Genomic DNA, 922746 nt, shown 5'->3' on the forward strand with positions numbered 1-922746 from the left:
TTTTGACGAAAAGCTCGGATGTTTTTGACGAAAAGTCCGGATGTTTCGGATGAAAAGCTCCGAGCTTTCGGATGATATGTTCAGCGCTGACAGATGGTGTGTCGAGGATAAACGGATGATATGTTCGGGACGGATACATGGTTTGTTCCGGCTATATGAACGGACGATCATGCGTCTGTTCCGTTAATCTTCCATAAATCTGCTCTTGACAAGATTGGCTGCTTTATTCTGTATCGGGTTCTTCCCGGATGATGTTTATCATGCTGCCCAACTTATGATGGTTGTTCCATAGCACAAGCACTTCAATCTTCCGGAGACTGTGCCGGTAAAGAAGCGTATAGTCGGGATGCGGAATGATGTACCGTATGTTCTCTGCTTCGGTGGGCTGTCCGATAAACGGATTCAGCGTGACACGGTACAATGCATTTTGGAACAAGGTGTACAGAGCCCCGCCACACCGTTTGTTGCCATCTCTTTCTTGCGAGGAAATCAGCAGGTCCTTCAGAGCTTCTTTGGCAAGTGGCGACCAGATTATTTGTTTAGCCATGCTTCCACCTCCTTACTGATTGTGACATCCTCTTGTCCTTCTCCCTCATCCAGTTGCCGGCAGGCTTTCTTAAGGTCATGGCGTAGCCGGGTGGAGAATGCGAGGACTTGCTTTGTTTGCTGGGACGATTGCTCTTCTTTAACTTTTGCCATAACGTTATCTCCTTTTTCCTTAAAACATTTCAAAGTAATGAATTGTTTGAGGGGAAAAATACGAAGCTGATGAAAGATAAGAAACTGGAAGCCAATCTCAGTATGGTTGCATCGCGCGTCATGGCGGGGTTGAATATGAATGGATTGAAATTTCTGCTCCCTTTGTGGCTGGGTGCATTGACAGGTGTCACGGTGCGTTGTGTCTTTGCTGCCGTGGCATTTTGGATAACAAGCTGGTTTGTAAAGGAGGCACCGGTCACAAGGCGGCAGCGGATAGGGCTGTTCTGTCTGGGAGCTTTCGGACTCTACGGGTTCATGTTCTGCTATCTGCTGGGCATCAGTAAGACGACTCCGGTTTCCAGTGCCATCTTCAACTCCATGCAGCCCATTTGGGTCTTTCTGATATCTGTCTTTTTCCTGCACGAAAAGGCTACGCTGATGAAGATAATCGGCATAGCGCTGGGTTTTGGCGGTGCGTTGTTGTGCATCCTTACGCAAGGCAGTGATGACCTGGCGCACGATGCGTTTACGGGCAACATGCTCTGCATGGTGAGCTCGCTGGTCTTTGCCGTTTACCTGATTGTGAGCAAGAAACTGCTGGAAGAGGTCGGGGTAGTGACGATGATGAAGTACATCTTTGGCGGTGCGGCAGTAACGGGATTGATTGTGTCGTCCATTATAGGCTGGGATGCACCCTTGCTTACGGATGCCTTGCATGGGAAGTGGCACTGGGTGCCGTGGGCGGTGTTGGCGTTTGTGCTGGTTTTCCCTACTTACCTCAGTTACTTTCTGGTTCCGGTGGGCTTGAAGTATCTCAAGACGACGGTTGTAGCCATGTACAGCTATCTGATACTGGTGGTGACTACCGTTGTTTCCCTCACCTTGGGGCAAGACCGTTTCAGTTGGACGCAAGCCGCTGCCATTGCCATGATTTGTATCAGCGTGTACTTTGTTGAAGTGGCGGAAGCGAAGAAGTAGTGACGAATACCAGGTATTCCCCTTCCGCCTCGATGGTGAATTCTGTACTGGTGCATTCGTTGAGTGTGCCTTGCCACCAGTTGGTGAAATCGCTGAGGGGATAGACCAGTCCTTTGCCATGCAGACCGTGTGCAGTGAAGTTGATGATGGATACTTGCTGTCCGGGATGGCTTGGGAAGGTGCGGGTACCCCGGCAGGGGATGAAGATGCCGTAATCGGTATAGGTACGTACATCGGCTCCGGCACGGAGATAGTCGATGAGCAGGCTGATATTTCCCAGTGTATGGTCTTCACGTTTGCCCGTGGCACCGATGATGGCGATACGGCGTTTGCCTTTCGCCAGCAGGAAGTTGACGGCTTTAGTCTGGTCGTTGGTCTCCTGGTCGCTGATACGGTGTAGGATATGTCCGAACTTCCGGCGGTTTTCATCACTGAGGGAGTCACCGTCGCCGATGATTACGTCGGGAGTATGGCCCCGGCGGATGTATTCGTCCGCTCCGCCGTCGCAACAAACCACGTAAGGCGCTTCCGCCAATATCTTTAAAGGTAGGGGACTTGCAGGATATTCCCCATTCGCCAAAACTACGGCATCAATAGTTAATAATTGCTCGTTGCTCGTTGATAGTTCGTCTTTCATGTCTTTCTTAATCCCTAATCTCTAATCCTTCATCCTTGTTCATCATTTTCCTCCATTTGAAGTAGCCAAAGATAGCTATAATTGTGTAAAGGGCATATAGTCCGGCTGTAAAATCAAGTCCTTTGTAGATGTACAGTCCGGCGCTAACGGCATCTACCGCAATCCATGCCCACCATTGCTCTACATATTTCCGTGCCAGCATCCACATGCCGGCTATGCTCAGTGCGGTGGTGAAGGAGTCCAACCAGGGCACATTGCTGTCCGTGAAGTTTATCAATATCCAGGCAATGCCAAGCAGAGCGGCGATGAATACGGCGGTAAGCGGCAGCAAGTAGCGCGCCGGCATATGGGTGATAGGAAGTTCCAGTTTTTGTTCTTCTGTTCTTGTGTCCTCTCCTTTCTGTCCTGCACCTTTCCGCCGCAAGATAGTCCGGCGCAGAAATGCTCCGTACTTCCACATCATCCAGCCGTAGATGGCAGCACCCAGATAATAGATGTTGATGCCGAAATCTGCATACAACCCCGCATCATAGTAGACAAAAATATAGACGGCAGGCATAATGATGCCCGCTATCCAAAGATAAATGCTTGCCCGGTACTCCAACCAGAGATAGAGAATCCCGACCACAGTGCCTATAATCTCAAGAATATGTTCCATCAGAAATTGATTGCTATATGTCCCAATACATTCGTTCCCGCCTGGGCAGCGTAGCCGGCATAGTTGTAACGGACTTTTCCTCCGTTATCGTCGAGATAGTATCCGCTGCCTGCGTATCCGTTATTCTCGTATTCTTCATTGAACAGATTATAGATAGTGCACCCTATGGTTATCGACTTTACTTTAGGCAACTTGAAGGTATAGGACAGATTCAGGTTGCTTACGAAATAAGCATCCAGCGTGCACTCCTCTTGCTTGGCGTTACTCATGTATTGCTTGCTGATATATTGTGACTGTAACGAGGCTTCGAATCCCTTGAACGTATAGCCGAAGCGGTTGTTCAGTATGAAGTCGGGAGAGAATGCGATGGGGGTATCTCCGTGTTCGATGACCCATGCTTCCGACCCTGCCTCCTCGTTTTCAAAAAGTGTCTCGGTAAAGTTCTGCACACGGTTCTTGCTGAGTGTGGCATTGATATCCCATTGGAAGCCGCAGTCCAGTTTGATGCCAGCCATCAGTTCAATACCCGTACGGTAGCTGTCGGGCACGTTGCTGGCCATGGCTTCGCCTATCTCGTTCAGCTCTCCCGTCAGTACCAGCTGGTCTTTATAGTCCATATAGTAGAAGTTGGCACCCGCATGGAGCCATGAGTTGGCGAAGGTATATCCCAGTTCGTAGTCGAACAAGCGCTCAGCCTTGGGATGTTCGGTGAAGTAGCCGTCGGTGTAGTTGTTGCGCGTAGGCTCTTTATGGGCTACGCTGAACGAACCGTATAGGCGGTGGTTGCGGTCGATTTGCCAGGACAGTCCGGCTTTCGGGTTGAAGAAGTCGAAGTCTTCGTCAATGTCCAATTTTTGCATTCCCGGAGTGGTGGCAGTCCAGTTGTACTTGTCGTTCAGTCCGTTTATCTTGTAGTTGATGTGGCGGTATTGCAGGTCGAGGTAGGCGCTGAGGCCGCTTACCAGTTCATAATTGGCTTTCAGATAAATATTTCCGTCGTTCTTTGTGGCGTTGTTGCGGTAGTAGTCGTGGTCGGGGTTCAGTTCGCCGATATAGTTCTTTACCCAAAGCACTTTTCCGAAGTGGTCGCCGTCATAGCGGTTCAGTGCACCGCCTAGCGAGGCATGCAGACGGTCGGCTTTGTAGCTTACGGAGAAGATTCCGCCGCCAAACCAGTTGTCCATTGCCTTCTTGCGGATAAGGTCGCTTACTTCTATCTTGCCGCCGTTGTATTCGAAAGGCGACATGCCGTACTCTGCCAACGAGCGTTCGCCTTTATATTCCTGGTAGTACCCGTCGCCTTTGGTGTAGTGCAGGCCGATATTCAGATTCCATTGCGAGGTGAAATTGTGGTTGAACAGCAACTGGTAATTCTTCTGCGTATAGTTGTCGGTCTGGTCGTCATAGAAATGCAGTGCACCTCCTTCGTCCGTGAGGTAATGCTTCTCGCCGTTGTCGTCTTTATAATATTCTTTGCTGTATACATGGCCGTCCCGGTCGGTGGCGTACATGAATCCGCAGGAATTGTAACGCCGTCCGTAACGTTCCATCTCCTCCTTGCTGGCATAGTTCCATGCGTGGTAAGTGCGCTCTTTGCCGGCAAAGGTTATCAGTTTGACGGAGGTATTGTCATTGTAGTATCCTCCTTGCAGATAATAGGAGTTCAGTCCCACAGACGCCCGGTCTATATACCCGTCCGTACTGATGTTGGAGAGCCGCGCATCGAACGACCAATGATTGTTGATGAGTCCCGTTCCCACTTTCACCGTCTCCTTGTGCGTATGGAAGGAGCCGTAGGAACCGTTGAATTCTGCATAGGGTTTCATGGAGAAATCACCCGTCTGCATGTTGATGCTGGCACCGAAAGCTCCTGCACCGTTCGTTGAGGTACCTGCTCCGCGCTGTACCTGCATATCCTTGACGGAGGAGGCGAAGTCCGGCAGGTTGACCCAGAATACCGTGTGACTCTCCGCGTCGTTGATGGGAATACCGTTGGCGGTGACGTTGATGCGTGTGCCGTCTGTTCCACGGACTCTCAGCGTGGTGTAACCCACCCCGGCACCGGCATCGCTGGTAGTAATGGCGGAGGGTGTCATGCTCAACAGATACGGCAGGTCTTGTCCGAAATTCTGTTTTTTCAGTTGTTCTTTGCCTATATTGGTGAATGCCACCGGTGTGCTGTTTGTGGCACGTGTGGAGATGACTTCCACTTCCTGCAGGTTTATCACCCGCAGACTGTCTTGCTCTTGTGTCTGCGCACAGACACCCAGTGCTGCCATAAGGAGGCAGGTCGCCATTGCATGTCTCTTCATTTGCAATTGTTTCGTTTAGATGAATACAGAAAAGGGGAACTTTTCTTCTTTTCCCTCCGCCAGCATTACCCGGATCAGGTTAATGGGTATGATCTCAGCCCGTCGTATTAGGGCACCCCTTAGTTGAAATCGGGAGCAAAGGTAGGAGTTTTCGTCGAAAGTGGCAAGTTAAGTGAACGAAAGTCAGAGTTATTTGTTAATTTTGCAGCATTAATTTTAAAAAAAGAGTATAGTTATGTTATTATCTTTATTCATGGCAGCCTTTGCTGCCCAAGTTGCTGACGACGGTTTCAGCAAACTGCAGATATTCCTTCAGCAATTGATAGATTGGGGCGTAAATGCCGGTGGACGTATTATCGGAGCCATCATCATCTTTGTGGTAGGACGGTTCCTGATTTCCCTTCTTCGGAAAATGCTGGCGAGGTTATTGGCAAAAAGACATGTGGATGCCAGTATCCAGAGCTTCGTGAAAAGTTTAGTCAATATCTTGCTGACCATTCTGCTGATTATTGCCGTTATCGGCAAATTGGGAGTGGAAACCACTTCTTTTGCAGCTTTGTTGGCATCTGCCGGTGTGGCTATCGGTATGGCACTTTCCGGAAACTTGCAGAATTTTGCGGGTGGACTGATTGTCTTGCTGTTCCGTCCTTTCAAGGTAGGTGACTGGATTGAAAGCCAGGGAGTGTCCGGAACGGTACGTGAGATTCAAATCTTCCATACGATTCTGACCACAGCCGACAATAAGGTAATCTATATACCTAACGGTGCGTTGAGCAGTGGTACAGTGACTAATTACAGCCGTGAGGATACGCGTCGTGTAGATTGGGTGATCGGTGTAGAATATGGTGAGAATTATGACAAGGTAGAGAGCACCGTGCGTCGTATCATCTCCGAAGACAGTCGTATCTTGAATACTCCCGAGCCGTTTGTGGCTCTTCATGCCCTGGATGCCAGCAGTGTGAATGTGGTGATTCGTGTTTGGGTGAAGAGCGGAGACTACTGGGGTGTTTATTTTGATATGAACAAGAAGATTTACTCCGTATTCAACGAGGAAGGTATCGACTTCCCATTCCCGCAGTTGACGGTGCATCAGGCGAAAGACTGAGTGGGCTACAAGTTTCAATTTATTAGCTATCAGCCACTATAAGTTACGGGCTACAAGTTGTCCTGCAGTATGATAATGCAGGACAACTTGTAGCCCGTAACTTAATAGTAGTCGGTAACTCCGTAGTTTATTTATAACTTAATTCTGCCTCTATTTCTTCGCAGACATCTTGTTCCAGGTTGAGCAGCTGATTGATTTCTTTTCGTTTTTCCAAATCCGTGAAATAGCTCTCCACTACTGCATAGATGTTGAAGCCGGTTGTGGAACCCGCAGCCAAATCCAATGACTCAACCATTTTCTCTACTGCTTGATGAATGCGTTTCTTACTGATAAAATGCAGTTCATTACTATGAATTAAGCTCTTTTCCATGATATTTTCTGTTTTAGTTATTGTAGTTATAACATTCTATCAAGCAAGTAAGTTCATGTAGATTGAACAGATTTGACAGTCGGTCGAATGATATTTTTCCTATATTTGCAAAAAATATAAACGCGGCAATGAAAGAACTGTTTATAAAAATACTCCGTTTTCTGATGTTTGTACTGGTCGTAGCTTTGGGCTGCATCGGATATAACATCTATGAAGATACGTTGGCTGCTGTGTGGATACCCGTAGGGGTAGGACTTGTGGTGGCAGTCGTTACACTTCCTCTATATAAAAAATGGATATGGCTGACAACGATGGAGCAAAAGGCAGTGAATATATTGTGCCATGTGGTGTGCGTGGGTGTCATCAGTTGTTCGCTTTTTCTGGTAGGGAATTATCGGATGGCGGCTCCTGCTTCGACAAAGGAGGTGACGGTTACCGTACTTGAGAAGCTGATAAAAGAACATGAAAAGAGACGTAAAGTAGGCAAGCATCGTTATGTGTCGGACGGAGTACGTAAGGAATATTACTTAAAGGTGGCTTTCGAGGATGGAGCGATAGAGACCTTGCATGTTTCCACAGCCACATACAACAAAGCACGAAAAGGCAAACCGAAAGTCCTGACTTTGCAGAAAGGAGGTTTCGGATTGCCGGTGATAACGAAGGGGCTATAGTTTTCATCCCCCCATGCAAGACATCAGATGAGGAACTGAATGCTCTTCTTAAAGATTTCTGCGTACAAAATGTCCGTCAATCCAAATGGTGGCATGGTGTCCTTTGAATTTCAGTAATACATAATTGGGAGCTGCCGGGCCTTTATCTCCACCTTACCGGTGAGCACTACGCTGTTTCCTTCTTCCTGAAAGCACAAACCTGCTTTCGGATTGGCTGCACCTTTGTTTTAAGACTGTCTTTGCCGGTTGCCAACCATACGGTGGTGGCCCCTTCCGACTTGATATTGCTCATTGGAACGGGGCTGGGATGATATTCTTTATAGGTTGTAAAGATACAGATAAACTGATAGGGAAATCCCTATGTATAAATAGAGAGAATCACGGAAAAGGAGGTTTTTATCATACTACATTTGCTGTATGGATAAATACTAAAACTTTCTATTATGAAAAAGATGTCAGTTGTTTTAGGCTTGTTACTCGCTGTCTTGGTGATGGGCTGTGGCATTTATGAAAGCTACGGGTTTGATTATAAGCAGTTGAGCAGCATTGAACGTGGTATGAGCTTTAAAGAGGTGTGTACCATTTTAGGAGAGCCTGCATTTAGAGATTTGAATAAGGAGGGAGAGGCTTGGACATTCCGCGCTTATACTCCTGCGGGGTGGTCGGCTGTCAAGGTGTGGTTCAAAGACGGAAAAGTGGACGAAATGAAGAGCTATCTGGAGGATACTTATCCGGTTACCACTTCGCGGGACAAGAGTTTCATGAATGAGAAAAAAGAATCTTCCGACAAGAGTAGCGAAACAAAGGTAATAGTTTCGCCGGAAGGGAAACATTACATCAAAATGGGCTCGGTAGTAGTCACTCCCGAAGGCAAGCATATAATAGTACCTTGATTATACCAACATAATCGTTTCCGGATATAGTATAATGTGAATATACCTTTCTATAAAGTGTTGATATTTATAAAGTTCTATATTTTTTGCAGATTTTAGGTATATGTAGTTCAAAGAATGTTATCTGAAATGAAAAGAATGGGCAATGTTTGTCATTGCTCTGTCTTTATCTTATATTTGAGTAGATAATATAGGATATCATTTTAAGAAAGGAACTAATAATAAGATAATAATATGAAGAGTATTGAGAAGGCGACCAATAATATGAAAATGGTATATTCCATTTTGTGCAATCTTAAGAAGTGTACAATCTTTGAATTGCAGAAACTGACGAAGTTCAGGGATGTGGATTTGTGTTTGGCCTTGGGGTATCTGCTGCAGAATAACCAGATTTATCAGAAGCGTATTGATAACATGGTTTACTATGGAGTCATCGCAAAATGAAAAGAGATACAATAGGTTTACCACACATTTTGCTTACATGCTTGCATGGTGCTTTCTAATTGTTTGTTATACCGCATTTTACAGTATGTAAGCAGATGCCATGCAAGTATGTAGGCAAACTTTGCTTGCATGCTGTTTTTTCTTGTGCAAATGGCTGGTCTTCTTTCCGCAAAGAACAGCTCTTTCTCCTACTAAAAGCTTATTAATGACTATTGTGCACGGTTGTGATGCAGTTTCTTCACTATTGTGGTACGGCTTCTTCATGCTTGTGGAGAAGTCGTACCACAATAGTGCGCATGCCTAACTATCATTTATTCAGTGTATTGACAGCCTATGTTAGAGCAATGAAAGACTGATAGACTGTCTTTCATTGGCTGTGTGTCTACCTTCAAAAGAGTGATATGGTAGTGGATAATGTTCATGTTTTGCTGCTTTTTCAGTGAAAGAAATCATGAATATTTGGATACTTGAAAAAGAAGTCCCACCTTTGCACGCGAATTAGAAAACCAAAAGAGTTTTGTAATCCTCATCGGAGGGCTGTAAAAATGCCGGATAAGATGACTGGGTAAAACCAATCATTTTATCCGGCATTTTTTTGCTTTTGGGCAAGACAATAACCTATAAATATAGTTGAACATGAAAAGAGATGCAATTGATTTGAGTACACTGAATGTGTTTACATTGTTTCGGAAATATTTTGTTCCTACGTTGCTGGGTATGCTCAGTATGTCGGCCGTAACAGCGATTGATGGGATATTTGTCGGGCATGGAGTAGGTAGCGACGGGATTGCGGCCGTAAATATCTGTGTCCCTTTACTGATGCTTTTTACGGGAATCGGGCTTATGGTTGGTGCCGGGTGTTCTGTGGTCGCTTCTATCCAATTGTCGAGAGGCAAAAGCAAGTCTGCTCGGTTGAATGTGACACAAGCATTACTGTTTGTAACGATTGTAGCTTTGATACCCTCTGTTTTGATGATGGCTTTTCCGGCAGAAACAGCCCGGATGCTCGGCTCTTCCGAACATCTGTTGCCTATGGTGACGGATTATCTGCTGTGGTTTGTTCCGTCATGGGTCTTTCAGATATGGATAACGGTGTCGCTGTTTGTCATCCGCCTGGACGGTTCTCCAAAGCTGGCTATGTTGTGCAGCCTGATTACGGCTGTAATCAATGTGGTGCTCGACTGGCTGTTTATCTTTCCTTTTGGCTGGGGGGTCATGGGAGCGGCATTTGCCACTTCCATCAGCATCATGGTTGGCGGACTGGTGGCGATGGTCTATCTACTGTTTTATGCTCGGCATTTGCGCTTACAACCACTCAAATGGAGTGTCAAGAGCCTGCGGCTTTCCGTGCGGAATATTGGTTACCAGTGGCGTATCGGTTCTTCTGCCTTATTGGGAGAGGCAACGCTTGCTGTGCTTATGTTCGTCGGGAACCAGGTATTTATGTCCTATCTGGGGGACGATGGCGTAGGGGCATTCGGTATAGCGTGCTATTATATTCCTTTTGTTTTCATGGTAGGTAATGCTATTGCACAATCTGCCCAGCCTATTATCAGCTATAATTTCGGACTGGGCTACAAGGAAAGAGTGATGACGGCGGAACGTATTGCGTTGCTGACGGCTGTGGTTTGCGGTGTGGTTGCAACGGTGGCATTCACTGTTTATCCTTATCTGCTGGTTGGCCTTTTCATCAGTCTTGACAGTGAAGCGGCGAAGATAGCGATACACGGTTTCCCCTATTTTGCAAGCGGCTTTGTCTTTTTCATTGTGAATATTGCTGTGGTAGGTTATTTTCAGAGTGTTGAAAGAATAAAGCCAGCTACGATTTTTGCTTTGTTGCGTGGCTTTGTTTTCCTTATTCCGAGTTTTATTTTGTTGCCGAAGTTCTTGGGTGTGTCGGGAATCTGGTTGGCAATGCCACTCTCGGAGGCTTTGACAATCATTGTGATTCTGCTTTTTGTTCTGAAGCATCGGTATGCTTATAAAGTTTCCAGCCAACTCATTACGTCGTAGATGTCTTTAAAAAAACGAGGTTGTGCCAACGTTTTGACATAACCTCCTAAAACCGTAACCTAAGATTTCTAAAATTGGCGAGATTGGACAATCATACATTTGTATGAACTCTATATATTTGCAAATTATATCGTTATAGATGAAAAGTAGCACTGAAAATATATACAAACAGAAAGTCAATCAAGTAATTGATTACATAAATTTTAATCTGCATCAGCCATTGCAATTGAATGTAATAGCCGACATAGTAAATATGTCTCAACGGCAATTGCTCCGTATGATGAGTTCTGCTTTGGATGAACCATTATACTCTTATGTGGCGAGGCAACGAGTAGAACGAGCTGTACTATATATGCAAACTGAAGACATGAGTTTACAGAATTTGGCTGGGTTAGTCGGCTACGATAATCCGCAATCGTTCTCCAAAGCATTTAAGAAACAATTTGGTATCTCTCCCAAAACATATATCAGCAGATTAAGGATGCGATTAAAAGAGTGCGAACATGATGGAAAGGAGTGCGAATTGCATTCTGAAGTCTACAATTTCGAGGGATTAAATTTAGTATATATCCGTATATGGGGTAAGTACGGAGAGGAAGAACCTTATGAAACAGTATGGAGTAAATTGATACATTTCTTAAAGAGCAATGACTTACTTCTGCCCGATACACGTTTTATTGGGTTAAGTTTTGACGACCCTAATGTGACAAACCCTAATCAATGTCGTTTCTATGCTTGTGCATCGGTACAAAAGGAAATTATGCCTACTTGTGAATTTGGTACAATCCGGCTACCACAAGGTAAATATGCGGTCTATACGTTGCAGGGGTATTATACAGATTTGCAGGACTGGTATAACATCATTAACGTAAGCCAAGAATATTCACTTCGTCATGGGATGTCTTTTGAGGAGTATATCAATTATTCAAAAGAAAATAAAAAAGAGAGTATCACAAAAATCTACATACCGATAAAATAAATAAAAGCATGGAAAATAGTTTACCTAAATATATAACTCTAACAGAGGATAATATAGATAAAGAACATATCTGCTGCGCATTCTCTGACAAAAAATGCTTGGAAGGATATGAGTCCAAAAAGGAATGGCTAAAAAAGGAATTTGCTAATGGCTATGTTTTTAGGCGGCTTGATGCACGAGCCAAAGTTTTTATAGAATATGTTCCTGCTGAATATGCGTGGCTTCCGGTTACTGCCCCTAATTATTTAATGATTAATTGTTTTTGGGTTTCAGGGCAGTATAAAGGTCAAGGGCATGGATATAATTTGCTCCAATTTGTGATTGAAGATGCAAAAAAGCAACAAAAAAATGGATTGGTTACTGTTGTAGGTACAAAAAAGAACCATTTTATGAGTGATACGAAATGGTTGCTGCAACATGGCTTTAAGGAAATAGAAAAACTTCCAAATGGATTTTCATTGTTGGTAATGAGTTTTCATGAGAATAGTGCAGTTCCATATTTTAATGATTGCGTCAAAAGTGGAGAATGCCCCGACAAACTGGGAATAGTGGCTTATTATTCTAATCGTTGCCCATATACGGATTATTATGTAAATGGAGTGTTGCGTGTTCTTGCGCAAGAAATAAATATTCCTTTGAAAGTAATTAAATTGGAAACGAGAGAGCAAGCACAAAACTCTCCTACACCAGCTACTATATTTTCTCTTTTTTACAATGGGAAGTTTGTAACTACGGATTTAAGTATTTGTACTGAGTCTAAATTTACAAAACTATTAAAGTAGTAAAATGAAAGAACTGGTTAATAACATGTTAGCTGAAATAGAGGTCAATATATCTGAAATCGACCTCTACGGTTATGATATTGTTGAAACTTTTCTTTCAATAGTGCGTCGTTTGCAAGCGGTTCTCAATGATTTAAAAACAAAACTGCAAATTCATTCCTTCTATAAGATTTATCGGATAGAAACACAATGCCCCGATGGTAGTAATGATGTAATCAGAAACTATATTAAGTAAAGAACTGGATAACCTGACCTGCTTCTTTAACCGTAATCTGGACTTTTACCAATATTATCGTTTTCATTCGACCTTGTATGATGAATATTATGTTGTTCGTGGAAAGTTTGATTTACGCCTATGTACCGATAGCGCACAATTCGATAAAGACCTGAATTTCTCAACCTTGTTTCTTCGGGTGGCATTAACAATGGCAACGTGGGAATAAAAGAAATGATGAATTTTCTCAGTACGGTGCTCTAAATGGAGTTAGGCGATTATTATGCCGCTTATATTGCCATGAAAGAACGGAAGAAGGATTGGACGGCATATCTTAGCCGTTTGCAAGACAGCTTAGTCAAACGAATGGACGAAGGATAGTAAATGACAAACTTCTGTTTTTCTTTTCGCCAGTATTATATTGCTTCAATATTATAAATCAACCATTTAGTCTTGTTGGGGTACCGTGCTGTGGATGCTTTCCAGCATAGAATTGATATGTACGGCTTCTGCGGTTCTGCCGGAAGCCTTGCCTAACTTCACGCTCCAGTGAGCCGGATTTATTTCCAGTTTGGTGTTGAACTGGGCTACAACTTGGTCGATAGTGATACGTGCGATAATCGGTGCGTTGCCGTTCTTCTTTACTGCATTTCGTTTGACGAAATAGAGTAGCTTGAAAGTACTTCTCATAATCTCTTTTTTAGTTACAAAATTAAATTGATGAACTGAAAATGAGATATTTGCAGTACGGACAAATCAAGACAACAAACCGACAATTTCAGACATTCCGTGACCTAAAATCCGAAAGGTCGGACAGGTCACGAATTGGTCACGAAAGTATGTCTTTTTGTGACCATTTCGTGTCTTAGGTCACGGACTTTATACAAAGAAAAAACTCCTGCAATACCTTGATATTGTAGGAGTTGTCTTTTCTTTGTCTGGTTTTGTCCAGCTTCTTGGTGATCCGCCTGGGGCTCGAACCCAGGACCCCAACATTAAAAGTGTTGTGCTCTACCTGCTGAGCTAGCGAATCAGACCTTATTGCTGTTAAGCGGGTGCAAAGATAGGCACTTTTGTTTAAAAAACAAATGGATTAAGGGAAAAAGTTTTGAGAACGACTTCTGCTTTTACTCTTCTTGTTGATTATCAGTCTGTTCAAACTTGTGAATTTTTTCTCTGTTTATGATGAAACGTTGATAGTAGGAGAGCATAAGGGTGGTAAGCGGAAGTGCTATAATCATACCCAGCATCCCCATCAATGACCCCCAAATCGATAAAGACAGTAAGATGATGGCAGGATTCAGGCCCGTAATCTTCCCCATGACACGCGGTACGATGAATCCGTCTTGAATGGCTTGTACTATGATGAATACCGCAAGGGCCGATGCAATGATAATCCAGAAGTTTCCTCCCGTATCCGCTGCTTTCAGTATGGCCAGCACGATGGTAGGTATAAAGCCGATAATCTGCAAATAAGGTACTAGGTTTAAAGCGCCGATGAACAAGCCGAGTCCAATGGCCAGTGGGAAATCAATAATCAGAAAGCCTATACTGAACAGAATACCGACACACAATGCCACGAATGCTTGTCCGCGGAAGTATCTGTTCATGCCGTCTTTCACATCGTTCATTACATTGATTACGAAGGGCCGGTATTTCTGTGGTACCAGGTGGGTCCACCCTTCGGAAATGCTTTCGTAATCCAGCAATATGAAAACTATATAGAGAAGAATGAGGAAGAAAGTGAAGAAACTGAACAGCAGATTGACGGATTCTGACAACAAGGACCAGAGCCGGGGAACGGTTTCCTTGATGGCGTTCAGCATATTCTCTTCCTTGAACAATTGGGTGACAAACTGGGTGTCTATGTTCTCACGAAGGAATTCAGAGAGTGTTTTGGGCACATTGCCGTCGTGGGTTCCGTTGGAAAAGTAGTCTATTACCAAATCTTTTACCCTGACGAATTCGTCCATCATGGGAGGCACAAGCAGATAGAAGGCGGTTCCTCCTACAATCAGAATACTGAATAAGGCGCAGAAGATGGATATGACCCGGTTCTTGAGCCTTAATCTGTACTGGAAGAAGGTGACCAGGGGGTATATCAGATAGGCAATGAGCCATGCGATGAAGAATGGCAGCAATACGCCGCTTAGACGCTTGAAGAGCATAAGGATGCCGATAATAATGACACCGAGTATGACACCGCGGATAAAACTGTCGAATGTAATCTTTTTGCGTTCCATAATGCTCTGTTTTTTGTATTCGTTAATGACCGCTTTCCTTTTGGTCGGCTTGGATGGCTTGCTGATAGCACTCTCGGCATAGCGGTTCGTACTCTTCGGTTTCTCCCAGCAGTACTTGTTTGTCGTTCTTGACGGTACGGTGGGAGAACGAGGCAAGTTGACCACATTTCACACAGATGGCATGTACTTTGGAAACTTCGTCTGCAATGGCACACAGTCCCGGCATAGGGCCGAATGGAATACCGCGGAAGTCCATATCCAGTCCGGCTACAATGACGCGTATACCATTGTTGGCAAGCTGGTTGCATACATCAATCAGGCCGCTGTCAAAGAACTGGGCTTCGTCAATGCCCACTACATCTATCTCTGAAGTGAACAGCAGAATACTGGCAGATGAATCGATGGGAGTGGAGGCTATGGAATGACTGTCATGCGATACTACATCGGCTTCGGAATAACGGGTGTCTATGGCAGGCTTGAATATCTCTACGCGTTGTTTGGCAAACTTTGCCCGTTTCAGTCTCCTTATCAGCTCTTCGGTTTTGCCGGAGAACATGGAACCGCAAATGACCTCAATTCTTCCCCTGCGTTTGGTTTCCTGTATATGATCTTCTGAGAATAATACCATGCTTTCGAGTGTTATATTTAAGCGCAAAAGTAACACTTTTGTTTGCTTTCCGATATTTTTTCATTATTTATTTCTACATTTGTAGCGTTAACACGGACTGTGTAAAGGATATGCAAACCCTATTAAACGACATAGAATTAGATATTCAGGAATTGAAATGTTTGATGCAGGCCATTTCAAGTGATGCCAATCCGACATTGAAGATTGTGGCAAAACGGAATATCCAGCAGATGAAGGCACGCTTGGAGGCGTTGCAAGAACTGCTTGAGGAGGCGCCAACGGCTGTTGTGTCGCCCCTGGAGGAACCCCCTGCTGTTACTACTCCTTTGACCGAATCGGTTTCTCCGGTCGAATCGGTTATTCCTGATACAGTGAAGATGGTATGTGAGGAACCGGAAACAGTTCCTATTTTGGCAGAACGCATCAAGCCTGCCAAGGATTTGAAACATGCCATCAGTCTGAACGATTCATTCCGTTTTGTCCGCGAACTGTTCGCAGGCGATGCTGCACGGATGAATGAAGTGGTACGACGTTTGGGTGAGGCCCCTTCTTTGGACAAGGCTATGGATATTTTCGTTTCGGAAGTGCAGCCGGATGAAGAGAATGAAGCCGCTGTCGATTTTATGGAACTCCTCAAAAAATATTTCAGCTAAACAACCGATAAGTATGGGAAAACTTTATGTAGTGCCTACCCCGGTAGGGAATTTGGAAGATATGACATTCCGTGCTATCCGGATTCTGAAAGAAGTGGATTTAATATTGGCTGAGGATACACGTACTTCCGGCATATTGCTGAAACACTTCGAAATAAAGAATGTGATGCAATCTCACCATAAATTTAATGAACATAAAACGGTTGAAAGTGTTGTTAATAGAATAAAGGGGGGAGAAACTGTAGCTTTGATTTCGGATGCAGGTACACCGGGTATATCCGACCCGGGCTTTCTGGTGGTCAGAGAGTGTGTGCGCAACGGCATCGAAGTGCAATGCCTGCCGGGAGCGACAGCTTTTGTGCCGGCATTAGTGGCTTCCGGATTGCCGAATGAGAAGTTCTGTTTTGAAGGTTTTCTTCCACAGAAGAAAGGAAGGATGACTCGCCTGAAGGCATTGGCCGGGGAGCGTCGTACCATGGTGTTCTATGAGTCTCCCCACAGATTGGTAAAAGCTTTGGCGCAGTTTACCGAACATTTCGGTGCCGGACGTCAGGCATCTGTTTCGCGGGAAATTTCAAAGGTGCACGAAGAAACGGTGCGTGGAACGCTTACAGAATTAATAGAACATTTCACGGCGAACGAACCGCGCGGTGAAATTGTGATTGTAGTAGCAGGAATAGACGATTAAATAACTTCATTAACCAAACGTAAAACGAAAGCGTATGAAAAAGTTAGCAGTTTTAATTGTATGCGCGGCTGTAATGGCTTCGTGTGACAGTTTCTCTGGTGGCAGTAAGAACCAGCTGAAAGCTGAAAATGATTCTTTATTGATGGAACTGACTCAGCGTAATGCTGAATTAGACGAGATGATGGGTACTTTCAATGATATTTCAGAGGGATTCCGCCAGATTAATGCGGCGGAGAGCCGTGTGGATTTGCAACGTGGCGCTGTGGCAGAAGGCTCTTTGAATGCCAAGCAGCAGATTGCGTCGGACATTGAATTTATCCGTAAACAGATGGAAGAGAACAAGGAGCAGATTGCCAAACTGCAATCTATGTTGAAGAACAGCAAAAACAACTCTGTTCAGTTGAAGAGAGCTGTAGAATCTTTGACTCAGGAGTTGGTGGCAAAGACTCAGCGTATTGAAGAATTGCAGGCTGAGCTGGCTTCCAAGAATATCCGTATCCAGGAACTGGATGCTGCCGTGACCGGCTTGTCTAGTGAGAAGGAGGAATTGACTGCCGAAAATGAGGCGAAGGCCAAAACCGTTGCCGAGCAAGATAAGGCACTTAACACAGCTTGGTTTGTGTTTGGCACAAAGAAGGAGCTGAAAGACCAGAAGATATTGACAAATACCGGGCTTTTCAAAAAAGGCCAGGTGCTGAAAGATTCTGATATCAACAAGGACTACTTTACACAAGTGGATATCCGTACGACAAAAGAGATTAAACTATACTCCAAAGATGCTGATATCTTGACCACTCATCCTGCTGGCTCTTATGCGTTGGAGAAAGATGATAAAGGACAGCTGACTTTGAAGATTACAAATCCGAAAGACTTCTGGAGTGTGTCCAAGTATTTGGTAATCCAAGTAAAATAACACTGTTATAAGATTGATACAGAACGGACGCAGGTTATTGGAATTGATAATCTGCGTCTATTTTTATATATACCTTTCCTTTAAGTTATGGCATCTCAATATAAAAACCTCTTTTTTGATCTGGACGATACGCTTTGGGCATTTTCCCTTAATGCACGTGATACATTCGAAGAAATGTATCACAAGTATGACTATGGTCGTTTCTTTCGCTCTTTCCTGCATTTCTATACTCTTTATCAGCATCGTAATACAGAACTGTGGGAAGAATACGGTAGAGGGCAGGTCAGTAAGGAAGAGTTGAACCGCCAGCGTTTCCTATATCCTCTGGAGGCAGTAGGGGCGAGGGATGTTGCTTTGGCTGAGGCTTTTTCTGATGATTTCTTTTCGGTCATTCCCACAAAAAATCGGCTGATGCCGCATGCTTATGAGGTGCTGGAATATTTGGCGGGGAAATATAACCTCTATATCCTTTCCAATGGTTTCCAAGAACTGCAATGTCATAAGATGCGTTCGGCAGGTATCGACCGCTTTTTTAAGAAGATTGTTCTCTCTGATGACATCGGTATCTTGAAGCCCTGGCCCGAAATTTTTCATTTTGCCCTTTCTGCCACACAATCCGAGGTGCGTGATTCTTTGATGATAGGCGATAGTTGGGAGAATGATGTGGCAGGAGCCAAAGGAGTGGGTATGCACCAAGTGTTTTATAATGTAACGGGGAAGGAAGAACTGCCTTTCCAACCGACTTATCATATCAGTAATCTGAAAGAATTGATGCAGATTCTGTGACATTGAAATTTTTAGTTGTACTTTTGTCTACAGAAACGTATATTATACAGCTATGGACACAATCTTACCTTTCGCTTTACTTTGTTTTACCTCCTTCTTTACGTTGACAAACCCTCTCGGCACCATGCCGGTGTTTTTGACCATGACGCATGGAATGACAGACCGTGAACGGCAGTCGGTAGTATCGCGCGCCACTTTGGTTGCCTTTATTACGATTATGGTTTTTACGTTTGCGGGACAGTTCCTCTTTAAATTCTTCGGTATCTCTACCAATGGCTTCCGTATTGCCGGTGGAGTTATTATCTTTAAGATTGGCTTCGATATGCTGCAAGCCCGTTATACCCCAATGAAGCTGAAAGACGAGGAAATCAAGACTTATGCCGATGATATTTCCATTACTCCTCTTGGAATTCCGATGCTTTGTGGTCCTGGTGCCATAGCCAATGCCATTGTGCTGATGCAGGATGCCCATACCATTCAGATGAAAGGAGTTCTTATAGGAATGATTGCCTTTATTTATCTGATTACCTTTTTCATATTGCGTGCTTCCACGCGGTTGGTCAAAATCCTGGGTGAGACGGGAAACAATGTGATGATGCGCCTGATGGGACTTATCCTGATGGTTATTGCCGTTGAGTGTTTTGTCAGCGGAGTGAAACCGATATTGGTGGATATATTGAAAGAAGGAGGCATACCATCACTGGCACACCTCCTCTAAACACTTTATTTATAAAAACACATTGGGAGAATTCCCAAGTTTCTTTAGGCTACTATTGATTAATAGCCTGGATTTTGTTCTATGTTCGGATTGGCATTGATTTCACCGACGGGAATCAACGGGAGCGCTTTCTTGGAGTCGCGGTTGAATGTACGCGCTTCTTCGCTCAGTACGTCGTGCCATCCTCTGTCATTAACGTCCGTGTAGCGTGTAACGGTTTCACCTCGGCGCATAACATCGAAGTAGCGCTGTCCTTCACCTACAAGTTCCTTGCGGCGTTCGATGTAGATGCGGTCTAATGTGATGTTTCCGCTGGTTACTTGCTTGCTTTCATCCGTTGTGCGGTTGGAGATGATATCGTTCAGCAAGTTGGCAGCCTTGTTCTTGTCTCCGGCTTGGAACGCTGCTTCTGCTGCTGACAAGTAAACTTCTGACAAGCGCAGCAATGGGACATTGGAGTAACGCACATCTCCGTTTACAGCAGGCATTTTGTTGATGTAAACTTTACGTTTGTCAAATCCTCCTGCTGCCGCTGCCAATAATATGTCGTTACGGATGTCTGCCGGGTCGGATGTAAGCATGTCAGAGAAGTCTTTTGTGACAATTACATCTCCATATCCGGGAGAAGCGCCAGCCTTGTCGGCATATAAATAGGCAATACCTTCACGGTCTGTCCAGTCAGTATTGTTGTTGATGGAAATCTCGAACATGATTTCTTTTGAATGATTGGCATCACTTTTGCTCCATGCAGCAACATATTCTGACGGTTCCCAAAGTTTGTAAGACGAGTTTGATATGATGTCTTCAGCTACGGATAAAGCCTTGCTCCATTCGCCTTTTGTCATATATACACGTACCTGCAAGGCTTTGGCAGCCCAAAGGTTGACATAACCCACTTCATTAGTTTTGGGCAGTGCATTTGAGTTGATTGCATCTGTCAAATCCTTTTCAATTGCCTCATAACATTGGGCTACCGTGCTGCGGCTTGGCTTTTCTGTCGATTCCAGCGGGGAGGTAGCGATGGGCACACCGAGTGAGCTGCCTTGATCTACCGTATAAGGTTTACCGTAGATACGTGTAAGGTCAAACAGTGCCATGGCGCGCAGAACTTTTGCTTCTGCATCATATTGGTCAATAGTGGCTTTTGCCTCTGCCGCGTCGGTCAGGTTGCCACTTTCTGCTGCCTGAATCAGACGGTTGGCGCGTGCTATGACTACATAAGGCATCTGCCATACGGCTGTTGAGGTGGTGAAATTGTCGGCAGTTGTATATTCCATATAGTAGTAGAAGTTTGCTCTTCCACTTCCACCGTTATATTCATATTGGATATCTTCCCCTCTCATGTCACCGTATACGAACATGAGGCGTCCATAATAATTAATCAGGCTACTGTTACCTTTAACGGCAGCATAAAGTCCCGTCCGCACATTGGCCAAATCATCGCTGTTCTTGATTGCGGTTTCAGCATCTATTCCGTCTGCGGGTGACTGATCCAGCCAACTGTTGAGGCATGATGAAGTGCTGACTGCCATAGCTGCGCAAAGCGTTGCTGTGTATAATGTCTTTAATATTTTCATTTTCGTATCTTTATTAGTTAGAAATTCAATTCTATTCCGAATGTATATGTTCTCAATGCCGGAGTCTCAAATGTGCATAGTCCGTCTACACGCATTTCCGGATCTACAAATAAGTCTTTAGACTTCCATGTAAGCAGGTTGGAACCAGAGAAGTAGATTCTGGCTTTGCTGAGCCCAAGCTTGCTGATATAGTTTTGCGGAATGCTTACACCTAATGTGAGGTTCTTCAGACGTAGATAATCAGTAGGCATCAGCCAGCGTGAAGACAGTGAAGCAGCGCTTCCATATTCAAATTTAGGCAATGTGGCATTCGTGTCGCCCGGGCCTGTCCACATCTTTGAGATGTCATAGTATGTCGGTACGGCACCACCGTATAGATATGAACCGCCATTGGAGTGCTGCCAAGTGGAGTAGTCAAAAGCATCACCACCCAATGAATAAGTGAAAGTGAAGCCCAAGTCGATAAACTTCCATTTGAGGTTGTTGGTAAGACCGCCTTCTATACTAGCCTGATGCTTGCCTACAATAGTTTTGTTGGCTTCAGAGATATTTGTAGTTGTCTTGCGGGCATTCTCTGTTCCGTCATTCAGATAGAACATTTCTTTACCGGTCTCTGCGTCGACTCCGGCGTATTCATAAACATAGTATGAATAGTAAGGTTCGCCTACACGGTGAATCAGCGGTCCTGATACGATTTCATTCTGCTGGCCATCCAATTTGGTCAGTTTGTTGCTGTTGTGTGCCATGTTCAGAGAAGTGGTCCACGTGAAATCCTTGTTTCTGAAATTGGTTGATGTAATGGTCAACTCAAAACCGGAGTTCTTCAGTGAACCGATGTTTTGCGGGGTGGTATACCCATAATTGCCATCATAATATCCGCCGACTTGTGATACGGGGAGGTCATATATAAGGTCGCTGGTTTTACGCTGATAGTAGTCGAATGTTACAGAGATACGGTCGATGAATGAAAGGTCGAGACCGATATTCCATGTTTTGTTCTTTTCCCATTTCAGGTCCGGGTTTGCAATTCCGACGATTGACATTCCTGACTGTCCATTGTATATGATTCCGTATTTATAAAGATTCATATAAGCATAATAGTCTGATGGTTGCGTTCCGTTTACACCGTATGACACACGGAGCTTTCCATCTGTCAATACACTCTTGACAGGATTCAGGAAACTTTCGTCTATGAATCTCCATGCTCCGGAAACCGACCAGAAACTTCCCCAACGGTTTTCTCTTGCCAGACGTGAACTTCCGTCGGTACGATAGCTGAGACCGAGATAATATCTGTCTGCGTAGTTATAATTGGCACGTCCGAGGAACGAAGTCATGCGATAGCTCTGTCTGTTGGTTTCGGCACTTGTTGAACCGGCATTTGTCAATTCGTACAAATCACCCGGATAGTCTTGGCCTGCCATGTAGTTGAAAGCATATTCCGTATCTTGTGTTTCAAAACCAAGCAGGGCGTCAATATTGTGTAGACCGAAAGAGTTGATGTAAGAGAGCTGGGTTTGTGTATTCAGCTGGTCATTACGATTGACGATACGCTGCATGACACCACCGGGGGCACCATTGTTTGAGTGTCTGTCCCAAAGAACGTCATTGGTTCCTTGTGCGTAATCATAAGCAATCTTTTCACTTAAATTCAACTTGTCCCAAATATTGTAGGTCAACTTGATTGTATTGAATGCCTTCATCAGGGTATAAACGTCAGAGCTGTGTTCTCTTTCATACAAAGGATTGACTCCAAATACGCCGCAACCATTGTTTAATGTGCCGTCTTCATTATAAGGGGTTGATGAGGGGCTTTGGAAGAATGCGTAATTGGCCACAGGTCCATCATAGGAGGTAGCTTCATTAGTTTTGTTTTGTCTTACTTTTGAGAATTGGCTTGTAACCTGAACTTCAAAGTCTCCAAACTTATGAGTGAGGTTTGCATTACCAGTGAAACGTTCCAGACCTTGTTTGTAAATGATACCTTCCTGATTGGTATAAGCTACTGAGGTGTAGAACTTGGTACGGTCATTGCCACCAGATACGCTCAGCTGGTAGTTCTGATGAGAACCGTTACGGAAAAGCAGGTCTTTCCAATCCGTCCATCCGGTTGAGGGTTTTGAAGCAAAGTCCTCGATGTTCTGGTCTGCAAAAGTTGCGGCATCTGCATCGGACATGTTTCCGGTGTATAACCCGTAATTCTTGAGACCGGTCCATAAGAGTTCGCGGCGCGAGTCACCGTCAAGCATAGGACGATAATCTATTGCCATGTTTGAGAAACCCCAGTCGGAACGGAAACTTACATTTGTTTTGCCTTGTTTTCCGCTTTTCGTCGTAATGACCACAACACCGTTAGCAGCACGCGAGCCGTAAAGAGAGGCAGCAGCCGCATCTTTGATAACTGTGATAGACTCGATGTCATTGGTATTGAGTGAAGACAAAATATCAGTTCCTGCATCACTATAAGTGAACTCGGATAAGTCTCCACTTGTGACCGGTGTTCCGTCAATAACATAAAGCGGATTGTTTCCGGCATTGATGGAACCCATACCACGTACACGGATACTGCTTACAGAACCCGGATTACTTGAACTTGAGCCAAAAGTAACACCAGCGACATTACCAGAAAGTTTGTCGGCAACAGAAAGAACAGGTACATCTTCCAAGGTGGAAGTGTTTACAGTAGAAGCAGCTCCAGTAAATGATGCTTTTTTAAATGTACCGTAACCGGTAACCACAACCTCTTCAAGCAGCTCAGAATCGGATTTCAAAATTACCTTTACATGAGGTTTAATCGTTACTTCTTGGGTTTGCATACCAACAAACGAAATCACCAGAGTTTTCGCGGAACTACAATGTGTATAATATATTGATAATAAAGAATATACAATAAGTCAAAGAATTGGCTAAAACAAGGAATACTCTTTTCAAAGCTGTCCTATATGGGTCTACAATAAACAAAACCTTACTTATGTGATACCATTAATAAATGTAATATTTTGATTAATAGCTGTTTGAGTATCAATTAATGTACTACGGTTGTAAAATTAGTATTCCTCTTTTTAAAAGAATGGGTAATTATGTCAATATCTATTATTTGTTTATTTTTCGTTGAATATTTACTTGTATTACTTATTTCATCCATAAGAATATTGCATTTCATGTAAATACTATTTCAAATTACAGAATAACCATTCCCATTTCAGATAGAGATAAATATTAGTTTATTCCTATTTCAAATATAGGAAATCTGTGTTTGCTGTATAAAAAACTAATGAACTTATGAGATCATTTCTAAAGGAGCTTAATAAATTACTTTATAGTTTCTTGTGTAAAAGTTCAAGGAGAAATTCATTTTATACAAATTATCGTCTCTAATTGGTATTATCGTAATGTGCATTACGATAATAGTGGACTTGGTGTAAAATGATAAGGTATATTATGAAATTCTATAGTCGAAAAAAGAATTGGCAGTTTTAAAGAATATAGCAGAACAGTCTCAAGAAGAATCGTAAATGACGGTTTTAGGCGTATCGGTAAGACCTCACTTTTATTGAAGCCAACGGATGGAAGACCGGCATTGTATTTTTTCATTTTACGAATAGGTAAAAATTGAACACAATAATGAACGGATAGATTGGGGGATATTGAAGAAAAAAGGAGAATATTTTCTCACAATCAACAAAGAATGGGAAAACTGCTCTGTTTCTTATAAAGGGCTTTTTTTGGAAGATATGTAATCTTGAAATAACACTTCCCCTGAAGTCTTTTGTAGGATTAAGAGAAGAAAAGCCACCCATTTCACAATGAGTGGCTTCTCAAAAACACTTTATTATGAAATTCCGGTATGTTCAACCGGATGAATCATCATAATTGCCGCATTATTATTGTTGGGGTAATGCAACTTGATTAGTCTGCACAGATAGCGCTTCTGTGTCATTTTTCCGTATAACATGTCCTTTGAAGTATTAATTCTGGTCGCTCGGAGAAAGCTGAGAATTATTCTCTATTTCAGAGAGAGGTAATTGGTAAAGGAACGGCCTGTCTTCTTGGTTATAACGGAACTTACCGGCAGAGAGGTGATTATTATTTTCTGCGCCCCAAGTTTCATCTGTACGATCTACAGGAATATTCAAACGACGATTATCAATATATTCCAAACCTTCACCCCAGAACTCTACACGTTTCTGATAAATGATTTCCTCTATCAGGTCAGCCTTGTTCGTGAAAGTGTAATTATAATCGGGCTGACGAGTCTTCATAAAGCTATTCAGTTCAGTCACAGCTTCTGCAGAACCCTTGTGAGCCAAAGCTTCCATTTTTATCATGTAAGCTTCTTCTGAACGCAGGTAAATATAATCTCCCAGTTCCCATCCGCTGAACACACCGGCCTTGATGTTATCACGACCTGTACCGATAAATTTTACAGCTTGGTATTCCACGGCAACTGGAGACTGAGTGTCACGAATCAATGTTATACGATTACCGGAAGCATCTGTTACACCTGTAGAACGGTCGCAGCAGAACCATTGCAGACGGATATCAGTATCCGCGATACGGTCTACTAATGGCTTAAAGGCAGCGCGCCATACACCGATGCCGGCATACCCATCACCATAAGTATCCATCTGCGAGAAGAAAGACATATAAGTCGTACTATTGTCTGCTGTAATATCACATCCGAATACTACATCCGGTAAGCTGATATTACTGAATCCCTGGAGTATCTGGTCTTCACTCTGCAATATAGGGAAATTATCAATCACCACTTGCGCATACTTTATCGCCTCATCCCATTCATGGATAACCATATTTGCACGAGCCAAATGCATAGCTACCACGCAGCCATCCATATCAGTGGGTGAGGAAGTACGCGTCATATCCAAATTCTTGAACAAGTCGAAAGCAGTAGTAAGGTCACTCTTGATTTGTTCATAGATTTGGGCTACAGTAGCACGTGGCTGGTCACCTTCTGTATCCTCTGTAATAAGCGGTACACACGGAGACTGGGAGAAGTCATATTTCTCTCCACGGCCCCATTTCGTTCCATCCGCACCGGTATAGTAGGAATGCTGATATAAGTAAGTCAATTGTAAGTAGGCATAGCCACGGAAACCAAGGGCAATGGCACGATATTTCAAATTGGCGGGATCTTCACTGCTGGGGTCAATCAGCTTGAGGATATTGTTGGCATTGGCTATGACGCGATAGTACTCTTTCCAACGGTTGTTGGTCGGAGTATAGTTCTGTTGCCAGTAATCCAGCAAATAATGATACATACTCATGGCGAAACGTCCGGTCATAATCATATCGTTGCCCATCAGCGATGTTAAGTAATCAAAACTCTTTTGACCGAAATAGTTGTGACTCATATTGACGTCAACATACTGTTGCATATCAGTATACATACCTGCCACAGCAGCTGAAAAAGCCTTATCAGGATCTTCCTGAGCCACATTGCCCAGTTGGTCTTCAGTCAAATAAGCGGTAACATCAGCATCTTCAATGCAAGATGTAAGCAGGCCTCCAGCAAGAAGCACCTGCATCATATATTTCATTATCTTCATATACAATTTTATTTTTTAGTTTAGAATGTAAGGTTGATACCTCCGGAAATCACACGCATCGGAGAATAGCCTCCATATTCATCATCAGAACCAGCCATTGCTACACGAGGGTCAAATCCCTGACGTTTGGACCACAAGCCGAGATTATCTGCCGTAGCATAGATACGCAGTTTCTCAACACCCAATTTCCGCATCAGGTTCTTCGGCAATGTGTAGCCCAAAGTGATGTTACGGATGCTGAAGTAGCTGGCCTTTATCAGATTGAGGTCTGATTGCTGAGTGAAAGAGTTGGAAGCATTGTCAGCATTCCAAATAGGAAGTGAACCTTGACCGGTCTCAGGGTTGAATGTTTTCCACATATCCTTATTATGACCTACGTAGAATGAAGAGCTCATACCGGACAGATAAGAATAGTCATAAGCATAGCCACCAATTTGGAAAGCCGTTGCTATAGAAAGGTCAATTCCCTTGTAAGAGAAAGTAGTGCTCAAACCACCGTTGAAATCGGGCAGTGCAGATTTTCCAATGAAGTAGCGGGTTGCGTCTGCATAAGTGGTGGTGGTAGTACGGCCTGTCACTTCCCCTTTCTCGTTTGTCTCATCCATGTACCACATGGCATTTCCTTTTTCATCCATACCGGCATACATATAAGTATAGTATTCAAAGCGGCTCTTACCTTCGCGCAGGTTGAACGGACCGGAAGTGATGCCATTTTCACGGTTTTCTTCGGGCAGTGTCACGATGCGGTTCTTGTAGTGAGACCCCACGAGCGATACCGTCCACTTCAGGTCGGGCTGATTGAAAATATCCACATTCACTTCAAACTCTATACCAGTGTTTTTCATCGCACCCAGGTTTTCCCAGTTATACGGACGTCCGGCTGTAGAGTAAGCTACAGGGCGCTTGAAGAGCATATCGTCTGTACGACGATAAAAATATTCGAATGAACCGTATACTCTGTCGAATAGACGGAAATCCACTCCCACGTCAAAAGTCTTCTGCTTTTCCCAAGTCAGGTCCGGATTACCGTAGAATTCCGGTGAATAACCCAACTCTGAACCATTCCAAGTAACTGTGTATTGGTCTTGATAAGGCGTGTACACATAGGCATAGTCATACTCCGAAAGGATGCTTTCATTACCTTGGGTACCATAAGACGCACGCAGTTTCAAGTCGTTCAACCAAGAGTTTGTACCCTCCATGAATGCTTCGTTGGAAATACGCCAAGCGGCACCTACCGACCAGAAATTACCCCAGCGGTCTAAGAAGCGAGAAGTACCGTCGCGACGGAAGGCTGCAGAAAGATAATATTTGTTGCTATAGTCGTAGTCTGCCATACCGAAATACCCCTCGATGTTATGGTTTGCCGTGTAGCTGTTAATGTATTGCATTTGTCCACCGTTGTCCAGTTCCGGATTGTTCGGATTAAAGAAGTTGGTCTTCTGTCCTGCTAAATACTGATATTCATACTTATAGTACTCGTGACCTATCTTGGCCGACAAGTGGTGGTTATCGCCAAATACATTGCTGTAGGCCAGAATCTGGTTGAAGTTGGTAGTCGTAGTGTTGTAGCTTCCTTTTGTACCACGACCACCGAAAGACTGTCCGTCACCGATGAGCGGAGTGTAGAATACTGTCTGGCTACTGTTCGTGAAATCATAACTGTAGTTTGCTGTAAACTTGAAATTCTTCAAGAACGAGATTTCCAGATACGAGCGTGAAGTCAGATTATTGTACACAGTTTCACGAATATCCTCTTTCATATTGGCTATCACATTCTGGTTAGTAGCCGTAGGACGTTTAGATGTACCGTCTGTCTCACCGTTTCCGGCATCATACATAGGATTTCCGTCCTCATAATATTTCATATTACCTTCTGCATCATAGGCATGAACCGGGAAGATAGGAGCCCAAGATCGTGCCACCTCAAAAGGATTGGAGGCAGCTCCGGCATTCTCTTGTACACCATTCTGAGTTGCTTTGGAATACCCTACATTGGTACCTACCTTCAACCAGGATTTCAACTGAGAGTTAACGTTGGCACGAGCCGTAAAGCGCTCATAAGAAGAACCTAGCACATAAGAGTCATTGTCCAGAAAGCCCATAGATACATAGTAATCTGTGCGGTCATTACCACCCGATGCAGATACATTATACTCTTGACGGAAGGCATTGTCGAACAAGGCATCGGCAAACGAATCATTATAACGCAGACGTGCATTAGGGTTAAGTTTTCCATCTGGTGTTACCAGATACTCTCCTTGCGGGATGATATAAGCATTGTAATTACCCAGTTCGCCCAGCAAATCCTGACTGGCTGCTAAATTAGAGTCTTCAATGGATTTTCCAGCCGCCCAATAGGTGTTACGAAGACCATACCAAGACAAACGGTAGAACTCTCCCGGATCAGTAGCCATATCATAGTCCTTGTACGCACGCTGTGCCACACCCCAGGAACCGTTAAAGTTGATGGCCACCTTGTCTTTGCGTCCGGTCTTGGTAGTAATCATGACCACACCACCTGCTGCACGGGAACCATACAAAGAGTTGGATACAGCATCTTTCGACACGTTCACTGAAGCAATGTCTGTAGGGTTGATATCCGACAACTTGCCGTTGAAGGGCACACCATCTACTACAATCAGTGCATTGTTGCTGGCCGAAATAGAACCGATACCGCGTAATACGATATTGGCATCTTGTCCCGGCTGGCCGGAAGAACTTACAACTTGCAAACCAGCCACAGCTCCTTCTAGTGCATTGGACACGGATGTAGCTTGTGAATTACTGATAATCTCATTCTTTACACTGCTGATAGAACCCACCAAATCTTGTTTACGTTTAGTGCCATAAGCCACTACTGTTACTTCATCAAGTATCTCTGTATCAGGCATCATAACCACTTTTACGCTCGGTTTGATTACCACTTCTTGAGTCTTCATACCGATGTACGAAATCACCAGAGTTTTCGCGGAACTTGGTACGTTTGGTAATGTAAAATCACCATCTACACCGGTAATAGCACCAATTTGTGTACCTTTTACCAATACAGAGGCTCCAATAACTGGCTGCCCGTCTTCTTCAGAAATTACAACACCTGTAACCTTCTGGGTTTGGGCAGTTACTAGGCCTATTCCGACAAAAAGACAGGCCAATAACAGCATTAATTTTCTTTTCATAAATTCTCTCTTAAAGTTTAACTTTACATTAATTGTTTCTTTACTCTAACAAAGTGCAAATATATTAATAAAACTGAAACGAACAACTATTTTATTGAAAAAACCTTGTAAATCTATCAATTTGTTAATTAAACATGCCACTTTATGCTTAATAACAGATTTTTCACACTTAAAAAACCTAAACTGGCTTATGTTTACTATCACTATGATTCCCTCTTTTAGGATGATTTTTCCAAGAAATACACATATTTTAAAACAAAATGGTTAATAAATAAGCCGCTAAAACAGAGAACGGACCTGATTTTGAAACAAATTGAGAGTTCCCGGAGGCTAAATACCGATTAATAGCTAAACACAAAAAGACACTTTTTAGAGATATTAATTCTTATTCTAATCCCATCGAGCACAGAATATCGTCTTATTTGTTATTGGTATTAATTAAAATCAAGTAAAATGAGTAAGATTATTTACAATCTAGTGTACAACAGAAAAAGAAGCCTGAATAAAAAAGGAATGGCATTGGTACAAGTAGAAGCCTATTTGGACAGAAAGAAAAAGTATTTTTCAACCAAAGTTTATTTAAAGCCAGAACAGTGGGACAATAAAAAGCTTATTGTGAAGAATCATCCTAATGCAGATGCGCTGAATAGATTGATATATGAGTTCATGGCTATGATAGAAAAAAAAGAGTTGGAATTGTGGCAGCAAGGAAGGCGTATTTCATTAGAGTTACTAAAGGATGTTTTGAGCACAAGCGAAAACAAAACCTCTTTTATTCCTTTTTTTAGGCAAGAGATAGCAAACTCTACTCTAAAAGAAAGTACAAAACGAAATCATCTCTCCACTCTTTCATTATTACAACAGTTCAAAAAGGATGTAACCTTTTCTGATTTAACATTCGAATTCATATCCTCCTTTGAATATTTCTTGCAATCAAGAGGTTATCACACAAATACGATAGCCAAACATATGAAGCATCTGAAGCGACATATAAATGTCGCCATCAACAAGGATTATATGGAGATACAAAAATACGCTTTTCGAAAGTACAAGATTAAAACTATAGAAAACAAGCATACGCACTTATCTCCTGAAGAGTTGGAGAAGTTGGAGAAATTAAGCTTGGCTGGCAGATATACTAAATTGCAAAAGACTTTAGATGCATTCTTGTTTTGTTGCTATGCAGGAATGAGATATTCTGATTTTATCAGTTTATCACCCGATAACATCGTGGAGATTCGTCAAGAAACCTGGCTAATTTATAAATCCATAAAGACGAGTACAGAAGTCAGATTACCTCTTTATCTCTTATTCGAAGGAAAAGGGCTTGTTATTCTGGACAAATATCGGGATGACTTACAAAGCTTCTTTCATTTAAGGGATAACTCTAATGTGAACAAGGATTTAATTGTGATTTCCCGCCTAGCTGGTTTATCAAAAAAAATTTCATTTCACACTGCTCGCCATACTAATGCAACTCTATTGATTTATAATGGAGTAAACATTACAACGGTGCAAAAATTATTGGGGCATAAAAGTGTTAAAACCACACAAGTGTATACAAATGTAATGGATATGACTATAGTGCATGATTTAGAAAAGAACCATGCACTCATGCCTTTGCCTAAAAAAACACGAACTTAGCATAGCCAATACTACACTTTCATATCGTTAGTCATATACTTCTCCTTTAAAGTCTGTTCATTCACTATTCAGTTTCAGTTTGCTCGCTGCAAACTTACTGCATACGTTTTGCAGTACCACTGCATATTGTTTGCAGTATCACTGCATATTGCTTGCAGCCGCGCTGCATATTAGTTTGCAGTACCACTGCAACAGCTTTGCAGTATCGCTGCAATAGGTTTGCAAAATTTTGCAGTAAGAAATTGCTGAGAATCAATTAAGTATAGTATAGTGTAAATAGAAGATTGACATTGGTGTGTTATCAATATTTAAGACTGATTGGAGGTGTGGAAGCAAATTTTGCTTCCACACTTTTGCATTGCTTCCACAGCGTCTGTAATGCCGATGAATAGAGGGATACAAGGAGCGGGTGGAAGTGTGGAAGCAAAAATGATGAAAACTGTTATGAAGAAACAACAGTTGTCTTGATTGTTTAGCTAATCACAAAGTTTTGAGTTTACTGTTTTTTGAAGCTATTGAAATATTCTTTTACATAGACTTTAGTACTTTCGCTAATAAAATGACAATGTAGAGTAAATGCTTCATTGAAAGCAGCTAGGATGATAGATGTTGACAAAAGATATTCTTCATATAAGAGGAAGAATCATTTAAAATCTTTAAGCAACGTATTAACTTTATGATATACATATGATAACCAAGTCATTAATCCAACAAATAGTATCACAGCAGTAAGGTTTTATACATTGTACCCCTATACATACACCTTGTGAGAAAGGAAATTTCGCTATAGTGATTTCTATTACATGGTATAATCGCTTGATTATTAATAAAATAAGAGTGTTGTAGTTCCGCGAAAACTCTGCTAATTTCGTATGTTGGTATGCAAACGCAAGAGGTGGCTGTCGCACCTTCTTTAAGAGTCATCTTAAAGTCCGACAGTGAAATTCTTGATGAAGTAACAGTCATAGCTTATGGTACTGCAAAGAAGAACTCACTAACAGGTTCTGTTGCTACTATCAAATCCAGTGATATGGAAAAGCTTCCAGTTACTTCATTTGAGAAAGCATTACAAGGATTGTCGCCTGGACTGCAGATCGCAAGTGTCTCCGGTCAACCGGGTTCGTCTACACAGGTACGTATTCGTGGTATCGGGTCTATGTCTGCCTCAAGTACCCCACTTTATGTTATAGATGGAGTTGCTATTGAAGCTGCAAACTTAAGTGAAGTTGCAAATACCAGTAAATATGGAACAAGTGCAAATCCACTTTCAAACTTAAATCCGAATGATATTGAGTCTATTACCATCTTAAAAGATGCTTCTGCTGCTTCTTTGTACGGATCACGTGCGGCCAATGGTGTTATTCTGATCACAACGAAGCAGGGTAAAAAAGGACAAGCCAAGGTTAGTTTTAAAGCTCAAATGTCATCTTCCAAACTCCCTTCTGGTGGTTATGATTTGATGAATGCCTCCGAACATTATGCTCTGTATTATGGAGGCTTCTATAATAATAATATTGCTAAAGGCATGTCCTCAGAAGAAGCTTCCGCTGCAGCCAACAAATCCACACAAAGCATGTATGGGCGAAATCCATATAATGTTGCTAACCCTCTGGATGCTTCTGGCGACTTGACATCTGGTGCTCAATTGATGATTGATACCGATTGGTTGGATGAAGTCTTCAGAACCGGGATGTCACAAGAATACGATATCAGTGTAAATGGAGGAAACGAGAAATCAAAATACTTCATTTCTATGGGATATATGAATCAAGAGGGTATTGTGATTGGTTCGGATTTTGAACGATATTCAGGTCGTACAAATGTCTCAACGGAAATTAAACCTTGGTTCAGTATGGGTATCAATTCCACTTTCTCTTTGGCAAAACAAAACACTCCTGTAGGTGGAGGTGGCGGTGCTAGTCCTTTGACTAATGGTATTTTCCTACCCAATGCTGTTCCTGTATATGATTTGGATGAAAATTTCCAAATGCAATATGATGAAAATGGCAAACCTCTTTATAACTTCAAGAATCCCATATTTCAGGATATGAATGTTATATCATTTGCACAAACTGACAAATATGCAACTAACACATACCGTGTTTTGGTAAATCCCTACGTGGATTTCAACTTTTATGGAGTTCATTGGAAAACAAGTCTTTCATATGATTATATCAATTTGGATGAAACGCAATGGTATAATGCGGAACATGGTAATGGTAAAGCTGCACAAGGACGCTTGTACAAATATGCCATTTGGAACAACACTTTTGGATTGACCAGTACATTAAATTATAATTTCAACATAAAGGAAGACCATCACTTCTCGGTATTGGCTGGTTATGAAATCTATAATAAAGAGTACAAGCGCACTTATGCACAAGGAACAAAATTTCCGATTGGTGGTTTGACAGAGCTGAATGTAGCTGCTACTCCGCAAGAAGTAGGTTCTGTAACAGATAAAGAGCGCATGCTTTCTTATTTTGGTCGATTAAATTATGATTATCAGAATAAATATTTTGCCTCATTCAGTATCCGCTCCGATGGTTCTTCACGTTTTGCACCGGGACATCGTTATGGTACATTTTGGAGTGTCGGATTAAATTGGCGTATCAGCGAAGAAAACTTCATGAAAGATATTACTTGGCTCGATGACTTGAAACTGCGTGCCAGCTATGGTACTTCAGGTAACAAAACATCTGATTACTTATATGGTTATCAAGCCTTCTATGAAGGTGGAGCCAATTATAACGGAGAGTCTGGCTTCAGACATTCTCAATTAGCAAATCCTGATTTGTCATGGGAAAAATCCAAAAACTTCAATGTGGGGTTAGATTTTGCAGTACTTAACAGTCGCCTACATGGATCCATTGACTATTATATCAAAAACTCTGATGAACTGTTATTGGAAAAACCTTTAGCCGGTTCTACGGGGTTGGACATAATTATGTCTAATTTGGGTGGTATGCGCAACTCTGGTATAGAAGTAGATTTGCATTCCCTGAATATTCAAGCCGGAGACTTTAATTGGGGAACCGACTTCAATATCTCTTTTAACAAGAATGAAATCACTTCTTATCCCGAAGAACAGGAAGTTGTTGGTACAAAAGTTCGTACGGTAGGCTACAGCCTTTATGAATTTTACATGCAAGAATGGGCCGGAGTAGATAAAGAAACCGGTGCTCCACTTTGGTATAAAGACGTAAAAGATGATAAAGGTAATCCGACAGGTGAAAGAACTACCACTTCAACTTACTCTACTGCAGACAAATACAAACTTGGTTCTGCACTTCCCAATGTATTTGGAGGTTTGAATAATACATTTACATTTAAAGGATTAGACCTTTCATTCCTCTTTACTTATAGTTTTGGAGGAAAGATATATGATGCGTACGAAGCCAATTTGCTGAATGATGGTAACAACAACGGTTATCAAGCCATCAAAGATCAAGCGAATTATTGGACAAAAGAGAATCCAAACGCTCCGAATCCTGCATTCTTGCCCAATAACACTTCAAGTTCTCATTCTACATCAAGCCGCTATTTGCACGATGCAGATTTCATTAAATTTAAAAATATCAACTTAGGTTATACTCTACCAAAAAAATGGACACAGAAGATACAGTTGGAGACAGTACGTTTCTTTGGAAGTCTGGAGAATATCTGTGTATGGAACTTGGATGGTAGTTTCAAAGGTTACGATGTGGAATTGGGAGGTGTAACCGGAGTATTGGACGGTGCAGGTACGGTTCCATTGCCTCGTACAATCTTATTTGGTATAAATGTTGGTTTCTAATTTAAAATTGAGATTACGATGAATAGAATAAAGCAAACTATAATAGCACTTGCAATAGGTCTTAGCTTGGCAAATTGCGGTGATGATTTTTTGGATACTACTTCTTCGGACCAAATGTCCGATTCTAACACCTTTACTACGATAGACGGTGCGCAGCAAGTGTTGACCGGTGCTTATGACTGGTTGACCAATGGCTGGTTGGCTCATATGACCAACCAATATATTTTCTTCTTGCCTGACATTATGGGAGATGACGCATTGGTGACACCTGACCCCAACTACAATTATGGACGTTTTGTGTCTCCTTATCAATATACAGTTTCTCCAGGAAGTACCTATACTGATGACCCGTGGAAGGGATGTTACAGTATCATAGATAATACGAATGCCATTTTGGATAATATCGGAAACCTGGCAGAAAGTGCAGAGCGTAACAGAATTGAAGGTGAAGCGCTATCTCTAAGAGCTTATACTTATCATTTCTTAGTAAGAATGTATGCCAAACCTGTAAACAAGTACCCGGATAATCCGAGCATAATTTTACGTATTTCTTCTGGAACAGAAGACCTTCCTCGTGCTACAGTAAAAGATGTTTATAATCAGCTTGTCGTTGACATGGAAAAAGCATGTGGATTGTTGGACCAACATTCTTCTTCATCCAAGGCATATATCGGTGCGAATGCTGCTCATGGAATTCTTGCACGTTTGTATTTGGATTTAGGTGATGAAACAAATGGTATCAAACATGCCAATGCTGCATTGAAAGGTGTTAATTTGATGAATACGGCAGTTTACACAGCTGATTTCTGTGAAGTTAACTCAGAAACACTTTGGGCTTTCGAATGTCCAACTGATGATAATCAATTCTATCTTTCATTACCCTCTTTCTGGTATTTGTGTGGAGATGATTATGAAGATGCTGTTATTGGTTATAGCTCATTACGAGTTTCAAAGGCTTTGATTAATCTAATGGAAGATAAAGATATACGCAAAACTCAGTTCCCGAAAGATTCTGAAATAAACGATTATATCAGTGAAACAGGATACTTGACAACAAAGATTCATAGTCGTAATAATGAAATGGGACAAGGCTCTTTCAATATGCTGCGTGGTTCTGAGATGTATCTTATTATTGCTGAATTAGCTGCTGACAAACAGCATTATGATGTGGCTAAAGAAGCATTAAATGTTGTTCGGATAGCTCGTGGATTGGATAAATATAGTGGAACGGATGCCGGTTTAGCAGATGAGATACAACAAGAAAGAAGGCGTGAATTATTTGCAGAGGGACATCGCCTATTCGACATGAAACGTAGAGGTTTAGCATTGACAAGAACTGGAGTTGACGGACACGATTTGTGGACCAGTCAATTAGACCTTCCTGCTGGTTCTGATAGATTTGAATTACCTATTCCGCAAGCAGAGATTGATGCTAATGGAGAACTGACAAATAATGATCAGAATCCTGCTTATAAATAAGTCTGTAAGAAGGAGTATATCTGATTTCTGAACTTTCAAAACATCTCTATTTGATAGGGTGTTTTCTAAATAAAGTGTTTTAAAAGCCGTTCACTGTGAAGTAAGCGGCTTTTGTTATTCTATCTTTTCCACTTTATTTCTGCAACAATCATTTCCAAATAGGACGTATAGAAATCTGCTGCCGGGGATTAACGGTTATTTCTTCCTCGTCTTCCAAAGTAATAATTATGCCTTTAGATAATTGATAGTTGTCGTACCAAGTAAGTATCTTCCACAAATCCTATATATGATTTTATCGTGTCCGGACTTTTAACATCGACAGCCTTAGTTACAGAATTGTACGCAAAGCGATGAGTAGCGTTACTTGCCAAATAATACATCATCTCTCCAAGCTGCCTTTCATTGCTTATCTTGTTTCGCACCACTACATCCTTATAAATGATGTCGGTATAGAGTGAAAGCAAGTAGTTATCATTATCTGACTGAATGTATTGAGGAAAGTTTCCTATTCCTAGGTATTTTTGTATTTCACTAAGGAGTAGCACCTTGCCTTCTGCAGCATAAAATGTATCTTGTTTTATTGCTACTTGCTCTAGTTTCAGGAATTCATGGAAAGAAAAAGGATAAAGTTCCATAGTGACATATCTGCCAGTAAGAAAAGTGCCCAACTCTTTACTAAGTAGATTGGCATTACTGCCGGCAACAAACACCTTGCTCGTTTCTCTGCTCATAAATAACTTAGCGTAATAGACTTTTATCCACACAATCTTCCTCTCTTTATATATATTGCTAATATACAAAAAAATATGATATAAATAGAGAAACTTTCGATTGCCAATAGAAAGTTTTGTAACAAAGGAACCTATTTTTTATATGGAATTGCAAATTAAATTATGAACAGCATCTGAATGAAACAGATTACAACGATGAGTTAAACCTTGGAAGGGAATAATTCCACCGGAGTTGTTTGGAAAATAAAGTGTTTTTGATAGAGGTTGTCAAAATGTGAACTGCACAACCTCATTTTTTATTCTAGACTCTCGCAACAACAATCAACTTTTAAAAAACAATAACTATCAATTATCCATAATCTTATAAAAATATTGTATGTTTGCAATTAGATAAATGCATGAATATGGATTCTAAAAAACAACTCTACATCATTAGTGGTTGTAATGGTGCTGGTAAGACTACGGCATCTTATACTGTGTTGCCGGATGTTCTGGAATGCAAGGAGTTTGTCAATGCGGATGAAATAGCTCGTGGATTATCTCCTTTTAATCCCGAAAGTATGGCCATTGAAGCCGGACGGTTGATGTTGCAAAGAATCAATGAATTGCTGAAAAATCAACAAAACTTTTCTATAGAAACCACACTTGCCACAAGATCTTACACTCGCCTTGTCCATCGTGCACAAGAACAAGGATATAAAGTCAATTTAATATATTTCTGGCTGAGTTCGCCCGACTTGGCTATTCAGCGTGTAGCCCAACGTGTACGTAATGGTGGACACGACATTCCCAAAGAGGTTGTGCTCCGGCGTTATCAAGCAGGTATTGATAACTTTTTCAATATTTATATGCCTTGTGTGGACTATTGGCTATTGGCAGATAATAGCGAAACACCCCGTATAATTGTTGCTGAAGGTGGACGAGGAATGAAAATGCATATACATCACATTGAACGATTTAATAAAATACAAAGTTATGTCAGAGAATGAACGAAAAGAACTAAGCGAAAAGTTACATTTCGGTTTGGCATTAGCCGAACGTCGTATGCTTGAAGAAAAAGCATTGCGCAATGAATGCATTATACAAGGCTTGCCCAATGGAGAGATTAAAAGTGTACCGGCACGTATCATACTGCGTAAACTTTATGGAGAGGAGCTGAAACGATAGAAATATCCTCTCTTCAATAAACAGCAAACCTGAATTGTCTGCATGACACGAGAGTCAGCGCGGATTACAAAGTACATTCTTTATTCCCCTGAATTATAATAAAAAATATATCCACTCAGTCTTCGTTATTCTATGTAGACTATATTCTCTTACAAGAAAATCTCCTCATTACGTTTTTGACATGCTCCAAACAGTAGTTTTTCATAGCTATAGAATTCTTTACTCCAATTACTTTGTATTTGGAATAATCTCCATTTATAAGATAGAGACAATTACATGGTGTTCTATGCATAAAATGGATAAATAGGTAGGATAGTGTTTATGTAACCATTATAAATTCAATAGTATTTTACATAAGGGTTTACATTCTCATAGATGGAATAAACAACACGAGTAAATAATTGACAAAAAGCAACTAAATGATAGATATTGACAAAGCCCTTCTAGTTTTTGAGAAAAAAGATCCTGACGTTATGATTATAGCACATCAGTACAGAATTAAACACCTTCAAATCAGGATATTACCATTACAAATAGTATCATATAAGTAGATTGTCATTTACAGTGGATATGTATAGAGTATCTTCTCTAGAGGAATACTTTATTTCAGGAGCTCTTTTTATTTATTTTATATTGCTTATTATCAACAATATAGACATAATGTAGTTCCGCGAAAACTTTGGTAATTTCGTACATTGGTATGCAGACTCAAGAGGTTGATATTAAGCCGAATATAAAAGTATTCATGCGTTCCGATTCTGAGATGCTTGATGAGGTAATGGTGGTAGCTTACGGTACAGCAAAGAAGTCTGCTTTTACAGGTTCAGCCTCTGTGATCAAGTCTGAGACATTGGAGAAACGTCAGGTCTCCAACTTATCGAATGCACTTTCCGGTACTGTATCTGGTGTGCAGACACAAAGTACAAATGGCCAGCCGGGTACGAGTGCGACAGTTCGTATTCGCGGTATCGGTTCTATGTATGCCAGCAACAATCCTCTGTATGTAGTGGATGGTATTCCTTATGAAGGAGATATCTCCGCTGTCAATTCACAAGATATTGAATCAATGACCGTATTGAAAGATGCCGCAGCTGCTGCCTTGTATGGTGCACGTGGTGCAAACGGTGTTATTTTGGTTACTACAAAGAAAGGTAAGAGCGGTGATACGCAGATTTCTTTAGACGCCCGTTGGGGAGTCAACTCCCGCTTAGTGAAAAACTATGATGTATTGCAGAATGCAAATACCTATATGGAGACTGCATATTCTGCTTTGTATAACGGATACCTATATAATAGCGGATATACAGCAGAACGGGCTTATCAATTGGCCAATGCAGACTTGTTTCCAAAGCTGGGCTACCAAGTTTATACCATACCTGATGGACAATATCTTATTGGCCGGAACGGCAAGTTGAACCCTTATGCAACTCTGGGATATAGTGACGGTGACTATTATTATACACCGGATAACTGGTCTGATGAGATGTTCCAAAGTAATTTGCGCCAAGAGTATAATCTTAGTGTTTCTGGTGGTTCGGACAAATTAAGCTACTATCTGTCTGCCAGTTATTTGAATGATGAAGGTATTATTGAAAATTCAGGTTTCGAACGTATCTCCACTCGTATGAACGTGGATTATCAGGCTAAAAAGTGGTTGAAGCTCGGAGTTAATCTTAGCTATTCAAATGTAACAAGCCGTTCACCGGGCGATCAGGATACCGATGCTGCTACTTCTTCCGGTAATGCGTTCTTTGTTGGTAACTTTATCGCACCAATCTATCCGATGTATGTACGGAATGCAGACGGCAGTTTCCAATATAATGCCAATACTGGCTATCATGTATATGACTATGGTGATGGTTCAAGTACAAACTTCACCCGTAATTTTATGAGCATGTCCAATCCTATGAGCGGTTTCCTTTATGATACTGAAAAATATCTGATGGATATTCTGAATGGGAAATGGTATGCAAAGATTGATATCATTGACGGTTTGTCATTGACAGCTTCTTTGGGCTTGCATATTGACAACACACGCCAGCATAGTGTGGGTAACAAGTATTATGGTCAGTCGGCTTCCTATGGCGGTTCTGTTATGCAATACTCCTCACGCGTTTATTCGCTTGACCAACAATATCTGTTGAATTACAAAAAGACATTCGGCAACCATAACTTGGATATTCTTGCCGGCTATGAAAGTATGGACTTCAACACGGAAAGTCACTATATTTTAGGATATAACATGTATAGTGACAAGAACTGGACTGCATCTAATGTTATCGACCGCAAGAATGGTTCTGGCAGTTACAATGAATATGCCACAATCGGTATCATTACACGTGCCAGCTACGATTTCAATGAAAAATATTATGGTAGTGTTTCTTATCGTCGTGATGCTTCTTCACGCTTCCATCCGGATAACCGTTGGGGTAACTTCTGGAGTGTGAGTGCAGCATGGGATATGGCAAAAGAAAACTTTATCAGTCAATACGATTGGATCAACATGCTGAAGCTGAAGGCTTCTTTCGGTCAGCAGGGTAATGACAACCTCTATTATAAGGGATATACAAACTACTATCCGTATCTGGATCAGTTCACGGTTAGCGGGTCTGACGGTGTATTCTCTGATGGTGTGCTCTACTACAAGGGGAGCAAAGATATCACTTGGGAAACATCCAATTCATTCAATGTAGGTGTGGATTTCGCTCTTTTGGGAGGACGTATTGACGGTACAATCGAATACTTCAACCGCCAGACTAAGGATATGTTGTATTATAAACCGGTAGCGATGTCTAACGGTTATACCCAACTTCCTATGAATATCGGTTCGGTACGCAACTCCGGTGTGGAAATTGAATTGAACTATACTCCTATTGAAACTAATGATTTAAAGTGGGTGATCAATTGGAATGGAACATTGATGAAAAATAAGATTCTTGAGCTGCATCCGGATTTGAAAGGAGAGATGATTGATGGTTCCTATATTTATCGTGAAGGTGAATCTTTGTACCAGATGTATTTGACTAAATATGCAGGGGTAGATCCTGATTCCGGCGAAGCTCTGTATTGGGCAAAGGACGAAAACGGTGTAGAGTATAAGGATAAAGATTGGTCTGCTGCCTACAATTCCAATAGACAAGCTTCCGGTGACCTGTTGCCTACTATCTATGGCGGTGTCGGTACAACATTGGAGTTCCGTGGCTTTGATTTCTCCATCCAGTGTGCTTATCAGTTGGGTGGTACGATTTATGATAGTGGCTATCAAGCTTTCATGCATGGCGGTGACTCCCACTACATGGGATATAACTGGCACAAGGATATCTTGAATGCATGGACACCAGAGAATAGAAATACCAATATTCCGCGTGTAGATGCCATTGATAAATACACCAACTCTTTATCAGACCGTTGGTTGACAAGTTCTGATTATTTCTCTATCAATAACATCACCCTGGGCTATACTTTACCTAAGAGATGGTTGAGAAGTCTGGGTATCGGAAGCTTGCGTATTTACGGTGCGGCTGACAATGTGGCTCTTTTCTCTGCCCGTAAAGGGCTTGATCCACGTATGAGCTACACAACAGCTTCTACAGATAGATATACGCCTATACGTACTATTTCCGGCGGTTTGAAAGTAACATTCTGATAATAGTTCAATAATAAAATACAGAAAAAATATGAAGAAATTATATAAGATAACACCGTATGTTATGCTCGGTTTGATGGTAGCTGGATGTACAGATCTGGATACAGAACCGCTGAGTTCGACTATTACATCTGACCAAAAGGAAGAAGTTGTTGAATCTGATCCTTCCAGATTGGAAGCCAGCGTAGCAGCTGTGGCTGCAAATTTCACCCAATATGCCAAAATCTACACAGAAGATGACAATGTGCATAGTGATATAGGTTATCCGACCATTATGCTGGCCACGGAATCAAGAGGTACGGACATGGTGGCAGATATTACTGGTTATAACTGGTATTCCAATTCAGCCGATTACAGTGACTGCTTGAATACAAGTACAGCTACCATTGAATTCTGGGGTACATTGTACAATCAGATTTTTACAGCCAATAACGTAATCGGTACTGTAGATAACGAAACTGAAGATCCTACGTTACAATATTATCTGGCGCAGGCATTAGCTGTCCGTGCTTTTGACTATTTTACGTTGATACAGTTGTATCAGTTCAATTACAAAGGACATGAGAGCGCTATGGGTATGCCTTTGATTACAGAGCAGAATGCAACAGAAGTTGCAGCCAATGGCTGCGCCCGTTCTACTGTGCAAGAAACTTATGATTTTATCTTGGCAGACCTGAATAAAGCTATTGAGCTGCTGACAGCCACTACAAAAGAACGTGATGACAAGCGCTATGTCAGCTTGGATGTCGCTTACGGTATCCGTGCCCGTGTCTATCTGGCAATGCACAACTATGCGGAAGCTTTAAAGGATGCGGAAGCCGCACTGGCCAAAACTACTGCCACTCCATACTCCCGTGCTGATGTAAGCAAGCCTTCATTCATTAATATCGAAGACAATTCATGGATGTGGGGTATCTTGATTACAGAACAGGACCGTGTAAGTACAACCGGTATTTGTAATTTCCCTTCACATATGGGCTCTTTGAATTATGGTTATGCTTCTGTAGGTGGATGGCGTAGAATCAGTCCGAAACTCTATAGTGAGATTCCTGCCAGTGATGTCCGCAAGGGATGGTTCCTGAACGGTGAAGGTGTATCTGCCAATTTGCCTGCTGCGGCCCAAACATACATTACTGGGAAAAAGGCACCTGCCTATACACAAGTAAAGTATGGGGTGCTGAATGACCAATGGGGAACTGACAACAATGCTACGGATATAATATTGATGCGTGTTGAGGAAATGTATCTTATCAAGGCTGAGGCACAAGCTATGAGTGGTAATGTTAGTGGCGGTGTATCTACCCTTAACTCGTTTGTTACTGCATATCGTGACCCGTCTTATCAGTGTACAGCCACTACACCGGAAGCTGTGCAGGAAGCTGTTTGGCAACAACGTCGTCTTGAATTCTGGGGAGAAGGTATGGCATATTTTGATATTATGCGTCTGAACAAGGGAGTCAACCGTTTAGGCTGCGGCTTCCCGACTACTGCCGTATTTAATATTACAGCAGGTGATCCGGTTCAGATTTACAGTATTCCTAATAAGGAAGTACAATATAACCCATTATTGGAGAACAATCCGCTGGTTTCGGCACCTACACCAATACCTGATGTAGAATAATGTATATGTTAACTATTAAAAATATGGAATATGAAATATATAAATAAGATACTTAGTCTGTTTGTCATCGCACTGATAGCTACCTCTTGCGATCCTGATGCAGAAAGTTATACTCCGGGTGAACTGGAAGACGGTAATCAAGGCATCTGCTTTGTGGGCAATTACACCCAAACAGTGGAAGTTGAGCCGGGAATAACCTCTTTTGATTTAACTTTGACACGCTCCTTGACAGATGCTGCCGGTACGGTTGATGTTACTGTGATAAATAATGAAGAGAATATATTTGTATGCCCTTCCACTGTATCATTTGCTGCTGGAGAGAAAACAGCCAAGTTGACAGTTGAAACACCGTCAGCTGCCGAGGGTATCACTTATAATCTACAACTGGCTTTGAGTGGTAATGATGTCAGCAACTATTCTTCCGGATACCATGAAATATCAGTAAATTTTGCTATCTTGAAGTGGGAATCTATCGGTACCGGATACTATTTGGACGGTACAGTTGCTAATTTCTTTGGCGTAGATCCGTCTGTTCCGATGGCTGTGGAAATTGAAAAAACTACAACTGCTACCAGTACACGTTTCCGTTTTGACAGTCCGTTTGCCAAAGTTGCGACTGCACAAGATGAGGTTGGCGGTTTCAACGGTTATCCCTTTAATGAAGAGGCTGATGTAGTTCCAGGTGAATATACTTTCGTAATTGATGTGACTAAAGAAGGTGCTTCTTTGAAACCGGTTCAATATGGTATGGATTGGGGATATGGTATGTTCAGCGGTGGTTCTGTATATGGCAACCTATCTACTAATATAAATTCTTATCCTTTGGGAGTTTATAATGAAAAGGCCGGTAGTATTACCTTCCCAGCCAATTCGTTGTACGTAAGTATGGCTGACTATCAAGACGGTGGTGCATATCCTTGTACCAACCCGTCTTATCTCTACTTGAGTGCGGAAGCATACCTTAACTCTTTGGAGACAGAGTAATTTGAAAATTAAAAAAATTACATAAGAAAAGCCGGTTCACACAAAGGGCCGGCTTTTTACTTTAAATATTGATTCGTAGAGATTGAATCGTTAATTTACAGTTTTTCTTTATCCTCTGCCAACAAAAAGTTTCGCAGTGAAATCTGTTTAATTCCTTTGTAATTTCCCCCGCTTTGCATTTCATCCATTGTTACCACATATTTAGGGTAATTGTCTGCTATTTCCAAAAGATTGCCAAATTCTCGCCTAACAGTTGCATCGTCGGGAAGCATATACGCTACTTGAATATAGATTTTATGGTCGTCTTTGGAAGCAATGAAATCAATTTCTTTATTACCACTCTTTCCGACATATACTTCATATCCATATCTTAACAAATCAATGCATACTACATTTTCCATTAACTTGTTGATGTCTTTTCGAAAATCGAAATGCTGTATGGAATTATGTAATCCTAAATCTTCAAAATAATATTTCTCACCAATCTCAAAGATTTTCATCCCTTGGATTTCAGCTCGTTGAATTTTGTAAATAAAGAAACTATTGCACAGTGCCTTTAGATAGTTCAGAATTGTCTGCGTAGGAATGTTGACGTGTTGCGACTTTAAATATTTACTAATATTCTGGGCAGAAAAAAGAGAACCGGTATTATCTATCAGATAAGCTACGAGATTCTCCAAAAAAGATACATTCCGGATTGATTCACGGGCAACCACATCTTTTAGTAGGATAGTAGAGTAAACATTTCTCAAATACTCGAATATGACATTCTTGTCCATTGTTAGATTATGAATGTATGGCATACCTCCGAATGTAAGATAGAGTTTTAAACTTTCGGTGGAATCTTGACATTGATTGAAAGTTAAGAATTCCCCGTAGCTAAGTGAATGAATGGGAAATTCTATATATCTTCCTGCCAATTGAGTAGCAAGTTCACTGGACAGCATTTTAGCATTACTTCCGGTGCAATAGATATCGCATTTATTTTCGTTCAATAAACTCCGCAGACACAATTGGAATTCTTCAATCTCTTGGATTTCATCTACAAAAAGATAGTTATGATTATGCCCAGTAACCTTCTTTAAAACATATTGATAAAGATCCATGTAGTTCCTAATTTCCGTGAAGGCAAGTTGCTCTTTATCTACAAAAATGATATTGGCTTCCGGTATGTTTTTCTTTATGATATCTGATATCTGCAAAAGAATGTAGCTTTTACCTATCCTACGTTGGCCGGTTATTACTTTTATTATACTTTTATCAATAAACGGTTCAATTCTCCTTATGTATAAAGGGCGGGAGATATAATTTTTCATATTCAAACATGATTTAGTTTATATACAAAGATATAAAATATTTCAATTATAATTGAATCTTGCCGTATATATTATATATTCATCAATTATAAATAACATATGTAAAGCAAATATTTCTCAACAAAAAAATATTTTGGAACTTTTATGGATAAAATTTATCTTTCAAGATAAATTCCTCTATATAATCTATCGTTATTCTTGAATAAAAAACATTTATTGGGTTAATTAGTACATCACCAATTAAAAGAGTAGAATGAAATGTTACAATAACGCGCTCATTATCAGCTTTTAATTATTCAAAACGGTATGAAATGGGTACTTCGAGCCACTTACCTCCCTTTGCCATATACCTTTATAGATAATATACAATAGAATAAACTCTGTTCTATAGCAAACGTAAACAATTGTTTTTTAGCAATATACACTTATTGTAGTTCCGCGAAAACTCTGGTAATTTCGTACATCGGCATGCAGACTCAAGAGGTTACAATTAAGCCGCATGTACGGGTTGTCATGCAGAGTGATACTGAACTTTTGGATGAAGTTGTAGTTGTTGCCTATGGTACTGCTACAAAAAGATCCTTCACAGGTTCCGCTACTGAAATTAAAGGAGACCGTATTGCTAACAAAAATCCGTCCGAATTATCTAAAGCGCTAACCGGTGAAGTAGCAGGTGTACAAGTTATTTCAACTAGTGGACAACCCGGCTCAAATGCAAGCATCAGAATTCGCGGTTTAGGTTCTGTAAATTCAAGCCGTGCTCCGCTGTATGTAGTGGATGGAATCCCCTTTGGTTCAGATTTAAGTGGAATTGATCCTTCAGACATAGAGTCAACTACCGTATTGAAGGACGCAACAGCAACAGCTCTATATGGTTCAAGAGCTGCCAATGGAGTAATTTTGCTGACCACCAAAAGAGGTAAAAAAGGAAAAACGCAGGTTGAGGCAAATGTAAAATATGGTATCAACACCCGTATAATTCCTCTTTATGACACGATGGAAAATCCTGAAAGGTTTCTTGAACTGACATGGGAAGGTATTAAAAACAAATATATGTACCGCGCGAACAATCCTAAGGATGAAGCTACTGCCAAACAATATGCAAGCGAAGACCTTTTTGATGCAGATTACGGTATTGCCCCCGTATATAATATGTGGAAGGCTGAAGGTAAAAATCTGATAGATCCTGTTACTGGAAGAATGAAGGCAGGTGTAATCCGCAAATTTACTCCGGAGAAATGGGAAGATTATATTTTCCGTACAGGAGAAAAAGTAGAAGCCAATGTTAAGATATCAGGAGGTAGCGACAAGTTATCACATTATACCTCTTTCGGTTACTTGAAAGATGAAGGATACTATATAGGTTCGGATTTTGAACGTTTTAATGCCCGTTCCAATCTGTCTCAAGACATCACTTCATGGTTGAAATCAAATGTTAATATGGCTTATAGCTATATGGAACTGAATAAGCCCGGTCAAGGTGACAACATGAACAATGGTTTCCAATTCATTAATTTTATGCCTTCCATATTTCCGGTATTCCAACGTGATGCAGATGGCAATAAAATAAAGGATAATGTGGTCGGAGGATATCTGTATGATTATGGTATGGCTGAAGGTTATGGACGTCCTTACGCTTCAGGCGTAAATCCAGCCGGAGCGATTCAATTGGACAAGAATGAGTACCAGTCTCATTCATTCAACGGAAATGCCATGTTTGAAGCAACTTTCTTGAAAGACTTCAAAGGAACGGTAAACTTTGGATTGCAATATCTTGGTACAAAAAACAATGAATTGACAAATCCATATTATGGTGATGCAGAGGGGTTAGGACGTATTTTCAAAAACATGAGTACATTCTTCAGCTTCACGTCAAACCAGATATTGTCATGGAAGAAAAGTTTTGGTGTGCACAATCTCGATGCATTCGTTGCGCATGAATCTACATTCTACAAGTCATCTGACAACTATGGCCAGAAATCAAAGATTGTTCGTCCTAACAATACAGAATGGTCTAATGCTGTAATTATGGACTATATGGATTCTCAAACCTACGGGTTTGACATGGAAAGCTACTTCGGACAAATTAGATATGATTATAACGATAAATATTTCTTTCATGGAACATTAAGACGTGATGGTTCATCACGTTTTGCCAAAGGGCAGAAATGGGGAACATTCGGTTCTATCGGCGCCGCCTGGGCCATCACTAACGAAAATTTCATGAAAGACGTGAGCTGGTTGAAGAATTTGAAATACAAGTTAAGTTGGGGTGTGTTGGGTAACCAAGACTTTATCACCAATCCTACCATTGCAGGTTATTATCCTTACAATGATTTGTATACGATCGGTAACCTGAATGATGAAATCAGTTTTAGCTTTAAATATAAAGGTAATCCTGATTTGACATGGGAACGCAGCGAAACATGGAATACTGGTATCGAGTTTAATATAGCCGATATTTTGGAAGGTGAAGTGGAATACTACAATAAGACTACCAAAGATATGTTGTTCCTAAAGCAAGTATCTCCATCGCTGGGATATGCACAATACCCCGTCAATGACGGTAAAATGGTCAATAAGGGTCTCGAATTTTCTTTGGTGGCACATCTTGTGAAAACGAATGATATAAGTCTTGATTTACGTGTTAATGGTGGACATTATAAGAATAAAATGACCCAGATGCCTATGGATGATACCACAGGAAAAGAAAAGCCATTGGAGATACAAGGTGCTTACGGATGGTCGAAAGGACATTCTCTGTATGATTTCTATATAAGAGAATATGCCGGTGTAGATCCAGAAACCGGTATGGCATTATACAACTCATACTATAATGTAAAAGCCGATGGAAGCAAGGACTTGATTACAGATATGGTAACTTACCAGCAAAACAATAAAATAGAGCGTTTGGAAGTAGAAAAGACCTCCGATTATAACAACGCAACTAAGAAATATGTCGGGAAATCAGGTATTCCGACTTTACAAGGGGGATTCGGTTTTGATTTAGCTGTTAAAGGTTTCGAATTAAATACGACTTTCTCCTATAGCTTAGGAGGATATGCTTACGACGGTGTATATGCTACATTAATGTCTAACAATACACCTGGTAGTGGAAACTGGCATAATGACATTGAAAATCGTTGGCAAAAGCCGGGTGATATAACAGACGTGCCACGTTTAACTTCCGGATATGATGAATATACAAATGCATCTTCTACTCGGTTCATTACCAGTCGTTCTTATTTGAATTTATCCAATGTAAGATTATCCTACACATTCCCTAAAAAATGGATGAATAGAATGAACATTGGTTCCTTGTCGGTTTATGTTTCCGGTGACAACCTGATGTTCATTTCGGCTCGTAAGGGATTTGTCTCAATGGCAGGAAATACCGTCAGTACAGATCCTAATGAGGATTCCGGAGGCTCTGACAGAAGTCAGTATGCTCCATTGAGTACTATTATGGGAGGTATTAAGATTCAGTTCTAACAATAAAATCATTTGAATATGAGAAATGTAATATATAAAATAGCAGCTTGTTCTGCATTAGTAGCCTTGGTGCTTTCTGGCTGTAAAGAATCTTTTCTGGAGGAAGATCCAAATGGATATATTTCATCTGACCAGATAAAAGAAAATGCAGTGTGGAATCCTAATATCATGTTAGGTCAGGCATTAGGTACGTATTCCACAACATTTGCCTGGCAGACAGGCGGTACGACGAATCACGACGATTTCGGACAAAAATCCATTGATATTGCCACAGATTTAATGAGTGGGGATCTGGCAATGAGCGGAGAAACCTACGGCTGGTTTAGCGATGCAGCTAGATTGCAGTGTAATACTACCACAAAAAATAGAACCTACATGCTGTGGAGGTATTATTACCGCATCATCAAGGCCTGCAATGAAATATTTGACACTGTAGGAGGAGATGAAAGTGTACCGGCTAATGAGGATAACCAAAATTATTATGCACAAGCAAAAGCTTTGAGGGCTCATTCGTATTTCAATTTGGTGAATTTATATGCAAAACCTTACGATATTGATAAAAATGCTAAGGCCATACCTCTTTACCGTTCTCAAACCACAGCAGAGACATTAGGACTCTCCACAGTGGAGGAAGTGTATGAACGGGTTATTATCGACTTGAAGGAATCAATAAATATTTTGGAAGAGTTGGAATCAGCAGGTATTGGTCGTCCCAACGGCACTAAGGACCAAATCGACCAATGGACAGCTAAAGGAATACTTGCCTATGTTTATTTGACCAAAGGTGAATATGAGAATGCTGCTGCATTAACTTCCGATATTATCAATAACTCAGGATATCCTTTGATGAGTGAAACTGAAATTATCGAATCTGGATTCCGGAGTATCAATATCGGTTCATGGATGTGGGCATTTGATATTACCAAAGATAACACCGGAGGTTTGCCCACATTCTGGGGACAGGTAGATTATTTCACTTATAGCTACTGTTCTGCAGGTGATTATAAAATGATAGACCATAATCTGTATAATGAAATACCTGAAACAGATACTCGTAAACAGTGGTTTCATCCGTCTGTATTGATTAGCTGGTATAAATTTTATGATGCCGGAAGAAAAGCAATGGGAGACCGTACATGGACAAATGATATTGTTTACATGCGAGTTGAAGAGATGTACCTGATAAATGCTGAAGCCAATGCACGGGCAAATCATCTGCCCGAGGCAAAAGCAGCATTGAAGGCTCTATTAGAACAGCGGGATCAGGCCACGGCTGCAGAAGTGGACAATATGAATGCTGATCAATTACTGGAAAACATATACTACAACTGGCGTGTAGAAATGTGGGCCGAAGGACGAGGTTTACTTACCTTGAAACGTTTCCACAAATCAATGGTACGTGGTGACAACAACTACGCATTGACTGGTGAAACAATCTCATACGATGACTCCAGATTGATCTTTGAAATTCCAGAGCGTGAAGTAACGAATAATCCCAATTTGCAGAAATGATAAAGTGCCACATTAGATTGTGCAAATCAGATGAATAAAAGAGGGAGAGTATCTAAATTTAGAATACTCTCCTTTTTTAATATAACGAAATCTGGTTCTTGTTGTATAAAGAGGGCAACACAAATCATTGCAGATGCACTGACATATCAATCTTATTTAGACTGCTTCAATAACCATATTTCAAAGAATTTATCGTAAACCTTGTATTCTCCAAGTTCACAAGTAACAAAATCCTTGTCCAACAATCCTTTTATAGCTCCTTGTACTGAGCTGGCTGTCAATTTATAGGTTTTCAAGAATCTGGAAGAAGTTATTTCCCTTGCTTTTCCTTCTTTGCAAATGGCAAACAATACCTCCTTTTGTTTGGGAGGAAGTTGATAAAGAAGAGAGGAATAAGTAAAATTCAACTGAGACTAAATGTTTTCGATCGCTATGCTCACTTTGTCTGCCGTACAAATTTCACCTGTAGCTGTCATTGCATACAATGAGTTGGAGATGAATTGAATATACCATGTAATGCCCTCAAAACGTTCATATACGTTCTGAACAGTTTCTTCTGTAATGTCTTTATTGGCTATGAGGAAATGTTTCCTAATAAACTTTGTGTAAGTTCCTATGTCTATTGGATGTAATTCCATGATGGCTGTACTTTGATAGAAAGGGCGTGCTGGACTTGTGAATATTTCGCCCATCATATGCCGTTGGGAACCTGCATAAATAAATCTTGCATTTGCGCAATGCTGAATATGGGTACGCAATACAGCTTCAATATTTTTTCCGGATATTTGGCAATAGCTTGAAATTCGTCAATAGCCACCAGGCAGGGCTTGTCGGCCTTCTCCAAATAATAAAAAATTTCATCCAAAGTAATAGAAGGAGTTTTTATATCTCTCATCTCCAAATTCCAACCGGGATTTCCTGCAAAATCAAATGAAATTCCCGCCCGAAGCGATGACAAGCAACTTAAAAACAAATCCCACGCTTTTCTACCTCGTGGTTTCAGACCATTCATAATTCCTTTGCCAAGCTCAAAAACAAACTCTTGAAGATTCTTAGTCGCATATATATCAATCAAGAAAATATAATATTCCTTTTCGATATGTTTTTTGATGAAAACAATGTTCTATTAAGCCCGTCTTTCCTAAACGACGAGAAGATATTAAAGCTACATTGTTACCATTTGTGATATAACGGGTTAATGTTCCGGTTTCAGCTACACGGTCACAAAAATATTCAGCGGATATATATCCATTGGTTATGAAAGGGTATTCTTCTCCATAAAGTGAATGCTTTATACAAAAAAAATTATAATCTTATTATAATGCAAATATCACAATGCTTTTGTATCGATTCTCCAACTTTGTTTCATATAATCTGTCAGAGGAAATCTGTTGATTTACTCTTCTCATATTGGAAATTAAATTATAGATTTACAATCTTTCTTTATCCTCTGCCAACAAAAAGTTTCGCAGTGAAATCTGTTTAATTCCTTTGTAATTTCCCCCGCTTTGCATTTCATCCATTGTAACTACATATTTGGGGTAATTGTCTGCTATTTCCAAAAGATTGCCAAATTCTCGCCTAACAGTTGCATCATCGGGAAGCATATATGCTACTTGGATATAGACTTTATGGTCGTCCTTGGAAGCAATGAAATCAATTTCCTTATTGCCACTCTTTCCGACATATACTTCATATCCATATCTTAATAAATCAATGCATACAACATTTTCCATTAACTTGTTGATGTCTTTTCGAAAATCAAAATGCTGTATGGAATTATGTAATCCCAAATCTTCAAAATAATATTTCTCACCAATCTCAAAGATTTTCATCCCTCGGATTTCAGCTCGTTGAATTTTGTAAATAAAGAAACTATTGCACAGTGCCTTTAGATAGTTCAGAATTGTCTGCGTGGGAATGTTGACGTGTTGCGACTTTAAATATTTACTAATATTCTGGGCAGAAAAAAGAGAGCCGGTATTATCTATCAGATAAGCTACGAGATTCTCCAAAAAAGATACATTCCGGATTGATTCACGTGCAACCACATCTTTTAGTAGGATAGTAGAATAAACGTTTCTCAAATACTCGAATATGACATTCTTGTCCATTGTTAGATTATGAATGTATGGCATACCTCCGAATGTAAGATAGAGTTTTAGACTTTCGGTGGAGTCTTGGCGTTGATTGAAAGTTAAGAATTCCCCATAGCTAAGTGAGTGAATGGGAAATTCTATATATCTTCCTGCCAATTGAGTAGCAAGTTCACTGGACAGCATTTTAGCATTACTTCCGGTGCAATAGATATCACATTTATTTTCGTTCAATAAACTCCGCAGACACAATTGGAATTCTTCAATCTCTTGGATTTCATCTACAAAAAGATAGTTATGATTATACCCAGTAACCTTCTTTAAAACATATTGATAAAGATCCATGTAGTTCCTAATTTCCGTGAAGGCAAGTTGCTCTTTATCTACAAAAATGATATTGGCTTCCGGTATGTTTTTCTTTATGATATCTGATATCTGTAAAAGAATGTAGCTTTTACCTATCCTACGTTGGCCGGTTATTACTTTTATTATACTTTTATCAATAAACGGTTCAATTCTCTTTATGTATAAAGGACGGGAGATATAATTTTTCATATTCAAACATGATTTAGTTTATATGAAAAGATATAAAATATTTCAATTATAATTGAATATTTCCATGTATATTCCACATTCATACATTATAAATAATATATGTAAACTAAATATTTCTCAACAAAAAAGAATTTTGGGACTTTTATGGATAAAATCTATATTTCAAGATAAATTCCTCTATATAATTTATCGTTATTCTTGAATAAAAAACATTTGTTGGGTTAATTAGTACATCACAAATTAAAAGGGTAGAATGAAATTTAATAATAACGTGCTTATTATCAGCTTTTAATTATTCAAAATGGTATGAAATGGGTACTTCAAACCACTTACCTCCCTTCGCCATATACCTTTATATAGAATATATAATAGAGTAAGCCTTGTTTTATAATGATTGTAAATTATTAATTTTCAGCAATATACATATATTGTAGTTCCGCGAAAACTCTGGTAATTTCGTATATTGGTATGCAGACCCAGGAGGTGGCAATAAAATCCAGCGTAAAAGTGGTGATGAAGTCTGATACTGAGATGCTTGATGAGGTAATGGTGGTCGCTTTCGGTACAGCAAAGAAGTCTGCATTTACGGGTTCGGCTAAGGTGGTTGGTACCGAAAAGCTGGAGCAGTCGCAAGTGACGAATGTTACCGATGCTTTGGCAGGTGCTGTGCCGGGTGTGACATTGACTTCCAATGACGGTGCTCCAGGTGCAAAATCATCCATCAAGATTCGTGGTTTTAGTTCTATCAATGCAAAGAATGACCCTCTGATTATTGTGGACGGCGCTCCTTATAGCGGTGATATTAATAATATCAATCCTAACGACGTTGAGTCAATGACAGTATTGAAGGATGCAGCTTCGAATGCACTTTACGGTGCTCGTGGTGCTAATGGTGTAATTATCATCACTACCAAAAGAGCCAACATGTCGGGAGAGGCTAAGGTGACTTTTGATGCTAAGTGGGGTGCTAACACTCGAGCGTTGCAGAAATATGAAGTGATTGACAATCCTGGCATGTACTACGAGATGCATTATCGTGCCATGAACAATTATTATAAGTCAACGGGAATGAATGACCAGGCTGCATGGCTTGAGGCAAACAAGAATTTGTTTGGCTCCAACGGTGGATTGGGATACAATGTATATACGGTTCCCGATGGGCAATTCCTCATCGGCCAGAACGGTAAGCTCAACCCCAACGCTACATTGGGTAGAGTGACGAACTATAAAGGACGTGATTATCTGCTGACTCCGGATGATTGGGAAGATGTAGGAATGCGTACCGGTCTGCGTCAGGAATACAACTTCTCGGTGAGCGCAGCCAATGAAAAGTCCTCTTTCTATGTTTCTTTAGGTTATCTTGGAAATGAGGGTATCACTGAAGGCTCTGACCTGAAACGTTTGACAGGCCGTTTGAAAGCCGACTATCAGGCAAAGAAGTGGTTGAAGATTGGTGGTAATATGGGATATGCACGTTTTGATTCTAACTCGTTGAGTAACAATGGTACCAGTTCGTCTACCGGTAATATATGGGCGTTTGTTACCCAAATGGCTCCCATCTATCCCGCCTACGTGCGCAATGCTGACGGCAGCATCATGGTGGATAATAATGGTATTGGAATGATGGACTACGGTAGTGGTATCAATGCAGGTATGCAGCGTCCTTTCATTGCTGATGCCAACCCTATTCTAGACAATAAACTAAATACCAGAAACTCTGAAGGAAATGCCATTAACGGCAACGCCTTTGTAGATATAACTCCTATAGAAGGCCTAAAGGTGACATTCAATGGTGCTTTCAACTTGGATGAGACACGTCATAGTTACGTTTACAATCCTTACTACGGGCAGTTCGACTCCACTGGCGGTACAGTGAGTAAGTATCATACACGTACTTACGATTACAACCTGCAACAACTTGTTTCTTATGCCCGTTCGTTTGGCGACAATAACTTCGATATTCTTTTAGGTCACGAATATTATGATTATCGCTACTATGAACTTGGGGCCAGCAAGTCGCAGATGTTCTCTCAAGGCAATAAGGAATTGGATGGTGCCATTATCGACGGACAAGGTGCTTCTTCCTATAAAGAGCGTCGTAACAATGAAGGTTTCTTCGGCCGTTTGCAATACAATTATGACGAACGCATCTTCGGCTCGGCTTCTTTGCGTCGTGATGCTTCCAGCCGTTTCCATCCGGACCATCGCTGGGGTACATTCTGGTCGGTAGGCGGTGCGTGGCTTATCAACAAAGAAAGCTGGTTTGATGCTTCATGGGTGCAGGAACTGAAGCTGAAGGCTTCTATTGGTTCACAAGGTAATGACAATATCGGTGACTTCCTCTATACGGATAGATTTAACATTATCAACTCTAACAACAGCCTTGGTACTTCATTTAAATCTAAGGGCACTAAAGACATCACTTGGGAAACCAACACTAACTTCAATATCGGTGCAGAGTTCCAGTTGTGGAACCGTGTAACCGGTAGCATCGAGTACTACAGACGTAAGACTTCGGATATGTTGTTCTCATTTACCGTGGCTCCATCATTGGGTTATGCTTCCTATATGGACAACGTTGGTAACATGGTCAATAGTGGTGTGGAAATGGACTTCAATGTGAATATCTTCGATACACGTAACTTTACGTGGGATGTGAATGTGAACATTTCAACCTTGAAGAACCGTATTACGATGCTTGATCCTGATAAGTTGATTACTACTGAGTATACAGCTGATGGAAAAGGATATAAGGGCTATTCTAACGGAAGCTTCTTCATTGGTGAAGATTTGTCTATGTTTACATGGCGCTTGAAGGAGTATGCCGGAGTGAATGAAAAGGGTGAGTCTTTGTTCTATAAGAATGTCAAGGACGAGGCCGGCAATATCACCGGACGTGAAACGACTACGAATCATGCTCAGGCTGACTATTACATCACAGAGGAAAGCTCAATACCTAAAGTGTATGGTGGTTTCGGTACCAAACTGAAAGTCTATGGCGTGGACTTTGGCATAAACTTCACTTACCAGATTGGTGGTAAGCAATATGATGGTACGTATGCTTACTTTATGTCGTCACCTTATGGTACGGCTGGTTACAACTACCATAAGGATTTGCTGAACTCATGGACTCCTGAGAACACAAATACTAATATCCCTCGTTTCCAGATGAACGACCAATATTCAGGGGCAATGTCTACGCGCTTCTTGACAAATGCAAGCTTCTTGAATATCCAGAATATTAATGTGGGCTACACGTTGCCTTCCAAGTGGACAAGAAAGTTGGCCATCAACTCATTGCGTGTGTATATGTCGGCAGAAAATGTTTTCTATTGGTCTAAACGTAAAGGGTTCGACCCACGTCAGTCATACGACGAGACAACCAATGCTACTTTCTATTCACCGATGCGTACCATCTCTGGTGGTGTGTCATTTGAGTTCTAAACCTAATATATAGATTACAATGATTATGAAGAAGAATATATTCAAACTATTTTCGGTTATGGTCGTATCGGCCACGGTATTGACCGGCTGTATAGAAGAGGTTTTTCCCGAAGATTCTACAGCGACCTCCGATCAGATTGGTGCATCGGCAACAGCGATTGAGGCTTCGCTTAATGGCTTGCCATCGCAAATGGTACAAGGCTATCTAGTGTACGGTAAGCAAACACATGAGACCGACCTTGCTTATCCCTCATTGATGTTGGCCCAGACAGAACTGCTGGGTGATGTCGTGGCTACGGATTACGGATATGACTGGTGGTGGCGCTTCAATGCCAATAATGGTATGAACGACACCGGCTATTATTCATATTTGCCTTACTTCACCCTATATAAGTTCGTTAAATCGGCCAATGACGTGATTGCGGCCGTTGATGTGACTGATCCCACAATTACCGATGAAATGCGTGGGCTTGGAAGTATAGCCCATGCTTTCCGTGCATTGGACTATTATACGCTGATGGTACTTTTCGAACCGGTAGAAAACATCTATACCGATTGTAGCAAGGTACTGGGGCTGACGGTGCCCATCGTGACTGAGGCAACAACTAACGACATTGCGAAGAGCAATCCGCGTGCAACCCACGAAGAATTGGTGAATTTCATTCTTGCCGACCTTGACAAGGCAGAGATAGGTCTGGAGTCTTATACACCTGTCAGTAAGAACTTCCCTGACTTGGCGGTCGTATATGGTCTGAAGGCCAAAGTATATATGTGGGATGGTCAGTTTGCTAAAGCTGCCGAGTATGCCCGCAAGGCTATTGATAAGTCGGGAGCAACACCTATGAGCGAATCACAGTGGCATAATCCCACTACCGGTTTCAATACGGCTACTTCTGCATGGATGTGGTACCTTCACCCCACGGCTTCCAATATGGGTAATCTTGCTAATTTCATTGGTCACATTTCCAATGAAGCGGATTGGGGATATGCTTCTTTGTCTAAGCTCCAGATGGCACGTTCACTTTATGACGCGATTCCTGCTACCGATTTCCGCAAATATTCTTACCTTGACCCGGACAGAAGTACTTACGCTTACCAGTCAGTGAGAGGCAATGCATGGCTGGATGAACAACCGGATTATATGTCATTGAAGTTCCGCCCCGTGGGTGGTGACTATAACACTTATTCTGTGGGTGCGGCTGCAGATATTCCCGTGATGCGTGTGGAAGAGATGTATCTCATAGAGGCTGAAGCAGTAGGTGCCAGCCAGAATGTGGCAGCAGGCGTACAGTTGTTGAATAACTTTATGAAGCAGTACCGCCAGAGCAATTACAATTTCAGTACGGGTGATTTGCGTAATTTCCAACTTGAGGTGTTGAAACAGATGCGTATCGAGTTCTGGGGTGAGGGAATCGCATTCCCCACGGCTAAACGTCTGAAACCGGATGTCATTCAGAATTATGAGGGTACCAACTTTATAGAAGATATCTTCAAGATAAACTGTAAAGGTGTGAAGCCCAACTGGACATTGATGATTCCTAAGACCGAGGTCGATTCAAATACTGCCCTTCAGGGAATGAACAATCCGGACCCGTCCGGTGCTATTGCTAAACGTCCTACTCCGATAGGGGAGTTTGCACCGGGTAACAATTAACCAATGAACTAACTTTTAATAGAATTTGTATATGAATAAGATATTCAATAAATTGTTTTTGGGCTTGGCCGTATGCGGTTTGGCTATGACGGCTTGTTCAGACGGTGTGGAGTGGGAGCCTTCTCCGGTTCCTACCGAGGGTGTACAAGCTTATATTTATGCTGATAACACTGATTTGACTTATTATCCGAATGATGAACAGGTTTTTGTGGTCAAAATCGGCCGTCAGAAAACAGATGCGGCTGCATCTATTCGCTTGACTACAGATGCGGAGAACGTAACAGTGCCGACAACGGTTGATTTTGCTGCCGGTGAAGCACTCAAAGAAGTAAAGATTGCGTTTGACATAGCTGTGGGTACTACTGCATCTTATACAATTACCATTCCTGAAGAAGATTCCTATGTTTATGGTTCACCCAAGGTGACGATAAAAATAAAGCGTGACTATACTTGGCTCAATATAGGTATAGGCTACTATGCATCTCAATTATTTGGCGAGGGTTGGGATCAACCTGTACTGAAGGCTAAAGAGGCTAATATCTATAAGCTGGAAGATTGCATTACGAAAGGATATCCCATCATGTTTACGCTAAGCGATGACAATCAAGAACTGATAGGTTGGGATCCTCAACCTACTGGTTATGACAAGACGGATTATGGTATGCTATATTTTGCAGCTGCAGGTATGGAGCGTAAAGGGAACGTGTTGTCTTTCCCGATGCAGGGCTTAGTAATACTTGACGGTGGTAAATGGGGAGTACTGTATCAGGGATTCACGGAAACGTTGGAGATGCCGGAAGGGTTCTGATTATCCTGGCAATTAGATAACATGTAATTTGAAATGGCATGTAAGATGAAGTTCGACTTCATTTTACATGCCATTTTTCTATTGTATCTGTTTTTATTTTATTCCCCTTTTTAAGGCGCTTCCGCCAAAATTATTTATATTTGCTGCCCGAACCAACAATACGTATATATAATAAGGTATAGAAACTATGAAAGAATTTGTAATCTCCGAAGCGCAGGCAGAAACAGCGGTATTGGTAGGTCTTGTCACGAAGACTCAGGATGAGCGTAAGACCAATGAATACCTGGACGAGCTTGCATTCTTGGCTGAGACAGCCGGGGCGGAAGTAGTGAAGCGGTTTACCCAAAAGCTGGATGCAGCGCATTCCGTGACTTATGTCGGCAAGGGCAAGCTGGAAGAAATTAAAGAGTATATCCGGAATGAAGAAGAAGCCGAACGCGAAATCGGCATGGTGATTTTTGATGATGAACTCTCCGCCAAGCAGATACGCAATATAGAAGCTGAACTCAAAATCAAGATACTGGACCGTACGTCCTTGATTCTCGATATCTTTGCCATGCGTGCCCAGACTGCCAATGCAAAAACGCAGGTGGAGCTGGCGCAGTATAAGTACATGCTCCCCCGTCTGCAACGTTTGTGGACCCACTTGGAACGCCAGGGTGGTGGCTCCGGTGCCGGTGGAGGTAAAGGTTCCGTGGGACTTCGCGGTCCGGGTGAAACGCAGCTGGAAATGGACCGCCGTATCATCTTGAACCGTATGTCATTGTTGAAGGAGCGTTTGGCTGAGATTGACAAGCAGAAGTCTACCCAGCGGAAGAACCGCGGACGCTTGATTCGTGTGGCATTGGTGGGATATACCAATGTAGGAAAATCCACATTGATGACTTTGCTTTCGAAAAGTGAAGTCTTTGCAGAGAATAAGCTGTTTGCCACGTTGGATACTACGGTGCGTAAGGTGATTATTGAGAACCTGCCGTTCCTGCTATCCGATACGGTGGGCTTTATCCGTAAATTGCCGACGGATTTGGTAGACTCCTTCAAGTCTACTCTGGATGAGGTACGCGAGGCGGACTTGCTGTTGCATATCGTAGACATCTCTCATCCGGATTTTGAAGAACAGATAGAAGTTGTGAACAAGACGTTGGCAGATATCGGTGCCGCCGGTAAGCCCATGATTCTTGTATTCAATAAGATAGACGCTTATACTTATATAGAGAAAGCGGCTGACGACCTTACCCCCAGAACCAAGGAAAACTTGACACTCGAAGAACTGATGAAGACGTGGATGGCTAAGATGGAGGATAACTGCCTCTTTATTTCTGCCCGCGAAAAAATCAATATGGAGGAACTGAAGAGTGTAGTTTATCAGCGTGTGAAGGAATTGCACGTGCAGAAGTACCCCTATAATGACTTTCTTTATCAGACCTACGAAGAAGAAGTTTAATTTTAGTTATGAGTTATAAGTTATGAGTTATTTGCTGGCAGCGGTTTGAATCGGTAGTGCCGGCAAAGGCAATAACTTATAACTCATAACTCATAACTCGTTATAAGGATGAATTACAGAAGACTGACCGAAGATGAAATTCTCCGGTTGAAGAGCCAGTCATGTCTGGCTGATGATTGGGGGAAAGTAACCGTTGCAGAAGAGTTCTCAACGGAATTTGTGCATCATACCCGTTTTTCGGGTGAGGTGTGTTTGGGAGTGTTCCATTCAGAATTTATGTTGCCGGGAGGAATCAGGAAGCATTCCGGTTTGCGGCATGTGACGCTGCATAATGTAACGGTGGGAGATAACTGTTGCATTGAGAATATCCAGAACTACATTGCCAATTATGAAATAGGGCATGACACCTTCATTGAGAATGTGGATATTATTCTGGTAGACGGTGTGTCGAAGTTCGGTAACGGGGTAGAAGTGTCTGTCCTGAATGAGACGGGAGGCCGTGAGGTGCTGATTAATGATAAACTCTCCGCACACCAAGCCTATATTCTGGCGCTTTACCGCCATCGCCCGGAGCTGATTGCACGGATGAAGGAAATCACGGATTTTTATTCCAACAAACATGCTTCTGCTGTAGGAAGCATCGGGAACCATGTAATGATATTGAACACCGGTTCCATAAAGAATGTGCGCATCGGTGATTATTGCCGCATCTGTGGTACATGCCGTCTGTATAACGGAAGCATCAACAGCAACGAGGTGGCGCCGGTACACATCGGGCATGGGGTGATTTGTGATGATTTCATCATCTCTACCGGGTCTCATGTAGATGACGGAGCTATGCTGAGCCGCTGCTTCGTGGGGCAGGCATGCAAGTTGGGACACAACTACTCTGCCTCGGATTCTTTGTTTTTCAGCAACTGCCAGGGAGAGAACGGGGAGGCGTGCGCTATTTTTGCCGGACCCTATACGGTAACCCACCATAAGTCTACGTTGCTGATTGCCGGTATGTTTTCCTTTATGAATGCCGGTTCGGGGTCCAATCAGAGTAACCATATGTATAAGTTAGGACCTATCCATCAAGGCACTTTGGAACGTGGTGCCAAGACGACTTCCGATTCGTACATCCTATGGCCTGCAAGGGTAGGGGCATTCTCTTTGGTAATGGGGCGCCATGTCAACCATTCTGATACTTCGAACCTGCCGTTCTCTTACTTGATAGAGCAGAATAATACCACCTACCTTGTACCCGGTGTCAACCTGCGTAGTGTGGGTACCATCCGTGATGCCCAGAAGTGGCCGAAACGTGACGGGCGTACCGACCCGAACAAACTGGATTACATCAACTATAATCTTCTCAGCCCCTACACGGTGCAGAAAATGTTCAAGGGACGGGAAACGTTGCAGAATCTGCGTCATGCCAGTGGCGAGCTTTCGGATATCTATTCTTTCCATAGTGCGAAGATACGTAACTCGGCTTTGGTGAAAGGTATCCGCTTCTATGAAATAGCCATTCATAAGTTCCTCGGAAACTCTGTCATCAAGCGCTTGGAAGGCATTGACTTCCGGAGCAATGAAGAAATACGTGCCCGTTTGAAGCCCGATACTGCCATTGGCAGCGGCGAATGGGTGGATATTTCCGGATTGATAGCCCCAAAGAGTGAGATAGATGCGCTGATAGACGGTATTGAGTCCGGCAAAGTCAATCGCTTGAAGTCTATCAATGCCGAGTTTGAGAAGATGCACAGCAACTACTATACCTACGAATGGACCTGGGCGTATGAGAAGTTGGAAGAGTTCTATGGTATCAAGCCGGAAGGTATGACGGCAGAAGACGTCATACATATTGTCGAAAAATGGAAAGAAGCAGTAGTTGGCCTCGACCGCATGGTGTATGAGGATGCTAAGAAAGAATTTTCACTGGCTTCCATGACGGGCTTTGGAGCTGACGGCTCACGCTTGGAAAAGGAACTTGATTTTGAGCAGGTACGCGGCGACTTTGAAAGCAATCCGTTTGTAATGGCTGTGTTGAAACACATTGAGGTGAAGACGGCGCTGGGCGATGAACTGATAGGGCGGATGCAGCGGGTATCAGAAAATTAATTATGATTTGCCGCCTTTTTACTCTAATTAAAGAATTATTTCAATAATAGTTTTTACCTTTGCTCTGTAAAGGCGGTTTTCAGGCTGCCTTTGCTACCCGAATCACTTTTAAACATTAAATATACGAGTAATTATGGCAACAACACCTCCGTTCAAGTATCAGCCCATGTTCGAGAAGGGAAAAGATACTACTGAGTATTATCTGCTTACGAAAGATTACGTGTCAGTAAGCGAGTTTGAAGGAAAACCTATCCTGAAGATTGAAAAAGAAGGTTTGACGGCAATGGCCAATGCGGCTTTCCGTGATGTATCGTTCATGTTGCGTCGTTCGCACAACGAGCAGGTTGCTAAGATTCTGAGTGACCCCGAAGCAAGCGATAACGATAAATACGTGGCACTCACCTTCCTGCGCAATGCAGAGGTAGCGTCCAAAGGGGTACTTCCTTTCTGCCAGGATACGGGTACGGCAATCATCCACGGTGAGAAGGGACAGCAGGTATGGACCGGATACTGTGACGAAGAAGCCCTCTCACTGGGTGTTTACAAGACTTATACCGAAGAGAACCTGCGCTATTCGCAGAATGCTCCCCTCACCATGTACGATGAGGTGAATACGAAGTGCAACCTTCCCGCACAGATTGACATCGAAGCTACGGAAGGTATGGAGTACGAGTTCCTCTGCGTAACCAAGGGTGGTGGCTCTGCCAACAAGACTTATCTCTACCAGGAGACAAAGGCTATCCTCAACCCCGAAACATTGGTTCCCTTCCTTATCTCAAAAATCAAGACTTTGGGTACGGCAGCTTGTCCTCCCTATCACATCGCATTCGTTATCGGCGGTACCTCTGCCGAAAAGAACTTGCTGACTGTGAAACTGGCTTCCACCCACTTCTACGATAACCTACCCACTACCGGCAATGAGTTCGGCCGCGCTTTCCGCGATGTGGAACTGGAGAAGCTGGTACTGGAAGAAGCTCATAAGATTGGCCTCGGTGCCCAGTTCGGCGGCAAGTATCTGGCTCACGACATACGCATCATCCGCCTGCCGCGTCACGGTGCTTCCTGCCCCGTGGGTCTGGGCGTTTCCTGCTCTGCCGACCGCAACATCAAGTGTAAAATCAATAAAGAAGGTATCTGGATTGAAAAGCTCGACAGCAACCCGGGTGAACTGATTCCCGAAGAACTCCGTAAGGCCGGTGAAGGCGATGTGGTGAAGATTGACTTGAACCAGCCGATGGCCGATATTCTGAAGGAACTGACCAAGTATCCGGTTTCCACCCGTTTGTCTCTGAATGGAACCATCATCGTAGGCCGTGACATCGCACACGCCAAGCTGAAAGAACGTCTGGACCGTGGCGAAGACCTGCCGCAGTACATCAAAGACCATCCCATCTACTACGCCGGTCCTGCCAAGACTCCTCAAGGCATGGCTTGCGGCTCCATGGGCCCGACTACTGCCGGACGTATGGACCCGTATGTAGACCTCTTCCAAAGCCACGGCGGCAGCATGATTATGCTTGCCAAAGGTAACCGCAGCCAGCAAGTGACAGATGCCTGCCAAAAGTATGGCGGTTTCTACTTGGGCTCTATCGGTGGTCCTGCCGCTATCTTGGCACAGAACAACATCAAGAGCATTGAGTGCGTGGAATATCCCGAACTCGGTATGGAAGCTATCTGGAAGATTGAGGTGGAGAACTTCCCTGCATTCATCTTGGTGGACGATAAGGGCAACGACTTCTTCAAGCAACTGAAGCCCTGGAATTGCAGCAAGTAAAACAGAAGCCTTTTAGAAAGGCATAATATAAGGAAAGCCGTAACGGAGAAAATCTTGTTACGGCTTTTTTGTTTTGTAGAGGAAAACAAAGTGTTTCGCGGCATAGAACACTCTGTTTCATCAAGCAAAACAAACTGTTCCTTTATGTTGAAACAAATTGTTTCAATAGGAAGAAACAAACTGTTCTTTCATGTTGGAACAAAGTGTTCTTCCCTATTGGAACACTCTGTTCTGCCTTGATAAAACAGATTGTTTTCTATAGGAGAATAAAACTGAAACTCGTTTGTTGTCGTATTTTTGTTACATTCTCCTTTTCATTTCTCGGTTAACTTCTTTATCTTTAGCCCTCCAAACAACCAATTTAATAAAACATGGAACCAACTCTTACACGACAAACTCCGGCACAACACATCGTATGGCTGGATGTGGTACGCCTTGTTGCAATGTTTACAGTAGTTTGCTGCCATTGCACAGACCCTTTTAACTTCTATCCGGGCACATCGCCCGACATTGTTGACATCAAGTTCTGGGGAGCTGTCTACGGTGCGGCGCTCCGTCCTTGCGTACCGCTTTTTGTAATGATTACCGGTGCATTGCTGTTGCCGGTACGGGGTGACGCCTCGGCATTCTACAAGAAACGTATCCCCCGCGTATTCTTTCCTTTCCTCATCTGGTCTGTGATTTACAATCTGTTCCCCTGGATAACGGGACTGCTGGGAGTGGAGCCGAAAGTGATTCTGGATTTCTTCCCTTATTCGGGTGAGGAAGTGATGCGCCAGTCTCTGGCAGTGAGCCTGGGATATATTGCAGAAATGCCTTTTAATTTCTCTCTATTGGATGTACACATGTGGTATATCTATCTGCTGATAGGGCTTTATCTCTATCTTCCGATATTCTCGGCATGGGTGGAGAAGGCCTCGGAACGTGCCAAACTATGGTTTCTTGCAGCATGGGGAGTGACACTGCTGCTGCCTTATTATACCGAGTTTGCCGCTCCGTACCTTTGGGGGACTTGCTCGTGGAACTCGTTCGGTATGCTGTATTACTTTGCCGGTTTTAACGGCTACCTATTGTTGGGCCATTATCTGAGGAACCATAACTGGACGGGCCGGCAACTCTGTGGCATCGGCATTCCCATGTTTGCCATTGGCTATGCCGTGACATTCCTTGGTTTCCGTCGTATGACCTCCTTGCCGGATTTTACGGATGAGATGCTCGAACTCTTTTTCACCTACTGTTCGCTGAATGTAGTAATGATGACCATCCCCGTGTTTATGCTTTGCAAGCGGGCCAATTTCCGTTCGGAGCGCATCAAGAAAGCATTGGCAAACTTGACGCTCTGTGGTTTTGGAGTCTATATGATACACTATTTCTTTACCGGACCGAGCGTAGTCCTGATGCGTGCTATCCATGTTCCTATCTATCTTCAGATACCTTGTGCCGCAGTCGTCGCTTTCTGTACTTCCTGGTTTCTGGTGGCAATGGCATACCGTTGTTTCGGGAAGCAGACCAAGTGGGTGCTGGGGTAGTTTGGATGAAAGATTGTTTATCTTTAAAGGAGGAGATTTAGGGCTTATTATTTCCTCCAGATTCTCCACATATAGTAAGCGCAGTGCGTGAATGCGAAAACAAACGAGATAATCAGCAGCACTTTGTTTTCTCCCCATCCCACAGTCTGTTGGTGCCACAGTCCGGTGATGACGCAAAGAACGGCAAGGATAAGTCCAATCATGTTCAAGGCAACCTGCCCGTGGCGGGTGTCGCCTCCATGCTCCAGCTTACTGTGCTTCATGCCGTAGCCCACGTAGATGTCCAGACCGATGAGCATCCACAGCACCAGGCGTATCCATGTATCGGCAGGAAGGAACAACATCATGCAAAGGCAAGTAAGAATACCCAGTATGGGGATAAGTGGAACAAGTGGGGTTTTAAAGGAACGGGGCACGTCAGGCATGGTTCTGCGTACTACCAGTACAGCGGCACAGACCAGCGTGAAGGCCATCAGCGTGCCGATGCTTGTCATCTCTCCGGCCAGCCGTGCGGGTACAAAAGCTGCCAGCAGGCCCACAAGTACCATGAAGAGCAGGTTGCTGCGTGCCGGAGTACGGAACTTTTCGTTGATATGCGAGAAGAAAGGAGGCAGCAGCCCGTCGTGGCTCATGCTCAGGAATACGCGGCTCTGTCCCAGCAGCGTCACCATGATGACGGAGCAATATCCGAACAGAATGGACAGCACGATGGCACGGTTCAGCCAGGGATAGTCCGGCTGGATGATACCTGCCGCATCAGCCTGCCCCATGTGCTCTATGGCTATGGCAACGGGAGCAATGCCTTGCTGTCCGCTGAAGGCGGTGTAGTGTGCCACTCCCGTCATGACGTGGGCAAAAACCATATAGAGCACGGTGCATACCAGCAGGGAGACCAGAATGCCGATAGGCATGTTCCGCTTCGGGTTCTTCGTCTCTTGGGCAGCTGTGCTCACGGCGTCGAACCCGAGGAAGGCGAAGAATACGATGGCCGCCCCTCGCAGGATGCCGGAGAAGCCATATTCGCCCAGCACGCCCGTATTGGCAGGGATGTAAGGTGTATAGTTGTCGGTATTGATGTATTTCCAGCCGAGTATGACAAAAATCAGTATGACGGAAACCTTCAGGAATACAATGAAGCCGTTGAAGATGGAGCTGCCTTCCGTACCCCGTATCAGGAAGAGGCTCATCAGCACGACGATAAGGAAGGCGGGGATATTTACGACTCCGCCATCCCAGGGACAGGCGGTGAGGGCTTGCGGTAGATGTATGTCCAGTCCCTCGAGAAAGACGACCAGATAGCGGCTCCAACTGATGCTTACCGTGGTTGCGGCTACGGTGTATTCCAGTACCAGGTCCCACCCGATAATCCAGGCGATGAGTTCGCCCATCGTGGCATACGAGTAGGTGTATGCGCTGCCGGCTACGGGTATCATGGACGCAAATTCCGCATAACACAGTCCGGCGAAGCAGCATCCCAGTGCGGCAATGGCAAAGGACAGTGTGATGGCCGGTCCCGTATAGCCTGCCGCCACCGTTCCGGTGATGGAGAATAGACCCGCTCCGATGATGACTCCCACGCCCAGGGCAACAAGGCTCCACGGACCAAGTACACGTTTCAATGTTTTCTTTCCGGAGGCATTAGCCTCCGCTTGCAGTGCCTCGAATGGCTTTCTGATGAATAATCCCATTATGCTTCAATTCTGATAAATCGGGCGCAAAGGTACGGATTATATTGCTTATTCCATATAGCGCGCTACTTTTCCACTGATTTGCAGTAGGGAGATTTCACATAATTTGGTATCATATTCTGCGGAGAGAATACGTTCTTCTGCATCCAGCAGACTCTTTTGGGCTTCGCGCATCTCGATTCCCGAGAGGTTGCCCAGCATATATCGTTCCATGGCAATCTCGTGGTTCTCCTTGGCAGCCACAAGGTTCTGGCGTTCCAGGTTCAGCATTTGCAGGTTGTTTTGGTAGGCCTGCCATAGGTTGCTGAGGTCGGCGCGCAGGGCTTGCTCCAGTTGCTCCCGTTCCAGGCGAGCGTTCTGCACGGCAATGCGGGCATTCTTGCGTTCGCGGCGCCGGTTGCCGTCGAACAGATTGAAGCCGACCGTGACGCCGAAGTTCAGACCGAGGTTGCTGCGGCGGCTGTTGGCAGAGATGTCATACTTGTTGAGGGTGTAGCCGTATCCGCCGTTCATCTTCACGTATGGGTAGTCGCGCGAGCAGACTTTCTTGTAGTCCAGACGGGCCAGGGTATTGTTCTGTTCGGCACGTAGCAGTGAGGCGTTGATGGTGAGGGTGGCGTTCCACAGCTCCTCGAAGTTCAGGGAGGCGGTCACGTTGATGAGGCTGTCTTGTATGATAAACGGCTGGTCTACATCTTTGTTTGCCATGAGTTCGTTCAGCTGGATACGTGAGGTGTGCAGCAGTTCCTGCTGTTTCATGTATTGGGCACTGTCGGCATTGAAGTCCACTTTGGCCTGCTGGTAGTCCAGGCGCGAGAAGTTACCGATGTGGTAACGCTCTTCCACAATGCGCAGGCGCTCTTTGGATAGCGATACGGCATAACGGAAGTTCTTCAAGCGGATTTTTTGCTGAACATAGTTATAGTATTCGGCGGCTATGTTGGCTATCAGGTCCTCGATGGCGATGCGCGTATTGGTCTCGCCTTGGCGTTCCAGCTCCTTGAGCCGTTGGTAGTTGGCGGTAATGTTGAAACCGTCGAAGATGGTCCAGTTCAGGTTGATGCCTGCATCGAGAGTTTGGTCAAATACTCCGTTGTCCTTGGTTGTCTCTCCGGTGGCTCGGGCTTTGGTCTCGGTATTGTCTATGGTTCCCTTGTAGCCGGCGGAGAGGTCCAGTGTGGGCAGGTAGCCCGCATTGCCCAATGTGGCGTTGTTCTTGCTGACCTGCTCTTCATTGCGGACAATGCGCAGGGAGTAGTTGTTCAGCAATCCCTGCTCCAGGCAGGACTTCAAGGTGTAGGTAGGCGCAGGCTGTGCATAAAGGCCCAGCGCTGTGCAGGCAGTGGCTATGAAAATTAAAACAATGCGTTTCATTCGGTCTTCAGTTTACTTCGGTTCGTTGATACATAACTATATATGGCAGGCACGATGTACATCGTCAGCAGTGTGGAGATGAGCATGCCGCCTACGACGGCAGTACCCATGGCGATGCGCTGGTTGCAGCCTTCGCCGGTGGCGTAGGCAAGCGGTATCAATCCCAGGATGGTGGAGGCACTCGTCATCAGGATGGGGCGCAGACGTTGCAGGGAGGCGTCCTTGATGGCTCGCATCTTGTCTTCACCCGCTTCCTGCTTCTGATTGGCGAACTCCACAATCAGGATACCGTTCTTTGCTACCAGACCAATCAGCATGATGATGCCAATCTGGCTGAATATATTCATCGTGATGTCTCCGAAATACATGAATACCAGCGCGCCGGCAATGGCGAGAGGCACCGTCAGCATGATAATCAGCGGGTCTTTGAAGCTCTCGAACTGGGCGGCCAGAATCAGGTAAATCAGCACGATGGCAAGGATGAAGGCGAACATCAGACTGGAGGAGCTTTCGCGATACTCCTTGGAGTCTCCGGTCAGTGCGGTACGGAAGGTCTCGTCCAGTGTCTCCTTGGCAATCTTGTCCATTTCGTCCAGTCCTTGCCCGATGGTCTTCCCGTCGGCAAGCCCCGCGGAGATGGTGGCGGACACGAAACGGTTGTAACGGTACAGTTTCGGAGGGGCGATACCGCCGGTCAGCTCTATCAGGTTGTCCAGCTGCACCATGTTCCCGTTGTCGCTTCGGATATAGATACCTTTCAGGTCGGCGGGCTTGTTGCGTTGCTGGCGGTTGATTTCGCCCAATATCTCGTATTGCTTTCCGTTCATGTAGAAGTAGCCCATACGCTGTCCGCTCAAGCCGTATTGCAGAGTTTGGGCAATGTTCTTGGTGCTTACGCCCATGATACTCGCCTTGTCACGGTTGATGTTGATGCGCGCTTCAGGCTTGCTGAACTTCAGGTTTACGTCTGCCATCTGGAATACCGGATTTTCGTAGACCTTCGTCATGAACTTGGGGAGCACCTCCTGCAATTTCTCGATATTAGTTGCCTGCAATACATACTGCACGGGCATACCGCCGCGCCGTCCTCCGAATGAGGAGGACTGCTGTACGAAAGAGCGTGCCATGGTCTTTTTCTGCACTGCCTTCGACAACTTTTCGGCAACCTCCATCTGGGTATAGTCACGGTCTTTCATGTCTTTCAGTGTGATACGTACGTTACCGCTACCACTGGATACACGCGCTGTTACCGCTTCTGCATCCGGGATAATGGAGTCCACCAGATGATTGATGTCTTCGGTATAGTCGCGGATATATTCGTAAGTCACTCCTTCGGCACCCATTGTATTGATACTGATTTGCGAACGGTCCTCCAATGGCGCCATTTCAGCCGGGATAGTATTCCAAAGGACTCCGATAAGCAGGATGGTGACGATGGTGAAGGGCAGGGCAATCCAGCGCCGTTTCAGGAAGGCGGCCAGTGACTGGCTGTATACCCGGTTCATCCCTTCGAAGAAAGGTTCGGTCTTGCGATAGAACCAGCTCTGCTGTTCCCTTTTGATTAAAAGTTTGGTGGCAAGCATCGGCGTAAAAGTCAATGCGGCGAAGGAGGAGATAATCACCGAACCGGAGACCACGATACTGAATTCGCGGAACAGTCGTCCTGTCGTACCGTCCATGAATACAATAGGGAAGAATACCGCCACCAGCGTAATGGTAGTGGAGATGACGGCAAAGAAAATCTCCTTGGCTCCTTCTATGCCGGCTTCTTTCGGGGGCATCCCTTTCTCGATGCGGACATAAATGTTCTCCGTCATCACGATGGCGTCGTCCACCACCAAGCCCACGGCAAGCACCACGGCAAGCATGGAGAGCACATTGATGGAGAAACCGGCCAGATACATGATGAAGAAAGCTCCAATCAGCGAAACGGGGATTACAATACATGGCACAAGCGTCACACGCCAATCGCGCAAGAAGAGGAAAATGATGATGATAACCAGTACAAAGGCCTCATACACCGTCTGCTTCACCTCGTCGATAGAAGCGCGGATAAACTTGGTATTGTCAAAACCGTAGTTGTAATGAACATCTTCGGGAAGGTCTTTCTTCATCTTCTCCATGCGGTCATATACGGCGTTGGCTATTTCAATGTGGTTGGCACCCGGCTGCGGAATTACTACGACACCTACCATGGGCACACCGTTCATCTTCATATAACTTTTGATGTCGGCTGGTCCCAGTTCGGCACGTCCAATGTCGCTGAAGCGGACAATACGGTTACCGTCTTCCTTCAGGATAAGATTGTTGAACTCTTCGGCTGTATGCATCAGACCCAACGTACGGATGGTGAGCTCGGTAGTGTTTCCTTCGATACTTCCGGAAGGGAGCTCTACGTTTTCGTTGTCCACCGCATTCTTTACATCCAGAGGAGTGATTCCATAGCCGGACATCTTGATGGGGTCCAGCCAAAGCCGCATGGAATAGCGCTTTTCTCCCCAGATACTTACACTACTTACATCTGAAATAGTCTGAAGCTGCTCCTTGACAGTCAGGTCGGCTATTTCACTGAGCTCCAGTAGGGAACGTTTGTCACTTTGGAGGGCAACCATCAGGATAGGGGTGGCGTCCGCATCGGCTTTTGATACGGTAGGCGGGTCACAGTCACGAGGCAGATAGCGTTGTGCACGCGACACTTTATCACGTACGTCGTTGGCGGCGGTTTCCAGGTCAACGGAAAGCTCAAACTCTACTGTAATGCGTGATGAGCCTTGCTGGCTGACACTGGAGAGGGAGCGTATGCCGGGAATACCGTTGATGTTCTGCTCCAGAGGCTCCGTTATCTGGTTCTCGATGACATCGGCGTTGGCACCCGGATAGGAGCAGGATACTGATATGATGGGATTGTCTACAGATGGGTACTCGCGTACACCCAGATAATTGTAGCCGATGAAGCCAAACAGCAGGATTATCAGGGTAAGTACTGTCGAGAGTACCGGTCGCCGTATACTTAATTCGGATATATTCATTCTTTACAATTGATAATTAACGGTTGATAATTGACAGTTGTCAATTGATATTGTCCAGTGTTACCGGTAGTCCGGTACGGAGTTGCAGGGTTCCCGAGGTGATGATGGTATCTCCTGCCTGCAAGCCTTGCAATACTTGTACTTCCGCTTCCGTACGGATTCCCGTAGTAATCTCTACCGGCTGGGCTTTTCCCGACTTATAGAGGAATATCTTGTCTTTTCCCATTTCCGGCACAATGGCTTCGGACGGTACGGCAAGGGCGTCCTGAATTTCATCCTTGTTCAGCTTGATGCTGGCATAGCGGCCCGGAAGCACAGCTCCGTTGGCATTGGGATAAAGTGCACGGATTGTCAGGGTATGGGTAGTAGGGTCTATCTTTGATTCGCGTGCATAAACCGTGGCGTGGAAGGTATTTAGCTTTCCTTCGAGAGTGAAGTCCAGTCCGGCGCCGGTCTTTACGTCATTGGCATACCGCTCGGGTACGGCAAATTCCACCTTCAACGGCGAAATCTTGGTGAGTTTGGCTACAATGGTTGTAGGGGAAGCGTAAGTACCCACACTGACTTGGCGCAGACCGATGACACCGTCGAAAGGAGCACGCAGCTCAGTTTGTGCGATGTTCGATTCTATCAGGTCAATGTCGGCATTCAGGGTGGCCAGCTCGGTCTTTACTTGTTCGTAGGCTTCTTTACTGACCGCATCCCTTTCCAGCAGGGCGTTCTGGCGAAACACGCGGTCTTCTGCCAACTTTAATTGGGAGACGAGGCGTTGCAATTGTGCTTGCAGCGGCCGGTCATTAACTTTGGCAAGTAATTGTCCTTTCTTGACGAAGCTGCCTTCTTCAAAATTTATCTCTATGATTTTGCCGGATGTCTCGAAAGAAAGGTCCACTTCCTCATCCGGCAGCAGGCTGCCGCTGATTTGTATTTCATCCTTCAGCAGTTGCGGTTTGATTATTTTTGCGTTTACGTTTAGAATTTTCTTACCGCTACGTTGACCGGTCATCACCTTGTCTGCAGCGGCTAATTCTTCATTCTCTTTAGGTAATTGGGAGTAGATTCCTCCTCCAATCAGTCCGGCACCAATCACGATAATGATGCCCCATTTAACTCTCTTATTCATGTTGTAGTATTAGTAGTAATAAAATCAGCCTTAGATTAGACTACGGGAAAAGAGAATAGTTTAAAAGATAAAGAGTTAAAAAGTGTAAGAATATGGATTGGAAAGGTGATAAAATGACAAATCAGTAAGCAGCCCGGTATTTTCCCTCCTCCTTGTCCTCCAGCATGTTCAGATAAGAAGCGTAACGGGATTCGCTGATATAGTGCTTCTCGACAGCCTCGCGTACAGCGCATCCGGGTTCGTGGCGGTGGGTACAGTTGCCGTAACGGCAGTCGGCAGATACCTTGAATATTTCCGGGAAGTAGTGGCCTATCTCTTCTTCTTCCATATCGAATGTTCCGAAACCTTTGATGCCCGGAGTGTCAATGATATATCCGTTGCCCGGAACCGGGAACATTTCTGAGAAGGTAGTGGTGTGCATACCTTTATTATGATAGGTGGATATCTCTCCGGTTTTAATCTCTATATCGGGCAGTATTGCCTTGATGAGTGTCGATTTCCCTACTCCGGAATGTCCGGAAAAGAGGGTTATGCGTCCTTTGAGTTCTTTCTCGATAGTGTCGATGCCTTCCCCTTTTCTGGCAGAAACCTTGAAACAAGGATAGCCGATGGTGGTGTAAAGGTTGATGAGACTGTCCAGATAGTGCAGTTCCTCTTCATTGTAGGCATCCACTTTGTTGAATATAATCTTGACGGGAACACGGTATGCCTCGGCAGAGGCGAGAAAACGGTCTATAAAGGTAGTGGAGGTCTCGGGATAGTTCACCGTCACTATGAGCATGCACTGGTCGAGGTTGGCAGCAAGAATGTGCGATTGCTTGGAAAGGTTGGAGGCGCGGCGGATGATGTAATTCTTCCGGTCCTCTATCTCGCTGATAAAGGCCGTACCTTCTTGGTTCAGTATGATGTTCACATAATCGCCTACAGCCACGGGATTAGTGCTTCGTATGCCTTTCAGCCGGAAGTTCCCTTTGATTTTACATTCAATCTCCCTTCCGTCGTCAGTCCGTACCAAGTACCAACTTCCGGTGTTTTTTATAACGAGTCCCCTCAAAATAATTGAAAGTTGAAAGTTGAAAGTTGAAAATGGAAGGTTGAAAGGCTTCTATACTTGGTATATCGGTTTATTTTCAACTTTCCATTTTCCGTTTTCAACTTAATTAAACGGTCATGATTTCTTTATCCTTTGCAGCCAGCATGTCATCAATCTGCTTGATGAACTTGTCGTGAATCTTCTGCAGCTTTTCTTCACCGCCTTTCTGGGCGTCTTCGGCCAGTCCGTCCTTTACGGATTTCTTCAAGGCGTCGATGGCATCACGGCGTGCATTACGTACACTTACCTTGGCAGTTTCTCCTTCTCCCTTACACTGTTTGGCAAGTTGTTTACGGCGTTCTTCCGTCAGTGGCGGGATGCCGATACGGATAATCTCACCATTGTTTTCGGGCATGATGCCGAGACTGGAGTCAATGATGGCCTTTTCAATGACGCGGAACATGCTCTTATCCCATGGCTTGATGGCAATGCTGCGTGCGTCCGGAGTGGTTACGGCTGCCACATTGTTGATAGGAACCATACTTCCATAAGAATCCACACGGATACCGTCCAGCAAACGGATATCGGCTTTTCCGGCGCGGATATGAGCCAGTGCCTCGTCCAGATACATGATGGCCATGTCCATACTTTCTTGCGCTTCGTCTAAGATGTCTTTTACGTCTCTCATATTATTTTCGTTTTGAAATAGCTTTGATTTGAAACTTTGCAAATATAATTATTAAATTGAAAATTGAGAATTAAGAATTAAATAACATTCATTTTTTATTCTCCATTTTCCATTCAATTGTGCACCAGTGTACCGATTTCTTCTCCTTGCATCACTTTTTTCAGATTACCCACTGTGTCCATGTCAAAAACGATGATGGGCAGGTTATTCTCTTTGCACATGCAGGTGGCAGTGAGGTCCATCACTTTCAGACCGCGCTTCAGCACTTCGTCGTAGGTGATGTCGTGGAACTTCGTGGCTGTCGGGTCCTTCTCCGGGTCGGCGGTGTAGATGCCGTCCACACGGGTACCTTTCAGCATGACATCCGCCTCAATCTCGATGCCGCGCAGACTGGAACCGGTATCGGTAGTGAAGAACGGATTGCCTGTACCGGCGGACATGATGACTACTTCGCCTGCTTCCATACATTCGATGGCACGCCATTTATTGTAGAATTCACCGATGGGTTCCATACGTACGGCAGTCAGCACGCGGACCTTCACGCCGGCAGCTACCAGAGCCGAACTGAGTGCAAGGCTGTTGATGACGGTTGCCAGCATTCCCATCTGGTCGCCTTTCACACGGTCGAACCCTTTGTTGGCACCGCTCAATCCGCGGAAAATGTTTCCACCGCCTATCACGATGCCTATTTGTACTCCCAATTCGTGGATTTCTTTGATTTGAGCTGCGTACTCGGCAAGGCGTTTCTCGTCGATGCCGTATTGCTTTTCACCCATCAGGCTCTCGCCGCTGAGTTTCAATAAGATTCTTTTATAGGTTGCCATAATATATAGTTTTGTTATATTGCTTTGCAGCAAAGATAAAGAATTAAACTGAAAAGTGCAGCAGAATGTGGTAGGATAGTTGCCTAACGCACAGTCTTTAGGAACTCGTCCATGCTGTGATATAGCGGAACGCCATAGCGGTTGCAAGTAATCCGCACATTGTCGTAGCGGTAGAAACCGGGTTCACAGATAACGTGCAATTTGCCCGAACGCATGTGCAGCCCCATCTCCAGCAGGGTGATGGGGGACTTGCTGCTTGCCAGGATATTCATGATTATCAGGTCGGCTTTTTCCAGATGTTCCAGTTCCCAGTTCACTTGATGTTCAAAGTCGGACATTTCGCCGCTGAGTCCCTTGTCCCTTCGGGGATTGTATAGGATGTATTTACCTTGGGGGCGTGCGCGGAACCAGTCGCAGGTTGCCTTTTGCCAGTCTATGCTTTTGCCCATGTCGATGGTGCCTGCCAGGAAAATTCTGGTGTATTCGGCTTCGTTCACTTCGGCTTTGCCTTCATCCGGGTGGAGTACTATAACCTCGGACTGAGCCTGCAGCCCGATAGGAAACAACAGCAGTAAAAGCAGGTAGAGACTTTTCTTCATGGTTGGTGATGGTTTTATAGGATTAGTTTCTTTTCTTGCTTCTTATCGGGAGTCTTGGGAACAGTTTCCTGAAACGGACCAGTTGGCTTGTAATATTGCCTCCTGCGATGACGAACGTTACGGCTACGATAATCATCACCAGTCCGAAGCTTTCTCTGACTGTCAGGCTTTCTCCAAAGACGGCTATTCCGAAGAAGATGGCTGTCACGGGCTCCAATGCGCCGAGAATGGCGGTCGGGGTGGAGCCGATATATTGGATGGCACCGGTAGTGCAGAGGAAGGATATGGCGGTGGGGAAGACAGCCAATGCAAGCAGATTGGCCCACAGATACCACTGGTCCGGTGTGTTCAGTACGCCGGAATAGAGCAGGCGTGCCACAAAAAGCGATAGGCCGAAGAGAAGGACATAGAAGGTGACTTTAAGCGTAGCCACATTTTTCAACGATGTCTGGTTGATGCCCACGATGTATATGGCATAGGAAAGGGAAGACGCGAAAACCAGCAGTGTCCCTATCAGGCTCAGTGTGCTGCCGTCCTCGCTCTTGTAGAGCAGTCCGATACCTCCCAGTGCAAGCAGCATGCAGACGATGGTTTGCAGTGCCAGCTTCTCTTTGAAAACCATGGCCATAATAAGCGCCACCATGATGGGATAGACGAACAGCAGTGTAGACGCTATGCCGGCGGCCATGTAGTTATAGCTCAGGAAAAGCGTCAGTGAGGAGAGGGCCACGAGCAATCCCATGATGATGAGCGGAAATGTTTCTTTCCGCTGTATCTTGAATGACCGCCCTCTCGCCTTTATCATAATGCCCAGCAACGGGATGGCGAAGAGGTATCTGAAAAAAAGTACCGAGTCCGGGTCCATGCCGGCCTTGTACAACGGGAGGGCAAACAGTGGATTCATGCCGTAGGAGGCTGCGGCGATGGAACCTAAAATATATCCTTTGGCTTTTGCGTTCATATCTTTATCTGTAAATTAGCGCGCAAAGGTAGATATTTACTTTGATTTCCTCCTTCTTTTCTGTATGAAAACCGTATGAATTCTACACTTATGCCTTCAGTGTGTAGTCGCCGGCTTCTTTCGTCACTACTTTCTGCAGTTCTTCGAGCGTCTTTTCACCGTCCGAAAACTCTACGGTGGCTACCGGAGGGTTCAGGGTTACGGTGGCGTGTATGCCTTCCATACTGTTCAATGCTTTCTCTACATGCATGCGGCAATGGTTGCACATCATGCCTTCTACTTTGAATTCTTTCTTCATGATTGTTTCTGTTGGCGGTTCAACTTCTTTGTTTTCTTCTCCTTCATGTATTCTTTTCCGTTTCAGCAGCAGGCTGTTGCTCACCACACTGACACTGCTGAATGCCATGGCCGCACCGGCTATCATCGGATTCAGCAGGAAGCCGTTGATGGGATAGAGTATTCCGGCCGCAATGGGTACACCTATTATATTATATATAAATGCCCAGAAGAGATTCTGCCGGATGGTCCGGACGGTGAGACGCGACAGACAGAGAGCTTCCGGTATCTTGGTCAGGTCGGAAGAGATGATGGTCATTTTGGCTACATCCATGGCGATGTCGCTGCCTCCACCCATGGCGATGCTTAAGTCGGCTTGGGCAAGGGCGGCGCTGTCGTTGATGCCGTCGCCCACCATGGCAACCTTCCGGCCTTCTGCCTGCAACCGGCTGACGAAGGCAGCCTTGTCCTGCGGCAATACACTGGCCTGGTAGTGGGCGATGCCTGCTTTGCGGGCAATCTCACGGGCGGTGGCCTCATTGTCTCCGGTCAGCATGTGGACTTCGATGCCGGCGGCGTGCAGCTCGCTGACGGCACGGATGGAAGTTTCCTTTATCCGGTCTGTAATTCCGGCTATTGCCAGCACGTTTTCTTCATCGGCAAACCAGATGACGGTCTGTGCTTCCGATGTCAGTCGGGTTGCCTCTTCCTGCAGGGAGGGGGGGATGGCGATATGGTTTTCTTCCAGCAGTTTCCGGTTCCCGGCGAGGTAGGTCCGGCCTTGTGCCCGTCCTTTCACGCCTTTTCCGGTGATGCTTTCAAAGTCTTGAATGTCTATGGAGGCCGACTCCTTGAGGTGGTTCACCACGGCTTCTGCCAACGGATGTTCCGAGAGCTTCTCCAGACTATAGAAAATGTCCGACAGCGCATTGCCTGCAGTGGCGCCAGTACCGGGCGTCATTGCCTGCGTATTCCATATCAGCTTGCTGACTACCGGTTTTCCTTCAGTCACCGTTCCGGTCTTGTCGAGTACCACGGTGTCTATCTTCTTGGCAATCTCCAGGCTTTCGGCATCTTTTATCAGAATGCCCCTTTCGGCGCCCTTGCCGATGCCTACCATGATGGCGGTAGGAGTAGCCAGTCCCAGTGCACACGGGCAGGCGATGATGACCACCGTGACAAATGCCAGCAATCCGTGGGTGAATCCGCCGGTTCCGTCCAGTAGCATCCATGCGATGAAGGCAAGCACTGCGATGCCTATAATGGTAGGCACGAATATCCCGGCTATCTTGTCCACCAGCTGCTGCACCGGTGCCTTGCTTCCTTGCGCGTCCTGCACCATGTGTATAATCTTCGCCAGCAGTGTATCCGTGCCGATTTTCTCTGCCCGGAAGCGGAAACTTCCCTTCTGATTGATGGTACCTGCAAAGACCTTGGCGTCTTTGTGCTTGGATACTGCTACCGGTTCGCCGCTCAGCATACTTTCGTCTACGTAGGAGCTACCTTCCGTCACGATGCCATCCACGGCAATCCGTTCTCCGGGCTTCACCAGGACGATGTCTCCGGGGCGAATCTGCTCGATAGGGATAACGCGCTCAAAGGAAGAGTGAGGGACAGCGTGTCCTTCATCCACAATGATGGTCACAGTCTTGGGTTGGAGCCCCATCAGTTTCTTGATGGCGGTTGAGGTGTTTCCTTTCGCTTTTTCTTCCAGCAGGCGGCCCAGCAGGATAAAGGCTATGATGACACTTGCCGCCTCAAAATATACATGCGGATGGATGCCTCTGGATAGCCAGAAGTCCGGAAATAGCATGTTGAACAGGCTGAACAGATAGGCGGTCCCCGTACTGATGGCTACCAGTGTGTCCATATTGGCGCTGCCATGCTGCAATTGTTTCCAGGCGCTGGTGAAGAATCCCCGCCCCAGCCAGAATACGACGGGAGTGGACAACGCCCACATGATGGGATTGGCATGGGGCATATCCATGAAGAACATGCCTATGATGACAACGGGCATAGACAAGATGATGGCCCAGGTTGTGCGGAATTTCAATGCGCTGAATTTCTTGTTGTGGGCCTCTTCCGCCTCTTCGAGCGTGTTGCCGTCCTGGTTTATCAACAAGTCATATCCGGCCGCCTGCACAGCCTGCTGCAAAGTCTCGGAAGAACAGCTCGTAGGGTCATATTCCACGGTTGCCGTTGCCGAAGCGTAGTTTACGACCGCTTTCTTGACACCTGACTGATGGTTCAGCGTCTTTTCTACCCGTGCGGAGCATGAGGCGCAACTCATTCCCAATACGGGAAATGTCTCTTGAACTATATTCTTTTCTGCCATAACAATTTTGTATAAGTCATTACTCTTGCTATGAGTGACTTGGTTCCAAATGCAAATACCGTCAGTCTCATTCCGAGATACCGTTGGTTTCACTACTTGAAACCGTCGGTTTCTCGCATTGAAACCGATGGTGCCAAAAGTTGAAACTTGTTTGGCACCGTATACTGGCTACCTGACGCCTTGTTCTGGAGGGTGGAATCCATATTTTATATCAGTCATAGCGATACAAAGATAATGCTTTTTCCCTTGAAATTGTTCATAGCCTACCCCTCACGCCAAGCAGGTTCCTTCTTGCTGGGAAATGCCCGTCGGATGACTTCCCGGCTCAAGCCTGTCTGCACCACTCCCCGCATCAGCAGGTAAGTGAGGAAGGCAAGCCATAGAGCATGGTTTGCCAGGACGGGATGCAGCCCATAATATAAGATAAAAAAGCTGACAGCTGCCGCTGCCATGGAGAGGAGCATTCCTCGCGTGGCGGTGGCACCGATAAAGATGCCGTCCCAGATGAAGGCGGCTATCCCGACGGCGGGCACGGCAAGCGCCCAATAAAAATAGGTGTCGGCAACAGCTATCACTTCTTTGTCATCCGTCAATAGTCCGAGGAAGGCATTGCCTCCCAGCGCATAAACCAATGTAAAGAGAACCGCTATCACCGCTCCCCATCCGAAGAGGTGCCGGACGGTGTCTGTAAAGGCTTCCCGGTTGCGTGCGCCTATGTATCTGCCGCTTAAGGCTTCGCCAGCGTAGGCAAGGCCGTCCATTACATACGAGAATAAGGTGAAGAGCTGCATCAGCAGCGTGTTGACCGCCAGAATAATCTCTCCCTGCGAAGCTCCCGCCGAAGTGAAGAACAACGTGACTGCCACCAGGCAAAGGGTACGCAGAAAAATGTCCCTATTCACTTGGAAGAACCGGAACATCGCCCCTTTCTCCCAGATACCTGCCCCTTCTCCCCCTTTAATTTTTAATTTATAATTTTTAATTTCCCAGAATCTTTTCAGCCTGCCGTAGTTGTGCATCCAAAGGACAATGCCCATCAGGAAGCCAGCATACTGGGCAATCAACGTCCCCAAAGCTACTCCTTCTACTTTCATCCCACACAGATAAACCAGTCCGAGGCTGGCAATGATATTGACCACATTCTGTGTGATGGCTATATACATGGGGATACGCGAATTCTGCATGCCGATGAACCATCCCGTCAGTCCGTATAGCCCCAGCATGGCAGGGGCACCCCAGATGCAGATATGGAAATAAAGCGTTGCCATCTCTCTGACTTCGTCCGTAGGATGGATGAGAAGGAAGGCTCCCTGCCTGATAGGCGTTTGCAGCAGGATGAGGCAGAACGCGACTGCCAGGCCTATGCTCACGGAACGCAACAGCAGGCGGACCACCTCCGGTAAATCCCGCTTGCCGAATGCTTGCGAGGTCATTCCGCTGGTACCCATCCTCAGAAAACCGAATATCCAGTAGATAATGTTGAACAGCATGCCACCTACGGCAATGGCGCCTATGTAGGCGGGCGAACCCAGATGGCCGACGATGGCTACATCAATCAGGCCGAGCAGCGGCACGGTGATGTTCGATACGATGGAAGGTAAGGCTATTTGCAGTATTTGTCTGTCTCTGGGCTTCATTTATATTATTTAATTCATTAAGGTCGGCAAAGTTAACTATTTTTCTACTTTCAACTATTGATGGTTACCGTAAAAATGCGTAGTTTTGTAGGTAGATTTCTATGAGACTGATTGGGCTGTTAAACTATATATATACACTAAAAATGAAAACCTTAACGTTGCTTTTCTCCTTGTTCTTGATGTGTCCGCTGTCTGTCTGGGGACAGTCGGCAGATGAGTTGCTTTCGAAAGTGTCCGATGCACTTTCCGAGGGTAAAGATGACTATGCGGTGAGTTTGTTTCGCCAGGCGGCAAATGCCGGTGAGGATAGGACGGAAATGTTCTACTGGACCAATGTGGACAAGAGCAGTGAGGTGGCTCCTCGTCTTGCGGATGTGCTGGCTGTGCACTACAAGGAAATGCGGAATTACGATAAAGCCTACCTCTTCTATAAGGAGTTCTTGCAGCGTCATCCCGAAGACGTACCTGCACTTGTCTCTTGTGCTGAAATGGAGATGATGCGGGGAAAGGAGAAAGATGCCTTAAAAACCTATGAAAAGGTATTGATGCTGGATGCCGACAATCTCCAAGCCAATATCTTCTTGGGGAATTATTATTATCTCCAAGCCGAGAAGGATAAGAAGAAGCTCGAAGAAGACTATAAAAAGATAACTTCCCCCACAAGGATGCAGTATGCACGCTATCGCAACGGATTGTCAGACGTGTTCACCAATAGCTACGGCAAGGCTAAGGCATACCTGCAACGCGTGCTTCAGGTATTCCCCTCCATGGAAGCAGGCAATACGCTGGAAAAGATAAAGAAGATGGAGCTGGAGCTGAAATAGCTGTCCGCATTCCGACTAATAGGAAGGGGCTGTTTGTCTCTTATTTCTCTCCGGTCTCTTTTAATCTCTTCAGATATTCCGAAGGTATGTAGCCGAATTCTTCCTTGAAGCATTGCCGGAAGTAGAACAGATTGTTTATACCTACCTTGAATGCTATTTCCGAAATGTTGTATTTGCCTTCCAGCAGGTATTGCTCGGCGTGTTTCATCCTTATCTTGCGGACATATTCGTTGGTGGAAAGTCCGGTAAGCGCTTTCATCTTGCGGTAGAGGGTGGAATTGCTCATGCACATTTTATCCGAAAGATAGCTGATGTCTATTTTGTCTGAAGAAAGCCGTTCCTCTATCAGCTGGTTTATCTTGTGGATAAACTCGTTGTCCAGCTTGTTGAGCGATTCTGTAATGACAGCCGCTTTATTGCTTATGGCGGCATTGGCGCTGAAATGGTTTGCCAGGTTGCGCCGCGACTGGAGCAGGTTTTCTATACGGCTATGCAGCAGGCTGGCGCTGAACGGTTTGGTGAGGTAGGAGTCGGCACCTACCTGGTAGCCTTCCTCTTTGTCGCGCAGCGAGTCTTTGGCTGTCAGCAGTATAATGGGTATGTGGCTGGTGCGCACGTCTTTTTTCAGCTCACGGCACATCTCGTTTCCGTCCATTACCGGCATCATAATGTCACTGACGATGATGTCAGGTATTTCTTTCAGGGCGCTTTCCTTGCCCAGCTTTCCGTTGGCGGCAGTCTTTACTTCAAAGTGGTCGGAGAAGGATTCGGCTATATAGTCGCAGATGTCCGGATTGTCTTCCACTACCAGCAATATGGGTTTGTCGCTGGATGAAACTTGATTTACTTGTGCCTCTTCTATATGCTGGACGTTGCTTTCCTTTTCCTGCGAATCGGCATGCAGTGCCTGCGGGTAACTGTTGTCGGTAAGCAGGCTGACGTAGAAGGTACTACCTTGATTGGGAGCACTCTCTACGCGGATTTCCCCTTCGTGTAGGGCTACGAGGTTTTTCACCAGAGAAAGTCCGATACCGGTACCCGAAGCCTGGTGTTTGCCGCCTTCCTGGTAATAACGGTCGAATATGTGGGGTAGTGCCTCCGGCTTGATACCGTATCCCGTGTCGCTGACCCGGATTTCCGTATAGTTCACTTCGGCACGTTCCACCTGTCGGATACCGATGCTGATGCTACCCTTTTCCGTGTACTTTAGGGCATTGGATATCAGATTGTCCAGGATGGTCTGGATAATTTCCTTGTCGAAGTATATAGGCATATGCTCTTTCTCCACCACCAGCCGGATATCGACGGCTGGCTTCCGGTTCAGTTCCTTGTACTTCAGGCCTATCTCGCGGATAAGGGGTACGAGGTTGTCCCGGCTCACGCAGAGTTTCTTGTTCTGGGTCTCGGTCTTTCTGAACTCCAATATCTGGTTGATGAGGTTCAGTAGCCGGATGGCACTTTGGTGAATGACGGATATCTTCTGTGCGTCTTTGGTGGATAGTGTATCACTTTTCTGTATGTCTTCCAGCGGACCCAGTATCAGCGTAAGCGGGGTGCGCAGTTCATGGGTGATGTTGGTGTAGAAGCGCAGGCGTTCGTTGTTCAGTTCCTGCTCGTGTTCGTGGCTCTGCTTCTCCAGTTGGTACAGTGCTTCAGCATCCAGTCTTTTCTTGTAGGCATAGAGTATAGAGAAAAGGATGATAAGGGACAGCAGGATATAGAATGACTTTGCCCACCAAGTAAGCCAAAGGGGTGGGGCGATGCGGATGTTCAATGAGGTGGTTGCGTCCGACCATGCTTGGTTGCGCATGCGCGTTTTCACTTGGAACTGGTATTTCCCGGGAGGAAGATTACGAAAGGTGACATTATTGGGGTCTGTAAGCGTATACCAGGAGTTCTCGAGTCCTTTCAGCATATAGGCATATTCCACTTGGTTGACCAGGGCATAGTTCTGGATGTTGAACCGGATACTGAAACTATTCTGTGTATATTTCAGTTGCACGTTCTTCTGTCCGTTTAAGGCAATGGTGCTCTGTCCGTTTTCCGGTTTGTTCAGCGGGTCGGTAATTTCAATGTTGGTGATGAATGCGGGTGGTGATTTGCGTTCCTGCAATACAACTTCCGGGAGAAAATGTCTTTACTGTCCACAAGACAGCTGATACCTTTGTTGGTGCTCACCCAAATATTTCCTGCCTTGTCCTCACCGATGGCTTGTATGTGGGTGTTAGCCAGTCCGCTTTCACGTTGGTATACTTTGTAGTTTCTGTCTGTCAGGGAGGGGAAGCATACCAAACCTTCACCCGTGGCCACCCACAACCGCTTTCTGCTGTCTTCGTAGAGAGCATTGATGGTATTGGAGGGGAATTTGGCCAGGACGTTGAAGAGCTGGATGCTTTGGAGTTGAGGGTCATAGAGGCCCAGGCCTCCTCCGAAGAATCCTACCCATACTTGGTCTTCGGAATCCTTCAGCACACAGCGGGCCAGATTGTTCTCCAGATTGTAGTGTGCCTTGATTGTCTTGCTGTCACAATCTATAAGATAGACGCCTTCGCTGGTTCCGACCCAAATGTTTCCCTGCTTGTCTTCATGAAAGGAACGTACGTCAGTGCGTGACTTGTCTTCGGAGAAAATCTGCCGGAAGCTTTGGCTCTTGGGGTTGTAGTAGGCTATTCCTCCATAAAAAAGTCCGAACCATAATCCTCCCTTCGAGTCGCACAAGGCTGCCTGCACCGTATTGCTTCTGAATTTCTTGTTGTCAGCATTGTATATGGCTATTCGTCTTCCCTTGTTGAATACGTTGATTCCTCCTCCATCGGTTCCTATCCAGAGGTTACCGGCTTTGTCCATACAGACACCGGAGGCTATTTTACTGTTCAGGCTGTTGTTGGTGGATGGAAAAGGAGAATATTTATAAGTGCTGAAGAGTGACGGCTCGCGTTTTATGAAGTTGATGCCGCCTCCCCAGGAACCTGCCCATACATTACCGAAGGAATCTTGGAGCAGGCAACGGATACTGGAGTTGGACAAGCCGTATTCATCGTCTCCCTCCCGGATAGAAAGCGCATGAATCTGGTCCGACGAACGGAAAAGCTGTTGGGACAAATCCACTACGGCAATGCCGCCGAATTCCATGGCTATCCAAAGTCTGTTGTCATCCAGTTGGTGTATATCATATACACGGTGCGATATGCAGTTGGTTTTGTCGTCGAAGGGGATGAAACTTTCCGCTTCCGGGTTAAACAGTACCACTCCTCTATCGGTTCCTATCCATATGTTTCCGCTTTTGTCTTTGTAGACACATGTCACTTCGTTGCCGGGCAGGCTGTTGGGGTTTTGCGGCTCGTGTGTGAAGTTCTTGACTGTCTTGTCTTTTATGGAAAGTATACTGAATCCCCGGTCCACATGCCCGATATAGAGTAGTCCGTTACCACCGTCTATGGCAGACCAGATATGGTTGCTTGCAAAACCCGGTACGGTTTCGGTATTGTAATGGGTGAATTGCCCGGTTTGCTTGTCAAAATAGTCCACGCCTTTCCAATAGGTGCAAATCCATAGGTTACCGTCGGAGGCGGCAATGATTTTGGTAATGTCGTCCGTAACCAGGCTTTTAGGGTTGTTTTCGTTGTGTCTGTAAGTGATGAATGAATCGTTGGCATAATTGTATGCATTGATTCCGGCACGCTGGGTTCCTATCCATAAGATGGAGTCGACGGGATCGTCCAGCAGACAGTTCAGTTCGTTGCCGGTGATGCTTTGCTTGCCGGTTGTTTCTTCTTTATAATAGGTAAGGAAGCGTATTCCGTCGAATTTATTTAAACCCTCTTCTGTGGCAAACCATAGAGAGCCCCGTTTGTCTTGGGCTATGCTTACCACATGGTTGTTGGACAGCCCTTCACGGATACTCAGATGTTTTATGGTATATGGCTGCGCGGATAGCAGGAATGGCAGGCATAGGAAAATGGAAAGTAGAATCTTCTTCATAACGGGTCGTTTTTCATTGCATGAGTCAAAAGTACAAATAAAATCTTTAGATGATGTGCACAAATCGTGCATTGACAGATTTATATGCCTTCTCTGCAAGATTTATACAGCTGTTGAATCGAAAATTGGCATATGTTTGCATTGCCGATTATTATAAATCGGAACAAAATGTACTTTTTTGTTTAACTTTAATAATAATATTTATGAAGAAGCATTTCTTTAACGCCACTTTCTGGGCGTTGTTATCGCTGGCTTTATGGACTACTGGATGTAGTGACGATGACGGATACTCTGATGTAGACGGGCAGATTCCGACAATGACATTGGTGACGGATCATATTGAATCCGGTGCCGGCCATCGTTTTACCATTGAGGGTTCGTTGGCTGACCAGGATGGAATTGTATCCGTCAATCTGCAATGTGCCGATCTTTATCTGAACAAGACGATTGATTTGGTCGAAATCTATGGAGCTCCCCAAACGGAGTATGAGTTGAGCTATTCTTATGACCTCAAGCGTGATGAAATCGGTGAACGCTTCACCGTGAAAGTGACCGTAACAGATGCGGGCGGGCGTGAAGTGTCGCAGGATGTGTTGATAACGATGGATGGGGACTTTGAGAATCCTACATTTACAATTGCCCCTGGTAAGGAGGTTACCGTACTGATAAAGGATGAAACAAAGTTCAACCTGAATTTCACGGTGAAAGATGACCGCATACTGGATTATGTACTCATTGAGATTCCTGGGGTAGAAGGTTTTGAAAGCCGCCGTATAGAGGCTGGCGGGCAATCTACTTTGAGCTTTACGGAGAAGATTATTCTGCCTAATGAGGTGAAAAGTTACGATGTGACTTTGACGGCTGTGGATGCCAGAGGCAATCAGACAGTGACCAATAGTACCATCAGTGTATCTGAAATGCCTGACTTCCCCAAAATGTATCTGGCCGATGTGGCAACCGTAGAGGAATTGAACAGTGATATTTTCGGTGTACCGATGGTGATTAACCATACGGGCGAGTACCAATATCGTGCACGTTATTATAATAAAGCTGCCGGTACGGAAATTTTCTTCTTACCGCAAAAGACAGACTTTACTCCTATCTGTTTTGGCCTTGATCCGGAGGATAATACAAAATTGCCGGATGACCCGGAAACGGCTAAACCTATTGTCTTGGATGAGGCTGGTGTTTATTATGAAATAGACATCAATGTGAAAGAGTCTACTTATAGTATGCGCACGTACTCGGTGACAGAGGCTACAAATCCGATGAAATATGAATATGGAAAGCCTTGTTTTGACCGTTGGGAGAATGGGGAATCGTTCATTGATTTCTATATCGGTTGGGGAGGTTCTCCTCAGGATGCGGGAAATCAGTTGTTTGCCCAGGATAAAAATAATCCTCATCTTTTCTATTATCCGGAAAATGGAACTTGGACGCTGGAAGCCGGTGAAGAAATGAACTTCATCATATCCAATTATCATCCCGACGGATGGTGGGATCATGTGGAATGGCGGTGTGACGACTCTCAGAATGTAGAGAAGTTTGGTTACTTCAGTAAGAAAGGGGATGTGAATCCTAATTGGGAAGGCACCAATCAGCGTTGGGAAGACGGCTCGATGGTAGGTGACAACTGGATGAAGCCTACGGTTACGGTGACCGGCAACTACCGCTTTGAGTTTGACGCGCATTTGGGTCGCGGCAAGATTGTTCCTGCTAATTAAAAAGTAACATTAGATTTAAGATATGAAAAAGCAAATTCTATTATTATGTCTTGCGCTGATAAGCCTTTGCGGTTATGCGCAGCAGATAACGGTTAAGGGTGTGGTGACTTCGGCCACCGACCAGCAGCCGTTGATTGGAACTACAGTTCAAGTGAAAGGTACCGGTACGGGTACAATTACCGGTATCGACGGTGATTATACATTACCCAATGTAGACAAGAATGCAGTGTTGGTATTCTCTTCTATTGGTTTTGAGTCTCAGGAAATAGCTGTAGGTGGACGTACTACGATTAACGTGGTACTGAAGGAGGCTGCGGAATTACTGGATGAAGTGGTGGTTATCGGTTATGGTGCTGTGAAAAAGAGCGATTTGACCAGTTCTATTGCTACAGTAAAAGGCGATGAAATCACTGAAACCGTGACCGGTAATGCTATGGATGCTTTGCAGGGTAAGGTAAATGGTGTACAAGTCACCAGTGGTGGTGGCCCTGGAGCTACTCCGAAGGTGCTGATTCGTGGTGTAACTACCGTAAACGGTACGAATCCGTTGTATGTAGTGGATGGTATGCCGGTAGGTGACAATATCAACTTTCTGAATAGTAACGATATTGCTTCCATGGAAGTATTGAAAGATGCTTCGGCTGCCGCTATCTATGGTACACGTGCATCAAACGGTGTCATCCTGATTACTACAAAGAAAGGTAAAACTGGTAAAGCCCGCATCAATTGGAATTCTTCTGTTGGTTTCCAGACCGTGGCCAAACCTAATATTGCCGGTGCGGCTGAATATAAAGAAGTGTTCAATACCCGTTATACGAATGATGGCCTTTCTTCTATCTGGAACGATACGGGTGCTACGACCAATCCCGGTGGTACAGACTGGTGGGATACTGTAGTCAATAAAACAGCTTTGGTGCAGAACCATTCACTTAGTGTTGCCGGTGGCTCAGAACAGTTTGTTTATAACTTTAGCGTGGGCTATTATCGTAACAACTCACAGTTTGATGTAGGTTATTGGGATAAGATAAATATCCGTCTGAATACTGAATATACATTTAATAAGTATGTAAAATTGGGAGTTGATATTGCTCCACGTGTCGAATCATGGGATGATACCCCAAACCAGTTCTCGGCAGCCATGGCTATGGACCCGACAACTCCGGTATTCCGTCCGCAGGACCAATGGGAGGATAATGAGTACAACAACTATCAACGCTCTTACAACAACCAGGAGTGGAATCCCGCCGGTTCAATTGCCCGTAGCAATGCTCATTCTCGCGAGTTGGGTGCCATTCTGAATACCTATCTGCAGGTAACCCCGATAGAAAAGCTGACGTTGCGCACCCAGTTCGGTGCCAATGCACACTATCGCCGTTCTGATTCATTCGTTCCGAAGTTCAATATGGATCCGTTGGAGAAACAAGACTTGAACGAAATCACCCGCCGCAATCAGGAGTGGTTTGACTGGAACTGGACGAATACAGCCACTTACATGGACACTTTCGCTGAAAAGCACAACTTGAATGTAATGGCTGGCTTTACTGCCGAACGTTTTGCATGGTACAATACTCAGGCACGGCGTGATAATGTTCCCAATAATCTGGACCAGATGCAGGAAGTGAATGCCGGACAGCAGGGTACGGACGAGGCCAACGGTGAAACCACTTACAATACACTGGTTTCTTTCCTGGGCCGTGTCATGTACAACTACGATAACCGTTACTACATTTCGGCATCTCTCCGTGCCGACGGTTCCTCCCGTTTCCCGAAGGGCAGCAAGTATGCCCTCTTCCCGTCTGTTTCCGCTTCCTGGCGTGTCATCAGTGAGGCATTTATGCAGGACCAGGACATCTTCAGTGACCTGAAGTTTCGTGGAGGCTGGGGCCGTGTAGGTAATCAGAATATCAACAATAATGCTACCCTTACTTTGTTGAGCGAAACCCAATACTATTATGGCAATACGTTGGCAAATGGTTACTTCGTGTCTACAGTAGGTAACAACCAGTTGAAGTGGGAGACTGTGGAAGATTGGAACGTAGGCGTGGATATGTCATTCCTTGATTCACGTTTGGGTGTAACATTCGAATATTTCCAGAAAAAGTCCATTGACATGCTCTACCAGAAACAGAACATCCTCTCTTTGGGATATGATAACTGGAACAGCCAGATTTGGATGAACATCGGTAGTATGCAGGCCCGCGGTTGGGAAGTGGGACTTACCTGGCGCGATGAAATCGGCAAGGATTTCTCTTACGATCTTGGTCTGAACCTTTCTGCCGTGCGCAACAAGGCCATCAAGTTCTCGGGCGACGGTCCTATCAATGTCGGTGGATTCAATAGCGACCAGATTATCCGTAACGAAGATGGTGGTTTTATCTCCCGTTTCTACGGTTACGTGGCCGATGGCTTGTTCCAGAATTGGGAAGAGGTGTATGCGCACACTGACGAACACGGAACACTGATTCAGCCCAATGCAAAACCGGGAGACATCCGCTTCAAGGACCGGGACCATAACGGAGTGCTCGATGCCAATGACAAAGATTATATCGGTAATCCTTATCCTGATTTAATGATGGGTCTGAATATTGGTATGCGTTATAAGAACATTGATTTTGCAGCCAATTTCTATGGTACGTTCGGTAATGATATTTACAATGTCACCAAAGGACGGTACTCCGGTTCAGGCGGACAGAATGTTTGGGCAGGTACACTGGAGAAAGCATGGCATGGAGAGGGTACCGGCAATGATATTCCCCGTTTGTCGAGCAATGACTTGAACCTGAACTATAACCGTGTTTCCAGTTTCTATGTGGAAGATGGTTCCTACTTGCGTTGCAAGCTGTTACAGATAGGCTATACGCTTCCTAAGAAATGGGTTGGAGGTGCTGACTTGCGTCTTTCCTTCTCTGCACAGAATCCGTTTACCATTACCGGTTATTCGGGAATGGACCCCGAACGCCCGATGGTTGACGGTACTACCGACAGCTCTGGCAGTGCCATCAATACCGGTATTGACAACGTGGCTTATCCTAATCCGAGAACATTCTTGTTTGGCATTGACTTCAAATTTTAATTCTTGATTATCCATGAAACGAATATTTACAATAGTAGTTCTGATTGCTTCGCTGGTGTTTACCTCTTGCGAGGACTTCCTGACCGAAGACGTACGCGGGCAATTGAACGTGGACACTTATTATAAGTCCATAGAAGAGTGTGAATCCGCAGTCACGAGCTGTTATCAGGCCATGACATATGGAGGATGGTGGCAAATCAACACCGTGTGGTTACTTTCCGAAATGTGTGGAGATGATGCCTGGATGGGGAATACCTCTCAGTCTCAGAGTGATTATATCTCATTGGCACATTATCAGGGAAACGGTGCCAGCAATGGTCCTATCTCCAATTTTTGGCAGTACCGTTACAAAGGTATTTTACGTTGTAACATAGCCATAGATCGCATTGCGGCTCTCGAAACCCAAGAGACAGAAACCAGAGACCGTCTGGTGGCAGAAGCCCGTTTCCTGCGTGGCTACTATTACTTCGAACTGGTGAGAAATTTTGGCGGGGTGCCCTTGATGACCAGTTTCCAAATGCCGGAAGAAGTGGAGGGAACAGAACGTGCTACGGCAGAAGCCGTGTACAAATTCATAGAGGATGACCTGATGGCAGCTGCCGAAATACTGCCGCAACGCAGTACTGCGCAAGTAGGGCATGCTACCCGTGGCGCCGCTTTAGGATTATTGGGTAAAGTGTACCTCTATCAGGAGAAATGGCAGGCTGCCCATGATGTGTTGAAGACTGTGATAGATGAAGGCGAATACCAATTGCTTCCCGATTTCGGGCAGGTATGGAATGTCGACTATGACAACAGTGCGGAGAGCCTTCTGGAAATCCAGTATGAATATCATCCCACTTTGGGCTTAGGAGGGGCGCTTGCTACGGTAACCGGTGCCCGTAATGGTCCTGGTGATGGTTGGAGCTGGTGTCAGCCTACGGCAAATTTGGAGCAAGCTTATATTGAGGCCGGTGATACGGAACGTTTGAAATGGACAATAATCAAGTCGGGCTGTACAGAAATTGCCGGCGAAGACCAATTCGAAGATTTCATTGACGCAAGCAAAGCGTTGAATAAGTATCAGGAATATCTTGATAAATATGGTTGGGACCCCAATTGCTATATTATCAATCCCGCTGACCATAAGTCTGCGCGTATCATCCGCAAGTATTTCCTGCCGATGAAATATCGTGCTCAAGGCGATGCAACGGCTTACGCCACGGACAAGAGTCCTTTGAATCACCGTATTCTGCGTTATGCCGATGTCCTTTTAATGTATGCTGAGGCTTGCAATGAACTGGGTGATGACGCTTCTGCCCGTGATGCTCTCAATCAGGTGCGCAGACGTGCCAAGTTGGATGACGTTACGGCAAGTGGAAAGGCATTGCAAAGTGCCATTCGCCTGGAGCGCCGTTTGGAATTGGCTTTCGAGCAGAACCGTCTGTATGATATCCGCCGCTGGACTGATACAAATGGTAAAAAGGTGATTAGCAATATCCTGGGACCGAACGGTTCCTTTGTGAAGTGGAACACTGAAGAGGCTACCCGTGACGCTCTTGAGTGGGAAAATCAAGGTGAAGCAAGTGACAAAGGCATCACTTTCAATGAAAACCGCGACATGGTGTTCCCCATTCCTTTGTACGAAATCACGATGTCCAACGGTTCCATTACCCAGAACCCGGGTTGGAATTAAACACATTCTGATGAAAACAGATTGTTGCAGGAACTGATTATTCAATAGGTCTTTATATTCTGTCGCGGATAGTTTGCAATGGATTATCCGCGGCAGTTTTTTTAATCCGAAACAATATCATGAATTTGAGACACATTTTTATTCTTCCGGCACTGCTTGCTGCAATGGCTTGCAGCGACGATTCTCCCGTTACGCCGGATACTCCAGACACTCCTGAGGGTCCGGACATTACAAACAGCGTAGAGAAACTGGTGAGCATCGATGCCGGACAGACTTTCCAGACAATAGCCGGCTTTGGCGCTTCGGACTGTTGGTCGCCTGCCTTTGTGGGCAAGTCATGGACTTCGCACCGTGCGGGGATTACGGAACTGCTTTTTTCTTCAGAGATTGTGGGCGGCAAGCCGAAAGGAATCGGCCTTTCCCAATGGCGGGTGAATCTTGGTGGCGGCAGTGCCGCGCAAGGTGAAGCCAGCGGCATCGAGGATAAATCCCGTCGTGCGGAATCCTATCTTACGGATGACTTGACGTACGACTGGACCCGTTGCGAGGGACAACGTTACTTCATGGACCGTGCCAAGGAGCTGGGATGTAACAATTTCGTTCTTTTCAGCAATACACCTCCCGTGCAGTACACCTATAATGGAAAAGGATTTTCCGCCAGAGGGGGACTTTCCAATCTGAAACCGGAGCATTATGGTGACTTTGCAGGATATATGGCCGATGTAGCGGCCCGTTATACCGGTGAAGGCTATCACATAAGCCATATCTCGCCCGTCAACGAGCCGCAGTACAACTGGGACAGCGGTCAGGAGGGCAGTGGCTGGACCAATGACGAAGTGGCTGCACTGGCACGCGAGTTGGATATGTCGTTGGATGACCGGGGGCTTTCCACAGACATTCTCTTGGGCGAATCCGGTGATTGGGAGTATCTGTATAAAGTGAAAGGCGATGCCAACCGCAGTAATATATTCTCAGCTTTCTTTACACCCGGCTCTTCCGCCTACGTGGGTGACTTGGCACACGTGAAGAATCTCATTTGCGGACACAGCTATTGGACTGACGGCACATGGGACGGTATGCGCAACGTGCGCAAGCAAGTGGCCCAGGCTGCCGGTCAGTATAATCTGGATGTTTGGCAGAGTGAATGGAGTATGCTGGGCGATAATTACAGCAGTTCCGAATTCGTGGGCTACGAGCAGGCTTCTGAGATGGATATCGCTTTCTACATGTCGAAGGTCATCCACAATGACCTCACTGTGGCTGGGGTGTCTTCCTGGAGTTACTGGACATCGATGGATGTTTCCCGTTGGGGGCATAAGAACCGTTTTCTCTTGATTTCGCTGGTACCTGCCGGTGGCGAGTATGGTGATATAGAGCAGGAGGGAAGCTATCAGGCTACTGCCACTCTTTGGGTACTGGGCAATTACAGCCGCTTTATCCGTCCGGGATACCGCCGTATTGCCCTCGACTTGAACGAATCGCGTACTTTTTTCGGTTCCGCCTGGCTTTCTCCCGAGGGGGATAAGGTAGTGGCCGTCTATACAAACATGTCTGATAAGGCGGTTCGCTTAGGTGAAACGCATGTGGGATGGAGCAATGAAGCGAAGTCAATAGCTACTTATACAACTACCGGTAGCAAGAATCTGGTGGAAGGAACGGTGGCGGCAGGCAAGCAGGTGATTCTGGAAGCCAAGAGTGTGACAACCGTGGTGTATAGCCTGAAGTAAGGAATTAGTTTAACTTCAAAGAAAATCTATATGAAAATGTATTTTAAGAATAACAGGACTGCTCTTATCTTTTTGCTGGCAATGCTGGTCGTTGCTCCGATAAAGGCGCAGGTGGCATTTGGCGATGCCGCAAAATTCAATGACGGATGGCTGTTCCGGCTGACGGACGACTCGGCTATTGTCCGGACTGACTATGACGACAGCGAATGGCGGAAGCTTTCTTTGCCACACGATTGGTCCATAGAGGGGCAATTGTCGCCCACACTGGCCAGTTGCACCGGGTACCTGCCGGGTGGGATAGGCTGGTATCGCAAACACTTCAGGGTTGAAGACAACGCAACACGTCATTATATCTATTTCGAAGGGGTATATAACCGGAGCGAGGTTTACCTGAACGGGCATCTGCTTGGCAGGCGCCCCAACGGCTATGTATCGTTTCTTTACGACATGACCCCTTACCTGAAGGAAGGCGACAATGTGCTGGCTGTCCGTGTAGACCATAGCCGTTATGCCGATTCACGTTGGTATACGGGGTCGGGCATCTATCGCGATGTATGGCTGGTGGCTGCTCCCGATACACATATTGCGCAATGGGGTGTGGGCTGGCATGCCGCTTCGCTGACAGACAAGCAAGCCGTCGTTGCGGTCGATGTAGAGGTGGAGAAGCACAAGGCAACTTCCGACAAACTGGAACTGAAGGCTTCACTGTACGATACTGCCGGAAAGAAGGTGGCACAACGCCGTGTGCGTGTTGCCGATGGAAAAGAGGGCATTGCCAAGCAAAGTCTTGACTTGAAAGTGTCCAAACCCCATCGTTGGAATCTGGATAATCCGTATCTGTATACATTGAAAACCGAATTGCTTGCCAATGGCAAACGCATTGACGGCAGTGAGACCAAAGTGGGACTGCGTACGCTGGAATTTGATGCCAACAAAGGTTTTGCCCTCAACGGCAACTGGATGAAGGTAAAAGGTGTATGCCTGCATCATGATGCAGGAGTGCTGGGTGCAGTAGTGCCGCCGGAGGTATGGGAACGCCGCCTGAATAACTTGAAAGGGATTGGCGTAAATGCCATCCGCATGAGCCATAACCCACAAGCCCCCGTTCTTTATGAACTGTGTGACCGCCTGGGATTTCTTGTAATGGATGAAGTCTCTGACGAATGGGAGTTTCCGAAACGCAAATGGGTACAAGGCTGGAATGTGGGTACTCCGAGTTATGACGGTACTTTCGACTTCTTCGAGGAGTGGATAGAACGGGACGTAACCGATATGGTACGTCGTGACCGCAATCATACCTGTATTTTCTTGTGGAGTATCGGCAATGAAGTGGATTATCCGAACGACCCTTATTCGCATCCCGTTCTTGATGGAGCTAAAATCAACCAGCCTATGTTCGGGGGCTATAAGCCGGATGCTCCCGATGCCATGCGCATCGGAACCATAGCAAAGCGTCTGGCTGCCTGTGTACGTGCCGTGGACACTTCCCGTCCCGTGACCGGAGCTTTGGCGGGTGTCGTGATGTCGAACGAGACGGAGTATCCCGATGCTGTGGATGTGGTGGGGTATAACTATACGGAAAACCGCTACGACCAAGACCATGCCACTTATCCGGACCGCATTATCTATGGAAGCGAGACGGGTTCGGGGCTTGATGCCTGGTATGCCGTCCGCGACAAGGATTTCATCTTCGGGCAGTTCATCTGGACCGGTACGGATTATCTGGGTGAATCGGGCAGATGGCCGTCCCGCGGTTTGTACACGGGTTTGCTCGATTTCGGAAGTTTCCCCAAGCCACGCGGACATTTCCGGGCTTCGTTGTGGTGCGAGAATCCGGTCACGTATGCAGGAACATATCCGGTATATGCCCATCCCAAGCATCCCGAGCATGTATTCCTTTCGCCTGATGCATGGGACATCTGGAACTATGACGAGGGGCAGAACATACGTGTGGTGTGTTATACCAATGCTCCGCAGGCGCGTTTGCTGCTCAACGGCAGGGTGGTAGGCGAGATGAAACCTTATGATGAAAAGACCGGCATCATCTACTGGGATATTCCTTTCCGGGCTGGTGAGCTTCGTACTGAGGGCTGCGATAAGGAAGGAAATGCCTTGTCGAGCTATTCCATCCGGACATCCGGACGTCCTTATGCCATCCGTGCCACGGCGGATCGCACTATTTTGTCCGGCGACCGCGCCACTGCGCACATCACCGTAGAGGTGGTTGACGAAGAAGGTACTGTTGTGAAACTTGGCGACAATGAAATTACGTGTACAGTTGAAGGAGCGGCGCGTCTGCTTGGGCTCGAAGGCTCTGACAACAGTGACATGAGTGATTATACCGATAACCGTCACCGCGTATACCACGGGCGTTTGCTGGCCTATATACAGACTACCGGAGGAGAGGGACCGGTTAAAGTAAAGTTTGCTTCCCCCCTTCTGAAAGGAACTGAAGTAAAGTTTGAAGTAGGGCAGTAGTACACTACTATGGACTTATGTTTGTGCCATCGTATTGGCACAGTCGTGCCAGTACGATGGCAAGGCTGTGCCAGTATGGTGGCACAACTTTGCCAATGCGATGGCACGGGTTGTGCATTTCTTACAGAATGTATTGCACTTCCTTGAACAGATATTCCCGTTCACTTCCTCCTTCATCCTCCAGCACGAACCGTCCGTCTTGCTCTATACGCAGCAACCGGGCAAGGAACTTGCCGTTGGTATCTTCATAAGGGTGCAATCCCCGGCGACGGAAAAGGGAGCGGGCATACCGTGTGGATATCTCGTCGGAGTAGACGGCGAAGTCCTCCATTTGGAGGCTGTTGTAGTAGATTTGTACACGTCTTAGGATATGGGCAAGGATTTCATAACGGTCGTGCTCCTTTCCGGTGATTTGTTTCAGTGAGACGGGGTTGGGAGCATCACTGTTGAAGACTTCCTGGTTGATGTTGATACCGATTCCGGCAATGCTGCGCCTGATATGATGTCCGGAAAGGTCGTTCTCTATCAGTATGCCGCAGATTTTCTTGTCTTTCCAATAAATGTCGTTCGGCCATTTGATGGTGATTTCATCAGACCATCTGCTCAGCTCTTCCTTAATGGCGAGGGAAACGATTTGTGAAAGGATGAACTGCCGGCGGGCTTCCAGAAAAGAAGGGTAGAGTACAAAGCTGAAAAGCAGGTTCTTGCCTTCTTCAGCTTCCCAGGTGTTGCCGCGCTGGCCTTTACCGGCAGTTTGGAACTCGGCAGTCACGGTTGTTAGTTCGGCAACGGATTCTTGCAACTGGTTGCAAAGCTGGCTGAGGTATTGGTTGGTCGATGCCGTCTCGTCCAATGCCACCAGCGGGAACGGGAATGTGTCAGGGCAGGGCTTCATATTCGGTACGCATTTTTTTGGTGAACTTCTTCAATACTTCTTCCACGGAGTGGTCTATCAGTTGCTTCAACAGTTTGTCGTCGACGTCACCGTCAAGGAACACCTGGTTCCAGTACTTTTTGTTGAAGTGATAGGCACCTTCGATGGCAACATAGTGCTCCCGCAGTTCGAGTGCATATTCGGGGTCGCATTTCAGACAAATCTTGTTGGCGCTTTCCAGGTCGATAAGTGCAAACATTTTATTCATGACTTTCATCACGAGCGAGTATTCGTCAAACGGAAAGCATTCCGTGACGGCTTTTTTGCTGAGGCAATATTCGCGGGCGGTTTCGATGTCCATGATGGTATTTACGGTTTTACGGTTTACAATTTACGATTGAAATAACTCTTGCTTGTCAATTTTCAACTCTCAGAACATCGGCGGATAGAAGGCTTCTTTGAGATGCTCTATCCTGAATGCACCCGGTTCGCCTACAGCCGTTATGATGTCGAAGCGGACGGGTGCATCCAAGCAGAAGTGCTTGATATAGGCATCGGCCGCTACGACAATACGTCGTATTTTCTGCCAGTTCACGGCATCCTGCGGCTCAATGTAATCCGTATTGCTACGGGTTTTCACTTCCACAATAATCAGTTCCTTATCTTTGTCGGCTACAATATCCAGCTCAAGGTGATTCTTCCGCCAGTTACGGTCACGTATGGTGTAACCGTTCTGTTCCAAGTATTTGGCAGCGGCGTCTTCACCGGCTTTTCCAAGAATATTGTGTGCACTCATTATTCTGCGTGTCTGGCAGGCATCAGCATACCGTCGTGTCCAGGACGGAAGATAGCGGGCAACTTATAAGTTTTACCATCCAATGTATTGACCACTGCACTGCGCGTTTGGGGGGCTGGATTTGTACCGGTAATCAGTTCAATGGCCTTGGCATACAGAGGTTCTTCATTGTTTCCATAATCTTTATGAATATAGAATACACCTTGTTCGTTATAAGGATTGGTTTCATCCATCAATATATCGGGTTCAAATCCTTTTTCATACTCCCCGAATCCTTTGGCGTTATAGCTTTGGATGGTGATAGGAACAACACGATATGTGTTATTCCGGACAGTGTACTCCTCATATTCCATACCTACGTTCTTACCAGTGGTCTTTTCACCTATAAGTATTACGTCCAAATCTATTCCTTCTAAGGAATTAATGACGAGTTCACTGGCAGAGGCCGTTCCATTTCCGACAAGGCAGTAGACGCGGGGAAGGTTGAGGCTTCCGGCTGATAAGGAAGTACCCAAGTTGGGATAACTGGAGTATGCAAATAATTCATCTTCCCGTTTGTTATTGAGTTTTGCCATTCTTTCATCATTGTATCGTAAACTGCTGAATACTTTACCTTGAGAGGCAGTACCGGCAATACAAGTTGCTATCAGATTAGCCGACATGGTATGCCCACCACCATTGTACCGCAAGTCCAGAATCAAATCTGTGACGTTCTTGTTTTTAAAATCTTTGAAAACATTGAATAATTCTTGGTCAAAGCCTGCCTCGAACCCAGAATAAACGAGGTAACCGATTCTATGTCCTTCTATATCTTCCTTGACATTACTGAAGATGACGGGGTTGTTGTATGTGGCTTTGGAAGTTATGGTGTATTCCTTTTGCCCGGTAATGGTGCCTCCTTCTACGACATCTTCTGTCAAAGTATAGTTGATAGTTGCATCTGGTGACAATATGTCGTAATAGAAGTTATTAATATTGTTATTATTTATCTTCTTTCCATTTATCAGGCTTATCATTGCTCCTCGTTTGAGTCCAGCTTCGGAGGCCGGTGAATCGGGATATACACCTTGGAGGCAGAAATAAATGGTATTTTCTGCTTGTGTGCCAATGCTTATGGGGGTTATACCGGTGATACCGAAACTATATGCCAGTTCCTTGTTTACAATTTTGGTGGTACGGGTTGAACTAATATTGGGCAATAGCTGGATATAAGAGAAAAGATTATAATATGTCTTGCCGTCGCTACCGACATATGTTTTTTTATCCAATGTATTGGTAGTCATACTTCCCAATGCATCATAGAAGAAGTCTTCATAGCCTTTGTTATGGTCAAGATTCAACGTTTTGTATTCATCGTTCCAGAGATACATTTCCCTCAGATATTCATCAACTTTTGCGTTAATCTCCATATCTTCAGTGGTTTGGGGAACACTGGTCCCCTTTTGTGTAACTTCAAAACTTGCAGGAGAATAGCCGTCTATATTAATGGAAATTCTGGCTGTCCGGTCGGTGGTGGAACTTGTACTTACAGATAATTTCAAGGTGCTTTGTCCTTTTGTACCCGAGGTCGTATTCAGTTTGCACCAATCCGCTCCTGAGGTGACGGAAGCTACCCATTTGGCTGCAGCATTGAAGCTTACAGACAACTCATTATCCTGGCTGATCTCCAGGGATTTTCCCTCTGTCCAACTCTGATTGGTTATGCCGGTATTAAGTTTATTATCGTCATCGTCACTACATGAGATAAAACTTATACTGAACAATGTGAGTAGAAAGAAACTAAGATAATTTACATGTTTCATACCTTTTAAATTTAGAACTCTCCAAAAATACGTTTTTAATTACTAAATTAAAATGTTTTTAAGAAATACTTTAAGTTTACCGGTCAAAAAAATATTTCAGTGCTATTTAAGTGTTTCCGATATAAAAATTACGTAGGTTCGTTTTGTTTTTACAGAAGTAAAAGTAATTTTGCAGGAAATATGAGAAAGAGAGATAAAACGTGTGCGAAAGCAACGCCCGAAGAACCGAAACGCGAGCAGCGCATGGTATGCCTGATGAGCGAGGAAGAGCAGCGGATTGTGGACCGTTATCTGGAGAAATACAAGATAACGAACAAGTCGCGTTGGCTGCGGGAGACTATTCTCATGTTTATCCATAAGAATATGGAAGAGGATTATCCTACTTTGTTCGGTGAGCACGACATGAGGAGGTGAAAATTAAAAATTAAAGGGGGTGGCGTTGGACGATAGCTATTATATGAAGCAGGCGCTTTTGGAAGCCCATAAGGCCGGTGAACGGGGAGAAGTTCCCGTAGGTGCAGTTGTGGTGTGCAAGGACCGTATCATAGCTCGTGCCCATAATTTGACGGAGACTTTGACGGATGTCACCGCCCATGCCGAGATGCAAGCCATTACCGCTGCCGCTGCAACTCTTGGCGGCAAATATCTGAATGAATGTACTCTCTATGTCACAGTGGAACCCTGCGTGATGTGTGCTGGTGCCATTGCCTGGGCGCAGATGGGACGTCTGGTGTTTGGTGCTGAAGATGAGAAAAGAGGGTATCAGCGCTATGCCTCGCAGGCATTGCATCCCAAAACACAAGTAGTAAAAGGAATTCTGGCAGATGAATGTGCCGCCCTGATGAAAGAGTTCTTTGCCGCCAAGCGCAAATAATCTCTAATCCTTTATCCCTAATCTCTACTCTTTGATTTCTTCAAAATCCACATACTCTCCCTCGTCTTTGGAGAACAGTTTCTTGTGGCGGGGGCGTATTTCACCTTCTTCAGTTTGTGCCTCCTCAGACGATTGTCTATTATCATTGTAGGAATACCCTCCCGGCTGGTAATTACCATTTCCTTTTTGGTAGGGACCGGAGTTGGAGGAAGTACGGCGTCCGCCCAATCCGAATATGTTCCGGATGACAGTACCGATAATGCTGAGGCCAATGAGCAGAATGGCAATTATGATGATGAATAAAAATCCTAAAATATGAAACATGGGCTAATGTCTTTTTATGTGTTCGTTTTCTGCGAACTTCAATACAACAACCGTGCCAAAGATTTGTTTATTTACTTTTCCTTGTAATAAGCGAAAGCAGTATATACCAGACGATGATTGCAGAAAAGCTGCAGATTCCCAAGAAGATGAGGAACGGAATGCAGACAAGCAGGAAAATGAAGCTTGTTTTATTGTCTTTCCATGACAGATTCTTGAATTTGAGTGAGAACATTGGAATCTCCGATACAAGCAGCCATGAGAAAAGGCAGACCAGCAGCAACAGATAAACCGGATGGAAATTGCTGCTCACCAGCCAGTCGTGAGCGCCCGTCACCAATGAAGCCCAGAACAAGGCGTTTGCCGGGACGGGAAGTCCTACGAAAGAGCTCGTCTGGCGGGTATCGTTGTTGAACTTGGCAAGCCGCAGTGCAGAGAATACGGACAAAAGAAATGCGAGATAGGGGAAAACGCCGGCCAAGCTTTCCATTGCGCCCGAATAGTCCATTTCCTTGAACAAGGAAAATACAATCAGGGAAGGGGCCACTCCGAAACTGACATCATCTGCCAGAGAATCCAAATCCTTGCCGATAATGGAGTGTGCGTCCAGTGCACGTGCCATCATGCCATCGAAGAAATCGAATACGGCACTGAAGATAATGAAAGCGAGTGCCCATTCATATCTGGCTTCGAATGCCATGACACAAGCAATACACCCGGAGAATAGGTTCAGGCAGGTCAGAGTATTTGGAATATGGCGGGTAATGCAGTTTGCCATTGTTGTTCTTTTATTATTTAAGTTTGGCTATCACAGTCTGATTGCCGGTAGTCAGTTGTCCTAGTTTAACGAATACTTCGGTGCCCAACGGTAGAAAGACATCCACGCGGGATCCGAATTTGATGAAACCCATATGTTCGTCAATATAGCATTCCTCGCCCGGTTCGGCATAGGTCACGATGCGGCGCGCCATGGCTCCGGCTATCTGTCGTGCCATAATCTCCACGCCTTCCGGAGTTTCTATTACTACGGTGGAACGCTCGTTGTCGGTGCTGGCTTTGGGCAGCCAGGCTTTCATGAACTTCCCGTTTTTGTGCCATACCTTCTTTACCGTACCATCTACCGGATACCAGTTGGCGTGTACATTAACCAGACTCATGAATATAGATACCATGATACGGCGGTCGTGGAAGTATTCGTTTTCCTCCACTTCTTCCACCACTACGATTTTACCGTCGGCAGGAGCTACCACGACTTTCTCCGTTTCTTGTCCGAACAAACGGATGGGGCAGCGGAAGAAGTTCACGAGTATGCCATATACTATGAGGCTGATGACCGCTACTACGTAAAAAGGAACTTTGCATTCCAATCCGAAGTAAAGGGCAGTGTTGACAGCCAGAATCAGAACCAGGCTGCCTGCCAATGTATGTGTTCCTTCACGGTGTATGCGTATCTTTTTTAATCTTTTTAATCGACCCATGTATATCGTATTTGCTAATTTAGATAGAAATTATCTGCAAAAATAGGCTTATTTTGAAAATCTAACAAGGATTTGGAGAGAGAAATGTGCATGTTGATAACTTTTTGGGAAATATTTTTGTTAGCTGTGATAGAGGTTGTAATTTTAGGCTCTCAATAGAAAGGATATATATGCAAGATTTTGTTCATTTACATGTCCATACCCAATACTCTCTTCTGGATGGTCAGGCAAGTGTCAGCAGGCTGGTTGACAAGGCCATGAAGGATGGTATGAAAGGCATTGCCGTGACCGACCATGGAAATATGTTCGGTATCAAGGAGTTCACCAACTATGTCAACAAGAAGAACAGCGGGCCAAAGGGGGAGATAAAGGACCTCAAGAAAAGGATTGCCGGTATTGAAAGCGGTGAGATAGAGTGTGAAGACAAGGAAGCGGAGATTGCCGATTGTCGTGCCAAGATGGCAGAAGCGGAAAGCAAGCTGTTCAAGCCGATTGTAGGCTGTGAAATGTATGTGGCCCGCCGAACCATGGATAAGAAGGAGGGGAAGCCGGACCAGAGTGGCTATCACCTGATTGTGCTGGCAAAGAATGAGAAGGGGTATCACAATCTGATAAAACTTGTATCGCATGCCTGGACAAGGGGATACTATATGCGTCCGCGTACAGACCGCAGTGAACTGGAAAAGTACCATGAGGGGCTGATTGTCTGCTCGGCTTGTATCGGTGGCGAGGTTCCTAAGAAGATTATCAATGACCAGCTGGAAGAGGCAGAAGAAGCTGTACGCTGGTATAAGAATCTGTTTGGCGATGATTACTATCTGGAGCTTCAGCGCCATAAAGCCACTGTTCCCCGTGCCAACCACGAAGCCTATCCGCTTCAGCAGAAGGCGAATGCCAAGTTGCTGGAGCTTGCCCGGAAATATGACATTAAGGTTATCTGCTCCAATGACGTCCACTTTGTGGATGAAGAGAATGCAGAAGCGCACGACCGCCTGATTTGTCTGAGCACGGGTAAAGATCTGGATGACCCTACCCGAATGCTTTATACCAAGCAGGAATGGATGAAGACAAAGGCTGAGATGAACGCCTTGTTTGAGGATGTTCCCGAAGCCTTGTCCAATACCTTGGAGATTTTGGACAAGGTGGAATATTATTCCATCGACCACGCTCCTATTATGCCTACGTTTGCTATTCCGGAAGATTTCGGAACGGAAGAGGGCTATCGGCAGAAATATACCGAAAAGGACTTATTTGATGAGTTTACCCAGGATGAAAACGGCAAGGTGGTGCTGGATGAGGATGCCGCCAATGCCAAGATAAAGCGTCTGGGGGGCTACGACAAGCTGTACCGTATCAAGCTGGAAGCCGACTATCTGGCAAAATTGGCATTCGACGGTGCTAAAAAACTGTACGGTGATCCCTTGTCCGACGAGGTGAAGGAACGTCTGGTCTTTGAGCTGTACATCATGAAGACGATGGGTTTCCCGGGATACTTCTTGATTGTGCAGGACTTTATCAATGCCGCCCGCACACAGCTGGGCGTTTCGGTAGGACCGGGACGTGGTTCGGCTGCCGGCTCGGCGGTGGCCTATTGCTTGGGCATCACGAAAATAGACCCGATTCAATACGACCTTCTGTTCGAGCGTTTCTTGAATCCCGACCGTATCTCTTTGCCTGATATCGATGTGGACTTCGATGATGACGGGCGTGGAGAAGTGCTCCGCTGGGTGACGGAGAAGTACGGGCAAGAGAAGGTGGCGCACATCATTACATATGGCACGATGGCGACCAAGATGGCCATCAAGGACGTGGCGCGCGTGCAGAAACTGCCTTTGAGCGAATCGGACCGTCTGTGCAAGCTCGTGCCGGATAAGATTCCCGACAAGAAACTCAACCTGCCCAATGCCATTGCCTACGTGCCCGAATTGCAGGCTGCGGAGGCTTCGCCCGATCCCCTGGTGCGCGATACGATGAAATATGCCAAGATGCTGGAAGGTAATGTACGCGGTACGGGTGTGCATGCCTGCGGTACTATTATTTGCCGTGACGACATCACGGATTGGGTACCCGTCAGCACGGCGGATGATAAGGAGACGGGCGAGAAGATGCTCGTTACCCAATACGAAGGTTCCGTCATCGAAGATACGGGACTTATCAAGATGGACTTCCTCGGACTGAAAACCTTGTCCATCATTAAGGAAGCCGTTGCCAATGTACGTCTGCACCGCGGCTTGGAACTCGACATCGACAAGATATCCATTTCCGACCCTGCTACCTATAAACTCTATTGCGACGGCCGCACCATCGGTACGTTCCAGTTTGAATCGGCCGGTATGCAGAAATATCTGCGTGAGTTGCAACCGAGCACTTTCGAGGATTTGATTGCCATGAATGCCCTCTACCGTCCGGGTCCTATGGATTATATCCCCGACTTCATCGACCGTAAGTGGGGACGCAAGCCCATCGAGTATGACATCCCCATCATGGAGAAGTATCTGAAGGATACCTACGGCATTACGGTCTACCAGGAGCAGGTCATGCTTCTGTCGCGTTTGCTGGCGGACTTCACCCGTGGTGAGTCCGATGCCTTGCGTAAGGCGATGGGTAAGAAACTGCGTGACAAGCTGGACCACATGAAGCCGAAATTCATTTCGGGTGGACAAAAGAACGGCCACGACCCGAAAGTGCTTGAGAAAATCTGGGCCGACTGGGAAAAGTTTGCGTCCTATGCCTTCAACAAGTCACATGCCACTTGCTATTCGTGGGTGGCCTATCAGACGGCTTTCCTCAAGGCCAACTATCCGGCCGAATACATGGCGGCGGTCATGAGCCGAAGTTTGGCGAATATTACCGATATAACCAAACTGATGGATGAATGCAAGGCAATGGGCATCAATACATTGGGGCCGGATGTGAATGAAAGTAACCTGAAGTTCACCGTGAACAAGGAAGGCAATATCCGTTTTGGTCTTGGCGCGGTGAAAGGGGTAGGCGAGGGTGCTGTGCAGAGCATCATGGAGGAACGCGAGAAGAATGGTCCTTTCAAGGGTATATTTGATTTTGTGCAGCGTGTCAATCTGACAGCCTGCAACAAGAAGAATCTGGAATGTCTTGCTTTGGCGGGCGGGTTCGACAGCTTCCCGGAGCTGAAGCGAGAGCAGTATTTTGCCGTAAATTCCAAGAACGAGGTCTTCCTCGAAACCTTGGTGCGGTATGGTAACCGTTACCAGGCCGACCAGGCTGCGGCTGCAAACTCCTTGTTCGGCGGTGAGAATGTGGTGGATATCGCCACTCCGGAAATACCGGTAGCGGAACGTTGGAGCGACCTCGACCGTTTGAACCGGGAGCGCGATTTGGTAGGTATCTATCTGTCCGCACACCCGTTGGATGAGTATTCCGTAGTTCTGGAGCATGTTTGCAACACTCACATGACAGAGCTGGAAGATAAGACGGCACTTGTGGGACGCGAAATAACAATGGGTGGCATCGTGACCGCCGTGCGTCGCGGTATCAGCAAAAATGGAAATCCTTACGGCATAGCCAAGATTGAAGACTATTCCGGTTCGGCAGAGCTTCCTTTCTTCGGAAATGATTGGGTGACCTATCAGGGGTATCTGGGTGAACGTACCTTCTTGTTCATCAAAGCCCGTTGCCAGCCCAAGCAATGGCGGCAGGATGAGTTGGAGCTGAAGATAACCTCCATGGAACTGTTGCCTGACGTCAAGGAGAAACTGATTGAGAAGATAACCATTCTCATTCCGCTGAGTGTGCTGAACAAGGCTTTGATAACTGAACTGGCAGAACTGACCAAGGAACGTCCGGGCAGTACGGAGCTTTATTTCAAAGTCAGAGATGAGGATAGCAAGATGACGGTCGATTTGATTTCCCGTCCCGTGAAGCTTTCCGTGGGGCGTGAACTGATTACTTATTTAAAAGAGCGTCCGGACCTTGAGTTCAGGATTAATTAGTTATCTTTGTTGGAAAACGAAGATAGGCTGCACCTCGGCATAAAAAATGAACAAGTTCATTTTGTTTTGCATTCGGTTTGCACTATCTTTGCTTTGAAAGCGAAGGTTGATAAAACGCAATTGACAGTAAATTAATAATTATAGTTGACATTTAATATTAAAAGAAATGGCTTTAGAAATTACAGACAGCAATTTTCAAGAAATCCTGGCAGAGGGAAAGCCGGTCGTTATGGATTTCTGGGCACCTTGGTGCGGCCCTTGTAAGATGGTGGGACCAATCATCGATGAATTGGCTACTGAATATGAAGGAAAGGTGATTATTGGCAAATGTGACGTGGATGAGAACGGTGATGTGGCTGCCGAATATGGTATACGCAACATCCCTACAGTCTTGTTCTTCAAGAATGGAGAGCTGGTGGACAAGCAGGTAGGTTCTGCTCCGAAATCTGCTTACGTGGCCAAGATAGAAGCGATATTATAAGGTACTATTTGACGATTTACGATTTACCCTTTCGGCATCATGGCGCAGCTAAATAGTAAATAGTAAATCGTCAAATAGTCAATAACATTAACCCTTTAAGCAATAGTAAGTATGGGAATGGAAGACGATTTTTTGCAGAATGATGTCGATGATGAAAAGACCATCGAGTACATCAAGAATTATTTGCCGCAGGAGTTGAAAGAGAAGTTCTCTGACGACGAGTTCTATTATTTTCTCGATTTGATTGACGAGTACTATTCCGAGAGCGGCATCCTTGATGCGCAGCCGGATGCGGATGGGTACATCGAGATTGATTTGGGGAAAATCGTGGACTATATTGTCAAGGAAGCCCATAAGGATGAGATGGGTGACTATGATCCGGAAGAAATCCTTTTCATCGTACAAGGTGAGATGGAATATACGGAATCTTTGGACGAAGAATAGTCTGTATCAAAAGTATAGGAAAATCGCGGATGAGCATGGCTTCATCCGCGATTTTTTGTTTTTATGTAGCCGGTGGCGTATTCAGAAAAAAGAAGATGGACGTGCCGATGAGGATGACACCCAATACGCCGTAGAACAGGCGGGCTTGTCGCCGCCCTACATTTTGTACGATAAACTGGGTGTTTCGGGCAGTAAAGAACCAGTTCCAGTCCAATATGGCTGCCAGCAAGGCGATGATGCCTGCGACGGCAAAAATCCCTTGAACGATGTATTGGCTCATGGAGAACTAAAAATTATAAATTAAAAATTAAAAAGAGGGGGGAGGGGTTATTCAAAGTCTTCCAGGGTGACTTTCCGCTCTCCGTTCTCTATTTCCTCAATGGTCACTTTGATGGTATTACCCGGCAGAAGCTCCTCTACCAGCTCCGGCCATTCTATGAAGCAGAGGGCGCCGCTGTAGAAGTAATCTTCGTACCCCATGTCATACACTTCTTCCAGCTTCTTGATGCGGTAGAAGTCAAAATGGTAAATCAGTTCGCCGGCAGTGTCGGAACGGTATTCGTTAACAATGGCGAAGGTAGGGGAGGTGATGACGTCGGAAACGCCCAATTCCTCGCAAACGGCTTTGATGAAAGTCGTCTTGCCCGCCCCCATTTTTCCATAGAGGGCGAAGACGGTATTGTCACCCATTTCAGCGATGAACTGGCGGGCGGCTTCGTGAATCTGGTCTAATGACTGAATTTTGATTTCCATTGTGTCTTTTGATTTAGCGTTGCAAATATAGCCAAAAACTTTTTCCCGTCTTGCAAATGGCATAGATAATGATGGAAAAGAATATAATGGATGCACCCGAGGGGACATTCAAGTAGAAAGAAATCATCAGCCCGCCCAGGCAACTGAGGTAACCGATGCCGATGGAAAGCCAGATGATGCGGTGGAACCGGTGCGAGAACAAGTTGGCGGTCATCTGCGGAACGGTGAGCAGTGAAATAACCAGCACGATGCCCACCATGCGCAGGCATGCCACGATGGTCAGCGCAATGAACATCATCAGTACATATTCGAATACCTGCACCGGAATACCTTGCGAGCGAGCAAACTCCCGGTCGAAAGCCACGTAGATGATGGGATGGAGATACAGCGCGAAAAACAGTATCAGCAGGACGGCGAGCCCTCCCAATAGAGCGATGTCGCTCCAGGTAATCGTGAGAATGTTGCCGAAGAGATAGGCGGACAAGTCGGGGGCGAATCCCGGCGAGAGGAAAGTGAACATGATGCCCAGTGCCATGCCCAATGTCCAGAATACGGCAATGGCAGAGTCTTCCCGCATATCCTTCCGTTTGCTGAGCCACTCTACACCGAAAGCGGACAAGACTGCAAACAAGGCTGCCGACAGAATGGGGGAAATGCCGGTATACAATCCCAGACCGATACCGCCAAAAGATGCATGCGTCAATCCGCCGCTGATGAACACTAGTCTCCGGGTAACGATGTACGTGCCTATCAGCCCGCAAGCAATGCTTGCCAGCAGACTGCCGATGAGGGCATGTTGGAAAAAAGTGTATTGCAGTAGCTCCATTTATTCAATTAAAAATTAAGAATTAAAAATTAAAAGTTGGATGTGGAGTGTTAGGAATGGGGGGTGAGACGGCGTTCGCCGATGATGAGGAACACTTCATCCTTGATGTTGTCCGGCAAGGCTATGCCACGCAGTTGCAGGCTGCGTACCCATCCGGCTACGTCCGTGTCTTGCATGGTGTAGAACACGTCGCGGAACTCGTCTTCCTGCTCGGGAGTATAGGCATCGGGAGCGGTGCCGATGTATTTGTCCAGTTCCTCGTCATCGTAATATTCAATTTGTTTGCTGACGGCTGCCAGTAAGCTGTCACGTTCGCAGATTTCATGCTGTCCGCAGCATTCGGAATTCACTTCCTGCACTTCGGGCATGGCGTCCAGTTCGCCGCGGTCTATCTTCTTCTGCAGTTTCCGGTTGCGTATAATTCCGGCTGTGGCTGCCACGAGGGCAAGGACAATCAGGCTAATAATCAATATCCACATGGGCTTCCTTTTCTTGAAAAACATGTTCCATTAATAGAACGGACAAAGATACACATTGTTTTGTACACGACAAAATAATGAGTCAGATTGCAGGTAGGCAGATTACTTCCACCCGACGCAGGCATTACTTGCCTGGAACGCAGTATAAAACTACTTTGGATGCATCCTAATCTTAGAATGTATCCTTTATTCCTAAGAATAAAGGTTATATTCTTAAGAATAAAGGCTGTATTTCTAAGAATAAAAGCTTTATTCTAAGATTGCATTGCATCTTGGCAGACTTTAAATCCCGCCTTTTGCAAGTCTTCCCAGTAAGCAGGGTAAGATTTGGTAACGACCTGTGGTTCATTTATCCGTATTTGGGGCAGTACAAGGCAGGCGGGGGCAAATGCCATGGCCATACGGTGGTCTTCGTAGGTGGCGATGACGGGGTCAGCGTCTGCCGGGCAGCGTTCGCCATCCCACAACAAGATGCTGTCTTGCTCGGAGCGCACGACGTAACCCAGTTTGCGCAGTTCCGTAATGAGGGCGGTGATACGGTCGGTCTCCTTTATTTTGAGGCTTTGCAGTCCGGTGAAGCGGAAAGGGATGTCCATCAAGCAGCAGGTGACGACAAAGGTCTGCGCCAGGTCCGGGATGTCCACCATGTCTTCGTCGAGACGGGTGGCGGGAGTACCCTTCCGGGTCAGTTTTACTCCCCGGTCTGTATATTCGGTATGGACGCCGAGGCGGGTAAAGACTTCCGCGCCGCGGCTGTCGCCTTGATAGCTGTGGGCGAAGAGACCGAGCAGTTCGATTTCTGCCGTGTGCGCTTCTTCCTTCGTGCTGTCTTCACTTTCTTTTGCGCTACTTCTGTCTCCCCCTTTTATTTTTTCATTTTTAATTCCTTCTATTGCCATCATCTGATACCAGTAAGAGGCGGCGCTCCAATCGCTTTCTACGGTGAAAGGGGTATCCGTGTATCCGCCGGGGCTGACGGTGATGCAATCTTCGGAGACCCAGTCGGCTTGGGCGCCGAAGTCGCGCATCAGTTGCAGGGTCAGGTTGATGTAGGGGCGGGAGATGATGTCACCCGTCAAGTGCAGGCGCAGGCCTTTGGGAAGGACGGTACCAATCATCAGCAGGGCGGATATGTATTGTGAGCTGACATTGCCGGCGAGGGATATTTCGCTGCCGGTCAGTTCTGTTCCGGTGATGCGCAAGGGAGGGAACCCTTCGTTTCCGACGTATTCTATGCGGGCGCCGAGCTCTCGCAGGGCGTCTACCAGTATGCGGATGGGGCGTTGCTGCATGCGTTGCGTACCGGTGATGATTCGGGTGCCAGGAGTTACGCTGAGGTAGGCGGTGAGGAAACGCATGGCGGTGCCGGCGGCAAGGATATCTATATGTCCGGGATTTCCGTCGAGGGCGCGAGTCATCACTATGGTGTCGTCACAATCGCTCAGATTGCGGGGCAGGATATTGCCGTGGGCAAGGGAGTGGAGGATGAGTGCCCGGTTACTGATACTTTTGGATGCCGGGAGCTGTATGGCTGCGTGCAGTGAGGCAGGAGCGGAAACGGTATATCGCATGGTCGTATTTGTTAAGTTACGGTGGTAAGGAGTTTTTTTATTGTCACTGCAAAAGTAGGATAAATCTTTGGGAAATGGAAAAAAGGAAACTTGTTTCTGTGGTTTCAATCTTTCGTTTATCTTTGCGGAGGTAAGTCCTGCTATCGGGACGGATAGATATAATTAAGCATCATTCTTATGGAAATAGATTTAACCACCCCCGCCTTGCTGTTTTCGGCCATATCGCTGATTATGCTGGCCTATACCAACCGTTTCTTGTCCTATGCCCAACTGGTGCGCACCTTGAAGGAACAGTACATGGAGAACCCGTCTTCGGTGAAGGCGGCGCAGATTGCCAACCTGAGGAAGCGGCTCTACCTGACGCGTGCCATGCAGGTGGCGGGCATCGGCAGCCTGCTGCTGTGCGTGGTCAGCATGTTCTTTGTCTATATCCGTCTCCATCTGCTTTCGGCCTATATCTTCGGTTTGGCGCTGATATTGCTGATTATTTCGCTGGCCATATCGGTGTACGAAATATATATATCGGTGAAGTCTTTGGAGATACATCTCAACGATATGCACGAGTAGAGGCTCTACGGGATGATGTTCCGTACGGGGAGTTCCAGTTCTCCCCAGTCAATCATGGCATTGAACAGCCTGACAGTAGAGAATGAAGGCAAGTCTTCCGGTCTGATATCTTTTTCCTGCAAGATTCCTTCTTCCAGCAAGGCTGCCCGTTTGGTCCCTTTCAGCAGGGGATGTGCCGGCGTGTACCAGTGGGTACCGTCGGAAAGGGCGATGTTGGCGATGGAGGTGTCTGTCAGCAGGCCTTGTTTCACAATCAGAATGTCGTCGCATGCGCCGCGCAGGGCAAAGAGGCAGTTCAGCGGTTCGCGTCCGGCGCTTTTGTAGGTGTAGTCGATGGTATCGGCCTGCATCAGTGCCAGCGAATGCACGTGCCGCACGGCGTAGGGGGAGTAGCTGAGGTCTTCAATACCTTTTTCACCATACACTACGCGTGCCTTGACGATGCCCGCCCCGGTGATGCCTGCTCCACAGCCGGGAGACGACAGATAATCGGACAGTTGCAGCGGTGTGCTTTCCGGCCAGAAGTGGGCGCGGGTATCGTTCAGCCTCCGGTTGTGGCGGGAAAGGTTGCAGACCCTTCCGTGGTCGATGCGTATGGTTTCAATAAATAGGCACATATATTTTCTGTATTACTTCGTTGTATTCGCTTTCCCACCGGCTTTTGGCGGTGATGCCGCCTCCTGCCTTGAAGTGGAGCTGGCCGTTTTCCTGCTCGATGAAGCGTATCATGACAGCGCTGTCCAGCTGTCCGTCGGCATAATGCCCCATGATGCCGGTGTAGAAGCCCCGGCGGTAGTCCTCGGCCTGGGCGATGATTTCTACGGTTTTGGGCTTGGGGGCACCGGTGATGGAGCCGGCAGGAAGCAGGCGGAAGATGATGTCGCCCAGGTGTGCGGTGTAGTCTTCGGGCAGGGTGCCGCATATCTCGGAGCTGGTCTGGAGGATGGGGCCCTTATTGGTTTGCAGGCGGTCTATATATCGGTAGGAGGTCACTTCGACGTGTTCCGAAACCATGCTGAGGTCGTTGCGTATCAGGTCGACGATGGTGGCGTGCTCGGCTGCCTCTTTGGTGTCCTGCATCAAGAGCTGTTCCGCATCGGGCAGGGTAGCGTCGATGGTGCCTTTCATGGGGAAGGACTTTATCTTGCCCTTCTCTATGCGGACAAAGATTTCGGGGGAGAAGCAGACGAACCGGTCTTTCAGCCACAGCTTGTACAAGGCTTCGGAGTGGAGGAATATTTCTTCCAGTGTCAGATTGGTGGTGACGGGTACCCGGCAAGTGAGGTTCGTCAGGTAGCTGTTGCCTGCCAGCAGGTTTTGCTTCACGAGGTCGAACGAATGTCTGTATGCGGCGGGGGAAGGGGGAGTGATGTCCCACTGGATAGGGCCGGCGCATCGGGCGGCTGTGCTTCTGGCAAGGGCTGTTGCAGCCGTCTCCGTGTTGCCTGCCTTCGGGAATTGGAAAAGGCAGGTGGCGGGGTCTATCCGGTCGAGGGGCTCAATGTGCGACTGCTCTTGCGCGTAGTCTACGATGAAGAGGAAGGGCACATTGGCTCCGGCCAGTGCGTTCATGCGGGCGATGGTTTCTGTCCGGCTGTACGTCTTCATGCGTCAATAGACTGCGGAGGCTATCACCTGGATTATCAGAATGAGGAACACCATGGCAATGGGATATACCGTGGCATAGGCCACGCTCGGTATGTTGCTGTCCGTCATGGAGTCGGCGGCGGCAAGGCCGGGCGTACTGGTCATGCCGCCGGTGATGGTGCCCAGCAGGTCGAGAATGTTTATCTTGAACACGAACAGGCCTACGCATACTGCCACCAGCATGGGCACCAGCGTGATGGCGGCGCCTACGCCGAACAAGAGCCAGCCGCTTTCCTGGAACGTGGCCATCAGATTCCGTCCTGCCGATGTCCCTACTTCGGCAAGGAAGAGCAGCAGTCCCAGCTGGCGCAGCAGTTGGTTGGCAGGGCCGGACATGGACCACAGAATGGGGCCGGTCTTTCCGATGGCGCTCAGGAACAAGGCGACCATCAGGATGCCTCCCGTCAGTCCCGGAGAGAACGACAGACTGTCCGAGAAGGAGATGTTGAGCTTGCCGAAGAGCACGCCCAGCACGATGCCCAGGGCGATGGGGAAGAAGTCGGTGTCGGACAGTTGCTTGGTGTCGTTGCCCAGCAGGCGTGCCACTCCCTTGATGCCGTCCTTCTCGCCCACCACCATCAGTTTGTCGCCGAATTTTAGGGCCAGGTCGGGCGAGGGGGAGAGGTCGATGCCGCTTCGGCGGATGCGGGTGACGGTGCAGCCGAAGTTCTTCATCAGGTTGAGGTCGCCCAGCTGCTTGTTTATCATATCCTTCTTGGTGAGCAGCAGGGATTCAATCTCCTGCATGTCTACGAGTGGCAGTTCGCCTTCTTCGCGTTCGCCCACGAGGACGGCGAGCTGGTTTAAGGCCTCTTCGCTACCCACGGCTTGTATGTAGTCTCCCTCGTGCAGGATGGTCTGGGCGGTGGGGATGGCTATCTGCTCGTTGTGCTTGTGGCGTGAGATGACGGCTCCGGTCATGGCGCGCGCATTGATTTGCATCAGGCTCCGGTCGAAGACGGCGGGGTTGGTTACGCGGAACAGACAGGTTGTCAGTTCCGGGAACTGGCTGCGGCGTTCCTTCTCCAACCGGCGCGCCTCCTTGTCGAGGTCGATGCGCATGATACGGGGCAGCAGCTTAACGAAGAGAATCACGCCGATAACGCCGAAAGGATAGGCAATACCGTAAGCGATGGATGCCAGTGGGGAATGGGTGCTGTCAATGGCAACGGCGAGTCCCGGCGTACTGGTCAGGGCACCGGCTATCAGTCCCACGACACTGGGAGTATCGATGTCGAAGGCATATTTCAGTCCTACTGCCGTCAGGGCGGCGGAGCAGATGATGAGCAGGGTGATGATGATAAGCGTCTTGCCCTTGCTCCGGAAGGAGTCGAAAAATCCGGGACCGGCCTGGATGCCGATGGTGAAGATGAAGAGCACCAGTCCGAAGTTTCCTAATTCTTTGGGGATGATGACACCGAAGTGTCCGAACAGCAGGGCAATGAAGATGACGGCGGAGACGTCGAGCGAAAGCCCTTTAATCTTGATTCTTCCCAACATGAAGCCTAAAGCCACAATGAGAAAGAGCGCGAAATAGGAGGAGTTTAACAAGTCAGCAAACATAATCAGTTAAAGAGTTAGGAATTTATGTCACAAAGATAGTGCAAAAAAGTGAGATAGAAAAAGTATTGCTTCCTTGTGGCATATAAAAAAAGATGATGTGCCATCAACCGTTTTGACACATCATCTTAATATATATATCGGCCTATATGACCGGTATTCCTGCGTGGGGCAGGGCGGTACTTATTTTTCGAGTTCCTTCAGCAGTTCCTCTACGGCAGCTTTCAGCTGTGTGTCTTCTCCCTTCACGATGGTCTCGGGTGAATTGGCTACTTTGATGTCCGGCTCCAGCTGCGAGTTCTCCAGATAGCTGCCGTCCGACAGGCGGTAGCCCACGACGGGGATGCCGAATACCAATGACGGGTCTTGCAGGCGTTCCCACGACACGCTGGTCATGGTTCCCGGCACGGGCATGCCTACCAGCTTGCCCAGTCCGCGGTGGCTGTAAACCCACGGCGTGCCGTGCGCATTGGAGTAGTTGGCCTCGCACATCACCATGATGGAGGGTTTGTTCCAGCGGCGGCTGGGCATGTCGCACGTCTCGCGACCGCGCACCACTTGGGTGAAGTATTTTTGTCCACTGAAAAGTATTTCTATATCCTCGTGCAAGCGTCCACCGCCATTGAAACGGGTGTCGATGACGATGCCTTCGCGGTTGTTGTATTTTCCCAGGATGTCCGAGTAGACGGAACGGAAACTGTCGTCTCCCATAGACTCGATGTGCACGTAACCCAATCGGCCACCCGACCATCGGTCAACGTCTGCCGCACGCTGTTTCACCCAGCGGCTGTAGAGCAAATCACTGAACGCACCGTTCGTGATGGGGATAACGACCTCTTCCCAGCGTTCCTTGGTCTGTGGGTCGAAGAGGGAAACAAGTGTCTTCTTCCGTGCCTTGTTGTTGAGCAGCGTGTAGTAGTCTGCATCGGGGGTGATTTCCACGCCGTCTATCTTCTCGATGACTGTGCCGGCTTTCACCCGGGTGTTGGCTGTGTCGAAGGGGCCTTTCTCCACCACTTCGGCAATGAGCATGCCCCGGCCCGTGTAGTTCCAGTCGAAGAATAGTCCCAGACTGGCAGTAGGCTCGGACTGCCCTTTGGGATAGAAACGGCCACCGGTGTGAGATACGTTCAGTTCGCCCAGCCATTCGCTCAGCAGCTCGGCAAAGTCATAGTTATTGTCGATATGGGGCAGGAAGCGGCGATAGGCGGCGGTCATCTTGTCCCAGTCCACTCCGTGCATCGAGGTGTTGTAGAATCGCTTCTGCTGCTGGCGGTACACGTGGTCGAACATGTATTCGCGCTCCGCAGCCAGGTCCATCTTGGCATCTACCTGGAAGGTGATGGGGGTCAGCGCGTCGGATGAAGTGTCCATTTTCTGCATCTTGTGGCTGCCCAGCAGGAAGAGGCTTTTGCCGTCCTTGTCCAGCTGCATGTCCGCCCATCCGGCATCCATCTTGTGCAGCAGGCGGGTCTCTTTCTTGCGCAGATTCATCTTCCAGAGGTCGTAGCCGCCTTCGAAGGCTGCCAGGTAGTAGAGTGTCTCGCCATCCTTGGAGATGATGGTGCTGCCCATGTCGGAAGAATTCGGGGTGAGGCGCACCACACGGTCTTCGATGCCTTTCAGCTCTACGACGATGTCTTTCGGCTGGTCATCTTTTTCGTCAGCATTGCTGTCTTTCTTGTCGTCTTTCTTCTTTTTATCCTTGTTTTTGTCTTGGGGGGTGTCTTTTCCGGCAGACTTCTTTTGTTCCTTCTCCAGCTCCTTGCGCAGTTCGTAGTCTTCTTTGCTCAGGCAGTATTTGTCGTAGGCGTCTTGGTTGAGGAAGACGAGCATGGCGTCGTTCAGCGAGCCCCATGAGGCATGGGCACGCATGCCGTAGCGTTCGGTGGTGAAAAGGATGGCGTTGCCGTCCAGCGCAAAGTGGGGATAGCCGCTCATGTAGCCGCTATTGGTGAGGTTGATGATGTCTTTGCCTCCCTCTGCGCTGACCAGGCCGATGTCGGAGTAGGGGTCGTGCTTGTTACCCGTGAACTCAAGTGTAAACCATTTACCGTCCGGCGACCATGCGTAGTCAAATCCTCCGCCGGTGCTGTACCAGGTGGAGCCGTCCGTAATCTGGCGCACCTTCTTCGTCTCCAGATTGAGCACCATCAGCCGGATGCGGTCTTCGATGAAGGCGAGTTCCTTGCCGTCGGGCGAGAATTGCGGATAGGCACGTTCCACGGTGGTGGAGGGCAGCAGCACTTCTTCTTCAATCAGCGTGGCGTTCGGGAAGTTAGGGTCTTCCTTGCGGGCTATCTTGGCAAGGTAGAGCTGCCAGTTGCCGCCTCGCTCGCTGGCGTAGGCCAGGGTGCGGTTGTCCGTCGCAAAGGAGAGGCCCGCTTCGCGTGCCGGTGTGTGCGTCACCTGCTTGGTAGTGGCATAGTCTGCCGAAGTGACAAAGACTTCTCCGCGCAGCGTGAAGGCAATCTGTTTTCCGTCCGGGGACACAACGGCAGAGGTGGCTCCGTCGGAAGACTGCAGGTTGGCGAATTGCGGCCGGTCATCGCGCACCAGTTCTATGGCGACTTTCTTCGGGGTGGCATCCGGCTGCTGGGTATAGATTTCGCCGTCGTAACTGTAGCACAACGTCTCGCCGTCACTCATGGAGAGGAAGCGCACGGGATGTGTCTTGAAGCTGGTGATGGGCTTCACCTCTCGGGGCTGTGCCAGCGGGAAGGCATACACGTTGAATGAGCCGCCGTTTCTCTCACTCAAAAAGTAAACCGTTCTTCCATCGGGTGACAACACCGGGTTGCGGTCTTCGCCCGCGCGGTCGGTGAGGTTGGTATGGATACCCGTCTTTGCATCATACAGCCAGATGTCGCGGGTGATGGAGGAGGTGTGGTGCTTTCTCCATTCATCTTCAAATCCCTTGCGGTCTTGGTAGAGGAACTGATGGCCCGCCTTGTCGAAGCAGACCGCTTCGGCAGGGGTGCCCAGCACTTGCTCCGTACGCCCTCCCGTTGCAGGTACTTTGTAAAGCTCGGTCATGGCCGAAGTGGGGAAAAGAGCGCTGCTTGCCGGGTCCTGGATGGATGCGGAAAACAAGATATACTTTCCGTCCGGAGTGAATGTGGAGGGTATCTCACCGGTGGAGTGGGTAGTGAGCCGTTGGGCGGTTCCGCCGTCTGCCGGCATCACGAATACGTCGAAGTTGCCGTATCTGTCGCTGGCAAAGGCTATTTGTTTGCCGTCCGGCGACCATATGGGGGTACATTCGTAGCTCTCTTGGGTAGTAAGCTGTGTGGCGGTTCCACCTTTGGCCGGCACCTTGTAGATGTCTCCTTTGTAGCAGAATGCGATTTCCGTACCGTCGGGAGAGATTTGCACATCGCGCATCCAGAGCGGCGTGGCGGCATGTCCGGCAATGGCAGTAAGGCCTAGTGCAAGGATTGCAAGGGTTTTTTTCATAAGTGTGTGGGTTGATGTTAATATAGAATGTTTATAAACGTCATGATGCTGTCCACAAGGCAAGGAGCGAGGTACGTCATTTCATACCTCGTGCCTTGTATATCTGTTCTTTGGCATTGTTGATGCTTTGGAACTTCTCTTCTGCGGCTTTCTTGATGTCTTCGCCCAGCGTTGCCACCCGGTCGGGATGGTGTTTCAAGGCTAGGCGGCGGTAAGCAGCACGCACTTCGTCATTGGTGGCAGTGGGTTCAATTTCAAGTACTTTGTAGGCCTCGTTCAGTGAGCTACCGCCTAGGTTAAGCATGGATTCCACTTCCTTGACCGATAGTCCCATGTACATGGCCACTTCTTTCAAGGCTTCTATCTCCTCGTTGCAGACGTGTCCGTCGCTTTTGGCAATTTCTACCAAGAATACCAGCAGTTGCAAGCGTTCCTCGTATGTCAGGTTGGCGGCAATCTGCGTTCCACAGTCACGGATGGTGTTTTTAAATGCCAGTGGGTTTTGTCTGTCCATCTGCTTGCGCTGTTCGAAGAGGTTGAGCAGTATCCGTTCTCCCTCGCCCACGGCAGCCTCACCGAATGTGCTTCTCAGAAAGCGGCGGACGAATTCCATTTCACTATGCATGATGCGCCCGTCTGCACGGATAATGTACGAAGCCATCACGAGCATGGAGAAGAGGAAACTGTTCCGTTGCCCGGTATAGGTAGTGCCGTGCGTTGGTTCTTCTCCATAATAACTGCCTGCGTCACTTGAATCGGTGTCGAACAGTGAACCGAATACAAAACCTGCCAAGGCTCCCAGCGGTCCTCCGGCCATGAAGCCGATGATGCCGCCTATCCATTTAGCTGCTCCCATAATTTTTCTTGTTTAAAGTGCAAAAATAGAGATTTCTTACGAGAATTCCAGTAATTTGATGAGCTATTCCCGCTGAAGCGAATAGGCACCGTCTTCTTTTTGTACATATTCAGCATATTTATGGCAGCAAGTCTGTCATTAAGAAATACTATAAAAATTAAGGAGTTAAGTCTTAGACTTAACTCCTTAATGCTCAACAGTCGGGATGACAAGATTCGAACTTGCGACCACACGCCCCCCAGACTTCGCGAGAGATAAACTGATAACGGCTGATTATCAATTGTATATACTCTATTGCATCTCTTTCGGTTTACACTATGGTTTACCTATAGTATAATGCTGCTTGTTAATACTAAATCTTTATTTGGAATTATTGCTAATTAGTTAATTCCTATATGTCTAATTCTCATTTGCAAAAATAATACTTTTATTATTAATCTGTGCCTTCTATCGAGTAATTTTTATAGTCAGTTTTCCTTTTCAAATCCCCTCAAACTCTTATATATGATAAGATAGCTTGGAGCATTATTCAGCACTGCAATGAAGAGTGCGTACGGCTTCAAGCATTAATGATAAAAACAATTACCGGGTCACACTTATTTTCAGAAGATGGATAAGCATGTAGATTCGATGATGCGTAGCAATTTCAGTATGTGGACAAGACATAAAGTTCCCCACGAAAGAATGTATGCCGCATGATAGGCCAAGTAAATGCGAGGAGCTATTTACAACGGTTCAACTATCACAACCAGTCGAAAGATTGGTCTATTTTTTTCTTCTCCCCTTCCTTGATTTCCCTTCAAAGCCTTATATATGAGAAAAGTATATAAGAGAAATAGAGAATAGAAACATAATTACTAACAATTTAAAACTAAGAGACATGGGAAATTTAATTAAAGGATTGAAGGTCGCAGCTTATGTGGCCGAGATTATCGTGGCAGGTTCCGTAGTAATCGAGCTTGCAGAAAAGTATTGTGGCAAATTCGGAAAAAAGAAGATTGCCACGGGTGAAGTCAAGGCCGTTGATGCTGCGACTGAAAACTGATAGTACGTCTGATGAATGGATTATGACAAGAAAGCGGACGTAATAATAACCGTATTGGAGGTAGCAATTTCAATACTCAAAGGAATAAAGAAGCTAAGAGGTATATTCATAAAAGCAAAGAAATGACACCTCTTGGCTTTTTGTTTTTTCATCGCATTTTATTAACCGACTAAAAAATAACAAGAGTATGGAAACAATGACTAATGAACTTACTGTCATTCCAAGAACAATCGGAATGGTAACAAGAATGATGGATGCAGTTAATATCGAAGATGCTGTAATCGTATCTGAAGAAGAACAGAAAGAGCATCCTAATTTTATTGAGAGTAACACTTCGGGTATTACACTTGAAGAACTTGAAAGGAACTGTATTGTCCCTAGTTTTGGGGATAACCAGCTTACAATCAGCCACCAGAAATTTATCCACCAGGTAGAGGATGCCGCGAAAGTATATTTTACCGGAGAGAACTTTGGTAACACGGAAATCAGAGTATCACATAAAATCCTGGGCAGGGTTCCGGGAGCATTGACAAAAAGGAAAGAAGAGCTTAGACCGGAGGACGAGACCATCTATTATCAACGTATGGCTTTCTGTTTTCATATCCGTTCCATGAGCAGAATGATGAACGGCGAGGAAGTACATTTATGTATCGGAGGTGTAAGAAGCCTGAACGAGGAAAACTTATACGCCCGAAAATCACCCGAGAAATTCAAGATCTTTATCGGGTGGAGGGTTCGTGTGTGTTCAAATCTGGATAGTCACCTCATCCGGCTTCAGACTGTTTTGCCCGATTATCCTTATGATCGACTTGACCTCATTGAGAAATATGCAGGCTTCACGGGAACAGACTATATTTCCATCCACTATTTTCCTTTCAAAATATCCGTCCCTTCTGTAACGTTGTATCAGTTCCCCACACAGTTTCTCCGCAGTCTCACCGTTCCTCATCTGCCTCTCCTTCAATGTCGGCTCCACAATCACATCAGGATCCCATTCCAGTTTATAGTAGGGAATGTTGGCGAATTGAGGTATGTAGTCAAGGTAGATGTCAGGGACAGGTGTAGCGGACAAGTAACAGATACGTTTCACTTCACTGTCAAGCCGGATGAGAAAATTCATGTCCGTACTGCCCTTGAACGTCGCATCGCCCATAAGACATTGGAACTCATCGACCACAAAGAGGCATGAATCCAGCATATTATTTCCTCTAAGGACACCAAGAACCTTGTCCGATGAATCCAGTGTAACCAGTATCTTGGCAGGTCTCATTGGCAAGGGGGTAAATGGTGTGCTTCCATGATGACAGTCCAGGTACGAATCAAGATCACGCATCATTTGGATTATTGCTTGTCCTCTATTACCACTGAATGGGACATGGAAGTGAAAACTGTCGGGATATTGTCTGTGCTTCTCTTTCAACACCTGAAGTCGTGGCGAAATTATTACCACAGGAAAGTTCGAATCGAGAAACAGGGATGTACCACCACAACCGGTTACAGTCTTGTTCAGGATAAACTTACCATCCAATGGCAATTCCCCATTCAAGAGATTTTCATAATCACTCATATACCTGCAACCTTTCGGCATACTAATTGATATCATATTATTTATATTATTATCCATAATTGTTTTATTTTTGTTTATACTCATTTCATATATAAAGGTTTGCAATGTTTTTATATACCCTTTTTACACTTCGATGAGTAAACGGAACGCATCAATATTTTTCCTTATGCAATCTATTTCTTTTAAGTAAAATCTCTCATTTTGACAAAAAAAGTTGCATGAAACTATTGTATATCTTTCTTCTTTCGTTTGTTGTAGGCTCACGCCGCCTGAGTGGGTATTATAATAAAATATGCAGTATATGTATAATAAACTTGCCTCCGGTTAACTCACAAGGTGTTATTTTGCAATATTTTTCACCTGTATCCTTGACATATGGATTCTTTATTGGCTTTGACGAAATTTTAAAGGAGAGCTTATGCAGCATCTCCTTTATCTTTCCAATCAGTCAGTACATTCTCAAGTCCAGCACTTGGCATTGGATTTGACTACCACTTTGGTAAATTTCTGAAGTTCGGTTATCAATGCCTGCACTTCATTCCTTGTCGGTTCGGGAAGGGTAATGTCCTGTCGTGAGTTCCTGCCGATATTGACTTGTACAGGAGAACACATGCTGACAAGTTCAACCATTTCGGGCAAGTCGAATTTTATCAGAGGTTCACAGGTCACATAGGTTCTCATTCCAAGGCTCGCCAGTTTTTGCATGGCTTTGGCACGTTTCCGGGTACCTGGAGCATTCCTTACGATGTCCGGATAAAAGACATTGGTTTCAATGGTCGTGCACAAAACCGATTTCTTCATTACCGGATGCCCTATGAACTCCAAGAAACGTATGGGGTCCTTGGATTGGAAAAGATAGTTATTATCAAACTTGTCACAATAATCCAGAACCCGGGCAATCCAGTCCGAAGGTACGTCGAAAGCCCATGCGTCCGTTCCGCTACCAACGAAAATAAAATTGCCGTTACCCAGGTTTACTTCCAGTTCCTTGGGGTCAAACCGTATAGGAAGCAGACCATCGAATTTTTTCATGTAACAATAGGGGCAGTCATGAAAACATATTCCTTTTATTGCATTCCACGTGTGGGTAACAAAAGGATACATGTTACCCCGGCTTTTTGTCAGTGCCATAATTGTTTTTTTAAAGGGGTGATTAAATCAGTGTATTGTAAATATCAATGTTCCGAAGTTCTTCTCTTCGGTCTTATAGGCGTTGCCCACATGGCTTCTGATTTCCTTTTCATCCATTGTGTCATCTTCCCAGCCATCAATGAAATACTCAGTAGCCAATTCCTCGTCAACACCCCATTTGCACATCCAGCAGGCTAACCTGAAGATGCAGTTTCCCCTGTTGCCTTTTTTCCAATATTCAGGATTGTTCCTTTTCCAGTGGGAGTTCATGATGCTGATGATGCTTTTGTCCGACACTGTTCTTGTCCCGGATGATTGTGGCATCTGTACCTGTGGCTTTATGGTGGGGACATAAGGGTACGGTTCAGGATTTGGATTGGTCCAGATGTCAGGATCGTAACTCAGATAATTTCTGCGTGCCAGGTCTTTACAGCTTGCATCATTTCTGTTTGCCACATAGAATTTATCCAGTAGCTGTCCATACAAATCTTCATGTCTGGCCGGATCTGTATTGTCATGCAAAACCAGAGCCTTCAGTCCATTTCCACTGGGTGTAACAAAAACACTCAGGACACATTCGGTTATCATCAGCTTGTTCCGTAACCGGATCATTTCATCCGGTGTTGCTATATGGTCAAAATCCAATGCCGTCACACGCGAGTATTCAATCAGCCCCGCACCGTTAAGTTCCCTGAATGTACCGTTATAGGCAACAGCGGGCAGGAGTCTGGCTTTCCATTTCCGCATGTCACCTGGAGCTACACTTCTGATATGCTCTATTGCCTGCTTCAATGTATAGTCTCCAAACTCATTGTCATGCAATTGCATGTCTCCCGTGCGAATCATCTGTATAACATCTCCTAACTCAGGATAAGCCAGGTTGTACTTTGTCCAATTAATCTTTTCTGTCAATGTCGTTTTCATATTCTTTACCATAGACTTTATTGCTTTTTTATCCATCTGAGATTATCAGCCGCATTGTTGGACATGTCGCCGTCAATATGCTCCACTTCCGTATAGGCCTTCGGATCAGGATTGACCAGGAATGTCTCAGCAACGAGGAGATCGACATAAGCCTTCTCCCCGCCGATGATGATGTACTGTCTGCCGTTTGCCTCCCCGAATACCGGTACATTGCCTCCATTTGCGGATGATGGCATTGCCAGACCGGTACGGGAACCTCCTTTTTCAAGGCTTTTTCTGACATCCGACCATAACCTGTATTTCCTGATGTCCCTCATGCCCCGTGAATACAGACCTTCATACAGGTCACAGAGGAAGTCCACACTGTCATATATCCCCAGTTCATAGGCCTTCTCGAACCATCCTGTCGCTTCCTTGTACATTACGGGAGTCCCAAACAGCCCTTTGAGGCGTATATGCCCCATTGTGAAAGCCGACAGTCCGTCACCTGAATCCGCAGCCTGTCCGAGTAACCCGATACCTTTCCCTATATCCTGCGGACATCCCCTGCCCTTCCAGGTATATATGGCCCAGATTGGCTTTGGCTGTGGGGAATTTATCTGCAATACTCTCTAGAAGAGCGATTGCCTTGCCGGTATCATGCTTTACAGCCATCCCTTTCAGGTAATATATGGCAACGGCGTTGATTCCATATACGAATCCCTGTGTAGCCGAACGGTCATACCATAGGAAAGCCTCGTCGGCATTTCCCTTATCCTCATAATACAGACCGGTTAGATACTGAGCCTCTGCATCACCTGCCTGGGCCTTTTCCAAAATTCTTTTTGTTTCTGTTTTCATGTTTCTTTCATTTTTGAAATTGAACATTTTTTTAAAATCACACATGTAAGGATTTCGGGGTTTTGTCAGACGGCAGTTTTTTATGTGTGTAAGTTGAAGTGGGAGAATATGCGGATGATGGTCCGATGGATTTGTCCGGCAATCGTTTCGGTATGTCAAGACTTTCCGGTAAAGTTATCAGATGAAGATGATAGCCAGAACCGAGGGAGTGAGTGTTAGTACGGTCTAGAGATTGAAAAAGATGTTCGGGCTGTAGAAATAATGATGAGGACTATATATGTTTTAAAAACAGCTGATTTTTTTTACTGACGTTTCCGCGGCCGAATAGTTTCTTTGCGGTGCCAAACGAAAAATGTACCAGGCTGATCTAACGGAGACCGAATGGCGTATATAACAAAAGTGTTAAATTTGCAGGAAGAGTAAAATATGATTTGTAATGCTGTATTTTTTAGTTAAGACTAGTTGTCAATGGCATATGCCTCTTTTCGAATTCCCAAAGTGACAGTTGTTTTATCACCACTATCGTAAATGAGGTTCTTTGTCGGAGTTGGGCTTATTGTTAGAGAAATTACGTGAAGATATACGTGTGAAACATAGCATGGGACCAATTGTAAATAGTATCGTGGACAATCAAAATGTCAAAGGGGAACAATGCTTCCTTGAACGGTGTTGACGGGAATAAAAAGCAAAAGGCATAAAACGTAATATCATAGTAGATAAAAATCTTTTTCTTTTAACTATTAGAATACGTACTTTTGATAGTGTAGTTGTCTTAATATAAGATATTGCTAACAATCATTACTAAATAATACTAAATATGAAACACTTATTCTTTGCTCTTCTGTACTTTTTCGCAACAGTGGCAACGGCCCAAACACTGAGCGAGTATCCTGATTTTGAAAGATATCAAAAGGATAATGAACGCATCATTCAAAACAAAACTTATCCGAAAGTGATTTTTATCGGAAATTCCATTACCGACGGATGGGCTAGCAAACGCCCCGTTTTTTTTACAGGTCATCAATTTTTAGGTCGTGGCATCAGCGGTCAAACCAGTCCGCAACTCCTGCTCCGCTTCCAAAAAGATGTGATTGACCTTAAACCAAAAGCTGTTGTCATCAACATCGGTACGAACGACATAGCCGAAAATACTGGTAAGTACAGCATCGAATATACGGTGAGTAACATCAAATCAATGGTAGAGTTAGCCAAATCACATAAAATCAAAGTGTATCTTTCTTCGGTTCTTCCGGTTGATGTGTATCCTTGGAGAAAAGACATTACGGATGCAGTGAAACAGATTTATGAGCTGAATGTGCGGATCCGGCAACTTGCCAAAGCAAAACATGTACACTACATTGATTACTTCAGTGAAATGAGCAAAGAGAACGGAGGCATGATTGATGAATATACGTATGATGGTGTCCACCCTACAGATAAAGGATATGAGGTTATGGAAAAAATCGTATTGTCTGCCATCAAATAGCCACAGATACAAACCGTTATTATGGACTCTCAATATTCAAATGGAATGCAAGAAAAGGGGGGGGATTCTATCAGTCATTTTAGACAAGTTTATGATGAACTGTATCCTAAATTGATGGTTCATGCATGTAAATTTGTTGATGAAGAGGTTGCTGAAGATATAGTACATGATGTATTTGTCGCTTACTGGGAACAACATCATATGATTGTTTCCAGTAGGCTGGCCGCCTTTCTATTCAAAGCCACGCAAAACAGTTGTCTAAACTATCTGAAGCACCAAAAGGTAGTGGAGAACTACCGGGAACAGTGGCAACTGGCCATTGATCGTTGTGAATATTACAACCAGAAAATTGAATCGACTGTTTCGATGTCTGAAACGAATGAGGAGTTGAACTATAAGTTGCTGGAAAATGCAATCAGGCAATTGCCTCCCAGACGTGCGGAAGCTTTAAACTTATTCTACTTCGAAGGGAAGTCACAAAAGGACATAGCCAATCAGATGCATGTGTCCTTACGTACGGTACAGACACACCTTGCCCAAGCCATCGCGGAATTGCGCAAGTCCTTGAGGCATGTCGGAATTTGGATTGCTCTAATGTTGAATTATATATTACTGTAATATGGATTTAAATGTATTAAAGCGTTTTTTAAATCATTCCGCTTCGGAGGAGGATTACAAAAAGATCAACAAATGGAGAAGGGAAGAACCTGCTAACTCGACTTTTTTGTTCTCGTTGGAGGAAATCTGGTCGAAAAAAGAAGAAGCCAACTATGCAACAAAGATACATCTGAATGCATCTTACCAAAAGATGATAGAGAAGATGATGAGTAGATCTGAATCCAAAATTAAGGAACAGGAGACATACAATACAACACAAAAAAACGATATCCATAAACCTAAATCATCACTCTTCCTAAAAATAACTGCATCAATAGCAATTGTATTGTCAGTAGGGTTGGGAACGTTATATTACATGGAGGTTACACGACCGGTTGGATTTAATACGGTAATTGTCCCCAACTCGCAGACAGCCAATTTGGTATTGGAGGATGGTACACACATCTGGTTGAACTCAGGTAGCCGGTTTACTTATCCCACCAAATTTGCTAGGGGTTACCGTACGGTCAAACTGGCAGGTGAGGCTTTGTTTCAAGTGAACCGTGATGAACACAAGCCGTTTTTGGTGGAAACGGAGAGGTTGAAAGTACGTGTACTGGGTACTACATTTAATGTGAAATCGTATTCCGGTGAGGATCCAACAGTTCTCTTAAAAGAAGGGCAGGTGGAAGTGTATACTGATAAGAATAAAAATATACGGATAAAGCCCAATCAAATGCTGACAGTCTCTCTCGAAACGGGTCTGAGTTCGATTCGTGAAATGGATGCTTCTACGGCTGGTACGTGGCGGACGGGGGAACTGATGTTCCCCGGGGAAACACTGAAGACCATTGTGTTGGAATTGAAACGGAAATTCGACAGGGAAATTGTCATTGAAGATCCTTCGCTTGAAAAAAAACGGTTCTTCTGCCACGTGCATAGGGAATCGACCTTGACGGAGGTCTTGGACCTGTTGCAGGAAAGTGGGCAATTGACGTATCTGGAAAAAGAACATATATTTATAATAAGAAAGGAGGACAATTAACAGAAAAAGAAGAAAAAGAAAAAGGATTGCAAATTGTTGCAGCAATTCACAATCCTTGTCGTCGAATAAATTAATTAAAGATTAAATCAATTACTCAGTTACAAATTTATGAAAAATCCAACCAGTTATTTCTATCTAAAAGAATGCGTAACTTTTTTTAGTAGATGGAATAGGAACTCTTGCAGTTTTGTGCTTTTGTTAACATTTTTATTCCTATTTAACGGAGTACTTGCATTGCATGCTCAAAATGTTACCATTTCACTGGATGTGAAAAACAAAAGCATCACGGAGGTGCTATCAATCATTGAAAAAAAGAACAATCTGTTTTTTACTTATGATTACAATCTGTTCAATCCCAAGCGAAAGATTTCGGTGTCTTTAAAAAATAAAAAGATTGAGGAAATCTTGAAGGTGGTTTTCAAAGGGGAAAATATCGGCTATAAAATTAAGGGAAAGAATGTGGTGTTGTATAAAATTGATTCCAAAGTGTCGAAAGGACAGCAGAGGAGTGCCAAAAGGATTTCGGGGATTATCCGAGACCTCTCTGGTGTTCCTATCATCGGCGCTTCCATTGCTGTGGAAAACGGTGCCGGTGGTACCATTTCTGATTTGAATGGTAAATTCTCTTTGAATGCGCACGAAAACGACTTGCTGACGATTTCGTACATCGGTTTCGGCAAGAAGGAACTGAGAGTGAAGAAGGATTATTACGAAATTACGCTGGAAGAGGATGCCAATCTAGTTGATGAAGTGGTAGTTGTGGGGTATGGTACGCAGAAGAGAGGTAACTTGACGGGAAGTATTGCTTCGTTAAAGACCAAGGAGATCAATACGACTGTGAGCTCCAGCCTGGCGCAATCTTTACAGGGTAAGATGCCGGGATTGCAGATAAGACAGCAGAATGGTGAGCCGGGTACTTTTAATTCTATGATTAACATCCGCGGCTATGGAGAACCTTTGTATGTCATCGATGGTATTGTACGCGATGGTAGCGTTGAATTCCAACAATTGAATCCTAGTGACATCGAAAGTGTTTCGGTGTTGAAGGACGCTTCCGCTGCAGTATATGGCATGAATGCCAGTAATGGTGTGATTGTGGTGACTACGAAGAGAGGGGAATCCCACCGTCCTCAGTTTACGTATTCGGGTAATGTGGGCTGGCAGAAGGTTACTGACCGTCCCCTCATGGCCAATGCGGCCCAATATCTGGAAATGTACGATGATGCGATTTTTTATAGAGACGGGGTGCATAGTATTACCAATGAAGAACTAAATAAGTGGAGAGCTGGCGGACCGGGTTATGAAAGCACGGACTGGTACAATGAAACCATGAAAAAAGCCAGTTTGAGACATAATCATAACTTGTCTATTGAGGGTGGCAATAAGATTATGAAATACTTCCTCAGTTTCAGCTACTATGATGAAGACGGTATTTTCAAGAGTGGGGATATGGGTTATGACCGCTATACGTTCAGAAGCAATGTTTCTGCCAAATTGAACCGTTATCTGACAACGGATGTGATGGTTTCGGGCCGTTATGGCATGAGGGATTTCCCGGGTGGTGATGGCTTTATATGGATGTACAAAGGTACCATCATCAGTCATCCGAACGAACGTCCGTATATTAACGATGACCCGGCTTATCCGGCGAATATCTACAATCAGGAAAATCCGGTGGTGATGTCACAGAAAAAGCATGCAGGGTATACGGTGGACAAGAACAAATCGCTTCAGTCGGCTGTTTCGCTGACTTATGATGCGCCTTTCTTGAAGGGACTGCAGGCGAAAGGCACCATTGCCTATGACAGCTATAGTGTATTCAATAAAAATTTATGGAAGAGTTATCGCATTTATTCGTCCGATTTGAATTATCAGTTGAAAAACAAGCCGCGTATTGCCAATAATGTGGAAGATGCAGACCGCATTGTGTTGCAGGCGCAGGTGACATTCGACAGAACCTTCCTGGACAAACATCATGTTTCGGCATTAGTTGCTTACGAACAGAAGAAATATGAGAAGAAACACTCTTACTTGAAACGTGAATATGATTTTTACACGACAGATGTGATGGATTATGCATCGGGGGTACAGACGAATAGCGGTACGGAACATGAAGAGACAACTATGGCATACATCGGTAAATTTAACTATGACTACATGGGTAAGTATTTATTTGAATATGCTTGCCGTTATGACGGCTCTTACCGTTATGCACCCGGCAAAAGATGGGCGTTCTCTCCTTCTTTATCAGCCGGCTGGAGAATCTCTGAAGAAAGCTTTATCAAAGATAATTTTTCGTTTATTGATAATTTGAAAATCCGTGGTTCTTATGGCGTCATTGGTGAAAATGTAGGAGAGCCATTCCAACACGTGATGGGTTTCACACCTAATGTGAATATTGGTTATGAGTTTGAAGATGGCAAGTTCCTGGGTACGATGGCAGCTCCGGGTGTGATCAATCGGGACTTTACGTGGGTGCGTTCGGAGATGTATAATGTGGGGGTCGAGTTTTCTGTGCTAAGAAACAAACTGAATTTTGAACTTGACTTCTATAAGAAACACAAGAGCGGAAAGTTGAAAATCAGAGAAGGCAACTTGCCGAATACGTTTGGTGGATCAATGCCGGTGGAGAATGTGGAAAGTGAACGTACACAGGGTTTTGACTTGACCATTTCTCACAAAAATCGCATCAATGATTTCTCTTACAGCGCTTCTTTCAACATGAATATTGCCAGAACCATGCATCGCACAGTGGATAAACCGGCTGCACGAAGCAGTTACGACCGTTGGAAGAATGGATATACAAACCGTTGGAATGACTTGGTTTGGGGATTCGACAAAGTCGGACAGTTCCAAAATTATGAAGAGATTTTACATGGGGCTATTCATTGCGACAATAGAGGAAATACGCAGTTGTTGCCGGGTGATTATATCTATGATGATTATAACGGTGATGGTGTGATCAATGGTTATGATACCAAACCGATATTCAGAAACAAGACACCGAAACTCTTTTATGGTTTTACGTTGAATGCACAATGGAAAAATATGGATTTGACAATGGTGTTCCAAGGTGCTGGTATGTACAACATCCGTTTCAATGAGGTATTCAGCCAAATGTTCTTCAACAATGGTAATTTACCTGCTTATTTCTTTGACAGATGGCATTTGGAGGATTCCTATGATCCTGACAACACCAATTGGGTGCCTGGTAAATGGCCTGCTAATCGTTTCTCTCAGGAAATGGGTTCTTCTTACCGCGATAGTCAGGCATGGAACATGAAAGCGTCTTATTTACGCCTGAAGAGCTTTGAAGTGGGTTATATATTGCCTAGAACATTTACTAAAAAATATGGTGTTGAAAATTTGAGACTCTATTTCAATGCATACAATCTCTTTACATTCACCGACTCGTTCTTGAAACAGTTTGACCCTGAAAAGACGGAGGGTGACTATGGTGCCGGATACAACTATCCTTTGACAAAGAGTTTTAATGTAGGCTTAAGTGTTTCATTCTAAATATTATACGTATGAAAAAGATGTTAAATTTTAAATATGTAATTGTGGGGTTCTTGCTCGTGTTATGTGGAGCTTGTTCTGATTTTCTGGATTTAGAACCAAAAAATAAAATACCGGGTGAAAGTGTCTTGTCGGATCCCAATGGTATCAAGTCGTTTCTAGCTGATCTCTATTATGGTTCACCGATTGAAGATTTTGTATATATGCCTGCTGCCGGATTTAACGCCAGAGGGAATACTGGTTCTTTGACGTTGGCGCAATATGCGCTGGAAGCCATCCATTCGGAATGGCCCAACTGGAACCAATTTGCCAATGACTGGTGGAATAAGGGGTATTTTTTGAACAGAAATATCAATCTGCTGATGACGTATATTCCCAATTTGGATATTTCGGTAGAGGAAAAGGATGCGTTGATGGGGGAAGCCCATTTCTTAAGGGCGTATACTTATTTTGGTTTGGCGAAGCGTTATGGGGGGGTATCCATCATTACGAAGTATCAGGAGTTTGAGCCGAATACGGATAACTTGAAGGTACCTCGTAGCACAGAAAAAGAAACGTGGGATTTTGTGATGGAGGAATGTGACAGGGCGATTCGTCTGTTGCCGGAAACCAGAAACAATCCGAGTGAAGAGAAGCGCAGGGCGACGAAGTGGACGGCGTATGCTCTGAAGTCAAGGGCAGCATTACATGCAGCTTCTGTAGCTAAATATTGGGACAAGGCTCCGTTGGAAGGGGAAGCGGTGGATAAGAATTTTGTTGGTTTGGACAAGTCAGATGCCAGCCGTTATTATCAGGCTTGCATAGATGCTTCTAAAGCTATCATCGCTTCCAATAGGTTTGGGTTGTATAAGGCGCATCCAGGTAGTGTGCAAGAAGCGATTGCTAACTACAGAGCGCTTTTCACAGATCCGAATGTGGCTGGTGAAGAGGCTATTTTTATCAAAGGCTATGGAGCTCCGGGTACTCGGATTGCACATGATTATGATGCCTGGAACAATCCGAATCAGAATGCGGAAGGATTCCCTCACAGAGGTAGAACCAATCCAATTCTTGAGTTGATTGACTTGTATGAGGATTATACCAATCCGGGGCATGCTGCTCCGATCATCACTACGGAAGATGGAAAGGTGAGCGATAATGAAGGCTATCGTCCGTATGTTGCTTATCGCCATTTTGATTCGCCGGAGGAAATCTTCAAGCATAAGGATGCCCGCTTTTTTGCTTGCATCACGTATCCGAACAGTGTGTGGAAAGGGAAGAAGATTGTAATCCAGGGGGGGGTGATTAAACCGAATGGTGACTTGATGAGTTCACCGGGTGCTTGTGAACATAATGGTAAGACGTATTATACATTCGGTGCTCAATTCTCGAAGGATTATTCGGGTTTTGACGGTACACCGAACTGTACGCGTACGGGGTTCTTGATGCGCAAATTCTTAAATGAGAACCTGACCGTGACCAAGGAGTTGCAGTCGACTACCGACTTTATGGATTTCAGATACGCCGAAATCTTGCTGAACTTTGCGGAAGCGGTTGTTGAAAAGGGTGAAACGGATGGTAATTTGCTGGATATGGCCAAGAAGGGACTGAATGACTTGCGTAAGAGAGCAGCTCATACTACAGAGGTTGACTTGACTCTTGATAATGTGTTGCGCGAAAGGAGAATTGAGTTGGCTTTTGAAAATAAGGGTTACTGGGATTTGATTAGACGCAGGGATTTCCATTCGGAATTCGATAACCGCCGTAAAATGGCGTTGGTGCCTATGATTGATTTACGAGGGGAAAAGCCTCAGTATATTTTTGTGCGTAAGTTTGTACCGGGTGCAAACTCTTGTACTTTCCAAACGCATCATTATTACAGACATATTCCTGGAACTTCTACCAATGGTTTAACTCAGAATCCAAAACACTAATTTAACAATAGCAACTATGAAACGTAACATTAAAAATATGGCTTTCGCTTTGCTGACATTGTTTGCAGTCACTTCCTGCGACTTGTTGGAAATAGACAACTATGATGGTCCGAATGCTACCATTGAAGGCAAAATCTTAGACATTGAAACTGGCGAACTGGTTGAACAGGATATTATTGACGGGGCACAAATCGAATTTATCGAACATGGGTTTGAGAATCCTGAAACGCAATACATGGTAATTAAGAACAATGGTACGTATCGAAACAACGTGATGTTTGCAGGTTCGTATACGATGAGTCTGATGCGTGGTAACTTTGTGTCTGTCAAAGATCAAGAAGTTGTGGTGAAAGGTAATACGGTATATGACTTCAGAGTGCAGCCTTACATCCGTATTAAAAATGCTTCCATTCAAAAAAATGGTAGCAAGGTTGTGGCTAAGTTCCGTCTAGAAAAGACGGTTGACCAAGAGGTGGCGGAAGTGGCTCTTTACGGTCACCGTGAACCGAATGTTGGCGAACCACTCAAGGAGTTTGTGGTAAAGCAAGGTGTGGATAACTCGTACCTTGGCAATGAGTTTACATTGGAATTGGACTTAAAACATGAAAATATAAAATCCGGCACGCAATATTACTTTAGAATTGGCGCAAGAATTAACATTGGCGGTGCGAAATTCAATTACGTTCCTGCAGTAAGACTAGCTTTGTAAGATGAAGAGACAATTACTCACTATAGGCTCTTTATGGGTCTGTTCTCTACTTTTTGCACATCCTTGTTCTTCGGGACAAGAAATGCAATGGATCGATCATGTTGAAATGTATACGTCTAAACGTCCACCGGTGGAAAAAAGACTTTTCCGGTCAGAAGTCGTCGAACGGGTTATTGAGGAGACGGTCACTCTACTGAAAAATGAGAAGCTCAAATGGATGTTTGCCAACTGTTTTCCCAACACATTGGACACGACGGTGTTTTATGAATCGGAACCGGAGGACGACACTTTTGTGGTAACGGGGGATATTCCGGCAATGTGGCTTAGGGATTCTTCCGCCCAGGTGTGGCCTTATCTGATGTACGCCAATGAGGACGAGCGGTTGAGGAAAATGATTCGGGGGGTGATTCTACGACAGTTCAGATTAGTTCTGCTGGATCCGTATGCGAATGCGTTCTACCGTGATCTCTCTGGAAAAGGGGAGTGGCAAAATGACAGGACACCAATGAGAGGGGGAATTCACGAAAGAAAGTGGGAAATCGACTCGCTGTGTTATGTTGTTCGTCTGGCTTATCATTATTGGAAAGTAACCGGTGATGACAGCGTTTTTACAGCGGAATGGATGCAGGTGGTTGAATCTATCCTGACAGTTTTCAAAGACCAGCAACGGAAGGAGAATCGGGGTAATTATTCGTTTTTACGTGTGACGGACCGGCAGTATGACACGTTATCCAACGATGGATATGGAAATCCGGTCCGTGCCAACGGACTGATTGCCTCTTCTTTTCGCCCTTCGGATGACGCGACTGTTTATCCGTTCCTGATTCCTTCCAACTTTTTTGCTGTGACCAGCTTGCGTCAGATGGAGGAGATCCTATTGAAGGTGAACAAAAACAAAGCAATGGCTCGTGCGTGCAATGTGTTGTATATGGAAGTGGGCGAAGCGTTGAAAAAACATGCCATACACAAGCATCCTACCTATGGAAAGATTTATGCTTTTGAAGTGGACGGATACGGCAATCAGCTCTGCATGGATGATGCTAATATTCCCAGTCTGCTGGCTTTGCCCTACATCTGCGATGTGAAGCCCTCGGATAGGATTTATCAGAATACGCGAAAATATCTGTTGAGTCTGGACAATCCGTATTTTTTCAAGGGCAAATATGCCGAAGGCATCGGTGGCCCTCACATAGGAATGGACATGGTGTGGCCCATGAGCATAATCATACGTGCCATGACGTCGGAGAACGATGAGGAAATCAAATTGTGCGTTGCCATGCTGTTGGCTACGGATGCTAATACAGGCTTTATGCATGAGTCTTTTCACAAAGATCAGCCTGAAAAGTTCACACGTTCGTGGTTTGCCTGGCAAAATTCCTTGTTTGGTGAATTGGTTCTTAAGATTATTAGAGACGGAAAGTTACATCTTTTAAATGAATTATGATGAAAAGGATTTATATTATAATACTACTCCTATACTGCTGGGTCTCGTTTTTACCGGCACAGGATATATGTTCTCCGGTACGAGAAGGTTATTTATCAATGTCTGATGAGAAGAAGAAGCTGACCGTTCTCTTGTCAGGCGCTTCTTTTGCATCCGTGGATAACGGTTGGTTTGAGTTGGGGTGTGAGGCGTTGCGTGCGAAGGGAATCAACCGGGCCATCGGAGGAGAAGCCATTGCGGATGTGGCGAACCGAATGTCACGTGGCGATTTGTATTCCCGTGAGGAATTGGACGAGGTGGATGTCTTCGTGATTATGCAGGTACACAACCGGGATGTGTATGCCCCGAATGAGCTGAAAAAGGACTATCACGAATATGCCTTGCCTTTTACCCGTGGGAACTATGCGGCCGCTTTTGATTATGTAATCAAGAAATACATATCCGATTGTTATCAACTTCAATTTGACAAAGGTTCGAAGTATTACGGTGTGAAAGGGGGGAAGCCGGCTGTGATTCTGCTTTGTACCCATTGGCACGATGCACGCGTGGTGTATAATGAATCTATCAGGAAACTCTCCGACAAATGGGGCTTTCCACTGGTAAAATTTGATGAACAGATTGGCTTTTCAAAGACCGTTGAGCATCCAGAAACACACCGACAAACGAGCACTCTCTTTGCCGATGACACAGAGTGTATTGATGGGGTTGAGTATGGATGGCATCCCAACCGGGGTAAAGACTGTTATATTCAAAACCGTATGGCTGCTGTTTTTGTAGCCCAAATACAATCCTTAGTTCTGTAAGAAAATGAAACATTTATACTTTTTGTGTGTTGTGTTTGTTTTTTTATTCGCAGGGTACGCCCTCTCTCAGGGATCGAATAAAGAACATAACTTGACTCCCGTTGACTATGTCAACCCTTATATGGGCAACATCAGCCATTTACTAGTACCCACTTATCCTACGATTCATTTGCCCAACAGCATGTTGCGTGTATATCCCGAACGGAGTGATTATACAGGTAGTCAATTACATGGATTGCCGCTCATCATTACCAGCCATCGGGGCACTTCGGCCTTTAACCTTAGTCCTTGCCAAGGAGAGCCGTTACAGCCGGTCGTAAACTATAGCTATGACCATGAGAACGTCAAGCCCTACTATTACGAAGTGTTTTTGGATGAAGAACAAATTGAGGTCAAGTATGCGCCTTCACGTCAATCGGCTTTATACCAACTCCGCTTTACCCAAACGGACAAACCGGCTTATCTCATTGTGAATTCCCGGCACGGAAAAGTTCAGGTAGCGGAAAACCATATCAGTGGTTACCAGCATTTGGATAACAACACTCGAGTCTATCTGTATTTGGAAACTGAGCAGATGCCAGTACAATCAGACATGCTGGTGGATGGGAAATTGAGCCGTACGACGACTGCAGAAGGTCACAATGCGTGTGCGGTGTTGGCCTTTGCAAAACAAACTGAGTATGTGCGTGTAAGATACGGTATTTCATTTATCAGTGAAGAACAAGCTCGCAAAAACATGGAACGTGAATTGTCCGGTTATGATGTGGTGGCACTGGCTGATAAAGGGCGGAATATCTGGAATGCTTCCTTGGGCAAGATAGACGTTAAGGGAGGAGATACTGACAGTAAGCGGGTATTTTATACTTCTTTGTACAGGGTATTTGAACGCCCAGTCTGTATCAGCGAAGACGGGCGCTATTTCAGCGCGTTCGATCATCGGGTACATAATGATTATGGTTTGCCTTTCTATACAGATGATTGGATATGGGACACATATCGTGCAGCCCATCCATTACGTGTACTTATCGATCAAAATACGGAGTTGGACATCATTCGGTCCTATTTGCGTATGGCAGAACAGATGGGAACGATGTGGATGCCTACTTTCCCGGAAATTACAGGAGATTCTCGACGAATGAATTCTAATCATGGAGTGGCTACGATTGCAGATGCGGCTGCCAAAGGAATCAAGTTTGATTTAACCAAAGCATACAATGTGTGCAAACGTGCTATTGAAGAGAAGACATTGGCTCCTTGGTCAGCAGCAACCTGTGGCTGGATTGATCTGTTTTATAAAGAAAAGGGGTATATCCCTGCTTTGCAGCCTGATGAAAAGGAAACTGATCCGAATGTACATTCCTTCGAAAAACGTCAATCTGTAGCCGTGACACTCGGAACGGCGTATGACGAATGGTGTCTGTCACGCATCGCTGAAATGCTAAATAAGGATGAAGAAGCTGCCTACTATCGTTGTCGTTCGTTTAATTATCGCCATATTTACAACAAGGAAACGTGCTTTTTCCATCCAAAGGATAAAAATGGCAAGTGGATTAGCCCATTTGATTACCGCTTTTCTGGTGGTCAGGGTGCCCGTGAGTATTATGGAGAAAATAATGGTTGGGTGTATCGTTGGGATGTGCCGCATAATATTGCCGACCTTATTGAACTGATGAATGGCAAGGAACAGTTTGTTGCCAATTTGGATCAGATGTTCAATGAGTCTTTGGGAAAAAGTAAATTTGATTTCTATTCTCAATTACCCGATCATACTGGCAATGTGGGACAATTCTCCATGGCGAATGAGCCGTCTCTGCATATTCCTTATCTTTATTGTTATGCTGGTCAGCCTTGGAAAACTCAGAAGCGTATCCGCCAGTTGTTAAAGATGTGGTTTCGCAATGATTTGATGGGCATTCCTGGGGATGAAGATGGAGGGGGCATGTCAGCCTTTGTTGTCTTTTCTTCTCTCGGTTTTTATCCTGTCACTCCGGGACTGCCTATTTATACCATTGGCAGTCCGATGTTCAGTGAGGTCCGTATCAAGTTACATAACAACAAGTTTTTCACAATTATAGCAGAGGGGGTGTCAGATGAAAATAAATACATCCAGTCGGCCACTCTCAATGGCAAAGAATTGAATCATGCCTGGTTTGCACATGAGGATTTGATAAATGAAGGTGTATTGATCTTGAAAATGGGAAACAGACAAAATAAGATGTGGGGTATCGATTGTCCACCACCCTCTCATGGGCTGAAATAAAGAAGTTGTAAATTATATCAACGACTATCCCAGTTCTGATTTTAATTTTACTATTGGTCAAGGTTGGGTTTATGTTTATTTATGACTGATTCCAATCAAGATTTATACATAGTGGTATGAGTTTGGGTTAAGAATATATGGGTATAAGCCAATAAAATTTTGGTAACCATGTCATATTACGGATATTCCCAAACTTTTCATTACTCTTTTTTTGCTCTCTGTAATACGTAACATGAGAGGGTGCTCTCCGTTTGATAACACTTTACTCTTAAAACAAATCACTGAAACCTTGATACTCATTGCTTTAAAGGTTGTGCAGCGGTTTACACTATGGTTTACACTAACCTTGATTTTGTCCCATTTCTACTGCTAAAATCAGGAAATGTATAAAAAGAAAAAGTGCCGATAATCATTGGATTACCAGCACTTTACTCAGTCGGGATGACAAGATTCGAACTTGCGACCACACGCCCCCCAGACGCGTACTCTACCGGGCTGAGCTACATCCCGTCTTTCTTTGAATTGCGGTGCAAAGGTACGTATTTATGGGGATTCTGCAAATTTTCTTCCTCTTTTTTTGTATTAATAATGAGTTTTTTTCTTTTGATATGCGTAACTTGTTGTTTTGTAGTTGATTATCAGCTGCTGTGATGTTGATTGTTGTTTGTATTTGTTTATATACAGTCTACTTTAATATTTTAGGAAAGTTTTAGGGAGAAAACGTGGCAGAAATTAGGTATATATTTTCTTCTGTTAATCAGTATTAAATAGGCGATATTTTTATAAACCTATTTTTCTTCTTTTGAGAAATAACCCTATATTTTTGCTGCACTTTAATATTTATAATATGGCAACATTTAAAGTGCTTTTGCATTCCTCTAATAGGAGGAAGGATGGAACCTATCCGGTTTCATTGAGAATCATAAAGAACATGAAAGCCAAGTATATTTCACTGGGGCTTTACTCCAAGAAGGAGGAATGGGACGTTATTGGTGAACGTTTCAGATGTGATAAGCGTGTCTGTCCTAATTATAAGGAATTCAATGCGCGAATAGTTCAACTGCTGGCACGCGCTCAAGAAGTCGAGCGCCATTTTGAGTTTGATAGGATTGATTGGACGCTGAATCAATTCGAGGATGCTTTCCTATATAAGGATAAGAAGGGAAAGTTCTTGGATTTCGCATTGTTGTGTATTAAGGATATGAAAGAAACGGGACATATCGGTAATGCAAAAGTGTGGGAAAAGGTCATCTGTAATATGAAATTGTTCGACAAGAAGCTGTCCACACGTTATTTTCAAGAGATAGACATCAAGTATGTTGGAAAATCCAGTGTAAGCTGCCCCCTAAAACCAAGCGATTCTGCCCCCTTGTGCTAAAATAATCCTACCCCCTTGATTCCAATATAAAAATACCCCTGCTTGGCAATGCCCGGCAGGGGATTTTTCGTAGATTTGATTCCCGTCTTGACCGGTGGGATAAAATCATTTCTACTATGACAACAAAGATAGCAAACATCCTCCAATGTTACGCATTGGGGATGGGGATAAAGCAGATAAGCAGGAGCTTTGAGCTTTCCCGCAACACGGTGCGCAGATATGTGCGCCTGTTTCAAGAGTGTGGTATACCGATAAAGGAGTTGGCCGCCATGCCTTCCGCTCGCATCCAGGAAATGTTCTCTGAAGGTGTTGGCCGTAACAGGGAACCGTCACAACGCCAGCTTGAGCTTGAGGCACTCCTTCCTGAGTATGCTGCCCGGCTTAGCCGCCGAGGCGTAACAGTGAAAACCCTGTACGAAGAGTACCGCGAGACCCATCCTGACGGATACAGACATGCCAGTTTCGGCAACTATCTCATGCGTTACCGTATGGTGACACATGTCGTAGGCCATGTCGAGCATTATGCCGGAGACCAGATGTATATCGACTTCGCCGGTGACAAACTGGAAGTCGTTGACAGTGAAAGCGGTGAATGTCGCAGCGTTGAAGTGTTCGTGGCCATACTTCCGTGCAGCCACTATACCTATTGTGAGGCGGTCTGGTCCCAGTCAAGACAGGACTTGATTAAGGCGTGTGAGAACGCGCTTCATTTTTACGGCGGGGTTCCGATGGCGATCGTACCAGACAACCTCAAATCGGCGGTAACCCGCAGCGACCGTAACGAGCCGGTAATCAACGAGGAGTTTGCGGCATTTGCCGAACACTACGGATGTACCGTATACCCCACACGGGTACGTCATCCAAAGGACAAGGCCTTGGTGGAGAATGCCGTGAAGCTACTTTACCGATCCGTCTACGCTGACATCGAGGGTCTTGTATTCCACTCGCTGGAGTCTCTGAATGCGGCCATATCCGAATCGCTCTCGGCCTTCAACGGACGCAGGATGAGCGGGCGTCCCCAGTCCAGACGGGAACAGTTCGAGCAGATTGAGTCCGACTGCCTCCGCCCGCTTCCCGCCATACGCCATCAGATGAAAGAGCGACGCTCCGCAACAGTAATGCGTAACGGCTATGTCACCTTCAGGCTTCACCATTACAGCGTACCGAAAGAGTATATAGGCAAACGTGTCGAGATTGTCTATGATGCGGACACGCTGGAAATATATCATGGCCTGCGTCTGGTGACCACACACCAGCGCGATGACACGCCATACTCCTATACGACCAAGGATGCCCACGGACTGCCCGGACGTCATGGAAGTTATGAAAAGGATCTGGAACAGATTTACGAACGGGCCGGCCAGACAGATAACGTCCTGCTGCTGTATCTGCGCAAGGTGGCGGAACTCAAGAAGTATCCTCCCGCGGCGTTCCGTTCATGCAGAGGCATCATGGCGTTGGAGAAGACCTTCGGGCTGGAACGGTTGGTGGCGGCAAGCGCATGCGCCACGCAACTGCGCCTATACGGATATCAGGAGATAAGGCGGATCCTTGAACGCGGGGATGATGCAGACTTCCTGTCAAAAGACGACATTGACGATGAGGTCCCCGTAACATCTATCCACAAAAACATCCGCGGAGCAGCCTACTTCGCACAATTAAAACATTTAAATAGAGACAACAATGGAAACAAATAATCTTACCGCACCGATAGCTGTCGAAAAAGACCGCAACACGTTGACAATCGAACTGATGAACCGTATGAAGCTGCACGGCATGGCCGCCGCCTTCACTGAAAGCCTAACCTCCACTATGGCAGAAACAATGACAATCGACTCTTTCCTGCACATGTTACTTGCCAGGGAATGGGACTACCGTGCCAATGCAGCCATCCAACGCCTTATACGCGGGGCGGCGTTCCGCTACAAGGCCTGCCTCGAGCAGATAGACTATGCAATCCCGCGTGGCCTTGACCGCAATCAGATGGAGCGGCTTGCATCGCTGGAGTTCATCCGCAAGGGACAGAACCTCTTCATCACAGGGTCATCCGGTACCGGGAAGAGCTTCCTTGCCACAGCAATGGGGTATGAAGCCTGCAAGAAGGGCATACGGACATATTATGCGAATGCTCCGAAACTTATGGGTACGCTTAAGGTGGCAAAAGTAAAAGGCACACTGGAATCGGAACTCAAGAGAATCGAACGGAGCACGCTGCTCATATTGGATGACCTCTTCCTTGTGAACCTTGATGCCAAGGAACGACCCATCCTGCTCGATATAATAGAGGACCGACATGGGCGCAAGTCCATCATCATCACCTCGCAACTGCCAACGGACAATTGGTATGATGCAATCGGAGACCCTACAGTAGCAGATGCCATTATGGATCGTATTATACATACGGCGCACCGGATTGAGCTGACAGGAGAAAGTGTCCGTAAAATGGCTGCATACAGAGGGAAATAAACTAAAATAATAATAACCCCATCGGTCAAGACTTTTTAAGGGGGCATTGTTGAATGTTTTAAGGGGGCAGAATCGCTTGGTTTTAGGGGGCAGCTTACACTGGATTTTCCAAGTATAATTAACCAAGAAGATAAATTAAAAAAGAGCTTCGATTACACACTTCCTGGTAATTCTGAAACAGACAAGGGTCAGTCATTAACTGTTTTTAGCTCTGAAAGCTCTCTTTTAGTTCCTAAAGATACAACAAATCTAAATATTGAACAACAATTTATGGACGAAATTATAGAGAAAGCTAAGAAATCATCCCCTATTGGTACAGAAAAGACGTGGGGAAGTAAAGTTTATATAAATGCTGGAATAGGATGAACATGTTGTCTGTGTACTTTATTTATATTGGTGTTCATTGTGTTGTTACGCTTTCACTACTTTATAAAAGATTATGTAATAAATATTTGGATAGTCAAAAATAATTAAATATATTTGTTCTTCATAAGGTATAAATGTGCTATATACAGTGTGTTAGTATAGTGCATTGAGTATTAATATGAACAAATATTAGGATTATGGCGACTAAAAAGAACGGCTTTAATACTGGAATTGCTAGTGAGTATTTGGTGTTGTCCATGTTGTATCGGTTGAATTATGAGGCTTATATAACAATGGGAAATAAGAAAAGTGTTGATATTTGGATAATGAGGGATGATAAAACTGCTGTCTCGATTGATGTGAAATCTGTTCGTGAATATGATTCTATTCCCGTAGGTAATGTGGAGGCAAAAGATAACCACTATGTTATATTTGTGATATATAATAAAAAATTTGAAATTGAAGGTACTCCTACACTGCCTGATTTTTATATAGTTCCTAGTTCATATGTGGTAGAAAACAGGAAAGAATATGAATTGAAAGCTGGTGGAGAACGTTATAATATCTTTAAAAAGGATATTGAAGGATATAAAAATCATTGGGAGCTGTTGAATTCTTCTATTAAAAGTGGGAATGTTACACATGGTAAACTGGAAAAAGAAATGAATAGCAAAGAAGAAAAACAATTAGTTAGTTCTCGGTGGAATGACTGCAGTACAATGAGTATTATTCATACTCCTACTGAAGAAGAGAGGAAAAAAGCAACTGATGAAATGGTTGACAATCTAATTAAGAATATAAAGAAATTTGCTGACAATGAAAGAGAAGATGAAGGTAAGGAGGAGGGGTAGATTAGTCTAATTATAATTCATGTATATAATAGAATGCCGTTTAATGAAAATATTGAATGGCATTTTTTTTGTTTTGAATGCTATTGTAAGAATAGATACTATTTATAAGTGTTGGTAAAATAGGGATTGCTTATGGGGAATTGATAGGGAATTGGAGAGCATTTTTTGTTGTCCGCGGTTAAAGAATGTCCGAACTTTATAGTGTACTAAAATAAATGATATTATGGTTTGTTTCGGAGTTGATTTGTATCGATTTTCATTAATTTGTAATGATTATTTTAGAAAAGTTGTATATAAAAAAGAAAAAGGAGATGAACAGATTGTTCTAACTCCTTCTATATCTGAAAGTAATATTAAGTTCTTGAAAATTAGCTCTTTGTTTCCCCCAGACGCGTACTCTACCGGGCTGAGCTACATCCCGAATTGCGGGTGCAAATGTACGGCTTTATTTTAAAATAGCAAATATTTATAGTGCTTTTTTTATTGAATGAACCTATATTTTGCAGTTTCAAGGCTTTCGGTCAACGTGTCCTGCTCTCTTTTTACTTGTATGCCTGCTTCGCAAGGCAATGGCTTTGAGCGGGCAGGCATACTTTGAATGAAGTTATTGCAGGTTTAGGCTGTTTCTTACGGAAGTGATAGCCGGACTTTCGGGCGTTACGGATTTCCGGGTACAATAATCGAATTCCGCAGATTTTTCGCCGCTAAATGATTTCCACTTCAGTTTCAATTTAACGGTCTTGCCTTCTGTATCAGGCAGGGCATCCAACTTGAAAGCAACCAGTCCGTCCGCATACCTGCCGTAAATGTCGCCCTTGGCATTGTGGCGGAATTCTACTTCATACGGGTTTTCCGGATTCTCGCTCAGCAGCAGATTGACAAAGTGCTTTGTTTGATAGTCTCCTTGCTGAGTTCTAAAGCGAAGGGTCAGATAACCGTCTTCTGCGATGGTTACCCAATCGTTCACTATTTCCACCGGGTCGGTGCCGTATACGGTATCGTTCTCTTCACCCAAATCCGGGGCGATGGGTTTGGTAAGGATACTGTCTATCCAGTTTATATGTACAGCTTGGGTGTAGATATCGCTGGGCTCGTCCACTTCCTTGTAGTTTACTAAAGCGCGGACTTCCTTCTCGCCGTAGGGAGATTTCGTCATGTTGGTAGGCAGCAGAGTGGTCTTGTCATCCAATTGCAGAAAGACTGTCTGGTCTGCATCGGTCTTTACCGTTACCAGGGCATTGGGGAATCTCATGGCATAATTATCATCGTCGTCCAGGCACGATTGGAGGCTTAAGGAGCTGATGGTTGCAATAGCGATTAAAATTTTCTTGTTAAAGATTGACTTCATTTTCATAGTGTACTCTTTTAAATTAAACATTTGGAATAGGTCTTGCTTTTATAGAAATAGCATATTTGCGAAAACCCTGCATGCAGCATTGTTAATTAATGATAAGAGCCGGAGTAAGCTGGTGCGGAATATTATTCCCCGATACATGAAAGATATTTGTATATCAGGTGGAATATGATTACCTTTGCTGTATGAGATGCACATCTCGCGTGTGTTGAGATGTATGTCTCGAACTGCATGAGATGTGCATCTCGTGCATGTTGGGGAATAGCTGTCCGGCCGTATGGAAACTGGCTTTCTGTTTAGGGGAAGTAACCTTCGGGTGGGGTGTCAGCAGTCTGGTTGCAGTAAGAAACATTATGTTCATTGTGAAAAGAGTATGAGTATAGTCTATTTGGTTCGAAAGAAGGTTTTCCGCACGGCAGAAGGGGTGAAGCAACTCTATTATGCTGTGCAGCGTGTGTTACAGCGGCGTGGAGGTGTGACGGCAGAGCTGCTGGCGCAGCGTATGGCATCCAGAAAAGGGATGAGTTCGGGAGACGTGCAGAGTGTATTGATAGATTTGCCGAAGTTTATAGAGGAAGCGCTGATGGAGGGAGAGTCGGTGACCATTAAGGGGCTGGGTTCCTTCCATGTGGCGGTGACGAGTGACGGGTTTGAGCATCCCGACGATGTGATGCCGGGCAAGGTACGCTTATCCCGTGTCTATTTTCGTCCGGATAAGTCGCTGGTGGCGAGGCTGAACAGCGGGATGGATTTCTACCGTTATCCGCTTAGCCGATATTTCCCTCACGATATGTTGCGACCGGAAACGCTGCGAAAGGAGCGGGCCGAGGGAAAGACGGGAATTCCGGATGAAGACCCAGTTGGGATGGAAAATGATACGGAGGACTTTTCGGGGGAGGAGTGAGCGATGAATGTGGAAGAATTCAGAGAATACTGTCTCTCCTTGCCGGGAGTGAGCGAGAAGATGCCTTTTCCTAATGTGGCCGACAGATACAGCCGCGATGTGCTTTGCTTTTATGTGGGCGACAAGTGGTTCTGCTTTGTCAATATCGAAGTGTTCGACTTCTGCTGCATCAAGTGCCGCCCGGAGGAATCAACGGAGCTGCGGGCAAGGTACGAGGGGGTGAAGCCGGGGTGGCACATGAACAAGAAGTATTGGAACAGTGTGTATTTTAATCAGGATGTACCGGACAGCATTATCCGAGAACTGGTGGCACGCTCCTATCGGCTGGTTGTGGAGAGCCTGCCGAAGAGGGAGCGGGAGCGTTATACCCCCATGCACTCCCTATAAAAGTCGAACATTTCGAAGATAGTCTCCTTGTCTGCCGTCTGGTTGAGACAGATGTCACCCACTTCTTTCAATAGGGTGAAGTTGATGACTCCGGCGGTATTCTTCTTGTCATGCTTCATCAGTTCGTACAGCTGGTCGTACTGTTTGCAGTTGAAGGTGAAGCTGCCATAATTCTCTTTGACGAATTGGATGGTCTGGCGCATCTTGTCCTTCGGGAATCCGGTCTTTATATAAGAAAGGTAGAGTTCGCAGACCAGCCCCCATGCCACTGCATAGCCGTGCAGCACCGGACGCCTTTCGGCAAGGGCGAGGCTTTCGAAGGCGTGTCCCACGGTGTGCCCCAGGTTCAAGGCTTTGCGGATGCCATGTTCCAGTGGGTCCTCTTCTACGATGCGTTCCTTTACCTGCACGGAACGTCCTACCATGGACTTCAGCAAGGCATAATCTATCTTCTCCGTATCGAAGGCCAGCAGTTCCGCCAGATGTTCCGGGGTACTGATGAGGCCGTGCTTCAGCATCTCCGCATAGCCGGAGAAGAAGTTATGGGCATCGAGGCTGCGCAGGAACTCGGTTTCCAGCAGCACGCAGGCGGCAGGAGCAAAGACGCCGATTTCATTCTTCAGACCGTTGAAGTTGATGCCCGTCTTGCCTCCCACGGAAGCGTCGACCATGGCGAGCAGCGTAGTGGGAACGTTGATGTAGGCGATGCCCCGCTTGAAGGTGGAAGCGGCAAAACCGCCAAGGTCGGTCACCATGCCACCGCCCAGATTGATGAGCAGGGAGTGGCGGCTGGCCCCTTTCTCACTCAGGGCTTGCCATACGGCAGCCAGCGTTTCCATATTCTTGTGCACATCTTCTGCCCCGATAATAATCTCTTCCGCTTCTTCCAGGGCGGGGATACCGTCCAGATGCGGGCGGCAGAGGCGGTGGGTATGCTCGTCGGTAAGGATGAAAAGCTTGTCATGGGGACACTTCGCTATGGCATGCGTCAGGCTGTTTGCCAGTCCTTCGCAAAGGATTACTTCTTGTTTACTCATCTTGTTAATTACAAATTACGAATTACCAATTACTGATGTTACGGATTATGAAGGAAAGGGAGCCTTCTTCATTATATTGTGGCACAAAGATAGCTCTTTTGGCAATAAAACGTTATCTTTGTCCCGCGAAATTCTATGGGTGGCAAGGTGTTTCCGTCATCTGCCTCCCGCTATTTGTAATTAGTAATTTGTAATTGATTGATAGAAATGAGAGCATTACTTCCCGTTTATTGCCGTCCGTTGGGTTATTTCATCATAGCTCTGGCGTTGTTCCTTCCTTTCATATTCCTATTGTGGGGAAAAGTGACAGATGCCAACTTGCTGTTTTACAAGGAATGCTCCAAACTCCTGATGATGATGGGGGCACTGATGATAATCTTTGCCTTGACGAAGAACGAGAATAAGGAGATAGAGCAGGTGCGCAACAAGTCCACGCGCAATGCCATCTTTCTGACCGTTCTTTTTATCTTCGGCGGTATGCTCTACCGGGTGGCGCAGGGTGACCTCCTTTCGGTCGATTCTTCTTCTTTTCTCATATTTCTTATATTGAATGTGCTTTGCTTGGAATTTGGTATAAAGAAAGCGACAGTTGATAGATTATTTAAGCGGAATAGTCGATAAATAAAGCAAATCGTCATGTGGGGCATTAAACCTTTTGCCCGGAAGTCTGTCAAATGAAACAGTGAATAAAAGGCATTGTTCATTTAGAATAGACAAAGAATAGACACATGAAGAAAATTATCACGGGGATGGCGTTGCTGTTGGTAACAACGCTGTCTGCATTTTCACAGACCAAAAACATTACGGTATCGGGCCGTGTCGTGGAGGACACCAAGGAGCCTGCGATACAAGCTACCGTGCAGTTGCTTTTGTTGCCAGACAGTGTTCAGGCATCGGGTACGGCCACTACGGCACAAGGTTATTTCACTCTTCCCAAAGTCAGTGCGGGTAAATACGTGCTGAAGGTTTCCTACATCGGATTCAAGAGCCAGTACATCCCTTTACACCTTTATGCTACGACAACTGCCAAGAACGTGGGTACACTGACATTGGAAACGGATGCGGTGATGCTGGCCGAGGCTGTGGTTACGGCAGAAGCGCCGCAAGTGCAGGTGGTGGAAGATACACTGGTATATACTTCATCTGCCTATCGTACCCCCGAGGGAGCCATGCTCGAGGAGTTGGTGAAGAAGCTGCCCGGTGCGGAGATTGACGACGAGGGTAATGTGAAAATCAACGGTAAGGACTTGTCGAAGATTATGGTCGACGGCAAGGAGTTCTTCGGTGGAGACGTAAAGACCGGTTTGAAGAACCTGCCGGTAGATATGATAGAGAAGCTGAAAACCTACGATAAGAAGTCCGATTTGGCACGTATCACCGGTATTGACGACGGTGAGGAGGAGACGGTGCTCGACCTGACCGTAAAGAAAGGCATGAACCAGGGTTGGTTCGGTAATGCCGACGTGGCCGGAGGGACGGAAGACCGCTATATGGGCCGCTTTATGCTGAACCGCTTCGTGGACAAAACCCAGGTGTCGGTAGTGGGTTCTGCCAATAACGTGAACGACCAGGGCTTTTCGGGTGGTGGCGGTCCTCCGCGCTGGCGCAGGAACAACGGACTTACTGCAACGAAAATGCTGGGTGTGAACTTCGCTACCCAAACCGATAAGCTGGAACTGGGCGGTAGTGCACGCTACAACTATCAGGATGGGGATATTGCAAGTATCGGTTCTACCGAGGACTTTCTGCCGGACGGCAACTCTTACTCCAACTCGAACAGCAGGCAACGTAACAAAGCCAAGAATTTCAATGCCGATTTCCGTATGGAGTGGAAGCCGGACTCGATGACGAATATCATTTTCCGTCCCAACTTCTCGTACGGCAAAACGGACAATCTCTCCAATTCTGAGAGCGGTACGTTCAATTCCGACCCTTACAGTCTGGTGAGTGACCCCAATAACTGGCTGAATCTGGAGAAGATTCTTAATCCGGACGATGACCCGTTGAGGAGTATCCGTATAAATGCTATCAACAGCGGTTCGCTGAACGACAACAAGAGTGTGTCTATGGATGCAACCTTGCAGTTGAACAGAAAGCTGAATGACAAAGGACGCAATGTCACGTTCCGTGGAAGATTCGGTTATACCAATAATGACAACAACCAGTATACGGAGTCGGAAACACATTACTTCCAGTTACTGAATGCTTTGGGAGGAGACTCCATCTTGGTTCGTAACCAGTACATCACTACTCCTACCAAGAACTACAATTACAGTGCACAGCTGACTTACAGCGAACCGATAGCCCGCGCCACTTTCTTGCAATTCAGCTATCAGTTCCAGTACAAGTATAGCGAGAGCGACAAGACGACGTATGATTTGCAGGGTTTTCCGGATTGGGGATTGTCAACCCAGCTTCCCACGGGATATGAAGAGCATGCGGTGGATAGTCTGGGTAAGTATGCGGAATACCGCTACTACAACCACGATGCATCCGTGTCTTTGCGCTTTATCCGCGAGAAGTATCAGTTGAGCGCAGGTATGTCGTTCCAGCCGCAGCATTCTGTATTGTCCTATAAGCGCGGCGACTATATGATTGATACCACCCGCAATGTGTTCAACTTCGCTCCGAACCTGGACTTGCGCATCCGTTTCTCCAAGGTGAGCCAGTTGCGTATGACATATCGCGGGCGTAGCAGCCAACCGAGTATGGAGAATCTGTTGCCGATTGTGGACAACTCCAATCCGCAGAATGTACGTATCGGTAATCCGGGCTTGAAGCCTTCCTTCACGCACAACATGCGATTCTTCTATAATACGTATAATGCCGAAAAGCAGCGCGGTATTATGTCACACGTCAACTTCTCGGCAACGCAGAATAGCATCAGCAATAGCCGTGTGTACAATTCGGAGACTGGTGGATGGACTACAACTCCGAAAAATATCAACGGTAATTGGAATGCGTTCGGCATGTTTGGCTTCAATACGGCACTGCCCAATAAGAAGTATACCATCAACTCCTTCTCCAATGCCAACTATCAGAACAATGTGGCTTATCTGACGTCCGGTAAGGGAGCAGATGCCGTGGAACGGAAGAATACAACCACCAACCTGACGCTGGGCGAACGTCTGAATGCCGCCTATCGTAATGACTGGTTTGAATTCGGCTTGAACGGAAGCATCTCCTATTCAATAGAGAAGGATAAACTGACGCCTGACAATAATCAGGAGCCCTATACCTTCTCCTACGGTGCCAATACGCAGATTTCCATGCCGTGGAACATGACGCTCTCTACCAACATTGCCAACCAGAGCCGTCGAGGATATACGGACAGCAGTATGAACCGTAACGAGCTTATCTGGAATGCACAGTTGTCGCAGACTTTCCTGAAAGGGAATGCCACCGTCAGCTTCGAGATGTACGACATTCTGAAGAAGCAGAGTAACATCAGCCGTTCGCTGACTGCAAGCGGCCGCTCGGTGTACGAATATAACGGCGTGAACAGCTATTGCATGCTTCACTTCATCTATCGTCTGAATATTTTCGGCAGCAAGGCCGCCCGCGATAAGATGCAGGGCAGACGCGGCTTCGGCGGTCCGGGCTTCGGTCCGGGGCATGGTCCTGGCGGTTTCGGAGGACGCAGGCCGTTCTAAAGCGGAGGGGATCACCCCCCTAATCAGCTTGTCATTCTGATACACTCTCAATTCTGTGGCAGGTTTCTTTTTGATTATTTTTCAGACGCGGATGACGCAGATAAGAATATTAAAAATCTGCGTCATCTGCGTCATCCGCGTCAAAGCGATAGCAAGTATAAGTTTTCAGACAAGTTGGGGGAAGAGGGACTTTTATGTTAATCTCTGTAATCTTCGGTGAAAGTTTCTGTGTTTTTCCTACATTTGTTTCACACTTAATTGTCTGTGAACATGCTTGATTGGAACTTCATTGCCAGCCAGATTGCTACGATAGCCTTCGACATTGTTTATTTCGGTGCCATCATCGGAACGATTGTCGTCATTATCCTCGACAACCGCAATCCGGTGAAAACCATGGCATGGATACTGATACTGATGTTCCTTCCCATCGTGGGGCTGGTGTTTTACTTCTTCTTCGGGCGTAGTCAGCGCCGTGTGCGCATGATAGGGAAGAAGAGTTACAGCCGTTTGTTGAAGAAACCTATGGCAGAATATCTGGCGCAGGACTCATGTGCGCTTCCCATCAATTACAGTCGTCTCATATCCTTGTTCCGTAATACCAACCAGGCTTTCCCCTTCGATGGAAACCGGGTGGAAGCCTATACCCTGGGGCTCTCCATGCTGCAATCCCTGCTGCGCGAACTGGGGAAAGCAACGAAGCATATCCACATGGAATTCTATATCTTTGAGGACGATGCCATTGGGCGCTTGGTACGTGATGTCCTGATGGAAAAGGCGCGTGCCGGGGTAGAGGTACGTGTGATTTATGATGATGTGGGTTGTTGGCATGTTCCCAACCGTTTTTTTGAAGAGATGCGCGAGGCCGGTATCGAGGTACGCAGCTTTCTGAAGGTACGTTTTCCGCTTTTCACCAGTAAGGTGAACTATCGTAATCATCGGAAAATAGTTGTCATTGACGGGCGCATCGGCTTTGTGGGGGGGATGAATCTTGCCGAACGCTATATGCGCGGATTCTCATGGGGCATCTGGCGGGACACACATCTGCTGCTGGAGGGCAAGGCTGTTCACGGATTGCAGACCGCCTTCCTACTCGATTGGTACTTTGTGGACCGTACACTGATTACGTCTACCCGCTATTTCCCGAAAATAGAAAACTGCGGTACTTCCTTGGCGCAGATTGTAACGAGTGAGCCCGTAGGCCCATGGAAAGACATTATGCAGGGACTTGTCATATCCATTTCCAGCGCAAAGAAATATTTCTATATCCAGACTCCCTACTTCCTGCCCACCGAAGCCGTACTTGTTGCTATGCAGACAGCCGCCTTGTCAGGTGTCGATGTGCGTCTGATGTTGCCCATGCGTGCTGATAACCGCTTGACGCATCTGGGTTCCTGCTCTTATCTGGCAGATGTGCTCTATTCGGGAGTCAAGGTCTATTTCTATAAGAAAGGCTTCTTGCACTCCAAACTGATGGTTTCGGATGATGAGTTGTCCACGGTAGGCTCTACGAATGTGGATTTCCGCAGTTTTGAACATAACTTTGAGGTGAATGCCTTCATCTATGACACAGAAACAGCGCTTCAGATGCGCGAAATCTTCCTTCAAGACCAGCGCGACTGCGTACAAGTATTCCTGAAGAACTGGGTGAAGCGCCCCTGGTATCGTAAGGCCGCAGAGAGTGTGGTGCGGCTGATGGCGCCGCTGTTATAATGAAGAATGATGAATGAAGAATTTCTTGAAGTGTATTCATATCGTACCATTCTTCATTCATCATTTAAATATCGTGAAGTTCACGCTCCCGTATACCCTTCTCTCCACAAAGTGCGGATGTTCCTCGAAACTGTTTTTCTTCCCGTGTTCCAAGACGAAGAGTCCGTCTTCTTTCAGCAAGTTGTTCTCGAAGATGAGATCGGGCAAGGTTTCCAGCCCGGCAAGCTCGTAGGGAGGGTCGGCAAAGATAAAGTCGAACTGCTCGCGTCCGCTTTTGAGGTATTTGAATACGTCACCGCGTATGGGTAGGCACTTGTCCGTCTTTAATTCCTGCATAATTTTGCAGATGAAGGCATAGTGGTCGCGGTCTTTTTCCACGCTGATTACTTGGTCGCAGCCTCTGGACACAAGCTCGATGCTGATGCTGCCCGTACCGGCAAATAGGTCGAGGGCACGGATGCCGTCCTCAAAGTCCATGTAGTTGGAGAGCACATTGAACAGATTCTCTTTGGCAAAGTCTGTGGTGGGGCGTGCCTTGAAGGAGTGGGGCACGTCGAAACGTCTTCTTTTGTATATTCCGCTGATTACTCGCATAGGGTTATGGCTTGCAGGTCAAGATTAGTGGCGGGATTCATGATGAATACCTGCCGGATGAATTTTCGCAGTTCGGGCAGTAGCAGTTCTTTGTCGTTTAGGTCACCGGTCAGGTGCAGCTCATCGCGTTCCTGCTCGAAGCCGAGTTGTTTCCATATATATAATAGGTAGTAGACACGGTCGGGTGTGCTTCTGCATTCAAAGGAATTGGCAAGAAGGAGGCGTCCGCGTTCGTAGCCGTATACGTCTACGGCATCTTTTCGCAAGTGTGCATACATCTTCCGGTTGTTGCCCAAGCGGCTCTTTGAGGAGAAGAACTCAATGAAGGGGCTGGCTTGGGAATAGAACTTGACATCGGGATACTGTTCGCGAAGGAAGGAGCAGGCACTCTTATCCATGCCGAACAGTACGACAGTGCTGCTCTTATGCAGTATGTTGTATTGTACGGTTTCGTTTTCCCGTTTAGGATGGTTGTGATAGAAAATGATTTCCGTTTGTTCGTCCTCGAAGAACTCCAGGGGAATGAACGTGAAGCGTTTGTCTGCCATGAGCACATTGACACGGCGGAAGGGGCGTTCCAGCCATGCCAGTTCGCGGAAGGTCTGTTTCAGATTGGCAGTGAGGGAGAAGGACTCGTCCACTGCACGGTCGTAGTAAGAGAACTCGCCGTCGCCCAGAGGGTTGAACACAGAAAAAGAAAATCCATCCGTACTGAGACGGATGGATAATGTATACTGTTCCGATTTATTAAAATCAGTCGTTTCTATCATACGTTTGTCGGGGTGAGATTATTCCCAGTTACCGGCGTTGTTGTTAGCTGTTTCCAAGCTACCAATCATCAGACCGCAGTACTTGCCAAGTTTGGTTTGTACGTCCTTGATGTTGGCAATTTCTTGTGCATCCAGACCGTTCAAATAAACTTCGTACGGAGTCTTCACTTCGAGCAGACAGAAAGGAGCACCGGATTTAGCTGTATCGTTCTTGATGGCCATTTCGAACTGTGCACCGTTTCCGAAGGGAACATATCTCATAGAATCGGGGTTGAAACCTTTCGGGAAGATAGTATCCAATACGGCTACCCACATAGTGTCACGCTTGAAGTTTTCCAATCCCCATTTCTTGACGTCAGCATAGTTACCTGTCTTCTTTGCCTTATTGATGATGTTGATGGCTTTCTTTTCAGTCAGACCGTCTTCCAGCTGCTTATCGTTCAGTTCTCCTTGCTTGAAGATGAACGGAAGTTTCTGGTTTTTAACAAAGTCAATCAGAGAGTCGAAGCTTGCAGTATATTGCTGGTCATGTAAAGTACGATATTCCAATTGTGCTTTACGGATGTCAATCAGACGTGCAATGACGGCTGCGTCTCTGTGCTTCTTTGCTTTTTCAAAGTTGATAGGACCCATAATGCTGGTGTAACAAATATAAATTAGCACCAAAGCACATAAGCCTAAAATGACATTAAATACTGTTTTCATGATAAATATGTTTTTTAGTTGTTATATTCGCACCGCAAAAATAAAAGAAATTAATTTAAAAACGATAGTTCCCTTTACTTTTTTCTGTTACAAAAATGATAAATAACTATTTAGAAAGGCAAATTAAGGAAAATTTTCCTTACCAACCAACTCCTGAGCAAGAAATTGCTGTAAAATCTTTATCGGAGTTCCTTCTGTCACCCCGTAGCGAGGTGGTTTTTATGCTTCGTGGTTATGCGGGGACGGGTAAAACATCGTTGGTCGGTGCCTTGGTGCGGACGTTGGATAAGTTGCAACAAAAGTCGGTATTGCTGGCACCGACCGGACGGGCGGCAAAAGTTTTCTCGGCGTATGCGGGGCATCCGGCGTTTACAATTCATAAAAAAATTTATAGACAGCAATCTTTCTCCAATGAGCTGAGCAATTTTTCTGTGAACGATAATTTGACAACTCACACTTTATATATAGTGGATGAGGCCTCAATGATTTCCAATGAGGGACTGTCCGGTTCCATGTTCGGCACGGGCAGGTTGCTGGACGACCTGGTGCAGTTTGTCTATTCCGGCCAGGGATGCCGCCTGCTGCTGATGGGCGATACGGCACAGCTGCCGCCGGTGGGGGAGGAGCAGAGCCCTGCCCTCTTTGCCGATGCCTTGAAAGGCTACGGGCTGGAAGTGGTGGAGGTGGACTTGACGCAGGTGGTGCGTCAGGAGCAACAGTCGGGCATTTTGTGGAATGCCACCCGCCTGAGGCAGTTGATAGCGGAAGACGATTGCTACAGCCTGCCGAAGATAAAGGTTTCGGGGTTTGCCGACATTAAAGTTCTGCCCGGAAATGAGCTGATAGAAACGCTGAACTCTTGCTACGACCATGACGGGTTGGATGAAACTATCGTGGTGTGCCGCTCCAACAAGAGGGCGAACATCTACAACAAAGGCATCCGTGCGCAGATTCTCTGGCGTGAGGATGAATTAAACACCGGTGATTTGTTGATGGTGGCGAAAAATAACTACTTCTGGACGGAAAAGGAGAAGGAGATGGATTTCATTGCCAACGGTGAGACTGCCGTGGTGCGCCGCGTGCGCCGTACGCGAGAGCTGTATGGCTTCCGCTTTGCAGACGTGACGCTGGTCTTTCCCGACTATAACGACTTTGAACTGGAAGTGAACATGCTGCTTGATACGCTGCATACCGACTCGCCTGCGCTGCCCAAGGCAGAAAACGACCGGCTTTTCTACTCCGTCCTCGAAGATTATGCCGACATCACCGTGAAGCGCGAGCGGATGAAGAAGATGAAGGCAGACCCGTACTACAACGCCTTGCAAGTGAAGTATGCCTATGCCGTGACTTGCCACAAGGCGCAGGGCGGGCAATGGAAGAATGTCTTTCTGGACCAGGGGTATATGACGGATGAATACCTGACACCCGATTATTTCCGTTGGCTCTACACCGCCTTTACCCGTGCCACGGGAACGCTCTACTTGGTGAACTATCCGGAAGAACAAATAGTTTGAAAAAGAGAGGGGTACCGATGCAGTATTCCGGCATTTTTTGTATTTTTGTAGATAGAACAACTATAACTGAACAAGTATGAAGAAGCTATACTCTCTCTTTGCCTTGATAGCACTGCTGTTTACCGCTTCCGGTTGCGAGGACGATTACCGAAGCATGGTACTTTTCGAAGGTGTGGAGCCTATCTACCAGATTGGGACATGTGACAATCTGGTGTCCAATCTTTCTTATTATCTTTCTGAAACAAACGAAGATACAGTGCTGGGCATTGACGGCGGCGACGGTTCCTATAATGTGATTAACGAGCACGAGTCGGTGGCTTCCGTGACTTTTACCGATGATGTCAACGGGTATCAGCGTATCAAGATTCATCCGCTGGCAGAGGGGGAGACGATTGTGAAGGTGATGGATGGTTCCGGTGAGGAAACACAACTGCGCATCACGGTGAAAGGTCGTAGGCAATATACGTTGACGAAAATGGGCTTCGAGTATGGTATCAGTAGTGGTGCACCGACGGAACTGCTGGGTGATGTTTCTAAGGCACTTGCCGAGCGTCCTTGGGTGAAGGATGGCGGGTATTATGTGTTGGTGCCCGAAGATTTCTCCAATAGTATGTGGAAAGGTGTATTGGAAATCTATCCGACGGGAAAAGAGGAGGAACCGCTAATGGGGATATACGAGACAGTTCCAGTGGAAGATGAGAACGGAGATACATATGCATTGTGGCAGTTTACTTATAATGGAGAGAAGAGGCTCTTTACGCGGACGGTCTCGGGAAATGGTAAATGTGTACTTGCGGAAAATGTAACTCCTTTCTGTCCTTCCAGTTTGCTGCCCGAAGGTGCACTGGTGGTTTATCGCGAAATGTTTATACTTCGGATGGAATAAGGTTTTAGTGGAAATCTTGTCAAGAGCAGATTTACGAAAGATTAACAGACGGGAGGCTTAGGCTTCCCGTTTTTGTTTCTGTTGCGCATCATCTGTCTGTTCTGTATGCATCATTCGTTTGCTTCGAATGCATTGTCTGTTTGTTCTGGACTAATCATCCGTTCCCTCCACTTCACTGTCCCAAACCTTAGGGTTTTTCACGGAAACCCCAGGGCTTTGGAGGGTAAATGCCAGCCATTTCACTTGCTAAGGTGTGGCATTTAGGATGGTAAGGTGTGGAGTTTGGGGAGCCGGCATGTGGCATTTCAAATGGAATACCGTGGAGGATAAAAAGAAAAGGAGAAGCAATGCTCCTCCTTTCCCGGTAGTTTAATTTTGAAATATCTAAAAAATGACATTACAAATATACAACATCACAGAGGCGATGTCAAGTGTTTCGCCAATTATTTTCAATTATAATCCTGCCAATTCCAAAACTTTGTCAATGGCAGCGTTCAGTCCGTCAGCATTCTTACCGCCGGCAGTTGCAAAGTGGGGCTGGCCACCGCCACCGCCTTGGATAAGTTTGGCAGCTTCTTTCACCAGGTTACCGGCTTTCAGTCCGCCTGCCACGAGGTTGTCGCTCAGCATGACGGTCAGCATCGGCTTGCCTTCGGCTTCTGTTCCCGCTACGAAGAACAGGTTTTCCGTAATCTGGCCACGCAACTGGAAGGCGATGTTCTTCACTGTTTCTGCCGGCAGGGGAGCACAGAACTTGATGACTTTAACGCCATTGACTTCCTGCACGTTCTTCAGCAGTCTTTCTTTCAGCTGTGCTTCTTTCTCTTTCATGAAGTCCTCTACCTGCTTCTTCAGTCCGGCGTTTTCGTCAATATACTTACGGATGGTTCCGGCAAGGTCGGGTGCGTTGTTGAAGAGCGCCTTCAAGTCGTGCAGCGTGTCCTCGATGGTGTTCATCAGTTCCTCCACGCGTGCACCCGTGTAGGCTTCGATACGGCGCACACCGGCAGCCACGGAGCTTTCGGAGATAATCTTCACCATACCGATGTTTCCGGTTGCAGCCACGTGCGTACCACCACAGAATTCTACGGAAGAACCGAACTGGATAACGCGTACATGGTCGCCGTACTTCTCGCCGAACAGAGCGATGGCGCCCAGTTCTTTGGCTTCTTCGATAGGAATGTTGCGGTATTCTTTCAAAGGTATGTTGGCGCGAATCTTTGCATTAACGATGTGTTCCACCTTGCGGATTTCCTCGTCCGTCACCTTCTGGAAGTGTGAGAAGTCGAAACGCAGGGAGTCCGGTGTAACCAAAGAGCCCTTCTGCTCTACATGCTCGCCCAATACTTCGCGCAGCGCAGCATCCAGCAAGTGGGTAGCAGAGTGGTTGGCGGCACAAGCGGCACGCTTGTCGGTATCCACGCATGCCATCATCGGAGCTTCCATGTGTTCGGGCAGCTTCTTGGTGATGTGGATAGGCAGGTTGTTCTCCTTCTTGGTGTCTACCACTTCGATGGTCTCAAACTCGTTCACCAATACACCGGTGTCACCTACCTGACCGCCGCTTTCGGCATAGAACGGAGTCTTGTCCAGTACAATCTGATACAAGGTTTGGTTCTTCTGCTTCACTTGTCGGTAGCGCAGAATGGATGTTTCGTATTCCGTATAGTCATATCCTACGAATTCGGTAGTACCCTCCTTTAGCGTAATCCAGTCACCGGTCTCTATGGCGGCGGCATTGCGGGCACGCTGTTTCTGCTGCTGCATTTCGGCGTCAAACTCCTTGATGTCGGCAGTCATGCCGTTTTCGCGGAGAATCAGTTCCGTCAAGTCGAGCGGGAAACCGAAGGTATCATATAAGGTAAAGGCATCCTTTCCGCTGATTTCGTTCTTGCCGGCGGCTTTGGCGTCTGCCATGGTCTTTTCCAGCAGGCGGATACCTGTCTCCAAAGTGCGGAGGAAGGAGTCTTCTTCTTCCTTGATAACTTTGGCAATCAGTTCCTTCTGTGCATCCAGTTCGGGATAAGCGGCGCCCATGTTCTCGATGAGTACGGGGAGGAGCTTGTACATGAATGCCTGCTTCTGTCCGAGGAACGTGTAACCGTAGCGCACGGCACGGCGGAGGATACGACGGATGACGTAACCTGCCTTGGCATTGCTCGGAAGCTGTCCGTCGGTGATGGAGAAGGCGATGGTGCGGATGTGGTCGGCAATTACACGCATGGCGATGTCCGACTTCTCATCTTCGCCATACTTCTTGCCTGCCATGTCTCCGATGGCTTTCAGTATCGGTTGGAATACGTCGGTGTCGTAGTTGGAGGTCTTTCCTTGCAGTGTGCGCACCAGTCGCTCGAAGCCCATGCCGGTGTCGATAACCTTGGCGGGAAGTCCTTCCAGGCTGCCGTCCGCCTTGCGGTTGAACTGCATGAACACGAGGTTCCAGATTTCAATCACCTGCGGGTGGTCTTTGTTCACCAGCTGGCTGCCGGGTACTTTGGCCTTCTCTTCTTCCGAACGGGAGTCCACATGGATTTCCGAACACGGACCGCACGGTCCCGTATCACCCATTTCCCAGAAGTTATCGTGTTTGTTGCCATTCAGAATGTGGTCTTTCGGCAAGAACTGCTCCCAGTAAGAAGCGGCTTCGTTGTCGCGTTCCAGTCCTTCTTCGGCGCTACCTTCGAATACGGTGGCGTAGAGGTCTTTGGGGTCGAGTTTCAATACATCCACCAGATACTCCCATGCCCAGGAGATGGCTTCCTTCTTGAAGTAGTCGCCAAACGACCAGTTGCCCAGCATCTCGAACATGGTGTGGTGGTAGGTATCGTGACCCACTTCCTCCAGGTCGTTGTGCTTTCCGCTTACGCGAAGGCATTTCTGCGAGTCAGCAACTCTTTTGTATTTCGCCGGGTGGTTGCCCAAAATAATATCTTTAAACTGGTTCATTCCCGCATTGGTGAACATCAACGTGGGGTCATCCTTAATCACCATCGGGGCCGAAGGCACTATCTGGTGACCTTTACTTTCGAAGAAACTCTTGAAAGAGTCTCTGATTTCGTTTGCAGTCAACATACTCTCTATTGATTTATCTGATTCTAATTTGATTTACCTTCTCTTGTCGTTTTTTGCCCGTTTCTTACTACTAACTACTTGCTACTTAGTCTTAATATTCTTGAAAAAACTGTGCAAAGATAGCTTGTTTTTATTACTTTTGTCGCATTGACAAGCGAAATATTTCCTAAGATGCGCAAAGTTTACTACATTTATAATCCCCAGACGCAGACGTACGACCGTATTTATCCTACCGTGAGGCAGCGGGCGCTGAGCATTCTCCGCCGTTTGTTCATCGGTATGGGGCTGGGTGCGGGCAGTTTCATCGTATTGCTGCTTATCTTCGGCTCTCCGTCGGAGAAGGAGTTGCGAAAGGAGAACAGCAAACTGCAGGCGCAGTACAACGTCCTCTCCCGCCGGCTGGACGAGGCTATGGGAGTGCTGCAAGACATACAGCAGCGTGATGACAATCTGTACCGGGTGATTTTCATGGCCGACCCTATTCCTTCTGCCATCCGTCAGGCTGGATACGGCGGTACCAACCGCTATGAGCATCTGATGGATATGGCTAACTCCGACTTGGTTATCAATACCACGCAGAAAATGGATATGATTAGCAAGCAACTCTATATCCAGTCCCGCTCCTTTGACGATGTGGTGGAGATGTGCAAGAATCATGATGAAATGCTGCGCTGCATTCCTGCCATACAGCCGGTTTCCAATAAAGACCTCCGTAAGACCGCTTCGGGTTACGGTACGCGTATCGACCCCATTTATGGTACCAGCAAGTTCCATGAGGGTATGGACTTTTCGGCTCCCCAGGGCACGGATGTCTATGCCACGGGAGATGGCACCGTGGTGCAGATGGGCTGGCAATCGGGCTATGGCAACAGAATTGTGATAGACCACGGCTTCGGTTATCAGACGGTGTATGCACACTTGCGCGATTTCCGGACGAAGTTGGGCAAGAAAGTGGTACGTGGTGAGGTCATTGGCGGGGTAGGCAGTACGGGCAAGAGTACTGGTCCGCACTTGCACTACGAAGTACACGTTAAGGGAAAAGTTGTGAATCCCGTCAACTACTACTTCATGGATCTCAGTGCCGAGGATTATGACCGCATGATACAGATTGCGGCGAACCATGGTAAGGTGCTTGATTGACGGATGATTTATAGAGAAAGGATTACATCATGCTGAATACAGATAAGAATTTAAAGTTATATTACTCCATCAGCGAGGTGGCTGCCATGTTCGATGTCAACGAATCACTGCTCCGTTTCTGGGAAAAGGAGTTTCCGCAACTCAATCCGAAGAAGGGGGGGCGGGGAATACGCCAGTACCGTAAGGAGGACATTGAGACAGTGAAACTTATCTATCATCTGGTGAAGGAGCGCGGAATGACCTTGCCCGGCGCCCGCCAACGGATGAAAGACAATAAAGAAGCTACGATACGCAACTTTGAAATCGTAGATCGCCTGAGAGCTATCCGCGAAGAACTGGTAGGCATGAAACTGGCATTGGATGAGTTTACTTACGAGGATGTGGAGAGCTTGAAGGAAAATATTCAAGGACTGAAGTAGAATAAATACCACTCCGTTTATTCCTCTACTCTCGTCACTTGTTTTATATTCTGTATCTGCTTCAGGTTATTGCAGATAGTGCGCACGTCGTCCACATCGTGTACATAGAGTTGTATCTTTCCTTCGAAGATACCGTCGTTGGTTTCGATGGTCAGTTTACGGATATTCACGTTGAGCTGGCGGGAGATGACTTGAGTTACTTCGTTCAGCAATCCCATGCTGTCTATACCTTTTATATATATGGTGACGAGGAACGACAAATCCTTGTGAGTGTCCCACTCGGTGGCGATGATACGGTTTCCGTAGCTACTCTTAAGGCGGGTGGCAACGGGGCATTGGCGCTTGTGGATGACAACACGGTTTTGCTCGTCGATGTATCCCAGTACGTCGTCACCCGGAATGGGATGGCAACAGTCGGCCATAATATAGTTCTTTGAGATGGTCTCTTCCGTCAGCTTCAGAATCTGCTTAGTGTTGATTTTCTCTTGCGGTGTTTTCTCTTCCGGTTGTTCTTTGGCATCCTTGTTGTCCTTGTTACCGAAGGAGAAGGTCAGGAACTTCTTCCAGTTGCTGTTCTGCTTTTCCTTGAACACGTTCTTGTCGGCATCGCCCAGCACAACCCGTTTGTTGCCGATGGCAACGAGCAGCTCGTCGCGGGTGTGGAAGCCGTGCAGCCTGGTCAGCTTGTCCAGAGCAGCATCATCCATACGTATATCCTCGTTTTTGAAGAATTCGTTCAGTATGGTTTCACCTTCTTTCTGATAGGCTTTCGCCTCTTTGCGCAGGATGGCGGCAATCTTGGCGCGGGCGCGGGCGGTGGTGGCATACACTTCCCACTCCGGCTGCACGCGTTGCGATTTGGAGGTCAATATCTCTACCTGGTCACCGCTTTGCAGTTTGTGGCTTAGGGGAACCAGTTTGTGGTTTACCTTGGCGCCGATGCAGTGGCTGCCGATGTCGGTATGCAAGGAGAAGGCAAAGTCCAGTGCCGTAGAGTTCTGCGGCATGGTCTTGAGGTCGCCTTTCGGGGTGAAGACGAAAATTTCCGATGCAAACAAGTTCAGTTTGATGGTATCGAGAAAATCGATGGCGTCCGGTTGTGGGTCGTCCAGAATTTCCTTGATGGTACGCAACCATTTCTCCAGTTCGCCTTCATCTTCGCTGCCTCCGCCTTCTTTGTATTTCCAGTGGGCGGCAAAGCCTTGTTCGGCAACGTCATTCATGCGTTCACTGCGGATTTGTACTTCAATCCATTGCCCGTTGTTACCCATAAGGGTGACGTGCAGGGCTTGGTAGCCGTTGGCTTTGGGATGGCTCACCCAGTCGCGCAGGCGGTCGGGGTGGGGCTTGTATATCTTGGATATGGAGACGTAAATGTCGAAGCAGTCGTTTAGCTCTTCCTCTATATTGCGGGGCTCGAAGATGATGCGGACAGCAAGCAAATCATAGATTTCCTCGAAGGGGACATGCTTGGTCTGCATTTTGTTCCAGATGGAGTAGATGGACTTTACACGGGCAAGGATACGGTATTTCAGTCCCATTTTGTCCAGTTGCGCCCGTATCGGAGCGGTGAACTCATTGAATACCTTGTCGCGCTCCACGGCGGTGGCTTCCAGTTTCTCTTCTATCTCGTGGTACTCTTCCGGATGTTCGTACTTGAAGCTCAGGTTTTCCAGTTCTGTCTTGATTTTGTACAAGCCGAGGCGGTTGGCGAGCGGGGCATAAATATAGAGTGTTTCGCCTGCAATCTTGAACTGCTTGTTGGGCAGCATGGAGCCGAGTGTACGCATGTTATGCAGACGGTCGGCTATCTTGATGAGGATAACCCGGATATCGTCGGACATGGTGAGCAGCAGCTTCTTGAAGTTCTCTGCCTGCGCCGAGGCACGGTCGCCGAAGATACCGCCGGAAATCTTTGTCAGCCCGTCTACAATCTGGGCGATTTTGGGACCGAAGATGTTTTCAATATCCTCTACGGTGTAGTCGGTGTCCTCCACCACATCATGCAGCAATGCCGAGCATATGGAAGTAGACCCCAGTCCTATCTCATTACAGACAATCTTTGCCACAGCAATGGGGTGCATGATGTAGGGCTCGCCGGAACGACGCTTAATGCCCTTATGCGCCTGGTTGGCAAAGTTGAATGCTTTGGTTATTATTTCGACGCGCTTGCGGTGCTTGGTGGCCAAATAGTCGTTCAACAGTTCTTGGAATGCCTGTTCGATCATTTCCTCTTCGGCTTTTTCCTTTTCCTTCTGACTTATATTTTCTTCCATATACTGCTTTCTCCTTTCTTCACTTCACTTTTTGCAAAAATAAGCAATTTTCAACACCGGGCAAGCGTTTATGTCTTTATTTATAAATCTTCAAGCGCTTTCCTGCGGAGATTCTGGTACTGCGCAATCCATTCCAACTTTTTAACTGATTGACAGTGACGCCGTATTTCCGTGCAATGCTGCCGAGATTCTCGCCACTGCGTATCTTGTGGTAGGTGACATTCCCCGTAGCGGTACTGCCTTTGCTGCTACGTGCCGTCGAGCGTGTATTGGAAACGGCCACGACTCTGCGGTTCTTGAACAGCTCGTTACTGCGGTGGGCATAGATGGTGTCTTGCTTGTCAATGAAGGCACTGATGTAGTTGATGGGGAGGCGTAGCGTCTGCGGCTTGCTCTCTCCGGGGATGATGCTTTTCTTGAATTGGGGATTTAGGCTCTTTATCTGGTCCAGGCTGATGCCGCATAGGTCGGAAATCTGCTCGAAATGAAGGTTACGGCTTACTTGCACCGTATCGGTTGCTTCCGGAATGTCGGTTTCCATGGGGCAGATGTTGTGCTTGCAGTAGTAGGTCATTACGTAGTTGGCGGCAATGAAGGCGGGCACGTAGCCGCGTGTCTCTTTGGGCAGATAGTTGTAGATTTCCCAATAATCGGTTTTCCCTCCCGAGCGGCGGATGGCTTTGTTGATGGTGCCCGGACCGCAGTTGTAGGCGGCAATCACCAGGTTCCAGTCTTTGTAAATGTCATACATGTCCTTCAGGTAGCGTGCTGCCGCCCAGGTCGCCTTTATCGGGTCACGGCGTTCGTCTACGAGGCTGTTGCTTTCCAGTCCGTATATCTTTCCGGTGGCGAGCATAAACTGCCATAGTCCGCAGGCTCCCGCGCGGGATACGGCAGAAGGGTTGAGAGCGGATTCTATGATGGGCAGGTATTTCAGCTCGAGCGGCAGGCCGTAGGCATCCAGCGCTTCTTCGAAGATGGGCATATAGAAGTTGCAGGCGCTCAGCATGAAGGCAACCTGGTTGCGCAGACGTCCGGCATACATGTCGATGAACTTGCGCACAATCTCGTTGTATGGCATTTCCATGACGGTCGGCATGCGCGACAACCGGTCTATGTATACAGAGTCACTGAACATCGGGTTTACGGTAGAGGTGCTGCAGTCTTTTCCCAAGTCTATGTAATTCTTGGCTTTCCAGTCATTGAGCAGGCTGTCCAGCGGATAGGTCATGCTTTTGGGCAGCTCGATGGATTCCTGGCGTTCCGTGCCGTTTTCGCGGATAAGCACTTCCACGCTTTCTTGCGCATGCATGGCCGGAGCGGTGAAGAGGGCGCAAAACAGAAGCGAGGAACCGAGAATAATTCTTTTCATATATATGGCCTTGTGTGTCATTAGGTAATAATTTATGCTTTAATTTTCGTTTCTAGAATCGGAAACTGCATTGCACGCCGACGTTCTTATTAGAGGAACCAGTCATCTGGCTGTTGATTATGGCAGGTTCCACTTTCATGCTGAGGTCGGGGGTGATGTCAAAGTTGGACAGCTCTGCGTCTACGTATGCGTCGACAACGGACAGCAGGTATACACCGATAAAGGCGAAGATGCTCAAGTCGCGGTATCGTCGGAAGGTATCCTTACGCTTCCGTAGTGTCTCCGTCAGCTGGCTTTCGGTATAGTTATAGTTGGGAGGCAGCAGGTCGGTAATGGTACTGGAGTTGAAATTACCATTTACGGCATCCTTGTAGGCGGCCGAATAGTCCTTATACATCTTGCTGTTCCACGTAAGGGCATAGGCACAACCGGCAAATCCTCCATAGAAGATGGGCAGTTTCCAATACTTGCGGTTGTAAATTTGTCCACCGCCGGGAATGACGAGGGCAAGCCAGGTGGCTTTTGTGGGATTAGGTACCCACCTTTTGGGGTCGATGGCCTTTTGCAGACTGTCTGTAGGCACGGGCTGTTCCTTCAGGTCGGGGCTGGCAGTCATTTCCAGCATCTTCCGCTTGTTTTCGGCTGCAAGACTGTCGGCAACAGTGAGGCTGTCCCGGTTCACCACGGTGTTGAGTGTATCGGTCTGATGCCGCTGCGCACGCTTGGAAGCGGCACGTGGACGGTCCTGACCATACATAGCAATCCCTGCCATCTGTAAAAAACAGAGCAGCAGGGCAATGGCTAACTGATATATTCTTCCTTTTTTCCTCATTTATTTCTTCAGCGTATCAAGAATGCCGATGATACGTTCCAATTCTTCTTCGTTATTGAACGGGATACTGATTTTACCTTTTCCTTTCTCCGAGCAGGTTAGCTGCACCTTGGTACTGAAAAAGCCCGAGAGCTGTTGTTTCAGCATATTGAATTCTTCGGGCAGTTTGGCGCGCTTGGGGGCAATCTTACGACCACCGCTCTTCACGCTTTCGCCTTCACTCAGTGACTTTACGATTTCTTCCACTTTGCGTACGGAATACCCGTGCTCCAGGATTTCTTCGAAAATCTTCACTTGCAGTTTGGGATCGCCAAGCGTTACCAAAGCGCGGGCATGTCCCATGTCTATCTGCTTGTTCTGCAGTCCCATCTGGACGGGGGCGGGCAGTTTGAGCAGGCGCAGGTAGTTGGCAATGGTGGTACGCTTCTTACCTACGCGTTCGCTGAGGCGTTCCTGCGTCAGTCCGTATTGTTCCAACAGATGCTGGTAAGCGAGGGCTATTTCTACGGAGTTCAAGTCTTCGCGCTGTATGTTTTCGATGAGCGCCATTTCCATGACGTTCTCGTCATCTGCAGTGCGGATATAGGCAGGGATGCTTGTCAGTCCGGCAAGCTGCGAAGCACGGAAACGACGCTCGCCGGCGATAATCTGGTATTCGTCGTCGCTAAGCTTGCGCAGGGTGATGGGCTGTATGATGCCGATTTCGGAGATGGAATCGGCTAACTCCTGCAACGCAACCGGATCGAATTCATGACGGGGCTGGTTGGGATTGACCGTAATCTTCGACAGCTCTATCTCATTGATAGAGGAGGAGCCTTCGGTCTTTACTTCATCCATGGAGAAGAGGGCGTCCAGCCCGCGTCCTAATGCATTTCTTTGTGCCATCTGTTTATTTACTATTTGACGATTTACAATTTAACCATACGGGATGATTTGTTTGTGCATTGTAAATATGGTATTTATCACTAATCATTAATCACTAACCACTATAATCACTTCTTTTCGTTTCTGCTTATCAATTCCTTGGCAAGTGCCATGTGGTTTTTGGCTCCGGTTGAGTCTGCGTCATAGAGAATGGTGGGCAGGCCGTAGCTGGGAGCTTCGCTCAGTTTCACATTGCGCTGGATGACGGTGTTGAATACCAATTCCTGGAAGTGGCGTTTCACTTCATCGTAAATCTGGTTGGCCTGGCGCAGACGCGAGTCGTACATCGTCAGCAGGAAGCCTTCGATTTCGAGGGCAGGGTTCAGCTTGGACTTGATGATTTTAATGGTATTCAGCAATTTGCTGATGCCTTCCAGTGCAAAATATTCCGCTTGTACGGGGATGATTACCGAATCGGCGGCAGTCAGTGCGTTGACCGTAATCAGACCCAAAGACGGGGAACAGTCTATCAAGATATAATCAAACTCATTCTTCAGCGGAGCGAGTACTTCTTTCAGTATCTTTTCGCGGTTTTTCAGATTGAGCATCTCTATTTCGGCACCTACCAGATTGATGTGGGAGGAGATTACCTTCAGTGTGTCTATCTCCGTGTCATGAAGGGCCTCGCGTACGTCTACACGGTCAATAATGCACTCGTAGATGGTACATTCCGACTGCTTGATGTCCACACCCAATCCTGAGGAGGCATTGGCCTGCGGGTCGGCATCTACAACGAGCACTTTCTTTTCAAGCGTGGCGAGTGAGGCTGCGAGGTTGATTGTCGTCGTAGTCTTGCCTACACCACCCTTTTGGTTAGCCATAGCAATTATTTTTCCCATAATCTCAATATTTATTGGCAGCGAAATAAGTGATAATTCCGGATAGCGCCTACAAATTTGGAGAAAGATTGCAAAAACGGTTGATAAGTCGGCTGTTTTGTTAATAACTCACAGACGTTTACCGCTGTTTTTCTTCTTGTAAATTGCGCGTAAAGCGTTCTTTCTCTGTTTAGTGGGCAAATATACGTATTTATCTTGAAATGAAGCTGATTTTTTGTCTCGCTTGCAGAAGATTAAGATTTGTAAACCAATGGAAGACATTGGCTTGGACTATTCTCTCTACTTGCATGAGATGTACATCTCGTGTTGTTTGAAACGTGCATCTCATGTTGCTCGAGATGTACATCTCATGCAGATGGACTACCGTGTGGAAGATGGTCGGGGGATAAGTTGTTCCCGGGCGGAAGGAAAGGGGCTGGTGTCAGACCAAGGCTTTGACGAACTCCCAGCAGAAGTACGCACACATCACACATTTCACTACTGTGCCCAGCAAGAATCCAAGCAGCGAGCCCAGCCCCGATTTCAAGGCCTGGTCTGTCTTGCTGCCTCCCATCAGTTCGCCGGCAAAGGCTCCGAGAAAGGGGCCGAGGATGATGCCCCAAGGCATGAAGAACAACCCTACGATGGTGCCTATGAGGCAGCCGCGCGTTCCCCACCGACTGCCTCCGCTGTATTTGCTGCCCAGCATCGGGACGAAATAATCCAGTATCTGTACAAGGACGACTGCTGCCAGCCATAAAAGTAACTGCGTGGTGGAAAACTGCGCCTTGTCCGTGAAATGTAGAAGCAACAAGCCTGCATAGGCTACGGGCGGTCCCGGAATCATAGGCAGGATGCAACCTGCCAATCCGACAATCAGGCAGAGGATGCCCAAGATGATGAGAAGAATGTCCATAGGTGTATCGTTTCTGTTGGTGAAGATGACAGCGGTTGTTCCCTGCTACTCGAATCGGTTGTATATGACAATGGGGCGGGAGCGGCGTGTGCTCATCGGCGGGAACCATATATCGTCGGCTGTGAGGCCGCATTGCTTGATGGCTTCGGCGCAGTATTCCAGTCGTCCGAAGTCGGCATCGACATTGTTTGTACCGAATGTGAATTTGATTCCACGTGCTTTGGCGCGACGGATAATCTCGAAACTGGGAATCCGGTAGCGTGCATTGATTTCCAGAGCGATTCCATGTTGTTGCAATACATCCAATACGCGTTCAATGCGTCCGTCCGTCCAGTACTTGTCGTAATCATGCGCCATAGTATCGGGCAAGAAGGTAGGGTTGGCATAAATGTCGGCAGGCTCGTTGGTCAGAATCAGGACTGTTTGGTCGACAAGGTGGTCCATATACTGTTCAAGCGTAATGTCATCAAAGAGTGCTTCTTCGGCCCGGTAGATGCGCGAGTTACGTCCCTTGTGGTCTATGATGGTCATGGCGTCGGTAAACAGGTAATCGAAAATCCCCAAGGCTTCCTGCGAGAAAGTTGCCGTCCATTTGCGTCCCTCACCTTGTACACCGCACAGGAATGGCATCCCTTTTACTTCATTAAAATAGTCGTACACTTCTTTGTCATCGGCCAGCATACGTCCTACGCCTCCTTCTCCGGCATTGGGGGCGACACCATAGTTGATACCGTAATTCATGGACATGGCGTGTGCCATTTCCTTCGTCAGCCCTCCTTTCAAGTGAACGTGATAGTCTATAACTGGGAAATCGTGCTGCTGTAGCCTGATTATCTCATCCGTGCGCTCGTCTACCGGAGCAAGCGTGTCGGCTTCGTTGCGTGCTTCCTTGGCAAGCCGTTCGATGGCGAGATTCCGGAATGACACTTCGCCGTGTATGCCTTGCAGGGCAATGGAACCTTGACTCAGCAGTTGCCGGGCGTGCTCCTCTGTGCGATATGGGTGTCCGGGTTCGGTATAGCAAACAACTTCGGTTCCGTTAATGCAGACAATGATGTTTTGTCCGCGTACGGTTATCTCGAAGTCAAACCATTCTCCATCTTTTGCGAGTGAGCGATAGAGGTTGCGCACCGAGGCGAGTGAGCCGCTCTTGCGTGTGCCGTCGATGTCTCCGTTACGGAATATCACTTCATAACCGGACTCGCCGTCCGTATGAAAGAGGAGGCCTGCTTCGGAGCCGGGTTGTGTGAGGGCTTCTCCGGTGAGCCGGAAATTTTGGTATTCTTTGTCGTTGAAGAGCTTCCGGCCTTCTGCAATGACCGGGTCTGCCGTGTGAAGCGTAGATGTCCCGTCATTCCATTGGTCAAGTGGCTCGGGAGAACTGCTCCTGCCACAGCTTGTCAGGGTTGTTAGAAACAGAATAATTGCGGCAGCTGCCGTCTCGATGCGTGCAGCAATGGTAGAATGGCAAAAAGTGTTCATTATAGCATGGATTTTATGAATGATTATATTCCAACTATTGTCGGTACAAAGTTAGCCTTTTCTGAAAATATCTTTGAATACAAAAGAATTATTATCTTTGTAGTATTCTGTTTAAAGCCTTTTTAGCTACTTTTGCACGATAATAAAAAAGAAAGTTATGGAAAATCAGAGACCTTTGATATTGATTTCCAATGATGACGGCATCATTGCGAAAGGTATTAGCGAGTTAATCAAATTCCTCCGTCCGCTGGGCGAGATTGTGGTAATGGCGCCGGATGCACCCCGCTCTGGAAGTGCGTGTGCGCTGACTGTAACGGAACCTATCCACTACCAGTTGGTCCGTAAGGATGTTGGGCTGACGGTATACAAGTGTTCCGGTACGCCGACCGATTGTGTGAAGCTGGCTTTTCATACGGTGCTCGACCGCAAGCCCGACTTGGTGGTAGGCGGCATCAACCACGGCGACAATTCTTCTGTAAACCTGCATTATTCCGGTACGATGGGCGTTGTGATAGAGGGATGCCTGAAAGGAGTGCCTTCCATCGGATTCTCCCTTTGCAACCATGAGCCGAACGCTGATTTTGAACCTGCAGGTCCTTACATCCGCGAGATAGCCCGGCTGGTATTGGAGAAAGGACTCCCTCCGTTGACATGCCTCAATGTCAACTTCCCCGATACCAAAGAATTGAAGGGTGTGAAGATTTGCGAACAAACCAAGGGGCAATGGACCAATGAATGGGAAAACTTTGCCCATAGAGGAGATGCCCATTACTACTGGCTGACCGGCGAGTTTGAGAACAACGATGCCGAAAATGAGAAGAATGACCATTGGGCGCTTGATAACGGTTATGTGGCAATCACCCCGACCACGGTGGATGCAACGGCATACGGCTTGATTGATGAACTGAAAGCATGGTTCTGAATTAATTGACAATTATCAATTGATATGAAGTATTACTTGATTGTCGGTGAAGCTTCCGGCGACCTGCATGCCTCCCATCTGATGGCTGCATTGAAGGAGGAGGACTCGCAAGCGGAGTTCCGTTTCTTCGGAGGCGACCTCATGGCTGCAGTGGGCGGTGTGATGGTGAAGCATTACAAAGAGTTGGCGTATATGGGGTTCATTCCCGTATTGCTGCATCTGCGCACCATCTTTGCCAATATGAAGCGCTGCAAGGAGGATATTGTTGCGTGGCAGCCGGATGTGCTGATTTTGGTGGACTATCCGGGCTTTAATCTGGATATAGCCAAGTTTGTCCATGCCAACACAAGGATTCCTGTCTTTTATTATATTTCTCCCAAGATTTGGGCATGGAAGGAATACCGCATCAAGAATATTAAACGGGATGTGGATGAGCTGTTCTCCATCCTACCGTTCGAGGTGGAATTTTTTGAAGGGAAGCACGGGTATCCGATACATTATGTCGGCAATCCGACAGTGGATGAAGTGACGGCTTTTCTTGCTTCCAGCTCAGAGACATTCGACGACTTTGTCCGGGCAAACGGACTTTCGGCCAAACCCGTTATTGCTCTGCTGGCTGGTAGCCGCAAGCAGGAAATCAAGGACAATCTGCCCGACATGCTTCGTGCGGCAGCTTCTTTTCCCGATTATCAACTGGTGCTGGCCGGTGCTCCGGGTATTTCCCCCGAGTATTACAAACGTTATGTGGGTGGGGTGGACGTGAAGATTATCTTCAACAAGACATTCCCTTTGTTGAGGCAGGCAGAGGCTGCACTGGTCACTTCGGGGACGGCAACGCTGGAAACAGCTCTGTTTCGTGTGCCGCAAGCGGTATGTTACCATACTCCGATAGGGAAGGTTATCGCTTTCCTGAAACGGCATATACTGAAAGTGAAGTACATTTCCCTGGTCAATCTCATAGCCAACCGGGAGGTGGTGAAAGAGCTGGTTGCAGATACCATGACGGTAGAGCAGGTACGCTCGGAGCTGAACCGCATTTTGTACGATAAGGAATACCGCCGTCAGATGCTCGAGGGATATGAGTATATGGCATCCTGTCTGGGAGAGGCAGGGGCACCCAAACATGCTGCCCGCGAGATGGTGGCATTACTGAGGAGGAGGGAAGAATAATCGAAAAATTAAGAATTTGTTAAAATGGGAAAAGCCGGTGCAGTAAATGCCCGGCTTTTGTATTTTCTATACAGAAACAAATGAAAAGGACTTTGATTATGAAAAAGCTACATTGGTTATTTATGGCAATATGTTTGGCAGTGATGCCCGCTTTGCAATCATGTGATGATAACGACGGATATTCTTTGGGTGATTTTACCCCGCCTTTGTGGGCCACTGTGCGTGTTACGGGAAATGCCTTTTATTTAAACTGCGATGTTTGGGGGACGCTCTGGCCGGTGAATACGGACATAGGGTGGTATGATGCCGTGGATGGGCAGCGTGTGATTACCGTGTTCAATCCTTTGTGGGACGACTATGCAGGATATGATCATGCTGTGAAGCTGCTGCGTCTGCAGAACGTTTTGACGAAAGAGGTGGAGACGCTGACTCCCGAAACCGAAGAGGAATTCGGTAATGACCCCGTGCGTATATATAAAGGTGATATTACCATCAGTGGTGGCTATATGAACATTTTTTTCATGCAGAACCTGCCATCTTCGACTGATAATAAACACCGTATCAGCCTGGTGCGTCCGCAAGAAGATGATACTTTGTATGGCGAAGATGGATACGTCCATTTGGAACTCCGCTATAACGACTATGATGACCTGACGGGACGTCGTAGTCCTGGTGCTGTCTCCTATAACTTGAACAGTCTGGACATCCCCTCTGAAACCAAAGGCATCAAGTTGAAACTCAATTCAGAAGAGAATGGAGAGGTGGAAGTAACCTTTGATTTGAAAACTGTGGGGAGTAATGAAAAGCTGACTACTAATGTGGATTTGTCCAATATGCAGTTGAAGTAAGAAAGAGTTTGCGAGAGTATATAGTTAGAAAGAGCACCCGTGATTTTGATGTCATTCATCTTGCCCGGGTGCTCTTTTTATATCTGTTTTATGTAAGTTTGGTCATGTGAGCCGTCGTTAGAACATCGTCAAGGCATATAGATAAACAACTGCTGCAGGAATTGCCATCAGGGCACTGTCGAAACGGTCGAGCATCCCTCCATGCCCCGGCAGAATGTTACCGGAATCCTTGATGCCCAATTGGCGTTTCATGAGTGATTCGGTCAGATCGCCCCAAGTGCCGAAAATGACGACAACGATTGCCAGACCTACCCATTGCCATCCTGGCATAAAAGGAAAGAAATGTGCAAAGCCAAGAGAGGAAGCGATGGAGAATATTCCGCCGCCGATGCTGCCCTCCCAGGATTTTTTAGGTGAGATACGTTCGAACAGACGGTGTTTGCCTATCAGCGAACCTACGCAATAGGCACCTGTATCGCTCAACCAGATAAATACGAAAATGGAAAGCGGTAGAATAGGGTTGTAGGTCACACTGCTCGTTTCCGGGGAATTCTGAAAAGCAAGTACGTTCAGCAGGGCAAAGGGGAGTGCCACGTACAATTGGCTTAGCATGGAGTAGGCCCAGTTACCCGTCGGATTCTTTTTCTTGAGGTAAAGTTCCGTAATCATCATGTAGAGCAATAGTCCCAAATAAGGAAGGAATACTCGTGCTCCTACAGACTGCTGGGTACAGAAACTCATCAATGCAAGGAAAAGGTAGGCTCCCCCCAATGCAGTGATGGTCTTGTTTATGCTTACTTCGCCGCTCTTGCTGACTAATTGGGCAAACTCATGTACGCTCAGTGCGCTGATAATGGTGAACAGTATACCGAACGAAAGGGGGCTGTAAAGAATACAGCCCACCAATACTATGACGAATAACACGCCGGTAACGGCACGTTGGATAAAGTTATTTTTCATGCTTTTCTTCTTCCTTAACTTCCTTTTCTGCTTCTATGGCTTTTTGCTCTTCTTCTTGCTCCGCTTTTTTCAGCTCGGCAGCAGTCTTGTTTGCACTGATTTCTTCCGAACGGGAAGCCCATGGACGTTTCCCAAAGATGTGTTCAACGTCTTCGGCAAAGATTACTTCTTTGTCAATCAGCAGTTGTGCCAGCCGGTTGTGCCCTTCTTGGTTTTCGGACAATATTTTCTTGGCACGTTCGTACTGTTCATTAACCATCTGCTTCACTTCTTCGTCAATCAATTCCGCAGTCTTTTCGCTATACGGGCGGTTGAAGGAATATTCCTCATTATTATAATAGCAGAGGTTGGGTAGTTTTTCGCTCATACCCAGATAGGCAATCATACCGTACGCCTGCTTTGTCACGCGTTCCAAGTCATTCATGGCTCCGGTGGATATTCTACCTAAGAATAGGTCTTCGGCGGCACGTCCTCCCAAGGTGGCACACATCTCATCGAGCATCTGTTCCTTAGTGGTGATTTGCCGTTCTTCCGGCAGATACCAAGCCGCGCCCAAAGCGCGTCCACGGGGTACAATGGTTACTTTAATCAGCGGATTGGCGTATTCCAGTAACCAGGAGATGCTGGCATGGCCGGCTTCGTGTATGGCAATGGAACGACGTTCGGCCTCGGTAGTGATTTTGGTTTTCTTTTCCAATCCACCCACGATGCGGTCTACGGCATCCAGGAAGTCTTGCTTTCCGACGAACTTCTTGCCGTGGCGGGCGGCTATCAGGGCTGCTTCGTTACATACATTGGCAATGTCTGCCCCCGAGAATCCGGGAGTCTGGCGTGCCAGAAGGTCTACATCCACACTATTGTCTATCTTGATGGGGCGCAGGTGTACACCGAATACTTCCTTACGCTCATTAAGGTCGGGTAGGTCTACATGTATCTGGCGGTCAAAACGTCCGGCGCGCAGCAATGCCTTATCCAAAACGTCCACACGGTTGGTGGCGGCTAAGATGATAACACCACTATTGGAGCCGAAACCGTCCATCTCGGTCAGTAACTGGTTCAATGTGTTCTCGCGCTCGTCGTTGCCACCCATAGCGGCTGCTTTGGCACGGGCACGCCCTACAGCGTCAATCTCGTCGATGAACACGATACAAGGCGCTTTTTCCTTTGCTTGGCGGAACAAATCGCGGACACGGGAAGCTCCCACGCCGACAAACATTTCCACAAAGTCGGAACCTGCCAAAGAGAAGAAAGGTACGTTGGCTTCTCCGGCCACGGCCTTTGCAAGCAGGGTTTTTCCGGTTCCCGGAGGGCCTACCAGCAAGGCGCCCTTGGGTATCTTACCTCCCAAATCGGTATATTTCTGGGGCTCTTTCAAGAACTCGACAATTTCTTCTACCTCTTGCTTGGCTTCAGCAAGTCCTGCCACATCCTTGAATGTAATCTTGATGGGGGAACCTTTTTCAAACAATTGGGCCTTGGACTTTCCTACGCTGAAGATGCCTCCACCTCCGCCCATGCCTCCACCACCGCTCATGCGGCGGGACATGAAAATCCAGAAACCGATAAGGAATGCAAAGGGGAGAATCTGCCACAAAATGGCACCGAAGTAGTTCCGCTTTTTTTCGTAGTTAATGGAGCCGTCAAAGTGGGCGTCGTCTCTTTCCTTTTGCAGGAAATTACCTAGGCTCTCGCGTGAGGGGGCCTCGGTCGTAATAAGCGGATTCTTGCCTACGCGGCTGGAGTCCTGACGAAATACGTTTCCTACGTGCTGGGGTTTGACGTATGCTTCGACGGAATTGTCGTCGTAGCCGATGACTTTGCTTATATAACCGTCTCGTACATATTGCTGGAATTCATCATAAGAGATGTTTTTAGTTGCCGTACCACTTTCATTGGTCAGGTACAACCCCAGCAACATCATCGCTATAATCATATACAGCCAGTTCAGGTTGAACTTGGGCATATTCACTTTATTGGGTTTCTTGTTGGTATTATTGTCCATACGTTTTGATTAATCGAGGTCAGGAATTTGAGTTAATTTGGCGTCTGCCCATAGGTGCTCCAGATTGTAGAATTCCCTTGTTTCAGGCAGGAAGACATGCACCAATATGTCCGAGTAGTCCATAGCTACCCATTCGGCATTGCGCAGCCCGTCTACGGCAAAGGGCTTGGTATCGGCACCCTTGCGTGTGAAGTCCCTGATGGATTCTACAATGGCTGTCACTTGGCTGGGAGAGTTTCCTTGGCAGATGACGAAATAATTGCATATTGTATCGTCGATTTTTGTCAGATCTGCGATGACGATTTTTTTTCCTTTTTTATCTTGAATACCTTCTGTTATCTGTTGAATCAGTTTCTTCGTTTCGTTCATTATACATTATTATATTAAAACAGTTGACAAATATACGTTGATTTCTCATATCAAACACGCAAAAGAGGAAAACTCTTTCAATTTTTGATTTTTTTTAGTTATATAATCCTTTGGATTACGGTATCTTATCAGTTTTTTGCGAAAAAAATACTCGTTTTTGTTTTGATTTATAGAAATCTTTGTATCTTTGCAACCGCAAAACGGAAATAATAACAATTGGGCTATGGTGTAATGGTAACACTACAGATTCTGGTCCTGTCATTCCTGGTTCGAATCCAGGTAGCCCAACGAACTTACCTTATTTAAGTCAAAAAACCACTAAAATCGCAAGTTTTAGTGGTTTTTTTGTTGCTTTTCGACCATGTACGAAAATTTCAGTGTAGGTATTCGGTGGCAAATTCAGTGACAAGGCTTCTGTAAGCCGGAAATATTCTGTAAATTTGTAGCATTTCAACATTAAAGCAGAATTTTATGGCAAAAGAATTAGCACTGAAGTACGGCTGTAACCCTAACCAGAAGCCGGCTCGCATTTTCATGCAGGAGGGGGAGTTACCTATTGAGGTTTTGAATGGACGTCCGGGGTATATTAATTTTATGGATGCCTTGAATGGATGGCAGTTGGTAAAGGAACTGAAAGAGGCGACCGGTATGCCTGCTGCAACTTCATTCAAGCACGTCAGTCCGGCGGGTGCCGCCATCGGCTTGGAACTCAACGAGACAATGAAGAAGATTTATTTTGTGGATAATCTTCCGCTCTCTCCGCTTGCTTGCGCATATGTGCGTGCCCGCGGTGCCGACCGTATGTCTTCCTATGGTGACTTTATCGCTTTGAGTGATGTGTGCGACGAGGCTACTGCACGTTTTATTAACCGCGAGGTCTCGGATGGCGTTATTGCTCCGGGGTATACGGACGAAGCACTGGCTATCTTGAGGGAAAAGCGTAAAGGAACTTACAATGTGATTCAGATAAGTCCCGGCTATAAGCCTGCCCCGATTGAACATAAGGATGTCTTTGGTATCACGTTTGAGCAGGGACGTAATGAGATAAAGCTGAATGGAGATGAACTCTTTGCGAATATTCCTACTCGGAATAAGAATTTCCCGGAAGCAGCGAAACGTGATTTGATGATAGCCCTTATCACTTTGAAATATACGCAGTCGAATTCTGTATGCTATGTGAAGGACGGTCAGGCTATCGGTATTGGTGCCGGCCAGCAGAGCCGTATCCACTGTACTCGCTTGGCGGGCAACAAGGCCGACATTTGGTATTTACGCCAGCATCCGAAGGTGTTGAATTTGCCATGGGTAGAGAAAATCCGCCGTGCCGACCGTGATAATACGATTGATGTCTATATCAGTGAAGACCATGACGATGTGCTGGCTAACGGTGTTTGGCAGCAGTTCTTTACGGAGAAACCTGAAGTGCTGACCCGTGAAGAAAAACGGGCTTGGTTGGATACATTGAAAGGTGTTTCTTTGGGTTCGGATGCATTCTTCCCTTTTGGAGACAATATTGAGCGTGCCCATAAGAGTGGAGTAGATTACATTGCCCAAGCGGGTGGTTCTGTACGCGATGACCATGTGATTGAAACTTGCGATAAATATGGCATTGCCATGTCGTTCACGGGTATCCGTCTGTTCCATCATTGATAAGGTGTATAAAAAGTAGACCCGCCCCCACGGCTGCATAGCTGTAGGGGCGGGTTCCTTTTTTATTAAGTCTTATCTTGTTACGTTATCCTTGGTTTTTGATGTTCTCGTCCACCACTTTTATCTTTTCTTTTACAAGTTCGATGTCTGCTTTCAGCTTTTCCACCTTGCGGTTGATTTCTGTCAGCAGACTGTTTCCCTTCTTGGAAGAAGTGGTTAGGAAGCCGAGATTGTTTTCATATGTCTGGAGCTCGTTCTTCATATTGTCGAAGGCACGTACCAGCTTCTCACGTTCCCGGTAAAGGGCTTGTGGACTACCTTCTTGAATGGAGCTGATAGTCGACTTGAAGTTGCTTAGCTTCTTGTTGGAGGCGCTGATGTTGAAGCGTTCAAACAATTTGTCTACCTGGCTGTGGTATTGCTTATAGATTCGGTCTTTCTCTTTGAAAGGTACATGTCCTATGCCGTTCCACTCTTTCATGAGGTCGCGTACCAGTTGGGTAGCTTCCTCCGTATCCATTTGGTCATCGATAGCATTCAGTTTCTCGATGATGGCTTTTTTCTGTTCCAGATTTTCTTGCTCTACGCTGCGCTGTGAAGAAGTGGCTTTGTTCTTTTGTTCGAAGAAGTAGTCACAAGCGGAGATGAAACGTTTCCATACGGCATCCGAATATTTCTTTGCTACTGGGCCGATGGTTTTCCATTCTTTCTGAAGTTTGGTCAGTTCATCGGCGGTTGCTTTCCAGTCGGTACTGTCCTTCAGAGCTTCTGCTTTTTCGCACAAGGCACGCTTCTTTTCCAAGTTTTCGTTCATACCTTCCTTCAGGCTCTTGAAGAACTCTCCCTTTTTACGGAAGAACTCGTCGCACGCTTTGCGGAAACGTTCGAAAATCTTCACGTTCATTTTTTGCGGAGCGAAACCGATGGTTTTCCATTTGTTTTGAAGTGCGATGACTTCTTGCGTCTTGCTCTCCCAAGAAGCAAAGTTTGTCAGTTCTTTGTAGTCAATGGCTTCTATGATTTCGCAAATTACAGTCTTTTGGTCAAGATTGTGTTGTTCCACTTCCTTCAATGCTTCGAAATGTTGCTGGTGACGTCGGTTTACGGTTGTAGAGGCTGCTTTGAAACGTGCCCAGATTTCGTCGCGTAGTTCCTTGGCTACCGGCCCTGTATCACGAAATTCTTGATGTAGCTTCTGTAACTGATGGAAAGCTGAAACTACATCCGCTTCATCCGCCAGCTTTTCGGCAGCTTCACAGAGATGTGTCTTGATTTCCAAATTCTTCTTGAAATCGTATTCGCGGAATTCATTGTTCAGTTTCAGAAGGTCATAGAATTTCTCAACATACAATTGGTAGTTTTTCCAAAGCTCGTTGACCTTAGCTTGCGGAACGAGTTTAACTTCGTTCCATTGCTGCTGTAGTTTCTTGAACTCCGTATAGCTCTTGTTGGCGTCATCTGGAGATTCAACCAGCTCCTTCAGCTCTTCGATGATGGAAAGCTTTACCTGCAGGTTCATTTCCTTTTGCTTCTCCAGTTCGGCTGTGAGTGCACTTCTTTTTTCTTTGATGACGGACATGATATTCTTGAACTCTTCCTCCACACAGTCTGTTTGTGGAACAAAGTTCTCCGCGGCGCCTCCGTTTTCAATGAACAGTTTTCTGGCCGCATCCTGCTCAGCATTGTGCAGCTTGTAGAAAGATTGCTTCAAACCGTCTATTTCAGGTTTTGCCACGTTCTCCACGTCTGCAACCACCTCTTTGAGTTTGGCAAGTATTTCCTCTTTCGTGAGCTTCTGAACTGGCTCTACCGGCTTTTCCGAAACGATTTCTTCAGCGGGAGTTTCTGTTGTTGCCGGTTCAGAAACCTCTGCTGCCTTCTTTTCTTCTTCTAATTCCACCGGCTTTTCGGGGAGATTAGTGTCATGAGTGTCCGTCATTGTATTTACTTTTTTAGAAACGGGTTCCTCCCGTTCGGGTTACATTAGGCTACAAATTAATGAAATAAAATGATTACTTCATACAATTTGCCTTGATTTTTTTCTATTTTCTTGTTTTTATGACAGTAAGACAGTGATACCCATGTACAGCATCATGCCTATAATGTCATTGGTAATGGAGATAAACGGGCCGGTGGCAATGGCCGGGTCAACCTTCAGTTTCTCTAAAGTCATGGGGACTAGCGTTCCGAAGATGGAGGCGAACATGACGACTGCAAAGAGGCTGATGGAGACGGAATAAGTGACCGTAGCCGTAGCTCCGAACCGGATAAAATTATAGATGTATACCAGCAGGGAGATGATGGTGGCATTGATGACCGCCACTACTGCTTCCTTGGCTACCTGCTTGAAGGTGTCTTTGGCATCCAGTGAGCTGTTGGCAAGGCCTTGCACGATGATGGCAGACGACTGGGTTCCCACGTTTCCCCCCGTACCACCAATCAACGGAATATAAAGGGCCATTTCCGGATGGGCGGCGAAAGTCGTGTCGAAGTTACCCAATATCATGGAGTTGCCTATACCACCTAACATACCGATAAGTAACCATGGAAGGCGGGCAGAAGTCTGGCGCATGACATTATCGTCCGTTTCTACATCTTGGGACAAACCGGATGCCAACTGGTAATCACGTTCCGACTGTTCGCGGACTTCGTCCATGACGTCGTCTACGGTAATCTGGCCTACCAGACGCCCGATACTGTCTACAACAGGAGCTGCCACCAAGTCATACTTTTCGATGATTTGTACCACTTCGTCAATGGGGGTATCTACATGGACGGAGATAGGATCTTTCCGCATCACATGCTTTACCTTGGAGACAGAAGGGGAAGTTATCATTTTCTTCAATGGGAATACCCCTTGCAGACGGTCTTCGTCGTCGATGACGTATACGTAGTAAATTTCATCCAGCTTTTCAGCTTGCAGGCGCATTTCCTTCAGGCACTCCGGCATACTCCAGTTTTCATTGACAGTCACCATTTCCGTACCCATCAAACCACCGGCAGTGTCTTCATCATATTTCAGCAGGTCAACGATGTCACCGGCTTGTTCTATATCTTCGATGTGCGAAAGTACTTCCTCCTGCTTGTCTTCATCAAGTTCGCGCATCAGGTCTACGGCATCGTCCGTGTCCATATAATCCACGAAACGCTTGGCAATGGTCTCCGAAGGAAGAAGTTCCAGGAATTCTTTCCGGATGTCTTCGTCCATTTCAACCAGTACGTCCGCTGCCGTTTCGTTGTCAAGGAGGCGGTAAACGAAGCGGGCTTCCTCCAAGCCGAGGTCATTGCACAGTTCTGCAATATCCGCCGGGTGAAGATCGGTCAAAAGTGTTTTGACGTTTTCCGCGTCTTTCTGTTCTATCAGGCTTTTGACTTTGTCTATGTATTCTTCGTCTATTTCCATGATTGTTCGTGTTTAATCACTAGCCATTAATCATTAATCGTTCTCAATGCCTGTTCCACTTGGTTGGTCAGCTGAATAAATTCCTGTACGGACAGTTGTTCCGGGCGTTTATTAAATAATACGTCCTCCGTCAGTGGACAGTCTTTGCCGAGTATCGGTTTTATGGAGTTCCGCAGAGTCTTGCGTCGTTGGTTGAACGTGGTTTTCACTACTTGCTTGAACAATTTCTCGTCGCAGCCTAAATCGTGCGTTTCATTGCGCATCATGCAGATGACGGCACTTTTAACTTTTGGGGGCGGGTTGAAGACATGTTCGTGTACCGTAAACAAGTACTCCACTTTGTACCATGCTTGTATCAGTACACTTAGGATTCCGTATGTCTTGCTGCCCGGCCCGGCGGCTATGCGCTCGGCTACTTCCTTTTGTATCATACCCGTACAGCAGGGAATCAGATCCTTATATTCCAGCATTTTGAAGAATATCTGGCTGGAGATATTATAAGGATAGTTTCCCGTCAGCACAAAAGGTTGCCCGCCAAACAACCGTTGCAGGTTCATTTTGAGGAAGTCGTCCTCAATAATGTTGTCTTCCAGTTGCGGATAGGCTTCCCGTAGGTAGGCCACTGACTCGTAGTCCAGTTCTACTACTTTGACGTTGCGTTCTTTGGGCAGAAGAAACTGGGTCAGTACTCCCATTCCCGGACCAACTTCGAGGATGGGAATTTCGGGACAGACATCTACCGTGTCGGCAATGTCTTGTGCCACTTTCAGGTCTTTCAGGAAGTGTTGCCCGAGAAACTTTTTAGGTTTAACTACTCTCATGTATCAACTAAATCATTACTTTTGCTCCGTAAACGTAGGCTGTAGTGTGAACAACAACCTATCTTTACACGGAGCAAAGGTAGTTCTTTTCAATGAAGAATGAAGAATGAAGAATGAAGAATTTGGGAATATCGTATGAATAAGCTGCTAAAAAAGACGTTGAAAATCATCTTACCCATTTTATTGGGTGGTTTTATCCTCTATTGGGTATATCGTGATTTTGACTTTTCAAAGGCAGAAGAAGTTCTCCTTCATCAGACGAACTGGTGGTGGATGTTGTTGTCCTTGTTCTTCGGTGTGATGAGCCATGTGTTACGAGGCTGGCGTTGGAAGCAGACTTTGGAGCCGCTGGATGCTCATCCCAAAACAAGCGATTGCGTTGATGCCATTTTTGTATCTTATGCCACCAATCTGGTACTGCCCCGTGTGGGAGAGGTTTCGCGTTGTGGAGTACTTGCCAAATATGATAATGTTTCCTTTGCAAAGTCCCTGGGGACGGTGGTGACGGAGCGGTTGGTAGATACGCTTTGCATTCTGCTGATTACGGGGATTACTTTTTTGGCGCAGATGCCTGTCTTTTTCCGTTTTTTCGAGGAGACGGGCACCAAGATTCCTTCGCTGGTGCATCTTGTGACTTCCCCTTGGTTTTATGTGGCTCTTTTTTCTATTATTGGTGTTTTGGTACTTCTCTATTTTCTGTTGCGTATGCTTTCTTTTTTTGAAAAGGTAAAGGGAGTAGTCTTGAATATATGGGAAGGTGTGATGTCGCTTAAGAATGTGAAGAATGTGCCTTTGTTTGTTCTTTACACTTTACTTATTTGGCTATGCTATTTCTATCATTTCTATATAACTTTCTATTGCTTCCAGTTTACGGAGCACCTTAGTTTCCTTGCCGGGCTGGTGATGTTTGTCGGCGGAACGTTTGCAGTCATTGTTCCCACGCCCAACGGGGCAGGACCCTGGCACTTTGCTGTCATCACTATGATGATGCTTTATGGGGTAAATGCTACGGATGCGGGTATATTTGCTCTGATAGTGCATGGCATACAGACGTTGCTGGTGATAGTGTTAGGCATCTACGGGTCGTTGCACCTGGCATTGGCGAATAGGGCAAAGAAATAGACGTTTCTTGTGGTGGGTTCCTATATTGTCACTTCTTGTGTTAGAGGACAGAGACAGTACTTATAGAGAGTACTCCTTTAAAAGTACTGTAATACTTCTTTGCAAGTACTTCAGTACTTCCTTATAAGTACTGAAGCCTAAAGGTTGTTGGAAGATTGGTTTCTTTAAACGATATTGTTGCTTGGATATAGAAGTGGGAGAAATTCCTAAATATGGTAGCTATATTAGGTGCAGATGTTCTATCGCAATATGTGAAGATGTAAAAGCCATGTTTAAGATAGCTGATGATTTAGTACTTTAGAAAAATCCCGGTTTATTGTACTTTCCGGGAATAAACCGTTATATTTGCGAAAACTAACTTTTTAGAATTATGAGTACAATCTTACAGTTAGCTCCACAGAATGTATGGAAGCACTTTTATTCACTGACCCAGATTCCCCGTCCGTCAGGACATATGGAGAAGATTACCAAATTCCTTATTGATTTTGGAAAAGGCTTGGGGTTGGAATCATTTGTCGACGAGGTCGGCAATGTTATTATTCGTAAGCCTGCCACTCCGGGTATGGAAAATCGCAAAGGCATCATCCTTCAGGCGCATATGGACATGGTGCCTCAGAAGAACAACGATACTATTCACGATTTTACAACAGATCCCATTGAAACCTATGTTGAGGGTGATTGGGTGAAAGCCAAAGGAACCACGCTGGGAGCAGATAATGGTTTGGGAGTAGCTGCCATTATGGCGGTGCTCGAAGATAATAACTTGAAGCATGGCCCATTGGAAGCTCTGATAACCAAGGATGAAGAAACGGGAATGTATGGTGCATTCGGTTTGAAACCCGGAACTATGCAAGGGGAAATTCTGCTGAACCTTGATTCTGAGGACGAAGGCGAACTCTATATCGGCTGTGCCGGTGGTCTTGATATTACTGCTACTTTGGAATATAAGGAGGAGACGCCTATGGCCGATTTCGTTGCTCGTAAGATTACGCTGAAAGGTTTGCGTGGCGGTCACTCCGGTTTGGAAATCAGTGAAGGGCGCGGTAATGCCAATAAATTGCTGGCACGCATCGTACATGATTTGCTGATTGAGTTTGACTCCCAGCTGGCAAGTTTTGAAGGTGGTAATATGCGTAATGCTATCCCTCGCGAAGCACATGCAGTATTGGTGTTCAATCTTGAGGATATGGACGGTTTGGAAGATTATATGAAGGAATACGAGGCACAACTGAATGACGAATATGCTCCGATTGAAAGTGGTATTACCCTGAGTATAGAAGAGGTAACTCTACCCACTGCCGTTGTTCCTTCAGAAATCCAGGATAATATGATTAACGTGTTGATGGCTTGCCAGAATGGTGTGATGCGTATGATTCCTACTGTTCCCGATACTGTAGAAACTTCCTCCAATTTGGCTATCGTAATCATTGCAGACGGTAAGGCCGAAGTTCGTATTTTGGCGCGTAGTTCTTGCGATACGATGAAGGATTTCCTGGCAGACAGCCTGACAGCTTGTTTCGCTATGGCAGGTATGAAGGTGGAATTGAGTGGTGGCTATTCTGGATGGCAGCCTAATGTGGATTCTCCTATACTGCATGCCATGAAGCTGTCCTATAAGCAGCAGTTTGGTGTGGAACCTGCCGTGAAGGTTATTCACGCAGGTCTGGAATGCGGTATTATTGGTGCCAATTGTCCAGGACTCGATATGATTTCTTTCGGTCCCACTTTGCGTTCTCCGCATTCACCGGACGAGCGTGCGTTAATTCCTACTGTTTCCAAGTTCTATGATTTCTTGGTGGCTACATTGGAGCAGACTCCTGAAAAGTAGAGAATACTTTATGTTATGAATAGGGGCAGGGTGCTTTATTAAGTATCCTGCCTTTTTTGTCTGTGACAGTTTGTCCTCTTTCTGCCAGAATGTCCCAGACTTATTACAATGGTATGTCAATATCCTTGCACTTTCTCCCTAAAAATTGACCTAAGTCAAGAAATGTGTTATAAAACATGTTTTCTATCCGTTTTTTGCTTGTTATCTTGAACAAAGGCTCTATTTTTGTGTTGTAAAACATGAAAACAATAGAAAACTAGTAGATTTTTTAAGGATAACAAGATTGATTTTAGGAGGATAACAAAATGAAAATGTTAAAGAGTTTTTTTAAGCATGTCGGCGAAGCCGATAAGAACATTTGGGGTTACGTAATGCTTTAAGCATTCCCCCCCCCTTTCGTGAAGTATTGAATTTTAGTTTTCAGGTATTAGTTTAATTTTTTAAGATTATGAAAAAGAAGATTGCAAATTCATTTAAGCACATTTTTACCGCAGCTGGTAAGAATTGGATGGAGGCAATGAGATATTATAGCCTCCAAATGTGAGTACACTAACATTTAAGTATAGCACAAGGGATATGTTTGCAAACATATCCCTTGTTTTTTTGTAGGAGTAGAATAAGATTTTTTATGTCCAAAAGTACATTTGTTTGAACTTTATTCACTTCCTTTGTTATTAATACAAAGACTAACAAACGAATAATTATGAGAGTAATTCAAAGAATTTGTAGCATATTGTTGCTGCTGGTTACATTTGGGGCTTCGGCATTGTATGCGCAGACGTACGATAAGTTGTGGAAGCAGGTGGAGCAGGCTCAAAAGAAAAGCCTGCCTCAAACAGTGATAAAACTGGCTGATGAAATCTATCGGAAAGGTCGGCAAGAGCAGAATGCTCCGCAAATGTTGAAAGCCTACATTTGTAGGGAGACTTATCAAGAGGGGCTGACTCCGGACAGCCTTTACTCCAGTCTGAAATATATGGAATCTTGGGCACAATCGGAGAGGAATCCGGTGAACAAGGCTATTCTACATTCTTTGTTGGCATATGAATATGCTGACTTGATGCGGAAGAATCGCCGTGTCTTGCTGTCACGTACTTTACTGACTGTTGACGAGGTTCCAGAAGATATCCGTGAGTGGAGTATCAGCCAGTTTGTGGATAAAATAGATAGGTGTAACCGTGCATCCTTGCAGGATTCCATCCGCTTGCTCAATACATCTGCAGAACAATATGTGCCTTTTGTGGTGTTGGAAGACGGTAGCCGGTTCTATGGGCACGATATGTACCATCTATTGGTAAGCCGTGCTGTTGATGCTTATCGGCAGCTGGATGGTTTCAGCGTGGATTCTTTGGTACAGACCCGTATCGAAAGGATTTATCTGGATATGATGAATGCTTATCGCCGTCGTGCCGGTTCGGAAGATGCTATGTTGCTCTGTTCTCTTGATTATTGGAACTGGAAGTTGACCGGTGGTATCAGCCAGCAGCCTTATCCTACTTTCCGAATGCGTCAGGAAAAGGCTAATCGGGAATATCTTGAGGTTTTGAATAAATTGATAAAGGAATACGGTTCACGAGAGGTTTGTGCCGAGGTTTACATTCATAAAGCCAACCACCTGCGCCGTTTGGAACCGAAACGCGCTGATGAGGCTCTAAAAGTCTGTGAAGAAGGCTTGAAGCGCTATCCTGCGTATAAGCGTATCAATGAGTTGAAAAATATCCGTGAACAGATTTTACAGCCTGAACTCATTTTGACTATGAATGAAAGCGGTTATCCCGGCGATTCGGTGAATATGAGGCTGCATTATCGTAATGTCGAGGGCTTTACTCTCAACTTATATACCACTACTTTAAGTGAAGTACCTTGGATGGACCATGGTATAAATAAAGATACTTATAGAAAGTATGCCCGGAAGTTTTCTTCCACGCATTTTGGCTTAAAGCCGTTGCCAGGCAAGGATAAATTGCCTGAAGATGTCCCTTATCTTGCCTCGGACACTGTATTTAAGTTCATGATTCCTCGGGAAACGGGAGTCTATATTCTTCAAATAGTACCTGATACTGAAACGGCCCGTACAGATGATAAATTTCTGGTATCTACCCGCTTCAAGGTGCTGACATTGGATTTGGGTGACAACCGTATGGAAGTGGCTACATTGGATGCCCGTAGTGGACAGCCGATTGCTGGTGCCAAGGTGAGTTTCTACTCTTCTTATGATGAGAAGAATAGAAAAGCGATGGCAGAGGTACTGACTGATGCCGGGGGGAAAGCTGTATTACCCTGGCAGAGTGAAATCCGAAGTTATGTGGCGCGTAAAGGCAGAGACACAGCCATGATGCCGCAGAACGTTTATATGAATCATCCTTATTACGGTATTAAGGATACAGATTGGAGGCAGATGGCATTGCTGACAGACCGTTCGCTTTATCGTCCCGGGCAGACCGTTCATGTAAAAGGGATAGCTTACAAGCAGAATAGTGATAGCGCCCAGGTACTACAAGGAGTTGATTATGAGCTTGTCTTGTTGGATGCCAACCGCAAGGAACTTGCCACCAGGAAGGGGCGGACCAATGATTTCGGCTCTTTTGCTACGGAGTTTGTACTTCCGGCAGCTTGCCTGAATGGCATGTTCAGCATACGAACCAAAGAGACTCAATCTACCGTCACTTTTAGGGTAGAGGAGTACAAGCGACCTACGTTCGAGATTGCCTTCACTCCGGTTTCGGAAGCTTATCGGCTGGGTGACAAGGTTGTGTTGAAAGGAAATGTCAAGGCCTTCAATGGCATGATGGTGCAGGATGTGCCATTGGCATATACGGTGACTCGCCGGAATCCGAGACCTGGTTATTGGAGCAATGCTGATAAACCATTATTGTCTGACACCATACAATTGGATACCAACGGGGATTTTTCCATACCCTTGACTTTGGAAGCTCCGGCTGTAGATACAGACGGGTATGGGAGTGTGTATACTTATCATGTGGAGGCGGTGGTGACGGATGAGGCCGGTGAAACGCAATCCGCTTCGTATAACTTGTTGGCAGGTCCTAAGGCTTATTCCTTTGATATTCGCTTGCCTCAATATGTTTGTAAGGAAGATAGTATGCTTTTCACTTTTGGAGTGAATAATGTAATGAATATTCCTCAGCACATTGAAGGTTCCTATTGCCTTTATCCATTTGCAGAACAAAATGGGGCAAGGAATATTGCAGGTTCTGAACCCTTGGATGATGTTGTATTGGAGGGTACCTTCACAGCCAATCGGCTCCAGGATTTTTCGGCTTGGAACAAGCTTCCTTCAGGTAACTATCGCTTGAAACTTTCTGTACGTGATAGTTTGGGACGTGAAGAGAATAACGGGGCATATGGCAGTGACAGTTTCATGCTCTTTTCAAAGAGTGACAAGCGTCCGGCTGCGTTTACAGATTTCTTTTATTATAAAGAAAATGAGGAATTTGATGTACAGTACCCTGCCGCTTTTCTTTTGGGGACTTCTTATCGGGATGCATATGTGCTGATGGATGTCTTTTGTGACAGAAAACGCATTGAAAGCCGTGTGTTGCAGTTGAATGATACTATTATTCGTATGGAATTCTCTTATAAGGAAGCATATGGCAAGGGAATCACCATTCTTTTCAGTTTTGTGAAAGCTGGCGAGATGTACAGTCATCAGGTTGAACTGAAGAAGCGGGAGCCGGAACGTGCTCTCGACATGAAATGGGAAGTGTTCCGTGACCGTTTGCGTCCCGGACAGGAAGAAGAGTGGAAGCTCGTCATAAAGACGCCTCAAGGTATGCCTGCTGCGGCTGAGATGTTGGCTACGATGTACGACGCTTCACTGGATAAGATTTATAAGAGTAACCAGATACTACGGGTTTTCTATCCGGATAATCTGTATGGGGCATTCCGTGGTGCGAGCCGTTATAATAGCAATTACTTCTCCGTTTATTTCCCGTTGAAGGCTTGGAGGGTTCCGGTGTGGTCGTTTGACTACTTCTGTTCTCCTTATATGGATGGAAGGATGCGGATAGTGATGGTAGAAGACAATGCGCTTTTGGAAGAAGTAAGTGTTGTGGGGTATGGGACTACCCGGAATAGCTCTTTGACCGGTAATCTTAGAATACGTGGTGCCAACCAGCCGATGCTTGCTTCCAAAGCAGAATCCGGGAATGCCGTTGAAGTGAAATATGTTCCTGCACAAGTAGCGGAAGACGCGGTGGAAGATGTTGTTTTTGAATCGGAAACGATACCGGTTGGCGAGGCCTTGCAACCTATTGAGGGGCTTCGCACCAACTTTGCCGAAACAGCCTTTTTTTATCCTCAACTTCGTACAAACGAACAAGGGGAGCTTGCGTTTTCTTTTACGATGCCGCAGAGCTTGACTCGTTGGAATTTCCGTGGTTACTCACATACTAAGGATATGCTGACTGGGATATTGGATGCTTCCGTTGTAACTGCCAAGGAGTTTATGCTGACTCCGAATATGCCTCGGTTTGTCCGCGTTGGAGATAAAATACAGATAGCCGGAACAATAGCCAATCTGACGGGTAAAGCGGTGAAAGGAACAGCAGTATTCACACTGTTCGACCCTATGACGGAGAAAGTTATTGCTACTCAACGTCAGAAATTCTTGGTAGAAGCAGGAAGAAATACTGCTGTCAACTTCCATTTCGAAGTGTCCGACCGCTATGATTTGCTTGGTATTCGTATGGTTGCCGATGGAGGTACGTTTAGCGATGGCGAGCAGCATCTGTTGCCCGTATTAAGTAATAAGGAGTATATTACGGAAACGCTTGCTATGCCTATCCGTGGCGAGGAGACCCGTACGTTCTCATTAGACAGCCTTTTCAACCGTAATAGCCGTACAGCGACAGACCGTCGTCTGACTGTAGAATTTACCGGGAATCCGGCTTGGTATGCTGTACAAGCGTTGCCGGCATTGAGCCTGCCTGCCAATGATAATGCCATTTCTTGGGCTACAGCTTGGTATGCCAATAGTCTGGCAGGCTTCATTGCCAACAGCCAGCCCCGCATTAAGACTGTATTTGACAGTTGGAAGGCTGCCGGTGGCACGAAAGAAACCTTCCTCAGCCAGTTGGAGAAGAATCAGGATGTGAAGAATATCCTGCTCAGCGAGTCTCCGTGGGTACTGGAAGCTACTACTGAAGCCGAACAGCAGGCACGTATTGCCACGCTGTTTGATATCAACCAACTGAATAACCGCAATCTTTCCGCTTTTACCAAATTGAAAGAATTGCAGGGTGAAGACGGTGGATGGAGCTGGTATAAGGGAATGTCCGGTAGCCGCTATATAACTGGCTATATTACAGAATTACTTGTTCGTCTTCCTCTGCTGACGAAAAATGAACTGCCTGAAGAAGTTGCCGCCATGCGGCAGAAAGCTTTCGGCTATTTGAATCTGCAGGCTTTGGAAGAATATCGCAATATCCGTAAAGCTGAGAAAAATGGCGCTAGAATTACTGTCAACTCCGAATCGGCAATGACATATCTGTATCTGATAGCCCTTAGCGGCGAACAAGTGCCGGCAGACAATCAAGCGGCTTACCGCTATTTCCTATCAAAAGTAGGTGCCAATCTTAAAGATGGAACCATGAGCAGCAAGGCGCAGTCTGCCATCATCCTGAAAGCAGTAGGGCGTACAGCCGAGGCGAATGAATTCATCGCTTCCCTCAAGGAACATCTGGTACAGACGGATGAACTGGGTGCATACTTTGCTTTCCAAGCAAATCCGTATAACTGGGGTATGCTGCCCATCCCTGCCCATGTGGAAGTAATGGAAGCCCTGCGTATGGCAGGTGGCAACGATGCTTTGGTGGAGGAAATGAAACTCTGGCTGCTGAAACAGAAGCAGACTACCAGTTGGAATTCTCCGGTTGCAACGGCTGATGCTGTTTATGCATTGCTTTGTCAAGGTACTAATCTGCTGGAAAGTCGGGGAGACGTACGTATCACGTTAGGTAACAAAGTTTTGGAAACATTGTCGCCTACAAAGACCATAATCCCGGGTTTGGGTTATGTCAAGGAAACCTTCGCTCAAGGAAGTCCGGAGCTGAAAGCTAAAACCGTCACCGTAGAGAAACGGGATGCAGGCATTGCCTGGGGAGCTGTTTATGCCCAGTATCTGTCACCCATATCTGATGTAAAGCAGCAGGGGGGTGAATTGAATGTAGAGAAGAAACTTTATGTAGAGCGTATATCGGCCGGTGGTAGCAAGTCCTTGCAACCGGTTACGGAAGGGACCGTATTATCCGTCGGTGATAAAATAGTGGCCCGTTTGACTATCCGCTTGGACCGTACTATGGATTTTGTTCAGTTGAAAGACCAGCGGGGTGCCTGCTTTGAACCTATAGGCTCGCTTTCCGGTTATCGTTGGAGTAATGGCCTCGGTTATTATGCAGAAGTGGAAGATGCCGCAACCAATTTCTTCTTCGACCATTTGGGCAAAGGCGTTTATGTCTTAGAGCACAGTTATCGCATAGCCCGTGGCGGAACATACGAAACGGGGCTGGCCACGATACAGTGTGCGTATGCTCCGGAGTATGCTTCGCATTCGGCGGGAGGGATAATTGTAATAAAGTAACAATAGAGTATGGAGCGGAGCGCAATTTGTACAAATTGCGCTCCGCTATTTTAGGTACTCTCGCTAAAAACACCTATTTTTGTCCGACTAATATTGAATGAGAGTGGCAGAATTAGGAAATCTTGATATTAAGAAAAATAGATGAAGCGGATATTGATAACTTTATATGTGCTTGCAAGTGTGGTATTGACTGCTGTAGCGCAAGCTCGTTTTACCTCGAATACAGAGATGTACAGTTTCGGCCAGATAGAATGGAAGCATCCCGTGACTGTGCAATATACCATCACCAATACGGGTGACCAGCCTTTAGTGCTTACAGAAGTAGAGCCGGATTGCGCCTGCTCTGTGGCCCAGTGGACAAAAACGCCTATTGCTCCGGGGGCAAAAGGAACAGTAAATGTGACTTTTGACGCCAAGGCATTGGGACATTTCCAGAAATCCGTGGCTATTTACAGCAATGCGCAACCCAATCTGGTCTATTTGAAGTTCAATGGTGAAGTAGTACAGGAAATCAAGGACTTTACCAAGACGCACCCTTATCTTATCGGTCAGATACGTATTGACAAGAACAGCCTCGACTTTCCCGATATTCAGCATGGTGAGCAGCCGGTGATTCATATCGGCGTGGTCAATCTTTCCGACCGTCCTTATGAACCGGTACTGATGCATCTGCCTCCTTATTTGCAGACAAAAGTAGAGCCCAATGTCTTGCAAAAGGGAGAAAAAGGAGTGATTACACTTACATTGAATTCGGAAAGACTGACTGGCCTCGGACTGACTCAAACGTCGGTCTATCTTTCTCGCTTCTCCGGTGACAAGGTGGGCGATGAAAACGAGATTCCCGTTTCTGCCATTCTTTTACCGGATTTCTCCGGAATGACGGAAGTGGAGAAGGCAAATGCTCCTGCCATCAGCCTTTCTACCAAAGAAGTTGATATGAGTGCGATATTGGCAAAGAAGTCAAAAGCACGTCAGGATATTACCATTACCAATACCGGGCGTTCTCCTTTACAGATAAACAAGCTCCAGGTATTCCACCCGGCAGTGGGAGTTAACCTCAAGAAGAGTGTATTGCAACCCGGTGAAAGCACTCGCCTGCGGGTAACGGTAGTGAAGAAGAATATAGGCAAGAAGCGCCGTCATCTGCGTCTGCTGATGATTACCAATGACCCGATGCAGCCGAAAGTTGAAATCAACATTAAAGCAAAACAATAAGAAGTCGTAAAGTCCTTCATAACTCATAACTTATAACTCACAAATAGCCATGGAACATCCCGAAAATAATGAAGCATATAAAGGCTTGGTTGTCAATGCAGGCATTGAGCAACCTTCATCGGTCAATCCTTACTTGAAGAACCGTCCCAGGCGGAAGAAACGCGAGCTTTCCGTATCAGACTATGTGGAGGGTATAGTGAAAGGTGATGTTACGGTACTCAGCCAGGCTGTAACACTGGTGGAAAGTGTGAAACCGGAGCACCAGGCTGTGGCGCAGGAGGTGATAGAGAAGTGTTTGCCCTATTCGGGCAACTCCGTCCGTGTGGGTATCAGTGGTGTGCCCGGTGCCGGTAAAAGTACCTCTATTGATGTATTTGGCTTGCATGTACTGGAGGAACACGGTGGCAAGTTGGCTGTCCTTGCCATTGATCCGAGCAGCGAACGCAGCAAAGGCAGTATTCTCGGTGACAAGACGCGTATGGAGAAACTCTCCGTTCATCCCAAATCCTTTATACGTCCCAGTCCCTCTGCCGGTTCGCTGGGTGGCGTGGCACGCAAGACGCGTGAAACGATTGTGCTTTGTGAGGCTGCCGGTTTCGACAAGATATTTGTAGAGACGGTAGGGGTGGGGCAGAGTGAGACTGCCGTACATTCTATGGTAGACTTCTTCCTGCTGATACAGCTGGCGGGTACGGGCGATGAGTTGCAAGGCATCAAACGCGGCATCATGGAAATGGCCGATGGCATTGTTATTAATAAGGCTGATGGCGACAACCTGGAGCGGGCCAGACTGGCAGCAACGCAGTTCCGTAATGCGCTGCACCTCTTCCCGGCTCCGGAGAGCGGTTGGACACCCCAAGTGCTGACTTATTCCGGTTTCTATAATCTTGGTGTAAAAGAAGTGTGGGATATGGTCTACAAATACATTGACTTTGTGAAAGATAACGGCTATTTTGAATACCGCCGCAATGAGCAAAGCAAATACTGGATGTACGAGACCATTAACGAACAGCTGCGCGACAGCTTCTACCACAATCCGCAGATTGAAGCGATGCTGACTGGCAAGGAAAAACAAGTGCTACAGGGCAACTTGACTTCTTTTGTGGCTGCCAAGAACTTGCTGGACACCTATTTTGCAGAACTGAAGAAATAGGGGCATATCCCTTTCCCTATATCGATGACTAAGGAAAACAACATGGAAGTGGCGCGGCGGTTTACCCGCCGCCTTCATGAACTCCCTTCTGAGGAGCTGGAGCTCATTGCCGGTTTGTTTGTACGCCGTGAGGTGCACAAAGGAGAACTGTTGATTAGTGAGAAAGATATAGCCAGGGATATTGTTTTCGTAGAGAAAGGACTGCTTCGCCAGTTCTATTTCAAAGAAGGCCGGGACATTACAGAGAACTTTGCCTGCGACGGTGACGGCGCTATGTGTATCGTCAGCCTTTTCACCGGACGCCGTAATTGCCTTCAGCTGGAATCCCTGGAGGAAGGCGTCATCTGGAGCATTTCGTATGCAGGACTGGTCGAACTCTCTGAGCGTTATCTGCATATAGCCCGTCTGCTTCGCCATTTATTGGAGGGGTCTTTAATGCTTTCCCAATATAAAGCAGACTCTTGGCGTTTCGAAACCTCACGCGAGCGGTATGCGCGCTTCGTCAGGGATTATCCGGAGATAGCCCGGCGTGCCTCAGTCAACCACATAGCATCTTATCTGTTAATGACTCCCGAGTCTCTGAGCCGGGTACGTGCCGGAGTACTGTGACGGTGGAACGGCTGTTTTATACGGCTTTCCCTTCTTTCTCGAAATCCTTGCGTGACTTGCTTTGTGTCACGATGTACACTCCCAGGAATACCAAGGCTATGGCTATTCCCTTTTCCAAATTGAACACTCCCAATCCTAAGATGATGGCAACGGTTGAGGCCACGATGGGCTGCATGTAGTTGTACATGCTCACCACAGTGGGGCGCAACAGCCTCTGCGCACTCATTATGAAGATATAGGCAAGGAAGCTTCCTCCCACAACCACATATCCCACTTGCAGCAGGGCGGCTGTAGATATTTCGCTCCACTGTATGGCAGCCACGTCGTGGTAAGAGAACGGGATGTAGCACATGGAGGCATAGACAAACATCCATTTGTTCAGGGTGATGGGAGAGTATTTCTGCGACAACCCCTTGAATACGGTCAGATAAATGGAGAAGCTGATTTGGGCGAGCAGGCAGAGAAGGTCTCCGATGAGGCTGCCATTGCCGGCACCGGTGGTCTGGCTGCTCATGATGAGTATGAATGCTCCCATAGCCCCTACAAAGATGCCCAGCACTTTCTTGTTGGTGACCGGTTCTTTCAGATAGATTGCAGCCACTATCATGGTGACGATGGGCAGCGTGGTTGTAACGATGGAGGCGTCTATGGGCGAAGTCATGGAGAGTCCGAAGATATAGACACCCTGATTGAATACCAGTGCGAAGAGTGCGGCGAAGAATATCTTCAGCATGTCCCGGTGGTCCACCTGCTCGCGCTTGCAGAACAAGGAGAGGAGCCAGAAGCAGGCAGCTGCGCCTACCATGCGGAATGTGGTTACTGACAACGCGGAAAACTCCACCAGAGCCGACTTGCCGATAGGTGCCATCAGCCCCCATAAGATATTTGCGGTAAGGGCGAACAGATGCCCTTGAATGTTCTTGTCCATACTCTTTTGTTCTTTGCGGGTGCAAAAGAACAACTATTTTCTGAAAAGAGAAAATCTTTCATTATATGATTTTTCTGGTTCATGGGCGTAGAAATAAGAGATTATCGTGTATATTTGCTTCTAATTAAAAGCAAGAAACCATGGAAGTACAAGCCAATTACATCAAGCGTATCGAAATACACGGATTGTGGCATCGGTACGATATTGCCTGGGACCTGCGTCCTGACGTCAATATACTTTCCGGCATCAACGGAGTGGGGAAGACCACTATCCTGAACCGTTCGGTCAACTATCTGGAACAGACATCGGGTGAAGTGAAGAGTGACGAGAAGAACGGCGTACACGTCTACTTCGACAACCCCGCAGCCACCTTTATCCCCTATGATGTAATCCGCAGCTACGACCGCCCCCTTATCATGGGCGACTTTACGGCACGCATGGCCGATGCCAACGTGAAGTCGGAACTGGACTGGCAGCTCTATCTGCTCCAGCGCCGTTATCTGGACTACCAGGTGAACATCGGCAACAAGATGATAGAGCTGCTCAGCGGTGACGAAGAGCAGCGCAGCCTGGCTCCCTCCCTTTCCCTCCCCAAGCGGAAGTTCCAGGATATGATTGACGAGCTTTTCAGCTATACCCATAAGACGATAGACCGCAAAAGCAACGACATCGTTTTCTATCAGAACGGCGAGCGCCTGCTGCCCTACAAACTGTCTTCGGGCGAGAAGCAGATGCTGGTCATCCTGCTGACCGTGCTGGTGCGTGACGATGACCACTGCGTACTCTTCATGGACGAGCCGGAAGCCTCCCTGCACATCGAATGGCAGCAGAAGCTCATCGGCATGATACGCAGCCTGAATCCCAATGTGCAGCTTATCCTCACCACCCATTCGCCCGCCGTCATCATGGAAGGCTGGCTGGATGCCGTCACCGAAGTCAGCGAAATCTCCTCCCTAATCCCTAATCCTTAATCCCTACCCAAGTGTCCACTTCTTTAAAACATAACCTTACTTCCGCCTATCTGGATGCCGCCCGCAAGTTGTCTCCCAAGAGAGCACGCAGGCGCATAGTGGCGTATGTGGAGAGCTATGACGACATCGCTTTCTGGCGGACGCTGCTGTCCGAGTTCGAGAATGAGGAGCGTTATTTCCAGGTGATGCTTCCGTCTGCCACCTCCCTGGCAAAGGGCAAGAAGATGGTGCTGATGAATACGTTGAACACATCGGAGCTGGGCCGCAGCCTGATAGCTTGTGTAGACAGCGACTACGACTTCCTGCTGCAAGGTGCCACCAAGGTGTCGCATAAGATAAACAAGAATCCCTATATCTTCCAGACTTATGGCTATGCCATCGAGAACTTCCACTGCTTTGCCGACAGTCTGCATGAAGTCTGTGTGCAGGCCACGCTGAACGACCGGCATATCCTGGACTTCCCCGCTTTTCTGAAGCGTTATTCGCAGATTGCCTATCCGCTGTTTCTGTGGAATGTCTGGTTCTACCGCCAGCACGACACACACACTTTCCCGATGTACGACTTCAACGCCTGCGTGCGTTTGCAAGAGATAAACCTGCGTCATCCTTACCGTAGTCTGGACGAGATGCAAAAGACGGTGTCGGCCAAGCTGTCCGAACTGCAAGCCCGTTTCCCCCGCTACATCGACCGGGTGGAGCAGCTGGGCACGGAGTTGGAACGTTTGGGACTGACTCCGGACAATACCTATCTTTATATCCAAGGACACCATATCATGGATTGTGTAGTGCTGAAAATCCTTATCCCGGTATGTACGGTGCTGCGTCGTGAACGCGAGCAGGAGATAAAGCGCCTGGCAGAGCATAACGAACAGTTCCGCAACGAACTGACGGGGTATGAGAACAGTCAGGTCAATGTATCCGTGATGCTGAAAAAAAACAGCGGCTACAAGAACCTTTATCTTTATCAGTGGTTGAAAGAAGACATTATGGAGTTCCTCGAGCGGGAGGAACAGTCGCGTAGATAAGATTGCCGTTATGATAAACATACGATTATGGAGATATTGAAGAAGATAGACGACCTTTTAATCGGGTGGGGCATATCCCCTTCCCGGGCTGATATGCTCGACCAATTCATTGCCTTTGCACTGATACTTGCCGTTGCTTTCCTGGCGGATGCCCTATGCCGGAAAATCCTGCTGAAGGTAGTGGCACAACTGGTGAAGAAGACCAAGGCTACGTGGGACGACATCGTATTCGACCGTAAAGTGATGGTGCACCTCAGCCGCATGGTGGCTCCCGTTATCATCTATCTGTTTGTTCCATTGGCATTTGTCGAAGTCGGTTCATCGGCAATGGATTTCATCCGGCGTATCTGCCTTATTTACATCATCATTACTTTCCTGAGTTTCGTTAACTCGTTCCTGAAGGCTGTTTATAGCGTATACAGCGAGAGGGAGCAGTTCCGCGACCGCCCTTTGAAGGGGATGTTGCAGACCATGCAGGTCATTCTGTGGCTGGTGGGTGGCATTGTGGTCGTGGGCGAACTGATAGGCCGCGACCCGCTTTCGCTGCTTGCCGGATTGGGTGCCTCGGCAGCCATCCTGATGCTGGTATTCAAGGATTCCATTATGGGCTTTGTCTCCGGTGTGCAGCTTTCGGCCAACGACATGCTGAAGGTGGGCGACTGGATTGAGATGCCCAAGTACGGTGCCAACGGTACGGTGATAGAGGTAACGTTGAACACCGTAAAAGTGCGCAACTGGGACAATACCATTACCACCATCCCTCCTTACCTGCTTGTCAGCGACTCCTTCCAGAACTGGCGCGGCATGCGCGAGAGCGGTGGGCGGCGAGTGAAGCGCAGTATCAATATCGACATGACCAGCGTCCGTTTCTGCACCCCGGAGATGCTGGCAAAATATCGCAAGATACAGCTACTGAAAGATTATGTGGAGCAAACGGAGGAAGTGATTGAAAAGTACAATGTGGAAAACGGCATCGATAACTCCATCCTCGTCAACGGACGCCGCCAGACCAATCTGGGTGTGTTCCGGGCGTATCTGACGGCTTATTTGAAAAGTCTTCCCGACGTAAATCAGGAACTGACCTGCATGGTGCGCCAACTCCAGCCTACCGACCGCGGTATCCCGATAGAACTTTATTTCTTCTGTGCGCTGAAGGATTGGGTGCCCTATGAAGGGGTGCAGGCGGATGTATTCGACCATGTGCTGGCAATCATCCCCGAATTCGATTTGCAGGTATTCCAGTCTCCGTCCGGCAGAGATTTCCAGCGGGTACTGCCTGCTGCTTCCGAAGAAAAAGGAGCTTGATTCCGACCATCAAAAAGGCCTATATCTATTGTATTTCTCATAGGGAGTCATTACCTTTGAACCCTATACTGAAAGGTCAGAACATCCCCATCTTTTCTCCCAAAACATCCCCATGTTTTGGGGTATTACATCCGGGTGTTTTGGGTGAAAACATCCCCATGTTTTGGGGCAATACATCCGGGTGTTTTAGGTATTCAGTCATATAGTGAAAGGTATTCGGTCACGGAGTCTTTACCGTAAGGTATAGGCTTTGTGTATGCAAGTTGTAGGTGTGCCTCGCGTCGGGCGGGAATATCTTTCGTTTTTTACGAACCTAATTATAAAGAAAGATTGGTATGTCAATGAATTATGTGGTCCGCAAGAAGGTGGACAAGAGTGGAGACAAGGAAGTGGTGCGCTACTACGCGGCGTCAAAAGTGCTTCAGCCGGAACCGGTGAGCAATGACGAACTGGCCAAGAGGCTGGCTTTTGTCAGCTCCCTGCAGGTGGGCGATGCCCAGTCCGTGCTGGTGCAACTGCCGGATATTATAGCGGACTATCTGGCCAGTGGACGCACGGTGAACATCAAGGGACTTGGAAACTTTTTTCCCTCCATCACCAGCGAACCGGTGGAACGGATAGAGGACTGTACGGCAGATAAAGTGCGCATTTCGCGTATCTGCTTCAGGGCGGCAGGCAGTTTCATGCAGCGCGTTTGCCGTCATCTGGACTTGTTCAGCTTTCAGGTTCAGGAATTGAAGAAGGAGCTGAAGAAGAAGTAAACGGTACTTTTAGTTTCTTTCTTGAAACAGCGCGTACCCCTTGAAGCCGGAAGGCATTCGAGGGGCACGCTGTTGAAGAAGTTGTGTGTTTTTTTATAGCCTTGCGAGTGCTTCTTTTTTTTACTTCACCCAGCTTCCGTTCATCCAGCTGCATTCTTTCCTGATGTCCTCGAAAGAGCTGTAGCTCAGGTTGGCGTCCACCTTGTTGCTTGTCACGGCGATGAAGTCGGCATGGGTGTAGATGCCTTCTTTGCTGCTCAGCTCGGAGGTGAGGGTGATGTTGGTCAGCTTGGAGGTGCCGTTCTTCAGGGCGTTTTCGGTAAGGGCGGTTTCCACGGTCAGGGGTTGGCCTTTGCCGCAGACCTTGGCGTTGTCTATTTCCACTTCCGTGCCGGCACGCAGACGGATGCCTTGCTTGCTGCCGCCGTTGCCGACGAGGATGAGGTTCTTCAATACGGGGTGGGCAACGGGAGTGGCGGCGTTGTTGCTGCCGTTGTTGTCGCACTCCATCAGGCAGTCGCAGTCGTAGCCCAGTGTGGATTCGGCTTCTTGGTAAGCCACGAGGTTGGTGCCTTTGCCGTTCCAGCCTTCGGTCCAGTCGAAGGAGTCGTCGCTACAGCTTACGGCTACGAGGTTGCTCACGTTTACCGAGCCGCCGAAGAACTCAAAGCCATCGTCGGAACCTTTGTAGGCTTGGCAGTGGTCCACGATGGTACCGTTGCCTACGCCGTAGAAAGAGATACCGTTGGCTTCGTGCTCTTCATCGAAGGCAAAGCCGGTGTATTCCAGACGAATGTATTGCAGCGTGCCCGAGTTGTCGGCATCATCGTTGCCGCCGTAAACGGCACCGCCTATTTCAGAACTTCCCTTGCCACCTTCGGCATTGGTGTGGGCGCGTCCGCAGATGTGGATGCCTCCCCATGCGCCCGGCTCTTCTTTTTCGCTGGTCATTACGATGGGTTTGTCCGGCGTGCCTACGGCGTTGATTTTACCGCCCTGCTTCACGAGGATGTAGTCTGCGATGTCATCGTAGACGGCGATAATCTTCACGCCTTCCTCTATGTGGAGCGTGGCACCTTCTTCTACGATGTATTCGCCGCTCAGCTTGTAGGTGTTTCCGGCAGCCAGGGTCACGTCGGAGGTGATGGTACCTTTCAATATCGTACCGTTTTCGATTTCATTGCCGTTTCCGTTGCCGCCGTTACCGTCATTGTCGTTGTTGTCGTCGCTGCTGCAAGCGGTGAGGATAGACATTCCGGCTACAAAGGCCAGAGAGTAGAATTTCCATTTCATTGTTTTCATAATTCAATTGTTTTAGTTGTTATATCCAATTTATCTGTCTGTCATTCAGATTGATTCTCTTAAATCTGCTTGTTTGTCAAAGAGTGTTCTCCGTTCCCTTCAGGGGGAGGGCGGGGGCTTTATAGGTTGTAGCTTATTCCCACCTCAAAGTTCGTTCCCTTGTGGTAGCGTTCCACTTCCATTTCCTGCCCCGTGGTGGGCACATCTTGCTTGAAGATGACATCGCGGTTCAGCAGGTCGTTCACTTGCAGCTTCAGGTTGAAGTGCTTGTTCAGGCTATATCCGGCGCTGAAGTTCAACGTGTGCAGCGTCTGTTGCGTGACATCGCCCAGGCCCGACACGCCTACCGCATGGATGCGGCTGCCTTGCAGGTTGTAGAGCAGGGCGAGGTTGAGCTGCCTGTCTTCGCCGAAGCGGGGCGAGTAGGTGAGGTCGGCATTGGCAAGTATGGGCGATGCGCCTTGCAGCGAACGTTCCTTGTTGGTGTAGGCACCGCTTTGGGGCAGCTTCACGTTGGTGTACATGTAGCTGATGTTGGTACCCAGGCGCAGGTCTTTGACGAGCCGTTTGCGCATCTCCAGCTCCACGCCGGCAGCCATGCCGTTGTCGGCATTCTTGAAGCTGTGCAGCGTGGCGCCGCCCTGCAGGTCTTGGATGCGTTCGATAGGGCTGTCTAGGTATTTGAAGTAGCCGGTCACGGAGAGCATGTCGCCGTCCTTGCCGAAGCGTTCGTAACGTAGGTCGAAGTTGTAGTTGTAGCCGTTCTGCAACTCTTCGTTACCGCGGATTTGTGCCGAACCGTAGGACTCTTGATAGAGGAAGGGTGCCATCTCGATGAACGAGGGACGGGTGACGGTGCGCGAGGCAGAGAAGCGGATGCTGTTGGTGGGGTTCACCGCATATTTCAGGTTCAGGGCGGGGAAGAGGTCGTTCTTGTCTAAATTGCGCCGACGGGAGTACCAGTCGCCGCCGTCGCTGGCGTAGCGCACCCATTGCTTGCTCATTTCGTAGCGCAGGCCGAGGTTCACCAAGAGGGCTTCGGTGGGATAGAAGTCGGTCAGCAGGTAGGCGGAGTAGATTTCGTTTCCGGCGCGGTAGCTGTCTTTGGGCTGCATCACACGCTGTACCACGATTTGTCCGTCGGCAATGTTCTGCTGGTTGAGGAAGCCGTCGGTGTTGTAGATGTCGGTGATGACGGGGTTCAGTTTGTTCAGGTTGTAGTAGAAGCGGGTAGCGCTGTAGTCGCGGTTCTTGTCCTTGTAGTTGAAGCCGAGCTTGAGGTGGCTGGTGTCGTTCCACTTCCAGCGCATGGCGAGGTTGGCGTTCCACTCTTCTTCGTCCAGGCTGCCGAAGTAGCGCATGGTCTCTTGGCGGTTCAGCTTGAAGAGCCTGAGGCTGCCGTCGTTGTCTTTGACGTACATCACTTGCCGTCGGTCGGGCTCTTCGCTGCCGGTCTTGCTGTATGAGCCTCCCCAGGTCAGTTGCCACCTGTCGCCCTCGCCGAAGTTATGGATTCCGTTCAGTTGATGGTTTTGCAGGGTGTATATGTGCATGATGTTGTTGCTGCCGGTCAGCTCGTGTCCTTCGGCATCAGTACCTTCGCGGCGTTGGTAGGTGTCGATGGCATTGCGGGCGTAGAAGAAAGTGTAGCCTATGCGGTCGCTCCGGCGCAGGGTGTAGCCCAGGTAGCCGAGGGCGGCGAGCTTCAGTTCCTGCGCAAAGCTGTCGTAGGAGAAGTCGTCCTGCACGGTGCCGGTGGCCTCGAGTGTCTTGTAGAAGGCATCTTCCATGTTCTGGTAGCCGTTGCTGGCGCTGAAGGAGGCAAGCAGGCTGAGTGTCTGGTTGCCTATACCGAAGTTCTTGCCGAAACCGAGGTTTCCGCCCAGTTCGGGCAACGAACTCTTCTTGCTGGCGGCAAAGGAGGTATCGAAGATATTGTGGGTCTTCACGTATTTGTCAAACTCCATCAAGGGCATGTCGAGGGCGGCCGCGTCTACGCCGGGTGTCTTCAGGAGCGAGCCGCTGCGGTCCATCTGATAGCGGTCTTTGCCTAAGGTGTTGAACTTCCCGCCCGTGTTGAGGCTCAGTTGGAAGAAATCTTGCGGTATGTTTTCTTTGGTGCTGATGTTGATGTGCGCACCGCTGTAGTCGGCAAAGGCGGCTGCGTCATACACCTTGCTGACGGTGATGTTCTGTACGGTGGACGAGGGGAACAGGTCGAGCGGCACCAGCTTGTTGTCCGGGTTGGGCGAGGCGATGGGCAGTCCGTTCAGCGTGGTGGTGCTGTAGCGGTCGCCCAGTCCGCGGACGATAAGTTGTCCGGCGCTGGCGATGGAGATGCCCGTTATTTTCTTTACTCCTTCTTCCACATTGCCGATGCCTTTGAGGGACATCTCTTTGGAACCGAGGTTCTCGATGGCGAGGGTCGCTTTTTGCCGTTCCATCTGCAAGGCGCGTTCGCCCTCAAGGTTCTTCTTGGCGGTGACCTGCACTTCGCCCAGGGTTTGCGTGTCCGGCTCCATGTCGAAGTTCAGCACGGTTTCGCCCTTTATCTCTACGGCATTTATCGTCATGTCTTTGTAGCCGATGTAACGGACGGTGAGGGTATAGGTTCCGTTTTTCAGCTCCAGTGTATAGTTACCATCCAAATCGGCGACGGCGCCTTGTGCTGTTCCGCTTACTTGCACGGTGGCTCCCGTCAGCGGCTCTTTGGTTTGTCGGTCGGTGATTGTCCCTTTGACGGTTCCCGCCGTGGCAGCCATGACGGAAAGTGTGAGGAATAAAATAAGGAAGAAAATCTTTCCCAAGTCTAATTTCATGCTCATCTCTTTTCTTTGTACGTTTTTTAATCCGCTGCAAAGATGAGGCAATGACATTACACCGGTGATACATGGAGCATACGTTTCATTTTCAAATCTATTACGATTTGGTTACCGCACATTCTTCCGGATTGTTTGTTATCCTTATATATAGGCTGCTTGGGACGAAAAAGGTTTCTAATGGTTGCTTATTAGAGTTTTATGGCTATTTTTGTATCTCAAACCAATATTGATAAATATATGGCTGTTCATCGTGACGATAGTGAACGTTTCCGGCGCCTTTCCATTCTTGGCCGGATAGGTTGGTGGGAGGCTGATTTTTCTTCAAGGCAGTATCTCTGCTCCGAATATGTCTGTAAGTTGTTAGGCTTGGAAGGGGAATACCTGAGCTTTGAGGATTTCGGTAAAATGATACGCGAAGACTATCGGACGCGTATCAGCCGGGAGTTCCTTGCCATTCAGAATATGGAGGTCTATGAACAGACGTTTCCTATCTATTCTACTGAAGGAGTGGTCTGGGTCTACTCGCGCGTGGGGTATAAGGAGCATTTGCCGGATGGTACATTGAAGGCTTTCGGAGTGTTGCAGCGCGTAGAGATGCCGAAGGAGGAGGCTGCGAAGCAGGCTTTGCAAAGAGTGAACGATTTACTTTATCGGCAGACCTCAATATCCCATTCCCTATTCCGCTTCCTGAAAGACGAGGATATAAGTGCGGGCATTTACGACATACTGAAAGATATTCTTGATTTCTTTCGCGGCGGACGTGTCTATATATTCCAATATGATGAGAAGTGCCGGTACCAGAGCTGCACATACGAGGTGGTGGCTCCGGGAGTGGCTCCTGAGAAAGAAATGCTTCAAGGAGTTCAGGCTGACAGCCTGCCGTGGTGGACGTCACAGATTATGGCACAAAAGCCCGTTCTGCTGGAAACGCTGGGGCAACTGCCGGAGCACGCTTACGCCGAATATGAAATTCTGGCGAGACAGAATATAAAGTCCTTGATGGTAACTCCGCTGGTTGCCAATGACCAGGTGTGGGGATATATGGGCATTGATTTGGTGGACCGTACCCGAATGTGGACCAACGAGGATTACCAATGGTTTAGTTCGTTGGCAAATGTCATCAGCATTTGCATAGAGTTGCGCAAAACGAAGGATGAGGCTGTGCGCGAACGTACTTTCCTCAGCAACTTGTTCCGCTATATGCCTTTGGGGTATGTGCGGATGTCCATTGTCTGTGATGAAAAGGACAATCCCTACGGGTATTATGTGACAGATGCGAATTCTATCTTTGCCGATTTTCTAGGAAAACCCGCGTCGACGTTTATCGGCAAGACTGCCTCGTCTTTTTCAAGGGAGGCGGCCCCCAGACTGGAATATCTGCTTGATATAGTGAACACCGGGACACATAAGGAAATGGACATGTGTTTTGAGCTCACCAACAAGCACTGCCACGTGGTGATATACTCTCCGGAAAAGAATGAAGTGGTGGCGTTATTCCTCGATACGACAGACTCGGTACAGACTCATCTGGCTTTGGACCATAGCGAAAAACTGTTCAAGAATATCTTTGCCAATATACCGGCCGGAGTGGAAATCTATGACAAAGACGGATTCCTGGTAGACATCAACAATAAGGATATGGAGATATTCGGGGTCCGTGACAAACAGGATGTCATTGGAGTGAACTTATTCGAGAACCCGAATGTGTCCGCCCAATTGGCAGAACGTATACAGACCGAGGATATGGTCGACTTCCGCCTGAATTATGCTTTCGACCGGACTGAAGGGTATTACTCCACTTCCAAACAGCCGAAGGATGTGATACATCTTTATACGAAAGTGAGCAAGGTGTATGACAGTAAAGGTAACTTTACCGGCTATGCCATGATTAACATCGACAATACGGAACGGATTGATGCCATGAGCCGTATCTGTGATTTCGAGAATTTCTTCCTGCTTATATCGGATTATGCGAAGGTAGGTTATGCCAAGCTGAACCTGCTCGACCGGAAAGGCTATGCCATCAAGCAATGGTATAAGAATATGGGAGAGGACGAGAATACCCAATTGGCGGATGTCGTGGGAATATACAGCAAGATGTACCCCAGTGACCGCAGGAGGATGCTTGATTTCTTCAGTAAGGCCCGTGTGGGCGAAGCCAAACATTTCCAGGGAGAGATGCGCATTGAGCGTCCGGGCGAAAAGGGAAAATGGAACTGGGTACGTACCAATGTGGTTGTCAATCTGTTTGAACCGGAGAACGGACAAATAGAGCTGATAGGCGTCAACTATGACATTACGGAATTGAAGGAGACGGAGGCTATGCTGATTGAAGCCAAGGAGAAGGCAGAAACCGCCGACCGTCTGAAGAGTGCCTTCCTTGCCAATATGAGCCATGAGATACGTACGCCCCTGAATGCGATTGTCGGTTTCTCCAGTCTGATGGGAGAGACCGGGGACATGGAGGAAAAAAGGCAGTATATGGCGATTATCGAAGAAAACAATGACCTGCTGTTGCAGCTGATTTCCGACATACTGGATTTGTCCAAGATAGAGGCCGGGACATTTGACTTTGTGGAAAAAGAGCTGGACGTGAACATGCTGTGTGAGGACATCGTGCGCTTCATGAAGATGAAGGCTAAACCGGGTGTGGAAGTTCTCTTCGACCGTCATCTGCCGGAATGCCGGATTGTCAGTGACCGTAACCGTTTGAATCAGGTCATAGCCAACTTTGTCAACAATGCCATCAAGTTCACCACTGCGGGAAGTATACGTGTAGGATATAATAAGGTGGATGAAACTCATTTGCGTTTTTATGTGGCCGATACGGGCCTTGGCATTGAGCCGGAAATGCAGGCTCAGATATTCGACCGTTTTATAAAGCTGAATACGTTTGTGCATGGCACCGGCCTGGGGCTTTCTATCAGCAAGAGCATTATAGAGCAGTTGGGTGGCACAATCGGTGTGGACAGTGAACCGGGGAAAGGCTCATGCTTTTGGTTTGTGCTGCCGATTGTATAGTATGGAAATGTGCTAAAATACACACTCACCACAAATTATGCAGATTAACACAAGTCAAAGCTCTTGATTATCAGAACTTCTAAAGATAATTTGTGCCAATCTGTGTAATTTGTGGTAAGTGATGATACCCTCCGGTTATAATCCGAATGAGAACTTATCGATGGATTGATATACCACACTTGCAATACTCAGTACCACAATACCCAGCGTGCAAATGGCCAGGCTGGCACGTGTATAGTTGTCACTGCGGAATGCTGCAATCGGCTCGTCGCTCTTGTTGATGTACATTGCCTTTACAATCTTCAGATAGTAATAAAGCGAGATGATTGTATTGATAAGGGCAATGAATACCAGCAGATGGAAGCCGCCTTCGAAAGCTGCCGCAAAGATGAAGAACTTCGAGAAGAAGCCCGCAAACGGCGGGATGCCTGCCAGAGAGAACAAGGCTAAGGTCATCAGGAAAGCGAGCTTTGGATTGGTATTGTACAGCCCGTTGTAGTCGTCGAGCGTGAATTTATGGGCACGCAGGGCTACAATCGTGATGACTGTAAATACGCTGAGGTTGGCAAACATGTAAATCAATACATAAAAGACCAATGAAGTCATACCTTGTGAAGTGCCGCTGATAATACCCAGCATGATATAACCTGCCTGCGAGATACTGGAAAAAGCCATCAATCGTTTCAAGTTCTGCTGACGCAAGGCGAAGAGATTGGCAAGCGTGATAGAGGCGATGATGATCCAGTAGAGCACTTCTTGCCATTGAGCTACCATCGGGGCGAATACCTTGATGAGGATAGTCATCAGCACGAAAGCGGCAGAGCCTTTGGAGATAACGCTTAAATAAGCGGTTACCGTACTTGGAGCGCCTTCGTAAACGTCTGCTGTCCAAAGATGGAAAGGCACCAGTGATATTTTGAATCCCATGCCGGAGAAGAAGAATACGAATGCCATAATCTGCAACGGGTCGCCGGTGAGGCGTGCCGGTATGTCGGCAAAGTAGAGAGTGCCTACCGTACCGTAAATTAAAGATAATCCGTATAGCAGCAATCCGCTGGAGAACAATGCCGTGAGAATATATTTGGCACCTGCCTCGGCAGAGTGGTGGCGGTATTTGTCGAAGGCAACCAGGGCTGCCATCGGGATGCTTGCCGTCTCCAGTCCGATGAAGAACATCAGGAAGTGTCCGGCAGAAATCATGAAGTACATACCCAGCAGGGTGGAAAGTGTCAGAATGTAGAACTCACCTTGTTTGATGGCAGTGTCTGGACGGCGCATCCATTCGTGCGCCATCAGGAATACAATCAGTGTACCTATACTGAGGATGGATTTCACGATGCTCTGTATCGGCTGATTGTGATACATGCCGCCGAAAGCATCTGCCACAGGACCGGGAACGATGGTGATAAGTGTGTGTATGGTCAGCAGAGCAACGGGCAGCATTGTGTTCAGCACCGGTTTGCCGTCATTCTTGTGTGCATCCGGACTCATGAAGAGGTCGGCGACAAAAAGGATGACGATGACCAATATCAGCGAAAGCTCTTCTTTGAGCAGGAGGAATTGGGAATAATCCATATCTATTTACGATTTTACGATTTACGATTTACGATTGAAATTACTCTTGGGATTTACGATTTTATGATTTACGATTGAGGTTACTCTTGGGATTTACAAGTCATTTATCAATCGTAAATCGTCAAATCGTAAATAAATCAGTTATTGGCAGCACGCTGTCTCCAATCATGCCGCTAATCCACCATGGTGCCATACCGAGGGCGGCAACGCATGCGATGAGGATAATGACCGCTGTGCGTTCGTCCCAAGTGGCGTCGCTCAAGGTGAGGTGATGCTTGTTGGTGCAGGTGCCGTAGAGAATCTTTCCTACCAGTCGCAGGATATAGACTGCCGTAATCACGATGGAGCTGCATGCAATGACCGTCCACACGCGGTGGAACGTATCGGGATGCTGGAACGAACCGGTGAAGATGGTCATTTCGGCAATGAAACCGCTGAGTCCGGGCAGTCCCAGATTGGCAAGACCGGCGATTACATAGCAGACAGCCAGAAAAGGCATAATCTTCATCAGACCGGAGAGTTCGCGGACGTCACGCGTATGGGTACGTCCGTATATCATACCGATAAGGGCGAAGAACAAGGCTGTCATCAGTCCGTGAGAGAGCATCTGCAGAACAGCACCCGTGCAAGCTGTCTGGTTCATCATCAGGATGGCGAACAACACCAGGCCGCAATGGCTGACGGAAGAGTAGGCATTGATATACTTCAAGTCGGTTTGTACACAAGCGGAGAATGCACCGTATACCACGGAGATTCCGGTAAGAATCAGGAATATCCATCCCAGTTCTTGTGCAGCTTCGGGCATCAGGTACATGGCTATGCGGAAACATCCGTAACCTCCCAGTTTCATCAATACACCGGCATGGAGCATGGATACGGCAGTCGGTGCGGAGGCGTGACCGTCGGGGCTCCATGTGTGGAACGGGAACAGAGCGCCCAGCACACCGAAACCGAGGAAGGTGAGCGGGAACCAGATACGTTGCTGTTCGATGGGAATATTGTGCATCTGTGCTATTTCCAATAGGTTCATAGAGGTGGCTCCGGCACCGTAGTAGATACCCAGGATACCGATAAGCAGGAAGGCGGAGCCGCCCATCAGCATCAGTGTCAGCTTCATGGCGGAGTACTCCTTGCGTCCCGACCCCCATACACCGATAAGCAGATACATGGGAATGAGGGCAACCTCGTAGAACATGAACATGGTGAACAGGTCTATCGAGATGAAGAACCCGAACACACCGATGGAGAGGAAGGTGAACCAAAGGAAATATTCTTTAGTCAGCGGTTGCAGCCTCCAGGAGGCGAATGTTCCGGTAAAGACAATGATGGCCGAAAGCAGCAGCATGGCTACCGAAATACCGTCTACTCCTACCGAATAGTGGATGTTGAGTGCAGGATACCAGACCATGTCGGCACGGAACAGCATTTCATCCGTGGCACCAGCGTGGCGTGCATTGAGGTACATCACGGTCAATGCTGCAGAAAGAACCAGCAGAGCCGATGCACCGGTCACCATCACCGCGCGTATTTGTGCGATGTTGCGGCTGAGCCAAAGACCCAGCAACATCAGCAAGGGGATGAGTACGAATAATGATAAAAAGTTCATCTTTATATTTACGATTTAACGATTTACGATTTACGATTGAAAAATCTCGGGTTATAGCAATAGTAGCAGTATCAGTGCCAGCGTGCCCAGCAGGAATACAAATGTATATTGCTGGATGCGTCCGCTCTGCAGACCGCGTATCTCGTCACTGGTAGCCTCGGCACTCCAGGCAAGGAAGTTGAAGAAGCCGTCCACTACATGGCGGTCCCACCAGGCGATGGGGCGGCAGATGCAGCCGAAGATGATGCGGTGGGTGATGAACTGGTAGACCTCGTCCAGATAGAAGCGGTGGTAAGCTGCTGTCCACAAGCCTTTGAAACGGTGTGCCAATGTATCGGCAACGGGCTGTCGGCTACCTGCATAGATGTAGGTGGCAATGGCTATGGAAACCACCGCTACGGCGATACTTGTACCTGCCACACTCCAGTCCAGATGGATGTTATATGCTTCACCGTTGGAACTGATGAAGTGTCCGAAAGGAATGAAACCGGCAACTATCGTAACCACAGCAAGGAGCATCAGGGGCAGGGTCATCGCCAGAGGACTCTCGTGGGGGTGAGGCACGTGGCTGTCGCCCCCATCACTTGTCGACTTTTGTCCCGGCTCTGAGCCGGCCCAAAAGATACCATAATAAAGACGGAACATATAGAATGCTGTCATACCTGCAATCACTGTCATAATCCATCCCATAGTGGGGCTGAACAGGAAGCATGCCGTCAGGATTTCATCTTTGGAGAAGAATCCGGAGAACGGCGGGATACCAGCAATGGCGAGACATGCGATGAGGAACGTGATATGCGTAATGGGCATATACTTCCGCAGTCCGCCCATGGCAGACATCTCGTTACTGTGTACGGCATGGATGATGCTACCCGCTCCGAGGAACAGCAATGCCTTGAACATGGCATGTGTGAACAAGTGGAACATGCCTGCCATGTAGCCCAGTCCCCCTTCGTGCGGGTCGGCTGATGTACATACACCCAGCGCCACCATCATGAAACCGATTTGGGAGATGGTGGAGAATGCCAGTACACGTTTGATATCACTCTGCACACATGCCACACTGGCGGCATAGAATGCCGTGAAAGCTCCTACGTATGCCACGATGTGCAGCACGCTGGGAGCATACTCTATGAACAACGGGAACATGCGTGCCACCAGATAGACCCCTGCAACCACCATCGTGGCGGCATGAATCAGTGCACTGACTGGCGTAGGACCTTCCATGGCATCGGGCAGCCAGATGTGCAACGGGAACATGGCACTCTTTCCGGCGCCACCGATGAACATCAGTCCCAAGGCAAGCGGAATCATGGCCGCACCGCCCTTTGCCAGCGCCATCTCATTGGGGCTGAAGGTGTATGTGCCGGCATAATATCCATAGACAAGGATACCTATAAGGAAACCTAGGTCAGCAAAACGGGTAACGATAAATGCTTTCTTCGAAGCAGCAATAGCTGCGGGTTTCGTATAGTAGAAACCAATCAGCAGATAGGAGGACACGCCCACCAACTCCCAGAAAAGATACATCTGGAAGATATTCGTAGCCACTACCAGTCCGAGCATGGACATGGTGAAGAGCGACAGGAAGGCGTAGTAACGCTGGAAACCGCGTTCGCCCTTCATGTAGCCGAAAGAGTATATGTGTACCAGCAGCGAAACGGTACTGATGACCACGAGCATCATAACCGAAATCGGGTCGAGTAGGATACCCATGTCGATACTGAGGCTTTCTGTGAAAGGCAGCCATTTGAAGTTATAGGGCATCAGCGCCTCGTACGTACCATCGGCAAGGCGGGGAGCGCTGAAGTACATTCCTGCGGTGAGATAGGAAAGCACTGCGACCACACCCAGTGCCGCAGTTCCGATAAGGCCGGCAGTGCGGTGTGACATCCATTTACCTCCAAGTCCCAGAGCGAGGAAAGAGAGGAAAGGGAGTAGAAGGATTAATATTGTATATTCCATATATACTATGTTTATCAATTATTACTATTCAAGAAACATCGCTTGGCGATTCTTGCTCTTACCACTTCATCTCATCCAGTTTGTTCACCTGGATACTGCGGATGTTACGGTAGATGTTAATCATGATGGCAATGGCTACAGCCGTTTCGGCCGCCGAGATGGCGATGGAGAATAAAGAGAAGAAATATCCTTCCAGTCCTCCGGGGAATAGGAAACGGTTGAACACCGCAAAGTTGATGTCCGTGGCATTCAGAATCAGCTCGATGCTGATAAGTATCGCCAGTGTGTTGCGGCGGGTGAAGAACCCATAGATGCCTGCGAAAAACATGATAGCCGAAACTATCAGATAATATTCCATGTGTATCATAATTCTTATCTTTTACGTGCTATTAATAATCCACCTACGATACATGCCAATAACAAGATGCTGACTGCTTCGAAGGGAAGCAGATAACCATACTTGTCACCGCTCAGCATGTGGTGACCGATGGTCTTGATGTTGACCTCCAAAGGTTCCACGTCGGTGGTGGCAATGAACTTATGCTTCAAAGTGATGAATACTACGATGATGGCACCGCCCACGGTGGCACCCAGTCCGGCAAGGAACCTGCTACGCTTTAACTTCTCGATGACATCGCCTTCGCCACTGGTAAGCAGTATGGAGAAGACGTAGAGCACTACGATACCGCCGGCATAGACCATAATCTGCACGGAACCGAGGAAGGTGTAACCCAGCAGAAAGTAGATGCCTGCCGTACCGAAAAGCACGAACAGCAGGTAGGTGGCCGAGCGCACCATGCGATGGGTCGTTACCGTCAAGATGGAAAATACGGTGATAAAGGCCGCAAGGAAGTAGAATACTACTGTTTCAAGAGTTATTTCCATGTTGTTTAATTACAAGTTACTATTAACGAATTACTTTGTTGTCTCTTCTTTGGGAGCAGTGGGTTTCTTTTTTTCTTCTACATGGCTGCCCGGACGGTTCAGCGTCATGACCAGTTTCGTGCGGTCAAACACTGCATGCTCAAAATCCTGGTCGAACGTGATGGCATCGTGAGGGCAGGCATTCACACAGAGTTGGCAGAACATGCACGAACCGAGGTCGTATTCGTACTTAACCAATATCTTCTTTTTCTTGCCGTCTTCCGTTTCAACCATCTCGCCGGTCACCTTGATGGTGTCGTTGGGACAAGCCATCTGGCACAAACCGCAAGCTACACACCGATGTTCATTTTTATCATTATGGGGCATGGTCAGCGTGCCACGGAAACGGTCGGAGAGTTTCAATGTCGAGCGGTTTTCCGGATATTGTTCGGTAGTCTTTCGTCGGCAGAATACGGTCATGGTTGTTTTCATACCTGTCAGCAGAGAAGTGACGCCGTGTATGAGTCCGCCGATATAAGAGTTCTTTTCTTTCATTACTTTTGCCTTTATTAAAATTATCCGCAAGGAAATCTTGCTCCGGCGCTACGCCGGTTAGAAATGCAATTTAAATACTACAATTAATACCATCAAAATCAAGTTCACCATAGAGATGGGTACCAGGTACTTCCACTCCAGATTCAGAATCTGGTCAATACGCAGGCGGGGGAAGGTCCACTTTATCCACATCAGCAGGAAGACTACGAAGAAGGCCTTTCCGAAGAACCATACAAATCCCGGAATGTAATCCATCACTGCGTTGAAGCCGTCCAGGCCTACGATGTGTAGCGGCATCCAGCCTCCCAGGAAGATGGTGGCTGCCACGGAGGCTACGATAAACAGATTCAAATATTCTGCCAGATAGAAGAATCCGAAGCCCATACCGCTGTATTCCGTATGGTATCCGGCAGTCAACTCGCTTTCGGCTTCGGGCAAGTCGAAGGGACCGCGGTTGGTTTCCGCATTTCCGGCAATGAGGTAGATGATGAAGGCTATCAATGCAGGGATATGTCCCTTGAAGATGAACCAGCCGTCAGCTTGTCCTTCTACTATTTCGGAGAACTGCATGGTTCCCATCAACACTACCATTGTCAGTATGCTCAATCCGCAGGACAACTCGTAGCTGATAATCTGCGCACCGCTTCGCATGGCTCCAATCAGCGAGAATTTATTGTTGGAACTCCAGCCTGCCAGCAGGATACCCACTACGCCGATACTCGATGCAGCCAGCAGGAAGAACACTCCTACATTGAAGTCCAATACCTCCAATCCCTTGTTGATGGGCAGGCAGGCAAATGTCAGGAAAGAAGCGATGATTACCATGAACGGTGCCAGATTGTAGAGGAACCGGTCAGAGAATTTCAAATCAATGATTTCCTTTGTCAACATCTTGATGACGTCGCAGGGCACTTGGAGCAATCCCCATTTCCCCACGCGCATCGGACCGAGGCGGCATTGGAAGAAGGCGCATATCTTACGCTCCATGTAAATCAGGATGATGGCAAGCACGGCATACATCAAAATGATGCATACGCCAATCACCACGCATTCGAGGAATATTGCCAGACCTTCCGGCATCAGGGAAGTCAGCATCTGGTGTATCCAGTTGGTTACTATACTAAAGTCAAACACGTTGTTCATTTACTATTTACAATTTACTATTTACAATTTACGAGGCGCTTTTTGATTTACAATTCACAATGTACAATTTACAATTTGGCTGCGCTGTAATTCCGCATGGTAAATTGTAAATTGTCAAATCGTAAATCCTTTTATCTGTCAATATCTGGTACTACATAATCCAATGTTCCGCCAATGGCAATAAGGTCGGCGATTTTAGCTCCGCGGCAAATCGTATTTACGGTCGATACCAATGGCAAGCCCGTACTGCGGAAATGCAGGCGGTAAGGCATCTTGTCGCCGTGGCTTTCGAGGAAGACGCCGAACTCACCGCGGCTACCTTCTACGGCTGCATAATAAGTGCCTTCCGGTACGCGGATAATAGGTTTCATCTTTTCCTGGTAGGCTCCTTCCGGGATGTTGTCTATCAGTTGCTCGATAATCTTCAGGCTCTCCAGAATTTCATCCATACGGATAAGGTAGCGTGCCCATGAATCGCCTTCGGTGCGGATGACTTCTTTAAAGTCCACCTTGTCATATACGGCATATGGCATACGCTTACGCACGTCGCAGGCCCATCCGCTGGCGCGTCCGGTGCCTCCGGTAGCTCCAAAGGCGATGGCATCTTCCCGTGAGAGTATACCCACACCTTTCAGACGTTGCTGGGCAATGATGTTCCCGGTGAATACGTCGTGATATTCGTGTAGGATACCGCGGAGGTAGGGGATAAACTCCTTCACTTTCTTTACGAAGCCGGGAGCAATGTCTGCCTGCACGCCACCGATGGTGTTGTAGTTCATGATGAGGCGTCCGCCGCAAGTTTCCTCAAAGATGTCGAGTATCTTTTCGCGGTCGCGGAAACCGTAGAAGAAGGCCGTTAATGCACCCAGGTCCATAGCAAGACAAGAATAGAACAGCAGGTGAGAGTCTATTCGCTGCAACTCGTCCATGATGGTACGTATGTACTGCACGCGTTCGCTTACTTCCACGCCCATTGCCTTTTCGATACACATGCACAAGGCATGGCGGTTCTGGTGTGCGCCCAGGTAGTCCAGACGGTCGGTCAGAGCCAAGGTCTGCGGATAGGTCAGGCTTTCGCACATCTTCTCGATACCCCGGTGGATGTAGCCGCAGTTGGCATCAATCTTGTCGATGATTTCACCCTCCAATGATACACGGAAGCGCATTACGCCGTGGGTGGCCGGATGTTGGGGACCGATGTTCACCACATATTCCTCATCACCGAAAAGTTGCATCTCCTTATTCTTGATGCTACCGTCGGGATTCAGCTCCAATTCCATGGTAGTGTCCACCGTTTCTTCGTTGTCCATACGCAACGGATTATCTTTTTCCGGCTCATTGTCTTTACGCATGGGATAGCCTACCCAGTCATTGCGCAGATAGAGTCGGCGCATATCTGGATGACCGATGAAAACGATGCCGTAAAAGTCGTAGACTTCGCGCTCGTTGAAATCCGCAGCTTTCCAGATATCGCTGACGGAAGGAAGTTCGGGATGTTCCCGGTTTAGAGTGGCGGTGCGTACCGCTATCCGTTCGCCGGTAATAGTAGATTCCAACAGATAGACTACACCGAGTCCGCGGGGGGTGTCCGGTGCGTCTTTCTCGTCGGGTATTCCCCAATCCATACCGCTGAGGCATTCCAGGAAGTCCATTTGTTTCTCTTTCCGCAGACGCAGCATTTCGTCGTGCAGGACTGAGGGCTCTATGTATTTTATTTCCATATTTTTAAGTACTGATTAGTGGTTCTCTTCTTTTCTGTTTACTCCACCGAAGTATTTCTCTATTTTCACTTTACGCTGCAATTGCATCATGCCGTAGTAGAATGCTTCCGGACGCGGAGGGCAACCGGGAATGTAGACATCCACCGGCAGAATCTTGTCCACACCGTTCACCACGTGATAGGATTTCTTGAACGGGCCTCCGCTGACGGCACAGCCGCCTACGGCTACTACATATTTCGGATCGGCCATCTGGTCGTAAAGACGTTTCAGAACGGGAGCCATCTTGTTGGTTATTGTTCCGCAAACCATAATCATGTCTGCCTGGCGCGGACTGGCACGGGCTACCTCGAACCCGAAGCGCGCCATATCGTAGCGGGCTGCGCCGAGGGCCATGAATTCGATACCGCAACAGCTGGTTGCAAACGTAAGAGGCCACAGTGAGTTGCTGCGTCCCCAGTTGACGAAATCGTCCAGTACGCCAAGGGCGACATTGGCGCCTCCGGCATTAAGTTCCCGAACCAGTTTCTCCAACGTTTCGTTGTCTGTAAACTCCTCATAAGGGATAGATTTAATTTTCGGCTTCTTTGTTACTTCCATTCCAAAGCTCCTTTCCTCCAGGCATAAGCAAGGCCCAGAATCAATATAATCAGGAAAAATAAAACACTGAAAAGTCCTGCCACGCCAAGTTCGCGGGTGATGACTGCCCAAGGAAACAGAAATACCGTTTCCACTTCGAACATCAGGAACAAGATGGCAAACAGATAGTAACCTACCCGGAATTGCATCCACGATTTACCGCGGGTAGGGATACCACACTCGTACGGCTCCATCTTCTGTGCATTGTACGAACGGGGTGCTATCGCATTGGAGAGCGCGATGACGATACCCACGAAAGCGATTGCCGTCAATAAGACGACCACTAACAAAGTAAAGTTCATAAACCTGATAAGATTTTAGATATATAATAATAGATACATCGCACCGGAGGACAAAACCTCTGAATTGTTGTCCGGCGAGTCAGGGGCAAGCGTCTGCGCTTGCAGGCCTTCTAAATGATAATCTTTCTTAGCCCGAACACGTAATAATTCGCGTCGGGTACGGGATGAGGAGACAGATTCAACAAACGGTCGCATTCCGGTGCATAGGCATGCTGCTGCATCTTGTAGATGTACATGCGCAGGAGTACGCTTTTGTTGGTTGGTACTTGCGTATGGTCCACATGTTCTATGCAGAGGGAGTTTGGTGAAAACAAGTCGTAGAACTTCTGGACTGCTTGTTGGGTGGTAGGAGCTTGTGACAGCGTACAGCATTCTGCTTGTCGGGTGGCAGGAACGCACAAAATATCTGCAGCTCCGGTTGCACTGTCGTGCAATAGGGCTGCAAAGATTATGATTAAACAGTATTTAATGCATTGCTTCATACCACAATTCTCTCTTTCAAGGACGCAAAGATATAATAAGTATTGTTCAATTTGCTATCCCCGCATAACAAAAAATGATTATTTTTACACTTTTTATCCTAAATCAATTCCGTTTCCAGAAATCCGGTGTGAAAAGCAGCAGTACGGTAAATAACTCAAGACGACCCAGAAGCATTAAAAAGGATAACAGCCATTTAGCTGCATCGGGCAGGGCATTCCACGAATAGGCAGGTCCGGTTTCACCCAATCCGGGTCCCATATTACCGATACTGGAAATGACGCAGCCCATTGATTCTTCAGCCCCGACACCCATAGCCATCATGAGCAGTGTGCCGATGACTATAATGGAGATATAAATAAAACAAAAAGCCAGTACGGTGGAGACAATGGAGGGAGAGATTACCTGCTTGTTTATCCGTACCGGAAGTATGGCATTGGGGTGTAGGATGTGTTTGAACTCGTTTCGTGAGACTTTGGTAAGAATTACCATACGTATACACTTCAAGCCTCCGGTGGTACTGCCTGCACACGCTCCCATCAGCATGATGATGGTAAGCAGCCCCCACAAGACGGGTGTCCATTGCATATAGTCATCTGTCGCAAAACCGGTGGAGGTCTGGAGGGAGATTACCTGGAACAAGGATTTGCGGAAGGATTCTTCCATCCCCATGGGACTGGTATAGTAAAGCACGATGGCTATGACGGCAGTGAAGAGCACAACTGAACCGAAATAGAATTTCAGCTCGGCATTGCCGATGAACTTCTTGAATTTCCGGTTGACGAACAATAATACTAAAGTGAAGTTGATACCGGAGATAAACATGAAGATGGAGATGACATATTCTATATAAGGAGAATTATAGTAGGCAACGCTGGCCTGCTTGGTAGAGAATCCACCGGTGCCGGTAGTGGCAAATGCATGGCAGATGCTGTCGAACCAGTCCATGCCTCCAAGCATCAGCAGGCAGACAAGTAAAGTGGTTATGCCGGTATAGATGCTCCAAATCCACTTGGCGGTGATACCGATACGCGGATGAACCTTGTCATGTGTGGGGCCGCTTGCTTCGGCTGCGAATACCTGCAGACCACTGACTCCGAAGATAGGAAGCACTGCAATGGTGAACATGATGATTCCCAAGCCGCCAATCCACTGTGTCATGCTGCGCCAGAACAGTATTCCATGAGGAAGTGACTCGATGTCGTCCAAAATAGTGGCACCCGTACTGCTGAAACCGGACATGGTCTCGAAGAATGCATCGGCAATGTCGGGTATGTATCCGCCTATATAGAAAGGCAGCATTCCGAAAAGAGAGAATGCCACCCAGGCAAAGCTGACCAGTACATATCCGTCACGGCGCGTCAGTTGCCGTTCACCTCCTTTACCGAGAGCTGCCAGCAATAAGCCTATCCCTGCTGTGATACCTCCTGCTTTCCAGAAATCGAGCATATCGCTTTCTCTGTAGTAGAAAGACACGCTCGAACAGACCAGAAACATGACTGTTTCCAGCAATAGCAGAATACCGATAATCCGTATGATTGTCTTGAAGTTAATCATTTACCAACGACTCATTCTCTATTAGTTAAAGTATTTTTCGATTTTCTTAATCATCATGTTTAGACAGAATACCACCACATGGTCACCCGGTTGTATCAAGGTATTACCCATAACCACGACGCCTTCCCCCTGACGGATAAGTCCGCCGATGGTGGTTCCTTTCGGGAGGCCGAGGTCTTTTACCGGATGTTTGGTAATCTTTGAGCCGGCCTTAACGGTAAATTCCGCTACATCGGCATTGGCAAAGGTCAGGCATTTCACATTGCTGACGTCCGCATCCAGCATCATCTGATAAATGTGGCTGGCGGCAATCATCTTTTTGTTGATGACAGTGCCGATGTCAAGGCTTTCAGCCATGCCTATGTAGTCTATATTCTCCACTTCTGCTACGGTTTTGCTGACTCCCATGCGTTTGGCGGCAAGGCAGGCTAGAATATTGGTCTCCGAATTGCCGGTCAAGGCAACGAAGGCTTCCGTGTTTTTCAGTCCCTCTTCCACAAGTAAGTCCATATCCCGCCCGTCGCCATTGATAATCATGGTGCGGTCGTCAAGCAACTCGGTCAGACGGTTGCAGCGGTTCAAGTCGTTGTCCACGATTTTCACCTGCATGTAGTCCGGGACGTATTGGGCGGTGCGTACGGCAATTCGGCTTCCACCCATAATCATTACGTTGCGCACATCAGCATAATCTTCCTTGCCAGCTATTTTGCGGATGTAGGGGACGTATTTCCTGATGGTGGTAAAGTATACGATGTCATGTAGCTTGATGGTATCGTCACCGCGGGGAATCAGTGTCTCGCTTCCCCGTTTGATGGCTACCACGTGATAGGGCAGCTCCGGTCCGCCCAGTTTGTGGAGAGGGATGTCCAGTATCTCGGCTTTTTCGCGTATTTTGGTGCCTATCAGTATCAAGGCGCCTCCGCAGAATTCCCACCATTGGCGTACCCAGCTCATGCGGATGGAGGATACGATCTCTTTGGCGGCAAGCATTTCCGGGTAGATGAGTGAATCGACACCCAGCTTCTGGAAAAATTCCTTGTTTTTGGGCAGCAGGTATTCGTAGTTGTCAATGCGGGCTACGGTCTTCTGTGCTCCCAGATTGTTTGCCAGCATGCATGCGGTCATGTTCCGGCTTTCATCAGGGGTGACGGCTATGAACAAGTCGGCTTCTCTCACTCCCACTTCTTTCAAGCCTTTTATGGATGTAGGGGAGGCCGTAGCCGTCATTAAGTCAAAGTTGGAGTTTAGGGTGCTCAACTTTTCTTCGTTGTCGTCCATCAGAATGATGTCCTGCTTCTCGCGGGACAGCAATTTAGCCAAGTGTGTGCCTACTGCGCCGGCACCTGCAATAATTATTTTCACTTTTAATTAGTTGATAGTTGATAATTAATAGTTGACATATGGGGTAGATACTTAAACGGTCAATTTTCAACTATCAATTATCAATTGATTATAGATTCCTTCTTCGTCCATTCCGCAAAGATGATGCAACTCTTGTATGGTGCCGTGCTCTATGAAGGCATCGGGTACACCGATACGTCTGATATGGGGGATATAGTCATTGTCTGCCATGAACTCCAGTATGGCACTGCCCATTCCTCCTTTTTTGACACCGTCTTCTATGGTGACGACATGCTGGAAGTTGAGTCCTACCTCGTGCAGCAAGGCTTCGTCGAGCGGTTTGAGAAAACGCAGGTCGTAATGGGCTATGGAGATCCCTTTGTCTTTCTCTGCGCGCTCTATGGCACGTGCGGCTACGTTGCCTATGGGACCGAGGGTGATGACTGCCAGGTCTTTACCTTCCTTCAGTTTACGCCCTTTACCTACGGGGATTTCTTCCAGCGGACATTTCCAGTCCAGTAATACGCCGCGTCCGCGGGGATAGCGGATGACGAACGGACCTTTGTCTGACAATTGTGCCGTGTACATCAGGCGGCGCAATTCATGTTCGTCCATCGGTGAAGATATGGTCAGGTTGGGAATCGGACGGAAATAGGCCAGGTCGAAAACTCCGTGGTGGGTCGGTCCGTCTTCTCCCACCAGTCCGGCGCGGTCCAGACAAAGTACGACGGGGAGGCGGAGCAGGGCGATGTCATGGATGACATTATCGTATGCCCGCTGCATGAAGGAGGAGTAGATGTTGCAGAAAGGTTGCATTCCTTCTTTTGCCATACCGCCCGAGAAAGTGGCTGCATGTCCTTCGGCAATACCCACATCGAAGGCACGGTCGGGCATGGTGTCCATCAGCTTGTTCATAGAGCAGCCAGTGGGCATGGCGGGGGTTACTCCGACGATTCTCGGATTTTCCTTTGCCAGTTCTACCAGTGTTTCCCCAAACACGTCCTGGTAAAGCGGAGGCAGGTTGCTGGTATCTGCCTTGAGGCGTTTTCCGGTTTTCGGATCGAACTTGCCCGGTGCATGCCAGATATCGGGATTCTTCTCGGCAGGTTCGAATCCTTTTCCTTTTACAGTGTGCAGATGCAGTATTTTCGGTCCCTGCATATCTTTGATGTCCCGCAGGACACGGGCTATGTTTTTCACATCGTGTCCATTGATAGGACCGAAGTAGCGGATGTTCATCCCTTCAAAGATATTCTGCTGCTGGGCGGCCATTGATTTCAGACTGTTGGCAAAGCGAATCAGCGCTTTGCGGCGGTCCTCGTTCAAAAGTCCCATTTTGAATAGCAGTCTGGAAGTTTTGAAGCGCAGCTGGTTATAGCGGTTGCTGGTAGTTAGGTTGAAAAGATACTGCTTCATGCCACCTACACTTCTGTCTATCGACATATCATTGTCGTTGAGAATGATAAGAAGGTTGTTTGGGGTGGACGAAGCGTTGTTCAGTCCTTCAAAAGCTAAGCCGCCGCTCATGCTTCCGTCGCCGATGATGGCCACTACATGGCGGTCCTTCTCGCCTTTTTCGGCAGCGGCAACAGCCATGCCAAGGGCGGCGGAGATTGAATTTGACGCATGTCCGCAGGTGAATGTGTCATAATCGCTTTCCTCTGGTGAGGGAAAAGGACGAACTCCCTTGAATTTACGGTTGGTGGAGAATGCTTCACGGCGTCCGGTCAGTATCTTGTGCCCGTATGCCTGATGGCCTACATCCCAGACTATGCGGTCGTACGGAGTATTGAATACGTAGTGCAAGGCAACGGTCAGCTCTACCGTGCCCAGACTGGCTGCGAAATGTCCGGGGTTACACGAAACCTCCTTTATAATGTCTTGCCTCAATTCTTTACAGACTTCAGGAAGCTCTTCTACGCTGAGTTGGCGTAAATCCTCGGGAAATGTAATGGTGCTAAGCAAGTTATATGTTGTTGGTTCTGTTCTCATTTCTAATCTGAAGATTACAAAATGCAAAAATAGCAAAAGAAAACGGATGACGGGAAGTTTTAGAAGGAAAAAAAGCCTCTTTTGTTCACTTCGGTTTTTACTTTCTCTGTATAAATTGCATTTCTTGTTCTGCCTATAATTAAGGAAAAAGATGCCTGATGGTAAATCGTTCCTCCATGGAGAAAATATTGTTCCATACTGGTAGAAAAATCGTTCCACCATGGTGGAACGATTTTTTCTCCATATAGGAATGATTTAGTTTTGGCAAGCAAAGATATTAATCCTTTCAAAGATTGACTTGTACTCTCGTATGTGTGCATCTATGATAAGAGATGCTTTAAACTTAACACTTGTTGAAAAATGCAACTTTGCAAACTATTTATTGCAACTTTTTTAGGAGCTTGGACTGTTGTTAATATAATATTATCTATATTTGCAAAGTAGAATATGTCCTATTTATCAATATGTTATACGATTATGAATTGTACATGATGGCATTCTTAGTTGTAATATGTGCCGGAATGGGGCGTAACCACGAATTGCTAAATGAATAAACAATGAATGATATGAAGAAAAAGTTTAACTTTGGAATTTTGGCTATTGTGAGCGTAGTGTTTTTTTCCGCTTGCGGTTCTGATAGCGATCTGTTCGACCCGGAAAAGGCGGTGGCTAAGAAAGAGGCACAGTATGCATCGGCTTTCGTGCGGAAGTATGGAAAAATTGCAGTTAATCAGGATTGGGGATTTGGGGTAACACCGACAACGCGTGTTGCTAACACTAATAGCAATCAATGGAGAGATTTTGCGGAAGTACCGGGGAGTGTTACGGCTATAGAAAAAGAAGTGGTTACGAAATGGTTTGAAACACATCAGAATCCACAATCCATTGGTGTGGATTGGACCGACTTTTTTGTTCAACATGTAAGTGGCTCACGCTCTGATATGGATTTTTTGGTTGCGGCATCAGATGATCATATCAATAATTTTAATGCTGCTGAGGGAGCTATAATGCTAATGCAGAATAGTGGGACGTCTTCTTTTGGCTATAGGGCTTCTCTGGATAGTAAAATGCACTATAATTATACTATACAATATATTGAGGGTGCTTATTATGTGGGATTTGACTTTGAAGCTACCGGCCAGAACCCAAATCAACAAGTAGCTGCAGATGGGTATTATAGTGATTGGATTGTAAAGATCTCTCCGGCCGTATATACAAATGCGTACAGAATCATAGCGGAAGACCTTGGAGACAGTGACGATTTTGATTTCAACGATGTCGTGTTTGATGTAGCGACCAATGGAGGAACAACTATCATTACCCTGCAGGCTGCGGGTGGTACTTTGCCTTTGTATATTGAGGTAGGCGGTGATAGTCGTGAAGTTCATGAGATCTTTAGTGTTTCTAGTACTACAATGATAAATACGGGTGCTGGAGCAACTAAGGCTCCGGTGATGTATAGAGTTAACGGTACTGGTGCCGTAAATATCAAAGTGGAAGGTCAAAATGCTGAAGTATATACACTGAAAGCGGAGGTAGGCAAAGCTCCGCAGAAGATACGTGTAGAGACAAGATATGACTGGACTTCTGAGCGTCAGGCTATTAATAATAAATATCCAGATTTTGCAAATTGGGTGGCTGATCCTACGGTTAATTGGTATTAATGGAATATATAGTATTTAAGGTAGGTGATATAATGGAAGGTTATATTACCTGCCTTTTTTATGTTTCGACCGTTATATATTGAAATTTACTATCTTTGTGGCGTAGCAAGTAGGTTGGTACATCCTTTTTCCCGAATGTGAATGTTTTTTTATTCCGAGCTTATGAATCTTTATACGCCTGTAGAAGTAGTTTCCGGTATGCCCCTTCTTTCGCAAGAGAATAATCTGTTGCTGATGGGTTCTTGTTTTGCATCCGAGATGGGACAAAGGCTGGCGGATGCCAAGTTCTGTTGTGACGTCAATCCTTATGGTGTGCTTTATAATCCTTTTTCCATTTCTGTGGCATTGCGTGAAATCATTGCGGGCAAATGCTACAATGAAAACGACATTTTCCTCTTTCATGGACTTTGGCACAGTGCCATGCATCATGGTAGCTTCTCCTCAGTCTCTGCAGAGGAAACATTGGCAGGTATTAACGGACGTTTGAAAAGCGCCCATGAAAGATTGGATCGGTTGGATTGTCTGCTACTGACTTTCGGCTCTGCTTGGGTATATGAAAATAAAAAGACGGGAACTATAGTTGCCAACTGCCATAAGCAACCTGAGTCTTGCTTTACTCGTCACATGCTTTCCGTCAGTGAAATAGTGTCTGACTACACCTCTTTGCTTTCCGGTTTGCTGGCGCGGATTCCCCGGCTGAAAATATTGTTTACCGTCAGCCCCATCCGCCACGTGCGTGACGGAATGCATGCCAACCAGCTCAGTAAAGCTACCTTGCTGCTTGCCGTGAATCAGTTGCAAGCCACTTTCCCAAAACATGTTTTCTATTTTCCGGCATACGAGCTGTTGCTCGACGAGCTTCGTGACTATCGCTTCTATGCAGGAGACATGGTGCATCCTTCTGAAATAGCCATTCGCTATATCTGGGAAAGGTTTATTCGGTCGTGCATCTCTGCCGATGCGTTACGGATTATGGAAGAAAGTGAAAATATCCGTAAGATGTTGTCGCATAAGCCATTTTATCCTGCTTCAGAAGAGTATAAGCGTTTTTTAGGACAAATTGTGTTAAAAATAGACCAACTTAACGGAAAATACCCGTACTTAGATTTCCAAAAAGAGAGAGAAATATGTCGTATTCGATTGAAAGCATAACCGAAAGTATTGGCGCACGGCGTGTGGGAAACGTGCCGGCTACCATAGACTGGCTGCTCACAGACAGCCGTTCCCTGAATTTTCCTGAGGAAACATTATTCTTTGCCTTGACCACCAAGAGGAATGACGGTGCGCGCTATATCGCAGATTTATATGCCCGTGGAGTACGTAATTTTGTGCTTAGCGAAGAAAGCTTTAGATTAATTGAGCATGGAGAATTGAAAATTGATAATGATGCGCAGCAACCCGCTATCCATTTTCAATCTTCCACTGTCAACTACCTTATTGTTTCCAATCCGCTGAAAGCCCTGCAAAAACTGGCAGAACAGCATAGGAACCGGTTCCAGATACCAGTCATCGGTATTACGGGAAGCAACGGAAAGACAGTTGTGAAGGAATGGCTGCACCAGTTGCTCAGTCCGGAACGTGCCATTATCCGTTCTCCCCGTAGTTATAACTCCCAGATTGGAGTACCTTTGTCTGTGTGGCAGATGAACGAACAGTCTGAACTTGCTATTTTTGAAGCCGGTATTTCCGAACCGGGGGAAATGCGCGCTTTGCAGAACATCATTAAGCCTACCATAGGCATCCTGACCAATATAGGAGGGGCTCACCAGGAAAATTTCTTCTCGTTACAGGAGAAGTGTATGGAGAAGTTGATGCTTTTCAAGAATTGTGATGTAGTGATTTATAATGGTGACGATGAGTTCGTCAGCAACTGTGTGGCGAAGTCCATGCTTTCTGCACGTGAGATTGCGTGGAGCCGGAAGGATATGGAACGTCCTTTATATATAAGTAAAGTGGAGAAACAGGATGACTGTACTGTCATTTCCTATCGTTATCTGGATATGGACAATACGTTTACCTTGCCGTTCATAGATGATGCTTCCATCGAGAACTCGCTGAACTGTCTGGCCGCATGCCTCTATCTGATGCTTCCTGCCGAACGGATTACGGAACGTATGGCAAAGCTGGAACCCATCGCCATGCGTTTGGAAGTCAAGGAGGGAAAAAACAACTGTCTGTTGATTAACGACAGTTATAATTCTGACCTTGGCTCATTGGATATTGCACTCGATTTTCTTTACCGCCGTTCGCAAAGTAAGGGATTGAGGCGGACCTTGATTCTTTCGGATATATTGGAGACCGGTCAGAATACGCCGACACTTTACCGACAAGTGGCACAGCTGGTAAACAGCCGCGGCATTGAACGCATCATAGGTGTAGGAAATGAAATCTCTTCCTGCGCTGCACGCTTTAATATAGAGAAGACCTTTTATCCGGATACGGCAGCTTTGATACGCACTATCCAGCGTGGGGAACTGCGCCTTGAAAACGAAATTATTCTGATTAAGGGTGCACGTAAGTTCGGTTTTGACTCCTTGACGGAAGTATTGGAGAAGAAGGTGCACGAAACTATCCTGGAGGTTAATCTTGGAGCGATGATTGCCAATCTGAACTATTATCGTGGCAAGTTGAAGCCGGAAACAAAGATGGTCTGCATGGTGAAAGCCTCCGCTTACGGTGCAGGTTCTTATGAGATAGCCAAGACTTTGCAGGAACATCATGTCGATTATCTTGCTGTGGCAGTTGCCGACGAAGGCTCCGAACTCCGCAAAGCGGGTATCACAGCGAACATCATTATCATGAATCCTGAGATGACTGCTTTCAAGACCATGTTCGATTACAAGCTGGAGCCCGAAGTATATAGCTTCCATCTGCTGGACGCTTTGATTAAAGAAGCGGAAAAGGAAGGTATCACAAACTTCCCCATCCACATAAAGCTGGATACCGGTATGCACCGCCTGGGGTTTGCTCTGGAGGATATGCCCCGGCTGATAGAACGGCTGAAGGGACAGAATGCCGTGATTGCCCGTTCCGTCTTCTCACATTTGGTAGGGAGCGATTCGCAGCAATTCGACAGTTTTACACGCCGGCAGATAGAAATGTTCGAAAAAGCGTCCATGGAATTGCAGGGAGCTTTTCCGCATAAGATACTTCGCCATATCTGCAATTCTGCAGGTATCGAGCGTTTCCCGGGGGCGCAATTCGATATGGTGCGTCTGGGTATCGGTCTTTATGGTGTCAATCCCATAGACAATTCCATTATGAATAATGTGAGCACGTTAAAGACTACCATCCTCCAAATACGTGATGTTCCTGAAGAGGATACGGTTGGGTATAGCCGGAAAGGGCATCTCACCCGTCCGTCACGTATAGCGGCTCTTCCCATTGGTTATGCCGACGGTCTGAATCGCCATCTTGGAAACGGACATGCCTATTGTCTTGTAAACGGCCAACGGGCTGTCTATGTAGGGAATATCTGCATGGATGTCTGTATGATTGATGTAACGGACATCGATTGCAAGGAGGGTGACAGTGTGGAAATTTTTGGTAATCATCTGCCTATAACCGTTCTTTCCGATGCGCTTGCAACTATTCCTTATGAGGTGTTGACAAGCGTTTCTACGCGGGTAAAACGTGTTTATTATCAAGACTGAAGATAGGGGGCAGGGATTAGGGGATGGAGATTACAATAAAATTAATCCTTAATCCTTAATCCCTAATCCTTAATTTTTCTATCTTTGCATTATAATTAATCAGATATAACTATGACAAACTTACTTTTATTAGGCTTTCTGCCCAGCGGCTCCGAATGGATAATTATTGCATTGGTCATCTTACTATTGTTTGGCGGTAAGAAAATTCCCGAATTGATGCGTGGTTTGGGCAAAGGAGTGAAGAGCTTCAAGGATGGTGTGAATGAAGCCAAAGAAGAGATAAACAAGGCTCAGGAAGATTTGGATAAACCAGCTGAAAAGAAATAAAAGGATTTACTATTTGACTATTTACGATTTACTATTTGATACTCTGCAAATTGCAGAAGTATGGGTAGACTTGTTATCTTTCATTCCACTGCGTAGCCCAAATAGTAAATCGTAAAATAGTAAATGCATTGGTGTTTATGGCAGAAAAAGAGCTAACCTTTTGGGATCACTTGGACGAGTTGCGCCGGGTACTGTTTCGTGTGCTTGGTGTGTGGTTTGTATTGGCTATCGGTTATTTTATTGCCATGCCTTATCTGTTTGACAACGTGATACTGGCTCCTTGCCATAACGACTTTGTTTTCTATGACCTGCTCCGTTGGATAGGGCAGAAATTGGATTTGAAGGATGAATTCTTTACTCAAGAGTTTCATGTGAAACTCATCAATATCAATCTTGCCGCACCGTTCTTTGTCCACATGTCTACCGCTTTCTGGATGTCGGTGGTTACGGCTGCTCCTTATATATTCTATGAAATCTGGCGCTTTGTAAGCCCTGCCCTTTATCCAAACGAGCGTAAAGGGGTGAGGAAAGCGCTGGGTATAGGTACGGTGATGTTTTTCATCGGTGTGTCGCTGGGGTATTTTATGGTCTATCCACTGACTTTGCGTTTCCTTTCTACTTATCAATTGAGTGCAGCCATCGAGAATCAAATTTCCCTGAACTCGTACATTGACAATTTCATGATGCTGGTGCTTTGCATGGGGCTGGCATTCGAACTGCCGCTGGTGACATGGCTGCTTTCCCTGCTGGGACTGGTGCACAAGACCTTTTTGCGGAAATACCGCCGTCATGCTGTTGTCATCATTGTTATTGCCTCGGCCATCATTACTCCGACCGGTGACCCGTTTACCTTGACAGTAGTGGCGGTGCCGCTTTATCTGCTCTATGAGTTGAGTATCCTGATGATAAAGGATAAAAAAACTGATGATGAAGCGGAAGAAGTGGAGACAGAGGAATGACGGATTGTGAAGTAAAAGAATATTTTAGTATATTGCAGGAAGCCTGCCACGTTGAGGAAAGCTCCCTGGATGTGGCCTATCGGCAATTGCGCGAATTGCTGGAGCGTTTGTGCCGTACACAGATGCCCGACGGAAGCTTGCAGATGACGGACCTTTCTGCACGTATCAGTTTCGTGGCTTCGAAGGCCGGACTTTCCACCGTGGAACAGAACCGTCTGCATACCTTCCGGCTGACCTCCAATGCTATTCTGAACCGCCAGACGGAACCGCAACGTGAACAGTTGTTGCGTGATGCCAAGACACTGGCATTCTTTGTCAAGCGCTTGACAGGGGAGGAGATACCTGCCGGGCTTTATCGCCTGCTGCCCCGTGCGGATGCCACCTATATAGTGGCGCCGCCCGCCAAAGAGCAGATAAAGCGCATGCGCGTCTGTTTTCAGTATGCCGATGATACTTACTTATATGTACTGCCAGTAGACACTGTGGCCGATGAGCCGTTACGTGTCCGTTACAATGTACCTCAGATTAATGAAGAGTTTGCAGAAACCTGCCGGATTCTGTGGCGGCATGCCCAGGTCAATCTGCTGGATGTTACGGTGGACGAAGCCGGCATACTTACTCCTTCCTTTATTGTACTTGAGCCCGATTACTTGATAGACATCAGTTCGCTTGCCGAATGCTTTAAGGATTACGGACATCATCCTGCCAACTATATCCTGGCACGGCTCCAGTCGCCGGACAATACCCGTCCGTTACTGTTGGGTAATATTGCCAACCTCTTTCTGGACGAGTGGATTCATGCCAAGGAGGCACCCGATTATTTGGCATGCATGAAGAAGGCCTTCCGTTCTTATCCCATTGAGCTGGCAGCATGTGCCGACCTGCGCGACCGGGAGAAGGAAGCCGAATTCTTTTCCGATTGCAAGCGCCATTTCGACAATATCCGCCGGACGGTGACAGAAACATTCCGTGCATCCGGCTATGAACTCGATAGGACTGATGCCGTGCTGGAACCCTCTTACATCTGTGAAGCATTGGGTTTGCAAGGGCGTCTGGACTACATGCAGCGGGATATGACCTCGTTCATTGAAATGAAGTCCGGTAAGGCGGACGAGTATTCCATCCGTGGTAAGGTGGAGCCTAAAGAAAACAATAAGGTACAGATGTTGCTCTATCAGGCTGTGTTGGAGTATTCTATGGGAATGGACCATCGACGTGTAAAGGCCTACCTGCTCTATACCCGTTATCCGTTGCTTTATCCGGCACGTCCTTCGTGGGCAATGGTGCGCCGTGTGATGGATGTGCGTAACCGGATTGTAGCCAATGAATATGGCATCCAGTTACGGAACAGCCCGCAGTATACGGCAGAGCGCCTGAAAGACATTCATCCGGACACCTTGAACGAGCGCGGTTTGGACAATACCTTGTGGAAACGTTTCCTTTACCCTTCCATCGATGCCGTAGCGCAACGCATCCGTTCGCTTTCGTCGTTGGAACAAAGCTATTTTTATACGCTCTATAATTTTATAACCAAGGAACTCTATACCTCCAAATCTGGAGATGTGGATTATGAAGGACGTACCGGCGCTGCCGCCCTCTGGCTTTCCACACTGGCTGAGAAATGTGAGGCAGGTGAAATTCTGTACGATTTGGCTATTTGCGAGAATCATGCGGCAGATGCGCATAAACCGTATTTGTCCCTCAGAACGAAGCAAATGGTTGCTTCCCGGCAGGAGCGGGTTCTGCCCAATTTCCGCCAGGGTGATGCGGTGGTTCTTTACGAACGGAATACGGATACCGACAACGTTACCAACAAGATGGTGTTTAAAGGTAATATAGAGTGCATATCCGATGACGAGGTTTGTATCCGTCTTCGTGCCACCCAGCAGAATGCGGGTGTATTGCCTGTTGCTAGCCTCTATGCCATAGAGCACGACTATATGGACACCTCCTTTCGTAGCATGTATCTGGGACTTTCCGCTTTCCTTTCTGCCACCCAAAGACGGCGTGACTTGTTGTTGGGGCAGCGCTCTCCCGAATTCGATACTTCTTTGGATGCCGCTATTACGACCGCTCCGGATGATTTTTCGCGGATTATTCTGAAAGCGCAGGCTGCTCGCGACTATTTCCTTTTAATCGGTCCGCCGGGTACTGGCAAGACCTCTCGCGCGCTGCGGGGCATGGTAGAAGCCTTTTACCGGGAGGGGAAACAGATTCTACTGCTTTCGTATACCAATCGTGCTGTAGATGAAATCAGTAAGGCGCTGGCTTCCATTGAGCCTGAAATAGACTTTATCCGTTTAGGCAGTGAGTTGTCTTGCGATGACTCATTCCGCCCGTATCTGATTGAGAATGTGTTGGAACCTTGTGCCACTCGGCGGCAGGTGCAGGAGCGCATTGCCCGTTGCCGTGTTTTTGTCGGTACGGTTGCCACGCTCTCATCCAAGACCGAACTTTTCCGGTTGAAGACTTTTGATGTAGCGATTGTGGATGAGGCTACCCAAATTTTGGAACCACAACTGCTGGGGTTACTCTGTACCCGCAATCCCGCAGGCGCGGATGCCATCGGCAAATTTATTTTGATAGGTGACCATAAGCAGCTACCCGCAGTGGTCTTGCAGTCGTCCGAGCAGTCGGAAGTGTGTGACGAAGCTTTGCAGGCCATCGGATTGTATAATTTGAAAGATTCCCTTTTCGAACGCCTTTATAGGAATCTCTCCAAGGAAAGTGCCAATCGCCAGGCATCAACCTCTCATTCTTCATCTTTTATCCCTCATCCCTCCTACGACATGCTCTGCCGTCAGGGTCGTATGAATATCGAGGTAGCTTTGTTTCCTAACCGGGCTTTTTACGGTGGTCTGTTGGAACCGGTTGGTCTGCCGCACCAGCAGGGAGAGCTGACTCTTGCTCCTGAGCTGTGTGATTGTGAGTTTGCCGGCTTGCTGACTCGTCGTGTCGCTTTTCTGCCTGCCGCAGTCGAACCGCCGGCACAGTCGGCCAAGATGAACCATTCGGAGGCGCGGATTGTGGCACGGTTGGCAGCGGCTATCTATCGGCAGTATGCAGCTGTTTCCGGTTTTAACCCGGCTGTCACTTTAGGTGTCATCACTCCTTATCGCAGTCAGATAGCCTTGATTAAGAAAGAGATTGCCGCTTTGGGTATTGCTCCTTTGGAGGATATATTGGTAGACACCGTGGAACGCTTCCAAGGTAGCGAACGGGATGTCATTATCTACTCTTTCTGTGTGAACCGGGCTTATCAGTTGAAGTTTCTGGCAAATATGACGGAGGAAAACGGTACTCGGATTGACCGGAAATTGAATGTAGCCCTTACTCGTGCCCGCAAGCAGATGTTTATGACAGGAGTGCCGCAACTATTGAAACTTAATCCTATTTATGCCGAGCTCTTGTCTGTAGTTTGCCATTCGTAACCGTCTTATTTAGTAAATCTTAAATATTTTCTGCTTCTTTATAGAGTTTATTAATAACGCTGTGTGAGATAAACCATTATCTTTGCATCACGTTTTTTTCATAGAGATTTAGATTTAAGGTTAGAAGAATTGTGGAAGTCGTGAGACTTCCCTTTTTTTCATCTTAAATTGTGTTCCATTTACAGTTTTTTGTTTTTGACTGTAATTGAACGAAGAAAAGCCATTTCGTGAGAAAAGGCTTTTTTTGTGCGGAGTTTGCAAGGCATGTAATGCAGTTTGCAAACTCCGCATGATTCTGAATATCTATATAGAGACTTCTGATTAGTCCACTATAATCGGTTTGTACTTCGGAACCAGTGCCTTCATGATGCACCAGCCTATCAGGTAGGACACTGCACATACACAGAAGATGATGAAATATCCGGCAGGCTTGCCCTGGAATCCAAGAAATACCATTTGTGTCTTGTCGGCATAGTCGAACAGCAAACCGGAACTCATGTTGATAAGGAATGAGCTGATACCGCCCGCCATACCTCCGATTCCCACAATGGTGGCAATGGTGCTCTTGGGAAACATATCACCTACCACAGAATAGATGTTGGCCGACCAGGACTGATGGGCAGCGCCTGCAATACCTATGATGATAATCGGGAACCAATAGGCTTGTTCGCCAAATACTTCCTTGTTGCCCAATGGCTGTGCAAACAATGCCAATAGCGGGAACAGTGCAAAGATGAACATGGCCTGCATGCGTGCGGCGTAGGGGTTCTTACCGGTTTTGTTGATAATGATGGTGGGCAATTTCCCGCCATAGACGGACAACATCGTGATGGCATAGAGCACAAAGATAAGCATCTGTGCCGTGGGAGTATCTGAGGAGAATCCGTAAACGTCCGAAATGTATGCGGGTGCCCAGAAGAGGAAGAACCACCATACACCGTCAGTCATGAATTTGCCGAAAAATACAGCCCAGGTTTGCGGATATTTGAAACATTGCAGGAAAGAAATGCTCTTTTCATCCTTGGTTGTCGGAGTAGTCGCCTTTTTATCCTTCTCATTGTCTTTGTCTTGTTCTATATATGCCAGCTCAGCTGCGTTTACGTGTGGATTTTCATCAGGTTTCTTGTACATGAATATCCACAGTCCCATCCAGATGAAACCCAATCCGCCGATAACGATAAAAGCCATTTCCCAGCCGTTGCCCACGCCCATGCGTTGGAAGTAGCGGGCCAGGGTAGGGATACACAATGGGGCTATCAGTGCTCCGATGGTAGAGCCGGCATTGAATATGGAAGTGGAGAAGGCACGGTCTTTCTTTGGAAAATATTCGGCAGTCACCTTGATGGCGGCAGGAAAGTTTCCTGCTTCACCGATGCCCAGTATGATACGGGCGGCAATGAAGTAGTAAACGCTGGTGATGGCTATGGTAGAGGCCAATGCACCGGTAGCGCTAATCATGTTGGCGGCATTTTCAATGCCGAGGGTCATTTCTGTGGCAAGTCCGCAGAGGGCGTGCATACAAGCACCGATAGACCATACGGCAATGGCCCATAAATACCCTTTTTTCGTTCCCATCCAGTCGATGAAACGTCCGGCAAACAGATTGCCTAAGGCATAGACGATGGAAAAGATAGCTGTGATGTAGCCGTAGTGTGTATCGGTCCAGTGGAATTCGGGGGAGATGAAATCTTTCCAGGTCAATGAAAGAACCTGGCGGTCGAGGTAATTGACGGTTGTCGCGAAGAATAGCATGGCGCAGATAATCCAACGGTAATTGGTCATCCGCCCTGCGGTGTTTTGAAATGTACTCATGATAATAGATTTATATTTTGATGCAAATGTAGGGGTTTGTGTGTTGTTCGAGGTGTAATATTGAGTAAAAAGGATGTAGAAAATGACAAAAATAGGCATGGATTATTTAAGTCCATGCCTATCGGACGTTGCAGGGCAACTTTATTTCATATCGATGTATTTGATTTCGTCTTTGTCGCTGTATTTCAGGTTTTCACCGCCCATACCCCAGATGAAAGTATAGTTGCTGGTTCCGGCAGCAGCGTGGATGGACCATTCGGGAGAAGTGATGGCTTGTTCGTTGTGCAGCCATATCAAACGTTCTTCCTGCGGTTCGCCCATCAGGTGACAGATAGCGTTGCCGGGTTTCAGGTTGAAGTAGTAGTAAGCTTCCATGCGGCGAGTGTGCGTGTGGGCAGGCATGGTATTCCATACAGAGCCGGGAGCCAGTTCCGTGAGTCCCATCTGCAACTGGTTGGTACCGCCGTCTTTCACTCTTTCCAGTACATCTTTCACAATCAGCTGGTTTACGATACGGTCGTTGCTGTCTTCCATTTTTCCATAATGGTCGGAGATGCCCAGTGCATATTTCTTGGGGTTGGCTTTCTGAAGCTTGGCATCGGTGGTAATCAGCTGAGTAACATAGGGTTTGTAGGCCGGGGCCGAGTTGATGTAGAACTTGGCGGGATTGGTAGCGTCGTTGCTCTTGAAGGTTACTTCCTTATTTCCGCAGCCTACGTAAAGGGCTTCCTTATACTTCATGGGGTATTCCTTACCGTCTACAGTAACCACTCCGTCACCGCCGGTATTGATGACACCCAGTTCGCGGCGTTCGAGGAAGTAAGTGATTTCCGGACCCAGTTCACGGAACACTTCCAACTTCAATGTCTTGTTCACCGGCATGGCGCCACCGTAAATCAATCGGTCGTAGAGGGTGTAGGTTACGTTGATTTCATCCGGAGCCATCACTTTGTCCATCATGAATCTGCTGCGCAGAAGTTCCGTGTCATAATGCTTCACGTCCTGCGGATGGCAGGCGGTCTGCACTTTGTAATTCACTTGGGCATTGGCTGCCATGGCAGCTGCTCCCATCATAAATGCAAGTACTAACTTTTTCATAATCCGTTACTATTTAATTTTTAACTTTTAATTTTTGATTGATTTCTGGTATTTGATGATAGCACGACGGTTCATAATCATCAGGAACAATGTGCATAATACAAGGATACCGGAGCCTATCCATTTCAACGAGTAGGTCAGGTGGAAAATGACCCAAGCAAAGGGGCTGGATGCAAAATCCAGTGCGCCGCCTTCAAAGCCGGCGGGGATATTCACGGCAGCATCTTGTGTCTTCTCGTATACATCGTGGGCTGCTTGTGTGAAATAGGGGGCGAGGTCTGTTACGAAATAAAGACCGATGGTCAGTACAACGAGTCCGATGATGAACGTCTTTACTACATTTCCTTTCGTGATGGGCAGTACCAGTGGGAAGAGGTAGAACATTCCGGCCAGCGATGCCAGAGGCAGGAACTGGTTACCCGGCAGGATGACAGCCAGCAGTATGGTTACGGGAATCAGCAGCAGGGAAACCACCAGCGTTGCAGGATGGCCGATAACCAATGCGGGGCTCATACCGATGTTCAGGCCGACAGCACCTTTGAACTTCTTGGCAATCAGCTCGCGGGTAGCATCAGAAATAGGCTTCAAGCCTTCGATGAACAAAGCGGTGATACGCGGAATCAGCTCCATTACGGCGCCCATCTTGATACCCAAACCTAATATATAAGGTATCTTGTCTACCAGTTCCTGACCGTTCTTGCAAGACAAAGCACCGATACCGCAACCGACCAGAATACCCAGGAACAGAGGCTCACCCAGCAAACCGAATTTCTTCTTCATGCCTTCCGCATCAATGTTCAATTTGTCAAAACCGGGGATTTTGTCCAATGCTTTATTGATGACTACGGCAAATGGAACGAAACCTGCGCAGAAAGGCTGGGGAATGGAGATACCCTCCATCTTGTCGTAGAATCCCTGGAATTTGTCGGCGGTATAGTCGGCCATAATCAGGGTAATGATGTAGCAGATAATAGCGGCGAAGAAACCCCACCAGATATTGTCGCTGGCAAAATAAACGACTGCGCCGATAAATGCGAAATGCCAGTAGTTCCAAAGGTCGATATTGACCGTACGGGTCGTTTTCGTTAATAACATCAGAAGATTTACTCCCAAACATACCGGAATGATGAATGCACCCACCGATGTGTTATAGGCTACAGCCGCAGCTGCAGGCCATCCCATATCGAATACTTTCAACTGAAGACCGTAAATTTCAACGACTTGGCTCAGAGCAGGACCGAGGCTGCTGGTCAACAGCGCAGTGACAACTGACAGACCTACGAAACCGACACCTACCAGCAGACCACTCTTTAGCGCCTTACTGAATTTGATGCCGATGCATACTCCCAAAATTGTAAAGATTATAGGCATCATCACTGCTGCTCCTAAGCCGATGATATAGCCGAAAACTTGTTCCATTCTCTTGTGATTTAATTAGGTAATTGAGTTTGTTTTTGCAATAGTATGAATTAAAAACCGGGTCAAAAATAAGACCTTTTCTCAATTAATCAAACTCGAAAAGCATAATTATTTAGTAAATGGGACAATTTTGAACGAAATTGGTCGTTATCGTGCACAAAATTGCTCGTTTTCGTACACGAAAACCAAATAATACACTCTCTGCATTGAAAAGTATACATAGGAAAAACAACAATTTTGGGTGGAGTGAACTTTAATCCAGTTTACTGTGTTATTATAAGACATTGAAACAAACCGGACTATAATGATATATTTGATTTTTTTATTGGCAATAGGACTATTGGTCGGATGGAGCTTATGGAAAGCTCCATCCGATATTGATTTATGGGGAAAAGATTTAGAGGATTGATAGTTATATTGGTTATATTCTGAAAATTTAACTATATTAGCGCCCGAAAAGCATAAATATGGCGCTAAATCTGATAAAAAAGGATAAATCCCACTCTGTTGTAAGCATTAAGCTGGATGAGCAAGAGTTTCATAATATTTTTAAGGAATATTATGCGGCGCTTTGTTCTTTCGCGTTCCAATACATGGAGGATGCGGATATGTCAGCAGATATAGTACAAGACGTATTTGCCAAGTTGTGGCAGATAAGAGACGATTTCTTTTATCTTCATCAGGTGAAAGCTTTTCTTTATACGGCCGTACGTAACCATGCCTTGAACGAACTTGAGCATTCGAAGGTAGCTCATGAATACGAGCAAAAGATTATAGCCAAAAAAGCAGATGCTTTTTTTCGTGATGCGATTGTGGAAGAAGAGACTTTCCGGATTCTGTCAGAAGCTATAGAGAAACTTCCTACCCAAATGAGAGCCATCATGCAGTTGGCTCTGGAAGGTAAAAAGAATGCAGAAATAGCAGAGCGTCTCAATGTCTCTCCCGAAACGGTACATACTCTTAAAAAAGTGGCTTATAAAAAGCTTCGTGCATTCCTTACCGATTATTATTATTGCCTTCTGTTATTTATCTAAAAGCACATTTTTTTCTATTTTTTCAAAAAAAAGTCTTTATCGATTCACCATGTTTTCATTTTGGCTTGTATTATCATTAAAGATAGACTAAAACATGCCAAATTATGATAAAAGAGTACTTTCATATAGCTCATCTTATTTCCAGGCACCTATCCGGTGAAGTAACACCGGAAGAGAGCCGTTTTTTGGATAAATGGCGCAAAGAGAGCAAAAGCCATGAGCAGCTTTTCCAAAAGATTTGTAGTGATGAACATTATGCACAGCACGAAATTCGTAAAATGGAGTTTGATTCGCAGGCTGGATGGAAAGGTGTCGAAACACGTATCAAGAGGATGGAGCTCAGAAGGAGACATTTGAAACTGTTACGGTACGTTGCTCTTTTTATTGCACCGGTGCTGATATTGGTTTTTGCATTTCAGGATATTTCTGTACCCCATGTCATGGATGGCAATCAATTATTGGCTGCCCAGCAAATACTGCCGGGTGGAGCCAAAGCTATTCTTACATTGGATAATGGGGAAACGGTTTATCTGGATGAGAATGCCGATGGGCGGCAGTTGCAGTTGGCTGGTAAACAAATACAGATAGATTCGACGACCTTGAACTACAGCGCTGCAGACGGGCAGGTTGTGCTGTCAGCTTTGGCATATAATAAAGTTGAAGTGCCTCGAGGCGGTGAGTATACACTTGTTCTGAATGATGGTACAAAAGTACATCTGAATTCAATGAGCAGTCTACGTTTTCCGCTTGCTTTCGAAGCAGGGAAGCGGGAAGTGGAATTGGCGGGAGAAGCTTATTTTGAAGTAAATAAGACCGGTCATCCCTTCATTGTATCGACTCAAGGTATGCAGATTGAGGTGTTGGGAACAACTTTCAATATTTCGGCCTATCCGGGTGAAGAATATCAGGCGACTCTTGTCAGTGGTTCTGTTAAGGTGGACACCGGGGAGGGACAGAGTCTTGTCTTAAAACCTTCACAGCAGGCATCATTAATTCCCGGGAGCGGGAATATACAAGTGCGTACAGTAGATACTGCCTTCTATACATCATGGGTGAAGGGAAAAATCAATTTTAAAGATCAACGGCTGGAAGATATTATGAGAATCCTTTCAAGGTGGTATAATATTGAAGTGGACTATTCAGACGAAGCGTTAAAGAACCTGCGTTTCGGTTGCTATGTGAACCGTTATGAGGAAATAGCTCCTTTCCTTGAGCTACTGGAAGCGACGGAAAACATACATGTCAAAATCAACGGTAAAACTATTATATTCTATAAATAACCATTTAATAATTTAATTATGACTAAGGAACAGAGCTACACCAGGTTTTGGGAAGGTAGTAAACGTATGTGGATTACATTCCTGTTTTTCAGTTTTATTATGATTGGCTTTGTGCAGGCTGCCAATACGGCGTTTGCCCAGACAACAGTTACTGTAAATGTGCAGGACGCCACTTTAAGTGACGTGTTATGGGAAATTCAACGCCAGACGGATTTTACTTTCATTTATAGTACAAATGACGTAAAGAATGTCAAGGTACGTAATTTGAGGGTCACGAATGGAAAAATCGCAGCAGTGCTGGATGAATGTCTTAAGAATAGCGGATTGGCTTATGTCGTAAAAGACGGGGCCATTGCTATCCGTCCAGCCAATGAAGTGAATGCTGTGAAGGCAGTAGAACAAGCTAATGTTATTTCCGGAACAGTGGTGGATGAGACCGGTGAGCCCGTCATTGGAGCCAATGTTTTGGTCAAAGGTACTACAAACGGTCAGATTACCGATTTGAATGGAGGTTTCTCTATCAAGGTGGAGCATGCATCGGCTACCTTGCTTGTCTCTTATGTCGGCTATGTTCGTCAGGAAGTGAAAGCTACTTCGGGTAAGATATTGAAGATTGTATTGGTGCCGGATGCAAATATGATGGAAGAGGTGGTTGTAACTGGTTACGGTACATTCAAGAAATCTGCTTATGCGGGTTCGGCTGCCAGTGTGAAGAATGAAAAGATTGCCGATGTGCCTTCCGTTTCTTTCCAGGATTTGTTGCAGGGAAATGCTACGGGTGTACAGTTTACTTCTGCTTCCGGCCAGCCGGGTTCTTCAGCTTCTTTGAGTATTCGTGGTATGGGCTCTTTCAATGCCTCCAACTCTCCGCTGTATGTTATTGATGGAGTGCCCGTTACTTCCGGTTCGATAAACTCCATCAGTTCGGATGGTGGTCTGGATGCCATGTCAACCGTCAACACTTCGGATATTGAGAATATTACGATTATCAAGGATGCCGCTGCTGCATCACTCTACGGTTCGCGCGCTGCGAATGGTGTGGTTCTGATTACGACGAAGAAAGGTAAAACCGGTAAGGCTTCTATCAGTTTGAAAGCCGATTGGGGATTCAGTGACTTTGCTATGGATTATCGTCCTACTTTGAGCGGAGCAGAACGTCGCGAATACATATACAATGGTATGGTGCTTGGACAACAGCGCAGCGGCAAATCGGATGCGGATGCCATAGCTTATGCTGATAAGAATATCGACAAATATGCTCCGGTTCCCTGGTGCGGCTATACGGATTGGGGAGATTATCTGTTCAAGAAAGGAAGCCATTCCAGTTATGAGGCTTCCATATCCGGAGGAACTGACAAATTCAAATACTATTCTTCATTGTCCTATCTCAACCAAGAAGGTATTGTAAAAACATCGGGGCTGGAAAGAATTACCGGACGTTTGAATGTTGATTTTCAGGCTACGGATAAATTGAAATTCGGTGCCAACATCATGTTTACCAATCTGAATCAGGATGTATATAGTGAAGGAACCGGTTATACTGCTCCTTTCTACTCCAGCGTAAGCAAATTGACGCCTTCAGATCCGGTTTACAATGAAGATGGAAGCTATAACCAGGACTTGATTTCGTTGTCAAGAAGAAATCCCGTTCTTGCCCAGGAGTACAATTACCAGCGTGAGTATGTTACCCGTATGTTCAATACGATTAATGCCGAATATGAATTTATCAAGGACTTGAAGTTAAAGTCTATTTTGAGCTATGACTATAACATCAGTAAGGGTAAAGAATGGAAAGACTCCCGTACCTCCGACGGTGAGAAGAATAATGGTGGAGCCGAAAAGGCATATAGTGAATATAACAAGTTGGTGTGGTCAAACCAGTTGACTTACAAGACTACTATCCAAAAGGACCACAATTTGGATGCCCTTGTCGGATATGAAATCGATTCCAAGTACAATGATTTCTTGTCGGGATATGCTACTAACTTCCTGACTCCGATAAAGAATGACATTGCCAACGGGCAGACTTTAGAGAGCATAGATGGTTCTTCCAAGAGGTCAAGAATGGTTTCTTACATCACCCGTCTCAACTATGACTACAAGAACAAGTATTATCTGGGTGGGAGCTATCGTATGGATGGCAGTTCACGTTTGCACAGAGATAATCGCTGGGGAAGTTTCTGGTCTGTTTCAGGAGCATGGCGTATTATCGAAGAGGATTTCATGAAACCCACGTCCAAATGGCTGACCGATTTGAAACTCCGTGCATCCTACGGTGTGAATGGTACGTTGCCCTCCGACTTATACGGCTATATGGGCTTGACGAGCCTTAGTGGCGGCTATATGGAGAATCCTGCATTGATTCAGTCGCAGATTGAAAATAGGGATTTGGAATGGGAAACGAATTACAACTTGAATATCGGTCTGGACTTCGGCTTCTTCAACCGTTTGAACTTCACTTTGGAGTACTATACCCGTACTACTAAGAACCTTTTGATGGACTGTCCCGTATCTATGACTACCGGTTTCAGTTCCTATCTGATGAATATCGGTGAGGTGAAGAACCAGGGTGTGGAATTGGAAATCAATTCCAAGAACATTGTGTCCAAAGACTTTGACTGGTCTACCTCTTTCACCCTTTCGCACAACAAGAATAAGATTGTGAAACTGGACGGCGAACAGACCCAGATTATCAGCGGCTCGCAGATTCACATGATTGGCAAGTCCTACCGTACATTCTACATGATAGAATTTGCCGGAATCAACCCCGAGACCGGTGCACCTCAGTTCTATACCAACGACGTGGACGAGAATGGAAACTATATCAAGGAAATCACAGAGAATAACAAGGATGCCAAAGCCATTCCTCTGAAGAAACATGCCGAGCCCAATGTGACCGGTGGTCTCTCTAATACTTTGCGTTACAAGTGGTTCGATTTGAGCTTCATGTTCTCTTATCAGTTCGGTGCTTATGGATATGATAACTGGGCACAGAAAACAGAACATGGCGGCAAGGACTTTACTCTTAATATTCCGGCCTATTATCGTGACAATTGGAAGCAACCGGGAGATATCAGTAAATATGAAGTGTTTATAGAGAAGCCGGCGGTAGCCATGAATGGCGTTACCACTACCCGCCGCTTGCACAGCACGGACTTTATCCGTCTGAAAACGTTGACTTTCGGTGTGACCGTTCCTAAAACATGGACCCGGAAAATCGGCGTAAACAGCCTGCGCCTTTACGCATCTGCCAACAACTTGTGGACTTGGGCCGCTTACGATTTCTATGATCCGGAATCAGTCAGTGCAGGTACAGCCGGCTGGGGAACACCTCCTTTGAAAACAGTAACTTTCGGTCTTAATTTGAATTTCTAACCTCATAATAAAGAAACACAATGAAAGCATTAAAATATATGATGATGGGGATGTTGGTCAGCCTGACCGCCTCCTGTGGCAATGACTGGCTTGATGTTGAATCCAGTACAAAGATTCCGACTGAAACCGCCATACAGAATCTGGATGATGTGGAATATAGCTTGAACGGTATCTACGACGTGATGCGCAGTACCAACTATTACTCGGGCCGTATGATTTATTACGGAGACGTGACGGGTGACGATGCGCAGTCCATAAAGACCGGAAAGCGTACCACCAGCTACTATATGCTGGACTATACAAAGGATTCCGGTCCGTCTTCCCACTGGTCTTATGCCTATAAGATTATCCAGAATTGTAATATCATTTTGTCTCAAATAGACGGATTGGATGTCAGTGAGGATGATACGGAATACTTCAACGACCTGAAAGGCCAGACCTTGGCTCTCCGTGGATTTGCCTTGTTCGACCTGACCCGTTTCTTCGGCTATCCGTATGCCAAGGATGGAGGAGCTTCTTTGGGAGTGCCTATTGTGACCGAAGTATCCAATACGGAAAACAAGCCGTCGCGCAATACCGTTGCCCAGTGTTATGAGGCAATCATCAAGGATTTGAAGGAAGGTGCTGACCTGCTGGATGAAGAATTCAACAAGGGTAAGATTAATAAGTGGGCGGCAATGCTGTTGCTGAGTAGAGCCTATTTGTATATGGAAGATAATCAGAATGCCTTGATTACGGCTGAAGCTGCCATTGCGGGAGCGGAAAAGAATAAGTACCGTTTGTGGACCAATGATGAGTATGGCACGATATGGGGAACTGATTTTGCCTCTTCCGATCCGGGAGAAGTCTTGTTTGAGTTGGTGAATCTGACAGTGGACGGCGTTGGCAAAGAAAGTGTGGCTTACCTTTGTTGGCAGGCGGGTTATGATGATTATTGCCTGACCAGTTCTTTCTATGAACTGATGCAGGAAGATCCGGATGATGTCAGGAATCAGGCATATACGGTTGTTCCTAAGACAAAGAGAGCTTACATAGCCAAGTATCAGCCGCAGAGCGGCAAGGCTGTGGAAGATTCCAATATTCCAGTACTTCGTCTGTCCGAACTTTATCTGATTGCTGCCGAAGCGGCTGTAAAGCTCAATAACAATGACAAGGCTGTAAAGTATCTGGATGCTATTGTCAGCCGTGCCAATCCGGAAAAGACCGTGCAGGGTAAGACGGTGACGTTGGATGATGTTCTGTTGGAACGCCGTAAAGAGTTGTTCGGTGAAGGACACCGTTTCTTCGACGCCCTTCGTAATCATCAGACTATCGTGCGCAAGGAGTCGACCAAGGAATTCCCGGAAATAGCCGAGACTTCACATCTGAAGATGGTGGATGAGAGCGTATCTTTTGATTGGAACTATTATCGTGTAGTATTGCCCATTCCTAAGGCGGAGATGAATTCCAATCCGAATATGCAGCAGAATCCGACTTATGGTGATTAATTCCAAAAAAGCGAGAATATGAAGTATCAGACTACTATTGTAAAGTCTTTTTTTACTGTATTTATTCTAACTTTCATCAGTTCCGGCCTAAGTGCCGGAACTCTTGGTTTAGACGGTAAGAAGAAGGATAAGGAGAAGAAGGAGGAATTGTCGGCAGACGGACCTTATGTGATTTATGAACCGGACGGCAAGGTGTGCGTCATAAGTGTTACAGCCCAAGGGCAGATAGAAGATACGACTTATACGGTGCTTCCTCAGGATTTCACCCTTCATGTCACGGACCACAAAGGGCGTTATCCGTTTGATGTGAAGCTGCATCCGGTCAAACGTCCGGAATGGCAATACAGACAACCGGATAAAGTGTTTGTGATGTCTGACCCCCATGGCAAGTTGAATTGCGTGATGAGCTTGCTGCGAGGCAACAATGTCATTGATAAAGACTACCATTGGAGTTTTGGAACCAACCATCTGGTGGTTATCGGTGATATATTTGACCGTGGCAAAGATGTGCCGCAGATATTTTGGCTGTTCTATAAATTGGAGAAGGAGGCGGCAGATGCAGGTGGTCATGTTTCGTTTCTGTTGGGTAACCATGAACCACTTGTGACGGCAAATGATTTGCGTTATACCAAAGAAAAGTACAAGACATTGGCCCGAAAACTGGGTATGGATTATCCGGCATTGTTCGGTCCGGACACAGAACTTGGCAAATGGCTTGGTACCCGTAATACGATGCAGACCATCGGACCTAATCTGTATGTGCACGCAGGTTTGGGAAAGGAGTTTTATGACCGTGACTTGAATATTCCCACAGTGAATGAGGAAATGAGCCGTGCATTGTTCATGAGCAAGAAGGAACGTAAGGCCTTATCGCCTCTCACGGCTTTCCTATATGGTAATAGCGGACCTATCTGGTATCGTGGATTGGTACGGACGGATGCAAAATACCATCCATTGGCACAAGACTCCCTGCAACTGATGTTGAAACGTTATGACGTCGAACATATCATTGTGGGGCATACTATCTTTAAGGATATTTCCACTTTCTATGATGGACGGGTGATTGGAGTGAATGTGGATAACGAGGAAAACCGAAAGAAGAAACGTGGGCGCGCTTTACTGATTGACGGGAATACCTATCTTGTGGTGGGAGATAAAGGAGCGATGCGAAAATTGTTCTGAGGCTGTTCTCTTTCTGATTATTTTTTAGGCGTGGAAGTACGTGGATTTCACGGAGAGACAAAGAAAAACTCCGTGTTTTTCGCGTAATCCGCGCCTAAAAAATATCATAATGTAAATATGCACTCTCGGATAGCTGGGGGGGAGGGAGTGCCTTCTCAAAGAGCGGCGATAACGGCAATGTCCGTAGCATTGTCTACGATATGTGCCGGATGAAACTCTTCCAGTTCTGTGCGGGGACGGAATCCCCAGGTGACTCCGCAGGCGGTGACTCCGGCATTGGCGGCCGTCTGCATATCCACTCCGGAGTCTCCCACATATAGCACGTCTTCACGGGATATCCGGGTGATGTCCAGAATGTCATGCACCACTGTTGGGTCGGGCTTCACGTTGACCCCTTCCCGTTGTCCGAAGACGGCGGTAAAACGTATGTTGGGGAAATAATGTGAAATCAGTTTCACGGTAGCCGATTGATATTTGTTGGAAGCCACTGCCAATATCATCCCTTTCTCCTGCAACTGTTCCAGTAGTTCGGGGATGCCGGGGTAAGGGCGGCTTTTATCAGCATTGTGCACGTCATAATAAGGCACAAACTCCTTGCGGACGCGCAGGACGTTTTCTTCGCTCTTTTCCCCTTCCGGGAGGGCGCGCTCGAACAGTTTGTTGATTCCGTTGCCAACCATGAAGTTATAGGCCGATTCCGGGTGAGTGGGATAGCCAAGCGCTTGCAGGGCATGGTTTGTACTTTGTGCCAAATCGGCTATTGTATTCAGTAAAGTTCCGTCCAGGTCAAATATAATCAACTTCTTCATTGCCTTCTCTATTTTTTAGTTTGCTGCAAATATAGGGCTTTTTGCGCTCATGTTCAAATGCTGTCTCGGGTTTCATCAGGTATTTGCAGAATAGGAAGCCCTGGGCTGATAATCAGTGCGTTATTACTGCATTCCTGCTGCATGCGTTTTGCAGTAGTACTGCAGATGGAGTGCAGCGTTACTGCAAATATGTTTGCAGTGATACTGCAACTGTATTGCAGTGGTACTGCACAAGCGTTGCAGTAGTTTTGCAGTGGGTGATCGGTATATTTTTTGCCGTTCTTCCCTTTTCTTTGCACACTTTCGGGCTTTTTATGCAAAAACTTCCTATCTTTGCAGCCGAATTTTACTAAAAATAGGTATGAGTTACAATTTGTTGAAAGGAAAAAGAGGCATTATTTTCGGTGCTCTGAATGAGCAGTCCATTGCCTGGAAAGTAGCAGAAAAAGCAGTAAAAGAAGGTGCAACCATCACTTTATCGAATACACCGGTTGCTGTCCGTATGGGCGAAGTGTCCGCTCTTTCGGAGAAACTGAACTGCGAGGTGATTCCCGCAGATGCTACAAGTGTAGAAGATTTGGAAAATGTATTCAAACGCTCTATGGAAGTATTGGGTGGCCCGGTTGACTTCGTGCTGCACTCCATTGGTATGTCTCCCAATGTGCGTAAGAAACGTACATATGATGATTTGGATTACGATATGTTGGAAAAGACGCTGGACATCTCCGCTGTCTCTTTCCACAAGATGATACAAGCTGCCAAGAAACTCAACGCCATTGCCGACTACGGTTCAATTCTGGCTTTGAGTTATGTGGCTGCGCAACGTACGTTCTACGGTTACAACGATATGGCAGATGCCAAGGCACTGCTGGAATCCATTGCCCGCAGCTTCGGTTACATCTACGGACGTGAACACCATGTACGTGTCAACACCATTTCCCAGTCTCCCACGATGACCACTGCCGGTTCCGGTGTGAAGGGTATGGACAAACTGTTCGACTTCGCCAACCGCATGTCTCCTCTGGGTAATGCTTCTGCCGATGAGTGTGCGGACTACTGTATCGTGATGTTTTCCGACCTCACCCGCAAGGTCACTATGCAGAACTTGTTCCACGATGGAGGTTTCTCCAGCGTAGGTATGAGCCTTCGCGCCATGGCTACTTACGAGAAGGGACTGGATGAGTATAAGGACGAAAACGGAAATATCATTTACGGCTAATGGAACTCGCACTTTATCTTTTGCCAGTCACGCTGGGCGATACGCCTATTGAAACGGTGTTGCCTCCTTATAATAAGGAGATAATACTGGGAATCCGCTATTTCATCGTGGAGGATGTGCGCTCGGCACGCCGTTTTTTGAAAAAGGTGGACAAGGGAATAGATATTGATGCGCTGACATTCTATACGTTGAACAAGCATACGTCGCCCGAAGACATCTCCGGCTATCTGAAGCCGCTGGTGGAGGGGCATCCGATGGGCGTGATCTCCGAAGCCGGTTGTCCGGCTGTGGCCGACCCGGGAGCGGACGTAGTGGCTATTGCACAACGGAAAAACTTGAGAGTGGTCCCCTTGGTGGGGCCCTCTTCCATTATCCTCTCCGTCATGGGTTCCGGCTTCAACGGTCAGAGCTTTGCCTTCCATGGTTATCTTCCCATTGAACCGGCAGAGCGTGCCAAAAAGCTGAAAATGCTGGAACAACGCGTCTATAATGAACATCAGACTCAGCTTTTCATTGAAACGCCTTATCGCAATAATAAGATGATAGAGGATATTCTTCATAACTGCCGTCCGCAGACCAAGCTCTGCATTGCGGCGAACATTACTTGTGAAGGGGAGTATATCAAAACCAAGACCGTGAGGGAGTGGCAGGGCAAGACTCCCGACCTTTCTAAGATTCCTTGTATTTTTCTCTTGTATAAATAATAGCTTCCAGGTGCTCGAATTCATATTCCAGGCAACTGCTGAAGAAGTTCCGTCCCAGGTTGTGTTCCATTTGCTGGAATGTCCATAGCTTTCCCCCCTTGAAATTCTTATTGCATAGGATGGAGTCATCGTCCAGGTCTAGTGTGAAGAGATAGACCAGGCGGTTGGTGGCTTCATTCTCAAAATGATACATGAAGTTGAAGTGCAAATGGTCTAATGGGGCGGTGGGAAGCGTTTGTCGTAAAATTCTGTGTGCGCCTTGTTCCAATGTTTCTCCATATATCAGGTAACCCTCCATCAGCAAGTCGATTTTATCTTTCTCGAAAACGTTGCATTTGGGGCGGGGGAGGAGAAACAGCATGCCGTGTGAGGCAACGGCAATCCGGATGACCGGATTGATATAGTCGTTTTTCCGGTTGATGGCTTCTGAGGCGATGGCTTTCCCCATGACATCTCCTTTGGTATTGACTATCGGTACGAAAACCGTGTGGTTCATCACTATATTGAAATAGAAAATGCCGAACTGATTGAACAGAATGCCTGATATAAAGACGAGGGGAGGCGCCACATAAAACAGAATGTGGCGGGTAGTGTCTCCCAAAGGGTAACTGACCAGAACCGCCAAGAAGATAATCAGAAAATGCAGCAGGCTTATGATAAGGATTACGCGTGAGGATACGATGGCGGCTTCTGCCCCTTGTGCAAAAAGCTGCTTGCAGCATTTCTGTGTCTGAGACATGTGGTAGTCCAGAAATTTTCTCCTATTGAGGTAGATGACGAATGGGGGAATGATGGCACTGATTTCCAGCGTGAACGGAAGCATGAAACGGGGACAGTAGTTTACGAGGAATAGGGTTGTTACCGATAACAGCAGTAACATTCCGGTAGTACAGTAAAGTATGATTTGCGGAACATGCGTTCCTCTATGCCTCACCGAATAGATGCTAAACAAGAGTCCTACACCTGCACCGATGTAGATGGACATGTCCTGCGTTATAAACTCGCATAATATGATGGATATTATAACGGGGATGAATCCCAGCGACATATTGAATCTTGATGATAAAATTCTTTGATGGCTCATTATCCGTATTATGATTTTGTCGTTTACATCATAACAACTGGGAAATTTAAATGTTTCCTATTTTACTTCTTTTTTGTATAAAATGGATCTGTTTTTCCGCATGATAAGAGGAGCGTACCAATGGAGCGCTTTCCACTTGCTGAAACCCTTTTTTCAATCCTTTCTCTCTGTAGAGTGCAAATTGTTCGGGAGTAATATATGCTGCTACCGGATAATGCTTGTGTGTGGGTTGAAGGTATTGGCCTATAGTCAGTATGTGGCAGTCCACCCGGCGGAGGTCGTCCATCAGTTCTTCCACTTCTTCCGGAGTCTCGCCCAATCCCACCATAATGCCGGACTTGGTGGTAGTATTGCTTTCTGCAATTTGCCGCAACACTTCCAGGCTTGTTTCATACTTGGCGGCACTGCGTACGAGGGGGCTGATGCGACGGACAGTCTCCATGTTGTGCGAAATGATTTCCGGTTGTGCATCGATGACTTGTGCCACGAGTTCCTTTCTTCCCTGGAAGTCGGGAATCAGCACTTCGACGGTGGTGTCAGGGTTGAGCCGCTTGATTTCCCGGATGGTACGTACCCAGTGTGACGCGCCTAAGTCGGGCAGGTCGTCACGGTCTACGGAGGTGACGACTGCATGGGAGAGTTTCATCAAGGCAATGGACTCTGCCACATGTGTAGGCTCATCGGCATCCAGTGGCAAGGGCTTCCCGCTTGCCGTGTTGCAGAACTTACAGCACCGGGTGCAGATATTTCCCCCAATCATGAAGGTTGCGGTGCCTTTCCCCCAACATTCCCCCATATTGGGGCAACGGCCGCTGCTACAGATGGTATGTAGGCAATGCGATTCGACAATGCGTTTGGTCTCGGTATAGCGCTCGTTGGCACCGATGCTTATTTTGAGCCACTCAGGCTTACGTACTCTTTCGGGCATTATTTCAATTCTTTGTTGAAGAAGTTGGTCAACCGCGTGTATAGGTGTAACCGGGTATTTCCTCCGTAGATACTGTGGTTGCGGTTGGTGTAAACCTGCATATCGAACTGTTTGCCGAGTTGTACCAGTTGTTCGGCATATTCGGCACAGTTCTGGAAGTGTACATTGTCGTCTGCCATGCCGTGTACCAGCAGCAGGTTGCCGTGAAGCTTGTCGGCACGGGTAAAGGTGGAACTGGCCTTATAGCCTTCGGCGTTTTCTTTCGGTGTGCGCATAAAGCGTTCGCCATAAACGGTGTCGTAGTAGTTCCAGTCGGTAACGGCAGCTACGGCTACTCCGGCCTTGAATACCGGTGTTCCTTCACTCATACTCATAATGGTCATGTATCCACCGTAACTCCATCCCCAGATTCCGATGCGGTTTTTGTCCACATAAGGCTGGTTGCCCATGTAGAGGGCGGTTTCCACCTGGTCTTTGGCTTCCTTGATACCCAGGTTCAGATAGGTGCATTTGGCGAATTCGGCACCCCGTCCTCCGGTGCCACGCCCGTCTACGCAAACCACGATATAGCCTTGTGATGCCATGTAGGTTTCCCAGCTTACACTGAACTTGTCAAGCACTTGCTGTGAACCGGGGCCGCTGTACTGGTACATCAGTACCGGGTATTTCTTGCCGGCAGAGAAGTCGGCAGGTTTCATCATCCAGCCATTCAATGTGGTTCCGTCGGAAGTCTGGAAAGTGAAGAATTCCTTCCGTGGCATGTCATAGCCGCTGATTTCCTGCTTCAATGCCGCATTGTCCATCAGGGTGGCAAGAGTCTTGCCGGTATTGTCGTTCAGCGTAATGACGGTCGGAGTGTCCAGATTGGAATAACGGTTCATATAGTACTTCATGTTCGCACTGAACTGCGCACTGTTTGTTCCGGCTTGTGACGATAGTCTGGTCTTTTTACCTTTCCGGTCAATCTTGTAGATGGCACTGCGCATGGGGCTTTCCTCGTTGCTGCTGAAGTAGAAGCTTCCTTCTTCGGGGTCATAACCCAGGAACTCCTGCACTTCATATTGTCCGGCTGTCACTTGTTTCAGCAGATTGCCGCCTATGCTATACCAGTACAGATGGTTGTATCCGCTCTTTTCGCTGACAAAACTGAAATTTTCCGGATAGAAGATGATGTTGTCGAATACATTCTCGCGGATATAGGTATCGCTTTCATCACGCAGAGCCAGTTTGGCTACCGTGCTGCGAGGGTCGGCAAAGTATAGGTCGAACCGGTTCTGATGGCGGTTCAGTGTCATGACGGCAAGTTTGTTGGGGTCTTGGGTAAAGCGGATGCGGGGAATATAGCCGTCTGCATCTACCGGCACGTTTATCTTGCGGGTCACTTTCGACTTGATGTCGAAGGTGTGTACGGACACTTTGGAATTTACTTCTCCCGTTTTAGGATATTTGTAAGTATACTCTCCCGGATACTTCTCGAAAGGGGTGAAGTGGGGGGCTTGTCCGGCAAAAAGAGGGAAAGAGTAGGAGGGAACATCTTTCTCGTCGAAGCGGATGAAAGCCAGCATCTGGCTGTCGGCACTGAATTCCAGCGCACGGTTGAAGGAGAACTCCTCTTCGTAAACCCAGTCGGGGATGCCGTTCAGCACCTCGTTCTGTTTCCCGTCTTCCGTCACCTGGCTTTCGCTGTTGCCGTAGAGCAGTTTTACAAGGAAGATGTTGTTGTCGCGTACAAAAGCCACCTGGTTGCCGTCCGGTGAAAATACGGGCACCTGCTGCGGGCCGCCGTCCGAAAGCTTTTCCACGATATTGTTGATTTTACCGTCCAGGTTGCGCTTCAGGCTGTAGATGTAATGCACAGCCGTATAGGAATGACGGTAGATGGGAGTTGTTTCGGTGGCAATGAGCAGCTTGCTGCCGTCCGGAGCAAAGCTGTAGCTGTCGAATGTCTTGAACGTGCATTCGCGTGCGGTAGCGGCATCAAACAGCACTTCCACGGGTTTTCCCGTTTTGAAGGAGTACTTGATGATTTGTGTCCTGTCCGCATTCATCTGCGAATAATGTTCCCCGTCTCCCGGGATGGGGATAACGCCGGAAATATTCTTCGGAGTGAACTTGCCCGATACGATTTCTTTCAAATCGAGCGCCTTGCCACTTTGGGCGAAACCTGCCAGCGTACAGAGGCAGAGGAGAAGTGCGATACTTATCTGTTTCATATCTATCTTTTATGCTTATCTGTTTCCCTATTTTTTCTGGGGAACAAATATACAACAAAGGGAAGATTTATCGAAGCAGTGGGCCGATTTTATTCTTTTTGAACAGAAAAAGCCCGTCCTGCTTCTTGGGGGCGAAGCAGGGACGGGCCTCCGTCACTCATAGATGATGATTGGATGAGATGATGATTGGAATATCTTTCGTTACAAGCACTTGACTTTTCTTTGATATTCTGCAATGGCTGCATCCAGTCGTTCGTGGGCGGTTGTGTCACCCGGAACGTTGTGCGACGGATGGATGTACAAGTGTACGCCACGGTCGGCAAGGATTTCGGCAACGGTAGTGATGGTCATCCATACCATGGTGACGAAACTCAATGTAGACAACGGACCTACCTTGTCGAAGTGGTTCTTCAAAGGTACGGAGGCGTCTACCAGGGGAACGCAGGAATCCACTACGATATCTGCCAACTGGAAGAGGTTCTTTCCGCTGGAGTGACGGCTGGCCTTGTCGCCCGTTTCGCTGGCCGAACCGTATACGATAACTTTCATGCCGCGCTTCTTGGCTTCCAATGCCATGTCTATATTGACGGCATTGATACCGGTATGTGAGAAAATCCACATACAGTCTTTGGAATCAAAATCATAGTTCTTCATGATTTCCTGGCCGTAGCCTTCTGCCCGTTCCAGGAAGAGGAACTGGTGAATACCCATCTGGCCGATAATCTGCGTGAAGAATGTCAGAGGCAATTCGCAAAGCGGGTGGAATCCTACAAAGCTGCCGATACGCGGATACATTTCTTCTACGGGAATTGTTGCGTGGCCGCAACCAAACGTGTGGACCCAACGACCGGCTTCGATGGAATCTGCCATAACAGTGGCTGCTTTTTTGATGTTTTCCAACTGGGTAGCCTCCAGTTTTTCCATAATGCCATGGGCATTCTTTAACCATTCGAGTGCTAACATAACTTTTTTTGTTTTTTAAGAAGTTAATAAATTTATTTGAGTGAGCGTTTATACAAAAGGAGCATGACGGCAAGTGAGGCAATCATCAGATAAGGATAAAGCCCGATGCCATTGGTGTATTGGGAAACCATTCCCATCAGGCCGTTCATTGCAGTCTGGCCGACGAGGGCTATGGCAAGCGCCACGCTGAATGCTGTTCCCGATAAGGACGGGTACCGGCTTCCAAGAATGCTGAGTATCACGGGATACGTGGCCGACAGCCCCATACCTACCAGCACCATGCCGACTGCCGCGCGTGCAAACCCCGGCGAGAACATAAGGAAACAGAAGCCTATGGCAGTGAGTGCAAGGCTGTAGGGCAGCACGGTTTCCGGTTTTATCTTCTTGAATATCGCAACCTGCACCATACGTGCCACGGTCAGTCCCGCTACCATGCAGGTCAGTGCAATCAATGCCTGATTGGCCGGAATATCCGTCATCTGCCCAAAGTAACTCGTGGACCAGTTGTTGCAGACACCCTCGATGCCGCTTTGGAAAAAAAGAATGAAGCTGAGTAGCAGTAAGCTGCTTTCTTTCAGCAGTCCCAATCCCTCTTTTACCGGGAAACCTTGCGCCTGCTTAGGGGCGGGGAAGCGTACGGGGATACAGAATATAATGCCCGCAAGCATCACTACGCCAATTCCCAGTAAGATGGTTTCGAATGAATAATGCCTGGAAAGGGAGCCCAGCAACATTGGTATGCCCAATGCGCCCAGTCCGTAGAACATGCCCAGAAAACTGAGGCGTGAGCCTTTTTCGGATTCTCCTGAGATGTCGGATACCAATGCATTGGTTTCTCCGTTGAGGATGCCTCCGCCCAGGCCGATGCCGACGATGGAAGCTTGCAGCAGTGGCACGCTTTCAAAGAAGGCAAGTCCTTCCATCCCCAGCAGTACGATGATGCAGCTGGGCACCAGCAGGGCTTTATGTCCGAACCGGTCTACGATGGGACCGAAAATCAGGGAACCGGCCAGCATGCCCAGAGGCAGGAAAGTGACCAGTGAGGTTGTCTGCAACCCGCTCAGATTCAGCTTGGCTATGAGGGATGGCAGCACTGCTCCCAATGTAATCATGGAGACTCCGAAGAAACACATCCCGATGCACGCTGCCGTGAATACGAGATTCTTGTGATAACTGTTACTCATACAAGTGATTTTTGATGGCAAGAAACGCTGCTCCTATCAGTCCGGCATTACCGGACAACTGAGAAGGTACAAATTCCACCTGCTTGATGCTGAGCGGCTGCGCCCATTTGCAGGCTTCCTTGTAAATGTCATCTATAAAGATACCGGCAGGGCCGAAGACGCCTCCGCCCCAAATTATCTTCTGCGGGTTGAGCAGGCTGACCAGATTTGCGGAAGCCATGCCCCACATCTCGACGGCTTTGTGCAATACGGAGATTGCGATAGGGTCTTTTTCATTATAGGCACTGAACACATCATAGGCCGATATGCGGCAGATGGGTTTCTGGCGCAGTTTTCCTTTGTATGCCTTGTTGGCGCGTACGGCATCGCGTACCCGTGCCCCGATACCATTGCCGGAAGCGTAATATTCGAAACATCCGCATGCGTCATACTCTTCCCGGTAGGGAGGTTGCAGGGCCATCCAGCCGGTGGCGCCGATAATGTCGTTGGCTCCGTGCAACACGTGCCCGTCGATGATGATGCCGGCACCGATACCGGTTCCCACGGCAATGAATATGGCACTGTGACATTCTTTGGCGGCACCTTGCCACATCTCTCCATACATATAGCAGGTACGGTCGCTGTCGATGTATATCTCGATGCCCGGAGGCGTTACACTGCGCAGCTCCTCATAGAGGGGGTAGTTGTCCCAGCCCGGTATGTTGGGGGCCCATACCCGGTTGGTTTGGGAGTAAACGATACCGGGGATGCAGACACCTATTCCGTCGACGTGTATACGGCTTCTGCGTGCTACGGTAAGAAGTTTGGCGAGGATATCCGCGGCGAGCTTGCCCACTTCGTGTCCGGTTCTTCCTTTCAGGAGCCGTTTGCGGTTAAACATCATGCTTCCGTCCGGAAAGAAAATGGCGCTGGCTATTTTTGTGCCGCCTATGTCCAATGCGATTGTTGCCATGGTGTTATAGTATTTATAGGTTGATTCATTAAGGTTGTATGCAAAGCTATGAATTTATTTCATTCTTGAGGTGTATAAACTGAGGAAATTGTGTGTAAAAAGAGTGTCTAATCACTAAATTGTGTTTAATGTAATTGCACTTGGATGTACTCTTTCTCAATTAATTAGTTATATATCAGTGGATGAAACATTTTTTAGTGCAGGTGGAAATTCTTTGTTTTATGTTCGTTAACAAATCGGGTGGAAAGTATTCTTGTTTTTGCAGGTTCATCCCACGGAAAAATCCTATATTTGCCACTTACATAAGGAATATGTATGGAAACCAAATCTACGCTCTATAATGAGTTCCCTCTTTTTCTGAAGCGATATTTTTCCTATAAGGTACAGAAAATATCGCTGAATGCCGGTTTTACGTGCCCCAACCGGGATGGAAACAAAGGAGTCGGCGGTTGCACCTATTGTAACAACCAGACCTTCAACCCCGATTATTGCCGTACGGAGAAATCCATTACCCGCCAGCTGGAAGAGGGCAAGCAGTTCTTTGCACACAAATATCCGGAGATGAAGTATCTCGCCTATTTCCAGGCCTATACCAATACGTATGGCGAACTGGAAGACCTGAAGCGGAAATACGAGGAAGCCTTGTCGGCAGACGGGGTGGTGGGCCTGGTCATCGGCACCCGTCCTGACTGTATGCCCGACAGCCTGCTGGACTATCTGGAGGAGATGAACCGGCATACATTCCTCTTAGTGGAGTACGGCATAGAGAGTACCGACGACAAGACACTTTGCCGCATCAACCGCGGGCATACTTTTCATGCCGCCGCCGATGCGGTGGAAAGAACCGCTTCACGCGGAATCCTGACCGGTGGGCATGTCATACTCGGACTGCCGGGCGAGACGCACGAAAGCATCGTGGCACAAGCCGGTGTATTGTCCCGCCTGCCACTCACTACCTTGAAGATGCACCAGTTGCAACTGATAAGGGGTACCCGCATGGCTCTGGAGTACCGGCAGCATCCTGAAGATTTTCATCTGTTTGATGTGGAGGAATATATCGGCCTCGTGATAGACTATATCGAGCATCTGCGGCCGGATTTGGTGCTGGAGCGTTTTGTCTCCCAGTCTCCTAAGGAACTGCTCATTGCACCCGACTGGGGACTGAAAAATTATGAATTTAATCATCGGGTTCAAAAAAGAATGAAAGAACTCGGTGCATATCAGGGAAAGAAGTATGAAATGTGAGAAAAAAGAATTATTTTTGCCGCAACTTTAAATGTGGAATCAATCTAAATAAAGATACAGTTATGAACCCAAAAACAGTGATAAAAGGAAAAATCCACTACGTGGGAGTGAATGACCGCAATAAGCATTTGTTTGAAGGCATGTGGCCGTTGCCGTACGGGGTTTCCTACAACTCTTACCTGATAGATGATGAGACGGTCGCTTTGGTCGATACGGTAGACATCTGCTATTTCGAGGTGTATCTGCGCAAGATAAAGAGCATTATCGGCGAGCGCCCCATCCAGTATCTCATCATCAACCATATGGAGCCGGACCATTCGGGCTCTATCCGCCTGATAAAGCAGCATTATCCCGACATCATCATCGTGGGCAACAAGCAGACCTTCGGCATGATAGAGGGCTTTTATGGCGTGACGGGCGAACAGTACATGGTGAAGGACGAGGATTTTCTGGCTTTGGGACATCATAAGCTCCGCTTCTATATGACCCCGATGGTGCACTGGCCCGAGACGATGATGACTTTTGACGAAACGGAAGGAGTCCTTTTCGCCGGTGACGGTTTCGGCTGTTTCGGCACGTTGGACGGAGGGTTCCTGGATACCCGCATCAATCTGGACAGATACTGGGACGAGATGGTGCGCTACTATTCCAACATCGTGGGCAAGTACGGCTCTCCGGTGCAGAAGGCACTTGCCAAGCTGGGCGGTCTGCCCATTTCCACCATCTGCTCCACGCACGGGCCGGTGTGGACGGAAAACATAGCCAAGGTTATCGGCATCTACGACAAGTTGAGCCGCTACGCCGCTGACGAAGGTGTGGTCATTGCCTATGGTTCCATGTACGGCAACACGGAGCAGATGGCGGAAGCCATTGCGGCGGAACTTTCTGCACAAGGCATCAAGAACATCGTGATGCACAATGTGAGCAAGAGCAATCCTTCTTATATCATTGCCGACATATTCAAGTATCGCGGACTTATCATCGGCAGCCCCACCTACAGCAACCAGATTTATCCTGAGATAGAATCCTTGCTCTCCAAGATTCTGGTACGCGAAGTGAAGGGACGTTATCTGGGATACTTCGGATCCTTCTGCTGGGCAGGTGCTGCCGTGAAGCGCATGGGCGAGTTTGCCGAAAAGAGCAAGTTCGAGATTGTGGGCGACCCGGTAGAGATGAAGCAGGCCATGAAGGACATTACTTACGAACAATGCGAAAACCTGGCACGTGCCATGGCAGAGCGTTTGAAGAAGGATAGGAAGTAGTTGAAAATTAAGAATTAAAGAATTAAGAATTGAAGTTGAAAATTACCCCTAATTTATTAACCTAATAAAACAATCACAATGAGACTAATCATTCAACCGGATTATCAATCCGTATCAAAGTGGGCGGCACATTATGTGGCTGCCAAGATCAAGGCCGCTCATCCGACACCTGAAAAACCGTTTGTATTGGGATGCCCCACCGGTTCTTCTCCGTTGGGCATGTACAAGGAACTTATCGACCTGAACAAGAAAGGCATCGTGTCTTTCCAGAACGTAGTGACTTTCAATATGGACGAGTATGTAGGTTTGCCCAAGGAACATCCCGAAAGCTACTATTCCTTTATGTGGAACAACTTCTTCAGCCATATAGACATCAAGCCGGAGAACACCAATATCCTGAACGGCAACGCTGCCGACCTGGATGCCGAGTGTGCACGCTATGAAGAAAAAATCAAGTCCTACGGCGGCATCGACCTCTTCATGGGCGGTATCGGTCCCGACGGACATATCGCTTTCAACGAGCCGGGTTCTTCCCTTTCGTCACGCACCCGCCAGAAGACATTGACTACCGATACCATCATTGCCAACTCCCGTTTCTTTGACAACGACGTGAACAAGGTGCCCAAGACTGCCCTGACCGTCGGTGTGGGTACTGTGCTTAGCGCCCGCGAGGTAATGATTATCGTAAACGGACACAACAAGGCACGTGCCCTCTATCATGCAGTCGAGGGTCCCGTGATGCAGATGTGGACTATCAGCGCCTTGCAGATGCACGAAAAGGGTATCATCGTTTGTGACGATGCGGCCACCGAAGAATTGAAGGTGGGTACTTACCGCTACTTCAAGGATATTGAGGCAGAGCACCTGGATGCGGAAAGCTTGCTGAAATAAGCAAACTAATAAAAGTTTTGCAATTCCACCCTCACCACCCTCACCGCTTGTCTGCATCTGCTTGTTCATCGGTGTTTCAGGGGTGAGTGAGAGCAATTTAAAAGGGTGAGGGCAAATTTTGCCCTCACCCTTTTTGTTCTCCTGATTTTGGTTGACTGTTTTCAGGACAGGGCGTTATGTGATGAAAACGGGCTCTGCTCCGCTGTAAGGCTTTGGGTGCCAATGTTAAAGATACCAAATACTCACTGCAAAACCAGTGCATCGTTTTTGCAGTGCCGCTGCAACATAGATGCAGTGCCACTGCAACTGTTTTGCAGTGCTACTGCAACGCCTTTGCAGTGTTACTGCAAAAGATGTGCAGTAGGTTTGCAGTGAGGGCTTGTGATGAAAAAGCCATGGGCGTGCTTTCTTTTTTGCGGAATATGTGCTATCTTTGTCATACTTGTAATTTAAACAGTAGCAGCTATGGAATTGAGTGGCAGACGCTATCCGATAGGGATACAGAATTTTGAGCAACTGCGTACGCGGAATTGTGTGTATGTGGATAAGACGGAGCTGGTGTACAAATTGGTGAATACAGACCAAATTTATTTCTTCAGCCGCCCCCGTCGGTTTGGCAAAAGCTTGCTCGTGTCTACGCTGGAGGCCTATTTCCAGGGGAAAAAGGAACTTTTCGAAGGGCTGGCTATGGAACGTCTGGAGCAGGAATGGGAGGTTTGCCCGGTGCTGCACGTTGATTTCAGCTTGACGAAATATACTGAGCTGCGTGACTTGACGGGGCAATTGAATTTGTTTTTATCTCGTTGGGAAGAAATTTACGGAAAAAAGGAAGAGGAAGAGGGGGCGGCAGAGCGTCTGCAAGGCATCATCCTGCGTGCCTACGCCAAGACCGGAAAGCCGGTTGTAGTGCTGATTGACGAGTACGATGCTCCTCTGCTTGACAGTAATTCCGATGCCCTTTTGCAACAACAGCTTCGCAACGAGATGCGCAAGTTCTTCAGTCCTCTCAAGGGGCTGGGGCAATATCTCCGTTTTCTTTTTATCACGGGTATCAGCAAGTTCAGCCAGCTGAGCATCTTCAGCGAACTGAACAATTTGCAAAATATCAGTATGCGCGATGACTTCAGTGCCCTCTGCGGCATCACCGAGGAGGAACTGCTGACGCAGTTGAAACCCGATATTGAGCGGATGGCCGAGGCTAATGATGAGACTTACGAGGAGGCATGCTTGCATTTGAAGCGGCAATATGACGGTTATCATTTCAGTAAGGCTTGTGCGGATATTTACAACCCGTTCAGCCTGTTCAATGCTTTCAATTCCAAAGAATACAAGAACTATTGGTTCTCCACGGGCACGCCTACTTTCCTGATAGATATTCTGCGCCATGCAGACTTCGATGTGCGTGCGCTGGAAGGTGTTGAGGCTACCGATGAGCAGTTTGATGCGCCTACGGAACAGATAACGAGTCCCATCCCGGTGCTCTACCAGAGCGGTTATCTGACCATTAAGGGCTATGACCGTAATTTCCAAATCTATCGTTTGGCCTATCCCAACGGTGAGGTCCGTAAAGGGTTCATTGAATCCCTGCTTCCCTCTTACGTGCACTTGCCTGCCCAGAACAACACCTTCTACGTCGTCTCTTTCCTTCGCGACTTGATGAAGGGTGATGTGGAGAGCTGCCTGGAGCGTACCCGTTCCTTCTTTGCCTCCATTCCCAATGATTTGGAGAACAAGACCGAAAAGCATTATCAGACCATTTTCTATTTGCTGTTCCGGTTGATGGGGCAATATGTGGAGTCGGAAGTGAAGAGTTCCGTAGGCCGTGCGGATGTGGTGGTGCAGTTGCAGGATGTCGTTTATGTCTTCGAGTTCAAATACGACGGTACCCCGGAAGAGGCGTTGGCTCAGATTGACAGCAAGCAGTATGCCATCCCTTACCGGGCGGACGGCAGGCGTGTGGTCAAGATTGGCGTGAATTTTGACAGTTCCACGCGGACGATTGGCGGGTGGAAAATAGCTAAAGCAGATTAGAAGAAGAAACTGTTTTGATTTTATATCCTTCTTTCTCAAGTCATTTTCCTTTTTTCTTTATATTATTGTTTAACTTTGGCGCTATTAAGCGGATGCCTCTTCGAGTGCATGGGTAGAAATGAATAGGCAACAGAAAGGAAGGAGTAGATGAAACGCTATAAGAAGATTCTTATGATATGGATATGTGCCATTGTAGTGGTGGCAGTGTCTGTGATAGTAGCATTATATGATAATGCCAACCAGGGACAAGATGTGGCTAAGGAGGTTGCTGTAGAAACTCTGCGGAAGGTTGCGGAACGGGTCGTGAATCGGGAATTTGATGGGCTGGGGATGTTCTATGCATCTGGGTCTGATGGTGGTAAGAAGCATACCAAAAGGAAAGCGATATCAGAAGATGGTGAATTTGAAGTGATAATAGATTCATTGAAAGAGGCACAAGGACTATTTCCGTTGGATGTCGTAGGGTTTAAAGCCGATATGTTGAATTATTATGGAAAATTTCCATTGGAAGAGATTTGTCTTGAGTGGAAAGCTGAGATGAATGATCGGTATGGCGGAGCCATGTGTGCTCTTTTTCTGAAGGTTAATCCGATGGGAAAGGGCATTGTGCAAGAATCATCTACTGGAGATGAAACTATAATTGCTTCACAGAATGATTTAGGTACTTACTATTTGAACGGTATGTACACAATGAGGTTGACAGCTTATATGCTGCCTGATTTTTGGCACTGTGTGGATTGGGCAGACCATGTACTGCAGATACTATCCTGCATTTTGTGCATTCTGTTATTGGGACTGGCGATTTATGTAGGGGGTCAACAGTATAGAAAGAGAAAAACGGCTGATACGTTGACAAAGAGCACTTATCGGTTCGGGAAGTATATATTTGATTCCGTCAACCATACACTGACTTATGAAGGTGAAAAAGTATCTTGTACGCCACAAGCCGCGAAGTTATTACTTGGTTTTGCCAAGTCGTCCGAACTTTTCCTGACGAACGATGAAATAGCGGAAATTTGCGGTTGGCCATTGAGTGATTTGAATTTAGGCAGCCGCCGCAGAAAAGCAATAAGCTTATTGGGTAAACTCTTTGAGGCGGACGATTCCGTTCAGATTCTTCTTCTGCCGGAAAGGAAGGGGTATCAAATTGTTATCTCCAAGTAGATGAAATGTTAACCCATATTGGTGTGTCGGGTGTGAACTTTTTTTCACGCCCCAACTTTGGGCGTTTTCCAAATAAAGACTGGCAAAAGCCAAAATAATCCTTTTATCTTTGCTTGTGTAACAAAAAACAAAAACACTATGAAAAGCAAGGTGAAGTTATTAGGAGCTTTGGCAATTAGTGCCATTTCGGTTTTAAGCTATGTTCAAATTAGTCATTCGGAAAAGCTGGATGATTTGCTATTGGAAAATATAGAGGCATTGGCTGCTGGTGAGAGTGGGGATGATAGCAAATGTTTTGGGAGTGGTTCAATAGTTTGTCCTTTAACAAATCAAGGAGTAGCTCATGTGCAAATTTATTATAGCCTGCCTCATTAGCCTATCCGCACTGTCCTTTTCCTCTTGTACGCAGAAAAAAGTAGCAACTTCTGTTGCCTACATGGATTTTCCGCAAACAATCGAGCTGAAAGCGAGGGTGCAGCCATTGGACACCGCTTTGTTCCGTTATCCGTTCCGCGTTCGGGTGCAGGGTGATAAGGCTGTGGTAATGGATTTGCATGGCACGGACTACTTTTGCCATGTTTTCCACTATCCGGGTTTCCGCTATTTTGCTTCGTTCGGCAAGCGGGGCGAGGCTCCCGAAGAGATGCTTTCTGCTGAAAATATCCGATGGCATGGTCAATCTCTGTGGGGACTTGATGCTGGTAAGTCCGTATTAACCAAGTATGATTTTACTTCGTCGGGTTGCTCAATCGTTCCTCAGAAAGTGATAAATATGGATGCTGACATGCTTCGCGTTTTAGACTTTGTGATGGTTGACGACTTTACCTTCATTGTTCCGGACGGATCTGGCAGTAGCCGCTTTTGCTGGGTAAACTATCAAGGGAAATTATTGCGCAGAACCGGTCAAATACCGTCAGCCAATGCGGAGGCTTTACAGAATGCCCGTCCTGCATTGGCTCAGGCATGGCGTAGCTTCATCGACTATAATCCCCGAAATGGAGTGCTGGCAGCAGTTACCCAGTTGGGCGAAGTACTTGAAGTCTTTAATTTGAAAGATAGTACGCATGTGGTACGCATTGGTCCGCACGGTGAACCGGAGTTTAAGATTTCTCAGGGTTATGGTATTCCTACGGGTATCATGGGATTTAGCGATGTCCAAGTGGCAGACAGTGCTATCTATGCGGTTTTTCATGGGCGCTCTTTTAAGGAAATTGCGCAAAATGTACAGCAAGGTGTCTATTTGCCGGATGGAGGACGGTATATCTATGTTTTTAGTCTGACCGGCGAACCTCTCTGCAGGTATGTGTTAGATCATTATGTTTATGGCATATCGGTAGATGAACAAAAAGGAATAATCTTGGCAACGGATGTGAATAAAGATGATCCGATAATAGAGTATAGTATGAAATAAAGTAAACTATAATATGGATGGAGAGGAACGGACGGTTCACGTTTGGTTGGTGCATCTCGTACCGTCCGTTCCATAACCCACCAAGAAAGGAGGTCGAGGCAAAGATAGTAATTTGAATTGAAAACAGAGTGTGTTTTCTGCCATTTCGATAGGTATGGCAAGAAAAGAGTTCTCCAAGATTTTTATATCTTGATTCTGGTACGCAAGCATTATGCTTGTGGTAAATGATAAAAAAGAATAATCTTATACTAATAAAATTGAAGAATAGTATGAAGAAAATGATTAAGATAGCTTTTGTTGCAGCATTTGTAGCGATTGCAGGATATGGTGTTTATACAAATCAGAAATCGGAGACATTGTCTGATTTAACATTGGCTAATGTGGAAGCATTGGCTGGTGGTGAAAGTGGAGGGTATTATTGCTGCAGTCCATATAGTTACGAGTGTTATCGCATTGTAGGTGGTGGTATTGTGCATGGACTGAGACTTCCTTTACCTTGTTAATAGAATAAAAACAAGTTCGATTAGAGAAATATATTTTCCTATAATTTCTCTTCTAAATCTACTAGTTAGATACTGATTTTATAGTATATATTCTTTTGAAATTAGAACTATAGTAGAGGATTTGTCTGGAATCTAATCCCATGTCATTCATGATGCTACAATACAATAAGTGTGCTTTGAGCCTTTTTGGGGGTCTCTAACTTAGTTGGGGATATATACAAAATCTTGAAGAATAATTATACTTTAGTTAAATGATGGCATGGGGTTGAAAATTCAGACACTAATATATTAAAAATAAACTATATGAATAAAATGAATAGATTCTTGTGGGGAGTATTGTACATCGTGTTTTTAAGTGCTTGCAATAATAAACCACCTCAAACAATTGGGGAATTATTTCCTGAAACGTTTTCCTTGAATCAAAGAAAAGAATGCCTAATCAGTGAAGATTCCTTAGGTCGTGTAGAAGGTATTGCATGTGACGAGGAAAATCTGGTTGTTTTTGATACACGTTCCAATCAATGTTTTACATTGTTCGATCAACAGTCGGGTAGACAGATTGGTCGTTTTGGAAATATAGGGCAGGGTCCTTTGGAAATAATGTTTGGTAGTAGTGGCTATTTAGAAAAAAAGTGTCTAGTGACATATAATGACCAAAGTAGAATAGTGATGAAATATAGCCTTGATTCTTTGCGGAGTGGTGTGGTTGATGGTGCTCCTACACGTCTGACGAAGCATAAAATATCGAATGCTCTAATATCGAGGCTTATTACTATTAATGATTCTATTTTTGTAGTAGGAGGAATGTATGAAGCGCGTTATCAGCATTTAATATTTGATGCAAACAATCGTGTGTTAGATTATGGTATAGATGTTTATAATGCTGCTGATAGTAGTTTCAATGCTATAACTAGATATCTTTCCAATCAAGGATGTATGGCAAAGCATCCGTATAAAAATGAGTTTGCCTATTCTGTTAATTTTTCGTCTAACTTGGATTTCTTTGAAATAGTTGATAATAAAATTAAACTTAAAAAAACGATGCGTTTAGGGAATCCTATATGTGAATCTGTAGTAGAGGATGGTGGGCAATTGTTTAGTACACGTCTAACCAAAGAAAGTATTCATGGTTTTATTGAAGTGTGCCCAACACCTAAGTATCTGTATGCTTTATATTCGGCTGGGAAAATATATGAAGTTCAAAGAAAATCGAAAACTGTATTTGTCTTTGATTGGGATGGTAATCCCATAAAAGAACTTCTACTTGATATGGATGTGTTTCATATTGCAGTTAATGAAAAAGATAAAAAGATGTTTGCTGTTGTAAAAAATGAAGAGGGTGGGTTTAATATTATATGTTATGTATTATAAATCTTTCAATGGTGTATGAACTGAAAAAATAAATTTCCATAGAGATGAAAAAAAGGGTTTGTATTTACAATGTATATTATGGTATTACTGATTCTGTTCTCCTCTTGTCAGAACAAAACAAAGAATCATGTTATACAATTAGTGAGAGAGTGGGAAGGAAAAGAAATACAATTCCCTCCTAATTCTGTGTTTACTATTCAAGGGAAAGACACTATAAAGCATTCAGGAGATAACTGTGATTACAAAATAGTAACTTATATTGATTCTATAGGTTGCACGAGCTGTAAATTGCAGTTGCAAAATTGGAAAGATTTTATACTTAAGATGGATTCTCTAAACCATGATAAAGTATCATTCCTTTTTTACTTTTATCCTAAAGATAAGTCTGAACTACGTTTTATATTTCAACGTGACAGTTTTGAGTATCCGATTTGTTTGGATGAGAATGATAGTTTTAATAAGCTAAATCATTTTCCTTCAGATATGACTTTTCAAACTTTTCTATTGAATCGGAATAATAAAGTACTTGCTATCGGTAATCCTATTCATAATCCTAAAATAAGAGAGTTGTATGTTAAGATAATTCGAGGTGAGAGTATAGCAATAGAGAATGAAAGTAAGGATATTAAAACAGAAGTTGCCACGGACAAAGTTTCCATCTTGTTAGGTGTTTTTGATTGGCAGAAAGAACAAAAGGCAATTTTTACTTTGAAGAATATCGGAGATAACCCATTGGTTATACAAGATGTTGCTACTTCTTGTGGTTGTACTACCGTAGCTTATTCAAAGGAACCGGCATTACCGGGTAAGGAAATAGATTTGGAAGTGGTTTATAAAGCTGAACATCCGGAGCACTTTGACAAGACGATAACGGTATATTGCAATGCAGAAACTTCTCCGTTGGTATTGAAGATTAGCGGGGATGCAAAATAACTGATTGATGGGATGAAGGAGCGGCTGCAATTGAAAAAATGGTTGAATGGAATAACAAACGTATTATTCTGTCTGTGCCTGCTTGTTGTGATACTGATAGTATTGCAGGTGTTTGTGGTGACCTCCTTCAAGATACCGTCGGACTCGATGGAACCGTCGTTGCTGGCGGGTGATTGTATTCTGGTGGATAAATGTTCGGGTGGAGCACGCCTATTCAATGTGCTTGATGCCGTGGAGAAAAAGGAGGTGAGGATGCACCGTATGTCCGGATGGAGAAATTTTCAGCGGAATGATGTACTAGTGTTCAATTTTCCTTATCCGGGCAGGTGGGACAACATTGCGCTGGACGTGATGTTGTATTACGTGAAGCGCTGTATCGCCGTGCCGGGTGATACGTTGGAGATAAGGAATACACATTATCGTGTGTCCGGATTTGATGGTATCGCAGGAAATGTGCAGGCGCAGGAGGAATTAGGTAAATTGATATCTTCGGGCATGACGGAGGAACGGGGCCTTGTTCTTAAGAGCTTTCCCGATGGTGGCTGTAATGGGTGGACTATCAGCGAGTTTGGGCCTCTTTATATACCGGCCAAAGGCAGCGTGGTAGGAATGAATCCGGAAACACGGTTGCTGTATCGGAACGTGATAGAGTGGGAACAGAAAAAGAAACTGACATTGCATGGAGATTCGGTTCTGCTGGGGGACAGTGTGATACACAATTACCGCTTCTGTGAGAACTATTATTTTGTTTCGGGTGACAAGATGGTGAATTCAAAAGATTCCCGCTACTGGGGATTACTGCCGGAACCATTTATAGTGGGAAGGGCATGGCTGGTATGGAAGTCCGTCAGCCCGAATACTGGAAAAATGAGATGGAAACGTATCTTTAAAAGAATAGACTAAGATGAAAGTTCTGTTTAAATTGCTCTGGATATTATTGATTGCCGGGATATTGGAGGCTTGCAATGCTTCCGGCAGATTGGAGTACGCACTGGAGTGTGCTGCAACCAACAAAGGCGAACTGGAAAAGGTACTGGAACATTATAAAGATGAGCCTGAAAAATATAAAGCCGCTTGTTTCTTGATAGAAAATATGCCTTATCACTATGCCCTTGAAGGTGAAGAACTGGATTCTTTGAAAACAGTGCTGGCTTCGGCAGATGCTTATGGGGTGATGCTGAAGGATACTGCCGTACCGGATTGGGATTATTATACCCCTTCCGGATTGCAGAGAAAACCGGATGTACTGAATATAAGGGCTGAATTCTTGATAAATAACATTGATTTGGCTTTTGATGGTTGGAAAAAGCGTCCGTGGAATGCTTCCCTTTCTTTTGCAGATTTCTGTGAATGGCTGCTTCCCTATCGTATCGGAAATGAGACTCCGGACAACTGGCGGCAGATATACCATGACCGTTATTCCTTTTTGCTGGACGAGGTTTATACGGGTATCGATGTAGTGGAGGCGATTAGCGTAGTTTGGGAGTATTTGCAGAAGGAAGACCCTTACCGGTTTACATGGGTCTTTAACTATCCGCATTTGGGAGGAGAGTACCTGCTGCATAATCGTATCGGCAAGTGTCAGGATGCTTGTGATTTTATGATTTATGTGATGCGGGCCATCGGCGTCCCGGTAGCCTATGATTTCTATACTTTCAATGCGGAAACACGGAAAGGGCATGTGTGGAATGTGGTGAGGGATGTAACGGGTGTCTGCCTTCCTTTTACTTTCCCTTCCCGGAAGCCGAAACGGGGAAGTTTCTATATTGACAGTCGGCGCCCGAGCGTGGTTTACCGCCGGTGTTTTGGCAGACAATGGGACATGGATGGCGATTTTATGCGGAACCGGTCCGTACCGGCTGCTTTTAAGGATGTGTTTGCAAGAAAAGTGTCGGATAATTATTTTGATTCGAATCTGGAACTGCCGGTAGAAGGGATGGACGGGAATTATGTTTATGTGGGGTTGTTCAGTGCTTATGGGTGGCGGGGAATAGATTTTACTAAGGTAGAAAGTGGAAAAGCGCTTTTCAGGAATTTGGCTTCGAGGCAGGTTTATATATTGTTGGCATTCGCAAACGGGCAGTATCGCCCTATTGGAAATCCTTTTTATTTTGATGGCAAGGATATACATCCTTATGTTGCAGATACCTCCAAGTGCTATTCTGCTGAATTGTATCGGAAATACCCTCTTTCGGAACGTATCAGGAACTATATGGGAGGGATAAAAGACGGGCATTTTGAGGCGGCTTGTGATAAGGATTTTAAAAATGCGGAGTTGTTGTGTACTGTGAAAGATACGCCCGGTATCAATTATAATCACGTTATTCTTGAGAAACCGGTAAGGGGTCGCTATGCCCGTTTTTGTTCTTCGGCAGAGGGATATGCGGAAGTTGCCGAAATGCATTTTTATAAAGGAGAGGAAGAGATTGTCCCTATAGACAGTTGGGGAGATGCTCCAGCCACAGCAAATACTTTTGCCTATCAGGTCTATGATAATGAACCGTTGTCGTATTTCATTTCATCAAAACCCGGTGCAAGTGTAACGGTGGATTTTGGAAAGGTTGTTACTATAGACAATTTTATGTATATGCCCCGTAACGATGATAACTTTGTCAGGATAGGGGATTGTTATGAACTCTTCTATTGGGGAGAGGGCTGTTGGAACTCATTGGGGAAGAAAATGGCAGAAAAACCTTTTCTGCCATATGACGGGATACCATCGGGAGCTTTGCTCTATTTGCATGACAGTACCCGTGGAGAAGAAGAACTGATATTTCATATGGAAGATGGTAAGCAGGTATTTGTATCGGATTGTAAGGATTGATTGGATTGTCTTTCAGATTGGAATAGAAAAAAATGGAATAGTGATATGAAACATTGGTGTGTATGGGTATGGTTTACAGCAGGTCTGTTTATGGCTTGTTCTTCGGAAAATCAGTGGTTGGACACAGCTTTGAATCTTGCCGGTGATAACCGTGCGGAGTTGCAAAAGGTACTGGACCGTTACAAGGAAGAGGACGGTGACAAATATCGTGCTGCTTGTTTTCTGATAGAGAATATGCCTTTTCATGGTGCTTACGAGGGAAAGGCCTTGGAGAATTACAGGAAGTATTTCAGTGAATACGTTTCATTTCCTTATTCCAGGCATGTGCAAGAGTTGATTGATTCCTTGAAAAGAGCAGATGGAGAATTTTCTATAAATCAATTGACTTATAAGAGGGACATTATGACGGTGGATTCCGCTTTTTTGGTCAATCATATAGAATGGGCATTCAAAGTCTGGCGGGAGCAACCTTGGGGAAAGCATGTTGATTTTGATACTTTCTGCGAATATATATTGCCTTATAGAATAGGGGATGAGCCGCTTTCTCTCTGGCGCAAAGAAATTTATGAGTGCTATAGCCCGATTTTGGATGAATTCAGGAAGACAGATGAGGCTGATAATCCTAAGGTTGCCGCCCAGTTGTTGATGGATACGTTGCGGAAAGCGAACTACCGGAATACGGCTCTTTTTCCGGTGGGGCCTCATTTGGGACCGGATGTACTGAAATGGCATACGGGCAGTTGCCGAGAGTTTACGGATGCCATGATATATGTGTTGCGGGCATTGGGCATTCCGTGCGGAGTAGATAGGGTGATGGTATTAGGAGACAACAATGCCTCTCATTTCTGGAATTTTGTTTTGGATAAGGAAGGAAAGACATACATTGCAAATCTTCCTTATGAAGAAGTATGGAGCAAAGCGGAAGAATATAGCATTTCGAGGGGAAAAATGTACCGGGCAACCTATAGTATTGATAAGGAGGCGGTACGGAAACTGGGGAAATATTCCGATGTTTACCCGGCATTCCGACGTCCGTTCTTCCGCGATGTCACTGCACTTTATACCGGTAGCAGGAATTGGACTGTAGCTCTTCCGGATTCTTTGCTTTCCGGACAGTTTCGTGAGGGGGATATGGTGTATTTGTGCCTTGCCAACAGACTACAATGGCAACCTATAGGATATACTTTCTTTAAGAAGGGGGAGGCTCGTTTTGAGGATGTGGGAGGCGGGGCGGTCTTTACGCTGGCTGCCTGGAACGGAAAGGAATACGCTGCAGTATCTTCTCCTTTTCTTCTGGAGCGTGAAACCGGAAAGATACGGTTCATTGTTCCGGAAGCTGAAAAGCAGGAATTGGTCTTGTATAGGAAGTGCCATCTTACTTTGAGTGTTCTTTTCAATGACCGGATGATTGGGGGAGTAGTGGAAGGAAGCGACCGGGCAGACTTTGGGTGGAAGGATACTCTACTTTTGATAAAGGAGGCTCCGTATCGGCTATATACTGTGGCCCGGTTGAAGTCTGATAAACCGTATCGGTATATGCGCTATAAGGGTGCTGACGGATGTTTCTGTAATATCTCGGAACTGGCTTTTTATGAGAATACGGAAGATACCATACCTCTATATGGGGAAATCATAGGTACTCCGGGAAGTTTTGAAGACAATACACATGAATATTTGAACGCATTTGACGGTAATCCGGATACTTCATTTGATTATATACATCCGGATGGAGGATGGACCGGGATGGACTTTGGAAGTCCCCATCGTGTGGAGAAGGTGGTGTATACTCCTCGTAATGAGGTGAATTTTATTTATAAAGGTAATTTGTATGAATTGTTTTATTGGGGTGGAGGAAAATGGAATTCTGTCGGGCGGCAAATGGCTGTGTCAGATTCTATTGTCTATTCAGGGTTTCAAGGTGCTTTATTTTATCTGAAGAATCACACAGCCGGTAAAGATGAACGGATTTTTGAATATAAAGACGGGAAACAAATCTTTTGGTGAATTATAGAATACTATTGAATATTTGATAGATAGAATGAATAATGTACGTAATCTATTGACTGGAAGTTTGGTCTACATTGCTTGTATAGTTTTATTGTCTTTGGCATGTAACGTTTCTTCCGGACTTCCTGTAGCTGATGTTATAGGGCAATGGCTCTATTTCGATAAAAGTGCATTGGTAGTTGCAGGATGTCTGTTGATGGCTGGATTGATGATGGAAAAAAGGTATTTTCTTTTTATACCGGTTTCGTGGGTATTGGTAATGCTGGGGGGCATTGAGGCTGTTTGGGGATTGAGTCAGCTTTATGGTTATGCTGTGTCCAACCATTCCTTGTATGTATTGACAGGTTCTTTCTTCAATCCGGGGCCTTATTCCGGCTATTTGGCCATGATACTTCCGGTCTGTCTGTATCAATGGCTGACCAAGAGGGGGGAGATTCTCTGCTCTGACCGGAATGATGGAAGAAGATGGGAAAAGGTGATGGATAAGGCTGGAACTATGGTCACTGGTGGTGTGATGCTGCTTATCCTTTGTGTGCTTCCGGCAGGAATGAGCCGTTCGGCATGGTTGGCGGCAGGAGTTTCCTGTCTGTGTGTATATGCTTGGCATATGGATTGGACGGATAAGTTCAGATTATTATGGCAGCAGCAAAGGCAGCGTGTGGTGATGGTAGTGGTCGGTGGATTCTGTGTCTTGCTATTGGCGGGCTATTTACTGTTTGTCTTGAAACCCGATTCTGCACGTGGCCGTCTTTTCATGTGGAAGATAACTTGTCGTGCCATTGCAGAAAAGCCGTTGACCGGATATGGGATTCATAATTTCGCAGCAGCCTATGGAAATGCGCAGGAAACTTATTTTGCAGCAGGTGATTATGAACCGTGGGAGGAACGTGTGGCGGGAAGTCCGGAATATGCATTCAATGAATATCTGCAGGCTGCGGTCGAACTGGGCATTCCTTTGGCGGTATGTCTATTGGTTGTGGTCGTGCTGTGTTTGTATAGGGGAGTCCGTAAAGGACGTTATGGTATCTGTGGGGCTATTCTTTCTTTGATGATATTCTCTTTTTCCTCCTATCCGCTACAACTTCCGGTATTTATCGTTACATTTGGAGGATTGCTTGTGGCGTGCTTGTCCGGTGCCGACCGTTGGCAATGGTTGGGGCTGGCTGTATCAGTAGGCATCATTGGCGGTTTTCGCCTGAAGAATGACTTGCAAGTGGAGCAGGCCTGTCGGGAGTGGATGAATGCGCGGGTGCTGTATAATGCAGGTGCGTATCAATCGGCAGAGAAAGAGTACGGGCGCCTTTATCCTCTGTTGAGGGACCGGGCATCTTTCTTGTTCGAATATGGGCATGGATTGCACAAGCAGCAGCAGTTCAGTAAATCCAACCGTATTTTGAAAGAAGCTTTACAGCGTAGTTGTGACCCCATGATACTGAATGTGATAGGCAAGAACTATCAGCAGATGGGTGATTGCTTGTCAGCGGAAGACTGGTTTATCCGTTCCACCCATCGTTTGCCGGGACGTATTTATCCCTATTATCTGCTTGCGAAGCTTTATGCGGAACCAAGCTTCAGGCAACCGGACAAGTTTGAAAAAATGAAGTGGATGGTATTGACGAAAGAGCCGAAAGTGCATTCTACGGCAATACGACAGATGAGGGAGGAAATAAAAAAGATTCAGCTTATTTTTGTCCATATTAAAAAAGATGAATAAAAACGGAAAGTGTTAATAATGAGTGAACTAATTGCTAAAGTGCTATGAAAAAAGTGTCCACATGCAAATATCGGTTCGTTTTTTTGAAACGATTAATTTTATCAATTTATAATTGAGTATGAATATGAAGACACAGAACTATCGATACCTGCTATGCATGGCCGTTGCCCTGCTTGCCGCCTGCTCCGATGCCGGAAAGGGAAAAGAGTCCGAGGAAGGGGTGGCAACCGTCCTGCCAAGTGAAAGCAATGAAGTGACCGTGAAAGTCCTGAAGCGGGCGACCTTTGAGCATGAACTGGTGAGCAACGGAAAAGTAACCGCCGGTGCCATGGCGGATTTGCGTTTTGAGACCACCGGTGTAGTGGCACACATCTACGTGAAGAACGGTGACCCGGTGCGCAAAGGGCAGAAACTTGCCGAACTGGATAAGTTCCGCCTGAAGAACAAGACCGCGCAGGCCAAGGATGCCTTGGAAAAAGCGGAACTTGAGCTGCAGGATGTATTGATAGGGCAAGGCTATCCGGTGGGGGATGCCTCCAAAGTACCTGCTGACATCATGAAGCTGGCCCGCGTGAGGAGCGGTTACGACCAGAGCCTCGCCCAGTATGAGCTTGCCGCGTATGAAGAGGAACACGCCACGCTGGTTGCGCCTTTTGACGGGGTAGTGGCGAACCTGTTCTCCAAACCGTTCAACGAGGCAAGTACCTCGGAAGCCTTCTGCTCCATTATCGGCACTCAAGGTATGGAGGTGGACTTCACGGTGCTGGAAAGCGAACTGCCGTTGATAAAGAGTGGCGACAAGGTGATTGTTACCCCTTATTCGGATGCCGGTTCCAGACAGGAGGGGCGCATCACCCAAATCAATCCTCTGGTGGATGACAAGGGGATGGTTAAGGTGAAGGCTACCGTCAATGGCAAGGGACGGCTGTTCAGTGGGATGAACGTGAGGGTGAACGTGCACCGCTCTCTGGGCGGACAGCTTGTAATCCCGAAGAGTGCCGTGGTGTTGCGTTCGGGCAAGCAGGTGGTGTTTACCCTGAAAGACGGAAAGGCGCAGTGGAACTATGTGCAGACCGGTCTGGAGAATGCGGAAAGCTATAGTATGGCCGACGATGCCCTGAAAGAGGGCGATACGGTCATTGTGACGGGAAATGTGAATCTGGCACATGAAGCACCGGTGAAGGTGGTTGATAGATAATGAGTGATAAGTGGTAATTCAAAATTCATAGTTCAATTGATAAAGTTTTTGATACAGCGGCCTATTGCCGTACTGATGGCATTTACAGCATGCTTCATTGTCGGGCTGGTGACTTACTTCACCTTGCCGGTATCCTTGCTGCCCGATATTGCCATCCCGGAAATTACAGTGCAGGTGTCGGCGCAGAATACCTCGGCGCGTGAATTAGAGAATACGGTGGTGAAACCTCTGCGGCAGCAGCTCATCCAGGTGGAGAAACTGAAGGACATGGACAGCGAGACGCGCGATGGTGCAGGCATCATCCGCCTGGGCTTCGACTTCGGTACGAATACCGACCTTGCCTTCATAGAAGTGAACGAGAAGATTGACGCCGCCATGAACTATCTGCCCAAGGATGCCGAACGCCCGAAGGTGATAAAGGCAAGTGCGACGGACATTCCTGTCTTCTACCTCAATCTGACCCTAAAAAGCGACAGTGCATACGGCAAGGTGGACGAACGCGCGTTTCTTGATTTGTGCGAGTTTGCCGAAAATGTCATAAAGCGTCGCATCGAGCAGTTGGCGGAAGTGGCAATGGTGGATGTCACGGGTTTGGTCGAACGCCAGTTACAGATTGTGCCCGACCCGGATAAGCTTGCTGTGTTGGGGTTCTCCATTGAAGACATAGAAAACGTGCTGGCGCAAAACAACGTGGAGCCGGGCAGCATGACCGTGCGCGACGGCTACTACGAATACAACATTAAGTTCTCCACCCTGCTGCGGACAGAGGAGGACGTGAAGGGCATCCTGCTGCGAAAGGAAGGACGTATCATCCGCTTGGGAGACTTCTGCCGGGTAGAGATTGTTCCTGCCAAGGAGAAAGGTGTCTCCATGAGCAATGGCAAGCGTGCCGTTACCCTTGCCGTCATCAAGCAGGCGGACGAGAATATGGAAGACATGAAGCTTGCCATCAACAGCACGATGGACTACTTCAAGAAAGTATATCCCGACATTGATTTTAGCATCAGCCGTAACCAGACGGAGTTGCTGGACTATACCATCTCCAATCTTCAGCAAAATTTGTCGTTGGGTTTCCTGTTCATCTGCATTGTGGCGGTACTCTTCTTGGGGGATGTCAAGTCGCCGTTCATCATCGGGTTGAGTATGGTGGTATCTATTGTCATCTGCTTCCTGTTCTTCTACTTGTTCAAGATGTCACTCAATATCATTTCTTTGTCGGGATTAATCCTGGCGTTGGGTATGATGATTGACAGCAGCATCATTGTGACGGAGAACATTTCGCAGTATCGCGAACGGGGCTATTCGTTGCGGCGGGCTTGCGTGACGGGAACGAGTGAGGTGATTACGCCCATGCTGAGTTCGTCGCTGACCACTATTGCCGTATTTGTGCCGCTGATATTCATGAGCGGCATTGCAGGGGCGTTGTTCTACGACCAGGCATTCTCTGTTACGGTGGGGCTGCTGGTTTCCTACTTCACGGGTATCATGCTGCTGCCGGTCCTCTATATGCTGGTCTACCGGACGGGGTTGCGCGGCAGGTCGTGGTTCTCCCGCATCCGCATCAACAATCCGTTGAAGGAACATACGCTGGACCGTTTTTATGATGCGGGCATCGACTGGGTATTTTCCCATAAGACGGTAAGTATCATATTCTGTGTGGTTTCTATTCCTCTTTGTGTCTTTCTGTTCTATTCCATAGCCAAGGAGCGTATGCCGCAGATAGACCAGAATGAACTGATAGTCCATGTGGAATGGAACGAAAATATACATGTGGACGAGAACCGGCATCGTGTGAATGTGCTGTTCGGACAGTTGTTGGACAAGACTGTGGAACAGACGGCTGCCATAGGCCAGCAGGACTATCTGCTGAACCGTGAGCAGGCTCTCTCTTCTTCGGAGGCAGAATTGTATTTCAAGACTTCCTCGCCTGACGGGATTGCTCCCTTGCAGAAGCAGGCGGGCGAGTGGCTGACACGGGAATATCCGTTGGCGACAGTCTCCTTTTCTCCACCCGAAACCGTGTTCGAGAAGCTTTTCGTGACCGGGGAGGCCGATGTGGTGGCGGAACTTTATGCCCGTAACAAGGAGAAGGCGCCGGCGGCGGAAGAATTGCGCGGACTGGAACAACAGTTTGCGGAGCTTACGGGGACAGCGCCCGTAGGTATCGCTTTCGAGAACCAGCTTGACATAAGCATCCTGCAGGAAAAGCTGTTGCTCTATGACGTTTCGTATGACGAGCTTTACCGTACGCTGCGGACGGCATTCAAGGAGAACAGCGTAGCTATGCTCCATTCCTACCAGCAATACCTGCCTATCAGCATTGTGGGCGAGGAGCGGACAGTGAATGAGGTGCTGCAGCAGACATTGATACAGACCCGTCCGGACAGTAAGGGCGAAGTGGAGCATATTCCGCTTCGGGAGCTGGTAAAGGTGCGTCCGGCCGAGGATTTGAAAACGATTACGGCAGGACGCAACGGTGAATATATACCGTTCCGTTTCTATGAAGTGGACGATGCTCCGGAGTTGATGGAAAAGGTGAAGCGGGAGGCAGATGCCACGGGTGACTGGGATACGGCCTTCTCCGGCAGTTTCTTCTCCAACCGCCAGATGCTGGACGAGTTGGTGGTGATTCTTTTCATCTCTATCCTGCTGATGTATTTCATTCTTGCCGCCCAGTTCGAAAGCTTCGTGCAGCCGCTCATCGTGCTGCTGGAAATTCCGATAGATGTGGCGTTCGCCTTGTTGCTGTTGTGGATATGCGGGCATACCTTGAACCTGATGTCTGCCATCGGACTGATAGTGACGTGCGGTATCATCATCAACGACTCCATCCTAAAGCTGGATGCCATTAATGAATTACGGAGGGCTGGTATGCCGTTGCTCGAGGCCATCCACGAGGCGGGGCGCAGAAGGCTCCGGCCCATCATCATGACATCGCTCACCACCATTTTCGCTATGGTTCCGCTGCTGTTCTCGTTCGACATGGGCTCGGAGCTGCAGAAGCCGCTTTCCATAGCGATGATTGGGGCGATGTTCGTGGGGACACTGGTCAGTCTGTTCATCATCCCGTTGATATATTGGTTTATTTATAGAAAAGAAAGAGCATGAAGAAATTAAGTCTTATACTTTTGTTCAGTCTGGGAGCCCTTTCCGCTTTTGCCCAACAGCGGATAACGCTCGATTTGCAGCAGACCATTGCTCTGGCGAATGACAGTTCGCTGGAAGCCTTCCGCACCAAGAACATGTATCTGGCCGGTTATTGGGAATACCGCACCTATAAGGCAAACCGCCTTCCCAGCCTGACGCTGAACATGACTCCGGCACAGTACAACCGCGATATCACCAAGCGTTACGACTCCGAACAGGACCTTGACATCTATCGCAGCCAGCAGTCCTTCTATGCATACGGCAATCTTGCCGTCAGACAGAATTTCGACTTGACGGGCGGTACGTTCTATCTGGATACGGAGCTGGGCTATATGCGGAGCTTCGGTGGAAACAAGTATACCCAGTTCACCAGTGTTCCGGTTCGTTTGGGCTACTCGCAGAGTCTGGTCGGTTACAATCCTTTCCGTTGGGAACGCAGGATTGAGCCGCTGAAGTACGAAAAGGTGAAGAAGGAGTATATTTACAATGCAGAGCGAGTATCCGAGCAGGCCACTACCTATTTCTTTGCGCTTGCCATGGCACAGGCGGAATATGACTTGGCCAAGGACAATGCCGTCTCCACCGATACCCTCTACCGCATCGGCATGCAGCGCTTGAAAATAGCCGCCATCAGCCGTGCCGACCTGCTGACGCTGAAACTCGACGTGGTGAACGCCCGCAATACTTTGCAGAATGCCGCCAGTGCCTTGAAGCGCGCCATGTTTTCGTTGGCATCTTTCCTGAATATGGAGAAGAACACGGATATCAGGGTGTCGCTTCCGGGACGTCCGAGGGCGCTGACCATACCGGTTGATGAGGCTTTGCTGGCCGCTCAAGCCAACAATCCGGAATTTCTGGGGCTTCGTCAGGAAGTGCTGGAAGCCGAGCAGACAGTAGACAAGACGAAGAAGGAATCGCGCTTCAATGCCAGCATCAACGCCAGCGTCGGCTTCAACCAGGTGGCGGAGAAATTCGGTGAAGCATACAGGCATCCCATGCAGCAGGAGATGGTGTCGGTCAGTGTCTCCATTCCACTGGTGGACTGGGGCGTGAGGAAAGGCAAATACAACATGGCGAGGAACAATCTGAACGTGGTGAAGACTTCTGCCAGGCAAAGTGAAATCAGCATTGAGGAGGAGGTTATCATGACCGTCAGCGACTTCAACGTCCAGCAAGCCCTCGTCGCCAGTGCCGAAGAGGCCCTCGACCTTGCCATCCTGGCGTATAACGAAACCCGCCAGCGCTTCATTATCGGCAAGGCAGACATCAACAGCCTGACCCTCTCGCTGAACCGCCAGCAGGAAGCGCAACGCAATTACATCTCCGCCTTGCAGGACTACTGGCTGAATTATTACAAGATACGGAAACTGACGTTGCACGACTTTGCCAGCGGATTTTCGCTGTCGGAAAAATTTGATTATAATAACTGATGAAACGAGTTTCTTCCTTCACCGTCATAGTGGCGTTTGTCTGCCTTGCTTTGGTAGGGGTGGCGTTGATACCGCTGCTCCCCGTCAAGCTGAATCCGTCACGCAGCCTGCCCGGCTTCACGGTGGGTTTCAGCATGCCTGGCACTTCGTCGCGGGTGGTGGAGATGGAAGTGACCAGCAAGCTGGAATCCATGCTGGCGCGTATCCGCGGAGTGAAGCGGCTGAACTCCACCTCGGGCAACGGCTACGGCAACATTACTGTGGAGCTGGACAAGCATGCCGATGTCGAGGTAGTCCGCTTCGAAGCTTCCACCATCATCCGGCAGACGTGGCCCCAATTGCCCGAAGGTGTCAGCTATCCCACCATTCACATGAAAGTGCCCGACGAGAACGCCTCACGCCCTTTCATGTCCTTCACACTGAATGCCCCTTCCACTCCGATATTGATTCAGCAGTATGCCGAGGAGCATATCAAGCCGCGGCTGGCAAATATTCCGGGTATCTATAAGGTGGAACTCAGCGGTGCCACGCCCATGGAGTGGAGACTGGAATATGACAGTGAACAGTTGCGCTTGCTGGGTGTGACCCTATCGGACATCAGCGAGGCAGTACAGCGGCATTACCGGAAGGAATTTCTGGGTACGCACAATGTGGATACAGGTAACGGTAGCCGGGAATGGATACGCCTGGCACTGGTGCCGGAGAGCAACTCCCTTGGTTTTAATCCTGCTGCCATCACCGTGACGGCTACCGACGGGAAACTGCTCCGCTTGGACGAACTGGTGTCGGCTGTCCGTATGGAGGAGGAGCCGCAAAGCTATTACCGCATCAATGGGCTGAATTCCGTCTATCTATCCATTACTGCGGAAGAAACTGCCAACCAGTTGCAACTGAACCGTGCCGTGATGGACGAGATGGAAGCTGTTCGGCAGGTACTTCCTGTCGGATATGAAGTGCATACCAGCTATGATGCGACCGAGTACATACGGGAAGAACTGGACAAGATTTACTTCCGTACCGGTTTGACGGTACTCATCCTGCTTGTATTCGTATGGCTCATTACTCGTAAGTTGAAATATCTTTTTCTGATAGTTACCAGCCTGGCTGTAAATATAGCGGTGGCACTTATCTTCTACTACCTCTTCGGACTTGAGATGCAGCTTTATTCGCTGGCGGGTATCACTGTCTCGCTGAATCTGGTGATAGACAGTACCATTGTCATGACCGACCACATTCTGCACCGGCGTAATCTCAAGGCCTTCCTGTCGGTGTTGGCGGCAACCCTCACTACGATGGGTGCGCTTGTTATCATTTTCTTCCTTGACGAGAGGATACGGCTCAACCTGCAGGACTTTGCAGCGGTAGTGATCATCAATCTGGCTGTTTCCTTGATGGTGGCATTGTTCTTTGTTCCGTCGATGATTGAGAAGATAGGACTGGTGAGGCGGATTACGGGGAAGAAGAGGCGTCTTGTCTTGCCGGGGCTGACGCAAACATTCAAAACAAGGTTGGGACGGATTTTCAGACGTTTCCCCGTTTATTTCTCCTGCTGCTACTCTGCTCTCATCCGTTTTCTGTGCCGTTGGCGCTGGGCTGTATGCCTGCTGTTGCTGTTGGGTTTCGGTCTGCCTGTTTTTCTGTTGCCCGACAAACTGGAAGGAGGGGGAAAATGGGAAGCTGCTTACAATAAGGTATTCGGTTCGGATACCTATAAGGAGTCGGTGAAACCCGTTGTGGACAAGGCGCTGGGCGGCAGCTTGCGGCTTTTCATACAGAAGGTGTACGAAGGCAGTTACTTCACCCGTAATGAGGAGGTGGTGCTCTATGCCAACGCCAACCTTCCCAATGGCAGCACCCTCGAGCAGATGAACACTTTGATGAAACGTATGGAGACCTACCTCAGCCGGTTCAAGGAAATCAGGCAGTTTCATACTTCCATCTACAGCCCCCGGCGTGCCAGTATGCAGATTTATTTCAAGAAGGAAGCCCGGAACAGCGGTTTTCCCTATACACTGAAAGCCAATATGATAAGCAAGGCACTGGAACTGGGAGGCGGCAGCTGGGGCATCTACGGATTGCAGGACCAGGGGTTCAGTAATGACGTCCGCGAGAGTGCCGGCTCCTACCGCATCAGGATGTACGGCTACAACTACGACGAACTCTATGAGTGGGCGGAGAAGCTGAAGGCCAAGCTGCTGACGCACCGGCGTATCAAGGAAGTGCTCATCAATTCGGAGTTCTCCTGGTGGAAGGATGACTATCAGGAATTCTACTTCAACCTGAACAAGGAGCGCATGGCGCAAGAGGGCATCGACGCGCAAGTGCTTTTCTCTGCGGTGCGCCCCATCTTCGGCAAGAATCTGGAGATTGGCTCGGTAGCGGCCGAGCAGGGAACGGAGAAAATCAAGCTCTCTTCCCGCCAGTCTGCCGAATATGACATCTGGGCGATGCAGTTCTTTCCCTATGGAGTAGGAAACGGCAAGCATTACAAGCTTTCCGAACTGACTACTGTGGAAAAGGGACAGATGCCGCAGGAGATTGCCAAAGAAAACCAGCAGTACCGCCTCTGCCTGCAATACGAATATATCGGCTCCAATGAGATGGGCAACAAGATACAGAAACGTGACCTGGAGGAGTTCAACAAACTGTTGCCGATGGGTTATACAGCCGAGTCGGACAGCAACAGTTGGTCATGGGGCGAGAAGGACAACCGCCAATACCTGCTTCTGCTGGTGGTGATAGCCATCATCTTCTTTACGACCAGCGTTCTGTTCAACTCCCTGAAGCAGCCGCTTGCCATCATCTTTGTGATTCCGGTTTCTTATATCGGGGTATTTCTTACTTTCTATTGGTTCCGGCTGAACTTCGACCAGGGCGGTTTTGCCTCGTTCGTCCTGCTGTGCGGCATCACGGTGAATGCCAGCATCTATATCCTGAACGAGTACAACAGCATCCGACGTCGTTTCCCCCGTCTTTCCGCTCTTCGTGCCTACGTCAAGGCGTGGAATGCGAAGGTCGTTCCTATTTTCCTCACGGTAGTTTCTACCATTCTGGGATTTATCCCTTTCATGATAGGTGAGGACAAGGAGGCTTTCTGGTTTCCATTGGCGGCGGGTACCATTGGCGGACTGGTGATGTCCGTCATCGGTATCTTCTTTTTCCTGCCGGTTTTTGTGCTGAAACAGCGTGATTTTCTTAGGAAATGATTACTTTTGCTCGATTTTGTTACCTGAATGGATACTTGAATTTTAAATATGGAAAGTGCGGAGTACTCTTTGGATGAGTTATTATGTCAGTCTCTTCTGTTGTTTCGTCAGTATCGGTTTTATGATGCTCCGGAATGTGGAGAAAAGGCATTCCGGATATTGGAGGAAGCCCATGTATGGATGGGGCGTACGCAAGAGTGTGTGGATATGGCGAAATGGGGGTGCGTGATAGAGTGTCTTGCGCAGAAATACTACATAGAAGATGATACGGATGCGATTCTGGAAGAAATTGATGCTGCTTTGGTTGCGCATTGGAAGAGGATAGAGAAAATCCATGCAGAAGTCACCACCGTTTATTTATGGCTGGGGTACTATTTCCTGCTACGTTTCAGAAACCGGGAATCCCGTTCCCATTCCCGTTGTAAACAGATAATGTCCAGCTTGTTGTGTGCTTTGGTCGAAATCTTCCGTAAGGTGGAGAAGGGGGGAGCCCCGACAGAAGTCTTGTCACATCTTTCGGTAGATGTTTGGGGAGAGACCGTCTGCTGGATGGAGCAGGTACATGATTCCCGTCTTTGCGAGAAGCAGTCGTCAGCTTTGCTGGCACAACTCTATAACCTGAAAAGTGTGGAGTTGGAAAAAGGTCCGGGAAAGCAGGATGCTTTGCTCCAGCAGATTCTGGAGTTTTATTGCTTTTAAGGGAAAATTATCTCTGCTTAGTTTTATCATTTCTGCTTCCACACTTCCACCTACTTCCTGCATCCCTTTATTCATCGGCATTACAAGTGCTGTGGAAGCAACTCAAAAAGGTGGAAGCAACTTTTGCTTCCACAGCGGAAATACGCCGGAAGGTAAGTTAATATCTTGTTTGTTAGTGTATTAATAGAATGTGCAGCATTTTGCAAATATCTTGTTTACACGATAAGCGTTTCGTGTAAACACGGTATTAACTTCGTAAAAGACCGTTTACCGATAGACTGCAGCTGGGCTCATAATAGGAATAAGATAGGTGCACAGTATGGGGAAACTATGAGTATAATAGGTGTTCAACGGTTATGAAGCACCTTGTTGACGGTCGTTAGTCGAGTGGTTGACGGCCGTTGGCAGAGCGCATCACGGCCGATAGGCGCTGATAACTCCGTACAGAAAATGGAAAGGAAGCCTATGTAAGGGGAAACAAGCTCTGAGCTATTTGTTTTGTTTGCCACATTTATCTTGTTTTTGTACATTATTGAGGCGGTTTTTTGTATCTTTGAAGGGAGGGGCTGTAAAAAGCTTGTTCTCATCCAAAGTTTAATTATATATACATGAATTATGAAGCGATGTATAGTACTGTTCATAACATTCTGCTGTGCAGTTGTTTCTAATGCGCAGACAAATGGCATTGTGACTGATGGGGAAAAAGGATTGCCGTTGGCTGGTGTGAATATTTATCTCCAAAAGGATTCTGTGGGCATAGGAGTTATACGTAATGATAATCTGGTAAAGAACATGTTCATATGAAAAAACTGCTATATCTTGGACTTTTGTCCGTTTGCGTACTGTTAGGTTCTTGCGTAGAGAAGAACGTATTCAATGCTTTTGATAAGGTAGAGAGGTATATGGATGTATATTCTGACAGTGCATTGCTGCTGTTGGAGCAAATTCCTCATCCGGAGAAGCTTCGTGGAAAGCAGCGGGCAGACTATGTGCTGCTGTTGACACAAGCCCGTGATAAGAACTATCTGGATAGCATGCAGTCGGATTCGTTGATAAAGTTGGCGGTAGATTATTATAAGAATGGGGGTGATAACGTGAAAGCGGGGAAGGCATTGTTTTATTATGGCAAAGTGATGGATTTGCAGGGGAATGATACGCTGGCTATGCAAGCCTATTTGAATGCTTTGGCTAAATTGGAGAAAACGGAAGAGTATAAGCTACAAGGCTTGGCATATGAGTATATCGGTATTTTGAATGCAGATAGAAAGCTACACAAAGATGCTCTTGATAATTATCAAAGTTCGGTATATTGTTTTCAAAAGGCAGCCGATACTTTAGGGGTTATATATGCTTATCGGGATATTGCTCGTATTTATTATGTAGAACAACAATATGACAGTGTTTATAACTACATCAATAGGGCTTTGTCCTTGTGTGAAGAAAAGAAAGGATGTATCGATTTTGAACGAGTAACTCCTTCTTTGTTACAAGTAAAAGGAATTGCAAAAAGAAATGAGGGAGATTTGGAAAATGCAATAATCTTGTTGAAAACTGCGGTAGAGACTGAACAAGATAGGCATTCTATGCATCACTGTTCAATGTCATTGGGGAACATTTATTTAAATCAAAATAAGTTGGATGAGGCAAAAAGATATTTTACTTTAGCTTTGAAATCAGAAAGGCCTCGTACTCTGGCAGGGGCATACCACTATTTGTATCTGTTGGAAAAGAGGCAGAAAAAGTATGCAATGGCTCTCTATTTCAAAGAGAAGTCTGATTCGTTGTTGTCCGTTGACCTGGATGCTAAACAAGCATCTCAAATTTTGACTTTGCAACGTAAATATGAAAAAGGAAAGCTTCTTTTAGAAAAGCAACAAGTTGAACACGAAAAGAAAATACAGTTTTATTTTGGGATGGTAATCGTTTTATTTATTATCCTATTATGTCTTGTTTTGTATTTTCTTTTAAGAAAAAGATACAAAGAGATGTTCCGGAAAAATATGCAAGTAATAAAGGAGAATGAGTGCATGATTAAACGATATGTTTATGAACTTGATGTGTTGAAACAAAAAGCAGGTGAAACAGCGGAAACAAATAGAGAGAAGGTTGGTAAATTGAATCAAAAGATTTTGCTGTTGGAGAGTGAGAATAAAAAAATACGTGAAAATGTATGTGTAAATGGTGTTTATCTCTTGGATCAATTGAAGAAGGAAAAGCTGATTGTGAAGAATATGACCAAACAAGAGAAAGAACAGCTCCTTGAATACATGGATTTGATATATGGTAATTTGATTTCTCGGTTAAAGAAAGATTTTAAATTAACGAGTGGTAACCTGATATTGATAGCTTTGCTTAAAGTTGGTTTCACTACCACTGAGTTGATGTTTACTTTTGACTGCGAGATGAATTCTATTTTTACGAAAAAACGGAGATTGAGGGAGAGCTTAAATTTGGATACTACTGATAAATTGGAAGAATTTATAACTCTTTATTAGAAGAACTTCTTGCTTTTCGTCCATTAACTTAGTAGCTTTTTTTTTAGTATTTTCTTGATATATAGTTTGTTATTCTCTTTTGTGTTGTCCACTTGTACTTTCCCTAAGAAGTGATTAAATGGCTATCTTTGTTACATTCAAAACTAAAGATACTATGAAATCATTTTTTATTTTGTTAAGTTTATACTGCTTCTTTGTGGTAAATGTAGTGAATGGAAAGTCAGTAACTTTTCCTTCAAGAGTAGAAATCATCATGGATGAGGATTTTGATTTACCGGATGGTCCGGGGAATGGTCACCGTTCTATTCCTCCAGTGACTCCTTTTTTAGCATTTTTGAATGATGACCACTCCATTGACTTGGAGTTCTATCAATCTATAGGTGAGATTGAAATTGTAATTTCTCAGAATGGGGATGTTGTTTACTCTTCTACTGAGAATATTGACTCTCCAATATTGAGAAAAGTACAATTACAGAAAGGCTTAGTTGGTGATTTTTTACTTGAGATAAAAGGTTTGGATGGAGCTTATGCATTCGGTAGATTTACTATTCATTAATAATGGCTATATAGCACTATGAAACAAATCTCATTTTGCATCACTTGTATGAATCGGCTTAAACATTTACAAGAAACTTTGGAGAAGAATATTCTTGATAATTTCTTAGTAGATGAGGTCGAGTTTGTTGTGCTGGATTATAATTCGCAAGATGGATTAGAAGAATGGATTGCTCAATCTATGATGAAATATATTGAGATGGGTATTCTTGTCTATTATAGGACTACTGAACCAGCTTATTATCGACGCAGCCATAGCAGGAATATGGTTTTCAGATTGGCAGAAGGAGAAGTAGTATGCAATTTGGATGCAGATAATTACTTAGGTAGAGGGTTTGCAGAGTTTATGTTAAAAGAATTTAACAATAAAGAGCGTCTATTTTATACGAGTAATCTTTGTTATCGTGATGTTTTCGGAAGGGTCTGCTTGGAAAGAAAGGAGTTCGTTGAGGCGAGAGGATACAATGAAGTGTTTGTAGGATATGGTTTGGAAGATGTTGAATTTTTCAATCGTTTGTTGTGTAGAGGGCTTGTGCAGGAAATTTTTAATCAGAAGGAATTTTATAATGTTTTGATGCATGCAGATGAAGAGCGGATAGCACAAGAGTTTTTGTTGAAGAAGTTGCAGAGTGTCTATCTGGATTATATAAATCCCTACTCTACGAGAGTATTGATGTTGTATAAAGGACAACGTTTTGGCATAGGAGTGATACAGAACAATATTGCAATGAATTATAATCATCCGGATGAATCAGACATGCTAAAACAATGTATAGGGGATAAATATCGACTTGTGATAAAAGGAGAATGGAAAGAAGGAATATGGGATGAGATGGAGAACGGAATTCGACTGAATTTTAAAGATGAGGAAATGATACTTAGAAACAAATCTAATTGTTTGTATGATTTTAATCATCAATATTATAAAGTTAAAGATGCGAATCTGATAGTGGTAATTGTCATGGGTGTAACAGAGGCTATAAACTATCTGAAGATGAAAAAAATGGATAATGATTGTAAAACGGTAAATCCGAATGGGTTCGGACAAGGGATTGTATATCGGAATTTTGATTATACTAATAAAATACTCTTGGCATAATATGAAACAGAATTATACGTTGATGGGAGGAAAAGCGTGGTGTTGTTTTTCTGTTTTTTATTCTCGAAAAGCGTGGGGAAGCCTCTTGACTGAGGTTGTCTCATTCTATCGTGAGTTCCAAAGTTTGTTTCATTATTTTGTGGCTTATTTCTCTGAACAACAAGGAGAACATATCAAAGTCACTTTTTCGTTTGATATTGAGAATATGGTTGAAATACAGGAAAGGGTCGATACTCATTTTTTACTTTTCTTGAATCAAAATCCGTCAGTCCATCCTAAACAGTTCCCTTTCGGAGAAGATTTGTGGTGCTTTTATCCTAACAATTCTTTGGTCTGGAATCAGTATAAGATACAATATCCGGATTTAGATTTATTGCTGGATAAACAATTTACACTTTGCCTTTCCGGATTTTTGAGTGATACTTATGTGGGAGGCAAAAAGCAAATGGAGGGAGAGAACTTTAATTTGCTGGAGCAAATACAACAAAAAGTGTTTACAGAACAAAATGGGATTAGGCTTGCCAAATGGGGATGTTTGATAGAATGTTTAGCTCAAAAGTCTTTGATAGAGATGGATGTGGATGAACAACTTACAGATGTGGATGAATTCTTGATAGCTTTGTGGCAAGAGATGAAAGTGCCTTATATGGGTACATTTCAGTTCTTATTGTGGGTAGGAGATTATTTTCTATTTCGTTTCTATGACGAGAATTCTTTGTTTCGCTCTCGGACTTCTTGGATGTTGGAGCAAATAGTATTAGGTGTTGAACGGCTTTTCTGTCAGTTTGAGTATAGAGTGAGGTCTGTTGAACCATTGTTTTTATTTCCAGTTGATGTTTGGCGAGATTTAGGTGAATGGTTACTGTGTGTGGAGAAAGTTTGTATATGTGAGTCGGTAAAAAATGTATTAGCTAAGTTATATGCTTTACCTGAAATGGAGTTTTTGTTACATTGTAATTTCCCAAAGAATACTTTGCGTTGGAAATATCGTGAAATAATATTTGTGGATAAATAATAGAGATAGTTTTATGCTATACATAAATTGAATGTTTAATTAAAATTTTGATGACAATGAAAAAGTTAGGTAAGATTAAATTGGATCAGCTTAATAAAGCTGAACTCAGTGAAAAGGAGTTGAATCGCCTTTTGGGAGGAGAAAACTGTTGTTTGTGTGCTTGCGCTGGACCGTCTGGACCGGTTGACAACTTTAATGCAAATGTTGCAGGTAGTCTGTACTCTCCATCGTGGACTGGCGGTACTCATGGATCACATAGCATGTAGGAATAGTAGTAAATAATACAAGTTTGATGTTTTTTATTCTTTCCTTGTTTATAGGAGAATAAAAATTGTATTTTGCAACTGTTTGAATTGTGAAGTAAGTAATTTGTACCGTTATTTTGGAAGTAGTGGAAGTGCATGATATGTGTGTTTTCTACTACTTTCAGAATGAGGTATATTGATGATTGTATTTATGAAAAATTGTTTTTTACTGATAGCTATTGCTTCATTCTTATTAGGATGTAGTGGCAATAAAAAGGAGAATACTTTGCAAGATGAAGAGGGTACTCCAGTTATTAATCTATCATCAGACAATGTGTCTAAGGTTGCTTTACTACCATTGAGCGAAGCTGCTGCGAAAGTGGAGATTGTTTCGTTGGAGGTGACGGACGAATCTCTAATAGGAGAAATTACTAAAATGAAGGTGACTGATTCTGACATCTGGGTGAAACATTATAAAGACAATCATGTCCTCCGATTTTCACGTTCCGGAAAGTTCTTGAATAAGGTAGGCAAAGTTGGACAAGGACCGGAAGAATATATCAGAATGGCTGATTTCTTCGTGGACGAGAACACCAAAGAAGTATATATCCAGACGACAATAGTTGGAGTTAAAGTCTATGATTATGAAGGCAATTATAAGCGGACAGCTGCAAAAACATCTCCGGATGATGTATTTATGACAATGTATTTCCAATTTGCATTGTATGATAACAAGTTCTTTATAGCTCAAAATCTGGCATTTATCAATAAACCGACACCAAAAGATTCGGTATGGTCTTTTGCATGGGTTGATAGTACTTACCAGAAAAAAAAGATATTCAAAAATCCGGCACATATCGGGCGTGAAGAGGAAATTATGAAGAACGGAATTAATTTCCAGCAGTTTGTTAACTATTGGTTAGAACCTTTTACCAGTATAGATACCTATGGCAATCAGTTGACCTTGAAATATCCGGATACCGATACGATTTATCGTTATGACAGCCCTGCGAATGAGTTGGTACCTCAATATATCATTTCAACCCATGAAGAAAAAGGTGATTATGGGGCGACTCATGTTTGGTTTAGGGAAAGAAGCGCTTTCGATTATTTTTCCATATATTCTTATTATCCGAGTAAGGATAATATCTATCTGCTGTGCAGTAAGGGGGAAACCATTTATACTTATTGTTATGGCAAACAGACTGGAAAAGTGAAAGTAAAAGAGCGAAAATCCGAGATTACGGAACGAATGCTGGGTAATCACACCCTTCGTAGGCTGGAAGGTGCTAAGTACTTTATCTTGGATAATGATTTGTGTGGAGGGTCGTTCCATGTAGATTATCGTTCACAAGGAAAGTATTGGATAGATGTACTTATTCCGAACAGTGAAGACAACTGGATAGATATAGACGAGATGAGAACTTCTGACGTAAAGGATGAATCTCTAAAAGCAAAATTCATCCATACTTTGGAGAATGTAGAGGAAGAGAGTAATCCGATATTGGTAATTGCTACATTAAAATAGTAAATGATGGATAAGTCTTTTTTGATAACTACTGGGAATCAGCATCAATATGTATATTCGGATGCTTTGTGCTATTTTCTTTATGTGCCGGAAGAAATGGCAACTGTAATGGAACATATGGATGCATCACTTGTTGATAGAACAAATTATTACGAACGTAAACTGAAATATCTGAAAGAACATTGTTTTTTTGAAAAGAGAGAGGTAACATTTCAAACAGATTATAGTGAAGAATTGGTAAAACGAAACCTTGCAGGGTTGCGGCAATTATTGATTGAAGTAACTGATAGGTGTAATTTGGAATGTAAGTATTGTGGTTATGGTGAATTTTATTCTAATTATGACCGGCGAGAAACAGGTGACCAGTCTTTTGAAAACGTAAAACTATTGGTAGATTATTTGACTAAACTATGGTGTTCTGATTATAATGTTTCTCATAAAAATGAGATTACAATTGGATTTTATGGCGGAGAACCTCTGCTGAATATGAAACTGGTGAAGGAAACAATTGCCTATATTGAGAGTTTGAATTTGCCTTCTTTGATTTTTAATTACAATACAACCACGAATGCTATGCTACTGGACCGGTATATGGACTATTTGGTGGAAAAGAATTTTAGTATTCTGATTAGTTTGGACGGGAATGAGGTGCAATCTGCTTATCGGGTAGATAAGCATGGAAATTCGTCTTTCTCACGTGTAGTCAGAAACGTAAAGAAACTGCAAGAAACCTATCCGGATTATTTTGAAAAGAAAGTAAATTTCAACTCTGTATTGCATAACTTGAATTCTGTTGCAGAATGTTATTATTCCATCAAAGAACTGTTTGGGAAGAATCCTCGTATGGCGCAGCTAAATACTACTGGGCTTATTCCGGAACGTGTTGAAGAGTTTTCTAAAATGTTTAATGATAGAGTGAGGAGCTTTGATGAAGCAGTGCAACACGAGGATTTGAAGTATACTTTCATTAAGGATGGCAGCCGTTCCGTGAGCTATCATTCGATGTTGATGCGATATGGTGGTAATCGTTATGCTACTTATTTGGATTTGTTTGATACGGGGTGGGAAGACCGATACATTCCCACAGGCACTTGTCGCCCTTTTGAACGCAAATTATTTTTGACAGTTCGTGGAAAAATTCTTCCATGCGAAAAGATTGGACAAGAACATGCTATTGGATATCTGAAGGATGGAAAACTGAATTTGGACTGTGCAGCTGTAGCTAAATATTATAGTTCGATGTACGAAAAGGTAGTAAAAAGCTGTCGACACTGTTATTTAAAAAGGAGCTGCGGTCAGTGCTTGTTTTTGTTGAAGGAAAAGAATGGGCAATTGATATGTCCCGGCATACAAACGGATGCTAAGTTGAAAGAGGAGTTTGGGATTTTTTTAACGTATGCTGAGAATTATCCGAATCATTATGAGGAGTTGTTATCTTCTATTGTAGTCGATTAATTGAAAAAGGAGTAAATGCAATGAATTATTTATTTTATTTGGAGCCTTATGCGTTTTTGTTGCGTAGTAATGACAAAACAGTAGTTTATAATACTCTGAATGCAACTTATTTGATTTGTCCTGATTATCCGATTGTACAGTTGATTATTGAACAGTGGCAAAATCCGACGAATGGGTATAGTGTTTTGTTGGATAAGGAAATGATGGAAAACGAAGTTGTAAGACATTTTGTTGAGGCTGTAAGAGAATTGTTTTCGGGTGATTGTATAGAATATGACGGGAAATTTCCTAAGCCTTATATCTTTCAGCCAACTTTGTTCTTGAATTCAGATATACGTGTCAAAGATGAGGAAAAAAAAGCCTCTTTGGGAAATCGTGTTATGGAAAACCTTAATGAAGTAAATCTGTATTTACCGGCAACGTGTGAGTTGGAGTGTCCGGCTTGTACTTCTTACTTCCATCAAATAAATCACTGTACTGTTCACTCCGGTGATGGACTGAAAACAGACGATTATCGTCGATTAATACGCCAATTCTTGATGAATGGCATTAAACGGATTAATATATTTGCAGGAGGAAATCCGAATAAAAATAGCTATGTTAGGCAATTGCTTCCTGACATGGAAAAATCAAAGGTAGATGTGCATTTGTATTTGGATAATACATTCTTGTGTAGTGAATATGAAGAATTGGTGCAACAGACCAAATGTGTTTTAGAAGTTTTAGTCCATGCTGAAGGTTTTGGTAATCAGCTGACTGAAGATATGCAGAAGTTCCCGTACGATAGAGTGAAGTGGAATTTGATAGTATCCAATGAATCTGATATGGAACGTATAGAAAAAATGGAGATACCTGCAGAAACGGTAGTTCAAATAAAACCTTTTTATACAGCGGAAAATAAAGATTTCTTTAGAGAGTATGTCTACTTGGATATGCAAGATATATTGGCTGCCCCTATTGATAGAAAAACGATATTTAGGCATCGGACTTTGAATGATAATTTTTTCGGTAAGTTAACAATTTATCCTTCGGGAGAAGTCTATGCCAATGTGAATTGCAGTGTATTAGGAAATATACAAGATTCATCTTTAAAGGAACTTCTCTATAAAGAAATAACAGAAGGAAATGCTTGGCTTAGAATTAGAGGCAATGAAAAACCTTGTAACCAATGTGTTAATAGGGATTTATGTCCCTCTATCTCTAATTATGAGCTGGTGATAGGAAAAAACAATTTATGTAATATACCAATTGAATAAGTGGACGTATTCCCATATTATCGTCAGCTTGATGCCATGGATTGTGGTCCTACTTGCCTACGTATGATAGCTAAGTTTTATGGTAAGAGCTATTCTTTGCAGACTTTGCGTGCCCGTTCTTTTATTTCTCGCAATGGTGTTTCCATGTTAGGCATCAGCGATGCCGCTGAGTCTATTGGTTTCAGAACGTCCGGAGTTCGTGTCTCTTTTGAACAATTGGCGGAAGATGTTCCTCTGCCTTGCATTTTGCATTGGAATCAGAGTCATTTTGTGGTTTGCTATGATGTTAAGAAAAAGAAAGGGCAATACTCGTTTAGAATAGCAGACCCTGCAACTCAGTTGGTTACGTATAATGAACTGGAATTGAAGCGATGCTGGTTAGCTACCAAATCGGACGGAGAAGAGAAGGGGACTGCACTTGCACTGGAACCCACTCCTGACTTTTATAATGGTGAGGGAGAACCGGAACTGAAAGAAAGAGGGTTGCGTTTTTTCTTCCGTTATCTGACTCCCTATAGGAAAGAGTTGTTTCAGCTGATATTGGGCATGTTGGTGGTGAGCTTACTTCAGCTTATCCTACCTTTTCTTACGCAAGCCTTGGTGGATGTGGGTATCAGTGACGGAAATTTGAGCTTTATTACCTTAGTGCTGGTTGCGCAGATTATAATCTCGGTATCACAACTATCGGTAGAGTTTATCCGTAGCTGGATATTGTTGCATGTGAATACGCGTATATCCATCTCCCTTATTTCGGACTTTTTGGCAAAGTTGATGAAGTTGCCGCTTCATTTTTTTGATACGAAGATGGTGGGAGACATTATACAGCGCATTGGTGACCATGACCGTATAAAGAATTTTCTGACAGGTTCTTCTATTAGTACGCTCTTTTCCTTTGTCAGTTTTTTCATCTTTGCTATTGTACTTGCTTACTACAATTTGGTGGTATTGGGAATCTTTCTTTTAGGTAACAGCTTGTATATTGCCTGGATACTTGCTTTTATGAAATATCGCCGTGAATTGGATATCCGTCGGTTTGCACAAGCAGCCGGAGAGCAGAGTAACCTTGTGCAGATGGTGACCGCTATGCAGGAAATAAAGTTGAATAACTGCGAGACACAGAAGCGCTGGCAGTGGGAGCGTATTCAGGTGAAACTGTTTAAAATCAGCGTAAAAGGGTTGGCTTTGGGGCAAGTACAACAAGTAGGTTCTGTATTTTTCAATCAGACCACGAATATTATAATCTCGTTTATTGCGGCAAAGGCGGTGGTGGAAGGGGAGATGACACTGGGTATGATGATGTCTCTGACTTATATCATCGGTCAGCTCAGTGCGCCGGTCTCTTCTTTTATAGGATTTGCGCAGCAGTTTCAGGACGCCAAGATAAGTCTGGAACGGCTGAATGAGGTACATGGGAAACCGGATGAGGAGCAGGATATTGCTTCCAAATTGTCCGTTTTGCCTGAGAGACGGGATATAAAGATGGAAAATGTGTGCTTCAGTTACGATGGAGCGGATAGAGACTATGTGCTGGATAATGTCTCTTTAGTGATTCCCGAACATAAAGTGACAGCTATTGTAGGTGCGAGCGGGAGTGGAAAGACTACTCTGGTGAAACTGATGCTTGGTTTCTATTCGCCCAATAAGGGGGCTGTGAAGGTGGGTGATGCTTCGTTAGAGAACATAAATCCCCACTTGTGGCGTGCCAAGACGGGAGCCGTGATGCAAGATGGTTTTATCTTTTCGGAAACCATTGCGCAGAATATTGTTGTGGGAGAGGAGCAGGTTGATGTGGAGCGGCTACGTCACGCCGTGACGGTGGCCAATATCCGTGATTTTATAGATTCTCTTCCATTGGGATATAACACCAAAATCGGTATGGAGGGGAATGGTATCAGCCAAGGGCAGAAACAACGTTTGCTGATAGCACGTGCTGTGTATAAAAATCCGGAATTTCTTTTCTTCGACGAAGCCACCAATGCCTTGGATGCAAATAATGAAAAAGAGATTATGGAACATCTGCATGAATTCTATAAAGGGAAAACCGTAGTGGTAGTGGCGCATAGGCTCAGTACGGTGAAGGATGCCGACAAGATTGTGGTGCTGGATAGGGGATGCATTGCGGAAGAAGGTACCCATCGGGAACTGACGGAGCGGAAAGGAATGTATTATCGGCTGGTTAAGAATCAGCTGGAATTGGGTAGCTAATGAATGGAGGAAGAGAAGATATATAAGGATATAGAACTTCGCAGTGAAGAAGTGCAGGAGGTGATGAACCACATTTCTCCTTGGGTGGTGAGGTGTGGGATTACTGTCTTGGCAGTGATTCTGTTGATGGTACTGGTTGGTTGTTGGATATTCAGGTATCCGGACACCTTGGCGGCAGAGGTGACTCTGGCCACGGAGGAACCTCCCGCCTTTGTGCTGTCACATGCTACTGGGAAACTCGATACGCTTTATGTGAAGAACGGGAGTTCGGTGGAGGCAGATACGGATTTGGGTGTGATTGGTAATGCGGCATGTTCTGAAGATGTACGTCTCCTTAAGAAATGGATGAAGGCATGGGAAACGCAGGATTATGATTGGCAGAAAGGAGTGGAGCTTTTTATCGGCAGGCGCTGGCAGTTGGGGGAACTGCAATCGGCTTTTGCAGCTTTCATTACTTCACTTACAGAATATGCACGTTTTATGGAGTTGGACTATTACGCTCGGAAACTTTGTTTTCAGGAAAAACAACTGGGTGGACAACGCTCCTATCTTCGGTTGGCAGAGCGGGAATATGAGTTGATTGATAAGGATATAAAGCTTGCCGAGAGTATGTATATCCGTGATTCTATTTTATATGTGCGCAAGGCGATGATTGCTGCGGAATTTGAGGAGTCTGGAAGCAGATATTTGCAAAGTTTGCGTTCTAAAGAAGAGGTACGTATGAGTTTGCTTCAGGCAGAAATGCAGTTGGTGCAACATGAGGAGAATATGTTGGATATACGTAAGCAAGCATACGATGAGGAACAGAGTCGTCGGACTGATTTAAAGAATGCCATAGGGCAGTTAGCCGCGCAATTGAGTGCATGGGAGCACTCTTATTTATTGAAAAGTCCGGTCAGGGGGAAGGTTACTTTTATGACGGTTTGGAGTCGTAACCAGAATGTGAAAGCCGGTGAGACGGTTTTCACGATTCAGCCATCCGACAGTTCAAGGGTGTTAGGTAAGGCTCTACTTCCTTTGCAGGGTTCGGGTAAGGTACATGTGGGACAGCGGGTGCATATACGTCTGAATAATTATCCCGACCAGGAGTTTGGCTATGTAAAAGGGCAGGTTGCAAGTATCTCTCCTGCTCCAACGGAAGAGGGAATGTATATAGTAGAAATAACTTTGCCTGACGGCATGCAGACCAACTACGGCAAACAGCTGCCTGTTTCGCGTGAGTTGAAAGGTACGGCAGACATTATCCTTGCTGACAAGAATGTATTGGAAAGGTTGTTGGCTCCGTTGAGGAAAGTGGTGGAATATGAAAAATAGTTCTATGTAAATTTCGTAATTCATTTGTTTTTAGTATGTTTGTGCTATTCGTATATATAGTATGAAATACTAAGGAAGAGAATGTTCTTAATGAAAGTATGAAAAGAAGAGTTAAAGCATTGACTGTTGTTTTGGCAATATGTCTTATAACTGTTTTTATTCGATGTCAGTCGAATGAAACTCCTATTCAGCAACTTGTAGTTGTTGTGAATGGGGATTCTATTGAGATGGTTTTTGTGAAAGGAGGTACATTTATGATGGGATGTACAGATGAGCAGGGATGTGACTGTGAGGATAACGAGAAACCAGCACGTAAGGAGTCGGTATCTGATTTTTACATAGGAAAATATGAAGTTACTCAAAGGCTGTGGAGGGCGGTTATGGATACTGATTCCATTTTGCCGTTTAATGGGGGATGCGAAGATTGCCCGATGGAAAATGTAAGCTGGAAAAATGCGCAGGAGTTTATCGGTAGATTAAATGCTATGACCGGTAAAACATTTCGTCTTCCGACTGAGGCCGAATGGGAATACGCAGCGCGTGGTGGACACAAAAGTAAGCACTATAAATACAGTGGCAGCAATCAGGTAAGTGAGGTGGCTTGGTATGTTGGGAATTCCTCTGGCGGACAATATGGAGAAGCTGGAACTACCCGTCCGGTAGGTCTGAAAAAAAGCAATGAATTGGGATTGTATGATATGAGTGGCAATGTTTGGGAGTGGTGTGGTGATTTGTACACTAAAGAATACAAGCAAGGTGGTAAGTCTATCCATCCGGGATGGCCTTTTGAGGGTACTTATCTTTTTTTCCGCCGAATATTGCGAGGTGGAAGTTGGGGAGGAACAGCAAAGGGGTGTCGGGTGTCGTACATTGATTACGACATTGAGAATTATAGTGACGAGTATGGAGGTTTTCGCCTTGTGATGGAGCCGGAATCGATTAAATAATGTAATTAATGATGATAAGTGATATTTTACTACTTTCAGAGTAATGAATAGAAATGGTATGAGATATATGTGGAAATTCTTTTTATTATTGATGTTGGTTGTAACTTCGTGTTCCGAAAAGCAGATTGATGGCAATGTAATTAATGTTGCGGAAGCAATGAGTAGATTGTCAGAAGGACAATCTGTACAAAATTTGTTTTCCAGCATAAGTTATATTCCTTTGGAGACTAATGAGCAGGCTATTATAGGAAAATATCCGGAGTGCATAATTATGGATAGTGCGATATTGGTATCTTCTGTCCATCAGAATCTGAAGCTTTTTGACCGTACTAACGGGAAGTATATTCGGGATATTGGACACGTAGGTGCTGATCCGGAAGGATATGCAAAGGATTCATGGGGGAAAGTGAGCTTTTGGGCTGATGCGGTTCGGAGAACCGTTTATCTATTGGGATGGAATAATGATTTCCTACTATATGGATTTGATGGGAAATATAAGGATAGAATTCGATTGCAAGATACAGTCAATTGTATTCTGTCCCAAAATTACTATTTGATGGATGCGGACAGAATTTGGGGACATAATAAAATGAAACTCTCTCCGGAGACGCCATCAGTCTTTTATATGGATAGAAATACGATGTCATTGACCGGTATTGCTACATGGAATTCAGCCCTGCTTCCCATGGATGAGGTTTTGTCGGTTTCAAATTTGTTGGGGGGCAATGTTGCTTATGGAGGTGACTTGGCAATGGCAGAATTTGTTGGTGACCGGAAATATTATACGGCAATCAATAGCCCTTCGTTATGGAAATCTAAGGATGCCATCCGAGTGAAACAAGCTTTTAATGATACTATCTATACTATTTCAGAGCAGGGACTTACTCCATATCTGGTTTTTGAACTGGGTGAGTGGCACTGGAATGAGCAGCAGCAATTGGATGTAGAAGGATGTGATAAAAAAATAGCCATAGACTATATTCTGGAGAATGCAGAGTACATCTATTTCCATTTTCATACAAGCTTATATTTAGAAGAAAGTCAGTCATATTGTGGATTTTACCATAAGGAAAAGAAAACTGTTGTTTGCCAAAAGGGTGATAGCTTATTTGATAAAATGAATAATCAGCATATCCAAATCAGGGGAGTCACTTCGGATGGACATTTTTTTGCTTTGTTACAACCGGATGAACTCAGTGATGATAATCAACGGAGAATGGGAATAGAAGAGGAAGGTAACCCTATTATGGTCATGCTTTATTAAGTACTTATTCCGTCGTCTTCCCCCTTGCATCCAAATACCCTCTTTTAAACATATCCACGAACAGAAAGAATAGTGACAAGAGCAGTGGCCCGAAGATGACACCCATGAATCCGAAAAGGGACAAGCCGATTACAACTCCGAAGACAGTGATAAGCGGATGAATGTCTGCCATTTTCTTCTGGATGATGAAGCGTATCAGGTTGTCGAGCTGTGAAATGACTGCACCGCCATAGATGGCCAGGCCGATAGCTTGAACCCAGTTGCCTATCAATGCCATGTAGACAGCTATCGGAAACCATACCAGCGCTGTTCCTACCATTGGGATGATGCTGGCGAAGCAGGTCAGGAAACCGGCGAACAAGATGTTGGGAGCACCGAAAATCCAGTAGCCTATCATGGCTACTCCTCCTTGTATGACGGCGAGTAAGGGGATGCCGATGGCATTGGAGCGGACAATCATGTTGATTTCGTGGATGACGTTTTGTGTATTGTCATCGTTGAACGGCAGTAGGTCGTTGACGTACTGTTCCATCTTTTTGCCCCCTATCAGCATGAAGTAGAGTACAAAGACCAGTACGAAGATGTTGACGGCAAAACTGCTGATACCTCCCATGATGGCTTGCCCGATGCGGGGAAGAATTGAAATGACGTATGCCACCGTGTCTTTCCCCAAGATATAGTAGCCGGTTTTGGCTTTAATGATGTTGGCCGCTTCTTCGAAAGGAGCTATAATGGCTTGCGGGTCCAGATTGATGTTTTGAAGATTGACCACAGCCAGCCATACCACCAGCCCAAGCGGAACCAGAAAGCAGAGAATTGCCTCTGCCGTAATGAGGGTGGCAGCTATGCTGCGCTTCATTTTCCGCTTGTCGGAAAGATACATCATCTGCTTTCTCACCAGGATATAGATAGTCAAGGCTCCCAGCAGACCGCCCATGAATGGGGCTATTTGTCTGAAAAGAATGATTCCCAGCCCGATAATGATAGCTATCAATGAATATTTCCAGTATTGTTCTTTTGTGCTCATAAAGTTCCTGTATTTCTTAGTAAAGAAACATAAAAGAAGTTGAAAAGGTTTGGAAATTGTGGCCGGAATTCAATATTTATCCTTCGTCCAGCCAGCCTAACCCCTGGCGTATGATTTCCGGCTCCCCATTGGTGCAATCCACTACGGTAGAGCCTTCCGTACCGCCGATACCGCCGTCTATTACCAAATCGACAATATCACCGAATTTCTCGTCAATCAGTTCCGGGTCTGTGCAGTATTCAATGTCCTCATTGTCATCATGCGGCAATGTAGTTGTCATGATGGGAGCATCCAGCAGGCGGGCTATTTCTTGAATGATGGAATTGTCCGGCATACGGATGCCGACCTCCTTACGGTTACGGAATATCTTGGGCAGGCGGGTGGTGCCGTTCAGAATGAAGGTGAAAGCTCCGGGCAGATTACGCTTCATCAACTTGAAGGTGCTGTTGTCCACTTTGGCGTATTCGCTGACCTTGCTCAAGTCGTAGCAGATGATGGAAAGATTGTTCTTCTTGGGGTCGATATTTTTAAGACGGCAGATACGTTCGATGGCTCGTTCCTTCAGTCCGTGGCAGCCGATGGCATACATGGTGTCGGTAGGGTAGATAAGGATACCTCCGTCATTCAGTAGGTCGACCACCTGCTGCAGGTCGGCGGGATTGTTATTTTTTTCATAAAGTTTCAGAAGCATGGCAGAAATGGATTTGAGTTTTATATTACATGCAAAAATAGATAATAATCGGCTTATAAACAAGCAATTCACCTTTTTAGCATCTCTTTCTCCAGTTTCTTTATCTTCTTCCAGGCCTCTTTGAATTTGGGACAGAGGGTGACGGCTTTCTCATAGTTTTTCATGGCCGCCTCCTTCATGTCATGCTTCAGGCATTCGTCACCCATAAGGATGTATTCGCGGGCATACTTCACGAGGGCTTTCTCTTTCTCCAATGCTGCTTGCTTCAGTGCACGGTTTTCCTCTTTCAGACGGTTGATGATGTTCAGCTTCCGGCGGATGAGGCGCTGCACGTTGGGCTTCTCGATGTCGTAGCGGGAATGGATGGCTTTGAAAAACTCATCCAGGAAAGTGCCGAAGTCCCCTTTGTCGAAGGCTTTGGCGGCGGCAACGTATTGAACGTCTGCCTGTGCTTGCTTCAAGGCACGGTCGATGGCGGTGCGGTTGTTGAAGCGTTCGGAGAAGCTGACAATCTCCGGACGCACGAATACATCGGCACGGCTGATGGGCTTTTTCAGCTGGATGCCTTCCAGCGAGGTGCAGCGGCTGAGGGCTACGTATGCCTGCCCACCGGCAAACACGCCGCCGGTAAAGTCGATGACTACCCGGCTGAAGGTCAGCCCTTGGCTCTTGTGGACGGTGATGGCCCATGCCAGGCGCACGGGATATTGTGTAAAGGTTCCCAGTTCTTCCTCTTCAATCTGTTTCTTTTCTTCGTTGTATTTGTAGCGGATGTTTCGCCACGACTCTCGTTTGACGTCACATTCCTTGCCGTCGTCGGTGATGACGTAGAGGGTCTCTTCAATAGGGTCGAAGCCGCTGATGACGCCGATGGTGCCGTTCACCCAGCGGCGGTCGAAGTCATTCTTGATGAAGATGATTTGTGCGCCCGGTTTCAGTACCAGTTCCTGCGAGGTGGGGAGGCTGCTTTCGGGAAAGTCTCCCATGATTTCGCCGTAGAAGGTGACCGGGTCACCGGGAAGTTCCGCCAGTTTTTTGTCGTTGATGTAGTCCACATTGTCACGGCGGGTGGCGAGGGTGATGTACATGTCGGCTTCCGATTGCTCTATTTGGGTGCCATAGCGGGTGTTGAGCAGCTGAAGTTCGGCAGAGCCGACGGTATTGTTGCGGATGTGGTCCAGCACATGGATGAACTTGCTGTCTGTTTGCCGGTATACTTTCTGCAGTTCGATGGAGACAAGGTCTATCTGGCCGAATACCCTGGCAGAGAAGAAATAAGGGGTAGGGTAGAATCGGTTCAGTATCTCCCGTTCATCTCCTTTGACGACGGGTTCCAACTGGAACACATCGCCCACCAATAATATCTGTTTGCCGCCGAAGGGTTCGCGCAGGTTGCGGGAATAGACGCGCAGGATGCGGTCTACGGCGTCGATGATGTCGGCGCGTACCATGGAAATCTCGTCGATGATGACCAGTTCCAGTTCTTCCAGTAGTTTGCGGTGGGGTTTGGTGTATTTGAAAAATTCGTGGATGCGTCCCCGTTGCAGACTGAAGTTCGGGTCATCGGGCAGCAGGGGGTAGAAGGGCAGTTTGAAGAAGCTGTGCAGGGTACTGCCTCCGGCATTGATGGCGGCTATGCCGGTAGGGGCAAGCACTACATGCTTTTTCTTCGTATTCGCGCAGATATATTTCAGGAAGGTCGATTTGCCCGTACCTGCTTTGCCCGTCAGGAATACGGACTGACGGGTATACTGAATGAGGTTCAAGGCATCTTGAAACTCTTTGTTTTGTGTATCGGGAACGAAGCTCAAAAGATTTCAGATTTATGATGGATTCCCGACTATGCCGAAATATTTCAGGGCGTTGGCGATGCCGTCTTCATCAACAGAAGTGGTTGTGTAGTTACTGGCAGCTTTTACGTCGTTATTGGCATTGCCCATGGCTACACCGATACCGGCATGGCGCAACATGCTGATGTCATTTCCTCCGTCGCCGAAGGCCATGGTCTCTTCCAGCTTGATGCCGAAGTGGCGGATAATCTGGTCGATACCGTTTTGCTTGGTGTTTCCTTTGGCTGTCACGTCTACGAAGGCAGGATGCCAGCGGCCCATCTCGCAGTGAGGGACGGAGGGCAGGATGATTGCTTCTTCCTCGGCGTTGATAAAGGGAGTCAGCTGGAAGAAGGCTTTGTCGGCATGGCTGTCGGTATAGGGCTTTGCTTCGATGGGGTCCACTTTCAGTTGGCGATGGAAGATTTCCTCCACTACTTCGCCGGGCTGGTTCACGCAGATGTCGTGCTCTCCCACCAGGATGCATGGGATGTTGCGTTCGTGGCAGAAAGCTGTCAAGGCATCCACTTCCGCTGTCGGTATGGGGCTTTTGTAGATAACGGTGTCTTCTACAAAGCAATAGGCGCCGTTCATCGTGATGTAGCCGTCTATCAGATTCCGTTCCTGCAAGGCGGACAAGTTGTTGATGATGACGCGCGGACGTCCGGTAGAAATGAAGATATGTATGCCTTTGGCCTTGGCGGCAGTCAACGCTTCGATAGTGGAAACGGGAATTTCGTGGGTCTTGAAGCTGACCAAGGTTCCGTCGATGTCAAAAAACAGAGCTTTTATCATAAGGGGTTCTTTTATCTTGTGCGCGAAATTACTTAAAAAAGCGAAGATATTTCGTACTTTTGCGCACAAATAAATGATAAATAACAAATGAAGAAACATTCTTTGAAAGATTGGATGATAGCGGTGCGTCCGTGGTCATTCCCCGCCTCTTCGATGCCGGTGGTGGTGACGTTGGCATATCTGTATTGGATGCAGCAGGACATAAACTGGGTGAACGGCATCTGGGCATTGCTGAACATCGTCGTGTTTCACGCTGCCGGGAATACCTGGAGTGATTATTTTGACTACAAACATAAGGTCGATGCAAAGGACACCTTTGGCGCCAAGACCTTGACCGACGGGATGTTTGCTCCGCGCGAGATATATAGCTTGTCGATGGCATTGCTGGCAGTTGCCCTTGTTGCGGGTGTCGGCCTGCTGTGGCGTACGGGGTTGCCGTTGCTGTACATCGGTATAGGCGGTGCAGCTTGCTCGTTGCTTTATCCACCGCTCAAGTATCGTGCGTTGGGCGATGTCGTCATCTTTTTGGCGTATGCCTTGCTGCCGACGTTGGGCACCTGCTATGTGGCTACGGGAGTAGTTGACTGGAATGTCTTGTGGATAGCTCTGCCGGTGGGACTGATTACGGTGGCCATTCTGCATGCCAATAATACACGGGATATGCGTACCGATGCCCGTGCAGAGATTCAGACACTGGCCATGAAGCTGGGAGGAAAGGCGTCGATGTACGTTTATTGTGCCGAAGTCCTTTTTCCTTTTGGCTGGATAGCCGGCTTGATAGCTGCGGGAACTCTTCCTTTATGGACCCTGCTGGTGATGCCGGCACTGGTTCCTGCCATAGGCAATGTACGGGTGGTGTCCCGTTTTCCCGGAAAGGGAGAAAGTGCCATAGCCGGTCTGGATGAGATGACTGCAAAACTCCAGTTGTTGTTCAGTCTGCTGTTCACGTTGTCGTTCGTTGTAGCCGGTCTGCTGTCATGAAGAAGCTGATTTTTACCATTCTGCTGGCTGCCGTGCTGTGGACGGTCATGTTTTCGCCTTGGACGGCTCCTTTCGTGAATTTCTGGTGGATGATGACCGGTTCTGCGCTCACGCTGTCCGTGTTTGCCACCTTGTTCAATCCCGGCTGGTGGCGGGAGGTGAAGTGGAGCTTGCCGAATGTCTTGCTGGGAATTGGCATTGCTGTTGCTTTGTGGGGCGTTTTCTGGTTGGGAGACAAGGTGTCATCTTGGATGTTCGATTTTGCCCGTCCGCAGGTGGACTCCATTTATGGGATGAAAGAGGGAGAGTCTCCTTGGCTGTTGGCGGCATTGCTACTGTTGCTGATAGGGCCGGCGGAAGAGATTTTCTGGCGCGGCTATGTGCAACGCACGCTTTCCAAACGCTGGAATCCGAATGCGGGTTTTGTGGTGGCTACTTTGATTTATGCACTGGTGCATGCCGGTTCCTGCAACTTCATGCTGGTCATGGCGGCTCTGGTGGTGGGGGCGGCATGGGGCGCGCTTTACCGTTTCTTTCCGAACCGCTTTGCCGCTATTATCTTGTCTCATGCAGTGTGGGATGTGGCGGTATTTATATTTTTCCCGATATGATTATTGTTTACAAAAATAAGGCAGCGGTAATGGGTCGTATAAAAACAAAACAAATTGATGCGTTGAATTATAAAAAAGCAAGCATATGACTTACAATTTTGATGAAGTAATAGAGCGCCGTGGTACCGACTCCGTGAAATGGGACGGTGTGAAGAGTGTATGGGGGCGCGATGACCTCCTCCCCATGTGGGTGGCGGATATGGATTTCCGCACGCCCCCGTTTGTGATGGAAGCCTTGCGGAAGCGTCTTGAACATGAAGTGCTGGGCTATACGTCTGCGTGTGAGGAATGGTATACTTCCATTTGTAGCTGGCTCAGTCGTCGCCACGGTTGGGACGTCACTCGCGAGATGCTGACTTTTGTACCCGGCATTGTCCGCGGTCAAGCCTTCGCATTGCAATGCTTCACCAATCCCGGCGACCGGGTAATGGTGATGACTCCCGTTTATCATCCCTTCTTCCTGGTGACGCAACGCATGAAGCGCGAAGTGGTTTACTCTCCGCTCGACCTGAAAGACGGACAGTATCAGATTGACTTTGAGCGTTTCCGTAAGGATATACAAGGATGCAAAGTATTGATTCTCTGCAATCCCCATAACCCGGGCGGGCGTGTATGGACGGTGGACGAATTACGCCGGATTGCTGATATTTGTACGGAAAACCATACGTTTGTCATTTCCGATGAAATTCATGCCGACTTGACTCTGCCACCTTACAAACACCATCCTTTTGCTACTGTTTCGGGGGCTGCCGCGCAGAATTCCCTCACCTTCATGGCACCCAGCAAAACATTCAATATGCCGGGATTGGGAAGTTCGTACGCCATTATCCTCAATGAGGACATCCGCCACCGTTTTCAGGAGTTCATGGAAGCGGGCGAGTTCAGCGAAGGGCACATGTTGGCCTATATCGGTGCGGCTGCTGCCTATATGCATGGTGAGGAATGGTTGGAACAGCTGCTGGACTATATAAAGGGCAATATCGATTTCACGGAGAACTACCTGCGCGAGCATATTCCGGGCATCGGCATGATACGTCCGCAGGCTTCTTACCTGATTTATCTGGACTGCCGGGGATTGGGGCTGACTCAGGAGGAACTGGTGAGACTATTTGTGGACAAGGCACACCTGGCACTGAATGACGGCACCATGTTCGGTGAACCGGGTAAGGGATTTATGCGGCTGAATATCGGCTGCCCGCGTTCGGTGTTGGAGCAGGCGCTGAAGCAACTGGAAACTGCGGTTGCAGACAAATGATAGAAAAAACTATATCTCCTATATTATGAATAGATTACCTTTCCTTGGACTATTGTTTGCGTTGCTGTGCCTTGTTGCCTGCCGGCAGATGAATGAGGCACATCTGTTACATCTGGCAGAAAAGCAGGTGAATATGAATGTGGACAGCGTGTATGCCTTGCTGGTACAGATAGAGAGGCCATCGCAACTTTCGGATGAGGAGAGGCTGTTGTATGGATGGCTGAATGCTTATGTGCACTATAAGCGGCACAACTCGATGGCGGAAGATTCCTTGATATTGCCTGCTTCCGATTATTACGTCTTCCGCAACGACACGGCGAAGAATCTGTTTTCCTATCAGTTGAAAGCCTGGTACTGGTATTGGCTGAAAGAGCACGAACGGTGTATAGCTGCCATTGACAGCGGCGTAGCTTTGGCCAAGGCGCTGCAGGACACGGGAAGAATGGCTGATATGCTGATTGATAAGGCATACTGGTATGTGTATGTCTGGAAAGATTATGAGAAAGCGATAGAAACTTTCCGTACCGCCATAGCTTTGGACGCAAGAGCCGGAAGCTTCTTCTCTATGGGAATTGCCATGGGGCTGAACAAGAATGATTCTGCATCCTATTACATGGAGCGCAGCATAGAACTGGCAGTGGAGGCAGGAGATACCAGTAAGATAGTGCATTATTTGCGTAACTATGCCCAGATGCAGGCTTACTCTTTTGATGAACCTTCCGGTGCAATAGCTACTATTCGTCGTATGGAGCAGTATGTCATCGACCCGGTGCAGTTGCGTATGGGAGATCTGGTGAAAGTGGAAGTGTTCTTGAAAGAAGGGCTGCTTGATTCGGCGGAATACTATTTGAATAAGGAGAGGAAACGTGGCGAGGGCCGGAACCGGTTTCTGACGGAAGAGAATATGGTGGCGGTATATAGGGCATTGATAGATTATACACGTCACCGTACGTTTGATGTGCTGGACGTGGCGCGCTATAATGATTCTGTAGCCAATGCTCTTACTGCGTTGCAGAGTACTGTCCGGCGTAAGGACGAGTCGAAGGAGACGCTTTCGCAAGCCAACTTGATTCTGACGGTGGAACGGAAGCAGGCACAGTTGAATTTGTTGCTGGCACTGTTGGTACTGGTGCTTGCAGGTGGCGGTGTGTCCCTTTATGTCCGTAACCGGAGTAACCGGTTGATTGAAGCGGAAGAACGGGCGGAAACACTGACCCGGCTGTTGGAAGATGCGACCAAGAACCAGTCGAAGGAGGAAGACGGACAGTTTTTCCGGAAAATACTGTTGCAGCAATTAGGCATGATACGGCTGGTGGCTAAACAACCTACCTCGCAGAATCAGGAGCTGCTTCGCCGCATTTCGGGTATTACCAGCCATGAACTGCCGGTAGAGAGTTTGCTGGTATGGGAGGACTTGTACCCTATCATAGACCGGATGTATGATAACTTCTACACAAAGATGGACAGCCGTTTTGGCGATGTGCTCATTGACAAAGAAAAGCAGCTTTGCTGCCTGCTCTGTGCGGACTTCTCGACGAAGGAGATTAGTGTGGTGACACAACAAAGTATTCCCACCATTTACCAGCGAAAGACGAATATCCGCAAGAAGCTGGGGATGGAGGAGAAAGAGGGCATCGTAGAGTTTATAAAGAGCATATAGACCGGGAAAGGTATAATATAGAGTGTTGTAAGGTTAAAACGTTGATATGTAGTGATTCGTGGTTCGAGGATATAGACTTTTTATTCCTTGGTATAGACTGTTTGAGGCATGTTTTACCCCTATCTTTGTTTCAGCGAAATACAAAGAGTAAAACATTGAAATCAAACGCATAATGAAAGAAAATCTACTGAACAACGTTAGAAAAAAAGTGATGGTATGGATGGCCTTGGCAAGTATGGCCACTTTCCTTTCCGCCCAGACTTACCGGCTTTCCGGTTGTGTGCAGGACGAGAACCGCCAACCGGTAGAGGTGGCGAATGTGCTGCTGAAGCAGGCAAAAGACAGTGCCTATATTACCGGTATGCTGACCGACACGCAAGGTTGTTTTTCCTTTGACCAGCCACTGGGAGAATACTTGTTGCATATTACCCTTATCGGCAGCGAAGACCTCTACGTTCCCGTTGTGCTGCAAGGAAACAAAAACGTTGGCGAATTGACATTGAAATCTTCTTCCGCCTTGCTGGACGAAGTGACCGTTACGGCCGCGCGTCCTGTTATCAAGCGTCTGGTGGATAGGGTAGTGTTCGATGCACATAATACCATAGCCTCTGCCGGTGGCAGTGCACTCGACCTTCTGCGTGAAGTGCCCGGTCTGCAGGTTGGACAAAACAGCATTGGTATTATAGGTAAAGGGGGCATCAGGGTTTATATCAACGACCGTGAGACGAAGCTGTCGGGAGATGAACTGATAGATTACCTCCGTTCCTATGACGCCTCTCAGATACTGAAGGTGGAGGTGATTACCACGCCTCCGTCCAAGTACGATGCCGCCGGAAATGCAGGCATCATCAATATTCGCTTGAAGTCACGTCCCAAAGATTACGTGGGTGGTACGGCTTCCGCTTCCTACAGCGCTGGTGAAAAGGACAATTACGGATATGGCGGGGTAAGCCTGAACCTCAGCAAGGGGCGCGTGTCATCCTTCCTCAACGGGGGTACTACGCAGGGCAACTATGAGACGCGTGAGAAGAATTACCGCTATTTTCCGCAGAACACCTGGAACAGCCGTGCCGACTACACCAATTACATGAATAGCTTCTACCTTCAGGGAGGTGTGGACGTATCGTTGGAACGGGACTGGACTGTAGGTATGCAGGCCATCTATAATCACAGTGCTCCCAAACCGGGCAACGCCCTTTCATGGACGGAAGTTTACGATGCCTCTACCGCCGTATTGGATTCTTTGCTGTACTCCAACAGTGACAAGGATACCAGTTCCGACCGCCTCAATCTGAATTTTCATACCGATAAGGTCTGGGATGACAAAGGCAAGAAAATGACTTGGGATGTGGATTACCTGCGTGACAACCGGGACGAAAATATGGGCTTTCTCTCGAAAACCCTCCTGCCTGACGGTACGGAGATTCCGGGCACAAACTTCGATTACAACTATCTGCAACATCGCAAGGTAGATGTAGTCTCCTCCGCTCTTGATTTCATCCTTCCTTTTGAAAAGTACAAGATAACGGCAGGTGCCAAGGTCTCCTTTACCAACACTCGCAACGGTATCAATTACGATACATCGGACCCTACGCTGGTGCAGGATGATTATTTCCGTTACAAGGAGCAAATCTATGCCTTATATGCTGATTATAGCCGTGAATTTTCCGAACGTTTTTCCATGCAGTTGGGCTTGCGTATGGAGCACACCCGCACTACCGGTATTTCTGAAGCGAAGGATACGGAGGACAAGCACGACTATACGCGCTTGTTCCCTACTGTCTATCTGCTTTATTCGCCTACAGACGGGCATGCGCTGAACTTCAGTTTCTCCAACCGCATCTCCCGTCCGTCACAGAATATGGTCAATCCTTTTCCGTTCTATCAGAACAAGTACACTTACGCTTGTGGTCGTGAAGACTTGAAACCCAGTTATACTTACAATGCCGAACTGGGATATACGTTGAAGAATAACTTCAATGTTTCTGCCTATTATTCTTATTCGGACGATGTCTTCTTCCAGGTTGTGGACTTGGATGCTGAAACGAATGTGACCTCTTTCCTCTGGGAGAATTTCATGCAGACGCATGCTTTCGGGCTTAACAATTCATACACTTTCCGTACCAAATGGCTACAAACTTACGCCCAGCATGGAGTGAGCTATCGCCGGACCACCTCCAGCGCTGCCACCACCTCTCCTGAGGAGAAAGGGTGGGCTTATAACGCCAGCCTGCGCAACACTTTCTTCTTCAATGAAAAGAAGACTCTTCTGGCCACGTTGTCCGGTTCCTATTCTTCCCGTCAGTATCAGGGCATCTATCTGATGAGCCCCACTTACAGCGTCAGTGCAGGTATGCTTTATCGGTTGTTGAACAATAAGCTCAGCCTCAGCCTGAATGTCAACAATTTGTTTGTCAGCCATTCCAAATTGGAAACCATGTCCAACGGGTTGAAGATAATTGCCGACAATCAGTTTGCCTTTGCCAGTTTCCGTATCGGTGTATCCTATACTTTCGGTGGTGATATACGTAGTAAGGGTCAGCGGAACAGTAACGAGGATATTCAGAGGAGGCTATAATAAGAAGTTTATTGCGTGTTGGCAATTGGAAGAAAATATTTATCTTTGTGATACAAGCGATTGTAACAACGATTAATATAAAACCATGATGAAACAGAAACTTCTTTACCTTTTGCCACTCTTCCTATTGTCGGGATGTGGACAGGCTACTTACAAGAATGCATCTCTGCCGGCAGAAGAGCGTGCCGGACTTTTGCTGAAGGAACTGACGCTCGAAGAGAAGGTGTCCTTGATGATGGACAGCTCCAAACCAGTGGAACGCCTGGGCATCAAGCCCTATAACTGGTGGAATGAAGCGTTGCATGGAGTGGCGCGTGCCGGGTTGGCCACAGTGTTTCCCCAACCGATTGGTATGGCGGCATCTTTCTCACCGGAGACTGTATACGAGGTATTTACTGCTGTTTCTGATGAGGCCCGTGCCAAGAATGCCTACTATACATCCCAGGAAAGCCATGAACGCTATCAAGGGTTGACGATGTGGACGCCTACGGTGAACATCTACCGCGACCCTCGCTGGGGAAGGGGTATAGAGACTTATGGGGAAGACCCTTATCTGACCAGCCGTATGGGTGTGATGGTTGTAAAGGGTTTGCAGGGGACGAACGATGGAAAATATGACAAGTTGCATGCTTGTGCCAAGCACTTTGCCGTACACTCCGGTCCGGAATGGAACCGCCATGAGTTTAATGCGGAAAATATCAAGCCCCGTGATTTGTATGAAACTTATCTTCCTCCTTTCGAAGCTTTGGTGAAAGAAGGAAAAGTGAAGGAGGTGATGTGTGCCTACAACCGTTTTGAGGGCGATCCTTGTTGCGGTAGCGACCGCCTGCTGATGCAGATTTTGCGCGATGAGTGGGGATTTGACGGTATTGTCCTTTCGGACTGTGGAGCTATTGCCGATTTTTACAGAGATTATGGTCATAAGACGCATCCTGATGCAGAGTCCGCTTCGGCGGCTGCGGTGCTGAGTGGGACTGACTTGGAATGCGGTTCGAGTTACGAGGCCCTGGTAGAAGCGGTGAAGCAGGGAAAGATTGATGAAAAAGCAGTGGATGTAGCAGTCAAGCGCCTTTTGACGGCCCGCTTTGCCTTGGGTGAAATGGACGAGCCGGAGAAGGTGTCCTGGACCGGCATTCCTTTTTCTGTGGTGGCTTCTGCCGGACACGATTCTCTGGCGCTCGACATGGCGCGCAAGTCAATGACACTGCTTATGAACAAGGATAATACCTTGCCGTTGAAGCGTGGAGGGCTGACTATAGCCGTGATGGGTCCGAATGCCAATGATTCTGTGATGCAGTGGGGAAATTATAACGGTATGCCTCCGCACACAGTTACCATTCTGGACGGAATTAGAAAAGCTTTGGGGAGTGATGATCGGCTTATTTATGAACAAGGCTGCGGATGGGTGGAGAGAGCTCAGATACAGAGCGTCTTCAACCGTTGCAAGACTGCCGACGGGAAACCCGGATTTACTGCACGCTACTGGAATAACGTGACTCGTGACGGTGAGCCAGTCACTACTGCCCAAGTGACCACTCCTTTCCATTTTTGTACATCCGGTGCCACGGTTTTTGCTCCGGGTGTGAACCTTACCGACTTCTCGGCTACCTACAACAGCGTATTCACTCCCGACCAGTCGGGAGAGGTGGTCTTTGACATCTATGCTTATGGCTCAGGGAGATTGCGGATAAATGGGGAGGAAGTGAGAGGATTCTCCAATCAGCACGGTGGGCAGAAGAGTGCTTATACTTTGCAGGTACAAGCAGGAAAAACGTATGACGTTGAATTGGATTTTGAATATTTCCGTAGCGATGCACAGCTGAACTTCGACCTCGGATTTAAGAATGAAGTGGATGTGAGAAAATCTGTGGAGCGTGTAAAGGATGCTGATATCGTGGTCTTTGTGGGAGGAGTCTCTCCGAACCTCGAAGGCGAGGAGATGGGTGTTGAGCTTCCCGGATTCAGAGGAGGCGACCGTACTGATATTGAGTTGCCTGCTGTCCAGCGGGAACTGATTGCCGCTTTGCACCATGCCGGTAAAAAGGTGGTGTTGGTGAACTGTTCAGGTTCTCCTATCGGCTTGGAGCCGGAAACCGGGAGGTGTGGAGCTATCCTGCAGGCATGGTATCCCGGTCAGGCAGGTGGTACGGCTGTAGCTGAAGTCTTGTTCGGTGATTACAATCCGGCAGGACGCTTGCCGGTAACCTTCTACCGTAATGTGTCACAGCTTCCAGATTTTGAGGATTATAATATGACGGGCCGGACTTACCGTTACATGACCCAGGAACCGCTTTTCCCCTTCGGTCATGGATTGAGCTATACCTCTTTCAGCTATGGCGCTGTGGTGCTTGGTTCGGATAATATAAAGTCCGGTGAGAAATTGAGATTGAGTGTCCCCGTAACCAATACCGGCAAATGTGACGGTGAAGAGGTTGTGCAGGTCTATTTGAAGAAAAACGATGATGTAGAAGGACCGAGCAAGGCATTGCGTGCTTTCAAGCGGGTACATATCCCGGCAGGAAAGACGGTCGATGTAGAGTTTGATTTGGGTGATAAAGAGTTGGTGTGGTGGAATCCGCAAAGCAATGCCATGTGCGTTTCCGAAGGCAGCTATGAACTGATGGTGGGCGGTAGCTCGCAAACTGCTGATTTGCTGCGCCGGTCTTTTGTCATTCAGCCTTGATACATCACTGACAGAGTCAAAAAAAGTTTTCCGCTTGAGGGTGAGTTATGGCCCTCAAGCGGAATTTTTATATACTGGGAATACATGTTCTTAATAATCCTTAATACTATATGTTAACTCCCTTGTTTCTTTGTACTTCTCTAATTTTAATTGATATATTTGTGATATCGTTATGATATCAATTAAATTTATAGAATATGGAAACAAAAGAGTGTAGTTTCAGTGGTTTCAAGATGAATGGCTTTCTGGCCTTGTTCCTTCATTTGGTAGTGCTTACGGCGGTGATAATCTTTGGGTTTCTCATTTCTGTGCCTACCTTGATCCTTTCGGTGTGTCTGTGTCTGGTATGGTTCATTATGTTTGCCGGCTATATGGAGCTGGAACCGAACGAGGCGCGTGCCATGGTGTTCTTTGGCAAGTACAAGGGAACATTCAAAGAGACCGGCTTTTTCTGGGTAAACCCTTTCCTTAATAAGAAGAAGCTTTCGCTTCGTGCACGCAACCTGGATGTGGAGCCGATAAAGGTGAACGATAAGATTGGTAATCCTATTCTTATAGGACTGGTATTGGTGTGGAAGCTGAAGGACACCTATAAAGCCATGTTTGAGATTGATTCACAAACAATGGCTGCATCCGCTCCGACAGCGGGTAATGCGAACCAGGTCAGTCTTGGCAATGCGGTGGCCAACCGTATGAATGCGTTCGAGAATTTCGTCATGATACAGAGTGATGCCGCTCTTCGCCAGGTTGCTGGTCAGTATGCCTATGATGATAATGAGGCTGATACGGAAGAGTTGACACTTCGTTCGGGCGGTGAGGAAATCAATGAACAGCTGGAGCAGAAATTGAATGAACGCCTGGCCATGGCAGGTATGGAAGTGGTGGAAGCGCGTATCAACTATCTGGCATATGCGCCCGAAATTGCCGCTGTGATGCTGCGTCGCCAGCAAGCATCTGCCATTATTACGGCACGCGAGAAGATTGTGGAAGGGGCAGTCTCTATGGTAAAAATGGCGCTCCATAAACTTTCTGAAGAAGAAATTGTTGAACTGGACGAAGACAAGAAAGCAGCAATGGTCAGCAATCTGTTGGTAGTGCTTTGTGCGGACGAGGCTGCCCAACCGGTAGTCAATACGGGAACGTTGAACCATTGATAAAGGATACGGATGAAAGAGATGGGAGGCATAGGACGGTGGGCTCTTATACTGCTCTTGCTGGGCAATGTATATGGGGGCTTTGCACAAGATGCGAATACTGCGCGCGCGCAGCACATTTATGAATTGTTTGTGGCAGGGCAAGGTGACAGCATCCATGCGGCATTGAACCGGGAGTTGCAGGAGAAACTGGCTCCGGCACTCTTCAATGATTCTTTCCGGCAAGCAGAGAAAATGTTTGGTAAATCCATATCAAAAGGAGAATGGAAGACCGATTCTGCCCAGGGAATTACTATCTATTATTCCGATGTGGAATTTGAACGTTATAATCTCCGCTTTCTAGTGGCTTTTGATGCTGACGGGGCACTGAATACAATCCGGCTAGTCCCTGCACCTGCTGTTAGCACTGCCCAACCGGTAGCCTATGATAAGACAAAAATGGATGAAAGGGATATTACGCTGGGAGCCGACGGCTACAAGCTTCCCGGAACGTTGACTTTGCCCAAGAGGGCAGTCGGTTCGGATGTATGCAGGGTTCCTTGTGTTATTCTGGTACATGGTTCCGGTCCTCACGACCGTGACGAGACGATAGGTCCCAACAAGCCTTTCCGTGACCTGGCCTGGGGATTGGCGGAACGCGGCATTGCCGTCGTCCGCTATGAAAAACGGACAAAAGCATATGGTGCGGCTTGCGTTCCTGCCGGTCGCGAACTCGATTATGATACTGAGGCCGTGGACGATGCCGTTGCCATAGTGGAGCAGGTAAGAGCTTTGCCCGAGCTGGCTCCTGACAGTGTGTATGTGTTGGGGCACAGCCTGGGAGGTACATTGGCTCCCCGTATTGCCGGGCGTTCGAAAGGTTTGGCAGGTATCATTATCCTTGCCGGACTGGCAAGACCGCTTGAAGATGCTCTTGAGGAACAGTTTTATTATACCTCTTCTTTGACGGATTCTTCAGTCAATGTAAAGGCTCAACTTGATGAACTGAAACAACAGTTGGTGAATGTCAAAAAGCTTGGTACCGAAGAGTTCGATGAGGCAATTCCCTTACCGTTGGGGCAGCCCCGCTCCTATTGGCTGTTTGCCAACGCTTACAAACCAGTGGAGGTTGCCGCTAAACTAAAGCTGCCCATATTTGTTCTTCAAGGGGAGAGAGATTATCAAGTGACTATGGAAGACTTCGGTTTATGGCGTTCCGGTCTGTTGCATTGTAAGAATGCGTACTTCAAATCTTATCCGAAATTGAATCACTTGTTGCAGGAAGGCAGCGGCAAGGCGACTCCGTTTGAGTATAGCCATGCTTCGCCCGTCCCGGCATATGTTATGGATGACATTGCCTCCTTCGTGCGGGGCAAGCAGAATACTCTTTGATTGGTACTTGGTTATATCAAAGTAACTTCAATCATAAATCGTAAATTGTTAAATAGTAAATAAATAGTGGCTAAAAAAGAAACTTCAACCAAAAGCTTTGTCCTCCGTGTGGATGCTGCAACGATGGATGCCATTGAAAAATGGGCAGCCGACGAGTTCCGTAGTACCAATGGACAGCTTCAGTGGATTATCGCTGAAGCATTGCGGAAGAGTGGGCGGATGAAGAAGTCCAAGAATCCTCCTCCGTCTGAAGAGAAAGCAAAGGAGGATTAGTAATAACAGATTCTAAATCGTAGATAATATGATTAATCTTGGTCCTTATTCCGGCAAGAATTGCCCTAATGTCCGTTTCCAACCCACTGTGCTTGACCGTATTCTGGAAGGTACGGCCCTGCTTATCGTGCTCGTTACGTGAATTAGCATTTTAATAGTTCTTTTACCATTTATCCTCCTTTTTCATCTTTATTTGTTGTTATAAATCTGCCATTACCTACTAATGGTTACTCTTTCTCTTCTTTTCGCAATTTTTAGGTATTGTTCTCCTTTTTAACTACCTCTACCTTTGCTCCCAACAAAAATTAAGATAAAAGATGAGAAAATTAACTGGCTTATTCGTTTTATGTTTTTTGCTTTCTGCCAATGCTTTGCAGGCTGCTGAACCTGAAAAAGTTACTTCTGCAGCAGAGAGTACGGAGATTTCAACAGACAAAGAGAAAAAGGAAAAAGTAGCGAATGATGGCGACAACTACAAGAAATTCCGTTTCGGTGGATACGGAGAAATGGTTGCAAGTTTTAAGGATTATGGTATTAACCGTTTCTATGGTGCGCCTGAAGGCAATCCAGACAAACATAGGAATACAATTTCTATACCCCGTTTCGTGTTGGCTCTGGATTACAAGTTCAATTCCAAATGGATACTCGGTGCTGAAATCGAGTTTGAATCCGGTGGTACGGGTACTGCTTATGAACTTGAGAATACGGAAAACGGTGAGTATGAAACGGAGGTGGAAAAGGGTGGCGAAGTGGCTATCGAGCAATTCCACATTACCCGTTTAATTGTTCCACAATTCAACATACGTGCCGGTCACATCATTGTCCCGGTAGGATTGACCAACGCCCATCATGAACCAATCAATTTCTTTGGAACTTATCGGCCGGAAGGAGAGACAACCATCCTTCCTTCTACGTGGCATGAAAACGGACTCGAGTTTTTTGGTTCTTTTGGAAAAGGATATGCCAGCTTTGATTATCAGGCCATGATAGTGGCCGGTCTGAATGCCAATGGCTTTGACCGTAACACCTGGATAGCAAGTGGCAAACAAGGCATCTTTGAAGAAGACAACTTTACTTCACCGGGCTATGTGGCTCGTCTGGACTATAAGGGGGTTCCGGGGTTGCGTATAGGTGCTTCGTTCTATTACTGCGCTGATGCCGGTTCCAATTCTGACAAAGCGGATACTTATTCGTCTACCGGTAAGATTCCGGTAAGAATTTATACGGCAGATGCCCAATACCGTAATAAATATGTGGTTGCCCGTGCCAATATGGTATACGGAAATTTGGGTAATTCAGCGAAGCTTAGTGAGGCAAATACCAAATTGTCGAATAAATCTCCTTACAGCCGTATAACCCCCATTGCAAAGAATGTAGTCAGTTATGCAGCCGAGGCCGGTTTGAATATCAGCGCTTTCTTCAAAGGAAACAGGAAAGTTCCGGTTATCTACCCCTTTGCACGTTATGAATATTATAATCCGCAAGAAAAGGGAGAGGCCAGCCAGATAATGGAGAAACGTTGTCAGGTAAGCATGTGGACTGCTGGATTGAATTGGTATGCCTTGCCTAATCTGGTGGTAAAGGCTGACTACACTACCCGCCAAATCGGAACAAACAAGGTTTTTGGAACTGGCAAGTATAATAGTGAAAATGAGTTTTCGATTGGTATTGCCTATATCGGTTGGTTTGTCAAGAAGTAGATGAATAGTAATCAATTAATTTTATACAGATGAGGAAAAATTTCTTTTATGCGGCAGCTTTGGTATTAGGGCTGGCATTTACGGCTACTGCTTGTAGCGATGATGATGACAACAGTACAGTTAATCCTGCTGACATTGAGTATAACTCGGAGAATGCGGCAAGTTGGCACAACTACATGAGAAATGTGGCGGCTTTGTTGAAGGCAGATGCCACCAATCTTTATGATTCTTGGAATACGAGTTATAAGGGTGGGGCAAGTTTTGCAACTTCCTTCAAAGCTCATAATGGTGCCTATAACTTTTCAAGTGCCTGGAACTGTATAGAGCAGGTTATCGACGGTTGTGTTGAAATCTCCAATGAGGTAGGTGAGACGAAGATTGGTGATCCATATAATAAATATATGGCAAACAATGTTACAGAGGCCCTCTATGCTGTTGAGTCATGGTATAGCTGGCATTCCCGTGATGATTATACCAATAATATTTACTCAATCCGCAATGCCTATTACGGCTCTTTGGACGGTAAGGTGAGCGACAAGTCAATTTCAAAATTGGTGGCTGGAGTCAATGCGGAGTTGGATATGAAAGTGTCGGCAGCTATCACTACGGCAGCATCGGCTATTCAGGCTATTCCCCAACCTTTCCGTAATAATATCAACAGTCAGGAAACGGTAGCGGCTATCAAGGCTTGTGAAGAACTGGAAAGTGTATTGGATAAGGAGTTGAAACCTTATATCAGGGACAATAGCACCATTAACAGCAATGAAGCACTTGACCCGATTGTTGAAAATTATGTCAATGTTGTGGTTTTGCCTACCTATAAGGATTTGAAGGAGAAGAATAGTACGCTGTATGACGCTGTGGTGGCTCTTGCCAACAATCCCTCTAACAGTGCTTTTGAGACGGCATGCAATGCTTGGATAACAGCCCGTGAACCTTGGGAGGAAAGTGAGGCGTTCCTATTTGGGCCGGTGGATGAGCTGGGACTTGACCCGAATATGGATAGTTGGCCTTTGGACCAGAACGCCATTGTCCAGATTCTGAATTCCCAGAAATGGGGCGATTTGGAATGGAGCGAGGGTGATGATGATGCAAAAGTTGAATCTGCCCAAAATGTACGCGGATTCCATACTTTGGAATTCCTGCTTTTCAAGGATGGCAAGCCTCGTACAGTTAAATAAGAATTATTTATAAACAATACTCAAGAAGTAAAGGGGAGGATTTGGAGAATCCTGCCTTTACTTCTTTGGCATGTTTGGATATGCCATTATTAAAAAGTAGATAAAGATGATGAATCGTTTAATGAGATATTCATGTCTTCTCCTTTGTTTGTCGGCAGGTTTGACTGCTTGTGATGATGATGGGATTGACGTGTTGGATATAGAGATTCCTGAAGGATACGCTCTGTCTGCCGGAACGTCCACAATCTTCATGAATTCATCTAAGGCCTATGATTCACCGGCAGACTGGGTGTCGGGTGTTTACAACAGTCGCTTTAATGATGGTGACGGGCTTTACGATGATGTGCGTACGAGTAGCAATGGCATGGGAGGTGGTCTTGGCCCGGTCTATGCGGGGTATTCTTGTGGCAGTTGTCATCGTAATGCCGGCCGTACCAAACCGACGCTGTGGAGTGAAGGTGGATCGGGTAGTTACGGGTTTTCCTCGATGCTGGTTTATATAAGCCGCAAGAATGGTGCGTTTTTTCAGGATTATGGTCGTGTCCTCCATGACCAGGCAATTTATGGAGTGAAACCGGAGGGGAAGCTTTCTGTGGAGTATACTTATGAGACTTTTACCTTTCCCGACGGAGAGAAGTATGAACTTTGCAGACCGGCTTATTCCATATCCGAATGGTATGCTGACAGTATAAAGCCTGAAGATATGTTCTGTACGGTGCGTATCCCGTTGAGACATGTCGGTATGGGGCAAATGATGGCTTTGGAACCTACGGAGATTGAAGCGCTTGCTGCAAAAAGTAATTATCCGGAGTATGGTATAAGTGGCCGTTGCAATTACATTACCGAACGTGGTGTGAGAAGCTTGGGGCTGTCGGGAAATAAGGCTCAACATGCGGATTTGACTGTTGAACTTGGTTTTTCAAGTGATATGGGTGTTACCAATAGCCGCTATCCGGAAGAGATATGCGAGGGGCAGTCCCAGGTGAATCAAGGCAGCATGATGGGGCTTTCTTATGCCCAGTTGGATGTTTCTACAGAAGATATGGAAGATGTTGACTTGTATATGCAGAGTCTTGGTGTTCCTGCACGGCGTAATGTGAATGACCCGCAGGTGATAAGGGGAGAACAGAATTTCTATAAAGCCAAGTGCCATCTTTGCCATGTCACCACGTTGCATACCAAGCCTCGGGGCTCCGTGCTGTTGAACGGTACCCGTTTGCCATGGTTGGGAAGTCAGACAATTCACCCCTATTCGGATTTTTTGCTGCATGATATGGGCTCCGAAATTATGGGAGTCGGTCTGAATGACAACTATGTAAGTGGGTTGGCGCGTGGCAATGAATGGCGCACTACTCCGCTTTGGGGTATCGGGCTTCAGGAAAAGGTAAACGGACATACCTACTTCTTGCACGATGGTCGTGCTCGCAATCTTGTTGAAGCCATAATGTGGCATGGGGGAGAGGGAGAAGCATCGAAAAATCTCTTTAAGAACATGAGTAAGGATGACCGTGATGCCCTGATTGTATTTTTAAATTCACTTTAGAACTAATAAGCTTTATATAAAAAGTAATTATGAAGAAATTTTTATATGTCGCCATGCTGGCTGTTTTGCCTTTGACCGCTATGGCGCAACATGAGGAAGATACGGAGAATGGTGTAGTGTCATTGGCCGGAAGAGAAGGTTTTACCATTGAAACAAAGAAAGGTGATTTTGTTTTCAAGCCTTATCTGTTGGTACAAACGAGTGCTAATTTCAATTGGTATGATGATGAAGGCTTGGATAAGGCTTATAACCAAGATAATATTGCCAATTCGGGTTTTTCCATTCCTTATGCCGTACTTGGCTTTACTGGCAAGGCTTTTGGAAAAGTAGCTTTCAATCTGTCCATCAATGCTGCTGCAAGTGGAGGAGCGCTGTTACAGCAGGCGTGGTTTGATGTACAGCTGAAAAAACAATTTGCGATTCGTGTCGGAAAGTTCAAGACTCCATTTTCGCATGCCTATCTGACAACTCTTGGCGAAACACTGCTTCCCCAGTTGCCGGTTTCTCTGACGTCTTCTGTAATTTTGCCTTATTCGTTGAATGCCGTGACGCCTAATATCGGTACGGGATTTGACCTGGGTGTTGAAATTCACGGTCTGGTGGCAGATAAGTTCGGTTATGAAGTCGGCTTGTTCAATGGAACCGGAGCTTCCGTGAATACAGCTTCAAAGACGATGAGTGATGACTGGCATATCCCTTCATTGCTGTATGCCGGACGTCTGACTTATATGCCCAAGGGGGTGATGCCTTCCACACAAGGTAATCCTAACCGTTTGAACGAGGATAAGATATTATTCGGTCTTTCGGGTTCTATCAATGTGGAGAGTGAAAATGAGAGTACCAATGATACCCGTGTGGGGTTGGAATTTGCCATGTTGAAGAACAAGCTCTATCTGGCGGCTGAAGCTTATTATATGAATGTAGGTTTCACCAAACGGCAAAAGATAAATGAATCGTATAGCTTTTTAGGCGGTTATGTGCAAGGTGGTTACTTTGTCGCTCCCCGCCTACAGCTTGCCGCACGCTACGATATCTTCAATCGTAACGGTACGGATGACGACGGTTTCCTGAATATGCCTGCTGTAGGTATGAATTACTTTTTCAGAGGATGCAACCTGAAATTGCAGGCAATGTATCAGTATGTAGCCCGTTGGGGACACGACACGCAGCTCGACCGTGATAATGATAATTTAGGTCTGGCCACTCACTCTGCCACGGTGATGCTTCAATATACATTCTAAATGAAGTCAGGAAAGGATTCGTCTATGAAAAAATACATTCTTTTCTTTTTTCTGCCCGTGCTTCTTATAGGTCTGCATGCATGCGATGAGGGGAGAATTTATGAGAATGCCGTAGTGGCCACGGGTGAAGGACGCACAGTGAAGATGACAGGCCGGATTAGTGGTGTGGATAAGTGGTCGGGCGACTATAGTGTGGTAGTGGCAGGATTTGATGATGAAAGCGATTATGCCATTGTTTCAAAGGTTGTTCCGGCATCCGAATCGGATAATGATGAAATCCAGTTGACAATGTCCGGCATAACGGATGAGGTGACAACTGTCGAGCTATGTGTAATCAATAAGTTGAGGAAGCGCATTGTCAGTTTGGTGGCAATGGAATGTACTGAAATCGCTGATACTATACTTATGGATGCAGGAACAGTTGATGCAAGTATGTACAATGCCATTCAACAAAAAATATTCAATGCCACTTGTACGGCTTGCCATGGTCTTAGCACCACTCCGGGTGGTGGCTTGAATCTGCTGGAAGGACATAGCCATGCTGATCTGGTCAACCGGGCTTCAACGACGGTGGACGGTAAAATGAGGGTTATGCCCGGCAATGCGTCAGAAAGTGTCTTGCATCTCATATTGGGTACGGACATCAGCTCGGATTGGCGTATAGACCATTCTCAGATGATAACCTCATCTGATATGCAGTCTTTGATTGGCAACTGGATTGACGATGGTGCACAGCCGTAATAATGATGGGCCTTACTGGTAATACCGGTACTTTTTTGAACAACAACGACTAATTGATATTTAATATGAAAAATAAACAACAACAAACTAATCAATTGGAGAATACCTTAACCGAAATCTTTAAATATGAGGTAGAAGCGGGTGTTTCGGAATATCATGTAATGATTCATGCCACCAGACCGGAAGCGACTTATGAAGAACAGCTGAATGCGGTGGTCGACACTTACTGCCAACTACGTGAAAGTGAGCTACAAGGTGCTGTTGCCATCTTTAAACGCTACTTTCTAAGTGACGCCGCCAATCAGGCAGATATGCTACTGGCGCTTTCGGCAGAATGTTCGGATTGTGCACTCTCCGTGGTAGAGCAGCCGCCGTTGAACGGTACAAAGATTGCACTGTGGGTCTATCTGCAGAAAGGTGTGGAAACACAGGTACTTCATAACGGATTGTTCGAAGTGAGACATGGCGCCTACCGTCACCTTTGGGGAGGCGGCTCTTTCAATCGTGCCGCCAATTCGGAATACCAGACCCGTCTGCTGTTGAATGACTATGTGATGCAGCTGATGGAACAGGGCTGCAAGCTGGCTGATAATTGCATACGTACCTGGTTCTTTGTACAGAACGTGGATGTGAATTATACCGGAGTGGTGAAGGCGCGTAATGAGGTGTTTGTTACCCAGGACTTGACGGAGAAGACTCATTATATTTCCAGTACCGGTATCGGTGGCCGTCATGCCGACCCAAAAGTGACGGTTCAGATGGATACTTATGCTGTAGATGGTTTGAAATCTGAACAAATTCACTACCTTTACGCACCGACACATCTGAATCCCACATACGAATACGGTGTGAGTTTCGAGCGAGGTACGTATGTGGATTATGGCGACCGTCGCCAGGTGTTTATTTCGGGTACTGCGAGCATCAATAATAAAGGTGAGGTGGTATATCCCGGGGACATTCGCAAGCAGACGGAACGTATGTGGGAGAATGTGGAGGCTTTGTTGAAAGAGGCTGGCTGTACGTTTGATGATTTAGGACAGATGATTGTTTATCTGCGGGATGTTGCTGACTATACCGTGGTCAAAGGAATGTATGACGAGCGTTTTCCGGATACTCCGAGAGTGTTTGTATATGCTCCCGTATGTCGTCCGGGTTGGCTGATAGAGATGGAATGTATGGGAGTCAAGTCTTTAGAAAACAAGGAGTTTGCTCCATATTGATTTTTTACTTTTAATTGATAGCTCTTAATTGAAAAAGTTTCTCATAGCTGTTTATGGTTGTTTGCTGCTCTTACTTGCTGCAACTACGTTTGTAGAGCAGACATACAGTACGGATTTTGTAGAAAAGCATGTTTATCATACGATTTGGTTCTGTTGTTTGTGGGGAGCCCTTGCTGCGATGACTGTTGTTGTGCTTGTAAGACAGCGGTTGTGGCGGCGTCTCCCGACGTTGTTGTTGCATGGCTCCTTCCTCGTGATTTTGGCGGGAGCCATGACTACGTTTCTTTGTGGCCGAAAAGGATATGTGCATCTTACTGTCGGCAGTGAGGTGAACTGCTTTTTGGAACAAGACGGCAGGCAGGTTGTAGAGTTACCGTTCACCTTACGTCTGGACAGTTTCCGGATTGAGTACTATCCGGGTACGGATGCTCCTGCAGATTATATCAGCTATATTCACGGTGAGACGCCCGTCTCCATGAACCGTATTCTTTCACGGCAGGGGTTTCGCTTTTATCAGTCTTCCTTTGATGAGGATATGCAGGGGAGCTGGCTGACAGTGAATTATGACCCGTGGGGGATAGGGATTACCTATAGTGGATACCTCTTGTTAGGTGTCTCCATGCTCTGGATGCTGGTCAGCCGGGGCGGAGAGTTCCGCAGGCTGCTGAGGCATCCGTTGTTGAAGAAGGGAGGAATGTTTGTTCTATTGTTGCTGTGTCTGGGAAGTGGGGTACATGCGCAGAAGAGAAGCCTTCCGGCACTGGCACGCAAGCAGGCGGATAGTCTTGCCCGTAAGCAGGTGATTTATAATGACCGTGTGGTTCCTTTCAATACCCTTGCGCGCGATTTTGTACTGAAACTGACGGGAAAATCGTCTTATGGAGGCATGACGCCGGAGCAGGTGATTGGCGGATGGCTTCTGCGTCCGGAGGTTTGGCAGAATGAGCCGATGATTTATATCAAAAACGAGGCACTCCGTCGTCTGCTTCATTTGGAGACACCCTATGCATGTCTGGCTGATTTGTTCGACGGTGAGAAGTATCGCTTGCAGAAGTTCTGGAAGGGGAAGCAAGACCATCATCAGAAAATGACTTCTCTGGAAAAGGCCATTGTAGAGGCGGATGAAAAGGTGGGACTGATTTTGATGCTCCAAAATGGTACATTGATTCGTCCTTTGCCGGAAGACGGGAGTGTGGAGCCTGTTTCCGATACTAAAATACAAGCCGAATTGCTGTATAACCGTATTCCTTTCAGCAAATTGCTGTTCATGTTCAACCTTACGGTGGGGATGCTGGCTTTCTTCCGTCTGCTGTATCGCGGCCTGCGCCGTTCGTCGGCATTGTCAGACTCTTCCGGTAGGATTGTAGCGCTCTCTTTCTCTTCGCGTTTGGCAGATACTTTTTTCCCGTTTTCTCTTTATGCGGCGTTTCTCTTTCAGCTCTTCGGGTATGGTCTGAGGTGGTACATCGGCGGGCGTATCCCGTTGGGTAATGGATACGAAACGATGCAGTTCATGGCATTGTGTGCGCTGTTCCTGGCTTGTCTGTTTCGGCGGCGCTTCCCGTTTATGGTGCCTTTCGGTTTTTTGCTGTCCGGTTTTGCCTTACTGGTGTCCTATTTGGGACAGATGAATCCCCAAATCACTCCCTTGATGCCCGTGCTCGTTTCTCCGTGGCTCAGTACGCATGTGTCGTTGATAATGATGTCTTATGCTTTGTTTGCCTTTATGATGCTGAACGGCATACTGGCATTGTGTCTTCGCCGTTCAGCCCGGATGTTGATGCTGCTCAGCCGATTGCTGCTTTATCCCGCCGTTTTCTTTTTGGGAGCCGGCATTTTTCTGGGTGCGGTTTGGGCCAATGCTTCTTGGGGGCGTTATTGGGCTTGGGACCCGAAGGAAGTATGGGCGCTGATTACCTTTATGGTTTATGGAGCGGCGTTCCATGCGCGCAGCCTGCGCATTTTCCGCAGTCCGTTATTCTTCCATATCTATATGATTGTTGCCTTTCTGACAGTCCTGATGACCTATTTCGGGGTGAACTACATCCTTGGAGGAATGCACAGCTATGCCAATGCCTGATTTGTGGGTGGTTCTACCTATTTATGATGACAGACTTGTTTTATTATACCTAATTTAAGTGATTGCGTACTGTCTGCCGATGCCTTATCTTTGCAACATCAGATTTGAATGAATTAGTTAGTCATAATTACGTAACCACTTTTATGAAGATAAAAGGATCCCCGCTTCCCGATGTGATATCGTGAAGCGGGGATTTGTGTATGGCGTGACGGATACTGTGGGTAAGGTTGGATAAGGATACTTGTGGGGCATAAAGAGTCATAGGATGGGGAGGGATGACATAGGGGATGAGCTTTGTCTTCAAGCACAAGATAAACCTTAATCAATAGGCAGAGGGCTTTTCCCGTATGGAGGAGCATACTTTTGCAAGGGATTCATCCGGTTTTTCCCTATAGGCCGCAGCGGGTAGGGAAACGGTTGCCGGAAGAATCTTATAGAGAGTCCTTGATGTCGCTCAATTCTACCAGCTTGTTGACAATAGCGTAGATGGTGAGCCCTGCCGGAGAATGTATCTGCAGTTTGCGTGCAATGTTACGGCGATGGGTAATGACGGTATGGATGGAGAGGTAGAGTTTGTCGGCGATGGCTTTGTTGGTCATGCCCTTCACAACGCAGGTGATGATTTCCTTTTCGCGCTGGCTCAGGGTTTCTTGTTCGCTGTCTTTTTCCTCTTCCTCCTCGGTGTGTAGCAAGTGGTTGATTTTGGAGGCGATGACATCTACGTCATCGCACATGGCGAAGTTCTCGTCATATTCCTTCAATATGTTGTTGTCGATGACGGAGCATACCATAGCAATGTACTTGATACCGGATTTTCCGTGTTCTGCCTTGAAGGCGGGCAGGTCGAACCAGCCACCGAAAGTGGGGTTGATGATGATAATGTCTGCCGGATGCATGTGAATGTAGTTCTGCAGCGATTCCGGAGAAGAAACCTCAATAGGGTGTGCATTCAAGTTGGGAATACGCTTCAAAACAGCCGTCAGGCCACTCCGGATGATGACCGAAGTTTCTGCAATGACAATCTTCAAAGAAGTATTATTGTTCATTTTTCAGTTTCCTTTCTATTTGCGCTACGGCGGGAACAAACATATAATCTTCTACCTGGCAGTGGGTGGCAAGGTCTTGTTCGCAGTTGAATATATCGAACAAGACCGCATTCAGGAGATTGTTGTTCTCCTTTTCCGGGTAGTATTTGATGATGATGTTCTTCAGCTCTTTCAGTTTGGTATCTATCTGATTATGTTTGCTGGCAAAAGTGGCAATGTTGTATTCATCCGATAGGTTGCCTTGGAGTAATTGCTCTACATAGGTGAATACGGCCTGGTTTTCATATTCCATGTGGCGGCGTACCTCCTTGGCATATTCATCGAAGAACTTCAGGATGAGGTAGGCTACATCGTTTGTACTGGAACAATCGATGGCTTCGATGAGTTTGCGGCGGATGGCCGGCAGGTTGAAGTCGAGGAAATATGTGTGGGCACGCTTCAGATAATCCATAAGGGCGGGAATGGAAAAATCACTTTCATTGCCGCTGTAAGAGTATTGTTCTTCGCTGATAAAGTTGGCTACGGCGAGGAATGTAGGGCAATCGACGCCTTGTGCTTCGCAGACGTCCTTCACGCTCTTGTCTCCGAATCCTAATGACAGTCCGAAGCGGCTCATCACCATTAATAAGGAGTAATTGTCACAGATGAGGTCGCTCATCTTGTCCGTGGAGCGGTACTTATGTTGCTTATTCATTGTATGTTATTGTTTTTAATTCTCTGATTCGTGCGCAAAGTAACGGCTTTTATCCGAGAACTGCAATCACTATTAGTAGGTATTTTGCTTGTCGGGAGACGGTTGGAGACTGGTGTTTGCCGAATAAACTAAAAGCTTTAGTTTTATTTAACGAGAGAAATTAGTTTTTGAACTAAATAATTTAGTTATTTGCGGAAAACAAAGAATGTTATGAAAGGATTGACTGCAAAAGAAGAAGAAATCATGGGCTTTTTCTGGGAAAAGGGACCCTTGTTTGTGAAGGAAATGCTGGCATTCTATGAAGAGCCGAAACCACATTTCAATACTTTGTCCACCATTGTGAGAGGATTGGAGGATAAGGGATTCCTGAGCCATCATACGTACGGCAACACGTATCAGTATTATGCGGTGGTCAGCGAGGAGGATTTCCGCAAGCGGACACTGAAGAACGTTATCAGCAAATATTTCAATAATTCCTATCTCAGCGCAGTGTCGTCTCTGGTGAAGGAAGAGGATATATCCCTGGAAGAACTGAAGCAGTTGATACAAGACGTGGAAAAGGGAAGGGACTGAGATTGTTGAGGCTCTAATAACTCTGGCTTATGAAAAACATCGGATTGGTTTGTTTGCTGCTGGTAAGTATTTGCTGCGGATTGCAGGCAAAGAAAATCGTAAAGGTACCCTATTTCATGGCATGCAATACGCGTAGCATTGAAGTGGAGCAAGTGACGCTTGGAAAAGATACGACCTGGCTGGCGGTGAGGCTTTATGGCATGCAGGGCGATAGGGTCAGGATTGATTCGACAGCTGTGTTGCGGGCATCCGGAAAGGATTACGGATATTTGGGAAATACCGGTTTTGCCAGGGATGAATGGACGCATATTCCCGCTTCCGGTGAAATGACTGCTGTTTTGAAGTTTAGTCCGCTTCCGATGGATACTGAGAGCTTTGATTTTGTAGAGACACCGGACAGTGATGAAGGATGGGTAATTTATGGTATACAGCTCAACGGAGAGAAACCTCGGGTGGATATTCCCGAACGTTTGCGGAATAAGAAACCGGATGAGGTTTTGCCATTGCCCGGACCGGAATTGAATATGGGAAAGACTGTCATAAAGGGGCAGATATTGGGGTATAAACCGGAGTATGGAGTGACGTTACGCTACTATGACTCGCCTTGGTTCTTCATGTATTTCACCGGTAAGGACTTGAAGATAGCGGAGGATGGCACGTTCCGTTATGAGACAGAGGTGCTGTTGCCGAGCGGTGCTACGCTGTGGATATCCCGTTCGAAAATAGAATTGTTTCTCGTTCCGGGTGGAGAACTGGATGTCACAATCAATCTGCCTGAAATATTCTATTCGCAAAGCCGTCTTTTAAGCCGGAAAAGGGATGGTGTAACGGACAACTGTGTTTGGTTTGAAGGAGACTATGCCGGTCTGAATACCGAGTTGCTGCGGTTCGGTGAAATGAAAAGCTTATCGGGAGCTGATGATTTTTATGCAGATATTTGTGGGATGACTCCGCAGGCATATAAAAAGTATCTGTTCAGGCATTATGAAGATATGCAAAAGAAACTTGTAAAAAACAAGGATATGAGCCAGGCTTGCCGTACTTATATCCGGGCAAATCTGGATATGAATCTGTTCAGCCTTATCTATAATTACAAGAGTAACCTTAGTTATGCCCCGATGCTTTCGGGCAGGAAGGGGGTGAAAAGGGCGGACATGACGGTGGACAGTACCTCATACTTCAAGGAAATACTGCAACTGGATATTCTGCATACCCCCGAACAGAAATATTACAATTATTATACGGACTTTGTGAAGACCGCTACCGGAAATTTCCGGGATAAGTTTGTGCAAGACCCTCTTTGGCCGGACATGCTTCTTGCCGGGCGTGCTTCCCGTAATCTGAGCAAGTACATGCCTTTGACTGAGGAAGAGCGTCGGACGGTGGACAGCATCGCTTCTCCCGACCTCAGGCAATTGTTCCTGATGAGAAACGGGAGGATTGAAGCCGAACTGAAATCAGAGTTGGAAGCTACTAAGGGAAAGACCGGATATAAGATTGTTGAGGTGGAAAAGGAGGTAGCGGCAGACAGTTTGTTGCAGGTCATTACTCGTCCTTATCGTGGCAAGATGGTACTGGTGGATATGTGGAACACCTGGTGTGGTCCTTGTATGCGGGCCATGAAAAGCCTGAAACCGTTGAAAGAGGAGCTGAAAGAGGTGGTTTATCTATATATTGTCGACGAAACATCTCCTGAAGGAAAATGGAAAGTAATGATACCGGATATACCCGGTATTCACTGTCGCATTAGCAATGAGCAAAGTACGGCATTGGCAAAGCTGTACGAATATCCGGGTATCCCGACCTATTTCGTCGTGAACCGTGAAGGAGATATTTCCTACAAAGCAACCGGATTTCCCGGAGTGGAGATGCTACGGAATGAACTGACCAAGTAACTGTAAATAGTAAATAGTAAATCGTAAATCCCTAAATAGTAAATAATTCCATGGGTCTGTTTTTTGTTTATATACTCAAATCTTCTGTTTGCCTGGCGATATTCTATTTGTTTTATCGCTTGTTGCTGGCACGCGAGACGTTTCATCGTTTCAACCGTTTTTCATTGTTGGGCATTTTGCTGTTGTCCTGCCTATTGCCTTTGGTAGAGGTAAGTGTGAAGCAGGAGACGGAAGTGCACCAGACGATGCTGACATTGGAGCAGTTGCTGATGATGGCAGATGCAGTGAATGCCACTGAGGCCGGAGCAAGGGCTGAAACGGCAACAGTCACCTGGATACAAGTGGCGCTGCTTGTCTATCTGGCAGGAATCGTTTTCTTTGCCTTCCGCAACGTATATTCGTTGGTACGGTTACTGATGTTGCTGAAATCGGGTAAAAAAGAGGATATTGGCAGCTACTTACCGGGCAGGAAAGAGCGCGTTACTTTGATTGTACACAACTGTGACATCGCTCCGTTCAGTTGGATGGGATATATTGTCATTTCACGGAAAGACTTGGAGGAGAACGGACGGGAAATCCTTATCCACGAGCTTGCCCATATCCATAACCGCCATTCCTGGGACTTGCTGGTGGCTGATGTCTGCATTTTCTTTCAGTGGTTCAATCCGGCATCATGGCTCCTGAAGCAGGAATTGCAGAATATCCATGAGTTTGAAGCGGATGAAACGGTGATAAAGGAGGGTGTGGATGCAAAACAGTATCAACTATTATTAATAAAAAAAGCTGTCGGCACAAGGCTCTACTCTATGGCCAACAGCTTTAATCACAGTAAACTTAAAAAACGTATCACTATGATGTTAAAAGAAAAATCAAGCCCGTGGGCACGTTTGAAGTATCTTTATGTACTTCCGGTAGCTGCCATTGCAGTGACAGCTTTTGCCCGTCCCGAAGTCTCCGATAAAGTGGAGAAGATTTCAAGCGTCAAAGTTAACGATTTGGCTGCAATTGTAGAAACAAAAGTGGCGGAAAGTGCAGGTGACACTACGAAGCCTGCCGATGTGAAGTATGTACCGGCGGAAGTCCGCAAGCGGTTGAAGGGAACTCTGGTCTTCGAGGTGGCAGAGGAGATGCCGGAATTTCCCGGCGGCGGAATGAGTGCTTTCATGGATTATATCAAGACGAATATGCGTTATCCGGCATCTGCCAAAGAGAACGGTACGCAGGGACGGGTCACTGTCCAGTTTGTGGTGGATGAAGATGGAAGCATCAAGGACTCCAAGGTGCTCCGTTCTGTGGATAAGGATATGGATGCCGAGGCGCTGCGATTGATAAACACTATGCCGAAGTGGAAGCCGGGGAGACAGAAGGGGCAGCCGGTGGCTGTGAAATTTACGGTGCCGGTGATGTTCAGGCTGGACGACGACAAACTTGAAAAAACTTCTTCTGCCAATGGTATTACAGTTGAAGGATATGCAGGTAATGGGAAAGAGCCATTGTATATTGTGGATGGAAAAGAGGTGACGCCATCTGTCATGAGTGCATTGAATCCTGATAAGATAGAACGTGTAACGGTTTTGAAAGATAAATCTGCCACGGATTTATATGGAGAAGAGGGACAGAATGGCGTTGTTCTGATAACCCTGAAACAAGGAACTCCGGGTATGGTTATCCGCCGGGGTAATGAGGTGGCAGAGAATGCTAAAGTACAGCATAAGAGTAGTCTTGATTTAATAAAGACTGTCTATATTGATGGAGAAAAGGTTGACTTGGGTACTAAAACTATCGATGATTTAATACCTGCCGAGAATATTGAGGGTATTGAGGTGAAGAAAGAGGCAGGTGGAAAAGGTGAGATTTACATCACTACTAAAAAAACTAAAGCTGTAGAAAAGACCATTGCCAAAGGCAATATGAAAGTGGAAGGCAAAGTGGTGGATGAGCAGGGTGAGCCTGTTATCGGTGCGGCTGTTCTGATAGAAGGTACCACTACGGGAAGCGTTACCGATGTCAATGGCAATTTTGTCCTTTCTGTACCTTCTAAGGATGCTGTATTGGTTGTTTCGTATATAGGTATGGCTACCGGCAAAGTGAAGGTGCAGCCCAAGCTTACGATTACGCTGAAAAGTGAATAGTCTCTAACAATTATGATAAGGAAAATTCTCTCTTTGTTTCTGATTCTGGTAGCTGTGGGGGCAGGGCTTTGCTCTGCCCAGACAGCCGGTAAGAAATATTATTTGGTGGGCGGGCTTTTCTTCGAAGGCATGCCGCCTGGTGTGGGTTCGGACAACGTGGCGGCTTTCATAATACATGAGGACGGCGCGAGACACGAGGTTACGGAACTCCGCTTGCGCAAGGGCATTGTGCTGTCTGAGGAGGTGAGAGAATATGCTACTCCTGCCGACGAGGTGCCTGGTGCGGAAGCTTTCTTGATGAGTTACCGTGGAGGAACGGGGAAGAAGTTGCCGATAGGCGGTGCCGTACAGACTTTGAAGAAGGAAGAATGGATAGGAAAGGCTTTTCCGGAATTCAAAGTGAAAGACATAGAAGGACAGGAGTGGAGCAAGGCCGATGTGACGGGACGTCCTATGGTCTTGAACTTCTGGTATACCGGCTGTGGTCCTTGTATCCGTGAAATGCCGGAGCTGAACAAATGGATAGAAGTCTATCCTGATGTAACCTATCTTGCTACGACTTTTGACAGTGCTGCACAAATAAAGAAAATTGTAGAGAGCCGTCCTTTCCTCTTTACCCAGATAGCCGATGACTTGTTTTTCTTCGAGACCTTTCATGTGAGTGGTATGCCGGTCACTATACTGGTGGATAAGAAAGGCATTATCCGTCATATAGAACAAGGTACTGGAACTGCGAAACTTCGGTATATGCAGGATAAGTTGCAGAAACTTGTCAGCGAATAATTCTTTCCTGATGAATAGGGGATAAGGATTTCAGAGGATTTCTTTTGCCCTTTCACAGATTATCATACCTTTGCGAATATAAATCTAAGGAAGGCAAGGTTATGATAAAACATCTTTTTTTAATATGGGGACTGCTTGCGGCACTCACTGCTGAGCCGGTTCTGGCTTGTACATCTGCCGTCGTTTCTGGAAAGGTTACTCCTGACGGCCGTCCGTTGCTATGGAAAAACCGTGATACGGACTATCTGCGAAATCATGTTGCTTATATAAAAGGGGAGAAGTATAACTTCATTGCCGATGTGAATAGTGCTAACTTTCCTGCCTTGAAAGTGCATATAAAAGTGTTTGAGAGAAGAATGAGGAAAGTTTACTGGTTATCAGTTACTTTCCTCATTTTGGTTAAAAGTGGCGAGGACAGACGAAGACAGGAATACGACAAGATGAGACAGAGGAACGTTACCTATCCGTAACCTATACCCCCAATGGTGAATGTTGAGGTTCGGAAGAATAAGGAAGGTTACGAATTGAATTTGAATGCTCTGATTTATAGTGAGTTACTAATGAGCAACGTAAGATTTTTGGTTACGAACCAAATTTGCCGTGTTCTGCCGTGAAATGCGTAGCAAGAAAAGACTCTTCATGTATTAATTTTGAACGCAAAAAAGAATGACGTTATGAAGAGTACATTTTCAATTATCTTCTACCTCAAAAGACAGGTAGTAAAGAAAGACGGTACTGTTCCAGTTATGGGACGTATCACAGTGGACGGAACACAGGCACAGTTCAGTTGCAAGATGACTGTGAATCCCAATTTGTGGGACACCAAGGGCGGACGCATGACTGGAAAAAGTATGCAAGCCTTGGAGGTGAACCGCAAACTGGACAAAATGCGTGTGAGTATCAGCAAGCATTATCAGGAGATAATAGATCGAGACAACTTTGTCTCTGCCGACAAGGTTAAGAACGCTTTTCTTGGATTGGAGTATCGCTGCCATACCTTGATGAAAGTCTATGAGCAAAGCAGGGATGAAATGGAAAAACAATACAAGGCTGGCATGAAATCTTTGAGCACATTCACAAAATATAGAATCGGTTGTGCTTACGTGGGCGAGTTTTTGCAGTCGCATTACCGTGTAAAGGACATTGCCTTGAAAGAATTGTCCCTGCCGTTTATTACGAACTATGAGACATTCCTTAGAATAGACAAGCAACTGAAGATAAATTCCGCAATGGTGTTTGTCCGTAATCTCCGTGCCATGATTTTTCGGGCGATTGATAACGAGTGGCTCGTCAAAGACCCTTTCAGACGATACGAGTACAAGAACGAGGAAACAACAAGGGAGATTCTGACAAAAGAAGAAATTCACCTGTTGATGGAAACTCCTATCACCAGAAAGCATATGGGGTTGGTGCGTGACTTGTATCTATTCTGCTGTTTCACAGGTCTCGCATTCATTGACCTGTACAACTTGAAGGAAGAGAACATCAAGACATTTTTTGACGATGGCGAGTGGATTGTTATCCACCGACAGAAGACAGGAACGGAAGCCGACATCAAGTTGCTTGACTATCCCAAGCAGATAATGGAGAAACATCGTGGATTGTGCAAGGATGGCAGAGTCTTTCCTGTACCACCTTATAGAAGTTGTCTGCGTTCGCTCAAAAGATTGGGAAAGAAATGCGGTATCACCAAGCCACTTTCCTGGCATGTCTCAAGGCACTCGTTCGCAACCTCGGTTTGCCTCTCCAATGGTGTACCAATAGAAACAGTAAGTTCCATGCTTGGTCACAAAGACATCAAGACCACGCAAGTGTACGCCAAGATTACCAAGGAAAAGTTGAGCAAGGATGTAGAAAAGTTGTCCCAACAACTCAATCACATTGAGGAATTCACATTCGGGAATATTTGCAGCGATAATACGAACACAAAAAAGGCATAGTATGAAACGACAAGTGATAACAATACAAGAAGATATGGTCATCTACGCCCCACATCATGGTGAGGTGTGGATGACTGTTTGGGAGATTGCCGAACTGTTGAATGTAACAGGGACAGCAGTGAAGAATACCATCAAGCGCATTTGGAAACAAAGTGTGCTGAAAGATTTCCAGCATTCTCAATACGTCAAACTTGAAAATGGATATTCTGCGCATGTCTATGGTATGGAAGTGATTATCGACATAGCACTTCAAATGGATACATACCAAGCATTGCTTTTTAGAAGATGGCTTGTTGAAAAGATAGGAAATCGCAAAGAATGTCAAGCTACTTCAGGAAAGCAGGGGCGAACGACGATTATCGTGATGAATGGAACGATGCCGAGAGGTATCAGTTAAGCATTACACCTTAGTTATATAATAGCGTACAGAGAAGAAATACCAAATGGTTGTATCACTCTGTGCGCTTTTTGCTTTCTATTTGTAGCGCAGTTTGCATATTTTAGAATGTTTGTCATCTATTACGGTGCGCTTTCTTACACAAAATAATCGAGATATTCAAGCGAATTGGCTTAAATAGTCTTAAATTTGTGTTGCAGTATTTATATTTCCTACCATTTCTTGTCTTTTCTCAATAAATTTTCGTATTTTTGCAGTCGGATTGTATAGCCAGACCGCAGTTGTCGCTGTAAGACGAGTTCTTTCATGATAACCGAGTCGGCAGCCTACGCCGTGCTGAGTGTAGTGAGGTCAACCATGACATATCTATACGTAAGCGGGCTTTGGGCGGGAAGACAATCCAGACATAATGGAAGGCGTTTATCGACGCTGTGTTTAAGACTTCCTGTAATCTTGCAAATTCACAGTAAATTGTTGTCTTGAACGTAGTCAACGGTAGATGTCCCGGGTGTGATTATATCAATCCCGTGGAGACCTGTAAGCATGGATTGTGTCCTTTCGGGCGCAGTCTAATGTGTTATTAGGTCTCTTTACGGACATGATTTTCATATCGGCGTGGGCTCTGACGTTGTCTGTTCAACAACAATAGGCAATTGCAAGAGCCTCAGGAAGTGGAATGGACAACAGGACGATTCCACGCTCTTTTTTTCTGTCGCAATTTAACGGATTTCTGTCTAGAAAAAAGTTAGCACCGATATGAAAGTCGATGAATGGACATCAGAAGATGGACACACCTCAGGGGGTGGTGAATACCCTCCTTGCGCTGGACTTACCTCCAACGCCCTCCCCGAAGCTCAAAGCACAGTTTCCGCCGAGAGTTCACAAACAGGGGTGTCCACCAGAAATGCCCATATAGCAAGTAAGCCTAAAGCACAAAAAGAGGAAGATAGCCCTCATTGGTATGCCTTACGTACCACATACGGTAGAGAGAAAAAGGCATACGACTACATGACAGCCAAAGGCATCACTGCTTTCTATCCTACTACAGATACTGTAAAACTTATAAAAGGTAAGCGCAAAATTGTTACCGAGTCACGTTTACCTAACATCTTCTTCGCCTACGGTACCGAAGAACAACTCAAAACCTTTGTTTACGACAACGTAAACCTCCCATTCCTTCGTTTTTATTATCGACACGTCCACGTTGGTCGCAGAATAGAGAAGATTCCTATGATAGTTCCTGACTATCAGATGGAAAGTCTCAAAATCATCTGTGCTGCCGATGCGGATAACACAATCGTGTCATTAATCGAAGTGCCAAAGTTCGAGAAAGGACAATTGGTAAGGGTTATTGATGGTGCTTTTAAGGGAGTGATAGGCAGAGTCGCAAGATGGCAAGGACAACAGAGAGTAGGAGTTGTGGTGGACGACTTGGTGACTGTTGTGACGGCGTATATACCAAGTGCATTTATAGAATCAATAGAATAAATATCATTTTTATTATGCAAGAGCATACTTTAATAGCCAATTCTGGTATTCAAATCATAACGTTTCCATTGAGGATAAATACTCAAGAAAAGTTCAAAATGTGGTATCACGAATGGTATGATACTGAAAATGGGGAATGGCGACTTGATCCTGTGTACGAACTTCGCACAGATGACGAGTGCTATTATTATAACAAACAGAAACTTCATAAAGGTGGCTATTTAAGTGACCCTACTATTGAAATTGATGTCAACGAGCTTAAAAGCGATGATATATTACCATTGAGAATAGAAGATGAAAATTGTCCAGGTGTAAGGGGCGATATATTTAGCCTTACATTCTCCGACAAAGACAACAAGTTTTCCAAGTTTGAAAATGCTTGGCTTCCAGTCCCATATTTCTTTAAACGCACTCTCAAGCGTTTTAAGTTCGGTCCATTAAATTGGGTACGTATGAAGTTAATCCCGATAAGAGAAGAAAAGGGAATAAAATGTTACAATGTAGTACTTGCATTCGATACAAGAGCTCGTTACGAGAGTGACGAATATGATGAATGTCCCGTTTTTCCCGATGCGTTTAGAGGCGAAATGGATTTCGAACTATGTAGTAATGAGTTCTATTTGATGGACTATTGTTCTCCTAAAAATAACTGGAGTTATATTGATGACTATTTGTTGCACTTGGTTCATCCAAACGTTCAACGTGTATCTCAATTAAGAGGTGCGAACGTGAGAAAAATGTCGTATATCGCATCATACATATTCTTAATCAACTATCTTGCTCAAAAGGATCTATTCCCCAAGGTTAAACTTTACAAGGATACCGATGTCGAAATAAAGGATGTTGATATGGTTGTTGATATAGGAAACTCACGTACAACAGCACTTTTAATAGAAGATAATACCAATTTTAATCAAGTAAGGCAGCTTGAACTTATTGACTATACAAATCTTGTTAACGAAACGAACAATTCACTTGTAATCAACAAACATAACGAACCTTTCGATATGCGTTTGGCTTTTCGTAAAGTTGACTTTGGAAGTTTTGGCATTAAAGACAGCAAACAATTTGTTCATCCGAGCTTGGTTCGTTTAGGACAAGAAGCCAACACACTTATCCATTTGGCCACAAACACTGCAGATGATATGGAATCTTTGTCAACCTATTCAAGTCCAAAGAGATATTTGTGGGATTGGAGACCAAATAAAGAAGAATGGAAATTTCTTGTTCTCAAAGGTGAAAAGGACGACCACATTTTGAATCTTCGTGGAATAACAAATCAGTTGAAAAGTGACGGAAGTATAGATCTGTCCGGAGAAAGTGGCAGCTCGTACCACTATTCCAGACGGTCTTTAATGACATTCTCTTTCTTGGAAATGTTAGTGCAAGCTCGTATACAAATTAATAGCGAGGAATACAGGTCTAATCGTAGTGGGTTTGGAAAGCCGTCCATACCAAGAAGAATACGAAGAATTATTGTAACTTGTCCTACCGCAATGTCAAGGGTTGAGCGAGAGGCTCTTGTACATTGTGCTAAAGATGCAGTAATCTTATTGGAAAATTTCGATTATAATTGCCCTGTAGAAAATCCACATCCTGGGAAACTGGTAGACGTAGTCCCTGCTGTTCGCTCTATGAAAGATGACGATGGACTGTGGTACTATGACGAAGCGACATGCTCCCAATTGGTATATATGTATGGAGAGGTTGGACAAAAATACAAAGGATGTTGCAGTGAGTTCTTCAATCTCTATGGAAAAATAGAAGATGGTGACAGCCAGCCTTCAATAACTGTTGGATCTATTGACATTGGTGCAGGAACATCAGACTTGATGATTAGTAAATATACTTATATAAAAGGTGATGTTACGACCATTACGCCAGATCCGAAATTCTACGATAGCTATTATTTCGCAGGAGATGATATGCTTTATGCCCTTATCAAGAATATTATGCTCCTTGATGAGAACAGTGCATTTAGGACAGAATTAAAAGACTTAACAACCCAACAATATCGCCAAAAGATAAAGAATTTCTTTGGAGAGGATTATAATGGACAAACTATAGCTGATAGAATATTAAGAAAGGACTTTAATATTCAATATTCTGTACCATTAATGTGCCATTTCTTGGAGTTGTTGAAACAAGGCTGCAAGGATTGTATTGTAAAATATTCAGATGTGTTTTCCGAGTGTCCACCTAATGAGGCAATCATAGAGGAATTCAAACAAAGATTGAACATTGACATCACATCACTTTCTTGGAAATTTAACAAAGAGATGGTTTCAGAAGTTGTTCGTAAAGAATTTGAGCCTTTGCTTAAGAAGGTTGCAACCATCATGTATTCCTATGCTTGCGATGTCGTATTACTCTCAGGACGTCCTGCTTCACTTCCTGTGATAAGGGATATATTCCTTAAATATTACTCAGTTTCACCAAATAGACTCATTGTTCTCAACGATTATTACGTAGGGGATTGGTATCCGTTTGGAGAGAATACTGGCTATATAAAGAATGCAAAGACTATTGTGGCTATGGGTGGTGTAATAGGACATTATGCCTCGGAACTTTCAAATCTGAATAAGTTTATCATCAATTTAGATTTGCTGAAAAAGAATTTGAAGTCAACTGTGAATTATATTGAAGCTTCTCGTGAAGGACAACCAATTGAATACTTCATAACACCAGACAAGTACCGAGGTGACTTGACTATTAGTAGTATTCCCCAATCACTCCATGTTCGTCAAATAGGGATGGACTCATATCCAAGTCGTGCCTTGTATTCAATAGACTTTAACCGTCATAAGATGGCAGACAAAATTCGGAAAAAGGCCATTATAAATGACGAAGACTGTCCGACTGACGCAAAAGTAATAGGACTTGTAAATGAAGCCATTGATGTTTTGAAAAAACGAATGCCATTTAAGATAACAATTGAGCGTGACATGGATGACAAGGAAAATCTTTCCATTTCAGCAATAACGGATAAAAATGGTAATGATATAATGGATGGTAATCTTGAAATACACATCCAAAGCCTTGGTGTTGACGAACAATATTGGCTTGACTCAGGTGCGTTTGATTTCTAATCTCTAAAAATGAAATTATGCTACAAGATATAAAGCAACATATAGATTTGGTTGACGGCTCTATTGCATGGGCCAAAGAGTTTGGAAAGGAGTCTTTTCCATACGATGTTTTTAAGGAATATCGCCGCAAACTCAAGCGCATATATGCAGCCTTGGAAGAGAATTGTTCTGCAGCGGCTTATGGCGAAAGTCAGGTAGGTAAATCTTATTTGATGAGTAGTTTGTTGTCTTCTCCAAACTCGCCTTTTGTCATCACTAATGCAGGAAAATCATATAGTTTCATAGATGATATAAATCCAAGTGGTGGAAACAATGCCAAGATAGAATCAACTGGTGTTATCACTCGTTTTACTCTTAGCCAAGGTTGTTCTACAATGAGTGACTTTGTAAAGGTACGCAACTTGTCTGTTGTGGACATAATCCTTCTCTTGGCTGATTCGTATTATAATGACATTAAAATCAATCAAGATAGCGTATTGCGTTATGATGATATAAACAAGGCTCTTGAAGATATGAATGGTCTTTGGGCATCAAAGATTGTTGTACAAAATGAAATTGACGAAGACGATGTCAAGGATATTACAGATTACATCCACGATGTAATAGGGAATGCTGCGGCTGGTGTAAATCAATCAAACTTTTGTAAGATAGTTGCTCCTGTAATTCAATATGTTTCCTATGACAAATGGGTTAATATATTCAGTCTTCTTTGGAACAGGAATAGTGAATTGAGTCACTTGTTCAGTGTCCTCATTAATGAATATAAGAAGCTTAACTTTCAAACAGATATTTATATACCATTTGCTGCAGTGCTCCGTGAAAAAGGAACATTGTTGAAGATAGAATGGCTTGACACTGTTTGCGGTGTACAGATAGATACTGGATATGATGAAATTTATACAGATGTATATGATTCAAATGGGAATATCCTTGCTCATGATTTTCATAAAGGAAATCTTTCGGCACTGATTGCAGAACTTACCTTTGAACTGCCGCCTTCGGTTGCAGATGATAGGAAATTCTTACATAAACTTGATCTTCTCGATTTCCCAGGTGCTCGTTCTCGTGAGAAATACAAGGAGCAGGACATTCATACAGTTCTTCCCAAGATTCTTAGAAGAGGAAAAGTAGCCTACTTATTCAACAAGTACTCTCGCTCATTGAGAATCAGTAGTGTGTTATTCTGTCATCATAACGACCAAAAGGCGGAAGCTACCATTGGAGAAACAATAAATAGTTGGATTGAAGACAATATTGGTTCTACACCAGAGGAACGAGCCAATATGCTCAATGACACAAATGGTATTGCACCATTGTTCTTTGTTGCAACAAAATTCAATATCGATTTAGAGAGAACAAAGACAGACAATTCCTCAAACATAGACAAACTTGATACACATTGGAACAGGTTCGATACCGTATTTCCGGAAATTATTAAGCCTAACAAGTGGCTTGATAATTGGGTGAAAACAGGCGGACTGTTCCGAACCGCTGCTTTCCAAAACATTTATCCATTACGTGATTTCTACTGGTCTGGAAAGAATGGTGTTTTTGATGGCTATAGTGATGGTGCAGTCAAGTCAGAAGAGAAAAGTGTTCACACGTATGCTGATTATCCTGACTATTTCGAAAATCTGAAACAAAGCTTTCTTAAGAATGCCTTTGTGCAACGTCATTTTGCTAATCCCGAACAGACTTGGAATGATGTTGCTACCATCAACAATGATGGTTCAAAGGCCATCATTCGTAATCTTGACGCTATCGCAAGTGTACTAGAAGATGCAAGAAAAAAGAAATACCTTGCACAATTAGCTAAAATAAAGTCAGAGATGTATAATGCACTTTCTGTTTATTTTGAGCCAGAAGATAAGGAGGCAAAGAATCAAAAGGTAAAACAGATAGCCAGTGATATAAGAATGTCCCTTATTTTAAGTGTTGGCGAGAGACCAGAGATATTCGGTCATATCATAGACAACCTCATGGTGCCAGTTGGTGATTTGCGAGACATTGCATATAATATTATCATCTGCCATACCGATACTCCCAAAGATTTTTCTATAATAAACTTTATACGCAAACAAGCGGACATTAATCCATCGGACAACAAGAAAACGAACATTCAAAAATTATGCGATTTCTTTGGCTGCGAAAAAGCGAGATTAGAAGAAGCGTTAAAAGAACGTGGCTGTACCATTGCAGAGGTGGTTTCGAGTGAAACGGAAACTTTGACAACAGTGGCGGATGTTGTCACCAAACACATTGTTGATTATTGGAATGCCTATATCAACAACAAGGTTAAGGTTCTTGAGCCTATGCTTCCACATTCAGATGAAGTAGTCTTTATGTTATCAGCATTACTGAAAAAGCTGGGGATGAAACGTATCCTTTCTGAACGAATAGACCGCTATTGTAAAGTGTTCAGTCTTAATGAGCAACCAAACGCTATAGCTGATTATGCTTCATTGACACTCAACAACTTTGTAAGTTCTGTAGGGCGCAAATATATTAACGATGAGGACGTTGACAATATTCGTGCGAAAGCAGATAAGTGTCACATTAAAGTTGATTTGAGTTCTTCAGCATGGAATGTAGTTAGAAAACCGCAACCATTATTACAAACTTTGAGCGCATTTGATGCCGCCTCCGATATAGATACTGTTGACAAATCAACATTAATGAAACTTCCACTTTGGGACAACTTCCAACGATGGGAGAATTTGGTAACAATTGGTCTGCTATATGCAAGTGACATTTCTCATGTTGACCCAATAGCCAATGCTAAAATTAAAACAATCATTGATGCTTGTGAAATTTTATATAAAGGATAAATAAATGGCAGGACATTCATTCTTTGGAAAACAAAAACTCTGCTATACAGAGGTGTCTGATTTTACCGACTATCAAGGTATCGGTCACGACCCCATGTACAAGAGATACGACAGTGTTTTTAGTGTTGTCAAAAGGGTTATACCTATAAATCTGCAACATTTCCTTGCGACTCCTGAATATATGGATGATGAAGATCAGATTTGTTGGCATATAGAGAAATGGCAGCAGCATCCCACCCGTTTGAGTGAACTGTCAGGAGCAGAGTATGACAGATATAAGGGAATACTTGATGACACCATAAAAATATACAAGTCCTCTATTATGGATTTAAGTGGAGAGGATTTGCAGATTATGGCAGGCGCAATTAAATATGTCAGTGAAGATAGGGTATATTGTACAGATGACAAGGTGTATCTTGTAGCATGGGGTATGACTCCTGATGTGCGTCAGCATAAGGTTGTTGGCTCCGTGATTCACGACTTTGAATACACCAAGAAATATAAGATTACATTCGATGCTGGCGAACATGGAACAATTTCAAAACTTGACAAAACCATCAGTCGTGCCGAAGGATCGATACTTTCAAAATTGGATATACCTACAGTGGATGTTTGTGAGGGCTGGAATTTTACAGGGTGGATACCTTCGCCTATTGGTCAGAGAGTAAACTCCAACATGACTTTTACTGCCCAATATGACGAGGTCGTTTCAGAAACGCCTGCTATTCCTCCAATATCTCCAGAACCTTCAATCCCTTTAGATTCTCCAACAGAAGAACCTACGACAGAACCAGAAGATGTTTTCTACAATTGCCGTTTTGAAGCAGGTGGACATGGTTCTATTGAAGGTTCGTCTTCATTTAGAAAAGCTGCCAACACTACTTTGTCAAGTGGAGAAATACCTATAGTTACACCTAACAAAGGGTACAAGTTTACAGGATGGAACATATCTCCAAACAATATTCTCGTAGATGAGGATAAAGTGTTTTTCGCCCAATACGAGAAAACTTTGCCTTGGTACAAAAGATGGTGGCTGTGGTTTGCAGGATTGTGGACTGGCAAAGGTTGCTTAAAATGGTTGTTATGGCTGCTTCTTATAATATTGTTGATTTGGTTGCTATCATGGCTACTAAAAGGCTGTGGCCACCATTCGCCTGTAAACGGCGTTGTTCCTATTGATACCATCACGAGAGCGGATGGTTCTCGTGTTGATGATAATGGAGCGGTAAGACCGATTACCGGAAGTGACGGCAAGTTGCCTGATGACAATACGGTTGTTGCTCCAGTCATGGGCGAAGGTGGTGAAGAACCGCCTATTGTCAAGCAACCTGGTGTACCCAATATCATTGCCAATCGCCTGTTTTTGTATATGGAAAATGAGAACGACAATGTAGATGCATTGGCACGTGACTTAAAACAAGCGTATCCAGATGATAAGTATAGCATTATTGGATATGACAAGGAAGTAAAATTGCTTGTCATACAGATTCCAGAAAACGAACGTGACCAAATTCGCAAGACCATAAACAGTAAAATTCCTAATCATAAGTTCATTGTTTTTGACGAGGAAGTGTATGAACTGCATGGTCAAATCAGTAATTCGACAGAAAATGCAGGTTGGCATTTGAATGCGATACATCTTAAGCAAGGATGGACATATACAAAAGGTAGCTCAGATGTAAAAGTTGCCATTGTAGATGATGGCATTCAAGCAAGTCACCCTATGTTTAAGGGAAGAATTGTTGACGCATACAATGTCTTTACCCAAAATAATGCTCTAAGTCTTGGAGAAGGACATGGTACACATACTGCAGGATTAGCAGTAGGTTCGGCAGATTACTTTTCAAAGGGGGCTTCAGGTGTTGCTCCCAACTGCCAGATAATGCCTATACAGGTATTTGACAATAAGCAGTGTCCTTTGTCGGCTCTCATTGCAGGAGTAATGTATGCACTTCACCATGATGCAGATGTTGTAAACATATCCATCGGTCCTTCTTTCAAAGGTTTGAATGTGCTGCCTGTTGAACAACAAGCAGAAATTGCCAAGACGCAATTCCAAAATGTAGCTTTCTTATGGGCTCGTGTTTGTAAGCTTGCAGCCAAGAAAAATACAATTCTTGTATTTGCTGCAGGAAATGACGACATTCTTACAAGTATTCCACCAGAGAATCGCAACGCTTCTTCTATAGTTGTAACAGCAGTTGATAAGAGGCTATATCCAACAGTGTTCACGAATTATGGTCCTTGTTCCGATATTTCAGCTCCAGGCAAAGGTATCTATAGCTCATTTCCTTCTAACACCTTTCAATCATGTGATGGAACAAGCATGGCTGCGCCAATAGTTACTGGAACTATAGCTTTGATGAAATCGCTTAAAAAGGACATAACTGTAGCGCAAGCACGGAATGTACTTTATAAAACTGGTGCTGATGTTTACGGATATATTCCCCCTATGGTTTTGGTTGACAAGGCTTTGATGGCTGTTAAAAATGGTGACTTCAGTGAACCGACAGAACGGAAAATAAAACCTGTACCAGAAGGTGAAGGAGATGAGTCGGCGGCGAATAGGCAACAACCAATAGTAGACACACCTCCGAGTGCAAACACTGATACGCCTACATCCCAAGGAAATGAAACTGACTATGATGCTATTCGCAGAAAGATAGCAGAGTATAAACAAAAGATAGAAGAACTAGAACGTTTACTTCCGCAAAAAAGATAGATATGAATAGAAAACTTAGATTTTCGTGGGGACACATTGTGGCGTTCCTCGCACTGATTTTTATTGCGTATGTCGTTTTCATGGGAGCGACATACTACACCGTTGGTAATTATTGCGCAGGTTTATTTACCATGGGATGTTGTGTCCTTTTAATTGTTCTTACTGTATTAGGGGCGCAAGTTCTAAAGGGTGTGGATAAGAAGTTTCACAGGAGTATTATTTGGGAACGCATATTAGTAGCATGTTCTCCATTTATTATTATTATTGTTGGTGTTCCTTTCTCACATTTTTGGACAGTTCAAAGTTCGGAAGATGAAATCATCCAGCAGTTTGACAAATCAATTAAGGCTTCTTTGGGTATATTTTCAGATTATGACTCGTATTCGGATTCCAGAATAGAGCAACTTAAGTCTTCCTTAACATCAACAGTTAACGATGACCAACTCATAAATAATAGGATTACTGAGTTGTCACTATACTTGAAAAGTTCGACAAGAAAATCCATTGATGAGGCAAAAATTTGGATTAATAAGGTTAGTGATTCTCCTTCTGTATGGAATGTTTTTCTTTTCGGAAACATCTCCACCATTGAGGGAGCAATAGAACAATGGACAGAATCCTTAAACACAATTTCTCAAAAGTGTATTTCTTCTGAAACGGATGTCGATCCATTTTCCACAGCAAACATACATAAAGAGAAAGCACTGAACGGACTAACAAGTTTGAAAAGCTTATATCAAGAAGCAAAGGCTCCAAACGCATTAGCGATAACGACATTGCTTATTTGCTACTTGCTGCTTTTGTGCCCATACTTCGTACAAGAACGCCATTCAAGAAATATTGAGACATTCTTTGGAAAGGGAAATTATCACAAATCAGTTTCTATAGATAAAGCAAACAAAAAGCAAGGGACTAATAGAAGTAAATACGACTCATTTTGATTATGAATACAAAAGACAACATATTAGACAATCTTTCCGAGTATAGTCCACGTCAACTTGCGGAGTATGTAGACAAGGGCGTGATTACTTGGGACGATATGCGTGATACAGGCGATCTTACGCCGTCATTACGCAAAGCTATTGAGGAGCAAATTTCACAAATTGCTCAAGTAGAAGACAAGGATTGGGAAAGGGCACTTACTGCTGGTACAAAATCGGCATTTCAAGAATATCTTTCAAAGTATCCTTCTGGTAAGTTCACTGATGCCGCTAGGGGCAGAATTTCCGATTTAATAAGAGAAGACAACAAAATCCAAATCGAAAATGAATGGGATTCTCTAGACAAATCGGACATAGAAGCATTGCGCACTTTTATCCGTGAGAATCCAAGGAGTCCGCATGTTACAGAAGCACGCGCAAAAATCAACGAATTGCAAAGAGAAAAGAGGCGCGGTAACGGAACACGTTTGGTCATCTCGGCGATTAGAGAAGGCTATAATAGCAACCGTCCTGACCTCAAGATACCAGAGTTGCTGAAAACATACCTTAACTCCAACAGAATTTCATCTCATGATATTGCAACTGTTATTGGTGATGACAATAATATTATGGAGGCAGAAATCGTTCAGACACTGTGTAATGAAGGAATTATCGAGTATGATGATTTGGAAAATATCAGCGGCATAGACTCAGTTTTTGTTGACAAATTGATAGATTTTCAGTCAAGTGATGTTCCAGACCTGCCACCTGCGCAACCTTTGGAGGAAATTAAAAAAGATTATACCGAGGTGTATTTCTGGGGCATTCCATCATCAGGGAAGACATGTGCCTTGGGTGCTATTATGAGTGCGGCGAAGAATGGAACCAATGTTAAGGCAATGCATCCTGATGGAAATTGTCAAGGTGCGGCATATATGATGCAATTAGCAGATTTGTTCGATCCAGAAGCCGTTTCTGTTTTACCTCCCCGTACAGACGTACAAGATACCTACGAGATGCGTTTTACTCTTGTCGGTGAAGATGGTCGTGAGCATAAGTTAGCATTTATTGATTTGTCTGGTGAGTTGTTTACATGTATGCATCTCAAAGCCTCAGGTTTGCCATTTGAGAGACAAGAACAGGCGGATGCTATAAATACTCTTGACAACATCCTTGTTAAAAACAGAACCAACAATCGTAAGATTCATTTCTTTGTTGTTGAATATGGTGCACAAGACAAAAAGATTAGAAGCATGAGTCAAGACTCTTATCTTCAGGCAGCCATTAGCTACATAAATGAAATGGACATATTTGATGAATTTACAGATGGTGTCTATATGATTGTTACTAAAGTTGATAAAGCTAATGTTGATGAGTCAGAGTTAGGTACACATCTTGCGAATTACATCGAAACATACTATAAAGGTCTTTATGGAGGCCTTGTTGATATATGCGAAAAGAAAGAGATAAATGGTGGCCGGGTATCAAGATTTCCGTTTTCTATCGGAAAAGTCTGTTTCCAAAATCTGTGTATGTTTGACAAGGAGTGGACACATCGTATAATAGAAGAAATAAAGGAACGCTCCTATGCAGAGAGAGCCGGCCGATTAGGTAAATTAACAAGAATGTTTGGTAAATAATATGGAAAAGAATAAGTTAGGTATTGTTATTAATACGACAAAAGCTAATAACCGCACAAGCGGTTTTAGAGCCATTTATCGTTTTAATGATGATGAATGGTCTTCGGTAGTGCGTGATACTGGGGCTGAATTGAAGAAGGTGACAAACAATTCTGCTTCAGTTCCAATTCATTTCATCCAATTCGAAAGTAATGGATGTTTCTATTGCATTATGCAACCTATTGCAGGAAGAAATGATTATCAGAGTGCATGGATTTTCATCCATAAAGACATTCTTCTTCCCAAGGGAGAGTTGTCTTCAATAATACAAAAGGTTGAAGAAATCTTGTCTTTCGATGTTGAGGACAAAAAGGCAGAACTAGACAATCTGTTCGAAAAGCCTTACCAAACAACCAACAACCCAAGCTATTCTGTCAGCTCTGGGGACACCTATGCTGTACGCTACTATGGTAAAGGAACAGAACTTGTGTACACACAGAGTTCGATATTGGAAGATTACCTCTATCAATCAGAGTATTGCAAATATAAGTCCGTATTCTTAATAGACAAAGAAAGCGGGCTGCAAGTTTCTGATGCACAAGACTTGTCTAACACAAAGCTTGAAAAAAGCTTTGTGATAGAACTTCCTTCGGAACGTTACGGTTTCAAGCATAATTGGGGAGCGGATTCCTTAAGGGTAACAGAAGGTGCCCAGGTGAGAGTTAGATGGACACGCTCTGGTTATGCCCCAGTGGATAAGCAAGGAAGATGTAGTGAGGATTTATTGATACAAAAAACAGACATGAAGCGTTCCTTTCGTCTTGAGTTGTTTCGAGTTGTTGACAAAGTTACAGGGAAAACTCTGAAAGTACGACCCATATTTATTGGGAAATATTGGGTGGATGATAGTAAGAACCCAACTGTCTTTTACTTCAGAGAAGATGACTTGAACTGTGTATCTTGTCGTGTTGATTTACAAACTTATGAGCCATTCAATGGCACATTAGATCTTACCCAACCAAATGAGAAAGGAGAATTCGTTATAGAACTCCAACCTGAGAACCATGAATATAAATGCTGCATTGAAACGAAGATTCCTGACGTTCGAACCATCGAGTTTGTAATCAAAACACAATATAAGCTTAAAGGCTCAGAGATTCCCGGATTCCAATTCGAAGGGACTCCGTCTGAAACAAGAACAAATAGACTTAAAGGTGCTCATAAACAAGCAGCGATGCCTCCTATCGGAAGAGATGCAATGTCTGTAAGACGAGAAGATTATATAAGTCAAGAAAGAAAAGGGAATTCCTCAAAAGAACACCACGGAAAAGGTACCCCGTGGTTAAAGTATCTAGTATACACAGGGATATTTGTTTTAATCATTGTATGCTGTTATTATGGATATCAGTATATATCCCCATCTGACAAACCACAGGAGTCAGAAATCGCAAGTGATGAGTATAATGATTCTACATCTGATTGGGAGTCAACGGTAGAGTATTTGCGACAGAATAATACAAAATGGATTGAGTCAGAAATGGAGAAATTCCCCGACTTAAAAGGAGTGTACGCAATGATTCGGGATTTCCAATTCAAAGAACTTAAGAAGTTCATAGATGATCATTCTGACCTGAAATATATCAACGAATGGGAACGTCTGTATAAGATTGTTGAAGAGAATAATAATAAAAAGGGAGTATGGTCAACTGATGGAAGTATAGATGTAGAGAAATATCTAAACACAGATTTTGCGTCTAAGCCAGACGCAAAAGAAAACGACATACCATCCGATTCTTCTAACGGTGTTGAAGACTATGATTCAAATCATTCATCATCCGTGGTTTCTGAAACTACTAGTAAAAATAATAGACCATCCAACAACAAAGGAAATTCAAACGGCAAAGGGAACTCTACCAACAAGAGTAATTCCGGTAGCAAAGGAAATTCTAATAACAAAGGAAATTCCAATGACAATGAAACTACCAACAAGAGTAACTCTGGTAGCAAGGGAAGTTCTAAAGGGAATAATAATCAAGATAATTTGAACTAATGAACAGATCTCTTATAAAATCGCTGATACTTGCCATTGCAATAGCAGTGGCAGTAGGTGGTGTCTTATTTTTTATCCAAACAGTAGTAAGTCCACCTGAGAATATAAAAACGGAAGATGTGCATACGGCCGACATCCAAAAGTTTTCTAATTCTTATAATCCAGACACATTGGAATTAAAAGAGGCAGAGAAATTGTTTGATGTTATAGCTGACCGCGCTACATTGTACAGAGAGGATTCTTTGATAGACCAGAAGTCATGTGACAATGCAATATCTAGTTCTGCAGAAAAATTCTCCGCAGCATTCGTAAAATGGTCGATGTCTAAATTTGAACAATCCATATGGAGTCATAGTGACCATGTCGTTATGACAAAGATTATATACAAGCTGCGTAATGTCACGATTGCTCAAGGTTCGAAAAAGGCTTTAGAATCTACTAGTCTTGCTGTACTTACAAAGATAGAAAGCATTATCAGTGAATATGGTAATGCCTGGAATGTTGCTAAGCAAACATCTTTCAATAACTACAATGATGCATATTCTAAACGCAAAAATGCAGAGTCTTTGGCAACGAAAGAATATCTAAAGAATTGCGTCAGGTTGGTAAATGCATTAAACTCTGTGGGGCAAAAACTCGAATTGTCTTGTTATTATCAGCTTAAAAGGCGTATTGATAATTTGCAGAATTTGTACTCTTTCGGAACAAAGAGTGCTTATGATAATGAGTCTAGCAAGGTGTACGATTTAATCCAAGAGTTCGAGAAAACGAAAGTTTTTGGAGTTAGCACTTCCGCACATGCACAATCTCTTAAGAATTCTCAGGACTATTACGATAGATCTGCAGAAAACTATACATGGAATGAATAAACAAACAAGGAAAATGGAAAAGTCATTTAGGATTATCTATACGCTTTTGCTTTGCCTTCTTGCAGTTTCTGCAAATGCTCAAAAGAACAAGAAGGACAAGGATGAAGTAAAGATTTCTGCTGCAAAGTATGACAAATTTCGTGATGACATAAAATTATTGTCCGATAGCACGAAAACTTTAGCAGATAGCTGCACTTCTCTTAATTCTATTATCCAGAATTTACAGAAAGAGAAAGAGTATTTGGATGATGTTATAAGAAATAATAAAAAGGATATAGAGGAGAAAGTAGCTATTATTGGAGAAAAGAATGCGCTGATTGCATCTATGCAACAACAGCATAAAGCAGATAGCTTGACTATGTCCACAACGCTCCTGTCAATGTCTGAAATGCAAAAAACAGCGGATGAAACTTCTGCTAAATATGCAAATGGTCGTTTGTATTTCAAATATGATGCCAAACGAATCCAAGGATGCATTGATGACTTTAACAAGATAAAAACTGCATCAGTGAAAGAGAAATTCAAACAATTGCCCAATTTGCTGAGCAACTACGAAAAGTATTCAAATCAACTAAAGGCATTACTCGAATCTGCTCAAAATGACCCTGATAGAAAGGTAAGGAATAAAGCTGAAGAATATAAAAATAAATATAGCAGAGAGATAAGGAATTCTGTCTACTATTCGAACTACTATGCAAGGCAAAATTTGGGAACATGGAGTATCCCCTATTTAGACAACATTATAGAGGTAACGATGTCCATCCTTAAAAAACATGATCCAGGACATAATGACCCAGTGAATTTCAATTCATTAATAGAAATGCTTTAATCGTTCTTCTATATATCGCCTAATTTTAAGATAAAGAACTAAGGTCAAGTGTTTTTCGTTATAATTATTGCAAGCTCAATAAACTTCATTTATGCTTTCTACCAATAGTGGCACATTCGCTTTGATATATTCATTTCTATTTCTTCTTGTAGAATCTTTTGTTTTTGTCAAAAAAATATCAAAAATACCTTTGGGCTGCATTGAGAGAATTTGTAATGGGCATCCTATTGCACTTAGCCGTAGTATAATGAATTTGTCAAGTTGAGATATTATATAATCTCAGTACACAATCGAAAAGGATGGTAGGATTCATACTCTTGCCATCCTTTTTCATTGGAAAACTACTCTTGTCACATAAAAAAACTCCACCTGTACGGTTGAAGTTGATTAGGATTCTGTCAACAACCCCGATTGTCACTCCCCACATGCGCATTGCCTCGTAGCAATACCAATATACATTCATAATTGCGAGTATTATACTCACGGCACGGAGAAAATCCATTATTTTTCCCAATGCTCTCAAATCGTCTTCTTGTGCCATTGTTTTTCTGTTTTGAAGTTATACCTTGATAATACGATTAAAGGTTTCTCCCTTTTCGCTTCTTTTTCTTTCTGCGTAACTCTCTGTCAAATGCAGCTTCCTGTGCCTCGTTGGAAGAACCATTCCCTGCCATAAGTCCAAGACCGCTGCCGTACTCATCGAACAAGCCAGAACCTTGAAGTTCCTGCTCCAAGCCAGAGCCTTCTTCTTTTGGAATGGCAAGCGGTATCGGCTGTTCGTTCTCGTAAGGCAAGGTGAAGTGCTCCTGTAGGGCATTGGCAGAAAGATTCGTTCCAAGTCTTGAACCATTGAAAACGCTTTGAGTGCGGTGGTCAATGAATGTTGCTCCGTAGATACGGCCGTCAGCTGTATGGCGGAAAACAACATCAATGCCCTTTGCTTTCAGCAGTTCAACAAACTTATCCTTATGGTACGTCTGCTTCAAGACAGCTTCCACGCTATGACGGGTCATCTCGGAGAGTTTCTTGTCCTCCTTGAACTTCTTGGCAGAATAAGCGAACCGCTTTTCTATCGCCTCCGCACCGACAGACCTGTCAATCTTTGAAGCCTTGAAAGGATTTCCCACCTTGTTGCCCTGTCTGTCCGTGGCAGAATAGACAAAACCATGATACTCACGACCGCCAACTTCGCCTCTGACCTCCTCCAAGGATATATTATATAAGGAAAGAAGTGCACGGTACTCGCCCAAGGACTGGAACCTGTAGGTGGCGCAGAGAGATTTTACTGTGTTGGCAACCTGCTTCTTCACATTGCCTTGGCTTACATCCACCTTGCGGAGTGGATTGTCTGCCTGGCGTTGCTTGCGGTCTGCCTTGTGGAGACTGTACTTCTCCTCCAAGTCACGGGTGATAGCCTTGCTCCTATGGTAGTTGTATCGGCTATCCAAGCACTTGCCGTTTTCAGCCACTCGGATGGTCACGATGTGCATGTGATGACGGTCGATGTCCTCATGCTTGTAAACCATGTATGGCTGGTTGCCATATCCCATGCGCTCCAAGTATTCACGGGCGATGTTCTCCATGTCCATATCCGTCAGCACATCATCTGGATGCGGATTCAAGGATATATGCACGACAGGCTTCTCTGTTCTGATGTGCGGAGAAAGGTATCGCTGGAAATCACGCAAGGCATTGGCGATGCTCGTCTTTCCCGAACAATCATCGAAGATCTTGTTTGTAGCCAAGAGTTTTCCTTCTTCCTTGTTAATCTTCTCACCATTGTATGCCAGTGCGCCATACAATGAACTTCCGAAACTTATCTTTGCGACCATCTTTCCTCAAACTTACGGGTCAGTTCAACAATCTCACGGGTAAGAGAGACCAGTTCCCTGGTGCAGTTCTCCAGCTTATAGAGCAAAGCCATCGCCTTTTTCTCTGAGAAATGACAACGGAGTTCCTTGACAACCTGGTTGTAGTTGTTGCCAATCATTCGGTACTGCGAGTGAAAAGAAGAAAGCTTGGTGTAGTATTCCACCAATGTCTTGTCCTCGCGCAGCACCTTGAACGGCTCGCCGAAGATGCGTGCCTTGGCAAAGACAGCCTTTGCCTTCACATCAGTCTGCTCATACATGACGAGGAATTTCATCCACTCGTCATCGTCGAACCGAAGCATCACATGGTGCGACTTCGGGTTCAGCTTGGGGATTCGTCCCCCTCGTTTTCTTTCTGTGTTCATATTAATATGGATTAAGTGGTACATGCGGCAATAATGGAATTGCACAAACTATCGTCAGATTGGAACATGGGGAGCCCGACTTCGGAGAGGCTACCAACCCGGCAGGGCAAGGTCTTTGGAGAGTAACTCCAAAGGTTTTGAGTAACTCAAAACATACCTTGCTATGTCTTTGAGGACATAAAAATCCGCTTAGGGTGGATTGAAGTTAGCCTTCGTAAGAAGCTGTCCCCATCCCGAATGGAAGCTGTTCGGGAAATCCAGTCCTTTGCGGAACATCAAGCCTTAGTTCTTTTCGGAACGATATGGATGCGCCATCCATCGCTTTGCCTTTCGGGTGCAAAATTACGGCTATAATAGCACCCTTGGAACAGATGCACCCCAGACAACCACTGCAACTATCGGCAACATGCTGCCACAGGATTTGAAAACCATTGTTTTTCGGAAAAAGCGTTGTTACTTTGCAGCCGTAAACATCGAACTAATGATTTGAAAATATGATGAAACAAGCATTTGTAGAAGTGAATAAATCTGTCATTATTGCAGTATCGCCTTGCATCAATGATGCGCTACTGACGTACAGACTTACTGATTCACTGTCGTACTGTCGTATGGAAATGATGAAGCATTGCAATGGTTCAAGGTCTCCATAATGAAGCAATGAATTGTAGACATGGACTCTTATGTGTCCACATCGTTAAATTGGCAGAATATTATAGAAGTGAGTTATCAACAATTTAAAAAGTTAAAGATATGAGTAAAACAAGATTTGTTGCATTCGCGACACAGAAAGGTGGAATAGGAAAGTCCACCATCACGGCTCTTGTAGCCAACTACTTTCACAATGTCAAGGGCTTCAATGTGGCGGTCATAGATTGTGACGAGCCACAATACAACCTTGCAGACCTGCGAGACGAGGAACTGGAACTCATCAAAAGCAGCGACTATTTCAAGGCGCAAGCCTGTGAGCATTTCAAAAAACTGGGCAAGAAGTCCTTCAGCGTAACGAGAAGCAATGCTGTCAATGCGCTTGACGACGCAGAGACAGTGTTGAATGAAACAGAGGTTAAACTTGACTTCATCTTCTTTGACATGCCTGGGACTATCAAAAGTGAGGGCGTCATGAAGACCTTGTCTCAGATGGATTACATCTTTGTACCCGTCAGCGCAGACCGCTTTGTTGTAGAAAGCGCAATGAGCTTCATGCAGTTGTTCCACGACAACTTTTTGACACAGGGTTGGTCGGTCACCAAGAAACTTGCTTTCTTTTGGACAATGGTTGACAAACGAGAACGCACGAGTTTGTATGATGTATATGAAGGTATGTTCAAGTCTCTCGACTATTCGGTTCTCAACACACGACTGCCAGACAGCAAACGTTTCAGAAGAGAGCTGTCGGAGAACAGAAAGGCAGTGTTCCGTTCCACCATCTTTCCATCAGACCCAAACCTGTTGCGAGGGAGTGGCATCAAGGAGTTGTCCGACGAGATTTGTGAAATCATAAAGACATGAGCCTATGGTAAGCAGAAAAATCAACACTGACGCAATAGATGAAAATCTGCTCATTGCCTCTATTGGCAAGAGCAAGATTGGCACGACAACGGCATCCATTCTTGACGGAACTTCCCAAAACCCAGTGAAGGATACCGAAGAGAAAGAAGAGGGTGAAAAGAAAAATCCACGTTCACAGATGGATAAGCCTGCAGCCCCACGCAAGCCATCCAAGGTTTCTTCTGAAAGTTATGATGCTGCATTTCTCAAACGAAACGAGATAAAGACTCGTCAATGCGTTTATATCAGTCGTGAGATACATAAGAGAATTTCGAGGATTGTCAGTGTGCTCGCAAAACATGAGTTAACAGTTGGTGGTTATATCGACCTTATTCTTGAGAGACATCTTGAAGAGAACCAGGAAGAAATCAACGGCTTGCTGAGAAAAGAGATAGATGACTGGAATGTATGACAAATAAAAAGGAATAAGCATGACAATGGAAAGTATATTCATGATAGTTTTGGTTGCATTCAATGTCTGGACTATCTATTTTTACAACAAGTTGCTCCTTGAAGTTGCGAACAATAAGGAAGAAGAGGAAAAACCGCCTATCGACCCGATGGCACTTGTAGGCAAAAGTCTTTTCAAATTGTCCCAACTGCGGAAGAAAGAAGAAACGGAACAAAAACAAACAGAATCCATGTCCGTATCGGATAATGACGTGACATTTGACGATTCTCCAAAGAGTACGGCACGGATTTCTGACGAACAGCTTGATGACGTGTTTACGAATGTTCGCATAGAAGATATTGGTGTGAAATATTCTGACAATAAGGAAGATGCCGATATGCCACAAGCCAAAGGGTCAAGTTTTGAGGACATTGACGCAGCTGTGAATACCGTCAAGGCACCGAAAGCAACGGACAAGGAGAAAAGACATGCAGGCAAGGTTTTCCATGAGATGGATGGCAACCAATTCTATGAGAAATTCATGGAGAACAGCGAGGAGTGCAAGAAGAACATCCATGATTACGTCACCTTCTACTTGCAAACTCATAAGATTGTAGAGATTTCCAAGCCAAAGAAAGAGTTTAAGGTGCCAGACAGTATAGAGGACTTCAATATCCTCGACTTTGTATAACAATTTAATAAGGAGAATTATGGAAAGAACAGAAGAAAACAATGCAACAAAGGATAGATTTGCACATGTGGGCAAAATATTCTCGGAAATGGACAGCGAAAAGCTACAAGCTGAAATCGCAGAACGCTCAAAGATTATTAAACGCAAAATAGATGCGTTGATGGAATTGCATATGTCAGGTATCTGACAAAAACTGTTGAGGTTGGATTTTCAATAGTCAACAAGTATTTCAATAGCAGAGAATTTGTATAACAATTAAAAGAATGATTATGGCAGACAAAACAAAAAACTGTGGTAAAGGACAACTCACTTCGACAGATGCCAAGGAGTTGTATGAGGCTTTCATGAGAAATTATGAAGAGACAATGGAGGAAGCTGGGAAACAGATTGACGCTTGTCTTGAAGAGACATTTCAAGACCGTACATCGTCAACTATTTCCGACAAGGAGGAGTGTTTTGATGAAGATGCAGCATATGAGAATTATGATGTGGGTGAATTTGAGCCAATCGACAGAATGGAGAAAGAGCGTACTGAGCAGTATGTCGGTAAGTTCATGGCAAATGCAGGTTTTACCGCAAGATATGGCAGACATGTTGGCATCAGCGAGGACATTCATGAGCGTGTGACTAAATTTGTCAGTATCGTAGGCAAGGGAAAGATTTCCATTGCAAGTTATGTGGATAACATCATCAACGAACACTTCAATGCCTATGCAGCCGAAATCAAGGCTGCATTCGATGAAGGTCTCAAGTCGTATCGCCTCTGACAATAAATTAAGAGTACGCCAATGAAAAAGAAAGACTACGGCTAAAATCTCAGCTTGCCACTAAATCCACAGGACGGCATCATGCCGCATTAGTAAGCAAAAGTGTCAATCGCCAGATGGGACTATCTCCCAAGGAACAGAAAAAACGATTTATGAATAAAGGACAGTCCTTTTGATTTGGGCTGTCCTTTGTTATTCTGCAAGTATCGCAGATAAGGAAAAAACGGTTCTTTGCCACTTTCTTTCCGCTCCTCGGCTCATGAAGAAAGTGGCGGAACGAATTTTCATCGCTCTGCCTAAATTATAATAATGTGGTGTTATGTCGTTGCAACCATTCGTTGCTCTATAAGTCTTGCATTGCTGTTCACCAAGTTGATGATGTCGGCATGGTGCTCGGTGTCCTTGTTCTGTAGTCCGTGGCATTGTACGACTTTCATCTGTTCGAGTGAAAACTCCACTGTTTCAACTCTTTGTTCGGCTATTCTTGCATAGAAGATGATGCAGTCGGGATTGAGTGAATAGTTTGTACCGCTGCCTACGCAATGGTGCATCGCCTTGCCCTCAAGAACGTGCTCCCTGACGCTTTCAAGCATTCTCACCACGATATTGCCGTCCGTGAACATCAAACCGAAGAAACGGCTCTTCATTTCCTTGAATTTGTCCTCGTTCTTCAATGCCTTGCGTATCTCCTCCTCGGTACGCTCCTTTTCTTTCTTGGCTCTGATTTTCTCGGATATTCTGTCGTGCCCGGCTTCAAGGTTGTCGGGACAAATGTAATGTGGACTTCTGATGTCCTTGCCCATTTCCACCAACATACAGATATAGTCCGCCCATTTGCCGATGTCTGTAATAAGGTAATGGTTGCGGTTGGCTATCTTGTAGGCATTCCAACAAGTTTCCAAGTGCCGTGGGTGGTCTATGAAGTGGCGGACGTGTCCGTAACGACATTGTTTCATCATCGTTTCGATGCGGTGGTCTGTCAGCATCGCCTTGAACAATGTAAGCGGTTCGATGCCGTGAAACGCTCCGTCAAAGCCGTTGCGCCATATCTGAGGAATGATTTTCATATCGGGGCAGACCGGAAATGAAGCAATATGCTGATAGGTGGTGTTGTCCCTGCGCAGTTCAATGTCGGAGTCATAGCAGAACGTGTCCATATAGATACCCATTGTGCGCTTGCGTGCCATAACCTCCACCTTGCCTTTTTCGTTCATCCAATAGCGTGCCACCTCCCAACAACAGATGTCTGCCTTTTGTCCCTTGCGGTAATAGGCTTTCATCTGATATGCTCGCATAAGTTGCAGTCCCTTACGTTCGGTGAGTACGCTGAAATAAGTAGAAGACATTGCCTTCTGTCGCTTGGTGCGCTGCACTTCCAACTTTGCCTTACACTTCGGGCAGACACATTTGTCCGCATCCTCGTCCGTAGTCCAAGTGTGTCCGCAGTCCATGCAGGTGGTCTGTCCGTGCTTCAACTGAAAGGCATAGTGGTCAAGACATTCACGGAATGCCCATTGCATTTGCGCTCCCTTGATAGGTCGTAACCCCTTGTTTGAGGTTACGACTTGCTTCTGATATTTCGTTCTTGGTTTCATAACGTGTCGAATAATGATGGTTGGTGTACTTCTGTTTCCGTTCTCTGTGAGGTGCGCTTGGCGGTATCTCTGTTACGCATCTTGTTCATCTGCTCTTGCTGATATTGGCGGATGGCTTCCTGTCTTGCCTGTGCCTTCTCCTCCTCTGTGAGTTCGATGTGGTGGTTGACAGACACTTGGCAGTTCAATGGTTTTCCTACCTCGATGTCCTTCTCCTCGTAGTAGTGGATGGCTTGCCCATATATCTCGTCATCGCAAAAGCCGTTGCAACCGCTCTTCTGTACCCAATTAAGGATATAGGTGACGCAATCGTCTATGTTCTTGTCGGGGTTGTCATACTTGGCTGCAAAGAGTTCGTCCTCCATAGCACGCTCCTCCAAATAGGCTTGTATGGTTCTCTTGAAATATTCTGTAGTGTTCATATCTGATGTTGTTAAAGGGGTTGTTACTCGTGATAGATGATGTCGCAGTCCTCAACTTCTGTAGGCAGTCCGAAAAACGGATAACGGCTGAAGTAAGGTTCTGTGCACATGTCCTCGTTGTATCTTGGACTTACTATCTCAATATTGTTCTTGCGTATGGCTTCGTCCACCATACGGATTTCCTCGTCAGTCAGTCCGCTTGCATCGCCATTGATGATGTAGCAGAGTGCCCATGTAGGTATCGCTTCAATGCTTCTGTTCATATCGCTTGTACTTTAAAGTGTTAATAACCAAATGAATGTTCCAATCAGTACCACCATAGAAAGAATGGAAATGATGATGCCGAAGATGAACTTCACAATTCCCAATATGACTTCACCGACCATGCAGAGAGCCATATATCCCAACCAAGCCACCAAAGTGATGAGGGTTGAGCCGACTGCGGAGAGTAATCTCCACCAAGTCTGTGTTATGTTGATGTTTGTTGTCATATAGCCTTGAATTAAATTTATTTGCGGTTCCAGGAACTGAAGGGAAGTTCTCGTTTCTTCACCTTTTTGTCGCTCCCTTTTCCGACATTTTTTTTTGCGTCTTCCTGTCGCATCGGTCGTTTCGTTTCAGGTGCCTTTCAAGGGCGGCGAGGCTGGAAATACAAGGTTTTTCGGAAAAATACTACCCAACGGTGTGGAGATTTTTTCGAAAACCGAAGGCTCGACCTTTTATTTCCAAAGCCCGCTGCCATACCTTTGCACCTGCACGATAACGGTTGATGCCAAAAGGAAAGACCATGTGGAGGAAAGAAAATCAGAGCGGCAAATAAAAATAGAAACTTCACGGAAGTTTTTGGACTGCACGATTATCGCATACTCATTTCTGAGAAATGGATACAATTACTGTCTTGCAAATGTTTTTAGGAAAATGGAAATCGCATACAAGAATGGCACAGCCTTCAGAGAAATTCCGATGAAAGAAGAGTATGGCTTGTCCATGCTTCTTGCATCGGGTTTTCTCCAAGGCTGTGCAGCCAAGCATGAAAGTGGTCGTTGAGGTTTACATCAAAGACTTCTTTCTTGCGGTGGAGTATGCAAACAAAATGGTACGGCAAATCAAGGAATGGTGTTCCTTTTGATCGGTTAGCCTGCAACCGACAAAAAGAAACACTTTTCCTCATGCCGTACTACTAAGACATGAAAGGGTGGCGTGCCACTGTTTCATGTCGTTTGGATTGTGCGATAAAAATGGAACTGCGAGTTGTGGCTATAAAAATCAGCCGTTGTCAGCACGGCAAACAAAGAAAAGTCCTTGGCAGTATAGTCTTGAAGTATTTCAAGGCATACCGCCAAGGATTTTTCTTGCCGTGCCATAGTCGGAGGAAGTTAGTCTGAGGTACGAGGACTGTCTTTCTTCGACGACGGCTGACTTTTATACAAAACACACGAAAGGATGAGAATATGCAAACGAAATAGACCATTCAAAAAACAGAAACCATTGCCACATAAGTTTGAATAGATTGAAATGGAAATAGCAAAGAATAGAGAAGAATATGGTTTAATAATAAAAACAGATTTATCCAAAAAATCGAGGATAAAAAATCTTAAAACATTCTTTATCCCCGATTAAATATCGTACCTTTGCAACCGAAAGAGTTCTTTGGATGGTTATGCAAATCACAGCAGGATGCTACATTCTGTTTATTTCTAATTCGTAACCTCTTCTTTTTATGAGATAAAAACTTATCTCATTCTCAATCACTTATAAAAAATACGTACTTTCATATACAGAAAGAGGCATGGATGGGTACAAACTCCGTTGGTTTTGCCTTGATGAACACCCAATCCTACAATCTGGTGGAAGTGAAAGATGGGGAAGAACGGGGGGCAGCCAACGGGAGGATTATCTACCGTGCCTTGGAGGTTTGTGCCACGGTGGAGGATTTCTGCCATTTCCTCGATACCATTTCCAAGCCCAGCTTGATAGAGGCCAATTTTGGCGTAATCGACGCTCAAGGCGCTGCCGCCATGTTTGAGGTGGATTATTATAAATATACGATGTATGATGCCAATAATCCCAAAGATGCTCCTTACGGCTACATTGCCCGTACCAACTTCTCTTTTGCCGGTGAAGCAAATCGGGGGGCAGGTTATGTACGCTATATGGAGGCAGACAGGGTACTGATGAGGGCTTCTGCAACGGGAGGGATCACACCGCAGGGTATATTCAATGATCTTTCACGTTCGTTTCGCAATGGCATGCTTGATATTGATTTGAAGAACGGGAAATTTAATCGCCCGCAAGGTTCCGGTTGGTTTGTCGACCAGGATTTTATTCCCCGTAACAGTACTTCTTGTTCCATTGTGGTGCAGGGCGTAAAACCGGGTGAGAAGGTGGAACTTACTACGATGTGGACAATGCTGGGATATCCTCCTACGGGTATTGCCGTGCCGCTTTGGGTGAAGGATGCGGATAGACTTCTGCCTCCGATGGTATGTTGGGACAAGGCGTGTGCCGCCGCTCCGCTCAGTGATTGGTCACTCCGGCTTTCCAACAATGTCTTTTGTTATAATCAGGGGATGGGAACCAATCGTTATCTGAATTGGGAAAAACTGTACAATATGGAGAATAATGGCTATATGCAGCAGCTTGTTACGGTAGAGGCAGAGGTGTTTCGCCGTACATGCCTATTGTTGGACAGCTGGAGACAGCAAGGAAGCATTGATTCTCAAGAAATGCAGAAGCTTTATCAAGATGTGGAAGCACTTGTCCGAAAGGCTTATACGCCTTTGATGGAACAATGACAGTATTCCAGTATTTCCCCTTCCTGCTCCGGGTGGAACCAGTGGATTTCCTCGTCTCGTTTGAACCAGGTCATTTGCTTACGGGAATAGATGCGTGAGTTCTGCTTTATCTTTTCGATGGCAAAGGGTAATGTCCATTCACCATCCAGGTACTTGAATATTTCTTTGTAGCCTACTGTATTTAGGGAATTTAGACTTTTATGCGGGTAGACCATGCGCGCTTCTTCCACTAAACCCTCTTCCACCATTTGGTCCACCCGGCAGTTGATGCGTTCATAAAGCTCTTCCCGGTTACGTGTTAATCCTATTTTGATGATACGGAAGGGGCGTTCTTTCTTTTGTTGAGTGCGGAAGGAAGTGTAGGCCTTTCCCGTCATGTAGCAGATTTCCAAAGCATGGACTACGCGTTTGGGATTCTTCAAATCTACTATTTTGTAATATTCCGGATCCAACAGCTTAAGTTCCGCACAAAGTCTTTCCAGACCTTCTGTTTCGTATTTGTGCAGCATGAGCTGGCGTGTATCGGCATCTACGGTCGGAATGTCGTCAATTCCTTTACAGACTGCATCTACATACATCATTGAGCCTCCGGTCAGCAGTACGGTGTTATGCTTTGTAAACAGGTCTTCCAGCAGCTTCATCACTTCCGCTTCGTATTGGGCGGCACTGTAATAGTCTGTCAGCTTCAGGGTACCGACGAAGTGATGCTGTACCCGTTGCAGTTGCTCCGGTGTAGGGGCAGCCGTGCCTATCTTTAAATCTGCATAGAGTTGTCTCGAATCGGCCGAGACGATACAAGTATGGAAATGTTCTGCCAATCGGAGGCTGAGCTCTGTTTTGCCTACTCCGGTGGGACCGATAAGTACGATTAGGGTGTGCATGCGGGTAAAAAAATAGGCACGGATTACGCGGATTACACGGAATATTCAATAACAACCGTGTGTTTCCGTGTAATCCGTGCCTAAAAGAAATCTGTATGGTATGTCTGTTTAATATTTCTCTTCTTCAAAGGAGTTTCCGGCTTCGTCCAAACCGCCGAAACCCTCTTTGTCGAAATCTTCCATATCGAAGTCCTGGTCGCCGTAAAAGTTTTCGTCCAAATCAAGGGAACCGCCAGCAGCTGCCATCTCTTCAAAATCAATGGTCTGCTTGGGAGCTTCACCTGCTTTCTTGGTGCATTTGGCTCCTTTCATTTCCTTTCCGGTAATGATTTCAGAAAGCTCGATGAAGAAGCAGCGCTCAGTCATATAATCGAATACATAGAGAAGTTTCTGCTTCTCGTCTTCAACCAGTTCGCTCAGCTGGGTCTCTTTCATCACCCAACTGTCCATTTCCGGATTGTCATCCATTTCTTCCAGCGTAATTTCTTTCTCTTTCTCCCAGTCATCATCGCAAATGAAGAAAGACGTCATTTGGTCGTTAGTGTAGCCTGCCGACTTTAGAATCGCTTCATGGAAGTCATAAAAGGTAGCTTCCGGGTCTATCTGTATTTCTCTGACAAAATCGTCCACCTCATCAGAGATGATTGTAAATCTGTAGATCATGATGATTTATAATTTATGATTTCTGACTTTGTGTAAATCATACGTTTTTCATTTTCCTGCGGGGATAATGCCGCGGGCTGATTCACGTATAAAGTTTACGATATAGCTTATTTCCGGTGTCATTTCCATTTCATCCTCGATTTTCTTCAAGGCATCCGTATTGTTCAGACCGCCTTGATAGATAATACGATAGGCATCATGGATTTTCTCAATGGTCTCGTTGGAGAAGCCACGGCGGCGTAACCCTACCACATTGATTCCCGCATAGCAGATAGGCTCGCGTCCGGCAATGATGTACGGTGGGATGTCCTTGCTGAAACGGCAGCCGCCTTGTATCATTCCATAACCGCCCACATGGCAGAATTGGTGCATCAGTACATTGGCGCTGATGATGGAATAATCGTCGATGACAATTTCACCCGCCATTTTTGTAGAGTTGCCAATGATACAGCTGTTGCCTATCAGAGCATCGTGGGCCACGTGTACACTTTCCATCAGGAGATTGTTGTTACCGACGATGGTTCTGCCTTTGGCAGCTGTACCGCGGTTGACAGTTACGTTTTCACGTATGATATTGTTGTCTCCGATTTCAGCAGTGCTTTCCTCCCCTCTGAACTTTAAATCCTGGGGAATAGCACCGATAACGGCTCCCGGGAAAATGGTGTTTCCATTGCCGATGCGTGCACCGTACAGAATGTTGACATTTGCCATAATCTTGTTGTTATCACCGATTACCACATTCTTGTCAATGAAAACAAAAGGAGCAATCTCTACGTTTTCCCCGATTTTGGCTTCGGGATGAATATACGCTAAGGGACTTATCATATTATTTACGATTTAGCTATTTACGATTTACGATTGAGAATACTTGCGATTTACTGTATATACGATTTTATCCGAATGTGATAATTCTCACGAATAATTTGAATCGTAAATCGTAAATAGTCTAATCGTAAATTTTATTATTTGTTCTTAACTATTTGCGCCATAAACTCTGCTTCGCAGACAACTTTTTCGCCTACAAACACATAGCCTTTCATGGTAGAGATGCCGCGGCGTATGGGGGCCATCAGCTCTACACGGAAGATGAGGGTATCTCCAGGTACCACTTTCTGGCGGAATTTCACACCGTCAATCTTCATGAAGTAGGTGGAGTAACGTTCCGGTTCATCCACTGAATTCAGAACAAGCAAACCTCCCGTCTGTGCCATTGCCTCTATCTGCAACACACCGGGCATTACGGGTTCCTGCGGGAAGTGTCCCTGAAAGAAAGGTTCGTTGGAAGTTACGTTCTTGACACCTACAATGTAGTTGGCACCTATTTCTATGACTTTGTCCACCAATTGCATCGGGTAACGGTGAGGCAGAAGTTCGCGGATGCGGTTTACATCCATAATCGGTTCGCGGTTGCAGTCGTAGGTAGGGGCTTGTATTTCGTGCAAACGGATTTCCTTGCGCATCTGGCGGGCGAACTTATTGTTGATAGTGTGTCCCGGGCGGGTAGCGATGATACGGCCCTTGATGGGCTTGCCTATCAAGGCCAGGTCACCGATGACATCAAGTAACTTGTGGCGGGCGCATTCATTGGGCCACACCAAAGGTTTGTGGTTGATATATCCCAATTGTTTGGCGTCCATATGAGGAACACCCATCACGTCGGCCAGCTTGTCATAGTTCTCCTGGGACATTTCGCGTTCGTAAATAACAATCGCATTGTCAAGGTCGCCGCCCTTGATAAGACCGGCTTGCAGCAACGGCTCAATTTCGCGTACAAACACGAAAGTACGGCTTGCGGCGATTTCATCCTTGAACTTCGTCATGTCCTCCAGCGTTGCAAACTGGTTGGGGAGGATGTTGGAATCGTATGATACCAATACATTCAAGCTGAAGTTCTCGTCCGGCAACACGATGATGGAAGAGCCGGTTGTTTCGTCACGGAATTCAATTTTGGACTTGATGATATAGAAATCTTTTACGGCATTTTGTTCTACAGTGCCTACGCGCTCTATTTCGTTGACATAATATTGGGCGCTTCCGTCCAGAATGGGAAATTCCGGTCCGTTTACCTGTATCAAGCAGTTATCGATACCCAATGCATAGAGGGCTGCCATACCATGCTCCACTGTGCTCACCTTTACTCCGTTTTTGGAGATTACAGTTCCACGGGTAGTTTCGGATACGTTGTCTGCAACGGCATCGAAGGTAGGCTGTCCTTCCAAGTCGATACGTTGGATTTTGTATCCATGGTTATCCGGAGCAGGATTGAAAGTAACGGTTAGGTCAAGTCCCGTATGAAGACCTTTTCCACTAAGCGAAAAGCTATCTTTTAGAGTCTTTTGTTTTAACATTGGTTACTTATTTAATAGTTGTTTAAGTTCATTCAATTCTTTGCGGAGCTGGCGCAGTTCCACTTGCATTTCCGGCAAACTTCTTTGTGCGATGGATGCCTTGAAATATTGTTTCAGCTCCATAGGAGGGGTACCGATAAGTTGGCTACCGTCCTTTATGCTACTGGGAACACCAGACTGTGCGCCAAGGTTCACTTTGTTGCCAATATGAATATGACCTGCAATGCCTACCTGCCCGCCGAACATGCACCATTCTCCTATCTTGGTAGAACCTGCTACACCTACTTGCGCCGCCATTACGGTGTGGGAGCCTATTTCATCATTGTGTGCCACCTGAATCAAATTATCCAGTTTCACACCGCTATGTACGATGGTGGCTCCCATAGTAGCACGGTCCACACACGTGTTGGCACCGATTTCCACATGGTCTTCCAGGATAGTGATACCTATTTGCGGTATTTTTTCATAGCCCTCGGAAGTGGGGGCGAAGCCGAAACCGTCTGCACCGATAACGCAACCGGAGTGCAGGATGCAGTGGTTTCCTACCCGGCAATCGTGGTAGATGGTGGAGTTAGCGTAAATAATACAGTCATTGCCCACTTTGGCACCGCTGCCAATCGTGACGTGCGGATGAATGACCGTATTGTCTCCCACCTCTGCGTATTCGCCAATGCAGGCAAAAGGCGCAATGTAAACATCCTTGCCAATTTTAGCTGTCTCGGCAACAAAGGCCAGAGAGTCAATTCCCACCCGCTTTGGCTTGCTTTGCTCATAAAGATTTAGCAATTTAGCAAGACTTTCATACGCATTGTCCACTTTAATCAGGGTGGCTTTCACTTCTTGTTCCGGAACAAAGTCCTTGTTTACCAGAACAATGCTTGATTGGGTTTCGTATATGTAGGGGGTATATTTGGGGTTGGATAGAAAGGAGATGGCTCCCGGTATTCCCTCTTCGATTTTCGCAAAGGTGTGAACGGTAGCATTCTCGTCTCCAACAATTTCTCCTTGGATAAATGTTGCAATTTGTTTAGCAGAGAACTCCATGTCTTATTCTTGTTAGATGGTTTCAAAACGCAAATAACGGACTTTTTTTTTATATTTCCTTGTCCTGAGGTGAATATTTTATACTTATCTATGCAAACGTTGGTAGCATAAGTAGTACTTTTTTACTTTCTTGGCCAGAAGAGAGATATTGAGCATATCCGATGCTTCGGCAATATTCTTGATGCTGCCGTCGTTGTAGAGGATGTCAATACTGTCATCTGCCTCGTCGTACATATTCTTCTCGATGCTGGGGGTAGAGATGAAATATCTCGCTTCGGAGAGAGGGATGTTCAGTTGTTCACTGATTTGCAAAGTTAGTTCTTTTTTCCGTTCCTCACTAATAGGTTCGGTAGAAATCTCGACTTTGAAGATGTTTCGGTTAATCATGCCGGCGCTCAGGGTGGACAAAACCTTGTCCGAATGGCGGCTCCATACCTTGAGGGCAGTCCAGATGTCATTATCGTCCAACTGAATGAAATTCTCCAAACATTCGGGATTGTTGTAGAATGCCTCCCGGCTGATGTCGTTGTATAGAAAGAATTTCAAGGCGGGTGAGGCAAAGAGGTCTATGCCGCGGCTTGCCAGTTCCTTGGCGCGGAGCAGGGTGCTAATCAGCATTTTCTCGTAGGCAACGGAGGTTTTGTGCAGATAGACTTGCCAGTACATCAGGCGGCGGGCGGTGAGGAAGTTCTCAATAGAATAGATGCCTTTGGACTCTACTACCAGGTGGTCATCCTTTACATCCAGCATCTTGATAATGCGGGCGGAGCCAATGTTGCCTTCGGTCACTCCGGTATAGAAGCTGTCGCGGCGCAGGTAGTCCAGGCGGTCCATATCCAGTTGCCCGCTTACCAGTTGGTGCAGGAAGCGCTTGGGGTATTCATCCTTGAAAATTTGAATGGCGAGTGTCAACTGTCCGTTCATTTCCTTGTTGATACGTTCCATCAGCATCAAGGAGATGTCTTCGTGGGAGACGCCCTGCACGATGGTATTTTCCAGTACGTGGGAGAAGGGGCCGTGGCCGATGTCGTGCATCAGGATAGCGGCTTCCACAGCTTCGGCTTCGCTGTCGAAGATAAAGTTTCCTTTGGTGGCAAGTTGCTGGATGGCCTCACTCATCAGGTAGAAGGCTCCCAAAGAGTGTTGGAACCGTGTATGCTGCGCACCGGGATATACGACAGAGGACAACCCCAGTTGCTTGATACGGTTTAGACGTTGCAAAAGAGGATGTCGTACAACATCGTACAACAACCCCTTTGGTATGTTGATGAACCCGAAGACAGGGTCGTTGATAATCTTTCTTTCGAACATTAAGCGTTAGTCGTTAATCACTTTTTTCAACTCTTCCGCCATCTGTGCCTGCACTTTTTGGGCTGCTTTTCGGCTGGCGGCGGCGAAGTTCTCTGTCTTGTCCACGTAGATGATGCCACGGCTGGAGTTGACAATCAGGCCGCAAGTCTTGTTCATGCCATACTTGCAGACTTCTTCCAGGGAGCCGCCTTGTGCGCCTACGCCGGGAACCAATAGGAAGTGTTCGGGAACAATCTTGCGGATATCTTCGAAGGCGCGGCCTTGTGTGGCGCCTACTACGTACATCATCTGTTCGTCACTGGCCCACTCCTGGGATTTGCGGAGCACTTTTTCGAAGAGGCGTTCGCCGTTGGTGTCTTCCGTCAGCTGGAAGTCGTGCGAGCCTTTGTTGCTGGTCAACGCAAGCAGGATTACCCATTTGCCTTCGTACGTAAGGAACGGGGTCACACTGTCTTCGCCCATGTAGGGAGCTACGGTTACGGAATCTATATCCAGCTCTTCGAAGAAGGTACGGGCATACATGGCAGAGGTGTTCCCGATGTCACCGCGTTTGGCGTCGGCGATGATGAATTGGTCGGGATAGTTCTGCTTGATGTAGTTTACGGTTTTCTCGAAAGCTATCCAGCCTTTCACGCCCATGCTCTCATAAAATGCCAGATTGGGCTTGTAGGCGATGCAGAGGTCGGCAGTAGCGTCGATGATGGCTTTGTTGAAAGCGAATATAGGGTCTTCCTCTTTCAGAAGATGTTCGGGTATTTTCTTGATGTCGGTGTCAAGACCTACGCAAAGGAATGACTTCTTGCGCTTGATGTTCTCGAATAATTGCTGTTTGTTCATATTATTTTTTAGTTACGGGTTACTTATCACTGCCTTACAGTTCGCTCTCTTTCAGTCTTTCTGCATTTTCCGCCACAATCAGGTGGTCGATGCAGTCTTGGATGTCTCCGTCCATGAAGGCGGCGAGATTGTAGATGGTGTAGTTGATGCGGTGGTCCGTGATGCGTCCTTGCGGATAGTTGTAGGTGCGTATCTTGGCGGAGCGGTCGCCAGTGCTGACCATCGTCTTACGCTTGGAGGCGATGTCGTCGATGTACTTCTGGTGTTCCTTGTCGTAGATGAAGGTACGCAAGCGCGAGAGGGCGCGTTCCTTGTTCTTGGGCTGGTCGCGCGTCTCGGTACATTCGATGAGGATTTCTTCGACTATGCCTGTGTTGGGATTCTTCCAGTTGTAGCGCAGGCGCACGCCGGATTCCACCTTGTTCACGTTCTGACCGCCGGCACCACCGCTTCGGAAGGTGTCCCACTTGATTTCACCTTCGTTGATAACTACGTCGAACTCTTCGGCTTCGGGAAGCACGGCTACGCTGGCAGCTGAGGTGTGTACCCGTCCTTGCGTTTCTGTGGCCGGTACGCGCTGCACGCGGTGCACGCCCGATTCATATTTCAGTGTGCCGTATACATTGTCGCCCGTCACGGAGCAGACAATTTCCTTGAAACCGCCGGCTGCACCTTCGTTGGCGCTGGATATCTCCATTCTCCATCCCTTGGATTCGCAGTACTTGGTGTACATGCGGAAGAGGTCGCCGGCAAAGATTGCCGCTTCGTCACCACCCGTGCCGCCACGAATTTCGAGGATGGCATTACGGCCATCCTGCGGGTCGGCGGGGACGAGCAGCAGCTTTATCTGCTCTTCCAGTTCCGGTTGGCGGGTTTGGCAGGCATCCAGCTCTTCGCGTGCCATTTCCCGCATTTCCTGGTCTGTTTCGTTGGCGATAATTTCTTTGGCTTCTTCTATGCCGCCCAGTACTTGCATGTACTCTTTGCGGGCATTCATCAGGTCGCCCAGTTCTTTATATTCTTTGGTGAGCTTGACGTAACGCTTCTGGTCCGCAATCACTGCCGGGTCTGTAATCAAGGTCGACACTTCTTCGAAGCGGGCGACAAGCCCTTCCAGCTTTTCGAGTATGGTATTGTTGTCTGCCATATATTTAATACTTGAACTCTCCGAATTCGCTCTTGATAATCAGTTCTTTCTTGTCGCTTTCTTCCACGCGGCCTACAATCTGTGCATCGATGTTGAAACTCTTCGAAATAGCAATCACCTCTTCTGCATGTTCGGGAGAGAGGTACACTTCCAGGCGATGCCCCATATTGAACACCTTGTACATTTCGCTCCAGTCCGTATCGCTCTGCTCCTTGATGGTCTTGAACAACGGTGGAACGGGGAAGAGATTGTCTTTGATGACACGGCAGTTGTCTCCCACAAAGTGCAGTACCTTGGTTTGTGCGCCGCCCGAGCAGTGTACCATACCGTGGATTTGGGGACGGAGCGCATCGAGCAGTTTCTTAACTACCGGTGCGTAGGTGCGGGTGGGGGAAAGTACCAGCTTTCCTGCATCCAGCGGACTGTCTTCGACACTGTCTGTCAGTTTTAGCTTGCCACTGTATACCAGTTCTTCGGGTACAGCCTTGTCATAGCTTTCAGGGTATTTCTCTGCCAGGTATTTGGAGAATACATCGTGGCGTGCGCTGGTCAGTCCGTTACTGCCCATACCGCCATTGTATTCTTTCTCATAAGTAGCCTTTCCGTAAGATGCCAGACCTACAATCACATCGCCCGGACGGATATTGGCATTGTCTATAACATCTGAGCGCTTCATGCGGCAGGTCACTGTCGAGTCTACGATAATGGTACGTACAAGGTCGCCCACATCGGCTGTTTCGCCACCGGTGGCATAAACGCCTACTCCCATTTCGCGGAGTTCGGCAAGCAGTTCATCCGTACCGTTGATGATGGCTGAGATTACTTCGCCGGGGATGAGCAGTTTATTACGTCCGATGGTAGAGGATACCAGAATGTTGTCTACCGCACCCACACAAAGCAGGTCGTCGATGTTCATAATCAGTGCATCTTGTGCAATGCCTTTCCACACACCCAGGTCGCCGGTTTCCTTCCAGTACATATAGGCAAGACTGGACTTGGTGCCTGCTCCATCGGCATGCATAATGTTGCAATACTCCGGGTCACCGCCCAAAATGTCGGGGATAATTTTGCAGAAAGCCTGCGGGAAAATACCTTTGTCGATATTCTTGATGGCGTTGTGCACATCTTCCTTTGATGCGCTGACGCCTCGCATCATGTATCGTTGATTACTCATGAGATAATAGGTTTGTTCAATTGAATGTGCAAAGATACATCTAATCTTCTACAACACAAAGCGAGGCACAAAGTTTCTCGCCTTTGTGCCTCGCTATAGAGTTGTGTATTTATCAGAATTGTACCTGGGGAGCTTGTTCCGCTCCTTCTGCCGCTTCGAAATAAGCTCGTTTCTCAAAACCGAAGAGACCGGCAAGGATATTCTTGGGGAAACGGCGAATGGCTGTATTGAAGTTCTTGGCTGCATTGTTGAAGTTGGTACGTGCTACGTTGATACGGTTTTCCGTACCTTCCAGCTGTGCCTGCAGTTCCAGGAAATTCTGATTTGCTTTCAAGTCCGGATAGTTTTCTGTGATGGCAAGCAATTTACCGAGGGCGGAAGTCACCGCACCTTGTGCTTTCTGATATTCAGCCAGCTTTTCCGGAGTAAGGTCTGCCGCATCCACTTTGATTTGAGTGGCTTTGCTGCGGGCTTCTACTACACCTTCCAGTGTTTCCTTCTCGTGCGTGGCATATCCTTTCACGGTATTCACCAAGTTCGGAATCAGGTCGGCACGGCGTTGGTATTGGGTTTCTACGTTCGACCATTGTCCGCTGACATTTTCGTCCATGGTTACGAGTCCGTTATAGCCGGTTACACCCCAAATGGCGAGAAGAGCTATAACAACGATAATGATAATGGTTGATTTCTTCATACTTTTCATTTTTAGGCCTCACCTCCGATTCCTCTCCGATAGAGAGAGGGGAGGAGGGGAAGGCAGTTATTAATCATTTAATTATATTCTATGTAAACGTTTTATTTTCTTCCAGTATCCTCGAAGGTGTGTCAAAACGGTTGATGGCACACAGATGACACATCCTCGGCGTTAGAACCGGGAACCGGCTCCACCGCCACCTCCCATACCGCCTCCGAAGCTACCACCGCTGAAGCCTCCTCCGCCACTTCCGCCGAAGAGACCTCCACCACCGAAGATGACCGGACCACCTCCGCCTCCTCCCCGGTAATTTTCATCGTATGACTGCTGGCGGCGCACTACTTTATGTCCGCAATTGCGGCAGGTGTAGGTCACATCTTCCGTTTTCACTCCATTGCGGCGTGAGATGAGTATGCTGCTGCTACGTTGCAATTTATGTTGTCCGCAGTTGGGGCATTTGTTGGCAGCGCGTTGGGCAAGGATGCCTATAATAGATGCCACTGCGAGGAAACCGATAAGCCCCAGTAGGATACCTCCTACGGAGAGGTCATCCTCCTCTTCCGTGTCATTCACCATAGTGCCGTCAAGACGTGAACAGACTGCCTTTACACCCGCTACCATTCCAGCATCCCAATTACCGTCTTTCAGATAGGGAATCATGTATTTGGTCTGTATACGTTTGCAGATGGCATCAGGAAGGTCCCCTTCTAAACCGTATCCCGTATAAAACTGGATGCAGCGTTGGTCGGTTACCAGCAGAATGACCAAACCGTTGTTTTTTTCTTTTTTCCCTACTCCCCATTCATTGAGCAGCTGGTGTGAGAAATCAAAACAGTCTTCTTGTCCGATGGACGGGACAACGGCAACTACCGTTTCAATGCCAGTTTGCTGCTCCAATGCATAGAGCATACGGTCTATATTGTCACATGCCTCCGTGGATAGGATTCCGGCTGGGTTGCACACATAGCGTGTCTTGTCCTGAAGGTGTACTTTAGGAATATTCTTAGTGGTGTAGACTTCTTGTGCCTGCAAGGATAAGAGCAGGCATAAGAAGAATGTTATGGAAATAAATCGTCTCATACTACCAATATTTGTTGCGGCGAAGATAGGTAAAATCACATCAATGTATGTATTTTCCTACGAATTTCTTTACATGTTCGGTGTATTCCTGCGGATAATCCTTGTAAGACATAGCATGCGTGGCACCGGGCACAATCCATAATTCTTTGGGTTCGGGCTTGGCTTCGTAGAGGGGATAGACCATCCACGTCGGCACAAAGGTGTCGGCATCGCCGTGGATGAAGAGCATCGGCAAAGTACATTTCTTTACTTGCTCCAAAGCAGAGGCTTCCAGGAAGTCCCATCCGTACTCTTGCCGGCAGAGCCAGTTTGCTGTATGCAGAAGAGGGAAGGCGGGCAGGTTGAACTGTGCTTTCAGTTCTCCGCGAAACTCGTCCCATACGCTTGTGTAGCCGCAGTCTTCTACGAAACACTTGATGAAAGGCTGTTGGTATTGACCATGCTCCACTTCGCCGGATACCATCATGGTGGTGGCGGCTCCCATGGAGATACCGTGCACTACCATCTCTGTGCTGCGGGATGCTACGCTGTCTGTATGGCGGCGCCCGAAGAGTTCGTCGGCGGTTTCGGTCCATTGCAGTACGTCAAGCCGGTCTTTCCAGCCCATCTGTGCATGGTTTCCCTCGCTCATCCCGTGCCCGTAGAGGTCGGGCAGCAAGATGTTGAAGTCCATCTCCTTGTTGTACAGATAGCCTATCATCAGCATGCGCACGGCATTATCTGTATATCCGTGTACGATGACTGCTGTTTTTGGGGTGGGGTGGGTGGCGGCAACGTAGAGTGCGTGTAGCGTCTCTCCATGGTCGTTCTCAATGTAGAAGTCCTTCAATGCTCCTACGGTCACCAAACTGTCTACCCACGGTTGCAGTTCGGGATATTGCTCGAACATGAAGTTGTAGGATTCGGCAATGTTGCGACTGCGTGTGATAAGGCCTTCGGGTTTCAGAGCATGCCCCAGCATATAGTACCCTCCGCACAGTACTACGGTGCAGAGGGCAGCCAGACCGAGAATCGAATATTTTATGGTTTTCTTCATTATTTATTCCAAATTTCCCATGCAGCAAAGGCTTGCAGCAGTAACATTTCCAGACCGTTCTTAGTGACGGCTCCTTGTGCCTGGCCTTTCTTCATGAAAAGGGTTTCGTTTGGATTATATAACAAATCATAGAGCAAATGGTTGGGAGTCAGTAGTTCGTAAGGAATATTGGGACAGAAATCCACTTTGGGATACATGCCTACTGGGGTACAGTTGACAATCACTGTGTACTCTTGCATGATTTCCGGTGTCAGTTCTTCGTATGTGAGGTATTTATCCTCTTTCTTGGCGCGTGATACGAAGGAACTTTTTATACCCAGGTTCTCCAGCCCGCGATATACGGCTTTCGATGCACCGCCGGTACCCAAAATCAGGGCTTTCTTGTGTTGTGGTTGCAAAAGTGGTTCTATGGATTGTGTAAATCCTATGATGTCGGAGTTGTAGCCAACCAGTTTCACTTTGCCTTTGGAAAGGCGGATAATCTTAATGACATTGACGGCGCCTATCTTGGCTGTGTCTTTGTCCAGTTCGTCCAGGTAGGGGATGACTTGCTCCTTGTAAGGGATAGTCACATTCAGTCCACAGAGGTTGGGATTTTCCTCGATAACTTCCATGAAATCCTCGATACGTGGAATTTCGAAATTTACATATTCTGCATCAATATTTTCTGCCTTGAATTTCTCATTGAAATATCCGATAGAAAAGGAATGTTTCAACGGGTAACCTATTAAACCGTATTTCTGCATAATATTTTAGTTATTGATTGAACTATATTCGTTTGTTTATGGAGTACATTATTGGTCGGAAGTAGTTGAGGAGGTGATTACCGGTTCTTTGATGATAACAAAACCTCCGAATTGCAATCCGTTATCTTTTCCGTTCAAACAGAACTTTCTGTCGAATACGGGTTTATTTTTTGATTTCCAGATCAGTTTGCTAGAGAAGGTGATGACGTCTTGAGTACCATCGTTCCAGTCTATTATCACTTTTTCGTTATCGAATGTATCGTCGCCATTGAATTCTCCAAAAGTGAGAAAGTATTTGCCAGTTTCAAATTTCATTGTTTGCAGACCGTTGAAGTGTGCAAGGTAAGCTTTGGTTTGGCTTATTGGAACGTCCTTTTCATATATTTTTCCATTATAGATTGCCTTGATTCCTTGCTTGGCAATGTTGCCGGGAGTTTCAGGATTCAACAAATCATTACCTTGAGCATCTTGTACTGCGATATGCAGTTCGATAGGAGCAAAATCCCATATCATATCATCACTTCCCGAATCATCGCAAGCTGTGAAACCGGCAACGCAAAGGAGGGTAATAAATAATAAATAGAGGGTGTGTGTAGCTTTCATAAGGTCTCTTTTTTATATAAGTTTCTTCTTTTTATTTAGTTGCCACATAAAGTGTACATATCCCGAAAGTCAGCCGCTTGAAGTGCACTTCGCTGAAGCCTGCCTTGCGGATTACCTCCTGCATCACTTCTCCCTGCGGGAAGGCGCGAATACTTTCCGGTAGATAGGTGTAGGCGCTGTTGTCTTTCGAAATACATTTACCGAGCAGGGGGATGACAACTTTGGAGTAGATGGTGAACAACTGTTTCATCGGGAAGCGGTCTGGTGTGGAGAGCTCCAGTATGACGAGATGTCCGCCGGTCTTTAGTACGCGGCACATCTCGGACAGTCCCTTGTCCAGCCCTTCGAAGTTGCGGATGCCGAACGCTACGGTCACGGCGTCGAAGCTTTCGTCGGCAAACGAGAGGGAGGTGCAGTCCTCCCGGACAAATGAAATCTTGTTCGAGAGGTGCGCCTGCTTTACTTTTTCACGTCCCACGTTCATCATGCCTTCCGAGATGTCGGTGCCAATCAGGCTATCGGGTTGCAGTTCGCGGCATGCAAGGATGGCGAAATCGCCGGTGCCGGTAGCTACGTCCATAATACGCCGGGGGCGGAAAGGACGTAGGTACTTGATTGCTTTCCTACGCCAGCTGCGGTCGATGCCCATGGATAGGGTGTGATTCAGCTTGTCGTAGGCAGGAGCGATGTTGTCGAACATTTCTTCCACTTGTTCGCTCTTCTTGCCGTCATTACCGTAGGGCTTGATGTGTTCTTGGGGATAGTCCATTTACTTTAAATATTCGGTTACATTCTTTTCAATGCGTTCGGCAATGTTGCTGGTATCTTCCTTTACAAACTTCTCGCCGGTGATGTGTTCGTACAGTTCGATGTAACGTTCGCTGATTGAAGTAACGATTTCGTCGGTCATTTCCGGTACTTGCTGTCCTTCCTTGCCTTGGAAGCCGTTGTCCATCAGCCATTCTCGTACAAACTCCTTGGAGAGTTGCTTTTGCGGTTCGCCGTTGGCAAAACGTTCTTCGTAGCCTTCGGAGTAGAAGTAGCGGCTGGAGTCGGGCGTATGGATTTCGTCCATCAGGTAAATCTTGCCGTCGTGCTTGCCGAATTCGTATTTGGTGTCTACCAGAATCAATCCGCGTTCCGCTGCAATCTCGGTACCGCGTTTGAAGAGGGCCATGGTGTATTGCTCCAATACGGCATATTCTTCGGGTGTGGCAAGACCTTGTGCCAGGATTTCTTCTTTGGAGATGTCGGCATCGTGTTCGCCAATCTCGGCTTTAGTGGTCGGGGTGATGATGGGTTCAGGGAATTTCTGGTTTTCCTTCATCCCTTCGGGCAACTTCACGCCGCAGATTTCACGTACACCGCTCTTGTAGGCACGCCATGCGCTGCCACAGAGGTAACCGCGTACAATCATTTCTACGGGGAATCCTTCACACATCACACCTACCGTCACCATCGGATCGGGTGTAGCCATTTTCCAGTTGGGGCAGATGTCGGTTGTGGCATCCAGGAATTTTGCTGCAATCTGGTTCAACATTTGTCCTTTGAAGGGAATACCTTTCGGCAATACTACGTCAAAGGCTGAGATGCGGTCGGTAGCTACCATGACCAACTTTTCACCATTGATGTTGTACACATCACGAACTTTTCCGTGGTACACGCTTTTCTGTCCGGGAAAGTTAAATTCAGTTGCTGTTAATGCTTTCATCTTTGTAATATTTACGATTTTGAGAATTTACTGTTTCTGTTCAATCTTACTATCGGCTTGTTCGGCTTTGCGTCGTTCACGTTCCGCTTTCGCTTCCTTGTCGAACTTCTCGTAGGCCTCCACAATCTGAGTTACCAACTTATGGCGTACGATGTCTTTCTTGTTCAGCTCCACGAAACTGATGCCTTTTACGCCTTTCAGAATCTTCAGTGCCTGCACCAGACCGGAAGTCTGGGAAGAAGGCAAGTCAATCTGCGTCATGTCTCCCGTGACAATCATCTTGGTGTTCATTCCCATGCGGGTGAGGAACATCTTGATTTGCTGGGTGGTCGTGTTCTGCGCTTCATCCAGAATGACGACGGCATCGTTCAGTGTGCGTCCGCGCATAAAGGCGAGGGGGGCAATCTGGATGATGTTCAGCTCCATATACTCTTTCAGCTTGGCGGCAGGTATCATGTCCTGCAGGGCGTCATAGAGTGGTTGCAGATACGGGTCTATCTTGTCCTTCATGTCGCCGGGCAGGAAACCGAGCTTTTCTCCGGCTTCTACGGCAGGGCGGCTGAGGATGATTTTCTTTATCTCCTTATTCTTTAGTGCCCGCACGGCAAGCGCGATGGCTGTATAGGTCTTTCCTGAACCGGCGGGACCGATGGCAAACAGCATGTCATTCTTGGCAAATGCCTCTACCAGCTTCAGCTGGTTCTCGCTGCGCGGGATAATCGGCTTTCCGGTTACGCTGAATACAATGACATTGCCCGATTTTTCCGCTTGCGGGGCATTGCCTTTGATGATGTCTATAATGACCTCTTCTTTCAAAGAGTTGTATTCGGCACAGTATTTCTCCAGCTTGGTAATGTTCTCCTCGAATGCACACATTTCCTCCTCATCACCCAATACTTTGATGACATTGCCGCGGGCAACGATGCGAAGCTTGGGATACAAGGCCTTTATCAGCTGCATGTTGGCGTTGTTTACGCCATAAAATATTACCGGGTCAATATCTTCAAGAACAATCAGTTTTTCTATCATTGATATGTTTTAAAGTTCAATTCGTTCTTTTAGTGAAACGTTCTGCAAATGTAGTGAAACGTTTGGATACTTAAACAGTTCCATTGGGTATTTTTTTTGCAGTGGCTTCGGGTAGATTGTCGGTAATTGTTGCACGACGATGCCGTTTCCTTTTTTTGAGCATCCGATACGTTGTCGGTTCAGCGTCTGTTCCTTCATGTTGAAGATAATATTGGGGTCGAAGTGCTGCCCGTTGACGCGTGTCTCGAAGTGCAGATGCTCAGTAGAGGCGCGTCCGGTGCGTCCGGTCAGTGCGATGGGCTGTCCGGCTTTGACTGTGTCGCCACAATGTACAAGGTTTTTGAAGTTGTGGCTGTATATCGTTTCCAGTCCGAAGTCATGGCGTACGACGACGACATTGCCGTAGGCGCTATAAGGCTTGGACATCCGTACTACGCCGTTGAAGGCACTCCGTATGGTGTCTTTGGCGTAGGTCTTGATGTCTATGCCACTGTGGCGTCCCCGCCCCCGTCCGTAAGGGGAGATGACTTTTCCTCCAGGCAGGGGAAAGGAGTATTCCGTGTCCGGAATGTCCTCCAAAGGTAGCTCTATCAGTTCTCTTTGCGAAAACAGTCCCGGAGTGGCAACGCGGATATGGTTGGTTTCCATGGTGGAAAAGACCGTTTTCTTCCCTTGTGCCGTGGCACCAAGGGCTATGAGCAGGAGAGGGACAAGAATACGGATTCTCATTTATTCAAAATATTGTATAGTCCCACTGGTAGAGGAAGCATATTTCTCCAACAGTTCCAATATCATTTCGGCTGCTTCTTTCAGACCTTCCTGCCCGTTGTAGCCGTTGACAATGGCAAGGATATGGCGGGTTTCAAGTTTCATCTTGGTGCGTTCGTGGTCGCTGGTCGGGGTACCGATACCGCCTATACGGTCGCGGTAGACGGGCAGCCCTTCTATGTTCAGCATGCCGCGGCCTATACCCTCGAACAATTCCTCGGCACGTCCTATGCCCAGCTCAAGGTCGGTCCCTTGTATCTCGTCGGCATCAAATCCGCCGATAGAGTGGCCCGTACGTAGGGAGACAAGGTTGATAAGGTCTACCAACGTATCTATCTGATAGAGTTCCAATCCGCGCAGCAGTCGCCGTCTCAGTGCTTCGGCCGAGGGACGGTAGCGGCTGGGGTCCTTGCCGCAACGTTTATAGGCTTCGCGGGTGGCGGCAATGACGGGTTGGTACTTGATGCTGTCCGTGGTTTCACGGGCTCTTAGCTCTTGGGTGAAAGTTGCGATTTCTTGCCACAACCCTTCGCAATATGGGGTATTTGTCACTTCGGCAAATACGGCTGCACCGCGGAATTCGGGGCAATTCTGCTTGATTTCTTTAGAAAGTGTGATATGATACATTAATGCAATCCGTTTGAATGGGTTAACATGATTCCCGACAATATCCTTCCGGATTTGATACCCATCCGGCGTGCCGAGAAAAACTCTTCATATTGGGTAAAAGTACATATATTGGCTGTCTCCACTTGTGCGGAAGGTACTCCGAAGTCCAGTAGTTGCAGTCGGTTGGCAGCCCATAGGTCGATATGGTATTTGTGGGTGGCGGGTTTCCATTCGGAGATGTAATCCATCTGGAAACCGTTCTTGCGGAATGCTTCATAGACTTCGTCGCCTACCTCGAAGGCGGAAAGGGAGATGCCGGGGCCGATGCAGGCTATCACTTCTTTGCCCTCTGTGCCATAGCGGGCACGCATCTTGTCGAGTGTGTGGCCGAGGATGTAATTCACAGTGCCGCGCCATCCGGCATGAACAGCGGCTATCACGGCATTCTTCCGGTCGTAGAGCAGGATGGGAATGCAGTCTGCCGTAGAGATGCAGATGCAGCAGCCCGGTTCACGGGTTATCAGTGCATCAATGCCCTGCAACATGGAGTGGCGTTCTTCTGCTGTTGCATGCAGATAAGTTCCGTTAATGACAAGTGCCTTTGTCCCGTGGGTCTGAAACGGGATGACCAGTTCTTGGGGGCGTTGGGGCAGGGAAGAACATACTATTTCCTGGTTGCGGCGTACAGCTTCGGCTTCGTCTCCCGTGTAAGGTGTACAGTTGAGGGAGGCATAGTTACCTTGGCTGCATCCACCGTGGCGGGTGGTTACAAAACAAGAAATGCCGGGATATGAGGCAAGCAGCTCATATCCCAACATTTTCCTATCTTCTGTAAGAGGAATCATTTTTTATCTTCCTCCCAATCTTCTTCGTATTCAAAGTCCTCGAGGTCCTCTATGTCCTCGTCGTCATTGACGTATTCATAGCTGAGGTCCTCGTCCTCACCCTCTTCTTTCAATTCTTCCTGCAGGTGGCTGAGGTCTTTGGCGCGATGGGCAATGCTGTCCACTTTGCCTTCTATCTTATTACTTTCCTTGTTCAGCTCTTCCCAAAGGATGTCTTTCAGCGTAGAGATGCCCATGCCGGAGACAGCAGAGATGAATATATGCGGAATCCCTTCGGGCAGTGTCGGCTCTATCTCGTCCATCAGTTCCTGGTCGAGCATGTCGCATTTGGTGACGGCAAGCACTCTCTGTTTGTCCAGCATTTCGGGGTTGAAAGTGCGAAGCTCGTTCAACAGGATTTCGTATTCCTTACGGATGTCGTCACTGTCGGCAGGCACCATGAACAGCAACAATGAGTTGCGCTCGATGTGGCGCAGGAAACGCAATCCTAAGCCTTTGCCGGCACTGGCTCCTTCGATGATGCCGGGAATGTCCGCCATCACAAACGATTTGCTGTCGCGATAGGACACGATGCCCAGATTGGGTTCCAGCGTTGTAAACGGATAATTGGCGATTTTGGGCTTCGCCGCAGAAACGGATGCCAGTAAAGTGGATTTTCCTGCATTGGGGAAACCTACCAGACCGACGTCTGCCAGCAGCTTCAGTTCCATGATTACCGTCAACTCCTGCATCGGTTCGCCCGGTTGTGCAAAGCGGGGAGCCTGGCGTGTGGCGGTTTTGAAGTGCCAGTTACCCAGACCTCCGCGTCCGCCTTTCAGCAAGATGACTTCTTGTTCGTGCTCGGTGACGTCGCAGATATATTCACCCGTTTCGGCGTTGTACACCACCGTGCCGCAGGGCACTTCAATCACCTTGTCCGCTCCGTCTTTTCCGAAACTGCGGTTTTTGGAACCGGATTCTCCGTGACCTGCCAGGATGTGGCGATCGTACTTCAGATGGAGTAGCGTCCAGTAGTTGCGGTTACCCCGCAGGATGACATGGCCTCCTCGTCCTCCGTCACCTCCGTCGGGGCCTCCGTTGGGTATGTATTTCTCACGCCGCATATGCGTAGAACCTCGTCCGCCCTTTCCGGAGCGGCAATATATTTTTACGTAGTCAACAAAATTCGATTCAGCCATATTCTGTTTTATTGTTATTTCACTGCGTCAATAGCCTTGCAAACATCGGCAAAGATTTCTTCCAATACGCCGAAGCCCTGGATGTGTTGGTATTTGCCGTCCTGCTTGTACCAGTCAATCAGCGGAGCTGTCTGTGAGTGGTAAACCACCAGACGCTTCTTGATTGTCTCTTCATTGTCGTCTGCACGTCCTGATTCTTGTCCGCGCTTGATGAGGCGCTTCATCAGTTCTTCTTCGGGCACGTCGAGGTCGAGCATCACGCTGACTTCCTGTCCGCGTTCGGCGAGCATCTTCTTTAATGCTTCAGCCTGGGCGATTGTTCTGGGGAAGCCGTCGAAAATCACGCCTTTGCTATCCTTGAAGCTGTCGAATACGCTTGCCAGAATATCAATCATCAACTCATCGGGGATCAACTGGCCCTGGTCGATATAACCTTTAGCAGTCTTGCCCAGTTCTGTACCGTTTTTCATTTCAGCACGGAGCACGTCTCCGGTAGAGATGTGGTTGATGCCATACTTTTCTACAATCTTTTCACTTTGTGTTCCCTTACCTGAACCGGGAGCACCAAAAATTACAATGTTCAACATTTGCTTAGTTATTATTTAATGATTTACTATATTATGTCTGTATCAGTCTACTACAGTATAAATGTCGGGATAGTTGCGCCCGAAGCCGTCATAATCCAACCCGTAGCCCACGATGAAGTCGTTCGGAATATTCATGGCCACATATTCTATGTTTAAATCAACTTTCAGCTTATCAGGTTTCACCAGTAGGGAGGCAATATGAATCTCCCTGGGACCGCGAGTGCCGAGGGTGTCCAGTAAGCGTTGCATGGTGAGTCCCGTATCTACTATGTCCTCTACAATGACCACTGTACGGTCTGTGAGGTCTTCATTGATGCCTATTACTTCCTTAATTACCCCGGTAGAGGATACTCCTTGATAAGATGCCAATTTGACAAACGAAATTTCGCAGGGAATCGTGATTCGTTTCAGCAAATCGGCGGTAAACATGAACGAACCGTTCAGTACGCTGAGGAATAGAGGATTCTTTCCTGCCAGGTCGCGGTTGATTTCGTTCGCTACACGGGTTACTTCTTTCAGTATGTCCTGCTCCTTGATGGAGACTGTGAACATCTTGTCTTTTATTTGTATGGTATCCATAGATGGGATGTTTTTAGAAAGTTGCCGCAAAAATACGATTTTTATTCCACTCCATGCATCATCTTCTGTAATTTCTTTGAAAGCAGGAAGAGGATAAGCGATGCCGTGGCAGACATGACGACGAACACCATGAAGAAATCGTACATCGTCTCAATGCGATAGCCCAGTAGCGTCTTTACCTTTCCGGCTTCGGGGTAGAGCCCGCTCAGCGTGCCTGCAAACTTATTGGCAGTGGCGGTGGAGAGGTACCATATCCCCATCATCAGCGAGGCGAAGCGGATGGGCGTGAGCTTGTTCACCATGGAGAGTCCGATGGGCGAGAGGCAGATTTCGCCCATGGTATGGATGAAGTAGAGCCCCGTCAGCCAAATGAGACTCACCTTGATGCCCGGCTGAACATCTTTCACCCCAAAGCAGATGACGAGATAGCCCAGTGAAAGCAGTAGCAGGCCGATGGCTTGCTTGGTGGGCGAGGCGGGCTCCATGCCCCGCTTGCCCAGGGCGCCCCATACGCCCGGCATGATGGCGGCAAGTATCACCACAAAGAAGGGGTTGAAGGACTGAATCCAGGAGGCGGGCATTTCCCACCCCAGGATGACGCGGTCGGTCTGCTCGGAGGCGAAAAGCGTGAGCGAGGCGCCTGCCTGCTCGTAGGCCGCCCAGAAGAAAATGACGAAGAAGGCGATGATGTAGATGACGAAGATGCGGTCGCGCTCCGTCTTGGTGAGTGAGCCTTCCAGCAGGATGCTGACGGGAAACACGATGCAGGCGGTGAAGATGCCGATGCTTATCCAATCGTCCCCGAAGCACCAGTAGAAGAAACCGGCAAGCGCGATGGCGAGCAGGGCGAGCAGCAGGTAGTTGCGCATGGTCCGTCCGTTGGCATGGGCACTCTTCCGGGCGGTGTTGTCTGCCTGGGGCCGTTCCTTGCGGGCGTCGGGGATGATGCCGAGGGGCTTGCCGTCGGGGCCGATGAGGTACTTGTTCTTCTGGGTTTCGAAGAGGACGACCGTCAGCACGGTGACGATGGCGGCAATGAGGAAGCCCCATCGGAAGTCGTGAGGGTTGCCCGTCTCGCCAAAATAGCCGCAGACCAGCGGGGCGAGGAAGGAACCCACGTTGACACCCATATAGAAGATGGTGTAGGCGGAATCCAGCCGTTTGTCACCCGGCTCGTAGAGCTGCCCCACCAGGGAGGAGACGGTGGGCTTGAAGCAGCCGTTGCCCAATATAAGGAAAGTCAGTCCGCCGTACATCAGCCAATGCGAAAGCTCACGCGCCTCCAGCATCGAGGCACTGGCAAACATCAGGAACTGGCCGACTGCCATCATCATGGCCCCCCAGAAGACGGAACGGCGGATGCCCCAGTATTTGTCGGCGATGTAGCCGCCGATTAAGGGTGTCAGGTACACCAGTCCGGTGTAGCTGCCGTAGATGGAGGCGGCGTGCTCCTTGTCGAAAAGGAGTGCCTGGGTGAGGAACAGAATGAAGATGGCACGCATGCCGTAGTAGCTGAAACGCTCTGCCGTGCTGGTGGCGAAGATAAGGTAAAGACCTTTCGGGTGTCGGGATGTACTCATTGAATATGCTTTTATTGTTTTGGCTTTTATTATATGTTGAGGGTACAAAATTAGTCATTATTTTGCGTAAGTTAATGGGTATAATTAGAAACTTGCCGACAAGCCTGCGGGAACTTGCCGACAAGCTTGTGCAAACTTATCCGTAAGCCTACGCAAACTTAAAACAGAATTTCTGTTTCTGTAAATAAAGCTTTTGTTTATAGAAATAGAGCTTTTGTTTCTAAGAATAAAGGCTTTGTTCTAAGAATCCTTTGCATTGAAGACAACTTTTCCTTACGGAGCAGATATTTTTTCCCGGGGGGCAAAGCAACTTGATAAAAAACGTCTTCTCTTTGTACAGTTGAAATCAAAGCCCTATCTTTGCTCTACGATTTTAAGATAATCCTATTATGAAGATATTTCCTACTACAAGCATCAAGCAACTGGATGCAGATACCATAGAGAATGAACCGATTGCCTCCATCGACTTGATGGAACGTGCCTCACGCGCATTGGCCCGTGCCATTGCCGAGCGTTGGGAGCCGGACACGCCGCTCACCGTTTTTGCCGGACCGGGGAACAACGGTGGCGATGCGCTTGCCCTGGCGCGACTGCTGGCCGGGAAGGGCTACCGGCTCGAGGTGTATCTCTTCAATACGAAAGGGACGCTTTCGCCGGACTGCGAGACGAACAAGGAGCGGCTGGCCGACGTGCCGGGTGTGGACTTCCACGAAGTGACCACCCAGTTTGTACCTCCCGTGCTGACGGCAGACCATGTGGTGATAGACGGTCTCTTCGGCAGCGGTTTGAACAAGGCTCTGAGCGGCGGTTTTGCAGCCGTAGTGAAGTACATCAACGCTTCGCCCGCCACGGTGGTGTCCATCGATATCCCATCGGGACTGATGGGTGAGGACAATACCTACAACGTACATACGAATATCGTCCGTGCCCATCTGACGCTGAGCCTGCAATTGCCGAAACTGGCATTTCTCTTTGCCGAGAACGAGCCGTATGTGGGCGAATGGCAGTTACTGGACATCGGACTCAGCGAGGATGTCATCCATGACATGGAAACGGACTTCTGCCTGCTGGAGCATGAAGATGTGTCTGCCCTGCTGAAGCCGCGCAGCCGGTTTGCCCATAAGGGGAACTTCGGCCGTGCACTGCTGATAGCCGGTTCGCAGGGAATGGCGGGAGCTTCGGTGCTGGCTGCGCGTGCTTGTCTGCGTTCGGGGGTGGGGCTGCTGACGGTGCATGTGCCGTTCTGCAACAACTTCATTGTGCAGACTTCCGTGCCCGAAGCCATGACGGAGCTGGACATCAGCGACACCTGCTTTGCCGCCGCTACTGATACGGACGATTACCAGGCCGTGGCGATAGGTCCGGGACTGGGAAAGGCGGCAGAGACCGAGGCGGCTCTGCTGGAGCAGATAGAGATATGCCAGACTCCGATGGTGGTGGATGCTGATGCCCTGAACTTGCTGGGCGAGAAGCGTAACTATATAGGGCGTCTGCCCAAAGGGAGTATTCTGACTCCGCACCCCAAGGAACTGGAGCGTCTTGTAGGCAAATGCCAGAATTCGTACGAACGCCTGATGAAGGCTCGCGAGCTGGCGAAGAGCGCCGGAGTGCATATCATCTTGAAAGGCGCTTATTCTGCCATTGTCACTCCTGCCGGGAAATGTTTTTTCAACCCTACCGGCAATCCGGGTATGGCAACGGGAGGCAGCGGTGATGTGCTGACGGGAGTGGTGCTTGCCTTGCTTGCCCAAGGCTATGAGCCGGAGAAGGCTGCCTGCCTGGCCACGTATGTGCACGGACTGGCGGGAGATGTTGCCTGCAAGAAGCAGGGGGCAGTGGGGATGACGGTGGGGGATATAGTTGCCTGCCTGCCGCTAGCGTGGAAGATGCTGGAAGAATAAGGAGAGAAGTGTAATTTGGATGGCTTGTCATGTCAACAGAAATAAGATATTTTGAAAACAGAAAAGATTGGCGGAAGTGGCTGGCTGACAATTTTGATACTGCCGATGGAGTCTGGTTTGTGTTTCCTACTAAATCTTCAAGCGAGAAAAGTATTGTATATAATGACGCTGTTGAAGAGGCCCTTTGTTTCGGGTGGATTGACAGCACGATAAAGTCACTTGACAAAGAACATAAAATTCAGCGTTTCACGCCCAGGAATCCTAAAAGTACCTATTCGCAAGCCAACAAAGAAAGGTTGAAATGGTTGCTGGAGCATAAAATGATACATCTTGAATTTGAGGATAAAATACGAACTGTCTTGTCGGTTCCTTTTGTTTTTCCAAATGATATAATCGACAGATTGAAAGAGGATGAAAGAATATGGAAGAATTATCAGAGTTTCTCTGACCCCTATAAACGTATCCGAATCGCATACATTGAAGCGGCGAGGAAACGACCGGAAGAATTTGAAAGGCGATTAAATAACTTTATCTGTAAAACGAAAGAGAACAAAATAATAATAGGGTTTGGCGGGATTGAAAAATACTATTAACGCTAATTCTTTTCCGCTTATTTCTCTCTTGTCGTAATGTGGAAGCATCCTTGCTTCAACTCGTACTTGATGTAGCATTTATCGGCTTTCCGCAGGTCACGGAGCACTTCCGAAAGAACCAGTTTTAAGGTATCTGCGCTGACATCCTGCAAAGGACGTCCATCCTCGTCTTCTATTTTCTGAAAGCGCTTCCAACTGACATCGAATGTCGTTCCGTAAAAATGTGCCGAGTTTGGAGAAGCATTGCCGTTACGGCGGCGCAGGCGTTTTACGTCGTCTTGGGTGCGGAGTACGGAAGTCACAATTATCTTGTTTGGATTCAGCCCCTTGGCGGTCAGTGAATCAAGGAAGTTGTGTCCGATGGTGTCCAGCAGGCTGGCGGCGCCCGGAATGAGATAAGGGATGGAATGCGTCAGTGAATCCACGGCATAGAGCTCGTTTGTCGTGATAGGTTGCAGTTGCTCTCTCATCTTTTCTGCTTCCTCGCGGGATGAAAGTACACGTATGCCGATGGCTTGGGCTACATTGAGATGTTTCTCATTCAAGTCTCCGAACGAGCGCTTGTAGCTGACAACACCCCGAATGTTGCGCGGTTCGTTCAACTTGAGCGACATGTCCTTCTTCTTACAGCCGGCAAAGGTGAATGTTGCGGCAGCTGCGACAATTATCAGTATAGGTAGGATTCTGGAAGAATATCTCATCTTATAAATGTACTATGTCTGTGAAAAATCTGCGTTAATCTGTGTAATCTGTGGTGAAAACCTTGCAAAGATAATTCAAACCTTCTTAAGTTTGCACTATCTTTGCACACAAAAAAGACCGTGCAACGATATTTTATATACCTGGCTTATGATGGCACCGCTTATCACGGCTGGCAAATCCAGCCGAATGGAGCGAGTGTGCAGGAGTGTTTGATGAAGGCGCTGAGTACCTTGCTGCGTCGCGAGGTGGAAGTCGTGGGAGCGGGGCGTACCGATGCCGGGGTGCATGCCTCACTGATGGTAGCTCACTTTGACAGTGATTCTCCTCTGGACACTGTTTTTATGACGGATAAGCTGAATCGTCTGCTTCCTCCCGATATTTCCGTATACCGCTTGCGGGCCGTGAAGCCCGATGCACATGCCCGCTTTGATGCTACGGCGCGGATGTATAAGTATTACGTCACTACTGCCAAGATGCCTTTCAATCGTCAATACCGTTGCCGTCTGTTCCAAACACCGGACTTTGAACGGATGAATGAGGCTGCCCAAACCTTGTTTGACTATACGGACTTTACCAGCTTCAGCAAACTTCATACGGATGTCAAAACCAATAATTGCAAGATTATGCATGCCGCCTGGACCCGGGTAGACGATGTGACCTGGGTGTTCACCATCCAGGCCGACCGGTTCCTGCGGAACATGGTACGCGCCATTGTCGGTACTTTGCTCGAAGTGGGTCGCGGAAAACTTTCTGTTGAGAGTTTCCGACGCGTCATCGAACAGAAGGACCGTTGTCAGGCAGGAACCTCCGTTCCCGGAAATGCATTGTTTCTAGTGGATGTAGCCTATCCGGAAACTACTTTTTTAGAATAAAAGAGGGATGCACTACAAAAACGTACCCCCCTCCTTTTAATTTTTAATTCTTAATTTTTAATTAACTCTATGTGGTTATTGCTTGCTTTCCTCTCTGCTGCCTTATTGGGATTTTACGATGTCTTCAAGAAGAAGTCGCTTCGTGACAATGCCGTACTGCCGGTACTTTTCCTGAACACGCTGTTCTCGAGCCTGATATTTCTTCCTTTCATTCTGGTATCTGCCTTTGCGCCGTCGGTGTTGGGAGGTACGATGTTTGATGTTCCCGTGGTGGGGTGGGAGGTGCATAAGTTTATTGTTGTCAAGTCGTTTATCGTGCTCTCTTCCTGGATATTCGGTTATTTCGGGATGAAGCATCTGCCGCTGACCATCGTGGGACCGATTAATGCGACGCGCCCCGTGATGGTGCTTGTAGGTGCCATGCTTGTGTTTGGCGAACGCTTGAACCTTTATCAATGGATTGGCGTGATGCTTGCCATAGTATCCTTTTTCATGCTGAGCCGTTCGGGCAAGAAGGAGGGAATCGACTTCAAGCATAACAAATGGATTCTTTTCATCGTGCTGGCTGCCGTTGCTGGAGCTGTCAGTGGGCTGTATGACAAATATCTGATGAAGCAGCTCAATCCGATGCTGGTGCAGTCGTGGTATAATGTCTACCAAGTCTTTATCATGTGCCCCATTATCTTGCTGTTGTGGTACCCCAAGCGAAAAGAAAGTACCCCGTTTCGTTGGGACTGGACCATTATCTGTATCTCCATTTTCCTTTGTGCGGCAGACTTTGTCTATTTTTATGCCCTGAGCTATGAGGACTCCATGATTTCCATCGTTTCGATGGTGCGTCGTGGAAGCGTTGTTGTTTCCTTCCTTTTCGGTGCGCTTTTCTTCCGTGAAAAGAATTTAAAAAGCAAGGCTGTCGACCTCATTTTGGTGTTGATTGGAATGTTCTTCCTATATTTGGGGAGTAAATAAACAAGAGATATATGGCAGAAGACCTATATATAAATGCTGGTAGCAAGACAGAGAAATATCGCGCTTTGCTTCCTCAACTGAAAAATCTGCTGGCAGGTGAAGATGACTTGATAGCCAATCTGGCGAATGTTTCGGCGGCGCTGAAAGAGACTTTCCATTTCTTTTGGGTAGGCTTCTATTTGGTGAAGGGTGAAGAATTGGTGTTAGGACCTTTCCAGGGACCGATAGCTTGTACGCGCATCAGGAAAGGCCGTGGTGTTTGCGGCACGGCATGGGATAGAGCCGAGACGTTGGTTGTGCCCGATGTGGATGCATTTCCCGGACATATAGCCTGCAGCTCGCTGTCGCGTTCGGAGATCGTGGTTCCGCTGAAGCGTGAGGACGGTGAAGTGTGGGGAGTATTGGATATTGACAGTGACGATTTGGGCGGTTTTGATGAAACAGATGCCCGTTTCCTTGAAGAAATGATTAAAATGTTATGATAAGAAAACTGAGTGCTTTTTTGATTTTGGCTTTCATCGGATGGGGGTATTTGCAGGCCCAGGAAGCCAAGACGTGTTTTAAGAATATGCCGGATTCTATATGTCCGTTGCTTAGCGCCGTGAACCGTGCGGATTTTATAGACTTTCTGGAAAGTAAGATGAAAGCTGAGGTGACCAACAGCTTTGGTGGTAAATCGGAAATGACGGAACTTTCTCCAGACTATATACATGTGAAGATGACGCCCCAGAGTTCATGGCAGATGAAGCTCTTGTCTATTAACGACAGTACGAAGGTGATTTGTGTGGTTGCTACGGTTTGTGCTCCGGCTTGCGACAGCCATGTCAAGTTCTATACGACAGACTGGAAGGAGCTGGTTGCTTCGTCCTACCTGCCGGCATTGCCCGTTCTGGATGATTTTATCGCTGAGGCCGCGGATACGGTGGATGTCTATGAGTATCAGGATGCCCGTCGCCAGGCCGACATGCTGCTGATGAAAGCGGACCTTTCTGCGAAGGATGCCACGTTGGCATTCACTTTTACCACGACCGATTACATGGGTAAAGAAGCGGCGGAGAAACTGAAACCGTTTGTCCGCCGTCCTATTGTTTATACTTGGAATCAAGGGAAGTTCGAGAAATCCTCTACTTCACTTTGATTCTGTCGAATCCCTCTCCATAGACTCCGATGACTGCACTTTGTGATACAAAGGCATTGGGGTCTATGTCTTTTATGAGCCGGAAAATGATGGTGGACTCCCGCTTCTTGGCCAGCACGAACAGCATTTTTATCTCTTTTCCCGTATAGAAGCCCGAGGCGTTGATGACCGTTGCACCTCTGTGAGGATATACCTGGATGTGCTTGGCTATCTCCTCATATTTATCGCTGATAATAAAGAATTGTACGGACTGGCGGGCACTGTTCACCACTTGGTCGAGCACGAAGCTGCATATGTATAGAGTAACGTAGCCATACACCACCTTTTCCCAATCTTTTAGAACAAAGTAACTGGACGAGATGATGATAAGGTCACATATCAACATGACTCTGCCCAGCGTGATGTCGCGGTACTTGTTGATTACGGCGGCAATGATGTCCGTGCCGCCAGTACTGCCGTTGTTGGAAAAGGCGATGCCGATGCCGCTACCGCAGAAGGAGGCACCGATGACACAAGCCATGAAAGGCTGGTCGTGCAGGAGGACAACACCCTCGGTCAGTTTCTGGATAATGGAAAGGAAAAAGGTCAGGGTGAATACGGCAAAGATTGTCTTTACGCTGAACTTCCATCCCAACACACGTAGGGCAAGCAATAGAAGCAGAAAATTGATGGCGAAGTACGTATATTGGACGGGAAATCCAGTGGCAAAATATACGATGGATGCAATGCCCGGTACGCCACCGGTAGTAATATCGTTGGGAAGCAGGAAGACTGTCCAGCCGATACCATATAAGACCATACCCAGGGCAATCATCAGATAATCCCGCAGTTCGCGCATGGTGTTCTGTCGGGAGGGAACATTTACTATTGTTTTCATTATAATTTTATGTGGTTGTGAAAATGCGGGGACAAAGATACAAAAGATATCATTTGTTTGTTTGAGTATAAGATTGATATTTATATTTTGATGTTACTATGAGTTTTAACATACAATAGCTTGCTTTGATAAAATAATTATCTATATTCGCTTTTATAATTAACGGTGATTATTGACTTAGATGACTATGAAACCACTTTACCAAGATCTGCCATTCCCAATAGACAGTCATATACATTATTATATAGAAGACTTGCCGCACTTCATTGTACCTTGGCATTATCATCCGGCCATAGAGATAATGTATATAACTAGAGGTATAGGAACCCGTTTTGTTGGGGATTGCATAGAACAGTATGAGGAGGGGGATGTATGTATGATTGGCCCTAATCTCCCTCATGAATGGCGTAATGATGATGCTTATTTTGATAAGGAGTCTGGTTTGCGTGCTACGTGTATCTGTCTGTTCTTTAAACGTGAGATATTTGATCCGAATTTTATCAGATTACCAGAAATGAATAATATTCGTGATTTGATAGAGAGATCACGGCGTGGACTGAAGTTTACCGGAAAATCGAAATTAGAGATAACCCGGTTTATAAGGAGTTCGGTGAATGATGTAGGGGTTCGGAAGGTAACGAATCTTTTAACACTTCTTGAGCTGATGGCCACATCGACTGAGTATGAGTTACTGGCCTCAGTGGGATTTACGAATTCTGTAAATTCAGAAGATTTTGAGAGATTTAATAAGGTATACAAGTTTCTCGTCAAGAACTTTGCGACTTCCATTAGGTTGGAAGAAGTTTCGACTTTGGTTGGATTGACCCCGACAGCTTTTTGCCGTTATTTCAAGGAGAGGACCAAGAAAACCTTTGTAGAATATCTGAACGAAATGCGTATCGGTTATTCGAAAAAACTATTACTGGAAAACAAAATGAAGATTTCTACTATCAGTGGGGAAGTCGGATTCCCTAACTTATCTAATTTTATATCCCAATTTAAAAAAGTGACAGGAATGTCCCCGTCGCAGTTCCAAAAGCAGTTTGGAGTAAAGGCTAAACAAGCCATTTGATTCTACTATTTTATCATTGAATATTTGGTGGTTAGAGCCTTGGTTTTCTACTTTTTTTGCAAGGTTTTATCCATTTGCTGCGAATAATGGTAAAATACCATAATTATCGGAAAATATAGAGGAAAGAGCGAGTTCCATATCAGCGTACTTTTGCAATATAAGATTTTAAAAGTATGATGCTGATGAATGATAAGAGAACAAATGAGTCGCCTTTGCTCTTTATAAAGGATTCTTTGATCGGTGAAAATGTGAAGAGGAGTTTGAAGACTTTGGCTGATTTACGAGGTGTTTTTCATAATTGTGAGGCTTATGAACAGATGTCTCCTGATACTTTATTGTATGAGGTGACTTGTCATCTGCCGGTTGAAGAAGGAACGCCAGGGGGACTCTATTTCGGAATCACGAGAATTTATCCAGGTAAGGTTGGTGATGAGTATTTCATGACCAAAGGACATTTTCATGCCAATATGAATCGTGGGGAGTACTATTGGGGAGTGGAAGGTGAAGGCAGATTGATTATGATGGATCAGAACCGAAGGGTTTGGAGTGAGCGGATGTTTCCGGGTAGTCTTCATTATATACCTGGAGGGGTGGCCCATCGTGTGGCAAATATAGGATATTCTGTTCTGTCATTCGCTGCTTGTTGGCCTTCGGACGCAGGACATGATTATCAGGTGATTTTGGAGAACGGGTTTTCTGCATCTTTACAGTGTGTGAATGGCAATCCCCAATTGATAGAAATATGAATATGAAGTATATCATAGCTGTAGATTTGGGAGGAACCATTACAAAAGTCGGTCTCTTACGCAATGGAGAACTGGTAGACTATGTAAAAATGCCTTCTCGTCAAGATTTGGATATGACAGCAAGTTTGCCGGAGATTGAAAATGCAATTGATTTCCTGCTAAATTCAAATGGTGTGAAGCGCCTCTTTGGAGTGGGTATAGCTTTTCCAGGGCTAGTAAATAATAAAAAAAGCATTATTATATCTACGAATGAAAAATATGATGATGGAGTGGAGCTTGATTTGGATAGATGGGCGGATGAACATTGGGGAGCCCCCTTTTACATTGATAATGACGCACGGCTTGCAGCAATTGGAGAATGGCAATATGGGAGCGGCAGAGGATATGATAGCGTTGTTATGATGACTATTGGTACGGGCATAGGATCGGGAGTCATTATGAATGGTGAGGTAATGTATGGAAAGCACTTTCAAGCAGGTTCGTTGGGTGGCCATTTTGTAGTAGACTACAAAGGAAGGTTATGCTCTTGTGGAAACAAGGGGTGTGTGGAGGCTTTGTCCTCTTCATTCTTCCTTCATAAAATTATAAAGGATCATGCTTGCCTGTCTCCTTCGTTTAAAATGTCATCTCAGAATTATGATTTTAAAGAAATCTTCCAATTGGCGGAACAAGGAAATAGAGACGCGTTATTGGTACGAAATGAATGCATTGAAATATGGGGAGCTGCTGTTATAAATTTTATTCATGCTTATGATCCTGAAGTGGTGATACTTGGAGGGGGAATCATGAATAGCCATAAAGTGATAGTGCCTTATATCGAGGAACGGGTGTCAAAGTTTGCCTGGACTCCGAGTGCAAAAGTATCTGTGGTAGTTTCTAGCTTGGGAGATTATGCAGCTTTGTATGGTTTGGAATATTGTTTAAGAAAAAAGATAAAAGATGAAGTATTCTGCTAATTACGATAAATATCCTTTTGTGCAGGTGTCCTATAATTCGGATGACTGTATTTCCGGTTGGTTTGCCATTACCGATAGTATCAGTGAACGTTTGAAGGTACTGGAGAAGCCGTTGAAAGTGGTTGTGATTGAGTGCTATCAAGGAGTGTTTGAGAATGATATACGTAATGCTTTTGCCGGTAGGTTCAATAATGCTTTATTTGTTCATACAGATAGTGCGATGTTGCCGGAAGAGAAAATCAATGATTTTTTCTATCCTGATATTACCGATGATGAATTATTCGGCTATCTGACCCGGTATACAATGGAATGTTTTTTTGATTTCGATAAAGTTACTGGTATCCGGCAACAGATAGAAGATTTGCAGTCTGGTATTGTAATAGTCTATGGGGTTGGTGCGGCCTATCTTTGTGAACATCCTGATTTGTTGATTTATGCCGATATGGCAAGATGGGAGATACAGTCCAGATTCCGTAAAAATGAAATATCAAATATAGGTGTCAACAATAAAGAAGAACGAACCTCCTTGCAGTATAAAAGAGCTTTTTTCGTAGATTGGAGAATATGCGATAGGCACAAAAAGATGCTGATGGCAAAGGTGGATTATGTTTTGGATACGAACCGGCGCAATCATCCTAAGATGATTACAGGCAAAGCGATGTTTGAGGGATTGGAGAAAGCGGTAAATGGTCCGTTTCGTGTAGTTCCCTTTTTTGATCCGGGGCCTTGGGGAGGACAGTGGATGAAAGATGTTTGCGATTTAGAACGGACGATGCCTAATTATGCTTGGTGTTTTGACTGTGTACCTGAAGAAAACAGTCTGTTGTTGGCCTTTGGGGATGAGAAAGTGGAAATACCGTCAATTGATTTGATTTTTGCTTATCCCCGACAGTTATTGGGTGATGCTGTGTATGGCAGGTTTGGTGATGAGTTTCCAATACGGTTTGACTTTCTTGATACGATAGAAGGCGGCAATCTAAGCTTACAAGTTCATCCTTTGACTGAATATATACAACAGAAATTTGGGATGCATTATACGCAGGATGAGAGCTACTATATTTTGGATGCTAAGGAGGGGGCAACTGTATATTTGGGTTTGAAGGATAATATTAAACCGGAGGAGATGCTTGATGAATTGGAAAAATCGCAAAGGACTGGTGAATTTGAAGTGGAGAAGTATGTAGGTATTTATCCGGCAAAGAAGCATGATCATTTTTTAATTCCGGCTGGTACGGTACATTGTTCGGGAAGGAATAGCATGGTACTTGAGATTAGTGCAACCCCATACATCTTTACATTTAAGTTGTGGGATTGGGGACGGATGGGACTGGATGGCAGACCGCGTCCGATTAATATAGCTCATGGGGCTAATGTGATACAATGGAATAGAACGGAGTCTTGGGTGAAAGAAGAACTGATAAACAAGGTCTCTGTTATTGGTGAAGGAGATTCTTGGCGTGAAGAAAAGACGGGACTTCATGAATGGGAATTTATAGAAACAAGAAGACATTGGTTCACGGACAAAGTTTTGCATAAGAATGAGTCGGGTGTTAATGTTCTGAATCTGATTGAGGGACGTTCGGTGATAGTGGAAAGTCCTATAGGACAATTTTCTCCGTTTGTTGTCCATTATGCGGAAACTTTTATTATTCCTGCTGCCATAAAGGAATATACAATAAAACCTTATGGGGAGTCTGAAGGAATGGAATGTGGAACAATTAAAGCTTTTGTAAGACATCATGCATAAAGATAATTTTGATAAGGGGATTGATATAGGGATAACAGAAAATCCGTTAGGTTTTATTTATGGTAAGGACGTTTTTGGCCCGACAGTAGAAAACCGGTGGTTGGATGATATCCGGTCTAGTTTGTTGGATCCGAAATGTGAAGGACCGGATATTGTCTATTCTATAGCTATGGATGTGGGTAAGACTGTTCATAAAGCGCTTTTGCAAAAACAGCATTTGCTTTTTGGAGTAGTGGCTTATGCCAAAGGAAGTTTGGGAATGGAACCCATTCGCAGTCAGGGACATATTCATAAGGTCTCACCTTTTAGTCAATGGTCCACTCCAGAGGTTTATGAGATATGGAATGGAGAGGCGGTCATTTACATGCAAGAGTCGGCTACAGATGAACCGGGGAGGTGTTATGCTGTTTATGCACAGCCTGGCGATGTGGTGGTGGTCCCTCCATATTGGGTACATGCTACCATTAGTACGAATGCAGATGAATCTCTTGTGTTTGGTGCATGGTGTGACCGTGAATATGGTTTTGAATATGCTGAGATTCGTCGTCATAAAGGTATTGCATGGTATCCTGTTTTTGAGGGTGATGGATTGAAGTGGATCAGAAATACAAACTATCATTTTTCGGAACTGGTAAGAAAGGCTCCAAGAGAGTATCATGATTTAGGTATTGGGAAAGGTAAATCCATTTATAAAATTTTTGAAGATGCTCCGGATACTTTCTTATATGTTCCGAATCCGTCAGTGAAAAAGGAAGTTTGGATAAGTTTTGAACCCTAAAATATAAGTTTAATATGAAAAACAGACATATAATATTTTTAATAGCTACAGTTGTAGCAACAGGAGGATTGCTTTTCGGCTTTGATACTGGGGTAATTTCAGGAGCGATTCCATTTCTTCAGTCAGATTGGGGAATAGATAATAATGATGTTGAATGGATTACGGCGGCTGGTTTGTTGGGAGCTATGTTGGGGGCTGTATGTTGTGGGCGTTTATCTGATATATTTGGAAGAAGAAAAATCATATTGGTTTCTGCTGTGATATTTGCAGTGGGAGCGTTATGGTCAGGACTGGCAACGGATTTGAAGAGCTTGGTTTTTTCTCGTCTGTTTCTTGGTATAGCTATAGGTGTGGCATCATTTACTGTTCCATTGTATATAGCAGAAATTGCTCCAGCTAAATCCAGGGGACGTCTGGTTTCAATGTTTCAGTTAATGGTTACAATAGGTATTTTACTTTCATACATGTCAGATACCTTTTGGGCTGATGAAAACAAGTTGGATTGTTGGAGATGGATGTTTTGGGCAGGTGTCGTACCGGCTTTGGTATTACTGGTAGGTATGTGTTTTGTGCCTGAAACACCTCGGTGGCTGTTGAGTAAAGGACGGTTGAAAGAATGTAGGAAAGTGTTGCAGAAAATAGAACCGGAAAATACAGTAAATGATTTAATTGGACAAATGGAGGTGGAAATAGAGAAAGATAGGAATAGTGCGGTAGGATGGCGATATTTGATGCAGCCTTGGTTGAGAACTCCTCTAATGATTGCTGTTTGTATTATGTTTTTTCAACAGTTTGTAGGTATTAACACAGTTATTTATTATAGTCCGAAGATTTTCCTGATGGCAGGATTTGAAAGTACACTCTCTGCTATTTGGGCTTCTGTAGGTATTGGAATTGTAAATGTTGTATTTACAGTGATTTCTCTTTATTTAGTGGATAGAATCGGACGACGAAAGTTGTATTTTATTGGTCTGTCAGGAATTGCCTTTTCTGTTTTGTGCCTTAGTGCTTGTTTTATTTATGCTAATCAGTTGGGCGAAATCGGAAGGTGGTTAATGGTCATTTTTATGTTTGGATATGTTGCATTTTTTGCAATTAGTATTGGACCTTTGGGATGGTTGGTCATTTCCGAGATATTTCCGCAGAAAGTACGGGGATTGGGGACTTCGATAGGTTCATTGGCTGTATGGATATTTAATTGCATTGTCTCCTTTACTTTCTTTAAGATTATAGATTTTTTTTCTATACCAGGTACCGAAATTGTTGTTGGACAAACGACTTCTGAGAATCCGGCAGGTGCATTTTTTCTTTATGGATTTATTGCCGTGTTGGGTTTGGTATGGGGGTATTTATTCTTGCCGGAGACAAAAGGGTTATCATTGGAGGAGATTGAACAGAAATGGAGAAAAAATAGAGAATGTTGAAGGAATAAATCATTAAAAAAATGATATATGAAAAATGGATTTTATTTTTTAGGTCTATGTATCTGCTTGTGTTTATGGGCTTCTTGCTCCAGTATGGAAGAAGTACGTGATTATAATGAAAAATATACGGGAGAGTATACGAGCAGGATTGCTTTCCCTATTGGGGGATTGGGGACGGGAATGTTTTGTGTAGAAGGTAGTGGTGCAATTTCTAATATGAATATTAGGCATAAAACTGAGATGTTGAATGAACCGACAATGTTTGCCGGATTATATTTGAAAGGGGTAGATAATGGTAGTATTGTTGTGGAAGGACAAGTACCGGATTGGAAAAAATTTGGCCAACCACAGTCAACAAAAGGATACGGCGGCACGTGGGGATTACCTCGATTTAAAGATTGTGATTTTGAAGTAAAATTCCCTTTTGCCAAATTGAGAATGAGTGACGATGAACTGAAGATGGACGTGACAATGAAGGTTTGGAATCCATTTATTCCTACAGATGAAAATAACTCAGGGCTTCCAGTTGCTGGTTTTGAATATACGTTTAAAAATAAATATGCTAAAGAAGTAGAAGCCATATTTTCTTATAATTCAAAGAACTTTGTAGATATTCGTAATGGAGGAGCATCTATTAGGCCAATTGAAAATGGTTTTATAATATCACAGAAAGGAACAGAAACGCAGCCGTTTCATCAGGCTGATTTTGCAATCTTTACAGATGAACCGGAAACTAAGGTTAATTATTGTTGGTTTAGAGGATGGTCTTTTGACTCATTCACGATGTGCTGGAATGAGATGAGCAGTGGGGTAATTAAAGAAAATCCTGCTAATATGGCGGATGCTCCCGGAGCTTCCTTGTATGTACCGTTTAGATTGCAACCGGGAGAGTCAAAGACAATCCGTTTATATATGGCATGGTACGTTCCTTTCTCATTAGTTCGTGAGGGATTGGAACCGATTGATGATGTAGATGTACCTATCGTACCTGTAGTTAATGAAAGAGGAGAGCCCGCAGGCTATATTGATACTTCCATTCAGTTGTCCGATAAATACCGTCCCTGGTATAGCAGTAGATTTGCAAATATAGAGGAAGTCGCAGACTATTGGATGAAAAATTATAATACGTTGAAAGAAAAAACAGAGCTGTTTACTGATGCATTTTATGCTACAACTTTGCCTGCTGAAGTTGTTGAAGCTGTTGCTGCTAATCTTACTATATTAAAATCACCTACGATTTTTCGGCAATACGATGGTCGGATGTGGAATTGGGAAGGTTGCGGTAATGAATATGGCTCTTGCTATGGTTCTTGTACACATGTTTGGAATTATGCTCAAGCTATACCTCATTTGTTTCCTAAAATGGAAAGAACACTGAGGGAAACGGAATTTTTTGTTAGTCAAGCTAAGAATGGGCACCAAGCATTTCGCTCTGCACTTCCTATCCGACCCATCAGACATAATTTTCATGCAGCAGCTGATGGGCAGTTAGGTGGTATTATGAAAGTATACCGTGATTGGCATATATATGGTAATGACGAATGGTTGAAGTTGATTTATTCATACGTACAGAATAGTCTTGATTATTGCATTAATACGTGGGATCCTAAAAGGAAAGGTGTTATAGAGGAACCTCATCATAATACTTATGACATTGAATTTTGGGGGCCTAGTGGTATGATTAATAGTTACTATACTGGCGCATTACAAGCATTTGTTGCTATGGGTGAACATTTGGAGAAAGATATGACAGAATATAGAGAGTTGCTAGATAAGAGTATTGACTACATGGAAAATCAATTGTACGACGGTGAATATTTTATTCAAAATATTCGTTGGAAGGAGTTGCAGGCTTCTGATCCGACGAAAGTACAGTCTGTCAATTCTAATTATTCGAAAGAGGGTTTGGATTTATTGGAAAAGGAAGGGCCGAAATATCAATACGGAAAAGGCTGTTTATCTGATGGAGTAGTAGGAGCATGGCTTTCTTTGGTCTGTGGACTGGACGAGGCTATAGATAGAAAGAAAATATTAAGTCATTTATTGTCTGTTCATAAATATAATTTAAAGAGGAATCTCAGAAAACATGTAAATCCTCAGCGCTCGACTTTTGCTTTAGGTGATGAAGGAGGCTTATTATTATGTTCATGGCCCAAAGGAGGAAAGTTACAACTTCCTTTTGTTTACTCCAATGAGGTATGGACAGGTATTGAATATCAAGTGGCTTCTCATTTGATGTTTGAAGGTGAGGTTGAGAAAGGACTTGATATTGTCCGTACTTGTCGTGATCGGTATGATGGAAGAGTACGTAACCCATTTAATGAATATGAATGTGGGGCATGGTATGCCCGTGCAATGTCTAGTTATGCTATGCTCCAAGCTTTGACTGGAATACAGTATGATGCAGTGGATTCTACTTTATATATTGATTCAAGGATAGGTGATGATTTTACGTCTTTTTTGTCGACGGAAACAGGTTTTGGTAATGTTGGTCTAAAAGATGGTAAACCTTTCATTGAGGTGAAATATGGGAAGATTGATGTGAAAAAGTGCTTTGTTTCTGACATAGAAACAGATTTTGTTAATTGATAGAGAAAGGAGGAATAATGGAAATAAGAAGAAAGTAATTATACAGTGGTGAATCTAATAATAGTTTGAAACACAAATAATCAAAAAAAATGAAAACAATAGACATTAAATCTAATAGCAGGATATTACATTGGGCATTTTATATTTTCCTTTTTACTGTTTTGAGTGTGGGAAGTGTATATGCATCGGAAGATACTCCGTCTGTATTATCCACTAATCAATCAGAAAAGAAAACAGTAAAAGGAAATGTGATGGATGAATATGGACAACCATTGGTGGGGGTAGCTGTACAAGTTAAAGGAACTTCATTAGGTGTTGTTACTGATTTGGATGGAAATTTTAGTTTTAGTATTCCAGTTGATAGTCGTGCCTTGTTATTTTCTTATTTGGGAATGAAAACTCAAGAGGTATCTGCCAATAAGAGTAACTATAAAATAGTGATGGTAGAGGATGCCACCCAAATGGAGGAAGTTGTAGTCATTGGGTATGGTTCTCAGTCTCGTGAGAAGATTACGACATCTGTGACCAAGCTTGATAAAGAGGCTTTGAAGAATGTACCCTATGCAAATGCAGCTTCAGCCTTACAAGGTACAGTGTCTGGTGTACGTGTGCAAAGTATTTCAGGGCAACCAGGTGCAGAACCTCGTATTATAGTCCGTGGTGGTACTTCCATTAATAATCCTAATGGTGCTACTCCACTATATATTATTGATGGTGTTATGAGGGCGAATATGGTTCATATAGCTTCGGAAGATATTGAATCTATCCAAATTCTGAAAGATGCTGCTGCTACTTCTATTTATGGAGCCCAAGGTTCAAATGGTGTTGTAATTGTTACTACTAAAAAGGGGAAGGCCGGTAAAACCAGAGTTGAATATAGATATAATCTGACAATTTCTGATATTGGTAAAAAATATGAATTTGCCAATGCTGAAGAATTTTTGACCCTTATGAGGAAAGGTATGATTTCACCAGCGAAATTTGGAAAAGCTACCGAACAAAGATTGATAGGACATTTAGGTTATGGAACAGGAAATGATCTGACTAATAATACTGCCTTCTCTACTCAATACTTGACTGATGAGAATCGCTATAAATTAGATCAAGGGTGGAAATCAATGCCAGATCCAGTAGATCCGAGTAAGACATTGTTATACTCAGATACTGATTTTCAGGATAAAATTTATCGTACTGGTTTTTCTCATAATCACCATATTGAAGTTTCAGGTGGAACGGAAAAGGCTACCTTTAATATGGGATTAGGGTATATGACTAATGAAGGAACTGTTATTACAACTTCATATAAACGGTATAATTTTAGTTTGAATGGTTCTTTGCAAGCACGGGATAATTTGAAAATTTCAGCTAGAACTACTTATTCAAACTCGTTTACGTATGGTTCTCCATTAGCTGCAGATGCAACATTCTATCGTTCACCGGCTGCCTCACCTACCACTAAATTCAGATTTGAAGATGGTAGTCTGGCTCCAGGAGCTGCCCAGTATCTGGGAAATGCTGTATATCATATGAACAAGGCACAAAGAGAGTATGACTATCAGAATTTATCAATAGGAGTAGATGCAGATTGGACTATATTGCCAGGATTGTCTTTCAAACCAGCTCTTTCTTTATTTGAAGTGAACAGTAATAACTATACTTTTTGGGATGCTTTTTGGAATGGACCGAGAGATTATATAACTACAAGAAATGCAAATGCTGATACTTACAAATGGCGGCAATATCAGGCAGATGCTGTATTCAACTATGTTAAATCTTTCAATGAAAAACACAATTTGAATGTAACAGCTGGTTATGCTTATTATTTTAGGAAAGAGGCCCGTTTAGCAGCTGCTGGTAGAGGTGCTTCTACTGATTTGATTCCTACTTTGAATGCCTCAAGTGTTCCTGTAAGTGTGAGTAGTTCTATTACAGAGCGATCTATGCAAGGTATTTTTGCTCGTATAGGGTATGATTATAAGGATAAATATTTGATTTCTGTATCTGCAAGATATGACGGTGCTTCCAATTTGGGTACGAACAACAAATGGGGATTTTTTCCTGGCGTGTCATTAGGGTGGCATGTGGATAAAGAAAAGTTCTGGTCATTTATGCCTGAGAATCTAATGCGTCTGAAATTGCGTGCCAGCTATGGAGTAAATGGTAATATTTCAGGCTTGGGGGATTATACGGCTCAAGGTAGTTATAGTGTAGGATCTAAATATTTAGGTAATGCAGGTATCACTATGGGAACTATGGCAAATCAAGACTTGAGTTGGGAGGAGTCTAAGACATTTGATATCGGTACTGATATTTCCTTTTTTAATAATCGGTTAAACTTTATCTTTGATTATTTCAATCGTACCACAGATAATTTGCTGACAAATCGCACTTTACCTCATTCTACAGGCTTTGGCTCTATTTTCACTAATTTAGGGCGTTTACAAAATAGAGGTATTGAGTTGGAAATGAATGCAAGAATATTACCGGTATCCAGTTCTATTCAATGGTCATTAGGTTTTAATGCCTCGAAGGTGACCAATAAAATATTGAAGCTGCCAGATAATGGGGTTGAAAATAATCGGATTGGTGGTGAGTACATTTGGGATGCTAAACTGGGTAAACATACTTGGCAAGGTGGTTTACAGGAAGGAGGACGAATTGGAGATTTGTTTGCCTATAAGATGATAGGTGTATATTCTACTGATGAGGAAGCACAGAATGCTAATGAGCCGATAGATAATGTTATTACAGTCCCTGATAAAACCAAATATGGTGGTGATGCAAAGTGGCAAGATACTGATGGTAATGGTGTGATTGACAGTAAAGACCGTGTATATGTTGGTAATATTTATCCGGATTGGACTGGGGGTATTAATACTTCTCTATCTTATAAAGGGTTCGATTTGTATTGCAGACTTGATTTTACATTGGGTCATACCATATATAATTTTGCCAAAGGCTTTTTGGATTATAATTGGCAGGGTGATAATAATATGACGAAAGATGTCGTAAATCGCTCCTGGAAAGAACAAGGTGACAAAGCGGACATGCCGAGATTCTATTGGCATGGTGATCGTGGACAGCAGAATGCTATCCGAGGTAGCTCTTTGTATCATGAATCAGGAGATTTTCTAGCCATTAGAGAAGTTTCTTTAAGTTATACAGTTCCTGCAAATATCATACAAAAGATTCGTTTAAGCGGACTTCGGTTTACGGTTACGGGAAATAATCTGCACTATTTTACTAAATATTCTGGTCTTAATCCAGAAGAAGGTGGACAGGATAATGGTAGATATGCTATGCCGAGAAATATTATTTTTAGTGCAAATGTATCATTTTAATAAAGTAAAGTTATGAAAATTAGAAATATAATAAATAGTACAATAGCTTTGTTTATGGTCCTGACATTTGCTTCTTGTGATGCACTAGACCTTAAGCCAATAAGCTTTATAACGAATGAATCTTTCTGGCAGACAGAAGATGACGTGAAGGGTGCGTTAAATGGTATTTATGTCCAGTTACGAGGAGCTGCTGAACATGATTTGTATATATTGGGGGAAGCGCGTAGCGAAATACTGACTGTAGGTATCGGTGGATATGGCGGATATGATATTTATTATTATAATACGTTGACACAAGCTAATATGCCTATATCCTGGATACGTTATTATCAGATAGTCAATTCATGCAATCTTCTTTTAAAGTATGCTCCCAATGTGACTTTTAATAACGAGACTTCCCGCAATAAAATGTTGGCTCAAGCTTATACAATGAGGGCTTTCATGTATTTTGTGATGACTCGTACATGGGGGGATTTGATAATCCATACAGATCCTATTGAAAACACAAATTCAGAAGTCCTTTATAAAGAAAGAAGACCCCAAACGGAAGTTTTCCAACTGATAAAAGATGATTTGGAGAAAGCTTTGTCTTTATATCCGGATGACAATTTCGGTGATCAAAGAGCTATGTGGTCAAAACCGGCAACATTGGCTTTGAAAGCTGAAGTATATCTTTGGAGTGGAAAAAAAATGAATGGTGGAAGCAGTGATATTGAAACTGCATTAAATGCTTTGAATTCAATTAAAACGGATAAGCTTCGTTTACAGCCGGATTTTGCTGATGTATTTGCTTATGATAATAAGGGTAATGATGAAATCTTGATGAGTGTTAGATTTCAGGATTTGGAATCTGGTATTAACTATTTCAGATATATGTGGATACATGCGAGTGCTGTTCCTGGAGATGCTCCTCAAGAGGTAAAGGATATAGTTTATCCGATAGGGCCGGGACAAGGTATTATAGTAGCTTCGGACGAGTATAGAAAGCAATATACAGAAGATGATACTCGAAAAAATGCTTCTTTTCTTGAGATTTATTCTAAAGATCAGGAAACTGGAGAAAATAAATTTTATGTTAGTGTAGTATTAAAAGGTAAAGGCTTGGTGCGAGATGGTGATCGTATTTTTGCAGATGATATCATATTGTACCGTTATGCTGATATTTTATTAATGAAGGCTGAGGCTAAAAATGCTTTGGGACAAGATCCTTCTGCAGAAATTAATGAGGTCAGGAAACGTGCATATAAAGACAAGTATGAAGAGCATATTTATGTGAATAGCACAAAAGAGGCGAATGATGCAGCTATCTTGAAAGAAAGACTTTTAGAATTGGCTTTTGAAGGTAAAAGGTGGTGGGATTTGGTACGTTTTGACAAAGCCTTTGATTTGGTTCCTTCTTTGAGAGAGCATAAGGGGGAAGATTATATGATGCTGTTCCCCATTCCTTTGTCAACAATAAGCGTGGAGCCGAAAGTTACTCAAAATCCTGGTTGGGATAAATAAAGTATATTATTGAAATCTTTCCAATATGTTGTAACTTTACAGCATATTGGAAAGATTGATAAACGAACATAATAAAATTATATATGAAAAAGTCTATATTTCTCTTTTATTGTCTGCTTGTCCACTTGTGTTCTGCGACAACATTATTTGCTCAACAGAATGACGTTTTGATACCAGGTGTCAAGAAAATAAAGGATGTAATAATATATAAGGATACCATGTTTTACTCCGCTTTTCCTTCAGCTGTAAAATTATCGAATGGAGAGATACTGGTATCGTTCAGAAGAGCTCCAGACCGTAAAGTCTTTAAGGAGAAGAAGAATAATCATTTGGACCCGAATAGTTATCTGGTAGTAGTGAGATCCAAAGATGGCGAACATTGGACCAAGGAACCGGAACTGCTTTATGCCCATCCGTTTGGAGGCTCACAAGATCCATGTTTGTTGAAGTTGAAAGATGGAACACTGCTATGTGCTAGTTATTTGTGGACATTTATTCGTCCGGATGGTTTAGCTGTTCTTAAGAAACCGTTCGTACAGAATACAGACGCTGTTTTTGCAGGAGGATATTTGCTCCGTTCTTATGATGATGGTAGAACTTGGAATGATTTGATTATACCTTGTAGCGTTCCGTCTGAAATAAATTATAGTGGATTGGGAGGTAAATTGCCGGCTTATAATCGTGGCGCTTTGTATGAAGGAAAAGATGGACGTATTTTTTGGGCAGTAGTAGCTTCTGATACAGAAGCTTTAAGAAATACGTCGGTCTATTTGCTTATATCCAAAGATAAAGGAAAAACATGGGAATACGGTACGAAAATTGCTAAAGATAAAAAGGTCTCGTTTAATGAGACTTCCATGTATGAAACGCCTAATGGGGATTTGATTGCTTTTATGCGTTCGGAAGCGTTTGGTGACCAAGCTTGTATTGCACGGTCCATAGATGGTGGGAAAACATTTGGTGAATGGAAAAGTATGGGGTTCAAAGGACATCCTCTCCAGGCAATGAGGCTGCCAGACAATAGAGTTTTGTTGACATATGGTTATCGTCATGAACCTTGTGGAGTTAGAGCCAGAATTCTTAATGCAGAATGTACAGATTTTGCCACGGCTCCTGAGATTATCATAAGAGATGATGCGGATGATGGAGATGTCGGATATACATGGGCTGTACAGCTGGATGAGAAGAGGGTATTGGTGGTATACTATATAAACTTTGACAGAGCCAAAGGTACTAGACATATACAAGGCTCTATTTTAGAGATTGAACCGCAAGGATAATTGTTAATACATAATATGATGAAGAGAAAACAAATTCCGGGCAATATGGATTCCAGCCCTCAAAAGATGTCTCGTCGTAAAGCATTGGCTACTATGGCAGGTGCCGTAGGATTGGCAGCATTACCTGGTGTAGGGCATGCATTGAATCCCATCAAGAAAGAACGGAGAGACATTCAAACCTCTGCTTTTACATCTATCCATACTATGCGTAACGCTGTATCTCGTCAGTTTACGACTTTTGACTTGAATACTAAGATTAAAGCCCATTTGGTTGGACCGGGTGAGAAATCTGTACTGGTAGATCACACTTCTCCTGGTGTAATTACCCGTATGTGGTTTACTATTAATGGTTGGTTTTGGGAAAATTGGGATTTAAGTAAGGAGCGGTGGCCTGATCCTACTATTTTGAAAATGCTGATTTTGCGTATTTATTGGGATGGTGAGGACTATCCTTCTGTAGAATGTCCGATTGGTGACTTCTTTGGTATAGGGCATTGTGAATATAAGCATTATATGTCCAAATATATAGGTATGTCCAGTGGAGGTTTCTATTGTTATTTTCCGATGCCATTTAAAAAGGTAAGGATAGAAGTGGAAAATCTTCATCACCGTTTGACTACAAGCGTTTTCTTAAATGCCAATTATGATCAATTGGAGAGTTTACCTGAGGGTATGGGACGATTCCATTGTTTATATAATGCTGGTACCAATCCTGGTTATGAACCATTAACCATATTGCAGACTAAAGGACATGGACATTTTATTGGCTGTTCCTTGTCCATGCAGAGTTGGCTTCCAAACTACTTGGGATATTTGGAAGCACCCGAGTTTATTTATATCGATACGGAAGACAAAAGTGTACCGACTATAGTTGGTTCTGGACTTGAAGATTATTTTAATGGTGGCTGGTATTTTAGGGAAGGTGAATTCTGTGGAGAGTTGCATGGAGTTCCTATAAAGGATCCGCTCCGTTCGATGGTGAGTATGTATCGTTATCATGAGCAAGATGCAATCTGTTTCAATGAAAGTTTTATTTTTGATTTTATAAATCCCCGTAAACCGGAGCAGACCCGGCCCTTTAAATTCTCTTCGGCGGCTTTCTGGTATCAAGACAAAGCTGTACCTCTGGCGTTCAAATTACCAGAGAAAGAAAAGTTGGTTGATTGGTATAGAATGCGTGATACAGACCATCAAGCTATACCATAAGATTGATATTTATATTTACTTTTTGAATTACTGAAATATGTTACTTGAAGATAGGATTTTGAAAAAATGGTTATTACCTTTTATATTGTCGGTTCTTATTGCCGTAGATTCCATGGCTCAATGCATTCCGGTGTACAAGGATTCTAGTATGTCTGTTGAACGACGGGTTACAGATTTATTGGGCAGAATGACATTACGAGAAAAAATAGCACAATTAAGTCATTTGCATGGTTATCAATTATACAATGGTCAAGAGGTGGATTACCAAAAATTAAGAGATGCAGCTGGTGATATTAGTTACGGCTGTATTGAGGGATTCAATCTTACTGGTGAAAATGTGCGGAAAGCATTTCATGCAATTCAGAAATATATGGTTGAAGAGACACGCTTGGGAATCCCAGTTTTTACAGTAACTGAGTCTTTACATGGCTCGGTACATGATGGTTCTACCATTTTTCCTCAATCTGTAGCCGTTGGTAGTACTTTTAATTTAGATTTGGCTTATCAGATGACTAAAGCAATTGCTACAGAATTAAGGTCCCAAGGGGTAATTCAGACTCTTTCACCAGGATTGGATGTTGTTCGGGATTTGCGATGGGGGCGTGTTGAGGAATCGTTTGGTGAAGATCCTTGGCTAGTGGGACAGATGGGGATTGCACAAGTGAAAGGTTATATTGACGGAGGAATATCTCCAATGTTGAAACCTTTTGGACCGGGAGGAGCTCCTTTGGGAGGGCTGAACTTGGCTTCAGTTGAGAGTGGAGAACGGGATATACGTAATATCCATATCAAGCCGTATGAGATGGCTGTTCGGAATACGGAAGTGAAGGCGGTGATGACCTCCTATAATTCTTGGAATGGCATCCCTAATTCTGCTTCTTCTTATTTACTGACGAATATTTTACGCAATGAATGGGGATTCAAAGGATATGTATATTCCGATTGGGGGGCAGTGGCTATGTTGAAGGATTTTCAGCATACAGCTAAGGATGATAGTGAAGCGGCTATCCAAGCCTTGACTGCGGGGGTGGACTTGGAAGCTTCCAGTAATTGCTATTGGGCTTTGGAGCAATTGATAGAGCAAGGCAGGTTTGATGAAAAATATGTGGATTTGGCTGTTGGACGTATCTTACGTGTTAAATTTGAATTAGGATTGTTCGAGAATCCATATCAGGGCGCTGACATGCCGGGAGTAGCCATGCGTACTAAAGAAGCGGTGGAGCTATCGCGCAGAGTGGCTGATGAATCGATTGTTTTATTGAAGAATGAAAATACTCTTTTACCCTTAAATTTGAATAAAATAAAATCATTAGCAGTGATTGGGCCGAATGCTAATCAAGTACAGTTCGGGGATTATACATGGAGCCGGAGTAATAAAGATGGGGTTACTCCACTTGAAGGCCTAAAGAAACGGGTTGGAAATAAGATAAAAATAAATTATGCGGCAGGATGTGATCTTATTACAGATAATAAATCCGGATTTGATGAAGCTGTAGCTGCTGTAAAAGCGAGTGACATGGCTGTTGTATTTGTTGGTTCTTCTAGTGCTTCACTGGCACGTGACTATTCAGATGCTACATGTGGGGAGGGGTTTGACCTCTCTTCTCTGGATCTGACAGGTGTACAAGAAGAATTGGTGGAAGAAATCTATGCAATAGGAAAACCTGTTATAGTTGTATTGGTTACAGGTAAGCCTTTTTCTATTTCTTGGATAAAAGAACATATTCCAGCCATAGTTGTACAATGGTACGGTGGTGAGAAAGCTGGAGATGCAATAGCTGATATGTTATTGGGAAATATTAATCCTTCAGCCAAACTTCCATTCTCGTTTCCGCAGAGCGTAGGACATTTACCGGTTTTTTATAATCATTTGCCAACGGACAAAGGATTCTATCGTCGTCCTGGTAGACCAAATGAACCTGGACGTGATTATGTTTTTTCTTCACCAGCTCCGTTATGGTCTTTTGGGCATGGATTGAGTTATACTACATTTGAGTATTTGAATGCTCATTATTCTGCAGAGTTATTACATCCATCTGATACCTTGATTGTCAGTGTATCTTTGAAGAATACGGGTAGTGTAGCGGGAAAGGAGGTAGTACAGCTTTATGTTCGAGATGTGGTCAGTTCGGTTGTGACTCCGGTCAAGCAACTGAAGGCATTCTCAAAACCATTCTTACAACCAGGCGAAATGCAGACAGTTGTTTTGAAGCTACCAATACAAGAATTGGCCTTATATGATTTGAGCATGAAAAAAGTAGTAGAAGAAGGGGAGTATGAAATACAGATAGGAACAGCCTCAGATGATATCAGATTACGAAGGACAATCTTTGTTGGCAGACAGCCGGTGACTAGTAATAGTCTTGGTCATAACGACTTCTGCATGGATGAAATTGTGAAGAATCCAGGAAGAAAGATAAAGGTTGCTGGTTGTGTCAGAGATGTACAAGCAACCCCTATAAGTGGAATTGAAATCAAATCTAATTATTCTGGTAGAACGGTTATAAGTAAGGAAGGCGGAAGATATTCCATTCTGACTGTAGAAAACGATGTGCTAACGGTTTCTGCCAAAGGATTCGAGACAGTAAATATCAAGGTGAATAAACAAAAGGATATAGATATAAAATTGAATTACAGTCATGATTAAACACGAAATCAGATGGGAATACATATTGGTAATATGTATTATTCTCGGTACGTTACCTTGTAATGCACAGTCAGTAATTCCTATGCCAAAAGAAATGGTGATGGGAGAAGGTTCTTGGGATGTATCTGCCGATACACGTATAAATTACAGTAATGATGCGCTTACCAAAACAGTCAGTCTCTTTAATAATTATTTAGATGGACGGTTTGGGGTGACTTTGAAGAAAGGATCGAAAGGAAAGAATGCCATTCATTTGCAGATAGACAAGAAAATGCCTTTAGAGGCATATTCATTAGTTGTGGATGATAAGGGAGTAACAATCAAGGGAAGTGAAGCTGGAATATTTTATGGAATTCAGACATTGCAGCAGTTACTTGTTGATAAGGGAAATGGATGCATACAGCTTCCGTATATTATGATAAATGATGAACCCCGTTTTGGTTATCGTGGTTTGATGTTGGATGTTGCACGTTATTTTTACTCAGTGGAATATGTAAAAGAGTATATAGATTTAATGGCTCGTTATAAAATAAATAGATTCCATTGGCATTTGACAGAAGATGCCGGGTGGCGTATTGAAATAAAAAAGTATCCAGAATTGACCAAAATTGGGGCATGGCGTAATAGTACTCAGTGGGGGCATAATCCGACAGAACAAGATCGTATTCCACATGGAGGATTCTATACTCAGGAGCAGATTAAGGAGATTATCCAATATGCGGCAGATAGGTACATCACTATTGTTCCGGAGATCGATTTACCAGGACATACAATGTCTGTTTTAGCTACATATCCGGAGCTGTCTTGCACGGGCGGACCATTTCGGATACCGGAAACTTGGGGTATTAAGGAGGAAGTTCTTTGTCTCGGTAATGATAAAACCTATCGGTTTGTAGAAGATGTTTTATCTGAGGTGATAGATTTGTTTCCCGGTGAGTATATTCATATAGGCGGTGATGAGGCACCTAAAAGACGTTGGAAAGAATGTCCGAAGTGTCAACGACGCATTAAGGAAAATAAATTGAAAGATGAACATGAATTGCAAAGTTACTTCATCCATCATTTGGATGAATTTGTAACGGGGAAGGGGCGAAAAATCATTGGTTGGGATGAAATCTTAGAAGGTGGTCTGGCACCGAATGCTGCTGTAATGAGCTGGAGAGGAGAAAACGGTGGAATTGCTGCAGCGGGAATGGGGCATAAAGTGGTGATGGCTCCCAATAACTATATGTATATTGATTATTATCAGAGTGAGGATTATACTAATGAGCCTTTAAATATAGGAGGACTGGTTACGTTGGAACATATCTACAGCTATGAACCTTATACGCCTAAGCTTACAAAAGAGCAATGCGGTTATATAATGGGGGTACAAGCTAATGTTTGGGGAGAATTTATACATCATCCTGATAAAGTGAACTATATGGCATATCCTCGGGCTATGGCCCTTTCAGAAATAGGTTGGTCACCTGCGGAAAAGAAGAATTATGCAGATTTCCGTGAAAGATTAGCGGGATGTTTGGCTGAACTGGATAGACAAGGGGTTACTTTCCGTATTCCCGAACCGATTGGTTGGGATAAAGCTATTGTTAGAGGCGGTAACGCGATAGTGGATTTGAAGCCGTCAGTAGAGGGTGCTGATATATATTATACCACAGATGGTACCGATCCTCGTTTATATGGAAAACTCTATACGGATACATTGCAGTTACCTTTATCTTTCAGTGGAGTAAATATAAAATGTTATCTCCGCCTTTCTTCCGGTAGAAGTAGTGCTGTTTATACAGTTGTAGCTCCTGATACAAAATAAAAAAATGATAATAAATACAGTATTTATGACGAAATATTTATTAATATGTCTGGTAGTTTGTGCACTGATTTTTCAAGGGTGCTGGCATCATGAGAGTGCGGTTGAACGTGGCTATAATGAGAAGTATATAGGTGAATATACGCGTAAAATAGCTTTCCCTATAGGAGGTATAGGCACGGGCATGTTCTGTATTGAAGGAACAGGAGCATTGAGTAATATGTCTATACGTCATAGACCGAATGTTTTCAATGAACCAACGATGTTTGCTGCAATTCATGTGAAAGGTTATGAGTATGGTACACGCATTCTGGAAGGGCCGGTTCCAGAATGGAAAAAATTTGGTGCTCCTAATTCCAGCCGTGGAGACGGCGGCTCATGGGGAATGCCCCGGTTTAAGGAGTATAGTTTCCAGTCACGTTTCCCTTTTGCGGAGGTAGAGTTGGCAGATCAGAATGTCCCTATAGATGTGAAACTGGTTGCCTGGAATCCATTTATACCAACGGATGAAGATAATTCAAGTCTACCGGTTGCTGGGTTTGAATATGAGTTTCATAATACCAGTAATGAGGAAGTACAAGCCGTCTTTTCATATAATAGTATGAATTTTATGCAAACTCCGGGTAGAGGTAAAGCGTATATAGATGCAGCAAAGAATGGATTCATTCTAAGACAGACAGGCACAGAGAATGAACCTTTCTGTCAAGGTGATTTTATGATTTATACTGACAATCCCCAGACGGTAGTTAATCATAACTGGTTTCGTGGAGGTTGGTTCGACCCATTGAGCATTTGTTGGGATAACTTGGAAGAGGGCAGAATGGAAGAGAATCCAGCAGGCTTGGAAGGAGCAGTGGGAGCTTCGTTATATGTGCCGTTTACTTTAGCACCTGGTGAGACTCGTAATATAAGGTTGTACATGGCTTGGCATGTCCCTTATTCACAAGAACGAATAGGTGGAATCCCACGTACAGATACTGATATCCCTGATGCACCAGTTTGTCCAGATGAATTGAGTAACTGTTATACTTATGAGAATAATTTTGAAGGGAATTACCGCCCTTGGTATAGCAGTAGGTTTGGCAGTATACAAGATGTTGCAAACTACTGGTTGGATAATTATGATGCATTGAAAAAGAATACTCAGTTGTTCACTGATGCTTTCTATGATTCTACTCTTCCACCTGAAGTTAAGGAGGCTGTTGCTGCTAATTTGAGTATATTGAAATCTACTACAGTACTTCGCCAATACGATGGGCGTATGTGGAATTGGGAGGGAAGTCATGATAATTGGGGCTCTTGTCATGGTTCATGCACGCATGTTTGGAATTATGCGCAAGCTGTATCTCATCTTTTCCCAAAATTAGAACGTACATTACGTGAAACAGAATTTTTTGTGAGCCAGGATAAAAGGGGACATCAAGTGTTCCGTACGAATCTGCCTATCAGTCCTACTGTCCATGATTTTCATTCGGCGGCAGATGGGCAATTAGGAGGTATAATGAAGGTATATCGTGAATGGAGAATTATGGGTGATATAAATTGGCTGAAGATGATGTATCCAGCTGTGAAGAAAAGTATGGATTATTGTATCCGTACTTGGGATCCGAGAGAGGTTGGAGCTGTTGAAGAACCTCACCATAATACGTATGATATAGAGTTTTGGGGCGCGAATGGGATGATTACCAGTTTTTATGTAGGAGCATTACAAGCTATTTGCTTGATGGGTAAAACGGTAGGCGATGATATTTCCCGTTATGAAGAATTGATGAATAAAAGTAAAGCATATTTGGAGAGCAAACTTTTTGATGGAGAGTATTTTATTCAGAACATTCAATGGACTGGATTGGACGCTCCAGACCCAGTTGATGCCCAATCGTTTGTGACCCATTATACGCCAGAAGCTTTAAAAATCCTACAAGAAGAAGGTCCGAAATATCAGTATGGTAAAGGTTGTTTGTCTGACGGAATATTGGGCTCTTGGATGACATTGGTATGTGGAATGCCGGAGGTGGTCGATCGTCTGAAAGTAAAAAGTCATTTGATTTCTGTCCATAAGTATAACTTTAAAAAGAGCTTAAGTAACCATGTCAACCCTCAACGTTCCACCTTTGCATTGGGAGAGGATGGGGGATTATTACTTTGTACCTGGCCGAAAGGTGGTAAGCTAAAATTGCCTTTTGTATACAGTAACGAAGTGTGGACTGGAATTGAATATCAAGTGGCTGCTCATCTTATGTTTGAAGGAGAAGTGGAAAAAGGGCTTGAAATAGTGAGAACTTGCCGTGATCGTTATAATGGTCGTGTTCGTAATCCGTTTAATGAATATGAGTGTGGAGCATGGTATGCTCGTGCAATGGCCAGTTATGCTATGCTAGAAGGCCTTACGGGAATACGCTATGATGCAGTAGACAAAATTTTGTATATAGATTCGCGGATTGGAGATGATTTCACTTCATTCTTGTCTACGGAAACGGGTTTTGGTAATGTTGGACTTAAGGAAGGAAAGCCGTTTATAGATGTGAAATATGGGGTAATAGATGTACAGAAATGTATCGTTTCCGGTAAGGAAATTCAATTATAGTTTGGATAAGGTTCTTGATTATATACAAATTGTGAAATTTGTAGTATTGTAAGATTTACATGTATAGATTAGATGGTTTTATGAGAGTTCTGTGGGGCTGTGATTGTTCCACAGAACTATTTTTATGTTATTTGCAGATTTTTGCAACCAAACTTCATCTTTCTGCGTCTAATAAATAAAAAGAGGAGATTATGAATATGAAAATGAATTTTTCTATGGACGAGATTCGTCTTAAAGTAGAGGAGTATATAAAGAAAGGTAGTCGGGCAGCTGGTCGTCCCGTACTGACAGCTTATTATGTCCTGACTGCTGATTCTACTCCAGAGAGTGAAAGGACAAATATCATGATTGCTTTGGTGGCCATTGTGTTTCCTGCCGGTATAGAAGACCTCTTGGGACAAGTCTTTATGGTAGGGAAGGGATTTGCTGCAATCTATGCTTATAAGAAAATGAAGAAATACATCACTCCACAGATAAAGGATAAGGTAGAGGCAAAATTGGATGAGTGGTTCCATGAGAATGTGATGGAAGTAGTGGAACCGCTTTATCTGGAATAACAGTTCGCCACAAAGATCATACTGATTTGCGCAGATTGAATTTATATCGGGAATTTGTATCTGTGCGAATCAGCATAATCTCCGTGACGGACTGTTTATTGTTTTTTGCTCAAGAAGCGTCTGGCCAGATATTTCCGTACCGGTTCATCATAGAATTTTAAGCATAGATAAGCCAATAATATGTTCCATGCGTAAACACACAAGGCAACCTGCCAAGTCTGCTCCAACGTGAAGAGCTGGTTCTTGATGAGCCATGCATAGAACAAGTACATAAATGGATAATGTATCACATAGACTGGATAGGATATATCTCCCAGGAACTTGCATATCTGGGTCGATTTTTTATCCGTTGTGGTACCGGAAGCTCCTAACCAGACGAGAACCGGAAAAGCGATGATTACACAGAACGCTTCATAAATGCCATTTGTACAGACCGGTGTTGCACCTTCCAAGTAGGGCACTGAAAACAAGGTAACCAATGCAATGGCACATATCCAGAAAGCACCTTTCACCTTGATAGGCTTGAAGTTGCGCGACAAAAGCATGCCCATGGAGAAAGGAAAAAGCATCCTCAGCAATCCGCCGCCAAAGTTTATTCCGTCCAGTGTCCAGCCTACCCCCATATTTCCGTATCCGGAGATGTCGAAAATGGCGAATGATGCCAATGCCACTCCCAGCAATATTGTCAGTACGGCAAGGGCTTTGTTTGATAAGCGGTGGATAAACAAGGCATAAAGGATGTTGCCTAAATATTCAAAAAACAAGGACCAGCATGGACCATTCAAAGGAAACATTTCGCCATTACCACGGACTTCATAACCTGCACCTGGCATTGCGGGAATAAAAAATATAGTGCAAAGAAGGGACAGCATAATCATGGAGAGGGCAATATGTGTTCCGTCCCATTGTACGCATCCTTGAAGACAGAAAGTAATGGCACCCAGGACAGCTCCCATAATGACCATCGGATGGAGACGTATCAGGCGCCGTTTAAAGAAGTTTTTCATTGTGAGGTTCCTGCCCCAACGGTCGTCATAAGCATACCCGATAACGAATCCCGATAGTATAAAGAAGAAATCTACAGCTAAATAGCCGTGGTTGAAGGTTTCGATAATGCTACCACCGGCAAAAGCATAGCCTTCGAATATATGATACCATATAACCATCAAGGCTGCTACGCCACGGAGCCCGTCGAGAAGGTCATAATGTGCTTTGGTGTCTGAAAAGGCAGAAGATGAAATGTGCGACATCTGTTTTTTTTCTGTTGTTTGGTTAATGTTTTCGGATCTCAAAGATACGCCATGCGAAGCGAAGTTCTTTTGCTTAAAAGCAAAAAAGAACGGCAATCTTCTATTTTTTTGCGCGTACCCGGCTGAGAGTATAGATGGAAATACCCAGGAAGGCTGCCACATATTTTAGCTTCACCCGATTTATCAGTCTGGGGTAACGGCGGTTAAATTGTTCATACCGCTCTTTGGGAGGCAGTTGGAGCCTTTCCACAAACATATGACTGAGCTCTTTGTTTACGTTCTGATGCAGTATTCTGCCCCAGTTGGCTATATCAATATATGTTTCGTAGAGAGCATTTAACTTGTCTATGTGGATGACGTAGATTTTGCAGTCCGAAAGAGTTTCAATGCTTTCTACTGACGGCTGCTGATAGTACAGTGAATCCATTCCGAAGGTTACATCACCTTCCTGGCTGAACCAAGTGGTGGTATCTTGTCCGTCGTGATGAAATACGGAACGGGTGACCCCTTCCTCAATGAAATAAACCAAACGGTCTGTCACTCCTGCTTGTACTATATAAGTTCCTTTAGGGTAGTGTCTTACCTGCATATTCATCAGCAATGCCTGAAGAGCTTCTTCGGAAACCGGATAAATCTGCCTGATTTTATGAATGATGTTGTTCATTGGAGGGGAGCTTTTTATTCGTTTACAAACTTACATAATTTTATTAACTAAAACTGAACTTTGATATACAAATGTGTGCGTTGCCTTATAAGCGTTTATGGTATAATGGAATTTTTTTTGTAAAAGAGATGTTTGTTCTTTGAATATTGTATCTTTGTAGAAAACAGTAGCGTATGAATAAAATATTGGTAACATTATTGGCTCTAATCGGAGGTAGCTGCATTTCATTCGCACAGATGGAGACTGGAAGAGTTTCCGATACAGCTGAGGATACATTGAGAATAGAAAATGAAATTGTCGCTGTTGATACCGGATTTTACCAGTCAGTAGTCCGCTATGATACGGTGCGCTATAATTTGAAAATGCAGAGTGTTTACAAAAAGGCTTTTCAACTAAAGAATGATGTTTTTGTGGAAAAGATGAAAGAGCCGTGGTTAGATGATATTCTCAGAAATATCTTATTTAAATAACCATGAATTTGTGCTTTGCGTCATTCGGTTGACTTCCTGGTTTAACTCACTCGGTTAAACCACACTAAATTCAGCATTCTCTAAAAACAAAAATCAGATAGAAATCTTGCGATAACTATCTGATTTTCAGAAGAGCGGAAGACGGGGCTCAAACCCGCGACCCTCAGCTTGGAAGGCTAATGCTCTATCAACTGAGCTACTTCCGCAATTTTTTGTGGGCAAAGATGGATTCGAACCACCGAAGGCGTAAGCCAGCAGATTTACAGTCTGCCCCATTTGGCCACTCTGGTATTTGCCCTTTTGCACTTAAGATTCTATCTCAATTCTCTCATTGAGTAGGTTTGTTTCTCAATTGCGGTGCAAAGATACGACTATTTTTGTAAACTCCAAGCAAAATCTATCATTTTTATTGCAGTAATTGCACATTCGTCTCCTTTATTACCCAGCTTGCCACCGGCGCGGTCTTCTGCTTGCTCCATAGTATTGGTAGTAATTAATCCGTAAATTACTGGTACATCGCCACTTGCGTTTAATTGGGTAATTCCTTGGGTAGCACCCATGCAAACATAGTCAAAATGTGGAGTATCTCCTCTGACTACACAACCAATTGCAATAACTGCATCGACTTCGCTGTATTCGATAAGTTGGTTGGCGCCGAAAGTCAGTTCAAAACTGCCGGGTACTGTTTTTACCAGAATATTTTCATCTTTGGCTCCATGTTTTTTTAAGGTGTCTATGGCACCTTTTAGGAGAGCGCCGGTAATATTATAATTCCACTCAGATACAACGATGCCGAATTTCATTTTTTCCGCGCTGGGTACAGAACTGAAATCGTAGTCTGAAAGATTGTGATAAGCTGTTGCCATAAATAAGGAATTAAGAATTAATAATTGAAAATTAAAGGGAGAGGAGAGATAAAAGAGGCACGGACTACACGGATTCACGGCTATTGTGTCTTTCCGTGTTTTCCGTGTAATCCGTGCCTGAGATATTTTTATAATAAGGTATATTACTTCTTCAATAGTTTGGCTTGTTCGATATACTTGTCGATATCCATTGCCTGGTATGAACGGAAGTATTTATCCTTGATAGTGGTATACGCCTGGATTGCATCGTCATACTTACCTTGCTTTACCAGGATTTCTCCGGCTTGCAGCAGGTAGATGGGGCTGAGGGAGTTGTTGTCGGCTTCGTTGGCGGCTTTCAGCAGCATGGAAGCGGCTTTGTCCAGTTGGCCGAGCTGCGCATAGCAGTTACCCATAGCACCTTTCATGGCAGGAGCTACCATTTGGTCGTCTCCGTCAAAGCTGTCCAATGCTTTCACTGCTTCGTCATATTTACCGAGGTGTGCATAGCAGAGACCCATATAGGCTTTTGCAAGATTGGCTGCTTTTGTGCCGCTGTATTCGTCTGCCACTTTTACAAATCCGGCAAAACCGATGCTATCACCGTTCAGTGCTTGTGCATAAGCGTCTGCTTCGAAGTATTCTTGTCCTTTGAATAAGGCAGCTTGTGCTTTTTCTTCACGGGGGTCTGCATAAAGGTTCTTGTACATCACTACACCGGCAATGATGATGATTACTGCTACTACAGTGCCGATGATTGCTTTTTTGTTCTTAATGAAAAAGGCCTCCGATTGTGTCAGTGCATCCTCCACGTTTAAGGCTTCATTCGTCTTTTTTTGTTCTGCCATTTTTATATAATCTTTTTGTTATTATTCTTATTTATCTATTTCGACCCGCAAAAGTAAGTTTTTTATAGCTATCAACGAAATTTAGCGGCATCTTTTTTTGTTTTGTATCAGAAAACACCGAAATTATTTCTACTTTTCAATAAGCCGGGCTTCACCTCTGTATTAAAAATAAGCAGGCTTATTTTGTACTGCTTTCGGTTTTGCATTATCTTTGTAACCGAACTCATCGTTACTATAATGATACTGAAACGTATATCTATACTCAATTATAAGAACTTGGAGCAGGTGGAGCTTTCATTCTCGCCCAAGTTAAACTGCTTTTTCGGACAGAACGGCATGGGGAAAACGAACCTGCTGGATGCGGTGTATTTTTTGTCTTTCTGTAAAAGTGCCGGTAATCCCATTGATTCCCAGAATATCTGCCATGATGCCGACTTCTTTGTTATTCAAGGGTTTTATGAGGCTGCCGATGGGACTCCTGAGGAAATCTACTGTGGTATGAAGAGGCGCCAGAAGAAACAGTTCAAGCGAAACAAGAAGGAGTATACGCGTTTGTCGGACCATATCGGCTTCCTGCCTTTGGTCATGGTCTCGCCTGCCGATTCGGAGTTGATAGCAGGAGGCAGTGATGAACGCCGACGTTTTATGGATGTGGTTATCTCGCAGTACGACAAAGAGTATCTGGATGCTTTGATACGGTACAATAAAGCTTTGGTGCAGCGGAATACCTTACTGAAGAGTGAACAGCCGGTGGAGGAAGAGCTCTTTCTGGTTTGGGAGGAGATGATGGCACAAGCCGGTGAAGTGGTGTTCCGTAAACGTGAGGCCTTTATCCGTGAGTTTATTCCTATTTTCCAGTCTTTCTATTCATTCATTTCGCAAGATAGGGAGAAGGTGGGATTAAGCTATGACTCCCATGCCCGCGATGCCTCTTTGCTGGAAGTGCTGAAGGAAAGCCGTGCTCGCGACCAGATTATGGGCTATTCGTTGCGCGGTGTGCACAAGGACGAGCTGAATATGCTTTTGGGAGATTTCCCCATCAAGCGTGAAGGGTCGCAGGGACAGAACAAGACTTATCTGGTAGCGTTGAAGTTGGCACAGTTTGATTTCCTGAAACGTACCGGGACCACTGTTCCCTTGTTGTTGTTGGACGATATCTTTGACAAGCTGGATGCCTCGCGTGTGGAGCAAATCATCAAGTTGGTGGCAGGCGACAGTTTTGGACAGATTTTTATAACCGATACCAACCGCGAACACCTGGACCGTATTCTGCATAAAGTGGGCAGTGATTATAAGATGTTCCGTGTGGAGCAGGGAACGGTTGCCGAAATGAAGGAGGAAGAGGCATGAAGCGCAATAATGCCGAACAGATAGGTGAACTTATCCGTCATTACCTCAGGCAGGAAAGTCTGGAGTCTCCGCTGAATGAACGGCGGCTTATCAGTGCGTGGCCCGAAGTGCTGGGGCCTACCATTGCCTCCTACACCCGTGAACTTTATATAAAGAACCAGGTGCTTTATGTGCACCTCACTTCTGCTGCTTTGCGCCAGGAACTGATGATGGGGCGCGAGTTGCTGGTGCGCAACTTGAATCGTCATGTGGGGGCCCAGGTCATAACGAATATCATATTCAGATGAGCATCCTCAGCTCATCTATTCTTTCAATCTTCAGTTCCTTTAATTCCCGGACTGCCCGGTCATAATACATCGGAGTTTCCAAATCCTTGTTGTCATGCGCATCCAGTCCGATGATAGCTGTACAGCCTTCATTGGCAGCGATTCGCCAGAACTCCGGGCACGGGTAGGTGGATAAGCCGTGCGCTTCATTGTAGGCTACATAGCCTATATTGTATTCCAACGGGACATTCAGGCGTGCAGCAGTACGGCAGATGTGCCGGCTTATGGTAGTGCAATGGTGGTCGAACTTCGGATAGGAGCGCATGAACAAGTCCGGATGGGCTAGGCAGGAGAATAATCCGCTTTCCATACCTTCGATAGCGCTCTCTTCGTAAAGTTCGAGCATGTCGCGGCTGTCCGTATGATGGCCGAAGTAGGGGAACTTTTCATCGGTGTGGTAGTGATGGTTTCCGAAGATGATATAGTCCAGTTGGTACTTCTTGATTTGTTCTTTCAGCCAATGGATATATTGGGGGAAGTATTCACATTCAAGTCCTATTCTGATGTCTATCTGGTCGTGGTATTTCTCACGGAGCGTCTTGAGACTCTCCACGTAGCCGGGGAGCTCTTCGGGGAGCATCCGCATGTCGGCTACGTAGTCAGTACGGTATTTCCAGGGAGTGTGATCCGAAAATCCGAGTATCCGGTAACCGCCTTTGATGGCGCTGAGCACATAGTCTTCGTCATTTCCGGTGGCATGCATGCAGCGTGTGGTGTGTGTATGATAATTAGTTTTCATTGCGTTATGATTTCATCCATGCGTATATCAAACGGTTCCGCAGGAACTTCTTCTACGAGTTGAAACGGGAAACAGATGCCGGCTTTGTAGGCTGATGGAATGCGGGGCAGAAGTCGGTCGTAGTAACCTTTACCGCGCCCCAGACGGTTGCCGTTACGGTCGAATGCCACGCCGGGAACCGCTATGAAGTCTATGTCTGCATAGTCGGTAAATAGCTCGCCGGTTGGTTCTTCGATGCCGTATGCGCCAGGTTTCAAGTCTTCGGGTCTGGTGTACAGCCGCAGTTCCAGGTCGTCACCTACAACTACCGGAAGCAGTATCCGCTTTTCGCGGCTCCACTTCCGGATAAATTCGTGTGTGTCCACTTCGTCTTTGAGAGAGTGGTAAAGCAGTACGGTTGTTGCCGCCCTGAAAGCAGGATGTGCCTCGAGGGCGGCAAGTATTTCAGCAGACTGACGCGTAGTGGAAGAGCTGTGTCGGGTCTTCAACAAAGCTACCTGCCTGCGCAGTTCTTTTTTCCTTTCCATCATCTTTTGTATCCTCTATGATTGGTGTCGCTTCCGGGGCTTTGGGGAATGCCTCGCCACGTTCCAGAATATCCAATGCCTTCTTGACGGTAGTATCGCTCTGGTTGATGTAGCGGATGTATTGCTCCCTTCCCAGTATGTTATAGATAATGTTGCCGTAAAGACTTCTTTCCAGTAGCTTGTAAGACTTGTGTATAAGCAGGTTGCGTCGCTTTACTCCCTTGGAGTCTGCAAAACGTACAAACTGCTCCACGATACCTTGGTGGCGAAGGTACTTCAACAAATCTTCTTCATTGTCGTATTCACTCAATTTCGCACGGTTGCGGTCGGTATACTGGAAGCTGAATTGCAGAATCAGTCCCTTGTTGCTTACTTCTATCAGGTAAGAAGATACTCCGGTTGTGTCTTGCGGAACGAATACGTCCGGCATAATGCCACCGCCGCCGTATACGGGTCTGCCCAAACCGGTAGAGTAACGCAGGTTTTCGTCCAGTTTGATGCTGTCTTTGGAGAAGAACTCGCCGTGTTCGTAACGGGTAATCCAGTCCATTTCGTATTTGCTGTCCTTGCCGTTCTCGTAGGGGCGCTGGATGCAACGGCCCGATGGGGTGTAATAACGGGCAATGGTCAGGCGGATGGCAGAACCGTCACTAAAATCGATAGGCTGCTGTACCAGTCCCTTACCGAAGGAACGGCGTCCTACGATTGTTCCGCGATCATTGTCCTGAATGGCTCCTGCAAAGATTTCACTGGCAGAAGCTGAACCTTCGTTCACCAATACTACCAGCGGCAGCTTCTGGCAACTGCCGGTACCGTTGGCATATTCCTCCATGCGGGGATATTTGCGGCCGTGGGTATATACAATCAACTTCCCTTCCGGCAGGAATTCGTTCACCATGCGTGTGGCGGCTTCCATGTATCCTCCGGTATTGTCGCGCAGGTCGATAATCAGGCCTTTGCACTTCTCGTGGCTCAGTTGGGCAATCGCATTCAGCAGCTCCACGTGTGTGGTACGTCCGAATTTGCTGATTTGTATATAGCCATAGTCATCATCAAGCATATAGGCTGCATCAATGGTGTTTTGTGGGATGTCACCGCGTGTGATGGTGAAGTCGAGCAACTCCTTTTCCGTGGCACGCTTGACGCCTAACTTCACTTGGCTTCCTTTCGGACCTTTCAGGTTGCGCATGGCCTTTTCGTTTGTCAGGCCTTTGCCTGCAAACAGACTGTCGTTGACCATTACAATGCGGTCGCCTGCCATCAGGCCCACTTTCTCGGACGGTCCGCCGGGAATCACGCTGTTTACGTGTATCGTGTCTTCTTGAATGGTGAACTGGATACCTATACCGCTGAAGCTGCCTTCAAGTTCGGAGTTTACCTCTTCCAGCTTCTGTGCGGGGATGTAGGTGGAGTGGGGGTCGAGTTCCGCCAATATCTGCGGCATGGCCTTCTCTACCAAATCGGTCATGTTGACGGTATCCACATACTGGTCATCAATAACACGCAGCAAGGCATTCAGCTTGTTGGACGAGCTATTGATGATTCCCAGTTTATTACCGGCAAAATGCCTGGCATAAAACGTTCCGATAAGGATTCCCGCGACTACGCTGATTGCGATGATGAGCGGCATAAAGCGGGAAGTATTTTTTGTACTCATGATGTTTATTTACTATTAGACTATTTACAATTTACTATTTGGCTGCGCATGCAACTTTCAACTTTCCATTTTCAACTTTTCATTATCCATTGAAATAAACACTACCTCGATGCCTGCCCGTTTCAAAAGTTCGATACCATCTTCCAGGCGGTATTTCTCGGAGTAGACTACCCGTTTGATGCCTGCCTGGATAATCAGTTTGGAGCATTCTATGCAGGGGGAGGCAGTGACGTACATGGTGGCACCGTTACTGCTGTTGTTTGAACGGGCTATTTTGGTAATGGCGTTTGCTTCGGCATGGAGCACGTATGGTTTGGTGACGTTATTCTCATCTTCGCATACATTCTCAAAACCGGAAGGGGTACCGTTGTAGCCGTCAGAGATAATCATCTTGTCTTTTACAATCAGTGCACCGACCTGGCGGCGTTGGCAATACGAATTTTCGGCCCAAATGCTTGCCATACGTATATAACGCCTATCCAATGCTTCTTGTTTGTCTTTTGTAGAATCGTCCATCATATTTATGCTTTATCGTTGCGGGGTGAATCCCATGACTCTGGTTGTCGGTCCGTCTTTAAAATAGAGGGTCAGTGAATTGGCATCCCCTTCATACTTGTACACGTTTTGCAATCCGGAGATGAATGCCTTGCCTAACGGGTCGCTTTCCGAACCGTTGATTTTCACATTGAGGCTTAGTGACTGTGATTTGCCATCGGCTTTCCAAGTTCCGTCAGCGTTTGAATGGATGCCGTGTCCTGTGACTGTTGTACCCATCAATTCTCCATTCACATCAGAACCTTCAAAATTCAAAGTGAAATTGCCTTCTATTTTAAGGAAGTCTCTGCTTTTTCTTTCAGCCTCTTCGTCTTTCCATAAACCGGAATAGAACTGTCTGTTGCTGTCTTTATTCGCGAGCCGACTTAGTTTCCATGGCTTCCCGGTGAATATTCCGATAACATCGTCCTCGTTGTCGCAACCGCTTAGCAGGGGGAGCAGCGAAAACATGAGCAACATGCAAAAGATGTTCCTTATAAGTCTCTTCATTTCTTTATTCCATTTCTGATTAATAATGCGTCGATTGTAGGCTCTTGTCCGCGGAAGCGTTTATAGAGCGTCATCGGATGTTCCGTTCCGCCTTTGGAAAGGATATTCTCTCGGAAGGAGGCGGCAGTCTCCGGGTTAAAGATGCCCGTCTGTTTGAATAGCGAGAAAGCATCTGCATCCAGCACCTCTGCCCATTTATAACTGTAATATCCGGCAGAATATCCTCCGGCAAAGATATGGGAGAACTGTGTACTCATACAGGCTTCTTCTACAGAAGGAAGAACTTGTGCTTTTTCCCAAGCCTTCTTTTCATAGGCTTTCACGTCACCTTCAAACGGGGTGTTGCGTGTGTACCAAGCCATATCGAGTAGGCCGAAGCTAACCTGGCGGAGGCAGGCGTATGCCGCGTTGAAGTTGGACGAATCCACAATGCGCTGCACCAGTTCGCCCGGTATCAGCTCTCCGGTCTGGTAATGGCGGGCAAACGTATGCAGGAATTCCTTTTCGATGGCGAAGTTCTCCATGAATTGGGAGGGGAGTTCCACAAAGTCCCAATACACGTTGGTCCCGCTCAGGCTCCCGTAGGTGGTATTGGCAAACATACCATGCAGGCTGTGGCCGAATTCGTGCAGGAAGGTTTCTACCTCGCCGAAGGTCAACAAAGCAGGTTTGTCCTGTGTCGGTTTGGTGAAGTTCATCACAATGGATATGTGGGGACGGCTGTTCTCACCGGTCTTTTCGTCAATCCACTGTTCCTTGTAGCTGGTCATCCAGGCTCCCGAGCGCTTGCCTGCTCTGGGGTGGAAGTCGGTATAGAACACGGCAAGGAATTTCCCGTCTTTGTCGAAGACTTCGTAGGCATCCACATCCTTATGATAAACGGGAATATCCGGATTCTTCTTGAAGGTGATGCCATACAGCCTGGTTGCCAGGCCGAATACGCCTTGCTTCACGTTGTTCAGCTCAAAGTAAGGGCGGAGCAGCTCATCGTCGATATTGAACTTCCGGTCTTTCAGTTTATGGGAATAGTACGCCCAGTCCCACGGCATCAGGACGAAGTCTTCTCCTTCCGCTTGGCGTGCCAGGGCTTGCACTTCTGCATATTCTTGTTTGGCGGTAGGCGTGTAAGCCTCCAGCAGTTGGTCCAGCAGCTTATACACGGACTCACTGTTTTGTGCCATGCGCTCCTGGAGGTTGTATTCGGCGAAGTTGTCATAGCCTAGGAGTTGGGCAATCTCCATACGGACATTGGCCAGTTTCTTTACAATTTCCAGGTTATTGCTGGCGTTGTCATGCGTACACTTCGTATTGTAGGCCATATATAGCTCACGGCGCAGGTCACGGCTGTCTGCGTAGGTCAGAAAAGGGCCATAGCTGGGAGCCTGCAGGGTGAATACCCAGCCTTCGACGCCTTTTTCCCCGGCTGTCTCTGCAGCGGCTTCTACCGCGCTCTCGGGCAGCCCGGCCAGTTGTGACTTGTCGGTGATGACAAGCTTGTAGTCGTTCGTTTCTTTCAGGTTGTTTTCGCTGAACTGCAGCGTCAGCAGGCTGAGCTCTTTGCATAAAGCCCGGTATTTCTCCTTATCTTCTCCCAGGAGGTTGGCACCGTTGCGTACAAAGCCGTTATAAATGTCTTCCAGCAGTTTGTGCTGTTCCGGGCTCAATGTTTCTTTGTCTTGCTGTTTGTAAACAGCTTTGATACGTGCAAACAGCTCTTCGTTCAGGCTGATGTTGTTTTCATGCTCGCTCATCATCGGCATGATTTCTTTGGCCAGTTCCTGTAGGTCATCGTCCGTTTCGGCACTGAGCAGATTGCCGAATACAGTGCTGACACGGTGGAGCATCTCACCGGACTTCTCGTAGGCCAACACTGTGTTGGCAAATGTCGGGACTTCCGGATTGCGGATGATGGCCTCTATTTCCGCATTTTGGCGGCGGATGCCTTCGCGGATGGCGGGTACGTAATCTCCGGTCTTAATCTTGTCGAACGGGACAGTGCTGTGCAGCGTGGAGTATGTTTCAAAAAAAGGATTTTGAGACGATATAGTGTTCATAAAGCAAAGCAATATTAGAGTTAGTATAATCTTCATCATGTTTAAAGGGTCTGATAAAAAACGAACTAGCTGCAAAATTGCAAAAAAAATAGGCGACTTCTGCAGAAGTCACCTATTTTTTATTATTTTCTAACTGTATATTAGCAGTTAACTGATGCCATGTGAGCAATCAAGTCAAGAACCTTGTTAGAATAACCGATTTCGTTATCATACCAAGATACAACCTTAACGAAAGTATCAGTCAAAGCGATACCAGCCTTAGCGTCGAAGATAGAAGTGCGAGTGTCACCCAAGAAGTCAGAAGAAACAACTGCATCTTCAGTGTAACCCAGAACACCCTTCAATTCGCCTTCAGAAGCTTCCTTCATGGCAGCGCAGATTTCAGCGTAAGTAGCGGGCTTAGCCAAGTTAACTGTCAAGTCAACTACAGATACGTCCAAAGTCGGAACACGCATAGACATACCAGTCAGTTTGCCGTTCAATGCCGGGATAACTTTACCTACAGCCTTAGCAGCACCGGTAGAAGACGGGATAATGTTGCCGGAAGCAGCACGACCACCTCTCCAGTCTTTCATAGAAGGACCGTCAACTGTCTTCTGAGTAGCAGTTGTAGAGTGAACAGTAGTCATCAAACCGTCAGTGATACCCCATTTGTCGTTCAATACCTTAGCGATAGGAGCCAAGCAGTTGGTAGTACAAGAAGCGTTAGATACGAATTGAGTACCCTTAACGTAAGTCTTTTCGTTAACACCGCAAACGAACATCGGAGTGTCGTCCTTAGAAGGAGCAGACATTACAACATATTTTGCGCCGGCTTCGATGTGAGCTTGAGCTTTGTCTTTGCTCAAGAACAAGCCAGTAGATTCAACAACGTATTCTGCCTCTACTTCGTTCCATTTCAAGTCAGCCGGGTTTCTTTCTGCAGTGATGCGGATAGCCTGACCGTTAACGATCAGCTTGCTGTTTTCAACATCAGCTTCGATAGTACCGTCGAACTGGCCGTGCATAGTGTCATACTTCAGCATGTAAGCCAAGTAATCTACCGGGCAAAGGTCGTTGATACCTACGATCTGAATATCGTTTCTCTTCATTGCAGCGCGGAATACGAAACGTCCGATACGTCCGAATCCATTAATACCTACTTTAATCATTTTGTTTAAACTTTTAAGGGTTTTATAATGTTTAAAAATAAACTTTCGCTTACTAATTGCAATTCTTTCTGATTTGCGGTGCAAAAGTAAGAAAATGTTTTTATATTCGTAACCAAAATCATAATTAAATAATTGAAAAGATGGGAAAAAGTTCATTTTTACAGGAATTTAAGGCTTTTGCCATGAAGGGCAATGTGATAGACATGGCCGTCGGTGTGATTATCGGTGGGGCATTCGGAAAAATCGTCTCCTCCATTGTGGCAGATGTGATTATGCCTCCTATCGGGCTGCTGGTGGGCGGTGTCAACTTTACAGACTTGAAGTGGGTGCTGAAACCTGCCGAAATGGTGGACGGAAAAGAAATTGCTGCCGTGACCCTGAATTACGGTAATTTCTTGCAGGTCACCTTCGACTTCCTGATTATAGCATTCTCTATCTTCATGTTCATAAAGTTGTTGACCAAGCTGACTGAAAAGAAGAAAGAAGAGGCACCTGCCGCTCCTCCGGCTCCCCCTGCCCCGAGCAAGGAAGAGGTGCTGCTGACCGAAATCCGTGATTTGCTGAAAGAAAAGTAATATCGAAGCGGAACTTCATAGGGATGTCAAAACCCTCTTGACGCTTTTTTTAGGCGCGGAATTCTAAGACCTACACAAGTTTTTGCACAGGAAACTTGCGTAGGTCTTAGAATTCCGCGCCTAATATTATAACATGATGAAAGCGTTCATGGCTTTTGATACATTCCCTAATGCATTTAACTCTCCCCGGTACCGCCGGAAACTGTCCCTTTTTATACTAAGCAGTAATCTTACCACAGCCGTGGTAAGAAAATAACATTGCTGTGGTAAGCAAGTTGCATAGCTGTGGTAAGAAAACAGCACGGTTGTAGTAAGAATAGCTTTTAGTATCCTTGTGGATAGTTCTAGCCTGAAATTAAAGCTGTTTTTAGTAAAAAAACGTTTTTCTGTCACATTATCCCTGATAATTCCTTTACTTTTTCTACTTTTGCAAATCATTTATTAAAGTCTATACGGATTTATATGCAAGAGAAGATTATTATTCTTGATTTCGGTTCGCAAACCACGCAGCTCATCGGCCGCCGGCTGCGCGAATTGAATGTCTATTGCGAGATTGTACCTTACAACAAATTTCCATACGGAGATGAGAGTGTAAAAGGAGTTATCCTTTCGGGTAGCCCCTTTTCTGTTTATGATAAGAGTGCATTCAAGGTAGATTTGAGCGGGATTCGTGGGAAATACCCCATTCTGGGTATCTGCTACGGTGCGCAGTTTATCTCCTACAGCAACGGTGGACGGGTGGAGCCGGCAGGAACCCGCGAGTACGGACGTGCCCATCTCGGTTCTTTCGATTCGGAGAATGTCCTTTTCAAAGGGGTAAGGAAGAATACCCAAGTATGGATGAGCCATGGAGACACGATTACAGCCATTCCCGACAACTTCAAGATTATAGCTTCTACGGACAAGGTAGCGATTGCTGCTTACCAGGTGTCCGGCGAGGAGATGTGGGGAGTGCAGTTCCATCCGGAAGTATTTCATAGCGAGGACGGTACGCAGATGCTGCGCAACTTCGTGGTGGACGTATGCGGTTGCAGCCAGAGCTGGAGCGCCGCATCGTTTGTAGATACTACTGTGGCCGAACTGAAGGAGCAGCTTGGCAACGACCGAGTTATCCTGGGACTGAGTGGCGGTGTGGATTCTTCGGTAGCCGCCGTGTTGCTGCATCGTGCCATTGGCAAGAACTTGACCTGTATCTTTGTGGACCACGGACTGCTTCGCAAGAATGAGTTCAAGAATGTGATGCACGACTACGAATGCCTGGGACTGAACGTGATTGGCGTGGATGCCAGCGAGAAGTTCTTCAAGGATTTGGAGGGAGTGACCGAGCCTGAGCAAAAGCGTAAAATCATCGGCCGCGATTTTATCGAGGTCTTCGATGCCGAAGCGCACAAGATAACCGATGCCCGTTGGTTGGCACAAGGCACCATTTATCCCGACCGCATCGAGAGCCTAAACATTACGGGCAAGACCATCAAGAGCCATCACAACGTGGGCGGTCTGCCCGAGGAGATGAACCTCCGTCTGTGCGAACCGTTGCAGTGGCTGTTCAAGGACGAAGTACGCCGCGTGGGACGCGAATTGGGAATGCCCGAACATTTGATTACCCGTCATCCTTTCCCCGGTCCGGGACTGGCTGTCCGCATCCTGGGGGATATAACACCGGAGAAGGTGCATACTTTGCAGGAAGCCGACGATATTTTCATTCAGGGCTTGCGTGACTGGAAAGTGCAGGATGCCGACGGCAACGAGACATCGCTCTACCATCAGGTCTGGCAGGCGGGCGTCATTCTTCTGCCCGTACAGAGTGTGGGCGTGATGGGCGACGAACGCACCTATGAACGTGCAGTGGCCTTGCGTGCCGTCACTTCCACCGATGCCATGACAGCCGACTGGGCGCATCTGCCCTACGAATTCCTGGGTAAGGTGTCCAACGACATTATAAATAAGGTGAAAGGTGTGAACCGCGTGACCTATGACATCTCTTCAAAACCACCCAGCACAATAGAATGGGAATAAGACCTACTGAAATTATTAACTTAAAAACAATATAGAAGAATGAAGCAGGATATGATTGTGATTCTGGATTTGGGAAGCCATGAGAACACAGTGCTTGCCCGGGCGATTCGTGCGTTGGGAGTATATAGCGAAATCTACCCGCACGACATTACTGCCGCCGAACTGAAGGCCTTGCCGAATGTGAAAGGCATCATCATCAACGGCGGCCCCAACAATGTGGTTGACGGGGTGTCCATCGACGTGTTGCCCGAGATTTACGAAGCGGGATTCCCCGTAATGGCTGCCGGACACGACAAGGCGCTGTGCGAAGTGAAGCTGCCGCAGTTTACGGATGATGTGGAAGCCATCAAGGAGGCTGTGAAATCTTTCGTATTCGATACTTGCAAGGCTGAGGCGAACTGGAACATGACGAATTTCGTCAACGACCAGGTGGAGTTGATACGTCGTCAGGTGGGCGACCGTAAGGTGCTGCTGGCACTGTCCGGTGGTGTGGATAGCTCCGTGGTGGCCGCTTTGCTGCTGAAAGCCATCGGAGACAAGCTGGTTTGCGTACACGTGAACCACGGACTGATGCGTAAGGGCGAATCGGAAGCCGTGGTGGAAATCTTTGGCAAGGAGCTGAAAGCTAACTTGATATACGTGGATGCTACAGACCGTTTCCTCTCCAAGCTGGAAAACGTGGCTGACCCGGAAGAAAAGCGCAAGATTATCGGCGGAGAGTTTATCCGTGTCTTTGAGGAAGAAGCCCGCAAGCTGGACGGTATCGACTTCCTGGGACAAGGTACCATCTATCCCGATATTGTAGAGAGTGGCACAAAAACAGCCAAGATGGTGAAGTCTCATCACAACGTAGGCGGTCTGCCCGAGGATTTGCAGTTTGAATTGGTGGAGCCGTTGCGCCAGCTGTTCAAGGACGAAGTACGTGCATGCGGTGTAGAGCTTGGATTGCCGTACGAGATGGTTTACCGTCAGCCGTTCCCCGGTCCCGGATTGGGAGTACGTTGTCTGGGAGCCATTACCCGTGACCGCTTGGAGGCTGTACGCGAGTCGGATGCCATTCTGCGTGAGGAATTCCAACTGGCAGGCCTGGATAAGAAGGTATGGCAGTATTTCACTGTGGTGCCCGATTTCAAATCTGTGGGTGTACGCGACAATGCACGTTCGTTCGACTGGCCCGTCATTATCCGTGCCGTCAACACAGTGGATGCCATGACCGCTACCATTGAGCCGGTGGACTGGCCCATCCTAATGAAGATTACCGACCGTATTCTCAAGGAAGTGAAAACCGTCAATCGCGTTTGTTATGATATGTCTCCGAAACCCAATGCGACTATCGAGTGGGAGTGAGATTGACCAATGATAATGATAGCCTCACCTTAAAAACGGTGGGGCTGTTTTTTTTATAACAAAACAACAAAGAATAGAACAATGAAACTTTTATGTATGATTGCTGTCTTTTTGTGCATCCCCTGGGTAGCCTCTGACGCACAGAAGCAGGACTGGGGAAATTTGAAACGCTATGCAGAGGCAAACAAGGAACTGGTACGGAAGGGAAAACAGAAGGACCGGGTGGTTTTTATGGGCAACTCCATCACGGAAGGATGGGTGGCAAACGATGCCGCTTTCTTTGAAGACAACGGTTATGTGGGCCGTGGTATAGGCGGGCAGACTTCTTCCCATTTCCTGCTCCGTTTTCGCGAAGATGTCATCAAGCTTGCTCCGGCGCTGGTCGTGATAAATGCAGGTACCAATGACATTGCGGAAAATGCAGGCGCTTATAATGAAGAATACACTTTTGGAAATATAGTGTCTATGGTAGAGCTGGCACGGGCCAATAAGATAAAGGTGATTTTGACGTCTGTGTTGCCTGCCGCTGCCTTTGGCTGGAATCCTTCGGTGAAGGATGCTCCGCAAAAGATAATGCAGCTGAATGCCAGAATCCGGAAGTATGCCCAGGAAAACAAGATTCCTTATGTCGACTATTACAGTGAGATGGTGGAAGGCGACAATAAGGCTCTGAACTCCTCGTATACCCGGGATGGGGTACACCCCACTCTAGAAGGGTATAAAGTGATGGAAGCCTTGATAAAGAAAGCGATAGACAAGGTGTTGTAGGAAATCTCGGTTCAGGTGGCCTATAAGAGCTTTTCTGCGTCGGGAATCATCATCTCGCCTCTGTGCAGTTCGAGCAGGCCTTTCTCCTGCATGCTGTTCAACGCTCTTGATACTCCCATACGGGTATCATTGACCACCTGAGCCAATTCTTCCATTTTTATTTTCAGTATTTTCCTGCCTGACGGACGTTCGATATGTGTCAGGATAAAGTTGCCGATACGTTTCTCAAGGTTGTCGGTGCTTTCTGCCCAAAGACGGCTGTTTAGGCTTTGGGCGCGGTTGCTGATGATATTCATGTAATTCAGGCGGAATATGTCATATTTGAACAATTCGCTCATGACGAAAGCCTTGCTGATGCTCACTGTGTGGGTCTCGGTTTGGGCGGTATAGGCCGAGACGTAGGAGGTGCTCATCCCGAACAGAGATTGTGGCTCGATGACATAAGGTGCCTGAAAATATTCCGTGGAGCTGTATGATGTATTCGCAGATGAAGTACATGAGGAGATTTCACCTTTCAATACGAATATCAGTTGACTGCATGTGTCACCGGCTTTCACGATAACTTCGCCGGCTTTATGCTTTGTAAAGCTCAGCTTGACTTTCCCCAGGATATTGGTAAAGTCTTCTTGTGCGAGTCCTTGAAAGAGTGGCAGTTGCAGTAATGTATCAAACATTGTATTCATAATGCTTTTTCTTCTTGTTTTGAAACAAAAGTAGATATTATCAAGGTGTACTGTAAACTCTTTGCCCCTCTTTTTGTTTTTTTTATTGTTTCTTAAACGTGCTATTCAATCCTTGTAGACGAATCCTCATCCTTCTCCTCTTCCTTCTTATCGTCCTCATCCTCATTGTTTTCCTCATCTTCGTCTTCCTCTTCGTCTTCCTCTCCGGCAAACGGATCGGGCCGTTGGGGACCGTATTCCATAAAGCCTATGGCGCATAGCGTGCCTGCTATGGCTCCGCTAAGGTGTCCTTCCCAGGAAGTGGTGGCTTTGGCAAATTGTGGGAACATATTCCATACCAGGCCGCCATATAGGAACGTTATCAACAGTGAAATGGCGATAAGCGGTACATGTTTGCGCAGAATGCCGCTGAAGAACAGAAAAAAAGCCAGTCCGTATATGATGCCGCTGGCTCCGATATGCCATCCCGGTTTCCCTATAAGAAAGGTAAGCGCACCGCATCCTATCCAAATGGCAAAGAAGATGTAGGGGGCTATATGCCGGTAGAAATAGAACAGACACCACATCAGGAAAAAGAGTGGAATCGTATTGGCGAACAGATGCTTGAAACTGCTGTGTACCAGTGGATGTGCGAAAATTCCGAACACGCCCCGCTGTTCCATCGGATATACTCCCAGTCGTGTGAAGTTCCAATCCATGCCTGTCTCCAAAAACTTTAAAATGTATAAAATGAATAGCAGGAATAGGGGTATAACCGCCGCCAATGCCATTCTGCGTATATCATGCTTCATATTTCGTACAGTGATTGCTATTTTTGTACAATACTACGGAATATTTGACGAAAACCGAAAAAAAACTGACTTTTTATTTTGCCTATAAGCTTTAATTCGTATTTTTGGGCATCGCTACATGGCTTGTAGCGCATATACCGAAATAATTAACCTTTAAATAATGCACAACTATGAGTTATTTACGATTTGACAAGACCCTGATGATTAATCTGCAAGAATCTTTGCCAAGGGAGATATTGCGGACGAATAGGTCGGGAGCCTATCATTGTACAACAATTGTAGATTGTAACACACGCAAATATCACGGTCTGTTGGTGATACCGGTCCCCAACCTCGATGATGAAAACCATGTGCTGCTGTCTTCTTTGGATGAAACTGTAATTCAGCACGGTGCGGAGTTCAACCTGGGGTTGCATAAGTATCAAGGAAACCACTTCAGTCCTAACGGGCACAAGTATATCCGAGAGTTTGACTGTGAAAATATCCCCACAACTACCTATCGTGTAGGAGGCGTCATCCTTCGTAAGGAAAAGATTTTCGTACACCATGAAAATCGGATTCTGATTCGTTATACCTTGGTCGATGCCCATTCGGCAACCACACTTCGTTTCCGCCCTTTCCTGGCATTCCGCAGTGTGCGCGAGTACACGCACGAAAATGCGCAGGCAAGCCGCGACTACCAGTTGGTAGAGAATGGCATTAAAACCTGCATGTATCCCGGTTATCCGGAGTTGTTCATGCAGCTCAACAAAAAGAATGAGTTCCACTTCCAGCCTGACTGGTATCGTGGTATCGAGTATCCCAAAGAACAGGAACGCGGATATGACTTCAACGAAGACCTTTATGTGCCGGGATATTTTGAAGTGGATATAAAGAAAGGGGAAAGCGTTGTCTTCTCCGCCGGTATCTCCGAGATTTCTCCCCGCAAGCTGAAGCAGACTTTTGAGTCCGAGGTGGCCGACCGCACTCCGCGTGACAGTTTTTACCACTGTCTGAAAAACTCGGCGCACCAGTTTCACAACAAGCAGGGGGAGGAGCATTATGTGCTTGCAGGCTATCCTTGGTTCAAGTGTCGCGCCCGTGACTTGTTCATCTCCCTGCCGGGTCTTACTTTGGCCTTAGGCGAGCAAGATGAATTTGAAGACGTGATGAAAACAGCCGAAAAGGCTATCCGTGAGTTTATCAATGGAGAACCTTCCTCCTATAAGATATACGAGATGGAGCATCCGGATGTGCTGCTGTGGGCTGTCTGGGCTTTACAGCAGTATGCCAAGGAGACTTCGCGTGAAAATTGCCGGCAGATGTACGGTAATCTTCTCGAGGAGATTGTTGACTATATCCATGAACGCAGGCATGACAATCTCTTCCTGCACGAAAACGGACTGTTGTATACCAATGGCACCGAGAAAGCGGTTACCTGGATGAACTCTACCGCCAATGGCCGCCCGGTTATTCCACGTACGGGCTACATTGTAGAAGTGAATGCACTGTGGTACAATGCCCTGCGTTTTGTAGCCGATATGGTTCGGGAGGGGGGCAATGAAATTCTTGCCGATACACTGGACGCTCAGGCAGAAATCACCGGAAAGTCTTTCGTAGACGTCTTCCGCAATGAGTATGGCTATCTGTTCGACTATGTGGATGGTTATATGATGGACTGGAGCGTACGTCCCAACATGATATTTACCGTTGCCTTTGACTATTCTCCGTTGGATAGGGCCCAGAAGAAACAGGTGCTTGATATTGTGACGAAAGAACTGTTGACTCCGAAGGGCTTGCGTACACTGAGCCCCAAGAGTGGCGGATACAATCCGAATTATGTAGGTCCTCAGATTCAAAGAGATTATGCCTATCATCAGGGTACGGCATGGCCGTGGCTGATGGGTTTCTACATGGAAGCATATCTGCGTATCTATAAAGTGAGTGGCGTGTCGTTTGTAGAGAGATACCTCATCGGTATGGAAGATGAAATGACTTCCCACTGTATTGGCGCATTGCCCGAACTCTTCGATGGTAATCCTCCGTTTGTTGGAAGAGGGGCGGTGTCATTTGCCATGAATACGGCGGAAATCCTGCGTATCTTGAAGTTATTGTCTAAGTATAATTTATAATAGGAGGAACGAAGATGAAAGTTTTAATGTTTGGATGGGAATTTCCTCCCAAAATATATGGTGGTCTTGCGGTTGCTTCTTATGGAATAACTAAGGGATTAAGTTTGCAGGGTGATGTGGAAACTACTTTCTGCATGCCCAAGCCGACGGGCGAAGAAGAGGACTTCTTGAAGATAGTGGGCATGAACCAGGTGCCTATCGTGTGGCGTGATGTCGATTACAATTATTTGAAGTCGAGGCTGACGCGCAACATGACGCCGGAAGATTATTATTCTTTTCGTGACCATATCTATTCGGATTTCTCTTATATGCACGTCAATGACATAGGCTGCATGGACTTTGCCGGCGGTTATCCCGGCAACCTGCACGAAGAGATAAACAACTTCTCGGTGATTGCCGGAGTAGTGGCTCGCCAGCAGGAATTTGATATTATTCATGCCCACGACTGGCTGACGTATCCCGCCGGAGTGCATGCCAAGATGGTGAGCGGAAAGCCGCTCTGCATCCATGTCCATGCTACTGACTTTGACCGTTCACGTGGAAAAGTCAATCCTACCGTCTATTCTATGGAGAAGAACGGTATGGATTATGCCGACTGCATCATGTGCGTGTCCGAACTGACCCGCCGCACGGTTATTGAGCAGTACCATCAGAACCCCAAGAAGGTGTTTGCCATGCACAATGCCGTCTATCCTCTCTCGCAGGAATACCAGGACATTCCACGTCCCGACCATTCCAAAGAGAAGATTGTGACATTCCTGGGCCGTATCACCATGCAGAAGGGACCGGAATACTTTGTGGAAGCAGCTTCGCTGGTATTGCAGCGTGCCCGCAACATCCGCTTTGTTATGGCCGGTTCGGGAGATATGATGGATGCCATGATTAATCTGGCAGCCGAGCGGGGCATCGCCGACCGGTTCCACTTCCCGGGCTTCATGAAGGGAAAGCAGGTATATGAGGTTTACAAGAACAGTGATGTATTCGTTATGCCTTCCGTTTCCGAGCCTTTCGGTATCGCTCCGCTGGAAGCCATGCAGTGTGGGACTCCTTCCATCATTTCCAAGCAGTCGGGATGCGGTGAAATTCTTGATAAGGTCATTAAGACCGATTATTGGGACATTCATGCAATGGCCGATGCCATTTATTCCCTCTGCACTAATCCCGCTCTCTTCCAATATCTGCAGGAGGAAGGCAGGAAAGAAGTGGATGGAATCACGTGGGAAAAAGTAGGCTTGAGAATCCGCGCCCTCTACGAGGATGTGTTAAGAAACTATGGTAAATAACAAAAACAATAATAGAAATGAGAACTATCTGTCTTTATTTTGAAATACATCAAATCATTCATCTGAAACGTTACCGTTTCTTTGATATAGGTACCGATCATTATTACTACGATGATTATGCCAATGAAACCAGTATCAATGATGTAGCCGAACGCTCTTATATCCCGGCATTGAACACCTTGATTGAAATGGTGAAGAATTCCGGAGGTGCGTTTAAAGTGGCTTTCTCCATCTCGGGGGTTGCGCTGGAGCAGTTGGAAATATATGCACCGGCTGTCATCGACTTGTTGCACCAGCTGAATGATACCGGTTGCTGTGAGTTCCTTGCCGAGCCTTATTCCCATGGCCTTTCTTCTCTGGCCAACGAGGATTGCTTCAAGGAAGAGGTGATGCGTCAGAGCGCTAAGATGAAGCAAATGTTCGGTAAGGCGCCGAAGGTGTTCCGTAATTCCAGCCTGATTTATAATGATGAGATTGGTGCGATGGTGGCAGCTTTGGGATTCAAGGGTATGCTGACGGAAGGAGCCAAGCATGTTCTGGGTTGGAAGAGTCCGCACTATGTATACCATTGCTCTATGAATCCTAACTTGAAGTTACTGTTGCGTGATTTTAAGCTGTCTGACGACATCAGCCTGCGCTTCTCCAACTCCGAGTGGAACGAGTATCCTTTGTTTGCCGACAAGTACATCAACTGGATTGACGCTCTGCCGCAGGAAGAGCAGGTCATCAATGTCTTTATGGAACTCTCTGCTCTGGGTATGGCACAGCCGTTGTCTTCCAATATTCTGGAATTCCTGAAGGCTCTTCCATACTGTGCCAAGGAAAAGGGGATTACTTTCTCCACACCGACGGAAATCGTTACCAAACTGAAATCTGTTTCCCAGTTGGATGTTCCATACCCGATGTCTTGGGTGGACGAAGAAAGAGATACCAGCTGTTGGCTGGGTAATGTGATGCAGCGTGAAGCATTCAACAAGCTGTATAGTGTTGCCGAACGTGTCCATCTCTGTGATGACCGCCGTATCAAGCAAGACTGGGATTATCTGCAGGCAAGTAACAACTTCCGTTTCATGACTACCAAGCAAAGCGGTGTCGGTTTGAACCGTGGCATTTATGAATCTCCTTTTGATGCTTTTACCAATTATATGAATATTCTTGGTGACTTTATCAAACGTGTCGATTCTCTCTATCCGGTGGATATAGATAATGAAGAGCTGAATGCATTGCTGACCACTATCCAGAACCAAGGTGCCGAGATAGAGGAACTGCATAAGGAATTGGAGAAAGCACAGGCCAAGTTAGAGAAGATAAAGGCTGCAGAAAAGAAAGAGAGCAAGGCTACAGCTAAATCTGCCGCAGAAAAACCGGCAAAGACCAAGGCTCCTGCCAAAAAGCCTGCCGCAAAGAAAACAACTAAAAAGGCTGCTGAATAATATCGGCAGCTTGTCCCATCAATCAAAAAAGCCTTCCGCTCTACAATGAGCGGAAGGCTTTTTTATGGAATATCTGTCAGTTACTTGTTGAAACTGGTGTATGTAACTTCTATTTTCAGCGGAGATTCCACTTCGCCTTTTGCATTCTCTTTCGGGCCGCCTTTTAGTTTGGCATATCCCGGCTTGAGGTCGTTTTGGATACCGGTTATGGTTTTGTTGCCGCTGCTGCTTGTACTGCTGTCATAGGTAATGGAAACCGGAATCAGCAATACCTTATCCCAGTCTTCATTTTCTTTGTTCCAAGTTTTTTCCCACTCTGTCTCATTCCAAGAACTGCCGGCCTTTTCTTTGGCGGCTTTCTTGGCAGCTTGTTTTTCGTTGATGCAAGTGGTAACCAACCGGGCTATGTTGCTGAATACATATTGATTGGTAGCAAATGCATTGTGGGTGGTTGTAAATGAGGTAATATTATCCCTGACTTTGTTCTCTTCAAAGAAGCTCTTCAACTCCTGCTTACGTATCAACAGCACGTCATTAGGAGCACTCATGCTATATTCGTAGTCACTGTTTATATTGTAATTCGTGAAAGTCAGTTTCACGGCATTCAGGGTGTCATTGGTCAGTTTGTTGTATATTGAATCGTATGGCATGATAGCTTCGGTGAAGATACCGGCAGGAGATTTAATGTAAGTGTGCTGAGGTTCGGCAGCCTTTTCCTTTATCAAATCTGAATTCAGGAACTGGTTTGCCTGGATAACCTCTTTGGTAGAAGCAAATATAGTATTTGTTATATATCTCAAGGAGTCAGTTCCGTCTTTCTTTTTTAGTGCTACACCGGTTGTGTCGTTTGTGTAGTGTGTACAAAGCTCCATTTCCAAAGCTACGTAGTCCACGTAAAGGATAGTTCCATCTCCCAAATCGCTCTTTACGTATACTCCTTTAAAGACCTTGTCTATGAAGGTGTCTGAATTCTTGAAGTATTCAGGATGTTCCCGATATACCTTTAATATTCTGTCTTCACCAAAAGTCTTCCTATCCAGCGGGAATGTTACATTGGGATAGAAAGTGTAATAACCGTTATTGTCCTTTTCAAATCTCACAGAGTCTGGAACAGACGTGTCGAAAGCTGAATAGGCCTTACGCCCGAGTAGGGATTTAGGGTCGTATTTATTGTAGTATTCTTCTGGATTGATGTTGGTATAGCGATTTTTATCCAGCTTTTTGTCCAATTCATAAATACTCATCCGGCATGCGTTCAAGGAGTCACCGAACCAACTGGAATAATAGACAGCCAGTTGTACTGAGACTACCGAGTCACCTGCCATTATACCAGTAGCTTTTGTCGGATTTCCTTCGCTGTCCCATTCGGTTTCTTTATACACTTCCGGAAGGGAGAAGTTCTCTGTACAGTTCAGCTCCGTAAGGAAACTTGTTTCGTAATAACCGAATTCCGGGTCGGAAAACTTGCCTATATAGCCGGTACTCGTTTTGGCAAATACGGAATCAACGGCAAATGAACGTGTTGTTACATTAAAAGTAGTAGTATGCGCTGACATGCCGTCAGAATCGGGCAACATACCCAGACCTAATGTACCGGTGTTGTCATCGCATCCAAAGAAAGTCAGGACTGCCAAAAGCAATGTTCCCAGGTATCTTACTTTCATAGTTTTAACTGTCTAAATCGATTTTATTTTTGTTCTGTTTCCCATACCTTGTCGTAGAAGTCATTGCAGGCTTCAGCAAAGTTCTCGGGAGATTGATATTCCAATACCGGTTTTCCGGATTCGCGGGCATAGTTCAGTACTTCCTCATTGACGTGTTCGCTTTGCTGGATAATGCCGTCGGAGAAGTCAGCAGCCAGTTTGCAAAGTGCTGTGTAGTCAATGGGTTCCTTCAATCCTGCAATATCTTTCTTGGCGATGCCTTTCAACAATAGCTTGTTAGAGAAGTCTGCGTGGAAAGGTTGTTTGAAGTCATCTTCATAAAGGGAAAATATGACTTTGGCATCTCTGAAGGAAGGTTCGTCTTTATAGGCTTTCTTGATGTACAGAGGCGCTAAAGCGGTCATCCAGCCGTGGCAGTGGATGATGTCGGGACACCAACGCAGTTTCTTCACCGTTTCCAGTACGCCACGGGCATAGAAGATGGCACGGGCATCATTGTCTTCATACTCTTCACCATTTTCGTCTGTTACCTGCAAGCGGTTCTGGAAGTAGTCATCGTTGTCGATGAAGTATACTTGCATACGTGCAGACTGGATAGAGGCAACCTTGATGATGAGCGGGTGATCGGTATCGTCAATGATGAGGTTCATGCCGGAGAGTCGTATCACCTCATGCAGCTGGTTTCTGCGTTCGTTGATATTTCCCCATTTGGGCATAAACGTTCTGATTTCTCTGCCTTTTTCTTGAATAGCCTGAGGTAGGTTTCTGCCTACGAGGGACATTTCGGATTCTGAAACGTAAGGGGTAATTTCTTGGGTTATAAATAAAACCTTGTTCGCCTTTGTCATAATAACAATGTTCTCAATTATTCTGCAAAGATATAAAAAAAATCGGGCAATAAAGCAAACGGAGCCCGTCTATAATTCCTTATGAATTGTTAACTGCTTGTTATTCAGCGAAACAGCTGCTTCTGGAATTGCCGGAAAGTGTACTGAGTTTTGCATTAATTTGCGATATTTCTTCTTTATATGCTAAATAATGGTTTATTTTGCACCGCTTTTGCGAACAACCAAGTTATTATATAACCAATTAAAATGGAAATAGTACATACTATCAAGGACTTGCAGGCCGGACTTTCGGCTTTGAGAGCCCAAGGAAAGAAGGTAGGTCTGGTACCTACGATGGGTGCCTTGCATGCCGGTCATGCCTCATTGGTGAAACGTTGTGTGGCAGAAAATGACGCTGCCGTAGTAAGCGTTTTTGTAAATCCGACCCAGTTTAATGACAAGAATGATTTAGTGAAATATCCCCGTACACCGGAGGCTGATTGCCGTTTGCTGGAGGAGTGTGGAGCGGCATTTGTCTTTGCTCCTTCGGTGGAGGAGATGTATCCGGAACCGGATACCCGCCGTTTCAGCTATGCGCCGCTGGACACAGTGATGGAAGGGGCATTCCGTCCGGGACATTTTAATGGTGTTTGCCAGATTGTGAGCAAACTGTTTGATGCTGTGCAGCCGGATCGTGCCTACTTCGGCGAGAAAGATTTCCAGCAGCTGGCAATTATTCGCGAGATGGTCCGCCAGATGAAGTATCCTTTGGAAATTGTAGGCTGTCCCATTGTCCGTGAGGAAGACGGGTTGGCTCTGAGCAGCCGCAATGCCCGTTTATCTGCCGAAGAACGCAAAAATGCACTGAGAATTTCGCAGACTTTATTTGAAAGTCGTACCTTTGGAGCCTCACATACGGTAGCTGAGACACAGAAGTTTGTGGAAGACACCATCGCAGCCGCCCCCGGATTGCGTTTGGAATACTTTGAGCTGGTGGATGGCAATACCTTACAGAAGATTACCGATTGGGAGGAAACTTCTTATGCTGTGGGTTGCATCACAGTATTCTGTGGGGAAGTCCGTCTGATTGACAATATCAAGTACAAAGAGCCTGCTGCCTTGTAATTTATAATTAGTAATTCGTAATTTATAAAGATATGATGATTGAAGTGTTGAAGTCGAAAATCCATTGTGCCCGCGTCACGGAAGCGAACCTGAACTATATGGGAAGCATTACGATTGATGAAGATTTGATGGATGCCGCCAACATGATTGCCGGCGAGAAGGTGTATATAGCCGACAATAATAACGGTGAACGTTTTGAAACCTACATTATTAAGGGCGAGCGTGGCTCTGGCAAAATTTGCCTGAACGGTGCGGCAGCCCGTAAGGTGCAACCTGATGACATCGTTATTATCATGTCCTACGCGCTGATGGACTTTGAAGAAGCCAAGTCGTTCAAGCCGACGGTGATTTTCCCCGACCCGGCAACGAACAAGGTGGTGAAGTAGTCTCTTTATTGAAATATGGAAATAAAGCCCCGCTTGCAATTTATCTGTAAACGGGGCTTTGTTTTTACTTCTGATTCTTCTCCGCAGGGTTCGTATGAGAATGAGGAGCCGATTTAATCTTGTCGAGTAAATACAGAATCTCAGTTTGGACATCAAAATTATATCTTTGGTAATCTTGATAGGTGGGTATCAAGTCTGGATAAAGTGTGTGGGCACACCGGTCTTTGCCCGGAAAGCATATTTGTATGGAGTTGGAGATAGAGCCTTGCATACCGGTATAGGGTAGCCGGAATAAGGTTTGTTCCATGTAGGTATTGGGGGCTTGTCCGCTGGGTATTCCTACAAGGGTAGCACCCATTTTCCACAGATAGAAAGTGTAGTGGAAAGCTGCACTGAAGGTACGTTCGTTGGTAATGACGTAAATGTGTTCCGGAGTATAGAGCGCCTTTCCTTGTTGCTTTCTCAGTTCTTCCGGCACACTGGACATGCAGTTCTCGATGAAGTCGGTCCGTCGCTGTTCTATGTTTGTGGTGTCTGCTTCGTCCGTACTAAAAGTGTAGTCACCGTAGGCATAGTCTGTTCCGTATGCTTGGTTGAAATCCTGTAAGTTTGTCTGTAGTTTTTGCATGTAGAGGGGAGAGATGATACGATAGAATTCTATATCCATATCCGTTTGCAGGAAGTGGTCGCCGAACAGTTGGTAAAGTGTGGGTAGGACAATTGGAGTCCAGCCGCCGCTATTGTTGCGCAAATCTATGATGAGGGTGGAGGAGGCTTCCTTCTTCATCTCTTTCAGCATATGGGCGAAAACTTCGGAAAGGGACGGGAGTTGCCGAATGGCTTGCAGGGTATCGGCGGGCATATCTTGTTTCAGGATATCCCGATAATAGAATCCTATTTGCCGGTATAAATCTTTCAGCCCTTGTTTTTGCATATACTCAAAATTATCCCGTGCCATGATACTGTTGATATTGATGAGCATTATTTGCTTGTCGTTGTCTATGAACTGATAGGCCAGTTGTTTGTCTGTATAAGCTTTCCAACTGTTATTGTGTTGCATGGGTGTGTTTTGCACTTCCTGCCTTGACAATAAGGGAAGGGTTAATCCTCTTGATTTGCCGTCGGGAGTAAGAAGTGAGAGGTGAAGGTTGTCTTTCATTTCAGGGAAAAGCTGTCTCAAGAAATGTTCCGTAGGCATGGACCTGCATAGATTGGCATAACGGTCATATAGGTTTTCACTGGCTTGGATAGCGGCAGTGCGGGCCAGTACCTCTTCTAAAGAATCTCCGTTGATGGTTGTGATACGGCTACCTAACAAGTCTTTGTACGTTTCAGGGATTCCTTGAAGTATAATGCCGTCGGGGATGGTGCGTACTTCCAGTGCCAGGTAACGCTGATTTGCTTGTTGATTGGCTGTGGGAGGTAAAAGGTAGGTATGTCCGTCTTGCAGATTGGATAGGAAAATGCTTACCTTGTCAAAAAAGGTCTGTTTCGTACCGGGAGTCCGGCGTAACTCGTTCTCCAGATGGAAAGCTTGTTCGTAGAAGAATACTTTTCCTCCGAAGCCGCTGTAAGGGTCGGGATGGGTTGCTGCCAGTTCTTTTACCAGATACCGAAAGTCTGAGGCAAGGGAATCCCCGTTTAGGGGCTCTTGGGCGCTTGCCAATAGGTAAGCCAAACAGAGAAGGAGGGATAGATAAATACGTTTCATATTCTTGAAATATTTAAATTGTATGCTAGAAGGGGCAAGTAGAGGGAGAGGTTGTAGTAGAATAAAAAAGGTGGAGTTCGTATGTCTCCACCTTTCATGACAGATTCTTATTTTTTTAGCTGCTCGTTCATCGCTGCTGCTGCCTTTCGTCCGTCTCCCATGGCAAGGATTACGGTGGCACCTCCGCGGACAATGTCGCCTCCGGCAAAGATGGTCGGGATGGACGACTGCATGTTATCATTGACGGCAATCGTTCCCTTCCGGCCTAATTCCAATCCCTTGATGGAGCTTGGGACAATCGGGTTGGGAGATACACCTACGCTGACGATGGCAAGGTCGATGTCGATGGTTTCTGTGGCTCCGGGGATGGGTACGGGACTGCGGCGTCCGCTGGCATCCGGTTCACCCAATTCCATTTTCTGAAGCACCACTTGTTTTACTTTTCCTTGTTCGTCGGCAATGTATTCGATTGGGTTGTGGAGGGTCAGGAATTCTACACCTTCTTCCTTGGCATGTTTCACCTCCTCGATACGTGCCGGCATTTCTTCTTCCGAACGACGGTAGATAATCATGGCACGCTCTGCACCGAGACGGCGTGCGGTACGTACGGAGTCCATAGCTGTATTTCCACCACCTATCACGGCTACGCATTTGCCGAAAGGAACCGGAGTATCGGAGTCTTCACTGGCGGCATCCATCAGATTGACACGGGTCAGGTATTCATTGGACGAGAGGATATTGATGGAGTTCTCGCCGGGGATATTCATAAAGTTGGGCAGTCCTGCTCCGGAAGCTACGAATATGCCCTTGAATCCTTCCTCTTCCAGTTGTTCCACGCTGAGCGTCTTACCGATAATGCAGTCCTTGACGAATTCCACTCCCATTTTGGCAAGGTTGTCAATCTCCACATCCACCACTTTGTTGGGCAGGCGGAACTCCGGAATGCCGTATTTCAATACACCGCCAATCTCATGCAGTGCTTCGAAAACGGTAACGTCATAGCCATACTTTGCCATATCTCCGGCAAACGACAGACCGGCGGGACCCGAACCGATGACGGCAACTTTGATGCCGTTCTTTTCCTTGATTTCCGGTACGGAGATTTGCCCGCTCTCCCGTTCGTAATCGGCGGCAAAGCGTTCCAGATAACCGATAGCTACCGGCTTCTCGTTCATCTTCAGGTGTATACATTTGGATTCACACTGCTTTTCCTGCGGACAGACGCGACCGCAGACGGCAGGCAGTGCACTGGTTTCTTTCAGTGTCTTGGCCGCTTCGAGGAATTCTCCGCGCTCAATGTTCTTGATGAAGCGGGGGATGTCGATACCTACGGGACAGCCTTCCGTGCAGCCCGGATTAGCACAGTCCAGGCAACGCTTGGCTTCGGTCAGTGCCTGCTCTTCCGTCAAGCCTTGATTGACTTCCTCCTTGCGGCTGTGCGAACGATATTCCGCATCGAGTTCGTTCATCTCTACACGTGGAATGGCGGTACGCTCTTTGGCTTTCATGGACTTGCGTAGTTCTTGGCGCCAGGCGGCATTGCGGCTTTTCTCGTCCGCTTCCTGCACGTTCTCATGGGTGGCTTGGCAGGTCTGAGGTTCTTCCAGTTTGTGCATCTCTTCGCGTTCGATGCTCTTGAAGGCACCCATGCGTTTCAGCATTTCGTCGAAGTCCACTTGGTGCCCATCAAACTCAGGACCATCCACGCATACGAATTTGGTCTTTCCTCCGATGGTGATTCGGCAAGCTCCACACATGCCGGTACCATCTACCATAATCGTATTCAGGGATACATCCGTGGGGATTTCGTATTTCTTTGTCAGCAAACAAACAAATTTCATCATGATGGCGGGGCCGATACAGAAACATTTGTCTACCTTCTCGCGCTTGATGACTTCCTCCACGCCTTCCGTCACCAGTCCTTTGCGTCCGTAAGAGCCGTCATCGGTCATGATGATGACTTCGTCGGAGCTTTCGCGCATCTCCTTTTCAAGGATAATGAGTTCCTTGGTGCGTCCAGCCAGCACGGTGATGACGCGGTTACCGGCAGCTTTTAGCGCTTGCACGATAGGGAGCATGGGAGCTACGCCTACACCACCTCCCGCACAGACCACAGTACCGAAGTTGTCAATGTGCGTGGCTTGTCCCAACGGGCCGACAACATCCGTAATGTAATCGCCTTCGTTCAGTTCGCAAAGACGGGTAGAGGAGAGCCCGACTTCCTGAACCACCAGTGTGATGGTTCCCTTTACCGGGTCGGCTTCCGCAATGGTAAGCGGCATACGTTCGCCTTTTTCGCCCACACGTACAATGACAAAGTGCCCTGCCTTACGTGATTTGGCAATCAATGGTGCTTCAATGACTAACTTAAAGACCTTTTCAGAAAAGTGTTCTTTGCTAATGATTTTATTCATTATCTAATAATTTTGTTGGTGTAATTACGCAATTACTGTCAGATTGATAGATTTTGCAAAGATAGGGGTTATTTGGTAATATCAAAAGAAGAATAGGGTAAAACTGCATGTTGTCACTGGATAACATTCCTTTGTCACTATAATTTGTTCACTTTCTACAGCCTGCCTACTTTTGAAATAAAAAATGAGGAAGAGTATGTATCGAAATGTTTTTTTAGGGGCAATTTTATTGAGTATGCCTTTGGTGGTTTGGTCGCAGCAGGATACGATTGCCGACCAGCGTTTGGAAGAAATTATGGTAACTGCTAAACTCCCGTTGGTAGAAATATCTGCCGGTAAAACAAGTTACCGGATGGATGCGTCAGTCACTCAAAGTACGGGAAGTCTTTATGATGTTCTTGCTTCCCTGCCGGGAGTCGTGATAGATTCCAATGGTAATATCTTGCTGAACGGACAAAGCGGTGCGACGATTCTGATGGATGGCAAGCCTACTTATCTTTCGGGAGATGAATTGATGAGTCTGTTGAAATCTACTCCTGCAACTAATGCTGATAAGATAGACTTGATAACCCAGCCTTCCGCACGCCACGATGCGGCGGGAAGCTCCGGGTTGATTGATATCCGTACAAGAAAAATCAGACTGCGCGGTGTGAATCTGGCCTTGAACGGCAATGGCAGTCTTGGACGGACGGGTAGCGGTTATGGAGGTGCCTCCATGAATATCCGGGAGAATAAGTTCAATCTTTATTTGAACTATTCGTATTATCAGGGGAAGGATGTCATAGACTTGTTTATCGACCGTACGTTCGAACGGGATGGAGGAAGGATGATGCAGGACTCTTACCGGAAGCGTAGGAATTATTCGCACTATTTTCGTACCGGATGTGATTATTATCTCAATGAGCGGACAGTTTGGGGAGTCTCATTGGGTGGAAACTTTTCCCGGCAAAGGGAAAATGCAGGCATGTTTACGGAAATCCGAGAAACCGGAGTTGCGGGAAATACTTACAGCCATGCGGAGCAAAACCGGAATAATGTTTCTGCCGGAACCAGTATGGTGCACAAGCTGAAAAGAGAAGGGGGAGAACTCAGCGCTTCTTTTGATTATTTCCATTACTACCGTGTTGGAAACCAGTTGATGGATAGTTTTAAGCCCGATACATTGAAAGGGGATATGAAGGGAAATACCGACTTATATGTCGGACAGATAGATGCGGTTTATCCATTGAGTGAGGTTTGGAAGTTACAGGCCGGAGTCAAAACCTCATTTGTTACGATAGACAATACGGCAGGTTATATGCGTCCGTCGGTTTCCGGCTGGCTGCCGGATGGGGCACTTGGTTCCCGATTCGTATATGATGAGAATATCAATGCCTCTTATCTACAAGTCGGCTATGAGAAAGACCGCTTGAAAATCTCAGCGGGTCTAAGGTTGGAACATACCCATGTACACGGGGATTTTGGAGGAAATACACAACAGAAAGACTCTTCGTTTACAACGAATTACTTCCAATTGTTTCCTACTATTGCTTTGCAATACGGTTTGACTTCGGAACATCTGTTTCAGCTTTCGTATGGCAGGCGTATTACCCGCCCCAATTATGGTGATTTGAATCCTTTTACCTATATATTTGATGACTATACCCATGAAGGGGGAAATACGAAGCTGCATCCTTCTTTCTCTGATAATATAGAGTTGGGGTATGTGTATCGTGACTGGTTTCAGACAGTGCTCTTTTTCTCGCATACAGATGATGCTATCATGAAGAGCTATCGCGAACAGGAGGGGCGGCGTATCTATGTAATGCCCCAGAATCTGTCTTCCTATGTACAGACGGGTATGCGTGTACATGCCGCCAACCTCTCACCTGTTTCTTTTTGGAAGGTGAATCTGACCGCTATCGGTATTTATAATAATTATGGTTGGACGGAGCAAGGGCAGAAAATGAAAAACCGTATGTTTACCCCGATATTCGGCTGCATGAACCAGTTTGCTTTCACTTCCGTATGGTCGGCCGAACTTTCGGCAAATTATAATGGACGAATGGCCTACGGACAAGCCACAGTACATCCGGCGCTGGAAGTGAATGTCGGCATCCAAAAGAAGATGTTCCGTAACAGATGCACCGTTACCTTGTTTGCCAAGGATGTATTCAACACCAATTATCAAAAAGTAGATATTCAATCTCCCGGTGTGCAGGCGTTTGTTGACGAACGGCACAACAAACGTGTGCTGGGTATTGCTTTCGCCTGGCGTTTTCAAAAAGGCAGCGAGACAAAAGAAAGCAGAAGGAAAAAAGAAATAGATGAAACAAAAAGAGTAAATTTGTAACTGTTATGGGCAGACTGTGGAACAAGTGGCTGGTGCCGGCATTATTTGCCGTGATTCTTTTTCTGTGTATTCGTGTGGCGAATGATATTCCGAAACATGAATACTATTGGGAAAGTAATGAGTGGAATTTCATGCTGAAGGATATGCTTGTGGTACTCTTCATGTCTTATCCTATCTTTTTTCTATTGAAGTATTGGCTTCGTTTGTGCCGGAAGCGGAAGTTGGTATGGTGGCAGGAATACGGGGTAGTTGTCCTGACGGTTCCCGTCTGGTGTCTTCTGACGATGTGGGTCATCCGCTTTTTGATGGGGGTAAGTCTTGATTTATACGATGTGCCTGTTCCGGCCATAGTCAGTATGTTGCTTGGCGGCTTCTTTTATATATTCTTGCGTAATCAGATGATACAGAAGGAAAATGAAGCTCAACGCCTGCAGTTGGAGAAGATAAAAAATGACCAGCTCCAGACAGAACTGAAATTCCTTAAAGCGCAATATCATCCACACTTTCTTTTTAATGTACTCAATACGGTTTATTTTCAGATAGATGAGAATAATGAGGCTCCGCGGCATACTCTTGAGCAATTGTCCGATTTGCTTCGTTACCAATTATACAATGATGGGGAGAAAGTGCAAGTCCGTGTGGAAGTGGAATATCTGAAACAATACATCAGCCTATGTAAACTTCGTGCTACGAAGCGGCTGCAGTTGCAGGTGCATTTCGATGAAATGGAGGCGCAGGTTGAGATTTATCCATTGTTGTTTGTACCGTTGGTGGAGAATGCTTTCAAATATGTGGGAGGGAACTATTTTATAGCTATGGATATGTGTCTGAAAGAAGGCAAGTTGTGTTTTAGTATTGAAAATTCTATACCGGAACCATTAGTGCACCAGAAAGGAAAACATGGAATCGGCATAGAAAATCTGAGGCGCAGGCTGGAGCTGCTATATCCGGAGCGTCATACGCTGGACATAAATAGAGGAGATACTTTGTTTAGAGTAAAACTTGTGATAGAATTATAGGATGAAACAGGTAAAATGTGTAATAACCGATGACGAGCCTACTGCATGTGAAGGATTGCAACGCTATGTGGAAAAGGTGGATTTCCTTTCTTTAATGGGTGTATGTGAAGATACTATGCAGTTGAACACTCTTTTGCAGACTGAGCAGCCGGACTTGTTGTTTCTGGATATTGAAATGCCTTATCTTTCGGGGCTTGAACTCTTGGCATCTCTTGCCCATCCGCCTCATGTGATTATCACTTCCGCTTATGAGCAGTATGCATTGAAAGGTTATGAACTTGATGTTACGGACTATCTGTTGAAACCGATTTCGTTTGACCGGTTCCTGAAAGCGGTGAATAAAGTACATGGTCTTTTGCAGCAGGAGAAATGGCCGGATGAAGCTAATAATTTTATATTTGTCCGTTCAGACCGTCAGATGCATAAGGTGTTGTTTAAGGATATTCTGGTGGTGGAGGGGCTGGAAAATTACGTCTGTATTTATACGGAAAGCACAAAGCTGCTTGTACGTTCTACCATGAAGCGTATGATAGAGGCTCTTCCTGGTGGAGTATTTCAGCAAGTCCATAAATCATATCTGATAAATTTGGAAAAGATTGAGATGATAGATGGCAATCGGATTATAGTTGGGAGGCATACTGTTCCGGTGGCACGTAATTTCCGCGAGGAGGTGTTTGCACGTATTTTGAAGAATACTTTGTAGTTGCGCAGGAGAAGCTTGTCATGATAAAACTCCGGGCACGAATTACATGGATTTCACGTTTTTTGCTAACCGCAACTGTGAAATTCATGTAATTCGTGCCCGAAAGAAAGTGTCAAAGGCGTATTGCTGCACGTGACTATTATGGCCTTAGTCTATTATTTCAAATCCCGTATACGGAACCAATGCCTTTGGTATGCGGATTCCTTCTGGAGTCTGGTTGTTTTCCAGCAAGGCGGCAACAATGCGTGGCAGAGCGAGTGCGGAACCGTTCAGCGTATGGCAAAGCTCTGTTTTCTTTTCTGCCGTACGGTAGCGGCATTTCAGACGGTTGGCTTGATAAGTGTCAAAATTAGAGACGGAACTTACTTCCAGCCAGCGTTTCTGTGCTTCGGAATACACCTCAAAGTCAAAACAGAGGGCAGCCGTGAAGCTCATATCGCCACCGCAAAGGCGCAGGATGCGGTAGGGGAGTTCCAGCTTTTGAAGCAAACCTTCCACGTGGTCCAACATCTCCTGGTGGGATTGTTTGCTGTGTTCCGGTTTGTCGATGCGTACCAGTTCCACTTTGGAGAATTCGTGCAGGCGGTTCAAGCCACGTACGTCTTTCCCGTATGAACCGGCTTCACGGCGGAAACATTGTGTGTATGCACAGTTCTTGATGGGCAACTGCTTTTCGTCCAGAATCACATCACGGTAGATGTTGGTTACGGGGACTTCGGCGGTAGGAATCAAGTAGAGGTCGTCCACTTCGCAATGATACATTTGCCCTTCCTTGTCAGGCAGCTGTCCCGTGCCGTAGCCGGAAGCGGCGTTCACCACTGTGGGCGGCATTATTTCCGTATAGCCGGATTTGCGTGCTTCGTCCAGGAAGAAGTTGATGAGTGCGCGTTGCAGTTGTGCGCCTTTGCCTTTGTATACGGGGAAGCCGGCACCGGTAATCTTGACACCCAGGTCAAAGTCTATCAAGTCATATTTCTTGGCCAGTTCCCAGTGGGGCAGGGCGTCTTTGGGCAGCTCGGTTTCCATACCACCTATTTTCTCTACTACATTGTCGTCGGCACCTACGCCTTCAGGCACGCTGTCGTAGGGAACGTTGGGGATGGTATAAAGCAAAGTCTGCAAATCGTTGGCAGCCTGGTCCATATTGGCTTGCAAGTCCTTGTTGACTTCTTTCAGCTCGGCCACGCGGCTTTTGGCGGCTTCTGCTTCTTCTTTCTTGCCCTCCTTCATCAGTTGTCCGATGGATTTGGAGAGTGAGTTGGCTTCTGCCAGGTTTTTATCTAGGATGGTTTGATTGGCTTTTCTTTTGTCATTGAAGTCCAGCACTTGTGCAATGGTTTCTTTTGCATTCTTGAAGTGCTTCTTTTCCAGTCCGCGGAGAACCGCGTCGGTGTTTTCTGTAATTTGTTTGATGGTAAGCATATCTTATACTTGTTTTTATGTTATTCGGTTTTGTGAGTGCAAAGATATGGAAAAAACAAATAAAGTGTTGCTTTTGACATAAAAGAAAGGGATGCAACCTATTCGGATTGCATCCCTTTTCCTTATTTCTTGTTCGGAAACTTATGCTTCTGCATTTTCTGCAGGGATAACAGAAACTGAACGTCTGTCTTCCTTGCCCACTTTGAATTGTACAGTTCCGTCTACTAAAGCGAAAAGAGTGTGGTCTTTTCCCATACCGATGTTATTACCCGGGTGGAATTCAGTACCTCTTTGACGAACGATGATGTTACCTGCTTTGCAAGCTTCGCCACCAAATATCTTAACGCCTAATCTCTTGCTCTGTGATTCGCGGCCGTTCTTAGAACTACCGACACCTTTTTTATGTGCCATTTCTTCTTACTGTTTTAATTGATTAAGCTACTACTTCTGTAATTGTTAACTCTGTGAATTGTTGACGGTGACCGTTCAACTTACGATAACCTTTTCTTCTTTTCTTGTGGAAAACAAGAACTTTATCGCCTTTTACCATGTTTGATACGACCTGGCAAACAACCTTTGCACCCTCTACTGTGGGAGCACCTACGGTGATGTTGCCGTCTTTGTCTACCAAAAGAACCTTGTCAAACTCTACTGTTGCACCGTTTTCTGCATTCTGGATGTGGTGTACAAACAGCTTTTTGCCAGCTTCTGCTTTGAATTGCTGACCGTTGATTTCTACAATTGCGTACATTTCTTATATATAATGTATAAGTTAGCTCCGTCGGGTGGTCTCTAATCACTTAGAAAGCACTTGGTCGAACCCGGTGCGGAATAATCGGGCACAAAAGTACTCTTTTTATTCTAAATAGACAAATGTTCTTTTGCTTTTTTGTTCTTTTAATGCAGATTGTACTTTTAGATTATTGGAGAAAAACTGTTTCATCAAGGAGAAACAGTCCGTGTAGGGATGGTTTCTGTTACAAAATGAATTTCAGAACATAGATACCGGCCAGCATCAGCGCCATTACAAGACACGCGAATATGACGAGTAGCACAAGACTGTAAGTCAGCATGAGGATAGTGCGCCAAAAGCTTCTCCACCAGGTGCAGCGGTACAATTGTTTGTAATCCCAACAGAATAGGACGAAAATAAGCCATAAAGGCAGCTCATACAAATCGTCTACCTTTGCGTACCCGTTGAAAGGCAGCACGATGATGCTCAGCAGGAGTATCTGGCAAGCTATGTAGGCTTGTATGAACACATGCTCCGTGGTATTGTAGTTTAACTTATATTTCCGGCGTCGGAAGGCAAGTTGGGTGGCAAGTGCAAACAAAGGCAGTGTGGCAATGATGCGGAATGCCTTGTTTCCGTGTCCCCAGCTCTTCATCAGATTCCATACTTTCATTAGGAAAGGAGAGTTCTGGAAGACTTTTTCCAGTCTGTCTCCCACTTCCGAGGTGTCGTTTACAAATTCATCGATGAGGTCGCCATCATCGCTGTTCTGTTCGGATACCTGTGTGGCAGAAGTGGAGTCGTTCTTCTCTTCCAGTTTGTTCAAGCTTTTCTCCAGGCTTTTTATAGTGATGGCGAGGGCTCGCTTTTCCTCTTTGCTATAGGTTTTCTCCATCTTTTTGGTAAGCTTCTCTTTAGCGGCAATGATTTCTTCTTTGTCTGTCTGCTCTGTCTTTTCCGTCTTTTCTTTTTTGCTCAGAGCTTCCGGGTCTACCAGTTGTACAGCCATGATATAAAGGGCTGCAAGAATGAAGAGTGTCTGGAACGGGCGAAAATACTCTACACGCTTACCGCCGATGAAGTCTCTAATCATGTATCCCGGACGGTAGAGGAGTTCCAGAAGGGTACGTCCAAAGCCATTATCTATATTGAAGAAGCCTCCGGCAATGTTTTTAAGCGCGTTGCTCAACCGATAGCGTGGAGTGTTACGGCTTTGTCCGCAACGGTTACAGTAGTTGCCGGTATAGGTGGTGCCACAATTCAGGCAGGTGCAGGTTTCGTTGCCAGCGGGAGGAGTTTTTCTCCCTTGTATCAGCTTGATGTGAAATGCGCGTAAGCGTACTGCGCAGGGGTGCCACCATGAGTCGATGAAAGTTTTTGCTTTGTTGGGTAGTATCCTTCTTTTTTGGAGGATACCCCACAATGTCAGTATGAAAACAACCGGGAAGAAGTTGCTGTCGTCGGTCATGTCCAGCTCTTCAATAGCCAGCCAGAAGAGTGTCACTAGAAGGAGGATTTGCCAGACGCTTATCCTTTTCTGTTTCCGGGGAGAAGTGGCATGCGCGTTTTCCGGCCGGATGGGATTTTCAATCTTGAATATGGAAGGATACTCCTCCTGAACTGCCAGCAGTTCTTCCAAGGTGTTCATTATTTTCCGGTGTGGGTACTTCTCCAATTCTTTGGCAGTGGTTACTCCGTGGGTGACTCCAGCAAAGTCTACTCCGGCCGCTTGGGCTGTTTCCGCATCTACCGTGCTGTCGCCTATATAGAGGGTCTCGGCTTTGCTGACATGTAGCCGCTTAATGGCAAGGAGTAGCCCTTCGGGAGATGGCTTGGCGGCTTTCACGTCTTCACCACCCACGATGATGTCCATAAAATCTTCAGGAAAATGCTGGTCGAGGAGTTCCTTGATGCGGAATCGGTATTTGGTCGAGATGATTCCGATGCGGGCGCCGGAGTCCTTCAGTGCAGTCAGTACGGACTTGGTTTCCAGGAAAAGCACCGTGTTGACAGTCATATGCGTATCGGCCTCTTTTCGGTATTCTGCCTTGAATCCTGCCAGTTGTCCGGCATCTGTCACGCCGGTGAGGATGGAAAAAGAGTCTTCCAGAGTCTTGCCGATAGTACGTTTGATGTCGTCATCCGTCACCTCTGTATATCCGTGACGGGTCAGTACGTTGCGGAAACAAGTGACGATTCCGCGGGAAGAATCAGCAAGCGTATAATCAAAGTCGAAAAGATAGGTCGTGTAATTCATTGTGACTTTTTGTGACAAAGATAGTGTAAAGTATATTTTTACAAAATAAAAAAGAGGATTAATCGGAATTTTGTATTACTTTTGTTTGCATGAATTCTGTAGAAAAGTGACAAGATGTGTAAGTGTTTTATCCGGTTAGGTTGTTATACTATACACGTTAACCCTATAATGTTATGAATTTGATAAAATCTTGTTGTTTGTTTGTGGTCTTTTCATCCTTTCTGGCATGCACCTCGCAGGTGTCGGATGTGAAGAGTGTGTCTTATACAGAGTTTGTGAATCCCTTTATCGGTACAGATTTTACTGGAAACACCTATCCGGGTGCCCAGGCGCCGTTTGGCATGGTGCAGCTCAGTCCTGACAACGGACTGCCGGGCTGGGACCGTATTTCCGGATATTTTTATCCGGACAGTACCATTGCAGGCTTCAGCCATACCCATCTCTCCGGAACCGGCGCTGGTGACTTGTATGACATCTCTTTTATGCCGGTGACATTGCCTTATAAGGAGGCGGAAGCTCCGCTCGGCATTCACTCTTTGTTCTCTCATTCGGAAGAGTCGGCAAGCGCTGGATATTATCAGGTGCGTCTGAAAGATTATAATATAAATGTAGAGTTGACGGCCACCGAGCGTTGTGGCATTCAGCGGTATACTTTCCCAAAAGCCGATGCTGCCGTTTTCCTGAATTTGCGGAAAGCCATGAATTGGGATTTTACCAATGATTCTCACATAGAAGCCGTCGATTCGGTAACGGTGCAAGGTTACCGTTACTCTGACGGTTGGGCACGCGACCAGCGCCTCTACTTCCGTACACGTTTCTCCAAACCGTTTGCTGCGATGCAGCTCGATACAGCTGCCATAGAGAAAGAAGGCAAGCGGATAGGAACATCTGTCATTGCACGATTCGACTTTCAGACTAAGGAAGGAGAACAGATTCTTGTCAGTACTGCCATCTCCGGTGTAAGTATGGAAGGGGCGGCACGTAATCTAGCAGCAGAAGTACCTGATGATGATTTCGACAAATACCTGGCTGCTGTGCAGGATGATTGGAACGAACAATTGTCCCGGATAGAAATAAAATGCGATGACCGCGATGAGAAAGTCAAGTTCTATACAGCTTTATATCATTCGATGATTGCTCCTACCATTTACAGTGATGTGGACGGCGCCTATTACGGTCCCGACAAGCAAGTGCACCGGGTAGAGGGCTGGACAAATTACAGTACTTTCTCCTTGTGGGACACTTACCGTGCGGCTCATCCTCTCTATACTTTTATTGAGCCGGAACGGGTGAATGATATGGTGAAGTCCTTCCTCGCCTTCTTCGAACAGAACGGCCGCCTTCCCGTATGGAATTTTCAGGGGGGCGAGACAGATATGATGATAGGTTACCACTCTGTGCCGGTTATTGTAGATGCCTATCTGAAAGGTATTGGGGACTTCGATGCGAAAAAGGCCTTGGAGGCTTGTGTAGCTACTGCCAATATCGATTCCTATCGTGGCATTGGGTTATATAAGAAATATGGCTATGTTCCTTATAATGTGACAGATCAGTATAATTCGGAAAACTGGTCACTTTCTAAAACACTGGAATATGCATATGATGACTATTGTATAGCCCGTATGGCAGAGAAGCTGGGCGATAAGGAGGTTGCGGACGAGTTTTATAAGCGTTCCCGTAATTACCGGAATGTCTACAATCCGGTAAGTTCTTTCATGCAGCCCCGTGATGACAAGGGAGAGTTTATCCGGAACTTCTCGCCGGACGACTATACTCCGCACATCTGCGAGAGCAACGGCTGGCAATACTTCTGGTCTGTGCAGCAGGATATTGACGGTTTGATAGTTTTGACCGGAGGTAAGGAACGGTTTGCCCAGAAGCTGGACAGTATGTTTACTTACAATCCTTCTGCAGATGATGAGTTGCCTATTTTCAGCACCGGGATGATTGGCCAGTATGCGCATGGAAATGAGCCTAGCCATCACGTCATCTATCTGTTCAATGCTGTGGATCAACCTTGGAAAACCCAGAAATATGCAGCCCGGGTGATGCGTGAACTCTACCTGAACACTCCTGCCGGTTTGTGCGGCAACGAGGATTGCGGACAGATGTCCGCCTGGTATGTGTTCAGTGCGATGGGCTTTTATCCGGTAGACCCGGTTGGTGGAAAATATGAAATCGGTACCCCCCTATATCCGGAAATGAAGATGCACCTGCCCGGTGGAAAGACCTTTACGGTACTGGCGCCGGCGGTGAGCAAGGAAAATTGCTACATTCAATCTGTCAAACTCAACGGTAAGAACTATGACAAAAGTTATATTACGCATGAACAGATAATGGATGGAAGTGTTTTCGAATTTGAAATGGGGGATAAGCCAGGTCAGGCATGGTACAGTCCCCGATAACCGGCTAACATATGAATGAACATTTCGACTTGACATATAAATCCCTTTTCCGCAGGTATTATACCAACCTGCTGTTCTATGCCACACGCATTGTGGGGGAAGAAGATGCGGAAGATGTGGTACAGGATGTTTTCGTGGAGCTGTGGAAGCGGAAAGATACCATGAAGGTGGGAGAGCAGATTCAGGCTTTTCTGTATAGGGCGGTGTATACCCGTGCCTTGAACGTTCTGAAGCATCGGGACATTGTGAGTGGCTATGAGGCTGTCATGCTCGAAATCCATAAAAAGAGGGTTGAGTTCTATCAACCTGACAGCAATGATGTGGTGAAACGGATAGAGGATGCCGAACTCAGGAGGAAGCTGTCCGATGCCATCAATGAATTGCCGGACAAGTGCCGGATGGTATTCAAACTCAGCTATCTGCATGATATGAAGAATAAGGAGATAGCTGATACAATGGGAGTGTCATTGCGTACGGTGGAGGCCCACATGTACAAAGCTTTGAAGTTGCTGCGTGATAAACTGGGGTATCTGAACCTGATGTTGGCTCTGTTTTTCATCGGGAAAGTAAGTGTTTTTGCGAGCAGCGTTGTTTTATTATCATAATGAAGGAAAGAATGAATAAGTTGAATGAGGAGATATTGGCCAAGTTCCTTATGGGTGAATGTACGGAAGATGAACTTCGTGAGGTGAACGCCTGGCTGGAAGAGTCGGGTGAGAATGCACGCGAATTGTTCAGGCTGGAGGAGATTTACCACTTGGGGAGACTGGGGGATACTTCGAATACACAAGACATAGAAAAGGCCGAAAAGCGATTGTTTAAAAGGCTGGAACAAGAGAAGACGAAACAATACAAGGTACGGAGGATGGTTGGGTGGATACGGTATGCGGCCGTATTTGTGGGCTTCTTCCTTTTGGGTACTTTCGGCTATCTTTTTTATCAGACTTATAGCCAGCCGGAAACATTACTGGCTGTCACCACTCATGATAAGATTAAGGAACTGAAACTGCCGGATGGAACCAAAGTCTGGCTGAATAAAAACACTACCCTGAAATATCCACATGAGTTTGCAGGGAAGGGAAGAAAGGTTTATCTGGAAGGAGAAGGATATTTTGAGGTGATGAGGAATCCGGAAAAACCGTTTGTCGTACAGAGTGAGGTCATGCAGGTCAGAGTATTGGGAACTGTTTTCAACCTCAAGTCTGACAAGGCTAAGATGTCTGCAGTAGCTACCCTTTTGAAAGGCGAAGTAGAGGTGAAAGGTAATCATGGCGAGGGTATGATTATCCTTGCCCCCGGACAGAAAGCCGAGCTGAACGGAATGACTAGGCGTCTGGTGGTGAAGCAGGTGGATACGGGAATCGAAAACTGGCACAATAATGAGTTTGTCTTTGAGAAGGCTGACCTATACACCATTGCGCGTACATTGGAGAATTCGTATGGGGTGAGGGTAATTCTGGCACCGAACATAGATGTAAGCAAGACTTACTCGGGTACACTGAAGAAAAAAGAGAGTGTAGGGGCTGTGCTGAATCTGATAAAGAATGCCATTCCATTGGAGTATAAAATTGTGGGGAACAGTGTTTTCCTCTCCTCAATGAAGTAGGAAGGCCGCACAAATTCGAGATATGACGAGAAGAATTTATTTAATACTAACAACTTTCTAATATTATGCGAAAATTAATCCTATTGTTTTTTTTTGTGAGCAGTGCTTTATGGCTGCATGCCAAAGACTTTACCCGGTATGTCAGTCCTCTTGTCGGCACGCAGTCTACTTTCGAGCTTTCCACCGGTAATACCTATCCTGCGATCGCACGTCCCTGGGGTATGAACTTCTGGACTCCTCAGACAGGTAAGATGGGTGACGGCTGGCAATACGTCTATACCGCGAACAAGATCCGTGGTTTCAAGCAGACACACCAGCCCAGTCCCTGGATTAACGACTACGGGCAGTTCTCCATTATGCCGGTGGTTGGCAAACCCGAGTTTGATGAAGAGAAGCGTGCAAGCTGGTTCTCCCACAAGGGTGAAGTAGCACTTCCTCATTATTATAAGGTATATCTTGCCGAACACGATGTGGTTACCGAGTTCACCCCTACCGACCGTGCCGTATTGTTCCGTTTCACTTTCCCTGAAAATGATCATTCATACATTGTTGTCGATGCCTTTGACAAGGGCTCTTATGTGAAGATACTTCCGGAACAGAATCGTATTATCGGTTATACTACCCGTAACAGCGGCGGTGTTCCCGAGAACTTCAAGAACTATTTCGTGATAGAGTTCGACAAGCCTTTTACTTATAAGGCGTCTGTAGCCGATGGCGTCTTGACCGAGAATAAGGTTGAGCAGGAAGCCGGACATGCCGGTGCTGTTATCGGTTTCAAAACCCGTAAGGGTGAAGTGGTACATGCCCGTGTAGCCTCTTCTTTCATCGGTTTTGAGCAGGCTGACCGTAACTTGAAGGAGCTTGGCAATGACAATTTGGAAACACTGGTTCAGAAAGGTCAGGATGCCTGGAACAAGGTGCTGGGCCGTATTGATGTGGAAGGCGGAACCCTTGACCAGTACCGTACTTTCTACTCATGTTTGTATCGTTCCTTGTTGTTCCCGCGTGCATTCTATGAACTGGATGAGGCGGGAAATCCGATTCATTACAGTCCCTACAATGGGCAAGTGTTGCCCGGCTATATGTATACGGATACCGGTTTCTGGGACACTTTCCGCTGTCTTTTCCCATTCCTCAACCTGATGTATCCGTCGGTGAACAGGCAGATTCAGGAAGGTCTTGTCAACACCTATAAGGAAAGCGGTTTCTTCCCCGAATGGGCAAGTCCGGGTCACCGTGGCTGTATGATTGGCAACAACTCTGCTTCCGTACTGGCAGATGCCTATCTGAAAGGTGTGAAGGTGGAGGATGTGCAGACGTTGTACGAAGGTCTCATCAACGGTACAAAGAATGTCCATCCCGAGGTCTCTTCTACGGGTCGCCTCGGCTATGAGTATTACAACAAGCTTGGTTATGTTCCCTACGATGTGAAAATCAACGAGAACACTGCCCGTACTTTGGAGTATGCTTATAATGACTGGTGCATCTACCGCATGGCAAAAGAACTGAACCGTCCGAAGAAGGAGCAGAAACTCTTTGCGGAACGTGCCATGAACTATAGGAATGTATTTGATAAGGAAAGCAAGCTGATGCGTGGTCGTAATCAAGACGGCCAGTTCCAGTCTCCTTTCTCTCCTTTGAAGTGGGGTGACGCCTTTACTGAAGGTAACAGCTGGCACTATTCCTGGTCTGTATTCCACGACCCTCAAGGTCTGATAGACCTGATGGGTGGAAAAGAGTCTTTCGTAGAGATGCTTGACTCTGTATTTATTGTCCCGCCCTTGTTCGATGACAGCTACTACGGCCAGGTAATCCATGAAATCCGTGAGATGACAGTGATGAATATGGGTAACTATGCCCATGGCAACCAGCCCATCCAGCACATGATTTACCTTTATAACTACGCCGGGGAACCTTGGAAGGCCCAATATTGGCTTCGTCAGGTAATGAACCGCATGTATACTGCCGGTCCCGACGGTTATTGCGGTGACGAGGACAACGGTCAGACTTCCGCGTGGTATGTCTTCTCTGCACTTGGTTTCTATCCGGTTTGCCCTGGTACGGACGAGTATGTATTGGGCGCCCCTCTGTTCCGTAAGGCTACCCTCCATTTCGAGAACGGTAAGTCCCTGACAATTGACGCTCCGGATAACTCACCGGAGAACATGTATATCGAGTCTCTCAAGGTGAACGGCGTGGATTATTCCAGGAATTATCTGACGCATGGCGATTTGCTGAATGGCGGTACCTTGAGGTTTGATATGGGCAGCCAGCCTAATATGAAGAGAGGTACGCAGCCGGAAGATTATCCTTATTCTTTCTCGAATGAACTGAAGAAGTAAAGAATAGTAATAATATAGTAAGAAAAGGGTTGCCTCGAAAATAAGTTGATATATCATTTTGTTATTTACTATCTGTATTATAGGTGTTTTTCTTGAATCAGGTGGAAATAATTATTTACTTCGTTAGTAATATTGAGCAAAATGATATATCAACTTGTTTTCGGGGTAACTCTTTTTTTAGGATTAATGATAAAAAAGATACTTTTTCAGTAAGTGTATTTTCATTGTCTGTTGTTTTATATAGGAATGCGAGAGAATGAATCTCTCGAAGTAATTTATTGTATAACCTATAAATTGTGTTTATGAAAGACAATTATGCTTTTCGGAGTTCGACGTTCATGCGGGCTTTATTAGTTTTGTTGTTCATGGCAGTTTCTATCCAGTGGGGCTTTGCCCAGTTAAACCTGAATGTGTCTCGCGGTACATTGGGGACAGTCATTGAACAAATCAAGTCTCAATCCAAGTATCAATTTTTTTATGACGACAAGCTGGCTGCGCTGTCAGTAGAAAACGTTAAAGTGAACAATGTATCCATTGAAGATGCTTTGAATGTTATTCTCAAGGGGAAGAACATTTCGTATAAAGTGGAGGACAACATCGTTTATCTTTCAGAAAAGACCGCTACTTCACAAGAAGGTAAGCAACAGGGGAAAGAGCGGACTATTACCGGAGTCGTATCAGATGATATGGGGCCTCTGATTGGTGTGAACGTATTGGTAAAAGGTACCAGCAATGGTTGTATTACAGACCTGGACGGTAACTTTACGTTGACCACTACAGAAGCGAATCCGGTACTTGTATTCTCTTATATCGGTTATAAGTCGCAGGAAATTTCGGCGACCGGTTCAGCTTCCATTAATGTACTGATGCAGAATGACACGCAGATGATTGAAGAAGTGGTGGTCACTGCCCTCGGTATCAAGCGATCGGAAAAGGCATTGTCCTACAATGTACAGCAGGTGAATACGGATGCCATTACTTCCAATAAAGACGCCAACTTTGTAAATTCATTGAGTGGCAAGGTAGCGGGTGTGAATATCAATGCTTCTTCATCCGGTGTGGGTGGCGTATCAAAGGTAGTGATGCGTGGTACGAAATCCATCATGCAGTCTTCCAATGCACTTTATGTTATTGACGGTGTGCCTATTTTCTCCGGACGTGGTACTGCCGGAGGTAAGGAGTTCGACTCTCAGGGTTCTTCAGAACCGATTGCCGACATCAACCCGGAAGACATCGAGTCTATGTCAGTCTTGACCGGTGCTGCCGCTGCCGCCTTGTATGGTTCGGAAGCTGCCAACGGTGCCATTGTCATTACTACAAAGAAAGGTAAAGAAGGTAAGGTGAGCCTTACTGTCAGCAGCAATACCGAATTCACCAATCCGTTTGTGATGCCGAGCTTCCAAAACCGTTACGGTACGGGAACCGGTGGTGTGATGAGTACTTCAGGAGCCATGAGCTGGGGAGCACCTTTGTCTGCTGCCAATAATTACAATTACAGCCCGAAAGATGATTATTTCCAGACGGGTATTATAGGTACGGAAAGTATTTCTTTGTCAACCGGTACAGAGAAAAATCAGACGTATGCATCGGCTGCTGCAGTAAACTCCAAGGGGATTGTTCCCAACAACAAATACAACCGTTACAACTTCACGGTACGTAACACCACTACTTTCCTGGACGACAAGATGACTCTGGACTTCGGTGCAAGCTATATTCTGCAGAATGACCAGAACATGACGAACCAGGGTACTTACAACAACCCGTTGGTGGGTGCTTATTTGTTCCCGCGCAGCAACGACTGGTCTGATATCAGCATGTATGAGCGCTATGACGCTGCCCGTAAGATTTATACGCAATACTGGCCGGTAGGTGACGAAGGTATGGTAATGCAGAATCCTTATTGGATTAACTACCGCAATCTGCGCCAGAACAAGAAGGACCGCTATATGCTGAATGCCGGTTTGAGCTATAAGATTCTGGACTGGCTGACTGTTTCAGGACGTGTACGTTTGGATAACTCCAACAATGATTATACAGAAAAGTTCTATGCTTCTACCAATACACAGCTCACCGAGAGCTCTTCACGAGGTCTTTATGGTATTACCAAGATGCAGGACAAACAGTTGTATGCAGACTTCCTGGTGAGTATCAACAAATATTTCGGTGAAGATTGGTCACTCCAGGCCAACGTTGGTGGTTCATTCTCCGATATACGTTCGGATGCAATGAAAACACGTGGTCCGATTGCTGATGGTGGCGATGCCTTCAGCGGCGAACCGGTAGGTTTGACCAACTACTTTGCCATCCAGAACCTGAGTGCCAGCAAGACACAGCGTTTGCAGGAAGGATGGCGTGAACAGACCCAGTCTCTCTTCGCTTCGGCTGAGCTTGGTTACAAGAACACTTACTTCTTGACGCTGACCGGACGTAACGACTGGCCTTCACAGCTGGCAGGTCCCAACTCCAACAGCAAATCATTCTTCTATCCTTCAGTCGGTGGTTCTGTTGTACTGTCTGAGCTAATGCCTAACTTGAACAAAGATTATCTTTCTTTTATAAAGGTTCGTGGTTCATGGGCATCTGTTGGTAGTGCTTTCTCCAGATATTTGGCTAATCCTCACTATGAATGGAATTCAAGTTCCGGCCAGTGGAGTATCACGACCCAATATCCGTTGTACAATTTGAAACCTGAACGTACCAATTCTTGGGAAATCGGTTTGAACATGCGTTTCCTCAAGAACTTTGAATTGGACGTGACATATTACAATGCCAAGACTATGAACCAGACATTCAACCCGCAGTTGCCTGTCAGCGGTTGGTCGGCTATGTATATCCAGACTGGTGCCGTACGTAACTCCGGTATTGAGTTGTCGCTGAATTACAAGAATACCTGGAAAGATTTTACATGGGATACCGGTATAACCTTCTCCAGTAACAAGAATAAAATCCTGACTTTGGCAGACAATGCCATCAATCCCGTTACCGGTGAGCTGTTCTCTTTGAGCACGTTGAATATGGGTGGCTTAGGTGATGCCCGCTTCTTGCTGAAAGAAGGTGGGAGCATGGGTGACCTTTACTCACTGCGAGATATGAAACGTGATGCCAATGGACAGATTTTTGTGGACCAAAATGGAACGGTTGCTACGGAAGCCATAACGGACCCGGATAAATACATCAAGTTGGGAAGCGTACTTCCTAAAGGTAATTTGGCTTGGCGTAATAACTTCATTTGGAAGAATTTCACAGCAGGTTTCTTGATTTCAGCCCGTTTGGGTGGTGTGGTTTACTCACGTACACAAGCTATGTTGGACTATTACGGTGTGTCCGAGGCTTCTGCCGATGCACGTGATTTAGGTTACGTGTTGGTGAATGGTAGAGATAAGGTAAACCCCGAAACATGGTACGGTGTAGTAGGTAGCGGCACGTCTGTTCCCCAATACTACACTTATTCTGCTACCAATGTTCGTCTGCAGGAAGTATCTTTGGGTTACACCATCCCCAGAAAGTTGTTGAATGATGTGTGCGATATCAAGGTTTCGTTGGTAGGCCGCAACTTGTGGATGATTTACAGCAAGGCTCCTTTCGATCCCGAAAGTGTAGCTTCTACCGATAACTTTTATCAGGGAATAGACTATTTCATGATGCCGGCTTTGCGTAACATCGGCTTTAGCTTGAGCTTTAAATTTTAATACCAAACGATATGAAAAAGAAAAATATTATAAATAAATTGATTGTTGCTCCGTTGGTTATGGGCTTTATGTCCTGTACCGGCAATTATATGGATATCAACTCCAATCCTTATCAACCGGGTGATTTGACTCCGGATGATTATGCACTGGGTTCTGCCATGAGTAACTTGGCAAGTACGGTTATCTCATCAGATGTCAATACGGCACAGTTTACTGATTGTTTGTTGGGTGGACCGTTGGGAGGTTATTTTGCCGATTCAAATGCCGGCTGGTCCAATACAATATCCAATTTTAATGCTACAAATGACTGGACGCGTGTGTTCTTGATAAGTGACCGTATCATTTCAACACTTTACGGTAACTTGAGCACAGTGAAACAAGTATCGGAGAATACCAATAATCCGGTTCCTTATGCCATTGCTCAAATCATAAAGGTTGCTGCCATGAGTCGCGTGACTGATGCGTATGGTCCTATTCCTTATTCTAAAATCGGTCAGGATGGCAAGATTACCATTCCTTATGATACGCAGGAAGAAGTATATAACGCATTCTTCAAGGAACTGGACGAATCCATCGAGGTGCTGACTGAAAACAGAAATGCGGCGTTGGTTGCTTCTGCAGATTTCGTGTACAGTGGTAATGTACAGAAGTGGGTGAAGTTTGCCAATTCATTGAAACTGCGTTTGGCTATCCGTATTGCCAATGTAAGCCCTGCTAAGGCTAAAGAAATGGCTGAAAGTGCAGTGAATCACGAGTTGGGTCTGATTGAAACAAATGCAGACAATGCTACATGGAAGTATTTCGGTACAATTAGCAATCCGTTGTTTGTGGCAGTACGTTACAATGAAGAAGCTTCAGGTGGTGATACCCATCCTGCTGCCGACATCATCTGCTACATGAACGGTTACAACGACAATCGTCGTGCCAGCTATTTTGAGGAATCAAAATGGCCTGGAGAGACTTATGTAGGATTACGTCGCGGTATCAACCTCAGTAAGATGAAAGAGTATTTCATCAATTATTCGCGTGTGAAGATTTCCTCTTCTGATCCCGTGCTTTGGATGAATGCGGCAGAAGTTGCCTTCTTGCGTGCTGAAGCCACTGCAATCTATGGTTTCAACATGAAAGGAACCGCTGCTGATTTTTATGAACAAGGTGTCCGTCTCTCTTTCGAACAGTGGGGAGCTACCGGTGTAGACAGCTATCTGGCTGATGAAAGCAGTGTACCTGCTCTTTACAAAGATCCCGCCGGTCTTAATACTTATGAAAAGAACCTTTCAGCCATTACTGTCAAGTGGAATGAAGGGGCATCCAAGGAAGAAAAACAGGAACGTATCATTACCCAGAAGTGGATTGCGAATTGGCCGTTAGGTAACGAAGCTTGGGCTGACTATCGCCGTACAGGCTATCCCAAACTGTTGCCTGCAACCAGTGAAGGTAACTTGAGTGGTGGAATTGTTGATAGCGAGAAAGGTGCACGCCGTATGCCTTATCCTTCTGAAGAATATACAAGTAATACTGAAAACGTGCAAGAGGCAGTAAACAGCTATCTGGGTGGACCGGACAACATGGCTACTGACGTATGGTGGGCACGCAAATAATAACAATAAATGCTGAATAATTATGAAATTATATAAGAAATCATTCAAAGGAATCGCGCTGGCAGCTTTTTCCGTATTGGCATTGTCTGCCTGCTCCGACTGGACGGATTCAGAGAGTATTAAACTGAAAGAACCCGGAATCGACGAACAGTCTCCCGAACTGTATGCCAAGTATCTGAAGAACTTGCAGGAATACAAGAATTCTGACCATAAGATTGTATACGGCTGGTTTGATAATAGTGAGAAAGTTCCTTTCAGCCGCGGGCAGCACATGTCGGATGTTCCCGACAGCCTGGACGTAATTATCGCAACTACTCCCGATTTGGCGGAATTCGAATTGGAAGATATTGCAAATGTACATGAGAAGGGAACGAAAGTATTCTATTCCATCAGCTATGACAATATCTTGAAGGAACATACCGACAAGGTGAAAGAAGGAACAGAAACATCTGCATTCTCGGCTTATCTGTCGGCTGAGCTGAACAGACTGATAGCTCTTGAAGCACCTTTCGACGGTATTGTAGCCGAGTATCGTGGTAGCAATCCTATCTACATGTCCGAAGCCGACAAGGCTGAAGCAAAGGCAAATCAGGATACTTTCTTCGGTGTGATATCCAACTGGAAGAGTGCCAATTCAGGTAAGCAACTGGTGTTCCAGGGGTATCCTGCCAACCTGATAGGCCAGTCTGTGCTCTCTTCTTGTGACCATATCATCTTGATTACAAATGATGCCACGGATGTTGCCCAACTGGGGATAGAAGCGCTTCAGGCCTTGATGGCAGACGGTGTTCCGGCTGACCGCTTCATTGTATCGGCATCTACCGTCTCTCTGGATACAACAGATAAGACTACCGGATATTACAATGCTTTGAGAGCTCTGTCGGAAGCTGCTTATTGGGTGACAGAACCGTCTGCAGAGTTTACAAAAGCTGGTCTGGCTATTGAGAACATGCAGAATGATTATTACAATGCTACCAATACCTATCAATACGTGAGAGAAGCTATCAATATTATGAATCCTGCTCCTAAAAAATAAAAGAATATCATGAAACTGAAAAGTATATATTTAGTATCGATGGCATTATTGGCAGGTGTATTTGCTGCTTGTAATGATAATGACGTTGAGAATTTCGATAATCAGGTGTATATCAACGGCTCGGCGATGACCAGTACTGTGTTGTTGAAAAACACTGTTTCCGATACGGAAGGTTCATTCCGGATTTCAATGGCCCGTCCTGAATCGCAGGATATAACTATTGCCTTGAAGGCGGACCCTTCACTGGTAGCTACTTATAACGCTACCTATTATGACACAGCCGAGGCTCTGCCGGAAAACTATTATACGGTAGAAACTCCGCAGGCTACCATTTTGGCCGGTGCTGTCATTTCAGACGACATCACTGTCAGCTTCAAGAACTTGACGGAGCTGGACCGTGAGAAGGTATATGTATTGCCGGTTACGGTAGACCAGGCAAGCATCGGAGTCTTGAAGAGCTCCGGTACCATGTACTACGTGCTGAAGGGTGCCGCATTGATTAATACGGTTCCTGATATTACCAAGAATCTGGTTTACGTAACTTGGACCAATCCAGATGTAGCCAATAATATGAATAAGCTGACGGCAGAAGCGTTGATTCGTGTAAGCAAGTTTGACAAGATGCTGACTTCCATTATGGGTATCGAAGGTAAGTTCCTGCTCCGCATCGGTGATGCCGGAATTCCTCAAAACCAGTTGCAGGTGGCTACAAGTAGCGGCAATGTGACCGATGAGAGTCTGGTTATTCCGACAAACGAATGGACACATATCGCTGTGACCTACGATGCGGATGCAAAAACAGTTATAATCTACATCAATGGTAAGAATATGCTGGAGACTACTTTGGACTGCGGAGTCGTGAACTGGGGCCAGACCATGACCGATGAAGGTAACGGATTCTGGATTGGCCATTCATACAATCGTGACCGTTGGTTGGAAGGTAATATCTCAGAGGTGCGTATCTGGAACAAGGTGTTGACATCAGCAGAAATCAATGCAAAGGACCACTTCTACCAGGTAGAGCCGGATGCTGACGGACTGGTTTCTTACTGGAAGTTCGATGAGGGTGCCGGTACTGCCATTCACGATTATAGCGGAAATGAGAACAATGCTACTGCAGTGGAGTCACTGACTTGGACTGCTGTGGAACTGCCCGCCAAATAATTTAGTTATACCTTAATTCAAATAAAAAGATATTGATTATGAAATATATGAATCATGTAAAATCAGGCTTGCTGGCAATGGCCTTTGCATGTGCAGGAATATGCTTTACCGGTTGTGAAGATGATGTTGTCATCAACACCGGCAACAGTGACAAGCTGGATACTGTGGATGGCGTGTATGGCTATGTAAAGTCTGCCGCCGGTGCACGTGAACTTACTCCGATTTCTGTTTTTGGCGACAAGGTTGCTACCGGACATCTCTATTTTGAACTGAGCAAAGCTGCAGAGCAGGATGTTACTGTGACCTTCAAAGTGGACGAAGACGTTTTGGAGGCTTACAATAAGAAGAATGGAACAAGCTATAAAATGTATCCCGCCGATAAGCTGAGTTTGGCGAACGGTGGAACTGCCACTATCAAGGCGGGCGAACAGAAGTCGGCTTCTGTGGAACTGAATATCAATGCCGGAGGCACAATCGGACAGACTTATGCTGTTGCCGTTTCTGCATCTGCCAATAACGGTGTGGAAGTTTCTACAAACAATCAGGAATATATTTACTTGGTAAAGCCTTTGGCTGCTATTCCTGAGAGTATCAGTAAGGGTGATATACTTACACATTGCTTTGTGGAAGTAAATGACGAGAACATCTTGAATATGGGTGAATATACTATGAAGAGCGACGGAAAGCCTTTCTTTGATGTTGTCAGCATTTTTGCAGCTAACATCAATGTGGATAGCAAGACTGGTCGCGTTCATGTTTTCTGCAATGACCAGGTTTCTTTCTTGCTGAGAAATGCGGATAAGTTCATCCGTCCTTTGCAGGCTAAAGGCATTAAGGTGGTGATGACTATTCTTGGTAACCATGACGAGGCAGGTATGGGCAACCTTTCGGAAGCTGCTGCCAAAGACTTTGCTAAGGAACTGAAAGCCTACTTGGATATTTATGGTTTGGATGGCATTGACTTTGATGATGAGTACACCAGTTATAATAACTCCAATCCCAGTCCCGGCTTCGAAAAACGTTCACGTGCCAACTTCGCGCGCTTGGTTTACGAATGCCGCCAAGTGTTTGGCAAAAAGTTGATTGGTGTGTATGAATATGGTTCTCTCGACTCTCCCGACGGCGAGGTAGAAGGTGTGAAAGTAGGTGATATTGTGGATTATATGACCTACGGTTATTACCAGAATCAGAATCCTAATGGAGCCTTTGGCCGTGAAGAGTCTCATTTTGAGAACCTGCCCAAATCCAAGTATGCTCCGTTACCCTGGAAGATTAATGATGAGCTGAACGGAGGCTGGAGCGGATTTGACAAAAGCAAATTCCAAAAAGTGAAGGATGAAGGTTATGGTATTCAGATGTTCTACAACCCCAAACCACTGATGTATCAGTATTACGTGTTGCTTTCGGAAATAAGTGAGGTGCTCTTTGATGATGGAGTGGAATGGAGTGGCAAGTACTGGAGCCGTACCGGTGAAGCTTATCAGGGCAAAATGTTGGGTTATGAAGATTTGGTCGGCGAGTGGAAGGTAACTTCCAGCAATTCCCTCTTTACCTATGTGGATGAAGAAGGTAATCCTCGCTGGTGGGATTGGAAAGGCAGTCAGGAGTTTGAGAAGAATGTAATTATAGAGAAGGATGAAGAAGGTACCGGATATGTGGTTTACAACTGGGGTACTTTCCCCGAAATCACCGGTAAGTATCCGATGCATTGCGATTACTATAACGGTGCACTGCTCATCTATCCGCAAACCATTCATGAGGGCGATGCTGAAGACCCTGCTACCTACAAGATGCATTTCGGTACTTACAGCAAGAATTTCCAGTGGAAAGCATATCCTAACTATGATGATTACTATATGGATGGTGCTATTGCTCCTAACGGTGATATGCATATCTATGGCTTAGGCAACAGATGGGCTATCAATCCCTATAAGTATGTAGGCGGTGAGATTGAGACCGACATCTTCCCCGATGTTCCTTACTTCGTGAGTGAGAACTATACGATGAAGAAGGTACGCTGATGCCGTGTTTTCCGTAAACTGAGGTTTCGGAAAACGGATGCTTGAACCTTTTCATACATGAAACAAAGGAGGGCTTTGCTCAAAGTAATAGGGCGGCCCTCCTCAAGCATTCTCATATAACAAGATTCTATTATGAAGCTATACACCTACTTATACAATAAACAATATGAAGAAAAACATGAAATCTAGTTCCATACTGTTGGGCGGACTTTTTCTGCTGGGGGCGGTTTGCAGCTGTACCCAGACGGCACCGGACTATGCGTCTTACGTCAATCCGTTCATCGGTACGGGTGGACATGGGCATACCTATCCCGGAGCGGTAGTTCCCAACGGGATGATTCAGCCCAGCCCCGACACGCGTATCTACGAGTGGGATGCCTGCTCCGGATATTACTATGCAGATACTACTATCAACGGATTTTCACATACCCACGTCAGCGGTACGGGTTGTGCCGATTACGGGGATGTGCTGCTGATGCCCACTGTAGGTCGGCAGGATTACCACTCCATGGGCTCGAAGAGCCAGCAGATGGCGTACGCCTCTGCCTTTTCCCACGAGAATGAAACAGCCGAACCGGGATATTATTCCGTATTTTTGGACCGCTACGGGGTGAAAGCCGAACTGACCTCTACCAAACGTGCGGCGATTCATCGCTATACCTTCCCGAAAGCGGAAGATGCAGGTTTTATCCTCGACCTGGATTACAGTATCCAGCGCCAGAAGAATGAACAGATGGAGCTGGAAGTAATCAGCGATACTGAAATCCGTGGACGCAAGAAGACTGTATATTGGGCTTTCGACCAGTATATCAACTTCTATGCCAAGTTCTCCAAACCATTCACCTATACGCTGGTCACGGACTCCATGGCATTGGACGAAGGCGGTCCGCTTCTGCCTACAGCTAAAGCTTTACTGCAATTCCAGACGGAGCCCAATGAGGAGGTATTGGTAAAGGTAGGTGTGTCTGCCGTGGATATGGACGGTGCCCGCAAGAATGTGGAAGCCGAAATCTCCGGATGGGATTTTGACGGTGTGCGCCGTGCTGCCCGCCAGCAGTGGAACACTTATCTTTCCAAGATTGACATCGATACGAAGGACAACGACCAGCGTACCATGTTCTACACGGCACTTTACCACACGGGTATGCAGCCCAACTTGTTTACCGATGCTGACGGACGTTACTTTGGTATGGACTTGAAGCCCCATCAAGGCAGGGTGGACGAGCCTATCTACACCATTTTCTCTTTATGGGACACTTTCCGTGCCTATCATCCGCTGATGACGATTATTGATCCTGAACTGAACGAGGCTTTCATCCGTTCGCTCATCCAGAAGTCCCGCGAGGGCGGCGTCCTGCCTATGTGGGAACTGGCCGGAAACTATACGGGTACCATGATTGGTTATCATGCAGCCTCCCTCATAGCGGATTCTTATGTAAAGGGATACCGTAACTTCGACGTGCAGGAGGCTTACAAGGCTTGCCTCCGTACGGCAGAATACGATACGACGGGTATTATCACCCATCCTTTGGTTGTGCCGCATCTGATGCCGCAGGCCAAGTACTGGAAGAACAAGATTGGCTACGTGCCTTGCGATAAAGACAATGAATCTGTGGCTAAAGCTTTGGAATATGCTTACGATGACTGGTGTATCTCCGTACTGGCAGGTGCTTTGGACGACGAAGCCAACCGCGATAAGTATGCGGCTTTTGCCGAGGGATATAAAGTTTATTTCGATCCGAGTACCCGCTTCATGCGCGGACTGGACAGTGAGGGCAACTGGCGTACGCCTTTCAACCCCCGCGCTTCCAATCACCGTAACGATGACTATTGCGAAGGTACGGCATGGCAGTGGACTTGGTTCGTTCCCCACGATGTGGACGGACTGGTGGAACTGATGGGAGGACGCGACGCCTTCATCGGCAAGTTGGATTCTCTGTTCACGGCCGATTCCAAGCTGGAAGGTGAATCGACCTCGGTGGATATTTCCGGTCTGATAGGCCAGTATGCCCACGGCAATGAGCCAAGCCATCACATTGCCCATCTCTACAACTACGTAGGCCAGCCCTGGCGTACGCAGGAGATTGTGGATGAGGTGCTGCATACGCTTTACTTCAACAACCCCGACGGACTTTCGGGCAATGAAGACTGCGGACAGATGTCTGCATGGTACATTCTGAATGCGATGGGCTTCTATCAGGTATGCCCCGGCAAGCCGGTATATTCCATCGGACGCCCGCTGTTCAACGAGGCGACCGTTCATCTGAAAGACGGCAAGTCGTTCAAGGTGATAGCCCACAACAACAGCCGCGACAACAAGTATGTGCGGAGCATTGTGCTGAACGGCAATAAGTTGGAGACTCCATTCTTCACGCATCAGGATATAGTGGACGGCGGTACGCTGGAGCTGACTATGGGCAGTGAACCGTTGAAGTGACACAGATAATATACAGAAGGGATGAGCCGAAAAAATCATAATCCTATATCGTGGGTCCCCACCGTATATTTCGCCATGGGATTGCCGTTTGTGGTGCTGAACATGGTTTCTGTGTTGATGTTCAAGGGGCTGGGTATCGGTGACGCGCAGATTGCTCTGTGGACGTCGCTCATCATGATGCCCTGGACGCTGAAGTTCCTTTGGAGTCCGTTCCTTGAAATGTTCAAGACGAAGAAGTTTTTCGTGGTACTGACGCAGATGGTTACCGGAGCAGGTTTTGCTCTGGTGGCTTTGGCGTTGCAGTTACCGTTCTTTTTTGCGATATGCATTGCGCTGCTGGCAGTGATTGCTTTCAGCGGAGCCACGCACGATGTGGCTACGGATGGTGTCTACATGTCGGAACTGAACAAGCAGGACCAGGCCAAGTATATCGGTTGGCAGGGAGCCTTCTACAATATAGCGAAGATTGTGGCGTCCGGCGGGTTGGTCTGGCTGGCAGGTGCCTTGCTGGTAGGTTTCGGTGGGGTGGAGGGTGCCACAGAGGCAGTCCGCCACGAGGCTACCCGGCATGCATGGATGACGGTGATGCTGATATTGGCGGCGGTGATGCTGCTGCTTGGCTTCTACCACATGCGCATGCTGCCATCGGGCGGTGCTGCCGCATCCGGCGCCAAGTCGGCAAGAGAGACGTGGGAGCAGTTGGTGGCGGTAATCAAGGATTTCTTCTTGAAGAAGCACATCTGGTACTATATAGCGTTCATTATCCTTTATCGCCTTGCCGAGGGTTTTGTCATGAAGATTGTCCCTCTTTTCTTGAAGGCGGAGCGTTCGGCAGGTGGCTTGGGACTGAATGAGCAGCAGATAGGTTTGTACTACGGCACTTATGGGGCGGCCGCCTTTGTGCTGGGGTCACTGTTGGCAGGCTATTACATTTCGCACCGGGGATTGCGGCGGACGCTGTTCTCTCTGTGCTGCATCTTCAATCTGCCTTTTGTGGCGTATACCCTGCTTGCCATGTACCAGCCGGAAAGCGGGTTGCTGATAGGTAGTGCCATCGTGCTCGAGTACTTCGGTTATGGTTTTGGTTTTGTGGGACTGACTTTGTTCATGATGCAGCAGGTGGCGCCGGGAAAGCACCAGATGGCACATTATGCCTTTGCTTCGGGCATCATGAATCTGGGTGTGATGTTGCCGGGCACAATCAGCGGTTTTGTCAGCGACTGGTTGGGGTACGAGGCGTTCTTTACCTTCACGCTGTTTGCCACCATTCCGGCGTTCCTCATTACGTACTTCATACCATTTACGTATGCCGATGAGAAGAAACAACAATAACCAATTAATAATATAGAGCAATTATGAGCAACAAAATCACAATGCCTTGGGAAGAACGGCCGGCAGGCTGTAAGGATGTAATGTGGCGTTATTCGGAGAATCCCGTAATAGACCGCTACCATATTCCGTCGTCGAACAGCATTTTCAACAGTGCGGTGGTTCCGTTTAAGGATGGTTATGCCGGTGTGTTCCGTTGTGACAACCGGGCGGTGCAGATGAATATCTTTGCCGGTTTCAGCAAGGACGGCATCCACTGGGAAATAGAGCATGAGCCAATCAAGTTCAAGGCCGGGAATACGGACATGATAGAGTCCGAATATAAATACGATCCGCGCGTGACATGGATTGAGGACCGCTACTGGATTACGTGGTGCAACGGCTACTACGGCCCCACCATCGGCATCGGCTATACTTTCGATTTCAAGGAGTTCTTCCAGTGCGAGAATGCTTTCTTGCCTTTCAACCGCAACGGTGTGTTGTTGCCTCAGAAGTTCGATGGCAAATATGCGCTCTTGAGCCGTCCCAGCGATAGCGGACATACTCCTTTTGGCGACATCTACATTAGCTTCAGCCCTGACATGAAATTCTGGGGCGAACACCGCCATGTGATGGCTCCTACGCCTTTCCCCGAAAGTGCCTGGCAGTGTACCAAGATAGGGGCAGGTTCGGTACCGTTCCTCACGGACGAGGGTTGGCTGATGTTCTATCATGGCGTGATAACCACTTGTAACGGTTTCCGTTACTCCATGGGAGCAGCTATTCTGGATAAGGACAATCCTGCCAAGTTGCTCTACCGCACCCGTGAGTATCTGCTTGCGCCTGCTGCTCCTTATGAGTTGCAAGGTGATGTTCCCAACGTGGTGTTCCCTTGCGCAGCGTTGCAAGATGGAGAACGTGTAGCTGTATACTACGGTGCAGCCGATACGGTAGTGGGGCTTGCCTTTGGGTATATCCGCGAGATTCTGGAGTTCACGAAGCGCACAAGTATTTTGTAAGTACCAAGCAGTTGGCAGGCGCTCGGTATTGCTGAAAAGCGCCTGCCGTAACTGCTTTATACTTAGTGTAATATCACTGCAAAGATACTGCATGCTTTTTGCAGTGCTACTGCAAAGCCGTTGCAGCGCCACTGCAAAGCTGATGCAGCGTCACTGCAAAACTGTTGCAGTGCTACTGCAAAGTAGTTTGCAGTGTCACTGCAGACCGTTTGCAATAACTTTGCAGAGTGCATGCAATGACACCGGCATGGGTAGCGTGCTCACTAACTAATAAAGAACAAATCCTTACTATATTATGAAACGACTGATTACTTTCTGTATCATCTCCTTTGGAATGCTCACGGCATCTATGGCTGCGGAGAAACAGCCGACGGACTATGTGAATCCTTTTATTGGTACCACCAACTTCGGCACTACGAATCCGGGAGCCGTCTGTCCCAACGGAATGATGTCCGTAGTGCCCTTCAACGTGATGGGCTCGGAGGACAACAAATACGATAAAGATGCCCGCTGGTGGTCCACTCCCTATGAGTATCACAATTGTTTCTTCACCGGATATTCGCATGTCAATTTGAGCGGTGTGGGCTGTCCGGAATTGGGCTCTTTGCTGCTGATGCCCACTACGGGAGAGCTGTCCGTGGATTACAAGGAGTATGGAAGCCGCTATAAGGACGAGCAGGCATCTCCTGGATATTACAGCAACTTCCTGACTCGCTACAATGTGAAGACGGAAGTGACGGCAACTCCCCGCACGGGTGTGGCGCGTTTCACTTTTCCTGCAGGACAAAGCCATGTGCTGCTGAACCTGGGCGAAGGCCTGACTAATGAATCGGGAGCTTTTCTGCGCCGGACGGGTGAGTGCGAGTTTGAAGGTATGAAGCTGCTGGGTACTTTCTGCTACAACCCGCAGGCCGTTTTCCCCATCTACTTTGTGATGCGTGTCAACAAGCAGCCTGCCGCTTCGGGCTACTGGAAGAAGCAACGCCCCATGACCGGTGTGGAGGCTGAATGGGATCCCGATAACGGACGCTACAAACTTTACACCGGCTACGGGAAAGAGCTGGCAGGAGATGACATCGGCGCTTACCTTACATTCCATACCGAAGAGGGCGAGCAAGTGGAAGTACAGATGGGAGTCTCTTTTGTGAGTATAGAGAATGCCAGGCTCAATCTGGATACCGAGCAGCAGGGAAAGAATTTCAGCCAAGTGCTGGAGGAAGCCCGTCGCCGCTGGAACGATGACCTCTCGCGCATCCTTGTGGAAGGAGGTACGGAAGAGCAGAAAACCGTCTTTTATACGGCACTCTATCATACGCTGATACATCCCAATATCCTGCAAGATGTGAACGGGGAATATCCTGCTATGGAGAGTGACAAAATTCTGACCACCAAAGGAGACCGTTATACCGTCTTTTCCTTGTGGGACACTTACCGCAATGTGCACCAGCTTCTTACGCTGGTATATCCCGAACGGCAATTGCAGATGGTGCGCTCCATGCTCGACATGTACCGCGAACACGGCTGGCTTCCCAAATGGGAACTCTACGGACGTGAGACGCTGACCATGGAAGGCGACCCTTCCATTCCCGTCATCGTCGACACCTGGCTGAAAGGTCTGCGCGACTTTGATATAGAACTGGCCTACGAGGCCATGCGCAAGGGAGCCACCCTGCCGGGAGCGGAGAACCTGCTCCGTCCGGACAATGACGACTACGTGTCATTGGGATATGTGCCCCTGCGGGAGCAGTATGACAATTCCGTTTCACATGCCCTGGAATACTATATAGCCGACAATGCCTTGTCGCGCATAGCTGCTGCGCTTGGCAAGAAGGAGGATGCCCGTCTGTTCCACGAACGTTCGCTGGGCTACAAGCATTATTACTGTAAGGAGTACGGTACTTTCCGTCCTATCCTGCCTAACGGTGAATTCTATGCTCCTTTCGACCCGAGGCAGGGAGAGAACTTTGAGCCGAACCCCGGATTTCACGAAGGTTGTGCCTGGAACTATACTTTCTATGTTCCCCACGATGTGAAAGGGCTTGCCCGGCTCATGGGTGGAAAGAAGCCGTTCGTAGACAAGCTTCAGCGTGTGTTCGACGAAGGACTGTACGACCCTGCCAACGAACCGGACATTGCATACGCCCATCTTTTTTCTTATTTCAAGGGTGAGGAGTGGCGCACGCAGAAAGAGCTGCACCGCCTTTTGCAGAAGTATTTCAAGAATGCCCCCGACGGAATTCCCGGCAATGATGATACCGGAACGATGTCCGCTTGGGCTATCTTCAATATGATGGGCTTTTATCCGGATTGTCCCGGAGAACCGGCTTATACGCTGTCTACTCCGGTATTTGATAAGGTGACCATAAAGCTCGACCCTAAGTATTGGGGACGCGACCAACTGGTGATAGAGACGGAACGCCCGTCGGCAGAGTCGCTTTATATCCGTGAAATGGAACTGGGAGGAAAAAAACTGTCCCGATATCGTATCACTCATGAAGAACTGGTGCAGAGTGGAAAACTGCGATTTAGGCTTCGATAGGTATTGTGAGTCAGGATAGCATCGGTGATGGTTTAGGTTGCCCGTCGTTGACAGAGTTCATGTCAGTGGCGGGCTTTTCTATGCAGGTTGGCTTCCGGCAGGCTGATAGGGTATTTCGAACCAGAATTCGGAACCTTTCCCCGGAATAGAGCTGACGCCCACTTTTCCGTTCATTTTCTCGGCAATCATGGTGCAGATGGAGAGTCCGAGGCCCGTGCCTTGTTTAAAGCTGTTTAGCTTGACAAAGCGTTCGAATACATCCTTTTGCTTTTCAGGAGGAATGCCGCAACCGGTATCACGGACAAAGAAGCGAATCCTGTCTTCTTGCGGCAGGTGATAACCAATGTCGATGAAACCTTCTTCCGTATGCTTGAGGGCGTTTGACAGATAGTTGTTCAGTACTTGTCTTACCCGTTTGGGGACTGTGTGAATAATACAGTAATCCGCACCGGGCAGGAGACGTATACTGACTTCGGACGGAAGTTTCAGTTTTGCCATCGTCTGCATTTCATCAAGCGTCTTGTTTACATCCATATCTCCTTCTGTGAATTCGAGAATGCCAGCTTCGATGCGTGACAGGTCGAGAATATCATTAATCAGTTGCAGCAGCAGTTGGGTGTTTTCTTCGATGATATGTATGTATTCCTTTGTATCTTCGTCTTGTATATAATCGGAAAGTATGGAGGAGAATCCGACGATGGCGTTTAGCGGAGTACGTATCTCGTGGCTCATGTTGGCGAGAAAAGCCGATTTCAGGCGGTTGGCTTCTTCTGCTTTCTCTTTGGCTGCCAGCAGTTCGGTGATGTCCAGTGCAGAACTGACAATCCACCTCTCTTTCCCTTTGTTGTAGGACACCAGCGTTTTGTGAAACGACAGAATATACTCTCTGCCTTTGGGATTGACAAAGTGTTTGATGTAGGACTGGGGAATTTCCGACTCTTCAACTTCTTTGTCTGTCTCCTGAATGAAATTATCTTGCATTAGGGGGTTGAACTCCTCTTCATAGTGTCCCACAATATCCTCAGCGGGGACTTCCATCATCTCTGCCGCTTTTTTGTTCCATATCAGGTAACGTCCTTCATCGTTTTTATCTTTTACTGTAGTGGCGATGGGGAGGTTCTCCAGAATACTTTCAAGGAAGAAACGGTATTTTTCGTTTTCCCGGCGTTGGACTTCATCTTCCGTAATGTCGCGTATGAAGGCTATGACATAATTTCTGTTGAGGTAGACCATGCGCACTGCGATATATAGTTTCTCACCACTTTCTATTCTTATCTTTAGGGTCAGGCTGTCCGAAGTGCGGGTATTCAGTACGCGTAACAGCGACGTCATGTATTTCCGGCATTCATCGGCGTCTGTCACTAAATTATTGATATTTAGAACTCCCGGATTCAGGAACGGAAGTCTGTTTGCCTTTTCGGTAGGTGTATTAAGTAGTTTTACGACAATACCTTGTCTGTTCAGCAGATATACTGGAATGTCTATTGCCCGGATAATCTGTCTGTTCAGACTTTTGTATTTATGATTTATCCAGTATAGAAAGCTTGCAGATGTAACGGCAATTAACAGAAATAACTGTACTTCTCCAAATAATGTAAGATGCATACGCGGTGTCTTTCATTTCGTCTGTCCCCATTGACGAAGGTTATTATATAAAAAGCGCGAGGACTGTTATTGCCTATCTGCATTCGAGGCTCTGGAAAATGCCCACGTCATAAATAGACAACAGTCCCCACGCCTAAGTATATAATAACATAGACGTGAAGAAACTGTTGCTATCATCCCATGACGTTTATTGAATTTTCCAGATTCCGAATAGGCAGGGATAATAACTTTCGCTTCTTGCGTTCTTATCGAATCAAGTCAAAAATGGCCGTTATCACTATAACTGCCAAGACTTTGGTGCAAAAGTAGTATATTTTTTTGGATGTACGGTATGATGAGGAGAATAAAGTGTATATGCAAACAAAGCGTGATGGTATTTGACCGTCACGCTTTGTATAGCTTGCCATTAAAAATTGTTAGAGAGAATTGTTAGAGGATTTATTTCATGGCTTCTATAGTGTATCCTTGTTGCTTCAGAAGGTTCAACACTCCATTGTCTCCGGGCAGGTGTCCGGCGCCGACTACGAAAAGGGTAGGGGCTTCTGTCATGATAGCAGGCATCTTTTCAACCCATGCCTTGTTGCGGTTGTCCAGCATGGCTTCCATCTCTCCGGGCAGCGGGTCGCATGAATTGCCGTCGCGCTCTTCCATCAGTTGCAGCATGGCATCCAGGTCCTGCTTTTCATAAGCGGCAATCAGGCGCTTGCTTTGCTCGATACCTTTCTCGATGTCACTGATAGCGCAGTAGAGGAGGTTTGCCTGGCGTTGCAGCGTCTGGCTGTTGAACAGAATGTCTATTTGTGACTGGGCTGTTTCCAGACCGCCAACTTTCTTGCCTTGCTGTCCGGCCTGCTGCTGGAAGTAAGTGTCGAGCTGTTCTTGCGGGTTGAAGCCCGGAGTGTGTTTCATGTAGAGCAGGACGACAAGCTGCTGGTTGATGGCAGCCGGTTTCAGTTGTGCCAGCATGGCAATGTCCACCATCATGTTTTCCTTGATGGCTTTGCCTACTTCTTCGTATTGTTCGGGAGTAAAGAGGCTTTGCAGCGTGGTGTCTTTGGGCATCATCATCTGCTGTTGCATGCTTTGCATGAAGGCGGGAGTCGCCATTTCGCTCATCACAACTTCCCCGTAGACTTGGGCGGTTTCGCTCATGGCCTGCGGCATGGCGGCAATGCTGTCCTTTATACTGAGTGGAGAGAGGTGATAAGTACCGAAAATATAGGATGGTTTCTCTAATCCTTTACCGGATACTTTCCATAAAAGTTGTGCATTGGCGCTCAGCGCAATGCTGATGAATAAGAGGATGCCTAAAAGTTTCTTCATTGTTTTCTTCTTTTAATAGTTTCTGGACTATCAGTCGGGACAGAGTAAAGAAAATCACAAGAAGGGAAAAATTAGTATTATTTTATTCTTCCTCCGCAGAGCCAGTGTTGGGTGTAATATTTTTCCCGGAGGTTGCTGACTATGACTCCCTGGCTGGTGCTGGCATGTATAAACTTGCCGTCCTTGAGGTAGATGCCTACGTGTGCCACTTTTTTGCGGGAAGCACGGCTGGTGAAGAACACCAAATCTCCCTCACGCAAGTTGCGGCGGGAGATTTTACTGCTCTCTTTCAGTTGCCCGTCTGTGCTTCTCGACAGACGGGTGTGGTAAACTTTCTTATACAGTTGCGATACCAGTCCGGAGCAGTCCGTTCCACGTTTGCTGTCGCCACCTGCGCGATAGGGGGTGCCTATCCATTCGGAGGCATGGATGTACAGCTTGTGGTTGTCCTGCAGTTCAATATCCACCCCCAAACGGACGGATGCTTGCGCCAGGGCTTTGTAGTCCAGGCGTGGCGCGGAAGTATGGCAGGAACTTAAGCCTATCAATATGATGGTAAGAGCTACTATATAAGAAAGATATTTTTTCATGCTTCCGAATTTTTTTCTTCTACCGTTTTATCTTCTTTTTCCGTTATTTCTTCTACGGCTGCTTCTACTACTGTTTCTTCTACCACGGCTTCTTCCTCCACACCGACGTTGAAGTAAGCTTCCAATTCCTGCTCGGCAGAGTTGTTCTCATTTCGTATATCGCGGATAATAACACCGTTTTCTAACAATGCAATACGTGGACAAACGTCCACTGTGTGATTCAGGTTATGGCTGGAAATGATGACGGTGGCTCCGTGCTCTTCATTGTATCTTTTCAGCAAGTGTTTGATTACAGACTGTGAACTGGGGTCAAGGAAGTTGAACGGTTCATCCAGAATCAACAGTTGCGGGTGATGTAGCATAGCGGAGATGATGCCGATTTTCTGCTTGTTTCCGGCAGAATAGTTGCGGATGAATTTTTTCTGCCCCATCACTTCGCCGTTCATGAAGCGTTCGAAGGGAAGCAGGCGTTCGTCTACCTCCTCTTTCTTCAGACCGTACATCTTGCCGATGAAATAGAAGTATTCTTCGGGAGTGAGGTAGTCTATCAGGAAACCGTCGTCTATAAAGGCTCCCGTGAAGTTCTTCCAGTCCTCACTTTTGCTGACGTCAATGTCATTGATGGTTACATTGCCCCGGTCTGCCTGTAGCAAGTCAAGAATAAGGCGGAAGAGGGTGGTCTTGCCTGCACCGTTGTTGCCTACCAGTCCCAGCATATCGCCTTGCCCGATGGTGTAGTTCTCTATATCTACGGCTTTTTTTGTGCCGAAATTCTTCTGTAAATTATTGATGCGTATCATGTTAGTGATTGATGTTTAATGATTTCTATTTCTGTCTACTGTCCCTGAAGCCTTCCATATTCTTGTAGCGGCGTTTCATGAGCCGGTGATATACATTCATCAGCCAGAATTTGGAAGTGGCGATGAATGTCACGCCGATGCCGATAAGTATCCAGGGGGTGACCTCTTTGCCAAAGATGGCATTCAGTGCAAAAAGCAGCAGTAAAGGTATGCCGAAAGCACCTCCTGAAATCAGATTCTGCAGACCGGTGCCTATATTCTGCCGGCTGGTCATCTTTGAATTCAGGTCGGTAGTCTTGTTGTTGTAGACTGCCAGTTGGAACAGACAGCAGTATACGGCTCCCGGAATGAATATCAGCCATGCGATGCAACCGAGTACGGATACCTTCCCGGTAACCATACCGGGAATCATCAGAATCGTAGGAATGAGCAATGCAATGCTGTACAGTATGTATTTGGCACGCAGCAGCGAGTAGATAGATTCCTTGCGGCTCATCAGTCCGTCAATGTAATTGCCTTCGTAACCCATCAGTGTGCTGAGGAACATGATGCCGAAGATAATGTAATTATAAAGGACGAAGAAATCTCTCAGACCTCCGTCATACACATCGGAAAAGCTAATGATACTACTGAACATTATCACTACACCGGTGATGGAATAGAGCGAACGCTTACAAATCTTGTTGCGTAGCAATAACTTGAGTTCCAGTCTCATGTATTCGCCTATTTCGCCGTAGCGGTCGAGGAATTTGTATTCGGATACATGTTTTATCCGTGTATCTTCCACTTTGTTCAGTTCATTGTAGATGAGTTTCTGCATCAGGGTGCGGTTGATGAACCACATGAGGGCGATGGCAGCCAGTACACCGATGAATGACAGTATATTGCCGGTGATGAACCCTTCTCCCAGATTGACAAAACAGTCGAAAAGCGGACTGTTGTCCGGAATGAATAGTGCGGCGGCAATGCCACCATATACTACTACCGGTAGTGCCAGCCACCAGATGCGCTCACCCATCAGTGTGCGGCACAACAAGAACCAGTAGTTATTGAATACCATCAGCAGCCAGATGCCAATGCAATAGGTCAGCACACCACTGATTCCATAGAATTTGGTGACGGTGATGATGGAAAACGGAACAAACAGAAACAGCCAGAACAGATTGAAGCCATCCAGTCCGGAACGGATCAGCAGGAAGTCGATAAGACGGTTCCGCTTGATGGGAAGCAGCAGGTAGGGCTTCACTTCCTGGGTGGGTGTTTTTTGGAAAGGCAGGCGTATCAGGAAATCCAGCACAAGGACAAATATCAATCCGGAATTCATTACGTGATAGGCTTCTGTGGCACCGCCGTCAAAGGCGAATGCAAAGGTCGTACCGAAGAATATCAGGTAACCGGCCCAGAAGACAAACATGAAGTACATCCAGAATTTTCCGAATTTACTTTTTTCGTACATCGGATTTCGTTTTTCTGCCAGTTTTCCGTGCTTGCGCAAATCTAAGAAAAGACTCATAGTATTTGTATATATAGAGTTTGTATAAAAAAAGCTGCGCTGCCTTTCATCGAACAACGCAGCCTTCTGTGTGTATGGCTCTCTTATTCTTTGTCAGGAGTTTCAGGACTGATCATTGATACCTCAATCTCGTTCTTCTGCTTGAACAAGTCGTCGGTGAACTTCTGGATGTCCTTCACGGTGATGCTGTTGACAATCTGTTCGTAATCCTTTATCGGATTCATACCGGTGAACAGGTATTCGTCAATGCTTCCCAGCCAGTAGCTGTTCTCCTTCAAGTCTTCGGCATGTTTCTTCAGCATGAACTCCTTCACTTTATTCAAGTCTCCTTCCGACGGACCTGCTTTGGCGATGTTGTCGAGTTCTGCAAAGATAATCTGCATCAGCTTTTCTCTTTTTGCCGGAGCGGTTTCGAATACAATCTGCAAGAGAGCCTTTTCTTTCGGATATTTGCTTAATTGGCCGCCTACATATACACCGTAAGTGCCCCCTTCGTCTTCACGTACCTTGGCTGTATAAACCAAGTCGAGAATCTGGCTGGTCATACTCAGCAGGATGTCATTTTTCAGGTCGTACTTGCAGTCACCGTTCAGCAGGACAAAGTTCGACGCTTTGGCAGTTTCCTGCTTCCGTACGAATTCGTTCTTATAAACTCCCTGGCGCATGTCCACTTTATTGTCCTTGAATGTTTCCTTGCGGTTGATGGCAGGCAGTGAACCCAGGTACTCGGCGATGAGTGGTTTCATTTCCTCCACATTCACATTTCCTACAAAGATAAAGGTAAAATCGCTGGCATCTTTGTAGCGGTCTTGATACATGGACAGAATCTTGTCATAATCCATCTTGTCAATCATGTCCGCCTTTATTCTGGCTCTTCTGGGATGGTGCATGTAAATACCGGCCGAGACAGAGTCACTGAACGCTACCTGGGGATTCATTTCCATATTCTGCAAAGCAGCTTTGTTGCGGTTCTTGTAGGATGCGAAGGCATCGTCGTCACGGCGTGGAGCGGTGAACGTCAAGTAAGTGAGCTGCATCATTGTTTCGAAGTCTTTCGGTGAACAGCTGCCATTGACGGTTTCTGTCTTGTCACCGATACCATAGCTGACGGAAGCTTTCTTGCCGGCCAGAACTTTTTCCAGGTCTACGGCACTGAAATTACCCAGACCACCGACACTCACTGCATCCAGTCCGTTGATGTTGATGATTTCCGAGTCGGGGAACAGGGAACTACCGCCTAGGCTGACTCCCTTCATGCGGATTTCGTCTGCCTTGAAATCTGTCTTCTTGATAATGACCTTGACTCCGTTGGAGAGTGTCAGCGTTGTAGTGCCGAATGTATCATCTGTCTGCTCGGATACAATCTTTCCGCCTTTCAGGGCTTCGGCCATCAAAGGTTCATCCGACACCTTGTCTACGTAGGCAGTCAGTTTTTCAGCTTTAATATCTTTCAGAATCTTCTTGATTGCATCTTCTGTCGGCATTTTCAATCCTTCCTTATCCGGACCGAGAATTGCGACTACCTGGTTACTGTCTGTCACGAGGGCTTGCATCATCTGGTTCAGTGCGGCAACCGGAATGGCGGGAGCTATCTGATTGATGATGGCGTATTCGTTTTCGATGCCCGGAATCGGTTCGTTATCGAGGAAATGACGGACATATTCATCCACGTACTCTTCATTCTTGCGTTTGTCACGCTCGTTATAAGCAGATTCCAGTTGGCGCAGATATTCGGCACGGGCACGGTTGTATTCCGTTTCCGTAAAGCCGAATTGGCGGGCGCGTTCTGTTTCGCGCAGGAGAGTGGCTATTCCATTTTCTATGGCATCTTCCTTGCAGACAACGACACCGGTGAAGGCATCTTTGGTTTTGGCAACAAAGAAATCATCGTCATAAGTGGCGGCATATATATAAGGAGGATTGGCGGTCTGTACCAATTCGTTCAGACGCGCATTCAGCATATTGTTGATGAGCGTGGTTGCATAATTCTGTACCAGATAGCCCATGTCGCCTTTCTGCTCGTCAGGAGTGGCTTCGTGCTTGTTGAAGATGAGGGCTTGTACATTGGACTGTTCCTTGTCCTGATAAACCAATACAATAGGCTCCTTGTTGTCGTTTACCGGATAGTACTCGCGTTTGGCAGCATTGGGCTGGGCGGGAATATCAGAAAACATTTTCTTGATTTGGGCTTCGATGGCGTCCACATCTATATCGCCAACTACCACAATACCCTGAAGGTCCGGACGGTACCACTTTTCATAGTAGTCTCTCAAAGTTTGCGGTTTGAAGTTCATAACGACCTCCATCGTTCCGATAGGGAAACAAGTGGCATACTTCGTTCCTTCGAACATGACTGGAAGCATCTTCTCCTGGAAGCGTTGTATGGCGCTCATACGGGTGCGCCATTCTTCGTTGATGACTCCGCGTTCTTTGTCTATTTCCTTCGGGTCCAGGGTCAAATCGTTACTCCAGTCGTGCAGAATCAGCAGGCAGGAGTCGATGGCTCCCGGAGTAGTGACCGGCACATTGGAAATGTTGTATACGGTTTCGTCTACGGAAGTATAGGCGTTCAAGTTCTCACCGAATTTCACCCCGATACGCTCCAGGTATTGCTTCAGTGCATCACCGGGGAAGTGGGTCGTTCCATTGAAACACATGTGTTCCAGGAAGTGGGCAAGGCCGCGCTGGTCGGCTTCTTCCTGAATGGAGCCTACCTTTTGGGCAATGTAAAAGTCGGCCCGGTTTGCAGGCTGGCTGTTCTTGCGGATATAATAGGTCAATCCGTTGTCCAACTTTCCGATACGGACATTTTTGTCGACCGGGATAGGCGGCATTTGCTGTGCAAATACCTGCTGAAAATTGCAGCAAAGAATTAACGCTACAATCCATAAACCACGTAATAGATGTTTCATATTATTATGAATTTAAATTGTTCTTGAACTATCTGTCGGACAGCCCTTGGATAAATCACAACTTCTGTTGTTTTTTTCGGATTCCATTCCGGATAAATGGAATTTATCTGACTGCTTCCCGGATGCGGACCAATTTGGTCAGCAGGTCTTCCAGCAGGTCGAGTTTCAGCATGTTGGCGCCGTCACTCTTGGCTACGGCGGGATTTTCGTGGGTTTCGATGAACAGTCCGTCTACACCTACGGCAACACCGGCTTTGGCTACGGTCTCGATAAGTTGCGGCATACCTCCCGTGACGCCACTGGTCTGGTTGGGCTGTTGCAAGGAGTGGGTTACATCCAGGATGACGGGGAAACCGAAGGTCTGCATTTCGGGGATGCCGCGATAGTCGATGACTAAATCCTGATAACCGAAAGTAGTTCCGCGTTCCGTCAGCATGACGTTCCTATTGCCTGCTTCCACTACTTTATCAGCCGCAAAGCGCATGGCAAGCGGAGAGAGGAACTGCCCTTTCTTGATGTTGATGGTTTTTCCGGTTTTGGCGGCGGCTACAAGCAGGTCTGTCTGCCGGCAGAGGAAGGCGGGAATTTGCAGAATATCCACATATTCGGCAGCCATGGTGGCTTCTTCGGCTGCATGAATGTCGGTCACGGTAGGTACTCCGAAGGTGGTGTGCACTTTTTGCAGTATCTTCAGCGCCTTTTCGTCGCCGATGCCCATAAAGGAATCCAGGCGGGAGCGGTTGGCTTTGCGGTACGACCCTTTGAATACATAGGGGATTTGCAGTTTTTCGGTGATAGTCACGATACGTTCGGCAATGCGCATTGCCATTTCTTCTCCTTCGATGACACATGGACCTGCCAGTAGGAAGAAGTTTCCGGCGGGATTATTCTTTAATTCAATCATAGGTTGTTACTGATTAAGTATTTTCAATTGGGTATAATCAATGTTATTGCTTCATGCAGTACGCTGATGTCCAGTGGAAAATGACGGTCGAGAATACGTCCGTCCAAATCGACAGAGGCATTTTGCGCACGCAGCACTTTTACTTTTTGCGTACGGTAGGGCATCACTACCTTATGGTTCAGAATCCGCCCTTGGATAAGCATCCACAATCCCGACCATAGTTGCAGCAATTCGGGACGGTAAATGACGGAAACATCCAGCCAGCCATTATAGGGCACTGCACTAGGCGCTTGTCCGTATCCCCACGCACTGCCTATGCAGACAGTCATGATGCGTCCGCGTATATGCTCGCCGTTTATCTTGAGATGCATGCGGTACAGCTTCCGTTCGAAGATAATGGATAGCAGTGCCATGAAGTAAGAGAGGAACTTCACTCCCCAGAAACGCTTGCACTGGTCGGTGATTTTCACGATACGGGCTCCCAGGCCTATGTTGATGGCATTGAGAAAGTAGCGTGTCAGATGCTTTTCACCGTCGTAATAATAGCAGGTACCCACGTCTATTTTCCGGCGGCGGTTGTTGATGATGCAATCCACCGCTTTCTTGTAGTCCGAACTCATTTCCCAATAGTCGGCAAAGTCATTTCCTATACCATTGGGGATGATGCCGATGGCTATATTCTCCTTGTCCGGTGCATTGGAAAGCATGATGCCGTTAATGACGTCATTCAGTGCGCCGTCACCGCCTACTACAACAATGGTGCGGTAGCCGTTGTTGGCAAGGATACCTGCCAGACGCTCTACCGAACCGAACCCTTCGGACTGCACATAGTCGTAAGGCACACCTTTGCTGTCCATGTATTCTTTGATTTCTTTCCACCGTTTCTGCACTTTCCGTGTTCCGGCTTTGGGGTTGTATATTACTCCCAACTTTTCGGGTTCTGCACTCATGATTCTATTTACAATTTGACTATTTACTATTTACGATTTAAATCACCCGGTCACTTTATCGTTTCATCATCCTTCCAACTTCTTCTTTACAAAAGCTATCTTTTCTTCCATCGGCCACCGGGCATTCATCCAATGGATGGTAAATCCACGCCGTTCCATACCGCGGAACCAGGTCATCTGGCGTTTGGCAAACTGGTGGATGGCTGTTTCCAGTTGCGTGAACATCTCTTCATAGGTCAACTTGCCGATGAGATAAAGTGTCAGATACTTGTATTCCAGTCCGTAATAGATGAGGTCATCCGGTTGGATGCCTTGCTCTATCAGAAGGCGCACTTCGTCTATCATTCCTTCTTCCAGGCGCTGGTGCAGGCGGCGGGTGATTTTCTCCCGACGCAATTCCCGGTCGATGTCCACACCTATGATGAGACTGTTCATCTGGGGGAAGGAACGTTCGTCTACTGGGGTATGGGCATAATACTCTTCGATTTCGATGGCTCGTATGGCACGTTTGGCTGTGTCCACGTCCGTGGTATTGTGCAGGCTTTTGTAACCTTTCAGTATGTCGGTCAGTTCTTCCAGCGATTTGTCTGCCAGACGGGTGCGCAACTCGGGATTCTCGGGTACGGGCAGCAGACGGTAGCCTTTCAGTACTGATTCGAGATACATTCCGGTTCCTCCACATACAACGGGCAGGCAACCTTTTTGTTTAATAGTCTCGTAAGCATTCAAGAAATCACGCTGATACTCGAAAACATTGTACTTATAGCCCGGGGCGGCTATGTCGATGAGGTGATGGGGAATCTGTTTCCCGTCGACGGTATAGTCAGCAAGGTCTTTGCCGGTGCCTAGGTCCATCCCCCGGTAGATTTGCCGTGAATCGGCACTGATGATTTCCGTATGGAGTTCGGCGGCCAAGGCGGCTGCAAATGGAGTCTTTCCTGAAGCGGTAGGCCCTAATATGGCGATTAAATCATAGTCTGGCATATATAAGTTCTTGTTAATCTCACTACAAAGATAGTGCAAACCGAATGCAGAATAAAATGAACTCGTTCATTTTTTATGCTGAGGTGCAGCTTATCTTCGTGTTAGTGCAAAGATAATGCAAACTGGGAGTATAATGGAAAGAACTTGCTCATTTTTTTACGTGATGCTATACCTTCTTTTCTACTTTGAAGCAGAAAAAGTGAAAAAGGACGTGAAAACGAGCATTAATCTTATTAAAATGTGTTATGAAACATGCTTTTTTTCTTGGAAAGTTTGTCAATGTCCCAAAAGTCCGTACATTTGCAATGTGTTTTTCATAGTATTAGATTTAAGGTTAACAAAGGTTGGAGTACAGCGGTACTCCTTTTTTTATGCCCTAAACTGAACTTTGGCACTTTTTTTCTATATTTTTACACTATATATTGAATGAACAAACATATTCACCTCTTATGAAGCTCTGTATATAGCTACGCTCAACGAATAGCCCTGCTTGATAAAGCTATTCAGCTATCTGGCAAACGATGACCCGTTTGCCACAGAGATTGTGTATCCTTTTATTCATGAATTTGCAGGATGGCATGCTGTACTTGTACAGTGTGTTGTTTTGTGCTATTTTATTGTTGAGCAATGCATTATACATATAAACAGATATGGCTTATCAACTTTCCGGTAATGATGAGCATTTTGATGGAGCAGCTGATAAATATAACCGATGCTGTTTTCTTAGGTCACGTTGGCGAGGTGGAATTGGGAGCATCTGCCATTGCGGGGATTTATTATTTGGCGGTCTACATGCTTGGGTTTGGGTTTAGTATCGGATTGCAGGTGATGATTGCCCGAAGGAATGGAGAATGTGACTATGGTAAGGCTGGGAAGATATTCTTTCAAGGTTTCTTCTTTTTATCGGGATTGGCCATTTTGCTTTGTCTGCTGATGCAGGCAAGTTCTCCTTTCATATTGGGAAGGTTGATTTCCTCGCCGGAGATTTATCGGGCTGTAATTCAATATCTGGACTGGCGCAGTTTCGGTTTGCTGTTTTCGTTTCCGTTTTTGGTTATCCGTTCTTTTCTTGTGGGAATAACATGCACTCGGGCATTATCGTGGGCTGCTGCCGTTGCAGTAGTGATTAATATTCCTTTGAATTATATTCTGATAATTGTTGGAGGACTGGGAATATCGGGAGCTGCCATTGCTTCTTCTCTGGCAGAGATGGGTTCTTTGGTGATGCTTCTTTTCTATGTATGGCTGAAAATAGATAAAGGGAAATATGGATTGAAACCGGTATATGACGGAAAGCTGTTGGTGGATGTGCTGAGCTTGTCGGTATGGAGCATGCTTCATGCCTTTATCAGCGTGGCTCCGTGGTTCTTGTTTTTTGTGGCGGTGGAACATTTGGGTAAAACGGAATTAGCCATTTCCAATATTACGCGAAGTGTATCTGCTGTCTTTTTTGTAATAGTCAATTCTTTTGCGGTCACTACGGGTTCGCTGGTCAGTAATGCGATTGGGGCTGGAGAAAGGAGGGCTGTTTTCATTATCTGCCGTAAGATACTGAGGTTGGGCTATTCTGCTGGATTTCCACTGATAGGGGTAGCTGTATGTTATAATCGCTTGATAATAGGAATCTATACAGATAACGAACTGTTAACAGAGCAGGCTTTCATCCCTTTTGTTGTGACGTTGCTGAATTATACCTTTGCCTTGCCAGGCTATGTATATCTCAACGCAGTTGGAGGGACCGGTAAAACCCGGATTACTTTTCTTTTCCAAGTGACTACCACTGTCGTGTATCTGGGGTATCTTTATTGGTTAAGCGCTTGCACTCATGCATCCTTGGCTATTTACTTAACGGCAGAATACCTTTTTGTGATTTTGCTGGCACTGCAATCGGTTTTCTATTTAAGAAGTAAACAATATTAGAAACATATCGAATTATGATGACTAAAATATATCCGCGTACGGGAGATAAGCAAACCGTATATCTTAATGCTGTTGTAAAGGATCCTCGAATAGAGGTTGGTGACTATACTATTTATAATGATTTTGTAGCTGACCCTTTGTTGTTCGAGAAAAACAATGTGCTGTATCATTACCCCATCCATCAGGAGAGGCTGGTTATTGGTAAATTCTGTTCCATTGCTTGCGGTACGAAATTTCTGTTCAACTGTGCCAATCATACGTTGAAATCTCTGTCTACTTATACATTTCCTTTATTTTACGAAGAGTGGGGATTGAAGAAATCGGACATAACGGATGCATGGGATGACAAAGGAGATATTATAATAGGTAATGATGTTTGGATTGGTTATGAAGCGGTGATAATGGCTGGTGTTCATATAGGAGATGGGGCGATTATTGGTGCACGTGCTGTTGTGACTAAAGATGTTCCCCCTTATACAATTGTAGGGGGAACTCCTGCCAAAGAAATCAGGAAACGTTTTGATGAGGATGTGGTGAAGAAATTATTGCGGCTGCAATGGTGGGATTGGTCGATTGATGAGATACGCTGTTACTTGCCGCATCTTGTACAAGGCTGTTGGGATAGATTTCCTTAATAATCCATCATCAGTGAGTTGCCGGTCTTGCCTCGTGAAATGTCAAGGTTAGGCGGTGCATAGCTCTGGTTACAGCTACATAAAGCATACTCTTGTCAATCTCCGAACGGTAATTTCTCTCATCCGTCTGTGGAATAATGACTTCGTCAAACTCGAGCCCTTTTGCCATGTGGGCAGAGGTGATGACGATGCCTTGCACAAATGCGGAGCTTTGACTTGATAGGAAGCTGATATCATTGGCATATGATTTCAGCATGTCTGCCATCTTCCTGGCTTGCTGCTCCGTCTTGCATATGATGCCAAGAGACTTATATCCGGATTTCCGGTAAGTGGAGATTAGCCCCATAATGCCGGACAGTTCTTCTACGGCACTGCCGAACTGCAGGATTTGTGGCTTTTCTCCATGCCGGGCAACCGGTTCCAGCTCTGCGTTAGGATGAATCTTTTGCGCAAAATCCGTAATCTCGAAGGTGGAACGATAACTCTTACACAATTTCATGATTTCACTTGCAGTAAGTGACTTTTGGATAGTTTCTGCTGTGGATGAACCATAAGGATTCACGGACTGTCCTGCATCGCCCAACACGGTTTTCCGGCATGGAAAGAGTTTCTGTATTACCTTGTACTGTATGGGCGAATAGTCCTGCATCTCATCTATCAACAGATGTTTGACTCTGAATGGCTGGTTCCCGTTTCCCTCCAATGCCAAGTGTAGGTATGCCAGCGGTGCCAAGTCTGAGTATTCGAGTGTATGTCCCTTTCGCATTTTGAACATTCCGGGATTATTTGTCCATTTAAAGAAATCTTTGTAGACTTGAATGTCGTTATTGCCTGCAAACATTAGTCTGATTTCTTTTTTCAAAAGGTTTCTGCCGGTGGTGGTTACCGTAAAGGTGTATTGTATTTTCAACATATCCAGCATATAATCAGCCATAGCATCAAATCGTCGGCGTATGGGATAACGGTTGAAACGTAGGTACTGTTCTTCAATAAACGGGGCAGGTATGGTGATGTATTTGGTCAGCTTCACGTCTGCTGCCTTGAAGTAGGTGTTCTCTATGTGGAGGATAAACTTGTCAAGCTCTGAAATGAAGCCGAAAGAGGCTTTATAGGCTATTCTGTCGATGAGGCTTGAGGATGGCTTTTCTAACAGTTCATTCACTAGCCCGAAGTATGTTTGGTACTTATATTTGTGTTCCAACACTCCGGAGAGTATTTGTTCCATACTGGTTTCGGGCACGGTTTCTTCCCCAAGTTCGGGGAGGACGTTGGAGATATAATCGGAAAACACTTTGTTGGGGGAGATAATCAGAATATCTTTTGATGAGATGCTGTCTCTGAAGGTATAGAGCAGGTAGGCTATGCGGTGCAGGGCTATGGATGTTTTTCCAGAGCCGGCCACTCCTTGAATAATAAGCGTGCGGATATCTTCGTTGCGGATAATCTGGTTCTGTTCCCGTTGGATGGTGGCAACGATATTTTTCATCTTGTCATCTGCATTGGAACTTAACTCTTTTTGCAGAATGTCGTCATGGACGGTCAGGGCACTTTCAATCATAAATTCCATTTTGCCGCCCCGAATTCTGTATTGGCGTTTTAGGGAAATTACTCCTTTAATCTCTCCCGATGGAGACCGATAGCCTGCTTCTCCTAATTCATGGTCATAGAACATGCTCGAAACGGGTGCTCGCCAGTCATGGATAAGGGTAGCTCGACTTTCCGGGTCATAGAAGGTATGGATACCTATATAGATAGGCATCACTTTGCTGTTTTCTTTCTTTTCCAAAAAATCAATTCGTCCGAAGTAAGGAATGGCAAGTATCTTGGTGAGCCGCTTATGCTTGTTGATTACACTTTCCCCCAAGGCAAAATGGTTCAGGATGCTTTCGCGCATGGAGCGTATCTCGTGTGGGTCGATGTCTTTGTTGGACCAGATATAGTCTTTGTATTCTGCCAAGGTGTCGACGTGGTCTTTCACGGATGCGTCGGTATTACCGATAACCTTTTTCAGAAAACTGATTATTTGCTTTAAATATTCTTTCTCTTGTTTCTCTGTTTGATTGAATGCCATAATTAGTTGTTGCTAAAAGATAAGACAGTGTGCAAAATTAGTGTATTGTATCGGGAAGGGAAATGGCTATTTATAGCTATATACTGGGAAGTTTTATATCTTTGCACATTCAAAAAAGTGGAGGTAAATGGACATTCATGAGCTTGCAAGGCAGAATCAGCAATCTGCATGGAAAGTATTGGAAGATACCTGTATTATTGAAGCATGGGAGCGCATTGGAGCAACCGTTCGTTTGGTGGGCTCACTCCGTACTGGGCTGTTGGTGAAAAGTAGGGATATAGATATCCATATTTATACCGATAGGTTGGATGTAGGAGAGAGCTTTTCGGTCATCCGGGAACTTGCGGAACGGTTGCCTTTGCAGGAAATACAATATAGGAACCTTATCCATACGGAGGAAGAGTGCATGGAGTGGCATGCTTTATATAAGGATAGAGAACAGAATACTTGGAAGTTTGATATGATTCACATCCGGAAAGGTTCCAGGTATGATGGTGTTGTAGAAAAGGTGACTGCCGCTATTGCGGAGCGCCTTACTCCTGAAATTAGGAAAACGATATTGCAAATCAAATTCGATGTGCCGGATGGTGTAACGATTCCAGGTATAGAGATTTATCATGCTGTCTTTACGGGAGGTGTCGGCACTTATAAGGAGCTTGAAGAGTGGCGCAAAACAAATCAGTTGGCGGATGGTCTCGGTTGGCTTCCGTAATCTTAGAGGTAGATACCAAGATTTTCTACTATATGGATGGCTTCCATTATATTGTTGGCATTTAACTTGCTTAGGATGTTTTTCCGGTGATTGTTCACAGTATAGATGCTCACTCCCAGCTGGTAAGCGATTTCCTTGCTTAGAAAACCTTGTCGGATGAGTCGTAATATTTCTTTCTCCCGGTTGGATAATTGTTTGTCGGGAGAAACAGTGCATGTTGGAAGCATCTCTCCCGTTTTTCTGTTCACCACCGTCCGTTTGATTCTTTCGATAGGGGTCTGGTCGGGAAGTATATCCATTACTCCCATAATTATCCAGGCTTTACCATTCCGGTCTGTTTCTATGACTTGTTGCCGGCTGCTTACATTGATATACTGTTGCCGTGCATTCAACATACGGAATTGAAATATTTGCCGGTAATCATTTCTTTCTTCCGGTGGGAGTGAGTAGATGAACTGTCCATGCTCGATTTGGCATTCCGTGAGTTGCATTCTGTCATCAGGATGTATTCTCTCTTCCAGTAAATCGCCTTGTTGCCTGATTGTCTTTATCCAAGTGGGATTGTATCCGAAAAGATGGGCAAAACTGTCGGATGCAAAATCGTATCTCTCTTTAAATACGTCAACTGTAAAAATACAGCTCTGGCTCATTTGTGAGAACGCTTGCACGGATATTCTTTTCTTGTTCCACAAATCATAGTCCACATCGGGACCGCTAATCTGCTGTCTTGCCCATAATTCTTTGGGAGTTGTCTTGTTGGTAGTCATGGAACAAAGATAACTGATAATTTTCTTTTGAGCTTTATCTTTTACGGGATAATATTATTTCTAAGAATATGTTGTAGGGTTGGATTAAGTGGCTACCTTTGTAGGCCGTGTCATTGGGGACGTCGTGAATGAAAAGCAAACGAGTAATAAATTCAATATGTGATAAGATGAAAGATATACCGGCAGACAGCTTAATAAAGAATTATTTTCCTGTAGATTATATAGATTCTTTTTCTAAAGTGATGGTCACTGGGCAGGCTTTGACACCGGAAGATTTTCGCAATCTTGCCTTCAGCCGATTTCCTAAGTGGATTGGTTGGCTCATGAATTTTAGGAATGCGATTGTAAAGCCATTAGGACTGGATACAGCAACTAGATTTACAGATATGGTCTTGGATAAAAATCTGCATGAAGAAATTCTCGGAATGCCGGATAAGCATCTTGATTTCCATGTGTCCATGTGGTGCGGGGAATATCACGAAGGAAAACAAGAACTTCGGATTACTACTGTTGTGAAGTACAATAATTGGCTGGGAAGGGCATATTTCTTTATTATCAGACCTTTTCATGGGATAATAGTAAAGTCTATCTTAAAGCATGTTGCTGGGGATAGGGGGAGTGGGTGTAAATAAATACTCCCATTGAAATATTATCATTTCAATGGGAGTATTTATTTGAGTGGTGCCACCAGGAATCGAACCTTTTATTTCGGTTTATTCTAAATCCCTGATTGACTGCACATTTACTACTTTGTCTTTTATGAAAGCCATTGAATTAGCACTACACTAAATTCATCGCTTTTCGTAATTGTCTTTACAATCATCATCTCTTTGACAACGTAAAGGTAGATAAAAAGTTCGATTTCCGCAAATGTCAATAGGGATTTTTATGAAATATTTTTTGCTCAAACCTGATAATGTTCCTAAAAGATGGCTAAGAGCCTGTCTTAATCTTACTCAATTCTATTTTGAGAGTTTTATCCAATATCTTTCAGCCATAGGCTGTAGCCTGTCTCTTATTGCCTTCATCACAGTATCGAAATCAAGTGCCTCTTTCCATTGAATTTTTCTAAGAAAAGCCTTCCAACGGCTTATGCGTGCCTCGTCTGTAGCAAAACTATCCGTAAACAGTTGCAAATCGGGGTTGTATGCAAGTCTTCGATTGTCGAACGTCGCTTCGATAGCGTCATACAAAGCGTCGTCATTCAAATTTCTCTTCGTCAGGAGCTGATAACAGTCAAAGAAATCTTTCATGCGACTGTTGAGGACATCACGATCTATCATCGTATGGAACTTCTCGGCAATAACGGTTTCTAAAGAATATGCCTGTATATTCACAGAAGGGATATCCGGTAAAAGCAGAGGAAAGTCTATAGTTGTTGGATGTGGAATGACGACATCGCCAAAGCCAATATCTACAGACATATTATAAGCTATGGTATCCATATGGACAGTAAAATAGAATCTTGTACCAAAATATTTCTTTTCGACTGTAATCGGTTCTATTTTGATACTTCCTGCGTCAAAAGATACCCCATCTTCATGGCATACGATACCCACGATTTCTTGGAATACACGAGCCAGGAAATCCCTGCCACGACTGATCCTGTCCGCCATAAACCCACATCAACCGTAGGACGAGCCTCAAGTCCATTCATGGCATAAAGCAAAGAACCGCCTTTCAACAAGAATTTGTCCTTGTACCGGCTTACAGAAGCCCTGTAAAGCAGTCTCTCGTTGAAGTATCTTGCCAGAAGATACCATGTATTTATAGCCTGTCTCATTCATGAGGTTGAGCAAGCGTGTCTTTACAGACTTTCCATAGTTTTTCCTTCCCATTATCTTATTCTATTGCGATTTCGAGGTAGTTTTTCAACGTGTTAAACACTCTTAGGCGCTTGGCGTAATCCTGCAAACGGGCGAGATTACGGTTCGGCTTTTTCAGATAAGTACGTATTACTTCCGCGCAAACGTCCAGACCAATCTTGTTCCGATACTTCACCGCATCACAAACACTTCGTTCCATATCAGTAATATGAACTTTATATCCCGATATATCCGCATCCATAATCCCAAACTCCAAGTTCTCTTTTTTCCAATAATAAAGTTCTATAGGCAGGGCGTGTGGAAGCACTACTTTCCTTTTATTGGCAATGGCTATGCAAAAAGCAGGCGGGACTGTCGTAGACAGTTGATGATATGTCCAGGCATTGTATAGGCATACAACACCATTCGGTATTATCCTCTCCACATCTATCATCGTGTTTAGCAATGCCTCGGGAGCAGCATATACCCCATGACGCAATCTTATCAAATCGCCACGTTCTTTAGCTCGCAACACCTGTTTATATTCCGACAGGTGAGATATATCCGTTGTGGATATAGTCCCTCCGAGAGACGCAACTTTATTAACTATATCATTCATATAATCCACCTTAGAAGTTCTTTTCACACTACAAAAATACGATTATTTTCCGAATAACAGGTAATATTCTACGGTTAATTCGCAAAAACACCGTATAATACTACCAGTATCCGTTTTTCATATCTATAGAAGAAGCCCTGTGCCATCTGATGATTTCTGATGACATCTGATGCCATTGCTTTTCATGTTTCAAAGAAAAAGCGGTTCTTTGCCCAAATCCATGAAAATGAGATGTTATGAACATACAGGAAGCAAAGAACATCAGACTTGTTGATTTTTTAGCCGGATTCGGATATGAACCGGTAATACAGCGTAGAAACAGCGTGTGGTACAAATCACCTTTTAGGGCGGAAAAGAAGGCCTCTTTCAAGGTAGACCTTCATAAGGAACTGTGGTATGACTTCGGACTGGCCATGAGGGTTCTGATAATCTCATTCCAATGCATTACATGTATTGCCTATTAATGGTGCTATAATTCTGATATATGATGTCTTGCGCATGGATTTGCCTCAACGAATACGAATCTGTCCTCCGATTACTTACCAATATTCCACTGCTTGAATAATATTATCCCCAATTATAGATGTCCATAATTACTTCTTTTATATTAGCTGTTGCGCCACCTGTAAATTCTCTTTTAATATTTTACCGAGACTTTTTGCAAAGTGTTTGTATGAATTCTTTTCTTTCTCTTTATCATTATCCGATAAATTACTACTATCAATTTCAGAGTGTACAAAACTGACAATACTATCAATTGCATTATCTACGGTTTTGCTGCTAATTTTTGATTTATATCCCAATGCATTTATAACACATATATTTACCAGCTCCAATATCTCTGGCGATTTAATAGCTGCTTTTATTCGCTCTGCCATTAGTTTTGCACCTTTATCTTGTGATTCTGACAAGATGTCAAGAAAGATATCAGCTAATGTTATTTCCCTATTCTCCATAATCTTCAAATTACAAACTTTCCAGCAGTTCTATCATTTTATAGATGGTAGTTGATGGATTATTATATGTATCCAGCATCTTGGCTCTTGCCGTTGCTTCTGATGTTTTTTCAGACAGTTGCTGTTTCTCATTTAATGCCAAAGTTCCCTTTGTGTAGTGTTCAAGATGTCTTTTCAGTTTCTTGATGCAGACGTTTTGCGTTAGTTCGGCATGACACTTCTCAAAGTGCAGCAAATACCACAACTCAATACATGGATTCGACACCATCAATATCGCATCTGGAATACTTAGCAGGTGTTCCAGCATTCCGTCCACATCTAGGTCAAACATTAGGAATGTTTTATCATTTTTGGTTACAACATATTCCCGTTTACAATTCTCTATATACCGAACGGATATGTTCGAATCGCTCTTTCTTGGGATAATTTGAATAGGCGCACGGTATTGTGAACGGAGGTGGCTGATATAAGCAACCTCAGACTCCCCTTCACAGAAAACAAAGAAGTTCGGCTTCATTGTTTTGCCTTTGGATTTTCTTATTTGTCGTCCCATATCAGTTTCTATTTTAGAAAATTATCCGTCTGTTCGTCAATATACGGGATGGCATCAAAACGACCTTGCAGATATGCCTTTTCAGCATCCAGCCCGTCACGGAAATCTTTGTAATCAAACAGCGAATACAAATCCGAGGACCCGTCATCCCGTTTGTTGACAAAATATATCTGATCCTTACGCAACTTGTTGGTATTAAGCAGGTATGTATTGTGTGTAGTATATATCAACTGCGCCGATTCGCTTTTATTGAACAAACCGATAATATATTCTACCAGTTTTATATGCAGCTGCGTTTCGATTTCATCTATCAACAAGATTTTATTATTCTTGACGATATCCAGGATTGTCAGCATCATATTGAATAAACGCTGTGTTCCATCAGACTCTTCTGCAAAAAAGTTGAAAGGAACATCCGGGTTATTTCTGTGATAGGTCGTAATGACCAACTGTGGTTTCTGAATATCTTCTACCGACAATATTTGATTGTCTGCAGGGTCAATCACTGCTGTCGAAAATACTTTATTCTCGTGCCTGCTGTCGATTTTGACAATGTCGCTATCAGCAATTCGCAGCACATTAAGGAACTGTTCTTTGTTCTCATTCAACAAGCGCTCGACAGAGAACGAATTATATCCGAAATAATTCAGAATAAAACGCTCATTGAAATATCGAAAAACATCTTTTGCTGTATCTCGATCCATCTGACTGGCGCGTGACACGAAAAGCGTTTTTTTGGATGTATTGGCAGCAACATCCATAGGGCGGCGAATCACCGAGCGGAATTCATAGATATTCTTTTTGTCGGGTCCCTTTGTTTCATCACGGGAAAATACCAGTGAACGACGGCCATTCGGATAATAGTAAAGTGCCTCTTTCAGTATCTCAACTTTATTGAGTTCAAAAGAATATTCATATTCGATACCTTCAAGGAGGAAGCGAATGAAGAATGTACTTGGCTTGCCAATGCCTCCGAATTTGAACGGAGTAAAGGCAAATATCGTATTCTCATTGTAATTATGAGATGAGAATATCATTCCCACACAAGCGCGAATAGCCTTGATAAGGCTGCTCTTTCCTGACGCATTTGCACCATAAATGGCAACAGTTTTAAGCAACCGCTCATCACCGCATACAAATGTATTTTCTTCAAGCTCCTTTGCCTTTTTTGTCTGTATGCTTGCTGCCTGCATATCCAGTACCACCTCATCTTTAATTGAGAAGAAGTTGCTCAAACGAATTTCAAGTATCATTTCATCCCTTAAATTTGTAATTGTTTTGCAAATATAGCAAATTAAATGACAAAATCATAATTCGGACAATTTTTAATAGATTAGAGGTAGCCTGCATAAAGTATTGTTATATAGGGGGCGTTCGACAAGCCAAAGAATGATGTTTCTATATCTGTGTGTTCATTCACTGCTTGCAACTCATAAACCTTTTTGGCTAACGCAATATGACACACTTACAGTGGTTTAACTTTATCTGCCAGTTGCATGGTTGATACGTATTTATCCGCTATACAGCCCGATTGCCAATACCCCGACTGACATTTGTCATAGGGAGCACTGTTCATACAAGCAGCAAGTTGAAACATGAAAGATTGTCCGAAACGATACAAAAATAGTATGTTCAACGTCTTGAGAACTGCCGTCAGACTATCGCAGAAATTACTAGTTATTCGACTCTTTTCATTTGGAACTATTTCGTTTGGATAATTCTCTTCAATTTCTCGTTCTATTCTTGATAAGACTACCTGTTTGTGAATTTGTCACAATTGGCACCATGTTTTTTAATGAATTCGCAAAGATTCTTGTTTTTACAACAAGCATAGGTTATATATTTATAGTTTATTTTTTTATCTGGAAGATTGTATCCTCTAAAAAATGTGATATTATTCTCAAGTTATCATCGAAAAAGTGTTGTATATATCGGTTTTCATCCTCGAAAAAATGTATCTTTGCAAGAGACAAGTGAATAATTCTTATTTTAAAGGAATCGATGAAACGGAAGATTATACAACAGTTGAAACTTTGGAAAGATAATCCTGCGAGAAAACCTTTGATACTGTTGGGTGCTCGTCAGGTTGGTAAAACTTGGGTGATGAAACATTTTGGTCAGACAGAGTTTGAGAATGTAGCCTACATAAACTGTGATGTCGAGCCACTGGCCAAGGAGTTATTTGCAGCCGACTATAGCATCCCCCGTATTTTGCTGACACTTCAGGCTATCACAGGAACAAAGATTGAAGCAGGAAAAACGTTGATTGTATTCGATGAGTTGCAGGAAGTGGAACGGGGATTGCATAGCTTGAAATATTTTCAGGAAAATGCGCCTGAATATCATGTGATGGCGGCTGGCTCCTTGTTGGGAATTACTTTGGGGAAAGGTCAGTCCTTTCCGGTGGGTAAGGTAAATGTAATGCATCTATATCCGATGGATTTTGAAGAATTTCTGATGGCTGCCGGTGAAACTGATTTGTGCGATTTGTTGCATCAGCCCGATTGGGAAATTTTAAAGATTCTCAGTTTAAAATATGTTGATTTGCTTCGCCAATACTATTATGTAGGTGGCATGCCTGAAGTGGTGGATTGTTTCTTTCAGCATCAAAACTTGCAGGAAGTACGTGACAAACAGACTGAAATCCTGGATGCTTATCGGCGGGACATCTCCAAGCATACGACAGCTACTGAAAGTATACGTATCGGACAAGTGCTGCAATCCTTGCCTTCGCAGTTGGCCAAGGAGAACAAGAAATTCATCTATAATGTGTTGAAGAAAGGAGCCAGAGCTACGGAATATGAACTCGCCATTCAGTGGCTGATGGATGCAGGTCTGGTACATAAAGTCAGCCGGATAAAAGAACTGCAGATGCCTGTCAAATTTTATGAAGATCTGGGTGCCTTCAAATTATTCCTGCTTGATTGCGGTCTTTTAGGTTGTATGACCGAGGCACCCGCCAGCCAAATGCTGGTAGGAGATAATGTATTCAAGGAGTTCAAGGGCGCTTTTACCGAACAGTTTGTCTTGCAGCAATTAGTGGCCCAAGGCTTTTCGCCCTATTATTGGAGCAGTGACAAAACACCTGCGGAGATTGACTTTGTGGTACAGACGGAGCATCGCGTGATACCGGTGGAAGTGAAAGCCGAAGAGAATGTACGTGCGCGTTCCATGTCGGAATATATTAAAAACCATCCCGATTATCAGTTGAAAGGATTGCGCATCTCCATGATGGGGTATCAAGATCAGGAATGGATGGAGAATATTCCGTTATTTGCCATTACGAAGTTCTTTGGATAAATGGCACTTTCATGGATATGAGATACACATATGAAGAACTTTGGAAGTCATGGGTGTATAAAAACAAAAAGCTCGCCAAATCCCTATTCTCGGATTTGGCGAACTCATTTTTTAGGACTCAATCGAAAGAGATCTGAAAAAGTTCTTATTTTTCAGTGCCCTCGCGAAGTGAGGATGATTTTTTCTGCAACCGGTCCAAAGGACCGCCTTGCGCAACCGGGGCAAAAGGTGGCCTTTGCGGGTAAGAAATAGGAATACTACACTAGTGGCCACAGACAGGATCATCTATAATCAAAAGCCTCCATCCTGTTTCTTTCCAACAGCACGAGGATGTCCTTTTCCTTGTACAATAATTTGCCTCCCACTTTGTAATAAGGCAGTTTACCTGTTATCCTGTACTCAGCCAGTGTCCTCCGTGTCAGTTTCAGGTGTCCGGCCAGCTCGCTGTCGGTCATATAACGTTCGCCGTTCAGGACCGGCCGCATCTTTTCCGCCTGTGTGTCCAGTATTTCGGACAGGCTCTCAATATTCCGGAAAAAGCGTATGATTTCCGGGCTTTCCTTGGTCAGCATGGATTGGATCATATCATTCGATTTTGAGGTGTCACCCGATGAATTTCCGCCTCCATAAAGCGGATGATATCCTGCCGTTTGTAATATACTTTACGGTCTATGTAACTGTAGGGGACGGACCCGCTTCTCCGGAGTTGTAACATTTTCCTTGGCGAGACATCCATAAGCGTACATGCCTCCTGGTTGTCGATCCACTCATCCATGCCCCGCGTGCTTCCTCCGCATGTCTCATGCACTCTTCTGGCGATGGCTTCCAGGGCCTCGTTCATTTCCATGAATGTCTTGGCCTCGATACACACAAATTCCATAAGTCTTTCCTTTTTTCGATTTGATACGAAAGTATGGAGAGGGGGACTCATATCCAAAAAGGTGTCCGCAAACGTCATCAGATGTCATCAGATGTCAGATATACATTGGTTTATGATATTTTTAGCCTGTTCCCCGGAAAGATAAGGCATGGTGGTAACGGATGGCCGGTAATATGTAAAGTTTACAATCCGTATTTTACAGTTTTACACTTTACCTGTTTACACCTGTTACATTCGAAAAGGAAGAAAAATATACTTTATATCTAATTATCAATATGTTATATTGCTGTTTTAAAAGACATAAAGGAGGTATGGCATACATTTTTCATAATAAAATGGTATATACTCTTACAGTGCGCACCGAGGGTATTTCAGTAATAACCTTTAAAAAATACAGGAGATACATGCCATGATGTATATAGATAATGAAGTGCTCGAGAAAATGATAATGACCATAGTGGAAGGATTTGAGCGCATAGAGAAGAAACTGGATAGGATGGGCCGTGTGAAGGAGTTCTTGAACGGTGACGAGCTTTTGGACAACTATGACATAGCCAGGCTGCTCAACGTGTCGCTTCGGACCGTGGCCCGTTACCGGGAAAAAGGACTGATCCGTTATTACCAGACGGATGAGAACGGCAAGAATTTCTACAGGAGTTCGGATATACAGGATTTTTTGCAAAAACGGGGAAAGAAAAACTGAACGGGGCAATGTGGATATGCGGAAGTTATGCTAACTTTGTCTTATAAACGGTTGTTATGAAGACAAATACCAATTCAAAATATCTCATTGCGGTTCTGATTGACGGTGACAACGTGTCCTTTGAGAGGATGGAGGATATCATGGGCTTTGTTTCCCGTTATGGGGATGCCGTTATCAGACGGATATACGGGGACTGGACGAGGAAAGCTCTTTCCGGATGGAAGGAGACCGCCCGGGAATATGGGTTCAGGTTGGTGCAGGCCTCCTCCTATGCTTCAGGAAAGAACACTACGGATATCGCGTTGGTCATAGACGCCATGGACATCCTCCGTGACGGCCGGGTGGACTGTTTCTGTCTGGTCGCCAGTGACGGTGACTACAACCCGTTGGCGCAACGGATACGGGAGGCGGGATTGAAGGTACTGGGATATGGGGAGGGCAAGACTCCCGTATCGCTGATACGCTCCTGTTCCGTATTCCTGTATGCCGACCGTAAGGAAAACAAGACCTTGGAGAACACCCCGGATTTTTTTATCCGAAGGGATATGGAGTTTTTTGACAAGGCTTTCCAGCAGGCGGCTGACGGCAAGGAGGAGGTCTCCCTTTCCCTGATAGGCGGCTCGTTGAAGAAAATGATGCCCAAATTCAAGGTCAAGAGATACGGATGCAAGACATTGGGCAAGCTCTATGAAAGGTTGGAACGGTACGAGCTGGTCATGACGGAAAAGGGAGTGGCGAGTGCCGTACGGATGAAAGGTCGGACCGTACGGCAGGAATGACCGGGAATAAATCCACGTCCGTTTATACCGGAATGGGATTTACCCGTAGCGTGTCAAGGTTGAGATAGGCCCCCCGGTAGAATGTCCTCCCTTCTCTGAACATGCACCAGAGGATGTCGCAACCGATTTGTGCCAGCATGGAGTTGATGAACAGGTCCTGCTTGCGCAACGCCTCCGCGAGCGAGCAACTCGGGCCTGAGTCCTCCTCCCGGATGGTGGAGTAGCTGACCTCCTCGGTGATGACATTCATCCTGGGCATGGGAAGGTATTCGCTGGATGCGGGCTGGCTTATTTTGCTCCGGATATTGCCTATCAGGACTTGCCCGGTGGTTTGGGCGTTCCCGAAATCCATCCAGTATATCGGCGCTTTCTCATCGTTCTTTTTATATTCCCTGTATTTCTTCAGGAACCGCCACAGGTCGAGCCGGGAACGGGTGTTGTCCGTACAGGTGATGATGATGTTCGCCAGCGGGACGCTTTTATCCCCTTCTTTGGTTATGATCGGATAGCGGCATTCCCTGGCCTCCCACGCATAACCGAAAAAACGGTTGACGCGGGTGACAAGCGCCGTCGCCTTGTTCAACCCCAGTTCCGTCTCGCTGAACAGCTGGCGGCCGATGTTTGCTTCCGTGACAGTGTCGGGGTCGAAAGCCGTCAGGTGCAGCCCCGGATGTCCCAGAGCCTGTAATGCCACGCTCATGCGTGCCAGGCTGGTTATTACCTGCGAGCCGGTTCCACCCGCCCCGGCTACCAGGACGGTTACGGGGTGATAGGGACTGAGCAGGTACTTGTCTGTGAAATGGATCTTTCTCATGGCAGGATGTCTTTCAATCGTTTGTTGATCGGTTGGAGTTCGTCGTTGTCGAACGGCTGTTCACGCATCCGCTCAGTAACCAGGACCAGATTGTTTCTTGTCGGGTTCTTCCCTCCTCCAAGATGGGAAAATTCACTGAGCCAGAAACGTTTCTCCCAATATTCCAACAGGGTGTGAAAATCCAGGCTCTCCGGTTTCTCCAGTGTGGAGTTTCCCAGGCATACGTTTCCACCGGTCACGTTGAAAAAAGGGGCCAGATAGAGCGGTGTCCTCCCGTCCGGTTTTTTCCCCTTGTAGGCGAAGATGTCCATCCTTTCATTTTTAATGATATAAATGACTCCCGGCACGTGGAACATTCCATCCCCGATGTTCAGGTCGTTCTTGAAAAACATCCGCCGTTTTCCCGGCGGATTATACCACACATAGCTTTCATGCCCCCTGCGGGTATCGCACCACAGCATGTTGGGTGGCAGCCACCCGTGCGGGATACGCCGGTTCCCGTCCGAATAGGATTCCACCAGGGAGTCCATGAATTCATATGTAACCGGAATGCCGGCTTCCATTCTTCCCTTTTTGTTGATAGGGCGTAGTTCCAGGTAGTGACTTCCGCTTGCGTAGTGACCTTCCTGGTACTCATAGGCGATCAGCGCCGCTTTGGGCACCATTATCTCTTGCAGTTGCTTGGTAAGTTCGTTCATATCCTGTATTTTTTTGTTTTCGTTTCTTTATTTATTGGGAAACGGGCACTTTAAAATGCCAGTTTATGCATTGCGTGAATCGTTCCATCCATCCGGACAGTCTCTCCGGATAGTCGTCCATCCGGAACAGTCTGTCCGTCTCAGGTGTCAGGTACATGCTTGTGACCGGGGTGATGGCATACGTCTCCCGGTAGTCCGAGTTGAAATAGCATTCCATGTTCTCCGTAAGGGTGTCATTGTTGGAATATGCCAGCATGATCTGACAGTCCAGGTCGATCGGGGGGAAATCCGGTGATCTTTCATACGCCCAATCGTAACCGTATTGCATGATGCACGGATTTCCTGGGGTAATCAGTCCCATCCCTTCCCGTATCAGTTCCAAAAGCTCCCGTTCCTCCTTCACTGCCGCCCGGTATTTCCGGACCTTTTCTTCCAGATCGGTACAGAACGGTTTCCCTTCCATTCGTTTAAGTGTTTTTGCGATTTTCCCGGATTGGTAGGATTCCGCCAGGCGTTTGTATTTACGGATTGTCTGAGGGGAAGCCTCGGGATCGCGGTTCTTCCAGTCATCCAGTTCCTCCACCGCCAGCTCATAATACCATGTTTCCGTGACGGCGTTCAACCCGTGGTAACGTACGAACTGCCGTATGAATTCCCGGACGATACGCCGTAACGGTACAGGAAGGTTCTCCGTGAAATCGACGGGTAGCCAGAACAGGGTATGGTCCGGCCAGTCATGGAACCTGTACAGGCAGAAATGGAGCCTCCCGGCCCTTTCCTCCAGATTGACATGTTCCGGCAAGGTCTCGTCCAGGGCCTTGTATAAGGCGGTGATGTTGATGCGGGGACCGCTCCCTTTCCTCGCGCGGAAAGGGAGCCTGACATTCATGAGATCGGCATATCGCAGGGCGGACCGGTATAGATAGTCAAAGTTTTCGGACGTGGTCAGGTTGACGCATGCCCCTCCCGTTTCGTCCTCCACCAGATAGTCCGCCGCGATGGGGAGGAATCTGCCTGTCAAAAAAGCGTTACGCTCCCCGGTGGCGGCAGTCTTCTTTTTTCCCGGCCCATCGTACCCCGTCCGATGTACGAGAGGTCGGCGGCCCTGATGATCAATACGGCCAGTCCCGCCATTTGTGATTCTGATAGCGTTTTGCATGTATCCTCCTTTTTTTTGATGGAAATTCTCTTTGCCATATATCTACCCTTTTGTTCCGATGGTCGTCTTGAACCGGTAGACCACGCTGTCATCCTCGCATTCCGGACCGTGTACGCTCGCCGTGGTCAGTTCCGGATAGGTCATGGAATAGAAATCCATCACCTCGTTCGGGGACAGGCTGTTGTCCGGATCGGCCAGCTCTATTTCCGACGAGCCTTTCCTGATTTTGAAAACTCTCTGCAATCCTTTAATTTCTAGTGCCATAATTGTATTTTTATAGGGTTTAACAACATATCATTTCCATTTGTGCCTCGTCTTTCATGCGGTATTCCTCCGGGAAGTCGAGATATTCCGCGTAAGGGTCCTCACGCAGGAGCTCCCTGTCATGCTCGTCGTCCTTGTCGAAGCCGTACTGTCCCATGTCCTGCGCTCGTGCCCCGTATTCGCTTTCCCCTTTGTTATCGGGAACGGTTTGCGTGGAAGCCGTTTGCGGTTGCGAAGGGACGGGTTGCAGCCATTGACCGTCGTATACCTGTGATTGCGGCATCTGTACCGGCTGGTGGAATTGTATGGTCTGCGGTCGGTTCACGGGCTGCTGACAGCCGGCCGGTGTACCATCCGCTCCTGGTCGTGAAGCCGCCTGTCCGTGTGGAACCTGTTGTGGTCGCGTGCCTTGTACCGACCGCGGAATCTGGTGGGGAGATTGGCGGGACGGTTGTTCGGGTGCGAACATCCGTATCTGTTCCCCTCCCTGATATCGGGGGGCATGACCGGGTACCGGTTGCGGCGCCACCGGTTGGATAACCTGCGCGGGCTGTGGTTCCGGCATTACCGGTTCCGCTCCGAAGAGACTGCCCTCGGACGCTTTTTTCTGTACCTCCGCTATCTTCACGTCAATCTCCTTCTGCTTGTCCGGCATGGCCAGCCGTTTTGCCTGTCTGAGCCAGGTCAACGCCTCGGAATAGCGTTTGCCGCCTGTGGCGTCCTCCGCCTTTTTAAGCAGCTTTTCCATCTTCTCCCGTTTCTCGCGTACCTCTTTTGATTCCTTCTCAGCTACGGACTTGGCCGCCTTGCTTTGTGATACGGCCTGTTCCGCTTGTTTCTCGAATGTTTCCAGGTTGGTAAGGATGCCCTGCGCCTTCTGTACGGGCGCGGTGATCGCTCCCAGGAATTCCATGTCCAGCTCTTCCGGGGTACCGTTCAATACCAGCGGGACGATTTGTTCCCCGGCCTCGTCTTTCAGTCCCGCACGCCGGGGCATGACGGCCACGGTCAGTTTGTCATTCACTTGTCTGATGTTGATACTCAGGTCTGTGCCTGCCGTAATCATTCGGTTGATCGTTTGAAAAAACATAATGGTAAAATATTTGTAAGTTATACATAAGTTTCTTGGAAAAACTCTTTCAGGAGTCTCTGCCTGTCGGGATTGGACGCGATGTCCTTTAATGGCTCCAGGTAGTGGCCTATTGTTTTCGGTTCGTCCAATATGCAGGGGAACCGTTTTTTGACAGGTTTTATGCGCTTTGTGACGGGCCATGCGACCGGCATGACCGGGGCTGAGGGGGTGGATGTCGCGGTTCTCATGTTTTTTGTATTTTAGGAGTTATGCAAGCATGCCCATGACGGACAGGATAAGGATGACTTTTATCACAAGGAGGAATGCCCTGAAGAGGAATCCTATGATTGTTCCCGATAAAAGGAACAGGACGATCAGGTACACGGGAATGATTCCCTTGCTGTAGAGCAGGCATATTCCCGTAAGCAGGACCAGTGAGACCACTCGCTTGCAGATGTTTTCGATGAGTCGCAGTTTCATATCTTTAAATTTTTAAGAATGAATAATCCCATCGGGATATGTTTTCCCGATTTTATAGGCCTCCGGCCCTTGGATTGCCTTTTTGCGCAAGGCTTGGCAAAAGAAAATACCGCAGCGTAGCGAGGATGATTTTCTTTTGACCAACCAAGCCCCCAAAGGGGGCCGCCTTGCGGCAAAAACGAGGCAATCCAAGACCTTTGCCGGTTAAAAGCGGAAAAACTATCCAATCTCCCATGAAAAAAGGAGTACGGCATTGAAAGCCTGTACTCCCTGCTCTTTTGAGAATCGTCCCGTGCCGGTGGCGTAATATCCTACGGGTTGTTTTTAGCCTGATAGATCCGGAATATCTCACCGGTCACCTCCTTCACCTGTTCCAGTACCCCTCCCAGGAACTCCTCTTGCGTGAGTTTTCCCTGTTCTATCCGTGCCACTTCCGCTTCCCATCCGGAAGTGAGGGAGGTGTCGGCCACTTTCATCCCACGTACCGTTTCATAGAAGAAAAGCCCTTTTGGGGTGGGGATGACATATTTGCCTGAATAGCGGATATATTTACGCTCCAGCAGTGTGCGGATGATATTGGTACGCGTGGAGACGGTCCCTAATCCGCTCCGGTCCATATAGCCGACCAGCTCCTCATCCGTATAGGGGGATACCGGAAGTGTTCTCTTGCGGACGATATTGCATCCGCTTACCGGTACCGGCTCTCCCGGGGAGAAATCTGGTAGCGCGGAACAGGGCATACCCCCCCTTGCGATAAGATGTTCCCGCCCGAAGATGCTGAGCCACCCCTTTTTCAGGACGCGGTACGTTTGGACGCTGAACTTCCGTGCGGCACATACTACGTCGATGGTCGTATATTCCACCCGGCAGGATGGCATGAAGGCTTCGAGTGTCCTGCCGAGAATGAGCGTATAGACCAGTTGTTCCTCCTTGTTCAATGTTCCGGGGGGCATGCCGGTGACAATGATCGCGTGGTGATCTGTCGTCTCCTGTGCGCTGATGTCGCTTGGCGGCGCGGCAAAGTCCGTCATTTTGGCGTATTGGCGGAATTCCTTGCGGGAAAGAATCTTTTCCATGACAGCGGGCAACGTGTCATATACGTCCCTTGTCAGCAGGCGGCTGGCGGTACGCGGATAGGAGATCAGTTTCTTTTCGTACAGGCCTTGGGTGATATCCTGTACCTGTATGGCTGTCAGGTTGTGGTAACGGTTCGCGTCCTTCTGAAGTTCGGTCAGGTTGTAGGGAGCCGGTGCCCGGATGTCCTCGCTCTCGCGGCTGACCGTCGCGATACGTGCGTTCCGTACCGCCTTGCAGTCACCGTACAGTTCTGACGCGTACCGGTACTCCTGAAAATCTTCCGTGTGGCGCAGTTTTATGATTTGTCGGTCCTTGCAGAGACTGACGAATACCGGCCAGCTGTCGGCTGGCAGGAAATTCTCCCTCTCCCGGTACCGTCTGCATATCTCCGCCAGTACGGGGGTCTGTACCCTGCCCAGCGAATTGTTCCCGAAGCTTACCGCCTTACAGATGGCATAGCTTGAATTGACCCCCAGGAGCCAGTCCGCCCGGTTACGGCTGTCCGCCGCAAGGAACAGGTTGTCGAACCGATCACATGGAAGGAGGTTCGCCATACCTTCCGTGATGGCCTCGTCCGTCAGAGACGAGATCCAGAGGCGGAGGCAGGGTTGTTTACATCCCAGAAAACCGTAAAGATGGCGGAACAGCATCTCTCCCTCTCGGGAGGCATCGGTTGCCGCGATAATGGTGTCGCATGCGTTGAGCACCTTGGCAATCACTTTCAACTGGAGCACCGCATTGATGTCGGGATTCCACCCGGTATCCGTCTTCACGTGCCTTACTGTCAGGAAGGAAGGCGGCAGCAGAGGAAAGTCCTTCCACTCCACATGGGCTGTTCCTGAATCCTTCGGCATTGCAAGGGAAAGCATATTGCCGTATGTCCATGTCACCATGTAGCCGTTCCCGGTCATATAACCGTTCTCTTTTCTGCCGGCTCCCAACACTCTTGCTATCTCTCTGCCCACGTTGGGCCTGTCAGTCACTATTGCGATCATATTCTTTTTCTTTTTGATGCCCCGTACCGGATTGGGCAGTACAGGGACAGGTTAAACTTATTTTATTTTTTTGTTATTTCTTTGGAGATTCCTCCTGACGGATGCCGTTGATTTCCATGATTGTCCTGTTGTTGTCACCGGGTACCAGTTTGAGTGTAGCGTCCATGGTCAGGCTGATTACCGGGGTACAGAGTTTCAACGGGATGATTTCCGACTCCTTGCCTTGCAACAACAGGTCAAGGTTGCCGTCCGCTTCCAGTTGCTCCTTGCTGATACCCACGGCCTTCAGACCGGGCCAATCAATATCTTTTACATTATAATTATAAGGGATGTTCCGATTCGTATTCATACGGTTTGGGGATTTGATGTTTGTAAAATTCATTTTGTTTCTCTCTGATTGGGGTTATACCGCTTGTTTTGCGCCCTTCTTTTGTTCCTGCTGCTGGCCTTGGGCGGTATCCGCCTGTGCTGCACGACGGGAAGTATCCCTGCGAATATCAGGGTTCTCTTGGAAATACTGCAACTGTCCGGAATAAGGGTTTACTTTCAGGTAGGAACTGAACGTTTGCCCGTTGTTTTTCAGTCCTTCGACCAGGAGGGTCTTCCCGTCCTGGAGGTTCGCCTTTTCCTGCGCCGTGAATACATGGCCGTAAACCTCCGCCGGGATACGTGGTGCCTGCTGCTCGTTGAACCCATCCGGCGTGCGTGAGTACATCGTCCTGCCGGTATTCATGTCCAGCTTGACAAATGCGGAGAATTCCTCTCCCTTACGGTTGATCATGTTTTCCAGATAGACGGCCTGCCCCTTGCGCAGGACCTCCTTGTCCTCGGCTGTCAGCTGCACGTTGCAGATTTCCTTTGGAATATAGATTTCTCCGGTTTCCGGATTATGACGGGTGTAATTCGGCCGTCCCGTCGTCTGGTCTATCGTGACAAACGCGGAGAAAGCTCCATCCCTGTTCTTGAACTTCATGTCCTCGACCAGGATGGTATGTCCCTCGCTGAGCATCTTTATCTGGGTGGGCGAGAGTGGCACGCCCCCGATGGACTTCTCGTTGAATACCTGGTTCTTCGGGAAGATGAACTCCAACCCCCTGCGCTCGGCACTGTATTGAAGCGTGGCGTCAAACTCCTTCCCCGCCTTGGAGGTCATCCCCTCCACCTTGACGGGTTGTCCCTCCTTCAGCAGTCTGATCTCCTCGTCCGTAAGTCTTACCCCGCTCACTTCCTGCGGGATGTAGACATGTTCCTGCCGGACGGCGACCAGCTCGTTGGTGTTTTTGTCGATGGAGATCAGGCAGGGGGTGTACTCGCTGCCACGCAGGTTGAGTTCCACCGCACGTCCCATGTTGCCGGTCTCACGCAGGTTCTTCTTGTCTTCCTCGCTAAAGTTAAACCCGAAATAAGGGCGTTCCAGTTGCGGTTCCTTGCGTATACCGTGAACGGCCAGCCCCACCTGCCCGTTCTCTTGCGGTATGAGCGAGAGCCTCGCATCCAGTTTGGCTGTCAGCACGCCGGGAATGTTAAGTGTCAGCGGCACCAGCTTGTTGGTCTTGTAACCTCTCAGCATGGAGTCAAGAAGTCCTTGCTGTTCGAGTGTCGCCTTTGAGATACCGATCTTGTCCAATCCCTCCCAGTCGATCATGTTCTCATTGTAACGATAGCGCGGGCCTTGCGGCTCTTGTGGCACCTGCTGTGCCTGCGGTTGCTGTTGTTGCTGGGATGCTTGTTGTACCTCACTCTGTTGCAGGGGTTCCTGCGGTTGCGTTTCTTTTTTTGCCATGGCTGTCTCTTGTTTATTCATGTTTTGTTCCTCTTTGTTCTCTCTCGGACGGATCTCGTAGCGTTTGAGGAACTCCTTCACCACGTCCGTCTTTTTCCCTTCCGCCAGGTCCTTGATCGCCTGCTTGTTCACCTTGTAGTCGTGGAAGGTCATGCGGAGCAGGCGGAAATGGGTCGGTTCCTTGAACTGGCTCCAGAAATTCTTGATGAAGTTTTCGAGTATGCTCGAGTTCTTGTCGAATTTCAGGAATGAGTTTTCATTCTTCTCGTCCGCTGGAACCGTCTTGACCTTCCCGTCCTTGTCGATCTCGCTGACCACTTGTACACCGGCTTTCGGATCGCTCTTGTTATGAATCATCATCAGCTCGGTGATCTGTTCCACCAAAGGGGCATCGTTCATGACCTTCGGTTTCCGGGGCCGTCCAGGCTTCTCGTTTGGGCTCTTTTCTTGTGCCATACCTTTTCTTTTTGGGGTTAATAAATTGCTTTGACACTTCAAAAATATGGGCTAAATCCGAATAAAACACTGATTTTCAAAAAGGTGTCATCAGATGTCATCAGATGTCGTCAAATGTCCGAAAGACTGGTTTTCCGTGAGAGAAACATGCCGTGAAAACAAGGATATGGTATGCGGAGGAAGGGCGAAGAAGCCGGCACGGGCGCAAAGGGAGGATTATGCAGAGCAGAGGGAGCTGAAGTCCCTGTCTTCTCATGGGGCGGCGTTTTTTTCATAAGACATTGCAGGTCTGCCCATATATCCCGTACTTCCTGCCGAATTTATTAGGGATATAAAGGAGGCCCTCCTTTTTTCATCAATGACACGGTCATGCGTCGCGTCGGTCGCAGTGAGTCCCTATAATCTTTCCCGAAATCAAAACCATTGTCCGGGCGTTTGTTTCCATGTGTATTTTCCGCGACTTGTCGCAAGGAAAATACTCATGGAAAGCGAAGCCGGAACGCCCGTGACAATACGGTTTTGATTTATCTTTGATTATAGGGAACTCGCTGGTATCCGTCTGTTTTTACGAATTTCCCAGAAAACATATACTGTCTTGTTGTTTATGCGATATAAATATTTCTAGACTTGTTCCACGGAAAAAACGTCGCTTTTCATTTTCGGACTTTGATTCTTTACGAGGCTATTTGGACTGTCTTTCAAGAAGATTTACAGAGTTTGGCATCGGCATCAGGTGATATTCGGTGTTCCAAGTGGAGAAGCGGAATCCATGACTAAATATTTTCTTCCTTCAACAATATAGCCCACGGGTTGTATCTATGTACCTATTATTCATCATAAAACAGACTATATATGGCTACCATTAAATTAAAATTCCGTCCGTCGACGGTACAGGGTAAGGCCGGCACGCTCTGTTACCAGCTTTGCCACCGTCAGGAGAACAGGCAGATTACCACCGACATGAGGATATTTCCCGAGTGGTGGAATGAGACGAAACGTGAGCTTGTCGCTGTCCCCGGCAATGAGAGGGTCCTGACCGCCTACCGGAAACGGGCGGAAAAGGAGATGCGTGACATCCGTGAGATTATCCGCGAGCTGGACTGTAGCGGAGAAACATACACCTTGTCGGAAATACTCAACCGCTATCGCTCCCTGCCTTCCGAGCCCGGTTTCCTGTACTACATGAAAAAAGAGATGGAAACGCTTTGGGAGAATGGCCAATACGGCACCTCTCGTAATTACCGGCGTGCACTGAACAGCTTTTCCGCTTTCCTGGACGGTGACGACATTCCTTTTTCATCGTTGGATTCCGCCCTGGCGTGTCGGTATGAGTCATGGTTGTGGCAACAAAAGGTAGCGAGAAACAGCAGCTCGTTCTATATGCGGATTCTGCGTGCCGTCTATAACAAGGCCGTAAAGCAAGGTCTTGCGGTGCAGACCTTTCCGTTTCGTGAGGTTTATACAGGAGTGGCTCGCACATCGAAGCGTGCCGTGGATGAGGAAACCATTCGGAAGTTACAGCGGCTTGACCTATCCGGATCACCGGCTCTGGCACTTTCAAGAGATATGTTCGTGTTCAGCTATTGCGCCCGTGGGATGGCGTTTGTGGATATGGCCTATTTGAAAAAAGAGGATGTAGGTGGAGGACGAATCACCTATTATCGTCATAAGACCGGGCAATACCTGACACTCCGCATAGAGCCGTGTATGGTAACGATATTGGAACGGTATGGGCGGACTTGTCCGGAAAGTCCATATCTTTTCCCCATCCTTACCGATGAACAGCCGGAGCTGGCTTACCGTCAATATCGGACCGGATTGAACTACCATAACCGAAAGTTGAAACGGTTGGGCAAATTGCTTGGCGAACCATTACCTTTGTCCTCATATACGCCACGCCACAGCTGGGCTACCGCCGCACGCAACCACGACGTACCGATTGCCGTCATCAGTGCGGGGATGGGACACAGCAGCGAAAGGACTACGCTTATTTACTTGGATTCTTTGGACAATGCCATAATAGATAATGCGAACGAGAAGATTTTGAACGATACCATTTCTATGTAAGAGAGGGTACACATGTTGTTTTTTTTCTGATAATCAAGAATATACATTGCTATAAAAGTACATTTTTGCTCGGTTTGCTCGGTTTTAGACTCGAAAATACGCTCGAATGGAAAATGCAACGTTCTCCTTTTATTTTATATTCTTATTACGGCACTATTTTGATTCATATTAAATTAGTAATATAAATTATTGATAATCAGCTGTTTGTAAATGGGGGGGGGGTAAAATAAGGAAATAAAAACGTTTATTTTACTTTTCAGTTTTACTGAGAATCATTACCTTTGCAGTGTGTTTTTACCCTCTCTTACATAGAAACGGTACGAATACGGGGTTACGGTATCCGCTCACTGTAGTCAGGAGCGGCCCGCATTCCGGAAGTCCTATGAAGGAAAAAACCGGATTAACCTTGATTGCTGTATCTTCCTTATTTGAAAAAGCAGAAGGTGCAGGAATGGAAATTATATCCTTTTTATCAACCCGGTAACATTACTTTTCGTTGAACATAGAAACACACACACACGAACATTGGTTCGCCCTAAAAGTATTTTATAACAAAGTTTTCGAGATTGAGGATATATTGAAAAAAGACAAGATCGAGACTTACATTCCTTGTGAGGAAACCTTGATGGAACGTAACGGCATAAAGAAGAAACTCCGTCGTCCGGTCATTAATTCGCTTATGTTCTTCCGTTCAACCGTTTGTCGTGCTTTGGAAGTACAGCGACAATTCACCAATAAGGTAATCCTATATACAAGACAGAAGGGATTGAAAAGACTTCCCCTTGCCATTCCTGATCGGGAAATGAACATTTTCATGCTGGTCACCTCGTCCGGCGAGCAGGGAATGGAATATTTCGGGGAGGACAATTCCAAGTTTCAACAGGGAGAACGTGTACGGGTCATTGACGGAAAGTTCAAGGGAGCGGAAGGGGTTATCTGCCGGATTAGGAAGAATCGCCGTTTGGTGGTCACCGTCCAAGGCGTATGCGCCGTGGCTACTTCCTATATTCCACAAGCCTTTCTACAACGGATAGGGCAAGATTAAGAAAATCATCAAAAGAATCATATAGTGGACATTCTTCATTTTATCGAATTTGCCTTTATAGTCATAGTCGGCTGGACATTGAGTGCGATGGTCCTGCCTCGCATTTCGTTGGTCTCTTTCCGACGTCGCCTGTTCGACTCAGTGGACGAACGTAAGTTGCATACTGCCCATATACCAAGGTTAGGCGGTATCGCCTTTTTCCCTTGTATCACAGTTACGGTTTCGCTTGCCATTATCGGTTACAACCTTTGGCAGGGCTATAACATACTCGACATGGACTTGACGAACCGTCTGCTTTCCATGCTCTGTTGTCTGTTCATACTTTATCTTATAGGTATGATGGATGACCTTATCGGTGTACGTTACCGTTCCAAATTTGTAGTGCAAATACTTTGTGGCATACTGTTGGTGATTTCCGGGTTATGCTTCGACAACCTATACGGGTTGTTCGGTATTTATGTCATACCTTATTACATAGGAGTGCCGTTCACAGTATTCGTCATCGTCTATATCCTGAACGCCATCAATTTGATAGACGGCATTGACGGACTTGCCTCTGGGTTGAGTATTATCTCATTCCTCGCTTTCAGCTGCATGTTCATCCATTTGCAATGGTGGATGTATGCCTTTATCAGTCTAGCTGCTTTCAGTGTGTTATTGCCGTTCTTTTATTATAACGTATACGGTAAGATATATCGGGGACGCAAGATCTTTATGGGTGATACCGGTTCGCTCACTATCGGGATGCTGCTGGCAGTGATGGTCATCCGTCTGAGTATGTCCGATCCAGTGAAAGAGAGTGCCTTTCCCGGTAGCATTGTGATAGCTTTTTCTTTTTTGATTGTACCAATGTTTGATGTGATACGTGTGGTTATTCACCGGTTGCGTAACGGTAAAAATCCATTTCTTCCAGACCGGAATCATATCCACCATAAATTTATAGCCTTAGGAATGTCCCAACGTAAAGCTATGGTAAGCATTATTATTATGGCAGCTTTTTTTGCATTGGGAAATTGTTTTTTGATTCATTGCCTTTCCGTAACAAACTTGTTTCTGTTGGATGTGGCTGTTTGGACGGTGATTCATTGCTACATAACTATGAAAATCAAACGAAAACATAAAGTAGAATAATTAACTGTACAGAAAAAAAATCAGATATGAAATTTCATTTAATTAAATTATGTTTCTTGTGTGTCTTATTGGTGTCCTGCAATACCTCCAAAGAAATTGTCTATTTTCAAGATATCGTAGTTAATCAACCCGAGGCGATTATCGGGGCACGGGATATTACCGTACAACCCAAAGACCAGATTTCCATTATGGTGTCCAGTAAGGATCCGCAATTGGCGGCTCTGTTTAATTTGACACGGGTGCAATACCGTGCCGGATCTTCTGATTTACGTTCTGGCAACATCAATGGAGAAATATCAGGTTACACATTGGATGATAAGGGGAACATTGATTTTCCTGTTGTCGGAACATTGCATATTGCTGGTATGACCAAGAGCCAGATTGCCACCCTGGTAAAAAAAAGGCTGATGGAAGAGAATCTGGTAAACGATCCGGTAGTTACAGTTGAGTTTATGAACCTTTATTTCTCCGTGTTGGGCGAGGTGAAAACTCCAGGTAAATATGCCATTACAAAAGATCAGATTACCCTTTTGGAAGCCATCAGTATGGCGGGTGACCTAAGCATCTACGGAAAGCGAGATGCGATATTTGTCATCCGTGAAGAAAACGGCGAGCGTGTAACCCATTGGGTGGATATCCGCTCGAAAGATCTGTTTAATTCACCGGTGTATTATCTGAAACAGAATGATGTGGTGTATGTACAGCCCAACAAGGTACGTGCCGGACAAAGCACCATTAATGAGAACAGTGTAAAATCGGTATCGTTGTGGATCAGTATCGGTTCGCTCCTATCCTCGCTGGGTGTTTTGCTGTTCAAGTAATGTATTGAATTTTATTTTATAAGATATTAAAGAGAGCCAAAATGATAAAGAATAGAACGAACACAGGCAAACCTACCGATGATTTTATACGGATACAAGATTTATGGGGTATGTTTATCCCGAAATGGTATTGGTTTGCCACTTCCTTGTTCGTTGCGTTGGCAACGGCATCATTATATTTGTTGAGTACTCCTAATGTCTATACCCGGACGGCTGCCATTTTAATTAAGGATGACTCCAAGAACAATTCTCCGGCAAGTGCAATGAATGAGTTTGCAGATATGGGTATTTTTAAATCAAACACCAATATCAACAACGAACTGCTCACCTTGAAATCCCCTACGCTGATGACAGAGGTGGTGAAGCGTTTGGGGCTAAATGAGATATATACTATTCGTAGGGGCTTAAAAAGAATAGAATTATATAAATCAAGCCCGATATTGGTGACTTATCTTTTTGATAATAAAAAAAGTGTAAGTTTTGATATAGAAGTTGGTGCACAAAACAAGTTTTATCTTTCAAACTTTATCGTTGCTGGAGAAGAAACTGGGGAACGGTTTGAAGGAATTATAGGAGATTCCATTCAAACATCAGCAGGAACATTGGCCATCAGCTTAACTTCTCAATATGAGAATTTTTTTACAGGCAGCACTATTCAATATAGTAAAGAACCGGCTGATATGGTGGCAGACAGCTATACGCAAAAATTGTGGGCTGAATTAGGCAATGAAGATGCCACCATTATTAATTTGAGCATTGATGATGCTTCTGTACAAAAGGCAGAAGATATATTAAATACATTGATTGAGGTTTATAACGAGAAATGGATCCAGGACAAGAACCAGATAGCAGTAAGTACCTCACGGTTTATCGGTGAACGTTTGGGCGTGATTGAAAACGAATTGGGTCATGTGGATGAGAACATCTCCAGCTACAAGAGTGAACATCTGTTGCCGGACGTACAAGCCGCATCCAATCTGTATATGAGCCAGTCAGCTGAGAATAAAAAAGAAATTCAAGCACTCACCAATCAGCTTACCACGGCCCAGTATATTCGTCGCGAACTGAACAGCAAGGAAATGAACCAGCCATTGCCAACCAACTCCGGTATAGCTAACGTAAATATCGAAAGTCAAATCGGAGAATACAACAAGATTGTGTTGGATCGTAACCGGTTGATAGCTAACAGTAGCGAGAAGAACCCGTTGGTGAAAGATTTGGGAAACTCTATGCAGAGTATGAAGCGTACCATTTTGCAATCAGTTGATAATCTGATTGTATCACTGAATACCCAGATACGCAGTATTCGTCAACAGGAAGTGGCGACCACTCAACAGTTAGCTTCTAATCCGAGTCAGGCCAAATACTTGTTATCGGTAGAACGTCAACAAAAAGTAAAGGAAGAGTTGTACCTGTATCTGCTCCAGAAGCGTGAAGAGAACGAACTGTCCCAAGCGTTTACCGCTTATAATACGCGAGTGATTACAGCTCCACGTGGCAGTGCTTTACCAATGGCACCGAATAAGAAAAACATTTTGTTGGTGGCTTTTGCTCTCGGGCTTTTAGTACCGGCAGTCATTATCTTTATGCAAGAAAACATGAACACCAAAGTTCGGGGTAAGAAAGATTTGGAGAACTTGAGTGTGCCCTATTTGGGTGAAATACCATTATATTCCAATAACAAGAAAAAGAAGAACAAATCTCAGGAAAAAACAATCGTGGTGGAAGAAGGCAATCGCAACATCATCAACGAAGCTTTTCGTGTACTTCGCTCCAACGTGGACTTTATGAAAAACAAGAATACCGATCAGAAAGTATTTGTGATTACCTCTTTCAATCCGGGTAGTGGAAAGAGTTTCTTTTCGGTGAACATAGCCACGAGCTTTGCCATTAAAGGGAAAAAAGTATTGGTGATAGATGGAGATTTGCGACGAGGATCCATTTCTGCTTATGTGGGGTCGCCTAAGAAAGGTCTGAGTGACTATTTGGGTAATCGGGTGGCTAATTGGAATGAAGCGCTTGTAATAGATAAGAAACATGCCAATTTGCATGTTCTTCCTGTGGGGACCATTCCCCCGAATCCGACGGAACTGCTGGAAGATGAAAAATTTGCAACCTTGATGCAAATCTTGCGCAATGAATACGATTATATCTTTGTGGATTGTCCGCCGATAGATATCGTGGCAGACACACAAATCATAGAGCAATATGCCGACCGGACACTCTTTGTGGTACGGGCGGGATTATTGGACCGCTCACTGTTATCTGAATTGGAAAGTATTTATCTAGAAAAGCGGTTCAAAAACCTTTCGGTAATTTTGAATGGGACGGAAAGTACTGGTGGACGCTATAGTTATCGATATGGTTACAGTTATGGTTACCACAATGGGTATACCTCTTATTACGGCAACTCAAAATAAATAGTCAACAGGAATGTGGCTTTTTCGACAGAAAAAAACATTAGCGGAAAGCGGTTTTTTCCGTGGTTTCACCGATTGCCATAGTCACTTGTTGCCAGGTATTGATGATGGAGTAAAAACAGAAGAAGAAACATGGAGAATTTTGGATGAGATGGAGCGGCAAGGAGTGCGGAAAATATGGCTTACCCCTCACGTCATGGAAGACATGTCCAATAAAACTGTTACATTACAACAAAAATTTTTGAGCTTAAAACAAAAATATCAAGGGAAGGTGGAATTGGCTTTGGCTGCGGAATATATGTTGGATAACCTTTTTGAGGAACGGTTGGAAAAGGATGACCTGTTACCCCTTGAGGAGGGAAAACGTTATCTGTTAGTGGAAACTTCTTATTTCAATCCACCAATGGGATTACTGTCTATTTTGCAACGCATCCAAAAGAAAGGTTATCATCCTTTGTTGGCCCATCCGGAACGATATGAGTATATGCAAATGATGGATTATAAAACGTTAAAAAAGAACCAAATTTCTTTTCAATTAAATATACCGTCATTAGTCGGAATGTATGGTAAGCACATAGAGAAGAAAGCGAAGATATTATTAAAAGCAGGAATGTATGATTTAGGAGGAAATGATGTTCACTCCCTTATTTTTTATGTGACAACTTGTAAGCAAAAAATAGACAATCTGTCTTTCTTGAAAAATGTGTGTAAAATATAGCGTATTTACATTCGGGAAGACTTTGCCCTAATATGTGTTTTTTTATGTAAATGAATGATTTAATATTTAATACAAAGATAAATGAAAGCATGTTTCATGGGCTTGGGTTACATCGGACTACCTACAGCCATTATTGCCGCAAAGCACGGCATTCAAATAACAGGAGTTGACATTAATCCTCATGTAGTGAAAATGACCAATGCGGGACATTTGCACATCATTGAACCTGGCATGGAGGAAATGTTACAGGAAGTAGTGAAAGCTGGCATGTTGAAGGCTTCGGTTACACCGGAAGTCAGCGATGCATACTTCATGGTGGTCCCAACCCCGTTCAAGGGAAACCACGAGCCGGATGTGAGTTACGTGGAAGCGGCTACACGTGCCGTATTGCCGTTACTGAAAGAAGGGGATCTTTATGTAATAGAATCCACTTCACCTGTAGGAACTACAGAGGCTATGGCACGCATCATTTTTGGTGAACGTCCGGAATTGGAAAGTAAGATTTTCATAGCCTATTGCCCGGAGCGTGTATTGCCAGGTAATGTGATCTATGAATTGGTACACAACGATCGGGTCATCGGTGGTTTGAATCCTGAATCTACCGAAAAGGCAATAGCATTCTATTCGCAATTTGTGCAGGGCACACTTCACAAGACTAACTGCCGTACAGCGGAAATGTGTAAGCTGACGGAGAACTCCAGTCGCGATGTACAGATAGCTTTTGCCAATGAACTTTCGCTTATCTGCGACAAGGCTGGTATCAATGTTTGGGAACTTATTAACCTTGCCAACAAGCATCCGCGTGTAAATATCCTGCAACCCGGTTGCGGTGTAGGAGGTCATTGTATTGCGGTAGATCCATACTTTATCACTGCTGATTTCCCGGCAGAAAGCAAGTTAATCAGCGATGCACGTGATATTAACAACTACAAGAGTTTCTGGTGTGCTGAAAAGGTGAAGAACGCCATGTTGAAGTTTGAGTTGAAGAATCATCGTAAACCAGTTATAGCCATGATGGGATTGGCATTCAAACCAAATATTGACGATTTGCGTGAAAGTCCGGCGAAGTATATTACCACGAAAGTGATGCAGAGCTGCAACAATGCCGACATTTTGGTCGTAGAACCGAATGTAAAAGAGCACAACGTGTTTAAGCTGACTAACTACTGCGAAGCCTACGACAAGGCAGACATCGTGGTGTTCCTTACGGCTCACAACGAGTTTAAAGAGCTATCTTGGAGGAAGGATAAAATGATATTGGACTTTTGTGGAATATTCAAGAAATAATGGATATTTCTAAATAAGTGCAAATACAATTATCACCGAAACTAATGAAAATTGCACATAAAATAGTTCAAGTACCGGAAATGAAATTTTTATTAAGACCTTTTATACACAATGTAAAAAGGAATAATCAAAATATACATGAGATTTTCCAGGAAAAATCTCATGTATATTTTCGGAGTTTGATAAGATTTTGCCACAAAACAATATCTTTTGCAGCGTATTTACCAATATATTATTGGGGGCGGTTCGTAAAAAAATATCAAAAGCGTTTCGATATAATAATCACCAGTGCCTGATACAAGAATTATGCATCCAAATTAAAATATATACTCGAAAAAATAGGAATTTATGTTTATCCGAAGATTTGAAGTGTTAGCTGGAAATAAGACTTGTGAAGAAACATACAGGAAACGTCATATCGACATAGAATATATCTTACATATATGAAGACTATCCATCATGTCTGTGTGATTTTGGTTACGTTGACGGTACGGTATCGCATTTAGAATTGATGAAAAAAATTCGGTTGGGCAAAATTGGAAGAATCGAATTCCCTATCAGTCACGAAATAACACATTTTTTCGAAAACATAGAATCAACGTATTGGCTAATACAAATGAATGGATCTTGCAAGATATGAACTACTATATAACTTCCTATTCAGACTTTCACGACGATGACACAAAGCCAAGGATGTTTGAATAGAAAGAGGGTAAGGCGATATTAATGCATAGTGAGTATGAGGAGAAGTGGAATATTATTCCTGTATAAAATTCTTTTAGATAATCCTATTATTAGGTGATTTTAGGTTTCAAGATATGAAAGGGTTGAGTTTTATTAAGTCATCTTCAGGCAGAACTCAAAAGGCACAAAAGAATATTTTGGGGATGTTGCTCATAAAAATTTGCAACATCATTATTAATTTGGCTTATGTTCCATTGTTGATTAATAGTTTGAATCAAGATAGATATGGAATATGGTTGACAATTACTACAATTGTTTCTTGGATTGCATTTTTTGACATTGGGTTAGGTAATGGTCTGAGAAATAAATTGGCGGAATCAATTGCTTGTAAAGATGAAATAAATGCTCGAAAATATGTGAGTACTACTTATGGTGCAATGGGAATCTTATGTTTCTTGTTCTTTATCATAGAGGCCTGCATTGTTCCATTTTGCAATTGGAATAGTCTGCTAAACGCTCATTCGATTCCTAATGGTGAACTTACATTATTAATGTTATGGGTTCTTTCAAGTTTAGCATTTCAAATGCTACTAAAACTTCTAAATTCTGTATTGTACGCTTTACAAAAGCCGGCATTATCCTCATTGATATTGATGCTTAGTCAATTGTTCGCTTTCATTGGAATTTTTATTTATACAAATGTTTGCAATGAAGTTTCTCTTTTGAAATTGGGAATGATTATATCAATGGCTCCAGTCGTTGTATTGATGATTTTTTCATTGATACTGTTTAGAAAAATGATACCCCAATATATGCCAACCCCCTCTTTCTTTGAGCGTTCTAAAATAAAAGAGATTGTTATTCTTGGGAGTAAATTCTTTTGGATTCAATTGACGACTTTATTATTATTTCAGTCAAACAACTTGATAATCGCCCATACTTGTGGAAATACTTCTGTGGCTGAGTATAATATTGCCTACAAATACATTGGTTTGATAGAGATGGCCTTTATGATTATCATGACTCCTTTTTGGTCTGCTGCCACTGATGCTTATGCGAGAAAGGATTATCAATGGATTAAAGGAATATTAAAAAAACTACAATTCATTTCATATATAATGATTGCCGCTGGAGGAGTTTTGATTTTATTATCAGATTTTGTATACAAATGGTGGTTATCATCAACTATCAAACCCGATAAATCATTAATGTTTCTTCTATTATTGTATTTCTGCATCCAATTATCATGGGCTAGATATGGGAGCATAATCAATGGTATTGGGTGTGTAAAGCTCCAATTCTATATTACAATGATAGAGGCTTTTGTGCATATTCCATTGGCTTTATTGCTTGGTACTTATTGGGGTGTAAAAGGAGTAATTATTTCACTTATTATATCAACATTTGCCAATACTATTTGGCCTAAGATACAGATCAAAAATATTTTTTTAGGAAAACGAAGTATATGGGTAAAGTAAATTCTATTACAAAGCTAGAAATAGCGATATTTGTTTTTCTCACTATGATGATATCAGGAGCATCGTCCATTGCTAGTAATGATTTTATTAGAATTATAGTTGTGGGATTATTAGCTCTTTATAGCTTTATAAATCATAAGAATTTATATAATAATATTCTTTTTTATTTATTAAGTGGATGGATTTTAATAAACCTAATATCCTCATTATATTTTGGTAAAAATATAGATTTTTTTCCTTTTATAGGGAAAATTGTTTTGATCTATCTTGCATATTTATGTTTATCTTGTTGCAAGGATAACTTTTGGGATAAATATGAGCAATTTTTGTATAAACTGGCGTTAATTTCTACAATATTTTATATCTTATCCTTGTTCTTTCCCAGTATGTTTAATAGCCTTACTTCTGTATTCCGTCCTTTTACCGCTGATATTTTTTATCAGAAGGAGTCTCAGAAATACTATTTCTATGCTTTCTTTTTTACATATATGGGTAATGGAAACTTCAGGAATAGTGGTTTTATGTGGGAACCGGGTGCATATGCGATGATTTTAAATATCTTGATTGCATATAATATATGTCGACAAGGTTTTCAATTGAATAGACACATTAAGGTATATACTATAATCCTTTTAACTACATTTTCCACAGCAGGATATTTGGCATTTTTTATCATTTTGCTACTGTTTCTTTTGAAAGGACAAAATATTTATATAAAAGCACTTATTCTTATCTGTACTGCTTTTTCAATAGGTTGGTTGATGAATGCAGACTTCCTTCTTCCAAAAATCGAAGAATTTATATCCTCCGCACAAAAGGGAATAGTACACCATCAAGGTTACAGGAAACTATATGAAGCCAATAGAATCCTTTCTTTCAAATTGTTGACGGATAAATTTTTGATGTTTCCAATAGGTTGGGGTTGCGTCCAAGATACAACTTCATATATGGCTTTGAAACATATTGTTACTGTTAATGGCTTGGGAAACACATTAGTGACATGGGGTATTTTCGCATTCTCTTTTTTTATGTACTCGATTGGTAATTTTTTCTATCAATATAGGCAGTCAATTATTATTGTTACACTTTCATTATTAGTAGTATGTATTAGTTTTTTTAGTAATCCTATAGAAAATAACATACTACTCTATTTGTTAATTTTATCTCCTTATATCGTAGAATTTAATTGATAAAACATGAATATTGGCATTATTTGTAAATACCCTATTCCGTATGGAATGGCAGCCACAACACGTATCTTCTCATATTCTAAGGGCTTATTAGAATGTGGTGATAAAGTTGATGTATGGTCAATTGCACCTAATAATTTTAACGCGAATAATAATAATGAAGGCGTTTTTAATGGTATATCATATTTTTATTCATTCAGAAGCAAACGATTTAGTAATAAGCTATTCCATGCATATGAAATGATTTATTCTCTTTTTATCTTAGGTGTAAAATTACATAAAAGAGATAAAATTAGAAGATATGACGTGTTTATTATAAGCTCAGATAGTCTCATTTGCCTGCTGTATATGAGGGTATTAAATATATTATTTAAGAGAAAACTTATTTTTATTTTTGATGAGTATCCAACACCTATTAGAGGTAAATTAAAGAATAAAATACCATTTTGGAAAGAAGTGATTTATCGTGTTATTTTAAGTAAATATTCAGGATATATTTCCATGACCGAAAATTTATTGAAATATTATAAAAAAATCACAGACAATCCAGGTATTATAATTTCATCCATTACCGATGTCAATCGATTCCATAATATAATAAAAAAGCCTATAAATAAAACTAAGAAATTAATTTATATGGGAAATATGGAATTATCAAAAGATAATGTAGACAATATTTTGTACGCTTTATCTATCTTGCTAAGAGATAATTATGATGTTCATTTGTATCTTTTTGGAAAACCAAATTTAAAAGATAAATCTATATTGGAAAGGATTATTGAGCAAGAGGGATTAGCAAACAACACAAGTTTTAGATTTGCTCAATATAATGATGTTCCAAAGATTCTATCAGAAGCAGACATTTTAGTTTCCTCCCAACCTGTGACTGTTCGTGCAGACGGAGGATTCCCAACTAAATTGGGAGAATATTTAATGTCGGGTACTCCTGTATTATCAACCAATGTTGGAGAAACATCAAAATACTTTAAGGATGGCGAACATATGTATTTTGCAAAACCAGAATCGCCATTGGATTATGCTAACAAGCTCAAATATATCATAGATAATTATGAGAAAGCATTAGCTGTTGCTAAAAAAGGGAAAATGCTAATAGAGCAATCGTATTCTCATATATCTGCTGGAGAAAAGATGCATAAATTTTTAAAATCATTATAAATAGTATGTCAGTATTCAAAGACAAAGTCCTGTTAATTACAGGCGGTACGGGTTCCTTTGGGAATGCTGTGCTACGTCGTTTTCTTGACAGCGACATCAAGGAAATCAGAATTTTCAGTCGTGATGAGAAGAAGCAGGACGATATGCGTCACCGCTTGCAGAATTCTAAGGTGAAGTTCTATATCGGTAATGTCCGCAACAAGACTTCTGTAGATATTGCTATGCGTGGTGTTGACTACGTTTTTGCCGCCGCCGCTCTCAAGCAGGTGCCGAGTTGTGAGTTTTTCCCTATGGAGGCTACTCGCACTAATGTTCTCGGTACTGGAAACGTTCTTCTTTCTGCTATCGAGCATGGGGTAAAAAATGTTGTGGTCCTTTCTACTGATAAGGCAGCTTATCCTATCAATGCTATGGGTATCAGCAAAGCACTTATGGAGAAGGTTGCGATTGCTAAGGGTCGTGAACTTGGCGAGGGTGCGGCTACTACCATTTGTTGTACTCGTTATGGTAACGTTATGGCAAGCCGCGGTTCTGTTATCCCTTTGTGGGTTGAGCAGATGATAGAGGGTAATCCTATTACTATCACTGATCCGAATATGACCCGCTTTATGATGACTCTTGATGATGCTGTTGACTTGGTTATATACGCGTTTACCCATGGTCATAATGGTGATCTTTTTGTCCAAAAGGCTCCTGCCGCTACTTTGGAGACTCTTGCTACCGCACTGAAGGAAATATATTCTAAGGTTGATCCGAAATATGGAGATACTGAGGTTCGCGTTATTGGTACTCGCCACGGTGAGAAACTTTATGAGACTCTTGTCACTCGCGAGGAGATGGCTAAGGCTATTGATATGGGCAATTATTACCGTATTCCTTGTGATAACCGTGACTTAAATTATGACAAGTTCTTCTCTGAGGGTGATGAGGTGGTTTCTCGTATTGAGGATTATCATAGCCACAATACTCAGCGCCTTGATGTTGAGGGTATGAAGAAGCAGTTGATGCGTCTGCGCTTTATTCAGGAGGATTTGGGCTTGATTGAGAAGGCAAAGGCGCGCGAAATCCGTTCCGAATAGCCGGTGTGTGAAAACCGGCAATCTACTGCGTTACCATCGACTTCGCAAAGTATTTTTTTTGGGGGGGGAACAATTATTCAAAGTGTTCCCGCTATTGAGAAATCACCAATAGGAAATCTTTTACACACAGGAAGACATTATCTTTCTTTTCCATCATAATTAAATTTTATCTCAATGAAAATATTAGTTACCGGAGCCAAGGGCTTTGTCGGTCGAAATCTTGTTTCGCAACTTTACAATATCCGCGATGGCAAAGCTCGCAATTACGGCATTGACAGTGAGGACTTGGCCGTTTATGAATATGATATTGACAGTGACCCTGCCGACCTTGAGGAATATTGCAAGAATGCAGACTTTGTTTTCAATCTTGCCGGTGTTAACCGCCCGAAGGACAATTCTGAGTTTCTGAAGGGCAATTTCGGCTTTGCGTCGGTGCTTCTTGACACTTTGAAGAAGTATGGAAACACTTGCCCTGTTATGATTTCATCATCTATTCAGGCGGTTCTTGACAATCCTTACGGTGAGTCGAAGCGTGCTGGCGAGCAGTTGATGTTTGAATATTCGGCGGAAACTGGAGCGAAAGTGCTTGTCTACCGCTTCCCGAACGTTTTCGGAAAGTGGTGTCGTCCAAACTATAATAGTGCCATTGCAACTTTCTGCAACAATATAGCGAATGATCTTCCTATTAGCGTCAATGACCCGAGCATTGTTATGAATCTTGTTTATATAGACGACGTTGTTGATGAGATGATAGCGGCACTTAACGGCAACGAGCATTGCAATGAAAACTTCTGTGAAGTTCCAGTCACTCATACCCGCACACTTGGCGAGATTGTTGAGATTATCCGCTCGTTTAAGGATATGCCAGCAAATCTCGGCGTTGCAGATATGGGCGACGGTTTGGCTAAGAAACTCTATTCAACATACCTTACTTATCTGCCGAAGGAGCGTTTTGCGTATCCTTTGAAAATGAACGTCGACGAGCGCGGCAGTTTTACTGAATTTATCAGGACAGCCGATCGTGGTCAGGTTGCGGTGAATATATCCAAACCGGGTATTACCAAAGGTGAGCACTGGCACCATACAAAGGTGGAGAAATTCGTTGTAGTCAGCGGTCACGGCCTTATTCAGATGCGTAAGGTCGATTCAGACGAGGTCGTCAATTTTGAGGTTTCCGGCGATAAAATCGAGGTTGTTGAGACTATCCCGGGATACACTCATAACATTGTAAACCTTTCAGAAACAGAGAATCTTGTAACTCTGATTTGGTGTAACGAGTGCTTTGACCCGAACCGCCCAGATACTTATTTCGATAAAGTAGTAAAATAGCAGGTTATGTTGGTTATCGACAAAGAATTGCTTGACGGGGTAACGGCACAGGCAAAGGCGAGTCCCCGTTTGCGGATGAACTACAATCTGCATGACAGTCTTGAGGCAAAGGCGCAGAGACTGATGAACGCTATGGAACCCGGAACCGATTTGCCGATTCACCGCCATACCCATACTGCAGAAACGTATTTCGTTCTACGCGGTAGAATCAACGTGCTGTTTTACGGTGAAGATGGTCAGTTGGAAGAAAGCCGTGAACTTGACCCCTTGAAAGGATGTTACGGCGTTCAGATTCCTATCGGTCAATGGCATACGATTGAGGTCCTTGAAAGCGGAACGGTAATCTTTGAAGTTAAGGATGGACCGTACACACCACTTACTCCTAAAAATACAATGACAAAATAAAATATTATGGAATTAAAAACTGACTATTCAGATATAAAATTTGCGGAAAACGGCAAGTTGAAACTTTTGATAATTGTAGGAACAAGACCTGAAATTATCCGCCTTGCAGCCGTTATCAGTAAGTGCCGCATCTATTTCGACACAATCCTTGCTCATACAGGCCAGAACTATGACTATAACTTGAACGGCATCTTTTTCAAAGACCTGAAGTTGAAAGAACCAGAAGTGTATATGGATGCCGTTGGCGATGACCTCGGTTCAACAATGGGAAATATCATAAGTGCTTCCTATAAACTCATGTCGCAGGTAAAGCCCGATGCTGTACTTGTTCTTGGCGATACAAACTCATGCCTGTCAGTTATCGGAGCAAAGCGTCTGCACATACCTATCTTCCACATGGAAGCAGGTAATAGATGCAAGGATGAGAACCTTCCGGAAGAGACAAACCGCCGTATCGTCGATATCATCAGTGACGTCAACCTTGCCTATAGCGAGCATGCTCGCCGCTATCTTGCAGAATGCGGATTGCCGAAGGAGAGGACATACGTTACCGGTTCACCAATGGCGGAAGTCCTTCATAATAATCTTGAAGAGATTGAGGCAAGCGACATTCATAACCGTCTCGGCCTTGAAAAGGGCAAATATATCCTTCTTAGCGCCCACCGTGAGGAGAATATCGACTCAGAAAAGAACTTCACTTCATTGTTCCGGGCAATCAATGCGATGGCAGAGAAGTACGATATGCCGGTGCTTTATAGTTGCCACCCAAGAAGCCGCAAACGCCTTGCCGCAAACGGATTCCAATTAGACAAAAGAGTAATTCAGCACGAGCCTCTCGGATTTCATGATTATAACTGTCTCCAGATGAACGCATTTGCCGTTGTCAGCGACAGTGGAACATTGCCAGAGGAGAGTTCATTCTTCACATCAGTAGGCCATTCGTTCCCGGCAATCTGCATCCGCACGAGCACAGAGCGTCCGGAAGCCCTCGACAAGGCATGCTTCATATTGGCAGGCATTGACGAAAAATCATTGCTTCAGGCGGTTGATACAGCCGTAGAGATGAACAAGAATCAAGATAACGGCATTCCAGTGCCAAACTATGTTGATGAGAACGTATCAACAAAGACCGTTAAACTCATCCAAAGTTACACCGGCGTTGTCAATAAAATGATATGGAGAAAATAATTAAGAATTTTACCTAAATCATCAATAAATAATGAAAGTTCTTTATTCTCATCATGGCATGAAAGGAAAAAATGGATGGGGACGAACCTTTTATATGGCACAAGGATTAGCAGATTTAGGACATGATGTGACCTTATTAACAATCAATCCTAAATGTTCATTCTTTAAGATAAATACTATTATCTATCAAGGTGTTAAAATAAAAGTACTACCAGACTTTTTTCCTGCCAAAATGAAATCCTCAGGTTTTGCTATTTGGAGTACTTTATTTGGATTGATATACTCGATGTTCCATAAATTTGAAATATGTATAGCAGATTGTGGACATAGATTTACTTCCTTACCTTGTAAATTAAATAGATTTATTTATCATTCTGTTTATATTTCTGAGTGGTGGGATTTCTTTGGTAAAGGAGGTTATATTAAAAAGAAAAGTAGATTGTTTAGGTTAACATACGGTAGACTGGAATGCTATAATGAACTCAACGATAAAAGAAAAGCTGATGCTATAGTCGTATTATCTACTTTTATGAAAGATAGGGCTGTTGAAAATGGAATTGACTCAGAAAAAATTTTTATTGTTCCTGGTGGGTCTATAGTGAAAGATGTAAAGCCGTTATATCCATCCTATTCATCTGTTGAAAAACGAAAAATAAATATAGCATACATTGGCATTAATAATCACGAAATTGATTTGATAGCTCCGTTTATAGAAGCATTGAAATGTGAAAATGTTAAAAACAGTTACAGGTTGATTCTATATGGGAATACTATCTCAAACGAAAAGTGGAATCAATTAGGATTGTCTGAAATTGCTGAATATAGAGGATGGTTAGATTATTCTAAAGATGTTTCTACCTTAAAAGATATAGATGTGTTTTTGCAATTATTAGATGACAACAATGTTTCTAAAGCTGGATGGCCTAATAAATTAGGTGATTATTTAGCATTTGGGAAGCCCGTTATATTGTCACCTTATGGTGATATAATTGATTTTGTAAAAAATGAAAAAGGTTTTTTTATAGTAGAATACAATAAATACTCGATATTAAAAATTTTACAAGAAATTAAAGATATACCTTATAGCGATTTAAAGACCATGGGGTACGCTAATAGGCAATTAGCGGAAAAAATCTCATGGAAAAATAGAGCAAAAAATATAGAATATATATGCAATAAAATTAGATTTAATAATGAAACTGTCAAGAATTAAAAAACTTGTCTTCCTTCATTTACAGCATTTGCCAATGAAGTCAAGGGGTTGGAGACCAACGCTTTGTAAATGGGGGGGGGGTAAACATCAAATGCCCTAAAAAGACCTTCATCGGAGAGGACGTTATTTTCGACACAAATTATCCCGAAGATATTGTCATTGAAGAGGGCGTGCGCCTGACTGTCGGCGTCCGGATTGTAACGCATTTCATGAACCCGAAGACAGGCAGTTATGACCGCGGTCAAGTGCATGTTGGCAAAGGAGCCTACATTGGCATGGGAACAATGGTTGTCAAGCCGGTCACAATCGGAGAAGGGGCAATCGTAGGCGCCGGGGCAATAGTGACGAAAGATATACCGTCAAACGAAGTATGGGCAGGAAACCCCGCCCGCTTTATCAGAAAACGATAAAATTATGCCAAACGCAATATTTTTTTACAGAATACAGAGGTGGTTATACTTACACCACATTCCATTTTTACCTAAATTAATTCAACTATTAATTTTTCTGATTTACAACACTAAAATTACTGCTGATTCAAAAATCGGTAAAGGATCTTATTTTGTTTGTAAAGGAATTAGCACTGTACTAATCCCAGGAACGGAAATTGGAGAAAACTGCGTATTAGGTTTACGATTCTCAACAGTAAGAAAATTTCCATATAAAAACGTTCCTAAAATTGGCAATAACGTTTTTATCGGTCCAAACGTTGTAATCTGTGGACCAGTAGAAATTGGTGATAACTGTATTGTTGCAGCTAATTCGTTTGTTGATAAATCATTAAGGGGGGGGGTAATTGTTGCAGGCTCTCCTGCTAAAATAATCGGATATACTAAAGACTTAAACTATAATATTTCTTCAAATCAAAAAGATTTAGATGGAATAGCATCATATCTGCAACCAAAAGAGTAAATCAAAAGTTGCAATCGGATATAGTTTTAAAAGGATAAAACTATGTTGAATGCAATCTCTTTTTATCGGGTATCAAGGTGGCTGTACTTGCACCACATTCCTGTACTGCCAAAATTGATAACATTGCTTATTTTCCTAATTTACAACAGCAAGATTCCATACCAGGCAAAGATTGGCAGAGGGTCAACTTTTGGATACGGAGGTATGGGTGTTGTTATCCATTCTAAATCAATTATAGGGGTAAACTGCACTATATGTCAGCAAGTTTCCATAGGGGGGTAATTCAAGATTTCCGGAAGTACCAGTGATAGGTAATAATGTTTATATTGCGAAAGGTTCTATCGTTATGGGTGGTATAACAATCGGAAACAATGTTACAATAGGAGCAAACGCAGTCGTAACCAAACCAATTCCCGATAATGCTATCGTTGCAGGCGTACCCACCAAAATTCTAAGGACTAAAGAATAACATAATATGCATAAAGTTATCAACTCTTTTCGCTTGCTGAAGGAGTATTGCGAGAATGAGGGGTTCAAGGGTTGGGATCCCTATGACGGACTTAACTCGAAGGTTTTTCAGGCGTTGCCGTTCCTGAAGAAGTCGGCAATCTGCCGCCTGGTTGTTATCCAAGGATTTAAGCGCTGCCCAGTCAATCTCCGCAGGCTTGCGCTTGTCCCCAAGGAATATAATGCCAAGGGCATCGGGCTTTTCCTTTCCGGTTACTGCAACCTATATAATGCGGTTAAGGCAAACCCCAAACTTGCGGAAAGCCTCGGCTCTCCCGATTCCCTGAAATCACGGATTAACGAACTGGCTGAACTGTTGATCTCTCTACAATCAAAAGGTTACAGCGGTGCTTGCTGGGGATATAACTTTGACTGGCAGGCTCGCAGACTTTTCCTTTTCCCAAAGTTTACTCCAACCGTTGTTGCGAGCAATTTCTGTGCAACCGCTCTTATGGAAGCATACGAAATTACCAGAGAGAAAAGGTTTCTTGAAATCGCTCTCAGTGCGGCACATTTCGTTATCAACGACCTTCACCGCACGGAATATAAGGACGGATTCCTATTCTCTTACAGCCCGTTGCAGGGAAACGACACTGTCTTTAACGCCTCACTGCTCGGCTCAAGGCTGCTTAGTTTTTGCTACAAGTACACAGGCAACGAGGAATACTGCGAACTTGCAGAGCAAAGCATAAAGGCATGCTGCTCAGGTCAAAAGCCAAACGGTGCATGGGTATATGGCATGCTACCCGTTCAGAGTTGGGTTGACAGTTTTCATACAGGCTATAACCTTGATGCGCTTATTGCATATCAGGAGCTGACAGGCGACAATAAGTATCGCAAATATATTGAGAAGGGCTTTGAATATTATATTCAAAACTTCTTTGAAGCCAACGGAATGCCAAAATACTACGACAACCGCACTTATCCCATCGACATTCACTGCCCGGGGCAGTTGCTCGTAACGCTCGCAAGGTTGCACAAGATCGAAGAATACAAGGAAATTGCAGAAAAGGTCATTGATTGGACTATCCGCAATATGCAAGACCGGAAAGGCTATTTCTACTACCAGTTAAAGCCGGGGATAAGTTCAAAAATATCATATATGCGTTGGAGCAATGCGTTTATATTTAATGCTATGAGCCATTATTTACTTGCCGAATAATATTTTAATCTTATGGATAAAGTTTCATTAAACGGGGTCGAAATATTCCCTTTCGACTCCGAACAGCAACTATTGCATTATGTGGACACGCATAAGGGCATATTGGTAGCGATCAATGCAGAAAAGATATTGCATGCCACGGAACAGACACGTGCCATTATCAATCGAAATATTGGGTATTGTGATGGAGCCGGTGCACAAATGGCTTTAAAGCAGAAAGGTTATAAAGATGCCTGTAAGATTCCCGGATGTGAACTATGGCTAAAGATTATTACTCGCTTTTACAAGGAAAAGACATTCTATCTGGTTGGTGGAAAACCGCAAATCGTAAATGAGACCGTAGAGAAACTGTGTTCTGAATATCAGGATATCCGAATAGTGGGTTATCGTAACGGCTATATCAAGACGGATGAAGAGAAACGACGATTGATAGACGATATTGTGGAGAAGAAACCGGATGTGGTATTCGTGGCTATGGGGTCGCCAAAGCAGGAATTGCTGATGGAGGAGATACAGCAACGGCATCGCGCTATCTTCCAAGGATTGGGTGGCAGTTTCGATGTCTATACAGGTCATGTGCAGCGCGCACCGAAATGGTGGGTGGAGCATAATCTGGAATTTGCTTATCGCTTGATAAAAGAACCCAAAAGAATTAAACGTCAGATCCACTTGGTGAAGTATGCTTGGTGGCTGATGAAGAAAAAATTATAAACAGAGGAAATATGAAGAAAGTGATGTTGGTCTTCGGCACCCGTCCGGAGGCAATCAAGATGGCTCCGCTGGTGAAAGAATTCCAGAAACAGCCAAAACGGGTAGAGACTGTGGTGTGCGTAACCGGACAGCATCGGGAAATGCTGGATCAGGTGTTGAAGATATTCGACATCAAACCGGATTATGATTTGAATATCATGAAGCAGGGACAGGATCTGTATGATGTGACCGCTCGTGTGCTGACCGGTATGCGTGATGTACTGAAAGAGGTAAAGCCCGATGTGGTATTGGTACATGGGGATACTACCACTTCTACAGCTGCAGCTTTGGCTGCTTTTTATCAACAGATACCGGTGGGACATGTGGAAGCTGGTTTGCGTACACATAATATTTATAGCCCATGGCCGGAGGAGATGAATCGGTTGTTGACGGGGCGTCTGGCGACCTATCATTTTTCTCCCACTCCGTTAAGTCGTAATAATCTGATTAAAGAGAGCGTTGATGACCGCAATATCATTATAACTGGTAACACAGTGATTGATGCACTTTATTGGGTAGTGGATAAAATCAAGAACAACAAGGAGCTAGATAATGAATTGGAAGATATATTGAGCAAAGCGGGTTATGATGTAAACCGCTTGAACAATGGCAAGAAGCTGGTATTGATTACAGGGCATCGTCGTGAGAATTTTGGTGACGGATTTATCAATATGTGTACAGCTATTAAAGATTTGACGGTTAAATATCCAGATTTGGATTTTGTTTATCCTATGCACTTGAATCCTAATGTACGCAAGCCGATTCATGAGGTGTTCGGGGAGAATCTGTCCGGCTTAAAAAATATGTTCTTCATTGAACCATTGGAGTATTTGAGTTTTGTGTATCTAATGGAGAAGAGCAGCATCGTATTGACAGATAGCGGTGGCATTCAAGAGGAAGCTCCGGGACTGGGTAAACCGGTATTGGTGATGCGTGATACCACGGAGCGACCAGAAGCATTAGATGCCGGAACGGTGAAACTGGTAGGTACGGACTATAATAAGATTGTAAACGAAGTATCATCTTTGATTGATGATAAAGCAGCTTATGAAAAAATGAGTAAGGCTGTAAATCCGTACGGTGACGGATTAGCCTGCGGACGTATTGTAAATGCATTGTTATATAGGATATAAGCTGAGCTATGAAGCTGATACTGAAAAATATTTTTACAAATCGAAATACTTGTTATTACTTATGGTTTGCATTACCAAGAGCTAATAAACTTAAAGTGAAAGTTTTTTCTGGAGTTGAACTTCATTATCGGGACTTGTTTCATGGTAAGATATACGAATTGTTGCAAAACCTAACATCGGGTATAAAATGAAGAATGATAAACGAAAAAAAGAAATTTTTCGGTGGATATTCCTCGGAGGACTTTTGTTGTTTGTGACTTTTCCTGTTTTTACGCAGTAAATACAAGAATGAGTGGATTGATTTATGTGCCGAGCACGGACATAGATGATGGAGGAAAAACTCGCATAGGTGGTCACTTTTTCAGAAAAGAGTTCCTGCCCGATGTCAGCTTGAATTCGTTAGGAAAGTGGATGTATCATACAGGCAATCATTTTTTGAGCATCATTCCTTTTTCATAGATTGAGCTGGAATTATTTGTACTATACAGAAAAAATTAAAAGACAGCAATATAGATAATATGGATTTTGATCACAAGAATTGATATTTATCTAAAAGAATCAGGCCTATCAAAGAAAACGAATGATGATCATGTATTGCTATTGGAAGTAATGATCACATTACGACGAGTGACAAGGTGAAAAGAGATGATTGGCCGGATAGTAGAAGAACCATATTGGGGAACTATTATGTTGCTGCCACTAAATATACGAAAAAAAAATATATCATAGGTTTCTATGTCACCTACCGAAAATGAAAACGTGATTACAATTAAATGGAATGGAGTGGCAGACTGTATGACTTATCAGTCCTCTTTGCAAAACGGGAAATATTCTTCGGAAGGTATATGCTTTTACATCAACCTACTGTAAAATACTAATCAAGAAAATAATAAGGATGCCTACAGTCGTTGTCCGTTTTGAGACTTGTAAGAAAGCCATAGGGTACGGTACGGTTTATTACCGTATCTACAAAGGACATAACCGACGTATGGAATTTTCTTCCCACCTTCACCTACCAACTTCTTCTTGGGATGAAACCACAAAGACAATCCGGGGAGAGCATCCCAAAGCCTGTCTCTTTCGTGCTCAGATGGAAGCGGATCTTCGGCTTTTGAACCGGATTATAACGGAAGATGTTACCGGTCGACTGACAATGGGCGATATGATAGCCATCTTTAAACATCAAAGGACAATAATCAAATGAACTTTTGACTTGTAAGTCAATAGGATGGTACCGTCTTTGACAGATTGCTATCACCGTCTAGGTTTTCAGGTAACAGAATCCGAAGATGGATTACGGATAGGCTTCAAACCGGGAATGGCACATGCTATCGTGAAGGAGATTTGGAACGAGCAGCCTTTGACCCGTTCGGATGTTGAAAGGTTTTATGAAAAGCTTTCTTCACTGAACAAAGGATATCGAAATCTCTATTTCAGGATCGTGGCGCACGGTGGATTCCTGCCGGAAGCATTGGACTTTGAACTGCACGGGCTGACCGTTTCGGATGAAAGCTATATTGAAAGCCTCTTGTCCGGAAGACATGTGGAGCTTTATCCGCATAACGAAGCGGCTTACAGGGCGATCATGCGGGGATTCAAACAACACCGTATCGGTACGGTCGTGCAGGCTACCGGAACAGGGAAATCCTATTTGCTGGCACGCTATATCGCAGATCATGCAAAGGAAAATATATTGGTCTTTGCTCCGAACATCACGATTCTGGATGAGATCCGGAAAGCCGTCGGATTCTCCATTCCGCAAGTGACGTACCGGACATTCCAGTCACTGATTCGTAACCGGGAGGACAATGGGTTGTTACGGGCAGATCATATTCTTATTGATGAATTCCATCATTTCGGGGCGGAAATTTGGGGAAGTGCCTTGCAGGAAGTGATAGAAAACAATCCCTGTGCCTATGTCCTGGGAACATCGGCAACGCCAATCCGTCCGGAAGGAATGATCGATACGGTGGATCTTTATTTCGAAGGAAATTTGTTTTATGAACTTACCTTGCCGCAAGCTTGGTATTACAATATCTTACCAGTGCCGATCCTGGTACAAAGTGCTTACGGGCTGGACAACGAACTGGATCGGCTGCAAAGAAAGCTGGAACGCAGCGGTTGTTCAGTCCGCCGGAGAGAGCGCATCCAAAAGAAACTGGACCTGGCGCGGGTCGATTTCAAAGGTGCTTTGGGCGCGTCGTCGGTGATCCGGAAGTTCCTACCCGAAAGCGTACGCAAACTGCTGGTTTTCTGTCGCGACCTGGCCGATCTCAGACAGATGGTGCCGGAAGTGTGCGACTGGCTCACACAGGCAGGCCGATCGATTACGCCATTTGAAATCCATCATGCGCAAAGCGAGCAGGAGAATCAGCGGCTGTTGGCCGCTTTCCGAGAAGAGTCGGACCGGTTACACGTACTCTTTTCCGTCAATATGCTGATCGAAGGATTGCATGTCGAGGGAGTGGATGCCGTCTTGTTCCTGCGGCGCACCGAATCTTACATTGTCACCCTGCAACAGCTGGGGCGCTGTCTGGATGCCGGAAGCGGGAAACAGCCGGTCGTCTTGGATTTCGTGAATAACCTGTCGGGTAAATCGGTCTACGACGTGATGGCGTGCCACTGGGAGCGACTCTCTTATCTTCCATCGCCCCACGGATTTGAAAGAACAACCTCGTTCCTCGCTACCGGCTATTTGTCGGATATCCGGCTCCGCATCGAAGAGATCCTGGCCGAGCTGGAACCATGGCAGATTATGTACGAGCGGCTGGTCGAGTTCCACCGGGAAGAGAACGACTGGCCTTCAGTGACGGAAGGGAAACTGGGCCTTTGGTGCAACACGCAACGCATCGCCTACAAACGAGGCTGTCTTGCCAAGGAACGGTGCGACCAGCTTGATGCAATCGGTTTTGAGTGGAATCAGCTCGACTCCAAATGGATGAGGGAATACCATGCATTGAAAGTCTTCTTTGATACCTGCGGACGCTGGCCCAAACGTGAAGACGGCCCGCTTGCGACCTGGTGTTATACCCAGCGGGAAAGACGGAAGGATGGACGTTTGAGCAAAGAGCGCATCCGGGCTTTGAATGAGATCGGCTTTGTCTGGAATCAGAACCTCCAAGGGGAATGGATGAAGAACTACGAGGAGCTGAAGTCTTTTGTCAGAAAATATCGGCGTTTCCCTAAATCGACGGAAGGGAATTTGGGCGGATGGTGCCATACACAACGGAAAATGCGTAAACAGGGAAAGTTACCCAATGACCGCCGGCTCCTGTTGGATAAAATAGGATTTGTCTGGTCGGCGGAACAGGTCTGGCAAGGCAACTTCGAACAATTGTGCCTGTTCCATAACCTGCAAGGACGATGGCCGGGATGCCGTGAAGGAGCATTGGGACGCTGGTGTACCATTCAAAGACGGGATTACCGCAAGGGGAACATGTCAGACGAGCGAAAAGCACAATTGGAAAGAATCGGTTTCCCTCTTGCCTGATATGGAATATATTCGATTCTATCCGTTATGAAAGTTGTCTATTCAATTATAATCAACATTGGAACAGTGTCTGTCATTACCCGGATTTGGAACTGCCAGCATACGGGTGGAACCAACTGATAAAACCGGAATAAGACCAATCTCATAAAGTAAATCGTTATTGATTCATCCCAATATGGAAGCCCTTGTCTGAAGCCGGTTATCGGAGAAGACAGGGGCTTCTTCTATATTTTATAAATGAATTATAGATAACTATTACACTGGCTTAACGAATCCGTTACAAATCCTTGGTGGTTTAAAGTGAGTGTTTACGTAAAATGAAAATATTTATGGTAGCAAGGAAAGTTTCATTACAGCATAAGGTTCTTTTAGGGTATATGATATTGATCATGGCTGTTTGCGGCATGGTTTCCATCTTGTTATACGAACGGAGCCGCATGCGTGAGATAAAAACGGAAACATCGGAGATACGCAGGATACGCCATGACATCAGTACGGCGCATCGCTATATCACGGAGCTTGCCACCTATGGAGAGTCCGTCATTGTCTGGGAGGATACCGATTTTCGTGAGTATCGCAGAAAACGCTTGCAAACGGACAGCTTGTTACAAATATTGAAAGTGAGTTGTGGCACGTTCGTCCTGCCAAAGCAGATAGACTCCCTATGTCATTTATTGGAAGCTAAGGAGATACATCTGCTCCGCATTATGGAGACCATTACCAGACAGGGGGAAGCGGACAGCCTGCTCGCAAATCGTCTGCCTATTGTTATCAGGGAAGCGGTTCGTACCCGGACAGTCACCCAAAAGAAAAAAGGGATTGCCGGTTGGTTCGGAGGGAAAAGGAGCGTACAGGTCTTCGAGCCATCGAAAGGACTGCAAGATTTGAATGAGAAGCTGATCGCCATGCAAGAGGAACGTGAACGCCGGATAGACATGTATACCGACAGTCTGCGCATACAGAATAAGGCCTTGAACCGGAAGTTGCAAATACTCATCACCCATCTTGACGGGCAAGCGCAGGCGGCGTTCATCAGTCGTGAGGAAAAAATCACGGAAGCCGGAGATTTTTCTTTCAAACTGTTTGTCTTGGTAATCGTCTCTGCTTCCTCCTTGCTATTCATCTCGTTCCTGATCATACGGCATGACATCAGGAAAGAAAGGGAAGGGCGGGCACAGCTCCAAAGGATAAACCGTGAGAACGAGGAACTGCTCGGTATGCGTAAACAGATCATCCTGACCATCTCGCACGATATACGAGGACCATTGGGTAATATCAACAACTGCGTGGAACTGGCCTCGGAAACCCGTGAAAAGAAAAAACGGGAAGGCTATCTGGAGAACATCCGCCATTCCTGCCGCCATATACTGAATCTGGTGAACAACCTGATGGATGTTTATAAGATCAATGAGACCAAGGATACCCGTAACGAGGTTCCTTTCCGTCTAAACAACTTGCTTGACAACATATCGAAGGAATATGCCCGCAAAGCGGGTGGCCGGGCCTTGCTGTTCGAGCACCGGCATAAGAATGTCGGTGATATTACAGTGAGAGGAGACGCAGACAAATTGGAACAAATATTGGACAATCTGCTGACAAACGCCATCAAGTTCACCCTGTCGGGTACGATCCGTTTCCATACCGAGTACATGGCGGGAAGATTATATGTGGAGGTCGGTGATACCGGTATCGGTATGGACGAGGAGACATTGGAACGTGTCTTCCGTCCGTTCGAGCGTGCGGCGCAGGAGATAAACTCGGAAGGTTTCGGTCTTGGGCTTTTTATCACGAAAGCTCTTGTAAAGGTACTGGACGGAAGCATTGAAGTAGAGAGCCGACCAGGTAAAGGTACAACATTCCGCCTGTCGTTTCCCCTTTCGGAAACGACAGGAGAACCGGAAACAGAGGAGCTTCCGGTACAATCTGCGACAATACTTCCCAAACATGTACTGGTAGTGGATGATGACAGCATCCTTCTGAAAATAACGGAAGACATGCTCGGGCGCAACGGGGTGGAATGCACGACCTGTCAAAATGCAAAAGAAGCCATTCTAGCACTCGACCGCTTGGATTATGATTTGGTATTGACAGATATACAGATGCCCGTGACCGATGGTTTCGGCTTGTTGAGATTACTGCGTAACTCGGATATCGGAAATTCCCGTACCGTTCCGGTCGCTGTCATGACGGCACGGGGGGACGGGGACTCGGGCGTGTATATGAAGTCCGGTTTTTGCGGTTGCATACATAAGCCTTTCTCTTCAAAAGGACTGCTGGCCTTTATCTCCTCCGTTACGGAGGGCAGAAGTGCAGGCATGTCTCCGTTCGACTATTCCCGCCTGATGGAAAGTACGGACGACCGTCGTCATATGTTCGGTCTTGTCGCAAAAGAGTCAGAAAAGGATCTTGCCGAACTGGAGGAGGCTTTAAGAGAAAACGATCGGGAAGCCATGCGGAGGATCGTACATCGGATGGCTCCGGTCTGGGAGTTGTTAGGGGCCAACGATGTACTGTTCGGTTATCGGAAGCTCCTGCATGACAAGACCTCGAGCGACGAGACGGTCAGAGAGTACACGATGAGAATTATGAAACAGATACGGTTACTGATAGACGAAGTAAATAATGAATTAAGAAAGAAAAATGACGGGGATGAAAAAGACTTTATTGATCGTGGAGGACAACCTGATTCTTTGCGATATTCTTGAGAGATGGCTACAGAAAGCCGGTTACAGGGTATTGACGGCCATAGATGAGCCTTCGGCACGCCGGAAAATCAAGGGGAATAACGTGGCGCTGGTACTGACGGATGTCCGCCTTCCCGAAGGGGATGGCATCAGTTTACTGGAATGGAGCATCTCCCAAGGGTTACATATCCCTTTTGTGGTGATGACCGAACATGCCTCCATTGCAGATGCGGTGCGTGCCGTCAAATTGGGCGCAAAGGACTACTTGCCCAAGCCTGTCCACGAGGAGTTACTGATGGAACTGTTACGGGGATTGATCGGTCTGCCAGTTTCCGTTCCCCCGAAGAAATCATTAATGAAAAGGCTTAGCGGGGCGGTCCGGGAGACCGAGCGGATAGCTTGTCGTGTGGCTCCTTTGAATTGTTCCGTCATGATCCTTGGACCGAACGGTAGCGGAAAAGAATCTGTCGCACAGCTGATCCAACAGCATAGCGGGCGTAAGGACAAGCCTTTTGTGGCGGTGAACTGTGGTTGTATCCGGGGGGAACTTGCCGCATCTGAGTTCTTCGGTCACGTGCAGGGGGCATTTACCGATGCGAAAAAGGATACTGCCGGCTATTTTGAGACGGCCAAGGGCGGTACGCTCTTCCTTGACGAGATCGGAAACATGCCTCCCGAAATGCAGACACTGCTGCTCAGGGTATTACAGGAAAGAGTGTATTGTCCAGTGGGCAGCCGCAAAGAACTTGAAGCCGATGTACGGATATTGTCGGCCACCAACGAGGATATGGAGCGTGCCATACGGGAGGGACGTTTCCGGGAGGATCTGTACTACCGTCTCGCCGAGTTTGAGATACGCCAGCCCTCTCTCTCCGAATGCCCGGAAGATATATTGCCACTGGCTGACTTCTTTCGTGAGCAACATTCAGAAGAGATACGTGTGGAGACCTCCGGTTTTACCGAACAAGCCAAAATCTCCATGCTTTCCCACTCATGGCCGGGCAATGTGCGTGAACTTGACAACCGGATAAGACGTGCTGTCCTGTTGGCGGTATCTCCATTGTTAACCCATAAAGATCTGAATCTTAATGCGACCATCTGTAGGACAGGCGAAAAATGTAAAAAAGGCTTGATGGAAGAAGCAGAAGAGAAAGAACTAATAAGGAAGATTCTGGAAGAATGTGGAGGTAAGATCAGTCGTGTGGCGAGAATGTTGGGGATGAGCCGTCCGACGCTATACAAGAAAATGGAAAGGTATGGGTTGAGATAGCATCTTCATCCGTTTCGTTTATACATAAGCCGGCAGATTCCGTTGGAGAAAGTTTTGCAGCCAAGAAGTTTCCAGCGGGCAGACCGGAATTCTCCCGTCAAGGGGATTCCACCACCATAAGAAAGAGGCAGCAGAAAAAGTACTGTCTCATCCACCAGATTATACCGAAAAAGTCCATCGGCATATTCCGCACTTCCTCCATCTCCCACTCCTGCCAGATAAATACAATCCTTGTCATGCTTTTCCTTTACATTCAGCAAGTCCATCAAACCGTAATGGGGGTAGATGTGGAATGTGGCCTGTCGCTGCCAGCGTGGGAAACCATACCGTTTGTTTTCCCTCACCCATCGCATAAGCATCTCGTCTTCATGCGGAAGGAACCCGTCCAAAGTGAGTGCCATGATAACTTGAATTTTTGCCATACCTCTTGTTAAAAAAGCATGAAACCCATGCTTATTTCGAACAGAGGCTCTGACAAAGCCCAACACAGAAACCCGCATGGGCTCATGCTATAAGGTATAGCATAAGCCTCACGCAATAGCCTCTGTGTTTTTGAATTTGTCAGATTCCTGTTCGAGACGTCTTGCGACTTATGTATAATAATGGCGGTCCCAATTGTCGAGACCGGCCTTATTTCTCTATTTCAAGTTTCAAATATACGGCATCTTTTTCAATAATCCGATCAGTCGGGGTATAATTTCTTCAATTACCCCTCCACTTGTCATGATTTGTCGGGGTCCTTTCCTTTTTCATCTTCCAGACCTAGTCGTTTACGGAGTTCAGGGTCATTTTTGATACGCCGCATCTCCTCATTGATAATAGCCTGCGCATCCGCCTTGATCTGGTCGTAATTGCGTTGTATCTGTTGCATCATGATGTCGTTACCGTTCCTGTCCTTGAAGTCGTTGATGACCGGGATTTTCTGATAAGCCTTTTCTTCTGCGCTGATCTTGGTATGGTCCACGACAATTTCGGCATGAAATATTTTTTGCTCTATCCTCTCATCAAAATTATCCGCCACAGCCCCGACAAACGTGCCTTGTGAGAGGTTGGCGATCTTTGATGCGGGAATGAGCGAGTCTAGCTGTGTGTTGATGGAGGTGGATACGTCCTGACGGTTGATGGATACGGACTGACGTTGCTGAAGCACCTTGCCGAAGCGCTCTGAAAGCGTTTTTGCGGTTTCACCGACCACCTGTCCGCTGAAAATATTCCCCACCGTGTTCTGGATGACCTTGGATTCTTTTTCTCCGTAGTCACGTGTCAATTGACTGAAATCCTGAAAACCCAGAAGCACACCCACCTTGTTGCTTCTCGCCGTCGCGATCAGGTTGTCAAGCCCACGGAAATAGATGGTGGGAAGCTCGTCAATGATAACGGCGCATTTAAGCTGTTTTTTCTTGTTGATAAGCTTGACGATACGGGAATTATATAATCCGAGCGCTGCCGAATAAATGTTCTGCCTGTCCGGATTGTTGCCCACGCAGAGCAGTTTGGGCTCTTTCGGATTGTTGATATCCAATGAAAAATCATTACCGGTCATCACCCAGTAGAGTTGTGGGGAGATCATGCGCGTAAGGGGTATTTTAGCCGAGGCTATCTGGCCTTGGAGCTGGTCCTGGGCATTTCCCTTCCATGCGTCCATGAAGGGAGAAAGATAGTTTTCCAGCTCCGGATAAGAGGTCAGAATGGTGAACAGGTCTGAGTAGGGTTTGTTGAGCAGTTCTACCGCATGGGGAAACGTACAGTAAATACCGTTTTTGTAAATCTTTAAATACCAGATTATTGCCGCAAGCAGAATGATAGGAGACTCCACGAAGAAGTCCCCCTGCTTTTCGATCCAGGTGCGATTGAGGTTGAGCATTATCGTATAGCTTGCCTCGTACGCATCGGAAATGTCCGTCATGAATTCCGGATTAATGGGATTGCACCGGTGAGACCTGCGCGGATCGTCGAAATTGATGACATAGAACCGGGGCTTTACCTCGTACTTGTCCATATTCTTCAACAAAGAATTATAGGCGATGGTGGACAGGTCATCAAACTTGTAATCATAGATGTAAATCGCAAAGCCTTTGGCTATAAGCTGGCGTATGTAACTGTTGACTATCGCATAGGATTTGCCGCTGCCCGGTGTCCCGATAACCATGCAGGCACGGAAAATATTGACAATATTGACAAATCCGTTATTCCAGCGTTTTTTATAATAGAATCTCGTCGGGAGGTTTACCGAATATTCATTCTCCATCAGTCGGGTTTCCTGCATGAAACTCTCATTTTCCATATTGAACACATCTTCCATGAGGTTGTGCCTGTAAAGGCGGCTCATCCATAATCCCGACATCAACAGGGCGAGATAGCCTGCCGTAAGAGTAAAAATATAGAATGCGGTATTTGCCATGTGTGGCAATGGCAGTTTAAGAAGCCACCAGTTCAGAAAAAACAATGCGCATCCTGCCACCAACACCGCATAAATTTTAGGCCAGGTTATTTTTTCACCTTTGACCCCATGCGTACCCAGGCAGGAAACGGCCAACAGAAGCACTGCCAACAGTTTGCTCCAGAGAATACAGTTGAAAATTCCGGTCGTGTTGTTGAAGTTTACCAGAATCCGGTCTATCACCTCAAGGTTCAGGTGCCATGCGGTGATACTCGGATAGCAGTACACATAGACGTGTACCACCAAAAGAAAAATACTCACGGCCCTGCCGAATTCCATTATCTTAGCGAGAGCCCTCAAATCATCTTCCTGCTGCATAAGAATTGTATATAAATGGGTTGATACTTGTTTTGTCTAAATGCCACGCTTGCGTCCGGTCTTCTTTTTTTTCTTCATGCGGCGTGCAAAGGCTTCCTCCTCGTAATCCCGCGGATTGGTTTCCAAGGAAAAAATGCCTGCCGCCAGTTCGAGCGTGCTAGAGGATTCGTGACGGTGATGCTGCCAAAGTTCTGTAGCGGAATGTCCGTCCCGTTCCTTTTCGGGTATGTTTTCCAACCATTTGAAATAGTCGTTGAACACATTGGCAGAAAACACCTTGCCCATGCGTGAGCCGTTGAACACCTCCCGATGGTTGTGATCAATAAAGGTGACACCATAGATACGTCCCCGCTCATTCTTGCGGAAAACCACATCAATACGCCTTTGCCCGAGCAGTTCCACAAACCGTTTCTGTGAATCCGCCTGCCGCAAGGCACGAACGATGTCCGCCTGTATGGAGGGGGCCCATTTCCCATCTTTGAGAGCTTTCAGATTTATCAGCATCCGCTTTTCCAACTGTTCATTTCCGAAGCGTTTCCCAAATCGGGAACTTTTGAACGGTGGGCTGACAACCTTGCCGGTATCATCCGTGACCGAATATACAATACTGGTATATGGGGTACCGTTGTATTCTCCCCTGACCTGTTTCGCCTCGATGTTGAGCGTGGAAAGCAGCGCATTGTATTCCCCGAAGGTTTGGAAACGGTAGCTTTCCAATACGGCTTTAAGGGTATTACCTACCTGATGGCGGACATCTCCCAAGGAAGCGTCCACCTTTCTTAGTTCCGCTTTTGGATTCCGCTTTTCCGCATCCGCTCCGTTTCGCAGACCGAAATCCACTTCCAGCTCCCGACAGGCGGTCATGGAACGCCGATGCTCGTAGGCATCGCTGATCTTTTTCCCCTGTTCATCCACACAGACACTGACAATATGGATATGGGTATTGTGTGTATCGGCATGTTTGTAGGTGATGTAAGGCTGATTCCCATACCCCATCTTCTGCATATAACGTTCCGCCAGTTCTGCCAGCCGCCCGTCGGTCAGCCGGTCTTCCGGTGCTGGGGAAAGGGAAATGTGCAGGACGGGCTTCTCCGTATTGCGGTTTGCCAGCAGGTAATTCTCAAAAGAGAGCAATGCCAAGCGCATGTCCTCGCTTGGCAATCCGAGCCGGTCGGAAATCATACGGTTACCGGAAAGAATCTCAGCCGTACCAGCCGCTACCTTCTCGTAGTTATAAGCAAGCGCTCCGTAAAGACTCATGCCATGGCTTATTTTTGCAACCATTTCCGCTCGTATTCCTGGGTTAGCGCCATGACCTTTTTGCAGATGAGCATCAGCTCAAGACTCAATCTTTCCAACTTATAGAGCAATGCCATCGCCCGTTTCTCCCCGAAATTGTTCTTCAAGGCACGGACGACCTGGTTGTAGTTGTTGCCGACAGCCTGGAACTGTTTGTGGAATTCTGTCAGCCTGATGTAATAGTCCATCGTCGCCTTGTCTATTTTCACGACCTTTATCTGTCCCGAGAAGATGGATTTCTTGATGAACAGCGTGAGGTTGCCGGCTCCTGAATCCGCCAGCAACTTTTCAAATCTTGTGTTCTCCTCGGCGTTCAGGCGGAAACTGTACTTGTGGTCCGCCGGATCATTTTTAGGCTTTCTGCCCGTCCTTGTCCCTGTTGTTTTCTCCATACACATGAGATTTTTGGTTTGTACTTTTTTCTCTTCCAGAATCCGCGACTTTGGAGCGGATTCCCCCGCCCCTCTGGGCGGGCAAGTTGGTTCTTGTCGGACAAAAGACTTTTTGTCGGACAAGGACACAACTTGCTCTGTTCGCTTGAACAGAGAATCCTCCTTCGTCGGATTGCTGCGCGACGTTCACGGCGTGCTGTGGTCCGGCGAAGTCAGTTCCTTTCCATTGTCTGATTCCGGTTTTGCAAAATTAGACAGTGATAACCGATTGGTAAACAGTGCTTGATATGACATTTGATGACATCTGACGACATCTGATGTCAGGTAGGGGAAATGTTGGCGGAAGTTTCAAAAATAGCCGCTACTTTTGGCACAGTGCATGAGGGCATACATTGGAACATTGTCCTGTAAGGTGTATTGCTTGCCTGCCACAGGTGGTGCATGACGCGAATGCGGTATCATCCATGTATGCGCAATGCCATATATGCCGCATGGCAGTCCTGCATGACGGGACACATTGCATCCGTGCAATGCAGTATGGGGTACATTGAACTCCATATTGCATGAATGCAATGCACCTTATACGGCAACACCCTCCGGCAACCGGCATTACACTGATGCGATATGGTATGCAATGTATTCATGCAAACAGGCAAGCAATGCGTCATTGCCATATACCAACGGATGCATTGCCGTGTGATGAAACGAAAAAATCCAGACAGATATGAAACAAGTCATACACTCTAAATTCAAGCCTATGAAGAGAGAACCTTTATTTGTCGCTTTGAGCAATCAGAAAGGCGGTGTGGGAAAATCCACGTTCACCGTGTTGCTCGCCAGTTATTTCCATTACCTGAACGGATATAACGTACTTGTGGTGGATTGTGATTATCCACAGCACAGCATCAGTGCCATGCGGGACTGGGAAGTGGGGAACATTGAAAAGAACGTGCATCTGCAAAACCTGCTGGTGGAACAGTTCGGAACAAGCGGCAGGAAAGCCTACAGCATCCTGAACTCCACCCCGGAGGAAGCCAGGGAGACGGCCGGCCGCTTTCTCGAAAAGTCGGAGCTGGACTATGACCTTGTCCTTTTTGACCTCCCCGGTACCGTGAATGTGCCCGGTGTCTTCCAGTCCGTAATCAATATGGACTATGTATTCACTCCGATTACACAGGAAAGGATGGTAATGCGGAGCAGCATGTCTTTTGTCCTTGCCATCAGGGAATACATGCACCGGCATGCGGACGTACCCTTGCGTGGCATCCATATGTTCTGGAACCGGATGGACAAACGGGTGTCCAAAGGGCTGTATAACGGCTATACCGAAATTTTCCGCTCTCTGAAACTGCCGGTGCTGGAGACCGTCATTCCCAGTGCGGAACGCTACAACAAAGATTCCGGGATGAAGGGGTCCCTGTTCCGCAGCACCTTGTTCCCTCCATCAGCCGCCGCACTGAAAGGCAGCAATCTGGATCTGCTGGTTGCGGAGATGGAAACCATACTGAAACTTAAATAGGAATCATCATGGCTACCAAGAGAAGAACGGATTACCGGGTGGACGAGGATGCCCTGAAGCGTATGATGGCGGGGGATGTCACGGCATTGGAGGAAACAGCAGCTCCGGCTGAGACTCCGGAAATAAAGCCCTCCCTTTCCCGGGAGAGACAGGAGAAGAAAACCTCTGCCGATTCCCCAAAACAGCAAACAAGAAAATTTCCGGATGAGGCATCAGGTGCCGATGAATACCGGCTGCGTTTTCTGGAAGCAAAGCTGACGGGTACCAGAAGGCAGACCTATATCCACGATTCCCTGTATAGGGCGGTTGCCAGGGTGCTGCCGGTCATTGCGCCGGACATGTCCGTCCCGATGTTTCTAAGCAGCGTCCTGTCAGACCATCTGGAAAGGTACCAGGACATCATCAATGAGATATATAATCAGGAAGCCACACAAAAACCGATAGAATGGAAGAAATAGTTTATTTGTCAATACGGCTCGGCTGTACCGCTTATCTATTATATAAGGTATGGGAGCAGAAAAAGAGAATAGGTAAGATATGCGATCTGCTTTATACTCCCCGTAAGAAACCGGAAATGGAGAAGGGCCACCACCGGAATCCGGAAAATGCGGCAGATGTGATGGGGGCCACCCGTTTTGTCTATCTGGATGAGAATGCCGGAAAGACCGTTGCCCCTTACATGAGCCAGCAACTGGAAATGGGAAGCGACCTTATCGGCAAGGATGAGGATATTCCGGAAGATGAAGTGGAATGCAAACTGCCTTTGGAGGAGATGAGAATGCTGAAAGACGAACAGGAGGAGCTGGACAGCCGTTCTCCCGAGGCGGAAGCCATTGTTCCGGCAGTCACTCCTGCCGACCTGCTCAATGTAGGTGACGTGCTGCTTAATCTGGACGGTGCCGGTTCGGATGAGGACAAATCATACCGGGCCGCCATGACACTGCGTGCCATCCGGGAAACGGACATGTTCGAGCTGTTCTCCTCCCAGGTGGAGAACAAGAAACTGATAGAGGAGCTGATGGAAAGGTATGTGGATGAGGAAGGGAATGCTCTGCCTTTAAAAAAAGAGAGGAACGTTTCCAAACCTGTCGCAGACTGGAGGAAGCTGGTCTGAAAGTAATATGCTATTATGCCACAAAATTCCATATTGTTGAATATTATATATAGGATATTCATTATGTACCCAACTTTGTATTTTTCTATAATCTATGAAAAAGGTTGAAGTTTGTCTTTTGTTAAGGGTCATAGAAAGGAACAAACACTCAAAACATAGAAATCACGGGGACAACTCAGAAAATCGGATACTTCCTCACTGTTGCTTACGATTCAAAAGTAAAAGAATGAAATTATCCTGATTTGCTGACAGGAAAAACTATAACTCAATTTATTAAATGAAATTTCTTTATAAGAGACCTATAAACGACTATAAAAAAGTAAGGAGCTGCTTACCAAGCCAGCTCCTTACTTTTTCTAATGGATGAAAATCCGTTTCCCTGCTTCCTTTTGCACAATATTTTTGTCGTACTTTATGTGCATAACAAGATATCATAGAAAAAATCACATTTAAATTTAGTGTTCCATTACATGGTTTTGCATTGCTCCTTGTTCACAACTCTATCTCTGAATAACTTCATATTAGTAAAGTTTCGGGAAATATTTTGAACAAGTTCCAAGTAATTATCTCTGCCATCTTCCCATTTATGATAAAACGGCTTTATGGAAACACAGTTTTCATGTTCAAAGACGGTATTTAGTAATGTTCGGTCTGAATTTCCGCAAGAATGCCCCATTATCAAAACTTGAAAAGGTGCAGCTAAAAGAAATTCGAGCAAATCATGATAATGTCTTGTTTCTAAATATTTAACGGATTTGACATATCTAAGTAACTCATTGTCATTCATATCAAGAATAGACTGGTAACTTTTGTCAAGTTCATCCCCATAGCCAAAAATTATATTTTCAGGTTTTTCTAATTCGCCATGAATATAATTGTGGGTAATATTAAAGTTACCATACATCTTAGCTGTTTTTGTATAGTTGAAACTCAGCAACATGATACGTTTAGGGATAAGTTTATCGCGTTCTCCATAATTGTATTCAACATCTGCAAGGCTGGATATATCCAGCCCAATGTTATCCAGAGCTTTCTTTTTTCCTTCTGTTGAGAAATCAGCAGGATCAAAGAAGTCAATTATTGCATTTTGAAGGTCATTCCTTACATTGTCTGTTTCTATTGTATGGAGGTATTCAATTAATTTTTCTTGAAGGAATGCAAATTGTTCATTCAACTCACTGATTGTATAATTACAACCAGGGCTATCCATGCCAACTTTCAACAGTTGGTAATAGTCGTTTTCAATATCCACCCATCCTTTGGTTTCTATTGATTGCAGAATAGTTTTAAAAAAAGGGCAACATTCAATAGAAAAAATGTTTGGTTGGTCCTTGATATACTGAATAACTTCGCTTCCTGAGTATCTTTCTTTACGATAGATATCCTTAAAAAAACATGAGTTGTTGAAGACAAAAACATTCCAGCAATTAATGCCTACATTATCTTTGATAACCAAACGGCAAAGGCAATCTTCTGATACATTTGTAGTATTACCGGAAAAAGTATACACTCGTTGGTCCCAATACCAGTTGATAAAATCCATATAACTTGTTTTAAAGCCATGTGCCATGTCAAATCCGTTTCCTATGATAACAAGTCTATTCATTCGGTTGTAATGATGATGTTAGTGTTATTGACTTAAATTATAGAATAATCTCCTTGCTCTTCATTTACAAGAAGTGGCTTTAAAAGCGTTTCCACCGACTCAAAAGTATCTTGTTTTGAGAAGTGTATCTTTGGTTGTCCCCACCATCCTCTAATGAATTGTTGGTATTGGTATTGCAAGGTACGGCGAGGTGCCTGCGCCAAGTAGCTATTATAAAAGGAGTCCACAATGTCAGAATGGTAATTGGTCAATGAAAAGAAATACTGCCAAGTTTCTGATATTTCATTCGCGTTGAATCCGGGACGTTCAATTATTTCCACTGCATCCAATCTATGAACACCATCATGTTTAGAGAACGCAGCTTTAAGTATTTCACTTGCCTCCTTATCAGAAGAAAGTGCGCTATACCCAAAGATTGTTACCTTGCCTGCTTTCGATATGTAGTACTTTGCAACACTCCATTGGTCACGGATAAAGCTGTCGCTGTTGTAATCCTTTTGTTCTACAGGATACAGCAAAGGAACAGCGTTGTATGGTTTGCCACACTTTCTGCAATAGTTTTGTATAAGACCAAAGGTCATACAGTCTTTGCACACACCAGCCCCCACATTTCCATGCAAGAACAGAATCTTTGGTCTGTTCCAGGTAATCTTTGCCACTCTGTTATATGCTTGGATAAGCAGACTATCCCAGTTGAAGGATACAATGCAGTCTTTTTCTGTGAGCGAAAGAATCAAAAGGTCGTAGATGGTCAAGAAGGATGGAAGCTGCACATTTGAAAAATATTCATAAAGTTTTTTTTCCATTGCTATCCGTGCGTTTTTACACTCATCACCACGTCTAAACAGCTCACTATATATATCTTCAAGATTCTTGCTTTTCGTTTCTAACATAAATCCTTCAAGGATCCTATCTAACCCAACCTGTTCAATGGCTTCATTCATCGTCGGGCAAGATTTTCCCATGACCGCTCTTGAAGCACCAGCTCCAACTATCACGACATGAGGGCGTTGGCAATACAAATCTTTAAGTTTTTTCTTCATACACTAACTGATTAAATATTTTGCCCGTAAGCAATTGTTGCATCATGCTTTATTTTACGGCCTCATATTTTGTTCGTTTTGTTTCAGGCACAATAATTTCATTGTTCATACTTATAAGTATGAAAGTTATTGTTCTCTGTTTGGCTGTTCTTGAATATAAACAGATATATTACTTAAAAATGCCTTATCAAGGTGTGATATTGTTACTCTCTTTATACACTACTACATGATATACTATTTTTAACCTGTTTACATTGGCCATAAAACTGCGTTTGATATGCAAATATAGCTATTTTAATCCAATATCAATAATAGTCGTTTTTGACAAGAAATCAACTTTATGGAATTTGCTGGCTTTTGTATGGCAATTATATAAATGGTACAGAAAAACATGTAACCGTTTGAACAATCCATGTTTGTGCCAAAATCATCAATTAATCATGTATTATGCTTGAGGTAAGCGTCTCCGCAATGACGTAAAACAGTGTTGAAAATCTCTGTAGAGACGCGCAAAAGCACTTGTTGGATGACATCTGATGACATCTGGCGACATCTGATGACACCTCTGAATAACAGCGTATTATCCCTTTTTATCTTCGCCGTCGAATTCAAATTTATGTCTTACCCAAACGATTCGACAATGAAGAGAAGAATCCTTTTTTCAGTGATGTGCGCGGCGATTGCCGCCGGTGCTTTCGCGCAGGGCCAAGGCCAGGGCCTTGCCGGTATCAACGAGGCGACCAGCCTCATGACCTCGTATTTCGATCCCGCCACCAAACTGTGCTATGCCATCGGTGCGGTGCTCGGCCTGGTGGGCGGCATCAAGACCTACGGCAAGTTCTCCAGCGGTGATCCCGACACCTCGAAAACCGCCGCCAGCTGGTTCTTTGCCTGCATCTTTCTGATTGTAGCCGCCACCATCCTGCGTTCCTTCTTCCTCTAAGCGGTATGGAGTATTCTGTAAACAAGGGGGCGGGCAATCCCGTCGAGTTCAAGGGGCTCAAGTCACAATACCTGTTCGTCTTCGCGGGCGGTCTGGTGACGGTGCTCCTGGCGGTAGTCATCCTTTACCTGGCAGGCGTGGACCAATGGATATGCATCCCTTTCGGGACCGTATCCGGCGGTCTGCTGGCATGGGCGGTGTTCCGGCTGAACGCCCGCTACGGCGAACACGGTCTTATGAAGCTGCTGGCGGAGAAACGCCATCCGCGCTACCTGATCCACCGCAAGAGAGTTTTCAGATTATTTGCAAAAAGAAAAAAACGACAATCATGAGAAATGTATTGAAAGCGGAAACGCTGGAACGCAAGTTCCCCCTGCTCTCGGTGGAGAACGGCTGCATCGTGAGCAAGGACGCCGACCTGACCGTGGCCTTCGAGGTGGAGCTTCCCGAGCTGTACACGGTGACGGCGGAAGAGTATGAGGCCATGCACTCCACCTGGATAAAGGCCGCCAGGGTACTGCCCGAGCACAGCATCGTCTGCAAGCAGGACTGGTTCACGAAGGAGAGCTACCGTCCCCAAAACGGCGGGGAGGAACAGAGCTTCCTCTCGCGCAGCTATGAGCGGCACTTCAACGAGAGGCCGTACCTGAACCACCGCTGTTACCTGTATCTGACAAAGACCACCCGTGAGCGCAACCGCCGGCAAAGTGACTTCAGCACCCTCTGCCGGGGATTCCTGCTGCCCAGGGAGATTACCGACAAGGACATGGCGGCCCGCTTTCTGGAAGCGGTGGAGCAGTTCGAGCATATCGTGAACGACTCCGCCCATATCCGGCTGCGCCGCCTGGAAACGGAGGAGATTACCGGCACGAAGGAACATCCCGGGCTGGTGGAGAAATACCTCTCCCTCTCGATGGAGGACGGGACCGCCGTGCTGCAGGACATCTGCCTCAAGCCCGGACGGATGCGTATCGGGGACAAGCGGCTCTGCCTGCACACACTTTCGGATACGGAAGACCTGCCGGGCAAGCTCTCCACCGACATGCGCTACGAGCGTATGTCCACCGACAGGAGCGACTGCCGCCTTTCCTTCGCCGCACCCGTGGGGCTGCTGCTCTCCTGCAACCACATCTACTCGCAGTACGTGTTCATCGACAACGCGCAGGAAATCCTGCAGATGATGGAGAAGAACTCGCGCAACATGCTCTCTCTGTCACGGTACAGCCGGAGCAATGCCGTGAACCAGGAATGGACGGAGATGTATCTGGACGAGGCGCATACCAAGGGAGTGCTTCCCGTCAGATGCCACTGCAATGTCATCGCCTGGGCGGAGGATGCGGAGGAGTTCCGCCGTATCAGGAACGACACGGGCAGCCAGCTTGCCATGATGGAATGCACCCCCCGTTACAACACCGTCGACACCCCGGTGCTTTACTGGGCGGGCATTCCGGGCAATGCGGGCGACTTTCCTGCCGAAGAGTCATTCTACACGTTCCTGGAGCAGGCGGTCTGCCTCTTTGCCGGGGAGACCAATTACAGAAGTTCTCCCAGTCCGTTCGGCATCCGCATGGCGGACCGGCAGAACGGCATTCCGGTGCACGTGGACATTTCCGACCTTCCGATGAAACGGGGCATCATCACCAACCGCAACAAATTTATCCTGGGACCAAGCGGCAGCGGCAAGTCCTTTTTCACCAACCATCTGGTGCGCAACTATTACGAGCAGGGAGCGCATATCCTGCTGGTGGACACGGGCAACAGCTATCAGGGGTTGTGCCGGATGATCCACGACCGCACACGCGGCGGGGACGGCATCTACATCACGTATGAGGAGGACAATCCGATATCCTTCAACCCGTTCTACACCGATTCCGGACAGTTCGATGTGGAAAAGCGCGAGAGCATCAAGACTCTGATACTGACCTTGTGGAAACGGGAGGACGAGGCGCCGAAACGTTCGGAAGAGGTGGCGCTCTCGGGAGCGGTGAACGCCTATATCCGTAAAATTACCGGGAATCGGGAGGCAAGGCCGGACTTCAACGGCTTCTACGAGTTCGTGGACGGTGACTACCGCCGGATGATAGCGGAAAAGAAGGTACGCGAGAAGGATTTCGACATCGACGGTTTCCTGAACGTGCTGGAGCCTTTCTACAAGGGTGGCGACTACGACTTCCTGCTGAACTCCGACAGGGAACTGGACCTGACAAACAGGCGGTTCATCGTGTTCGAGCTGGACAACATCAGCGGCAACAAGGTGCTGCTGCCTGTGGTGACGCTGATCATCATGGAGACCTTCATCGCCAAGATGCGCCGTCTGAAAGGAATCCGCAAGGTAATATTGATAGAGGAGTGTTGGAAAGCCCTTATGTCCGCCAACATGAGCGGCTATATCCAATATTTGTTCAAGACCGTCCGTAAATATTTCGGTGAGGCCGTTGTGGTGACCCAGGAGGTGGACGACATCATCAGCTCCCCGATTGTGAAGGAGGCCATCATCAACAACTCCGACTGCAAGATCCTTCTGGACCAGCGGAAATACATGAACAAGTTCGAGCATATCCAGCGGCTGCTCGGCCTGACGGAGAAAGAGAAAAGCCAGATACTCTCCATCAACCAGGCGAACCATCCCGGACGTTTTTACCGTGAAGTCTGGATAGGGCTTGGCGGCACCCGTTCGGCGGTCTATGCTACGGAAGTGAGCGCGGAAGAGTATTTCACGTTCACGACGGAAGAGTCCGAGAAACTGGAAGTGCAACGGCTTGCCGAGGAGCTGGACGGCAACCTGGAACTTGCCATCCGCCGGATGGCAGAGAGAAAACGAGAGGAACAAAGACAAGTATCAACCCCAAAAAGAGAACAATGAGAAACAAATCCCTTATGAGACTGGCGGTGTGCCTGATCGGTATGGCCGCCATGGTATTGCAAGGCTGCTCGGAGAGCGGCACCGACCGTGACAAGCTCTGCGGCTCGTGGAGCAGCGTGGAAGGCAAGCCGGACGTGTTGGTATATAAGGAAGGGGAAGCCTACAAGGTGACGGTGTTCGCCCGTAGCGGAAAGATGCGCCGTCTCAGGCCTCAGACCTACCTGCTGGTTGAGGAGAACGGGAACCTGTTCATCAACACGGGGCACCGCATCGACATCTCCTACAACGAGGCCGCCGACGTGCTGACCTTCTCCCCGAACGGTGACTATGTGCGGAAGGAGGAACGCCCATGAAAGCGAAGTCACTCCTGATCGGAACGGTACTCGCCCTGTGCGGCACCGGCGCCAATGCCCAGTGGGTGGTGACCGATCCCGGCAACCTTGCCCAAAGCATCATCAACATGTCGGACAACATCGCCCATACCTCGAAAACGGCGGTCAATACGGCCGACAGCTTTGCGGAGACGGTGAAGATTTACGAGCAGGCCAAGAAGTATTACGACCAGTTAAAGGCGGTGAACGACCTGATACAGGACGCCCGCAAGGTGCGCGACATCATCCTGATGGTGGGCGACGTGTCCGACATCTATGTAACGAACTTCGGCAAGATGATGAACGACGGGAACTTCTCGCCCCGCGAGCTGGACGCCATCGCCTTCGGCTACACCCGCCTGCTGGAGGAGAGCAACGGCGTGCTGCAGGATCTCAGGCAGGTCATCAACGTGAGCACGCTCTCCATGACCGACAAGGACCGCATGGACGTGGTGGACCGCTGCTACTATGAGATGCGCCGCTACCGCAACCTGGTGAGCTATTACACGAACAAGAACATCGCCGTGAGCTATCTCCGTGCCAGAAAGAAGAACGACCTGGACCGGGTGATGCGGCTTTACGGGAATGAAACCTCCAAATACTGGTAGCCATGATGCCGTTGTCGATAGATTTTGCCAACCTGCATACCATACTGGCGACCCTGTATGACGATATGCAGCCCCTTTGCAAGGACATGATGGACGTGGGAAAGGGACTTGCCGGGCTGGGTGCCCTGTTCTATGTCGCCGTCCGCGTGTGGCAGTCGATGGCCCGTGCCGAACCGATAGATGTCTATCCCCTGCTGCGTCCCTTCGCCATCGGCATCTGCATCCTGCTTTTCCCCACGCTGGTGCTCGGCACGCTGAACACCGTGCTCAGCCCGATAGTACAGGGTACGCACAAGATGCTTGAGGGGCAGACGCTGGATATGGAACAGTACAGGGCGCAGAAGGAGGAACTGGAAAGGGAGGCCATGCTGCGCAATCCCGAAACCGCCTACCTGGTGAGCGACGAGGAATTCGACCGTCAGCTGGATGAGCTGGGCTGGTCAACCATAGATACCGCCTCCCGCCTGGGCATGTACGTGGAGGTGGGGATGTACAATCTGGAGAAGAAAATCCGTGACGCCTTCCGCAGCCTGCTGGAACTGATATTCGCGGCGGCATCGCTGCTGATAGACACCGTGAGGACCTTTTTCCTTGTCGTGCTCTCCATACTGGGACCGGTGGCGTTCGCCTTCAGCGTATGGGACGGTTTCCAGTCCACGCTCGGGCAGTGGTTCACGAGGTACATATCCGTCTACCTTTGGCTTCCGGTCAGCGACCTGTTCAGCACCCTGCTCGCCAAGCTCCAGGTGCTGATGCTCCAAAATGACATTCTGGAATTACAGAACAACCCCGACTACTCGATAGACAACTCAAATAGCGTCTATATCATATTCATGCTGATAGGGATTATCGGGTACTTCACCGTCCCGACGGTGGCGGGCTGGATCGTACAGGCGGGCGGAGCCGGAAACTTCAGCCGTAACCTGAACCGCACGGCCACGAAAGCGGGCGGTTTCGCTGCCGGGACGGGCGGTGCCGTACTGGGGAATATCGGGGGAAGGCTGCGGGGCAAATAGGCTCTATGGCAACCCGTTTCCGTGAGTCGGCAACTTGGATTACCGGGTTGGCGACTTGTCGGAAGGAGCCGCCCGGTCATACCGGAACATTTATTTATTCATTCAAACCAATCATTCGCTAAATGGAATTCAAGTCATTGACCAACATTGAGAGCAGCTTCAGGCGTATCCGGTTGATGCTGGCTGTCTTTACCGGCTGCTGTGCGCTCATTACCGGCTATGCGTTGTGGAGCTCGTACCGTTTCGCCGAGAAGCAACGGGAAAAGATCTATGTGCTGGATAAGGGCAAGTCGCTGATGCTCGCCCTCTCGCAGGATCTTTCACAGAACCGCCCCGCCGAGGCGCGGGAACACGTCCGGCGTTTTCACGAGCTGTTCTTCTCGCTCTCCCCGCAGAAGGACGCGATCGAGCACAATATAGGCCGTGCCCTGCAGCTGGCGGACAAGAGCGCCTATCACTACTATGTGGACTTTGCCGAAAAGGGATATTACAACCGGCTGATTTCGGGCAACATCAACCAGGTGGTACACGTGGACAGCGTGGTGTGCGACTTTGCCGCCTATCCCTACAAGGCGCGTACATATGCCCGGCAGCTGATCATCCGTGAGAGCAACGTGACCGAGCGAAGCCTTGTCACCTCCTGTTCGCTCCAGAATACGGGGCGTTCGGACGACAATCCCAACGGGTTCATCATCGAGCAGTTCACCATACTGGAGAACAGGGATATAAGGAGTGTGGAACGATGAGAGGGAAACCTGCCGTCTTAAAACGTGCGGACAGCCGTATCTGGCTGTTCTGCCGCCGGCTGACCGGGAAGCAGCGCATTGTCTTGACAAGTGTCGTCTCGCTTCTGTTCACGGCAGCCTGCCTGTACTCGGTTGTCTCTTCCGTGTCCCGTTTGGGGGAACGGAAGGGCGACATGAAAACCGGGCATATCCGGCCCGTCATGTTACGGCCGGAAACAACAACCATTCATTCAAACATCCAGAAACATGAAAATGGACTTTCAGAAAATCAGGGAACGGCTGGGGCTGTCGAGTGACAAGCCGCTGACTCCCGAAGAGAAGCGCCGACGCGCGAGGTATATTGTCTATCCGTTCTTCTGCCTGCTGTGCGCCGGATTTCTCCTGCTGGTATTCAGCCCGTCGGAAAAGGAGAAGGCGGAAAAGGAAAAGGGCAAGGGATTCAACGTAGAGATGCCCTCGCCGAAAGATTCGGAAATGGAGGGCGACAAGGTAAGCGCCTACGAGCAGGAAGCACTGGCTAAAAAGGAAAAATGGCGCAGGGGAACCTTCCAGGAGATGTCCAAGCTGCTCAACAAGGACAGTCAGGATACTGCCGGCCTTACCGCAGGAAAAGCCAACACGGAACTTCCGCCGGAACCGGAAACGGGGAAATCCCCCGGCTCCGTCCATTCCTCTGCGGAAGCCTACCGGAATATGAACCGCTCGCTGGGTGCTGTATATACCCGGAATGAAAACCAACAAAATGCCGATCTGCTCCGCCGTATAGAGGAACTGGAAAAAGAAAAGAGACCGGCGGAAGGACAGCCGGAAGGACAGACCCTGGAAGAAAAGATGGCACTGCTGGAAAAGTCTTACGAGCTGGCCGCCCGGTACAACGGGAAGCAACCGGATGCCCCGGCTGCCGTGAATGGCCGGAGCGACCGGAAAGACAGGACAGCCGTCCGCCCGGTGAAACAGGTACGGAATCAGGTGGTGTCATCGCTTGCACAACCTATGGGCAATGAGGATTTCATCGCCGAATTTGCGGGAGAGAGGAATACCGGTTTCCACACCCCTATAGGCAGGACACTCCCTTCCGGCAGGAATACCATCGCCGCCTGTGTACACGGCACGCAGACCGTATCGGACGGGCAGGTGTTGCGCATCCGGTTACTGGAGCCGATGGCGGTGGACGACCGGCTCATTCCCCAAGGGATGGTATTGACCGGCGGTACACGCATCCAGGGGGAGCGGATGGACATCCTTGTAGAGACGGTGGAATACAAGGGCACGCTGTTTCCTGTGGAACTGGAGGTATATGATGCCGACGGACAGCGGGGAATCCTCGTGCCGAACTCGATGGAGTATGATGCGGCGCGTGAGATAGCCGCGGGTATGGGCGCCTCAATGGGGAGCAGCATCAACATCTCGACGGATGCCGGGGCGCAGATTGCCTCGGACGTGGGCAAGGGGGTAATACAGGGCGTGTCGCAATATGTGGAAAAGAAAATGCGTGCGGTGAAAATCACCCTAAAAGCCGGACACCGGCTGTTGCTGCACTCTCCCGAAAAATGAAAAGAGAAAAGAAACCAACCATTTATTCACCAACCAATCAAGAACGCACATGAAGAAGATTCTGATGATGTTTGCCCTGATTATGGGCGCAGTGGCTGCATACGCGCAGCAAGGCAGCGGGGATTATTACGAGGGATTGAGCCGCAAGATCGGCTTCAGCCAAATGATTCCCCCGCATGGTCTGGAAATCACGTATGACAAGACTGTACATATAATTTTCCCCTCTCCCGTAAGATACGTGGATTTGGGTTCCCCCAACCTGATAGCGGGCAAGGCGGACGGTGCGGAAAACGTCATCCGTGTGAAGGCGACCCGGAAACATTTCCGCAGTGAAACCAATATGAGCGTGATAACCGAGGACGGCAACTTTTACACATTCAACGTCAAGTATGCCGACGAGCCGTTGCTGCTGAACGTGGAGATGTGCGACTTCATCCATGACGGGGAGTCGGTTAACCGTCCGAACAATGCGATGGAAATCTACTTGCAGGAACTCGCCGGGGAGTCGCCCCGTCTGGTACGGCTGATCATGAAATCCGTGTATGGGCAGGACAAACGCAAGGTCAAGCACATCGGCAGCAAGCGGTTCGGGGTTCAATACCTGCTCAAGGGGCTTTACGCACACGGCGAGCTGCTCTATTTCCATACCGAGGTGAAGAACGCCACGCACGTGCCTTTCGATGTGGACTTCGTAACTTTCAAGATTGTAGACAAGAAAATCGTGAAGCGTACCGCCATGCAGGAGCAGGTTATCTATCCGCTGCGTGCCTTCAACTATGTGACCCGTGTGGACGGGAAGAAGAACGAGCGGACGGTGTTCGCCCTGCCCAAGTTCACCATCCCCGACGGCAAGAAGCTGGTCGTGGAGATGTACGAGAAACAGGGTGGCCGCCATCAGTCGTTTGAGGTGGAGAACGAAGACCTTGTACGCGCCGAGACTGTCAATGAACTGAAAGTAAGATGAGTGCCATGAAAAGAAACTTCATCTTTATTATCCTCCTGCTTGCCCTCTTTACGGGGCAGGCGGAAGCCCAGCGCCGGCTGCCGGGGATGAAATCCGTCCGCTTTACCGCTGAAATGGCCGACGGCTTTTACAGCCGGGCAGACCGCCATGATGCGGGCTACGCCTTTTCGCTGGCTGTTGCCACTTACACAAAGAAAGGGAACCAGTGGGTGTTTGGCTGTGAGATGCTACAACGTAATAACCCTTACCGGAACACGTATGTCCCACTGTCGCAATATACAGGGGAAGGCGGTTATTATCATACAATCCTTTCCACATCCGGCAAGTCTTTCTTTCTGAACCTCGGCGCTTCCGCCTTGCTGGGCTACGAGGCCGTGAACAACGGAAACCGCCTGTTGGATGACGGAGCTTCCTTGCGCAAGTATGAGTCCTTCATCTATGGAGGCGCGGTGACACTGGAAGCGGAGGGATACCTGTCGGACAGGATAGCCCTGCTGATACGCCTGCGTGAACGTTTTGTATGGGGTGGCGCTTCCGGCCGCTGCCATTTCCAGTATGGAGCCGGAGTCAAATACATTTTCTAACCTTAAAAAGAACATATACCCATGAAAAGAAGAATCCTTGATTTTATGATGACAGCCTGTTGCATGGTATTTTCCTTTCTTGCCCTTGTCGCCTGTGACAATGAGCTGGATATCAGACAAGAATACCCGTTCACGGTGGAGTCCATGCCGGTGGCGGACGAAATCGTAAACGGTGAGACGGTGGAAATCCGTCTGGAAATCAAGCCGGAAGGAAACTTTTCCGGAACTGTCTATACGCTGAGGTATTTCCAGCCCGACGGAAAGGGCAGTCTGAAGATGGAGGACGGAACGGTACTGAAACCCAATGACCGTTATTTGCTGAACGAATGGAAATTCCGTCTTTACTATACCTCGCAGAGCGGCAAGGAATCACAGACCATAGACCTCTATTTTGAAGACAATTGGGGAAATCTGCAACAGTTGACATATGATTTCAATGGAAAGGATGCGGAGGAGGAAGACAATAATACGGAGGCCGCATGAAAAGAATACCGGTTATTATGATTTTTCTGTCACTTGTTCTGTATGGCAAGGCGGAAAATCCCCCGTCTGACAAGGATAAGGCGGTAGCCTGCATCAAGCGGTGGGAAGGCTGGCACCGGGGGAAAATGCCTTACATCGGTTACGGACACCGCCTGCTCCCCCATGAGAAGCTGACCGAGAACCTGAGTGAGGCACAGGCGGACTCACTTTTGAGATGCGACCTTGAACGGTGCCTGAACGTATTCCGTAAATATGGAAAAGACTCGCTTCTTTTAAGTCTGTTAGGCTTTAATGTAGGCTGTTACCGTCTGATCGGAAACGGCAAAATACCTAAAAGCAGACTGATTCAGAAACTGGACAGCGGCAACCGGGATATTTACAGGGAATATGTATCGTTCCGCTGTTATCGGGGGAAAGTCATTCCAGGCATAGAGAGAAGAAGAAAAGAGGAGTTTGAACTGTTCTATATACCGTAGATTGAAATTATGCAAAGCCGTGAACGGACGCTTGCCATCGCCGTTCACGGCTTTAGTCTTAGCCACTCTTAATTTACCTTTACCCGGTTCATCAGCTGCCCCGATATTTCATGCAGTTCCCGGCAGCGTTCCGGCTGCTGTTCCCTTGCAAAGGCGGTGATTCCCTGTGTCAGTTTCCAGAGCGTGGCCCCGCCTGTCACTCCGTCGTCAGGATTGTTGTTCATCAGCAGTTTTTCCACCTCGCGTCCTTCGTTTTTCAACAAGGCTCCTTTCTGCACCAGATTCTTCAGTTCCTTGTCGAAATCCACGTCAATTTCCGATGCTCCTTGAATTTCGATGGCCTTCTGCATGATGGTGTCTTTGCTGTACAGTCCTTTGGTCAGGTCGGAAACAGCCGATACGGTGGTCTGCGTGTCCAGTTCGTAGGTCTTTTGGGAGAGGGACAGGGATTCCGGCAGTCGGCCTCCAAGGTGTATCTGCCGCATGACGGACTCCCTGACCATCCCGTTCAGGCACGCCCCGTTGAGCAGGAACGACCGCATGTCCACCGATCCGTTGCCATAGTCGGATGTGGAGAAGCGTGCTCCTGCGAAGATGATGACCGTTCCGTTCTTACGGGTGGGTATCTCTATCGGAGTGGGCAGGATTGTCTCACACCATACTTTCGTGTCGTTCATATAGGCATCGGACACGACCGCCCCCTGTCCTCCCGCCTCACGGATGAAAGCGGTCAGGATATCCACCGAGTTCAGCCGACGGTAGGAGTCCGACAATACGCCCCGGACTTCCATTCCTACCGCCCGTATCAGTACCCGTGTACGCTCGGTCCATCCCGAATGCTCGTTCAGGATGGTGGCGCACAACTGTTTCTGCCAAACATCCCCGGCGGAAAGCTCGCGCAGGTATTTGGCGGGAATGCCCATCTTCTCCGAAATCTGGCTTATGGCGTTGCCGTGCAGGTTGAAGTTCCCTTCGGGCATTGCCATCTGTACCCTTCCTTCCGCTTTGAAAGAGATAACGGGGCGTTCCTTGCTACGTTGGCTTACCCCGATGGGAGCGATGAAATCCTGCGCGATCCGTCCCTCACTGAGCAGACGGTTGATGGTGTCCATGACATCCCCCTGCCTGCCTTCTATCATTCGCCGTACCTTGTTGATGACTACCTGGTTGAGTCCCTGCTGTTTCTGTACCGGTGCAGTGGCCGGCATGACTGTTGCTTCCATATTTCTTGTTTTTAAAGTCGTTGATAAATTACAATTTGTTCTTATGGCTTGTCCTGCTTGTTTTAGTAAATTCAGATCTGTACTCTTCTGACAGACGGATATAATCCTTTTCGCTATATCCGGCCGTTCCGAACAGTTCATAATATCCGGGGAAGGGTTTTCTTTCCGTTTCCGGTATATGCGTGCTGGTTTCCTTATGGCAACAGATGATGTGCCGGACAAACCGGTAGCACTTGCAAAGATCCGCCAGGATGGTGTACTCGTTGTCCGTATGAGGTTCATAATATCCGCAGGAGAGATTGACGCAGGATACTTCCAGCCCGTTCCTTTTCAATGCCGCCACATCCGTAGCCAGCCCCTGTGCAGGCTTGTAACCGTACCTCCGGGGATCTACTGCCGAAATGAACTCATTGGAGCAGAGCCTCATTCCGTTGATTTGTGTCACCATGTCCCCGTTCCCTTTCCGGTCGCACTGGATGACGAAACGGCAGTCGGAAAAGAAGGACATGTCGGCATGGCCGCTGCCTATGCATCCTATCTCCTCCTGTACGAAGAAGGCGCATTTCACCGCCTTGAAATCCTCCAGGCATTTCAGGCAGATCCAGATGCCGTTCTTGTCATCCGCGCCGATTCCGGCCATCCGTTTACGCTTGCGGTCATAGCCGACAATCATCGAGTCCGCCACAAGATGGGCTGCATAGGTGCCTGTCTTGCGCCGGTGTACCTCGTCCATGTGCGCCACGACACAGGGGTAGCTTTTCCGGTTGCCTTTGACCGCGTAGATGTTTCCGTGCCGGTCTTGCCGGAAAGGAATACCCATCCGCCTGAGTTCCCCGATGATGAACCCGGCCATCTTCCCCTCCTTGCCGGAGGGGGAGGAGATGTTGTAAAGAGCCATTAATTTTTCCATGATACTGACTTTTCAGGAGATGAACAACTTTTCGATTTGCAGGTACCGTCTGAACTCCGGTACGGGACGTCCCTTCTTGAAGAGGAAGGACGGATATTTCTTTCCCTTGTATTCCGCGGACGTGCCTTTCAGTACTTTTCCGAATACGGTGGATATATAGAACATGTCCTGACAATTCTTGCAGAATGCCGTATCCGGAAAGGAATGTATCTTTCCGCATTTGGGACATACATATTTTCTCCTGTTTGCGCGCCCTTCCGTGCTCCGGCAGGTGGCTATGCTCGTGTCGCCCTCCGTATTTCTCAGTTCCAGGTTACCGTCCGTCAGATGGAGGCTGTAGAACGTGTCGAGGTAAGGCACCCCTTTCTTGTGCCACCTGCAGGCGGGCACTTTCACCGTCAATGAAACCTGTATATTGTCTCCGGCCGCCCATTCCTGCCCCTCAATGGGATTCAGTACGGTGAAATCCGTTGTATGTGTATAATCGTTGTATCTGCGTCGCAACAGGATGCCCGCCTCCTGCGCCTGCTTGCGGATCAGTTCGGCGACGAATGCGTGTGAGGAATAGATGCGGTCCAGCAGGGAGGCGGCAATCGGTGTGTTTATTGATTTCCACAATGTTACCTCGTTCCATACGACAGCCCGTCCGAGTATGTTGTTGCTCTCGTCCCTTGCCACAAGGATTTTAGCGCCGGCGAAGTTGGTATAGAAGTCAGCGGCGTTGCGTGCCTTGTCCTCATACCGCATACAGGAACTGTGCAGGCTGGATGTGTCACTGTCGGAGATGGGGCTGTAGTTGCTTTCCAGATAGGCTTCCATGAAGTCGTTCATGCTTTCATGCAGCCTGACCGTGACTTTGCTGTCCAATGAGAGAGAACTACAGAAATAATTGATTTCGTCGGGTGAGTACTTGGGCAGGTTCTTGAACAGTTCCACAAACGTGGAGGGTTCCAGGTCTGTCCGGTTCTCCGGGAACCAGGGTGCCTGCGGGTTGTTCCGGTCCGGGAAACTGGGATGGGCCAGATCCTTGCTGCAGGCCGTGAACACGATTCGGATTTTCTTGAACGTGCCCGCTTCCGTCCGCTTGCGCTTGGTGGAGAAGCAGTTGTAGGTACCGCGTATGATCTCTTCCACCGGTACGTTCTTTTTTACTTCCGAAAGGATGTCTTTGGCTATCACACTTCCGTTTTCCGCCGCATGCACCAGGCGGGATTTCAATTCATTGCTAACATTCAGTTTCATAATCATTCGTTTTATTGTTTATAAATTCTGCCATGTTTTTATGGCAATTGTTTCTTGTCCGGCTGCATTTGGCGCAATTTCTCTTTCCGCTTTCTGAGCAGGTCAACGGACATGTTCCTGCTTGTCCGATATTCCTCCTCGCTCATCCGGCGAATGGAAGGAATGCCCGTCTGGGTCAGTGTATGGTTTACCATCCAGCCGTCCATGAAGTTTTCGGTGCAGAGGCTGTCATGGTGGATGACTTCCCCCACGCAGCCGTGAATGAGCATATTGCATATGGTCATCAGGCAACAGGTACGGTTGACATCTTCCGCGACAAGATAATTACCCAGGTGGCGTACATGATATGCCAGCAGGAGACGCCCACTTCCGCAGGTAGGGTCGTTTATCCTCTGCCCGGTCTTTTTTCCGTCCGTTTCCGTACACATTACCATCAGGTCGCAGATATGTACGGGAGTGAAGAACTGCCCTTGCGCCTGTTGTCCCTTTCTGGAACTGAGCGCCATGAAAAGGTCTCCTAACGCGTCATACCAGGATGCGGCCTCCAGCTGCTTCTGCATGAGCCGCACCCATTCCGCAAACATTTTCATGAATGCGGCATTCTGCTGCCGCTTGTACCTCCAGTCTTTCAGCGGAGGAGCGCCCGGTGAGAATCCGTGTATGACGTAACGCAGGAAATCTGTGAACACGTTCATCGGATCGTACCCGTTCAAGCCTGCAAACTCACAGATTGTCTTTTCAAGTGGCCGGACTTCTGGGGATGTCTCATAGCGTGTCATATTGTTCTGTTTTTTTATAGAAGGTTACTGTATGTCCGTTATGGTCTGTCCGTATCTTGACGGGGGAGACGCCAAGGAAAAAGAGGTGCGTTTCCGCTTTCAGCATGTTCCATTCCCATGTGGGAAGTTCCTTCCATTCCATACGGTATGCCCAGAGTATGAACAGACCGGGACGGAATCCGTTGAAAAGTTCTCCGTGCAGAATCCCGACCAGCCGCTCCAGTTCTTCCCGCGAGTAAAGGGTGAATGACTCATTCCGATAGATAAAGGCATCAGCCGGTTCAATATCCGGCTGACACTCGATGATGTATCTCGTCCATTCTTTTGTGGTGTACTTTCCGTACAGAGGATCGGGTTCCGTGTATTTCCATGCCCTGACGAATGTGTGGAAGAGGACGGCACCGTTCCTGTGCCTTCCGGTATGCCCCCACATCCGGAACTGTTTGCTGCGTATGCCATCGGGAAGCAGCAATTCCGGACCGGTTATAACCCAAGGGCCTCCTTCCGTATTGTAACCGGTACACTTTTCATTTTCATGGCAGAAAGGTGTCTGTGGGAGAAGGCAAATATGGACTTCCCGGTCATCGCCCCTTTCAATGTGTGCCTGCGGATAATAGTCACCGCCACGGGTAGTATAAGTGACGACATCCCCTGCGGTCGGTAAACTGACTCTTTCCCTGTCCTCCCGCATCCTTGAAATCAGCCGGTTCACCTTCTCCACGTCGCACTCCTTTATGGAACAGGCACACCCTTCATGCCTGTTGAGCAGAGTCAGGCTTTCCAAATCATAAAAATTACCGTACTTCATATTGAGAGCGTTTTTGTTGGTACAATTTGACCTGGCGGGCAACCATATCACAGAACTTCTGTCCGTTCTCCTTCTCGCTTCTGAAATAGGCAATCATGTCCCAGAGATTCTGATTGAAGTAGCCGGTCCATTTTTCGTAGCAGTGACTTCCATAGACCTTTCCGAACGTTTCCTCGAAAAGTGCGGGAGTCAGCCCTTCATCCCCATGGTGGTTGTATTGCCACAGAGAGACAAGCAGCAGCCGGTTATAATCCAGTGTTTCCATATCCGTTCTTTTTTAAGTAAAACATCGGCCTACATGGGTAGGCATTTTTATTTCTTGGTGTCTTTCCGGCCTGTTTGCCGGGGATTGCGACAAGGCTTGGCGAAAGAAAATACCGGAGCGAAGCGAGGATGATTTTCTTTCAGCCAACCCAGCCCCTGAAAGGGGCCGCCTTGCGCAATCAGCCCGGGAAACGGCTATCTTTACAGCAAGAAATGAAAAAGCAGACCTCGGATTCTCTGTTCTGAAGTCTGCTTTTCGGTCATTGTCGAGTCTCATGTTTTTCAGGTATGTATCTGCCATCCGTGGAACGGCTGCAATGTTACGGCAAACGATCTGTCAGGTATTCCATGATAGAGCAGACCTCCCACGATACCTGTCCTTCCGTCGGGATAGCGCTGTGTAAAGCCGAACGAGTACGGGGCATGGTCGTAGTAGAGTGAGATTTCGCAGGGACAGTCAGGGTTTTCTTCCCAGCTTTTCAACCGTTCCAGACATTTTTGGAGCGAGGTGTCACCGATGGATTCGGCATAGCGCCTTACATTCTCGAAATGTTCTTCATTCAGGATTTTCATGACTTTTGTATTTTTATCTGTTAAACACGTCCGGCTCCGGGAGCCGGTATTTTTATTTCTCGCCTGCCTGACAGTCCCGTGGCCGTACCCGCAAGGTTTGGCGAAAGAAAATACCGCAGCGAAGCGAGGATGATTTTCTTTCAGCCAACCCCGCAGGGGCCTGACCTTGTACGGGTACACAGGACACGGGACTACCTTTGCAGGGTGGGAAATAAAATATGCGGTTGTTCCTTGTTGCGGGATCTTGTATGGCTTCCGGAGATAATCTTCCTGATTTGTTCGCCATTGCCGGACAAATGGTGTATTTTTGCAGTTTCTAATTTCAGGATCATGGAAAACTATATAAAGAAAGCGGCGGATGCTTTCCTTGTGGAGCGTCCGTATGGTATGCGTGTGGATTACAGGAAGAAAGGATTCGTGCTGTTTAACCGCAACCTGAACGTATTGGGCAATGCGGAGCATGCCCGTCTGGAAGAGCTGCCTCTGGAGCGGTTCAATGTGGAGGAGATTCCGTTGGATGGTGAAATTGTGGAGGAACACGCGGGATTTACCGATGTATTCTTCTATACCGATCTGACCAGCCCCTATGCCGGATATGCGCTGAATTTGCAAAAGCTCAAGGCCTATAACCGGTTTATGTTTCCGTTGGCGATGGCGCTGAACCGTAAGTTGTGAGTCCGGAAGCCGGCAACGGTAACAGCCGCATGGAGCACGCCGTTACCGCCAGGTTTTATTATTTGCCCTTTCTTGTTGTTATAAATGCAAGATAATCGCCCACGGCCTTATGGCATCCGGTAAAGTCCGGAGTCCGGAGACCTTTGATTTTCCGGTAACTGACGGTTCCGTTCCTGTCAATGCCTCTTACATGCCTGTTGAATGTCCCTTTGGTTCTGATATGGATGTCAAAACCGTCCCTTCCGGTGATTTCAAGGAACATTCCTCCCGTGATCCGTTCCCCGTCCAGGAATTTCTGTTTCTGTTCATCGAGCAGCCGCTGATATTGCTCTTCCCGCGCTCTGCGCTCTTCCGCCTCTTTCTCCTCCTGTTCCCTGCGTTTCTGTTCCTGCCTCCTTTTGTATGCCTCACGGGCTTGCACCAGGGGGGTGGTGTCAAGTCCGAGAGCCTCGAACACGCGGACGGAGATCAACCTGACAAAGGCTCCTCTTTCCGCGCCCTGAAGCGTATCCGCGATCCAGTTCCTGCAATAGGCGGCAGTTTCGTCCCTGCGGTTTTCTCCGTTGAGGAACCGGCGTGAATACTGCCCGCTGGAGAAATAAACGTTTTCAATCCGGCAGACCACATGGAAACAGTCATCGTCCTCATTCCCATATTCGTTCTTTCTAGACAGGGAGAGATATACATTCTCGGCGTACGGTTCCAGTTCCATATAAGGAGCCACGACGGTATTCCCGTCAGACCTGTACTTGAATACTTTTGCTTTCATACTATCGTTCAGTTTGTCGGTTGTTGCATATTTCATCTATAATCTCTTTCCCGCTTCTTTCACCCTTCAGGAAGGCAAGGAAGCGCCTCAAAAAGAGCCGGGCACAGTCAGTTCCCAGCTGGGAGCTTTCACCGTCTTTGGTAGCGCATACCGCAAAACGCCCCAGTCCGAAACTGTCCTGTTGCGGTACGATGTGGTAAGACAAGTCCTCGCTTGCGTTGATGTGCAACCCACGACGGAAAACATAGAAAGTTTTCGGGATTCTTCTGTCGGTATCGATTTCCATACGCTTGTAACCGTGATGTTCCAATAACCGGACCAGTTCCCTGTTTGTCGGAATTGTATGTCCGATCCAGTCCGGCCAGCTTATATTTTCTATTGTATGTCCGTAATTGTCATATAATATGTCGAACTGTTCCTGGTATTCATCGTAAAATTCCCCGTTCCCGTTGCACATTTTCTCCAAAGCGATGCCGTTTTTACGGACAAGGGCAAGGTCGCCCAGTCCGCACGCGATTTCATTGAGCAGCGTGCGTTCCTCATCCCTGTCCTTTGCCGTTCCGTAAATTCTAAGCCGGGAATACCGGTGTAGCGCCGAACGGGACGGCATATCCAGTTTTTCCCATATCCCATCGTTTCCTATAGCCTGTCTGGTGTTTTCCGGAAGTCCGTACCACCACTTGTCCAAATTGTTTGTATCCATAATTTCTGAATCAGATTGTTTTTAAATTCTGTTTTGAGTACCATGCCTGATACGCGGCGGCATACTCCTGACGTTCCCGTTCCAGGGAATTTCTCATCTCAGGGGTGTATCCGAGCAGGCGGATGTATCCTCCGTTATAGCCGGTGAGTTCGCACCTTATTCCGGCTTCCTCCAGTTTGTCGATGCGTTTTTGGGCCATTTTTGCGCTTGAATATTCCTTCGGCCAAAAATAGACTTCGCCCCGTGAGCCGAAACAGTCTTCCCCCAGAATTATTTCCCCGGCATACTTCCGGCTTTCGATGAAGCCGAAACGCGCTTTGCCCAATGCCCGGCGCATTGCCTCGTGTGCCGGACCTTCCGGATGCTTGAATATCTCCGGCTTGTCTTTGCTGCCGAGTTTGGGCGGTTCCACCTTGTACGGCTGTTTGTAACTTCCGATTCCGAGCGTCAGGTAAAAGTTGGTGTGAAAATAGTCCGTCATGGGGTCGCTGTCATCGAAATTGTACGACATGATGAAATCGCAGATATTCACCATTACATCCTTTGCCCTGTCCGTCAAGGATTTGTCTGAATGGATATGATGGTGGTTGACATCGCCTTGAACTTTTCCGGACTCTTTGGTGAACGCCTCGAAATCCGCTTTCATCAACCGGATATGGATGGAGTGGCAATTCTCCCGTCTGACAGAGAACTTGTATCCCGGATAGGTCTCCTTGAGCCATGCCCGTACCAGTCCCACGATTTCAGGAGCGTGCTGCCCCTTGTAATTGCGGCCTTTCCAGCGGTATTCGTTATACACATACTTGGTGTATTCCTTTGCCGTGGCTCCCGGATAGTCATATTCATATCCGGTTGAGGTCGAGGGAATATCCGGTTTTTCTTTCCAAGCCTCAAAAAGCCTTCCAAACTCGGTGTTCACCTGTTGCATGATTGCGGTGTCACCACCCTTGTCCGGGTGGTGCTCCAATGCCAGCCGGCGGTATTCTTTCTTCAAGTCCGCCAGAGAGTGTATGTTCTGAAAATAAGTCATAGCCATAAGTTTTTTATGCCCCTGCGAGGCGGTTGATAAAATATTCCCGGTAGTCAAGGTCAAGACCGAGGTTGAGACAGGCCGTTTCCATGTCATCTTCTCTCAGGTCGTCCGCCTCCTGCAATTCGCGCAGGTACCGGATTTCGGAGTCCAGGTATTCCTGTGCTTCCGTTTGACCGCAACCGCATGAGTTGCAGATCAGACTGATAATGTTTCCCTGCATGCTGTTTGATTTTTTATGTTTCTGTTCCTGTTTCTGAGGCCTCGTCCGTCGTATATCGAGACGGCCCGTTCCACCAAAAGCCTGCGGTTGTCTTCCGAAAGTTCCAGATAGAACCGTTCCGCCGCGCCGAATGTGCCCTTGTCTGTCGCCACGCACCATTTTTCCCAGAAATGCGGGTACATGCCGCCATACACGGTTTTGCATTCCTCCTCGCTCCAGGCGTTCCACATGTAGTAGAAGAAACTGGAGACGGTATTTTCCGCTTGATATTTCATGGTTCTTCTATTTGTGATTCTACATTGTTTGTTTCTCTCAGTTGATGCCACACAGCCTCATACATCTCATGAAGCCAGTCTATGTTCTTCGCGCCGAGTTCAAACGGGCTGTGACACTGCACCTCGTCACCGCTTTCTTTCTCTTCGGCAAGGACGGTCAGGCTGTCCGCCGTTACCCGGAGTCCTGTCACCCTGCATTCATATGGTTCTCCGTTCTTGCCAAACCATATCACCCAGACCGGATCATAATCCTCTTCCGGAAGACGAATTTCTTTCACGCAGTGAGCATGGAGCAACTGCCGTATCGCGTCGATGATGTCCCCCCGCAGTTCCTTGATCCTGCCGCTGAAATCAACGGCTTCTGACGGTAAACTTCCTTTTCCGCCTCTTTCCTGCAAGGAGAGAATCTGCGTGTCGGGATGGATACAGAAATCCCAGTCCAACACTTCATCGTCATCGCGTGTCGTGTGGATATCGCCGCCCAAAACAAGACCGCAATCGTCATTTACCATTCTTTTTGCTTCATCGCGGTCTTCTGCCGCTACCGTGTAAGTGCCCTCGAAGGAATACCTTACTCTTATGTCATATCTTTTCATGATTCTTTCCATTTGATTGTTGATACCAGATTCATTGCCCGGAAGGATTACCGGATATTCAATATTGCGCTAAAGGCATGTGGGTCAAGCCTGTAAAACGTCGGAAGGTTAAGTGTGACCATCGGGTAGCTTACTCAGCCGCTCTGACGTCTATAACCTGTATCCTCAGCCAATTTGTTAGACAGAAGGAACTCCATGGCATCAGGATTGTTGTTGATGTCCACGAATGCCCTGTCAGGCAGTGAGAATGCCGCCTTATCTTCTAAGTTGACCGTCAGGACCGTGTATATCTCATGGGTCACGGGATCTTTCAGAGACAATGCCGGCCAGCCGTTATGGTACATTTCAATCACGATTGAGAGACGGCTTTCCTGATACAGGAAAGTCTCTTCCATGGACGGATGGTCGCATTTGGCAATTTCAAAATCATCCTCCCCTTTGGTAAATGTCACCATCGGATAGGATACATCGACAAAACATTCCTCTTCCCGGTAGCAGAGATGTTCTTTTCCCTCTGAACGGATTATAGCCAATCGGGTGTTCATATTCGTAACTGGTTTTAAAATTATTGACTTGCAAGTTAATTGGCCGGCATTCACCTGCCTGTTTCTTTAAACGTGTGATTGTCACCGCCTGCGGACATTTGGGAGAGTTGCTGTCTCACCGCCTTGATTTTCCCAATCAGTTCGTCCTCCCTTCGGAATGAGGGGGTACATTTGGTACGCCTCATCCCGGCTCCCCAGGGGATGCCGCCGCATACTTTTCTCAGGCGTGCCTTTTCGCTTTCCAGGGCCGACTCCAGACGGGCCAGCCTGCGTCGCAACGATTCTTCGGTCACAGTTCTCATGATTTCATTGTTTTTTTAGTATGGTGACGGGTCGGAAAGACAGTCACCATACCGTCGTTATGTGTCACGTTATATTTTAGCTTTTTCCCTTTTGATGCCTCTCAGGACGTACAACAGGTGCAGGAACAGCTCCCTGTCGTAAATCCGGAAGAAGAACGGCTCGCCTGTTTCCCTGACCGTTCCGGTAAAAGACACGGACTCCCGGTTCACGGGATATTGGAGGAAGTTGCCGTTTGCCAGCAGGGTGTGCTTTTTCTTCATCACTTCGCCTAGGAACTTGTCCATATCGTCGTTTCCCTCATAGCCGGAGAAGTAGAGGAAATGATGACGGCGCAGGCTTCGCAGGATTTTGGCGGTTTCCAGCCTTACATCCCTGCCTGACGATTCGTCCGTTCCTCTCATCAGGTTGCAGATGAACTTCTTCTCGCCATTTATGTCAAGAAACAGATAAGGAACTATAATTATAGAGGCATGCCGTGCGTGGTCAGAGATGACCATCGGCTTTTCTTTCAGGATGTCTCCTTTGAAGGTAATGTTCCGGTAATGGTTGTCCATCTGCCGTTCCAGTTCCTTTCTTGGCGTGGTAACGGAGCGGAGTCCCGTGAAGTAGCGTCCGCCCGCCCGGAAGCAGAACCGGTAGATGTCCGCATGATAAGGCTCTCCCAGGAAAAAGAAATTCCGGGTATGGCGGATGGGGGGCAAGACATCCATGTAGTCGAAATATCTTTCTTCCGTAATCTCACTGAACGGGGCGCAGAGGGATTGCAGGTGGATGCGTATCATCTTGCGGACGGTATTTCCGGACACGGCTGTGAGGTACGGGTTCTTTTCCCTGTCCCTCAGTTCCTCCAGTGTCTCATGATGGTAGTCGCCGTGTATTCCGTCAGACATGGTGGTCACGCAGCTGCCGTCAAAACTGCGTGAATCGACTACGAATTTCAGTTTGTCGTTATTCATGGTTCAGATGTTTTGAAGGTTCAACACTCTCTTGGCGGCACTGAGGGCATTGGAGGTGAGCTGCCGTTGCCATGCCTTGTTTCTGGGTGACCAGCGGAATCCGGAGGATTTCAGTTCCTTTCGTCTGTTGTCTTCGGGAATCCTGTCAAACAGGATCTGAAGGCGGTCTTCCCCATAGTTCCATACAAGTGTCCCGCCCTCGAACGGCACTTCCTTGTTTTCCCGGCTTTGCACCGCTTTCAGCCTTTCGCGCATCCGTTCCGCAAGTTCCGGCAATTGGAAGAATTTGTTTCTCGGGGTGATGACGGGTTTCCTTAGCCTTGCGTTATATTCGGAAATGAAGTCCACGGCCCTGCGGACGATTTCCACTTCCCCGTGATTGGCGAAGGTGGATACCTTGTTCAGGATGCTGCTGACGAACAGGGCACGGTTATAACCCCGGCATTGTCCGGTGTCAATCCCGTGGATGGTGTCGGCGCTGCTCTTGATGTCGCGTTTGAGCGTCTGCCATGCCTTTTCCAGTTTTTCTTCCTCCGGTCGTGCGGCTTCCTTTTTTCGTCTGACGGCTTCAAGAACCTTTTGCCGCCAATTGCGGAACTCCTCGTAGCGGTTCTGATAGCTTCTGTTCGTATTCTCCTGCCTGTGGTAATCAAATCCGCCTCGTCCCGTCACCATCGGGTTGGCGCAGCGTGAGAGGGCCGAGAGCTGGGCGGATAGCTTTTTCCGGTAGGCGGCGATGTATGTATCCCGTTCCTCTTCCTGCATGAGTTGCAGGTCGTTGTGCAGCTCCTCCCCGTAAATCATGATGTCCGTCTCGCCACGAATCTCCGGGTCGAAGGAACTCCAGGCGTATGCGTCGCAAGCCTGTTTCCACATATCCTCCAGATAGCCAGGATGTTTGAACGCTACGGCTTCCCAGTCTTTGAAGTCCCTGGAATGCAATTCATTCCGATCTTCCGGATTTCCGTACAGGTGTACATAGTTGCCCGTTCCATGATGCTCCTTTCTGAAATGGAACGGTACGGGAGGATGGTCCGTACCCTTTTCCCGGATCATCGTGACCCGGTGCGCATTCTCTGCGGTAAGGCCCGTTACTTGTTCTTCCCGGACCTTTGCTGTTGTTGTTTCAGTCATAACCGTTGCCATTCATAAATTATTTCTACCAGTTCTTCGTCCGCCAGTTTTTGGATTTCCTCGTCCGAGCAATAGCAGGCGATTTCCTCGTCCAGCTTGAAAGCTGCCGGGTCAAGGCTTCTGATGCCGTCCAGCAGTTCCGGCACCAGGCTGTCTGCGGCAACCGTATAGCTTCCGTCCCTGCCTTGCACCTTCCGTGCGGGATAGCTCCTTTCCCGATAAACCAACATTCTCATTTTCGGATTGGCACCCTGCTGTCCTTTGTGGACTTTGCTTGTTGTCTCTCTGTTCATACCTTCATTTTTTTAGTTTGTTTGACATGATCGGCTCCGTGGAGCCGGTTTTTCGGTTTCTTACTTGCCGGACTGTCCTTTGCCGGGGATTGCGCAAGGCTTGGCAAAAGAAAATACCGCAGCGAAGCGAGGATGATTTTCTTTTAGCCAACCAGCCCCTGAAAGGGGCCGCCTTGCGCAATCAACCCGGCAAAGGGCTATATTTGCAGGTAAGAAATTGAAAGAATGGCTGGGATTTTCAATTTGTCGGATACAACATGTAATAAGTATAATGAGCAAATTTAAAAGCATACAACGAAGGTTTTTCAAATATTTTCCAAACTATCGGATATCAATATCATATCGTAAAACAAGCGAAGGCGTGGCATTCCGGAATAAATACATGTCTTCGCGTCAAAGGTGATTGATTGAAATGAATATATTCTCTGCTTTTGATACGGGTGTCATGGTAGCTCTCTTGCTGGGTATTGAGTTTCTTAGGAGTGATATCCAAACAATTCTCTATTGTAAAAGAAACGATCCCGGGATTTTTAAGAGCTGCCTGTATACATTATTTATATTGTTGGCAAGTCTTTATTCCATTGTGGCCGGAGCCATGCTTAACCCCGAGCCCGTACCCGTTTATGAATTGATGCCCGGTTTTCAAATAGGAGTTTATGGTTCTTGTTCTTTGTTTATATTTCTTGTTATCGCCGGTCTTTACCGTAAAATATTACCTCTCGTCCTTTTGGGGTACGCTATGGTATATGTAATCGGTGTACTGATACCGTTACTTGGATATGTAGTGTCCATGATGAATTATTTCGCCAGCGTAGGATGATTATGAAGATCAAAGATGTTTTCCAGAGAAAATGGATAACAGACAGTATAACAAAAAGAAGGTATCCTTTTCAGATACCTTCAATGACGGGCCGGTTGCATATTTACCCTAATTTCCGCAAGCGAATGAAATCAGAGATTGCCATGCATTTTTTAGTGAGTTTATTATCTTTACATTGTGTTTTAGTGAAACGAAGGTGCCAAAGGTCCACTCTTTTGCATAACTTCCCCTTACCCCATGAAGCGACTTGAGGCAATACGCATTACCCACCATTAGAATAAGGATTAGCCAAAATCCTGTTGAAAGGCTATTTTATACGCTGGATTCTCGGTATAGATGTTTAGCACGTACGTCCTTGAAGTCCTAATCCACTTTGCGGCAATCGAGATGTATTTGAAAATATTGGTGTCCGGTAAAAGTTTGACCGAATCAAAAATACAAGGCTGAATCCCCTCTCGGAGGTCCAGCCTTTTTCGTTACCTTTGTTTCTGCTAAAAAATAAATCAATAACGATGAACAAAGGTAGTCATTTCAACGGACAGCCGGCATATGGTCAGCTGATAAATTTGCTGGACAAGTCAAAAATTCTCCAAATCAGTCAAGAAAAGGGCGGCGAACGGTATGTCAAACACTTTGACGCCTGGCAGCATCTGCTGATAATGTTGTATGCCGTGATCAAACGGTTCGATTCGCTGCGGGAAATCACGGACTCGATGTTCCCTGAAGCGAGAAAGCTTGCCCATCTTGGGATAAGCATGATGCCCCGGCGCAGTACTCTGTCTGACGCAAATGCACGCAGGTCAGAGGGAATCTTTGAGGCAATCTATCGCGACCTGTACAAGACATACCGCAACGAACTTTCATCGGACAGCCGAAACAATCCATCTTCCAGTTGGATAAACCGGCTGCAGATTATCGATTCGACGACAATCAGCCTGTTCTCCAACCTTATCTTCACGGGAGTCGGACGCCATCCGAAGACGGGGAAGAAGAAAGGCGGCATAAAGGTCCACACCAATATCCATGCAAACGAGGGAGTTTCTTCAGATATCAGGTTCACATCTGCCGCCACTAATGACAGTTTCATGCTCAAGCCGTCAAATTACACAAGCGGAGACATCGTTGCCCTGGACAGGGCCTACATCGATTACGCCAAGTTCGAGGAGCTGAGCCGGGCAGGTGTCATATATGTCACCAAGATGAAGAAGAATCTTGTCTATGAGGTTTCTGCTGATACCGATATACATGACAGAAAGTGGGTTGATGGCACTTCGGGAACGCCATGTGACATTCACGAAGAAGGTCAAAGATGGCGACGATATAAAGCACCATGCACGCATAGTCACCTACGTCGACCAAAAGAAAAGAGGGGCCAAGCTCATATCCCTCCTCACAAACGACATGGAGATGAGCGCCGAGGATATTGTGGCAATCTACCGGAAACGCTGGGAGATAGAGCTGTTGTTCAAGCAGATAAAGCAGAACTTCCCCCTTCGGTACTTTTACGGCGAAAGCGCCAATGCCATCAAAATCCAGATATGGATAACCCTCATCGCCAACCTTCTACTGATGGTGCTGAAGAAACGCATCAAACGCAGCTGGAGCTTCTCGGGATTGGCAACAATGGTCAGAATCATGTTAATGTATTACGTCAACCTCTACACCTTCCTCGAAGAACCCGACAAAGACTGGTCAAAACTGGTAGCCGAGGCAGAATCGCCACCCAAGGAACTCCTGCTCTTTGGATAGAGGGGCTTACCAGACAAAACAAACACCCGCAATGCCTATCAAGTGACACTGCGGGTAGGCGAATCGTACTACACTAAACTTTAGCGGACAGCAATGATTTGAAAACGAAAGTCTTAATACGACTCGATATGGATAGGCCAAAATCCTTAACGTTTAATTTTCGGATGATTGTTTTGTAGAAGTTCCTTATCAATGCAGTCATCAGCAGGTATACTGCATTTTCTGCCATGAATGACTTTGGCAAATGTTTCCATCCAAACCCGTTGTTCATGTCATCGAGGATTCTTTCCTTCCCACCGCACAGGTTATAGAACTCTACGACATCCCTTATGTCGGATTCGAAATCATTGGTAAGGATACACCGGTAGGTATATTCTCCTTCCCATAGCTCCCGTATGTCATCTGTTCTTCTTTGTCTTTGGATGACAAGACGGTATGGTTTCCCCTTCCACTTTTCTACGACAATCGAATTCAGCTCGAACCTGATTCCGTTGATCTCCTCAGCCTTCCATCCCCTGAGGGCGAACATGTCATCGTAAAAAGCGGAGCATCTGTTGGCTCTGATATAGAAGTACTTGCAATGGGCCTTGACGGTATCTACAATCTCTTCGGAGCACGACCCACAATCCATACGAGCTCTATTTATATGAATGCCGTTACATTCCAGCCTGGTGAAGATTCTTTCCAATGTACACTGCTGGCAGAACCGGACATTCGTGTTGCCATCCCGATTTTCAATGCCGACAATATGGTCACCTATAACGGCCACTCCCGGGCTGTATCCTGTGAACTTCTTGTATGTACGTTTGGCATCATACTTCTCCGTTTCAATGAACTGGTGGTCAAAATCCAGATCGTAACCCTGCTCCTGACATAATTCTCCGGTAGCAATGAGAGACTTGACCAACAATTCGTTCATTGTGTCAGCTGTATTGAAGTCATATGATTTACCTGAGTCTGGAGATGAATACGTTATGTTGTCTGTAGTCAGTTCTTTTATGGCGCGAAGAATCGTGTCTGCGCTGCAGGTTTTAAGTTTGGGATGCAGGGAAAGATGGGGCATGAGATGAGTGGATATGTCTTCAATGCACGAGCCGCCACAGAAGAATACGCACATGAGAGAACGGATGATTTCACTGTATTGGTAACCATAGGTTCTGCTATGCAGTCCTAATGTGGAGTCGATTACGTCCGATAAAAGAGCATCAAATTGCTCCATGATTGAAAATATTCCGCCAAAAGGTGTGATTGAATCGAATTTTATTTGTACTTTAGCCATGTCTGCTGAAGATTGGTTTGATTTTTATTGCAACACGAAGTTAAGTGAATCTTCTGACATGACAAAGCACTGGGTAATACATTACTACTCAGTGCTTTAAATTATTCTTGTACAAAAGTGTTGCGGAAATTAGGTATATCAACAATTGAGGAAGCGTTATGCTTGTTTTGTTGTGACTCCACTCAAAATGCGGTGTTCCGGTTTCACGCTTCCATGTATTATCAGGTTCTTCCAAGAAACCTGGAAGGCGTAAAATAATCCACATTTATGAAGCAGTATTGGTCTTTTTTCAAATCGGGCAAGTTTGCTTTTCTTGCCTTGTTCTTCGTATCACTTACGGTAATATCTTGTGACAACGATGACGATAACAATGTTTCTCCCGATCCGCCTATTGAGAAAGGCGAAATTGAGCTTGCAGAAAATGCCCAAGCTCTCAACTATTTTGATTTTATCAATCCGAACGATGTGGAGATCTTAAATGCTGACACAACACAGATTCGTGTGAGCCAGGCATACCTGGATAAGATAAAGACAAAGGTAAACAAGAACGATGTGTTGTCTATATGGCGCAGCATCGACACGCCACCTTTCATTCGGAAGGTATCAAATGTATCGGCAAACGGAAAGGATGCTATTCTGACGACAACCCAAGGTACATTGGCAGACCTGATAGAGCATGGCGACTTCAAGCTGAGCACGGAATTGTATGTTAACTACGGCGAGAAAGGCTTGAAGAACCGTTATTCCAAAGACGGCGTTTATCATCCCAGCGTGGTTATCTTCAGCGGTACAGAAGACAATGGCAAAAAGTATGCAACAGCCGAAGAGCTGCTGGCCCAAGAAGCTACATGGCATATTTTCAACAAGGATGGAATAACCAATTATTCATACGAAGAAAAAGGCTTACGCATTGGACTGAAGGATGTACAGACCCACACAGCATTAGACCTTGAAATCGGCATCAACATTTCCTGGTTCAAATTACGTAACTTTGATTGCTACTTCACAGGTGAGTACAAACTGGATGGTCCTCTGTTCGTTGAATGGGATGTGAAGGATAAATCAAGCGGCGGTGAAGTCCCATTAGTCTATTATCCTCCTATTGTAGTTGTATTCCCGATAGCAGGTCCCATTCACATTTCGGTCATGGTTATACCCACTTTAACTATGGACTGTAATGCACATGCAAAAGGCACGATAGGCATAACTCTGCCCATGACTTTTGATTCTTCCTTTAAGCTGGGTCCTTCCTATGCAAGAGACAGAGGCTGGGTCTTTTATAAAGAATACAACCATTCGTTTAACTGCTATGTAGATCGAACCAACATCACTTACTCTGGTGAAGTGGCTGCAAGCCTGGGTGTATATTTCAAGACGGAAGTCAATATAGCCTATTGCGGAGGTCCTTTCGTTAAAGTAGGTCCTTCTGTTTCAACAGATCTGTCTGCAAGTGTAGTAACGGGTTCCGACTATCAGTTCAAGGTCAACACCAGCGGCAAGTTTAAGCTGGCCGGTAAGACAGGAGCCGAATTGCATATAGTGGGATATTCGTTAGGCAAGTGGGAAACGGAATATGTTTTAGCGGAGAAAGATGCCTGGAATAAAGAATTTATAGTAGATATGTGGCCTAAGTAGGGCTTTTAGCGGATAAACCTCAATCAGTCATTAGAACGAGAAAAGTAAAGCGACTGACTATTTTTATTCGTTCTAACGACCGAATTGGGTTAAAAGAGACAAAATGGGCGAGGAAGACCACTGAGCTTTCAGCCTATTTTGTGACTTTCACTTATAGTCTAAAACGATATAGCATTAATGAATTGTCTTCCTCGTCCATATTGGGTATGATATACGAATAATAATAGGGTGCCATATATCCCATTACTCTAAAATTCGTAGGAACGGATACATCTGCAATGAGCTTACCTTCTTTATAAATTTGCAGCCCATCTTTTTCTATATCCTTCTTTTTATACGATCTGAATAAAGATTGATTGCTGATTACGTGTGTTGAAAATAGTTTAGGATATCTTTTGTCCGCCTGACTACTCTAATGCTATCCACTTTCTATCCACCCTTATTTTTGTGACAGACTGTTGGCTGGATGCTCGTGGAAAATCGTTACTTTTGCAGCCGTTTTCAGGCAGGATAGGTTCATGTAATTGGGATAAAGTGGCATTAGCCGTAGGAATTCCTGCATCAGAAAGTGATTATTATCAACATAAACCTAATTTCCGCAACACTTTTGTACAAGAATAATTTAAAGCAGTGAGTAGTAATATATTACTCAGTGCTTTGTCATGTTCGAAGATTTACTTAACTTCGTGTTGCGTAAAAATCAAACCAATCTTCAGCAGACATGGCTAAAGTACAAATAAAATTCGATTCAATCACACCTTTTGGCGGAATATTTTCAATCATGGAGCAATTTGATGCTCTTTTATCGGACGTAATCGACTCCACATTAGGACTGCGTAGCAGAACCTATGGTTACCAATACAGTGAAATCATCCGTTCTCTCATGTGCGTATTCTTCTGTGGCGGCTCGTGCATTGAAGACATATCCACTCATCTCATGCCCCATCTTTCCCTGCATCCCAAACTTAAAACCTGCAGCGCAGACACGATTCTTCGCGCCATAAAAGAACTGACTACAGACAACATAACGTATTCATCTCCAGACTCAGGTAAATCATATGACTTCAATACAGCTGACACAATGACCGAATTGTTGGTCAAGTCTCTCATTGCTACCGGAGAATTATGTCAGGAGCAGGGTTACGATCTGGATTTTGACCACCAGTTCATTGAAACGGAGAAGTATGATGCCAAACGTACATACAAGAAGTTCACAGGATACAGCCCGGGAGTGGCCGTTATAGGTGACCATATTGTCGGCATTGAAAATCGGGATGGCAACACGAATGTCCGGTTCTGTCAGCAGTGTACATTGGAAAGAATCTTCACCAGGCTGGAATGGAACGGCATTCATATAAATAGAGCCCGTATGGATTGTGGGTCGTGCTCCGAAGAGATTGTAGATACCGTCAAGGCCCATTGCAAGTACTTCTATATCAGAGCCAACAGATGCTCCGCTTTTTATGAAGACATGTTCGCTCTCAGGGGATGGAAAGCTGAGGAAATCAACGGGATCAGGTTTGAGTTGAACTCGATTGTCGTAGAAAAATGGAAGGGGAAACCATACCGTCTTGTCATCCAAAGACAAAGAAGAGCAGATGACATACGGGAGCTATGGGAAGGAGAATATACCTACCGGTGTATCCTTACCAATGATTTCGAATCCGATATAAGGGATGTCGTAGAGTTCTATAACCTGCGCGGTGGGAAGGAAAGAATCCTCGATGACATGAACAACGGGTTTGGATGGAAACATTTGCCAAAGTCATTCATGGCAGAAAATGCAGTATACCTGCTGATGACTGCATTGATAAGGAACTTCTACAAAACGATCATCCGAAAATTAAACGTTAAGGATTTTGGCCTATCCATATCGAGTCGTATTAAGACTTTCGTTTTCAAATACATCTCGGTTGCCGCAAAGTGGATTAGGACTTCAAGGACGTACGTGCTAAACATCTATACCGAGAATCCAGCGTATAAAATAGCCTTTCAACAGGATTTTGGCTAATCCTTATTCTAATGGTGGGTAATGCGTATTGCCTCAAGTCGCTTCATGGGGTAAGGGGAAGTTATGCAAAAGAGTGGACCTTTGGCACCTTCGTTTCACTAAAACACAATGTAAAGATAATAAACTCACTAAAAAATGCATGGCAATCTCTGATTTCATTCGCTTGCGGAAATTAGGTTTACCATTCCAGACGTTCCTTCACATTGTTCATCGCCTCTTTCAGGCTGCTGTTCATGACCCGCGCATAATGCTGCGTCATGCGTGTGGAGGCATGTCCGAGCATGACGGACACGTCCTGCAAGGGTACATTGTTGGCGAGCGTGACGGTGGTCCCGAAAGTGTGCCTGGCCACATGCGTGGTCAGATTTTTCTTTATGCCGCAGAAATCGGCGATTTCCTTGAGGTAGCTGTTCATTTTCTGGTTGCACATGACAGGCAGGCAGCATCCTTTCTTTACGCAGATCGGATGTTCCCTGTATTTCTCCAATATGGCCAGTGGAACGGGCAGCAGCGGGATGTTGCTGATGGAAGACGCTTTTCTGCGGTGTTCCAACTTGACCCTTCCTTTCCTTATCCACCAGTCACCGAGATTGTCCTGTACCAGGTTTTCACCACTCAGAGTGGCGACATCGGAGAACGCCAGACCGGTGAAGCACGCGAAGACAAATATGTCCCTGACCAGCTCGAGCCGTGGGATGGTGAATTTCTTTTTCATGACGGCCTGCAACTCGTCGTAGGTCAGGAATACCGGATCGGTCTCGTCCTGTTCCATCTTGTAACCGTAAAAGGGATTCTTACGCATCCATTCCTTTGCCAATGCCATGTTGGTGAATTTCTTGAAACATTTCATGTAGCGGACTATCGTGTTACGGCACAGTCCCCCCTCCGTTTTCAGGTAAATGTCAAACGCGCGGATGAACTCCGGTGTCAGCTCATGGAAGGTGATATCCTCCTTGCCGTAATAAGAGGGGATAAGCCGCTGCAATTTCTTCACCACGTTCTTGTACCGGTTGATCGTAACGGGAGAGTAGTCTATGCCTGTCAGTGTTTCCATTTCCTTGATGCCATCCTGCATGGTACCGAGCAATGTACGCATTTCGGTGTCTTTCCCGAAAACACGTTTCAGGATCAGTTTCGGGGTAATCAGGGCCTGTTCCAATACCAGTTCCTTGTGTTTCTCGAGGGCACGTGCGTGTAACTCCGCAATATAGGTATTCAATGCGATGGATGCCCTGTCCCTGCCCTTGCTGCATCCTTTGGCCGCATTCCATAAGTTCAGAGGCACGCTTCTTTGGATACGGGCATCGTCGTAGCTCCCGTTGATGGTTATCCGCATCAGTACGGGGGCCTCACCGTTTTTCAACAATTTCGTTTTGAGCACGAAAAAAAGAATGTTCATTGTTCCTTGTTTCATCACTTTTGTTTTTTTAGAGGTGTTACATCCAATTGTTTCGTCAAAACCGGATGGCATGAGGACGTGAAACGAAATGTTAAATTCGGTGGCTTTTTTGAGGGACTTGTGGAATAGCCATAAAAATCCCATTTTTATCAGGTTCGAATTGCCTTTTGTATCCCGGGTTCGATTCCTTTTTTTATCCCGATGGGAAATACCGAATTTTTAAATTTATTTCACATTTTCAACTCCATCCGGTCATGTGTGCAAAATTACTTTTTCACACCGGAGATTGAAATTGTCAAACAGTTGAAAAACAATGAAGTATGATACATATTTATGGCTTTTTCAAAAGCCTTAAAAAAAGCCACTGAACTGGCAAAATCCAACTTCACAAATATGTAATGAAATGCGTAGCGAGGGTAAAAAAAGAACCCTTGAACTATCTCTAATTCAAGGGTTTTCTAAAATTGAAAAGCTTTTTGGTGGTGCCACCAGGAATCGAACCGGGGACACAAGGATTTTCAGTCCTTTGCTCTACCAACTGAGCTATGGCACCATGTTTATCTCTTTTGCGGTTGCAAAGGTAGTGAAACTTTTGGACTATGCAATAGCTTTCATAATAAAAAACGCTGATAATTGGCTATATGGCTAATTATCAGCGTTTATGATTTGAGAAAAAATACTGAAAAAGTTTTATAGTTATGCTTTTTCCGCTTCTTCTTCCTTCAAAGGATTCCATCCTTGTGCTTTGAGTTCAAACTCTTGACCGTCACGGGTAATTAGGGCGCAGCCTAATTCCGGTTTGGTGATATGGCCAATCAGCTTGACGCCTTCCATTTCGGCAACCTTTTCATGGTCGGCAATGGGGACGGTGAACAATAACTCATAATCCTCGCCTCCGTTCAGTGCACAAGTGCTCAGGTTCATATTGAATTCTTCTGCCATTACAGCCGTCTGATAGTCGATAGGAATATGTTCTTCGTAAACTCGGCAACCCACTTTGCTTTGGGTACAAATATGCAGTAATTCCGAAGAAAGTCCGTCCGATATATCCATCATGGAGGTGGGTTGTATACCTTCTTCTGCCAGTTTCTGAATGATGTCACGGCGTGCTTCGGGCTTCAGTTGACGTTCCAGAAGATACTCCTTCCCCGAGAAGTCCGGTTGCAAGTCTTTGTCACCTCCTTTGAGCACCGCCTTTTCGCGTTCCAAAAGCTGTAGTCCCATGTAGGCGGCACCCAAGTCGCCGCTGACGCAAATCAGGTCGGTTTCGCGGGCACCATTGCGGTAGACCACTTTTCCTTTCTCACCCTCGCCTATGCAGGTGATGCTGATGGTAAGCCCAGTATAGGAAGCGGAGGTGTCTCCTCCCACGATGTCAACATCATATTCTTCGCAAGCCAAACGGATGCCGGCATAGAGTTCCTCCATGTCTTCTATACTGAAACGCTTGGATATACCCAAGGAAACGGTAATCTGCTTCGGTGTGCCGTTCATGGCATAGATATCGGAGAAATTGACTACGGCCGATTTATACCCCAAATGCTTGAGCGGTACATACACAAGGTCGAAGTGGACGCCTTCCATTAGCAAGTCGGTGGTAACGAGCACTTCCTTTTCGGCCGGGTAGGAGAGGACGGCGGCATCATCTCCGACACCATATCGGCTCGACTCATTCTTTAGTTCAATGCCTTCGGTGAGGTGACGGATGAGGCCGAATTCACCGAGGGTAGCTATTTCTGTTCTCATGCTTTCTTATGCTCTATTAATCAATTCACGCATAATCTCTGTCATTCTCGGTTGTGCCTCGTCTGCAGCTTTCTGCACTTCTTCGTGAGAAACTTCTACGATTTTACCTTCTACCCCCAAGTCTGTAATGACAGATACGCCGAACACTTTGATTCCGCAATGATTTGCCACGATGACTTCCGGCACGGTGGACATGCCCACTGCATCGGCACCCAGAATATGGAACATCTTGTATTCCGCAGGTGTTTCGAATGTGGGACCTTGCGTACCGATATAGACACCGTGCTGAACCTTGATGCCCTTTTCTGCTGCAATGGCGTCGGCCTTACGAATCAGCTCTTTGTCATAGGCCTCGCTCATATCCGGGAAACGAGGGCCGTAAGGTATGTTTTTGCCACGCAATGGATGTTCGGGGAAGTAGTTTATATGGTCGGTGATAATCATCAGGTCGCCGATCGCAAAATCCGGATTTGTGCCGCCACTGGCATTGGAAACGAACAAGGTCTTGATACCCAGTTCGCGCATTACACGTACCGGGAAGGTTACTTCCTTCATGGAATAGCCCTCGTAAAAATGGAAACGTCCCTGCATCGCCATGATGTCTTTATGGCCCAGTTTGCCGAAGATAAGTTTTCCGCTGTGTCCCTCTACGGTAGAGACGGGGAAGTTGGGGATTTCTTCGTACCTTATCTCATACTTTTCAGTGATTTCACCGGCAAGACTGCCGAGGCCGGTACCGAGGATGATTGCTGTCTCAGGCTGGGTGTGCATCTTTCCCTTCAGAAAGGCTGCTGTTTCTTGAATGCGCTCTAACATAGCCAATAATGTTTTGGTTAAATATATATTGTTGATTTTGTAAAATTTCTATTTCTATCGGCAGCACGTAGATGTACGGCTTTAGTGTTTCGTCCAGTGCGGGATGGAGTTTCAGCCTTGCCGCATCTTTCTCCGTGGTGATTATCAGTCTTTTCCACTCTTCCAGGTGCAGGAATTGTTCCTTTATTTGCAATAAATCCTTGGGAGTAAAGTCATGATGGTCATCAAATGACAGCAATTTGACGTGTGGCGTGTAAGATTCCACTTCTTTCTGTAAGGGGGCGGGGGAGGCGATGCCTGTCACCAGCAGTACTTGCTCGTCTCTGGTGAGGGAGGAGAGCACTTTCCGGCTGTTCGTTTTCTCGGGAAATAGCGGTGTCAACATTCCATAGCGGAATCTGGAGAAATACAGTTGTTGGTATGGATAGAGGTGGAGCCGTTTAGCTATGATGTTGAAGTCTATCGGCTTGATATCATCCGGACATTTGGTGACGATGACCATCTGTGCCCGGTTTTTACCGCTTGAAGGTTCGCGGAGTCTTCCGGCAGGGAGCAAGGCATCATCGCACAGTAACCGGTGAAAATCAGTTAGTAGAATGTTCAGCCCAGCTTTTACATGGCGATGTTGGAAGGCATCGTCCAGGATGATGGCTTCTACAGTGGGATTTTCCAGTTTCAGCAGTTGCTCAATGCCGTGGCAACGGTTTTCGTCTACCGCTACCCGTGCATTGGGGAATTTATTTTTAATTTGATACGGCTCGTCACCTATTTGGCGTACATTGCTCTTGTCATCGGCCAATACATAGCCTCGGCTTTTACGCTTGTAACCCCGACTGAGGGTGGCTACATTTACTCCGTTTTTTTGTAATAGCTTTATCAGATATTCGGTATGTGGCGTCTTGCCAGTTCCGCCCACAGCAAGATTGCCCACGCATATTACTGGAACGTCAAAACTCTTTGACCGGAGCCAGCCCCAGTCAAAGAGTTTATTTCGCAAGCATACCCCTATCCCATAAAGCCATGATAGGGGATATAGCCAATGATATATCTTGATAAAGTTTTCCTCCATTTATTGAATATTCAGTTCAAAGGGTACACGTGCTTGTATACGGTCACATTTGTCAAAATTCTCCAGGACGCTGAACTGCTGGTATATCTCGCCCATTGTGCCTTTCAGCATACGTGCTTTGATGTAGTTACCCGGATTGGTGTTCATCAGACTTTCAAAGAAACTTTCCTTTTTCGGATAGCTCATCACGGTATAGGCATCTACTCCGGCCTTTGCAATGGCAATGTCCAAAGCTTTGTCCAAACCACCCAATTCGTCGACTAGTCCTAGTTCCTTGGCCTTGCTTCCGGTCCATACACGGCCTTGGGCAATTTTATCCAGGTCTTCCTTGCTGATGCCTCGGCCATCGGAGCAGCGGGTGAGGAAGAGGTCATATCCGTTGTTCACATACATTTGCATCAGCCCTTTTTCTCCGTCATTCATCGGGCGTGTCAGCATGCCGAAGTCTGCGTATTTATTGGTTTTCACTACATCAAAATTTACCCCGATTTTATCAGTCAGCCCCTTTGCGTTGGGGAACATGCCGAAGATGCCGATAGAACCCGTCAGTGTGGTAGGCTCGGCCACGATGGTGTCTGCATTACAAGAAATGTAGTAACCTCCTGAAGCTGCATAGTCACCCATGGAAACAATGACTGGTTTCTCTTTCTTCAATTCGCTGACGGCATACCATATCTGTTCTGAACCATAGGCGCTTCCGCCCGGTGAGTTTACGCGTAATACTACAGCTTTTACATCTTCGTCATCTTTCAGCTTGCGCAGGTCTTTAATCACCTTTTTAGAGTCGATGCCTTCTTCGCTGGAGGCAGAAGATGAACCACCGTCAATTTCTCCATAGGCATAGTATACGGCAATCACATTTCCACTTTTGTCTTTGGGAACATTCTTCTTTACGTTAATCATGTCCTGCAAACCAAGTACGGGCATGCGGTCGTCTTTGTCGATGCCTACCATCGCTTTCAGGTAGTTGCGTACATCATTCTTATATATTAATGTATCGACCAGTCCGCATTGCACACTTTCTTCTGCGGGATAGAACATCAACATGCGGTCGGCAATGGCGTTCAGTGAGTCTACAGATATTTTGCGTGATTCTGCAACATCATTGGTCACTTGTCCCCAGATGGAGGTCAGGTAAGCGTCGATTTGTTCACGGTTGGCAGGGCTCATTTCGGTAGAGATGAAAGGCTCTACAGCCGATTTGTAGGTACCTACTTTGAATATCTGCATTTCTACTCCGATTTTGGCCAGCAAATCCTTGAAGAACATGGGGGTAGCGGCCAAGCCCCTCCACTCGACCATACCTTGCGGGTTCAGCAACACCTTGTCGGCTATACTTGACAGATAATAAAGACCTTGGGAATAGCTGTCACCATAAGCCACGATGAATTTTCCCGATTCCTTGAAATCCTTCAATGCATTGCGTATTTCTTCGCGTGAAGCAAATCCTGCACCCAGCGAAGTCGCTTCTATATAGATACCTTTAATGTCGTCATTCTCTTTTGCTTTTTTGATAGAAGAGAGGATATCATCCAGGCCATAAGTCTTATAATTGTCTCCCATAAGGGCATCGAACGGATTGTCTTGGCTGCGTTCAGCCAGTGCACCATTCAAATCCAGCATCATAATGGAGTTTTTGCGTACTTGCGTTTCTGACTCCGAAGATGATACCATGCTGAAAACCACCAAAATACTGATGAAAACTAAAACAACGACTGATACGATGATGCCGGTAATGGTGGCAAACGTAAATTTCAGAAAATCTTTCATTGCACTTTATTGTTTTTAGTATGCTAACTTTTAAAAGCTAACAAAGATAAATAATTAGGTTGATATTTACCCTATCTGTCGCTGAGTTTTTCGGTTTGTCACAGTATTGTGGGAGATTTCATTCTCTTTTCTTTTATCTTTGGAGTATTTCATTTCGTTCTTTATGGATAGTTAGTTTCTAAAATGCCAGATATAATTGCTATCTCTTTACTTTCTGAGTCTGTTTCTCTAAAAACTAGTCTTTCCACAGCAATGTTCTTTTCTTACCACAGCTGTGGAAAGAAAGAAACGCGGGTGTGGTAAGAAAGAAACATATCTGTGGTGAGAAAAGTTGTTCAGTAGTTCTCGTTTAGTATCCGGGCTTTCCGGATGTAGCCTTTCGCAGGTTTATTGTCAGTTCTCTTTGGGCTCCTCAAGCGTGGTGCCGGCCGTTCAGTGGTCTATGTCAAGGGGTGAACTTAGTATATTCCGATGCGCGCGCGTATATATATAATGTGTCCCCTTCCTTCCTGCCTTTCTTTCCCTTTAAAAAACATGCTTTAAAACATATCTATCAATCAGCTAGTTATGAAAAAGTTCACGTAAACCCTCAAAAAAAGCTTGTATATATTTTGCAGATGTCCGTAAAAGCCCTACTTTTGCATCCGCTTTCGGGAACGAAGGCGGCGATGTTTTGACATTCTGACAGTAAAACGGAGCGGTAAGCTTCCATTTTTCTCTTCTTTGCCATAGGTTTCTTTCGGAACTTCGGCCTTGGAAAAGAAAAATGAAAAAAAACTTCCGAAACATTTGGAAGTTATGCTTTAAAGTCCTTACCTTTGCACCCGCTTTTGAAAACGAAAGCAGCGCGAGTTGACATTCTTTTTAAAGAAACGGTGCCTGGTCCTTCTTCCTTTTTCTTTTTGCCTCCCTTTCGACAAGAGAGACGACGAGGAAAGAGAAAAAAAGAAAAAATGAAAAAAACTTCCGAAAATATTTGGAAGATATGCTTTAAAGTTCTTACCTTTGCATCCGCTTTCTGAAAAGAACAGCAATCGTGAAACAAGCGATCTTTGAACAGATTTACATAAACAATACAAGTAGTACAAGAGCAGGTGCTTCGCAAATTAATAATTGGAAACTAATGATTAAGGCGCGTCGTACCTGGGTAAAACAAAAGAACCGTCAATACTTATTTTATATAGATAGGTAAAGATAGACTTTTTGAATTCGAGCGTCCTGAACAGATAATTAAGCTGTCGCACTTTAATTTTTAATATGCGCAGTCAAGATACTTTTACAATGAAGAGTTTGATCCTGGCTCAGGATGAACGCTAGCTACAGGCTTAACACATGCAAGTCGAGGGGCAGCATGAACTTAGCTTGCTAAGTTTGATGGCGACCGGCGCACGGGTGAGTAACACGTATCCAACCTGCCGATGACTCGGGGATAGCCTTTCGAAAGAAAGATTAATACCCGATGGCATAGTTCTTCCGCATGGTAGAACTATTAAAGAATTTCGGTCATCGATGGGGATGCGTTCCATTAGGTTGTTGGCGGGGTAACGGCCCACCAAGCCTTCGATGGATAGGGGTTCTGAGAGGAAGGTCCCCCACATTGGAACTGAGACACGGTCCAAACTCCTACGGGAGGCAGCAGTGAGGAATATTGGTCAATGGACGAGAGTCTGAACCAGCCAAGTAGCGTGAAGGATGACTGCCCTATGGGTTGTAAACTTCTTTTATACGGGAATAAAGTGAGGCACGTGTGCCTTTTTGTATGTACCGTATGAATAAGGATCGGCTAACTCCGTGCCAGCAGCCGCGGTAATACGGAGGATCCGAGCGTTATCCGGATTTATTGGGTTTAAAGGGAGCGTAGGCGGACGCTTAAGTCAGTTGTGAAAGTTTGCGGCTCAACCGTAAAATTGCAGTTGATACTGGGTGTCTTGAGTACAGTAGAGGCAGGCGGAATTCGTGGTGTAGCGGTGAAATGCTTAGATATCACGAAGAACTCCGATTGCGAAGGCAGCTTGCTGGACTGTAACTGACGCTGATGCTCGAAAGTGTGGGTATCAAACAGGATTAGATACCCTGGTAGTCCACACAGTAAACGATGAATACTCGCTGTTTGCGATATACAGTAAGCGGCCAAGCGAAAGCGTTAAGTATTCCACCTGGGGAGTACGCCGGCAACGGTGAAACTCAAAGGAATTGACGGGGGCCCGCACAAGCGGAGGAACATGTGGTTTAATTCGATGATACGCGAGGAACCTTACCCGGGCTTGAATTGCAACTGAATGATGTGGAGACATGTCAGCCGCAAGGCAGTTGTGAAGGTGCTGCATGGTTGTCGTCAGCTCGTGCCGTGAGGTGTCGGCTTAAGTGCCATAACGAGCGCAACCCTTATCGATAGTTACCATCAGGTTATGCTGGGGACTCTGTCGAGACTGCCGTCGTAAGATGTGAGGAAGGTGGGGATGACGTCAAATCAGCACGGCCCTTACGTCCGGGGCTACACACGTGTTACAATGGGGGGTACAGAAGGCAGCTACACGGCGACGTGATGCTAATCCCTAAAGCCTCTCTCAGTTCGGATTGGAGTCTGCAACCCGACTCCATGAAGCTGGATTCGCTAGTAATCGCGCATCAGCCACGGCGCGGTGAATACGTTCCCGGGCCTTGTACACACCGCCCGTCAAGCCATGAAAGCCGGGGGTACCTGAAGTGCGTAACCGCAAGGAGCGCCCTAGGGTAAAACTGGTGATTGGGGCTAAGTCGTAACAAGGTAGCCGTACCGGAAGGTGCGGCTGGAACACCTCCTTTCTGGAGTGACGTCTCGACTCGATCGTTGGTTCTTGAAGTTATGCTTCCATAAGAACCTCTTGTACTGCGCGTACTTGTTTATTAAAATATACGAGAAAAGTAGAAGCCGAGCCGTAAGGCGAGGGTTTGACTGACAGTCCTATAGCTCAGTTGGTTAGAGCGCTACACTGATAATGTAGAGGTCGGCAGTTCAACTCTGCCTGGGACTACTTCAAAGTTGAAAACTGAAAATTGAGAAATGAAAATCGGGAACTCTCCGGATTTTCCACTTTCCACTTTCCGTTTTCCACTTATAAGAAGGGGGATTAGCTCAGCTGGCTAGAGCACCTGCTTTGCACGCAGGGGGTCAACGGTTCGAATCCGTTATTCTCCACTCCGTTTTGATTATTGTTTTATAATTGAAACACCGTTCTTTGACATGATGTGACCAAAAAAAAGTAAAGTTAAAAGCTGAAAGTATATATCGACCATACGTGATCGGTAAGACAAAAAGTAAGTAAGGGCACATGGCGGATGCCTTGGCTCTCGGAGGCGATGAAGGACGTGATAAGCTGCGATAAGCTGCGGGTAGGTGCAAATGACCTTTGATCCGCGGATTTCCGAATGGGACAACCCGGTACTTTGAAGAAGTATCATCCTGCATTGCAGGAGGCTAACGCAGGGAACTGAAACATCTTAGTACCTGCAGGAAAAGAAAATAAACAATGATTCCCCCAGTAGTGGCGAGCGAACGGGGAATAGCCCAAACCATCCATGTTACGGCATGGGTGGGGTTGTAGGACCACGCCGTGGCAAGAAAGTTGGTGAGCAGAATGTTCTGGAAAGTACAGCCATAGAGCATGAGAGCTGCGTATGCGAAGCCAAGCGAAGCCTAGTGGTATCCTGAGTAGCGCGGAGCACGAGGAATTCTGCGTGAATCTGCCGGGACCATCCGGTAAGGCTAAATACTCCCGAGAGACCGATAGTGAACCAGTACTGTGAAGGAAAGGTGAAAAGCACTTCGAACAGAAGAGTGAAATAGTTCCTGAAACCATGTGCCTACAAGCGGTCGGAGCACCTTCTGGTGTGACGGCGTGCCTTTTGCATAATGAACCTACGAGTTACTTTTTCCGGCGAGGTTAAGGATTTCAGATCTGCAGCCGAAGCGAAAGCGAGTCTGAACAGGGCGTATAGTCGGAAGGAGTAGACGCGAAACCAAGTGATCTACCCTTGGGCAGGTTGAAGGATGGGTAACACCATCTGGAGGACCGAACCAATAAGCGTTGAAAAGCTTCTGGATGACCTGAGGGTGGGGGTGAAAGGCTAATCAAACTTGGAGATAGCTCGTACTCCCCGAAATGCATTTAGGTGCAGCCTTGACTTATACTGGCATGAGGTAGAGCGACTGATAAGATGCGAGGGCTTCACCGCCTATCAAGTCTTGACAAACTCCGAATGCGTGTCAGTTCTATGTCAGGAGTGAGGGCATGGGTGCTAAGGTCCATGTCCTAAAGGAGAACAATCCGGACCAACAGCTAAGGTCCCGAAATGAATACTAAGTTGAACTAACGAAGTCAGATTGCTAAGACAGCTAGGATGTTGGCTTGGAAGCAGCCATTCATTTAAAGAGTGCGTAACAGCTCACTAGTCGAGGAGTTTGGCGTGGATAATAATCGGGCATAAGTATTCTACCGAAGCTTTGGGATGAGAAATCATCGGTAGGGGAGCATTCCACTCGGCGTCGAAGGTGAAGCGCGAGCTTTGCTGGAGCGTGTGGAAAAGCAAATGTAGGTATAAGTAACGATAAAGGGGGTGGGAAACCCCCTCGCCGAAAGACTAAGGTTTCCTGATCAACGCTAATCGGATCAGGGTAAGTCGGGTCCTAAGGCTCAGCCGAACGGCGAGGCCGATGGCAGAACCGGTTAATATTCCGGTACTACCTGTGGGAGTGACGTGGAGACGGAGTCGTGACAGCGCCGCGGACTGACGGAATAGTCCGTTGAAGGGTGTAGATGCTGATTGTTCCAGGCAAATCCGGAGCAAGAGTCGAACCTGATAGTATGGAGCGTTCTTAGAACAATCCAATAGTGCGTGTAATCATACTTCCAAGAAAATCCGCTAAACTTAATCCTGCAGGTACCCGTACCGCAAACGGACACACGTAGTCGGGTTGAATATACTAAGGCGCTTGAGTGATTCACGGTTAAGGAACTAGGCAAACTGACCCTGTAACTTCGGGATAAAGGGTCCTCGCTTAACGGCGAGGCGCAGAGAATAGGTCCAGGCAACTGTTTAACAAAAACACAGGGCTGTGCAAAATTGAAAGATGAAGTATACAGCCTGACACCTGCCCGGTGCTGGAAGGTTAAGAGGAGATGTCATCGCAAGAGAAGCATTGAATTGAAGCCCCAGTAAACGGCGGCCGTAACTATAACGGTCCTAAGGTAGCGAAATTCCTTGTCGGGTAAGTTCCGACCTGCACGAATGGTGTAATGATCTGGACGCTGTCTCAACCGTGAGCTCAGTGAAATTGTAGTATCGGTGAAGATGCCGATTACCCGCGATGGGACGAAAAGACCCCGTGAACCTTTACTATAGCTTAACATTGAATTTGGGTAATTGATGTGTAGGATAGGCCGGAGGCTTCGAAGCGGGCACGCCAGTGTCCGTGGAGCCGCTGTTGAAATACGGCCCTTTGATTATTTGAGTTCTAACCCGTTGTTGCGGGGACACTGTTTGGTGGGTAGTTTGACTGGGGTGGTCGCCTCCAAAAGTGTAACGGAGGCTTCTAAAGGTGCCCTCACGACGATTGGTAACCGTCGGCAGAGTGTAATGGCATAAGGGCGCTTGACTGGGAGACTTACAAGTCGATCAGGTAGGAAACTAGAGCATAGTGATCCGGTGTTTCTGTATGGAAAGGACATCGCTCAAAGGATAAAAGGTACTCCGGGGATAACAGGCTGATCCCTCCCAAGAGCTCATATCGACGGAGGGGTTTGGCACCTCGATGTCGGCTCGTCACATCCTGGGGCTGGAGAAGGTCCCAAGGGTTGGGCTGTTCGCCCATTAAAGTGGCACGCGAGCTGGGTTCAGAACGTCGTGAGACAGTTCGGTCTCTATCTATCGTGGGCGCATGAAATTTGCGTGGCTCTGACACTAGTACGAGAGGACCGTGTTGGACTGACCTCTGGTTTACCGGTTGTGCCGCCAGGTGCATTGCCGGGTATCTAAGTCGGGATTGGATAAGTGCTGAAAGCATCTAAGTACGAAGCCAGCCACAAGATTAGATTTCTCAGGGTCGTTGTAGACTACGACGTTGATAGGATGCAGGTGTACAGGCAGCGATGTCATAGCCGAGCATTACTAATTGCCCGTCCACTTTTTGCCTTCCGTGTATGGAGGTATATACGTTCAGCAATGTATGGACACTTTACTTTTTTCTCATCATGTCTGCCTTATTCAGGTGACTACAGCACCGGGGTTCCACCTCTTCCCATTCCGAACAGAGAAGTTAAGCCCGGTCACGCCGATGGTACTGCGTAACAGTGGGAGAGTAGGTAGTCGCCGTTTTCAGAAGAAGCCTCCGTGTCTGATAAGGATACGGAGGCTTTGTTCGTTTTTGGCGGTCTCATAAACTTTTCTTATATTTGCGCCGAACTAATTTTATATCAACGTTTAAAGCAAATTGAAAGTATGAAGACTAAAGTTTTATTGGCTGCCGTTGCGGTAGCGTTTTCTTTCGCAGTGACATCTTGTGGCAACAAAAAGGCTGCAGATTCTAATGCAACTGAGGCAGATTCTTGCTGTGCTGCAAAAACAGAACAAGTATGTGACTCTGCAAAGGCATGTTGCCAGGCTGCTGATTCAGCAGCGTGTCCTAAGGCTGCATGTGATGGTGCCAAGTGTGACAAACCTTGTGAGAAGAAGTAATTCAGAACTTGTATTGAACTGAAGAATAAGGAAAGGCGTACCTTGAGGTACGCCTTTTTTTGTGATATATTTCAGCGATAAATGAATACAAACTTATAAAATGATATTTTTTATCGGAAAAAAGTAACGAATTTGTTTGTGTGGTACGAAATAATATCTACCTTTGCAACGTCAAAACAAAAAAGAAGATGATTCAGAACTTTACATATATTCTACTGTGTGGTATTATTATTCTACTGGCAAAGTTTAGTGGAAGTGAGTGCTGTGCGTGAATATATATGTAAGATGCAATGATATATGAAGCCTTTCTCACTTCCAAGTGTGAAAGGCTTTTTTTATGGAACATAAATTAAATACAATAAAGCAATGAGTGACAAATTATTTATTTTCGACACAACGCTCCGCGATGGCGAGCAGGTTCCGGGATGCCAATTGAATACAGTGGAAAAGATTCAGGTAGCCAGACAACTGGAAGCCCTGGGGGTGGACGTGATTGAAGCCGGATTTCCGATTTCAAGTCCGGGAGATTTCAATTCGGTCATTGAGATATCAAAAGCTGTGACATGGCCCACCATCTGTGCCTTGACACGTGCCGTACAGAAAGATATTGATGTGGCGGCAGAGGCTTTGCAGTTTGCCAAGCATAAACGTATCCATACTGGTATCGGTACATCTGACTCGCACATTAAATATAAATTTAATTCCAATCGCGAGGAAATAATAGAGCGTGCAGTGGCTGCCGTAAAGTATGCACGTAAGTATGTGGATGATGTAGAGTTCTATGCCGAAGATGCAGGCCGAACGGATAATGAATATTTGGCACGGGTGGTAGAAGCTGTTATCAAGGCAGGTGCGACTGTGGTGAATATTCCCGATACAACGGGGTATTGCTTGCCTGATGAGTATGGCGCGAAGATAAGATATCTGATGGAACATGTCAACGGTATTCATAATGCCATTATTTCTACTCATTGCCACAATGACTTGGGCATGGCTACTGCCAATACAATGGCTGGCGTACTGAATGGTGCCCGCCAGGTGGAGGTAACCATCAATGGTATTGGTGAACGTGCCGGCAATACTTCTCTTGAGGAAGTGGCGATGATTATCAAATGTCACAAGGACATAGAAATCGAGACCAACATCAATACACAGAAGATTTATCCAACCAGCCGTATGGTGTCCAGTCTGATGAACATGCCGGTGCAGCCCAACAAGGCTATTGTAGGTCGCAATGCTTTTGCCCATTCGTCGGGTATCCACCAGGATGGTGTGTTGAAGAATGTACAGACTTACGAAATCATTGACCCGCATGATGTGGGTATTGATGATAATTCCATCGTATTGACAGCCCGTAGCGGACGTGCAGCCTTGAAGAATCGTTTGTCGATATTGGGAGTACAACTGGATCAGGAGAAGTTGGACAAAGTGTATGAAGAGTTCTTGAAACTTGCCGATAAGAAGAAGGATATCAACGATGATGATATGCTGGTATTGGCAGGGGCAAACCGTACGCAGAACCACCGTATCAAACTGGAATATCTTCAGGTGACCAGTGGGGTGGGGGTTCGTTCGGTTGCCAGCTTGGGATTGAACATCTCTGGCGAGAAGTTTGAAGCCGCCGCCAGTGGAAACGGTCCGGTAGACGCTGCTATCAAGGCTTTGAAGAAGATTATTGACCGCCATATGACATTGAAGGAATTCACTATCCAGGCTATCAGCAAGGGTAGCGACGATATGGGTAAGGTACATATGCAGGTGGAATACGATAATCATATTTATTATGGGTTCGGTGCCAATACGGATATTATCGCGGCATCAGTGGAAGCGTACATCGACTGTATCAATAAGTTCAAGATGTGATTTTAATCGTAAATTGTAAATAGCTAAATTGTACATAAAGAGATGAATACATTATTTGATAAAATCTGGGATGCCCATGTGGTACAGAAAGTGGAAGACGGTCCCACACAGCTTTATATTGACCGGCTTTATTGTCATGAAGTAACCAGCCCGCAAGCCTTTTCAGGATTGCGCGAACGTGGAATCAAGTGTTTCCGTCCGGAAAAGATTTTCTGTATGCCCGACCATAACACGCCGACGCATGACCAGGACAAGCCGATTGAAGACCCGGTTTCAAAGACTCAGGTAGATACATTGGCCAAGAATGCGGAAGAGTTTGGATTGGCCCATTTCGGCATGATGGACAAGAAGAACGGAATTATCCATGTAGTAGGTCCGGAACGCGGGCTGACCCTGCCTGGCATGACCATTGTCTGCGGTGACTCGCATACTTCCACCCACGGGGCGATGGGAGCAGTGGCTTTCGGTATCGGTACGAGTGAGGTGGAAATGGTAATGGCCTCGCAATGTATCCTTCAGACCCGTCCTAAGACAATGCGCATCACTGTCGACGGCAAACTTGGCAAGGGAGTGACGGCAAAAGATGTAGCATTGTATATGATGTCGAAGATGACGACCAGCGGCGCTACGGGATATTTCGTGGAATATGCCGGAGAAGCTGTGCGCAGTCTGACTATGGAAGGGCGTCTGACCTTGTGCAATCTGAGTATAGAGATGGGTGCCCGCGGCGGTATGGTTGCTCCGGATGAGACCACTTTCGAGTATATTAAAGGACGCGAATATGCTCCGAAGGGTGAGGCATGGGACAAGGCATTGGCCTATTGGAAAACATTGAAGAGTGATGAGGATGCAGTGTTCGACAAGGAAGTTCGTTTTGCTGCCGAAGATATTGAACCGATGATTACATACGGTACCAATCCGGGCATGGGTATGGGTATCACACAACATATTCCTACTACCGAAGGCATGGGAGAAGCTGCCCGGACCTCTTTCATGAAGTCTATGAGCTATATGGGTTTCCAACCGGGAGAACCTTTGCTGGGTAAGAAGGTTGACTATGTGTTTTTGGGTGCCTGCACCAATGGACGCATTGAGGATTTCCGTGCATTTGCCTCCATTGTGAAAGGCCGTCGGAAAGCCGAGAATGTAGTGGCATGGCTGGTTCCGGGCTCCTGGATGGTAGATGCACAGATTCGCGAAGAGGGACTGGACAAGATTTTGGAAGAGGCCGGTTTTGCCATTCGCCAACCGGGTTGTTCTGCTTGCCTGGCAATGAACGACGATAAGGTGCCTGCCGGAAAGTATGCAGTGTCTACCAGTAACCGTAATTTTGAAGGACGCCAAGGACCGGGTTCCCGAACACTGCTTGCCAGCCCGCTTGTAGCTGCAGCAGCGGCAGTGACTGGAGTAATTACTGACCCGAGAACGCTGATTTGATGTACGATTGGACGATTTACGATTAAAATTACTTCGTAAATCAAACATCGTTCAACAAAGGTAAATCAAGAGTATTTTCAATCGTAAATTGTAAATCGTAAATACAAAGATGAAGACAAAATTTGATATAATAACCAGTACTTGTGTGCCTCTTCCATTAGAGAATGTGGATACAGACCAGATAATCCCTGCACGTTTTCTGAAAGCTACTACCCGTGAGGAAAAGTTCTTCGGAGATAATTTATTCCGCGATTGGCGCTATCATCCGGACGGTTCTCTGAACAAGGACTTTGTTTTGAACAATCCCACTTACGGTGGACAGATTCTGGTGGCGGGAAAGAACTTCGGTTCCGGTTCCAGCCGTGAGCATGCTGCATGGGCCATTGCCGGTTACGGTTTCCGCGTGGTGGTATCGAGTTTCTTTGCCGATATACACAAGAACAATGAACTGAACAACTTTGTGCTTCCGGTGGTGGTAAGTGAGCCGTTCCTGAAAGAGTTGTTCGACTCTATCTCTGCCAATCCGAAGATGGAAGTGGAAGTGAATCTGCCCGAACAGACCATCACCAACAAAGCTACGGGCAAGATCGAACATTTTGAAATCAATGCCTACAAGAAACATTGCCTGATGAATGGCTTGGATGACATCGATTTTCTGGTTGAGAATAAAGATAAGATAGAAGCTTGGGAGAATAAAAATGAAGCATAATCATCCGAAGATAGAAATCATGGACACTACGCTCCGCGACGGTGAACAGACCAGCGGAGTCTCCTTTGTGCCCCATGAGAAGCTGATGATTGCCCGTTTGTTACTGGAGGAATTGAAGGTAGACCGGGTGGAGGTGGCTTCTGCGCGGGTATCCGAAGGAGAGTTTGATGCCGTAAAAATGATTTGTGACTGGGCGGCACGCCGTAATCTGTTGCCAAGAGTAGAAGTGCTTGGCTTTGTAGATGGCCACACGTCGGTGGACTGGATACATGCGACCGGTTGCCGTGTCATCAATCTGCTGTGCAAAGGCTCGCTGAAGCATTGCACCTACCAGTTGAAGAAGACTCCCGAAGAGCATATCGAGGATATTCTGTCCGTAGTGGATTACGCCAACGAGCAGGATATGGTAGTGAATGTCTATCTGGAAGACTGGAGCAACGGCATGAAAGATTCTCCGGAATATGTGTTCCGTCTGATGGACGCCTTGGAGCAGACCAATATCCGCCGCTATATGTTGCCTGACACGTTGGGCGTATTGAACCCGCTGCAGGTCATCGAGTTCATGCGCAAGATGGTGAAACGCTATCCGCATGCCCATTTTGACTTCCATGCCCACAATGACTATGACCTTGCCGTGAGCAATGTGCTTGCCGCCGTACTTAGCGGTTGCAAGGGACTGCATACTACCATTAACGGCCTGGGCGAACGCGCCGGCAATGCTCCGCTTGCCAGTGTGCAGGCTATCCTGAAAGACCACTTCAATGCCATTACCAACATTGACGAAAGCCGCCTGAACGACGTAAGCCGTGTGGTGGAGTCCTACTCGGGCATCGTCATTCCCGCCAATAAACCGATTGTTGGCGAGAATGTATTTACCCAAGTGGCAGGCGTCCATGCCGACGGTGACAATAAAAGTAACCTCTACTGCAACGACCTCCTGCCCGAACGCTTTGGTCGCAAGCGAGAGTATGCCCTGGGCAAGAACAGCGGTAAAGCCAATATCCGGAAGAATCTGGAGGACTTGGGGTTACAACTGGATGAAGATGCCATGCGCAAAGTGACCGAACGCATCATTGAGTTGGGCGACAAGAAAGAGCTGGTGACGCAAGAAGACCTGCCCTATATCGTTTCGGACGTACTGAAGCACGGAATGGCAGAAGAACGCGTCAGCCTTAAGAGCTATATTGTGAATCTGGCGTATGGATTGAAGCCGATGGCTACGTTGAAGATAGAAATTAACGGAAAGGAATATGAGGAAAGTTCCAGTGGAGATGGCCAGTATGATGCTTTTGTGCGCGCCTTGCGCAAGATATATAAAGTGACACTGGGTCGTAAGTTCCCGATGCTGACGAACTATGCCGTGACTATTCCTCCCGGTGGGCGTACCGATGCCTTTGTGCAGACGGTTATTACCTGGAGTTTTGAAGATACGATATTCCGTACACGCGGATTGGACGCAGACCAGACGGAAGCAGCCATCAAGGCGACGGTGAAGATGCTGAATATCATAGAAGACGAATACGAATCATAAAAAATGGATCTCATGGAGAAAAAGAAATCGTTTTTTGAGAGGCGTCCTTATGTATGCTATGCGTTGTATGCAGGCTTGCTTTTTGCTTTCAACCTCTTTCTGCGTTGGTGGAGCGGCGAGTTGGATGCGGACGAGTATCTTATGTCAGCCATCAATACCCTTATATTGACAGCTGGTTTTGTGTGGGGTGACCGGTATCGCCGCAAGAATCTTGCAAACAAAAAGAAGATAGATGAACTTTTAAATAATAAAGAAAACAATGGATTTTAAAATTGCAGTGTTGGCCGGTGACGGTATCGGCCCCGAAATCTCTACCGTAGGCGTGGATGTGATGACTGCCGTGTGTGAGAAGTTCGGACATAAAGTGAACTATGAATATGCCATCTGCGGTGCAGACGCGATAGACAAGGTGGGTGACCCGTTTCCTGAAGCCACTTATGAGGCTTGTAAAAATGCGGATGCTGTATTGTTCTCTGCCGTAGGTGACCCGAAATTCGACAATGACCCTACTGCCAAAGTGCGTCCCGAGCAGGGCTTGCTGGCTATGCGCAAGAAACTGGGACTGTTTGCCAACATCCGTCCCGTGCAGACCTTCAAATGTCTGCTCCATAAGTCTCCCCTTCGTGCGGAACTGGTGGATGGTGCCGATTTCCTTTGTATCCGCGAACTGACCGGTGGCATGTACTTCGGTGAGAAATACCAGGACAATGACAAGGCGTATGATACGAACATGTATACCCGTCCTGAGATTGAGCGTATCCTGAAAGTCGGATTTGAATATGCCATGAAACGCAGCAAACATCTTACGGTGGTGGATAAAGCCAATGTGCTTGCCTCTTCCCGTCTTTGGAGACAGATTGCCCAGGAGATGGCACCGCAGTACCCCGAGGTGACAACCGACTATATGTTTGTGGACAACGCCGCCATGAAGATGATTCAAGAGCCGAAATTCTTTGACGTAATGGTTACGGAAAATACGTTTGGTGATATTTTGACGGACGAGGGTTCCTGCATCAGTGGCTCTATGGGATTGCTGCCTTCTGCTTCTACGGGAGAGAGCACGCCGGTATTCGAACCTATCCATGGTTCCTGGCCGCAGGCGAAAGGCTTGAATATAGCCAATCCGCTGGCGCAAATTTTGTCTGTAGCCATGCTTTTCGAATACTTCGACCTGAAAGAGGAGGGGGGGGTGATTCGTAAGGCAGTTGATGCTTCACTCGATGCGAATGTACGTACACCGGAGATTCAAGTAGAAGGTGGCGACAAATACGGTACCAAGGAAGTGGGCGCGTGGATTGTAGACTATCTTAAGAAGTCTTGATAACAGTGTCTCATTACCGTTCTGTTCATCAGTAACTTCTCACTGCAAAGTTCTGCAAACCTTTTGCAGTGTCACTGCAAAGCTGTTACAGTTGCACTGCAAAGCAGTTGCAGTACCACTGCAAACCTATTTGCAGTAACGCTGCAGCTCGTTTGCAGTACTACTGCAAAAAGCATGCACCATCTTTGCAGTGGGAAGTCGCTGATTGTCAGATATGGTTCTTCCTCCTCATCCTGCCTTCTTCAATCGTTTCATATCCTTTCATCCTCTTTATTCGTGTTAAGCTTTGATAGATGGCAGTATAATCTTTCCTTTCCCGCACGGTTTATTTCTTGGAATTTCCATATCTTTGTCAGCATATCCATGTTACATAAGTGTGTACGGGAAGAATGTATTAGACAGTGAGATTATGGCGAAAATTGCAAAGAACCTGACGGAGTTGATTGGGCATACTCCTTTGATGGAATTGGCTGAATACAGCCGTAAATACGGATTGAAAAGAAATATTGTGGCTAAGCTGGAATCTTTTAATCCGGTGGGAAGCGTGAAGGACCGTGTGGCATTTGCCATGATTGAGGATGCCGAGGCACGTGGGGCTTTGAAACCCGGAGCCACGATTATTGAACCTACCAGTGGCAATACCGGCGTGGGACTGGCGATGGTGGCAACCATCAAGGGATATCATTTGATATTGACCATGCCGGAGACCATGAGTGTGGAACGCCGTAATCTGTTGAAAGCCTTGGGTGCGGAGATTGTACTGACCGACGGACTGGCAGGTATGGCCGGCTCCATTGCCAAAGCGAAAGAATTGCGGGATGCGATACCTGGTGCGGTTATTCTGCAGCAGTTTGAGAATCCCTCCAATGCCAAGGCTCATGAACATACTACGGGGGAAGAAATCTGGACGGACACGGATGGTAAAGTGACTGTTTTTGTTGCCGGTGTGGGCACGGGCGGTACGGTCTGTGGAGTGGCGCGTGCCTTGAAGAAACATAATCCGGATGTCTATGTTGTGGCTGTAGAACCGGCCTCCTCTCCGGTTCTGGAAGGAGGGGAAGATGCACCGCACCGCATCCAGGGGATTGGGGCCAATTTTATTCCTTCCATTTATGATGCTTCTGTAGTAGACGAGATTATTCCGGTGCCCGATGACGAGGCCATTCGTGGAGGACGAGAGCTGGCTTCTACGGAAGGCTTGCTGGCTGGCATCTCATCCGGTGCGGCGGTATATGCGGCACGGTTGCTGGCCGAACGCCCTGAATTTGCGGATAAAATGATTGTTGCCCTACTGCCCGATACGGGGGAACGCTATTTGTCAACAGAACTGTTCGCTTTCGATACCTATCCTTTGGAATAAATACTGAACTATTATATGAAGAAACTTATTTTTTCTTTCTTCTTGTGTGGAGCCACGATGTTCCCTGCCTTTTCACAAACCTATCAGGAACTGAGCGAACGTGCGGTTGCAGCCACGGAGCAAGACAGCTTGTCATTGGCCGAAAAATACATTGAACAAGCTTTGAAAATGGAGCCCGCCAATCCTCATAACGCTTTGCTGTTCTCCAACTTGGGTACGATACAACGTCGGCAGCACCGGTATGAGCAGGCCCTTGACTCGTATACTCTGGCATTGAACATTGCTCCGCGTGCCATACCTGCCCTGATGAATCGTGCCGCTCTTTACCTTGAGTTGGGGAAGGATGATTTGGCCCGGATAGACTATTCTTTGGTGCTGGATATAGAAAGCGATAATCAGGAAGCCTTGCTGATGCGTGCCTATATCTATATGCGGCAGCGCAACTATAATTTTGCAAAGTCTGATTATGAACGTCTGCTGAAACTTGCCCCCCAGAGTTACAATGGCCGTCTGGGGTTGGCTACACTGGAGCAGAAGGAGGGCAAATATGAAGCGGCGCTTTCGATATTGAATGCCATGATTGCAGAAAAAGGAGGAGAAGCTACCCGGCTGACTACCCAGCAATATGCCGTACTTTACGTAGCACGTGCGGGTGTAGAGCAGGATATGAAACATGTGGACCTGGCCATGATGGACTTGGAAGAAGCCATCAAGCTGGATGCTTCGCAGACAGAAGCCTACTTGATACGGGGGCAAATTTACCTTTCTCAAAAGAAAAAGGAGTTGGCAAAACGTGACTTCGAAAAGGCCATTTCACTTGGCGTGCCGCAAGGTGACCTCAGGGATTTACTGTTACAGTGTAAATAATATTCAACTGTATTTCCGTATCAGTTCCACAAACTCTTTTCCGTATTTCTTCTTTTTATATTCACCGATACCGCTGATATTACCAAATTCTTCTATGGTAGTGGGGCGGGAGGCGCTGAGTAGGTGGAGCACTTTGTCGGACAGTACGATATAGGCAGGAAGTGCTTCCTGGTCGGCAAGGCGTTTGCGGAGAGTGCGGAGAGCCTCGAAAAGTTCCCCACTTTCTGTATTGGGCAATCCCAATGGCAATTCTTTGGTTGGAACTGTAGCCTTGCGTTTACGGCCTCTTGTAGCTTGTACAGCTTCCTCGCGGCGGATGGTGACAAGCAGGGCGCGTGCTCTGCCAAACAAGACATCTGTTCCGCTTTGAGTGATTTTCAGGTGGTTGTTTTCATTGTAGGCTATTTCGAAATAACCGAGCTGTAACATTTGCAGCAGGTAGTCATGCCAATCTCTGGGGGGGACTTCGCGCCCGGCTCCAAAGGTCTTGAGTCGATGGTATCCTCTTTCTGTAACTTCAGAACTCATGTTTCCTCGGAGGATGTCCACTAAAATACCGGTTCCTATCTGTTGCTCGGAACGCGCGATTGCACTAAGTGCCTTTTGTACGATTATTGTACCATCGAAACGTTCGGGGGGATTTTTGCATACATCACAGTTTCCACAGTCGCAGGTCGTATTTTCACCGAAATAACTTAACAGAATGCGACGGCGGCAGATATCTGCTTCCGCATATTGCTGCATACGTTGCAGCTTTTCCAGGTTGATGCTTTGTTGCCCGCTGTCTGTTGCGAATTTAGTGAGCAGAATGAGGTCGGCCAGTGAATAGAACAAAAGGGTGTCACTGGGCATTCCGTCTCGTCCGGCACGTCCTATTTCCTGATAGAAACTTTCAATGCTTTTGGGCAAATTGTAATGAATTACCCAGCGCACATTGCTTTTGTCAATTCCCATTCCAAAGGCAATGGTGGCGCATACCACTTGCACGCGGTCATTGATGAAGTCGTCTTGTGCTTCATCTCTTCGTGCCGGCGACAGTCCTGCATGATAGACCGCCGACTTTATCCCTTGTTTTTGAAGCATTTGTGCCACTGTTTCAGCCTTGCTGCGGCTCATGCAATAAATGATGCCGCTCTCTCCCGGATGGCGGGCGATGAAGTCGAGGATGGCTTTGCTTTTTTCCTTCTGCTGGTAACCTCTTTTTACGGTGAGACTCAGGTTGGGACGGTCGAAAGATGAAATGAAAATTCTCGGTTGGTTGAGGTGTAGCTGTTTAATAATATCTTCACGGGTTATTTTATCGGCTGTGGCAGTAAGTGCAATGATGGGAACCTGGGGAAACAGTTGGTGAAGGATGCCCATCTGTGTATATTCCGGACGGAAATCGTGTCCCCATTGTGAGATGCAGTGAGCTTCATCAATGGCGAAAAGGGAAATATGCATATCCCTTAACAGATAGTTGGCTTCCACCAATAATTTTTCAGGAGAAATATATAGCAGTTTCAGCTTGCCTTCCATGCATGCACGTCGTAGGGAAGCATTCTCTGTTTCATCATTATTGCTGTTCAGTGCACCGGCCGCGATACCGTTTGCACAGAGCGTTTCCACTTGGTCCTTCATCAAGGAAATGAGCGGAGAAACCACTACCGCCGTGCCTTCACTCAATAGGGCGGGAAGTTGGTAGCAGATGGACTTTCCACCTCCCGTAGGCATCAGTACCAATGCGTCTTTACGGTCCATCAGATGGCGTATGATGTCTTCTTGTAAGGGGCGGAAACTGTCGTAACCGAAATATGTCTTGAGCGTTTGTAGCATAATCTGGCAGTATGGATTTCTTCCGGCAAAGGTACACTAATTATTGCATATACTACAAATGGAAAGTCATCAAGATTTTGTATCATATGAGTTTCTGCAAAAGGTTAAAGTTTCTTATTAATGGCTGAATTGACCTACTTTTCAACCTTTTTCGTTGTTTATTTATCAAAAATATATACGGGAAAAGTTGTGTATTAAAAAAAAATGTCTGACTTTTGTAAAGTCTAAGGGGCTAACCCTTTGGCTTTTCCGATTTTAAACAACCCTAACCAGTTAATTCAATGAGTGATTTAGAAAACAATGCCCAGGAAAAAGGAACGAAGAAACGTCCTTACAACCTGCGCGAAAAGAAAGAAAAGGATGCTGCCTACCGTTCTTTGATAAGGCCGGAATTGGCAGATGAGTTGTATGACAAGATATTGAATATCGTTGTTGTACAAAAGAAGTACAGAGATGCTGATTATTCCGCTAAGGATTTGGCGAAAGAATTGCAGACCAATACTCGCTATTTGTCTGCAGTGGTGAATTCACGCTTCGGCATGAACTATTCTTGCCTGCTGAATGAATATAGAGTAAAAGAAGCGCAGCATTTGTTGACAGACAAAAGATATGCTGACAAGAATGTAGAGGAGATCAGTACGATGGTCGGCTTTGCAAACCGTCAGTCTTTTTATGCTGCTTTCTATAAAAATGTAGGTGAGACTCCTAATGGATATCGTAAAAGACACGCAGAAAAAGAAGCTAAGAAGAAATAATTCTGTATGACTGAATGAATAAAAAGGAAATATTCCGGAACAGTTGTTTCGGGATACTTCCTTTTCTTCTTTTTTAATACCAATCTATATACTCCCGACACATGAAGAAACAACTAATTTCTATGGTGACTGCCCTTTCTCTATTGACGGCTTGTGGCGGAAATCCGAAAACAACTGCTGAGGCAGAAAAAATTGACTATACAGTGGAACAATTTGCAGATTTACAGATTTTACGTTACCGCGTACCAGGTTTTGAGGATTTGTCCCTCAAACAAAAAGAATTGGTTTATTATTTGACGGAAGCGGCTTTGCAGGGCAGAGACATTCTTTTCGACCAGAATGGCAAGTATAACCTGACGATTCGCCGGATGCTGGAAGCTGTCTATACCGGCTATAAGGGAGATAAGAATACTCCTGATTTCAAGGCTATGGAAGTGTACCTCAAGCGGGTATGGTTCTCTAACGGCATTCATCATCACTATGGCAGCGAAAAGTTCGTTCCGGGATTTACTCCCGAATTCTTCAGGCAGGCTGTACAGAGTGTGGATGCAGCTACGTTGCCGCTTGCCGAAGGACAGACTGTGGAACAACTGTGCGAGGAAGTGTTCCCCGTTATTTTCGACCCCACGGTGATGCCCAAACGGGTGAACCAAGCTGCCGGTGAAGATTTGGTTTTGACTTCCGCATGCAATTATTACGATGGCGTGACGCAGCAGGAGGCTGAAGATTTCTATAATGCCTTGAAGAATCCGCAGGATGAAACTCCCGTTTCCTATGGTTTGAATAGCCGTTTGGTGAAAGAGGATGGCAAGATTCAGGAGAAAGTATGGAAAGTGGGGGGCTTGTATGGACAGGCACTTGAAAAGATTGTCTACTGGCTGAAGAAGGCAGAAGGAGTTGCCGAGACTCCCGAGCAGAAGGCGGTGATAGCCAAACTGATGGAATTCTATGAAACCGGCGATTTGAAGACATTCGATGAATATGCCATTTTGTGGGTGAAGGATTTGAACTCACGCATTGACTTTGTGAACGGTTTTACCGAAAGTTATGGTGACCCGCTCGGCATGAAGGCAAGCTGGGAATCTCTGGTGAATTTTAAAGATTTGGAAGCTACCCAGCGTACAGAGTTGATAAGCGGCAATGCACAGTGGTTTGAGGACCATTCGCCGGTAGACGGACAATTCAAGAAGGAGAAAGTGAAAGGGGTGTCTGCCAAGGTAATCACGGCGGCTATTCTGGCCGGTGACTTGTATCCTGCAACTGCTATCGGCATCAACCTGCCCAATGCCAACTGGATACGTAGCCATCATGGTTCGAAATCCGTTACAATCGGTAACATTACAGATGCTTATAATAAGGCAGCTCATGGCAACGGGTTCAATGAGGAGTTTGTGTACAGTGATGCAGAGCTTCAACTGATTGATAAGTACGCAGATGTGACAGATGAACTGCATACTGACCTGCATGAATGTTTGGGACATGGTTCCGGTAAATTGCTCCCGGGTGTGGACCCGGATGCGTTGAAGGCATATGGTTCTACTATCGAAGAAGCGCGCGCCGACTTGTTCGGACTCTACTACGTGGCCGACCCGAAGCTGGTGGAACTGGGGCTTACTCCAAGTGCGGATGCTTATAAGGCTCAATACTACACCTATCTGATGAATGGTTTGATGACACAGCTTGTACGTATCGAGCCGGGTAACAATGTAGAAGAAGCCCATATGCGCAACCGTCAGCTCATAGCCCGCTGGGTGTACGAGAAAGGTGCGGCGGAGAAGGTTGTGGAATTGGTAAAGAAGGATGGGAAGACGTACGTCGTGATAAACGATTATGAGAAAGTGCGTGACTTGTTTGGCCGGTTGCTTGCCGAGATACAGCGTATCAAGTCCACCGGTGACTATGCCGGCGCCCATGATTTGGTGGAAGCCTATGCCGTGAAAGTCGATCCCGCTTTGCATGCCGAAGTGCTGGAACGCTACAAGAAGCTGAATCTTGCGCCGTATAAGGGGTTCGTCAATCCCAAGTATGAAGTGGTGACGGATGCCGACGGTACTATAACAGATGTGACAGTGACTTATGATGAAGGTTATGCGGAACAGATGTTGCGTTATAGCAAAGACTATTCTACATTGCCTTCTGTCAATAAATGATGAACTATGATAGATACTAAAGAGCAGCTGCATCAGCGGCTGAAAGATATAAAGACACAGCTCCGTCTCTCAATGAACGGGGCTGTGTCCCAAAGTATGCGTGAGAAAGGGCTGGTATATAAGCTGAACTTTGGCGTGGAGTTGCCCCGTATCAAGGGTATTGCTGCCGGTTACGAGAAGGACCACTCTCTGGCTCAGTCTTTGTGGAAAGAAGATATCAGAGAGTGCAAAATATTGGCGGGACTTTTACAGCCGGTAGAGAGTTTCCTGCCCGAGATAGCCGATATCTGGGTGGAAGATATCCGTAATATCGAGATTGCAGAACTTACCTGCATGAATTTATTCCAACATCTTCCTTATGCGCCTGCCAAGTCCTTCCATTGGATTGCAAGCGAGGACGAATACACGCAGGTTTGCGGCTTCCTCACCATAGCCCGTCTATTGATGAAGAAAGGGGATATGAACGAACGGGTTGAAAATGAGTTCCTCGACCAGGCAATAACGGCTTTTTTGTCGGGCTCCTATCATGTACGCAATGCAGCCATGACTGCTATCCGCCGCTTTATGCAGCAAAATGAGGAAAATTCTTTTCAAGTTTGCCGCAGAGTGGAGGGTATGGACAATTCTTCTTCTGATGTAGAACAATTACTATACAATCTTGTAAAAGAGGAGGTTTGTTAGATTAGTTCTATGGTTATAGAGACTGATGCGGTAAGGGAATATTTCCCTTATCGCAATTTTTATCTCTTTCTCGTTTGCTTTCCACAAAAAAGGATTAACTTTGTTGGCTGTAAAACTGCGCCGTCAAATGGAAAGTCAGAATGTGAAAGATACAGTTAGGCAGATATTCACTGAATATCTGAATGCGAACGGGCATCGGAAGACTCCCGAACGTTATGCTATACTTGACACCATTTACTCCATAGACGGTCATTTTGATATCGACACGCTCTATTCACTGATGGCCGACCAGGAGAACTTCCGCGTCAGCCGTGCAACGCTTTACAATACCATCATTTTGCTTATAAATGCTCGTCTGGTCATCAAGCATCAGTTCGGCAACTCTTCCCAATACGAAAAATGTTATAATCGCGATACGCACCATCACCAGATATGCACCCAGTGCGGAAAGGTGACCGAGTTTCAGAACGAGGAGTTGCAACATGCCATTGAGAATACCAAACTGAGCCGTTTTAATCTTACGCACTATTCCTTATATATGTATGGGTTGTGCAGCAAGTGTGACCGGGCCAATAAACGGAAGAAAAAGAATAATAACCATAAAAAAGAAAAATGAAAGTAGACGTATTATTAGGATTACAATGGGGCGACGAAGGCAAAGGCAAAGTCGTTGATGTGTTAACTCCGAGATACGATGTCGTAGCTCGTTTCCAGGGCGGACCGAATGCCGGACATACACTCGAGTTTGAAGGGCAGAAGTATGTGCTCCGTTCCATTCCGTCTGGAATATTCCAGGGAGACAAGGTGAATATCATCGGTAACGGAGTGGTGCTTGACCCGGCTCTCTTCAAAGCGGAAGCCGAATCATTGGAAGCGTCCGGCCATAACTTGAAGGAACGCTTGCACATTTCCAAGAAAGCACACCTCATTCTGCCGACTCACCGCATACTGGATGCTGCATACGAAGCAGCCAAAGGCGATGCAAAGGTAGGAACGACCGGAAAAGGCATCGGACCGACTTACACGGATAAAATCAGCCGTAACGGTGTGCGTGTAGGCGACATTCTGCATGACTTTGACAAGAAGTATGCAGCGGCCAAGGCCCGTCATGAGCAAATCTTGAAAGGCTTGAACTATGAGTATGACATTACCGAAATGGAGAAGGCATGGTTCGAAGGTATCGAATACTTGAAACAATTCCAGTTGGTGGATAGCGAACACGAGATGAACAATCTGCTGGCTGCCGGCAAGTCTGTATTGTGCGAAGGTGCGCAGGGGACAATGCTGGACATTGATTTCGGTTCTTATCCGTTTGTCACTTCTTCTAATACGGTCTGTGCAGGTGCTTGTACCGGTCTGGGTATTGCTCCCAACAAGATTGGTGAGGTATATGGTATTTTCAAGGCCTATTGTACGCGTGTAGGTGCCGGTCCGTTCCCGACGGAATTATTCGACAAGACCGGTGACCAGATTTGCACGCTGGGTCATGAGTTCGGTTCTGTGACAGGACGTAAGCGCCGTTGTGGCTGGATTGACCTGGTGGCATTGAAATATGCCATTATGGTAGACGGGGTTACCAAACTGATTATGATGAAGAGCGATGTGCTCGATTCTTTTGAAACCATTAAGGCTTGTGTAGCTTACAAGATGGATGAGGAAGAGATTGATTACTTCCCGTTCGATATCAATGAGACTGTTGAACCGGTTTATGTAGAGCTACCCGGTTGGCAGACGGATATGACCAAGATGCAGAGTGAAGATGAGTTCCCGGAAGAATTCAATGCATATTTGTCATTCCTGGAAGAACAGCTTGGTGTGCCCATCAAGATTGTTTCTCTGGGACCGGACCGTGAGCAGACCATCGAACGGTATACAGAGGAATAATAAAACAAACAGATAACCTTAGACACGGATTACACGGATTTCGCGGCTTCATCTGAAGAACCGTGGGTGTCCGGATAATCCGTGCCTTTTTTATTTATTGCCATGAAAACACGTCTTTTGTCTTTTTTACTGTTGTTTCTTCTTGTGTGCTCCGCACAGTCGCAGACTTACCAGCCGACGGAGGAGAACCTGAAATCCCGTCAGGAGTTTCGGGACAATCGCTTCGGTATCTTCCTGCATTGGGGGATATACAGTATGCTGGCTACCGGAGAATGGACCATGACGAACAAGAACCTTAATTATAAGGAGTATGCCAAACTGGCGGGAGGTTTCTATCCTGCCAAATTCGATGCTGCCAGATGGGTGTCAGCCATTAAGGCGTCCGGGGCAAAGTATATCTGCTTTACATCCCGGCATCACGATGGCTTTTCTATGTTCCACACACGCTTTTCCGATTACAATATTGTGGATGCTACCCCTTTTAAGCGGGATATTCTGAAAGAATTGGCAGACGAGTGCCACAAGCAAGGTATTCGTCTGCATCTCTACTATTCGCACATCGACTGGTATCGCGAAGATGCTCCGTGGGGACGCACCGGACGTGGAACGGGACGACCGAATCCGAAGGGCGACTGGAACAGCTACTATAAATTCATGAACAACCAGCTGACCGAGTTGCTCACCAATTATGGAAAAATAGGTGCCATTTGGTTTGATGGCTGGTGGGACCAGGACCAGAATCCGGATTTTGACTGGCAACTGCCCGGGCAATATGCCATGATACACCGCCTGCAACCGGCTTGCTTGGTTGGGAACAACCATCATCAAGCACCGTTTGCCGGCGAGGACATCCAGATATTCGAGCGCGACCTGCCGGGAGAGAACCGTGCCGGCCTTTCCGGGCAGGATATCAGCGCCTTGCCCCTTGAAACCTGTGAGACGATGAATGGAATGTGGGGATATAAGATTACGGACCAGGATTATAAATCTACCAAAACGCTGATACATTACCTGGTGAAGGCTGCGGGTAAAGATGCCAATCTGCTGATGAATATCGGTCCTCAGCCGGACGGTGAGCTGCCTGCTGTTGCATTGGAGCGTCTGGCAGAAGTAGGGGAATGGATGAAGGTATACGGTGAAACCATCTACGGAACCCGTGGCGGCTGCATTGCTCCGCATCCTTGGGGAGTCACTACACAAAGAGAAAATAAATTATACGTGCATATTCTCGAATTGCAGGATAAGGCTCTCTTCCTGCCGTTGGAAGGCAAGAAAGTGAGGAAGGCAGTGGGGTATGCCGACCGTCTTCCAGTGAAGTTCCGTAAGTGTGAAGGAGGGGTGATGCTCTACTTGCCGGAGGTTCCGACGGATATTGATAAAGTGATAGAGGTGGAGATTGAAAAATAAATTATAAATCAGAAATCTTTAATTCTTCCTAAAAGATAAAGGAAACGCTGGCATTGCTCACCGTTTCCTTTTATTTTTGGCAGACTATTTGTTATACAATAAGAAACGACTGATTTATTCACAATTTAAAGAAAGAAAATTATGGGAACAGGAATGATAGGAATGCAATGGATTATTTTTATCGGTATTGCCGTCGTCAGTTGGCTGGTACAGATGAATCTTCAGAACAAGTTCAAGAAGTACTCTAAAATCCCTACCGGCAACGGAATGACGGGAGCGGACGTTGCTTTGAAGATGCTGCACGACAATGGCATCTACGATGTGACCGTGACGCATACTCCCGGACATCTGACCGACCATTATAATCCTGCCAATAAGACAGTAAACCTGAGTGAGAGTGTTTATAGCAGTAACAGCATCATGGCTGCTGCCGTTGCAGCCCACGAATGTGGTCACGCCGTGCAGCATGCACGCGCATACGCTCCGTTGACAATGCGCAGCAAACTGGTGCCGGTAGTCTCTTTTGCCTCACAGTGGATGACGTGGTTGCTGCTGGCAGGTATCTTGATGCTGAACTCCTTTCCGCAACTGTTGCTGGCGGGCATTATACTGTTTGCATTGACAACTTTATTCAGCTTCATCACCTTGCCGGTGGAAATCAATGCAAGTAAGCGTGCGCTGGTATGGCTTAGCAATTCCGGCATTACGAATTCATATAATCATGCGCAAGCGGAAGATGCACTCCGCTCGGCTGCCTATACGTATGTAGTGGCTGCTCTCGGTTCGCTTGCTACCCTGATTTATTATATCATGATATTCATGGGACGCAGAGATTAAACACATGATGCAGACATAAAAAACAGACCATCTGTTCACCCGAAACAGATGGTCTGTTTACATTAAATAGATGATGTGTCTCTGCCGGATGCATCATCTGTTTTTTTATTCTTGATAGGGCGACTGCCAGAACCAGGCATCGTCATTGACCACGTACTTGGCTTGGAAGAAGTTTTCTGCATTAGGGTCTGAGGGGCAAAGCAGTACATCGTCTGCTTTTATGCTATAGAGATTCTTGGCCATATAGCTGTCTAAATAATATTCTTTGGTAATCTTCTGCTGGTTATTCCAGTTGGCTTCTTCATTTAGGATTACCGGACGACCGTCTCGCAGACGTTCGCGCACTTCTTGCACGCTTAGCATGATGCCGTTTTCATCCATCACCCAGGCATTGTTGGTGGGGTCTACCCATATCCATTTATCCAAGGTATTGGAATAAACTACGTTAATGGAATGGCATTCACCAATGTATTTTTTGGGTAATCCGCTGATGTGGCGTGCCTTAAATCCCATGGACAGATAACAATCCTTCAGTACATGGGCAAGACCTCCGCAATGCAGACCTCGCGCACCGCCTTTGCAAGCTTCTGCCCATTTTATGATGTTGCTGCCTGCCGGACTTTCATGGTTTCCGTCATGTTTTATGGTATTGTGTATATAAGTAAGTATGTTCTTTATTTTCGATAATTCGTCGCCTGCGCCTGCCACACTGTCTAACTTGAAGTATTGGCGTACCTCTACTAAATACTTGTTGTTGGGATTGATGTGTTCGAAGCGGGGGAGTGTATCAGGGCGCTCATTGTGGGTGTATCCCGGTGTTTTTTGAAGTATGTCGAGGTAGTCACCCACTTTCTTCACTTTGGCAAGCACTGCCTTGAACCGTTTATCGCTGCGCAGGTTGTCTAAGTCGGTATCATTCATCATGTGGTTGTAATCTTGAAATCCATTGTCGTAGGCCAGTTCTAAATTTTTGATGGCTTCACCTTTTTTCTTTAACAAGGATTGGAAGCAGGCTAAATTGTAGTAATAGGACTGTATGAGCCAGCTGTACTTTTTCTGAGTGTTCTCGTCTTGTTCTTTGAACAGAGTTATCAAAGCCTTACCGTTCTTTTCGGCTTCTTTATAGTTTTTCTCATTGACGGCTTGTTGCAGCTTTTGTACGATGGCTTCTTCTTTTTGGTCGAAGTCTTTGGCGTTGCCGGATTGTGCCCGGCTAACACCGATGCCGCATAGCAACAACATGCAGAATAAAATCAGTCTCTCTTTCATAAATGTGTAAGTTTGAAGTTTGTTTTGGTCGTTTTTATGCGACGGTAATGATACAAAGGTAAACATTCTCTTTTCTTAATCAATAAAATACTGTAACTTTGTCGTCCGATTTTTAAAATAATTGAACTGATTATGGCAGCAAAACCAAGTATTCCGAAAGGAACCCGTGACTTCTCGCCCGTAGAAATGGCGAAGCGTAACTATATATTCAATACGATTCGTGAGGTGTATCATCTCTATGGTTTTCAGCAGATAGAAACGCCCTCGATGGAAATGCTTTCTACCTTGATGGGGAAGTATGGTGAGGAAGGCGACAAGCTTTTGTTCAAGATACAGAACTCCGGTGATTACTTTTCCGGACTGACAGATGAAGAACTGTTGAGCCGTAATGCTCCGAGACTTGCCTGCAAGTTTTGCGAGAAAGGTTTGCGCTATGACCTCACAGTACCTTTTGCCCGCTACGTGGTGATGCACCGCGATGAAATAACTTTTCCTTTCAAACGTTATCAGATACAGCCCGTGTGGCGCGCCGACCGTCCGCAAAAAGGACGCTATCGTGAGTTCTATCAGTGCGATGCCGATGTGGTAGGCAGTGATTCCTTGCTGAATGAGGTGGAGCTGATGCAAATTGTCGATACGGTATTTACCCGCTTCGGCATCCGTGTTTGTATCAAGATTAACAACCGTAAGGTATTGAGTGGCATTGCCGAAATCATCGGTGAGTCTGACAAGATTGTTGATATTACTGTGGCCATTGACAAGTTGGATAAGATAGGTCTGGACAATGTCAATGCCGAGTTGAAAGAGAAAGGCATCAGTGACGAGGCTATCGCCAAACTGCAACCTATCATTTTGTTGAGCGGAAGTAATGAAGAGAAACTTGCGACTCTGAAGGAAGTTCTTGCTGTCAGCGAGACCGGACTGAAGGGCGTGGAGGAAAGTGAATTTATCCTTTCCACCTTAAAGAACCTTGGCTTGAAGAACGAAATCGAGCTGGATTTGACATTGGCCCGTGGCTTGAATTACTATACCGGTGCCATCTTCGAAGTAAAGGCGCTGGATGTGCAAATCGGCAGTATTACTGGTGGAGGACGCTATGACAACTTGACGGGTGTATTCGGTATGTCCGGTGTCAGTGGTGTCGGTATCTCGTTCGGTGCAGACCGTATCTTTGATGTGCTGAACCAGCTTGACCTTTATCCGAAAGAAGCGGTGAACGGTACTCAGTTACTGTTTATCAACTTTGGTGAGAAAGAGGCCGCATTCTCAATGAATGTATTGACTGAAGTGCGTGCGGCAGGCATCCGTGCCGAGATTTTCCCCGATGCAAGCAAGATGAAGAAACAGATGGGGTATGCGAACTCCAAAGCCATCCCGTTTGTGGCCCTGGTGGGTGAGAATGAAATGAATGAAGGTAAGGTGACATTGAAAAACATGGAGACCGGAGAGCAGAAAATGGTCACTCCCCAAGAGCTGGTTAGCGAACTGAAATAATAAAAACTGAAATACATTTAAAAAGGAGCACAAAATTGCTCCTTTTTTTGTATATTTATGGCACAAATATAGGTATTTGTAATAGTGGCGTAGGAAAAATGAAACATCCTGCATTTATCTTTGTACTGACAAAAAAGGAGGTTCTTATGGTTTCTGTTGAGCTTAAGCAAGAAAAACACAATGCCCTCGTCAGTTTCCTGATGATTGTCATAGCGGCATTGTTCCTGCTCTATATGGGCAGTTCATTGGTACATTCTACAAAAGCGTTCTGGGAAAATTATTCCATAGAAGAGCTGCTGGAATAGAAGGAATTCAAGTCAAATCACTACCTTTGTCGGCAAAACATATTGCCGATGATACTTTATTTTACCGCAACCGGAAACTCACGCTGGATTGCAGAATTGCTTGCAGAGGCTATGCATGATACTGCCGTCAGCATTGTTGATTGCCTTAAGCAAGGCTCGATACCCGCAGGGCTGTCGACAGCTGACAGACTGGGTATTGTTTTTCCGGTACACTCATGGTATGCACCCCGTGTCTTGATTGATTTTTTGTCGCAGCTCCGGTTGCCGGACTGCTGTTACCGTTATGCCGTGTGTACATGCGGGGACGATATGGGAAAGGGAATGAACCGCCTGGCGGAACATTTTCCGTTGGATGCTGCCTGGTCTGTTGCAATGCCCAATACCTACGTACCGATGTTCAATTTGGACGATGGGGCGCTTTGCCGTAAGAAGATAGAGAACGCACGGCATGCTGTCGCTTCGATTGCCGAAGATGTCATTGCACGGAAGAGGGTCTGGAATGTGCATGAGGGCAGTGCTGCCTGGCTGAAAACGTATGTCGTGAATCCTTTGTTTGTCCGTTTTGTCATTGGTACAAGGAGTTTCCATGTAGATGAAGGCTGTATCTCTTGCGGAATATGCGGCAAATCTTGTCCGGTAGGTAATATCCGGTTGGTGGATGGGCATCCGGTGTGGGGAAAGCAGTGCATTCATTGTATGGCTTGTTTGCATTTTTGCCCCCGGAAAGTGATACAGTATGGAAAAGCGACACAGAAGAAGGGGAGATACCGGTTGGAAGATTATCTTTGCCGCTTCACCACTCCCACATAAATCAGCAGAATAACATTCATTACCAGTGCGTAGATAATGGCAGGTATTGCAATAATGTCATTGTTGAATACAAACGGACTACTGGCAACAGCAATTGCTTGTGCGGCATTCTGCATACCGATTTCTATAATGAGTGTACGTTGTTCTTTCCGGTTGAGGCGCATGGACTTCGATAGCACTACGCCGCCTCCCATAGCCAGCAGGATAAGAATGGAGATGCAGAGGCCCAGTTTGCCGAATTGGCCGGTGATGGTAGCATGGTGCTGTATGAAGAAGATGGTTGCCAGCAGGATAAGTGCGGGAAAGGCTGTCTTGGACAATATCTTATGAATCCTTTCTGCCATTTGCGGACGGTAGCGCTTCGTGAATATGCCGGCTACAATGGGAAGAAACATCAGAACCAGGTTCTGCATGATAAGGCTGCCTACGGGGAGATGGATATCTATGTCCAGATTGCTGTCTACAAAGTGTGTGGCGAATTCCATAATCACGGGGATAGTGAACAGCGTAATAATGCTGCTACATGCCGTCAGTGACACGGACAATGCTACGTCTCCTTTGGCTATCATGGAGAAGATGTTGGATGAGCTGCCGCCTGGCGAGCAGGCTATGAGTATGATGCCGATAAAGAACAGAGGTTCGAGCTGGAAGACATGTCCTAAAGCAAATGCCAGCATCGGCAGTAGGATGATTTGGCCTGCCAGCCCGGCAATAATGGGGCGGGGGCGTTTGCGGAACAGTTTAAAGTCTTCGGTTTGTAATGTCAGTCCCAGTTCAAACATCAATAAGGTAAGAATGGGGAGGACTATCCATATTGCGTTCATAAGTCAAATCATTTTTGAGGCTGCAAAGATAGCAAATATTGTTGTATACTTTGCCATTTTGTCAGCCTTTGTCTGCCAAACAATCAGCTTGTTCGTTTGGCACGGTTTTCGTAAGTTGTTTATCGCTTGTTTAAAGCAAAATTACCATTATAACAAATGTATAACATATAAAACAAAAAGATTATGAACATTAAACCATTAGCAGACAGAGTGCTGATACTCCCTGCACCTGCAGAAGAAAAGACAATTGGCGGTATCATTATTCCTGATACAGCGAAAGAGAAACCTTTGAAAGGTGAAGTTATTGCAGTAGGCAACGGAACAAAAGACGAAGAAATGGTGTTGAAGGTTGGTGACACAGTGCTGTATGGCAAGTATGCCGGTACTGAACTGGAAGTTGAAGGAACCAAGTACCTCATCATGCGTCAAAGCGATGTGCTCGCTGTTTTAGGTTAATTTGTAAATTGTAAATCGTTAAAATGTAAATATAGTTATGGCAAAAGAAATATTATTCAATATCGATGCCCGCGACCAATTGAAGAAAGGTATCGACACACTGGCAAATGCAGTAAAAGTAACCCTCGGCCCTAAAGGTCGTAACGTTATCATCGAAAAGAAATTCGGTGCTCCCCACATCACGAAAGATGGTGTAACGGTAGCTAAAGAAGTAGAGTTGGCAGACGCATATCAGAATACTGGCGCACAGCTGGTAAAGGAAGTTGCTTCCAAGACCGGCGACGATGCAGGTGACGGTACTACAACTGCTACTGTTTTGGCTCAGGCTATCGTAGCCGAAGGTCTGAAGAACGTGACTGCCGGTGCTAGCCCGATGGATATCAAACGCGGTATCGACAAGGCTGTTGCCAAAGTGGTTGATTCTATCAAAGGCCAGGCGGAAACAGTGGGTGACAATTATGACAAGATTGAGCAAGTTGCTTCCGTTTCTGCCAATAACGACCCCGTTATCGGCAAGCTGATTGCAGACGCTATGCGCAAAGTTTCCAAAGACGGTGTTATCACTATCGAAGAGGCAAAGGGTACTGATACTACTATCGGTGTGGTTGAAGGTATGCAGTTCGACCGTGGTTACCTCTCTGCTTACTTCGTTACCAATACGGAGAAGATGGAGTGCGAAATGGAAAAACCGTACATCCTGATTTATGATAAGAAGATTTCCAACCTGAAAGATTTCCTGCCTATCCTCGAACCGGCAGTACAGACCGGTCGTCCTTTGCTGGTTATTGCAGAAGATGTGGATAGCGAAGCGCTGACAACTTTGGTTGTAAACCGTCTGCGTTCTCAGTTGAAGATTTGTGCAGTGAAGGCTCCGGGCTTCGGTGACCGTCGCAAGGAAATGTTGGAAGATATTGCAGTGCTGACCGGTGGTGTTGTCATCAGCGAGGAAAAAGGTCTGAAGCTGGAACAAGCTACTATCGAAATGTTGGGTACTGCCGACAAGGTAACTGTTTCCAAGGATAATACAACTATTGTAAACGGTGCCGGTGATAAAGAAAACATCAAGGAACGTTGCGAGCAAATCAAGGCTCAGATTGTATCTACGAAATCTGATTATGACAAGGAAAAACTGCAGGAACGTTTGGCCAAGTTGTCTGGCGGTGTAGCTGTTCTTTATGTAGGTGCTGCTTCTGAGGTTGAAATGAAGGAAAAGAAAGACCGTGTAGACGATGCGCTTCGTGCTACCCGTGCCGCTATCGAAGAAGGTATTGTTCCAGGTGGTGGTGTAGCCTATATCCGTGCATTGGATGCTCTGGAAGGCTTTAAGGGTGACAATGTAGATGAAACAACCGGTATTGACATCATCAAACGTGCTATTGAAGAACCGTTGCGCCAGATTGTTGCCAACGCTGGTAAAGAAGGTGCTGTTGTTGTACAGAAAGTACGCGAAGGCAAGGCAGACTTCGGTTACAATGCCCGTACCGATGTTTATGAGAACCTGCATGCAGCCGGTGTGGTAGATCCTGCCAAGGTTACTCGTGTGGCTCTTGAAAATGCCGCTTCTATTGCCGGTATGTTCCTGACTACAGAATGTGTAATCGTAGAGAAGAAAGAAGATAAGCCTGAGATGCCGATGGGTGCTCCCGGAATGGGAGGCATGGGCGGAATGATGTAAGATCGTTTTCCCTGATTGCTTAATCAAATAGGAGAACCGCAGTGTCTTTTTGATAGATACTGCGGTTTTTTTGTTCTATTTACCTTCTTGATTATTAATAAAAAGCGTGTAATATTACAAAAGTGTTACAAAAATGATTAGTTTTCATATCTTTTGTTCGTTTTTGTTGTTAGCAAAATAAAAAATCATATCTTTACCCTTCGTAAAGATAACCTAATCAACAAGAACTATTAACCTTTTTAATTGAAGAGAAAATGAACAAAAGCGAAATTGGACTAAATGCTGGGAAAGTTTGGCAGTTGCTTAGCGATTATACCAGATGGAGCTACGGTTCTTTAAAGAGGAAGTCCGGACTGAAGGACAAGGAGTTGGGAGCCGCATTGGGGTGGCTTGCCCGTGAGGACAAGATTGAAATTCATCAGGAAGAAGATGAACTTTATGTTTCACTAGGGGTAAATGTTTATATCGGATAAAGGAAACCGATTGAATGGATTGATTGAGGAGCACAGATTTCTCAGTGCGGAAGCATTTTCCACCGGGGGATGAAATCTGTGCTCCTTGGTTTCTTCATGTTGCAGAATATTCTTTTCTTTGCACATTCTTTTCAATGAACAAAAACAGAAAGACTATGAGAAGTTTTGCTTCAGACAATAATTCAGGCGTACATCCGTTGGTAATGGAGGCGCTGAACCGGGCCAACCGTGACCATGCTATTGGTTATGGGGATGATCCTTGGACAGAGGAGGCTGTCCGTAAAATAAGGGAAGCGTTTACGCCGGATTGCGAACCGTTGTTCGTATTCAACGGTACGGGCAGTAATGCGGTGGTTTTGCAGCTGTGTACCCGCCCTTATAATTCCATTATTTGTGCAGAGACTGCACATATCTATGTCGATGAGTGCGGTGCGCCTGCCCGTATGACAGGTTGTCAGATTCGTCCTATAGCTACCCCTGACGGCAAGCTGACGCCCGATTTAGTCCGTCCTTATTTGTGCCATTTCGGCGAACAGCATCATTCGCAGCCCGGAGCCATCTATATTTCGCAATGTTCGGAGCTGGGCACTGTCTATAAGCCGGACGAGTTGCGGGCTTTGACGGATTTGGCCCATCGGCATGGCATGTATGTCCATATGGACGGAGCCCGTCTGGCAAATGCTTGTGCAGCCTTGAATCTTGGCTTTAGGGAACTGACAGTGGATTGCGGGATAGATATCCTCAGCTTCGGTGGTACGAAAAATGGACTGATGTTGGGAGAAAGCGTGGTTGTCTTTAACCCAGCTTTGAAGAAGGAAGCTTATTTTGTGCGCAAGCAGTCGGCACAGCTCGCATCCAAGCTCCGCTATCTGTCCTGCCAGTTCACTGCCTACCTGACGGACAGCCTTTGGTTGAAAAATGCCGCGCATGCCAATCGTATGGCAAAGATTCTTTACGACGGATTGAAGGAATTGCCAGGTGTGCATTTTACGCAGAAGGTGGAAAGTAACCAACTTTTCCTTACGATGCCCCGTCCGGTGATTGACGAGCTGTTGAAGGACTATTTCTTCTACTTCTGGGATGAGGCCATCCACGAAATCCGTTTTGTAACCTCTTTTGATACTACGGAAGAAGATATCGAGCAATTGCTGCAATCGGTAAAAAGGCTTCTCTGAAATATATAAAAGCTCCTAACCTTCACAGGCTGGGAGCTTACTTCGAAACTTTCCCCTCTTGGGGGTAGGGGAAGGTTTACTGAAAACAAACCGATTGAATATTTACCTTAAATACCTTTGCACGATAACCTTTTTAACTAACCTTTTCAATAAATCTTTGTTAGAGTATGCTTATATACCGACAGCCTCGCGGACCGGTACAAAAGTGTAGCCTTTTCGTTTCAGTGTCTTAATCATCTTGTCCAGATAGCCATTATAGAACTTGTCTGTGCGGCGGTCGTCCGTTCCGAAGTGCATCAGCATTAGGTGTCCGTTCAGACCTTCTTTCTTTTCCACCTCCATAATCTTGTCGTAGATGAATTTGCTGCTCCGGTACTTCTGTCCCATGTCCGGAGTGGTGTAGTCGGCATTGCTCATGGTACCAGGGGTATAGTTGATGACTTGAATACCCATATTCTTTGCCCAGGCGGATATTTCCTTGTTATAGTATTCGTAAGGGGGAATATAGACGGGAGCGTCTTTGTATTCGATACTTGCCTTGTGGAGGGTCTCGTAGCTTTTCATCATATCGTTCTCAAACTCTTCGCGGGTGACCAGCAGAGAATCACGGTCTTCCCAAGGCATGTACAACAGATGTCCGTAACTGTGGCTGCCTACAAAATGCCCTTCGTCGAGCAGGCGTTTCACTACATCGGGATAGAGTTCATAGAACTCTCCGGTAAAGAAGAAGCCACCTTTGATGCCATGCTTCTTCAAGGTGCTGATGATGGCATCGGCACCGTCTGCTTTGTCGGCGGCAGTGAATACGAGGGTGATTTGCTTTTTTGAGGGATCGGTGCGGATAATGCCTCCGTCCACATATACATTCTTGTCATTTGGGATACCGGCTTGCTTCATTCCATCCTTCTGCATGGCAGAGAGGTAGTACGTGAGGCAGGCGGTTCCGTCCATGGTAGGCTCATTGGTGGAATAGTCGTGGATGGCGTCGTGATATACCATCAGGTCTGGCTGGAAGCGTTCGTAGTCTTGTCCGGGAGTTCCGGGAATTCCCGTCATATTGACACCGCGCAGGCTTTCGAAGATGGTACGATAGACAGGACCGTCCACCAGTCCGCCGGTAGTATTGCCCACGCCTGCATTCAGCAGTGAGGAGTGGGGTTGCGAGGGATAGTCTCCGTAAAGGGGAAGTTCCACAATCATGCTGGTTCCCCAAGGGTTACAGCCGAACAGCCAGTCGCGCAGGGAGGCTTCCATTTCGGCGTATGTGTCATCGCCGGTGGTTTCACGGTACAGCCGGCATTGGGTCAGCATGGCGGTAGTCAGATTGTTGGAACACCAGATGTAGGGTATACCGTGCAGGAAGGGGCTTTCTACCGCTTTCTCGTACGTGCGTTCAATGCCCGTACGCATGTTGCGGATGAATTCCTTGCTGATGCGGCTGTTGTCCACTTTGGCAAGATGGTAGTGCCCCATGTTCATGAACGGATACCATTGGTAGTGGCGTGCACTGTCGGCGCCCATCCAAGGAGTCACCGGTTCGCGACGTCCGTATTCAAGGGCTTGGGCCAGGTATTTGTTGTCGCCGGTGGCTTTGTACAGTTCCATGGCTCCCAGTTCCATATCGTCCACCCAGTTGTCCTCTTCGTAAATGTAGGGAGACAAGACAGAGGCTGTCTGGCATGCTCCCGGTTTCTTTACGCCTTCCTGATAGGCGGCATCGGCCTTGGCTTCGATTTCTGCTGCAAATTCAGGATAGTAGTCTTTCAGTATCTTGGCGCCTAAAGCGAAGCAGGAGGCAAACTTGCCGGCAGTGCTTGCCACTCCGGTCGTTGCATTCTTGAACTCTCCACGTACTTGCGGTTCGCCACTGCAAAAGTAAACGGGGCGTCCTTTACCCGGTCCGTAGCCGTAATCCACCAGGTCTTTGTTAGGTAGGCGCATTCCGGCATGGTCACGGTCGTCGGCTATCTGGTTGTACAGCTCGCCTGGAGCAGGATTCATCCGGTTCAGCCAGTCCAGTCCCCACTTGATTTCGTCCACGATGTCGGGAATGCCGTTGGCTCCCGGATGTCCGGCTGCATCATAGGCGTCACCGAATGATTCCGGATTTTCCTGATAGGCAAACATCATCTGGTAGATGGCATTGGCGGAGGTGGTGGTGTATTGCAGATAGTCCGTAGCATCGTGCCAGCCTCCGCGGACGTCTATATGTTGTCCGGTTTTGGTGGGATGATAGACGATGTAGCCGTCGTGCACGTGGCAGCTGTCTTTCAGGAACGGATTATAGCCGCAGCGTTGCTGCCGCATGTAGTGCAGCAGGTAGTCTGCGGTACCGTTGTAGACTTGTGCATTGATGGGGAAACGGGGGGAGACCGCTTTGCCTGCTTTCAGATAATACGTGCCCGGTTCTGTGAAATCACTGAAGTTCAACCGGTAGGTACTCTTTATGCCTCCCATCTTGCCGGTGGCCTTGGTTGTGTTGAAGGTACGCACCACCTTTCCGGTGAAAGCGTCAATCAATGAATAATTTTCTACGTTTGTTCCTTCCTCGCTCATGAATACAGCGACTTTGACGGATTGCGGCAAATAGCCGAGTTGGTTGATTCTGATCCATTCGCCTGCTTTGCCCGGCAGGGCTACGAGAGCGAATATTACCGTTAGGAGCCAATAATTACTTTTCATAATGGGGGTTTTTAATCTAAGGTTGGGGATTATATATAAAACAAATTTTCCTTATTACAAATAAAGCATTTTCTGTCAATTTTAGGAAGATTTAGGATGAATAATTAGACGATATTAGGTGTCGTTTACACTATTTTGGTATTTTATAGACGTGAAATAAGTGTTTGGTTGAAACTAAATGTTTGTTTATCACGTAATTATTATGCTTGATGATGCTTTTTAATTTTCGTTTACCTATTTTAATAATGCGTAAAACAAATTGGCGTGTTATTTGTTTTATGGTATTTAGACAATAAAACTAATAGACTATGGCTTATATTGATTACTATCAGGTCCTTGGAGTGGACAAAAAGGCATCTCAGGATGACATCAAGAGAGCGTTCCGCAAGCTGGCGCGCAAGTACCATCCTGACTTGAATCCGAACGATGCTACGGCCAAGGATAAGTTTCAGGCTATCAACGAGGCGAATGAGGTGCTGAGTGATCCTGAAAAAAGAAAGAAATATGATGAATATGGTGAACACTGGAAACATGCCGACGAGTTTGAAGCGCAGAAGCGGGCACAGCAGCAAGCCGGGGGCTTCGGAGGATTTGGCGGTGCCGGTTTTGGAGGTTCCGGTGCGGGATTTGGTACGGACGGAGGCGGTACGTATTGGTATTCTTCCGACGGCCAGGAATTTTCGGGCAGTAATGCCGGTGGTTTCTCAGACTTCTTCGAACAGATGTTCGGTCATCGTACGCGCGGAGGAGGCGGTGCCAATGCCGGTTTCCGCGGGCAGGATTATCATGCGGATTTGAACCTCTCGCTTCGTGAGGCTGCGAAGACCCATAAACAGATATTGACGGTGAATGGCAAGCAAGTGCGTATTACCATTCCGGCCGGTGTGGCCAACGGACAGGTCATCAAACTGAAAGGCTATGGTGGCGAGGGCATCAACGGAGGTCCTGCAGGTGACTTATACATCACGTTTGTGATTCCGGACGACTCGGTATTCAAGCGTTTGGGAGATGATTTGTATGTGGATGTGACCGTCGACCTTTATACAGCCCTGCTGGGTGGCGACCAGTTGGTGGATACTTTGGATGGTCAGGTGAAGCTGAAGGTGAAACCCGAAACTCAGAACGGGACTAAGGTACGTCTGAAGGGTAAGGGCTTCCCCGTATATAAGAAGGAGGGACAGTTTGGCGATCTCATCGTGACTTATTCCGTGAAGTTGCCGACAAACCTGACGGAACAGCAGAAAGAGATGTTCCGTAAAATTCAGAGTATGAACTAATGAAAGGAGAACGGATTATGCAGAACGAATGGATTGTCATCAGCGAATATTGTGACAAGTGTCATATAGAGCCCACTTTTATTGATATGCTGTGCGAAAGTGGACTGATAGATGTGGAGCAGGAAGGTGGAGAGCGTTATCTGCCTTTCTCCGAGTTGCCGGATGTGGAACGGTACAGCCGTATGTACTACGACCTTTCCATCAATATGGAAGGGATTGATGCCATCCACCATCTGCTGGCAAGGATGGAAGAGATGCAGCGGGAGATACACTCGCTGCGCGGCAGGCTGAGGCTGCACGGAGAGTATTAATTTTCCTTTCGTCTCTTTGAGAACTTTTGTCCTTTTAAGAAGGGGCAAGCAGGAGGAAGTATTTCAGAAAAAACAAGCGGGCACGGTTGTGTAAATTAAACTGTGTCATGCTCTATTCTCATTCAATCTCATCGGTCGGGGAACGGCCAGCGCCAAGGGGCGGGACCACCCGTCCCGACGAGTGTAAAATTACAACAATTTAAACCTGTCTCCAAATTTTATCGCCAGTTGTTGTGCAATGGCTCCCCAGTTAGCCAGTGGCATGGTCCATTTCTTGCGTATATTGCGGTAAGCGAGGTAAACCAGTTTCTCAAGGGCGGTGTCGTTAGGGAACACGCCCTTGTTTTTTGTCACTTTCCGTATCTGGCGATGATAGCCCTCAACTGTATTTGTGGTATAAATCATACGGCGTATATCCGATGTGAACTGGAAGTATTCAGTAAGTTTTTCCCAGTTGTCCTGCCATGACTTGATGACAATAGGATATTTTTCTCCCCATTTCTCATTCAGATTAAAAAGTTCCGTTTCAGCTGCTTCTTTACTTACCGCACCATAAACCCGTTTCAAGTCTTTGAGGAATTCCTTCTGATGCTTGCTACCGACATATTTAATGGAGTTACGTATCTGGTGGACGATGCAAAGTTGTACTGTTGTGTTCGGGAAAACACTTTGGATGGCATCCGGAAAGCCTTTCAGACCATCAACGCAAGCAATAAGGATATCATGAACTCCACGGTTCTGCAAGTCCGTCAGTACGTTTAACCAGAAATTGGCTCCCTCGTTTTTAGAGATATACATGCCAAGCAAATCCTTGTGCCCTTCCTTGTCGACACCTAAGACGTTATAGATTGCGCGGGTAACGGCACACCCTCTCTCGTCAGTGACTTTGTAATGGATTGCGTCCATCCAGACTATCGGATAGACAGCATCAAGGGTACGGGAACGCCAGGCCTTTATTTCCGGGAGAACACGGTCGGTTATGGAACTGATCGTTTCGGCAGAGACACGGTTGCCGAGATTTTCCTCCATCCAGTCACTGATCTCGCGTGTGCTGTTACCAAGGGCATAAAGTCCGATGATACGGTCCGCCACGCCCTCCGCCAGGATGGTCTCACGTTTCTTTATAAACTGAGGCTCAAAACTTGAATTACGGTCACGAGGGGTAGACACTGTGACTTCACCCAATGGAGTCTGGACTTGCTTCTGCATTTTACCATTACGACGATTGCCCAACTGACGTTCTTCATCGGTAAGATGCGCATCCATTTCACCTTCCAAGGCTGCATTCAAGATACTTTCCAATAAGGGGGCAAAAGCACCATCCTTACCTAACAAAGGCTTACCGGCTTTCAGCTGCTCTATTGCCTTGTTCTTGATACTTTCAAAATCAAATTCTTCTTTCATAAAAAAACTGTGTTAGCAAAATTAATATTTTATTCCTTGCTGACACAGTTTAAATTACATCTTCGCGGGCACCGGAGTAGCTAAACTCCGGTGCCCGCTATATTTGCCTTGTCCAAGCAATGCATTTATTTGCGGTAGCTTTCCAGCTCTTCTGCCTTGAACTTACGGATGAAGTTAAAGTGTTTTTCCACTTCAGCTTCTGCGTAGTTCACATACACCAGAGCCGACTTGCCGAACAGTTCGGGAGCCTTTGTCGCGTCCTGAATGATGAGGTGCGACATGATACATACCGCAGCCATCTCATAGAGGCGACGTGCCACGAAGTCCAGCAATTCCTGATTCTGTGCCTCTTTCACCGCATTGGTGCAGGCTTCGAACTTGTTGGTCATCTCTTTGATGCGGTCCATCAACGGTTGCATTTCTTCGCTGCACGGCACTTGCTCGTAGTCGCGCAAGGTGGCAGAGTATGAGCCGTTTGTTACATAGCGGATAGCAGCTACGGTCTGCAACTGAGTAGTACCTTCGTAGATAGAAGTGATACGTGCATCACGATAGATACGTTGGCAAGCATACTCCAGCATGAAGCCCGAACCGCCGTGAATCTGGATGCTGTCGTAAGCATTCTGATTGGCATATTCAGAGTTCATACCTTTTGCCAGCGGAGTGAAGGCGTCGGCAAGTTTGGCATACTTCTTTTGTTCCTGGCGTTCTTCCGGAGTCAGTTTGCGTTCGCGAGCAATGTCGTCCAGCGCTTTGTAGATGTCAACGTAGCGGGAAGTCTGGTACAGCAAGGAGCGTCCTGCATCCAACTTGGCTTTCATAATAGCCAGCATGTCATATACAGCCGGGAATTCGATGATAGCCTTGCCGAACTGCTTGCGGTCTTTGGCATAAGCCAGACCTTCGTTGTAGGCAGCTTGTGAAAGGCCTACCGACTGTGCGGCAATACCCAGACGGGCACCGTTCATCAAAGCCATAACGTATTTAATCAAACCAAGCTTGCGGTCGCCGCAAAGTTCTGCCTTTGCATTCTTGTAAACCAGCTCGCAGGTGGGAGAGCCGTGGATACCCAGCTTGTTCTCGATGCGGCGCACGTCTACACCGCCTTCATTCTTATCGTAGATGAACATGGACAAGCCACGTCCGTCTTTGGTACCCTCTTCTGAACGTGCCAGTACGAGGTGGAGATTGGCGTCACCGTTAGTAATAAAACGCTTCACGCCGTTCAGGCGCCAGCAGTTGTTGGCCTCGTCATAGGTCGCTTTCAGCATTACGCTCTGCAAGTCGGAACCGGCATCCGGTTCTGTCAGGTCCATAGACATGGTCTCTCCGGCGCAGACACGCGGTATAAAACGGCTGTGCTGGTCTTCGTTACCGAATTCGTAGAGCGTTTCGATACAGTCTTGCAGTGACCAGATGTTACCGAAACCGGCATCGGCGGCGGCAACGATTTCCGCACACATGGTGTACGGAGTAATCGGGAAGTTCAAGCCACCGAAACGGCGCGGCATGGTCATACCGTTCAATCCGGCTTTTACCATGGCGTCGAGGTTCTGCTTGGTGCCGCTGGCATATTCCACACGGCCGTTGGCACAGTGGGGACCTTCTTCGTCCACGCCCTCGGCATTGGGAGCGATAATCTCTCCGGTAATCTCTCCGGTGATTTCAAGTACCTTGTCAAAAGAGTCCATAGCATCCGCATAGTCCTGCGGGGCATAGTCATACTTGTCTTTGTCTTGGTAACCGCGTTCTTTCAGTTCGCAGATACGTTCCATCATCGAGTTGTTCAGATGATACTTCAATTCGGGAACTTCGGTATAAAAATTTGCCATAATTTCTTGGTTATTTAGGTATTCTGAAGTATAGGGGTATGGTGAATTTCACTCGCTTGGCCTCTCCGTCCTGATAGCCGGGCGACCAGCGGTAGACGTCGGCAATGGCCTCGAAAGCGCGTATGGCTTCTTTGTCGATGTCATAGCGCACGGACTGGAGAATTTTGGGATGGGTCATCTTGCCTTCTTCGTCTACAACGAATCGCAGGATTACCCTTCCTTCCGCCTTTTGTTTCCAGGCGTCTTCCGGATATTTGGTAACATTGGCCACCAGTTTCATAAGGTTCTCTATTCCGCCGGGGAAGGATGGAAACACGAAATACGGCTGATGTTCCATTTCAGTTCCGTACTCGTCGAACATCTTTCCACCGGTACACTGATTCTCTGAATAGTGTTCCTCTCTACGGAGTTTCCCGTCGGGATAGTACTGCAGGAGTGTTCCGTCAAGTTTACCATCGCTGTAGCTCCGGGCCAGATGTATGGCACCGTCGGGATAATACACCATGGTCTGCCCCTCCAGGCGGTTGTCTCTATATACTTCTGTCAGGCTGTCCTTGCCATTTGCATAGAATGATGTATGCAGGCCTTCCCTTATCCTTTTGCGGGGATTGCTTTTGTATTCGGAGAAATGCCAGACATCCTTCTTTTGTCCTTCCAAAGCATACTCTTCCACCTTGATGCATTTCTTGTTTATCTTGGAAACAAGAGCATACTTGACTGCCTGGATGGAGTCGTCCGTCCATTGGTAATTCTTGTCCAACCAGAGCTTTTCTTGAGCGATAGCGGAAGATATACCTGAAAGAAGAACAAATATAAGAATCAGCCCTTTCATGATTACCTTTATTGTTATTTACTGTGTGATTTATAATATTTTATCATCTTCGGGATAACCTCTTCCACCGTACCGTTGATGACATAGTCGGCAATCGTATTGATGGGAGCGTTCTCGTCATTGTTGATGGAGATGATAATACCACTTTCCTGCATACCGGCAATGTGCTGGATTTGTCCGCTGATGCCGCAAGCAATATACAGTTTGGGGCGGACAGTGACACCGGTCTGGCCAATCTGGCGGTCATGGTCGGCATAACCGGCATCGACGGCAGCACGGCTGGCGCCTACCTCTGCATGGAGTTCTTTGGCAAGCTCGAACAACATGTCAAAACCTTCCTTGCTTCCCATGCCGTAGCCGCCGGCAATCACGATGGGAGCGCCTTTCAGGTTGTGTTTTGCCTTTTCTACGTGGCGGTCGATGACTTTTACCACATAATCCGTCTCGGGCACGTACTTGGCAACGTCGTGGTTGATGACTTCGCCCTTATAGTCAGCGTCCAGTATCTCTTTCTTCATCACGCCTTCGCGAACGGTTGCCATCTGCGGACGGTGCTCGGGATTCACAATCGTGGCAACGATGTTACCGCCGAATGCGGGACGGATTTGATACAGCAGGTTCTCGTAAACCTTGCCTTCCTTCTTGTCTTCGTGGTTGCCGATTTCCAGTGAGGTACAGTCGGCAGTCAGTCCGCTGGTCAAAGCGGAAGAAACGCGCGGGCCGAGGTCGCGACCGATAACGGTGGCGCCCATCAGGCAGATTTGCGGCTTTTCTTCTTTGAACAAATTGATGAGGACAGAGGAGTGGGGAAGGGAAGTATAGGGGAACAAGCCCGGAGCGTCGAATACGTGGAGTTTGTCTACTCCGAAGGGCAATACTTGTTTTTCAATGCCTGCCAGATTGTTGCCGGCAGCAACTGCCTCCAGTTGACAGCCCAACTGATTGGCTAATTTACGACCTTTGGTCAAGAGTTCGAGACTGACGTCGGCAACTGTTGTGCCTTCTATCTCTAAATATACAAATACATTATTCATAATCTTATCCTATCGTATGGTTAGCTAACAGTTCAACAATCAAATCTTCCACATCCTTGTCGCTGCCCGTCAGCGTTTTGCTTTCTTTGGCCTGGAATGAGATGTTCTGAATGGTCTTCACCTTGGTAGGCGAACCGCTCAGACCGCATTGTGCAAGGTCGCCGTTCACGTCGGCAACACTCCATTCCGTGATGTTCAGATAGGGATATTTCTCGTAGAGGCCGGCGTAGGCAAGCTCAGCGCCTTCCTTGGTGATGGCAGCTTTTTCCTGGGCACCGAGGGCGCGTTTGTACTTCTGCACCAGTTTGGCATTGCGCGGGCGGCAGGGAGCGGCACTTCCGTTTACGGTGATGACTATGGGCAGGGGAGCCTCAACGGTTTCCACACCACCGTCAATATGACGTTTCACGGTAATCTTCTTGGCGGCTTTATCCACGTTCAGAATCTCTTCTGCGTAGGTCACTTGCGTCAGCCCCAGCTTTTCGGCAACCTGCGGGCCTACTTGGGCGGTATCACCGTCGATGGCCTGGCGTCCGCCAATGATGACGTCATAGTCGCCTATCTTCTTGATGGCTGTGGCAAGGGCATACGAAGTGGCAAGCGTATCGGCACCTGCAAAGGCGCGGTCGGTCAGCAGATAGCCGTTGTCGGCACCACGGTAAAGTCCTTCACGAATAACTTCGGCTGCACGTCCCGGTCCCATGGTCAGGATGGTAACGGTGGAGCCCGGATGTTCATCTTTCAGTCGGAGAGCCTGTTCAAGAGCGTTCAGGTCCTCGGGGTTGAAGATGGCAGGGAGTGCCGCGCGGTTGATGGTTCCGTCGGCTTTCATGGCATCTTTCCCAACGTTGCGCGTGTCGGGAACTTGTTTTGCCAATACAACAATTTTCAAACTCATGCTATTAATTATTAGTATTAGTATTTCTTTGTATGTCAGTACCGGGAATAGGAGTAGTAGAATCCTGCTACTGAAATTGGCCGGTTAACTCATTATTAGCCTGCAAATTTACGGAAAGAGTTGGGTTTGACAAGAAAATGGGGTGAAAAATGCACAAGTTGAGGGATTTTGCGCAAATATCAGTTGGCTCTATATCTGTAAAAAAGGTAATAAAACCGGTAATTTATCTACCTTTCCGTTCCCGTTTCCTCTGTACTTTTGCAGCGTCTGGATGAGGTCTGCATAACGGGCAGCATCGGATAAACAAGCATTGCTACTTAAATGTTATTATAGAATATGTATATTGAAAAAGTAAATTCCCCTGCTGACGTGAAAAAGTTATCAGTCAGCGAAATGAACGGATTGGGTGGAGAAATCCGCCAGGTGTTGTTAAACAAGTTAAGCTCCCACGGAGGACACGTAGGTCCCAACCTGGGAATGGTAGAAGCCACCATAGCCCTGCATTACGTGTTCGATTCACCAACGGACAAGATAGTCTATGACGTGTCTCACCAAAGTTATACCCATAAGATATTGACAGGCCGCCGGGCAGCGTTTATGAATGCGGACGAGTATGACGAAGTCTCCGGATATTCCGAACCGTCGGAAAGCGAGCACGACTTCTTCGTCATTGGGCATACCTCTACCTCCGTCAGTCTGGCAAGCGGACTTGCCAAGGCGCGTGACCTGAAGGGGGAGGCGGGTAATGTGATTGCCGTCATCGGCGATGGCTCGTTGAGTGGAGGTGAAGCCTTCGAAGGATTGAATGTAGGTGCCGAACTGGGCACGAACTTCATCGTCATTGTCAACGATAACCAGATGTCCATTGCCGAGAATCATGGCGGGCTATACCGCAATCTGCAACAGTTACGCGAAACGGAGGGGCAGGCTCCCTGCAACTATTTTAAGGCAATGGGATATGATTATCTCTATGTGAAGGATGGCAATGACGTGGAGCAATTGATAGAGGCTTTCCGTGAAGTGAAGGACAAGAAGCATCCGGTTGTGGTACATATCAATACCTTGAAAGGTAAGGGATACAAATTGGCAGAAGAGCAAAAAGAACGTTTCCATTACAGTGTTCCGTTCGACCTTGAAACCGGCAATCTGACCGGTGAGTCTGGAGAGGGTGAAGACTATGCCGACCTTACCGCCGGTTATTTGTTGCAGGAGATGAAGAAAGACCCGACTGTGGTGGGCATCACCGCAGGTACACCTACGGTATTTGGCTTTACACCGGAGCGCCGCAAGGAGGCAGGGCGGCAGTTCATCGATATGGGCATTGCCGAAGAGCAGGCTGTTGCCATGGCTTCTGCCATTGCTGCCGGAGGTGGAAAACCGGTATTCGGGGTCTACAGCACCTTTATCCAGCGCGCCTACGACCAGTTGTCCCAGGATCTTTGCATCAACAATAATCCTGCACTGATTCTTGTCTTCTGGGGAAGCTTATCGAGTATGAATGATGTTACCCATCTTTGTCTTTTTGATATTCCGGTCATCGGTAATATTCCGAATATGGTTTATCTGGCACCTACTTGTCGTGAGGAGTATATGGCAATGCTGGAGTGGGGCATCCGTCAAACGGAACATCCGGTTGCCATTCGCGTGCCGGCCAATGGGGTTGTCCGCAGGAATGTAGAACCGGAGAAGGATTACGGCAAGACGCTGAACCGTTATGAGGTGTCCCATCGTGGAGAGAAGGTCGCCATATTGGGACTGGGCTCTTTCTATCAGTTGGGCGAAGCCGTGGCTGCCCGGTTGAAGGAAGAGAAAGGAGTGGATGCCACGCTTGTCAATCCTCGCTACATCACGGGTGTGGACGAGGCTTTGCTCGATGACCTGAAGCGCGACCATACACTGGTCATTACTCTTGAGGACGGAGTGCTGGACGGTGGCTTTGGCGAGAAGATTGCCCGTTATTACGGTCCGTCGGATATGAAGGTACTGAACTATGGTGTGAAGAAAGAGTTTATCGACCGTTACGATGTGGAGGAGCAGTTGAAGAAGAACCGGTTGACGGTTCCGCAGATTGTGGAAGATATCTGTAGGATTTGGTAAGAATTGAAAAAGGAGATGCATCAAACTGCATCTCCTTCTTTTATTTATTTAATACCCAGTTTCTTGGCAATATCCTTAGGCAGTGCATCCTTGTGCACAATGATGTTCATTGTTTTATAGCGCACGAAAGCTTTGGAAGCATACCACAGTCCTTTGTACTTTCCGGCTTCACCCCAAGAGTTCTTTACCATATAGTATTCGTTGCCTTCCTGGTCTTTGGCTATACCGTAAATCAGCATACCGTGGTCGTCAGTAGTTTCCCAGTTGTCGTATGCCAGCTGGCGCTCTTCTTGTGTGCACCACTTCTGCGGTTGAGGCTTGCTGTTCAGTTTCTTTTCTTCGGGTTTCATTTTCAGCCAGTGTGCCATGTCCGAACCGCTCAGTTCTTGCACCTTTTCTGCATCGGGCATTACGGCTATACCGTCGCGTGTGAAGCCTTGTTCGCTTACGTCACTACCCCATGCAATGGTGTAACCCTTATTGATAGCGTTGTCAAACACTTCCATCAACTCGTCGATAGGCAAGTTGTAGGAAGAAGCCCAACGCCAGTTGTCTTGTATTTCCAGGACGAACGGCTGGTAGAAGGGATGGTGGGTATAGGAAGTCAGTGAGATATAGTCATCTGCATTCAGTCCGGTAGATTCATAGAAAGACTTCGGAGTATATTCCTTGCCTTTGTAGGTGAACTTCTCGGGACGTTCGCCCAGATAGATGTCGTGGATGGCAGTGATGGCCTTCTTCCAAAGCGGGTTATTTTCCTTGTCTGCTTGCAGGCTACGGTGTCTTCCCTTGGCAATGGCTGCCACTACGGCATCAGATACGGCTGTCAATTCGGTGTGGTTGCTCAGCGTGTCGCCATACATAACGCCCGGACGCATTTCCTCTTCGGGCACCAGACCGAAAGTTTTCATACCATAAATTACATCGTAGAACGAACCGCCTTGTGAGAACGAAACGTCACCATGTGTACGCACTGCCTTGTCGGCACGGTCCAGATAGGTGTTGTGTACGATAAACATTTCAGAAAAGTCGTATTCGCCTTTGCCCATGCGGAGCAGTTCGGATTCGATGAATGCCAGTCCGGAATAGCACCAGCATGTACCGGCACGGTTTTGGTTCTTAACAGAAGTGATAGGATTTTCTTTTACGGTTGTAAAAATGAAACCTTCCTCTTTCGGAGTGTCTTGTGCTATTGTGTTTAAACTTAATAAACCCAATGCAGCCATCAGTATTGATTTCTTCATCATAATTAAAATGTTATAGATTTATAGTTGCAACTGCAAATATAGATAGAATATCGTAAACAAAAGCTATCTTTGGAGCGTTAATTCTGACACTTATGGAGAAAATAATACGTATCGACGACCATAGCGGTCTTGTTTTGGAGGGCGGCGGTATGCGCGGCGTCTTCACTTGCGGTGTGCTCGACAGCTTTATGGATCGTGGCATTCGCTTTCCCTATACCATCGGCGTCAGTGCCGGAGCCTGCAACGGACTTTCTTATATGTCCGGTCAGCGCGGGCGTGCCAAGTACAGCAATATCGACTTGCTGGAAAAATACAATTACATCGGATTGAAGTATCTGTTGAAGAAGCGGAATATCATGGATTTCGACTTGTTGTTCCAGGAGTTTCCGGAACACATACTTCCCTACGACTACGAGGCATACTTTCATTGTCCCGAACGCTATGTGATGGTAACTACCAACTGCGAGACGGGCGAAGCGAACTATTTTGAGGAGAAGCGGAGTAAAGAGCGCGTCATTGATATTGTGCGTGCTTCGAGCAGTCTGCCGTTTGTCTGTCCCATTACCTACGTGGACAACATCCCGATGCTGGATGGAGGTATTGTGGACAGTATCCCTTTGATGCGTGCCCGTCAGGATGGATTTACCAATAATGTGGTGGTGTTGACGCGCAATCATGGGTACCGTAAGGAAATTCAGGGAACGAAGGTTCCACCTTTTATATATAAGAAATATCCGCTATTGCGTGAAGCCATCAACCGCCGCAGCATTGTCTATAATCAACAGTTGGAGCAGGTGGAACGGATGGAAGCCGCCGGGGAAATCGTTGTGATCCGTCCACAAAAGCCGGTAGTGGTAGACCGCATCGAGCGTGACATCAAGAAGCTGACGGAGCTTTATGAAGAAGGATACCGGTGTGCGGAACAGTTTGCTTTTCGTTTTTGATTCTGAGAGAGTATACTATGAGAGCTGGTGCAATTAGCATCTGCTCCCATATTGTTTTCATTCTTTTCTATTAATTTGCTGCTAAAGCTAAAGTTTATTTAGCAAAAAACACGCGTAGAATACCTTTAGAAAGGGGATGTATCAAAAATACCACCTTTCGTAACATTTGTTATAGGTGCAAATCCTGGTTTCGCTTAATTTTGCTGACACAAAACTCAATTGCAGAATTGGTTTATTATTAACTTTAAATTAATAGATATGTTGAAAAGCATTAGTCTCAGGCTTTGCACACTAATTGTGCTTCTTTTTGTGGGCATTCTTTCCTTTGCCCAGCAAGTTCAGGTAAAAGGTACTGTCGTTGAAAAATCGAGTGGTGAATCCATTATCGGTGCTTCTGTCATGGAAGTAGGTTCCAACAGCAATGGAACAATTACGGATATTGATGGAAATTTCACGCTGTCTGTAACTTCCGGTGCCACATTGTCCGTATCCTATATAGGATATAAAACCGTTACAGTAAAGGCACAGCCCACTTTACGCATTGAGTTGACGGAAGATTCCCAGTTGATTGATGAAGTAGTGGTGACCGGCTATATGTCCGAGAAGAAGGCCAGTTTGACCGGTTCGGTGGCTGTGGTCAAGATGAAGGATGTAGCAGATATTCCTACGGGAAATGTGTTGTCGAGCTTGCAGGGACGTGTTGCCGGTATGAACATTACGACTGACGGCACACCGGGCGGTGGAAATACTTCTACATTGGTCCGTGGTAAGTCATCTTTCCGAAATGATGCCAATTCCCCGCTTTATGTCATTGACGGTGTGATGACCCGTGAGAACATCTCGTCTATCCTTTCTTCCAATGATGTAGAATCCATTCAGGTATTGAAGGATGCCGCTTCCGCTTCTATTTATGGTGCACAGGCTGCCAATGGTGTGATTATCATTACTACCAAACGTGCCAAGAAAGGGGAGACCCGTGTGGATTTTGATATGTCGTTGACTTTGCAGACCTATCAATGTGGCTTTGATATGTTGAATGCAGATGAGTGGGGCCAGGTTTATTGGTCGGCTTATAAGTATGCCAATAATGGAGCTACGCCAAGCAGCGAAATATATGGTAATGGTGCAACTCCCCAACTTCAAGACTATATCGGCCTGAATGGAGCTAAAGTACATGCCGTTGATACGGATTGGCGCGATGTGGTTTATCGCACTGCCTTGATGCAGAATTACAGTGCGACACTTTCAAAGGGCTCTGACAATGGTGCCTTCTCGTTAGCGTTGAACTATCTCGACCATGACGGTCTGGTAGAGAATACGAATTTCCAGCGTATCAATACCCGCATCAGTTCTAACTATCATTATCTTGACAATCGCTTGCGCATCGGCGAGAACGTTGCTATCAATCGTTGGACACAGACCCTCAGTCCGGCCGGTGTAGATGAGAATGCCATCAAACAGCATCCTGCCAAGACGGTTTATGATGAGAATGGCAATTATAACGATGCCATCAATGATGTTTTGGGTGATGCCCCCAATATGGCACGTTTGTTGGAGAATGAAAAACAGAACAAACATGATTACTGGCGTATCTTTGGTAATGCATTCCTTGAAATTGAACCGATTAAGAACCTGGTGCTGAAAACCAATTTCGGTATGAATTATTATGATGAAACCAACAAAACTTTTGAGCCGGCATGGGCACGCGATGAGGTCAATAAGCTGACTCAATCATCCAACAAAAGACTGGATTGGGTATGGACCAATACCGTGACTTATAGCAAAGCTTTTGGAAAGAACAATCTGACTGCACTTCTTGGTACAGAAGCCAAGAAGAACCATTCGGAATCCATGTTCGGTTATGGTACGGGACTGGCTGTAGAAGATGAAGATTATATTTATCTCGACGGTGTGACTGCCGGTAAGAATGTAGGTGCCGGTGCTTCCAATTATGGCATGGTGTCTTACTTTGGTAAAGTGAATTATGATTATGAAGGACGGTATCTGGCTTCTGTTACGGTACGCCGTGATGCTTCTTCCCGCTTGGCAAAGGGTAATAATGTGGATTACTTCCCTTCAGTGTCGGCAGGCTGGCGCATTTCAAGTGAGAAGTTTATGGAAGCGACCAAGAATTGGTTGGCAGATTTGAAACTACGTGCTTCATGGGGTATCAATGGTAACGATATTATTGATAATGAGGCCCCCTATACTAAATACTTGATTAGTCTGAAGGATGCAAGCTACAACATGAACGGTGATGGAACGACTTTGGCTCCCGGTGGTTACAAAGTGAGGTCTACCAATCCCGATTTGAAGTGGGAGAGTACAAGACAACTCAATATTGGTGTGGACGCCGCTTTCCTGAATGGACGTCTGAGTGCTTCTCTCGATTATTTTGATAAGAAGACAAGTGATATGCTTGTAGAGAAACCGTATATTGCTGTCATTGGCGAGGGTGGTTACTGCTGGTATAATGGTGGTACGATGAACAATAAAGGTTTCGAGATGGCATTGACCTGGAATGATAAGGTGAAGGATTTCCAGTATAATGTAGCATTTAACCTTTCATATTACAAGAATGAAGTGACAGAGCTGTCGGAAGAAATTTACTATACTTATGGTGGCGGTAATGGTGTTGACAAGACCTTGGTTGGTCAACCGTTCGGTTCATGGATGGGCTTCAAGACAGATGGAGTGTTCCGTACCCAGCAGGAGGTGGATGAGTATAAATCCAAATATAATGTACAGTTTGGCGCTCCCGGAGTAGGACGTATTAAATACGTGGATGCTGATGGTAACGGTACGATTGATACGAACGACCGTGTATGGTTGGGGTCTGACAATCCGAAAGTGATTGCAGGTCTGAATCTTGGGGCATCTTGGAAAGGCTTTGACCTCAGCATGTTCTTCAACGGTATGATTCGTGATGCCTATAACAACTCCAAATATTATACGGATTTGTTCCAATGCTGGACCGGTAATCATTCTACCCGCCTGCTCGATGCCATGCATGCCTACGAGAACTTTGAAAAGACGGGTGTTTACAATAGCAGTGTACCTGCTTTAACCACCCTTAACAGCAACAATGAGCACGAAGTTTCTGAGTTCTATATTGAAAATGGTTCGTATATCAAGCTGAAAAGCCTGACATTGGGTTATACGCTTCCTAAAGCAGCTCTCGACAAGATGAAGATGCGTCATGCGCGCATTTATTTCCAGGCTCAGAATTTGTTTACGATTACCGGTTATACGGGTGCCGACCCTGAAGGTCTGGGCTATCCTTATCCGTTGCCCCGTACGTTCTCTTTGGGATTATCATTTGGTTTCTAAACTTTAAAACTATACTATTATGAAATTGAAACATTTATATATGCTTGGCGCAGTAGCGCTGATGACTGCAAGCTGTAATGAAGACCGTTTCCTGGATTTGAAGCCCCAGGGTAGCTTGAACGAAGATATTATGACTTCTACAGAAGGTGCCGACCTTTTAGTGAATGCCGCGTATGCAGCTTTGGGTGGTCCCGAGGGACAGAGTTGGAGTGTATGGTGTCATCCTACTTCCAATTGGACTTATGGTGAGGTGCGTTCGGATAATGCCTATAAAGGCGGTGGTGGTGTCGGTGACCTTAATGAAGTGCACCGTATGGAGACATTTGATATGGATGTAACCAATGGATTCTTGGACAGCAAGTGGTATCATCTATATTGCAGTGTACAGCGTTGTAACTCTGCATTGCGCGTACTGAATGCTGCAACAGATGAGCAGGTAAACGGACGTGTATCCCGCATTGCGGAGATGAAAGTGCTTCGTGCCCATTATTATTTTGAATTAAGCCGCCTTTTCAACAAGATACCTTATTTTGATGAGAACGTTGAGATTTCCCAATATCCGGATATTCCGAACAATGAGTTTACCCGTGACGAGATTCTGAGTATGCTGGCCAAGGAGATGCTTGATGCCGCCGAACAGCTTCCTGCATCACAGCCGGAGGTAGGGCGTATTCATAAATACATAGCACTGGCCTATGCGGCTAAAATCAAGCTGTACCAGGCGTATCAGCAAGATGAGATTACGCATGCCGTAACTTCCATCAATAAAGAGCTGCTGAGGGAAGTCGTTTCGCTTTGCGACCAAGTGACTGCCAGCAACCGTTACGGTTTGCTTGACGATTTCCAGGGATTGGATTTAGTAACTAATGAAAACGGTAAAGAATCTGTTTTTGCCATTCAATATTCCATGAATGACGGTACCGAAAGTGCCGGCCGCATCAACTGGAGCAATCTGTTGAATTCTCCGGGTGGAGGCAGCCCTTACGGAGGTGACGGTTTCTTCCTGCCCAGTCAAGATCTGATAAATGCTTACCAGACAGATGCAAACGGTCTGCCCGATTTTAATTATCAGTCAAAGTCTGATTATAGTTGGGCGGTATTGAACAATGGGGTTTATACTTTACAAAACACGACTCCCAATGTAGACCCGCGTCTCGATTTTGTTGTGGGCCGTCCTACTATAACTTGGAAAACTTATCCGGACAAGCCGTGTGAGGGATGGGTGCGTGATAAGGATACTTATGGCTATAATTGCGCGAAGCGCTTCTGGGTTTCTCCGGAAAGTAGTGATATGTTTAATGGCTGGCCTTGGGGGGCTTCACAGTTGAACTGGCAGATTATACGTTACGCGGATATTCTTCTTTGGAAAGCTGAGGCTCTTATTGAACTCAATGAAGGCAATGGACTCGAAACTGCCCGTGATTTGATTAATCAGATACGCAATCGTGCCCGGAACAGCGCCTATGTAAAGGATTTCAACGACCATTCCAAATATGCGGCCAACTACCTTGTCAATCCTTATCCTGCTGATGTCTGGAATCAGGATTATGCCCGTCAGGCCCTCCGTTGGGAAACACGTCTGGAGAAGGCTTTGGAAGGTGAACGTTTCTTCGACCTAGTCCGTTGGGGCATAGTGGAAACAACCATGAACAAGTACATTACCGCGGAGTCGGACAATCGCATTTATTATGCCAATGCGCACTTTACGGGTGGAAAGGATGAGTATTATCCGGTTCCGAACAATCAATACGGATTTTCTGGAGGCAAGTATGTACAGAATCCCGGTTATGCTCCGTTCAACTAATTATATTTTGAAATAAAAACGTAAGGGAGGGGAAACGTTTGTTTCCCTCTTTTCCTTTAAACAATCTTTTATTATGAAAAACTTTGCCTATTCTATATTAGGCTGTCTATTGCTTTCTTTGAATGCAGCTTTTGCTCAAAAAACATGGTCGTTTGACGGGCAGGACCCCTTACTTTCCTGTGACGGTAAGTCATTGTTGAATTTGTACACTATAAAGGAAATACCAGAATTTGTTACCGGAGTCGAAGGTAAAGCCCTTCGTACAGACGGGTATTCCACTTGGATGGATACAACCACGGAAGGAGATGTTTCGTCGTTGTCCGGATGGTTTGCTCTGGAATCTTATCCGACGGATACTGCTGCCTTTATGGGAATCAGAGACATGGCAGGAACATCTGTAGCGGTATGTGTAGACCGTTATGGTGAGCTGCTGTTGGGAATGGGGCAGAATGGCTCATACTCTTACTGTTCATTAAAGACAAAAGTCGACCGTTTCAAGTGGCTGCATGTGGTCCTTGATTTGAGTAATGAATCGGTTTGCTTGAATGGACAGAGGATGAGTGCAGAGGTATGGCCCCGGAACTTGCAGGATGGTGAAATGATGTTTCGGGTAGGTAAGGATTTCAGGGAAAAGAAGGTTTGGATGTACGATGTTACGGCTATAAACGGGTTGATTGACGGGATAAGCCTCACTCCCTTTTCCGATGATTCGTCTGCATGGAGAGACGAGATTGCCTTAGGATTGAAGAAGACTCCGGTTTTGGCTATTCCGGAAACCCGTTTTGCGAAGGACTTCAACCGTCCTCGCTATCATCTGTTGCCGGCTGCCAACTGGACGAATGAGACGCATGGTTTACTTCTTTATAAAGGTAAATATCATATATTCAATCAGAAGAATGCTTCTGCAATCTTCCTGGGACAGATAAATTGGGGACATTTCAGCAGTCCCGATATGCTTCATTGGACGGAGGAAAAGCCGGCTTTGACTCCTGATGCTGCTTATGACAAGAATGGAATATGGTCCGGGCATGCTGTTATCAATGATGACGGTATCCCCCAGCTGATATACACAGCCGGTGGAGACAAGATGGGAGTGGGTATTGCTTTTCCAAAAGATACTGCGTTGATAGAATGGGAGAAATATGCGGGTAATCCGGTTATTGCCGAGAAGCCTGCCGGATATACCCGTACGGACATGCGTGACCAGTATGTTTGGAAAGAGGGTGATGTCTGGTATATGATTATCGGTTTCGGCATTGAGCAGACCGATACACCCCACGGGGCTTTGCTGCTTTATAAATCGGCGGACTTGAAGAGATGGGATTTTGTACATTTGCTGTTTGAGGGCAATCCGGAAGTGGATGACTCCGGTATTTTCTGGGAAATGCCGGTCTTTAAGAAGATGGGCGGCAAATATGTTCTTTTGGTGAATAGGGTTCCTCATAAAGGCATACCTGCGCGTTGCCAGTATTGGATAGGAGATTTCAAGAATGAAAAGTTTATACCGGACAACCCAGTCCCTCAAAATCTGGAGGTCATCAATCGCTTGCTGTCCCCCTCTGTTGTTGAGACTCCGGAAGGGGATGTTGCTGCCATTGCCATTATACCCGATGAAATAGGAGGGGAGGCCACTTATGAACAAGGATGGGCACATCTCTACAGTATGCCCAGAAGATGGCAGCTGAAAGATGGGAAACTATGCCAAACACCCCATCCCGTGATGAAACAATTGCGTGAACAACCGACGGTTTATTCCAGACAGGCATTGACTGCTGCGAAACCGTGCATTGTGAGCAGAAGGGAACATCAGCTTGAAGTCAAGGCGACTTTTTATCCCGGTGACGCAAAACGGTTTGGATTTACATTGTGTAAGAATCCGGATAATAGCGAATATAGCCTGATTTATTATGATGTGGAGAAGGAGGAACTTATTGTGGACCAGACGCATTCTTCCTTGCGTGCACACATTCCTTTGAAGATTCGTAAGGATCATTATCGGTTGGATACTGCTAAACCGGTGGAGATTCGTTTGTTTATTGACGGTTCTGTAGTGGAAGGATTTATTAATAACGAAGATGCGTTCACTACAAGAATCTTCCCTTTGAAAGAAAATAGTACGCTATTGGAGCTATTCTCTGATGGAAAAACAACGGAAGTTGCTGCCGAAGTTTGGAAACTGAAAGATGTAAAGGTAAAGATGAACTTTTAATGAAAATACAGAAAATGAAGATACCAGCTATATTGGGTGCACTTTTATTGGCAGGAACATTGTCTGCCGGTGCACAAATGAATTCAGACAGTTTATACAAAGAGCCGTATCGTCCTCAGTATCATTTCAGTCCGGAGAAGGGATGGATTGGTGATCCCTCGGGATTCATGTACTATCAGGGTAAATATCATATGTACTGGTGGGGCAAAGTCGAATCTACAGATTTGGTACATTACCAACAGATAACCCCTTATGCCATGACCGGAACGGATGACAATATCAGTTACTTCACCGGTTCTGCGGTCATAGACAAGAACAACACGGCCGGCTTCGGCAAGGGGGCTTATGTGGCGGCTTACACCGTTTTTGAGAAGGACTCCAAGAAACAGGCGCAGGGCATCTCTTTCAGTCATGACGGAAAGACATTTCATTATTATGAAGGTAACCCGGTTCTGGACCTTTGGAGTACGGAATTCAGGGACCCTACCGTCTTCTGGCACGAGCCGACCCAAAAATGGGTGATGGTTGTAGCCAAGGCCCTGGAGAAGAAAATAAAGTTTTATACCTCTCCTGATTTGAAGAGCTGGACTTGGACCAGTGATTTTGGCCCTGCCGGTGACAGTGAAAAGTCTTGGGAGTGCCCGGATTTATTCCAGTTGCCGGTTGACGGGGATTCTGACAAGAAAAGGTGGGTGATGGTCGTATCTGTAAACTGGGCGCAAGAACAATATTTTATAGGAGACTTCGACGGCACTTCTTTTAAGCTGATGGAGAACCATCCTGCAGAGCCTCTATATGTGGACAAAGGGCTGGACTTTTATGCATCCCGCACATTTCAGGATTTTGACGGAACGTTGGATTCCAAAATTTCGATGGGCTGGGTTGCAACCTGGGACTATGCACCGGTAGCTCCATCGAAGTATGGGAAGGGCTTCTGGTCCATTCCCCGTAATCTGGAACTGAAGACATACAAGGAAGGCGTGAGGCTGGTGCAGAAACCGGTGGAACAGTTGCAAACACTTCGCCATAAGCCTGCATCGGTGAAACGTGCTTTATCGGTGGGAACACAGAGGTTACCCGGCTTTGTTCCCGATGAGAATGTCTACGAACTCGATGCTTCGTTTTCTACTGACGTATCCAACACCTTTGGCTTGAATTTGTGTGTGGGTGAAGGGCGCAAAGTGGTGGTCAGCTATGATACGGATTCACATAATCTGGTGATTGACCGCACCCATTGCTCCGATGTGCAGATTCCTAAATTCAGCCGTATGGCATATGCCAGGGTGGAACCGGTAGATAATAAGATACGTTTGCATATATTTGTAGACAAATCGAGTATTGAAATCTTTGCCAATGACGGGAAGGATGTATTCACATTATTAACCTATCCGGGCGAGGCTCAAACCGGTATCGAACTTTTTGCGCAGAAGAAGGGGACGAAGATGGAGTTGGATGCCTGGATGCTTAAATCAATATGGAGATGAGGAATTTATTGTTTGCATTGCTGCTTTTGCCTTTGATGGCCTCTTGTGTGAAGGATACGGCACAAGTGACTTTGGACTCTTTGCTGGATGAAATGATATCTGTAGAAGAATCCGCACGTTATCCGCTGGTGCCATATCGTTGCCTGCAAGTCAGCAGTTATGACCGCTCCTCCGTGTCTCCCGATTCGCCGGGATGGTTTGCCAACAATGATGGCTATGGCATTGTCTGTACGGATACGGTTGATGGGAGAGTGGAACGTGTGATGTTCGATGAAAAGGGCCCTGGAGCTATTACCCGTATCTGGATAACCACAGTTGACAAGCGTGGGACTTGGAGATTTTATTTTGATGGCGAAAGTACTCCCGGATGGATAGTTCCTGCCTATGATTTGATGCGTTTCGGAATACCCAGGTTGGGTAGGGGACTGCTTCAACCCCACACCAGCTATACTCCGGACGGGAAAGGCGGCAATACTCTTTTCCTGCCCATCCCTTTTGCCCGGAGTTGTAAAATTACATTTGAAGACGAACCGGGCATTGCGCCTACTCCCAAATACTATCACATCAATTATCGCAAGTATCCCGAAGGAACTTCTGTGGAAACCTTCTCTGCGGCATCCGTAGCCCGCGTCGGTAAAAAGATTTCAGAGGTAGATGATGCCTTGCTGCATCCTGCATCCCGTTCCGGTTTGCAGGTGGACAAGAAGCGGCAGGTGCTCCAGCCGGGCGATTCTTTGTGGATTGACCTGCCGCAAGGGGAAAATGCGGTTTATGAAATCAGTTTCCAGCTCGCGAATGCAGATTCTACGGCTTATGCCCAACTGATGCGCAATCTTATATTTAAGGCTGATTTTGACGGCCGGTCTACGGTTTGGGTTCCTCTTTCGGATTATTCGGGAGGGGGTATGGGTGCTCCGGCTGTTGATAGCTGGTTCTTGTCTGCAGACGGACAAGGCAAGGTGGTGAGCCGCTGGCTGATGCCCTACAAGACAGAAGGCAGACTATTGTTACAAAATATCTCCGCACACACTGCAGACGTGAGTATGGAAGTGGGAACGGCACCTTTGCCATGGGGAGGGCGTTCCCTCTATTTCCATGCTTCCTGGCGCCAGCAGACCGGACTTCCGGTTTATGAGCGTCCGGATGATGATGCAAATTGCCGGGAGTGGAACTTTGCCACATTGACCGGACGAGGCATATACAAAGGGGATGTCCTGACTCTGTATAACCATTCGCGTGCCTGGTACGGAGAAGGGGATGAAAAGATATGGGTAGATGATGATGTTTTTCCATCGCATTTCGGTACCGGAACAGAAGATTACTACAATAGTTCGTGGGCTCCGGTCGTAATATTCCAAACGCCTTTTGGTGGCGCACCCCGTGCCGACCAGGCGAGTTCTCACGGTTATAATACATTCTTCCGTACAAGGAATTTGGACGGTATACCGTTTTCTTCATTATTGCGTTTCGACATTGAATTGTTGAGTTGGGTAAGGGGAACTGTAGATTATGCAACTACCGTTTACTGGTATGGAGATATGGGAGCGAAAGCTGTTGATACTTCAGGACTTGAGGAAGCAGCCCAAGACTTGCTACCCGTTCCCGGCGATTTATCTAAATATCGAAGAGAAAATAGCATAGAATTTGAGGAAACAACTCCAATAGCCTCTTCTCCATCCATTCATTTTGACAAGCAGAGTATGCTTGGTTTCGTTGACGGGCAATGGAGTGGAGGAACCCAACTCTTGTGTATTGGTGGAAAACCGGGTGATTCTGTAGAGTTTGAGTTCAATCAATTGGAAGACTGTCCTTATCAACTGGTGGTGTATGCCACGAAAGCTCCTGATTATGGCATAGTTTCTTTTTCCGTAAATGGACAAGATACACATATAAAGTGGGATGGATATGATACAAAAGTTACTCTTTCTGACCCTATTTCTTTAGGATGCTATAGTCCGGTGCGTGGAGCATTGACTTTGAAAATATCTTTGTCAGGAGCTAACCCAAAAGCTGTTGAGGAGAAGAATTTGTTTGGATTAGATGCTATACAACTTATGAAAAAACAATGATATTATGAAAGAGAGGATACTGATACTTTTACTACTGGCTACTGTTTGTAGTATGCAGGCACAAAATATTCACATGGCACTACGTCCGGATGATTTACTGATAGATAATTTTGAAGGAGATACTTTTGGAAACTGGATATTGGAAGGAAATGCTTTTGGCAATTCACCAGTTTCTATGGAACGTTTGTCAATATGGGGGGATAATAGGTTTGAAGGAAATCGGATGGCTTCTAGCTTTGTCAATGGAGATGCCGGTACCGGTGTATTGAAGTCACCTCTTTTCAGGATAGAACGCAGATATGTTAATTTTCTGATAGGTGGGGGTGTTGATTATCAGCGGGAGTATGTAGCCCTTTGGATTGATGGAAAGGAGGTGAAAAGAAGTACGGGGTATAATAGACGTGTCATGGAATATGAGTCTTGGGATGTTGCTGAATATATGGGAAAAAATGCCCGGATTGTTTTAGTGGACCAATCAAAAGAGGGCTGGGGATTTATCAATGCCGACTGTTTCTACCAGTCTGATACCAAATTGGAAAAAGAAATTTTTGCGAAAAGAATGTTGGTAACTCACCGTTATTTGAATATTCCGGTAAAGATGGGAGCGGTTATAGAACAGATGGATATATGGATTGGTGATAAAATGGTACGTAATATGGAAGTGGAGCTTGGCGGCGATGAACCTGATTATTGGGTTACATTGGAGGTCAAGGATTGGATTGGGCAAGAATTACGGATAGAGGCGAGTAAGAGTCCTAATGTAGAGCAAGCTTTGAATCAATGCTTTTGTTCTGAAACTCCTAAGGAAGAGAACTTGTTTTATAAAGAACCGTTACGTCCTAAAGTACATTTTACTTCTCGCCGGGGATGGCTGAATGATCCGAATGGTCTGGTTTGGCATGAAGGGGAGTGGCATCTGTTTTATCAGCATAATCCCTATGGCTGTATTTGGGGTAATATGACATGGGGGCATGCTGTGAGCCGGGATTTGGCACATTGGACTGAGTTGGGGGATGTATTACATCCGGACTCGTTGGGACCTATTTTTTCCGGTTCGGTAGTTGTTGATAAAAAGAATACGCTGGGGTGTCAACAAAATGGAGATACAGTATTGGTTGCTGTTTATACTTCGGCAGGTGGATTCGGGTATCACACCCGGCATTTGCAACATTCACAAAGTATAGGATATAGTTTGGATAAGGGGCGTAATTGGGTTACTTTTTCCGGTAATCCGGTACTTCCCACGTTGGTCAGGTACAATCGTGATCCTAAGGTGACGTGGCATACGCCGACTGGCAGATGGATTATGGTATTGTACTTGGATAAGCAGGAGTATGCTATCTTTTCATCTCCCAATTTGATGGATTGGACTGAAACGGACCGTTTTAAATTAGAGGGGGCGGATGAGTGTCCCGACTTTTTTGAAATGTCCGTAACCAATGAACCTACTGTCCGGAAATGGGTCTTTACCGGGGCGAACAGTACCTATTTGGTTGGGAGTTTTGATGGATATCGTTTTCGGACTGAGACGAAACCTGTAAAAATGGATAGTGGTACAAACTATTATGCGGTTCAAACATATAGTAATGCACCAGATGACCGAAGAATACAAATAGCATGGATGAACGGAAGTAATTTCCCGGATATGCCTTTCAATCAACAAATGTCCTTTCCGCGTGAATTAACATTACATCGGGTTGATAAAGGATATGTCTTAAAAAGTATGCCGGTAAATGAACTCGCTTTATTATATGGGAGAAAGTACATCTGGAAGAGTCTGGTAGTTGAAGAAAAGAATTGTTTCACGACAAAGTTGAATACTCCTGCCTTCTATCTGAAAACGGGTTTTGCTGTAGATAGTGTTGATGCGCAGATATTGGCTTTTGATATTAATGGTTTGAATTTGATTTACGATTCTGTCAAACAGATACTCACTGTTGAGAAAGAGAATGGGGAAACCTTGAAGCAGATGGTGCTAAAGCCCAATGAAGGAAGAATTGAATTGGATATATTGTCGGATATTGCTTCTGTAGAAATCTTCGTCAATCAAGGAGCACTGTCTGCTGCTTTCTATCATCTGATTGAAAAAAACACTCCTTCTGTCACCATATCAGTTGAAGGCGGACAAACAAAGTTGAAACAGTTGACAATTCATGAATTGAATTCTATGTATGTTCCCCAGTGACATACAGATACCTTTTTAAGGATGGAATGTAACATTTGTAGTATGCTTTGAAACAAAAAAGATAGTCTCCTGCTGCTTGGTGGCGTATCTTTGCATGCTAGAAAAACATAATTAATTTAATACCAACAGAAACATGATTCATTTAAAAGACTTTTGGCGGACAATCAGAAGGACGCTTACCGTATTTATATTAGGAACTACCGTGGCTGTCTTCACATGCCAGGCCATAAATCCTCCTTTCGTGATTAAACATCTGGGTGACGGACAGAGTATCGTCCAAATTGACGAGCAGAAGAAGTTTTTGCTGCTGCCGGTGGAAGAGGCTTCTCCGGAGGCAAAATTGTATATGATAGCGGACAATGATGTTGTACGCAGTATGAACGTGCGATTGGCAGTCAATAAGGTTGACTATTTTGTTCCGGTCGATTTGACCGGCTTCGATAATAAACATCTCTCTTTCAACTTCCAGCTTATTCCGGATTCGGCCTTATGCTGGGAAGAAATGAAACTGTCGGATGAATTCGATGTTTCGAACCGGGAGAAGTACCGTCCGGTGTATCATTTCAGCCCGGCTTACGGTTGGATGAATGATCCTAACGGAATGTTCTACAAAGACGGGGTCTACCATTTGTTCTACCAGCATAATCCCTACGGCTCCATGTGGGGGAACATGCATTGGGGACATGCCACCAGTACGGACCTCGTCACTTGGGAACATCACGGAGATGCTATTTCGCCCGATGCGCTGGGAACAATTTTCAGTGGCTCTTGTGTTGTCGACAAGGATAATACGGCCGGGTTCGGTGCCGGTGCCGTCATTGCTTTCTATACATCGGCAAGCGACCGCCAAGTGCAGAGCATGGCCTATAGCCTTGACAACGGAAAGACCTTCAAGAAGTATGCGCGAAATCCCATCCTGACTTCCACGCAGCGCGACTTCCGTGACCCTAAAGTCATCTGGCACGAAGATACCAAGAAATGGATCATGGTTCTTGCCGTAGGGCAGGAAATGGAGATATACTCTTCTGCCGACCTGAAGAGCTGGACGCTGGAGAGCAAATTCGGTGAAGGACAAGGTGCTCACGGCGGAGTCTGGGAGTGTCCCGACCTGCTTGAACTGCCGGTTGAAGGTACGGAACTGAAGAAGTGGGTACTCGTCTGTAACCTCAATCCGGGTGGACCGTTCGGTGGCTCTGCCACACAATATTTCGTGGGGACATTTGACGGAAAGAGATTCGTGAACGAGTCTCCCGCAGTGACGAAATGGATGGACTGGGGAAAAGACCATTATGCAACTGTCACTTGGAGCAATGCTCCTGCAGGACGTGCCATTGCATTGGCATGGATGAGCAACTGGCAATATGCCAACGATGTGCCCACCCGCCAATACCGTAGTGCCAACTCCGTGCCGCGCGACCTTTCGCTCTATACCTCGGAGGGTGAAACCTATGTAAAGGTAACCCCGTCTCCCGAATTGCTGAAACTGAGGGATAAAGGCAGCAAGAAGCGTGCTTTCAAGGTAGACCGCACGTATAATCTGGACAAACTGCTGAATGACAATTCCGGAACGTATGAAATCGAAATGACCATCAAGAACAAGGATGCGGATGTGATAGGATTCCAGCTCTTTAACTCGAAAGGCGAGGAGGTGGAGATGTACTATAACCTGGCGGAAAAGACGTTCACCATGGACCGTACCGAGAGTGGTGAGGTGTCGTTCAGCAAGGACTTCCCTGCAGTGACCGTGGCTCCTGTCGAGGGTGGCAATGAAATGAAACTCCGCTTGTTCGTAGACAAGTCGAGCATTGAAGCGTTTGGCAACGACGGACGTTTTGCCATGACAAATCTTGTATTCCCGTCGGAACCTTACAACCGCATCAGTTTCTATGCTAAAGGTGGAAGCTGCAATGTCACCTCGTTTACTGTGTACAAACTCGGATTAAAATAACAGATAATAATCTTCAGCATGGAAAATACTAAGAATTCTTCCTTGGCAAAGCTCTTTCCGGTCATGCTTTGCTTCTTCGCCATGGGCTTTGTGGATTTGGTGGGCATCGCCTCCAACTACGTGAAGGCCGACTTGAACCTGACCGACTCGCAAGCCAACATATTCCCGTCTCTGGTGTTCTTCTGGTTCCTCATCTTCTCCGTACCTACGGGTATGCTGATGAACCGCATCGGACGCAAGAAGACGGTGCTTCTCAGCCTTGTCATCACGTTTGCCTCTTTGCTTCTCCCGGTTTTCGGAGACGGCTACGTGCTGATGCTGCTCTCGTTCTCATTGCTGGGCATCGGCAATGCGCTGATGCAAACGTCGCTCAACCCGCTGCTTTCCAATATCGTAAGCGGCGAGCGGCTGGCAAGTACGCTCACCTTCGGACAGTTTGTAAAAGCCATTGCTTCGTTTCTGGCTCCATACATCGCCATGTGGGGAGCTACGCAGGCCATTCCGTCTCTGGGCATGGGCTGGAGGGTGCTGTTCCCGGTCTATATGGTTATTGCGGTGATTGCCATTCTCTGGCTGAGCGGTACTTCCATCCGCGAGGAAAAGGAAGAGGGACGCCCTTCCACCTTCGGGGAGTGCCTCGCCCTGCTGGGCAAGCCGTTTATCTTTCTCTGCTTCCTGGGCATCATGTGCCATGTGGGCATTGATGTAGGTACGAATACCACAGCGCCCAAAATCCTGATGGAGCGTCTGGGCATGACGCTGGCCGATGCCGGCTTTGCCACCAGCCTTTACTTCATTTTCCGCACGGCGGGTTGCTTTCTCGGCGCCTTCATTCTTCAGAAGATGGCTCCCCGAACCTTCTTCGGCATCAGCGTGTTATGTATGTTGGCTGCGATGGTAGGGTTGTTCGTTTTCCATGAAAAGACAATGATATACATTTGCATTGCCCTTATCGGTTTCGGCAATTCGAACATCTTTCCGGTTATCTTCTCTCAGGCGTTGCTTGCTATGCCACAAAAGAAGAACGAGGTTTCCGGTTTGATGATTATGGGGCTCTTCGGCGGTACGGTATTTCCGATAGCAATGGGCTTGGCAAGTGATGCTGTAGGACAAAGCGGTGCCGTGGCTGTGATGACGGTAGGGGTAGTGTACTTGTTCTTCTATATGCTGCGTATGAAGCGGTAATCTTTGTTCGCAGGCTGCGGACACATATCCCAAGGCTGCGGATATCTGTCCCAAGGCTGCGGATATCTGTCCCAAGGTTGCGGATGTCTATCCCAAGCCTTGGGATAGAGATAATCCTTAGTTCTTAGAGACTTTTTAATAGATAATTGGCAACTTTTCATTCTATAGTTAGGAACTTTTTTATTAGGTTTGCAGCGGGTAGGACATTGAGTTTGCCGTGAATAAAATATATCATTCATTAAACAATATAATATTATGAATAAGATAATAGTAGGTATGGGCGAGGCTCTGTGGGACTGCCTCCCCGAAGGAAAGAAGATAGGCGGTGCTCCGGCAAACTTTGCTTACCATGCATCGCAGTTTGGTTTCGACAGCCGTGTGGTCAGTGCCGTAGGTGCCGATGCGGATGGGGACGAGATTCTGGATGTGTTCGCCCGGAAGGGGCTGCGCACGCAGATTGAGCGCGTGCCTTACCCCACGGGAACGGTGCAGGTGACGCTCGATGCCGTGGGCGTGCCGTGCTATGAGATAAAAGAAGGCGTGGCCTGGGACAACATTCCCTTTACCGACGAACTGAAGCGTCTGGCACTGAACACGCGTGCCGTATGTTTCGGCTCTTTGGCGCAACGCAGTGAAACAAGCCGCATCACCATCAACCGTTTTCTCGACACGATGCCCGATGCGGAGGGGCAACTGAAGATATTCGACATCAATCTCCGCCAAGGGTTCTATACCAAAGAGATACTCTGCGAATCCATGCGCCGCTGCAACATCCTCAAGATAAACGATGAGGAGCTGGTGACCATCAGCCGTATTTTCGGCTACCCGGGCATCGACTTGCAGGACAAATGCTGGATTCTGCTGGCTAAATATAACCTGAAAATGCTTATCTTGACTTGTGGAACGAACGGCAGCTATGTGTTCACTCCGGGAGTGGTTTCCTTCCAGGAGACGCCCAAGGTACCGGTGGCGGACACCGTTGGAGCCGGTGACTCGTTCACGGCAGCCTTCACCGCTGCCATTCTCAGCGGGAAGCAGGTGCCCGATGCCCATAAACTGGCGGTGGAAGTCTCTGCCTATGTATGTACCCAGAGCGGTGCCATGCCGGAATTGCCGGTGGCCTTGAAAGAAAGGCTGGCATAGATTTTTCTTATTCTTTTCACATTTTTCGTTATCTTTGCTCATCTGCAATCTTAAATCAGAGGAAAGTGAAGATGAGACAGCATAACCTTCGGATTTTATTCTTTTTGCTCGTGCTTTGGGGAGTGGCGGTTGCCTGCTCCCGGCGCGAGGCACGTTTCCGTATCGGCGTTTCCCAATGTAGCGAGGATGAATGGCGGCGCCAGATGAACAGTGAGATACTCCGTGAAGCCCATTTCTACGAGGATGTGGAGGTGGACATCCGTACTGCTGTCGACGATAATGACCGTCAGGCAAAAGACATTCGTGAGCTGATAGCCGAAGGGGTGGATCTGCTGATTGTGGCCCCTAATGAAGCCACTCCGATAACTCCGGTTGTGGAGGAGGCATACAACCGGGGCATTCCGGTGATTGTAGTGGACCGTAAAATCCTTTCGGACAAATACACGGCCTACGTCGGTGCAGACAACTACGAGATAGGGAAAGCTGTGGGAGAGTATGTGGCCAATGTGCTGCATGGGCAGGGAGATGTGGTGGAAATCTCAGGTTTGGTGGGCTCCACACCTGCCGTAGACCGTCATCAAGGATTTGTGAAGGCTATATCCGCTTATCCCGGTATCCGGTTGCTGGCCGTTGAAGACGGTGCCTGGTTGCAACTCAAGGCCGGAGAGAAAATGGATACTCTGCTGAGCCGCTTTCCGCATATCGACCTGGTGTATGCGCAGAATGACCGTATGGCGGCCGGAGCCTATGCTGCCGCTGCCCGAGAGGGGCGGGAAAAGGATATGCGGTTCATCGGCATAGACGCCCTGTCCGGCAAAGACTATGGAGTGGAGAAAGTGCTTGCCGGCGAACTGGATGCCACGTTTATATATCCTACCGGTGGCGACCGCGTGATGCAGATTGCCATGGATATCCTGAACAAGCGTGATTTCCCCCGTGAAACTATCCTGGGCACTTCCGTCGTCGACCGCGACAATGCTCTCATCATGAAGATGCAGACCGCCCACATCGGCACCCTGGATGGAAAGATAGAAACCCTGAACGGAAAGATAAACCAGTATTTAGCCAGTTATGCCACGCAGCAGGTTGTCTTGTACGGCAGTCTGTCCGCCCTATTGTTGCTGGTCGGTTTGTTGGTGGCTGTCTACCTCTCCTTGCGTGCCAAGAACCGGTTGAACCGTGAACTGTCCATGCAGAAAAAGAAACTGGAGGAACAGAAAACCCAGTTGATACAGCAGAAGGAACTGTTGGAAGTACAGAAGTCGCAGTTAGAACAGCTTTCCCATGAACTGGAGGAGGCTACGCACGCCAAGCTGGTGTTCTTCACGAATATTTCACACGATTTCCGTACTCCGCTGACGCTGATAGCCGATCCCATAGAGCAGCTTCTTGCCAACCGCACCCTCGACGGACAGCCGCGCCAGCTCCTCGAGCTGATGAAAAAGAATGTGCATATCCTGCTTCGCCTGGTCAACCAGATACTTGATTTCCGGAAGGTGGAGAACGGGCGCATGGAGCTCCATCTCGAACCTTTTGATTTGCTCGACAGCTTCCGGGGCTGGAACGACTCTTTCCGCATGGCGTTGCTGAAGAAACATATTGCTTTCAGCTTTGAGGCATCTCCCGATACGGACTTCCGGATGATGGCGGATGCGGAGAAGATGGAGCGCATTTACTTCAATCTCTTCTCCAATGCCGTGAAGTATACGCCGGAGAACGGGAAAATCACCGTACGGTTGTTAAAGTCGGAACAGAACTACAGTCTGTCCGTCTTCAATTCCGGCAGCTACATTTCTTCGACCGATGTGGAAGCCATCTTCGAGCGCTTCTATCAAGTGGACGGGCATCAAGCCGGTACCGGTATCGGACTGGCGCTGGTACGTGCCTTTGTAGAGATGCATGGCGGTAACATTACGGCACGCAGTGACGAGAAAGGCACTACTTTCATCGTTACTTTCCCGCAGCAGGATGTTTCGCAGTACCATCCCACCATAGTGACGTTGCCTGCCGAAGAGAAGGACGTGTCGTCCACCCTGATAGATACGGAAGTGAAGGCATGCGAAGAGGTGGTTGAGGCTGATTGTCCTACTGTGCTGGTAATTGACGATAATGCGGATATTCGCAACTATGTGAAGTCACTTCTGTCGAACGAGTTCCGTGTATTGGATGCTGCGGACGGGACAGAGGGTATCCGGCTGGCCATGAAGTATGTGCCGGATGTGATTATCTCCGATGTAATGATGCCCGGTATGGATGGTGTGGAATGCTGCCGCCGCTTGAAGGGGGAGTTGCAGACATGCCATATCCCGGTGATTCTGCTGACGGCCTGCTCGCTGGACGAACAGCGTATCCAGGGCTATGATGGCGGTGCCGATTCTTATATTTCCAAACCATTCAATTCGCAGTTGCTCTTGTCTCGTGTCCGCAATCTTATTGCAAACCGCCGTCAGTTGAGGCAGTTCTTCGGAGATAACCAGACTATCGAGAAGGAAGCCATCAGTGATTTGGATAAGGGTTTCGTCTCCCGCTTCAAATCGCTTGTCGAGGAGAGAATGAAAGATGCGGAACTCAATGTGGAGGATTTGGGACGGAATATGGGTATGAGCCGTGTGCAGCTTTACCGTAAGCTGAAATCGCTGACCAACTATTCGCCGAATGAGCTGCTGCGCCAGATGAGGTTGAAAAAGGCTGCCTCACTGCTTGCCTCCTCTGACATGACGGTAGCGGAGATTGCCTATGAAGTGGGCTTTTCGTCACCTTCCTATTTCACGAAATGCTATAAGGAACAGTTTGGGGAGAGTCCTACCGAGTTTCTGAAAAGAAGGGGATAGCTGTTGTCTATCCCCCTTGTTCTTAATACACGTCTGTTTACTTCTGTAAATGATACTGGAACTTATTTCAGTATTTGAGGCAGGTTTTCCCTTCCCCAGAAGTAGTAAACACAGATTCCAATCCAGCTTGTGAGCAGGATGATAATTGCAACTAATAGTTTCTTCACGCCGTCTACCGGCCACTTCATGATTTCAAGTACGGCTTTGACACACAGAACCACACCGATAATCCAAATGATAAATCCAATCATAACCTGTGATATTTAGTATTGTTAATTAAAAACAAATAGAGACTACGCCTTATTCAGGAGCAGCCTCTATTCTTTATTTAGTAATCGGAATTACTCTGTAACTTCAGCGCCCCAATTTTCTTTGGAAAGACGCTTGTAGCTATTGTAACGCCATTTAGCGTTTTCTTCAGCAGCCTTGAACAGCTCGTCGGCCTCCTGCGGATATTGCTTCATTACGGATGCGTAACGAACTTCACCCTTCAGGAAGTCTTGGAATCCGCTCCAATCCGGTTCCTTGCTATCCAGCGTGAACGGATTCTTGCCTTCAGCCTCCAGAGCCGGGTTGTAACGCCACAAGTGCCAGTAACCGCACTTAACGGCCTTTTCTTCCTCTGCCTGGCTCTTGCCCATACCTGCCTTCAGACCGTGGTTGATACACGGAGCGTAAGCGATGATGAGTGACGGACCGGGATATGCTTCTGCTTCACGGATAGCCTTCAGGGTCTGAGCCTGGTCGGCACCCATAGCGATTTGGGCAACGTATACGTAACCGTAAGTAGTAGCCATCAGACCGAGGTCTTTCTTGCGTACACGCTTACCGGCAGCGGCAAACTTGGCGATAGCGCCTACCGGAGTAGCCTTGGAAGACTGACCGCCTGTGTTGGAGTAAACCTCAGTATCCAGTACGAGGATGTTGACATCCTTACCGCTTGCGATTACATGGTCGAGACCACCGTAACCGATGTCGTAAGAAGCACCGTCACCACCGATAATCCACTGGCTGCGTTTTACCAGGTATTGAGACAGACTGGCGATAGTCTTGCAGCTGTCGCACTTGTCTTTGGCAGCTTCTACCATCGGAATAATCTTTTCAGCCAGTTCCTTGCTCTTGTCTGCATCGTACATGTTTTCAATCCAAGCCTGGAATACTTCTTTGTATTCGGCCGGAGTTCCTTCTGCTGCGATGGCATCTTCCATAGCCTTCACGATACGTGCGCGCATCTTTTCGTTGGCAAGCTCCATACCCAGACCGAATTCGCAGAAGTCCTCGAACAATGAGTTTGCCCAAGCAGGACCGTGACCTTTTTCGTTCTTGGTATAAGGAGTAGAAGGTACTGAACCGGAGTAGATGGAAGAACATCCTGTTGCGTTGGCTACCATTTCGCGGTCACCGAACAACTGGGAAATCAGCTTCACATACGGAGTTTCACCACAACCGGAGCAAGCGCCTGAGAACTCGAACAACGGAGTGGCGAACTGGGAGTTCTTCACGTTGGCCTTGATGTCAACCAAGTGTTGTTTGCTCTTCACGTTTTCAGCACAGTAAGTCCAGTTGGCAGCTTCCGGCAATTGGCTTTCGAGGTGCTTCATAGTCAGAGCCTTGCCACCCTTCTTCGGGTTACCCGGACAGACATCGGCACAGTTGCCACAACCCAGACAGTCGAGAACGTCTACCTGAATACGGAATGTCATACCGTCGAATGCTTTACCTACAGCCTTCAGTTGAGTGAAGTTGGCACCCTTCTGCTCTTCAGCATCGAGTACGAACGGACGGATGGAAGCGTGAGGACAAACGTATGCACACTTGTTACACTGGATACAGTTTTCAGCGTTCCATTCGGGAACGAATGCAGCTACACCACGTTTCTCATATTTGGCAGTACCTTGTTCCCAAGTACCGTCTTCGATACCCTTGAATGCAGATACCGGCAATAAGTCACCGTCTTGTGCGTTGATAGGACGAACCACTTCGTTGATGAATGCAGGGTCGTTGTTTTCAGCCTTGGCGTCGTCTGCCAGATTGGCCCAAGCCGGGTCAACGGTCAGCTGCTTGTATTCGCCGCCACGGTCAACAGCTGCATAGTTCTTGTTGACAACATCTTCACCCTTCTTGCCGTAAGACTTAACGATGAACTTCTTCATCTGCTCTACAGCCAGGTCAACCGGAATAACGCCGGTGATACGGAAGAATGCGGATTGCAGGATGGTGTTGGTACGGTTGCCCAAACCGATTTCTTGTGCAATCTGGGTTGCATTGATATAGTAAACAGTGATATTGTTTTGTGCAAAGTACTTCTTCACCTTGTTAGGCAGGTTCTTGGCCAGCTCTTCGCCTTCCCAGATGGTGTTCAGCAAGAAAGAGCCGTTCTTACGCAAGCCGCGGGTTACGTCGTACATGTGCAGGTAAGCCTGAACGTGGCAAGCCACGAAGTTAGGCGTATTTACCAGGTATGTAGAGCGGATAGGAGTGTCACCGAAACGCAGGTGCGAGCAAGTGAAACCGCCTGATTTCTTGGAGTCGTAAGAGAAATAGGCCTGGCAGTGCTTGTCGGTGTTGTCACCGATAATCTTTACGGAGTTCTTGTTGGCACCTACTGTACCGTCAGCGCCCAAACCGTAAAATTTGGCTTCGAACATACCTTCGCCGCCCAATGCGATTTCTTCTTCCTGGGGCAGAGAAGTGAAGGTAACGTCGTCCACGATACCGATAGTGAAGTGGTTCTTCGGCATCGGCATAGCCAGATTCTTGTAAACGGCGAGGATTTGAGCAGGAGTAGTATCCTTGGAACCCAAACCATAACGGCCGCCTACGATAACCGGAGCATTCTCTGCACCGTAGAAACAGTCTTTTACGTCGAGGTACAACGGTTCGCCGTTAGCACCCGGTTCTTTCGTACGGTCCAGTACGGCAATCTTCTTGGCAGTCTTGGGAACGGCGGCAAGGAAGTGCTTGGCAGAGAACGGACGATACAAGTGAACGGCAACCAAACCAACCTTTTCGCCATTGGCAACGAGGTGGTCGATAGCTTCGCGGGCAGCTTCCGTTACAGAACCCATGGCGATGATAACGCGTTCTGCATCTTCTGCACCGTAGTAATCGAACAAACCATACTTGCGGCCTGTGATTTTGGAAATCTCGTTCATGTATTCCTCAACGATAGCCGGAACTGCTTCATAGTAGTTGTTGCAAGATTCACGGTGTTGGAAGAAGTGGTCAGGATTTTCGGCCATACCACGGGCAACCGGGTTCATCGGGTTCAATGCACGTGCGCGGAATTCAGCCAAAGCTTCCTGGTCGATAAGCGGAGCGAGGTCTTCGTTCTCCAACATTTCAATCTTCTGGATTTCGTGAGAAGTACGGAAGCCGTCGAAGAAGTTCATAAACGGAACACGGGCCTTGATGGTGGCTAGGTGGGCAACACCTGCCAAGTCCATAACTTCTTGTACAGAACCTTCGGCCAACATGGCAAAACCAGTCTGGCGTGCAGACATAACGTCCTGGTGGTCACCGAAGATACACAGTGCATGGCTTGCCAATGTACGTGCTGATACGTGGAATACACAAGGCAGGAATTCACCGGCAATCTTGTACATGTTCGGGATCATCAGCAACAGACCTTGTGAAGCTGTGTAAGTAGTAGTCAGCGCACCGGCTTGCAGAGAGCCGTGGACGGCACCTGCAGCACCACCTTCTGACTGCATTTCCTGTACCAATACTGTTTCGCCGAAGATGTTCTTGCGACCTGCGGCAGCCCATTCGTCTACGTATTCAGCCATCGTAGAAGAGGGGGTGATGGGGTAGATGGCAGCTACTTCGGAGAACATATACGAGATATGTGCAGCAGCCTGGTTACCATCACAAGTAATGAATTTCTTCTGTTTAGTCATAACTAAATTGAATTATTTATTTAAGTAAAAAAATCTCTCTCTTAATACAAGAAACCGAATAACCAGAGAGGTATTTGGTTGCCTCGGCCTATTTCTGCCTTATGCAGTACATAAGTAACTCCCGGATTATTCTTTATCTTTGTTCCTTCCGGACAAATCTTGAAAGGCATCACCTCATCTACCATGAACGAGATGTTCTTGTCGCCCTTGTTCACCTTGTGGTCCTTCCACATTGTGTTGGCAAAGAAAGTGTCCAGTACGTCTTGCTCTTCCACCTTGACGGGATAGATGGAATACATCAGATTTGAATTATGCATCATTATCTTCGACGGCTTCTTGGGGAATTCTTCTCCTTTCGGATAGACCATATTGATGAGTCGTGCGTCTGCCAGATACTTGATGTAATTCATTACTGTGGCGCGGGAGGTCTGTATGTCGTTTGCCAGTTGGCTGACATTCGGCGCTTTCGGTCCGTCCACGGCCAACAAATATAGTAATTTCTTTATCTTCGAAAGGTATTTCAGCTCAATTTGTTTGATGAGCAGGATATCCACTTCCACCATCATGTTCATCGTCTTGAGCAGATTCTCCGAAAAGTTACGCTTTTCAAGGAAGAAAGGGTAGAAGCCGTGGTGCATATAGTCTTGCATGTAGTCCAATGGACGTACTTTGGAGAGGATGCCTTTGGCTATCTGTTCGTGGTTGCTCAGGATTTCTTCCAACGGATAGGCATGGAACTTCATGCCCGTCTGCAGGTTCAGGTATTCGCGGAAGGAGAAGCCGCGCAGGTTGTAGCTCTTCACGATGTCGCGCAACTCCATATTCTCCTCTTTCAGACGCATCACGGACGAGCCGGTGAACACGATTTTCAGGTTGGGGAAGCGGTCGTAGCACATACGCAGTTCCTTGCTCCATTCCGGGTACTTGAATACTTGGTCTATCAACAGCACTTTTCCTCCGCGGCGCTGGAATTCGGCGGCGAACTCCACGATGCCATGTCCGGAGAAGTAAAAGTTGTTCATGTTGATGAAGAGGCAGGAGCGGTCTGTGCCGAATTTCTCTTTGGCATATTGCAGCAAGAAAGTAGTCTTACCTACGCCTCTTGTGCCTTTGATACCGATAAGACGGTCATTCCAGTCTATTTCGTCCATTAGGTCGCGGCGTACGGGGGCATTGGTATGCTCTACGAGATAAGCGTGTGTACGGTAAAATGCTTCCATGCTTTAAATTCGGTTTATCGGGCGACAAATATACGGCTTTTTTATAGATTTGCAAAGTAGAGATGGCAAAATATTATATAACTTTGCACTCTCATACAAAACGTGAGTAATTGGTTAACATTTGAAAGATGAAACTTTATGTGTTCAATCCTGATGCAGATATGGCATTGGGAAATAATGAAGAAAATTATATGGCGCCCGCTACCATCCGCCGTATGGCTGAAGACTTGGCTTTGTTGCCGATTTGGTATGCCCAGCCGGGTAGTGGGGTACTGGCCTCTTCCGCCTATAATGCAGATTATCTGAAACAGATGCAACAGTTGTTCCGGCTGGATGTGCATTTGGTGACAGAGCCGGAGCTGCCCGATTATGCTGATGTGCGGGTAATGCCTTGGGGATGGAACCCCGCTATCCGTAAACGGATGTTGAAAGGCGGTGTTCTGGAAAAAAATCTTCCTACGCCGGATGCTTTGGATAAATATCGTATGAAGGCTGTCCGTAGTAACGCTTTGGCTTTTCGCGCACTTTTCTATTTCAATAAAATAGATTATACTTGTGGTGACGGTTGTTGCTTGGTGGAGGCTGATGGTAGAATGACGGATATCTCTCCGGATATTGTTGATCGTTACAAGGAGGGATGTGTGTTCAAATCACTTTGGTCGGGAAGTGGAAAGGGATTGTGTTGGTGCCGTCATGGCTTTACGAAAAATGTTTCCGATTGGTGTAGTAGGGCGCTGAAAGAAAATAGAGGTTTTGTGATGGAGCCTATATTTGATAAGGTGGAAGACTTTGCCATGGAATTTTATTCGGATGGTCGGGGAAAGCTTCTTTTTGTCGGCTATTCCCGTTTTGTTACGGATGACAAAGGGGCATATCGTGGTAATATCCTTACTTCGGATGAGCAAGTGGAGGAATGGATTCAGCAATATGTACCCTTTGAAGCATTTGTACGCATACGCAATATGATGCAGAAAGCATTGGAAACGAGTTATGCTACATCTTATATGGGTTTCTTGGGTGTGGACATGATGGTCTGCCGTCAGAAGGAAGGGCATCCGTATGCCATCAACCCCCATGTCGAAATAAATCTACGGATGAATATGGGAATCGTTTCCCATGTGCTTAGTGATCATTTCATTGTCCCCGGTGGGGAGGGACGTTTCTCCATTGATTGTTTTCCGACCCATGAAGCTTTGATGGAGCGGCATGAGCAGGATATGCAAAGCTATCCGCTGGTGGTGAAGGACGGCAGGGTTGTTTCCGGCTATCTGCCTCTGGTACCGGTCACTCCGAAGAGCCGTTACCGGGCTTTTGTCTGTGTCACTGCTGCTGAATAGCTTCGCTTTCGTTTCCGCAACGGTCTATGGCTGTCACGGCAAAATATTTTCGGGCAGTCCACGGGCGGATGGGGGCATAGGTATATTCCGTACCTTGTACTCGTTGTGCCAGGATATTCTCCGGATTGGAGGTATCTACGGGATAGGTGTCCGAACCGTAGATTACATACATCGGAGCATTCCGCTTGTCATTGTCCGTGGCGGGTTGCCAGCTTAGTTTCCAATAGCCGTTTTCCGGTGTTTCCACCGTGAGTCCGGAGGGAGGTGTAGGAGCTACATTGTCTATCCACGGCATGGCGGGTTGCAGGGCCGGGGCGGTATAGAAGTCTTCTTCCAGCGCCTCATAAAGCCCTTGCGTATTGTCCATCAGATACTTCACGCGGTAGTGTGCCTCGCCCGCCAGACCGTGGGCGCGGATAAAGTGCATCTGCCGTTCAATCTCGTCCAGCGTCCAGTTCCCTTCGCTGGGGTCGAGGAAGTAGATGCCCAGACCGGGAATGATTTGGCGTCCGTTACTTTGTTCCTGCCAGTCGAGGGCAAAGGGATAGAAATGATTGCCACGGAAATAGAGCATCGGATAAATCTGGTCCTGGATGCCCTCGCCCAGCCAACCCTGCACGTCTTGATAGACGGTGTGGAAGGCATTCCAGCCACGGGAGGGGTAGCGGGAAGTGTCTTTGTATTTTCCTACCGGGCAGGTGCTGACCTTTACCCAGGGTTTCATGGCTTTTACACCTTTATATATATAGCGTACTATTTCCGTCAGGTTGTCTCTGCGCCATTGGGCAAGGCTGCGTCCTTTGCTGTATTTGCGGTAGTCGTAGCTGTCGGGAAAACGGGGGGCGTTTTCCGGATAGCGCAGGTAGTCGAAGTGTATCCCGTCTACATCGTAGCGTTCCACCACTTCGCGGACAAGGCTCATCAGGTACTCTTTGGTTTGCGGATGTCCGGGATTCAGGAAGTATTCGCGTTTGTAGGGTACGCAGATGGCGCGTTTCTTTTTGGTGACGGACTCTTTACCGAGGGCGGCTACATGCTTGCGGTTGCCCAGAGGGATGGTCACCATCCAGGCATGGCACTCCATACCGCGCTTGTGGCATTCGGCTATGGCAAAAGCCAGCGGATCGTAGCCGGGGTCGCCGCCCACCTTTCCGGTCAGTATGGAGTTGTAGGGCTCGATGGCTGATTTGTAGAGGACATCTCCCCGTGTACGGGTCTGGAACAGTACTGTGTTGAAATTGGCGGCTTTCAGTCTGTCCAATATTTCAATCAGTTCGGCCTGTTGCTTGCGGATGCCTTCGGGCGAAGTGGTGCGTGTCTGCGGCCAGTCCAGGCCATAGACGGCAGTTATCCAGGCGGCACGCACTTCATGCTTGGGCGGTTGCGCAGCCAGTGGCAGCAAGACGGCCATATATAGTAAAATGGAAATAATTCGTTTCATTTTTCTCTTTTCTTCTTTATTTCTGTCATATTTCTCGGCGAAGATAAGCAAAACACCCGATTATTTTGTGCTGTTTACTTGGAAACTGTTACATTTGCATACATTAAAGATATTAACACGCCATGATTACATTTACGCTTTGCCTGCTGGCGTTGATAGCCGGCTATTTTATCTACGGACGCTTCATAGAACGCGTCTTTGGTCCCGATGACCGCAAAACACCCGCCCTTACCAAAGCCGATGGTGTGGATTACATTCCACTGCCTACTTGGAAAATCTTTATGATACAGTTTCTCAATATTGCCGGGTTGGGACCTATCTTCGGTGCCATCATGGGAGCTAAGTTCGGTACGGCATCCTATCTGTGGATTGTACTTGGCAGTATCTTTGTCGGTGCAGTGCACGACTATCTTGCCGGTATGCTCTCCTTGCGGCATGACGGGGAAAGCCTGCCGGAAATCATCGGACGCTATCTGGGGCTGACCACCAAGCAGTTGATGCGCGGCTTTACCGTCATCCTGATGATATTGGTGGGAGCTGTCTTTGTGGCAGGGCCGGCCGGACTGCTTGCCAAGTTGACCCCCGACAGCTTGGATACCACCTTCTGGATTATTGTTGTTTTCGCTTATTATATCTTTGCCACTTTGCTGCCGGTAGATAAGATTATCGGTAAGATATACCCACTGTTCGCCGTTGCCCTGCTGTTCATGGCGGTCGGTATTCTGGTAATGCTTTACGTCAACCATCCTGCATTGCCGGAGATATGGGACGGATTGCAGAACACGCATCCCGATGCGGTTGCATTGCCCATCTTCCCCATCATGTTCGTCAGCATTGCCTGCGGTGCCATCAGTGGCTTCCATGCCACGCAGAGTCCGCTGATGGCACGTTGCATGACAAGCGAGCGCCACGGACGCCCCGTTTTCTATGGGGCAATGATAACCGAAGGCATTGTAGCTCTGATATGGGCTGCCGCCGCCACTTATTTCTTCCACGAGAACGGGATGGGGGAGACGAATGCCTCTATCATTGTAGACGCCATTACAAAAGACTGGCTGGGTGCCGTAGGTGGCGTATTGGCCATTCTGGGTGTTATTGCCGCGCCTATTACCAGTGGCGACACGGCTTTCCGTTCAGCGCGCCTCATTGTGGCGGATTTCTTGGGAATGGAACAAAAATCCATGCGTCGCCGTTTATATATATGCATCCCGATGTTCCTGGTAGCCATTAGCTTGTTGCTTTACAGCCTGCGGGACAAGGATGGATTTGACATGATTTGGCGTTATTTTGCCTGGGCCAATCAGACTCTGTCCGTCTTTACGTTGTGGGCCATTACGGTCTATCTGGTACGCGAGAAGAAAGGACGTTATTATTACGTCACCTATTTCCCGGCATTATTCATGACGGCTGTGTGTACCACTTACATCTGCATTGCTCCCGAAGGTTTCGGGCTCGGTCCGAATTATGCGCTGGGCGTAGCCTTGATAGCTGTTGTGCTGGCTGCTATTTGGTTTAATATTTGGTATTTTAAGACGACTAAAAAACTTTGGTAATGAAGAAAATCAAGAAATCTACCGGGCTCACGTTGGCCCTGCTTATTTACGTTTCTGCTACTGCCGCTTATTTCCTTCCCCGCAATACGGAAATCAGCGATACTGAGAAGTATGTCACCGTAGCTGCTTCGTACCTCATTGTATTTGTGCTGTGGCTGGTGCTTCGCAAGAAGGAGGCGCTGCAACGCAAGCGATTCGAAGAAGACAATAAACAACATTGATTATTTACTCAAAAAACAGAACAAGATGAAAAAACTGGCATTATTCGTTTGCTTGCTTGTTGTCACAGTGGCAGCTCAGGCACAGTTTGAAAAAGGTAAGTGGATTTTGAACCCGTCCATCACCGGTTTGGAATTTTCTCATGACACGGGAACCGACAAGACAAGTTTTGGCCTTGAAGCCAAGGGAGGTGCTTTCCTGCTCGACAACATCGCCTTGCTGGTGCATGCTGGGGCTGCTTGGAATACCGGAGGGTCTGACCTCGATGTCTATACGCTGGGTGTAGGTGGACGTTATTATTTCGACAAGATTGGCGTGTATCTGGGTGCCGATGTCAATGTGGACCGTTGGGATTGGGGACATGATTTGGATGATACCAAGTTCTCTTTCGGTCTGGAAGCCGGTTATGCGTTCTTCCTGACCCGCACGGTGACCATCGAACCTGCAGCTTACTGGAACGTCAATAGCGACCGTTCTAAATTCGGTCTGAAGGTAGGTTTCGGATTCTATTTCTAATCTTATTTTCCTGCTACTGCAAGTTTTTTTGCAGTGCCGCTGTAAATGTGTTGCAGTGGCACTGCATAAATGTTTGCAGCAGTACTGCAAAAGATATGCAGTGGTTTTGCAGTAACGTTTTGCTTAGAGCAATGCTGCATATTTTCTAACTTGTTTCAAGCGCTCCATGAGTGTTTGGTCACTTTCAGCCAATTGCATGTTATAGTCTAGCTGCATTCGCATCAGCAAGCTGGCACTGATTCCCAAGGCTGCTTCAAAGAGCAATGCTGTAGATGTTGTGAGGGGACGTCGACAGTTCAAGATGTCGTTTAGTACCTTATATGAGATGCCGGTTTGTGCAGCAAGCTTAGTTTGGGGTAATTTTCTATTTTCCACCTCTTCTTTGAGTAATTCACCCGGATGTATAGGGCGTTGGCATTTATAATTTCCCATATTCATAATCATTTATAGTGGTTCGATAATTCCAGGATATTACATATTGTCACTACGGTTTCAGATGTACTCTGCTTTACTGTGAATTCTATGCGGTATTGGTCATTTACTCTAATGGAAGAAATACCTGCTTTATCTCCTTTCAATACTTCGTAATGAAACGACCGAATGGCGTAAAGCTCTTCGATATTTTGAACGTATTCCAAGGTCTTTATGCGCAACTGATATCGTTTCACCATTTGAGGCTGAAAGCGATATTTCTTATCCTTTGTTTTTCCTTCCTCATATAGTTGTTGCAAGTATTCCTTATCAAAGTGTATTTCCATTGTTTTTAGATTGTTTTCATTGTGCAAAGGTAATGTATATCTCCAATATTCCACTATAAAAGTGGATATTTGTTGGTTGCCTGGATAACGTGAAACTTTTTATATGTTAATGAAAGTAGAGGCTGGTTTTGAACATTATAGCAAAAATCCTTATATTTATACTCGAAGTATGAATCCTAAAAGCAAAATGCCATGAATAGAGTTTGTATTACCTTATTGCTTTGCTGCTTGTCATCTTGCCGAATGAATAAGACGGAACGCATGGAAATGTCTGAAGATTCCATAGATACAGTAAGGATAGACCAAGGGGTGGGAAAAAAAACAGTGAGCGATAGCCTCAAGATAGGGATTGCGGATGATGGTGACTACTTGCAAAGACAATTGCTTGCCATTCACGAAGAACTGAGAAAAAGATTGAATAATACACCATATACACACATTCAGAGGAATGTGACCGGATATGGGGTGGGGTTGCATTGCATCGATCTAGATTTGATGGTGAATACTCCCGAGCGGCAGAAAGAGTTCCGGGAGAAGATAATGGACTCCCCCGTTTTCTGTTTTCATGGTGTAGAAGTCCCCGTCATCAACGAGAGAGTAAGCAGGAATCATATTCGTGGCATCCATATCCGTCCCGAATATCCGGTCTTTTCAACGAAAGCTCTCCATGCGACATTCATCCTCAGCAATCACAGCGGCGGAGATTTGACCTGCGGCGAGCATTACTACCTGACGTTCGAAGACGAAAAAGGTACCTGGCGGGAATTGCCGATAAACGCTGCCTTTTGGGACATCGCCTATGTGCTGCGGGATGGGGAGGAAAGGGTTATGAAAGCCTCCCTTTATCCGGATGTGCATCCCAACAAGCCGGGACGCTACCGTTACTTTTATGAGATAACCATCAGGAGGAAACCTGTCTTGATGATGGCTGAGTTCAGACTGACGGACAATGAGGAAGAATGGAGAACGGCGGAAAAGACATCTCTTCCCCCTTATATTTCGGATGCAGGGAAGGGCGGGAGCCCACAATTGATAACGGAAGAGCCAATGGAAGAACCGGTCTATAAAGTAGTGGAAGTGATGCCCGAGTTTCCGGGAGGTATGAAAGCCTTAATGGATTTTATTCAAAAGAATATCCGTTATCCGGAAGAAGTCCGTAAGAATGGCATTCAAGGAAGAGTTGCTGTCAGCGTGGTGATTGACGAGAATGGTCGTGTGACGGACCCCGTTATTATGCGCAGCAGGTATCCTGCCCTGGATGAGGAAGCATTACGGATTGTAGAATTGATGCCACAATGGAAACCGGGGATGCAGCAGGGTAAAGCCGTGAAGGTGGAATTTACTTTTCCGGTTACTTTTAAATTGGAGTAGTAGCACCCGGTAAGATTAAGCACAAAGACACGGAGGCATAGAGTTTTATTCTTTTTCCTTGAATTTAATATCTCTGTGTCTCCGTGCCTCTGTGTTCTATTTAAGGAAGCGAGGGGTGTAATTTCTCTTGCAAGAATTGTCCCGTATAACTTGCCGCACACTTCGCCACTTCCTCCGGTGTACCGGTAGCTACGATGTTTCCTCCTTTGTCCCCTCCTTCGGGCCCCAGGTCTATCACATGGTCCGCACACTTCACCACATCCAGATTATGTTCGATGATGACAATGCTGTGCCCGCGGCGTATTAGGGCATCGAAGGCTTCGAGCAGTTTCTTGATGTCATGGAAGTGTAGTCCGGTGGTCGGTTCATCGAAGATGAACATGGTCGGGTCTGCTTTCTCCTGGCTGAGGTAGAAGGCGAGTTTCACGCGCTGGTTCTCTCCACCGGAGAGGGTGGAGGAGGCTTGCCCCAGTTTGATATATCCCAAACCTACATCCTGCAAGGGTTGCAGCTTCTTCACAATCTTTTTCTGTCCGTGTTGCGTAAAGAATTCGATGGCTTGGTTTACGGTCATCTCCAATACGTCGTAGATATTCATGTCGTGGAACTTCACTTCCAGCGTGTCCGCCTTGAAGCGTTTGCCGTGGCAGGATTCGCATTCCAGTACAAGGTCTGCCATGAATTGCATCTCCACCGTGATGGTGCCTTCACCCTTGCATTCCTCGCAACGGCCGCCTTCGCTGTTGAAGCTGAAGTATCCGGCACTGTATCCCATCTGCTTGGCAAGCGGTTGGTCCGCCCATAGTTTACGGATTTCATCGTAGGCCTTGATGTAGGTCACGGGGTTACTTCTCGATGACTTCCCGATAGGATTCTGGTCAACAAACTCTACATTGCGCAGGTTCTGCAAGTCTCCTCCAATGGAAGTGAACTCGCCTGGACGTTCGTTGCATTCATCCAGCTCTCGTTTCAGGGCGCGGTAGAAGATGTCGCGTACCAGCGTACTCTTGCCCGAACCGCTGACACCGGTGACTACGGTCATTACATTCAGCGGGAACCGTGCCTCTACACCCTTCAGGTTGTTTTCGCGCGCGCCTTTTATTTCTATGTAGTTGTTCCACGGGCGGCGGTGTTCCGGCAGGGGGATGGTTTCTTCGCCCAGCAGATAGCGCACGGTATAGCTGTCACTGTCTTTCTGAAGGTCTTTCATATCTCCTTGGTAGACGACCTTCCCTCCCAGGCGGCCTGCCCGGGGACCGATGTCGATGATATAGTCGGCAGCACGGATAATCTCTTCATCGTGTTCCACTACCACTACCGTATTGCCCAACTGTTGCAGCTGGCGGAGCACGTGTATCAGTTTGTCCGTATCGCGGCTATGCAGGCCGATGCTCGGTTCGTCAAGAATATACAGGCTGCCCACCAGACTACTTCCCAGCGAGGTGGCGAGGTTGATTCGCTGGCTTTCACCGCCGGAGAGCGAGTTGCTGAGGCGGTTCAGCGTGAGGTATCCCAAACCGACATCCAATAGGAATTGGATGCGGCTGTTGATTTCTGTCAGGATGCGGCGGGCTATGTCGGCGTCATGTGGGTCTAGCTGCAGGTTGTCGAAGAAGAGCTTCAACTCAGTGATGGGCAAATCTACCAGTTCGGAGATGTTGCGTCCTCCCACGCGTACGTAGTTTGCTTCGGGCTTCAGGCGGGTACCGTGGCATTTGGGGCAGAGCGTCTTTCCGCGGTAGCGTGCCAGCATCACACGGTATTGTATCTTGTACTGATTTTCCTGCACCATCTTGAAGAAGGCGTTGATGCCCTCAAAGTAGGGTGTCCCTTCCCACAGCATCCGGCGTTGCTCGTCGGTCAGTTCATAATAGGGAGTGAAGATGGGGAAGCCGGCTTTCTCGGCTCCGTGTATCACCATATCCCTCCATTCGCCCATCTTTTCGCCCCGCCAGCATACAACGGCTCCATCATAGACGGACAAGGAGCGGTCGGGTATCACGAGATGCTCGTCGATGCCGATGACTTTCCCGAATCCCTCGCATACGGGACATGCGCCGATGGGAGAGTTGAAGGAGAACATCTGGTCGTTCGGCTCCTCGAAGATGATGCCGTCCGCCTCGAACTTGGTGCTGAACCGGTAGAGGCAGGTGCTTCCGTCGGACTGGTAGAACCGCAGCAGGCAGGCGCCGTCTCCTTCGTACATGGCTGTCTCTGCCGAGTCGGTGAGGCGGCTCACGGAGTCCTTTTCGGAAGAGGCTGTCATACGGTCAATCAGCAGGAAAACGGTGTCTCCCTCTTTCGGCTTGTATTCGTCGATGCGCATCATCTCACCGTTCACTTCCAGACGGGTGAAACCTTGCTTCATGTCTATCTCCAGTTGTTGTTGCAGCGTGCGGTCTTCGCGCAGCAATATCGGGGCGAGCACGGTATATCTGGTTCCTTCCGGATATTCCAGCATGCACTTCACGATGTCTTCCGCCGAATGCTTCTTCACTTCCTGTCCGCTGACCGGGCTGAAGGTTTTCCCCACACGGGCATAGAGCAGCCGCAGGTATTCGTATATTTCGGTGGAGGTGCCCACGGTGGACCGCGGATTGCGGCTACTAACTTTCTGCTCGATGGCAATGGCAGGCGGGATGCCTTTGATGAAATCGCATTCGGGCTTGCTCATGCGTCCCAGGAATTGGCGGGCGTAACTGCTCAAGCTCTCCACGTAGCGGCGCTGCCCCTCGGCATATAATGTATCGAAAGCAAGTGAGGATTTTCCGGAACCGGACAGTCCGGTGATGACTACGAGTTTGTTACGGGGAATCTCTACGTCAATGTTCTTGAGGTTATTGACACGGGCTCCCTTTATGATAATCGATGTATTTTCTGCCATATAAAAGTCACTTATGTGATTTAGGATTTGCAAAGATAATGCAAACCGGGGTAGAATAAAACGAACCTGCTGGAAAAATCGTATCAGATAGGCAAGGTTAAGATTTGTTATACTTTAGGATGACTGCTAATTTACATTAAATAAAAGCACTAAATTCGCATCCGACTCCTTTTAATGTCCGAACATGGTAAAGCGTAATATAAAATGGCTTCTTGTTGTGCTGGTGTTAGGTTTATGCCCCTCAATCCTGCATGCCGAAGACCCTTATGGAGAGATGAAAGCTCTGGCAGATAGTGCGCAGAAAGTGTTGGGACAAGACCGATTGCCTTCCATCAATGCCCGGTGGATAAAACTTGCCCGCGAACTGAACGATACGGTACAGATTAGTGATGCCCATAACAACTTGATTTCTCATTATTATCAGTTGGGGGACATTGACCAATTGAAAGCCGCAACCTATGAATATATGGACTGGTGCTGGAAATACCAACGGACACGAGACCGGTATATGGCGTGGCGGCAGTACATTCAGCGTATGACGGAGAAAGGTATGCAGGAGGAGGCGATGGCTGAAACCGTCAGGCTCCATCAGGATGCCGAGCAAGCCCGGGACAAATACGGATTGGCATGTGGCGAAATGTGCATCGGGTATAACCATCGGGTCTTTGGAAACAACGTAAAACTGTGTATAGAGAATTACAACAATGCACTGAAACTTTTCGAGGAAGGCAGCTATTATCGTGACGCATACGTGGTGTTGCTTAATATTATCCAGACTTATCTTTCACGCAGTGAGTATGCAGAAGCCGGCGAGTATCTGAGTAAATTGTCGCAACTGGAGGACAAACTGGACCGTAAACAAGTCGGCATAGACCCTTCCCTGCACCTGCGTTTCTGTGAATTCAGGGTTATAGGCTTATTGGCCAATGAAGGTAGAAAGGCTACTGAGTCTTATATTGAGGAGACCGACCGCTTCTACCGTCAACATCCGGAGAGCTCGACACCCGAAGCATGGTTTGGCTATAAGATAATGTGTTGCCGTATCCTCGGTGATTTGAAAGGTAACATTGCTTACGTGGATTCACTCATGGATTATCAGCATTCACTGGGGCTTTGCTATCCTTATAACCATTATATGAAAGGAGAACTGCAGGAACAGTTGGGCGATTATCGTGCGGCTTGCCGCAGTTATGCCAGATATGCCGCCGTGAGTGACTCCGTGCGTACGGCAGAAATGGATGACAAGCTAAGCAAATATACGGCACAGTTTGAGGTGGACCGGTTGAAGATGGAGAAGCTGGAGCTGAGTGCCAGATTGAACAAGGAACGACTGATGATAGCCTTGGCTGTTGGCGGACTGGTATTGTTGCTTTTGCTGCTCATTACTTATCTGTATATCCGCACCCTCTCCATGAACCGCAAGTTGGAAGCTGCACGCAGGGCGGTGGAAAAAATGAGCCAGGTCAAAAGTTCCTTTATACAGCATATCACCCATGAAATCCGTACTCCGTTGAATTCCATCGTCGGCTTTTCTACCTTGCTGGCTCAAGAGAAGCTGGATGATGTGGAGAAACGCGAGTATGTTGAACAAGTGGAGGGCAACAATACATATCTGTTGAGTCTGATGGAGAACATACTCAATATTGCGGATATGGATTCGCGAGTGTGGGAGATGCCGCGGGAGGAGATAGAAGTGGATGCGTGTTGCAAGGAATGTATTGAGGGCTTCCGTCCGGAACTGAAGCCGGGAGTTGAACTGGAATATGTGCCTGCTTCCGGCATTATGGCCTTTTATGCAGCCCGGCAATGGCTGAAAATGGTGCTGGTGTCTTTGTTGGATAATGCGGTGAAGTTTACGGAAGAAGGTCATATACGCGTTTCCTGCGAGGAAGATAAGTCCCGACATGTATTGCGCTTCGTGATAGAGGATACCGGTATAGGCATCAGGCCGGACGAATCGGACCGTATTTTCGAACGTTTTTATAAAGTGGACACGTTTACCAAAGGGTCCGGATTGGGGCTTGCCATAGCCAATGAGATAATGGAGTTGGTGGGAGGCCGGATTTATCTGGATGACACCTATTGCGGAGGATGCCGCTTTATTGTGGAATGGCCGATGAAGGACAAACCTTAATTATAAACTATTTTAAGTATTAAAAAGCTGTAATTAGAGAATGAGAGTAAAATCCCTTTTATGTGTATTCTTCTTGCTGCTAATGGCGGGAGGAGTATTTGCGCAAGTGCAGACCGGGTCTGCCTATCCTAAACGTGAATTTCGTGCAGCATGGATACAGTCAGTAAACGGACAGTTCCGTGGAATGCCGACCGAAAAACTGAAGCAGAATCTGATCGGGCAGTTGAATTCCTTGCAGAAGGCGGGAATCAACGCCATAATTTTCCAGGTACGTCCCGAAGCGGATGCTCTGTATGCTTCCAGACTGGAACCGTGGAGTCGTTTCCTTACCGGAGTGCAGGGTAAAGCGCCCGAACCCTATTGGGACCCTATGCAGTTTATGATTGATGAATGCCATAAGCGTGGTATGGAGTTTCATGCATGGATTAATCCGTATCGCACGAAGACGACCTTGAAGAGTGAGTTGGCTCCCAATCATGTGTACAATATCCATCCGGAATGGTTTGTCACTTATGGCGACCAGTTGTATTTTGACCCGGCACTGCCTGAGAGCCGCCGGCACATCTGCATGGTGGTGAGCGACATCGTTTCCCGCTATGATGTGGATGCCATTCATATGGACGATTACTTTTATCCTTATCCCATTAAGGGAAAGGATTTCCCTGACGATGCAAGTTTTGCACGTTTTGGCGGAGGTTTCAGCAATAAAGGAGACTGGCGCCGGAGCAACGTGAATGTGCTGATTAAGAAACTGCATGAAACAATTCGTGAAATCAAGCCGTGGGTGAAGTTCGGGGTTTCTCCGTTTGGCATTTACCGGAATGAAAGCAGTGACCCGCTTGGCAGTAAGACCAAAGGCCTGCAAAACTACGATGACCTTTATGCGGACGTGTTGCTGTGGGCCCGTGAAGGTTGGATAGACTATAATATTCCGCAGATTTATTGGCATATAGGACATCCGGTTGCCGACTATGAGACACTGGTGAAGTGGTGGGCCAGAAATACGGAAAACCGCCCCTTGTTTATCGGCCAGTCCGTGATGAACACCGTGCAGAATGCCGACCCCAAGAACCCGTCGATAAATCAGCTTCCTCGCAAAATGGCCTTGCAACGGGCCTATCAGACCATCGGTGGCAGTTGCCAGTGGCCTGCCAGTGCGGTTGTAGAGAATGCAGGCAAGTATCGCGATGCCCTGATTGCCGAATATCATAAGTATCCGGCGCTGCCTCCCGTTTTCGATTTCATGGATAACGAAGCCCCGGCAAAGGTACGTAAGATGAAACCGGTGTGGACGGAAGACGGATATATTCTTTTCTGGACAGCTCCCAAGTATAAAGAGGAAATGAACCGTGCCGTCCAATATGTGGTCTATCGCTTTAATGACAAAGAGAAAGTGAATATAGATGACCCTTCCCATATTGTAGCCATCACGCGCGATAATTTCTATAAACTTCCTTATGAAGACGGAAAGACAAAGTACCGCTATGTGGTGACAGCCTTGGACCGTCTGCATAATGAATCGAAATCCGTTGGAAAGAAGATTAAACTTTAAAAATTAGGGATTAAGGATTAGGGATTAATCATTAACGTTTAATCCTTAATCCCTAATAAAGTATCAATCCTGCTATTCCACAAGCTACAATCATTCCTATCGGGTTCAGTTTATATTTCTTTGTGCCTATAAATGTCACGAGGAAGATGAGGCAGCTGATGACGAAGGAATATATGTCTTCTTTGGGAGAACTGAAGTTTTCCGAATTCATCAATACCAGCGCGGCTGAGGCCAGCAGACCGACTACTGCCGGGCGGAGCCCACTGAATACCGCTTCCACGGAAGGATGTTTCTGGTATTTCAGAAAGAATTTGCTGATGGTCAGCATCAGTAGGAAAGAAGGAAGCACCACGGCAAACGTAGCAATAATAGAACCTAAAATACCATAGCTTGTACCGTAGCAATCAGCTATCGTAGTATAACCCACATAAGTTGCCGAATTGATTCCTATCGGACCGGGTGTCATCTGGCTGATTGCCACAATATCAGTAAATTCCTGCGCTGTAAGCCAACCGTAACGGGTAACTACTTCACCTTGTATCATAGACAACATGGCATATCCGCCACCAAAGCCGAAAAGCCCAATCTTAAAGAATGTATAGAATAACTGTAAGAAAACCATGATTAGTAATTAATGATAAATGGTTAGTGATTAATGTTGCTATCCTTTTTAATTCTTTAATTTTTAATTCTTCGGACGTTGAAAACGTCCGAAGCAGTATCCTCCTACACCTGCCGCAATGATAATCCAGATGGGAGAGAAGCCCAACAGCCAGATGAGCAGTGCTGAAACCACCGGTATCCATATGTTGTATCGGTTTATCCGGGCCGATTTAGCCATGCTGAATGTAGGGGCTGCAATCAATGCAACCACTGCCGGGCGAATACCTTTGAATATACGTTCCACAATGGTGTTGTCCTTGAAGTTGTGAAAGAACAACGCTATGGCGAGGATGATGAGAAACGAAGGAAGTATGGTTCCCAATGCAGTGATTATGCTCCCTCGTATTCCCCGTAGCCGGTACCCTATAAAAATGGATATATTGACGGCAAGGATGCCCGGAGCGGACTGTGATATAGCAAGCAGGTCAATGAAATCTTCTTTGGCTATCCAGTTTCGTTTGGTTACGATTTCGTTTTCTATCAGCGGTACCATAGCATAACCGCCGCCGATGGTAAAGGCTCCTATCTTAAAGAAAATGGAGAATGCTTCAAGATATATATTCATATTCAAAATGTTGTAATTTACTTTATTTCTTTATCATCTTTCCCTTCCTTCCCTCTCTTGGCATACTGGCTTGGGCTCATATTGAAATGTTTCTTGAATACTTCACGGAAATATTTCGCATCACTGAAACCGGTCAGCTCTGAAATCTCGGTGATGGTATGCTTTTGTTCTTTCAGAAGTTGGGCAGCATGTTTCAGTCGAATCAGCCGGATGTAGTCAGCCGGAGCTTGGTCGGTCAGTGCCTTTATCTTATTGTAGAAGCTGGTCCTACTCATATTCAGCAGGTTGCAGAGCACGTCGACGTTGAAGCTTGGGTTGTCCATATTGTCTTCGACGCTCTTTTTGACGGTTGCAATGAATTTCCAGTCCAAGTCGTTGGAGCAGTTGATGCAATCCGTATTGTTCTTCTCGTCGTTCAGGTCCAGGCTGGCATATTTGTGGTGCAACAGTGCCCGGTTAGTCAGCAGGTTGGCAATGTTTGCCCGCAATATACCGATATTGAAGGGTTTCACAATATATTCATCCGCTCCGCTTTGCAGTCCCTCGATGATATTCTTGTCGGTATTCAGTGCTGTGAGCAGGATGATGGGGATATGTGATGTCTCGATGTCGTTCTTCAGGATATGACACAATTCGTCTCCTCTCATTTCCGGCATCATGATGTCTGAAATGACGAGGTTGGGCATATACTCCTTGACAATGGTCAGTGCCTCTTTTCCGTTGGAGCATACTTGTATGTTGTACTGTTCAGACAATGTTCTGCGCAGATATTCCCTTAGTTCGTCATTGTCCTCTACAATAAGAATTTTCTGGTGGCTACTGTTGTTTTGCGACTGTTGCTGCGTCTTGTCGTAGATGTCGCTGGAAGCAGGGGACGATGTGGCGGAGGCATTGATAGGCACTCCGGAAGCCGAATAAACAATACGTTCGTTTTGGGGCTGAGGGCGTTGGATTGCCTTGCGGAAATGCTTGTTCCCCTTGGGGAACGTGATTTTGATGCAAGAGCCTTTTCCTTCCATACTGCTGAAGTTGAGCTTTCCTTTATGTAAGTGTACAAGTTTCCCTACCAGAAGTAGTCCGATGCCGCTGCCGGTAACTTTGGAATTGATAGCATTACTGCCACGGAAATGCATCTTGAACAGCTTTTTCTGTTCTGAAGCCGGAATTCCGATACCGGTATCTTTCACCTCAATACTCCAGGTATCTTCTGTCTCGGAAGTAAAGACATGTACATTGCCGCCGTCCGGTGTATATTTCAGTGCGTTGGATATGATATTTTTCAAAATGGAATCCATCTTGTCCTTATCTAACCATACGTTCAGATAACGGAAGCTGCTTTCGTAGGTCAGGTTGATGTGTTTTATGTTTGCGTATGAACGGAAAGCATCGATCGTCTCTTCCATATATGTGCTCAGTTCGTATTCGGATACGTATAGACTTCCGGAATAGGTGTCTGCGCGCTCGAAATTAATAAGGTTGGTGGTCAGGCGCAACAAGGCATTTACGTTTCGCAGGGCTGTATTGATGTTGCTCTGTCCGCTGGAAGTCAGTTGCTCGCGTTCGGTGATTTCTTCCAAGGGTGCTTTGATGAGCGTCAGTGGAGTACGTATATCATGCGCCGTATTGACGAAGAAGCGTATTTTCTCATCGGATTCTTTCCGCTGTTTTCTCAAGACTATTATTCGCAGAGTGATGCTTGCAATGGATATGATAATCACTGCATAGAGTATCAGCGCCCAGAAACTGAGCCAGAGGGGTTGCTCGATAATGATGTCCATACTGCGTTCTTCCAGGACAATACGACGGTCTTCGTTGGAGATGGCACGTACGCGGAGGGTATAGTTGCCCGGACTCAGGTTGGTAAAACGGATGACGTTTTCCTCTCCCGGACGGCTCCAACCCTCATAGAAGCCTTCCAGTTTCCAGGAGTACAGAATTAGGGAAGGATAGTCATAGTTGATGTCTGAGACCTGCAATGAGAAGATGTTCTGGTTGTACTTCAAACGCAAGGTTTTTGTCTCGTCAATATCCAGAATAAGTGGAGAGCCTTCATCCTTGGGATAAACGGTCTGATAGAATACCCGCAGGTCATTGAATACCATTTTGAACTTATAGTCGCGAGGCAGGACCATGTCCTTGTCGAACTCTATGGCTCCATCCGTACTGCCGAAAATGAAATTGCCGTTTTTCCTCAAGGTGCCTGAGGCTGCGTTGAAATGGTCAGACTTCAGTCCTTGTTCTTTGGTCCAGTTATGGAATGTCTCTTCGGCAGGATAGAAGGTGGACAGACCGTGTTCTGTACTCAGGAAGATATTTCCTTTACCATCGGACAATAGTGTATAGATATTATTGGAAATCAAAGCGCAGTTGTCTCTATGATAATGTCTGAATGTGTTTTTGGTCGTATCATATACCAGTAAACCGGCATTGTTGGTACCGATATACAGCATTCCGTCGGAAGCTTGGTATAGAGAGTAGATGTAATAGGATTCTACCGGCATCTGGATATAGCTATACTTACCGGTCACTTTTTCCAATAGGTACAAGCCGGTGGCAGTGCCTATCCACATATGTGTGGAGTCCTTCTCTATGATAGCGGTGATACCATTCAAGCCCGGGAAGTGCCGTATGTTTTTTCTGGAATAATCTATTTCTTTTAAGTTATAATACCCTCCGGACCAGATGTTTCCTGAAGAATCTTTCATAATGGAACGAATATATTTGTCTGGCCGGATATTCAGATTGCTGAACAAGGATGGGGTAAAGAAGTCTATGGACAGTTGCTTCTTGTTTATCTGGTAGATGCCGGAACTATACCCTCCGGCCCAGATGATGCCGGGCTCCACCTCGCATAGTGAGATGAAGGTGTGATTTTTGCTATGGCTTTCGGAGTCGAAGGTGCTGAGAAAAGAATGCCATTGTTTCGTCTTGCTGTAATAGAGGCTGATTCCGTTGTTCGTGGCAAACCATAAATCTCCGTCATGGTCCTCGATGATGGCGTTTACCTGGTCATTGATGAGTGATTGTTTATTGCCGATAGAGTGTTTTATCCATTGGTAATCGGTATATCGGTTGTTGCGTACAGTTATGCCGATGGGATAATTGGCCATCCAGATACGCTGCTCGCTGTCGATGTAAATGTCATTGATAGTATTTCCGTTCATTGAGTTGTACCGATTGTAGTCGGCAACGATATACGGTTCGGATGCATAGGTATCGGTATTCATCTTGTAGACACCGGCTCCGTCCGTTGCGATGAGAATCTCATTGTCATTGAAGGCACGGATACAGTTGATGCTAATGTCCATCAGTCCGGATGGTATATGCATGACCTTGTGCTTGTTTAGGTCATAGGAGAATATTCCCCGCTGGAAAGTACCGATAAAAACCTTGTGGGATGGTTTGTGATAGTATAGTTCGTTGATTTGTATCTTCAAGGTATCCAACTGGTTGCAGGGGCTGAGGGTGAGGATGTTGTTGGCCAGTTCAGCATAGTGTATGCCGATGTCGGTTCCGATGAAGAAGTGGGTCGAATCAATCTGTGCGATATCCGTAATTCGTTCTCCTATTTCGTTTTGAATGAATGTTACCTTCTGGGTATTGCTGTCGTACAGATATAGGGCATCTTCATTGCAAAGCCATATTACACTGTTGGCATCCACAAAACCGTAACTGATAGGGGTTGGACGTCCTTTCACTTCGCTTTCGGGTAGCTTGTATACCAGGACAAAACGGTCATGTTTTGTATCATAGCGGAACACGCGTCCTTTCTTGCCTATTTCCCATATGGTGCCTTTGGGGTCAACATAGAGCCAGTTCAGGTTCATCATGGAATTCACTTCTTCATCTCCATCCATCAATTTGTACGGCTTGAAGTCCTTTCCGTTGTATCGGTCGATGCCGTCGTGGGTAAGAAACCACATGTAACCTTTAGGTCCCTTTTGAATTGCATATACCCGTCTGTTGCTCAAACCGTCTTCCACACCGATGTATTTGTATGTTTGTGCAATGCCTATAATTGGCAATAATAGTAGTATGTAGAAAAAGAAGTACTTTTTCATAATTGTCGAACGGTTTTTTGAATGTTGTACTGAGGGAGAGTTGAAAATAAACACAAAAATAATGCTTTTGTTTGAGAAAAACAAAAAGAAAGCGAAGAATAGAAATGTAACAAGCGCGAGATTATTCATAACCCGCGCTTGTTACATTTCTATAAAAAAGGAAGTTCAGCTCATTTTTTATTGGCTTCCACCCACTTGCGTGCATTAACAAATGCTTCTACCCAAGGAGTGATTTGGTCGCTGTTTACGCGGTCTGCGGGGTAGCAACCGTTCTGCCAGGGGAAGATGGCACGTTCCAAGTGGGGCATCATGGCCAGATGACGTCCGTCGGCACTTGCCAATCCGGCTATGGAATAATCTGAGCCGTTGGGGTTGGAAGGATATTCGTCGTATGAGTATTTCAGCACGACGTTGTATTTGTCCTCGTCGTATGGCAAGGAGAATTTTCCTTCACCGTGAGCTACCCAGATACCCAGTTTGCTGCCACTCAGTGAGCCGAGCATTACGCTGCGGTTGGTGGGGACGGTAACACCGAGGAATCTGGATTCAAACTTGTGTGAGTCATTATGAAGCATCTTGCCGTTTTTCTTGTGCTCGGGATTGATAAGATTAAGTTCCATCATGAGCTGGCAGCCGTTGCAGACACCCAGTGAAAGCGTATCCTCGCGTGCATAATATTTGTCGAGCGCTTCTTTTGCTTTCGGATTGAAGAGGAAAGCACCTGCCCAACCCTTAGCAGAACCAAGAACGTCGGAGTTGGAGAAACCACCGCAGTAAACAATCATGTTTACATCTTCCAGCGTCTCGCGGCCGCTGATAAGGTCGGTCATTGTAACATCCTTCACATCGAAGCCTGCCAGATAGAGTGAGTAGGCCATTTCGCGTTCGCCGTTGGTTCCTTTTTCACGGATGATGGCGGCGCGTATACCTGACGGTGTACGGCGGTCCGGATTAATGCCGTATTGTGAGAACTTGCCTTTGAAGTCCGGCATGAAGGCGAATTCCACCGGTTGCATCTTGTAGTTTTCGAAACGCTTCTTGGCGCAGCCGTTCATGGACTGCTTACGGTCAAGGAGATAAGAAGTAGAGTACCATACATCACGCATATAGTCGATGCCAAACTGATAAGTAGCATCGCCTTTTGATACAAGAATATGGCGTTCGTCTGTCGGTTTGCCGAGCTTCACGTAACCTACGCCTGCATCTTCCAGTATTTGCTTTACAGCTTCCTTGTGCTTGTCGCTCACCTGGATAACGATACCCGGGTTCTCTGCAAACAGAATCTTGATAAGGTCTTGCTCCTTGATTTTATCCAGGTTGATTTCCATACCGCCTTCCACATTGGCAAAGCACATTTCAAGCAGTGTAGTGATAAGACCACCGGCGGAAATATCATGTCCGGCAAGAATCAGTCCCTTGTTGACCAGTTCCTGCACGGCAAGGAAAGCATCGCGGAAGTATTCGGCATCCTGCACGCTGGGAACTTCGTCACCTACCTTGCCCAGGGTCTGAGCAAAGGCGGAACCGCCGAGTTTCAGGTTGTCGAAACTGAAGTCTATATGATAAATGGTAGTCTTTTCATTGTTAACCAGCACCGGAGATACGACTTTCTTGACGTCGGAAACTTCTCCACCGGCAGAAACAATTACCGTGCCCGGAGAAATTACTTTGCTGCCGTCGGGGTATTTCTGTGTCATGGAAAGAGAGTCTTTACCGGTCGGTACATTGATTTGCAGGGAACAGCAGAAGTCACTCAAGGCCTTTACTGCCGTGTACAGACGGGCATCTTCACCTTCTTGCGAACGGCAAGGCCACATCCAGTTGGCAGAAAGGGAAACGCTGTCCAGACCTTCGGCAAGCGGTGCCCAAACCAAGTTGGTCAATGCTTCGCTGACGGAAAGAACGGAGCCGGCTGCCGGGTCGGCAAGTGCCGCCTGGGGAGCATGGCCCAGAGAGGTTGCGATACCCTTTTCGCCGCGATAGTCCAAAGCTACCACACCACAATCGCTCAGAGGCAACTGCAATTCACCCTGGCACTGTTGGCGGGCAATCTTGCCTGTTACAGAACGGTCCACCTTGTTTGTTAACCAGTCTTTACAAGCCACAGCTTCCAGTTGGAGCACATTGGTGAGGTATTCGTGTAGTTGGGAAACTTCGTATTGGGGCATTTCGTAGTGACGTTCCACGGTCTTGTCCACCATATAGGTCTTGGGGGAAGAGCCGAACATCTGTTCTACGGCGAGGTCGAACGGACGTACACCGTCAGCTTGCTGGAAGGCAAAGCGATGGTCGCCGGTCGTTTCACCGACTACGTACATCGGGGCACGCTCACGTTCGGCTACCTTGCGTACATGTTCGATGGCCTCTTCCTGAATCAGCAAGCCCATGCGTTCCTGGCTTTCGTTGGCAATGATTTCCTTGGCAGACAGAGTCGTGTCACCGATGGGCAACTTGCTCATGTCAATTAAACCGCCGCATTCCTCTACCAATTCGGACAGACAGTTTACATGTCCGGCAGAGCCGTGGTCGTGGATGGAAACCACCGGATTGGTCTCTTCCTCACAAAGTGCGCGTACCACGTTGTAGGCGCGTTTCTGCATTTCGGCGTTGGCGCGTTGCACGGCATTCAGCTCGATGCCACTGCTGTAGCGTCCGGTATCTACGGAAGATACGGAGCCGCCGCCCAAACCGATGCGATAATTGTCTCCACCGATGACAACCACTTTGTTGCTGGCTTCCGGTGTACCTTTCAAACAGTCACGCTGGGTACCGTAGCCTACGCCTCCGGCAAGCATAATCACTTTGTCGTAACCATAGACTTCATCTTTTTCCTTATGTTCGAAAGTGAGCACGGAACCGCAGATTAGCGGTTGGCCGAATTTGTTCCCGAAATCACTGGCACCATTGGAGGCTTTGATTAGTATTTGTTCGGGAGTTTGATACAGCCATTTGCGTACCGGCAGAATCTCTTCCCAGGGACGTCCTTCTTCCGTACGGGGGTAGGAGGTCATGTAAACGGCTGTTCCGGCAATCGGCCAAGAGCCCTTACCGCCGCCCATACGGTCGCGAATCTCACCGCCCGTACCGGTAGACGCACCGTTGAACGGTTCTACTGTTGTGGGAAAGTTATGTGTTTCCGCTTTCAGGGAGATGACACTCTTGATGTCCTTTACTTGGAAATAGTCGGGCTTGGAGTGGTCTGCCGGAGCAAACTGTTCGATAACCGGACCTTCGGCAAAGGCTACATTGTCTTTGTAGGCAGAGATAATTTTGTTGGGATTCTCTTGTGTAGTTTTCTTTATCATCTGGAAGAGTGAAGATTCCTGTTCCACTCCATCGATGATGAATGTCCCGCCGAAGATTTTGTGACGGCAGTGCTCGGAGTTGATTTGCGCGAAGCCGAATACTTCGGAGTCTGTCAGAGGGCGCCCGAGGTCTTTCTCTACCTTCTTGAGGTAATCCATTTCCTCTTTGGAGAGTGCCAGACCTTCCTTTTCATTGTATGCCTCCAGGTCTTCGATGTGTACAATCGGTTCCGGCTGCCGGTTGGTTGTAAATACATTCTGGTCCAGCCCCTTGTACATACGTTGCAGCATCGGATCGTGGTCTGCGTTCTCATCTTTTACGGGGAAGTACTCCTCGATGCGTATGATGCCGTCCAGCCCCATATTCTGGGTGATTTCTACGGCGTTTGTACTCCAAGGAGTAATCATCTCACGGCGCGGGCCGACGAAATGTCCTTTCAGGTTGTCTTCACTTTCGGGGGTGGCTTCTCCAAAAAGCCAGCAGAGTTTGTCGCTGTCTGCCTGGGGGAGTTCGTGATTACATTCTACGGCAATCACACTCTTGGATGGGGTTCTGAAAAAAAGAATCATAGTTATATTTACGATTTTACGATTTACGATTTTACGATTGAAGTTACTTCTTTGAGTATCTTCATCTTTTCTTCTTGGGGGCAAAGATACGTAAAATCGGTGGGGAGGAGAAAAAAAGGAAAACAAAAAACGCATGCAATTTTACTCGTATGCGTTTTTTGTTCTGTTTCATAAAAACCGGATGTGTGTTATTGTATGACGATTTCATCCGTAAATAAGAATTGCTTCTTCCCTTGTATGGCATGGAAGCGTACATATCGTGCCTCAGTGGGGGTGCCAATCCAGCCGAAATCACGGAATATCACGTCCTTTCCGGCCTCTTCCTCGCTGCAGATATCACTGCCCAGCAGGGTGAAGTTCTTGCCATCAACAGATGCCCATACTTCCACTTTGGCAGGGAGAAATACTTGTGGGGTACGGATTTGCATGAAGTTGGCCATGACCCGATGTATGGCGGTCACTTCGCCCAGGTCGATAATGGCATCCAAATCATTGGGGCAGAAGCCCTGCCATCGTCCGTCCATGTAGCTTTTGCCGCCGCGAAGTCCGTCGAGGAGACCGGCGTCACCGCCGCCTTTGTATACTTCTTTATGCTGATAGTATCTGCCGCCCGGTGCATAGGTTATCTTTTTGCCTATGCCCTTATGGTAGTCGGTGCGCAGGTGAAGGCTTTTTCCGATAGGCTTTTCTCCGTCGAAAAGACGGGCTGTCAGCAATATCGAATCTTTTACGGCAAATGGCTTTTTGTATAATTTGGAAGATGCGGTCGGTTCGGAGCCGTCTGTTGTATAGCGGATGTCAATCGGATATTTTTCAGAGGTGAGGGAGAGCATGATTCTCTTCTTGGCATAGTCAACGGTCTGGCTGGTCTGCACTAGTTCGGACAGGGTGAACGGGTTGTAGCCTTTTGCCTTGATATGGCGTATTTCGTTGTTGATACGTCTCTTGAAACTTTCCGGATGCTTGTTCTTTACGGGAGTCCAGCCTACTTCTGCCAGGGCGATGATACGCGGATATATCATGTATTCGGCATGCTCGTAGGTGGGCAGATATTCTGCCCACACATTGCCTTGCACACCTAATATATATTTGCAGATATCTGTTCCTAATGAATCGGGAGCCGGGTCGTAGGAGTAGGTCTGTCCGATGGGGACGCAGGCGCCAAACGCCAGAGGCTGTGTCTCAGGGTCATCCTGGTAGTGGTCCAGATAGCAGTGGCTCTCCGGTGTCATGATGGCATAATGCCCCATGCGGGCGGCGGCAATGCCACCCTCCGTACCTCGCCACGACATGACGGTTGCATTGGGGGCCAGACCTCCATCCAGTATCTCATCCCAGCCGATGATTTCACGCCCTTTGTCGTTGAGGTACTTCTCTATGCGGGCTATCATATAGCTTTGCAGCTCACTTTCATCTTTGAGTCCTTCTTCCTTCATGCGCTTCTGGCATTTGGGGCATGCCTTCCAGTGGCGTCTGCTGGCTTCATCGCCTCCAATATGGATATACCGGGAAGGAAACAGCCGTATCACTTCATCCAGCACGTCTTCGAAGAACTTGAAGGTCTCTTCGTTACCGATACAGACTTCGCCGGATGTATAAGGCTTGCCGGTGCAGGACAATTGCGGATAGGCAGCCAGCACTTCTCCCGAGTGTCCCGGCATTTCTATTTCGGGGATAACGGTGACATGCCTCAAGCGGGCATATTCCAGAACCTCACGTACATCCGCTTCCGTATAGTAGCCTCCATAGGCTCCTTCTTCATCCTTCTCGCAGAAGTGGTGGTCATATTTCCCCCAATCCTGCAGATTGGCGGCTTTTCTCCAGGCTGCGAATTCTGTCAGGCGAGGATAGCCCGGAATCTCCAGCCGCCATCCGGCACCGTCGGTCAGATGCCAATGCAGGCGGTTGATTTTGTAGGTGGCTACCAGGTCTATTTGTTTCTTGACATAGTCCGTGTTAAAGAAGTGTCTTGAAACATCCAGGTGCAGCCCACGATAGGGGAATCTGGGTTCGTCCTTGATGGTCGTGACTGGCAGTTTCTTCCCGTTACGGGCAAGTTGTGCCAGGGTTTGCAGTCCATAGAAGGCACCTGCAGCGGAGGAGGCCTGAATGTTTACACCTTGTTTGCTGACTGTCAGGTTGTAGCCTTCGGCAGCGATTGGATTATCCGTTGCGTCCGTTATTTCTATCGTTACAAAAGGGTTCTTGTCGACAAGCTTCATGGGGATGGCAAAGTCCGGCAGATAGGCCAGCAGGTCATTCATGTCGGATTTCGCCAGATTGGTCGAGAAGGTTACCGTAGATGGCAGTTCTACTGTTTTTGACGTTGTTTGGGCATACTGCGGATATGGAACCACACCGAGTTCCTTGGGGGCTTCGCATGCCGTCAGTAGTAAGACGGCCATGGAAACGAGTGTTAGAGTTTTTTTTATTCGTTTCATAAGGGGGTATTGTTAAGTTCGGAGGTAAATATACGGAATAATATGTAAAATGGATAATCTTTACTTCTTAAAATCCTTTTCCGTCGAAAAAACGTTAACACTATTCGTTCGTCTCATAAAAAAGTCCGATATTTGCAGCCATGATTCAGATAGAGACCATATTTGACATATTGTGGAAGGGGTTCATTATCGGCGTCATTGTGTCCGCGCCATTGGGTCCTGTAGGAGTATTGTGTATTCAGCGTACTTTGAATAAAGGACGGTGGTATGGTTTCGTAACGGGGATAGGAGCTTCGCTAAGCGATATTGCATATGCTTTGCTGACGGGCTACGGGATGAGTTTCGTTTTTGATTATGTCAACAAGAACATCTTTTACCTGCAACTTTTCGGAAGCATTCTTCTGTTGGCGTTTGGCGTTTATACGTTCCGCAGCAATCCGGTACAGTCCATCCGTCCGGTATCCATCAACAAGGGTTCCTATTTTCATAACTTCATAACGGCGTTTGCCGTCACGCTTTCCAATCCTCTGATTATATTCCTTTTTGTAGGCCTTTTCGCCCGCTTCGCTTTTGTAAGTGAGGGAGTGCTGGTATTCGAGGCCGTTACCGGATACTTGGCCATCGCATTGGGCGCTTTGGCATGGTGGTTTGGCATTACCTTTTTTGTCAATAAAGTCCGTACACAATTCAACTTGCGTGGCATCTGGATGCTGAACCGTATTATCGGGAGCATTGTCATTGTGGTGTCTGTGGTGGGATTGGTGTTTACGCTGATGGGTGAATCGCTGTATTGAGTGGGAAGGTGAAAAATCATAATTCATACATTTTATCGTGAAGATTGCGCAACAACTGAAAGAAAAGAATATAGCCGAATACCTTATATATATGTGGCAGGTGGAGGATTTGCTCCGTGCCAACGGCTGTGACATAGACCGGATACGCCAGAACATCATTTTGCGCTATCCGGAGGAGGAACGGCCTGCGTTGGAAGAATGGTATGGAAATCTGGCAGATATGATGCGTGCGGAAGGCGTAACGGAAAAAGGACATCTGCAAATCAACCGGAATGTCATTCTGAACCTGACGGAGCTGCATGGCGAATTACTGGCTTCTACGAAATATCCGTTCTATAATGCGGCTTATTTCAAGGCACTGCCTTTTATCGTGGAGCTGCGCCAGAAGAGCGGCCGGAAAGAGGAGCCTGAGGTAGACACTTGTTTCGAGGCGCTTTATGGAGTGCTGCTGTTGCGCTTGCAGAAGAAGGAAATCAGTCAGGGCACGGCAAAGGCTATGGAGGCCATCAGCGGTTTCGTCTCGTTGCTTGCCAACTATTATGACAAGGAGAAGCGGGGAGAATTGGAGTTGATGGATAATTGATAATTATGGAGGAAAATATTGTTCATCGTAACATTCTATATATAAGTGTAACTTTATTAAATGAATATTCTGATAACCGGTGCCAACGGTCAACTTGGCAATGAAATGCGAGTGTTGTCGAAAGAAAACGGACAACATGCTTATTTTTTCACTGACGTGCAGGAATTGGACATTTGCGACGAACAAGCTGTGCACGGGTTTGTGAAGGACAACCGGATAGATGTAATCGTGAATTGCGCCGCTTATACGGCTGTAGACAAGGCGGAAGACAATCAGGAGCTTTGCGACAAGCTGAACCATGTCGCTCCGGGCTATCTGGCTGCCGCTGCCGAAGCTTGCGGTGCTGCATTGATACAAGTGTCTACCGACTATGTTTTTGACGGAACCGGACACACCCCCTATACGGAAGAGGCGGCTACTTGTCCCAATTCAGTATATGGTTTTACCAAACTGGCGGGTGAGCAGGCGGTGATGAAGTATTGCAGCCGTGCCATGATCATCCGTACGGCGTGGCTCTATTCCATTTATGGAAATAATTTTGTGAAGACGATGCTCCGTTTGGGACGCGAGCGCGAGACGCTGGGAGTTGTATTCGACCAGATAGGTACGCCGACATACGCCAATGATTTGGCACGCGCCATCTTTGCGGCTATCAGCCAGGGAATCGTGCCCGGCATCTATCACTTCAGCAACGAGGGAGTCTGCTCGTGGTATGATTTTACGTTGGCTATCCATCGTCTGGCAGGTATCAAGAGCTGCAAGGTAAGTCCGCTGCATACGGACGAATTCCCTGCCAAGGCACCGCGTCCGCATTATTCTGTGTTGGACAAGACAAAGATAAAGAAGACATTCGGCATCGATATACCCCATTGGGAGGCGAGCCTTGCCGTCTGCATGAAGAATTTGGAAGAGTGATTATTACTGACTAATTGATATATGGCCAATAACAACGAAATAGAGAGACGGAGAACGTTTGCGATTATTGCGCATCCGGATGCCGGTAAGACATCATTGACCGAGAAGCTGTTGCTTTTTGGTGGACAAATCCAGGTGGCGGGTGCCGTAAAGAGCAATAAGATAAAGAAGACGGCAACGTCGGACTGGATGGATATTGAAAAACAGCGTGGTATTTCCGTTACCACTTCTGTAATGGAGTTCGACTACCATGACTACAAGGTCAACATCCTTGATACTCCGGGTCACCAGGACTTTGCTGAAGATACCTACCGCACGCTGACGGCTGTGGACAGTGTTATCATCGTGGTGGACGGTGCGAAAGGTGTGGAAACGCAGACACGCAAGCTGATGGAGGTCTGCCGTATGCGTAATACGCCGGTGATTATCTTCATCAACAAGATGGACCGTGAAGCCAAAGACCCGTTCGACCTGCTGGACGAGCTGGAGGAGGAACTGCACATCCACGTGCGTCCCTTGACGTGGCCTATCGAGAGCGGTGTCCGTTTCAAGGGTGTCTACAATATCTACGAGCATAACCTCAACCTCTACCAGCCCAGCAAGCAGGTAGTGACGGAGAAGGTGGAAGTGGACATCCATACCGAGGAGCTGGACAACCAGATTGGCGCCCAACTGGCCGACAAGCTGCGCGGAGAATTGGAACTGATAGACGGTGTTTACCCCGAATTCGATAAGGAGGAATACTTGAAAGGAGAGCTTGCTCCCGTATTCTTCGGTTCGGCACTGAATAATTTCGGTGTGCAGGAACTGTTGGATTGCTTTGTGGAGATTGCTCCCAGTCCCCGTCCCGTGAAGGCGGAAGAACGTGAGGTGGAGCCGGAAGAACCTAAATTTACCGGATTCATCTTCAAGATAACCGCCAATATCGACCCGAATCACCGTTCATGTATCGCTTTCTGCAAAATCTGCTCCGGGAAGTTTGTACGCAATGCCCCGTACTTGCATGTACGTCATGGCAAGACGATGCGTTTCTCGTCGCCTACGCAGTTCATGGCGCAGCGCAAGACAACTGTCGATGAGGCTTGGGCGGGAGATATTATCGGCCTGCCGGATAACGGTACGTTCAAGATTGGCGATACGCTGACCGAAGGCGAGGCGCTTCACTTCAAGGGACTTCCGAGTTTCTCTCCGGAGATGTTCAAGTACATTGAGAATGCCGACCCGATGAAGCAGAAACAGCTTGCCAAGGGTATCGACCAGTTGATGGACGAAGGTGTGGCGCAGTTGTTCGTCAACCAGTTCAACGGGCGTAAGATTATCGGTACGGTGGGGCAGTTGCAGTTCGAGGTCATCCAGTATCGTCTGGAGAACGAATACAGTGCGAAGTGCCGTTGGGAGCCGCTCAGTCTGTATAAGGCCTGCTGGATTGAGAGCGATGATGCGGCGGAGTTGGAAGCCTTCAAGAAGCGCAAATACCAGTACATGGCGAAAGACCGCGAGGGTAGGGATGTGTTCCTGGCCGACAGCGGATATGTGTTGCAGATGGCGCAGATGGACTTCAAGCATATCAAGTTCCACTTTACGAGTGAGTTCTAAGCTATATGATTTTTGCTGACTCACGGCTATAAATGATGCAAGTCGAAGAAAAAGAGGAGGTACAAAGTAATGAAAAACTTTGTACCTCTTTATTTATTGTGGGAAGAAAGTGTTACCTTTGTTTCTGCAACGATTAATATGCATTGATTATGAAAACTGTTGAAGTAAGCTCGTTCCTTACCGATTTTACACCTTACTTATTATAAACACAAAATTTCAAGATGAAACATACCTTCCTTTTTCTCCTGCTGATTCTCCTTCTGGGGCTGACAGCCTGCTCGAAACCTGCCGATAGAACTTTGGTGTATAGTGTGGTGAAAACCTATCAGGATTTGTATAATGCGGTAACAAAGTAAAATCAGCCAAACACGTAGAGAGGCACATTCTCTCTATGTGTTTATTCTTTCTTTTCACTGGCATAAACTCATAAATGATGTCATATTGCAAAGAATAACTTATAACAATTACCTTGTAGAGATAGGAAGATACAGGTGGCTTCATTATCAGGGGTTTGCGTGTGTCGCTTGTAGAGATTATCACCTTATTCCTCTTATTTAAGCTTTATTTCCCCCCTTCTTCTTGTAGAGATATGGTTTTTGTAATCCTTTGTTTTTGAGTGATTTGTGAAAATCGGTTGTAGATGCCATTTTCTTGTTTTCCCTTGTTTCCCACCCTAACTTTGCAACATCGAATTTGAGAAAAGCAGACGGCTGAATCGTTGAGGCCTCACGATGAAAACTTCTGCTTCTCGGGTGAGACAAGAGAAACAGAATATACCTATTATTAATTATTTAAAACATTACGATTATGGCATTTTTTAAAAGAGTTCAGAAAAAAGTAAACGATTTGTGGTATCCTCAATCAGTAACCTGGGGCAAGGCGGTTACTACCCGTGAAGTGGCAGACGAGCTGTCTGTTCTTTCTACCGTGACCCGTGGTGACACGTATGCGGTGATGGAGAACTTGGGACGTGTATTGAGCAATTTCATGGGGCAGGGACGTACTGTGAAGATAAATGGTGTAGGCACCTTCTACTATACTGCCACCTCTACTAAAAGAGGAGTGCCGACGGCTGCGGAGGTAAGCGCTTCGCTGATTAACGGAGTACGTGTCCGTTTTTTGCCCGAAGTGGAGCGTAATAGTGGCCGTCAGGTGATTACCCGCAGCATGGTGAATACGAAGATTGTTTGGGAAGAGTGGGGCAAGACTTCTACCTCCACCGGTACTACTCCCGGCGACAATACCGGTGGAACCCCCGGCGGCAACGACGGCGACCAGGGTGAGAATCCGTTGGGCTGATTCTCCTTCCTTGAAAGCAATTGATGACTGACACCGTTTTATGCTAAAAGTTTCCCGTACCACCTCATTGGTTGTGCGGGAAGCTTTACTTTTTAGCATCTTTTATCATTCTTCTCTGCCTTTCTTTAATGGATTATCGCTAATTTCGAGCGATTTTTCGTAAATTCGGCTGAATAACTAATAATTTATAATATGGAAAACTTGAATACAGCACTTCTGCTGATGGTGGTAGGTATGGCAACAGTCTTCGCTATCCTGCTGATTGTTATTAACTTAGGAAAAGCTCTTATTGCATTGGTGAATAAATATGCGCCCGAAGAGGTGACACCGGCTAAAGCTGCGGCAAATGGTCCCGCACCTGTCCCCGGTAATATTCTGGCAGCTATCAGTGCAGCCGTAACAGTAGTGACACAAGGTAAGGGTAAAGTTGCTAAGGTAGAAAAAATCTGAAATAATAATCTTATATAAAAACACACCGAATAATTTAGTATGAAAAAGGAAATTAAGTTCAGTTTGGTATTCAGGGACATGTGGCAGAGTGCCGGAAAATATGTACCCCGTGTTGACCAACTGGTGAAAGTAGCTCCCGCCATCATTGAGATGGGTTGTTTTGCGCGCGTGGAAACCAATGGCGGAGGTTTTGAACAAGTAAATCTGCTGTTTGGGGAGAATCCGAATAAAGCCGTGCGCGAGTGGACGAAGCCGTTCCATGAAGCCGGTATCCAGACTCACATGTTGGACCGTGCCCTGAATGGCCTCCGCATGAGTCCCGTGCCCGCCGATGTGCGTAAGCTGTTCTATAAGGTAAAGAAAGCGCAGGGTACGGACATCACGCGTACCTTCTGCGGTCTGAACGATACCCGCAATATCATCCCTTCTATTGGCTATGCACACGATGCCGGAATGATTTCCCAATGCTCGCTCTGCATCACCCATTCACCCATCCATACCGTAGAATACTACACGGAGATGGCACTGAAGCTTATCAAGGCAGGTGCCGACGAAATCTGCATCAAGGATATGGCAGGTATCGGACGTCCGGTTTCTTTGGGCAAGATTGTGGCCAATATCAAGGCGGCGCATCCCGATATTCCTATCCAGTATCATAGTCATGCGGGTCCCGGTTTCAATATGGCAAGTATTCTTGAAGTGTGCGAAGCGGGTTGCGACTATATCGACGTAGGCATGGAGCCGCTTTCCTGGGGTACGGGACATGCCGACTTGCTCAGTGTGCAGGCCATGCTGAAGGATGCAGGCTTCCAGGTGCCCGAAGTCAATATGGAGGCATATATGAAGGTACGCGCACTCATCCAGGAGTTTATGGACGACTTCCTTGGCTTGTACATCAGCCCGCGCAACCGCCTGATGAACTCCCTGCTGATTGGTCCCGGACTGCCGGGTGGCATGATGGGCAGTCTGATGGCAGACTTGGAATCCAATCTGGAGTCCATCAACAAATACAAGGCAAAACGCAACCTGCCCTTCATGAAGCAGGATGAACTGCTCATCAAGTTGTTCAACGAAGTGGCATATGTTTGGCCGCGCGTGGGTTATCCCCCGTTGGTGACTCCGTTCAGCCAGTACGTCAAGAACCTTTCCATGATGAACGTCATTGCTATGGAGAAAGGCAAGGAACGCTGGGGTATGATTGCCGATGACATTTGGGATATGCTGTTGGGCAAGGCAGGTAAGCTGCCGGGTCAGCTGGCTCCCGAAATCATAGAGAAGGCCGAACGCGAAGGACGCAAGTTCTTCACCGGCAATCCGCAGGACAACTATCCCGATGCTCTGGACAAGTACCGCAAGCTGATGAAGGAGAACAAGTGGGAACTGGGCGAGGACGACGAAGAGCTCTTCGAATACGCCATGCACCCGGCTCAATACGAGGCTTACAAGAGTGGCAAGGCCAAGCAGGACTTCCTGGAGGATGTGGAGAAACGCCGTGCCGAACGTGACAAGTCTCCGCTGGACGATGCCAAACCCAAGACGCTCACTGTGCAGGTGGACGGTCAGGCTTACCGCGTGACGGTGGCATACGGTGACATCGACCTGCCCGCTTCGGCCACCGAAAAGGTGACAGCTCCCCCCGTAGGCGAAGGTCAGGACGTTCCGGCTCCGCTCGAAGGCAAGTTCTTCTTGACAAAGAATGCGCAGGAAACCCCGTTGAAAGTGGGTGACAAGGTGAAGAGTGGCGACCTCCTCTGCTATATCGAAGCTATGAAGACATACAATGCCATCCGCGCAGACTTTGATGGAACGGTTGTTGCCATCTGTGTCAATCCGGGTGACTCTGTTTCTGAAGATGATGTATTAATGAAGATAGGATAATGGAAGATATATTTGCAAAACTCTATGATATGACGGCCTTCAGCAACATCATTGCTGATCCGTCGTTCCTCGTGATGTATGCCATCGCTTTCATCCTGCTTTATTTAGGTATCAAGAAACACTATGAACCATTGTTGTTGGTACCCATCGCTTTCGGTGTGCTCATTGCCAACTTTCCCGGCGGCGAGATGGGGGTGATTCAGGCAGATGAAAACGGAATGGTCATGGTAGGCGGGGTGATGAAGAATATTTGGGAGATGCCGTTGCACGAGATTGCGCACGACCTCGGACTGATGAACTTCATTTATTATATGCTGATTAAGACCGGCTTTCTGCCGCCTGTTATCTTTATGGGTGTGGGTGCGCTGACAGACTTCGGTCCGATGCTCCGTAACTTGCGTCTCTCCATATTCGGTGCGGCTGCGCAGTTAGGTATTTTCACCGTACTGCTTTGTGCTGTGATGATAGGGTTCACTCCGCAGGAAGCAGGTGCGTTGGGCATTATCGGTGGTGCCGATGGTCCTACGGCTATCTTTACTACCATCAAGCTGGCTCCCCATCTGTTGGGACCGATTGCCATTGCTGCTTATTCTTATATGGCGCTGGTACCGGTCATCATTCCGATGGTGGTGAAGCTGTTCTGTACCAAGAAGGAATTGATGATTAACATGAAGGAGCAGGAGAAGCTGTATCCTTCGAAAACCGAGATTAAGAATCTGCGTGTATTGAAGATTATCTTCCCGATTGCAGTGACTACGATTGTTGCTTTATTTGTGCCCACAGCAGTACCTTTGATTGGTATGTTGATGTTCGGTAACTTGATTAAGGAAATCGGTTCGGATACAAGCCGCTTGTTTGATGCTGCTGCTAATAGTATCATGAATGCAGCTACCATCTTCTTAGGATTGAGCGTTGGCGCCACGATGACCAGTGAGGCATTCCTGAATTGGACGACTATCGGTATTGTGATTGGTGGTTTCCTGGCATTTGCATTGTCCATTACGGGAGGTATTTTCTTTGTGAAGCTGTTCAACCTATTCAGCAAGAAGAAGATCAATCCGCTGATTGGTGCTACCGGCCTGAGTGCCGTACCCATGGCAAGCCGTGTCTGCAATGAAATAGCAACGAAGTATGACCCGAAAAACCATGTGCTGAATTACTGTATGTCCAGTAATATCTCCGGTGTAATCGGTTCGGCTGTTGCGGCGGGTGTGCTGATTTCATTCCTGGGATAAACGGTCAGTAGGAAAAATATAAAGAAACTCCGGTATGGCTTTGTAAAGCTATGCCGGAGTTTTTTGTATGTTTTTCTTTGAGGGGCATTTCATTCACTAACCACCTTCCAATATTCAGCCATCGCCATCTTCTCCGCCAGATACGCATCAATCAGGTTGGTGTGTGCCTGCGTCCACGAGAGTTGTGCGGACAACACATCTGCCATGCTGGCTTTTCCTTCATTATAAGAGAAGGTGACAAGGCCCAGATTCTCTTCGGCGAGTATCATATTCTCCCGGGCCGTCTTGACTTGCTGTTCAGTTTCCGTCAGTTTTGTGGTGGCTGCGGAGAGCTCTTCCAGAATATTGTCCGTTACATAGCTTTGTTGCAGCTTCTGTATGCCGATATAGGCTTTCTGTTGGCGGTTTGTCTTGAAGCGGGCTCCCCAACGGAAGATGGGGATGCTGACATTGACCCCTGCGACGGGAGTATGAGGTACATCCTGCCCCATATAGGCAATTCCCGTATCCCAACCGGTAGCGAGGAACATGCTGACTTGTGGGTTGTAGCGGCTGAGGGCGGCATGCCGTTGCGCTTCACTGCGGGCGATGTTCACGGAGGTACTGGCATATTCTGCCCGGCGGGGCAGCACATCATCCAGGCCCAAAGGGAGGATGGGAGCAGTCGGTATATCTATTTCGGCTATGCTGTCTATGGGAGCGTCCGGTTCCGAGCCCATAAGGATATTCAGTTTTTGCAGGGCAAGGGTATGGTTTTGGCGTGCCTTGATGTACTGCAATTCGGCCTCCTTACGCCGGGTGGAAATCATCAGCAAGTCTGTGCGGCTGATGGCACCGTCATCAAAGCGGTCTTGGATGATGTCGTACTGCTGTTGTACAATATCCTGAAAGGTAGCCGCGGCTTTCAGACCGGCACGGGCGGCAGAGGCATTCCAATAGACGGCGTCACTTTGATAGTGTATCTGGTCGAGGGTCAGCTCTGTGGTAAGTTGGTCCAGTGCCTCGTCGGCTTGCGCCACTTTCTTTTGGGCTATTAGGGAACCTCCGGTATAAAGCGGCTGCGTCAAGGTGGCAAGTGCCTGATAGGTATAAGGGCGGTAGTCTCCCTTTGGACTATTCCATTGGTTCAGATGATTGAGATTGGCAGTACCCTCGGCGGTGATGTCAATCTGGGGCAGGAAACCGGTGGAGGCAATCTTGCGTGCCTCGGTACTGGCGAATGTTTTCAGATGCTGTTGTTTCAGAATCTGGCTGTATGCTTCTACCTTGTCGCGGTATTCTTCGCGGCTCAGATAGGCTTGTTGTGCCCCGGCATTCAGTCCGGAGCACAGTAATGATAGAATAAGTATATTTGTTTTCATCATTCAATTGGTAAACTGTAAATTGTTGAATGTTCTCTCACTTGATTTTATGAATGGCGCAATAAGCCACCGGCAGCACGAATAGTGTCAATGCCGAGGCTACCAGCAAACCACCCATGATGGTTGCCGCCATGCCGCCGAACATGGCGTCGAACAATAACGGCAACATTCCCAGGATAGTGGTACCCGATGCCATGGCCACCGGGACAATACGGGTGGTCGTTGCACTGATAACGGCTTCACGCGGTGCTTTTCCGGCAGCGGTTTCCGTATCAATCTGGTCCACCAGCACGATGGCATTCTTGATATTCATTCCAATCAGCCCCAGCAAGCCGAGGATGGAGAAGAAGTCGAATGATTTCCCCAATACCACCAGTCCCAGTACAATACCTATAAAGATAAGCGGCAGCATCAGCAGGATAACAATCGGCTTCCGGTAGCTGCGGAACAGAAACAGCAAGGTGACGAACATAAGGAAGAATGTCAGCGGCAGGTTAGCTGCCAGTGCGGCATTGCTTTCTGCCTGGCTTTCCTGCTCTCCGAAGTATTTCATGGTGTAACCTTCGGGCACATCAATCTCTTCTTGCACTTGCTTCCATATACGGTTGAAGGCGGCAATGGCATTCACACCGCGGCGTGGGTCGGCCTGCGCCATCATCACCATCTGCCGGTTGTAGTCTTTCACATTGGAGAACTTGTACTGGAAGTCGAACCGGCTGACGACTTGTTCCAGAGTGGTTGTTTCGCGTGCAGTGCCGAATACGGGGAGTGTACGCAAGTCGTTGATGCGGAAAGAGTCGATAGTTTTATCCTTCAACAGAACGGGAAGTACCTGGTCTCCTTCCCTGTATTCCCCAAGTGTCATGCCGTTCGTACCGATCTGGATACTCTGTGCCATGCTTTGACGGGAGATACCCAACGGTTGTGCACGCTCCTGACTGTAAACGGGATGCCATACCGGTATCTTATTGCCCCAGGAGTTGCGCACGTTGATAAGTTCGCCGTCACGGTGCATGATGTCCAGAGCCTTGTTGGTCAACATGACCAGCGTATCCGTGTTATTGCCGATGAACCCGATTTCAATGGCGGCATCTACAGCAGGAGAGAGTTTGAACAACATGGTACGGGTGATGGCATTGGGATAGTTGGCCTTCATGTAGGCATCAAGGTTCTCTTCCTGCTTCTTGGTATATTTGCTGTCCGTTACTTCCACCAGGATATTGGCGAAGTTAGGTTTGGGACCGACGGAAGTGGAGGCCAGATAGTAACGCAACGGTGTGCTGCCGAATGTGACGGATACCCGTTTCACTTCCGGCTGCTGCATCAGATGCGCTTCCACCTTTTTCATTTCGGTTTCTACTTCGCGGATGCTGTACCCGTCCGGATAGAATACATCTGCCCGAAAGTAGGGCTTGTCCAGAGAAGGGAAGAAGTTCTGGGGCATCAGCCCCATGACGATGAGGGAGAGGATGAACAGTGCTGTAATGCTTCCAAGGGTCAACGCCTTCTTGCGTATCAGTGTGCTGAGGATGGAGGCGAATTTATGGTAGAAAGGCTTGTCGTATGGGTCCTTGCTACCATCTTTAGCCTTTGCTTTCAGTATGAAGTTGCCGAATGTAGTGGTTTGTGTCAACGCCAGCACCCAACTTAATCCCAGGGAAATGGCCAGCACTACGAATAGCGGTTTCACGATTTCGGCTACGGAAGAGGGAGCCAGATACAGTGGCAGAAACGAACAGATGGCAATGAACGTTGCTCCCAGCAATCCCCATTGGGGACCGGTGGCACCGTCTATCAGCGCTTTTCGGCGGTCGATGCCGCGGGCAATGGCAATTTGGGCATTATCTGTCACCACGATGGCATTGTCCACCAGCATTCCCATGGCTATGATGAATCCGGCGAGGGAGGTCCGGTTCAGACCTACGCCAAGAAACGACATAATGAGCAGTGTGCCTCCGATAGAGAATATAAGGGAAGAGCCAATCAGTACTCCTGCACGCATGCCCATCACCAGCATGATGATTACAATCACAATCAGGATGGATTCTATCAGATTGATGATGAACCCGTTGTTGGCTTCTTTGGCAATCACGTTTTCGGGATACAGACTTTCCAGTTCCAGCCCCACGGGGATGAGGGGCATGAGTTCGGCAAGCCTCCGGTCTACCAGTTCACCGGTTTTTACCACATCCTTTGTCGGGTCGGTGGAGATGCCGATACCGATGGCGCGCTTTCCGTTGACGTGCATGATATTGCCGGGAGGTTCCATGTATCCCTTTTCAATGATGGCGATGTCACCCAGCTTGACTTGTCCGCCGGAGGTAGTGATAACCTGGTTGTGGATATCATCGACAGTCGTGTAGGTACCGTTGGCCACAATGCGTAACTGTTGTTCTCCGGCGCTGATTTCACCCGTATTGATAATCTGGTTCTGCGATTGTAGCAGGCTGGCCAGCTGCTTGGGGTCGATACCCATTCCTGCCAGCTTGTTTACGGAGATGAATATATGGATGACCTCTGTCTGTGTACCGAAAAGGGCTACCTTCATCACACCGTCTGCCGTGATGACTTGTGTCTTGATTCGTTCCGCCCAGTTTCTCATTTCTTCATAAGAGAAACCGTCGTCACCCACCAGGCCGTAATAGATGCCGAAAACGTCTCCAAAATCATCCGAGACGGTCGGTACAGAAGAGCCTGCGGGCAGTTGGGGCTGTATGTTGAGCACTTTACGCCGCAGTTCGTCCCACTTCTGCGGAATGGATGCGGCAGAGAGTGACGGTTGCAGTTCGAAGGTTATCTTGGAGAGTCCGTACATAGACTCTGACTTTATCTTGTAGACGCCGCTCATCGACTGTATTTCTCGGGAGATGGGTTCGGTGACGAGCCGTTCCACTTCTGCCGGCTCCGCTCCCGGGTAGCGTGTCATGATGACTGCCGACTTGATGACGAAAGGTGCGTCTTCCTTCTTTCCCAACCTGCCGAATGACAGTATACCGCCGATAAGCAGCACAGCCAGAAAGAAGTAGACTATCTTCGTGTTGTCTAATGAATATTGGACTAGATTCATAATGAATATTTTTTAGATAAATGGGGAATGTAATGTGCCAATGTGATTAATCACATTAGTACCTTTATTGCTTCTCCTTCTGTCAGCTGGTATACTCCGGCCGTCACAACGGTTTCTCCCGGTTCCAACCCTTTAGAAATAAGCAGGTTTGCCTCTCCCGTTGGAGAATAAACGGTCACTTCGCGGCGACTGACTTTATTACCTTCCACCACCCATACATACGTTTTCCGGTTTTCACTGTCGCCAAATACGGCGCTTAACGGTACATTCATCAGCTTTTCTTCCAGAAAGGGAGCGACATCCGATGCCAGCTTTATTTTGCATGTGAATCCCGGTTTTACGTCATAACGTGTACGGTCAAAGTGCGGGTCGTCAATTGTTATTGTCACCGGAATACCCGTCCCTGCTGTGGAGATGTCAAGATACTCTTCCAGTCTGGCATCGAAAGCCTCTGCAGGGTAACTGTCGAACACCACCTTGAACTTTACGTCCTTGGCACGGAGCAGATAGAGATAATCATCCGGTACGGTGAACTTGATTCGTAGCTTCTGTGTATTTACCAGCTGTACAACCCCTTCTCCTGCATTGACACGCTGATAGTTCTCTACCAGCCGTTTTTCGATGGAACCCTCGAAAGGGGCTGTCAGCCGCGTATCCCGCATATTGTTGCCGGACAACTCGTAAGTGGATTTTGCTTTCTGATAGTTGGCTACGCTGATTTCGTATTCCTGCACGGAGATAGCCTGGCGGCCAAGCAGCCGTTTGTTACGTTCCACTTGTGCGGCAGCTGTTTCGTAGGCAGCCTTGTCGGCTGCATATTGCAGGGAGATGTCGCGTGGGTCGATGGCGGCAATCAGTTGCCCCTTTTTTACCCGCTGTCCCTCTACAACCGGGAGGCTGATGATTTGTCCGCTGACGCGGAAGGCAAGTCTCACATATTCCACGGCTTCCACTATTCCGGAGAAGTCTTTGCGGATAACCGACTGTGAACTGACTTGCGCAGTCTTCACCGGTCGGATAAGGGTATTGCTACCCTTTTGTTTTTGCCCGCACGACGTGATGAGCAACGCCATGACCAGGGCGAAAAGAAACATTTTTTTCATTGGTAAACAAGTATATAGTTATTCGTTCAGGTATATATAAAAACATAAAACCGGGAAAACAACCAAATGTTCTCCCGGTTATAGGATAAATGATGATTTAATGTGCCAATGTGCTAATTGGCTGCGCAATGTTTATGCTGCGCTATCACGCCGCAGGTCATTGGCACATTGGCATATTAATTTTCAATTCCGTCCCCCGTTCCAGCGTATATGGGTGTCCGTAGACTTGTATGTCCACTTTGCTGCCTGCTGTAAGCGAGATTTCGATTTCTTTTCCTACCCGTATGTGAAGTGTGTTTTTCAGATAATTCACCTTGAATGAATAGCTGTCCCATTTTTGCGGTATGACAGGGGAGAAACACAACGTCTCCTTCAGCACCTGCATACCTGCAAATCCGCGTACAATGGCCAGCCAGCTGCCGGGCATACTGGTTATGTGCAGACCTTGGTCCGCTTCGTTGTTGTAGTCGTCCAGGTCAAGCCGCGTGGCATGCAGGAAAAGCTGGTAAGCTTTTTCCACTTTGCCGATGCGTGCAGCCAGGATGGAATGGATGTGGGGAGAAAGGGAGGATTCGTGTACGGTCATCGGCTCATAGAACTCGAAATTGCGGCGGACGGTTTCCGTGTCGAAATAGAAATAATAGAGGTAAAGTCCGAGCAACACGTCGCTCTGCTTGATGTAGCAAGAGCGCAGAATGCGGTCCCATGACCAATGTTGGTTGATGGGGCGTTCTTCGGCAGGAATGTTATCTGTACTTTCCAGTACTTTATCCATATAGCCGTCATTTTGGATAAAAATACCCCGTTCCTTGTCTTCCGGCAGATACATGTGTTCGATGATGTCTCTCCACCGGGCACTTTCCTTCACTTGGTCGAGATTGGTGATGCGGCGTATGTGGGCATATTCATCCGGATATTGCTGTGCCACCATTTCCAGAAAACGGAGGGTCATCTTGAGGCACTGTATACAGGAATAGTTAGTGTACCAGTTGTTGTCCACATTGTTTTCGTATTCATCCGGGCCGGTAACCCCCAGTATGACATATTTCTGTTTGGGTTGGGAGAAGGATACCCGTTGTCTCCAGAAACGGCTGACGGCAATCATTACTTCCAGGCCATATTTAGCGATATAGTCCATATTGCCCGTCAGCGCTGCATGCTGAACGATGGCATAGACAATGATATTGTTACGGTGGATTTCCTCGAAGGTTATTTCCCATTCACTGTGGCATTCCTCTCCATTGTTGGTTACCTGCGGAAACAACGCTGCACCGTCCTTGAAACCCAGTTTACGGGCGTTTTCGATGGCTTTGGGAAGCTGGTTGTACCGATATGCCAGCAAGTTCTTTGCAATCTCTTTGGGAGTGGAGAGCAGAAAAAACGGTACACAACACAGTTCCGTGTTCCAATAAGTATTTCCGCCATATTTTTCTCCGGTGAATCCTTTGGGGCCGATGTTTAGGCGCGGATCATCTCCCCGGTAAGTCTGATACAGCTGGAATATGTTGTACCGGATACCTTGTTGCGCTTCCGGGTCCCCTTCGATGACGACATCCGTTTCGTCCCAGATTTCCTGCCAGGCCCTTCGATGCTCTTCTACCAGCGTATTCCAGCCTATGCTCTTGGCTTCGCGTGCCTCGGCCACGGAGTGTTCCACCAATTCACTCCGTTCGTGGTAGAGAGAAGAAGCGATGGCGGTGTATTTGATGAGTGTCACGTTGTCTCCGGGTTTCACGTCGGCACCTACGCTGAAACCGGTCTGCTTTTCCTTTTCTATCCGTATGGGGTTGGCAGTGGTTTCCTTGTTGTTTTTGAAGAATTGGTAAGTCATGGCGTAGCACACTTGTGCATCTTCCCGGCGGGTCTGTGTCCAGAGATAGGCACAGCTGCTGGTAGAACCGGAACGCAGTATGTTCCATATTTTCAGGTTTGGCAGATCGGCATCGTCTACTATATTCCCGTCAAGGATGGGCACGAGTGAGATTCTGCCGGTATAGTTGATGGAAGACACGCTGTACTTGATGAGACAGAGGTTGGGTCTTGCCATATTTGTGATATGCTCTACATGGATGCGGAGCTGGTTTCCGCGAGGAGACGTCACCTCCATGTCCCGGTAGGAGATACCTTCCTTCATATCCAGGCGGCGGTTGAAGCTGTCGACATCCCAGCCTGCCAAATCGAGTTCCTCATCGATGAGGCGCAGGTTGATGCGGCTCCAGTCGGCAGCCTTGGGTATACGGGTGTAATATGGTGGAAATCCGTTCTTCCACCATCCTACGCGGGTTTTGTCCAGGAAAGTGATGCCGGCCACAAATGAACCACGGTAACTGTCACTGCTGTAAGGCTCCTCAAAATACCCTCGTTGCCCGAAACGTCCGTTTCCGAGGCTGAATATACTTTCCGACATCCGTTGACGGTCGGGGTGGAATTGGTCTTCGATGATGTTCCATTCATCGGTCTTGAGGTATTTTTTCATGGCGACGTGTTTTCTGTAGTTATCGCCGTAAAGATACGCAATATGCGGAAATAAAAGAGAAAAGTGAGGACAAAAATAGTGAAAGGGGAAGGGAGGGGATTAAAAAAGATAATATAGCACACAGATGACACAGATAAGGCAGATGAACACGGATTATTAGACAAACTTATCCGTGTTCATCTGCCTTATCTGTGTCATCTGTGTGCAGAAGTAGGAGCTTGGTTCTATTTCTCTCCCTTAGTCTCTTTAATTAAATATACACAGAAAGCACCTATTATCAGCATCACTCCTGCCAATACAAGCATATTGATTTCGGGGGGCAGTACTCCTTTGGGAGTAAACAAGGACAGAATACTGCCGCCCAAAGCTGCCGCAATAATCTGTGGAATACAGATGGTACCATTGAAAAGACCTAAGTAGGTACCCATATGTCCTCCGCTCAGTGCATTGGTCAAGATGGTGAACGGCAGTGCCAGCATGGCAGCCCATGCACAACCTATCAGCAGGAAGGAAATGAACAACATATACGGATTGTGCATAAAATAGGTGGAAATGAAACCTATACCTCCCAGAACAAGGCTGAGTGAGTAGACGCGGCGGCGGTCCTTGAACATCGGTATGCAGATGGCCCAAAGCACAGAGCCGATGGCTTGCACGGCAAACAGTACGCCTACCCAGTCGGCGGCATTCTGATATTGCAGGCTCTTGGTGTCGAGTACCACTTTGGTCACACCATCTACCAGGTGCTCTACTGTAGGAGCGTCAAAAGCATTGGCAGCGATGCTGCCGTTGGTATAGGTCCACATGAACATAAAGGCAAACCAGCAGAAGAACTGTACCAGTCCGATAGTCCAGAATGCTTTCGGAGCCTTGATGAGCAGCTTCAGCATGTTGGTCTTTTCATGTTCCTCTTCTTCGGTGATGCCGTGATACTCTGCATATTCGGCAGGCGGCATCTCTTTTACTTTGACCGAAGTGTAGATAACGCAGAAGATAAGGATGGCTGCTCCGATGTAGAATGAGTAAATCACCGAGTCGGGGATTACTCCTTGGGGAGCTGTATTGCTGATGCCAATCCATGCAAAGATGAACGGGAAGAGATAGCCTACCAGGCTGCCTGCATTGCAGAGAAAACTCTGGATGGAGTAGGCGAGCCCTTTTTGTTTCTCATTCACCATGTCACCCACCATCATTTTGAAGGGTTGCATGGCCATATTGATGGAGGTGTCGAGGAACATCAGCGATACCAGTCCGAAAATCATGGCTGTACTTACTGCCATGCCGAAGCTTCCGGCATTGGGTAGCAGGCACATGACGAGTACGGCCACCAACGAACCTATAAACAGATAAGGGATGCGCCGTCCGAAGCGTGTCCAGGTCTTGTCACTGGCGGCTCCCACAATGGGTTGTACAATGATACCTGCCAACGGCGGTAATATCCAGAAATAACTCAAATTATGCGGGTCTGCACCCAAAGTGGAAAAGATACGGCTGATGTTTGCACTCTGCAAAGCATATGCAATCTGTACGCCGAAAAAACCAAAGCTGATGTTCCACAGCTTCCAGAAACTTAAATCGGGTTTTACTTTCATGATGGTTTAATATGTTTTATTATTTCGTAGTTCCTCTTATCACCAGATTGGTACGTACTATCTTGTTGTTGCTTTTCTCTTCTCCCTCCAGCTTTCCGGTCAGAATGCTGAAAGCGCTTTTACCTACTTCCTCGCCATGCTGCTCCACGGTAGTCAGCTTCGGGTCGGTGCTTTGCGCAATGGCTCCGTCGGTGAATCCGCAGATGGATACTTCATCGGGAACTTTTACGCCGACCAGTTTGCAGGCATACAGTATGCCCGAAGCTGTCTCGTCGTTGATGGCAAAGAAACCGTCAGGGCGGTCTTCGCTTTCCAGCAGGTCGGGAGTGATGGAGATGGCACGTTCACGGGTGTCGCACAACAGAATCATGCTGTCGTCCACCGGAATTTTATACTTCTTCATGGCATCCAGGTAGCCGTTCCGGCGATTTTTGGTAATCTCCAGGTGGGGAGCCGCACCATAGAAAAGGATACGCTTGCATCCGGTCTGTATCATGTATTCCACGGCGGCAAAGGAGCCGGCATAATCGTCTACCACCACTCGCTCGGTTTTCAGCCCCGTGCAGATACGATCGTAAAAGACGATGGGAATATCGTTGTTCAGTAGCTCCTGGTAATGGTCGTATTGGGAAGTGTCCTTGGCAAGTGAAGCGATGACTCCGCAGACACGGGCGGCAAGGAAAGAATGCACAATCTTCACTTCCTGCTCGTACGATTCGCTGCTCTGCGCCACTATGATATTATATCCGGCATTTGCCGCCGCTTTCTCAATTCCGCTCAATACGCAGGAAAAGAAGTGGTGTACCAGTTGGGGGACAATGACGCCGATGGTATTGCTGCGGCTTGCGCGGAGATTTACGGCCAGTACATTGGGCTTGTAGTTATGTTCGCGCGCATAGGCATGGACAAGGTCACGAGTTTCCTTGCTGATGTCCGGATTGTCTTTCAGCGCTCTTGACACGGTGGAAGGGGAGACATTCAGCGCCCGGGCAATATCCTTGATGGTAATCTGCGGTTTATTCATGGTATAGTTTTGAGGACAAAGATAAGGTAAACTTCCCTAATCCGATTGCAAAAATAACGTAATATGGTAAATTGTGCTTATTCGTTGAGGTTTATCGGGTTGTAAGTTTGTGCAAACGATTGCGGACACCCGTATTTTGACAAATTAAGGTGATATGTAGTTCTATATTTCCTAAATGCTTATATTTGCAGTACGCAATTAATGATGATAACGCCATGAAACACATGAAGTTTTTGACTTTCTTTTTTTGTATTGCCTTTGCCGTATTTGCATGCAGCAGCAATAATGAGACAGACCCCAACGCCGGTGGAATTCCCGATAAGGAGGAACCTCTGGCTACGGACTTTGCTAAAGGTGCCGACATCAGTTGGGTAACGGAGATGGAACATAAGGGTATGAAATTCTACAATGCTTCCGGTGTGGAGACCGATTGTTTCCAGCTGATGAAGGATTTGGGCTTGAATGCAGTTCGACTCAGAGTATGGGTCAATCCCAAAGAACACGATAACTGGTGCAATACGGCCGATTTGGTGACGAAAGCCAAGCGTGCCGCAGAGCTGGGCATGGACGTAATGGTAGACTTCCATTACAGTGACTGGTGGGCCGACCCTGGACAGCAGCATAAGCCTGCTGCATGGAAAGGACTGAACTTGGCCGACTTGAAGAAAGCCGTCGCCGACCATACTGCCGATGTACTTAATGCGCTGAAAACGGCAGGAGTTACTCCTAAGTGGATTCAGGTAGGCAATGAAATCCGTCCGGGGATGCTCTGGGATGAAGATGCTGCATTGAGTGGTGCGTCCTATGATGTGAGGGAATGTGATGTAAAGGGTTCCAACAGCACTTCCGAGAAAGTGAAATACCGTAAGAACTTTGCCAACCTGGCTGCTTTTATCAATGTAGGATACGATGCGGTAAAGTCCGTCTTCGACGATGCCATTGTCATCGTCCATCTGGACAATGGATATGACAACGAATTGTATACCTGGTTCTTTAATGGACTGAAAGCCAATGGCGGTAAGTGGGATATGATAGGCATGTCGCTCTATCCTTACTGGACGATGCTCGAGCACAAGGAATATACAGCTGATAGAACTATCACCGAGTGTATTGCCAATATTAATAGTGTAGCCCGGAAATACAACTGTGACGTGATGGTGGTGGAAACCGGTATGGAGTGTGCCGACGACAAAGGGAATCTGTCAAGTGCTTCCGTGCTGGCAGAAGGGAAACGCCAACTGGCACGTATCCTGAAAGAGTGCAAGGAGAATACCGGCGGACGCTGCAAGGGCGTGTTCTACTGGGAACCGGAATGCAGGCCGAACCAATATCGGCTGGGGGCATTCACTGAAGACGGCCGCCCCACTGTGATAATGGATGCTTTTAAATAATTATATTAACAAAATCTTTTAAAGAAGAATGAGAAAGACAATACTTATCTTTTCCTGCTGCGCTTTTTTTGCCTTGGCGGCAATGGCGCAGCGTACAGAAGCATTGTTGGAAAAGAACTGGAAGTTCACCAAGGGAGATGTTCCCGAAGCAACACAAACAAATTTCGACGACAGTAAGTGGGAAACAGTGACCATTCCTCATGATTGGGCCATCTTTGGTCCGTTCGACCGCAACAACGATTTGCAGGAGGTAGCGGTTACGCAAGACCTTGAAAAACAAGCTTCCGTAAAGACCGGGCGTACCGGAGGGTTGCCTTATGTGGGTGTCGGTTGGTATCGTACGGCTTTTGATGCTTCTGCAGACAAGCAGGTCACTCTGGTTTTCGATGGTGCTATGAGTGAGGCTCGGGTCTATGTCAATGGGAAAGAAGCTTGTTTCTGGCCTTTCGGATATAACTCTTTTCATTGCGATGTTACCGGTTTGCTGAATGCCGACGGTAAAAACAATGTGCTGGCTGTCCGTCTGGAAAACAGACCCCAGTCCTCCCGTTGGTATCCGGGGGCGGGATTGTATCGCAATGTCCGCCTAGTTACTACGGAACGTGTCCATGTTCCAGTTTGGGGTACACAGCTCACCACACCGCATGTTTCTGCTGAATACGCTTCCGTGCGTCTGCGTACTACAATACGGAATGCCGGTGATGCGGATGTTCGTATTTCTACTGATATTATTGCGCCGGACGGTAAGATAGTAGCCCGTAAGGATAATAGCCGGAAAATTAATCACGGACAGCCATTTGAGCAGAATTTTCTGATAAATGCTCCGTCTCTGTGGTCCCCTGAGACACCTTATTTATATAAGGCAGTATCTAAGATTTATGTAGATGGCAAACAGACTGACGAATATACCACGCGTTTTGGTATCCGCAGCATTGAGATTATAGCTGATAAGGGATTCTTCCTGAATGGTAAGCACCGTAAATTCCAGGGGGTATGCAATCACCACGATTTGGGCCCGTTGGGTGCGGCTGTCAATGTGGCTGCTCTTCGCCGTCAGTTGACATTATTGAAGGATATGGGATGTGATGCAGTCCGTACCTCCCACAATATGCCTACACCCGAATTGGTGGAACTCTGTGACGAGATGGGCTTTATGATGATGTTGGAACCTTTCGATGAATGGGATATTGCCAAATGTGAGAATGGTTATCACCGCTATTTCAACGAATGGGCAGAAAAGGATATGGTAAATATGCTGCATCAGTATCGGAACAATCCTTGTGTGGTAATGTGGAGTATAGGAAATGAGGTTCCTACCCAATGTAGTCCCGAGGGCTACAAAGTGGCTTCTTTCCTGCAGGATATTTGCCATCGCGAAGACCCTACACGCCCCGTTACTTGCGGTATGGACCAGGTGACTTGTGTGCTTGCCAACGGGTTTGCGGCAATGATTGATGTACCCGGTCTTAATTATCGGGCTCACCGCTATGTGGAGTCTTATGAGACTCTTCCACAGAATATTGTGCTCGGTTCGGAGACGGCTTCCACTGTAAGTTCCCGTGGTGTCTATAAATTTCCCGTACAGAAGGGAGCCAGTGTGATGTACGATGACCATCAGTGCTCCGGTTATGATGTGGAGTGTTGTTCCTGGTCGAATCTTCCCGATGAGGATTTTGCTTTGTCTGATGATTATGACTGGACAATCGGACAGTTCGTCTGGACGGGCTTTGATTATTTGGGTGAGCCTTCTCCTTATAGTACGGATTCCTGGCCCAGCCACAGCTCCGTTTTCGGTATCATAGACTTGGCAAGCCTCCCCAAAGACCGTTTCTATCTGTACCGCAGCCTATGGAACAAGCAGGCAAATACCTTGCATGTCCTTCCGCACTGGACGTGGCCGGGCAGGGAAGGGGAGAATACTCCGGTTTTTGTTTACACCAGCTATCCCAGTGCCGAACTGTTCGTCAACGGAAAGAGTTATGGCAAACAGCGGAAACTTACTGCTGATGAAAGCCGTGCTTTGGAAGGTCAGGACTCCCTTGCTTTGCAGCGTCGCTATCGCTTGATGTGGATGGATGTTCCTTATGAACCGGGCGAAGTGAAAGTGGTAGCTTATGATGCTTCCGGTAAGCCTGCAGAAGAAAAGGTGATTCGTACCGCTGGCAAGCCCCATCATCTGGAGCTGGTTGCCGACCGCACCCGCTTGTCTGCCGATGGCAAAGACCTGGCATATATCACAGTCCGTGTCGTGGATAAGGACGGTAACCTTTGTCCGGCAGACAGCCGCATGGTAAACTTCTCGGTGAAGGGTGCCGGAAAATATCGCGCTGCTGCCAATGGAGATGCTACCAGCCTCGATTTGTTCCATCTGCCCAAGATGCCGGCTTTCAGCGGTCAGCTGACGGCTATTGTGCAGAGTGGCGAGCAAGCCGGTGAGATCGTGTTTGAGGCAAGGGCTAAAGGATTGAAGTCCGGAAAGCTGGTACTTTATACTTCAGAGAAATAAATAGCACTATTTGCTTCCACTCTACCACACCTGCTCTGTAACCCTTTGTTCATCGGTGTTTGAGGTGCGGTGGAAGCAACAGAAAAAGGTGGAAGCAAATTTTGCTTCCACCTCTGTTTTTAGGGCCGACATGATGTTAACTTGTTGTAATGTAACAAGTTAATATCATGTCGGCCATTTTGTTAATATCGTGTTAATGGCATATTAATATTGTGCAGACACGTTATTCATATCCTGAAAGTATGTTGCTTGGTTTATACATGCATGGCATTTCTTCAGTAAAAGCTTTGTGTTTCTTTTGTTTTGTCTTGATGTTGTGTAGTACTTAACGGTCGTAAAGCGATTTGTTGACGGCCGTAAAGCGATCTGTCAACGGCCATCGACAAATCGCCTAACGGCCGTTAGGCGGTGAAAATCTCTGTACTTTAGCAGAATAAACATATATGTTATGTGCAAGAATGCCACATGTAGAGTGGAGAGAAGCGCTGTATTATGATATATCAAGTGATTTTTCTATCTTGTGCAACCGCATGCAATCGTTTGCACTGTTCGTTTCCCACATTTTACACTCTCTTTATACTTTACTAAGGTAATAAAGCATATTTTTGTTGCGTCATGCTTTGGGTACTTGAAAGACGTTAGAAAGCGAAAGTACGAAAATTATTTTTCGAATAATATATATAGGTAATTAATATTGTTAACTTTAATTTATTAAATGCATGAAGCAAGTTAATCTTAGAATCTGTCAAACGATTCTTACCCTAATCTTAGGGCTATTCTTGTCTGTAGGCGCTTATGCACAGAACATCACTGTGAAAGGGCATGTAAAAGATGCTTTGGGAGGAGTGATAGGCGCAAATGTAGTGGAAAAAGGAAATTCCACGAATGGTATAATCACTGACCTTGATGGTAATTTTACATTGACAGTTCCTCAGGGAGCTACGTTGGTCGTGTCTTTTATCGGATACAAGACGCAAGAAGTAGCTGCTGCTCCTTCAGTAATTATTACATTACAAGATGATGCGGAATTGTTGGGCGAGGTGGTCGTAATTGGTTACGGTACAGCCAAAAAGAATGATTTGACTGGGTCTGTTACGGCTATTAGTGCAGATAAAATGGTAAAAGGTGCTGTTACATCTGCTACTGATATGTTGGTTGGTAAAGCTGCCGGTGTAAGTGTGATTACTGACGGTGGTGCTCCGGGAGCTGGTGCTACAATTCGTGTGCGTGGCGGTTCTTCTATGTCTGCATCCAATAATCCGTTGATTGTTATTGACGGTGTGCCTGTAGATGACGGTGGTATTAATGGTATGTCAAATCCTTTGGCTACTGTCCATCCCAATGATATTGAGACTTTTACTATTTTGAAAGATGCTTCTGCAACAGCCATTTATGGTTCTCGTGCATCTAACGGTGTTATTATTATTAATACTAAAAAAGGAAAGTCTGGACGTGTACAAGTTGGTTATAGCGGTACATTCTCTATTAATACAAGACCCAATAAAGTAGATGTAATGTCTGCAAATGAATTTAGAGAATTTGTGACTTCTAAATTCGGTGAATCAAGTGCTCAGTTTAAAGCATTAGGTCAGGCAAATACTGATTGGCAGGATGAAATATTCAAAACCTCTTTCAGTACAGACCACAATGTTAATGTTTCTGGTGCTATACCACACATGCCCTATCGTGTATCAGTTTCTTATACCAATGAAAATGGTATATTGAAGACTTCTAATATGGAGCGTTTGACTGGTGCTATTAGCTTGAATCCTAATTTCTTTGATAAGAAATTGAATATTCAGTTGAATGTGAAAGGTATTTATAATACAAACCGTTTTGCAGATACTGGTGCAATAGGTATGGCGACGCAATATGATCCGACACAGCCTATTTACATGGATGGAAATCCCTATGGTAACGGCTACTTTATGTATATGAAAAGTGGCAATAATCCTACACCGGTTGATATTGGTTTGGCTAATCCCGTTTCTATTTTAGATTCAAAGCATGACGAATCAACTGTTTATAGAAGTATTGGTAATGCACAAATTGACTATAAGTTTCATTTCCTGCCCGAATTGAGAGCAAACTTGAATTTAGGTTACGACGTGTCTAAGAGTGAAGGTGATGTTATTATAGAAGATAATGCTCCTATGACTTGGTGCCAAGGTAACTATAAAACTGGGTTTGGGGAAAATAGCAGCTATTATCAATTGAAGCGGAATACATTGCTGGATTTCTATTTGAATTATGCTAAAGAGTTTGGTGCACATCATGTCGATGTTATGGGCGGTTATTCTTGGCAGCATTTCTATAATTCTACATGGACCAAATATCCTTATTCTACAGTAAAAGCTGAAGAAACTGGTAAGGAATTCTATAAGGATATGGAAGATTATTCAACTGAAAACTATCTTGTTTCTTTCTTTGGGCGTTTGAATTATACATTATTGAATCGTTATTTGGTGACATTTACCTTGCGTAATGATGGTTCTTCACGTTTCAATAAAGACAATCGTTGGGGATTATTTCCTTCAGTTGCTTTGGCATGGAAGATGAAAGAAGAGAATTTCTTGAAGGGAGTGGATTGGCTTTCTGATTTGAAGTTGCGTTTGGGCTATGGTATTACTGGTCAGCAAAACCTGAATAATGGTGACTATCCTTATATGGCTCGCTATATGTATTCCAAAGCTGGAGCAAATTATTATTTTGGTAATAACAAGTATTCATTGATTGCTCCTCAAGCTTATGATGAAAACTTGAAATGGGAAGAAACTACAACTTACAATATTGGATTGGATTTCGGTGTATTGAACAACAAATTGACAGGTACTCTTGATTTGTATTATCGTAAAACTGATGATTTGCTGAATACGGTTACAGCTCCTGCCGGTACAAACTTTAGTAACCAGTTGTTGACGAATGTAGGTACATTGGAGAATAAAGGTATTGAACTTACTTTGACGGCTCATCCTATCACGACAAAAGATTGGGACTGGACATTGAGTTATAACATCTCTTATAATAAAAATGAAATTACCAAATTGACATTTAATGATGACCCGGCTTATAAAGGTGTGATTCATACTGGTATTGATGGAGCAACCGGTTATAATATCATGATAAATGCTGTTGATCATCCTTATAATTCATTCTATGTATGGGAACAACTTTATGATAAGGCTGGAAATCCGATAGAAGGTGCTTATGTTGATCAAAATGGGGATAATAAAATAGACGAAGAAGATTTGGTCGCTTACAAAAAGTCTGCTCCTGACGTATTTATGGGATTAACTTCTCAATTGTCTTATAAGAATTGGGATTTGTCATTTGCTTTGCGTGCAAGTATTGGAAACTATGCTTATAACAATGTACAATCCAATCGTGAGGCTTGGGATGGTTCACAAATGTATGACCAAACTGGTTTCTTGAAAAATCGTTTGACTTCTGCATGGAAAACAAATTTCAAGACAGGGCAATATCGTTCTAGTTACTATGTTCAGAATGCTTCTTTTGTACGGATGGACAATATTTCATTAGGATACACTTTTAACAAGCTGTTCAATGATAAACAAAGTGCACGTGTTTATGTCACGGTACAGAATCCGTTTGTTATTACCAAATATGATGGTTTGGATCCTGAAATTAGCGGTAGTGGAGTTGATAATAATATCTATCCTCGCCCTCGTGTATTTATGTTAGGCTTGAATCTTAATTTTTAATCAATGAAGTTATGAAAATATTAAAATATAAATATATATTGTCGGCAGCCCTTTTGAGTACGATGTTAGGGGTTACCTCTTGTGTGAACGATCTGGATACGGTTCCATTGGATAAGGATGAATTGGTTTCGGATGTCGTTTTTGGAAAGGAGATAGGAGCTTATGAACAAAGTTTGGCTAAAATATATGCAGGTTTGGTAATAGGTGGTAATGCAGGTGGAGACTCAGACCAGGATGTTGTCGGCATTGACGGTGGTTCTCAGGCTTCATTTATTCGCGTATTGTGGAATATGCAGGAATTGGCTTCTGATATCGCTCATTGTTGCTGGAATGATCCTGGTATTCCAGACTTCAATCATATTTCTTGGGCTGCTTCAAGTCCATGGATCAAAGGATCATATTATCGTTTGTATTATCAGATTAACTTGTCAAATGCGTTTTTACGTGAAACAACTGATGATAAACTTGCCTCACGAGGTTGTTCAGAGCAAGTAAAGGCTTCTATTAAAACTTTCCGTGCAGAAGCTCGTTTTATGCGTGCTTTGATGTATCTGTATGCTTTGGATTTGTATCGTAATGTTCCGTTTGTAGATGAAAACAGCCCTATTGGTAGCGTTCGTCCACAACAAATTATGAAAGATCAATTATTTGAATACATTGAAAGTGAAATGTTGGCATGTGAAAGTGATATGCTTGATCCTGTAGTTGGATTTAATGATAATTATGGACATGCTAATAAAGCTGCTCTGTGGGCTGCATTGTCTCGCTTGTATTTGAATGCAGACACGTATGTAGGTGTAAATAAATATACTGAATGTGTGACTTATTCTAAAAAGATTATTTCAGCAGGTTACCAATTGGAACCGGTTTATGGCGATATGTTCAAAGCTGATAATGACCAATCCAAAGAGATGATTTTCCCATTGAGATATGAAGGTGAAGATACAATGACCTGGGGAGGTATGACAGCTTTGTTATGCTGGGGTTCTGCTGATTTTCAAGAAGAAACGAATGCAAAGGGAGGTTGGCAAGGTGTTAGAGCTAAGTCGTCTTTATATAATATCTTTGAAAAAGAGGATAGCAGTGATAAGGATACTCGTAAAGCAATGTTGCGTACAGAAGCTACCACAAATATTGAGATCACAAATGAAGCTGATTTTGTCAATAATGGCATTCCCGTTACCAAGTTTTATAATGTGAATAAAGATGGAAGTAAACCTGCATCTGCGGAAGCTTGGACAGATTATCCATTATTCCGTTTAGGTGAAATCTATTTGAATTTAGCAGAAGCTGTTCTTCGTGGCGGACAAGGAGCAACAAAAACAGAGGCTTTGGGATATGTAAATGATTTGCGTAAACGTGCATATTCAGACAAGGCGTCCGCACCTATTTCCGATAGTGATTTTACTTTGGACTTTATGATGGATGAACGCGCACGTGAGCTATTCTACGAAGCTCAAAGACGTACAGATTTGATTCGCTTCGGTAAATATACTTCTGCTGATTATGTTTGGCCATGGAAGGGTGGAGTTGCGGCAGGAAAATCTGTTGAAAGCTTTTATCAAGTGTTCCCCTTGCCTTCAGACGATGTTGGTTCTAATCAGAACCTGGTACAGAATGAAGGATACTAATATTAATGATTAAACATGAATGATATGAAGACAAAATATATTTATTTACTTTTGGCTGGAATCTTCGCATTGATGTCTTGTGAGGAGGATGCTACCCCCATATTGGAATTGAAGACTGCTGCTGCATTGCATGCGCTTTCCCAAACAGACATTACTATTACTAAAGACAATAAGGATGCGCAATTTCCGGAAATAGCTTGGGATAAGGCAGATTATGGAGTTTCTGCAGTAGTTAATTATGTTGTAACTCTAACAAATACTTCTACCAATAAGAGTATTGTAATAGGAGAAACAGGGGATGCAAAACTGGCATTTACAAATAGTGAAATGAATTCTTTATTGGCTAAGGTAGGAGCATATCCGGGGCAAACGTATGATTTTACTGTTTCTTTGGTTTCTGAGGCATATGATGCTTATACTGATGCAGCTAGTAACTCAATAACTTTTAAGGCTACACCTTATGACCCTAATGTAGATAATATTACATGGAAGTATGCTTATGTAGCTGTTGGCTATCCTGATTGGGACTACACTACTGCCTATTTGATAGGTGACCCTGACGGTGATGGCATTTATAGTGGTTATGCCAATTTTGATGGTGCTGCTTCTTATGCAATCATTGATGGTGCAGACCTTACGAAAGTATTGGCTAAAGACCAGCAAGTTACTGCTGATGGTAAAGGTTTCATTGAAATTACTTTAGATGCAGAAGGTAAGGTAACCCAATCAGAGAAAGGGCTGGTTTGGGGAGTAATTGGAGATGCTACGTCTAGTGGTTGGGACAAAGATACCCAGATGGAATACGATACCACTACTCGTCTTTGGACAGTGGTTACTCCGTTGCTCGATAAGGAATTCAAATTTAGAGCCAATAATGACTGGGGATTCAATTATGGAGCAGAAGAAGGTAAACTTTCTGAGTTGGCCGGTAACTTGGTTGCTGGAGGTCAAAATTTCAAAGTGGTAAAGGCAAGTCCCTATATTATTACTTTAAATTTGACTAATGCAGGAAAATATACTTATAGTATGGAAGAAACAACGATTGAGCTTTCTAGCTCTGCAATGACATTGCCTGGTAGCTATCAGAGTGGTGATGGTTGGAAGCCGGAAGCTGATGATTGCTATAAGGTAGAATCTGCAGCTCGTGATTTCAAATATACTGGCACTCACTATTTCCCTGCCGATACAGAATTCAAGTTCTATGATTCTGGTACGTGGATTGGTGTTGTTGGAGATATTACTTGGAATGAGGCTAAGACATCAACTACGTTTGTTATCGGTGATGGCGGTAATGTTAAGATTGAGGCTGCCGGTTATTATCGAGTAGGTGCCGATACTAAGAAGATGGTTGCTACTTTGGATAAGACAGGTTGGGAGATTATTGGTGATGCTACTCCTGGTGGATGGGATAAAGGCACTTTAATGGATTATGATGCTGAAACGCAAAAGTGGTCGGTGACTGTTACATTAGGTGATGGTGAAATGAAATTCAGATGGGATGCAGCTTGGACTATAAACTTTGGTGGTAGTTTAGGTGCGCTGACGCAGGATGGTGGAAATATTAAAGTTTCAGCTGGAACATACACGATTGTATTGGATCCAGAAGCTAAGAATGCTACAATGACAGCCAATTAAGGCTCTCTTATTTATAGAAAAAGGATTAAGGGGGGGGACCTTTAATCCTTTTTTATTTGTCAGACCAATGAATTGTAAATAGATGAGGAATTTATTTTATACTATACTTGTATTATTGACAGTGTATGCTTGTGCCGGAAAACGCGAGATAGTTACTGAACAAAAGCAAGTATTACCTGCTGTAGAAGACGTTGTGATGTACGAAATCAATCCACGTGTTTTTGCTCTGAAGAATGCATTTAATGTCATATCAAAACATCTTGATTCTATTCAGTTTTTGGGTGTTAATGTTGTTTGGTTTATGCCAATCTATGAGATTGGTGAGGTAAATACGGTGAATTCTCCTTATTGTATCAAAGATTATAAAAGAATAAATCCTGAATTTGGAACAGTAGAAGAATTTAAGCGTTTAGTGGAATTATGCCATGAAAAAGGAATAAGTGTAATTTTAGATTGGGTTGCTAATCATACATCTTGGGACCATGCTTGGATTAAAGAACATAAAGAGTGGTATACTCAGGATAGTATCGGAAATATAATTTCTCCTGCAGGAACGGGATGGAATGATGTGGCAGATTTGAACTACGATAATGCAGATATGTGCCTTGCAATGATTGATGCTATGAAATATTGGATACAAGAAGTTGGTGTAGATGGTTTTCGCTGTGATGCTGCTGATTATGTTCCATATACTTTCTGGAAGCAAGCTGTTGATTCTCTGAGGGCTATTCCAAATCGGAAATTGTTAATGTTGGCAGAAGGTAAGCGCAAAGATCATTTTGATGCAGGATTTGATATGAACTATGCTTGGGATTTGATGGAGGCGATGCGGGATGTTTTCGTTAATGATAGTAGTGCGGCACGCTTGTTGGAGGTGGATTGGAGCGAGTATGACTCAATTCCGGCAGGAAAAATGAAATTACGTTTTATTACCAATCATGATGAGGCTTCTAAAATGTCGCCAATTGTGGAGTTAGGAAGTGAAAGGGCAGCTATGGCTGCTTTTGTTGGAACAGTTTTTTTGCATGGTGGAGCATTGATTTATAGTTCACAAGAAATTGGACATGAGGCTCCTATTAATTTTTTTGCATATACATCCGTGGATTGGTCCGAATGTTCGGATATTTATCAAGAATATGGGTGTTTAATGGGATTGTATAATAAATATCCTGCACTTCGGAAAGGAATATTAACTGGGTATCCTGCTTCAGACGTCTTGATGTATCAGAAAAGTGATGGTAAAGATGCTTTTATGATATTGGTTAATGTGCGTAATAGAGATGTTTCTGTTATCTTACCGGAGGGTTGGAAGCATCATGTAGCTACTGATATTTACGAAAATAAACCTCTGGAATTGATGAATGAAATTAAACTGAATGCATTAGAGTATAGAATAATTAGATTCTGACGGCTGGATTTTAATAAAAGAGGAGACCCTATACTATTATATTGTGTAAGGTCTCCTCTTTCTGTTTGATATGCAAACGTTTTCGTGATATTGTTCTCGTTTTCCTTTACGTTAATTGATTTGCCCTTTCTTTTCCGGTTATATTTGTGAAGTGATAACTTTAAATACTTCATATTATGAAAATTATCGTTCAACGTGAGAATCTTGTTTTATGGCATTTGATATGCTTCAGCGTGCTGCTGGCATTCACGGCATGTAGTGACAACAAAGAGGAGTTTCAGGAATATTTGACTCCTGCCTCCGGTAGTGAAGCTATTTTTGAACAAGGTTTTAGCTTTGCTGAAGCTGCTTCTTCACAAAGTGTCAGTTTTGAGGCCGGATATCAATGGACTGCTGAGCTGAGTGGTGAGGATATTGGCTGGTGCAGTATCAATCCGGCAAAAGGCTTGTCAGGAAAAGCTACGATTATGGTTTCTGTTGCTAAAAATGAAACTGGAATAGCGCGTACAGCACAATTGAATATTATATCCGGTTCAAAAAGGGAAGAAATATCCGTCACTCAAGCTGCCAATGCAATTGCAATTCCTGCTGGTCTGAGTTATACACCGGTGGTACCAGATGCTGATCAGTCTCTTGTCATTACGTTTAAAGCGGATACAAAGTCTGCCCTCTATGAGTATAAAGGAGATGTGTATGTACATATTGGTGTTGTCAGTGAAGGTCGTTGGCAATTCGTGCCTGCAGAGTGGGCAGAAAACAAAGATAAATGTAAGATGACTTTATCTGAGGCTAATATTTGGAGTATTACATTGAGTCCGAATATCCGGGAGTGGTTTGGGAGTGGAAAGACACCGGTGAACCAACTTGGAATAGTGATTCGTAGTGCGGATGGTAGTAAAAAAGGAATAGATACTGATTCCTTTATAGCGGTAACTGATACAAAATATGAAGGATTTGCACCCGGTGAGATTAAAACTGCCGCTGTACCGGCTGATATGGTCGAAGGTATCAACATAATGGATAATTCTACAGTGACACTGGTACTTTATGATAAAGATGTGAATGGAAATCATAAGGATTTTGCACATGTTGTGGGTGACTTTAACAATTGGACCTTAAGTAATGACGAAAAGTCGCAGATGTATCGTGATGATGCTTCCGGATGTTGGTGGATTACGTTGGCGGGGTTAGATGCTGGTAAAGAGTATGCTTTCCAATACTATGTGGGTACAAAGGAAGGTGAAGTAATTCATTTGGCAGATGCTTATACTGAAAAAATACTGGATCCTGATAATGATAAAGATATTTCAGCTTCTACCTATAATGAAAACCTGGTTTATCCTAAGGGAGGGGTAGGAATCGTTTCGACCTTCAAGATACAGAAAGATAGTTATAACTGGAAGTATAATGATTTTAAAATAGCAAATCCTAAGCAATTAGTGATATATGAATTGCACTTGCGCGACTTTACGGCTACGAGTGACATTAACGGTGCGATGGGAAAGCTTTCTTACTTGAAAGAAATGGGTGTCAACGCTATTGAGTTGATGCCGGTGCAGGAGTTTGACGGCAATGACAGTTGGGGGTATAATCCTTGTTTTTTCTTTGCGATGGATAAAGCTTATGGGACAAAAACAATGTATAAGCAGTTCATTGATGCTTGTCATGAGGCTGGTATGGCAGTTATTCTGGATGTGGTTTATAATCATGCTACAGGAAATAATCCGCTGGCTAAACTCTATTGGGATGGTGATAAGACTGCAAAGAATAATCCATACTTCAATGTGGAAGCACCTCATCCTTATAGCGTGTTCCATGATTTCAATCATGAAAGCCCATTGGTGCGTAAGTTTGTGAAGCGTAATCTGCAATTCTTGTTGAAGGAATATAAGGTGGATGGCTTTCGTTTTGATTTGACGAAAGGGTTCACACAAACCTCTTGCACTGAAAGTACAGCATCCAATTACGATGCGGGTCGCATTGCCGTCCTAAAGGATTATAATGCGGCCATCAAGGAAGTGAAAAAGGACTCTTATGTTATCTTGGAGCATTTCTGTGATTCAAAGGAAGAAAATGAACTGGCAGCTGATGGTATGCACTTATGGCGTAACTTGAATAATGCCTATTGTCAGTCGGCTATGGGGTATGCTGAAAATAGTTCTTTTAGTAGCCTTTATGAGAAAAACACTGCATGGGTAGGTTTTATGGAAAGCCATGATGAAGAACGCACAGCTTACAAACAGTCGCAATGGGGTGATGGTGTGCTGAAAACCGACCTTGATGCCCGTATGAATCAGTTGGCACTAAATACAACTTTCTTCCTTACCGTTCCTGGTCCTAAGATGGTTTGGCAGTTCGGAGAGATGGGATATGACATCTCTATTGAAGAAAATGGCCGTACCGGTAGGAAGCCTTTGCATTGGGAATATTTAGATAACGCCGATCGTAAAGGGCTGCACGATGTTTATGCAGGTTTGATGAAGCTGCGCAATGCTCATCCGGAGTTGTTTGATGCAAATGCAACTTTGACATGGAAGGTGGAAACTTCTGATTGGGACAACGGTCGTACATTATTGGTAAAAAGTATAACGGGTAAGCAACTGGTGGTGGTGGGTAACTTTACACATACCGCTACTGATATTGTTTTCCCTGCCACTCCTGGTAACTGGACCAATTACTTTACAGGAAAAAGTGAAACCGTAAATAAACAGGTTAATGTACCGGCTCATGGATATGTGGTCTACACTAATTTCTGATTTCGGTAAGAATCATTCATACATCTTTATCAGCACCCGATTCAGCCAGTTCCAACGGAAACGGAACCAGCGTCGGGTGCTGCTTTGTTTTCCTCCAAAGCGGAGAACGAACTCACGGTAGCCATGTTTACGGAAGGGAAGTCCCACGTCCATGAACTCTAAGTGGCGGTATCCGCGTTGTTTGGCATCATCCAGTGCTTTCCATACGGCAAGAATCCCCGGATATTGCAGGGCATAAGTCTTGCGCATGCCACCTGAGAACCATAGATAGGCGCTATCATCTGAATAAATGCATGCGCTGCCACCGATAATCTTCTCCTTATAAATGACGATGAAGATTTTGCTTTGCTGCCCTTTTGTCAACTGGTTTTCGAGATGCTGAAAGAACTTGATACTGGGGAAGTGGCGCCGTATCTTGGAAGAATATACGTGGCGCAACATCTGGGCGAAACAGAGAATCTCCTCTTTGGTACGTGCTTCCCGCACTTGGGCACCGTTTTTGAGGCCTTTCTTGATTTGCCGGATACGTGACGGGCTGAAACGCTCTTCCACCTTTTCGACGCTGTGCAACGAGTTGCGCACCCGCAGCCAATTGATGGCGATGTATTGGTTGTCTCGGAAAGATTTGTATCCGAACATGGCATTTTCCAGGTTGCGGAACTCGATGAGAAAAGAATCGCGCAATGCTTCATTGGTAAGCCTTTGCAGCATGTCACTGAAGATAGTCTCTTTGTCTGCCTCGTTATTGAAATATTCTCCCGTACCGTACACCTCACATCTTTTGATGATGCCGGGTGGAAACATGCGGACACTTTTACGTATGGCGGCAAGCAGTTTCGCAACGGGCTTGTCATCTTCGGATGCCACAATGAGTATGGGGGTATACCCCGGAGTTTCCTCGTAGATTCGGAACAACTCTGTGGAATGGAAGGTGTTGGTGCCTGGCAGGTCAGGAACCTTGCTCCCACGGTAATATGTAGTGAGTTTGAGGGGCATTGCTTGCAAACTTAACAAAAAAACTGAAATTTCGGTTGGCATGGGTAGGCTTTTTTATTAAATTTGTCACTATAGCTGAAGTCTTACATAAAAAGAATGGATATGATTTTTAAGAAAAAGAAAACGGTTCTCGAAGAACAGCCGCTGTGCTACTGGGAAGAGTCCTCTTATATGATGGCAGTGCCTAAGGGGGGTGGAATGGATTTGTCGGTACGGCTTTTTGAGCGCGTGGCTGCTATCTCTGGAGTGGAATTGTTGAAAAAACGTTTGCCTGATGAAGACGAACCGGGATATATGGAAGTAGGATATGATGGCGAAGTGTATGAAATAGGTTTCTATGAAGGTGATTTTTCAATGCCTGATATGTTTAATCGTCGGGATTATTATTTCACTGACGAAGAACTATATGCTATTGGCAGAGCCGATAGGGCACTTACGGTGTTCATGAAGTTCGGCGTTGACGGGCAGAAGTCCTACCATCTGCAACTGAAGATTGCTGTAGCTATGGTGCCCGACCTGCTTGCCATTGTGGACGAAAGTGCCGAGAAACTGGTTTGTGCTCGGTGGGCCACTCTGGCTGCCGACTCGGCGGTAGTTCCCGGAACGAGTGTTTTGTTCACGGTACATGCTGTGACCGATGAAGGAGGCGAGGTGTGGTTGCATACGCACGGATTGAACCGTTGCGGTTTGTATGAACTTGAGATTCTGAAATCAGACAAGGAGAATTACAACAACCATTATTACTTGATTTCCGCCCTTGCTAGTCATCTGCTCGATAAAGACGATAGGACTTCCGAACCTGGTGTTGGCGTATATATCGGGATGTTGAATGACCGTTTGCCGATAGTGGCCACCTACGTTTCGTGGACAAAGGCGCTGGATGAGTACCGAAGCCTCGTTCTTGGCAGTGCGGACGACCGTGAGGAGGGACACAACGGCCGTACGGCACCCGTGTTCATCTATACGAGTGAGGACGACGAGAAGAAAGGCAGACTGCGGAAGGTGTCCGAATACGATAGCATGTGGGGTGAGAATCCGCTATTCTTTATTAGTACCCGTGAAACCAATCGCATGAGTGCGTTGGCTCGCGAGCGTTTCGGTCTTGTGAAATACATGGCAAAGAAGGACGAAGGCTCTATCTTGCTTAAAATTGGCTTGAAGACAGACAGTGCCGAGCAGGCTGACGACCGCGAACATATTTGGTTTAAGCTGTTGGAGTTTGATGGAGAGCGTTTCAAGGGACAGCTTATACAAGAACCTTACGACGTCAGCCACATGCACGAGGGTGATGAAGGGTGGTTTACGGTAGAGGATGTGACCGACTGGATAATCTATTTAGAGGAATTTTCGGTTACTCCGGATACCGCCTATCTGCTTGTATGATACAAAAGGAAGCGGGGAGAAGATTGTAAGGGCTTTTATTCGCCATTCCCGGATATTTTATCTAAATTTGCCTTCGCTAAACACGAATATGTTATGGAAAGTTTCAGTGAATTGATAAAAGCCCGCCGCAGCATGCGGAAGTTTACAGAAGAAGAATTGACACAAGAACAAGTCGTCACTTTGATGAAAGCTGCTTTGATGGCACCCACGTCGAAGCGTAGCAATGCATGGCAGTTCATAGTGGTGGACGAGAAGGATAAATTGAAGGAATTGTCCTATTGCAAGGAGCAGGCATCGCAGTTCATTGCCGATGCGGCACTGGCTGTAGTGGTTGTTGCCGACCCGCTGGCAAGCGATGTGTGGATAGAAGATGCCTCCATTGCTTCCATCTACCTGCAACTTCAGGCCGAAGATATGGGGCTGGGAAGCTGCTGGGTGCAGGTGCGCGAACGTTTTACGGCTTCCGGTATGCCTTCCGGCGAGTATGTGCACGAGGTGTTGGATATTCCTTTGCAGTTGCAGGTGCTTAGTGTTATTGCTATCGGCCATAAGGGGATGGAGCGCAAGCCTTTCAACGAAGACAATCTGCAGTGGGAAAAGATACATATCAATAAGTACGGAGGAAAGTAACAGTGAGTGCAGCAAAAGCAAACAATAACCGTGATACATATAAGGCCACTGCCATCACACTGATTGTATTCGGCATTCTTTACTTGGTGGACAAATTGGTGCATTTTTCTGCAATCGGCTTGCCGTGGGTGATGAATAAGGATAATTTTCTATTGTATACCGCAGTGATTTTTCTGCTGTTCAAGCATGACAAGTCAGTGGGATTGGTATTGATAGGTTTGTGGCTGATATTGAACTTCGGGTTGATAACTGCCTTACTCGGTACGATGTCCGCTTATCTGCTGCCGTTGGCGTTACTGGCATTAGGGGCTATTCTGTATTGGTTGGCAACAAGATAAGCGTATGGCAGGAAGAAGTATAGAAGATATGTCCATTGCCTTTATCGGTGCCGGAAATCTAGCTACTAATCTGGCAAAAGCTCTTTATCGGAAAGGGTTTCGTATTGTGCAGGTCTACAGCCGTACAAAAGAATCGGCGCAGGGATTGGCACAGACGGTGGAAGCTGCATATACCACGGAGCTGCAGGCGGTTACGAAGGAGGCGCAGCTTTATATCGTTTCGCTGAAGGACGCGGCTTTTGTAGAATTATTACCCCAGATTGTTTCTGGAAAGGAGAATGCTTTATGGGTGCATACAGCCGGCAGTATTCCTATGAATATTTGGCAGGGGCATGTTGCGCGTTATGGAGTGCTTTATCCGATGCAGACTTTCAGTAAGCAGCGTGAAGTGGATTTTGGACAGATACCGTGTTTTGTGGAAAGCAACTCGGAAGAGGATGTGCAGCTTCTGAAGGACATTGCTTCCGCCCTATCGGAAAAAGTGTATGAAGCAAGTTCTGAGCAGCGCAAAAGTTTGCATCTGGCGGCTGTGTTTACGTGCAATTTTACCAATCACATGTATGTGTTGGCTGCTGAACTGCTGAAAAAGTACGGGTTGCCGTTCGAGGCAATGCTCCCCTTGATAGACGAGACGGCCCGCAAGGTGCATGAGCTGGAACCGCTTGCCGCACAGACAGGACCGGCTGTGCGCTATGATGAGAATGTCATTGACGAGCATCTGCGGATGCTTGCCGATGAGCCGCAAATGCTGGAACTATATCGGGAGATTAGCGAGAATATACATCGGTTGGCAATAAGATAACCGGATGCCGATGCTTGCCTCTTTTGAACTAATGTTTTGCTGCATATAGGTATATTATAATGAACAAGAAAAAAGTGCAATGAGTACCATAAACTATGATTTGAAAAAGATAAAAGCCCTTGTTTTTGATGTGGACGGTGTGCTGAGTGCCAATGTTATCCCTATGAGTTCGGAGGGTGAACCTCTGCGTACGGTCAACATAAAGGATGGTTATTCCCTGCATCTGGCCGCTAAGCAAGGTGTGTTGCTGGGTATAATTACGGGTGGACGTACAGAAGCAGTCCGCAAGCGTTTTACTTCTTTAGGTTTTGAGGATGGAAATATCTATATGGGTTCTTCTGTTAAAATCCATGATTACCATGACTTCCGTGACCGTCATGGCTTGAAGGACGAGGAAATATTGTATGTAGGTGATGATATTCCCGACTTGGAGGTGATGCGTGAGTGTGGTTTGCCGTGTTGTCCTAAGGATGCTGTGCCTGAGGTAAAGGCTGTGGCTCGCTATATTTCGTATGCAGAAGGCGGTTATGGCTGTGGTCGCGACATTGTGGAACAGGTATTGAAAGTGCAAGGGCTTTGGATGGCAGATGAAAAAGCTTTTGGTTGGTAGTTGTTTCAATCGTTAAATTGTAAATCGTCAAATCGTAAATGATATGATGTTAGATAATCTGAAGAAATATAAGGTGATTCTTGCCTCTAACTCTCCGCGAAGGAAAGAATTGCTGGCTGGTTTGGGAGTGGAATATGAAGTAAGAACTTTGCCCGATGTGGACGAGTCTTATCCCGAAACGTTGCGGGGAGCGGATATTCCTCTCTACATATCCAGGGAAAAGGCAGATGCCTACCGTGATATGATGCATCCGGACGAATTGATGATTACAGCAGATACCATTGTCTGGCTGGATGGACAAGTTCTCGGAAAACCCAAGAATAGGGAAGAAGCTATGCAGATGTTGCGCGACATGTCCGGACGTACCCATGAAGTGTTTACCGGTGTATGCATCACTACCACTGAGTGGCAACGCAGTTTTGCGGCGGCAACAGAAGTGCGTTTTGCCAAACTGAACGAAGAGGAAATTGCCTATTATGTGGACAAATACCACCCCATGGATAAAGCCGGAGCTTATGGTGTACAAGAGTGGATTGGATTCATCGGGGTGGAAAACATATCCGGGAGTTACTATAATATAATGGGGCTCCCCGTACAGAGGCTGTACAGGGAGTTGTTGGAGGTCTAAACCAGATCCATCATTAGAGGGATATCTTTTTCACTGATTCCTTGTCTGACAAGTGTTTCTTTGTCTTTACCGAACATTTCTCTAAAAATCTCCTGCCCGCCATATTCCAAAGCTGCTTTACTGTAAAGTTCTGCAGCTTTTTCTATTTTGCCCGTTCTCCAAGCAACATGTCCGGCATTGAGATAGTCTGCTGCGAGTGGTTTGGAGGCGAGTATCTTTTCGTAATACTTCATTGCTTGCTCATACTTGCCGTTGACAAACGAACACCAGCCTATAGCACGCCATGCTTTGATACAATTGCTTTCGATGAAATCAAGCTTGAAGAAATATTGCAGAGCCTCTTCATATCTTTCCAGTTCGGCAAGGCAGCTTCCGGCGTAGAAAAGGATATTATGGTTTTCCGGCTGGATTGCCTCCACTTTCTTGTAGTATTCCAGTGCAGAGGCAAAGTCCCTTATCTGCCTGTAGCACGTAGCGAGATGGCGGATTGTCCAGACATGGTCGGGCTTTAGTACATCGGCTTTCAGGTAGGCGTCTATCGCTTCCTTATACCTCTTTTCCTTTTGCAGGCAATAGCCAGCCTTTTGGAAAATGTCTGCATTTGCATGGTTCAAGGCTATCAATTCCTTATAAAGCTCCAATGCTTCTGCCGGGTGTTCTTTGCGGAAGTGGAAATCGGCGATGGTAATCAGCAGCTCGGGTTTGCACAGAATATCTTTGAGTGCCGGGATACGGTGCAGGGCAATCTCTTCCTTGAAGATGTCACGGAACTCGTGTCTGCGCTGGCTTAACTTGAAGAAACGGTATAAGTCGTGGACATACTGGTTGCTGATGACATCCGGTCGTTCGGCATACTGCCGTAAAGCGGAAGATTTGCTTTCGTCCATGAGTGCATCCAAATCCTGGGAAGTCATCTGGCTGAGCATCATCGTACGCTGTGACTGTGGTATATGTGCCATTGTAAAGCAAAGGGAATACTTGTCACTATTGCAGAAGAAACCGGATTGGAGGATAAGGGAGAGGATGGCATTGTCTCCGGTAGGCTTGAATCCGAATTCCTTGATGATGCTGGAGTGATGCATGTCGAACGGATAGAACCAGTTGTACGGTTCCTTAAAGAACGGATAAGTCTTGAGTTGTGCAAACGTACTCATATAGACGTCAGCGCCTTCCAGCTGTAATTCGTTCATCTCCCGTATCTTGTCTCCCAGTCCGGAACTTTCAAAAGCTTTCTCCCAATCCGGATTAAGATCGTTTTCCTCAGGGTTCTCTTCAAAACCGAACTTCATGTTGCGCATGATGTTCACATTCCTCATCATCTCCGGAATGATTTCTTCACGCATCTTCTTGTCTATCTTTTCCGTTTCCTGGCTACGGAGCAGCTCGATGTAAATACGGTTCAGTTGCTTGCCGAAACTGCCGTCTTCGTTGAGCAGGGAAAGGCGGGCTGTCAATTCGGGATAAAGCGACAGACGGGTGGGATGAAAAAGAAGTGCGAAAGCGATACCTACCAAAGCCCGTTGGTTTACTTGCGTATTTGCATGCGTTACGGCGTCTAGCAACCATGAGAATTTGCGGGTATCGAAGCATTCCATCAGACTGAGCATGACGGCACTGGTGAACAGGCACAAATCATTGACGGGAAGCATTTCTGATTCCAGTAATCCTTTGGCTTGCTGTTCGTCTTCTGCAGACCAGTCACTGTTACTCCATGTGGAAAGGAAAAGAACCTGGGCGGTTTGTTCGTGCCGTTGCAGTACGGCGTCCATGCCTTGGTTATCCGGCATCAGCTGACAAACGGCCAGGTCATCAGGGAAAGATTCCAATACCTTCTGCAGTGCGGCAATATTGTATTCTTTGGGGAGGCGTTCCCGGTTATTGCGCAGGGAATGGTAATAGTGCGTGGAAACTCCGTCAAGGAGAGACAGACGTGCCTGGTCAGCGACTTCCCAAGTTTCGGTCAGAATCTGGCGATATAGTTTCTGTCGTTCAGGATCGTCGATTCCCTGGCGCATGTATTGCAGCATGTACTGATAGGATGTCTGAGCTTGTTCCAAGCGGTTGCGGAGTGTCCAGTCACCGCTGTTCCAAAGAAAGGCTTCCAGTTGGGATTGTGCTTCCTTCAGCCGTTGCTGCTTGAGTAGAGTAACGATATGCTGATATTGTTCTTGTATGGCTTGTTCGTTCATAAATCAGTCTCTTTTTGGGTATGTATCTTATAAAACTACAAAAAGGATGCCAAAAAGTTCATAAATTTCCATTTCCCCAGCTCAGAAACGAACTTGCAACTGTGCTTGAAGCAGGTTTGAGTTTTCTCCTTTATGGCGGTTACAGTATGTATACTGGGCTTGCAGACGGCATTTGGGATAGAACCAATACTGTACACCTGCTACATAATTGGTCTGTTTATCGGAAATAGTTTTATTTTTGTTGAAATAGTCATAAGAGGCTATTACGTCAAATTTGGGAAGCACATGGGCAGATACGGTTGCATAGTAACCGTCACTTTTAACGTGTCCGTCTTTTCCGGCCAAGTATTCTGTACGTACATCTACGGATTTTGTTTTGATGGTGGCACCTGCCGACCAGCGGTTTCGGGTGTAATTCTCTCCTATGGCTATGTCTGGATTAATGGAAGAAACGGCTACGGCGCATCCTTTCCCTTTAACAAAGGAACCGCCGACGGACAACCATTTCAATGGATGTACCATAAGGCTGCCTACAATATCTTTCTGATTGTTTTTATCTTTTAGGTTGATGCCTTGTCCGTTCATGATGGCAAGGTTATAAGTCATCAAAGAGTCGAACAAGTCTCCATAAATTAACAATCCCATATCACGACCGCTTGCAGAGCCATACAACGGATCACTGCCATTGATACCGGCCAGGTAATTGACGGCTTGAGAATAACAGTTTATTAATTCGACAAAGCAGGGAGACATCGGGTTCTCAATGGTATACATGGTTTTGAACTGTCCGATACGTGCTGTGAGTTGAGGGAGAAAGCGGTATTCCGTGTAGGCTTCCAGAATTTTTCCGGTATTGGCAAAGCTGTACATGAAGTAAGCCGACCATTTATCGGTGATTTTACCGCGCGCCATAAAGATAACTCTCTTTATATCGAAAGTATTGCTGGTACCTTCGCCCGCATCATCGTATGTATATCCCACTTGGGCATAGCCGGAGAGTGAAATGCGGTCTTTTAAAGTGTTGACTACATCATTCAGACAAGCATCTTGTGCTTTCAGGATGCATGTGGCTGATAAAAGGATGCAGGATAGTAGAATTCGTCTCATTATAGGGATGGATAGTAGTAAAAAAGGCAACCCTTTTTTCAAAGAGCTGCCTTTGGGTGTTATTTTGCTTGTTTTTATTCGTTGATAGCAGCGATACCCGGAAGGATTTTTCCTTCGATTGCTTCAAGCAATGCACCGCCACCGGTAGATACGTAAGACACGCCGCTTGCCAAGCCGAACTTGTTGACACAAGCTACAGAGTCACCGCCACCTACGAGTGAGAAAGCACCGTTCTTGGTAGCTTCTACGATAGCTTCGCCTACAGCGCGTGAACCGTGAGTGAAGTTCTCGAATTCGAATACACCCGTCGGACCGTTCCAAAGGATAGTCTTGGAGTTCTTGATGACATCTGCAAAGATCTTTTCAGTCTCAGGACCGATATCAAGACCTTCCCAGCCATCAGGAATTTCGTCAACCGGGCAGAACTTGGTGTTGGCATCGTTGGAGAAAGAATCGGCAATCTTGGCATCAACAGCCAAAACAAGGTTTACGCCTTTTTCTTTTGCTTTCTTCACCAGGTCAAGAGCCAAATCCAGTTTGTCATCTTCGCAGATAGAAATACCGATTTTGCCGCCCATGGCTTTGGTGAAAGTATAAGTCATACCGCCGGCAATAATCAGGTTGTCTACCTTGTTCAGCAGGTTTTCAATGATTTCAATCTTGGAAGAAACTTTGGAACCACCCATGATGGCAGTAAACGGACGTTGGATATCGTTCAAAACTTTATCAACAGCCTTTACTTCTTTTTCCATCAGGTAACCGAACATTTTGTTGTCCTTGTCGAAATATTTAGCGATCAATGCAGTAGAAGCGTGTGCACGGTGAGCGGTACCGAAAGCGTCGTTTACATAGCAATCTGCATAAGAAGCCAATTTCTTGGTGAATTCTTTCTGGCTTTCCTTAACAGCAGCTTTGGCAGCCTTCTTTTCTTCGTCTGTAGCATCTTCAGCCAAACCGCGGGGTTTGCCTTCCTCTTCAGCGTAGAAACGGAGGTTCTCGAGCAACAACACTTCACCCGGTTGCAGAGCAGCAGCCTTTACGGCAGCTTCTTCGCCCATACAGTCGTTAGCAAATTGCACCTCAACACCCAACAACTCTTCGAGATGCTTCAGAATGTGCTTCAAGGAGAACTTGTCAGCCGGGCCTTTCGGACGACCGAGGTGAGAACCGATAATTACACTACCGCCATCGGCCAAAATCTTCTTCAATGTAGGAAGAGCGGCACGCATACGGGTATCATCTGTAATGTTGAAGTTTTCGTCCAAGGGTACGTTGAAGTCCACACGAACGAATGCCTTTTTTCCGGCAAAGTTAAATTGATCAATTGTCATAATACTCTATTTTATTTAAAAGTGTTACTAATTTCTTTTTAGTGAGCGCAAAGTTAGCATTTATTTCTTTTTTTTGCTATGAAACCGTTGTTTATTCTTTGTCTTTGCCGCTCTCTTTGCTAACTTTATATTTCTGGCAGTAATATTTGCACATTAATTGCAAACCGCAGGTATCACATTGTGGAGTACGTGCCTGGCATACATAGCGACCGTGCAGGATAAGCCAGTGGTGAGCTATGGGGATGTCTGTTTCCGGTATATGTTTTACCAATTCTTTTTCGACACTGAACGGAGTTGTACATTTATCTGATACGAGACCCAGGCGATGGCTGACGCGGAACACGTGTGTGTCTACTGCCATAGCCGCTTTATTGAAAACAACGGATTGGATGACATTGGCTGTTTTGCGGCCTACGCCGGGCAGTTTTACCAGTTCTTCAAGGGTATCGGGTACCTCACTGTTGAATTCTTTCACCAACATCTGTGCCATGCCTACAAGATGTTTAGCTTTGTTGTTGGGATAGGAGACGCTGCGGATATACTCGTATACCACGTCGGGAGTAGTAGCGGCGAGTGCTTCGGGAGTAGGGAAGTCCCGGTAAAGGGCGGGGGTAATCATATTGACGCGTTTGTCCGTACATTGTGCAGAGAGAATAACTGCTATCAACAGCTCGAACGGATTGTCATAATGCAACTCTGTTTCGGCTACGGGAACGTTCTCCCTAAACCAAGCAAGGATTTTTTCATAACGCTCTTTCTTTCTCATCTTAATTTGTTTTTATGATAGTGAGGAGATACTTTCAGATTGAAATAGAAGATGGAGATAACCGTGAGGCAGGCTCCGAAAAAATATGCCATATCGAATGAGGTAATCTGTGCGATATAACCTCCTGCTGTCAGACCTATACCAATGCCTACATCCCATGAAGTCAGGTAGGTAGAGGTGGCTGTTCCGCGCTGGTTGTTGGGGGCCAGGTTTACGAACAGCGTATTGAAGGCGGGGAACATCGTCCCGAAGCCTACTCCCAATAGGAGGGCAACCATAAAAAACAATATGTTTGTCAGTTCCGGGACGGTCTTCATCAGTAGTCCGCAAGCGGACAATATGAAGAAACAGCTACATACCAGATATAGTCCTAAAGTTATGACTTGGGTGATACGTCCTTTATCCACTTGTTTGCCGGAGAACATACGGGACACTGCCATGCCGACGGCCATAAAAGTAAAAAACAATCCGGAATTCAAGGTAATTCCTATTTCTTTGGCATACATGGCTACATAAGTGCTTGTCATGCCATATGGTATGGAGAGCAATAGCAGTGCGATTCCTGCCGGGATACCTTTCAGCAGCACAAAGCGGTCCAATGAGATAGGTTCTCGTTTGACTGGTTGTTTGGGTGGGGTCTTGACGAGGCATGCGGCAACAAAACCGATAGTTCCTGATATGAGCGAGCAGGCAAAAATCGTTTCAAAGGAATATATGTCATGCATGAAAAGACCAATCATCGGGCCGAAGCTCATGGCTGTATTGTTCATCAGTCCATAATATCCTACGGCTTCGCCGCGACGGGACGAAGGGGTAATGTCAATCACAATTGTATTTCCCGCTACGGTCACCATTCCAAATGCAAGGCCGTGGACAACCCGCAACATGATGAATAAAGATAGGACTCCCGCTAACATGTAACCTGCGAAAATGGTGATAAAGATGAAGTATGCCACCAGATAAAGAGGCTTGCGGGCTAGCGTGTCGAGCAGGTATCCCGAAAACGGGCGTATGCAGAGCGAGGCAATGGTGTAGCATGACAAGATGACACCTACTGCTGCATTTCCGGTATGGAATACCTCAGTCAGGTAGAATGGAAGAACCGGTAGTATCAGATAAAAGGCAAAATACAAAAGGAAATTGGCAGCCAGGATAAGGCAATAGCCGGAAGTTACAAGTTTGTCTTTTGCCATAGCGAAAAATAGTGGTTAGCGATGAGTGGTTAGCGATGAGTGATTAATGATATGCTGAAAATGCGCAACTTATTAATCACTAATCACTAGCCGTTATTCACTATATTTAGTAAGCGCTCTCGAATTCTTTCAGGAAGCGTGTGTCATTTTCAGAGAACATACGAAGGTCTTTCACCTGGTATTTCAAGTTGGTGATGCGTTCTATACCCATACCCAGGGCATACCCGCTATACACTTTACTGTCTATTCCGTTCAGCTCCAATACATTCGGATCTACCATACCGCATCCCAGAATTTCTACCCAACCCGTATGTTTGCAGAAAGGACAACCCTTGCCGCCGCAGATGTTACAGCTGATGTCCATTTCGGCACTCGGCTCGGTGAAGGGGAAGTAGGAAGGACGCAGACGAATCTTGGTGTCACTGCCGAACATCTCTTGAGCAAAGAGCAATAAGGCCTGCTTCAAGTCAGTGAAAGACACATTGCGGTCTACGTATAAGGCTTCTACCTGATGGAAGAATGCGTGTGCACGGTAGCTGATGGCTTCATTACGGTATACACGTCCCGGACAAAGCACGCGGATAGGAGGCTGTGTAGTCTCCATAACACGGCTTTGCACGCTGGATGTGTGTGTGCGAAGAATGATGCTGTGCGATACGTTTTCTGTATCATTTTCGATGAAGAATGTATCCTGCATGTCGCGTGCCGGATGGTCTTCGGCAAAATTCATGGAGGAGAATACGTGCCAGTCGTCTTCCATTTCCGGTCCATCGGCGATATTGAATCCCATACGGGCAAATATATCGATGATTTCGTTTCTCACGATGGAGAGCGGATGGCGGGTTCCTAATTCTATCGGGTAGGCTGAACGGGTCAAGTCAATATCGTCACAGCCGGTATCTTGGCTTTCGAACTGTTCTTTCAAAGCGGCAATCTTTTCTTGTGCTTTGTTTTTCAGTTCGTTCAAGCGCATACCCACCTCTTTTTTCTGTTCGGCGGCTACATTGCGGAAATCTGCCATCAAGTCATTGATGGCTCCTTTTTTACTGAGGTACTTGATGCGGAGTGCCTCTAATTCCTCGGCGTTAGCGGCTTTCAGCGCCTCTACTTCCTGCAGAAGCTGATTGATTTTAGCTATCATATCGTTGTTATCTTATTTATTTTCTAAGTTAAAAACGGTGCAAAGATACAATATTATCATTGTTTTGCCTCCACTTGGGGAAGATAATTTGGTATCAGTGGTACAAAATTTTATGTGAAGAAGAAATGATAGAGGATGGGAGAAAAAATGATATATATGTAAAAGTCTTCATATTGTTTATGGAAAAAACATAAATGAGCGTTGTTTAGTGACTTTTAAAATATACTTTTCGTATCTTTGCGCCCCGTTTACTGTTCTATGGAGGTAGAACAAACTGGCGGTTGGTATTTATTAACATACGTCAAAGAGAGAGAGTTAACGGAGTAATTGTTGCATTAAAGTTAGAGTTTGAATTGATGAAATTGAAGACAATACTGCCAGTCGTGGCAGTTGCGGGAGTACTCATGTGTGAGCCTGCCGTATTGTTGCATGCCGGTACATCTGATTTTGCTTCTCCCGAAGCTATGGGATGGTTCCGTAAGAAAAAGAAGAGTGAAACCAAGGACAGCGTTCAATCCAAGAGCGACTACGAAAAATTGACTGGTTCCGATGCTATTGCCCGCAAGGGAATGTTCAATGTTTACCAGAAGAAGAGCGATTATTACTTTGAAGTGCCGGCAAGGCTGTTGGGACGTGATATGCTGGTAGTAAATAAATTACAACGTGTGCCTTCCGAACTGAATGAGGCGGGTGTGAACCGTGGTACGAATTACGAAAATCAGATGGTGCGTTTTGAATTGGACAAGGCTGCCAACAAGCTGTTGGTACGTCAGAGCCGTCCTCTTCCGTTGGCACCGGACGAGGATGCCATACGGCAGTCCGTACTGGATAATTATATTTCTCCGCTGATAGCCGGCTTCAAGATAGAGGCATTCAATAATGACTCTACCATGATAGTGGTCAAGGTCAACGATATTTATGATGGTACGGAGACGAGTATCAATAATGTCTTTACGAATATCAACCTGGGAACTTCGGCCATCAAGAATCTCTCCCGCATTTTATCTATCAAAGCTTTTGAGAACAATGTGGTAGCTACTTCCGAGCTGACAACTAAGGTGACTGAGGGAACAACGACTGTGTTTGTTACGGTCGAAGTCAGTTCCTCTCTGTTGCTGTTGCCGGAGAAACCGATGATGGGACGTCTGGATAGTCCGCGTGTAGGTTATTTTACTAATCCGTTATTAAATTACAGTGACGGTCAGCAGCGTGTAGACAAGAAACCGTTCATCACCCGCTGGCGTCTGGAACCGAAACCGGAAGACCGGGAGCGTTACCTTCGCGGTGAATTGGTGGAACCGGCCAAACCGATTGTGTTCTACATCGAGAACTCCACTCCCAGTCGTTGGCGGAAATATATCAAGCAGGGAATCGAGGATTGGCAGGCTGCTTTTGAACGTGCCGGATTCAAGAATGCCATCGTTGCAAGGGAGTTGACGGACAGCATGAATGTGGATAAGGATGACGTGAACTACTCCGTGCTGACCTATGCCGCCTCCACCAAAGCCAATGCCATGGGCCCCTCTATCCTCGACCCCCGTTCGGGTGAGATATTGGAAGCGGACATCATGTGGTGGCATAATGTGCTGGGCATGCTTCAGGAATGGATTACAGTGCAAACCGGTGTCGTACGTCCCGAAGCAAGAGGAGTAAGGCTGCCGGATGAACTGATGGGTGATGCCATGCGTTTTGTGGCATGCCATGAAGTGGGTCACTCGCTGGGCTTGCGTCACAATATGATTGCTTCCTGGACTTTTCCGACAGATTCCCTGCGTTCCAAAACATTTACGGACCGTATGAATACCACTTCCTCCTCTATTATGGACTATGCACGTTTCAATTATGTGGCACAGCCGGGTGACGGCGTTACGGCACTTTCTCCCCATATAGGCCCGTATGATATGTTTGCCATAGAATACGGTTATCGTTGGTATGGTAAAGAAACCCCAGAAGCAGAGAAGGACTTGCTTGCCGACTTTCTGAGCCGTCATGCAGACCGTTTATATAAATATAGTGAGGCGCAGGATGTACGTGATGCCGTAGACCCGCGTGCGCAGAATGAAGATTTGGGCGATGATGCTGTCCGCTCGTCTCTGCTGGGTATTGAGAACTTGAAGCGTATTGTTCCTCAAATCATCCAATGGACTACTACCGGCGAGAAAGGACAGACTTATGAAGAAGCTTCCCGCCTATACTATGCGGTTATCAACCAATGGAACAATTATCTTTATCATGTATTGGCAAATATCGGTGGTATCTATATAGAGAACACGGTTGTGGGAGACGGACAGAAAACCTATACCTTTGTGGAGAAAGAGAAGCAGCAAGCAGCCTTGAAGTTCCTGCTGGATGAAGTGCTGACCTATCCCAAATGGCTGTTCGACACAGAAGTGGGAGAGTACACCTACTTGCTGCGCAACACTCCGCTGGGCGTAGTGGAAAATGCACCGACACAAGTGTTGAAGAATGCCCAATCCTATATCCTTTGGGATTTGCTGGGCAACAACCGCCTGATGCGTATGTTGGAGAACGAATCGGTGAACGGCAAAAAGGCTTTCACGGTGGTAGAGCTGATGGATGGCCTGCATCGCAACATCTTTGCCACTACGGAACGCGGTGCCTTGCCGGACGTCATGACACGCGCCTTGCAGAAGAACTTCGTAGATGCACTGATTACAGCAGCTGCCGAAAGCGAAGGAGTGAAAATAAACAAAAAACTGATGGACAACCACTTCTTGCTGGACCATCAGACTGCCCTTTGCAGCTGTGACGAGCATGCCGGTAAGACTTTGGATGCCGACCGTATGGGTGCACACCGCGAACTGAACTTCTACGGTTCGCAGATAAACCGCGTATCTGATGTCATCTCCGTGAAGCGTGGTGAGTTGCTTCGCATCAAAGAATTGCTCCAAAATCGTCTGGGTGCATCGGATATAGCCACTAAATATCATTATAAGGATTTGATTTTGCGTATCAATACTGCATTAGGAGTAAAGTGATTTTTCTTTTCAATAGAGTATTAATTAATTTTATATGTAACGCATGAAAAAACGTGTATTAATCGTTTTGCTATGCTTTGTAGGAGCTTTGTCATCTGCTTTTGCTGCAGAGAAAAAAGTCCAGGGCGTAGTAATATCTTCAGAGGATAACCTACCGCTTATCGGTGCTTCCGTTTATGTGACTGCGGAAGACTTGAAAAAGGCGGGGAGTGCTCAGACTACAATGGGGGTCATCACTGATGTGGATGGTCAGTTCTCTATCGCTATACCTGCGGGGATAACCCGTTTCTTTTGTAGCTACGTGGGATATGACGTATTGGAAGTGAAGCTTGTTCCGGGAAAGGAACATTATGAAATAACACTTCATGCATCTTCCCAAATGCTCGATGCCGTTGTTGTGACGGGTTACCAGACAGTGGAGCGCCGCAAGCTGACGGCAGCGGTATCCAAACTGGATATATCGGACGAGACCATCGGTGCAGTAAAAAGTATCGACCAGGCACTTGCCGGACAAATTGCCGGACTTTCTGTCAGCCCGACTTCCGGTGCTCCGGGTGCTCCGGCAAAGATACGCATTCGCGGTACTGCTTCATTGAATGGTACACAAGACCCTTTGTGGGTGCTGGACGGCATTCCTTTGGAGGGAACGGATGTTCCCGAACCGGATGAGCTGAATGACATCACCAACATGAAGCAATCTTCCATTGCAGGCCTGAATCCGGCAGATATTGAGAATATCACCATCCTGAAGGATGCGGCAGCCACTGCCATCTATGGTGCGAGGGCAGCCAATGGCGTCATTGTGATTACAACAAAGAAGGGTAAGGTCGGTAAACCGGTTATCAATTTCTCGTCCCGGTTTACCTATACTCCTACATTGAGCCTTGACCGGTTGAACTTGCTGAACTCAGCGGAGAAAGTAGGATTGGAAATGGATATGATCCGTAATAACTATTCTCCGGACAATCATAAAGGAGGCGTATATAATATTCTTTCCAATTACAATGAGTTGTCTGCTTTTCAGAATGGAGGATGGGATGCCTTGAGCAGTGATACACAAGCTGCCATCAACCGTTTGAAGAGTGTTAATACAAACTGGGGAGATATCCTTTTCCGCGATGCTTTCAGCCAGGAATATAACTTGAGCCTTTCCGGCGGTACGGAAAGGGTTACGTATTATACCTCTTTCGGCTATTATAAAGAGGATGGAAATGTGGACGGTGTGGGTATGGACCGTTTCAACTTGGTAGGAAAGACTTCCTATAAGGTGAACAGTATACTGAAAGTGGGTGCCTCCATGTTTGCCAACCGTCGCAAAAATACCAATTATCTGACAGATGCATACGGTATGTCGAATCCCGTGTTCTATTCACGCAAGGCTAATCCGTATTTTGAACTTTATGACAAGAATGGCAACTATAATTACGACTACGATATTCAGAACAACACTGATAAGGATTTAGGATTCAACATCTTTGAAGAACGGCAGAACACGTCTAATGAAAGCGTGGTGAATTCTTTTTCATCTATATTTGATGCGGAGCTACGGTTCAATGACAAGTGGAAGCTGACTTCCCAGTTTGGCTATCAGTTGGAAAAGACTTCCAGAGAAGAAATAGCGGACTGGGAAAGCTATGCCATGCGCTATTACTATAAGTTGAGCGAATACTCCCAGGGCGGAGAAACCAAACACTTCCTGCCCGAAGGAGGTATGCAGAAGTCTTATGAAAACTCCAATTCACAGATTACTTGGAAGGCGATGGGAGAATATCGCGACAGTTTCAATGATATTCATGAACTGGAAGTGATGGCGGGTACCGAGCTGCGCAAGACCTGGTATGAAACCTTGTTCTCGGCAGGGTATGGCTTCGACCGCAAGACGTTGACGACCAAACCGGTGATTTTCCCCAACGAAAGTTACGCCACGTCTTTCCCGCTCCATCAGACAACGTATAAGGAGAATGCTTATGTATCTTTCTACTCTACGGCCTCTTACTCTTTGTTGAACCGCTACACGGTGGGAGGAAGTATCCGCTTTGACGGTTCCGACCTTTTCGGTGTGGATAAGAAGTACCGCTATCTTCCTCTTTATTCTGTCAGTGCCTTGTGGCGTCTGTCACAAGAACCGTTTATGCAGCAGGCCAAGTGGGTGGATAACCTGGTGTTCCGTGCATCTTACGGTCTGCAGGGAAATATTGACAAGAATACTTCTCCGTTCCTGTTGGGTACATATCGGTCGGAAAGTATTTTGCCCGGAGTATCGGAAGATGTAATTATTATTAATTCCGCTCCCAACAAGAAGTTGCGTTGGGAAAAGACGCAGTCTGTCAATGCCGGCTTTGATTTTTCTGTATTGAACCAGGCTATCAATCTGAGCGTGGACTATTATTATCGTAAGGGTACCGATTTGATAGCTTTGCGCATGCTTCCTCTGGAGACGGGCTTTACTTCAATGAACGTCAACTGGGCAAGTATGGAGAACAAAGGTGTGGAAATCAGCTTGTCTACCCGTAACATAACGACAAAAAACTTCTCCTGGTACACAAATTTCAATTTTGCCTATAACGGTAATAAGGTATTGCAGGAAAACATACCGGAGCAGCAGACCACTCCGGGACGTGAAGGCTATCCCGTAGGGGCAATTTTCGCACTGAAGACTGCGGGAGTGAATAAGGAAACCGGTAATATGATGTTCTATAATCCGGAGGGAGAGAAAGTGACCTTGAAGGAGCTTTACCGCCTGAAGGACGAGTGGGGGATAGGTATTGCCTCTTCCGATGTAACTGCAGCCGAAGAGAGAACCTTTTATTCGTATATCGGGAGTAGCGATGCTCCTTATACGGGAGGTTTGATTAATACCTTCAGCTATAAAAACTGGGAGCTGAATGTCAATTTCTCTTTGACGTTTGGCGGGTACGTACGTACGCAGCCCTCTTATGACATCATTAATCCGGATTATGGCAAGAACTATAATGCGGATGTGCTGAACCGCTGGACTCCGGAAAACCCGAATGCGGAGCTTCCGGCATTTATGCTGAGTGCTTCCAACCCGGAAGAGTACTCCTGGTATGATTCTAAAACCATCTGGAGGGATTTGGATATCTGGGTGAAGAAGCTGAACTACGTACGTTTGCAGAATCTGCGTCTGGGTTACCGTATCCCTGAGCTCCTGACAAAGCGTTTGGGAATGAACTCGGCAACGGTATCTATTGAAGGACGCAATCTCTTCGTGTTTGGTTCGGGATATAATAACTACATGGATCCGGAGTCGATGTACAATCCTTATGCAACTCCCGTACCCAAGTCGGTTACATTCAGTTTGAACTTGAATTTCTAACTTCAAAAGCAGAAAGAAAATGAAGAAAACAATAAGTCTGATGATAATGGCCTGCATGCTTCTGCTTGCGGCATGCGACAACTATCTGGATATACAGCCTACCGGTAGTGTCATTCCCAATTCTTTGGCTGAGTATAGAGCGTTGCTTGCCCGTTCTTATAAGGACGTGAGTAAATTCAGTGACCGGGGAATGGCTTGTTTCCGTTCCGACGAGATGCAGGTTCGGGATAATGAATATGACCAAAATTATTATATGGATATAGAGCGCTGGAACGACCTTGCTCCCAATGCCTATACCTCATCGTTTGAATGGGCCAAGTATTACAATGTGCTTTTTATTGCCAATCACGTTATTGAGAGCAGAAGTGATATTAAGGAAGGCACTGAGGAAGAGATAAATCAGCTTGTAGGAGAAGCGTATATGCTCCGTGCTTATGTACATTTCTTATTGGTAAATCTTTATGGACAGCCCTATACTAAGGAGGGAGCTTTGGATACCAAATCGGTACCGCTGAAATTGGATACGGATTTAGAGAAAGTCCTGAAACGCAATACGGTGGAAGAAGTTTATACTTCCATCCAAGCAGATATTGACGAGGCACGCAAACTGGTCATGAAGGCAGAATGGGAACAGAGATATTCATATCGTTTCAATGCGGCTTCGGTAGAGGCGTTTCAATCACGCGTATCCCTTTATAAGGGCGAGTGGCAGGCGGCTTGGGATGCTGCTGAGGCAGTGCTTGCCGTGAAGTCTGTATTGGTAGATTTGAATGATGCCGCTGCAACTCTTCCTAACAGTTATAATTCCGTGGAAAATATTACTCCACTGGAGACACCTCTGAGCAGTACAATCAATGGGGCTGCTCTGGCTACTCCGGTTTTTCTCTCCCTTTATGCTGAGAACGACCTTCGGCTGGACAAATATTTTGCTGAAACGGATGAAAAAGGTTTCCGGAAGAATAAGAAGGCGGGAAGCAATAACTACTTGTGTACTTTCCGTGTGGGTGAAATATATCTGACGGCTGCTGAGGCTGCTGCCCGACTTGGAGAACTGTCTCAAGCACGTACTCGCCTGCTGGAACTGATGCGGAAACGTTATGCACCGGAGGCCTACGAAGCGAAATCCGTTGTTGTCAATGCCATGGATAAGGAAGCGTTGGTACAGGAAATATTAGATGAACGTGCCCGTGAACTTGCTTTTGAAGGACATCGCTGGTTTGACCTTCGTCGTTCCACCCGTCCGCGTTTGGAGAAAGTGCTTGATGGTACGCGTTATGTACTCGAAGAGAATGATGCCCGCTATACATTGGCCATTCCGAAAGAAGCCATAGAAGCCAATCCGGGATTGCTGAACTGATAAAGATAAAACTCCCCGATTCTGTATTGACGAGAATCGGGGAGTTTTGTCTTTATGTGGATTGGATATGTATTTTTTACGTACCTTTGCACCGTTTTTTGTAATAGACAGTATAAGATGATACAGAATCAGAGACCTCCTATCCGTAGAATTGCTTTTCCTATTCTTATAGCATTGAGTATTTCGCATTGTTTGAACGATATGCTGCAATCGGTTATTTCGGCAGTATACCCTTTGTTCAAGGAGGATTTATCCTTGAGTTTTGCCCAGATTGGTCTGATTACGTTAGTGTATCAGATGTCGGCGTCCGTGTTTCAGCCTCTAATGGGATTGTTCTTTGATAAGCGCCCCATTGCCTGGTCATTGCCGATAGGTATGGGCTTTACTTTGGTCGGTATCATGAATCTGGCTTTTGCTACTAATCTGTATTGGTTGCTGGCTTCGGTATTCATTGTGGGTATCGGTTCGTCTGTACTCCATCCGGAGGCGTCACGTATTACTTTTCTGGCTTCCGGCGGAAAACGCGGACTGGCGCAGTCTCTGTTTCAAGTGGGTGGGAATTTGGGAGGCTCGCTTGGACCGTTACTGGTGGCTTTGCTGGTAGCTCCTTACGGGAGGCATCACATTGCCTTGTTCACGGTTTTTGCCTTGATTGCCATCGTGGTGATGATTCCTATATGTCGTTGGTTCCGTTCCTACTTGAACCACATCAAGAAACGCCCGATGCTTGTGGCAGGAAAGATAGAACGCCCTCTTTCCTCAAAGATGACGGTGTTTGCCATAAGTATTCTGCTGATACTTATCTTCTCCAAATATATCTATATGGCAAGTTTGACGAGCTACTATACATTCTATCTGATCCATAAATTTGGTGTTACTGTTCAGGCTTCACAGCTTTTCTTGTTTGTCTTCCTGGTAGCCACTGCCATCGGAACATTGGTGGGAGGTCCCGTAGGTGACAGGGTAGGACGTAAATATGTCATCTGGGCTTCCATTCTTGGAACGGCTCCATTTAGTATGATGATGCCTCACGTAGGGCTTGCATGGACAGTAGTGCTGAGCTTCTGTGTCGGTCTGATGCTTTCTTCCGCTTTTCCTGCCATATTGCTGTACGCCCAGGAATTGCTACCCAATAAGCTGGGGTTGATTTCCGGGTTGTTCTTTGGTTTCGCTTTTGGAATTGCCGGTATTGCTTCGGCTGTATTGGGAGGCATGGCTGATAAATATGGTATAGAGGCTGTTTATAATGTATGTGCCTTTATGCCTTTGTTGGGGTTGGTGGCTTGCTTTCTGCCTAATTTGAAGAGGAGATAAAGTTTTTTTATTCCCATTGTCAGCCATACGGAAAGAACGAAAGGTGCGGTCAATGTAATAATTCCCCAACTCATTCCCACAATTTGCAATACAACAGAGAGTAAAACGGAACATACAGCCCATATAAGCTCATCCAGCTTTTACCTCCTAAAGCAATGGCACACAATACGCCATTATATCCCATCAGGCCTATATTCAAAGCTTCGGAATCTGCTCCCAATAATATGGCTAGGGGGAGGGGGAGAAGTACCCCCAATATGGTATATACTGCTGCATTCCGAGAATTCACGAGAATGCCTGCAAGGAAAAATAGTCCGGTCATTATGTTTCCTTGAAACATCACCTGGCCTATACTCATACTGAAACATTGTAAGTAATTTATGGAGGAAGAAGCAGGTGTTTCTGTATCAGAGACGAGTAGCATGTCAGGCATCAGCCAACTGCACAATCCCAGCAGCATCCATACAGAAAGGATAAAAAGGGTAGTGAATCCGGGCAACATGCGTTGCATGTTGAAAAACCGTGCAATGTAGGTAGATGCACACGAGGCAATAGCCATTAGTATCAAGGAATTTACAGTCAGATGCATAAAGACCCCTACGGCTATTCCTACCAGTGTACCGTTAAAACCATATAATCCATTTTTTATATCATCACGGTCATATCCTGAGATACGGCCTGTTGATGTACTTATTATGTTGCCACTTACAGCCAATAGGCCCATTTGCCATGAATTCAAAAAGATTCCAATCAGCATCAATAATCCGGACAATGCATTGTTTTGGAACATGACTTGCCCTATGCCACGTCCTAAAATAAGTAATGACTTGTGTGTAAAAGCTTCTTTCATGAGTTGTCGAATGAAAATGGACTATATGTAAATTTATAGCTCGTTAATACGTACAAAAAAAACGATTAGACTAATCTAACCGTTTTAATTTTTGTGGAGCGTATGAGACTCGAACTCATCACCTCGACACTGCCAGTGTCGCGCTCTAGCCAGATGAGCTAACGCCCCGTTGCCAACGTTTGCAGGCTTGCTTTCGTTTTTGATGGTGCAAATATAATGCATTATTCTGAAATAATTGCTATGTTTGCGAAAGAATTTGAAAAAATAAGTTATGCTGATATATAATACCACTTATCATGTAGAGGAAGGAGAAGACAAAAACTTCCTGATATGGATGCAGGAACACTATCTTCCCGAGGTAGAAAAGAACGGAACATTGTATGCTCCACGTATAGCCCGTATCTTGAGTCATATTGAAGAAGGAAGCATCTGCTATTCTGTTCAGTTTGAGGTGGAAAACTCTGCCAAACTGCATCGTTGGCATCAAGAGCAAGGAGTGAAACTGAACGAGGAATTACTGAATATCTTTAAAGATAAAGTGATTGGCTTTCCTACATTGATGGAGGTAATAGTGTGATACAACCGGTCAAAGAGAAAATTATATTGGGTATAGACCCTGGTACCACCATTATGGGGTATGGAGTATTGCGTGTGGCAGGTGTCAAGCCGGAAATGATAGCCATGGGAATTATCGACCTCCGCAAATTTGGAGATCACTATCTGAAGTTACGCCATATTCATGAACGGGTACTGAGTATCATAGAGAGTTATTTGCCTGACGAGCTCGCTATTGAGGCCCCTTTCTTCGGAAAGAATGTACAGTCCATGTTGAAGTTGGGGCGTGCGCAAGGCGTAGCAATGGCAGCTGCTTTGAGCAGGGATATTCCCATTACGGAATATGCTCCTTTAAAAATAAAGATGGCCATCACCGGAAACGGACAAGCATCCAAGGAACAGGTGGCAGACATGTTGCAGCGTATGCTGCATTTTCCTAAAGAGGATATGCCTACTTTTATGGATGCAACGGACGGGCTTGCTGCTGCCTATTGTCACTTTCTGCAGATGGGGCGTCCCACGGTGGAGAAAGGCTATCATGGCTGGAAAGACTTTATTGCCAAAAATCCGGATAAGGTGAAGAAGTGATAAGAATTGAAATGTAGAATCTAAAAATAATATCATGAAATTGAATGAACTTGCTATCATTGGAGTGGCTGCAACGACGGTTGTAAGCTGCACTCCCGCGAAGACGGAGTATGCTTCGTACGAACTTTACCCTGTCCGTTCGGGTAGTCTGACAGAGATGGAATATACACCTGCTGCCACGCAATTCACATTGTGGGCACCTACGGCGGATGAAGTTCGCCTGATGTTGTTCGAAGCAGGAGACGGAGGGCATGCCTATGAAACTATTTCAATGGAATCCTCTGAAGAAGGAACTTGGAAAACTAAAGTTGAAAAGGACTTGATAGGTAAATTCTACACATTCAATGTGAAAATCAATGATAAGTGGTTGGGGGACACTCCGGGTATCAATGCCAAAGCTGTAGGGGTGAATGGAAAGCGTGCCGCCATCATCGACATGAAATCCACGGACCCCGAAGGATGGGCAGATGATAAACGTCCGGCATTGGCCTCTCCTGCCGATGTGATTCTTTATGAAATGCACCATCGTGATATGTCCATCGACCCGTCGTCGGGTATTGAGCATAAAGGAAAGTTCCTGGCATTGACAGAACAAGGAACGGTAAGTCCCGACAAGCTGGCAACCGGCATTGACCATCTGAAAGAATTGGGAGTGACACATGTACATCTCCTTCCGTCTTATGACTATGCCTCCGTTGATGAGACAAAGCTGGACGAGAACAAGTATAATTGGGGATATGATCCGCAGAATTACAATGTGCCTGATGGCTCTTATTCTACCGACCCCTACAAACCGGATGTTCGTATCCGGGAATTCAAGCAGATGGTGCAGGCTTTGCACAAAGCAGGTATCCGTGTTGTTCTGGATGTGGTGTATAACCATACTTTCAATACATCCGACAGTAATTTTGAACGTACAGTGCCGGGATACTTTTACCGTCAGCGACCGGACGGAACGTATGCAGACGGTTCGGCTTGTGGCAATGAAACTGCCAGCAACCGTCCGATGATGCGTAAATACATGATAGAGTCTGTATTACATTGGATTAATGAATATCACATTGACGGATTCCGTTTTGACCTGATGGGTATTCATGACATCGAGACAATGAACGAAATCCGTAAGGCGGCAACGTCTGTAGATCCGACTATATTTATATATGGTGAAGGATGGGCGGCATCGGCTCCACAGATGGCGGAAGATTCTCTGGCAATGAAAGCCAATACTTATAAGATGCCGGGTGTTGCTGCTTTCTCTGACGAAATGCGTGATGCTTTACGCGGTCCGTTTAATGACAATCATCAAGGTGCTTTCCTTGCTGGATTGCCGGGAGGAGAGGAGAGCATAAAGTTTGGTATTGTAGGAGCCATCAGGCATCCGCAAGTAAATAATGACTCTGTGAATTATAGTAAGGCTCCGTGGGCGGAACAACCTACACAGATGATCAGCTATGTTTCCTGCCATGATGATATGTGCTTGGTGGATAGGCTGAAAGCAAGTATCCCGGGTATTACTCCCGTAGAATTGGCAAAGCTTGACAAACTGGCGCAAACAGCCGTATTCACTTCCCAAGGTGTACCGTTTATTTATGCCGGTGAGGAAGTGATGCGTGACAAGAAGGGAGTACACAATAGTTTTGAGAGTCCCGATTCCATCAATGCGATTGATTGGAGACGAAAGGCGGAGCATGCAGATGTATTTGCTTATTATAAAGGGTTGATACAGCTTCGTAAGAAGCATCCGGCTTTCCGTATGGGTGATGCGGATTTGGTGCGTAAGCATTTGGAATTTCTACCGGTTGACGGCAGCAATGTGGTGGTTTACCGTCTGAAAGAAAATGCCAACGGTGATGCATGGGGAGATATTATACTAGTCTTGAATGCCCGTAAGGAGCCTGCCAAACTTACCGTACCCGAAGGTAAATATACAGTGGTCTGCAAGGATGGCTTTATCAATGAACAAGGTTTGGGCACACTGTACGGCCCCGAAGTTGTTGTTCCGGCCCAATCGGCACTGATTATGTATAAATGATGATTGGATGATGCAACAACATACAATACACATAGCGGGGGGCGTAGTACGCAACCCGCTTGTTCGTTTGACAGAGCCTGTCACCCTTGATTTCCTGGCAGGAGAACACATTGCCATTGTAGGACCGAACGGAGCCGGAAAGAGCCTCCTGGTGGATATGCTGACGGGAAAGTATCCTTTGCGTGATGGTGAGCTTACCTATGATTTCTCTCCCTCCCTCACGAAAACTGCCTATGACAATATCAAATACATTGCTTTCCGTGATACTTACGGTTCTGCCGATGCCAATTATTACTATCAACAGCGTTGGAATGCCCACGACCAGGAGGATGCTCCGCTAGTACGCGAAGTGCTGGGAGAGGTAAAAGACGATGTCTTGAGGCGGCAGCTATTTGAACTTTTCAGCATAGAGCCGATGCTTGACAAGAAAATCATTCTTCTCAGCAGTGGGGAGCTGCGCAAGTTTCAGTTGACTAAAGCTTTACTGACTGCTCCCCGAATTCTTATCATGGACAATCCTTTCATAGGACTGGATGCGCCTACCCGTGAACTGCTTTTTAATTTGCTGGAGCGGCTTACCCGGCTGGGCGAGTTGCAGATTGTCCTTGTGCTTTCCATGTTGGATGACATACCTTCATTTATTACACATGTTGTGCCGGTAGAGGACATGAAGGTGGGCGAAAAGATGGAACGTGAGGAGTATGTGCAGGCATTCTGTGCGGGCAATCAGATGCGTATTCAGGAAGAGGCCGGAGCGTTGGAGGAATTGCAGCGGCGTATTCTCGATTTGCCCTACGAACATGCGAATTTCACTTCGGACGAAGTGGTGAAATTGAACGGGGTTAGCATCCGTTACGATGACCGTACCATTCTGAAGGAGCTGGATTGGACAGTGATGCGTGGTGAGAAGTGGGCGCTGAGTGGCGAGAACGGTGCCGGCAAGTCTACCTTGCTTAGTTTGGTTTGTGCGGATAATCCGCAGTCATACGCCTGCGATATCAGTCTTTTCGGACGGAAGCGCGGAACGGGGGAGAGTATTTGGGAAATCAAGAAACACATCGGTTATGTCAGTCCGGAAATGCATCGTGCTTATCTGAAGAATCTGCCTGCCATAGAGATTGTCGCTTCCGGTCTGCACGACAGCATCGGATTGTATAAACGTCCTCATGCCGAACAGATGTCGGTATGTGAGTGGTGGATGGAGATTTTCGGTATTGCCGCCTTGAAAGACAGTCCTTTTCTGCAACTCTCCAGCGGGGAACAGCGTCTGGCATTATTGGCACGTGCTTTTGTCAAGGACCCGGAACTGCTGATATTGGATGAACCGCTTCATGGACTCGATACATACAACCGCCGTCGGGTCAAGAAGATTATAGAGGCATTCTGCCATCGTCGGGATAAAACGATGATTATGGTAACCCACTATGAGAATGAATTGCCGCAAACAATTACTAACCGTTTATTCTTGAAGCGAAACCGCTGACCGAATAATAATTACGTCAAGCAAAGATAATAAAGGACTGGCGGGAACCATTTATGGTGTAAATCGTTATATTTGTAATATCAACCATCTAAACATTTATATCATGAAGTTTTTTATTGATACGGCAAATTTGGAACAGATTCGGGAGGCCTATGACTTGGGCGTACTCGACGGAGTTACCACGAATCCTTCGCTTATGGCAAAAGAAGGTATCAAGGGAGTGGAGAACCAGCGAAAACACTATGTGGACATCTGCAACATTGTGCAGGGAGATGTGAGTGCCGAGGTGATAGCCACCGACTATGAAGGTATGATTAAAGAGGGTGAAGAGCTGGCAGCCTTGAATCCGCATATTGTAGTGAAGGTACCTTGCATTGCAGAAGGTATTAAGGCCGTTAAATACTTCTCGGGCAAAGGTATCCGTACAAATTGTACTCTGGTATTTTCTGTCGGTCAGGCATTGCTTGCAGCCAAGGCAGGTGCAACGTATGTTTCTCCGTTTGTGGGGCGTCTCGATGACATCTGTGAGGATGGCATTGCATTGGTTGCGAAGATTGTAGAGATGTACCGTTATTATGGATATACCACCCAGGTACTTGCCGCCTCTATCCGTCATACGGCACATATCATGCAGTGTATAGAGGTGGGTGCTGATGTGGCTACTTGTCCGCTTTCGGCCATTAAGGGTTTACTTAATCATCCGCTGACCGATTCCGGTCTGAAGAAGTTCCTTGAAGATTACAAACGCGTGAACGGATAAACTTAAAATATCCTATAAGCCTATCTTTCAATGTAATTATTGACTAATATTGGTGAGAAATAGAATAAAAAGATTTATTTTTGCACCTTATATTTAGATATACAATAAGGCACCGATGAAAGATAGGCTCATAGGATTTATTAAGACATACTGCTTGTTTGTCTGCATTTTTGTGTTGCAGAAACCACTATTTATGCTGTTTTACAAATCGCTGTATCCGGATGCCTCGTGTGCGGACTGGTTCAGTGTCATTTGGCATGGGTTACCTTTAGACCTATCTCTGGCTGGTTATCTGACAGCTATTCTCGGTTTTCTTTTCATAACCTCTGTATGGACACTTTCTAAATCCCTTCATCGCATCTGGTGCGGCTATTTCCTCTTCATTTCAGTACTTATCTCCATAATTTTTACTGTCGATTTAGGATTATACGAGTATTGGGGGTTCCGTTTGGATGCTACTCCGTTATTCTATTTCTTTTCCTCCCCTAAAGACGCAGTGGCCAGTGTCAGCATTTGGATGGTGCTGGGGGGAATTGTGGCAATGGCTGTTTATGCTGTCGTGCTGTATGCTGTTTTCTACGGCATCTTGCTGCAGAAGAAGCTGTTGCTGCGGATGAAACTGCCTTATCGTCGCCTGAAGGTGTCAGGTATATTGTTGCTGATGACGGGGTTACTGTTTATTCCTATCCGTGGAGGCTTTACAGTATCTACCATGAATGTGGGGAAAGTCTATTTCAGTGCCGAGCAGCGTCTGAACCATGCAGCTATCAACCCTGCATTCAGTCTGATGGAATCTCTTGCCAAGCAGAAGGACTTCAGCAAGCAGTACCGTTTTATGGAAGCTGCGGAGGCCGACCGGCTTTTTAAAGACATGCTTGAACCCGCAGGTGCCGGTGGTCAAACGGAAGAGACAGATTCTGTGCTGCAACCTGCCGATTCACTGCATACTTTATTCAATACTCAGCGTCCCGATGTACTCTTTGTGATTCTTGAGAGTTTTTCCTCCAGGTTGATGACAGCTTTGGGAGGTGAGCCGAATATTGCCGTCCATCTGGATAGCTTGAGTAAGGAAGGGGTGCTCTTTACGAACTTCTACGCCAACAGTTTCCGTACGGACCGTGGGCTGGTGGCTATCTTGAGTGGCTATCCTGCCCAGCCCACTACTAGTATTATGAAGTATCCCCGTAAAACGCAGTCCATTCCTGCCATTGCAGGCAGCTTGCGGAAGGCGGGTTATGGTACCAAGTATTATTATGGCGGTGATGCCGACTTTACCAATATGCGTTCCTACCTGATGTCATCAGGCTTTGAAGACATTGTTTCCGACCAGGATTTTCCCGTAACGGAACGTTTAAGTAAGTGGGGGGCGCACGACCATCTCGTATTCAACCGTCTGCTGGAAGACTTGAAAGCCGAAGCTGCCGAAGGAACTGCCGAAGAGAAAACTCCTCATTTCCGTGTCTTGCAGACCTCCAGCAGCCACGAGCCTTTTGAAGTACCTTTCCGTCGTCTGGAGAATGACCGGCTGAACGCCTTTGCCTATACGGATAGTTGTGCAGGCGATTTTGTAAGACAGTTCCGTGAGCTTCCCCAGTGGAAGAATACGGTGATTGTGTTTGTTCCAGACCACTTGGGAGCTTATCCCGAACATATCGACAATTTGTCGGTAGAACGCTACCGGATACCTCTGTTGATGGTGGGCGGTGCTGTCCGAGAGCCGAGGCGCATTGACGTCTATGGCTCGCAACATGATATTGCAGCCACGTTGCTGGCCCAATTGGCGCTGCCCCATGATGAGTTTGTTTTCAGTAAAGATATGCTTAATCCCGCTTCCCCTCATTTCGCGTTCTTTACCGTACCCGATGCTTTCGGTATGGTGACAGCGGACAATCAAGTGATATTCAATTGCCAGGCGGGTACTGTGGTAGTGGATGAGGGCACAGCAAAAGGGAAGAACCTGCCGTTGGGCAAAGCCTATTTGCAAAAATTATATGATGATATAGCCAAAAGATAACGTATGACAGCACTTATGGACGCCTTGCAAGGGGCAATAGATGTAGACACAAACATATTTTTTTCCATCAATCGGATGCACAACATGTATTTCGATTATTTTATGAGCGCTTATAGCGGTAAGTGGGTTTGGATTCCCATGTATGCTGCCATCTGGTATGTGATGTTGCGCAATTTTCATTGGAAGGTCACACTGTTTTGCATGATAGGCCTTGCGCTCACCATTACTTTTGCCGACCAGGCATGTGCCACTTGGATACGTCCCTATGTGGAGCGTATGCGTCCTTCTAATCTGAATAATCCCATTTCGGAGATGGTGCATATCGTCAACAATCATCGTGGAGGGCGTTATGGTTTTCCTTCGTGTCATGCCGCCAATACCTTCGGATTGGCGTTTTTCCTGTTCTTTCTATTCCGCAAGCGGTGGCTTACTCTTTTCATTATGGCCTGGGCGTTGCTGACGTGCTATTCGCGCGTATATCTCGGTGTGCATTATCCGGGTGATTTGTTGGCAGGGACTATTGTGGGGCTGATTGGTGCCTGGCTGATTTACCGCTTGTTTGTGAAGGTTAGCGGATATAAGCGTGTCGAGCATGTCACTCATGTCTATGCTCCTATATGGGTAGGGTTGCTGACGATAGCGGGGATGCTGGTTTATGCCGGAATACGGATATTGTTGTAGATGACAGTCTTTAGAACTGATAACCAGCAGTCACCATAACCTCCCGTGGACGGATATTCAACCGTGAAGTATAGCTTTGTGTGGCCGAGTAGGTAGTATAGGCATACTCTTTCTTGTTGAACAGATTGCTGAGGCTGGCTTCCACTCTCCATTTCCTTGTCTTATAAATGAGTGATGCGTCTACAAACAGTGTGTTGAGATGCGTATCGCTGTTTAAATCGTTCCGGTAATGTTCTCCGGAAAGGCAGAGGTCGACGTGTCCGATGCTGAATGTGAGGTGCATACGCTGTACGAAGTCCAGTAGAGGAGCAAGGTGCGTGTCGTTCCCTATTTTACTGCCGCCATAGCTGATTGTGGCATGATATTCGGCTTCGAAAGCTTCGGCGGGCGACCATATCAGTTTGGGTTCCATCTTAAGATAGTCATAACGGTATTTTTGAGGCGGGCCGTTTCCGGCTGTTTCCGTTTGTGGAGTGAGGGCGTCTGTATCTGAAACCCGTGTCAACTGCCAGCCGGTATTGCGGCTCAGTTGTAAGTCAAGTGAGGTTTTCAGATTCCAGTCGAAAAATCCCTTGGAGAGAGTGCTGAGCAGGAACCAACTTTGTGTACTGTTAGAATGTAGGCGAAGGGTGTGGACAATGCGGTTTTCAGAGATACTCTGTTCATTCAAGGTGTTGTAGTGTACATGCCGGTAGGACAAAGTGGCGGTGGCGAAAAATTCCTGCACGGTATTCTTGTATTCTCCATAAAGGTTGTATTGTTGGCGTGTACTGACGGGGAAGAGGCCGTCAGTGTTTTTCCAGGTACGGTAGTCTGTCCGATAGGTAAAAGGGCAGAGGTCTGTGACATCTCCTGCTGAGCGGTGTAAACTGCCGTAGAGGAAAATTTTCCAATGGTAGTCCGGCTGATAGCGCAGATAGAGCGACGGATTGAAAAAGAGAAAAGAGCGCTGTTGCGAGAAGTAGCGCTTATAGCTGAGAGGGAGTGACAGACTTCCCTGCCACTTGCCTTGCTCCAACTGGAAGTAGGGGGAGAGGTAGGGAGAAAAACTGGATGCGCCAAATGTTTCCATCCGGGTGGAATGGTGCTTTACCGATGCCCATTCGCCCTTTATACCGGCGGTGTATTGCCGGGTGAAACCGTTGTGTTTTCTTAGGTGGCTGGCCTTATTGTCGTTGTAAAGGCTGTGCTGGATGAATTTGTCTTTCCCGTCGTGTAGTGACAAGGAGGAGGGCAGATAGGCATACTGTGTGGCAGAATTGAACTCCCATGTGTATTTCTCTCCATTACGGATAAGGCTGAAGAAATTCTTTGCCGTAAACTGGGAGGTGCGCATCGTTTGCTGCAACTCGTGGGAGGTGCCGCGGTTCGTTTCACTTTCTGCCAGGAAGCGGTTCGATAGATAGTGGATGGCCTTATTATCCTCATAGTGTATTTCCATATGGGTGGCATCGTTCTGCAGGCAGTAGTGGTAGGTTTCATCCATGCGTATGGTGTCATCGGGCTGGTAGTAGACTTGCGAGTTGCCCCGTTGCTGAGTAATCCGGTTATGGGTATATCCGGCTTGCAGGCGCAGGGAACGTTCGTCGTTCCATTTATACATGCGGTTGGCATTCAGTGTATGGGTTTCGTTGAAGAGCAGCCGTTGCTTGTCGAGGGGAGCGCTGATGCCCGGTTTTACCAGAAAGCCGTGCAGGGGAATCTGTTGGGATGTGTTGTTTGTCAGTATATGTTGCTCACGGCTAAGGTCGGTACCGTTGTTGTTGCTCTTGTAGCCGTAGATGCTTTGCTTGCCTTTACCCAGTTGGAGGGCATTGGCGGCGTTTTCCCAAAGAAGCGTTCCTTTGTCCCTCTTCGTTTGTGCCGTTCCGGTCGTTTCTTGTGTTCCATCACTCCAGCCTGCACCCAGGGTACCGTTGATAATCCATTGGTCGCGTGCCTGTGGGTCGAGTTTCAAGTTCAGGGCTATTTCATCCGAACTGAGTTTTCCTTTCAATGCCTTGACCGATTGGTAGTTCTCCATAATTTCTGCCGATTTTACGGCTTTGGCACTGAGGTTGTTGTTGATTTGGCTGTAGCGTCCACCCGTCACGTCCATACCCTCCACAAAATAGTGGTCGATGGCTTTACCTTTATATTTCACCTGCCCGTTGTCGTCAATATCCACACCGGGGAGCTTTTTCAGAACATCCTTGATGTGTACGTCCTTGGAAGAGGCAAACTCTGCCAGATTATACCTTACGGTATCTTTCCTGCCATGAATGCGGCCGGGACGTATTTGGACTTCTTTCAGTGCAATGGCTTCGGAATGCAGACGAATATGGAGTGTTTCTGCTGCCGATATGTTGCGTATTTCCCGTCTATAGCCCAGCAGTGATACGCTGACTTGCAGGCTGCCGTTGTATTTCCATGGCAGGGAATATCTCCCCCGGGCATCGGTCAGGGCGTAATCTATCATGGTGCCGTTTCGCAGCACACTAATCATTACGGCTTCCAGCGGTTGTCCGGTTTCTTCGTCCGTTACCAAGCCACTGAGAGACTGTGCATGCGCTGTCATTGCAAACAAGGCAAGGATTGGCAGCAAGAGTTTCTTGAAGTGTATATCCATTGGAGTTCGATGGGATGAATCAGTCAAGTTCCAGCGGATTGTGGGCTATATTCTTCGGCTTCCTGGCTTCATTGCCCTGGTCGTCGCGTATGGTGATACGTACGTTGGGCGTGTTGCCCATAATGAATCCTACCGGGTCGGCATAGTATCTTTCGTGGATTTTGTTGTACGCCTTGCGGTTTACGGGTTCATAATCTTTTCCGTTGAAGAGGATAGGTCGGTAGGAATGGCATTGCTCCATACCGGTGCAGGTAAAGAGATAATGCCCCCTGTTGTCTTCAGCTTTCAGTATCAGTCCGGGCAGTCCGAACAGCTTCCACGGCCCTTCGCTGGAGGAAATCTCCGGACTGTACCAGACAATCCATCTGCGTCCCTTAAACACGCATTCTGCTTTTTGGCAGAGATACGAGAGGATGGTTGCCGTGTCTGTCTGCAGCGTCCACTGTGGACGCTCTTCCGGTTCCTCGCACCGGAGTCTGTTGATGTCTCCGGCAATTTCATCCAGTGTGGTCACTTTGCCTACGGGGTATCTCTTGTAGGTCTGTTCGTTCAGCTTGCTTTTTCTGAACTGTTTGGCGTGTTCAATCATCGTTTCTTGCGAGGCGTTATTGGCAATGTCGGCAGCAAATACCGAGTCGCCCACATACTTTGTGTAACTGTAGAACTTGGAGCATTTCTTGCCGATTTCCAACATCATGGTTTCCTGGAAACGCTCTTCCGACAGTGTGTCCGTACAACCGTCCACTTCATACTGCACCATGAGTACAGCCTGGTCTATGGTATCTTTTCTGAACGTCTTGCCGGAGCCGATTTTGATGTTAAACTGTGCGCAGGCGGTTGTGGTGGTTATCAACAGCATGGCGGTGAGTAGAATCTGCTTTTTCATACTTTTTCGTTGTTAGGAATTACTGTTTCGAGGACGTGTCATGTGTCCTGTCGTCGCAAATCTATGCGGAATTTGTCTTTCCGGAGTGAGAAAGTTATTACTGAAATGTTACTCAAATGAGAATAGCCGCCTCGCGCGTACCTCTGATTGGAGGAAACCCTTACCTTTGTATAGTATAAAAGAAGAACAGACTCTGAGATGGAAAAACGAATCAGAATAGTATGGGCATTGTCACTGATATCCATGCTGCTACTTGTAGCAGGGCAGGGATATTGGTTGTGGAACCAGTATCAGTATAAGAATGAGGAATATGAAGAAGAGATACACCGCCTTGTCATGGATGCCGTGGCAGTGAACGACTCTATCCGGCGTGAACAGCCGAAGAAAGTGTTCAACAAGCCTAATATATCCTTTTTCAACACCAATGTGGACATGCATACGGATAGGGATTCATTGACCAACAAGCTCAAAGAGCGCTATACGCGTACGTTTGTGGTGGGGGCCATGGCAGATAAATCCGTTCTATCCACGGCAATGAAGGATAGTATTGTCTATAAGGACAAGATTGTGATACATGGCGAAGACAAGCTGCTTTTCAACATGAGCTTCAGCGAGGCGATAGTTGCTTATCAGTTGCAGATAGATGTCCCTTTTACGTTGCAGCGCTTCGATTCGGTGCTGGCGACTAAACTGGACGGCATGTCTTTCACTACCGGACTAGTCACGCCGCGCGACAGCCTCTATCAATGGGTGGAAACCGTAGAACGGCTGGGGAGTGATTTGCATCCGGTCATCCGTCTGGTTTATCCTTACAATCCGCTGAAGCGGGAGTTGGTACAAGTGGATGTGCAGGTGATGCCGCATACTCTTTTGCTCCGTATGGGCTGGCAACTTCTGGGCAGCTTGGTATTGATTCTTCTGCTGGCTGTCTGTCTGCTGTTCCAGATAAAGACCATTTTGAAGCAGCACCGTGTGGACGAGTTGCGGAAAAGCTTTGTCAACACCATGATACACGAGTTGAAACGTCCCGTGCAGGCCTTGAAGATGTGCGTCTCTTTTCTCAATGACAAAACAATGCGTACCGACGAGCAGGCCATGGATGAAGTGGTGCGTGATTCCGTTTCCGAGCTGGACAACCTTTCCGCCTACCTCCGGAAGCTGCGCGACATGACCCGTGCTGACGATGAGCAGACACAACTTTCCCTCAGTACTTTCGATTTGAAACCGGTTGTGGAGAAGTTGATACGCCTGCAGCATGCTCCTGGGGGAAAACAAGTATCTTTCGAGACACATTTCACGGACAACCTGCTGGTTACAGCCGACCCCGTGCACATGGCAAATATCATCAGTAATCTGATGGAAAATGCTGTGAAATATTCGGGAAGCTCCGTCAGTATCCGGGTAGAATGCCGCCTGCATGGCCACGAGCTCACATTGAAAGTTTCCGATGACGGCATTGGTATCCCTGTTTCCGAGCAGGGACGGGTATTCGATAAGTTTTACCGTAGCAGCAACTTGCCTGACCGTTCCTTGCCGGGCATCGGTTTGGGGTTGAGTTATGTCAAGTTGTTGGTTGAGGCTCATAGGGGAACCGTCTTTCTGACCAGTCAGATTGGGAGGGGGACGACGGTGGAAATAACCATTCCACAATAATCTGCACAGATGGATATTGAGAATATAAATAGCAACTCATGAAACCACTGAAAATTCTTTTTGCTGACGATGACCTGAAGTATTCCATGCTTCTGAAACGCTTCCTGGAGAAAGAGGGTTATGAAGTGACCTATGCCGGAAATGGTCTTATCGCCCTCGACCAGTTTCCTCTTGTCAAACCGGACCTTGTCTTGCTTGACATCAATATGCCCGGGCTCAATGGCTTTGAAGTGGCAAAACGAATCCGGGAGGCGGACAAGCATGTCCTCATCTTTTTTCTTTCCGACCGTAGCGATAAGGCCGACCGCCTGCAAGGATTCCAACTGAAGGCGAACGATTATCTTGCCAAACCTTTCTATCCGGAAGAGCTTACGGCGCGTATCCGCGAGCGTTTCACTTCGCAGTTGTCCGGCGTGGCAGAGGATGAGATGTATGCTTTCGGCCATTCCGTATTCAATTACAGTACGAACGAGATTCGTACGGGAAATAGTAAGGTGCTGATTACTTCCCGTCAAGCCGATATCCTTCGCTTGCTTGCGCTGAATGTGAATAAGACTGTCAGTCGCGATACGTTGCTGGATGCTGTGTGGGGCACTGCCTCGTATGCCAACTCCCTTGCCTTGAATGTACAGATGTCCTATCTGCGGCGGTCGCTAAAAAACGACCCGAGCGTGAGGATTGAGTCGTTGATGAAAAAAGGGTATATGCTTGCCGTTCTCTGAAAACATCTTTATCTTTGGATTGTTATACAAACAAGACATTTCAAAAAAAAGAGAGCTTATGATGAGTTTAGGAGGATGGATGAATAAAATCTTGATAGGTTGGGGGATAGACCCGAAGTTTGCCGATATGTTTGACGAGACGATTATTGCACTGCTGATGGTGGGGCTTTCGATAGGGCTGGACTATTTGTGCCAGGCAATCTTCGTTGGCGGTATGAAGCATTATACCCGACGCTCTCCCCATCAGTGGAATACGTTGCTGATGAAACGCAGGGTGATACACCATTTGATACATATTCTGCCGGGAATCCTCATCTACTACCTGCTGCCCATGGCCTTTGTGCGTGGAAAGGAGATGCTTGAGTTCTCACAAAAGGTGTGTGCTGTCTATATCATTGTGGCGGTGCTGCTTACTATTAACGGCTTGTTGCTGGTGATGCTCGATGTTTATAACATGAAGGACAAGCAGAAGAACCGTCCGCTGAAAGGCTTCGTGCAGGTATTGCAAGTGCTGCTGTTTTTTATCGGAGGTATCATAGTGGTTTCAGTGCTGATAGGCAAGTCTCCTATGACCTTGTTTGCCGGTCTGGGCGCATCTGCAGCTGTACTGATGCTGGTATTTAAGGACAGCATTCTGGGGTTTGTGGCCGGCGTGCAGCTCTCTGCCAACGACATGTTGCGGATAGGGGACTGGATAGCGCTGCCGGGTGGCGTTGCCAATGGAGTTGTAGAGGAGATTACGCTGAACACGGTCAAGATACGCAACTGGGACGAAACCATCTCGACCGTACCACCGTATACCCTGGTGAACAACTCTTTTCAGAACTGGCGCGGCATGCAGGAAAGTGGCGGGCGACGGGTAAACAAGAATATCTTTCTGGATATGACTACCCTGAAGTTCTGCACTCCGGAAATGCTGGATAATATCCGCAAGGAAGTCCCCTTGATGGCCGACTATCAGCCAGCAGAAGAAGAGGTGCCAACCAATGCGCAGCTCTACCGTATCTACATCGAACGCTATTTGTGCAGCCTGCCGGTGGTGAACCAGGAGATGGACTTGATTATCAGCCAGAAGGAACCCACGACGTATGGGGTACCCATCCAGGTATATTTCTTCTCTCGCAACAAGGTATGGAAAGAGTACGAGCGCATTCAGTCCGACATCTTCGACCACTTGCTGGTGATGGTACAGAAGTTTGACTTGAAACTGTATCAGTATTCCGACTAATATATCAACCGGAACTCCGCATATACAGGCAAGTGGTCGCTGTATCCTCCTTGATACTTCATCCCGTAGTAGGTGCGGAAGGGTTGCTGCCCTCCGTATTTCTTGTCTCTTGTCAGTAGGAAGGGCAGGCAGAATACGTCTGCCTTTGCTTCCTCTGTATATAGCGGTGCGTGTTCTTGCAGCAACGTACCCGATACGATGATGTGGTCCAGTAGTCCCCATTCTCCTTGATACTTGTAGCTGCCGAAGTGCTTGCGTGTTTTGGCTTTTCCTGCCAGTAGATGGTAAAGTTTTTGTGGACGTAGAGAGTCTTGCAATGTTGACGGTGCTGCTGCCTCCAACACCTCCTTTACCGATTTATTCTCCGGATAATCGTTGAAATCCCCTAAAAGGACAATTTGCGGATGTCGGCGTATCGTGTATAGGCTGTCTATGGCATGCTTCACCTTTCGGGCAGCCAGTAGCCGGTAAGGTTCAGACTCTCTTGCCCCTCCCGAACGGGATGGGAAGTGAGCTACCAGTACATCAAGCGTATCCCGATTCAGCAACAATCCGCTGACGTGAAGAATGTCCCGTGTGGGACGGCTATTCTTCCGGGGCTTGTCTACGGGGAGGCTCTGATAGGAAAGCAGTTTGAAAAGATTACGTTGATACAACAGCGCTACGTCGATGCCGCGTTTGTCGGGAGATTGTGTCATCACATACCGGTAGTCTGCTTCGCGCAAGGCAGAGTAGCGGGTAAGGTCGCGCATCACACTGTCATTCTCCACCTCACACAAGGCAACAAGGGCGGGCGGCGTCCATCCTCCGGTGGCGATGATGACGCGGGCTATATTATCCAGTTTCTTTCTGTATTTAGAGTAATTCCAATGCCGGGTGGCATCCGGCAGGAACTCGTAGTCATTCTTTAGTGTGTCATGTCGGGAGTCGAATAGGTTTTCTACATTGTAGCTTACTATCCGAAACGTGAGGGTATCTTTTCCTTCTTGCCCGTACAGACTGATGTACGGGCAGAGAAGGAAGAGTATAACTCCTATCTTATGGATAACGTTCATACAAACGATTCCCGTTCCCCTTTAAGGAACGCGGGATATTTATTTCACCGGAATGTGCTTCAGTATATCCAGCAGATGGTCCCAGAACTTCTGTACGGTAGGAATCAGCATCCGTTCGTCGGGAGAGTGCACACCCTGCAGGGTAGGTCCGAAGGAAATCATGTCCAGTGCCGGGTATTTGTCAAGGAACAGTCCGCATTCCAAACCTGCATGGATAGCTTTTACCTTGGCATCTACACCGAACAAACGTTTGTAGGACTCAACAGCCACTTCCAGGATTTCTGAATGCGGGTTGGGTTTCCAGCCCGGATATCCGTCGCCGAAAGATACGGCTGCTCCACCCATTTCGAATACAGTACGCACCATATTGGCAATGTCTTGTTTGGAGGAGGCGGTAGAGCTGCGCTGGCTGGTCTCGATACGGATGATATGGCCGGATTTCATCTTTACGGAGGCCAGATTGGTGGAGGTTTCCACCAGCCCCGGAATGTCTTGGCTCATGGCATACACACCGTGAGGTGCGGCATAGATGGTTTGCAGCAAGCGCTTGGCGGTATCTTTGTCAATGGCTTTGGGATGGGCTGCTTCCGATTCGAGCACGAATTGGAGGTCCGGGTCAACGACGGCATATTCTGCCTCCACTTCGGCGGCAAAGACATTCAAGTCTGTGCGCAGGGCATGCTTGTCTGCATCGGGTATGGCAATTACCGCGTGTGCTTCGCGGGCAATGGCGTTGCGCAGGTTACCGCCGTCTATTTCGCAAAGGTACATGTCGTACTTCTGGGATGTCTGGCTCAGGAAGCGGTTCAGCAGCTTGTTGGCATTGCCGCGCCCCAGGTGTATGTCGCCGCCGGAGTGTCCGCCTTTCAGCCCCTTTACCTGCACTTTGCAGCAGAAATATCCTGCCGGTACGTCCACTTCCCGGTAGGTGAATTCGGCAACGGAATCTATACCGCCTGCACAGCCGATGAAGAGCTCGCCTTCATCTTCGGAATCGAGGTTCAACAGAATGTCTCCGTTCATGAAGCCTTCTTTCAATGCAAAAGCACCGGTCAGTCCGGTCTCCTCGTCCACGGTGAACAGGCATTCGATAGGGCCGTGCTCAATGCTGTCGTCGGCAAGGATAGCCAGTTCAGTGGCTACACCGATGCCGTTGTCGGCTCCCAAGGTTGTACCTTTGGCTTTCAGCCATTCACCGTCAATTTCGGTTTCGATAGGGTCGGTCAGGAAGTCGTGCTTCACGTCGTTGTTCTTTTCACATACCATGTCGATGTGCGATTGAAGTACGACAGTCTTGCGGTTTTCCATACCCGGAGTAGCGGGTTTCTTTATCAGAACGTTTCCGGCTTCGTCCACCTTCGTTTCCAACTTATGTTTTTCTCCGAATGCTTTTAAGTAAGCAATGATTTTCTCTTCCTTCTTCGAAGGGCGCGGCACTTGGCAGATTTCCTCGAAATAGTGAAATACACCAGCCGGTTTCAAGTCTTTTTTTTCCATAATTATCTGAATTAGCGGCTGCCTTACATGTGTTTATGCAGCCTTCATTATCAATTGTCAAATATCAATTCTCCATTAAATTAACCACTTATTGCTAAATATGGTTAAATTGATTGACTATTTTATTCCCCTTTCTCTTTTTTTAGAGTAAAAAAGGCGAGTTAGTCCAACCAAAGCCCTATATTTGCACCCACAAAAATAGTAAAAACACTATTTTCATGTAACAAAATTAATGGAAATGCTTGATACAATATTGATAACTCTGTTAATAGTTGCTATTTGCATTGTTTTATTGGGTGTGAAGGTCTTTTTTGTGAAAGGCGGCAGGTTCCCTAACGGGCATGTCAGTGGCAATAAGGCAATGCGCGATAGAGGTATCGGTTGCGTGCAGTCGCAGGATAGGGAAGCGCAACGCAAGTCCCGTTTTTCCATTGATGAATTGGAAAAAGCCTTAAACGATAGTATGAACTAATTTTAAAAAACAATATTTATCAATTATGAAGAGATTAAACTACCTCATGAACGGTCTGGCAGCTCTCGCACTGATCGTTTTATTTGCTCAATGTGCCGGCAATACTGATAAACAGACAACAAGCGCTCCTGCACAAGCCGGCGGATTATCGGAAATGAAGATTGCTTATGTTGAAATAGATACGCTTTTGGCAAAATACAACTATTGCATAGACCTGAATGAGGCTATGGTGAAGAAGAGCGAGAATGTCCGTCTGACATTGAACCAGAAAGCCAGCGAACTGGAGAAGCAGAAGCAGGAATTCCAGACAAAGTATCAGAACAACGCTTATCTTTCTCAGGAGAGAGCGCAGCAGGAATACAACCGCATCGCAAAGTTGGAGCAGGATTTGCAGAACCTGAGCAACAAGCTGCAGTCTGAACTGATGAGTGAGAATGAAAAGAACAGCCTGCAACTGCGTGATTCTATCAACGCTTTCTTGAAGGAGTACAATAAGACAAAAGGTTACAGCATGATTATCAGCAATACGGGTTTTGACAATCTGCTCTATGCAGACAGTGTCTACAACATCACTCGTGAGATTCTGGATGGCCTGAATGCAAGATACTCTTCTCCGGTGAAGAAATAATATTTATCCTATGATATAAAAAAGGATGTACTGAAAAGTACATCCTTTTTTTATAGGCCTCTTCCCTCGCCCCCTCCCCCGTAGGGAGGGGAGTTTTGAAGTGTTTGTATTTTGTAGGACTATCTCTGTCCCCCTCCCTACGGGGGAGGGGCTAGGGGAGAGGCTTTTAATGCTCCGATTGTACGCTTTACCCGCTCCGCAGTAGTGATGGTGTGTGTGTATTCATCAATATGTACCGTTCCTCCCATAGAGACGGCGGAATTGTGATAGAGCATGGAGCTTTCGATATTTTCCCTGGCGGAGAAATGAAACTCGCGGATACCGGTTTCTCGGGCAATGTGGGCTATGTTGGTTTCATTCACCCCACAGCCTGCCAATAGGATGATTCGGTCTGATGCTTGTTGTTGGAGTTCTTTCAGAAGGGGAATGCCTCGCTCTGCTGTAGGTTGCTGTCCGGAAGTTAGGATGCGGTTGCATCCTAATTCGATAATATCTTCTATCGCTTTTCGTGGATTTCTGCATACATCGAAAGCACGGTGGAAGGTGACGGACATCCCTTGTGAGGCTTCCATAAGCTGCTCCATCAATGGAATGTCTACATCTCCCTCTGCCGTCAAGCAACCGAACACGACTCCGTCAGCGCCTAGACGGCGGGCATTCTCTATGTCTTTCAGCATGATGCGCTGTTCGGTGGAGGAATAAAGAAAATCTCCTCCGCGGGGACGGACAATGATATGCAATTTGGTCTGTTGCAATGCTTCCCGTGCGATGAGGATATCACCGTATGAGGGGGTTGTCCCTCCCTCGGGGATGCCTGCGCATAGTTCCACCCGGTCTGCTCCGCCGGCTTGTGCGGCAATACAACTCTCTACGGAGTTGGCACAAACTTCAAACTGATAATCTTTCATTTTGTAAAGTTATGGTTGTGGTGCAAAAATAAGAAAAGGGTGAATTCGTATTCACCCTTTTCTGCATTTATTTTCTTTTCTGATGTTACTTTGCGTAGCTCACCGCACGTGTCTCACGGATAACGGTAATCTTCACCTGGCCCGGATAAGTCATTTCGTCCTGAATCTTCTTGGCGATTTCACCGGAAAGGTTCTCCGTCTGCTTGTCGTCAATCTTGTCTGCACCGACAATGACACGCAACTCACGGCCTGCCTGGATGGCATATGTCTTTGTCACTCCCGGATAGGACATGGCCAGTTGTTCAAGGTCGTTCAGGCGCTTGATGTAGGCTTCTACGATTTCGCGGCGTGCTCCCGGACGTGCGCCTGAAATGGCATCGCATACTTGTACGATGGGAGCCAGCAGGCTGGTCATTTCCACTTCGTCGTGGTGGGCGCCGATGGCGTTGCAGATGTCCGGCTTTTCCTTGAACTTTTCTGCCAGCTTCATACCATAGAGTGCGTGCGGTAATTCCGGTTCCTCATCGGGTACCTTACCTATATCATGCAGCAGTCCGGCACGTTTTGCTTTCTTCGGGTTGAGTCCCAGCTCTGATGCCATCACAGCGCAAAGATTGGCTGTTTCGCGTGCATGCTGCAAAAGGTTCTGGCCGTATGAAGAACGGTATTTCATCTTACCGATAATGCGGATAAGTTCCGGATGCAGACCGTGGATGCCCAGGTCGATAGTAGTACGTTTACCGGTTTCGATGATTTCCTCTTCTACCTGCTTGCGTACTTTGGCAACTACCTCTTCGATGCGTGCCGGGTGGATGCGTCCGTCCGTCACCAACTGGTGCAGTGCAAGGCGTGCAACCTCGCGGCGAACCGGGTCGAAGGCTGACAATACGATAGCTTCCGGAGTGTCGTCTACCACGATTTCTACACCGGTAGCAGCTTCCAGGGCACGGATGTTGCGGCCTTCGCGACCGATGATACGTCCCTTGATTTCATCTGATTCGATGTGGAATACAGTTACCGAGTTTTCAATGGCTGTTTCCGTAGCCACGCGCTGGATGCTCTGTATCACGATGCGCTTGGCCTCTTTGCTTGCCGTCAGCTTGGCGTCGTCCATGATGTCGTTAATGTAGGACTGAGCCTGCGTTTTGGCTTCTTCCTTTAGGGATTCTACCATGCGCTCTTTGGCTTCTTCGGCAGAAAGTCCGGAGATAGCTTCCAGTTTTTCTATTTCCTGGCGCTGCATGTGCTCCAGTTCTTCTTTCTTCTTGTCTACGATGGACAGCTGGGCTTCCAGATTTTCTTTCACGGCTTCTGCTTCCATCTTCTTGCGCTGGATTTCTTCCTGGCGTTGGTTCAGTACCAATTCACGTTGTTTCAGCTTGTTTTCTGCCTGCTGTATCTTTTGGTTACGTTGGGCCACTTCTTTTTCCAAGTCTGCCTTCTTGTTCAGGAATTTTTCCTTTACTTCCAGCAACTTATTCTTCTTAATCACTTCCGCTTCCGCTTCCGCATCTCTCAGGATACCGTCGTATTTGTTTTTCAGCCCGTGCTTGAAGAACAAGTACGAGGCAAACCCTCCGACAATGAAGCAGGCAATGGATAATACTATTGTAACTACTGTCATTTTATTAATTTGTTTTTAGTATATAAATAAAAAAGCACTGCATAAAAGCTTGCTTTGATGAAGGGCAAACTTTTGTACAGTGCGCGAATTTCTCTCTTTTACCGACCCGACGGAGGGATTGCAGCTTATTGTTCCTTGAAATAGGTCTCCAATACCTCTGTCAGTTCCTTTATTTTAGCTGTATAGGGTTCAGTATCATTACGGTCCTTCAACTGAAGGTTTTCCAAAGCGAACTGATAGGCCACCATGGCTATAATTCTCTCCAGAGACACATTCTGATAATGCTCCCGATACGCATTGAGCCTGATATCTACCTGCTTGGCGGCTTCTCTTACCATTTCCTCGTCCTCACGGTTGATTGTGAGAGGGTAGGAGGCTCCTGCCATCTGCAGGTTTATCTTTATCTTATCGTTCATACATCCTCTTCTCTTTATTCATTCAACAAAGCGATGCATTTATCGACTTCACGCACTAATTTGGACAATCGCAGCTTCGTCTCTTTCACGTCGCTGCCGTTAAGGCTGATTGTCGTAGCTGTTTTTAGGTTCGTGTAGTTAAGTTCCAGTTCCTGGTATTCAGCTTGTACCTTCCCGTATTCCTCTTCTTTGGCTTCGAGAAGTTGCTTTAGCTCAGCATTTTCGCGTTTTAATTCATCGTGCAGATAGATTAAATGTCGCAGTCTGGCTTCAAAGGTACTTAATAGCTTCTTTTCTTCGTCTGTCATCACTACACCAAAATTGTACACAAAAATACGATTTACTTGGAGATTACAAAAACTTTTCGGAGAAAATGTGCTGTAGAGGTATCGAAATAACCGAAATGGCACATGAAATACTGGTTTTGAGGGATTGAAAAAGGGTGGTGGAGGCTGGCTTTTCAAAAGATGTGGATAGGTATGGAACTGTTTGCTTTTTAGAAGGATTTTATTTCTTCCTCTTCGAGCGCTTAGTATCTCCGTTGCTAAACAGTAATCGTCCGACGTTTGTTTAATTATCGTCCAACAGTTGTCGGACGATAATTAAACAGATGTCGGATGATAATTAAACGGTTGTCGGACGATTACTGTTTAGTAAGGCCGGAATTACTTTTTGCCGTTTCCGGCACTACTCTTTAGGTGTGGTTGGAATAGTATGTAGTAAAGGAAGGAGGGGGATGCTAAGAAATAAATAAAATAATTTATATAATAATTTGGTTTATAAAATAAACTATTTATCTTTGCATCGGAGTTCGAACCCGAGATGTGATTTTGGTATGTATAACTTAAAGAGAATGATTATGAAAACGATTGTTTGTAGAAGTATGGCGGCAGCTCTTCTTTGTGTATTTGCATTGGGGGTGTCTGCGCAAGATGTTCTGAAAGTGAAGGTGATGAACATACCTTCTGCTGTGGGAAAGATAATGATTGCCACTGACAAGGGGCAGTATGGTATGGTAGATGCCAAGGGCACGGAGGCGGTACTGGAACTGAAAGATGTGACAGTGGGTAAATATAAGCTTTATGTCTATCATGATGAAAACAACAATTATCAGTTGGATAGGGAAGACGGAATTCCATCTGAGTATTGCGCGATAGCGGATGTGGAGGTGAGCGCTGACACGAAGCAGGTGGAGATAGCACTTAAGCGGGTATTAAAAGGAAGCAACAAATAAGGCGGCAGGAAAATGGAAGAAAGAAAATTGAATGAGAAAGAGAGTTTAGAACTCATCACTCGGATGATACAGAACACGAAGGACAGAATGGCGGAAAATTCAGGGACACCTTTTTTGCTGTGGGGATATGTAACGGTAATTATCTCGTTGCTGGTTTGGTTTCTATTGAAGGAAACGGGCAATAACAATTGGCAATTCCTATGGTTCCTGCTTCCAGTCATAGCCTTTCCTGCTACGTTGTGGAGTCAGCGGAAGGCTCGGAAAATGTTGAAGACCTACATAGACCGTGTTGTGGATTATGTGTGGACGGTATTTGGACTGGGCGCTTTCTTGGTATCGTGTACCGCCATATTTGTATGGAAGATTCCTATTCTGTTTGTCATTTTGCTGATGATGGGGATGGGAACTGCCCTGACGGGACTGATTGTGAACACGAAAGTGGTTACGATAGGGGGAGTGCTGGGAGCCTTGCTCTCGTTGGGATGTTTCTATATGCCCGGCATAGACCAGATACTGTTTTTTGCATTGGCGTTCGTCTTTATGATGGTGATTCCCGGACATTACATGAACAGTGTGGCGAAGCGTCACAAACAATAAAAGAAGAGGATGATATATGTTTAAAGAACTGAACCCTTTGCTCCATAGCGAACTGCGGCTTGCGGTGATGTCGTTGCTTATTAGTGTCGAGGAGGCGGACTTTGTCTATATCCGCCAGCAGACCAAAGCTACGGCAGGAAACCTGAGCGTGCAGATAGACAAACTCAGCAAGGCGGGATATGTGGAGGTGACAAAGACTTTTAAAGGAAAGATGCCTTGTACGATTTGTAAGATCACTCCGCAAGGAGTAGACGCATTTGAGGAATATGTAGAGTCATTGAAATCTTATCTGGCAGGGAGGTTGTGAGTGTGGGTGACTTTACATTTATGGGGCAAAGATGGAAATCTTCTGAAAAAGGTTTCTATCTTTGCCTTTTTCATGAGAAGGAGGAGGGTGTGTCATCAACCGTTTTGCCACCCTCATGCCGGACAAAATTTAAACAGACTCTAAAAAGATAGAATGATATGAGAATTTTAGTCACTTATGCCGTACAAGGCGAATTTACGGAATTGAAATTTCCCGGACTGATAGGGGAGGAAGAGGTGCAGATAGGCTATCTCCGTACCGGTGTGGGAAAGGTGAAATCGGCTTTTTATCTTTCTGAAGCGATAAGCCATGCGCAACCGGACTTGGTGGTCAATGTAGGTACGGCAGGGACTATCCGTCATCGGGTAGGAGATATTTTCGTATGCCGTCATTTTGTGGACCGTGATATGCAGAAGCTGGTGGAGCTTGGTATGGAGTATGAGATTGATTCAATGGATTTGTTGTCCCAAAAAGGATATTGCTTGCACTGGCCGGCAGGCGGTGTATGCAATACGGGGGATACTTTCTTGACAGAACTCTCGGATGTGTCCGGTGATGTTGTGGATATGGAAGCCTATGCCCAGGCTTTGGTATGCCGTGCCAAGAATGTTCCTTTCATTTCGGTGAAGTACGTGACGGATATTATCGGACAGAACTCCGTGAAACATTGGGAAGACAAGCTTGCCGATGCTCGGAAGGGGTTGGGAGAATTCTTCGAAAAATTGGGAGGAGTTTGATTAATGTGCTAATATGCCAATGTGCTAATTGGCTGCGCTATGTGTATATTAGACTCTCACACCGCAGGTCATTGGCACATTAGCACATTAACCACATTAACCACATTAACCACATTAACCACATTAGCACATTCATTTATCTCAACGTCTTGAATGACAGTATATGCCAAGTCACCCCCACAGCGACAAGGAACAATACTGCCTTTATTTCTGTTAGTGGAATCAGGAAGAAGATGCAGTAAACCATTGTTCCCCACATCAGCAGTAGGGAGATGATTTTGGCACGTAGAGGGATGGCTTTGTTCTCGCGGAAGCTGCGGATGTAGGGACCGAGGCATTTGTGGTTCAGCAACCATTGGTACAGTCTGGGTGAGCCTCTGAAGTAGAGTGCTGCCGTGAGCAGCAGGAAAGGCGTAGTGGGCAGCAACGGCAGGAAGATGCCGATGATGCCGAGTGTCAAAGAAACTGTTCCCAAAATGATGCAGACGGTTTTCATGCGGCAAATGTAGGAAAAATAATAATATAGATAATATGTATGCGAATAAAGTAAAGAAGGTTGTTGCCGTCCACGACTTGTCGGGAGTCGGACGGGTGTCTCTGACGGTGGTCATTCCCATTCTTTCGTCTATGGGTTTCCAGGTGTGTCCGTTGCCTACAGCCGTATTGTCGAGCCATACCCAGTATCCGGAATTCTCTTTTCTGGACCTGACGGATGAAATGCCGAAGATTATTTCCGAGTGGAAGAAGCTGGAAGTACAGTTTGATGCCTTTTATACCGGCTATCTGGGTTCTCCGCGGCAGATACATATTGTTTCTGACTTTATTGATGACTTCCGCCGACCGGACGGTCTGGTTGTGGTAGACCCGGTGTTGGGCGATAACGGACGGCTTTATGCGAACTTCCACGAGTCCATGATTGATGAAATGAAACATCTCATCACCAAGGCCGATGTCGTTACTCCCAATTTGACGGAGCTGTTCTATCTGCTGGGTATTCCTTATAAGGAGATGAATACGGATGAGGAATTGAAGTCATACCTTCGCCAGCTTTCCGATTGTGGTCCCGAAGTGGTGATTATTACCAGTGTGCCCGTACGGGATGATAAGCATAAGACGTCCGTGTATGCCTATAACCGGAACGGTAACCGCTACTGGAAGGTTACGTGTCCTTACCTGCCGGCCCATTATCCCGGAACGGGGGATACGTTTACCAGTGTCATCACCGGGGCACTGTTGCAAGGTGACAGTTTGCCCATTGCCCTGGACCGTGCCACGCAGTTCATTCTGCAAGGTATCCGTGCTACTTTCGGATACGAGTACGACAACCGTGAAGGTATACAGCTTGAAAAGGTGTTGCATAATCTCGACATGCCGATTCAAATCTGTAGCTATGAATTAATTTAAACCAATCCCATCTATATGAAAAAGAAAATATTCCTGGCAGTGTTTCTCTGTTGCGGCATGTTTGCAGCAATGGCGCAGACTGCTGCCGACTCTCTTGCCATCGTTTCTGCCGATTGGCAGACTGAGCCCCTGCAGAAAGGGATGCTTTATAAAAAGGCAGTATTCAGTTCTTTGTATGGAGTTCCTCAGGAAGTGTCTATTTTTGAAATATCCCCGAAGCGCTACCGTTTCGATGTGCTCGTCCACAATCCCAAGGAGGAGACCAGTATAGCCGCCCGGCATGCAGGTGCGGTGGCGGCCATCAATGGCTCCTATTTTGATATGAAAGCCGGAAATTCCGTCTGCTATCTGCGTAAGGACGGGGTGGTGATAGATACTACCTCTACTGGGGTTCTGGCAACAGTGTCCAATGGAGCTGTACTTATAAAGAAGGGCAGGCTGGAACTGATTCCCTGGAGCAAGCAGGAAGAAAAGGCATGTACTTTGAAAAAAGGCACTGTGCTGGCTTCCGGCCCTTTGATGCTGAAGGACGGGCAAGTGTGCGACTTGTCCGGGACTAACCGGAATTTTGTAGATACCAAGCATCCCCGCAGTGCTGTGGCGCTGACAAGAGAAGGAAAAATCCTGCTTATTGTTGTTGACGGACGTCGGAAGGGAAAAGCGGAAGGTATCAATATACCCGAGCTTGCCCATATGATTCGTATATTGGGCGGGGAGGATGCGTTGAATCTGGACGGCGGCGGTTCTTCTACGCTGTGGAGTGGGGCGTTGCCGGATAAGGGAATAGCCAATACCCCGAGTGGCAGTGCAGAGCGTAAGGTTGCCAATTCTCTTTGTGTGTACGAATAAGTTAGGGAAGTAAATGGATAAATCTTAAGTTTTTTGTAATTTTGCCGTCGCATCGAGGTGACATTAGATGCGGCAACTTATTATATTAATTAGCGTATTAACAATATGTACACAGTCATCAAACGTATGGAAGTGTCGGCTGCCCATAGCCTGAAACTTTCTTATCGCAGTAAGTGTGAGAATCTGCACGGTCACAACTGGATTATCACTGTCTATTGCCGTTCCAAAGAGCTGAATGCGGACGGAATGGTGGTAGACTTCAGTCACATCAAGCAGGTGGTAAAGGAACAGCTGGATCATCATAATCTTAATGAAGTGCTGTCCTTCAATCCCACAGCCGAGAACATAGCCCGTTGGATATGCGACCAGATACCCACTTGCTTCAAGGTAGAGGTGCAGGAGTCGGAATCAAACATTGCCGTCTATGAGGAAGATTAATGAGATATTCTACAGTTTGCAGGGAGAAGGATACCATACGGGTACCCCGGCTGTCTTTATCCGTTTTTCCGGTTGTAACCTGAAGTGCCCCTTCTGTGATACGCAGCATGAGGACGGCATACTGATGTCCGATGAAGATATCGTAACAGAAGTTAGTAGATACCCTGCCGCTACCGTGATACTGACCGGTGGAGAACCCTCCCTTTGGATTGACCGTGAATTTGTGGATTGTCTGCACCAGGCGGGAAAGTATGTCTGCATTGAAACAAACGGTACCCATCCGCTGCCGGATAATATAGATTGGGTGACCTGCTCTCCCAAGCAGGGGGTAAAGCTGGAAATTACGCGTATGAATGAAGTGAAGGTGGTGTATGAAGGGCAGGATATTACTGTTTATGAGCAGTTGCCCGCCGGGCATTTCTTTCTTCAGCCTTGCTCTTGCAGCAATACGGCCGAAACGGTGGATTGCGTGATGAAGCATCCTAAGTGGAGACTTAGTTTGCAGACACATAAGCTGATAGATATCCGGTAGGCATTTATAAAACGAATAATGGCTGTAAGCAATGCTTACAGCCATTATTCGTTCATGCACGGGAGGAGAGGCTCGAACTCCCGACACCCGGTTTTGGAGACCGGTGCTCTACCAACTGAGCTACTCCCGTGTTTGCGGCTGCAAAGGTAATGCAAACTTTCAAATATGCAAGTAACAGACGTACTTATTTTATAAAGAAAGTTGCTTACAACATCTGTAAGTCCTGATACATAATGCGATACGCTGCTGCTTTTTTTTCCAGTGCCAGCGGGTAGGCTCTTGAGGAAGAAGGCATCCGGTAGAGGCGCATCGGATGGTTTTCGAAAAGAAACTCCGTGAAGTCGCCTACTTTGGGCTTGTCGATGGAAAACTGCGTGCACAGCGTGTCCGTTGCCTTCTCGCCGGTGGTAACGATAGCCTTGCATTGCGGTATCCGGTGTAGCAGGGCAGGGACGTCCGTGGGTTGCACCACTTCCAGAAACTTATCCGAGGCGTTGTCCTGCAGGCGCCGTATGGCAGAGGCTGTGTCGAACAAGGCAATACCCTTTTCCTGCAGGAAACTGATGAGGCGTTCTTTGCAGAAAGCCTTCTTCGTCTTGTCTACAAAATAATCCTTGTCATTGAAGAAAAGGAACCCGGTAATCCTCCACATGTCATTGTTCCAGTTGGGGTAGTAAAACTCCATGGACCACCGCTTTTTCTGCGGAGGAAAGCTTCCCAGCATCAGCAGACGGGCGTTGCCGGGAAGGAAGGGTTCTAAAGGGTGTTGTTCTATTTCCATACTTTCCAATTTCATTGTTCTGCCTGCAAAAGTACGGAATATATCTTGGATATGCTATCCTGCAATGTCCTGATTGCTCATTCTGTCGGTGATTTGGAAGGGGAAATCAGGATATTCGTAGAGGCTGAACCGGGATTCTGTCTTGCCTTCCGTATAGTTCCAGATGGTGGCATATTCTTCGGCGTCTTCTCCCATGGCCTGCAGTTGGCGGAGGTAGGAGGCTATGGACTTGTTCTCTACGATATATATTTGTCCCAGCCGGTCTATTATAGGGCTGTGGTGCCGGGTGCTGTCATGGTCGAAACGCAGGATGCGCTTGCCTTCGGGAGTGATGCCTACCATGTTGAAGGTCATGCTCTTGCCGATGGCGGGCAGGTTGAGCACATTGCGGTCGGTGGCGAGGAAAGGCAGGTGGTGCGTTTTCAGGAAACGCCGGATGCAGCCTGCCGGGTCATGGACGGTTCCAAGCAGTACGGACAGATTATGGGCATCTTCCTTGGTCAGCTTCCCGAAGCGCTTTTCTTCCCGTTGCTCTTGTACGGAACGGCTGTTGGGGGTAAACACGGCATTGTTTTCTTCAAAACCTTTCACGGAGAAGGTGTAGTAGCAAACCACTCCCAACTGATTGAGCACTTGCCGCAGGCGGGTAGTATGCCCCCGGCGGGATGCAGCTACGTTGTATACCAGTTGGTTGTCAATGAGCCAGCCTGCCGCCAGCAGTTTGCGTATTCCTTCGGCAGCTTCCGGAGTGACTTCGAGCGGGGTTTGGAAATGTGTCTGGATAATGAACTGGTGGATGCCGATGGTAGACGCCTTTTCCTTGAATTCCCTTAGAATCTCCACCAGCCCGTCATTGATGCGCATGGGCAGGTAGGCGGGGAGGCGTGAGCCGAGGCGTACACGTTGCAGCTCTGCATACTTTTCTCCTTCGGGCCGTTCCTGATTGGCTTTCCGCTTGCGGACTGCCATGCGGTAGACGGCGTCTAATATGTTGCCCAGCGTCTTGTTTTGGCTCATCAGTGCGTCACCGCCGGTGATGAGAATGTCCCGCAGTTGCGTGTCTTCCTCAAAATAGGCCATCAGCCGACGCAGCTTCTTTTCCCATGTTTCCTTGGGACGCAGGGTGTCAAACTCAAAATTGAGCCGTTTGCTTTGAAAGTCGTACATACGCTGACAAGATGCGCAGAGTCCTCCGCAGGCGCGTCCCATGGTGTCGGGGATGAGGATGGCCACTTCCGGATAACGGCGGTGGATGTTATGCCCGTCGGGCAGCAGCCAGCCGGCGGCATTGGGTTTACCTGGTTCTACGATATCCTCCCGTTCCCAGGCACGTATCTGTCCGTAGGTTTCCACCAGTTGGGGTGAATAGAGTATATAGCTGCGCAGGGCCTCGTCGTCGTATCCGCTGCCGGTGCAGTTCAGCAGTGACAGATAATAGGGGGTGGCGAAGAAAGGCATTCCCTTCTTGCGGGCTTTTGAGAGCAGGTACATGGTTTCGGCAGAAAGGGAGTTGCCGAGAAGACGGTTTAGCTCCGTAGGGCTTTTGACGGCCATGGCAAGATGGAAACGGAAGTCATTCCACCATTCGCTGACGAGGTTGAACTTCTCCTCGTAGCTGAGTCCCTCTTCGAAATGGAAGCGGGAAGCCGGGTTCTTGCGGTGCTCAATCTTCTGCACTAGTGCATGCAGGATGCGTTCCTTGTTCTTTGCACGGATATGCTGCACGTCTTCATCCAGTCCGCTGGGCCAGCGTTCGGTCAGGGTTTTGATTTTCTGTGCGGAGGGCAGAGCGGGGGCGGGTTGGTGGAGGCGTTTGAACTGCTGGAACAAGTCGATGAACAGGTCCGTTTCCGTTTCCTCTTCCCATTGTCCCGTGAGGAAGGAATGCAGCATTGATAAAGTTGATATGGGCAGCTGTTCTCCGATGGAGAGCTCGTGTACTTCCTGCCCGTCAAATTCAATCAAGAGTCGAATTTGCTTACCGGCCTCGCTGTCCACTTCCGGATGTCCGGCAATGTACTCCGCCAGGTTGGCTTTGAAGGCTTCCGCATCGTCGCTTTGAACGGCGATGCTGACCAGTTCAGGGAGTTCGTGCCGATAAAGTTGTTCCAGTTGTGAGAGAGTGAGTGCAAGCATTTTCTTTTGTTTCATAAGCGGTTGTTTTTTTGAAGTTAATATTTATGATGGTTGACGCGGGGTGCGTCCTTGTGTTCCGTGAGGGGAAAATGATTTCATTTGCTAAAAATAACAAAAAAAAGCGGGAAATTTCTTTCCCGCCTTCTTGTTTCTAAAGTTCTTTAGAATTCTTTTTCTTTTATTTCTCTTCGTTGGCTTTCTGTTTCGGTTCCTTTTTGGCCAGCATCACTACGTTGTAAACGTACTCGGTCATCCATTGTTCCGAATATCCCAGACGCTCTTTGTACTGGCGTACTGCCGCTGCCGTTTTGTGTACATCGTCCTTTTTCCATACGGTTTTTGTACAGACGTCGTGTACGGTTTTTTCGGTCATGCTGCGCAGTGCTCCCTTGAAGATGGAAGGCATGCGGAATTTCCACTGCATCAGGTTTCCCATCAGCATCATCAAGTCATTGGAGAAGCCTTGATACATAAAGAGATAACCTTGTACGTCGTTCTGCGTACGGCAGTGCTTCTTGACGGAAGTATCAATTTCCTTGAAGAAGTTTTCACTGATGCCGTAGTCCTGCATCAGCATCTTGCGCGAAGCGGCCTTTTCCGCTTGTCCCAGGCGGCCTCCCTGCGTGGGGATTTTGAACAGACGCTTGAAGTTGGCTACATCCGGCACAAAGCGGATATTGGTGATGCCCAGGTTGGCGGCTATTACAGACTGGAAGTAGACGCGTGTCAGTGACACGAAGTCTTCCACATTCTTCGAAGATACTTCTCCGGTATTCTTGTTGAATAGTTTGGCAAATAAACTCATATCAAATTACGAATTACTGATTACAAATTACAAGACCGCAGGTCATCCAGCGGTTCCGGCTGCAAAAGTACGAAATAAGTTGGTTATCACCAGCACTCTATGTCTTTTTCTACCTCTTTCAGGCGGTTCTTGGTGAAAACGGGGTCTTTGATACCGGCGCTTTTCTGTGCGCGGTAGTCTTCAAGCAGCCTGAAAGCGTATTTTCCGAGCAGGCTGATGGCGATAAGATTGCAGAGCGCCATGAGTCCCATAGTGACGTCGGCAAGGCTCCATGCCAGGTCGAGGGTGGCAACAGCACCGAACATGACCATGCCGCCCACCAGTATACGGTAGATGTTGAGCACCCATTTACGGTGGGTAAGGTAGCGCACATTGGCTTCTCCGTAATAATAATTTCCCAGAATGCTGCTGAATGCGAAGAAGAACAAGGCTACCGCAACGAAGATGGCTCCCAAAGGTCCTATCTCGTTGGTCAGCGCATGCTGGGTAAGCTGTACGCCGTTTGTGGAACCATCCAGTGGAGCACCGCTGAACAGAATGATGAAAGCGGTGCAGGTACATATAATCAGCGTATCGGTAAATACTCCCAGCGTCTGAATCAAGCCTTGCTTCACGGGGTGGCTGACGTGTGCGGTTGCCGCCACATTGGGGGCGGACCCCATACCGGCCTCGTTGCTGAACAGCCCGCGTTTGATGCCCTGCATCAGCGCCATGCCGACACCCCCTCCCAAAGCCTGCTCCCATCCGAAGGCGTGGCCGACAATGAGTGCCAGGACTCCCGGCAGCTCTTTGATGTTCAACAGAACGATGATAAGTGCCAGTGCAATGTATCCCAACGCCATGATGGGGACGATGATGCTGCTGACTTTGGCTATGCGCTGTACGCCTCCAAAGATGATTGTCAGCGTGAGTGCGGTGATGATGCCTCCCACAACGGCATGGTCGAACCCGAAAGCGCCTTCGAAAGCGGCACACAGTGTATTGCTCTGTACCGAGTTGAATGCAAATCCGAAGGTAATGGTGATAAGTACGGCAAACAGTGCCCCCATCCACGGCTGTTTCAGTCCCTTACGCATATAGTAGGCCGGGCCGCCGATAAAGGAGTCTTTGCCCTTTATCTTATACAATTGGGCCAGTGTAGATTCTACAAACGAGCTGGAAGCACCCAGGAGGGCAATCACCCACATCCAGAATACAGCGCCCGGACCGCCTACTGCAATGGCGGTGGCAACCCCTGCAAGATTGCCCGTACCTACACGGCTGGCAATGGAGATGGCAAATGCCTGGAACGATGAGATATGCTTTTCCTTGGCATCGCCTTTCCCGCCCGAGTCGCCCAGCAGACGTACCATTTCCTTTATCATCCGGAACTGTACAAAGCGGGTTCTCAGCGTAAACCATACGGCGCATCCCAACAGCAGGGCAACGAGGATGTAGGTCCAGAGCAGGTCGTTTATCAGATTTATTATTCCCATAATGTATATGTACAGTTATCTATTTGTAGTAAAAAAAACTCACACAAAACAAGTGCTACCCTCTGTCGTTACTTTAGGCTGCTTCTGTCGTTATTCAAGGCTACCTCTGTCGTTAACTGAGATAGATTTCTTGCAAGTCGGTGATAATCAACGTGGTATGAGCTCGTGTGCTGCGATTTGTACCATGGACAAATCTGGACAAACCTGACGGAATCTCCTTGCCTATTTCAGCTTGAAGTGAAATTTGTGTCCTTCAAACACCGGTTCCACTATGTCATAACGAACAAACTTTGCCAGCAGATGTTCGGCGGCGCGTCGGGAAAGATGCGCCAGGCGGCAGTAACGGTTCAGTGAAAGGCGGTCGTTCTCTTCCAGCAGATTGAGCAACAGCTGTTCCCGTTCGGTATATTCTATCAGTTCTCCTTTCGGACTTCCGCTTTGCTGCCAGACGCGCAGATGGACGGGAGTAGCCAGGATGTTCTCATCCTTGATGCGGAGATAGGCCAAGTATTTTCCCGTTTCGTCCTTGGCATATACCGGCTTCCGGTCACTTTCCTCGATTTGTACCACCAGCACACTACGGCCTTCCACCTGATAGGTCTGCATGGTATAGTTCACCTCGGGGCTGCAATAAAGTCCGGCAGCCGCTTCTATCATATATTGTTCTTCGTCCGAACGGACACCGGCAATTTTCCCGTTATCTTTCACTCCGATGAGCAGTTTTCCACCGTCTGTATTGGCAAAGGCTGAAAGGGTTTTGGCTATCTTGCGGGCGTCGGATATTTCGAACTTGAAATCCTGCTGTTGGTGCTCTCCTTCGGCTATGAGAGCGTGTATATATTCGGTGTCAGTAAGCGTTTTCATGCTTGCAAAAGTAGATAAAAAATGCGTAAGAGCCCCTTTTTGCGGCGATTTTACCGAATATTTCAAAAAAAATATCGTTTTTCTGCATTTATTTCAAGAAAGAATGTATTTTTGCCAGACATTATTAACGAAGTAATTTAAAAAGGATTATGAAAGAATTAGTTGAAAAAGTAGCTGCATTGTATGCAGACTTCTCAAAAGATGCAAACGCTCAGTTGGAAAACGGTAACAAGGCAGCAGGAACTCGCGCTCGTAAGGCTTCTTTGGAAATCGAAAAAGCTATGAAGGAATTCCGCAAAGCATCTTTGGAAGCTTCTAAGAAGTAAGAAAAAAAGCATATTTGATGCTGCGAAAGACTGCCACTACTGGCGGTCTTTTTTGTTTTTGAAAAGTATTATTGCTACTTTTGACGCAGGTATTATGGATGAAAACGTTCTCAATAAACTGAAGATACTGGCAGAGTCGGCAAAGTATGACGTCTCTTGCTCCTCCAGTGGTACGGTGCGCTCCGGCAAGGCAGGCATGCTGGGGAACACTGTGGGTGGCTGGGGCATCTGCCATAGTTTTGCCGAGGACGGCCGTTGTATCTCCCTGCTCAAAGTGATGCTTACCAATTATTGCATCTACGACTGCGCCTACTGCATCAACCGCCGCAGCAACGACCTGCCGCGTGCCACGCTGTCGGTGACCGAGCTTGTAGACCTCACCATGGAGTTCTATCGCCGCAACTATATCGAAGGGCTTTTCCTGAGCAGTGGGGTGGTGCGTAATCCCGATTACACGATGGAACGTCTGGTGCGCGTTGCCAAGGACCTCCGCACTATCCATCGTTTCAACGGATATATCCATCTGAAAAGCATTCCCGGTGCCAGCCGCGAACTGGTGAATGAGGCAGGGCTTTATGCCGACCGTCTCAGCGTCAATGTCGAGATACCGAAGGAGGAGAACCTGAAACTGCTTGCCCCGGAGAAAGACCATAAGAGTGTATATGCGCCTATGCGCTACATCCAGCAGGGAGTCCTTGAAAGTTCGGAAGAACGCAAGAAACACCGCTACGCTCCCCGTTTCGCTCCTGCCGGACAAAGCACACAGATGATAGTAGGCGCTACCGCCGAGACGGACAAGGATATTCTGTATCTTTCGTCGGCCCTCTACAAGGGACCTACGATGCGGCGTGTCTACTATTCGGGCTATATTTCCGTCAATACCTACGATAAGCGCCTGCCGGCATTGAAACAGCCCCCTTTGGTGCGCGAAAACCGCCTTTACCAAGCTGACTGGCTGATGCGCTTCTATCAGTTCAAGGTGGAGGAAATAGTGGATGATGCCTACCCGGACCTTGATTTGGAGATTGACCCCAAGCTGTCCTGGGCTTTGCGCCATCCCGAGCAGTTTCCGGTCGATGTGAACAAGGTGGATTATGAGATGTTGCTCCGCGTGCCGGGCATCGGCGTGAAGTCGGCACGGCTGATAGTGGCTTCCCGACGTTTCTCCAAGATAGGTTTCTACCAGTTGAAGAAGATAGGGGTGGTGATGAAGAAGGCGCAGTATTTCATTACCTGCTGCGAGTTGCCGATGTGCACGGTCAATGAGCTGACTCCGCAAGGGGTACGCAGTCTCCTGTTGCCCAAACCGAACAAGAAAAAAGTGGATGAGAGGCAGTTGATGCTTGATTTTGGCGAATGAATATCTTTTTATACGATAAGACTTTTGAGGGATTGCTGACTTCTGTTTTTGAAGCCTATTCCCGCCGCATTTTCCCCGATGCACTGTTGTTGGAGGGAGAGCCTCTACCATTGTTCTACGATGAAATATTTACAGTGATAACCGATGAGGAGAAGTCCGGTCGCGTCTGGCGCGGATTGCAGAAGAAGCTGTCGTCTGCGGCACTTGCCTGCCTCGCCCAATGCTGGCTGGCAGAGGAACCGGAAACTCCCATGCTACTGTTCCGCTATATTCGCAAGGCGATAGATGCTCCTCGCTCCATTGAAACGAACTTTGCCGACCCTGATGTGCTGGAGTTCTCCCGTATGTGGAAGCGGGTGGATTGGGAGCGTATACGCCTGCTTCAGTTTGTCCGCTTCCAGAAGGCTGCGGACGGTACTTTCTTTGCTGCCGTCGAGCCCGAAAAGAATGCCCTTCCTTTGGTGACGGGGCATTTCAAGGACCGTTTTGCCGACCAGCGTTGGCTGATTTATGACATCAGGCGAGCCTATGGGTACTATTACGACTTGAAGGAGGTGCGCCAGGTGACTTTTGGTGAGGACAGTCGCGAAGGACATCTTGTCACCGGCATGCTCGACGAAAGTCTGATGGACGGAGACGAACAGCTTTTCCAGTCTCTCTGGAAAACCTATTTCAAGGCAATCTGCATCAAGGAACGCCTCAATCCCCGGAAGCACAAGCAGGACATGCCCGTGCGCTATTGGAAATATCTGACGGAAAAACAGCAGTGATTCCCTTTATTCGATTTTCTCCACTGTCACTTCGGGAAATTCCTGCATCAGTTGCAGCAAATATCCCTCATCATAGCTTTTCTTGGATTTGATGACCATGGTCACTTGATAGTTGGTGTACTCTCCCTGCACTTGCCGGTCCAGGTTGTAGGACACCACCAGATAGTCTTTGGAGTTGAATCGCCGGGACACTTGCGGCAGTATCTCTTTGCTGGAAGTGGAAAAGGTTATCACGGAACTTTTCATGCCAATGCTTTTGAAAATAAGGCTCAACAGTTCGAGCCCTGCCAGAGTCAGCAGGGTGGCGGCAATGCTGATGGTGTACATTCCTGCACCTACTGCCAATCCGATGCCTGCAGTAGCCCATATTCCTGCGGCTGTTGTCAGTCCCCTGACTATCTGTTTCTGGAAAATGATGGTACCCGCACCGATGAATCCGATACCGCTGACTACTTGTGCGGCAACACGGCTGGGGTCCAGCGTCACACTGCTTTCCTTGATGATTTCCTGAAAACCATATTGGGATACAATCATGATGAGCGCGCTTCCCAATGATACCAGGAAATGGGTGCGGTAGCCTGCTTCTTTGGCACGGTATTCCCGGTCCAGTCCGATAATGGCACCCAATATTCCGGCTACCAGCAACCTGAGCACAAAATCAAAGTTTAACATCATCATCGTATCCTCTCTTTCTTTTTTATTAATTGATGACCCAATTCTTATTGTGGGGCACTGTTTTCTTGGGGTTGTAATGCATTCCGGCTTGTGTCGGTATTTTTAGTATGTATGTACGTCCGCTTTTATTCATCAGCGAGGTATCCCGCAGCCACGGATTGGCATCTTTCAGTTGGGCATAGGTGATGCCTTTATCTTTGGCAAACTGTGCCAGGTTGCCGATGCCCGTTGTGACGGTCACTTCCGTGTAGGGGATGGGCGGATAAAGATGTTCCCGTTTCAACAGAAAGCCGTACTGCTGTGGATTGCTGATGACTGCTTTGGCTGCCAGCAGGCGGAACATGTAGCGCGAAGTCTCTTCTACCAGCCATAAGTCGACAGCCTGGTCCACCATTTGCTTCTGCAGCTGTGTGGAGATGCGTCCTTGCCCGGCATTGTAGGCGGCGGCTACGCACAGCCAGTTCCCGTATTTCTGATAAGCATCTTTCAGGTACTTGCAGGCTGCTTTGGTCTCTTTCTCGATATGGTATCGTTCGTCGATGTTGCTGTTCACCTCCAGTCCGAATTCGCGTCCGGTGGCAGGCATGAACTGCCATAGGCCGGCGGCACCCGCAGGCGATTTGGCAAGCGGGTTCAGGTTGCTTTCTATCACAGCGAGGTACTTGAAGTCATCGGGAAGGCCGTTGGCTTTTAGTATAGGCTCTATGACGGGGAAGTAGCGGTTGGCACGCTTCACCATGAGCATGGTGGTGGAGTGCATGTAGGTGAAGGACATCAGTTCGCGGTCCATACGTTCGCGGTGGTCGTAGCGAAGCAGGTCAATAGCTTGTCCGGCAAAAGTGATCTTGTCCGGTACGCTGGGGGAGGTCACGCAGTAGGGAACTTCGGATTTCACGGAATCGCGTTCGGGATTCAGCGTACTGCTGCCTGCGAGGAAGGGGAGGCTGGAACCTGCGCACAGTGCAATGGCAGCGGTAAGCACGATATATTTTGAATTTTTCTTCATGTCTGTATGTATATTTCTGTTTGGAGACGTGAAGATACGAAATCAATTCGTTATAGGCAACCTTTCCCATAGCCATCGTGGAATCATACGCCAAAAAAATACCAGTACCCGGTAGCGTCCGTCAATGACAACTACCCGTCTCTTTTCTCTTAAAGCCTTGATTATGTGCTGTGCTACACGGTCTGCTTTCATCAGCATCGGGTATTTCCCGCTTTTCAATAAATCGGTGGCAACAAATCCCGGACGGATGTCGGTGAAGTGTATATCAAGATGCTGCATCCGGGCAAGTTGTGCCAGCGCTTCGATATAGGTATTCTGGAAGCGTTTGGTGGCAGAGTAGGCCGGTGCAACGCCCAGTCCTTTAGTGCCTGCAATGGAACTGATGACAGCAATATGTCCGGAGCCTTTTTCCTTGAAATAGTTGAAGGCGGCAGTCACCATGCGGGTAAATCCCTCTACATTGGTACGTGCCGTGTTCAGTTCGATGTCCGGTTGTAAGTCCCGGTTTTGATGTCCCACGCCGGAACTGAGGAAAAACAGGTCTATGCCTCCCAGCTTTTTTATCAGGTTATGGAGGTGTAGAGTCGCTGTCTCTTCCGTAACGTCCAGCTGTTCCGTGACTATCCGGTCGGGTGCGGTGGCTTGCAGGGCATGCAATGCTTCCTCTCTTCTGCCGGCAATACCTATATGCCAGCCTTGTTGTACAAGTATCCTGGCTACTTCTTGTCCGATGCCTGAAGTGGCACCGATGATGATGGCTTTCTGCATGATGATAGGGGATTATCCGATGACGGTTGCTACAATTCTTCTTCCTCCGCCCCGGTTGCGGAACTCGCAGAGATAGATGCCTTGCCAGATACCTATGTTCAGACGCCCATTGGTGATGGGGATGGTGAGGCTGGTTCCGCTGAGGGTTGCCTTGGCATGGGCGGGCATATCGTCATCGCCTTCGCATGTATGTTGGTAATAAGGTTCCCGTTCTTTTACGAGGCGGTTGAAGATGGCTTCCATATCTGTCTGTACGTCAGGGTCTGCATTCTCGTTGATGGTGAGGCCTGCGCTTGTATGCTTGATGAACAGATGCAGGATTCCGGCAGACGGAAGCGGTGGAAGGTTGCGTATAATCTCCTCTGTCACCAGGTGAAAGCCACGCCGGCGAGGGGTTAGGGTAAATTCTTTCTGTGCGGTCATAAATCATTGTTTTTCGTTTGTTGTCAGGATGGTCTTGTCCGGCAGGGCAGTTCCACGGTGAATGTGCTTCCCACTCCCATTGTCGAATCTACGGTAATCACTCCATTCATTTTCTCAACGATGGATTTGCAGATGGAGAGTCCTAATCCGGCACCTTGGGCAAAAGAGTCCACCTTTTCAAACCGTTCGAATATCATTCCCAGTTTGTCGGGGGGAATACCGCATCCAGTATCGGAAACACTGATTCTTATTCCGTCTGTGTCCGTTTCGTAGTACACTTCGATATGTCCCTGCACGGTGTTTTTCAGTGCATTCGATATGAAGTTGTTCAGTATCTGTTTGATGCGCATCGGGTCGTGCTCTATCTGGCCGGGGGCTGCCGGATACCTGGCAAAGAGTTTCACTCCTGCCGGAACGTTCCGTTCGTACTCGGTAATACTTTCCTCGATGAGTTCTGCCGGATTGAACCATTCGGAATGGAGCTCTATGTGTCCGGCCTCTATCTTGGAAAGGTCCAGAACGTCGTTGATTAGTTTGAGCAACAGTTGGTTGTTGTGGTTTATCAAAGAGATGTACTGTTCCCTTTCCTGCTCGTTTTCCACGTAGTGCAGCAGGCTGGAGAAACCGATAATCGCATTTAGCGGCGTGCGGATTTCATGGCTCATATTGGCAAGGAAAGCGGATTTCAGCCGGTCTGCCTCTTCGGCCTTTTCCTTGGCTTGTATCAGCATTGCTTCCGTCTTCTTTAATTGGGTGATGTCATAATTGATGCAGATAATCTCTATGATGTTCTGTTCAGGCATGTAGCGTTCTACAATGATGTTGACGTGGGTCCACATGAAAGAACCGTCTTCTTTAAGAACACGTACTTCCCGGCTGAGCTTGTGTGCCAGTCCTCTCTTTACGTTCTGTAGGAAGTCAAGCATGATAGTACGGTTGTCTGGGTGGAGATGATTGTAGGTTCCGATGATTTCGGACAACGGTGTTTCTGTTTTCTCACCCAAGTTCTTGTACCAGCTGCGTTGGGCATAGCCTTGCTCATTAAGAAGGTCATAATTGGCATATCCCACTTTGGCATAGTCATCTATAAGCTCAAAGTGGCTCTCGAACTCTTGTATTTTGTTGTAAGCGACGGTCGTTTCCGTTTTGTCTGCGTTGATTAGCAGATAGTTGGTCAGGTTGTGATTATCGTCGTAAAGGCTTGTGACTTTGGTTACAAGGTCTATGGTGCCCGTCTTCTTCTGTGTCTTGTAGTAATTGTCTATTTTAGAGAAGTCATACCGGAAAGTGAAGTCTGCATTTTCATGTTTTCTTAACTTGCTTTTCATCTCTTCCGGGAAAATCGGATTCTCGAAAATATTAATTCCAAGTAGATCTTCTTTCTGTTTGAGATGGAACATTTCCTGCTCTTTGTCATTCATATCTATCAATATTCCCTCTCGGTTATAGAGCTCAATTCCTACCGGAAGATATTTATAAATATTATGGAGGAGACGGTTACGCTCTTGTAAGGCTTGGGATGCCGATGACATGTCGGGACCGTCTTGTGTTTCGGCAATGCCGTAGACTTTGACATTACCGTTTTCATCGGTTCTCTGCAGGCATATCTTGCTTCTTATCCACGTTGGACCCTCTACTGTGTTGAGCAGATATACAGTCTCTTGTGTCTGCCGGATATTGTCGAAGGAATGTGTGGTAGTATGCCGTTGTTCCTCTTTCAGGATACGTTTGTTGAAATCTTTAAAGCTGATGGTTCCATCCTCATCCAGTCCCAGCAACCGGGAGATATATTCGGAGCAAATGTAGCTTTCGGTCTTTAAATCAGCTTCCCACCATCCCATATTGGCATTGGTCATCATTGCTGACAGTAAGTCATAATCAAATTTAGAATTCATACCGGAATCTTTAATAGTGATGTTTTTGTTCTGTCACAACAATTAAGATATTGACAAAGATACATTATTTCCAAATTAATCTGTGATGAACGGAAATAAAAATAAGGGTTATATGTGTTTTTGGGAAATGGGAAAAAGGTACCCGAGTTTTTGTACTTGCCGGAATAAGACGTATATTTGTTGCAATTTTTACATTCTAACAAGAAAATGCCATGAAGCGTATTGGACTCTTTGTAATAGTTTTTTTCTGCATATCACTCTTACTCCATGCAAGCGGCCCGCGTGTCTTGTTTATCGGAGATTCTATCACGGACGGTAACTGGGGAAATGCCTGCGGGATGCCCAAACCGACTGCGGAGCGAAGCCTTTGGGATATGAACCATATTTACGGTAGCGGCTATATGTATTTGTGTGCAAGTCATTATCAAGGAGATTTTCCGGAAAAGGAATATGCTTTTTTTAACCGTGGCATCAGTGGAAACACTCTCCGGGATTTGGAGAAACGCTGGGAAGAGGATGTCATTGGAATGAAACCGGATGTGCTTTCCGTCTTGGTGGGGACAAACGATGTACATTACTATCTGCAGGGTGACAAAAAAGAGCCTTTTGATTTTGAAGGATGGGAGAAGTGTTACCGTTCCTTGCTTGACCGTTCTTTGCAGGCCAATCCGGAATTGAAGATAGTGCTGGGCACTCCTTTTGTTGCCAATGTCGGCAATATGCGTAAGAGTGAGGACTTTGCAGAACGTGATAGTCTGGTGCGTCGCTGTGCCGCCATCGTAGAGAGGATAGCGAAGGACTATCAGACGGTATTTCTTCCTTATAATGCGATGTTCGATGAAATTCTCGGCACTGCTCCGGCTTCTCAAGACACCTATTGGATTTGGGACGGTATCCACCCCACTCCTGCAGGGCATAAACGAATGGCGGATATGTGGATAAAGCGTGTGAATTTATAATTTATCAATAAAATAGAGAGTAATGGAAAAAGTGATTATCAACTCGTACGAGGATTTTGAAAAGCTGGTAGGCCAGCAAATCGGTGTTTCGGAATATGTAGAGCTCCCTCAGGAGCGTATCAATCTGTTTGCTGATGCGACATTGGACCATCAGTGGATACACGTCGATACGGAACGCGCCAAAGTGGAAAGCCCTTTTAAGAGCACTATTGCACATGGGTATCTCACCTTGTCCATGTTGCCATATCTGTGGAACCAGATTATTGAAGTGAACAACCTGAAGATGATGATTAATTATGGTATGGACAAGATGAAGTTCGGTCAGGCGGTATTGTCCGGACAGAGCATCCGGCTGGTTGCCCATTTGCAATCTCTGTCGAATCTGCGCGGTGTGGCAAAGGCGGAAATAAAATTTGCCATCGAAATACAAGGTGAAAAGAAGAAGGCACTGGAAGGGGTGGCTATATTTTTGTATTATTTCAATTGATTATGCGTAAGATGGTATGCCCCCAATGCAAGGTGGGGGCATTTTTTGTGATGAACGGACAAGGTGAGCGCTTGCCGGTCTACATCTCTGACAAAGGTGAGATTGTACCTAAGGACGGCACCTCCTCGTTGGAGGGATACGACCAGGATACGGTTTATTGTTTGTGCTGTTCCTGGCGCGGGACTCCGAAACGTTTGGTGAGATACTGATGGACATACTCTTGCCACAAATGGCGGAGTGCCGCCACGGGATGGTACAACAGCATCCGTGGTCCGGCATACCGCATGACTTCACGCATCCGTTCTTTCATTTCGGGCTTGTAGCAGTGAATGCTGCATTGCCTGCAGGTGGATTTATTCTCACCGAAAGGACAGCGTGAAAGACGAATGTGGGCATACCCCAGCAGTTCCTCGCATCGGGGACACAATTGCTTGTTGCCTTCCTTTTTCCGGCAGTAAAGGCGGACCATCCGTTCTACTGTCTGTTTTTCCTGCTTGATACGGGACGGCATGTTTATTGTTTGGACTGCCAGCGTTTCAAGGTCGGGAAGAATTCTTTCATACCGGCAATGGCTTCCTCTTTAGTGAAATTCATTCCGGAATCCTTGTTGAATTCGTCGGTGAACTGTGCACAGTGTTCTATCATTTCGTCCATAGTACAGTCTTGTGCAAAATCACCGTGCTGATAGCAATAGGTGCAATATTCCTCGTTGAGGCTACCGTCGGCATTGGTTCCGAGTACTTCTGCGGATGACAAGGGCATTCCGCAGCTTTGGCAAAGTTTAGCTTCCATAATGTGTGGAGTTAAGTGATATGCAAATATAGGATATTATTTTGGTTGAAGCATCCTTTTCAGATAAATCATGTCTTTCAATTGCTTGCCACCTTCAAATATGGGGTGGTCGTAATTATCGATAAAGAAATCGGGTACTCGGTGTGAGTATGCAAATCCGCAGCTTTCATAGAAGGGGATGGTTAGCGGACTGTCTCCAGTGCCGACAAGCATAGTATGGCACCGGTCTTTATAATGTTCAAGAACGAATGCTATCAGTTGTCTTCCATATCCCTGGCGCTGGTATTCCGGATAGACAGCTATGCTCTTTATTTCGTAGATTCCTTTATCCTCGCAGGTGATTACACAAGACGCTTTGACTGTATCATTATCGGATAGGATGAACATCTCTCCCCGTTCCAGATAACGGTCAATCATGGACTCTTGTTCGTCGGCAAGCAGCAGCAGGTCAAGATATTGCTTTTTGTTGCCGGATATGGGATGTATTCTTATCATATTTCTGAATTTCTGGTGTGAAGTTAGTCATTTTCTATTGAATTACAATGGATATCTCTTTTTAACTGTTGAATGGTTGAGAGTTGCCGGTGAACAAAATCTGCCATACGCCGTTCTTCTCATAACATGATAATCTGATGAAGTTATGAGTAAGTTGAAATTCTCTTTTCTGGTTTTGATGCTGATGGTATCAGTCTCGGCTTCTGCCGATTGGGCACCTGCTGATGTACAGGCTGCACTGAAGAAAATGTATCCTACGGCAGATGGTGTTGCCTGGTCGCATGATGAATCTTATTATGTGGCAGATTTCCTGATGAACGGTTTTGATACGAAAGTCTGGTTTGACGGGCAGGCGCAATGGGTAATGCAACAGACGGACTGGGAGACAATGGACGAAGTGCCCCCTGCCGTTTACAATGCTTTTGCCGCCAGTGAATATTCCGGAGGGATGGTGCAGAATGTCACTTGGGTACAGTTTCCCAAATGGCAGTCCATCGTGGCGGTAGAGGTAGGGATGGCAAATCTCCAGACGAAATATCAGATATTGTTTACCCCGACGGGCGAAATCATCCGTGCCCGTAATGTCACCTATACATACAATCCGCTCGGCGCAGCCACTTTCTTGTAACGTCTGTTCGCATACCTGCTGAATTTATCATATCTTTGCCTTCCCAAACCAGACTTTTATGGACAAAGACACTTTTCAGCAGGAGGTTTATAATGTAGTGGCCGCAATCCCTCCGGGGCGGGTGGTGACGTACGGACAGATAGCCTATCTTGTCGGAAGACCTCAATGTTCGCGCATGGTGGGACATGCTATGCACGATGTGCCCGACGGCATGTGTTTGCCCTGCCATCGGGTAGTGAACAGCCAGGGCAGGCTGGCACCGTGCTGGGCGGAACAGCGGGCTTTGCTGGAGGCAGAGGGCGTGACGTTCAGAAAGAATGGGTGTGTGGACATGAAAAAATGCCAGTGGGAATTCATGAAAGAGCAAATACAATAAGATTATGAAATTTATAGGTGCACATGTATCGGCCAGTGGGGGAGTGGAAGCGGCTCCCGTCAATGCCAGTGAGATAGGGGCAAATGCTTTTGCCTTGTTTACCAAGAACCAGCGTCAGTGGGTGGCAAGGCCGCTGACGGAGGAGAGTATCAGGGTGTTTAAGGAAAATTGCGGGAAGCTTGGCTTCGATTCCCGCTATATCCTGCCTCACGACAGTTATCTGATAAATTTAGGGCATCCCGAAGAAGAAGGGTTACAGAAAAGCCGTGCCGCTTTTCTGGATGAGATGCAGCGCTGCGAACAATTAGGGCTGAAGTTACTGAATTTTCATCCGGGCAGCCATCTGAATAAGATTTCCGTGGAAGAGTGTCTGGACAAGGTCGCTGAATCCATTAATCTTATATTGGGCAAGACGCACGATGTGGTGGCTGTCATAGAGAACACAGCCGGGCAGGGTAGCAATGTGGGAAATGAGTTCTGGCAGCTGGGACATATCATTGACCGGGTGGATGACAAGTCTCGCGTTGGAGTTTGCCTTGATACCTGCCACACGTATACAGCAGGCTATGATATAGTGAATGAGTATGACAAGGTGTTTGAGGAGTTTGACGCAGCGGTAGGTTTCGGCTATCTGCGCGGTATACACCTGAATGACTCCAAGAAAGCACTCGGCTCCAGAGTAGACCGTCACGACAGCATCGGCAAGGGGCTGATAGGTATGGATTTCTTCCGGCGCTTTATGCAAGATGTGCGTTTTGACGGTATACCTATTATTTTGGAGACGCCCGATGAATCGCTTTGGGCAGAGGAGATAAAACTGTTGAGAAGCTTTGTCTCCTCTGATTGAGAGACTATGCCCTGAATACACATTCTATACGGTTACCGTCCGGGTCGAGGACGACACTTTCAAAATATCCGTCGCCGGAGGTACGGGGCTCTCCTGCGATGGTATATCCCGCTGTACGTAGCCGTTCTGTCTGTCGGAGGACAGCTTCCTGGCTGTCGAAGGCAAAGGCAAAGTGGGTCAGTCCCAGTCTGTTTTCCTCAATAGGGGTATTCTGTATGTCCGTACGGCTCATCAGTTCCAAATCCGTTCCTTCATCGAAGTGAAGGAAATAAGATTCGAATCCTTTTTTGGGGTTGATGTACTTTTCATTGCTGCTCCCGTTGAAGTAACGTGTGTAGAACTCTTTCATCTCTTCCAGTTGGAAGGTCCAGATGGCGATGTGATGTATCTTCATAAGTTTGCTAAATTATAATCTGTGTTCAATCTGAGTAATCTGTGGTGGGGTTGGTAATTGCAGGTGCAGAATAGGGAAAGGCTTTCCCGTCGGGTCGGTTTCGTCCCGGCCGGCCACTTGGAATCCCATATGTTGGTAAAATCGGCAAGCTTGTCCGTTCTGCTCATTTACATCCACTTTGTGGATGTGTTTTTGGTGGACGGCGTACTCCATGAGCCGTTTTCCGTATCCCTTACCTTGTTGGTCGGGACGGACAAACAACATCTCGATGAGTTCATCGCTCAGTCCCATAAAGGCGGCAATTTCTTCTTTTTCGTTGCGGATGATGTAAAGCTCTACGGCAAGAAAGTACTGCTCTCTTATCAGCGGTTTGTAAAACTGTATATCCTTTTCTGCCAGGAAGTGGTGTGTGCTGCGGACAGAGGCTTCCCAGACGGTCAACAGTTCGTCATAATCTTGTGGGGTAGGTCGGAGTGTCATCATTTATTGCATTACTTTGCTGGTTATTAATCAGTAGACAGTCAGAATTCGGCTTCTTTGGTAATCCTTACGGTTTCTCCCGTTATAGGGTGGGTAAATTCTAAGTATTCGGCATGCAGATAAAGCCGGTCTGCTTTCTCCCCGTAAAGTTCATCACCGATGATGGGGCAGTGCAAGCCAAGCGGGTGTGCTGCATGTATACGTAGCTGATGGGTTCTTCCCGTGCGCGGATAGAAAGCGATACGGGTCCGTTTCCCGTCCAGACGTTCCAGAACTTGATAATCGGTGATGGCGGGCTTTCCGTGTTCGGTGTGTACCATTTGCCGTGGGCGGTCAAGTGGATTCAGGCAAAGCGGGAGGTCGACCGTACCTTTGTCCTTTGGGACAATACCCTCGAGCAATGCGACATAACGTTTCCTGACCAGGCGGTTCTTGAACTGGGCCTGCAGGTTCTGGTGTACACGCTTGGTCTTGGCAATGAGCATTAAACCGGAAGTGGCCATGTCGAGACGATGCACCGTCAAGGGACCGTCAGCTTCGGGATATTGCTCACGCATCAGGCTATAGACGGAGACTGCATCTTCCTTGCCGGGAACAGACAGCATTCCTGCCGGTTTGTTGATGACCGAAAGCCATGGGTCCTCATAAACAATCTCCAAATTTTGGGAGGGTACCTGCATTCTTTTCAACATGGGGTTTTCCTCTACTTGTAGACCTTGCAGCATGTGTTGCAGTATAGGTTCGCACTTTCCTTTGCAAGCCGGATAATAGTGGCCATGATGGCGTATCTCTGTCTTGGGGGAATCACCCCACCAGAACTCGGCCATGGCAATAGGTTTCCATCCGTGCAGATAAGCTTGTTGCAGCAGTTTGGGGGCCGCACATTCACCCGCACCGGCAGGAGGTGTCTTGTGCACGGTCTGCCCGAATATCTCACAGAGATTCTTGACTTCTCCCCGGTAATTCAGCATCCCGAACTGTTCGAATAGCTTTTGCTGCAATGCAGCAGAGCGGGTTTTACGTTCAGACTTCAATGCTGAAATCCGTCTTTCCCAGTCTTCTGTCTGCGTTTGCAGTGTGGTAATCCTTGCTTTCCATGAACGTTCCAGGCGTTTATATTCTGCCTTTTGGAACTGGCTTTCCCGTATCAGTTCGGCTTCTTCCTGCGCATTGAGTTCTTTTTCTTTTCTGCGCTGTTCTCTGGCTGTTTTGGCTTCTTTCAACTGTGCTTTGGCTGTTGCCAGTATGTTTTCTGCTGACTGAATGGTCCGGGCAAGCTCTGCTGATAAGGCGGCATATGCTTTGTCATTTTCCAGTTGCCGGATGTTGCGGTTGATGGAAGAGATGTTCTCTTCTTCTATCTTGAAAAAGCCTTGTGGCTGTAGCAAGTCATATACGGGAGGAACAAAAAAGGGATGTAGGTTCTTTCCGGCCAATATGCCTGAGAATGCAGCTAAATATCCGGTTTCTCCATGCTCGGTTTGTACAATCAGTACCCCGAACATTTTGCCTTGGCGCAGTTCGTCCTTCCATGCAGTTTGTCGGGTAAGATAGCTTTGTACTTCTTTGGCTGCCAATATACATAATGGGTGCGGAGTATAGCAGAAAGGATAGGTGAACCTTTCCGGAAGCGGAATGTCGGTTATGGAAGTAGTAAAACGGTGCAACATGATGTTGCAAAGATACTATATTTCTCTCATAACAGACCGTTTGTACTGCAAATCTTTATTTCGTTGTATATAGGTTGTAGCGCTTATGAAGAAAAAAACATCTTTGGGAAAGTTTTACTTATTCTCCGTTTATACAAATATGTATATATGTGTGAATTAACTTTGTTTTTGATAAATTGGCAACTCTGTTATCCTTAAAAAATGACTATTAATCTGTCTCGGATATTTTCTTCTTCCATAGACTTCTTTTTGTATACTTTAGATGTTATGCTGTCGTATGAATACGGATGAAGAGCTTTTGCCTTAGTGATACTTGTAAAATAAATTAAGTTATTGCCTTTTTTGTTTTATTGGGGAATGGTTGTTTTTTAAACTTCCTGGATATATAAAAGAAACTTATTTCTCTTTAAAAAGTTGTATATTAGCGCCTTAAAGTTTTTCAAAAGATTATATGGGCAAAAACAAAGAGAAATTAAACATATTCTTGCTTCATTTTTTAGAACGGTTGAATAGCAATGAACCCAATGAAAGGAAAGTTATTGAATCGTTGACCGATTTCTGCAACTACTATGACTTTACGAAAGGGTTTATCTATCAGACTGACGGATTCCGTTATTTCTTATTGAAAGAAACGATTGGAAATGAAGGTGGGACTATGAAACCCCGTTTCGATATGGGAGAGTTGAAAAAAGGAGCATGTCGATGCTATGAAAGCTCGGGATAAACCTTTCTATGGAAACAGAAATGCGGATGCTTCATGGGACGATATTGACATTCTTGATTTCTACGGTGAGGATTCTTTGTTAATCAGGCATTTTGAAGATACTGAGGGTAAAATCATCGGATTCATAGGTTTTGCAGGCAGGGAGGAAGAGACCTATCTCACGGAAGAGGAGTTGCAAATCATTCATCTCTTGCTGGGCTCGTTCTCTAAGGAAATTACGGTCAGGGAATATAAGGAAAGGGAAGTGAGGGCCAGCAATACATTAGGCAGTATCATGAATAATATGGGCGTTGATATTTACGTCAACTCTTTCGATTCCCACGATATGTTGTATGCCAATAGGTCTATGGTGGAACCATATGGCGGTATCGAGCATTTCTGGGGGAAAAAATGCTGGGAGGCCCTCTACTCGGACAAGACGGGGGAGTGTGAGTTCTGCCCAAAGAGGCATTTGATAGATGAAAACGGACACCCCACCAAAGTCTATTCGTGGGATTATCAACGGCCATTTGACAAGTGTTGGTTTCGCGTGTTCAGTGCAGCCTTTGCTTGGGTGGACGGGCAGATGGCGCATGTCATTACCAGTGTGGATATCGATCATCAGAAAAAGATAGAGGAGGAATTGCGGGTCGCCAAGGATAAGGCAGAACATCTGGACCGCTTGAAGTCTGCTTTCCTGGCCAATATGAGTCATGAAATCCGTACTCCGCTCAATTCCATTGTCGGTTTTGCAAGCATCATTGCCGAACTGGACGATAGGGAAGAACGCCAGGAATACCTTGCCATCATGCAGGAGAATACGGAACTGCTCTTGCAACTGATATCCGACATTCTGGATTTGGCAAAGATAGAAGCGGGAACACTTGATTATAATATGGGGTATGTGGATGTCAGTGACTTCTGTAAGGACGTGATGCGCAACTATGATATAAAGGAAGACAAGGCTGTACCGGTTCTGTTGGCTCCCGACTTGCCCGATTACCGTATCTATACCGACAAGAAACGTCTGATGCAGGTGGTCACCAATTTTATAAACAACGCTTTGAAGTTCACCAGTGAAGGGCAGATCCTTTTGGAATATCATCCGGTGGAAGGTACCGGTCAGATAGAGTTTTCTGTGACGGACACCGGTATGGGTATTGCTCCAGATGCCGTGGCTACTGTGTTCGACCGCTTTGTAAAGCTTAATACCTTTGCGAAGGGCACGGGTTTAGGCTTGTCCATCTGTAAAAGTATCATTGAGCATCTTGGCGGGACTATCGGTACTGAGTCGGAATTGGGAGTCGGCAGCCGTTTTTGGTTCAGGCATCCGTGTGCCGAATGATTTTATTTGCCTATATTTGTGCGAACTTCAATATTTATGGATAAAAAACTCTGTACCGATGAAAAACAAGACATGGACGTGCCTGGTTGTTGTGTCAGCAGCATTGCTGATGGCGGGTTGCGGCAGCAGGACAAAGAAACAAACAAATGAAGATGTAAGTATGGATAGTGTCGGTGTAACATGCAGTGGCGTAAAGACCTTGCAACTGGAGGGAGTGCAGGCCACTTGGATTCAGGATAATGCTGGTGAGCATTTGATGCCGAGAACGATTTTCCCGGATGCAAGCGATGAATTGATGGAAAGTTTGTCGCTTCAAGGCGGTATTCCTTCTTCCATGAGCACCTTCCTGGTAGATACGAATGGTATCCGTATCCTTTTTGATACGGGAATGGGAGCTCCCGGCAGTCGTCTGTTGCCCGGATTACAATCTTTGGGTATCTCTCCGGCAGATATTGGATATCTGTATCTTACCCATTTCCATGGCGACCATATCGGTGGAATGATGAAGGGAGACAGTGTAGTCTTCCCGAATGCCGAAGTGTACGCATCAAAAGTGGAATATGATGCCTGGATGGCAATGCCTGCCGAAAGGAAGGCGCAGGTCGTAAAGACGATGGATGCCTATAAGGAACGGCTGCATCTGTTTGAGTTTGGCGATACCTTGCCGGGCAATGTGGTTGCCATGGAGGCAGTCGGTCATACTCCCGGTCATACGGTTTTCCAGAGTGGCAAGTTACTGGTGATTGGTGACCTCATCCATGGTGCGGCCCTTCAGTTGGAGCATCCGGAATACTGCGCTTCCTATGATATGGATAAGGAAGCTGCCGTGAAAGCACGCAAGTATTTCCTCCAATATGCCAAGGACAACCAATTGACGATGGCAGGTATGCATCTTCCTGCTCCGGCCTTCAAATAGAATGGGAGAGTGTCAAAAGTATATGAGTACTTTCATTATGCTATATTTAGGCGCGGATAGTTCTGAGCCCCTCGTTATTCCTTTTTACTTTTAGAAGCGGCAGTCTTGTTCGATGTATGTCATATATTCGTCGTAACTGATGTGCCTGCCTCCCATTGTTTTGAGGTGAGGGGTTTCGAACTGGCAATCTATCATGACGCCTCCATGTTCCCTGAAGAATTGGGCCAGATGGATGAGGGCCAGCTTCGAGGCGCTGGGAACGAGTGAGAACATGCTCTCTCCAAAGAAACAACGTCCCAGGGTCACTCCGTACAGCCCACCTACCAATTGCTCTTCTTCCCATACTTCCACGCTGGCGGCGAATCCTTGTTCGTGCAGGTGCGTATAGGCTTCCATCATCTTCGTTCCGAGCCAGGCGCCTTCTTGTTCTATCCGCAATTCTCCGCAGGTTTGTATGATGTCTTGGAAAGCTTCGTTGAAGGTGATTTCGTACTTTCCTTTGTTGATGAGCGTACGCATGGAGTGGGAGATATGGATTTCGTCCGGAAAGATGACGAAACGGTCCATCGGGCACCACCATTGTATCAGTTCTTCCCGAAATGCGTACCAGGGGAAGATGCCGTTGGAGTACGCCAGGATGAGGCGGTCAATGGATAGGTCACCGCCCACAGCGAGCAACCCGTCGGGGTCGCCGTAGTGAGGGTCGGGGAAAGCAAGTTTATCCGTCAGTTGAAAGACCATATCGTTATTCGGTTGCGGGTTGTAGTTTCAATGCTCCGTTTTCCACTTGCACGCGGACTTTTCCTCCTGCCTTCAATGTACCGAACAGAATTTCGCGCATCAGCAAGGGTTTCAAGTGGGCGGCTATCACGCGGTCCATCTCCCGGGCGCCGTATTCGGGAATAAAACCCCGTTGGAGCAGCCATTCGTGTGCTTCCTGGCTCAATACCATTTCCACCTGGCGGGAAGACAGCTTGCTGCCTAGTTCTCCGAGTTTCTTGTCGAGGATAAGTGATGCCATCGGGCGGTCCATGTCATGGAAGACCACCGTGGCAGAGAGGCGGTTGATGAATTCGGGCTTAAAGGTTTTCTTGACTTGTTTCAGCATGGCTTCTCCGGCGGTGACCTGACTGTTGAAGCCGATGGACGCTTGGCGGGCATATTGTGCTCCGGCATTGGAGGTCATGATGAGGACCACGTGTCGGCAGTCGGCTTTCCGTCCTTTGTTGTCGGTCAGTACGGCATAATCCATTACTTGCAGCAGGATGTTGAATACGTCGGGATGCGCTTTTTCTATTTCATCGAGCAATAGTACGCAGTTTGGAGTCTTGCGTATAGCGTCGGTCAGCAGGCCGCCGTCCTCGTAACCCACATAGCCGGCAGGCGAGCCAATCAGTTTGGCTACGGTATGCTTTTCGGTATATTCGCTCATGTCGAAACGTTGCAGGGCGATGCCCAGCTCGGCGGCGAGCACTTTGGCAACTTCGGTCTTTCCTACTCCGGTGGGGCCTACAAAGAGCAGGCTTGCTAGCGGTTTGTTTTCGTCCAGCAGTCCTGCTTTGGACATTTGCACAGCTTCCACTACCTGACGGACGGCTTCTTCCTGCCCGTAGATGCGGGAGCTGATGCGCTCGTGCAGGCTTTCCAAGGCGACTGTGTCGTCCTCTTTCATGGCGAGGGCATTGACTTTGCAGGTACGTGCCAGTATGTCGGTTATCAGTGCCTTGTCCACGGTCTGTTCTCCGGAGTCTGTGGGATGTATTTCCCGGTAAGCTCCTGCTTCGTCCACCAGGTCGATGGCTTTGTCGGGCAGGAAACGGTCGCTGATGTAGCGGGCGCTTGCCTTTACGGCGTAGGGGATGACGTCGGGCTCGTAGGTGACGCCGTGGTAGGTTTCGTATTTCTCTTTCAGGCCTTCTACGATATGTATGGCTTCTTCAATGCTCGGTTCCAGTATGTCTATCTGCTGGAAGCGGCGTACCAGTCCCTTGCTGCGTGCGAAGTAGCGGTTGTACTCGTCGTAGGTGGTAGAGCCGATGAAACGTATTGCCCCGGTTTCCAGATAGGGTTTCAGCATGTTGGAGGCATCCATAGAGCCTTCGCCCGTGCGTCCGGCGCCTATCAGGTTGTGTATCTCGTCGATGTAGACGATGGCATTTCCCTCACGACCGATGCCTTCCATGATACTTTTCAGCCGCTTCTCGAAATCGCCGCGATATTGTGTGCCTGCCAGTAGACTGCCCAAGTCCAGCTCATAGATGCGGAAGCCGGCAAGCCGTTCGGGGACGTTGCCCGCTTCGATACGGGCGGCAAGCCCATAGGCAAGGGCTGTTTTGCCTACACCGGGTTCGCCCACATGCAACGGGTTGTTCTTTTCTTTGCGGCAGAGCACTTGTATGGTTCGCTCCAACTCCATCTCCCTGCCGATAAGCGGGTTGTGGTCTGCCAGATGGTCGTTGAGGCAGGTCACGTAGTTACGCCACGGTTCTGTTTTCTCTTGTTCATCGGGAGATGGCGTACCGCCTGCTTCTTCTGCCAGCTCCGCTTCTTCGTAGTGGGTAATGAGCAGACTGAGGAATTCGGGCAGGTCGCCGCCGACTGCTTCCTTTAGGAAATGGCATGCCCAGGAATCTTCCAGTTGCAGCAAGCCTTGTATCAGATGGGGAACACCCAGTTCTTCGGCGCTGGAATACTCTGTCACCATATAGGCATGTTGTAGGAGTGAACTGAGCTGGACGGAAAGTCCCAACTCGTATTCCACATTGTCGGGGATAGTTTCCACTTCTTCCGTCAGATAGTTTTCCAGTGAGATGCTGAGCTCCACATAATTGTAGAAGGTATCTTGCAGGGTGTTGATAAAGGGTTCCTGTTCCAGAATGGCGCTCAGCAGATGTTCGGGCATGATGAACTCGTGCCGGTAAGACTCGGCTTTTCTTTGTGCGGAAGCGAATGCTTGGTTTACGAATATCGTATTTTTTATATCCATATTGTTTCTTTCTTATTCTTCTTCCTCCGGGGTGACGGTGAGCCGGAGGGGGAAACCTTCATTGCGTGCCATGCGGGTGGCTTTCTGTACTTTGGAGTGGGCGATGTCGTATGAGTAGATGCCCACTACCGCGGAGTTGCTCTTGTGCACCTGCAGCATCAGTGTTTCCGCTTCTGCCGATGATTTGTAAAAGACGGTGGTGAGTACTTTTACCACAAACTCCATGGTGGTGAAGTCATCATTGTAGATGGTGACTTTGAAGCGTCGGGGTTCCCGTAATTCTATGCGTTCTTTTTCTTTGAAAGAAGATTGCTGTTGTTCCATTTCTTTTTAAAAACTACTGTTAAGACATTGTTCTACCGTTGTGTGGGCAACGAAAACTCCTGCCAGTCATATTCGTCTCCGTACTCGTCGGCTATGGCTATGCGTATGGTGACGTTACCCGTCTTTATCCGTTCTCCGGCACTGATGTTGGCGGTGTATTTCACACCGTTGCGCGGAGTTATTTGCTCTATCATGACCGACGGCGATATGTAAATACGCTTCATGCCCGTGGTTTCCACCACCACCGGCACTACGTTGTAGGCTGTTTTGTTTCCTTCGTTCATGATTTCAAAAATCACTTTACAGTTTTCGCCCGAATTGATGACGTGGTTGCGGCTGTCGTCAATGAAACGTATATTCCGTATCCTCAAGTGGTCGATGGCCGATGCTTGCGGCTGTCTTCCGGATTGCGGGGGATAGGGCTGTGTCCTTTCTATCCGGTAGCTGTACTCCTCCTGCTTTTTGGGGGCTGTGGCTGCATTGGCAATGGCAGCTCCCGCAATGGTTCCTATGATGGTGCCGATGGCGGAACCCCGGTATCCTCCTCGCCAGCCTCCGTTACTGTCTCCTATCAAGCCGCCGATGGCACCGCCTACATTACTTCCGATGGCAGCTCCTGCGAGCACTGCGTTAGGGTCGCCTACAGCCATCTGGCTTGTGCCGCATCCGCTGAGGATGATGGTTGCTGCCAGGATTCCTATAAAAGACTTTTTCATGTTCATATCCTATAATTATTATGTTGGGCAGATTGTTTTATAAAAGGGCTATTCCCGATAAATCATCTTTTTGGTCATGCCTCCGTCAATGGTGATGTTTTCGCCATTGATGAAGTCGTTTTCGTCTTGACATAGGAATAGGCACATACGGGCAATATCTTCCGGTTTGCCAACCCGTCCGGAGGGATGTTGTGAATGGTCTTCTGCCCGTAATTGTTCATAATCGTGTGTCTGAATCCAGCCCGGAGAGATGGAGTTGACCGTGATGTGCCACTCTGCAAGCGATAAAGCCAACGCATGCGTCAATGAATAGATACCTCCTTTGGAAGCTGCATATCCTTCACTGCCCGGTTCACTCATCAGATAGCGGGTAGAACAGAGATTAATGATTCTTCCGTAGGTATTCGTGCTGTTTTGACTTTTGCGGTGTACTGCCAACGCATGTGAAGTAATGAATACCGGACGTAAATTCACAGACAATATTTTATCGAACGTCTCCACACTCGTTTCTGTGATGGGAGAGAATTCACTGATGCCGGCATTGTTTATAATGATGTCAATATCCCCCCATTCCTTGAAAATATTTTGCAGGCAAAGTTCCAATGCTTCTTTGCTGTTTAGGTCGACGGGGTGAAATTGTGCTCCGGTGGCTTGGGCGGTTTGTTGTCCTTCCAGTTCATTCTTGTCACAAAAGGCTACTTGGTAATTAAGCTTGCAGAAGGCTTCTACAATGGCTTTGCCAATCCCCCCGGCACCTCCGGTCACGAAAACTTTCTTTCCGCCTTTTTTGAGGGGAAGTGTCGGCTTATGTAGCGTTTGTACCTTGCCGGATTTTTTCGCTTTCTCCCAAGCTGCTTTGCGTGCCTGGTATTGCTCGTACTGATTTTCAAGATAATTATCGGCCATATATGTTTCCGGTTTTATTGTTTAACTACGGCGTGTGTCACTTCGTACCCGATGACTACTGCCAGTCCGTTCTGTTTTAGGTATTGTCCGATGGCGGGTACGTAACCGCATCCGTTCAATATGAGCAGGGAGGTGGTCAGTATAGCAATCTGTTTCTTCATGTCATTTTGACTTTATTTGGTTTAATGTTACAAAGGTAGAGAAAGTATTGAAAAGGCTATAGGGGTAGCATTATGTTTTCTTTCCTTTTGTCATATTATTTTTTTCAATGTGGTGATTCACCTCTCCATTAATGAGAGTTATATGATGGCTTTTACTGATTTTTCCTACTTTTTGTTTGTGGCTTTTCCCACTTTTACGAAATAAGTTACATATTTCTGTAATTAGAGCTGTCAAAATGGCTATAATGATGGGAACTAACCACTCTTTATTATTTTGTATGAATTCTACTGGATTGCTCATATTTGTATGTATTTATTAAAGTTAGATATGGATAACGGTGATGAATGAGTGAGTTTCCCTATGATTTTTGTTCCAATATATAATCCTAAGATACTTAAACTTAATCTTGTTAATGTAGAACTATTTAGTAGATTGAATACTTGCTCCCAGTTCTTATTTAAATTACAAAAATAGTTTCTGACTTCTGTGGCTGTAAACGGTGGCATTTCCTTTTTAAACTCTTCAATCAAAGGAATAAGATATTCTTGTTCTCTAACTTTTAATTTTTTATAGAAAAGATCACTGTTTACCTCTGTAAAAGAAAGTGTGTCTTCTTCGTGAGACGTACAAAACATACAACTTCCCATATCGTTTACTGCATTCATAATTTCGGGATGAATTGATTTGAAGTCCTCTAAAAAACGTCTGTCTATTTTTTGCCTGAAGAATAAATCATATTGTTTCAGTAAATGATTCTCAAAAGTATCTATCGGATAAAAACCAGAAATATTCATGGTAGCATTTCTTTGAATTATATACTCGATATCAATGGTCTTAATATTGTAAGCTATGTCAACAATGGGGGAGAGTTGTTTGAAAAACAGTTCCAGCATAAATGAAATAGAAGGATTGACCATCTGCTGTCTAAGCATCATGAAGGTAATCAAAGCAGATGTTGATGCATTTAGGTTAGGTATAAGTTTTATCGCTTCGTTTAATATGGCTTTTTCTGTTGATATGTTTTGAAAATTTAGTCTGTCAATTAAAACGTCTATAATAAACTCTTTTGCTCTTTTATCTTCTGTGGAAATATATTCAATTAGGGTATCATGTAAAAAGGCTTGCATAGATAAAGACTGGAACCTTTCAGTCAGGTGTTTTTGTTGTTCTTTTGCTAGCTTTTCAAGAATACTTTTTATACACTCTTCAATTTCTTGTTTAGCTTGTTCTATGGCTGTGGTAGTGTATTTATCAAAGTCTGTCCGTAGGATTTCGAGGCAAGAGGTCTGGAGGTCTTTAGAGATTTGCCCATCAATTGTTAGATTTCCATTGATAATAACTACATTATTAGAGTTCTCAATCTTTCCAATGTACTGTATTTTATTGTTGTCTAACATATTCAGTTGTTTTTGATTTTTTTTTTACTCTATTGAGTCATGTGGTATATTCACATGCTTCACCAATAGACTTATCTTTTCTCCGAATAAGTTCACTATATTGATACAAGATAACCTTCATCTCTCTTCCTTCTTTTTTCCTTGAATTCTCTTTACTTGTTCCTCTATTTCCTCAATCGAAGGCAGTTGACTTTTAATATCTTCGGGAATCAGCTTAGACAGCTCATACTCTGATATGCCGATAGGCTGATTTGTTGATTCCAGTGCATATTGCGCCATTACTTGGTTTTTTGTCTTGCAGATAAGCAAGCCGATGGTGGGGGTATCGCCAGGTTTACATTTTAGATGGTTTACGGCACTGATATAAGTACCGAGTTGACCTATAAATTCAGGTTTGAACTTCTGCACTTTTAGCTCGATTACGCAATAACAACGCAGTTCCAAGTGGTAAAAAAGCAAGTCGGGATAGATTGTTTCATCGCCTACTTCCAAAGGCATTTGACGTCCTACGAATGCAAATCCTTTACCCAATTCAAGCAGAAAACGAGTGATATTCTGTGTCAAAACCTTTTCTAACTCTAATTCTTGAAAATCTTTGGTAATGGTCAGGAAATCGAAGTTATAGGGGTCTTTGAGTGTCTGTAGAGCTAGGTCACTTTGCGGTTTTGGTAGCAGACGACTGAAATTGTTTACCGCTTTGCCTTGCCGCTCATAGAGATTGGTATCAAGAAAGTTGAGCAAAACGGCACGACTCCAGCCGTTTTCTACAGTTTCATTCAGATAGAATAGAGCCTTATCCACTTCCTTGCATTGGGAGATGATATAGAGATGATGCCCCCAAGGGATGGAGAAAAATTTCTCTTCACCTAATTTGGAAACAACTTGTTGCCAAATTGTATATGGCTCATTATAAAATAGATACCACTGCTTTATACTGCGTATGTTTCTATATGAGAACCCTTTCATATCAGGAAATTCTGCCATCAGCTCACGACTCAACTCTTCGAGAAATCCGCTTCCCCAAGTCATTTCTTTCTGCCGTTCTATAATTTCTGCCCCCAGTTGCCAGTAAAGGTGAAGCAGTTCGCTGTTCACGCGTACAGCCGCTTTAATCTGTGCACTACGAATGTCTTGTTTTAGGTGGTTTACCCAATCCTTGAACGGTTGATTTATAGATAGTGCTGTTTTCATATTTTTATTTTCTTCATCGTCATATTCGATGTTTCTATTTCACAAAGTTAAGAAAAAGAATTTATTTCAACTGTAATCCTTTCCGTCTTTTCTACCTCTCCACTTTTACCACACAATATACCATCTCCCCCTCTCTTTCCTTTACCTCATCCCGTGTTGCTGCAATATCCTTCCGAACACGTTCACCCGTTTTGCAGAGAATAGGTATCGCACTATGTCGCTGTATTTCCTCCTATATTTTCGCAGGCGATAATTATTCCCCTTGTAGGGCTTCAAAAGGGAATCCGTCTGTTTCCCTAAGGAGAACGGTTTGTTTCAATATGGAGAACAGTTTGTTTCATTAGTAGGAAACAGTTTGTTCCGTTAAAGAAAACAGTTTGTTTTATTGAGTGCGAACAGTTTGTTTCATAGTATGTGAACACTTTGTTTCTTACTGTTGTAACAAAGTGTTCACCGTTGTGAACTAAAGTGTTATCTATATTTTCAGTGATAAAATGACATGAAAAGGGGGCTGAAGATTACCTTTCTACCATTTGTATTCCTCGCTGTAAGAGTCGAAAGCCGGTTCTCCCGGAATGTTGTATTGGTGGAAAGTTCTGCGGATATAGTTCTGGTCTTCGGGGGAAAGGTAAGATTCTTCCCGGTAGAAGCGGTAGTATTTTCCGCGGCCGAAATGGGCTATCAACTGGCTTTTCAGAGGTTGGAGATTCTTGTAGGGAACTTCATCGAGCAAGTGGCTGATTCCCCATGCGACATGTATCTTTTGTGTCGATTGGAAATAGGCGCATTGGCTGCTATCCTCTGGAATACACAGTGGATTGATGATGCGGATGGACGGGTACTCGGGGGTATCGCGAAGGGCGGCTAAGCGATGCAGGCAGTTGTCGGCTTTCGGGCATTGGTTGTTGAAACAGCGTGAGTAGTTGGCAGGTGCTAAAGGTTTCTCGGAAGAATGTTTCATGTTTATATATACTTTGATGAAGCGACAAAGATAGCACTAACTTTTTGATATAGCCTTCTGTTCTCTTGTTTGAAATGCCCCCTCATTGAAAAAACAGCAGCCGGAACCACTGAATTCAGTAATTCCGGCTGTACCGTTCTTTCTTATAAGTATGGATGGACTATTTCACCTGGATGATGTCATAATTCAAGTCACTCACTGCTTCCTGCAGGCTGTCGTTGACAAGGCGCAGGGTTGTGTCGTTCACTACTACGAAGTACACCGGAGTGTCCCCGTCGTTCGGGGTCAGCTTGATGGCTGTTTTCTTCTTGTTGTCGACGTCTTTCTGGATAACTTCTTTCTTTCCTTTGGAAGTAAAGCTCTTGTTCTTTCCGGGGCCTTCGGCATCCAGATAAGTTGTTACCAGCGTGTAGCCGCTTTCTCCGTCGGGACCTACACTGTCTACGCTCAATACATACTGGATGCCCGGACCGTCGGCGGCGGGAAGGATTCCTTCGTATACGGCTACGGCAGACGAGTCATTGCCGGTAACAGCCATTACACTTTCGTCCATGGCGACGGCGTCATTGTTCTGAGTTCCTTTTGATTGGCAGGATACCAATGCAGCGGCAAGGGCTGCAATCATCATTACTTTTTTCATTGCTTTAATGGTTTAAGTTAATTATAAAGACGCAATAGCGTTTGTTATTCATCTTCTTCTTTCTTGATGACGAGCAGCTTGTCCACCCGTCCGCGGTCCATATCCACCACTTCGAAGTCCAGGTTTTTGTAGCTGAACAAGTCTCCGGCTTTCGGCACCCGTCCTATCAAGAACATGGCAAGACCGCTCAAGGTGGTGAAGTCTTCTTCTTTCAGGTCATCATAGTTCATAATGCCCATCGCCTCCATAAAGTCATCCAGATTCATGGAAGCTTCCACCAGCATGGAACCGTCTTGACGAACAACGATTTCCTCTTCTTCCGTTTCATTCTCTTCGAGGATGTCTCCGAAGATACTTTCCGTCAAATCGTGCAGGGTGATGATACCTTCTGTATTTCCATACTCGTCTACAACAACTCCGAACTTGTTTTTGTTCTTCTTAAACAGCTCTAAAACTTTCTTTGCATACAAACTTTCCGGAATAAACAAAGCAGGGCGTGCAATACTACGTAAGTTGAAGGGTTGTTCGCCGCCCATCATCAAGATGATGTCCTTTACGGAAACCACACCGATAATCTCGTCCTTTCCCCGCTCCACCAGGAGATATTTGCTGAAGTGTTCTTCGTGGATGATACGCAGCACCTCTTCCGGTGTGTCTGTGGGATGGAGCACGACGATGTCGCGGCGATAGGTCATCAGGTCATTCGCTCTTTTGTCCGAGAAGCGGAACACGTCACGCAACATTTCCGTTTCGTCTTTGTCGATGACGCCTTGTTCCGAGCTTTGGTGCAGAATCATCTTCAGTTCGTCTTGTGTCATTTGGCGTTCTTCGCCGCTGTTCAGTCCGATGAGTTTGTTCATCAGTTTGGTGGAAGCGCTCAGCAGGCATACAAACGGATAGGAAATCTTGGTCAGCACAATCATGAAGGGGCTGAGCATGGTGGCCCATCGTTCCGGGTTGTTCAAGGCGATGGACTTGGGCACCAGTTCGCCTATGATGAGCGACAGATAGGTGATGATGGCTACTACGGTAATCATGGCGAGAGTCTTGGCATAGGCGGCTACTCCCGGAATGAGGGCGAACAGCGGTTCTACGTCATCAGCGATGGTGGCACCACCATAGGCACCGGATACGATACCGATAAGAGTAATACCGATTTGGATGGTGGAGAGGAATTTTTCGGGTTCTTCCAGTTGTTTCAATACTCCTTTGGCTCTTTTGTTCCCTTTTCCGACAAGAGTTTCAAGGCGTGCTTTACTTGAGGAGACTAAAGCGATTTCATACATGGCAAAAATGCCGTTCAGAATAAGTAAAAGTAGAATGATAATAAACTCCATAGTGGATTTTGAATAGTTTGTGAGGCAAAGATAATGATTTTTCAGTATTTATTGTTAATATTGCCATCCGTTAGAAAAAATAAACAATAAATAGATGAAAAAAAGAATTATTGCCTTGGGGCTTTTGTGGTGTCTGTCTGCCGTAATGTTGCAGGCGGCACGTGTAGACACGGTGTTGGTGAGAAGTGCAGCCATGAATAAGGATGTAAAAGTTGTGTATGTATTGCCTGATAAGGCTATCGGCAAGCAGGCTTGTCCGGTGGTTTATCTGTTGCACGGTTATGGCGGCAATGCGCGGAGCTGGGTGCAGCTGAAGCCGGAATTGCCGCAGATGGCGGATGAGAAAGGAATCATATTTGTATGTCCGGACGGCAAGAACAGTTGGTATTGGGACAGTCCGGAGAATCCTGCCTACCGTTATGAGACTTTTGTCACCTCGGAATTGGTGAAGTATACAGACGGGAACTATGCTACCATTCCCGATAGAAAGGCGCGTGCCATCAGTGGATTGAGTATGGGCGGCCACGGTGCTTTGTGGAGTGCTATCCGTCATAAGGATGTGTTCGGTGCGGCGGGCAGTATGAGTGGAGGAGTGGATATACGGCCGTTCCCCCAGAATTGGGAAATGAACAAGCAGTTGGGAGAGTTTGCTGCCAACAAGGCATCTTGGGATGCGCATACGGTGGTCAACCAGCTGGATAAGATTGTAAATGGCGACTTGGCGCTAATCATCGACTGCGGTGAGGCCGATTTCTTTCTTGAAGTGAACAAGGACTTGCACAACCGGCTGCTGGCAAGGAAGATAGACCATGACTTCATCACTCGTCCCGGTGGACATACCGGAACGTATTGGAACAACTCCATAGACTATCACGTCCTTTTCTTCGACAAGTTCTTTAAGAAGTAAGTAACTTATTATTCGATGGTATAGTTCACGGTGCGTGTGTAGTCCTGCTCGTAGCCGTTCCTTATATGCCTGACGACTGCATGGCAGGAAGTGACGATACCCCGGTTATCTAACGTATAAGTATAGGTGGTGGTCTCTTCACTTTCTCCGTTGCTGTCCGGGATGAGTTGGGTAATCAGATAGTTTGCAGGTTCTCCCAATATCTTCCCGTATATGGCAACCGCATGCATGGAAAGCGGATACATGTCCGTAATGAATAGGCTTGGTATTTCGGAGATATTTGCAATTTCATTGCCTGATGGTGTGGTAGCCGTACTGTTGTGCTCAAAAGTGTCAACCTTTTGCTGTATGCGCAATGCCCGGAAGTTGCTGTAGTCTATTGTAATGAATGAGTATTCTTTTCCGTCGTCCAGCTTTTCTGTGATGTTTTCCAGATAGTATTTGTCTTCGGTGTTGATGAGGTAGGAGAAGGTGTAAGTACGGGTATTTCCTGCCATATCCTGACTGGTACAAGTGGTGGCATAACCTTTGTCATTCAGCGTGTAGGTTGATACTGTACCTGCTTCGTCGGTTATCACGGCTTGATGGTCCTTGTATTCGACAGTAGTGGTATTCTCTATCTCGAAGAGTTCGTCTCCTGCTGTAAAGCTCTGTTTGCCGGTGTAGCCGGTCAGCCTGCCTGCACTGTTGTAAAGGTAGGTGTGGGTGGCAGTAACCGGTTGCGCATCGCTCTCTATCACTTCTTTGAGTTCGATTTTGGAGAAAGGAGTGGTGGGGTAGGTTGACGGCTCCGGTTCTGGCGTATCACTGCCATTGTTATCATCGCTGCAAGCTGCCAGTCCGCCGAGCAACAGCAGGCTGAACATGATTCCCGAAAATCGGGTGATGATTGTAACTCTTCTGTTTAGTTTCATCCTATTTGTCTTTTTATTTGATGCGTACGGCATGGCTTGCCCGACGTTCAATGGAGTTTGCGAGAGTGGTCACTCTTAAAGAACGGGTATCTTCTTGTGCGGGCGGTTGTATGCTTCCGTCGATGGCGCCGAGTGCAGTGCTCAATAAGGCTTCGTTGGTATCTCCAAAGGGCAGGAAACGTGACATGTCGCTCATCTCATTCACTACATATCCCGAGTAGGCCGGTTGGAATCCGGATTCATAATCAGATTTCCCTTCCGAATTGTATATCTTGCAGACGATGGGATTCATCGTTATCATCAGTTCGGGGCTGGAGAAATTCCTGGAACCTACATTCTTGCCTACAGTAGTACCGCCGATGATGACAACATCCATATACGGGTCGAGGCAGTTAATCACCATTTCGGAGGCGGAGGCAGTCTGGCTGCTGGTAAGTACGTAGAGAGTATTCAGGTTTAGGTTTGCTCCGTTTCCGATGAGTCCGGAGTTCAGGGTGAACGGTACTATCTGCGGATTGAAGTGGTTGTTGAATTCCAGGTACCCCAACTCTTGTCCCAAGGCGGAGGAAGGTGCAAGCATGGTACACAGCAATTCTGCGCAACTCAGTAATCCACCGTTGTTGTAGCGCAAGTCAAGGATGAATTCGTTGACTTGCTGTGATGCGAAATATTGGAATGCGCTGCGCAGGTCGTTGTCATATTCATTACTGTTGTCCGTGGGGCCGGAACTGAAGTGGTTGTAGACCAGATAACCTATTTTCTTGCTGCCTGATGTATATACATTCTTATAGTGCACCGGGTTGTCGTTGACGGGACGCGCCGATGCTATCTGTCTGGGTTTGTCGTAAGCAACGATGGCATTTTTCTCCACGTCGTAATAACCTACTGTAAGTTCCATGGCACTACTTCCATACAGTTTCTTATAATTCTGTTCAGTAATAAAGTTCCCGTCCATCTTCATAATCCAGTCACCCCGTTTCAGCCCGATTTCCGAGGCCGGGCTTCCGTCGGCAACGTAAAGAATCTGTGCAACAATGGCATTCTCTTCTCCTTCTACTTCTATCTGGTTGGTAGTGAACTGGAATCCGTAGCTGTAATCCGTATAGGGGATGCTGCGGGTAGTGGTGACGCTGACCAGACTGTCGATGGTGGAGAATTTGTCTTCTTCGGATTTGAGCGAGGCAAAGAAAGTGAAAGGGGCTTGAAAATAGTTCAGGTCGTTGGTATGGGGGATAGCGTCTACCCAATAGTACCACACACGCATGGTATCGTCAATCCAGCGGTCTGTCTGGGTCTGTCCGGCATACTCTTTCCAGCGGTCCACCCCGCAGGAAGTCAGATAAATGGGAAGAATCAGGGTTCCCAATATGAGTATCAGTATATTTCTTGCTTTCATGGGGGCAAAGATAGTGCAAATTGAGTGCAGAACTTTCATGCTTGCATGAAAAAGTTTTGCCGAAATGCAGTCTATCTTATCTAAAGATAGAAAATAGCTTGCTTATCTACCACAATTGTGGTATAAAATTCCCTAATCTGTGTCATTGTCTGCCCCGGCTTATCGCTCTATCTTTGCAACATCCGAATGAGAAACGGTTTATTCACCTAAAATACAAACGACAATGGAAACAAAGAAATTGCACTTTGAGACTCTACAACTTCACGTTGGACAAGAACAACCCGACCCGGCAACTGATGCCCGCGCCGTACCTATCTATCAGACAACTTCGTATGTATTCCGTAATTCGGCCCATGCGGCAGCCCGCTTTGGCTTGCAGGACCCGGGGAATATTTACGGGCGGTTGACGAATTCCACCCAGGATGTGTTCGAGAAACGTGTGGCGGCTCTGGAAGGCGGTGTTGCCGGATTGGCCGTAGCCTCGGGTGCGGCAGCCATCACTTATGCCTTTGAGAATATCACCCGTGCAGGCGACCATATCGTGGCAGCTAAGACCATCTACGGCGGAACGTATAATCTGCTGGCCCACACATTGCCTGCCTACGGGGTTACCACTACTTTTGTGGACCCGGGCAATCTGGACAATTTCGAGAAAGCGATTCAGGAGAATACCAAGGCAGTATTCATTGAAACGCTGGGAAATCCGAATTGCAACATCATTGACATTGATGCCGTTGCTGAAATAGCACACCGTCACCGGATTCCTCTGATTATAGATAACACCTTCGGTACTCCTTACCTGATTCGTCCCATAGAGCATGGGGCAGATATTGTAGTCCATTCGGCAACGAAGTTCATCGGAGGGCATGGTACGTCCTTGGGTGGTGTTATTGTAGATAGCGGCAAGTTCGACTGGGTGGCCTCGGGGAAGTTTCCCCAACTGACGGAACCGGACCCGAGTTATCATGGAGTACGTTTCGTTGACGTTGCCGGTCCTGCTGCCTATGCCATCCGTATCCGTGCCGTATTGTTGCGTGATACCGGTGCCACAATCAGTCCTTTCAATGCTTTCATTCTGTTGCAAGGATTGGAGACGTTGTCGCTTCGCGTGGAACGTCATGTGGAGAATGCCTTGAAAGTGGTTGAATTCTTGAAGAAGCATCCCAAAGTGGTTGCCGTGAACCACCCGTCCCTGCCCGAGCATCCTGACCACGCGCTTTACGGGAAATACTTTCCGAATGGAGGCGGTTCTATCTTTACGTTTGAGGTGCGGGGCGGTGTGAAGGAAGCGCAGACGTTTATTGACAGTTTACAGATATTCTCGTTGCTTGCCAATGTGGCTGATGTGAAATCCCTGGTTATCCATCCTGCCACCACTACCCATTCCCAATTGAGTGCACGGGAATTGGAAGAACAAGGCATCAAACCGGGCACGGTCCGCCTCTCCATCGGGACAGAACATATCGATGATTTGCTGGACGACTTGTCCCAGGCATTTGACAGAATTTAAAAGAATAACAGTATACGATAGAATGAATATTGCTGTATTATTGTCGGGAGGTGTAGACAGCTCCGTGGTGGTACATCTCCTTTGCGAACAAGGTTACCGTCCTTCTCTATTTTATATCAAAATAGGGAGGGACGATGCCGATTATATGGACTGCTCTGCGGAAGAGGATATGGAGATGGCTTCTGCCATTGCCCGGCGTTATGGATTATCGTTGGAAGTAGTGGACCTGCACCGGGAGTATTGGGACCAGGTGGCGGCTTATGCCATTGATAAAATAAGACGTGGCTTGACTCCCAATCCGGATGTGATGTGCAACAAGCTGATAAAGTTCGGGTGCTTTGAGCAACGTGTGGGGAAGGATTTCGATGTCACGGCAACCGGGCACTACGCCACTACGGTGTTGAGGGATGGAAAGACATGGCTCGGTACCGCTGCCGATTCCGTGAAAGACCAGACCGACTTTCTGGCACAGATAGATTATCTGCAAGTTTCCAAACTGATGTTTCCATTGGGCAGACTGATGAAGAATGAGGTTCGTGACATAGCCCTGCGTGCCGGATTGCCCAGCGCCAGACGTCGTGACAGTCAGGGCATCTGCTTTCTGGGAAAGATTGATTATAATGATTTTGTGCGCCGTTTCCTTGGCGAAAGGGAAGGGGATATTGTGGAGTTGGAAACGGGTAGAAAGTTGGGCAAGCATCGGGGCTATTGGTTTCATACCATCGGCCAGCGTAAAGGATTGGGGTTGGGTGGAGGACCGTGGTTTGTTGTCCGCAAGGATGTGGAGGAGAATGTGATTTACGTGTCCCGCGGATGTGATACGGCATTGCAATACGGCTATGAATTCCGTATGTACGATTTTCATTTCATTACGGATAATCCCTGGAAGGGAGCGCAGGAAGAGGTGGAGGTGACTTTCAAGATACGCCATACGCCGGAGTTTGTCAAAGGCAGGTTGCAAAAGGAGGCGGAGGGTTACCGCATTGTTTCGGAAGAAAAGCTGCAAGGCATTGCTCCGGGCCAGTTCGGAGTGGTGTATGATGCTGATGCCCGGCTGTGTGTCGGGAGCGGGGAGATTTATATATAATATTCCACCAAGTCTACGATGCCTGCCTTCATGGCATATTTGGTGGCTTCGTGCGCATTGTTTACACCCAGTTTCCGGAAGATATTCTTCCGGTGGCTGTTTACCGTATGGAAGCTGAGGTTTCGTTCGGCAGCTATTTCTTTGGTTGTTTTCCCCAGGGCTATCTCTTTTAGGATGCTCCGTTCGGCAGTAGTCAGTAAATCATCTTTGATGGTAGGATGAGTGGGGGAGGAGGAACCGTTGCCTGCGAGCAGCAGGTTACTGACGTGATTACAGATGAATCGCTCCTTGCGTGAGGCGCATTGTAGTGCGGTCAGTATCTCTTCTTTGGAATTATCCTTCAGCGCTACGCCGAATGCCATGCTGCTGAACAATACCTGGCGCAGGAACGGTAGGCTCAATTCGTCGGAAAAGAGTAGCCAATCGGCTTCCTTGAAGCGTTCGTGAAGTACCATTAGCTCTTCGGCTCCCGAAAAATCAAAAAGGGTATAGTCCAGAATGACAACGGCGGTGGGATGCAGGCGTAGTTGCTGTATCAGTTCTGCCTTGTTGTCGGCTTCCAGCAGCAGGGAGGTGTCTTTCTGTCTGCCCAATAGGAACATCATGCCTGCTTTGGTGATATCTTGATTGTCTGCAATGATAAATTCTCTCATGACATTGGTATATAAAAAACTCCGCTACAAATGTACACTTTTTAGTGTGATTTGTGGCGGAGTGGGAATATATATATTTATATAAGGGTTTTACCAGGAACGTCCCTTGAATATGTTGGATTGTTCCAGCGGAACCAGGTTCCCGCTCAAAGTCATGGTGTTGGAGTTGAAGTTCGGGCTGATGGTTACGGTTGCGTTGTTCCCGCCATCGGTCAGCGTAAGGAATATCTGGGCGGAAATGCCGATACCCTGGATGCTGAAGTTACAATTCACGTTGCCCCGTTTGTCGGTAGTCATTTGGATGTCCGATACGGTTCCGTCTACTGTTACACCGCCAATGCCGTTAGGACCTGGGTATACGGTGTTGAAGGCTACCTGCACGGTGCCACGTCCTTGGTTGACCAATACGAAGTTGGTGTTGGAGTTTACAAATGCGGTCTGTCCGTTGCGGAACATCACTTGGTCTGCCTCCATTACGAACTGGTGAGCTTTCAAGGCCGCCATTGCGTCATCGTACGAAATGGCATCCTGTGCTTGTTCTTCAGCTTTCAGGCGTGCACGTTCTGCGTCTCTTTGGGCTTTACGGTCTGCGCGCTTTTCAGCTCTACTCTCTTGTGCATACATGGTCGTTGTTGCCATGCTTACCAATACTACTGCTGCTAATGCAATAAACTTTTTCATAATCGAATCTTTTTTTGTTTAGGTTTAAATAAATTGTTCGTTATAAGTTTATTGCAAGAACAATGCCTATCCAGGATTGTTCACCGGTTTTTTAATTATTTTATATCCGATAGCAGCAATAAAGATACTCATTACCGGACTGATAAGGTTGAAGAAGCAATAGGGAAGGTAGGTCAGTGTGGGTACACTCAAAATGGTGGCTTGCGTCATGCCGCAGGTGTTCCATGGGATAAGCGGGGAGGTGACGGTAACGGCATCTTCCGTGGTACGGCTAAGTAGCCGGCTTTCGTAGCCTTTCTTTGCGTAAACGTTGCTGAACATGTTTCCGGTGAGGATAATGCTGATGTACTGGTCTGCCGTGGCAAGGTTCAGGAACAATCCGGAACATACGGTGGATGCTACCATGCTGGCTGTATTCTTCATGAAGCGGACGAATAGGGAAGTGATGCTTCCTAGCATGCCGCTTGCCGTCATGGCTCCACCGAAACACATGGCGCAGATGATGAGCCAGATGGTATTCATCATTCCTGCCATACCTCGTGTGGCAATCAGTTCTGTCAACATGTCACTGTCAGTTTGTAGACTGGTACTGCCATAGAATGTCATCATTATCCCTTTGAACATATTCCCACCTTCCGCTATCTCATTCAGTAGTCCCGGTTGGAAGATGAAGGCGAATATCCCTGCCAGCAGAGTGGAGAGAAAGAGTGTGATGACGGAAGGCACTCTCCGGGCAATCAGTATTCCCGTAATCACGGGAACAGCCAGTAACCAGGGAGTAATGTTGAATTTGGCGTCCAATGCTGCCGTAAATTCCGCGATCTGTTGTGTATTGTTCGTTTCGTGTGTGAGTCCCATTACTGTAAAGATGACAAGGGTGATGAGGAGAGAGGGGACGGTGGTGATCATCATATAGCGGATATGGCTGAATAACGGTGTTTCCGTTACGGATGAGGCAAGGACCGTGGTATCCGATAACGGTGAAATTTTGTCTCCGAAATAGGCTCCCGAAATGATGGCACCGGCTATCCATCCCTCTTCAAAACCTTGTGCCTTACCTATGCCCAAAAGGGCGATACCGATGGTGGCGATAGTGGTCCATGAACTTCCCGTCATTACTGATACCAATGCACAAATAATGCAGGTAGAAGCAAGGAAAAAATTCGGATGGATAATCTGCATACCATAATATATAAGGGTAGGTACCACCCCACTTATCATCCATGTGCCGCTCAAAGCACCGATAATCAATAGAATAATGATAGCTGTGGCAACACCTGAAATGTTGTTGGTGATGGCAAGTTCATAATCTTTCCAAGGGATGCGGTAGAAAGTCATGCCGATAAAGACACACATACCAGTGGTGGCAAGCAGGGAAATCTGGCTTCCTCCACTCAAGGCGTCACTTCCGAAAGTATGGATGGTGGCGAACAGCATTCCTACGAGAAAAGCGATGGGAAATAGAGAAACGAGTGGAGAGGGTATTTTCTTTGCTGAATTCATAGGGTTGTTTTTGACTATGCTTGGTTGACGAATCTATTATCAATCTGTCGTTTATAGTTTGATGCGACAAAGGTATAACAATTCTGTTCAATATCTTCCTTATCCTTTGCATGACAAATAAAAATTATCAAATCTTTGCGTTTGCTTGGAAAAATGATAGTATCCTTGTTATTTCTTGCTGTAAAGGGTGATGGACAACGATATTATTGTTAAAATAACGCCGGTGCCGACCACGCCACTCCATCCCCAAGTCTGCCAACTGCTTCCTGCAAGGAAGGTACCCAAAGAGCCGCCGATGAAGTAAGTGGTCATGAAAATCGTATTTACCCGATTGGAGGCAGACGGGTAGATGTCGAAAATACTGGTCTGGTTGCTGAGTTGGATACATTGCATGCCTATGTCTATAAGAATGACACCGGTAATGATACCTGCATAGTTGTTTCCGCAGAAAAAGAGCGAGGCCCATGCAAGCAGAATCATTCCGCAACCGATAAAGTTGAAATTGCGTATGCCTACCTTTTTTACATATTTTCCTACAAAAGATGCGGTTAAGGCTCCGGCAATGCCGCAGAGCCCTAGTATGCCGATGACATCGCTGGATGCATGGAACGGGGCTTCTCCCATTTTGAATGCAAGGCAGGACCACATGGCAAGGAATGAGCCAAAGGCCAGTCCTGCACGTATCGAGTAGATTCGTAGAGAGGGGTATTCTCTTACTAATGAGAAAAGAGACTTCATCAGCCCGGAATATTTGCCTTGGAAAGTCGGTTGTATGTCCGGTAGTACCTTTAATACAACGATAGCGCATAGTAACATCATTCCAGCGGCGATGAAGTACATTTCACGCCAGCCAAGCACTTCACCCACAAATCCGCTGACAACACGTGATGCAAGTATTCCAGTCAGTAATCCTGAGATGACGACACCTACATTCCGTCCCTTGTTTTCGGGGCGTGAGAATTGCGAGGCAATCGGTACAAATATTTGGGGTATCATGGAGCAGATGCCGGTAATGAGTGATGCTGCCCAGATGATGTAGATGTTCGGTGCCATGGCAATGGCTAGAAGGGAAAATATGAGTAGGAAGAAATTCGTTAGGATGATATTCTTGCGTCGATAGAGGTCTCCTAATGGGACGATGAACAATAATCCCAGCGCATATCCGATTTGTGTAATCATGGCAATGAGGTTCGTTTTGAATTCAGAAACTTCCAATTCATGCCGCATGATATTAAGCAGGGGTTGATTGTAATACAAGTTGGCTACGGACACGCCAGCTACGATAGCAAGTGTCCAGAGTATATGTGCCGGTAATCCTCCGTTTTCTTTCAGTTCTTGTTTCATGCTGCAAAGATAATGTCTTTCTGTTTCATGCGCAAGATATGTGAGTATGATAAGAATATGTGTGAAGTGGTATCATCTTTTTAGCCTTTCCGTTTGTTATACTATTATTTTGTTTGAGAATAATTGATTGGAGCTATCTTGGATAAGCGGAATGTTGTATTGATATTTAAAGATACGTTGGGCATGGGAAATGAATGGTTTAGAGAGTTGCTGGGTATGAAATACAGGTGGACGAAATGCAGGCTCTTCTAGCAAACGAGGGTTGGTAAGGTGAATTCGATGACTCAAGGAACCTACCGTTCCCCCATTAGACCGCCTCCTGATGACATACTTGGGATTATCCTGCTATTGACTGAAAACTCGGGTATATATTAGTATGAATCATTATTACTTAAACTTATAATAGTATGAAACATTTATCGATAATAATAATAGTAGTGTCATTATGCGTTTTCCTGCTATCCATCGGCGTATATCATAAGGTTCCCTGGTCTGTTCTGCCAATAGTGGCTAGTGGAATCTGTATATTATGTTGGCTTTTGTTCCATTTACTCTGTATCAGTGAAGAAAGAGATTTACTGAAAGAGGGAAATCAGTATTTCATTGATACCTTTCAAAACATACGTAATCCCATTTCTTTGATTAAGACACCGTTAGGGGCAGTTTACGAAGGAGACTGTCCGGAAGACATAAAGAAGGAACTGGCTGTTGCACTTCATCATATAGGCGGGCTGGAGCAGCACTTGATAGCGTTGATGGAGTTGAAACGACTATTTGGCAATTCTGGTAGCCTGGTAGTTGCAGAACATGAAATCGGCGCATTTATGAGGAAGAAAGTGTCTTTTTTACAGTCTCATGTGGCCGGGTTACAGATGAAGCTGGATTTGGTTCCGGATTTTGACTATGCAAGCGCTTGGTTTGATCCGGGAAAGATATCTCCGGTTATCGACCGGTTTGTATTGAGTGCCATCGAGTGTTCTCTGCCGGAAACGCATCTCTCGATGCAGGTTTCGTTGAAGGGAGATTACTGGGCAATCAGGATTAAGGATACAGGCAACAAGCGATTTCTGAAATGTTGCAGATGGTACTCGTCGCGGCTTCCTATTCTGCGACCTCTGCATGGCAAGCAGTATGGCATGGGCGGTGTGTTTTTTGACAAGTTGATGAATATATGTGACGGGAAAATACTGACTTTGGAAAAGGAGGCTCTGCTTCGATTTCCCATAAGATGTTCGTGTGCGGTTTCGGGGGGGGATACATCCTTAAATATTCCGGACACTTTTCAGGTGAATGAGTCGGAAATAGCTTTCCATGGTTTCTCGAAGAAAAAAAATATGGATAGACCTTTAGTGATACTTGCGGATAATGACAAGGGATTCAAGGATTATCTTGAGAAACGTTTATCGGAATGTTTTGTAGTGAGGAGCTTTGATGACGGTCAGGAAGCATTGGAGGTAATATGTGAAGAGTATCCGGATTTGGTGATTTGTGATATCATGTTGAAAGGTATGAGCGGTGAGGAACTTTCTTCTAAACTGAAGACGTCGAGGGACACCTCCTTTATTCCGGTGATATTGATGGGGGCGCACATTGATGTGAAACGGCGGGAAAAGCGTTGTTCTTCTCAGGCTGATCTCTTTGTATGTAAGCCCTTTAATCTGGAGGACCTTAAAGTGGAAATATCCATATTGATAAATAATAGCCGTTTTCTTCGGAAGACATTTCTTCAGAAAGTTTTTGGAGAAGATTTTTTAACGAAACCTATGGAGCGGGCTCAGCAGGATGCCAATCTGGCATTTTTGAATGAAGTGAAGCTTTACATTATGGAGAATATGGATAAAGAGGATTTGACAGTAGATGATATTGCCTCCAGGATGTGCATGAGCCGGACAACCTTTTATAATAAGTGGAAGTTGTTGACGGGAGAAGCACCCAAATATTTGATTTCGAGAATCAGGATGGAGAAGGCACGGGAACTTTTGGAAAGCGGAAAATTTTCTGTGACTATGGTTGCTGAAATGGTGGGTATGCGAAATCTGAAAAACTTCAGAGGCAGGTATAAGGAGTATTTTGGAAAAACACCGAAGGAGTTTATGAAAAAAGTATGATATTTATCTGAAGAAAACTTTCATAGAAAGGCTGTCACATATTAGATAATGGACAGCCTTTGTTTTGAAATGGGAGATAGGAGAACTGAACATCCTAAGCTATCTATAAAGGAAAATCTCTCATCGTTTTCGTTTTGGGGATAACTGGGTATATATGATTAGCTTTACTTGCCGATGCAAAGATGTTAGTAATCTGTATGTCAGTTAGTTGGGTTGTATTGGAATGGTATTTGAGCCATGATTTTATTGTTGGAAATAGGAGTTTAAGTAGTTGTAAATCAGTTTATTATGTACTATATAAATGTTGCTTTCTTTTGTTTTCACAAGTTACTTACCAATACACATTTGTTATATGGTTGATTGTCAGATAATTAATGGCTATTTGGCTCGTATTTGAGCCATTACTTCCACTTACTTGTGAAAATGATTTATATAATTGATTATCAGTGTTTTGCATTATATACCAGCAATCTGAATGCGTAATTGCTGGTTGAGTCTTCATCATTCAGCTATTTACCCACACAGTTATATAAACAGTCTGATGCTCAATTTGATACAGCTAATTGAATCATATTTGAGCCATTAAATTTTACGTTTCTATCCATTTGGAAATATGAACGGTTCTGATTTTCTTATAAGTTTCAATTTTTTCATCACTTTCCTGATTTAGATGTGATTTTATTAGAGTTTAATATTTAATAACACAGATGCGAATGAATTTATCTCTAATATGCATCTATATTTTGCAAAATTAGGTAATTATCAATTATTTCGCATAATATGTATCGAAAATATTTCTCAATATCTCATCTGTGTTTATTTAGTCGCCAATTATTTCAGCAAGGAGAAAAAGGTATTCACATATATACAGGTTTTCAGATTCTCAGAAAGATGTACGTTATGTTGATCCTGCATATGGTAGAAATTTATGCTACATGATTTTTTAGCAAAGGAATAAAGAACTTACTTTCTGCTTAGGGATGAAGTTTATAAATAAGTTTATCAATTCATATATACATATATGAGTTCTATTAAACTTGTAAACTCAATGGCTTATCCTGTTGTATGGCTGAATCAGTCAAGTAAGTTTAGTTTAAGATACATGTATATATACATGGGTAAATCTAAACTTTAAACTTGTAGAAAGCCCTCCATCAGTCAGAATGCTGTTCTGGTTGATGGAGGGCTATATTGGTCTTTTTCTCCTTGCTGAAATTGTATTTCTGTTTATAGTTACAACTGTTGTAATAGATGGCTGGTCTTTGCCCAATAGTAATAGGCTTCAGGAGAAGTCCTTTTCAGCTTATTCAGTCGCGAAGGAAGTGTGGGTGCTATATCCAGGGAGCCTATGGTGGCAGGATTACCGTCGTATTTTTCTATTATTGTGTTGCCCGTCTCTATCATTGTGGCGATATAGGCTGCGCGTGCTGCGTCTCTAATCGCATCGTCAATGAAATAACCGCCATTGAACATGAAGGATTTGATCCTTTGTATACCACGTTGTAGTGCATCAAATTGTCCGTTTCCTTCACTTCCCCTTGTTGCCAGACACAGCGAAGTCTGTCTGATATCATCGAAAATGAGTTTTGGATTGTTTGGCAAATGCCTGTATGAGAGTTCAACTTCTGCAATTTGTACAAACGATTTTGTCGTTGTTTCAAGGACCTCTGTCTTCTCGAACAGTCTGGCTATATCATATAGCTGTTTGATGATCTCCATGCTGGCATCCTTACCATTTTTGATATATGGAATACCTGTTGTATTGGGTGCATACGCCGTAAGCTTGTCTCCGAGAATATCTCCAATGGATGGTACTTTTACATAATTCAGTTCACCTTCTGTCTTTATAAAACGGCTTTCTACAGGTAAAGTCACGACTTCGTTGTAGTGACAGTCTTCATTTAGAACGTCCAGCAGGATGGTTTCTTTTCGGTCTATGCCATCAAGGAAAGCCACTTGATAAAAGAATTTGGAATGCGATTTTGGTATGTCTGTTCCACGCTGAATTCTTTCTATCGGCTTATAGTCAATAAAGCCATAGTCTTTGTATGATTGCAGATACTCTTCTATTTCAGTACCTGGAGGACATATTATATCAATATCTATAGACAGCCTGTGTCTTTGTTCTTTTAAAAGAAGCATCAGACTGCTTCCACCTTTGAAATGAAATGGGCAACCTGAAGCCGCCAACATGTCCAGCAATGAAAAGGCATGGATGACCTTTTCAATGATATTTTTGTCCGGATAGTTTAGCTCCTTGGATTTTTCTTCAATCCATCTTGCTGTAAAGCATTCTTTATTTATCATATTTTTGTGATTGTTCTATTAATGAATAAGTACTATCGTATGCTCCTCTACGTTTTGCATATCGGAGCATTTTGGGAGTATTGACTGTGTACAAATCAAAGGCGGTCTGATACATATAAGTGATTTCCGTGCCCTGCATATAATCAAAGTCTTCGTCTTTCTGTATATCTACGAGTAGCTTTTCGATGGTAGGAGTAACCATCCCATCAACCTTATTTACTGGAGATTCAGTGACAAATATCTTTACAATGATGCATGGTTCATGCATGTTTACGTAGTCGTACATGAACTTTGCTGTCGGTTGCTTATAAACGGGCATGTCTGAATCCTTCAACAGAGAAAAAACAGAATCTACAGCATCCCGGTTGGTCTCGACATAAATAGCATGGTTCACAGAGACGTGATGTTGTAGTGTGGTGAAGATGCTGCCATCGTAGATGCAGAAATCGGTGAATGGCAATTTCTCTTTCAATCCGACATATAGTTTTCTCAGTGTTTCTGTTGGAGCAAATGAGAACACCTGTTTATCTGTAAGCATGTATTCACCATTTCCTGTACGGGCTATCTTGTTCTCTTTGGTTAAGGTACAGAGATACTGGCGGGCGGTATTGGTCTTTATCCCCAATACTGATACTAATTGAGGCACTTCAATCCGTCCGTAAGTACGAGCATAATTCAATATGCTCTGTTTAATACTATATTTCTCGTCAATACTCATTGCAGTGCAAATATAATATAAAGTCGGCAACAAACCAACTTTATTGCCGACTTTATATATAAGTTCTGAGCAATTAATCATTCTTTAGTGTGTTTTTCTATATTAAGTAACACCATTATGAATTCATCATATTATGTAATATATGAGGTATTTTTCTTGTGTTGTAAAAGCATAGTATTAAAAGTATCCCGCAAATGACTAAGAAATTAAGTAGAATCTCTTATTAACGAAACTACACCTATCTGCTTGACTGTTTCCTAATATGAAGAGGTAAATATTTCTCGATCAACAATCTGAAATCACACCATAAAACATTGTCTTACCATTTACGTTTACTCTTTGTAAAATGATTCCATTGTTCTGCTAGGATAATATAAAGTCGGCAATAAAACCGATTTATTGCCGACTTTATATTATCAAATTCTTTTATCCGGGCTGTTAACTACTTTATGAGAATATTTACATGGTTGTGCATTGTCTGTCGGTGCTTCAGTAAGGAGAAAATGTAGTTCCCATTTTCTTTCTCATATGATATTTCTATTCGCAATGAATTGTTCGTCAGTCTTTTTATAAACCTGTTCAGGTTTGTAACCAAAGTTTAAAATACATGTATATATACATGGGTAAATCTAAACTTTAAACTTGCAGTAAGCCAGAGTAGGACAGAAGTCCGCTCTTTGACTGATAGGCATTGCCTTTCTTTTTCTCCTTGCTGATTTTGCACCTTTTCATCACTCACATGAGTGGCATCAGCCTTGTTGTGCTTCACCTCTGGCTTCCATCCTCTTGAATAGCTTCCGTGTTCAGACCTTTTTATGCAGAGTGCGGAGTTTCGTATTTCTCTTGCTATGCTATGCCGGGTTCATGGTGAAGTTTGGGAGTTATCGCTTTCACTATGTCCGGATTGCTTGCCATGGATCTGTGAAACCTGTCGAGTCTGACTATGAGAACAGCATTCTTTACCATGACCAGACACAAGAATATCAGGCCATTCCCTTCACATCTCATTTTGGACGAAGCCGTGACACTTACTTTTTCCTGTTGCGAAGTTAGTGCAAGCCGCATACTGCAAGTACCAGAACCTTATTCCCTGAATTTTTTCAAAAACTTTTCCAGCTGCAGCTTTTCGGAAAACTTTTCCTGCCTGACGGTGAAATAATTCGGTAATTACTTGCCTGATTGCTATCCTTGCCAACTTTGATGGCAACGTAAAAAATAAATGTTTCACTTCTAAAATTTCAATGTTATGAAGAAAATGGAAAATTCTTTCGTAGTTTCTGGTTTTGTAGGTAAGGATGCAAGCATCCATCAGTTCTCAACCGCAAGCGTTGCACGTTTCCCTTTGGCAATCAGCCGCACTGAGAAATCAGGCGAGGAAACAACCCGCACTTCCGCTTTCATAAACGTCGAGACATGGCGCAAGAATGAGAATACTACATCCTTTGACCGCCTTGTCAAAGGAGCACTCCTCACGGTTGAAGGCTATTTCAAGCCGGAGGAGTGGCAGGATGCCGACGGTGTCAAGCGCAACAGAGTGGCATTTGTAGCCACCAGGTTCTATGAAGCTGTTGAAAAGGAGGAAACTCCAGCAGCTCAGGAGAAGAACTCCAAGAAGGGCAAGTAAATCCTTTCTTCTCTCCAATAGAGCGGCCTTCGGGTCGCTTTTTTTATGCTTATACTTCTCTTTGCCGAGATTCGTTCCTCATACACCGACTTCGGGGAACTGGCATAAATTCCGTTGCGAAGGTAATTGTCCGGTCTTGTCATCAGCAAGGTCAGGGCTTCGCTTTGCCGCAAAATCTCCACACCTGCGGGTAGTATTTTGGAGCAAAACCTTGCAGAGACAGCCCCGACACCTTCTTGGTGCAACAAAATTTATATGTGTTCCCGAAGTAGTTGATCTACGAGAGGGAAGAAAAAAAACAGATGATATTATGACGACAATCCAATCAATCCTGAGCCGACTGACCAAGGCTGTTGGCGGTACTGAAAAGATGCTCTACATAGAGCCGGAGTTGAACAAGTTTGCAGAGTTCTACCTTGACAAGTGGGACGAGAACACCAGTGAGGATGTCATAGCCGAGTCTTTCACTGACTTCTGGTGGGACACAGACAGGGCTTGCAGAAGATGTTCAGAGTGTGGCAGACTGATGCGTGCCGGGTATTGTGCTGACATGGGAGTAGCCTACTATTGCAGTGATGAATGTCTGCACAGTGACTTCACCGATGAAGAATGGGCTGAGGAATGCGAGAACAACGACCAGAGTTATTATACGGAGTGGTAATCTTTTAAAATTCAATGATATGGCAAATTTAGCAACAACGACCTATAAGGTCACTGGGACACGTGAAGCAGTAAATAACCTGTGGACTACCTTTCAGGACATGGAAGTGGATAGTAAGGATATAAGGCTGTTCAAGCTTGCCGAGCATTACGGCATTGACTATGAGAAAAAGCAAATCAGTGTTAGAGGACATATCTATTGGGCTGAATATGAAGAAGACGAAGAGAATGATTATTTCCTTCTTTCATTTGAGACAGAAACCGCATGGGATGCCTGTAACGAACTCTTCTTTGAAATAAACCGGATATTGAATGATGAACTGAGTATTTCATACAGATGTTGCGAAAGTGGATGTGATTTGTTCTATACCCATGACGAGGGGGATTTCTTTCCCGAAGAATGTTGTGTGAGTTCATACGGCGAACCTTTCGAGGATGCATGTGAGGATGTTTTTGACACCATTGAGGATGCCATAGCTGAATGGACATCAAAGACCGGTATTGGACAGGGAGACCGCAGTGAAAAAGAAATGGTGGATTTTATCAATAGCTATGAATACGAAAGCGAAGAGACCTATTTCTACATCCACCCTTTTACATTCGAATAACATACCCGCAAGGACATGAGGCAAGTCTCGTGTCCTTGCATAAAAACAAGATAATATGGACAGGTACAGCGCAGAACTGATTGGAGCATCTTGCGAACTTATAACCCCATGCAGGGGCTGTAGCCATGGAATAATTGTGGCAGTGTATAACGAACAACTTCTTGTACGGTTAATCAGCGGAGCACAACGATTAGTGAGCAAAGATGAAGTCATATTATTATGACCCTGATACTTTCCCTGACTGTTTTCAACTGTTAGGAGACATTGGTAGGTGTTTGTATATCATACATTTACCTTTGTATACATTGATACATGTGGACAAGTACACGTGTAAACAGGAATACAAGAACACATTGAAACATATAAACATAAAAACAAATAGTATGGCACAGAAAATCATCACTTTCGCCAACCATAAAGGTGGCGTATCAAAGACAACTTCAACCGCCTCTATCGGGGCTTGTATGGCAATGAAAGGCAAGAAAGTCCTGCTTATAGACCTTGACGGACAGGCAAACCTGACACTGTATTTCATACCTAATGAGGATGAAATTGAGACGAGCATTTTTGATTCATTGGTAAACGGTGTTCCTTTGCCTGTAAAACATATCCGGGAGAATCTTGACCTTGTCCCTTCTTCCCTTGAAATGGCAAGTGCGGAAATAGCTCTGACCAATCTGTTGGCAAGAGAGCAACTGCTCAGCCGTCTGCTTGAACCGCTCAGGAAAGACTATGACTATATCCTGATTGACTGTCCGCCTTCTCTTGGTATTGTCACTACCAATGCCTTTATCGCGGCTGATGAGATCATCGTACCGATGACACCGGAGCTGCTTCCTTTGAAAGGCATGAGGATGCTTGACGCATTTGTCACCACCTTGCAACGTGTCAAACCGTCGCTTCGCCTGGGAGGTGTGTTCATCGCCAGATTCAATCATCGTAAACTGAACAAGGTAGTGGAACAGGCTGTAAAGGAGCGTTACGAAAGTATCACCATGAATACCCGCATCCGTGAGAATATCGCCTTGGCTGAATCAGCCGGTAGTGGCAAAAGTATATTCGAGTATGATTTAAATTCCAACGGTGCAAAGGATTATCTTGCACTTACGGAGGAAATTCTTTCACGTAACCAATAACAACTATGGCAAAAAACAATATGGACATTCTGCTTGGCAATATTTTGGGCAGTGCTGCTATCAGCCCTGACAATAAAACAGTAGAACAAACACCCGAGACCAAGCCAATTCCGAAACAGGAAAAACGGTCAGTCAAGGCAGAACGTAAAGAGCAACTGGACAATTCCTGGCGGCATTTCTCCTTTATCTGCTCCAGGGAACTTGTAGATAAGGTACAGGCAATAGCTTACAAGGAGGGTTTCACTATACGTGCCTTTATGGAGTATGTGATGAAACAGGGCATCGAGGCATACGAGGCGAAGCATGGCAAGGCTCGGAAAGTCAAGTCCAAAAGCATCAATGATGTAATGTAAACGTGTATACACGTAGCCATGTGTACGTATAGGTATGTGTACGTGTAGCAATATATACATGTTTACACGTACACGTGAATACACAGATATATTCAAGTCAATAACAATCAAAATATTATGAATATGAATAAATACTTCTCATTTGCCATTGTAGTATTCCTAATGGCAGTACCATTGGTATTAACTTCTTGTGGCAAAGACAACATTTTGGATGATGTTGAAGAGCTTCAGCCGGAGTTGAAAGTATGGACGGAGCCTTATCATGTTGAAAGTTCAACCATAGACGAGGTCAAGAACTATATGGAGTTTTCAATGAAGCGATATGGTCTTGTATCGGAGGCAACAATAGCTGGTTCTATTCAACTCACTTACAAAACCGGCAACGGTAATGAGGGTATCCTATATAGCTTTTATGCTTCAAATGGGGAATTGTATTCGGTAATAGATACAGAGCTGATAGCTAATAGCCGTCTGGTTATCGACTATTTGAAGGAACATTATTCTCTGATTGTTCCGGCGAACGAGGCAACACTTGAATACTGTTTCACGAACTCAGACAGGTCAATGGTCATTACGACTGCAAAGGTTTCTGACACCTATTTCAACGTAAATTACGCCTACGTCAATTGATATTGTCTTATATAGCTTTGAGCCATCATCAAGTCTTATGATTTGGTGGTGGCTTTTTGTATACATGTATTCATATGGACGTGAATACATGGTTATATGTAAACATGTATATAAGTCCACTTGTATAGGTGTATATATGTAAACGTGTGGACATGAATACATGTGGACATTGGATGAATGAAAGATAATTCTCTAAATCATTGATAGACAAATGAAATAAACCCTTTATAGTTGAATCTAAATTCGCCTTCTTGTAATTGATTAAAGCATATTTCATAAGCTTTTTGTATGCTGACAATTCACGGCTTGTCAGATTTTCACCGCAAAATTACTGTGAATGTCCGAACGCCAAGTACCGATTCTCTAATGTGTCTCAGATTGGTATGGCAACCTTCCGCAAATCAGAGATTTGGGTATTCCATACAAATCTACAGCCATTTACTTGTCTTATCTTCCATGTCTCACAGTATCGGGAGCGTGAAAATTTGAAGCCCTTTGAAATTGTCATGATTTCACAAAAGGGAAATGATTAATTTTAATACTTATAGATATGGAAGTACAAAAGATTCATCCGGCAGAAGAGTATCTTCGCAACGAAAAGAACCCCACATCATTGTATGTCAGAATTAGTGGAGAACGTAGAAAGTTGTTCATTAACCGCAGTGACGGAGAGGGAGTGATTGGCATTATTGCAAAAGGTAAACGCAAACGAGGTTATGTTTTCAATGCCTGGTCAAGCATTGAGAAAGTCTATTATCCGACCACTGAAAATGAAGAAGAGGCAGAAAAGAAGATGATTCTCAAATACCAGAAACTTGCCAGACTTGCCACACATACAAATGATTGGTTGCGCAGGATTGCAGGTGCGGATTTGACAAAATCCCTTTACGAGAACCATATAACCACAGGAACAGGTATTGACGGAAAATGTATCAGATTGAGCACCATCGAGAAGTATTGCGGCTACATGGTGATGGCATGCTTCAGGGAAGCCTTCAAAAAGAAAGAGAAGTATTCAAGCTATAGGTTTGACTTTTGCGGTTATGACGGGACACTTTGGTGTGAACCGAAAGAGAATGGTGATATGATAGCCGGATTCAGCAAGGAATACCGAAATTGTGGTAACGGTTATTATTATCTGCTTATCAATGATGATTGTGTGATAGGTTATGACATAGACTGATATAGTTATAATTCAAACAGACCATATCGGGAAGCCCCGATGTGGACTGTTTGAAGATCGAGTATGCTGACGGTTGATTACCTCTTTTAATACTTACATTCCGATGCAGCATATTATGCTAATTGATTGTCAATAGTTTATGGTTTAAAAGATAGAAGCCTCAAAAATTTACTTGTTTTTTTGCCGAAAATCGAAGATTTAACACTTTTAACCTTAGTTTGTTTTCAAACGAAGGGAAAAAGAGAAAAATGACTCTATTTTGCTCTTAAATCTCCGTTTCGCAAAGATAGGGCATGTCTGTGATTATTTCGCTGATTATGGATGCAAAATCATAAATGAGTTCACGGATTTTTTAGCTTATAATTGGGGTGGTCTTCGATTTTGGTATAGCTATTTCTTTCTTCCCTCTTTTAGTTTTACTTTAATGCGTGTATATATGAATACAGGGATAAAGTAAAGTTACTTTTCGTTTGAATGGTCAAACTAATATTAAACAGACATAGCAAGGAGGGGTTGTTTACGCCTGTATAACGAATAGTATTTTATTTGTTAGTAGATGTATACTGTGCTTATGAATAATATGATGGCATTTAATTTTGAAATTCTATTCCAAATGATTATGTCTATGACTGATTATATGGCTTTGATGCGATTTTTTATGTGTAATGTATCATTAAATAAGTAAAAAGTAGTATCTTTGTATATTATATGATGAGTTAACATGGCAAAGAATACAATGGGGACTAAGTTGCCCCGAAAATTAGAACAAAAGATGTCCGTTGTGGGAGAACAGATTAAACTGGCTCGCTTGCGCAGGAATCTGAGTGTAGCTCAAGTGGCGGAACGTGCCACCTGTTCTCCGTTGACCGTGTCCCGAATAGAGAAAGGTGTGCCGACAGTGGCAATCGGAATATATTTGCGCGTGTTGTATGCTTTACAGCTTGACGATGATATTCTGTGGTTGGCCAAAGAAGACAAACTAGGGAAAACATTACAGGATTTGAGTTTGAAGACAAGGAAAAGAGCTTCGAAAAAGAGATAAAACTCACTTTTTTCTGCATATAAGTCGATAATGACTCTATCAGGATAAAAAATACAGCTTAAAATTTTGTATTATGCCATAAAAACATTATGTTTGCACTGCATAATAATGTGGGATATGAAATTTGTTGATAGAATAGATGAAGCAGCACGACTGAAGGATGCTCTTGCAAGAGAGAAATCCTCGTTAGTTGTGATGTATGGTCGCAGACGATTGGGTAAATCAACGCTTATTAAAAGGGTGTTGTCAGAAAATGATGTATACTTCCTTGCAGACCGTTCGGAAGGTCAACATCAGAGGGCATTACTTGCAAAAGTGATAGCACAGGTGTTTCCTGATTTTGAGAAGTTGTCGTATCCCGATTGGGAGTCGATGTTTCGTGCGGTTAATTATCGAACAGACAAACGTTTTACTTTGTGTTTGGACGAATTTCCGTATCTTGTGGAGCAATCTCCTGAACTGCCGTCTGTATTGCAGAAACTTGTTGATGAGAAACAGTTGAAGTATAATCTGGTGCTTTGTGGTTCATCACAAAATATGATGTATGGGTTGTTTCTTGATTCTACTGCGCCTCTTTATGGTCGTGCTGATGAGATAATGAGACTTACCCCTATACGTTTACCCTATATTCAGGAGGCATTGAACCTTAATGCGATGAACGCTATTGAAGAGTATGCTATATGGGGCGGTGTGCCGCGCTATTGGGAACTGAGGGAAAACAGAATTTCGCTTGATGATGCCATGTGGCATAATATCCTTTCTGTAAATGGGACTCTTTATGAGGAGCCGGTAAAACTGTTTCAGGATGATGTTAAGGATATAGTCAAGACTTCGACAATAATGTCTTATATCGGTACTGGTGCAAACCGTCTTTCCGAAATTGCTGCACGATGCAATGAACCTGCAACTAATCTGTCGCGTCCATTGAAGAAACTTGTTGATCTCGGTTTTTTGGAAAAAGATGTTCCGTTCGGGATTGATGAAAAGAATGCGAAAAAGAGCCTCTACAAGATTGCCGATCCGTTTATGGCATTCTACTATCAGTTTGTTGTCCCTAATCGTTCGTTCATTGAACTTGGTCGTCGCTTACCCATAGAACAGGCTTTGACTGCTCATTTCTCTGAGTATGTGAGTATGCAATGGGAAAAACTGTGTCGGGATGCCGTAACAGGAAATCTTGTTAATGGAGTAGTTTATGGCAAAGCAAAACGCTGGTGGGGCTCTGTTCTCAATGAGGATAAGAAGCCGGAACAAGTTGAATTTGACGTGATGGCTGAATCGCTCGATAAAAAGTATCTGTTGGTCGGAGAATGTAAATGGACAACAGGGGAGAATGGCAAACAGCTAACTGCTGAGCTTCTCCGCAAAGCTAATCTGTTGCCGTTTGCTAAGAACTACACTATCGTTCCTGTACTGTTCCTTAAGAACGCTCCGAAAGATGATGCTGGGAATGCAATGTTGTCGGAAAATGTTGTAGAGTTAATGAAGTAAAGAGATATCAAATTTACGATTTGACAGAGTTATTAGATGGCAAAAAAAACAATAAATAAAGAGCTTACAGGTGCACAGGACTTATACAATTTCTTGTTTGAGGCCTGTAATATAATACGCGGTCCTGTAAGCCAAGATAATTTTAAGGATTATATCACGCCTTTACTTTATTACAAGCGGATATCTGATGTTTATGATGAAGAAACAGAAGAAGCTTTAATATCAAGTGGTGGTGATAAGGAGTATGCATCTCTGCCAGAACAACATCGTTTTGTTATTCCTGATGGTTGTCATTGGCAAGAAGTCCGAGAGCGTACAGAAAATCTTGGAGCTGCCATAGTCGGTGCTATGAGGCAGATAGAGATAGCAAACCCAGATACATTGTATGGGGTGCTATCTATGTTTTCATCTCAGAAATGGACTAACAAAGCAATACTCAATGATAGCAAGATTCGTGACCTGATAGAACATCTATCAAAACGAAAACTTGGTAATAAGGATTACCCTGCGGACTTAATGGGTGATGCTTATGAAATATTATTGAAGAAGTTTGCCGATGATAGTAAGGCTCAAGCTGGAGAGTTTTATACTCCTCGTTCTGTTGTGAGATTATTAGTGCATATTCTCGATCCGCAACCGGGGGAAACTGTATATGATCCTGCTTGTGGTAGTGGAGGAATGCTTATCGAAGCTATACGATATATGCACGATGATTCTCTTTGCTGCGGAAGTATATTCGGACAGGAAAAGAATGTCGTGAATGCGGCCATTGCTAAAATGAATCTATTCCTGCATGGTGCATCTGATTTTAATGTAATGCAAGGCGACACATTGAGAGACCCAAAAATTCTTCAAGGTGGTAATATCGCCAAATTCGATTGTGTTATAGCAAACCCCCCATTTTCTCTTGAAAATTGGGGAGCAACGGAATGGAGTTCAGATAAATATAAGCGCAATATCTATGGCACACCGAGTGATAGTTGTGGTGACTATGCGTGGATTCAGCATATGATATGTTCTATGTCTTCCGGCAAGGGGCGTATGGCTGTTGTAATGCCGCAAGGTATTCTGTTTCGTGGAAATCAAGAAGCAGAAATAAGGAAACAATTAGTCGAAAGTGATTTGATAGAAGCCGTTGTTACATTAGGAGATAAATTGTTTTATGGAACTGGACTTTCACCGTGCTTTTTGATAATACGAAGAATGAAACAGGCTCATCATTCCGGACGGATTTTGATGATAGATGGTTCCAAAATTCTAACTCAAAAGAGAGCGCAGAATATTTTAGAAGAGAATGATATAGATAGGTTATATTCACTTTATCAAAATTACTCCGATGAAGAGGACTATTCTCGAATCGTTACATTGCAGGAGATAAGAGATAAAGAGTATAATCTTTCGCCCAATCGCTATGTGGTTTACCACAAGGAGGAAATTCGTCCTTATGCGGAAGTGTTGGCTGAGTTCAAACAAGCATACGCAGATGTGAAGCGATTGGAGAACGAATTTTCATTACTCATTAACGCATAATCAATATGGCAGAAAAAGTAAAACAATATCGTCTTCCTGATGACCCTATTACGCTCGATGAACTTAAAAGTTTCCTTTGGGCGGCTGCCACTCATTTGCGTGGTCAGATTGATGCTGCAGGATATAAAGAGTATATTTTCCCTTTGCTTTTTTTCAAACGCATTTCCGATGTTTATGATGAACAGTTTGAAGGATTTGTGTGTGAAGGAGGAGTTGAGTATGCAGGTATGCAAGTAGAAGATCTCCCCATCCGTATTCCTGATGGTGCGCACTGGAGAGATGTTCGTGAGGTGACGGAAAATGTTGGTAATAAATTAGTCGAAGCATTTATTGCCATTGAGCAAGCCAATCCTGCTAAGGAAATGGATGGTAGAAAAATCGGAGGATTAGAAGGTATTTTCGGACCTAAGGATGGCTGGACCAATAAGGCGAAGATGCCTGATAATATCATTACTTCGTTGATTGAGGATTTTTCTAAATATACGTTGAGCCTAAAGGCTTGTCCTGCCGATGAGATGGGGCAGGCATACGAATACCTTGTTGGAAAGTTTGCCGATGATGCCGGAAATACTGCTCAGGAGTTCTATACGAATAGAACAGTCGTTCAACTTATGGCTGAGATACTGCAGCCACAACCGAATGAAAGCATTTATGACCCAACTTGTGGTTCCGGGGGTATGTTGGTTAAATGTTTAGACTATCTTCGCAACAAAGGTGCAGAGTGGCAGAGTGTACAGGTGTTCGGACAAGAGGTGAATGGCTTGACTTCTTCTATTGCACGAATGAATCTTTATTTGAATGGAGTTGAAGATTTTTCGATTGCATGTGCAGATACGTTGGAGCATCCTGCATTCTTGGATGGCAGCCATCTTCGTAAGTTCGACATTGTTCTGGCAAATCCTCCTTATTCAATCAAAGAATGGAATCGTGAAAAATTCATGAATGATAAGTGGGGACGTAATTTCTTGGGAACGCCTCCGCAAGGAAGAGCTGATTATGCATTTTTTCAACATATTATTGCTTCGATGGATAGAAATACTGGTAGGTGTGCTATATTGTTTCCCCATGGTGTACTATTTCGTGATGAAGAATATGAGTTGCGCAAAAAATTAGTTGAAATAGATATTGTAGATTGCGTAATTGGACTTGGTCCTAATCTATTTTTTAATGCTTCTATGGAGGCTTGTATTATTATCTGCAAAAATAGAAAAGAAGATAGTCATAAAGGTAAAGTTATTTTTATTGACGCAAAAGGAGAGGTATCAAGAAAGAATGCTGAAAGTTATTTAGAAAATACTCACATCCAGAAAATTATTTCTGCTTATGAAAATTTTGAAGATATAGAATATTTTGCAAAAGTTGCTGATATAAATGATATAGATAATAATAAGAGTTTGCTTAGTATACAAAGTTATGTCAAGCAAAAAGGAACAAATGAAATATACATTTTGGATGAATCACTCCCAAAATGGATTGAGGCTTCAAGATCAATGCATATCGAAGTTGCTAATCTTTTAAGTATGCTAAAATATGAGTAGGGTAAAGTTTGGAGATGTCGTTAAAGATGTGAAGATAAATATAGATCGTCTAAATAATCCGTATGAATACTATGTTGCAGGCGATCATATGGATTCGGAGGATTTAACCATACATAGGAAAGGATGTTTTACAACAGATGATGTTGGACCTGCTTTTATTCGTGTATTTAAACCAGGTCAGATTTTGTATGGTTCAAGAAGAACATATCTAAAGAAAATAGCAGTTGCTGATTTTGAAGGAGTATGTGCTAATACTACTTTTGTTTTTGAAACGAAAGATCCTCATGCATTTGAGCAACGTTTGTTGCCGTTCATTATGCTATCAAAGGATTTTACGACTTGGTCGATAGCTAAATCAAAAGGTTCTACAAATCCTTATGTGTTATTTTCTGATTTGGCTGATTTTGAGTTTGAATTACCTCCATTAGAGGAACAAAAAGTTCTTGTTGATAAATTATGGGCAGCCTATCGATTGAAGGAGGCTTATAAGAAACTACTTGTTGCCACTGATGAAATGGTGAAATCGCAATTTATCGAGATGTATTATAATACTCATAATAAGCAAACCCTTGAATCGGTTTGTCCAATCATGAATAAGGGGATAACGCCAAAATATGTTGAATCTTCTTCTGTCTTAGTGATTAATCAAGCATGTATCCATTGGGATGGTCAACGTTTGGGTAATATAAAATACCACAACGAGGAAATCCCAGTTAGGAAGAGAATACTTGAATCAGGAGATGTTCTCTTGAATGCAACTGGAAATGGTACTCTTGGACGATGTTGTGTATTTATTTGTCCTTCAGACAATAATACCTACATAAATGATGGACATGTGATTGCCTTGTCAACAGATAGAGCAGTGATTCTTCCAGAAGTGCTTAATACATACCTTTCTTTAAATGATACGCAAGCAGAAATATACAGGCAATATGTAACTGGTTCTACAAATCAAGTTGATATCGTATTCTCAGATATCAAGAAAATGAAAGTTCCTGTTCCTAGTATGGATGAACAAATCTTGTTTGTTGAGGTCCTCACACAAGCCGATAAATCAAAATTTGAGTTGAAGCAGTGTATTGAAAATATCGATAAAGTCATAAAGAGTTTAATAAACGGATAGAATAAGAGAGATACGTTGATAGCTGCGGCTTAATTGGATAACAAATTTATTAATAATATGATAGAGAATCTGATTAATGACATAGAGCAGGCTATGCTGGGAGTTTTAAACAATGAGCAAATGAGTCAATTACGAAAGGTGCTAGATTATGCCTTTCGTGATATCAACGTGTCGTCTAAGAACAATGAAGAGTGCAGTGGTAATAGTGAATTAATAGATAGTTTTTTGTCGGCTAAACGAGTCGAAGGTTGTTCGGATAAGTCGATGCACTATTATCGAAGTACATTAAATAATGCTATCAGGAAAATAGAAAAAAATATTCGCCATATCACTACTGATGACTTGCGTAATTACTTAAATGATTATCAGCAGACAAGCGGTGCTACAAAGGTTACGGTAGACAATATACGTCGCATTTTGTCAAGTTTCTTTTCATGGCTTGAGGATGAGGATTATATTGTGAAGAGTCCGGTACGTCGGATTCATAAAGTAAAAGTCGGAAAAACAGTCAAAGAAACATACTCCGATGAAGCGTTAGAACAAATGCGTGACCATTGCGAAGGTATTCGCGATTTAGCCTTGATTGATTTGTTGGCCTCTACTGGTATGCGTGTCGGGGAGTTGGTCAAACTCAATCGGAACGATATAGACTTTGAAAACCGGGAATGCATCGTTACCGGTAAAGGAGATAAGCAACGTCGAGTTTATTTCGATGCTCGTACAAAGATACATTTACAACGTTATTTGGCAGAACGGATAGATGACAATCCTGCCCTGTTTGTTTCATTATTAGCACCTTACGATCGCTTACAGATAAGTGGTGTGGAAATACGTTTACGTCGTTTGGGGCGTGAATTGAATATTCCTAAGGTGCATCCTCATAAATTTCGCCGTACGTTGGCGACAATGGCGATAGATAAAGGTATGCCTATAGAGCAGGTCCAGCATCTCTTAGGGCATCAAAGTCTTGATACAACATTGCAATATGCTATGGTGAATCAGACAAATGTAAAAATGTCTCACCGTAAATTTATTGGTTAGTATGTCGCAATTTATCGAGATGTTTGGTAATCCTGTTACGAATACAAAAGGTTGGAAGACTGCTAAGATTAAAGATGTCGCCCCGGAAATGCCTTCTAAAGAGCAACTATCTGGCAAAATCTGGCTATTGAATCTTGATATGATAGAATCAAATACTGGTAGGATAATAGAGAAGGTCTATGAAGATGTTGAGAATGCTTTATCTGTTCAATCCTTTGATGAAGGGAATGTACTATTCTCAAAATTAAGGCCTTATTTAAACAAGGTTGTGATACCAGATGAGCCTGGAATGGCAACGACAGAACTGGTTCCATTACGTCCAGAGCCTAGTAAATTGCATAAAGTATTTTTGAGTCATCTGTTGCGGGGTAATCAGTTCGTTAATTATGCAAATGATATAGCTGGAGGTACTAAAATGCCACGAATGCCGCTCACTGAGTTAAGAAACTTTGATTGTATCTTACCGCCAATGGACAAACAACTTGAATTCGTTTTCATAGCAGAACAGGTCGATAAATCAAAATTTGGCGACTTCAAATCGCAATTTATCGAGATGTTTGGGAATCCTCTTTCTTTAAATCAGAAGAATGAGTTGAAAAGATTAGGAGAATGTTGTATTCTAAATCCAAGACGTCCTAACATTGCTCTTTGCGACACCGATAAAGTCTCTTTTATTCCTATGCCGGCGGTAAGTGAGGATGGATATTTGGTAGATATGACTGACGAAGAATATGGAAAAGTAAAAAAAGGCTTTACATATTTTGAGAATAATGATGTCTTGTTTGCCAAAATTACACCTTGTATGGAGAATGGCAAAGGAGCTATTGTACATGGACTTACAAATGGTATAGGAATGGGATCTACAGAATTTCATGTATTGCGGCCAATTAACGGAATATCTAGTCCCTATTGGCTGTTAGCATTAACACGAATGCCTATATTTCGTGAGCGTGCTGCAAAAAATATGTCTGGAACAGGCGGGCAGAAAAGAGTTAGTGCTTCATATCTGGACCATTTTATGGTTGGATTGCCTGCGATGGAGGAACAAAGGCGTTTTGAAGCAATATATAGACAAGCCGACAAATCAAAATCTGTCATTCAAAAAGCTTTAGTATATTTGAATGACATACAGAGTGACGAATTAGGGAAAATCGCTTAATTATTAAATTGATAACAATAAAAACCATAGATATGTTTAACGAAGACAATACAGTGGAGCAAATGCTCATAGAAGCTGCAACCCAAAGTAGTTGGCAGTATGTAAAGTCACAGGATATACCTCGTAGTTCTGATTCTGTCCTTGTTGAATCATGGCTATTGGAAGCTCTTGTCAGGTTAAATCCAATAACACGTCAACAAGCGGAGCAAGTTATTTATAAACTCCGTGCTGCTATTACTTGTGGAGGTAATTATGATGAATTGGTGACTGCCAATGACCGTTTTCGTACATTATTATTTAATGAAAACACAGAGCCTTTTGGAAAGGATGGTGAATATATACCTATCAGATTCTTTAGCGAAGATGCGGTCGAAGATTATTGTGTAGTGACCAATCAATGGGAGTTTCCACGTAGTTCTGTTGAAGGAGGTAAACGTTTGGATTTGGTTTATCTGATAAATGGAATTCCGGTTTGTGTTGGTGAAGCAAAATCTCCTGTTCGCCCTCAGATAACATGGGCTGACGGAGCCATTGATATGCTGCATTACGAAAAGAGCATTCCAGAAATGTTTGTTCCGAATATATTAACCTTTGCTACAGAAGGTAAAGAACTTCAATATGCCGGCATCTGTGCCCCTGTTGACAAATGGGGACCTTGGTTTAATGATGAAAGTCGTCAGCATGGTACAATAGAGTCGGTTAAAAGTAACGTAATGGGGTTGGTTCAACCAAACCGACTGCTTGATATATATCGTTACTATAGTGTTTTTACAGGAACATCATCAGGCAAAAAAATAAAAATAGTTTGCCGTTATCAACAATATATAGGTGGTGAAGCTATTGTTCAGCGTGTCTTAAATACATATCGAGAGAAACAAGGTCCGAAGAAAGGTCTTATTTGGCATTTCCAAGGTTCGGGAAAATCATGGTTGATGGTATTTGCTGCCCAAAAATTACGTTTGCAGAACGAATTACATGCTCCCACAGTTGTTATCGTTGATGACCGTATTGATTTGGAAGATCAGATAACGGGCGATTTTACTCGTGCTGATATTCCTAATATAGAATCTGCAAAGACAAAAGATGAGTTAGTTGCATTTTTCAAGCAGGATCAGCGCAAGATTCTGATAACGACAATTTTCAAGTTCGGAGATGTTGATAGTGTACTGAATGAAAGAGATAATATCATTTTATTGGTAGATGAAGCACACCGAACTCAGGAAAAGGATTTAGGACAAAAAATGCGCAATGCATTACCTAATGCATTTTTCTTTGGCCTTACCGGAACGCCTATCAATAAACGAGATAAGAATACTTTTCAATCTTTTGGAGCTGATGAGGATTTAGAGAAAGGTGGATATATTTCAAAATATACTTTCCAAAATTCTGTTGAAGATGGAGCTACGCTTGAATTGAATTTCCAAACAGTGCCGGTAGAGATGCATCTTAACGAAACTCAATTACAAGAAGAATTTGATGAACTGACCGATCAAATATCCGAGGACGAAAAGAACGAATTAGTAAAACGAACTTCTGTTGAAGCATTTTTTACAGCAGAGAAGCGAATTAACGATGTCGCACGTTATATTGTAAATCACTTCAAAGAGTATGTAGAGCCCACTGGAATGAAAGCTCAAGTCGTGGTATATAACCGAGACTGCTGTGTGAAATATAAGAAAGCGATTGATGCTCTTTTGGGTTCGGAAGATGCAACCACTATCGTTATGCATACGGCTGGCGATAAAGCTGATGAGTATAAAGCATACCGTCGTGATAGAGAACAAGAAAGAAAACTTCTTGACCAATTCCGTGATCCATTGTCACCGATTAAAATGGTGATTGTCACTTCAAAGCTGTTGACAGGTTTTGATGCTCCAATTTTGCAATGTATGTATCTTGATAAACCAATGAAGGATCATACGTTGTTACAAGCTATTTGCCGTACGAATAGAAAGTACAATGTTGATAAGAAATGTGGTCTGATTGTAGATTTCGTTGGTGTATTTGATAATGTAGCCAAAAGCCTTGCTTTTGATGAGGAGACGGTAAAAACGGTTGTAAAGAATATTGATGAGATAAAAGTGTTGATACCTCAATTTTTGCAAGAGTGTATTGACTTTTTCCCTGGTGTAGACCGGACAATCGGTGGTTGGGAAGGTTTGCAAGCTGCCCAGCAATGTTTACTTGATGAGTCTACAAAAACGAATTTTGCAAAACATTTTTCACGATTGGCTAAAGCTTGGGAAACAGTAAGCCCGGATGCAATGCTGGCTGCTTATCAGGCGGATTATACTTGGCTGGCTCAGGTATATCAAAGTGTACGTCCTGTTAGTACCGGAGGATCACTCATATGGACTTTATTGGGTGCTAAAACCATTGAAATCATTCATCGTAACATTGATACAATTGATATTGGGACTCCACTTGAGGATCTTGTGGTAGATGGAGATGTAATTGATATGGTGTTGGAGCAAGCCAAAGACAATCCTAAAAAGATATTGGAAGTGGAAAAAATGCTTCGTTTGAGGTTAGGAGAGCATCATGGAGACCCCAATTACAAGGCATTTGCTGAGAAGTTGGATGAACTGCGCCGTCATATGGAGGAAAATCTTATAACTAGTATTGATTTCCTCCGAGGATTGCTCACCCTTGCTAAAGAAGTGCTTGAGGAAGAAAAAAACTCAAATCAACCTCTTGACAAGAGGGAACAAGCTAAAGCTGCTCTTACGGAGTTGTTTGAATCAATTAGAACTGAGGATACTCCTATCATTGTAGAACGTGTAGTTGCTGATATAGATGAAAATGTGGTAGCTATTGTACGTAAGTTTAAAGATGCTTTTAAAAGCATTACAGCTCAGCGAGAGATAAAAAAGAAACTACGTTCTATTCTGTGGGTTAACTACCAGATTAAAGATCAAGAAGTTTTTGATAAGGCTTATCAGTATATTGAGATGTATTATTAATTGGTTGATAAAATAAATTTGTTATGGCTGTTGAATCACACGATAAGAAACTTGATGACCTTCTAAAAATGGTTGAAGAAGGTAAGGCTCAATTACCCGACTTTCAACGTAGTTGGGTTTGGGATGACACGAAGATATGTAAACTAATAGAAAGTATCACATCTGGCTTCCCAATGGGTGCAGCGATGTTTTTGGCTAATGGTGGTGAGCATATCCGTTTTAAGTATCGCACATTTGAAGGTGTGGATTCTATATCAGAAGTTACACCTGAGTGGCTTGTGCTCGATGGACAACAGCGACTCACAACCTTATATCAGGTCTTGAAAAGTAAGAAAGCAACTAATACTCGATTAGAGACCAATCGAGATACAATTATCAAACGCTATTATTATCTAGATATTCGTAAATGTCTAGACTCTACTGCGGACAGATTGGAAGCAATCATATCTGTATCAGAGAAGAAACAGCTTACAACAAATATTGGTCGTGATGTAACGCTGGACTTATCCACAAGAGAGAAAGAATTTGAGAACCTGATGTTTCCCTTGAATATTACGTTTTCTCATAATGATACGGAAGATTGGCATTATGATATGGAAGACTATTACAAAGGTGATAGAGAGTATAGAAATTTATTCCGTGATTTCTCACAGCAGATTCTTCGCCCAATTTTAGAGTATAACATACCTATAATTCAGCTTGATAAAGAAACCCCGAAAGAAGCTGTCTGCCAGATTTTTGAGAATGTAAACACTGGTGGTGTACCTCTTACGGTTTTCGAACTCGTCACAGCTACATTTGCTGCTGAAGGACATGAATTGAGAAAAGATTGGGAGACCATTCGTCATATTTTTGCTCAAAAAGTAAATGGCGAGCTATTGAAAGAAATCACTGGCGCTAATTTTTTGGCAGCAATGACTCTGTTGGTATCATATTATAAAAGAGTGGTTTCAGGTGATGATGAGCGTGTGGCTGTAACATGTAAGAAAAAAGACATTCTTAGGCTTGAATTGAAAGATTATTTGAAGTATCATGACGCTTTGATTAAAGGTTTCTGTGATGCAGCTGATTTCTTAGTACATCAGGGGATTTTCCGTTCCAGAGATCTTCCATATTCGTCACAACTTATTCCACTTGCTGCAATCTTTGCATACGACAACGAAAATAAAAAAATGTTGCATCTTGGAAGCAAACAGGAATTATTGTCTCGTTGGTATTGGTGTGGCGTAATGGGTGAACTATATGGGGGTGCCAATGAAGCTAGATTTGCAACTGATATAATGGGCGTATTCCGTTGGATGGAAGGTGGTGAAATGCCAGAGACTGTATATCGTTCCAATATACAACCAACTCGTTTATTGACCATGCAGACTAGGAATAGTGCAGCGTACAAAGGTGTTATGGCACTTATCTTACAAGATTCACCACTTGATTTTATGACAGGTCATCGTATGGATATAGCATCTTACATTGATGAAGATGCTGATATTCATCATATATTCCCTCAAACTTATTGCGAGAAAAATAACCTTCCACGTATAAAATGGAATTCTGTCATTAATAAGACTCCAATTTATGCATCTTCCAATCGTTCAATAGGAGGACATGCACCAAGTACCTATATTGGAACTATGGCAAATAAGGGATTAAAACAAGTTGAGATACAGGAAGCTATAGAGTCACATAAGGTAAGTTATGCTCATCTTGCATTAGATGATTTCAATGCTTATTTCATAGATCGAGCAAAACAATTGCTTGACAGAATAGAGCAAGCGACAGGCAAATCTGTCTCAGGAAGAGATAGCGAAGAAACAATCCGTGAATTTGGTGTTGCTTTAATATAGATAGCAATCTGTAACAAACTAGAAAAATATGATTAATAAATAGCTGAAAATAAATGAACTGGAGATTTTGGAAGAAAATATGTGCAAATAATTCGATGGAGGATGATAAACAAGTATCATTAACTCCTGCTCTGCTTAATCGTGATAGTGAAAGTGATAAGAAGCAGTATAGGAGTGTTTTGAATCTTGCACGAAAACTAGAAGAGAAAGACATATTGAACATTGCTCTTACTGGTCCTTATGGATCCGGTAAGAGTTCCATTCTTCGCTCTTTGATGAAAGACTATCGTAAATACAAATATCTTTCAATATCTCTTGCTACTCTAAAGTCACCATTAGATGATAAAAAGAATAAAATAGATATTGATACGATGAATAATCGTATTGAATACAGCATTCTTCAACAACTTATTTATAAAGAAAAACAAGAGACGCTTTATAACTCCAGATTAAAAAGGATTTATCATAAATCAACTTGGGCTCAATATGCTTTATCTTTTGCAATAATATTTTATATTGTTGCCTTAATTATTGTATTTGAACCATCATTTTTGGAGGTGGATTGGATTTGCAATCGCTTAAGTAATCCAGTATTAAATAAATGGTCTGATATTTTTGCTCTATCATATATATTTGTTGCAACAATAATATTCGTTCAAAAGACTGTCAAATCATTGAGTAATAGTAAACTGAATAAGTTAAATCTAAAGAATGGAGAGATTGAATTAAAAGAAAACAAAGAAGATACATCCGTTTTCAATAAGCACATGGATGAGATTGTCTATTTCTTTGAGGTTACTGATTATAATGTTGTGATTATAGAAGATTTAGATAGATTTGATAATACGGATATTTTTCTTAAGTTAAGAGAGGTAAATCAACTCTTGAATCAGTCAAACTCTGTGGGGCGTAAAGTTACGTTCATTTATGCGGTTAAAGATGATATGTTTTTTGATGAAGAACGTACTAAATTCTTTGATTATATCACAACTGTAATCCCAATAATCAATTCTTCAAACTCGGCAGACAAACTGAAAGAGGAACTAGAGATAAAAGGCTATTCAGATCTTAATGTCGAGGTAATAGACAGTTTGGCTTTTTTCATTGACGATATGAGATTACTGAAGAATATTGTCAATGAATATGCCCAATATAGAGAAAAACTTGATGAGAAACTTGATCAAAACAAACTTCTTGCAATGATTGTATATAAAAACTACCATCCAAAAGATTTTGCTGATCTGCATAAAGGAAAGGGTGTTTTGTATGATTGTTTGCATAAGAAAAGTGAATTATTGGTTGAGCGCAATAGACAGATTGACGAGCGTATTAATGGAATAACTAAAAAACTTCAATCTTTAGAAGCGACACATGCCATACAAGAAAAAGAATTAAGGCTGATTTATATTGAAGGGTATCGTAGAAAATTATCAAAACAAAATGAAAATAATGCCTTTTTGTTTTTTGTCGAAAACAATTTTATACCTCTTGAAGATATCGCAGAAAATGAAACGTTATTTAATTCCTTTATATCGCAATCCTCATTTCGATATCAATGTTTTAAGAGGCATCAAACTAACACATATTATGGTGTTAGATATTATTATGATACATCTGAAGATAGTTGCAATATTCAATTCAGTCAAATAGAGAAAATAGTTAATTCTACCTTTACCTACCATGAGCGATTAGAAGCCTTGCGAGAAGGGGAAAAAAGATATCGTGAACAAATCAAGATACTAGAATTATCTCGTAATAATCATTATGCTACTCCAATACAAGAACTGTTGCTGGATGTTGATATGCAGACGCATAAAATTTTTAGTGAACTCAATGTCTCTAAAATGCTTGAAGTTTTCTTGAAAGAAGGACTTATAAATGAAGATTACTTTGATTATATATCTTTCTTTTTTGGTAAGTCAATTAATAAGCACGACCATGATTTATCCTTGAATTAAAACTTCGGCATAGTTTGCCGTATGACTATCATATAGATAAAGTAGGGCAGTGCGTAAAAAACATTCCTGATAAATGTTACAACGATGTAAGTATATTGAATATTCAGGTGGTCGATTGTATTTGTCAGCATCTTGAAGAAGCAAATAACTCAAAACTTCATTCGATAGCACAAGTTATTATGCATAATAAAAAGTGGGACTTTTTGATTGACTTCTATAAATCAGTTGAAGATTCAAGCTCGCTTTTCAACCATTTGGGCAGTATCGTTGATGGATTATGGAAGATCTTCGTGAAACAGAATTCCGATGAATTATTCGAGTCTTGGTTACGATTCCTCGAATTGAACCATTCCACCAAAGAAAGTCGTAACTGGTTGAATAAACACTTCGCATTTATATCTCATAGAGTAGATCTCATAGGTTTTGATACAATCAAACAAATAGTGTCGAATGGAAAACTGATTTTTACAGATATAGATGCAGAGTCTAGGTGTTTGCTTGAGTATGTTGTAGAAAACAAAGCATATATGTTGACACCAGAAAATGTTGTATGCGCATTTGTTCATTATCGAAATGAGAGGGTGGAAACATTGGATAATTATCCTTTAAATGTTACAATACTGAGGAGCTGTAAATCAGCTAAATCTATATCAGATTATATAGATGAATGTTTTGACAATGCACTAAATAATGTATTTATTACAGATACGGCAAAAAAAGAGAGTGTGGGAATTATTCTTGAAATTATTAATTCTGAGGATATAACAGAGGACACAAAACGCAAATACCTTTCTGGGCAACAGAATAAAGTTTCTCTTTCCGATGTTAACAATATACAGTGGGAGTTCGCTATTGAAGTTGATATAGTTATACCAGCATGGCCTGAGATATATGCATTTTATGAGAGTCAGAATAATGTAATGATTTCCAGTTTGCGAATATTCATTACCAAACATATTGATGAATTAACAGATATATCTGAATTGGATGATACTCAGAAAGAACTACTGGCACACAGTGCTTTATTGACATCAGATTTTGAAATTTTGGTATACGATAAACTTGTCAAAATCTTTGATGGAGTTACATTTAAGGATGCGGATATTAACAGTGTAGATAACGCTCATTTTAAGTCGTTACTTTGTGCTGATATGCTTCCATATAGCACATATTATACGACAACAATTAGAGACAATCATAGTGATGTACTTACTTATTATGTAGATAAGTATTTGGATGAGTGTATTATAGAAATAGAGGAGTTGCCTACAGATATGAGGCTATACAAGCATCTTATGAAAAATCCAAGAGTAATCGGTGAAAAAGCTCTAAGTGTAGTTCAACATTTTCTTCCTCATATTGTGTGGGATAACGAATTGGCAAATATCACTCTTCCTGTGTTGAAAAACAATATTGAAAAATTTGATTATGACATAGAGAAGAACATTTTGGTCGCCTCTACTAATTTGCCAGAGCGATTGTCTTTTTTGATAGACTTGGTTGAAAAGTTTAGAGATGATTTTGACATTGTGACAGAATTAATAGAGTCTTTAGGCGATTCTTATCGAAGTATTACAGATAAATCAAAAAAGGCTACTATAGAAAATAATCACATGAATGAAATGCTTTTAGGGAAGCTAAAAACTATTGGATATATCTCATCATATAGAGAAGATGATGATAAACTTCGTGTAAGTCATAAACGTAATCACTAAATCAAATGCAAGAGAATAGAGGAATTTATAACTAAAGTTATGGAAAGAAAAGGGATTGTTTGATAACGAATAAAATAAAGTCTCAACCGATAGCATTCCTATCCGATTGAGACTTTTCGTTTATTTATCCCTGTCCGAAAACTTCTGTATAATTACAGCAATACCAATCCCCAAAACAACCATAAGAATACAACCAATAACAGCCTTCCAAATCAATCCGGAATGCAAAATCTCTGCATTAGCTACTATCATGCACACGAAAAAAGAAGATAGAGCAACTACAATGGTAATCAAAATGTAGAATGCCGTATCTGGGATGGGGATGGCATTGCTGGCTTTCTTTATTCTTCGCTCGGCTTCCTTACATTTGCTCTCAATCTGGCTGAGAAAATTGTATAGAAGGGTCGCACCGAATTCTACTGCTAACTTCTGTATTTCTTCAGAAATAATAGGTTTGCACTCATGTATAGAGTCGGATAGATTTTCAACTTCTGTTCTCAGCTTATATACGTTGTCATTCAGGCTGACAAGTTCCTTTGCGTTGATATCGAGTAACTGCTTTTCTTCCTCCAGATATTCATTCTTGGGAGTGGCTTTTATGGCTTCCGCTTCACTCATTTCCGAGGAAAAATCGAATTTCTTTTTCATGTTCGGTTTCATGGGCTTATCGTTTTAATCCTGTTTTCAGTTTCTTTCCTAACGAACGACTGGCGGCATGAGCGCATCTGCGAGCCCATTGCAAATTGTCTTCATCCTTGTCTCTCCACGGAAGGTCGCTTTGTGAGCCTCCACCACCTCCACCGGTTGTTACGTTGGGGGTATCTATCAGTCCGACAAATATAGCTACTGCCATATCGGTAAGTTCCTGACAGTTGGCAATAAACCTGTAATCAAATTCGTCATTAAAACAGTCAAGTATTTTTTCCGGAATATAGAATCTGTAATCCTTACCTTCATGGCTGAGGGCATAGGAAATCATATCCTGACTATATGTGAGATATTGGGTATAGTCAATAGGAGCAACCTTATGTATCGCTGCCTGTTGAACGGCTTTGGGAGCATTATTTCTAATGACGGTAGCTGACTGATGGTGCAGTTTCTCCCATGTCGCAGGAAGTTTCGAGACCATCAGGTTCCTGCCGATTCCCAATTCTGAAGCCTTGTATTTGGTGTTTCCATTCATGAGGGCATATCCACGAAGAATACCTTTCTTGTCCTCTCTTTCATGGACGGTATAACCTTTCCGTATAAGAGTGTTCTTGTACTCATCCCATGACCATGATGGCATTGCTTTCAACACCTCCATACAGTCCCGGTTCACTTGTGGAATGTTACGATTTCTGATTTGTTCTGCAGTCGTCCAGCCACGTTTCTTTGCCACTCGCTCGGCGGCACGTTGCGCCCGAAGATGAATGTTATGGTCGTTGTTGATATTGCCATTTTCATCCAAACGGCAGACCGCAGCATGGAGGTGGGGAACTTCGCCTTTGGATTCTGTATGCAGCCAAACAGAGTATTTACTGTTAGCTAAATTGGTTGGACAGGAACGGATTTTTCCATCCTTGCCGGTAATCACCTGTTTGTCGAACTCCTCGGCGAAATCTTGCCAAAGTTTTTGCCAATCTTCGATGTCATAGAATTGGGTATGTTTGGGCGATGGACTCAACTCGATTCTGATAACGGAGTTCTTTATCGGGCGATGCTGGGATATGGTCAACTGCATGGAGTTCCATATCCCCATAGCGTCCGGTTCTGAGGGCAACAGATTGTCCAATACCCGATAAATTTTCTCCGGATGCTTCTTATGTTGTGATTCACCGGTAATGTAACGGAGGTCGTTGATGCCGTGCGATATGGCTTTGGCTTTTGCAATCATTCTTCTTCGGATTTAAGGTTGGACGGAATTTTGTTCTTCTCTTTTACAGTATTCAGGAACTGGCAGACACTTTCGGCTACATTGCCAAGTTCCTTGAGCCAGTTGACCATGAACGGAATCTGATTGAACATTGCCATGCGCTGCTTTGTGGACATTCCGTGTAGGGCGGAGGTGTATTTTACGAGGTCTGCCCGACAATCGTCCAGATTCTGCAACAGGGCTGCTTCTTCTTTCGTAAGTCTCACTTTGGGCTTGAAGTTATAGGCACACGACAATAGGTAATCACTTATGGTCATACCGCATTGGGTAGCCATTGATTTTATATACTCCTTTTGAGTAGGAGTGACTTTCGCTCCGATGAAGACGTTTCTGGTTTCTTTAGAGGAGTTCGATGTATTTTCAATATCTTCTTTCATTTGAATCATTGTTATAATTGTGAATAGGTGCGAGCTTGCGAGTACCGCACCGGCGAGGGAACTGAGCAGGCAAGAGTGCCAGTGTACAACCGTAACGTAGTGAGGTTATACCTTGGCATATCTTGCAACAGATACCTGTTGATGCTTTCCGGCAAGCCATATTGGATGTACATACAGAATCGGCAGACGGATTTGAACCAGAAACTAAGATATTCATCTAAAAGAGGGGGGATAGAATGAATACCTTGTGTGCAACCCCTGACTACTTTGCTTTATTCTTATATATACGCCCCGACAATAAAGTAAAGTTGAACTCAATAATGGTATTCTGGATTGAAGGCATAATCTTTCCCTTCTTTTATAACCATTTGTTTGTCACTGAGCAATGTTGCGACCTTTACCGCCTTGTTATAACCGAGTTTTATACCCTGTAATCCGTAACCCTCTTGCAAGCGTTCTATATAATCATCGTAATTGTTGATGTTGCCATTGGCAAAAACGGCATTCAATGCTGGACGATGTACATTCTTTGGAATCTCCTTGTCCGGATCGAACGGTCCTTTGGTTGGTCGTCCGGTCTTCTTCTCTTTTGGCAGATAGGACTCTACCGGTTCGGGTATGGCTTCCTCGTTTATGCGGAAAGCGAAAGGTTCAAACTCACGGTCGCGGATATGCACGGCTTCGACCACGCTTATGGTCTTGTCCTCTTTATCCACCTCGATCTGCATAATGGTTTCCGCTTTATTGTTGAGTTCAGTGCCGATGTGACCACGAGCATGTTCGTCATTCTTGTTCTGATGCAGTACGGTATGGATGTGAATCTGTCTGTCGTCCGTCCACTGCATGAATTTGGAGATGATATCGGTAGATTCACCGGGAGAATTGATGTCATACAGGAAATCACGAATGCCATCTATGATGACCAATCCCAAATCCGGTATTGTGCCAATGGCCTGTTCGACTATCGCCAGACGTAGTTTAGGGGAGAACTTGCGTAGAGCCAGCATGAGCAGATTATCCGGTTTCTTGTCTTCCGGCAATTCAGCTAAACGTAGGATTCGTTTCAATATCTGCTGGCAATGATGTCGTCCTTGCTCCGTGTCGATGTACAGAATATTTCGCTTATTATCGGGAAAAGTGGACCGATAATGAAGAACGGTGCTGTTTCTCAATGCCGATGCGACTATGGCCGATACGTTAAAGGTTTTCTTGCTTTTGGCTTTTCCGATGGACGCACTGAAGTTTCCTAATGTACCGATAACAGCATCGTCTACCATCAGCACCACTGGCGACTGCTCGTAGGTATTCGTCACGCTCACGATTGAATCTTCCATGTAAACCGCCAATTCTTCACATGAAGGAGTCGTATTGTCCGTCTTCTCCATCTTTACCAGTTTTTCGGGTTCGGTTTACGACGATGGGATGCGAGCATGGACTCATTCTCTTCCTCAAAACTTTGCGGAGCCGGAGTCTTTCGGGAAGATTCCAGCCATCTATCCAGTTCATCACGATAGATGTAGAGATGTTTTCCTTGTTTTATAACCGGAATATCATCCTTTTTGACCTTGTAATAAAAGGTTGACAACGGCATTTTAAGATAGTTGCAAGCCTCCTGTACGGTCATGGGAACGTGCGTGTTCTCTTTGGTTTCGTACTGCTTGGAAAGTTTCTCCGTTAGCAGATTTTCCATACTTGCGATTCTGTCGCATAGTTCGCCCACCACAGTCGGCAGGTCGTTGAATGTCAGTTGGTCTTTTTCCATATTATACTCTTTTAATCGTTTAATATACTGCGAACCAACTCAATGAAACCTTGCAGAACAATACAGACCGGATTAATTATTTCGTCTGCATGCGTTTTTTTAGTCTGAGTTACTATTATCTGTTTCTAAATGGAAGCGATAATCGCCTTTATCGGGCACGTCAATAGGAATCTGACTAGGAACTTGATCCCGTAAATTAAGTTTGAGATATTCAAGAGTCGCATTTTCGAGTTCGTGAGGAAATGAAGACTTGATAAAAATGGCTCTTTTTGCCAATGATACTCCCAAGCGTTCACCTACATTCCATGCCAGATGGCGAAGTCCCGGTGATCTCAGTGGATTATCTATATTGGAGCGAATGGGCTTGTATAAATCGGATCTATCACAGGCCATATACTCAATATTAGAAATGAGGATTGCAATAGCTTCTTTAGACAGATAGGGTGCGGTTTTAATAGTTACATATTCACGAATAGCATTCATGACTTCTACTTGTTTTTCTGCTTCTTTCTTTTTGATGTTCTCTCGTATTGTATCATAATTATCTATAACTGAATTATTGGGCTGTTCAATAGTTTGAATTTCATCTGCACAATCGGTTTTTATTTCGAAACCAGAGTCAGTAATAATAGGAGATTGCCGGTCAAAAGAAAAATTGATTGGATTCTTCGTCAACCATGTGTAGAAAAATCGTTGCAGTAGACCACACAATAGGATTGTAACCACAAGGCCGATTATAACTGGAGTCGTTATTGTTGTGGTATTGATTTTGTGATAAGTGAATAGGTAAGTGTCTACTGCCACATAGGCAATTACCAATAATGCAAGAATAAAACTTATCCTCTTGGTCCGAATTTGAGTATTATTTGTCATCTGCTGCAAGTATTTGAAATGGTTATATGGCAAAGTTATGTGCTATATTCCAGATATATATAATTAGTGATGACGAATCGCTCAATATTTGTAAAAAATAACGGTTAGAGTATGATTTCAGACTAAAAATCATACTCTAACCGCTTAAAAATAGGGATAAGTGGCTGTCAGTCCTTCCGTGTCAAGGTAATCTTCTTGCTAGCTTCACGTTTGTTGGCATCCACTACTTTGATATACCTTTGAGTGGTGGTGATACTCTTGTGTGCCATGATGCTCTGTATGGTGCGGATGTCCGTTCCGGCAGCTGCTTGTAGCGTTGCAAATGTTCTACGATACGAGTGAAATGTTATGTTCTTGGTAATTCCGGCAGAACGAATCCACTCTTTCATTGGGATTTGCGTCCAACTACGCATAAGTCCCTTGAATACCAAACCTTTCTTTTCAGAATTATAGCCTATCAATCCCAATGCTTCTTCACTAATAGGAATGATATCTTCCGCTTTGTTTTTTTGTGTAATGATATGTACGCATTTCCCTCCGGCTGAGTAGTCTACAATATCTTCCCAGCATAGTGCGAGTATATCACTGATACGTAAACTGGTCATACATGAAAACAGCGATGCTATTTTCAGAATGGGCTTCTTGCACGGTGTTTCAGCCAACTTGTACAGTTCATCTACAGACAGATACTCCTTGACTACATCCTCTGTTTCAATCTTATCCAAAAAATCATTGACATTGGTCTTTATCATTCCATTGCGGTAGAGTATTTTCAGGAATCCCCTGAAGGTAGACCAGTATCCCGATGCGGAGTTTCGTGTTATGCGTCCTTTGCGTCTCAGTTTTTTAGCTGTGAGCAGATACTCCCGAAACTTGTTGCAAAGGTCTATGTCAATCTCTTCAAAAGTACATTTACCATGTACGAAGTTGTTGAAATGCAGATAGACAAACTCCCATTTCTGGTCATGCTTACGGAGTTGCTTGCGATAATGCTCCAAGAAGTCTGCCTTGAGTTTGTACTTGTCAAAGAAGTCATACCGTTCATTGACAACTGACTCGAACCTGCGGCAACGGATGGCTTCGGCTTTCTCGGTCATTACCTCGTTGAAATTCTGTTCTCGTTTGTTTCTCGGATTGGCATAGACATAGATGCCAAGCGATTCATGACGGATAACTTTCATAGTCTCTTTGTCTCGATACCCAGGATAATAATCTAGATAGAAAGACATCATTCTACCTTTTAACGGACGTGTTCTCAACGTTACTGTTTTACATTCATGCATACTAATATATTTTTATGGTTATTATTAATTCGCTGGCAAAACTCTGTAATGTAATCATGCAGATTATCTACAGCAGAGATTAATTTTTGAATAATTAATGGATAGCGACAAATTAGATTATTTGTGAACACCCATAACCCTGTCAAACTCTACTTTTAGGAATCGGACGAACCGTCCGTTCTTCTCGCGATTGATCTGATGGAATTGCAGAATTCCGTAAACAGAGTCGCGGGAGAGTTTGAATTTTTCCATAGCCTCCTTGACGGTATAGTATTCCGCTTTGCTCTCCTGTTCTGAACTCTTCGAGAGGTCGAAGTGGAGCTTTGAGTAGAATATCTGCCCATGTTCCTTCTTGGATGGGATATTGTTCCGATACACCTGCGAACGGATGGCGACGCGTGTCATACCGTATTTTTCCTGAATATCTTCCGGTGTGTACCATTCGGTCAAGTCGGAATCCACCTCGTATTTGGCAAAGGCAGCATCGATATGTTTCTTGCTATAATAGTTGAATTGGCGTATTCGTACCTTCGGAACTTTGTGCTGCCGTGTATAAGTCCACACCCATTTGGCGTTGACCTTATATTTCTCTGCAATTTCTTCAGCAGTGTAATACTCAGTGATGTCGAAGTCCTCTTTAGGCATGATGCGCTCATACGGTTTGGTTTTCATCATTAGTTCGATGTCAGCACGACGAATGAGCGACTTCTTACCACTGATGCGTGAAGCCCGAAGTTTGGATTCCTTTACCAATTTATATATGTATTGTCTGGTTACGCCCATCAACTTTGCTGCTTGGGCAAAAGAGAAGAAATCCTGTCCCTCGGCGGCTTGTCGAGGTTGTAGCAACTCTTGCGAGCGTTTCAACTGCCGCTTGCGTTCCCGGATGCGTTCTTTGTAGCCAAGATTGGAACACTGATGGCTACAATAGCAGGTCGTTGTCTTTTGAGCTATAAATGGCTTTCCACACCATTGACAAATCTTTCTTACTTCCATATTTTCCTCGTTTATATTGGGGATAATTTCTCCTTATTTCTCCCGGATTTTGTCAACACATGTAAACCATTGTCAACACACGTCAACTAATGCGTCATTGTGACATTCGGGCTAACCGTGAATTTGTGTCGCGGTAGAAATATGATAGAAAAATATGGATAAAAACCGTTACTACCAAATAAGGATTAGAAAGTGTTAAAATAGAAAAGCCGCTGAAATACAGCGACTTTATTCTAAATGGTTATAATTGGTTATGGCAGTTTCTAAGCCATCATTTGCCGATGCAAAAATGTTCGAAAATATTCCCAAGTACCATATCGTTCGTAACTTCCCCTGCAATATCGCTTAGATGGAAAATGCATTCGCGGATATCTTGTGAAACAAAATCTCCGGATAGATTTTCTGCTAATCCTTGTTGGACCCGGTGGATGGCTTCCAAGGCATGGGTCAAAGCCTCGTAGTGGCGTATATTCGTGACAATGACATCGTTTTGGGTAACCGTGGGCAGGTTAGCGGCAGAGATTAGCATTTGCTGAAGCTTGTCGAGGTTGGTACGTCCTTTGGCAGAGATGGAGATGCATTGCACATTAGTAGCGGCCACGGTGAAACTGGAGTTGGGGATGGTTGAGGCATCTTGCACCAAATCGGTCTTGTTGAATACGAGAATGAGCCGTTTCCCTTCGCAACGGGGAAGTATCTGGGTAGTTAGTTGTGGTATCCGTGAGACGGCATTCGTGGCATCAACTATCCAGAGCACGATTTCCGCCTGCTCCAATTTCTGGAAGGTTCGCTCAATTCCTAGGTTCTCGATGGTGTCGTTCGTTTCGCGTATGCCTGCCGTATCAATAAATCGGAAAGTTATCCCACCAAGATTGACTGTGTCTTCTATCACATCGCGGGTTGTCCCGTGTATGTCGCTTACAATGGCTCGTTCCTCGTTTAGTAGTGCATTCAACAGGGTGGATTTACCAGCGTTCGTTTCGCCGATGATGGCTACGGGCACGCCGTTCTTGATGGCATTGCCTACACTGAAGGATTGTACTAAACGGGAAATTACCTGCTCTATGCCGTCTGCTAGGAGACATAGCTCGGAGCGGTCGGCAAATTCCAGTTCTTCGTGGTCGCTGAAGTCCAGCTCCAGTTCTATGAGTGATGTGAAGTGCAGCAATTGGTCGCGTAGTGAGGCCAGCTCTTTACTGAACCCACCGCGCATTTGGCTCATGGCGAGGCGGTGAGTGGCGGCAGAGGTGGAGGCGATGAGGTCGGCCACGGCTTCGGCCTGGCTTAGGTCCATTTTGCCGCCCAAGAAGGCCCGTTGCGTGTACTCACCGGGAGCGGCCAGGCGGCAACCATTGCCGATGAGCAATTGCAACACCTTCTGAAGAATATAGCTCGAACCGTGGCACATGATTTCCGTGCTATCCTCGCCCGTGTACGAGTGGGGGGCACGGAATAAGCTTACAAGTACTTCGTCTATGATGTTTTCTTCTTCATGGATATGACCGAAGGTAAGTGTGTATGGCTTGGCATCCTTCAGCTTCTTCCCCTTCCGGGCAGGGGTAAATATGCGGGATGTTATCTCTATGGCATCCGGTCCGGAGACACGGATGCATCCTATGGCTCCCCCTTGGGCGGTGGCTATGGCACAAATGGTATCTTGGTTCATTTTATCCGGCTTATTTTTATTCAGCAAAGATAATGGTTTCTTTACAAAAAAGAGAGATGGTGATTCAACTTATGGGCTTTTATCGTAACTTTGTGCAAATCGATAATGGATAGATGCTTATAAAGCCTAATCCGCCTCTGTGCCCATTGTGGGTATAGCAGGACATTGCTACACTATACAGACCAGCAACGGGCACGTCAGGCAGGATGTGATGAAGTCATTACTAAACCCTACTCCTAGGATTGGCTGAAGGAAAGGGAGGAGCATTTCTTGAAGGATACTTAGATACGGTCGAGTACTGTTTTGATAAGAGTATCTATCGTATTCTTGTATCCCGTGTTAGCTTCTTTTATCAGGCGGTTGGCAATGACCATGCATACCGTCATGGCCTTGTGCCCCATCAGACGGCTCAAGCCTGCCAGGGCAGAACTTTCCATCTCGAAGTTGGTAATACGGTAGCCGTTGTATTCAAATTTTTCAATCTTCTCATTCTGATGTGGGTCGGCAAGCGGCACGCGTAACTCGCGTCCTTGAGGTCCGAAGAAGCCCCCGGCGGCAATCGTTACGCCACGTACCATGTCGTTTTGTGCGATGCGGTCTATCAGTTCAGTGCTTGCATCAATGACGTAGAGGGCAGGGGCACACATGTTGCCGGACCATCCCATATGGTTGAGGAAGGCACGCTCCATGGGCAGGTCGCACACGGAGTTGCGTCCGGCATAGAAGTTGAGCAGCCCATCGAAACCAATGGACTTTTCAGAACATACGAATGTGCCTACCGGAGTGTAGGGTTGCAAGCCGCCGCAGGTGCCGATACGTACCAGCTCAAGGCTACGCAGATGGGGCTTTTCTTCGCGCGTCTCGAAATCGATGTTTGCCAGGGCATCCAGTTCGTTCATCACGATATCGATGTTGTCACATCCGATACCGGTGGAAACCACCGTAATACGTTTCCCCTGGTAAGTACCGGTGATAGTCTTGAACTCGCGGCTTTCCACTTCACATTCCTTGTTCTCGAAATGGGAGGCAACCAGTGCCACCCGTCCGGGGTCGCCTACCAAGATGACTTTGTCTGCCAGCCATTCGGGCTTTACGTGAAGATGAAATACAGAACCGTCTTCATTGATGATCAGTTCGGAAGAGGCGAAATATTTCTTCATATGCTTGAGGCTTTAATCTTTTGTTTATAAATAGAAACGCCGGGAACCGATTCTTGTTCACCGGTTCCGGCGTTTCGTCAGTTACTTTCCGGGTTATTTACTCAACGGCTGGCTGGTATTGCCCGTCGTCGGTTTGGCAATGTTTTCGCGCATGGAAGTGTCGGCTTCTATATTCTTCATCCGGTAATAGTCCATGATACCCAGATTGCCGTTGCGGAATGCTTCGGCCATGGCCTTGGGTACTTCCGCTTCTGCCTCGATAACTTTGGCACGGGCTTCCTGGGCCTTTGCCTTCATTTCCTGCTCTGTGGCTACGGCCATGGCGCGGCGTTCCTCTGCCTTGGCTTGAGCAATGTTCTTGTCGGCATTGGCTTGGTCTATCTGCAGGGCGGCACCGATATTCTTACCTATGTCAATATCAGCAATGTCAATGGACAGAATTTCGAATGCTGTTCCGGCATCCAACCCCTTGCGCAATACCAGTTTGGAGATAGAATCCGGATTCTCCAATACAGACTTATGATTCTCTGACGAACCGATGGAAGACACAATACCCTCGCCTACACGGGCCAGAATCGTGTCTTCTCCGGCACCGCCCACCAATTGGCGGATATTGGCGCGCACCGTTACACGGGCCTTGGCAATCAGCTGGATACCGTCTTTGGCAACAGCTGTCACGGGAGGGGTGTCAATTACTTTGGGGTTAACGGACATCTGTACGGCTTCGAATACGTCACGGCCGGCAAGGTCGATGGCGGTTGCCATCTGGAACGGCAGCTCGATATTGGCTTTAGAGGCGGATACCAGTGCGTGTACCACCCGCTCTACGTGACCTCCGGCAAGGTAGTGCGCTTCCAGTTCGTCGCGCGTGATGTTTTGCAATCCTGCTTTATGAGCTTCAATCATGCCGGGCACAATGATATAAGGAGGGACATTACGGATGCGCATCAGGAAAAGTTGTACCAGCGAGATGTTTACTCCCGATACTTTGGCAGACAGCCACAAGAAGAACGGTACATAATGGAAGAAAAGTACCAGGAAAATAATGCCTCCTATAATGAGGAAGGCGGTTAAATACATTGTGCTTGGATCCATGAGATTAAATATTAATTGTTAGTTATAAATAATAGGTTGATTTCAGAAATTTCACTGCTTGAGCCGTTCCACTAAGAGGACTCCGTCGGCAATACGGTCTACGATAATCGGAGTCTTTTCGTTCAGGAAGCCGTCTGATGACTTTACTTCCACGATGTCTCCGTTGATTTCGGCATAGCCGATAAGAGCCAGGCGGGTAGTGGTTACGCCTATATCGCCTACCTTGACTTTTTCCTCGGCACTACGGTCTACTTTGGAGGTGATGTTTTTTTTCAATGCAATTTTGTCGAGTGTCTTGGAGCGCATGAACCATACCAACGAGCCGATACAAGCCAGGGCAGATATGATAAGCGTAATGACACCTGCCGTGGTGCCCATATAGGCAAAGGCATAGTAGTTGGCAAAGATGATGCAACCTCCTGCCAGAAAACCGGCAACGCTGATGCCCGGAATTACGAATAATTCCACTAAGAACAAGATTACTGCTCCTATAATCAATGAGGCGATAATGAGTATATCCATAGTTGTCTTTATTTGGTGGCTTGTTTTTCCAGGTTGCGCACTTGAATGGCAGTTTGCTCCATCTCAGTGGACAATTGCCGTACACGTTGCTCCAGGTCGAGGATGGCGGCGGACATCTTGTCCTTTTCCTGCTTGTTGGCTCGGGAGTATTCCGAACGCATATCTTCCAGTTTCTCCTGCAGTTGTTTGTAGCTCTGCTCCAGCTGATTGTATTTGCCATACGAGGCTTTGGCCTGCGGGGAGCGGAAATCGTCCAGCTGGTAGTAGGTGGAGTGGTCGTCAATGATGAATTGGAAATCATGCTTCTTGGTGGTCTGCGGCTTTGCGTTGGCAGCAGTCCGAAGTCTTTCTTGGGCGGCCTCTACCGCATCGGTGTCCGTCCATGTGTCCTTGATAGAGTGAAGTTGCGCCAATGATATCATCTTGTCCGGGTCCATCCCTTCGTAGTTGTACACTTGCTTGGATGAGTTGGGAATGAATACATAGATGCACACTTTGCCTTCCGGCTGGTAGCGGTCGGAGGCAAACCATCCCAAGTCGTTGAATTCGTCGATGACGTACATATAGTCGTTGTAGGGCGAATTGAACGGCATGCCCACATTTTCCGGCATCAGATAGGAGTCGGTATTCGTATTGTAACGGGTGACGAAAATATCATATCCTCCCATCGAGCCAGGGCCATCCGAAGCATAGTAGATAGTGATACCGTCCGTAAGTACATAGGGATAGTCTGCATTCATGGCCTCGTTGATGCTTCCGGGCAACAAGCTGCCATCACTCCATTTGTCCAGCAACTTGTTGCGCGAAAGGATACTGAGGGTGCTGTCCGGTTGCATTTCGCTATAATATAGCTTATTGCCCAGCTCCGTTTCGTATACCGTTCCGCCTTCCTTACCGGAATCATTGAAGTAGGTGTCGTACATGAACAGCTTGCCCGATTCGGGGCTGATTTTGTATGCATCCAGGAATTTTTCCTTGTCTACCACAAAGCTGTCGATGAAGCAGACCTCTTCCACGCCTTTCAGCATGCGCAAGTTGGATTTGCTTTTTTCCAATAATTGTTCGGCCTCTTCGGTGGAGCGTTTTCTCTTTCTCAGGTCGGAAATGTAGGTCTCATAAGTCTCGATGGCTTCTTCGAACCGATATAAATCATTGTATGCCCGGGCCAAATAGAGTTGCCCGCTGGGGACGCGTCTCTTGACGGCGCTTTCCAGGTGTTTCAAGGCTTCTGCGGGTTCGCCGGTTTCCAGGCAACATACACCGTACCATAGGTTGTAATTTCCATTGCCAGGTTGTGTCTTGACGAGTTTCTTGAAAGTGGGCTTGGCTTCTTCGTATTCTCCCTTCTCGTACAAGGCTTTGGCTTCTGCCAGGCTTTGTGCGGAAATTGTTATGCTCAAAAGGCCGAATAGAAAGAAAAGGATATATTTTTTATTCATATTGATACATGCTGATTGTTCAGAAGGTCAAAAATACAAATTTATCGTGAATAAAGCTGGTTTCCGTAATTCTATTTTGTTAATTCTTCTTTAAATCGTTCTTTTGCCTTACTTTTGCAACCGGAAGAGCTATAATTCATAACTTATAACTCATAACTCGTATCAATGGCACGATTTACTGAAGAAGAAAAGATGTTGCGCCGCATAGACAAGCGGTTTAGCAAAGGTGTGGTGGAATATGGGCTGATAGAGGACGGCGATAAGATTCTTATCGGGCTTTCGGGAGGCAAGGACTCTTTGGCGCTGGTGGAATTGTTGGCACGGCGTGCCCGTGTCTATAAACCCCGTTTTTCCGTTGTCGCCGTACATGTAGTGATGAAGAATATACCTTATCAAAGCGATGTGGACTATCTGAGGGAGTACGTAGAGTCGTGGGGAGTGCCTTTTGTTCTCTTTGAAACGGAGTTTGATGCCACGACAGATACCCGCAAGTCTCCTTGTTTTCTTTGCTCTTGGAATAGGCGGAAGGCATTGTTTACCGTAGCCAAGGAGCAGGGATGCAATAAAATCGCGTTAGGCCATCACATGGATGATATTCTGGAGACCTTGCTGATGAATATCACCTATCAGGGAGCGTTCAGCTCTATGCCCCCCCGGCTGGTAATGAAGAAGTTTGATATGACGATTATCCGTCCGATGTGTCTGGTACATGAGGCGGATTTGATGGAGTTGGCGCAAGTGAGGGGGTATCGTAAGCAGGTGAAGAATTGTCCGTATGAGTCACAATCCAGTCGTAGTGCAATGAAAGGCATTCTGAAACAGTTGGAGGAAATGAATCCTGAGGCACGCTATAGTCTATGGGGGAGTATGACGAATGTGCAAGAGGAATTGCTGCCTGCAATCATTAATCATTAATCACTAATCATTAATCACTATATGAAAGCATTTTATACCATTTTGCTATTGATTGTATCTAATATTTTCATGACGTTTGCCTGGTATGGGCATCTGAAGCTACAAGAGACAAAAGTCATCTCCAACTGGCCGTTGTATGCCGTGGTGCTGTTTTCCTGGGTAATAGCTTTGGCAGAGTATTCTTGCCAGGTTCCGGCCAATCGGATAGGCTTTTTAGGCAATGGAGGCCCGTTCTCATTGATGCAACTCAAAGTGATTCAGGAAGTAATCACTTTGATTATCTTTACGGTGTTCACAACGGTTCTTTTCAAGGGGGAAACGCTGCATTGGAATCATTTTGCCGCTTTTGTATGTCTGGTACTGGCGGTATATTTTGTATTTTATAAATGATGGGTTAATCGCATTTGCACATTATTTCATATACTTCTCCATTCCTTTTGTTAAGAACGTTTGAAGCTTTCCTTCTTCATCCGTATAAATGAAACAGGCGTCGATATCCGGATGTGCATCCGCCACGCGTTCTGCTTCTTCCAGCCCCATCACCATGAATGCCGTGGCATAGGCGTCTGCACTCATGCAATCTTTGGCAATGACGGTGGCTGACAAGATGCTGTGCTGTACCGGATAGCCGGTACGCGGGTCGATGGTATGCGCATATTTCTTTCCGTCTTTATAGTAGTAGTTGCGATAATTGCCCGATGTAGCCATGCCTAAATCCGTGACTAGCAGCACTGCTTGCAGTTCCTGGTTCACTGCCAGTGAGTCGTCTATCGGCTTGTTCAAACCGATGCGCCAAGGTCCATTTTGAGGGTTTTGCCCGTGAACAACCACTTCTCCGCCTATATCGACCATAAAGTTGCGGATACCCTTCTTCTTCAGAAGTTGGGCTATGACATCTACTGCATATCCTTTTGCCACAGCGCTGCACGAGAGCATTATACGCGAGTCTGTTTTCACCACTTTCCCTTCATCGGACAATTTTACTTTTTCGTATCCTGTCATCTCCAGCAGGCTGTCTATCATGGCAGAGTCGGGGAAGTTACCCTTCTTGAACCCAAATCCCCAGGCATTGGCAAGAGGGGCAACGGTGATATCGAAGGCACCATCGGTCTCCCGGGAGATTTCCATGCTACGTCGGAAGACGTTGGTAAAGAATGTGTCGGGCACAATGTCCTCGTTGCGGTTGATGCGCGTAATGGTCGCCGTGTCATTGAAAGGGGACAAGGAACCGTCGAAACGTTTGAGTTCCGCTTCTATCTCCGCCTTCAGATTTTGGTCACATTGATAAGTCACTTTATATACCGTACCGAATATCAGTCCGTTATCCGTCTGATAAGGAGTGACTTGGTTGTGGCGGGCAAGTATCCAGATGGTTCCCAGTACCAGTAGGGCAATCCATAAAAAATTCCGTTGTACTTTCTTTTCCATATCCTATCTGAGTTTTTACTTTTTAATTAAAAGAAGAGATGCTCTACCAATATCTTGGTACCGATGATGACGAGGATAATCCCTCCCCAAAGTTCGGCGCGCAGTCTGCGGGCTATGCCACATCCGAAACGGATGCCGAACATCAGGCCGACCATCGACAAGGCGAATGATACAAAACCGATAATGCCGATGGGGGAAAGAATAGCCGAGAATTGCTTGATACCGAGGAATGCAAACGAAACACCTACCGCCAATGCATCGATGCTGGTTGCCACGGCCAGAGCGAGCACCACCTTCAGGCTGGTAGGGTCATACTCGTGCTTGCAATCTTCGTCCTTGAAGGATTCCATTATCATGCGTCCGCCCAGGAAGGCAAGGATACCGAATGCAATCCAATGGTCAATACTTTCTATCAGGTGGCTGAAAAAACTGGCGCCTATCCATCCCAGCAGAGGCATCAAAGCCTGGAAAAAGCCGAAGCTGATGGCCATCACCAGCATAGGGCGCAGCCGGGCGCGTTTCAATATAATTCCGCTGGCTATAGAAACGGCGAAACAATCCATCGCAAGTCCTACGGCCAGTAGCCAAATCTCTAACCCTGTCATAAGTCGCTTAAAGAGGTAGTTTATAAGTTATCGTATAGGTTACTCCCATCGTGTTGGAGCCATATTTCCCGAAACCGGGCACATACCACGGGTCACCGTATTCATCGGCCGAGGCGGACAATTTGAACTTGAAGCGTAGTGACCAGCCCATGTACAATGCCTTCCAGACGTGCGCCCGGATACCGACACAAAATTCCGCCCATTGCATGGAGCCTTTCATTCCTTTATGGTTATAGGGCAGGCTGCCTCCCCATATCTCGTCGTCCAGATTCGGATTGCCTACGATGCCACCGTATATCGGGTCGTCCAGTCCCAAGGCGTCTACATCGTACTTGAAGCTACTTACACCGTAACGCAAGCCTACGAGTAGCATGTGTCCGTGCTGCTTCTTGTATAGCGTGTTATAGTCCATTCCTATGCGGAAGTAGGGGGCATTGCTTTTGTAGTGTATGCCTTTGTCACTCCAGGTGTCCGTGGAGCCATATCCCAATTCGGCAATAGGGAAGAAGCGGTTCTTGAGGTTTACGTCCACGGATACTTCGGAACTCAGGAAATCTCCTCCAAATACGGAACTTCCGATTCCCCACAAGTCCAAGCCGACGGACATGCCGTTGTATAACGGATAGTGCACTTCTTCTTTCGCGTCCTTCTTCTCCTTCTTGGGAGGTGCTCCCTGGGGGGGGACGGTAGGATTCCCGTTCTGCGCCCGTAGGGGGAGGAACATCAGCAGGCAGAGTGCCAGACTAATAGAATAACTTAAGATTTTCCTTTCCATAGATGCCTGCTTCATTGTCTTTGATGTATATCGAGTCCAGAGAGATGCGGGTGCACGTTACGCTTGTGATGGCCTGCTTCATCTGATAGCCGCAATCCATCGATAGGAAATAGGGGGTGTTGGTGTGGCGTATCACCATCGTGTCACTCTTGGTCCGGCTATACTTGAATATCAGCTTGGTGGAATCCTCCGTATAGCGCAGTGGCAGGGAGATGTCGTGTACCTTCTTCTGGTTGTTGATGATGATGGAGTCGGTGCCGTATGCTGTGACGGTGAGCGAGTCGAGCGTGTCGTTCTCCACGTATTGGGTTTCGGGGTCTACTCTATAAAGAATGCAATTCACCATGGGGCGTGCCGTCATGGAGCAATCTGCCTCCTCCGAGCAGGAGATAGCTATGCTTATTATCGGGCAAAGGACAGCTCCGAGTATGACAAGTCTGACTAATTTTTTCATCGTTAAATGGTTTTCTCTATTTGATATTTGTTTCGTTCCGGGGCATTACGTGAAATCAGCTCTCCGAGGAATCCTGCCACGAACAGTTGTGTGCCGATAATCATGGAGGTCAACGAGAGGTAGAAGTAGGGAGAGTCCGTCACAAGGCGGTAGGGCATGCCATGGTGCATGTAGTACAACTTGCTGACACCCACTATGACCACGGCTATGAAGCCGAAGATGAACATCAGCGAACCCAGCAATCCGAAAAAGTGCATGGGCTTGATGCCGAACCGGGAAAGGAACCAAAGGGAAAGCAAGTCCAGATACCCGTTTACAAAACGGTTCAGCCCGAACTTGGTCTTTCCGTATTTGCGTGCCTGATGGTGCACCACTTTCTCGCCGATTTTCTTGAAGCCGGCGTTCTTGGCCAGGTAAGGGATGTAGCGGTGCATTTCGCCGTATACTTCTATATTCTTGACCACCTCTTTGCGATACGCCTTCAGTCCGCAATTAAAGTCGTGCAGGTTTTTGATGCCCGATACTTTGCGGGCGGTGGCATTGAACAATTTGGTGGGGAGGGTCTTCGACAACGGGTCGTAACGTTTCTGCTTCCAGCCCGATACGAGGTCATAGCCGTCTTGGGTAATCATGCGGTAGAGTTCGGGTATTTCGTCGGGGCTGTCCTGCAGGTCGGCGTCCATGGTTATCACGACGTCGCCTTGTGCTTGTTCGAAACCACAGAACAATGCCGGCGACTTCCCGTAGTTGCGGCGGAACTTAATGCCCCGTACCTTGTCCGGAGCTTGTGCCTGCAATTGTTCGATTACCTGCCAGGAACGGTCGGTACTTCCGTCGTTCACGAAAATCACTTCGTATGAAAAACCGTTGGCATTCATCACCCGCTCAATCCATGCGAACAGTTCGGGGAGTGATTCTTCTTCATTATATAGTGGTACGACAACTGAAATATCCATTGATGTATGATTTTTCTATTTACAATTGAAATAACATTTCTTTTTACTGTTCCGTCACTTTGCCGGAGCGTTGTCTTTCTTGCGTCTCATCACGAACAAGGCGGTGGGGAAAGCCAGTATCGAACCCCAAAACACATTGGACGATATCATCTGTAGCGTAATGTCGATAGGACTGAGCAGTCGGGCTGTCTCCAGAGCTTCCTGATAGGTGGCGATGTACGAATCCATTCCCGGCATGTTGCTTTGGGCAAGCGTGTCTACCATCGTTTCGCACGTGTTTATCACATATCCGTGGTCTATGAACCTGAAGTAGATGTAGTGTGCCACAGCGGCAAGCAGCGCGGCAAACATATACATGAAAACGGTGAATATCCATGCATGCAGAAAGCTGATGCCGCCTCCGCATACCTGATTACGATACATCCGTGCATAATAATATCCCATAAAAGGTACGCATAGCGTGAGTCCCATGAAAAGGAAAAGTAAAAAAGGAACCGACAGTCCCACCGGAAAGAGTATGAACTTCAATATCCAAAAACCTCCCATATAGGTACCGAACAGCATTGCGTATCGTTGCGTGTAACCTCTATTTTCTGTCATCTTTCTTAGAAATAATGTGCAAAGGTACAAATATAGTTGGATTCAAGGGCAAGCCGATGTGCAGATTTTAATTTTTAATTCTTTAATTTTTCATTATTAATTAAAAAAGAAAAGGTGATACATTTCGTATCACCTTTTCTTTTTCTGAGCCTCTTGTCGGATTCGAACCAACGACCCCGAGATTACAAATCACGTGCTCTGGCCAACTGAGCTAAAGAGGCGGGTGGGTAAGCTTGCTATATCGCGCCGCTACAACCAACTACCTTTGCTGCGATCAAGCCCTGGAGGATTCGAAGGGAGCTGGCCGTATAGGACTTACCCGTTTTTGTTTTGCGGTTGCAAAGGTAGACATTATTTTGAAATCTGCAATAGCTTGTGGCGATTTTTTTATTTGTTTTTTTAGATTCTCTGTTCTATTCCTCTTCATGGCCTTCTTATATAGACACTTTGGAGGGGAGGTACGGATTCTTTCCGGCATTACGATGGACAAATATTCCTTTTACTAGAAAGTATTCGTCCGACATATGTAACCTTATCGTCCGACGGCTGTTGAATTATCGTCCGACAGCTGTCGGACGATAATTCAACAGCCGTCGGACGAATACTTCTTAGTATACCGGAATCTAAAGTATAGTTATGCAAAAGATTGCCATTTGAGAAGAAAATAATAATCGGGGACGAAAAAACAGATAGGCTATTGTGTGCTACCTTGAAAATAAGCATTATTTTTGTGCAACTAACTATATAGTCATTATACGCATGAACAAACACATATTGTCATTCTACCTTTTTTTCTGCCTTTTTCTTTTTCCCCCTTTGGTCGAAGCAATTGCCGGCTGGAATAGCTTTATCGTCAATTTTGATAAAAGTGTTTATGGTAAGGGGACCCAGACTTGGCAGATAGCACCCTATGATGACAAGTGGGTATATTTCGCCAACAAGAACGGTATGGTGCAATTTGATGGCAATGTCTGGAATGTGTTTCCATTGAACAATGCTTCCGATGTGCGTTCCGTTCTGGCTTCTGCCACCCAAAAAAGAATTTATGTGGGGGGCATCAATGAATTCGGCTATTATGAACCGGATACGGACGGTTCTTTGGCCTATCATTGCATGTCCGATACTTTGGAGAGTTCCGTTCGTTTTCTTGGAAATGTGTGGGGCATCCATGAGACAGACAATATCTTGTATTTCCAAGGGGACGGGTGCGTGGTGAAGTACCTGAACGGCAAATATACCGCCATTGAAATGAATGCCAAGATAGACTGTTCCAATATGGTCAATGGTATTCTTTACATCGGTACGGACAGAGGCGTATGGCTTTTGGTTGGAAACACTTTTTTCCCTCTTCAGGGTGCCGATGCGTTGGCTTCCAAGCGTATTCGTGGCATTATACCTTATAAGAAAGGTGTTCTGGTGGTGACTGCATACAACGGACTTTACTATTGTGACGGGCGTACGATGGAACCGTTTGTCACCGGTGCCGAAGAGTTTATGCGTGAGAATGAAGTCTTTTGCGTAGCCAAAAAGGATGATAAGATTGCCTTGGGAACCATTCATAAAGGATTGGTACTGGTGGATTGCAGCACCATGCAACTGAAATATTTCAATGAGAACAACGGCTTGCGTAACAATACGGTGCTTTCTGTCTCCTTCGATACGACCGGAAACCTCTGGGCCGGTCTGGATAGCGGCATTGACTACGTCTGTCTGAGTTCTCCTTTTACGAATCTCTATTCCTATCCTTATTCTTACGGCACGGGATATACGGCGGCGGTAGAAGGCGGCTATCTTTATTTAGGCACCAATCGGGGGCTGTATTACACTTCTTATCCGGTACAGATGAACGGCGATTTGCCGGATATCCGTCCGATGCCCCAATCCAGCGGACAGGTCTGGAACCTTTGCCGTATAGGTGATGAACTCTTCTGTCTGCACGACCGTGGTATTTTCCTTATCAATGGTACTTCCGTAAAACGTGTGACGGACATTACCGGCGTCTGGTGTTGCCAACTTGTGGCAGGACGTACGGACCTTATGTATGTCGGGGTATATAACGGTATTTATTTGGTTGGGAAAAAGAATGGAGAATGGCAGGTGGTTGGCAAGATTGAGGGTATGAACGATTCTTGCCGTCTTTTTGAGCAGGAAAGCGATAAGGTGATTTGGGTGTACAATACAGACCACGTTACCCGTGTGGATTTGGATAATGATTTGACAAAAGCTGTCCGTATAAAGGAATATAGCGCGAAGGATGGTTTTCCGGTAGGACGTGATATGTATATAGCGAAGATAGAAGACCGGGTGTATTTTGCCACTCCCCGGGGAATCTATAAGCATAATCCTCATAAAGATGTCATGGAGCCTTGTCCGGATATGAACAACCTTTTGAATGGCACCGCGGCCTATTCGCGTATCTTGGAGTATCACGATAAGTTGATTAGTTTGAGCCCTCACGAAATCTGTATTGCCAATCTGGGTACCTATAAGCGGGGGGCGAATACAAGCATTAATCCCATCCAGCAATCGCTGATTGAACTGGTACCCGGTTTTGAAACGATTATTCCTCTTTCAGATTCGCTGATGGTGGTTCCTAATGAAGGAGGTTTCGCTTTATTCAGCATCCCGGCCGTAAGAGAGCGTCAGGATCGTAGCCACTCCTTATATATAAGGAACATGTATCTGTCTTATCCCAAGGATTCATTGGTATATACCGCAAACTTTTTAGGAGAGAAGCCGGTTCCGGTGATAGCTTATTCCATGAATTCCGTTCGTTTTGACTATGCCCTTTCTTTTTTTTCGGTAGGGGATGATATCCGTTTTCAATATCGTTTGAATAAGGGAGGCTGGTCCGATTTTACAACGGTACGCACCAAGGAGTATAGTAATCTGTCGGAAGGTGAATATACGTTTGAAGTTAAAGCGGTCTTTCCTGACGGTACGACATCATCGGATACAATCGCCTTCCGTATACTTCCACCGTGGTATCGTAGTGCTGCTGCATACGTTTGTTATATCATCTTGGCTTTGCTTGCCTTATGGTATGTCTATCGTTGGGATGATGTCCGTGTGAAACGGAAGAAACAGCAGGCGGTAATCGAGAAAGATAAAGAGTTGCACGATATGGAAAGGGAGTACGAAGAGGAGAAAGCCCGTCAGGAAAAGCAGATTATGCAGCTGGAGAAAGAAAAATTGGAATACGATTTGCAACATAAGAGTCAGGAAATGGCCAATCTGATGATAAACTTTGTCCGTAAGAATGAAATGCTGACTGAAATCAAGTCAGAGATACTTAAAGTATCCGCCTTGCTGAAGGGTGAGGGGGCTCGGGAAGGAAAACAGCAACTCATACTTATTAATAATAAAATAGACGGTAATATACAGAGTGATGAGGTTTTGAAGCGTATTGAAGACCAGTTCGATTTGATACATAACAATTTTATGAAACGTCTTCATGCCAAGCATCCTGAACTTTCCCACAACGAACGCATGATGTGCGCTTATCTAAAGATGAATCTTTCCACGAAAGAAATAGCACCTCTGCTGAACATTTCGGTTCGTGGAGTTGAAACAATCCGTTATCGTCTTCGTAAGAAGTTCGCTTTAGAGAGAGAGGATAGTTTGACGGATTATTTAAGCAATAAACTGTAGCCTTTAGATATTAACTTCCTTTAAAAGAAGGAAGAGTATGAAAGGGAGGAATGTTAAATTTCTCCCTTTTGTGTTATATAACATGTTGTGACGTAATACTTAAAAGTATATATTAATTATTGATTATTAGTAAGTTATTTGCTGATGACGTATTGATAACGTATTTGAATTTCAGATTTGACGTATTTAAGAATGATTGTTTTTTATTTGTTTTATTGCATTTTACTCTATGTTTGCACTGTTCGATTGAGAACAAAACCGAGAAACGTTAATCTTAATTTAGTAAAACTTATGAAAAAGTTATTATCAGTTTTATTTCTGTTAAGCTTTACCTTGGCTTCTGTATATGCCCAAAATATACAGGTAAAAGGTACAGTGGTAAGCGGTTCGGATAATGAACCGTTGCCTGGAGTAAATGTGGTAGTTAAAGGAACTACCAATGGTGGAATTACTGATTTGGACGGTAATTTTACATTGTCGGTTCCTGCCGACGCAACACTTTCTATTACCTATATTGGTTTTAAGTCGCAAGAAGTAGCGGTAAATGGAAAAAATTCCTTGAAAATAGTTCTTCAGGAAGATTCAGAAACGCTGGACGAAGTAGTAGTGGTGGGGTATGGTGTTCAGAAAAAAAGTGTGGTAACAGCATCTATTGCCAAAGTTAGTAGTGAGGATTTGGAAAACAAATCTCCGGTGCGTATGGATAATGCATTGAAAGGTTTGGCTGCAGGTGTGGATGTAACTTCAGCTTCTGGTCAGCCGGGTGATTCTCCTCGTGTACGTGTACGTGGTATTGGTACTATCAACAATAGTGATCCGCTCTACATTGTAGACGGTATGCCTATTGGGGGTGGTCTTGATTTTGTAAATCCTAATGATATCGAGTCTATCGAAGTGTTGAAAGATGCTGCTTCTGGTGCTATCTATGGTGCGCGTGCTGCTAATGGCGTTATTCTAGTAACTACCAAAAAAGGTAAGATGGGTAAGGCACAAATTAATTACAATTTTTCTTATGGCTGGCAGAGTGCATGGAAGAGACGTGATGTGACTAGTGCGACAGACTATGCTATCCTTCAGAATGAAGCCAATGTGAATGGTGGTCAGGCTCCAATTTATGCAGATCCTTATAATTTGATTGATGCTAATGGAAATTCTATCAAAGGATTTGGCACTGATTGGCAAGATCTTGTTTTCTATGACAATGCTCCGGTAGTGAATCATGATGTGACAGTTAGTGGTGCATCGGAAAAAGTAAATTATTATTTGTCTTTGGGGTATTATTCACAAGATGGTATTGTTGGTGGTAATCACGGACATTCTAATTATGACCGTTTGACTATTCGTTCCAATACTCAATATAATCTAATTGATGCATCTAAAGAACGCGGTTTCCTTAATAAATTGGATTTAGGTGTAAATTTGGCTTATATGCGTACGCATTCAACAGGTGTTGGTACTAACTCTGAATTCGGTTCAATTTTGGGATCGGCTCTTTATCTGTCTCCTATTTTGACCCCTACATTGACTGGTGATGCAGCTGAAAAGATGATTGAAACTTATAAAGATTTTGATTTGCCTCGTGATGCAAATGGTGATCCTTATACAGTACCTGGCTATGGAGGAGCTTATCAGGAAATGAATAATCCGCTGGCTATGATGACATTGACTCCTACAAAGAATTGGTCGCATAAGTTTGTTCCAAAGTTTTCTATTGATCTTCAATTGTGGGATAATTTGAAGTATCACTTCAATTATAGTGCTGATATGGGATTTTGGGGTAATGAAGGGGCTACTAAGAGCAAGTATTATCTCTCAGCTAATAATAAGGCAACACATACTAATGCATCTTCATTCAAGGCACAGAATGTGACATGGCAGATTGAAAATACATTGACTTATGATAAAACTATCGGCAAACATACATTTGGTGTTGTATTAGGACAGTCTGCCCTTAAATATAAGGGAGATCAACTTGGTGGTAACCGTTGGAATCTGGTGAATCCTAATAAACCTTCTATTGATTATGCTACAGGGAATGTTGAATATACAAAGGATGCAGATGGTAATATTACTGGTGCTACAGTTCAGTATGGCGTTTATGGAGGTCCTTATACAGAACATAGAATGTCATCTATGTTTGCTCGTTTGAGTTATAACTATAATGAACGCTATATGATTCAGGCTACAATCCGTCGTGATGGTTCAAGTCGTTTTGGTATTAATAATAAATATGGTACATTCCCTTCAGTATCTGTGGGATGGAATGTGACAAATGAGGAATTTATGGCTGATACGCGAGAATGGTTGTCTAACCTAAAGGTTCGTGCCAGTTGGGGTAAGAATGGTAATGATAACATAGCCGAATTTGGTTATACTTCATTGACAGCCATGGGTAATAATGTCCTTTTGGGCAAAGATGCCATCAAATGGAATGGTTCTAAAGCACAACGTTTGGCAAATCCTGATTTGAAATGGGAAGAGAGTGAACAAACTGACTTGGGTATTGATTTGGGATTCTTTAATAATGCTTTAACATTCAGTGCCGACTATTACATAAAGAAAACCAATGGCATGATTATTACGATGCCTATCCCGAGTTATGTAGGTGAAACTAAGCCTCTTGGTAACGTAGGTGATATGGAAAATAGTGGTTTTGAGTTTGAACTTGGCTATAAATGGAATATTGCTGATGCTAAATTTGCAGTAAAGGGAAATGCTACTTATCTTAAAAATGAATTGAAGAATTTGGGAAATGATACTGGCTATATGGATTTAGATGGTATTCAAGGATTCTCTGGCGGCGGTACACGCGGCTCTAACGGACAACCTTTCCCCTATTTCTATGGTTACAAGACTGACGGTGTTTTCCAGAATATGGATGAAGTTCGTGCTTATGTCAATAAAGATGGTAAAATGATTATGCCGGATGCGGTTCCTGGTGATACACGTTTTGTGGATGTAAATGGTGATGGCAGCATCTCGGCAGATGACCGTACTAACATTGGTAATGGTACTCCGGATTGGACTTATGGTTTGAATCTCAATGCTGATTGGAAAGGCTTTGATTTTAATATTTTCTTCCAAGGTGTGGCTGGTGCTGATGTGTTTGATGGCACTTATCGTACAGATGTTGCTTCTGGTAACTATCCTTCTTGGATGTTGGGACGTTGGACTGGTGAAGGTACTTCTAATAAGTATCCTCGTCTGGCTGTCGGTAATGCAACGAACTGGATGGTATCTGATCTTTATGTTTGTGATGGTTCATATCTTCGTCTTAAGAATATTACTTTGGGATATACATTGCCTAAGACTCTTACTCGCAAACTTACTATTGAACGTCTGCGTGTGTATGTGCAAGCTGAAAATCTTGTGACTTGGACCAAATATTGGGGATTTGATCCTGAAATTTCTTCAGGTGCAACTTCTCTTGGTGTTGACCGTGGTATTTATCCGCAGGCTCGCACATATACAGTAGGTGTAAATGTTTCTTTCTAATCTAAAAATAAGAACTATATGAAAACAAATAAAATATTAGCAATAGGCTTACTTGCTGCCGCTACAGTGTTGACTACCGGTTGCAGTGACAGTTTTCTTGAGGTGGAAAATCCGACAGGTGAACCATTGGAAGATTATTATACTACGGATGAGCATATTCAGGAAGCTCTGATTGCCGCCTATGACCCTCTCCATTGGCCAGATTGGGGATTGGGACAGTACAATGCCTTGAATATTGACGGTGAAATTATGGGCGATAATTTTTGGGTAGGTGGTGCAACCAAGACCGATATGCAGAATTGGCATATGTTGTTTAATTATGAGGCTAATGAAAATAATACACTTGGCTCTCTTTGGACAGTGGACTATTCTGGTATCAAACGTTGTAATGACTTACTGAAATATCTTGATTGGGGTACTGATGTTACTGAGGCCAATCGTAAACTCTATGAGATGCAAGCCCGTTTACTACGTGTTTTCTATTATAATATGTTGTGGCATTATTTTGGTAATGTACCTTTCTATTTGGAGAATCTTTCCGAACCTCCTTATACGGCTCCGCAATATACTGCCGATCAGGTTTATGCTGAGTTGATCGCAGAACTTGAAGCTGTAATTGACTCTAAGGTGTTACCTTTGAAATATTATAAAACAATCAAAGAAGGTAAAGAAGTTGACGACGAAGGTCAGTTGGGACGTGTCACTCAAGCTATGGCTTATATGGTATATGCTGAAATGGTAATGTATCAGAATGATGAAAGTCGTTTCTCAAAAGCTTTAGGTTATATGAAGGAGCTTATTGATAGTCCTAGCTTTAGATTGAATCCTAGTTTTGCCAACATCTGGGAAACGGAAGGTGAATGGTGTGACGAATCTATCTGGGAAATTAATTATGAGCAAACTAATAACGAACGTGGCTGGGGAAGTCCGTTAGCTGTTGGTGGTACAGTGCTTCCTACTCTGATTTCTCCTAACTCTTTCCCAGGTGATGATGGTTGGTCAAAGGGTAATGATGGCTGGGGATTTATGCCCATGCGTCTTGAAACTTATCAAATGTTTAGTGAACAAGACAAACGTCGTGATGCAACTTGCTGGGTGATTGCCGAAGATGTAGAATATACGAAACGTTATCAAGATACTCATATTTGGTTACAAAAATATCGTCCGTATGATAAGAACTTCAAGCAGTCTTCCGGTGACCAGAATTTGAACTATAATAACAATTATCGTTATTATCGTTATGCTGAGACATTACTAAATGCTGCAGAACTTTCTCTTCGTACAGGTGGAAGTGGTACAGGTGAGGCTAAGACATGGTTGAACGAAGTTCGCACCCGTGCCGGTTTGGCTGGACTTGCAAACGTTACGGTTGACGATGTACTTACAGAACGTCGTTTGGAATTTGTAGGTGAAGGCAAGCGTTATTTTGATTTGGTACGTGCTGAAGGAATCAGTGGAGCATCAGCCAGCAATAAGGCTACTACTGCACTGGTCCCCGATGAATATGGTTACCGTACTAATTCTTGGACTGCCAAGAAGAAATACATTCCTATTGCACAAGGAGAGTTGGATTCCGATCCGGCTTTGGTTCAGAATGCTTATAAATAGTTTACCATAACTCCATTAATAAATAATTGATATGAAAAATATATTTAAATATATGGCAGGCGTGTTGGTTGCTGGTTTTGCAATGACTTCATGTTCGCCTGAAGATTTTACGGGAGCCAATGGCAATATCCCACAAGCATCGGATTATACTGATAACTTTAAAGTTACTGTAGATCAGACAACCAATTATGCAAACTTTGAATTTACTTCTGCTCCTGGAGTGTCTCCTATTTGGATAATTGACGGCGCTTATCAAGCCTCATATGGTTTTTCCAAATATTATCGTAAAAAAGGTTCATATACAGTAGAATGTAAAGTAAAGAACGCAAATGGCATTAGTGATGGTTCGATAACCAAAACCTTTGAAATAGAGAAGACTATTATGAACGGTTTTGGTGGTTTTGTGGAAGATAGTGAATTTAACATGTTTAAGGGAGTAACTTTCAATGTGGCATCTTTCTACTATGCTCCAGGATGGGGGCAGATTGCAGATCCAAAATATACTTATCAGAATGGTGCATTTGTTGTTTCCTTACCGGAAGCTACTACCGATCAGTGGCAAGCTCAGATGCATGTGGAATTGGATAAGGTAATTGCTTTGTCAGTGGATAAAACCTATGATTTTTCGGTGATAATCACTTCTACTACCAAACATCCGGGCGTGACGGTTAAAGTACAGCAGAAAGGTGATGACAATACGTTTATCAATATGCAGCGTGTGGCTTTAGATGCTAATGAGCCTAAGTGTATATGGTTCAGTAACGTACCCGGTGTGAATATTACCGATTTGAAGTTTGCACTTGATTTTGGTGGTAATGAAGCTAATACGGATATTACTTTGGAAAGCTTTGTCTTGAAAGACCATGCTAATGATGACGGTACGGAAATTCCTGAAGTACAAGAGCCTGAACCTTCTTGGGTGAAGGTGGATAGTGAAGACAATCTTTGGAACGGGGCAACCTTTACCAATACTTTCTTCTATGCAAACCCGGATTGGAGTGCTAGACCTAATCCAGATTTAGTGGTGGATGGAAATGCTTATACACTCACTTTCCCTGATGCTACTGAAGCACAATGGCAGAACCAGTTCTCGTTTGTTACAGATTTGTCAGCCGATACAGAAACTGCCTATGATTTCTGTGTCACTCTAAATCCTAGTACTGATTTGAAGGGGGTAACAGTAAAACTGGTTCAGACTGATGAACCTGATGTCAAACATGATGATAACTTCTTCTTTGCAGAACAGACGGATTTGTTGGGTAATGAAGATAATAAATTTTGGGTTGCAAATAAAAAGGCGCCTAAAGATATGCATGCTATATCTTTAGTCTTGGATTTTGGTGGAAATCCTGCTGACACAAAAGTGACTATTAAAGATATTATTTTCCAGACTCATAGAGATTGATGGCTAGTATTAGATAGAATATTGGTCTGCTAAAAGCAGTGAATAATAAAAAGGGGGAAGGATGTGGGTTATCTTGGCAATTGCTGGAGTTTCATCCTTTCCCTTTTTCTCTACTTATGTTGTAAAATATATATATATATGAAATACTATTGTCTATTATCTATTCTTTTGTTTTCGTTGATTGCTTGTGGCAGTAGCGATGACAAGGAACCGCAATCCGAGGATGTTACCATTAAATGTTCTCCTGAAAAGATAGAGGCTGTTGCACAAGCTAGCCAATATGTGGTGAATGTGGTTTGTTCTGGTAAAGAGTGGACAGCTTTTGCCTCTGATGATTGCAGTTCATGGGTCAAAGTAAATGTAATGGGTTCTTCTTCTAGCCAAGGCACAGCGACAGTTATAGTCAGTGCTCATACGGGTACTACTTCTCGTACTGGTACGGTGGTGGTTAAATCTGGTGCTACTCGTGTATCTATTCCTCTTACGCAAGCGGCTCCTTTATCAGTGTCACAGACTGAGTTGTATTCTAATTCTATAGGAGAATCTTTTGTCTTATCTGTTATTGCTTCTGGCGAATGGAATGTGAAATCCAATGATAGTTGGATTAGCGCAGAAAAAAATAGTGGGGAAATTGTTGTGACCACTTTAGCTAATGATGCAAAGATTTCCCGTACGGGTACAGTTGAGGTTGTGGCTGGTGCAGAGAAAGTAACGGTAACAGTTATTCAAGAATCGGCTGAAGATCTGGATATCAATACTCCTGAGGGGTATCGGTTGGTTTGGCATGATGAATTTAATGAGGGCACATCTCTTGGCAATGATTGGACACACGAGGTTCAAGGAGCAGGGTGGGTAAATAATGAACTTCAAAATTACGTCAATGGTTCTGCTGACGGAAAGCGTGTGACAGAACTTGTGGACGGTAAGTTGAATATTAATTGTTTCAAAGGCTCCGATGGTAAAATTTACTCTGGTCGTGTGTATGCTAAAGTGAATACTGGTTGGGAATATGGCTATTTTGAAGCACGTATCATGTTGCCTGAAGGCAAGGGGACGTGGCCGGCTTTTTGGATGATGCCAGTTGGTAATGACTGGAATACTAACCCATGGCCCATGTGTGGTGAAATAGACATTATGGAGGAAGTGGGAGTCGTACCCAACGAAGTCTCTTCGTCTATCCATACGCAAGATTATAATCATACTATAGGTACGCAGAAAACACATGCCATGACTATAGAACAGGCAGAAGGAGAATTTCATCTCTATGCTTTAGAGTGGACAGAAGATGCCATCACTACATACGTGGATGGCAAGGTACAGTTGGCTGTTACCAAGCAACAATTGGGAGCTGGTCATAATCAATGGCCTTTCCATTATGCTTTCTATCCCATTCTGAATCTGGCTTGGGGCGGTGATTGGGGTGGAATGAACGGTGTGGATGAGTCTGCTCTTCCTGTAACGATGAAGGTGGACTATGTACGCGTGTTTCAGAAAAAATAGAGCCTTCATATTTAAATTTTATTTAAATATGAAGGCTGAATGTTTTTTATTTATAACATAAATACCTTATGCTTTAGGACAATTGATAATGAAAAAAGAAAAAATATTTATTTTTATCTGTTTAGTTTTGTTGTCTGCCTGTTCTCCTTCTTCTCTAGACGGTATTGTAATAGAGAAAGCGGCAGACGGTTATAAACTTTCCATTGACGGAAGAGAAACCTATATTAAAGGCGTAGGCGGCACATATCGGTTGGACATTGCCGCCCAGAGTGGTGCCAATGCCTTCAGAACCTGGGGAGGTAATGTGGAGGAGATAAAGAAAAACCTGGCATTGGCTTCGGAGCACAACATGTACGTAATGCAGGGAATAGGCATGACCAAAGACTCTATACGCTATTACGATGATGAATATAAGAACAAGATGCGCGAAGAAGTCCGCTTGTTGGCAGAAACGTTCAAGAATGATACGAGTTTGCTGGCTTGGGGTATTGGCAATGAAATTGAGTTGGGAAATGCTAATATAGCTGCCGCATGGAATTTTGTGGAAGAACTGGCACAGCTGATTAAGTCGATAGACAAGCGTCATCTGGTTTCGACAGTGATTTCCTACAATCCGTCGGCATTGGACTCTGTGGCAAAGTATGCTCCGTCTCTCGATTATGTGGGCATCAATGTATATGGTCCGATGGGAGAGGTGCAGGCTGTTGTTGACCGGTCGGACTACAAGGGTGCATTTATGATTACCGAGTGGGGACCGACCGGTTGGTGGGAAACAGCGTCAACCGAGTGGAAGGCACCCATAGAGCAGACCAGTGAAGAAAAACGGCAGGTATACGAAGAGCGTTATACGCAATATATTTCTGCCAATACCCGTTGCTTGGGCTCTTTTGTATTCTTGTGGGGACAAAAAGAAGAACGTACGCCTACTTGGTTCAGTATGTTTGTAGAGGATAAGGTGGATTCACTGCCATTGAAAGGAGAGAAAACTCCTATGGTGGAGGCCATGCAAAGAGTGTGGACCGGCAAGGAATTGGATGAAACGGCTCCGATAGTTCGGGGCATGACTATCGATGGTAAAAGTGCCATTGATAATGTCCGTATCAAAGCAGGTACTTTATTTAAGGCGGAGGTTTCCGTCACAGATAAGGAGAACGATTCTTTGGCTTATGTGTGGGAAGTACTGAAAGAGGCTACAGTCTTGGGTTTTGGAGGTTCTTATGAGCCACGTCCGGAAAGAATGGGTGACGTGGCCGTGTCAGACAAGAATGTGTATGAGACTATGATTAAAGTTCCCGGGGAATATCGTTTGTACGTATATGTACTTGATAATACGGGCTTTGTCTCAACAGCAAATATTCCATTTCAAGTAATAGATTAAAGATGAAAACAATGAAAATGCTCTCTGCTTGTTTATTGCTGCTTCCTTTTATATCTTGTACTCAAGTGCAGGATACAAAAAATGACGCAGTCATCGAGCAGAAAATAGAAACGCTGTTGTCCAGTATGACATTGGAGGAAAAGATAGGGCAGATGAACCAGATTTCTTCTTATGGCAACATAGAGGATATGAGCGGATTGATAAAGAAAGGTGAAGTCGGGTCTATCCTGAATGAAGTAGATCCGGTGCGTGTCAATGCCTTGCAGCGTGTGGCAATGGAGGAGTCCCGCTTGGGCATCCCCTTGCTGATGGCGCGTGATGTAATCCATGGTTTCAAGACCATATTCCCTATTCCCTTGGGACAAGCGGCATCTTTCAACCCGCAGGTGGCTAAGGATGGTGCACGGGTAGCGGCTGTGGAGGCTTCTGCCGTGGGTATCCGCTGGACATTTGCGCCGATGATAGATGTGGCTCGCGATCCCCGTTGGGGGCGTATGGCCGAAGGATGTGGCGAAGATACTTATTTGACTTCAGTGATGGGTGTTGCTATGGTTGAAGGTTTCCAGGGAGATTCGCTGAACAGTCCGACTTCCATAGCCGCATGTCCTAAACATTTTGTAGGTTATGGTGCTGCCGAGGGCGGGCGTGATTATAATTCCACTTTCATTCCGGAGCGTCGTTTGAGGGATGTATACCTTCCTCCTTTTGAAGCTGTGGCCAAGGCAGGGGCAGCCACTTTCATGACTTCGTTTAATGACAATGACGGAGCACCGTCTACCGGAAACACTTTTATTTTGAAAGATGTGCTTCGTGGTGAATGGGGATTTGATGGAATAGTAGTGTCAGACTGGGCTTCGGTAGCCGAAATGATGGCACATGGCTTTGCTGCCGATTCTAAAGAGGCAGCAATGAAGGCGGTGAATGCTGGTGTGGATATGGAGATGGTCAGCTATACGTTTGTCAAGGAATTGCCGGAATTGATAAAAGAAGGTAAGGTCAAGAAGTCTGCTATAGACGATGCCGTGCGGAATATTCTGCGTATCAAATTCCGGTTGGGACTGTTTGATAATCCTTATGTGGATGAGAAACGGATAGAGGAACTTTATGCTCCTTCTCATCTGGAGGCTGCCAAGCAAGCTGCTGTGGAATCGGCCATCTTGTTGAAGAACGAAAAGGAGACATTGCCTTTGCAATCTTCGGTAAAGACGGTTGCTGTGGTAGGTCCGATGGCAAATGCACCTTATGACCAATTGGGTACCTGGATATTTGATGGTGACAAGACAAAAACCGTGACACCGTTGAAGGCTATCAAGGAACTGGTGGGGGACAAAGTGCAGGTGATATACGAGCCGGGTCTGACTTATAGCCGTGACAAGAATATGGCAGGTGTTGCCAAAGCCGCTGCTGCCGCTGCACGTGCTGATGTTATTTTGGCGTTTGTAGGCGAAGAGGCTATTCTTTCAGGAGAGGCGCATTGCCTGGCCGACCTGAACCTGCAAGGTGCGCAAAGCGAACTGATTGCCGCTTTGGCGAAAACAGGAAAACCGGTGGTTACTGTCGTAATGGCAGGGCGTCCGTTGACCATAGGAAAGGAAGTCGAACTCTCGTCAGCTGTACTTTATTCGTTCCATCCCGGAACCATGGGAGGACCGGCATTGGCCGACTTGCTGTGGGGTAAGGCTGTGCCAAGTGGCAAGACTCCGGTGACTTTCCCGAAGATGGTAGGACAGATACCGGTTTATTATGCTCATAACAGTTCCGGACGTCCGGCTACGCGGAATGAGGTTTTGCTGAATGACATTCCGTTGGAAGCGGGGCAGACTTCGTTGGGATGTACTTCTTTCTATATGGATGCAGGTTTCGATCCGCTGTATCCTTTTGGCTACGGTCTGTCGTATACGACGTTCAAATATGATAATGTGAAACTCTCGTCAGCCAATCTGAAGAAGGAAGATGTGCTGACTGTGACTTTCGACCTTGAGAATACCGGAAAGTATGAAGGTACCGAGGTAGCCCAGCTTTACGTGCAGGACAAGTTTGCTTCGGTGACCCGTCCGGTGAAAGAGCTGAAACGCTTTGCTCGCGTCACATTGAAGCCGGGTGAGAAGAAAAATGTATCGTTTGAACTTCCGATAAGTGAACTTGCTTTCTGGAATATAGATATGGTGAAGACGGTGGAAGCCGGAGACTTTGCTCTTTGGGTGGCACCGGATAGCCAAAGTGGAGAAGAAGTTTTCTTTAAGGTAGTAGATTGATTGTTGATTTAAGGTTAAAAAGAGAAGGGGCGGACCGTGACGGTTCGCCCCTTCTGCTTTCTTCTTTATAAGCCCCGCCTTCCGGCAAATAACTCATCACTTATTACTTATTACTTATAACTTTCTTATATCCATACACCGCATTGCTTCCCAGTTCTTCTTCGATGCGAAGCAGTTGGTTGTACTTTGCCATACGGTCTGAGCGGCTCAGCGAACCGGTCTTGATTTGTCCGCTGTTGGTAGCTACGGCTATGTCTGCGATAGTCGCATCTTCCGTTTCACCGGAACGATGGGAAGTTACGGTAGTATATCCGTGGCGGTGTGCCATTTCGATGGCATTCAGTGTTTCGGTCAGCGAACCTATCTGGTTTACTTTAATCAATATGGAGTTGGCACAGCCTTTTTCGATGCCCATTGCAAGGAAGTCCACATTGGTGACGAACAAATCGTCTCCTACCAACTGGCAACGGTTGCCGATACGGTCGGTCAGTTTTTTCCAGCCGTCCCAGTCGTTCTCGCTCATGCCGTCTTCGATAGAGTCGATGGGATACTTGTTGATTAACTCTTCCAGATAGTCAATCTGTTCGTCGGCAGTACGTTTCTTGCCTTTTTCACCTTCGAATTTGGTATAATCGTAGATGCCATCATGGTAGAACTCGGAAGAAGCGCAGTCCATGGCAATCATTACATCTTTGCCCGGTTCGTATCCGGCAGCCTTGATGGCGGCAATGATGGAGTTCAAGGCATCTTCTGTACCCTCCAGATTAGGAGCAAAACCTCCTTCATCGCCTACTGCTGTGCTGAGGCCACGGTCTTTCAGGACTTTCTTCAGTGCGTGGAACACTTCGGCACCCATACGCAAACCTTCGCGGAAGGAAGTGGCACCTACGGGGCGTATCATGAATTCCTGGAAAGCAATGGGAGCGTCACTATGCGAACCGCCGTTGATGATGTTCATCATCGGTACAGGCATCACATAGGTATTTGTACCACCGATATATCGGTAGAGTGGGATGTCAAGGTAAGCGGCGGCAGCCTTGGCTACAGCAAGAGATACGCCGAGGATGGCATTGGCACCCAGATTGGCTTTCGTTTTGGTTCCGTCCAGTGCAAGCATGGCATGGTCGATACCCATCTGGTTGAGGGCGGACATACCGATGAGCTTGGGAGCAATGATATTATTGATATTGTCCACGGCTTTCAGGACACCTTTGCCTCCGTAACGTTTTTTGTCACCGTCACGCAGTTCCAATGCTTCGTGTTCTCCCGTGGATGCTCCTGACGGGACAGATGCACGGCCTATGAAGCCGGATTCCAAGGTTACGTCTACTTCTACAGTTGGGTTACCTCTTGAATCGAGGATTTCACGTCCGATAATCTTCTCTATTTTCATATTCAGTCAATTTTAATTATAAACTATCTTACTAACAAATGAAAACAAGGAATTGTTTTTCGTTTTTAATCCTTTATTGTAATGCCTAAAAGAGCAGTCAACTCCATGGCTTGGGAAGTATTGACGATGGCTCCCCGTATGTCGGGCAGGTTGAGGCGTATACCTCCTATGTGCGAGTCGCTCAAGTCGATTCCTCTTAGAGGGGTGTGTGAAAACTCGGATTCTACCAGCTCACAGTTTTCAAAGGCGATGGAGGCAAGTTTGCAGTTGTTGACGTCGCTGTTGCGCAAGTCACAAGAGGTGAAGCGGGCTTGATTGATTTTACTCATGGAAAGATTGAGGTATCTGGCATTGCAGTCCTTCATTGTCAGATGGTTCAATATTGTTTCCGGCAGATTGGTTCCCACCAGTTTGCAGGATATGAATTCCACTCTGAACAGAGAACTTTCGGCAAATGAGATGTTGGAAAGGTCGCAATGTTCAAAACGTACATCAGTGAAATGGCAGGATTTCAGTTTGCAGGCGCTGAATTGGATATGACTGAAAGTACAGTTGGTGATGCTTTTGTAGGAATACTCCATGTGTTCCTCTGTCCGTTTACCGAAGTGAAGGTCTCTGACAGTTTCTTCCGTATTCAGCCATTCTTCCAATGATTTGGAACTTTCACTTTGTCCCTCTAAGGTAGGAGGGATGATGCGTACGGGAGGCATGACAAAAGGCTTGCTGGGTTTCATAGGGGTGTTTGGGTTATATACAGCGTCCGAAGGCGCCGCCGGCGAAGGCTGCCAGGACTCCTAATGTGATACTTAATAAGGTATATAAGGCAAACATTCCGTAGAATTCTTGCTTTATCAGAATCAGTCCGTCATTGCTGAAAGTGGAGAAGGTGGTGAATCCTCCGCACAGACCGGTAGTCAGCAACAGCCGTACCTCAGTAGAAAGGTTGAAACGGGCGGATAAGGTATAGAATAGCCCGATGAGGAAACTTCCGAGGATATTGACTGTGAATGTAGCCCATGGGAAAGAGTAGGGGACTATGCGCTCGTGGAGCATCATCTGCACGCAGTAGCGCAGTACGCTGCCGGTACCGCCGCCAAGGAATATAGCTATCAGTAATCTAGTCATAGGTTGTCTGGGGTTGGTTTTGGCTGCAAAGGTAGTGAAGACAAAGGAATTTCAGTAAATCATAGCCCGAAATTTCATAAAGCGATTCTGTACTGGGGGAAGTAGTTATTGGTGGGATGTATATAATTTTGATATTTGATATGAGTGATTGCCAATCTTGGTTCCGGATAGTTCGTGATGGGGCAGAAGCGATTTACTAAATCTTCCTCCAAGATTTAGTAAATCGTTGCCGGAGATTTAGTAAAATGTCCGGGAGATTTTAGTAAACGAGTAGAAGGGGCTTTGGAAGGATGACTGGTTTGTCTGTATTTTTGGATACGGTAATAACTTGTGAAACTTGAGCCACTCTTGAAATTGAGGTCTTAACCGTTCAAATGCCATATTGTAGAGACCTCTCTAGAACCTTGTCTTGATAATCAGCGATTTATTTTCATTGGCTGTAGAGATTGTACCCATTCCTTCTCATTCTCTTCCTGCCTTTCTTTCTTCACTTGTAGAGAAGGGTTGTTTTTAATTTGTTGTTTTTTAGAGTTTTAACGAAATTGGTTGTAGATGTCATTTCCTTGTATTCCCGTCATTCACACCCTAACTTTGCAACATCGAATTCAAGAGAATGAAAGTTTATCGTTGAGGCCTCACGATGGATCTCCACTTCTTGAAAGAGAGGAAAAGGCTTCGGCCTATTTATTACATTATTATATTAACTTTCTAAAACATTAAAAATTATGGGACTTCAGTATGTAGTGGCAAAGAGAATCTTTGGTTTTGACAAGGACAAAAATGTAAAGTATGTAGCTAAATCCGTAGGAGCGGGTGAATTGGATTTTGATAAGTTATGTGCCAAAGTGAGCCGTATTCTTGGTATTCACAGAAAGACGGTGGACTTAGTGGCTGCAGGACTGGTGGACATCATGTCGGAAGAAATAGACGATGGAAAGACTGTTCGTTTAGGTGATTTCGGATTGTTCCGCCCTTCTTTTGTAGGGAAGAGTGCTGATACGGAGGCTGGCGTTTCGGCCAGTAACATTGTCCGTAAACGTATTCTGTTTTTTCCGGGGGAAAGCTTTTAGTCAAATGTTGGGCAATATGAGCGTCACCAAGATGGTGGTTCCCGATACGGACTATACGGATGGAAGTAGCAATGGTGGAGGGGATAACTCCAATCCTTCGGGAGGCAATGACGGGGACCAAGGTGAAAATCCTTTGGGATAATTCCAGTGCACGATTAAAGTTGTAAAAATATGGAGGGCGAAGTTTTCGTAGCGATACTTCTCCTTCTATTTTGTTTGTAGGCAGGATATTGTTCAAGGGAAGTTGGTTTTCATGCAAACGTTTGCCGACAAATCATCTATCATTTTAGTTTAATTGCGTCAGAGTGTATTTCTTTCCTGCCTATATTTGCATCTGGAACATAATTTTATAAATATAGCATGAGAAACATGAAAGCAATCTGTACAAAATTAGCCTGCTTCCTGCTCGTTTTGTTGGTGAGCGGCGTAGCAATGGCAGAGAGTATTACCTCTCCCAACGGACAACTTCAATTGAATTTTTCGGTAAATGCGCAAGGCGAACCCGTTTACGAACTTTCTTACAAAGGAAAGCCGGTGATTAACCCTTCCAAATTAGGACTCGAACTGAAGAACGACCCCGGTCTGATGAATGGCTTCACGATGGCGGATGCAAAGACTTCCACTTTCGACGAGACTTGGGAACCGGTATGGGGTGAAGTAAAGCAAATCCGTAACCACTACAATGAGCTGGCTGTGACGCTCAACCAAAAAGCGCAGGATAGGAACATCATTATCCGCTTCCGTTTGTTCGACGATGGTATGGGCTTCCGCTATGAATTCCCTTTGCAGAAGAACCTGAACTATTTCGTGATTAAAGAGGAGCGTACTCAGTTTGCCATGACTGGCGACCACACTGCCTTCTGGATTCCGGGCGACTACGATACGCAGGAATATGACTATACAGAATCCAAACTTTCTGAAATCCGCGGGCTGATGAAAGGGGCCATTACGCCTAACTCTTCGCAAACCCCGTTTTCGCCCACCGGTGTTCAGACTTCTTTGCAGATGAAGACTGCTGATGGTTTGTACATCAACTTGCACGAAGCTGCTTTGGTGGATTACTCTTGCATGCACTTGAATCTGGATGATAAGAATTTTGTTTTTGAATCTTGGCTTACTCCCGATGCAGTAGGCGATAAAGGTTATCTGCAAGCTCCCTGCACGTCACCGTGGCGTACGGTTATCGTAAGCGACGATGCTCGTGACATCCTTGCCTCTAAAATCACGCTGAACTTGAACGAACCTTGTGCTTACGAGGACGTTTCCTGGATTAAGCCCGTGAAATACGTAGGTGTATGGTGGGAAATGATTGCAGGTAAGAGCACCTGGGCATATACAGACGACCTTCCCTCCATCAAACTGGGTGAAGTGGACTACTCCAAAATGAAGCCCAACGGCCGTCACGGTGCCACTAACGAAAATGTAAAAAAGTACATCGACTTCGCAGCCGAGCACGGTCTGGACCAAGTATTGGTGGAAGGCTGGAATGAAGGCTGGGAAGACTGGTTTGGCAAATCCAAGGATTATGTATTCGATTTTGTGACCCCTTATCCCGATTTCGACGTGAAGATGCTGAATGAATATGCCAAGAGCAAAGGCGTGAAGCTGATGATGCATCATGAGACATCCGGTTCGGTGCGCAACTACGAACGTCACATGGACAAGGCCTATCAGTTTATGGTGGATAATGGCTACAATGCCGTGAAGAGCGGATATGTAGGTAATATGATTCCCCGTGGTGAACATCATTATGGGCAATGGCTGAACAACCACTACCTCTATGCCGTGAAGAAGGCAGCCGACTACAAAATTTGCGTGAATGCGCACGAAGCTGTACGCCCTACCGGTTTGTGCCGTACTTATCCTAACTTGATTGGCAACGAATCTGCACGAGGAACTGAATATGAGGCATTCGGCGGTAGCAAACCGTTCCATACCACATTGCTTCCATTCAACCGCTTGATTGGCGGTCCGATGGATTATACACCGGGTATCTTCGATACCAAACTTGACTTTATGGGCGATTTGCCCCACGGACAAGTGCAGACTACACTTGCTAAGCAACTCGCTCTGTATGTAACTTTATACAGCCCGTTGCAGATGGCTGCCGACTTGGTTGAGAACTACGAAAAGCACATGGATGCTTTCCAATTCATCAAGGATGTGGCAGTAGACTGGGACGACAGCAAGTACATTGAAGCAGAACCGGGTGATTACATTACCGTGGCCCGTAAGGCAAAAGGAACCGGCAACTGGTTTGTTGGAGGTATTACAGACGAGAATGCACGTACAGCCAACTTTACGCTCGACTTCCTTGAACCGGGCAAGCAATACGTAGCCACTCTCTATGCCGACGGTAAAGATGCTGATTACAAGGAGAATCCTACTTCTTATCAGATAAAGAAGGGTATCGTAACCAGCAAGACCAAAATGTCCGTGAAGGAAGCGCGTAGCGGTGGTTTTGCATTGAGCTTGATTGAAGCAACTCCGGCTGACAAGAAAGCTGTGAAGAAGTGGAGATAATTTAGGGTAGAAAGAGTTTTTATTAGGCATTAGTGAGGCCCCGCAGAAGTCCAATCTTTGCGGGGCTTTTTTTTGTGTTAGGGTAAGCTCATTCTTATACCGTAAAAATAGCATCAAGACCCGAGTTTTTGGTAAGTCCGTTCTTTGGGGAAACCTTTATTTTTGCACTCAGATAACAGATTGCATAATCATTAAAAATCAGAGATATGAATACGGATAAGAAAATCAGTCGTCGGGAGGCTTTAAAGCGTATGGGATTTGCCGTGATGAGCAGTGCTATCGCATCTTCCGGCCTACTCTCGTTGGCATCCTGCGAAACAAAAAGGAGTAAGCGTATCATCTTTTATTTTACCGGAACGGGTAACAGTCTTTACATCGCCCGTCAGTTGGCTGGAGAGAACGCAGAATTGTTGAGTATCCCTCAGATGGTGAAACGGGGGAAGTATGAATTTGAGGCAGATGAAATCGGCATCGTTTATCCCATCTACGGTCATATGCCTCCCTATATGGTACGGCAGTTCATTCGGAAAGCAAAACTGAAGGCAGAATACAAGTTTGCTGTCCTCACCTATGGTGCAAGGAAGTGCGATGCGGTAGAGATTTGGGACCGTATATCCCGTAAAGCCGACAATGCGTTTGACTATATCAACACTATCATCATGGTGGATAACTGGCTACCCAACTTCGACATGAACGAGCAACTCAAGATAGACAAGCACATCCCCGAGAACTTGCAGAAGATAACGGCAGATATCAACAGTCGGCAGCATTGGCACGAACCGGTGACGGAGGAGGAACGGCAACAGCACCAAGGTTTTATGCAGCGGAGTGGACTCGACCCCGAGGTGGGCTTCCTGATGAAAAGCGAGAAGTTCTTTACCGTGACCGATGTTTGTATTGACTGTGGCATTTGTACCTACGTTTGTCCGCGCGGCAACTATGAGCTGACGTCGAGAGGAGTGAAGACGTCCGGTGACTGCGAGTTCTGTTTTGCCTGCATACAGAATTGTCCGCAGAAGGCTATTCAGTTCATAAAGCAGGAAGATGGCTCTTTTCCTGACGGAACGGAGAAGAACCCCAATGCCCGCTATCGTAATGAGCATATTTCGCTAATAGATCTGAAACGGGCAAACAATCAAAAACTATAATCATTAACCTCTGTATTTTGTCGGATTTACACCCAGATGTTGTTGTACGTAACGGCTAAAATAAGCAGGAGAGGAAAAACCGAACATATCGGAAATACGGACGAACGTTAGTGATTTGTCGCGCAGCAAACGCGAGATGTCGAGTGTGGTATAACGGTTTATCCAGTAGTTTGCTGTATAACCGCTTACTTTCTTGGAAACTTCCGAAAGATATTTGGAGGTGACACATAGGCAGTCGGCATAATAGGTCACTTCACGATGCTCGCGGAAAGTTCCGTTCTCCAGCATGTTGAGGAAACGGCTCATGATGGAAGCATTTTGTACAGAGATATTGTCCTCGCCATATAGATGGGAGTGGAAATCGAAGAAGTCGAGTATCAACATCTGTGTGGAGGCGATAAGCATATCGCGATGGAAATGATGGTCTGTATTCCGGAGTCTGTATTCCACTTGTTCAAAATCCCGGAGACATAGCTCTTGCTGTTCGGTAGTCAGGGACATGATAGGATTGAGAAATAGGGAAAGTTGCCCTTTCATGCCGTAGTTGTTCTGTGGTGTACTCAGCACCACAAAGCCCGATGCGATATAGATGACCTTTACGCGAAAATCTTCTGAAGGTTGAATTTTCTCTACCAGTTTTCCTTTGCGGACAATCATCAGGTCGCCGGCACGTAGCTCGCGCTCCTCTCCATTGTACTTCAATCGGCAGATTCCTGACAGACAGAGGGCGTGTGCAAGATAGCCACTGTATGCGTCCGTCCCCAGACCTTGAAGAGTATCGGCTATTATAATATTTGCGGTTTCTCCCATTATACAGTTGTTTGGTTTCGATCACAAAAGTATATGTTTCCAATAATATAACTTCTATTGTGGGCAAGAAATATATTGCCTTTTTTATTCATTTCAAATCTGCCCGAATTTCGCAAATTCTTCATACCTTTGCATCCGTTAATTTTAGAAACCAATAACAAAACAGAACTTATGGGAGGTTTTTTCGGAACAGTCGCCAAGGCAACAAGCTGTGTGGCAGATTTGTTTTACGGCACAGATTATAATTCACATTTAGGGACAAAACGTGGTGGGTTGGCTACATACGATGCAGAAACGGAGCAGTTTACCCGTTCCATTCACAATCTGGAAAGCACTTATTTCCGCACGAAGTTTGAGGATGAACTGGATAAGTTCAAAGGAAATTCCGGAATAGGAATCATCAGTGACACAGACCCTCAACCCCTTATCCTTAACTCCCACCTCGGTCGCTTTGCCATTGTAACGGTAGCCAAAATAGTAAATCTGCAAGAACTGGAAACAAAACTGTTGGCCCAAAACATGCACTTCGCCGAACTCAGTTCGGGCAAAACCAATCAGACGGAACTTATCGCCCTCCTTATTATACAAGGAAAGACATTTGTCGAAGGAATTGAAAATGTGTATAAGCATATCAAAGGTTCCTGCTCCATGCTGTTATTGACGGAAGACGGCATCATTGCCGCTCGCGACCGCTGGGGACGTACTCCGATTGTGATTGGCAAGAAAGACGGAGCGTATGCCGCCACAAGTGAGTCGAGCAGCTTTCCGAATCTTGGTTATGAGATAGACCGTTATTTGGGACCCGGAGAGATTGTTCGCCTGCGTGCCGATGGTGTGGAACAGATGCGCAAGCCTGATGAGGGAATGCAGATTTGTTCCTTCCTATGGGTATATTACGGTTTCCCCACTTCCTGCTACGAAGGTAAGAATGTGGAGGAAGTGCGTTTTGCCTCCGGTTTCAAGATGGCACAGACAGATAAGTCAGAGGTGGATTGTGCCTGCGGTATTCCTGATTCGGGTGTAGGTATGGCGCTTGGGTATGCCGAAGGTAAAGGAGTTCCTTATCATCGTGCCATTTCCAAATATACTCCGACTTGGCCTCGTAGTTTTACTCCCAGCAAGCAGGAATTGCGTTCGCTGGTGGCAAAGATGAAGCTGATTCCCAATCGTGCCATGCTCGAGGGTAAGCGTCTGCTGTTCTGTGATGACTCTATTGTCCGGGGGACCCAGTTGCACGACAATGTGAAGGTGCTGTATGAGTATGGTGCCAAGGAGGTGCATATCCGGATTGCTTGTCCTCCATTGATATATAGCTGCCCGTTTGTAGGATTCACGGCTTCCAAAAGCGACATGGAACTGATTACCCGTCGTGTCATCAAGGAACTGGAGGGTGACGAGAATAAGAATCTCGATAAGTATGCCACTACCGGCTCACCCGAATACGAAAAGATGGTGGACGTTATCCGCGAGCGTTTCGGACTTTCATCCTTGAAGTTCAATACGTTGGAAACTCTGGTTGAGGCTATCGGATTGCCTAAGTGTAAGATATGTACGCATTGTTTTGATGGTAGCAGCCATTTTTGATTGACATTTTGTCCTTAAGAAATAAAAAAGAGGCGTGAATTGCTTGGCAGTTCACGCCCCTTTTTTTATCTTTACAGCACAAAATAGTGGTTAATGATTAGTGATTAATGATTAATGCCATTCGGATAATGCTTTTCGCCAATTACTAATCACTGACCATTAATCACTAACCATTAATCACTAATCATTATTCATCATGACTTTAGTAGAACGTTTTTTAAAGTACGTAAGCTTCGATACTCAGTCCAGTGAAGAGACTGAGATTACTCCGAGTACTCCGGGGCAAATGGTGTTTGCCCGGTATCTGAAAGAAGAATTGGAAACTTTGGGTCTGGAAGAAATCACGTTGGACGAAAATGGTTATCTGTTCGCCACTCTTCCTGCCAATACAGACAAGCCGTTGCCCGTCATCGGCTTTATTGCCCACATGGATACAAGCCCCGATATGAGTGGCAAGAATGTTTCTCCGCGTATCGTGCAGAATTATGACGGTAAGGACATTGTTCTTTGCGCCGAAGAGAATGTGGTTCTTTCTCCTGCCCAGTTCCCCGAACTGCTCGACCATCAAGGGGAAGATTTGATTGTGACCGACGGCAAGACCTTGCTTGGTGCCGATGATAAAGCCGGTATTGCCGAAATTGTATCGGCGGTGGTATATCTGAAGGAGCACCCCGAAATCAAGCACGGTAAAATCCGTATCGGCTTTAATCCGGATGAGGAAATCGGTCTGGGCGCCCATAAGTTCAATGTAGCGCAGTTCGGTTGCGAATGGGCCTATACCATGGATGGCGGAGAAGTGGGTGAACTTGAATTCGAGAACTTCAATGCGGCCTCTGCCAAGATAAGCTTCAAGGGACGGAATGTGCATCCGGGCTATGCCAAGAATAAGATGATTAACTCTATCCGCGTTGCCAACCGTTTCATGTCCATGCTTCCGGCTGACGAGGCTCCGGAGCATACCGAAGGTTACGAAGGTTTCTATCATCTGATAGGTATTACCGGCGAGGTGGAGCAGACAACAGTCTCTTACATTATCCGTGACCACGACCGCACCCGCTTCGAAGAGCGCAAGAAGGAGATGGAACGTCTTGTGGCAAAAATCAATGAAGAATACGGTCCGGGTACCGCTACTCTGGAACTTCGCGACCAATACTATAATATGCGCGAGCAGATTGAACCGGTGATGCATATCATCGACACCGCTTTTGCCGCCATGAAGGCGGTAGGTGTAGAGCCTCGTGTAAAAGCCATTCGCGGAGGTACGGACGGCGCCCAGCTCTCTTTCAAGGGCCTGCCTTGTCCCAATATCTTTGCCGGTGGCTTGAACTTCCACGGCCGCTATGAGTTCGTGCCTATCCAGAACATGGAGAAAGCCATGAACGTCATCGTCAAGATTGCCGAGCTCGTAGCAAGCAAATAGATAATTCATAACTCATAACTCTAATAGTTCCATGAAAACCACTCCGTTTACCGAAAAACACATCTCGCTGGGTGCCAAGATGCACGAGTTTGCGGGATATAATATGCCTATCGAGTATTCCGGCATCATTGACGAGCATCTTACAGTATGTCAGGGTGTCGGTGTATTCGACGTCTCACACATGGGAGAATTTTGGGTGAAAGGTCCCCATGCTTTGGACTTTCTGCAGAAAGTGACTTCCAATAACATAGCTGCCCTCACACCGGGGAAAGTACAGTATACCTGCTTCCCAAATGAAAATGGAGGCATTGTGGACGACCTTCTGGTCTATCATTATGAGCCGGAGAAATACCTGCTTGTCGTGAATGCGTCGAACATTGAGAAAGACTGGAACTGGTGTGTGTCTCATAACACGGAAGGCGCTGAATTGGAAAATGCTTCCGAGCACATGGCACAGCTTGCTGTGCAAGGACCGAAGGCTATTCAGGCTTTGCAGAAGCTGACTTCCATTAATCTTTCCGACCTTCCTTACTATACTTTTACCCACGGTGAGTTTGCCGGAGAAAAGGATGTCATTATCTCCAATACCGGATATACCGGCGCGGGTGGTTTTGAACTTTACTTCTATCCGGAGGCTGCCATGAAGATTTGGGATGCCGTGTTCGAGGCAGGCGCGGAGTTCGGCATTAAGCCAGTTGGTCTGGGTGCGCGCGATACGCTTCGTCTGGAAATGGGATTCTGTTTGTATGGCAATGATTTGGATGACACCACTTCGCCCATTGAAGCGGGTTTAGGATGGATTACCAAGTTTGTGGAGGGAAAGAACTTCACCAATCGCCCGATGCTGGAAAAACAGAAAGCGGAAGGCACTACCCGTAAGTTGGTGGGATTTGAGATGATAGACCGCGGTATCCCCCGTCATGGTTACGAGCTGTATAGTACAGACGGTATTGCCATCGGTGTGGTTACCTCCGGAACTATGTCGCCTACCCGTAAGATTGGTATCGGAATGGGGTATATCAGACCCGAATACAGCAAGGTCGGTACGGAAATCTGCATTGACATGCGGGGACGTAAGCTGAAAGCTGTGGTTGTGAAGCCGCCGTTCCGCAAACAGTAGTTTGAATAAATGACTGAGAATGAAGAATTTGGCTGCGCAATGATGCCGCATGACAAATTCTTCATTCTTCATTCTTAGTTATTCCTTTCTCTATATTCTGCTTATCCTGTCCAGCATTTGGTTTGCCCAACCTATCTCTTTATTGGTCCATTCCTTTTCGGTTCCTTCTATGCCCTGGCCTTCGTAGGCCGAAAGCAAGGTGATATATTCTTTCAGTATATCAGCGGCTTGGGCTTGTTTGTTCATGCGCATCAATAATAGTATTTTTTGTTTATATATGTCCAGATTGGGGCTTGTTCCTGCCATCTCCTGGGCTTTATCAAGCATGGCGAGGCAGCGGTTGTTCACTTCTTCCGTATTAGACAGTGCCATTTCCGCTTTTACCAGGATGATGTAGTCATTGTCCGTGGCTAGTCTGTTGTCAATGTTCTTGCGTATCAGCCGGGCAGTTTCCTTATAGCGCTTGTTGGCGTAGTTCATACTTGCGTTGAAAGAAACGACATCGCTGGTGGTCCGTAGGTAGGGGCGGGCACTCAGGCTATGGGATTCACCGGCCTTTTCTATACGCTTTTGCAGGTTGCCGATGCTGCCGTAGCGAGGAATGTCCTTGTTGCGTTGGTGCAGGTTGTAATACCCTATAATTTTACCGAGGGCCGATGCGATTCCGTCGGGATTATAGCCCTTGAATGCCAGAAGTTGGCGCGCAAGGCGGTCTGAAGAGATTTCCTGGGAAGTTTTGTATTTCATCCCCAACCGGTCCGTTGCCGGAATGCTCAAAAGGGAAGCGATGGCTCCGATATCTGCCACCAGACTGACGGCATAAGCATCTTCATTATCGTCCCAGTAGGCCACATCGAGGGCTGCGCTGGCGGTAGTGGCAAAGACATCTGCCCAAAAAGCTGCACGCTTGGCACGCCGCTCGGCACGATAAATGTTGTTTACCTGATGGTCGAGGACGAAATGTCCCAGCTCACATGCGATGACGGCGGCCAGTTCGTCTTCGGAATCAAGAGTGCAGAGGAGGCCTGTACTGATAACCATGGAGCCGTTGGGAAGCATGAAGGCATCTGGTTCGGACGACTGGATGATACGTATGTTCAGGCTTTCTCCACGATTGCTGTCAATGGTGGTGGCATTCAGTTTGGAGAATATTCCTTGTACGTACGAGGTTATGTAGTCGTCCTGATAGGCTATCTCGTTCAGTTTATCGAGATAGTCCAGGCATTCTTCGTCGATTTCCTGGCGCAGTTTGTGCTTGTAACCGCGGTCGTTGAAATATTCGTAAAGATGATTCTTCAGGTATATTTGCTGCCAGAATTCCCAGTCCGTTTCCGGAGCGGATATGGCAATGATACCCATCTCATCCGAAGGAATGGTTTCTTGTATGCCATTCACTTCGACGGCATAGTAAATGTTATCGCTGTTTTCACCGGGATTGTTCATTTTGACAACCCGGCGGATAATGACCGGGGTACCGGCGGGAGATTGCTGGTACTCTTTTGTCAATTCTCCTTTGATGGCGATGTTTCCGCTTAAGTCCTTGTGCTTGGGTTTGGCAAACCCTGCCGTTGTGACAAGGATTGTTAGGATGAATAGGGTGGCGAGTCGTTTCATGATTATGGTATGTTTTCGGTTTCGATGATACAAAAATAGGAAAGTGTTTTTCCCCTTTCTTGTTTTTTCCCCTATTCTGTGATAGGAGATTCCCTATTTATCGCTCAGCGGGAGGCGGAAACAAAAAAGGGAACCTTTCAGTGAAAGACTCCCTTTTTTCAGTTTGCTTGAAACTGATTATTTCTTACGGTTACCGTAACGGCTCATGAACTTATCAACACGACCGGCGGTGTCAACCAGCTTGGACTTACCAGTGTAGAACGGGTGAGAAGTGCTGGAGATTTCCAGCTTTACCAGCGGATAAGTTTCACCTTCGAATTCGATAGTCTCTTTCGTGTTGCAAGTGGAACGAGACAAGAATACATCACCATTTGACATATCTTTAAATACTACCGGACGGTAATTTTCAGGATGAATACCTTTTTTCATTTTGATATTTTCTTTTAAAAATTTATATTCTGTTACTATTTTGGTAATAAATAGTGTAATGGTCTTCTTTTCAGAGCGCAAAGATAGTGCAAGTTGGAGACTCTACAAAATAAATTCAGATTTATTTTTATTTAGTAGGTTTATCGCATTTTATTTCTGATTTTTGCAGGACTTAATCTTGTGAATTTATGAGGAAACTACTTGTCTTATGCTCTTTCTGGCTGTGCGTGGCAACGCTGGGGGCACAAAATGCGGAACGGAAACTGTATAGTGTTGCGTTCTACAATCTTGAGAACTTATTTGATACGATTCATGATGCAGGTAAGAATGACTATGAGTTCCTGCCTAACGGCAGTTACCAGTGGACGGCAAAGAAGTATGAGTCCAAGCTGCAGAACCTTTCCAAAGTGTTGGGGTCCCTTTCGCGTGATTTAGTGCCGGAAGGTCCGGCATTCATCGGTGTGGCAGAGGCAGAGAACAGCCGGGTGCTGGAAGACCTCGTGAAGCAGCCGGCCATTTCCAATTATGAGTTCGTGCATTATGAAGGACCGGACAGACGGGGCATCGACTGTGCCTTGCTGTACGACCCGAAGCAATTCAGCGTTACCCACTCAAAGTTGGTGCTTTCCACTCCTTTTGAGGGGGATACGGTGCACTTGACGCGTGGCTTCTTGATTGTGGACGGACAACTGGCGGGAGAGCGTGTCTGCGTGATAGTGAACCACTGGCCCTCCCGTGGGGCAAAGTCGCCGGTGCGTGTGCATGCAGCCAGGCAGGTAAAGGCCTTGAAGGACTCTCTGATGCGTAGCGACAAGAAGCTGAAGCTCATCGTGATGGGGGATATGAATGACGACCCGATGGACGAAAGCATGGAGGTGCTGGGAGCGCGCAAATATCCGAAGCAGGTGAAGAAAGGCGAATTCTACAATCCCTGGTGGGTGACGCTGGAAGACAAGGGAGTGGGGACATTGCTCTATCGGGGCAAGTGGAACTTGTTTGACCAGATTGTCATTTCGAAACCGTTGCTGAAGGCTAAGAAAGGGTTGCGCTATGATCACAATGAAGTTTTCATCCGCGATTATCTGATTCAGCAGGATGGCAAATACAAAGGTTCCCCCTTGCGTACGCATGGGGGCAGGACTTGGCTGAACGGTTACAGTGACCATTTGCCGACCATCATCTATCTGAAAAATTAGTATTACATAATAATGTGTAAACAGATGCCGGAGAGCAAACATGTTCTCCGGCTTTTTTGTTGATAGAAGTATAGATGGCAAAAGTATGGCTGGCAGAGATAAATGCAAAGAGTTTGTAATATAGAGATTACAATAATCTGTTAAATGAAGCCAATAGCTTTAAAATAGAATGGATTTGGTAGGATGAGCCGGATATTTTATTCCCGTCAAGTTCTTTACTTTAAAGGATAATGATTACTTTTGCGTAGAATTTTAATTCACTAACAATAAAATTTAAACAAAATGGTTAATTACAAAGATTTAGGACTGGTAAACACAAGAGAGATGTTTGCTAAGGCTATCAAAGGTGGATATGCTATTCCGGCATTCAACTTCAACAATATGGAACAGATGCAGGCTATCATCAAGGCTGCAGTTGAAACAAAGTCTCCGGTTATTCTTCAGGTATCTAAGGGTGCCCGTCAGTATGCCAACGCTACGCTGTTGCGTTACATGGCTCAGGGTGCTGTTGAGTACGCTAAGGAATTGGGTTGCAAACATCCTGAAATTGTTCTTCACCTTGACCACGGAGATACATTCGAAACTTGCAAGAGCTGTATCGACTCCGGTTTCTCTTCAGTAATGATTGACGGTTCACACCTTCCGTACGAAGAAAACGTTGCACTGACTAAGAAGGTAGTTGACTATGCCCATCAGTTCGACGTAACTGTAGAAGGCGAACTCGGTGTATTGGCCGGTGTAGAAGATGAAGTTTCTGCAGAACACCATACATATACTAATCCTGAAGAAGTTATTGACTTCGCTACCCGTACAGGTTGCGATTCACTGGCTATCTCAATCGGTACTTCTCATGGTGCATACAAGTTCAAACCCGAACAATGCCACGTTGACCCTGCTACCGGTCGTCTGGTTCCTCCTCCTTTGGAATTTGCCGTTCTGGATGCTGTAATGGAGAAACTTCCGGGATTCCCCATCGTTCTTCACGGTTCTTCTTCAGTTCCTCAGGAAGAAGTTGATACTATCAACAAGTATGGTGGTAAGCTGGAAGCTGCTATCGGTATCCCCGAAGAGCAGTTGCGTAAGGCTGCCAAGTCTGCTGTTTGCAAAATCAACATCGACTCTGACTCACGTCTGGCTATGACAGCTGCTATCCGCAAGACATTTGCTGAAAAACCGGCAGAATTCGACCCGCGTAAGTATCTGGGTCCGGCTCGTGACAATATGGAAAAACTGTACAAGCATAAAATCATCAACGTGCTTGGTTCAGAGAACAAATTGGCTCAACTGGACTAATCGAAAGATAATCCGAATATAGCGTCAGCCCTTGCAATATTGATGTTGCAAGGGCTGACTTGTTATATATAGGCCGGTGTTGTGGGATGGTTAAGTTCGCCGGTTATTTCAGAAGCGGATGTTTCAACGTGTACAACAGTCTGTTTCCTTTAACAAAACAGTCTGTTTCCCTTAACTGAACAGTTTGTTTCAATAAAGAGAACACTTCGTTCCAATATGCAAAAACACTTCGTTCCAATACGTAAGAACACTTTGTTTCTACATATCCGAACACTTTGTTTCTCTATACTGGAACAAAGTGTTCACCGTTATGAACTAACAGATTAGCTATATTTGAGACCGGTGAAAAGCATATCCCCGTGACACCTATTCCATACTAAAAATCCCTTGCAGATGGCTGGCAGGCGAGGTGTCTGCAAGCTATCTGCAAGGGAGATTTGCAAGAATGAGCTCTCTGTGTGGAGTGCGCGTTATAATTCTATCACTAATGATTCTCTGGGGCCCATCTTCAGCTCTTCACCGAAGGTGATGGCCTTGCCGCTAAGAATATCTTTTCCCTGCTTGCTGTCTTTTAGGATTTCCTTGTAGAATTTCAAAGGAACGGTGGTCTCTGCATCTGTACCGTTCAGCATCACGAATATCGTCTTGCCTTCGTACTGGCGTGCGTAGGCATAAACACCATTCTGTACCATGAACTGCACCATGCTGCCTTTGGCAATCACATCGTTTCCTTTGCGCCAGTTTAGGATGGTCTTGTAGAAGTCGTAGCACTCGTTCTGTATTTTGGTACGTCCGGCTGGGGTCAGTGCGTTTGTTGCGTCACCGGTCCATCCGCCGGGGAAGTCCTTGCGGACATAGCCGTCGCTCTTGCTCTTCACGCCATTCATCATGACTTCCGTTCCGTAGTAGAGTTGCGGAATGCGGCGGGTGGTAAGCAGCAGGGTAGAGGCTTGCTTCAGCATCGGAAGGTTGTTGCCTTCGCCCAGGAAGCGGTCGGTGTCGTGGTTTTCGATGAATGCCAGTACGGAAGCGGGGTTGGGGTAGAGGAAGTCGTATACGAAGTTATTGTATATGCGGTCCAGTCCCTTGAACCAAGTTTCGGTCTGTTCATTCTTGGCGGTGTTTATCTTGTCGAAGAAGCTGAAGTCCATAACGGTCTTGAGGTTACTGTTCTTGGGGGCTGATAGCTTGGAATCCTTCTGCCACCAGGCGGTGTAGGCGGGTTCGGTAACCCAGGTCTCGCCCACGGTGTTGTAGTTGGGATATTCTTCGTTGAGCTCTTTCATCCAGTTGCTCATGGCATCATAGTCGGCATACGGGTAAGTGTCCATGCGGATGCCGTCGATGTTGGCGAATTCAATCCACCAGAAACTGTTCTGTACCAGGTAGCGGTAAACGTGAGGATTCTTCTGGTTGAGGTCGGGCATGGAAGGTACAAACCAGCCGTCGTTCATCTGGTCGGCATCGTACTGGGAAGTATAAGGGTCTACGTGCGGGGTCAGTTTGAAGGAGGTCTGCACGAAGTTGTTTTCGTGGTCGGGGTTGTTGAACCAATCTTTGGAGGGCATGTCCTTAATCCATACATGCTCTACGCCGCAGTGGTTGAAAATCATGTCCATTACGATTTTGATGCCGCGTGCATGGGCTTTTTCAATCAGTTGCTTGTATTCTTCGTTGGTACCGAAGCGCGGGTCTACCTTGTAGTAGTCTGTGGTGGCATAGCCGTGATAGGAACCGCCGGTCATGTTGTTTTCCAGTACCGGAGTAAACCAGAGGGCTGTGACGCCGAGGTTGGAGAAGTAGTCCAGGTGTTGTTCGATGCCGGCAAGGTCACCGCCGTGGCGTGCATTGGGGTCATTGCGGTCTATCTTGTACTCGGCCATGCCCGCAATCTGGTCATTGTCCGGGTTGCCATTGGCAAAGCGGTCGGGCATCAGCAGGTACAGTGCGTCGGAGGCGTCGAAACCTTTATGTTCGCAACCTTTCTTGTTGCGTGCCTTCAGTTCATATTCCTTTACGAGTTTCTTTTTTCCTTCAGTGAAGGTGAGGTTGAATTTGCCGGGTTTTACATCCTTGTCCAGTTTCAGATAGACCAGGAGGTAGTTGTTGCTTTCCAGCTTGACGGTGCTGCTCAATGAGACGCCGGGATAATTGACGGATACTGCCGCGTTGCCGATGCCTTCGCCATAGACCATCAGCTGGAGTTCCGGGTTCTGCATGCCGGTGTACCAAAACGGAGGGTCGATTTTGTTCACATTCATAGCTGCATACGTACTGAGGGAGAGTAAGAGTGTTCCCAAGATTAAGAATACTTTTTTCATGATAGTAACTTTACGGTTAATTTTTGCGCTAATTTAAAACAAATAACGGAGAAAGTTAATCTTTCTCCGTTACTGTACCTTATTATATTATGCAAACGTTTTCATTGGGGCTATTTGATGGGGGTTACGCTGGCGGTATCGACCTTTCCCTTGAAGAAGTCCTCTTTCTTGCGCTTTTCTCTGATGTCCTTCAGCCAGTTTTCGGCGGCATTGTATCGGTTGTCTTCTCCGATGATGGGAACTCCGTCCGCATCTACTTCCTGCACTTTGTCCTTGCTGTTTTTCGGACGGGTTTTCAGGTAGGCCGTTAGGTATCTCTCTGCTTTGGACGCATCTTTCAGATAGTAATAATAGATAAAGGCTGCGTCGTAGAGCAGTTTGTGTTTCTGCCGGTCGTATTTTTCGTATTGCGTCAGAAGGGTATTCGCCTGGTCGGTGTATTGAAATGCCATCTTGTAGCAGTCCGCAAGCCCCACATATAGGCGGGACATGACACTGTCGCTGGGCATGGCGAGGCTTACGGCAGTTTCCAGATAAGTCACTCCATCCTCTTTCCATGATGTCTTGGAGCAGGCGCGTCCCAGATAATAGAGAACGTTGATGTTGGTATTGTCATCTTTAAGAGCCCTTTCCAGCAGGTCGTGTGCTGGGTAGAAGTCTTCGAGGGCATAATAGCTGATTCCGGCGTAGAAGCAGGTTTGGAAAGAACTGTCTTTTTCCTGTAACAGTTGTTCATATCTTTCTATTGCTTTGGGGTAATCTTTGTTCAGGCAATAGGCTTGGGCATTGATGCGGTTCACAAGGACGTTGGTGGAGTCTATGGAACGGTATTTCTCCGTTATGTTTATGGCGTCTTCATACTGGTGGCCTGCTACATAGATGTTGCCGAGTTTGGCAGCAGACAGGTAATCATTGGGATATCTTTTCTGTATGTCCAGGTAGGCATCTATCACATGCATGATTTCTGTGTTGTCATAGACTTGCCCCATACTTTCGGCTCTAAGGTGTAGTACATAGGCGGAACTGTCCCTTTCTGCCAGCAGGTTGCTTTCCTTTAGAGACTCACGGTATCTCTTCATGTTCATCAGCAGACTGATATACTGGATGCGTGCGTATTTATTGTCCGGATTTATGTGGAGCGCATTTTGGTAGTAATCCAGTGCCTCGCTATATTTGGCAAGTGATTTGCAGCATTCGGCAGCTTCAATGTATGCCCGGGGATTGAGAGAATCCTGAGCTACGACTTCCTGAAATACGCTCAGAGCTTCAAGGTTATTGCCCAGCCCTTTCAGCGCTTTCCCTTTTTGGTAGAGTAGGGGGACGGTCGGGGTTTCTTGATCGATCAGCATCAAGGCTGTTTCATAATCGTAGTTGGCCATCGCCTCTTGAATGGGATTTGTGGTCTGTGCCGCCAGAAGCGAACAGCATGCACTGAAACATAAGGAGATAAAAAGCTTTCGCATACAGTATATCATTTATATGAGGTTAAACTGACTGCAAGTTACTAAAAAGAATGTATTTACGAAATAATCGTAATCTGTTTTAGATAGATTAACGAAAAAGCCCCTCCAAAAATGAAGGGGCTCTAAAATAGTTCAGAATTCAAGCCGGATAACGGAATGAATAAATGTATTACATTAAGAATCCCAGCAGGATACCTGCTGCTACAGCGGAACCGATTACACCGGCAACGTTCGGGCCCATGGCATGCATCAGCAGATAGTTGGTAGGATCGTATTCCAGACCTACTACTTGGGAGATACGTGCAGAGTCGGGTACGGCAGATACACCGGCATTACCGATCAACGGATTAATCTTGTTGCCTTTCTTCAGGAAGAGGTTGAAAATCTTCACGAAGATGACACCGGATGCTGTGGCAATGACAAATGATAAGGCGCCCAGACCGAATATCTTGATTGAATCAAGGGTTAAGAACTCGGATGCTTGCGTAGAAGCACCTACTGTCAAACCAAGCAGAATAGTAATGGTATCAATCAGCGGACCACTGGCTGTGTTTGCCAGACGACGTGTAACTCCACTTTCTTTCAGTAAATTACCGAAGAACAGCATACCCAGCAAAGGCAGACCGGATGGTACAAGGAATGTGGTTAGTAACAAACCGATAATCGGGAACATTACTTTTTCCGTATGTGAAACCACACGGGGAGGTTTCATACGGATAAGACGTTCATTTTTACTGGTCAGCCAACGCATAATAGGCGGCTGTATCACCGGTACTAATGCCATATATGAATAGGCTGATACCGCAATGGCACCCATTAAGTTAGGAGCCAGTTTGGAAGAGAGGAAGATGGCAGTCGGACCATCGGCACCACCAATGATACCGATTGCACCAGCCTGCATCGGGTCAAATCCTATGGCAAGGGCAATCATATAAGCACCGAATATACCGAATTGGGCTGCTGCACCAACCAACATTAATTTGGGGTTCGATATCAAAGCAGAGAAATCCGTCATGGCACCGATACCCAGGAATATGAGTGGCGGGTACCAACCGGAGGTTACTCCCTGGTACAGAATATTAAGTACGGAACCTTCTTCATAGATACCGACTTTTAATCCGGCTTCCATATTGAAAGGTATATTACCAATCAGCATACCGAAACCGATAGGAATTAATAGCATCGGCTCAAATTCCTTGGCTACAGCCAAGTATATGAAAAACAAACCTACCAGAAGCATTACCACATGTCCTACCGTTGCATTGGCAAAACCTGTATAAGTCCAGAAGTCGGCAAGGTTGTTTCCTAAAAATGTGATAAATTCTCCCATATTATTCAATAATTACGAGGTCAGTACCTTCGAGAACAGAGTCCCCTTTGTTTACATTGATGGCTGTAATCTTACCGTCTTTATCAGCATTGATATTGTTTTCCATCTTCATGGCTTCCAAAATGATGATAACTTGTCCCTTCTTTACTGTATCGCCGACATTTACTTTGATATCGAGGATTACACCGGGAAGCGGAGATTTTACACCTGACTTGCCGGTAGAAGCAGCGGCCGGTTTTACTACCGGAGTAGCAGGAGCAGCAGGAGCGGATGTGGCTGCCGGACGTGCTACCGGTTTAACAACTACCTTCGGTGCTTTTTCCATTTCAACTTTGTAGGGAGTACCGTTCACTTCTACATGAGCGATGTTGTCTTCAATATCTCCAATGGCAACTTTATATACGTTACCGTTAATTTTATATTTATATTCTTTCATCGTTTTATTTTATTATGGGTGACTTACTTTTTGTGAGGAGTCTCACGCAACGTATAAATCTTTGAACTCCACGGTGAGTAACTGCGTTTTACACGGGTAATGGTAAGTATCGTGTCTTCCACATCGTGTACATCGCTTTGGAATTCGTGCATGGCCATTGAAATGGCAGCAAAAACTTCTCCCGGAGCCTGCCCCAGTTGTTTCTCTTTTGCTTCTTGTTTATCAGTAATACCTTTAGCTTTCATGGCATTGCGTTTGCTGAGGTTAACTGATATTTTACCTATAATCTTGAAGGAGATGTAGAGTAATATCAGCCCGCAGAATACAACGCTCATGGCAGAAATAGCCATACCGATACCTACGCTGTCATGCTCTTCGAATTTTTCCATTTTGGCATTGCTGTCGATAGTCTTGTTGTTGGTACTCGGAGTGACATATTTATCTTCGCTTCCACCCTTTACTTCCCATTGGTCGGCTGCATCACTGACACGGGCATAGGATTGGTTGGCTTTTAAAGTACCGGCAGGCACTATGACTTGATCAAGCAATTTCTTGCCGGAATCATACAACCCAATCCAGTTGGCATTTGTGGCATCCAGTTTGAAGTTCGTATGAAATGTACCGCGTCTTGGTTCTCCATCAGCCCAGAAAAGTGCATGCTGACGTGGTTTTATGAGTGTCAGAACGTCACCTTTGGGAATGAAATAACTGGCAGTATCACCCGGCTGGCTGCTGAATTTCAGATAGCAACCTGCAAGGTCGGCGCTGCCGTATGATCTGTTGAATATTTCAATCCATGCGCTGTGCACACCGTAGTCATCCTGATAGTTGCTTTCGTTGTTGACCAGCACTTCATTCAGCAGCAGTTTGTTGTTCGATTTCTGTTCTTTGCAAGAAGAGCAAAAGCCTAACACCAGCATCAATGAAAGGAATATTCCGATTTTTGTTTTATTCATAATCGTTCTTGTTTTAGTGTGAAAAGCTTGATTACAAGGGAATATTACCATGCTTCTTAGCCGGGTTAGTCAATTTCTTGGTTTGCAACTGTTGCAGGGCACGAATGATGCGGAAACGTGTGTTACGCGGTTCGATAACATCATCAATGTAGCCATATTTAGCTGCATTATAAGGATTGGCAAACAACTTGGTGTATTCAGCCTCTTTTTCAGCCAGGAATTGAGCCGGATTTTCCTGCTCTTTGGCTTCGCGGGCATATAATACTTCTACAGCACCTGCACCACCCATTACAGCGATTTCAGCAGTAGGCCAAGCATAATTCATGTCGCCACGCAGCTGCTTACAGCTCATCACGATGTGCGAACCACCGTAGGATTTACGCAGTGTGATGGTAACCTTGGGTACAGTAGCTTCACCGTATGCATACAGCAGTTTGGCACCGTGCAGGATGACGCCGTTGTACTCCTGGCCGGTTCCCGGAAGGAATCCCGGTACGTCTACCAATGATACGATAGGAATATTGAAGGCGTCGCAGAAACGGACGAAGCGTGCGCCCTTGCGGGATGCGTTGCTGTCGAGCACACCTGCCAGATACTTCGGCTGGTTGGCAACAATACCTACGGACTGTCCGTTGAAACGTGCGAAACCAATAATGATATTCTTTGAATAATCTTTTTGGATTTCGAGGAACTCACCATTATCTATGATAGCACCAATTACCTCGTACATATCGTACGGCTTGTTCGGGTTATCAGGAATGATGTCGTTCAGGGAATCTTCCAGACGGTCGATAGGGTCTGTACAGTCTACATAGGGAGCTTCTTCCAGGTTGTTCTGGGGAATGTAGCTCAACAGTTTGCGGATAAGAGCCAAACCTTCTTCTTCTGTCTGTGCAGTAAAATGAGTAACACCAGATTTGGTGGAGTGAACGCTCGCGCCACCCAGGTTTTCCTGGCTTACGTCTTCTCCGGTTACAGTCTTTACTACCTTCGGACCGGTAAGGAACATGTAGGATGTACCTTCCATCATCAAAGTAAAGTCTGTCAAGGCAGGAGAGTAAACGGCGCCACCGGCACAAGGACCGAAAATACCGGAAATCTGCGGAATGACACCCGAAGCAAGTATGTTACGTTGGAAGATTTCAGCGTAGCCAGCCAAGGCATTAATACCTTCCTGAATACGTGCACCGCCCGAGTCGTTGATACCGATACACGGAGCACCCATTTTCATGGCTTGGTCCATAATCTTACAGATTTTCAGAGACATGGTTTCGGACAGTGAACCGGCAGAAACTGTGAAGTCCTGTGCGAAGATATAAACCAGACGGCCTTCGATTGTACCGCAACCGGTTACTACACCGTCACCGGGGTAGTGTTTCTTTTCCATGCCGAAGTTGGTGCATCTATGTTCTACGAACATGTCCATTTCTTCGAAACTGCCTTCGTCGAGAAGCATGGCTATGCGCTCGCGAGCTGTATATTTACCCTTCTCGTGTTGCTTTGCAATCGCTTTTTCACCACCACCGAGACGTGCTGCAGCGCGGCGGTCTATAAGCTCTTTAATCTTTTCAAGTTGATTACTCATGAATTTATATTCTTTAAGTGTTTATACAATTTATGATTTGATGATTTTACAGTCTTGCTTATTCCGGTTTCTCGCAAAGCTCGGTCAGGACACCGAGAGTTGACTTCGGATGCAGGAATGCAATGTTCAGACCTTCTGCACCTTTGCGGGGAGCTTTGTCTATAAGGCGGATACCTTTTTCTTCGACTTCGGCAAGCGCACCGGCCACTCCGTCTTCAACGGCAAATGCCAGATGATGCATGCCACCGTTACCGTTGTTCTTTTCGATGAACTTGGCAATTGTGCTTTCGGGAGAAGTAGGTTCCAACAATTCGATCTTTACATCGCCCACTTTCAGGAAAGCGGTTCTAACTTTCTGATCTTCCACGGTTTCGATGTTGTAGCATTTCAAACCTAAAACGTTTTCGTAGTACGGAAGGGCTTCTTCAATGCTCTTAACGGCAATGCCCAGATGCTCAATGTGTGAAATCTTCATAACTATATAAATTAATGTTAGTATTGTATCCTTTTTAATAAAGGTATAAAGCAGCACAAAGAAAGAGAATTCTTCCTTAATAAAGAAATTTTTCATCAATTAATTAATGGTTAATTGAACTTTAGAAGGATTTTTTCAGACTTTAGATAGAGACCGGTTGTTTTCTTGATATCGTCCGCTAACGGACATCCCCACTGTCCGAAAATGAACACTTACCCCTCTATGAAACCTTTCCGGCCACTTGGCACACTCTTTGCTTTTCTGTTTGCGACAATTTTAAAGATTGAACATGAAAAAGAATATTTTACTTGCAGTTTGTTTTTTGATGCCGTTGGCAACCATGGCGCAGAATGATACTTTGGGACATGAACGCAATATTACGCTGTCGGAGGCCATTGTACTGGCCCGTACGCAGTCTGTGGATGCTGCTGTGGCATTGAATGAATTGAAAACCGCGTATTGGGAATACCGTACATTCCGTGCGGACTTGTTGCCGGAAGTGAATTTCACCGGTACACTACCCAACTATAACAAGTCCTACAGTACCTACCAGAATTCCGACGGCTCCTATAGCTTTGTTCGCAACAATACACTGGGGCTGTCCGGACAGCTTTCGGTAGACCAGAACATTTGGTTTACGGGGGGTAAGCTGTCACTGACTTCTTCGCTGGATTATCTCAAACAACTGGGTTCCGGAGGAGCGAAGCAGTTCATGTCAGTCCCCGTGAGTCTGGAGTTGACGCAACCGGTCTTCGGAGTGAATACCTTGAAGTGGAACCGCCGTATAGAGCCCGTACGCTATGCCGAGGCAAAGGCCGAGTTCATTTCAGCTACGGAAGAGGTGACGATGAAAACCATCACTTATTTCTTTGAGTTGCTGCTGGCCAAAGAATCGCTCGCTACCGCCATGCAGAACAAGACGAATGCCGACCGCCTTTATGAAGTGGCCATAGCCAAACGTAAAATGGGACAGATATCCGAGAATGATTTGTTGCAGCTTAAACTGAATTCATTGCAGGGCAAGGCCGACGTGACTGAGGCAGAGAGCAACCTGAATGCAAAAATGTTCCAGCTCCGTTCTTTCCTCGGGGTGTCCGAGCAGGAAAGCCTGAATCCGGTGTTGCCCGCCACTGTTCCCGATATAAAGATGGAGTATGACCGTGTGCTGAACAAGGCACTGGAACGCAACTCCTTTGCACAGAACATTCGCCGCCGCCAGCTCGAAGCTGATTATGAAGTGGCAACGGCACGCGGAAACTTGCGCAGCATCGACCTCTTTGCCAGTGTGGGCTATACGGGGCAGAACCATGAATTCTCTTCAGCCTACCGGGACTTGCTTGATAATCAGATTGTGCAGGTAGGCGTCAAGATTCCTATCCTTGACTGGGGCAAGCGCCGCGGCAAGGTAAGGGTGGCAAAGAGCAACCGTGAAGTGGTCTTGTCCAGAATCCGTCAGGAACAGATGGACTTTAACCAGGACATCTTTTTGCTGGTGGCTAACTTCAACAACCAGGCGCAACAGCTGGACATAGCCGAAGAGGCGGATGTCATTGCTGAGAAGCGTTACAAGACCAGTGTAGAGACCTTTATGATAGGTAAAATCAGCACCCTGGACCTGAACGATGCACAGAACTCTAAAGACGAAGCCCGTCAAAAGCATATTTCAGAGCTGTACTACTATTGGTATTACTTCTATCAGCTCCGCAGCTTGACCCTTTGGGATTTTGAACGCGATACGGAATTGGAAGCTGATTTTGAAGAGGTGGTAAGAGGATAAGTCGACGGGTTGCAAGTGATAAGTTATGAATTATTTGCCGGTAAAAGTACCGTATATGCGATATTATAGGTGAATAACTTATAACTTATCATTCATAACTCTGCTTTTTTACTTATTTTTGCGGGAAACAAACTACAATTTTTATGATACTGATAATAGACGACGATAGTGCTGTGCGCTCTTCCCTCAGCTTTATGCTGAAGCGTGCCGGATATGAGGTGAAAACGGCTCCAAGTCCTCGCGAAGCTATGGACATAGTTAGGGCCGAAGCTCCCGCCTTGATTTTGATGGATATGAACTTCACTCTTTCCACTACCGGAGAAGAGGGACTTACCTTATTGAAGCAGGTAAAGGTGTTCCGTCCCGATGTGCCCGTTATTTTGATGACGGCATGGGGAAGTATCCAGCTTGCCGTGCAGGGTATGCAGGCCGGCGCATTCGATTTCATAACCAAGCCTTGGAACAATGCTGCTCTTTTGCAGCGCATCGAGACGGCCCTTGAGCTTACGGCCGCCCCGAAAGAGGTGCCGGAAGAGCAGACTACCGCATTGAATCGCAGCCATATTATAGGTAAGTCCAAAGGGCTGATGGAAGTGCTGAACACAGTGGCTCGCATAGCCCGTACCAATGCTTCGGTGCTGATTACGGGCGAAAGCGGAACGGGCAAGGAGCTGATTGCCGAAGCCATCCATATCAACAGCCAACGTGTGAAGCAGCCTTTTGTCAAGGTGAATCTCGGCGGCATCTCGCAGAGCTTGTTCGAGAGCGAGATGTTCGGCCATAAGAAAGGGGCGTTTACCGATGCCAGCGCCGACCGTATAGGGCGTTTTGAAATGGCAAATAAAGGTACTATCTTCCTCGACGAGATTGGTGACCTCGACCCTTCCTGCCAGGTGAAACTGCTGCGCGTGCTTCAAGACCAGACATTCGAAGTGCTGGGCGATAGCCGTCCCCGCAAAGTCGATGTGCGCGTTGTGTCCGCCACTAATGCAGACCTCCGCAAGATGGTGTCCGAACGTACTTTCCGTGAAGACCTTTTTTACCGTATCAACCTGATTACCGTAAAACTGCCCTCCTTGCGGGAGCGCCGTGAAGATATTCCTTTGCTGGCACGTCACTTTGCCGACCGTCAGGCAGAGGTGAACGGCTTGCCGCGTACGGATTTCTCGGCCGACGCTCTGAATTTCCTTTCCCGCCTGCCTTATCTGGGCAACATTCGTGAGTTGAAGAATCTGGTGGAGCGTACCATTCTGGTCAGCGGCAAGCCGGTGCTGGATGCCGCGGATTTCGATGCCCAATATCTGCGTCACGACGAACCGGCCAAAGCTGCCGAAGGTACTTCTTTTGCAGGTATGACCTTGGATGAAATAGAGCGGCAGACTATCTTGCAGGCGTTGGAACAGCATAAAGGGAATCTCAGTCAGGTGGCAGTGTCATTAGGCATCAGCCGCGCTGCGCTTTACAGACGTTTGGAAAAATATAATATTCAAGTCCCGTGCGCATAAAATTCTTTTTCTTCATACTTGTCCTTTTTCTGCTCGGTCTGGGTGGAATGCTGGTATATCTGCTGAGTGGAAAGCCTTCTTTGTATCTGTACGTGTTGGAGGGGCTCATCGGGTTTATCCTTATCTATCTGATAGTATTCTATAATAAGATAGTGAAGCCGATGAACACCATAGGCAGCGGTATGGAGTTGCTGCGCGAGCAGGATTTCAGTAGTCGTCTCAGCCGGGTAGGGCAGTACGAAGCAGACCGCATTGTGAATATCTTTAACCGAATGATGGAGCAGCTCAAGAATGAACGGTTGCGCATGCGCGAGCAGAATCACTTCTTGGATTTGCTGATTCAGGCATCTCCAATGGGGGTTATTATCCTGACAATGGACGATGAAGTGTCGCAACTGAATCCGATGGCGGTAAAGATGCTCGGTGTCCGTATGGAGGAGGCGATGGCAAAGCGGCTGGACCAGATGGACTCCCCGTTGGCTGCCGAACTTTCGTCCATTCCCAAAGACGAGACGGCAGTGGTCCGTCTCAATGACGCGAATATTTATAAATGCACCCATTCTTCTTTTATTGACAGAGGGTTCAAACATCCTTTTTTCTTGATAGAGCGTATGACGGAAGAAGTGATGCGTGCCGAGAAACGTGCCTATGAAAAGGTAATCCGCATGATAGCTCATGAAGTGAACAATACCACTGCGGGCATCACTTCCACACTCGATACAGTGGAGCAGGCACTTTCTACAGAAGATGATATGGAGGACATCTGCGACGTGATGCGCGTTTGTACGGAGCGTTGTTTCTCGATGAGCCGTTTCATTACCCGTTTTGCAGATGTGGTAAAGATACCCGAACCTACCCTGGCACCCGTCCAGCTGAATGAGTTGGTGTCCATGTGCAAGCGTTTCATGGAAGGAATGTGCAATGACCGCAATATAGAGCTACGTCTGGAATGCGACCCGGAGGTGGGAATGGTGCGTATGGATGCTTCTCTTTTTGAGCAGGTGCTTGTGAATATCATCAAGAATGCCGCCGAAAGTATAGAGGGGGACGCCGGAGAAAACGGACAGCAAGGTGAGATAATAGTAAGGACCACTGCCCCCGCTTCTGTCGAAGTCGTTGACAATGGTCCGGGGATAAGTAAAGAGACCGAAGCTAAACTCTTCAGCCCCTTCTTTTCCACCAAGCCGAACGGGCAGGGAATTGGCCTGGTGTTTATCCGGGAAGTTTTGAGCCGTCATGGTTGCACGTTCTCCCTACGTACCTACAACGATGGATTGACCCGCTTCCGTATACTATTTAATTGAAATTTGAAAGTTTTACCTTTCACCTTTCAATTTTCAATTTTTATCTTTCGCCTTTCCATTTTTAAAGAATTCTTTTGCATACTCCTCCAGTATCTTTTTGATGCCTTGGCCGATGGTTGCATAGTCTTTCTCGTCCAGATTGGCGAGTGAGGCGCGCACGCTCCATTCGGGGCCGTCAAAACCACCGCCGTTCAGCAGCACCAGAGAGGTTTCTTTGGCAAGGCGGAAGACTACGTTCAGCGGGCTGTAGGTGCGTTTCAGATATTCTACAAAGTCGTCCCCATAGAACTTCTTTGCCCAAACCAGCATGTCGATTTCTGTATAATAACCTACGCGCAACGGGTCTTCCGTCAGCGTGAAACCGGTATTCTCCCAAAGGGCATGCAATCGGCGGCGGATAATCTCCTGCATCTTTTGCTTGTATTTGTTTTCCTTGTCCAGCAGGGCAAAGGCGGCGAAAAGGCCCATCTGCATCTGTTGTGGCAATGACAGTCCGGCGGTATGGTTCAGTGCCACCTGACGGCTGTCGGCAACCATACGGTCGATAAACTTCAGTTTTTCAGGTTCCAGAGTGAGGGTGGAGTAGCGGTGGTGCAGAATCTCCCGTTTCTCTTTCGGCAGTTTGGCTATCAGCTTGTCGAACAGGTTGAATTCGTGCAGGGTAATGACCGCATTGCGCCATCCGGTGGCACCGAAGTATTTGGAGAATGAATAGACGCAAAGCGTATTGTAGGGAATTTCTGCCATGAACGAACGGAAATGTGGACTGAATGTACCGTATACGTCGTCTGTAATAATCATCAGATTAGGGTTGTCATTCCTGACGATGCTCACGATGCGCGCCATTGTATCCGGACTGAGTGTGTAGCTGGGCGGATTACTGGGATTGGTGACAAAGAGGGCCTTGATTTTAGGGCTTTTCAAGCGGTCTATGTCTTCGTCGCTGTACTGCCAGAGGTGCATCCCTTCGTTATTCATGCGGTTGGCATGTATTTTGGTCACTCGAAACTGGTAGCGGCTGAGTTGTGGGATTTCAATATAGGGGGTAAAGGCAGGAACCATGAGGACGATGCCGTCCCCTTTGTTCAGCAGGAAGTTTTCCTGCAGGGAGTCGAAGATGTAGCACATGGCGGCTGTTCCACCTTCGGTGGCAAACAGGTCATAGGCACCCCGGGGAGGACGGTTGTCGCACATCTCTTGCGAAAGGTAATCTTGCACAAGGATTTCCGTAAAATGAAGGATGCGGTCGGGCACGGGATACTGGTCGCCTACAATGCTTTCGGCCCATTCGTGTACAAGGCTGTCGGGGTCGGCGGCATGCTGCATCAGCAGGTAGTTGTAGGTTTGTTCCAGCAATTTGGCGCCCGGTACGTTATTGTTCTTTTTCAGGAAGGCTTCGAAGCGGGAGGCAATGCCTTTTTTTTCGGGGATGCCTGCAATGCCCTCGGGCAAATCCATGATGCGGCGGCACTCTTCCAGGCCGAAGCTTCCCAACAGGAAGAAGGCTTCGCGTGGAGCGGTTGCAATCCAGTTGGGGTTGCCGCGCCCTGCGTTCAGCATGGTACGGGCGGTTTTCTTCAGACTCTCGTCTGCCATGTCTATCAGGCGGTTCTTCAGTTCGAAAGGACTGATAGATTCCATTTTCTTTTCTAAAAGTTTTGTATCCATAAGCTCAAGTTTAGGTTCGTTATTTATTGTTTTCAGTCATTCGGCGAATAATCTCTGTTCATGCGGTATACTATTTCTTTCCTTGCTTGAAATTAATCGTCCGATATATGTTTCCTTTTCGTCCGACAGTTGTTGAATCATCGTCCGACAACTGTTGAATTATCGTCCGACAGCTGTCGGACGAATAGCTATTAGTGAATGGGTATATAGTCGCTTGCATTTCCGGCAATAATTCTTTGAATGCTCCGGATTAGTAAGCATTGGTACAGAATCGTCTTATATTAGCAAAACGATGACTACACCCCATATTATTAATAAGGTATTGCCCACGGCATAGGTCACGGTGTATCCCAGAGCAGGTGTCTCACTCTCAACGGCATCCTGCACCGCGCCTAAAGCGGCCGTAGTGGTACGTGCCCCCGCGCAGACGCCCAAAGCCAGTGCCGGATGGAACTTGAAAACATACCTTGCCAGCAGCAAGCCGATAATCAGCGGCAGGGTGGTGGCGGCTGCTCCCACCAGGAACAGGCTGATACCTACGTCGTGGAAGCCCTGCACGAAACTGGGACCTGCCGAAATGCCCACTACCGCGATGAACATGTTCAGACCGACATTGTTCAACACCCATTGCGAAGGTTCGGGAATGCGCCCGAAGGTGGGGTGCTTACTGCGGAGCCAGCCGAAGAACAAGCCGGCAATCAATGCGCCGCCGCTTGTGCTCAAGCTGATGGGGATGCCGCCGATATGGACGGAAAGTGCTCCGAACAAACCTCCGACAAGGATACCCAGGCCTACGAATATCATGTCCGTCTGGTTGGTAGGGCGGTCTATATACCCCAGACGTTTGGCTGCTGCTTCCACTTCCTGCCTGGTACCTACCACTTCGATGACGTCGCCGGCATCTACTACCGTTTGTGCCAGCACGGGAATGGATATTCCGGCGCGCTTGATGCTCCGGATACTGACACCGTGCATGAACTTTTCCCTTCGGATAACTGCAACCGTCTTGCCGGCAACCGTCTTGCGTGTGATTGTAACCGGTAACTTTTCGGCAGGAAAATCCAGGAGCTGGGCATCTTGTACTTCCGGCCCTATCCAGCTTTCTTCGCCTATGATGTATTCGCGGCGTCCGCTTAGCACTACTTCGTCTCCCGGCTCTATCTGTATGTTCATGCTGACTTCCACCACAACTCCGGATTTGCGGAGGCGTTCCACAAATAGACGTTTGTCGTGCTGCCGGAAGTAGACTTCCAGGTCAATCACCCGCTTTCCATTCTTGAACCATTCGTTTTCGACCCGGTAGGCACGGAAAGTGACGGGGCGTGCCGCCGGCATGAATCCCGGTTCGTCAGCCAGAGAGCTGCCCATCTTCGCCTCCAGTTCCTTGCAGGCGGCTTTCACCTTTTCCAGCCCGCCTAGCATCTTGGGACCAATGGATGATAGGACCCATGCCGAGCCTGCCGTACCGAAAATGTAGGTGACGGCGTAGGATACGGGAATGATGTTGACGTAACTTTGTCGTTGGGCCTCGTCCAGTCCCATATTGGCCATGGTGTCTTCTGCCACTCCGATGACGGCGGAGATGGTTTGCGAACCGGCCAGCAGTCCGGCAGCTTCACCGGCATTGTAGCCCATCATCAGGGCCAGCAGCCAGGTCACTAACAGTACGGATACACACATCAGTACGGCAAAGCCTACTTGGGGTAATCCGTCCTTTTTCAGTCCGCGGAAGAACTGGGGACCCACTTTATAGCCCACGGCAAAAAGGAAAAGCAGAAAAAATACCGACTTTATCGGACCCGGTACGGCTATATTCAGTTGCCCTACCAGTACGCCTACAAGCAGTACACTGGTCACTGTGCCCAGCGTAAACTTACCGATACGCAGTTTCCCCAGCCAGAATCCCAGGAATATAGTGAGGAAAATGGCAAGTTCGGGGCGTTCCCTGAGCTGGTTGAAAATCCATTCCATAATCAAGTTGTTTAGGTTATATATTGGTTGTTCCGATGCTTTCTGGAGCGTCGTTTCGCTATACAACGGCTTTTAACGGGAAGTGTTTTGTACAAAAGGAGTTTTTTAGAACATTTATTCCGTAAAACCGAACTTTAAGAAAAAGTTTTCTTCCGTACCTTTGCCATCCAAATTAGGTAAAACAAGGTATGAAGTTGTTTTTTAGGGTATTTCTGCTTATCCAGCTGGTTACTCTTCCATTGAGAGCACAATATATGGTGCAAGGCGTTGTCACCGATTCGTTGACGAAGGAGCCGTTGCCTTATACGTCAGTTTATCTGAAAGGAACTACGGAGGGAGGGATGACGGACAATAACGGCCGTTTTTCCTTCAAGACCTATCGCCCGGAGGCCACGCTGGTCATTTCGGCCGTGGGATATAATGAATATGTCCGGCTGATTCATCCTGCAAAGTCTTCTAAGTTCAATATTGCCCTTTCGCCAGCCACTTATGCACTGGATGAGGTGGTGGTGAAGCCGAAACGTGAACGGTATAAGAAAAAGGATAATCCCGCAGTGGAGTTTGTACGCAAGATGATAGAGCATCGGGATGACTACTCGCCCGACGAACGCGACTTCTGGAAACGTGACCGCTATGAAAAGATGACTTTTGCCATCAATAACTTCGACAGCTTGAAGCAACAGAAGTGGCTTTACCGTAAGTTCAAGTTTCTGACGGATTATGTCGATACCTCTGCCGTTACCGGCAGGCCGGTACTGGCCATCTCCAACCGTGAGTTACTTGCCACAGACTATTACCGCAAGTCTCCGCATAGCCGGAAACAGTGGGTCACCGCCCGCAGGCAGGCAGGAGTGGACGAGATGCTTTCCCAGCAGGGTATGGAGCAGGCTATCAGTGTCACCATGACCGATGTAGACCTTTATGAGAACAACATCACCTTGTTCACCAATAAGTTTGTCAGTCCGCTTTCCTCCCTTGGGCCGTCTTTCTACAAATATTATCTGATGGATACGCTTACCGTTGCCGGAAAGCCTTGTGTTGACTTGACATTTGTCCCTTTCAACTCCGAGTCGTTCGGTTTTACGGGACATTTATACGTCATGCTGGACAGTACCTATTTTGTAAAGCGTGCCGTCATGAACTTTCCTCAGAAAATAAATCTGAACTTTGTGGACTACATGAAGATTGAACAGAATTTTGACCGCGCGGAGGACGGTACGAGGCAGTTGCTCAATGAGAGTATCACTACGGAATTCAAGTTGGTGGACAATAGTGACGGTATTTATGCCAAGCGGGATGTGTATTACAGAAACTATCAGTATGAACCGGATGACAAGGCTCTGCAGGCTTTCCGAAAACCGGAAAAGGTGATTGAAGAGACATCGGCTTCCGGCTATTCGGAAGCATATTGGGATGCCAACCGCCAGGTGGAAGTCAGCAAGAAAGAGACTTCGGTGGACAAGATGATGGCCCAGTTGCGCAGCTATCCCGTTTATTTCTGGACGGAGAAAGTGTTGAAGGTGCTGTTCACGGGGTATATTCCCGCTCCGAAGGAAAAAGAACCTTTGTTCTATATCGGTATGATGAATACCACTATCAGCGGAAATACACTGGAAGGGGTGCGCTTGCGTGCCGGCGGTATGACGACGGCATGGCTCAATCCGCATTTGTTCGGCAGGGGCTATATGGCATACGGTTTTCGCGACCATCGTGTAAAGGGACTCGCCGAACTGGAATATTCTTTTCATAGGAAGAAGGAATATGCCAATGAATTTCCTATACATTCGTTGAAGCTCCGTTACTTGTCAGACGTCAATCAATATGGACAACACTATCTTTATACCAGTCAGGATAATGTTTTTCTTGCCTTGAAACGTCAGAAGGATGACCGTATCGGTTATCAGCGGAAGGCGGAACTGACCTATACCAATGAGTTCCATTCCGGCTTTTCCGTACAGATGACGACGCGTCTGCGTAAAGATGAATCATCCCATCTGATTCCTTTCGTCAAGCAGGACGACCATAATACGTATGTAAAAAGTATTTCGACCAGTGAACTGGAATTGAAGCTGCGCTATGCTCCCAACGAGAAATTCTTCCAGACCCAATGGAACCGTTTCCCCGTTTCGCTGGATGCTCCGGTCTTTTCGCTTACACATACCATGGCTGCCAAAGGGGTACTGGGAGGAGACTATACCTATCACTATACGGAAGCGGGTTTTCAAAAGCGTTTCTGGTTCTCGGCATTCGGTTATACGGACGTTATCCTGAAGGCCGGGAAAGTATGGAACAAGGTTCCTTTCCCTTTGCTCGTCATTCCCAACGCGAACTTGTCCTATACCATACAGCCCGAGTCCTATTCACTGATGAATGCCATGGAATTCATGAACGATGAATACGCTTCCTGGGATGTGACCTATTACTTGAACGGCTGGCTCTTCAACCGTATTCCTTTGTTGAAAAAGTTGAAATGGCGTGAAGTGCTTTCCTGTCGCGGCTTGTATGGGAATTTGAGTGATAAGAATAATCCGGCTTTTCAGCAGGATTTGTTCCGTTTTCCTGCCGGCAGCACTACAATGGGGCATACGCCATACGTAGAGGCAGGTGTAGGTGTTGAAAATATTTTCAAAGTATTGCGTGTCGATTATGTATGGCGTTTGACTTACCGAAATTTACCAAATATCGACAAATCCGGGCTCAGAATCAGTCTACACATGACATTTTAACTTAAATCTTACTAATAGGACATTAAATCGGATAAAATGACTAATCCCAATTGAGTAAAATACCCTAAATTTGAGCAATTTTTTAAACTCTAAATAATACAATGGCAATGAAAGAAAACATTAAGCCGGCAACCGGACGCCTGGGCGTGCTGGTAGTCGGAGTAGGTGGTGCGGTTGCAACCACCATGATTACCGGTACATTAGCTGCTCGCAAGGGCTTGGCAAAAGCTATAGGCTCAATCACACAAATGGCTGCTATGCGCATGCAGGATGGCAAAGAGAAACTTATCAAAGACATAGTGCCTTTGGCTGATTTGAATGATATCATTTTCGGCGGTTGGGACATTTTCCCGGACAACGCCTACGAAGCTGCTATGTATGCCGAGGTTTTGAAAGAGAAAGACTTGAATTTGGTAAAAGACGAACTGCAAGCCATCAAGCCGATGCCTGCTGCATTCGACCACAATTTTGCAAAACGTTTGAACGGTACGCATATTAAGAAGGCTGCTACTCGCTGGGAAATGACAGAGCAGTTGCGTGAGGATATCCGTAACTTCAAGGCAGCCAATAACTGCGAGCGTATTGCTGTGCTGTGGGCTGCAAGTACCGAAATATATATTCCTCTGTCCAAGGAGCACGAATCTCTCGCTGCTTTGGAA

Annotated in this window: 729 protein-coding genes, 11 tRNA genes, 3 rRNA genes, 18 pseudogenes and 1 riboswitch (1 of these 762 only partly in view); of the genes and pseudogenes, 420 read left to right on the forward strand and 341 right to left on the reverse strand. The window is 45.9% G+C overall.

The window, feature by feature from the left end; translation table 11 throughout:
* Positions 1–223: 223 nt before the first annotated feature.
* Positions 224–547, reverse strand: coding sequence for a type II toxin-antitoxin system RelE/ParE family toxin (locus NQ510_RS06965; RefSeq protein ID WP_005828493.1), 324 nt, complete (start codon positions 545–547; stop codon positions 224–226).
* Positions 532–699, reverse strand: coding sequence for a hypothetical protein (locus NQ510_RS06970; protein ID WP_165860120.1), 168 nt, complete (start codon positions 697–699; stop codon positions 532–534). The genes NQ510_RS06965 and NQ510_RS06970 overlap by 16 nt, the downstream gene beginning before the upstream one ends.
* 69 nt (positions 700–768) lie before the next feature.
* On the opposite strand from NQ510_RS06970, the gene NQ510_RS06975 reads away from it, so the two are divergent.
* On the forward strand, positions 769–1677 hold the full coding sequence (locus tag NQ510_RS06975; RefSeq protein ID WP_034525647.1) for a DMT family transporter: 909 nt from the start codon (positions 769–771) through the stop codon (positions 1675–1677).
* Here the strand turns inward: NQ510_RS06975 and NQ510_RS06980 are convergent.
* The 3 genes from NQ510_RS06980 to NQ510_RS06990 are packed head-to-tail and all read right to left on the reverse strand — an operon-like array spanning position 1637 to position 5284.
* Positions 1637–2314, reverse strand: a complete 678-nt coding sequence (locus tag NQ510_RS06980) for a thiamine diphosphokinase (protein WP_005828487.1) — start codon at positions 2312–2314, stop codon at positions 1637–1639. The two genes, NQ510_RS06975 and NQ510_RS06980, sit on opposite strands and share 41 nt — an antisense overlap.
* A 7-nt stretch (positions 2315–2321) precedes the next feature.
* Entirely contained in the window at positions 2322–2972 is a 651-nt protein-coding gene (gene pnuC, locus NQ510_RS06985; protein ID WP_005828485.1) for a nicotinamide riboside transporter PnuC, read from the reverse strand.
* Complete coding sequence (locus NQ510_RS06990; RefSeq protein WP_005828483.1) at positions 2972–5284, reverse strand: TonB-dependent receptor; 2313 nt, start codon at positions 5282–5284, stop codon at positions 2972–2974. Before NQ510_RS06990 ends, pnuC begins: the two co-directional genes overlap by 1 nt.
* Before the next feature lie 33 nt (positions 5285–5317).
* Positions 5318–5414: riboswitch (TPP riboswitch) on the reverse strand.
* Between the two features lie 105 nt (positions 5415–5519).
* Here NQ510_RS06990 and NQ510_RS06995 point away from each other — a divergent pair.
* Positions 5520–6389, forward strand: coding sequence for a mechanosensitive ion channel family protein (locus NQ510_RS06995; protein ID WP_034525644.1), 870 nt, complete (start codon positions 5520–5522; stop codon positions 6387–6389).
* A gap of 127 nt (positions 6390–6516) precedes the next feature.
* On the opposite strand, the gene NQ510_RS07000 is transcribed toward NQ510_RS06995, so the two are convergent.
* Entirely contained in the window at positions 6517–6759 is a 243-nt protein-coding gene (locus tag NQ510_RS07000; protein ID WP_005828479.1) for a hypothetical protein, read from the reverse strand.
* Between the two features lie 128 nt (positions 6760–6887).
* On the opposite strand from NQ510_RS07000, the gene NQ510_RS07005 reads away from it, so the two are divergent.
* Positions 6888–7430, forward strand: coding sequence for a hypothetical protein (locus NQ510_RS07005; RefSeq protein WP_005828477.1), 543 nt, complete (start codon positions 6888–6890; stop codon positions 7428–7430).
* Positions 7431–7478: 48 nt separating this feature from the next.
* On the opposite strand, the pseudogene NQ510_RS07010 reads toward NQ510_RS07005, so the two are convergent.
* A pseudogene (locus NQ510_RS07010) lies at positions 7479–7770 on the reverse strand (hypothetical protein).
* Positions 7771–7873: 103 nt separating this feature from the next.
* On the opposite strand from NQ510_RS07010, the gene NQ510_RS07015 reads away from it, so the two are divergent.
* From NQ510_RS07015 to NQ510_RS07040, 6 genes and pseudogenes are all read left to right on the forward strand, one after another.
* A complete protein-coding gene (locus tag NQ510_RS07015) occupies positions 7874–8323 on the forward strand; it encodes a hypothetical protein (protein WP_005828472.1) in 450 nt (149 codons plus the stop codon).
* Positions 8324–8557: 234 nt separating this feature from the next.
* On the forward strand, positions 8558–8767 hold the full coding sequence (locus tag NQ510_RS07020) for a winged helix-turn-helix domain-containing protein (protein WP_005828467.1): 210 nt from the start codon (positions 8558–8560) through the stop codon (positions 8765–8767).
* Between the two features lie 636 nt (positions 8768–9403).
* On the forward strand, positions 9404–10780 hold the full coding sequence (locus NQ510_RS07025) for an MATE family efflux transporter (protein ID WP_005828459.1): 1377 nt from the start codon (positions 9404–9406) through the stop codon (positions 10778–10780).
* Positions 10781–10919: 139 nt separating this feature from the next.
* Positions 10920–11759, forward strand: coding sequence for an AraC family transcriptional regulator (locus NQ510_RS07030; protein WP_005828457.1), 840 nt, complete (start codon positions 10920–10922; stop codon positions 11757–11759).
* An 8-nt stretch (positions 11760–11767) separates the two neighbouring features.
* A complete protein-coding gene (locus NQ510_RS07035) occupies positions 11768–12541 on the forward strand; it encodes an N-acetyltransferase (protein ID WP_005828455.1) in 774 nt (257 codons plus the stop codon).
* Between the two features lie 4 nt (positions 12542–12545).
* A pseudogene (locus NQ510_RS07040) lies at positions 12546–13136 on the forward strand (RteC domain-containing protein).
* Positions 13137–13211: 75 nt separating this feature from the next.
* Here NQ510_RS07040 and NQ510_RS07045 read toward each other — a convergent pair.
* The 4 genes and pseudogenes from NQ510_RS07045 to NQ510_RS07060 all read right to left on the reverse strand — a co-directional run.
* Positions 13212–13445: pseudogene (locus NQ510_RS07045) on the reverse strand (Arm DNA-binding domain-containing protein); the annotation flags it as partial.
* Positions 13446–13712: 267 nt separating this feature from the next.
* A tRNA-Lys gene (locus NQ510_RS07050) sits at positions 13713–13788 on the reverse strand.
* A gap of 94 nt (positions 13789–13882) precedes the next feature.
* Positions 13883–14998 carry an AI-2E family transporter gene (locus NQ510_RS07055; protein WP_005828446.1) on the reverse strand — a complete coding sequence of 372 codons (1116 nt, stop codon included), beginning with the start codon at positions 14996–14998 and terminating at the stop codon, positions 13883–13885.
* A gap of 22 nt (positions 14999–15020) precedes the next feature.
* The gene (locus NQ510_RS07060; RefSeq protein ID WP_005828444.1) at positions 15021–15626 is read right to left on the reverse strand and encodes a thymidine kinase; all 606 of its coding nucleotides are present in this window, start codon (positions 15624–15626) and stop codon (positions 15021–15023) included.
* Positions 15627–15736: 110 nt separating this feature from the next.
* Between NQ510_RS07060 and NQ510_RS07065 the strand changes: the two genes are divergently transcribed.
* The 5 genes from NQ510_RS07065 to NQ510_RS07085 all read left to right on the forward strand — a co-directional run bounded on the left by NQ510_RS07065 (position 15737) and on the right by NQ510_RS07085 (position 19384).
* Positions 15737–16279 carry a hypothetical protein gene (locus NQ510_RS07065; RefSeq protein ID WP_005828442.1) on the forward strand — a complete coding sequence of 181 codons (543 nt, stop codon included), beginning with the start codon at positions 15737–15739 and terminating at the stop codon, positions 16277–16279.
* Positions 16280–16292: 13 nt separating this feature from the next.
* Positions 16293–16967, forward strand: coding sequence for a 16S rRNA (cytidine(1402)-2'-O)-methyltransferase (gene rsmI, locus NQ510_RS07070; protein WP_005828441.1), 675 nt, complete (start codon positions 16293–16295; stop codon positions 16965–16967).
* 34 nt (positions 16968–17001) lie between these two features.
* Complete coding sequence (locus tag NQ510_RS07075; RefSeq protein ID WP_005828438.1) at positions 17002–17880, forward strand: Cbp1 family collagen-binding glycoprotein adhesin; 879 nt, start codon at positions 17002–17004, stop codon at positions 17878–17880.
* Between the two features lie 87 nt (positions 17881–17967).
* Positions 17968–18666 (forward strand): YjjG family noncanonical pyrimidine nucleotidase, encoded by a 699-nt coding sequence (locus NQ510_RS07080; RefSeq protein WP_005828436.1) that lies wholly within the window; start codon positions 17968–17970, stop codon positions 18664–18666.
* Between the two features lie 52 nt (positions 18667–18718).
* Positions 18719–19384: a MarC family protein gene (locus NQ510_RS07085; RefSeq protein WP_008665785.1), complete on the forward strand. Its 666-nt coding sequence runs from the start codon at positions 18719–18721 to the stop codon at positions 19382–19384.
* A 59-nt stretch (positions 19385–19443) separates the two neighbouring features.
* Here NQ510_RS07085 and NQ510_RS07090 read toward each other — a convergent pair whose 3' ends face one another.
* The 4 genes from NQ510_RS07090 to NQ510_RS07105 all read right to left on the reverse strand — a co-directional run bounded on the left by NQ510_RS07090 (position 19444) and on the right by NQ510_RS07105 (position 29707).
* Positions 19444–20961, reverse strand: a complete 1518-nt coding sequence (locus NQ510_RS07090) for a RagB/SusD family nutrient uptake outer membrane protein (protein WP_005828430.1) — start codon at positions 20959–20961, stop codon at positions 19444–19446.
* A gap of 17 nt (positions 20962–20978) precedes the next feature.
* Positions 20979–23831 (reverse strand): SusC/RagA family TonB-linked outer membrane protein, encoded by a 2853-nt coding sequence (locus tag NQ510_RS07095; RefSeq protein WP_317135444.1) that lies wholly within the window; start codon positions 23829–23831, stop codon positions 20979–20981.
* A 1098-nt stretch (positions 23832–24929) separates the two neighbouring features.
* On the reverse strand, positions 24930–26528 hold the full coding sequence (locus NQ510_RS07100; RefSeq protein ID WP_005824578.1) for a RagB/SusD family nutrient uptake outer membrane protein: 1599 nt from the start codon (positions 26526–26528) through the stop codon (positions 24930–24932).
* A gap of 20 nt (positions 26529–26548) precedes the next feature.
* Positions 26549–29707, reverse strand: a complete 3159-nt coding sequence (locus tag NQ510_RS07105; RefSeq protein ID WP_240054354.1) for a SusC/RagA family TonB-linked outer membrane protein — start codon at positions 29705–29707, stop codon at positions 26549–26551.
* Between the two features lie 453 nt (positions 29708–30160).
* On the opposite strand from NQ510_RS07105, the gene NQ510_RS07110 reads away from it, so the two are divergent.
* From NQ510_RS07110 to NQ510_RS07120, 3 genes are all read left to right on the forward strand, one after another.
* Positions 30161–31351 (forward strand): site-specific integrase, encoded by a 1191-nt coding sequence (locus NQ510_RS07110; RefSeq protein WP_005824324.1) that lies wholly within the window; start codon positions 30161–30163, stop codon positions 31349–31351.
* A gap of 859 nt (positions 31352–32210) precedes the next feature.
* Positions 32211–35147, forward strand: coding sequence for a SusC/RagA family TonB-linked outer membrane protein (locus NQ510_RS07115; protein ID WP_074668627.1), 2937 nt, complete (start codon positions 32211–32213; stop codon positions 35145–35147).
* An 18-nt stretch (positions 35148–35165) separates the two neighbouring features.
* A complete protein-coding gene (locus tag NQ510_RS07120; RefSeq protein ID WP_005824584.1) occupies positions 35166–36626 on the forward strand; it encodes a RagB/SusD family nutrient uptake outer membrane protein in 1461 nt (486 codons plus the stop codon).
* A gap of 233 nt (positions 36627–36859) precedes the next feature.
* On the opposite strand, the gene NQ510_RS07125 is transcribed toward NQ510_RS07120, so the two are convergent.
* Positions 36860–37357: an AAA family ATPase gene (locus tag NQ510_RS07125; RefSeq protein WP_229031933.1), complete on the reverse strand. Its 498-nt coding sequence runs from the start codon at positions 37355–37357 to the stop codon at positions 36860–36862.
* A 404-nt stretch (positions 37358–37761) separates the two neighbouring features.
* On the opposite strand from NQ510_RS07125, the gene NQ510_RS07130 reads away from it, so the two are divergent.
* From NQ510_RS07130 to NQ510_RS07150, 5 genes are all read left to right on the forward strand, one after another.
* A complete protein-coding gene (locus tag NQ510_RS07130) occupies positions 37762–38346 on the forward strand; it encodes a zeta toxin family protein (protein WP_005824335.1) in 585 nt (194 codons plus the stop codon).
* A complete protein-coding gene (locus NQ510_RS07135) occupies positions 38333–38524 on the forward strand; it encodes a hypothetical protein (protein ID WP_005824336.1) in 192 nt (63 codons plus the stop codon). Before NQ510_RS07130 ends, NQ510_RS07135 begins: the two co-directional genes overlap by 14 nt.
* A 679-nt stretch (positions 38525–39203) precedes the next feature.
* On the forward strand, positions 39204–42170 hold the full coding sequence (locus NQ510_RS07140; protein WP_074668634.1) for a SusC/RagA family TonB-linked outer membrane protein: 2967 nt from the start codon (positions 39204–39206) through the stop codon (positions 42168–42170).
* A 31-nt stretch (positions 42171–42201) separates the two neighbouring features.
* Positions 42202–43791, forward strand: coding sequence for a RagB/SusD family nutrient uptake outer membrane protein (locus NQ510_RS07145; RefSeq protein WP_005824273.1), 1590 nt, complete (start codon positions 42202–42204; stop codon positions 43789–43791).
* Positions 43792–43821: 30 nt separating this feature from the next.
* Positions 43822–44775 (forward strand): hypothetical protein, encoded by a 954-nt coding sequence (locus NQ510_RS07150; protein ID WP_005824271.1) that lies wholly within the window; start codon positions 43822–43824, stop codon positions 44773–44775.
* Between the two features lie 95 nt (positions 44776–44870).
* On the opposite strand, the gene NQ510_RS07155 is transcribed toward NQ510_RS07150, so the two are convergent.
* Positions 44871–46091, reverse strand: a complete 1221-nt coding sequence (locus NQ510_RS07155; protein ID WP_008665782.1) for an ATP-binding protein — start codon at positions 46089–46091, stop codon at positions 44871–44873.
* Between the two features lie 447 nt (positions 46092–46538).
* On the opposite strand from NQ510_RS07155, the gene NQ510_RS07160 reads away from it, so the two are divergent.
* Positions 46539–49583, forward strand: coding sequence for a SusC/RagA family TonB-linked outer membrane protein (locus tag NQ510_RS07160; protein WP_074668629.1), 3045 nt, complete (start codon positions 46539–46541; stop codon positions 49581–49583).
* A gap of 18 nt (positions 49584–49601) precedes the next feature.
* Positions 49602–51095: a RagB/SusD family nutrient uptake outer membrane protein gene (locus tag NQ510_RS07165; RefSeq protein ID WP_005828414.1), complete on the forward strand. Its 1494-nt coding sequence runs from the start codon at positions 49602–49604 to the stop codon at positions 51093–51095.
* 152 nt (positions 51096–51247) lie between these two features.
* On the opposite strand, the pseudogene NQ510_RS07170 reads toward NQ510_RS07165, so the two are convergent.
* Positions 51248–52390, reverse strand: a pseudogene (locus tag NQ510_RS07170) (AAA family ATPase).
* 135 nt (positions 52391–52525) lie between these two features.
* The gene (locus tag NQ510_RS07175) at positions 52526–53746 is read right to left on the reverse strand and encodes an ATP-binding protein (RefSeq protein ID WP_005828427.1); all 1221 of its coding nucleotides are present in this window, start codon (positions 53744–53746) and stop codon (positions 52526–52528) included.
* 432 nt (positions 53747–54178) lie between these two features.
* On the opposite strand from NQ510_RS07175, the pseudogene NQ510_RS07180 reads away from it, so the two are divergent.
* From NQ510_RS07180 to NQ510_RS07210, 7 genes and pseudogenes are all read left to right on the forward strand, one after another.
* A pseudogene (locus tag NQ510_RS07180) lies at positions 54179–57190 on the forward strand (SusC/RagA family TonB-linked outer membrane protein); the annotation flags it as partial.
* 25 nt (positions 57191–57215) lie between these two features.
* Positions 57216–58844: a RagB/SusD family nutrient uptake outer membrane protein gene (locus NQ510_RS07185; protein ID WP_225982625.1), complete on the forward strand. Its 1629-nt coding sequence runs from the start codon at positions 57216–57218 to the stop codon at positions 58842–58844.
* Positions 58845–58875: 31 nt separating this feature from the next.
* Complete coding sequence (locus NQ510_RS07190; protein WP_005824260.1) at positions 58876–59652, forward strand: hypothetical protein; 777 nt, start codon at positions 58876–58878, stop codon at positions 59650–59652.
* A 187-nt stretch (positions 59653–59839) separates the two neighbouring features.
* On the forward strand, positions 59840–61096 hold the full coding sequence (hflX, locus tag NQ510_RS07195; RefSeq protein WP_005824258.1) for a GTPase HflX: 1257 nt from the start codon (positions 59840–59842) through the stop codon (positions 61094–61096).
* A gap of 108 nt (positions 61097–61204) precedes the next feature.
* A complete protein-coding gene (locus NQ510_RS07200) occupies positions 61205–63196 on the forward strand; it encodes a DUF4954 family protein (RefSeq protein WP_005824256.1) in 1992 nt (663 codons plus the stop codon).
* 133 nt (positions 63197–63329) lie between these two features.
* Complete coding sequence (locus NQ510_RS07205) at positions 63330–64970, forward strand: fumarate hydratase (protein ID WP_005824254.1); 1641 nt, start codon at positions 63330–63332, stop codon at positions 64968–64970.
* 371 nt (positions 64971–65341) lie between these two features.
* Positions 65342–66499: an acyltransferase gene (locus NQ510_RS07210; protein ID WP_005824252.1), complete on the forward strand. Its 1158-nt coding sequence runs from the start codon at positions 65342–65344 to the stop codon at positions 66497–66499.
* Positions 66500–66546: 47 nt separating this feature from the next.
* On the opposite strand, the gene NQ510_RS07215 is transcribed toward NQ510_RS07210, so the two are convergent.
* The 11 genes from NQ510_RS07215 to NQ510_RS07265 form a co-directional block, all read right to left on the reverse strand.
* Positions 66547–68187 (reverse strand): amino acid permease, encoded by a 1641-nt coding sequence (locus NQ510_RS07215; RefSeq protein ID WP_005824251.1) that lies wholly within the window; start codon positions 68185–68187, stop codon positions 66547–66549.
* A gap of 48 nt (positions 68188–68235) precedes the next feature.
* Positions 68236–69561, reverse strand: a complete 1326-nt coding sequence (locus NQ510_RS07220) for a TolC family protein (protein WP_005824250.1) — start codon at positions 69559–69561, stop codon at positions 68236–68238.
* Positions 69558–72590, reverse strand: a complete 3033-nt coding sequence (locus tag NQ510_RS07225; protein WP_005824249.1) for an efflux RND transporter permease subunit — start codon at positions 72588–72590, stop codon at positions 69558–69560. The genes NQ510_RS07220 and NQ510_RS07225 overlap by 4 nt, the downstream gene beginning before the upstream one ends.
* A 40-nt stretch (positions 72591–72630) precedes the next feature.
* A complete protein-coding gene (locus NQ510_RS07230) occupies positions 72631–73713 on the reverse strand; it encodes an efflux RND transporter periplasmic adaptor subunit (RefSeq protein ID WP_005824248.1) in 1083 nt (360 codons plus the stop codon).
* Between the two features lie 121 nt (positions 73714–73834).
* Complete coding sequence (gene rsgA, locus NQ510_RS07235) at positions 73835–74767, reverse strand: ribosome small subunit-dependent GTPase A (protein WP_005824247.1); 933 nt, start codon at positions 74765–74767, stop codon at positions 73835–73837.
* A gap of 106 nt (positions 74768–74873) precedes the next feature.
* Positions 74874–75434, reverse strand: coding sequence for a ribosome recycling factor (frr, locus tag NQ510_RS07240; protein ID WP_005824243.1), 561 nt, complete (start codon positions 75432–75434; stop codon positions 74874–74876).
* Between the two features lie 113 nt (positions 75435–75547).
* On the reverse strand, positions 75548–76258 hold the full coding sequence (pyrH, locus tag NQ510_RS07245; RefSeq protein ID WP_005824241.1) for a UMP kinase: 711 nt from the start codon (positions 76256–76258) through the stop codon (positions 75548–75550).
* Between the two features lie 83 nt (positions 76259–76341).
* Positions 76342–76857: a nucleoside 2-deoxyribosyltransferase domain-containing protein gene (locus NQ510_RS07250; protein WP_005824239.1), complete on the reverse strand. Its 516-nt coding sequence runs from the start codon at positions 76855–76857 to the stop codon at positions 76342–76344.
* A gap of 22 nt (positions 76858–76879) precedes the next feature.
* Positions 76880–77818 (reverse strand): DMT family transporter, encoded by a 939-nt coding sequence (locus NQ510_RS07255; RefSeq protein ID WP_005824237.1) that lies wholly within the window; start codon positions 77816–77818, stop codon positions 76880–76882.
* An 88-nt stretch (positions 77819–77906) separates the two neighbouring features.
* Positions 77907–80429 (reverse strand): heavy metal translocating P-type ATPase, encoded by a 2523-nt coding sequence (locus NQ510_RS07260; RefSeq protein WP_005824234.1) that lies wholly within the window; start codon positions 80427–80429, stop codon positions 77907–77909.
* Positions 80430–80692: 263 nt separating this feature from the next.
* Positions 80693–82066 (reverse strand): MATE family efflux transporter, encoded by a 1374-nt coding sequence (locus NQ510_RS07265; RefSeq protein WP_005824230.1) that lies wholly within the window; start codon positions 82064–82066, stop codon positions 80693–80695.
* 143 nt (positions 82067–82209) lie between these two features.
* On the opposite strand from NQ510_RS07265, the gene NQ510_RS07270 reads away from it, so the two are divergent.
* The gene (locus NQ510_RS07270) at positions 82210–82890 is read left to right on the forward strand and encodes a tetratricopeptide repeat protein (RefSeq protein WP_034523335.1); all 681 of its coding nucleotides are present in this window, start codon (positions 82210–82212) and stop codon (positions 82888–82890) included.
* A 40-nt stretch (positions 82891–82930) separates the two neighbouring features.
* Here NQ510_RS07270 and NQ510_RS07275 read toward each other — a convergent pair.
* Positions 82931–86871, reverse strand: a pseudogene (locus NQ510_RS07275) (hybrid sensor histidine kinase/response regulator transcription factor).
* 203 nt (positions 86872–87074) lie between these two features.
* Between NQ510_RS07275 and NQ510_RS07280 the strand changes: the two are divergent.
* From NQ510_RS07280 to NQ510_RS07300, 5 genes are all read left to right on the forward strand, one after another.
* Positions 87075–88595 (forward strand): hypothetical protein, encoded by a 1521-nt coding sequence (locus NQ510_RS07280; protein ID WP_034525343.1) that lies wholly within the window; start codon positions 87075–87077, stop codon positions 88593–88595.
* A 22-nt stretch (positions 88596–88617) separates the two neighbouring features.
* Positions 88618–91668 (forward strand): SusC/RagA family TonB-linked outer membrane protein, encoded by a 3051-nt coding sequence (locus tag NQ510_RS07285; protein ID WP_005824221.1) that lies wholly within the window; start codon positions 88618–88620, stop codon positions 91666–91668.
* A gap of 13 nt (positions 91669–91681) precedes the next feature.
* Positions 91682–93343 (forward strand): RagB/SusD family nutrient uptake outer membrane protein, encoded by a 1662-nt coding sequence (locus tag NQ510_RS07290; protein WP_005824219.1) that lies wholly within the window; start codon positions 91682–91684, stop codon positions 93341–93343.
* A 119-nt stretch (positions 93344–93462) separates the two neighbouring features.
* Entirely contained in the window at positions 93463–95070 is a 1608-nt protein-coding gene (locus tag NQ510_RS07295; RefSeq protein WP_005824217.1) for a glycoside hydrolase, read from the forward strand.
* A gap of 36 nt (positions 95071–95106) precedes the next feature.
* The gene (locus NQ510_RS07300; RefSeq protein ID WP_034525340.1) at positions 95107–97548 is read left to right on the forward strand and encodes a sugar-binding domain-containing protein; all 2442 of its coding nucleotides are present in this window, start codon (positions 95107–95109) and stop codon (positions 97546–97548) included.
* 121 nt (positions 97549–97669) lie between these two features.
* Here the strand turns inward: NQ510_RS07300 and NQ510_RS07305 are convergent, their stop codons facing one another.
* The 4 genes from NQ510_RS07305 to NQ510_RS07320 all read right to left on the reverse strand — a co-directional run bounded on the left by NQ510_RS07305 (position 97670) and on the right by NQ510_RS07320 (position 101020).
* Positions 97670–98443 carry a biotin--[acetyl-CoA-carboxylase] ligase gene (locus NQ510_RS07305; protein ID WP_005824213.1) on the reverse strand — a complete coding sequence of 258 codons (774 nt, stop codon included), beginning with the start codon at positions 98441–98443 and terminating at the stop codon, positions 97670–97672.
* Positions 98427–98783 carry an MmcQ/YjbR family DNA-binding protein gene (locus NQ510_RS07310; protein WP_005824210.1) on the reverse strand — a complete coding sequence of 119 codons (357 nt, stop codon included), beginning with the start codon at positions 98781–98783 and terminating at the stop codon, positions 98427–98429. Before NQ510_RS07310 ends, NQ510_RS07305 begins: the two co-directional genes overlap by 17 nt.
* 69 nt (positions 98784–98852) lie before the next feature.
* Positions 98853–99218: a YraN family protein gene (locus NQ510_RS07315; RefSeq protein WP_005824208.1), complete on the reverse strand. Its 366-nt coding sequence runs from the start codon at positions 99216–99218 to the stop codon at positions 98853–98855.
* The gene (locus NQ510_RS07320; protein ID WP_005824206.1) at positions 99218–101020 is read right to left on the reverse strand and encodes a S41 family peptidase; all 1803 of its coding nucleotides are present in this window, start codon (positions 101018–101020) and stop codon (positions 99218–99220) included. The genes NQ510_RS07315 and NQ510_RS07320 overlap by 1 nt, the downstream gene beginning before the upstream one ends.
* A 180-nt stretch (positions 101021–101200) precedes the next feature.
* Between NQ510_RS07320 and NQ510_RS07325 the strand changes: the two genes are divergently transcribed.
* Both NQ510_RS07325 and NQ510_RS07330 read left to right on the forward strand, forming a co-directional pair.
* On the forward strand, positions 101201–101434 hold the full coding sequence (locus NQ510_RS07325; RefSeq protein WP_005824205.1) for a hypothetical protein: 234 nt from the start codon (positions 101201–101203) through the stop codon (positions 101432–101434).
* Positions 101435–101459: 25 nt separating this feature from the next.
* Positions 101460–101894 (forward strand): nucleoside deaminase, encoded by a 435-nt coding sequence (locus NQ510_RS07330; protein WP_009037193.1) that lies wholly within the window; start codon positions 101460–101462, stop codon positions 101892–101894.
* Between the two features lie 24 nt (positions 101895–101918).
* On the opposite strand, the gene NQ510_RS07335 is transcribed toward NQ510_RS07330, so the two are convergent.
* From NQ510_RS07335 to NQ510_RS07345, 3 genes are all read right to left on the reverse strand, one after another.
* Positions 101919–102218 carry a DUF4834 family protein gene (locus tag NQ510_RS07335; protein ID WP_005824202.1) on the reverse strand — a complete coding sequence of 100 codons (300 nt, stop codon included), beginning with the start codon at positions 102216–102218 and terminating at the stop codon, positions 101919–101921.
* Positions 102219–102285: 67 nt separating this feature from the next.
* Complete coding sequence (gene pssA / locus NQ510_RS07340; RefSeq protein WP_005835110.1) at positions 102286–102993, reverse strand: CDP-diacylglycerol--serine O-phosphatidyltransferase; 708 nt, start codon at positions 102991–102993, stop codon at positions 102286–102288.
* A gap of 13 nt (positions 102994–103006) precedes the next feature.
* Positions 103007–103693: a phosphatidylserine decarboxylase family protein gene (locus tag NQ510_RS07345; RefSeq protein ID WP_005824199.1), complete on the reverse strand. Its 687-nt coding sequence runs from the start codon at positions 103691–103693 to the stop codon at positions 103007–103009.
* A gap of 170 nt (positions 103694–103863) precedes the next feature.
* Here NQ510_RS07345 and dnaE point away from each other — a divergent pair, with 170 nt between their 5' ends.
* The 3 genes from dnaE to NQ510_RS07360 all read left to right on the forward strand — a co-directional run bounded on the left by dnaE (position 103864) and on the right by NQ510_RS07360 (position 108586).
* Entirely contained in the window at positions 103864–107661 is a 3798-nt protein-coding gene (gene dnaE / locus NQ510_RS07350; RefSeq protein ID WP_005824197.1) for a DNA polymerase III subunit alpha, read from the forward strand.
* Between the two features lie 166 nt (positions 107662–107827).
* Positions 107828–108142 (forward strand): thioredoxin, encoded by a 315-nt coding sequence (gene trxA, locus NQ510_RS07355; protein ID WP_005824191.1) that lies wholly within the window; start codon positions 107828–107830, stop codon positions 108140–108142.
* 111 nt (positions 108143–108253) lie between these two features.
* Complete coding sequence (locus NQ510_RS07360) at positions 108254–108586, forward strand: hypothetical protein (protein ID WP_005824189.1); 333 nt, start codon at positions 108254–108256, stop codon at positions 108584–108586.
* Between the two features lie 61 nt (positions 108587–108647).
* Here NQ510_RS07360 and NQ510_RS07365 read toward each other — a convergent pair whose 3' ends face one another.
* The 5 genes from NQ510_RS07365 to NQ510_RS07385 all read right to left on the reverse strand — a co-directional run bounded on the left by NQ510_RS07365 (position 108648) and on the right by NQ510_RS07385 (position 112215).
* Positions 108648–108866: an immunity 17 family protein gene (locus tag NQ510_RS07365; protein WP_008665728.1), complete on the reverse strand. Its 219-nt coding sequence runs from the start codon at positions 108864–108866 to the stop codon at positions 108648–108650.
* 47 nt (positions 108867–108913) lie between these two features.
* Positions 108914–109339 (reverse strand): tRNA (adenosine(37)-N6)-threonylcarbamoyltransferase complex ATPase subunit type 1 TsaE, encoded by a 426-nt coding sequence (tsaE, locus tag NQ510_RS07370; RefSeq protein WP_005824185.1) that lies wholly within the window; start codon positions 109337–109339, stop codon positions 108914–108916.
* Between the two features lie 13 nt (positions 109340–109352).
* Positions 109353–110165, reverse strand: coding sequence for a metal ABC transporter permease (locus NQ510_RS07375; protein ID WP_005824182.1), 813 nt, complete (start codon positions 110163–110165; stop codon positions 109353–109355).
* 50 nt (positions 110166–110215) lie between these two features.
* Positions 110216–110644, reverse strand: a complete 429-nt coding sequence (locus NQ510_RS07380; protein ID WP_008665724.1) for a hypothetical protein — start codon at positions 110642–110644, stop codon at positions 110216–110218.
* A gap of 254 nt (positions 110645–110898) precedes the next feature.
* On the reverse strand, positions 110899–112215 hold the full coding sequence (locus NQ510_RS07385; protein WP_008665722.1) for a 3-phosphoshikimate 1-carboxyvinyltransferase: 1317 nt from the start codon (positions 112213–112215) through the stop codon (positions 110899–110901).
* 177 nt (positions 112216–112392) lie between these two features.
* Here NQ510_RS07385 and NQ510_RS07390 point away from each other — a divergent pair, with 177 nt between their 5' ends.
* A complete protein-coding gene (locus NQ510_RS07390; RefSeq protein ID WP_005824170.1) occupies positions 112393–112782 on the forward strand; it encodes a DUF2721 domain-containing protein in 390 nt (129 codons plus the stop codon).
* A 5-nt stretch (positions 112783–112787) separates the two neighbouring features.
* Here NQ510_RS07390 and NQ510_RS07395 read toward each other — a convergent pair whose 3' ends face one another.
* The 5 genes from NQ510_RS07395 to NQ510_RS07415 all read right to left on the reverse strand — a co-directional run bounded on the left by NQ510_RS07395 (position 112788) and on the right by NQ510_RS07415 (position 120301).
* Entirely contained in the window at positions 112788–113399 is a 612-nt protein-coding gene (locus NQ510_RS07395; protein ID WP_005824168.1) for an aminotransferase class IV family protein, read from the reverse strand.
* On the reverse strand, positions 113383–114390 hold the full coding sequence (locus NQ510_RS07400) for an aminodeoxychorismate synthase component I (protein WP_005824166.1): 1008 nt from the start codon (positions 114388–114390) through the stop codon (positions 113383–113385). The genes NQ510_RS07395 and NQ510_RS07400 overlap by 17 nt, the downstream gene beginning before the upstream one ends.
* A 3-nt stretch (positions 114391–114393) precedes the next feature.
* Complete coding sequence (locus NQ510_RS07405) at positions 114394–115992, reverse strand: aspartate:alanine exchanger family transporter (RefSeq protein ID WP_005824164.1); 1599 nt, start codon at positions 115990–115992, stop codon at positions 114394–114396.
* 180 nt (positions 115993–116172) lie between these two features.
* A complete protein-coding gene (locus NQ510_RS07410) occupies positions 116173–119445 on the reverse strand; it encodes a S41 family peptidase (RefSeq protein ID WP_005824160.1) in 3273 nt (1090 codons plus the stop codon).
* Positions 119446–119521: 76 nt separating this feature from the next.
* Positions 119522–120301, reverse strand: a complete 780-nt coding sequence (locus NQ510_RS07415; RefSeq protein WP_005824158.1) for a DnaJ domain-containing protein — start codon at positions 120299–120301, stop codon at positions 119522–119524.
* 880 nt (positions 120302–121181) lie between these two features.
* On the opposite strand from NQ510_RS07415, the gene NQ510_RS07420 reads away from it, so the two are divergent.
* Positions 121182–121346 carry a hypothetical protein gene (locus NQ510_RS07420; protein ID WP_005824152.1) on the forward strand — a complete coding sequence of 55 codons (165 nt, stop codon included), beginning with the start codon at positions 121182–121184 and terminating at the stop codon, positions 121344–121346.
* 187 nt (positions 121347–121533) lie between these two features.
* A complete protein-coding gene (locus NQ510_RS07425) occupies positions 121534–122535 on the forward strand; it encodes a DUF3871 family protein (protein ID WP_005824146.1) in 1002 nt (333 codons plus the stop codon).
* 837 nt (positions 122536–123372) lie between these two features.
* Here the strand turns inward: NQ510_RS07425 and NQ510_RS07430 are convergent.
* From NQ510_RS07430 to NQ510_RS07445, 4 genes are read right to left on the reverse strand one after another with little or no spacing between them, the layout of a single operon-like run.
* Positions 123373–124044, reverse strand: a complete 672-nt coding sequence (locus NQ510_RS07430) for a hypothetical protein (protein WP_008665713.1) — start codon at positions 124042–124044, stop codon at positions 123373–123375.
* A gap of 27 nt (positions 124045–124071) precedes the next feature.
* Positions 124072–124968: a BT4734/BF3469 family protein gene (locus NQ510_RS07435; RefSeq protein WP_227238988.1), complete on the reverse strand. Its 897-nt coding sequence runs from the start codon at positions 124966–124968 to the stop codon at positions 124072–124074.
* A gap of 17 nt (positions 124969–124985) precedes the next feature.
* Entirely contained in the window at positions 124986–125432 is a 447-nt protein-coding gene (locus NQ510_RS07440; protein ID WP_005824136.1) for an HNH endonuclease, read from the reverse strand.
* Between the two features lie 19 nt (positions 125433–125451).
* Positions 125452–125808: a tetratricopeptide repeat protein gene (locus NQ510_RS07445; protein ID WP_234129834.1), complete on the reverse strand. Its 357-nt coding sequence runs from the start codon at positions 125806–125808 to the stop codon at positions 125452–125454.
* Positions 125809–126625: 817 nt separating this feature from the next.
* On the opposite strand from NQ510_RS07445, the gene NQ510_RS07450 reads away from it, so the two are divergent.
* From NQ510_RS07450 to NQ510_RS07490, 9 genes are all read left to right on the forward strand, one after another.
* Complete coding sequence (locus tag NQ510_RS07450) at positions 126626–127294, forward strand: GDSL-type esterase/lipase family protein (protein ID WP_005824132.1); 669 nt, start codon at positions 126626–126628, stop codon at positions 127292–127294.
* 45 nt (positions 127295–127339) lie between these two features.
* The gene (locus tag NQ510_RS07455; RefSeq protein WP_227238991.1) at positions 127340–127912 is read left to right on the forward strand and encodes an RNA polymerase sigma-70 factor; all 573 of its coding nucleotides are present in this window, start codon (positions 127340–127342) and stop codon (positions 127910–127912) included.
* A 1-nt stretch (position 127913) separates the two neighbouring features.
* Positions 127914–128936, forward strand: a complete 1023-nt coding sequence (locus tag NQ510_RS07460) for a FecR family protein (protein ID WP_005824128.1) — start codon at positions 127914–127916, stop codon at positions 128934–128936.
* A gap of 267 nt (positions 128937–129203) precedes the next feature.
* Positions 129204–132455 carry a TonB-dependent receptor gene (locus NQ510_RS07465; protein ID WP_227238993.1) on the forward strand — a complete coding sequence of 1084 codons (3252 nt, stop codon included), beginning with the start codon at positions 129204–129206 and terminating at the stop codon, positions 132453–132455.
* An 11-nt stretch (positions 132456–132466) separates the two neighbouring features.
* A complete protein-coding gene (locus tag NQ510_RS07470) occupies positions 132467–134368 on the forward strand; it encodes a RagB/SusD family nutrient uptake outer membrane protein (protein WP_005824124.1) in 1902 nt (633 codons plus the stop codon).
* A 16-nt stretch (positions 134369–134384) separates the two neighbouring features.
* Entirely contained in the window at positions 134385–135077 is a 693-nt protein-coding gene (locus tag NQ510_RS07475) for a DUF3823 domain-containing protein (RefSeq protein WP_005824122.1), read from the forward strand.
* Positions 135078–135159: 82 nt separating this feature from the next.
* Complete coding sequence (locus tag NQ510_RS07480) at positions 135160–136521, forward strand: glycoside hydrolase family 125 protein (RefSeq protein ID WP_005824121.1); 1362 nt, start codon at positions 135160–135162, stop codon at positions 136519–136521.
* A complete protein-coding gene (locus NQ510_RS07485) occupies positions 136518–137324 on the forward strand; it encodes a DUF5040 domain-containing protein (RefSeq protein ID WP_005824118.1) in 807 nt (268 codons plus the stop codon). The genes NQ510_RS07480 and NQ510_RS07485 overlap by 4 nt, the downstream gene beginning before the upstream one ends.
* 4 nt (positions 137325–137328) lie before the next feature.
* Positions 137329–139584 carry a GH92 family glycosyl hydrolase gene (locus NQ510_RS07490; RefSeq protein ID WP_005824115.1) on the forward strand — a complete coding sequence of 752 codons (2256 nt, stop codon included), beginning with the start codon at positions 137329–137331 and terminating at the stop codon, positions 139582–139584.
* A 177-nt stretch (positions 139585–139761) separates the two neighbouring features.
* Here the strand turns inward: NQ510_RS07490 and NQ510_RS07495 are convergent.
* Positions 139762–139884 (reverse strand): annotated as a pseudogene (locus NQ510_RS07495) (Arm DNA-binding domain-containing protein); the annotation flags it as partial.
* Between the two features lie 136 nt (positions 139885–140020).
* Positions 140021–140094, reverse strand: a tRNA-Pro gene (locus tag NQ510_RS07500).
* Positions 140095–140431: 337 nt separating this feature from the next.
* On the opposite strand from NQ510_RS07500, the gene NQ510_RS07505 reads away from it, so the two are divergent.
* From NQ510_RS07505 to NQ510_RS07520, 4 genes are all read left to right on the forward strand, one after another.
* On the forward strand, positions 140432–140962 hold the full coding sequence (locus NQ510_RS07505; RefSeq protein WP_005824111.1) for an Arm DNA-binding domain-containing protein: 531 nt from the start codon (positions 140432–140434) through the stop codon (positions 140960–140962).
* A gap of 116 nt (positions 140963–141078) precedes the next feature.
* Positions 141079–142659 carry an IS21 family transposase gene (istA, locus tag NQ510_RS07510; protein WP_005829261.1) on the forward strand — a complete coding sequence of 527 codons (1581 nt, stop codon included), beginning with the start codon at positions 141079–141081 and terminating at the stop codon, positions 142657–142659.
* Positions 142646–143428, forward strand: coding sequence for an IS21-like element helper ATPase IstB (gene istB, locus NQ510_RS07515; RefSeq protein ID WP_005824105.1), 783 nt, complete (start codon positions 142646–142648; stop codon positions 143426–143428). Before istA ends, istB begins: the two co-directional genes overlap by 14 nt.
* A gap of 563 nt (positions 143429–143991) precedes the next feature.
* Positions 143992–144645, forward strand: a complete 654-nt coding sequence (locus NQ510_RS07520; protein ID WP_005824100.1) for a hypothetical protein — start codon at positions 143992–143994, stop codon at positions 144643–144645.
* A 604-nt stretch (positions 144646–145249) separates the two neighbouring features.
* On the opposite strand, the gene NQ510_RS07525 is transcribed toward NQ510_RS07520, so the two are convergent.
* A complete protein-coding gene (locus tag NQ510_RS07525; RefSeq protein WP_008665687.1) occupies positions 145250–145999 on the reverse strand; it encodes a NigD1/NigD2 family lipoprotein in 750 nt (249 codons plus the stop codon).
* 373 nt (positions 146000–146372) lie between these two features.
* Between NQ510_RS07525 and NQ510_RS07530 the strand changes: the two genes are divergently transcribed.
* Together NQ510_RS07530 and NQ510_RS07535 are read left to right on the forward strand one after the other, a co-directional pair.
* Complete coding sequence (locus NQ510_RS07530) at positions 146373–146903, forward strand: HU family DNA-binding protein (RefSeq protein WP_008665685.1); 531 nt, start codon at positions 146373–146375, stop codon at positions 146901–146903.
* A gap of 3 nt (positions 146904–146906) precedes the next feature.
* Positions 146907–147290, forward strand: coding sequence for an MmcQ/YjbR family DNA-binding protein (locus tag NQ510_RS07535; RefSeq protein ID WP_005824086.1), 384 nt, complete (start codon positions 146907–146909; stop codon positions 147288–147290).
* On the opposite strand, the gene aroB is transcribed toward NQ510_RS07535, so the two are convergent.
* Positions 147266–148327, reverse strand: coding sequence for a 3-dehydroquinate synthase (gene aroB / locus NQ510_RS07540; RefSeq protein WP_005824084.1), 1062 nt, complete (start codon positions 148325–148327; stop codon positions 147266–147268). The two genes, NQ510_RS07535 and aroB, sit on opposite strands and share 25 nt — an antisense overlap.
* A gap of 207 nt (positions 148328–148534) precedes the next feature.
* Here aroB and NQ510_RS07545 point away from each other — a divergent pair, with 207 nt between their 5' ends.
* The 3 genes from NQ510_RS07545 to cls all read left to right on the forward strand — a co-directional run bounded on the left by NQ510_RS07545 (position 148535) and on the right by cls (position 153690).
* Complete coding sequence (locus tag NQ510_RS07545) at positions 148535–148948, forward strand: hypothetical protein (protein WP_005824079.1); 414 nt, start codon at positions 148535–148537, stop codon at positions 148946–148948.
* Positions 148949–149055: 107 nt separating this feature from the next.
* Positions 149056–151980 carry a TonB-dependent receptor gene (locus tag NQ510_RS07550; RefSeq protein WP_005824078.1) on the forward strand — a complete coding sequence of 975 codons (2925 nt, stop codon included), beginning with the start codon at positions 149056–149058 and terminating at the stop codon, positions 151978–151980.
* A gap of 270 nt (positions 151981–152250) precedes the next feature.
* The gene (gene cls, locus NQ510_RS07555; protein WP_005824073.1) at positions 152251–153690 is read left to right on the forward strand and encodes a cardiolipin synthase; all 1440 of its coding nucleotides are present in this window, start codon (positions 152251–152253) and stop codon (positions 153688–153690) included.
* Positions 153691–153750: 60 nt separating this feature from the next.
* On the opposite strand, the gene rsmD is transcribed toward cls, so the two are convergent.
* From rsmD to NQ510_RS07570, 3 genes are read right to left on the reverse strand one after another with little or no spacing between them, the layout of a single operon-like run.
* Positions 153751–154284: a 16S rRNA (guanine(966)-N(2))-methyltransferase RsmD gene (gene rsmD, locus NQ510_RS07560; RefSeq protein WP_005824070.1), complete on the reverse strand. Its 534-nt coding sequence runs from the start codon at positions 154282–154284 to the stop codon at positions 153751–153753.
* Positions 154275–155054, reverse strand: coding sequence for a DUF3822 family protein (locus NQ510_RS07565; protein WP_005824068.1), 780 nt, complete (start codon positions 155052–155054; stop codon positions 154275–154277). The genes rsmD and NQ510_RS07565 overlap by 10 nt, the downstream gene beginning before the upstream one ends.
* An 18-nt stretch (positions 155055–155072) precedes the next feature.
* Positions 155073–155759 (reverse strand): hypothetical protein, encoded by a 687-nt coding sequence (locus NQ510_RS07570; protein ID WP_005824067.1) that lies wholly within the window; start codon positions 155757–155759, stop codon positions 155073–155075.
* A 95-nt stretch (positions 155760–155854) separates the two neighbouring features.
* Here NQ510_RS07570 and NQ510_RS07575 point away from each other — a divergent pair, with 95 nt between their 5' ends.
* A complete protein-coding gene (locus tag NQ510_RS07575) occupies positions 155855–157273 on the forward strand; it encodes an ATP-dependent DNA helicase (RefSeq protein WP_005824065.1) in 1419 nt (472 codons plus the stop codon).
* 76 nt (positions 157274–157349) lie between these two features.
* Positions 157350–158159 (forward strand): hypothetical protein, encoded by an 810-nt coding sequence (locus NQ510_RS07580; RefSeq protein ID WP_005824063.1) that lies wholly within the window; start codon positions 157350–157352, stop codon positions 158157–158159.
* A gap of 453 nt (positions 158160–158612) precedes the next feature.
* Here the strand turns inward: NQ510_RS07580 and alaS are convergent, their stop codons facing one another.
* Positions 158613–161231, reverse strand: a complete 2619-nt coding sequence (gene alaS / locus NQ510_RS07585; protein ID WP_005824062.1) for an alanine--tRNA ligase — start codon at positions 161229–161231, stop codon at positions 158613–158615.
* A 171-nt stretch (positions 161232–161402) separates the two neighbouring features.
* Here alaS and NQ510_RS07590 point away from each other — a divergent pair, with 171 nt between their 5' ends.
* Both NQ510_RS07590 and NQ510_RS07595 read left to right on the forward strand, forming a co-directional pair.
* Positions 161403–162371: a M23 family metallopeptidase gene (locus NQ510_RS07590; RefSeq protein ID WP_005824061.1), complete on the forward strand. Its 969-nt coding sequence runs from the start codon at positions 161403–161405 to the stop codon at positions 162369–162371.
* Between the two features lie 29 nt (positions 162372–162400).
* Complete coding sequence (locus tag NQ510_RS07595) at positions 162401–162790, forward strand: MerR family transcriptional regulator (RefSeq protein WP_005824060.1); 390 nt, start codon at positions 162401–162403, stop codon at positions 162788–162790.
* 17 nt (positions 162791–162807) lie between these two features.
* On the opposite strand, the gene NQ510_RS07600 is transcribed toward NQ510_RS07595, so the two are convergent.
* The 7 genes from NQ510_RS07600 to NQ510_RS07630 form a co-directional block, all read right to left on the reverse strand.
* Positions 162808–165066, reverse strand: a complete 2259-nt coding sequence (locus tag NQ510_RS07600; RefSeq protein WP_005824059.1) for a RelA/SpoT family protein — start codon at positions 165064–165066, stop codon at positions 162808–162810.
* Positions 165067–165142: 76 nt separating this feature from the next.
* Entirely contained in the window at positions 165143–166438 is a 1296-nt protein-coding gene (locus NQ510_RS07605; protein WP_200998832.1) for a lytic transglycosylase domain-containing protein, read from the reverse strand.
* A 52-nt stretch (positions 166439–166490) separates the two neighbouring features.
* Positions 166491–167270, reverse strand: coding sequence for a DUF5683 domain-containing protein (locus tag NQ510_RS07610; protein ID WP_005824056.1), 780 nt, complete (start codon positions 167268–167270; stop codon positions 166491–166493).
* Complete coding sequence (locus NQ510_RS07615) at positions 167271–168155, reverse strand: ParB/RepB/Spo0J family partition protein (protein ID WP_005824054.1); 885 nt, start codon at positions 168153–168155, stop codon at positions 167271–167273.
* A gap of 107 nt (positions 168156–168262) precedes the next feature.
* On the reverse strand, positions 168263–169033 hold the full coding sequence (locus NQ510_RS07620; protein ID WP_005824052.1) for a ParA family protein: 771 nt from the start codon (positions 169031–169033) through the stop codon (positions 168263–168265).
* A 421-nt stretch (positions 169034–169454) separates the two neighbouring features.
* Positions 169455–169928: a DUF456 domain-containing protein gene (locus tag NQ510_RS07625; RefSeq protein ID WP_005824051.1), complete on the reverse strand. Its 474-nt coding sequence runs from the start codon at positions 169926–169928 to the stop codon at positions 169455–169457.
* Between the two features lie 45 nt (positions 169929–169973).
* A complete protein-coding gene (locus tag NQ510_RS07630; protein ID WP_005824049.1) occupies positions 169974–171410 on the reverse strand; it encodes a DUF1080 domain-containing protein in 1437 nt (478 codons plus the stop codon).
* A 157-nt stretch (positions 171411–171567) separates the two neighbouring features.
* Between NQ510_RS07630 and surE the strand changes: the two genes are divergently transcribed.
* The 3 genes from surE to NQ510_RS07645 all read left to right on the forward strand — a co-directional run bounded on the left by surE (position 171568) and on the right by NQ510_RS07645 (position 174350).
* Positions 171568–172332: a 5'/3'-nucleotidase SurE gene (surE, locus tag NQ510_RS07635; RefSeq protein WP_005824046.1), complete on the forward strand. Its 765-nt coding sequence runs from the start codon at positions 171568–171570 to the stop codon at positions 172330–172332.
* 24 nt (positions 172333–172356) lie between these two features.
* The gene (gene lpxB, locus NQ510_RS07640; RefSeq protein ID WP_005824044.1) at positions 172357–173502 is read left to right on the forward strand and encodes a lipid-A-disaccharide synthase; all 1146 of its coding nucleotides are present in this window, start codon (positions 172357–172359) and stop codon (positions 173500–173502) included.
* A 98-nt stretch (positions 173503–173600) separates the two neighbouring features.
* A complete protein-coding gene (locus tag NQ510_RS07645) occupies positions 173601–174350 on the forward strand; it encodes a NigD1/NigD2 family lipoprotein (protein WP_034525364.1) in 750 nt (249 codons plus the stop codon).
* Positions 174351–174467: 117 nt separating this feature from the next.
* On the opposite strand, the gene NQ510_RS07650 is transcribed toward NQ510_RS07645, so the two are convergent.
* From NQ510_RS07650 to rsfS, 3 genes are read right to left on the reverse strand one after another with little or no spacing between them, the layout of a single operon-like run.
* The gene (locus NQ510_RS07650; protein WP_005824038.1) at positions 174468–175310 is read right to left on the reverse strand and encodes a phosphatidate cytidylyltransferase; all 843 of its coding nucleotides are present in this window, start codon (positions 175308–175310) and stop codon (positions 174468–174470) included.
* Positions 175300–177312, reverse strand: a complete 2013-nt coding sequence (gene ftsH / locus NQ510_RS07655) for an ATP-dependent zinc metalloprotease FtsH (protein ID WP_005824037.1) — start codon at positions 177310–177312, stop codon at positions 175300–175302. Before ftsH ends, NQ510_RS07650 begins: the two co-directional genes overlap by 11 nt.
* Positions 177313–177321: 9 nt before the next feature.
* The gene (gene rsfS, locus NQ510_RS07660) at positions 177322–177681 is read right to left on the reverse strand and encodes a ribosome silencing factor (RefSeq protein WP_005824036.1); all 360 of its coding nucleotides are present in this window, start codon (positions 177679–177681) and stop codon (positions 177322–177324) included.
* A gap of 217 nt (positions 177682–177898) precedes the next feature.
* On the opposite strand from rsfS, the gene NQ510_RS07665 reads away from it, so the two are divergent.
* Together NQ510_RS07665 and NQ510_RS07670 are read left to right on the forward strand one after the other, a co-directional pair.
* Positions 177899–177969: transfer RNA gene (locus tag NQ510_RS07665), tRNA-Gln, on the forward strand.
* Between the two features lie 183 nt (positions 177970–178152).
* Positions 178153–179331: a phosphoribosylaminoimidazolecarboxamide formyltransferase gene (locus NQ510_RS07670; RefSeq protein ID WP_005824030.1), complete on the forward strand. Its 1179-nt coding sequence runs from the start codon at positions 178153–178155 to the stop codon at positions 179329–179331.
* A gap of 85 nt (positions 179332–179416) precedes the next feature.
* Here NQ510_RS07670 and NQ510_RS07675 read toward each other — a convergent pair whose 3' ends face one another.
* From NQ510_RS07675 to rsmA, 3 genes are all read right to left on the reverse strand, one after another.
* Positions 179417–181270 (reverse strand): DUF349 domain-containing protein, encoded by a 1854-nt coding sequence (locus NQ510_RS07675; RefSeq protein WP_005824028.1) that lies wholly within the window; start codon positions 181268–181270, stop codon positions 179417–179419.
* 117 nt (positions 181271–181387) lie between these two features.
* Positions 181388–182734: a magnesium transporter gene (gene mgtE / locus NQ510_RS07680; protein WP_005824027.1), complete on the reverse strand. Its 1347-nt coding sequence runs from the start codon at positions 182732–182734 to the stop codon at positions 181388–181390.
* Positions 182735–182760: 26 nt separating this feature from the next.
* Entirely contained in the window at positions 182761–183555 is a 795-nt protein-coding gene (gene rsmA, locus NQ510_RS07685) for a 16S rRNA (adenine(1518)-N(6)/adenine(1519)-N(6))-dimethyltransferase RsmA (protein WP_005824025.1), read from the reverse strand.
* A 135-nt stretch (positions 183556–183690) separates the two neighbouring features.
* Between rsmA and NQ510_RS07690 the strand changes: the two genes are divergently transcribed.
* The 6 genes from NQ510_RS07690 to NQ510_RS07715 all read left to right on the forward strand — a co-directional run bounded on the left by NQ510_RS07690 (position 183691) and on the right by NQ510_RS07715 (position 196083).
* Positions 183691–184677, forward strand: coding sequence for a lysylphosphatidylglycerol synthase transmembrane domain-containing protein (locus NQ510_RS07690; protein WP_005824021.1), 987 nt, complete (start codon positions 183691–183693; stop codon positions 184675–184677).
* A gap of 370 nt (positions 184678–185047) precedes the next feature.
* Positions 185048–186505, forward strand: coding sequence for an aminoacyl-histidine dipeptidase (locus NQ510_RS07695; RefSeq protein ID WP_008665648.1), 1458 nt, complete (start codon positions 185048–185050; stop codon positions 186503–186505).
* A 703-nt stretch (positions 186506–187208) separates the two neighbouring features.
* The gene (locus NQ510_RS07700; protein ID WP_005824012.1) at positions 187209–193106 is read left to right on the forward strand and encodes an alpha-2-macroglobulin family protein; all 5898 of its coding nucleotides are present in this window, start codon (positions 187209–187211) and stop codon (positions 193104–193106) included.
* Positions 193107–193247: 141 nt separating this feature from the next.
* The gene (locus tag NQ510_RS07705) at positions 193248–194321 is read left to right on the forward strand and encodes a DUF1573 domain-containing protein (RefSeq protein WP_005824010.1); all 1074 of its coding nucleotides are present in this window, start codon (positions 193248–193250) and stop codon (positions 194319–194321) included.
* Positions 194322–194370: 49 nt separating this feature from the next.
* Positions 194371–195474, forward strand: a complete 1104-nt coding sequence (gene meaB / locus NQ510_RS07710; protein ID WP_005824008.1) for a methylmalonyl Co-A mutase-associated GTPase MeaB — start codon at positions 194371–194373, stop codon at positions 195472–195474.
* Between the two features lie 24 nt (positions 195475–195498).
* Positions 195499–196083, forward strand: a complete 585-nt coding sequence (locus NQ510_RS07715; protein WP_005824006.1) for a Crp/Fnr family transcriptional regulator — start codon at positions 195499–195501, stop codon at positions 196081–196083.
* A 16-nt stretch (positions 196084–196099) separates the two neighbouring features.
* Here the strand turns inward: NQ510_RS07715 and NQ510_RS07720 are convergent, their stop codons facing one another.
* Positions 196100–197011 (reverse strand): DMT family transporter, encoded by a 912-nt coding sequence (locus NQ510_RS07720; protein WP_005824004.1) that lies wholly within the window; start codon positions 197009–197011, stop codon positions 196100–196102.
* 140 nt (positions 197012–197151) lie between these two features.
* Here NQ510_RS07720 and NQ510_RS07725 point away from each other — a divergent pair, with 140 nt between their 5' ends.
* The 4 genes from NQ510_RS07725 to NQ510_RS07740 all read left to right on the forward strand — a co-directional run bounded on the left by NQ510_RS07725 (position 197152) and on the right by NQ510_RS07740 (position 201073).
* Positions 197152–197982 carry an AAA family ATPase gene (locus NQ510_RS07725; protein WP_005823999.1) on the forward strand — a complete coding sequence of 277 codons (831 nt, stop codon included), beginning with the start codon at positions 197152–197154 and terminating at the stop codon, positions 197980–197982.
* A gap of 11 nt (positions 197983–197993) precedes the next feature.
* On the forward strand, positions 197994–199007 hold the full coding sequence (locus NQ510_RS07730; protein ID WP_005823997.1) for a DUF4435 domain-containing protein: 1014 nt from the start codon (positions 197994–197996) through the stop codon (positions 199005–199007).
* A gap of 27 nt (positions 199008–199034) precedes the next feature.
* On the forward strand, positions 199035–200312 hold the full coding sequence (locus NQ510_RS07735) for a mechanosensitive ion channel family protein (RefSeq protein ID WP_005823993.1): 1278 nt from the start codon (positions 199035–199037) through the stop codon (positions 200310–200312).
* A gap of 335 nt (positions 200313–200647) precedes the next feature.
* The gene (locus tag NQ510_RS07740; protein WP_005835201.1) at positions 200648–201073 is read left to right on the forward strand and encodes an HU family DNA-binding protein; all 426 of its coding nucleotides are present in this window, start codon (positions 200648–200650) and stop codon (positions 201071–201073) included.
* A gap of 120 nt (positions 201074–201193) precedes the next feature.
* Here the strand turns inward: NQ510_RS07740 and NQ510_RS07745 are convergent, their stop codons facing one another.
* Positions 201194–202375 carry a hypothetical protein gene (locus tag NQ510_RS07745; RefSeq protein ID WP_005823986.1) on the reverse strand — a complete coding sequence of 394 codons (1182 nt, stop codon included), beginning with the start codon at positions 202373–202375 and terminating at the stop codon, positions 201194–201196.
* Between the two features lie 119 nt (positions 202376–202494).
* Positions 202495–205200: a TonB-dependent receptor gene (locus NQ510_RS07750; protein ID WP_005823984.1), complete on the reverse strand. Its 2706-nt coding sequence runs from the start codon at positions 205198–205200 to the stop codon at positions 202495–202497.
* Between the two features lie 234 nt (positions 205201–205434).
* Here NQ510_RS07750 and NQ510_RS07755 point away from each other — a divergent pair, with 234 nt between their 5' ends.
* Positions 205435–208218 (forward strand): sensor histidine kinase, encoded by a 2784-nt coding sequence (locus NQ510_RS07755; protein WP_034525362.1) that lies wholly within the window; start codon positions 205435–205437, stop codon positions 208216–208218.
* 135 nt (positions 208219–208353) lie between these two features.
* Here the strand turns inward: NQ510_RS07755 and NQ510_RS07760 are convergent, their stop codons facing one another.
* The 14 genes from NQ510_RS07760 to dxs form a co-directional block, all read right to left on the reverse strand.
* On the reverse strand, positions 208354–209793 hold the full coding sequence (locus NQ510_RS07760; protein ID WP_005823978.1) for an NADH-quinone oxidoreductase subunit N: 1440 nt from the start codon (positions 209791–209793) through the stop codon (positions 208354–208356).
* Positions 209794–209914: 121 nt separating this feature from the next.
* Positions 209915–211399 carry a complex I subunit 4 family protein gene (locus NQ510_RS07765; protein ID WP_005823976.1) on the reverse strand — a complete coding sequence of 495 codons (1485 nt, stop codon included), beginning with the start codon at positions 211397–211399 and terminating at the stop codon, positions 209915–209917.
* 51 nt (positions 211400–211450) lie between these two features.
* Positions 211451–213364 (reverse strand): NADH-quinone oxidoreductase subunit L, encoded by a 1914-nt coding sequence (gene nuoL / locus NQ510_RS07770; RefSeq protein ID WP_005823974.1) that lies wholly within the window; start codon positions 213362–213364, stop codon positions 211451–211453.
* A gap of 58 nt (positions 213365–213422) precedes the next feature.
* The gene (gene nuoK, locus NQ510_RS07775) at positions 213423–213731 is read right to left on the reverse strand and encodes an NADH-quinone oxidoreductase subunit NuoK (protein WP_005823972.1); all 309 of its coding nucleotides are present in this window, start codon (positions 213729–213731) and stop codon (positions 213423–213425) included.
* A 5-nt stretch (positions 213732–213736) separates the two neighbouring features.
* The gene (locus NQ510_RS07780; protein WP_005823970.1) at positions 213737–214249 is read right to left on the reverse strand and encodes an NADH-quinone oxidoreductase subunit J family protein; all 513 of its coding nucleotides are present in this window, start codon (positions 214247–214249) and stop codon (positions 213737–213739) included.
* A 30-nt stretch (positions 214250–214279) separates the two neighbouring features.
* Entirely contained in the window at positions 214280–214783 is a 504-nt protein-coding gene (locus tag NQ510_RS07785; protein ID WP_005823968.1) for a 4Fe-4S binding protein, read from the reverse strand.
* Between the two features lie 57 nt (positions 214784–214840).
* On the reverse strand, positions 214841–215917 hold the full coding sequence (nuoH, locus tag NQ510_RS07790; RefSeq protein ID WP_009037156.1) for an NADH-quinone oxidoreductase subunit NuoH: 1077 nt from the start codon (positions 215915–215917) through the stop codon (positions 214841–214843).
* A gap of 140 nt (positions 215918–216057) precedes the next feature.
* A complete protein-coding gene (locus NQ510_RS07795; protein ID WP_005823961.1) occupies positions 216058–217647 on the reverse strand; it encodes an NADH-quinone oxidoreductase subunit D in 1590 nt (529 codons plus the stop codon).
* Between the two features lie 15 nt (positions 217648–217662).
* Complete coding sequence (locus NQ510_RS07800) at positions 217663–218244, reverse strand: NADH-quinone oxidoreductase subunit B (RefSeq protein WP_005823959.1); 582 nt, start codon at positions 218242–218244, stop codon at positions 217663–217665.
* Positions 218235–218585 (reverse strand): NADH-quinone oxidoreductase subunit A, encoded by a 351-nt coding sequence (locus NQ510_RS07805; protein WP_005823956.1) that lies wholly within the window; start codon positions 218583–218585, stop codon positions 218235–218237. The genes NQ510_RS07800 and NQ510_RS07805 overlap by 10 nt, the downstream gene beginning before the upstream one ends.
* Positions 218586–218695: 110 nt before the next feature.
* Positions 218696–219067: a hypothetical protein gene (locus tag NQ510_RS07810; RefSeq protein WP_005823953.1), complete on the reverse strand. Its 372-nt coding sequence runs from the start codon at positions 219065–219067 to the stop codon at positions 218696–218698.
* A gap of 103 nt (positions 219068–219170) precedes the next feature.
* The gene (locus NQ510_RS07815; RefSeq protein WP_005823951.1) at positions 219171–220622 is read right to left on the reverse strand and encodes a TrkH family potassium uptake protein; all 1452 of its coding nucleotides are present in this window, start codon (positions 220620–220622) and stop codon (positions 219171–219173) included.
* A gap of 21 nt (positions 220623–220643) precedes the next feature.
* Positions 220644–221984 (reverse strand): Trk system potassium transporter TrkA, encoded by a 1341-nt coding sequence (gene trkA / locus NQ510_RS07820; RefSeq protein WP_005823949.1) that lies wholly within the window; start codon positions 221982–221984, stop codon positions 220644–220646.
* 66 nt (positions 221985–222050) lie between these two features.
* Entirely contained in the window at positions 222051–223955 is a 1905-nt protein-coding gene (gene dxs / locus NQ510_RS07825) for a 1-deoxy-D-xylulose-5-phosphate synthase (protein WP_034525360.1), read from the reverse strand.
* A gap of 566 nt (positions 223956–224521) precedes the next feature.
* Between dxs and NQ510_RS07830 the strand changes: the two genes are divergently transcribed.
* The 6 genes from NQ510_RS07830 to NQ510_RS07855 all read left to right on the forward strand — a co-directional run bounded on the left by NQ510_RS07830 (position 224522) and on the right by NQ510_RS07855 (position 233989).
* Positions 224522–225619 (forward strand): hypothetical protein, encoded by a 1098-nt coding sequence (locus NQ510_RS07830; protein ID WP_034525358.1) that lies wholly within the window; start codon positions 224522–224524, stop codon positions 225617–225619.
* Between the two features lie 162 nt (positions 225620–225781).
* Positions 225782–226771, forward strand: a complete 990-nt coding sequence (locus NQ510_RS07835; protein ID WP_034525357.1) for a GSCFA domain-containing protein — start codon at positions 225782–225784, stop codon at positions 226769–226771.
* Positions 226747–229272 (forward strand): bifunctional UDP-N-acetylmuramoyl-tripeptide:D-alanyl-D-alanine ligase/alanine racemase, encoded by a 2526-nt coding sequence (locus NQ510_RS07840; protein WP_005823941.1) that lies wholly within the window; start codon positions 226747–226749, stop codon positions 229270–229272. The genes NQ510_RS07835 and NQ510_RS07840 overlap by 25 nt, the downstream gene beginning before the upstream one ends.
* A gap of 111 nt (positions 229273–229383) precedes the next feature.
* The gene (locus NQ510_RS07845; RefSeq protein WP_005823939.1) at positions 229384–229599 is read left to right on the forward strand and encodes a Sec-independent protein translocase subunit TatA/TatB; all 216 of its coding nucleotides are present in this window, start codon (positions 229384–229386) and stop codon (positions 229597–229599) included.
* Between the two features lie 137 nt (positions 229600–229736).
* Positions 229737–230558, forward strand: a complete 822-nt coding sequence (gene tatC / locus NQ510_RS07850; protein ID WP_005823936.1) for a twin-arginine translocase subunit TatC — start codon at positions 229737–229739, stop codon at positions 230556–230558.
* Positions 230555–233989 (forward strand): AAA domain-containing protein, encoded by a 3435-nt coding sequence (locus tag NQ510_RS07855; protein WP_005823935.1) that lies wholly within the window; start codon positions 230555–230557, stop codon positions 233987–233989. The genes tatC and NQ510_RS07855 overlap by 4 nt, the downstream gene beginning before the upstream one ends.
* Before the next feature lie 321 nt (positions 233990–234310).
* On the opposite strand, the gene NQ510_RS07860 is transcribed toward NQ510_RS07855, so the two are convergent.
* From NQ510_RS07860 to NQ510_RS07870, 3 genes are all read right to left on the reverse strand, one after another.
* The gene (locus tag NQ510_RS07860; RefSeq protein WP_009037147.1) at positions 234311–235801 is read right to left on the reverse strand and encodes an MFS transporter; all 1491 of its coding nucleotides are present in this window, start codon (positions 235799–235801) and stop codon (positions 234311–234313) included.
* Positions 235802–235942: 141 nt separating this feature from the next.
* Positions 235943–236899, reverse strand: coding sequence for a 5-dehydro-4-deoxy-D-glucuronate isomerase (gene kduI, locus NQ510_RS07865; RefSeq protein WP_005823932.1), 957 nt, complete (start codon positions 236897–236899; stop codon positions 235943–235945).
* A 27-nt stretch (positions 236900–236926) separates the two neighbouring features.
* Positions 236927–238318: a PTS galactitol transporter subunit IIC gene (locus tag NQ510_RS07870; RefSeq protein WP_005823931.1), complete on the reverse strand. Its 1392-nt coding sequence runs from the start codon at positions 238316–238318 to the stop codon at positions 236927–236929.
* Between the two features lie 467 nt (positions 238319–238785).
* Here NQ510_RS07870 and NQ510_RS07875 point away from each other — a divergent pair, with 467 nt between their 5' ends.
* From NQ510_RS07875 to NQ510_RS07895, 5 genes are all read left to right on the forward strand, one after another.
* Complete coding sequence (locus NQ510_RS07875; protein WP_005823929.1) at positions 238786–239352, forward strand: RNA polymerase sigma-70 factor; 567 nt, start codon at positions 238786–238788, stop codon at positions 239350–239352.
* Positions 239353–239456: 104 nt separating this feature from the next.
* Complete coding sequence (locus tag NQ510_RS07880) at positions 239457–240632, forward strand: FecR family protein (RefSeq protein WP_005823927.1); 1176 nt, start codon at positions 239457–239459, stop codon at positions 240630–240632.
* Positions 240633–240650: 18 nt separating this feature from the next.
* Entirely contained in the window at positions 240651–244007 is a 3357-nt protein-coding gene (locus NQ510_RS07885) for a TonB-dependent receptor (protein ID WP_005823925.1), read from the forward strand.
* 20 nt (positions 244008–244027) lie between these two features.
* The gene (locus tag NQ510_RS07890; protein ID WP_005823923.1) at positions 244028–245494 is read left to right on the forward strand and encodes a RagB/SusD family nutrient uptake outer membrane protein; all 1467 of its coding nucleotides are present in this window, start codon (positions 244028–244030) and stop codon (positions 245492–245494) included.
* An 18-nt stretch (positions 245495–245512) separates the two neighbouring features.
* Entirely contained in the window at positions 245513–246676 is a 1164-nt protein-coding gene (locus NQ510_RS07895; RefSeq protein WP_005823921.1) for a metallophosphoesterase, read from the forward strand.
* A 155-nt stretch (positions 246677–246831) separates the two neighbouring features.
* On the opposite strand, the gene NQ510_RS07900 is transcribed toward NQ510_RS07895, so the two are convergent.
* On the reverse strand, positions 246832–247485 hold the full coding sequence (locus tag NQ510_RS07900) for an HAD family hydrolase (RefSeq protein ID WP_005823917.1): 654 nt from the start codon (positions 247483–247485) through the stop codon (positions 246832–246834).
* 361 nt (positions 247486–247846) lie between these two features.
* Here NQ510_RS07900 and NQ510_RS07905 point away from each other — a divergent pair, with 361 nt between their 5' ends.
* Complete coding sequence (locus tag NQ510_RS07905; RefSeq protein WP_005823911.1) at positions 247847–248704, forward strand: enoyl-ACP reductase FabI; 858 nt, start codon at positions 247847–247849, stop codon at positions 248702–248704.
* Positions 248704–249408 (forward strand): SAM-dependent methyltransferase, encoded by a 705-nt coding sequence (locus tag NQ510_RS07910; protein ID WP_005823906.1) that lies wholly within the window; start codon positions 248704–248706, stop codon positions 249406–249408. Before NQ510_RS07905 ends, NQ510_RS07910 begins: the two co-directional genes overlap by 1 nt.
* Here NQ510_RS07910 and NQ510_RS07915 read toward each other — a convergent pair.
* The 6 genes from NQ510_RS07915 to NQ510_RS07940 all read right to left on the reverse strand — a co-directional run bounded on the left by NQ510_RS07915 (position 249374) and on the right by NQ510_RS07940 (position 256732).
* The gene (locus tag NQ510_RS07915; protein WP_008665606.1) at positions 249374–250492 is read right to left on the reverse strand and encodes a hypothetical protein; all 1119 of its coding nucleotides are present in this window, start codon (positions 250490–250492) and stop codon (positions 249374–249376) included. The genes NQ510_RS07910 and NQ510_RS07915 overlap by 35 nt on opposite strands.
* A gap of 46 nt (positions 250493–250538) precedes the next feature.
* Positions 250539–251420, reverse strand: a complete 882-nt coding sequence (lipA, locus tag NQ510_RS07920) for a lipoyl synthase (RefSeq protein ID WP_005823900.1) — start codon at positions 251418–251420, stop codon at positions 250539–250541.
* On the reverse strand, positions 251420–253633 hold the full coding sequence (locus NQ510_RS07925) for a S9 family peptidase (protein ID WP_005823898.1): 2214 nt from the start codon (positions 253631–253633) through the stop codon (positions 251420–251422). The genes lipA and NQ510_RS07925 overlap by 1 nt, the downstream gene beginning before the upstream one ends.
* 201 nt (positions 253634–253834) lie before the next feature.
* On the reverse strand, positions 253835–254596 hold the full coding sequence (locus tag NQ510_RS07930) for a sugar isomerase domain-containing protein (protein ID WP_005823892.1): 762 nt from the start codon (positions 254594–254596) through the stop codon (positions 253835–253837).
* 32 nt (positions 254597–254628) lie between these two features.
* The gene (locus NQ510_RS07935) at positions 254629–255780 is read right to left on the reverse strand and encodes an MFS transporter (RefSeq protein ID WP_005823889.1); all 1152 of its coding nucleotides are present in this window, start codon (positions 255778–255780) and stop codon (positions 254629–254631) included.
* Positions 255773–256732 carry an ROK family protein gene (locus NQ510_RS07940; protein WP_005823887.1) on the reverse strand — a complete coding sequence of 320 codons (960 nt, stop codon included), beginning with the start codon at positions 256730–256732 and terminating at the stop codon, positions 255773–255775. Before NQ510_RS07940 ends, NQ510_RS07935 begins: the two co-directional genes overlap by 8 nt.
* Before the next feature lie 315 nt (positions 256733–257047).
* Between NQ510_RS07940 and NQ510_RS07945 the strand changes: the two genes are divergently transcribed.
* The 32 genes from NQ510_RS07945 (at position 257048) to NQ510_RS08100 (ending at position 299146) form a co-directional block, all read left to right on the forward strand.
* Entirely contained in the window at positions 257048–257977 is a 930-nt protein-coding gene (locus NQ510_RS07945; protein ID WP_005823884.1) for a TIGR01212 family radical SAM protein, read from the forward strand.
* A 62-nt stretch (positions 257978–258039) separates the two neighbouring features.
* Positions 258040–259239, forward strand: coding sequence for an FprA family A-type flavoprotein (locus NQ510_RS07950; protein WP_005835258.1), 1200 nt, complete (start codon positions 258040–258042; stop codon positions 259237–259239).
* A 78-nt stretch (positions 259240–259317) separates the two neighbouring features.
* Positions 259318–260130 (forward strand): glucosamine-6-phosphate deaminase, encoded by an 813-nt coding sequence (gene nagB / locus NQ510_RS07955; RefSeq protein WP_005823882.1) that lies wholly within the window; start codon positions 259318–259320, stop codon positions 260128–260130.
* Positions 260131–260595: 465 nt separating this feature from the next.
* Positions 260596–262161, forward strand: a complete 1566-nt coding sequence (locus tag NQ510_RS07960) for an ATP-binding protein (RefSeq protein WP_005823881.1) — start codon at positions 260596–260598, stop codon at positions 262159–262161.
* 147 nt (positions 262162–262308) lie between these two features.
* A complete protein-coding gene (locus NQ510_RS07965) occupies positions 262309–263325 on the forward strand; it encodes a winged helix-turn-helix domain-containing protein (RefSeq protein WP_005823880.1) in 1017 nt (338 codons plus the stop codon).
* A 138-nt stretch (positions 263326–263463) separates the two neighbouring features.
* Positions 263464–263700, forward strand: a complete 237-nt coding sequence (locus tag NQ510_RS07970) for an NVEALA domain-containing protein (protein WP_034525331.1) — start codon at positions 263464–263466, stop codon at positions 263698–263700.
* Positions 263669–264736 carry a BF3164 family lipoprotein gene (locus tag NQ510_RS07975; protein WP_009037140.1) on the forward strand — a complete coding sequence of 356 codons (1068 nt, stop codon included), beginning with the start codon at positions 263669–263671 and terminating at the stop codon, positions 264734–264736. Before NQ510_RS07970 ends, NQ510_RS07975 begins: the two co-directional genes overlap by 32 nt.
* Before the next feature lie 269 nt (positions 264737–265005).
* Positions 265006–265239 carry an NVEALA domain-containing protein gene (locus tag NQ510_RS07980; RefSeq protein ID WP_009037139.1) on the forward strand — a complete coding sequence of 78 codons (234 nt, stop codon included), beginning with the start codon at positions 265006–265008 and terminating at the stop codon, positions 265237–265239.
* 303 nt (positions 265240–265542) lie between these two features.
* Entirely contained in the window at positions 265543–266610 is a 1068-nt protein-coding gene (locus NQ510_RS07985) for a BF3164 family lipoprotein (RefSeq protein ID WP_005823873.1), read from the forward strand.
* Between the two features lie 69 nt (positions 266611–266679).
* Positions 266680–267543, forward strand: a complete 864-nt coding sequence (locus NQ510_RS07990) for a DUF1573 domain-containing protein (RefSeq protein ID WP_009037137.1) — start codon at positions 266680–266682, stop codon at positions 267541–267543.
* A gap of 12 nt (positions 267544–267555) precedes the next feature.
* Positions 267556–268446: a signal peptidase I gene (gene lepB, locus NQ510_RS07995; RefSeq protein ID WP_005823871.1), complete on the forward strand. Its 891-nt coding sequence runs from the start codon at positions 267556–267558 to the stop codon at positions 268444–268446.
* Position 268447: 1 nt separating this feature from the next.
* Positions 268448–270367, forward strand: coding sequence for a hypothetical protein (locus tag NQ510_RS08000; RefSeq protein WP_005823869.1), 1920 nt, complete (start codon positions 268448–268450; stop codon positions 270365–270367).
* A 45-nt stretch (positions 270368–270412) separates the two neighbouring features.
* Positions 270413–272371, forward strand: coding sequence for a transglutaminase domain-containing protein (locus NQ510_RS08005; protein ID WP_005823867.1), 1959 nt, complete (start codon positions 270413–270415; stop codon positions 272369–272371).
* A 34-nt stretch (positions 272372–272405) separates the two neighbouring features.
* A complete protein-coding gene (locus NQ510_RS08010) occupies positions 272406–274088 on the forward strand; it encodes an O-antigen ligase family protein (protein WP_005823866.1) in 1683 nt (560 codons plus the stop codon).
* 124 nt (positions 274089–274212) lie between these two features.
* Positions 274213–275286 carry an efflux RND transporter periplasmic adaptor subunit gene (locus NQ510_RS08015; protein ID WP_034525355.1) on the forward strand — a complete coding sequence of 358 codons (1074 nt, stop codon included), beginning with the start codon at positions 274213–274215 and terminating at the stop codon, positions 275284–275286.
* A gap of 36 nt (positions 275287–275322) precedes the next feature.
* Positions 275323–278394, forward strand: a complete 3072-nt coding sequence (locus NQ510_RS08020; protein ID WP_034525328.1) for an efflux RND transporter permease subunit — start codon at positions 275323–275325, stop codon at positions 278392–278394.
* Complete coding sequence (locus NQ510_RS08025; protein WP_005823863.1) at positions 278391–279863, forward strand: TolC family protein; 1473 nt, start codon at positions 278391–278393, stop codon at positions 279861–279863. Before NQ510_RS08020 ends, NQ510_RS08025 begins: the two co-directional genes overlap by 4 nt.
* Positions 279863–283069 carry an efflux RND transporter permease subunit gene (locus tag NQ510_RS08030; RefSeq protein ID WP_005823862.1) on the forward strand — a complete coding sequence of 1069 codons (3207 nt, stop codon included), beginning with the start codon at positions 279863–279865 and terminating at the stop codon, positions 283067–283069. Before NQ510_RS08025 ends, NQ510_RS08030 begins: the two co-directional genes overlap by 1 nt.
* Positions 283070–283117: 48 nt before the next feature.
* Positions 283118–283768 (forward strand): hypothetical protein, encoded by a 651-nt coding sequence (locus NQ510_RS08035; RefSeq protein WP_005823861.1) that lies wholly within the window; start codon positions 283118–283120, stop codon positions 283766–283768.
* A 615-nt stretch (positions 283769–284383) separates the two neighbouring features.
* Positions 284384–284572: a hypothetical protein gene (locus NQ510_RS08040; RefSeq protein WP_005823856.1), complete on the forward strand. Its 189-nt coding sequence runs from the start codon at positions 284384–284386 to the stop codon at positions 284570–284572.
* Positions 284569–286263, forward strand: a complete 1695-nt coding sequence (locus NQ510_RS08045; protein ID WP_005823853.1) for a tetratricopeptide repeat protein — start codon at positions 284569–284571, stop codon at positions 286261–286263. Before NQ510_RS08040 ends, NQ510_RS08045 begins: the two co-directional genes overlap by 4 nt.
* Positions 286264–286381: 118 nt before the next feature.
* A complete protein-coding gene (locus NQ510_RS08050) occupies positions 286382–286819 on the forward strand; it encodes a DUF3244 domain-containing protein (RefSeq protein ID WP_005823851.1) in 438 nt (145 codons plus the stop codon).
* A gap of 18 nt (positions 286820–286837) precedes the next feature.
* Positions 286838–287917 carry a glycosyltransferase gene (locus NQ510_RS08055; protein ID WP_005835286.1) on the forward strand — a complete coding sequence of 360 codons (1080 nt, stop codon included), beginning with the start codon at positions 286838–286840 and terminating at the stop codon, positions 287915–287917.
* A gap of 1 nt (position 287918) precedes the next feature.
* Positions 287919–288932: a hypothetical protein gene (locus NQ510_RS08060; RefSeq protein WP_005823848.1), complete on the forward strand. Its 1014-nt coding sequence runs from the start codon at positions 287919–287921 to the stop codon at positions 288930–288932.
* A 56-nt stretch (positions 288933–288988) separates the two neighbouring features.
* Positions 288989–289198: a TIGR04149 family rSAM-modified RiPP gene (locus NQ510_RS08065; RefSeq protein WP_005835287.1), complete on the forward strand. Its 210-nt coding sequence runs from the start codon at positions 288989–288991 to the stop codon at positions 289196–289198.
* A 190-nt stretch (positions 289199–289388) separates the two neighbouring features.
* Entirely contained in the window at positions 289389–290705 is a 1317-nt protein-coding gene (locus tag NQ510_RS08070; RefSeq protein WP_009037127.1) for a 6-bladed beta-propeller, read from the forward strand.
* A 3-nt stretch (positions 290706–290708) separates the two neighbouring features.
* Entirely contained in the window at positions 290709–292160 is a 1452-nt protein-coding gene (locus NQ510_RS08075; protein ID WP_005823842.1) for a radical SAM peptide maturase, read from the forward strand.
* A gap of 20 nt (positions 292161–292180) precedes the next feature.
* Positions 292181–293416, forward strand: coding sequence for a TIGR04150 pseudo-rSAM protein (locus tag NQ510_RS08080; protein WP_005823840.1), 1236 nt, complete (start codon positions 292181–292183; stop codon positions 293414–293416).
* Positions 293417–295621, forward strand: a complete 2205-nt coding sequence (locus NQ510_RS08085; RefSeq protein WP_034525326.1) for a peptidase domain-containing ABC transporter — start codon at positions 293417–293419, stop codon at positions 295619–295621.
* A 3-nt stretch (positions 295622–295624) separates the two neighbouring features.
* Positions 295625–296935 carry an HlyD family secretion protein gene (locus NQ510_RS08090; RefSeq protein ID WP_005823836.1) on the forward strand — a complete coding sequence of 437 codons (1311 nt, stop codon included), beginning with the start codon at positions 295625–295627 and terminating at the stop codon, positions 296933–296935.
* A 98-nt stretch (positions 296936–297033) separates the two neighbouring features.
* On the forward strand, positions 297034–297882 hold the full coding sequence (locus NQ510_RS08095) for a formylglycine-generating enzyme family protein (RefSeq protein ID WP_005823834.1): 849 nt from the start codon (positions 297034–297036) through the stop codon (positions 297880–297882).
* Positions 297883–297940: 58 nt separating this feature from the next.
* The gene (locus NQ510_RS08100) at positions 297941–299146 is read left to right on the forward strand and encodes a 6-bladed beta-propeller (protein WP_034525324.1); all 1206 of its coding nucleotides are present in this window, start codon (positions 297941–297943) and stop codon (positions 299144–299146) included.
* Positions 299147–299150: 4 nt separating this feature from the next.
* Here NQ510_RS08100 and NQ510_RS08105 read toward each other — a convergent pair whose 3' ends face one another.
* The 4 genes from NQ510_RS08105 to NQ510_RS08120 form a co-directional block, all read right to left on the reverse strand.
* Positions 299151–300173, reverse strand: coding sequence for an AI-2E family transporter (locus NQ510_RS08105; RefSeq protein WP_005823830.1), 1023 nt, complete (start codon positions 300171–300173; stop codon positions 299151–299153).
* Between the two features lie 76 nt (positions 300174–300249).
* The gene (locus NQ510_RS08110; protein ID WP_005823828.1) at positions 300250–300864 is read right to left on the reverse strand and encodes an L-threonylcarbamoyladenylate synthase; all 615 of its coding nucleotides are present in this window, start codon (positions 300862–300864) and stop codon (positions 300250–300252) included.
* 68 nt (positions 300865–300932) lie between these two features.
* Positions 300933–302675, reverse strand: coding sequence for an ATP-dependent DNA helicase (locus NQ510_RS08115; protein WP_005835299.1), 1743 nt, complete (start codon positions 302673–302675; stop codon positions 300933–300935).
* Between the two features lie 12 nt (positions 302676–302687).
* Positions 302688–303488, reverse strand: a complete 801-nt coding sequence (locus tag NQ510_RS08120; RefSeq protein WP_034525323.1) for a Cof-type HAD-IIB family hydrolase — start codon at positions 303486–303488, stop codon at positions 302688–302690.
* A gap of 87 nt (positions 303489–303575) precedes the next feature.
* Here NQ510_RS08120 and NQ510_RS08125 point away from each other — a divergent pair, with 87 nt between their 5' ends.
* From NQ510_RS08125 to ccsA, 16 genes are all read left to right on the forward strand, one after another.
* The gene (locus NQ510_RS08125) at positions 303576–304469 is read left to right on the forward strand and encodes a prenyltransferase (protein ID WP_034525322.1); all 894 of its coding nucleotides are present in this window, start codon (positions 303576–303578) and stop codon (positions 304467–304469) included.
* A complete protein-coding gene (locus NQ510_RS08130; RefSeq protein ID WP_005823820.1) occupies positions 304466–305080 on the forward strand; it encodes a CPBP family intramembrane glutamic endopeptidase in 615 nt (204 codons plus the stop codon). The genes NQ510_RS08125 and NQ510_RS08130 overlap by 4 nt, the downstream gene beginning before the upstream one ends.
* A gap of 85 nt (positions 305081–305165) precedes the next feature.
* On the forward strand, positions 305166–306335 hold the full coding sequence (locus NQ510_RS08135; protein ID WP_005823816.1) for a MalY/PatB family protein: 1170 nt from the start codon (positions 305166–305168) through the stop codon (positions 306333–306335).
* Between the two features lie 25 nt (positions 306336–306360).
* Positions 306361–307995, forward strand: coding sequence for a helix-turn-helix transcriptional regulator (locus tag NQ510_RS08140; RefSeq protein WP_034525320.1), 1635 nt, complete (start codon positions 306361–306363; stop codon positions 307993–307995).
* 172 nt (positions 307996–308167) lie between these two features.
* Entirely contained in the window at positions 308168–310573 is a 2406-nt protein-coding gene (locus NQ510_RS08145; RefSeq protein WP_005823811.1) for a TonB-dependent receptor domain-containing protein, read from the forward strand.
* Between the two features lie 88 nt (positions 310574–310661).
* A complete protein-coding gene (gene xyl3A, locus NQ510_RS08150) occupies positions 310662–313256 on the forward strand; it encodes a xylan 1,4-beta-xylosidase (RefSeq protein WP_034525351.1) in 2595 nt (864 codons plus the stop codon).
* A 197-nt stretch (positions 313257–313453) separates the two neighbouring features.
* A complete protein-coding gene (locus NQ510_RS08155) occupies positions 313454–314410 on the forward strand; it encodes an SPFH domain-containing protein (RefSeq protein ID WP_005823806.1) in 957 nt (318 codons plus the stop codon).
* A 12-nt stretch (positions 314411–314422) separates the two neighbouring features.
* Positions 314423–315781, forward strand: coding sequence for an alpha/beta hydrolase (locus NQ510_RS08160; RefSeq protein ID WP_005823804.1), 1359 nt, complete (start codon positions 314423–314425; stop codon positions 315779–315781).
* 66 nt (positions 315782–315847) lie between these two features.
* The gene (locus NQ510_RS08165) at positions 315848–316054 is read left to right on the forward strand and encodes a hypothetical protein (protein WP_005823802.1); all 207 of its coding nucleotides are present in this window, start codon (positions 315848–315850) and stop codon (positions 316052–316054) included.
* A gap of 317 nt (positions 316055–316371) precedes the next feature.
* Positions 316372–317754 (forward strand): hypothetical protein, encoded by a 1383-nt coding sequence (locus NQ510_RS08170; RefSeq protein ID WP_005823799.1) that lies wholly within the window; start codon positions 316372–316374, stop codon positions 317752–317754.
* Positions 317755–317783: 29 nt separating this feature from the next.
* Positions 317784–318935: an imelysin family protein gene (locus NQ510_RS08175; protein ID WP_005823798.1), complete on the forward strand. Its 1152-nt coding sequence runs from the start codon at positions 317784–317786 to the stop codon at positions 318933–318935.
* 109 nt (positions 318936–319044) lie between these two features.
* Positions 319045–320478 carry a di-heme oxidoredictase family protein gene (locus NQ510_RS08180; protein WP_085931069.1) on the forward strand — a complete coding sequence of 478 codons (1434 nt, stop codon included), beginning with the start codon at positions 319045–319047 and terminating at the stop codon, positions 320476–320478.
* Between the two features lie 29 nt (positions 320479–320507).
* Positions 320508–321719: a porin gene (locus tag NQ510_RS08185; RefSeq protein ID WP_005823796.1), complete on the forward strand. Its 1212-nt coding sequence runs from the start codon at positions 320508–320510 to the stop codon at positions 321717–321719.
* A 24-nt stretch (positions 321720–321743) separates the two neighbouring features.
* Positions 321744–322460, forward strand: coding sequence for a hypothetical protein (locus tag NQ510_RS08190; RefSeq protein WP_008665536.1), 717 nt, complete (start codon positions 321744–321746; stop codon positions 322458–322460).
* A 65-nt stretch (positions 322461–322525) separates the two neighbouring features.
* Positions 322526–323680, forward strand: a complete 1155-nt coding sequence (locus NQ510_RS08195) for a Rid family hydrolase (RefSeq protein ID WP_005823794.1) — start codon at positions 322526–322528, stop codon at positions 323678–323680.
* 28 nt (positions 323681–323708) lie between these two features.
* Positions 323709–325760 (forward strand): cytochrome c biogenesis protein CcsA, encoded by a 2052-nt coding sequence (ccsA, locus tag NQ510_RS08200; RefSeq protein WP_005823791.1) that lies wholly within the window; start codon positions 323709–323711, stop codon positions 325758–325760.
* A gap of 431 nt (positions 325761–326191) precedes the next feature.
* Here the strand turns inward: ccsA and NQ510_RS08205 are convergent, their stop codons facing one another.
* Both NQ510_RS08205 and NQ510_RS08210 read right to left on the reverse strand, forming a co-directional pair.
* Entirely contained in the window at positions 326192–326806 is a 615-nt protein-coding gene (locus NQ510_RS08205; RefSeq protein WP_005823789.1) for a response regulator transcription factor, read from the reverse strand.
* Positions 326796–327500, reverse strand: coding sequence for a hemerythrin domain-containing protein (locus NQ510_RS08210; RefSeq protein ID WP_005823787.1), 705 nt, complete (start codon positions 327498–327500; stop codon positions 326796–326798). Before NQ510_RS08210 ends, NQ510_RS08205 begins: the two co-directional genes overlap by 11 nt.
* A gap of 210 nt (positions 327501–327710) precedes the next feature.
* Between NQ510_RS08210 and NQ510_RS08215 the strand changes: the two genes are divergently transcribed.
* From NQ510_RS08215 to NQ510_RS08290, 16 genes and pseudogenes are all read left to right on the forward strand, one after another.
* The gene (locus tag NQ510_RS08215; protein WP_005823785.1) at positions 327711–328073 is read left to right on the forward strand and encodes a BlaI/MecI/CopY family transcriptional regulator; all 363 of its coding nucleotides are present in this window, start codon (positions 327711–327713) and stop codon (positions 328071–328073) included.
* A gap of 29 nt (positions 328074–328102) precedes the next feature.
* Positions 328103–329968 carry a TlpA family protein disulfide reductase gene (locus NQ510_RS08220; protein WP_005823784.1) on the forward strand — a complete coding sequence of 622 codons (1866 nt, stop codon included), beginning with the start codon at positions 328103–328105 and terminating at the stop codon, positions 329966–329968.
* A gap of 50 nt (positions 329969–330018) precedes the next feature.
* Entirely contained in the window at positions 330019–332100 is a 2082-nt protein-coding gene (locus NQ510_RS08225) for a M56 family metallopeptidase (protein ID WP_005823783.1), read from the forward strand.
* A 12-nt stretch (positions 332101–332112) separates the two neighbouring features.
* Positions 332113–332883, forward strand: a complete 771-nt coding sequence (locus NQ510_RS08230) for a TlpA family protein disulfide reductase (RefSeq protein WP_005823782.1) — start codon at positions 332113–332115, stop codon at positions 332881–332883.
* 101 nt (positions 332884–332984) lie between these two features.
* Positions 332985–333197 (forward strand): annotated as a pseudogene (locus NQ510_RS08235) (hypothetical protein); the annotation flags it as partial.
* A 360-nt stretch (positions 333198–333557) separates the two neighbouring features.
* Positions 333558–334823: a site-specific integrase gene (locus NQ510_RS08240; RefSeq protein WP_005823779.1), complete on the forward strand. Its 1266-nt coding sequence runs from the start codon at positions 333558–333560 to the stop codon at positions 334821–334823.
* Position 334824: 1 nt separating this feature from the next.
* The gene (locus tag NQ510_RS08245) at positions 334825–335220 is read left to right on the forward strand and encodes a hypothetical protein (protein ID WP_005823778.1); all 396 of its coding nucleotides are present in this window, start codon (positions 334825–334827) and stop codon (positions 335218–335220) included.
* A gap of 756 nt (positions 335221–335976) precedes the next feature.
* Positions 335977–336708 carry a UpxY family transcription antiterminator gene (locus NQ510_RS08250; RefSeq protein ID WP_005823777.1) on the forward strand — a complete coding sequence of 244 codons (732 nt, stop codon included), beginning with the start codon at positions 335977–335979 and terminating at the stop codon, positions 336706–336708.
* A gap of 14 nt (positions 336709–336722) precedes the next feature.
* Complete coding sequence (locus NQ510_RS08255; RefSeq protein ID WP_005823776.1) at positions 336723–339797, forward strand: virulence factor SrfB; 3075 nt, start codon at positions 336723–336725, stop codon at positions 339795–339797.
* A gap of 17 nt (positions 339798–339814) precedes the next feature.
* The gene (locus NQ510_RS08260; protein WP_005823775.1) at positions 339815–342625 is read left to right on the forward strand and encodes a virulence factor SrfC family protein; all 2811 of its coding nucleotides are present in this window, start codon (positions 339815–339817) and stop codon (positions 342623–342625) included.
* A gap of 4 nt (positions 342626–342629) precedes the next feature.
* Positions 342630–345347 (forward strand): S8 family peptidase, encoded by a 2718-nt coding sequence (locus NQ510_RS08265; RefSeq protein ID WP_005823774.1) that lies wholly within the window; start codon positions 342630–342632, stop codon positions 345345–345347.
* 2 nt (positions 345348–345349) lie between these two features.
* Positions 345350–346288, forward strand: a complete 939-nt coding sequence (locus NQ510_RS08270) for a hypothetical protein (RefSeq protein WP_004312230.1) — start codon at positions 345350–345352, stop codon at positions 346286–346288.
* A 2-nt stretch (positions 346289–346290) separates the two neighbouring features.
* Entirely contained in the window at positions 346291–347907 is a 1617-nt protein-coding gene (locus NQ510_RS08275) for a tetratricopeptide repeat protein (RefSeq protein WP_005823770.1), read from the forward strand.
* A 1-nt stretch (position 347908) separates the two neighbouring features.
* Positions 347909–349936 (forward strand): hypothetical protein, encoded by a 2028-nt coding sequence (locus NQ510_RS08280; protein ID WP_005823768.1) that lies wholly within the window; start codon positions 347909–347911, stop codon positions 349934–349936.
* Positions 349936–350805, forward strand: a complete 870-nt coding sequence (locus NQ510_RS08285) for a hypothetical protein (RefSeq protein WP_005823766.1) — start codon at positions 349936–349938, stop codon at positions 350803–350805. Before NQ510_RS08280 ends, NQ510_RS08285 begins: the two co-directional genes overlap by 1 nt.
* A complete protein-coding gene (locus NQ510_RS08290; protein WP_005823764.1) occupies positions 350798–351634 on the forward strand; it encodes a hypothetical protein in 837 nt (278 codons plus the stop codon). Before NQ510_RS08285 ends, NQ510_RS08290 begins: the two co-directional genes overlap by 8 nt.
* A 358-nt stretch (positions 351635–351992) precedes the next feature.
* On the opposite strand, the pseudogene NQ510_RS18880 reads toward NQ510_RS08290, so the two are convergent.
* The 3 genes and pseudogenes from NQ510_RS18880 to mobA (NQ510_RS08305) all read right to left on the reverse strand — a co-directional run.
* Positions 351993–352175, reverse strand: a pseudogene (locus tag NQ510_RS18880) (YWFCY domain-containing protein); the annotation flags it as partial.
* Positions 352176–352212: 37 nt separating this feature from the next.
* Complete coding sequence (gene mobB / locus NQ510_RS08300) at positions 352213–353466, reverse strand: conjugal transfer protein MobB (protein WP_005823759.1); 1254 nt, start codon at positions 353464–353466, stop codon at positions 352213–352215.
* Complete coding sequence (gene mobA / locus NQ510_RS08305) at positions 353451–353870, reverse strand: conjugal transfer protein MobA (protein ID WP_032856281.1); 420 nt, start codon at positions 353868–353870, stop codon at positions 353451–353453. Before mobA (NQ510_RS08305) ends, mobB (NQ510_RS08300) begins: the two co-directional genes overlap by 16 nt.
* 750 nt (positions 353871–354620) lie before the next feature.
* Here mobA (NQ510_RS08305) and NQ510_RS08310 point away from each other — a divergent pair.
* The 5 genes from NQ510_RS08310 to NQ510_RS08330 all read left to right on the forward strand — a co-directional run bounded on the left by NQ510_RS08310 (position 354621) and on the right by NQ510_RS08330 (position 357267).
* Positions 354621–355379 (forward strand): ParA family protein, encoded by a 759-nt coding sequence (locus NQ510_RS08310; RefSeq protein WP_005823750.1) that lies wholly within the window; start codon positions 354621–354623, stop codon positions 355377–355379.
* Positions 355380–355383: 4 nt separating this feature from the next.
* Complete coding sequence (locus NQ510_RS08315) at positions 355384–355830, forward strand: DUF3408 domain-containing protein (RefSeq protein WP_005823748.1); 447 nt, start codon at positions 355384–355386, stop codon at positions 355828–355830.
* Positions 355831–355849: 19 nt separating this feature from the next.
* A complete protein-coding gene (locus NQ510_RS08320; RefSeq protein WP_005823746.1) occupies positions 355850–356500 on the forward strand; it encodes a hypothetical protein in 651 nt (216 codons plus the stop codon).
* 19 nt (positions 356501–356519) lie between these two features.
* Positions 356520–356687: a hypothetical protein gene (locus NQ510_RS08325; RefSeq protein ID WP_005823744.1), complete on the forward strand. Its 168-nt coding sequence runs from the start codon at positions 356520–356522 to the stop codon at positions 356685–356687.
* An 82-nt stretch (positions 356688–356769) separates the two neighbouring features.
* The gene (locus NQ510_RS08330) at positions 356770–357267 is read left to right on the forward strand and encodes a DUF3408 domain-containing protein (protein WP_139169197.1); all 498 of its coding nucleotides are present in this window, start codon (positions 356770–356772) and stop codon (positions 357265–357267) included.
* Between the two features lie 317 nt (positions 357268–357584).
* On the opposite strand, the gene NQ510_RS08335 is transcribed toward NQ510_RS08330, so the two are convergent.
* The 4 genes from NQ510_RS08335 to NQ510_RS08350 are packed head-to-tail and all read right to left on the reverse strand — an operon-like array spanning position 357585 to position 359775.
* Positions 357585–358862: a PcfJ domain-containing protein gene (locus NQ510_RS08335; protein ID WP_005823738.1), complete on the reverse strand. Its 1278-nt coding sequence runs from the start codon at positions 358860–358862 to the stop codon at positions 357585–357587.
* Positions 358859–359284, reverse strand: a complete 426-nt coding sequence (locus NQ510_RS08340; protein WP_004312216.1) for a PcfK-like family protein — start codon at positions 359282–359284, stop codon at positions 358859–358861. Before NQ510_RS08340 ends, NQ510_RS08335 begins: the two co-directional genes overlap by 4 nt.
* Positions 359285–359307: 23 nt before the next feature.
* Entirely contained in the window at positions 359308–359547 is a 240-nt protein-coding gene (locus NQ510_RS08345) for a DUF6926 domain-containing protein (RefSeq protein ID WP_005823735.1), read from the reverse strand.
* A gap of 12 nt (positions 359548–359559) precedes the next feature.
* On the reverse strand, positions 359560–359775 hold the full coding sequence (locus tag NQ510_RS08350; RefSeq protein ID WP_005823733.1) for a hypothetical protein: 216 nt from the start codon (positions 359773–359775) through the stop codon (positions 359560–359562).
* 427 nt (positions 359776–360202) lie between these two features.
* Here NQ510_RS08350 and NQ510_RS08355 point away from each other — a divergent pair, with 427 nt between their 5' ends.
* The gene (locus NQ510_RS08355; protein WP_255415916.1) at positions 360203–360331 is read left to right on the forward strand and encodes a hypothetical protein; all 129 of its coding nucleotides are present in this window, start codon (positions 360203–360205) and stop codon (positions 360329–360331) included.
* Between the two features lie 734 nt (positions 360332–361065).
* Positions 361066–362079 (forward strand): annotated as a pseudogene (locus tag NQ510_RS08360) (carcinine hydrolase/isopenicillin-N N-acyltransferase family protein); the annotation flags it as partial.
* On the opposite strand, the gene miaA (NQ510_RS08365) reads toward NQ510_RS08360, so the two are convergent.
* From miaA (NQ510_RS08365) to NQ510_RS08480, 24 genes are all read right to left on the reverse strand, one after another.
* The gene (gene miaA, locus NQ510_RS08365) at positions 362055–362960 is read right to left on the reverse strand and encodes a tRNA (adenosine(37)-N6)-dimethylallyltransferase MiaA (protein ID WP_005823716.1); all 906 of its coding nucleotides are present in this window, start codon (positions 362958–362960) and stop codon (positions 362055–362057) included. The pseudogene NQ510_RS08360 and the gene miaA (NQ510_RS08365) sit on opposite strands and share 25 nt — an antisense overlap.
* 108 nt (positions 362961–363068) lie before the next feature.
* Positions 363069–363623: an IS1096 element passenger TnpR family protein gene (locus NQ510_RS08370; RefSeq protein ID WP_005823714.1), complete on the reverse strand. Its 555-nt coding sequence runs from the start codon at positions 363621–363623 to the stop codon at positions 363069–363071.
* A 48-nt stretch (positions 363624–363671) separates the two neighbouring features.
* Positions 363672–364448: an acyl-ACP--UDP-N-acetylglucosamine O-acyltransferase gene (lpxA, locus tag NQ510_RS08375; protein ID WP_005823711.1), complete on the reverse strand. Its 777-nt coding sequence runs from the start codon at positions 364446–364448 to the stop codon at positions 363672–363674.
* A gap of 137 nt (positions 364449–364585) precedes the next feature.
* Complete coding sequence (locus NQ510_RS08380; protein WP_005823709.1) at positions 364586–365971, reverse strand: bifunctional UDP-3-O-[3-hydroxymyristoyl] N-acetylglucosamine deacetylase/3-hydroxyacyl-ACP dehydratase; 1386 nt, start codon at positions 365969–365971, stop codon at positions 364586–364588.
* A gap of 3 nt (positions 365972–365974) precedes the next feature.
* Positions 365975–367015 carry a UDP-3-O-(3-hydroxymyristoyl)glucosamine N-acyltransferase gene (lpxD, locus tag NQ510_RS08385; RefSeq protein ID WP_005823705.1) on the reverse strand — a complete coding sequence of 347 codons (1041 nt, stop codon included), beginning with the start codon at positions 367013–367015 and terminating at the stop codon, positions 365975–365977.
* Positions 367016–367099: 84 nt separating this feature from the next.
* Positions 367100–368326, reverse strand: a complete 1227-nt coding sequence (locus NQ510_RS08390; RefSeq protein ID WP_005823703.1) for an HD domain-containing protein — start codon at positions 368324–368326, stop codon at positions 367100–367102.
* 6 nt (positions 368327–368332) lie between these two features.
* Positions 368333–369163 (reverse strand): orotidine-5'-phosphate decarboxylase, encoded by an 831-nt coding sequence (gene pyrF, locus NQ510_RS08395; RefSeq protein WP_005823701.1) that lies wholly within the window; start codon positions 369161–369163, stop codon positions 368333–368335.
* 34 nt (positions 369164–369197) lie between these two features.
* Positions 369198–370310, reverse strand: coding sequence for a peptide chain release factor 1 (prfA, locus tag NQ510_RS08400; protein ID WP_005823698.1), 1113 nt, complete (start codon positions 370308–370310; stop codon positions 369198–369200).
* A 4-nt stretch (positions 370311–370314) separates the two neighbouring features.
* On the reverse strand, positions 370315–371484 hold the full coding sequence (locus NQ510_RS08405; RefSeq protein ID WP_005835357.1) for an AIR synthase-related protein: 1170 nt from the start codon (positions 371482–371484) through the stop codon (positions 370315–370317).
* Between the two features lie 112 nt (positions 371485–371596).
* Entirely contained in the window at positions 371597–372178 is a 582-nt protein-coding gene (locus NQ510_RS08410) for a LemA family protein (RefSeq protein ID WP_005835359.1), read from the reverse strand.
* A gap of 171 nt (positions 372179–372349) precedes the next feature.
* Positions 372350–373258, reverse strand: a complete 909-nt coding sequence (locus NQ510_RS08415) for a TPM domain-containing protein (RefSeq protein WP_005823693.1) — start codon at positions 373256–373258, stop codon at positions 372350–372352.
* Positions 373259–373298: 40 nt separating this feature from the next.
* Positions 373299–374294 (reverse strand): alpha/beta hydrolase, encoded by a 996-nt coding sequence (locus NQ510_RS08420; RefSeq protein WP_005823691.1) that lies wholly within the window; start codon positions 374292–374294, stop codon positions 373299–373301.
* The gene (locus NQ510_RS08425; protein WP_005823689.1) at positions 374294–375040 is read right to left on the reverse strand and encodes a shikimate dehydrogenase family protein; all 747 of its coding nucleotides are present in this window, start codon (positions 375038–375040) and stop codon (positions 374294–374296) included. The genes NQ510_RS08420 and NQ510_RS08425 overlap by 1 nt, the downstream gene beginning before the upstream one ends.
* A 48-nt stretch (positions 375041–375088) precedes the next feature.
* Complete coding sequence (locus NQ510_RS08430; RefSeq protein WP_005823687.1) at positions 375089–375643, reverse strand: hypothetical protein; 555 nt, start codon at positions 375641–375643, stop codon at positions 375089–375091.
* A gap of 31 nt (positions 375644–375674) precedes the next feature.
* Positions 375675–376412, reverse strand: a complete 738-nt coding sequence (gene ubiE, locus NQ510_RS08435) for a bifunctional demethylmenaquinone methyltransferase/2-methoxy-6-polyprenyl-1,4-benzoquinol methylase UbiE (RefSeq protein WP_005823685.1) — start codon at positions 376410–376412, stop codon at positions 375675–375677.
* Positions 376413–377354 (reverse strand): phosphoribosylaminoimidazolesuccinocarboxamide synthase, encoded by a 942-nt coding sequence (locus NQ510_RS08440; protein WP_005823683.1) that lies wholly within the window; start codon positions 377352–377354, stop codon positions 376413–376415.
* 27 nt (positions 377355–377381) lie between these two features.
* Entirely contained in the window at positions 377382–378383 is a 1002-nt protein-coding gene (locus tag NQ510_RS08445; RefSeq protein ID WP_005823681.1) for a PhoH family protein, read from the reverse strand.
* A 9-nt stretch (positions 378384–378392) separates the two neighbouring features.
* Positions 378393–379112 carry a M23 family metallopeptidase gene (locus NQ510_RS08450; RefSeq protein WP_005823679.1) on the reverse strand — a complete coding sequence of 240 codons (720 nt, stop codon included), beginning with the start codon at positions 379110–379112 and terminating at the stop codon, positions 378393–378395.
* Positions 379113–379778 (reverse strand): B3/B4 domain-containing protein, encoded by a 666-nt coding sequence (locus NQ510_RS08455; protein ID WP_005823677.1) that lies wholly within the window; start codon positions 379776–379778, stop codon positions 379113–379115.
* On the reverse strand, positions 379778–380605 hold the full coding sequence (gene pgeF / locus NQ510_RS08460; protein ID WP_005823675.1) for a peptidoglycan editing factor PgeF: 828 nt from the start codon (positions 380603–380605) through the stop codon (positions 379778–379780). The genes NQ510_RS08455 and pgeF overlap by 1 nt, the downstream gene beginning before the upstream one ends.
* Complete coding sequence (gene obgE / locus NQ510_RS08465; RefSeq protein WP_005823673.1) at positions 380602–381783, reverse strand: GTPase ObgE; 1182 nt, start codon at positions 381781–381783, stop codon at positions 380602–380604. The genes pgeF and obgE overlap by 4 nt, the downstream gene beginning before the upstream one ends.
* 14 nt (positions 381784–381797) lie before the next feature.
* Positions 381798–382370, reverse strand: a complete 573-nt coding sequence (locus NQ510_RS08470; RefSeq protein WP_005823672.1) for an adenylate kinase — start codon at positions 382368–382370, stop codon at positions 381798–381800.
* Between the two features lie 42 nt (positions 382371–382412).
* Complete coding sequence (gene hpt, locus NQ510_RS08475) at positions 382413–382949, reverse strand: hypoxanthine phosphoribosyltransferase (protein ID WP_005823670.1); 537 nt, start codon at positions 382947–382949, stop codon at positions 382413–382415.
* Between the two features lie 41 nt (positions 382950–382990).
* Positions 382991–384529, reverse strand: a complete 1539-nt coding sequence (locus NQ510_RS08480) for a peptide MFS transporter (RefSeq protein ID WP_005823668.1) — start codon at positions 384527–384529, stop codon at positions 382991–382993.
* Positions 384530–384918: 389 nt separating this feature from the next.
* Here NQ510_RS08480 and NQ510_RS08485 point away from each other — a divergent pair, with 389 nt between their 5' ends.
* Positions 384919–386430, forward strand: coding sequence for an NAD(P)H-hydrate dehydratase (locus tag NQ510_RS08485; RefSeq protein ID WP_005823666.1), 1512 nt, complete (start codon positions 384919–384921; stop codon positions 386428–386430).
* Between the two features lie 29 nt (positions 386431–386459).
* Positions 386460–387023 carry a YdeI/OmpD-associated family protein gene (locus NQ510_RS08490; RefSeq protein ID WP_005823665.1) on the forward strand — a complete coding sequence of 188 codons (564 nt, stop codon included), beginning with the start codon at positions 386460–386462 and terminating at the stop codon, positions 387021–387023.
* A gap of 17 nt (positions 387024–387040) precedes the next feature.
* Here the strand turns inward: NQ510_RS08490 and NQ510_RS08495 are convergent, their stop codons facing one another.
* The gene (locus NQ510_RS08495) at positions 387041–387724 is read right to left on the reverse strand and encodes a DUF5715 family protein (protein WP_005823664.1); all 684 of its coding nucleotides are present in this window, start codon (positions 387722–387724) and stop codon (positions 387041–387043) included.
* 120 nt (positions 387725–387844) lie between these two features.
* On the opposite strand from NQ510_RS08495, the gene truA reads away from it, so the two are divergent.
* The 4 genes from truA to NQ510_RS08515 all read left to right on the forward strand — a co-directional run bounded on the left by truA (position 387845) and on the right by NQ510_RS08515 (position 390704).
* The gene (truA, locus tag NQ510_RS08500) at positions 387845–388597 is read left to right on the forward strand and encodes a tRNA pseudouridine(38-40) synthase TruA (RefSeq protein ID WP_005823662.1); all 753 of its coding nucleotides are present in this window, start codon (positions 387845–387847) and stop codon (positions 388595–388597) included.
* A gap of 69 nt (positions 388598–388666) precedes the next feature.
* Positions 388667–389566 (forward strand): DMT family transporter, encoded by a 900-nt coding sequence (locus tag NQ510_RS08505; protein ID WP_005823661.1) that lies wholly within the window; start codon positions 388667–388669, stop codon positions 389564–389566.
* 11 nt (positions 389567–389577) lie between these two features.
* Entirely contained in the window at positions 389578–390048 is a 471-nt protein-coding gene (locus NQ510_RS08510) for a GAF domain-containing protein (protein ID WP_005823659.1), read from the forward strand.
* Positions 390045–390704 (forward strand): DUF3256 family protein, encoded by a 660-nt coding sequence (locus NQ510_RS08515; RefSeq protein WP_005823657.1) that lies wholly within the window; start codon positions 390045–390047, stop codon positions 390702–390704. The genes NQ510_RS08510 and NQ510_RS08515 overlap by 4 nt, the downstream gene beginning before the upstream one ends.
* Here the strand turns inward: NQ510_RS08515 and NQ510_RS08520 are convergent.
* Entirely contained in the window at positions 390691–391581 is an 891-nt protein-coding gene (locus NQ510_RS08520; RefSeq protein WP_005823655.1) for a YitT family protein, read from the reverse strand. The genes NQ510_RS08515 and NQ510_RS08520 overlap by 14 nt on opposite strands.
* A 187-nt stretch (positions 391582–391768) precedes the next feature.
* Here NQ510_RS08520 and NQ510_RS08525 point away from each other — a divergent pair, with 187 nt between their 5' ends.
* The 15 genes from NQ510_RS08525 (at position 391769) to NQ510_RS08595 (ending at position 415818) form a co-directional block, all read left to right on the forward strand.
* Positions 391769–392653, forward strand: coding sequence for an AraC family transcriptional regulator (locus NQ510_RS08525; protein ID WP_009037084.1), 885 nt, complete (start codon positions 391769–391771; stop codon positions 392651–392653).
* A 182-nt stretch (positions 392654–392835) separates the two neighbouring features.
* Entirely contained in the window at positions 392836–393399 is a 564-nt protein-coding gene (locus NQ510_RS08530; RefSeq protein ID WP_009037083.1) for a glucose-6-phosphate isomerase family protein, read from the forward strand.
* Positions 393396–394355 (forward strand): ROK family protein, encoded by a 960-nt coding sequence (locus NQ510_RS08535; RefSeq protein ID WP_005823650.1) that lies wholly within the window; start codon positions 393396–393398, stop codon positions 394353–394355. The genes NQ510_RS08530 and NQ510_RS08535 overlap by 4 nt, the downstream gene beginning before the upstream one ends.
* Positions 394339–396102 carry a class I mannose-6-phosphate isomerase gene (locus tag NQ510_RS08540; RefSeq protein ID WP_005823649.1) on the forward strand — a complete coding sequence of 588 codons (1764 nt, stop codon included), beginning with the start codon at positions 394339–394341 and terminating at the stop codon, positions 396100–396102. Before NQ510_RS08535 ends, NQ510_RS08540 begins: the two co-directional genes overlap by 17 nt.
* Complete coding sequence (locus NQ510_RS08545; protein WP_005823648.1) at positions 396095–396880, forward strand: glucose-6-phosphate isomerase family protein; 786 nt, start codon at positions 396095–396097, stop codon at positions 396878–396880. Before NQ510_RS08540 ends, NQ510_RS08545 begins: the two co-directional genes overlap by 8 nt.
* Positions 396881–396894: 14 nt before the next feature.
* Positions 396895–398304: a sugar porter family MFS transporter gene (locus NQ510_RS08550; protein WP_008665500.1), complete on the forward strand. Its 1410-nt coding sequence runs from the start codon at positions 396895–396897 to the stop codon at positions 398302–398304.
* A gap of 27 nt (positions 398305–398331) precedes the next feature.
* A complete protein-coding gene (locus tag NQ510_RS08555) occupies positions 398332–400893 on the forward strand; it encodes a GH116 family glycosyl hydrolase (RefSeq protein WP_008665498.1) in 2562 nt (853 codons plus the stop codon).
* A gap of 89 nt (positions 400894–400982) precedes the next feature.
* A complete protein-coding gene (locus NQ510_RS08560) occupies positions 400983–404234 on the forward strand; it encodes a SusC/RagA family TonB-linked outer membrane protein (protein ID WP_005823644.1) in 3252 nt (1083 codons plus the stop codon).
* 12 nt (positions 404235–404246) lie between these two features.
* Complete coding sequence (locus NQ510_RS08565) at positions 404247–405737, forward strand: RagB/SusD family nutrient uptake outer membrane protein (protein ID WP_005823643.1); 1491 nt, start codon at positions 404247–404249, stop codon at positions 405735–405737.
* A gap of 83 nt (positions 405738–405820) precedes the next feature.
* Positions 405821–407017, forward strand: coding sequence for a sialidase family protein (locus tag NQ510_RS08570; protein WP_005823642.1), 1197 nt, complete (start codon positions 405821–405823; stop codon positions 407015–407017).
* 15 nt (positions 407018–407032) lie between these two features.
* Positions 407033–408223 (forward strand): glycoside hydrolase family 172 protein, encoded by a 1191-nt coding sequence (locus tag NQ510_RS08575; protein WP_005823641.1) that lies wholly within the window; start codon positions 407033–407035, stop codon positions 408221–408223.
* 37 nt (positions 408224–408260) lie between these two features.
* Positions 408261–410870, forward strand: a complete 2610-nt coding sequence (locus tag NQ510_RS08580) for a glycoside hydrolase family 3 N-terminal domain-containing protein (RefSeq protein WP_005823638.1) — start codon at positions 408261–408263, stop codon at positions 410868–410870.
* Positions 410871–410952: 82 nt separating this feature from the next.
* Complete coding sequence (locus NQ510_RS08585) at positions 410953–412680, forward strand: family 20 glycosylhydrolase (protein ID WP_234134785.1); 1728 nt, start codon at positions 410953–410955, stop codon at positions 412678–412680.
* A 25-nt stretch (positions 412681–412705) separates the two neighbouring features.
* Positions 412706–415261 (forward strand): GH116 family glycosyl hydrolase, encoded by a 2556-nt coding sequence (locus NQ510_RS08590; protein ID WP_008665489.1) that lies wholly within the window; start codon positions 412706–412708, stop codon positions 415259–415261.
* Positions 415262–415452: 191 nt separating this feature from the next.
* Positions 415453–415818, forward strand: a complete 366-nt coding sequence (locus NQ510_RS08595; protein WP_005823632.1) for a hypothetical protein — start codon at positions 415453–415455, stop codon at positions 415816–415818.
* Positions 415819–415913: 95 nt separating this feature from the next.
* Here NQ510_RS08595 and NQ510_RS08600 read toward each other — a convergent pair whose 3' ends face one another.
* Both NQ510_RS08600 and NQ510_RS08605 read right to left on the reverse strand, forming a co-directional pair.
* The gene (locus tag NQ510_RS08600; RefSeq protein WP_008665488.1) at positions 415914–417068 is read right to left on the reverse strand and encodes an acyltransferase family protein; all 1155 of its coding nucleotides are present in this window, start codon (positions 417066–417068) and stop codon (positions 415914–415916) included.
* 100 nt (positions 417069–417168) lie between these two features.
* A complete protein-coding gene (locus NQ510_RS08605) occupies positions 417169–417732 on the reverse strand; it encodes a Crp/Fnr family transcriptional regulator (protein ID WP_005823628.1) in 564 nt (187 codons plus the stop codon).
* A gap of 173 nt (positions 417733–417905) precedes the next feature.
* Between NQ510_RS08605 and NQ510_RS08610 the strand changes: the two genes are divergently transcribed.
* Positions 417906–418202: a hypothetical protein gene (locus NQ510_RS08610; RefSeq protein WP_005823625.1), complete on the forward strand. Its 297-nt coding sequence runs from the start codon at positions 417906–417908 to the stop codon at positions 418200–418202.
* Positions 418203–418335: 133 nt separating this feature from the next.
* Here the strand turns inward: NQ510_RS08610 and NQ510_RS08615 are convergent.
* The 4 genes from NQ510_RS08615 to NQ510_RS08630 form a co-directional block, all read right to left on the reverse strand.
* Positions 418336–418408: transfer RNA gene (locus NQ510_RS08615), tRNA-Gly, on the reverse strand.
* A gap of 9 nt (positions 418409–418417) precedes the next feature.
* A tRNA-Tyr gene (locus NQ510_RS08620) sits at positions 418418–418500 on the reverse strand.
* 73 nt (positions 418501–418573) lie between these two features.
* Positions 418574–419068: a 6,7-dimethyl-8-ribityllumazine synthase gene (ribH, locus tag NQ510_RS08625; protein WP_005823623.1), complete on the reverse strand. Its 495-nt coding sequence runs from the start codon at positions 419066–419068 to the stop codon at positions 418574–418576.
* Positions 419069–419211: 143 nt separating this feature from the next.
* On the reverse strand, positions 419212–419895 hold the full coding sequence (locus NQ510_RS08630; RefSeq protein ID WP_005823621.1) for a tetratricopeptide repeat protein: 684 nt from the start codon (positions 419893–419895) through the stop codon (positions 419212–419214).
* A gap of 237 nt (positions 419896–420132) precedes the next feature.
* Between NQ510_RS08630 and recF the strand changes: the two genes are divergently transcribed.
* Positions 420133–421245, forward strand: coding sequence for a DNA replication/repair protein RecF (gene recF / locus NQ510_RS08635; protein ID WP_005823617.1), 1113 nt, complete (start codon positions 420133–420135; stop codon positions 421243–421245).
* Positions 421242–421532 (forward strand): DUF721 domain-containing protein, encoded by a 291-nt coding sequence (locus NQ510_RS08640; protein WP_005823615.1) that lies wholly within the window; start codon positions 421242–421244, stop codon positions 421530–421532. The genes recF and NQ510_RS08640 overlap by 4 nt, the downstream gene beginning before the upstream one ends.
* On the opposite strand, the gene NQ510_RS08645 is transcribed toward NQ510_RS08640, so the two are convergent.
* The 7 genes from NQ510_RS08645 to gap all read right to left on the reverse strand — a co-directional run bounded on the left by NQ510_RS08645 (position 421525) and on the right by gap (position 428743).
* Positions 421525–422310 carry a histidinol-phosphatase gene (locus NQ510_RS08645; RefSeq protein WP_034525313.1) on the reverse strand — a complete coding sequence of 262 codons (786 nt, stop codon included), beginning with the start codon at positions 422308–422310 and terminating at the stop codon, positions 421525–421527. The genes NQ510_RS08640 and NQ510_RS08645 overlap by 8 nt on opposite strands.
* Positions 422307–422837 carry a 5-formyltetrahydrofolate cyclo-ligase gene (locus NQ510_RS08650; RefSeq protein ID WP_034525311.1) on the reverse strand — a complete coding sequence of 177 codons (531 nt, stop codon included), beginning with the start codon at positions 422835–422837 and terminating at the stop codon, positions 422307–422309. The genes NQ510_RS08645 and NQ510_RS08650 overlap by 4 nt, the downstream gene beginning before the upstream one ends.
* On the reverse strand, positions 422755–424494 hold the full coding sequence (locus NQ510_RS08655) for a S41 family peptidase (protein ID WP_034525309.1): 1740 nt from the start codon (positions 424492–424494) through the stop codon (positions 422755–422757). The genes NQ510_RS08650 and NQ510_RS08655 overlap by 83 nt, the downstream gene beginning before the upstream one ends.
* 57 nt (positions 424495–424551) lie before the next feature.
* The gene (locus tag NQ510_RS08660; RefSeq protein WP_005835453.1) at positions 424552–425010 is read right to left on the reverse strand and encodes a deoxycytidylate deaminase; all 459 of its coding nucleotides are present in this window, start codon (positions 425008–425010) and stop codon (positions 424552–424554) included.
* 12 nt (positions 425011–425022) lie between these two features.
* Complete coding sequence (locus NQ510_RS08665) at positions 425023–425538, reverse strand: DUF4847 family protein (RefSeq protein ID WP_005823604.1); 516 nt, start codon at positions 425536–425538, stop codon at positions 425023–425025.
* Positions 425535–427592 (reverse strand): M3 family metallopeptidase, encoded by a 2058-nt coding sequence (locus NQ510_RS08670; RefSeq protein ID WP_034525308.1) that lies wholly within the window; start codon positions 427590–427592, stop codon positions 425535–425537. Before NQ510_RS08670 ends, NQ510_RS08665 begins: the two co-directional genes overlap by 4 nt.
* 140 nt (positions 427593–427732) lie before the next feature.
* Positions 427733–428743, reverse strand: a complete 1011-nt coding sequence (gene gap / locus NQ510_RS08675; RefSeq protein WP_005835458.1) for a type I glyceraldehyde-3-phosphate dehydrogenase — start codon at positions 428741–428743, stop codon at positions 427733–427735.
* A 140-nt stretch (positions 428744–428883) separates the two neighbouring features.
* Between gap and mscL the strand changes: the two genes are divergently transcribed.
* From mscL to NQ510_RS08695, 4 genes are all read left to right on the forward strand, one after another.
* Positions 428884–429318: a large-conductance mechanosensitive channel protein MscL gene (gene mscL, locus NQ510_RS08680; RefSeq protein WP_005835461.1), complete on the forward strand. Its 435-nt coding sequence runs from the start codon at positions 428884–428886 to the stop codon at positions 429316–429318.
* Between the two features lie 462 nt (positions 429319–429780).
* Positions 429781–431334: a glutamine-hydrolyzing GMP synthase gene (guaA, locus tag NQ510_RS08685; protein ID WP_005823593.1), complete on the forward strand. Its 1554-nt coding sequence runs from the start codon at positions 429781–429783 to the stop codon at positions 431332–431334.
* Between the two features lie 39 nt (positions 431335–431373).
* On the forward strand, positions 431374–432681 hold the full coding sequence (guaA, locus tag NQ510_RS08690) for a glutamine-hydrolyzing GMP synthase (RefSeq protein WP_005823591.1): 1308 nt from the start codon (positions 431374–431376) through the stop codon (positions 432679–432681).
* Between the two features lie 81 nt (positions 432682–432762).
* The gene (locus NQ510_RS08695) at positions 432763–433449 is read left to right on the forward strand and encodes an SGNH/GDSL hydrolase family protein (RefSeq protein WP_005823589.1); all 687 of its coding nucleotides are present in this window, start codon (positions 432763–432765) and stop codon (positions 433447–433449) included.
* A gap of 20 nt (positions 433450–433469) precedes the next feature.
* Here NQ510_RS08695 and NQ510_RS08700 read toward each other — a convergent pair whose 3' ends face one another.
* Together NQ510_RS08700 and NQ510_RS08705 are read right to left on the reverse strand one after the other, a co-directional pair.
* Entirely contained in the window at positions 433470–434132 is a 663-nt protein-coding gene (locus NQ510_RS08700) for a Crp/Fnr family transcriptional regulator (protein ID WP_005823588.1), read from the reverse strand.
* 101 nt (positions 434133–434233) lie between these two features.
* On the reverse strand, positions 434234–434923 hold the full coding sequence (locus tag NQ510_RS08705) for a rhomboid family intramembrane serine protease (RefSeq protein ID WP_005823585.1): 690 nt from the start codon (positions 434921–434923) through the stop codon (positions 434234–434236).
* 170 nt (positions 434924–435093) lie between these two features.
* On the opposite strand from NQ510_RS08705, the gene NQ510_RS08710 reads away from it, so the two are divergent.
* The 3 genes from NQ510_RS08710 to NQ510_RS08720 are packed head-to-tail and all read left to right on the forward strand — an operon-like array spanning position 435094 to position 439750.
* A complete protein-coding gene (locus tag NQ510_RS08710) occupies positions 435094–437034 on the forward strand; it encodes a glycogen debranching enzyme N-terminal domain-containing protein (RefSeq protein WP_005823580.1) in 1941 nt (646 codons plus the stop codon).
* 14 nt (positions 437035–437048) lie between these two features.
* Positions 437049–438317 (forward strand): glycosyltransferase family 4 protein, encoded by a 1269-nt coding sequence (locus NQ510_RS08715; RefSeq protein WP_005823578.1) that lies wholly within the window; start codon positions 437049–437051, stop codon positions 438315–438317.
* A 17-nt stretch (positions 438318–438334) separates the two neighbouring features.
* Positions 438335–439750, forward strand: coding sequence for a glycoside hydrolase family 57 protein (locus NQ510_RS08720; protein WP_005823576.1), 1416 nt, complete (start codon positions 438335–438337; stop codon positions 439748–439750).
* Between the two features lie 80 nt (positions 439751–439830).
* Here NQ510_RS08720 and NQ510_RS08725 read toward each other — a convergent pair whose 3' ends face one another.
* Positions 439831–441414 carry a DUF4270 domain-containing protein gene (locus NQ510_RS08725; RefSeq protein ID WP_005823574.1) on the reverse strand — a complete coding sequence of 528 codons (1584 nt, stop codon included), beginning with the start codon at positions 441412–441414 and terminating at the stop codon, positions 439831–439833.
* 23 nt (positions 441415–441437) lie between these two features.
* Positions 441438–442262 carry a glycogen/starch synthase gene (locus NQ510_RS08730; protein ID WP_005823572.1) on the reverse strand — a complete coding sequence of 275 codons (825 nt, stop codon included), beginning with the start codon at positions 442260–442262 and terminating at the stop codon, positions 441438–441440.
* Between the two features lie 246 nt (positions 442263–442508).
* Here NQ510_RS08730 and panC point away from each other — a divergent pair, with 246 nt between their 5' ends.
* On the forward strand, positions 442509–443366 hold the full coding sequence (gene panC, locus NQ510_RS08735) for a pantoate--beta-alanine ligase (protein WP_005823570.1): 858 nt from the start codon (positions 442509–442511) through the stop codon (positions 443364–443366).
* 32 nt (positions 443367–443398) lie between these two features.
* Positions 443399–443752: an aspartate 1-decarboxylase gene (panD, locus tag NQ510_RS08740; RefSeq protein ID WP_005823568.1), complete on the forward strand. Its 354-nt coding sequence runs from the start codon at positions 443399–443401 to the stop codon at positions 443750–443752.
* Positions 443753–443816: 64 nt separating this feature from the next.
* Here the strand turns inward: panD and NQ510_RS08745 are convergent, their stop codons facing one another.
* Both NQ510_RS08745 and NQ510_RS08750 read right to left on the reverse strand, forming a co-directional pair.
* Positions 443817–445463, reverse strand: coding sequence for a S41 family peptidase (locus tag NQ510_RS08745; RefSeq protein WP_005823566.1), 1647 nt, complete (start codon positions 445461–445463; stop codon positions 443817–443819).
* Positions 445464–445570: 107 nt separating this feature from the next.
* The gene (locus tag NQ510_RS08750; RefSeq protein ID WP_005823564.1) at positions 445571–447877 is read right to left on the reverse strand and encodes a bifunctional dihydroorotate dehydrogenase B NAD binding subunit/NADPH-dependent glutamate synthase; all 2307 of its coding nucleotides are present in this window, start codon (positions 447875–447877) and stop codon (positions 445571–445573) included.
* Positions 447878–448073: 196 nt separating this feature from the next.
* Here NQ510_RS08750 and NQ510_RS08755 point away from each other — a divergent pair, with 196 nt between their 5' ends.
* From NQ510_RS08755 to NQ510_RS08765, 3 genes are read left to right on the forward strand one after another with little or no spacing between them, the layout of a single operon-like run.
* On the forward strand, positions 448074–450209 hold the full coding sequence (locus tag NQ510_RS08755; RefSeq protein WP_074668495.1) for a TonB-dependent receptor domain-containing protein: 2136 nt from the start codon (positions 448074–448076) through the stop codon (positions 450207–450209).
* A 5-nt stretch (positions 450210–450214) separates the two neighbouring features.
* A complete protein-coding gene (locus NQ510_RS08760) occupies positions 450215–451228 on the forward strand; it encodes a sensor histidine kinase (protein WP_005828900.1) in 1014 nt (337 codons plus the stop codon).
* 1 nt (position 451229) lies between these two features.
* Positions 451230–451931, forward strand: coding sequence for a LytR/AlgR family response regulator transcription factor (locus tag NQ510_RS08765; protein ID WP_005828898.1), 702 nt, complete (start codon positions 451230–451232; stop codon positions 451929–451931).
* 147 nt (positions 451932–452078) lie between these two features.
* On the opposite strand, the gene serS is transcribed toward NQ510_RS08765, so the two are convergent.
* From serS to NQ510_RS08785, 4 genes are all read right to left on the reverse strand, one after another.
* Positions 452079–453353, reverse strand: coding sequence for a serine--tRNA ligase (serS, locus tag NQ510_RS08770; RefSeq protein WP_005828896.1), 1275 nt, complete (start codon positions 453351–453353; stop codon positions 452079–452081).
* A 141-nt stretch (positions 453354–453494) separates the two neighbouring features.
* Entirely contained in the window at positions 453495–453764 is a 270-nt protein-coding gene (gene rpmA / locus NQ510_RS08775) for a 50S ribosomal protein L27 (protein WP_005828893.1), read from the reverse strand.
* A 22-nt stretch (positions 453765–453786) separates the two neighbouring features.
* Positions 453787–454104 (reverse strand): 50S ribosomal protein L21, encoded by a 318-nt coding sequence (rplU, locus tag NQ510_RS08780; protein ID WP_005828892.1) that lies wholly within the window; start codon positions 454102–454104, stop codon positions 453787–453789.
* A gap of 226 nt (positions 454105–454330) precedes the next feature.
* On the reverse strand, positions 454331–456343 hold the full coding sequence (locus tag NQ510_RS08785) for an HAD-IA family hydrolase (protein WP_005828889.1): 2013 nt from the start codon (positions 456341–456343) through the stop codon (positions 454331–454333).
* A 173-nt stretch (positions 456344–456516) separates the two neighbouring features.
* Here NQ510_RS08785 and NQ510_RS08790 point away from each other — a divergent pair, with 173 nt between their 5' ends.
* The 13 genes from NQ510_RS08790 (at position 456517) to NQ510_RS08850 (ending at position 479510) form a co-directional block, all read left to right on the forward strand.
* The gene (locus NQ510_RS08790; protein ID WP_016272631.1) at positions 456517–458748 is read left to right on the forward strand and encodes a GH92 family glycosyl hydrolase; all 2232 of its coding nucleotides are present in this window, start codon (positions 456517–456519) and stop codon (positions 458746–458748) included.
* An 11-nt stretch (positions 458749–458759) separates the two neighbouring features.
* On the forward strand, positions 458760–459353 hold the full coding sequence (locus NQ510_RS08795; protein ID WP_005828885.1) for an RNA polymerase sigma-70 factor: 594 nt from the start codon (positions 458760–458762) through the stop codon (positions 459351–459353).
* A gap of 11 nt (positions 459354–459364) precedes the next feature.
* Positions 459365–460354 (forward strand): FecR family protein, encoded by a 990-nt coding sequence (locus NQ510_RS08800; RefSeq protein ID WP_005835480.1) that lies wholly within the window; start codon positions 459365–459367, stop codon positions 460352–460354.
* A 65-nt stretch (positions 460355–460419) separates the two neighbouring features.
* Positions 460420–462696 (forward strand): GH92 family glycosyl hydrolase, encoded by a 2277-nt coding sequence (locus NQ510_RS08805; protein ID WP_005828880.1) that lies wholly within the window; start codon positions 460420–460422, stop codon positions 462694–462696.
* Between the two features lie 302 nt (positions 462697–462998).
* A complete protein-coding gene (locus tag NQ510_RS08810) occupies positions 462999–466385 on the forward strand; it encodes a TonB-dependent receptor (protein ID WP_005828878.1) in 3387 nt (1128 codons plus the stop codon).
* Between the two features lie 11 nt (positions 466386–466396).
* Positions 466397–467986: a RagB/SusD family nutrient uptake outer membrane protein gene (locus NQ510_RS08815; protein WP_005828876.1), complete on the forward strand. Its 1590-nt coding sequence runs from the start codon at positions 466397–466399 to the stop codon at positions 467984–467986.
* 22 nt (positions 467987–468008) lie between these two features.
* Positions 468009–469022, forward strand: a complete 1014-nt coding sequence (locus tag NQ510_RS08820; RefSeq protein ID WP_005828871.1) for a glycoside hydrolase family 18 — start codon at positions 468009–468011, stop codon at positions 469020–469022.
* 9 nt (positions 469023–469031) lie between these two features.
* Entirely contained in the window at positions 469032–470186 is a 1155-nt protein-coding gene (locus NQ510_RS08825; RefSeq protein WP_005828870.1) for a DUF1735 and LamG domain-containing protein, read from the forward strand.
* A gap of 38 nt (positions 470187–470224) precedes the next feature.
* Positions 470225–472207 (forward strand): BT_3987 domain-containing protein, encoded by a 1983-nt coding sequence (locus tag NQ510_RS08830; protein WP_005828869.1) that lies wholly within the window; start codon positions 470225–470227, stop codon positions 472205–472207.
* A 166-nt stretch (positions 472208–472373) separates the two neighbouring features.
* Positions 472374–474644: a GH92 family glycosyl hydrolase gene (locus tag NQ510_RS08835; RefSeq protein ID WP_005828868.1), complete on the forward strand. Its 2271-nt coding sequence runs from the start codon at positions 472374–472376 to the stop codon at positions 474642–474644.
* Between the two features lie 21 nt (positions 474645–474665).
* On the forward strand, positions 474666–475976 hold the full coding sequence (locus tag NQ510_RS08840; RefSeq protein ID WP_016272635.1) for an MFS transporter: 1311 nt from the start codon (positions 474666–474668) through the stop codon (positions 475974–475976).
* 23 nt (positions 475977–475999) lie between these two features.
* Complete coding sequence (locus NQ510_RS08845) at positions 476000–476971, forward strand: glycoside hydrolase family 130 protein (RefSeq protein ID WP_005828866.1); 972 nt, start codon at positions 476000–476002, stop codon at positions 476969–476971.
* A gap of 295 nt (positions 476972–477266) precedes the next feature.
* Complete coding sequence (locus tag NQ510_RS08850; RefSeq protein WP_005828861.1) at positions 477267–479510, forward strand: GH92 family glycosyl hydrolase; 2244 nt, start codon at positions 477267–477269, stop codon at positions 479508–479510.
* 78 nt (positions 479511–479588) lie between these two features.
* Here the strand turns inward: NQ510_RS08850 and NQ510_RS08855 are convergent, their stop codons facing one another.
* From NQ510_RS08855 to miaA (NQ510_RS08895), 9 genes are all read right to left on the reverse strand, one after another.
* Positions 479589–481115 carry a PAS domain-containing sensor histidine kinase gene (locus NQ510_RS08855; RefSeq protein ID WP_005828859.1) on the reverse strand — a complete coding sequence of 509 codons (1527 nt, stop codon included), beginning with the start codon at positions 481113–481115 and terminating at the stop codon, positions 479589–479591.
* 438 nt (positions 481116–481553) lie between these two features.
* On the reverse strand, positions 481554–482438 hold the full coding sequence (locus tag NQ510_RS08860; RefSeq protein WP_005828856.1) for a TraB/GumN family protein: 885 nt from the start codon (positions 482436–482438) through the stop codon (positions 481554–481556).
* Between the two features lie 77 nt (positions 482439–482515).
* Entirely contained in the window at positions 482516–483028 is a 513-nt protein-coding gene (locus NQ510_RS08865) for a C40 family peptidase (protein ID WP_005828855.1), read from the reverse strand.
* Complete coding sequence (locus tag NQ510_RS08870) at positions 483025–483828, reverse strand: ABC transporter ATP-binding protein (RefSeq protein ID WP_005828854.1); 804 nt, start codon at positions 483826–483828, stop codon at positions 483025–483027. Before NQ510_RS08870 ends, NQ510_RS08865 begins: the two co-directional genes overlap by 4 nt.
* Positions 483829–483853: 25 nt before the next feature.
* On the reverse strand, positions 483854–485341 hold the full coding sequence (locus tag NQ510_RS08875; protein WP_005828852.1) for a DUF5687 family protein: 1488 nt from the start codon (positions 485339–485341) through the stop codon (positions 483854–483856).
* Positions 485342–485424: 83 nt separating this feature from the next.
* Entirely contained in the window at positions 485425–488253 is a 2829-nt protein-coding gene (locus NQ510_RS08880) for a M16 family metallopeptidase (protein ID WP_005828850.1), read from the reverse strand.
* A 103-nt stretch (positions 488254–488356) separates the two neighbouring features.
* The gene (gene kdsA / locus NQ510_RS08885) at positions 488357–489157 is read right to left on the reverse strand and encodes a 3-deoxy-8-phosphooctulonate synthase (RefSeq protein ID WP_005828848.1); all 801 of its coding nucleotides are present in this window, start codon (positions 489155–489157) and stop codon (positions 488357–488359) included.
* Between the two features lie 23 nt (positions 489158–489180).
* Positions 489181–490107 carry a diacylglycerol/lipid kinase family protein gene (locus NQ510_RS08890; RefSeq protein ID WP_005828845.1) on the reverse strand — a complete coding sequence of 309 codons (927 nt, stop codon included), beginning with the start codon at positions 490105–490107 and terminating at the stop codon, positions 489181–489183.
* A gap of 66 nt (positions 490108–490173) precedes the next feature.
* Positions 490174–491091: a tRNA (adenosine(37)-N6)-dimethylallyltransferase MiaA gene (miaA, locus tag NQ510_RS08895; protein WP_005828843.1), complete on the reverse strand. Its 918-nt coding sequence runs from the start codon at positions 491089–491091 to the stop codon at positions 490174–490176.
* Between the two features lie 627 nt (positions 491092–491718).
* Here miaA (NQ510_RS08895) and NQ510_RS08900 point away from each other — a divergent pair.
* Both NQ510_RS08900 and NQ510_RS08905 read left to right on the forward strand, forming a co-directional pair.
* Positions 491719–493011 (forward strand): MATE family efflux transporter, encoded by a 1293-nt coding sequence (locus tag NQ510_RS08900; RefSeq protein ID WP_005828839.1) that lies wholly within the window; start codon positions 491719–491721, stop codon positions 493009–493011.
* A gap of 14 nt (positions 493012–493025) precedes the next feature.
* Positions 493026–493646: a CatB-related O-acetyltransferase gene (locus tag NQ510_RS08905; protein WP_005828836.1), complete on the forward strand. Its 621-nt coding sequence runs from the start codon at positions 493026–493028 to the stop codon at positions 493644–493646.
* A gap of 10 nt (positions 493647–493656) precedes the next feature.
* Here the strand turns inward: NQ510_RS08905 and NQ510_RS08910 are convergent, their stop codons facing one another.
* Positions 493657–495717 (reverse strand): HelD family protein, encoded by a 2061-nt coding sequence (locus NQ510_RS08910; protein ID WP_005828834.1) that lies wholly within the window; start codon positions 495715–495717, stop codon positions 493657–493659.
* A gap of 127 nt (positions 495718–495844) precedes the next feature.
* On the opposite strand from NQ510_RS08910, the gene NQ510_RS08915 reads away from it, so the two are divergent.
* Positions 495845–496429 (forward strand): nucleotidyltransferase domain-containing protein, encoded by a 585-nt coding sequence (locus NQ510_RS08915; protein ID WP_005828829.1) that lies wholly within the window; start codon positions 495845–495847, stop codon positions 496427–496429.
* A 2-nt stretch (positions 496430–496431) separates the two neighbouring features.
* Here the strand turns inward: NQ510_RS08915 and NQ510_RS08920 are convergent, their stop codons facing one another.
* A complete protein-coding gene (locus NQ510_RS08920) occupies positions 496432–497196 on the reverse strand; it encodes a LuxR C-terminal-related transcriptional regulator (protein ID WP_005828828.1) in 765 nt (254 codons plus the stop codon).
* A 167-nt stretch (positions 497197–497363) separates the two neighbouring features.
* On the opposite strand from NQ510_RS08920, the gene NQ510_RS08925 reads away from it, so the two are divergent.
* Positions 497364–497828, forward strand: coding sequence for a DUF2867 domain-containing protein (locus NQ510_RS08925; protein ID WP_005835508.1), 465 nt, complete (start codon positions 497364–497366; stop codon positions 497826–497828).
* Positions 497829–498158: 330 nt separating this feature from the next.
* Here the strand turns inward: NQ510_RS08925 and NQ510_RS08930 are convergent, their stop codons facing one another.
* The 3 genes from NQ510_RS08930 to NQ510_RS08940 are packed head-to-tail and all read right to left on the reverse strand — an operon-like array spanning position 498159 to position 499620.
* Entirely contained in the window at positions 498159–498812 is a 654-nt protein-coding gene (locus tag NQ510_RS08930) for a nucleotidyl transferase AbiEii/AbiGii toxin family protein (protein WP_005828823.1), read from the reverse strand.
* Positions 498698–498979, reverse strand: a complete 282-nt coding sequence (locus NQ510_RS18885; protein ID WP_250802612.1) for a nucleotidyl transferase AbiEii/AbiGii toxin family protein — start codon at positions 498977–498979, stop codon at positions 498698–498700. The genes NQ510_RS08930 and NQ510_RS18885 overlap by 115 nt, the downstream gene beginning before the upstream one ends.
* Before the next feature lie 59 nt (positions 498980–499038).
* On the reverse strand, positions 499039–499620 hold the full coding sequence (locus NQ510_RS08940) for a type IV toxin-antitoxin system AbiEi family antitoxin domain-containing protein (RefSeq protein ID WP_005828819.1): 582 nt from the start codon (positions 499618–499620) through the stop codon (positions 499039–499041).
* Between the two features lie 236 nt (positions 499621–499856).
* Here NQ510_RS08940 and NQ510_RS08945 point away from each other — a divergent pair.
* Positions 499857–500030, forward strand: a pseudogene (locus tag NQ510_RS08945) (DNA primase); the annotation flags it as partial.
* Positions 500031–500222: 192 nt separating this feature from the next.
* On the opposite strand, the gene NQ510_RS08950 reads toward NQ510_RS08945, so the two are convergent.
* The 3 genes from NQ510_RS08950 to NQ510_RS08960 are packed head-to-tail and all read right to left on the reverse strand — an operon-like array spanning position 500223 to position 502382.
* Positions 500223–500576, reverse strand: a complete 354-nt coding sequence (locus NQ510_RS08950) for a hypothetical protein (RefSeq protein WP_005828814.1) — start codon at positions 500574–500576, stop codon at positions 500223–500225.
* 10 nt (positions 500577–500586) lie between these two features.
* Positions 500587–501129 carry an RloB family protein gene (locus tag NQ510_RS08955; protein WP_005640372.1) on the reverse strand — a complete coding sequence of 181 codons (543 nt, stop codon included), beginning with the start codon at positions 501127–501129 and terminating at the stop codon, positions 500587–500589.
* Between the two features lie 8 nt (positions 501130–501137).
* A complete protein-coding gene (locus NQ510_RS08960) occupies positions 501138–502382 on the reverse strand; it encodes an AAA family ATPase (RefSeq protein WP_005828812.1) in 1245 nt (414 codons plus the stop codon).
* Positions 502383–503130: 748 nt separating this feature from the next.
* Between NQ510_RS08960 and NQ510_RS08965 the strand changes: the two genes are divergently transcribed.
* Positions 503131–504429 carry an ATP-binding protein gene (locus NQ510_RS08965; RefSeq protein ID WP_005828806.1) on the forward strand — a complete coding sequence of 433 codons (1299 nt, stop codon included), beginning with the start codon at positions 503131–503133 and terminating at the stop codon, positions 504427–504429.
* A gap of 281 nt (positions 504430–504710) precedes the next feature.
* On the opposite strand, the gene NQ510_RS08970 is transcribed toward NQ510_RS08965, so the two are convergent.
* Positions 504711–505013 carry a helix-turn-helix domain-containing protein gene (locus NQ510_RS08970; protein ID WP_005828804.1) on the reverse strand — a complete coding sequence of 101 codons (303 nt, stop codon included), beginning with the start codon at positions 505011–505013 and terminating at the stop codon, positions 504711–504713.
* Positions 505010–505309 (reverse strand): helix-turn-helix domain-containing protein, encoded by a 300-nt coding sequence (locus NQ510_RS08975; RefSeq protein WP_011964869.1) that lies wholly within the window; start codon positions 505307–505309, stop codon positions 505010–505012. The genes NQ510_RS08970 and NQ510_RS08975 overlap by 4 nt, the downstream gene beginning before the upstream one ends.
* Positions 505310–505718: 409 nt before the next feature.
* Here NQ510_RS08975 and NQ510_RS08980 point away from each other — a divergent pair, with 409 nt between their 5' ends.
* Both NQ510_RS08980 and NQ510_RS08985 read left to right on the forward strand, forming a co-directional pair.
* Positions 505719–506012: a helix-turn-helix domain-containing protein gene (locus tag NQ510_RS08980; RefSeq protein WP_005828798.1), complete on the forward strand. Its 294-nt coding sequence runs from the start codon at positions 505719–505721 to the stop codon at positions 506010–506012.
* 56 nt (positions 506013–506068) lie between these two features.
* Positions 506069–506791: an NYN domain-containing protein gene (locus NQ510_RS08985; RefSeq protein ID WP_005828796.1), complete on the forward strand. Its 723-nt coding sequence runs from the start codon at positions 506069–506071 to the stop codon at positions 506789–506791.
* A gap of 22 nt (positions 506792–506813) precedes the next feature.
* On the opposite strand, the gene NQ510_RS08990 is transcribed toward NQ510_RS08985, so the two are convergent.
* The 10 genes from NQ510_RS08990 to NQ510_RS09035 form a co-directional block, all read right to left on the reverse strand.
* Positions 506814–507605, reverse strand: a complete 792-nt coding sequence (locus NQ510_RS08990) for a PRTRC system ThiF family protein (protein ID WP_005828794.1) — start codon at positions 507603–507605, stop codon at positions 506814–506816.
* Entirely contained in the window at positions 507602–508303 is a 702-nt protein-coding gene (locus tag NQ510_RS08995; RefSeq protein WP_005828792.1) for a prokaryotic E2 ligase family D protein, read from the reverse strand. The genes NQ510_RS08990 and NQ510_RS08995 overlap by 4 nt, the downstream gene beginning before the upstream one ends.
* A 31-nt stretch (positions 508304–508334) precedes the next feature.
* The gene (locus NQ510_RS09000) at positions 508335–509462 is read right to left on the reverse strand and encodes a hypothetical protein (RefSeq protein ID WP_005828790.1); all 1128 of its coding nucleotides are present in this window, start codon (positions 509460–509462) and stop codon (positions 508335–508337) included.
* Between the two features lie 42 nt (positions 509463–509504).
* Positions 509505–509726, reverse strand: coding sequence for a PRTRC system protein C (locus tag NQ510_RS09005; RefSeq protein ID WP_005828787.1), 222 nt, complete (start codon positions 509724–509726; stop codon positions 509505–509507).
* Positions 509727–509745: 19 nt separating this feature from the next.
* Entirely contained in the window at positions 509746–510816 is a 1071-nt protein-coding gene (locus tag NQ510_RS09010; RefSeq protein ID WP_005828784.1) for a PRTRC system protein E, read from the reverse strand.
* A gap of 20 nt (positions 510817–510836) precedes the next feature.
* Entirely contained in the window at positions 510837–511046 is a 210-nt protein-coding gene (locus NQ510_RS09015) for a hypothetical protein (protein ID WP_007219029.1), read from the reverse strand.
* A gap of 19 nt (positions 511047–511065) precedes the next feature.
* Positions 511066–511278, reverse strand: a complete 213-nt coding sequence (locus NQ510_RS09020; RefSeq protein ID WP_005828779.1) for a hypothetical protein — start codon at positions 511276–511278, stop codon at positions 511066–511068.
* Positions 511279–511589: 311 nt separating this feature from the next.
* Positions 511590–513350 carry a DNA topoisomerase gene (locus NQ510_RS09025; protein ID WP_005828774.1) on the reverse strand — a complete coding sequence of 587 codons (1761 nt, stop codon included), beginning with the start codon at positions 513348–513350 and terminating at the stop codon, positions 511590–511592.
* Positions 513351–513423: 73 nt separating this feature from the next.
* Positions 513424–513699 carry a DUF4099 domain-containing protein gene (locus tag NQ510_RS09030; protein WP_007219032.1) on the reverse strand — a complete coding sequence of 92 codons (276 nt, stop codon included), beginning with the start codon at positions 513697–513699 and terminating at the stop codon, positions 513424–513426.
* 54 nt (positions 513700–513753) lie between these two features.
* On the reverse strand, positions 513754–515589 hold the full coding sequence (locus NQ510_RS09035; protein WP_005828772.1) for a DUF3945 domain-containing protein: 1836 nt from the start codon (positions 515587–515589) through the stop codon (positions 513754–513756).
* An 852-nt stretch (positions 515590–516441) separates the two neighbouring features.
* Here NQ510_RS09035 and NQ510_RS09040 point away from each other — a divergent pair.
* The 25 genes from NQ510_RS09040 to NQ510_RS09160 all read left to right on the forward strand — a co-directional run bounded on the left by NQ510_RS09040 (position 516442) and on the right by NQ510_RS09160 (position 546728).
* The gene (locus tag NQ510_RS09040) at positions 516442–517656 is read left to right on the forward strand and encodes a tyrosine-type recombinase/integrase (RefSeq protein ID WP_005828768.1); all 1215 of its coding nucleotides are present in this window, start codon (positions 516442–516444) and stop codon (positions 517654–517656) included.
* 496 nt (positions 517657–518152) lie between these two features.
* Positions 518153–518701: a UpxY family transcription antiterminator gene (locus tag NQ510_RS09045; RefSeq protein ID WP_005636842.1), complete on the forward strand. Its 549-nt coding sequence runs from the start codon at positions 518153–518155 to the stop codon at positions 518699–518701.
* Positions 518702–518725: 24 nt separating this feature from the next.
* On the forward strand, positions 518726–519832 hold the full coding sequence (locus tag NQ510_RS09050) for an MraY family glycosyltransferase (RefSeq protein ID WP_005636844.1): 1107 nt from the start codon (positions 518726–518728) through the stop codon (positions 519830–519832).
* Positions 519833–519858: 26 nt separating this feature from the next.
* Complete coding sequence (locus NQ510_RS09055; RefSeq protein ID WP_005636845.1) at positions 519859–520653, forward strand: polysaccharide biosynthesis/export family protein; 795 nt, start codon at positions 519859–519861, stop codon at positions 520651–520653.
* Positions 520654–520694: 41 nt separating this feature from the next.
* The gene (locus NQ510_RS09060) at positions 520695–523073 is read left to right on the forward strand and encodes a GumC family protein (RefSeq protein ID WP_005656936.1); all 2379 of its coding nucleotides are present in this window, start codon (positions 520695–520697) and stop codon (positions 523071–523073) included.
* Positions 523074–523086: 13 nt separating this feature from the next.
* Positions 523087–523791, forward strand: a complete 705-nt coding sequence (locus NQ510_RS09065) for a tyrosine-protein phosphatase (RefSeq protein ID WP_005656934.1) — start codon at positions 523087–523089, stop codon at positions 523789–523791.
* A gap of 81 nt (positions 523792–523872) precedes the next feature.
* Positions 523873–525078, forward strand: a complete 1206-nt coding sequence (wecC, locus tag NQ510_RS09070) for a UDP-N-acetyl-D-mannosamine dehydrogenase (RefSeq protein ID WP_005636852.1) — start codon at positions 523873–523875, stop codon at positions 525076–525078.
* 818 nt (positions 525079–525896) lie between these two features.
* Complete coding sequence (locus NQ510_RS09075; protein ID WP_005636855.1) at positions 525897–527240, forward strand: lipopolysaccharide biosynthesis protein; 1344 nt, start codon at positions 525897–525899, stop codon at positions 527238–527240.
* Positions 527228–528430 (forward strand): hypothetical protein, encoded by a 1203-nt coding sequence (locus NQ510_RS09080; RefSeq protein WP_005636858.1) that lies wholly within the window; start codon positions 527228–527230, stop codon positions 528428–528430. Before NQ510_RS09075 ends, NQ510_RS09080 begins: the two co-directional genes overlap by 13 nt.
* A gap of 6 nt (positions 528431–528436) precedes the next feature.
* A complete protein-coding gene (locus tag NQ510_RS09085; RefSeq protein ID WP_005636860.1) occupies positions 528437–529606 on the forward strand; it encodes a glycosyltransferase in 1170 nt (389 codons plus the stop codon).
* A gap of 5 nt (positions 529607–529611) precedes the next feature.
* Positions 529612–530685, forward strand: a complete 1074-nt coding sequence (locus NQ510_RS09090; protein ID WP_005636862.1) for a polysaccharide biosynthesis protein — start codon at positions 529612–529614, stop codon at positions 530683–530685.
* A gap of 174 nt (positions 530686–530859) precedes the next feature.
* Positions 530860–532014, forward strand: a complete 1155-nt coding sequence (locus tag NQ510_RS09095) for a capsular polysaccharide biosynthesis protein CapF (protein WP_005656928.1) — start codon at positions 530860–530862, stop codon at positions 532012–532014.
* A gap of 6 nt (positions 532015–532020) precedes the next feature.
* Positions 532021–532419, forward strand: a complete 399-nt coding sequence (locus NQ510_RS09100) for a WbuC family cupin fold metalloprotein (protein ID WP_005636866.1) — start codon at positions 532021–532023, stop codon at positions 532417–532419.
* A gap of 6 nt (positions 532420–532425) precedes the next feature.
* Positions 532426–533607, forward strand: coding sequence for a non-hydrolyzing UDP-N-acetylglucosamine 2-epimerase (wecB, locus tag NQ510_RS09105; protein WP_005636869.1), 1182 nt, complete (start codon positions 532426–532428; stop codon positions 533605–533607).
* A 31-nt stretch (positions 533608–533638) separates the two neighbouring features.
* Positions 533639–534820: a glycosyltransferase gene (locus NQ510_RS09110; protein ID WP_005636871.1), complete on the forward strand. Its 1182-nt coding sequence runs from the start codon at positions 533639–533641 to the stop codon at positions 534818–534820.
* A gap of 209 nt (positions 534821–535029) precedes the next feature.
* Positions 535030–535230, forward strand: coding sequence for an acyltransferase (locus tag NQ510_RS09115; RefSeq protein WP_005636874.1), 201 nt, complete (start codon positions 535030–535032; stop codon positions 535228–535230).
* 4 nt (positions 535231–535234) lie between these two features.
* Complete coding sequence (locus NQ510_RS09120; protein ID WP_005828765.1) at positions 535235–535732, forward strand: serine O-acetyltransferase; 498 nt, start codon at positions 535235–535237, stop codon at positions 535730–535732.
* 346 nt (positions 535733–536078) lie between these two features.
* Complete coding sequence (locus NQ510_RS09125; protein WP_005840881.1) at positions 536079–536201, forward strand: LbetaH domain-containing protein; 123 nt, start codon at positions 536079–536081, stop codon at positions 536199–536201.
* Positions 536202–536207: 6 nt separating this feature from the next.
* A complete protein-coding gene (locus NQ510_RS09130) occupies positions 536208–537401 on the forward strand; it encodes a glycoside hydrolase family 88 protein (protein WP_005636881.1) in 1194 nt (397 codons plus the stop codon).
* A 12-nt stretch (positions 537402–537413) separates the two neighbouring features.
* A complete protein-coding gene (locus NQ510_RS09135; RefSeq protein ID WP_005656920.1) occupies positions 537414–538112 on the forward strand; it encodes a WecB/TagA/CpsF family glycosyltransferase in 699 nt (232 codons plus the stop codon).
* Between the two features lie 11 nt (positions 538113–538123).
* Positions 538124–539284, forward strand: a complete 1161-nt coding sequence (gene wecB, locus NQ510_RS09140) for a non-hydrolyzing UDP-N-acetylglucosamine 2-epimerase (protein WP_007219053.1) — start codon at positions 538124–538126, stop codon at positions 539282–539284.
* Between the two features lie 895 nt (positions 539285–540179).
* Positions 540180–540488: an Arm DNA-binding domain-containing protein gene (locus NQ510_RS09145; protein ID WP_005636892.1), complete on the forward strand. Its 309-nt coding sequence runs from the start codon at positions 540180–540182 to the stop codon at positions 540486–540488.
* A 24-nt stretch (positions 540489–540512) separates the two neighbouring features.
* The gene (locus tag NQ510_RS09150) at positions 540513–542774 is read left to right on the forward strand and encodes a Helicase associated domain protein (protein ID WP_005636894.1); all 2262 of its coding nucleotides are present in this window, start codon (positions 540513–540515) and stop codon (positions 542772–542774) included.
* Positions 542775–543103: 329 nt separating this feature from the next.
* The gene (locus NQ510_RS09155; RefSeq protein ID WP_005840888.1) at positions 543104–545479 is read left to right on the forward strand and encodes a hybrid sensor histidine kinase/response regulator; all 2376 of its coding nucleotides are present in this window, start codon (positions 543104–543106) and stop codon (positions 545477–545479) included.
* Positions 545424–546728 (forward strand): sigma-54-dependent transcriptional regulator, encoded by a 1305-nt coding sequence (locus NQ510_RS09160; RefSeq protein ID WP_005636898.1) that lies wholly within the window; start codon positions 545424–545426, stop codon positions 546726–546728. Before NQ510_RS09155 ends, NQ510_RS09160 begins: the two co-directional genes overlap by 56 nt.
* A gap of 5 nt (positions 546729–546733) precedes the next feature.
* Here NQ510_RS09160 and NQ510_RS09165 read toward each other — a convergent pair whose 3' ends face one another.
* From NQ510_RS09165 to mobA (NQ510_RS09180), 4 genes are all read right to left on the reverse strand, one after another.
* Entirely contained in the window at positions 546734–547228 is a 495-nt protein-coding gene (locus NQ510_RS09165; protein ID WP_005636900.1) for a dihydrofolate reductase family protein, read from the reverse strand.
* Between the two features lie 221 nt (positions 547229–547449).
* A complete protein-coding gene (mobC, locus tag NQ510_RS09170; RefSeq protein ID WP_005636903.1) occupies positions 547450–549486 on the reverse strand; it encodes a conjugal transfer protein MobC in 2037 nt (678 codons plus the stop codon).
* A gap of 36 nt (positions 549487–549522) precedes the next feature.
* The gene (mobB, locus tag NQ510_RS09175; RefSeq protein ID WP_005828750.1) at positions 549523–550770 is read right to left on the reverse strand and encodes a conjugal transfer protein MobB; all 1248 of its coding nucleotides are present in this window, start codon (positions 550768–550770) and stop codon (positions 549523–549525) included.
* Positions 550755–551177 carry a conjugal transfer protein MobA gene (mobA, locus tag NQ510_RS09180; protein WP_005840900.1) on the reverse strand — a complete coding sequence of 141 codons (423 nt, stop codon included), beginning with the start codon at positions 551175–551177 and terminating at the stop codon, positions 550755–550757. The genes mobB (NQ510_RS09175) and mobA (NQ510_RS09180) overlap by 16 nt, the downstream gene beginning before the upstream one ends.
* 724 nt (positions 551178–551901) lie before the next feature.
* On the opposite strand from mobA (NQ510_RS09180), the gene NQ510_RS09185 reads away from it, so the two are divergent.
* The 3 genes from NQ510_RS09185 to NQ510_RS09195 are packed head-to-tail and all read left to right on the forward strand — an operon-like array spanning position 551902 to position 553810.
* Positions 551902–552696 carry a ParA family protein gene (locus NQ510_RS09185; protein ID WP_005828742.1) on the forward strand — a complete coding sequence of 265 codons (795 nt, stop codon included), beginning with the start codon at positions 551902–551904 and terminating at the stop codon, positions 552694–552696.
* Between the two features lie 8 nt (positions 552697–552704).
* A complete protein-coding gene (locus tag NQ510_RS09190) occupies positions 552705–553154 on the forward strand; it encodes a DUF3408 domain-containing protein (RefSeq protein ID WP_005828741.1) in 450 nt (149 codons plus the stop codon).
* The gene (locus tag NQ510_RS09195; RefSeq protein WP_005828739.1) at positions 553142–553810 is read left to right on the forward strand and encodes a DUF4122 family protein; all 669 of its coding nucleotides are present in this window, start codon (positions 553142–553144) and stop codon (positions 553808–553810) included. The genes NQ510_RS09190 and NQ510_RS09195 overlap by 13 nt, the downstream gene beginning before the upstream one ends.
* A 466-nt stretch (positions 553811–554276) precedes the next feature.
* Here NQ510_RS09195 and NQ510_RS09200 read toward each other — a convergent pair whose 3' ends face one another.
* Positions 554277–555416: an AbiH family protein gene (locus NQ510_RS09200; protein WP_005828737.1), complete on the reverse strand. Its 1140-nt coding sequence runs from the start codon at positions 555414–555416 to the stop codon at positions 554277–554279.
* A gap of 32 nt (positions 555417–555448) precedes the next feature.
* Positions 555449–556459: a hypothetical protein gene (locus tag NQ510_RS09205; RefSeq protein ID WP_005828735.1), complete on the reverse strand. Its 1011-nt coding sequence runs from the start codon at positions 556457–556459 to the stop codon at positions 555449–555451.
* 556 nt (positions 556460–557015) lie between these two features.
* Between NQ510_RS09205 and NQ510_RS09210 the strand changes: the two genes are divergently transcribed.
* The 13 genes from NQ510_RS09210 (at position 557016) to NQ510_RS09270 (ending at position 567067) form a co-directional block, all read left to right on the forward strand.
* Positions 557016–557402: a DUF4134 domain-containing protein gene (locus tag NQ510_RS09210; RefSeq protein ID WP_074668503.1), complete on the forward strand. Its 387-nt coding sequence runs from the start codon at positions 557016–557018 to the stop codon at positions 557400–557402.
* Positions 557403–557407: 5 nt separating this feature from the next.
* The gene (locus NQ510_RS09215; RefSeq protein WP_005656899.1) at positions 557408–557734 is read left to right on the forward strand and encodes a DUF4133 domain-containing protein; all 327 of its coding nucleotides are present in this window, start codon (positions 557408–557410) and stop codon (positions 557732–557734) included.
* Positions 557731–560265 carry a TraG family conjugative transposon ATPase gene (locus tag NQ510_RS09220; protein WP_005828729.1) on the forward strand — a complete coding sequence of 845 codons (2535 nt, stop codon included), beginning with the start codon at positions 557731–557733 and terminating at the stop codon, positions 560263–560265. Before NQ510_RS09215 ends, NQ510_RS09220 begins: the two co-directional genes overlap by 4 nt.
* Entirely contained in the window at positions 560262–560618 is a 357-nt protein-coding gene (locus NQ510_RS09225) for a DUF3876 domain-containing protein (protein WP_005636939.1), read from the forward strand. Before NQ510_RS09220 ends, NQ510_RS09225 begins: the two co-directional genes overlap by 4 nt.
* Positions 560615–561244: a DUF4141 domain-containing protein gene (locus NQ510_RS09230; protein ID WP_005656895.1), complete on the forward strand. Its 630-nt coding sequence runs from the start codon at positions 560615–560617 to the stop codon at positions 561242–561244. The genes NQ510_RS09225 and NQ510_RS09230 overlap by 4 nt, the downstream gene beginning before the upstream one ends.
* Before the next feature lie 2 nt (positions 561245–561246).
* Positions 561247–562260: a conjugative transposon protein TraJ gene (traJ, locus tag NQ510_RS09235; RefSeq protein WP_005656893.1), complete on the forward strand. Its 1014-nt coding sequence runs from the start codon at positions 561247–561249 to the stop codon at positions 562258–562260.
* 122 nt (positions 562261–562382) lie between these two features.
* Positions 562383–563006, forward strand: a complete 624-nt coding sequence (gene traK / locus NQ510_RS09240; RefSeq protein WP_005636947.1) for a conjugative transposon protein TraK — start codon at positions 562383–562385, stop codon at positions 563004–563006.
* On the forward strand, positions 563003–563302 hold the full coding sequence (locus tag NQ510_RS09245; RefSeq protein ID WP_005828724.1) for a TraL conjugative transposon family protein: 300 nt from the start codon (positions 563003–563005) through the stop codon (positions 563300–563302). Before traK ends, NQ510_RS09245 begins: the two co-directional genes overlap by 4 nt.
* Positions 563253–564560, forward strand: a complete 1308-nt coding sequence (traM, locus tag NQ510_RS09250) for a conjugative transposon protein TraM (RefSeq protein WP_005828723.1) — start codon at positions 563253–563255, stop codon at positions 564558–564560. Before NQ510_RS09245 ends, traM begins: the two co-directional genes overlap by 50 nt.
* Positions 564561–564609: 49 nt before the next feature.
* Complete coding sequence (gene traN, locus NQ510_RS09255; protein ID WP_005828721.1) at positions 564610–565524, forward strand: conjugative transposon protein TraN; 915 nt, start codon at positions 564610–564612, stop codon at positions 565522–565524.
* Complete coding sequence (locus tag NQ510_RS09260) at positions 565521–566108, forward strand: conjugal transfer protein TraO (protein ID WP_005828719.1); 588 nt, start codon at positions 565521–565523, stop codon at positions 566106–566108. The genes traN and NQ510_RS09260 overlap by 4 nt, the downstream gene beginning before the upstream one ends.
* A 21-nt stretch (positions 566109–566129) precedes the next feature.
* Complete coding sequence (locus tag NQ510_RS09265) at positions 566130–566591, forward strand: DUF3872 domain-containing protein (protein WP_005828717.1); 462 nt, start codon at positions 566130–566132, stop codon at positions 566589–566591.
* Positions 566588–567067, forward strand: coding sequence for a glycoside hydrolase family protein (locus NQ510_RS09270; protein WP_005828716.1), 480 nt, complete (start codon positions 566588–566590; stop codon positions 567065–567067). Before NQ510_RS09265 ends, NQ510_RS09270 begins: the two co-directional genes overlap by 4 nt.
* Before the next feature lie 68 nt (positions 567068–567135).
* On the opposite strand, the gene NQ510_RS09275 is transcribed toward NQ510_RS09270, so the two are convergent.
* From NQ510_RS09275 to NQ510_RS09305, 7 genes are all read right to left on the reverse strand, one after another.
* Positions 567136–568290 carry a hypothetical protein gene (locus tag NQ510_RS09275; protein ID WP_005828713.1) on the reverse strand — a complete coding sequence of 385 codons (1155 nt, stop codon included), beginning with the start codon at positions 568288–568290 and terminating at the stop codon, positions 567136–567138.
* Positions 568291–568318: 28 nt separating this feature from the next.
* Positions 568319–569200: a hypothetical protein gene (locus tag NQ510_RS09280; RefSeq protein WP_005828711.1), complete on the reverse strand. Its 882-nt coding sequence runs from the start codon at positions 569198–569200 to the stop codon at positions 568319–568321.
* Positions 569201–569212: 12 nt separating this feature from the next.
* A complete protein-coding gene (locus NQ510_RS09285; RefSeq protein WP_005636598.1) occupies positions 569213–570448 on the reverse strand; it encodes a hypothetical protein in 1236 nt (411 codons plus the stop codon).
* Between the two features lie 32 nt (positions 570449–570480).
* Positions 570481–571221, reverse strand: a complete 741-nt coding sequence (locus NQ510_RS09290; RefSeq protein WP_005636600.1) for an N-6 DNA methylase — start codon at positions 571219–571221, stop codon at positions 570481–570483.
* Positions 571208–572029 (reverse strand): DUF4121 family protein, encoded by an 822-nt coding sequence (locus NQ510_RS09295; RefSeq protein WP_005636601.1) that lies wholly within the window; start codon positions 572027–572029, stop codon positions 571208–571210. The genes NQ510_RS09290 and NQ510_RS09295 overlap by 14 nt, the downstream gene beginning before the upstream one ends.
* Entirely contained in the window at positions 572016–572294 is a 279-nt protein-coding gene (locus NQ510_RS09300) for a hypothetical protein (RefSeq protein WP_005636603.1), read from the reverse strand. The genes NQ510_RS09295 and NQ510_RS09300 overlap by 14 nt, the downstream gene beginning before the upstream one ends.
* Positions 572295–572575: 281 nt before the next feature.
* Positions 572576–572866, reverse strand: coding sequence for a DUF4120 family protein (locus tag NQ510_RS09305; RefSeq protein ID WP_005942846.1), 291 nt, complete (start codon positions 572864–572866; stop codon positions 572576–572578).
* Positions 572867–573196: 330 nt separating this feature from the next.
* On the opposite strand from NQ510_RS09305, the gene NQ510_RS09310 reads away from it, so the two are divergent.
* Complete coding sequence (locus NQ510_RS09310) at positions 573197–573541, forward strand: hypothetical protein (protein ID WP_005636608.1); 345 nt, start codon at positions 573197–573199, stop codon at positions 573539–573541.
* A gap of 58 nt (positions 573542–573599) precedes the next feature.
* Here the strand turns inward: NQ510_RS09310 and NQ510_RS09315 are convergent, their stop codons facing one another.
* The 12 genes and pseudogenes from NQ510_RS09315 to NQ510_RS09370 form a co-directional block, all read right to left on the reverse strand.
* Positions 573600–574310 carry a hypothetical protein gene (locus tag NQ510_RS09315; protein WP_005840921.1) on the reverse strand — a complete coding sequence of 237 codons (711 nt, stop codon included), beginning with the start codon at positions 574308–574310 and terminating at the stop codon, positions 573600–573602.
* Between the two features lies 1 nt (position 574311).
* On the reverse strand, positions 574312–575013 hold the full coding sequence (locus tag NQ510_RS09320; protein WP_005636610.1) for a hypothetical protein: 702 nt from the start codon (positions 575011–575013) through the stop codon (positions 574312–574314).
* Positions 575014–575023: 10 nt separating this feature from the next.
* Positions 575024–576043 carry an LPD29 domain-containing protein gene (locus NQ510_RS09325; protein ID WP_008778735.1) on the reverse strand — a complete coding sequence of 340 codons (1020 nt, stop codon included), beginning with the start codon at positions 576041–576043 and terminating at the stop codon, positions 575024–575026.
* A 13-nt stretch (positions 576044–576056) separates the two neighbouring features.
* Positions 576057–576266 (reverse strand): hypothetical protein, encoded by a 210-nt coding sequence (locus tag NQ510_RS09330; RefSeq protein ID WP_005802673.1) that lies wholly within the window; start codon positions 576264–576266, stop codon positions 576057–576059.
* Positions 576242–576541, reverse strand: coding sequence for a hypothetical protein (locus tag NQ510_RS09335; RefSeq protein WP_005637786.1), 300 nt, complete (start codon positions 576539–576541; stop codon positions 576242–576244). The genes NQ510_RS09330 and NQ510_RS09335 overlap by 25 nt, the downstream gene beginning before the upstream one ends.
* Positions 576538–577137 carry a hypothetical protein gene (locus NQ510_RS09340; RefSeq protein ID WP_034525703.1) on the reverse strand — a complete coding sequence of 200 codons (600 nt, stop codon included), beginning with the start codon at positions 577135–577137 and terminating at the stop codon, positions 576538–576540. Before NQ510_RS09340 ends, NQ510_RS09335 begins: the two co-directional genes overlap by 4 nt.
* A 47-nt stretch (positions 577138–577184) precedes the next feature.
* A pseudogene (locus NQ510_RS09345) lies at positions 577185–577682 on the reverse strand (DUF4313 domain-containing protein).
* 50 nt (positions 577683–577732) lie between these two features.
* Positions 577733–577984 (reverse strand): hypothetical protein, encoded by a 252-nt coding sequence (locus NQ510_RS09350; protein ID WP_005634966.1) that lies wholly within the window; start codon positions 577982–577984, stop codon positions 577733–577735.
* 69 nt (positions 577985–578053) lie between these two features.
* Positions 578054–578941 carry a hypothetical protein gene (locus NQ510_RS09355; RefSeq protein WP_005828696.1) on the reverse strand — a complete coding sequence of 296 codons (888 nt, stop codon included), beginning with the start codon at positions 578939–578941 and terminating at the stop codon, positions 578054–578056.
* Between the two features lie 3 nt (positions 578942–578944).
* Positions 578945–580087, reverse strand: coding sequence for a hypothetical protein (locus NQ510_RS09360; RefSeq protein ID WP_007851204.1), 1143 nt, complete (start codon positions 580085–580087; stop codon positions 578945–578947).
* Positions 580072–580368 carry a hypothetical protein gene (locus NQ510_RS09365; protein WP_005634950.1) on the reverse strand — a complete coding sequence of 99 codons (297 nt, stop codon included), beginning with the start codon at positions 580366–580368 and terminating at the stop codon, positions 580072–580074. The genes NQ510_RS09360 and NQ510_RS09365 overlap by 16 nt, the downstream gene beginning before the upstream one ends.
* Before the next feature lie 60 nt (positions 580369–580428).
* Entirely contained in the window at positions 580429–580659 is a 231-nt protein-coding gene (locus tag NQ510_RS09370) for a hypothetical protein (RefSeq protein WP_229035968.1), read from the reverse strand.
* Positions 580660–580780: 121 nt separating this feature from the next.
* Here NQ510_RS09370 and NQ510_RS09375 point away from each other — a divergent pair, with 121 nt between their 5' ends.
* Together NQ510_RS09375 and NQ510_RS09380 are read left to right on the forward strand one after the other, a co-directional pair.
* Positions 580781–581188 (forward strand): hypothetical protein, encoded by a 408-nt coding sequence (locus tag NQ510_RS09375; RefSeq protein WP_005828689.1) that lies wholly within the window; start codon positions 580781–580783, stop codon positions 581186–581188.
* Between the two features lie 512 nt (positions 581189–581700).
* Positions 581701–582937 (forward strand): annotated as a pseudogene (locus NQ510_RS09380) (IS4 family transposase).
* A gap of 97 nt (positions 582938–583034) precedes the next feature.
* On the opposite strand, the pseudogene NQ510_RS09385 reads toward NQ510_RS09380, so the two are convergent.
* Positions 583035–584216: pseudogene (locus NQ510_RS09385) on the reverse strand (IS1380-like element ISBvu1 family transposase); the annotation flags it as partial.
* A gap of 267 nt (positions 584217–584483) precedes the next feature.
* On the opposite strand from NQ510_RS09385, the gene NQ510_RS09390 reads away from it, so the two are divergent.
* Positions 584484–585851, forward strand: a complete 1368-nt coding sequence (locus NQ510_RS09390; RefSeq protein WP_005640468.1) for a hypothetical protein — start codon at positions 584484–584486, stop codon at positions 585849–585851.
* Positions 585852–586572: 721 nt separating this feature from the next.
* The gene (locus tag NQ510_RS09395; protein ID WP_005640453.1) at positions 586573–587862 is read left to right on the forward strand and encodes an IS1380-like element ISBvu1 family transposase; all 1290 of its coding nucleotides are present in this window, start codon (positions 586573–586575) and stop codon (positions 587860–587862) included.
* A 178-nt stretch (positions 587863–588040) separates the two neighbouring features.
* On the opposite strand, the gene NQ510_RS09400 is transcribed toward NQ510_RS09395, so the two are convergent.
* From NQ510_RS09400 to sppA, 6 genes are all read right to left on the reverse strand, one after another.
* The gene (locus tag NQ510_RS09400) at positions 588041–589276 is read right to left on the reverse strand and encodes a site-specific integrase (RefSeq protein ID WP_005864602.1); all 1236 of its coding nucleotides are present in this window, start codon (positions 589274–589276) and stop codon (positions 588041–588043) included.
* Between the two features lie 462 nt (positions 589277–589738).
* Positions 589739–589814: transfer RNA gene (locus NQ510_RS09405), tRNA-Phe, on the reverse strand.
* A 143-nt stretch (positions 589815–589957) separates the two neighbouring features.
* Positions 589958–591007, reverse strand: coding sequence for a thiamine-phosphate kinase (gene thiL, locus NQ510_RS09410; RefSeq protein ID WP_005828671.1), 1050 nt, complete (start codon positions 591005–591007; stop codon positions 589958–589960).
* Between the two features lie 6 nt (positions 591008–591013).
* A complete protein-coding gene (locus tag NQ510_RS09415; protein WP_005835556.1) occupies positions 591014–591823 on the reverse strand; it encodes a purine-nucleoside phosphorylase in 810 nt (269 codons plus the stop codon).
* A complete protein-coding gene (gene lpxK / locus NQ510_RS09420) occupies positions 591762–592892 on the reverse strand; it encodes a tetraacyldisaccharide 4'-kinase (RefSeq protein ID WP_005828669.1) in 1131 nt (376 codons plus the stop codon). The genes NQ510_RS09415 and lpxK overlap by 62 nt, the downstream gene beginning before the upstream one ends.
* Positions 592893–594662, reverse strand: coding sequence for a signal peptide peptidase SppA (sppA, locus tag NQ510_RS09425; protein ID WP_005828668.1), 1770 nt, complete (start codon positions 594660–594662; stop codon positions 592893–592895).
* 1278 nt (positions 594663–595940) lie between these two features.
* Between sppA and NQ510_RS09430 the strand changes: the two genes are divergently transcribed.
* The 14 genes from NQ510_RS09430 to NQ510_RS09495 all read left to right on the forward strand — a co-directional run bounded on the left by NQ510_RS09430 (position 595941) and on the right by NQ510_RS09495 (position 610464).
* A 16S ribosomal RNA gene (locus tag NQ510_RS09430) occupies positions 595941–597467 on the forward strand.
* Positions 597468–597602: 135 nt separating this feature from the next.
* Positions 597603–597676, forward strand: a tRNA-Ile gene (locus NQ510_RS09435).
* 90 nt (positions 597677–597766) lie between these two features.
* Positions 597767–597840: transfer RNA gene (locus tag NQ510_RS09440), tRNA-Ala, on the forward strand.
* 113 nt (positions 597841–597953) lie between these two features.
* A 23S ribosomal RNA gene (locus tag NQ510_RS09445) occupies positions 597954–600833 on the forward strand.
* 72 nt (positions 600834–600905) lie between these two features.
* Positions 600906–601016: ribosomal RNA gene (gene rrf, locus NQ510_RS09450) — 5S ribosomal RNA — on the forward strand.
* The 16S, 23S and 5S rRNA genes sit together here with 2 tRNA genes alongside, the layout of an rRNA operon.
* A gap of 123 nt (positions 601017–601139) precedes the next feature.
* Positions 601140–601376, forward strand: coding sequence for a hypothetical protein (locus tag NQ510_RS09455; protein WP_034523359.1), 237 nt, complete (start codon positions 601140–601142; stop codon positions 601374–601376).
* Positions 601377–601742: 366 nt separating this feature from the next.
* Complete coding sequence (locus NQ510_RS09460; protein ID WP_005826189.1) at positions 601743–603239, forward strand: 2-isopropylmalate synthase; 1497 nt, start codon at positions 601743–601745, stop codon at positions 603237–603239.
* A 42-nt stretch (positions 603240–603281) separates the two neighbouring features.
* Entirely contained in the window at positions 603282–604676 is a 1395-nt protein-coding gene (leuC, locus tag NQ510_RS09465; protein ID WP_005826191.1) for a 3-isopropylmalate dehydratase large subunit, read from the forward strand.
* 109 nt (positions 604677–604785) lie between these two features.
* Positions 604786–605385: a 3-isopropylmalate dehydratase small subunit gene (gene leuD / locus NQ510_RS09470; protein ID WP_005826193.1), complete on the forward strand. Its 600-nt coding sequence runs from the start codon at positions 604786–604788 to the stop codon at positions 605383–605385.
* On the forward strand, positions 605375–606916 hold the full coding sequence (locus NQ510_RS09475; protein WP_005826194.1) for an alpha-isopropylmalate synthase regulatory domain-containing protein: 1542 nt from the start codon (positions 605375–605377) through the stop codon (positions 606914–606916). Before leuD ends, NQ510_RS09475 begins: the two co-directional genes overlap by 11 nt.
* Positions 606917–606928: 12 nt before the next feature.
* Positions 606929–607186 carry a hypothetical protein gene (locus NQ510_RS09480; protein ID WP_005835569.1) on the forward strand — a complete coding sequence of 86 codons (258 nt, stop codon included), beginning with the start codon at positions 606929–606931 and terminating at the stop codon, positions 607184–607186.
* Entirely contained in the window at positions 607176–608237 is a 1062-nt protein-coding gene (gene leuB, locus NQ510_RS09485) for a 3-isopropylmalate dehydrogenase (RefSeq protein WP_005826196.1), read from the forward strand. Before NQ510_RS09480 ends, leuB begins: the two co-directional genes overlap by 11 nt.
* Before the next feature lie 409 nt (positions 608238–608646).
* Positions 608647–609597, forward strand: a complete 951-nt coding sequence (gene cysK, locus NQ510_RS09490) for a cysteine synthase A (RefSeq protein ID WP_008663985.1) — start codon at positions 608647–608649, stop codon at positions 609595–609597.
* Between the two features lie 15 nt (positions 609598–609612).
* A complete protein-coding gene (locus tag NQ510_RS09495) occupies positions 609613–610464 on the forward strand; it encodes a tetratricopeptide repeat protein (RefSeq protein WP_005826199.1) in 852 nt (283 codons plus the stop codon).
* A 3-nt stretch (positions 610465–610467) separates the two neighbouring features.
* On the opposite strand, the gene recQ is transcribed toward NQ510_RS09495, so the two are convergent.
* Positions 610468–612279, reverse strand: coding sequence for a DNA helicase RecQ (gene recQ, locus NQ510_RS09500; protein WP_005826201.1), 1812 nt, complete (start codon positions 612277–612279; stop codon positions 610468–610470).
* A 281-nt stretch (positions 612280–612560) separates the two neighbouring features.
* On the opposite strand from recQ, the gene NQ510_RS09505 reads away from it, so the two are divergent.
* The 7 genes from NQ510_RS09505 to NQ510_RS09535 all read left to right on the forward strand — a co-directional run bounded on the left by NQ510_RS09505 (position 612561) and on the right by NQ510_RS09535 (position 619993).
* A complete protein-coding gene (locus NQ510_RS09505; protein WP_005826207.1) occupies positions 612561–613034 on the forward strand; it encodes a helix-turn-helix domain-containing protein in 474 nt (157 codons plus the stop codon).
* Between the two features lie 101 nt (positions 613035–613135).
* Positions 613136–615184: a dipeptidyl-peptidase 3 family protein gene (locus tag NQ510_RS09510; RefSeq protein ID WP_005826209.1), complete on the forward strand. Its 2049-nt coding sequence runs from the start codon at positions 613136–613138 to the stop codon at positions 615182–615184.
* A 6-nt stretch (positions 615185–615190) separates the two neighbouring features.
* The gene (locus NQ510_RS09515) at positions 615191–615865 is read left to right on the forward strand and encodes a DNA alkylation repair protein (protein ID WP_005826212.1); all 675 of its coding nucleotides are present in this window, start codon (positions 615191–615193) and stop codon (positions 615863–615865) included.
* Positions 615866–615992: 127 nt separating this feature from the next.
* Complete coding sequence (locus NQ510_RS09520; protein WP_005826214.1) at positions 615993–616481, forward strand: Fur family transcriptional regulator; 489 nt, start codon at positions 615993–615995, stop codon at positions 616479–616481.
* Positions 616478–617749, forward strand: a complete 1272-nt coding sequence (locus tag NQ510_RS09525; protein WP_005826216.1) for an adenylosuccinate synthase — start codon at positions 616478–616480, stop codon at positions 617747–617749. Before NQ510_RS09520 ends, NQ510_RS09525 begins: the two co-directional genes overlap by 4 nt.
* A 102-nt stretch (positions 617750–617851) precedes the next feature.
* Positions 617852–619156: an alpha-L-fucosidase gene (locus NQ510_RS09530; RefSeq protein ID WP_005826218.1), complete on the forward strand. Its 1305-nt coding sequence runs from the start codon at positions 617852–617854 to the stop codon at positions 619154–619156.
* A 141-nt stretch (positions 619157–619297) separates the two neighbouring features.
* Entirely contained in the window at positions 619298–619993 is a 696-nt protein-coding gene (locus tag NQ510_RS09535; RefSeq protein WP_005826222.1) for a zinc metallopeptidase, read from the forward strand.
* A 105-nt stretch (positions 619994–620098) separates the two neighbouring features.
* On the opposite strand, the gene NQ510_RS09540 is transcribed toward NQ510_RS09535, so the two are convergent.
* Positions 620099–621262, reverse strand: coding sequence for a TPR end-of-group domain-containing protein (locus NQ510_RS09540; protein WP_034525490.1), 1164 nt, complete (start codon positions 621260–621262; stop codon positions 620099–620101).
* 132 nt (positions 621263–621394) lie between these two features.
* Here NQ510_RS09540 and hisS point away from each other — a divergent pair, with 132 nt between their 5' ends.
* The 3 genes from hisS (at position 621395) to NQ510_RS09555 (ending at position 623871) form a co-directional block, all read left to right on the forward strand.
* Entirely contained in the window at positions 621395–622756 is a 1362-nt protein-coding gene (gene hisS, locus NQ510_RS09545; RefSeq protein WP_005826229.1) for a histidine--tRNA ligase, read from the forward strand.
* A 146-nt stretch (positions 622757–622902) separates the two neighbouring features.
* Positions 622903–623061, forward strand: coding sequence for a hypothetical protein (locus tag NQ510_RS09550; RefSeq protein ID WP_008663974.1), 159 nt, complete (start codon positions 622903–622905; stop codon positions 623059–623061).
* Between the two features lie 48 nt (positions 623062–623109).
* Entirely contained in the window at positions 623110–623871 is a 762-nt protein-coding gene (locus tag NQ510_RS09555; RefSeq protein WP_005826233.1) for an EFR1 family ferrodoxin, read from the forward strand.
* On the opposite strand, the gene NQ510_RS09560 is transcribed toward NQ510_RS09555, so the two are convergent.
* Positions 623841–624695, reverse strand: a complete 855-nt coding sequence (locus tag NQ510_RS09560) for a bile acid:sodium symporter family protein (protein WP_005826236.1) — start codon at positions 624693–624695, stop codon at positions 623841–623843. The genes NQ510_RS09555 and NQ510_RS09560 overlap by 31 nt on opposite strands.
* Positions 624696–624878: 183 nt before the next feature.
* Between NQ510_RS09560 and NQ510_RS09565 the strand changes: the two genes are divergently transcribed.
* From NQ510_RS09565 to NQ510_RS09580, 4 genes are all read left to right on the forward strand, one after another.
* Positions 624879–625151, forward strand: coding sequence for a co-chaperone GroES (locus NQ510_RS09565; RefSeq protein WP_004290132.1), 273 nt, complete (start codon positions 624879–624881; stop codon positions 625149–625151).
* A gap of 37 nt (positions 625152–625188) precedes the next feature.
* Positions 625189–626826: a chaperonin GroEL gene (groL, locus tag NQ510_RS09570; RefSeq protein WP_005826239.1), complete on the forward strand. Its 1638-nt coding sequence runs from the start codon at positions 625189–625191 to the stop codon at positions 626824–626826.
* A gap of 254 nt (positions 626827–627080) precedes the next feature.
* On the forward strand, positions 627081–627299 hold the full coding sequence (locus NQ510_RS09575; protein ID WP_005826242.1) for a winged helix-turn-helix domain-containing protein: 219 nt from the start codon (positions 627081–627083) through the stop codon (positions 627297–627299).
* 155 nt (positions 627300–627454) lie between these two features.
* Positions 627455–628474: a threonine aldolase family protein gene (locus NQ510_RS09580; protein WP_034525502.1), complete on the forward strand. Its 1020-nt coding sequence runs from the start codon at positions 627455–627457 to the stop codon at positions 628472–628474.
* 171 nt (positions 628475–628645) lie between these two features.
* Here the strand turns inward: NQ510_RS09580 and NQ510_RS09585 are convergent, their stop codons facing one another.
* Complete coding sequence (locus tag NQ510_RS09585; protein ID WP_005826249.1) at positions 628646–631156, reverse strand: glycoside hydrolase family 9 protein; 2511 nt, start codon at positions 631154–631156, stop codon at positions 628646–628648.
* A gap of 308 nt (positions 631157–631464) precedes the next feature.
* Here NQ510_RS09585 and NQ510_RS09590 point away from each other — a divergent pair, with 308 nt between their 5' ends.
* The gene (locus NQ510_RS09590) at positions 631465–632433 is read left to right on the forward strand and encodes a DnaJ C-terminal domain-containing protein (protein WP_005826253.1); all 969 of its coding nucleotides are present in this window, start codon (positions 631465–631467) and stop codon (positions 632431–632433) included.
* A 17-nt stretch (positions 632434–632450) separates the two neighbouring features.
* The gene (locus NQ510_RS09595) at positions 632451–632744 is read left to right on the forward strand and encodes a chaperone modulator CbpM (RefSeq protein ID WP_009036538.1); all 294 of its coding nucleotides are present in this window, start codon (positions 632451–632453) and stop codon (positions 632742–632744) included.
* Positions 632745–632933: 189 nt separating this feature from the next.
* On the opposite strand, the gene NQ510_RS09600 is transcribed toward NQ510_RS09595, so the two are convergent.
* From NQ510_RS09600 to NQ510_RS09620, 5 genes are all read right to left on the reverse strand, one after another.
* Positions 632934–634148 (reverse strand): IS256 family transposase, encoded by a 1215-nt coding sequence (locus NQ510_RS09600; RefSeq protein WP_005826255.1) that lies wholly within the window; start codon positions 634146–634148, stop codon positions 632934–632936.
* Between the two features lie 125 nt (positions 634149–634273).
* Entirely contained in the window at positions 634274–635980 is a 1707-nt protein-coding gene (locus NQ510_RS09605) for an acyl-CoA dehydrogenase family protein (protein WP_005826256.1), read from the reverse strand.
* Between the two features lie 10 nt (positions 635981–635990).
* A complete protein-coding gene (locus NQ510_RS09610) occupies positions 635991–636812 on the reverse strand; it encodes an energy transducer TonB (protein ID WP_005826257.1) in 822 nt (273 codons plus the stop codon).
* A 14-nt stretch (positions 636813–636826) separates the two neighbouring features.
* On the reverse strand, positions 636827–637846 hold the full coding sequence (locus tag NQ510_RS09615) for an electron transfer flavoprotein subunit alpha/FixB family protein (RefSeq protein ID WP_005826260.1): 1020 nt from the start codon (positions 637844–637846) through the stop codon (positions 636827–636829).
* A 4-nt stretch (positions 637847–637850) separates the two neighbouring features.
* The gene (locus NQ510_RS09620; RefSeq protein WP_005826262.1) at positions 637851–638744 is read right to left on the reverse strand and encodes an electron transfer flavoprotein subunit beta/FixA family protein; all 894 of its coding nucleotides are present in this window, start codon (positions 638742–638744) and stop codon (positions 637851–637853) included.
* 336 nt (positions 638745–639080) lie between these two features.
* Here NQ510_RS09620 and NQ510_RS09625 point away from each other — a divergent pair, with 336 nt between their 5' ends.
* On the forward strand, positions 639081–640841 hold the full coding sequence (locus NQ510_RS09625) for a 1-deoxy-D-xylulose-5-phosphate synthase (protein WP_005826266.1): 1761 nt from the start codon (positions 639081–639083) through the stop codon (positions 640839–640841).
* A gap of 44 nt (positions 640842–640885) precedes the next feature.
* Here NQ510_RS09625 and NQ510_RS09630 read toward each other — a convergent pair whose 3' ends face one another.
* The gene (locus NQ510_RS09630; RefSeq protein WP_034525503.1) at positions 640886–642085 is read right to left on the reverse strand and encodes a C1 family peptidase; all 1200 of its coding nucleotides are present in this window, start codon (positions 642083–642085) and stop codon (positions 640886–640888) included.
* A gap of 95 nt (positions 642086–642180) precedes the next feature.
* Between NQ510_RS09630 and NQ510_RS09635 the strand changes: the two genes are divergently transcribed.
* The 11 genes from NQ510_RS09635 to NQ510_RS09685 all read left to right on the forward strand — a co-directional run bounded on the left by NQ510_RS09635 (position 642181) and on the right by NQ510_RS09685 (position 663220).
* Positions 642181–643032, forward strand: coding sequence for a patatin-like phospholipase family protein (locus NQ510_RS09635; protein ID WP_008663962.1), 852 nt, complete (start codon positions 642181–642183; stop codon positions 643030–643032).
* A 258-nt stretch (positions 643033–643290) separates the two neighbouring features.
* On the forward strand, positions 643291–646362 hold the full coding sequence (locus NQ510_RS09640) for a SusC/RagA family TonB-linked outer membrane protein (protein WP_008663961.1): 3072 nt from the start codon (positions 643291–643293) through the stop codon (positions 646360–646362).
* A gap of 19 nt (positions 646363–646381) precedes the next feature.
* Entirely contained in the window at positions 646382–648166 is a 1785-nt protein-coding gene (locus tag NQ510_RS09645; protein ID WP_005826276.1) for a RagB/SusD family nutrient uptake outer membrane protein, read from the forward strand.
* 73 nt (positions 648167–648239) lie between these two features.
* Positions 648240–650375 (forward strand): glycoside hydrolase family 32 protein, encoded by a 2136-nt coding sequence (locus tag NQ510_RS09650; RefSeq protein ID WP_005826278.1) that lies wholly within the window; start codon positions 648240–648242, stop codon positions 650373–650375.
* Positions 650375–651859, forward strand: a complete 1485-nt coding sequence (locus tag NQ510_RS09655; protein WP_005826280.1) for a glycoside hydrolase family 32 protein — start codon at positions 650375–650377, stop codon at positions 651857–651859. The genes NQ510_RS09650 and NQ510_RS09655 overlap by 1 nt, the downstream gene beginning before the upstream one ends.
* A 35-nt stretch (positions 651860–651894) precedes the next feature.
* Positions 651895–653928: a glycoside hydrolase family 172 protein gene (locus NQ510_RS09660; protein WP_227212870.1), complete on the forward strand. Its 2034-nt coding sequence runs from the start codon at positions 651895–651897 to the stop codon at positions 653926–653928.
* Between the two features lie 4 nt (positions 653929–653932).
* A complete protein-coding gene (locus tag NQ510_RS09665; protein WP_005826283.1) occupies positions 653933–656113 on the forward strand; it encodes a glycoside hydrolase family 32 protein in 2181 nt (726 codons plus the stop codon).
* Between the two features lie 133 nt (positions 656114–656246).
* Entirely contained in the window at positions 656247–658061 is a 1815-nt protein-coding gene (locus NQ510_RS09670) for a GH32 C-terminal domain-containing protein (RefSeq protein WP_005826284.1), read from the forward strand.
* Positions 658062–658079: 18 nt separating this feature from the next.
* Positions 658080–659246: an MFS transporter gene (locus NQ510_RS09675; protein WP_005826285.1), complete on the forward strand. Its 1167-nt coding sequence runs from the start codon at positions 658080–658082 to the stop codon at positions 659244–659246.
* A 255-nt stretch (positions 659247–659501) separates the two neighbouring features.
* Positions 659502–660389, forward strand: a complete 888-nt coding sequence (locus NQ510_RS09680) for a carbohydrate kinase family protein (protein ID WP_005826288.1) — start codon at positions 659502–659504, stop codon at positions 660387–660389.
* Between the two features lie 71 nt (positions 660390–660460).
* Complete coding sequence (locus NQ510_RS09685; RefSeq protein WP_005826289.1) at positions 660461–663220, forward strand: hybrid sensor histidine kinase/response regulator transcription factor; 2760 nt, start codon at positions 660461–660463, stop codon at positions 663218–663220.
* A gap of 62 nt (positions 663221–663282) precedes the next feature.
* Here the strand turns inward: NQ510_RS09685 and NQ510_RS09690 are convergent, their stop codons facing one another.
* The 3 genes from NQ510_RS09690 to NQ510_RS09700 all read right to left on the reverse strand — a co-directional run bounded on the left by NQ510_RS09690 (position 663283) and on the right by NQ510_RS09700 (position 668339).
* Positions 663283–663471 (reverse strand): hypothetical protein, encoded by a 189-nt coding sequence (locus NQ510_RS09690; protein WP_005826290.1) that lies wholly within the window; start codon positions 663469–663471, stop codon positions 663283–663285.
* Positions 663472–663561: 90 nt separating this feature from the next.
* Positions 663562–667119 (reverse strand): pyruvate:ferredoxin (flavodoxin) oxidoreductase, encoded by a 3558-nt coding sequence (gene nifJ, locus NQ510_RS09695; protein WP_005826291.1) that lies wholly within the window; start codon positions 667117–667119, stop codon positions 663562–663564.
* 41 nt (positions 667120–667160) lie between these two features.
* Entirely contained in the window at positions 667161–668339 is a 1179-nt protein-coding gene (locus NQ510_RS09700) for an ATP-binding protein (RefSeq protein ID WP_005826292.1), read from the reverse strand.
* A gap of 128 nt (positions 668340–668467) precedes the next feature.
* On the opposite strand from NQ510_RS09700, the gene NQ510_RS09705 reads away from it, so the two are divergent.
* On the forward strand, positions 668468–669676 hold the full coding sequence (locus NQ510_RS09705; RefSeq protein WP_005826294.1) for a hypothetical protein: 1209 nt from the start codon (positions 668468–668470) through the stop codon (positions 669674–669676).
* Here NQ510_RS09705 and NQ510_RS09710 read toward each other — a convergent pair.
* A complete protein-coding gene (locus NQ510_RS09710) occupies positions 669660–671117 on the reverse strand; it encodes a glycoside hydrolase family 10 protein (RefSeq protein ID WP_227239016.1) in 1458 nt (485 codons plus the stop codon). The genes NQ510_RS09705 and NQ510_RS09710 overlap by 17 nt on opposite strands.
* Before the next feature lie 122 nt (positions 671118–671239).
* Between NQ510_RS09710 and NQ510_RS09715 the strand changes: the two genes are divergently transcribed.
* The 3 genes from NQ510_RS09715 to NQ510_RS09725 are packed head-to-tail and all read left to right on the forward strand — an operon-like array spanning position 671240 to position 673405.
* Positions 671240–672670, forward strand: coding sequence for a carbon starvation CstA family protein (locus NQ510_RS09715; RefSeq protein ID WP_005826296.1), 1431 nt, complete (start codon positions 671240–671242; stop codon positions 672668–672670).
* The gene (locus NQ510_RS09720) at positions 672670–672891 is read left to right on the forward strand and encodes a hypothetical protein (RefSeq protein ID WP_005826297.1); all 222 of its coding nucleotides are present in this window, start codon (positions 672670–672672) and stop codon (positions 672889–672891) included. Before NQ510_RS09715 ends, NQ510_RS09720 begins: the two co-directional genes overlap by 1 nt.
* Positions 672892–672916: 25 nt before the next feature.
* Positions 672917–673405: an outer membrane beta-barrel protein gene (locus NQ510_RS09725; protein ID WP_005826298.1), complete on the forward strand. Its 489-nt coding sequence runs from the start codon at positions 672917–672919 to the stop codon at positions 673403–673405.
* A gap of 123 nt (positions 673406–673528) precedes the next feature.
* On the opposite strand, the gene NQ510_RS09730 is transcribed toward NQ510_RS09725, so the two are convergent.
* Positions 673529–673837, reverse strand: a complete 309-nt coding sequence (locus NQ510_RS09730) for a HigA family addiction module antitoxin (protein ID WP_172679934.1) — start codon at positions 673835–673837, stop codon at positions 673529–673531.
* An 8-nt stretch (positions 673838–673845) separates the two neighbouring features.
* On the reverse strand, positions 673846–674163 hold the full coding sequence (locus NQ510_RS09735; RefSeq protein WP_005826303.1) for a type II toxin-antitoxin system RelE/ParE family toxin: 318 nt from the start codon (positions 674161–674163) through the stop codon (positions 673846–673848).
* Between the two features lie 192 nt (positions 674164–674355).
* Between NQ510_RS09735 and NQ510_RS09740 the strand changes: the two genes are divergently transcribed.
* Positions 674356–675534 (forward strand): energy transducer TonB, encoded by a 1179-nt coding sequence (locus NQ510_RS09740; RefSeq protein WP_034525492.1) that lies wholly within the window; start codon positions 674356–674358, stop codon positions 675532–675534.
* Positions 675535–675634: 100 nt separating this feature from the next.
* On the opposite strand, the gene uvrA is transcribed toward NQ510_RS09740, so the two are convergent.
* On the reverse strand, positions 675635–678418 hold the full coding sequence (uvrA, locus tag NQ510_RS09745) for an excinuclease ABC subunit UvrA (protein WP_005826305.1): 2784 nt from the start codon (positions 678416–678418) through the stop codon (positions 675635–675637).
* A gap of 184 nt (positions 678419–678602) precedes the next feature.
* Here uvrA and NQ510_RS09750 point away from each other — a divergent pair, with 184 nt between their 5' ends.
* Positions 678603–680552, forward strand: coding sequence for a sensor histidine kinase (locus NQ510_RS09750; protein WP_005826306.1), 1950 nt, complete (start codon positions 678603–678605; stop codon positions 680550–680552).
* A gap of 40 nt (positions 680553–680592) precedes the next feature.
* Positions 680593–682104, forward strand: coding sequence for a glycoside hydrolase family 10 protein (locus NQ510_RS09755; RefSeq protein WP_034525493.1), 1512 nt, complete (start codon positions 680593–680595; stop codon positions 682102–682104).
* Between the two features lie 52 nt (positions 682105–682156).
* On the opposite strand, the gene NQ510_RS09760 is transcribed toward NQ510_RS09755, so the two are convergent.
* The 5 genes from NQ510_RS09760 to NQ510_RS09780 all read right to left on the reverse strand — a co-directional run bounded on the left by NQ510_RS09760 (position 682157) and on the right by NQ510_RS09780 (position 693709).
* Positions 682157–682726: a chromate transporter gene (locus tag NQ510_RS09760; protein ID WP_005826308.1), complete on the reverse strand. Its 570-nt coding sequence runs from the start codon at positions 682724–682726 to the stop codon at positions 682157–682159.
* A gap of 63 nt (positions 682727–682789) precedes the next feature.
* The gene (locus NQ510_RS09765) at positions 682790–683332 is read right to left on the reverse strand and encodes a chromate transporter (protein WP_005826309.1); all 543 of its coding nucleotides are present in this window, start codon (positions 683330–683332) and stop codon (positions 682790–682792) included.
* Between the two features lie 17 nt (positions 683333–683349).
* On the reverse strand, positions 683350–687393 hold the full coding sequence (locus NQ510_RS09770; protein ID WP_034525494.1) for a hybrid sensor histidine kinase/response regulator transcription factor: 4044 nt from the start codon (positions 687391–687393) through the stop codon (positions 683350–683352).
* A gap of 170 nt (positions 687394–687563) precedes the next feature.
* Entirely contained in the window at positions 687564–691268 is a 3705-nt protein-coding gene (gene purL / locus NQ510_RS09775; RefSeq protein ID WP_005826312.1) for a phosphoribosylformylglycinamidine synthase, read from the reverse strand.
* 188 nt (positions 691269–691456) lie between these two features.
* Positions 691457–693709, reverse strand: a complete 2253-nt coding sequence (locus tag NQ510_RS09780) for a glycoside hydrolase family 20 protein (protein WP_005826314.1) — start codon at positions 693707–693709, stop codon at positions 691457–691459.
* A gap of 140 nt (positions 693710–693849) precedes the next feature.
* Between NQ510_RS09780 and NQ510_RS09785 the strand changes: the two genes are divergently transcribed.
* The 9 genes from NQ510_RS09785 (at position 693850) to NQ510_RS09825 (ending at position 702459) form a co-directional block, all read left to right on the forward strand.
* Positions 693850–694503 (forward strand): LysE family translocator, encoded by a 654-nt coding sequence (locus NQ510_RS09785; protein ID WP_005826316.1) that lies wholly within the window; start codon positions 693850–693852, stop codon positions 694501–694503.
* A gap of 37 nt (positions 694504–694540) precedes the next feature.
* Positions 694541–695086, forward strand: a complete 546-nt coding sequence (locus tag NQ510_RS09790) for a DUF4924 family protein (RefSeq protein ID WP_005826317.1) — start codon at positions 694541–694543, stop codon at positions 695084–695086.
* A gap of 60 nt (positions 695087–695146) precedes the next feature.
* Positions 695147–696001 carry a dTDP-4-dehydrorhamnose reductase gene (gene rfbD / locus NQ510_RS09795; RefSeq protein WP_005826319.1) on the forward strand — a complete coding sequence of 285 codons (855 nt, stop codon included), beginning with the start codon at positions 695147–695149 and terminating at the stop codon, positions 695999–696001.
* A 21-nt stretch (positions 696002–696022) separates the two neighbouring features.
* Positions 696023–697597, forward strand: a complete 1575-nt coding sequence (locus NQ510_RS09800; RefSeq protein WP_005826320.1) for a peptide chain release factor 3 — start codon at positions 696023–696025, stop codon at positions 697595–697597.
* A 221-nt stretch (positions 697598–697818) separates the two neighbouring features.
* On the forward strand, positions 697819–697953 hold the full coding sequence (locus NQ510_RS09805) for a hypothetical protein (RefSeq protein WP_005826323.1): 135 nt from the start codon (positions 697819–697821) through the stop codon (positions 697951–697953).
* Positions 697954–698404: 451 nt separating this feature from the next.
* Positions 698405–698896 carry an HU family DNA-binding protein gene (locus NQ510_RS09810; protein ID WP_005826325.1) on the forward strand — a complete coding sequence of 164 codons (492 nt, stop codon included), beginning with the start codon at positions 698405–698407 and terminating at the stop codon, positions 698894–698896.
* 192 nt (positions 698897–699088) lie between these two features.
* A complete protein-coding gene (locus NQ510_RS09815; RefSeq protein WP_005826326.1) occupies positions 699089–699346 on the forward strand; it encodes an OadG family protein in 258 nt (85 codons plus the stop codon).
* A gap of 39 nt (positions 699347–699385) precedes the next feature.
* Positions 699386–701224 carry a biotin/lipoyl-containing protein gene (locus NQ510_RS09820; protein ID WP_005826327.1) on the forward strand — a complete coding sequence of 613 codons (1839 nt, stop codon included), beginning with the start codon at positions 699386–699388 and terminating at the stop codon, positions 701222–701224.
* Positions 701224–702459 carry a sodium ion-translocating decarboxylase subunit beta gene (locus NQ510_RS09825; protein WP_005826328.1) on the forward strand — a complete coding sequence of 412 codons (1236 nt, stop codon included), beginning with the start codon at positions 701224–701226 and terminating at the stop codon, positions 702457–702459. The genes NQ510_RS09820 and NQ510_RS09825 overlap by 1 nt, the downstream gene beginning before the upstream one ends.
* An 89-nt stretch (positions 702460–702548) precedes the next feature.
* On the opposite strand, the gene NQ510_RS09830 is transcribed toward NQ510_RS09825, so the two are convergent.
* The 6 genes from NQ510_RS09830 to NQ510_RS09855 all read right to left on the reverse strand — a co-directional run bounded on the left by NQ510_RS09830 (position 702549) and on the right by NQ510_RS09855 (position 713082).
* The gene (locus NQ510_RS09830; RefSeq protein ID WP_005826330.1) at positions 702549–703823 is read right to left on the reverse strand and encodes a TolC family protein; all 1275 of its coding nucleotides are present in this window, start codon (positions 703821–703823) and stop codon (positions 702549–702551) included.
* A 34-nt stretch (positions 703824–703857) separates the two neighbouring features.
* Positions 703858–706887 carry an efflux RND transporter permease subunit gene (locus NQ510_RS09835; RefSeq protein WP_005826331.1) on the reverse strand — a complete coding sequence of 1010 codons (3030 nt, stop codon included), beginning with the start codon at positions 706885–706887 and terminating at the stop codon, positions 703858–703860.
* 50 nt (positions 706888–706937) lie between these two features.
* Positions 706938–707990 carry an efflux RND transporter periplasmic adaptor subunit gene (locus NQ510_RS09840; RefSeq protein ID WP_005826332.1) on the reverse strand — a complete coding sequence of 351 codons (1053 nt, stop codon included), beginning with the start codon at positions 707988–707990 and terminating at the stop codon, positions 706938–706940.
* Positions 707991–708147: 157 nt separating this feature from the next.
* Positions 708148–710466, reverse strand: coding sequence for a family 65 glycosyl hydrolase domain-containing protein (locus tag NQ510_RS09845; protein ID WP_005826334.1), 2319 nt, complete (start codon positions 710464–710466; stop codon positions 708148–708150).
* 224 nt (positions 710467–710690) lie between these two features.
* Positions 710691–712058 carry an MFS transporter gene (locus tag NQ510_RS09850; RefSeq protein WP_005826335.1) on the reverse strand — a complete coding sequence of 456 codons (1368 nt, stop codon included), beginning with the start codon at positions 712056–712058 and terminating at the stop codon, positions 710691–710693.
* Positions 712059–712077: 19 nt separating this feature from the next.
* The gene (locus NQ510_RS09855) at positions 712078–713082 is read right to left on the reverse strand and encodes a LacI family DNA-binding transcriptional regulator (RefSeq protein WP_005826336.1); all 1005 of its coding nucleotides are present in this window, start codon (positions 713080–713082) and stop codon (positions 712078–712080) included.
* 215 nt (positions 713083–713297) lie between these two features.
* Here NQ510_RS09855 and NQ510_RS09860 point away from each other — a divergent pair, with 215 nt between their 5' ends.
* The 7 genes from NQ510_RS09860 to NQ510_RS09890 all read left to right on the forward strand — a co-directional run bounded on the left by NQ510_RS09860 (position 713298) and on the right by NQ510_RS09890 (position 728131).
* Complete coding sequence (locus NQ510_RS09860; protein ID WP_034525496.1) at positions 713298–714473, forward strand: glycoside hydrolase family 53 protein; 1176 nt, start codon at positions 713298–713300, stop codon at positions 714471–714473.
* Positions 714474–714501: 28 nt separating this feature from the next.
* Positions 714502–716979 carry a glycoside hydrolase family 2 TIM barrel-domain containing protein gene (locus tag NQ510_RS09865; RefSeq protein ID WP_005826340.1) on the forward strand — a complete coding sequence of 826 codons (2478 nt, stop codon included), beginning with the start codon at positions 714502–714504 and terminating at the stop codon, positions 716977–716979.
* A 719-nt stretch (positions 716980–717698) separates the two neighbouring features.
* Positions 717699–720701 carry a SusC/RagA family TonB-linked outer membrane protein gene (locus NQ510_RS09870; RefSeq protein ID WP_005826345.1) on the forward strand — a complete coding sequence of 1001 codons (3003 nt, stop codon included), beginning with the start codon at positions 717699–717701 and terminating at the stop codon, positions 720699–720701.
* Between the two features lie 11 nt (positions 720702–720712).
* Positions 720713–722332, forward strand: a complete 1620-nt coding sequence (locus NQ510_RS09875) for a RagB/SusD family nutrient uptake outer membrane protein (protein WP_005826347.1) — start codon at positions 720713–720715, stop codon at positions 722330–722332.
* A gap of 24 nt (positions 722333–722356) precedes the next feature.
* On the forward strand, positions 722357–723967 hold the full coding sequence (locus NQ510_RS09880) for a SusE domain-containing protein (protein WP_008663879.1): 1611 nt from the start codon (positions 722357–722359) through the stop codon (positions 723965–723967).
* An 82-nt stretch (positions 723968–724049) separates the two neighbouring features.
* Positions 724050–725375 (forward strand): alpha-amylase family glycosyl hydrolase, encoded by a 1326-nt coding sequence (locus NQ510_RS09885; protein ID WP_005826350.1) that lies wholly within the window; start codon positions 724050–724052, stop codon positions 725373–725375.
* A 176-nt stretch (positions 725376–725551) separates the two neighbouring features.
* Positions 725552–728131, forward strand: a complete 2580-nt coding sequence (locus NQ510_RS09890) for an alpha-amylase family glycosyl hydrolase (protein ID WP_005826351.1) — start codon at positions 725552–725554, stop codon at positions 728129–728131.
* 12 nt (positions 728132–728143) lie between these two features.
* Here the strand turns inward: NQ510_RS09890 and NQ510_RS09895 are convergent, their stop codons facing one another.
* Positions 728144–729127 (reverse strand): GNAT family N-acetyltransferase, encoded by a 984-nt coding sequence (locus NQ510_RS09895; protein WP_034525497.1) that lies wholly within the window; start codon positions 729125–729127, stop codon positions 728144–728146.
* Positions 729128–729229: 102 nt separating this feature from the next.
* Here NQ510_RS09895 and NQ510_RS09900 point away from each other — a divergent pair, with 102 nt between their 5' ends.
* The 6 genes from NQ510_RS09900 (at position 729230) to NQ510_RS09925 (ending at position 733518) form a co-directional block, all read left to right on the forward strand.
* Positions 729230–730510 carry a DUF4026 domain-containing protein gene (locus NQ510_RS09900; protein WP_074668519.1) on the forward strand — a complete coding sequence of 427 codons (1281 nt, stop codon included), beginning with the start codon at positions 729230–729232 and terminating at the stop codon, positions 730508–730510.
* A gap of 93 nt (positions 730511–730603) precedes the next feature.
* Positions 730604–731140, forward strand: a complete 537-nt coding sequence (locus tag NQ510_RS09905; RefSeq protein WP_005826354.1) for a nitroreductase family protein — start codon at positions 730604–730606, stop codon at positions 731138–731140.
* 2 nt (positions 731141–731142) lie between these two features.
* Entirely contained in the window at positions 731143–731478 is a 336-nt protein-coding gene (locus NQ510_RS09910; protein WP_005826356.1) for a hypothetical protein, read from the forward strand.
* Positions 731479–731482: 4 nt separating this feature from the next.
* Entirely contained in the window at positions 731483–732280 is a 798-nt protein-coding gene (locus NQ510_RS09915) for a Rossmann-like and DUF2520 domain-containing protein (RefSeq protein WP_005826357.1), read from the forward strand.
* Between the two features lie 79 nt (positions 732281–732359).
* Positions 732360–732890, forward strand: a complete 531-nt coding sequence (locus NQ510_RS09920) for a KdsC family phosphatase (protein WP_005826358.1) — start codon at positions 732360–732362, stop codon at positions 732888–732890.
* 46 nt (positions 732891–732936) lie between these two features.
* Positions 732937–733518, forward strand: coding sequence for a Maf-like protein (locus tag NQ510_RS09925; RefSeq protein ID WP_008663872.1), 582 nt, complete (start codon positions 732937–732939; stop codon positions 733516–733518).
* On the opposite strand, the gene NQ510_RS09930 is transcribed toward NQ510_RS09925, so the two are convergent.
* From NQ510_RS09930 to pheS, 6 genes are all read right to left on the reverse strand, one after another.
* Entirely contained in the window at positions 733515–735707 is a 2193-nt protein-coding gene (locus tag NQ510_RS09930) for a tetratricopeptide repeat protein (RefSeq protein ID WP_005826360.1), read from the reverse strand. The two genes, NQ510_RS09925 and NQ510_RS09930, sit on opposite strands and share 4 nt — an antisense overlap.
* Positions 735708–735788: 81 nt before the next feature.
* Complete coding sequence (locus NQ510_RS09935) at positions 735789–736814, reverse strand: porin (RefSeq protein ID WP_005826362.1); 1026 nt, start codon at positions 736812–736814, stop codon at positions 735789–735791.
* A gap of 74 nt (positions 736815–736888) precedes the next feature.
* A complete protein-coding gene (locus NQ510_RS09940) occupies positions 736889–738148 on the reverse strand; it encodes a phosphoglycerate kinase (RefSeq protein WP_085929901.1) in 1260 nt (419 codons plus the stop codon).
* An 88-nt stretch (positions 738149–738236) separates the two neighbouring features.
* On the reverse strand, positions 738237–738911 hold the full coding sequence (gene nth / locus NQ510_RS09945) for an endonuclease III (RefSeq protein ID WP_005826369.1): 675 nt from the start codon (positions 738909–738911) through the stop codon (positions 738237–738239).
* Entirely contained in the window at positions 738908–740104 is a 1197-nt protein-coding gene (locus tag NQ510_RS09950; protein WP_005826370.1) for an MFS transporter, read from the reverse strand. Before NQ510_RS09950 ends, nth begins: the two co-directional genes overlap by 4 nt.
* Positions 740105–740210: 106 nt before the next feature.
* A complete protein-coding gene (pheS, locus tag NQ510_RS09955) occupies positions 740211–741245 on the reverse strand; it encodes a phenylalanine--tRNA ligase subunit alpha (protein WP_005826371.1) in 1035 nt (344 codons plus the stop codon).
* Between the two features lie 356 nt (positions 741246–741601).
* On the opposite strand from pheS, the gene NQ510_RS09960 reads away from it, so the two are divergent.
* The 4 genes from NQ510_RS09960 to NQ510_RS09975 all read left to right on the forward strand — a co-directional run bounded on the left by NQ510_RS09960 (position 741602) and on the right by NQ510_RS09975 (position 750252).
* Positions 741602–744244, forward strand: a complete 2643-nt coding sequence (locus tag NQ510_RS09960) for a zinc-dependent metalloprotease (RefSeq protein ID WP_034525498.1) — start codon at positions 741602–741604, stop codon at positions 744242–744244.
* A gap of 43 nt (positions 744245–744287) precedes the next feature.
* A complete protein-coding gene (locus NQ510_RS09965) occupies positions 744288–747581 on the forward strand; it encodes a SusC/RagA family TonB-linked outer membrane protein (RefSeq protein ID WP_005826375.1) in 3294 nt (1097 codons plus the stop codon).
* Between the two features lie 19 nt (positions 747582–747600).
* Entirely contained in the window at positions 747601–748938 is a 1338-nt protein-coding gene (locus tag NQ510_RS09970; RefSeq protein ID WP_005826376.1) for a RagB/SusD family nutrient uptake outer membrane protein, read from the forward strand.
* 117 nt (positions 748939–749055) lie between these two features.
* Positions 749056–750252, forward strand: a complete 1197-nt coding sequence (locus tag NQ510_RS09975) for an MFS transporter (RefSeq protein ID WP_005826377.1) — start codon at positions 749056–749058, stop codon at positions 750250–750252.
* Here NQ510_RS09975 and NQ510_RS09980 read toward each other — a convergent pair.
* Both NQ510_RS09980 and NQ510_RS09985 read right to left on the reverse strand, forming a co-directional pair.
* Positions 750180–751102, reverse strand: a pseudogene (locus NQ510_RS09980) (urea transporter). The gene NQ510_RS09975 and the pseudogene NQ510_RS09980 sit on opposite strands and share 73 nt — an antisense overlap.
* Before the next feature lie 94 nt (positions 751103–751196).
* A tRNA-Ala gene (locus NQ510_RS09985) sits at positions 751197–751270 on the reverse strand.
* A gap of 103 nt (positions 751271–751373) precedes the next feature.
* Here NQ510_RS09985 and NQ510_RS09990 point away from each other — a divergent pair.
* From NQ510_RS09990 to NQ510_RS10020, 7 genes are all read left to right on the forward strand, one after another.
* Positions 751374–751679 carry a DUF4286 family protein gene (locus NQ510_RS09990; protein ID WP_005826379.1) on the forward strand — a complete coding sequence of 102 codons (306 nt, stop codon included), beginning with the start codon at positions 751374–751376 and terminating at the stop codon, positions 751677–751679.
* Complete coding sequence (gene ruvC / locus NQ510_RS09995; protein WP_005826381.1) at positions 751676–752245, forward strand: crossover junction endodeoxyribonuclease RuvC; 570 nt, start codon at positions 751676–751678, stop codon at positions 752243–752245. Before NQ510_RS09990 ends, ruvC begins: the two co-directional genes overlap by 4 nt.
* A gap of 34 nt (positions 752246–752279) precedes the next feature.
* Positions 752280–754277 (forward strand): type I pullulanase, encoded by a 1998-nt coding sequence (pulA, locus tag NQ510_RS10000; protein WP_005826382.1) that lies wholly within the window; start codon positions 752280–752282, stop codon positions 754275–754277.
* 10 nt (positions 754278–754287) lie between these two features.
* Positions 754288–755760, forward strand: a complete 1473-nt coding sequence (locus NQ510_RS10005; protein ID WP_034525505.1) for an ATP-binding cassette domain-containing protein — start codon at positions 754288–754290, stop codon at positions 755758–755760.
* Positions 755761–755863: 103 nt separating this feature from the next.
* Positions 755864–756520 carry a fructose-6-phosphate aldolase gene (gene fsa, locus NQ510_RS10010; protein WP_005826385.1) on the forward strand — a complete coding sequence of 219 codons (657 nt, stop codon included), beginning with the start codon at positions 755864–755866 and terminating at the stop codon, positions 756518–756520.
* Between the two features lie 115 nt (positions 756521–756635).
* Positions 756636–758534: an LTA synthase family protein gene (locus tag NQ510_RS10015; RefSeq protein WP_005826386.1), complete on the forward strand. Its 1899-nt coding sequence runs from the start codon at positions 756636–756638 to the stop codon at positions 758532–758534.
* Between the two features lie 3 nt (positions 758535–758537).
* Positions 758538–759215, forward strand: a complete 678-nt coding sequence (locus NQ510_RS10020) for a phosphatase PAP2 family protein (protein ID WP_005826387.1) — start codon at positions 758538–758540, stop codon at positions 759213–759215.
* Between the two features lie 10 nt (positions 759216–759225).
* Here NQ510_RS10020 and NQ510_RS10025 read toward each other — a convergent pair whose 3' ends face one another.
* Positions 759226–761823 carry a carboxypeptidase-like regulatory domain-containing protein gene (locus tag NQ510_RS10025; protein ID WP_005826388.1) on the reverse strand — a complete coding sequence of 866 codons (2598 nt, stop codon included), beginning with the start codon at positions 761821–761823 and terminating at the stop codon, positions 759226–759228.
* Positions 761824–761842: 19 nt separating this feature from the next.
* Positions 761843–762709 (reverse strand): GLPGLI family protein, encoded by an 867-nt coding sequence (locus NQ510_RS10030; protein ID WP_005826389.1) that lies wholly within the window; start codon positions 762707–762709, stop codon positions 761843–761845.
* A gap of 198 nt (positions 762710–762907) precedes the next feature.
* Between NQ510_RS10030 and NQ510_RS10035 the strand changes: the two genes are divergently transcribed.
* Genes NQ510_RS10035 through NQ510_RS10045 form a run of 3 tightly spaced genes read left to right on the forward strand, consistent with a single transcriptional unit; the run spans position 762908 to position 766312 of the window.
* A complete protein-coding gene (locus tag NQ510_RS10035; protein ID WP_005826390.1) occupies positions 762908–764362 on the forward strand; it encodes a sensor histidine kinase in 1455 nt (484 codons plus the stop codon).
* A gap of 38 nt (positions 764363–764400) precedes the next feature.
* Entirely contained in the window at positions 764401–765084 is a 684-nt protein-coding gene (locus NQ510_RS10040) for a response regulator transcription factor (RefSeq protein ID WP_005826392.1), read from the forward strand.
* Positions 765085–765142: 58 nt separating this feature from the next.
* Entirely contained in the window at positions 765143–766312 is a 1170-nt protein-coding gene (locus NQ510_RS10045) for a mechanosensitive ion channel family protein (RefSeq protein ID WP_034525506.1), read from the forward strand.
* Here the strand turns inward: NQ510_RS10045 and NQ510_RS10050 are convergent.
* Together NQ510_RS10050 and NQ510_RS10055 are read right to left on the reverse strand one after the other, a co-directional pair.
* A complete protein-coding gene (locus NQ510_RS10050) occupies positions 766309–767367 on the reverse strand; it encodes an endonuclease/exonuclease/phosphatase family protein (protein WP_005826396.1) in 1059 nt (352 codons plus the stop codon). The genes NQ510_RS10045 and NQ510_RS10050 overlap by 4 nt on opposite strands.
* Positions 767368–767406: 39 nt before the next feature.
* Positions 767407–768864, reverse strand: a complete 1458-nt coding sequence (locus NQ510_RS10055) for an aminoacyl-histidine dipeptidase (RefSeq protein ID WP_005826398.1) — start codon at positions 768862–768864, stop codon at positions 767407–767409.
* Between the two features lie 238 nt (positions 768865–769102).
* Here NQ510_RS10055 and NQ510_RS10060 point away from each other — a divergent pair, with 238 nt between their 5' ends.
* Together NQ510_RS10060 and NQ510_RS10065 are read left to right on the forward strand one after the other, a co-directional pair.
* A complete protein-coding gene (locus tag NQ510_RS10060; RefSeq protein WP_005835814.1) occupies positions 769103–769336 on the forward strand; it encodes a hypothetical protein in 234 nt (77 codons plus the stop codon).
* Positions 769337–769361: 25 nt separating this feature from the next.
* Entirely contained in the window at positions 769362–769964 is a 603-nt protein-coding gene (locus tag NQ510_RS10065) for an OmpH family outer membrane protein (protein WP_005826401.1), read from the forward strand.
* 137 nt (positions 769965–770101) lie between these two features.
* Here the strand turns inward: NQ510_RS10065 and NQ510_RS10070 are convergent, their stop codons facing one another.
* The 4 genes from NQ510_RS10070 to NQ510_RS10085 form a co-directional block, all read right to left on the reverse strand.
* On the reverse strand, positions 770102–770872 hold the full coding sequence (locus NQ510_RS10070; protein ID WP_005826404.1) for a copper homeostasis protein CutC: 771 nt from the start codon (positions 770870–770872) through the stop codon (positions 770102–770104).
* A gap of 85 nt (positions 770873–770957) precedes the next feature.
* Positions 770958–772496: a ribonuclease Y gene (gene rny, locus NQ510_RS10075; RefSeq protein WP_005826406.1), complete on the reverse strand. Its 1539-nt coding sequence runs from the start codon at positions 772494–772496 to the stop codon at positions 770958–770960.
* A gap of 125 nt (positions 772497–772621) precedes the next feature.
* Positions 772622–772912: a cell division protein ZapA gene (locus NQ510_RS10080; protein WP_005826408.1), complete on the reverse strand. Its 291-nt coding sequence runs from the start codon at positions 772910–772912 to the stop codon at positions 772622–772624.
* A gap of 14 nt (positions 772913–772926) precedes the next feature.
* Positions 772927–773220, reverse strand: a complete 294-nt coding sequence (locus tag NQ510_RS10085) for a hypothetical protein (RefSeq protein ID WP_005826410.1) — start codon at positions 773218–773220, stop codon at positions 772927–772929.
* A gap of 551 nt (positions 773221–773771) precedes the next feature.
* On the opposite strand from NQ510_RS10085, the gene NQ510_RS10090 reads away from it, so the two are divergent.
* The 4 genes from NQ510_RS10090 to NQ510_RS10105 all read left to right on the forward strand — a co-directional run bounded on the left by NQ510_RS10090 (position 773772) and on the right by NQ510_RS10105 (position 775787).
* Complete coding sequence (locus NQ510_RS10090) at positions 773772–774146, forward strand: DUF2141 domain-containing protein (protein WP_034525507.1); 375 nt, start codon at positions 773772–773774, stop codon at positions 774144–774146.
* 12 nt (positions 774147–774158) lie between these two features.
* Positions 774159–774743 carry a hypothetical protein gene (locus tag NQ510_RS10095; protein WP_005826414.1) on the forward strand — a complete coding sequence of 195 codons (585 nt, stop codon included), beginning with the start codon at positions 774159–774161 and terminating at the stop codon, positions 774741–774743.
* Positions 774744–774759: 16 nt separating this feature from the next.
* Positions 774760–775050, forward strand: coding sequence for a winged helix-turn-helix domain-containing protein (locus tag NQ510_RS10100; protein ID WP_005826416.1), 291 nt, complete (start codon positions 774760–774762; stop codon positions 775048–775050).
* Between the two features lie 158 nt (positions 775051–775208).
* On the forward strand, positions 775209–775787 hold the full coding sequence (locus tag NQ510_RS10105) for a 5'-methylthioadenosine/S-adenosylhomocysteine nucleosidase family protein (RefSeq protein WP_005826419.1): 579 nt from the start codon (positions 775209–775211) through the stop codon (positions 775785–775787).
* Between the two features lie 136 nt (positions 775788–775923).
* Here the strand turns inward: NQ510_RS10105 and NQ510_RS10110 are convergent, their stop codons facing one another.
* Positions 775924–776283, reverse strand: a complete 360-nt coding sequence (locus NQ510_RS10110) for a YbaN family protein (RefSeq protein ID WP_005826420.1) — start codon at positions 776281–776283, stop codon at positions 775924–775926.
* 35 nt (positions 776284–776318) lie between these two features.
* Between NQ510_RS10110 and NQ510_RS10115 the strand changes: the two genes are divergently transcribed.
* The 4 genes from NQ510_RS10115 to NQ510_RS10130 all read left to right on the forward strand — a co-directional run bounded on the left by NQ510_RS10115 (position 776319) and on the right by NQ510_RS10130 (position 779010).
* Entirely contained in the window at positions 776319–777191 is an 873-nt protein-coding gene (locus NQ510_RS10115; protein WP_005826422.1) for a pyridoxamine kinase, read from the forward strand.
* A 15-nt stretch (positions 777192–777206) separates the two neighbouring features.
* Entirely contained in the window at positions 777207–778040 is an 834-nt protein-coding gene (locus NQ510_RS10120) for a phosphodiester glycosidase family protein (RefSeq protein ID WP_005826424.1), read from the forward strand.
* Between the two features lie 105 nt (positions 778041–778145).
* Positions 778146–778478 carry a 6-carboxytetrahydropterin synthase QueD gene (gene queD / locus NQ510_RS10125; protein WP_005826426.1) on the forward strand — a complete coding sequence of 111 codons (333 nt, stop codon included), beginning with the start codon at positions 778146–778148 and terminating at the stop codon, positions 778476–778478.
* Positions 778465–779010, forward strand: coding sequence for a 7-carboxy-7-deazaguanine synthase QueE (locus NQ510_RS10130; RefSeq protein ID WP_005826427.1), 546 nt, complete (start codon positions 778465–778467; stop codon positions 779008–779010). Before queD ends, NQ510_RS10130 begins: the two co-directional genes overlap by 14 nt.
* Before the next feature lie 57 nt (positions 779011–779067).
* Here the strand turns inward: NQ510_RS10130 and NQ510_RS10135 are convergent.
* The 6 genes from NQ510_RS10135 to NQ510_RS10160 all read right to left on the reverse strand — a co-directional run bounded on the left by NQ510_RS10135 (position 779068) and on the right by NQ510_RS10160 (position 785071).
* A tRNA-Trp gene (locus tag NQ510_RS10135) sits at positions 779068–779140 on the reverse strand.
* A gap of 75 nt (positions 779141–779215) precedes the next feature.
* Positions 779216–779791 (reverse strand): uracil-DNA glycosylase family protein, encoded by a 576-nt coding sequence (locus NQ510_RS10140; protein WP_016273281.1) that lies wholly within the window; start codon positions 779789–779791, stop codon positions 779216–779218.
* A gap of 54 nt (positions 779792–779845) precedes the next feature.
* A complete protein-coding gene (locus NQ510_RS10145) occupies positions 779846–781942 on the reverse strand; it encodes a KamA family radical SAM protein (RefSeq protein WP_005826438.1) in 2097 nt (698 codons plus the stop codon).
* 163 nt (positions 781943–782105) lie between these two features.
* On the reverse strand, positions 782106–782732 hold the full coding sequence (locus NQ510_RS10150) for a hypothetical protein (protein WP_005826441.1): 627 nt from the start codon (positions 782730–782732) through the stop codon (positions 782106–782108).
* 86 nt (positions 782733–782818) lie between these two features.
* A complete protein-coding gene (locus NQ510_RS10155) occupies positions 782819–784207 on the reverse strand; it encodes an alanine/glycine:cation symporter family protein (protein ID WP_005826443.1) in 1389 nt (462 codons plus the stop codon).
* A gap of 222 nt (positions 784208–784429) precedes the next feature.
* Complete coding sequence (locus tag NQ510_RS10160; protein ID WP_005826445.1) at positions 784430–785071, reverse strand: AlbA family DNA-binding domain-containing protein; 642 nt, start codon at positions 785069–785071, stop codon at positions 784430–784432.
* Positions 785072–785220: 149 nt separating this feature from the next.
* Between NQ510_RS10160 and NQ510_RS10165 the strand changes: the two genes are divergently transcribed.
* The 3 genes from NQ510_RS10165 (at position 785221) to NQ510_RS10175 (ending at position 787527) form a co-directional block, all read left to right on the forward strand.
* The gene (locus NQ510_RS10165) at positions 785221–785397 is read left to right on the forward strand and encodes a histone H1 (RefSeq protein ID WP_005826447.1); all 177 of its coding nucleotides are present in this window, start codon (positions 785221–785223) and stop codon (positions 785395–785397) included.
* A gap of 94 nt (positions 785398–785491) precedes the next feature.
* Positions 785492–786757 carry a putative DNA modification/repair radical SAM protein gene (locus NQ510_RS10170; protein WP_034525508.1) on the forward strand — a complete coding sequence of 422 codons (1266 nt, stop codon included), beginning with the start codon at positions 785492–785494 and terminating at the stop codon, positions 786755–786757.
* The gene (locus NQ510_RS10175; RefSeq protein ID WP_005826450.1) at positions 786754–787527 is read left to right on the forward strand and encodes a TIGR03915 family putative DNA repair protein; all 774 of its coding nucleotides are present in this window, start codon (positions 786754–786756) and stop codon (positions 787525–787527) included. The genes NQ510_RS10170 and NQ510_RS10175 overlap by 4 nt, the downstream gene beginning before the upstream one ends.
* 6 nt (positions 787528–787533) lie before the next feature.
* On the opposite strand, the gene NQ510_RS10180 is transcribed toward NQ510_RS10175, so the two are convergent.
* The 5 genes from NQ510_RS10180 to NQ510_RS10200 are packed head-to-tail and all read right to left on the reverse strand — an operon-like array spanning position 787534 to position 792294.
* Positions 787534–788202 (reverse strand): MgtC/SapB family protein, encoded by a 669-nt coding sequence (locus tag NQ510_RS10180; protein WP_009036622.1) that lies wholly within the window; start codon positions 788200–788202, stop codon positions 787534–787536.
* Positions 788203–788227: 25 nt separating this feature from the next.
* Entirely contained in the window at positions 788228–789208 is a 981-nt protein-coding gene (locus NQ510_RS10185) for a lytic transglycosylase domain-containing protein (protein WP_005826452.1), read from the reverse strand.
* A gap of 42 nt (positions 789209–789250) precedes the next feature.
* Positions 789251–789976 (reverse strand): SDR family NAD(P)-dependent oxidoreductase, encoded by a 726-nt coding sequence (locus NQ510_RS10190; protein ID WP_005826453.1) that lies wholly within the window; start codon positions 789974–789976, stop codon positions 789251–789253.
* A gap of 12 nt (positions 789977–789988) precedes the next feature.
* Positions 789989–790399 (reverse strand): secondary thiamine-phosphate synthase enzyme YjbQ, encoded by a 411-nt coding sequence (locus tag NQ510_RS10195; protein WP_005826454.1) that lies wholly within the window; start codon positions 790397–790399, stop codon positions 789989–789991.
* Between the two features lie 23 nt (positions 790400–790422).
* Entirely contained in the window at positions 790423–792294 is a 1872-nt protein-coding gene (locus NQ510_RS10200; RefSeq protein WP_005826457.1) for a PAS domain-containing sensor histidine kinase, read from the reverse strand.
* A gap of 212 nt (positions 792295–792506) precedes the next feature.
* Between NQ510_RS10200 and NQ510_RS10205 the strand changes: the two genes are divergently transcribed.
* The 3 genes from NQ510_RS10205 to NQ510_RS10215 are packed head-to-tail and all read left to right on the forward strand — an operon-like array spanning position 792507 to position 793949.
* Complete coding sequence (locus NQ510_RS10205; RefSeq protein WP_005826460.1) at positions 792507–793253, forward strand: SGNH/GDSL hydrolase family protein; 747 nt, start codon at positions 792507–792509, stop codon at positions 793251–793253.
* Positions 793254–793275: 22 nt separating this feature from the next.
* Positions 793276–793740: a MaoC family dehydratase gene (locus NQ510_RS10210; protein WP_005826461.1), complete on the forward strand. Its 465-nt coding sequence runs from the start codon at positions 793276–793278 to the stop codon at positions 793738–793740.
* Between the two features lie 2 nt (positions 793741–793742).
* On the forward strand, positions 793743–793949 hold the full coding sequence (locus NQ510_RS10215) for a hypothetical protein (RefSeq protein WP_005826462.1): 207 nt from the start codon (positions 793743–793745) through the stop codon (positions 793947–793949).
* Here the strand turns inward: NQ510_RS10215 and NQ510_RS10220 are convergent.
* Genes NQ510_RS10220 through NQ510_RS10230 form a run of 3 tightly spaced genes read right to left on the reverse strand, consistent with a single transcriptional unit; the run spans position 793895 to position 795027 of the window.
* Complete coding sequence (locus tag NQ510_RS10220; protein ID WP_034525499.1) at positions 793895–794251, reverse strand: nitrous oxide-stimulated promoter family protein; 357 nt, start codon at positions 794249–794251, stop codon at positions 793895–793897. The genes NQ510_RS10215 and NQ510_RS10220 overlap by 55 nt on opposite strands.
* A 2-nt stretch (positions 794252–794253) precedes the next feature.
* Entirely contained in the window at positions 794254–794532 is a 279-nt protein-coding gene (locus NQ510_RS10225) for a zinc ribbon domain-containing protein (protein WP_005826465.1), read from the reverse strand.
* A gap of 36 nt (positions 794533–794568) precedes the next feature.
* Positions 794569–795027, reverse strand: a complete 459-nt coding sequence (locus NQ510_RS10230; RefSeq protein WP_005826468.1) for a GNAT family N-acetyltransferase — start codon at positions 795025–795027, stop codon at positions 794569–794571.
* Positions 795028–795172: 145 nt separating this feature from the next.
* Here NQ510_RS10230 and NQ510_RS10235 point away from each other — a divergent pair, with 145 nt between their 5' ends.
* Genes NQ510_RS10235 through nfo form a run of 3 tightly spaced genes read left to right on the forward strand, consistent with a single transcriptional unit; the run spans position 795173 to position 796878 of the window.
* Positions 795173–795655: a PepSY-like domain-containing protein gene (locus NQ510_RS10235; RefSeq protein WP_005826470.1), complete on the forward strand. Its 483-nt coding sequence runs from the start codon at positions 795173–795175 to the stop codon at positions 795653–795655.
* Between the two features lie 58 nt (positions 795656–795713).
* Complete coding sequence (locus tag NQ510_RS10240; RefSeq protein WP_005826471.1) at positions 795714–796031, forward strand: MGMT family protein; 318 nt, start codon at positions 795714–795716, stop codon at positions 796029–796031.
* A gap of 4 nt (positions 796032–796035) precedes the next feature.
* A complete protein-coding gene (nfo, locus tag NQ510_RS10245) occupies positions 796036–796878 on the forward strand; it encodes a deoxyribonuclease IV (protein WP_005826472.1) in 843 nt (280 codons plus the stop codon).
* Positions 796879–796882: 4 nt separating this feature from the next.
* On the opposite strand, the gene NQ510_RS10250 is transcribed toward nfo, so the two are convergent.
* From NQ510_RS10250 to NQ510_RS10260, 3 genes are read right to left on the reverse strand one after another with little or no spacing between them, the layout of a single operon-like run.
* Positions 796883–797272 carry a VOC family protein gene (locus NQ510_RS10250; protein ID WP_005826473.1) on the reverse strand — a complete coding sequence of 130 codons (390 nt, stop codon included), beginning with the start codon at positions 797270–797272 and terminating at the stop codon, positions 796883–796885.
* A 12-nt stretch (positions 797273–797284) separates the two neighbouring features.
* Positions 797285–797755, reverse strand: a complete 471-nt coding sequence (locus NQ510_RS10255) for a GNAT family N-acetyltransferase (RefSeq protein WP_005826474.1) — start codon at positions 797753–797755, stop codon at positions 797285–797287.
* A gap of 38 nt (positions 797756–797793) precedes the next feature.
* Complete coding sequence (locus NQ510_RS10260; RefSeq protein WP_165852961.1) at positions 797794–799422, reverse strand: RluA family pseudouridine synthase; 1629 nt, start codon at positions 799420–799422, stop codon at positions 797794–797796.
* Between the two features lie 451 nt (positions 799423–799873).
* Between NQ510_RS10260 and NQ510_RS18890 the strand changes: the two are divergent.
* The 3 genes and pseudogenes from NQ510_RS18890 to NQ510_RS10270 all read left to right on the forward strand — a co-directional run.
* Positions 799874–800066: pseudogene (locus NQ510_RS18890) on the forward strand (hypothetical protein); the annotation flags it as partial.
* 63 nt (positions 800067–800129) lie between these two features.
* Complete coding sequence (locus NQ510_RS10265) at positions 800130–801470, forward strand: sensor histidine kinase (protein WP_005826479.1); 1341 nt, start codon at positions 800130–800132, stop codon at positions 801468–801470.
* 58 nt (positions 801471–801528) lie between these two features.
* Positions 801529–802386 (forward strand): MBL fold metallo-hydrolase, encoded by an 858-nt coding sequence (locus NQ510_RS10270; protein ID WP_005826480.1) that lies wholly within the window; start codon positions 801529–801531, stop codon positions 802384–802386.
* Between the two features lie 90 nt (positions 802387–802476).
* On the opposite strand, the gene aat is transcribed toward NQ510_RS10270, so the two are convergent.
* The 12 genes from aat to NQ510_RS10330 all read right to left on the reverse strand — a co-directional run bounded on the left by aat (position 802477) and on the right by NQ510_RS10330 (position 813006).
* Entirely contained in the window at positions 802477–803127 is a 651-nt protein-coding gene (gene aat, locus NQ510_RS10275) for a leucyl/phenylalanyl-tRNA--protein transferase (protein WP_005826481.1), read from the reverse strand.
* A gap of 4 nt (positions 803128–803131) precedes the next feature.
* Positions 803132–805372, reverse strand: coding sequence for an AAA family ATPase (locus tag NQ510_RS10280; protein WP_005826482.1), 2241 nt, complete (start codon positions 805370–805372; stop codon positions 803132–803134).
* Positions 805373–805384: 12 nt separating this feature from the next.
* Entirely contained in the window at positions 805385–805696 is a 312-nt protein-coding gene (locus tag NQ510_RS10285) for an ATP-dependent Clp protease adaptor ClpS (RefSeq protein ID WP_005826483.1), read from the reverse strand.
* A 32-nt stretch (positions 805697–805728) separates the two neighbouring features.
* Entirely contained in the window at positions 805729–806418 is a 690-nt protein-coding gene (locus tag NQ510_RS10290) for a hypothetical protein (protein ID WP_005826484.1), read from the reverse strand.
* A gap of 42 nt (positions 806419–806460) precedes the next feature.
* Positions 806461–807318, reverse strand: a complete 858-nt coding sequence (locus NQ510_RS10295) for an SDR family NAD(P)-dependent oxidoreductase (protein ID WP_005826485.1) — start codon at positions 807316–807318, stop codon at positions 806461–806463.
* A 14-nt stretch (positions 807319–807332) separates the two neighbouring features.
* The gene (locus NQ510_RS10300) at positions 807333–807479 is read right to left on the reverse strand and encodes a hypothetical protein (RefSeq protein WP_005826486.1); all 147 of its coding nucleotides are present in this window, start codon (positions 807477–807479) and stop codon (positions 807333–807335) included.
* A 70-nt stretch (positions 807480–807549) separates the two neighbouring features.
* Positions 807550–807780: a hypothetical protein gene (locus NQ510_RS10305; RefSeq protein WP_005826487.1), complete on the reverse strand. Its 231-nt coding sequence runs from the start codon at positions 807778–807780 to the stop codon at positions 807550–807552.
* Positions 807777–808877: an LPO_1073/Vpar_1526 family protein gene (locus tag NQ510_RS10310; RefSeq protein ID WP_005826488.1), complete on the reverse strand. Its 1101-nt coding sequence runs from the start codon at positions 808875–808877 to the stop codon at positions 807777–807779. The genes NQ510_RS10305 and NQ510_RS10310 overlap by 4 nt, the downstream gene beginning before the upstream one ends.
* A 117-nt stretch (positions 808878–808994) precedes the next feature.
* Positions 808995–810068 carry a PDDEXK nuclease domain-containing protein gene (locus NQ510_RS10315; RefSeq protein WP_005826489.1) on the reverse strand — a complete coding sequence of 358 codons (1074 nt, stop codon included), beginning with the start codon at positions 810066–810068 and terminating at the stop codon, positions 808995–808997.
* Positions 810069–810594: 526 nt separating this feature from the next.
* A complete protein-coding gene (locus NQ510_RS10320) occupies positions 810595–811029 on the reverse strand; it encodes a DUF6078 family protein (protein WP_008663796.1) in 435 nt (144 codons plus the stop codon).
* A 160-nt stretch (positions 811030–811189) separates the two neighbouring features.
* A complete protein-coding gene (locus NQ510_RS10325; protein ID WP_005826499.1) occupies positions 811190–811669 on the reverse strand; it encodes a copper resistance protein NlpE N-terminal domain-containing protein in 480 nt (159 codons plus the stop codon).
* Between the two features lie 44 nt (positions 811670–811713).
* Entirely contained in the window at positions 811714–813006 is a 1293-nt protein-coding gene (locus NQ510_RS10330) for a hemolysin family protein (protein ID WP_005826501.1), read from the reverse strand.
* A 94-nt stretch (positions 813007–813100) separates the two neighbouring features.
* Here NQ510_RS10330 and NQ510_RS10335 point away from each other — a divergent pair, with 94 nt between their 5' ends.
* Positions 813101–813913, forward strand: coding sequence for an alpha/beta hydrolase (locus NQ510_RS10335; RefSeq protein ID WP_005826503.1), 813 nt, complete (start codon positions 813101–813103; stop codon positions 813911–813913).
* Positions 813914–813921: 8 nt separating this feature from the next.
* On the opposite strand, the gene NQ510_RS10340 is transcribed toward NQ510_RS10335, so the two are convergent.
* Both NQ510_RS10340 and NQ510_RS10345 read right to left on the reverse strand, forming a co-directional pair.
* Positions 813922–814827 carry a DUF4595 domain-containing protein gene (locus NQ510_RS10340; protein ID WP_034525500.1) on the reverse strand — a complete coding sequence of 302 codons (906 nt, stop codon included), beginning with the start codon at positions 814825–814827 and terminating at the stop codon, positions 813922–813924.
* Positions 814828–814840: 13 nt separating this feature from the next.
* A complete protein-coding gene (locus NQ510_RS10345; RefSeq protein WP_005826506.1) occupies positions 814841–816262 on the reverse strand; it encodes a S41 family peptidase in 1422 nt (473 codons plus the stop codon).
* Positions 816263–816446: 184 nt separating this feature from the next.
* On the opposite strand from NQ510_RS10345, the gene NQ510_RS10350 reads away from it, so the two are divergent.
* Together NQ510_RS10350 and mnmA are read left to right on the forward strand one after the other, a co-directional pair.
* Complete coding sequence (locus NQ510_RS10350) at positions 816447–817733, forward strand: O-acetylhomoserine aminocarboxypropyltransferase/cysteine synthase family protein (RefSeq protein ID WP_005826508.1); 1287 nt, start codon at positions 816447–816449, stop codon at positions 817731–817733.
* A 22-nt stretch (positions 817734–817755) separates the two neighbouring features.
* The gene (gene mnmA, locus NQ510_RS10355) at positions 817756–818820 is read left to right on the forward strand and encodes a tRNA 2-thiouridine(34) synthase MnmA (RefSeq protein WP_005826509.1); all 1065 of its coding nucleotides are present in this window, start codon (positions 817756–817758) and stop codon (positions 818818–818820) included.
* Here the strand turns inward: mnmA and NQ510_RS10360 are convergent.
* The 4 genes from NQ510_RS10360 to NQ510_RS10375 all read right to left on the reverse strand — a co-directional run bounded on the left by NQ510_RS10360 (position 818811) and on the right by NQ510_RS10375 (position 823001).
* Positions 818811–819473, reverse strand: a complete 663-nt coding sequence (locus NQ510_RS10360; RefSeq protein ID WP_005826511.1) for a response regulator transcription factor — start codon at positions 819471–819473, stop codon at positions 818811–818813. The two genes, mnmA and NQ510_RS10360, sit on opposite strands and share 10 nt — an antisense overlap.
* Before the next feature lie 90 nt (positions 819474–819563).
* Positions 819564–820154 carry a DUF4251 domain-containing protein gene (locus NQ510_RS10365; RefSeq protein WP_005826513.1) on the reverse strand — a complete coding sequence of 197 codons (591 nt, stop codon included), beginning with the start codon at positions 820152–820154 and terminating at the stop codon, positions 819564–819566.
* A 66-nt stretch (positions 820155–820220) separates the two neighbouring features.
* Complete coding sequence (gene nhaC / locus NQ510_RS10370; RefSeq protein WP_005835906.1) at positions 820221–821657, reverse strand: Na+/H+ antiporter NhaC; 1437 nt, start codon at positions 821655–821657, stop codon at positions 820221–820223.
* A 168-nt stretch (positions 821658–821825) separates the two neighbouring features.
* The gene (locus NQ510_RS10375) at positions 821826–823001 is read right to left on the reverse strand and encodes an MFS transporter (protein WP_005826523.1); all 1176 of its coding nucleotides are present in this window, start codon (positions 822999–823001) and stop codon (positions 821826–821828) included.
* 539 nt (positions 823002–823540) lie between these two features.
* Here NQ510_RS10375 and NQ510_RS10380 point away from each other — a divergent pair.
* Positions 823541–825109, forward strand: coding sequence for a hybrid sensor histidine kinase/response regulator transcription factor (locus NQ510_RS10380; RefSeq protein WP_229110794.1), 1569 nt, complete (start codon positions 823541–823543; stop codon positions 825107–825109).
* Positions 825110–826342: 1233 nt separating this feature from the next.
* On the opposite strand, the gene NQ510_RS10385 is transcribed toward NQ510_RS10380, so the two are convergent.
* Together NQ510_RS10385 and NQ510_RS10390 are read right to left on the reverse strand one after the other, a co-directional pair.
* Positions 826343–827416, reverse strand: coding sequence for a nucleotidyl transferase AbiEii/AbiGii toxin family protein (locus NQ510_RS10385; protein ID WP_005826901.1), 1074 nt, complete (start codon positions 827414–827416; stop codon positions 826343–826345).
* Positions 827406–828134: a DUF6577 family protein gene (locus NQ510_RS10390; RefSeq protein ID WP_008781782.1), complete on the reverse strand. Its 729-nt coding sequence runs from the start codon at positions 828132–828134 to the stop codon at positions 827406–827408. The genes NQ510_RS10385 and NQ510_RS10390 overlap by 11 nt, the downstream gene beginning before the upstream one ends.
* A 1246-nt stretch (positions 828135–829380) precedes the next feature.
* Here NQ510_RS10390 and NQ510_RS10395 point away from each other — a divergent pair.
* The 17 genes and pseudogenes from NQ510_RS10395 (at position 829381) to NQ510_RS18895 (ending at position 851732) form a co-directional block, all read left to right on the forward strand.
* The gene (locus NQ510_RS10395) at positions 829381–829758 is read left to right on the forward strand and encodes a single-stranded DNA-binding protein (RefSeq protein ID WP_004309321.1); all 378 of its coding nucleotides are present in this window, start codon (positions 829381–829383) and stop codon (positions 829756–829758) included.
* A gap of 310 nt (positions 829759–830068) precedes the next feature.
* On the forward strand, positions 830069–830419 hold the full coding sequence (locus NQ510_RS10400; RefSeq protein ID WP_009275648.1) for a hypothetical protein: 351 nt from the start codon (positions 830069–830071) through the stop codon (positions 830417–830419).
* A gap of 19 nt (positions 830420–830438) precedes the next feature.
* Positions 830439–831026 (forward strand): hypothetical protein, encoded by a 588-nt coding sequence (locus NQ510_RS10405; RefSeq protein WP_005826889.1) that lies wholly within the window; start codon positions 830439–830441, stop codon positions 831024–831026.
* A gap of 383 nt (positions 831027–831409) precedes the next feature.
* Complete coding sequence (locus tag NQ510_RS10410; protein WP_004309323.1) at positions 831410–832162, forward strand: ParA family protein; 753 nt, start codon at positions 831410–831412, stop codon at positions 832160–832162.
* Positions 832163–832167: 5 nt separating this feature from the next.
* A complete protein-coding gene (locus NQ510_RS10415) occupies positions 832168–832515 on the forward strand; it encodes a hypothetical protein (protein ID WP_004309324.1) in 348 nt (115 codons plus the stop codon).
* Between the two features lie 117 nt (positions 832516–832632).
* Positions 832633–833145, forward strand: a complete 513-nt coding sequence (locus NQ510_RS10420) for a hypothetical protein (protein ID WP_004309325.1) — start codon at positions 832633–832635, stop codon at positions 833143–833145.
* 550 nt (positions 833146–833695) lie between these two features.
* Positions 833696–834328, forward strand: coding sequence for a hypothetical protein (locus NQ510_RS10425; RefSeq protein ID WP_004309326.1), 633 nt, complete (start codon positions 833696–833698; stop codon positions 834326–834328).
* 721 nt (positions 834329–835049) lie between these two features.
* Positions 835050–835370, forward strand: a complete 321-nt coding sequence (locus tag NQ510_RS10430; protein WP_004300590.1) for a helix-turn-helix domain-containing protein — start codon at positions 835050–835052, stop codon at positions 835368–835370.
* Positions 835371–835487: 117 nt separating this feature from the next.
* Complete coding sequence (locus NQ510_RS10435) at positions 835488–836861, forward strand: ATP-binding protein (RefSeq protein ID WP_025813877.1); 1374 nt, start codon at positions 835488–835490, stop codon at positions 836859–836861.
* Positions 836862–836897: 36 nt separating this feature from the next.
* A complete protein-coding gene (locus NQ510_RS10440; protein WP_004300588.1) occupies positions 836898–838391 on the forward strand; it encodes a type I restriction-modification system subunit M in 1494 nt (497 codons plus the stop codon).
* A gap of 5 nt (positions 838392–838396) precedes the next feature.
* Positions 838397–839929, forward strand: coding sequence for a type I restriction-modification system subunit M (locus NQ510_RS10445; protein WP_004300587.1), 1533 nt, complete (start codon positions 838397–838399; stop codon positions 839927–839929).
* Positions 839922–841052 (forward strand): restriction endonuclease subunit S, encoded by a 1131-nt coding sequence (locus NQ510_RS10450; RefSeq protein WP_004300586.1) that lies wholly within the window; start codon positions 839922–839924, stop codon positions 841050–841052. The genes NQ510_RS10445 and NQ510_RS10450 overlap by 8 nt, the downstream gene beginning before the upstream one ends.
* A 57-nt stretch (positions 841053–841109) precedes the next feature.
* On the forward strand, positions 841110–842093 hold the full coding sequence (gene xerA / locus NQ510_RS10455; RefSeq protein WP_004300585.1) for a site-specific tyrosine recombinase/integron integrase: 984 nt from the start codon (positions 841110–841112) through the stop codon (positions 842091–842093).
* 1 nt (position 842094) lies between these two features.
* Positions 842095–843252, forward strand: a complete 1158-nt coding sequence (locus tag NQ510_RS10460) for a restriction endonuclease subunit S (protein ID WP_005826882.1) — start codon at positions 842095–842097, stop codon at positions 843250–843252.
* 32 nt (positions 843253–843284) lie between these two features.
* On the forward strand, positions 843285–846215 hold the full coding sequence (locus tag NQ510_RS10465; RefSeq protein ID WP_004300583.1) for a type I restriction endonuclease subunit R: 2931 nt from the start codon (positions 843285–843287) through the stop codon (positions 846213–846215).
* A 23-nt stretch (positions 846216–846238) separates the two neighbouring features.
* Entirely contained in the window at positions 846239–848059 is a 1821-nt protein-coding gene (locus NQ510_RS10470) for a GmrSD restriction endonuclease domain-containing protein (protein WP_004300582.1), read from the forward strand.
* Positions 848060–848112: 53 nt separating this feature from the next.
* Positions 848113–851732: pseudogene (locus NQ510_RS18895) on the forward strand (YobI family P-loop NTPase).
* Between the two features lie 120 nt (positions 851733–851852).
* Here NQ510_RS18895 and NQ510_RS10485 read toward each other — a convergent pair.
* The 13 genes from NQ510_RS10485 to NQ510_RS10545 all read right to left on the reverse strand — a co-directional run bounded on the left by NQ510_RS10485 (position 851853) and on the right by NQ510_RS10545 (position 864820).
* Positions 851853–852392 carry a hypothetical protein gene (locus NQ510_RS10485; protein WP_005826873.1) on the reverse strand — a complete coding sequence of 180 codons (540 nt, stop codon included), beginning with the start codon at positions 852390–852392 and terminating at the stop codon, positions 851853–851855.
* A 4-nt stretch (positions 852393–852396) separates the two neighbouring features.
* Positions 852397–853608 (reverse strand): hypothetical protein, encoded by a 1212-nt coding sequence (locus NQ510_RS10490; protein WP_004300579.1) that lies wholly within the window; start codon positions 853606–853608, stop codon positions 852397–852399.
* A complete protein-coding gene (locus tag NQ510_RS10495) occupies positions 853605–854024 on the reverse strand; it encodes a plasmid mobilization protein (RefSeq protein ID WP_032855182.1) in 420 nt (139 codons plus the stop codon). Before NQ510_RS10495 ends, NQ510_RS10490 begins: the two co-directional genes overlap by 4 nt.
* A 314-nt stretch (positions 854025–854338) precedes the next feature.
* Entirely contained in the window at positions 854339–855409 is a 1071-nt protein-coding gene (locus NQ510_RS10500) for an AAA family ATPase (RefSeq protein WP_004300576.1), read from the reverse strand.
* Positions 855410–855411: 2 nt separating this feature from the next.
* Positions 855412–855786 (reverse strand): helix-turn-helix domain-containing protein, encoded by a 375-nt coding sequence (locus NQ510_RS10505; RefSeq protein ID WP_004300575.1) that lies wholly within the window; start codon positions 855784–855786, stop codon positions 855412–855414.
* A 99-nt stretch (positions 855787–855885) separates the two neighbouring features.
* Positions 855886–856659, reverse strand: a complete 774-nt coding sequence (locus NQ510_RS10510; protein ID WP_004300574.1) for a hypothetical protein — start codon at positions 856657–856659, stop codon at positions 855886–855888.
* A 167-nt stretch (positions 856660–856826) separates the two neighbouring features.
* Positions 856827–857942 (reverse strand): tyrosine-type recombinase/integrase, encoded by a 1116-nt coding sequence (locus NQ510_RS10515; RefSeq protein ID WP_032855155.1) that lies wholly within the window; start codon positions 857940–857942, stop codon positions 856827–856829.
* A 117-nt stretch (positions 857943–858059) separates the two neighbouring features.
* Complete coding sequence (locus tag NQ510_RS10520) at positions 858060–858938, reverse strand: helix-turn-helix domain-containing protein (protein WP_004300570.1); 879 nt, start codon at positions 858936–858938, stop codon at positions 858060–858062.
* Between the two features lie 271 nt (positions 858939–859209).
* On the reverse strand, positions 859210–860604 hold the full coding sequence (mnmE, locus tag NQ510_RS10525; protein WP_005826869.1) for a tRNA uridine-5-carboxymethylaminomethyl(34) synthesis GTPase MnmE: 1395 nt from the start codon (positions 860602–860604) through the stop codon (positions 859210–859212).
* 281 nt (positions 860605–860885) lie between these two features.
* The gene (locus tag NQ510_RS10530; protein WP_008663776.1) at positions 860886–861764 is read right to left on the reverse strand and encodes a nucleoside phosphorylase; all 879 of its coding nucleotides are present in this window, start codon (positions 861762–861764) and stop codon (positions 860886–860888) included.
* Positions 861765–861857: 93 nt separating this feature from the next.
* Complete coding sequence (gene floA / locus NQ510_RS10535) at positions 861858–862859, reverse strand: flotillin-like protein FloA (RefSeq protein WP_005826863.1); 1002 nt, start codon at positions 862857–862859, stop codon at positions 861858–861860.
* Positions 862860–862910: 51 nt separating this feature from the next.
* Complete coding sequence (locus NQ510_RS10540; protein ID WP_005826862.1) at positions 862911–863381, reverse strand: NfeD family protein; 471 nt, start codon at positions 863379–863381, stop codon at positions 862911–862913.
* Positions 863382–863389: 8 nt separating this feature from the next.
* Positions 863390–864820, reverse strand: a complete 1431-nt coding sequence (locus NQ510_RS10545) for a tetratricopeptide repeat protein (RefSeq protein ID WP_005826860.1) — start codon at positions 864818–864820, stop codon at positions 863390–863392.
* 165 nt (positions 864821–864985) lie between these two features.
* Here NQ510_RS10545 and NQ510_RS10550 point away from each other — a divergent pair, with 165 nt between their 5' ends.
* Both NQ510_RS10550 and NQ510_RS10555 read left to right on the forward strand, forming a co-directional pair.
* Positions 864986–865735, forward strand: coding sequence for an ATP-binding protein (locus NQ510_RS10550; protein WP_005826857.1), 750 nt, complete (start codon positions 864986–864988; stop codon positions 865733–865735).
* Positions 865736–865756: 21 nt separating this feature from the next.
* The gene (locus tag NQ510_RS10555) at positions 865757–866125 is read left to right on the forward strand and encodes a DMT family protein (protein ID WP_005826856.1); all 369 of its coding nucleotides are present in this window, start codon (positions 865757–865759) and stop codon (positions 866123–866125) included.
* 21 nt (positions 866126–866146) lie between these two features.
* On the opposite strand, the gene NQ510_RS10560 is transcribed toward NQ510_RS10555, so the two are convergent.
* The 7 genes from NQ510_RS10560 to NQ510_RS10590 all read right to left on the reverse strand — a co-directional run bounded on the left by NQ510_RS10560 (position 866147) and on the right by NQ510_RS10590 (position 870774).
* Positions 866147–867163, reverse strand: a complete 1017-nt coding sequence (locus tag NQ510_RS10560) for an FAD:protein FMN transferase (RefSeq protein WP_005826854.1) — start codon at positions 867161–867163, stop codon at positions 866147–866149.
* Positions 867164–867189: 26 nt separating this feature from the next.
* Positions 867190–867768, reverse strand: a complete 579-nt coding sequence (locus NQ510_RS10565; protein WP_005826852.1) for a manganese efflux pump MntP — start codon at positions 867766–867768, stop codon at positions 867190–867192.
* 7 nt (positions 867769–867775) lie between these two features.
* Positions 867776–868543, reverse strand: coding sequence for a DUF6048 family protein (locus tag NQ510_RS10570; RefSeq protein ID WP_009036778.1), 768 nt, complete (start codon positions 868541–868543; stop codon positions 867776–867778).
* Positions 868512–868997 carry a DUF6452 family protein gene (locus NQ510_RS10575; RefSeq protein ID WP_005826848.1) on the reverse strand — a complete coding sequence of 162 codons (486 nt, stop codon included), beginning with the start codon at positions 868995–868997 and terminating at the stop codon, positions 868512–868514. Before NQ510_RS10575 ends, NQ510_RS10570 begins: the two co-directional genes overlap by 32 nt.
* A gap of 2 nt (positions 868998–868999) precedes the next feature.
* Positions 869000–869953, reverse strand: a complete 954-nt coding sequence (locus NQ510_RS10580) for a glycosyltransferase family 2 protein (protein WP_005826846.1) — start codon at positions 869951–869953, stop codon at positions 869000–869002.
* A 54-nt stretch (positions 869954–870007) separates the two neighbouring features.
* Positions 870008–870553, reverse strand: coding sequence for a DUF4199 domain-containing protein (locus NQ510_RS10585; protein ID WP_005826844.1), 546 nt, complete (start codon positions 870551–870553; stop codon positions 870008–870010).
* Between the two features lie 147 nt (positions 870554–870700).
* Positions 870701–870774 (reverse strand) — tRNA-Thr (locus NQ510_RS10590).
* A 538-nt stretch (positions 870775–871312) separates the two neighbouring features.
* On the opposite strand from NQ510_RS10590, the gene NQ510_RS10595 reads away from it, so the two are divergent.
* The 7 genes from NQ510_RS10595 (at position 871313) to bglX (ending at position 885845) form a co-directional block, all read left to right on the forward strand.
* On the forward strand, positions 871313–874204 hold the full coding sequence (locus tag NQ510_RS10595) for a triple tyrosine motif-containing protein (RefSeq protein WP_005826840.1): 2892 nt from the start codon (positions 871313–871315) through the stop codon (positions 874202–874204).
* Positions 874205–874495: 291 nt separating this feature from the next.
* Entirely contained in the window at positions 874496–877699 is a 3204-nt protein-coding gene (locus NQ510_RS10600; protein ID WP_005826839.1) for a SusC/RagA family TonB-linked outer membrane protein, read from the forward strand.
* 18 nt (positions 877700–877717) lie between these two features.
* Positions 877718–879307 carry a RagB/SusD family nutrient uptake outer membrane protein gene (locus NQ510_RS10605; protein ID WP_005826837.1) on the forward strand — a complete coding sequence of 530 codons (1590 nt, stop codon included), beginning with the start codon at positions 877718–877720 and terminating at the stop codon, positions 879305–879307.
* A gap of 31 nt (positions 879308–879338) precedes the next feature.
* Positions 879339–880712 (forward strand): hypothetical protein, encoded by a 1374-nt coding sequence (locus NQ510_RS10610; protein WP_005826835.1) that lies wholly within the window; start codon positions 879339–879341, stop codon positions 880710–880712.
* Positions 880713–880850: 138 nt separating this feature from the next.
* Positions 880851–882212: a family 16 glycosylhydrolase gene (locus tag NQ510_RS10615; RefSeq protein ID WP_005826833.1), complete on the forward strand. Its 1362-nt coding sequence runs from the start codon at positions 880851–880853 to the stop codon at positions 882210–882212.
* 88 nt (positions 882213–882300) lie between these two features.
* Positions 882301–883590 (forward strand): glycoside hydrolase 5 family protein, encoded by a 1290-nt coding sequence (locus tag NQ510_RS10620; RefSeq protein WP_005826831.1) that lies wholly within the window; start codon positions 882301–882303, stop codon positions 883588–883590.
* A gap of 2 nt (positions 883591–883592) precedes the next feature.
* Positions 883593–885845 carry a beta-glucosidase BglX gene (gene bglX / locus NQ510_RS10625; protein ID WP_005826828.1) on the forward strand — a complete coding sequence of 751 codons (2253 nt, stop codon included), beginning with the start codon at positions 883593–883595 and terminating at the stop codon, positions 885843–885845.
* A gap of 103 nt (positions 885846–885948) precedes the next feature.
* On the opposite strand, the gene eno is transcribed toward bglX, so the two are convergent.
* The 3 genes from eno to crcB form a co-directional block, all read right to left on the reverse strand.
* A complete protein-coding gene (eno, locus tag NQ510_RS10630) occupies positions 885949–887238 on the reverse strand; it encodes a phosphopyruvate hydratase (protein WP_005826824.1) in 1290 nt (429 codons plus the stop codon).
* A gap of 65 nt (positions 887239–887303) precedes the next feature.
* Positions 887304–887972: a pentapeptide repeat-containing protein gene (locus tag NQ510_RS10635; protein ID WP_005826822.1), complete on the reverse strand. Its 669-nt coding sequence runs from the start codon at positions 887970–887972 to the stop codon at positions 887304–887306.
* Positions 887973–887985: 13 nt separating this feature from the next.
* Positions 887986–888363, reverse strand: coding sequence for a fluoride efflux transporter CrcB (gene crcB, locus NQ510_RS10640; RefSeq protein ID WP_005826820.1), 378 nt, complete (start codon positions 888361–888363; stop codon positions 887986–887988).
* A gap of 725 nt (positions 888364–889088) precedes the next feature.
* Here crcB and NQ510_RS10645 point away from each other — a divergent pair.
* The 3 genes and pseudogenes from NQ510_RS10645 to NQ510_RS10655 all read left to right on the forward strand — a co-directional run bounded on the left by NQ510_RS10645 (position 889089) and on the right by NQ510_RS10655 (position 893104).
* Positions 889089–889575: pseudogene (locus tag NQ510_RS10645) on the forward strand (HU family DNA-binding protein).
* A 218-nt stretch (positions 889576–889793) separates the two neighbouring features.
* The gene (locus NQ510_RS10650) at positions 889794–891956 is read left to right on the forward strand and encodes a glycoside hydrolase family 97 protein (RefSeq protein WP_005826812.1); all 2163 of its coding nucleotides are present in this window, start codon (positions 889794–889796) and stop codon (positions 891954–891956) included.
* 206 nt (positions 891957–892162) lie between these two features.
* Positions 892163–893104, forward strand: coding sequence for an EFR1 family ferrodoxin (locus NQ510_RS10655; RefSeq protein ID WP_005826810.1), 942 nt, complete (start codon positions 892163–892165; stop codon positions 893102–893104).
* A 3-nt stretch (positions 893105–893107) separates the two neighbouring features.
* Here the strand turns inward: NQ510_RS10655 and NQ510_RS10660 are convergent, their stop codons facing one another.
* A complete protein-coding gene (locus NQ510_RS10660; protein WP_005826809.1) occupies positions 893108–893914 on the reverse strand; it encodes a helix-turn-helix domain-containing protein in 807 nt (268 codons plus the stop codon).
* 171 nt (positions 893915–894085) lie between these two features.
* Between NQ510_RS10660 and NQ510_RS10665 the strand changes: the two genes are divergently transcribed.
* From NQ510_RS10665 to gcvT, 3 genes are all read left to right on the forward strand, one after another.
* Positions 894086–895498, forward strand: coding sequence for an amidophosphoribosyltransferase (locus NQ510_RS10665; RefSeq protein ID WP_005826808.1), 1413 nt, complete (start codon positions 894086–894088; stop codon positions 895496–895498).
* Between the two features lie 196 nt (positions 895499–895694).
* Entirely contained in the window at positions 895695–896918 is a 1224-nt protein-coding gene (pepT, locus tag NQ510_RS10670) for a peptidase T (RefSeq protein WP_005826807.1), read from the forward strand.
* A gap of 31 nt (positions 896919–896949) precedes the next feature.
* A complete protein-coding gene (gcvT, locus tag NQ510_RS10675) occupies positions 896950–898038 on the forward strand; it encodes a glycine cleavage system aminomethyltransferase GcvT (RefSeq protein WP_005826806.1) in 1089 nt (362 codons plus the stop codon).
* 90 nt (positions 898039–898128) lie between these two features.
* Here gcvT and NQ510_RS10680 read toward each other — a convergent pair whose 3' ends face one another.
* Positions 898129–899652, reverse strand: a complete 1524-nt coding sequence (locus NQ510_RS10680) for a M48 family metallopeptidase (protein ID WP_005826805.1) — start codon at positions 899650–899652, stop codon at positions 898129–898131.
* Between the two features lie 177 nt (positions 899653–899829).
* Positions 899830–900081: a type B 50S ribosomal protein L31 gene (locus tag NQ510_RS10685; protein ID WP_005835945.1), complete on the reverse strand. Its 252-nt coding sequence runs from the start codon at positions 900079–900081 to the stop codon at positions 899830–899832.
* A 188-nt stretch (positions 900082–900269) separates the two neighbouring features.
* Between NQ510_RS10685 and NQ510_RS10690 the strand changes: the two genes are divergently transcribed.
* Positions 900270–901277 (forward strand): endonuclease/exonuclease/phosphatase family protein, encoded by a 1008-nt coding sequence (locus NQ510_RS10690; protein ID WP_005826801.1) that lies wholly within the window; start codon positions 900270–900272, stop codon positions 901275–901277.
* Between the two features lie 282 nt (positions 901278–901559).
* Positions 901560–902570 (forward strand): class II fructose-bisphosphate aldolase, encoded by a 1011-nt coding sequence (locus NQ510_RS10695; protein ID WP_005826798.1) that lies wholly within the window; start codon positions 901560–901562, stop codon positions 902568–902570.
* A 470-nt stretch (positions 902571–903040) separates the two neighbouring features.
* Here the strand turns inward: NQ510_RS10695 and NQ510_RS10700 are convergent, their stop codons facing one another.
* From NQ510_RS10700 to mce, 7 genes are all read right to left on the reverse strand, one after another.
* Positions 903041–904891, reverse strand: coding sequence for a glycoside hydrolase family 13 protein (locus NQ510_RS10700; protein WP_005826792.1), 1851 nt, complete (start codon positions 904889–904891; stop codon positions 903041–903043).
* A gap of 110 nt (positions 904892–905001) precedes the next feature.
* On the reverse strand, positions 905002–906354 hold the full coding sequence (locus NQ510_RS10705; protein ID WP_005826790.1) for a tetratricopeptide repeat protein: 1353 nt from the start codon (positions 906352–906354) through the stop codon (positions 905002–905004).
* Positions 906355–906523: 169 nt separating this feature from the next.
* Positions 906524–907684, reverse strand: coding sequence for a sodium ion-translocating decarboxylase subunit beta (locus NQ510_RS10710; protein ID WP_005826789.1), 1161 nt, complete (start codon positions 907682–907684; stop codon positions 906524–906526).
* Position 907685: 1 nt separating this feature from the next.
* The gene (locus NQ510_RS10715) at positions 907686–908120 is read right to left on the reverse strand and encodes a biotin/lipoyl-containing protein (protein ID WP_005826788.1); all 435 of its coding nucleotides are present in this window, start codon (positions 908118–908120) and stop codon (positions 907686–907688) included.
* A 23-nt stretch (positions 908121–908143) separates the two neighbouring features.
* Positions 908144–909076, reverse strand: a complete 933-nt coding sequence (locus tag NQ510_RS10720) for an OadG family transporter subunit (protein ID WP_008663742.1) — start codon at positions 909074–909076, stop codon at positions 908144–908146.
* Positions 909077–909107: 31 nt separating this feature from the next.
* Positions 909108–910661: an acyl-CoA carboxylase subunit beta gene (locus NQ510_RS10725; RefSeq protein WP_005826784.1), complete on the reverse strand. Its 1554-nt coding sequence runs from the start codon at positions 910659–910661 to the stop codon at positions 909108–909110.
* A gap of 58 nt (positions 910662–910719) precedes the next feature.
* Positions 910720–911136, reverse strand: coding sequence for a methylmalonyl-CoA epimerase (gene mce / locus NQ510_RS10730; RefSeq protein ID WP_009036790.1), 417 nt, complete (start codon positions 911134–911136; stop codon positions 910720–910722).
* Positions 911137–911425: 289 nt separating this feature from the next.
* Here mce and NQ510_RS10735 point away from each other — a divergent pair, with 289 nt between their 5' ends.
* The 3 genes from NQ510_RS10735 (at position 911426) to NQ510_RS10745 (ending at position 915722) form a co-directional block, all read left to right on the forward strand.
* Positions 911426–912913: a TolC family protein gene (locus tag NQ510_RS10735; RefSeq protein ID WP_005826781.1), complete on the forward strand. Its 1488-nt coding sequence runs from the start codon at positions 911426–911428 to the stop codon at positions 912911–912913.
* Positions 912914–913056: 143 nt separating this feature from the next.
* Positions 913057–914418, forward strand: a complete 1362-nt coding sequence (locus NQ510_RS10740) for a sigma-54-dependent transcriptional regulator (protein ID WP_005826779.1) — start codon at positions 913057–913059, stop codon at positions 914416–914418.
* Positions 914409–915722: a sensor histidine kinase gene (locus NQ510_RS10745; protein ID WP_005826777.1), complete on the forward strand. Its 1314-nt coding sequence runs from the start codon at positions 914409–914411 to the stop codon at positions 915720–915722. The genes NQ510_RS10740 and NQ510_RS10745 overlap by 10 nt, the downstream gene beginning before the upstream one ends.
* A gap of 33 nt (positions 915723–915755) precedes the next feature.
* On the opposite strand, the gene aspD is transcribed toward NQ510_RS10745, so the two are convergent.
* Positions 915756–917390, reverse strand: coding sequence for an aspartate 4-decarboxylase (gene aspD / locus NQ510_RS10750; RefSeq protein ID WP_034525513.1), 1635 nt, complete (start codon positions 917388–917390; stop codon positions 915756–915758).
* A gap of 276 nt (positions 917391–917666) precedes the next feature.
* Positions 917667–919361 carry an aspartate-alanine antiporter gene (gene aspT / locus NQ510_RS10755; protein WP_005826770.1) on the reverse strand — a complete coding sequence of 565 codons (1695 nt, stop codon included), beginning with the start codon at positions 919359–919361 and terminating at the stop codon, positions 917667–917669.
* Positions 919362–919549: 188 nt separating this feature from the next.
* Between aspT and NQ510_RS10760 the strand changes: the two genes are divergently transcribed.
* Together NQ510_RS10760 and NQ510_RS10765 are read left to right on the forward strand one after the other, a co-directional pair.
* Positions 919550–922087: a DUF5686 and carboxypeptidase-like regulatory domain-containing protein gene (locus tag NQ510_RS10760; RefSeq protein ID WP_005826767.1), complete on the forward strand. Its 2538-nt coding sequence runs from the start codon at positions 919550–919552 to the stop codon at positions 922085–922087.
* A 107-nt stretch (positions 922088–922194) separates the two neighbouring features.
* A protein-coding gene (locus NQ510_RS10765) for an inositol-3-phosphate synthase (protein WP_034525517.1) crosses the window boundary here: on the forward strand, positions 922195–922746 show its 5' end (the start). The gene runs 738 nt beyond the window's last position; the window shows 552 of its 1290 coding nt (coding positions 1–552); it begins with the start codon at positions 922195–922197; its stop codon lies beyond the right edge, outside the window.

The organism is Bacteroides uniformis, from assembly GCF_025147485.1.
GTDB classification, from domain to species: Bacteria; Bacteroidota; Bacteroidia; order Bacteroidales; family Bacteroidaceae; genus Bacteroides; species Bacteroides uniformis.

Excerpts from the sequence above, each read along its gene's own strand:
- NQ510_RS06965 (WP_005828493.1), bottom strand. The coding sequence starts at position 547 with ATGGCTAAACAAATAATCTGGTCGCCACTTGCCAAAGAAGCTCTGAAG.
- NQ510_RS06970 (WP_165860120.1), bottom strand. The coding sequence starts at position 699 with ATGGCAAAAGTTAAAGAAGAGCAATCGTCCCAGCAAACAAAGCAAGTC.
- NQ510_RS06975 (WP_034525647.1), top strand. The coding sequence starts at position 769 with ATGAAAGATAAGAAACTGGAAGCCAATCTCAGTATGGTTGCATCGCGC.
- NQ510_RS06980 (WP_005828487.1), bottom strand. The coding sequence starts at position 2,314 with ATGAAAGACGAACTATCAACGAGCAACGAGCAATTATTAACTATTGAT.
- pnuC (WP_005828485.1), bottom strand. The coding sequence starts at position 2,972 with ATGGAACATATTCTTGAGATTATAGGCACTGTGGTCGGGATTCTCTAT.
- NQ510_RS06990 (WP_005828483.1), bottom strand. The coding sequence starts at position 5,284 with ATGAAGAGACATGCAATGGCGACCTGCCTCCTTATGGCAGCACTGGGT.
- NQ510_RS06995 (WP_034525644.1), top strand. The coding sequence starts at position 5,520 with ATGTTATTATCTTTATTCATGGCAGCCTTTGCTGCCCAAGTTGCTGAC.
- NQ510_RS07000 (WP_005828479.1), bottom strand. The coding sequence starts at position 6,759 with ATGGAAAAGAGCTTAATTCATAGTAATGAACTGCATTTTATCAGTAAG.
- NQ510_RS07005 (WP_005828477.1), top strand. The coding sequence starts at position 6,888 with ATGAAAGAACTGTTTATAAAAATACTCCGTTTTCTGATGTTTGTACTG.
- NQ510_RS07015 (WP_005828472.1), top strand. The coding sequence starts at position 7,874 with ATGAAAAAGATGTCAGTTGTTTTAGGCTTGTTACTCGCTGTCTTGGTG.
- NQ510_RS07020 (WP_005828467.1), top strand. The coding sequence starts at position 8,558 with ATGAAGAGTATTGAGAAGGCGACCAATAATATGAAAATGGTATATTCC.
- NQ510_RS07025 (WP_005828459.1), top strand. The coding sequence starts at position 9,404 with ATGAAAAGAGATGCAATTGATTTGAGTACACTGAATGTGTTTACATTG.
- NQ510_RS07030 (WP_005828457.1), top strand. The coding sequence starts at position 10,920 with ATGAAAAGTAGCACTGAAAATATATACAAACAGAAAGTCAATCAAGTA.
- NQ510_RS07035 (WP_005828455.1), top strand. The coding sequence starts at position 11,768 with ATGGAAAATAGTTTACCTAAATATATAACTCTAACAGAGGATAATATA.
- NQ510_RS07055 (WP_005828446.1), bottom strand. The coding sequence starts at position 14,998 with ATGGAACGCAAAAAGATTACATTCGACAGTTTTATCCGCGGTGTCATA.
- NQ510_RS07060 (WP_005828444.1), bottom strand. The coding sequence starts at position 15,626 with ATGGTATTATTCTCAGAAGATCATATACAGGAAACCAAACGCAGGGGA.
- NQ510_RS07065 (WP_005828442.1), top strand. The coding sequence starts at position 15,737 with ATGCAAACCCTATTAAACGACATAGAATTAGATATTCAGGAATTGAAA.
- rsmI (WP_005828441.1), top strand. The coding sequence starts at position 16,293 with ATGGGAAAACTTTATGTAGTGCCTACCCCGGTAGGGAATTTGGAAGAT.
- NQ510_RS07075 (WP_005828438.1), top strand. The coding sequence starts at position 17,002 with ATGAAAAAGTTAGCAGTTTTAATTGTATGCGCGGCTGTAATGGCTTCG.
- NQ510_RS07080 (WP_005828436.1), top strand. The coding sequence starts at position 17,968 with ATGGCATCTCAATATAAAAACCTCTTTTTTGATCTGGACGATACGCTT.
- NQ510_RS07085 (WP_008665785.1), top strand. The coding sequence starts at position 18,719 with ATGGACACAATCTTACCTTTCGCTTTACTTTGTTTTACCTCCTTCTTT.
- NQ510_RS07090 (WP_005828430.1), bottom strand. The coding sequence starts at position 20,961 with ATGAAAATATTAAAGACATTATACACAGCAACGCTTTGCGCAGCTATG.
- NQ510_RS07100 (WP_005824578.1), bottom strand. The coding sequence starts at position 26,528 with ATGAAGATAATGAAATATATGATGCAGGTGCTTCTTGCTGGAGGCCTG.
- NQ510_RS07105 (WP_240054354.1), bottom strand. The coding sequence starts at position 29,707 with ATGAAAAGAAAATTAATGCTGTTATTGGCCTGTCTTTTTGTCGGAATA.
- NQ510_RS07110 (WP_005824324.1), top strand. The coding sequence starts at position 30,161 with ATGAGTAAGATTATTTACAATCTAGTGTACAACAGAAAAAGAAGCCTG.
- NQ510_RS07120 (WP_005824584.1), top strand. The coding sequence starts at position 35,166 with ATGAATAGAATAAAGCAAACTATAATAGCACTTGCAATAGGTCTTAGC.
- NQ510_RS07125 (WP_229031933.1), bottom strand. The coding sequence starts at position 37,357 with ATGAGCAGAGAAACGAGCAAGGTGTTTGTTGCCGGCAGTAATGCCAAT.
- NQ510_RS07130 (WP_005824335.1), top strand. The coding sequence starts at position 37,762 with ATGGATTCTAAAAAACAACTCTACATCATTAGTGGTTGTAATGGTGCT.
- NQ510_RS07135 (WP_005824336.1), top strand. The coding sequence starts at position 38,333 with ATGTCAGAGAATGAACGAAAAGAACTAAGCGAAAAGTTACATTTCGGT.
- NQ510_RS07145 (WP_005824273.1), top strand. The coding sequence starts at position 42,202 with ATGAAGAAATTATATAAGATAACACCGTATGTTATGCTCGGTTTGATG.
- NQ510_RS07150 (WP_005824271.1), top strand. The coding sequence starts at position 43,822 with ATGAAATATATAAATAAGATACTTAGTCTGTTTGTCATCGCACTGATA.
- NQ510_RS07155 (WP_008665782.1), bottom strand. The coding sequence starts at position 46,091 with ATGAAAAATTATATCTCCCGCCCTTTATACATAAGGAGAATTGAACCG.
- NQ510_RS07165 (WP_005828414.1), top strand. The coding sequence starts at position 49,602 with ATGAGAAATGTAATATATAAAATAGCAGCTTGTTCTGCATTAGTAGCC.
- NQ510_RS07175 (WP_005828427.1), bottom strand. The coding sequence starts at position 53,746 with ATGAAAAATTATATCTCCCGTCCTTTATACATAAAGAGAATTGAACCG.
- NQ510_RS07185 (WP_225982625.1), top strand. The coding sequence starts at position 57,216 with ATGAAGAAGAATATATTCAAACTATTTTCGGTTATGGTCGTATCGGCC.
- NQ510_RS07190 (WP_005824260.1), top strand. The coding sequence starts at position 58,876 with ATGAATAAGATATTCAATAAATTGTTTTTGGGCTTGGCCGTATGCGGT.
- hflX (WP_005824258.1), top strand. The coding sequence starts at position 59,840 with ATGAAAGAATTTGTAATCTCCGAAGCGCAGGCAGAAACAGCGGTATTG.
- NQ510_RS07200 (WP_005824256.1), top strand. The coding sequence starts at position 61,205 with ATGAATTACAGAAGACTGACCGAAGATGAAATTCTCCGGTTGAAGAGC.
- NQ510_RS07205 (WP_005824254.1), top strand. The coding sequence starts at position 63,330 with ATGGCAACAACACCTCCGTTCAAGTATCAGCCCATGTTCGAGAAGGGA.
- NQ510_RS07210 (WP_005824252.1), top strand. The coding sequence starts at position 65,342 with ATGGAACCAACTCTTACACGACAAACTCCGGCACAACACATCGTATGG.
- NQ510_RS07215 (WP_005824251.1), bottom strand. The coding sequence starts at position 68,187 with ATGGGATTATTCATCAGAAAGCCATTCGAGGCACTGCAAGCGGAGGCT.
- NQ510_RS07220 (WP_005824250.1), bottom strand. The coding sequence starts at position 69,561 with ATGAAACGCATTGTTTTAATTTTCATAGCCACTGCCTGCACAGCGCTG.
- NQ510_RS07225 (WP_005824249.1), bottom strand. The coding sequence starts at position 72,590 with ATGAATATATCCGAATTAAGTATACGGCGACCGGTACTCTCGACAGTA.
- NQ510_RS07230 (WP_005824248.1), bottom strand. The coding sequence starts at position 73,713 with ATGAATAAGAGAGTTAAATGGGGCATCATTATCGTGATTGGTGCCGGA.
- frr (WP_005824243.1), bottom strand. The coding sequence starts at position 75,434 with ATGAGAGACGTAAAAGACATCTTAGACGAAGCGCAAGAAAGTATGGAC.
- pyrH (WP_005824241.1), bottom strand. The coding sequence starts at position 76,258 with ATGGCAACCTATAAAAGAATCTTATTGAAACTCAGCGGCGAGAGCCTG.
- NQ510_RS07250 (WP_005824239.1), bottom strand. The coding sequence starts at position 76,857 with ATGAAGAAAAGTCTCTACCTGCTTTTACTGCTGTTGTTTCCTATCGGG.
- NQ510_RS07255 (WP_005824237.1), bottom strand. The coding sequence starts at position 77,818 with ATGAACGCAAAAGCCAAAGGATATATTTTAGGTTCCATCGCCGCAGCC.
- NQ510_RS07260 (WP_005824234.1), bottom strand. The coding sequence starts at position 80,429 with ATGGCAGAAAAGAATATAGTTCAAGAGACATTTCCCGTATTGGGAATG.
- NQ510_RS07265 (WP_005824230.1), bottom strand. The coding sequence starts at position 82,066 with ATGAAGCCCAGAGACAGACAAATACTGCAAATAGCCTTACCTTCCATC.
- NQ510_RS07270 (WP_034523335.1), top strand. The coding sequence starts at position 82,210 with ATGAAAACCTTAACGTTGCTTTTCTCCTTGTTCTTGATGTGTCCGCTG.
- NQ510_RS07280 (WP_034525343.1), top strand. The coding sequence starts at position 87,075 with ATGAAGAAGCATTTCTTTAACGCCACTTTCTGGGCGTTGTTATCGCTG.
- NQ510_RS07285 (WP_005824221.1), top strand. The coding sequence starts at position 88,618 with ATGAAAAAGCAAATTCTATTATTATGTCTTGCGCTGATAAGCCTTTGC.
- NQ510_RS07290 (WP_005824219.1), top strand. The coding sequence starts at position 91,682 with ATGAAACGAATATTTACAATAGTAGTTCTGATTGCTTCGCTGGTGTTT.
- NQ510_RS07295 (WP_005824217.1), top strand. The coding sequence starts at position 93,463 with ATGAATTTGAGACACATTTTTATTCTTCCGGCACTGCTTGCTGCAATG.
- NQ510_RS07300 (WP_034525340.1), top strand. The coding sequence starts at position 95,107 with ATGTATTTTAAGAATAACAGGACTGCTCTTATCTTTTTGCTGGCAATG.
- NQ510_RS07305 (WP_005824213.1), bottom strand. The coding sequence starts at position 98,443 with ATGAAGCCCTGCCCTGACACATTCCCGTTCCCGCTGGTGGCATTGGAC.
- NQ510_RS07310 (WP_005824210.1), bottom strand. The coding sequence starts at position 98,783 with ATGGACATCGAAACCGCCCGCGAATATTGCCTCAGCAAAAAAGCCGTC.
- NQ510_RS07315 (WP_005824208.1), bottom strand. The coding sequence starts at position 99,218 with ATGAGTGCACACAATATTCTTGGAAAAGCCGGTGAAGACGCCGCTGCC.
- NQ510_RS07320 (WP_005824206.1), bottom strand. The coding sequence starts at position 101,020 with ATGAAACATGTAAATTATCTTAGTTTCTTTCTACTCACATTGTTCAGT.
- NQ510_RS07325 (WP_005824205.1), top strand. The coding sequence starts at position 101,201 with ATGAGAAAGAGAGATAAAACGTGTGCGAAAGCAACGCCCGAAGAACCG.
- NQ510_RS07335 (WP_005824202.1), bottom strand. The coding sequence starts at position 102,218 with ATGTTTCATATTTTAGGATTTTTATTCATCATCATAATTGCCATTCTG.
- pssA (WP_005835110.1), bottom strand. The coding sequence starts at position 102,993 with ATGGCAAACTGCATTACCCGCCATATTCCAAATACTCTGACCTGCCTG.
- NQ510_RS07345 (WP_005824199.1), bottom strand. The coding sequence starts at position 103,693 with ATGGGTCGATTAAAAAGATTAAAAAAGATACGCATACACCGTGAAGGA.
- dnaE (WP_005824197.1), top strand. The coding sequence starts at position 103,864 with ATGCAAGATTTTGTTCATTTACATGTCCATACCCAATACTCTCTTCTG.
- trxA (WP_005824191.1), top strand. The coding sequence starts at position 107,828 with ATGGCTTTAGAAATTACAGACAGCAATTTTCAAGAAATCCTGGCAGAG.
- NQ510_RS07360 (WP_005824189.1), top strand. The coding sequence starts at position 108,254 with ATGGGAATGGAAGACGATTTTTTGCAGAATGATGTCGATGATGAAAAG.
- NQ510_RS07365 (WP_008665728.1), bottom strand. The coding sequence starts at position 108,866 with ATGAGCCAATACATCGTTCAAGGGATTTTTGCCGTCGCAGGCATCATC.
- tsaE (WP_005824185.1), bottom strand. The coding sequence starts at position 109,339 with ATGGAAATCAAAATTCAGTCATTAGACCAGATTCACGAAGCCGCCCGC.
- NQ510_RS07375 (WP_005824182.1), bottom strand. The coding sequence starts at position 110,165 with ATGGAGCTACTGCAATACACTTTTTTCCAACATGCCCTCATCGGCAGT.
- NQ510_RS07380 (WP_008665724.1), bottom strand. The coding sequence starts at position 110,644 with ATGTGGATATTGATTATTAGCCTGATTGTCCTTGCCCTCGTGGCAGCC.
- NQ510_RS07385 (WP_008665722.1), bottom strand. The coding sequence starts at position 112,215 with ATGCGATATACCGTTTCCGCTCCTGCCTCACTGCACGCAGCCATACAG.
- NQ510_RS07390 (WP_005824170.1), top strand. The coding sequence starts at position 112,393 with ATGGAAATAGATTTAACCACCCCCGCCTTGCTGTTTTCGGCCATATCG.
- NQ510_RS07395 (WP_005824168.1), bottom strand. The coding sequence starts at position 113,399 with ATGTGCCTATTTATTGAAACCATACGCATCGACCACGGAAGGGTCTGC.
- NQ510_RS07400 (WP_005824166.1), bottom strand. The coding sequence starts at position 114,390 with ATGAAGACGTACAGCCGGACAGAAACCATCGCCCGCATGAACGCACTG.
- NQ510_RS07405 (WP_005824164.1), bottom strand. The coding sequence starts at position 115,992 with ATGTTTGCTGACTTGTTAAACTCCTCCTATTTCGCGCTCTTTCTCATT.
- NQ510_RS07410 (WP_005824160.1), bottom strand. The coding sequence starts at position 119,445 with ATGAAAAAAACCCTTGCAATCCTTGCACTAGGCCTTACTGCCATTGCC.
- NQ510_RS07415 (WP_005824158.1), bottom strand. The coding sequence starts at position 120,301 with ATGGGAGCAGCTAAATGGATAGGCGGCATCATCGGCTTCATGGCCGGA.
- NQ510_RS07420 (WP_005824152.1), top strand. The coding sequence starts at position 121,182 with ATGGGAAATTTAATTAAAGGATTGAAGGTCGCAGCTTATGTGGCCGAG.
- NQ510_RS07425 (WP_005824146.1), top strand. The coding sequence starts at position 121,534 with ATGGAAACAATGACTAATGAACTTACTGTCATTCCAAGAACAATCGGA.
- NQ510_RS07430 (WP_008665713.1), bottom strand. The coding sequence starts at position 124,044 with ATGGCACTGACAAAAAGCCGGGGTAACATGTATCCTTTTGTTACCCAC.
- NQ510_RS07435 (WP_227238988.1), bottom strand. The coding sequence starts at position 124,968 with ATGAAAACGACATTGACAGAAAAGATTAATTGGACAAAGTACAACCTG.
- NQ510_RS07440 (WP_005824136.1), bottom strand. The coding sequence starts at position 125,432 with ATGGGGCATATACGCCTCAAAGGGCTGTTTGGGACTCCCGTAATGTAC.
- NQ510_RS07445 (WP_234129834.1), bottom strand. The coding sequence starts at position 125,808 with ATGAAAACAGAAACAAAAAGAATTTTGGAAAAGGCCCAGGCAGGTGAT.
- NQ510_RS07450 (WP_005824132.1), top strand. The coding sequence starts at position 126,626 with ATGAAACACTTATTCTTTGCTCTTCTGTACTTTTTCGCAACAGTGGCA.
- NQ510_RS07455 (WP_227238991.1), top strand. The coding sequence starts at position 127,340 with ATGCAAGAAAAGGGGGGGGATTCTATCAGTCATTTTAGACAAGTTTAT.
- NQ510_RS07460 (WP_005824128.1), top strand. The coding sequence starts at position 127,914 with ATGGATTTAAATGTATTAAAGCGTTTTTTAAATCATTCCGCTTCGGAG.
- NQ510_RS07470 (WP_005824124.1), top strand. The coding sequence starts at position 132,467 with ATGAAAAAGATGTTAAATTTTAAATATGTAATTGTGGGGTTCTTGCTC.
- NQ510_RS07475 (WP_005824122.1), top strand. The coding sequence starts at position 134,385 with ATGAAACGTAACATTAAAAATATGGCTTTCGCTTTGCTGACATTGTTT.
- NQ510_RS07480 (WP_005824121.1), top strand. The coding sequence starts at position 135,160 with ATGCAATGGATCGATCATGTTGAAATGTATACGTCTAAACGTCCACCG.
- NQ510_RS07485 (WP_005824118.1), top strand. The coding sequence starts at position 136,518 with ATGATGAAAAGGATTTATATTATAATACTACTCCTATACTGCTGGGTC.
- NQ510_RS07490 (WP_005824115.1), top strand. The coding sequence starts at position 137,329 with ATGAAACATTTATACTTTTTGTGTGTTGTGTTTGTTTTTTTATTCGCA.
- NQ510_RS07505 (WP_005824111.1), top strand. The coding sequence starts at position 140,432 with ATGGCAACATTTAAAGTGCTTTTGCATTCCTCTAATAGGAGGAAGGAT.
- istA (WP_005829261.1), top strand. The coding sequence starts at position 141,079 with ATGACAACAAAGATAGCAAACATCCTCCAATGTTACGCATTGGGGATG.
- istB (WP_005824105.1), top strand. The coding sequence starts at position 142,646 with ATGGAAACAAATAATCTTACCGCACCGATAGCTGTCGAAAAAGACCGC.
- NQ510_RS07520 (WP_005824100.1), top strand. The coding sequence starts at position 143,992 with ATGGCGACTAAAAAGAACGGCTTTAATACTGGAATTGCTAGTGAGTAT.
- NQ510_RS07525 (WP_008665687.1), bottom strand. The coding sequence starts at position 145,999 with ATGAAAATGAAGTCAATCTTTAACAAGAAAATTTTAATCGCTATTGCA.
- NQ510_RS07530 (WP_008665685.1), top strand. The coding sequence starts at position 146,373 with ATGAGTATAGTCTATTTGGTTCGAAAGAAGGTTTTCCGCACGGCAGAA.
- NQ510_RS07535 (WP_005824086.1), top strand. The coding sequence starts at position 146,907 with ATGAATGTGGAAGAATTCAGAGAATACTGTCTCTCCTTGCCGGGAGTG.
- aroB (WP_005824084.1), bottom strand. The coding sequence starts at position 148,327 with ATGAGTAAACAAGAAGTAATCCTTTGCGAAGGACTGGCAAACAGCCTG.
- NQ510_RS07545 (WP_005824079.1), top strand. The coding sequence starts at position 148,535 with ATGAGAGCATTACTTCCCGTTTATTGCCGTCCGTTGGGTTATTTCATC.
- NQ510_RS07550 (WP_005824078.1), top strand. The coding sequence starts at position 149,056 with ATGAAGAAAATTATCACGGGGATGGCGTTGCTGTTGGTAACAACGCTG.
- cls (WP_005824073.1), top strand. The coding sequence starts at position 152,251 with ATGCTTGATTGGAACTTCATTGCCAGCCAGATTGCTACGATAGCCTTC.
- rsmD (WP_005824070.1), bottom strand. The coding sequence starts at position 154,284 with ATGCGAGTAATCAGCGGAATATACAAAAGAAGACGTTTCGACGTGCCC.
- NQ510_RS07565 (WP_005824068.1), bottom strand. The coding sequence starts at position 155,054 with ATGATAGAAACGACTGATTTTAATAAATCGGAACAGTATACATTATCC.
- NQ510_RS07570 (WP_005824067.1), bottom strand. The coding sequence starts at position 155,759 with ATGAAAACAGTATTTAATGTCATTTTAGGCTTATGTGCTTTGGTGCTA.
- NQ510_RS07575 (WP_005824065.1), top strand. The coding sequence starts at position 155,855 with ATGATAAATAACTATTTAGAAAGGCAAATTAAGGAAAATTTTCCTTAC.
- NQ510_RS07580 (WP_005824063.1), top strand. The coding sequence starts at position 157,350 with ATGAAGAAGCTATACTCTCTCTTTGCCTTGATAGCACTGCTGTTTACC.
- alaS (WP_005824062.1), bottom strand. The coding sequence starts at position 161,231 with ATGTTGACTGCAAACGAAATCAGAGACTCTTTCAAGAGTTTCTTCGAA.
- NQ510_RS07590 (WP_005824061.1), top strand. The coding sequence starts at position 161,403 with ATGCGCAAAGTTTACTACATTTATAATCCCCAGACGCAGACGTACGAC.
- NQ510_RS07595 (WP_005824060.1), top strand. The coding sequence starts at position 162,401 with ATGCTGAATACAGATAAGAATTTAAAGTTATATTACTCCATCAGCGAG.
- NQ510_RS07600 (WP_005824059.1), bottom strand. The coding sequence starts at position 165,066 with ATGGAAGAAAATATAAGTCAGAAGGAAAAGGAAAAAGCCGAAGAGGAA.
- NQ510_RS07605 (WP_200998832.1), bottom strand. The coding sequence starts at position 166,438 with ATGAAAAGAATTATTCTCGGTTCCTCGCTTCTGTTTTGCGCCCTCTTC.
- NQ510_RS07610 (WP_005824056.1), bottom strand. The coding sequence starts at position 167,270 with ATGAGGAAAAAAGGAAGAATATATCAGTTAGCCATTGCCCTGCTGCTC.
- NQ510_RS07615 (WP_005824054.1), bottom strand. The coding sequence starts at position 168,155 with ATGGCACAAAGAAATGCATTAGGACGCGGGCTGGACGCCCTCTTCTCC.
- NQ510_RS07620 (WP_005824052.1), bottom strand. The coding sequence starts at position 169,033 with ATGGGAAAAATAATTGCTATGGCTAACCAAAAGGGTGGTGTAGGCAAG.
- NQ510_RS07625 (WP_005824051.1), bottom strand. The coding sequence starts at position 169,928 with ATGGACATTCTTCTCATCATCTTGGGCATCCTCTGCCTGATTGTCGGA.
- NQ510_RS07630 (WP_005824049.1), bottom strand. The coding sequence starts at position 171,410 with ATGAACACTTTTTGCCATTCTACCATTGCTGCACGCATCGAGACGGCA.
- surE (WP_005824046.1), top strand. The coding sequence starts at position 171,568 with ATGGAAAATCAGAGACCTTTGATATTGATTTCCAATGATGACGGCATC.
- lpxB (WP_005824044.1), top strand. The coding sequence starts at position 172,357 with ATGAAGTATTACTTGATTGTCGGTGAAGCTTCCGGCGACCTGCATGCC.
- NQ510_RS07645 (WP_034525364.1), top strand. The coding sequence starts at position 173,601 with ATGAAAAAGCTACATTGGTTATTTATGGCAATATGTTTGGCAGTGATG.
- NQ510_RS07650 (WP_005824038.1), bottom strand. The coding sequence starts at position 175,310 with ATGAAAAATAACTTTATCCAACGTGCCGTTACCGGCGTGTTATTCGTC.
- ftsH (WP_005824037.1), bottom strand. The coding sequence starts at position 177,312 with ATGGACAATAATACCAACAAGAAACCCAATAAAGTGAATATGCCCAAG.
- rsfS (WP_005824036.1), bottom strand. The coding sequence starts at position 177,681 with ATGAACGAAACGAAGAAACTGATTCAACAGATAACAGAAGGTATTCAA.
- NQ510_RS07670 (WP_005824030.1), top strand. The coding sequence starts at position 178,153 with ATGGCAAAAGAATTAGCACTGAAGTACGGCTGTAACCCTAACCAGAAG.
- NQ510_RS07675 (WP_005824028.1), bottom strand. The coding sequence starts at position 181,270 with ATGACGGACACTCATGACACTAATCTCCCCGAAAAGCCGGTGGAATTA.
- mgtE (WP_005824027.1), bottom strand. The coding sequence starts at position 182,734 with ATGGAAATAGACGAAGAATACATAGACAAAGTCAAAAGCCTGATAGAA.
- rsmA (WP_005824025.1), bottom strand. The coding sequence starts at position 183,555 with ATGAGAGTAGTTAAACCTAAAAAGTTTCTCGGGCAACACTTCCTGAAA.
- NQ510_RS07690 (WP_005824021.1), top strand. The coding sequence starts at position 183,691 with ATGAATAAGCTGCTAAAAAAGACGTTGAAAATCATCTTACCCATTTTA.
- NQ510_RS07695 (WP_008665648.1), top strand. The coding sequence starts at position 185,048 with ATGAGTACAATCTTACAGTTAGCTCCACAGAATGTATGGAAGCACTTT.
- NQ510_RS07700 (WP_005824012.1), top strand. The coding sequence starts at position 187,209 with ATGAGAGTAATTCAAAGAATTTGTAGCATATTGTTGCTGCTGGTTACA.
- NQ510_RS07705 (WP_005824010.1), top strand. The coding sequence starts at position 193,248 with ATGAAGCGGATATTGATAACTTTATATGTGCTTGCAAGTGTGGTATTG.
- meaB (WP_005824008.1), top strand. The coding sequence starts at position 194,371 with ATGGAACATCCCGAAAATAATGAAGCATATAAAGGCTTGGTTGTCAAT.
- NQ510_RS07715 (WP_005824006.1), top strand. The coding sequence starts at position 195,499 with ATGACTAAGGAAAACAACATGGAAGTGGCGCGGCGGTTTACCCGCCGC.
- NQ510_RS07720 (WP_005824004.1), bottom strand. The coding sequence starts at position 197,011 with ATGGACAAGAACATTCAAGGGCATCTGTTCGCCCTTACCGCAAATATC.
- NQ510_RS07725 (WP_005823999.1), top strand. The coding sequence starts at position 197,152 with ATGGAAGTACAAGCCAATTACATCAAGCGTATCGAAATACACGGATTG.
- NQ510_RS07735 (WP_005823993.1), top strand. The coding sequence starts at position 199,035 with ATGGAGATATTGAAGAAGATAGACGACCTTTTAATCGGGTGGGGCATA.
- NQ510_RS07740 (WP_005835201.1), top strand. The coding sequence starts at position 200,648 with ATGTCAATGAATTATGTGGTCCGCAAGAAGGTGGACAAGAGTGGAGAC.
- NQ510_RS07745 (WP_005823986.1), bottom strand. The coding sequence starts at position 202,375 with ATGAAAACAATGAAATGGAAATTCTACTCTCTGGCCTTTGTAGCCGGA.
- NQ510_RS07750 (WP_005823984.1), bottom strand. The coding sequence starts at position 205,200 with ATGAGCATGAAATTAGACTTGGGAAAGATTTTCTTCCTTATTTTATTC.
- NQ510_RS07755 (WP_034525362.1), top strand. The coding sequence starts at position 205,435 with ATGGCTGTTCATCGTGACGATAGTGAACGTTTCCGGCGCCTTTCCATT.
- NQ510_RS07760 (WP_005823978.1), bottom strand. The coding sequence starts at position 209,793 with ATGGATTATTCCCAATTCCTCCTGCTCAAAGAAGAGCTTTCGCTGATA.
- NQ510_RS07765 (WP_005823976.1), bottom strand. The coding sequence starts at position 211,399 with ATGAACTTTTTATCATTATTCGTACTCATCCCCTTGCTGATGTTGCTG.
- nuoL (WP_005823974.1), bottom strand. The coding sequence starts at position 213,364 with ATGGAATATACAATATTAATCCTTCTACTCCCTTTCCTCTCTTTCCTC.
- nuoK (WP_005823972.1), bottom strand. The coding sequence starts at position 213,731 with ATGATACACATGGAATATTATCTGATAGTTTCGGCTATCATGTTTTTC.
- NQ510_RS07780 (WP_005823970.1), bottom strand. The coding sequence starts at position 214,249 with ATGGAAATAACTCTTGAAACAGTAGTATTCTACTTCCTTGCGGCCTTT.
- NQ510_RS07785 (WP_005823968.1), bottom strand. The coding sequence starts at position 214,783 with ATGAAAGAAAAGAACTCTTATATCGGCGGACTCATACACGGCGTCACT.
- NQ510_RS07795 (WP_005823961.1), bottom strand. The coding sequence starts at position 217,647 with ATGGAAATAAAATACATAGAGCCCTCAGTCCTGCACGACGAAATGCTG.
- NQ510_RS07800 (WP_005823959.1), bottom strand. The coding sequence starts at position 218,244 with ATGGAAGTAACAAAGAAGCCGAAAATTAAATCTATCCCTTATGAGGAG.
- NQ510_RS07805 (WP_005823956.1), bottom strand. The coding sequence starts at position 218,585 with ATGAACTTTACTTTGTTAGTGGTCGTCTTATTGACGGCAATCGCTTTC.
- NQ510_RS07810 (WP_005823953.1), bottom strand. The coding sequence starts at position 219,067 with ATGAAGCAATGCATTAAATACTGTTTAATCATAATCTTTGCAGCCCTA.
- NQ510_RS07815 (WP_005823951.1), bottom strand. The coding sequence starts at position 220,622 with ATGATTAACTTCAAGACAATCATACGGATTATCGGTATTCTGCTATTG.
- dxs (WP_034525360.1), bottom strand. The coding sequence starts at position 223,955 with ATGAGAACAGAACCAACAACATATAACTTGCTTAGCACCATTACATTT.
- NQ510_RS07830 (WP_034525358.1), top strand. The coding sequence starts at position 224,522 with ATGAAGAAAAAGTTTAACTTTGGAATTTTGGCTATTGTGAGCGTAGTG.
- NQ510_RS07835 (WP_034525357.1), top strand. The coding sequence starts at position 225,782 with ATGAATCTTTATACGCCTGTAGAAGTAGTTTCCGGTATGCCCCTTCTT.
- NQ510_RS07840 (WP_005823941.1), top strand. The coding sequence starts at position 226,747 with ATGTCGTATTCGATTGAAAGCATAACCGAAAGTATTGGCGCACGGCGT.
- NQ510_RS07845 (WP_005823939.1), top strand. The coding sequence starts at position 229,384 with ATGACAAACTTACTTTTATTAGGCTTTCTGCCCAGCGGCTCCGAATGG.
- tatC (WP_005823936.1), top strand. The coding sequence starts at position 229,737 with ATGGCAGAAAAAGAGCTAACCTTTTGGGATCACTTGGACGAGTTGCGC.
- NQ510_RS07855 (WP_005823935.1), top strand. The coding sequence starts at position 230,555 with ATGACGGATTGTGAAGTAAAAGAATATTTTAGTATATTGCAGGAAGCC.
- NQ510_RS07860 (WP_009037147.1), bottom strand. The coding sequence starts at position 235,801 with ATGAGTACATTTCAAAACACCGCAGGGCGGATGACCAATTACCGTTGG.
- kduI (WP_005823932.1), bottom strand. The coding sequence starts at position 236,899 with ATGAAAAAGTTAGTACTTGCATTTATGATGGGAGCAGCTGCCATGGCA.
- NQ510_RS07870 (WP_005823931.1), bottom strand. The coding sequence starts at position 238,318 with ATGGAACAAGTTTTCGGCTATATCATCGGCTTAGGAGCAGCAGTGATG.
- NQ510_RS07875 (WP_005823929.1), top strand. The coding sequence starts at position 238,786 with ATGGCGCTAAATCTGATAAAAAAGGATAAATCCCACTCTGTTGTAAGC.
- NQ510_RS07880 (WP_005823927.1), top strand. The coding sequence starts at position 239,457 with ATGATAAAAGAGTACTTTCATATAGCTCATCTTATTTCCAGGCACCTA.
- NQ510_RS07885 (WP_005823925.1), top strand. The coding sequence starts at position 240,651 with ATGACTAAGGAACAGAGCTACACCAGGTTTTGGGAAGGTAGTAAACGT.
- NQ510_RS07890 (WP_005823923.1), top strand. The coding sequence starts at position 244,028 with ATGAAAGCATTAAAATATATGATGATGGGGATGTTGGTCAGCCTGACC.
- NQ510_RS07895 (WP_005823921.1), top strand. The coding sequence starts at position 245,513 with ATGAAGTATCAGACTACTATTGTAAAGTCTTTTTTTACTGTATTTATT.
- NQ510_RS07900 (WP_005823917.1), bottom strand. The coding sequence starts at position 247,485 with ATGAAGAAGTTGATTATATTTGACCTGGACGGAACTTTACTGAATACA.
- NQ510_RS07905 (WP_005823911.1), top strand. The coding sequence starts at position 247,847 with ATGAGTTACAATTTGTTGAAAGGAAAAAGAGGCATTATTTTCGGTGCT.
- NQ510_RS07910 (WP_005823906.1), top strand. The coding sequence starts at position 248,704 with ATGGAACTCGCACTTTATCTTTTGCCAGTCACGCTGGGCGATACGCCT.
- NQ510_RS07915 (WP_008665606.1), bottom strand. The coding sequence starts at position 250,492 with ATGAGCCATCAAAGAATTTTATCATCAAGATTCAATATGTCGCTGGGA.
- lipA (WP_005823900.1), bottom strand. The coding sequence starts at position 251,420 with ATGCCCGAAAGAGTACGTAAGCCTGAGTGGCTCAAAATAAGCATCGGT.
- NQ510_RS07925 (WP_005823898.1), bottom strand. The coding sequence starts at position 253,633 with ATGAAACAGATAAGTATCGCACTTCTCCTCTGCCTCTGTACGCTGGCA.
- NQ510_RS07930 (WP_005823892.1), bottom strand. The coding sequence starts at position 254,596 with ATGTTAGCACTCGAATGGTTAAAGAATGCCCATGGCATTATGGAAAAA.
- NQ510_RS07935 (WP_005823889.1), bottom strand. The coding sequence starts at position 255,780 with ATGAGTAACAGTTATCACAAGAATCTCGTATTCACGGCAGCGTGCATC.
- NQ510_RS07940 (WP_005823887.1), bottom strand. The coding sequence starts at position 256,732 with ATGGCAACAATCGCATTGGACATAGGCGGCACAAAAATAGCCAGCGCC.
- NQ510_RS07945 (WP_005823884.1), top strand. The coding sequence starts at position 257,048 with ATGGAAACCAAATCTACGCTCTATAATGAGTTCCCTCTTTTTCTGAAG.
- NQ510_RS07950 (WP_005835258.1), top strand. The coding sequence starts at position 258,040 with ATGAACCCAAAAACAGTGATAAAAGGAAAAATCCACTACGTGGGAGTG.
- nagB (WP_005823882.1), top strand. The coding sequence starts at position 259,318 with ATGAGACTAATCATTCAACCGGATTATCAATCCGTATCAAAGTGGGCG.
- NQ510_RS07960 (WP_005823881.1), top strand. The coding sequence starts at position 260,596 with ATGGAATTGAGTGGCAGACGCTATCCGATAGGGATACAGAATTTTGAG.
- NQ510_RS07965 (WP_005823880.1), top strand. The coding sequence starts at position 262,309 with ATGAAACGCTATAAGAAGATTCTTATGATATGGATATGTGCCATTGTA.
- NQ510_RS07970 (WP_034525331.1), top strand. The coding sequence starts at position 263,464 with ATGAAAAGCAAGGTGAAGTTATTAGGAGCTTTGGCAATTAGTGCCATT.
- NQ510_RS07975 (WP_009037140.1), top strand. The coding sequence starts at position 263,669 with ATGTGCAAATTTATTATAGCCTGCCTCATTAGCCTATCCGCACTGTCC.
- NQ510_RS07980 (WP_009037139.1), top strand. The coding sequence starts at position 265,006 with ATGAAGAAAATGATTAAGATAGCTTTTGTTGCAGCATTTGTAGCGATT.
- NQ510_RS07985 (WP_005823873.1), top strand. The coding sequence starts at position 265,543 with ATGAATAAAATGAATAGATTCTTGTGGGGAGTATTGTACATCGTGTTT.
- NQ510_RS07990 (WP_009037137.1), top strand. The coding sequence starts at position 266,680 with ATGTATATTATGGTATTACTGATTCTGTTCTCCTCTTGTCAGAACAAA.
- lepB (WP_005823871.1), top strand. The coding sequence starts at position 267,556 with ATGAAGGAGCGGCTGCAATTGAAAAAATGGTTGAATGGAATAACAAAC.
- NQ510_RS08000 (WP_005823869.1), top strand. The coding sequence starts at position 268,448 with ATGAAAGTTCTGTTTAAATTGCTCTGGATATTATTGATTGCCGGGATA.
- NQ510_RS08005 (WP_005823867.1), top strand. The coding sequence starts at position 270,413 with ATGAAACATTGGTGTGTATGGGTATGGTTTACAGCAGGTCTGTTTATG.
- NQ510_RS08010 (WP_005823866.1), top strand. The coding sequence starts at position 272,406 with ATGAATAATGTACGTAATCTATTGACTGGAAGTTTGGTCTACATTGCT.
- NQ510_RS08015 (WP_034525355.1), top strand. The coding sequence starts at position 274,213 with ATGAAGACACAGAACTATCGATACCTGCTATGCATGGCCGTTGCCCTG.
- NQ510_RS08025 (WP_005823863.1), top strand. The coding sequence starts at position 278,391 with ATGAAGAAATTAAGTCTTATACTTTTGTTCAGTCTGGGAGCCCTTTCC.
- NQ510_RS08030 (WP_005823862.1), top strand. The coding sequence starts at position 279,863 with ATGAAACGAGTTTCTTCCTTCACCGTCATAGTGGCGTTTGTCTGCCTT.
- NQ510_RS08035 (WP_005823861.1), top strand. The coding sequence starts at position 283,118 with ATGGAAAGTGCGGAGTACTCTTTGGATGAGTTATTATGTCAGTCTCTT.
- NQ510_RS08040 (WP_005823856.1), top strand. The coding sequence starts at position 284,384 with ATGAAGCGATGTATAGTACTGTTCATAACATTCTGCTGTGCAGTTGTT.
- NQ510_RS08045 (WP_005823853.1), top strand. The coding sequence starts at position 284,569 with ATGAAAAAACTGCTATATCTTGGACTTTTGTCCGTTTGCGTACTGTTA.
- NQ510_RS08050 (WP_005823851.1), top strand. The coding sequence starts at position 286,382 with ATGGCTATCTTTGTTACATTCAAAACTAAAGATACTATGAAATCATTT.
- NQ510_RS08055 (WP_005835286.1), top strand. The coding sequence starts at position 286,838 with ATGAAACAAATCTCATTTTGCATCACTTGTATGAATCGGCTTAAACAT.
- NQ510_RS08060 (WP_005823848.1), top strand. The coding sequence starts at position 287,919 with ATGAAACAGAATTATACGTTGATGGGAGGAAAAGCGTGGTGTTGTTTT.
- NQ510_RS08065 (WP_005835287.1), top strand. The coding sequence starts at position 288,989 with ATGAAAAAGTTAGGTAAGATTAAATTGGATCAGCTTAATAAAGCTGAA.
- NQ510_RS08070 (WP_009037127.1), top strand. The coding sequence starts at position 289,389 with ATGAAAAATTGTTTTTTACTGATAGCTATTGCTTCATTCTTATTAGGA.
- NQ510_RS08075 (WP_005823842.1), top strand. The coding sequence starts at position 290,709 with ATGATGGATAAGTCTTTTTTGATAACTACTGGGAATCAGCATCAATAT.
- NQ510_RS08080 (WP_005823840.1), top strand. The coding sequence starts at position 292,181 with ATGAATTATTTATTTTATTTGGAGCCTTATGCGTTTTTGTTGCGTAGT.
- NQ510_RS08090 (WP_005823836.1), top strand. The coding sequence starts at position 295,625 with ATGGAGGAAGAGAAGATATATAAGGATATAGAACTTCGCAGTGAAGAA.
- NQ510_RS08095 (WP_005823834.1), top strand. The coding sequence starts at position 297,034 with ATGAAAAGAAGAGTTAAAGCATTGACTGTTGTTTTGGCAATATGTCTT.
- NQ510_RS08100 (WP_034525324.1), top strand. The coding sequence starts at position 297,941 with ATGAGATATATGTGGAAATTCTTTTTATTATTGATGTTGGTTGTAACT.
- NQ510_RS08105 (WP_005823830.1), bottom strand. The coding sequence starts at position 300,173 with ATGAGCACAAAAGAACAATACTGGAAATATTCATTGATAGCTATCATT.
- NQ510_RS08110 (WP_005823828.1), bottom strand. The coding sequence starts at position 300,864 with ATGCTTCTGAAACTTTATGAAAAAAATAACAATCCCGCCGACCTGCAG.
- NQ510_RS08120 (WP_034525323.1), bottom strand. The coding sequence starts at position 303,488 with ATGATAAAAGCTCTGTTTTTTGACATCGACGGAACCTTGGTCAGCTTC.
- NQ510_RS08125 (WP_034525322.1), top strand. The coding sequence starts at position 303,576 with ATGAAGAAACATTCTTTGAAAGATTGGATGATAGCGGTGCGTCCGTGG.
- NQ510_RS08130 (WP_005823820.1), top strand. The coding sequence starts at position 304,466 with ATGAAGAAGCTGATTTTTACCATTCTGCTGGCTGCCGTGCTGTGGACG.
- NQ510_RS08135 (WP_005823816.1), top strand. The coding sequence starts at position 305,166 with ATGACTTACAATTTTGATGAAGTAATAGAGCGCCGTGGTACCGACTCC.
- NQ510_RS08140 (WP_034525320.1), top strand. The coding sequence starts at position 306,361 with ATGAATAGATTACCTTTCCTTGGACTATTGTTTGCGTTGCTGTGCCTT.
- NQ510_RS08145 (WP_005823811.1), top strand. The coding sequence starts at position 308,168 with ATGAAAGAAAATCTACTGAACAACGTTAGAAAAAAAGTGATGGTATGG.
- xyl3A (WP_034525351.1), top strand. The coding sequence starts at position 310,662 with ATGAAACAGAAACTTCTTTACCTTTTGCCACTCTTCCTATTGTCGGGA.
- NQ510_RS08155 (WP_005823806.1), top strand. The coding sequence starts at position 313,454 with ATGGAAACAAAAGAGTGTAGTTTCAGTGGTTTCAAGATGAATGGCTTT.
- NQ510_RS08160 (WP_005823804.1), top strand. The coding sequence starts at position 314,423 with ATGAAAGAGATGGGAGGCATAGGACGGTGGGCTCTTATACTGCTCTTG.
- NQ510_RS08170 (WP_005823799.1), top strand. The coding sequence starts at position 316,372 with ATGAGAAAATTAACTGGCTTATTCGTTTTATGTTTTTTGCTTTCTGCC.
- NQ510_RS08175 (WP_005823798.1), top strand. The coding sequence starts at position 317,784 with ATGAGGAAAAATTTCTTTTATGCGGCAGCTTTGGTATTAGGGCTGGCA.
- NQ510_RS08180 (WP_085931069.1), top strand. The coding sequence starts at position 319,045 with ATGAATCGTTTAATGAGATATTCATGTCTTCTCCTTTGTTTGTCGGCA.
- NQ510_RS08185 (WP_005823796.1), top strand. The coding sequence starts at position 320,508 with ATGAAGAAATTTTTATATGTCGCCATGCTGGCTGTTTTGCCTTTGACC.
- NQ510_RS08190 (WP_008665536.1), top strand. The coding sequence starts at position 321,744 with ATGAAAAAATACATTCTTTTCTTTTTTCTGCCCGTGCTTCTTATAGGT.
- NQ510_RS08195 (WP_005823794.1), top strand. The coding sequence starts at position 322,526 with ATGAAAAATAAACAACAACAAACTAATCAATTGGAGAATACCTTAACC.
- NQ510_RS08205 (WP_005823789.1), bottom strand. The coding sequence starts at position 326,806 with ATGAACAATAATACTTCTTTGAAGATTGTCATTGCAGAAACTTCGGTC.
- NQ510_RS08210 (WP_005823787.1), bottom strand. The coding sequence starts at position 327,500 with ATGAATAAGCAACATAAGTACCGCTCCACGGACAAGATGAGCGACCTC.
- NQ510_RS08215 (WP_005823785.1), top strand. The coding sequence starts at position 327,711 with ATGAAAGGATTGACTGCAAAAGAAGAAGAAATCATGGGCTTTTTCTGG.
- NQ510_RS08220 (WP_005823784.1), top strand. The coding sequence starts at position 328,103 with ATGAAAAACATCGGATTGGTTTGTTTGCTGCTGGTAAGTATTTGCTGC.
- NQ510_RS08225 (WP_005823783.1), top strand. The coding sequence starts at position 330,019 with ATGGGTCTGTTTTTTGTTTATATACTCAAATCTTCTGTTTGCCTGGCG.
- NQ510_RS08230 (WP_005823782.1), top strand. The coding sequence starts at position 332,113 with ATGATAAGGAAAATTCTCTCTTTGTTTCTGATTCTGGTAGCTGTGGGG.
- NQ510_RS08240 (WP_005823779.1), top strand. The coding sequence starts at position 333,558 with ATGAAGAGTACATTTTCAATTATCTTCTACCTCAAAAGACAGGTAGTA.
- NQ510_RS08245 (WP_005823778.1), top strand. The coding sequence starts at position 334,825 with ATGAAACGACAAGTGATAACAATACAAGAAGATATGGTCATCTACGCC.
- NQ510_RS08250 (WP_005823777.1), top strand. The coding sequence starts at position 335,977 with ATGAAAGTCGATGAATGGACATCAGAAGATGGACACACCTCAGGGGGT.
- NQ510_RS08255 (WP_005823776.1), top strand. The coding sequence starts at position 336,723 with ATGCAAGAGCATACTTTAATAGCCAATTCTGGTATTCAAATCATAACG.
- NQ510_RS08260 (WP_005823775.1), top strand. The coding sequence starts at position 339,815 with ATGCTACAAGATATAAAGCAACATATAGATTTGGTTGACGGCTCTATT.
- NQ510_RS08265 (WP_005823774.1), top strand. The coding sequence starts at position 342,630 with ATGGCAGGACATTCATTCTTTGGAAAACAAAAACTCTGCTATACAGAG.
- NQ510_RS08270 (WP_004312230.1), top strand. The coding sequence starts at position 345,350 with ATGAATAGAAAACTTAGATTTTCGTGGGGACACATTGTGGCGTTCCTC.
- NQ510_RS08275 (WP_005823770.1), top strand. The coding sequence starts at position 346,291 with ATGAATACAAAAGACAACATATTAGACAATCTTTCCGAGTATAGTCCA.
- NQ510_RS08280 (WP_005823768.1), top strand. The coding sequence starts at position 347,909 with ATGGAAAAGAATAAGTTAGGTATTGTTATTAATACGACAAAAGCTAAT.
- NQ510_RS08285 (WP_005823766.1), top strand. The coding sequence starts at position 349,936 with ATGAACAGATCTCTTATAAAATCGCTGATACTTGCCATTGCAATAGCA.
- NQ510_RS08290 (WP_005823764.1), top strand. The coding sequence starts at position 350,798 with ATGAATAAACAAACAAGGAAAATGGAAAAGTCATTTAGGATTATCTAT.
- mobB (WP_005823759.1), bottom strand. The coding sequence starts at position 353,466 with ATGGTCGCAAAGATAAGTTTCGGAAGTTCATTGTATGGCGCACTGGCA.
- mobA (WP_032856281.1), bottom strand. The coding sequence starts at position 353,870 with ATGAACACAGAAAGAAAACGAGGGGGACGAATCCCCAAGCTGAACCCG.
- NQ510_RS08310 (WP_005823750.1), top strand. The coding sequence starts at position 354,621 with ATGAGTAAAACAAGATTTGTTGCATTCGCGACACAGAAAGGTGGAATA.
- NQ510_RS08315 (WP_005823748.1), top strand. The coding sequence starts at position 355,384 with ATGGTAAGCAGAAAAATCAACACTGACGCAATAGATGAAAATCTGCTC.
- NQ510_RS08320 (WP_005823746.1), top strand. The coding sequence starts at position 355,850 with ATGACAATGGAAAGTATATTCATGATAGTTTTGGTTGCATTCAATGTC.
- NQ510_RS08325 (WP_005823744.1), top strand. The coding sequence starts at position 356,520 with ATGGAAAGAACAGAAGAAAACAATGCAACAAAGGATAGATTTGCACAT.
- NQ510_RS08330 (WP_139169197.1), top strand. The coding sequence starts at position 356,770 with ATGGCAGACAAAACAAAAAACTGTGGTAAAGGACAACTCACTTCGACA.
- NQ510_RS08335 (WP_005823738.1), bottom strand. The coding sequence starts at position 358,862 with ATGAAACCAAGAACGAAATATCAGAAGCAAGTCGTAACCTCAAACAAG.
- NQ510_RS08340 (WP_004312216.1), bottom strand. The coding sequence starts at position 359,284 with ATGAACACTACAGAATATTTCAAGAGAACCATACAAGCCTATTTGGAG.
- NQ510_RS08345 (WP_005823735.1), bottom strand. The coding sequence starts at position 359,547 with ATGAACAGAAGCATTGAAGCGATACCTACATGGGCACTCTGCTACATC.
- NQ510_RS08350 (WP_005823733.1), bottom strand. The coding sequence starts at position 359,775 with ATGACAACAAACATCAACATAACACAGACTTGGTGGAGATTACTCTCC.
- NQ510_RS08355 (WP_255415916.1), top strand. The coding sequence starts at position 360,203 with ATGGAAATCGCATACAAGAATGGCACAGCCTTCAGAGAAATTCCGATG.
- miaA (WP_005823716.1), bottom strand. The coding sequence starts at position 362,960 with ATGCACACCCTAATCGTACTTATCGGTCCCACCGGAGTAGGCAAAACA.
- NQ510_RS08370 (WP_005823714.1), bottom strand. The coding sequence starts at position 363,623 with ATGATCTACAGATTTACAATCATCTCTGATGAGGTGGACGATTTTGTC.
- lpxA (WP_005823711.1), bottom strand. The coding sequence starts at position 364,448 with ATGATAAGTCCCTTAGCGTATATTCATCCCGAAGCCAAAATCGGGGAA.
- NQ510_RS08380 (WP_005823709.1), bottom strand. The coding sequence starts at position 365,971 with ATGTTAAAACAAAAGACTCTAAAAGATAGCTTTTCGCTTAGTGGAAAA.
- lpxD (WP_005823705.1), bottom strand. The coding sequence starts at position 367,015 with ATGGAGTTCTCTGCTAAACAAATTGCAACATTTATCCAAGGAGAAATT.
- NQ510_RS08390 (WP_005823703.1), bottom strand. The coding sequence starts at position 368,326 with ATGTTCGAAAGAAAGATTATCAACGACCCTGTCTTCGGGTTCATCAAC.
- pyrF (WP_005823701.1), bottom strand. The coding sequence starts at position 369,163 with ATGAACAAACAGCAATTATTCGAGAACATCAAGCGCAAGAAGTCATTC.
- prfA (WP_005823698.1), bottom strand. The coding sequence starts at position 370,310 with ATGGCAGACAACAATACCATACTCGAAAAGCTGGAAGGGCTTGTCGCC.
- NQ510_RS08405 (WP_005835357.1), bottom strand. The coding sequence starts at position 371,484 with ATGAGTAATCAACGATACATGATGCGAGGCGTCAGCGCATCAAAGGAA.
- NQ510_RS08410 (WP_005835359.1), bottom strand. The coding sequence starts at position 372,178 with ATGAAGAAATCAACCATTATCATTATCGTTGTTATAGCTCTTCTCGCC.
- NQ510_RS08415 (WP_005823693.1), bottom strand. The coding sequence starts at position 373,258 with ATGAGACGATTTATTTCCATAACATTCTTCTTATGCCTGCTCTTATCC.
- NQ510_RS08420 (WP_005823691.1), bottom strand. The coding sequence starts at position 374,294 with ATGAAGAAAACCATAAAATATTCGATTCTCGGTCTGGCTGCCCTCTGC.
- NQ510_RS08425 (WP_005823689.1), bottom strand. The coding sequence starts at position 375,040 with ATGCAGAAATACGGTTTAATAGGTTACCCGTTGAAACATTCCTTTTCT.
- NQ510_RS08430 (WP_005823687.1), bottom strand. The coding sequence starts at position 375,643 with ATGAAAGCTACACACACCCTCTATTTATTATTTATTACCCTCCTTTGC.
- ubiE (WP_005823685.1), bottom strand. The coding sequence starts at position 376,412 with ATGGACTATCCCCAAGAACACATCAAGCCCTACGGTAATGACGGCAAG.
- NQ510_RS08440 (WP_005823683.1), bottom strand. The coding sequence starts at position 377,354 with ATGAAAGCATTAACAGCAACTGAATTTAACTTTCCCGGACAGAAAAGC.
- NQ510_RS08445 (WP_005823681.1), bottom strand. The coding sequence starts at position 378,383 with ATGATAGAAAAACTGATTGTTCTTGAAGATATTGACCCGGTAATATTT.
- NQ510_RS08450 (WP_005823679.1), bottom strand. The coding sequence starts at position 379,112 with ATGAGAATCCGTATTCTTGTCCCTCTCCTGCTCATAGCCCTTGGTGCC.
- NQ510_RS08455 (WP_005823677.1), bottom strand. The coding sequence starts at position 379,778 with ATGTATCATATCACACTTTCTAAAGAAATCAAGCAGAATTGCCCCGAA.
- pgeF (WP_005823675.1), bottom strand. The coding sequence starts at position 380,605 with ATGATTCCTCTTACAGAAGATAGGAAAATGTTGGGATATGAGCTGCTT.
- obgE (WP_005823673.1), bottom strand. The coding sequence starts at position 381,783 with ATGGCTGAATCGAATTTTGTTGACTACGTAAAAATATATTGCCGCTCC.
- NQ510_RS08470 (WP_005823672.1), bottom strand. The coding sequence starts at position 382,370 with ATGTTGAACATTGTAATTTTTGGTGCTCCCGGTTCAGGTAAGGGAACA.
- hpt (WP_005823670.1), bottom strand. The coding sequence starts at position 382,949 with ATGGATACCATACAAATAAAAGACAAGATGTTCACAGTCTCCATCAAG.
- NQ510_RS08480 (WP_005823668.1), bottom strand. The coding sequence starts at position 384,529 with ATGAGTACATCCCGACACCCGAAAGGTCTTTACCTTATCTTCGCCACC.
- NQ510_RS08485 (WP_005823666.1), top strand. The coding sequence starts at position 384,919 with ATGAAGATATTTCCTACTACAAGCATCAAGCAACTGGATGCAGATACC.
- NQ510_RS08490 (WP_005823665.1), top strand. The coding sequence starts at position 386,460 with ATGTCAACAGAAATAAGATATTTTGAAAACAGAAAAGATTGGCGGAAG.
- NQ510_RS08495 (WP_005823664.1), bottom strand. The coding sequence starts at position 387,724 with ATGAGATATTCTTCCAGAATCCTACCTATACTGATAATTGTCGCAGCT.
- NQ510_RS08505 (WP_005823661.1), top strand. The coding sequence starts at position 388,667 with ATGTGGTTATTGCTTGCTTTCCTCTCTGCTGCCTTATTGGGATTTTAC.
- NQ510_RS08510 (WP_005823659.1), top strand. The coding sequence starts at position 389,578 with ATGGCAGAAGACCTATATATAAATGCTGGTAGCAAGACAGAGAAATAT.
- NQ510_RS08515 (WP_005823657.1), top strand. The coding sequence starts at position 390,045 with ATGATAAGAAAACTGAGTGCTTTTTTGATTTTGGCTTTCATCGGATGG.
- NQ510_RS08520 (WP_005823655.1), bottom strand. The coding sequence starts at position 391,581 with ATGAAAACAATAGTAAATGTTCCCTCCCGACAGAACACCATGCGCGAA.
- NQ510_RS08525 (WP_009037084.1), top strand. The coding sequence starts at position 391,769 with ATGAAACCACTTTACCAAGATCTGCCATTCCCAATAGACAGTCATATA.
- NQ510_RS08530 (WP_009037083.1), top strand. The coding sequence starts at position 392,836 with ATGAATGATAAGAGAACAAATGAGTCGCCTTTGCTCTTTATAAAGGAT.
- NQ510_RS08535 (WP_005823650.1), top strand. The coding sequence starts at position 393,396 with ATGAATATGAAGTATATCATAGCTGTAGATTTGGGAGGAACCATTACA.
- NQ510_RS08540 (WP_005823649.1), top strand. The coding sequence starts at position 394,339 with ATGAAGTATTCTGCTAATTACGATAAATATCCTTTTGTGCAGGTGTCC.
- NQ510_RS08545 (WP_005823648.1), top strand. The coding sequence starts at position 396,095 with ATGCATAAAGATAATTTTGATAAGGGGATTGATATAGGGATAACAGAA.
- NQ510_RS08550 (WP_008665500.1), top strand. The coding sequence starts at position 396,895 with ATGAAAAACAGACATATAATATTTTTAATAGCTACAGTTGTAGCAACA.
- NQ510_RS08555 (WP_008665498.1), top strand. The coding sequence starts at position 398,332 with ATGAAAAATGGATTTTATTTTTTAGGTCTATGTATCTGCTTGTGTTTA.
- NQ510_RS08560 (WP_005823644.1), top strand. The coding sequence starts at position 400,983 with ATGAAAACAATAGACATTAAATCTAATAGCAGGATATTACATTGGGCA.
- NQ510_RS08565 (WP_005823643.1), top strand. The coding sequence starts at position 404,247 with ATGAAAATTAGAAATATAATAAATAGTACAATAGCTTTGTTTATGGTC.
- NQ510_RS08570 (WP_005823642.1), top strand. The coding sequence starts at position 405,821 with ATGAAAAAGTCTATATTTCTCTTTTATTGTCTGCTTGTCCACTTGTGT.
- NQ510_RS08575 (WP_005823641.1), top strand. The coding sequence starts at position 407,033 with ATGATGAAGAGAAAACAAATTCCGGGCAATATGGATTCCAGCCCTCAA.
- NQ510_RS08580 (WP_005823638.1), top strand. The coding sequence starts at position 408,261 with ATGTTACTTGAAGATAGGATTTTGAAAAAATGGTTATTACCTTTTATA.
- NQ510_RS08585 (WP_234134785.1), top strand. The coding sequence starts at position 410,953 with ATGCCAAAAGAAATGGTGATGGGAGAAGGTTCTTGGGATGTATCTGCC.
- NQ510_RS08590 (WP_008665489.1), top strand. The coding sequence starts at position 412,706 with ATGACGAAATATTTATTAATATGTCTGGTAGTTTGTGCACTGATTTTT.
- NQ510_RS08595 (WP_005823632.1), top strand. The coding sequence starts at position 415,453 with ATGAATATGAAAATGAATTTTTCTATGGACGAGATTCGTCTTAAAGTA.
- NQ510_RS08600 (WP_008665488.1), bottom strand. The coding sequence starts at position 417,068 with ATGTCGCACATTTCATCTTCTGCCTTTTCAGACACCAAAGCACATTAT.
- NQ510_RS08605 (WP_005823628.1), bottom strand. The coding sequence starts at position 417,732 with ATGAACAACATCATTCATAAAATCAGGCAGATTTATCCGGTTTCCGAA.
- NQ510_RS08610 (WP_005823625.1), top strand. The coding sequence starts at position 417,906 with ATGAATAAAATATTGGTAACATTATTGGCTCTAATCGGAGGTAGCTGC.
- ribH (WP_005823623.1), bottom strand. The coding sequence starts at position 419,068 with ATGGCAACAGCTTATCACAATCTTTCAGACTACGATTTCAGTTCTGTA.
- NQ510_RS08630 (WP_005823621.1), bottom strand. The coding sequence starts at position 419,895 with ATGGCAGAACAAAAAAAGACGAATGAAGCCTTAAACGTGGAGGATGCA.
- recF (WP_005823617.1), top strand. The coding sequence starts at position 420,133 with ATGATACTGAAACGTATATCTATACTCAATTATAAGAACTTGGAGCAG.
- NQ510_RS08640 (WP_005823615.1), top strand. The coding sequence starts at position 421,242 with ATGAAGCGCAATAATGCCGAACAGATAGGTGAACTTATCCGTCATTAC.
- NQ510_RS08645 (WP_034525313.1), bottom strand. The coding sequence starts at position 422,310 with ATGAAAACTAATTATCATACACACACCACACGCTGCATGCATGCCACC.
- NQ510_RS08650 (WP_034525311.1), bottom strand. The coding sequence starts at position 422,837 with ATGGAAAGGAAAAAAGAACTGCGCAGGCAGGTAGCTTTGTTGAAGACC.
- NQ510_RS08655 (WP_034525309.1), bottom strand. The coding sequence starts at position 424,494 with ATGAGTACAAAAAATACTTCCCGCTTTATGCCGCTCATCATCGCAATC.
- NQ510_RS08660 (WP_005835453.1), bottom strand. The coding sequence starts at position 425,010 with ATGGACGATTCTACAAAAGACAAACAAGAAGCATTGGATAGGCGTTAT.
- NQ510_RS08665 (WP_005823604.1), bottom strand. The coding sequence starts at position 425,538 with ATGAAGAGACTTATAAGGAACATCTTTTGCATGTTGCTCATGTTTTCG.
- NQ510_RS08670 (WP_034525308.1), bottom strand. The coding sequence starts at position 427,592 with ATGAACACTATATCGTCTCAAAATCCTTTTTTTGAAACATACTCCACG.
- gap (WP_005835458.1), bottom strand. The coding sequence starts at position 428,743 with ATGATTAAAGTAGGTATTAATGGATTCGGACGTATCGGACGTTTCGTA.
- mscL (WP_005835461.1), top strand. The coding sequence starts at position 428,884 with ATGGGAAAAAGTTCATTTTTACAGGAATTTAAGGCTTTTGCCATGAAG.
- guaA (WP_005823593.1), top strand. The coding sequence starts at position 429,781 with ATGCAAGAGAAGATTATTATTCTTGATTTCGGTTCGCAAACCACGCAG.
- guaA (WP_005823591.1), top strand. The coding sequence starts at position 431,374 with ATGAAGCAGGATATGATTGTGATTCTGGATTTGGGAAGCCATGAGAAC.
- NQ510_RS08695 (WP_005823589.1), top strand. The coding sequence starts at position 432,763 with ATGAAACTTTTATGTATGATTGCTGTCTTTTTGTGCATCCCCTGGGTA.
- NQ510_RS08700 (WP_005823588.1), bottom strand. The coding sequence starts at position 434,132 with ATGAATACAATGTTTGATACATTACTGCAACTGCCACTCTTTCAAGGA.
- NQ510_RS08705 (WP_005823585.1), bottom strand. The coding sequence starts at position 434,923 with ATGAAGCATGATATACGCAGAATGGCATTGGCGGCGGTTATACCCCTA.
- NQ510_RS08710 (WP_005823580.1), top strand. The coding sequence starts at position 435,094 with ATGAGTTATTTACGATTTGACAAGACCCTGATGATTAATCTGCAAGAA.
- NQ510_RS08715 (WP_005823578.1), top strand. The coding sequence starts at position 437,049 with ATGAAAGTTTTAATGTTTGGATGGGAATTTCCTCCCAAAATATATGGT.
- NQ510_RS08720 (WP_005823576.1), top strand. The coding sequence starts at position 438,335 with ATGAGAACTATCTGTCTTTATTTTGAAATACATCAAATCATTCATCTG.
- NQ510_RS08725 (WP_005823574.1), bottom strand. The coding sequence starts at position 441,414 with ATGAAAGTAAGATACCTGGGAACATTGCTTTTGGCAGTCCTGACTTTC.
- NQ510_RS08730 (WP_005823572.1), bottom strand. The coding sequence starts at position 442,262 with ATGACAAAGGCGAACAAGGTTTTATTTATAACCCAAGAAATTACCCCT.
- panC (WP_005823570.1), top strand. The coding sequence starts at position 442,509 with ATGGAAATAGTACATACTATCAAGGACTTGCAGGCCGGACTTTCGGCT.
- panD (WP_005823568.1), top strand. The coding sequence starts at position 443,399 with ATGATGATTGAAGTGTTGAAGTCGAAAATCCATTGTGCCCGCGTCACG.
- NQ510_RS08745 (WP_005823566.1), bottom strand. The coding sequence starts at position 445,463 with ATGAAACGTATTTATCTATCCCTCCTTCTCTGTTTGGCTTACCTATTG.
- NQ510_RS08750 (WP_005823564.1), bottom strand. The coding sequence starts at position 447,877 with ATGAATAAAATCATTAGCAAAGAACACTTTTCTGAAAAGGTCTTTAAG.
- NQ510_RS08755 (WP_074668495.1), top strand. The coding sequence starts at position 448,074 with ATGTATCGAAATGTTTTTTTAGGGGCAATTTTATTGAGTATGCCTTTG.
- NQ510_RS08760 (WP_005828900.1), top strand. The coding sequence starts at position 450,215 with ATGGGCAGACTGTGGAACAAGTGGCTGGTGCCGGCATTATTTGCCGTG.
- NQ510_RS08765 (WP_005828898.1), top strand. The coding sequence starts at position 451,230 with ATGAAACAGGTAAAATGTGTAATAACCGATGACGAGCCTACTGCATGT.
- serS (WP_005828896.1), bottom strand. The coding sequence starts at position 453,353 with ATGCTTACCATCAAACAAATTACAGAAAACACCGACGCGGTTCTCCGC.
- rpmA (WP_005828893.1), bottom strand. The coding sequence starts at position 453,764 with ATGGCACATAAAAAAGGTGTCGGTAGTTCTAAGAACGGCCGCGAATCA.
- rplU (WP_005828892.1), bottom strand. The coding sequence starts at position 454,104 with ATGTACGCAATTGTAGAAATCAACGGTCAGCAATTCAAAGCAGAAGCT.
- NQ510_RS08785 (WP_005828889.1), bottom strand. The coding sequence starts at position 456,343 with ATGAATTACACGACCTATCTTTTCGACTTTGATTATACGCTTGCTGAT.
- NQ510_RS08790 (WP_016272631.1), top strand. The coding sequence starts at position 456,517 with ATGAATTTGATAAAATCTTGTTGTTTGTTTGTGGTCTTTTCATCCTTT.
- NQ510_RS08795 (WP_005828885.1), top strand. The coding sequence starts at position 458,760 with ATGAATGAACATTTCGACTTGACATATAAATCCCTTTTCCGCAGGTAT.
- NQ510_RS08800 (WP_005835480.1), top strand. The coding sequence starts at position 459,365 with ATGAATAAGTTGAATGAGGAGATATTGGCCAAGTTCCTTATGGGTGAA.
- NQ510_RS08805 (WP_005828880.1), top strand. The coding sequence starts at position 460,420 with ATGCGAAAATTAATCCTATTGTTTTTTTTTGTGAGCAGTGCTTTATGG.
- NQ510_RS08810 (WP_005828878.1), top strand. The coding sequence starts at position 462,999 with ATGAAAGACAATTATGCTTTTCGGAGTTCGACGTTCATGCGGGCTTTA.
- NQ510_RS08815 (WP_005828876.1), top strand. The coding sequence starts at position 466,397 with ATGAAAAAGAAAAATATTATAAATAAATTGATTGTTGCTCCGTTGGTT.
- NQ510_RS08820 (WP_005828871.1), top strand. The coding sequence starts at position 468,009 with ATGAAATTATATAAGAAATCATTCAAAGGAATCGCGCTGGCAGCTTTT.
- NQ510_RS08825 (WP_005828870.1), top strand. The coding sequence starts at position 469,032 with ATGAAACTGAAAAGTATATATTTAGTATCGATGGCATTATTGGCAGGT.
- NQ510_RS08830 (WP_005828869.1), top strand. The coding sequence starts at position 470,225 with ATGAAATATATGAATCATGTAAAATCAGGCTTGCTGGCAATGGCCTTT.
- NQ510_RS08835 (WP_005828868.1), top strand. The coding sequence starts at position 472,374 with ATGAAGAAAAACATGAAATCTAGTTCCATACTGTTGGGCGGACTTTTT.
- NQ510_RS08840 (WP_016272635.1), top strand. The coding sequence starts at position 474,666 with ATGAGCCGAAAAAATCATAATCCTATATCGTGGGTCCCCACCGTATAT.
- NQ510_RS08845 (WP_005828866.1), top strand. The coding sequence starts at position 476,000 with ATGAGCAACAAAATCACAATGCCTTGGGAAGAACGGCCGGCAGGCTGT.
- NQ510_RS08850 (WP_005828861.1), top strand. The coding sequence starts at position 477,267 with ATGAAACGACTGATTACTTTCTGTATCATCTCCTTTGGAATGCTCACG.
- NQ510_RS08855 (WP_005828859.1), bottom strand. The coding sequence starts at position 481,115 with ATGCATCTTACATTATTTGGAGAAGTACAGTTATTTCTGTTAATTGCC.
- NQ510_RS08860 (WP_005828856.1), bottom strand. The coding sequence starts at position 482,438 with ATGAAGAAACTTTTAGGCATCCTCTTATTCATCAGCATTGCGCTGAGC.
- NQ510_RS08865 (WP_005828855.1), bottom strand. The coding sequence starts at position 483,028 with ATGAAAAAATATCTTTCTTATATAGTAGCTCTTACCATCATATTGATA.
- NQ510_RS08870 (WP_005828854.1), bottom strand. The coding sequence starts at position 483,828 with ATGATACGCATCAATAATTTACAGAAGAATTTCGGCACAAAAAAAGCC.
- NQ510_RS08875 (WP_005828852.1), bottom strand. The coding sequence starts at position 485,341 with ATGAGTCTTTTCTTAGATTTGCGCAAGCACGGAAAACTGGCAGAAAAA.
- NQ510_RS08880 (WP_005828850.1), bottom strand. The coding sequence starts at position 488,253 with ATGAAACATCTATTACGTGGTTTATGGATTGTAGCGTTAATTCTTTGC.
- kdsA (WP_005828848.1), bottom strand. The coding sequence starts at position 489,157 with ATGATTGAATTAAAGAATAATCCCGCCGGAAACTTCTTCCTACTGGCA.
- NQ510_RS08890 (WP_005828845.1), bottom strand. The coding sequence starts at position 490,107 with ATGAGTGCAGAACCCGAAAAGTTGGGAGTAATATACAACCCCAAAGCC.
- miaA (WP_005828843.1), bottom strand. The coding sequence starts at position 491,091 with ATGCCAGACTATGATTTAATCGCCATATTAGGGCCTACCGCTTCAGGA.
- NQ510_RS08900 (WP_005828839.1), top strand. The coding sequence starts at position 491,719 with ATGCATTATACATATAAACAGATATGGCTTATCAACTTTCCGGTAATG.
- NQ510_RS08905 (WP_005828836.1), top strand. The coding sequence starts at position 493,026 with ATGATGACTAAAATATATCCGCGTACGGGAGATAAGCAAACCGTATAT.
- NQ510_RS08910 (WP_005828834.1), bottom strand. The coding sequence starts at position 495,717 with ATGGCATTCAATCAAACAGAGAAACAAGAGAAAGAATATTTAAAGCAA.
- NQ510_RS08915 (WP_005828829.1), top strand. The coding sequence starts at position 495,845 with ATGGACATTCATGAGCTTGCAAGGCAGAATCAGCAATCTGCATGGAAA.
- NQ510_RS08920 (WP_005828828.1), bottom strand. The coding sequence starts at position 497,196 with ATGACTACCAACAAGACAACTCCCAAAGAATTATGGGCAAGACAGCAG.
- NQ510_RS08925 (WP_005835508.1), top strand. The coding sequence starts at position 497,364 with ATGAAAGATATACCGGCAGACAGCTTAATAAAGAATTATTTTCCTGTA.
- NQ510_RS08930 (WP_005828823.1), bottom strand. The coding sequence starts at position 498,812 with ATGGCGGACAGGATCAGTCGTGGCAGGGATTTCCTGGCTCGTGTATTC.
- NQ510_RS18885 (WP_250802612.1), bottom strand. The coding sequence starts at position 498,979 with ATGAGACAGGCTATAAATACATGGTATCTTCTGGCAAGATACTTCAAC.
- NQ510_RS08940 (WP_005828819.1), bottom strand. The coding sequence starts at position 499,620 with ATGAATGATATAGTTAATAAAGTTGCGTCTCTCGGAGGGACTATATCC.
- NQ510_RS08950 (WP_005828814.1), bottom strand. The coding sequence starts at position 500,576 with ATGGAGAATAGGGAAATAACATTAGCTGATATCTTTCTTGACATCTTG.
- NQ510_RS08955 (WP_005640372.1), bottom strand. The coding sequence starts at position 501,129 with ATGGGACGACAAATAAGAAAATCCAAAGGCAAAACAATGAAGCCGAAC.
- NQ510_RS08960 (WP_005828812.1), bottom strand. The coding sequence starts at position 502,382 with ATGATACTTGAAATTCGTTTGAGCAACTTCTTCTCAATTAAAGATGAG.
- NQ510_RS08965 (WP_005828806.1), top strand. The coding sequence starts at position 503,131 with ATGAAACGGAAGATTATACAACAGTTGAAACTTTGGAAAGATAATCCT.
- NQ510_RS08970 (WP_005828804.1), bottom strand. The coding sequence starts at position 505,013 with ATGATCCAATCCATGCTGACCAAGGAAAGCCCGGAAATCATACGCTTT.
- NQ510_RS08975 (WP_011964869.1), bottom strand. The coding sequence starts at position 505,309 with ATGGAATTTGTGTGTATCGAGGCCAAGACATTCATGGAAATGAACGAG.
- NQ510_RS08980 (WP_005828798.1), top strand. The coding sequence starts at position 505,719 with ATGATGTATATAGATAATGAAGTGCTCGAGAAAATGATAATGACCATA.
- NQ510_RS08985 (WP_005828796.1), top strand. The coding sequence starts at position 506,069 with ATGAAGACAAATACCAATTCAAAATATCTCATTGCGGTTCTGATTGAC.
- NQ510_RS08990 (WP_005828794.1), bottom strand. The coding sequence starts at position 507,605 with ATGAGAAAGATCCATTTCACAGACAAGTACCTGCTCAGTCCCTATCAC.
- NQ510_RS08995 (WP_005828792.1), bottom strand. The coding sequence starts at position 508,303 with ATGAACGAACTTACCAAGCAACTGCAAGAGATAATGGTGCCCAAAGCG.
- NQ510_RS09000 (WP_005828790.1), bottom strand. The coding sequence starts at position 509,462 with ATGCAAAACGCTATCAGAATCACAAATGGCGGGACTGGCCGTATTGAT.
- NQ510_RS09005 (WP_005828787.1), bottom strand. The coding sequence starts at position 509,726 with ATGGCACTAGAAATTAAAGGATTGCAGAGAGTTTTCAAAATCAGGAAA.
- NQ510_RS09010 (WP_005828784.1), bottom strand. The coding sequence starts at position 510,816 with ATGTTTTTTCAAACGATCAACCGAATGATTACGGCAGGCACAGACCTG.
- NQ510_RS09015 (WP_007219029.1), bottom strand. The coding sequence starts at position 511,046 with ATGAGAACCGCGACATCCACCCCCTCAGCCCCGGTCATGCCGGTCGCA.
- NQ510_RS09020 (WP_005828779.1), bottom strand. The coding sequence starts at position 511,278 with ATGAAACTGCGACTCATCGAAAACATCTGCAAGCGAGTGGTCTCACTG.
- NQ510_RS09025 (WP_005828774.1), bottom strand. The coding sequence starts at position 513,350 with ATGATCGCAATAGTGACTGACAGGCCCAACGTGGGCAGAGAGATAGCA.
- NQ510_RS09030 (WP_007219032.1), bottom strand. The coding sequence starts at position 513,699 with ATGAATACGAATCGGAACATCCCTTATAATTATAATGTAAAAGATATT.
- NQ510_RS09035 (WP_005828772.1), bottom strand. The coding sequence starts at position 515,589 with ATGGCACAAGAAAAGAGCCCAAACGAGAAGCCTGGACGGCCCCGGAAA.
- NQ510_RS09040 (WP_005828768.1), top strand. The coding sequence starts at position 516,442 with ATGGCTACCATTAAATTAAAATTCCGTCCGTCGACGGTACAGGGTAAG.
- NQ510_RS09055 (WP_005636845.1), top strand. The coding sequence starts at position 519,859 with ATGAAATTTCATTTAATTAAATTATGTTTCTTGTGTGTCTTATTGGTG.
- NQ510_RS09060 (WP_005656936.1), top strand. The coding sequence starts at position 520,695 with ATGATAAAGAATAGAACGAACACAGGCAAACCTACCGATGATTTTATA.
- NQ510_RS09065 (WP_005656934.1), top strand. The coding sequence starts at position 523,087 with ATGTGGCTTTTTCGACAGAAAAAAACATTAGCGGAAAGCGGTTTTTTC.
- wecC (WP_005636852.1), top strand. The coding sequence starts at position 523,873 with ATGAAAGCATGTTTCATGGGCTTGGGTTACATCGGACTACCTACAGCC.
- NQ510_RS09075 (WP_005636855.1), top strand. The coding sequence starts at position 525,897 with ATGAAAGGGTTGAGTTTTATTAAGTCATCTTCAGGCAGAACTCAAAAG.
- NQ510_RS09080 (WP_005636858.1), top strand. The coding sequence starts at position 527,228 with ATGGGTAAAGTAAATTCTATTACAAAGCTAGAAATAGCGATATTTGTT.
- NQ510_RS09085 (WP_005636860.1), top strand. The coding sequence starts at position 528,437 with ATGAATATTGGCATTATTTGTAAATACCCTATTCCGTATGGAATGGCA.
- NQ510_RS09090 (WP_005636862.1), top strand. The coding sequence starts at position 529,612 with ATGTCAGTATTCAAAGACAAAGTCCTGTTAATTACAGGCGGTACGGGT.
- NQ510_RS09095 (WP_005656928.1), top strand. The coding sequence starts at position 530,860 with ATGAAAATATTAGTTACCGGAGCCAAGGGCTTTGTCGGTCGAAATCTT.
- NQ510_RS09100 (WP_005636866.1), top strand. The coding sequence starts at position 532,021 with ATGTTGGTTATCGACAAAGAATTGCTTGACGGGGTAACGGCACAGGCA.
- wecB (WP_005636869.1), top strand. The coding sequence starts at position 532,426 with ATGGAATTAAAAACTGACTATTCAGATATAAAATTTGCGGAAAACGGC.
- NQ510_RS09110 (WP_005636871.1), top strand. The coding sequence starts at position 533,639 with ATGAAAGTTCTTTATTCTCATCATGGCATGAAAGGAAAAAATGGATGG.
- NQ510_RS09115 (WP_005636874.1), top strand. The coding sequence starts at position 535,030 with ATGAACCCGAAGACAGGCAGTTATGACCGCGGTCAAGTGCATGTTGGC.
- NQ510_RS09120 (WP_005828765.1), top strand. The coding sequence starts at position 535,235 with ATGCCAAACGCAATATTTTTTTACAGAATACAGAGGTGGTTATACTTA.
- NQ510_RS09125 (WP_005840881.1), top strand. The coding sequence starts at position 536,079 with ATGGGTGGTATAACAATCGGAAACAATGTTACAATAGGAGCAAACGCA.
- NQ510_RS09130 (WP_005636881.1), top strand. The coding sequence starts at position 536,208 with ATGCATAAAGTTATCAACTCTTTTCGCTTGCTGAAGGAGTATTGCGAG.
- NQ510_RS09135 (WP_005656920.1), top strand. The coding sequence starts at position 537,414 with ATGGATAAAGTTTCATTAAACGGGGTCGAAATATTCCCTTTCGACTCC.
- wecB (WP_007219053.1), top strand. The coding sequence starts at position 538,124 with ATGAAGAAAGTGATGTTGGTCTTCGGCACCCGTCCGGAGGCAATCAAG.
- NQ510_RS09145 (WP_005636892.1), top strand. The coding sequence starts at position 540,180 with ATGCCTACAGTCGTTGTCCGTTTTGAGACTTGTAAGAAAGCCATAGGG.
- NQ510_RS09150 (WP_005636894.1), top strand. The coding sequence starts at position 540,513 with ATGGTACCGTCTTTGACAGATTGCTATCACCGTCTAGGTTTTCAGGTA.
- NQ510_RS09155 (WP_005840888.1), top strand. The coding sequence starts at position 543,104 with ATGGTAGCAAGGAAAGTTTCATTACAGCATAAGGTTCTTTTAGGGTAT.
- NQ510_RS09160 (WP_005636898.1), top strand. The coding sequence starts at position 545,424 with ATGAAAAAGACTTTATTGATCGTGGAGGACAACCTGATTCTTTGCGAT.
- NQ510_RS09165 (WP_005636900.1), bottom strand. The coding sequence starts at position 547,228 with ATGCGGGTTTCTGTGTTGGGCTTTGTCAGAGCCTCTGTTCGAAATAAG.
- mobC (WP_005636903.1), bottom strand. The coding sequence starts at position 549,486 with ATGCAGCAGGAAGATGATTTGAGGGCTCTCGCTAAGATAATGGAATTC.
- mobB (WP_005828750.1), bottom strand. The coding sequence starts at position 550,770 with ATGGTTGCAAAAATAAGCCATGGCATGAGTCTTTACGGAGCGCTTGCT.
- mobA (WP_005840900.1), bottom strand. The coding sequence starts at position 551,177 with ATGGAGAAAACAACAGGGACAAGGACGGGCAGAAAGCCTAAAAATGAT.
- NQ510_RS09185 (WP_005828742.1), top strand. The coding sequence starts at position 551,902 with ATGAAACAAGTCATACACTCTAAATTCAAGCCTATGAAGAGAGAACCT.
- NQ510_RS09190 (WP_005828741.1), top strand. The coding sequence starts at position 552,705 with ATGGCTACCAAGAGAAGAACGGATTACCGGGTGGACGAGGATGCCCTG.
- NQ510_RS09195 (WP_005828739.1), top strand. The coding sequence starts at position 553,142 with ATGGAAGAAATAGTTTATTTGTCAATACGGCTCGGCTGTACCGCTTAT.
- NQ510_RS09200 (WP_005828737.1), bottom strand. The coding sequence starts at position 555,416 with ATGAATAGACTTGTTATCATAGGAAACGGATTTGACATGGCACATGGC.
- NQ510_RS09205 (WP_005828735.1), bottom strand. The coding sequence starts at position 556,459 with ATGAAGAAAAAACTTAAAGATTTGTATTGCCAACGCCCTCATGTCGTG.
- NQ510_RS09210 (WP_074668503.1), top strand. The coding sequence starts at position 557,016 with ATGACACCTCTGAATAACAGCGTATTATCCCTTTTTATCTTCGCCGTC.
- NQ510_RS09215 (WP_005656899.1), top strand. The coding sequence starts at position 557,408 with ATGGAGTATTCTGTAAACAAGGGGGCGGGCAATCCCGTCGAGTTCAAG.
- NQ510_RS09220 (WP_005828729.1), top strand. The coding sequence starts at position 557,731 with ATGAGAAATGTATTGAAAGCGGAAACGCTGGAACGCAAGTTCCCCCTG.
- NQ510_RS09225 (WP_005636939.1), top strand. The coding sequence starts at position 560,262 with ATGAGAAACAAATCCCTTATGAGACTGGCGGTGTGCCTGATCGGTATG.
- NQ510_RS09230 (WP_005656895.1), top strand. The coding sequence starts at position 560,615 with ATGAAAGCGAAGTCACTCCTGATCGGAACGGTACTCGCCCTGTGCGGC.
- traJ (WP_005656893.1), top strand. The coding sequence starts at position 561,247 with ATGATGCCGTTGTCGATAGATTTTGCCAACCTGCATACCATACTGGCG.
- traK (WP_005636947.1), top strand. The coding sequence starts at position 562,383 with ATGGAATTCAAGTCATTGACCAACATTGAGAGCAGCTTCAGGCGTATC.
- NQ510_RS09245 (WP_005828724.1), top strand. The coding sequence starts at position 563,003 with ATGAGAGGGAAACCTGCCGTCTTAAAACGTGCGGACAGCCGTATCTGG.
- traM (WP_005828723.1), top strand. The coding sequence starts at position 563,253 with ATGAAAATGGACTTTCAGAAAATCAGGGAACGGCTGGGGCTGTCGAGT.
- traN (WP_005828721.1), top strand. The coding sequence starts at position 564,610 with ATGAAGAAGATTCTGATGATGTTTGCCCTGATTATGGGCGCAGTGGCT.
- NQ510_RS09260 (WP_005828719.1), top strand. The coding sequence starts at position 565,521 with ATGAGTGCCATGAAAAGAAACTTCATCTTTATTATCCTCCTGCTTGCC.
- NQ510_RS09265 (WP_005828717.1), top strand. The coding sequence starts at position 566,130 with ATGAAAAGAAGAATCCTTGATTTTATGATGACAGCCTGTTGCATGGTA.
- NQ510_RS09270 (WP_005828716.1), top strand. The coding sequence starts at position 566,588 with ATGAAAAGAATACCGGTTATTATGATTTTTCTGTCACTTGTTCTGTAT.
- NQ510_RS09275 (WP_005828713.1), bottom strand. The coding sequence starts at position 568,290 with ATGGAAGCAACAGTCATGCCGGCCACTGCACCGGTACAGAAACAGCAG.
- NQ510_RS09280 (WP_005828711.1), bottom strand. The coding sequence starts at position 569,200 with ATGGAAAAATTAATGGCTCTTTACAACATCTCCTCCCCCTCCGGCAAG.
- NQ510_RS09285 (WP_005636598.1), bottom strand. The coding sequence starts at position 570,448 with ATGATTATGAAACTGAATGTTAGCAATGAATTGAAATCCCGCCTGGTG.
- NQ510_RS09290 (WP_005636600.1), bottom strand. The coding sequence starts at position 571,221 with ATGACACGCTATGAGACATCCCCAGAAGTCCGGCCACTTGAAAAGACA.
- NQ510_RS09295 (WP_005636601.1), bottom strand. The coding sequence starts at position 572,029 with ATGAAGTACGGTAATTTTTATGATTTGGAAAGCCTGACTCTGCTCAAC.
- NQ510_RS09300 (WP_005636603.1), bottom strand. The coding sequence starts at position 572,294 with ATGGAAACACTGGATTATAACCGGCTGCTGCTTGTCTCTCTGTGGCAA.
- NQ510_RS09305 (WP_005942846.1), bottom strand. The coding sequence starts at position 572,866 with ATGAAAATCCTGAATGAAGAACATTTCGAGAATGTAAGGCGCTATGCC.
- NQ510_RS09310 (WP_005636608.1), top strand. The coding sequence starts at position 573,197 with ATGGAAAACTATATAAAGAAAGCGGCGGATGCTTTCCTTGTGGAGCGT.
- NQ510_RS09315 (WP_005840921.1), bottom strand. The coding sequence starts at position 574,310 with ATGAAAGCAAAAGTATTCAAGTACAGGTCTGACGGGAATACCGTCGTG.
- NQ510_RS09320 (WP_005636610.1), bottom strand. The coding sequence starts at position 575,013 with ATGGATACAAACAATTTGGACAAGTGGTGGTACGGACTTCCGGAAAAC.
- NQ510_RS09325 (WP_008778735.1), bottom strand. The coding sequence starts at position 576,043 with ATGACTTATTTTCAGAACATACACTCTCTGGCGGACTTGAAGAAAGAA.
- NQ510_RS09330 (WP_005802673.1), bottom strand. The coding sequence starts at position 576,266 with ATGCAGGGAAACATTATCAGTCTGATCTGCAACTCATGCGGTTGCGGT.
- NQ510_RS09335 (WP_005637786.1), bottom strand. The coding sequence starts at position 576,541 with ATGAAATATCAAGCGGAAAATACCGTCTCCAGTTTCTTCTACTACATG.
- NQ510_RS09340 (WP_034525703.1), bottom strand. The coding sequence starts at position 577,137 with ATGAAAAGATATGACATAAGAGTAAGGTATTCCTTCGAGGGCACTTAC.
- NQ510_RS09350 (WP_005634966.1), bottom strand. The coding sequence starts at position 577,984 with ATGAGAACTGTGACCGAAGAATCGTTGCGACGCAGGCTGGCCCGTCTG.
- NQ510_RS09355 (WP_005828696.1), bottom strand. The coding sequence starts at position 578,941 with ATGAATAACGACAAACTGAAATTCGTAGTCGATTCACGCAGTTTTGAC.
- NQ510_RS09360 (WP_007851204.1), bottom strand. The coding sequence starts at position 580,087 with ATGGCAACGGTTATGACTGAAACAACAACAGCAAAGGTCCGGGAAGAA.
- NQ510_RS09365 (WP_005634950.1), bottom strand. The coding sequence starts at position 580,368 with ATGAACAGAGAGACAACAAGCAAAGTCCACAAAGGACAGCAGGGTGCC.
- NQ510_RS09370 (WP_229035968.1), bottom strand. The coding sequence starts at position 580,659 with ATGCTTTTAAATTTGCTCATTATACTTATTACATGTTGTATCCGACAA.
- NQ510_RS09375 (WP_005828689.1), top strand. The coding sequence starts at position 580,781 with ATGAATATATTCTCTGCTTTTGATACGGGTGTCATGGTAGCTCTCTTG.
- NQ510_RS09390 (WP_005640468.1), top strand. The coding sequence starts at position 584,484 with ATGAAGCAGTATTGGTCTTTTTTCAAATCGGGCAAGTTTGCTTTTCTT.
- NQ510_RS09395 (WP_005640453.1), top strand. The coding sequence starts at position 586,573 with ATGGCTAAAGTACAAATAAAATTCGATTCAATCACACCTTTTGGCGGA.
- NQ510_RS09400 (WP_005864602.1), bottom strand. The coding sequence starts at position 589,276 with ATGAAACAAGGAACAATGAACATTCTTTTTTTCGTGCTCAAAACGAAA.
- thiL (WP_005828671.1), bottom strand. The coding sequence starts at position 591,007 with ATGAGAACAGAAATAGCTACCCTCGGTGAATTCGGCCTCATCCGTCAC.
- NQ510_RS09415 (WP_005835556.1), bottom strand. The coding sequence starts at position 591,823 with ATGTTAGAGCGCATTCAAGAAACAGCAGCCTTTCTGAAGGGAAAGATG.
- lpxK (WP_005828669.1), bottom strand. The coding sequence starts at position 592,892 with ATGGAGGAAAACTTTATCAAGATATATCATTGGCTATATCCCCTATCA.
- sppA (WP_005828668.1), bottom strand. The coding sequence starts at position 594,662 with ATGAAAGATTTTCTGAAATTTACGTTTGCCACCATTACCGGCATCATC.
- NQ510_RS09455 (WP_034523359.1), top strand. The coding sequence starts at position 601,140 with ATGAAGACTAAAGTTTTATTGGCTGCCGTTGCGGTAGCGTTTTCTTTC.
- NQ510_RS09460 (WP_005826189.1), top strand. The coding sequence starts at position 601,743 with ATGAGTGACAAATTATTTATTTTCGACACAACGCTCCGCGATGGCGAG.
- leuC (WP_005826191.1), top strand. The coding sequence starts at position 603,282 with ATGAATACATTATTTGATAAAATCTGGGATGCCCATGTGGTACAGAAA.
- leuD (WP_005826193.1), top strand. The coding sequence starts at position 604,786 with ATGAAGACAAAATTTGATATAATAACCAGTACTTGTGTGCCTCTTCCA.
- NQ510_RS09475 (WP_005826194.1), top strand. The coding sequence starts at position 605,375 with ATGAAGCATAATCATCCGAAGATAGAAATCATGGACACTACGCTCCGC.
- NQ510_RS09480 (WP_005835569.1), top strand. The coding sequence starts at position 606,929 with ATGGAGAAAAAGAAATCGTTTTTTGAGAGGCGTCCTTATGTATGCTAT.
- leuB (WP_005826196.1), top strand. The coding sequence starts at position 607,176 with ATGGATTTTAAAATTGCAGTGTTGGCCGGTGACGGTATCGGCCCCGAA.
- cysK (WP_008663985.1), top strand. The coding sequence starts at position 608,647 with ATGGCGAAAATTGCAAAGAACCTGACGGAGTTGATTGGGCATACTCCT.
- NQ510_RS09495 (WP_005826199.1), top strand. The coding sequence starts at position 609,613 with ATGAAGAAACTTATTTTTTCTTTCTTCTTGTGTGGAGCCACGATGTTC.
- recQ (WP_005826201.1), bottom strand. The coding sequence starts at position 612,279 with ATGCTACAAACGCTCAAGACATATTTCGGTTACGACAGTTTCCGCCCC.
- NQ510_RS09505 (WP_005826207.1), top strand. The coding sequence starts at position 612,561 with ATGAGTGATTTAGAAAACAATGCCCAGGAAAAAGGAACGAAGAAACGT.
- NQ510_RS09510 (WP_005826209.1), top strand. The coding sequence starts at position 613,136 with ATGAAGAAACAACTAATTTCTATGGTGACTGCCCTTTCTCTATTGACG.
- NQ510_RS09515 (WP_005826212.1), top strand. The coding sequence starts at position 615,191 with ATGATAGATACTAAAGAGCAGCTGCATCAGCGGCTGAAAGATATAAAG.
- NQ510_RS09520 (WP_005826214.1), top strand. The coding sequence starts at position 615,993 with ATGGAAAGTCAGAATGTGAAAGATACAGTTAGGCAGATATTCACTGAA.
- NQ510_RS09525 (WP_005826216.1), top strand. The coding sequence starts at position 616,478 with ATGAAAGTAGACGTATTATTAGGATTACAATGGGGCGACGAAGGCAAA.
- NQ510_RS09530 (WP_005826218.1), top strand. The coding sequence starts at position 617,852 with ATGAAAACACGTCTTTTGTCTTTTTTACTGTTGTTTCTTCTTGTGTGC.
- NQ510_RS09535 (WP_005826222.1), top strand. The coding sequence starts at position 619,298 with ATGGGAACAGGAATGATAGGAATGCAATGGATTATTTTTATCGGTATT.
- NQ510_RS09540 (WP_034525490.1), bottom strand. The coding sequence starts at position 621,262 with ATGAAAGAGAGACTGATTTTATTCTGCATGTTGTTGCTATGCGGCATC.
- hisS (WP_005826229.1), top strand. The coding sequence starts at position 621,395 with ATGGCAGCAAAACCAAGTATTCCGAAAGGAACCCGTGACTTCTCGCCC.
- NQ510_RS09550 (WP_008663974.1), top strand. The coding sequence starts at position 622,903 with ATGGTTTCTGTTGAGCTTAAGCAAGAAAAACACAATGCCCTCGTCAGT.
- NQ510_RS09555 (WP_005826233.1), top strand. The coding sequence starts at position 623,110 with ATGATACTTTATTTTACCGCAACCGGAAACTCACGCTGGATTGCAGAA.
- NQ510_RS09560 (WP_005826236.1), bottom strand. The coding sequence starts at position 624,695 with ATGAACGCAATATGGATAGTCCTCCCCATTCTTACCTTATTGATGTTT.
- NQ510_RS09565 (WP_004290132.1), top strand. The coding sequence starts at position 624,879 with ATGAACATTAAACCATTAGCAGACAGAGTGCTGATACTCCCTGCACCT.
- groL (WP_005826239.1), top strand. The coding sequence starts at position 625,189 with ATGGCAAAAGAAATATTATTCAATATCGATGCCCGCGACCAATTGAAG.
- NQ510_RS09575 (WP_005826242.1), top strand. The coding sequence starts at position 627,081 with ATGAACAAAAGCGAAATTGGACTAAATGCTGGGAAAGTTTGGCAGTTG.
- NQ510_RS09580 (WP_034525502.1), top strand. The coding sequence starts at position 627,455 with ATGAGAAGTTTTGCTTCAGACAATAATTCAGGCGTACATCCGTTGGTA.
- NQ510_RS09585 (WP_005826249.1), bottom strand. The coding sequence starts at position 631,156 with ATGAAAAGTAATTATTGGCTCCTAACGGTAATATTCGCTCTCGTAGCC.
- NQ510_RS09590 (WP_005826253.1), top strand. The coding sequence starts at position 631,465 with ATGGCTTATATTGATTACTATCAGGTCCTTGGAGTGGACAAAAAGGCA.
- NQ510_RS09595 (WP_009036538.1), top strand. The coding sequence starts at position 632,451 with ATGCAGAACGAATGGATTGTCATCAGCGAATATTGTGACAAGTGTCAT.
- NQ510_RS09600 (WP_005826255.1), bottom strand. The coding sequence starts at position 634,148 with ATGAAAGAAGAATTTGATTTTGAAAGTATCAAGAACAAGGCAATAGAG.
- NQ510_RS09605 (WP_005826256.1), bottom strand. The coding sequence starts at position 635,980 with ATGGCAAATTTTTATACCGAAGTTCCCGAATTGAAGTATCATCTGAAC.
- NQ510_RS09610 (WP_005826257.1), bottom strand. The coding sequence starts at position 636,812 with ATGAAAGGGCTGATTCTTATATTTGTTCTTCTTTCAGGTATATCTTCC.
- NQ510_RS09615 (WP_005826260.1), bottom strand. The coding sequence starts at position 637,846 with ATGAATAATGTATTTGTATATTTAGAGATAGAAGGCACAACAGTTGCC.
- NQ510_RS09620 (WP_005826262.1), bottom strand. The coding sequence starts at position 638,744 with ATGAGTTTGAAAATTGTTGTATTGGCAAAACAAGTTCCCGACACGCGC.
- NQ510_RS09625 (WP_005826266.1), top strand. The coding sequence starts at position 639,081 with ATGTATATTGAAAAAGTAAATTCCCCTGCTGACGTGAAAAAGTTATCA.
- NQ510_RS09630 (WP_034525503.1), bottom strand. The coding sequence starts at position 642,085 with ATGAAGAAATCAATACTGATGGCTGCATTGGGTTTATTAAGTTTAAAC.
- NQ510_RS09635 (WP_008663962.1), top strand. The coding sequence starts at position 642,181 with ATGGAGAAAATAATACGTATCGACGACCATAGCGGTCTTGTTTTGGAG.
- NQ510_RS09640 (WP_008663961.1), top strand. The coding sequence starts at position 643,291 with ATGTTGAAAAGCATTAGTCTCAGGCTTTGCACACTAATTGTGCTTCTT.
- NQ510_RS09645 (WP_005826276.1), top strand. The coding sequence starts at position 646,382 with ATGAAATTGAAACATTTATATATGCTTGGCGCAGTAGCGCTGATGACT.
- NQ510_RS09650 (WP_005826278.1), top strand. The coding sequence starts at position 648,240 with ATGAAAAACTTTGCCTATTCTATATTAGGCTGTCTATTGCTTTCTTTG.
- NQ510_RS09655 (WP_005826280.1), top strand. The coding sequence starts at position 650,375 with ATGAAAATACAGAAAATGAAGATACCAGCTATATTGGGTGCACTTTTA.
- NQ510_RS09660 (WP_227212870.1), top strand. The coding sequence starts at position 651,895 with ATGGCCTCTTGTGTGAAGGATACGGCACAAGTGACTTTGGACTCTTTG.
- NQ510_RS09665 (WP_005826283.1), top strand. The coding sequence starts at position 653,933 with ATGAAAGAGAGGATACTGATACTTTTACTACTGGCTACTGTTTGTAGT.
- NQ510_RS09670 (WP_005826284.1), top strand. The coding sequence starts at position 656,247 with ATGATTCATTTAAAAGACTTTTGGCGGACAATCAGAAGGACGCTTACC.
- NQ510_RS09675 (WP_005826285.1), top strand. The coding sequence starts at position 658,080 with ATGGAAAATACTAAGAATTCTTCCTTGGCAAAGCTCTTTCCGGTCATG.
- NQ510_RS09680 (WP_005826288.1), top strand. The coding sequence starts at position 659,502 with ATGAATAAGATAATAGTAGGTATGGGCGAGGCTCTGTGGGACTGCCTC.
- NQ510_RS09685 (WP_005826289.1), top strand. The coding sequence starts at position 660,461 with ATGAGACAGCATAACCTTCGGATTTTATTCTTTTTGCTCGTGCTTTGG.
- NQ510_RS09690 (WP_005826290.1), bottom strand. The coding sequence starts at position 663,471 with ATGATTGGATTTATCATTTGGATTATCGGTGTGGTTCTGTGTGTCAAA.
- nifJ (WP_005826291.1), bottom strand. The coding sequence starts at position 667,119 with ATGACTAAACAGAAGAAATTCATTACTTGTGATGGTAACCAGGCTGCT.
- NQ510_RS09700 (WP_005826292.1), bottom strand. The coding sequence starts at position 668,339 with ATGGAAGCATTTTACCGTACACACGCTTATCTCGTAGAGCATACCAAT.
- NQ510_RS09705 (WP_005826294.1), top strand. The coding sequence starts at position 668,468 with ATGAAACTTTATGTGTTCAATCCTGATGCAGATATGGCATTGGGAAAT.
- NQ510_RS09710 (WP_227239016.1), bottom strand. The coding sequence starts at position 671,117 with ATGAAACGAATTATTTCCATTTTACTATATATGGCCGTCTTGCTGCCA.
- NQ510_RS09715 (WP_005826296.1), top strand. The coding sequence starts at position 671,240 with ATGATTACATTTACGCTTTGCCTGCTGGCGTTGATAGCCGGCTATTTT.
- NQ510_RS09720 (WP_005826297.1), top strand. The coding sequence starts at position 672,670 with ATGAAGAAAATCAAGAAATCTACCGGGCTCACGTTGGCCCTGCTTATT.
- NQ510_RS09725 (WP_005826298.1), top strand. The coding sequence starts at position 672,917 with ATGAAAAAACTGGCATTATTCGTTTGCTTGCTTGTTGTCACAGTGGCA.
- NQ510_RS09730 (WP_172679934.1), bottom strand. The coding sequence starts at position 673,837 with ATGGGAAATTATAAATGCCAACGCCCTATACATCCGGGTGAATTACTC.
- NQ510_RS09735 (WP_005826303.1), bottom strand. The coding sequence starts at position 674,163 with ATGGAAATACACTTTGATAAGGAATACTTGCAACAACTATATGAGGAA.
- NQ510_RS09740 (WP_034525492.1), top strand. The coding sequence starts at position 674,356 with ATGAATAGAGTTTGTATTACCTTATTGCTTTGCTGCTTGTCATCTTGC.
- uvrA (WP_005826305.1), bottom strand. The coding sequence starts at position 678,418 with ATGGCAGAAAATACATCGATTATCATAAAGGGAGCCCGTGTCAATAAC.
- NQ510_RS09750 (WP_005826306.1), top strand. The coding sequence starts at position 678,603 with ATGGTAAAGCGTAATATAAAATGGCTTCTTGTTGTGCTGGTGTTAGGT.
- NQ510_RS09755 (WP_034525493.1), top strand. The coding sequence starts at position 680,593 with ATGAGAGTAAAATCCCTTTTATGTGTATTCTTCTTGCTGCTAATGGCG.
- NQ510_RS09760 (WP_005826308.1), bottom strand. The coding sequence starts at position 682,726 with ATGGTTTTCTTACAGTTATTCTATACATTCTTTAAGATTGGGCTTTTC.
- NQ510_RS09765 (WP_005826309.1), bottom strand. The coding sequence starts at position 683,332 with ATGAATATATATCTTGAAGCATTCTCCATTTTCTTTAAGATAGGAGCC.
- NQ510_RS09770 (WP_034525494.1), bottom strand. The coding sequence starts at position 687,393 with ATGAAAAAGTACTTCTTTTTCTACATACTACTATTATTGCCAATTATA.
- purL (WP_005826312.1), bottom strand. The coding sequence starts at position 691,268 with ATGATTCTTTTTTTCAGAACCCCATCCAAGAGTGTGATTGCCGTAGAA.
- NQ510_RS09780 (WP_005826314.1), bottom strand. The coding sequence starts at position 693,709 with ATGAAACGAATAAAAAAAACTCTAACACTCGTTTCCATGGCCGTCTTA.
- NQ510_RS09785 (WP_005826316.1), top strand. The coding sequence starts at position 693,850 with ATGATTCAGATAGAGACCATATTTGACATATTGTGGAAGGGGTTCATT.
- rfbD (WP_005826319.1), top strand. The coding sequence starts at position 695,147 with ATGAATATTCTGATAACCGGTGCCAACGGTCAACTTGGCAATGAAATG.
- NQ510_RS09800 (WP_005826320.1), top strand. The coding sequence starts at position 696,023 with ATGGCCAATAACAACGAAATAGAGAGACGGAGAACGTTTGCGATTATT.
- NQ510_RS09805 (WP_005826323.1), top strand. The coding sequence starts at position 697,819 with ATGAAACATACCTTCCTTTTTCTCCTGCTGATTCTCCTTCTGGGGCTG.
- NQ510_RS09810 (WP_005826325.1), top strand. The coding sequence starts at position 698,405 with ATGGCATTTTTTAAAAGAGTTCAGAAAAAAGTAAACGATTTGTGGTAT.
- NQ510_RS09815 (WP_005826326.1), top strand. The coding sequence starts at position 699,089 with ATGGAAAACTTGAATACAGCACTTCTGCTGATGGTGGTAGGTATGGCA.
- NQ510_RS09820 (WP_005826327.1), top strand. The coding sequence starts at position 699,386 with ATGAAAAAGGAAATTAAGTTCAGTTTGGTATTCAGGGACATGTGGCAG.
- NQ510_RS09825 (WP_005826328.1), top strand. The coding sequence starts at position 701,224 with ATGGAAGATATATTTGCAAAACTCTATGATATGACGGCCTTCAGCAAC.
- NQ510_RS09830 (WP_005826330.1), bottom strand. The coding sequence starts at position 703,823 with ATGATGAAAACAAATATACTTATTCTATCATTACTGTGCTCCGGACTG.
- NQ510_RS09835 (WP_005826331.1), bottom strand. The coding sequence starts at position 706,887 with ATGAATCTAGTCCAATATTCATTAGACAACACGAAGATAGTCTACTTC.
- NQ510_RS09840 (WP_005826332.1), bottom strand. The coding sequence starts at position 707,990 with ATGAAAAAAATGTTTCTTTTCGCCCTGGTCATGGCGTTGCTCATCACG.
- NQ510_RS09845 (WP_005826334.1), bottom strand. The coding sequence starts at position 710,466 with ATGAAAAAATACCTCAAGACCGATGAATGGAACATCATCGAAGACCAA.
- NQ510_RS09850 (WP_005826335.1), bottom strand. The coding sequence starts at position 712,058 with ATGAAAGTAAAACCCGATTTAAGTTTCTGGAAGCTGTGGAACATCAGC.
- NQ510_RS09855 (WP_005826336.1), bottom strand. The coding sequence starts at position 713,082 with ATGAATAAACCGCAGATTACCATCAAGGATATTGCCCGGGCGCTGAAT.
- NQ510_RS09860 (WP_034525496.1), top strand. The coding sequence starts at position 713,298 with ATGAAACACATGAAGTTTTTGACTTTCTTTTTTTGTATTGCCTTTGCC.
- NQ510_RS09865 (WP_005826340.1), top strand. The coding sequence starts at position 714,502 with ATGAGAAAGACAATACTTATCTTTTCCTGCTGCGCTTTTTTTGCCTTG.
- NQ510_RS09870 (WP_005826345.1), top strand. The coding sequence starts at position 717,699 with ATGAAGCAAGTTAATCTTAGAATCTGTCAAACGATTCTTACCCTAATC.
- NQ510_RS09875 (WP_005826347.1), top strand. The coding sequence starts at position 720,713 with ATGAAAATATTAAAATATAAATATATATTGTCGGCAGCCCTTTTGAGT.
- NQ510_RS09880 (WP_008663879.1), top strand. The coding sequence starts at position 722,357 with ATGAAGACAAAATATATTTATTTACTTTTGGCTGGAATCTTCGCATTG.
- NQ510_RS09885 (WP_005826350.1), top strand. The coding sequence starts at position 724,050 with ATGAGGAATTTATTTTATACTATACTTGTATTATTGACAGTGTATGCT.
- NQ510_RS09890 (WP_005826351.1), top strand. The coding sequence starts at position 725,552 with ATGAAAATTATCGTTCAACGTGAGAATCTTGTTTTATGGCATTTGATA.
- NQ510_RS09895 (WP_034525497.1), bottom strand. The coding sequence starts at position 729,127 with ATGCCCCTCAAACTCACTACATATTACCGTGGGAGCAAGGTTCCTGAC.
- NQ510_RS09900 (WP_074668519.1), top strand. The coding sequence starts at position 729,230 with ATGATTTTTAAGAAAAAGAAAACGGTTCTCGAAGAACAGCCGCTGTGC.
- NQ510_RS09905 (WP_005826354.1), top strand. The coding sequence starts at position 730,604 with ATGGAAAGTTTCAGTGAATTGATAAAAGCCCGCCGCAGCATGCGGAAG.
- NQ510_RS09915 (WP_005826357.1), top strand. The coding sequence starts at position 731,483 with ATGGCAGGAAGAAGTATAGAAGATATGTCCATTGCCTTTATCGGTGCC.
- NQ510_RS09920 (WP_005826358.1), top strand. The coding sequence starts at position 732,360 with ATGAGTACCATAAACTATGATTTGAAAAAGATAAAAGCCCTTGTTTTT.
- NQ510_RS09925 (WP_008663872.1), top strand. The coding sequence starts at position 732,937 with ATGTTAGATAATCTGAAGAAATATAAGGTGATTCTTGCCTCTAACTCT.
- NQ510_RS09930 (WP_005826360.1), bottom strand. The coding sequence starts at position 735,707 with ATGAACGAACAAGCCATACAAGAACAATATCAGCATATCGTTACTCTA.
- NQ510_RS09935 (WP_005826362.1), bottom strand. The coding sequence starts at position 736,814 with ATGAGACGAATTCTACTATCCTGCATCCTTTTATCAGCCACATGCATC.
- nth (WP_005826369.1), bottom strand. The coding sequence starts at position 738,911 with ATGAGAAAGAAAGAGCGTTATGAAAAAATCCTTGCTTGGTTTAGGGAG.
- NQ510_RS09950 (WP_005826370.1), bottom strand. The coding sequence starts at position 740,104 with ATGGCAAAAGACAAACTTGTAACTTCCGGCTATTGCCTTATCCTGGCT.
- pheS (WP_005826371.1), bottom strand. The coding sequence starts at position 741,245 with ATGATAGCTAAAATCAATCAGCTTCTGCAGGAAGTAGAGGCGCTGAAA.
- NQ510_RS09960 (WP_034525498.1), top strand. The coding sequence starts at position 741,602 with ATGAAATTGAAGACAATACTGCCAGTCGTGGCAGTTGCGGGAGTACTC.
- NQ510_RS09965 (WP_005826375.1), top strand. The coding sequence starts at position 744,288 with ATGAAAAAACGTGTATTAATCGTTTTGCTATGCTTTGTAGGAGCTTTG.
- NQ510_RS09970 (WP_005826376.1), top strand. The coding sequence starts at position 747,601 with ATGAAGAAAACAATAAGTCTGATGATAATGGCCTGCATGCTTCTGCTT.
- NQ510_RS09975 (WP_005826377.1), top strand. The coding sequence starts at position 749,056 with ATGATACAGAATCAGAGACCTCCTATCCGTAGAATTGCTTTTCCTATT.
- NQ510_RS09990 (WP_005826379.1), top strand. The coding sequence starts at position 751,374 with ATGCTGATATATAATACCACTTATCATGTAGAGGAAGGAGAAGACAAA.
- pulA (WP_005826382.1), top strand. The coding sequence starts at position 752,280 with ATGAAATTGAATGAACTTGCTATCATTGGAGTGGCTGCAACGACGGTT.
- NQ510_RS10005 (WP_034525505.1), top strand. The coding sequence starts at position 754,288 with ATGCAACAACATACAATACACATAGCGGGGGGCGTAGTACGCAACCCG.
- fsa (WP_005826385.1), top strand. The coding sequence starts at position 755,864 with ATGAAGTTTTTTATTGATACGGCAAATTTGGAACAGATTCGGGAGGCC.
- NQ510_RS10015 (WP_005826386.1), top strand. The coding sequence starts at position 756,636 with ATGAAAGATAGGCTCATAGGATTTATTAAGACATACTGCTTGTTTGTC.
- NQ510_RS10020 (WP_005826387.1), top strand. The coding sequence starts at position 758,538 with ATGACAGCACTTATGGACGCCTTGCAAGGGGCAATAGATGTAGACACA.
- NQ510_RS10025 (WP_005826388.1), bottom strand. The coding sequence starts at position 761,823 with ATGGATATACACTTCAAGAAACTCTTGCTGCCAATCCTTGCCTTGTTT.
- NQ510_RS10030 (WP_005826389.1), bottom strand. The coding sequence starts at position 762,709 with ATGAAAAAGCAGATTCTACTCACCGCCATGCTGTTGATAACCACCACA.
- NQ510_RS10035 (WP_005826390.1), top strand. The coding sequence starts at position 762,908 with ATGGAAAAACGAATCAGAATAGTATGGGCATTGTCACTGATATCCATG.
- NQ510_RS10040 (WP_005826392.1), top strand. The coding sequence starts at position 764,401 with ATGAAACCACTGAAAATTCTTTTTGCTGACGATGACCTGAAGTATTCC.
- NQ510_RS10045 (WP_034525506.1), top strand. The coding sequence starts at position 765,143 with ATGATGAGTTTAGGAGGATGGATGAATAAAATCTTGATAGGTTGGGGG.
- NQ510_RS10050 (WP_005826396.1), bottom strand. The coding sequence starts at position 767,367 with ATGAACGTTATCCATAAGATAGGAGTTATACTCTTCCTTCTCTGCCCG.
- NQ510_RS10055 (WP_005826398.1), bottom strand. The coding sequence starts at position 768,864 with ATGGAAAAAAAAGACTTGAAACCGGCTGGTGTATTTCACTATTTCGAG.
- NQ510_RS10060 (WP_005835814.1), top strand. The coding sequence starts at position 769,103 with ATGCTTGATACAATATTGATAACTCTGTTAATAGTTGCTATTTGCATT.
- NQ510_RS10065 (WP_005826401.1), top strand. The coding sequence starts at position 769,362 with ATGAAGAGATTAAACTACCTCATGAACGGTCTGGCAGCTCTCGCACTG.
- NQ510_RS10070 (WP_005826404.1), bottom strand. The coding sequence starts at position 770,872 with ATGAAAGATTATCAGTTTGAAGTTTGTGCCAACTCCGTAGAGAGTTGT.
- rny (WP_005826406.1), bottom strand. The coding sequence starts at position 772,496 with ATGACAGTAGTTACAATAGTATTATCCATTGCCTGCTTCATTGTCGGA.
- NQ510_RS10080 (WP_005826408.1), bottom strand. The coding sequence starts at position 772,912 with ATGAACGATAAGATAAAGATAAACCTGCAGATGGCAGGAGCCTCCTAC.
- NQ510_RS10085 (WP_005826410.1), bottom strand. The coding sequence starts at position 773,220 with ATGACAGACGAAGAAAAGAAGCTATTAAGTACCTTTGAAGCCAGACTG.
- NQ510_RS10090 (WP_034525507.1), top strand. The coding sequence starts at position 773,772 with ATGAAAACGATTGTTTGTAGAAGTATGGCGGCAGCTCTTCTTTGTGTA.
- NQ510_RS10095 (WP_005826414.1), top strand. The coding sequence starts at position 774,159 with ATGGAAGAAAGAAAATTGAATGAGAAAGAGAGTTTAGAACTCATCACT.
- NQ510_RS10100 (WP_005826416.1), top strand. The coding sequence starts at position 774,760 with ATGTTTAAAGAACTGAACCCTTTGCTCCATAGCGAACTGCGGCTTGCG.
- NQ510_RS10105 (WP_005826419.1), top strand. The coding sequence starts at position 775,209 with ATGAGAATTTTAGTCACTTATGCCGTACAAGGCGAATTTACGGAATTG.
- NQ510_RS10110 (WP_005826420.1), bottom strand. The coding sequence starts at position 776,283 with ATGAAAACCGTCTGCATCATTTTGGGAACAGTTTCTTTGACACTCGGC.
- NQ510_RS10115 (WP_005826422.1), top strand. The coding sequence starts at position 776,319 with ATGTATGCGAATAAAGTAAAGAAGGTTGTTGCCGTCCACGACTTGTCG.
- NQ510_RS10120 (WP_005826424.1), top strand. The coding sequence starts at position 777,207 with ATGAAAAAGAAAATATTCCTGGCAGTGTTTCTCTGTTGCGGCATGTTT.
- queD (WP_005826426.1), top strand. The coding sequence starts at position 778,146 with ATGTACACAGTCATCAAACGTATGGAAGTGTCGGCTGCCCATAGCCTG.
- NQ510_RS10130 (WP_005826427.1), top strand. The coding sequence starts at position 778,465 with ATGAGGAAGATTAATGAGATATTCTACAGTTTGCAGGGAGAAGGATAC.
- NQ510_RS10140 (WP_016273281.1), bottom strand. The coding sequence starts at position 779,791 with ATGGAAATAGAACAACACCCTTTAGAACCCTTCCTTCCCGGCAACGCC.
- NQ510_RS10145 (WP_005826438.1), bottom strand. The coding sequence starts at position 781,942 with ATGAAACAAAAGAAAATGCTTGCACTCACTCTCTCACAACTGGAACAA.
- NQ510_RS10150 (WP_005826441.1), bottom strand. The coding sequence starts at position 782,732 with ATGAGTTTATTTGCCAAACTATTCAACAAGAATACCGGAGAAGTATCT.
- NQ510_RS10155 (WP_005826443.1), bottom strand. The coding sequence starts at position 784,207 with ATGGGAATAATAAATCTGATAAACGACCTGCTCTGGACCTACATCCTC.
- NQ510_RS10160 (WP_005826445.1), bottom strand. The coding sequence starts at position 785,071 with ATGAAAACGCTTACTGACACCGAATATATACACGCTCTCATAGCCGAA.
- NQ510_RS10165 (WP_005826447.1), top strand. The coding sequence starts at position 785,221 with ATGAAAGAATTAGTTGAAAAAGTAGCTGCATTGTATGCAGACTTCTCA.
- NQ510_RS10170 (WP_034525508.1), top strand. The coding sequence starts at position 785,492 with ATGGATGAAAACGTTCTCAATAAACTGAAGATACTGGCAGAGTCGGCA.
- NQ510_RS10175 (WP_005826450.1), top strand. The coding sequence starts at position 786,754 with ATGAATATCTTTTTATACGATAAGACTTTTGAGGGATTGCTGACTTCT.
- NQ510_RS10180 (WP_009036622.1), bottom strand. The coding sequence starts at position 788,202 with ATGATGTTAAACTTTGATTTTGTGCTCAGGTTGCTGGTAGCCGGAATA.
- NQ510_RS10185 (WP_005826452.1), bottom strand. The coding sequence starts at position 789,208 with ATGAAGAAAAATTCAAAATATATCGTGCTTACCGCTGCCATTGCACTG.
- NQ510_RS10190 (WP_005826453.1), bottom strand. The coding sequence starts at position 789,976 with ATGCAGAAAGCCATCATCATCGGTGCCACTTCAGGCATCGGACAAGAA.
- NQ510_RS10195 (WP_005826454.1), bottom strand. The coding sequence starts at position 790,399 with ATGACCGCACAGAAAGAATTTACCCTAACCCCTCGCCGGCGTGGCTTT.
- NQ510_RS10200 (WP_005826457.1), bottom strand. The coding sequence starts at position 792,294 with ATGAATTCTAAATTTGATTATGACTTACTGTCAGCAATGATGACCAAT.
- NQ510_RS10205 (WP_005826460.1), top strand. The coding sequence starts at position 792,507 with ATGAAGCGTATTGGACTCTTTGTAATAGTTTTTTTCTGCATATCACTC.
- NQ510_RS10210 (WP_005826461.1), top strand. The coding sequence starts at position 793,276 with ATGGAAAAAGTGATTATCAACTCGTACGAGGATTTTGAAAAGCTGGTA.
- NQ510_RS10215 (WP_005826462.1), top strand. The coding sequence starts at position 793,743 with ATGCGTAAGATGGTATGCCCCCAATGCAAGGTGGGGGCATTTTTTGTG.
- NQ510_RS10220 (WP_034525499.1), bottom strand. The coding sequence starts at position 794,251 with ATGCCGTCCCGTATCAAGCAGGAAAAACAGACAGTAGAACGGATGGTC.
- NQ510_RS10225 (WP_005826465.1), bottom strand. The coding sequence starts at position 794,532 with ATGGAAGCTAAACTTTGCCAAAGCTGCGGAATGCCCTTGTCATCCGCA.
- NQ510_RS10230 (WP_005826468.1), bottom strand. The coding sequence starts at position 795,027 with ATGATAAGAATACATCCCATATCCGGCAACAAAAAGCAATATCTTGAC.
- NQ510_RS10235 (WP_005826470.1), top strand. The coding sequence starts at position 795,173 with ATGAGTAAGTTGAAATTCTCTTTTCTGGTTTTGATGCTGATGGTATCA.
- NQ510_RS10240 (WP_005826471.1), top strand. The coding sequence starts at position 795,714 with ATGGACAAAGACACTTTTCAGCAGGAGGTTTATAATGTAGTGGCCGCA.
- nfo (WP_005826472.1), top strand. The coding sequence starts at position 796,036 with ATGAAATTTATAGGTGCACATGTATCGGCCAGTGGGGGAGTGGAAGCG.
- NQ510_RS10250 (WP_005826473.1), bottom strand. The coding sequence starts at position 797,272 with ATGAAGATACATCACATCGCCATCTGGACCTTCCAACTGGAAGAGATG.
- NQ510_RS10255 (WP_005826474.1), bottom strand. The coding sequence starts at position 797,755 with ATGATGACACTCCGACCTACCCCACAAGATTATGACGAACTGTTGACC.
- NQ510_RS10260 (WP_165852961.1), bottom strand. The coding sequence starts at position 799,422 with ATGTTGCACCGTTTTACTACTTCCATAACCGACATTCCGCTTCCGGAA.
- NQ510_RS10265 (WP_005826479.1), top strand. The coding sequence starts at position 800,130 with ATGAAAGCTCGGGATAAACCTTTCTATGGAAACAGAAATGCGGATGCT.
- NQ510_RS10270 (WP_005826480.1), top strand. The coding sequence starts at position 801,529 with ATGAAAAACAAGACATGGACGTGCCTGGTTGTTGTGTCAGCAGCATTG.
- aat (WP_005826481.1), bottom strand. The coding sequence starts at position 803,127 with ATGGTCTTTCAACTGACGGATAAACTTGCTTTCCCCGACCCTCACTAC.
- NQ510_RS10280 (WP_005826482.1), bottom strand. The coding sequence starts at position 805,372 with ATGGATATAAAAAATACGATATTCGTAAACCAAGCATTCGCTTCCGCA.
- NQ510_RS10285 (WP_005826483.1), bottom strand. The coding sequence starts at position 805,696 with ATGGAACAACAGCAATCTTCTTTCAAAGAAAAAGAACGCATAGAATTA.
- NQ510_RS10290 (WP_005826484.1), bottom strand. The coding sequence starts at position 806,418 with ATGAACATGAAAAAGTCTTTTATAGGAATCCTGGCAGCAACCATCATC.
- NQ510_RS10295 (WP_005826485.1), bottom strand. The coding sequence starts at position 807,318 with ATGGCCGATAATTATCTTGAAAATCAGTACGAGCAATACCAGGCACGC.
- NQ510_RS10300 (WP_005826486.1), bottom strand. The coding sequence starts at position 807,479 with ATGAAGAAACAGATTGCTATACTGACCACCTCCCTGCTCATATTGAAC.
- NQ510_RS10305 (WP_005826487.1), bottom strand. The coding sequence starts at position 807,780 with ATGAGCAATCCAGTAGAATTCATACAAAATAATAAAGAGTGGTTAGTT.
- NQ510_RS10310 (WP_005826488.1), bottom strand. The coding sequence starts at position 808,877 with ATGTTAGACAACAATAAAATACAGTACATTGGAAAGATTGAGAACTCT.
- NQ510_RS10315 (WP_005826489.1), bottom strand. The coding sequence starts at position 810,068 with ATGAAAACAGCACTATCTATAAATCAACCGTTCAAGGATTGGGTAAAC.
- NQ510_RS10320 (WP_008663796.1), bottom strand. The coding sequence starts at position 811,029 with ATGAAACATTCTTCCGAGAAACCTTTAGCACCTGCCAACTACTCACGC.
- NQ510_RS10325 (WP_005826499.1), bottom strand. The coding sequence starts at position 811,669 with ATGAAAAAAGTAATGATGATTGCAGCCCTTGCCGCTGCATTGGTATCC.
- NQ510_RS10330 (WP_005826501.1), bottom strand. The coding sequence starts at position 813,006 with ATGGAGTTTATTATCATTCTACTTTTACTTATTCTGAACGGCATTTTT.
- NQ510_RS10335 (WP_005826503.1), top strand. The coding sequence starts at position 813,101 with ATGAAAAAAAGAATTATTGCCTTGGGGCTTTTGTGGTGTCTGTCTGCC.
- NQ510_RS10340 (WP_034525500.1), bottom strand. The coding sequence starts at position 814,827 with ATGAAACTAAACAGAAGAGTTACAATCATCACCCGATTTTCGGGAATC.
- NQ510_RS10345 (WP_005826506.1), bottom strand. The coding sequence starts at position 816,262 with ATGAAAGTTCTGCACTCAATTTGCACTATCTTTGCCCCCATGAAAGCA.
- NQ510_RS10350 (WP_005826508.1), top strand. The coding sequence starts at position 816,447 with ATGGAAACAAAGAAATTGCACTTTGAGACTCTACAACTTCACGTTGGA.
- mnmA (WP_005826509.1), top strand. The coding sequence starts at position 817,756 with ATGAATATTGCTGTATTATTGTCGGGAGGTGTAGACAGCTCCGTGGTG.
- NQ510_RS10360 (WP_005826511.1), bottom strand. The coding sequence starts at position 819,473 with ATGAGAGAATTTATCATTGCAGACAATCAAGATATCACCAAAGCAGGC.
- NQ510_RS10365 (WP_005826513.1), bottom strand. The coding sequence starts at position 820,154 with ATGAAAAAGTTTATTGCATTAGCAGCAGTAGTATTGGTAAGCATGGCA.
- nhaC (WP_005835906.1), bottom strand. The coding sequence starts at position 821,657 with ATGAATTCAGCAAAGAAAATACCCTCTCCACTCGTTTCTCTATTTCCC.
- NQ510_RS10375 (WP_005826523.1), bottom strand. The coding sequence starts at position 823,001 with ATGAAACAAGAACTGAAAGAAAACGGAGGATTACCGGCACATATACTC.
- NQ510_RS10385 (WP_005826901.1), bottom strand. The coding sequence starts at position 827,416 with ATGATAAATAAAGAATGCTTTACAGCAAGATGGATTGAAGAAAAATCC.
- NQ510_RS10390 (WP_008781782.1), bottom strand. The coding sequence starts at position 828,134 with ATGAGTATTGACGAGAAATATAGTATTAAACAGAGCATATTGAATTAT.
- NQ510_RS10395 (WP_004309321.1), top strand. The coding sequence starts at position 829,381 with ATGAAGAAAATGGAAAATTCTTTCGTAGTTTCTGGTTTTGTAGGTAAG.
- NQ510_RS10400 (WP_009275648.1), top strand. The coding sequence starts at position 830,069 with ATGACGACAATCCAATCAATCCTGAGCCGACTGACCAAGGCTGTTGGC.
- NQ510_RS10405 (WP_005826889.1), top strand. The coding sequence starts at position 830,439 with ATGGCAAATTTAGCAACAACGACCTATAAGGTCACTGGGACACGTGAA.
- NQ510_RS10410 (WP_004309323.1), top strand. The coding sequence starts at position 831,410 with ATGGCACAGAAAATCATCACTTTCGCCAACCATAAAGGTGGCGTATCA.
- NQ510_RS10415 (WP_004309324.1), top strand. The coding sequence starts at position 832,168 with ATGGCAAAAAACAATATGGACATTCTGCTTGGCAATATTTTGGGCAGT.
- NQ510_RS10420 (WP_004309325.1), top strand. The coding sequence starts at position 832,633 with ATGAATATGAATAAATACTTCTCATTTGCCATTGTAGTATTCCTAATG.
- NQ510_RS10425 (WP_004309326.1), top strand. The coding sequence starts at position 833,696 with ATGGAAGTACAAAAGATTCATCCGGCAGAAGAGTATCTTCGCAACGAA.
- NQ510_RS10430 (WP_004300590.1), top strand. The coding sequence starts at position 835,050 with ATGGCAAAGAATACAATGGGGACTAAGTTGCCCCGAAAATTAGAACAA.
- NQ510_RS10435 (WP_025813877.1), top strand. The coding sequence starts at position 835,488 with ATGAAATTTGTTGATAGAATAGATGAAGCAGCACGACTGAAGGATGCT.
- NQ510_RS10440 (WP_004300588.1), top strand. The coding sequence starts at position 836,898 with ATGGCAAAAAAAACAATAAATAAAGAGCTTACAGGTGCACAGGACTTA.
- NQ510_RS10445 (WP_004300587.1), top strand. The coding sequence starts at position 838,397 with ATGGCAGAAAAAGTAAAACAATATCGTCTTCCTGATGACCCTATTACG.
- NQ510_RS10450 (WP_004300586.1), top strand. The coding sequence starts at position 839,922 with ATGAGTAGGGTAAAGTTTGGAGATGTCGTTAAAGATGTGAAGATAAAT.
- xerA (WP_004300585.1), top strand. The coding sequence starts at position 841,110 with ATGATAGAGAATCTGATTAATGACATAGAGCAGGCTATGCTGGGAGTT.
- NQ510_RS10460 (WP_005826882.1), top strand. The coding sequence starts at position 842,095 with ATGTCGCAATTTATCGAGATGTTTGGTAATCCTGTTACGAATACAAAA.
- NQ510_RS10465 (WP_004300583.1), top strand. The coding sequence starts at position 843,285 with ATGTTTAACGAAGACAATACAGTGGAGCAAATGCTCATAGAAGCTGCA.
- NQ510_RS10470 (WP_004300582.1), top strand. The coding sequence starts at position 846,239 with ATGGCTGTTGAATCACACGATAAGAAACTTGATGACCTTCTAAAAATG.
- NQ510_RS10485 (WP_005826873.1), bottom strand. The coding sequence starts at position 852,392 with ATGAAACCGAACATGAAAAAGAAATTCGATTTTTCCTCGGAAATGAGT.
- NQ510_RS10490 (WP_004300579.1), bottom strand. The coding sequence starts at position 853,608 with ATGATTGCAAAAGCCAAAGCCATATCGCACGGCATCAACGACCTCCGT.
- NQ510_RS10495 (WP_032855182.1), bottom strand. The coding sequence starts at position 854,024 with ATGAAAGAAGATATTGAAAATACATCGAACTCCTCTAAAGAAACCAGA.
- NQ510_RS10500 (WP_004300576.1), bottom strand. The coding sequence starts at position 855,409 with ATGGAGAAGACGGACAATACGACTCCTTCATGTGAAGAATTGGCGGTT.
- NQ510_RS10505 (WP_004300575.1), bottom strand. The coding sequence starts at position 855,786 with ATGGAAAAAGACCAACTGACATTCAACGACCTGCCGACTGTGGTGGGC.
- NQ510_RS10510 (WP_004300574.1), bottom strand. The coding sequence starts at position 856,659 with ATGACAAATAATACTCAAATTCGGACCAAGAGGATAAGTTTTATTCTT.
- NQ510_RS10515 (WP_032855155.1), bottom strand. The coding sequence starts at position 857,942 with ATGCATGAATGTAAAACAGTAACGTTGAGAACACGTCCGTTAAAAGGT.
- NQ510_RS10520 (WP_004300570.1), bottom strand. The coding sequence starts at position 858,938 with ATGGAAGTAAGAAAGATTTGTCAATGGTGTGGAAAGCCATTTATAGCT.
- mnmE (WP_005826869.1), bottom strand. The coding sequence starts at position 860,604 with ATGAACCAAGATACCATTTGTGCCATAGCCACCGCCCAAGGGGGAGCC.
- NQ510_RS10530 (WP_008663776.1), bottom strand. The coding sequence starts at position 861,764 with ATGAAGAAATATTTCGCCTCTTCCGAACTGATCATCAATGAAGACGGT.
- floA (WP_005826863.1), bottom strand. The coding sequence starts at position 862,859 with ATGGATCCAAGCACAATGTATTTAACCGCCTTCCTCATTATAGGAGGC.
- NQ510_RS10540 (WP_005826862.1), bottom strand. The coding sequence starts at position 863,381 with ATGGATATACTCATTATCGCCTCATTGATTATAGGAGCAGTAATCTTG.
- NQ510_RS10545 (WP_005826860.1), bottom strand. The coding sequence starts at position 864,820 with ATGAATAAAAAATATATCCTTTTCTTTCTATTCGGCCTTTTGAGCATA.
- NQ510_RS10550 (WP_005826857.1), top strand. The coding sequence starts at position 864,986 with ATGGCACGATTTACTGAAGAAGAAAAGATGTTGCGCCGCATAGACAAG.
- NQ510_RS10555 (WP_005826856.1), top strand. The coding sequence starts at position 865,757 with ATGAAAGCATTTTATACCATTTTGCTATTGATTGTATCTAATATTTTC.
- NQ510_RS10560 (WP_005826854.1), bottom strand. The coding sequence starts at position 867,163 with ATGGAAAAGAAAGTACAACGGAATTTTTTATGGATTGCCCTACTGGTA.
- NQ510_RS10565 (WP_005826852.1), bottom strand. The coding sequence starts at position 867,768 with ATGACAGGGTTAGAGATTTGGCTACTGGCCGTAGGACTTGCGATGGAT.
- NQ510_RS10570 (WP_009036778.1), bottom strand. The coding sequence starts at position 868,543 with ATGGAAAGGAAAATCTTAAGTTATTCTATTAGTCTGGCACTCTGCCTG.
- NQ510_RS10575 (WP_005826848.1), bottom strand. The coding sequence starts at position 868,997 with ATGAAAAAATTAGTCAGACTTGTCATACTCGGAGCTGTCCTTTGCCCG.
- NQ510_RS10580 (WP_005826846.1), bottom strand. The coding sequence starts at position 869,953 with ATGGATATTTCAGTTGTCGTACCACTATATAATGAAGAAGAATCACTC.
- NQ510_RS10585 (WP_005826844.1), bottom strand. The coding sequence starts at position 870,553 with ATGACAGAAAATAGAGGTTACACGCAACGATACGCAATGCTGTTCGGT.
- NQ510_RS10595 (WP_005826840.1), top strand. The coding sequence starts at position 871,313 with ATGAACAAACACATATTGTCATTCTACCTTTTTTTCTGCCTTTTTCTT.
- NQ510_RS10600 (WP_005826839.1), top strand. The coding sequence starts at position 874,496 with ATGAAAAAGTTATTATCAGTTTTATTTCTGTTAAGCTTTACCTTGGCT.
- NQ510_RS10605 (WP_005826837.1), top strand. The coding sequence starts at position 877,718 with ATGAAAACAAATAAAATATTAGCAATAGGCTTACTTGCTGCCGCTACA.
- NQ510_RS10610 (WP_005826835.1), top strand. The coding sequence starts at position 879,339 with ATGAAAAATATATTTAAATATATGGCAGGCGTGTTGGTTGCTGGTTTT.
- NQ510_RS10615 (WP_005826833.1), top strand. The coding sequence starts at position 880,851 with ATGAAATACTATTGTCTATTATCTATTCTTTTGTTTTCGTTGATTGCT.
- NQ510_RS10620 (WP_005826831.1), top strand. The coding sequence starts at position 882,301 with ATGAAAAAAGAAAAAATATTTATTTTTATCTGTTTAGTTTTGTTGTCT.
- bglX (WP_005826828.1), top strand. The coding sequence starts at position 883,593 with ATGAAAACAATGAAAATGCTCTCTGCTTGTTTATTGCTGCTTCCTTTT.
- eno (WP_005826824.1), bottom strand. The coding sequence starts at position 887,238 with ATGAAAATAGAGAAGATTATCGGACGTGAAATCCTCGATTCAAGAGGT.
- NQ510_RS10635 (WP_005826822.1), bottom strand. The coding sequence starts at position 887,972 with ATGAAACCCAGCAAGCCTTTTGTCATGCCTCCCGTACGCATCATCCCT.
- crcB (WP_005826820.1), bottom strand. The coding sequence starts at position 888,363 with ATGACTAGATTACTGATAGCTATATTCCTTGGCGGCGGTACCGGCAGC.
- NQ510_RS10650 (WP_005826812.1), top strand. The coding sequence starts at position 889,794 with ATGAGAAACATGAAAGCAATCTGTACAAAATTAGCCTGCTTCCTGCTC.
- NQ510_RS10655 (WP_005826810.1), top strand. The coding sequence starts at position 892,163 with ATGAATACGGATAAGAAAATCAGTCGTCGGGAGGCTTTAAAGCGTATG.
- NQ510_RS10660 (WP_005826809.1), bottom strand. The coding sequence starts at position 893,914 with ATGGGAGAAACCGCAAATATTATAATAGCCGATACTCTTCAAGGTCTG.
- NQ510_RS10665 (WP_005826808.1), top strand. The coding sequence starts at position 894,086 with ATGGGAGGTTTTTTCGGAACAGTCGCCAAGGCAACAAGCTGTGTGGCA.
- pepT (WP_005826807.1), top strand. The coding sequence starts at position 895,695 with ATGACTTTAGTAGAACGTTTTTTAAAGTACGTAAGCTTCGATACTCAG.
- gcvT (WP_005826806.1), top strand. The coding sequence starts at position 896,950 with ATGAAAACCACTCCGTTTACCGAAAAACACATCTCGCTGGGTGCCAAG.
- NQ510_RS10680 (WP_005826805.1), bottom strand. The coding sequence starts at position 899,652 with ATGAAACGACTCGCCACCCTATTCATCCTAACAATCCTTGTCACAACG.
- NQ510_RS10685 (WP_005835945.1), bottom strand. The coding sequence starts at position 900,081 with ATGAAAAAAGGTATTCATCCTGAAAATTACCGTCCGGTAGTATTTAAA.
- NQ510_RS10690 (WP_005826801.1), top strand. The coding sequence starts at position 900,270 with ATGAGGAAACTACTTGTCTTATGCTCTTTCTGGCTGTGCGTGGCAACG.
- NQ510_RS10695 (WP_005826798.1), top strand. The coding sequence starts at position 901,560 with ATGGTTAATTACAAAGATTTAGGACTGGTAAACACAAGAGAGATGTTT.
- NQ510_RS10700 (WP_005826792.1), bottom strand. The coding sequence starts at position 904,891 with ATGAAAAAAGTATTCTTAATCTTGGGAACACTCTTACTCTCCCTCAGT.
- NQ510_RS10705 (WP_005826790.1), bottom strand. The coding sequence starts at position 906,354 with ATGCGAAAGCTTTTTATCTCCTTATGTTTCAGTGCATGCTGTTCGCTT.
- NQ510_RS10710 (WP_005826789.1), bottom strand. The coding sequence starts at position 907,684 with ATGGGAGAATTTATCACATTTTTAGGAAACAACCTTGCCGACTTCTGG.
- NQ510_RS10715 (WP_005826788.1), bottom strand. The coding sequence starts at position 908,120 with ATGAAAGAATATAAATATAAAATTAACGGTAACGTATATAAAGTTGCC.
- NQ510_RS10720 (WP_008663742.1), bottom strand. The coding sequence starts at position 909,076 with ATGAATAAAACAAAAATCGGAATATTCCTTTCATTGATGCTGGTGTTA.
- NQ510_RS10725 (WP_005826784.1), bottom strand. The coding sequence starts at position 910,661 with ATGAGTAATCAACTTGAAAAGATTAAAGAGCTTATAGACCGCCGCGCT.
- mce (WP_009036790.1), bottom strand. The coding sequence starts at position 911,136 with ATGAAGATTTCACACATTGAGCATCTGGGCATTGCCGTTAAGAGCATT.
- NQ510_RS10735 (WP_005826781.1), top strand. The coding sequence starts at position 911,426 with ATGAAAAAGAATATTTTACTTGCAGTTTGTTTTTTGATGCCGTTGGCA.
- NQ510_RS10740 (WP_005826779.1), top strand. The coding sequence starts at position 913,057 with ATGATACTGATAATAGACGACGATAGTGCTGTGCGCTCTTCCCTCAGC.
- aspD (WP_034525513.1), bottom strand. The coding sequence starts at position 917,390 with ATGGATACAAAACTTTTAGAAAAGAAAATGGAATCTATCAGTCCTTTC.
- aspT (WP_005826770.1), bottom strand. The coding sequence starts at position 919,361 with ATGGAATGGATTTTCAACCAGCTCAGGGAACGCCCCGAACTTGCCATT.
- NQ510_RS10760 (WP_005826767.1), top strand. The coding sequence starts at position 919,550 with ATGAAGTTGTTTTTTAGGGTATTTCTGCTTATCCAGCTGGTTACTCTT.